General features: G+C 53.5%; 658 protein-coding genes, 10 tRNA genes, 6 rRNA genes, 2 other RNA genes, 48 pseudogenes, 1 CRISPR repeat array and 1 riboswitch (1 of these 726 cut by a window edge). Of the genes and pseudogenes, 380 read left to right on the forward strand and 344 right to left on the reverse strand.

Features of this window, described 5'->3' with window-relative positions:
* Positions 1–2,603: the 3' portion of a translocation/assembly module TamB domain-containing protein gene (locus H7A79_RS11490; RefSeq protein WP_187000319.1), read on the forward strand. Its footprint begins 1,297 nt before the window's first position; 2,603 of the gene's 3,900 nt are visible here — the last part of the coding sequence; its start codon lies off the left edge, out of view; it ends in the stop codon at positions 2,601–2,603.
* A 637-nt stretch (positions 2,604–3,240) separates the two neighbouring features.
* Positions 3,241–3,537 carry a DUF3841 domain-containing protein gene (locus H7A79_RS11495; protein WP_187000320.1) on the forward strand — a complete coding sequence of 99 codons (297 nt, stop codon included), beginning with the start codon at positions 3,241–3,243 and terminating at the stop codon, positions 3,535–3,537.
* Here H7A79_RS11495 and H7A79_RS11500 read toward each other — a convergent pair.
* Complete coding sequence (locus H7A79_RS11500) at positions 3,534–4,184, reverse strand: IS1595 family transposase (protein ID WP_186999880.1); 651 nt, start codon at positions 4,182–4,184, stop codon at positions 3,534–3,536. The genes H7A79_RS11495 and H7A79_RS11500 overlap by 4 nt on opposite strands.
* Before the next feature lie 133 nt (positions 4,185–4,317).
* Between H7A79_RS11500 and H7A79_RS11505 the strand changes: the two genes are divergently transcribed.
* Positions 4,318–4,521 carry a hypothetical protein gene (locus tag H7A79_RS11505; RefSeq protein ID WP_187000321.1) on the forward strand — a complete coding sequence of 68 codons (204 nt, stop codon included), beginning with the start codon at positions 4,318–4,320 and terminating at the stop codon, positions 4,519–4,521.
* A 60-nt stretch (positions 4,522–4,581) separates the two neighbouring features.
* Here the strand turns inward: H7A79_RS11505 and H7A79_RS11510 are convergent, their stop codons facing one another.
* On the reverse strand, positions 4,582–5,031 hold the full coding sequence (locus H7A79_RS11510; RefSeq protein ID WP_187000322.1) for a c-type cytochrome: 450 nt from the start codon (positions 5,029–5,031) through the stop codon (positions 4,582–4,584).
* Between the two features lie 121 nt (positions 5,032–5,152).
* On the opposite strand from H7A79_RS11510, the gene H7A79_RS11515 reads away from it, so the two are divergent.
* Complete coding sequence (locus tag H7A79_RS11515) at positions 5,153–5,983, forward strand: SDR family oxidoreductase (protein WP_187000323.1); 831 nt, start codon at positions 5,153–5,155, stop codon at positions 5,981–5,983.
* Positions 5,984–6,413: 430 nt separating this feature from the next.
* Here the strand turns inward: H7A79_RS11515 and gltX are convergent, their stop codons facing one another.
* From gltX to H7A79_RS11530, 3 genes are all read right to left on the reverse strand, one after another.
* The gene (gene gltX / locus H7A79_RS11520; protein WP_187000324.1) at positions 6,414–7,808 is read right to left on the reverse strand and encodes a glutamate--tRNA ligase; all 1,395 of its coding nucleotides are present in this window, start codon (positions 7,806–7,808) and stop codon (positions 6,414–6,416) included.
* 321 nt (positions 7,809–8,129) lie between these two features.
* Complete coding sequence (locus H7A79_RS11525) at positions 8,130–9,017, reverse strand: DegV family protein (RefSeq protein WP_187000325.1); 888 nt, start codon at positions 9,015–9,017, stop codon at positions 8,130–8,132.
* A 208-nt stretch (positions 9,018–9,225) separates the two neighbouring features.
* Positions 9,226–10,176 carry a D-2-hydroxyacid dehydrogenase gene (locus H7A79_RS11530; protein ID WP_187000326.1) on the reverse strand — a complete coding sequence of 317 codons (951 nt, stop codon included), beginning with the start codon at positions 10,174–10,176 and terminating at the stop codon, positions 9,226–9,228.
* 151 nt (positions 10,177–10,327) lie between these two features.
* Here H7A79_RS11530 and H7A79_RS11535 point away from each other — a divergent pair, with 151 nt between their 5' ends.
* The 3 genes from H7A79_RS11535 to H7A79_RS11545 all read left to right on the forward strand — a co-directional run bounded on the left by H7A79_RS11535 (position 10,328) and on the right by H7A79_RS11545 (position 12,046).
* Positions 10,328–10,555 (forward strand): DUF2061 domain-containing protein, encoded by a 228-nt coding sequence (locus tag H7A79_RS11535; protein ID WP_135037240.1) that lies wholly within the window; start codon positions 10,328–10,330, stop codon positions 10,553–10,555.
* 53 nt (positions 10,556–10,608) lie between these two features.
* Positions 10,609–10,935 carry an FKBP-type peptidyl-prolyl cis-trans isomerase gene (locus tag H7A79_RS11540; RefSeq protein WP_187000327.1) on the forward strand — a complete coding sequence of 109 codons (327 nt, stop codon included), beginning with the start codon at positions 10,609–10,611 and terminating at the stop codon, positions 10,933–10,935.
* Between the two features lie 814 nt (positions 10,936–11,749).
* Positions 11,750–12,046, forward strand: a complete 297-nt coding sequence (locus H7A79_RS11545) for a hypothetical protein (protein WP_187000328.1) — start codon at positions 11,750–11,752, stop codon at positions 12,044–12,046.
* 80 nt (positions 12,047–12,126) lie between these two features.
* On the opposite strand, the gene H7A79_RS11550 is transcribed toward H7A79_RS11545, so the two are convergent.
* On the reverse strand, positions 12,127–12,858 hold the full coding sequence (locus H7A79_RS11550; protein WP_187000329.1) for an LOG family protein: 732 nt from the start codon (positions 12,856–12,858) through the stop codon (positions 12,127–12,129).
* Positions 12,859–13,025: 167 nt separating this feature from the next.
* A complete protein-coding gene (locus H7A79_RS11555; RefSeq protein WP_187000330.1) occupies positions 13,026–13,337 on the reverse strand; it encodes a hypothetical protein in 312 nt (103 codons plus the stop codon).
* An 837-nt stretch (positions 13,338–14,174) separates the two neighbouring features.
* On the opposite strand from H7A79_RS11555, the gene H7A79_RS11560 reads away from it, so the two are divergent.
* Complete coding sequence (locus H7A79_RS11560; RefSeq protein ID WP_187000331.1) at positions 14,175–15,335, forward strand: hypothetical protein; 1,161 nt, start codon at positions 14,175–14,177, stop codon at positions 15,333–15,335.
* 24 nt (positions 15,336–15,359) lie between these two features.
* A CRISPR array of direct repeats spans positions 15,360–16,781; the repeat unit is 36 nt; unit sequence GTTGTAGCTTCCTCTTTCATCTCGCAGTGCTACAAT.
* 64 nt (positions 16,782–16,845) lie between these two features.
* Here H7A79_RS11560 and cas2 read toward each other — a convergent pair.
* The 3 genes from cas2 to cas9 are packed head-to-tail and all read right to left on the reverse strand — an operon-like array spanning position 16,846 to position 21,334.
* On the reverse strand, positions 16,846–17,172 hold the full coding sequence (gene cas2, locus H7A79_RS11565) for a CRISPR-associated endonuclease Cas2 (protein ID WP_135033316.1): 327 nt from the start codon (positions 17,170–17,172) through the stop codon (positions 16,846–16,848).
* Positions 17,165–18,073, reverse strand: a complete 909-nt coding sequence (gene cas1 / locus H7A79_RS11570) for a type II CRISPR-associated endonuclease Cas1 (RefSeq protein ID WP_187000332.1) — start codon at positions 18,071–18,073, stop codon at positions 17,165–17,167. The genes cas2 and cas1 overlap by 8 nt, the downstream gene beginning before the upstream one ends.
* Before the next feature lie 57 nt (positions 18,074–18,130).
* Positions 18,131–21,334 carry a type II CRISPR RNA-guided endonuclease Cas9 gene (gene cas9, locus H7A79_RS11575; protein WP_187000333.1) on the reverse strand — a complete coding sequence of 1,068 codons (3,204 nt, stop codon included), beginning with the start codon at positions 21,332–21,334 and terminating at the stop codon, positions 18,131–18,133.
* A 318-nt stretch (positions 21,335–21,652) separates the two neighbouring features.
* Here cas9 and H7A79_RS11580 point away from each other — a divergent pair, with 318 nt between their 5' ends.
* The 4 genes from H7A79_RS11580 to H7A79_RS11595 all read left to right on the forward strand — a co-directional run bounded on the left by H7A79_RS11580 (position 21,653) and on the right by H7A79_RS11595 (position 26,445).
* A complete protein-coding gene (locus tag H7A79_RS11580; RefSeq protein ID WP_187000334.1) occupies positions 21,653–22,705 on the forward strand; it encodes a threonine aldolase family protein in 1,053 nt (350 codons plus the stop codon).
* 2 nt (positions 22,706–22,707) lie between these two features.
* Positions 22,708–23,319, forward strand: coding sequence for an IMPACT family protein (locus H7A79_RS11585; protein WP_187000335.1), 612 nt, complete (start codon positions 22,708–22,710; stop codon positions 23,317–23,319).
* A 338-nt stretch (positions 23,320–23,657) separates the two neighbouring features.
* Positions 23,658–24,929: a phosphoribosylamine--glycine ligase gene (purD, locus tag H7A79_RS11590; RefSeq protein ID WP_187000336.1), complete on the forward strand. Its 1,272-nt coding sequence runs from the start codon at positions 23,658–23,660 to the stop codon at positions 24,927–24,929.
* Between the two features lie 946 nt (positions 24,930–25,875).
* The gene (locus H7A79_RS11595) at positions 25,876–26,445 is read left to right on the forward strand and encodes an L-threonylcarbamoyladenylate synthase (protein ID WP_135036302.1); all 570 of its coding nucleotides are present in this window, start codon (positions 25,876–25,878) and stop codon (positions 26,443–26,445) included.
* A 191-nt stretch (positions 26,446–26,636) separates the two neighbouring features.
* Here the strand turns inward: H7A79_RS11595 and H7A79_RS11600 are convergent, their stop codons facing one another.
* From H7A79_RS11600 to H7A79_RS11615, 4 genes and pseudogenes are all read right to left on the reverse strand, one after another.
* Positions 26,637–26,798, reverse strand: a complete 162-nt coding sequence (locus H7A79_RS11600; protein WP_135033440.1) for an ATP-binding protein — start codon at positions 26,796–26,798, stop codon at positions 26,637–26,639.
* 110 nt (positions 26,799–26,908) lie between these two features.
* Positions 26,909–27,022 (reverse strand): hypothetical protein, encoded by a 114-nt coding sequence (locus H7A79_RS11605; RefSeq protein ID WP_353663620.1) that lies wholly within the window; start codon positions 27,020–27,022, stop codon positions 26,909–26,911.
* A gap of 79 nt (positions 27,023–27,101) precedes the next feature.
* On the reverse strand, positions 27,102–27,752 hold the full coding sequence (locus tag H7A79_RS11610; protein WP_186999959.1) for an IS1595 family transposase: 651 nt from the start codon (positions 27,750–27,752) through the stop codon (positions 27,102–27,104).
* A 404-nt stretch (positions 27,753–28,156) separates the two neighbouring features.
* A pseudogene (locus tag H7A79_RS11615) lies at positions 28,157–28,552 on the reverse strand (FMN-binding negative transcriptional regulator).
* Between the two features lie 380 nt (positions 28,553–28,932).
* On the opposite strand from H7A79_RS11615, the gene H7A79_RS11620 reads away from it, so the two are divergent.
* Positions 28,933–31,134 carry a UvrD-helicase domain-containing protein gene (locus tag H7A79_RS11620; protein ID WP_187000338.1) on the forward strand — a complete coding sequence of 734 codons (2,202 nt, stop codon included), beginning with the start codon at positions 28,933–28,935 and terminating at the stop codon, positions 31,132–31,134.
* A gap of 19 nt (positions 31,135–31,153) precedes the next feature.
* On the opposite strand, the gene H7A79_RS11625 is transcribed toward H7A79_RS11620, so the two are convergent.
* The 5 genes from H7A79_RS11625 to H7A79_RS11645 form a co-directional block, all read right to left on the reverse strand.
* Positions 31,154–31,750, reverse strand: a complete 597-nt coding sequence (locus tag H7A79_RS11625) for a 5-formyltetrahydrofolate cyclo-ligase (protein WP_187000339.1) — start codon at positions 31,748–31,750, stop codon at positions 31,154–31,156.
* Positions 31,751–32,055: 305 nt separating this feature from the next.
* A complete protein-coding gene (gene lysS / locus H7A79_RS11630) occupies positions 32,056–33,567 on the reverse strand; it encodes a lysine--tRNA ligase (protein WP_187000340.1) in 1,512 nt (503 codons plus the stop codon).
* A 581-nt stretch (positions 33,568–34,148) separates the two neighbouring features.
* A complete protein-coding gene (locus H7A79_RS11635) occupies positions 34,149–34,415 on the reverse strand; it encodes a hypothetical protein (RefSeq protein ID WP_135036285.1) in 267 nt (88 codons plus the stop codon).
* On the reverse strand, positions 34,378–35,304 hold the full coding sequence (locus H7A79_RS11640) for an ABC transporter ATP-binding protein (protein WP_187000341.1): 927 nt from the start codon (positions 35,302–35,304) through the stop codon (positions 34,378–34,380). The genes H7A79_RS11635 and H7A79_RS11640 overlap by 38 nt, the downstream gene beginning before the upstream one ends.
* Entirely contained in the window at positions 35,301–36,839 is a 1,539-nt protein-coding gene (locus H7A79_RS11645; protein ID WP_187000342.1) for an ABC transporter permease/substrate-binding protein, read from the reverse strand. The genes H7A79_RS11640 and H7A79_RS11645 overlap by 4 nt, the downstream gene beginning before the upstream one ends.
* Positions 36,840–37,017: 178 nt before the next feature.
* Here H7A79_RS11645 and H7A79_RS11650 point away from each other — a divergent pair.
* Positions 37,018–37,675: pseudogene (locus H7A79_RS11650) on the forward strand (IS1595 family transposase).
* Positions 37,676–37,947: 272 nt separating this feature from the next.
* Here H7A79_RS11650 and mutS read toward each other — a convergent pair.
* Positions 37,948–40,542 (reverse strand): DNA mismatch repair protein MutS, encoded by a 2,595-nt coding sequence (gene mutS / locus H7A79_RS11655; protein ID WP_187000343.1) that lies wholly within the window; start codon positions 40,540–40,542, stop codon positions 37,948–37,950.
* 173 nt (positions 40,543–40,715) lie between these two features.
* Here mutS and H7A79_RS11660 point away from each other — a divergent pair, with 173 nt between their 5' ends.
* From H7A79_RS11660 to H7A79_RS11670, 3 genes are read left to right on the forward strand one after another with little or no spacing between them, the layout of a single operon-like run.
* Entirely contained in the window at positions 40,716–41,435 is a 720-nt protein-coding gene (locus H7A79_RS11660; RefSeq protein ID WP_187000344.1) for a hypothetical protein, read from the forward strand.
* A gap of 11 nt (positions 41,436–41,446) precedes the next feature.
* Complete coding sequence (locus tag H7A79_RS11665) at positions 41,447–42,754, forward strand: hypothetical protein (protein ID WP_187000345.1); 1,308 nt, start codon at positions 41,447–41,449, stop codon at positions 42,752–42,754.
* A 52-nt stretch (positions 42,755–42,806) separates the two neighbouring features.
* Positions 42,807–43,331, forward strand: a complete 525-nt coding sequence (locus H7A79_RS11670) for a hypothetical protein (RefSeq protein WP_187000346.1) — start codon at positions 42,807–42,809, stop codon at positions 43,329–43,331.
* Positions 43,332–43,390: 59 nt separating this feature from the next.
* On the opposite strand, the gene ggt is transcribed toward H7A79_RS11670, so the two are convergent.
* Positions 43,391–45,136 (reverse strand): gamma-glutamyltransferase, encoded by a 1,746-nt coding sequence (ggt, locus tag H7A79_RS11675; protein WP_187000347.1) that lies wholly within the window; start codon positions 45,134–45,136, stop codon positions 43,391–43,393.
* A gap of 415 nt (positions 45,137–45,551) precedes the next feature.
* Between ggt and gnd the strand changes: the two genes are divergently transcribed.
* The gene (gnd, locus tag H7A79_RS11680) at positions 45,552–47,000 is read left to right on the forward strand and encodes a decarboxylating NADP(+)-dependent phosphogluconate dehydrogenase (protein WP_187000348.1); all 1,449 of its coding nucleotides are present in this window, start codon (positions 45,552–45,554) and stop codon (positions 46,998–47,000) included.
* A gap of 106 nt (positions 47,001–47,106) precedes the next feature.
* Positions 47,107–47,421, forward strand: a pseudogene (locus H7A79_RS11685) (IS1595 family transposase); the annotation flags it as partial.
* On the opposite strand, the pseudogene H7A79_RS11690 reads toward H7A79_RS11685, so the two are convergent.
* A pseudogene (locus tag H7A79_RS11690) lies at positions 47,407–47,862 on the reverse strand (IS1595 family transposase); the annotation flags it as partial. The pseudogenes H7A79_RS11685 and H7A79_RS11690 sit on opposite strands and share 15 nt — an antisense overlap.
* A gap of 382 nt (positions 47,863–48,244) precedes the next feature.
* Here H7A79_RS11690 and H7A79_RS11695 point away from each other — a divergent pair.
* The 4 genes and pseudogenes from H7A79_RS11695 to H7A79_RS11710 all read left to right on the forward strand — a co-directional run.
* Positions 48,245–48,891, forward strand: a pseudogene (locus H7A79_RS11695) (IS1595 family transposase).
* A 148-nt stretch (positions 48,892–49,039) separates the two neighbouring features.
* A complete protein-coding gene (locus tag H7A79_RS11700; RefSeq protein ID WP_187000351.1) occupies positions 49,040–49,270 on the forward strand; it encodes an exodeoxyribonuclease VII small subunit in 231 nt (76 codons plus the stop codon).
* A complete protein-coding gene (locus tag H7A79_RS11705; RefSeq protein ID WP_187000352.1) occupies positions 49,254–50,150 on the forward strand; it encodes a polyprenyl synthetase family protein in 897 nt (298 codons plus the stop codon). The genes H7A79_RS11700 and H7A79_RS11705 overlap by 17 nt, the downstream gene beginning before the upstream one ends.
* A 56-nt stretch (positions 50,151–50,206) precedes the next feature.
* Positions 50,207–50,944 (forward strand): annotated as a pseudogene (locus H7A79_RS11710) (type I restriction-modification system subunit M); the annotation flags it as partial.
* Positions 50,945–51,136: 192 nt separating this feature from the next.
* Here H7A79_RS11710 and H7A79_RS11715 read toward each other — a convergent pair.
* A complete protein-coding gene (locus H7A79_RS11715; protein ID WP_187000353.1) occupies positions 51,137–51,679 on the reverse strand; it encodes an IS1595 family transposase in 543 nt (180 codons plus the stop codon).
* A 92-nt stretch (positions 51,680–51,771) separates the two neighbouring features.
* On the opposite strand from H7A79_RS11715, the gene H7A79_RS11720 reads away from it, so the two are divergent.
* The 3 genes from H7A79_RS11720 to H7A79_RS11730 are packed head-to-tail and all read left to right on the forward strand — an operon-like array spanning position 51,772 to position 53,496.
* Positions 51,772–52,404 (forward strand): hypothetical protein, encoded by a 633-nt coding sequence (locus H7A79_RS11720; protein ID WP_187000354.1) that lies wholly within the window; start codon positions 51,772–51,774, stop codon positions 52,402–52,404.
* Between the two features lie 9 nt (positions 52,405–52,413).
* On the forward strand, positions 52,414–53,010 hold the full coding sequence (locus H7A79_RS11725; protein WP_187000355.1) for an HI_1402-related protein: 597 nt from the start codon (positions 52,414–52,416) through the stop codon (positions 53,008–53,010).
* On the forward strand, positions 53,011–53,496 hold the full coding sequence (locus H7A79_RS11730) for a hypothetical protein (RefSeq protein ID WP_187000356.1): 486 nt from the start codon (positions 53,011–53,013) through the stop codon (positions 53,494–53,496). It abuts the gene before it with no gap.
* A 127-nt stretch (positions 53,497–53,623) separates the two neighbouring features.
* On the opposite strand, the gene istB is transcribed toward H7A79_RS11730, so the two are convergent.
* The 3 genes and pseudogenes from istB to istA form a co-directional block, all read right to left on the reverse strand.
* Positions 53,624–54,220: an IS21-like element helper ATPase IstB gene (istB, locus tag H7A79_RS11735; protein ID WP_246407914.1), complete on the reverse strand. Its 597-nt coding sequence runs from the start codon at positions 54,218–54,220 to the stop codon at positions 53,624–53,626.
* Entirely contained in the window at positions 54,202–54,348 is a 147-nt protein-coding gene (locus H7A79_RS11740) for a hypothetical protein (protein WP_246407916.1), read from the reverse strand. The genes istB and H7A79_RS11740 overlap by 19 nt, the downstream gene beginning before the upstream one ends.
* Positions 54,338–55,932, reverse strand: a pseudogene (gene istA, locus H7A79_RS11745) (IS21 family transposase). The gene H7A79_RS11740 and the pseudogene istA overlap by 11 nt, the downstream one beginning before the upstream one ends.
* A 115-nt stretch (positions 55,933–56,047) precedes the next feature.
* Here istA and H7A79_RS11750 point away from each other — a divergent pair.
* Positions 56,048–57,833, forward strand: a pseudogene (locus H7A79_RS11750) (type I restriction endonuclease subunit R, EcoR124 family); the annotation flags it as partial.
* A 40-nt stretch (positions 57,834–57,873) separates the two neighbouring features.
* Positions 57,874–58,098: pseudogene (locus H7A79_RS15250) on the forward strand (type I restriction endonuclease subunit R, EcoR124 family); the annotation flags it as partial.
* 660 nt (positions 58,099–58,758) lie between these two features.
* On the opposite strand, the gene H7A79_RS11755 reads toward H7A79_RS15250, so the two are convergent.
* From H7A79_RS11755 to arsC, 3 genes are all read right to left on the reverse strand, one after another.
* On the reverse strand, positions 58,759–59,934 hold the full coding sequence (locus H7A79_RS11755; protein ID WP_187000359.1) for a phosphoglycerate kinase: 1,176 nt from the start codon (positions 59,932–59,934) through the stop codon (positions 58,759–58,761).
* Between the two features lie 157 nt (positions 59,935–60,091).
* Positions 60,092–60,751 carry a YdcF family protein gene (locus H7A79_RS11760; protein ID WP_187000360.1) on the reverse strand — a complete coding sequence of 220 codons (660 nt, stop codon included), beginning with the start codon at positions 60,749–60,751 and terminating at the stop codon, positions 60,092–60,094.
* 83 nt (positions 60,752–60,834) lie between these two features.
* Complete coding sequence (gene arsC, locus H7A79_RS11765) at positions 60,835–61,191, reverse strand: arsenate reductase (glutaredoxin) (RefSeq protein WP_135037219.1); 357 nt, start codon at positions 61,189–61,191, stop codon at positions 60,835–60,837.
* A gap of 183 nt (positions 61,192–61,374) precedes the next feature.
* Here arsC and H7A79_RS11770 point away from each other — a divergent pair, with 183 nt between their 5' ends.
* Entirely contained in the window at positions 61,375–61,845 is a 471-nt protein-coding gene (locus H7A79_RS11770) for a TlpA disulfide reductase family protein (RefSeq protein WP_135037216.1), read from the forward strand.
* Positions 61,846–62,031: 186 nt separating this feature from the next.
* On the opposite strand, the gene H7A79_RS11775 is transcribed toward H7A79_RS11770, so the two are convergent.
* The 7 genes and pseudogenes from H7A79_RS11775 to H7A79_RS11805 all read right to left on the reverse strand — a co-directional run bounded on the left by H7A79_RS11775 (position 62,032) and on the right by H7A79_RS11805 (position 68,625).
* Positions 62,032–62,259, reverse strand: a complete 228-nt coding sequence (locus H7A79_RS11775) for a hypothetical protein (RefSeq protein ID WP_187000361.1) — start codon at positions 62,257–62,259, stop codon at positions 62,032–62,034.
* Complete coding sequence (locus tag H7A79_RS11780; RefSeq protein WP_187000362.1) at positions 62,259–62,819, reverse strand: T6SS immunity protein Tli4 family protein; 561 nt, start codon at positions 62,817–62,819, stop codon at positions 62,259–62,261. Before H7A79_RS11780 ends, H7A79_RS11775 begins: the two co-directional genes overlap by 1 nt.
* A gap of 253 nt (positions 62,820–63,072) precedes the next feature.
* Entirely contained in the window at positions 63,073–64,341 is a 1,269-nt protein-coding gene (efeB, locus tag H7A79_RS11785; RefSeq protein WP_187000363.1) for an iron uptake transporter deferrochelatase/peroxidase subunit, read from the reverse strand.
* 311 nt (positions 64,342–64,652) lie between these two features.
* Positions 64,653–65,219, reverse strand: a complete 567-nt coding sequence (locus H7A79_RS11790; protein WP_135037210.1) for a hypothetical protein — start codon at positions 65,217–65,219, stop codon at positions 64,653–64,655.
* Between the two features lie 416 nt (positions 65,220–65,635).
* Positions 65,636–66,805, reverse strand: coding sequence for an iron uptake system protein EfeO (gene efeO, locus H7A79_RS11795; protein ID WP_187000364.1), 1,170 nt, complete (start codon positions 66,803–66,805; stop codon positions 65,636–65,638).
* A gap of 176 nt (positions 66,806–66,981) precedes the next feature.
* A complete protein-coding gene (gene efeU, locus H7A79_RS11800; protein ID WP_187000365.1) occupies positions 66,982–67,794 on the reverse strand; it encodes an iron uptake transporter permease EfeU in 813 nt (270 codons plus the stop codon).
* A gap of 188 nt (positions 67,795–67,982) precedes the next feature.
* A pseudogene (locus tag H7A79_RS11805) lies at positions 67,983–68,625 on the reverse strand (IS1595 family transposase).
* Between the two features lie 183 nt (positions 68,626–68,808).
* On the opposite strand from H7A79_RS11805, the gene H7A79_RS11810 reads away from it, so the two are divergent.
* On the forward strand, positions 68,809–69,081 hold the full coding sequence (locus tag H7A79_RS11810; RefSeq protein ID WP_135037443.1) for a hypothetical protein: 273 nt from the start codon (positions 68,809–68,811) through the stop codon (positions 69,079–69,081).
* A gap of 238 nt (positions 69,082–69,319) precedes the next feature.
* On the opposite strand, the gene murA is transcribed toward H7A79_RS11810, so the two are convergent.
* Positions 69,320–70,570 carry a UDP-N-acetylglucosamine 1-carboxyvinyltransferase gene (gene murA / locus H7A79_RS11815; protein ID WP_135037446.1) on the reverse strand — a complete coding sequence of 417 codons (1,251 nt, stop codon included), beginning with the start codon at positions 70,568–70,570 and terminating at the stop codon, positions 69,320–69,322.
* Positions 70,571–70,860: 290 nt separating this feature from the next.
* On the opposite strand from murA, the pseudogene H7A79_RS11820 reads away from it, so the two are divergent.
* Positions 70,861–71,786: pseudogene (locus H7A79_RS11820) on the forward strand (ABC transporter substrate-binding protein); the annotation flags it as partial.
* Between the two features lie 217 nt (positions 71,787–72,003).
* On the opposite strand, the gene H7A79_RS11825 reads toward H7A79_RS11820, so the two are convergent.
* From H7A79_RS11825 to H7A79_RS11850, 6 genes are all read right to left on the reverse strand, one after another.
* A complete protein-coding gene (locus H7A79_RS11825) occupies positions 72,004–72,480 on the reverse strand; it encodes a DNA adenine methylase (RefSeq protein WP_246407919.1) in 477 nt (158 codons plus the stop codon).
* A 558-nt stretch (positions 72,481–73,038) separates the two neighbouring features.
* A complete protein-coding gene (locus H7A79_RS11830) occupies positions 73,039–73,251 on the reverse strand; it encodes a hypothetical protein (RefSeq protein WP_187000366.1) in 213 nt (70 codons plus the stop codon).
* Positions 73,242–73,433 carry a hypothetical protein gene (locus tag H7A79_RS11835; protein WP_135037454.1) on the reverse strand — a complete coding sequence of 64 codons (192 nt, stop codon included), beginning with the start codon at positions 73,431–73,433 and terminating at the stop codon, positions 73,242–73,244. Before H7A79_RS11835 ends, H7A79_RS11830 begins: the two co-directional genes overlap by 10 nt.
* 131 nt (positions 73,434–73,564) lie before the next feature.
* The gene (locus H7A79_RS11840) at positions 73,565–73,687 is read right to left on the reverse strand and encodes a hypothetical protein (protein ID WP_255518829.1); all 123 of its coding nucleotides are present in this window, start codon (positions 73,685–73,687) and stop codon (positions 73,565–73,567) included.
* A gap of 1 nt (position 73,688) precedes the next feature.
* Positions 73,689–73,835, reverse strand: coding sequence for a hypothetical protein (locus tag H7A79_RS11845; RefSeq protein WP_228068256.1), 147 nt, complete (start codon positions 73,833–73,835; stop codon positions 73,689–73,691).
* Complete coding sequence (locus H7A79_RS11850; RefSeq protein ID WP_228068257.1) at positions 73,832–74,299, reverse strand: AAA family ATPase; 468 nt, start codon at positions 74,297–74,299, stop codon at positions 73,832–73,834. The genes H7A79_RS11845 and H7A79_RS11850 overlap by 4 nt, the downstream gene beginning before the upstream one ends.
* On the opposite strand from H7A79_RS11850, the gene H7A79_RS11855 reads away from it, so the two are divergent.
* A complete protein-coding gene (locus tag H7A79_RS11855; RefSeq protein WP_246407920.1) occupies positions 74,288–74,908 on the forward strand; it encodes a phage portal protein family protein in 621 nt (206 codons plus the stop codon). The two genes, H7A79_RS11850 and H7A79_RS11855, sit on opposite strands and share 12 nt — an antisense overlap.
* A complete protein-coding gene (locus H7A79_RS11860) occupies positions 74,905–75,753 on the forward strand; it encodes a phage minor head protein (RefSeq protein WP_187000367.1) in 849 nt (282 codons plus the stop codon). The genes H7A79_RS11855 and H7A79_RS11860 overlap by 4 nt, the downstream gene beginning before the upstream one ends.
* 328 nt (positions 75,754–76,081) lie before the next feature.
* On the opposite strand, the gene H7A79_RS11865 is transcribed toward H7A79_RS11860, so the two are convergent.
* On the reverse strand, positions 76,082–76,555 hold the full coding sequence (locus H7A79_RS11865; RefSeq protein ID WP_187001712.1) for a CYTH domain-containing protein: 474 nt from the start codon (positions 76,553–76,555) through the stop codon (positions 76,082–76,084).
* 26 nt (positions 76,556–76,581) lie between these two features.
* A complete protein-coding gene (locus H7A79_RS11870; protein WP_135036876.1) occupies positions 76,582–77,004 on the reverse strand; it encodes a CopD family protein in 423 nt (140 codons plus the stop codon).
* Positions 77,005–77,129: 125 nt separating this feature from the next.
* Here H7A79_RS11870 and H7A79_RS11875 point away from each other — a divergent pair, with 125 nt between their 5' ends.
* Both H7A79_RS11875 and mltA read left to right on the forward strand, forming a co-directional pair.
* The gene (locus H7A79_RS11875; RefSeq protein ID WP_187000368.1) at positions 77,130–77,423 is read left to right on the forward strand and encodes a hypothetical protein; all 294 of its coding nucleotides are present in this window, start codon (positions 77,130–77,132) and stop codon (positions 77,421–77,423) included.
* Between the two features lie 319 nt (positions 77,424–77,742).
* Positions 77,743–79,089, forward strand: coding sequence for a murein transglycosylase A (mltA, locus tag H7A79_RS11880; RefSeq protein ID WP_135036870.1), 1,347 nt, complete (start codon positions 77,743–77,745; stop codon positions 79,087–79,089).
* A gap of 79 nt (positions 79,090–79,168) precedes the next feature.
* Here the strand turns inward: mltA and H7A79_RS11885 are convergent, their stop codons facing one another.
* Entirely contained in the window at positions 79,169–80,248 is a 1,080-nt protein-coding gene (locus H7A79_RS11885; RefSeq protein ID WP_187000369.1) for a calcium:cation antiporter, read from the reverse strand.
* A 945-nt stretch (positions 80,249–81,193) separates the two neighbouring features.
* On the opposite strand from H7A79_RS11885, the gene H7A79_RS11890 reads away from it, so the two are divergent.
* Positions 81,194–82,357, forward strand: coding sequence for a benzoate/H(+) symporter BenE family transporter (locus H7A79_RS11890; RefSeq protein ID WP_187000370.1), 1,164 nt, complete (start codon positions 81,194–81,196; stop codon positions 82,355–82,357).
* A gap of 300 nt (positions 82,358–82,657) precedes the next feature.
* On the opposite strand, the gene H7A79_RS11895 is transcribed toward H7A79_RS11890, so the two are convergent.
* Positions 82,658–82,885 (reverse strand): helix-turn-helix domain-containing protein, encoded by a 228-nt coding sequence (locus tag H7A79_RS11895; protein ID WP_246407921.1) that lies wholly within the window; start codon positions 82,883–82,885, stop codon positions 82,658–82,660.
* Positions 82,886–82,986: 101 nt separating this feature from the next.
* Between H7A79_RS11895 and H7A79_RS11900 the strand changes: the two genes are divergently transcribed.
* A complete protein-coding gene (locus H7A79_RS11900; RefSeq protein WP_187000371.1) occupies positions 82,987–83,640 on the forward strand; it encodes an IS1595 family transposase in 654 nt (217 codons plus the stop codon).
* Positions 83,641–83,712: 72 nt separating this feature from the next.
* On the opposite strand, the gene rsgA is transcribed toward H7A79_RS11900, so the two are convergent.
* Complete coding sequence (gene rsgA, locus H7A79_RS11905) at positions 83,713–84,579, reverse strand: ribosome small subunit-dependent GTPase A (RefSeq protein WP_187000372.1); 867 nt, start codon at positions 84,577–84,579, stop codon at positions 83,713–83,715.
* 145 nt (positions 84,580–84,724) lie between these two features.
* Here rsgA and H7A79_RS11910 point away from each other — a divergent pair, with 145 nt between their 5' ends.
* Positions 84,725–85,201, forward strand: a complete 477-nt coding sequence (locus H7A79_RS11910; RefSeq protein WP_135036855.1) for a hypothetical protein — start codon at positions 84,725–84,727, stop codon at positions 85,199–85,201.
* A gap of 132 nt (positions 85,202–85,333) precedes the next feature.
* A complete protein-coding gene (gene dinG / locus H7A79_RS11915) occupies positions 85,334–87,463 on the forward strand; it encodes an ATP-dependent DNA helicase DinG (RefSeq protein WP_187000373.1) in 2,130 nt (709 codons plus the stop codon).
* Between the two features lie 638 nt (positions 87,464–88,101).
* Here the strand turns inward: dinG and gap are convergent.
* Positions 88,102–89,109, reverse strand: coding sequence for a type I glyceraldehyde-3-phosphate dehydrogenase (gene gap / locus H7A79_RS11920; RefSeq protein WP_135036844.1), 1,008 nt, complete (start codon positions 89,107–89,109; stop codon positions 88,102–88,104).
* 173 nt (positions 89,110–89,282) lie between these two features.
* Between gap and H7A79_RS11925 the strand changes: the two genes are divergently transcribed.
* From H7A79_RS11925 to H7A79_RS11950, 6 genes and pseudogenes are all read left to right on the forward strand, one after another.
* Positions 89,283–89,933, forward strand: a complete 651-nt coding sequence (locus H7A79_RS11925; protein ID WP_187000374.1) for an IS1595 family transposase — start codon at positions 89,283–89,285, stop codon at positions 89,931–89,933.
* Between the two features lie 132 nt (positions 89,934–90,065).
* Positions 90,066–90,716, forward strand: coding sequence for an IS1595 family transposase (locus tag H7A79_RS11930; protein WP_186999880.1), 651 nt, complete (start codon positions 90,066–90,068; stop codon positions 90,714–90,716).
* A 496-nt stretch (positions 90,717–91,212) separates the two neighbouring features.
* Positions 91,213–92,130: a UDP-3-O-acyl-N-acetylglucosamine deacetylase gene (gene lpxC, locus H7A79_RS11935; RefSeq protein ID WP_135036841.1), complete on the forward strand. Its 918-nt coding sequence runs from the start codon at positions 91,213–91,215 to the stop codon at positions 92,128–92,130.
* A gap of 176 nt (positions 92,131–92,306) precedes the next feature.
* Positions 92,307–92,513 (forward strand): hypothetical protein, encoded by a 207-nt coding sequence (locus tag H7A79_RS11940; RefSeq protein WP_187000375.1) that lies wholly within the window; start codon positions 92,307–92,309, stop codon positions 92,511–92,513.
* 282 nt (positions 92,514–92,795) lie between these two features.
* The gene (locus H7A79_RS11945) at positions 92,796–93,773 is read left to right on the forward strand and encodes a replication initiation factor domain-containing protein (RefSeq protein WP_246407922.1); all 978 of its coding nucleotides are present in this window, start codon (positions 92,796–92,798) and stop codon (positions 93,771–93,773) included.
* Positions 93,757–94,191: pseudogene (locus H7A79_RS11950) on the forward strand (IS1595 family transposase); the annotation flags it as partial. The gene H7A79_RS11945 and the pseudogene H7A79_RS11950, both read left to right, overlap by 17 nt.
* Before the next feature lie 48 nt (positions 94,192–94,239).
* Here the strand turns inward: H7A79_RS11950 and H7A79_RS11955 are convergent.
* Positions 94,240–94,890 carry an IS1595 family transposase gene (locus H7A79_RS11955; protein ID WP_186999880.1) on the reverse strand — a complete coding sequence of 217 codons (651 nt, stop codon included), beginning with the start codon at positions 94,888–94,890 and terminating at the stop codon, positions 94,240–94,242.
* Between the two features lie 112 nt (positions 94,891–95,002).
* Here H7A79_RS11955 and H7A79_RS11960 point away from each other — a divergent pair.
* A pseudogene (locus tag H7A79_RS11960) lies at positions 95,003–95,695 on the forward strand (IS1595 family transposase).
* A gap of 62 nt (positions 95,696–95,757) precedes the next feature.
* Here the strand turns inward: H7A79_RS11960 and rnpB are convergent.
* Both rnpB and H7A79_RS11970 read right to left on the reverse strand, forming a co-directional pair.
* Positions 95,758–96,116, reverse strand: an RNA gene (gene rnpB / locus H7A79_RS11965) — RNase P RNA component class A.
* Between the two features lie 149 nt (positions 96,117–96,265).
* Positions 96,266–96,598 (reverse strand): annotated as a pseudogene (locus H7A79_RS11970) (zinc ribbon domain-containing protein YjdM).
* Positions 96,599–97,844: 1,246 nt separating this feature from the next.
* Between H7A79_RS11970 and H7A79_RS11975 the strand changes: the two are divergent.
* Both H7A79_RS11975 and H7A79_RS11980 read left to right on the forward strand, forming a co-directional pair.
* Positions 97,845–98,054: a phage virion morphogenesis family protein gene (locus tag H7A79_RS11975; RefSeq protein ID WP_245231745.1), complete on the forward strand. Its 210-nt coding sequence runs from the start codon at positions 97,845–97,847 to the stop codon at positions 98,052–98,054.
* Between the two features lie 302 nt (positions 98,055–98,356).
* Positions 98,357–99,009 (forward strand): annotated as a pseudogene (locus tag H7A79_RS11980) (IS1595 family transposase).
* 2 nt (positions 99,010–99,011) lie between these two features.
* Here the strand turns inward: H7A79_RS11980 and H7A79_RS11985 are convergent.
* Positions 99,012–99,199 (reverse strand): annotated as a pseudogene (locus H7A79_RS11985) (IS1595 family transposase); the annotation flags it as partial.
* A gap of 37 nt (positions 99,200–99,236) precedes the next feature.
* On the opposite strand from H7A79_RS11985, the pseudogene H7A79_RS11990 reads away from it, so the two are divergent.
* Positions 99,237–99,910: pseudogene (locus H7A79_RS11990) on the forward strand (IS1595 family transposase).
* 617 nt (positions 99,911–100,527) lie between these two features.
* Here the strand turns inward: H7A79_RS11990 and H7A79_RS11995 are convergent.
* From H7A79_RS11995 to H7A79_RS12010, 4 genes are all read right to left on the reverse strand, one after another.
* Positions 100,528–101,478 (reverse strand): electron transfer flavoprotein subunit alpha/FixB family protein, encoded by a 951-nt coding sequence (locus H7A79_RS11995; protein ID WP_187000376.1) that lies wholly within the window; start codon positions 101,476–101,478, stop codon positions 100,528–100,530.
* Positions 101,479–101,491: 13 nt separating this feature from the next.
* Positions 101,492–102,244, reverse strand: coding sequence for an electron transfer flavoprotein subunit beta/FixA family protein (locus H7A79_RS12000; protein ID WP_135037504.1), 753 nt, complete (start codon positions 102,242–102,244; stop codon positions 101,492–101,494).
* 240 nt (positions 102,245–102,484) lie between these two features.
* Positions 102,485–103,459: a lipopolysaccharide heptosyltransferase I gene (gene waaC / locus H7A79_RS12005; RefSeq protein ID WP_187000377.1), complete on the reverse strand. Its 975-nt coding sequence runs from the start codon at positions 103,457–103,459 to the stop codon at positions 102,485–102,487.
* 50 nt (positions 103,460–103,509) lie between these two features.
* A complete protein-coding gene (locus H7A79_RS12010; RefSeq protein WP_135037510.1) occupies positions 103,510–104,145 on the reverse strand; it encodes a nicotinamidase in 636 nt (211 codons plus the stop codon).
* Between the two features lie 356 nt (positions 104,146–104,501).
* Here H7A79_RS12010 and tsaA point away from each other — a divergent pair, with 356 nt between their 5' ends.
* Complete coding sequence (tsaA, locus tag H7A79_RS12015) at positions 104,502–105,185, forward strand: tRNA (N6-threonylcarbamoyladenosine(37)-N6)-methyltransferase TrmO (RefSeq protein ID WP_135037513.1); 684 nt, start codon at positions 104,502–104,504, stop codon at positions 105,183–105,185.
* A 56-nt stretch (positions 105,186–105,241) separates the two neighbouring features.
* Here tsaA and H7A79_RS12020 read toward each other — a convergent pair.
* Together H7A79_RS12020 and H7A79_RS12025 are read right to left on the reverse strand one after the other, a co-directional pair.
* Positions 105,242–105,893 (reverse strand): annotated as a pseudogene (locus H7A79_RS12020) (IS1595 family transposase).
* 68 nt (positions 105,894–105,961) lie between these two features.
* Positions 105,962–106,345, reverse strand: a pseudogene (locus tag H7A79_RS12025) (DUF3164 family protein); the annotation flags it as partial.
* Between H7A79_RS12025 and H7A79_RS12030 the strand changes: the two are divergent.
* The 5 genes and pseudogenes from H7A79_RS12030 (at position 106,331) to mnmE (ending at position 109,543) form a co-directional block, all read left to right on the forward strand.
* Entirely contained in the window at positions 106,331–106,579 is a 249-nt protein-coding gene (locus tag H7A79_RS12030; protein ID WP_246408168.1) for a DUF935 domain-containing protein, read from the forward strand. The pseudogene H7A79_RS12025 and the gene H7A79_RS12030 overlap by 15 nt on opposite strands.
* A gap of 107 nt (positions 106,580–106,686) precedes the next feature.
* Positions 106,687–107,076: pseudogene (locus tag H7A79_RS12035) on the forward strand (phage head morphogenesis protein); the annotation flags it as partial.
* A gap of 2 nt (positions 107,077–107,078) precedes the next feature.
* Complete coding sequence (locus tag H7A79_RS12040; RefSeq protein ID WP_187000117.1) at positions 107,079–107,288, forward strand: hypothetical protein; 210 nt, start codon at positions 107,079–107,081, stop codon at positions 107,286–107,288.
* Positions 107,281–107,787 (forward strand): annotated as a pseudogene (locus H7A79_RS12045) (phage virion morphogenesis protein). The gene H7A79_RS12040 and the pseudogene H7A79_RS12045 overlap by 8 nt, the downstream one beginning before the upstream one ends.
* Before the next feature lie 388 nt (positions 107,788–108,175).
* Complete coding sequence (gene mnmE, locus H7A79_RS12050; protein ID WP_187000379.1) at positions 108,176–109,543, forward strand: tRNA uridine-5-carboxymethylaminomethyl(34) synthesis GTPase MnmE; 1,368 nt, start codon at positions 108,176–108,178, stop codon at positions 109,541–109,543.
* 92 nt (positions 109,544–109,635) lie between these two features.
* Here the strand turns inward: mnmE and H7A79_RS12055 are convergent, their stop codons facing one another.
* The 4 genes and pseudogenes from H7A79_RS12055 to H7A79_RS12070 form a co-directional block, all read right to left on the reverse strand.
* Complete coding sequence (locus H7A79_RS12055; RefSeq protein WP_187000380.1) at positions 109,636–110,286, reverse strand: IS1595 family transposase; 651 nt, start codon at positions 110,284–110,286, stop codon at positions 109,636–109,638.
* A gap of 57 nt (positions 110,287–110,343) precedes the next feature.
* Positions 110,344–110,989: pseudogene (locus tag H7A79_RS12060) on the reverse strand (IS1595 family transposase).
* A gap of 730 nt (positions 110,990–111,719) precedes the next feature.
* Positions 111,720–112,949 carry a PilT/PilU family type 4a pilus ATPase gene (locus tag H7A79_RS12065; RefSeq protein ID WP_187000381.1) on the reverse strand — a complete coding sequence of 410 codons (1,230 nt, stop codon included), beginning with the start codon at positions 112,947–112,949 and terminating at the stop codon, positions 111,720–111,722.
* A 91-nt stretch (positions 112,950–113,040) separates the two neighbouring features.
* The gene (locus H7A79_RS12070) at positions 113,041–114,081 is read right to left on the reverse strand and encodes a type IV pilus twitching motility protein PilT (RefSeq protein WP_135036006.1); all 1,041 of its coding nucleotides are present in this window, start codon (positions 114,079–114,081) and stop codon (positions 113,041–113,043) included.
* Positions 114,082–114,237: 156 nt separating this feature from the next.
* Here H7A79_RS12070 and H7A79_RS12075 point away from each other — a divergent pair, with 156 nt between their 5' ends.
* The 20 genes from H7A79_RS12075 to H7A79_RS12170 all read left to right on the forward strand — a co-directional run bounded on the left by H7A79_RS12075 (position 114,238) and on the right by H7A79_RS12170 (position 129,890).
* Positions 114,238–114,924, forward strand: a complete 687-nt coding sequence (locus H7A79_RS12075) for a YggS family pyridoxal phosphate-dependent enzyme (protein WP_135036009.1) — start codon at positions 114,238–114,240, stop codon at positions 114,922–114,924.
* A gap of 1 nt (position 114,925) precedes the next feature.
* The gene (locus H7A79_RS12080) at positions 114,926–115,309 is read left to right on the forward strand and encodes an RNA-binding protein (protein WP_187000382.1); all 384 of its coding nucleotides are present in this window, start codon (positions 114,926–114,928) and stop codon (positions 115,307–115,309) included.
* A gap of 99 nt (positions 115,310–115,408) precedes the next feature.
* Positions 115,409–116,206: a pyrroline-5-carboxylate reductase gene (gene proC, locus H7A79_RS12085; RefSeq protein ID WP_187000383.1), complete on the forward strand. Its 798-nt coding sequence runs from the start codon at positions 115,409–115,411 to the stop codon at positions 116,204–116,206.
* Between the two features lie 2 nt (positions 116,207–116,208).
* Positions 116,209–116,766 carry a YggT family protein gene (locus tag H7A79_RS12090; RefSeq protein ID WP_135036018.1) on the forward strand — a complete coding sequence of 186 codons (558 nt, stop codon included), beginning with the start codon at positions 116,209–116,211 and terminating at the stop codon, positions 116,764–116,766.
* 206 nt (positions 116,767–116,972) lie between these two features.
* Positions 116,973–117,389 (forward strand): RNA polymerase-binding protein DksA, encoded by a 417-nt coding sequence (gene dksA, locus H7A79_RS12095; RefSeq protein ID WP_135036021.1) that lies wholly within the window; start codon positions 116,973–116,975, stop codon positions 117,387–117,389.
* A 467-nt stretch (positions 117,390–117,856) separates the two neighbouring features.
* Positions 117,857–118,594: a beta-ketoacyl synthase chain length factor gene (locus tag H7A79_RS12100; protein WP_187000384.1), complete on the forward strand. Its 738-nt coding sequence runs from the start codon at positions 117,857–117,859 to the stop codon at positions 118,592–118,594.
* Positions 118,584–119,333: a lysophospholipid acyltransferase family protein gene (locus H7A79_RS12105; protein ID WP_187000385.1), complete on the forward strand. Its 750-nt coding sequence runs from the start codon at positions 118,584–118,586 to the stop codon at positions 119,331–119,333. The genes H7A79_RS12100 and H7A79_RS12105 overlap by 11 nt, the downstream gene beginning before the upstream one ends.
* Entirely contained in the window at positions 119,330–119,587 is a 258-nt protein-coding gene (locus H7A79_RS12110) for a phosphopantetheine-binding protein (RefSeq protein WP_135036030.1), read from the forward strand. The genes H7A79_RS12105 and H7A79_RS12110 overlap by 4 nt, the downstream gene beginning before the upstream one ends.
* Before the next feature lie 11 nt (positions 119,588–119,598).
* The gene (locus tag H7A79_RS12115; protein WP_187000386.1) at positions 119,599–119,862 is read left to right on the forward strand and encodes an acyl carrier protein; all 264 of its coding nucleotides are present in this window, start codon (positions 119,599–119,601) and stop codon (positions 119,860–119,862) included.
* 387 nt (positions 119,863–120,249) lie between these two features.
* Entirely contained in the window at positions 120,250–120,792 is a 543-nt protein-coding gene (locus tag H7A79_RS12120; RefSeq protein ID WP_187001714.1) for a COG4648 family protein, read from the forward strand.
* 248 nt (positions 120,793–121,040) lie between these two features.
* The gene (locus tag H7A79_RS12125) at positions 121,041–121,163 is read left to right on the forward strand and encodes a hypothetical protein (RefSeq protein ID WP_281384909.1); all 123 of its coding nucleotides are present in this window, start codon (positions 121,041–121,043) and stop codon (positions 121,161–121,163) included.
* Positions 121,164–121,190: 27 nt separating this feature from the next.
* The gene (locus H7A79_RS12130; RefSeq protein WP_281384909.1) at positions 121,191–121,313 is read left to right on the forward strand and encodes a hypothetical protein; all 123 of its coding nucleotides are present in this window, start codon (positions 121,191–121,193) and stop codon (positions 121,311–121,313) included.
* Positions 121,314–121,341: 28 nt separating this feature from the next.
* Entirely contained in the window at positions 121,342–123,057 is a 1,716-nt protein-coding gene (locus tag H7A79_RS12135) for an ApeI family dehydratase (protein ID WP_187000387.1), read from the forward strand.
* Positions 123,058–123,377: 320 nt separating this feature from the next.
* A complete protein-coding gene (locus H7A79_RS12140; RefSeq protein WP_187000388.1) occupies positions 123,378–124,091 on the forward strand; it encodes a glycosyltransferase family 2 protein in 714 nt (237 codons plus the stop codon).
* Between the two features lie 397 nt (positions 124,092–124,488).
* On the forward strand, positions 124,489–125,433 hold the full coding sequence (locus tag H7A79_RS12145) for a lysophospholipid acyltransferase family protein (protein ID WP_187000389.1): 945 nt from the start codon (positions 124,489–124,491) through the stop codon (positions 125,431–125,433).
* Positions 125,426–125,863 carry an acyl-CoA thioesterase gene (locus H7A79_RS12150; protein WP_135036045.1) on the forward strand — a complete coding sequence of 146 codons (438 nt, stop codon included), beginning with the start codon at positions 125,426–125,428 and terminating at the stop codon, positions 125,861–125,863. The genes H7A79_RS12145 and H7A79_RS12150 overlap by 8 nt, the downstream gene beginning before the upstream one ends.
* Positions 125,864–125,936: 73 nt before the next feature.
* Positions 125,937–126,434, forward strand: coding sequence for a nitroreductase family protein (locus tag H7A79_RS12155; RefSeq protein ID WP_246407923.1), 498 nt, complete (start codon positions 125,937–125,939; stop codon positions 126,432–126,434).
* A 27-nt stretch (positions 126,435–126,461) separates the two neighbouring features.
* The gene (locus H7A79_RS12160) at positions 126,462–126,659 is read left to right on the forward strand and encodes a nitroreductase family protein (protein ID WP_246407924.1); all 198 of its coding nucleotides are present in this window, start codon (positions 126,462–126,464) and stop codon (positions 126,657–126,659) included.
* A gap of 31 nt (positions 126,660–126,690) precedes the next feature.
* On the forward strand, positions 126,691–127,281 hold the full coding sequence (locus H7A79_RS12165; RefSeq protein ID WP_135036047.1) for a LolA family protein: 591 nt from the start codon (positions 126,691–126,693) through the stop codon (positions 127,279–127,281).
* A gap of 266 nt (positions 127,282–127,547) precedes the next feature.
* Positions 127,548–129,890 (forward strand): MMPL family transporter, encoded by a 2,343-nt coding sequence (locus H7A79_RS12170; protein ID WP_187000390.1) that lies wholly within the window; start codon positions 127,548–127,550, stop codon positions 129,888–129,890.
* Between the two features lie 143 nt (positions 129,891–130,033).
* Here the strand turns inward: H7A79_RS12170 and H7A79_RS12175 are convergent, their stop codons facing one another.
* Positions 130,034–130,216 (reverse strand): hypothetical protein, encoded by a 183-nt coding sequence (locus tag H7A79_RS12175; protein ID WP_187000391.1) that lies wholly within the window; start codon positions 130,214–130,216, stop codon positions 130,034–130,036.
* 39 nt (positions 130,217–130,255) lie between these two features.
* Here H7A79_RS12175 and H7A79_RS12180 point away from each other — a divergent pair, with 39 nt between their 5' ends.
* The 12 genes from H7A79_RS12180 (at position 130,256) to H7A79_RS12235 (ending at position 142,214) form a co-directional block, all read left to right on the forward strand.
* On the forward strand, positions 130,256–130,741 hold the full coding sequence (locus tag H7A79_RS12180; protein ID WP_135036053.1) for a hypothetical protein: 486 nt from the start codon (positions 130,256–130,258) through the stop codon (positions 130,739–130,741).
* 154 nt (positions 130,742–130,895) lie between these two features.
* Complete coding sequence (locus H7A79_RS12185) at positions 130,896–132,131, forward strand: beta-ketoacyl-ACP synthase (RefSeq protein ID WP_187000392.1); 1,236 nt, start codon at positions 130,896–130,898, stop codon at positions 132,129–132,131.
* Between the two features lie 9 nt (positions 132,132–132,140).
* The gene (locus H7A79_RS12190) at positions 132,141–132,668 is read left to right on the forward strand and encodes a hotdog family protein (RefSeq protein ID WP_135036059.1); all 528 of its coding nucleotides are present in this window, start codon (positions 132,141–132,143) and stop codon (positions 132,666–132,668) included.
* A gap of 174 nt (positions 132,669–132,842) precedes the next feature.
* Complete coding sequence (fabG, locus tag H7A79_RS12195; protein ID WP_135036062.1) at positions 132,843–133,571, forward strand: 3-oxoacyl-ACP reductase FabG; 729 nt, start codon at positions 132,843–132,845, stop codon at positions 133,569–133,571.
* A complete protein-coding gene (locus tag H7A79_RS12200; RefSeq protein ID WP_187000393.1) occupies positions 133,565–134,797 on the forward strand; it encodes a beta-ketoacyl-ACP synthase in 1,233 nt (410 codons plus the stop codon). Before fabG ends, H7A79_RS12200 begins: the two co-directional genes overlap by 7 nt.
* Before the next feature lie 160 nt (positions 134,798–134,957).
* Positions 134,958–135,587, forward strand: coding sequence for a 4'-phosphopantetheinyl transferase family protein (locus tag H7A79_RS12205; RefSeq protein WP_135036068.1), 630 nt, complete (start codon positions 134,958–134,960; stop codon positions 135,585–135,587).
* A 726-nt stretch (positions 135,588–136,313) separates the two neighbouring features.
* Positions 136,314–137,854: ribosomal RNA gene (locus H7A79_RS12210) — 16S ribosomal RNA — on the forward strand.
* A gap of 115 nt (positions 137,855–137,969) precedes the next feature.
* Positions 137,970–138,046, forward strand: a tRNA-Ile gene (locus H7A79_RS12215).
* Positions 138,047–138,051: 5 nt separating this feature from the next.
* Positions 138,052–138,127: transfer RNA gene (locus H7A79_RS12220), tRNA-Ala, on the forward strand.
* A gap of 357 nt (positions 138,128–138,484) precedes the next feature.
* Positions 138,485–141,368 (forward strand): 23S ribosomal RNA (locus H7A79_RS12225).
* A 150-nt stretch (positions 141,369–141,518) separates the two neighbouring features.
* A 5S ribosomal RNA gene (gene rrf, locus H7A79_RS12230) occupies positions 141,519–141,631 on the forward strand.
* The 16S, 23S and 5S rRNA genes sit together here with 2 tRNA genes alongside, the layout of an rRNA operon.
* Positions 141,632–141,917: 286 nt before the next feature.
* Positions 141,918–142,214, forward strand: coding sequence for a ComEA family DNA-binding protein (locus tag H7A79_RS12235; protein ID WP_135034493.1), 297 nt, complete (start codon positions 141,918–141,920; stop codon positions 142,212–142,214).
* 112 nt (positions 142,215–142,326) lie between these two features.
* Here H7A79_RS12235 and H7A79_RS12240 read toward each other — a convergent pair whose 3' ends face one another.
* From H7A79_RS12240 to asd, 3 genes and pseudogenes are all read right to left on the reverse strand, one after another.
* Positions 142,327–142,818, reverse strand: a complete 492-nt coding sequence (locus H7A79_RS12240; RefSeq protein ID WP_187000394.1) for a hypothetical protein — start codon at positions 142,816–142,818, stop codon at positions 142,327–142,329.
* Positions 142,819–143,204: 386 nt separating this feature from the next.
* A pseudogene (locus H7A79_RS12245) lies at positions 143,205–143,851 on the reverse strand (IS1595 family transposase).
* Between the two features lie 62 nt (positions 143,852–143,913).
* Positions 143,914–145,035 carry an aspartate-semialdehyde dehydrogenase gene (gene asd, locus H7A79_RS12250; RefSeq protein WP_135035810.1) on the reverse strand — a complete coding sequence of 374 codons (1,122 nt, stop codon included), beginning with the start codon at positions 145,033–145,035 and terminating at the stop codon, positions 143,914–143,916.
* A gap of 147 nt (positions 145,036–145,182) precedes the next feature.
* Between asd and H7A79_RS12255 the strand changes: the two genes are divergently transcribed.
* A complete protein-coding gene (locus H7A79_RS12255) occupies positions 145,183–145,782 on the forward strand; it encodes an RDD family protein (RefSeq protein ID WP_187000395.1) in 600 nt (199 codons plus the stop codon).
* 345 nt (positions 145,783–146,127) lie between these two features.
* Here the strand turns inward: H7A79_RS12255 and H7A79_RS12260 are convergent.
* The 3 genes from H7A79_RS12260 to H7A79_RS12270 all read right to left on the reverse strand — a co-directional run bounded on the left by H7A79_RS12260 (position 146,128) and on the right by H7A79_RS12270 (position 147,581).
* Positions 146,128–146,203 (reverse strand) — tRNA-Ala (locus tag H7A79_RS12260).
* Between the two features lie 8 nt (positions 146,204–146,211).
* Positions 146,212–146,288: transfer RNA gene (locus tag H7A79_RS12265), tRNA-Met, on the reverse strand.
* Between the two features lie 144 nt (positions 146,289–146,432).
* The gene (locus H7A79_RS12270; protein WP_187000396.1) at positions 146,433–147,581 is read right to left on the reverse strand and encodes a class I SAM-dependent methyltransferase; all 1,149 of its coding nucleotides are present in this window, start codon (positions 147,579–147,581) and stop codon (positions 146,433–146,435) included.
* A 319-nt stretch (positions 147,582–147,900) separates the two neighbouring features.
* On the opposite strand from H7A79_RS12270, the gene mraZ reads away from it, so the two are divergent.
* From mraZ to H7A79_RS12375, 21 genes and pseudogenes are all read left to right on the forward strand, one after another.
* Entirely contained in the window at positions 147,901–148,356 is a 456-nt protein-coding gene (gene mraZ / locus H7A79_RS12275; protein WP_135035819.1) for a division/cell wall cluster transcriptional repressor MraZ, read from the forward strand.
* Positions 148,353–149,327, forward strand: a complete 975-nt coding sequence (rsmH, locus tag H7A79_RS12280) for a 16S rRNA (cytosine(1402)-N(4))-methyltransferase RsmH (RefSeq protein WP_187000397.1) — start codon at positions 148,353–148,355, stop codon at positions 149,325–149,327. Before mraZ ends, rsmH begins: the two co-directional genes overlap by 4 nt.
* A 192-nt stretch (positions 149,328–149,519) precedes the next feature.
* Positions 149,520–149,780, forward strand: coding sequence for a cell division protein FtsL (ftsL, locus tag H7A79_RS12285; protein WP_187000398.1), 261 nt, complete (start codon positions 149,520–149,522; stop codon positions 149,778–149,780).
* A 54-nt stretch (positions 149,781–149,834) separates the two neighbouring features.
* On the forward strand, positions 149,835–151,586 hold the full coding sequence (gene penA, locus H7A79_RS12290; protein WP_187000399.1) for a peptidoglycan D,D-transpeptidase PBP2: 1,752 nt from the start codon (positions 149,835–149,837) through the stop codon (positions 151,584–151,586).
* A gap of 10 nt (positions 151,587–151,596) precedes the next feature.
* The gene (locus H7A79_RS12295) at positions 151,597–153,081 is read left to right on the forward strand and encodes a UDP-N-acetylmuramoyl-L-alanyl-D-glutamate--2,6-diaminopimelate ligase (protein ID WP_187000400.1); all 1,485 of its coding nucleotides are present in this window, start codon (positions 151,597–151,599) and stop codon (positions 153,079–153,081) included.
* Between the two features lie 106 nt (positions 153,082–153,187).
* Positions 153,188–154,203, forward strand: a pseudogene (locus H7A79_RS12300) (hypothetical protein).
* 80 nt (positions 154,204–154,283) lie between these two features.
* A complete protein-coding gene (locus tag H7A79_RS12305) occupies positions 154,284–154,796 on the forward strand; it encodes a M23 family metallopeptidase (RefSeq protein WP_187000401.1) in 513 nt (170 codons plus the stop codon).
* 70 nt (positions 154,797–154,866) lie between these two features.
* Positions 154,867–155,802 (forward strand): Abi family protein, encoded by a 936-nt coding sequence (locus H7A79_RS12310; protein WP_187000402.1) that lies wholly within the window; start codon positions 154,867–154,869, stop codon positions 155,800–155,802.
* A 175-nt stretch (positions 155,803–155,977) separates the two neighbouring features.
* The gene (locus H7A79_RS12315; protein WP_187000403.1) at positions 155,978–157,348 is read left to right on the forward strand and encodes a UDP-N-acetylmuramoyl-tripeptide--D-alanyl-D-alanine ligase; all 1,371 of its coding nucleotides are present in this window, start codon (positions 155,978–155,980) and stop codon (positions 157,346–157,348) included.
* An 82-nt stretch (positions 157,349–157,430) separates the two neighbouring features.
* Positions 157,431–158,513 carry a phospho-N-acetylmuramoyl-pentapeptide-transferase gene (gene mraY, locus H7A79_RS12320; protein ID WP_135035839.1) on the forward strand — a complete coding sequence of 361 codons (1,083 nt, stop codon included), beginning with the start codon at positions 157,431–157,433 and terminating at the stop codon, positions 158,511–158,513.
* A gap of 104 nt (positions 158,514–158,617) precedes the next feature.
* Positions 158,618–159,955 (forward strand): UDP-N-acetylmuramoyl-L-alanine--D-glutamate ligase, encoded by a 1,338-nt coding sequence (gene murD, locus H7A79_RS12325; protein ID WP_187001715.1) that lies wholly within the window; start codon positions 158,618–158,620, stop codon positions 159,953–159,955.
* 278 nt (positions 159,956–160,233) lie between these two features.
* Complete coding sequence (gene ftsW / locus H7A79_RS12330) at positions 160,234–161,394, forward strand: putative lipid II flippase FtsW (RefSeq protein WP_187001716.1); 1,161 nt, start codon at positions 160,234–160,236, stop codon at positions 161,392–161,394.
* A gap of 221 nt (positions 161,395–161,615) precedes the next feature.
* Positions 161,616–162,683, forward strand: coding sequence for an undecaprenyldiphospho-muramoylpentapeptide beta-N-acetylglucosaminyltransferase (gene murG / locus H7A79_RS12335; protein WP_187000404.1), 1,068 nt, complete (start codon positions 161,616–161,618; stop codon positions 162,681–162,683).
* A 296-nt stretch (positions 162,684–162,979) separates the two neighbouring features.
* Positions 162,980–164,350: a UDP-N-acetylmuramate--L-alanine ligase gene (gene murC, locus H7A79_RS12340; protein WP_246408152.1), complete on the forward strand. Its 1,371-nt coding sequence runs from the start codon at positions 162,980–162,982 to the stop codon at positions 164,348–164,350.
* 85 nt (positions 164,351–164,435) lie between these two features.
* Positions 164,436–165,347, forward strand: coding sequence for a D-alanine--D-alanine ligase (locus H7A79_RS12345; protein ID WP_187000405.1), 912 nt, complete (start codon positions 164,436–164,438; stop codon positions 165,345–165,347).
* Positions 165,337–166,104: a cell division protein FtsQ/DivIB gene (locus H7A79_RS12350; protein ID WP_187000406.1), complete on the forward strand. Its 768-nt coding sequence runs from the start codon at positions 165,337–165,339 to the stop codon at positions 166,102–166,104. The genes H7A79_RS12345 and H7A79_RS12350 overlap by 11 nt, the downstream gene beginning before the upstream one ends.
* Positions 166,105–166,125: 21 nt before the next feature.
* Positions 166,126–167,361, forward strand: coding sequence for a cell division protein FtsA (gene ftsA / locus H7A79_RS12355; protein WP_135035853.1), 1,236 nt, complete (start codon positions 166,126–166,128; stop codon positions 167,359–167,361).
* 129 nt (positions 167,362–167,490) lie between these two features.
* Complete coding sequence (gene ftsZ, locus H7A79_RS12360; protein ID WP_187000407.1) at positions 167,491–168,660, forward strand: cell division protein FtsZ; 1,170 nt, start codon at positions 167,491–167,493, stop codon at positions 168,658–168,660.
* A 192-nt stretch (positions 168,661–168,852) separates the two neighbouring features.
* The gene (locus H7A79_RS12365; protein ID WP_187000408.1) at positions 168,853–169,386 is read left to right on the forward strand and encodes a phosphoribosylglycinamide synthetase; all 534 of its coding nucleotides are present in this window, start codon (positions 168,853–168,855) and stop codon (positions 169,384–169,386) included.
* A gap of 370 nt (positions 169,387–169,756) precedes the next feature.
* Positions 169,757–170,449: an OmpA family protein gene (locus H7A79_RS12370; protein ID WP_187000409.1), complete on the forward strand. Its 693-nt coding sequence runs from the start codon at positions 169,757–169,759 to the stop codon at positions 170,447–170,449.
* Between the two features lie 104 nt (positions 170,450–170,553).
* Positions 170,554–171,140 (forward strand): annotated as a pseudogene (locus tag H7A79_RS12375) (IS1595 family transposase).
* 122 nt (positions 171,141–171,262) lie between these two features.
* Here the strand turns inward: H7A79_RS12375 and potE are convergent.
* The 13 genes and pseudogenes from potE to H7A79_RS12440 form a co-directional block, all read right to left on the reverse strand.
* On the reverse strand, positions 171,263–172,579 hold the full coding sequence (gene potE, locus H7A79_RS12380) for a putrescine-ornithine antiporter (RefSeq protein ID WP_135037627.1): 1,317 nt from the start codon (positions 172,577–172,579) through the stop codon (positions 171,263–171,265).
* 70 nt (positions 172,580–172,649) lie between these two features.
* A complete protein-coding gene (locus H7A79_RS12385) occupies positions 172,650–174,812 on the reverse strand; it encodes an ornithine decarboxylase (protein WP_281384913.1) in 2,163 nt (720 codons plus the stop codon).
* 403 nt (positions 174,813–175,215) lie between these two features.
* On the reverse strand, positions 175,216–175,593 hold the full coding sequence (locus H7A79_RS12390) for a hypothetical protein (protein WP_343060888.1): 378 nt from the start codon (positions 175,591–175,593) through the stop codon (positions 175,216–175,218).
* Positions 175,593–176,033, reverse strand: a complete 441-nt coding sequence (locus H7A79_RS12395; protein WP_281384915.1) for an FtsK/SpoIIIE domain-containing protein — start codon at positions 176,031–176,033, stop codon at positions 175,593–175,595. The genes H7A79_RS12390 and H7A79_RS12395 overlap by 1 nt, the downstream gene beginning before the upstream one ends.
* Positions 176,034–176,097: 64 nt before the next feature.
* The gene (locus tag H7A79_RS12400) at positions 176,098–176,748 is read right to left on the reverse strand and encodes an IS1595 family transposase (RefSeq protein WP_186999880.1); all 651 of its coding nucleotides are present in this window, start codon (positions 176,746–176,748) and stop codon (positions 176,098–176,100) included.
* 181 nt (positions 176,749–176,929) lie between these two features.
* Complete coding sequence (locus H7A79_RS12405; RefSeq protein ID WP_187000410.1) at positions 176,930–177,478, reverse strand: hypothetical protein; 549 nt, start codon at positions 177,476–177,478, stop codon at positions 176,930–176,932.
* Between the two features lie 30 nt (positions 177,479–177,508).
* Positions 177,509–177,691, reverse strand: coding sequence for a hypothetical protein (locus H7A79_RS12410; protein WP_187000411.1), 183 nt, complete (start codon positions 177,689–177,691; stop codon positions 177,509–177,511).
* 40 nt (positions 177,692–177,731) lie between these two features.
* Positions 177,732–178,592, reverse strand: a complete 861-nt coding sequence (locus H7A79_RS12415) for a hypothetical protein (RefSeq protein ID WP_187000412.1) — start codon at positions 178,590–178,592, stop codon at positions 177,732–177,734.
* 86 nt (positions 178,593–178,678) lie between these two features.
* Positions 178,679–179,347: a C39 family peptidase gene (locus tag H7A79_RS12420; RefSeq protein WP_187000413.1), complete on the reverse strand. Its 669-nt coding sequence runs from the start codon at positions 179,345–179,347 to the stop codon at positions 178,679–178,681.
* 134 nt (positions 179,348–179,481) lie between these two features.
* Positions 179,482–179,649, reverse strand: a complete 168-nt coding sequence (locus H7A79_RS12425; protein ID WP_187000414.1) for a hypothetical protein — start codon at positions 179,647–179,649, stop codon at positions 179,482–179,484.
* 181 nt (positions 179,650–179,830) lie between these two features.
* Entirely contained in the window at positions 179,831–180,109 is a 279-nt protein-coding gene (locus H7A79_RS12430; RefSeq protein ID WP_187000415.1) for a hypothetical protein, read from the reverse strand.
* 758 nt (positions 180,110–180,867) lie between these two features.
* Positions 180,868–181,314: a hypothetical protein gene (locus tag H7A79_RS12435; protein WP_187000416.1), complete on the reverse strand. Its 447-nt coding sequence runs from the start codon at positions 181,312–181,314 to the stop codon at positions 180,868–180,870.
* A 44-nt stretch (positions 181,315–181,358) separates the two neighbouring features.
* Positions 181,359–182,223, reverse strand: a pseudogene (locus tag H7A79_RS12440) (meta-pathway of phenol degradation family protein).
* 38 nt (positions 182,224–182,261) lie between these two features.
* On the opposite strand from H7A79_RS12440, the gene H7A79_RS12445 reads away from it, so the two are divergent.
* Positions 182,262–182,429, forward strand: coding sequence for a hypothetical protein (locus tag H7A79_RS12445; RefSeq protein WP_353663621.1), 168 nt, complete (start codon positions 182,262–182,264; stop codon positions 182,427–182,429).
* Positions 182,430–182,440: 11 nt separating this feature from the next.
* On the opposite strand, the gene rnhB is transcribed toward H7A79_RS12445, so the two are convergent.
* From rnhB to H7A79_RS12470, 5 genes are all read right to left on the reverse strand, one after another.
* Positions 182,441–183,031 carry a ribonuclease HII gene (gene rnhB / locus H7A79_RS12450; protein WP_187001720.1) on the reverse strand — a complete coding sequence of 197 codons (591 nt, stop codon included), beginning with the start codon at positions 183,029–183,031 and terminating at the stop codon, positions 182,441–182,443.
* 11 nt (positions 183,032–183,042) lie between these two features.
* Entirely contained in the window at positions 183,043–184,245 is a 1,203-nt protein-coding gene (gene lpxB / locus H7A79_RS12455) for a lipid-A-disaccharide synthase (RefSeq protein WP_187000417.1), read from the reverse strand.
* 185 nt (positions 184,246–184,430) lie between these two features.
* Complete coding sequence (locus H7A79_RS12460) at positions 184,431–185,219, reverse strand: methyltransferase domain-containing protein (protein WP_187000418.1); 789 nt, start codon at positions 185,217–185,219, stop codon at positions 184,431–184,433.
* Between the two features lie 138 nt (positions 185,220–185,357).
* Positions 185,358–185,963: a YdcF family protein gene (locus H7A79_RS12465; RefSeq protein WP_246407925.1), complete on the reverse strand. Its 606-nt coding sequence runs from the start codon at positions 185,961–185,963 to the stop codon at positions 185,358–185,360.
* A 542-nt stretch (positions 185,964–186,505) separates the two neighbouring features.
* Positions 186,506–186,760, reverse strand: coding sequence for a hypothetical protein (locus H7A79_RS12470; RefSeq protein ID WP_135037186.1), 255 nt, complete (start codon positions 186,758–186,760; stop codon positions 186,506–186,508).
* 357 nt (positions 186,761–187,117) lie between these two features.
* On the opposite strand from H7A79_RS12470, the gene H7A79_RS12475 reads away from it, so the two are divergent.
* On the forward strand, positions 187,118–187,609 hold the full coding sequence (locus tag H7A79_RS12475) for a CinA family protein (protein ID WP_377057519.1): 492 nt from the start codon (positions 187,118–187,120) through the stop codon (positions 187,607–187,609).
* A gap of 562 nt (positions 187,610–188,171) precedes the next feature.
* On the opposite strand, the gene H7A79_RS12480 is transcribed toward H7A79_RS12475, so the two are convergent.
* Positions 188,172–189,071 (reverse strand): patatin-like phospholipase family protein, encoded by a 900-nt coding sequence (locus tag H7A79_RS12480; RefSeq protein ID WP_187000419.1) that lies wholly within the window; start codon positions 189,069–189,071, stop codon positions 188,172–188,174.
* A gap of 365 nt (positions 189,072–189,436) precedes the next feature.
* Between H7A79_RS12480 and purB the strand changes: the two genes are divergently transcribed.
* Positions 189,437–190,807 (forward strand): adenylosuccinate lyase, encoded by a 1,371-nt coding sequence (gene purB / locus H7A79_RS12485; RefSeq protein WP_187001723.1) that lies wholly within the window; start codon positions 189,437–189,439, stop codon positions 190,805–190,807.
* Between the two features lie 97 nt (positions 190,808–190,904).
* On the opposite strand, the gene H7A79_RS12490 is transcribed toward purB, so the two are convergent.
* A complete protein-coding gene (locus tag H7A79_RS12490; protein ID WP_187000420.1) occupies positions 190,905–191,435 on the reverse strand; it encodes a Spy/CpxP family protein refolding chaperone in 531 nt (176 codons plus the stop codon).
* Between the two features lie 126 nt (positions 191,436–191,561).
* Between H7A79_RS12490 and H7A79_RS12495 the strand changes: the two genes are divergently transcribed.
* Positions 191,562–191,885, forward strand: coding sequence for a hypothetical protein (locus H7A79_RS12495; protein WP_187000421.1), 324 nt, complete (start codon positions 191,562–191,564; stop codon positions 191,883–191,885).
* A 259-nt stretch (positions 191,886–192,144) separates the two neighbouring features.
* On the opposite strand, the gene oppF is transcribed toward H7A79_RS12495, so the two are convergent.
* The 7 genes from oppF to H7A79_RS12530 form a co-directional block, all read right to left on the reverse strand.
* Positions 192,145–193,143, reverse strand: coding sequence for a murein tripeptide/oligopeptide ABC transporter ATP binding protein OppF (gene oppF / locus H7A79_RS12500; RefSeq protein WP_187000422.1), 999 nt, complete (start codon positions 193,141–193,143; stop codon positions 192,145–192,147).
* On the reverse strand, positions 193,140–194,123 hold the full coding sequence (gene oppD / locus H7A79_RS12505) for an oligopeptide ABC transporter ATP-binding protein OppD (RefSeq protein ID WP_187000423.1): 984 nt from the start codon (positions 194,121–194,123) through the stop codon (positions 193,140–193,142). Before oppD ends, oppF begins: the two co-directional genes overlap by 4 nt.
* Positions 194,124–194,251: 128 nt before the next feature.
* Entirely contained in the window at positions 194,252–195,163 is a 912-nt protein-coding gene (gene oppC, locus H7A79_RS12510) for an oligopeptide ABC transporter permease OppC (protein WP_135036325.1), read from the reverse strand.
* 86 nt (positions 195,164–195,249) lie between these two features.
* Entirely contained in the window at positions 195,250–196,170 is a 921-nt protein-coding gene (gene oppB / locus H7A79_RS12515; RefSeq protein WP_187000424.1) for an oligopeptide ABC transporter permease OppB, read from the reverse strand.
* A gap of 141 nt (positions 196,171–196,311) precedes the next feature.
* Entirely contained in the window at positions 196,312–197,961 is a 1,650-nt protein-coding gene (locus H7A79_RS12520; protein WP_187000425.1) for an ABC transporter substrate-binding protein, read from the reverse strand.
* A gap of 367 nt (positions 197,962–198,328) precedes the next feature.
* Positions 198,329–201,025, reverse strand: coding sequence for a bifunctional [glutamate--ammonia ligase]-adenylyl-L-tyrosine phosphorylase/[glutamate--ammonia-ligase] adenylyltransferase (gene glnE, locus H7A79_RS12525; protein ID WP_187000426.1), 2,697 nt, complete (start codon positions 201,023–201,025; stop codon positions 198,329–198,331).
* Positions 201,026–201,183: 158 nt separating this feature from the next.
* Entirely contained in the window at positions 201,184–201,747 is a 564-nt protein-coding gene (locus H7A79_RS12530) for an isochorismatase family protein (RefSeq protein WP_246407926.1), read from the reverse strand.
* Positions 201,748–202,191: 444 nt separating this feature from the next.
* Between H7A79_RS12530 and pgaA the strand changes: the two genes are divergently transcribed.
* The 6 genes from pgaA (at position 202,192) to H7A79_RS12560 (ending at position 211,212) form a co-directional block, all read left to right on the forward strand.
* Positions 202,192–204,618 carry a poly-beta-1,6 N-acetyl-D-glucosamine export porin PgaA gene (gene pgaA, locus H7A79_RS12535; protein ID WP_246407927.1) on the forward strand — a complete coding sequence of 809 codons (2,427 nt, stop codon included), beginning with the start codon at positions 202,192–202,194 and terminating at the stop codon, positions 204,616–204,618.
* Between the two features lie 102 nt (positions 204,619–204,720).
* Entirely contained in the window at positions 204,721–206,547 is a 1,827-nt protein-coding gene (gene pgaB / locus H7A79_RS12540; protein ID WP_187000427.1) for a poly-beta-1,6-N-acetyl-D-glucosamine N-deacetylase PgaB, read from the forward strand.
* A gap of 136 nt (positions 206,548–206,683) precedes the next feature.
* On the forward strand, positions 206,684–207,910 hold the full coding sequence (gene pgaC, locus H7A79_RS12545) for a poly-beta-1,6-N-acetyl-D-glucosamine synthase (RefSeq protein WP_187000428.1): 1,227 nt from the start codon (positions 206,684–206,686) through the stop codon (positions 207,908–207,910).
* 48 nt (positions 207,911–207,958) lie between these two features.
* The gene (locus H7A79_RS12550) at positions 207,959–208,246 is read left to right on the forward strand and encodes a hypothetical protein (protein ID WP_135036349.1); all 288 of its coding nucleotides are present in this window, start codon (positions 207,959–207,961) and stop codon (positions 208,244–208,246) included.
* A gap of 172 nt (positions 208,247–208,418) precedes the next feature.
* Entirely contained in the window at positions 208,419–211,004 is a 2,586-nt protein-coding gene (acnB, locus tag H7A79_RS12555) for a bifunctional aconitate hydratase 2/2-methylisocitrate dehydratase (RefSeq protein ID WP_187000429.1), read from the forward strand.
* Positions 210,997–211,212 (forward strand): hypothetical protein, encoded by a 216-nt coding sequence (locus H7A79_RS12560; RefSeq protein ID WP_187000430.1) that lies wholly within the window; start codon positions 210,997–210,999, stop codon positions 211,210–211,212. Before acnB ends, H7A79_RS12560 begins: the two co-directional genes overlap by 8 nt.
* Before the next feature lie 438 nt (positions 211,213–211,650).
* Here the strand turns inward: H7A79_RS12560 and mtgA are convergent, their stop codons facing one another.
* Positions 211,651–212,337 (reverse strand): monofunctional biosynthetic peptidoglycan transglycosylase, encoded by a 687-nt coding sequence (mtgA, locus tag H7A79_RS12565; protein ID WP_135036358.1) that lies wholly within the window; start codon positions 212,335–212,337, stop codon positions 211,651–211,653.
* A 1-nt stretch (position 212,338) separates the two neighbouring features.
* Complete coding sequence (gene aroE / locus H7A79_RS12570) at positions 212,339–213,157, reverse strand: shikimate dehydrogenase (protein ID WP_187000431.1); 819 nt, start codon at positions 213,155–213,157, stop codon at positions 212,339–212,341.
* A gap of 505 nt (positions 213,158–213,662) precedes the next feature.
* Between aroE and glnA the strand changes: the two genes are divergently transcribed.
* Positions 213,663–215,081, forward strand: coding sequence for a type I glutamate--ammonia ligase (gene glnA, locus H7A79_RS12575; RefSeq protein WP_135036364.1), 1,419 nt, complete (start codon positions 213,663–213,665; stop codon positions 215,079–215,081).
* Positions 215,082–215,249: 168 nt separating this feature from the next.
* Here glnA and H7A79_RS12580 read toward each other — a convergent pair whose 3' ends face one another.
* The 8 genes from H7A79_RS12580 to H7A79_RS12615 all read right to left on the reverse strand — a co-directional run bounded on the left by H7A79_RS12580 (position 215,250) and on the right by H7A79_RS12615 (position 223,257).
* Entirely contained in the window at positions 215,250–215,801 is a 552-nt protein-coding gene (locus tag H7A79_RS12580; protein WP_353663622.1) for a hypothetical protein, read from the reverse strand.
* Between the two features lie 120 nt (positions 215,802–215,921).
* On the reverse strand, positions 215,922–216,698 hold the full coding sequence (gene lpxA, locus H7A79_RS12585) for an acyl-ACP--UDP-N-acetylglucosamine O-acyltransferase (protein ID WP_187000432.1): 777 nt from the start codon (positions 216,696–216,698) through the stop codon (positions 215,922–215,924).
* Positions 216,699–216,763: 65 nt separating this feature from the next.
* Entirely contained in the window at positions 216,764–217,219 is a 456-nt protein-coding gene (gene fabZ / locus H7A79_RS12590; RefSeq protein ID WP_135034103.1) for a 3-hydroxyacyl-ACP dehydratase FabZ, read from the reverse strand.
* A 13-nt stretch (positions 217,220–217,232) separates the two neighbouring features.
* The gene (lpxD, locus tag H7A79_RS12595; protein ID WP_187000433.1) at positions 217,233–218,279 is read right to left on the reverse strand and encodes a UDP-3-O-(3-hydroxymyristoyl)glucosamine N-acyltransferase; all 1,047 of its coding nucleotides are present in this window, start codon (positions 218,277–218,279) and stop codon (positions 217,233–217,235) included.
* 194 nt (positions 218,280–218,473) lie between these two features.
* On the reverse strand, positions 218,474–218,983 hold the full coding sequence (locus H7A79_RS12600) for an OmpH/Skp family outer membrane protein (protein ID WP_187000434.1): 510 nt from the start codon (positions 218,981–218,983) through the stop codon (positions 218,474–218,476).
* A 75-nt stretch (positions 218,984–219,058) separates the two neighbouring features.
* Positions 219,059–221,458: an outer membrane protein assembly factor BamA gene (gene bamA, locus H7A79_RS12605; protein ID WP_187000435.1), complete on the reverse strand. Its 2,400-nt coding sequence runs from the start codon at positions 221,456–221,458 to the stop codon at positions 219,059–219,061.
* A gap of 4 nt (positions 221,459–221,462) precedes the next feature.
* A complete protein-coding gene (gene rseP / locus H7A79_RS12610; RefSeq protein WP_187000436.1) occupies positions 221,463–222,803 on the reverse strand; it encodes an RIP metalloprotease RseP in 1,341 nt (446 codons plus the stop codon).
* Positions 222,804–222,942: 139 nt separating this feature from the next.
* Positions 222,943–223,257: a hypothetical protein gene (locus H7A79_RS12615; RefSeq protein WP_187000437.1), complete on the reverse strand. Its 315-nt coding sequence runs from the start codon at positions 223,255–223,257 to the stop codon at positions 222,943–222,945.
* Here H7A79_RS12615 and H7A79_RS12620 point away from each other — a divergent pair.
* Positions 223,246–223,485, forward strand: a complete 240-nt coding sequence (locus tag H7A79_RS12620) for a hypothetical protein (RefSeq protein WP_187000438.1) — start codon at positions 223,246–223,248, stop codon at positions 223,483–223,485. The two genes, H7A79_RS12615 and H7A79_RS12620, sit on opposite strands and share 12 nt — an antisense overlap.
* Before the next feature lie 2 nt (positions 223,486–223,487).
* Here the strand turns inward: H7A79_RS12620 and ispC are convergent, their stop codons facing one another.
* The 5 genes from ispC to H7A79_RS12645 form a co-directional block, all read right to left on the reverse strand.
* Positions 223,488–224,681, reverse strand: a complete 1,194-nt coding sequence (ispC, locus tag H7A79_RS12625; RefSeq protein ID WP_135034109.1) for a 1-deoxy-D-xylulose-5-phosphate reductoisomerase — start codon at positions 224,679–224,681, stop codon at positions 223,488–223,490.
* A 352-nt stretch (positions 224,682–225,033) separates the two neighbouring features.
* Complete coding sequence (locus H7A79_RS12630) at positions 225,034–225,831, reverse strand: phosphatidate cytidylyltransferase (RefSeq protein ID WP_187000439.1); 798 nt, start codon at positions 225,829–225,831, stop codon at positions 225,034–225,036.
* Positions 225,831–226,580, reverse strand: coding sequence for an undecaprenyl pyrophosphate synthase (uppS, locus tag H7A79_RS12635; protein ID WP_187000440.1), 750 nt, complete (start codon positions 226,578–226,580; stop codon positions 225,831–225,833). Before uppS ends, H7A79_RS12630 begins: the two co-directional genes overlap by 1 nt.
* A 93-nt stretch (positions 226,581–226,673) precedes the next feature.
* Positions 226,674–227,231 (reverse strand): ribosome recycling factor, encoded by a 558-nt coding sequence (gene frr / locus H7A79_RS12640; RefSeq protein ID WP_187000441.1) that lies wholly within the window; start codon positions 227,229–227,231, stop codon positions 226,674–226,676.
* Positions 227,232–227,985: 754 nt separating this feature from the next.
* Complete coding sequence (locus tag H7A79_RS12645; protein WP_187000442.1) at positions 227,986–228,333, reverse strand: arsenate reductase; 348 nt, start codon at positions 228,331–228,333, stop codon at positions 227,986–227,988.
* A gap of 115 nt (positions 228,334–228,448) precedes the next feature.
* On the opposite strand from H7A79_RS12645, the gene H7A79_RS12650 reads away from it, so the two are divergent.
* Positions 228,449–229,084, forward strand: coding sequence for a hypothetical protein (locus tag H7A79_RS12650; RefSeq protein WP_187000443.1), 636 nt, complete (start codon positions 228,449–228,451; stop codon positions 229,082–229,084).
* Positions 229,085–229,661: 577 nt separating this feature from the next.
* On the opposite strand, the gene H7A79_RS12655 is transcribed toward H7A79_RS12650, so the two are convergent.
* From H7A79_RS12655 to H7A79_RS12665, 3 genes are all read right to left on the reverse strand, one after another.
* Positions 229,662–230,312, reverse strand: a complete 651-nt coding sequence (locus tag H7A79_RS12655; RefSeq protein ID WP_187000444.1) for an HAD family hydrolase — start codon at positions 230,310–230,312, stop codon at positions 229,662–229,664.
* 188 nt (positions 230,313–230,500) lie between these two features.
* Positions 230,501–231,445, reverse strand: a complete 945-nt coding sequence (gene hemC, locus H7A79_RS12660) for a hydroxymethylbilane synthase (protein ID WP_187000445.1) — start codon at positions 231,443–231,445, stop codon at positions 230,501–230,503.
* 39 nt (positions 231,446–231,484) lie between these two features.
* Complete coding sequence (locus tag H7A79_RS12665) at positions 231,485–231,736, reverse strand: hypothetical protein (RefSeq protein ID WP_228068132.1); 252 nt, start codon at positions 231,734–231,736, stop codon at positions 231,485–231,487.
* 699 nt (positions 231,737–232,435) lie between these two features.
* Here H7A79_RS12665 and ybeY point away from each other — a divergent pair.
* A complete protein-coding gene (gene ybeY, locus H7A79_RS12670) occupies positions 232,436–232,939 on the forward strand; it encodes an rRNA maturation RNase YbeY (RefSeq protein WP_187000446.1) in 504 nt (167 codons plus the stop codon).
* An 18-nt stretch (positions 232,940–232,957) separates the two neighbouring features.
* Complete coding sequence (locus H7A79_RS12675; protein ID WP_135034119.1) at positions 232,958–233,788, forward strand: CorC family transporter; 831 nt, start codon at positions 232,958–232,960, stop codon at positions 233,786–233,788.
* Between the two features lie 715 nt (positions 233,789–234,503).
* On the opposite strand, the gene glyS is transcribed toward H7A79_RS12675, so the two are convergent.
* The 8 genes from glyS to glyQ form a co-directional block, all read right to left on the reverse strand.
* Positions 234,504–236,564, reverse strand: coding sequence for a glycine--tRNA ligase subunit beta (gene glyS / locus H7A79_RS12680; RefSeq protein ID WP_187000447.1), 2,061 nt, complete (start codon positions 236,562–236,564; stop codon positions 234,504–234,506).
* 217 nt (positions 236,565–236,781) lie between these two features.
* Entirely contained in the window at positions 236,782–236,832 is a 51-nt protein-coding gene (locus H7A79_RS12685) for a hypothetical protein (protein WP_353663647.1), read from the reverse strand.
* Positions 236,829–236,987 carry a hypothetical protein gene (locus H7A79_RS12690; RefSeq protein WP_246407928.1) on the reverse strand — a complete coding sequence of 53 codons (159 nt, stop codon included), beginning with the start codon at positions 236,985–236,987 and terminating at the stop codon, positions 236,829–236,831. The genes H7A79_RS12685 and H7A79_RS12690 overlap by 4 nt, the downstream gene beginning before the upstream one ends.
* An 86-nt stretch (positions 236,988–237,073) precedes the next feature.
* Positions 237,074–237,394, reverse strand: coding sequence for a RhuM family protein (rhuM, locus tag H7A79_RS12695; protein ID WP_187000448.1), 321 nt, complete (start codon positions 237,392–237,394; stop codon positions 237,074–237,076).
* 288 nt (positions 237,395–237,682) lie between these two features.
* Positions 237,683–238,759, reverse strand: coding sequence for a glycosyltransferase family 2 protein (locus tag H7A79_RS12700; protein ID WP_187000449.1), 1,077 nt, complete (start codon positions 238,757–238,759; stop codon positions 237,683–237,685).
* 2 nt (positions 238,760–238,761) lie between these two features.
* Positions 238,762–239,595 carry a glycosyltransferase family 2 protein gene (locus H7A79_RS12705; protein ID WP_135034122.1) on the reverse strand — a complete coding sequence of 278 codons (834 nt, stop codon included), beginning with the start codon at positions 239,593–239,595 and terminating at the stop codon, positions 238,762–238,764.
* Positions 239,596–239,758: 163 nt separating this feature from the next.
* Entirely contained in the window at positions 239,759–241,615 is a 1,857-nt protein-coding gene (gene msbA, locus H7A79_RS12710; protein WP_187000450.1) for a lipid A export permease/ATP-binding protein MsbA, read from the reverse strand.
* Positions 241,616–241,694: 79 nt separating this feature from the next.
* Entirely contained in the window at positions 241,695–242,597 is a 903-nt protein-coding gene (gene glyQ, locus H7A79_RS12715; protein ID WP_135034124.1) for a glycine--tRNA ligase subunit alpha, read from the reverse strand.
* A 261-nt stretch (positions 242,598–242,858) separates the two neighbouring features.
* Here glyQ and H7A79_RS12720 point away from each other — a divergent pair, with 261 nt between their 5' ends.
* Complete coding sequence (locus H7A79_RS12720) at positions 242,859–243,515, forward strand: OmpA family protein (protein WP_187000451.1); 657 nt, start codon at positions 242,859–242,861, stop codon at positions 243,513–243,515.
* 315 nt (positions 243,516–243,830) lie between these two features.
* On the opposite strand, the gene H7A79_RS12725 is transcribed toward H7A79_RS12720, so the two are convergent.
* Complete coding sequence (locus H7A79_RS12725; RefSeq protein WP_135034126.1) at positions 243,831–244,193, reverse strand: winged helix-turn-helix transcriptional regulator; 363 nt, start codon at positions 244,191–244,193, stop codon at positions 243,831–243,833.
* 183 nt (positions 244,194–244,376) lie between these two features.
* On the opposite strand from H7A79_RS12725, the gene H7A79_RS12730 reads away from it, so the two are divergent.
* A complete protein-coding gene (locus H7A79_RS12730) occupies positions 244,377–244,610 on the forward strand; it encodes a DUF896 domain-containing protein (RefSeq protein WP_135034127.1) in 234 nt (77 codons plus the stop codon).
* Positions 244,611–244,653: 43 nt separating this feature from the next.
* Positions 244,654–245,526: a pirin family protein gene (locus H7A79_RS12735; RefSeq protein ID WP_187000452.1), complete on the forward strand. Its 873-nt coding sequence runs from the start codon at positions 244,654–244,656 to the stop codon at positions 245,524–245,526.
* 111 nt (positions 245,527–245,637) lie between these two features.
* Here H7A79_RS12735 and H7A79_RS12740 read toward each other — a convergent pair whose 3' ends face one another.
* From H7A79_RS12740 to H7A79_RS12750, 3 genes are all read right to left on the reverse strand, one after another.
* Complete coding sequence (locus H7A79_RS12740; protein WP_187000453.1) at positions 245,638–246,348, reverse strand: hypothetical protein; 711 nt, start codon at positions 246,346–246,348, stop codon at positions 245,638–245,640.
* A gap of 321 nt (positions 246,349–246,669) precedes the next feature.
* Positions 246,670–247,824: an FAD-dependent monooxygenase gene (locus tag H7A79_RS12745; RefSeq protein WP_187000454.1), complete on the reverse strand. Its 1,155-nt coding sequence runs from the start codon at positions 247,822–247,824 to the stop codon at positions 246,670–246,672.
* 633 nt (positions 247,825–248,457) lie between these two features.
* Entirely contained in the window at positions 248,458–248,793 is a 336-nt protein-coding gene (locus tag H7A79_RS12750) for a helix-turn-helix domain-containing protein (RefSeq protein ID WP_187000455.1), read from the reverse strand.
* Between the two features lie 65 nt (positions 248,794–248,858).
* Here H7A79_RS12750 and H7A79_RS12755 point away from each other — a divergent pair, with 65 nt between their 5' ends.
* The 5 genes from H7A79_RS12755 (at position 248,859) to H7A79_RS12775 (ending at position 252,050) form a co-directional block, all read left to right on the forward strand.
* Complete coding sequence (locus H7A79_RS12755) at positions 248,859–249,083, forward strand: hypothetical protein (protein WP_187000456.1); 225 nt, start codon at positions 248,859–248,861, stop codon at positions 249,081–249,083.
* Positions 249,080–249,391 (forward strand): hypothetical protein, encoded by a 312-nt coding sequence (locus tag H7A79_RS12760; protein ID WP_187000457.1) that lies wholly within the window; start codon positions 249,080–249,082, stop codon positions 249,389–249,391. The genes H7A79_RS12755 and H7A79_RS12760 overlap by 4 nt, the downstream gene beginning before the upstream one ends.
* Before the next feature lie 132 nt (positions 249,392–249,523).
* Complete coding sequence (gene surE, locus H7A79_RS12765; protein WP_135034135.1) at positions 249,524–250,276, forward strand: 5'/3'-nucleotidase SurE; 753 nt, start codon at positions 249,524–249,526, stop codon at positions 250,274–250,276.
* Entirely contained in the window at positions 250,276–250,935 is a 660-nt protein-coding gene (locus H7A79_RS12770) for a protein-L-isoaspartate(D-aspartate) O-methyltransferase (RefSeq protein ID WP_187000458.1), read from the forward strand. Before surE ends, H7A79_RS12770 begins: the two co-directional genes overlap by 1 nt.
* 152 nt (positions 250,936–251,087) lie before the next feature.
* Positions 251,088–252,050, forward strand: a complete 963-nt coding sequence (locus tag H7A79_RS12775; RefSeq protein WP_187000459.1) for a peptidoglycan DD-metalloendopeptidase family protein — start codon at positions 251,088–251,090, stop codon at positions 252,048–252,050.
* Between the two features lie 52 nt (positions 252,051–252,102).
* On the opposite strand, the gene H7A79_RS12780 is transcribed toward H7A79_RS12775, so the two are convergent.
* Entirely contained in the window at positions 252,103–252,357 is a 255-nt protein-coding gene (locus tag H7A79_RS12780; protein ID WP_187000460.1) for a hypothetical protein, read from the reverse strand.
* Between the two features lie 85 nt (positions 252,358–252,442).
* Between H7A79_RS12780 and H7A79_RS12785 the strand changes: the two genes are divergently transcribed.
* The 5 genes from H7A79_RS12785 (at position 252,443) to H7A79_RS12805 (ending at position 257,109) form a co-directional block, all read left to right on the forward strand.
* Positions 252,443–252,601, forward strand: coding sequence for a hypothetical protein (locus H7A79_RS12785; protein ID WP_187000461.1), 159 nt, complete (start codon positions 252,443–252,445; stop codon positions 252,599–252,601).
* A 43-nt stretch (positions 252,602–252,644) separates the two neighbouring features.
* Positions 252,645–254,447 (forward strand): Na/Pi cotransporter family protein, encoded by a 1,803-nt coding sequence (locus H7A79_RS12790; protein WP_187000462.1) that lies wholly within the window; start codon positions 252,645–252,647, stop codon positions 254,445–254,447.
* A gap of 56 nt (positions 254,448–254,503) precedes the next feature.
* Positions 254,504–255,844, forward strand: a complete 1,341-nt coding sequence (gene tilS / locus H7A79_RS12795; protein WP_187000463.1) for a tRNA lysidine(34) synthetase TilS — start codon at positions 254,504–254,506, stop codon at positions 255,842–255,844.
* A gap of 76 nt (positions 255,845–255,920) precedes the next feature.
* Complete coding sequence (gene rpoE, locus H7A79_RS12800) at positions 255,921–256,520, forward strand: RNA polymerase sigma factor RpoE (RefSeq protein ID WP_135034142.1); 600 nt, start codon at positions 255,921–255,923, stop codon at positions 256,518–256,520.
* Between the two features lies 1 nt (position 256,521).
* Complete coding sequence (locus H7A79_RS12805; RefSeq protein ID WP_187000464.1) at positions 256,522–257,109, forward strand: sigma-E factor negative regulatory protein; 588 nt, start codon at positions 256,522–256,524, stop codon at positions 257,107–257,109.
* A gap of 250 nt (positions 257,110–257,359) precedes the next feature.
* On the opposite strand, the gene iscA is transcribed toward H7A79_RS12805, so the two are convergent.
* The 6 genes from iscA to iscR all read right to left on the reverse strand — a co-directional run bounded on the left by iscA (position 257,360) and on the right by iscR (position 261,466).
* Positions 257,360–257,680 (reverse strand): iron-sulfur cluster assembly protein IscA, encoded by a 321-nt coding sequence (iscA, locus tag H7A79_RS12810; RefSeq protein ID WP_135034144.1) that lies wholly within the window; start codon positions 257,678–257,680, stop codon positions 257,360–257,362.
* Positions 257,681–257,927: 247 nt separating this feature from the next.
* A complete protein-coding gene (locus H7A79_RS12815) occupies positions 257,928–258,170 on the reverse strand; it encodes a recombinase RecA (RefSeq protein ID WP_135034145.1) in 243 nt (80 codons plus the stop codon).
* A 71-nt stretch (positions 258,171–258,241) separates the two neighbouring features.
* Positions 258,242–258,625, reverse strand: a complete 384-nt coding sequence (gene iscU / locus H7A79_RS12820; RefSeq protein WP_135034146.1) for a Fe-S cluster assembly scaffold IscU — start codon at positions 258,623–258,625, stop codon at positions 258,242–258,244.
* 143 nt (positions 258,626–258,768) lie between these two features.
* A complete protein-coding gene (locus H7A79_RS12825; RefSeq protein WP_187000465.1) occupies positions 258,769–259,761 on the reverse strand; it encodes a hypothetical protein in 993 nt (330 codons plus the stop codon).
* A 9-nt stretch (positions 259,762–259,770) separates the two neighbouring features.
* Complete coding sequence (locus H7A79_RS12830) at positions 259,771–260,985, reverse strand: IscS subfamily cysteine desulfurase (protein WP_187000466.1); 1,215 nt, start codon at positions 260,983–260,985, stop codon at positions 259,771–259,773.
* A gap of 25 nt (positions 260,986–261,010) precedes the next feature.
* Positions 261,011–261,466: a Fe-S cluster assembly transcriptional regulator IscR gene (iscR, locus tag H7A79_RS12835; protein WP_135034149.1), complete on the reverse strand. Its 456-nt coding sequence runs from the start codon at positions 261,464–261,466 to the stop codon at positions 261,011–261,013.
* A gap of 218 nt (positions 261,467–261,684) precedes the next feature.
* Between iscR and H7A79_RS12840 the strand changes: the two genes are divergently transcribed.
* From H7A79_RS12840 to H7A79_RS12865, 6 genes and pseudogenes are all read left to right on the forward strand, one after another.
* Positions 261,685–262,854, forward strand: a complete 1,170-nt coding sequence (locus H7A79_RS12840) for an alpha-hydroxy acid oxidase (protein WP_187000467.1) — start codon at positions 261,685–261,687, stop codon at positions 262,852–262,854.
* Between the two features lie 424 nt (positions 262,855–263,278).
* Positions 263,279–265,492: a TonB-dependent hemoglobin/transferrin/lactoferrin family receptor gene (locus tag H7A79_RS12845; protein WP_246407929.1), complete on the forward strand. Its 2,214-nt coding sequence runs from the start codon at positions 263,279–263,281 to the stop codon at positions 265,490–265,492.
* 70 nt (positions 265,493–265,562) lie between these two features.
* Entirely contained in the window at positions 265,563–266,252 is a 690-nt protein-coding gene (locus tag H7A79_RS12850) for a ChuX/HutX family heme-like substrate-binding protein (protein WP_246407930.1), read from the forward strand.
* A 9-nt stretch (positions 266,253–266,261) separates the two neighbouring features.
* Positions 266,262–266,600 carry a ChuX/HutX family heme-like substrate-binding protein gene (locus tag H7A79_RS12855; protein WP_246407932.1) on the forward strand — a complete coding sequence of 113 codons (339 nt, stop codon included), beginning with the start codon at positions 266,262–266,264 and terminating at the stop codon, positions 266,598–266,600.
* Positions 266,601–266,781: 181 nt separating this feature from the next.
* Positions 266,782–267,219, forward strand: a pseudogene (locus H7A79_RS12860) (iron chelate uptake ABC transporter family permease subunit); the annotation flags it as partial.
* A 113-nt stretch (positions 267,220–267,332) separates the two neighbouring features.
* Complete coding sequence (locus tag H7A79_RS12865) at positions 267,333–268,028, forward strand: ABC transporter ATP-binding protein (RefSeq protein WP_187000469.1); 696 nt, start codon at positions 267,333–267,335, stop codon at positions 268,026–268,028.
* A 770-nt stretch (positions 268,029–268,798) separates the two neighbouring features.
* Here the strand turns inward: H7A79_RS12865 and H7A79_RS12870 are convergent.
* Positions 268,799–270,469, reverse strand: coding sequence for an ArnT family glycosyltransferase (locus H7A79_RS12870; protein ID WP_187000470.1), 1,671 nt, complete (start codon positions 270,467–270,469; stop codon positions 268,799–268,801).
* A 565-nt stretch (positions 270,470–271,034) separates the two neighbouring features.
* Positions 271,035–272,441 (reverse strand): oxygen-independent coproporphyrinogen III oxidase, encoded by a 1,407-nt coding sequence (gene hemN / locus H7A79_RS12875; RefSeq protein ID WP_187000471.1) that lies wholly within the window; start codon positions 272,439–272,441, stop codon positions 271,035–271,037.
* A gap of 163 nt (positions 272,442–272,604) precedes the next feature.
* Here hemN and fnr point away from each other — a divergent pair, with 163 nt between their 5' ends.
* On the forward strand, positions 272,605–273,339 hold the full coding sequence (gene fnr, locus H7A79_RS12880; protein WP_246407934.1) for a fumarate/nitrate reduction transcriptional regulator Fnr: 735 nt from the start codon (positions 272,605–272,607) through the stop codon (positions 273,337–273,339).
* 107 nt (positions 273,340–273,446) lie between these two features.
* Here fnr and H7A79_RS12885 read toward each other — a convergent pair whose 3' ends face one another.
* Entirely contained in the window at positions 273,447–274,397 is a 951-nt protein-coding gene (locus H7A79_RS12885; protein WP_187000472.1) for a CysB family HTH-type transcriptional regulator, read from the reverse strand.
* A gap of 456 nt (positions 274,398–274,853) precedes the next feature.
* Here H7A79_RS12885 and H7A79_RS12890 point away from each other — a divergent pair, with 456 nt between their 5' ends.
* The 10 genes from H7A79_RS12890 (at position 274,854) to H7A79_RS12935 (ending at position 284,090) form a co-directional block, all read left to right on the forward strand.
* Positions 274,854–275,594: an OmpA family protein gene (locus tag H7A79_RS12890; protein WP_135034156.1), complete on the forward strand. Its 741-nt coding sequence runs from the start codon at positions 274,854–274,856 to the stop codon at positions 275,592–275,594.
* Positions 275,595–275,791: 197 nt separating this feature from the next.
* The gene (gene thiL / locus H7A79_RS12895; RefSeq protein ID WP_187000473.1) at positions 275,792–276,754 is read left to right on the forward strand and encodes a thiamine-phosphate kinase; all 963 of its coding nucleotides are present in this window, start codon (positions 275,792–275,794) and stop codon (positions 276,752–276,754) included.
* Positions 276,747–277,235, forward strand: a complete 489-nt coding sequence (locus H7A79_RS12900; RefSeq protein ID WP_187000474.1) for a phosphatidylglycerophosphatase A family protein — start codon at positions 276,747–276,749, stop codon at positions 277,233–277,235. Before thiL ends, H7A79_RS12900 begins: the two co-directional genes overlap by 8 nt.
* 42 nt (positions 277,236–277,277) lie before the next feature.
* A complete protein-coding gene (gene apaG / locus H7A79_RS12905) occupies positions 277,278–277,649 on the forward strand; it encodes a Co2+/Mg2+ efflux protein ApaG (RefSeq protein WP_377057544.1) in 372 nt (123 codons plus the stop codon).
* Between the two features lie 169 nt (positions 277,650–277,818).
* Positions 277,819–279,195 carry an alanine/glycine:cation symporter family protein gene (locus H7A79_RS12910; RefSeq protein WP_187000475.1) on the forward strand — a complete coding sequence of 459 codons (1,377 nt, stop codon included), beginning with the start codon at positions 277,819–277,821 and terminating at the stop codon, positions 279,193–279,195.
* Positions 279,196–279,763: 568 nt separating this feature from the next.
* Positions 279,764–280,492, forward strand: a complete 729-nt coding sequence (gene bioD, locus H7A79_RS12915; protein ID WP_246407936.1) for a dethiobiotin synthase — start codon at positions 279,764–279,766, stop codon at positions 280,490–280,492.
* 240 nt (positions 280,493–280,732) lie between these two features.
* Positions 280,733–280,822, forward strand: coding sequence for a DUF488 family protein, N3 subclade (locus tag H7A79_RS12920; protein WP_377057546.1), 90 nt, complete (start codon positions 280,733–280,735; stop codon positions 280,820–280,822).
* Positions 280,823–280,859: 37 nt separating this feature from the next.
* On the forward strand, positions 280,860–281,084 hold the full coding sequence (locus H7A79_RS12925) for a hypothetical protein (protein ID WP_187000476.1): 225 nt from the start codon (positions 280,860–280,862) through the stop codon (positions 281,082–281,084).
* A gap of 173 nt (positions 281,085–281,257) precedes the next feature.
* On the forward strand, positions 281,258–282,427 hold the full coding sequence (locus H7A79_RS12930; protein WP_135034165.1) for an HlyD family secretion protein: 1,170 nt from the start codon (positions 281,258–281,260) through the stop codon (positions 282,425–282,427).
* 124 nt (positions 282,428–282,551) lie between these two features.
* A complete protein-coding gene (locus tag H7A79_RS12935) occupies positions 282,552–284,090 on the forward strand; it encodes a DHA2 family efflux MFS transporter permease subunit (protein WP_187000477.1) in 1,539 nt (512 codons plus the stop codon).
* 57 nt (positions 284,091–284,147) lie between these two features.
* Here H7A79_RS12935 and thrB read toward each other — a convergent pair whose 3' ends face one another.
* Positions 284,148–285,065 (reverse strand): homoserine kinase, encoded by a 918-nt coding sequence (gene thrB, locus H7A79_RS12940; RefSeq protein ID WP_135034161.1) that lies wholly within the window; start codon positions 285,063–285,065, stop codon positions 284,148–284,150.
* 371 nt (positions 285,066–285,436) lie between these two features.
* Here thrB and H7A79_RS12945 point away from each other — a divergent pair.
* The 8 genes and pseudogenes from H7A79_RS12945 to ubiD all read left to right on the forward strand — a co-directional run bounded on the left by H7A79_RS12945 (position 285,437) and on the right by ubiD (position 293,579).
* Positions 285,437–286,977: ribosomal RNA gene (locus H7A79_RS12945) — 16S ribosomal RNA — on the forward strand.
* A 115-nt stretch (positions 286,978–287,092) separates the two neighbouring features.
* Positions 287,093–287,169 (forward strand) — tRNA-Ile (locus H7A79_RS12950).
* Positions 287,170–287,174: 5 nt separating this feature from the next.
* Positions 287,175–287,250, forward strand: a tRNA-Ala gene (locus H7A79_RS12955).
* Between the two features lie 357 nt (positions 287,251–287,607).
* A 23S ribosomal RNA gene (locus tag H7A79_RS12960) occupies positions 287,608–290,491 on the forward strand.
* A gap of 150 nt (positions 290,492–290,641) precedes the next feature.
* Positions 290,642–290,754, forward strand: a 5S ribosomal RNA gene (gene rrf / locus H7A79_RS12965).
* A 286-nt stretch (positions 290,755–291,040) separates the two neighbouring features.
* Positions 291,041–291,337, forward strand: coding sequence for a ComEA family DNA-binding protein (locus tag H7A79_RS12970; protein ID WP_135034493.1), 297 nt, complete (start codon positions 291,041–291,043; stop codon positions 291,335–291,337).
* A 258-nt stretch (positions 291,338–291,595) separates the two neighbouring features.
* Positions 291,596–291,982, forward strand: a pseudogene (locus H7A79_RS12975) (transposase); the annotation flags it as partial.
* A gap of 118 nt (positions 291,983–292,100) precedes the next feature.
* Positions 292,101–293,579 carry a 4-hydroxy-3-polyprenylbenzoate decarboxylase gene (gene ubiD / locus H7A79_RS12980; RefSeq protein WP_135034488.1) on the forward strand — a complete coding sequence of 493 codons (1,479 nt, stop codon included), beginning with the start codon at positions 292,101–292,103 and terminating at the stop codon, positions 293,577–293,579.
* A 352-nt stretch (positions 293,580–293,931) separates the two neighbouring features.
* Here the strand turns inward: ubiD and rplT are convergent, their stop codons facing one another.
* The 7 genes from rplT to H7A79_RS13015 form a co-directional block, all read right to left on the reverse strand.
* On the reverse strand, positions 293,932–294,288 hold the full coding sequence (rplT, locus tag H7A79_RS12985; protein ID WP_135034487.1) for a 50S ribosomal protein L20: 357 nt from the start codon (positions 294,286–294,288) through the stop codon (positions 293,932–293,934).
* Between the two features lie 12 nt (positions 294,289–294,300).
* Entirely contained in the window at positions 294,301–294,498 is a 198-nt protein-coding gene (rpmI, locus tag H7A79_RS12990; RefSeq protein ID WP_135034486.1) for a 50S ribosomal protein L35, read from the reverse strand.
* A gap of 143 nt (positions 294,499–294,641) precedes the next feature.
* Positions 294,642–295,163 (reverse strand): translation initiation factor IF-3, encoded by a 522-nt coding sequence (gene infC, locus H7A79_RS12995; protein ID WP_214646434.1) that lies wholly within the window; start codon positions 295,161–295,163, stop codon positions 294,642–294,644.
* A gap of 155 nt (positions 295,164–295,318) precedes the next feature.
* Positions 295,319–297,943 (reverse strand): restriction endonuclease, encoded by a 2,625-nt coding sequence (locus tag H7A79_RS13000; protein WP_187000479.1) that lies wholly within the window; start codon positions 297,941–297,943, stop codon positions 295,319–295,321.
* A 111-nt stretch (positions 297,944–298,054) separates the two neighbouring features.
* Positions 298,055–299,593: a site-specific DNA-methyltransferase gene (locus H7A79_RS13005; protein ID WP_434968554.1), complete on the reverse strand. Its 1,539-nt coding sequence runs from the start codon at positions 299,591–299,593 to the stop codon at positions 298,055–298,057.
* A 756-nt stretch (positions 299,594–300,349) separates the two neighbouring features.
* Positions 300,350–302,257 (reverse strand): threonine--tRNA ligase, encoded by a 1,908-nt coding sequence (gene thrS, locus H7A79_RS13010; RefSeq protein ID WP_135034483.1) that lies wholly within the window; start codon positions 302,255–302,257, stop codon positions 300,350–300,352.
* Positions 302,258–302,368: 111 nt separating this feature from the next.
* Positions 302,369–302,445: transfer RNA gene (locus H7A79_RS13015), tRNA-Val, on the reverse strand.
* A gap of 188 nt (positions 302,446–302,633) precedes the next feature.
* On the opposite strand from H7A79_RS13015, the gene H7A79_RS13020 reads away from it, so the two are divergent.
* From H7A79_RS13020 to H7A79_RS13030, 3 genes are all read left to right on the forward strand, one after another.
* A complete protein-coding gene (locus H7A79_RS13020) occupies positions 302,634–302,891 on the forward strand; it encodes an AraC family transcriptional regulator (protein WP_246407938.1) in 258 nt (85 codons plus the stop codon).
* Positions 302,804–303,475, forward strand: a complete 672-nt coding sequence (locus tag H7A79_RS13025) for a methylated-DNA--[protein]-cysteine S-methyltransferase (protein ID WP_246407940.1) — start codon at positions 302,804–302,806, stop codon at positions 303,473–303,475. The genes H7A79_RS13020 and H7A79_RS13025 overlap by 88 nt, the downstream gene beginning before the upstream one ends.
* Positions 303,476–303,590: 115 nt before the next feature.
* Positions 303,591–304,238 carry an alpha-ketoglutarate-dependent dioxygenase AlkB family protein gene (locus H7A79_RS13030; RefSeq protein WP_187000480.1) on the forward strand — a complete coding sequence of 216 codons (648 nt, stop codon included), beginning with the start codon at positions 303,591–303,593 and terminating at the stop codon, positions 304,236–304,238.
* Between the two features lie 580 nt (positions 304,239–304,818).
* Here H7A79_RS13030 and H7A79_RS13035 read toward each other — a convergent pair.
* Together H7A79_RS13035 and ffh are read right to left on the reverse strand one after the other, a co-directional pair.
* Positions 304,819–306,135 (reverse strand): DUF445 domain-containing protein, encoded by a 1,317-nt coding sequence (locus H7A79_RS13035; protein WP_135034480.1) that lies wholly within the window; start codon positions 306,133–306,135, stop codon positions 304,819–304,821.
* A gap of 575 nt (positions 306,136–306,710) precedes the next feature.
* Positions 306,711–308,081 carry a signal recognition particle protein gene (gene ffh / locus H7A79_RS13040; RefSeq protein WP_187000481.1) on the reverse strand — a complete coding sequence of 457 codons (1,371 nt, stop codon included), beginning with the start codon at positions 308,079–308,081 and terminating at the stop codon, positions 306,711–306,713.
* Positions 308,082–308,280: 199 nt separating this feature from the next.
* Between ffh and H7A79_RS13045 the strand changes: the two genes are divergently transcribed.
* A complete protein-coding gene (locus H7A79_RS13045) occupies positions 308,281–309,045 on the forward strand; it encodes a cytochrome C assembly family protein (protein WP_377057987.1) in 765 nt (254 codons plus the stop codon).
* An 820-nt stretch (positions 309,046–309,865) separates the two neighbouring features.
* Here the strand turns inward: H7A79_RS13045 and porB are convergent.
* Positions 309,866–310,978: a trimeric porin PorB gene (gene porB / locus H7A79_RS13050; RefSeq protein WP_135034477.1), complete on the reverse strand. Its 1,113-nt coding sequence runs from the start codon at positions 310,976–310,978 to the stop codon at positions 309,866–309,868.
* Positions 310,979–311,796: 818 nt separating this feature from the next.
* Here porB and H7A79_RS13055 point away from each other — a divergent pair.
* Complete coding sequence (locus H7A79_RS13055; protein WP_187001730.1) at positions 311,797–313,284, forward strand: DNA recombination protein RmuC; 1,488 nt, start codon at positions 311,797–311,799, stop codon at positions 313,282–313,284.
* Positions 313,285–313,503: 219 nt separating this feature from the next.
* On the opposite strand, the gene H7A79_RS13060 is transcribed toward H7A79_RS13055, so the two are convergent.
* Positions 313,504–314,328, reverse strand: coding sequence for a DNA ligase (locus H7A79_RS13060; protein WP_187000482.1), 825 nt, complete (start codon positions 314,326–314,328; stop codon positions 313,504–313,506).
* A 75-nt stretch (positions 314,329–314,403) separates the two neighbouring features.
* Between H7A79_RS13060 and H7A79_RS13065 the strand changes: the two genes are divergently transcribed.
* Both H7A79_RS13065 and H7A79_RS13070 read left to right on the forward strand, forming a co-directional pair.
* Positions 314,404–315,042 carry an MBL fold metallo-hydrolase gene (locus H7A79_RS13065; protein ID WP_135034474.1) on the forward strand — a complete coding sequence of 213 codons (639 nt, stop codon included), beginning with the start codon at positions 314,404–314,406 and terminating at the stop codon, positions 315,040–315,042.
* Positions 315,043–315,143: 101 nt separating this feature from the next.
* The gene (locus tag H7A79_RS13070; RefSeq protein WP_187000483.1) at positions 315,144–316,370 is read left to right on the forward strand and encodes an OmpA family protein; all 1,227 of its coding nucleotides are present in this window, start codon (positions 315,144–315,146) and stop codon (positions 316,368–316,370) included.
* 242 nt (positions 316,371–316,612) lie between these two features.
* Here the strand turns inward: H7A79_RS13070 and H7A79_RS13075 are convergent, their stop codons facing one another.
* The 7 genes from H7A79_RS13075 to H7A79_RS13105 form a co-directional block, all read right to left on the reverse strand.
* A complete protein-coding gene (locus H7A79_RS13075) occupies positions 316,613–317,383 on the reverse strand; it encodes a 1-acylglycerol-3-phosphate O-acyltransferase (protein ID WP_135034491.1) in 771 nt (256 codons plus the stop codon).
* A 378-nt stretch (positions 317,384–317,761) separates the two neighbouring features.
* Positions 317,762–318,589, reverse strand: a complete 828-nt coding sequence (gene mutM / locus H7A79_RS13080; RefSeq protein WP_187000484.1) for a bifunctional DNA-formamidopyrimidine glycosylase/DNA-(apurinic or apyrimidinic site) lyase — start codon at positions 318,587–318,589, stop codon at positions 317,762–317,764.
* A gap of 73 nt (positions 318,590–318,662) precedes the next feature.
* On the reverse strand, positions 318,663–319,958 hold the full coding sequence (gene tyrS, locus H7A79_RS13085) for a tyrosine--tRNA ligase (RefSeq protein ID WP_187000485.1): 1,296 nt from the start codon (positions 319,956–319,958) through the stop codon (positions 318,663–318,665).
* Between the two features lie 74 nt (positions 319,959–320,032).
* The gene (locus H7A79_RS13090; RefSeq protein ID WP_187000486.1) at positions 320,033–321,907 is read right to left on the reverse strand and encodes an acyltransferase family protein; all 1,875 of its coding nucleotides are present in this window, start codon (positions 321,905–321,907) and stop codon (positions 320,033–320,035) included.
* Positions 321,908–321,992: 85 nt separating this feature from the next.
* A complete protein-coding gene (gene ychF, locus H7A79_RS13095) occupies positions 321,993–323,084 on the reverse strand; it encodes a redox-regulated ATPase YchF (protein WP_187000487.1) in 1,092 nt (363 codons plus the stop codon).
* 595 nt (positions 323,085–323,679) lie between these two features.
* Entirely contained in the window at positions 323,680–325,191 is a 1,512-nt protein-coding gene (gene ubiB, locus H7A79_RS13100; protein WP_135034468.1) for a ubiquinone biosynthesis regulatory protein kinase UbiB, read from the reverse strand.
* A gap of 120 nt (positions 325,192–325,311) precedes the next feature.
* Positions 325,312–326,238: a LysR family transcriptional regulator gene (locus H7A79_RS13105; protein ID WP_187000488.1), complete on the reverse strand. Its 927-nt coding sequence runs from the start codon at positions 326,236–326,238 to the stop codon at positions 325,312–325,314.
* A 573-nt stretch (positions 326,239–326,811) separates the two neighbouring features.
* Between H7A79_RS13105 and H7A79_RS13110 the strand changes: the two genes are divergently transcribed.
* From H7A79_RS13110 to ubiG, 4 genes are all read left to right on the forward strand, one after another.
* Positions 326,812–327,114 carry a GIY-YIG nuclease family protein gene (locus tag H7A79_RS13110; RefSeq protein WP_187001731.1) on the forward strand — a complete coding sequence of 101 codons (303 nt, stop codon included), beginning with the start codon at positions 326,812–326,814 and terminating at the stop codon, positions 327,112–327,114.
* Between the two features lie 247 nt (positions 327,115–327,361).
* The gene (locus H7A79_RS13115; RefSeq protein ID WP_187000489.1) at positions 327,362–327,559 is read left to right on the forward strand and encodes a hypothetical protein; all 198 of its coding nucleotides are present in this window, start codon (positions 327,362–327,364) and stop codon (positions 327,557–327,559) included.
* A complete protein-coding gene (locus H7A79_RS13120) occupies positions 327,552–327,857 on the forward strand; it encodes a hypothetical protein (protein WP_187000490.1) in 306 nt (101 codons plus the stop codon). Before H7A79_RS13115 ends, H7A79_RS13120 begins: the two co-directional genes overlap by 8 nt.
* Positions 327,858–327,932: 75 nt before the next feature.
* On the forward strand, positions 327,933–328,661 hold the full coding sequence (gene ubiG / locus H7A79_RS13125) for a bifunctional 2-polyprenyl-6-hydroxyphenol methylase/3-demethylubiquinol 3-O-methyltransferase UbiG (protein WP_187000491.1): 729 nt from the start codon (positions 327,933–327,935) through the stop codon (positions 328,659–328,661).
* Between the two features lie 45 nt (positions 328,662–328,706).
* On the opposite strand, the gene H7A79_RS13130 is transcribed toward ubiG, so the two are convergent.
* Together H7A79_RS13130 and H7A79_RS13135 are read right to left on the reverse strand one after the other, a co-directional pair.
* On the reverse strand, positions 328,707–328,952 hold the full coding sequence (locus H7A79_RS13130) for a GlsB/YeaQ/YmgE family stress response membrane protein (RefSeq protein ID WP_135034464.1): 246 nt from the start codon (positions 328,950–328,952) through the stop codon (positions 328,707–328,709).
* A 15-nt stretch (positions 328,953–328,967) separates the two neighbouring features.
* On the reverse strand, positions 328,968–329,096 hold the full coding sequence (locus H7A79_RS13135) for a hypothetical protein (RefSeq protein WP_281384921.1): 129 nt from the start codon (positions 329,094–329,096) through the stop codon (positions 328,968–328,970).
* Positions 329,097–329,279: 183 nt separating this feature from the next.
* Here H7A79_RS13135 and H7A79_RS13140 point away from each other — a divergent pair, with 183 nt between their 5' ends.
* Both H7A79_RS13140 and pheA read left to right on the forward strand, forming a co-directional pair.
* Positions 329,280–330,509, forward strand: coding sequence for a multidrug effflux MFS transporter (locus tag H7A79_RS13140; protein WP_135034463.1), 1,230 nt, complete (start codon positions 329,280–329,282; stop codon positions 330,507–330,509).
* Between the two features lie 313 nt (positions 330,510–330,822).
* Positions 330,823–331,905 (forward strand): prephenate dehydratase, encoded by a 1,083-nt coding sequence (gene pheA, locus H7A79_RS13145; RefSeq protein WP_187001732.1) that lies wholly within the window; start codon positions 330,823–330,825, stop codon positions 331,903–331,905.
* A 97-nt stretch (positions 331,906–332,002) separates the two neighbouring features.
* Here the strand turns inward: pheA and H7A79_RS13150 are convergent, their stop codons facing one another.
* Positions 332,003–332,176, reverse strand: coding sequence for a hypothetical protein (locus H7A79_RS13150; RefSeq protein WP_187000492.1), 174 nt, complete (start codon positions 332,174–332,176; stop codon positions 332,003–332,005).
* Positions 332,177–332,233: 57 nt separating this feature from the next.
* Entirely contained in the window at positions 332,234–334,327 is a 2,094-nt protein-coding gene (locus H7A79_RS13155; protein ID WP_187000493.1) for a calcium-binding protein, read from the reverse strand.
* 283 nt (positions 334,328–334,610) lie between these two features.
* Between H7A79_RS13155 and H7A79_RS13160 the strand changes: the two genes are divergently transcribed.
* Complete coding sequence (locus tag H7A79_RS13160; RefSeq protein WP_135034461.1) at positions 334,611–335,006, forward strand: HIT family protein; 396 nt, start codon at positions 334,611–334,613, stop codon at positions 335,004–335,006.
* A 48-nt stretch (positions 335,007–335,054) separates the two neighbouring features.
* Here H7A79_RS13160 and H7A79_RS13165 read toward each other — a convergent pair whose 3' ends face one another.
* Positions 335,055–335,261 carry a hypothetical protein gene (locus H7A79_RS13165; RefSeq protein ID WP_135034460.1) on the reverse strand — a complete coding sequence of 69 codons (207 nt, stop codon included), beginning with the start codon at positions 335,259–335,261 and terminating at the stop codon, positions 335,055–335,057.
* A gap of 113 nt (positions 335,262–335,374) precedes the next feature.
* On the opposite strand from H7A79_RS13165, the gene H7A79_RS13170 reads away from it, so the two are divergent.
* Positions 335,375–336,550, forward strand: a complete 1,176-nt coding sequence (locus H7A79_RS13170) for an LD-carboxypeptidase (protein WP_187000494.1) — start codon at positions 335,375–335,377, stop codon at positions 336,548–336,550.
* 582 nt (positions 336,551–337,132) lie between these two features.
* Here the strand turns inward: H7A79_RS13170 and H7A79_RS13175 are convergent.
* On the reverse strand, positions 337,133–337,822 hold the full coding sequence (locus tag H7A79_RS13175; protein ID WP_135034458.1) for a S24 family peptidase: 690 nt from the start codon (positions 337,820–337,822) through the stop codon (positions 337,133–337,135).
* A gap of 300 nt (positions 337,823–338,122) precedes the next feature.
* Between H7A79_RS13175 and H7A79_RS13180 the strand changes: the two genes are divergently transcribed.
* Positions 338,123–338,398 carry a hypothetical protein gene (locus H7A79_RS13180; RefSeq protein ID WP_187000495.1) on the forward strand — a complete coding sequence of 92 codons (276 nt, stop codon included), beginning with the start codon at positions 338,123–338,125 and terminating at the stop codon, positions 338,396–338,398.
* 51 nt (positions 338,399–338,449) lie between these two features.
* On the opposite strand, the gene H7A79_RS13185 is transcribed toward H7A79_RS13180, so the two are convergent.
* Positions 338,450–338,659, reverse strand: a complete 210-nt coding sequence (locus tag H7A79_RS13185) for a hypothetical protein (RefSeq protein ID WP_187000496.1) — start codon at positions 338,657–338,659, stop codon at positions 338,450–338,452.
* Positions 338,660–338,972: 313 nt separating this feature from the next.
* On the opposite strand from H7A79_RS13185, the gene H7A79_RS13190 reads away from it, so the two are divergent.
* The 3 genes from H7A79_RS13190 (at position 338,973) to H7A79_RS13200 (ending at position 342,142) form a co-directional block, all read left to right on the forward strand.
* Complete coding sequence (locus tag H7A79_RS13190) at positions 338,973–339,710, forward strand: methionine ABC transporter ATP-binding protein (protein WP_187000497.1); 738 nt, start codon at positions 338,973–338,975, stop codon at positions 339,708–339,710.
* A gap of 1 nt (position 339,711) precedes the next feature.
* Complete coding sequence (locus H7A79_RS13195) at positions 339,712–340,398, forward strand: methionine ABC transporter permease (protein WP_187000498.1); 687 nt, start codon at positions 339,712–339,714, stop codon at positions 340,396–340,398.
* An 835-nt stretch (positions 340,399–341,233) separates the two neighbouring features.
* The gene (locus H7A79_RS13200; RefSeq protein WP_135034454.1) at positions 341,234–342,142 is read left to right on the forward strand and encodes a MetQ/NlpA family ABC transporter substrate-binding protein; all 909 of its coding nucleotides are present in this window, start codon (positions 341,234–341,236) and stop codon (positions 342,140–342,142) included.
* Positions 342,143–342,771: 629 nt separating this feature from the next.
* Here the strand turns inward: H7A79_RS13200 and H7A79_RS15255 are convergent.
* Together H7A79_RS15255 and H7A79_RS15260 are read right to left on the reverse strand one after the other, a co-directional pair.
* The gene (locus H7A79_RS15255; protein WP_434968549.1) at positions 342,772–342,894 is read right to left on the reverse strand and encodes a hypothetical protein; all 123 of its coding nucleotides are present in this window, start codon (positions 342,892–342,894) and stop codon (positions 342,772–342,774) included.
* Positions 342,870–343,038: pseudogene (locus tag H7A79_RS15260) on the reverse strand (IS3 family transposase); the annotation flags it as partial. The gene H7A79_RS15255 and the pseudogene H7A79_RS15260, both read right to left, overlap by 25 nt.
* Positions 343,039–343,917: 879 nt before the next feature.
* Here H7A79_RS15260 and H7A79_RS13210 point away from each other — a divergent pair.
* From H7A79_RS13210 to H7A79_RS13230, 5 genes and pseudogenes are all read left to right on the forward strand, one after another.
* A complete protein-coding gene (locus H7A79_RS13210; protein WP_187001580.1) occupies positions 343,918–344,859 on the forward strand; it encodes a rolling circle replication-associated protein in 942 nt (313 codons plus the stop codon).
* Between the two features lie 13 nt (positions 344,860–344,872).
* A complete protein-coding gene (locus tag H7A79_RS13215; protein WP_281384923.1) occupies positions 344,873–345,001 on the forward strand; it encodes a hypothetical protein in 129 nt (42 codons plus the stop codon).
* A 152-nt stretch (positions 345,002–345,153) separates the two neighbouring features.
* Positions 345,154–345,378, forward strand: coding sequence for a hypothetical protein (locus H7A79_RS13220; protein ID WP_187000500.1), 225 nt, complete (start codon positions 345,154–345,156; stop codon positions 345,376–345,378).
* 9 nt (positions 345,379–345,387) lie between these two features.
* A complete protein-coding gene (locus H7A79_RS13225) occupies positions 345,388–345,753 on the forward strand; it encodes a hypothetical protein (RefSeq protein ID WP_187001756.1) in 366 nt (121 codons plus the stop codon).
* Positions 345,754–345,992: 239 nt separating this feature from the next.
* A pseudogene (locus H7A79_RS13230) lies at positions 345,993–346,943 on the forward strand (IS110 family RNA-guided transposase).
* Between the two features lie 1,002 nt (positions 346,944–347,945).
* On the opposite strand, the gene H7A79_RS13235 reads toward H7A79_RS13230, so the two are convergent.
* The 7 genes from H7A79_RS13235 to lgt all read right to left on the reverse strand — a co-directional run bounded on the left by H7A79_RS13235 (position 347,946) and on the right by lgt (position 354,828).
* Positions 347,946–349,535, reverse strand: coding sequence for a calcium-binding protein (locus H7A79_RS13235; protein WP_187000501.1), 1,590 nt, complete (start codon positions 349,533–349,535; stop codon positions 347,946–347,948).
* A 228-nt stretch (positions 349,536–349,763) separates the two neighbouring features.
* Positions 349,764–350,633, reverse strand: coding sequence for an acetyl-CoA carboxylase, carboxyltransferase subunit beta (gene accD / locus H7A79_RS13240; RefSeq protein WP_187000502.1), 870 nt, complete (start codon positions 350,631–350,633; stop codon positions 349,764–349,766).
* A 27-nt stretch (positions 350,634–350,660) separates the two neighbouring features.
* Positions 350,661–351,455, reverse strand: a complete 795-nt coding sequence (gene trpA, locus H7A79_RS13245) for a tryptophan synthase subunit alpha (RefSeq protein ID WP_187000503.1) — start codon at positions 351,453–351,455, stop codon at positions 350,661–350,663.
* Positions 351,456–351,835: 380 nt separating this feature from the next.
* Complete coding sequence (gene trpD / locus H7A79_RS13250) at positions 351,836–352,864, reverse strand: anthranilate phosphoribosyltransferase (protein WP_187000504.1); 1,029 nt, start codon at positions 352,862–352,864, stop codon at positions 351,836–351,838.
* A 26-nt stretch (positions 352,865–352,890) separates the two neighbouring features.
* Positions 352,891–353,064, reverse strand: coding sequence for a hypothetical protein (locus tag H7A79_RS13255; RefSeq protein ID WP_187000505.1), 174 nt, complete (start codon positions 353,062–353,064; stop codon positions 352,891–352,893).
* Positions 353,065–353,251: 187 nt separating this feature from the next.
* Entirely contained in the window at positions 353,252–353,848 is a 597-nt protein-coding gene (locus tag H7A79_RS13260) for an aminodeoxychorismate/anthranilate synthase component II (RefSeq protein ID WP_135035951.1), read from the reverse strand.
* A gap of 122 nt (positions 353,849–353,970) precedes the next feature.
* Positions 353,971–354,828 (reverse strand): prolipoprotein diacylglyceryl transferase, encoded by an 858-nt coding sequence (gene lgt, locus H7A79_RS13265; protein WP_187000506.1) that lies wholly within the window; start codon positions 354,826–354,828, stop codon positions 353,971–353,973.
* A 452-nt stretch (positions 354,829–355,280) separates the two neighbouring features.
* On the opposite strand from lgt, the gene H7A79_RS13270 reads away from it, so the two are divergent.
* Complete coding sequence (locus H7A79_RS13270; protein ID WP_353663623.1) at positions 355,281–355,424, forward strand: hypothetical protein; 144 nt, start codon at positions 355,281–355,283, stop codon at positions 355,422–355,424.
* A 116-nt stretch (positions 355,425–355,540) separates the two neighbouring features.
* Positions 355,541–357,037 (forward strand): sodium/proline symporter PutP, encoded by a 1,497-nt coding sequence (putP, locus tag H7A79_RS13275; RefSeq protein WP_187000507.1) that lies wholly within the window; start codon positions 355,541–355,543, stop codon positions 357,035–357,037.
* 751 nt (positions 357,038–357,788) lie between these two features.
* Here the strand turns inward: putP and argF are convergent.
* The 7 genes and pseudogenes from argF to H7A79_RS13310 form a co-directional block, all read right to left on the reverse strand.
* On the reverse strand, positions 357,789–358,781 hold the full coding sequence (gene argF / locus H7A79_RS13280; protein ID WP_135035963.1) for an ornithine carbamoyltransferase: 993 nt from the start codon (positions 358,779–358,781) through the stop codon (positions 357,789–357,791).
* 269 nt (positions 358,782–359,050) lie between these two features.
* Positions 359,051–360,157 carry a methyltransferase gene (locus tag H7A79_RS13285; RefSeq protein WP_187000508.1) on the reverse strand — a complete coding sequence of 369 codons (1,107 nt, stop codon included), beginning with the start codon at positions 360,155–360,157 and terminating at the stop codon, positions 359,051–359,053.
* Positions 360,158–360,377: 220 nt separating this feature from the next.
* On the reverse strand, positions 360,378–360,632 hold the full coding sequence (locus H7A79_RS13290; protein ID WP_187000509.1) for a hypothetical protein: 255 nt from the start codon (positions 360,630–360,632) through the stop codon (positions 360,378–360,380).
* A gap of 36 nt (positions 360,633–360,668) precedes the next feature.
* On the reverse strand, positions 360,669–361,463 hold the full coding sequence (gene fabI, locus H7A79_RS13295; protein ID WP_135035970.1) for an enoyl-ACP reductase FabI: 795 nt from the start codon (positions 361,461–361,463) through the stop codon (positions 360,669–360,671).
* 201 nt (positions 361,464–361,664) lie between these two features.
* Positions 361,665–362,132 (reverse strand): annotated as a pseudogene (locus H7A79_RS13300) (IS1595 family transposase); the annotation flags it as partial.
* A gap of 119 nt (positions 362,133–362,251) precedes the next feature.
* Positions 362,252–362,644 (reverse strand): hypothetical protein, encoded by a 393-nt coding sequence (locus H7A79_RS13305; protein WP_135035973.1) that lies wholly within the window; start codon positions 362,642–362,644, stop codon positions 362,252–362,254.
* 46 nt (positions 362,645–362,690) lie between these two features.
* Entirely contained in the window at positions 362,691–363,086 is a 396-nt protein-coding gene (locus H7A79_RS13310; protein ID WP_135035976.1) for a hypothetical protein, read from the reverse strand.
* 702 nt (positions 363,087–363,788) lie between these two features.
* Between H7A79_RS13310 and H7A79_RS13315 the strand changes: the two genes are divergently transcribed.
* From H7A79_RS13315 to H7A79_RS13440, 27 genes are all read left to right on the forward strand, one after another.
* Positions 363,789–364,214, forward strand: a complete 426-nt coding sequence (locus H7A79_RS13315; RefSeq protein ID WP_187000510.1) for a YqaA family protein — start codon at positions 363,789–363,791, stop codon at positions 364,212–364,214.
* A 128-nt stretch (positions 364,215–364,342) separates the two neighbouring features.
* Positions 364,343–364,558 carry a hypothetical protein gene (locus tag H7A79_RS13320; RefSeq protein WP_135035982.1) on the forward strand — a complete coding sequence of 72 codons (216 nt, stop codon included), beginning with the start codon at positions 364,343–364,345 and terminating at the stop codon, positions 364,556–364,558.
* 272 nt (positions 364,559–364,830) lie between these two features.
* Positions 364,831–365,841 carry a ferrochelatase gene (gene hemH, locus H7A79_RS13325; RefSeq protein ID WP_135035985.1) on the forward strand — a complete coding sequence of 337 codons (1,011 nt, stop codon included), beginning with the start codon at positions 364,831–364,833 and terminating at the stop codon, positions 365,839–365,841.
* Positions 365,842–366,010: 169 nt separating this feature from the next.
* The gene (erpA, locus tag H7A79_RS13330) at positions 366,011–366,349 is read left to right on the forward strand and encodes an iron-sulfur cluster insertion protein ErpA (RefSeq protein WP_135035988.1); all 339 of its coding nucleotides are present in this window, start codon (positions 366,011–366,013) and stop codon (positions 366,347–366,349) included.
* A gap of 425 nt (positions 366,350–366,774) precedes the next feature.
* Positions 366,775–367,437 carry a hypothetical protein gene (locus tag H7A79_RS13335; RefSeq protein WP_135035991.1) on the forward strand — a complete coding sequence of 221 codons (663 nt, stop codon included), beginning with the start codon at positions 366,775–366,777 and terminating at the stop codon, positions 367,435–367,437.
* 315 nt (positions 367,438–367,752) lie between these two features.
* The gene (locus H7A79_RS13340; RefSeq protein ID WP_135035994.1) at positions 367,753–368,775 is read left to right on the forward strand and encodes an ABC transporter substrate-binding protein; all 1,023 of its coding nucleotides are present in this window, start codon (positions 367,753–367,755) and stop codon (positions 368,773–368,775) included.
* A gap of 111 nt (positions 368,776–368,886) precedes the next feature.
* A complete protein-coding gene (locus tag H7A79_RS13345) occupies positions 368,887–369,792 on the forward strand; it encodes an ABC transporter permease (RefSeq protein WP_187001733.1) in 906 nt (301 codons plus the stop codon).
* Positions 369,789–370,583, forward strand: coding sequence for an ABC transporter ATP-binding protein (locus H7A79_RS13350; RefSeq protein ID WP_187000511.1), 795 nt, complete (start codon positions 369,789–369,791; stop codon positions 370,581–370,583). Before H7A79_RS13345 ends, H7A79_RS13350 begins: the two co-directional genes overlap by 4 nt.
* A gap of 267 nt (positions 370,584–370,850) precedes the next feature.
* The gene (locus tag H7A79_RS13355; protein WP_246407944.1) at positions 370,851–371,075 is read left to right on the forward strand and encodes a hypothetical protein; all 225 of its coding nucleotides are present in this window, start codon (positions 370,851–370,853) and stop codon (positions 371,073–371,075) included.
* Positions 371,076–371,096: 21 nt separating this feature from the next.
* Positions 371,097–371,840 (forward strand): SNF2-related protein, encoded by a 744-nt coding sequence (locus tag H7A79_RS13360; RefSeq protein ID WP_246407946.1) that lies wholly within the window; start codon positions 371,097–371,099, stop codon positions 371,838–371,840.
* 3 nt (positions 371,841–371,843) lie between these two features.
* On the forward strand, positions 371,844–372,257 hold the full coding sequence (locus H7A79_RS13365; RefSeq protein ID WP_246407948.1) for a hypothetical protein: 414 nt from the start codon (positions 371,844–371,846) through the stop codon (positions 372,255–372,257).
* Between the two features lie 30 nt (positions 372,258–372,287).
* Entirely contained in the window at positions 372,288–372,455 is a 168-nt protein-coding gene (locus tag H7A79_RS13370) for a hypothetical protein (protein ID WP_246407949.1), read from the forward strand.
* Between the two features lie 113 nt (positions 372,456–372,568).
* Positions 372,569–373,228 carry a hypothetical protein gene (locus H7A79_RS13375; RefSeq protein WP_246407951.1) on the forward strand — a complete coding sequence of 220 codons (660 nt, stop codon included), beginning with the start codon at positions 372,569–372,571 and terminating at the stop codon, positions 373,226–373,228.
* A gap of 171 nt (positions 373,229–373,399) precedes the next feature.
* Positions 373,400–373,789: a hypothetical protein gene (locus H7A79_RS13380; protein WP_246407953.1), complete on the forward strand. Its 390-nt coding sequence runs from the start codon at positions 373,400–373,402 to the stop codon at positions 373,787–373,789.
* Between the two features lie 62 nt (positions 373,790–373,851).
* Positions 373,852–374,286, forward strand: coding sequence for a phage tail assembly chaperone (locus H7A79_RS13385; RefSeq protein WP_214646376.1), 435 nt, complete (start codon positions 373,852–373,854; stop codon positions 374,284–374,286).
* 209 nt (positions 374,287–374,495) lie between these two features.
* The gene (locus tag H7A79_RS13390) at positions 374,496–374,834 is read left to right on the forward strand and encodes an ImmA/IrrE family metallo-endopeptidase (RefSeq protein ID WP_214646377.1); all 339 of its coding nucleotides are present in this window, start codon (positions 374,496–374,498) and stop codon (positions 374,832–374,834) included.
* Positions 374,835–374,904: 70 nt separating this feature from the next.
* The gene (locus H7A79_RS15315) at positions 374,905–374,979 is read left to right on the forward strand and encodes a hypothetical protein (protein WP_492011892.1); all 75 of its coding nucleotides are present in this window, start codon (positions 374,905–374,907) and stop codon (positions 374,977–374,979) included.
* 94 nt (positions 374,980–375,073) lie between these two features.
* Positions 375,074–375,481, forward strand: a complete 408-nt coding sequence (locus H7A79_RS13395; protein ID WP_214646378.1) for a DUF4411 family protein — start codon at positions 375,074–375,076, stop codon at positions 375,479–375,481.
* A gap of 24 nt (positions 375,482–375,505) precedes the next feature.
* Positions 375,506–376,666, forward strand: a complete 1,161-nt coding sequence (locus H7A79_RS13400) for a site-specific DNA-methyltransferase (RefSeq protein WP_246407955.1) — start codon at positions 375,506–375,508, stop codon at positions 376,664–376,666.
* A gap of 37 nt (positions 376,667–376,703) precedes the next feature.
* Positions 376,704–376,829, forward strand: a complete 126-nt coding sequence (locus H7A79_RS13405; RefSeq protein WP_281384924.1) for a hypothetical protein — start codon at positions 376,704–376,706, stop codon at positions 376,827–376,829.
* Between the two features lie 33 nt (positions 376,830–376,862).
* Positions 376,863–377,213, forward strand: a complete 351-nt coding sequence (locus H7A79_RS13410) for a hypothetical protein (RefSeq protein WP_246407957.1) — start codon at positions 376,863–376,865, stop codon at positions 377,211–377,213.
* Positions 377,214–377,226: 13 nt separating this feature from the next.
* Positions 377,227–377,796 carry a DUF1016 N-terminal domain-containing protein gene (locus tag H7A79_RS13415; RefSeq protein WP_214646379.1) on the forward strand — a complete coding sequence of 190 codons (570 nt, stop codon included), beginning with the start codon at positions 377,227–377,229 and terminating at the stop codon, positions 377,794–377,796.
* Positions 377,797–377,865: 69 nt separating this feature from the next.
* The gene (locus H7A79_RS13420) at positions 377,866–378,474 is read left to right on the forward strand and encodes a DUF4189 domain-containing protein (protein ID WP_187000513.1); all 609 of its coding nucleotides are present in this window, start codon (positions 377,866–377,868) and stop codon (positions 378,472–378,474) included.
* 231 nt (positions 378,475–378,705) lie between these two features.
* Positions 378,706–379,632 (forward strand): hypothetical protein, encoded by a 927-nt coding sequence (locus H7A79_RS13425; RefSeq protein WP_246407959.1) that lies wholly within the window; start codon positions 378,706–378,708, stop codon positions 379,630–379,632.
* A complete protein-coding gene (locus H7A79_RS13430; protein WP_246407961.1) occupies positions 379,629–379,823 on the forward strand; it encodes a hypothetical protein in 195 nt (64 codons plus the stop codon). The genes H7A79_RS13425 and H7A79_RS13430 overlap by 4 nt, the downstream gene beginning before the upstream one ends.
* Positions 379,823–380,029 carry a hypothetical protein gene (locus H7A79_RS13435; protein ID WP_246407963.1) on the forward strand — a complete coding sequence of 69 codons (207 nt, stop codon included), beginning with the start codon at positions 379,823–379,825 and terminating at the stop codon, positions 380,027–380,029. The genes H7A79_RS13430 and H7A79_RS13435 overlap by 1 nt, the downstream gene beginning before the upstream one ends.
* Positions 380,030–380,518, forward strand: a complete 489-nt coding sequence (locus H7A79_RS13440; protein WP_246407965.1) for a hypothetical protein — start codon at positions 380,030–380,032, stop codon at positions 380,516–380,518.
* A 350-nt stretch (positions 380,519–380,868) separates the two neighbouring features.
* On the opposite strand, the gene H7A79_RS13445 is transcribed toward H7A79_RS13440, so the two are convergent.
* Positions 380,869–381,030: a hypothetical protein gene (locus H7A79_RS13445; RefSeq protein WP_353663624.1), complete on the reverse strand. Its 162-nt coding sequence runs from the start codon at positions 381,028–381,030 to the stop codon at positions 380,869–380,871.
* A 620-nt stretch (positions 381,031–381,650) separates the two neighbouring features.
* Here H7A79_RS13445 and H7A79_RS13450 point away from each other — a divergent pair.
* Both H7A79_RS13450 and H7A79_RS13455 read left to right on the forward strand, forming a co-directional pair.
* On the forward strand, positions 381,651–382,415 hold the full coding sequence (locus H7A79_RS13450) for a hypothetical protein (protein ID WP_214646380.1): 765 nt from the start codon (positions 381,651–381,653) through the stop codon (positions 382,413–382,415).
* A pseudogene (locus H7A79_RS13455) lies at positions 382,382–383,593 on the forward strand (DUF2075 domain-containing protein). The gene H7A79_RS13450 and the pseudogene H7A79_RS13455 overlap by 34 nt, the downstream one beginning before the upstream one ends.
* Before the next feature lie 431 nt (positions 383,594–384,024).
* Here the strand turns inward: H7A79_RS13455 and msrAB are convergent.
* The 10 genes from msrAB to H7A79_RS13505 form a co-directional block, all read right to left on the reverse strand.
* Positions 384,025–385,575, reverse strand: a complete 1,551-nt coding sequence (gene msrAB / locus H7A79_RS13460) for a bifunctional peptide-methionine (S)-S-oxide reductase MsrA/peptide-methionine (R)-S-oxide reductase MsrB (protein WP_187001734.1) — start codon at positions 385,573–385,575, stop codon at positions 384,025–384,027.
* A 144-nt stretch (positions 385,576–385,719) separates the two neighbouring features.
* Positions 385,720–385,998: a hypothetical protein gene (locus tag H7A79_RS13465; protein WP_187000514.1), complete on the reverse strand. Its 279-nt coding sequence runs from the start codon at positions 385,996–385,998 to the stop codon at positions 385,720–385,722.
* Positions 385,999–386,129: 131 nt separating this feature from the next.
* Positions 386,130–387,158 carry a WaaS/CpsH family glycosyltransferase gene (locus H7A79_RS13470; protein WP_187000515.1) on the reverse strand — a complete coding sequence of 343 codons (1,029 nt, stop codon included), beginning with the start codon at positions 387,156–387,158 and terminating at the stop codon, positions 386,130–386,132.
* Between the two features lie 33 nt (positions 387,159–387,191).
* Positions 387,192–388,256, reverse strand: a complete 1,065-nt coding sequence (locus H7A79_RS13475) for a WaaS/CpsH family glycosyltransferase (protein WP_246407967.1) — start codon at positions 388,254–388,256, stop codon at positions 387,192–387,194.
* Positions 388,257–388,315: 59 nt separating this feature from the next.
* Entirely contained in the window at positions 388,316–389,245 is a 930-nt protein-coding gene (gene fabD / locus H7A79_RS13480) for an ACP S-malonyltransferase (RefSeq protein ID WP_187000516.1), read from the reverse strand.
* Between the two features lie 9 nt (positions 389,246–389,254).
* Positions 389,255–390,490, reverse strand: coding sequence for a DUF1294 domain-containing protein (locus H7A79_RS13485; protein WP_214646382.1), 1,236 nt, complete (start codon positions 390,488–390,490; stop codon positions 389,255–389,257).
* 151 nt (positions 390,491–390,641) lie between these two features.
* The gene (locus H7A79_RS13490) at positions 390,642–391,607 is read right to left on the reverse strand and encodes a beta-ketoacyl-ACP synthase III (RefSeq protein ID WP_187000518.1); all 966 of its coding nucleotides are present in this window, start codon (positions 391,605–391,607) and stop codon (positions 390,642–390,644) included.
* Positions 391,608–391,875: 268 nt separating this feature from the next.
* A tRNA-Pro gene (locus tag H7A79_RS13495) sits at positions 391,876–391,952 on the reverse strand.
* Positions 391,953–392,272: 320 nt separating this feature from the next.
* A complete protein-coding gene (locus tag H7A79_RS13500; protein ID WP_187000519.1) occupies positions 392,273–392,983 on the reverse strand; it encodes an SAM-dependent methyltransferase in 711 nt (236 codons plus the stop codon).
* A 246-nt stretch (positions 392,984–393,229) separates the two neighbouring features.
* Positions 393,230–393,820, reverse strand: a complete 591-nt coding sequence (locus H7A79_RS13505) for a Maf family protein (protein ID WP_187000520.1) — start codon at positions 393,818–393,820, stop codon at positions 393,230–393,232.
* A 51-nt stretch (positions 393,821–393,871) separates the two neighbouring features.
* Between H7A79_RS13505 and H7A79_RS13510 the strand changes: the two genes are divergently transcribed.
* The 4 genes from H7A79_RS13510 to plsX all read left to right on the forward strand — a co-directional run bounded on the left by H7A79_RS13510 (position 393,872) and on the right by plsX (position 396,425).
* Positions 393,872–394,375, forward strand: coding sequence for a YceD family protein (locus H7A79_RS13510; protein WP_187001735.1), 504 nt, complete (start codon positions 393,872–393,874; stop codon positions 394,373–394,375).
* A 36-nt stretch (positions 394,376–394,411) separates the two neighbouring features.
* Complete coding sequence (gene rpmF, locus H7A79_RS13515; protein WP_135034643.1) at positions 394,412–394,588, forward strand: 50S ribosomal protein L32; 177 nt, start codon at positions 394,412–394,414, stop codon at positions 394,586–394,588.
* 178 nt (positions 394,589–394,766) lie between these two features.
* Positions 394,767–395,294, forward strand: coding sequence for a phosphoribosyltransferase (locus H7A79_RS13520; protein WP_135034664.1), 528 nt, complete (start codon positions 394,767–394,769; stop codon positions 395,292–395,294).
* 66 nt (positions 395,295–395,360) lie between these two features.
* The gene (gene plsX, locus H7A79_RS13525; RefSeq protein WP_135034665.1) at positions 395,361–396,425 is read left to right on the forward strand and encodes a phosphate acyltransferase PlsX; all 1,065 of its coding nucleotides are present in this window, start codon (positions 395,361–395,363) and stop codon (positions 396,423–396,425) included.
* Between the two features lie 651 nt (positions 396,426–397,076).
* Here plsX and H7A79_RS13530 read toward each other — a convergent pair.
* Together H7A79_RS13530 and recJ are read right to left on the reverse strand one after the other, a co-directional pair.
* Positions 397,077–397,700 carry a Maf family protein gene (locus tag H7A79_RS13530; protein ID WP_135034644.1) on the reverse strand — a complete coding sequence of 208 codons (624 nt, stop codon included), beginning with the start codon at positions 397,698–397,700 and terminating at the stop codon, positions 397,077–397,079.
* Positions 397,701–398,086: 386 nt separating this feature from the next.
* Positions 398,087–399,808 (reverse strand): single-stranded-DNA-specific exonuclease RecJ, encoded by a 1,722-nt coding sequence (gene recJ / locus H7A79_RS13535; RefSeq protein ID WP_187000521.1) that lies wholly within the window; start codon positions 399,806–399,808, stop codon positions 398,087–398,089.
* A 309-nt stretch (positions 399,809–400,117) separates the two neighbouring features.
* Here recJ and H7A79_RS13540 point away from each other — a divergent pair, with 309 nt between their 5' ends.
* Both H7A79_RS13540 and orn read left to right on the forward strand, forming a co-directional pair.
* Entirely contained in the window at positions 400,118–400,606 is a 489-nt protein-coding gene (locus H7A79_RS13540; protein ID WP_135034646.1) for a GAF domain-containing protein, read from the forward strand.
* A 1,574-nt stretch (positions 400,607–402,180) separates the two neighbouring features.
* Complete coding sequence (gene orn / locus H7A79_RS13545) at positions 402,181–402,738, forward strand: oligoribonuclease (RefSeq protein WP_187000522.1); 558 nt, start codon at positions 402,181–402,183, stop codon at positions 402,736–402,738.
* Positions 402,739–403,463: 725 nt separating this feature from the next.
* Here the strand turns inward: orn and H7A79_RS13550 are convergent.
* Positions 403,464–404,453 carry a hypothetical protein gene (locus H7A79_RS13550; RefSeq protein ID WP_187000523.1) on the reverse strand — a complete coding sequence of 330 codons (990 nt, stop codon included), beginning with the start codon at positions 404,451–404,453 and terminating at the stop codon, positions 403,464–403,466.
* A 1,490-nt stretch (positions 404,454–405,943) separates the two neighbouring features.
* On the opposite strand from H7A79_RS13550, the gene H7A79_RS13555 reads away from it, so the two are divergent.
* Complete coding sequence (locus H7A79_RS13555) at positions 405,944–407,191, forward strand: M23 family metallopeptidase (RefSeq protein WP_246408160.1); 1,248 nt, start codon at positions 405,944–405,946, stop codon at positions 407,189–407,191.
* Between the two features lie 1,112 nt (positions 407,192–408,303).
* On the opposite strand, the gene H7A79_RS13560 is transcribed toward H7A79_RS13555, so the two are convergent.
* The 3 genes from H7A79_RS13560 to pgi all read right to left on the reverse strand — a co-directional run bounded on the left by H7A79_RS13560 (position 408,304) and on the right by pgi (position 411,784).
* Positions 408,304–408,984, reverse strand: coding sequence for a YiaD family glycine zipper/OmpA-like lipoprotein (locus tag H7A79_RS13560; RefSeq protein ID WP_135034649.1), 681 nt, complete (start codon positions 408,982–408,984; stop codon positions 408,304–408,306).
* A 194-nt stretch (positions 408,985–409,178) separates the two neighbouring features.
* Complete coding sequence (locus H7A79_RS13565) at positions 409,179–410,027, reverse strand: YoaK family protein (RefSeq protein WP_187000524.1); 849 nt, start codon at positions 410,025–410,027, stop codon at positions 409,179–409,181.
* Positions 410,028–410,152: 125 nt separating this feature from the next.
* Complete coding sequence (gene pgi, locus H7A79_RS13570; protein ID WP_187000525.1) at positions 410,153–411,784, reverse strand: glucose-6-phosphate isomerase; 1,632 nt, start codon at positions 411,782–411,784, stop codon at positions 410,153–410,155.
* Positions 411,785–412,232: 448 nt separating this feature from the next.
* On the opposite strand from pgi, the gene H7A79_RS13575 reads away from it, so the two are divergent.
* A complete protein-coding gene (locus tag H7A79_RS13575; RefSeq protein ID WP_187000526.1) occupies positions 412,233–413,285 on the forward strand; it encodes a LacI family DNA-binding transcriptional regulator in 1,053 nt (350 codons plus the stop codon).
* Between the two features lie 435 nt (positions 413,286–413,720).
* Positions 413,721–415,046, forward strand: coding sequence for an MFS transporter (locus H7A79_RS13580; RefSeq protein WP_135034653.1), 1,326 nt, complete (start codon positions 413,721–413,723; stop codon positions 415,044–415,046).
* A gap of 564 nt (positions 415,047–415,610) precedes the next feature.
* Here the strand turns inward: H7A79_RS13580 and secA are convergent.
* Positions 415,611–418,367 carry a preprotein translocase subunit SecA gene (gene secA, locus H7A79_RS13585; RefSeq protein WP_187000527.1) on the reverse strand — a complete coding sequence of 919 codons (2,757 nt, stop codon included), beginning with the start codon at positions 418,365–418,367 and terminating at the stop codon, positions 415,611–415,613.
* A gap of 342 nt (positions 418,368–418,709) precedes the next feature.
* On the opposite strand from secA, the gene H7A79_RS13590 reads away from it, so the two are divergent.
* The 4 genes from H7A79_RS13590 (at position 418,710) to kdsA (ending at position 422,110) form a co-directional block, all read left to right on the forward strand.
* Entirely contained in the window at positions 418,710–419,132 is a 423-nt protein-coding gene (locus tag H7A79_RS13590; protein ID WP_187000528.1) for a DciA family protein, read from the forward strand.
* Positions 419,133–419,281: 149 nt separating this feature from the next.
* Positions 419,282–420,427 (forward strand): aminotransferase class V-fold PLP-dependent enzyme, encoded by a 1,146-nt coding sequence (locus H7A79_RS13595; protein ID WP_187000529.1) that lies wholly within the window; start codon positions 419,282–419,284, stop codon positions 420,425–420,427.
* A gap of 397 nt (positions 420,428–420,824) precedes the next feature.
* Positions 420,825–421,208 carry an aspartate 1-decarboxylase gene (gene panD, locus H7A79_RS13600; protein WP_187000530.1) on the forward strand — a complete coding sequence of 128 codons (384 nt, stop codon included), beginning with the start codon at positions 420,825–420,827 and terminating at the stop codon, positions 421,206–421,208.
* A 59-nt stretch (positions 421,209–421,267) separates the two neighbouring features.
* Positions 421,268–422,110: a 3-deoxy-8-phosphooctulonate synthase gene (kdsA, locus tag H7A79_RS13605; RefSeq protein WP_187000531.1), complete on the forward strand. Its 843-nt coding sequence runs from the start codon at positions 421,268–421,270 to the stop codon at positions 422,108–422,110.
* A gap of 313 nt (positions 422,111–422,423) precedes the next feature.
* On the opposite strand, the gene guaA is transcribed toward kdsA, so the two are convergent.
* The 7 genes from guaA to parC form a co-directional block, all read right to left on the reverse strand.
* On the reverse strand, positions 422,424–423,989 hold the full coding sequence (gene guaA, locus H7A79_RS13610) for a glutamine-hydrolyzing GMP synthase (protein ID WP_135034668.1): 1,566 nt from the start codon (positions 423,987–423,989) through the stop codon (positions 422,424–422,426).
* A gap of 429 nt (positions 423,990–424,418) precedes the next feature.
* Complete coding sequence (locus tag H7A79_RS13615; protein WP_187000532.1) at positions 424,419–425,567, reverse strand: glycerate kinase; 1,149 nt, start codon at positions 425,565–425,567, stop codon at positions 424,419–424,421.
* Between the two features lie 146 nt (positions 425,568–425,713).
* Entirely contained in the window at positions 425,714–427,090 is a 1,377-nt protein-coding gene (locus H7A79_RS13620; protein WP_135034659.1) for a DEAD/DEAH box helicase, read from the reverse strand.
* A 559-nt stretch (positions 427,091–427,649) separates the two neighbouring features.
* Positions 427,650–430,859 carry an exodeoxyribonuclease V subunit gamma gene (recC, locus tag H7A79_RS13625; protein ID WP_187000533.1) on the reverse strand — a complete coding sequence of 1,070 codons (3,210 nt, stop codon included), beginning with the start codon at positions 430,857–430,859 and terminating at the stop codon, positions 427,650–427,652.
* 318 nt (positions 430,860–431,177) lie between these two features.
* The gene (locus tag H7A79_RS13630) at positions 431,178–432,839 is read right to left on the reverse strand and encodes a sigma-54-dependent transcriptional regulator (RefSeq protein WP_187000534.1); all 1,662 of its coding nucleotides are present in this window, start codon (positions 432,837–432,839) and stop codon (positions 431,178–431,180) included.
* Positions 432,826–434,418, reverse strand: a complete 1,593-nt coding sequence (locus H7A79_RS13635; RefSeq protein ID WP_187000535.1) for a two-component system sensor histidine kinase NtrB — start codon at positions 434,416–434,418, stop codon at positions 432,826–432,828. Before H7A79_RS13635 ends, H7A79_RS13630 begins: the two co-directional genes overlap by 14 nt.
* A gap of 169 nt (positions 434,419–434,587) precedes the next feature.
* Complete coding sequence (parC, locus tag H7A79_RS13640; protein WP_187000536.1) at positions 434,588–436,900, reverse strand: DNA topoisomerase IV subunit A; 2,313 nt, start codon at positions 436,898–436,900, stop codon at positions 434,588–434,590.
* A gap of 269 nt (positions 436,901–437,169) precedes the next feature.
* On the opposite strand from parC, the gene H7A79_RS13645 reads away from it, so the two are divergent.
* Positions 437,170–438,060: an NUDIX hydrolase gene (locus H7A79_RS13645; RefSeq protein WP_187000537.1), complete on the forward strand. Its 891-nt coding sequence runs from the start codon at positions 437,170–437,172 to the stop codon at positions 438,058–438,060.
* Positions 438,061–438,155: 95 nt separating this feature from the next.
* Here H7A79_RS13645 and H7A79_RS13650 read toward each other — a convergent pair whose 3' ends face one another.
* Entirely contained in the window at positions 438,156–438,806 is a 651-nt protein-coding gene (locus H7A79_RS13650; protein ID WP_186999959.1) for an IS1595 family transposase, read from the reverse strand.
* A gap of 31 nt (positions 438,807–438,837) precedes the next feature.
* Complete coding sequence (locus H7A79_RS13655; protein WP_187000538.1) at positions 438,838–439,203, reverse strand: hypothetical protein; 366 nt, start codon at positions 439,201–439,203, stop codon at positions 438,838–438,840.
* 296 nt (positions 439,204–439,499) lie between these two features.
* On the opposite strand from H7A79_RS13655, the gene tldD reads away from it, so the two are divergent.
* Complete coding sequence (gene tldD / locus H7A79_RS13660) at positions 439,500–440,942, forward strand: metalloprotease TldD (RefSeq protein ID WP_187000539.1); 1,443 nt, start codon at positions 439,500–439,502, stop codon at positions 440,940–440,942.
* Positions 440,943–441,628: 686 nt separating this feature from the next.
* On the opposite strand, the gene H7A79_RS13665 is transcribed toward tldD, so the two are convergent.
* The 3 genes from H7A79_RS13665 to H7A79_RS13675 form a co-directional block, all read right to left on the reverse strand.
* Positions 441,629–443,740 (reverse strand): TonB-dependent siderophore receptor, encoded by a 2,112-nt coding sequence (locus H7A79_RS13665; protein WP_187000540.1) that lies wholly within the window; start codon positions 443,738–443,740, stop codon positions 441,629–441,631.
* Between the two features lie 421 nt (positions 443,741–444,161).
* Positions 444,162–444,560, reverse strand: coding sequence for a hypothetical protein (locus H7A79_RS13670; protein ID WP_187000541.1), 399 nt, complete (start codon positions 444,558–444,560; stop codon positions 444,162–444,164).
* 51 nt (positions 444,561–444,611) lie between these two features.
* On the reverse strand, positions 444,612–445,016 hold the full coding sequence (locus H7A79_RS13675) for a hypothetical protein (RefSeq protein WP_187000542.1): 405 nt from the start codon (positions 445,014–445,016) through the stop codon (positions 444,612–444,614).
* Between the two features lie 433 nt (positions 445,017–445,449).
* Between H7A79_RS13675 and H7A79_RS13680 the strand changes: the two genes are divergently transcribed.
* Positions 445,450–445,779, forward strand: a complete 330-nt coding sequence (locus H7A79_RS13680) for a DMT family transporter (RefSeq protein WP_135034814.1) — start codon at positions 445,450–445,452, stop codon at positions 445,777–445,779.
* Positions 445,780–446,091: 312 nt separating this feature from the next.
* On the opposite strand, the gene fhuB is transcribed toward H7A79_RS13680, so the two are convergent.
* The 5 genes from fhuB to H7A79_RS13705 all read right to left on the reverse strand — a co-directional run bounded on the left by fhuB (position 446,092) and on the right by H7A79_RS13705 (position 450,690).
* Entirely contained in the window at positions 446,092–448,068 is a 1,977-nt protein-coding gene (gene fhuB / locus H7A79_RS13685; protein ID WP_187000543.1) for a Fe(3+)-hydroxamate ABC transporter permease FhuB, read from the reverse strand.
* Positions 448,069–448,191: 123 nt separating this feature from the next.
* A complete protein-coding gene (locus H7A79_RS13690; protein ID WP_187000544.1) occupies positions 448,192–449,127 on the reverse strand; it encodes an ABC transporter substrate-binding protein in 936 nt (311 codons plus the stop codon).
* Positions 449,128–449,313: 186 nt separating this feature from the next.
* Entirely contained in the window at positions 449,314–449,454 is a 141-nt protein-coding gene (locus tag H7A79_RS13695) for a hypothetical protein (protein ID WP_167743070.1), read from the reverse strand.
* Positions 449,451–449,711 carry a hypothetical protein gene (locus H7A79_RS13700; RefSeq protein ID WP_187000545.1) on the reverse strand — a complete coding sequence of 87 codons (261 nt, stop codon included), beginning with the start codon at positions 449,709–449,711 and terminating at the stop codon, positions 449,451–449,453. Before H7A79_RS13700 ends, H7A79_RS13695 begins: the two co-directional genes overlap by 4 nt.
* A gap of 217 nt (positions 449,712–449,928) precedes the next feature.
* Positions 449,929–450,690 (reverse strand): ABC transporter ATP-binding protein, encoded by a 762-nt coding sequence (locus H7A79_RS13705; RefSeq protein WP_187000546.1) that lies wholly within the window; start codon positions 450,688–450,690, stop codon positions 449,929–449,931.
* A gap of 267 nt (positions 450,691–450,957) precedes the next feature.
* Between H7A79_RS13705 and H7A79_RS13710 the strand changes: the two genes are divergently transcribed.
* The 35 genes from H7A79_RS13710 (at position 450,958) to rplQ (ending at position 469,679) form a co-directional block, all read left to right on the forward strand.
* Positions 450,958–451,947, forward strand: a complete 990-nt coding sequence (locus tag H7A79_RS13710) for an NAD(P)H-dependent glycerol-3-phosphate dehydrogenase (protein ID WP_135034804.1) — start codon at positions 450,958–450,960, stop codon at positions 451,945–451,947.
* Positions 451,948–452,061: 114 nt separating this feature from the next.
* A complete protein-coding gene (locus tag H7A79_RS13715; RefSeq protein WP_135034802.1) occupies positions 452,062–452,526 on the forward strand; it encodes a hypothetical protein in 465 nt (154 codons plus the stop codon).
* Positions 452,526–452,825, forward strand: coding sequence for a cell division protein ZapA (locus H7A79_RS13720; protein WP_135033353.1), 300 nt, complete (start codon positions 452,526–452,528; stop codon positions 452,823–452,825). The genes H7A79_RS13715 and H7A79_RS13720 overlap by 1 nt, the downstream gene beginning before the upstream one ends.
* A gap of 5 nt (positions 452,826–452,830) precedes the next feature.
* A non-coding RNA gene (gene ssrS, locus H7A79_RS13725) (6S RNA) lies at positions 452,831–453,008 on the forward strand.
* Between the two features lie 195 nt (positions 453,009–453,203).
* Positions 453,204–453,632, forward strand: a complete 429-nt coding sequence (rplM, locus tag H7A79_RS13730) for a 50S ribosomal protein L13 (protein ID WP_187000547.1) — start codon at positions 453,204–453,206, stop codon at positions 453,630–453,632.
* 9 nt (positions 453,633–453,641) lie between these two features.
* The gene (gene rpsI / locus H7A79_RS13735) at positions 453,642–454,034 is read left to right on the forward strand and encodes a 30S ribosomal protein S9 (protein ID WP_135034798.1); all 393 of its coding nucleotides are present in this window, start codon (positions 453,642–453,644) and stop codon (positions 454,032–454,034) included.
* Between the two features lie 879 nt (positions 454,035–454,913).
* Positions 454,914–455,762, forward strand: coding sequence for a GNAT family N-acetyltransferase (locus tag H7A79_RS13740; protein WP_135034794.1), 849 nt, complete (start codon positions 454,914–454,916; stop codon positions 455,760–455,762).
* A 463-nt stretch (positions 455,763–456,225) separates the two neighbouring features.
* Positions 456,226–456,870 carry a 50S ribosomal protein L3 gene (gene rplC, locus H7A79_RS13745; RefSeq protein WP_187000548.1) on the forward strand — a complete coding sequence of 215 codons (645 nt, stop codon included), beginning with the start codon at positions 456,226–456,228 and terminating at the stop codon, positions 456,868–456,870.
* Positions 456,870–457,490, forward strand: a complete 621-nt coding sequence (gene rplD / locus H7A79_RS13750; protein ID WP_135034791.1) for a 50S ribosomal protein L4 — start codon at positions 456,870–456,872, stop codon at positions 457,488–457,490. Before rplC ends, rplD begins: the two co-directional genes overlap by 1 nt.
* The gene (rplW, locus tag H7A79_RS13755) at positions 457,487–457,801 is read left to right on the forward strand and encodes a 50S ribosomal protein L23 (protein ID WP_187000549.1); all 315 of its coding nucleotides are present in this window, start codon (positions 457,487–457,489) and stop codon (positions 457,799–457,801) included. Before rplD ends, rplW begins: the two co-directional genes overlap by 4 nt.
* Positions 457,802–457,806: 5 nt before the next feature.
* Positions 457,807–458,640, forward strand: coding sequence for a 50S ribosomal protein L2 (gene rplB, locus H7A79_RS13760; protein ID WP_187000550.1), 834 nt, complete (start codon positions 457,807–457,809; stop codon positions 458,638–458,640).
* A gap of 5 nt (positions 458,641–458,645) precedes the next feature.
* Positions 458,646–458,924, forward strand: coding sequence for a 30S ribosomal protein S19 (gene rpsS, locus H7A79_RS13765; protein ID WP_135034788.1), 279 nt, complete (start codon positions 458,646–458,648; stop codon positions 458,922–458,924).
* A gap of 8 nt (positions 458,925–458,932) precedes the next feature.
* Entirely contained in the window at positions 458,933–459,262 is a 330-nt protein-coding gene (rplV, locus tag H7A79_RS13770; protein ID WP_135034785.1) for a 50S ribosomal protein L22, read from the forward strand.
* A gap of 9 nt (positions 459,263–459,271) precedes the next feature.
* Positions 459,272–459,973 carry a 30S ribosomal protein S3 gene (rpsC, locus tag H7A79_RS13775; protein ID WP_135034783.1) on the forward strand — a complete coding sequence of 234 codons (702 nt, stop codon included), beginning with the start codon at positions 459,272–459,274 and terminating at the stop codon, positions 459,971–459,973.
* On the forward strand, positions 459,957–460,373 hold the full coding sequence (gene rplP, locus H7A79_RS13780) for a 50S ribosomal protein L16 (protein ID WP_135034781.1): 417 nt from the start codon (positions 459,957–459,959) through the stop codon (positions 460,371–460,373). The genes rpsC and rplP overlap by 17 nt, the downstream gene beginning before the upstream one ends.
* Positions 460,373–460,564 (forward strand): 50S ribosomal protein L29, encoded by a 192-nt coding sequence (gene rpmC, locus H7A79_RS13785; protein WP_135034779.1) that lies wholly within the window; start codon positions 460,373–460,375, stop codon positions 460,562–460,564. The genes rplP and rpmC overlap by 1 nt, the downstream gene beginning before the upstream one ends.
* Entirely contained in the window at positions 460,564–460,827 is a 264-nt protein-coding gene (gene rpsQ / locus H7A79_RS13790; RefSeq protein ID WP_135034777.1) for a 30S ribosomal protein S17, read from the forward strand. The genes rpmC and rpsQ overlap by 1 nt, the downstream gene beginning before the upstream one ends.
* Positions 460,828–461,060: 233 nt before the next feature.
* The gene (gene rplN, locus H7A79_RS13795; RefSeq protein WP_187000551.1) at positions 461,061–461,429 is read left to right on the forward strand and encodes a 50S ribosomal protein L14; all 369 of its coding nucleotides are present in this window, start codon (positions 461,061–461,063) and stop codon (positions 461,427–461,429) included.
* Positions 461,430–461,441: 12 nt separating this feature from the next.
* Entirely contained in the window at positions 461,442–461,765 is a 324-nt protein-coding gene (gene rplX, locus H7A79_RS13800) for a 50S ribosomal protein L24 (RefSeq protein WP_135034773.1), read from the forward strand.
* A gap of 9 nt (positions 461,766–461,774) precedes the next feature.
* Positions 461,775–462,314: a 50S ribosomal protein L5 gene (rplE, locus tag H7A79_RS13805; RefSeq protein WP_135034771.1), complete on the forward strand. Its 540-nt coding sequence runs from the start codon at positions 461,775–461,777 to the stop codon at positions 462,312–462,314.
* A 3-nt stretch (positions 462,315–462,317) separates the two neighbouring features.
* The gene (rpsN, locus tag H7A79_RS13810; RefSeq protein WP_187000552.1) at positions 462,318–462,623 is read left to right on the forward strand and encodes a 30S ribosomal protein S14; all 306 of its coding nucleotides are present in this window, start codon (positions 462,318–462,320) and stop codon (positions 462,621–462,623) included.
* 14 nt (positions 462,624–462,637) lie between these two features.
* Entirely contained in the window at positions 462,638–463,030 is a 393-nt protein-coding gene (rpsH, locus tag H7A79_RS13815; RefSeq protein WP_135034767.1) for a 30S ribosomal protein S8, read from the forward strand.
* Between the two features lie 12 nt (positions 463,031–463,042).
* Entirely contained in the window at positions 463,043–463,576 is a 534-nt protein-coding gene (rplF, locus tag H7A79_RS13820; RefSeq protein ID WP_187000553.1) for a 50S ribosomal protein L6, read from the forward strand.
* 14 nt (positions 463,577–463,590) lie between these two features.
* Positions 463,591–463,944 (forward strand): 50S ribosomal protein L18, encoded by a 354-nt coding sequence (rplR, locus tag H7A79_RS13825; protein WP_135034763.1) that lies wholly within the window; start codon positions 463,591–463,593, stop codon positions 463,942–463,944.
* 17 nt (positions 463,945–463,961) lie between these two features.
* The gene (rpsE, locus tag H7A79_RS13830) at positions 463,962–464,480 is read left to right on the forward strand and encodes a 30S ribosomal protein S5 (RefSeq protein ID WP_135034761.1); all 519 of its coding nucleotides are present in this window, start codon (positions 463,962–463,964) and stop codon (positions 464,478–464,480) included.
* On the forward strand, positions 464,473–464,658 hold the full coding sequence (rpmD, locus tag H7A79_RS13835) for a 50S ribosomal protein L30 (RefSeq protein WP_135034759.1): 186 nt from the start codon (positions 464,473–464,475) through the stop codon (positions 464,656–464,658). Before rpsE ends, rpmD begins: the two co-directional genes overlap by 8 nt.
* A 2-nt stretch (positions 464,659–464,660) precedes the next feature.
* Positions 464,661–465,095, forward strand: a complete 435-nt coding sequence (rplO, locus tag H7A79_RS13840) for a 50S ribosomal protein L15 (protein ID WP_135034757.1) — start codon at positions 464,661–464,663, stop codon at positions 465,093–465,095.
* A gap of 18 nt (positions 465,096–465,113) precedes the next feature.
* A complete protein-coding gene (secY, locus tag H7A79_RS13845) occupies positions 465,114–466,427 on the forward strand; it encodes a preprotein translocase subunit SecY (protein WP_135034755.1) in 1,314 nt (437 codons plus the stop codon).
* Between the two features lie 3 nt (positions 466,428–466,430).
* Positions 466,431–466,649 carry a translation initiation factor IF-1 gene (gene infA / locus H7A79_RS13850; protein ID WP_135034753.1) on the forward strand — a complete coding sequence of 73 codons (219 nt, stop codon included), beginning with the start codon at positions 466,431–466,433 and terminating at the stop codon, positions 466,647–466,649.
* A 19-nt stretch (positions 466,650–466,668) separates the two neighbouring features.
* The gene (gene rpmJ / locus H7A79_RS13855; protein WP_135034751.1) at positions 466,669–466,782 is read left to right on the forward strand and encodes a 50S ribosomal protein L36; all 114 of its coding nucleotides are present in this window, start codon (positions 466,669–466,671) and stop codon (positions 466,780–466,782) included.
* A 64-nt stretch (positions 466,783–466,846) separates the two neighbouring features.
* Positions 466,847–467,209, forward strand: a complete 363-nt coding sequence (gene rpsM, locus H7A79_RS13860; RefSeq protein ID WP_135034750.1) for a 30S ribosomal protein S13 — start codon at positions 466,847–466,849, stop codon at positions 467,207–467,209.
* A gap of 18 nt (positions 467,210–467,227) precedes the next feature.
* On the forward strand, positions 467,228–467,623 hold the full coding sequence (rpsK, locus tag H7A79_RS13865) for a 30S ribosomal protein S11 (RefSeq protein WP_135034749.1): 396 nt from the start codon (positions 467,228–467,230) through the stop codon (positions 467,621–467,623).
* Positions 467,624–467,643: 20 nt separating this feature from the next.
* Positions 467,644–468,264 carry a 30S ribosomal protein S4 gene (rpsD, locus tag H7A79_RS13870; protein ID WP_187000554.1) on the forward strand — a complete coding sequence of 207 codons (621 nt, stop codon included), beginning with the start codon at positions 467,644–467,646 and terminating at the stop codon, positions 468,262–468,264.
* Between the two features lie 27 nt (positions 468,265–468,291).
* Positions 468,292–469,278: a DNA-directed RNA polymerase subunit alpha gene (locus tag H7A79_RS13875; RefSeq protein WP_135034747.1), complete on the forward strand. Its 987-nt coding sequence runs from the start codon at positions 468,292–468,294 to the stop codon at positions 469,276–469,278.
* 35 nt (positions 469,279–469,313) lie between these two features.
* Positions 469,314–469,679 (forward strand): 50S ribosomal protein L17, encoded by a 366-nt coding sequence (gene rplQ, locus H7A79_RS13880; protein WP_135034746.1) that lies wholly within the window; start codon positions 469,314–469,316, stop codon positions 469,677–469,679.
* Between the two features lie 291 nt (positions 469,680–469,970).
* Here rplQ and H7A79_RS13885 read toward each other — a convergent pair whose 3' ends face one another.
* The 8 genes and pseudogenes from H7A79_RS13885 to H7A79_RS13915 form a co-directional block, all read right to left on the reverse strand.
* Positions 469,971–470,411, reverse strand: a complete 441-nt coding sequence (locus tag H7A79_RS13885) for an ATP-binding protein (RefSeq protein WP_187001737.1) — start codon at positions 470,409–470,411, stop codon at positions 469,971–469,973.
* On the reverse strand, positions 470,389–470,508 hold the full coding sequence (locus tag H7A79_RS15320; protein ID WP_492011891.1) for a hypothetical protein: 120 nt from the start codon (positions 470,506–470,508) through the stop codon (positions 470,389–470,391). The genes H7A79_RS13885 and H7A79_RS15320 overlap by 23 nt, the downstream gene beginning before the upstream one ends.
* 54 nt (positions 470,509–470,562) lie before the next feature.
* Positions 470,563–470,829, reverse strand: coding sequence for a P-loop NTPase family protein (locus tag H7A79_RS13890; protein WP_214646384.1), 267 nt, complete (start codon positions 470,827–470,829; stop codon positions 470,563–470,565).
* Positions 470,830–471,218: 389 nt separating this feature from the next.
* Positions 471,219–472,168: pseudogene (locus H7A79_RS13895) on the reverse strand (IS110 family RNA-guided transposase).
* 305 nt (positions 472,169–472,473) lie between these two features.
* Positions 472,474–472,839 carry a hypothetical protein gene (locus H7A79_RS13900; RefSeq protein WP_187001756.1) on the reverse strand — a complete coding sequence of 122 codons (366 nt, stop codon included), beginning with the start codon at positions 472,837–472,839 and terminating at the stop codon, positions 472,474–472,476.
* Between the two features lie 9 nt (positions 472,840–472,848).
* Positions 472,849–473,073 carry a hypothetical protein gene (locus tag H7A79_RS13905; RefSeq protein WP_187000500.1) on the reverse strand — a complete coding sequence of 75 codons (225 nt, stop codon included), beginning with the start codon at positions 473,071–473,073 and terminating at the stop codon, positions 472,849–472,851.
* A 152-nt stretch (positions 473,074–473,225) separates the two neighbouring features.
* On the reverse strand, positions 473,226–473,354 hold the full coding sequence (locus H7A79_RS13910; protein ID WP_281384923.1) for a hypothetical protein: 129 nt from the start codon (positions 473,352–473,354) through the stop codon (positions 473,226–473,228).
* Positions 473,355–473,367: 13 nt separating this feature from the next.
* Complete coding sequence (locus H7A79_RS13915) at positions 473,368–474,309, reverse strand: rolling circle replication-associated protein (protein WP_187001580.1); 942 nt, start codon at positions 474,307–474,309, stop codon at positions 473,368–473,370.
* Between the two features lie 879 nt (positions 474,310–475,188).
* Here H7A79_RS13915 and H7A79_RS15265 point away from each other — a divergent pair.
* Positions 475,189–475,357 (forward strand): annotated as a pseudogene (locus H7A79_RS15265) (IS3 family transposase); the annotation flags it as partial.
* The gene (locus tag H7A79_RS15270) at positions 475,333–475,455 is read left to right on the forward strand and encodes a hypothetical protein (protein WP_434968549.1); all 123 of its coding nucleotides are present in this window, start codon (positions 475,333–475,335) and stop codon (positions 475,453–475,455) included. The pseudogene H7A79_RS15265 and the gene H7A79_RS15270, both read left to right, overlap by 25 nt.
* Before the next feature lie 958 nt (positions 475,456–476,413).
* On the opposite strand, the gene aceK is transcribed toward H7A79_RS15270, so the two are convergent.
* Positions 476,414–478,192: a bifunctional isocitrate dehydrogenase kinase/phosphatase gene (aceK, locus tag H7A79_RS13925; protein WP_187000555.1), complete on the reverse strand. Its 1,779-nt coding sequence runs from the start codon at positions 478,190–478,192 to the stop codon at positions 476,414–476,416.
* A 308-nt stretch (positions 478,193–478,500) separates the two neighbouring features.
* Here aceK and H7A79_RS13930 point away from each other — a divergent pair, with 308 nt between their 5' ends.
* A complete protein-coding gene (locus H7A79_RS13930; RefSeq protein ID WP_167742991.1) occupies positions 478,501–478,638 on the forward strand; it encodes a hypothetical protein in 138 nt (45 codons plus the stop codon).
* 106 nt (positions 478,639–478,744) lie between these two features.
* On the opposite strand, the gene coaD is transcribed toward H7A79_RS13930, so the two are convergent.
* The 6 genes from coaD to H7A79_RS13960 form a co-directional block, all read right to left on the reverse strand.
* Positions 478,745–479,254 carry a pantetheine-phosphate adenylyltransferase gene (gene coaD, locus H7A79_RS13935; RefSeq protein ID WP_135034047.1) on the reverse strand — a complete coding sequence of 170 codons (510 nt, stop codon included), beginning with the start codon at positions 479,252–479,254 and terminating at the stop codon, positions 478,745–478,747.
* Between the two features lie 263 nt (positions 479,255–479,517).
* A complete protein-coding gene (locus H7A79_RS13940) occupies positions 479,518–479,784 on the reverse strand; it encodes a hypothetical protein (protein ID WP_187000556.1) in 267 nt (88 codons plus the stop codon).
* A 38-nt stretch (positions 479,785–479,822) separates the two neighbouring features.
* Positions 479,823–480,512: a Bax inhibitor-1/YccA family protein gene (locus H7A79_RS13945; RefSeq protein WP_187000557.1), complete on the reverse strand. Its 690-nt coding sequence runs from the start codon at positions 480,510–480,512 to the stop codon at positions 479,823–479,825.
* Between the two features lie 250 nt (positions 480,513–480,762).
* Positions 480,763–481,677, reverse strand: a complete 915-nt coding sequence (menA, locus tag H7A79_RS13950) for a 1,4-dihydroxy-2-naphthoate octaprenyltransferase (RefSeq protein ID WP_187000558.1) — start codon at positions 481,675–481,677, stop codon at positions 480,763–480,765.
* 29 nt (positions 481,678–481,706) lie between these two features.
* Positions 481,707–482,114 (reverse strand): hypothetical protein, encoded by a 408-nt coding sequence (locus H7A79_RS13955; protein ID WP_187000559.1) that lies wholly within the window; start codon positions 482,112–482,114, stop codon positions 481,707–481,709.
* A 361-nt stretch (positions 482,115–482,475) separates the two neighbouring features.
* Complete coding sequence (locus H7A79_RS13960; RefSeq protein WP_135033305.1) at positions 482,476–482,745, reverse strand: oxidative damage protection protein; 270 nt, start codon at positions 482,743–482,745, stop codon at positions 482,476–482,478.
* A gap of 217 nt (positions 482,746–482,962) precedes the next feature.
* On the opposite strand from H7A79_RS13960, the gene H7A79_RS13965 reads away from it, so the two are divergent.
* The 5 genes and pseudogenes from H7A79_RS13965 to H7A79_RS13985 all read left to right on the forward strand — a co-directional run bounded on the left by H7A79_RS13965 (position 482,963) and on the right by H7A79_RS13985 (position 488,001).
* Entirely contained in the window at positions 482,963–483,709 is a 747-nt protein-coding gene (locus H7A79_RS13965; RefSeq protein WP_187000560.1) for a Nif3-like dinuclear metal center hexameric protein, read from the forward strand.
* Positions 483,710–483,830: 121 nt separating this feature from the next.
* Positions 483,831–484,415, forward strand: coding sequence for a ubiquinol-cytochrome c reductase iron-sulfur subunit (gene petA / locus H7A79_RS13970; protein WP_135034052.1), 585 nt, complete (start codon positions 483,831–483,833; stop codon positions 484,413–484,415).
* Positions 484,416–484,427: 12 nt separating this feature from the next.
* Complete coding sequence (locus H7A79_RS13975) at positions 484,428–485,777, forward strand: cytochrome b (RefSeq protein ID WP_135034053.1); 1,350 nt, start codon at positions 484,428–484,430, stop codon at positions 485,775–485,777.
* A gap of 14 nt (positions 485,778–485,791) precedes the next feature.
* Positions 485,792–486,577, forward strand: coding sequence for a cytochrome c1 (locus H7A79_RS13980; RefSeq protein WP_187000561.1), 786 nt, complete (start codon positions 485,792–485,794; stop codon positions 486,575–486,577).
* 763 nt (positions 486,578–487,340) lie between these two features.
* Positions 487,341–488,001, forward strand: a pseudogene (locus tag H7A79_RS13985) (IS1595 family transposase).
* Positions 488,002–488,157: 156 nt separating this feature from the next.
* Here H7A79_RS13985 and H7A79_RS13990 read toward each other — a convergent pair.
* A complete protein-coding gene (locus H7A79_RS13990; RefSeq protein WP_187000562.1) occupies positions 488,158–489,549 on the reverse strand; it encodes a Na+/H+ antiporter NhaC family protein in 1,392 nt (463 codons plus the stop codon).
* A gap of 322 nt (positions 489,550–489,871) precedes the next feature.
* Here H7A79_RS13990 and H7A79_RS13995 point away from each other — a divergent pair, with 322 nt between their 5' ends.
* Complete coding sequence (locus tag H7A79_RS13995; protein ID WP_353663625.1) at positions 489,872–490,846, forward strand: SIMPL domain-containing protein; 975 nt, start codon at positions 489,872–489,874, stop codon at positions 490,844–490,846.
* Positions 490,847–490,936: 90 nt separating this feature from the next.
* On the forward strand, positions 490,937–491,743 hold the full coding sequence (locus H7A79_RS14000; RefSeq protein WP_187000563.1) for a M48 family metallopeptidase: 807 nt from the start codon (positions 490,937–490,939) through the stop codon (positions 491,741–491,743).
* A 6-nt stretch (positions 491,744–491,749) separates the two neighbouring features.
* On the opposite strand, the gene H7A79_RS14005 is transcribed toward H7A79_RS14000, so the two are convergent.
* A complete protein-coding gene (locus H7A79_RS14005) occupies positions 491,750–491,974 on the reverse strand; it encodes a hypothetical protein (protein ID WP_135034058.1) in 225 nt (74 codons plus the stop codon).
* Here H7A79_RS14005 and prmC point away from each other — a divergent pair.
* Entirely contained in the window at positions 491,973–492,803 is an 831-nt protein-coding gene (gene prmC, locus H7A79_RS14010) for a peptide chain release factor N(5)-glutamine methyltransferase (RefSeq protein WP_187000564.1), read from the forward strand. The genes H7A79_RS14005 and prmC overlap by 2 nt on opposite strands.
* Positions 492,804–493,237: 434 nt before the next feature.
* Here prmC and H7A79_RS14015 read toward each other — a convergent pair whose 3' ends face one another.
* Positions 493,238–493,888 (reverse strand): HAD-IA family hydrolase, encoded by a 651-nt coding sequence (locus tag H7A79_RS14015; RefSeq protein ID WP_187000565.1) that lies wholly within the window; start codon positions 493,886–493,888, stop codon positions 493,238–493,240.
* A 348-nt stretch (positions 493,889–494,236) separates the two neighbouring features.
* Here H7A79_RS14015 and mgtE point away from each other — a divergent pair, with 348 nt between their 5' ends.
* Complete coding sequence (mgtE, locus tag H7A79_RS14020; RefSeq protein ID WP_187000566.1) at positions 494,237–495,682, forward strand: magnesium transporter; 1,446 nt, start codon at positions 494,237–494,239, stop codon at positions 495,680–495,682.
* 136 nt (positions 495,683–495,818) lie between these two features.
* Complete coding sequence (recG, locus tag H7A79_RS14025) at positions 495,819–497,858, forward strand: ATP-dependent DNA helicase RecG (protein WP_187000567.1); 2,040 nt, start codon at positions 495,819–495,821, stop codon at positions 497,856–497,858.
* 25 nt (positions 497,859–497,883) lie between these two features.
* On the opposite strand, the gene H7A79_RS14030 is transcribed toward recG, so the two are convergent.
* The 3 genes from H7A79_RS14030 to argS form a co-directional block, all read right to left on the reverse strand.
* Positions 497,884–498,063, reverse strand: a complete 180-nt coding sequence (locus H7A79_RS14030; RefSeq protein WP_135034063.1) for a hypothetical protein — start codon at positions 498,061–498,063, stop codon at positions 497,884–497,886.
* A gap of 657 nt (positions 498,064–498,720) precedes the next feature.
* On the reverse strand, positions 498,721–499,653 hold the full coding sequence (locus tag H7A79_RS14035; RefSeq protein ID WP_187000568.1) for a hypothetical protein: 933 nt from the start codon (positions 499,651–499,653) through the stop codon (positions 498,721–498,723).
* Positions 499,654–499,830: 177 nt separating this feature from the next.
* Positions 499,831–501,549 (reverse strand): arginine--tRNA ligase, encoded by a 1,719-nt coding sequence (argS, locus tag H7A79_RS14040; RefSeq protein ID WP_187000569.1) that lies wholly within the window; start codon positions 501,547–501,549, stop codon positions 499,831–499,833.
* A gap of 829 nt (positions 501,550–502,378) precedes the next feature.
* Here argS and H7A79_RS14045 point away from each other — a divergent pair.
* Entirely contained in the window at positions 502,379–502,507 is a 129-nt protein-coding gene (locus tag H7A79_RS14045; RefSeq protein ID WP_256359850.1) for a hypothetical protein, read from the forward strand.
* Here H7A79_RS14045 and H7A79_RS14050 read toward each other — a convergent pair.
* Positions 502,486–503,223 carry an excalibur calcium-binding domain-containing protein gene (locus H7A79_RS14050; RefSeq protein WP_187000570.1) on the reverse strand — a complete coding sequence of 246 codons (738 nt, stop codon included), beginning with the start codon at positions 503,221–503,223 and terminating at the stop codon, positions 502,486–502,488. The two genes, H7A79_RS14045 and H7A79_RS14050, sit on opposite strands and share 22 nt — an antisense overlap.
* 255 nt (positions 503,224–503,478) lie before the next feature.
* On the opposite strand from H7A79_RS14050, the gene pxpB reads away from it, so the two are divergent.
* From pxpB to H7A79_RS14070, 4 genes are all read left to right on the forward strand, one after another.
* Positions 503,479–504,132 carry a 5-oxoprolinase subunit PxpB gene (pxpB, locus tag H7A79_RS14055; protein ID WP_187000571.1) on the forward strand — a complete coding sequence of 218 codons (654 nt, stop codon included), beginning with the start codon at positions 503,479–503,481 and terminating at the stop codon, positions 504,130–504,132.
* On the forward strand, positions 504,129–505,061 hold the full coding sequence (locus tag H7A79_RS14060) for a 5-oxoprolinase subunit C family protein (RefSeq protein ID WP_187000572.1): 933 nt from the start codon (positions 504,129–504,131) through the stop codon (positions 505,059–505,061). Before pxpB ends, H7A79_RS14060 begins: the two co-directional genes overlap by 4 nt.
* Positions 505,051–505,788 carry a 5-oxoprolinase subunit PxpA gene (gene pxpA, locus H7A79_RS14065; protein ID WP_187000573.1) on the forward strand — a complete coding sequence of 246 codons (738 nt, stop codon included), beginning with the start codon at positions 505,051–505,053 and terminating at the stop codon, positions 505,786–505,788. The genes H7A79_RS14060 and pxpA overlap by 11 nt, the downstream gene beginning before the upstream one ends.
* A 454-nt stretch (positions 505,789–506,242) precedes the next feature.
* Positions 506,243–507,436: an NRAMP family divalent metal transporter gene (locus tag H7A79_RS14070; protein WP_187000574.1), complete on the forward strand. Its 1,194-nt coding sequence runs from the start codon at positions 506,243–506,245 to the stop codon at positions 507,434–507,436.
* Positions 507,437–507,622: 186 nt separating this feature from the next.
* On the opposite strand, the gene H7A79_RS14075 is transcribed toward H7A79_RS14070, so the two are convergent.
* Positions 507,623–507,781, reverse strand: a complete 159-nt coding sequence (locus tag H7A79_RS14075) for a hypothetical protein (protein WP_187000575.1) — start codon at positions 507,779–507,781, stop codon at positions 507,623–507,625.
* A gap of 402 nt (positions 507,782–508,183) precedes the next feature.
* On the opposite strand from H7A79_RS14075, the gene H7A79_RS14080 reads away from it, so the two are divergent.
* Positions 508,184–509,026 carry a class II glutamine amidotransferase gene (locus H7A79_RS14080; protein WP_135034071.1) on the forward strand — a complete coding sequence of 281 codons (843 nt, stop codon included), beginning with the start codon at positions 508,184–508,186 and terminating at the stop codon, positions 509,024–509,026.
* A 453-nt stretch (positions 509,027–509,479) separates the two neighbouring features.
* Here H7A79_RS14080 and H7A79_RS14085 read toward each other — a convergent pair whose 3' ends face one another.
* Positions 509,480–510,130 (reverse strand): IS1595 family transposase, encoded by a 651-nt coding sequence (locus tag H7A79_RS14085; RefSeq protein ID WP_186999880.1) that lies wholly within the window; start codon positions 510,128–510,130, stop codon positions 509,480–509,482.
* Positions 510,131–510,278: 148 nt separating this feature from the next.
* Here H7A79_RS14085 and H7A79_RS14090 point away from each other — a divergent pair, with 148 nt between their 5' ends.
* Positions 510,279–511,010 carry a transferrin-binding protein-like solute binding protein gene (locus H7A79_RS14090; protein WP_187000576.1) on the forward strand — a complete coding sequence of 244 codons (732 nt, stop codon included), beginning with the start codon at positions 510,279–510,281 and terminating at the stop codon, positions 511,008–511,010.
* 299 nt (positions 511,011–511,309) lie between these two features.
* Here H7A79_RS14090 and H7A79_RS14095 read toward each other — a convergent pair.
* The 4 genes and pseudogenes from H7A79_RS14095 to H7A79_RS14110 all read right to left on the reverse strand — a co-directional run.
* Positions 511,310–512,533 (reverse strand): annotated as a pseudogene (locus tag H7A79_RS14095) (DASS family sodium-coupled anion symporter); the annotation flags it as partial.
* Between the two features lie 485 nt (positions 512,534–513,018).
* On the reverse strand, positions 513,019–514,269 hold the full coding sequence (locus tag H7A79_RS14100) for a complex I 51 kDa subunit family protein (protein ID WP_187001738.1): 1,251 nt from the start codon (positions 514,267–514,269) through the stop codon (positions 513,019–513,021).
* 58 nt (positions 514,270–514,327) lie between these two features.
* Positions 514,328–515,970: pseudogene (locus tag H7A79_RS14105) on the reverse strand (FAD-binding protein).
* The gene (locus H7A79_RS14110; RefSeq protein WP_187000578.1) at positions 515,967–516,611 is read right to left on the reverse strand and encodes a 4Fe-4S dicluster domain-containing protein; all 645 of its coding nucleotides are present in this window, start codon (positions 516,609–516,611) and stop codon (positions 515,967–515,969) included. Before H7A79_RS14110 ends, H7A79_RS14105 begins: the two are co-directional and overlap by 4 nt.
* Positions 516,612–517,122: 511 nt before the next feature.
* On the opposite strand from H7A79_RS14110, the gene H7A79_RS14115 reads away from it, so the two are divergent.
* The gene (locus tag H7A79_RS14115) at positions 517,123–518,646 is read left to right on the forward strand and encodes a fumarate hydratase (protein WP_187000579.1); all 1,524 of its coding nucleotides are present in this window, start codon (positions 517,123–517,125) and stop codon (positions 518,644–518,646) included.
* 349 nt (positions 518,647–518,995) lie between these two features.
* Here the strand turns inward: H7A79_RS14115 and H7A79_RS14120 are convergent, their stop codons facing one another.
* The 9 genes from H7A79_RS14120 to H7A79_RS14160 form a co-directional block, all read right to left on the reverse strand.
* Positions 518,996–519,214, reverse strand: coding sequence for a hypothetical protein (locus H7A79_RS14120; RefSeq protein WP_135033286.1), 219 nt, complete (start codon positions 519,212–519,214; stop codon positions 518,996–518,998).
* Positions 519,215–519,432: 218 nt separating this feature from the next.
* Positions 519,433–520,821: a class II fumarate hydratase gene (gene fumC, locus H7A79_RS14125; RefSeq protein WP_187000580.1), complete on the reverse strand. Its 1,389-nt coding sequence runs from the start codon at positions 520,819–520,821 to the stop codon at positions 519,433–519,435.
* Positions 520,822–521,095: 274 nt separating this feature from the next.
* Entirely contained in the window at positions 521,096–522,721 is a 1,626-nt protein-coding gene (locus tag H7A79_RS14130) for an ABC transporter substrate-binding protein (protein ID WP_187000581.1), read from the reverse strand.
* A 273-nt stretch (positions 522,722–522,994) separates the two neighbouring features.
* On the reverse strand, positions 522,995–524,407 hold the full coding sequence (gene cysS, locus H7A79_RS14135) for a cysteine--tRNA ligase (RefSeq protein WP_187000582.1): 1,413 nt from the start codon (positions 524,405–524,407) through the stop codon (positions 522,995–522,997).
* Between the two features lie 50 nt (positions 524,408–524,457).
* Positions 524,458–525,531 carry a zinc ribbon domain-containing protein gene (locus tag H7A79_RS14140; RefSeq protein ID WP_246407972.1) on the reverse strand — a complete coding sequence of 358 codons (1,074 nt, stop codon included), beginning with the start codon at positions 525,529–525,531 and terminating at the stop codon, positions 524,458–524,460.
* Positions 525,532–525,631: 100 nt separating this feature from the next.
* The gene (locus tag H7A79_RS14145; RefSeq protein WP_187000583.1) at positions 525,632–526,003 is read right to left on the reverse strand and encodes a hypothetical protein; all 372 of its coding nucleotides are present in this window, start codon (positions 526,001–526,003) and stop codon (positions 525,632–525,634) included.
* 67 nt (positions 526,004–526,070) lie between these two features.
* Positions 526,071–527,219, reverse strand: coding sequence for a GTPase ObgE (gene obgE, locus H7A79_RS14150; protein ID WP_187000584.1), 1,149 nt, complete (start codon positions 527,217–527,219; stop codon positions 526,071–526,073).
* 274 nt (positions 527,220–527,493) lie between these two features.
* Positions 527,494–527,940 (reverse strand): TIGR01244 family sulfur transferase, encoded by a 447-nt coding sequence (locus tag H7A79_RS14155; RefSeq protein WP_187000585.1) that lies wholly within the window; start codon positions 527,938–527,940, stop codon positions 527,494–527,496.
* Between the two features lie 244 nt (positions 527,941–528,184).
* Entirely contained in the window at positions 528,185–529,927 is a 1,743-nt protein-coding gene (locus tag H7A79_RS14160; protein WP_187001740.1) for a M61 family metallopeptidase, read from the reverse strand.
* Between the two features lie 322 nt (positions 529,928–530,249).
* Here H7A79_RS14160 and ccoN point away from each other — a divergent pair, with 322 nt between their 5' ends.
* The 5 genes from ccoN (at position 530,250) to H7A79_RS14185 (ending at position 534,950) form a co-directional block, all read left to right on the forward strand.
* Positions 530,250–531,686, forward strand: coding sequence for a cytochrome-c oxidase, cbb3-type subunit I (ccoN, locus tag H7A79_RS14165; protein ID WP_187000586.1), 1,437 nt, complete (start codon positions 530,250–530,252; stop codon positions 531,684–531,686).
* Positions 531,687–531,712: 26 nt separating this feature from the next.
* Positions 531,713–532,324: a cytochrome-c oxidase, cbb3-type subunit II gene (gene ccoO, locus H7A79_RS14170; protein WP_135034083.1), complete on the forward strand. Its 612-nt coding sequence runs from the start codon at positions 531,713–531,715 to the stop codon at positions 532,322–532,324.
* A 4-nt stretch (positions 532,325–532,328) separates the two neighbouring features.
* Positions 532,329–532,496 (forward strand): cbb3-type cytochrome oxidase subunit 3, encoded by a 168-nt coding sequence (locus H7A79_RS14175; RefSeq protein ID WP_135034084.1) that lies wholly within the window; start codon positions 532,329–532,331, stop codon positions 532,494–532,496.
* Positions 532,497–532,526: 30 nt separating this feature from the next.
* Positions 532,527–533,921 carry a cytochrome-c oxidase, cbb3-type subunit III gene (ccoP, locus tag H7A79_RS14180; RefSeq protein WP_187000587.1) on the forward strand — a complete coding sequence of 465 codons (1,395 nt, stop codon included), beginning with the start codon at positions 532,527–532,529 and terminating at the stop codon, positions 533,919–533,921.
* 705 nt (positions 533,922–534,626) lie between these two features.
* Positions 534,627–534,950, forward strand: a complete 324-nt coding sequence (locus tag H7A79_RS14185) for a hypothetical protein (RefSeq protein WP_187000588.1) — start codon at positions 534,627–534,629, stop codon at positions 534,948–534,950.
* A 243-nt stretch (positions 534,951–535,193) separates the two neighbouring features.
* Here H7A79_RS14185 and H7A79_RS14190 read toward each other — a convergent pair whose 3' ends face one another.
* Positions 535,194–538,247: a right-handed parallel beta-helix repeat-containing protein gene (locus H7A79_RS14190; protein WP_246407974.1), complete on the reverse strand. Its 3,054-nt coding sequence runs from the start codon at positions 538,245–538,247 to the stop codon at positions 535,194–535,196.
* A gap of 654 nt (positions 538,248–538,901) precedes the next feature.
* Between H7A79_RS14190 and pheS the strand changes: the two genes are divergently transcribed.
* The 9 genes from pheS to H7A79_RS14235 all read left to right on the forward strand — a co-directional run bounded on the left by pheS (position 538,902) and on the right by H7A79_RS14235 (position 547,845).
* Positions 538,902–539,894 (forward strand): phenylalanine--tRNA ligase subunit alpha, encoded by a 993-nt coding sequence (pheS, locus tag H7A79_RS14195; RefSeq protein ID WP_187000589.1) that lies wholly within the window; start codon positions 538,902–538,904, stop codon positions 539,892–539,894.
* Between the two features lie 132 nt (positions 539,895–540,026).
* Entirely contained in the window at positions 540,027–540,620 is a 594-nt protein-coding gene (locus H7A79_RS14200; RefSeq protein WP_214646386.1) for a hypothetical protein, read from the forward strand.
* Complete coding sequence (locus tag H7A79_RS14205; protein WP_214646387.1) at positions 540,608–540,928, forward strand: hypothetical protein; 321 nt, start codon at positions 540,608–540,610, stop codon at positions 540,926–540,928. The genes H7A79_RS14200 and H7A79_RS14205 overlap by 13 nt, the downstream gene beginning before the upstream one ends.
* 20 nt (positions 540,929–540,948) lie before the next feature.
* Positions 540,949–543,312 carry a phenylalanine--tRNA ligase subunit beta gene (gene pheT, locus H7A79_RS14210; RefSeq protein ID WP_187000590.1) on the forward strand — a complete coding sequence of 788 codons (2,364 nt, stop codon included), beginning with the start codon at positions 540,949–540,951 and terminating at the stop codon, positions 543,310–543,312.
* 75 nt (positions 543,313–543,387) lie between these two features.
* Positions 543,388–543,690, forward strand: coding sequence for an integration host factor subunit alpha (locus tag H7A79_RS14215; RefSeq protein WP_135034088.1), 303 nt, complete (start codon positions 543,388–543,390; stop codon positions 543,688–543,690).
* A complete protein-coding gene (locus H7A79_RS14220; protein WP_135034089.1) occupies positions 543,674–543,997 on the forward strand; it encodes a hypothetical protein in 324 nt (107 codons plus the stop codon). Before H7A79_RS14215 ends, H7A79_RS14220 begins: the two co-directional genes overlap by 17 nt.
* A gap of 35 nt (positions 543,998–544,032) precedes the next feature.
* A tRNA-Pro gene (locus H7A79_RS14225) sits at positions 544,033–544,109 on the forward strand.
* A gap of 101 nt (positions 544,110–544,210) precedes the next feature.
* Positions 544,211–545,287 (forward strand): peptide chain release factor 1, encoded by a 1,077-nt coding sequence (gene prfA / locus H7A79_RS14230; RefSeq protein WP_187000591.1) that lies wholly within the window; start codon positions 544,211–544,213, stop codon positions 545,285–545,287.
* A 1,046-nt stretch (positions 545,288–546,333) separates the two neighbouring features.
* Positions 546,334–547,845: a helicase HerA-like domain-containing protein gene (locus H7A79_RS14235; RefSeq protein WP_187000592.1), complete on the forward strand. Its 1,512-nt coding sequence runs from the start codon at positions 546,334–546,336 to the stop codon at positions 547,843–547,845.
* A 522-nt stretch (positions 547,846–548,367) separates the two neighbouring features.
* On the opposite strand, the pseudogene H7A79_RS14240 reads toward H7A79_RS14235, so the two are convergent.
* Positions 548,368–549,317: pseudogene (locus tag H7A79_RS14240) on the reverse strand (IS110 family RNA-guided transposase).
* A gap of 482 nt (positions 549,318–549,799) precedes the next feature.
* On the opposite strand from H7A79_RS14240, the gene H7A79_RS14245 reads away from it, so the two are divergent.
* Complete coding sequence (locus H7A79_RS14245) at positions 549,800–550,450, forward strand: IS1595 family transposase (protein ID WP_186999959.1); 651 nt, start codon at positions 549,800–549,802, stop codon at positions 550,448–550,450.
* A gap of 139 nt (positions 550,451–550,589) precedes the next feature.
* Here the strand turns inward: H7A79_RS14245 and H7A79_RS14250 are convergent, their stop codons facing one another.
* The 10 genes and pseudogenes from H7A79_RS14250 to H7A79_RS14295 all read right to left on the reverse strand — a co-directional run bounded on the left by H7A79_RS14250 (position 550,590) and on the right by H7A79_RS14295 (position 557,194).
* Positions 550,590–551,759 (reverse strand): zonular occludens toxin family protein, encoded by a 1,170-nt coding sequence (locus tag H7A79_RS14250; RefSeq protein WP_187000593.1) that lies wholly within the window; start codon positions 551,757–551,759, stop codon positions 550,590–550,592.
* Positions 551,760–551,777: 18 nt separating this feature from the next.
* Positions 551,778–552,056, reverse strand: a complete 279-nt coding sequence (locus H7A79_RS14255; protein WP_187000594.1) for a DUF2523 family protein — start codon at positions 552,054–552,056, stop codon at positions 551,778–551,780.
* A gap of 1 nt (position 552,057) precedes the next feature.
* On the reverse strand, positions 552,058–552,183 hold the full coding sequence (locus H7A79_RS14260; protein WP_343060889.1) for a virulence factor TspB C-terminal domain-related protein: 126 nt from the start codon (positions 552,181–552,183) through the stop codon (positions 552,058–552,060).
* A 9-nt stretch (positions 552,184–552,192) separates the two neighbouring features.
* Complete coding sequence (locus H7A79_RS14265) at positions 552,193–554,046, reverse strand: hypothetical protein (protein ID WP_187000595.1); 1,854 nt, start codon at positions 554,044–554,046, stop codon at positions 552,193–552,195.
* 59 nt (positions 554,047–554,105) lie between these two features.
* Entirely contained in the window at positions 554,106–554,354 is a 249-nt protein-coding gene (locus tag H7A79_RS14270; protein WP_246408129.1) for a hypothetical protein, read from the reverse strand.
* Positions 554,355–554,423: 69 nt separating this feature from the next.
* Entirely contained in the window at positions 554,424–554,648 is a 225-nt protein-coding gene (locus tag H7A79_RS14275; RefSeq protein WP_187000597.1) for a hypothetical protein, read from the reverse strand.
* A gap of 152 nt (positions 554,649–554,800) precedes the next feature.
* A complete protein-coding gene (locus tag H7A79_RS14280; RefSeq protein WP_281384923.1) occupies positions 554,801–554,929 on the reverse strand; it encodes a hypothetical protein in 129 nt (42 codons plus the stop codon).
* Positions 554,930–554,942: 13 nt separating this feature from the next.
* Positions 554,943–555,886: pseudogene (locus tag H7A79_RS14285) on the reverse strand (rolling circle replication-associated protein).
* A 283-nt stretch (positions 555,887–556,169) separates the two neighbouring features.
* Entirely contained in the window at positions 556,170–556,400 is a 231-nt protein-coding gene (locus tag H7A79_RS14290) for a hypothetical protein (RefSeq protein ID WP_187000598.1), read from the reverse strand.
* A gap of 134 nt (positions 556,401–556,534) precedes the next feature.
* Positions 556,535–557,194: an NAD(P)-dependent oxidoreductase gene (locus tag H7A79_RS14295; RefSeq protein WP_187001742.1), complete on the reverse strand. Its 660-nt coding sequence runs from the start codon at positions 557,192–557,194 to the stop codon at positions 556,535–556,537.
* Between the two features lie 126 nt (positions 557,195–557,320).
* On the opposite strand from H7A79_RS14295, the gene H7A79_RS14300 reads away from it, so the two are divergent.
* Entirely contained in the window at positions 557,321–558,247 is a 927-nt protein-coding gene (locus H7A79_RS14300) for a LysR family transcriptional regulator (protein WP_187000599.1), read from the forward strand.
* Positions 558,248–558,994: 747 nt separating this feature from the next.
* Here the strand turns inward: H7A79_RS14300 and H7A79_RS14305 are convergent.
* Positions 558,995–559,204, reverse strand: a complete 210-nt coding sequence (locus H7A79_RS14305; RefSeq protein WP_085365474.1) for a YMGG-like glycine zipper-containing protein — start codon at positions 559,202–559,204, stop codon at positions 558,995–558,997.
* A 155-nt stretch (positions 559,205–559,359) separates the two neighbouring features.
* Between H7A79_RS14305 and H7A79_RS14310 the strand changes: the two genes are divergently transcribed.
* On the forward strand, positions 559,360–559,806 hold the full coding sequence (locus H7A79_RS14310) for a CopD family copper resistance protein (protein WP_187000600.1): 447 nt from the start codon (positions 559,360–559,362) through the stop codon (positions 559,804–559,806).
* 292 nt (positions 559,807–560,098) lie between these two features.
* Here the strand turns inward: H7A79_RS14310 and H7A79_RS14315 are convergent, their stop codons facing one another.
* The 5 genes from H7A79_RS14315 to H7A79_RS14335 all read right to left on the reverse strand — a co-directional run bounded on the left by H7A79_RS14315 (position 560,099) and on the right by H7A79_RS14335 (position 562,312).
* Positions 560,099–560,476: a phage virion morphogenesis protein gene (locus H7A79_RS14315; protein WP_187000601.1), complete on the reverse strand. Its 378-nt coding sequence runs from the start codon at positions 560,474–560,476 to the stop codon at positions 560,099–560,101.
* A complete protein-coding gene (locus H7A79_RS14320; protein WP_187000117.1) occupies positions 560,469–560,678 on the reverse strand; it encodes a hypothetical protein in 210 nt (69 codons plus the stop codon). Before H7A79_RS14320 ends, H7A79_RS14315 begins: the two co-directional genes overlap by 8 nt.
* Before the next feature lie 2 nt (positions 560,679–560,680).
* A complete protein-coding gene (locus H7A79_RS14325) occupies positions 560,681–561,586 on the reverse strand; it encodes a phage head morphogenesis protein (protein ID WP_187000116.1) in 906 nt (301 codons plus the stop codon).
* Entirely contained in the window at positions 561,583–561,822 is a 240-nt protein-coding gene (locus H7A79_RS14330) for a DUF935 family protein (RefSeq protein WP_246407976.1), read from the reverse strand. Before H7A79_RS14330 ends, H7A79_RS14325 begins: the two co-directional genes overlap by 4 nt.
* Before the next feature lie 247 nt (positions 561,823–562,069).
* Positions 562,070–562,312, reverse strand: coding sequence for a hypothetical protein (locus tag H7A79_RS14335; protein ID WP_187000602.1), 243 nt, complete (start codon positions 562,310–562,312; stop codon positions 562,070–562,072).
* A 179-nt stretch (positions 562,313–562,491) separates the two neighbouring features.
* Here H7A79_RS14335 and H7A79_RS14340 point away from each other — a divergent pair, with 179 nt between their 5' ends.
* From H7A79_RS14340 to lolD, 4 genes are all read left to right on the forward strand, one after another.
* Positions 562,492–563,751 carry a glutamate-5-semialdehyde dehydrogenase gene (locus tag H7A79_RS14340; RefSeq protein ID WP_187000603.1) on the forward strand — a complete coding sequence of 420 codons (1,260 nt, stop codon included), beginning with the start codon at positions 562,492–562,494 and terminating at the stop codon, positions 563,749–563,751.
* A 392-nt stretch (positions 563,752–564,143) separates the two neighbouring features.
* On the forward strand, positions 564,144–564,620 hold the full coding sequence (gene greA, locus H7A79_RS14345) for a transcription elongation factor GreA (protein WP_187000604.1): 477 nt from the start codon (positions 564,144–564,146) through the stop codon (positions 564,618–564,620).
* A 678-nt stretch (positions 564,621–565,298) separates the two neighbouring features.
* A complete protein-coding gene (locus H7A79_RS14350; RefSeq protein WP_187000605.1) occupies positions 565,299–566,549 on the forward strand; it encodes a lipoprotein-releasing ABC transporter permease subunit in 1,251 nt (416 codons plus the stop codon).
* Entirely contained in the window at positions 566,542–567,225 is a 684-nt protein-coding gene (gene lolD / locus H7A79_RS14355; protein WP_187000606.1) for a lipoprotein-releasing ABC transporter ATP-binding protein LolD, read from the forward strand. The genes H7A79_RS14350 and lolD overlap by 8 nt, the downstream gene beginning before the upstream one ends.
* A 231-nt stretch (positions 567,226–567,456) precedes the next feature.
* On the opposite strand, the gene H7A79_RS14360 is transcribed toward lolD, so the two are convergent.
* The 3 genes from H7A79_RS14360 to H7A79_RS14370 form a co-directional block, all read right to left on the reverse strand.
* Entirely contained in the window at positions 567,457–567,876 is a 420-nt protein-coding gene (locus H7A79_RS14360; RefSeq protein ID WP_135037297.1) for a hypothetical protein, read from the reverse strand.
* 12 nt (positions 567,877–567,888) lie between these two features.
* Positions 567,889–568,098 carry a hypothetical protein gene (locus tag H7A79_RS14365; protein WP_135037300.1) on the reverse strand — a complete coding sequence of 70 codons (210 nt, stop codon included), beginning with the start codon at positions 568,096–568,098 and terminating at the stop codon, positions 567,889–567,891.
* 175 nt (positions 568,099–568,273) lie between these two features.
* Entirely contained in the window at positions 568,274–568,495 is a 222-nt protein-coding gene (locus H7A79_RS14370; RefSeq protein WP_135037302.1) for a DUF7336 domain-containing protein, read from the reverse strand.
* Positions 568,496–568,594: 99 nt separating this feature from the next.
* Between H7A79_RS14370 and H7A79_RS14375 the strand changes: the two genes are divergently transcribed.
* On the forward strand, positions 568,595–568,822 hold the full coding sequence (locus H7A79_RS14375) for a hypothetical protein (RefSeq protein ID WP_187000607.1): 228 nt from the start codon (positions 568,595–568,597) through the stop codon (positions 568,820–568,822).
* A 158-nt stretch (positions 568,823–568,980) separates the two neighbouring features.
* Here the strand turns inward: H7A79_RS14375 and H7A79_RS14380 are convergent, their stop codons facing one another.
* The gene (locus tag H7A79_RS14380; RefSeq protein ID WP_246407977.1) at positions 568,981–569,583 is read right to left on the reverse strand and encodes a DNA cytosine methyltransferase; all 603 of its coding nucleotides are present in this window, start codon (positions 569,581–569,583) and stop codon (positions 568,981–568,983) included.
* Between the two features lie 151 nt (positions 569,584–569,734).
* On the opposite strand from H7A79_RS14380, the pseudogene H7A79_RS14385 reads away from it, so the two are divergent.
* Positions 569,735–570,380, forward strand: a pseudogene (locus H7A79_RS14385) (IS1595 family transposase).
* A gap of 28 nt (positions 570,381–570,408) precedes the next feature.
* On the opposite strand, the pseudogene H7A79_RS14390 reads toward H7A79_RS14385, so the two are convergent.
* From H7A79_RS14390 to H7A79_RS14405, 4 genes and pseudogenes are all read right to left on the reverse strand, one after another.
* Positions 570,409–571,135 (reverse strand): annotated as a pseudogene (locus tag H7A79_RS14390) (integrase core domain-containing protein); the annotation flags it as partial.
* A 32-nt stretch (positions 571,136–571,167) separates the two neighbouring features.
* Positions 571,168–571,374 carry a type II toxin-antitoxin system RelE/ParE family toxin gene (locus H7A79_RS14395; protein WP_187000608.1) on the reverse strand — a complete coding sequence of 69 codons (207 nt, stop codon included), beginning with the start codon at positions 571,372–571,374 and terminating at the stop codon, positions 571,168–571,170.
* A gap of 8 nt (positions 571,375–571,382) precedes the next feature.
* Positions 571,383–571,691, reverse strand: a complete 309-nt coding sequence (locus H7A79_RS14400; RefSeq protein WP_187000609.1) for a type II toxin-antitoxin system Phd/YefM family antitoxin — start codon at positions 571,689–571,691, stop codon at positions 571,383–571,385.
* Between the two features lie 289 nt (positions 571,692–571,980).
* The gene (locus H7A79_RS14405) at positions 571,981–572,235 is read right to left on the reverse strand and encodes a DUF7336 domain-containing protein (protein WP_135037734.1); all 255 of its coding nucleotides are present in this window, start codon (positions 572,233–572,235) and stop codon (positions 571,981–571,983) included.
* Between the two features lie 136 nt (positions 572,236–572,371).
* Here H7A79_RS14405 and H7A79_RS14410 point away from each other — a divergent pair, with 136 nt between their 5' ends.
* Positions 572,372–573,022: an IS1595 family transposase gene (locus H7A79_RS14410; protein ID WP_186999880.1), complete on the forward strand. Its 651-nt coding sequence runs from the start codon at positions 572,372–572,374 to the stop codon at positions 573,020–573,022.
* Between the two features lie 527 nt (positions 573,023–573,549).
* On the opposite strand, the gene H7A79_RS14415 is transcribed toward H7A79_RS14410, so the two are convergent.
* The 5 genes from H7A79_RS14415 to H7A79_RS14435 form a co-directional block, all read right to left on the reverse strand.
* Positions 573,550–574,200 (reverse strand): IS1595 family transposase, encoded by a 651-nt coding sequence (locus tag H7A79_RS14415; RefSeq protein ID WP_186999880.1) that lies wholly within the window; start codon positions 574,198–574,200, stop codon positions 573,550–573,552.
* 112 nt (positions 574,201–574,312) lie between these two features.
* A complete protein-coding gene (locus tag H7A79_RS14420) occupies positions 574,313–574,501 on the reverse strand; it encodes a hypothetical protein (RefSeq protein WP_187000610.1) in 189 nt (62 codons plus the stop codon).
* Between the two features lie 397 nt (positions 574,502–574,898).
* Positions 574,899–575,327 carry a hypothetical protein gene (locus H7A79_RS14425; RefSeq protein WP_228068204.1) on the reverse strand — a complete coding sequence of 143 codons (429 nt, stop codon included), beginning with the start codon at positions 575,325–575,327 and terminating at the stop codon, positions 574,899–574,901.
* Between the two features lie 140 nt (positions 575,328–575,467).
* Positions 575,468–575,698: a hypothetical protein gene (locus tag H7A79_RS14430; protein WP_135035909.1), complete on the reverse strand. Its 231-nt coding sequence runs from the start codon at positions 575,696–575,698 to the stop codon at positions 575,468–575,470.
* Positions 575,699–575,775: 77 nt separating this feature from the next.
* Positions 575,776–575,919: a hypothetical protein gene (locus H7A79_RS14435; protein ID WP_187000611.1), complete on the reverse strand. Its 144-nt coding sequence runs from the start codon at positions 575,917–575,919 to the stop codon at positions 575,776–575,778.
* Positions 575,920–576,127: 208 nt separating this feature from the next.
* On the opposite strand from H7A79_RS14435, the gene H7A79_RS14440 reads away from it, so the two are divergent.
* Entirely contained in the window at positions 576,128–576,223 is a 96-nt protein-coding gene (locus H7A79_RS14440; protein ID WP_245231734.1) for a helix-turn-helix domain-containing protein, read from the forward strand.
* A gap of 753 nt (positions 576,224–576,976) precedes the next feature.
* Entirely contained in the window at positions 576,977–577,219 is a 243-nt protein-coding gene (locus H7A79_RS15275) for a hypothetical protein (protein ID WP_187000612.1), read from the forward strand.
* 72 nt (positions 577,220–577,291) lie between these two features.
* Here H7A79_RS15275 and H7A79_RS14450 read toward each other — a convergent pair whose 3' ends face one another.
* Complete coding sequence (locus H7A79_RS14450) at positions 577,292–578,773, reverse strand: subtype B tannase (RefSeq protein ID WP_187000613.1); 1,482 nt, start codon at positions 578,771–578,773, stop codon at positions 577,292–577,294.
* A gap of 352 nt (positions 578,774–579,125) precedes the next feature.
* Here H7A79_RS14450 and H7A79_RS14455 point away from each other — a divergent pair, with 352 nt between their 5' ends.
* From H7A79_RS14455 to ileS, 4 genes are all read left to right on the forward strand, one after another.
* Complete coding sequence (locus H7A79_RS14455) at positions 579,126–579,392, forward strand: GNAT family N-acetyltransferase (protein WP_246407981.1); 267 nt, start codon at positions 579,126–579,128, stop codon at positions 579,390–579,392.
* A 152-nt stretch (positions 579,393–579,544) separates the two neighbouring features.
* Positions 579,545–579,901: a hypothetical protein gene (locus tag H7A79_RS14460; protein ID WP_187000614.1), complete on the forward strand. Its 357-nt coding sequence runs from the start codon at positions 579,545–579,547 to the stop codon at positions 579,899–579,901.
* A gap of 144 nt (positions 579,902–580,045) precedes the next feature.
* Positions 580,046–580,954, forward strand: coding sequence for a ribokinase (gene rbsK, locus H7A79_RS14465; protein WP_135035900.1), 909 nt, complete (start codon positions 580,046–580,048; stop codon positions 580,952–580,954).
* A 316-nt stretch (positions 580,955–581,270) separates the two neighbouring features.
* Complete coding sequence (ileS, locus tag H7A79_RS14470; protein ID WP_187001745.1) at positions 581,271–584,051, forward strand: isoleucine--tRNA ligase; 2,781 nt, start codon at positions 581,271–581,273, stop codon at positions 584,049–584,051.
* Between the two features lie 262 nt (positions 584,052–584,313).
* Here ileS and pepN read toward each other — a convergent pair whose 3' ends face one another.
* Both pepN and H7A79_RS14480 read right to left on the reverse strand, forming a co-directional pair.
* Positions 584,314–586,947 carry an aminopeptidase N gene (pepN, locus tag H7A79_RS14475; protein WP_187000615.1) on the reverse strand — a complete coding sequence of 878 codons (2,634 nt, stop codon included), beginning with the start codon at positions 586,945–586,947 and terminating at the stop codon, positions 584,314–584,316.
* An 843-nt stretch (positions 586,948–587,790) separates the two neighbouring features.
* A complete protein-coding gene (locus H7A79_RS14480) occupies positions 587,791–588,957 on the reverse strand; it encodes a beta-N-acetylhexosaminidase (RefSeq protein WP_187000616.1) in 1,167 nt (388 codons plus the stop codon).
* Between the two features lie 312 nt (positions 588,958–589,269).
* Between H7A79_RS14480 and H7A79_RS14485 the strand changes: the two are divergent.
* Positions 589,270–590,013, forward strand: a pseudogene (locus tag H7A79_RS14485) (IS1595 family transposase).
* A 444-nt stretch (positions 590,014–590,457) separates the two neighbouring features.
* Here H7A79_RS14485 and H7A79_RS14490 read toward each other — a convergent pair.
* Entirely contained in the window at positions 590,458–591,222 is a 765-nt protein-coding gene (locus H7A79_RS14490) for a ParA family protein (RefSeq protein WP_135035894.1), read from the reverse strand.
* Positions 591,223–591,391: 169 nt separating this feature from the next.
* Here H7A79_RS14490 and H7A79_RS14495 point away from each other — a divergent pair, with 169 nt between their 5' ends.
* Together H7A79_RS14495 and H7A79_RS14500 are read left to right on the forward strand one after the other, a co-directional pair.
* Positions 591,392–591,640, forward strand: coding sequence for a DUF1289 domain-containing protein (locus H7A79_RS14495; protein WP_187000617.1), 249 nt, complete (start codon positions 591,392–591,394; stop codon positions 591,638–591,640).
* Positions 591,641–591,724: 84 nt separating this feature from the next.
* The gene (locus H7A79_RS14500; protein ID WP_187000618.1) at positions 591,725–592,003 is read left to right on the forward strand and encodes a hypothetical protein; all 279 of its coding nucleotides are present in this window, start codon (positions 591,725–591,727) and stop codon (positions 592,001–592,003) included.
* Between the two features lie 317 nt (positions 592,004–592,320).
* On the opposite strand, the gene H7A79_RS14505 is transcribed toward H7A79_RS14500, so the two are convergent.
* Positions 592,321–593,268: an ABC transporter ATP-binding protein gene (locus H7A79_RS14505; RefSeq protein WP_187000619.1), complete on the reverse strand. Its 948-nt coding sequence runs from the start codon at positions 593,266–593,268 to the stop codon at positions 592,321–592,323.
* 109 nt (positions 593,269–593,377) lie between these two features.
* Here H7A79_RS14505 and H7A79_RS14510 point away from each other — a divergent pair, with 109 nt between their 5' ends.
* The 10 genes and pseudogenes from H7A79_RS14510 to H7A79_RS14555 all read left to right on the forward strand — a co-directional run bounded on the left by H7A79_RS14510 (position 593,378) and on the right by H7A79_RS14555 (position 598,908).
* Entirely contained in the window at positions 593,378–593,584 is a 207-nt protein-coding gene (locus tag H7A79_RS14510) for a hypothetical protein (RefSeq protein WP_187000620.1), read from the forward strand.
* Entirely contained in the window at positions 593,581–594,906 is a 1,326-nt protein-coding gene (locus H7A79_RS14515) for a replication initiation factor domain-containing protein (protein ID WP_187000621.1), read from the forward strand. Before H7A79_RS14510 ends, H7A79_RS14515 begins: the two co-directional genes overlap by 4 nt.
* 54 nt (positions 594,907–594,960) lie before the next feature.
* Positions 594,961–595,257 carry a hypothetical protein gene (locus H7A79_RS14520; RefSeq protein WP_187000622.1) on the forward strand — a complete coding sequence of 99 codons (297 nt, stop codon included), beginning with the start codon at positions 594,961–594,963 and terminating at the stop codon, positions 595,255–595,257.
* 3 nt (positions 595,258–595,260) lie between these two features.
* A complete protein-coding gene (locus tag H7A79_RS14525) occupies positions 595,261–595,458 on the forward strand; it encodes a hypothetical protein (RefSeq protein ID WP_434968539.1) in 198 nt (65 codons plus the stop codon).
* Between the two features lie 78 nt (positions 595,459–595,536).
* Positions 595,537–595,755 carry a major capsid protein gene (locus H7A79_RS14530; RefSeq protein WP_187000623.1) on the forward strand — a complete coding sequence of 73 codons (219 nt, stop codon included), beginning with the start codon at positions 595,537–595,539 and terminating at the stop codon, positions 595,753–595,755.
* Positions 595,752–595,829, forward strand: a complete 78-nt coding sequence (locus tag H7A79_RS14535) for a hypothetical protein (RefSeq protein WP_353663637.1) — start codon at positions 595,752–595,754, stop codon at positions 595,827–595,829. Before H7A79_RS14530 ends, H7A79_RS14535 begins: the two co-directional genes overlap by 4 nt.
* A 3-nt stretch (positions 595,830–595,832) precedes the next feature.
* Positions 595,833–596,084 carry a DUF2523 family protein gene (locus tag H7A79_RS14540; protein WP_187000624.1) on the forward strand — a complete coding sequence of 84 codons (252 nt, stop codon included), beginning with the start codon at positions 595,833–595,835 and terminating at the stop codon, positions 596,082–596,084.
* A 144-nt stretch (positions 596,085–596,228) separates the two neighbouring features.
* A complete protein-coding gene (locus H7A79_RS14545) occupies positions 596,229–596,432 on the forward strand; it encodes a zonular occludens toxin domain-containing protein (protein WP_246407983.1) in 204 nt (67 codons plus the stop codon).
* Between the two features lie 48 nt (positions 596,433–596,480).
* Positions 596,481–597,221 carry a hypothetical protein gene (locus tag H7A79_RS14550; protein WP_246407985.1) on the forward strand — a complete coding sequence of 247 codons (741 nt, stop codon included), beginning with the start codon at positions 596,481–596,483 and terminating at the stop codon, positions 597,219–597,221.
* 736 nt (positions 597,222–597,957) lie between these two features.
* Positions 597,958–598,908: pseudogene (locus H7A79_RS14555) on the forward strand (IS110 family RNA-guided transposase).
* 480 nt (positions 598,909–599,388) lie between these two features.
* On the opposite strand, the gene rplS reads toward H7A79_RS14555, so the two are convergent.
* The 6 genes and pseudogenes from rplS to H7A79_RS14585 form a co-directional block, all read right to left on the reverse strand.
* Positions 599,389–599,754, reverse strand: coding sequence for a 50S ribosomal protein L19 (rplS, locus tag H7A79_RS14560; RefSeq protein WP_187000625.1), 366 nt, complete (start codon positions 599,752–599,754; stop codon positions 599,389–599,391).
* A 13-nt stretch (positions 599,755–599,767) separates the two neighbouring features.
* Positions 599,768–600,517, reverse strand: coding sequence for a tRNA (guanosine(37)-N1)-methyltransferase TrmD (trmD, locus tag H7A79_RS14565; RefSeq protein WP_187000626.1), 750 nt, complete (start codon positions 600,515–600,517; stop codon positions 599,768–599,770).
* A complete protein-coding gene (gene rimM / locus H7A79_RS14570; RefSeq protein ID WP_187000627.1) occupies positions 600,517–601,026 on the reverse strand; it encodes a ribosome maturation factor RimM in 510 nt (169 codons plus the stop codon). Before rimM ends, trmD begins: the two co-directional genes overlap by 1 nt.
* 16 nt (positions 601,027–601,042) lie before the next feature.
* Positions 601,043–601,291 (reverse strand): 30S ribosomal protein S16, encoded by a 249-nt coding sequence (rpsP, locus tag H7A79_RS14575; protein WP_135035879.1) that lies wholly within the window; start codon positions 601,289–601,291, stop codon positions 601,043–601,045.
* A gap of 58 nt (positions 601,292–601,349) precedes the next feature.
* Positions 601,350–603,611, reverse strand: coding sequence for a bifunctional acetate--CoA ligase family protein/GNAT family N-acetyltransferase (locus H7A79_RS14580; protein WP_187000628.1), 2,262 nt, complete (start codon positions 603,609–603,611; stop codon positions 601,350–601,352).
* Between the two features lie 117 nt (positions 603,612–603,728).
* Positions 603,729–604,437 (reverse strand): annotated as a pseudogene (locus H7A79_RS14585) (S24 family peptidase).
* A 140-nt stretch (positions 604,438–604,577) separates the two neighbouring features.
* Here H7A79_RS14585 and H7A79_RS14590 point away from each other — a divergent pair.
* Positions 604,578–604,667: a helix-turn-helix domain-containing protein gene (locus H7A79_RS14590; protein ID WP_246407987.1), complete on the forward strand. Its 90-nt coding sequence runs from the start codon at positions 604,578–604,580 to the stop codon at positions 604,665–604,667.
* A gap of 504 nt (positions 604,668–605,171) precedes the next feature.
* The gene (locus H7A79_RS14595) at positions 605,172–605,429 is read left to right on the forward strand and encodes a hypothetical protein (protein ID WP_135035874.1); all 258 of its coding nucleotides are present in this window, start codon (positions 605,172–605,174) and stop codon (positions 605,427–605,429) included.
* Here H7A79_RS14595 and H7A79_RS14600 read toward each other — a convergent pair.
* Positions 605,417–606,251, reverse strand: a pseudogene (locus H7A79_RS14600) (integrase core domain-containing protein). The gene H7A79_RS14595 and the pseudogene H7A79_RS14600 sit on opposite strands and share 13 nt — an antisense overlap.
* Before the next feature lie 145 nt (positions 606,252–606,396).
* Here H7A79_RS14600 and H7A79_RS14605 point away from each other — a divergent pair.
* The 4 genes from H7A79_RS14605 (at position 606,397) to H7A79_RS14620 (ending at position 608,882) form a co-directional block, all read left to right on the forward strand.
* Entirely contained in the window at positions 606,397–606,609 is a 213-nt protein-coding gene (locus tag H7A79_RS14605; protein ID WP_135034734.1) for a hypothetical protein, read from the forward strand.
* Between the two features lie 793 nt (positions 606,610–607,402).
* Complete coding sequence (locus tag H7A79_RS14610) at positions 607,403–607,618, forward strand: hypothetical protein (RefSeq protein ID WP_187000629.1); 216 nt, start codon at positions 607,403–607,405, stop codon at positions 607,616–607,618.
* A 142-nt stretch (positions 607,619–607,760) separates the two neighbouring features.
* Positions 607,761–608,366 (forward strand): glutathione S-transferase N-terminal domain-containing protein, encoded by a 606-nt coding sequence (locus tag H7A79_RS14615; RefSeq protein ID WP_187000630.1) that lies wholly within the window; start codon positions 607,761–607,763, stop codon positions 608,364–608,366.
* Positions 608,367–608,417: 51 nt separating this feature from the next.
* Positions 608,418–608,882 (forward strand): ClpXP protease specificity-enhancing factor, encoded by a 465-nt coding sequence (locus H7A79_RS14620; RefSeq protein WP_187000631.1) that lies wholly within the window; start codon positions 608,418–608,420, stop codon positions 608,880–608,882.
* A 376-nt stretch (positions 608,883–609,258) separates the two neighbouring features.
* Here the strand turns inward: H7A79_RS14620 and H7A79_RS14625 are convergent, their stop codons facing one another.
* Positions 609,259–610,407: a type 2 periplasmic-binding domain-containing protein gene (locus H7A79_RS14625; RefSeq protein WP_187000632.1), complete on the reverse strand. Its 1,149-nt coding sequence runs from the start codon at positions 610,405–610,407 to the stop codon at positions 609,259–609,261.
* A gap of 31 nt (positions 610,408–610,438) precedes the next feature.
* Between H7A79_RS14625 and H7A79_RS14630 the strand changes: the two genes are divergently transcribed.
* From H7A79_RS14630 to H7A79_RS14660, 7 genes are all read left to right on the forward strand, one after another.
* Positions 610,439–610,714 (forward strand): hypothetical protein, encoded by a 276-nt coding sequence (locus H7A79_RS14630; RefSeq protein ID WP_187000633.1) that lies wholly within the window; start codon positions 610,439–610,441, stop codon positions 610,712–610,714.
* Positions 610,715–610,736: 22 nt separating this feature from the next.
* Positions 610,737–611,000 (forward strand): 30S ribosomal protein S20, encoded by a 264-nt coding sequence (gene rpsT / locus H7A79_RS14635; RefSeq protein ID WP_135034729.1) that lies wholly within the window; start codon positions 610,737–610,739, stop codon positions 610,998–611,000.
* A 236-nt stretch (positions 611,001–611,236) separates the two neighbouring features.
* Positions 611,237–612,379, forward strand: coding sequence for a phospholipase A (locus tag H7A79_RS14640; RefSeq protein WP_135034728.1), 1,143 nt, complete (start codon positions 611,237–611,239; stop codon positions 612,377–612,379).
* 98 nt (positions 612,380–612,477) lie between these two features.
* Complete coding sequence (locus tag H7A79_RS14645) at positions 612,478–613,176, forward strand: DUF502 domain-containing protein (protein WP_135034727.1); 699 nt, start codon at positions 612,478–612,480, stop codon at positions 613,174–613,176.
* 144 nt (positions 613,177–613,320) lie between these two features.
* Positions 613,321–615,129, forward strand: coding sequence for an aspartate--tRNA ligase (aspS, locus tag H7A79_RS14650; protein WP_187001746.1), 1,809 nt, complete (start codon positions 613,321–613,323; stop codon positions 615,127–615,129).
* A 98-nt stretch (positions 615,130–615,227) separates the two neighbouring features.
* Positions 615,228–615,878 carry an IS1595 family transposase gene (locus tag H7A79_RS14655; protein WP_186999880.1) on the forward strand — a complete coding sequence of 217 codons (651 nt, stop codon included), beginning with the start codon at positions 615,228–615,230 and terminating at the stop codon, positions 615,876–615,878.
* 229 nt (positions 615,879–616,107) lie between these two features.
* Positions 616,108–616,332 carry a ZIP family metal transporter gene (locus H7A79_RS14660; RefSeq protein WP_214646388.1) on the forward strand — a complete coding sequence of 75 codons (225 nt, stop codon included), beginning with the start codon at positions 616,108–616,110 and terminating at the stop codon, positions 616,330–616,332.
* A gap of 172 nt (positions 616,333–616,504) precedes the next feature.
* Here the strand turns inward: H7A79_RS14660 and prpF are convergent.
* Positions 616,505–617,682 (reverse strand): annotated as a pseudogene (gene prpF, locus H7A79_RS14665) (2-methylaconitate cis-trans isomerase PrpF).
* Between the two features lie 144 nt (positions 617,683–617,826).
* Positions 617,827–619,557 carry a potassium/proton antiporter gene (locus H7A79_RS14670; protein ID WP_187000634.1) on the reverse strand — a complete coding sequence of 577 codons (1,731 nt, stop codon included), beginning with the start codon at positions 619,555–619,557 and terminating at the stop codon, positions 617,827–617,829.
* A gap of 192 nt (positions 619,558–619,749) precedes the next feature.
* On the opposite strand from H7A79_RS14670, the gene H7A79_RS14675 reads away from it, so the two are divergent.
* From H7A79_RS14675 to rpoH, 3 genes are all read left to right on the forward strand, one after another.
* Positions 619,750–620,622, forward strand: coding sequence for a DUF808 domain-containing protein (locus tag H7A79_RS14675; RefSeq protein WP_187000635.1), 873 nt, complete (start codon positions 619,750–619,752; stop codon positions 620,620–620,622).
* 207 nt (positions 620,623–620,829) lie between these two features.
* Entirely contained in the window at positions 620,830–622,410 is a 1,581-nt protein-coding gene (lnt, locus tag H7A79_RS14680) for an apolipoprotein N-acyltransferase (RefSeq protein WP_187000636.1), read from the forward strand.
* Positions 622,411–622,822: 412 nt separating this feature from the next.
* Complete coding sequence (rpoH, locus tag H7A79_RS14685; protein WP_187001747.1) at positions 622,823–623,683, forward strand: RNA polymerase sigma factor RpoH; 861 nt, start codon at positions 622,823–622,825, stop codon at positions 623,681–623,683.
* A gap of 448 nt (positions 623,684–624,131) precedes the next feature.
* Here the strand turns inward: rpoH and H7A79_RS14690 are convergent, their stop codons facing one another.
* Both H7A79_RS14690 and yjgA read right to left on the reverse strand, forming a co-directional pair.
* Positions 624,132–624,881 (reverse strand): amino acid ABC transporter permease, encoded by a 750-nt coding sequence (locus H7A79_RS14690; protein ID WP_187000637.1) that lies wholly within the window; start codon positions 624,879–624,881, stop codon positions 624,132–624,134.
* 558 nt (positions 624,882–625,439) lie between these two features.
* Positions 625,440–625,964, reverse strand: coding sequence for a ribosome biogenesis factor YjgA (yjgA, locus tag H7A79_RS14695; protein WP_187000638.1), 525 nt, complete (start codon positions 625,962–625,964; stop codon positions 625,440–625,442).
* A 131-nt stretch (positions 625,965–626,095) separates the two neighbouring features.
* Between yjgA and pmbA the strand changes: the two genes are divergently transcribed.
* Positions 626,096–627,424, forward strand: a complete 1,329-nt coding sequence (pmbA, locus tag H7A79_RS14700) for a metalloprotease PmbA (RefSeq protein WP_187000639.1) — start codon at positions 626,096–626,098, stop codon at positions 627,422–627,424.
* A gap of 887 nt (positions 627,425–628,311) precedes the next feature.
* On the opposite strand, the gene H7A79_RS14705 is transcribed toward pmbA, so the two are convergent.
* The 6 genes from H7A79_RS14705 to rlmD all read right to left on the reverse strand — a co-directional run bounded on the left by H7A79_RS14705 (position 628,312) and on the right by rlmD (position 634,012).
* A complete protein-coding gene (locus tag H7A79_RS14705) occupies positions 628,312–628,674 on the reverse strand; it encodes a roadblock/LC7 domain-containing protein (protein ID WP_135034719.1) in 363 nt (120 codons plus the stop codon).
* A gap of 69 nt (positions 628,675–628,743) precedes the next feature.
* Complete coding sequence (locus H7A79_RS14710) at positions 628,744–629,385, reverse strand: peptidase M23 (RefSeq protein WP_135034718.1); 642 nt, start codon at positions 629,383–629,385, stop codon at positions 628,744–628,746.
* Position 629,386: 1 nt separating this feature from the next.
* Positions 629,387–629,923 (reverse strand): GTP-binding protein, encoded by a 537-nt coding sequence (locus H7A79_RS14715; protein WP_054617398.1) that lies wholly within the window; start codon positions 629,921–629,923, stop codon positions 629,387–629,389.
* A gap of 16 nt (positions 629,924–629,939) precedes the next feature.
* Positions 629,940–631,034, reverse strand: coding sequence for a response regulator (locus H7A79_RS14720; RefSeq protein WP_187001748.1), 1,095 nt, complete (start codon positions 631,032–631,034; stop codon positions 629,940–629,942).
* A 23-nt stretch (positions 631,035–631,057) separates the two neighbouring features.
* Complete coding sequence (locus H7A79_RS14725; protein WP_187001749.1) at positions 631,058–632,491, reverse strand: tetratricopeptide repeat protein; 1,434 nt, start codon at positions 632,489–632,491, stop codon at positions 631,058–631,060.
* A gap of 192 nt (positions 632,492–632,683) precedes the next feature.
* Positions 632,684–634,012, reverse strand: coding sequence for a 23S rRNA (uracil(1939)-C(5))-methyltransferase RlmD (gene rlmD, locus H7A79_RS14730; protein ID WP_187000640.1), 1,329 nt, complete (start codon positions 634,010–634,012; stop codon positions 632,684–632,686).
* A 147-nt stretch (positions 634,013–634,159) separates the two neighbouring features.
* Between rlmD and H7A79_RS14735 the strand changes: the two genes are divergently transcribed.
* Complete coding sequence (locus H7A79_RS14735) at positions 634,160–635,179, forward strand: L,D-transpeptidase (RefSeq protein WP_187001750.1); 1,020 nt, start codon at positions 634,160–634,162, stop codon at positions 635,177–635,179.
* Between the two features lie 670 nt (positions 635,180–635,849).
* Positions 635,850–637,307, forward strand: coding sequence for a TrkH family potassium uptake protein (locus H7A79_RS14740; protein WP_187000641.1), 1,458 nt, complete (start codon positions 635,850–635,852; stop codon positions 637,305–637,307).
* A gap of 439 nt (positions 637,308–637,746) precedes the next feature.
* Here the strand turns inward: H7A79_RS14740 and H7A79_RS14745 are convergent, their stop codons facing one another.
* The 4 genes from H7A79_RS14745 to H7A79_RS14760 all read right to left on the reverse strand — a co-directional run bounded on the left by H7A79_RS14745 (position 637,747) and on the right by H7A79_RS14760 (position 641,885).
* The gene (locus H7A79_RS14745) at positions 637,747–638,832 is read right to left on the reverse strand and encodes a FlxJ family methyltransferase (RefSeq protein ID WP_187000642.1); all 1,086 of its coding nucleotides are present in this window, start codon (positions 638,830–638,832) and stop codon (positions 637,747–637,749) included.
* Between the two features lie 185 nt (positions 638,833–639,017).
* Positions 639,018–640,853: a lytic transglycosylase domain-containing protein gene (locus H7A79_RS14750; RefSeq protein WP_187000643.1), complete on the reverse strand. Its 1,836-nt coding sequence runs from the start codon at positions 640,851–640,853 to the stop codon at positions 639,018–639,020.
* 82 nt (positions 640,854–640,935) lie between these two features.
* A complete protein-coding gene (locus H7A79_RS14755; RefSeq protein WP_255518798.1) occupies positions 640,936–641,058 on the reverse strand; it encodes a hypothetical protein in 123 nt (40 codons plus the stop codon).
* A 38-nt stretch (positions 641,059–641,096) separates the two neighbouring features.
* The gene (locus tag H7A79_RS14760; protein WP_187000644.1) at positions 641,097–641,885 is read right to left on the reverse strand and encodes a FadR/GntR family transcriptional regulator; all 789 of its coding nucleotides are present in this window, start codon (positions 641,883–641,885) and stop codon (positions 641,097–641,099) included.
* A gap of 273 nt (positions 641,886–642,158) precedes the next feature.
* On the opposite strand from H7A79_RS14760, the gene H7A79_RS14765 reads away from it, so the two are divergent.
* From H7A79_RS14765 to H7A79_RS14785, 5 genes are all read left to right on the forward strand, one after another.
* Positions 642,159–642,935: a (Fe-S)-binding protein gene (locus tag H7A79_RS14765; RefSeq protein ID WP_187000645.1), complete on the forward strand. Its 777-nt coding sequence runs from the start codon at positions 642,159–642,161 to the stop codon at positions 642,933–642,935.
* The gene (locus tag H7A79_RS14770) at positions 642,932–643,624 is read left to right on the forward strand and encodes a LutC/YkgG family protein (RefSeq protein WP_187000646.1); all 693 of its coding nucleotides are present in this window, start codon (positions 642,932–642,934) and stop codon (positions 643,622–643,624) included. Before H7A79_RS14765 ends, H7A79_RS14770 begins: the two co-directional genes overlap by 4 nt.
* A 94-nt stretch (positions 643,625–643,718) precedes the next feature.
* The gene (locus H7A79_RS14775) at positions 643,719–645,161 is read left to right on the forward strand and encodes a LutB/LldF family L-lactate oxidation iron-sulfur protein (RefSeq protein ID WP_187000647.1); all 1,443 of its coding nucleotides are present in this window, start codon (positions 643,719–643,721) and stop codon (positions 645,159–645,161) included.
* A gap of 152 nt (positions 645,162–645,313) precedes the next feature.
* Complete coding sequence (locus H7A79_RS14780; RefSeq protein WP_187000648.1) at positions 645,314–646,960, forward strand: lactate permease LctP family transporter; 1,647 nt, start codon at positions 645,314–645,316, stop codon at positions 646,958–646,960.
* Between the two features lie 768 nt (positions 646,961–647,728).
* Entirely contained in the window at positions 647,729–648,460 is a 732-nt protein-coding gene (locus H7A79_RS14785; protein ID WP_135034709.1) for a LytR/AlgR family response regulator transcription factor, read from the forward strand.
* A gap of 347 nt (positions 648,461–648,807) precedes the next feature.
* Here the strand turns inward: H7A79_RS14785 and H7A79_RS14790 are convergent, their stop codons facing one another.
* From H7A79_RS14790 to H7A79_RS14825, 8 genes and pseudogenes are all read right to left on the reverse strand, one after another.
* Entirely contained in the window at positions 648,808–649,296 is a 489-nt protein-coding gene (locus H7A79_RS14790; RefSeq protein ID WP_135034703.1) for a peroxiredoxin family protein, read from the reverse strand.
* A gap of 323 nt (positions 649,297–649,619) precedes the next feature.
* A complete protein-coding gene (locus H7A79_RS14795; RefSeq protein ID WP_246407991.1) occupies positions 649,620–650,051 on the reverse strand; it encodes an acyl-CoA thioesterase in 432 nt (143 codons plus the stop codon).
* Positions 650,052–650,070: 19 nt separating this feature from the next.
* Positions 650,071–650,430 carry a VacJ gene (locus H7A79_RS14800; RefSeq protein WP_135034701.1) on the reverse strand — a complete coding sequence of 120 codons (360 nt, stop codon included), beginning with the start codon at positions 650,428–650,430 and terminating at the stop codon, positions 650,071–650,073.
* Between the two features lie 420 nt (positions 650,431–650,850).
* A complete protein-coding gene (rlmH, locus tag H7A79_RS14805; RefSeq protein ID WP_187000650.1) occupies positions 650,851–651,321 on the reverse strand; it encodes a 23S rRNA (pseudouridine(1915)-N(3))-methyltransferase RlmH in 471 nt (156 codons plus the stop codon).
* Positions 651,322–651,406: 85 nt separating this feature from the next.
* On the reverse strand, positions 651,407–651,625 hold the full coding sequence (locus tag H7A79_RS14810; protein WP_187000651.1) for a SlyX family protein: 219 nt from the start codon (positions 651,623–651,625) through the stop codon (positions 651,407–651,409).
* Positions 651,625–652,971: a Na+/H+ antiporter family protein gene (locus H7A79_RS14815; RefSeq protein WP_187000652.1), complete on the reverse strand. Its 1,347-nt coding sequence runs from the start codon at positions 652,969–652,971 to the stop codon at positions 651,625–651,627. The genes H7A79_RS14810 and H7A79_RS14815 overlap by 1 nt, the downstream gene beginning before the upstream one ends.
* Before the next feature lie 361 nt (positions 652,972–653,332).
* Positions 653,333–654,513 (reverse strand): annotated as a pseudogene (gene argA, locus H7A79_RS14820) (amino-acid N-acetyltransferase).
* 22 nt (positions 654,514–654,535) lie between these two features.
* Positions 654,536–654,955, reverse strand: a complete 420-nt coding sequence (locus H7A79_RS14825; RefSeq protein WP_187000653.1) for an MJ0042-type zinc finger domain-containing protein — start codon at positions 654,953–654,955, stop codon at positions 654,536–654,538.
* 208 nt (positions 654,956–655,163) lie between these two features.
* Here H7A79_RS14825 and H7A79_RS14830 point away from each other — a divergent pair, with 208 nt between their 5' ends.
* Complete coding sequence (locus H7A79_RS14830) at positions 655,164–656,699, forward strand: AmpG family muropeptide MFS transporter (RefSeq protein ID WP_135034696.1); 1,536 nt, start codon at positions 655,164–655,166, stop codon at positions 656,697–656,699.
* 239 nt (positions 656,700–656,938) lie between these two features.
* On the opposite strand, the gene H7A79_RS14835 is transcribed toward H7A79_RS14830, so the two are convergent.
* Positions 656,939–657,124, reverse strand: a complete 186-nt coding sequence (locus tag H7A79_RS14835; protein ID WP_187000654.1) for a hypothetical protein — start codon at positions 657,122–657,124, stop codon at positions 656,939–656,941.
* Between the two features lie 268 nt (positions 657,125–657,392).
* Here H7A79_RS14835 and H7A79_RS14840 point away from each other — a divergent pair, with 268 nt between their 5' ends.
* Positions 657,393–658,043: an IS1595 family transposase gene (locus H7A79_RS14840; protein WP_186999880.1), complete on the forward strand. Its 651-nt coding sequence runs from the start codon at positions 657,393–657,395 to the stop codon at positions 658,041–658,043.
* Between the two features lie 333 nt (positions 658,044–658,376).
* On the opposite strand, the gene clpA is transcribed toward H7A79_RS14840, so the two are convergent.
* Together clpA and clpS are read right to left on the reverse strand one after the other, a co-directional pair.
* On the reverse strand, positions 658,377–660,662 hold the full coding sequence (gene clpA, locus H7A79_RS14845) for an ATP-dependent Clp protease ATP-binding subunit ClpA (protein WP_187000655.1): 2,286 nt from the start codon (positions 660,660–660,662) through the stop codon (positions 658,377–658,379).
* Positions 660,663–660,977, reverse strand: coding sequence for an ATP-dependent Clp protease adapter ClpS (clpS, locus tag H7A79_RS14850; protein ID WP_187000656.1), 315 nt, complete (start codon positions 660,975–660,977; stop codon positions 660,663–660,665).
* Positions 660,978–661,218: 241 nt separating this feature from the next.
* Between clpS and H7A79_RS14855 the strand changes: the two genes are divergently transcribed.
* The 5 genes and pseudogenes from H7A79_RS14855 to H7A79_RS14875 all read left to right on the forward strand — a co-directional run.
* Positions 661,219–661,422 carry a cold-shock protein gene (locus H7A79_RS14855; RefSeq protein WP_002217533.1) on the forward strand — a complete coding sequence of 68 codons (204 nt, stop codon included), beginning with the start codon at positions 661,219–661,221 and terminating at the stop codon, positions 661,420–661,422.
* Between the two features lie 93 nt (positions 661,423–661,515).
* Entirely contained in the window at positions 661,516–661,725 is a 210-nt protein-coding gene (locus H7A79_RS14860; RefSeq protein WP_209304409.1) for a DUF1653 domain-containing protein, read from the forward strand.
* Between the two features lie 71 nt (positions 661,726–661,796).
* Positions 661,797–662,243, forward strand: a complete 447-nt coding sequence (smpB, locus tag H7A79_RS14865; RefSeq protein WP_135034693.1) for an SsrA-binding protein SmpB — start codon at positions 661,797–661,799, stop codon at positions 662,241–662,243.
* Positions 662,244–662,303: 60 nt separating this feature from the next.
* Positions 662,304–662,756 (forward strand): hypothetical protein, encoded by a 453-nt coding sequence (locus tag H7A79_RS14870; protein ID WP_135034692.1) that lies wholly within the window; start codon positions 662,304–662,306, stop codon positions 662,754–662,756.
* A gap of 80 nt (positions 662,757–662,836) precedes the next feature.
* Positions 662,837–663,025 (forward strand): annotated as a pseudogene (locus tag H7A79_RS14875) (hypothetical protein); the annotation flags it as partial.
* A gap of 19 nt (positions 663,026–663,044) precedes the next feature.
* Here H7A79_RS14875 and H7A79_RS14880 read toward each other — a convergent pair.
* Positions 663,045–663,695 (reverse strand): IS1595 family transposase, encoded by a 651-nt coding sequence (locus H7A79_RS14880; RefSeq protein WP_186999880.1) that lies wholly within the window; start codon positions 663,693–663,695, stop codon positions 663,045–663,047.
* A gap of 79 nt (positions 663,696–663,774) precedes the next feature.
* Here H7A79_RS14880 and H7A79_RS14885 point away from each other — a divergent pair, with 79 nt between their 5' ends.
* Positions 663,775–663,900: a hypothetical protein gene (locus tag H7A79_RS14885; RefSeq protein WP_281384937.1), complete on the forward strand. Its 126-nt coding sequence runs from the start codon at positions 663,775–663,777 to the stop codon at positions 663,898–663,900.
* A 414-nt stretch (positions 663,901–664,314) separates the two neighbouring features.
* On the opposite strand, the gene H7A79_RS14890 is transcribed toward H7A79_RS14885, so the two are convergent.
* Positions 664,315–666,483, reverse strand: a complete 2,169-nt coding sequence (locus tag H7A79_RS14890; RefSeq protein ID WP_187001751.1) for a primosomal protein N' — start codon at positions 666,481–666,483, stop codon at positions 664,315–664,317.
* Between the two features lie 245 nt (positions 666,484–666,728).
* Between H7A79_RS14890 and rarD the strand changes: the two genes are divergently transcribed.
* Positions 666,729–667,643: an EamA family transporter RarD gene (rarD, locus tag H7A79_RS14895; RefSeq protein WP_187000657.1), complete on the forward strand. Its 915-nt coding sequence runs from the start codon at positions 666,729–666,731 to the stop codon at positions 667,641–667,643.
* Positions 667,644–667,723: 80 nt separating this feature from the next.
* On the opposite strand, the gene ribF is transcribed toward rarD, so the two are convergent.
* Positions 667,724–668,653, reverse strand: a complete 930-nt coding sequence (gene ribF, locus H7A79_RS14900; protein ID WP_187000658.1) for a bifunctional riboflavin kinase/FAD synthetase — start codon at positions 668,651–668,653, stop codon at positions 667,724–667,726.
* A 436-nt stretch (positions 668,654–669,089) separates the two neighbouring features.
* Positions 669,090–670,145, reverse strand: coding sequence for a transaldolase (tal, locus tag H7A79_RS14905; RefSeq protein ID WP_187000659.1), 1,056 nt, complete (start codon positions 670,143–670,145; stop codon positions 669,090–669,092).
* An 82-nt stretch (positions 670,146–670,227) separates the two neighbouring features.
* On the opposite strand from tal, the gene H7A79_RS14910 reads away from it, so the two are divergent.
* The 8 genes from H7A79_RS14910 (at position 670,228) to hpf (ending at position 677,297) form a co-directional block, all read left to right on the forward strand.
* Positions 670,228–671,202: a KpsF/GutQ family sugar-phosphate isomerase gene (locus tag H7A79_RS14910; RefSeq protein ID WP_187000660.1), complete on the forward strand. Its 975-nt coding sequence runs from the start codon at positions 670,228–670,230 to the stop codon at positions 671,200–671,202.
* Between the two features lie 471 nt (positions 671,203–671,673).
* Positions 671,674–672,081: a hypothetical protein gene (locus H7A79_RS14915; RefSeq protein ID WP_187000661.1), complete on the forward strand. Its 408-nt coding sequence runs from the start codon at positions 671,674–671,676 to the stop codon at positions 672,079–672,081.
* 275 nt (positions 672,082–672,356) lie between these two features.
* Entirely contained in the window at positions 672,357–672,893 is a 537-nt protein-coding gene (locus tag H7A79_RS14920; protein WP_187000662.1) for a KdsC family phosphatase, read from the forward strand.
* The gene (gene lptC, locus H7A79_RS14925) at positions 672,890–673,468 is read left to right on the forward strand and encodes an LPS export ABC transporter periplasmic protein LptC (RefSeq protein WP_135034684.1); all 579 of its coding nucleotides are present in this window, start codon (positions 672,890–672,892) and stop codon (positions 673,466–673,468) included. Before H7A79_RS14920 ends, lptC begins: the two co-directional genes overlap by 4 nt.
* The gene (lptA, locus tag H7A79_RS14930) at positions 673,449–673,988 is read left to right on the forward strand and encodes a lipopolysaccharide transport periplasmic protein LptA (protein WP_187000663.1); all 540 of its coding nucleotides are present in this window, start codon (positions 673,449–673,451) and stop codon (positions 673,986–673,988) included. Before lptC ends, lptA begins: the two co-directional genes overlap by 20 nt.
* 551 nt (positions 673,989–674,539) lie before the next feature.
* Entirely contained in the window at positions 674,540–675,268 is a 729-nt protein-coding gene (gene lptB, locus H7A79_RS14935; protein ID WP_135034682.1) for an LPS export ABC transporter ATP-binding protein, read from the forward strand.
* A gap of 183 nt (positions 675,269–675,451) precedes the next feature.
* Complete coding sequence (gene rpoN, locus H7A79_RS14940; protein WP_135034681.1) at positions 675,452–676,801, forward strand: RNA polymerase factor sigma-54; 1,350 nt, start codon at positions 675,452–675,454, stop codon at positions 676,799–676,801.
* 178 nt (positions 676,802–676,979) lie between these two features.
* Positions 676,980–677,297 carry a ribosome hibernation-promoting factor, HPF/YfiA family gene (gene hpf / locus H7A79_RS14945; protein WP_187000664.1) on the forward strand — a complete coding sequence of 106 codons (318 nt, stop codon included), beginning with the start codon at positions 676,980–676,982 and terminating at the stop codon, positions 677,295–677,297.
* Positions 677,298–677,780: 483 nt separating this feature from the next.
* Here hpf and H7A79_RS14950 read toward each other — a convergent pair whose 3' ends face one another.
* The 7 genes from H7A79_RS14950 to H7A79_RS14980 all read right to left on the reverse strand — a co-directional run bounded on the left by H7A79_RS14950 (position 677,781) and on the right by H7A79_RS14980 (position 684,654).
* Entirely contained in the window at positions 677,781–680,663 is a 2,883-nt protein-coding gene (locus H7A79_RS14950; RefSeq protein WP_187000665.1) for a valine--tRNA ligase, read from the reverse strand.
* A 145-nt stretch (positions 680,664–680,808) separates the two neighbouring features.
* On the reverse strand, positions 680,809–681,105 hold the full coding sequence (locus H7A79_RS14955) for a helix-turn-helix domain-containing protein (protein ID WP_054599660.1): 297 nt from the start codon (positions 681,103–681,105) through the stop codon (positions 680,809–680,811).
* Positions 681,106–681,365: 260 nt separating this feature from the next.
* Positions 681,366–682,142, reverse strand: coding sequence for a type I methionyl aminopeptidase (gene map / locus H7A79_RS14960; protein ID WP_187000666.1), 777 nt, complete (start codon positions 682,140–682,142; stop codon positions 681,366–681,368).
* 146 nt (positions 682,143–682,288) lie between these two features.
* On the reverse strand, positions 682,289–682,936 hold the full coding sequence (locus H7A79_RS14965; RefSeq protein WP_187000667.1) for a flagellar biosynthesis protein FlhF: 648 nt from the start codon (positions 682,934–682,936) through the stop codon (positions 682,289–682,291).
* A gap of 95 nt (positions 682,937–683,031) precedes the next feature.
* Positions 683,032–683,637: a BON domain-containing protein gene (locus tag H7A79_RS14970; protein ID WP_187000668.1), complete on the reverse strand. Its 606-nt coding sequence runs from the start codon at positions 683,635–683,637 to the stop codon at positions 683,032–683,034.
* A 68-nt stretch (positions 683,638–683,705) separates the two neighbouring features.
* Complete coding sequence (locus H7A79_RS14975) at positions 683,706–684,299, reverse strand: phosphoheptose isomerase (protein ID WP_135034676.1); 594 nt, start codon at positions 684,297–684,299, stop codon at positions 683,706–683,708.
* Between the two features lie 7 nt (positions 684,300–684,306).
* On the reverse strand, positions 684,307–684,654 hold the full coding sequence (locus H7A79_RS14980; RefSeq protein WP_187000669.1) for a YraN family protein: 348 nt from the start codon (positions 684,652–684,654) through the stop codon (positions 684,307–684,309).
* 61 nt (positions 684,655–684,715) lie between these two features.
* Between H7A79_RS14980 and rsmI the strand changes: the two genes are divergently transcribed.
* Complete coding sequence (gene rsmI / locus H7A79_RS14985; protein WP_187001752.1) at positions 684,716–685,585, forward strand: 16S rRNA (cytidine(1402)-2'-O)-methyltransferase; 870 nt, start codon at positions 684,716–684,718, stop codon at positions 685,583–685,585.
* 651 nt (positions 685,586–686,236) lie between these two features.
* Here rsmI and H7A79_RS14990 read toward each other — a convergent pair.
* Positions 686,237–687,640 (reverse strand): efflux transporter outer membrane subunit, encoded by a 1,404-nt coding sequence (locus H7A79_RS14990; RefSeq protein ID WP_187000670.1) that lies wholly within the window; start codon positions 687,638–687,640, stop codon positions 686,237–686,239.
* Positions 687,641–687,697: 57 nt separating this feature from the next.
* A complete protein-coding gene (locus tag H7A79_RS14995; protein ID WP_135034673.1) occupies positions 687,698–688,189 on the reverse strand; it encodes a MarR family winged helix-turn-helix transcriptional regulator in 492 nt (163 codons plus the stop codon).
* A gap of 560 nt (positions 688,190–688,749) precedes the next feature.
* Positions 688,750–688,793: riboswitch (PreQ1 riboswitch) on the forward strand.
* A gap of 7 nt (positions 688,794–688,800) precedes the next feature.
* On the opposite strand from H7A79_RS14995, the gene queF reads away from it, so the two are divergent.
* Positions 688,801–689,277: a preQ(1) synthase gene (gene queF, locus H7A79_RS15000; protein WP_187000671.1), complete on the forward strand. Its 477-nt coding sequence runs from the start codon at positions 688,801–688,803 to the stop codon at positions 689,275–689,277.
* Between the two features lie 156 nt (positions 689,278–689,433).
* The gene (locus tag H7A79_RS15005; RefSeq protein WP_187000672.1) at positions 689,434–690,117 is read left to right on the forward strand and encodes a 7-cyano-7-deazaguanine/7-aminomethyl-7-deazaguanine transporter; all 684 of its coding nucleotides are present in this window, start codon (positions 689,434–689,436) and stop codon (positions 690,115–690,117) included.
* Between the two features lie 229 nt (positions 690,118–690,346).
* On the opposite strand, the gene H7A79_RS15010 is transcribed toward H7A79_RS15005, so the two are convergent.
* Positions 690,347–690,421: transfer RNA gene (locus tag H7A79_RS15010), tRNA-Arg, on the reverse strand.
* Positions 690,422–690,450: 29 nt separating this feature from the next.
* Positions 690,451–691,425 (reverse strand): polyprenyl synthetase family protein, encoded by a 975-nt coding sequence (locus H7A79_RS15015; protein WP_187001753.1) that lies wholly within the window; start codon positions 691,423–691,425, stop codon positions 690,451–690,453.
* 247 nt (positions 691,426–691,672) lie between these two features.
* Here H7A79_RS15015 and rplU point away from each other — a divergent pair, with 247 nt between their 5' ends.
* Together rplU and rpmA are read left to right on the forward strand one after the other, a co-directional pair.
* A complete protein-coding gene (gene rplU / locus H7A79_RS15020) occupies positions 691,673–691,981 on the forward strand; it encodes a 50S ribosomal protein L21 (protein ID WP_135037701.1) in 309 nt (102 codons plus the stop codon).
* A gap of 19 nt (positions 691,982–692,000) precedes the next feature.
* Positions 692,001–692,273, forward strand: coding sequence for a 50S ribosomal protein L27 (rpmA, locus tag H7A79_RS15025; RefSeq protein ID WP_085365403.1), 273 nt, complete (start codon positions 692,001–692,003; stop codon positions 692,271–692,273).
* A 770-nt stretch (positions 692,274–693,043) separates the two neighbouring features.
* On the opposite strand, the gene H7A79_RS15030 is transcribed toward rpmA, so the two are convergent.
* On the reverse strand, positions 693,044–695,107 hold the full coding sequence (locus H7A79_RS15030) for a right-handed parallel beta-helix repeat-containing protein (protein ID WP_187000673.1): 2,064 nt from the start codon (positions 695,105–695,107) through the stop codon (positions 693,044–693,046).
* A gap of 384 nt (positions 695,108–695,491) precedes the next feature.
* Between H7A79_RS15030 and rfaQ the strand changes: the two genes are divergently transcribed.
* Positions 695,492–696,562 carry a putative lipopolysaccharide heptosyltransferase III gene (gene rfaQ, locus H7A79_RS15035; RefSeq protein ID WP_187000674.1) on the forward strand — a complete coding sequence of 357 codons (1,071 nt, stop codon included), beginning with the start codon at positions 695,492–695,494 and terminating at the stop codon, positions 696,560–696,562.
* Between the two features lie 370 nt (positions 696,563–696,932).
* Here the strand turns inward: rfaQ and H7A79_RS15040 are convergent, their stop codons facing one another.
* Complete coding sequence (locus tag H7A79_RS15040) at positions 696,933–697,124, reverse strand: hypothetical protein (protein ID WP_187000675.1); 192 nt, start codon at positions 697,122–697,124, stop codon at positions 696,933–696,935.
* 145 nt (positions 697,125–697,269) lie between these two features.
* Positions 697,270–697,779, reverse strand: a complete 510-nt coding sequence (locus H7A79_RS15045; protein WP_187000676.1) for a c-type cytochrome — start codon at positions 697,777–697,779, stop codon at positions 697,270–697,272.
* 339 nt (positions 697,780–698,118) lie between these two features.
* On the opposite strand from H7A79_RS15045, the gene H7A79_RS15050 reads away from it, so the two are divergent.
* Positions 698,119–699,381, forward strand: a complete 1,263-nt coding sequence (locus H7A79_RS15050) for an NRAMP family divalent metal transporter (protein WP_187000677.1) — start codon at positions 698,119–698,121, stop codon at positions 699,379–699,381.
* 149 nt (positions 699,382–699,530) lie between these two features.
* On the opposite strand, the gene H7A79_RS15055 is transcribed toward H7A79_RS15050, so the two are convergent.
* The 6 genes from H7A79_RS15055 to rpmH form a co-directional block, all read right to left on the reverse strand.
* Complete coding sequence (locus H7A79_RS15055; RefSeq protein WP_187000678.1) at positions 699,531–700,277, reverse strand: class I SAM-dependent methyltransferase; 747 nt, start codon at positions 700,275–700,277, stop codon at positions 699,531–699,533.
* 768 nt (positions 700,278–701,045) lie between these two features.
* Positions 701,046–703,436: a DNA topoisomerase (ATP-hydrolyzing) subunit B gene (gene gyrB / locus H7A79_RS15060; protein WP_187000679.1), complete on the reverse strand. Its 2,391-nt coding sequence runs from the start codon at positions 703,434–703,436 to the stop codon at positions 701,046–701,048.
* 186 nt (positions 703,437–703,622) lie between these two features.
* Positions 703,623–705,281 (reverse strand): membrane protein insertase YidC, encoded by a 1,659-nt coding sequence (gene yidC / locus H7A79_RS15065; protein ID WP_187000680.1) that lies wholly within the window; start codon positions 705,279–705,281, stop codon positions 703,623–703,625.
* Between the two features lie 248 nt (positions 705,282–705,529).
* A complete protein-coding gene (gene yidD / locus H7A79_RS15070; RefSeq protein ID WP_214646389.1) occupies positions 705,530–705,742 on the reverse strand; it encodes a membrane protein insertion efficiency factor YidD in 213 nt (70 codons plus the stop codon).
* A complete protein-coding gene (rnpA, locus tag H7A79_RS15075) occupies positions 705,742–706,083 on the reverse strand; it encodes a ribonuclease P protein component (RefSeq protein ID WP_135036570.1) in 342 nt (113 codons plus the stop codon). Before rnpA ends, yidD begins: the two co-directional genes overlap by 1 nt.
* 2 nt (positions 706,084–706,085) lie before the next feature.
* Positions 706,086–706,220, reverse strand: a complete 135-nt coding sequence (gene rpmH, locus H7A79_RS15080; RefSeq protein WP_135036567.1) for a 50S ribosomal protein L34 — start codon at positions 706,218–706,220, stop codon at positions 706,086–706,088.
* Positions 706,221–706,612 lie beyond the last annotated feature (392 nt).

The following is a 706,612-nucleotide window of genomic DNA, read 5'->3' on the forward strand; positions in this document are numbered from 1 at the left end:
CCGGCTGGAATTTAAACACCGGCAACACCCTTTCAGACGGCCTGATCCAAATGCACACCGATGCGGCAAACGGCCAGCAGACCATCTTGTTCAAACACGCCCGCATCCGCCCGGAAAAAGGCGGCGAAATCAATGCCGAAGGCTCGCTGGAACTGTTTCAAAAGCAAATCTTAAAGTTGGCCGTTACCGGCAAAAACTTCAACCCTGCCAAACTCAACACACAGTTTCCCGAAGGCAATATCAACGGCACCGCCAACCTCCACGGCGAAATCACCAACCAAAAATACAGCGGCAAAATGCAGTTCGGCCCCAGCACCCTATCCGGCATCGGCCTGCGCGGCAATGCCGATGTGCTTTATGAAAACGGACATCTCGCCCGTGCCGCCGCCGACATTCTTTTGGGCAGCAACAGCATCAAAGCAAACGGCAGCTTCGGCAAAAAAGGCGACCGTCTCCATATCGACATCAACGCCCCCGATTTGAGCCGCTTCGGCTTCGGCATGGCCGGCCTTCTCACCGCCAAAGGCTACATCGCCGGCGAACCCAAACAACTCGAAGCCGACCTGGCCGGCCGGGCGCGCAACCTGCGCATCAGCGGCATAGCGCAGGCCGACTCGCTCGACTTCAAACTCAAAGGCTCGCCCGACTACAGCCGCCCCCTGAATATCGAGCTCAAAGGCAGCCGCATCAGCGCGGGCGGCACCGTGATTGACGCGGTCAACCTGTTTGTTAACGGCACCGGCCGCAGCCACCGCATCCACGGCAGCAGCAGCCTGGCACTCGAAGGCAAACCCTACAAACTCGAAATCGATGCCAACGGCGGCTTGGACGACAAACAGCAATGGAAAGGTACTCTCAGCACGCTCGACATCGGCGGCGCATTCAACCTCAAGCTGCAAAACCGCATCAGCCTTGAAGCCGGGGTCCAACGTGTGGCGCTGAGTGCTGCCCGCTGGAGCGCGATGGGCGGCAGCCTCAACATGGAAAATTTTGCGTGGGACAAAAAAAACGGCATCACCACCAAAGGCCGTGCCGACAACCTGCACATGGCGCAGCTGCACAATTTCTACACCCCGCCGGTGCAGCATAATCTCGTACTCTCCGGCGACTGGGATTTATCTTACAGCCGCAATGCACGCGGCTATCTCAACATCCGCCGTCAAAGCGGCGATATCGAGCTGCCCTACCGCAAACAGATGCTGGGTTTGGCCTCCCTCGCGCTCAATACACGCCTCCAAAACGGCCGCATCGACAGCACACTCAACGGTGTTACCGGCTACGGCAAGATAGACGGCAGCCTGACCATCAGCCAGCAATTCGGCAGCGACATCAAACTTGCACCGATAAACGGCAGAATCAGCATCAGCGCGCCCAATCTCGAAACCTTCCGCAACTTTCTGCCCGTGGGACAAAGCCTGCGCGGCAACCTGCTCGGCACGGCAACCATAGACGGCCGCATCGGCCAACCGCAGTTTAACGGCAAGCTCAACGGCAACAATCTTTATTACCGCAATCAGGATTTGGGCCTGATTCTCGATAACGGCATTTTGCGCTCGCGTCTGCAAGGCCAGAGCTGGATTATCGACCACCTGCGTTTTCACCGGGGCGGCACTGTCGAGCTCAAAGGCACGGTCGGCCTGAACAACGCCGAGCCCGATGTCGATGTAGATTTGGCATTCAACCGCTACAGCGCGCTCGACAAACCCAACCGCCGCCTCACCCTCAGCGGCAACGCCAAAATGCGCTACACCGAAACCGGCGGCGTTACCCTAAACGGCACACTCCAAGCCGATTCCGGCCACTTCGGCTTCCAGAAATCGTCTATGCCCGCACTCGATGACGATGTGGTGGTGTTGGGGCAGCCCGAAAAAGCCCCCGCCAGCCCCACCCCCATCAGCATGGATTTGGTGCTTGATCTCAACAACAGCCTGCGCTTCAGCGGCGAAGGGCTGGACGTTACCCTCGGCGGCCGGCTCAGGCTCACTGCCAAACCCGGCGAAACCGTGCAGGGCGTAGGCACCGTAACCGTGGTGAAAGGCCGCTATAAAGCCTACGGCCAGGATCTCGACATCACCAAAGGCCACATCTCGTTTGTCGGCCCGCTCTCCGACCCCAACCTCAATATCCGTGCCGAACGCCGCCTTTCACCCGTAGGCGCGGGCGTGGAAGTGCTCGGCAGCCTCAACAGCCCGCGCGTTTCGCTGGTAGCCGATGAAGCCATGAGTGAAAAAGACAAACTCTCGTGGCTGATTCTCAACCGTGCCAGCAGCGGCAGCGATGGCGATGAAGCCGCCCTTTCCGCCGCCGCCGGCGCATTTTTGGCCGGACGCGTCAACGATAAACTCGGCCTGGTAGACGATTTCGGCTTCACCAGCAAACGCAGCCGCAATGCCCAAACCGGCGAGCTCAACCCCGCCGAGCAGGTGCTCACGGTAGGCAAGCAGCTCACCAACAACCTGTATATGGGCTACGAATACGGCGTGGGCAGTGCCGAGCAGTCGGTCAAACTCGTTTACCAACTCTCCCGCACCCTGCAGGCCGTTGCCCGGGTCGGCAATGTATCATGGGGAGGCGAGATGAAATACAGCATCCGTTTCGATTAGGCAGGCATCGGCCAAAAAGCCATACAGGCCGTCTGAAAAGCTTTTTCAGACGGCCTGATTTTTAGTGCAGGACAGTCGCCAAACCCGTGTGCCAACTCTCCCGTACCCTGCAGGCCGTTACCCAGGTCGGCAACGTATCATGGGGTGGCGAGATGGAATACAGCATCCGTTTCGATTAGGCAGGCATCGGCCAAAAAGCCATACAGGCCGTCTGAAAAACCTTTTCAGACGGCCTGATTTTTAGCGCAGGGCAGTCGCCAAACCCGTGTGCCAACTCTCCCGCACCCTGCAGGCCGTTGCCCGGGTCGGCAACGTATCATGGGGCAGCGAGATGGAATACAGCATCCGTTTCGATTAAGGGGCATGGTTAAAACAGCCGAGGCCGTCTGAAAACCTTTTCAGACGGCCTTCCCGCTTTCGCCGGCAGCATGGGCATATCGGAAAGCCTGCTTTTATTTTGCCCAAGCCTTTCCCGTGTGTTGGTGATACACAGCGAATCCGCTTTATTTCAGCTGCGGCGTTGCTGCATCGTGGCTCGAAGTGAGCGGCTTACCGGCGTTCGGGCGGCAACAGAATCACTATATTGCCTGCAAGCCCGCTATACTTCCGTTCCCACAACCCGAACCATACATACTGAATGTTGATAAAACTATGGACAGTACGCCCTGCCGGTGATTTTGCCATTCTCCAAAAGCAAGGTGTTTATACGGCAGATGAGCGCTATGTAATGCCTGAGAGAATGGAGGCGTATCAATGGATGTCTCAGCGTTTGGCTGAAAAAACACCTGCCCCGGCAGGTGCCCGCTTCCCGTTGTGGGCTTGGTATCATGCTCACGGGAGCAAACGGCCGAAGCCGGACTTGAGAAAAAGAGGACATTTTCAGCAAGGTGAAAAAGGAGTCCGCATTGAATTTGGGGCTGTCCTAGATAACTAGAACAAATCCTGCTTTACTAATTGTTTTAAAATAGAAATTTGAAATTTTATCTCACTGTTGTTAAAACGCCATTCACACTCTTTCAAATACAGTTCAAAATGCTCTTTGGGAATGCCGTTAAACTTGCGTAAATGGCGTTTTGCTTGGTTCCAAAAGTTCTCAATTCCGTTAATGTGATTTTGTCGCTCAGCAAAATGTGTGCTGTGATTGATCCGAAAATGTGAAAATTCGCTCACATCAAGAACGTCATAACTTTTGTAACAATCGGTATAAACAATGCTGTCAGGCTTCACTTGCTCGCGGATAATTGGCAATAAAGTCGCAGTTTGTGTATTGGGTACGGCAACGGTGTAAACCTTACCATTACGCTTCAAAAGCCCGAATACAGCCACTTTGCCAGCCGCACCGCGACCACGTTTGCCTTTGCGTTGTCCGCCAAAATAGCTTTCATCAACTTCTACTTCACCATCAAGCATTTCCAGATGCGGGCTGTTGTGATAGATAAGTAAGCGCAAACGGTGGAAGTAATAGGCAGCGGTATTTTTATTGACGCTAACTAATTGCGCCGCTGTGCGGGCGGTAACACCTGCAACAAATAGTTCAATCAGTTTGTTTTGCTTGTACTGACTTAAACGACTTTTTCTCATAGGGATTATTCTAACCTGAAGTTAAATTTCCCTAGTTATCTAGTACAGCCCCTTGAATTTTGATGCCTGATACTGATGTTCTGCTGAGCAGCTTTGAGGGTTGGCATGCTGTTTTAAATAATCACTTTTTTCTTTGGACGACCAAGAATACGAACACCATGAAAATATGGAAAACAAGCTTTCTGCTGCGGATCTGCAACAAGCCAAAGAAAAAAGTTGGTTGAGAATTTTTGATTTGAATCTGATCCCGAACCCGGCTATATATGAAATACAAGCCGTATTTTGGCAACTTGACCCGGCATCGGTTGTTAAAGCAGACTGTTTTACCGCCCGTTAAATGCCGACAAACCGGCCAAAGAAGCGGCAACCGCCGCAAGATGCGGCGGCCGTCTGAAAATCACTTCGGCCTGCGGAATGTATCGTGGCAGGATTTGCAGCTTGCGCCCACATTGTTATAGGCGGTTTTAACGGCTTCGAGATTGCCGGTTTGCGCCTGTTCGTTCAATTCATCCACTGCGGCGTGGAATTTTTCCTGCTCGGCTTTAAAGGCATCGGGGTTTTCCCACGTTACCGGCAATGTGTCGCCGTCGCCCTGTTCGTCTTTATGGAAATGTTCAAACGGCTTTTTGCTCTCTTGGGCAAACGCAGCGGCGGCGGTTTTGAATGTTTCCACGTTGTAAACCTCATCGCCGTTCACCATTTTGCCCATGCTGCTGAAATTGGGCATCATCGCTTTGAAAGCGGTGGTGCGCGCTTCCGACACCGGCCCTTTGGGTACATCAGGCTCCCCGGCGCAGGCGGCAAGGATAAGCGCGGCAGAGAGCGCGGGAATCAATTTGGTTTTCATGCGGGCGTTTCCTTATATTGCTATGGTTGTTATGGTTCCGCTATCATACCCGAAACCGCACGGCGGCGGGTGTTTTCTAAACAGCGTGCAAAACCGTTTGAACTTTATCGAGGAGAAAGATATGACGATTCTCATCACCGGCGCATCGGCCGGTTTCGGCGAAGCCATGTGCCGCAGCTTTACGGCAGCGGGTTATCAGGTTGTGGGAGCCGCGCGGCGGCTGCACAAACTCGAAGCCCTGCAGGCGGAGCTGGGCGGGCTGTTCCACCCCCTCGAAATGGATATGACCCGCACCGAATCCATCTGTCATGCTTTGCAGAGCCTGCCCGAGGGCTTCGCCGAAATCGACTGCCTGATCAACAACGCCGGTTTGGCACTCGGCCTGGACGGGGCCGACAAAGCCGATTTCAACGATTGGCAAACCATGATTCAAACCAATATTGTCGGCCTGAGCTATCTGACCCGCCAAGTGCTGCCGCAAATGGTGGAGCGCAAAAGCGGCTATATCATCAATCTCGGCTCGATTGCCGGCACCTACCCCTATCCGGGCGGCAATGTTTATGGTGCCACCAAAGCTTATGTGCGCCAGTTCAGCCTTAACCTGCGCGCCGATTTGGCCGGCACGGGCGTGCGCGTGAGCAACATCGAGCCGGGCCTGTGCGGCGATACCGAATTTTCCAACGTGCGTTTCAAGGGCGACGGCGAACGCGCCGCCGGGCTGTATGAAAATGTGCAGTTTGTCCGCCCGCAGGATATTGCCGACACCGCCTTGTGGCTTTACCAGCGCCCTGCCCATATGAATGTGAACAGCATCGAAATCATGCCGGTGGCGCAGAGTTTCGGCGCGCTGCCCGTTTACCGCGAAGCCCCGCCACCCGCCGTGCAGCAGGGCGGTGATTTTGAAAAACAGAGTATGTCGCTGTTTCAGAAAATCAAATCATGGTTTAAATAACGGTGTCTGAAAAGGTTTCAGGCCGTCTGAAACCGCATCGCGGCGGTTTTCAGACGGCCTATATTATAAAAATCCCGCATGATCCAACCTTTCAAAATCGGGAGCGGAAGGGTTTCAACGCCTCCCCGCCAACTGATAAAAAAATCAAATCACGGTTCGAGTAACGGTGTTTCACAGGCTTCAGGCCGTCTGAAAGCACGTTGCGGCGGTTTTCAGACGGCCTGGTTGTAGAAAATAGCGGTGTTATCAAACTGATTGGAACAGCACTTCTTTCCTGCCGGCCAATAAAATCAAACCGTGTTCAGTGATGGTGCCTGCAATGCTTGAGGCCGTCTGAAACCGCATCTCAATATGGTTTCAGGCGGCCTGAATGAATTTTGCAAAGGTCGCGGCCCGGGTAGAAAATCCCTACTTTACCGGGCCGTTTCAATCAAGAACGGATCCGTTTCAACACTTCTTCCCTGCCGATTAACGCCAGCACGGCATCCACGCCGGGGGTTTTCGCCGTGCCGCACACGGCCAGTCGCAGGGGCATACCGAGCTGCCCCATTTTGATGCCTTCGGCTTCGCAAAACGGCTTAAACAGGCTGTGGATGGTCTCGGCGTTCCAATCGGGCAGGCCTTCGAGTTTTTCGGCAAAACGCAGCATACGCGCGGCAGCCTCCTCATTCCAATGCTTCTGCATATCCGACTCGGCCGGCACCGCTTTCTGATAGAAATACACGCACTCATCGGCCAGCGCATTCAAATCTTGGGCGCGGTCTTTCACCAACGCCAACACCTCTTCCAGCGCGGGCTTGCCGCCGGTTTCCACGCCGCGCACCGCCAAACGGGGTTTCACCAGCGCCGCCAGCTCGGCGTTGGGGGTGGTTTTGATGTGTTCGCCGTTAATCCAATAGAGTTTTTTCAGATCCATGCGGCTGGGCGAGGGCGAAACGTCTTTCAAATCAAACCATTCGACAAACTGCTGCATGGTGAAAAATTCATCGTTGCCGTGCGCCCAACCCAGGCGTGCCAAATAATTGAGCATGGCTTGCGGCAGAATGCCCATTTGGTCGAACTCGGTAATGGCCACCGTGTCGCCGCTGCGCTTGGAAATTTTTCTGCCCTGCTCGTTCAAAATCATCGGCAGGTGGGCATACTCGGGCAGTTTGGCTCCGATAGCGTTTAAGATGTTGATTTGCTTTGGAGTGTTATTCACATGGTCGTCGCCGCGAATCACATGGGTGATGCCCATATCGCAATCGTCCACCACCACGCAGAAGTTGTAGGTGGGCGTGCCGTCGGCGCGAGCGATAATCAAATCATCGAGGGTTTCGTTGGGAATGCTGATTTCGCCCTTCACCAAATCGTGCCATTTGGTTACGCCATCCAGCGGGGTTTTGAAGCGGACGACAGGCTCGCGCCCTTCCGGAACGGGCGGCAGCATTTTGCCCGGCTCCGGCCGCCAGCGGCGGTCGTAGGTGGCGGTGCCTTCTTTTTCGGCTTTTTCGCGCATGGCTTCGAGCTCTTCTTTGCTGCAATAACAATGATAAGCCCGGCCTTGCGCCAAGAGTTCGGCAATCACTTCCCGATAACGGTCGAAACGGCGGGTTTGGTAGATAACGTTGGCGGCATTGTCGTAATCCAGCCCGACCCAGCTCATGCCGTCTAAAATAATGTTTACCGATTCGGCGGTGGAGCGTGCCAGGTCGGTGTCTTCGATACGCAGCAGAAAGCTGCCCCGGTGTTTTTTGGCAAACGCCCATGAAAACAGGGCGGTGCGCACGCCGCCGATGTGCAGATAACCGGTGGGGCTGGGGGCAAAGCGGGTTTGAACGGTCATGATGTGCTTTCGGTGATTTCAAAGGGCTTTATTGTAATGTAAGGGGGGCAGTGCGCGCCATCATCCCGAGGCCGTCTGAAAACGGCGGCGGCAGTGAAAATGGCAAAGGCAGGAAGCATGGGAAAGCCAAACGTTAGCGAGAGCTTTGCCAATGCTGATACGTCTGTTTCGATGGGAAGTAGGCATAGTCAGATAAATCAAATCACCAACCAATAAGAAGGCTCTAGACTAGCAGAATAGCTCTGTTAGACTAGAGCCAACCATTTTTATCAGGCAACTGGGGAGTTGCATGGCAGCTGCTCTGTTGTCAACACTTTTCTCTTATTCCGGCAACCGCTCCACAATGCCCACTCCCACGGCATTCAAGCCTAAGTAAGTACCGACCACAGGGGAAACGGGTATGCCGTGTTCCAAATGCAGGCCGGTTTTCGCGTGTAGTTTGCGGGCAAAGCGCTGGTAGAGCTGGTAATCGCCGCAATAACCGCCCGATATCACCAAATGTGTGGGGTTTTTATCTACCGTCATCACGATAATGGCTTCGATCAAGCGCTCTATCAATTGTTCATCGTCCTGCACGCTGGCCAAATGCGATGCACCTTTATGGTTGAAGCGCAAAACGGTTTTCAAACCCAGCCAATCGTTAAACGCCGCGCCGATGCGCAGCAGGCCGCCGGTTTTGGTGAGCTGCGTCAGCGAATTTACGCCAAACAGAATTTCGCAGCGCGGCTTTAACTTTTCGAGATATGCCACCACTTCTGCTGCTGTTTTGCCCGCCTGAAGCAGGCGCACGGCTTCAAGGGCGAAAAAACCCTCGGGCATACAGGTGGTGCCGGTATCGACCACATGAATCTTCAGCTTGCCTTCCATTGTTTGCACCGCCTTGCGGATAACGGCTGCGGTTTCACTCAGTTTGCCACTGATGGTGGTTATGATGGCTTCTTGATAACCTTGCGATTTCAAATAGTGAAATGTTTGGCATAAAGCCTCTATGTCGGGTGGTGAAGTAACCGCTTTTTCTTCGGGGTGGCTGCGCATCCAATCATAAAATTCTTCGGCTTTCAAATCCAAGCCTTCGGCATAGGTTTCCCCGCCCATCTGCACACTCAAACGCAACATATGAATCGGGCTGTTTCGGTCGAGTATGCTGTCGAGCATACTGGTGGAAGTGGCTAAAACGGCGCAGCGGTAGAGTGAATATGAGCCGGCCACGGTGCCTCCCTTTATTGTAGTTGTCAAATAATCAAAATAAGTATAAACGGTTTTTAATAATGATAAACGGTATATTTTATTCTGTCTATGATAATGAATAAATTGTTTATTTCTTTTTTTATTATTTGTGGACAACATTATCAGGTTTGATGTTTTCAGACGGCATCCGCTGTATCAGGCTTGTGTAACTTGCCTGCCCGGCAATGCTTTAAAGCAGGTTCTGCGGCTTGCCCGCCACAAAACGGTTAATGTTTTCTATCAACATATCAAACAGGCGGCTGCGGGCCTCTATGCTGCCCCAGGCCATGTGCGGGGTAACAATCAGGTTTGGCAAACGCGCTTTAAGCAGCGGGCTGCCGTTGCGCGGCGGCTCTTCGGTAAGCACATCGAAACCGGCACCGCCCAATGTGCCGTATTTCAACGCTGCAATCAGCGCATATTCATCGACCAAGCCGCCACGGGCGCAGTTCACCAATACCCCTTGGGGCTTCATCTGCCCCAGCTCGGCTTCACCTATCATGCCAGCGGTTTGTGCGGTGAGCGGGCAGTGCAGCGAAATAACATCGGCCATGCGGATAGCGTCATCAAATGCTACATAGCCTTCGCGCACGGCCACGGCTTGTTTGTGTTCGCCAAACAACACTTTCATGCCGAACGCACGGGCATAACCGGCCAGCGTGGTGCCGATGCCGCCGCGCCCGAAAATCACCAGCGTTTTGCCGTTCAAATCACGCATAGGCGCACCGAAATGGCAGAAAAACGGCGACTGTTCCCACACGCCTGCGGCAATGTCGCGCTGATAAGCGGGCAGGTTTCGCATCAGGGCAATCATCAGCATAAACGCATGTTCGGCCACAGAATCATTGCCGTAGGCGCGGATATTGCACACTGCCACGCCGGCTGCTTTGGCTGCCGCCACATCAACATTGTTCACACCCGTGGCCGCCACCGCAATCAGTTTCAACTGCGGGTTGGCTGCGATATGCCCGGCATCCACCACCACTTTATTGGTAATCACAACCTGCGCGCCCTGAAGGCGCTCTGCCGTGTTGTTCGGCTCAGTATTGCCGTATTCGGCGAGTTTGAATTTGAAATCGAAATCAAACGGTTTGTCTGCCAGCGTGTCGCGGTCGAGCGCAACAATGCTCAATGTTTTCATAATTATCCTTTGCTATCGAAATCTTCAATACGATAAAATTTAACTAATAAAATATTGGCAGAATCAAATTTCTTAACCATCACCGCCCCGTTATGATGCCAATCGATATCATTTCAGACGGCCTCTTAAAGGCTCTTAAAAGGAACCTACCATGTTGAAAACCATCACATTTGCCATTTTACACTTCAGCGTGGCATTCAGCGTAGCCTATGTTTTAACCGGCAGCATCGGCGTTTCCGGCGCGGTGGCTTTGATTGAGCCGCTGGCCAACACATTTGTGTTTTATTTTCACGAAAAAGCATGGAACCGCTACGAAAAAAAGAACAATTTGCGCGCCTGCAAAAGCCGTTTTCCGCTGCACCAATGCGTAGGCAACTGATGCCTGTTTTTATGTTATGCTTGCCGCCCCAACCCGATTAAGAAAGCAGAGCCATGGGCTTGATTATTGAAGACATCGAAACCGGCAGCGGCAAAGAAGCCGTGAAAGGCAAAGAAATCACCGTACACTATACCGGCTGGCTGGAAGACGGCACCCAATTCGATTCCAGCCTCGAGCGCCGCCAGCCGCTCACCATCACGCTGGGTGCAGGGCAAGTGATTGCCGGCTGGGACGAAGGCTTTGGCGGCATGAAAGAAGGCGGCAAGCGCAGGCTGACCATTCCGCCCGAAATGGGCTACGGCACGCGCGGTGCCGGCGGCGTAATTCCGCCCAATGCCACATTGGTGTTTGAAGTGGAGCTGCTGAAAGTTTACGGATAACCGGCCGCCACGGTTCAAACGGGCCGGCACCCCTTGCAAATCTTCTTCAGGCCGTCTGAAAATATTCAGACGGCCTTGTTTTAGGCGGCAACAGAGCAATCCGAAACAAAACAAAAAATGCCGGCATGATGCCCCGGCCTGCATACAATCATACGCAGCGCCGCTGCGCAGATATACATAGCCAATTCTGTTGCTGCTTCAACGGCTTGTTAAACCATTGCCTTTAGATTTTTGAAGCATGGCCGGCATAAGTTAGCATAAACCAACCGATGCCGAACATAAATACCGCCGCTCCTGCAGTAAACCTGCGGTAAAGCCGCCCACTTGTGCCAACGGAGCAATGGCAGACACGGCACCGGATGCGCTGAAACGCCCCGCCCGACACCCTGCAATGCGCTACCACCGCGTTTAACGCCGCAGGCGCAAAAGCTCATAGAATTTATCGGGCCGGCCGGTCATTTTCCCAACGTCCACATAGATTTTTAGCAGCTTTAAGGGCTGATGACAGAGCAGCCGCAGCACAACCCAACAGCTGCGGCTTATCCCGCAAAGCCGTAAAGCCTCTTCAAACCGGCTCAGCCTGCGTTTTCAGACGGTCGGATTCACAGCAAAGCGGCTTATCCGGTTATTCACATTTAACATCATATATCAGAACCCCCCCGGGTTGTTTGCACAACTTACCAAAGCAGCAGTTTTATTTTATCAACCTGTTATTTATTAACCCGCCTTTAAACTCACACCAAAAACTCTCGCACAAACCCACCGTCAAACCGTAGCCCTATTAAACAGATAAACCAAACCGAAAGGATCGATAATGAAGAAAACCACTTTAACTTTTGCCGCACTGGCCGCTGCCGCCGCCTCTTTTGCCTCTGCTGAAAATATCGGCAGCCAGGGAGCCTTTCCCGGCCTGCAGGAAGTGCAATACCAAGGCGTGAAATTGTCTGCCAAAGAAGACGACCGCGTAAAATTCATTTATGTGGCCGACAGCGTAACTGCCGCACCGCCGGCTGCCGACAACCCGATGTCCGCCCCCGCCACCCCCGCCGCTGCCATTGAAACCACTCCCGCAGAGCCGCTGCCGCAAGACTCTTCCCCCCTGCAACCCTGATACACGCCAAACCAAACAAAGGCCGTCTGAAAACTGTTTTTCAGACGGCCTAACCGATTTTAGAAAACATTCTGCTGTTGCTACAAACCCAACTCCCAAGTGTTGTTTTGCGGCTCGAACAGGCCGTCGGGGCGGTTTTCGTAGTGGGCGAAAATATGCGCTACGATTTCGTCTTCATCATCGATAAGCTGCATCAAATCCAAATCTTTTTCGGCAATCATGCCGTTGCCGAGCAGTTGGTCGCGAACCCAATCCACCATACCCTGCCAGAAGGTTTTGCCCACCAGAATAATCGGTCGGCTGGGCGTTTTGCCCGTTTGCACGAGGGTGAGGCTTTCAAACAACTCGTCAAGCGTGCCGAAACCGCCGGGCATCACCACATAGGCCACGGCATGTTTCACAAACATCACTTTGCGCGGAAAGAAGTGTTGGAATTTAATGGATAAATTCTGATACGGGTTGGCATGTTGCTCGTGCGGCAGCACGATGTTGAGCCCCACGGCGGGGCTTCTGCCGGCAAACGCGCCTTTATTGGCCGCCTCCATAATGCCGGGGCCGCCGCCGGAAATCACCGAAAAACCGGCATCGGAAAGTTTGCGTGAAAGGCGTTCGGCAAACAGATAATGAGGGTGGCCGGCCGGTGTCCGCGCGCTGCCGTAAATGCTCACAGCCGGCTGGATGGCACGCAACTCTTCGCCTGATTCGACAAATTCTGAAATGAGCTTTAAAACATGGTAAGACTCGCGCGCCTGAATTTCGCGGCGGGTTTCTTCGGGCAGCATCGGCGCCGGCAGCTTGCGGTAAAGGTTCATGGTTGCCTCAATAGTTGGAAATGTGCCGTTTGCATCGGCATCAACTTATGCTTTAAGCGCAATCCTTTGCGGGTAGGGGCAGGGGGCAAAGGCTTGGTGCACTTGTTTGTGTGCAGAGATACAGATAGCGGAAAATATTTTCAAACGGCCTGTTTGGAGCGGAGCCGTTAGTGAATCAGTTTGGAAGCGGGTGCAATACTCAATATTTTCTCAGCCTCAGAAATTTCCAGCGTTTCCAGAGCTTCCAGTATTTCGAGCAGCTCAGGATGATCTAACTCATCTTGATTCTCTTTAACAACCGCTAAAGCCAATTTTAGAAATTCCTCCGTGTTTATGCACTTTATCAAGTAATTGATAATCATAGAAAAGTTTTGCGCAGCAGTGAGGCCGTCTTCCTCGCTTTCGCCGATGTCGAAGCTGACTTCAACTTGCCCGGGTTCACCTTCAATATCTGAAATGCTGATAATGGATTTAGCCATTAATAGAGTATCCTTAAAAATCAATAGGGGAGTTGCCGGCCCGCCACAGGCTACCGGGCCGAAGCCGTATAATAATCCCGCTTTATTTCCGCTACAAAGCAGCAAACTGCAATAAATACGAGACTGATTCTGTTGCCGATACAGTGGCTTACAAAATTATTCTCTCCGATAAGGCGCAATAACGCCGTAACAGAAATAAAGCAGGCTCACTATATTCTACACGCAGTCAGGCAGCAGCCAAACAACTGCCTCTGCCGCGCAGAGATCGGCCCCAAATTCGTTTTTATGCAACATCAAACTGTCTAGTGAATGTGGTGTGCTCAAGCAGGTTTTCAATTTGCGTTTTCATACGGCCTGATATTACCCTCAGGAAAGGGGGCATTTTGACATTCCTCCTCAACAAACCCGATTCATTACAAACCGTTACCCGCCACACTCTTGCATGCCTCACCGTGTCCGCCGCCCACCCTTGCCCGCCTCCGGCCAAACACCCGCCGCCGCATCAGTGCGGTAAGCTCCGGCCTGCTTTTCCCGCAACCTTTGGCCGTCTGAACGCAGCGGCTCGGGCAGGCCGCCCGGCAAAAAGCCTGAAAGAGGCTGTTAAGCCGGTACAGCCCGTTTAGTTTGGCGTTGAAGTATCCGTTTGTGAAAGTAAGTTGAACGGTCATCAGCCTGCCGCATCGCCACGCCTGAACCCGAGCGCTTTCCCAAATCCTGCACCGCCTGCGTATTCCGTGAATCAAGCCATGATTGCCTCTGCCTGCAAACCGTCAATTATCCTGCCCGAACCCCTGTTGTGCAGGACAAAACCTTATCCGAAGCGGAGCATCCGGCCGTTTGGCCGAGCGTGAAATGATGGATAGGGAACCCGAACCTGCCAAACGCCGTGCAGGCAGGCAAAGCAGGCGGGCGGCGGCGTTTTGGGGAGCGGCAGCATGGAAATACCGCCGTGTGTGCGTATCGCGCCCCTTATCCAAACAGGAGGGCAAAACCGGGTTGTGCCGAGAAAGGAACTGCCGAAGCGTATCGCCTCCTTATCTGACAGAGGCAAAAACCAGAAGGGCGTTTTATGGATTATCGGCGCGTATCGCCTCCTTGCCCGACAGACGGGCAGAAACGGCAGCGGCCGTAAGCACCGAGCAGAAGGCGTTTGAAATATGCTCCCGCCTTAACCGGCCCAACCGGTTTTCCGGCTCATGGAACACTTTCTTTGCCCGCAGTCATCCGCCGGTTGCAGACGGTGGGCGTGCGTTGGAAAAGGCCGGGCTGCTCACACTTTTGATGCCGGGAAGCTTGTGTTGTCTGCCGAAGCAACGGCTGCGTGATTTTCGGGCGTTGGCGAAAAAGCCGAGCGCACGGGCGGGCGGTTTTTATCACGCCGCCGGCCGGCAACCAGGAACTTGGGAGTCGTTATGCGGGCGTTTGCTGCCGTTTTATCACTACTCCGGTCGGCAGGAACCGATAACTCCGTTGCAGCGATACGCTGTGGATGAAAAGTTTTATCACGCCGCCCGCCGGCGGAAACCGATAATGCTGTGGCAGATATTTGAAAGGAACTCGGTTTTATCACTCGGCCGGCCGTCTGAAGCGGCCATGCCCGATACCGGCGCGTCCGTTTCAGACGGCCGTCAATCCCGCCTTTGCCGGATTCCCTGCCCGGTTCGGAGCAAGGCGGCACCGCCCGTCAATATGCCGGCGTCCGATGCCTCCCCGCTTTGCCGGCGGGGGCGGCCGAAAGAAAAACCGCCCGCTTTTTATCAACTGCTTTCCCGAGCCGGCCATCGGTCAGCAGGCGTTTGCAGACAGCCGAATCACAAACCGGCCCTGCACGACTTTCTGCCCTGCGCCCCGCCGGTTGCCCAAACAGAGCGTAAAGACTGTCTGAAACCGAGCAAGGGTGTCTTGCCTTCATCAGGCGGTGCAGTGGCGGCCAGGGGGAAACCGCCCGGCCTGATATGTGGCGGATATGTTGAAGCAGGCGGACAATTCAGGCCTTGAAACCGGAAAAAGTATAGTGTGTTAGTTGTAGCTTCCATTCCCATCTCGCAGTGCCACAATTGGTCGGGGCGTATAAACACGCTTTCGGGAGTTGTAGCTTCCTCTCTCATCTCACAGTGCTACAATTTGCAGCGAGCGCGGGGCAATGATTTCTTCGTTGTAGCTTCCTCTTTCATCTCGCAGTGCTACAATCTCGGCCTTGGCCGATGCCATGAGAAACGGGTTGTAGCTTCCTCTTTCATCTCGCAGTGCTACAATCCGAATCGAATGTGTAGCGTCCGCCTCTGTGTTGTAGCTTCCTCTTTCATCTCGCAGTGCTACAATGATTCCCGCCTATACGGCGGGGAAGCCAAGGTTGTAGCTTCCTCTTTCATCTCGCAGTGCTACAATTTCTTCGTAGCTGTCGAATAAACCGTGAGAGTTGTAGCTTCCTCTTTCATCTCGCAGTGCTACAATCTTTATAAAGCGAACAAGCGCCGCGCACAGGTTGTAGCTTCCTCTTTCATCTCGCAGTGCTACAATCCGACCTGGGTCTTACCGTTACCGCCTTTGGTTGTAGCTTCCTCTTTCATCTCGCAGTGCTACAATCGACAAGGCGCAATGCCTTGATACCCGATGGTTGTAGCTTCCTCTTTCATCTCGCAGTGCTACAATGAAAAGTGACCTTTGCAGGAAGAGTGTTGCGTTGTAGCTTCCTCTTTCATCTCGCAGTGCTACAATAGGGCGGTCAATCCCTAAAAGGCCGCCAACGTTGTAGCTTCCTCTTTCATCTCGCAGTGCTACAATTAAACCAACTGCTGCCCAGTGCCTCGTCGAGTTGTAGCTTCCTCTTTCATCTCGCAGTGCTACAATAATACTTCGGTTACACCCGGCGTGTTCAGGGTTGTAGCTTCCTCTTTCATCTCGCAGTGCTACAATACGTGCAGGACGTGAAAGAAGCAAGCCGCCGTTGTAGCTTCCTCTTTCATCTCGCAGTGCTACAATCTCGCCGGGCACAGGCTGCCACAGGCTGTGGTTGTAGCTTCCTCTTTCATCTCGCAGTGCTACAATCCATTGTCCTGATTTTTGACGAAACCTTCAGTTGTAGCTTCCTCTTTCATCTCGCAGTGCTACAATAACAGAATTGCGCTGGAACGCGCCATGCTGGTTGTAGCTTCCTCTTTCATCTCGCAGTGCTACAATAAGGATATAAACAATCTCAGCTTAGAAGAAGTTGTAGCTTCCTCTTTCATCTCGCAGTGCTACAATGTGAAACATAGAAAGACGGGCAAGAGGTAAGTTGTAGCTTCCTCTTTCATCTCGCAGTGCTACAATTTTGCTCATAACTCTACTACTTCCCAGCACGTTGTAGCTTCCTCTTTCATCTCGCAGTGCTACAATACCACTTGAGTTCTCCGGTTTCCACACTCTGTTGTAGCTTCCTCTTTCATCTCGCAGTGCTACAATTACCCAAGCAGGGAATCCTTGTTTTATAAGGATTCCCTGCTTTATTTTGCTCTGAAAAACTGTGTCAAAACAGTAAAAGTTGGTCGGCATTCACCTTTTTTTCACGCGGTTTCGGCTCGCCGATCAGCATAATCATGCCTGCAAATTGCTTTTCGGTTACCTCTAAATAGCGGACTTGCCCCTCCTCCGGCAAGTGTGCCTGCAGCCGTTTGTGGTGTTTCTGCAACGCATCTCTGCCGCGTACGATGCGGGAGTAAACAGATAATTGCAGCATTTGGTAGCCGTCTTTTTGCAAAAATTTCCGAAATTGGCTGGCGGCTTTGCGTTTTTCTACGGTGGTGACCGGAAGGTCGAAAAATACGATTAAGCGCATAAACTTGGCCTCACTCATAATCCTGCACCTTTAAAGGAAGCATCTCGGGCAACTTCAAATTTTTTGAACCGCCGGTTAAGGCCGTCTGAAAAGACTGTACGGTGCGGTCGATGGCAGCCAATAGGGAATAACTGCGCCTATCAAGTTTGATTTGGCAGTGCAGCAATGACACCAATTTTTGCTTGGCCTGCGGAGTCAGCGTATCCGGCAACCCGTTTGTAAAGCCGTTTTCCCATACCAGTAAATCCACCATCGGGCGGTAGGGCTCGATAAAGTCATCGGCCAGGTTAAAGGCGTTTAATCCGCTATGATGCTGCAGGCCCAGTGCAGGCAGAAAGCCATACTGCACCAAAGCGCGGGCAACAGCGGAACGCACGATGCTGTAACCGTAATTCAAGCAGGCATTCACGGCATTATCGTGGCTGCGGGTAAAGTGTTCGCCAAACAGTACGCGGAAATAGAGCGCGGCCGCTTGGCTTTCGGCAAAGTTTTTATCGCCCGATTTCACGCTGTCGGCCAATGCGTTCAGACGGCCTGCCGCAATATCGTGTCCGCTGTAGTCCAGCAGCCAGGCCTGATTGCGGATTTTCTGTTTCACAATCTGCTGCCAAAGCTGCTTTTTCTGCGGCAGGGTCATTTCCATTTGATATTTTAGGATTTTCAGGCTGCGGTGGTAGCGGGCAAAGGGCAGCCATTGCCCGCAGGGCAGAAACTGCTCATCACAGGTGAGCAGAGTGATGCCGTATTGTGCCAGTGCCGATAGCAGCGGAGCGGTAAGCACTACCTCGCGCGATTCGACCACAATCACGGCAATGTCTTCCAGCGGTACGGGAACTGTATCGTCTTGTTGGATCAGCAAGTGGTTTTGCTGTAACGACAGGCGGGCAGGTTTGCTAATAAGGATACTGCGCCAGCTCATAAAATTCCCTTTATAAAAAGGCCGTCTGAAACGGTTTTCAGACGGCCGGGTGATGATTTATCGTTTGATTTTTAAGGCAGGGCGTTGCTCAGGTTTACACAGGCGGATTTCCTTGCCTAAAGGATCGGTTTGGTATTTTTTGATAAATAATTGGTTTTGCGTGCTGATACGGAATTGCTGCTCCTTGGCACCCTTATCATGGGAGGCAATCCAAAAACGACCGTTCGAACTATCGCAAGTTATGTAATAAACCAGTTGTTCCTCCTCAGGATTACCGTCTTTCGGGAAGGAAATCAAATCATATTTATGCAAACTAAAACAGAATGTATAAGTTTCATCAATTTTATATCCTCGGCAATCTAATAACGGCAATACTCCTTTCGCTATTTGCCACGCATACACAGGGACAACAAAATACTGTATTCTGCCGCTTTTATTTGCTTTTTGATAAACATCAGCACGCACCATATCACCGTTTGTATCCGTAATCCCATGACGAACAGCCAAACCGACTTTCACTCTATCATCTTCCACCCGCACCGATTTTACCAACGGGCCTTGTTCCCCGTTTTTCGTAGGTTTGTAAAACGGCTCGGCAAAGGCTTTCTTGGGGTCATCGTTAAATTCAGCCAGCCGTTTTTTCAATGCTTGATAAAACTCAGGCTCACGGTTGGCTGTATAGCCGGCAATATTCTCAATATCTTTGGTTTTCAAAGAAGCCAGCGGTTTTTTGACTACACTGATATTTTCAGACAGGCGTTTGGCAGATTTGATGGTTTCCAAATGCCCCTGCCCGGTTGTTTTACGGTTGGGCGCGCGGGAAACAAACAGCGGAGCAACGTGCTCGTGCAGCGCCTGCGGGCGGGAGTTGAGTTTTTCTGCCAACTCTTCGCGCGGATGGTCGCTGAACACGCGGATCATCACTTCCTGCCGGAAAAAATCCCACGGTTGCGGAATGCGCTGTTTGACTTCGCCCGTTTCTGTGTTGACGGTTTCCAGCGATTCGCGCCGCTTCATGGCTTCGGTGATTTTCTGCTGCATCGATACGGTGGAGCAGGCCACCACAACGGCATCCAAAGCATGATGGCGGTCGTTTTCTTCACGCACTTTGCGCAAGCCCCACAAACCGCGCAGCAAAGCGGTGATTTGTCCGTTTGATGCAAACACCCGCCGCTCGCCTTTGCCTTCCAAATGCAGGTTATTCTCGATAAAGCCGCACAAAAAGCGGGCGATATAGCGCGTATCATTCAGATTGCGATCGATAAAATCCTGCTCGTTGAGTTTGGCCGTCTGAATCCGCTGTTTTTTCGCATACGGAAAATGGCAGCCCGCCACCCGGGCTTGAAATTCGCGCCAGCGCTCACTGTTGCTTGCACCATCAAGATATTCGTAAGGCGTTTGGTTGCGCTTTTTCTGGTTTTCGCTGCCGAGCACCAAAACCTTATTATTGAAACTGTCGTCCCAAGTGCGCGAAAACGGCAGCGCATGATCGATTTCCACATAACCTGTCTTGTTCAGACTGCCTAAATCCAATGGCAGGCCGGAATACAGGCATTTGCCCTGTTGTTGATTGTAAAGCCGCATTTTCAGAATATCCCGCCCTTTGGGCTCTCCTGCAAAGTGGGGGAAATATTCTTTGAACTCGTCTGCTGCGCGCTCGCGCTCTTTGCGGTTTTCCTCCTGCCGTTTTTCGATTTCCTTGCGGTCATCCCATGATTTGCCCAATTCGCGCGCGGTTTCGATATGCACGCGCAGCGGCGAACCGTAGCGGCGGATAACGGCATTAACCACCTTGCGTGCCTGCGTGAGTGTGCGCAACACTACCGGATTGCGGATATCGTTGCCGTCAATCACCGGCAGCACCAAGCTGTTTTGTTGTATTTTTGCACCATAATGGTTACCGTAAACTTTTGTGCAGGCCTCGTCATAGCGCAGCCCCTGTTCCATCAGCGGCAAAATCTTGCGCAAAGCACTAAGCGAAAGTTGAATGAATTTATCGAAACCGATGCCTTTCAACAAGGCTTCCAATACCTTTTCGGGCAAGGCTAAATCGGCTAAGGCCGTCTGAATGTCGTTGTCAGTTTTATAAAGCGAAAATGCCGTGCCGATTGCATCAAGCACTTCAGGGTTGCGGATGCGGTTTTCCCATTCGCCTTTCAAACCTGCTTTTTCCAAAACGGTGCGGATTTTGTGGTAGGCCTTCATTTCCATCAGCGCGCCGCTTTCGGCTTTCAGGCCGTCTTCGCTTTTGCCGTAGCGCAGCCCTTTGAATACCGCGCTGTCGGGCAGATCCAATATTTTGCGCACTTGCTTGTAAGTCAGCTTGGCCTTTTTATATGGTTCGTCCAGCAGCAGCTTCCGCTCGTGTTCGTTTAACGCCCGCTCTTCGCCGTTGTGCAGAATGCGCAGATTGTTCAGCCTGGTCAGCCAAATAAAGCTCTCCGCGCTGTAGGTGTGTTTTGCCGCTTTATATTCCTGCGGCTCAAAAGTGCAGTGCCCGAGCATTTTCAACACCGCACCGTCTTGCAGTGCGGCGCGCTGTGTCATCAGCAGCATATCCACTTTGTTTTCCAACTCCGCAGAGGCAAACGGATTGCCCAATCCGCGCTGTTTGGCAAACAGCAGATGCAGCTCTTTTTGCAAATCCAAGCGGTTGAAGGTGTGGGCATAATCGCCGCCTTTATTGCGAAGGTGGCCGCTTTGTACGGCGAACCGTTTAACTGCCAACTCCGCCGGAGTCCGGTATTGTTCGGGATTATCTGCCAGCAATTGGCGGTTTTCCGCCACTCCTGCCAGAAGTTTGCCCAGCTCCTTATCTTCCGTCTGCATCTCGTTTTTACGCTGCGACAGGTAACCGCGGTGTTTGACCAAATGCAGCAGCACCGCCGCCCATTCTTTTTCAGCCAGTTTTCTGTCCAATCCTTCCACACGCAACTGCCAAGTATTGACCGGCATGGCAGCAGGCAGCCCGTCGGCCGCAAAATCTGCCGCACTCAGCAGCCCTTCGCGTTTCAACAGGCGGCGCAGACGCAGCAAACGGTGGGCGCGGCGGCGGATTAAACGGCGGATACTGCGCGCCTGCCGCCTTGTCGCCGCCAACGATTTGCCGTCTTTAGGCATTTCCGCACGCTCAAACACCCTCACCCCGCAATCCAGCAGACCGATGGGATGTTCGTTTTCATCCACCAACACCAACGCCCAACCGACCGAAGCAATGCCCAGATCCAAACCGAGAATATATCTGTAAGTAGTTGTTTTCATTTTTTCCCTTTGCAAATAAAGCTGTTAACAAATAAGCAAAATAATAACACTAATTAACATAGCAAATAAATATTTGACAGCCATGTGGGTCGAATTTATAATAGGAACATTGTTGCACTACGAGATGAGAGCCGTTGCTACAATAAGGCCGTCTGAAAAGATGTGCCGCGACGTAAAATACTTTATAGTATGAGCCCCCGATCGGATTTCCGGCCGGGGGCATCGTCTTAGATAATCTGTTAAAATCCGCCCAACGAAACAGGCCGTCTGAAAAGGTTTCAGACGGCCTTTAATCCCTATACTCCCTGAAAGATCGGCATGAACCTGCTGCATAATCCCGATGCACATTCTTTCGCTTCCGACAACTGTTCCGGCATCCACCCCGATATTTTGGCCGCGCTGGCGGCGGCCAACGGCGGCCATGTGGGCGCGTATGGCAACGATCCTTATACCGCACATCTGCAAACGCTGGTCAAACGGCATTTCGGCAAACAAGCCGAGGCGTTTTTGGTGTTTAACGGCACGGGCGCGAATGTGTTGGCTTTGCAGGCCTGCCTGCCGCGCTGGGGAGCGGTGGTGTGTGCCGAAACGGCGCATATCCATGCAGACGAAAGCACCGCGCCGCAAGCGGTGGGCGGCTTCAAGCTGTGGACGGTTCCGGCGGAAAACGGCAAACTCACGCCCGAGCTGATTGCCCGCCATGCGCACGGCTACGGTTTCGAGCACCGCGCCCAGCCGTTGGCAGCGAGCATCACGCAAAGCACAGAGCTGGGCACGGTCTATACGCCGCAGGAAATCTGCGCTATCGGCGTGTTTTGCCGCCAACACGGCATGGCGCTGCATATGGACGGCGCGCGCCTGGCCAATGCCGCCGCCGCGCTGGGTGTGCCGCTGCGCGAAATCACCACGGATGCGGGGGTGGATATTCTCTCGTTCGGCGGCACCAAAAACGGCTTGTTGTTCGGCGAATGCGTGGTGGTTTTGAACCCGCAAAAGGTTTCAGACGGCCTCGGCTATCTGCGCAAACTCAATCTGCAACTGGCTTCCAAAATGCGTTTTATTTCTGCGCAGTTTATTGTGCTGTTGGAAGGGGATTTGTGGCGCGAAGCCGCGCAGCAGGCCAATATGATGGCCAAAAGGCTTTCAGACGGCCTGCAAAGCATCGGCGGCGTGGAATTGGTTTACCCCGCCGAAGCCAATGCCGTGTTTGCGAAACTGCCGCAGGGCGCGGCAGATAAAGTGCGCGGCCATACGGATTTTTATGATTGGGACGAACAAGGCACATCGCGTTTTGTATGCAGCTTCGACACCCGCTGCAGGCATATCGATGCGCTGCTGGCAGCGGTGCGGCAGGCGGTGGGGGCGGTATAAGTATGAATGCCACGGTTTACCACACCATCGCCGCACCGGTGCAGGCCGAATTCAAAGACAAAGGCAGCCGTTTTATTGCTTTCGCTTATCCTGTAAAAACCACCGAGGCCGTCAAAAACTATGTCGATGCCCTGCGCGAGGCACACCATAAAGCCCGCCATTGGTGTTATGCCTACCGTTTGGGCACTGACGGCAACACTTTCCGTGCCAACGACGACGGCGAGCCTTCCGGCAGTGCCGGCCGGCCGATTTTAGGGCAGATTGATTCGGCGGGGCTTACTGATGTGCTGGTGGTGGTGGTGCGTTATTTCGGCGGCACCCTGCTCGGCGTGCCGGGCTTGATCCACGCCTATAAAACCGCCACCGCCGAAGCATTGCAATTGGCTGAAAAATTAGAAAAAAATATCGAAAAAACGGTTTGGCTGCGCTGCGGCTACCCGCATTTGAACGATGCCATCCGTGTTGCCAAACAACATCAGGCAGAAGTGGTGGCGCAGGATTTACAGCTCGACTGCCGGCTAACGGTGAGCATTCCGCTGGCCAACTACGCCGCCTGCCTGGCAGCTTGGGAACAGACGCGCTCGATTGAAATACAGCCTGAAGAGGCTGTCTGAAAGAAAACATTGGCAACCCGAAACAAGCGGGCAGCTTAAAACGTGGAACAGCATTAAGTGGTGAGCCCGGCTTCATTTCCGGCACCCGGCAAGCCGCAGACAACATCACGCTACCGAGCCGGCCCTGCTGCCGCTTGGCCGTCTGAAAAACCGTTCTCTTTAACTAAGGCGCAGCAATGCCGTAACAGCTATGAAGCGGGTTGGCAATCTTAGAAATGCCTTGCAGAGAACGGGTTAATGCAGACACCGTGTCATTTTATGCTATAAAAGCCAGCTCAAAACCCGTTACCCCAAAACGGCTTGAGTTTATAAAATATCTTTTTAATCAAGGAATCATCATGAAATTGCTCGTTATCGGCAGTGGCGGCCGCGAACACGCCCTAGCTTGGAAGCTCGCCCAATCCCCCAAAGTAGAAGCCGTTTTTGTCGCCCCGGGAAACGCGGGCACGGCAGCCGAACCCAAACTGTATAATCTGTCGCTCACCGCCCATGCCGATTTGATTGATTTCTGCCAACGCGAAAATATCGCCTTTACGCTGGTCGGCCCTGAAGCACCGCTGGCCGCCGGCATCGTTGACGATTTCCGTGCCGCCGGCTTGAAAATTTTCGGCCCCACCCGCCATGCCGCACAATTGGAGAGCTCGAAAGATTTCGCCAAAGCCTTTATGTACAAACACGGCATCCCCACCGCGCAATACCAAACCTTTGAAAATGCAGAAAAAGCCCACGAATATCTCAACCGAAAAGGCGCACCGGTTGTGATTAAGGCCGATGGTTTGGCCGCAGGAAAAGGCGTGATTGTGGCGATGACGCTAAAAGAAGCCCACGCTGCCGTTGACGATATGCTGCTGGGCAACAAAATGGGCAACGCCGGTGCGCGGGTGGTGATTGAAGATTTTCTGCAAGGAGAAGAAGCCAGCTTTATCGTAATGGCAGACGGCAACAATGTATTGCCGATGGCTACCAGCCAAGACCACAAACGCCTGCTTGATGGCGATAAAGGTCCCAACACCGGCGGCATGGGCGCATACAGCCCCGCGCCGGTGGTTACGCCTGCCGTATATCAACGCGCCATGAACGAAATCATCTTGCCCACCGTGCAAGGCATGAAGGCAGAAGGGCATGAATTTACAGGTTTTTTATACGCAGGATTGATGATTGGTGCCGATGGCTCGCCTTACACCATCGAATTCAACTGCCGCTTCGGCGATCCCGAAACCCAGCCGATCATGAGCCGCCTCGACAGCGATTTTTCGGATTTGGTGACCGCCGCCATCGAAGGCAGGCTGGATACCGTTACCGCCAAATGGAGCCCGCAAACCGCTGTCGGCGTGGTGCTGGCAGCGGAAAACTACCCCGAAACCCCAAAAAAAGGCGACATTATCAACGGTTTGCAGCAAGCCGGCCAAATCGGCAAAGTATTCCATGCCGGCACCGCCGCCGGTGAAACAGGTGAAATTCTCACCAACGGCGGGCGAGTGTTATGCGTGGTCGGCCTGGGCGATGGTGCAGCCGCTGCGAAAGCCAGGGCTTATCAGGCGGTGGAGAAAATCCGCTTTAACGGCATGCAATACCGCACGGATATTGCCGACAAAGCCGTTCACCGCTAAATATTATTCAAACGGCAATAAAAAGCCGGGGGTTTACATTTTTGATGCCGGGCAGTTTTGGTTTTTTTCGCCGCAACAGCTGTTTGCAGTTTTTGAATATTCCGGCAATTCTGCGGTTTTAACGCATTTTCCGGAATGATTAACAAGCCTTACCCCCAAACAAGGCTTATGCTAACAATGAAAAGTGCAAACAACGCCGGGCTTTCCAACATTTCAGGCCGTCTGAAACAGTTTCAGACGGCCTGAACGGCTTTCGCAACAAACCGGTACCCGCCCGAAAAAGATGGTTTGCAGTTATCCCGGATTAGGCAGACAGCCACTGTTTCTTTTCAGGCAGGCATTTGCCTGCCGTATCAGCGGTAGCGCTTTTGAACGGCTTCCGGGTAAAATTTTGAAAATTTAACCGCACAAAAGGTCGATTTGCCATTTCTGCTCAAATATCAGTCCGAACCTTAAAACTAAATAGTATTTGATTTCAACAATTTTAAAATTGTGGGTTGAATTTCTGCCGGCTTAAAGGGCATACAATGGTTTGCAAAACCGGTAACGGCAGCGGGTATGTTCAGACGGCCTAATAATTGGCAGGCATCGGTACGGTATTTACATCTCAACCCAAGAGAGCGGTTGCGCAGGGCGAAACAGCAGGCCGCCCAAGCCGATGGTGCGAGCGCACCGCCGGCGATTGCCTGCCCTTTTGTATCGAGAATACACCCGCTACCCGCCATAAGCCGGTTTACAAAGCGGCAGGCCATCTGAAAAAGCTGTTGGCCTACCGCATTTATCCGGCCCGGATGGCTCAGATTATCAGACTCATCTGCACCTCTATTGTTTCCTATACATAAGGCATCGCCTAACTAATATGTTGCCCACCGGCAAGGGGTTACACCCTTCCAACCGTTTCACCTTGCCTTACCTTAAAAGACGAGGCCACAACCGAAAAAGAAAAATGATGAAAACAGCGCGTATTCTTTCGGCTGCCGCCCGGGCAGGGTTGGCAGCCCATCTGAAACAAGGCGGTTTGGTGGCATATCCCACCGAATCCTGTTACGGCATCGGCTGCCTGCCGTATCATACTCGGGCGTTGAAAAAATTAGTATGCCTGAAAAAACGCCCGCAAAACAAAGGTATGATAGTTATCGGCAACAGTTTGGCACAATTGCTGCCTTTGCTGGGGCGGCCGTCTGAAAGCATGACGGCGATGTTGGAAAACCAATGGCCTGCGCCGGAAACGTTTCTGTTACCCTGCCGCCGTTTGCCGCTGCTGTTGCGCGGACGCGGGCGCAGCAAGCTGGCGGTGCGGGTGCCTGCTCATTCAACAGCGCGGCAGTTGTGCAAGGCGTTGAATACGCCGCTGGTTTCCACATCATGCAACCGCGCCGGCGGCAGACCCTGTAAAACCGAGCGCGAAGCACGGCGCTTGTTCGGCCGCAGTGTGCGGGTCATCGGCGGACGCATCGGCGGCAGGAAAACACCAAGCCGGATTATCGATGCAGAAACCGGACAGCGTTTGCGTTAGGATACGCAGCAGGGAAAAATTAAAGGCAGGATTTCAGACGGACTCAATTTCAGCCAATGCGGTGTTAGTTTAGGGATTGTCTTGGAGAACTAGACCAAATTGCTTCTTACTAATTATTTTAAAATAGATAATTGAGACTTATTTACTACTTGCCAACAGTCATCTAAAAGTGCACCACTTTCAAACTGGCATCAGCAACAGTTTTGAAACCTGAAAGACTCATTGTCCGTTTCAATCGGTTCGCAACGGTGCAGCAACCTGTCTATTAAAGCCTGCGTCATGGTTTCGTCTCCGAATACACCCCCCGTTTCGCAAACACCGGATTGGCTAACCGGCCAAACTGACTTTCTCATGTAAAGGACCCAGTAGGTTAAACAACAATACCCCCGCTTTTTGGGCTGAATAGCAAATAGCCCGGTTCGTCCAATATCGGAAGATCATACTGTCCAACTGCCTAATCATTTTATCTTCCAAACCGGTACAGGTCTTTCTCCAAATGGTTAACCAAATCCAATACGTTGAAGTACCTTACCCGAAACCCTTCCGAAACCGTGTGCAGACCGATAGCCGTTGCCAAACGGCTTTTGCCGGTTCCTGCTCCTCCAATAAAAATAATGTTGGTTGCAGATATAATCGTTTGGGGCTGTCCTAGATAACTAGAACAAATCCTGCTTTACTGATTGTTTTAAAATAGAAATTTGAAATTTTATCTCACTGTTGTTAAAACGCCATTCACACTCTTTCAAATACAGTTCAAAATGCTCTTTGGGAATGCCGTTAAACTTGCGTAAATGGCGTTTTGCTTGGTTCCAAAAGTTCTCAATTCCGTTAATGTGATTTTGTCGCTCAGCAAAATGTGTGCTGTGATTGATCCGAAAATGTGAAAATTCGCTCACATCAAGAACGTCATAACTTTTGTAACAATCGGTATAAACAATGCTGTCAGGCTTCACTTGCTCGCGGATAATTGGCAATAAAGTCGCAGTTTGTGTATTGGGTACGGCAACGGTGTAAACCTTACCATTACGCTTCAAAAGCCCGAATACAGCCACTTTGCCAGCCGCACCGCGACCACGTTTGCCTTTGCGTTGTCCGCCAAAATAGCTTTCATCAACTTCTACTTCACCATCAAGCATTTCCAGATGCGGGCTGTTGTGATAGATAAGTAAGCGCAAACGGTGGAAGTAATAGGCAGCGGTATTTTTATTGACGCTAACTAATTGCGCCGCTGTGCGAGCGGTAACACCTGCAACAAATAGTTCAATCAGTTTGTTTTGCTTGTACTGACTTAAACGACTTTTTCTCATAGGGATTATTCTAACCTGAAGTTAAATTTCCCTAGTTATCTAGTACAGCCCCAATCGTTTTCCATCAGTAGACGGATATGACCTTAGTCTGCCTCGGATTGTCGAACTGAAAGTCTTCCAAGGCTCTATGTTGTGCAAATTTTGTTGCCTTTATCCTAATACCCGATACTGCGGATACGCCTTTGAGTTATTCCCCTTTTTCTGTGTACCCCACCATATTTTTCAGACGGCCTATGTTATAGGTTCGGTGCAAAACGCGTGATGTTTTGTGTCATTGTTTCCACTGCCGGGTCGGGTTGGTCGGACAAACTGCTCAGTACGCCGTTGTGGGTTTCTGTGCTTTGGTTTTGGTTCAGTTTATAGGCAGCTTCCACATTTTCAACTGTTAATTCAAAACATTTCAATTATTTATATATCACTTGAAGATAATCTTGCGGTGCATCGGTAAGCTGCCACGGGTGTGGCAGGGTTGCTTCGTGGATACGGCTTGATTCGGCGAGAATGGCATAACCAGTGTCGGCATCATCAATCAGCGTCAAATACCCTTCCAAATGTACTGCCTGATAATTTCAGGTCGGCACGGCTTTGTGGTCGCGCTGTTTGCTCGGATACCAGTTGGGCGAGATATAGCGGCCGCTGTCTTGAAATACTGCCAGCCAGCGGTTTTCTGTGCCGGTGGCCTGCCAAACGGGGTTGGTCTCGGCAAAGTGGCCGTGAAGTGTGCCCCATTTGCTGCTGTTGTCGTGCCGGTTAAAGCGGGATATGGGCGGCCTGCAAATGGTTTTGCTGTGTTTCACCACCGGCGTGGCGGGCGGGTAGGCGGATTTCGGTGGAATCGGTTTGGCGGAATTGGGCGAAAATAAATATCGGGTGTCTTTTATCGATATAGGTTTGCAAGCCGGTTTGGTGCGCAAAATTAAATTATAGAAGCAGGCCGTCTGAAAAATAAACCTTTTCGTTTTCAGGCGGCCTTATCCATTACAATAGCGTGAAGCCATTTTATTTCCGGCACCGGCAGCAAGCTGCAGACCATACGGAACCGGTTCTGCTGCCGCTTCGGCGGCTTGCCAAACCGTTCTCTTCGAGCAGGGGCAGTCAAGCCGTAGCGGAAACAATGTGGATTCATGATAATGCCCATCTTTTATTTTTCAGACTATTTTTCAGACGGCCTGCTTTTTTTATGTTTTCTCAAAATCCATCTGTATCCCTGCTGCACGGCTTGAACCCCGAACAACTCTCTGCCGTTACTTGGCCGCCGCAGTCTGCGTTGGTGTTGGCGGGCGCGGGCAGCGGTAAAACCCGTGTGCTCACCACCCGCATTGCCTGGCTTTTGCAAAGCGGCCAGGCCGGTGTGCACGGCATTTTGGCGGTAACGTTCACCAATAAAGCGGCCAAAGAAATGCAAACCCGCCTGGGGGCGATGAGCCATGTTAACGTGCGCGCCATGTGGCTGGGCACGTTTCACGGCCTGTGCCACCGCTTTTTGCGCCTGCACCACCAAGCCGCCGGCCTGCCTTCTACTTTTCAGATTCTCGACAGCGGCGACCAGCTCGCCCTAATCAAGCGGCTGCTCAAGCAGCTTAACATTGCTGAAGAAATCATTGCCCCGCGCTCGCTGCAAGGCTTTATCAACGCCCAAAAAGAAAGCGGCCTGCGCGCCGCGCAGCTTTCTGCGCCCGATGCGTACACCCGGCGCATGATTGAGTGTTACGCGGCTTATGATCAAACCTGCAACCGCGAAGGGGTGGTGGATTTTGCCGAGTTGATGCTCAGAAGTTATGAAATGCTGCAGGCCGATGAAACGCTGCGCCTGCACTACCAAAACCGTTTCAACCATATTTTGGTTGATGAGTTTCAAGATACCAACAAACTGCAATACGCCTGGCTCAAGCTGATGGCCGGCGGGGGCGCGGCTGTGTTTGCGGTGGGTGATGACGATCAGTCTATCTACCGCTTCCGTGGCGCGCATGTCGGCAATATGACTGCCCTGATGCGCGAATTCGGCATTGAGGCGCCCATCAAGCTCGAACAAAACTACCGTTCAGACGGCCACATTCTTGCCGCCGCCAACGCGGTGATTGCCAACAATGCCGAGCGGCTGGGCAAGAATTTGCGCACCGAAGCCGAAAGCGGCGACAAAATCCGCTTTTACTGCGCCCCCGTTGATTATGATGAAGCGCAGTTCATTATTGACGAAGCCAAATCGCTGCAACGCGAAGGCCGCCGGCTTGATGATATGGCGGTGCTCTACCGCAGCAATGCCCAGTCGCGCATCATCGAACAGGCTCTGTTTGCCGCCGGCATGCCCTATAAAATCTACGGCGGGCTGCGTTTTTACGAGCGCCAGGAAATCAAACACGCGCTGGCCTACCTACGCCTGGCCGTCAGCCCTGATGACGACAACGCCCTGTTGCGCGTGATCAACACCCCGCCGCGCGGCATCGGCACCCGCACCATCGAAAACATTCAGGCCGCCGCCGCAGAGCAGGGTGTTTCGCTGTGGCAGGCTGCCTGCGGTATGGGCGCGAAAGCCGCCAAAGTTGCTGCCTTTGTGCGCCTAATCGAAGGCCTGCGCGCGCAAGCCGCCAATGTATCCCTACAGGAAATGATGCTTGCCGTTACCCGCGACAGCGGCCTGGTCGAATACTACCAAACCCAAAAAGGCAGCCACCAAGACCGCTTAGACAATCTGGACGAACTCATCAATGCCGCCGTTGCTTTTAAGCCGTCTGAAAGCAATTTTGAAATTCTGCCCGACAACGCCGCCGAAAGCCCGCTGTTTCCCATTCTCGCCTTTTTAAGCAATGCCGCGCTCGAATCGGGTGAAAACCAGGCCGGTGCCGGCGAAGAAGCCCTGCAAATGATGACGGTGCACGCCGCCAAAGGCTTGGAATTTGATGCCGTTTTTCTCACCGGCATGGAAGAAGGGCTGTTTCCCAGCGAATACAGCCTGGCCGAACGCGGCGGCCTCGAAGAAGAACGCCGCCTGATGTATGTGGCCGTTACCCGCGCCCGCAAACGGCTTTATATCAGCATGGCCCAACAGCGCCTGCTGCACGGTCAAACCCATTTCGGCATCGTTTCGCGCTTTGTTGAAGAGATTCCGCCTGAAGTGCTCCACCGCCTTTCGCCCGCCCCGCAGCGCGCCGGCGGATCTGCCGGTGTGTCGAAGAAGGCCGGCAGCCGCGTTGTCGAAACATTTTACGCGCCGCAGCAATACCACGGTTTTACCATCGGCCAAAACGTGCGCCATGCCAAATTCGGCACCGGCGTGATTATCGATGCGGTGGATAAAGGCGGCTCGGCAAGGCTGACGATTAATTTCGGCAAAGAAGGGGTGAAAGATTTGGATACTGCGTTTGCCAAGTTGGAGGCCGTCTGAAAAAACATGTGCAGGCGGATTAGGCGGGCCTGGCGGGAAAATCTACCCTGCCTGCTTCGCTGACGAATGAATCCAGCGCAATATCGTGTGCTTCGTGCGGCAGGCGGGCGCAAATCTGGCAGGCAAAGCCGGCGCCCACTGTGTGCGGTTTCAGACGGCCTTTCAAGGCTGCCAGCGTAACATCGTAGTAGCCGCCGCCATGGCCCAGCCGGTAGCCCTGCCGGTCGATGCCCACCAGCGGCACCAGCAAAACGGTGAGGCGGTGGGCGCGGATTTTTCTGCCGCCGAATTGCGGGATGGCCAAGCTGCCCCGGCTGTGGCGGCGTTCGGCCTTGCGGCTGTCGGTCTGATAAGGGGTGAACCACAGCCGCAGCGAGCGCGGCTCGATATAGGGCAGATAAAGTCGGGCGCCGCGCGCTAAGGCCGTCTGAATAAAACCGCCCAGCCGCAGCTCGCTGCCCACCGGCCAATAAATGCCGATGCGGGCGCGGCGGCGGATATGGTGTTTCAGCAAACAGTTGGCGGCGCGCTCGGCGCGTTTGCGTTCGCTTTTGCCCAGCGACTGGCGGGCGCGGCGCAAACGGCGGCGCAGCCCGGCTTTATCTTGCATGTTCATTTCAAACGGCCTTTGTGTGTTGGGGCGGGGTATCGTGAACCCTCTTCGTTTCTGTTACGGTGTTGCTGTATCTCGACCCCAAAAGCATGGTTTGGCAGGCCGCTTTAGCGCGCGGCAGCAGGGCCGGCTCCGTGTTGTTTGCGTTTGCCGCTGCCTGCTGCCTGGTGATGAAGATGGGGCGGATTCGCTGTATTGTGCATTAAGTTCAATTGCTGCGGGGTTTCAGGTTGGTGCCTTTGCAAGTTATTCAGGCCGTCTGAAATGTATGTTCAGACGGCCTGCGGTTTGCCGCAATGCGGTGCTGTCTATTCGGGGCGCATTTGCGGAAACAGAACCACATCGCGGATAGAGGGCGCATCGGTGAGCAGCATCACCAAACGGTCCAGCCCGATGCCGCTGCCGCCGGTGGGGGGCAGGCCGTATTCCATGGCGCGGATGTAGTCGGCATCATAGTGCATGGCTTCATCGTCGCCGGCTTCTTTCTGCGCCACTTGCGCTTTGAAGCGGGCGGCCTGGTCTTCGGGGTCGTTTAATTCCGAATAGCCGTTGGCCAGTTCGCGGCCGACAACAAACAGCTCGAAGCGGTCGGTTAAGCCGGGTTTGGTGTCGGAAGCGCGCGCCAGCGGCGAGACTTCTACGGGGTAGTCGATGATAAAGGTGGGGTGCCACAGTTTGCTCTCGGCGCAGCCTTCAAACAGCGCCAGCTGCAGGCTGCCGATGCCGGGCGCGGGCGGGATTTTTTCGCCGTGTTTCACGATTTCCTGTTTCAGCCATTGGGCATCGTTTAACTGATCATCGGTGTAGTGGGGGTTGTGTTTTTTTATGGCTTCGAGAATGGTCAGCCGCTCGAACGGGCTTTCCAAATCGACTTCTTGGCCGTTGTAGCGGATTTTGGCGGTGCCGCACACTTCCCGGGCGGCATGGCGGATCACGCTTTCGGTCATTTCCATCATGCGCTCGTAGGTGCAGAAGGCTTCGTAGAATTCCATCATGGTGAATTCGGGGTTGTGGCGGGTGCTCATGCCTTCGTTGCGGAAGCTGCGGTTGATTTCAAACACGCGCTCCAGCCCGCCCACCACCAGGCGTTTCAGATAAAGCTCGGGGGCGATGCGCAGATAAAGCGGCATATCGAGCGCGTTGTGGTGGGTTACGAAGGGTTTGGCCGCCGCGCCGCCGGGAATCGGGTGCATCATCGGGGTTTCTACTTCGAGATAACGCTGGCCCGCCATATAGTTGCGCACGGCCTGAATGATTCGGCTGCGTTTGATAAAGGTGTTGCGCGAATCGGCGTTGGTAATCAAATCGGCATAGCGTTGGCGGTATTTCTGCTCTTGGTCGGTTAAGCCTTTGTGTTTGTCGGGCAGCGGGCGCAGCGATTTGGTGAGCAGGTGCAGCTTGGCGGCGCGCACGGTCAATTCGCCGTGGTTGGTTTTGAACAGGGTGCCTTCCACGCCGATGATGTCGCCCAAATCCCAATGTTTGAAGGCGTTGTGCGCTTCTTCGCCCACGCCTTGATTGTTTACATACACCTGAATCTGGCCGCTCATGTCTTGCAGAGTGGCGAAACCGGCTTTGCCCATGGCGCGTTGCAGCATCATGCGGCCGGCGATTTTCACGGGGATTTCCTGCGGGTCGAGCTCGGCTTTTTCAAGACGGCCGTATTGCGCCTGCAAATCGCCGGCAAAGGCATCGCGGCGGTATTGGTTGGGAAAGGCAATCCCCTGTTGGCGGATTGCATGGAGTTTTTCGCGGCGCAGGGCGATGATTTGGTTTTCGCTCAATTGCAGCTCTTCGGGGTGTGGGGGCTGTAGGCTCATGGGAAAGGTTCCGGAAAATGCAGGCACACCGGCCTGATAACGTTGAATTTTGGGCGGTATTTTACGTGATTCCGGCTGTTTTTTCTATGCGCCCGGCCGTCTGAAAAATAAATTTTCAGACGGCCGGCATAAAAATATACAAGCTGCACGGGTGGTGTGCGGCTGCCCCGAAATATGGCAATGTATCCAGATGCCCATAGCTGTGGTGAACCCCCTTCGTTTCCGGCACAAGGCAGGGGTAAAAACTGTGCGGAGCCGGCGCTGCTGCCGCCCGCAGACAGGTAAAGCCGTTGGCTTTGCCAAGACGGCAACGCAACGAAAAGGAAAGGAGGTTCGCCATGCACGCGCGGGGCTTTGCAAAAACACCTTAAGGCCGTCTGAAAAGCTCCAATGCCCCGGTTTGCGCGAAGGCGGGGTTTGAATGAAACGATTGAAGTTTGGGTCAAACACATTGAAACGCTCCAATTGCTGCTGCCTGCACGGGGTAATTCGGCAGGCTGGCGCAGCGGCGAAACTGATGGCGGCAAATAAATTTCCGGCAGTATTTTTTGAATGTTGCAAAGGTTTCGGCTTTGAAACGGCTACGGCACCGGCCTGCCTGTAACCCGCTGCCCGCGCTGTCTGCGCTCTGCCGCTTTGTGTTGGTTTCGGCAGGCTGCGGGTAAATGATTCGGGGGCAGGGTGGTTTCAGACGGCTGTTTCAGGCTGTCTGAAAACCCATCGGGCGGCGATTGAAGATGTAGCGCGGGCTGTTTCAGGCCGTCTGAAAACTTTTCGCCCCGGGTTGGCGGGTGTTTGGAATATTCGGTTTTAACGGTTTTGACGGTTGTGCAGATAGTCGAACACACGGCTGCCATCGATTTCGCCCAAGCCGCGTATGCGCACCCTCGGGTGGCGGCTCAGCAGCGCAAAAAGCTCGGAAACATTGTCATCGGGATCCAGCTCGGGCAGATTGCCGCTGCTGAGCGGCAACAGGTTGGCGATTTGGCTGATTTTGCCGTAATCGGTATGTTCACTTTGGAAAAACGAGCGCACAAATTCGTTGGCGGGCCGGGTTTGCAGCTCTTCGGGCGTGCCTGTTTGCTGTAGTTTTCCGTCCTGCATAACGGCGATGCGGCCGGCCAGGCGTTGCGCTTCGCTCATGTTGTGGGTAACGAATATGATGGTGGTGGACAAGCGGCGGTGGATGTCGGCCACCATTTCCTGCAAGGCGTTGCGGGAGAGCGGGTCGAGCGCGCTGAATGGTTCGTCCATCAGCAACACATCAGGTTTGGCGGCAATGGCACGCAAAATGCCGATGCGCTGCTGCTCGCCTCCGGATAATTCGCGGGGGTAACGGTGGGCATATTTGGCCGGCGGCATGCCGACCATTTCCAGCAGTTCTCCGCTGCGCCGGCTGCGTTCGGTTTTGCTCCAGCCCAAAATATCGGGAACCAGCTCGATGTTTTGTTTCACTGTCATGGTGGGAAACAGGGCAATCTGCTGTAAAACATAGCCGATGCGGTGGCGCAGGCGGCGGATGTCGTAATCTTTGATGCGCCGGCCGTTGAAATAAACATTGCCTTCGCTGGGCTCGGTGAGTGCGTTAATCATTTTGAGGGTGGTGGTTTTGCCGCAGCCCGAAGGGCCGACCATCACGAAAAATTCGCCTTCGAAAATGCTGAGGTTCAAGCCGCTGATAACGTGTTTATTGCCGTAATGTTTGCCGACTCCGCGAAATTCGATAATGGCTTTCATGGGGCCTCCTTACGCAACAATTTATGGGTGGTGAGATAGTCGGCTGCAACTTTGGCCGGCGTTTCGCCGTTGTTTTTTACCCGGTTGTTCATTTCTGACATCTCTTCTTCGCTGATTTTGCCGGCCAACCGCTCGAGCGAACGAACCACTTGCGGATGCCGGCGGGCAAATTCGGCCTTCATCAGCGGCGCGCCTTGATAATAGGGAAACAACTGCAAATCGTCTTTGAGCAGTTGCAGGCGGTGGCGGCGGATTTCGGCATCAGTCGAATAGACGTCTATCAGATCGACACGGCCGTCTGAAAGCGCACTGTAGCGCAGCGCAGGCTCGATGCCGGAAACGTGTTTCAGCCGGATATGATGGGTTTCTGCCAGCCCTTTATAGCCGTCTTGCCGGTCGATAAACTCCAGCGTGAACCCGGCGCGCACATGGTTTTTTACCTTGGCCAAATCCGAAATGGCGGCAAGATTGTGTTTTTGCGCATACGCCTGCGGCAGCGCCAGCGCATAGGTGTTTTGATAGCCCATCGGCTCCAACAACAGCATTTTATATTGTTCGGCCAGCAAATCTTTGGCCAGCCGGTAGGTTTGTTGCGGGCTGGAAATCCGCCCCTTATTCCCTGCCGGCTGCTCGACCAGGCTCTCCAATACGGTGCCGGTAAATTCGGGATAGATATCGATTTCGTTGTGTTTGAGCGCGTTAAACAGAAAACCGGTTTTGCCGAAATTCGGCTTCAACACCACTTGAATATTTGGATTTTCATTTTCAATCAGCATCTTATACATATTGATTAAGATATCCGGCTCGCTGCCCAATTTGCCGGCCACCACTACTTGACGGTCGCCGCCCCCGCTGTTCCACCACTGCACTCCCGCCGACAGAGCCACCAAAAAAACGGCCATCCCCAGCGCACGGCCGGCTTTTTTGCGTTGCAGACGGTACACCAAACCGCTCACGCCCACCGCCAGCAATGCAGAAGCGGCCGCACCGATAAAAGTGAGGGCCATATTATTGCGGTCTATACCCAGCAAGATAATGTTTCCCAAACCACCCGCGCCCACCAATGCTGCCAGCGTGGCGGTGCCGATAATCAGCACGGCCGCAGTGCGGATGCCGGAAATCATCGCCGGAAACGCCAAAGGCAGCTCCACTCTAACCAGTTTCTGCCAGCGCGACAGCCCGAAAGCGGTGGCTGCTTCTTTGATAGCTGGGTCGATTTCAGAAAAACCCAAGTAAGTGTTTTGGAAAACAGGCAACAAGGCATAAAGGGTTAGCGCAATCAATGCCGGCGGAGCGCCGATGCCGACAAAGGGAATCAGCAGCCCCAACATTGCCAGCGAAGGAATAGTTTGCAGGATATTGGTGAGCTGCAACACAGCTTCTGCCTGTTTGCGGCGGCCGGAAAACCACACCGCCAGCGGCACGGCAACCGCTACCGAACACAGCAGGGCAGCCAGAGAAATCAGCAGATGCTCCAGCGTGGCAGTGATCAGTTCGTTTTTGCGCTCCAGCAGGGTTTGCAGGAATATATTCATATAGAGGGGTGTTTTTTAAGTGTGTGAAAGCCGGCATGAAGGCAGGCAGTGGGCGGGCAGTATCGACCGGGCTGAAAACGGCTGGTTTATCGATGCCTGGATTATGGCATAAGCCAAAGGCCGTCTGAAGAATTATTTAGGCTCTAGACTGGCAGAATAGCTCTGTTAGCCTAGAAAAATGAAATATAACACCAAGTTAAGTGACCATCGGCTCAAAAAAATTATCAAGCATTTTTGTGTCGGTATAGAAGCCTCAAAAACCGCTTTGCCGACAGGCTTCAACCGCAATACCATCAACCACCGGTATCGCATGTTCAGGCACGAAATATACCGCTGCCAAAGCAGGCAAAAAGACCTGTTACGGCAGCATGGAGGTTGATGAAAGCTATTTTGCTGCCAAACGGCAGCGCGGTTTCCATGGCAAGTCAAAGCGTGGCAGAGGAACGCTTAAACAACCCGTCTTTGGTATTTTCGAAAGAGACGGCAGGGTTTATACCGAAATCGTTCCTGATTGTAAAAAGAAAACACTTCAAGCTGTTATATTGGGAAAGGTCTCTCTGGAGGGTGTTGTTTATTCTGATAGCCGGCGCGGTTACAGCGGCCTGGTCGATGCGGGCTACTCTAAACATTTGCGCGTTAATCACGGACAAAATGAGTTTGCAGATGGTACCGGGCGCATCAATGGTATTGAAAGCTTCCGGAGTTTTACCAAACGAAGGCCCGCCAAATTCAACGGCGTAACCAAAAACTTTGATTTGCACCTGAAGGAATGCGGATGGCGATGGAACCGAAACTCTGATGAACTGAGTCACCAACTTTGGGGGCTTTTAAAGTAAATTTACATAAAGCTGCTAGTCTAGAGCCTGATTTAAAATATTTTACAGTAAAAACAAACCTGTGGCGCAAAAAAGACAACACCGGGCAGGGCAGCAGTTAAATTTGGTATTCTGTAAAGTGCGTGAGTATAATTGCCGTCAGCAACTTTTCATAACTGTTTATCCTTTCGGAAAACACTTCGGCCCTTGTTTACAAGGGCGTTTTTTTGCCTGCCGTTTTCAGACGGCCTTTGCTCGCAAAAATTTTAGATTTTTTTGCCAACCATTGCGGCCTAACCGGCTACTTCTTTCAAACGGTAGAGCATTTCCAGGGCTTCGCGCGGCGACAGTTCGTCCGGGCGGATGGCGGCCAGCATATCCAGCGCGGGGTTGGCGGGCAGGCTGTTTTCAAAATTGCGGCAGTCTGAAAAATTTTCCGTGCTGTTAAAGCCACCGCCATCGTTTTCAGACGGCATCATATTGAAAATATCCATCTGCGGGCGGTCGGCGGCGGCCTGTGCTTCGAGTTGGTTTAGGTGCCTGCGGGCGGATTTGAGCGCGCGCGCGGGCAGGCCGGCGAGTTTGGCCACGGCAATGCCGTAGCTTTTGCTGGCGGGGCCGGGCTCGATATGGTGCAGAAACACGATGTCCTGCCCCTGCTCGAGCGCCGAAAGGTGCATATTGACGGCACCGGCGTGCGCTTCGGGCAGGCGGGTCAGCTCGAAATAGTGGGTGGCAAACAGGCTGAACGATTGGTTTTTCTGCAACAGGTGTTCGGCAACGGCCTGCGCCAGTGCGAGACCGTCAAAAGTGGAAGTGCCGCGGCCGACTTCGTCCACCAGCACCAGCGACTGTTCGGTGGCGTGGTGCAGGATGTAGGCGGTTTCGCTCATTTCCACCATAAAGGTGGAGCGGTTGCCGGCCAGATCGTCGCTGGCACCGATGCGGGTGAAAATCTGGTCGATGGGGCCGGTTTTGGCGGCATCTGCCGGCACGAAGGCACCGGTGTGCGCCAACAACACGATTAACGCCACTTGGCGCATATAGGTGGATTTGCCGCCCATATTGGGGCCGGTGAGCAGCATCAGGCGGTGTTTGTGGTCGAGACCGGTGTGGTTGGCGGTAAAGTGGCGTACCTGCCGCTCGACCACAGGGTGGCGGCCGTTGTTGATTTCAATCAGCGGATAATCGGCAAACTCGGGGCAAACGTAGCCGCGTTCTTCGGCTTGGCGGGCAAAAGTGGAGAGAACGTCTAGCGAAGCGGCGGCTTTGGCGGCTTTCTGCAATTGCGGCAAGGCCGTCTGAAGCTCTTTGAGCAGGGTGTCGTAGAGTTGTTTTTCAAGCGCGAGCGCCTGTTCTTGCGCGCTTAATACTTTGTCTTCAAAGGTTTTTAATTCGGGGGTGATGAAGCGTTCGGCGTTTTTCAGGGTTTGGCGGCGCTGGTAGTCGGCGGGCGCCTGTTCGGCCTGCACTTTGGATAATTCGATATAAAAGCCGTGCACGCGGTTGAATTCCACTTTTAAGGTAGACAGGCCGGTGCGTTCGCGTTCGCGCGCTTCGAGGGCGAGCAGAAATTCATCGCCGTGGTTTTGAATATGGCGTAATTCATCTAATTCGGGGTGGAAGCCGTGGTTGATCACGCCGCCGTCTTTCAGCCACACGGCAGGCTCGGGCAGGATGGCGGCCTGCAGCTTTTCAGCCACCGGCAGGGTTTCGGGGAACACATTTTGCAGGGTTTGCAGCAAGGCGCTGCCGCCGGCGGGCACCGGCATTTCGGCCAGCACAAAAAGGCTGTCGCGCAGGGCGGCCAAATCGCGCGGGCGGGCGCTGCCCACGGCGATACGGGCGGCGATGCGTTCGATGTCGGCCACGTTTTTCAGACGGCCCTGCACATCGGCATGGTGGTTTTGCAGTTCCATCACTGCCTGCTGACGCGCCTGAATGTGGCTGCGGTTGCGCAGCGGATGGTGCAGCCACAGCTCAAGCAGGCGGCTGCCCATATGGGTGGCGCATTCATCAAGCACCGAAAACAGCGTGGGCGATTTTTTGCCGGTGAGTGTTTGGGTGATTTCAAGATTGCGGCGGGTGGCTGCATCCATGCCGATATATTGGCTTTCGGTTTCGAGCGAAAGGCCGTCTAAATGCTGCGGCAGGCTGTTTTGGGTGAGACGGATATAGTTGAGCAGCGCGCCGGCTGCGCCAACGGCTTCCGCGTGCTCTTCGATATCAAGGCCGAACCCGCGCAGATCTTGGCTGCCGAAATAATCGGCGAGCAGCTTGGCAGCAGTGTCGGCGGCAAACTGCCAGTGGTTGAGCCGCGTGATGTTGGCCGCCCGGATATCGGGCACGTTTCTGCCATCGGGCAGCAATATTTCCGCTGGCTGCAAACGCGCCAACTCATCGGCCAGCTTTTGCGCGCCGGTGAGCTTGGCTTTGAATTCGCCGCTTTGCAGCGAAGCCCAGGCCAGCCCGATGTGTTTTTTTCCGGCACACACGGCAACAATGCGGTTGGTTTCTTTGTCTTCCAAAAAAGCAGAATCGGTGAGCGTGCCGGGGGTAACGATGCGCACCACTTTGCGCTCCACCGGCCCTTTGCCCGCGCCCACTTCGCCCACCTGCTCGCAAACCGCCACGCTTTTGCCCATTTTCACCAGCCGCGCCAGATACTGCTCGGCGGCGTGAAACGGCACACCCGCCATTTTAATCGGCTCGCCGTTCATCTGGCCGCGGGTGGTGAGGGTGATATCGAGCAGTTTTGCCGCCTCTACCGCATCATCAAGAAACAGCTCGTAAAAATCGCCCATGCGGTAAAACACCAGTTTGTCGGCATGGCCGGCTTTGATGTCGAGATATTGCTGCATCATCGGGGAAACGGCGGGTTTGGTCATGTTCAGACGGCCTGTGAGGGTAGAAAAGGAGGGCTATTGTAGCAAAAGAAAGAAAAGCTTAGGCCGTCTGAAAACATTTCCCCGGAGGGAAACTTTTCAGGCGGCTTTTGGTCTTTATTCGAATTAATAATAATGTTTATCCTCTGAAATTCGACATTTAAAGGAGAGAAGAAATGAACTTATATAAAAATATCGACAGTTATTCTGGATTTGTCGGTTGGAATACGGCATCCAACATATTCGATACATTCAGCCCAAATGAATGGCAGCCTGTTTCCACCCCAAAAGCATCGGATTATGTTCCGCTTCCCACACCTGCCGCACCATCAGCAACAGACTATATCCGTACACAGCCATATCCAGAATCATCCGTTACCAAACTATCAACACTCGATACGCTGCCCGTAATGGAAACTACCCTTGGCGGCGGAAAGCGCTACAGTGTAGAAGAATTACAGCAAATTGGCAGCAAATCAAGGGAAGAGATTATCGAATTTTTTAAAAATATTGGTGGAACAGCCACGGAAACTATAGAAGAAGGTAGAGTATTTACATCTTATTCTAGCCCCTTGCTTCCCGGCAAAAGCATTTCTCTAAATGATAAGGGAGATCTTTTTTGGATAACAAGCTATGCAAAATCTCCCGAAGATATATATATCATTGGGAGTAAAACTACCACTCTCACTGACAGCGAAATTGTAGCAATTATAAACGCCCAAAACAATTTGTCCCCTCAGGCCGAAGACTATGTTTCCGTAGAAACCGCATTTGCAACAGAGAATAGTAACACTGAAATCCCCACCAATCTCCCAACCGAAACCGCCACAGTATTGCGGCCGGATATTGCCCCTGTTTCACCCATTACCCCCAACTACCTACAACCGTGCCTGTAGGAAATCCCGTTATGGCAGAAACCCTGTCCGCCACTCCGGCAGAAACTGCAAACACTGCTAACGATACCTCCGAAATAGCCGCTCAACCACAAAACCCCAACCCGCTCAACCAAAGCATAGGCGCAGCCGGCAATGCCGCTGCCCTTGCCCAATCTGCCGTTGCCAACCCGCATCAGGCCTTTTTGGCCGAAGCCGAAAAATTCAAAAACAGCGCATCGCTGAAACACGATTTGGCTTCGGGTTTTTCGCAAACCATTATCGAATTTGAACAAGGGCATATCTATGACGAGCGCAGAGCCTACTATGCCGGCAACCGCGAAGCCCTGAACGAGGCGGTAGAAAAAAACCGCACCGATGCGGCAGAACTGACGCAGAAGCAAGGCGAAGCGGCGGGCAAAGCCTATCTGCTCGGCGGCATTGCCAAAATAACCGGCACCCTGGGCAACTTGGCCGATGCCTACGAATTGGGCGACCGCATCAGCAAAGCCTCTGAAAACGGCAACTGGGATCCCGTGGCCGCGCAGGTGGCCAAAATTGCCGCATCAGCCGCCGCTGTCAGTGGCAGCGCCACGCTGGCCGGGGGGCTTGGAGCGGATCTGATGGTATGGGGTGCACCAGTCGGAGCTGTTACTGCAATTACGATTCCAGGCGGAGTTATACTTACATACTTTGCTTTGGAAGGTGTTGATGCGTTAGATAAAGCAATCTCCGGTGCCAACCGCTTCGATTTCGGCAACGGCCATGCAGAAAACACCGATTTGGTTGTATTCGGCAACCACAGCCACAGCGGCGACACCAAACTTGCCGCCAAAAGCGTAACCCTGATCGGCAGCCACCGTTTTGAAAATCTCGAAATCGACAGTGAAGATTTGGCGGTGATCGGCGATATCGATTCAAACGGCAAACTTATCCTTAATGCCGAAAACACCCATATTTCAAACGGCAGGGAAATTACCGCCGATTTTCCGCAGCAGGTATCTGAACACCCGGCGGGTGAGAACGGGGCGGAAGCAGCGGCAGAAACACCCGTTGAAACCCCTGTTGAAATCCCCGCCGAAACACCCGCCGAAACACCTGCCCCTGCTGCCGAAGCCGCCGCCCTCCAAATACCCGGTTTGTTGGAAAAGGCCGGTTTCGATTGGGATAGCGCAGAAACCGAGCCGCAAGGACAGGACGATCTTAGCAGCCATTATCAGCCCCCAACCGGGCAGCCCGGTTTGAGCTTATCGGAAGAGCCGGTTTTGCCCGAAAACCCGGCATACCCGGATATTCTTCAGCCTGAAATCCAAACCCCAATTCAAGAAAATCCCATCATTTGATTAATCAAACAGGCCGTCTGAAAAACGTTCAGACGGCCTTTGGAGCTTTGTTATGGACAGGAAACAAATCGAAAATTATGTTTTTATTTCACTGTTTGTTATTCCGGTTCTAATCTTTATCTCTACCCCCGCCCACCCGGGAAGCGATACAGCTTACCGACTGGATGGTTTTATCGACCGCTATCTGCTCGGCAACGGCTGGTACAGCCCTTCCAATTATCCCTTTGCCGCCAAAGTAACCAACAGCTTTTCCGTTGTTTTAGCTGTAGTTACGGGCTTTTTTATGGGCATCTGGCGCAGAAACGACATCATTACCCCACTACCTAAAAATAGCGGGTGGAGTTTAGGGTGGAGTTTATTGTTAATTTTAGGTTTGGGAACATATGCTGGTTTAATAAGTTTTTATCCTCAGGAATTCAGTATTTTCAGCGGTAGAAGAAGTTTTATGTTTACCGAATCTTTCCATAACAACCCCGTTTTTTTTATAGGGCTGATGGCTGCAAAAACAGTCTGTATTTATCTGCCGTTTAGAATGGTTGCTTTTGCTATCTATTTTTTTAGGGGAAAAGCCAATTGAGTCAGGCCGTCTGAAAAAACGTTCAGACGGCCTGCTGCCGCAACCTGCCGGCAGATCAACTAATCCCCCATCACCCTACCCTCCCTGCGCGGATCGGCACCGCCTTGCAGGCTGTTGCTGCCGATTACAATGCCTTGCAAGCCTGAGTTCAAATCGCGCACCTGCACTTTGTAGCCCAATTTCTCCAAATCGGGAGCTTTAGCGGCGGCAGCGCTGTTTTCCTCCAATTCATAGGCGCTGCCGCGGTTGAGCATATTGGGCAGATCGATGGCGGTTTGGATGTCCATGCCCCAGTCGATATGGGCGGTTAGGGTTTTGGCCACATAACCGATAATGCGGCTGCCGCCGGGCGAGCCTACAGCCATATAGGGCTTGCCGTTTTTCATCACGATGGTGGGCGCCATCGAAGAGCGCGGGCGTTTGCCGCCGGCCACGCTGTTGGCCACGGTTTTTCCTTCTGCATCAACAGGATTAAACGCAAAATCGGTCAGCTCGTTATTGAGCAGGTAACCATTGACCATCAGGGTGGAACCAAAAGCGTTTTCGATGGAAGTGGTCATCGAAACCACATTGCCGCTTTTATCCACCACCGCGATATGACTGGTGGAAGGCAGCTCCATGCCCTGCCCTTTGCCCTGTGTGCGGGCAAAGCCGCCGGGGCTCACCTGCGGCAGCGCGCCGTAACTGTTTGCAATCAAAGCAGCGCGCAGTTTCAGATATTCGGGATGCAGCATGGCGCGCACCGGCACCTCGGCAAAAGCGGGGTCGGCCACATAATAATCGCGGTCGGCAAAAGCCAAACGCGAAGCATCGCCCAACACGCGCCAGCTTAAGATACTGCCTGCGCCCATGGCTTTCATATCGAAATGCTGCATCACGCCGAAAATCTGCGCCAGCGCAATACCGCCGGAGCTGGGCGCGCCCATGCCGCAGATTTCAAACCCTCGGTAGGGTGCGCAAACCGGCTCCCGCTCGATAACGCGGTAGTTTCTCAAATCGGCCGCCGTGATTCTGCCGGGGTTGCTTTTCGCACCGTTTGCGGCTTTGATGATGTTTTCGGCAGGCTTGCCGCGGTAAAACGGTGCGCTGCCTTTAGCCGCCAAAAGTTTCACCGAAGCGGCGAATTTCAGGTTTTTCAACACATCGCCCGCCGCGGGCGGTTTGCCTCCGGGCAGGAAATAGGCTGCGGTTTCAGGATAACGTTGCAAATATTGCTGGTTTTGTTCGATCGATTTCGCCAGGCGCGGCGACACGGCAAAACCCCGTTCGGCCAATGCTATCGGTTTGGAAAACAAGGTTTTCCACGGCAGTTTGCCGTAGCGTTTGTGCAGCTCTTCCAACAATTTGGGCACGCCGGGCACACCCACCGAACGGCCGCCCACCACTGCCTGCATAAATTCTAGCGGTTTACCGTTTTTGTCTAAAAAAAGCTGAGGCGCAGCGGCCTGCGGTGCAGTTTCACGCGCATCGAAGGTGGTGAGCTTTTTGGCTTGGTTGTCCCAATACACCAAAAACGCGCCGCCCCCCAAACCGGAAGACTGCGGTTCGGTCAAGCTCAGTGTGGTCTGCATGGCAATCACGGCATCGATGGCACTGCCGCCGCGCTTGAGCACTTCATACCCCGCTTCGGTGGCCGGCGGATTGGCCGATGCTGCCATAAACTCTTTTACTTCAACCAGTTGCTGTGTCGTTTTGCCCGTGCCCTGTTCGGGCGCACGGCTTTCTGTGTCGGATGCAGGCCGATAAGCATGGGCATTGAGGGAAAACACGGTCAAGAGGGCGAACAACAATGATTTTAACGGCATGGGCTTCTCCTTTCGGTTGGAAATCTTTTTAAAACCATCTCACTATAACCGATTTTTCAGACGGCCTACCGATTCAACTGTTTGAAAAAGGCCGTCTGAAAACTGTGTATAACCTGCCTGTTTTCTACAAATTATGAAATACGATAAAAATTATCCACAAATTTCCGCATGGTCCACCTTAAGTTTTCCAAAAGGTTTTATTGGTTTTACTATTTTGAAATCAAAAGATAAAAACATCTTATCCACAAAAAATCAAACGCTTCAAAATCAAAGTCTTTTTACTATTTAATTATTAAATTGCTATATGCTTTTCTGCTGCATTGCATCAGTATATAAATCCTGTTTCAAACATTGTTTAAGTGCACTGAATCGGTTAAAGTAGGCAGCCTGCAATTCACAAACAAAAGGATTCCCGATGAAAAGCGATATCGGTGTAATCGGTTTGGCCGTGATGGGCCAAAACCTGATTCTCAATATGAACGACAAAGGCTTTAAAGTTGTTGCATTCAACCGCACCGTTTCCAAAGTCAATGATTTTCTCAACGGCGCAGCCAAAGGCACCAATGTTATCGGCGCCGATTCACTGCAGGATTTGGTAGGAAAACTCAAAAAACCGCGAAAAATCATGCTGATGGTACGCGCTGGCAGCGTGGTGGACAATTTTATCGAGCAGCTCGTGCTGCTTTTAGAACCCGGCGATATCATTATTGACGGCGGCAATGCCAATTATCCTGATTCCACCCGCCGCACCAAAACGCTGGCCGAAAAAGGCATACGCTTCGTGGGCGCGGGCGTTTCCGGTGGCGAGGAAGGCGCACGCAACGGCCCCTCGATTATGCCCGGCGGCAACGAAGAAGCCTGGCCGCACGTTAAACCCATTTTGCAGGCGGTTGCAGCCAAAACCCCTCAAGGCGAACCCTGCTGCGAATGGGTGGGCCGCGATGGCGCCGGCCATTTCGTCAAAATGGTACACAACGGCATCGAATACGGCGATATGCAGCTTATCTGCGAAGCCTACCAGTTTATGAAAGACGGCTTGGGTTTAAACCATCAACAAATGCACGAAATTTTCGGCATCTGGAACCGTACCGAGCTGGATTCCTACCTGATTCAGATTACCGCCGACATTCTGGGTTTTAAAGACGAAAACGGCGAACCGCTGGTAGAGAAGATTCTCGATACCGCCGGCCAGAAAGGCACCGGCAAATGGACCGGCATCAACGCCCTCGATTTGGGCATTCCGCTCACCCTGATTTCTGAAGCCGTGTTTGCCCGCTGCGTGTCGGCATTTAAAGAACAGCGCAGCGAAGCCGAAAAACTGTTCGGCAAAACCGTTAAAGCGGTCGAAGGCGATAAAGCCCAATGGGTAGAAGCCTTGCGCGAAGCCCTGTTAGCCTCGAAAATCATCTCTTACGCACAAGGGTTTATGCTGATACGCGAAGCCGGCGAGGTGAACGGATGGGCGCTCAATTACGGTCAAACCGCCCTGCTGTGGCGCGAAGGCTGCATTATCCGCAGCGCGTTTTTAGGCAATATCCGCGATGCTTATGAAGCCAACCCCGATTTAGTGTTTCTCGGTTCAGACCCCTATTTCAAACGCATTCTCAAACAATGCCTGCCGGCCTGGCGCAAAGTGGCGGCCAAAGCCATCGAATGCGGTATTCCCATGCCGTGTATGACATCGGCGCTGACCTTTCTCGATGCCTATACCAGCGGGCGTTTGCCCGCCAACCTGCTGCAGGCCCAGCGCGACTACTTCGGCGCCCACACCTACGAGCGCACCGACAAACCGCGCGGTGAGTTTTTCCATACCAATTGGACAGGCAAAGGCGGCGACATCGCTTCGACCACTTATGATATCTAAACCGATGTAACAGCCCGTTTCGGCAAAAGGCCGTCTAGAAATATTTTCAGACGGCTTTTCTTTTTAAGGGGCTAATGTAGATTAGCAGCCATGGCAAGCTGCAGAAATGAAGATAACCTACCGTAAGCTAAATAAGAGTTTCCAAAGAAAACTTCTTGAATTTTTTGTACTCCAAATTACTGCCCGTTCCGCTGCTGATATTTTGATTATTCAGTCTAACTCCGCTATTCTTCACCGCAAAATCCGCCAAGTCATCAGCCGTTATTTAACACCGGCTGCCGATGAAATTTTTAATGCTCCAGCCGAGCTGGATGAAAGCTGTTTCGGCGGTCATCGCAAAGGAAAACGCGGCAAGGGAGAGGCAGGGAAAGCGGCTGTTTTCGGCATTCTGAAACGGCACAATCAGGTTGATACGGTGGTGGGTAAAGTCACTCACATCAAGCACATCATAGCTTTTATAACAGTCCGTACAGACAATGCCGTCAGGCATGACTTTTCGTTTAATAACAGGAAGTAAATGTCTTTCTTGGTGTTTTCAACTACGATAGTAAAGACTTTGCCGTTACGTTTCGAATGCCAAAGACAGCAACTTTACCCGCAGCTCCACGAGCATGTTTGCCTTTACGTTGTCGGCCAAAATAACTTTCATCCGGCTCAGCGGAAACACAAAAACTTCGTCTGCTTGAAGATCCAGACGGCAGGCAGTAACTTGGCAGATTTTTCGGTAAAACAATCTGGCTGAGTTGGACTGGATACCGAGTATATTGGCTGCTGAACGTGCTGTAATTTCCAATACAAAAAATTGAAGCAATTTTCTCTTCCGGTACAAGGTAGGCTTCAGGCGGTACAGACGGCAAGGCAGGGCATAGTAATGTTGTAACGGAAATGGAGCAGATTTGTGATCAATGAAAAAGGCCGTCTGAAAACCCAACCCGGTTTTCAGACGGCCTTTTCTACATTTGATATCACAGTATGTGCATCATAATAAACTGTTGATAAACCGTTATAGAATCTAAAGATGGCTTTTCCCTTCCGCCCCTTATACAATAGCTGTTTTTCACAAACCCCTTATGGCCGGCCTGCTTTAAAATAACAAGCCTTGTTATACTATGGTGAACCTGTTTCATTGATCTCAGGCGCAGCGACCCCGCAGCGGAAAAAACGGATTCACGATATTTGCGTTGCCTGCGCTTTATATTTATTTAGGCTCTAGACTGGCAGAATAGCTCTGTTAGCCTGGAAAAATGAAATATAACACCAAGTTAAGTGACCATCAGCTCAAAAAATTATCAAGCATTTTTGTGTCGGTATAGAAGCCTCAAAAACCGCTTTGCCGGCAGGCTTCAACCGCAATACCATCAACCACCGGTATCGCATTTTCAGACACGAAATATACTGCTGCCAAAGCGGGCAAAAAGACCTGTTATACGGCAGCATAGAGGTTGATGAAAGCTATTTGTAGCGCGGTTTCCATGGCAAGTCAAAGCGTGGCAGAGGAACGCTTAAACAACCCGTCTTTGGTATTTTCGAAAGAGACGGCAGGGTTTATACCGAAATCGTTTCTGATTGTAAAAAGCAAACACTTCAAACTGTTATATTGGGAAAGGTCTCTCTGGAGGGTGTTGTTTATTCTGATAGCCGGCGCGGTTACAGCGGCCTGGTTGGTGCGGGCTACTCTAAACATTTGCGCGTTAATCACGGACAAAATGAGTTTGCGGATGGTACCGGGCGCATCAATGGTATTGAAAGCTTCCGGAGTTTTACCAAACGAAGGCCCGCCAAATTCAACGGCGTAACCAAAAACTTTGATTTGCACCTGAAGGAATGCGGATGGCGATGGAACCGAAACTCTGATGAACTGGGTCACCAACTTTGGAGGCTTTTAAAGTAAATTTATATAAAGCTGCCAGTCTAGAGCCTTATTTTTTAGTGGACTAGCTGTATTTTAATCGGCAGATAAACCGGTTTTTGCATTATTTTTTCGGCCTATTCCTCCTGTATCGGAAAATATTTGTCTGTCGTGTATTTAACGGAACCTTATGAAAAAAAACACCGCCCCAAAATCTTTTGAAGAAGCCTTAAAACGCCTCGAAGCAATTACTCAAGCCATGCAGGGCAGCGAAATGCCGCTGGAAGACGCGTTAACGGCCTATCAGGAAGGCAACGAACTGGTGAAATACTGCCGCACCAAACTGGCTGAAGTAGAACAAAAACTGCAAGTGCTCGATGCAGGTGAACTGAAGGAGCTGAGCCTTGAGCAGAGCGAATGATTTGAAAGCGTGGCAGCAGAAAGCGCAAGCGCAAACCGAAAGTGTGCTCGAAAAACTGATGCCCTCCGAACACACCGTGCCGAGCACTCTGCACCAAGCTATGCGCTATGTTACCCTCGGCGGCGGCAAGCGTTTACGCCCGCTGTTGGTGTTGGCTGCATCCGAATTGGGTGAAGCAGATCAAACGGCAGTGGAATACGCAATGGCAGCGGTGGAAATGATCCATGTGTATTCACTGGTGCACGACGATATGCCGGCGATGGACAATGACAGCCTGCGCCGGGGCAAACCCACCTGCCATATCCAATATAACGAGGCCACCGCACTGTTAGCCGGCGATGCACTGCAAACGTTGGCCTTCGACATATTAAGCCGGCCTACCGGTTTACCCCCCTCGCGCCAGCTCAACATGATTGCCGCGCTTGCCCGGGCTGCCGGCAGCCTCGGCATGGCCGGCGGCCAGGCCATCGACTTGGCCAATGTGGGCAAACCCATGAACCAAGCCGGGTTGGAGCAGATGCACAGCCTCAAAACCGGCGCTCTAATCCGCGCTGCCGTATCACTCGGCGCGCAGGCCTGCCCCGATTTGGGCGATGACGATTTACAGCGCTTAGACGGCTATGCCCGCAAACTCGGTTTGGCTTTTCAAGTGATGGATGATGTGCTCGATTGCGAAGCCGACACCGCCACGCTCGGTAAAACCGCCGGCAAAGATACCGACAACAACAAACCCACTTATGTGAAACTGATGGGCTTGGAACCGTCCCGCCGTTATGCGGAAGATTTGGTTGCCCAAGCAGCAGATTTGTTGGCACCATTGGGCGAAAAAGCCCGGCATTTGCAGGCATTAGCAGAATTTGTTACGGCGCGCAAGCATTAGTGGTTTAGCGGCCAGTTTCTAATGAGCATAAAGGCTGTCTGAAAGATTTTTTCAGACGCATGAACATGTTTCTGCACAACATCAACTACGATAAATTCCATATCGAATTGGGTGATACCCTGCTCAACCCCAAGCTGAAAGACGACAAACCTTTTGATGCTATCGTCTCCAATCCGCCTTATTCTGTGAAATGGAAAGGCAGCGACGACCCCACTTTAATCAACGACGAACGCTTTGCCCCCGCCGGCATACTGCCACCCAAATCCAAAGCCGATTTCGCCTTTATCCTGCACTCCCTCAACTACCTTTCCGCCAGAGGCCGCGCCGCCATCGTTTCTTTTCCCGGCATCTTCTACCGTGGCGGTGCTGAGCAGAAAATCCGCCAATATCTGGTAGACAATAATTACGTTGAAACCGTGATTGCCCTTGCGCCCAATCTGTTTTACGGCACCTCGATTGCGGTGAATATTTTGGTGTTGTCCAAACACAAGGCCGACAACAAAACCCAATTTATCGATGCCGGCAAATTGTTAAAAAAAGAAATCAACAACAATATTCTGACCGACGCACACATCGCGCAGATCATGCGGTTATTCGCCGACAAGGCCGACGTGCCCCATCTTGCCCAATCGGTGGACAACAGTGCCATTGCCGCCAGCTCCTATGTAGAAGCTGAAGACACACGCGAAGCGGTGGATATTGCCGTACTTAACGCCGAGATTAAAGCTACTGTAGCCAAAATCAACGAATTGCGCCAAAGCATTGATGAGATTATTGCCGAGCTGGAAGCCTAAGCCAAATACATCGCACAACCTAAGCCACGAACAGTACAAGGCCGTCTGAAAGCGGTTTCAGACGGCCTATAAAGTTATTTAAGGACAACACGATGATTCAACAAAACTACTGCAAATGATTCAGGCGGAAAAGGTGGAGTGGAAGACGTTAGGGGAGGTTTTTGATATTTTTTCTGGGGCTGTCCTAGATAACTAGAACAAATCCTGCTTTACTAATTGTTTTAAAATAGAAATTTGAAATTTTATCTCACTGTTGTTAAAACGCCATTCACACTCTTTAAAATGTGTGCTGTGATTGATCCGAAAATGTGAAAATTCGCTCACATCAAGAACGTCATAACTTTTGTAACAATCGGTATAAACAATGCTATCAGGCTTCACTTGCTCGCGGATAATTGGCAATAAAGTCGCAGTTTGTGTATTGGGTACGGCAACGGTGTAAACCTTACCATTACGCTTCAAAAGCCCGAATACAGCCACTTTGCCAGCCGCACCGCGACCACGTTTGCCTTTGCGTTGTCCGCCAAAATAGCTTTCATCAACTTCTACTTCACCATCAAGCATTTCCAGATGCGGGCTGTTGTGATAGATAAGTAAGCGCAAACGGTGGAAGTAATAGGCAGCGGTATTTTTATTGACGCTAACTAATTGCGCCGCTGTGCGAGCGGTAACACCTGCAACAAATAGTTCAATCAGTTTGTTTTGCTTGTACTGACTTAAACGACTTTTTCTCATAGGGATTATTCTAACCTGAAGTTAAATTTCCCTAGTTATCTAGTACAGCCCCAAACTTTAAATTCACCGCCTGCCATGTCGAGGATGTCAACATGGCCGGCGGCGGCATCGGCAATTTTGCCGGCTATATGTTTTCGGTGGTCGACGGCGTTACCCTGAACGGCTGCACGCTCGGCAAAAAGCGCAACGCGCAATACTCGTGCTGGGATGCGGTGTCGCTGGAATCGGTAACCAACATCTCGCTTAACGGCAACGTGATGAGCGATTTCCAGCGGCAGGGCATCCGCGTCGTGTCTGCCGTTTATGACCGGTTCCCCGGCTGGGACGGCCTGCTCGACGGCCTGTTTGTGCAGGGCGGCAGCTACCAAAACAGCCACAACCAAAACGCCCCGGTGGTATTTTTTGACACCAATGCCGCGCCCGAAGCAACCGGCGCGGGCACCGTGAAAAACGTGATGTTCACCGGCGTGAACCTGCGCGGCGGCATGGCGGCAATCCGCACCGCCGAGGCGATCACCTACGACAACCTCTATTTCGATTTTGACTACGAAAACGGCTTAACCGGCGGCGCCACCCCCGTTATACCGGGCAAGGGCGACGCCTACTATAACGCCCGTATTCCGTGGATCGGCTACTCGCCGACGGCCAAAAACGGCTCTACCGTTATCGACAAACTCACCGGCACGGTGAGGGTGCGCCGCAATAATACTTGGGTTACTGTTTAAGGGTTGATTATGTATATGATTTTCAACACATACGGCCATTGCGAAATGGCCGCCCACGAAGCCCCCGCCCTTTCAGACGGCCAATATTGCCTCGAGGCGGAATGGGACGATGCCCGCCCGTTTGCCTGGTCGGACGGCACATCGGTGTGGTTTAGCGATACCCCGCCCCCCGACCATCTGCACCAATTGCACAACGGCAAATGGGTGTTGCCCGACAGCGCCGCCGCGCAGCAACTCGAGGCCGCCAAAGCCGCCAAGCTGCACCAACTCAACGCCGCTGCCCAAGCCTATATCGATGCCGCCGCCGAAACCGACAAGCTGCCCGCCTTTGAGGTGCAGACGTGGGCATTGCAGGCCGCCGAGGCCAAAGCATGGGCGGCAGACCACGCCGCGCCTACCCCCGTTTTAAACGGCATCGCCGCCGCACGCGGCGTGCCGGTTGAGCAGCTTAGGGCCGCCGCGCTGCGCAAAACGCTGGCCTATGAGGCACTCACCGCCAGCATCGCCGGGCAGCGGCAGGCGCTGCAAGCCAAGATTGAGGCGGCCAAGACGACCGCCGCGCTGGATAAGATTGTGATTGCGTTTACTGCGCCGGAGGCCATCTGAATGGCTAAGGCTTATCTTGCCCTTTACAAGGGCAAAGCAGACATCAAGCGCCCGCGCGACATAATCAAACGCATAGCCGATGCCGCCGTGCGGCGGGCTACCAAAAGCCGGTACAGCCATTGCGAGATTGCGGTACAGGATAACCAGCGCGCAGGGGTTTTTTCTTGCTATTCCAGTTCTGCCCGCGACGGCGGCGTGCGCAAAAAAGTAATGGCATTGCCACCGGAGCGATGGGATTTAATCGAGCTGCCGCCGGAGGCGGCCGAAAAGGCAGCACGGTTTTACCGCATAACAGATGGCTGCCGATACGACTTTTTCGGCGTGTTGGCCTTTGTGTTGCCGTTTATCAAACAAGGCCCGGGCAGCTGGTTTTGCAGCGAATGGTGCGCCCGCGCGTTGGACTACCCGCGGCCGTGCAGACACAGCCCTGAATCCTTGTATGCTACAGTATCGACAAGGCCGTCTGAAAAGAAAGGAGGGATTTAAAATTTGATTTGAGAGGCGGCGACGCAACGAATACCCTAGCAAGCAAGCGTTGCGCCAGTCAGAAAAGCATTGACTGTCAATTCCATTCCAAAACTGAGCCACAGTTGTGGTCTAAAATTGAGCCACCCTATGAGCGGTGTTTCATCCGGTAAGAATCATTGCCCGTCTCAAAAATATCGCAGCAATAAGTCAGGCGGTCCAGTAAAGCACCCGTCATCTTTTTATCCATAAACAGCTTCACCCATTCACTAAAAGCCAAATTGGTCGTCATGACAACACTCGTCCTTTCATGCAGTTGGCTCATCAGATGAAACAGCAACGAACCGCCTTTCTGACTAAACGGCAGATACCCCAACTCATCAAGAATCAACAAATCGTACCGACATTGCTGTTCGGTTAGTTTCAGACGGCCTTCGTCTTTGTCTGCTTCCAATTTGTTGACCAAGTCCGGTACATTCCAAAAACGTACCCTGAATCCTTGTGTCGCCGCTTCGATACCCAGTGCTGTGGCAATATGCGTTTTGCCCGTACCCGGTCCGCCTACCAACACCACATTACGCTTCTGTCTGATATAGTCCCCGCCCAAAAGCAGTTCCAAGGCCGGACGGTGTATCAAACTCTGCTCAAAATCGAAGTCGGCCAAGCTGCGCTGTTGCGCAAACCTTGCCCGGCTGATCCGGTTTTGGGTGCTTCTTGCGGTTTTGGCTATATGTTCGGCAGCCAAAACGGCTCCGGAATATCCGGCGTACCCCGTTTGCGGCGGATGCCGTCCATTACGATTTCATCCCATTGCTCTGCCATCGCACCGAGTTTCAATTCTTTCAGCAATCCGACCAGACGTTCATGCTGCATGATGCTTCTCCTTCATCGTATCCGTTTGTTTGCCCGACAGACTCAGTAAGCGGTCATAACGGCTGCAATCAACTGACGGCGGGACGGTAAGCGGGATGTCCCTAATATGGAAACGGGGTGGCGGCGGTTCTTTCAGACGGTTGATGATGTTCAAGACCGCCTCCGGAGTCGGCATACCTTCATCCAATGCCAATTCCGCTGCAGTCAATGCCAAGTCGGCATCGTATTCGGCCATCAGGTTCAGCAGTTTGACCATCACTCGGTCTCCTTTGGGCTGCTTAAGCAAACAGGCTTTCAGACGCTCTATGACGGGTGGTAGTACCCAGCCGGTGAAAGCCCTGCCGTCTCTTAACGCGCCGGGTTTCTTTTGCAGATAGGGCAAAAAGTGCCAAGGGTTATAGCTGGTGCCGTCTTTCACAAAGCTGCGCGGATGTTCGGCAATGCAGTCGGTATCGCTACAAAAGCGGACGGTCTGTGCGCCGATATAAACCCTAACCGTATTGCCCGCCCATCTGACCGGTACGCTGTAACGGTGGCGTTCGACGGTAACCAAAGATTGGTTGCTGACTTTGAGTATCTCCAAACGTTCTGCCGGATAGGGACGGAAAGCAGCCAACGAATGCTTCTCCCTTTCCCATATGTCGTTAACCGGCTGCCTATATTCGGGATGTTTGTGCTGCCTCATCAGCCGCAGGCATTGCTGTTGCAGGTAGTCGTTGAGAGAGGTAAAGGAATCAAAAGCCAAAGTCGGTTTAAACAATCTTTCGCGCAGGTGGCGTATCTGCCGCTCGACCTGGCCTTTTTCCCAGCCGGAAGCAGGGGTGCAGGCAACCGGTTCAATGAGAAAATGGGTCATCATCTGTAAAAACTGCGCGTTAAATTCTCTCTCCTTGCCTTTGCCGATGCGGGTAACGGCGGTCTTCATATTGTCGTAGATACCGCGGGCAGGTACGCCGCCGAAGAAAGCGAATGCGCGGTTGTGTGCATCCATCAACATATCGGCTTTCTGATTGGGATAAGCACAAACGAAAAAAGCCCTGCTGTGGCATAAGCGGAAATGGGCGATATTCACCTTGACGGTCTGTCCGGCCAAACAAACGGTTTCGATACTCCAGTCAAACTGACAAGCATCACCCGGGGCAAAAGCCTGAGCCATAAAGACTTGAGTCGGTTTGGGTTGGTGCTGTTGGCGGAATTTGCGGATAAATACGGCAACGGCACTGTACTGTCCGGCATAACCGGCATCTTTGAGGCGTTCGAAATGCCGGCGTGCGAAAAGGTGTTGCTGTTTGGGCAGTTGGGCTTCTTGGTGCAGCTGTCGTGCCAACACTTCGAGAAAAGGGCCGAGTTTGGGGTAATAGGTTTGTTCTCTGCGGTAGACGGGGGGACTACGGTAGTTCGCGCAAGTCCTGAACTTGTTCGGGCGTTTGCTCTCTACGGTAGACGGGGGGCTACGGTGGGGTGCTGCAGATATTTGGCTACTGTATTGCGGGAGAGATTCAGTTGTTTGGCGATTTCACGTTGGGAGAGTTTTTGCCGGTGAAAAAGCCGGTGTACTTTTGCGATGGTTTCCATGCATAACATCCAGGTTAGGCTCCGCTGTGTGATAAAGCGGGGCAGTTTATAACAAACGGAGAGTGGCTCACTTTTGGAGCACAACTCCCCGTTTCCCTGGCTCAGTTTTGCACGATATTTAACACAGATTGCCGCTGCCGAACGGATTTTGTGGAAAATACGCGGTTCCTTTCAATCGAAAAACTGGGGTAACCGTGATGTGGCAGAAAAAAGCGGCGGCTATATCTGGCATACCACCGGCTCGGGTAAAACTTTAACTAGCTTCAAGGCGGCGCGGTTGGCTACCGAGCTCGAGTTTATTGATAAAGTGTTTTTGTGGTCGACCGCAAAGACCTCGACTATCAAACGATGAAGGAATATCAGCGGTTTTCGCCTGATAGTGTCAACGGTTCGGATAGCACGGTGGGGCTGAAGCGCAATTTGGAAAAAGACGACAATAAAATTATTGTTACCACCATCCAGAAGCTCAATAACCTGATGAAAAATGAAGACAGTTTGCCGGTTTACCAACAGCAGGTAGTGTTTATTTTTGGCGAATGCCACCGTTCCCAGTTTGGCGAAGTACAAAAAATCTGAAGAAAAAGTTTAAAAAGTTTTATCAGTTTGGTTTTACCGGCACGCCGATTTTCGAAGACAACGCATTGGGAACAGAAACCACGGAAAAGGTATTCGGCACGCAATTGCATTCTTATGTGATTGCCGACGCCATCCGTGATGAAAAAGTGCTGAAATTTAAGGTGGATTATAATGATGTGCGCCCGCAGTTCAAATCGTTGGAACAGGAAACAGATGAGCAGAAGTTAAGTGCAGCCGAAAACCGGCAGGCGCTGCTGCATCCGGAACGCATCCGTGAGATTTCTCAATACATTCTTACCCATTTCCGGTAGAAAACCCACCGCCTAAATGCTGCAGGTAAGGGGTTTAATGCCATGTTCGCCGTGAGCAGCGTGGAAGCGACCAAGCTGTATTACGAAGCTTTGAAACAGTTGCAACAAGATGCCGCGCAGCCTTTAAAGATTGCCACGATTTTTTCTTTTACAGCCAATGAAGAACAAAACGCTGTCGGCGATATTGTCGATGAAGATTTTGAAATTTCGGCGATGGATGCCAGCGCCAAAGAGTTTTTGGCTTATGCGATTCAAGATTACAACGCGGCTTTTCGAGCCAATTATAGAGTGGAAAGCCAAGCGTTTCAAAACTATTACCGTGATCTTTCCCTGCGGGTAAAAAATCAGGAAGTGGATTTGCTGATAGTGGTGGGCATGTTTCTAACCGGCTTCGATGCACCAACGCTCAATACTTTGTTTGTGGATAAAAACCTGCGCTATCACGGCCTGCTGCAAATCTATTCGCGCACCAACCGCATCCACAACGCTACTAAAACTTTCGGTAATATTGTTACCTTCCGCGATTTGGAGCAGGCAACGGTTGATGCCATCACTTTGTTCGGTAACAGCCAAACCAGAAACGTGGTGCTGGAAAAAAGTTATCAGGAATACATGGAAGGCTACACTGATGCACAAACCGGCGAAGCCCGCAGGGGCTATCTGGAAGTGGTGACGGAATTGCAGCAGCGTTTTCCTGATCCCGGCAATATCGTTACCGAAAAAGACAAACGCGATTTTGCCAAGCTGTTCGGTGAATTTCTGTGTGCAGGCCATATTTTGCAAAACTATGATGAGTTCGCCGCTTTACAGGCATTTCAGCAGCTGGATACCGGTGACCATGCTGCGATTGAAGCATTCAAAGAAAAATATTATCTGACCAACGAAGACATGCAAGCCATGCAGGCGGTGGAAATCCCCGGTGCGCGGGTAATTCAGGATTACCGCTCGGCCTACAACGATATCAGGGAATGGCTGCGCCGTGAAAAAGTAGGCAATGAAGCTGCGCAATCCTCCCTCAATTGGCGAGCAGTTTTTCCGGTTTATCCAGCACGAACAACAGTGTGAAGCAGTGGAATTGATTGCATCGGAAAATCTGAATGAAGAAGCAGCCAAACGCTATATTACCGTTTCATTAAAACGCGAATATGTCAGCGAAAACGGCGCGGATTTAAATGCGGTCTTGCCAAAAATGAGTCCGCTTAACCCACAGTATTTGACCAAAAAACAAAGTGTTTTTGAGAAAATCAGTACGTTTGTAGAGAAATTCAAAGGGGTAGGGGGGGAGATATTGCATAAAAAGTCGAGCTCTTGCAATAATATGATTGGTTTAACACAAAAGGCCGTCTGAAAAACTTTCAGACGGCCTTTTAAGATATTTGTGCAAAGATCCCAGCCTGATCGGATTTTGCAAAGTTTCCTGACCGGTTTTGCATCATTATTCCAGGCAAAATTCCACAGGTAAGCCAGTCGGCTGGAGGCTTCGGCTCCCCTGCTGTCGTTGTGCGCCTGCATTTGCGTGCACCTTTAGGGGTTGTAAAACAGCAGTTCGCTGAGGCAAGCAGGAGTGTGATGTGCGGCGGCACGGTTTTGGGCATGGTTGCTGTGGATGGTGCTGCCCACGATGGTATGGAAATGTGTTTCGGGTGGCGCAACCAGTGTGGCGGCGGTGTGCGGTGTAAGCGCCGGCTGCGCATGGTACAGGGTGGTGTAGCGTTTAAACGTAAGGCTTGTTGGGTGTGTGTGGCTGCAGTCGGCAGCGGTGTTTCAGGCGGTTTTGCGGGAGTTGGTGGAAAGGTCGGCGATCTTATCGGCTTCTTCTTGGCGGATAGTTGCGGCAGCCGTTGCCGCACAGACGGCCATACTGCCAAATAGTGTTTCTTTATGCGTTACAACATAATTAAGGCCGTCTGAATATTTTCAGACGGCCTTGACTGCGCTCAAACGCTGTTTAAGCCCGCTGTCCGAGCACGGCCACGGCGGGCAGTTCTTTGCCTTCCAAAAACTCCAGGAAAGCACCGCCGCCGGTGGAGATATAGCTGATTTGACCGGTTACGCCGAATTTGGCAATTGCTGCCAGCGTGTCGCCGCCGCCGGCAATCGAAAAGGCGGGGCTTTCGGCGATGGCTTTGGCCAAAACTTCGGTGCCGCCGGCAAATTGGTCGAACTCAAATACGCCCACGGGGCCGTTCCACACGATGGTGCCGGCTTGTTTCAGTGCGGCGGCCAGTGCGGCAGCAGACTGGGGGCCGATGTCGAGAATCATATCGTCTTCAGCCACATCATCGATGGCTTTAACGGTGGCTTCTGCATCGGCAGCAAAGGTTTTGGCCACCACCACATCGGTGGGCAGCGGCACGCTGCCGCCTTTAGCCGCCATTTTTTCCATGATTTTTTTGGATTCTGCCACCAAATCGTGTTCGGCCAGCGATTTACCGATGGGTTTGCCGGCGGCCCAAAGGAAGGTGTTGGCGATACCGCCGCCCACGATTAATTGGTCAACCTTGTCGGCCAAGCTCTCGAGAATGGTGAGTTTGGTGGAAACTTTGCTGCCGGCCACAATCGCTGCCAGCGGGCGGGCGGGCGCTTTAAGGGCTTTGCCCAAGGCATCGAGTTCGCCCGCCATCAGCACGCCGGCACAGGCCACAGGGGCGGCTTGGGCAACGGCTTCGGTGGAAGCCTGGGCTCGGTGGGCGGTGCCGAAAGCGTCGTTTACAAACACATCGCACAGGGCCGCATAGGCTTTGCCCAGTTCCAAATTGTTTTTCTTTTCGCCTTTGTTGATGCGCACGTTTTGCAGCATGGCGATTTCGCCGGCTTGGAGCTTGGGCGGGTTGTCGCGCCAGTCATTGAGCACTTTCACTTCTTTGCCCAACAGGTTGCCAAGATGGGTGGCTACGGGGGCAACATCGTCTTCGGGGTGGAATTCGCCTTCGGTGGGGCGCCCCAAGTGCGACATCACAATCACCGCCGCACCGTTGTCCAGGCAATATTGAATTGAGGCGAGCGATGCGCGGATGCGGGTATCATCGCTGATTTGGCCGTCTTTAAACGGCACATTCATGTCCGAGCGGATCAATACGGTTTTGCCCTGCACGTTTTGTTCGGTGAGTTTCAAAAATGCCATGTCGGTTCCTTTGGGGAGAATGAAAAAAATCGGGGTTTATTATGCGCGAAGAGCGGTTCGGGGTAAAGCCGCTGCGGCTGTGGGCTTGATTTGTGTCATGATTACATGGGGTTACAGGAAAAGGCCGTTTGAAAAGGTCCCGCTTAAGGTGGGGCGGCTAGCGTAAGCCGAAAAACGTTAGTACGCTGTTGCCCCAGCGTTCAAAATAATAGATAAACAGTGCGTAGCTTTCCTGCAGGAGAAATTCGTTTTTTTTGTCTGACCGGCTGTATCGGGTGGTGGGGGTGCCTGAGGTGCGGGCGTTCAAACCCAGCTCTTTGGCGATGGCGGCGGCGCGGGCGGTATGGTAGGGATCGCTGACGATGATTACGCTGCCGATGCCGTTGGCACGCAGCAGTTGGCGGGCGTTGTGGAGGTTTTCATAGGTGTTGCGTGATTTGTTTTCAAATAGAATGTCGCGCGCGGGCACGCCTTGTTTGATGGCGTAGCGGCGGCCGACTTCGGCTTCGGTCATGAAGCCTTTTTTGGGGGTGCCGCCGGTGAACACAAGTTTTTCTACGCGGCCGCTTTGGTAGAGGGCGATGCCGTGGTTGATGCGCTCTTGAAACACGGGAGAGGGGCGTTTGTCCCATGCGGCAGCGCCCAGCACGACGGCGGCATCGGCGTGTATATCGGGGGGGAGGCTCCGGTTGCCGGTGCTGTAAACCGACCACACGCAGCAGGCGAAGGCAAACGCTACCAGCAGCAGGCTTAAAACCAAGCCGTGCAGAAAGTGGTAGCGTAGGCCGTTGCGGCTGTATAGGGCGGGTGTGAGCATGGGGTTTCCGGTTGGTTGTAATGTGTTTTTTCAGACGGCCTTTGCGGTTTCGGTATCAGGCCGTCTGAAAAGGAGATTGGGTTTTACAATAAAGCTTCGATGTTTTCCAGCGGCCTGCCTACCGCTGCTTTGCTGCCGGCCACCACAATCGGCCGCTCTAACAGCGCGGGGTGGGCGGCGATGGCTTTAAGCAGGTCGTTGCTGCTCAGGGTGGGGTTGTCCAGTTCCAGCTCGCGGTAGAGTGCATCTTTCACGCGCATCATGCTGCGGGGCGAATCGGCGCCGAGTTTGGCAAAAATGCTTTGCAGTTCTTCAAATGAAGGCGGGGTGTCGAGATAGTTCACCACATCGGCATCAATGCCGCGCACATTCAGCAGGGAGAGGGCGGCGCGTGATTTGCTGCAACGGTTGTTGTGATAGAGTGTAACGGTTTTCGGCATGAAGGTTCCTTGATGTTTGAGCGGTTTTTTGATTGTAAACCAATCTTTACGAATTGTTCCAGCCGCATTTTGAGTCAAATCATAAAGGTTGCAGGATAAACGCCGCAAAAAAACAGAAAGGCCGTCTGAAAGGCTACAATATAGTCTCAATATAGCCGCAACGGTTTAAAAAAGGAAAGAGCTATGAAAATTTTAACAGCCCTGTTATTGGCCGCCGTTTGCGGGCAGGCTGCCGCCTCCGAACTGCAAAGCTGGGACAGCAGTGCGCCGCAGCATACCGCATCGCTCAAAGCGCCTGTGCGCATCATTAATTTGTGGGCAACTTGGTGTGCGCCCTGCCGCAAAGAAATGCCGGCTATGTCGGCATGGTATCGTAAACAGAAAAAGGGCAGTGTGGATATGGTGGGCATTGCGCTGGACAGCCGTGAAAATATCGCCCAATTTCTCAAACAAACGCCTGTGTCCTACCCTGTTTGGCGTTACACCGGCAGCGACAGCCGCAGCTTGATGAAAAGTTTCGGCAACACCGTGGGCGGCCTGCCCTTTACGGTGGTGGAGGCGAAAAAATGCGATTATAAACAAACGGTTTTTGGCGAGGTAACGGCAGAAAAACTCAATCAGGCACTGGCTAAAGTGCGAGCAAAATGCGGCTGACGTTTGATTTATAGTGAAACCTGCTTGATTCCCGTGTAAGGCAGTGCCGCAGTGCGGATGGTGCGGCTGTTACGGGATCAAACGGGCTTGGCAACACTAAAACAATACGGTGTCGATGCGCTTTGAACACCAAGAGAGTGGTTGGGTAAGCCGCCGAGGTCGGTTTCCACGGGCTTTTCTGCCTGTTTAACGTTTGCGGGCGCTGATTTGTTGAAAGATACGAAGGGCTTCGAAGGCACCCATTTTTTGGGCGGTAATGGTGCGTGTTGGCAATATGGCGGCCAAAGCCAAAGGCTTGGCCAACAGTACGGCTGTGGCCGAGGCGGCCATGCCACCCAGCAATTGGCGGCGGCTCAGGGCGGCGGCGGGGGCGGCTATCAAGGCTGCCTGCTTGAATGAGGTATTTTGTTTCATCACACAGCCCCCGGGCGCAGGCGGATGGAAGATGCCAAACGATCCCACAAGGCCAGGGCCTCTTCATCGCTGGCAAATAAGGCAGAGTTGTCTTTATACTGGCTTCCGCTGACCGAAAGCTCAATATTGAGGTTGGGCTCGCTTAACGAATCTCCTTTACTTGGGGCTTCCCATTTGAAGGCGTAGCCGCGTTTGCTGTTTTGCGTACCTGCGGTCAGGATTTCATCGGCCTCAATCGGCCCGACATTGCGCTTGCGGTTGCGCAGGGTTTTCAGGCCTTCGGCGCTGCGGGCCAGTTCACCCAAGATACCTCCAGCACGTTGGCGCAGGCCGGGTTCGGGCTCGTCCTGCACAAAGCGGCTTAAATACAAACCAACATCGGGCTTGCCTGCCAGCTCAATACCCAATTGCCAACTTTCCACATTCAAGCGATTGAGTGTCAGAAGCGCATCGCCCATTACGAATCCAGAACGACTGTTGACTTCTTGATCAGCACCGATATACACCAAGTTTTTATTCACCAAGCTGCGGCACATCCACCAAGTGCCTGCCAATCGCATGGGTTTTCCATTGCATGTTCATGATGTTTCTCCCCCCTCCTGTTGATGCCGGTTCGCCCCTTTCGCCAGTTTGATGATGCTGTAGAGCGAGGCGTACAGGGCGCGATCATCGTTGTAGCTGCCCTGATGTCCGTAACAAAATTTGGCGTGATGTCTGCCCGGCAGCCTTACCGAGTGTGAAAACCCATTGTACACCCTTGCCGGTTGATTCTGCCTTATCCTGCTTTGCGCGGTTTTGATGATACGGGCGGCATCAGCCCGACAGCAGGCCCTGCCCGAAAAAGCTGCCTTTTTCCGCACCTGGCAACACGAAGAAATAGCCGCCGCCGAAGGGGCTGATGTATTCTTCGAGCGGCTCGAAATCCAGTAGTTTCTGCACGAAGATAAAGCCGTCTGCAAGGTTGGCCTGATAGCAGATAAACACCAGCCCCACATCTAACTGGCCGTTTTTGGCCAGCCCGCGCGAGTAGTTGAAAGGCCGTCTGAAAAGCCGGTGTTTTTTCAGAAATGCGGGGTTGCGCGGGTTGGCCAGGCGCATATGGCTGTCTTTGGGAATGGTGTTGCCTTCGGGGTCGCGCGTGTAATCGGGAACATCGTGTTCTTTTTTCATGCCCAGGGGCGCGCCGCTGTATTTTTCGCGCCCGAAAATGGCTTCCTGCTCCTGAAGGGGGGTTCTGTCCCAAAACTCGACAAAATGGCGGATCAGCCGCACTGCCTGATAGCTGCCGTTTTTTGCCCATGCGGGTTCGTTTAAGCTGTTGGAGGCAATGCCCGTCCACAACACATCATCGGCAGTTTCAGGGTCTTGCACGTTTGGGTTGGCGCTGCCGTCCCGAAAGCCGAACAGGTTGCGGGCGGCGGCACCGGGCTCGGTTTTGGGCAGAAAGCCATCGATGCTCCAGCGGGCAACGGCATATGAAGCGGTGTTTTTAATGATGTCGCGCAGGGCGTTTTGGCAGGTTTCGGGGGTGAAGGCGCAGATTTGCAGGCTGATGTCGCCGTCGCACCATTCGGGCCGGAGGCGGTCGTTGGGGAATTTCTGCATTTCCTGCAAGTGTTTGGGCTTTTTGGCGGAGAGCCCGAAGCGTTGGTCGAACAGGCTTGCGCCCACGCCCAGCGTGATGGTAAGGCCGTCGGGTTTGATGGTTTTGCCCACAATGCCGCTGCCGACGGGCGGCAGCTTGGCATCGTTGTCGTTTAATGCTCCGCCCTGGGTGAGAAATTCGATGCGCGAAGTGAGAATGCGCAGCAGCTGCTCCAATTCTTTGGCGGTTTTCACTGCCACATCAAAGGCAGCCATGATGCCGAACTGCTGATGCGGGGTGGTGATACCTGCCTGGCGAGCTCCGTAGCAGGGGTAGCTTTCGGCCGAATGCGGCTGCTCTGCCTGCCGATAGGCTCTGCCCTTTTTTTCTCCCCACATAAAGCCGCCTGCGACCGTGGCCACACCGGCCGCGCCCACGGCTGCGGTTTTCAGCAAAAAGCGTTTGCCGGGCTGGGCGGGCTGTTTGGAATCAGGCATGGTTTCTCCTTTAATCTAATCGGTTAAATCGGCAGATTCAGGTGCGGTTTGGGTTATGCGGCCGTCTGAATCCGGGGCATGGCTATAGTGAATCACTTTATTGCGGATATAAGGCAGCGATGCCGTAACGGCAATATGCCTTGCCCGACCTTGCCGTGCAAAATTTCTGCCGGCGCACCTTTAGAAAAACGGTGAAGCAATACTTCCACCGTTTTCACAGAATTGCTGTATGTTGGCAAACAGCAGGCTTTAGCCGGGCAAATCCGGTTTTCAGACGGCCTATCCGGTTTAACAGGCCGTCTGAAAACGGTTTAACGTTTGATATTCAACATATCGCGGTAAACCTGTTTGGCTTGGGTGGGGATAATGGTCGGCTGTTCGAACACGGTTTCCCTGCCTGCCAGATCGCGGATGGTGATTCTGTAGTGTTGGCGGGTGTTGCCCGAAACATAAAGCCACGGGGCATTTTTTTCGGTCATATCCAGCTCGGCGGTTTGGCCCACCCAGGTTACGCTTCCGGGTTTCTTGCCACTGAGATAAGTTTGCGCGCCTGCCGGCTGCTGCGGCTGCCATGAAGATTTCACGGTGGGGTTGCGGCTGTCGTCTATCACGGTTTCGGCCCGGCCGCCGCTGATGCGCTCAACCTTCACCGAAGCTACTTTCGGGGCTTGTTTCAACAAAACGGTAAAACCGTAACGGTAGCCCGATTCGGCGGCATTGCCGGGCTTTACTTGGGCAACCACCCCGCCGGCTCCTTCAACTTTATATTCGGCATTTTCCTGCCCCACAGGCACACCCAAACTGCCTGCCAAACTGGCGCAGGCGCAAAGCGAAGCAGCGGCCAATATGCTTGGCAGCCATGTTTTTACGGCTTTCATTGAAATTTCCTTTCTTTGTTGAGTGAAATGCTGCCGTTTGCGGCAGAACCATAACACTATCGTTATGCCGACTGCGGCAGGTGTTTGCCTGTTTGCCGCTTTGCCGAAATATGGCCACTAAAAACAAGCGCAGGGCTGCGGGTAAATACGGGCGGTCGGCACGTTATAATCTTAAAGCAGTTTCACGATAGTGAAACAACACAAAACCACACGGCGTTGCCACCGTTTTTCTGTTGTGTGCCGTTTCGCTGTATTTTAATGATTTCAAATCATTGCCGGTTGATTTAGGTTAAGCGGGAAAGGGGTTAAAAGGTTTCAGACGGCCTTTAGGCCGTCTGAAACCCAAGCGGTTTGATTGCCGTTTATCTGCCCTCAGGCCGTTATGTTGGAAACCGTCCGCTTTGCACAAACGCCGGTTAATTCAAACCCAATGTGCCGCGCAATTGTGCCAAATCTTCGGCCAGCGCGTTAATCGGAGCCTGCAGGGTTCTGCGGTCGGGCTCGGTGAGTTTGTCGTAGGTTTCAAAGCCTTGTGCGGTTTTATATTTGGCCAAAATATCATTAACCTGCTTGAAGTTGGCATCGGTTTTATCGAGTATGGCCTGGTTTTTTTCAGCAATCATCGGGCGGAACAGCTCAACGATTTTCTGCGCGCCTTCGATGTTGGCTTGGAAATCGCTCAAATCGGTGTGGCTGTAGCGGTCTTCTTCGCCGCTGATTTTGCTGCCGGCCACTTCTTCAATCAACACGGCGGCACCGCCCACCACTTTGTTGGGCGGGAAAGTGAGCGCATCGATTTCGGCTTGCAGTTTTTTTACATCGGCTTCGAGTTTGTCGGCTACTTCTTTCACACCGTTGGCGGATTTTTCAATCCACAAGGCGTGTTCGATACGGTGGAAGCCGGTAAACTCCGGGTCTTTCGGGCCTTGTTTGAAATCATCTTCGCGCGCATCGATGGCCGGGTCGAGTTCGTTAAACAGCTCGGCAATCGGTTCGATGCGCTCATAGTGGCTGCGGGTGTCGGCAAACATAGATTTGGCTTTTTCTATATCGCCTGCTTTCACGGCGGCAACAAAGGCCGAAGTTTTGGCAACCAACTCTTTGGTTTCGGCCTGAACATAAGATTTATAGTCGGCCAAAGGTTGGGCCAGCTTTTCAAAATCGGCTTCGCCGCCTGCCTGTTTGAAGCCGCTGTCGGTTACGGTGAGCTTGCCGCGCGGGTTGTTTAAGAGGCCGCAGGTCATATCGTATTCGCCCGGCAGCAGGGTTACCGTCATTTTGTCGGAAAGGCCGGGAGCGATATTTTCACGCTCGTCCACCACCATCACGCCTTTTAAAATTTCCCATTCGAGCTTGCGGCCGCTGTTGTTTTTGATGTTGAACACCACTTTGCCGCTGGGCACGCTCAGTTCCATCGGTTCGCAGGCAGTGTCGTTGACCGCCACATTCACCGAACCGTCAGCATTAACGGAAGGCATGGCCGATGTGCCGGATGCGGATGCGGTTTTTTCGGCTTCGGGCGGCTGGCAGCCTGCCAATGAAAATGCCAAAATCACGGACAAAGCAAGAATGTTTCTTTGTTTCATATCGATACCTCTTTTCTGTTGGAAGGAATAGTCAATCCGCGCAAGTTGCTGCCATGCTGCTCTGTTTCGGCTTAACGAGAAAGATTGCACCGGCGCTGCATTCACTAACAGAACCGGCTGCATATTGCCTTAACCGCCTGAGGCATCAGCGTTTTACCAAGCCTTGTTGTGATTCACTATCGGGAAGCCGATGGGTTACCGCCGCGTAGAAACCAATACATCACAGGAACCAGATACAGCAGCCATACCAGCACTTCGCCCTGCGCCGGGTGGTCGGTATAGCCGAAAAAGCCGCCGAGCAACACGCCCAGCGGGCTGTCCTCATGCAGGATATGGGAAATGTCGAACACAATGGCCTGCAGGCGGTTCCACACCCCCGCTTCGTGCAGCGCGCGCAGCGAACCGGCCAACAACCCGGCCGCCACGAAAATCAGAAACATACCGGTGATGCGGAAAAACTTAGCTAGATTCAAGCGCATACCGCCACGGTAAACCAACACACCGATGACAACGGCCGCCAACAATCCCGCTACCGCACCTACCGGCATACGCCACGAGGGGCTTTGTTGGAACACGGCCAAAAGAAAAAACACGCTCTCCAAACCTTCGCGCGCCACCGCCAGAAACGCCATGCCCACCAGAGCCCGGCCGCTGCCTTTGTTTAAGGCCGTCTGAACCGAATCTTCAAGCTGCCGCTTCACCGAGCGGGCGGCTTTTTTCATCCACAGCACCATATAGGTGAGCATGGCCGCCGTCACCAAGCCGATAACGCCCCCCACAAATTCCTGCTGTTTTTGCGGAATCTCGCCGGTGGCGGAGTGGATGGCTAAGCCCAACCCCAAGCACATCAGCACGGCCGCAACCACACCCGCCCACACTTTCGGCATCAGATGTCCATTGCCCGACTGATGCAGAAAGCCTGCCACAATGCCCACAATCAGCGCGGCCTCTATGCCCTCGCGCAACATAATCAGAAAAGCAATAAACATGAGCCTACATATATCCTTGCCGATAAATATCTAGGTTATATTCCTATTTTAAAATTAAAGCAAATAGTTTTTATTCTATAAAAGTTAGCAGATAATTTAAAAGACTAAAGGCCGTCTGAAACTGTTTCAGACGGCCTGAGAGATTTGAATGAAAACCATTGGCTCTAGACTAGCAGCTTTATATAAATTTACTTTAAAAGCCCCCAAAGTTCGTGACTCAGTTCATCAGAGTTTCGGTTCCATCGCCATCCGCATTCCCTCAGGTGCAAATCAAAGTTTTTGGTTACGCCGTTGAATTTGGCGGGCCTTAGTTTGGTAAAACTCCGGAAGCTTTCAATACCATTGATGCGCCCGGTACCATCTGCAAACTCATTTTGTCCGTGATTAACGCACAAATGTAGAGTAGCCGGCTTATCGACCAGGCCGCTGTAACCGCGCCGGCTATCAGAATAAAAACACTCTCCAGAGAGACCTTTCCCAATATAACAGCTTGAAGTGTTTGCTTTTTACAATCAGGAACGATTTCGGTATAAACCCTGCCGTCTCTTTCGAAAATACCAAAGACGGGTTGTTTAAGCGTTCCTCTGCCACGCTTTGACTCGCCATGGAAACCGCGCTACAAATAGCTTTCATCAACCTTTATGCTGCCGTAACAGGTCTTTTTGCCTGCTTTGGCAGCGGTATATTTCGTGCCTGAACATGCGATACCGGTGGTTGATGGTATTGCGGTTGAAGCCTGTCGGCAAAGCGGTTTTGAGGCTTCTATACCGACACAAAAATGCTTGATAATTTTTTGAGCTGATGGTCACTTAACTTGGTGTTATATTTCATTTTTCCAGGCTAACAGAGCTATTCTGCCAGTCTAGAGCCTAAATAAATATATACACCGTTTATACCGTTTTTCTGGTTTTTTCCACCGCTTTACCGCTTCATCAGTCGGTGCGCCAAAGCTGCGCCGCCACTGCCGTGCCGCATGATTTCAGCACTGCCGTTCTGCTTGGTTAACCTTTTTTGATGAAAAAAACAATCGGTTACACGCGGATCAAACAGCGGCCGGCGCGTTACCAAATTTTATTTGATGCTTTGCCGGTGTTTACTTTGGGCGGGAATCTCAATTTGTTTTCGGCTTTGAGTATCAAGTTTCAGAAAATTTCAGACGGCTCTATCACCCGGGACGTGCCGCTGGTGGCCATGTTTGCTATAGCTAACACGCTGCTTTCGCTGCTGTTTGACCGGTATCGGATTTCAGGCTGGAAGCGCGTTTTTATTTCAATCGCAGCACACTAGTGGTATTTTTAGGTGATAGTCTCAAAAGGCTGCCATTGGGTGAGGATTAGCCATGCCGCTGCTGTATGACGCTGGGTGCGGCCAGTATGTTGTGGTGACTGTTACTGCGGGCCTTTCGCTTGCACTGCTGTGGGCGTTTAAGAAATGGATTGCGTTTTGTCCAACAAATTCAAGCCGAGTTCGAAGGCCGTCTGAAAATGTTTTCAGACGGCCTTTATATTGGATTATGGCGGTATAGTTAGGAAATCCGTTCGATTTTTGCGCCAACCCGATTGAGCTTGGTTTCGATGTGCTCGTAGCCGCGGTCGAGGTGGTAGATGCGCTCGACTATGGTTTCGCCCTCTGCCACCAAACCGGCCATCACCAAGCTGGCGGAGGCGCGCAGGTCGGTGGCCATCACGGTGGCGCCGGATAGTTTTTCTACGCCCTTTACAATGGCAGTATTGCCTTCGGTGCTGATGTCGGCACCCATGCGGTTTAGCTCGGGAACGTGCATAAAGCGGTTTTCAAATATGGTTTCCACCACTTTGCCCGTGCCTTCCGCCACGGCATTAACTGCCATAAACTGCGCCTGCATATCGGTGGGGAAACCAGGGTGGACAACGGTGCGGATATCCACTGCTTTGGGGCGCTGCCGCATATCGATGGAAATCCAATCTCCGCCGGTTTCGATAACGGCTCCGGCTTCCACCAGTTTGTCGAGCACGGCTTCCATGGTTTTCGGTGCGGCGTTGTGTAACACTACTTTGCCGCCGGTCATTGCTACTGCGCACAAAAATGTGCCGGCTTCGATGCGGTCGGGCACCACGCTGTGTTCGCAGCCGTGCAATTCTTTTACGCCTTCCACCGTCATCACCGGCGTGCCGATGCCGCTGATTTTGGCGCCCATTTTTACCAAACATTCGGCCAAATCCACTACTTCCGGCTCGATGGCGCAGTTTTCCAGCACGGTGGTGCCTTCGGCCAATGTGGCGGCCATCAGCAGGTTTTCGGTGCCGCCTACGGTAACCACGTCCATTATTACGCGGGCGCCTTTCAGACGGCCTTTGGCTTTCACATAACCGTGTTCGATGGTGATTTCGGCGCCCATCGCTTCCAGCCCTTTCAAATGCTGGTCAACCGGGCGCGAGCCGATGGCGCAGCCGCCGGGCAGGCTCACCTGCACTTGGCCGAAACGGGCAAGAGTGGGGCCGAGCACTAAAATGGAAGCGCGCATGGTTTTCACCAGCTCGTAGGGCGCAACGGTGTTGTTTACTGTGCCGCCGTTGATTTCAAATTCGTGCACATTGTCGGTGAGCACGCGCGCGCCCATGCCTTGCAGCAGTTTTTGGGTGGTTTTCACATCGCGCAGCATGGGCACGTTTTTCAGGCGCAGGGTGCCTGCAGTCAGCAGGCCGGCGCACATCAGCGGCAGGGCGGCGTTTTTGGCGCCGGAAACGGTGATTTCGCCGTTTAACGGGCCGTTGGCGGAAATTTTGAGTTTGTCCACAATTGATCTTTCGGTAAGTGCAGGCCTTTAGGCCTCTGAGATGGTGCGGTAAATAAACGATTATAAAAGATTTTGCATGCTTTTGGCCTCGGGTGTTGCGCAAATTTCAGATGGCTGGGGTTTATTTTTAATTGATTTTGAACTTTAAATAAAAATCATTGTTAATATGATTTGAATTAAGGGCTGTTTCCCGCTGCTGAACCGCTGTTCAGCCTGAGCCGTGATCAGAAGGCTGCGGTTCTGTCTTACCAATTTGATTATTCTCTTTTTATTTTTTCAAAAGGTTATCCATGTTTGTCAAACTTTTTCCCGCCCCATTTGTTTTTGCCGCAGCCCTTGCCTTGGGAGCGGCTGCGGCTTATGCCGAGCCTGTTCAGATCACCGACACCGCCGGCCGCAAGGTTACGGTAGATTTGCCTGCCAAGCGTGTTGTGCTTGGCTTTTATTATCAGGATTATATGGCTGTCGGCGGTAAAGACGCGCTTGACAACGTGGTAGGCTTTTCTAAAGCGGTGTGGTCGGATTGGGCGCCCGCAAGTTGGGAGGCTTTCCGCAAGGCCGTGCCCAAGTTGGACAAGCTGGAAGATGCGGGCGAGGTAGAAGTGGATACATTTTCGGTTGAGAAAGTGCTGTCGCTGAAGCCCGATTTACTGTTGCTGGCTGATTGGCAGTATCAGGCACTGGGTTCGGATTGGACCGGTTGGAAAAAGCAGACATTCCGATTGTGGTGCTCGACTATAACGCGCAAACGGTTGCCGCCCATGTCAAATCCACCGAAATCATCGGCACGCTGACTGGGCAGCAGGAGCGCGCGGCCAAACTGGCGGCAGACTATAAAACCATTGCCGACGATATTCAAAGCCGCATCGCCGAAGCCAAACTGCCCAAACCCAAAGTTTATCCCAAAGTTTATGTGGAATTCGGTAACAAAGGGCCCGAGGAACACAGCGTTACCTTCGGCAAGTCGATGTGGGGAGCGATGACGACACTGGTGGGTGGCGATAATATTTCCGCCGGTTCGGTAGAGTTTTACGCGCCGATCAACCCCGAGCAGGTGTTGGCAGCCAAGCCCGATGTGATTGTGGTTACCGGGCGGGAAACCGAGCTGGAGAAAAACCCTACGGCGATGGTGATGGGCTAGGGTATCACGCACGCAGAGGCCGGAAAGCGCCTGAGCGGCTTTGCCAAACGGCAGGGCTGGGATGCGCTGCCTGCTGAAGCCGCGCGCGATAAATCGGCGCGTTTTTTGAGATAAATCGTTTTTAATTTTGTTGCACACTATGTAACCATGTTACAAATACATCAATACAAAAGTCCAGACGTCGGGACTTTTGTCTTATTAGTAGTTACAGATGACCAGTTCGCCGCTGGCCTTTTGCGTTTTATCCCTGCCGACCGAATAGGCAAGCTCGAGGCGGCGAATGCTGAAGTCTTTAAACAGCTCGAGAATGATTGAGCCGCTGCTGCGCGGCTTTCAGACGGCCTGCGATGCCGGCGGCGGTGAAGCCTCGGTTTGTGGTGGCGGTGCCGAAATGTTGATCAACGGTTTTGCCGCCGAAGGCGGTGTGTTGCAGGTAGAAGAAACGTGCGGCGCGCTGGATGTCGGTCATTACATCGGGCGGGGTGGATTGCAGGCGGGCGAACACTTCGCGGCTGGTGAGCGTCCACTCAAACTGGCGCACAAACTCGTCAAAGTGGTGCTGCACCACGCGGTAGAGGTTGATGAATTGGCCATTGAGGTCGTTGAGCACTTCGCACTTGGCCGGCTGCGGCCGCATAAAAAACAGCGCCGCGCCGCCGGCGAACAGCTCGACATAGCATTGATGCTCGGGAAACAAGGGCAGCAGGTGTTTGGCCAGGCGGCGTTTGCCGCCCATCCACGGCACGAGCGGTTGCGGTTTGGGTGTCATTCTGACTCCTTATATATATTATATATATATAAGAATAAAAACGGCACTCGCGGCGCTCGGTTATACCTAAAATTCCCGGAGTTAGGCTTTATTACCCCCCCTTGCCTTTTAAGCCGGTGTTCCAAGGCATGCTGCCTTTTTCAAACATTCCGGTTCGGCCGGTCAGTCATTTATTGCGTTTGCACATGGCCGAAATATTTCCTTTGCTCAAATTCCGGCCGAATCGTTCGTTAAAGGCATCGGTCAACTCTTGCCGGCTCATACTGCAATTGGATTTCAGAAACTCTTTTTCCTTTTCGCTGTATTCAATCCGACTAAGCCTAGCCATCTTTCTTCTCAATCATCACAGGCGGTTTAAAGTTTCCAGCGCCATATTCGGCTTTCAGCTTTTCTGACTGTAGCGCTAGGCTGGCTGTATCAATAATTTTTGCCGCCACCTCATTTACGCCTTAGCTCTGGATATTTCCATTTCCAACTGATCGCCGGTAATGCTTTCGTCATTCAGCCGCTCCAGTGATGCAAAGAGGTGGTTGTTCAAGTCAATTAATCCGTTTTTCATCACGCTGCCTCCTGGTTTGCTACTGCTAAATCACTGCTGCTCAGGCATCTCAAGGCCGTCTGCACCACATCGGCTTCGGTGTCGGCTTTATCAGCCGATACCATCAGCAGGATAAAATACCCGTGGATGCTGTTCAGCTCGCAGCAGAGATAGCCCGCCCGCTCGCGCCAAACTTTGGCCTTGATGTTGCTGTAATCACGTTCTACGCGCATTTATTTTCCCCTTCCTCACTCAACCGGTAAGTTACCAACACACGGCTTTCGATTTCGCCGCGACGCTCCATTTTTGCCAACTCTGCCTTCACTTCCGCCAGCGGCCAACGCAGCACGTCGGCGATAAATTCGGCAGAACACGGGTAATGACTTACCAGCAGGTCTGATATACGGTGTGTCATTTGTATGCCTCCGCATCGCCGCGCACCCAATCAAAGTCCTCTTGCTCATAGGCCTTCAGCATCTCGCGTACCGCATCGTCGGCTTCGCGCTGCTTGGCGGCCATCAGGGCGGCGGTGTCGTCGCTGCCCTGTTATTCCGATGCCGCATACTGGGCGGGTGGCGGACTGTAAGGCTGGTCGTCCGCCTTGCTTTGGCAGCCGAGTACCAGTGCAATGGCAAATCCGAAAACCATTTTTTCAACAAAATCAGCCATCTCACACCCCCTTAACCACATCGGCATCAACATCAAACCCCAGCTCGGCCGCTTGGTTCATGGCCGCGCTTACCAGATTGTTGACCGCCAGCGGATAGAGCAGGCTGTTCAGCTCTGTGCCTTTGGCCGTTCGGCTTTTAACGGTCAAGCGTTCGGCACCGCATCAATCGCGCTTTGGTCTAATACCTTGCTGTAATCCGCGCCGACTCGGGCAAACTTGTGTTTCAGATAGCCTTCCAGCTTGCCGTCGGTCAGCGGCAACAGCGTTACCACTTCGCAGCGCTGCACCACTTCGCGCACGTTCGGGTTGTTTTCGCTGAGTTTTTGCGCCAGCTCGGTTTGGCCGATTAACACAATGCCCAGCAGGCGTTCAAAGCCGTGTTTTAATTCAAAAAACCGTTTCAGGTGTTTCAGTGTGGGGATAGGCAGGCTGAGGGCTTCTTCGATTACCAACACATGCTTGTTGCCCGCCTTGGCGCTTTCGGCCAGGGCGCGGTGGATTTGGGCAAACCGTGCTTCGGGGCTGCGCTTGGGCGACACATTCGGGGCCACCGCGGCTAAAATCGCTTCGGCGATTGCCGCAGTGAAATCAACATCGCCTTGCTCGGCCAAGACCAGACCACCGATAAAGACACCAACCACGCCAGCGCGGCGGCGGGCTTGGAAGTGACCGACGACATCCGCGATGCCGACAGCCGCATCGTGGAGGACACGTTTAACCGATTGATTGAATGGGTGGTGGAGCTGAACTTCGGCAATGTGTCCGCGCCCAAGTTTGAATTGTTTGAAAACGAAGAGAGCGGCACCAAAGAGCGTGCCGAGTGCGACAAAACGCTGGCCGATTCGGGTGTGCGCTTCACGCCGCAATATTGGAAACGCACCTACGGTCTGGAAGACGGCGATATTGCGGAAACAGACGCGGCGGCGTTCAGGCAGCCTGCCAAACCGCCTGCCGACTTTGCCGAGCATGACCACACCGATGCAGGCTTAATCATCGACACCCTCGCGCCCGACGCAGGCCGTCTGAATGCGCAAGGCCAAGCATTGACGGCGGCTTTGGTAAACGAAATCCAAAAAGGCGAAACCCAAGACAACATCCTCGACCGTCTGGCCGAAGCCTTCCCGAACATGGACGATGCCGACCTGCAAAACGAGCTGGCGCGCGTACTGTTCCTGTCCGAACTGGTCGGCCGAATTGAAGCCAGCGGAGAATTGGCATGAATCCCGAAGACATCAAAGCCGTGTTCGGTATGCAGCCCGAAGCCGCCGTGGCCTATCTGAAGCAAAAAGGCCATCAGGTATCGTGGGACTGGCAGGATATGCTTGATGATGCCCATGCTACCGCCTTGACCGTCGCCAAAACCGCAGGCATGGATGTGGCCGACGATATCTATGATGCCGTGGTGCGCGCCGCCGAAAACGGCGAAACACTCACTGAGTTCAGCCGACAGCTCACACCCGTTCTGCAAGGCAAAGGCTGGTGGGGGCGTAAAGAGGTGTCCAATCCCGACACGGGAGAGGTTCAGACGGCCACGCTCGGCAGCCCGCACCGCCTGAAAACCATCTACCTCACCAATATGCAGTCGGCCTACGTGGCCGGACGCTATGCCGAAATGATGGATTCGGCAGACACACACCCGTATTGGCAATATGTGGCCGTCAACAACAGCCGCACCCGCGAAAGCCACCGCCTGCTGCACGGCAAGGTGTACGCCGCCACTGACCCGGTTTGGGATACCCGCTATCCGCCGCTGGATTACCGTTGCCGCTGCCGCGTCAAACCGCTCTCCGAAGCGCGCGTTGCCGACAACGGCGGCAAAACCCTGCAATTATCCGGCCGGATCGCCGCCGGCATCAGCACCCAGATCGGAAACGGCTTTGCCCGTATCGGCAGTAATAAAAAATATGCCGCCATCCACCACCTCGGCGGCCAAGCCGGGCGCGGCAGGAAAGTCAAAATCGAGCCACGCCCCTACCTGCCCATCAACGGAGCAGGACAACTGCAAAAAGGAGCAGAGTCTGCCCTGCTCGACATCGCCCTAAAATCCCTCAGCAAAGGATTGTGAGCATCAAAAAACGGGCCAAATCAGCCCGTTCATTTTTATTTCACTGTGTGCAACAGCATTACAAATCCGCCATCCCACATCAACCCAACCAGTCCCGCCTAATCCCATTTATCTCACAGACCACTATATATTTATCTCACTTGGTTTTACAATGCGCCGATGGAGGGTTTCACACTGAAACATGAACGGATTAGTTTAAACTTAAAAAAGTCGGGTTCTGTAGTCGACAGAGCCCGGCTTGAAAAGGCTGTTTGAGAAAGATTCTTAACTTGTCTAAGTATTGGGGGATAGTTCACAGCTTTCAGACGGCCTTGTTTACAGCCAACCTTTACGGTTTGCCCCATTCAGAATACGGATGTTTGCTTAAATAAGCATTGGTAAATTTGCCGTCTGATGTGATTTCCCTGCCCAACCATTGCGGTTTGGCAAATGCTGCATCTTCGCCTAGTAACTCCAGCTCTGCCACGACTAATGGAGCGTTGTCGCCGAAATATTCATCGATTTCAAACACAAAACCCCGATAATCAATTTTATAACGCCGCTTTTCGAGTTTAAACAGACACATGGTCTGCATCATCGTTTCAGCGTGCGGCAGCGGGATTTCATATTCAAATTCGCTGCGGGCAACATCTGAAATATAGCCTTTCAACGTGAGCCATGCACGGTTGCCGATGATGCGTACGCGTATGGTGCACTCTTTTTCCACACTCAGATAACCCTGGCGCATGGTTTCCGGCTCACCCGCCTGCGCGCGCCAATCATTGTTTTTTAAGAGAAAACGGCGTTCGATTTCAATGGTCATGTTTTCAGACGGCCTCAAAGGGATAATCAAAACGGTTTGAACACCACCAGATACAACGCAGCAACCATAATTACCACGGGGATTTCGTTAAATACGCGGAACCATTTGTGGGAATAACGGTTGCGGTTGTCTTGAAAATCCAAAAGCAGGCGGTAGCAATAGAAGTGGTAGCCTAACAGCACCACTCCCAACGTTACTTTGGTATGCACCCATCCCATGCCCCACCAGCCGGCGGCAAACGGAATCACAAAACCCGTCAACACCGCTCCGATACCCAGCGGCGTCATAAATTTAAATAAACGCTCAGCCATGCCTAGCAGGCGCAGATATTCGCTGCGGTTGCCCGCTTCAACTTGGGCAAGGTTCACATAAATACGCGGCAGGTAAAACAACCCAGCAAACCATGAAATAATAAAAAACACATGCAGCAGTTTGAACCACAAATACATTTTAGACGGCCTTTGGAAAATAACCGACATATTGTAGCCTTAAAAACTAGTCTAATAGTTAAGATTTGTTTAAAAATACATTATTTTTGATAAAATACACTGGATTTACGGAAAGGGAAACCCAAATGATTAAACAATTCGAAATTCACGGCGGTGTGAAAAAAGAGCTGCAAGCCTATCTTGATGCCCAAAACACCGATTTGAAAACTGCCATGGACAATGAAACGCTTAACCGCGATGTTGCCGCGATTATCCACAACGGCCTACCCGCTATGGTACGCAAAATCTATTCGCTCGAAAAAATGCAAACATTTTTTTGGGAAAAGAAAGACTTAATGGTTGAATTTGTTGCCGCCCGCCTGGCTGTTGTCGATAAAAAAACCAAAGGCAGCAAAAACACCGGCCGAAAGAAATGCTGATTAAAATCCCGTTTTAGCTCTGCAGAATAAAAACACAGGTTAAGACTCAATACCAATGAAATACCTCGGGCCGTATCGAAACCATATCCGCAACCCAACCCAAGCTGTTCAGACGGCCTGCGGCAATATGCAAAGATTGCCGCAGGCCGGATTTAGCCCGTTGATTCTATGTTAGAATGCCCCCATTTCTGTTTCAGGCCGGCTTAAAACCGACCAAACGGGGAACCGCGCAGCTGCAAAACTTGTCTGCCTTATTTCAAACTTTTAAAACTATGCCGTCCGAAACCCGCCGTTTCAGACGGCCTTATCACACAACACTATGAACCGTAAAAATTTTTACCGTATCGCCTTGTTGGGCATTACCGCTGCTGTTTTAGCCGCCTGCGGCACCAAAAAAACCAAGCCCGGCATCGCTGTTCCCCCCGTACAGCAACCGCCCGCGCCGCCGGTAATACAGGGCGAACCGCTGCCCGCCGGCACACCCGCTCCGGAGGGCTTCGTGCATTCTCCCGGCGGCGGTGCCAGCTACAAAGCCGTGTCCCACAACACCATGCCGCAATGGAACGAACAAAACTTTGCCGACAGCCTGCGTTCGTTCCGTCTCGGTTGCGAAAAACTGCAAGCACAGCCCAATTGGCGAAACGTGTGCGCCCAAGCTGCGCAAACGCCCTATAAAAACGCCGAAGCCAAAGCTTTTTTCGAGCAGTATTTCACCCCCTGGCAGGTGAGCGGCAACGGCAGCCTTGCCGGCACCGTAACCGGCTATTATGAACCCGTGCTTTTGGGCGATTCGAACAACACCCGCAACGCGCGCTTTCCCATCTACGGCATTCCCAATGATTTTATTTCGGTTGATCTGCCCGCTTCGCTGCGCAACAGCAAAGCCACCGTGCGTATCCGCCAAACCGGCCCCAACAAAGGTGTAATCGATGCCGCCGGCCCTTATTCGGCCAACCTTTCACAATTTCCGCTTACCGCGCGCAGCCGGGCATTGAAAGGCCGTTTTTCCGGCAACCGCTTTGTGCCTTATTACACCCGCGCCCAGATTAACGGTGGTGCGCTTGACGGCAAAGCGCCGATACTGGGCTATGCCGAAGACCCGGTGGAGCTGTTTTTTCTGCACATTCAAGGTTCCGGCCGTCTGAAAACCCCTGCGGGCAACCATATCCGCGTGGGCTTTGCCGATAAAAACGAACATCCCTATGTTTCGATAGGCCGTTACATGGCCGACAAAGGCTACCTGCCGCTGGCGCAAACCACGATGCAGGGCATCAAAGAATATATGCGCCGCAACCCGCAGCGGCTGGCCGAAGTGTTGGGGCAAAACCCCAGCTATGTGTTTTTCCGCCCGCTGCCGGGCAATGACGATGGCCCGGTCGGCGCACTCGGTACCCCGCTAATGGGCCAGTATGCCGGTGCTGTCGACCGCCATTACATCACGTTGGGCGCACCGCTGTTTGTGGCCACCACCCACCCCGACAGCAACTACGCCCTCAACCGCCTGATTATGGCGCAGGATACCGGCAGCGCAATCAAAGGCGCGGTGCGGGTGGATTATTTCTGGGGCTACGGCGATGAAGCCGGCGCAGTGGCGGGCAAACAGAAACACAAAGGCTATGTGTGGCAGCTTCTCCCCAACGGCATCATGCCCGAATACCGCCCTTAAGGTTTCGGTTTGATTAAAAAAAGCCGTCTGAAATATTTTTCAGACGGCTTTTGTGTTTACCCAAGCAAGAAGGGGGAGGTTACGGCACAATCACGGTAAACACATACGCGGCCATGCCCACCAGCAACACCACGCCGTAGAGCATATTGGTGCGACCGTGGTTGAGTGAAAGCATGACGGTGAAAATTGAAAGTGCCAACAATACCATGGCTTTTAGATCCAGGCCTAAAACCATGTTGATATCAAACAGCAGGCACACGATTACCACGGCGGGAATGGTGAGGCCGATGCTGGCCAGTGCCGAGCCTAAAGCCAGATTGATGCTGGTTTGCAGGCGGTTGCGGCGGGCGGCTTTGAGTGCGGCCAAGCCTTCGGGCAACAGTACCACGGCAGCAATAATCACGCCCACCAATGCTTTGGGCGCGCCCAAATCGGTCACAATGCCTTCCACCGCAGGGGAGAGTGCTTTGGCCAGCAACACCACAATACCCAAGCAAATAATCAAGAAAATCAGGCTGGTTAAGGCAACTTTCATCGAGGGCGGCTCGACATGGTGGCTTTGGTCGTCGTCATCGGCGAGAAAATAATCACGGTGGCGTATGGTTTGCACCATGATAAACGAGCTGTACAACACCAACGATGCAACGGCCACAAACACAAGTTGGGCGGCGTTGTAGGTGGGGCCTTCGGTGCTGGTGGTGAAGTTGGGCAGCACTAACGTGAGCGTGAGAATGGCCACCAGGGTTACCAGCGCGGTGGTGGCCGATTTTTGGCCGAAAAACTGTTCGCGGTGCTTTAAGCCGCCAATCAGCAGACACCCTCCCAAAATACCGTTTAAAATCAGCATAATGGCAGCGAAAACTGTGTCGCGCGCCAAATAGGCGGCATTGTCGCCGCCCGCAACCATCAATGAAACAATCAATGCTACTTCGATAACGGTAATCGCCAGTGCCAGAATAATGGTGCCGAACGGCTCGCCGACTTTGTGTGCCACCACTTCAGCATGATGCACAGCCGAGAGTACGCTGCCGATAAGCAAAATGCCGCCGGCGATTTGCAGCCAGCCGCTGTCTTTAATGCCGATAAAGTAAAGGCCCCAAGCCAAAACGGGCAGGGCGAGCGACCACAGGGGAAGCTGTGTGTGCGGGTGTGAAGCCATAAATAACGAATATCCTTATAATGGAAACGGTGTGGAAAAGCTGCGCATTATAACGGATAACAGGCTGTTTTTCATAACCTTATCAAACAAGCGCAATGCTGCTGTTTGAAATTTCCAATGGTTTCTCGGGGGCTGCGTGTAGCGGCCGTCTGAAAGCCCGGACATAACCCTCACTTAGGCCGAACCCTCTGCAAAAAGGCCTGAAGGCCGTCTGAAAGGCTGAAATACCGTTATTTGTGCACCACAGGCGGCAACTCCGGTGGAAAAATTTAACGTTTCGGTCAAACAAATGCTCCAATTTCCGCCTGCGCGGGGCGGCGCAGCGGGCTTGCAGAGCCGGTAACGTTTCTTAATGTTTGGAATGTTGCCGATGCGACAGGCCGTCTGAAAATATTTTCAAACGGCTGTTTCCAACGGCTTGCCGGTTTTTGCGGCACCGCAGCGGGTTGGTGTTTGGAATGTTGCAGAGATTCCAGATGTAGGAAGCGGCCGGGATGTGGCTGCTTTTATCCGGGCAGCTTTTATTTCTTCGGGAGAAGAGCATCCCGTGATGTTGGTTATGTCCGAAAACCGCACGGCGTTGCCGTGCCTTACGCATTTTTAGCAGCCCAAAAAATCCACAAACGGGTATCCCGGCAACAAACGGAAAGGGTGGGCAATGCCGGGGTTGCATGATGGGGCAGGCATGGTTGTGATGCTTGAAAACACCGGCACCAATCCGCCAAATTCCGCTTCCCGCCCGCCGGCGCAGCAGTGCCTGTGTTATAGTGGATTTGCTTTATTTCCGGCACAAAACAGCAGGCCGCAGCTGTTGCAGATAGCACGCAACCGGTTTTGTTGCCGCGCCCAACCGTTTTCTTTGGGACGGAGCGCGGCAGGGCTGCGCCGGAAATAAAGCGGGTTTGCCCTATAACCGTGTTTCTTCCGACAACCGCCGCCCAACTTATGCCCAAGCTTACCGATTTTTCTGCTTCTCATTTTTCCGCCGCTGTTGCTGCATTTTTGGTGTCTTACGGCAGCAGCGCGGTCATTATTTATCAGGCCGCCCTGGCATTCGGTGCATCACCTTCACAAACCGTATCGTGGTTTACCGCGCTTCCGCTGGTATGCGGTGTGCTGACTTTGGGCTTGAGCCTGCGCTACAAAGCGCCGGTGATGATTGCCTGGTGTACGCCCGGCGCAGCGGTGTTGGCAGGGTTGGGCGGCATCGGGCTGAATGATGCGGTAACGGGATTTATGGCGGCAGCCGCCGCAATGTGGCTGGTGTCGGCATTGGGCTGCTTTGACCGCTTGGTGCGCATGATTCCCGCCCAGCTGGCAGCAGCCATGCTGGCAGGCATATTGATTCATTTCGGCAGCCGCGTGTTTGCCGCCATGAGCAGCCAAACAGCTCTGGTGGGGGTTATGCTGGCAGTGTTTTTCCTAACCAAAATCCGCCTCGCGCGTTACAGCATTTTGCTGATGCTGGCGGCGGGGGTCGGCTATGCAGCGTGGGCGGGGCTTATCGACCAAACGCTGCTGGTTTGGCGCAACCCCGTGTTGGAATGGGTCGGCCCCGGGCTGCATTTCGGGCACACCGTCAGCGTGGCCGTACCGCTGTTTATCGCATCACTGGCCACACAAAACGTGCCCGGTATGGCCGTTTTACGGGGCTACGGTTACCAAATCCCCGCCCGACCGCTGGTGGAAAACAGCGCAGCCGCCACCTTGCTGGCCGCGCCGTTCGGTGCGTTTATGGTGAACCTGGCAGCCATCAGCTCCGCCATTTGCATGGGCAGCGATGTGGATAAAAATCCCGAACGGCGCTATTTGGCCACCTTATTGCTGGGAGTGGTTTACCTGTTGGCCGCCGCTGCGGGCGGCATTACCGTAGCCATGTTTGCCGCCCTGCCCGCCGAATTGACAGCATCGTTGGCCGGCATTGCCGTGTTCGGCACGCTGCAAGCCAACCTCGCTGCCGCCTGGCAATGCGAACACTCGCGCGAAGCGGCACTGGTTACGCTGCTGGCTTCCGCATCAGGCATGACGCTTTGGGGCATAAGCAGCGCATTTTGGGGGCTGGTGTTGGGTTTGGCGGTTTACTACCTGAACCTGAAAACAGCGAAATAACATAACAAACTGTTTTATGGCTGTTTGAAAGCTGTGAACTATTCCCCAATACTTAGACAAGTTAAGAATCTTTCTCAAACAGCCTTTTCAAGCCGGGCTCTGTCGACTACAGAACCCGACTTTTTTAAGTTTAAACTAATCCGTTCATGTTTCAGTGTGAAACCCTCCATCGGCGCATTGTCCCAACAATTGCCTTGTTTAAACGGTTTGGTAGCTTTGGCAGCGTACCCTCCTTTTCGTTGAGGGTTTTCATGTGTTTTAGGCAGTCGTTCTACACCCTCATGTACCCCAACTCTTCAATCAGTTGTGCTCGGGTTTATCGGTGATAAACGGGTTTTTGCATTTAGTCTTCATAGAGGCAGCCTGTAGGTGTTGAAGTGCGGCGATACCGCCTTGCCGATAAGCGGCTATCCAACGGCGTAGATGTGTGCGTGAGACGTTGAAGTACCATTTGGTGCGCTGTTGGCTGTGCACTTGGTGATAATAGGGTGCGGCTTGGTATTTGAAGTTGAGTGTATATTTGGACATAAGAAAACAGCACCTTTTAAAGTTGGAGGAAGTGTTTAACCTTAAAAGGTGCTATTTTCTTTGGGGCTGACGTAGATTAGCAGTCATGACAAGCTGCTAAAATGAAGATAACAAACTGTAAATTAAGCAAAAAAAGCACAGAAGAAACTACTCGGATATTTTGTGCCGGAAGTTACCGCCGTTCGGCTGCCGATGTCTTGGGTATCCGGCCCAACACCGCCATACTCTTTTACCGCAAAATCCGCCTCGTCATCAGCCGTCATTCGGCCTTGGAGGCCGATCAGGTTTTTGAAGGTTCCATAAAGTCAGATGAGAGCTGCTCCGGCGGTAAGCGCAAAGGAAAACGCGGCACAGGAGCCGCAGGCAAAGTGGTGATTTTCGGCATCCTCAAACGTGGCGGCAAGGTTTATACCGTGGTCGTGGATAACGCCAAAAAAGAGAGTTTGTTGCCTGTTATTACGAAGAAAATCATGCCGGACAGTGTGGTGTATACCGACAGTTTAAGCAGCGATGATGTCCCGGATGTCGGCGGTTTTCACCACCATAGGATTAACCACGGCAAGACATTTGCCCAGAGGCAAAACCACATCAACGGCATTGGGAATTTTTGGAATCAGGCCAAGCGTGTGCTGCGCAAATACAACGGAATCGACCGAAAGTCTTTTCCCCTATTCTTGAAAGAATGCGGGTTTCGTTTTAACTTTGGCACACCAAGTGAGCAGTTGAAAATCTTGCGGGATTGGTGTGGTATTTAGGGCTAATCTACTTCAGCCCCTTTTCTTTTCCAGAAGGCCTTTAGTTTTTTATTCGAATATACCCGGCAAGTCCTAACGTAAAAGCTCACTAGTAATCTGCTGCAAAAACACTAACCTGGATTCGCGGATTTTCCCTGTTCCGGCGGCGGTTTTTACTGCGCAGCCCGGTTCGGCGCGGTGGCTGCAATTGTGGAAGCGGCACTTCCCCACCAGATGGCGCAGGTCGGGAAAATAGTGTAGCAATTGCGCTGCCTGCAAATGGTACAGGCCGAATTCTTGCAGGCCGGGCGAGTCGATTAGTTTGGTTTCTTCATTTAAATCATATAATTGTGCGTGGGTGGTGGTGTGCTTGCCCGAATCGAGCGCGGTGGAAATTTCTCCCACGCGTGCGGCATCGCTGCCCAAAAGCGCATTGGTGAGCGTGGATTTTCCCATGCCGCTCTGCCCTAAAAAAATATTGGTATGCCCCTGCATCAGCGGCCGCAGGTTGTCGGCGTTATCGAGTGCGCAGGTTTCGACAACGGGATAACCCAATGATTCGTAAAAATTTAATTTTTCCCGCCAAGCCGCTGTTTCGGGCAGGTCGGCTTTATTTGCTACCACCGCTGCACCGATTCCCTCTGCCTCTGCGGCCAGCAGTGCCCGTTGCAACAGCAGTTCGTTGGGTGCAGGCACAGCGGCGGTTACGATAAACAGCTTATCCACATTGGCGGCAATTAGCTTGGCTTTCCGGGCATCCTGCCGGTAGAGCAGGCTTTTGCGCGGCAGATAGTTTTCGATAACTGCCTGACTGCTGTTGACGGGTGTGATATGCACCCAGTCGCCGCAGGCAAAATCCACCCGTTTTTTGCGGGTGGTGGCATCGAAAACGGCACCGGACGGCGTGCGCACGATAAAACGGCGGCCGTAGCTTGCGGTGATTTGGGCGGTGTCGGGCATAAAATCGGGCAGATAGAAATAAAGATTTATTTTACAGGATAATCCGGGCCGTCTGAAAAACCTTTTCAGACGGCCCGGATGACTGACGTTTATATAAAATAACTCTATAATCATTAAACCGTTTTTAGTTTTCGAGGGAACCACTATGCATAAGAGTGCTTTTTTTCTGGCTGCCTTTGCCGCCTTGTCTTCGGCTTCTGCCGCCGAAATTTATATTGCCGAGCAGATTCCTTATCAGGATGAAAGCCGCATCGATCATCGGATAACATCCGAATGCACGAAAATCGGCACGGTTATGTCTGAATCCATTGTGAAACATGCAGCAGCGCAAGGAGTTACCGTTGTGCGCTCTACCGAGCCTGAAAAATATGGCCGTTATGCAAAAATCACCATCGACGCGGCCATGAGCTCAGGCAATGCCTTTATCGGCCATGCCAAAGGTTTGTCGGTATATAACGAACTGTTTCAAAATGGAAAAGCAGTTCACAAAACTACCATGAGCCGCAATTCCACGGGCGGAATGTTCGGCGGCTTCAAAAGCTCGTGTTCCGTGCTTTACCGCACCGCCAACGTACTGGGCAAAGACATTGCCGGTTGGCTGGCAGCCCAAAACAAACCGTAACCACCAATTTTCAAACCATCGGCAAAGGTCGTCTGAAACGTTTCAGACGGCCTTTGTGTTTCAGACGGCCTTTACACAGATCAATGATAAAATAATGCTTTCCCGCCTAACCTGCCTTGCCCAAACGGCCTTATGCTCACTGATTTAGAAAAAAACGCCATCCGCGACCACTACCGCGCCATTTCGCAAAACCTGCCGCAGTTCCGCCCGCGGGCAGCTCAGCGGGAAATGATTGCGGCCGTTGCCAACGCCTTTTCGCGCACGCAAACCCGTGCCGAAGGCGAAGAAGCACCCAAGCGCGAGGGAGAAAGCATTGTGGTGGTGGAAGGCCCCACCGGCGTGGGCAAAAGCCTAGCCTATCTGCTGGCGGGCGGCATCATGGCGCAAACGCGCGGCAAGCGGCTGATTGTGTCGAGTGCCACGGTGGCCTTGCAGGAGCAGCTGGTTAACCGCGATTTGCCGTTTTTAGTGGCCCAAAGCGGTCTAGAGCTGACTTTCGCGCTCGTCAAAGGGCGCGGCCGCTATCTCTGCCCCTACAAACTCTACCAGCTCACCCAAAGCAATGCCCAGCAAAACCTGCTCGGGTTTGAAACGCCCGCCGTGTTGTGGGACAGCAAGCCCAAGCCCGAAGAATTAAAGCTCTTGCGCGGTATGGCCGATGAATTTGCCGCCCGCCGCTTCAACGGCGACCGCGATACCTGGCCGGAAAAAATCGACGATGCGGTGTGGATGAAGGTGAATAACGACAATTACGGCTGCCTCAAAGCCGCCTGCCCCAACCGCCCGGAATGCCCGTTTTACCTCGCGCGCGACACGCTCGAAAATGTCGATGTGGTGGTGGCCAACCACGATTTGCTGATGGTCGATATCGGCATGGGCGGCGGCGTGATTCTGCCTGCGCCCGAAAACAGCTTTTACTGCATCGATGAAGCCCACCACCTGCCCAAAAAAGCCCTCAGCCAGTTTGCTGCCGAACACTCATGGAACCAGGCCGTGTGGGCGCTGGAAAAACTCCCCGCCGTTACCGGCAAAATCGCCGCGCTCACCGACAAGGCCGAGCTGGCAAACTTGGCGGACGAAGCCGCCGCCGCCCTGCTCGAAAGCCTGCACGAATGGCAGTTTCATCTTTCCGAAGAGCCCGAATTGAGGCCGTCTGAAAACAATGAATCGGTGTGGCTGTGGCAGGACGGAAAAATTCCCGAAGCGCTGGAACTCACCGTATCCAACACCGCCGTTGCCGCCCGCAGCCTCTACAAACACGCCAACGGTCTCAACGATGCATTGGCCGCCGCCCGCCGCGACAAAGACCAAAACAGCGCCCAAATCGACCGTCTCAGCACCGAATTCGGCGTATTCCGCGCCCGCATCGAGCAAATCACCGCTGCTTGGGATTTGCTCGCTACCGTACCCCCTGAAGGCGAGGAGCCGTTGGCCAAATGGATTACCCGCCGCCTTGACGACAAAAACGACTACATCTTTCATGCCAGCCCCATCAGCAGCGCCTCCCATCTGGCCAACAACCTGTGGCGGCGCGCTGCCGGCGCTGTGCTCACCTCTGCCACCCTGCAATCGCTGGGCAGTTTCAACCTGATTTTGCGCCAAACCGGCCTGCAATGGCTGCCCGAAACCACCACGCTCGCCCTGCAAAGCCCGTTTGATTTCGATGCACAGGGCGAGCTGTATCTCCCGCCCGTGCACGCCAGCCCCAAAGACCCCGCTGCCCACACCGCTGCCATTGTCGAATGGCTGCCCAAACTGATTTGCACTGAAGAAGGCATCGGCACACTGGTGCTGTTTTCTTCACGCAAACAAATGCAGGAAGTGGCTCTGCGCCTGCCCGAAGCCTATCTGCCGCTGTTGCTGGTGCAGGGCGAGCTGCCCAAAGCAACGTTGCTGCAAAAACACCATCAGGCCGTTAGCGAAGGCCGCGCCAGCATTATTTTCGGGCTGGACAGCTTCGCCGAGGGGCTGGATTTGCCCGGGTTGGCCTGCGTGCAGGTGATTATCGCCAAACTGCCGTTTTCCATGCCCGACAATCCCGTTGAAAAAACCCAAAACCGCTGGATAGAGCAACGCGGCGGCAACCCTTTTATCGAAATCACCGTGCCCGAAGCCAGCATCAAACTGGTGCAGGCAGTCGGCCGCCTCATCCGCACCGAAAGCGATTACGGCCGCGTAACCATACTCGACAACCGCGTCAAAACCCAAAACTACGGCCGCCAAATGCTCGCCTGTCTGCCGCCGTTTAAAAGAATCGGATAATGGGCGCAGAGGCCGAAAGCCCTGCAAAATTCAAAAAACTTGTTTACCGCCGTCACCGGGTTTAAACCGGGCACGGCGGCAGTTATGGTGAATCCGCTCCGCATTTCCATTACGGCGCGGCCAAACCCCGACCCAAAGAAAACGGTTTTGCAAACCGCTTAAGCGGTATGAAACTGGTTCCATATTGCCGGCAGCTTGATGTCTTGTATCGAAAATAAAATAGATACACGATTAAAAAGCCTTTGCAAAACAAATTTAGGCCGTCTGAAAGGCTTCCATACCATTATTCCCACTCATATTCTCACTCAGGCGGAAATTCTGATAAAAATATTGAAATATTGTCAAACAAATACCCGAATGCCCGAACGCTCGGATTACCGCCGGCGCGGGGGCAGCACAGCAGGCTTGCGAAGTTGATAGCGGCAAACAAACTTCCTGTGGTGTTTTTGAATGTTGCAAAGGCCCCAGAGATATTTTTAGACGGCTTGAAATTATTTTTGAAAAAATCCCAAATTAAAAAAACCTGCTTGCCTATAAATGCGGCCCAACAAAAGGCCGTCTGAAATATTTCAGACGGCCTGCTTTATTTTGATTGAGTGATTGTGAAGCGTAAACAGCCGGTTAATTAAGTAGGAAAATTACTTAATCAGCTTGGCGAAATATTCCAAAGTGCGCACCAACTGGCAGGTGTACGACATTTCATTGTCGTACCAAGCCACGGTTTTCACCAACTGTTTGCCGCCCACGGTCATCACCCGGGTTTGGGTGGCATCAAACAGCGAGCCCGCTTCCAAACCGATCACATCGGAAGACACGATTTGGTCTTCAGTGTAGCCGTAAGACTCGCTTTGGGCAGCTTTCATGGCGGCGTTAATCTCTTCAACAGTAACGGTTTTTTCAAGCACGGTAACCAGCTCGGTGAGCGAACCCGTGGCCACAGGCACGCGCTGGGCAGAACCATCGAGTTTACCGTTCAGCTCGGGGATCACCAAGCCGATGGCTTTGGCGGCACCGGTGCTGTTGGGCACAATATTAATGGCAGCGGCGCGGGCGCGGCGGAAATCGCCTTTGCGGTGCGGCGCATCCAGTGTGTTTTGGTCGCCGGTGTAGGCGTGGATCGTGGTCATCAGGCCTTCAACCACGCCGAACTGTTTCTGCAGCACGGCGGCCATCGGCGCCAGGCAGTTGGTGGTGCACGAAGCGGCAGAAATCACGGTTTCGCTGCCATCGAGAATTTCTTGGTTCACGCCGTAAACCACAGTTTTCACATCATTGCCGCCGGGTGCGGAAATCACCACTTTTTTGGCACCGGCGCGGATATGGGCTTCGGCTTTGTCTTTTTTGGTGAAAAATCCCGTGCATTCCAGCACCACATCCACACCCAGCTCACCCCACGGCAGCTCTTCGGGGTTGGGGTTGGCAAACACTTTGATTTCTTTGCCGTTTACGGAAATAGCACCGTCTTTCAGCTCGGCAACGCCCTCAAAGCGGCCTTGGGTGCTGTCGTATTTAAACAGGTGCAGCAGCATATCGGCCGGCGTTAAGTCGTTTACCGCCACCACTTCGATGCCTTCGGTTTTGATGATTTGACGCAAAGCCAAGCGGCCGATGCGGCCGAAGCCGTTAATCGCAACTTTAATGCTCATTTCGATTTGCTCCTTAAAACAAATAGTTTGGGTTGATTGTTTGATTTGCTGCTTTTTACCATGAAATAAAATTACTACCTAGCACTACTTTGATAAAGCCGCAAAAATCTGATTTAAATTAGGGGCTGTACTAGATAACTAGGGAAATTTAACTTCAGGTTAGAATAATCCCTATGAGAAAAAGTCGTTTAAGTCAGTACAAGCAAAACAAACTGATTGAACTATTTGTTGCAGGTGTTACCGCCCGCACAGCGGCGCAATTAGTTAGCGTCAATAAAAATACCGCTGCCTATTACTTCCACCGTTTGCGCTTACTTATCTATCACAACAGCCCGCATCTGGAAATGCTTGATGGTGAAGTAGAAGTTGATGAAAGCTATTTTGGCGGACAACGCAAAGGCAAACGTGGTCGCGGTGCGGCTGGCAAAGTGGCTGTATTCGGGCTTTTGAAGCGTAATGGTAAGGTTTACACCGTTGCCGTACCCAATACACAAACTGCGACTTTATTGCCAATTATCCGCGAGCAAGTGAAGCCTGATAGCATTGTTTATACCGATTGTTACAAAAGTTATGACGTTCTTGATGTGAGCGAATTTTCACATTTTCGGATCAATCACAGCACACATTTTGCTGAGCGACAAAATCACATTAACGGAATTGAGAACTTTTGGAACCAAGCAAAACGCCATTTACGCAAGTTTAACGGCATTCCCAAAGAGCATTTGGAACTGTATTTGAAAGAGTGTGAATGGCGTTTTAACAACAGTGAGATAAAATTTCAAATTTCTATTTTAAAACAATTAGTAAAGCAGGATTTGTTCTAGTTATCTAGGACAGCCCCATAAATTAAGTAAGCATCGGATAAAGGGGATAAAGGCCGTCTGAAAATTTTAATATTTTGATTGGGGCTGTACTAGATAACTAGGGAAATTTAACTTCAGGTTAGAATAATCCCTATGAGAAAAAGTCGTTTAAGTCAGTACAAGCAAAACAAACTGATTGAACTATTTGTTGCAGGTGTTACCGCTCGCACAGCGGCGCAATTAGTTAGCGTCAATAAAAATACCGCTGCCTATTACTTCCACCGTTTGCGCTTACTTATCTATCACAACAGCCCGCATCTGGAAATGCTTGATGGTGAAGTAGAAGTTGATGAAAGCTATTTTGGCGGACAACGCAAAGGCAAACGTGGTCGCGGTGCGGCTGGCAAAGTGGCTGTATTCGGGCTTTTGAAGCGTAATGGTAAGGTTTACACCGTTGCCGTACCCAATACACAAACTGCGACTTTATTGCCAATTATCCGCGAGCAAGTGAAGCCTGATAGCATTGTTTATACCGATTGTTACAAAAGTTATGACGTTCTTGATGTGAGCGAATTTTCACATTTTCGGATCAATCACAGCACACATTTTGCTGAGCGACAAAATCACATTAACGGAATTGAGAACTTTTGGAACCAAGCAAAACGCCATTTACGCAAGTTTAACGGCATTCCCAAAGAGCATTTTGAACTGTATTTGAAAGAGTGTGAATGGCGTTTTAACAACAGTGAGATAAAATTTCAAATTTCTATTTTAAAACAATTAGTAAAGCAGGATTTGTTCTAGTTATCTAGGACAGCCCCTTTTGATTTAAAATATCAAAATATGATTTAAAGAAAATATTCCTTGTTGCGGGTAATGATTTTATGCTTGAAAACATCAAGATATTATTTATTGCAAGATATTATTTATTGAATGTTGTCGATAAAAGCGGTATCAATCCAAAATAAATGAGAATTAAGCTGAAATAATCTTTCAAGCTGTAGATAAACAATCAGACACCCGCATTTTTTCAGACGGCCTGATACAAGATAACGATAAGTAAATACTATTAAAAATATTATGCCGGCAGCTCCGTTTTACCGTATAGTGGATTCAGTTCATTTTCGCTACAGACAGCCCGCCCTGCTTGAAGCAAACAATTTGGCAAGCTGCCAAAGCGGCTGCCGAACCGGCTTCATACTGCTGTACAACCTATGGCTTGCCGTGCTGTATCGGAATCATGAAATCTATTGTATTATCAAAAACATCTTTTCCGGTCGTATTTTGTGAAAGGCAAATTATGCTGCAAAGAACACTGGCGAGACCCATCAGCGTAACCGGAGTCGGCCTGCATTCCGGCGAACGCGTGGCGCTCACACTCCACCCCGCATCTGAAAACAGCGGTATTTCATTCCGCCGCACCGATTTGGGCGGCAAACAGGGCGAAATAATCGCGCTCACCCCTTATCTGATTAACGACACCCGTTTATCCTCCACCGTGGTAACCGATTCGGGCGTGCGCGTAGGCACCATCGAGCATATTATGTCGGCATTGGCGGCTTACGGCATCGATAATGCGCTCATCGAGTTGAACGCGCCTGAAATTCCGATTATGGACGGCTCCAGCCTGCCTTTTATCTATCTGCTGCAAGATGCGGGCATCATCGATCAAAAAGCGCAGAAACGCTTCTTGAAAATTTTAAAACCGGTAGAAGTGAAAGAAACCGGAAAATGGGTGCGCTTCACGCCCTATAACGGTTTCAAAATAACGCTCACCATCGAATTCGACCACCCTGTGTTCAACCGCAGCAGCCCCACCTTTGAAATCGACTTTGCCGGCAAATCCTATATAGACGAAATCGCCCGCGCGCGCACGTTCGGCTTTATGCAGGAAGTAGAGCTGATGCGCTCGCACAATCTCGGCCTGGGCGGCAACCTTTCCAACGCCATCGTAATCGACGATACCGATGTGCTCAACCCCGAAGGGCTGCGCTATCCCGATGAATTTGTGCGCCATAAAATCCTTGATGCCGTAGGCGATTTGTATATTTTAGGCCATCCGATTGTCGGCGCATTTGAAGGCTACAAATCAGGCCACGCCATCAACAACGCCCTGCTGCGTACCGTTTTGACCGACCCGGCTAACTACGAATGGGTAGAATTTAAAAACGAAGAAGATTTGCCCCCCGCATTCCACAAATTGCCCCGCGCCGCATAGCATTTTTCATACCCGTTAAAGCAACGAAACAAACAGAATAAAGGCCGTCTGAAAATATTTTCCCATAAGGAAACTTTTCAGACGGCCTTATATATTGCACCCCAAGAAAGGGAGTGTATTTTTACATTATACCCCTTGACAAATCGGAACAACCGACTTTTGAAAGGGGGTCTGAAATGTCATCAGTCTACTATACCGTAACCCCCGAACCCGAACTTTTCCCCAAATCCTACATCGTCCGTATTTTCAAAGACGACAATCCGAGCCGTACTGTCTGTTTTCCCGTCTGCAATCCTCTGAACCGTGTCAAAACCGTCAATCAGGCTTGCGAATACGGGCGTTTGGCCGTGCGCCAAATCATGGATAGGGAGTCTGCCGAATGATTAGCCAAGACAAAGCAAAAAAAGCGCGTGAAGCCGTATTTGGTGGCGGCGGCTTTGCGACGCGCCAAAGGCGGCTTCATGCGCCGGTATGGCGCCCCCCTTATCTAACAGGGGGGGGGAGCAGAAACGGCAGCGGCCGTAAGCGCGGAGCAGGAAGCGTTTGAAAAATACACCCACTTTCTGACCGATTCCAAAGGCCGTCTGCTGGAAATTCCGTTAAGACGCGGTAAGGCAGATTCTGCCTTTATCGACCAAATCAGTTTTTCAATCCACGAAGATACTTTGTCGCTGCTGGCCGGTTATCCGCTCGTTTCAGACGATGAATATATTGTCCGTGCGTCTATGGAACTTAGCGGTATTTTCGGCTTCGGCATTACCGAAAAAGCCAAACATACGGGCGGGCGTTTTTATGATTCCTGCTGGTTGATGGGAACCGACAATGCCCGATACGGGCGCGTCCACTTCGGCGGCCAAAACAACACCATGCTGATAGAGCTTACCGCCACGGGCTGCAATGCCGCCGAAGACGGCCGGGAATCCCGCCTTTACCGGTTCATCACCCAAGCCGTGCGCCCGAAAATTACCCGTATCGATATTGCCAAAGACTTTTTCAACGGCGAATACACGCCCGAACAGGCCAAAGCCGACCGGCTGGCGGGCAAATTCACCAATCACCGCATGATGCCCGATGGCGAATCGGTCGGTACCGATTGGGAATCCAACAACGGCAAGGGCAAAACCTACTATGTCGGCTCGCGCGAATCGTCCAAATACGTGCGCGTGTATGAAAAAGGCAAACAGTTGGGCGACAAACAAAGCCCGTGGGTACGTTTTGAAGTCGAATTCAAAGCCAAAGATATGGTGATTCCCTTTGAAGTGCTGACCGTGCCGGGCGAATACTTCGGCGGCGCCTATCCTATCTGCTCGCAGTTTCAAGAGAAAGCCCAACGGATTGAAACCGTTAAAAAGGTACTGGATTTGACTTTCGAACGCTGCATCGAAGTCGCCCGAAACCAAGTCGGCCGCGCCATCAATGCCGCCAAATCCATGTTTCCGGACAAACAGCCTGCCGAAATACTGGCCATGTTCGAACCCGAACACGATTTATTGCCCAAGCGTTTGAGTATGGAAGTCTATTCAGCCGAACACAATCACGCACCTGCCGTGCATGAAGATGAAGGCCGTCTGAAACTGGGTGAATCCGCCCAAATGCTGGTTGAAATGGCATTGACAGGGCTTTGGAGCAGATCAGGTTTTTGAGGGCGCTATAGAATCGGATGGGTGCTGTTTTGGCGGTAAGCGTAAAGGAACACACGGCAAGGGAGAGGCAGGTAAAGCGGTGGTTTCCGGTATCCTTAAACGTGGAGGCAGGGTTGGTACAGTTGTAGCGGATAATGCTCAAAAGGAAAGCTTATCTCCCGTGGTTACAAGGAAAATTACGGGCTGCCCGGGTAGTTACGCGTATCGGATGCCGGCGGTTTCCGCCACCGCAGGATTAATTACGGCAAAACCATATCGGCAGCATTGGAAATTTTTGGAATCAGGCGAAACGTGTCTTGCGCAAATATAACGGAATTGGCTGGGAATTTTTCCCGCACTTTTTCTGAAAGAATGTGGGTTTCGTTTTAATTTCAGGACACCAAAGCAGTTAAAAACCTGCGGCTTTGGTGGTATTTAGGGCTGATCTACTTTAACCTCTAAATATTTAAGGGGCTGTCCTAGATAACTAGAACAAATCCTGCTTTACTAATTGTTTTAAAATAGAAATTTGAAATTTTATCTCACTGTTGTTAAAACGCCATTCACACTCTTTCAAATACAGTTCAAAATGCTCTTTGGGAATGCCGTTAAACTTGCGTAAATGGCGTTTTGCTTGGTTCCAAAAGTTCTCAATTCCGTTAATGTGATTTTGTCGCTCAGCAAAATGTGTGCTGTGATTGATCCGAAAATGTGAAAATTCGCTCACATCAAGAACGTCATAACTTTTGTAACAATCGGTATAAACAATGCTGTCAGGCTTCACTTGCTCGCGGATAATTGGCAATAAAGTCGCAGTTTGTGTATTGGGTACGGCAACGGTGTAAACCTTACCATTACGCTTCAAAAGCCCGAATACAGCCACTTTGCCAGCCGCACCGCGACCACGTTTGCCTTTGCGTTGTCCGCCAAAATAGCTTTCATCAACTTCTACTTCACCATCAAGCATTTCCAGATGCGGGCTGTTGTGATAGATAAGTAAGCGCAAACGGTGGAAGTAATAGGCAGCGGTATTTTTATTGACGCTAACTAATTGCGCCGCTGTGCGGGCGGTAACACCTGCAACAAATAGTTCAATCAGTTTGTTTTGCTTGTACTGACTTAAACGACTTTTTCTCATAGGGATTATTCTAACCTGAAGTTAAATTTCCCTAGTTATCTAGTACAGCCCCATATTTAATGATATTTTAAATGGCTCTAGACTAGCAGAATAGCTCTGTTAGCCTAGAAAAATGAAATATAACACCAAGTTAAGTGACCATCAGCTCAAAAAATTATCAAGCATTTTTGTGTCGGTATAGAAGCCTCAAAACCGCTTTGCCGACAGGCTTCAACCGCAATACCATCAACCACCGGTATCGCATTTTCAGGCACGAAACATACCGCTGCCAAAGCGGGCAAAAAGACCTGTTATACGGCAGCATAAAGGTTGATGAAAGCTATTTGTAGCGCGGTTTCCATGGCAAGTCAAAGCGTGGCAGAGGAACGCTTAAACAACCGTCTTTGGTATTTTCGAAAGAGACGGCAGGGTTTATACCGAAATCGTTCCTGATTGTAAAAAGCAAACACTTCAAGCTGTTATATTGGGAAAGGTCTCTCTGGGGAGTGTTGTTTATTCTGATAGCCGGCGCGGTTACAGCGGCCTGGTCGATGCGGGCTACTCTAAACATTTGCGCGTTAATCACGGACAAAATGAGTTTGCAGATGGTACCGGGCACATCAATGGTATTGAAAGCTTCCGGAGTTTTACCAAACGAAGGCCCGCCAAATTCAATGGCGTAACCAAAAACTTTGATTTGCACCTGAGGGAATGCGAATGGCGATGGAACCGAAACTCTGATGAACTGAGTCACCAACTTTGGGGGCTTTTTAAAGTAAATTTATATAAAGCTGCTAGTCTAGAGCCTTGTTATGTATCTTTTTAGAGGAAAGGTAAATTAAATCCGGCCGTCTGAAAAACGTTCAGACGGCCGGATTTGAATCAATGCATACAGGTCGGGCGGTAAGCCGGGTTCTGTCGTTGGACAGCCATTCCTCTAGGCGCACCGTTGCCGGGGCGCTCCAGCAACCTACCCGAACGCTCGGCGGGCCGCGTCTGCGCGTTCTGTTTGGTCTTGCTACGGATGGGGTTTAGCCTGCTGCACCTTGTTACCAAGTGCACGGTGCGCTCTTACCGCACCTTTTCACCCTTGCCTGTGCTGAAAACAGCCATCGGCGGTTTCGCTCTCTGTTCCACTTTCCATCGTGTTGCCACGCCCGGCTGTTAGCCGGCATCCCGCCCTCTGTAGCCCGGACTTTCCTCCCCGCAGGCCTTACGCGCTGCGCGGCGGCTGTCTGCCCAACCTGTATACGGGGCAGATTATATCGCAAAATCAAGCCAAACACGATGCGGTGTTGCCCTACTTTGCCGTACTGTTACTGTCTGCAGCCCTGCGCTTTGCCCCATGTTTAGGTTTGTTTCACTATAGCGGCGGGGCAAATCTTTGCAAAAAAATTCAGGCTTTTTTCACGAATTCCAACCTCAGGTTTATGGTGCTGCCATCGATTTTGCAGACAATACCATGATCGCCTTCTTGAAAGCGGATACTTTCCACTTTGGTACCCCTGTTTAATCACCATTGAACTGCCTTTCACTTTCAAATCTTTAATCAATACCACAGAATCTCCATCGGCCAGCAGCGTGCCGTCGTTGGCATCTTTTACCTTTGGTGCCGTTTCAACGGCAGACTCGTTTTCTTGCCATTCATTGGCGTACTCGGAGCAGATAAACTGCGCAGAGTCGTGATAAGTCAACTAGGGTTGCATTGCGGGCATGCGGGTAGAACCATGATTGGTTCTTTCGTTTTTTAAGGCGAGATTTAGGATTATAGCAAAGATAGAACAACACCCTTTGTGTATTCAACCAGCAACCAAGTCGTGCCCTGCTTTTGCAGGGCGCTTTTGTATTCGGTATTGTTTATTTTTGGAAATGCGTGGTCTGCCGTTTATGGTGGTGCCTTATAGATTTTGCTTGGAGTAAAAGCCGGTTGGCGGGTTGCTCTTGATGTCAGCCGTTATGGTCGTTGAAAGTATGGCGGCAGAGTCTCCGCTTGTGCTCGCGATGGTTTTCAGACGGCTGTGGGCTTGGTTGTATGCAGGGTTTCGGCGGTAACAGACCTTGGGTTCCCGCGCCGGAGCGGCAGGCCGTTTGCCCAATGGTTGCGTTGATGCGGTGTTTCAGGCGGGAGCGGCGTGGTGTTTTGTTTGGCAGCGCGTTGCTTTTGATGGGGGCAGTGCATAGACTGCATCCCAAAAGTCAGGCACTATCTACTCAACGTATGAGGTGCAGTTTTTTATGGAAAAGTATTCAAACGGATTCAGATTGGAAATCGTGAAACACCGTCTGCAGGGGGCATGGTGAAAAACACGGCCAACATTTTTTCTCTAGAGCACGCTACCGTGCGCAAACAGGCAGCCGCTATATTTTCATCTGGCCGGTAACCGGACTCCTTTGGTGATTGCGTTCGCGGGGTATAGTTCTGCAGCAGGCTGAAGGTTTTGCTCCGTTGTAATACGGTGTTTGCGGATTCTTTTGCTTTTCTTGGGTTTTCCTCACCTATTCTGCCATGCCCGCCCGAACCGAAACTGTCAGAAAACACAGAAAACTAGGCAGGCGGGAAAGATGTGGATGGTTTTTTCGGCTGGGGTGATGAGCGGTACGGCTTAAACAGCCGGGGATGATATGGTTTGATTTTGAACGGCAATCCGAACCCCGCAGGGCGGGGATAGCAAAAAAACCATCGGCAGCGGGTGGCTGCCGACAAAGCCTGGGTTGTATACCCCAACATCGCCTGCACTGCTTTAGCAGATATGATAGCTAATAACCCCGCTTCAAAAAAAGGGCTGTCGACCAGCAAAGCCGCCTTGATGTGGGTGTTTGGTTTACTGAAAGATTAATAATGCTGGGAATCAGCGTAGACTATAAACAAGTACAGGAAGGCCTCAGTCAACTGCTGAAGAATGACACTGATACTCACCCCATGATACGCGCATCGCCACTGAAGATTGTATCCCTCACGGAGAACAACTTTGAAAGTGGGGGCTGGAGCGGCAAACAGCGGCGGTAAAACCCTGCAACTCTCAGGCCAGCTGCCTCCAGTATCAACACTCAAGTCAAAAACCGGCTTCGCCCTCATCAACAGCAATAAAAAATACGCCGCCATCCACCATCTCGGCGGCCAAGCTGGGCGCAGCAGAGCCGGCCCCAACTCAGCACCGAGCACGCACTTCTCGATATCGCTCTAAAATCCCTGAGTAAAGGTATAAAAAACGGGGCCGATTTAGCCCGTTCATTTTATTTCACTCTATGCAATATTGTTTCAAATCTCCCATTCCACTAAATCCAACTTTATCCCTCTTAGTCCCATTTATCTCACATACCCTATATATTTATTTCAGGTCTTATGAAGCAAAATTCATTTTAAAGGGGTCTTTCCGCATATTTCCATATAGTGCTTTATTATAGATCATCCTGTCGGTGGCTGAAGCGAAACCCAGGGTTTCTTTTAGGAGCTGACGTAGATTAGCGGTCATGACATGCTGCTAAAATGAAGATAACAAACTGTAAATTAAGCAAAAAAGCACAGAAGACATTACTCAGATATTTTGTGCCGGAAGTTACCGCCGTTCGGCTGCCGATGTCTTGGGTATCCGGCCCAACACCGCCATACTCTTTTACCGCAAAATCCGCCTCGTCATCAGCCGTCATTCGGCCTTGGAGGCCGATCAGGTTTTTGAAGGTTCCGTAAAGTCAGATGAGAGCTGCTCCGGCGGTAAGCGCAAAGGAAAACGCGGCACAGGAGCCGCAGGCAAAGTGGTGGTTTTCGGTATCCTCAAACATGGCGGCAAGGTTTATACCGTGGTCGTGGATAACGCCAAAAAAGAGAGTTTGTTGCCTGTTATTGCGAAGAAAATCATGCCGGACAGTGTGGTGTATACCGACAGTTTAAGCAGCGATGATGTCCCGGATGTCGGCGGTTTTCACCACCATAGGATTAACCACGGCAAGACATTTGCCCGGAGGCAAAACCACATCAGCGGCATTGGGAATTTTTGGAATCAGGCCAAGCGTGTGCTGCGCAAATACAACGGAATCGACCGGAAGTCTTTTTCCCTATTCTTGAAAGAATGCGGGTTTCGTTTTAACTTTGGCACACCAAGTGAGCAGTTGAAAATCTTGCGGGACTGGTGTGGTATTTAGGGCTAATCTACTTCAGCCCCTTCTTTTAAATGCAGGTAAAAGTATGTTCCGGCACCTCGTTAAATCGTGCCAAGCGATGTTTGGCATAGCGCCAAAAGAATTCGATACCGTTGATATGTTGCATACCTCGGGCAAACCCATTGTCGCCGTGATGCACGCTGAAATGCTTTGCAAAACCCATGGGGCTTAGAAAGAAAAATCAGCAAAAATGATGTTAAGCTTCTAATATACCTATTAAAAACAAATACCAAAAGTTCAGTAAAATTACCGAATCAAAATTCCGTCAAATCCTGCGCCTTTTCACACTTGATTTGACCGCTTCCGATACCGCCAGACTCACCGGCATCAGTACCCAAAGTGCCAATATCTGTTTCTCAAACTGCGTTGCCGTATGGCTGCTGAATGTAAACGGCAAACTCCCTCTGCCGGTGTGGTCGAACTGGACGAATCCTACTTCGGCTCCAAACGCATCCGAGGGCGGGCGGGGGAGAGGGAGGCAAAACCATTGTTTTCGGCATCTTAAAACGGGACGACAAAGTCTATACCGAAATCGTGCCGGATACTTCGAAAGCTACACTGCAACAGGTTATTCGAGGGCGGGTTGCTGTTGAGATTGTCATCAATACTGACGGCTGGCGCGGCTATCACGGCTTGGTCGATATGGGCTGTGAAAAGCACTTCAGGGTACATCATGGTGCAGACGAGTTCGCCCGGGGTGCGCAACACATTAACGGCATCGAATTGTTTTGGGGTTATGCCAAAAACCGCTTGGTTAAATTTAACGGTGTACCGAAACAGACTTTTTATTACACTTAAAGGAAACCTAATTTCGCTTCAATCACAGGCATGATGATCTGTATTAGTCTTGCTTAAAATACTGAGAAATCGACCCTTGGGCTAATTTTGCTTCCTAAGCCCCAACCCATTTCGGTGCCCCGCCGGCCATCGGTATTGGTCATGCTCTCGACTTTGATACGGCCTCCGATAACCTTTTGCAGCGTTGCTTTGAAAGCATCGGGAACAACTTCGGTACAAACCCTTGCTGCCTCGTTTTAGGATGTCGGAAACGATGATTTTAGCACTCGCTTTGCCCCCGCGTTTACCTCGGATGCTTTTTGCATTGAAATGGGATTCGTCTGATTCTACGGCGTTTTAGAAAGAGGTGTCTGCCCGCATTCGCCAGCAGGGCTCCGGCGTAACTTCAGGTACGGACTGTTGATGCTTCCAACACTGATTCCGGTCAGTTTGGACGGTATCGGAAGCGTTCAAATAGAAAGCGGAAAGCCGTAAGACCTGACGGCATTGGGACTCGGTAATTTTACTGCACTTTTGATACTTGTTTTTTAATTTCATTTCAGAAGTGTATCACTATATTGGGTGACTTTGCTTCCTAAGCTCCTACCAAAATAAACTAAAACTGTATAACTGTTTAAATTAATCTAAATAAAAAACCTGAACATCCTTTAATTCAAATAAAGGTGAACAGGTTTTTATGCATTCGAGATGTAATATATTATTTTACGTAAAACACTTTGCTTGGCTTTTTAATGCAGTAGTCAGTTGTGGCACGACATCAAACAGGTCACCGACAATACCGTAATCGGATACGTTAAAGATCGAGGCATCAGGGTCTTTGTTTATGGCCACGATCACTTTACTGTCTTGTATGCCGGCAGTATGCTGGATAGCACCGGAAATTCCTATGGCGAAGTAAAGTTGCGGAGCAACCACTTTACCGGTTTGACCCACTTGAGCATCATTCGGAGCGTATTCGGCATCAACGGCAGCGCGGGATGCACCGATTGCTGCTCCAAATATATCGGCCAGTGGTGTAAGTATAGCGTTGAATTGTTCGGCACTTCCCAAAGCGCGTCCGCCTGCCACCACTACTTTGGCTTGAGTCAGCTCGGGGCGGTCGGATTGGGTAAATTCCTTTTTCACAAAACGGCTCAGGTTTTGTGCCGGTGCCGCTTTTATAGTCTGCACTTCGGCATTTCCACCATTTTCTGCAGCGTCAAATGAGGTAGCACGGAAAGTAAGTACTAACTTTGGAGCATCACTTTGTATGGTTTCAAAAGCATTACCTGCGTAAATTGGTCGAACAAATGTTTTAAAATCAACTACCTCGGTTAAATCAGAAATCTGTGGTGCGTCAAGTAGAGCCGCGATGCGGGGGAGTAGGTTTTTACCGAAAGCAGTGGCTGTGGCACTTATATACCGGTAATCTCCAGCTAGGTTGACCACCAACGGGGTAATTTCTTCTGCAAGTGCGTTGCCGTAATGGGGAGCATCTGCTAGCAAAACCTTAGTTACACCGTTGATTTTCTTTGCAGATTCAACTACATCGGCAGCATTATGGCCTGCCACTAAAATGTGAACCTCACCGAGCTTAGCGGCAGCGGTAACAGCATGCAAGGTGGCTGGATTTAACTGTTGGTTATTGTGCTCTGCAATAATTAAAACGCTCATGTTTCGCCCTTTTTCAAATAACTTTGGCTTCGTTTTTCAATTTTTCAACCAGTTCGGCAACACTGCTTACTTTGATGCCGGCTTGACGTGGCTTAGGTTCGGCCACTTTCACAACATTGGTTTTCGGGATGACGTTTACGCCGAGATCGGCCGGCGTAGTTTTTTCAAGCGGTTTTTTCTTGGCTGCCATAATATTGGGCAGTTTGACAAAACGTGGCTCGTTTAAACGCAAATCGGCACTGATTACGGCAGGCAGCTTCAACGCCAGCGTTTCTTCACCACCATCCACTTCACGGGTTACCAATACTTCATTATTGCCTTCCAACACCACTTTGCAGGCAAACGTACCTTGTGCGACACCAAGTAGGGCTGCCAGCATTTGCGCTGTCTGATTGGCATCATCGTCAATGGCCTGTTTGCCCAGCAATAACAGCTGTGGAGTTTCTTTTTCGGCAACAGCTTTTAACAATTTAGCAACCGTCAGCGGTTCTAATTTGGCATCTGTTTCTATATGAACAGCGCGGTCGGCCCCCATCGCCAAAGCGGTGCGCAGGGTTTCTTCACTTTTTTTTCCACCCAACGATACGGCCACAATTTCGCTGATTTTACCTGCTTCTTTCAAGCGTACCGCTTCTTCTACGGCCACCTCGTCAAACGGATTCATCGACATTTTGACATTGTCGATATCTACGTCTGAACCATCGGTTTTCACACGGACTTTAACGTTATAATCCACCACTCGTTTTACGGCAACCAGTGCTTTCATAAACCCTCCTTAAGCCGGGCTCCCGGCAGTAATCGGTTAAACGGTTTTTGCAGAAAAAACAAAGTGCCTGTTCTGCAAAAACGACTCACACCGCCAAACAAAATAGGGATTATACCCGAATTAAAGTAATTGCTCTCAAGCATCTGCTGATATGTGAAAAATATTGAAAAATTATATAGGCCGTCTGAAAACGGCTGCCGGCATCACAGATGCCGGCATGATAAAGCTCTACTTTTATCTTCAGACGGCCTCGGCTTTTGCCCGTATGCAGGACAATAAGCTTTGATGCACTTCTTCCACATCAGGAATTTTCGCTACATTGCCGAGGTTCACCGCCCACGGCGAAACCTGTACGCCGGTTTTGGCCGGGTCGCTATCGGTATAGATACCGACCACAGGTGTATCCAGTGCATTGGCAAGGTGCAGCAAGCCGGTATCCACGCCAATCACACCGGCAGCATTATCAAGCAAGAAAGCAGCCTGCAACAGATTCAGCCTGTTGCACACTCGGGCAAACGGCAATATGGCTGCAATATTTTCCGCCCGCAGTTTTTCTGTTTCATTACCCCACGGCAGGTAAATGGAGCTGCCACCGCCGTCATGCAGTTTTTGCAATAAATCAAGCCAATGATTTTGCGGCCATAGTTTGCTGTCGCGGCTGGTGGCATGCAAGGCAACATAATAATGTTCAGGCAAATCTTTCAGACGGCCCTCCGGCGGTACACTCAACCCGAAACGCTGTTCGGCAGGTATTTCATAACCAAACGCCTGCGCAAACAAATTACGGTTGCGCCAAACGGCATTCCTGCCTTTGGGCACTGCATAAGTTTGGTTATAAATTAGAGCCGCCCAGCGTTCTCGCGCACTGTTGAAATCCAAGCCTTTGGCGGGCGCATTGGCCGTTTTTGCAAACAACGCACTCTTCATCAACCCTTGACCGTCTAACACAAAATCAAATTGCTGTCGCTGCAAAATACTTTTCAGACGGCCTATTTCACGCCATGTTTCTGCCTGGCCCAATTGTTTGCGCCATTGCCGCCAGCGCATCTCGTGCACTTCTTTCACAAACGGATGCAGACGGGCAATGTCGGCAAAACCCGCTTCGCTCAACCAATGCAGTTCCACATCAGGGTGTGCGCGTGATAAATCGCTCACGGCCGGCAGCGTGTGGATTAAGTCACCCATACTCGAAAGCCTTACCAGCAGCACCTTCATCTCAGCAATCCCGTCAACAGTCGCCGTGTTTCACGTGAAACATATACAAACTATTGATTTTTAATATAATCTGAAACAGCGTTGGCGTTTTCCAGCACCAATGCCCCGGCATCTATCATTTCGTTCCATGCCGTTTCCACAGTTTCGGGAGCAATGCCCCGGCATGCTGCCGCATTCACGACCACTTTCCAGCCGCCTCCCTTTAGAAGCTGTAAAACCGTTGTTTTCACACAATAATCTGTGGCCAAGCCGCCCACGATAATGATTTCCGCCCCTTTGCTGTGCAACCATTCGAGCAGCCCTGTGCTGAGCTTTTCGCCGATATCGTGAAAACAGGCTCCGTAGGGGTGAAATTCGGGATCAACGCCTTTCCATACACAATAATCGTATTCTTTGGCTGATGGCAGGCCGTCTAACAGTTCATAGCCCCTGCTGCCTACAATCGCGTGGGAAACCCAAGTAACATCGGCTTCGGGCAGGCCGGTGGGTTTGAGCATATCGGCAGCATCCGCCACCAACCATTTCGCCGCCGGGCTGTGCGCATCTTTAGTCATCACACGCAAATCTGCCAGCGCAGCCTGCGCATTCAGTTCCGCCACTATCGTATCGCCCTCAACCACCGGCAGTTCGTTTGGGCATAATGGTGAAAAGGTTTTCTGGGCATCAACGTCTATCGACACTATCATAAACAGGCTCTCGGTTTTCAGCAGCCACCATTATAACAAAGGCCGTCTGAAACCGATAACGCAACAGATTCAAGTGAAACCGATGCGGCATCGATCGTTTTTTGGGCTCAAAAACAATTCTGTAAACTACCGAAGCAATTTAGCTGGTACTGCACTTCTCTGAGCCCACATTTTCGATATCGGGAAAGCCGCAGATGGCAGATTCTTCGGCAAAGGCACTGCGGTATGGCAGCGCCTCTGCAAATTAAGCAGGCTCACAATACGCTTACTGTCTTCAAATCCACATCAGTATCCTGGTTTAAATGCCCTTTACTCCAGTGTTATCATGCGCCTTTACCAACGGCTTTCAGACGGCCATGCACCATACCATTACCCCCATTGCCACTGCGCATTCCCCCTACAAGCAAAAATTCGGCATTGCCCGCCAGCCCGGTCTCGTACCCGCTGCCGAAGTATGCATCGAGCTTGCCCCATCGTTCCCTGCCGACAGTGTACGCGGCTTGGAAAACTTCGATTATGTGTGGATCAGTTTTATTTTTCACGATGTTTTAACCGAAGGCTGGTCGCCGCTGGTACGCCCGCCGCGCTTGCGCGGCAAACAAAAAATGGGCGTATTTGCCACCCGCAGCCCACACCGCCCCAACCATCTCGGCCTATCGCTGCTGAAACTCGAGCGTATCGAAACCACCCGCCCAGTGCGCCTGTATTGCAGCGGTGCCGACCTGCTTGACGGCACACCCGTTATCGACATCAAACCCTATATTCCGTTTGTAGAAGCCAAACCCGATGCCGCAGGCGGTTTCGCTGCCGCCAAGCCCGAAGAATTGTCCGTAAACTGGCATCCCCGCTGCAGAGTCGGGCAGCTCACCCAAGCCGACCGCGATTTAATCGGACAAAGCATCGCCCAAGACCCGCGACCCGCCTACCAAGATATTCCAAAACGGGTATATGTGATGGATATTGCCGCCTACTGTGTAAAGTTTCAAATCAAGGGCAGCAGTGCTTTGGTTCTGGCGGTAGAAACACTCAGAGAAACATAAATCACAATAAACTGATCAGACCGTCTGAAAAAATAAGGGGCTGAAGTAGATTAGCCCTAAATACCACACCAATCCCGCAAGATTTTCAACTGCTCACTTGGTGTGCCAAAGTTAAAACGAAACCCGCATTCTTTCAAGAATAGGGGAAAAGACTTTCGGCCGATTCCGTTGTATTTGCGTAGCACGCGCTTGGCCTGATTCCAAAAATTCTCAATACCGTTGATGTGGTTCTGACGGTCGGCAAACGCTTTGGAATGGTTGATACGGTGATGGATAAAACCGCTGACATTCAGCGTCTCGTAGCTGCTCAGGCTGTCTGTATAAACAATACTGTCCGGCATGATTTTCTGTTTGATTACAGGCATCAAGGTGTCTGATTCGGCATTGTTTGCAACCACCGTATAGACTTTGTCGTTCCGTTTCATAATACCGAAAACCACTACCTTTCCTACCGCCCTGCGTCTGCGCCGTCCTTTGCGCCGTCTGTCGAAACAGCTTTCGTCCAACTTAACCGGGCCATCGAAAACCTCGTCTGCCTCCAATGTCAAATGATGGCTGATGACCTGACGGATTTTGCGGTAGAACAATGTCGCCGAATTGGGATGGATGTCCAAAGTATCGGCAGCGGAACGGGCAGTTGCTTCCAGCACAAAAAACGCAGCAGTTCTTTCTGTGTTTTTTCTTTAATTTGCGGTGTGTTATCTTCATATTTTGAGGGTAACATAACTGCTAATCTAGTACAGCCCCAATAATTTTGCCCATTTCTCCATGACTATTCACACCTTCGCCACATCCAAATTCATTAACTGGTAATCGCCTGCCTCATCGCGGCGGTACACCCGCACAAACGGTTTGCTGATATGCACCTGCAGGCTGTCGCTCAAAGCCGTCATTGTCCGCCGCCACTTTTCATCGCCGATTTGCAGGCGCAGGCCGAGCACGCAGGCGATGGAGATATTGCCCTCTTTGTCCACTTGGAAGGCGGCGTTAATCAGCGTTTTCAGCTCGGCGTGGCTGCCTTCCACCCACTCGTTGAGGCACTCGTCAATCAGAGCTTTGGTGGTCAGCAGACCTTCGTCAGACACCAAAGTGTCCTGCATGGACAGCTGTACACGGTACGCACCATCGAAGCTGAGCAGGCCGATATGCCCGAATTTGCCGAGGGCTTGCCGGTTCCCCCCGATGCTGGCCGTCTGAATGTGCAAGGCCGCGCCTTGATCGATGCGCCGGTGGCCGAACTGAAAAAAGGCGAAACCGCCGACAACCTGCTCGACCGTCTGAGCGCCGTTTATCCCGAGATGGACGACACAGCCCTGCAAAACGAGCTGGCCAGGCTGATATTTTTATCGGGCCTGGTCGGCAGGATTGAAGCGGCTCAGGAGATGGGCAAATGAACCCCGAAGACATCAAAGCCGTGTTCGGCATGCAGCCCGAAGCCGCCGTGGCCTATCTGAAACAGAAAGGCCGTCTGGTATCGTGGGACTGGTAGGATATGTTTGATGATACTCTCTATCCGCCGCTGGATTACCGTTGCCGCTGCCGCGTCAAACCGCTCTCCGAAGCGCGCGGTGCGGCCAAAGTGCTGCCCAGCCCCAAATTGGAAACGATAACGGTCGATATCCGCACCAACGAATACACCGGCGAAGAGCGCTATGCCCAACGCACCGGCATCCGCATCAACGGCACCTTTGTGGCACCCAACGCCGGCTTCAATGCCAATCAGGGCAAAGCCATGCTCAGCCGCATGGCGCGGGTGGCCGCCGAAAAAGCCCGGGCCGTCCACCCCGACATCGCCCGCACCGCCATGAAAGAGCTGGCGGCAGACAAACGTTTTAAAAACAGCCTACCCAAAGCCGTGCTGGCTTGGGTGTTGGATTTACTGAAAGGGTAAAGATGGCAGAGTTGGACTTAAGCCGGGATATTTATCGGGCAGCCTACACTATTGAAGACAGTGTGGATGTGGGAAGAAATTTAAAAGACGACAACACCATAGTGTTGGACTTCGGGGAAATCAACGTCATCATTGACGATTTTCAAGCATTGGATATGATGCGGAAACTCGCCGCATTTTTTAATTATAAACTGGTGGATTTAGATGCTTGAAATCAGCTTAGATGCCAGTCAACTCGAACACGGTCTCAGCCAACTGTTGAAAAACGCCACCGACACCCGCCCCGTGATGCGTGCCATCGCTACCGAAATGGTCTCACTCACGGAAGACAACTTCGAAAGTGAGGGCTGGGGTGGGCAAAAATGGAAGAGAAGCCGGCGCGTTGCCGACAACGGCGGCAAAACCCTGCAATTATCCGGCCGGATCGCCGCCGGCATCAGCACCCAGATCGGAAACGGCTTTGCCCGTATCGGCAGTAATAAAAAATATGCCGCCATCCACTACTTCGGCGGTAAAATCGAAGCCGAAAAGAAACCATATTGAGTTTTTCCGCTGCAGGTGGAGGATTCCGTAAAGTAAAATCTGTAAACATTCCGGCACACCCCTGCTTACCCATCAATGGAGCGGGCCAACTTCCAACCCAGCGCCGAAAAGAAACTCATCGACACCGCCATCGAATCCCTCAAAAGCTCCCTCAAAAGCGGCCTTTAAAAATAAAATGGGCAATCTGCCCGTTTGTTTTGTTTCACACCGTGAAACAACATTTCAAATCCGCCATCCCACAGCATCCACCACCATCTGGCTGAATCCCATTTAGCTCATTTGCTATTGATATAAAAATGCGCTATTTCTCCGAGATGGGCTTTGTTGTAGTGCAGTGTTTGGCTTGTTTTTTTTGAGTGTTTCCCAATGATCTTTTTGATTTTGACTAGCCGTTTTATGCCGTATTTGCCCCGTTTGAAATAGTTGTCGTGGCGGAGTAGAACAGGTGCTTTTGTAGGGCATGGCTTAGTTCTTGCCGAAAGAATACACAAACAGTGTTGATACTCCGATACACTGCTTTTGCTATAATCACTACATTTGTTTAACGGGGTATTTTATGTCTGCCACTGGTGCTGCCATTGCCGCTATCGCTACCGCGCCGGGGCGCGGAGGGGTGGGTGTGATCCGATTGTCGGGCAGCAATCTGCTGCCGTTGGCGCGGTGCATCAGCGGTGGTAAGACGCCTGTGCCGCGCACTGTGCTTTATACTGATTTTGTTGATGAAAACGGCCAAGCTATTGATAGCGGCCTGATGCTGTATTTTGCCGCGCCGGCAAGTTTCACCGGTGAAGACGTGCTCGAGTTGCAGGGGCATGGCGGGCCGGTGGTGATGCAGGTGCTGTTGTCGCGCTGTTTGCAGTTGGGTGTGCGCCTGGCCGAGCCGGGTGAATTTACCAAACGTGCGTTTCTCAATAACAAACTTGATTTGGCGCAGGCCGAGAGTGTGGCCGATTTGATCGATGCTTCCAGCCGGTCGGCCGCACGTATGGCGGTGCGTTCGCTCAAGGGGGCGTTTTCGCAACATATTCGTGTGCTGACCGATGATTTGATTACGCTCAGAATGCTGGTAGAAGCTACGCTGGATTTTCCCGAAGAAGAGGTTGATTTTCTTGAGGCTGCAGATGTGCGCGGCAGGCTGGCGCAACTGCAGGGCCGTCTGAAAACTGTTTTGCAGAGTGCCGAGCAGGGTGCGATTCTGCGCGAAGGCATGAGTGTGGTGCTGGTGGGTGCGCCCAATGTGGGCAAGTCAAGCCTGCTCAATGCGCTGGCGGGAGATGAGGTGGCGATTGTTACTGATATTGCCGGCACTACCCGCGATGCGGTGCGCGAGCAGATTACGCTCGATGGTGTGCCCGTGCATATCACCGACACCGCCGGTTTGCGCGACACTGATGATGTGGTGGAGCAAATCGGCATCGAGCGTAGTCGGAAGGCTGTGGGCGAAGCCGATGTGGCGCTGATTCTGATCGATCCTGCCGAGGGCATCAACGCCAAAACCCAAGCGATTTTGAACGGCCTGCCGCCGTTGCTGAAAAAAATCGAAATCCGCAACAAAATCGATTTGTCCGGCGAAGCTGCCGAAACGGTTTCAGACGGCCTGAAATTTGCCGGCGGTGCTGATACTTTAATCAAACTTTCGGCCAAAACCGGCGAGGGTCTGAATCTGCTCAAGCAGGCGTTGCTTGATAAAATCGGCTGGCAGGGCGGAGATGAAGGGCTGTTTCTCGCCCGCCGCCGCCATTTGGCCGCACTGCACGAAGTGGAAGCCGAGTTGGAAAACGCGGCGTTGTGCGGCAGCGGCCAAATTGAGTTGTTGGCCGAACACCTGCGCTTGGCGCAGGCGGCGTGCGGTGAAATCACCGGTGAGTTTACTGCCGATGATTTGTTGGGGGTGATTTTTTCGAGATTCTGTATCGGGAAGTAGGCGGCAGTTTGCGGAATATTTTGTGTGATGGGGAAAATCTGCTTGGCTCTAGGCTAGCAGCTTTATATAAATTTAGGGGCTGTCCTAGATAACTAGAACAAATCCTGCTTTACTAATTGTTTTAAAATAGAAATTTGAAATTTTATCTCACTGTTGTTAAAACGCCATTCACACTCTTTCAAATACAGTTCAAAATGCTCTTTGGGAATGCCGTTAAACTTGCGTAAATGGCGTTTTGCTTGGTTCCAAAAGTTCTCAATTCCGTTAATGTGATTTTGTCGCTCAGCAAAATGTGTGCTGTGATTGATCCGAAAATGTGAAAATTCGCTCACATCAAGAACGTCATAACTTTTGTAACAATCGGTATAAACAATGCTGTCAGGCTTCACTTGCTCGCGGATAATTGGCAATAAAGTCGCAGTTTGTGTATTGGGTACGGCAACGGTGTAAACCTTACCATTACGCTTCAAAAGCCCGAATACAGCCACTTTGCCAGCCGCACCGCGACCACGTTTGCCTTTGCGTTGTCCGCCAAAATAGCTTTCATCAACTTCTACTTCACCATCAAGCATTTCCAGATGCGGGCTGTTGTGATAGATAAGTAAGTGCAAACGGTGGAAGTAATAGGCAGCGGTATTTTTATTGACGCTAACTAATTGCGCCGCTGTGCGAGCGGTAACACCTGCAACAAATAGTTCAATCAGTTTGTTTTGCTTGTACTGACTTAAACGACTTTTTCTCATAGGGATTATTCTAACCTGAAGTTAAATTTCCCTAGTTATCTAGTACAGCCCCTAAATTTACTTTAAAAGCCCCCAAAGTTGGTGACTCAGTTCATCAGAGTTTCGGTTCCATCGCCATCCGCATTCCTTCAGGTGCAAATCAAAGTTTTTGGTTACGCCGTTGAATTTGGCGGGCCTTCGTTTGGTAAAACTCCGGAAGCTTTCAATACCATTGATGCGCCCGGTACCATCCGCAAACTCATTTTGTCCGTGATTAACGCGCAAATGTTTAGAGTAGCCCGCACCAACCAGGCCGCTGTAACCGCGCCGGCTATCAGAATAAACAACACCCTCCAGAGAGACCTTTCCCAATATAACAGTTTGAAGTGTTTGCTTTTTACAATCAGAAACGATTTCGGTATAAACCCTGCCGTCTCTTTCGAAAATACCAAAGACGGGTTGTTTAAGCGTTCCTCTGCCACGCTTTGACTTGCCATGGAAACCGCGCTACAAATAGCTTTCATCAACCTCTATGCTGCCGTATAACAGGTCTTTTTGCCCGCTTTGGCAGCAGTATATTTCGTGTCTGAAAATGCGATACCGGTGGTTGATGGTATTGCGGTTGAAGCCTGTCGGCAAAGCGGTTTTGAGGCTTCTATACCGACACAAAAATGCTTGATAATTTTTTGAGCTGATGGTCACTTAACTTGTTGTTATATTTCATTTTTCCAGGCTAACAGAGCTATTCTGCCAGTTTAGAGCCTCTGCTTTAACAAATAACGGCAGCGCATCAGCCTGCCCGGCTGTGCGGCCGGTATGGTTTGCAGCGTGCCGCTTTGCGTTGGTTTTCATGGGCGGCTGTGCCCGCGCCAGACCCGGTTTGGAGGGGAATCAAGGCAATAGGCGGGATTCGTGCCGGCATGGCTTGAGGCCGTCTGAAATGTTTACGGGGTGGTTGAATGGCAGATACGGCAAAACACTGTGGCGCGGAATAAGGCGGCGCAGCCGGGAACGGTAGGATGTGGTATGGGCGGTTCTGCGGCTTAACCGGCATATCAAAAACGCTCTTTTGGAGCCGGCGCACCGGCGTTGCATTATGTTGTGGCAGCTGATACTTTTTTAAAACAGTTATTTAAAATAAAACGGTTACGGCATTGGCTTACCCGGCCGCACGGTTTGTATTGTTTGCGGGTGCCCCGTATTTTAAACCGGGTTGGCTATATGGTATTTTCAGACGGCGCGGCGGGGATAGGGCGGCCTCCCTTTATTTCTGTTACTGCGCTTTGCTGCCGTAGTCTCAAAAATGAAGGGGGCTTCACTATAGTGCACTCTCAGGGTTTGCCCAAACCCATACCGGGATCTAAAAAATTTGCGCCATATCCGGTTGGGGCGGGTATGGCGCAAGGGAAACAGAAGCTCTAGCGCTCCGGATGCGGCAAGGGTGCCGGCCTGTGTTACATCAGGTTTAAATCGCTGATGCGGTCGTAGAGGCGTTCGGGGTCGTTGCCTTCTTCGTGCAGTTGGATGCGCAGGCGCAGGTCGTTGGCAGAGTCGGCCTGGCGCAGAGCTTCGCTGTATTCGATTTGGTCTGTGGTGTAGAGTTCGAACAGGTGTTGGTCGAAAGTCTGCATGCCTTCTCCGAGCGAGCGCGTCATCAAATCTTTGATGCCCATTAATTCTCCTTTGAAAATCAAATCCTGCATGGCGGGGTTGTTGAGCAGCAGGTCGATAACGGCGGTGCGCAGGCCGCGGCCTTTTTTAATCACCAAACGCTGGCCGATGATGGCGGTGAGGTTCAGCGCCAAATCCATCAACACTTGCGGTTGGCGTTCTTCGGGGTAGAAGTTGATGATGCGCTCGATGGCTTGTGCGGCATTGTTGGCGTGCAGGGTAAACACACACAGGTGGCCGGTTTGGGCAAGCTGCAGGGCGTATTCCATGCTGGCTTCGCTGCGCACTTCACCGATACAGATTACATCGGGCGCCTGGCGCATGGCACTCTGCACGGCCAGCTTCCAATCGGACGTATCGATGCCGACTTCGCGTTGGGTGATGATGCAGCGGCGTGGTTGGTAGAGATATTCAATGGGGTCTTCGATAGTGATGATGTGGCCGGGCACTTTTTGGTTGCGGTGATCAATCATGGCGGCCATTGAGGTGGATTTGCCAGAGCCGGTGGGGCCGGCAAGAATCAGCAGGCCGCGCGCAGTGAGGGCAAGCTCTTTGAGTTTCGGCGGCAGCGAGAGCTCGTCTATGCTGGGAATGTGCGGGTTGATGCGGCGCAGCACCATGCCGGGGCGGCCCTGCTCGTGATAGGCATTGACGCGGTAGCGGGTGTTGCTGCGCGACTGCACCGAATAGTTTAATTCCAGATCGCGGTTGAAGGCTTCGAGCTGCTCATCGTTCATGGTCGATTGGGTGATGGCGGCCGTATCCGAGCCGGTGAGCGCCTTGTGCGGCATCGGTGTGAGTGTGCCGTTTACTTTCATCGAAGGCGGAAAGCCCGCGCTGATAAAAATATCGGATGCGCCGCGCTGTTCAGCTTCAGAACACATACGTTCGAGCAGGGGGTGCAGCCGGGTGCCGATTTCGGCGGGTGTGGGGATATGGGGCGGTTGGTTTTTCTGTGAATAAGCCTGCACCATTTCGGAAAGCAGGTTGTGCAGTTGGTTGGATTCGCTCATGGTGTTTTCCCTGAGATTTTTCGGTATCGGTTGTTTCAGACGGCCTGATGGCCGTGTGGGGGATTCGGCCGTCTGAAAAGAATCAAATCAATCAAACAATCAGATCGGCACTTTGCGCCTTGCTGCGCGCCACTTCGGGGCTGATAACGCCCTGGCGCACGAGGTTTTGCAGGGCTTGGTCGAGCGTTTGCATACCGTGTGCCTGGCCGGTTTGCAGCGCCGAGTTGATTTGGGCGATTTTGTTTTCGCGGATCAGGTTGCGCACGGCGGCGGTCGACACCAGAATTTCATGCGCCGCCACGCGGCCGTTGCCGTCACGGGTTTTCAGCAGCGTTTGCGAAATCACCGCGCGCAACGATTCCGACAGCATCGAGCGCACCATTTCTTTTTCGCCGGCGGGGAACACATCGACAATACGGTCCACCGTTTTGGCCGCTCCGGTGGTGTGCAGGGTGCCGAACACCAGGTGGCCGGTTTCGGCGGCGGTGAGTGCCAGGCCGATGGTTTCCGGGTCGCGCATCTCGCCCACCAGAATCACATCGGGGTCTTCGCGCAGTGCCGAGCGCAGCGCATTGGCAAAGCTGTGGGTGTGCTGGTGCAGTTCGCGCTGGTTGATGAGCGCCTTTTTGCTTTGGTGCACAAACTCGATCGGGTCTTCGATGGTGAGGATGTGGGCGGGCTGGGTGTCGTTGATGTAATTGATCATGGCCGCCAGCGTGGTGGATTTGCCCGAGCCGGTGGGGCCGGTAACCAGCACCAGGCCGCGCGGGTTGTCGGAAATTTTTTGAAAGATGCGCGGGGCTTTGAGGTCTTCGAGCGTGAGCACATGGCTGGGAATGGTGCGGAACACCGCCGCAGGGCCGCGGTTGGTCATGAATGCGTTGACACGGAAGCGCGCCACATTGGGCAGCTCAAACGAAAAATCCACCTCAAGGTTTTGCTGGTACACTTTGCGCTGGTAGTCGTTCATCACCGAAGTAACCATATTGCCCACTTCTTCGCTGCCCATTTCGGGCAGGTTGATGCGGCGCACATCGCCGTGCACGCGTATCATCGGCGGCAGCTCGGAGCTTAAGTGGAGGTCGGACGCTTTGTTTTTCACGCCGAAAGCGAGTAGGTCGGTAATCTGCATAATGTGTAGCCTTGCGTTTTCAGTTAAAATTTTTCAGACGGCCGCTGCCGGTTTCGGCGGCGGGTTGTTTCGGTGCATTATTTTAAATAGATAACTCATGTTAAACCAAGTAAAATTTTAATTATTTTTGCTAACGTGCCAAAAACGGAAAGAATCATGACAAGCCTGCAACAAAATTACCGCAATGTGCTGGCCCGAATCGGCCGCGCCGAAGCCGCCGCACACCGCCCTGCGGGCAGTGTGCAGCTGATTGCAGTGGGCAAAACCTTTCCCGCCGGCGATATTCGCGAAGTGTATGCCGCCGGCTGCCGCGATTTCGGTGAAAACTATATTCAGGAATGGTATGAAAAAACCGGGCAATTGGCCGATTTGCCCGGCATCGTGTGGCACATCATCGGCGATGTGCAGTCGAACAAAACCAAATATGTGGCCGAGCGCGCCCATTGGGTGCACACCATAAGCCGTCTGAAAACCGCGCAGCGGCTCAGCGCGCAAAGGCCGTCTGAAATGCCGCCTTTGCAGGTGTGCATCGAAGTGAACATTGCCGCCGGACCGACCAAACACGGCGTGGCGCCCGAAGAAGCCGTGGCGTTGGCCTGCGAAACGGCGAAGCTGCCGAATTTAACTGTGCGCGGCTTGATGTGTGTGGCCGGCGAGGGCGGCAGCGAAGCGGCATTGCGGCAGCAGTTCGGCAAAATGCAGCAACTGCTGGCCGGTTTGAATGCAGCGGGCGTTCGCGCCGATGTGTTGTCGATGGGCATGTCGGCCGATATGGATATTGCCGTGGCGTGCGGCGCCACCCATGTGCGCGTGGGCAGCGCGGTTTTCGGAAGCAGGGGTTGAAATGAAACGCGGTGTGATGGTGTTGCTGTGTCTGGCGGCTGGGAGCTGCAAGCTGATGGGGTGGTATGGGTGTGATTCTCTGTCCGGCTGGTGCCGGCCTCAAAAACCGGCCGCCATCGATTTTTGGAAGATTAAGGGTGAACCATATCCCTCTATCGATGACTATGCCACCCCGCTTGAAAACGGGAGCCGGGCCATTGATGCCAATGCTTACGATGCCGCCCGCAATGCCTATTTTTATAAAAAGATTGATAAATTTGAAGCCTGCGGGCTGGACTGGCGCACCCGCAAGCCCCTGTTGGAAACATTCGGGCAGGAAGGTTTTGACTGTTTGGAAAAACAAGGGTTATACCGGACATCGCTCTCTGAAGACACCCGGTGGTAACCGGCCGTCTGAAAGCCTTTTTAACATTTGGCAGCGGCGGTTTTCAGACGGCCTCAAACCCGCGCAAAACCATTTGATAAAGTGAAAGAACCTTATTGTATGGATATTTATTTTCTCGGCGGCGGCAATATGGCCGAAGCCATTGCGGGCGGTTTGGTGAAGCAGGACGGCTATCGCGTCTGCATCGCCGACTGCAGTATTGAAAAACGCGAACGTTTGGCGCGTGAATTGGGCGTGCGGGTGTCGGAAAAACTGCCGGCCCTCAATGCAGAAGACGTGTTGGTGCTGGCGGTCAAACCGCAGGATATGCAGGCTGCCTGCGCAGATGTGCAAACCAACGGCGCGCTGGTGTTGTCGGTGGCCGCCGGTTTGGGCATCAATACCTTAAGCCGCTGTCTGGGCGGCACCCGCCGCATTGTGCGGGTGATGCCCAACACGCCGGCCGGGGTCGGTTTGGGCGTTTCGGGTATGTTTGCCGGCGAAGGTGCCGGCGAAGCCGACAAACGCCTTGCCCAAAACGTGATGGCGGCAGTGGGCGAAACGGTGTGGCTGCCAAGCGAAGCGCAGATGCATGCCATCACTGCCGTCAGCGGCAGCGGCCCGGCTTATGTGTTCTACCTGATGAACGCTCTGCAAACAGCCGCCGTGCAGCAGGGCTTTGACGAAGCAACCGCCCGCCGCCTCAGCCTGGCCACCTTCAAAGGCGCAGCGGCACTTGCCGAATTAAGCGGAGAAGATTTCAGTATCTTGCAGCAAAACGTTACCTCGAAAGGCGGCACCACCGCTGCCGCCATCGAAGCCTTCAACGCGCACCGGCTCCCCGAAGCCGTTGCCGCCGGCGTTGAAGCCTGCGCGGCGCGTTCCCGGGAAATCGCACAACAATTCAAGGCCGTCTGAACATGATTGCGCAAATATTGATTTTATCGGCAGACGGCCTGGCGATAGTATGTTTGGCGCGCGGTCTGCTGCAATGGGCAAGGCTCGACTACAGCCACCCGCTGGCGCAATTCTGCACGCAAACCACCGATTGGCTGGTGAAGCCGCTGCGCAAAGCCGCCCCGCCGCTGGGGCGGTGGGACAGCGCCTGCCTGCTGGCCGCCGTGCTGCTTTATTATGCAGCCTACACCCTGGCCGCCCTGATTGTGCTGCCGGGCGGCTTCAGCACCAAAATCATCGCCGCCAACCTGTTTTTCGCCGTATTGGGCATTCTGAAAGCCGCCGCTTATGTGCTGCTGCTGGGGCTGGTGCTCAGAATGGTATTGAGCTTTAAAAACCCATACGCTTCTTTACAGGCATCTTTGCACCGGATTTTTGAACCATTGGCGCGGCCGTTTGTCTTTTTAAGATTCAGGCACTACGATTTTTCGGGCAGCATATTGGCGCTGATGCTGTGGTTTTGGCTCAGTGCAATCCTGCCACAGCTGACGGCCAAGCTGAATTTGTGGCTGTTGAACTGATTTATCAAAAAGTTAGCTGCCGAAACAGGCCGTCTGAAAACCAAGCAGCCGCACGGCGGAGGGCGAAAGCGCGGCATAACCGCAAAACCGTGCTATGATGCGCGCCTAATCTGGGCAGGCCTATTTTCCGAAAAACCAATAATAAGCCGCAACGGACGGCTTTAACCGCCGAAGCCATTCAAACAACCGGGAAAGAAAGAACCATCATGACCAAACTAACCGAACAAGATATCCTCAACTGGAACGGCCCCGAAGAAGATTACATGAATGCCGGCCAATTGGCATTTTTCCGCGAATTGCTGGTGAAACTGCAAGACGAGCTTATCGAAAATGCCAACACCACCACCGGCCATCTGCAAGAGCACGAATCCGCTCCCGACCCCGCCGACCGCGCCACGCAGGAAGAAGAATACGCGCTCGAATTGCGCACCCGCGACCGCGAGCGCAAACTGCTGGGCAAAATCCAGGCCTCCATCCGCAGCATCGATGAAGGCGACTACGGATTCTGTCAAGACACCGGCGAACCCATCGGCCTCAAACGGCTGCTGGCCCGCCCCACCGCCACCCTGTCGGTAGAAGCGCAGGAGCGGCGCGAGCAGATGAAAAAACAGTTTGCCGACTGACCCGCCCCGCCCGAGGTTTGAGGCCGTCTGAAAGCAACACCTTGCAGCAATACCGGCTGCAAGGTGTTTTTCCATATCTGCCGCTGCCGGCAGGCGCACGGCGCGGGCTTTGCAGAACCCTTTCAGGCCGTCTGAAAAACGGAACACCGCCATTCCCCGCCGGCGGGCATCCGGGCTGAAAATATTGAAATGCCGCTGAAACAAATATTCAGGCGGCAAACGCCGGGATACCGAACGAGCGGCTTCCCTCCTGCGTGGATTGGCGGAGCCGGTAACGGCAAATAAACTTTTTGTGATGTTTTGAATGTTGCAAAGGCTCAGGCTTTGTGCCCGCGCCGTTATCCGACCAAACGGGCGGCGCCGGCAGGCCGCTGCTGCTATATTTCAGACGGCCTGATATTTTGCAGAATTGGCAGCCCGTTGTCGGTTAGAATATGCATTGTTATTGTGCAAAACGATGTTTCAATATGGCCGGTTATGTTCATTTTTCTTTCAATATCGCTGCCTGGCGGGCATTGAGCAGCAAAATGGCGCAAGAAGCGCAATGGCGGCAGTGGGCGCATTGCCCGCAGATTGCGGCCGATCTGCCGGATTACCGCCCCGGCGCCGCTTTTTTGCCTGCTGCCGGCCGCCGCCGTTTGAATTTCCCGGCCAGGCTGATGTGCGAGGCGGGCTGGGATTTGGCGGAGCGTTTTCCCGATGCGCCGTTGGTTTATGCCTCCCACGACGGCGAAATCAACCGCAGCTTTGAACTATGGTTGCAGCTGTGGCGCGATAAAACCGTGTCGCCGACTTCATTCGGATTATCGGTTCACAACGCGCTGCCCGGCCTATGGTCGGTGTTGCGCTCAGATATGCGCGAGCATACCGCGCTGGCCTTGGGCAGCGGCGGCTTTGAAAACGCCCTGGCCGAGTGTTGCGCGCTGCTGGCAGAAGGTGTGCCGGCCGTTTTGCTGATTGCGGCAGATGACCCGCTGTCGGCCGGTTACCCTGTGGCCGCCGAGCGTGCGCCGTTTCCCTATGCGCTGGCCATGGTGTTGGCCCCGGGCGGGGATTACCGGCTGGTCTGCCAAGATGCGGCCGATGCCCCGCAAGACCCTTATTGGGGCGCGCTCGACTGGATACGCTTTATGCTTTCGGGTACGGCAAGGCAGCAGCGCAATTATCCCCGGCAAAGCTGGTTGTGGTGCAGAAATGGCGGATAAATGTGTGAGGTTTTCGGCCACCCTTGCCGGTTTTATACTCTTCGGCCTGTTCGGCCTGATGTTTCAGGCCGTGCTGCTGCCCTACACCCGTAAAAGCCGCCGCAGCCCAAAGCAGCAAAAGCAGGCACGGCGGATAATCAGCAGGGTATGGAGATGGTTTGCGGGTTATTTGGAATGTTCGCGGGTGCTGCGCATCCAGTTCAACGGCGCAGAAAAGCTCGGCAGGCCGGGGCAGTTGATATTGGCCAACCACCCGTCGCTGCTCGATGTGGTGATATTGGTGGGGCGCGTGCCCGAAACCAACTGCATCGTGAAAAAAGATTTAATCGACCACCCTTTGATGAGAAACCAGATTATTGCATCGGGCTACATACCCAACGATGAATCGCTGGAAATGATGGAAGAAGCAGATGCTGTGTTGAAAAGCGGCCAAAGCCTGCTGGTTTTCCCGGAAGGCACGCGCACCGGCTGGGACGGGAAAATCAAACTGCACCGCGGAGCCGTGTCGATAGGGTTGCGCAGCGCCCGGGTGATCACTCCGGTGTGCATCAAAATGAACCCGCCCAATTTTAAAAAGGGTCAGCCGTGGTATAAAATTCCACCGCATACTGTCCATTACGACATCACTGTAGGCGATGATATCGACCCGCAGGTATGGCTGGCCGAAAAGCCGCTGCCGATTGCCGCGCGGCGGTTGAACGCTTATTTGCAGGACTATTTCACACGGGAAACAACATGAACCTCGAAACCCAAATCAAACAAATGATTATCGAAAGCCTCGGTTTGGAAGACATCACCGCGGCAGAAATCGAAACCGATGCGCCGCTGTTTGGCGATGACGGCCTCGGGCTGGATTCGGTAGACGCGTTGGAGCTCGGCCTGGCGGTGCAGAAAACCTTCGGCCTGCAGCTTGATGCCGAAAGAGACAACCTGCGCGAACATTTTGCCAGCGTTCAAACCCTGGCCGGTTTTATCCGCAGCCGCCGGGCATAAAGGAGCCGACCATGACTGAGCAGGAAATCCGCACCATTCTCACCAACGCCCTTGTGCATTTGTTTGAAATCGAGCCCGAGCGTATCGAACCCGACACCAATCTTTATGAAGACTTGGAAATCGACAGCATTGATGCCATTGATTTAATCGACCACATCAAGCGCGAAACCGGCCGCAAGCTGAAAGCCGAAGATTTCCGCAGCGTGCGCACAGTAGAAGACGTGGTGCAGGCCGTGCTCCGCACCGATGCCGCCGCAGAGGCAGAGCAGCCTTAAACCGCAGCCCGTCCGCCTGCGTTCAGACGGCCAAGCTGCCGGACAACGGCTTGCGGAGCACGCGTGCTGTTTCAATGCGCCGGCTTGGCGCACCGCAACGCCCGTATCTGAAAGGCAAACCCGCCCCGTTTCAGGTTTAGGCCGTCTGAAAGCAGGCAGTATCGTGCCGTGCTCGGGCACATAATTGGGGTCCCGTGGCGAACCCTTTCCCCTTTCTGGCACAAGGCTGGCGCAGTACAAGCAGTGAGAAAGCGGCACCGTTGCTGCAGAGTGCCGGTCAACCCCGTTTTCTTTACACCCGGGTGCAGCAACGCCGCAACAGCAAGAAAGCAGATTCACTATGCAATGGATTGCGCACGGCAAAGCCCGGCAGAGAGGCCGTCTGAAATGAACAAACTGAGCCGGATTGCCCCCGCAGCCGTTGGTGCGGTTTACCCGCTTTTGTGGTATTTCGGCCACGGGCGCGGTATGTTTTTCTGGCTGGCTGGCGGCATGTGCGGCTTGTGGCTGATGCGCGCCGCCGTGAGCAAAGGAGGCGGCACCGGCCGCGCGGTATCGCTGCTGGCGGCGGCATTTTTCGCCGCTGTGATGCTGCTGCGGCAGCCCGGTTGGATGTATTGGTATCCCGTTGCCGTTTCGCTGCTGATGCTCGGCCTGTTCGGTTCCAGCCTGTTTGCGCGGCAAACGCTGGTTGAGCGTTTGGCCCGCCTGCAACACCCAGACCTGCCGCCCGAAGGGGTGCGCCATACCCGCCGCGTAACGCAAATCTGGTGCGGTTTTTTTGTGTTTAACGCCGCCGCCGCCGCCCTGCTGGTACTCTCAGGCCGACACGGCTGGTGGGCGCTATACACCGGCGCGGTTTCCTATATTCTGATGGGCGCACTGTTTGCCGGAGAATGGGTGTACCGCAAAGCCGTGTTGAAAATCTAGCGGTGTAAAAAATCCCGATTGTTTACACTTCTTATTTTTGCCCGACAACCCCTGCGGGGATAAAGAGTGCCGAAAATGCCGGAGGGCACGGCCGAGCCCTATGTTTTTTTGAGCATATCCAAAACCGAAAAACCATTGTTTCCGGCAGAAAATAAAAGCTGCTTGCCGGAAAAGCGCAAATACAACCCGATTTTTCCCAACACTGCAGGCCGTCTGAAACACCGCTGCCGCCAACGGAAACCCCGACCATGATTTACCCGCTCACCGAAATACCCAACCCCGCGCTGCCGCCGGCCGATCTGGTTGCAGACAACCCCGCATGGAGCCGTGCCGGTTTTAACCGCGCGTGTTCCGGCTCTCAGGCCGTCTGAAATACTGCCGCCAACGGAAACCCCAACATGATTTACCCGCTCACCGAAATACCCAACCCCGCGCTGCCGCCGGCCGATCTGGTTGCAGACAACCCCGCATGGAGCCGTGCCGGTTTTAACCGCGCGTGTTCCGGCTCTCAGGCCGTCTGAAATACTGCCGCCAACGGAAACCCCAACCATGATTTACCCGCTCACCGAAATTCTCAATCCCGCGCTGCCGCCGGCCGATCTGGTTGCAGACAACCCCGCATGGAGCCGTGCCGATTTTAATTGCACCGTGTTCCGGCTCTCCGGCCGTCTGAAAGCGCAGCGTGTGCAAACCGCTGCATTGTGGTTTGAAGATGCCGCCTGGTTTGCCTGCGCCGTGCTGGCGGCATGGCACGCGGGGGCGCGGGTGCTGCTGCCGCCGAACCTGGCGCGCGAAAATGCGGCCTGGGGCGGCACGGCGGATATCTGGCTGACCGATGCGCCGCACGAAAAAGCGTTTTCAGACGGCTTGGAAACCCAAGTTTGCGACATCCGCGCTTTAGCGCAAGCGGTGCTGTCTGAAGCCGAAATGCCCGCCCGTTGGCAGATTTCCGCGCAGGCGCAAGCCTGCCTGAAAACTTCCGGATCGGGCGGAGAGGCGCAGATAGTGGTAAAAACCGCTGCGCAAATGGAAGCAGAAGCGGCGGCTGTGGCAGAAGCCTTGCCGCTTGCGCACGCAAACCCCACCGTTATCGGCAGCGTCAGCCCGCAGCATATGTATGGCTTCACATTCCGTTTCGCACTGCCGCTCACGATGGGCTTAACGCTCGACCGCCCGCAAAATGTGTATCCCGAAACCCTGCTGGCCGCTGCTGCCGCTTATGAAAAAACGCTGTGGATTACCAGCCCCGCCGTTTTGAGCCGCTTGAACGGCGCACACGGCATCGGGGCGTTGCGCACAAAGGCGGCCGGCATTGTGTCGGCAGGCAGCGAGCTGCCCGAAGCGGCGGCGGCGTTGCTGGAGCAGTATGCCGTGCGCCCGTTTGAAATCTACGGCAGCACCGAAACCGGCGTGATTGCCTCGCGCCGCTTTAAGCGCGAATGGCAGCCGTTTGCCGCCGTTGCCGTTGGCGAAAACCATGAAGGCGCCTTGTGGGCAGAATCGCCGTGGACGGCCGGGCGTTTCCAAACCGCCGATTTAATCGAGCCGCAGGAAGCAGGGTTTGTGCTGCTGGGGCGCCGCGACCGCATCATCAAATTTGAAGACAAACGGGTGTCGCCCAACCAAATCGAACACGAATTGCTCGCCCACAAATGGGTTGCCGATGCTTTTTGCGCGCCGCACCCGCAACACCGGCGCGCGGCGGTGTGGGCAGCCTTGAGCGCGGCCGGTATCGAAGCGTTGCGCAGCAAGGGCAGGGCGCAGGTGGCCGCTGCGCTGAAAACCCATCTGGCCGCCACGCAGGATGCCGCCGTGCTGCCGCGCCATTGGCGCTTTGCCGCCGAATTGCCGCGCAATGCGCAGTCGAAAATCACCGCCGCTGATTTTCAGACGGCCTTCACACAGGCGCAAACCGCGCCCAAATGGCGGCAGATGCCGTCTGAAAGCCCCGAAAAAGCATGTTTTGAAGGGCGTGTGCCGCTGGATTTGGTGTATTTCGGCGGCCACTTCGCCGGATTTCCGCTGGTGCCCGGCGTGGTCGAGCTGCAATGGGTGCGCGATTTGGCCGCGCGTTTCGATTGGGGGCGGCGCAGCATCGTGCGGGTGGAAAACCTGAAATACCGCCAGTTTGTGCGCCCCGGCGATGGGGTGCGGATCGGCCTGGCTTACGATGCCGCTAAAAGCAGGCTCGAATTCAGGCTGGAAAACCCACAAGCCGTGTGTGCATCGGGGCGGCTGGTGTTTGGAACGTTTGAGGCCGTCTGAAAACGGATGGCGGAGTGATGCCTGCGGCCTGCCAAACGGTAACACACCCCTTGCGGAAGGATAAAACGGCAGCTGTTTTGATGCTGTTTTCAATGGCTGGCAAGCCTTTTCGGCGCTCGGGGGGTAAAGCAGCGGTAATTTATTGCAGGCAGTATCGGGCGTGCTTTAGGCCGTCTGAACAATATGAATGCTCTACAAACCTTCCCGTCCCTTAAGGGGAAAAGGGCAAGCGGTGCTGTTTCAGACGGCCGCAAAAGCCTGATCTGTATCTTATCATTTCATTTTCAGACAAGCGTTGTTGCGGAACCGACCAATAAATTATGAAAACTCTGGCCCTCATCCCCCACTACAACCACTCCGCCACGGTCGGCAGGGTGGCCGAAGCCGTGCGCGCTTTCGGGTTGGACGTGCTGGTGGTGGACGACGGCTCGGATGCAGCGTGCCGGCCGGTGTTGGCGCGGCTGGCGGGGCAGGGTGTGGCGGTGCGGTACCGTGCGGCCAACGGCGGCAAAGGGGCGGCGGTGAAAGACGGTTTTTTTTATGCAGAAAAACACGGCTACACCCATGTTTTGCAGGTGGATGCAGACGGCCAGCATGATTTGGACGACACCGCCGGGCTGCTGGCCGCCGCCGCGCAAAATCCGCAAGCGGTGGTGTGCGGCCGGCCGCAATACGGCGCCGATGCCCCCAAAGCGCGGCTCTACGGGCGGAAAATCACCGATTTTTGGAATAGGGTGCATACTTGGTCAACCGATATCAAAGACGGCATGTGCGGTTTCCGCATTTATCCGCTTGAGGCCGCGCTGGCGGTGGTGCGCGAAGAGCGCGTGGGCAACCGCATGGATTTCGACACCGAAATCTTAATCCGCCTTTATTGGCGCGGCGTGAAGCCGGTGTGGGTGAAAACGCCGGTGCGCTATGCCGAAGGCGGGGTGTCGCATTTTCACGCGCTCGGCGATAATGTGTTAATCAGCAAAATGCACGCCCGCCTGTTTTGCGGCATGGTGTGGCGGCGTTTGCAGGGCAAACGGTGAGGCCGTCTGAAAATGATAAAGACCATGAGCAAACTGTTTTTCAAACGCGGGGTAATACGGCGCGACACGGGCGCGTCAAGTGCTTGTTTGCGGGCACTGCCGCGCAGGCGGGGGAGTGATGGCAGGGTGTGTGCCGAAGGCACGCACGCGTCAAGCGCGGGAATGACCGCGTGTGCAAGGGCAAACGGTGAGGCCGTCTGAAAATGATAAAAACCATGAGCAAACTGTTTTTCAAACGCGGGGTAATACGGCGCGACACGGGAGCGTCAAGCGCTTGTTTGCGGGCACTGCCGCGCAGGCGGGGGAGTGATGGCAGGGTGTGTGCCGAAGGCACGCACGCGTCAAGCGCGGGAATGACCGCGTGTGCAAGGGTAAACGGTGAGGCCGTCTGAAAACCATGAATAAACCGATTTCCGATACGGAACACTGGGCGGCGCAAAACGAACGCGGCAACCGTTTGTTTTTGGGCATCACCACGCTGATGGTGCGCTGTCTGCCCGCGTGGCTGATGGCGCCGTGCATCGGGTTGGTGGTGCTGTATTTTTACGCCACATCACCCCGGCAGCGGCGCAATATCGCGCGTTATCAGGCCAGGCTTCAGACGGCCTTTCCCGATGCCGCCCTGCCGAAGCGTTGGCCCGTGTTCAAACAGTTTGCGGCGTTCGGGCAGGCGGTGTGCGACCGCTTCGCCGTGTGGCAGCGCAAAATCCGCTACGAAGATTTGGTGGTGGACGACCCGGACAACCTATATGCGCAGGTGAAGGGGCGCAGCCTGCGCGGGCAGATTTTCGTCTGCTCGCATTTGGGCAATGCGGAAGTGTGCCGCGCGCTGGTTTCGCACCATCAGGGCTTCAAGCTCAACGTGTTGGCACACAGCCGCCATGCCGAAGCCTTTAACGCAGCGTTGCAAAAAGCCGGTGCCGACCGTATTCAGATAATACAGGTAACCGATTTGGACGCGGCGCTGATGATGGAGCTGCACCGCCGCATCGATGCGGGCGAATGGCTGGCGGTTGCCGCCGACCGCGTGCCGGTGCGCGGCGGAAAAACCGTGCCGGTGTCGTTTCTGGGGCACCGCGCCGATATGCCGCAGGGCGCATGGCTGTTGGCCGGCCTGTTGAAAACCTGCGTAAACACGCTGTTCTGCATCAGGCAAAACGGACGCTATCATTTGAAACTGCGCCGTTTTTTGGATGCAGCCGATTGGAAGCGCGGCGGGCGCCATGCCGCCGTGGCCGCTGCCGCTCAGTGTTTTGCCGATGTTTTGGCGCAGGAATGCGCGCAAAATCCGCTGCAATGGTTTAACTTTTACGATTTTTGGAACGATGCCGACAATGGCTAAACATATTTATTGCCGACACCATATAGAATTGGAAGTGCCGTTTTTCGATGTGGACGCGATGCATATCGTGTGGCACGGCCATTATGTGAAATACCTCGAAGTGGCGCGCTGCGCCCTCTTGGGTGCCATCGGTTACGACTATGGCGAAATGGGACGGCAGGGCTACAGCTGGCCGGTGGTGCAGTTGAACCTGAAATACGTGAAACCTGCCCGCTTCGGCCAGCGTATCCGTGTGGAAGCGGCGGTGGTGGAAATCGAAAGCTGCCTGCGCATCGACTACACCATTTCCGACATTGAAAGCGGCGCGAAGCTCACCAAAGCCTCCACTACCCAAGTGGCGGTGTCGCTCGAAAACGGCGAAATGCAGTTTCAAACGCCGCCAAGCTGGCTCTCCGCCGTGCAGCGCCACCCTTCTTTTCAGGCCGTCTGAAACAGCATTCGGGCAGCGGCATGATTTGAAGAATGTTTCTGCCCAAACCGGAAAACAGACAGAAAGGATAACCATGACGCTCGCCGAAATGCTCCGCCACCGCCGCTCCGTGCAGCATGATGATGCGCAAAAGCCGCTAGACAGTGATAAAGTGCGCGAATGCCTGAAGCTGGCGCAGCCTGCGCCCGGCAGCCCGAATATGCAGCTTTACGGGTTTTACCGCATCACCGGCCGCATCCGTGCCGGGCAGGCTTGCCGAAGCCTGCTTGGGGCAGGGCGCCGCAACCACCGCACAACAGATGGTGGTGTTTGTTACCCGTCAGGATTATACCGTGCCAGGGCGCAGGCGGCGCCCGGGTTCGAGCGGGGCAATATCGGCCGCAACAGCCCGCCCGAAAAAACGGCAGGCCGTCTGAAAAAATCGGCGGCTTACTACGGCAAACCGATGCCGTTTGTTTACACATGCTGTTTCGGCCTGATGGGTATGTTGCGCAAACTGATTGCCGGCACGGCCTGTTCCGTCCGATTACCCGCAACGTGCCCGAAACGATATGCGCATCGTGGTACATAAAAGCTGCGCCCGGCTGCGCAAACCTTTATGCCGGCAACAGCCGGGCAGGGTTACGGCACCTGCCCGATGGAAGGCTTGAATGGGCGTATGGCCAAACGCATCCTCAAACTGCCGAACGGTGTCGAAATCAATATGATCGCCGCCTGCGGCATACGCAAACCCGGCAGGGGCATTTGGGGCGAACGCTTCCGCCTGCCGTTTGAAGAGATTTACCGCGAAATCTAACGTTTCATATCGCTTAATATAAAGGCAACCGATGAAAAAACTGCTGTTTACCGCCGCGCTAACCCTGGCCAGCCCGCTGTTGTGGGCGTTTACCGCCGCCGACTTGGCGCAGATGCTGCAAAAGCCAGCCAATGTGCAGGGGGCGTTTGTGCAGGAACGCCGTCTGAAATCGCTGTCTAAGCCGATGATTGCCGAAGGCAGGTTTGTGCTGGTGCCGCAAAAAGGGCTGCTGTGGCATATGCAAAAGCCGTTTGACAACCGCTTGCGCATACGTGCAGACGGCATCATGCAGTGGAACGGCCGCAACTGGGCAGCCGATGGGGGAAAAATGAGCGGCCGCAGCCGCCAAACCGGCCTGCTGCTCGATTTGCTCGGCGGCAATATACAGGGGTTGGAGCAGCATTTTGAACTGAAGTTAAACGGCACGCCGCAAAAGTGGACGCTGCGTCTCACCCCGAAAACCGTGCTGATGAAGCAGATTTTCAACCATATCGACATCAGCGGCGGCAGCGTGGTGCAGCGGGTAGAGTTGCACGAAAAACAGGGTGATGTGATGGTGATGCGGTTCGAGCGGGTGCAGGCCGGTCGGGATTTGGATGAATTTGCCCGGCAGGCGTTGTAAAAACAAACCCGCCCAAGCCGTCTTCAAAGTGAATCCGCTTTATTTTTTCCGACCGCCCGCAGGCGGTACAGACGCTGCAGAACGGCTCTGCTGCCGCTTCGGGCGGCCGGTAACGTTCTCTTGGCGCCACGGCGCAGCAACGCCGCAACGGAAACGCAACGGATTCGCTATCGTGAAACAAAACCATCAAGTGAACAATATAGAACGGGGCTGGGCGGAGTAAAAATATCGTTTTATTTTGTTTGCGGTAACAAGGTCTGCATAAAATGCTTTCAACACTGCGCTATGGCTACGCCGCTTTCATTCTGCTGCTGATACCGGTGCTGGCCGGCATGCTGGCAGCGGGCGGCCGTCTGCAAACGGATTTGACGGCACTGCTGCCGCACGCGCAGCAGCCCGATGCGCTGTTACGGGCGGCGGATAAGGCCGTGCAGGCGCAGGCCGACACAAGGGTTGTGCTGCTCGCGGGCAGCAGCGATGCCGAAAAAGCCTTTCAGACGGCCGCCGAAATTGCCGGGCAGTGGCGCAGCAGCGGCGTGTTTGCCGCCGTAGAGAGCCATATCGAACCCGATTTGGCAGCATTGCGCGCCGATATGCAGCGTTTGGGCGCGGCAGCATTGCCCCGGCCGCAACGCCGGCTGTTGTTTGAAGAACCGCAGCGTTATTTCCAAGAGCGTGCCGAATCCCTGCTCAACCCGTTTGCCGCACCCACACTGCTGCCGCCGGAGCAGGATTGGCTCGGCTTCAGCCGCTTTGCGCAGGAGCAGGCGCAAACGCAGAGCCGCCTGCAGTGGCACAGCGGCAACGGTATGCTGTTTACCGAAGAAGACGGCAAAACTTGGGTGTGGCTGAGCGGCAGGCTGCCCGAGGGGAACACGGCCGGCAGCGCAGGCCTGCTGGCGCTGATGCAGCAAAGCCGCCGCACGGCAGAGGCCGCAGGGGTGGAAACCTTGAGCACCGGCGGGGCGTTGTTTGCGGCAGCAGCAAAAGAAGCGGCAGAGCGCGAGAGCCAGCTGATGGGCAGCGCAGGCCTGCTGCTCACGTTCGGGCTGCTGTTGCGGGTGTTCCGCACGGCCAGGGTGTTTTGGCTGCTGCTGCCGCTGGCTGCGGGGCTGGCTGCGGGGCTGGCTGCGGTTTTGGCAGTGTTTGGCGAAATACACATGCTCACCATTGTGGTGGGCACGAGCTTGGTGGGCGTGTTGGTGGATTTTCCGCTGCATTGGCTGGCGGGCTCAGTGTTTGGCGCGGCGGGGCGCAGCGGTTTTTCAGACGGCCGGGTCTGGCAGGCGCATCCCGCCATGCGCCGTGTGCTGCCTGCTTTCACGGTGAGCCTGCTGATTACGGCGGCAGGCTATGCGCTGCTGTGGTTTACGCCTTTGCCGGTGCTGCGGCAGACGGCAGTGTTTTCGGGCTTTGCGCTGCTGGGCGCATTTGCCGCCACCGTGTTGTGGCTGCCGCCGCTGTTTGCGCGCTACCGCCCCCGCAGTGTGCCGTTTGCAGGGCTGGTGGAGCAGGTGGGTGCCTATTCCCGGCGTATCGGCGGCCGTCTGAAACGGCGGGGCTGGCGGCTTGCAGGCGGCCTGCTGCTGGCGGCGGGGCTGTGGCGCAGCGATTGGCACGACGATATCCGCCAGTGGATAGACATTCCCCCCGAAATGCTGGCACAGGCGCAGCAGATAGGCCGGCTGGCAGGCGCAGACTTCAGCGGCAGTTATCTGGTGGCCGAAGCGGGCAGCGAAGATGGGCTGTTGCAGAAAAATGCCGAAATCCGCCGCGCCCTGCAACCGCTGCTGCGGCAGCAGAAAATTTCGGGCATTCAGTCGCTAGAGCAATGGCTGCCGCCGGCTGCCGAGCAGCAGAAGCTGAAAAACCGCCTGCGCGAGCTGGCCGAACTGCCCGACACCTGGCAGCCGCTGCAGGCCGCAGGCGTGCCGCGCCAAGCGGTGCGCCGGGCGTTAAACCAGGCTGCCGGTATGCCGGCGGCCACGCTTTCAGACGGCCTGAAACCGGCCACCGCCGAAGCGGGGCGGCAGCTTTATTTGGGCGAAGCCGCGCCCGGCCGTTTTGCTTCGATTGTGCGGCTGCACGGTTTAAACGATGCGCAGGCCGTTCAGACGGCCCTGCAGGGGCTGGAAGGCGCGCATTGGGTGGACAGGCGCGGCAGCCTCAACAGGCTGTTTGCGCAAACCCGCAATCAGGCGCTGTGGCTGAAGCTGGCTTCCTACAGCCTGGCCGCGCTGCTGCTGTGGCGCATATTAGGTTTGAGGCGCGGCCTGAGGGTGTTGGCCGTGCCGCTGGCTTCCGCTGCCGCCACGGTGGCGGTGTTGGGCTGGCTGGGCGTTCCGGTGGGCTTGTTTGCCGTGTTCGGCCTGCTGCTGGTTTCGGCTGTCGGCACCGATTATGCCGTGTATGCGGCAGCGGCCGCACACAGCCCGCCTGCCCGCCTGGGCGGCCTGCTGCTGGCGGCACTCACCACGGGCATTTCGTTTACACTGCTCGGCATGAGCGGCACGCCCGCCGTGGCGGCTTTCGGCCTGACGGTGGCGGTGGGCACGGCCTTCAATCTGTGGCTGGCCGGGCGGTTGTCGGATTCGTCTGAAGTGATGTAGCCTCGTTTCAAAAGCATTGCAGCATCGGATGCCTGCATGGCTGGAGCCGCTTTATTTTCCGTTGCGTTTGCTGCGCTTGGCCCGGTGCCGGAAATGAAGCGGGTTTGCTGCTTGTGTTATCTGCGCTGCGGCCGCCTTGTGCTTCATGTGATGGTGAGCGGCGCCGTTTCCGTTGCAGCATGGCTGCCCTTGTCATACCATCTGCGTGTCTGCCGCCTGCCCGGTGCGGCAAATGTGCCAACCCGCTGTGGCGGGTCGGACGGCAGATTGGCATACCGCTGATACAGGGCGGCAGGCAGGATAAGCGGGAAAACACCGTTTTTCAATGAGGCGGCCTGCCGGGCCGTCTGAAACAAGGAGTGGAGATGGGCAGATATTGGATTGTGTTGGCAGCATCGGCTGCCGCTGCGTGCAGCAGCATTCCCCAACCCGGGCATATTCCTCAGCTTCTGGACGGGTGGTTTCACATCACGCAAAGCGGTGCCGGCGGGGCGGAACAGAGCAGCGTGCTGGCGGTGGAGCAGGGGGAGGGCGGTGTGCGGTTTGTGCAGACCAACCCTTTAGGAGTGCCGTTGGCCAGGCAGATTGTGAACGAGCGCCAAGGGTGGCGCAATGATGGTTTTGTGATGCCCAATGCCGCCTCCCGCCGCCTGTTTGCCGCGATGTTGCCCATGCTTGCCGAAGACGGCGGCGCAGCTGTTTACCCCGGCCTGCACCGCCGCAGCACTGCCGACGGCGTCTGCTTCAGCCGCAATCGCCGCATTTTGTGGTGTACGGTGCAAAGCGGCAGCGGCTGGTTGGTGAAGCTGCCCGGCCAAACGCAGTGGACAGTGGTGCCGCTGCGTTATTGATCCGCTGCGCGGCACCTGAATGCTGGCAGGCGGCAAGCCCTGCCGTTGCGGTATTGCCTGATGGTTTTCAAAAAGCTATATAATCCTACCTTTCAGCGTTGCCGCGCAGCAGTGCGCCGGCAGCCGGGCAGATTTCCAACTCCTTCCAACCGATATGGACACGCCTGTTTATCTTTCCCTGCCCGCCGTTACCAGCGTATTGGGCGACGACTTGGCCGCGCATATCGATGCGCTGCTGGGCTGTGATGCTGCGCCGCCGCTGGTGTTTTCCGAGAGCCCGCCCGGCGGCCGGCGTTACGCTTTCGGCGCGGTAACCCGGGCTTTGCGGGCGTTTCCCGCGCACCTGCCCGCGCCGCTTTGCAGCCGCAACAACCGGCTGCTTTGGCATGCGCTGCAGCAGATTGAGCCGCAGATAGCGGCCGTGAAGGCGCGTTTCGGCAAACACAGGGTGGCGGTGGTGATGGGCACTTCCACCACGGGCGGCGATGAAAACAAAGCAGTGTTCCGCCATGTGGCAGAGGGAGGCTCGTGGGCGGAGCAGCCGTTTGACTACGGCCGGCAGCTGATGGCTTCGCCGGCAGAGTTTGTGGCAGAGGTTTATGATTTGTGCGGCCCCGCTTATGTGGTATCGACCGCCTGCACTTCGGGCGCACGCGCCTTAATCAGCGCGGCACGGCTGCTGCGCGCGGGCTTTTGCGATGCAGTGGTGTGCGGCGGCGCAGACACTTTGTCGGCACTGACGGTTCACGGTTTTGCATCGTTGGAAGTGCTCTCGGCAGGGGTTGCCCGTCCGTTTGCCCGTATGCGGGACGGCATCAATATCGGAGAGGCGGCCGCAGCATTTGTGATGACGCGCGAACCGCTGTTTTCAGACGGCCTGCCGCTGCTGGGCTGCGGCGCATCCGGCGATGCTTACCATATGTCGTCACCGCGCCCGGACGGTTTGGGTGCGGTTTTGGCTTTTCAGACGGCCTTAAGCCGTGCCGGCCTGAGTGCGGCCGATATCGGCTGGATTAATCTGCACGGCACCGGCACACAGCAAAACGATGCCATGGAAAGCGCGGCAGTGGCGGCGGTGTTCGGCAGCGGCACCCCCTGCACCTCCACCAAACCCTTTACCGGCCACACGCTGGCGGCGGCCGGCGCGCTGGAAGCGGCATTGCTTTGGGGTATGGTAAGCCGCTCCCTCAACGCTTCGGGCAGGCTGCCGCCGCAATGGCCGCAGGGAGAGGCAGACGAAGCCCTGCCGCCCATCGGCCTCACCGGACGCAACAGCCGCTGGCTGCAACACCGCCGCATCGGTGCCAGCGCCTCGTTTGCTTTCGGCGGCAGCAATGCCGTGCTGATTATCGGCGAGCCGGCAGAGGGCAGTGCCCCGAATCCGCTATAGAAAGTTTTCATGAACAGCAAACACCACAATCCGGATAGTGCAGGCTCCAATCTGCCGTTGGCCTGCCCGATTACCGATATTGCCCCGCTGCTGCCGCACAGCGGCCGTATGGTGCTGCTCGAGTGCATCACCGATTACGGCCGCCACCATCTCACGGCCACCACCAGAGTGGGCGGCAACCATATTCTGCTGGCCGATAACCGCCTGCCCTGTGTTGCGGGCATGGAAATCATGGCGCAGGGCATAGGCGCGCTCATCGGCTGCCATGCCCGCAATTCGGGCAGGCCGGTGAAGATGGGCTTTCTGCTGGGCACGCGCAGGCTGCATCTGTTTGCCGACAGCATTCCCGTGGACACGCAGTTGCTGGTGAAGGTGCAGGAGTCGGTGGTGGATGCTTCGGGCTTCGGCGTGTTTGACTGCACGCTCCACTGGATCGATGCGCCGGAACATGAAAAACACACTTTGCCTGCCAACGGCCTGCTGGCGCAGGCCGCATTGAACGTGTACGGCCCCGATAAGGCTGAAGAGGCCGTCTGAAAACAAAGGCCGTCTGAAAACAAAACAAAGAATGTAAAAATACGCCCCTTTTCTTGAGGGGTAATAAGGTCGTCTGAAATCTGCCCCAAAAGTCGGATATTTTTCCAACCCTGTTCAGACGGCCTCAGGCAAAGCTGCCGTTGAATAAGCCGCTGTTAAACGAAAGGAGTGCGTATGAACGAAACCGTTTTGATTACCGGCTCGAGCAGAGGTATCGGCAAGGCCGTGGCTTTGGGGCTGGCGGCAGACGGCTACCATATCGTAGTGCACTGCCGCAGCCGCCGCAGCGAAGCCGAAGCGGTGGCCGAAGCCGTGCGTGCAGCGGGCAGGCAGGCGCGGGTGCTTCAGTTTGACGTGGCCGAGCGGGCAGCCTGCCGGGAAATCCTGCTTGCCGACATGGAAGCGCACGGAGCCTATTACGGCGTGGTGCTCAATGCCGGCCTCACCCGCGACAACGCCTTCCCGGCCTTGGAAGACGATGATTGGGACACGGTGTTGCGCACCGGTTTGGACGGTTTTTATAATGTGCTGCACCCTGTGGTGATGCCGATGATACGCCGCCGCCGTCCGGGCAGGATTGTCTGCACGGCATCGGTGTCGGGCTTGATCGGCAACCGCGGGCAGGTGAACTACAGTGCCGCCAAAGCGGGCATTATCGGGGCGGCCAAAGCCCTGGCAGTGGAGCTGGCCAAGCGCAACATCACGGTAAACTGCGTGGCGCCCGGCCTGATCGACACCGAAATTGTCGGCAGCGGCGTGCCGGTGGAGGAAATTTTGAAAGCGGTTCCCGCCGCGCGCATGGGGTCGCCCGAAGAGGTGGCGCATGCAGTGCGGTTTCTGATGGATGAAAAAGCCGCCTATATCACCAGGCAGGTGATTGCGGTAAACGGAGGTTTGTGTTGAGGCGGGTTGTTGTAACGGGCGTTGGTGCCGTTACCGCTTTCGGGCGCGATTGGAAAAGCGTTCGGGCGGGTTTCGAGGCGGGACGCAATGCAGTGAAATATATGGATTGGGCAGAGCGTTTCCCCGAGCTGGAGGCGCGGCTGGGCGCGCCGGTGGAAGATTACCGCACGCCTGCACATTGGACGCGCAAACAGTTGCGCAGTATGGGGCGGGGCTCGCGGATGGCAGTGGATGCCGCCGAGCAGGCATTGGCAGATGCAGGGCTTCTGGGAGATGAGGGTATTCAAAACGGCAGCATGGGCGTGGCCGCCGGCTCGTCAGTGGGCAGCACTCAAGATGTGGGGGTGATGGGCGATTTGCTGCTGCACGGCAATTCGCGCAACTTCAACGCCAACACCTATGTGCGCATGATGCCGCACACCATCGCTGCCAATATCGGCATCTTTTTCGGGCTGACCGGCCGCATTATTCCCACCTCCAGCGCCTGCTCTTCAGGCAGCCAGGGTATCGGCTATGCTTACGAAGCCATCAAATACGGCCTGATTGATATGATGCTGGGCGGCGGCAGCGAAGAGTTCTGCCCGTCCGAAGTGTATGTGTTTGATTCGCTCTATGCGGCCAGCCGCCGCAACGGCGAACCGGAGCTTACCCCGCGCCCCTACGACACGGCCAGAGACGGCCTGGTGATCGGAGAGGGTGCAGGTATATTGGTGTTGGAAGAACTACACCATGCCTTAAAACGCGGCGCCCGCATTTATGCAGAAATTGTCGGCTACGGCACCAACAGCGATGGTTCCCACATTACCCAGCCGCAGAAAGCCACCATGCAGCGCTGTATGGAGGCCGCCCTGAAAGATGCCGGCATTGCGCCGGAGCAGGTTGGCTATGTTAATGGCCACGGCACCGCCACAGAGAAAGGCGATGTTGCCGAAACCCAAGCAACAGCAGCCTTATTCGGCAGCGTGCCCATGAGTTCGCAGAAAAGCTATTTCGGCCACACCCTCGGCGCCTGCGGTGCGTTGGAATCATGGTTTTCCATCGAAATGATGAACAGCGGCTGGTTTGCCCCTACCATCAACCTCGACAATATCGACCCCTTGTGCGGCGGTGTGGACTATATCCGCGGCGAAGGGCGGGAAATCCGCACCGATTATGTGATGAACAATAATTTTGCTTTCGGCGGCATCAACACTTCACTGATTTTTAAAAAATGGAACAATTTTTAATCAGCGCGCAAAGTGTATCAAGCGCGCTGCTGCGGCTGTCTGAAAGCAGACGGCGCGCAAACAGTTATGGTGAATACGCTTTAAGTTTCATTCTTTAAGTTTCTTCAAGTTTCATAAAGGGCAGCAGGCAACACAGAATTTCAACCGTAGGGGCGTTTTAATGGGCAAAAACCGCAACACAAATACAGCATCGGGGCTGGTTTGCAGGATTGCCGCCGCCGACTGGGCGCAAAACTATCGGGAAGAGCAGCTTGACCCGGCCGATCTCGGCCGCCTGACCCGCAACCCCGCTTTAGCCCGGCGTTTGGACTGGCAGGTGAGTCGGGCGCTCAAACAAACCGCAAGCGGCTTTTGCCTGTCGTTATCCCACAGCAACGGCCATGCCGCCCTGCTCGCAGGCCATACTCAGGGCACATCGGCAGGTGTCGATATCGAATATCTCCGCCTGAGGGATTTCAACCGTTTGGCAAAATGGGTGTTCAGCCCGGAAGAATGCCTGTGGTGGCAGCAAAGCCCCGATCCGCAGATTGATTTTTATCGGTTGTGGACCATCAAAGAAGCCCTGCTCAAGGCCGGCCGTCTGAATTTTCCTGCCGACATGAAAAAAGTCGGCTTGGATTGCAGCCCGCAAAACCCCAAAAAAATCAGAACAGCGCAGCCCGGGCAAACTTGGTATGGACAAACCGTCAAAATAAACAACTGCATCGCCAGCTGTGTTTGGCAGCAGGAACCAACTTTGCACTGGCAGCCCTTGGGGCAATTGCAAACCTGTGAAATACAGATGATTTGAACAACACAGCTCCCATCCGAACAAGCCGTTTTCAGACGGCCGCATTTTTCAGACGGCCGTTTCCGCCCGGCCCATGCAGCCAATCCGCCGAAGGCAGGCAAGGCGGCGATTCTCAGATAGCGCAAGTGTTGCAAGGTGTACCAATGCGTTATGGCTTATTCAAGAGAGCCGAGGCTATATACCGGCTATAGAGCGAACTTGCTGCATTTCCGTTACGGCGGTGTTGCGGCTTAACTCAAAGAGAGCAATTTTGTAAGCCCCCAAGCGGCAGCGGAATCGGCTCCCTACTGCCATGCTGTTCACAGCCTGCTGCCCGGTGCCGGAAATAATAAAGCGGATTCACTATAGCGGTTTGGGTTTCTCAGGGCTCAGATTGTTAAACACCTGCATGACTGTTTTAGTATTGCGGCCGTCTGAAAGCGGTTTTTTCGGGTTGAGAGTGTTGTTTTTTGAGGGGGGTGTTGGATAAAGTGGGGGTGTGTTGAATAAAATATTCAAGTAAAACATTTTGTTGTAATTTTTTTGTATTGATTTTTTGTATATTGTGTTGACGGTTGGAGTTGGGGTTGTGTATAGTTCGCTTTCTGCTCCGGTGTCGGAGCTGTTCTTTAACAACACAGATTACCGATAAGTGTGGGTGCCTTAGGCCCTGCACTGCGTAGAGACAGACAAGGAACAGACTTGTCGGTTTCTTTGAAGCAGACCAGAAGTTTTAAGTTAGAGATTGAACATAAGAGTTTGATCCTGGCTCAGATTGAACGCTGGCGGCATGCTTTACACATGCAAGTCGGACGGCAGCGGGGGAGTGCTTGCACTTCTGCCGGCGAGTGGCGAACGGGTGAGTAATGCATCGGAACGTACCGGGTAGTGGGGGATAACTGTCCGAAAGGGCGGCTAATACCGCATACACTTTGAGAAGGAAAGCGGGGGACTTTACGGCCTCGCGCTATCTGAGCGGCCGATGTCTGATTAGCTGGTTGGTGGGGTAAAGGCCTACCAAGGCGACGATCAGTAGCGGGTCTGAGAGGATGATCCGCCACACTGGGACTGAGACACGGCCCAGACTCCTACGGGAGGCAGCAGTGGGGAATTTTGGACAATGGGGGCAACCCTGATCCAGCCATGCCGCGTGTCTGAAGAAGGCCTTCGGGTTGTAAAGGACTTTTGTCGGGGAAGAAAAGGTGGTTGCTAATATCAACTGCTGATGACGGTACCTGAAGAATAAGCACCGGCTAACTACGTGCCAGCAGCCGCGGTAATACGTAGGGTGCGAGCGTTAATCGGAATTACTGGGCGTAAAGCGGGCGCAGACGGTTACTTAAGCAGGATGTGAAATCCCCGGGCTTAACCTGGGAACTGCGTTCTGAACTGGGTAGCTGGAGTATGTCAGAGGGGGGTAGAATTCCACGTGTAGCAGTGAAATGCGTAGAGATGTGGAGGAATACCGATGGCGAAGGCAGCCCCCTGGGACAATACTGACGTTCATGCCCGAAAGCGTGGGTAGCAAACAGGATTAGATACCCTGGTAGTCCACGCCCTAAACGATGTCGATTAGCTGTTGGGGCACTTGATGCCTTAGTAGCGTAGCTAACGCGTGAAATCGACCGCCTGGGGAGTACGGTCGCAAGATTAAAACTCAAAGGAATTGACGGGGACCCGCACAAGCGGTGGATGATGTGGATTAATTCGATGCAACGCGAAGAACCTTACCTGGTTTTGACATGTACGGAACCTTTCGGAGACGGAAGGGTGCCTTCGGGAGCCGTAACACAGGTGCTGCATGGCTGTCGTCAGCTCGTGTCGTGAGATGTTGGGTTAAGTCCCGCAACGAGCGCAACCCTTGTCATTAGTTGCCATCATTTGGTTGGGCACTCTAATGAGACTGCCGGTGACAAGCCGGAGGAAGGTGGGGATGACGTCAAGTCCTCATGGCCCTTATGACCAGGGCTTCACACGTCATACAATGGTCGGTACAGAGGGTAGCCAAGCCGCGAGGCGGAGCCAATCCTATAAAACCGATCGTAGTCCGGATTGCACTCTGCAACTCGAGTGCATGAAGTCGGAATCGCTAGTAATCGCAGGTCAGCATACTGCGGTGAATACGTTCCCGGGTCTTGTACACACCGCCCGTCACACCATGGGAGTGGGGGATACCAGAAGTAGGCAGGCTAACCGCGAGGAGGCCGCTTACCACGGTATGCTTCATGACTGGGGTGAAGTCGTAACAAGGTAGCCGTAGGGGAACCTGCGGCTGGATCACCTCCTTTCTAGAGAAAAGAAGAGGGTTTGGGGCATCCACACTTATCGGTGAACTGTGGCATTGAAGATGCGGTTAAAGGTTTCGGAGGGCAGGCGCAATGTTTGTTGTCCGTAACGGGGCCTGGGTTTGTAGCTCAGCTGGTTAGAGCACACGCTTGATAAGCGTGGGGTCGGAGGTTCAAGTCCTCCCAGACCCACCATGATTGGGGGCATAGCTCAGTTGGTAGAGCACCTGCTTTGCAAGCAGGGGGTCATCGGTTCGATCCCGTTTGCCTCCACCAAAACAGTGCAAATGAAAGCGGATTGTAAAGTTTGCTTTGATTTGCGTTGTTGGGAACAAACATTCCCGATACCGCATTGTTCTTTAACAAATTGGAAAGCCGAAATCAACAAACAAAGACAAAGTTGGTCGGATTTGACTCGGGCATCTGCAAGATGCCGGGGTTTGGGCGGTTGAGGCCGTCTGAAAAGAATCCGGCCGCAGTATTTGGGTGATGATTGTATCGACCGTATCCTGAAAGACAAAAGGCAGGATATGGTACACAACAAAGCAGTAAGCTTTATCAGATTAGGGAATCTAAGCAGGATTGGTAGTCAACGCCGGTTACTGCGAAGTCGGAAGGTTCTTCAAATGATAGAGTCAAGTGAATAAGTGCATCAGGTGGATGCCTTGGCGATGATAGGCGAAGAAGGACGTGTAAGCCTGCGAAAAGCGCGGGGGAGCCGGCAATAAGGCTGAGATCCCGCGATGTCCGAATGGGGAAACCCACTTAGTTTACTAAGTATCCCGGAGTGAATACATAGCTCCGGAGAGGCGAACCCGGAGAACTGAACCATCTAAGTACCCGGAGGAAAAGAAATCAACCGAGATTCCGCAAGTAGTGGCGAGCGAACGCGGAGGAGCCTGTATACGATAGCCGTTGGGATAGAAGAATGACTTGGAAAAGTCAGCCATAGCGGGTGATAGCCCCGTATTCGAAATCCGAATGGTGGTACTGGGTATACGACAAGTAGGGCGGGACACGAGAAATCCTGTCTGAAGACGGGGGGACCATCCTCCAAGGCTAAATACTCATCATCGACCGATAGTGAACCAGTACCGTGAGGGAAAGGCGAAAAGAACCCCGGGAGGGGAGTGAAACAGAACCTGAAACCTGATGCATACAAACAGTGGGAGCCCTTTTGGGGTGACTGCGTACCTTTTGTATAATGGGTCAACGACTTACATTCAGTAGCGAGCTTAACCGGATAGGGGAGGCGCAGGGAAACCGAGTCTTAACAGGGCGCAGAGTTGCTGGGTGTAGACCCGAAACCGAGTGATCTATCCATGGCCAGGATGAAGGTGCCGTAACAGGTACTGGAGGTCCGAACCCACGCATGTTGCAAAATGCGGGGATGAGCTGTGGATAGGGGTGAAAGGCTAAACAAACTCGGAGATAGCTGGTTCTCCCCGAAAACTATTTAGGTAGTGCCTCATGTATCACTTCCGGGGGTAAAGCACTGTTATGGCTAGGGGGTCATTGCGACTTACCAACCCATGGCAAACTAAGAATACCGGAAAGTGCAATCATGGGAGACAGACAGCGGGTGCTAACGTCCGTTGTCGAGAGGGAAACAACCCAGACCGCCAGCTAAGGTCCCCAATGACAGATTAAGTGGTAAACGAAGTGGGAAGGCCCAGACAGCCAGGATGTTGGCTTAGAAGCAGCCATCATTTAAAGAAAGCGTAATAGCTCACTGGTCGAGTCGTCCTGCGCGGAAGATGTAACGGGGCTCAAATCTGTAACCGAAGCTGCGGATGCGCCTGGCGCATGGTAGGGGAGCGTTCTGTAGGCCGTAGAAGGTGTGCTGTAAAGCATGCTGGAGGTATCAGAAGTGCGAATGTTGACATGAGTAGCGATAAAGCGGGTGAAAAGCCCGCTCGCCGAAAGCCCAAGGTTTCCTACGCAACGTTCATCGGCGTAGGGTGAGTCGGCCCCTAAGGCGAGGCAGAAATGCGTAGTCGATGGGAAACGGGTTAATATTCCCGTACTTTGATTCAATGCGATGTGGGGACGGAGAAGGTTAGGTTGGCAAACTGTTGGAATAGTTTGTTTAAGCCGGTAGGTGGAGTGTTCAGGCAAATCCGGGCGCTCAAAACACCGAGAAGTGACGACGAGTATCTACGGATACGAAGCAACCGATACCACGCTTCCAGGAAAAGCCGCTAAGCTTCAGTTGGATCAGAACCGTACCGCAAACCGACACAGGTGGGCAGGATGAGAATTCTAAGGCGCTTGAGAGAACTCGGGAGAAGGAACTCGGCAAATTGATACCGTAACTTCGGGAGAAGGTATGCCCTCTGATGTTAAGCCCTTGCGGTGTAAGCATTGGAGGGTCGCAGAGAATCGGTGGCTGCGACTGTTTATTAAAAACACAGCACTCTGCCAACACGAAAGTGGACGTATAGGGTGTGACGCCTGCCCGGTGCCGGAAGGTTAATTGAAGATGTTAGCGCATCGGATCGAAGCCCCGGTAAACGGCGGCCGTAACTATAACGGTCCTAAGGTAGCGAAATTCCTTGTCGGGTAAGTTCCGACCCGCACGAATGGCGTAACGATGGCCACACTGTCTCCTCCCGAGACTCAGCGAAGTTGAAATGGTTGTGAAGATGCAATCTCCCCGCTGCTAGACGGAAAGACCCCGTGAACCTTTACTGTAGCTTTGCATTGGACTTTGAAGGCACTTGTGTAGGATAGGTGGGAGGCTGAGAAGCAAAAACGCCAGTTTTTGCGGAGCCGTCCTTGAAATACCACCCTGGTGTCTTTGAGGTTCTAACCCAGGTCCGTGATCCGGATCGGGGACCGTGCATGGTAGGCAGTTTGACTGGGGCGGTCTCCTCCCAAAGCGTAACGGAGGAGTTCGAAGGTTACCTAGGTCCGGTCGGAAATCGGACTGATAGTGCAATGGCAAAAGGTAGCTTAACTGCGAGACCGACAAGTCGAGCAGGTGCGAAAGCAGGACATAGTGATCCGGTGGTTCTGTATGGAAGGGCCATCGCTCAACGGATAAAAGGTACTCCGGGGATAACAGGCTGATTCCGCCCAAGAGTTCATATCGACGGCGGAGTTTGGCACCTCGATGTCGGCTCATCACATCCTGGGGCTGTAGTCGGTCCCAAGGGTATGGCTGTTCGCCATTTAAAGTGGTACGTGAGCTGGGTTTAAAACGTCGTGAGACAGTTTGGTCCCTATCTGCAGTGGGCGTTGGAAGTTTGACGGGGGCTGCTCCTAGTACGAGAGGACCGGAGTGGACGAACCTCTGGTGTACCGGTTGTGACGCCAGTCGCATCGCCGGGTAGCTAAGTTCGGAAGAGATAAGCGCTGAAAGCATCTAAGCGCGAAACTCGCCTGAAGATGAGACTTCCCTTGCGGCTTGACCGCACTAAAGAGCCGTTCGAGACCAGGACGTTGATAGGTGGGGTGTGGAAGCGCGGTAACGCGTGGAGCTAACCCATACTAATTGCTCGTGAGGCTTGACTCTATCATTTGAAGGACTTTGAAACATAAACAAAGCCTCAGAGATAAAGCTTACCGATGAAGATACTTCATCACCGATACTCGCAATGTTGGTTAAAGAATAAATAAGCGGAGCAAAACCTCCGTAACGGCTTTTTGATTTGTACAGTTTAAGTCTGGCGGCCATAGCGGGTTGGTCCCACGCCTTCCCATCCCGAACAGGACCGTGAAACGACCCAGCGCCGATGATAGTGTGGATACCCATGTGAAAGTAGGTCACTGCCAGACACCCCTTCAAAGCCCCCGGTACGGAAGTATCGGGGGCTTGCTTTCGGTCAGAAAACAACAAACGGGAAACGCTATAGAAGCGCAGAGATAACGGAATAAGGGAACCAATCCAAATCCCAAAAGTAAAGTGTTGCCGGACGGCAACAACAGTTACCATGGTTACCGTTTGCCGGCGGAAAAGTATTTGAAAAACGGGACCCATCGTTTATGATGAATGCAGTACCGGACAGATGAGGGAAGAAGGGCGGTACCGCCACAATATTCATTACGGAGCAAAACCATGAAACTGAAACTTTATTTATTGGGTATCTTGAGCGCGATAACCCCGACGCTGTTGCTGGCGGCGGTAAACATCAACACGGCAACGGCGGAGGAGCTGAAGGCGCTGCCGGGGATAGGGCCCTCGAAGGCTGCCGCGATAGTGGAGTACCGCAGTCAGAACGGCAGCTTTAAAAGCGTGGACGATTTGAAGAATGTGAAAGGGATAGGCGAAGGGATTCTGTCCAAGTTGAGGGAGGAAGCAACGGTAGAGGGCAAAGCAGCGGGGAAAGCGCAGCCGGCAGTGAAGAAACCGGCCAAGTAGGAGACGGGCGGCACACCGGCCTTTGTTCTGCCTGTGAACAGCTGTCTCCCAAAACAGGATCTCCCCGCTTCTCTTTCTCCCCATACGGCAGCAGCTGCCGTATGGGTTTTGTTTATCCGCAGAGTCTGCCGCGGGCAGTGCGCCGGCGCAGCAGGTACAGGACCGCCAAACGGTGCAGGCATAAACAGGCAGCGGCAGCCTGGCAGAGCGAAACGGCCAGATACCGGGGCGAATCCCAGGCAATGCCGCCGCCCTCTGCCGGCACGCTTAACGAAACAGACCATAACCAAAGAGAGGGGATGCCGAAAGCCAGTACGGCAGTCAAGCCCAGTGCGCGAAAAACGCCGACAGGGAAGTCCTGCTGCCGCAAAACGCTTTGGTTGAGTTTCAGCAAAGTCCACAAACCAAACCCGATAAGGATGGCCATACCCCCGTGTGTGGCCGCCTGAAGCCAGCCAAAGGCAATGTCGGGGGAAACGGGCAGGCCGTCTTTGGGCAGCAGGGATTGGCCCGGGTTGAAGCTTTGCAGAATATTGAGGGTAAAAGTGTATACCGTATCGGCCAATATCAGCCATATCGGCAGCGGAGTCAGTAAGCGCTTCATATTGTAAGGCGGGGATAAAAAACAGTTTGTTTAAAGTAGTGGTGGCGGAGTATGGCAGGGGGTACAGTTAATTTACTTGGCTTTGGTGGAAATGACTATAGTGATCCTTTTTTTATTTCCGCTACGGTGCAGCATCCCAATTTTCAGAACGGTTTTGTAAGCCGACCGGGCAACGGAACAGGTTTGGTGTTACTCATACTCTCTTACGGTTTGCCGCCTTGCATCAAAATGAAAAAATCCACTATATCCGCCGGTTTTCAAGCGGGTACAACAGGCAGAAATGCCGGCAAAATAATGCAGACACATGACAGGCCGTCTGAAAAAACTTTCAGACGGCCTTGCGCCATTATATATGTACGGCTCTAGACTAGCAGCTTTATATAAATTTACTTTAAAAGCCTCCAAAGTTGGTGACCCAGTTCATCAGAGTTTCGGTTCCATCGCCATCCGCATTCCTTCAGGTGCAAATCAAAGTTTTTGGTTACGCCGTTGAATTTGGCGGGCCTTTGTTTGGTAAAACTCCGGAAGCTTTCAATACCATTGATGCGCCCGGTACCATCTGCAAACTCATTTTGTCCGTGATTAACGCGCAAATGTTTAGAGTAGCCCGCATCGACCAGGCCGCTGTAACCGCGCCGGCTATCAGAATAAAAACACTCTCCAGAGAGACCTTTCCCAATATAACAGCTTGAAGTGTTTGCTTTTTACAATCAGGAACGATTTCGGTATAAACCCTGCCGTCTCTTTCGAAAATACCAAAGACGGGTTGTTTAAGCGTTCCTCTGCCACGCTTTGACTTGCCATGGAAACCGCGCTACAAATAGCTTTCATCAACCTTTATGCTGCCGTATAACAGGTCTTTTTGCCCGCTTTGGCAGCGGTATGTTTCGTGCCTGAAAATGCGATACCGGTGGTTGATGGTATTGCGGTTGAAGCCTGTCGGCAAAGCGGTTTTTGAGGCTTCTATACCGACACAAAAATGCTTGATAATTTTTTTGAGCCGATGGTCACTTAACTTGGTGTTATATTTCATTTTTCCAGGCTAACAGAGCTATTCTGCCAGTCTAGAGCCTATGTATATATGCGCTGAGCCGGTTATGAATCCAAATTTCCCAATATAATCCGCAACATCCGGCGCAGTGGTTCGGCCGCACCCCAAAGAAGCTGGTCGCCAACGGTAAACGCGCTGATGTATTCGCCCCCCATGTCCAGTTTGCGGATGCGGCCCACGGGAACGCTGGTGGTGCCGGTTACTTTGGCGGGGGTCAGCTCGCGGATGCTGGCTTCTTTTTCGTTGGGAACCACTTTCACCCAGCTGTTGGCCGATGCCAGCAGCTGCTCGATTTCGGAAACCGGCAGATCTTTTTTCAGCTTCAGCGTGATGGCCTGGCTGTGGCAACGCATCGCCCCAATGCGCACGCACAGGCCGTCAATCACGGTGGGATTGCTGCTGCGGCCGAGGATTTTGTTGGTTTCCACGCCGCCTTTCCATTCTTCTTTCGAGCGGCCGTTGCCCAAGTCGGCATCAATCCACGGAATCAGGCTGCCGGCCAGCGGCACGCCGAAGTTGGCGGCGGGGAAAGCATCGCTGCGCAGAAAGTCGGATACTTTGCGGTCGATGTTTAAAATCGCGCCGGCGGGGTCGGCGATTTCGGCTTTGACTTCGTTGTGAATTGCGCCCATGCCTTCAATCAGTTCGCGCATATTTTTGGCACCTGCACCCGAGGCGGCCTGATAAGTCATGCTGGTTGCCCATTCCACCAAATCATTTTGGAATAAGCCGCCTAAGGCCATCAGCATCAGCGATACGGTGCAGTTGCCGCCGATATAGTTTTTTATGCCGCGTTGCCGGGCTTGGTCGATAACGTTGCGGTTGACGGGATCGAGAATAATCACAGCATCATCGTTCATGCGCAGCGTAGAGGCCGCATCAATCCAATAGCCGCTCCAGCCAAGGTCCCGCAGCGGTTTGAATACGGCTTTGGTGTAATCGCCGCCTTGGCAGGTAACAATGATGTCCATCTTCGCCAGTGCGGCAATATCGTTGGCGTCCAGCAGTGTTTTGGTGGTTTGACCGAAATCGGGTGCGGCTCCGCCTACGTTGGAGGTGGTAAAAAATACAGCTTCGGGGATATGGGAGAAGTCGTTTTCCTCCTGCATGCGCTGCATCAAAACCGAGCCGACCATGCCGCGCCAGCCGATGAATCCTACTTTCATTGAGTGCTCCTAAAACAAAAATTGTTTACAAAATAACGCAGAAAATCAAATAATCGCTGTTTTAACTCTCAAGAGTGTAAAAGTAAAGGCTTTTTTATGGTAAGGTGGAAAAAAATTCCAAATCTTAAATAAACGGAGCATCAAATTATGGATATACTTGATTCTAACCCAGCATCGGCAGGCGGAGAAATTGTGGATGTGGATATTGCATCGGCAGGCAGCAGAATTGCGGCCTATCTGTTGAATACGGTATTTACCGTTTTAGTGTTTATTCCTTTGCTTTACAGCATTGTACTGCCTCTTGTGGAGCATTGGGATGAGCAGCACCCCGAAATTTTGAGCCAAATCACATGGAACGGCCCGCTTGTCGCAGGCAGCTTGCTGCTGCTTTTGGTTTATCTGGTTGTACAGATGTGGCTGATGTCGAAGGACGGGCAATCTTTCGGTAAAAGAATATTAAAAATCAGGGTGTTAAAAAGTAATGGTGAAAACCCCGGCTTTTGGGGTACGGTAATGCTGCGCGAGGTTTTGTTTAACGTTATCGTGAGCATTGCTTCAATGATTATTGGTTATTTGATTACACTGGTGCTGAAAGGCGGCACGGAAACCGCGGAATTAATCGGTAATGCCTTATCACAATTGTTGTGGATAGTATGTTTGGTGATGTTGTTCAACAAAACGAAAAACCGCCGCACCTTGCAGGATATATTGGCGGACACAGTGGTGGTTAAGTTGCCGAAAAGATAAGCGCCGGAAGCGGTGAGGACGGAAGGCACTGCTTCATCAAGATTCTGTTTTTATAGCAGACTAATTGCAAGGGGCACTTTAATGCACTACTGTATTGCTTGCGCTTTGGCCGCATCGGGAATGTGTTTTAATCCGCTCTAACCGGCCTGCTTTAAAATAATCAGAGTGTCGGCTAACCTTTACCGCTACTGCTGCACTATTTGCTCTACCTGCATTTTGCCTCTGTGTAGTTATCGGGGGGATTGTGAACTTATTACTTATTATAATGAATAAGGCCGTCTGAAAAGTTTCAGACGGCCTTATAAAGATAAAAAGCACTTGGTGGAAACCAAATGCTTTAAAATCTGGTGGAGGTAAGCGGGATCGAACCGCTGACCTCTTGCATGCCATGCAAGCGCTCTACCAACTGAGCTATACCCCCAAAAGTTTTGGTGGCGAATCAGGGACTCGAACCCCGGACACAAGGATTATGATTCCTCTGCTCTAACCGACTGAGCTAATTCGCCGTTTGATAAGAGCACAATTATACGGTTTTTTTGTTGCGGGGCAACCGCTTTAACGGTGATTATATGTTTTTATTTGATTTTTATGAAAAAATATTTGGAGGCCGTCTGAAAATTTTTCAGACGGCCTTTTGTTATAAAAAAAGCTTAAAGCTTGTGGCAGATGTCGCCGGCGGCAAAGCCCGGCCATGCTACATCCACATCACGGCCGAATGCCATGACTTTAAACAGATCCCCCATTTCGTGTTGGCCTAAAAGTTTGTGAAGCGCGGCGGTTTCACGAATATAAGCAGGTGTGCCGGGTTCGGCGGTTTGTACCAGCAACTCCGTGATGCCGAGATTGAGCAGAAAATTAGCTTGGGTGGTGTAGCCGATTAAATCCAGGCCGCCATCGGTGCCTGCTTGGGCGGCACCGGTAAAATTGACGTGGGCGGTCAGGTCGGTTAAGCCGATTTGAAAAAACGGGTCGTGCACGGTGTGGTGGCGGTAGTGTCCGATTAAAGTGCCCATATGCCGCTGCGGGTGGTAATACTGGGCGGCATCAAAGCCGTAGTCGATGAAAACCAACCCACCCCGCACGAGTTTTTCTGCCAGCGTGCGGATAAAGGCGTGTTGGACGGGGTGCAGCTCGCTGGTGTACGGTTCATTGGACGGAAAACAGGCCGAAGCATCGGCCAGCAAGCCGGCTTGGCTGAGCGGGCGCGGGGATTGGATAAAGGCGTTGTGTTCCAAAGCCACGCCGATTTGCCAAAATTGCCCGTGTTCGCGGCGGATAAGCTCACAGGGCATGGCATCGAGTACTTCGTTGGCGATAATGATGCCGTTAAATGTGTCGGGAAGTTCGGTTAAATGAACGACTTTTCCCGCTGCGTGGGGAGCCTGCTTGTCAATGCAGGCTCGCTGTCGTTCTGCTAATTCATTAGATATTTCAATGATGTAGTAATGATTTAGGCCGTCTGAAAGCGATTGCAGCAAGCTGGCGGCCAATTCGCCGGTGCCGGCGCCGAATTCGTAGATGTTGCCATCGGTTTGCGGCAACAGTGGAATAAGCTGGCGGGCAAGTGTGCGGCCGAACAGGGGCGTAAGGGCAGGGGCAGTTATAAAATCCCCTGCCGCCCCGATTTTGTGCCCCCCTCCGGTGTAGTAACCGTAGCGAGGAGCGTAGAGTGCCAGCTCCATAAAACGGGAAAACGGAATCCAGCCGCCGTATTCGCGGATGTCTGCTGCAATCAGGATTTGCAGGGCTTGGGAAGATATTGCGGCGGTATTGGGAGGGGTGGGTAATTGCACGGTCATAAATGTTAGAAAATGTAAATTTTATCAAAGGGGCGATGTATGATGCCTGTTGTTAGAAATCATACTCTATTTTAATATTTTTACTATATATGGTAATTTTAATAAAAAAATAATACTAGATATAGTGATTTTTATATATACAGGGTGAGCAAAGCAGGTGGCCGGCCTGCTTTTATGATACTTAAGTGTTTGTCTTTTTAGTTGTTTTTCAGAAAAGCAGGTTTGACCGCAATGTTGAAATTGCATATAGTGTGGGTGTGTGGGGCAATGTGTGTCAAAGTGTTACTGTTGCCCGTTTTTAATCACGGAGTGGGATAAAGTGTTTGGCGGTGTTCATGAATTGAGCATAGACAGCAAAGGGCGGTTGGCGGTTCCTGCCAAGTTCCGCGAATTGTTGCTGCGCCATTACACACCGGCTGTGGTGGCAACGCTGGATTCACGCAGCCGCCTGCTGATTTATCCCGAGGCCGAATGGGCGGGCGTGGCTAAACAGCTTTTGGCGTTGAAAACGGCGGGTAATCCAACGCTGCAACGCTATCAAAATTTGTTGCTGCACAATGCCGACACGCTTGAGCTGGACACGGCAGGGCGCGTGTTGCTGCCTGCCAACCTGCGCCGCCGCGTGGATTTTGATAAAGAAGTAACGCTGGTGGGGCGTGCCAACCGTTTGGAATTGTGGGGCCGCGAGCATTGGGAGGCTGAAATGGATCGTGCCTTGGATATTGATCCCGATGAGTTGGCTTCAGAGTTGGGTCAAACGGATTTGCAGCTGTGAACGGTGCCGAAACTTTGCAACACATTACCGTGTTGCTTCACGAAGCGGTGGATGCGCTGGCTGTGCGGGAAAGCGGTGTTTATGTGGACGGCACATTCGGCAGGGGAGGGCATTCCCGCCTGATTCTGTCGAAACTGGGGGCGGAAGGGCGTTTGATAGTGTTCGACAAAGACCCGCAGGCCGTTGCCGTTGCCAATGAATTGGCAGAACAAGACAAACGCGTGAGTGTAGTGCACAACGGTTTCGCCACTTTTCAGACGGCCTTGGACAGGCTGGGCGTTGGTCAAATAGACGGTGCATTGTTTGATTTGGGTATTTCATCGCCTCAGATTGACGAGGCGGCGCGCGGATTCAGTTTCCGTTTCGATGCTCCGCTGGATATGCGCATGGATCCCACCCGGGGCATTTCGGCAGCCGAATGGCTGGCATGTGCGGCCGAGCAGGAAATACACGAGGTAATCAAAAACTATGGTGAAGAGCGGTTTAGTCGCCAAATTGCACGCGCCGTTGTTTCGCAGCGCGCAACGGCGCCCATCGATACAACCCGCAAGCTGGCGCAGCTCGTGGCGCAAAACGTCCGTAGCCGCGAGCGCGGGCAAGACCCGGCGACCCGGACGTTTCAGGCCGTTCGCATCTTCATCAACCGTGAGCTTGAAGAAATAGAAGCCGTGCTGCCGCAGGCAGCGGGTGGGTTGAAAGCAGGCGGCAGGCTGGCAGTAATTGCCTTTCATTCGCTGGAAGACCGTATCGTGAAACAGTTTATCAAGCGTTATTCGCAGCACCCGCCCCTGCCCCGCTGGGCCGCAGTGAAAGAAGCCGACCTGCCGCAGCCGCCGTTAAAGCCGGTGGGCAGGGCAGTCAAACCGGGCAGGGAAGAAACCGCAGCCAACCCGCGTGCACGTTCTGCCGTATTGCGCGTTGCCGAACGCACCGGCGGCAGTTTTACAGCGTTTTATCGTGAAACCCAATAAAAACAATACTGCTCTATTTAGGTTTAATGAGAACGATTTTACAAGCAGCTGAAGCGGGGCAGAATCGGCACCGTGCCGTTTCTACTGCCTGCCCCCTGCGGTTTGGTGTTTTGCTGCTTTTTATTTTGTCCGCTATGGCCGTGTGCGGTTGCCGGTTTAAGAGGCCGTCTGAAAACAGGGCCGTTTGGAAATATGAATAAATTAAACGTAATTTTATTGGCAGCGGCATTGTTGTCGGGTTTGGCGGTAGTAACCGTTCAAGACCGGTCGCGCCAATATTATATGTCGCTGGATAAGGCTGAAAAGCACGAAGTCCGGCTCGAACAGGATTATGCGCGTTTGAAGCTCGAACAGGCCAAGCTGTCGAACCATACACTAATCAAAGAAGCGGCAGAGCGGCAAAGGCTGCATCCCCCGGGCGTATCAGATACGCGCATGATTGAGATGAAATAAAAGGCGGCTTTTTAAAAATACATCAAGGCCGTCTGAAAAAAATGAGAAGTTGCCATGCTGATTAAAAACGAATACAAGCCCCAGATGCTGCCCAAGCAGCCCAAGGCCAAGAAGCCCGTTTCCACCAACGGGCGCATTGCCTTTGTGCTCGGCGGTTTGGCTTTGGCATTTGCCGCTCTGGTGGGGCGCGGGGTTTATCTGCAAACCACGCAGCACGAGTTTCTGAAAAACCAGGGAGACCAGCGTTTTGTGCGTACGGTAGCCTTGCCCGCTTCGCGCGGTACCATTACCGACCGCAACGGTGCCACATTGGCATTGAGCGCCCCCACCGAATCGCTGTATGCCGTGCCTTCGGGCATGGAGATCCAACCTTCTGCCGCACAAATCGAGCAGCTTTCCGCCCTTATCGGGGTGCCCGTTGCCACCATTGAAGAGCGGCTGGCAAAAAAAGATAAAGACTTTATCTATTTGAAACGGCAGCTTAACAAGGAAACTGCCGACAAAGTGGCCGCGTTGGGCATCAAAGGCTTGGCATTCCAGCAGGAAACCAAGCGGCACTACCCGATGGGCAACCTGTTTGCACACGTTATCGGTTTCACCAATATTGACGGCAAAGGCCAAGAAGGGCTGGAATTGGCGCGCGAAGACGAGCTGCGTGGTGAAAACGGCGCCAAAGTCGTACTGCGCGACAACAAAGGCAATATTGTCGACAGCCTTGATTCTCCCCGCAACCGGGATCCGCAAAACGGCAGCGATATGGTGATGTCGCTCGACCAGCGCATTCAGGCGCTGGCTTACGAAGAATTGAACAAAGCCGTTGCCCACCACCGTGCCAAAGCCGGCAGCGCGGTGGTGCTTGATGCGCAAACCGGCGAAATACTGGCTTTGGTAAACAGCCCCGCCTACGACCCCAACCATCCCGGCAGTGCCGACAGCAGCCAGCGCCGCAACAGAGCCGTAACCGATATGCTTGAGCCGGGTTCGGCCATGAAGCCGTTCCCGATTGCCAAAGCACTGGATTCAGGCAAGGCCAATATCCATTCCCGCTTCAACACCCATCCCTACAAAATCGGGCCGGCCACCGTGCGCGACACCCGCGTGTATCCTTCGCTTGATGTGCGCGGCATCATGCAGAAATCCTCCAATGTGGGCACCAGCAAGCTCTCGGCCATGTTCAAGCCCGAAGAAATGTACACATTTTATCAAAGCCTGGGCGTAGGCCGCAGAATGCACTCGGGCTTTCCCGGTGAAAGCCCGGGCATGCTGCGCAAATGGCAAAACTGGAGGCCTATCGAGCAGGCCACCATGTCGTTCGGCTACGGCCTGCAAATGAGCCTGCTGCAACTGGCACGCGCCTACACCGTGATTACCAGCGATGGCGAGCTGTTGCCCGTGAGCTTTGAAAAACAGGAGGCCCCGCCCAAGGGCGAGCAGATTATCAAACCTGAAACCGCCCGTGCCGTGCGCAATATTATGGTTTCTGTAACCGAAAAAGGCGGCACCGGCACCATGGGCGCGGTTGATGGTTTTGACGTGGGCGCGAAAACCGGCACCGCCCGCAAGCTGGTGAACGGCCGCTATGCCAGCAACAAACACGTTGCCACTTTTGTAGGTTTCGCACCGGCCGAAAGCCCGCGCGTGATTGTGGCCGTGTCGATAGACGAGCCAACGGCAAACGGCTATTACGGCGGCGTGGTTGCCGGCCCCGTGTTTAAAGGCATCATGGGCGGCAGCCTCAACATTCTCGGTGTGTCGCCCACCAAGCCCCTGAAGGAAACCCCCACCATTCAGACGGCCAAACGCTAAAGAGTTTTTTATGTTCAGCGAAAGCATTCCCCCGGCTGAAACCGACCTGCCGCCCCTGCTGTGCCAAGATGCAGCGGGGCGGCGGTTGCACTCAGACAGCCGCAAAATCCGCCCCGGCGACATTTTCATTGCCTGCACAGGCGAATATACCGATGGGCGCAGCTTTATTCCCGATGCCATCAGAAACGGAGCCGCCTTTGTATTTTGGGACGATGACGGCAGTTTTTCCTGGCACCCCGCCTGGAACGTTCCCAACCAGGGCATCAAAGATTTGAAAAACAGGGCGGGCATTCTGGCCGCCGCCTTATACGGCAATCTTTCAGACGGCCTTTCGGTTTGGGGCGTAACCGGCACCAACGGCAAAACCTCGATTACCCAATGGCTCGCACAGGCTGCCGACATACTCGAAGGCCGCCCGGGCAGCTGCGCCGTAATCGGCACGGTCGGCAACGGCTTCTGGGGCAGCCTGCAAGAAACCGCCCACACCACGCCCGATCCCGTTTCGGTGCAAACCCTGCTGCACAGTTTCAAACAGCAGGGCGCGCGCGCCGTGGCGATGGAAGTGTCCAGCCACGGCCTCGACCAGGCGCGCGTTAACGGCGTATCTTTTCAGACGGCCGTGTTCACCAATCTCACCCGCGACCATCTCGACTACCACGGCAGCATGGAAGCCTACGGCGAAATCAAATCACGCCTGTTTTACTGGCACGGCCTGCAACACGCCGTGATGAATGCAGACGATGCCTACGGCGCCGGGCTGGCAGGCCGTCTGAAAACCGAACACCCGGGCCTGGCCGTTTACCGCTACGGCTTTGCCGAACACGCCGATATCCGCATCACCGGTTTTACCGCCTCTTCAGACGGCATGACGGTAACGCTCGACACCCCGTGGGGCGCAGGCGAATGCCGAACCCGCCTGCTCGGCCGCTTCAACGCCCAAAACCTCGCCGCCTGCGTAGGCGTGCTGTGCGCTGCCGGCTACCCGCTGCAACACGTGTTGGGCGCACTGGAGCGCATCCGCCCTGCCACCGGCCGCATGGACTGCATCATGAACCCCGGCAAACCGCTGGTGGTGGTCGATTATGCCCATACCCCCGATGCCCTCGAAAAAGCACTCGCCACCCTGCAGGAAATCAAACCGCAAGGCGCAAATCTTTGGTGCGTGTTCGGCTGCGGCGGCAACCGCGACAAAGGCAAACGCCCGCTGATGGGCTTTGCCGCCGTTGCCGGTGCCGACAAAGTGGTGGTAACCAGCGACAATCCGCGCATGGAAGAGCCGGCCGACATCATCAACGACATTCTGCCGGCAGTGCCGGACCCCGAGCACATCGAAGCCGACCGCCGCTCCGCCATCGGCTATGCAGTGAAACACGCCGCCGCAGGCGACATCATTCTGATTGCCGGCAAAGGCCACGAAACCTATCAGGATGTTCAGGGCGAGAAGCATCACTTTTCCGATTTCGAAGAAGCGGAAAAAGCGCTGGCGCAAAGATAAAACCGGATGGCAATTACTGTGTCAGACAGCCTTTGGGGGTGGTTTGAACAGGCCGTCTGAAAACAAAAAGTAAATAAACTCACTGACAGAACGGAAAGGAAAACGAATGGGAATTTATCGTTGTAATAAATGCGGACATTTGGCAGAGCATGCTTGGCAGCCGAATATGACAGAAGTTGCCTGTTTGAAATGCCAAGCACCCAATAAGGTTTACGACACCTTATTTTTTGTGCAGAAGCTTTTGGAGCGCTATTTTGCCGTTAATCGGGAATTACGGGCGCTGAAAGCCCAAGAGCAGGAAATGCCGGAAGATAGCGGCCAAACGCCGCAACAGCAGGAGCAGGAGCAAAATAATTTATTGGTGGGCGTGAATCTCGCCGCAACCGATGTGCTGGCAACAGAAGAGCAGCATGAGCCGCTTAAACAATGGTTTATCAAACAAAATATTGTGCCTGCGTTTGATTTTTCGGCGGTCGATATGAGCGGCTATTTTGACGAGGCCGCTTCGGAAATCGGAGGGAAATACCACATCACTAAGGATATTTTAGGCCGTATCGGGTGGGCATACCGTAACAACCATACCGGAATCAATCTCGACATAGGCAAAATGGCGCAGAAAGATGCGCAACTGATTAACAATATGTGCCGCCAGTTTTACAGCCATACATTATTTGCCAAATATTTTATCAGAAGCAGGAAAAAATTATCCGGCTGAATCTGCAAAAAGCCGCTGCCATCAAGCATTTTTTCAGCGGCGGTTGGTTGGAATGGTATGCCCTGGGCAAAATGTTGGCCGAAGCCAAGCAGCGCGGCAAGACATATGCCTTTTCTTGTGCCCGCAATGTGAAAATCAGATTCAGTAATGAAGATGTGTATGAATTGGATGTGGTTTTCCGGCCGGCCGGGCAGCCGCCGCTGGTGATTGAATGTAAGTCGGGTGAGTTCCGCCAAGATATTGAGAAATATGTGCGGTTGAGAAAGCGTTTGAATTTGCCCGCTGCCAAATTTATTGTGTTGGCAACCGATTTGGAAGATGCTCAGGCAGCGGCATTGGGCAGTATGTACGGATTAACCTTTGTTACACCCAAAACATTAATGAAACATATGCGGGCAGTGATGTAGATTAAGGAAGGAAATGTTTCAGACGGCCTTTGTCGAAACAAATAACAGGCCGTCTGAAACCAACGAAAGGAGCCCGATAAGTGATATCGAAACCTGCCGGGCGGCTGGTGTGTTTTGCTGCAGTTTTCTTGTGGGGCTGTCAAGCCGTGCGCCCGAGCCAAGAGCTGGCCGAACTGCAGGCGCAACCCGCCCCCGCCGCGCAAAGTTTAATCAACCCCGTTAAAGGCAAAAAGTTCGACGACACTTGGGGTGCACTCCGCAGCGGCGGCCGCAGGCACGAAGGCGTGGATATTTTCGCCAAAAGCGGCACGCCCGTGCGCAGCACCACCAACGGCATTATTACCAAGCGCGGCAAAAACAGGCTGGGCGGCAAAGTAATCGGCATACAGGGCCCCGGCGCATGGCACTACTACGCCCACCTGAAAAAATTTGCCGGTGCGAAGTTATACGATAAAGTGAAGGCCGGCGAAGTTATCGGCTATGTGGGCAAAACCGGCAACGCCAAAACCACGCCGCCGCACCTGCACTACGGCGTTTATACAACCCACGGCGGCGCGGTGAATCCTTATCCGTTGATTGACCAGAATAGATGAGTTGAGTTTGGGTAAATTTAAGTATCAGAAGCAAATATAAAAACAATATAACGGAAGGCCGTCTGAAAATATGTTTGAACCGATAAAACCGTGGCGGGATTTTGCCGACCAAGTTGCAGTGCTGGAAAGCAGGGGGATGCGAATTGACGATAGGGAGCGTGCGGAAAAATATCTGCGCCGTATCGGGTATTATCGTTTGAGCGGCTATTTTCATGTTTTCCGACAATGGGATGGGCAAAATCAGGTTTTGCTGGAAACCTTCCGGCCCAATAGCAGTTTTGAGCGTGTTTTATCGCTATATCTGTTTGATAAAAAATTGCGCTTTCTGGCATTGGATGCACTTGAGCGGATTGAAATGGCTGTGCGGGTGGATATCGTGCATATTCTGGGTAAGAAAGATCCGCTGGCTCATGAAAACGCGGCGTGTTTCGATGGTAAGTTTGCCAAAACCATTCAGGCCAACGGGAAGACTAAGTATCAGGAATGGTATGAGCGGCTGGAAGAATTGATTAGAAAAGCCCGGCAACGGAAAATATCTTGTGTCGTTCATAATTTACATAAATACGGGCACTTGCCGGTTTGGGCAGTATGCGGATTATGGGACTTTGGTGCGATGTCCCGCCTATATGAGGGGATGAAGCATCAGGATCAAAATCTCATTGCCCGTAAATACGGTGCGTTGCATGGCGGGATATTTGCGAAGTGGCTGCGTAGTTTGAATGAGATACGTAATATCGCAGCCCATCACGACCGATTGTGGAATACACGCATCGTTCAGCAGGCAGCGCCCATTTCGACAGATGAATATTGGAAAAAACTCAAAAATTACCATCCGTTTTTCTATTTCTGCATTATGCAGCAGATGATGCAAATATTGTGCCCGCATTCTAAATGGGCGGACAGGTTTGATGAGCTGTTGCGTGAATTTCCCGAAGAAGCCGTTATCAGCTTGGCTGCATTCGGATTGCCGGAGCATTATCGGGAATGGGATTTGTGGAAAAAATAAAGGCCACTACATGCAAAAGCAGAGGTAGCGGCCGTTTCGAGATAAATATTACGCTGAATTCGTCTTCAAAGCAACACAATTTGTTTAAAACCAAATCCAAAAATAAGATTGTTTGAAAAATAAAACATTGCGCAAAATGCAGCTCTTTGAATAGAAAAGAAAACAGAACACGAAAATGAAATCTCTAACCCTGAACTTTATCCGCCAAGCCCTGAGCCTGCCGCTGCCGTCTGAAAACGGCGGTGTCGAAATCAAGCGCATCGTAACCGACAGCCGCGACATTCAAAGCGGCGATGTGTTTTTCGCCCTGTCCGGCGAACGTTTCGATGCGCATGATTTTGCGGCAGAGGTGTTGGCCAAAGGCGCGGCGGCGGTTGTGGTGTCGCGCCAAGACTGCGCCGCGCTGCCCGGCGCGTTGAAGGTGGGCGATACGCTGACCGCACTGCAAACGCTGGCGAGGGCCTGGCGCAACGAAATCAACCCGTTTGTGTTCGGCATCACCGGCTCCGGCGGCAAAACCACCGTGAAAGAAATGCTGGCGGGCATACTGCGCCATCGTTTCGGCAAAGAGGCCGTGCTGGCGACGGCGGGCAATTTCAACAACCACATCGGCCTGCCGCTCACCCTGCTCAAGCTCACGCCCGCGCACCGTTATGCCGTGATCGAAATGGGTATGAACCATTTCGGCGAGCTGGCCGCGCTCACACAGATTGCCCGCCCCGATGCGGCGTTGGTCAATAATGCCCTGCGCGCCCACATCGGCTGCGGTTTTGGCAGCGTGGGTGATATTGCCCGGGCCAAAAGCGAGATTTATCAAGGTTTGGGCGCAGACGGCCTGGCGCTGGTTCCGGCCGAAGATGCCCATGCGGCCGTGTTTCAGACGGCCGCACAAGGTTTGAAACAGCAGACTTTCGGTGTGCAGAGCGGCGATATCCATGCCGAAAACATCGTGTTGGAGCCGCTGTCGTGCACATTCGATTTAGTGGCCGGCAACGGGCGTGCCGCCGTCAGGCTGCCGGTGCCGGGGCGGCACAATGTGGCCAATGCTGCTGCTGCCGCCGCGCTGGCGTTGGCCGCCGGCTTGAGCCTGCAAGAGGTTTCAGACGGCCTTTGCGGTTTTACCAACATCAAAGGCCGTCTGAACGTGAAACGCGGCATCAACGGCACCACCGTGTTGGACGACACCTACAACGCCAACCCCGACAGCATGAAAGCCGCGCTCGATGTGCTGGCCCGATTCCCCGCCCCGCGCGTGTTTGTGATGGGCGACATCGGCGAATTGGGCGACAGCGAAGCGGCCGCCATGCACGCCGAAGTGGGTGCATATGCCCGTGATAAAGGCATCGAATCGGCTTATTTTGTCGGCGGTTATAGCGCAGCGGCGGCGGAAGCTTTCGGCGGCAACGGATTGTGGTTTGCCGGCAAGACCCTGCTGATTGAATCGTTGGCACACAATTTGCCGCCGGGCGCGAATGTGCTGGTGAAAGGCTCGCGCTTTATGAAGATGGAAGAAGTAGCCGAAGCGCTGCTGGAAAAGGCCGTCTGAAACCGTTTCAGACGGCCGCCCTGCCGAAGCAACAAACCGACAAACCCAAACACGAGAATCACACACAAAGGAAGCAACCCCCATGCTTTTATGGCTAGCCCACTTCAGCAACTGGTTTTCGGCGCTGAACGTTTTCCAATACACCACTTTCCGCGCCGTGATGGCCGCCTTAACCGCGCTGGCGTTTTCGCTGCTGCTGGGGCCGTGGACGATACGCAGGCTCACCGAATTGAAAGTCGGCCAGGCCGTGCGCCACGACGGGCCGCAAACCCACCTGATCAAAACCGGCACGCCCACCATGGGCGGCTCGCTGATTCTCACCGCCATCACCGTTTCCACCCTGCTGTGGGGCAATCTGGCCAACCCCTATATTTGGATTCTGCTGCTGGTGTTGCTGGCCACCGGCGCGCTGGGTTTTTATGACGACTGGCGCAAAGTGGTTTATAAAGACCCTAACGGTGTGTCGGCGCGGTTTAAAATGGTGTGGCAGTCGGGCGTGGCACTGGCGGCGGGGCTGCTGCTGTTTTATGTGGCGCAAAACTCGGCCAACAATATTCTGATCGTGCCGTTTTTCAAACAAATCGCCTTGCCGCTGGGCGTGGTGGGCTTTGTGGTTTTGGCTTATCTCACGATTGTGGGCACTTCCAACGCGGTCAATCTCACCGACGGCTTGGACGGTCTGGCCGCTTTCCCTGTGGTGCTGGTGGCGGGCGGTTTGGCGATTTTCGCCTACGCCGGCGGCCATGCGCAGTTTGCCCAATATCTGCAACTGCCCTATGTGGCCGGCGCCAACGAAGTGGTGATTTTCTGCACCGCCATGTGCGGCGCCTGCTTGGGCTTTTTGTGGTTCAACGCCTATCCCGCGCAAGTGTTTATGGGCGATGTGGGTGCGCTGGCCTTGGGCGCGGCCTTGGGCGCGGTGGCGGTGATTGTGCGTCAGGAGCTGGTGCTGGTGATTATGGGCGGCCTGTTTGTGGTGGAGGCCGTGTCCGTGATGCTGCAGGTGGGCTGGTATAAGAAAACCAAAAAACGCATCTTTCTGATGGCGCCCATCCACCACCACTACGAACAAAAAGGCTGGAAAGAAACACAGGTGGTGGTGCGGTTTTGGATTATCACCATCGTGCTGGTGTTGGTGGGCTTAAGCTCGCTGAAAATCCGCTGACGGCCGTCTGAAAAGTAAAGGCCGTCTGAAAAGCATAACCTATTGCCGCCATACCCGGGTATGACGAAATATTTGAGTATGACGAAATATTGATGGGCAGCAACATGAATTGGCAAAACCAAAAAATCCTCGTTGCCGGCCTCGGCAGCACCGGCGTTTCCATGATTGCTTATCTGCGCCGCGCCGGCGCGCAGGTGGCGGCTTATGATGCCGGTTTGAATCCCGGGCGCGAAGCGCAGCTTAAGCAGCTTTTCAAAGGCTTAAACTGCCATACAGGCCGTCTGAAAGACGTTTTGGCGCAGGGTTTCGACATTCTCGCGCTCAGCCCCGGCATCAGCGGGCGCACGCCTGAAATCGCCGCATTCCAACAAAACGGCGGCAGAGTGGTCGGGGACATCGAAATCCTCGCCCGTATCGTGAAAGCGCGCGGCGACAAAGTGATCGCCATCACCGGCAGCAACGGCAAAACCACCGTAACCAGCCTGGTGGGCCACCTGTGCGCGAAATGCGGGCTGGACACTGTGGTGGCCGGCAATATCGGCACGCCCGTGCTCGAAGCCGAATTGCAGCGCGAAGGCAGAAAAGCCGATGTGTGGGTGCTCGAACTTTCCAGCTTCCAGCTCGAAAACACTGAAAGCCTTACCCCCGATGCCGCCGTGGTGCTGAATATTTCCGAAGACCATCTCGACCGCTACCGCAACCTGCTCGACTACGCCCACACCAAAGACAAAATCTTTGGCGGCAGCGGCGTGCAGGTGCTCAACGCCGATGATGCGCTGTGCCGCGCCATGAAGCGCAGCGGCCGCCGGGTAAAATGGTTTTCGCTGGAAAATGAAACCGATTATTGGGCAGATGTTCAAACTGGCCGTCTGAAAGCGGGCGGCAGCGTTTTGCTCGACACCGCCGCCGTGCCGCTGCAAGGCCTGCACAACGCTGCCAACGTTTTGGCCGCGCTTGCTCTGTGCGAAAGCATCGGCCTGCCGCGAACCGGGCTGCTGCAACACATTCAAACCTTCAAAGGGCTGCCGCACCGCGTGGAAAAAGTGGGCGTAAAAAACGGCATCACCTTTATAGACGACAGCAAAGGCACCAATGTCGGCGCTACCGTTGCCGCCGTTTCCGGCCTGCAAAGCCCGATTGTGCTGATTGCCGGCGGGCAGGGCAAAGGGCAGGATTTCACCCCGCTGCGCGCCGCGCTGCAAAACAAAGCCCGCGCAGTGTTGCTGATCGGCACCGATGCGCCGCAAATCCGCCGTGATTTAAGCGGCTGCGGCGTGGAGCTGATGGATTGCGAAACCCTGCCCGAAGCCGTTCAGACGGCCTATCGGCTCGCGCAAAGCGGCGATGTTGTGCTGCTTTCCCCCGCCTGCGCCAGCTTCGATATGTTTGAAGGTTACGCGCATCGGGCAGAAGTGTTTGTTAAGGCGTTTGAGGCGTTGTGAAGGCAGTCTGAAAAGTCCCGGCAACGGCTGCATTGGGTGTGCGGCCGCGGCGTTTGAAAACAGCGAAACCTCGGGCAGCTGTCTTTTTCACGTTTTGCGGCGGGCTGTTTGGCGCGGTGTCTGAAAACCGGGGGGGGGGGCTGTCCGTGCCGGACAAACCGGTGCCTGAAACGCCCGAGGCGCAATATGCCGCAGTGCAGATTGTTTCAGACGGCCTTGTGCCGCAGCGCAGAAAAGCCGTTTGTTTGAAATTCAAATGCAATAATTTTTACAGCAATATGATTACAGAATCCAAAATCCTCGACCGCAAAATTCTGCGCAGCGGCCACAAAACCGACCAATCGCTGCTGTGGATGGTGATACTGATGGTGTCGTTCAGCCTGCTGATGATTTATTCCGCCTCCATCGCTTATGCCGCCCACGACGGCGGCGACCAGTGGTTTTATCTTTCGCGCCAGGCCGCGTTTCTGGGCACAGGCGCTTTGGCGGGGCTGGCTGCATTTAAAGTGCCGATGGCCAAGTGGAAGAAATACACGCCGTGGATTCTGTTTGCCGCCCTGCTGCTGCTGGCGGCGGTGTTGGCCGTGGGGCGGGAGATCAACGGCGCAAAACGCTGGATACACTTGGGGCCGGTGAATCTGCAGCCCACCGAAATATTCAAGCTGGCAACGATTTTATATTTGTCGAGCTTTTTCACCCGCCGCGCCGAAATCTTGAAGCAGTTTAAAAAAGTGCGCTTTTCCGCCGTGCCGGTGGGCATAGGCTTGGGGCTGATTATGTTGGAGCCGGATTTCGGCTCGTTTGTGGTGGTAACGGCCGTGGCGATGGGGCTGCTGTTTTTAGCGGGGCTGCCGTGGCGTTGGTTTTTGATGATGGTGGGCATCGGCTTGGCCAGCATGGTGGCGCTGATTGCCGTTGCTCCTTACCGTATGGCGCGGGTGTCGGCATTCTTAAACCCGTGGGAAGACCCGCTGGGCAAGGGCTACCAGCTCACCCACTCGCTGATGGCGATTGCGCGCGGAGAATGGTTCGGCGTGGGCTTGGGCGCGAGTTTGGAGAAGCGTTTTTATCTGCCCGAAGCGCATACCGATTTTATTTTGGCGGTTATCGGCGAAGAATTTGGCTTCGTGGGCATTTCGGTGCTGATTTTCTGCTATGCGTGGCTGGTGTGGCGGGCGTTTTCCATCGGCAAGCAGGCGCGCGATCTGGAATTGTTTTTCGGTGCGTTTGTGGCCAAAGGCATCGGCATCTGGCTGGGCATTCAGAGTTTTTTCAATATCGGCGTGAACATCGGCCTGCTGCCCACCAAAGGCTTAACCCTGCCGCTGATGTCCTACGGCGGTTCGGCAGTGATCATCATGCTGGTGTGTATGGCTTTGCTGTTGCGCGTGGACTATGAAAACCGCCTGAAAATGCGCGGCTACAAAGTGGAAGCATAACACGGCCGCCCGTGGTAAAAGCCGTCTGAAAAACCGTATCAACCCAAAATATCATGATAGCGAAACAGCGCAACAGGCAGCGGGAAGCCGAGGCTGCAGGCAATGCAGACGGCCGGCACCATTCTGCCGCTTTGGCGGTCTGCCGGGTTGTTTTTGAGCCGGGACGGAGCTGCGCCGTATCGTTTCGCGTTGTTTTACGATAAAAAAGGATTATTCAAGTTATGGGCAGTAAAACCTTTATGCTGATGGCCGGCGGCACCGGCGGCCATATTTTCCCCGCACTGGCGGTGGCCGAAGCCCTGCGCGGACACGGGCACCATGTGGTTTGGCTGGGCAGCGCAGACTCGATGGAAGAGCGCATTGTGCCCAAGCACAACATCCGCCTCGAAACGCTGGCGATTAAAGGCGTTCGCGGCAACGGCTGGAAGCGCAAGCTGGAATTGCCGTTTACCTTGTTCAAAACCGTGCGGGCGGCAATGCGGGTGATTGAAAAACACCGTGTCGATTGCGTTATCGGCTTCGGCGGTTTCGTTACTTTTCCCGGCGGCGCGGCTGCCAAGCTGTCGGGGGTGCCGATTGTGATTCACGAGCAAAACGCCGTGGCCGGCTTGGCCAACAAACAGCTTGCCCGCTGGGCGCGCCGCGTTCTGTATGCTTTTCCGCGCACTTTCGCCAACCACGATGGTTTGGTCGGCAACCCCGTGCGCGCCGACATCAGCAACCTGCCGCCGCCCGCCGAGCGTTTTGCGGGGCGGAAAGGCCGTCTGAAAGTGTTGGTGATGGGCGGCAGTTTGGGGGCAGACGTGCTCAACCAAACCGTGCCGCGGGCGCTGGCGCTGCTCACAGAAAGCGAACGCCCGCAGATTTACCATCAGGCGGGGCGCGGCAAGCTCGGCACGCTCAAAACCGACTACGAAGTGCTTAACGTGCAGGCCGAATGCGTGGAGTTTATCGATGATATGGCCGCCGCCTATGAAAATGCCGATGTGGTTATCTGCCGCGCGGGTGCACTCACGGTTGCCGAGCTGACCGCCGCCGGGGTGGGCGCGCTGCTGGTGCCGTATCCCCACGCGGTGGACGACCACCAAACTGCCAACGCCCGCTTTATGGTGCAGGCCGATGCCGGCTTGCTGCTGCCGCAGTCGCAGCTCACTGCCGAGAAACTGTCGGAAGTGTTGTGGGCGCTCGACCGCGAACGCTGTCTCGAATGGGCCGAAAACGCCCGCACGCTGGCCATGCCCTACAGTGCCGATGATGTGGCGGTTACCGCGATTGCCGCCACCTTGTGAGCGGAGCGGGGAAAGGTTTTTCAGACGGCCGGCTGCTGCAAAGGGCGTTTGCCGGTTTGGCGCAAACGCAATGCTTGGGAAGCAGCACAAAACCCGCACGGCAGCAACCTTCTGAACACCCTTTTACATTAAAACCATAGCGTATCCGCCCACCGCCCTTTAAAATAACGCCTTTCGGATTTTCAGACGGCCTTAAGGCCTTGAGGCCGTCTGAAACGGGAAACAGGCTTCAGGAAAACAACAACGTGAAAAACAGAGTCAATCATATTCATTTTGTCGGCATCGGCGGTTCGGGCATGAGCGGAATCGCCGAAGTGCTGCACAACCTGGGGTTTAGAGTGTCCGGCTCCGATCAGGCGCAAAGCGCAGTAACACAGCATTTGAGCGGTTTGGGCATCCGGGTTTGCTCCGGCCACACTGCAGATCACGTTGCCGATGCCGATGTGGTGGTGGTTTCCACCGCCGTCAAACCCGACAATCCCGAAGTGCGGGCGGCCCAAGAGCGGAAAATCCCCGTGATTCCGCGTGCGCTGATGCTGGCCGAGCTGATGCGCTTCCGCGACGGCATTGCCGTTGCCGGCACGCACGGCAAAACCACCACCACCAGCCTCACTGCCTCTATTCTGGCGGCGGCCGGCATGGATCCGACCTTCGTTATCGGCGGCAAACTCACTGCCGCAGGCACCAACGCCCGCTTGGGGCAGGGTGAATATCTGGTGGCCGAAGCAGACGAATCCGATGCTTCGTTTCTGCATCTTACGCCCATTATGTCGGTGGTGACCAATATCGACACCGACCATATGGACACCTACGACCACAGCGTTGAAAAACTGCATCAGGCGTTTGTGTCGTTTATCCACCGTATGCCGTTCTACGGCAAAGCGTTTTTGTGTACCGACAGCGAACACGTCCGTGCCATCGTGCCGCGTATCAGCAAGCCCTATGCCACTTACGGTTTGGATGAAAGTGCCGATATTTACGCTACCGGCCTGCGGGCGGAAGGCGAAAAAATGCGTTTCAGCGTTCATGTGAAGCAGGAGGGTATCGAGCCGTTTGAAGTGGTGCTGAATATGCCCGGCCGCCACAACGTGCTCAATGCGCTGGCCGCCATCGGCGTGGCGCTCGAAGTTGGCGCATCGGTGGAGGCGGTTCAGCAGGGCTTGCTGGGTTTTGCCGGAGTCGGCCGCCGTTTTCAGAAATACGGCGGCATCGCCCTGCCCGGCGGCGGCAGGGCGATGCTGATCGACGACTACGGCCACCACCCTGTAGAAATGGCCGCTACGCTGGCCGCTGCGCGCGGCGCGTATCCCGGCAAACGTTTGGTGTTGGCCTTCCAGCCGCACCGCTACACCCGCACCCGTGATTTGTTTGAAGACTTCGTGGGCGTGTTGAACACCGTTGATTTGCTGGTGCTGACCGAAGTGTATGCCGCCGGCGAAGAGCCGATTGTGGCCGCCGATGCCCGCGCGCTGGCGCGTGCCGTGCGCGTGTTGGGCAGGCTCGAGCCGATTTACTGCGAAGATGTCAATGCTCTGCCCGGCACCTTGTTGAGCGTGTTGCAAGACGGCGATGTGGTGCTGACCATGGGCGCAGGCAGCATCAACAAAACCCCGCAGGCGCTGGCGGGGGCGCAGGCTGGGCGGCAGGGCAGCGGCAATGCCGTCTGAAAAATAATCAAACACAGGGGCTGCCGATTGTTGGTGCAAACCAAACCGATAAACAGGCCGTCTGAAAAAGAAAGAAACCGTAAATATGCAAGATTTTGGCAAAGTTGCCGTGTTGATGGGCGGATTTTCCAGCGAGCGCGGGGTGTCGCTCGAAAGCGGAGCCGCCGTTGTTGCCGCCCTGCAAAGCAAAGGCATAGACGCACACCCGTTCGACCCGAAAGAAACTCCTTTGCACGAGCTGGAAGCCCGGGGCTTTCAGACGGCCTTCAATATTCTGCACGGCACTTACGGCGAAGACGGTGCCGTGCAGGGCGCGCTCGAGCTTTTGGGCATACCCTACACCGGCAGCGGCGTGACGGCTTCGGCCGTAGGCATGGACAAATACCGCTGCAAACTGATTTGGCAGGCACTGGGGCTGCCTGTGCCCGAATTTGCCGTATTGCACGATGACAGCGATTTCGATGCCGTTGAGCGCGGGCTGGGTTTGCCGATGTTTGTGAAACCCGCTGCAGAAGGCAGCAGCGTGGGCGTGGTGAAAGTAAAAGAAACAGGCCGTCTGAAAGAGGTGTATAACAGTCTCAAACACTTGCACGGCGAAATTATTGCCGAGCGTTTTATCGGCGGCGGCGAGTATTCCTGCCCCGTGATTAACGGCAAAGGCTACCCCGCCATCCGCATCATTCCCGCCACCGAATTTTACGATTACGAAGCCAAATACACGCGCGATGATACCGTTTACCGGTGCCCGGCTGATTTGAATGCAGCCGATGAAGCCCTGATGCGCTCGCTGTCGGTGCGTGCCGCACAGGCAATCGGTGCCGAAGGTGTGGTGCGCGTGGATTTCTTGAAAGACACGGACGGCAAGCTGTATCTTCTTGAAATCAATACCTTGCCCGGCATGACCGGCCACAGCCTGGTGCCGAAGTCGGCTGCCCAAACCGGCTTGAGCTTCGCCGATTTATGTGTTGAAATTCTGAAAACCGCTCATGTGGGATAATGCAGGCGCCCTGAGGCGCATAACCCGTTGGCTGATGATTCTGGTAGTGGCAATACTGCTGGGGGCATTGACCGTTTGGGTTTACAATTCGCCGTATTTTCCGGTGAAACAGGTCAAAATCGAAGGCGAAATACGGCGCACCGGCAGCAAGCAGCTGCAAACCGTGGCGCAGAAATATATACGCGGCAACATCTTCCGCGCTGATTTGAACGGTGCTCGGGAAGCGTTTGCCAAGCTGCCGTGGGTGGATAAAGTAACCGTGCGCCGCCGTTTGCCCGACACAGTCGAAATCGGCCTCATCGAGCGCATTCCTGTGGCGCGCTGGAAAGAATCAGGCCTGCTCGACAGCAACGGCAACCTTTTCACTGCCGCTACCGATGAAAAATTCCCTGTGTTTTCAGGCGGAGCGGGAACCGGCAAAATTATGGTGAAGCATTTCAACGAATTTAACGCCGTTTTAAAACCCTTAGGTTTGGTCGTTGCCGAACTTGAGTATTCACCGCGATCGGCTTGGACGGTAGGGCTGGATAACGGTATTTCCGTGCGCTTGGGTCGCGAAAACGAAACCGAACGCCTGCAACGCTTCGCCGAAATGTGGCCGGGCATTTTGCAGGCGCAGCAAGGCAACTTGGCCTACGTGGATATGCGCTACCGAGACGGATTCGCCGTGCGCTACCACGACAAGCGGCAGGAGCCGCAGGCAGGCAGGCCGTCTGAAAACAGTGCATCAGGCATCGAACTGCAAAACCGACAGTAATCAGCAAACGAATGGGACATCATGGTAAAAGGCAAATACATCAGTGCATTGGATATAGGCACTTCTAAAGTTATCGCATTAATCGGCGAAGTGCACGAAGATAACGAAATCCATATTATCGGCTTGGGGCAGGCACCTTCGCGCGGCCTCAAAGCCGGCATGGTAACCAATATCGATGCCACCGCCCAAGCCATCAAACAGGCCATGGAAGAGGCAGAGCGTATGGCCGACTGCAAAGTCGACAGCGTAACCACAGGTATTGCCGGCAACCATATCCGCAGCCTCAATTCGCAAGGCGTGGTGAAAATCAAAGACGGCGAAGTTTCCCAAGCCGACATCGACCGCGCCATCGAAACTGCCAAAGCCGTCAATATTCCGCCAGACCACAATATTCTGCACACCGTGGTGCAGGAATACATCATCGACAACCAGCCCGGTGTGAAAGAGCCCATCGGTATGAGCGGGGTGCGCCTGGATACCCGCGTGCACATCATTACCGGTGCGATTACTGCCCTGCAAAACATTCAAAAATGCGTCAACCGCTGCGGCCTGCATATGGAACAGATTATGCTGCAGCCGTTGGCGAGCGGTCAGGCCGTGTTAACCGAAGACGAAAAAGACTTGGGCGTTTGTGTAATCGACATCGGTGGCGGCACCACCGACATCGCTGTTTACACCAACGGTGCCATCCGCCATACCGCTGTGATTCCGGTTGCAGGTGATTTGATTACCAAAGATTTGGCACAAGCCTTGCGCACGCCGCATAACGCCGCCGAATACATCAAAATCAACCACGGCGTTGCCATCGCCACCATGGAAGGCTTGGATGAAATGATAGAGGTGCCCAGCGTGGGCGACCGCCAGCCGCGCCAGATTTCCCGCCGTGTTTTGGCCAGCGTAATCGGCCCGAGGGTAGAAGAAATTTTAGAGCTTACCCTTAATGAGCTGCGCCGCAGCGGTTTTCCCGAAGAAGTGCTTACCTCGGGCGTGGTGCTCACCGGCGGCGCATCGCTGCTTACCGGCATCGTTGATTTGGCCGAAGACGTGTTCAATCTGCCCGCCCGTATCGGCGTGCCGCACGAAATAGGCGGCGTTTCCGAGCGCATCCGCAACCCCAGGTATGCCACGGCTATCGGCCTTCTCCAGGCCGCCCGAGGCGAAGTTTCAGGTGCCCCCGTTACCGGGGTTGTAGCCATCAGGGAACCGAAAGAAAACTGGCTGGTCAGGCTGAAAGAATGGTTGAAGAATAATTTTTAAAATTCTCGTAAAAATGTAAGAAGAATTTTGCCAGTAAGCAGGGGCTTCTTATATAATAACGCCAAATTTTGCAGCTATTTAGCCGTCATTTGTTTGCCCGTCCTAACGCAGGGCGCAGAGGAGTATTTTATGGAATTGGTTTACGATGTAGTAGAGGCCGCCGCAAGCCCTGCGGTTATTAAAGTTATCGGTATCGGCGGCGGCGGTTGTAATGCCATTAACAATATGATCTTAAATACTGTTCAAGGGGTGGAATTTATCAGTGCCAATACGGATGCCCAATCTTTGGGCAGAAGCAACGCTGCCAAACGTATTCAGCTGGGCACCAACCTGACACGCGGCTTGGGTGCGGGTGCCAACCCTGAAATCGGTCGTGCAGCAGCCCAAGAAGACCGAGAGGCCATTGCCGATGCCATCCGCGGTGCCAATATGCTGTTCATTACAACCGGCATGGGCGGCGGAACCGGCACGGGAGCTGCTCCCGTTGTTGCAGAAATTGCAAAAGAGCAAGGAATCCTGACCGTTGCCGTGGTAACCCGCCCGTTCGGCCACGAAGGCAAACGCGTACACATTGCCCAAGAAGGCATGGATCACCTGAAAAGCCAAGTGGATTCCCTGATTGTTATCCCGAACGACAAATTGATGACGGCGTTGGGTGAAGACATTACCGTGCGCGAAGCGTTCCGTGCTGCCGATAATGTATTGCGGGATGCAGTTGCCGGTATTTCCGAAGTGGTGACGCGGCCCGGTTTCATCAACTTGGATTTCGCCGATGTGAAAAATGTGATGAGCATTATGGGCATGGCGATGATGGGTTCAGGTTTCGCGCAAGGTATCGACCGTGCCCGCTTGGCAACCGAGCAGGCCATTTCCAGCCCGCTGTTGGATGACGTAACCCTAGATGGTGCGCGCGGCGTATTGGTAAACATCACCACGGCGCCCGGTTGCCTGAAAATGTCTGAATACCGCGAAATCATGAAAGTGGTGGACGAATACGCACATCCGGATGCCGAGCGCAAATATGGTACTGCCGAAGATGAAGGAATGGAGGAAGACGCTATCCGCGTAACCATCATCGCTACCGGCCTGAAAGAAAACACCGCTGCCGTCCCAAACAACCTGCGCATGGTGAAAACCCAGCAGGCAACCGGTACAGACGATGGTTTTAGCAACATTAACGGCTTGATCCGTTCCGGCCGCAGCACCCGCAGCATGAATTTGACTGCTTCCGATTTCGCCAACCAATCTGTGCTGGACGATTTTGAAATTCCCGCCATTTTACGCCGCCAAGCCGACTAACCGTTATCGTTTTGATACTTGAAAAGGCCGTCTGAAAACCTGCTTCGGTTTTCAGACGGCCTTTTGATTTTTATTAAATTAATTGCTCTTTTTGGCTGAACTTAAATACACTAACGATAAGTCAAAGTAATATTAACCACCGATACCGTTATATCTGAAGGAGCAAAACATGCATTTGCAAATATTGGCTGTATGCACTTAACCGCATTGGCCGCCTGTCAAAAAGAAGCAACACCCGCTGCGCCTGCGCAAGCACCGCAGCAGGCAGTAGCACCCACTTCGGGTGAGAGCCTGATCCGCGAGCCGGTTGCCGCGCAAAGCCAACCTGCGCAGGCGATTCAAACCAAAACGGTTGGTAACGACACCATCCATCTAACAAAAGCCAAAGTGGTCGGTCAGATTCTGAATGTGGAGTTTGTGGCCGTTCCGCCCAAAGCACCCGACGGCAAATACGATTATTTTGCAGGAAGTTCTCATAAATTAGCCGATTTCGACTATATCGATAAAACCACCAGCAAAAAGATTACCCTGTTGCAAGACGAAAACGGCAAATATATGGCCGATCCCATCAATAATACTCACCATAAAGAAATACGCATTCCCGGCTCCACAAGACACCCGCTAACTATTTCGCTGAAATTCCCTGCCCCGCCCGAGACTTCACCCACCATCACCATTGATTTTCCTAATATAGGTTCGTTTGAATCCGTTCCCGTGAGCCGTTAAGTTTTCGGATACGGGGTTTTCAGACGGCCTATCAATCAAGATCAGGCCGTCTGAAAACCGTTTCGCCGAAAAATTTAAAAAAAACAGCCATATCCGCACATAATTGGGCTTGAATCCGAATATGTCGGCGCTGCGGCTAAGATTAGGGAGTGTAGCCGGAAAGCGCTGCGGCGGTATTTTTGGTTAAAATCCGCATCTGCTGCTTTTAGGTAGCATAGCGGACTTGCGAAGCTAAAATGCTCGCAAGATGTTCAATCTTGCTGTGCTTTTTGCCTTGCATCTGCAGATTTTCCCTCAAAAAACGCTTCACAAGCCTTCTGACTACACTCCCTAAGTTAATCCGACTTTAATTTTTTTAAAGAGCAATCCGATGAACGCCACAACCGCATTTTCCCTTTTTGCCGCCGTTGCCTTATGCGCCTGCAACCCGCAATCTTCAGGCAGCCAAGCACCTGCCGCTGCCGCCTCCGCCCAAAACACGCAGGCGGAAACGCCGCCGCCTGCTTCTGTGCCCGCGCAAGCCGCACCGGCCCAACAAGCCCAACCCGCATCATCTGCTTTGCAAACAGCCGAGCCGCAACCTGCTGCCGCACAAACAACTTCTGCCCCCGTTTCATCAGTTTCTGCACAAGGCAGTAATCTGTCGGCAACCGGCAGCAGCCTGAGCGCGCAGCAAACGGGGTTCAATATCGAAATCAATCTGGCTTCCGATGTGTTGTTCGATTTCGATAAGGCCGATTTGAAACCCGAGGCTGATGCCGAGCTGCAAAAGGCCGCCGAAGTGATACGCGAAAAGGGCAAAGGGCTGATTCTGATCACAGGCCACACCGATAGCAAGGGCAGCAAAGCCTACAATAAAAAGCTCTCGCTGGCGCGCGCAGAGGCCGTGAAGCAATGGTTTGAAAAACACGGCCTGCATTATGATTACCAAACCGATGGCAAAGGCGCGGCCGATCCAATTGCGCCGAACACCAACGAAGACGGCAACGACAACCCCGAAGGCCGCGCCAAAAACCGCCGCGTAGAAATCGTGATCAACAAAACCAAGCGGTTGGGTGAATAAACGGTTTTCATAGGTTGAAATTTTTGCAAAAAAGCCGTCGTAATCCTGAATTTATTTAGGGGCTTACGAAGCAAAATCAGCAAAAATGATGTTAAGCTTCTGATATACCTATTAAAAACAAATACCAAAAGTTCAGTAAAATTACCGAATCAAAATTCCGTCAAATCCTGCGCCTTTTCACACTTGATTTGACCGCTTCCGATACCGCCAGACTCACCGGCACCAGTACCCAAAGTGCCAATATCTGTTTCTCAAACTGCGTTGCCGTATGGCTGCTGAATGTGAACGGCAAACTCCCTCTGCCGGTGTGGTCGAACTGGACGAATCCTACTTCGGCTCCAAACGCATCCGAGGGCGGGCGGGGGAGAGGGAGGCAAAACCATTGTTTTCGGCATCTTAAAACGGGACGACAAAGTCTATACCGAAGCGGCTATCACGGCTTGGTTGATATGGGCTGTGAAAAGCACTTCAGGGTACATCATGGTGTAGACGAGTTCGCCCGGGGTGCGCAACACATTAACGGCATCGAATTGTTTTGGGGTTATGCCAAAAACCGCTTGGTTAAATTTAACGGTGTACCGAAACAGACTTTTTATTTACATTTAAAGGAAACCTAATTTCGCTTCAATCACAGGCATGATGATCTGTATTAGTCTTGCTTAAAATACTGAGAAATCGACCCTTGGGCTAATTTTGCTTCCTAAGCCCCTTCTTTATTGCAAGCCCTTGCCCAAGTCATTTGATTACTAGGGTTGTTGATAAATATAAGGGGCTGATCTACTTCGGCCCCTTATATTATTTTAATGGTTAGCTTTAGAATGGTTCGTTCAAATCATATTTTCTAGAAACTACTTTGCCATATAATACCCAGCCTGCGAATACGGCAATACTGCCCCAATACATTGCCTCCATACCCGAGCTGTAAAGCGCATAGAAACTGTACAGATTACCGATAAAAGCAATGATGCTGGTGAATACCATTTCTTTATGCGGAACATCGCTGGTTTTTTGCAACACAATAATTGCCGACATTGACAGGATATACGGTATTAAATTGGTTACTACAGCTAGATTCACCAAAATATCGAACTGTTTGCTCAAACCCTCGTCCATAGTCATCAAAGCCAACACGGTTTGTATTGAAGCGATGATAATCATACCGAGTATAGGAGTATTGTTGGAGGTTGCTTTGCCAAACTGTGGGATAAAGTAGCCTTCATCGGCACCAGCTTTAAACACTTGCGCGATGGTAAACTGCCAACCTAATAGTGATCCTGTGCAGGAAATGATCAGCAAACCCATTACAATTTGACCAATGGTGTTGTTAAACATTGAAGCAAACACCAATCCGAAAGGGGCATCAGTTGATGCTAATTGAGTGTTGGGTACAATACCGGCTACTACATTGGTGGAAACAATGTAAATAATGGCAGTTAGCAGCGTTCCCCATAGTACTGCAATCGGCACGTTTTTCTCGGGGTTGTCTACGGCATCGGAATTGGCACAGGCCGACTCTAAACCTAAAAACGCCCACAAAGTAATCGCGATAGAAGACGGAATTGCCTCAAACAGCCCCATATTGTGTGGGTTCCATGCGTCAGCATACATTGATGGGCTGAACCAGAACCAGCCGATAATCGATACGCCGATAACCGGAATAATTGCACCCCAAACGGTTATACCGCTGATTTTACCGGTAATGCCGGCACCGCCAAAGTTGGCTACCATCGTCAGCCAAACAAAAATAATTGCCCCTAAAGCAGCTTGAAAAGGCGATAGCTGCCAGTTCATTAACACGGCTAGATAGCCCACTGCGGAAATGGCGATTGCCACATTAGCAATCAATAGTGAGACGGCATAAGTGTAGTTGGCCATAAAATTTCCGGATTTACCGAATGAATATTCGGCATAACCGCCCATGCCGCCCGATTTAGTACTGAAACGGCCGCATTTGGCAAACGCATAAGCCAAACACATCGAACCAACAGCGGTTACCAACCAAGATAAAATCGAAATCGTGCCGACCTGCGCCAGTTTGGACGGCAGCATAATGATGCCAGACCCCATCATATTAATCACAGTAAGAATAGTGAGCTGCACTACGCTCATTTTACTTTTGGAAGATGACATGATTTGTCCTTTCGTTTTTCAGACTGCCCTTGGAAAGACTGTGCCTTTTCAGACAGCCTGAAGTCGGCCGTTATTTAACAATCACATGACCATAGGCACGGCGGCTGCCATCGGGTTCCTCCTGCAAATAAACCCCTTGGATTTCCGGTTCGAAACCAGGAAGGCAGTTGATGCCTTCTTCTAATGCCAGGAAGTATTTCTGCACTGCACCACCCCAAATCTCGCCTGGAACGGTACACAATACGCCGGGCGGATAAGGCAACGCACCTTCGGCAGCAATTTGGCCCTCGATTTCGCTCAAGCGCACCAGTTTTACTTCGTTGCGAATCAGGCATTGTTGTGCATCGTAGGCACTCATAGCCTGCTTGGGCCAACCATCGCGGCGGAACATTTGCCGTTGCAGCTCTTTCATGTTGTTGCGTTTGTAGAAATCATGCATTTCCTGGCAAAGACGACGGATGGTGTAGCCACGGTAATAGTTTTCGTTTTTACCGTATACAGAGGGCACCACATCTTTCATTAGGCTGTTGTCTGCAATGTGTTGCTCGAAGCGGGCAATCAGTGCGGCCAAATGCTGCACTTTTGCTAAATTTTCAGACGGCGTGAGCAGGAAAAGAATAGAGTTCAAATCACATTTTTCCGGCACAATGCCGTTGTCGCGCAAGAAATTAGCCAAGATGGTAGCCGGCACACCGAAATCCTCGTATTCTCCGGTTTTCACATCGATGCCCGGTGTTGTCAGCAATAATTTACACGGGTCGACAAAATATTGGTCTCGAGCATAGCCTGGAAAAGCATGCCAGCGTGCGCCTGGTTCGAATTTGAAGAAACGCAAATCGGTAGCGATGGTTTCGGTAGGATAATCTTGCCAAGGTTTGCCTTCAACGGTTTCCGGCACAAACGGCTTGATCATGCTGCAATGGTTCAACAGCAGTTTGCGTGCTTCAATACCGATGGTTACGCATTTGTGCCACAGCTTACGGCCAGCTTCGCCTTCGTGCATTTTGGCATTCACATCCAAAGAGGCAAACATCGGATAGAACGGGCTGGTGGAAGCTTGCAGCATAAAGGCATTGTTAAAGCGTTTGTGGTTGCAATAACGTTTTTGGCCTTTGATGTGCTTGTCTTTTTTGTGAATTTGAGAAGTTTGCGAGAAGCCCGACTGTTGTTTGTGAACCGATTGGGTAACAATAATGCCGGGGTCGTTTTCATTCAGTTCCAAAAGCAGCGGAGAACAATCACGCATCATTGGGATAAACTGCTCATAGCCAACCCATGCCGAGTCAAACAGAATGTAATCGCACAGATGGCCGATTTTATCCACCACCTGGCGGGCGTTGTAAATTGTACCGTCGTAAGTGCCCAATTGGATTACGGTCAAGCGGAACGGACGCGCTTCATTGGCACGCTCAGGCGCAACCTGACGGATTTGTTCGCGGATATAGGTCTCATTGAAGCAGGCTGCGTCAATACCGCCGATAAAGCCGTAAGGGTTGCGAGCAGTTTCCAAGTACACGGGCTTGGCACCGTTTATAATCAGCGCACCCATGTGGATGGACTTGTGGTTGTTGCGGTCGAACAGTACCAAATCATCTTTAGCCAGTAGTGCACTGGTAACCACTTTGTTGGAAGATGAAGTGCCGTTGAGTACGAAATAGGTCTTATCGGCGTTATACACTTTGGCAGCATGTTGTTGAGCGGCACAGGCAGGGCCTTCATGGATCAGTAAATCCCCCAGGCGCACATCGGCATTGCACAAATCAGCCCGGAATACGTTCTCACCGAAGAAATGGAAAAATTCACGTCCGGCCGGATGTTGGGCAAAGAACTGGCCGCCTTGATGGCCAGGGCAGTCAAATGCTGCATAACCACGTTTGGTATAGTGTTTGAGAGCATTGAAGAAAGGCGGTGCAAGATTGTCGGCATATTGATCGGCAGCAGCATCAATCTGTTTGCCGTAATAATGGCGATTGCCGAAACCGATTTGAATTACACCGCTAAATTGCGGCAAAAAGCTTTCAGGTAGTGTTTCTTCAGGTTGAACTGCTGCAAACAGTGGCACACCAAAGCCGGTTCCCTTAATTTTTTCGGCGGCGAAAGAAACATCGTCCACTGATGCTACTGCAGCAGCAACATTGGTGAAATCTGTTTTCCTAATATCAACGATTTCATATTCGCTGATAAAGCTGTCCCGCACAGAAGGGCTGGCAGCGATTTTAAGATATTTCATCATACGCCTCCTAATAAGGATTGTTGGAAAATTGATTCGGCATTATTTTATGCTTGTGGATTTCTTATTTCAAGAATCTAAAATAATAAATTTCTTTTAATAAACAAAATATTAAAGTTAAAATATTAAAATTTGACCTTTATTAAATATATTTCAATAGAGAAATTTTTCATATGTATAAAGCGTATAATCGCACTTTCATATCTTAATTTTGATACTGTTTTAACCAAGAGATATGATTTTTGAGTTGGAAAAAACTATTTGGTGATAATAGGGTACGGCTTGGTATTTGAAGTTGGGTGTATATTTGGACATAAGAAAACCGCACCTTTTAAAGTTGGGGAAGTGTCTAACTTTAAAAGGTGCAGTTCAGCATTTCAGACGGCCTGAAAGTTTCAAATAAACCTTATACATCAAAACCATGCAGGAAATATAGTGTTCCGTTATCCCATTTAACCAAATGATCGCCTTTGCCGAGCAGGTTTTCGGCACCAGTTTCGTCCAAGATAATCTTGGATTCGGTTGATTTTTGTACGCTTAATGCAATGCGTGCTGGTAAATTGCTGCGCAGCGTACCATCCAATACTTTCGCATCGGGACGCTGGGTGTTTAAAATCAAATGGATACCCGAAGCCCTTGCTTTTTCAGCCAACATCATCAGTTGTTTTTCAATACCGTCATGGTGCTTAAGTAGGTTGGCTAGCTCATCAACCACAATTACGCGGTAGCGTGGGCGGATATGCCTAGGAAGCTGGGCAAGTTTTTCAACGCGATGTTGGCTCATCAGCGCGTAGCGGCGTTCCGACTCTTCCACGCTCTCAAGCAGGAATTGATACATTTCATCGTAATCGTCCCAAATTCGCTCTTCGTAGAGGTCTTCTTCGTTTCAAATATGCGGTAATCGACTTTTTTCGGGTCGAGAATTGCCACCTCCATTTTGTCCTGTCCTTTGCACAAATCAAACAGGCTGCGCAGCAGCGTACGCACAAATACGGATTTGCCTGAACCTGTTGTACCGCCGATAAGCAGGTGCGGCGCAGAAGCCAAATCCTTAAAATGAGCTTCGCCATATTCGTCTATACCGATGCACACGGGTAGCGTGTAATCTTTATCATAGTTTTGCAGGGCTTCAGCAAATTTTTCCACGTCTAATTTATGCCATGTTTTTTCATCACGCAGCAGCTTTACATCATAGGCATGGCTTTCGTTGTTGTAACACGGCACAATATATAGGGCGCTTTCTTTTACACCTAATTCCGAACATAATCCTTGGGGCTGTCCTAGATAACTAGAACAAATCCTGCTTTACTAATTGTTTTAAAATAGAAATTTGAAATTTTATCTCACTGTTGTTAAAACGCCATTCACACTCTTTCAAATACAGTTCAAAATGCTCTTTGGGAATGCCGTTAAACTTGCGTAAATGGCGTTTTGCTTGGTTCCAAAAGTTCTCAATTCCGTTAATGTGATTTTGTCGCTCAGCAAAATGTGTGCTGTGATTGATCCGAAAATGTGAAAATTCGCTCACATCAAGAACGTCATAACTTTTGTAACAATCGGTATAAACAATGCTATCAGGCTTCACTTGCTCGCGGATAATTGGCAATAAAGTCGCAGTTTGTGTATTGGGTACGGCAACGGTGTAAACCTTACCATTACGCTTCAAAAGCCCGAATACAGCCACTTTGCCAGCCGCACCGCGACCACGTTTGCCTTTGCGTTGTCCGCCAAAATAGCTTTCATCAACTTCTACTTCACCATCAAGCATTTCCAGATGCGGGCTGTTGTGATAGATAAGTAAGCGCAAACGGTGGAAGTAATAGGCAGCGGTATTTTTATTGACGCTAACTAATTGCGCCGCTGTGCGAGCGGTAACACCTGCAACAAATAGTTCAATCAGTTTGTTTTGCTTGTACTGACTTAAACGACTTTTTCTCATAGGGATTATTCTAACCTGAAGTTAAATTTCCCTAGTTATCTAGTACAGCCCCTAATCCTTGGTGGTATCTATCCAAGTCTGCATATTTACTCAAACGCAGGCGGTAGATGTCGTAACGAGCCCCCGCATATCTGAATTTCAAATCCGCCACGCTGATGTTTTGACGTGCAAACGCACCGCGCTAGCGCTGTTTTTGGTTTTCAGACAACTCTTCATTATCTTGGTTGTCTGGAGTGTCTATAATTGTACCTACACCTGCATTTTTCACAGCCAAATCGGTTAGCTCATTCAAAAAAATCTGCCGTGCCGCCAGTTCGTCATCGGGCTTAAAGCGTTTGCAGCCTTCCCATAAGTTTTCCAGTTCTACTGCACCTGTATGCCATAAAGAGTGAATCAGTGCATACAAATCATCTTTGTCGACCTTTTTGTCGGGATTAAGGCGAAACAATGCATCGCTTAGTATGACCAGCCACAGGCGCGAATAATCCTGAAAACAGGTTTGAAAAGAAGCAATTTCTGTGCCTTTGGCATTGGGTGCAGAAATTAGTTTACCCAGGCTATCAGTAAAGCCTTTAGCAAAACAATAGCCAATACAAAGCATGGCCCAGTCAAAATGACCGTCAAATGGTGGTAATGCGCCTGCACTATTAAGTTCTTTTCGGATTTTCTTGGCTTCTTCGCTGGAAATAATCCGCTTTTCACCCATATCGGTATGTTCCAATTGGTACATGATGTTTTCCAATATATTTCAGACGGCCTGTTATTTAAAATACACGTCGGCAGTTACCTGGGAACATGCGCCACCGCTGGTCAATGACTCTGCCTCTACCAGATAGGTGCGACTGATATGGGGTTCCAAACGGCGGTACACTTTGGGCGTGATTTCCGTATCCTGCGACAACAAAATCACTTGCTGACTTAAATTAGCCCAATGGTTAAACAAACCTTCGCGATGGCCTTTATCTAAACGCGCAAGCGGTGTATCAATAATAAATAAACGGTGCTTGATAGCGTGTGACTTTTGCTAAAGCTGATACCAGCGATATAATTAGAATCTGCATTTGACCTGCCGATGAGTCTACATGAGTTTCATAGCCGTCGTAGCCGAACAAGCTCATTTGTCCGTTTGCTTTGATGCGGATATGATCAATATGTTTGTCGTGGGCGATAGCACGATTAATCCGTGTAGCGGCCTCGCCGACAGCCTCAACTTTCTGTTTCAGCAATTCTTCAATCAGACGCACGATGACTTTATCCACTTCCCCTGCGCGGCGCGATTTGAGCAACTGCGGATCGCTTTCGCTGATTTTATCATTTAAATCAGAAACTTCTTTAGATAAGCGTTCATGCATTTTTTGGTGCTGAATCAGATTGTTTTTCAGATGGCCTAAACGCTCTTTGTATTTATCGGCTTCTTGATTGGCTTCTTTCAGTTGTTCGACCAGTTTGTCGTTATTGGTACCTTGCAGATTCTCAATTTCAGCAATTACGCGTTTACGCTCGGACTCGCGTTTTTTATTTTCTGTTAATAGCTTACCGATTTCACCTTGTGGCATTCCTCCTAATTTGGCAATTTTGTTCTGAATCTCGACGTGGGCATTGACCGAAAGATAATTGTGTTTAATTGTGTTTGAGCAGTTGTTGGGCAAGGGATAAAACAGCTTCTCCCAGCAATCTTCCACTGCCTCTTTTAATAAAGGCTGGCTGAAAATCATACTGGCCATCTGTCCTAACGCTTGATTGACTTTCTCACTGCTGACAAATGTATTCCAAAAGTCATCAACTTTTTCGGCAATTTGATTTTTTCCTGCTTCATGGTTCAGGCGGTTTTTCTCGCGCTCCAATTGTACTTATAAATCTTTCAGACGGCTTTTGGCCTTGTTTGATGTTTGATAAAGTTATCGGTTTATATTACTTGCGGCAATACCCGTTATTTAACAGCAGGGTTGCCGTGTTTCACCAATTCTGCAGCCAATGCGGTCTGCCGCTGCGGATCGTGGGTGAAAAAAGCCGTATCCGCCCAAATGTCCGCATCTTTAGGTAACACCGCCAAAACCTTGCCCGACAATTTTCCCCCGCGTGTCTGCCAGGCCTTTAAAAACTGCGCCCTGCCCATCGAAATATGCCCGAGCGAGGGGTCGACCAATAAAACGGTATTCTTGGAAATGCCGCGCAACACCGAAAAATGATCGTCTTTACGGTATTTCAGATAGACGATAACGGGGATTTTCAATTGCGCGAGCTGTTCGAACGACAAAGCATAGCCTTTGGCTTCAAAACCAAAATCGGGCATGATGCGCCGCATATCCTCAAACGAAGCGCGCATCTGATCTTTATCCAGCTTTTTCATCACTTCTGCTTCGGTGAGCTTTTGCCCGTAGAAATTGTTCAGCAGCGTTGCCACCGAGGCCGCGCCGCAGGAGTAGTCCAAATCCTGCTTCACGATATTGAAATCGCGCATTTCTTTCCAACTTCTAACCTTGATTTTGCCGTAGGCGATCGGGTTATCGTTAAACACGGGGGAGGCGCAAAGGCTGCCCGAAAGCAGCCAGACGGCAAACAGGAGGGGAAAATATCTTATTGCAATGTGCCCGGTCATTAAAAGCTCCCAAATATTATTTATCTCTTTTTCTGCGGTTTTCTATTTTTTCAGCAACCCAAAGAAATATATAGCATATTAAAAACAGCAAACAGGAAAATAAGACTAAATCTCTGGATAAAATAATAATGATATCAAGGGGGTAATTTTTTCTCAGAAAAAGCTGGTTGAATATTTCGGCAATAAAATAGCCGGAGAAAAACACACAGCCCGCCACCACAGATAAAGTGAGCCTGCTCCATTTTTTTCTGGCTGTATTTGGAAGATAAATATCCTAAAACAGCAGCGGTTAAATCAGACATATTTTTTGCTGCAAAATAAATAAAGCAAAGCTTTCCAAAGATGAATATTGGTTTCCATCTATTTTTTCAGAGATTAATTCAATGATTTGATTTTTTATGTTCATAACTTACCCTTTTATTTTAAAAAGGGGCTTTGCCCTTTTCTTCGGATTGGTTTGGGTAGAAGGAATCGGTTATCTGATCATTGTTTTCTAACCTTATCCAAAACAAACATAGATAAAGCTATGCAGAAACTTACCGGAATGCTGAAAATACCTATACCTTTCCAAGCAATTTCCGTTCCGTTGATAAAATATATGACGGACATAAAAACCACCGCCACACTGTAAATAACACTAAAACATACGGCATAGAGCAGGAAAAAAGGAATTTTTATTTTCCGGTTATTTTTAAGCAGGTAGCGGGCGGTTTCATTACCCAGCAACCCCGCTAACAAATAAAATATCAGGTTATCTTCCATGGCTTATCTTTGATGTTTACCCATTGCGGCACTGGAAGTTTGGCTTAAGGCTGCCCCGTTTGCACGGATAACCACATTGCCGTCAGCATTACCTTCCCTCCATGCGGAAGCGGCGGAGGGGCTGGTAGCAATGCCTGCACCTCGCAGCATTGCATTCGAATATCCTCCACCGATCATGCCGCCCGCTGTTGCTGCAACTGTGCTGCGAGTGGAGGCAGGTTGCCCTGTACGGTAGTAGCTAATACCGTGATTGATCCATGCGCTAACAGCGCCTCCCATTAATGCAGCAGCCACAAAGGGTAATGCCGCCCCCTCTGCTTCTTTTATTTCCTGAGGGGCAGAAGGTAAAAATAGGAGGGTATTTTTCTATAATGAATGTATCCGGTTGTAAAAAGAATCCAAATATTACTTGTCTTTTGCTTGTCTTTTTTTCCATTTTTCTATTTTTTCGGCAACCCATAAGAATATATAACCCAGAAAAAATAAGGAAATTGAAAATAAACTTAAATCTCTGACTAAGTTAATTATAAAAATGGAAGAAATACCACTGCCACGGCTTATCTGCTCTAATTATTTCCGCGATGAAATATCCCAGAAAGAATAACCCGCCTGCTATTAATGATAGGGAAAATTTACTTATTTTATTTTGACTGTATTTAGAAGATAAATATCCTAAAACAGCAGCTATTAAATCAGACATATTTCTTTTTCAAAAAAAGGGGGCGAATTAAGTATTCTCCCCCTCTCTTTCCGTTAAATTATCTACGCCATACCCGATTAGCACCATTATTGGCTATTGCGCTATTAGCCCGCCATACATTTGCTCCTGCATTTGTCAGGCTGGGGATAAACTTTGCTCCTCCGCTGGCAATGGCACCTGCGGTTCCAAACGAAGCACCGATAACAGCACCAGAGGCAATATTTCCAGCAAACTTGGCGTTATCCCATTGATAATGCCCTCGATATACACCCCAGGCATACCCAGCTCCACCAGCCAATCCTCCGATGGCACCTCCTGCAATCCATGGTGCAACCGCGCCCTCCGTTTCTTTCATCTCTTGAGCGGAGAGTTCGGCCAACTGCATCGGTTTGCCCGCTTCGGTATGGAATACTGCGGCCTCAAATGCCTGATGATCCAGGCTTTGCGCCATCAACGGCGCGGAAAGTGCTGACAAAACCAGCAAAGCAGAAAATTGTTTTTTCATTTATCACTCCCTGTTTTCTGTTACAGCGGTTGGAAAAACACCCGTTAAAACGTATGCTGCACGCCCAGTTTCAGTTCGGAACTGCCTTGCCCTGGTTGAAACGTGCCGATGCGTTTAGCGAGGCGGATTTGGAAAAGCCGTAGCCCGCGCCGAAATGGGCATAGGTGGCGGTGCTTCTCGGGGATTCCCTGCTGCCGTTCAGGCGGTCGGGCTGCGCGCTCAGCCATTGGATGCCGCCGGAGAGGCTGATGCGGTCGTTGGCGGCAAAGGCAAGGTTGGGGTTGATGAGCCAGTAGTTGCCCGCTTTGAACCTTTGGCCGCCTGAAAGGGTTTTGCCGCCGTTGGTGCGGTAGGCGGCAGTGAGAGAAAGCACAACCGGATCAATGGCTTTATAGGTGGTTGCGCCGATAAGCCACGATTTGCCCGATGAGGCTTTGCCGCGCGATTTTTCGTAAACGGCAGCTTCGGCAAAGCCGATCAGGGCAGGGTTTTTATCGTCTTTTAAAAAGGTGCGGCTGATGCCGATCGATACATCGGAAAGTGTTTGCTGCGGCTGCTTGTTTGGCTTTCGCTGTCGAAAGAGCGTTCTTCGCGCTACAGCCAGCTTGCATTGCCATAAAGATCAGTATTGCCCGTGAGGCCGTAACGCAGGCCGAGGATGGCTGCCGGCATATCGCTGTTTTTGCTGGTTTAGGCAAGCCCGGTGGGTATGGGGATAAACGATGCCGCTGAGGTTTGGATAAACACGGGGGCGGAAAGCTCGGGGAGGCTGCTTTCGCTGTTGATATAGCCGATCGAGGCATCGAGTTTGAGTTTGCCTTTGTCGGTGGTGATGTTTTCTATGCTGAGCGGCAGGTCGGCAAAGGCACAGAGCGGTGTGGCGGCGGCCAGTAGGAAAAATTTGCGGATATTCATGACCAGTTTGGGTGTTTTAAGCGGATTGGGTGATGATAGCCGACAATAAGAAAAAATACATCCGAAACGGGTGTAAAACCGCCGCCCTTGAAACCGGGGCGATGGGAAAACTGCGCTTTTCCATAGATTGGGCAGCGCAAAGGCCGTCTGAAAACCTTTCAGAGGCCTTTGCGCTGCGGGTAAGGTGTTTTTCCGAATGATACCGCCGAAATCACTCAAACAGTTTGCCCTGCGCCAGCAGGGTTTTGACCGGCGCGAAGCTGCGGCGGTGTTCGGGCAACACGCCGAATTCGGCGAGGGCGGCAAGGTGGGCGGCGGTGCCGTAGCCTTTGTGTTTGTCGAAACCGTATTGCGGATAACGTTCGGCCAGGGCATACATTTCGGCATCGCGCGCGGTTTTGGCGAGCACGGAGGCGGCGGAGATTTCGGTGATTCTGCAATCGCCTTTCACCACGGCTTCGGCGGCAATGCCCAAATTTTTCGGCACGCGGTTGCCGTCTATCAGCACTTTCTGCGGCGGCACGGCCAAGCCCTGCACGGCGCGGGTCATCGCAAGCAGGGTGGCGTGCAGGATATTGAGGGTGTCGATTTCACGCACATCGGCGCAGGCCACGCTCCAGGCAACGGCCTGTGCTTTGATTTGTGCGGCCAATTCGTTACGCTTGTTTTCGCTGAGTTGTTTGGAATCGGTGAGACTGGGCAGGTGATGGCCGGGCGGCAGGATTACGGCGGCGGCAAACACACTGCCTGCCAGCGGGCCGCGCCCGGCTTCATCAACGCCGGCGGTGATAAGGGGGTTTATGGGTTGGCTTTTCAGACGGCCTCCGGTTTGGCTTCGGCCACGGCGGCAACGCCCGCTTCGGCCAGCACGGCGCTTGCGGCGAGTGCATCGGTGTTTTTGCGCAGCAGCCGGTGCAGGTTGAGAAAATCCTGCTGCAGGGCGGCAACATCTTGCGGCGATTCATACCATTCGGCCACGGCGGCGGCCAGTTTGGCGGGGGCGGCATCGTCTTGCAGCAGCTCGGGCACGGCACCTTTGCCGAGCAGGATATTGGGCAGCCCCACATGGGGCACCTTGATTTTGCGTTTCACATAGGCATAGGTGAGTGGCGAGATTTTATAGCTGATTACCATAGGCCGTTTGCACAGCGCCACTTCCAGCGTGGCGGTGCCGCTGGTAACCAGCACCACATCGGCGGCAGTGCAGGCCAAATCGGCGTGCGCGCTCATCAGTTGCACGGGCAGGCCGATAAATTCACTTTGGTGCAGAATCGAAACCAAGCGGCTGCGGGTGGCCACGGTGGCCACGGGCAGCAGAAAGCGGGCGGAAGGATAGCGTTGCAGCAGCAGGCGGGCGGTGCGGAAGAATATCGGTGCCATATAATCGACCTCGCTCACGCGGCTGCCGGGCATCAGGCAGAACACCGTTTCCCACGGCTCGATTTTCATGTGCCGGCGCGCGGCGTTGCGGTCGGCATCGAGCGGCAGGGTTTGCGCCATCGGGTGGCCGACAAACTCGGCCTGCCCGCCCGCCTCCCGATAAAGCGGCGGCTCCATCGGAAACAGACACAGCACACGGTTGACTTGTTCCACAATGGTATCGACCCGTTCGCGCCGCCACGCCCACACCGAGGGGCTGACATAGTGCACAGTGGGAATGCCTGCTTTTTTGAGTTTTCCGGCCACGCCGAGGTTGAAATCGGGCGCGTCTATGCCCACAAACACATCGGGGCGGATGCGTTTCAGGCTGCGCACCAGGCCGTGGCGGATTCTCAAAATTTCGGGCAGGCGCCGCACCACTTCGGCAAAGCCGCGCACGGCCAGTTTTTCTTGGTCGTAGAGGCTGCGGAAGCCTTTTGCCAGCATACGCGGCCCGCCGATGCCGACAAACTCGGCCTGCGGGCAGCGTTGCCTGAGAGCGGCCATCAGGTGTTCGCCGAGCAGGTCGCCGGAGGCTTCGCCGGCACACAGCGCAATAACGGGCGGCCGGTTGGCGGGCGGTTGGTGGGAAGTCATAAATAAAACAATGAAATATAAGCCAAGCCGTATTGTAGCGAAATTTATCGGGGCACCGTGGTATTTTGCCCCAGCGGTAGGCCTGCTTGATAAGAGACAGCCTGCCGAACGTTTCAGACGGCCTGAAACACCGGCCGAAGCCGGGCGGGTTTCCAAATGGCACCAGAGAGCAGTGTTTCCGTGTTTCAGCGCGGTTTCGGATAAAACCGAACCTCGCTCTCTCCGGCGGGAAGCTGCCGCCTTTTAACCGCATGGCCATACACAGTTTCGAGCGCGGCGTTGAGGGTTTCGCCTGCGGCAAACATCTGATTGACGGCAGCGCGGGCAGCAGCTTCATCACTGAAATCCAGCGAAGCCCACAGACCGAGGGTTTCCATATCCTGCCAAAACGTTTCGGGGCGGCGGTAGGCCAGCTCGAGTTTGGCGGTGTCCATCACCGGATCGTAAAAGCCGTGGTGGAACAGCATATCGCCCAAATCGTGCATATCGAAGAGCATCGGCGCGTTCACGGTGATGCCCGCCTCATTCAGACGGCCGGTCAAGCCGCTTAGGCTGCCGATACCGAAATGGGTGAAAAACAGCAGGCCGTCAGGTTTGAGCGCGCGCGCCCAGCTCTCAAAAACCGGCACAGGGCGGCTCGCAGTGATCAGCCCCAGATTGGACCACAGCATATCGGCTACCGCCTCCGGCAGCGGTTCGGCCAAGCTGCGGCAGTATTGCGGCACAGCCTTGCCGGTGAGTTTCTGCCACAGCCCGGTTTGGCGCACGGCGGCGGCTTCCTGCAGAAAAGCAGCGCGCGGGTCGTATTCGGCAAACGCGGCTTGGGGGTAGCGTGCGGCGAGCAGGCGGCGGCTTTCATCGGCATCGGCGCCCGCCAAAACGATTTGCTTGGGCACACTGCGCAGCAGTTGCAGGCGTTGGTCGGTGTTGTGGGCAAGCAGGCGGTGGACAGCCCAGCGGTCGGATCTGTTCATGATTTATCGGCAGGGGCGGCAAAAGTTTCAGGCCGTCTGAACATTTTTCAGACGGCCGAATAACAGGCCGTGTTTGAAAACCACTATTTTACCCGAAACCCCGGGAGGTGGCTTGGCGGTAAAGTTTGGCAGTCCTGTTTATTCGGGCTTCACGGAAGCTTTCACCCAAGCCAGGCTTTCGCGCACGATTTTGCGCGGGTAATCCATGGCTTTTTCATCGCAATCGTCAATGCCCGAATAAATCTGCAGGGTTTTATCGTGCCCCCATTGTTTGTCGGCCAGCCAGCGTGCCCGTTTGAGGTGGTAGTCGGCGCTGACAATCACCACGCTGCTGTTGTTGGAGAGCGGAATCGAGCTGAACAGAATGTTTTCATAAGTGTTTTCCGATTTGCCTTCAATGGCGATGCGTGATTCGGGCACGCCCAGCTCAACGGCGATGGCCTTCATATGGCGGGCTTCGTTGCTGCCGTCGCTGTCGTTGCCGCCGCTTACCACCAGTTTGGGGACTTTGCCGGCGTGGTAGAGATCGGCGGCGGCGGCCACGCGCGAGCGCAGGCAGGGGTTGGGGAGGCCGTTTTTATTGACGGCGTTGCCCAACACCAGTGCGGCATCGGCAGGCCGGATGTCTTCGATGGTGATGCGGCGGGCAGATACTGCCGACAGATACACCCAAATCAGCAGTAAAAACCAGCATAAGGCCAGCATCGCGGGCAGATAGAGCAGCATATGGCGTTTTTTATTCATATTGTTTTCAGTGGTTGTGTGGCAGGGTTTGTTATCGTGAACCCGCTTTATCTCCGTTGCGGCGTTGCTGCGCTTTGGTTCAAAGTGAAGGGTTCTGCCGGCTCGGGCGGCTGCGGAGCCGCATTGCCGGCGGTTTGCCGCCGGATGCCGGGCATAAGGCGGATTTGCGGTACCGGCGCGCGTGCTGCAAATATTGTTCAGGCGGCCGCAGGCCGGTGTGGCGGATTTCATTTTCACTGAAGCTGAAATCAGGCGGTTGGTGCCGCACCGGCTTGAATGGAATCTGCCGCGTCCGGCAAACCTCACTTTACCGAAAGTTGCGGCGGCCTGAAGGCAACAAACCAAAATTTATGTAAAAAATAATCTGAAAACAGCAGAGGCGGGCAATAAAATTGCCGAACGGAATAAAATGGGGTGTGCGCGGTTGGCAAACGGTTGGAAATCAGGGCAGATACCGGTGAATTATGCTGCCGCATAAAAACGGCACCCTGAAAATCGGGCGGTGCCCGGCTTTCGGGGTGCCGTTTATCGCGGCGGATTCTTTATTGTTGTCCGAACAGGCTCTCTGCTTCTTTTATGGCATCCGCCATGCCCTTTTTCAAAATATCGCGGGCATTTTTCAAACTGTTGTGCACCGCTTTTGGAACAGCGGTGCCATCGTCTCCCAAACCGGCCGCGCGGGTGCTCAAATCGGCCTTGCGCTTTTCAATATCGGTTGAAAGCTGTTTGCGGTATGGCTGCAAGGCTTCGCGGATATGGGGCGGTTGTTTGGCAGCCCATTCGTCAAGCTCGGCCACATAGGCCTGATAAGCGCGTTAAAAGCATTTTTGTAGTCGCCAACGGTTTGAACGGCTTCGATTTCGCGGTCGGTTAGATAGGCGGTTGCCGGTTTTTTCAAGGCAGGGGCGGCAGCGGCCGGCTCCGCCGCAAAAAACTGTCCGGCAGCAGGGCTTTTTGGGCCGCTGCTGCAGGCGGCCGATAGCCACAATGCCAGCAGGGTGCAAACAGGCAGGTATGGCTTTTTCATCAACGGGCTTCCTTTCTTTTTCTGCTTTCGGTATAAAATATAATTATATGGCATTTGCGCAATGGATAAGCGCGCCCGCTGCCGATTTCCCGAACGGGGAAGAAAATCATAGCGAATGGAAGCCCTGATGATGAATTCTGTTTTATCTGCCCTAACCGACCGCCTGAGCGAACGCTCTCAGACCGTAACTTGCGCCGAATCGTGCACCGGCGGCCTGCTCGCGGCCGAGCTGACCCGCCTGCCGGGCAGTTCGGCGTGGTTTCATACCGGCTTTATCACCTACAGCAACGAAGCCAAACAGCAGCTTTTGGGCGTGAAAAGCAACACGCTGGATTTTTACGGCGCGGTGAGTGAAGAAACCGTGCGTGAAATGGCACTGGGCGCGCTGATTGCCGCCAGAGCCGATTATGCGGTGAGTATTTCCGGCGTTGCCGGGCCCGGCGGCGGCAGTGAAGACAAACCTGTCGGCACGGTGTGGTTCGGGCTGGCCGCCAAGCAGCGTATTTGGGCGCAGAGCGTGTTGTTTGAAGGCGGCCGCGACAGTATACGCGGGCAGGCCGTGAAGTTTGCGTTGGAATTTTTAAACAGCAAAACGCAAGAGGCGGGCGGCAAACCGTGAAACGCAGAACGGTTCGGGTGGGGCGCAAGGCCGGGCAGGAAGAGCGGCGGTGGGCTGCCTCCTCTGCTGTTTGGGCGGCCTGCAAAACCGTTATCTTCGGGCTGAGGCGCAAGCAACGCTTCACAAGCAACGCGCCAATGGAGCATGAGGGGTGTTTTCAAGCCGGGAGCAAGGTGGCAGATGGCGCAGGCAGGTTGGCTGATACTGTATTGTTTTCAAGTGGGCAGCGGTAACGGTTGGGCTTGCTGTCGGCCGGCTCCATGATTTATGGCAGCGGCTGCCGCCCGATTTGCAGGCTCCGGCAAGATTCAGGCCGTCTGAAAATGCTTTCAGACGGCCTGATGCTTGTGTGCGGTTTAAAAAACAAGACATTGATTTTTAGAGTTTACTTGCTGTTATTCCCACGGCGGCGGGCTTGATGATTTATGGCAGCGGCCGCCGCCCGATTTGCAGGTTTCGGTAAGATTCAGGCCGTCTGAAAATGTTTTCAGACGGCTTTGAGGCATGTCTGCAATATTTTAAAATTTTTCAAGCCTGCAAACGCCTGCATCGGGCTGCCGGGTCAATAACGGTAGGCCTGCAGTTTGCGTTTGATTTCGGGCAGTGCTGCCTGCGCTGCCTGTTCGCCGAGTTTGATGGCCTGCGTTTTCTGGTCGAAACCGCCCACTGCGCCCAAGTGCTGCACCTGCGGTTTGATCACGATATCGGCTTTGGCCAGCTCGTTGTGCAGCGCGGCGGTGCTCATGATGTTGAGGCTTTGGTCGAGATAGGCGAAAAAGCCTGCTCCCGACAGTTTGGCGGGTTTGGCGGAAATATCCACCGCAATCACAAAGTTTGCCCCCATGTTTTTGGCGGCACCCACCGGCACGGGAGCCGACAGCCCGCCATCGACATAACGTCTGCCGCCGATAACGGCGGGCTGGAATACGTTGGGAATGCTCACCGAAGCGCGCACGGCCTGGCCGGTGTTGCCGTGGTTGAAGGCTACCATTCTGCCGCTCTCCAAATCGGTGGCAACGGCGGCGAATTTAAGCGGCAGCGCCTGCAGAGGGCGGTTGCCGATTTTGCGGTTGATGTAGTCCTGCAACTTTTGCCCGCGGATAAAGCCGGTGGTGGAAACGGTTAAATCGACCAAATCGGTTTTGCTCAAAATTTCGGCTTCCAACTCCAGCCGGTCGGGCGACATCCCGCCCGCATACAGGCTGCCCACAATTGCCCCCGCGCTGGTGCCGCTCACCAGGTTCACGGGGATATTGTTGGCTTTCAAAACCTTAATCACGCCGATATGGGCAAAGCCTTTCGATGCGCCGCCGCCGAGCGCCAAGCCGATAACGGCTTGCGGTTTGGCTTGCGCAACGGGCGGTTGGGCAGGCTTTCGGGCGGTTGAAACGGGCTTTTGCGGGGTGCCGCAGGCGGCCAGCAGCAGGACGACGAGGGCAGGCAGGAAGATGCGGGCTTTCATGGCAGTGAGACGGGGTTGTTAAAAGACGCATGATTATAACGGGTTGTGCGTATCGACATATAGTAAAAATGTTGGGGCGGGATAAATCGGCCGTCTGAAAACGCAGTTTCCGGCAGGAAGCCGGTTTTTGCGCAGCGAAAACGCAGCCTTCAAGTGTTGGGGCGGAACGGATTCGGCCGTCTGAACAGGGCAGTGCGCGAATACCGCACTGCCTGTTTTCAGACGGCCTGCGGCGTTGCAGCCCGATTTTGAAAACCGTTATGCCGATATAAAAGGCATATGCTTTTCTATAAAAACGGCCGCCCTACTATTGATGTATAATCGCAGCCTTGAATTTTCTGCTGTTTGTTACAGGATTTCCGATGATGATCAACCCCATTTCCGCTCTTTCCCCGCTTGACGGCCGCTACGCCGGGTCTGTTGAAACGCTGCGCCCGGTTTTTTCGGAATACGGCCTGATGAAGGCGCGTGTGAAAGTCGAACTTAACTGGCTCAAAGCATTGGCTGCCGAGCCGAAAATCACCGAAGTGCCTGCGTTCGGCAGCTTTACCGTGGCCGAAATCGACCGTGTGGCCGAAGATTTTTCATTGGAAGACGCTGCAGAGGTGAAAGCCATCGAAGCCACCACCAACCATGATGTAAAAGCCGTTGAATACTGGCTGAAACAACGCTTTGCCGGTGTGCCCGAAGTGGCCGCCGTCAGTGAGTTTATCCATTTCGCCTGCACCAGCGAAGACATCAACAACCTTTCCCATGCGCTGATGCTGGCCGAAGCGCGCGAAACCGTGCTGCTGCCCAAGTTGGCCGAAATCACCGCCAAACTTACCGAAATGGCGCACAACCTGGCCGCCCTGCCGATGATGAGCCGCACCCACGGCCAGCCTGCTACCCCCACCACGCTGGGCAAAGAGACCGCCAATGTGGTGTACCGCCTGCAACGTCAGGCCAAGCAGCTGGAATCACAGCAGTTTTTGGGCAAAATCAACGGCGCGGTCGGCAACTACAATGCCCATATGGCGGCTTATCCCGATGTGGATTGGGAAGCGCATTGCCGAAAATTTGTTGAAGAATCATTGGGTTTGGCCTTCAACCCCTACACCATCCAAATCGAGCCGCATGACTATATGGCTGAGTTTTTCCAAACCCTCGGCCGCATCAACACCATATTAATCGACTTCAACCGCGATGTTTGGGGCTATATTTCGCTCGGCTATTTCAAGCAGAAAGTGAAAGCCGGCGAAGTCGGCTCTTCAACCATGCCGCACAAAGTCAATCCGATTGATTTTGAAAACTCCGAAGGCAATTTGGGCATGGCCAATGCCGTGTTAGGTTTTTTGGCCGAAAAACTGCCGGTTTCCCGCTGGCAGCGCGACCTTACCGACAGCACCGTGCTGCGCAATATGGGCGTGGGCGCGGGCTACACCGTTTTGGGTTGGGCGGCGCACCTGCGCGGCCTCGGCAAGCTCGAAGCCAACCCCGCCGCACTGACCGCCGATTTGGACGCCACTTGGGAGCTGCTGGCCGAGCCTGTCCAAACCGTGATGCGCCGCTACGGCGTAGCCAACCCGTATGAAAAACTGAAAGACCTCACCCGTGGTAAAGACGGCACCACCCCCGAAGTGTTGCGCGCATTTATCGAATCGCTGGAAATCCCCGCCGAAGCCCGGCAGCAACTGCTCGCGCTGACCCCCGCGCTGTATGTGGGCAAAGCCGAAGAGCTGGCGCGGCGGATTTAATCCCCCGTTTGCCGGCAGTGCACAAACAGGCCGTCTGAAAATATTTTCAGACGGCCTGATGTTTGATATTTGCAGCCCGGGCGGATTGAGGGGATGCCTATCGGGTGTGCTGTTGGTGGTGGGTGCGTTGTTTGTCGTTGCTGCGTTTGTTTTGCTTCTCCAACCATTTTTGCTGCTGCTCGGGAGTCAGCACTTGAAAGACGGCATGGCGTTTTTTCAGCTGCTTTAATTCGAGTTCGGCATGTTGGCGGCGTTGTGTTTCCCTATCCTGTTCGCGTAGGGAGATAAGGTTGCGTGCGGCGGCCTCATCGAAAGCGGGGGCTTGCAGCAGGTTTTGTTCGGCGGCGCGGTAATGGTCGATTTGTTGGCGGAGGGCTTCGCGGCGGTTGCTTTCGGGTTGCTGCGCACGGTTGTCGCGGCCTTCTTCCATGATGGCACGGATTTTGGTTTTTTGCTCTTCGGTGAGGTTCAAATCTTTGAAGCCGTGTGCCATGCCGCCTTTATGGAAAGATTTGGCTGAGTGCCGGTGATCGTTGCGGTCGTGTTTCGGGCCGCGGTCGGATGAGCAGGCCGCCAGCGAGAGGGCGGAAATGCCGATGAAAACGGCGGTGGAAATGGATTTTTTCATTTTTTGTCCTTCGGTTTGTTTGAGTGTAAGCGTAGAAACCCGGGGCTGTTCGGGCCGGGGGCAAAACGCGCCTGCCCTGGAAACGGCATTATCATAGCGGCTTGCATTTGTTAATGAGAGTGGCAGTTGCGTAAATTATATTCCCCGAATGTTACCGCTTGGGCGGCAACGGCGGCAGAGTGTTTTCAGACGGCCGGGAGCCGTTGCAAAATTGAAAAAAAACCTTACGAAGTTTATTGGCCGTTATCGGCTTTGCAAGCCGGCGGCGCCGATCCCGAGCAGGCAGCCGGCCAAACATTTGGCTTCCCGGCATGGGTTTGCAGCGTTTCATTTGAATTTCTGCTTTCTCAGACGGCCTGCAAAGGCTTGAGCCTGCGTATCGGCAAAGGTTTGCGGCGTTATGGGGTGGAATCTTTCATAGGCGTTACGGCGTTGTTGAGCTTGGTTTGAAGCAAACGGTTTTGGGCGGGCAACCCGAGTGGCAGCGGAACCGTTTCCGTACTCTCCTGTCTGCATGGTGCCGAAAATGCAGGGGATTGGCTGTGCGGCTGGGTTTCAGAGGGCTGTAAAACCGCCCTGTATGGTGTCAAATTATAGCCGGCCTATAACGGCGTCAGGTCTTCTGAACCGCTTCTGCGCCGGGTGCCTGCTCTGCTGCCTTGCGGGCGTTGGCGGATTAATTTTTGTGTATGTTTGCCGTTGCTGTGTTTCACCGGCTTTCGGGTTGCCCGACTGTGCGGTTTTTCAGGCAGGCGGCGAAGTGGCTGCCGTTGCCCTGCCATTGCGGCTTGGTGTGTGCGCAGGCTTCATCGGCCTGCGGGCAGCGGGTGTGGAACACGCAGCCGGAGGGCGGGTTGATAGGGCTGGGCAGGTCGCCTTCCAGCAGCTGTATGGTTTTGCTGTGTTCGGCATCGGGGTCGGGCAGCGGCACGGCCGACATCAGGGCGCGGGTGTAGGGGTGGGCGGGGCGGCCGTACACTTCGTGATAGCGGCCAAGCTCGAGTGCATGGCCCAAATACATCACCAGCACGCGGTCGGATATGTGTTTCACCACCGACAAATCGTGGGCGATAAAAATCAGCGCCAGCCCCATTTCTTTCTGCAGGGCTTTGAGCAGATTGACCACCTGCGCCTGCACGGATACATCGAGCGCCGACACGGGTTCATCGCAAATCACCAGCTTGGGCTTGAGAATCAGGGCGCGGGCGATGCCGATGCGCTGGCATTGGCCGCCTGAAAATTCGTGCGGGTAGCGGTTGATGAGGTTGGGCAGCAGCCCCACCTTCAGCATCATTTCTCTCACCTGATGCTCGGTTTCGCTTTTTTTGAGCTTGGGAAAATGGGTTTTCAGCGGCTCGGCGATGATTTCGCCTATGGTCATGCGCGGGTTGAGCGAGGCGGGCGGGTCTTGGAAAATCATTTGGATTTCGCGCCGCTTGCGGCGCAGCTCCTGCGCGGAAAGGCCGGAGAGGCTGCTGCCGCGCCACAGGACGCTGCCGCCGTTGGCCGGGGTGAGGCCGATGATGGCGCGGGCCAGGGTGGATTTGCCGCAGCCCGATTCGCCCACGATGCCCAATGTTTCGCCTTCGGCCAGGTCAAACGAGATGCCGTTTACGGCTTTGAGGGTGGCGGGTTTCTGCCAAAAGGCGGTTTTGCTGTTTCTAACATTGAAGAAAACCTGCAAATCGGATACGGATAACAGGCTCATGATTGCGCTCCCTGCAGGGTTTCAGACGGCCTGTGGCAGGCGCGGCGGCGGCCGGGGGCGAAGGTTTCCGGCTCGGGCGCGCCCAGGCAGCGTTCAAAGGCATGGCTGCAGCGTTCCCGAAACGGGCAGCCGGCGGGCAGGCTGCTCAGGTCGGGCGGGTTGCCGGCAATGGTGGGCAGGGCTTCCCGGCCGCCATCGAGACGCGGCACGGCGCCGAGCAGGCCGATGGTGTAGGGGTGGGTGGGGCGGTAGAAGATGTCGCGGACGCTGCCGTATTCCATGGTGCGGCCGGCATACATCACCAAAACATGGTCGCAGATGCCGGCCACCACGCCCAAATCGTGGGTAATCATAATAATGGTGGTGCCGAAATCGCGTTTGAGCCCGCCCAGCAGCGCCATAATCTGCGCCTGCACGGTAACATCGAGCGCGGTGGTGGGCTCATCGGCAATCAAGAGTTTGGGGCGGCACAGCAGTGCCATCGCAATCATCACGCGCTGGCGCATTCCGCCCGAAAATTCGTGGGGATACATCTGAATGCGCTTTTTGGCTTCGGGGATTTTCACCGCATCAAGCATACGCACCGACTCTGCCCATGCCTCGGCCTTGCCTGCGCCTTTGTGCAGCCGCAACACTTCGGCGAGCTGGTCGCCCACCCGCATATAGGGGTTGAGCGAAGTCATCGGGTCTTGAAAAATCATGGCGATTTGTTCGGCGCGGATTTTGTTGAGCGCTTTTTCGGGCAGGTTGAGGATTTCGCGCCCGTTAAAGCGCACCGAGCCGCAGGCGCGGCCGTTTTTGGCCAGCAGCCCCATCACGGCAAAGGCGGTTTGCGATTTGCCGGAGCCCGATTCGCCCACAATGCCCAGCGTTTCGCCTTCGTGCAGGTCGAAATGGAGTTGGTTTACGGCGGTTACCGTGCCGTCTTCGGTGTGAAAGCGCACTTCGAGATCGCGCACTTGCAGCAGCGGTGTGTTCATGATGATGGCTCCTGTTCAGACGGCCGCCGCTACACCGCGCGGCGGGGGGGGCACGGTTTGCGGCTGCCGGCAAGCGTTGGCGGCAAAGGCCGTCTGAAAATATTTCTGCATCTGAAATTTTTTGGTACTCAGCAGTCTTTCGGGTCGAGGGCATCGCGCAGGCCGTCGCCGATAAAGTTGAAGCAAAACAGCGTAACCACCAGAAAGGCGGCGGGCACCAAAAGCTGCCACGGCGCAACCTGCATGGTGTTGGCACCGTCTTGCAGCATCGCGCCCCAGCTGGTCATTGGCTCCTGCACGCCCAGGCCGAGAAAGCTCAAAAACGATTCAAACAGAATCATGCCCGGCACCAGCAGCGAGGCATACACCACCACCACACCCAACACATTGGGCACAATGTGGCGGAACACGATTCTGATATCGGAAACGCCCGCCACCTGCGCCGCTTCGATAAATTCTTTGCGCTTGAGGCTGAGGGTTTGGCCGCGCACGATGCGGGCCACATCCAGCCACGACACCATGCCGATAGCCACGAAGATAAAGCCCAGATTGCGGCCGAACAGCGTTACCAGCAGAATCACGAAAAACATAAACGGAAAAGCGTTGAGTATTTCGAGAAAGCGCATCATCAGCGCATCGGTTTTGCCGCCGAAAAAGCCGGCCACCGCGCCGTAGGCCACGCCGATCACCACGGCCACCAGCGCGCCGGCCGCGCCCACCGTCAGTGAGATGCGCCCGCCCACCGCCACGCGGGCGAGCAGGTCGCGCCCGAGCGAATCGGTGCCGAAATAGTGGCGGCTTTCCAACGAGGGCGGTGTCTGCATAAAGCCCCAATCGGTGTGGTCGTAGCCGAACGGTGCCAGTGCGGGCGCGGCCAGCACAAAAATACACACGGCCAGCAGAACCAGGCTGCCGCAGAGCGCGGCGCGGTTGCGGCGGAAACGCCGCCAGGCATCCTGCCACAGGCTGCGGCCTTTGATACCGGCGGCGGGGTCGAGGGCTGCGGCCAGCGCCCGGGCGGTTTTTTTATCGGTGAGCATGAGCGGCCTTTATCGGTTGCAGTGTGGTTTGCGGTCGTCTGAAAAGGGCGGCTTGCCGAGCGCGGGCTTCAGACGGCCTTGTGGGGTTAATAGCGTATTTTCGGGTCGATAACGGCATAAAGAATATCCACCACCGCGTTGAAGGTGATGGTGAGCACGCCCACCAGAATGGTGAGGCTCAAAACCATGCCGTAATCGCGGTTGAGTGCACCGTTTACAAACAACTGGCCGATGCCGGGCAGGCCGAAAATGGTTTCCACCACAATCGAGCCGGTGATGATGCCCACAAAAGCCGGCCCCAAATAGGAAACCACCGGCAACAGCGCGGGGCGCAGGGCGTGTTTGAGCACGATATGGCGGGCGGGCAGCCCTTTGGCGCGGGCAGTGCGGACAAACGGGCTGTTCATCACTTCAATCATCGAGCCGCGCGTAATCCTGGCGATGCCGGAAACATAGGCCATAGCCAGCGCGGCCACCGGCAGCACCATATTGGCGGCGGCACCGCCGTTCCAGCCGCCGGCGGGCAGCCATTTGAGCCAGACGGCGAAAACCAGCACCAGCAGCGGCGCTTTCACAAAGCTGGGCACCACCACGCCGGTCATGGCGGCGGCCATGGTGAGGTAGTCGGGCCAGGTGTTTTGCTTTAACGCCGCCAACACGCCCAGCGTTACCCCCAGCAGCAGCGCCGCCGCAAACGCATACAGGCCGATTTCGAGCGACACGGGAAAAGCCTGCGCTAGCAGCTCATTAACCGTGTAGTCTTTATATTTGAACGAAGGGCCGAAATCGCCTTGCGCCAACTGCTTGAGATAGTTGAGATATTGCAGCCAGATCGGGTCGTTGAGGTGATATTTGGCTTCGATGTTGGCCAATACCGCCGGCGGCAGGTTGCGCTCGCCGGTAAACGGGCTGCCCGGTGCGAGCCGCATCATGAAAAACGACACGGTAATCAGCACAAACAGCGTGGGTATGGCTTCGAGCATACGGCGGATAATGAATTTGAGCATGGGCAATCTTCGTTAGGTGTTGTGTTTGCAGCCGGTTTCAGACAGCTTTTTTGATTTATCCTGCTGTTTTTCCGTAGTTTTTTATGGTTGTTGCATCTGTGTGTGCTGCCGCCGGGCGGTGTTTCAGACGGCCGCCCAAACTCAGTGTTTCAGGATTTTCCAGTTTTTAATCTGCCAGTTGTCCATCGGGTCTTGCACCGAATAGCCGGCCACATAGGGTTTGACCAGGCGGGCATTGGTGTAATGGTAAACAAAGATGGTGGCGGCATCCTGATCCAACACGGCCTCCGCATCGCGGTAGAGTTTGGCGCGCGCTTCGGGCGACACGCCTGCGGCCAGCGTTTGGCTGATCAGGCGGTCGAACCCGGCGCTGCGGTATTTGCCGTAGTTGTTGCTGTTGTCGGATTTATAGGTGTTTAAAAACGAAGAGGCTTCGTTGTAGTCGGCGCACCAGCCGCCGCGCGCCATTTGGTGGCGTTGGTTGCGGCGGGTGTCGAGATAGGTTTTCCATTCTTGGTTTACCAGCTGCACGTTCACAAAGCCCAGCGCTTCTTTCCACAATGCGGCGGCGGCCACAGCGTTTTTCTTGTGGTTTTCGTTGGTGTTGTAGAGCAGCTCGAACGAAAGCGGCCGGGTTTCGCCATAGCCCGCTTCGGCCAGCAGTTTTTTCGCTTCTGCGATGCGCTTGGCTTTATCCCATGCCTTCCACTCGGGCGTAAACGTTGCCATGCCCTGCGCGGCGGGCGGGGTAAACTGGTAGGCCACGGTTTCGCCGCGCCCGACCACTTTTTCCGTCAGCGTTTCGCGGTCGAGCGAAAGTTGCAGGGCTTTGCGCACTTTGGGGTTGTCAAACGGCGGCTTGGTGTGGTTGAACTCATAATAATAAGTGCACAGATAAGGGGCTGTTTTGACTTGGCTGCCCATTTCCTGCTGCAGCGGTTTGAACTGCTCGGTGGGAATATCGTTGTAGCTGACATCGATTTCGCCTGCTTTGAAGCGGCTGATGTCGGTGTGTGCCGATGAGATGGGCAGCAACACGGCGCGGTTGATGGTGGTAGCGGCATCGTCATAATAGGCACTGTTGCGCTCGAGCACGATTTGGCTGTTTACCTCCCATGCGGCGGGCTTGTAGGGGCCGTTTACCACCATATTGGCAGGCAGCGTCCATTTTTCGCCGAATGTTTCCACGGTGGCGCGGTGCACCGGCTTGGTGGATGTGTGTATCAGCACATCGGGAAAATAAGGCACCGGCTCGGTGAGGGTGATTTGCAGCGTTTTACCGTCAAGGGCTTTCACGCCCAACGTATCGGGCTTGGCTTTGCCGTTGATAACCGGCTCCGCACCGGCCACTTTCACATCGGCCAAATAGCTGGCATAGGGCGAGGCGGTGGCGGGATCGGCCACGCGGCGCATACTGTACACAAAATCTTCGGCAGAAACCGGGTCGCCGTTGCTCCATTTTGCATCGCGCAGTTTGAACGTCCAAACTTTATTGTCGGCACTTTCCCACGATTGGGCCATGCCCGGCACGGTGTTGCCGTTGTTGTCGGTAGAAACCAGCCCCACCAGCATCTGCCGCAGAATATTGCTCTCGGGCACGCCCGATACTTTGTGGGGGTCGAGCGATTCCGGTTCGGCACCGTTGTTTACCGTGATTTCCTGCTTTTCGGCCGGCTCGGAAGACTGGGTTTGCCCGCCGGCAGAAGAGCCGCCGCCGCAGGCCGCCAGGCCGAATGCGGCCGATAAGGCCCATATCAAGGGAAGGCATCGAGAGGTGGGATAAGGCTGCATAACGTTACTCCTGTGGGCGGCAACGCCGCATGATTGGCGTGAATCCTTCGTTTCCGTTACGGCGTTGCTGCGCTTTTGCGCAAGAGAACGGTTTGCAGGCCGCCCGATACTGAAAATAAAGCGGATTCACTATAAAGATACGGTTTCGGCACTATTCTTTTCAAGAAAGTGAATAAGTGTCAAGCGGTTTTTACCCTGTCAAGTTGCGGGCACGGCGGGGATAACGCCGTATCGCGAACCCGTTTGGTTTCTGTTGCAGACGTTGCCGCGCTTTGGCTCAAAGGGAACGGTTCGGCAGACCCGGCGGCGGAGGGCGGCAGCGTTTGGCCGTCTGAAAAACCATCCGGTGTTTTTCAGACGGTCATGTTCAGACGGCCTCGAAGCGCGCATCTTCGCCGAACACCTGCCGCCACAGGCTGCGCACGTTTTGGTAATGGTTTAACAGCTCGGGGGTGAGGTTGACTTTGTCGGCATCGCGCAGTTTGGTGTTGTGCTGCTGCCGGCGGTAGAAGCGGTAGGCGGTGCGGCTTTGCTCTGCCAGGGCTTTATCGATCAGGCCGGCATCGGCGGCGATGTTCAGCAGGGCGATGTTGCCGTAGTTGTCGAGCAGTTCGGGGTGTCGGTACGAATGCGCCAGAATCAGATACTGCACGATAAATTCCACATCGACCACGCCGCCGCGCGCGTATTTGACATCGCTGTCGGCCGGCGGGTGGGCGGCGAACATTTTTTCGCGCATGGCAATGATTTCGCGGGCGAGCGCGGCGGCATCGCGCGGCTGTGTGAGTACTTGTTGGCGCAGGCGGTCGAAAAACGTGCCTATTGCGCTGCTGCCGCAGATGAAGCGGGCACGGGTGAGGGATTGGTGTTCCCACGTCCACGCGCTTTCGTGCTGGTATTTTTCAAAGGCGGCGGTGCTGTGGGCGAGAAAGCCGGCATCGCCGTTGGGGCGCAGGCGCAAATCGACATCGTAGAGCGTGCCTGCGCCGGTGGCGGCGGAAAGCCAGTTGGTGAGGCGGCGCACGAAGCGGCCGTAGATGTCGGGCGCATCGGGGTGGGGGTCGTGGTAGAGATAGACCAGGTCGAGGTCGGAGGCGTAGCCCAGCTCTTTGCCGCCGAGTTTGCCGTAGCCGATAACGGCGATATTCGGGGTGTCGGTGTGGGTTTTGGGGGTGTCGGCCCACACGGCGGGCAGGGCGGCGGCGAGCAGGGTGTCGGCCAGCGCGGAGAGTTGGTCGGACAAGGCTTCAACCGTCCATAATCCGGCCAAATCCTGCACGGCAAGGCGGAATATCTGGGTGTGTTGGAAGTGGCGCAGAATGTCCATCTGTGCTTCGGTGTCGCCCCGGGCGTTGGCGAGGCCGTCTGAAAGCGCGGCGGCGAGCGCGGGCCAGTGGTATTCGGTTTCCATTAACTGAGCGCTCAAAAGTTCATCGAGCAGTATCGGGTATCGGCACAGGTAGGCGGCCACCCACGAGCTTTGCCCCATGATGCCGGCCAGTTGCCGCAGCGCCTGCGGGTGTTCGTTGAGAAAGGCCAGATAGGCGGAGCGGCGGCTGACGGTTTCGAGAAAGTCGATAAGCCGCAGCAGGGCGGCGGTGGGGCGGGGTTGGGCGGCGGCGGCTTCTGCCAGGGCCGGCATCACGGCATCAAAACGCGGTTGGGCGTGGGCGGAAAGGCGGCGGTATTTGTGGCTGCGGCGCAGTTGTTCGAGCCGTTCGGCCACGGTTTCGGCCTCGAAGCCGTGTTCGGCCAGGCGGTTGCGCAGGGTTTCTCCGCTGCCGTTTTCCTGCCATATCCACTGCCAGCTTTTGCCGGTTTGTTGCGGGGTTTCTTCCGGTTGGGCGAGGATTTCGTTAAAGATGGCGTTGACTCGGTTGCGGTGGCGGTTGAGGCCGTCTGAAAAGGCGGCGTAGCCGGCAAAGCCCATGCTTTCGGCCAACAGCTGTTGTTGTTCGGGGTTTTGCGGCAGGGTTTGGGTTTGCTGGTCGTCCCAATATTGCAGGCGGTGTTCCACATCGCGCAAAAAGCGGTAGGCGGCTAAGAGGGTGTCGGCGGTGTGGCGTTCGAGTATGCCCAGGCGGGCGAGTTCGTGCAGGGTTTCCTGCGTGCCTTTCATCTGCAGGCTGCGGATGCGGCCGCCGCGTATCATTTGGAAAATCTGGGCGACAAATTCTATTTCGCGGATGCCGCCCGCGCCGAGTTTGATATTGTTTTCCATGCCTTTGCGGCCGACTTCGCTGCGGATTTGGCGGTGCAGCGCGCGCATGGCCGCGTAGGCGTTGAAGTCGAGATATTTGCGGAACACGAAAGGCCGCACCAGCGGGGCGATGCCGTTGGGGTGGGGCGTAACCACGCGGCCTTTGCACCAGGCGTAGCGTTCCCATTCGCGCCCCTGCTGTATCAGATATTGCTCCAGCGCGGTTTCGCTCAGCACCAGCGCGCCGGCATCGCCCTCCGGCCGCAGGCGCATATCGACACGGAACACTTGGCCGTCTGAAGTGATGTCGTTTAGCAGCGCAATCAGTTTCTGGCCGGTTTTGGTGAAAAATTCCTGATTGCTGCGGGTGCGTTTGCTGTTGGTGTCGCCCGCTTCGGGGTAAACAAAAATCAGGTCGATATCGGAAGACACGTTTAATTCGTAACCGCCGGCCTTGCCCATCGCCACCACGCTCAGGTGCTGCGGCTCGTTTGTGTGGCGGCCGATGGGCGTGCCGTACCTATCCTGATAATAGGCATGGGCGAAATCGAGCGCGGTATTCACGGCAAAATCGGCAAACAGCGTGATGGTGCGGGTAACTTCGGCCAAATCGCTGATGCGGTTGATGTCGCGCACGATAATCTGCGCGGCCACATAGCGGCGCAGCAGGCGCAACTGGCGCGCCAGCTCGGCTTCGTTTTCACCGGCAAGAATGGCTTCCCAATCGGCAAAGGCGTGGAAATCGGCGGTGTCGAGCACTTTATCCAGCATGGGGTGCAGGATTTCGGGCTTGAGGTTGCCGTTGTCGAGATGGCGGGCGAGATAGAGGGAATGGCGGCGGGCGTTGGCAGTGAGGGTTTGCATGGCAGAAATCGGGCGGCTGGGGTTGGCGCGGAAGCCGGCGTGTCTGCAAAGGCTGCCGGCGGTCGGTTTCAGACGGCCTCGTTATTGCAGGGCGGTTGGGACGGGCCGTCTGAACATACAGGCCGTCTGAAAATATGGCGTTCAGACGGCTTTACGCTTTATTGGATCAGTTTGGACACGGTTTTAAACGCCGGGTGTTTGGCATCGCCCAACAGCCCGAACAGCACGCTTTCCACATTGGAAACCACCGCGCCGGCAGCACGCATCTGCTCCAGCGCATTGGCTTTGTTGGCGGGCGCGCGCGATGCGGTGCATTCAAACGGCACATACACACCCAACCCTGCCGCGCGCAAATCGAGCACGGTTTGCAGCATACACACATGGGCTTCAGCGCCGATAAGAATCACGTTTTGAATCCGGCGGCTCTGCAAAAACTGCTCGGTTTCGGGTATCAGCGCGGAAAAACGCGTTTTTTCAAACACGGGCGCGCTGCCCAGCAGGCCGGCAACGGGGGCAACCGTGCGCCCCAAACCTTTCGGGTATTGCTCGGTGACCGCCAGCGGCACGCCCAAAGCCTGCAAACCTTGCAGCAGCGTCAGGCTGTTTTCTACCATTTCTGCGGCCTGGTGGAGTGCAGGGTTCAGGCGCTCCTGAATATCGACTACGATGCAGGCGGTGTTGTCGGGGCGGGGGTGGGGCATGGCATTCTCCTGTTTTTCCATAGGGTTTTCAGACGGCCTATTATTTATCCGAACGGCTCCGGGGGCAAGGGTAAAGACAGATTTGGTTTGGCAGAACAAAATTTTTATATTTATATTCAATATAATGATTAAATCAAATGCAATAGTTTCATATATTTATATAAAGCCGTTCATATTCTGAATTTGACCGTTAAGACTGGACTCAGGCAATTTTTACGGGAGTTAATATAAGCTGTATCAAACTATAAATTGAGCCTGAGGGTTGGTGTCAGGCTGAAAAATAAGTTGGCTCACATTACTTACAAATCGTGAAACCACACCGGACAAGAAAAGGCAGCCGACTGCGGCGCAGACGGGTAAGGCCGGATGCAACTGCATCGTTTTGTGTTGGTTTGCGGTAAAACGTTCTGTTGTTTCTCATTTGAAAAATCACTGCATCACGTTTCTCAAGATGCGGAAACCCCCTTGAAATTTCCAAATCAAATCATGAGCCGAATCCACAAAATTTCTTTATGCACGGCGGCCGCTTTTGCATCTGTGCCGTTTGCGGCCGCCCAAGACATCCAGGCCGAACGCGAACGCTGGGCGCTCCACGCCCGCAGCGGAGAGGCACAGCTTGCCGAATCGGTGGCGCAGTTGGGCGATCTGTATGCGCAAAGCGGCGATGCAAAAGTGCGCGCCGATTTGATTGCCCTGCTGGTGCGGCAGGAAAAACCGGAAGCGGCATTGGCCGTATGTGCCGGCTGCCCGATTGAAAGCTATAGTGCAGACGAGTTGGAAAACCTCGCCAAGGCCGCCCGCGACATCAAACAATACCCGCAGGCCGCCGCATTCTACCGCAGCTTGCAGCTTGCCGCGCCGCAGAATCAAACCGGTTATCTGGGGAGCGCGCTGGTTGCGGTGGACAGCGGAGACTATGCCGCTGCACAGCAGCAGATCGAATCTTACCTCAGGCGTTTCGGTAACGATAAGGGCATACGCAACGCCCAAGCCTATCTGAAACAGCGCACGCAGCCGCTCACCGAGCGTCTGGCCGAGCAGCAGCGCCTGTTTGAAGCAGACCCCGCCAACGGTGACCATGCCTTGCAGCTTTACCGCACTGCCGCCCAATTGCAGCTTTTTCCGCAGCAGGAGCGGATTATGGCTCAGTTTCCCGAGCGGTTCGGCGAACAAGACCGTTTGTGGCTGCAGGCGGCCAAAGCGGTTGTGTTGCTGCGTGGCGCCCGCCAAACCGGCGATCCGGCGCAAATCCGTGAGGCTTATGAGAGCCTGGGCGAAGTGGTCGGCAAATCGGAAGCGGGCAGCCCGCTGCACACGCAGGCATTGCGCGACCGCGTGGCCGCCGCCGTGGCTTTAGGCAACGAAAAACAGGCGTTGCGCGATTACCGGATGCTGGAAGGGCAGGGCAGGCAGCCCGATTATGTGCAGGACGGATATGCTAAGGCCCTGCTGATGGCCGGAAGCCCGCGTCAAGCGCGCAAGGTGCTGCACGGGCGCATGAACCGCCAGATGGCGGTGCAGGGCAAACTTGATCCTGAATTAGTGGAGATGTTGGCGGAAACCGATGCCGATTTGATGGAGTTTTCGGCCGCTCAAGAAAAAATCAAACATTGGAATCCGAAAAAATACACGCCCGACTTCACCCACACCGTTGAAGTGGAAAACCCGTATTACGATACCCAATATTTTTGGAATACCCGCCTGGAAGCCTGGAACGGCAATGTGAAAGGCGCGCACAAACTGATGCAGGACTGGCTCGGCGAACACCCCGCCGACCCGTGGGCGATGGTTTTGGACGGTGAGTTGTCGCAGATTGACGGCCATGAAGACCGCGCCTTGGCAAGGTTCGATGCCGCCCGCGAATATTTGGGCGAACCCGGACAAAAGTGGATAGACGGCAAAGCTGCCGCTGCTCATATGTCGGCAGGCAACTGGCGGGCGGCAGCAAGATTATCCGCAGGGCTGGGCCGCGATGATGTCGGTCACAAGGGGTTTTGGCAGCTTTACGATGAAGAGCGCGCCGCCCGTTTGGAAATCGGCGGCATGGCAATGAAAGCTACCTCGCCTGCAGACGGCACCGAATGGGCGCAAACTGCCAAACTCTACAGCCCGCGCAGCAGCAGCGGCCACCGTGCCTATATTGCGCAGCAGCACAACGATGTGCCCAACCACGGCAGGCCGCTGCGTGCCGGCCGGGTGGGGGCGGGTGCCGAAATCAATCTTTATCCGGTGGTGGTGCATGCCGAAGCAGGGCACGGCACACAGCTTAACGGCAAAGCTTACGCTGTGCTGGGTGCGGATTGGCGCGTAAACGACTTTGTGGGCTTCACCGCCCGCGCCGCCTCCAACAGCGTTAATACCCCCGTTAAAGCTCTGTGGCAGGAAGTGTATGCCGATGAATACACTTTGGGCGCGGAATATACCCATTCGGCGGCCACCCGCGCGGGCATGGGTGCGGGCGTGATGAAATTTGATGACGGCAACACCCGCCAAACCGTCCATGCCTGGCTTTCACACGATATTTTCCAACACAACCGCTGGAAATTGGGCAGCTCGCTGTGGGCAGATTACAGCCGCAACAAAGATATTCCCTCTGCCTTTTACTACAACCCCGAAAACAGCAAAACCGTGAGCGGCGAGCTGGCGCTTTCCTACACCCTGCCGCTGGACAACGGCATCAGGTTCACCCAAACCGCCGCCGGCAGCGCAGGGCGTTACCGGCAGGCCGGCCACCCAGCCGAAAACACCTGGCAGATTAAATACGGCCACGATTGGCGTTTCGGCCGCCGCGCCGCGCTGGGTTACGAGTTCGGCCGCCGCCGCGCCATGTATGACGGCAGTCTCGAATATCAAAACTTCGGCGGCGCCAAGTTGAGCGTGAAGTTTTACTGACCGAATGTCTGCTTTTCAGACGGCCTCGGCTCCGGCTTCAAGGCCGTCTGAAAACACCAGCCGGCATTCCATTGAAACCAAGATTACCGAAGGCAGAAAAACATGAACTGCAAACGCCTCTTCGCCGGCCTCCTCGCCGGCCTCATTATGCTGCAAGCCGCTTATGCCGCCGATGTGCGTTACGGCGTGATGTGTTATCACGATGTAGTCGATGAAACCGCTCCCGTTATCAAAACTAAGGAAGAGCGGGAAATGAAGGGTGAAATCCAACGCCGTTACTTTCCGCAAACCATCACCGTGCAAAGGCTGGCCGCCCACTTTAACTGGCTGCGCGACAACGGCTACACCCCCGTGAGCTTCAAGCAGATCGAAGCGGCAAGGGCAGGCCGCGCCAAGCTGCCGCCCAAACCCGTGCTGCTTACGTTTGACGATGGCTACCTAAGCTTCTACACCAGAATCTATCCGTTGCTGAAAGCCTTTGATTATCCGGCGGTTTTCGCCTTGGTGACGGGCTGGATGGAAACCCCGCAGGGCGGCCTTGTCGATTACGGCAAACAGAAGCTGCCGCGCTCGGCCTTCATCACTTGGGAGCAGGTGCGCGAGATGCAGAAAAGCGGCTTGGTGGAAATCGCCTCGCACACCCACGACCTGCACCGCAGCATCACGGGTAATCCCGCCGGCTCGCAGTTTGCCGCCGTGTTTCCCGAATATGAAAACGGCCGCTACGAAACCCGTGATGCCTACCGGCAGCGCGTGCGCAACGATTTGAAACGCTCGGTGGACATCATCGCCGCCCGCACCGGCGTGCGCCCGAATGTGATTGTGTGGCCTTACGGTCATTTTAACGAAACCGCCCGCGAAATCGCCGCCGAAGTGGGGCTGGACAACGACTTTACCCTGTTTGACGAAACCCCCAACACCACAGAGCAGCGCAGCATCGGCCGCGCCCTGATTGACAACGAAACCGGCTATCCGCTGATGAAAGCCTATCTGGAGGGGCAGATGTTTACCCCGCCGCACCAGCGCGCCGTGCATATTGATTTGGGCCGTCTGTACACCCCCGACCCCGCACAGTTTGCGCGCAATTTCGACAAACTCATCGAACGCATCTACAAAATGGGCATCACCACCGTGTATCTGCAGGCCTTTGCTGATGATGATGGAAACGGAGTGGCGGAAGCCGCGTATTTTCCCAACCGCCATCTGAAAGTGAAGGCCGACCTGTTCAGCCGCGTGGCCTGGCAGTTGATGACGCGCGCCAACGTGAAAGTGTATGCGCAGATGCCGCTGACGGCTTTCGACTTGGGTAGCGGTTACGTTTCCGGCAGCCGCACCGGCAAACCCGAGGCCGGCCGCCCTTTGCGCCTTTCGCCCGATGGTGCCGAAAACCGCCGCGCCGCAGCCGAAATTTATGAAGACTTGGCGTTCAGCAGCCGCTTCAACGGTCTGGTGTTCCGCGATGGCGGAGATAAGCGCGGTGATTTAATCGACTATTCCAAGCTGCTCAAACAAACGGCGCTGAAATACAGCTTCAACGGCATAAACGGCATGAAAACCGTGCGCAGCCTTGATGGCGGTTTGCCCGCCCAAAGCCTGCCCGCATTTGCAGCAGCCTACGATTACACCGCCTTCACGGCCCTGCCCTACCTGGAAAACGGGCAGCCGTTAAGCCCTAAAGAAGCCGCCCGCCGGTTGGTCGGTTTGGTGGCCGGAGTCAAGCGCAGCGGTGTGCCGCTCGATAAAACCGTGTTTGAACTTCAGACGGCCGATCCGCGCACCGGGCAGCCTGCTGGCGGGAAAGAACTGGCAGGGTGGATGAGCCTGCTCAAAAAAGAAGGCGTGAAAAATCTGGCCTATTACCCTGATGACTTTTTGCAGGACAGGCCGCCGCTGAAAACCATCAAACCGGTATTTTCGGTGCAGCGCTGAGCCCGGTTTTACCGGCAGGCTGCCGGTAAGCTTTATTTTCAGACGGCCTGCCGCCATAGGGTGTGAGGCCGTCTGAAAACAAACCCCGTTATCAAAACAAACGTTTCAAATACGCACAGCAAGGGCAGAACTTCCGATGGACTGGTATGAATATTTGGCGGCATTCGTGATGCTCTATCCGGGCATGATGGCCGTGTATTGGACGGTTTCGGGCGTTTTTTATTTTCTGTTTTTTGAAAACAGGGCAGGCGAGCCTGAGTTTATGTATCAAGGGTATGCGCCCATGGTGAGCGTGTTGGTTCCCTGCTACAACGAGGCAGACAACCTCGACACATCGATACCCCACCTGCTCAATTTAACCTACCCCAATTACGAGCTGATTTTCATCAATGACGGCAGCACTGACAACACGCTCGAAATCATCCGCCGCTGGGCGGAGAAAGCCGAAAAAATCGTTGTGGTGGACCAACCCAACGGCGGCAAAGCCTCGGCTATGAATAACGGCGCACACCACGCATTGGGCAAATATATTGTCGGCATCGATGGTGATGCCGTTCTCGACTACAGTGCCATCGAATACATGATTCAAAACCTGGAAGACAACCCCGAATTGGGTGCCGTTACCGGCAATCCGCGCGTGCGCAACCGCAGCACGGTGCTGGGCAAGCTGCAGGTGGCCGAATTCAGCTCGATTATCGGCCTGATCAAACGCTCGCAAAGCGTTGTCGGCACGCTGTTTACCGTATCGGGCGTGATTATGTGCATACGCAAAGACGTGCTGCTCAGTATAGGCGGTTGGAGCGACAACATGATTACAGACGATATCGATGTGAGTTGGAAAACCCAAATCGCCGGCTACAACATCGCCTACGAACCGCGCGCCCTGTGCTGGGTGCTGATGCCCGAAACCATACGCGGCCTCTACCGTCAGCGGCTGCGTTGGGCGCAGGGCGGGGCGGAAGTGGTTTTGAAGTATTTCAAAAACATCTGGCGGCTGCACCATATCCGCCTGTGGCCGCTTTATGCCGAATATTTCATCACCCTGCTGTGGGCGTATTCGCTCTTGGCCATCACCATTGTGGGTTTGGCGGAGTGGGCACTGGGCCATCCGCACGATTTTGTGCTGCTAAAAGTGGCGAGTCTGGTTACTTTCATGATGTTTATTTTGCAGTTTTCCGTGAGCATGTTTATCGACAGCCGCTATGAAGGCAACCTGTTCCGCTATTTCATCAGCTGTATTTGGTATCCCTACGCTTTCTGGCTGCTGAACAGCATCACGCTGATTCACGGTTTCCCCAAAGCGCTTTTGCGCGACAAGCAGCGCAAAGCCACCTGGGTCAGCCCCGACAGGGGCGTGCAGTAGGATGTTTGCCGCACGGCATCTTTATCATAGTAAAACAAGGAGAAGCTTATGCCCGAACAAGTTCAGGACTTGCGCGAACTGATGGTTATCCGCAAAGCGCGCAATCCCAATCCGGTTATCAGCACCAAAAGTATGTTGATTTTTGCCGTAACCTGGTCGTTGTGGCTGCTGACGGCTTATCTGATTGTCAACAACCACCGCAGCCTGCTTTTTAACCCCATTGTAGGCAATCGGACACTGATTGATTTGGTCAAAGCAGCCGCTGTGGTGGTGTTGGCCCAACTGAACCTGCTGCTGGCATGGTCGGTGTGCATTTCGCGCAGGCGCAAACACTGATGCCGGCGTATCCCAAAGGCCGTCTGAAACCCTTTTCAGACGGCCTTTAATTCTATCGGGCCGCTGCAAAAGAAAGTTCCTATTTACACAAAATTGGTTTATGATTTGGAAACTACGCAGCACTACAATGTGCGGCGTTCCCAGAAGAAAAACCACTAAAAGGAACAATAAGATGTTAGAAGCCTATCGCAAAGCCGCCGCAGAGCGCGAAGCTCTGGGCATTCCCGCCCTCCCGCTCACCGCCCGGCAAACCGCCGATTTGGTGGAGCTGTTGAAAAACCCGCCTGCAGGCGAAGACCGGTTTTTGGTAGATTTGCTCGCCAACCGCGTGCCGCCCGGTGTGGACGATGCATCCAAAGTGAAAGCCTCGTTTTTGGCAGCCGTTGCCGAAGGCAGCGTACACAGCCCGCTGGTGTCGCCCGAATACGCCGCCAAACTTCTGGGTACCATGCTCGGCGGCTACAACATCCACCCGCTGATTGAGCTTCTCGACAACGAACAACTGGCACCGGTTGCCGCAGAAGGGCTGAAACACACCCTCTTGATGTTCGACTCTTTCCACGATGTGCAGGAAAAAGCCGAGCAAGGCAACCCTCACGCCCAAGCCGTGCTGAAATCGTGGGCAGATGCCGAATGGTTTACCTCACGCGAAAAAGTGCCCGAAAAAATCACCGTTACCGTATTTAAAGTCGATGGCGAAACCAACACCGATGACCTCTCTCCCGCGCCCGATGCTTGGAGCCGCCCCGATATCCCGCTGCACGCGTTGGCCATGCTGAAAAACCCGCGCGAGGGCATCAGCCCCGACAAACCCGGCGAAGTCGGCCCCATCAAATTGTTGGAAGAGCTGAAAGCCAAAGGCCACCCCGTTGCCTATGTGGGTGATGTGGTCGGCACCGGCTCTTCGCGCAAATCTGCCACCAACTCCGTGATCTGGCACACCGGCCTGGATATTCCTTTTGTGCCGAACAAACGCTACGGCGGCGTGTGCCTGGGCGGCAAAATCGCCCCGATTTTCTTCAACACCCAAGAAGACTCGGGCGCACTGCCGATTGAGGTGGATGTTTCCGCGCTGAAAATGGGCGATGTGGTCGATATTCTGCCCTACGAAGGCAAAATCGTGAAAAACGGCGAAACCGTTGCCGAATTCCAACTGAAATCGCAAGTATTGCTCGATGAAGTGCAGGCCGGCGGCCGCATCAACCTGATTATCGGCCGCGGCTTAACCGCCAAAGCCCGCGAAGCGCTGGGCTTGCCCGCCTCCACCGAATTCCGCCTGCCGCAGGCGCCTGCCGAGAGCAAGGCAGGTTTCTCGCTGGCGCAGAAAATGGTCGGCCGCGCCTGCGGCCTGCCCGAAGGGCAGGGCGTGCGCCCCGGCACTTACTGCGAACCGCGCATGACCACAGTCGGCTCGCAAGATACCACCGGTCCGATGACCCGCGATGAGTTGAAAGACTTGGCGTGTTTGGGTTTCTCGGCCGATTTGGTGATGCAGTCGTTCTGCCACACTGCCGCCTACCCGAAACCGGTAGACGTGAAAACCCACAAAGAGCTGCCCGAGTTTATCTCTACCCGCGGCGGCGTTTCCCTGCGCCCAGGCGACGGCGTGATCCACTCGTGGCTCAACCGCCTGCTGCTGCCCGACACCGTGGGCACCGGCGGCGACTCGCACACCCGCTTCCCGATCGGTATTTCCTTCCCCGCAGGTTCGGGCTTGGTGGCCTTTGCCGCCGCCACCGGCGTGATGCCGCTCGATATGCCCGAATCCGTGTTGGTGCGTTTCAGCGGCAAACTGCAACCGGGCGTTACCTTGCGCGATTTGGTAAACGCCATTCCGCTGTATGCCATCAAGCAGGGTCTGCTCACCGTGGCCAAAGCCGGCAAGAAAAACATTTTCTCCGGCCGCATTCTGGAAATCGAAGGCTTGCCCGATTTGAAAGTAGAGCAGGCGTTTGAATTGAGCGATGCTTCTGCCGAACGCTCCGCCGCCGGCTGCACCGTGAAGCTCAACCAAGAGCCGGTTATCGAATACATGAAGTCCAACATCGTGTTGATGAAAAACATGATTGCAGACGGCTATAAAGACCCGCGCACGCTGGAGCGGCGCATCAAAGCCATGGAAGCCTGGCTGGCCGCCCCGCAACTATTGGAAGCCGACCAAGATGCCGAATACGCCGCCGTTATCGAAATCAATATGGACGACATCAAAGAGCCGATTGTGGCCTGCCCGAACGACCCTGATGATGTGAAATTCATGTCTGAAGTGTCGGGCACGCCGATTGACGAAGTGTTTATCGGCTCGTGCATGACCAATATCGGCCACTTCCGCGCCGCTTCCAAACTGCTGGAAGGCAAGAGCGACATTCCCGTGCGCCTGTGGATGGCGCCGCCCACCAAAATGGACGCGCAAGAGCTGACCAACGAAGGCCATTACGGCGTGCTCGGCCGTGCCGGCGCGCGCATGGAAATGCCCGGCTGCTCGCTGTGTATGGGCAACCAGGCGCAAGTGCGCGAAGGGGCAACGGTGATGTCCACCTCCACCCGCAACTTCCCCAACCGTTTGGGCAAAAACACTTTCGTTTATCTGGGCTCGGCAGAGCTGGCCGCGATTTGCTCCAAGCTGGGGCGTATCCCCACCGTGGAAGAGTATCAGGCCAATATCGGCATCATCAACGAGCAGGGCGATCAGATTTACCGCTACATGAATTTCAACGAAATTGACAGCTACAACGAAGTGGCCGCAAAAGTGAATGTGTAACGGCGCAGTAAAGCCTTTCAGACGGCCTGATGCTTTGCAGAGGCCGTCTGAAAAAACAGCAACAAAACGGTTGATGCCGTTTTGTTTTTTTATTTTGGGCGGCAATATCTGCCTGATGTTTTCAGACGGCCTCTGCAAAGCATCAGGCCGTCTGAAAACATTCGGCCGCCGTCATTCCCGGGCAGACGGGGGGGGGGGGCGGGTTTGAGCAATCGATTGATTATTGGATAGGCAGGGCGCGGAGGGTAATCAGAAAAAACGCCGGTATCGGGCTATTGATACTGCCGACCGTTATCACCGCGCGCTTGTGGCGGCGGCATGTTGATCATGACCCCGTTAAGGCGCAGCAACGCCGCAGCGGGGCAGGCGGATTGTATTTTGTATGATGAACTGCTGCGCACGGGCGGTGCGGGCGGCTTGCGGGGGCGGTAACGGGAAACAGGTTTCAGACGGCTTGAATGGCTTGCAAAGGCCGTCTGAACAACAGTAAAACGGTTTGGTGCCGTTTTGTTTTTAATTCGGGCGGCAATGTCTGCCTGATGTTTTCAGACGGCTGCAACGGCCGGCAGGTTTCAAGCCGGTGGTTTTTCAGGATTCCGCGTAAACGTTCCTGAACTTTACGGTAGTTGCGGGTTTGCGCTGCGCCTTATTCGGTATCCGGCAATGCGGCAGAGCCCATACGGCGCATGATGATGTTGGTTTTTCTGTGCAAACTGCGGTCGCGCGGATTATCGGCGTAATACAGCGGGCGCGGCACGCGGGCGGCGAGCTCGGCGGCCTGCTGCCTGGTTAGGTTTGCGGCCGGCTTTTTATAAAAATGCTGTGCGGCGGCTTCGGCGCCGTAAATGCCGTAGTCCCATTCGATTACGTTTAGGTAAAGCTCGAAAATACGGTCTTTATCGGTGGTGGCTTCCATCATGGCGGTGATGACGGCTTCTTCGGCCTTGCGCCAATAACTGCGGCTTTCGTTTAAAAACAGGTTTTTTGCCAGCTGCTGGCTGATGGTGGAGCCGCCGCCGCGGATTCTGCCGCTCTGCTGATTGCGCTTCATGGCGTTGCGGATGCCGCTCCAATCGAAACCGCTGTGGGCGGCGAAGTTGGCATCTTCCGAAGCAATCAGGGCTTTTTTGAGATTGGTGGAAATTCGACTATAGGGCACCCAGCGGTAATCTAATTGGATATCTTTACCTTGGGCGCGGAACTCGTTCATGCGCATGCTCATAAACGCGGTTTTGTGCGGCGCTACGGCGCGATAGGTGATGATGCTGCCGTATATATAGGCATGAAACAGGATAAACGCCGCAAACGGCAGCGCCAGCAGCCACTTAATCATTTCAGACGGCCTTTCTCATATAGCGGATAACGGCTTGGATGTCGGGAGAAAAACCGCGCCAAAGCCGGTAGGAAAACGCGGCCTGCCCCACCAACATACCCAAACCATCGGCAGTTTTTTGAGCACCGCTGCGGCGGGCATAATCCAAAAACGCCTGCGCCGCCGCGCCGTATACCATATCGTAGGCCAGCACGCAGCTGCCGAACACTTCGGGCGCAACTGCCGGTATTTCGCCGCTTAAACTGCCTGATGTGGCGTTGATGATAATATCGAAACGGTTGGCGGGCAGGCCGTTTAATGGTGCCGCCCGAATGCCGAAACGCTCTGCCAATTCCCGCGCTTTGGCCTCGGTGCGGTTTGCGATGGTGATGTCGGCAGGCTGCTGTTGCAGCAACACGGGCACTACGCCGCGCACTGCGCCGCCTGCTCCTAAAATCAGAATGCGCCGGTTTTGCAGGGCGGTTGCCTGCGCTTCGGTGATGTCTGCCGCCAAGCCCGCACCGTCTGTGTTGTCGCCGAGGAAACGGCCGCTGCCCAACGGGATAATGGTATTGACTGCGCAGGCGGCTTTTGCACGTTCGGAATGTTCGTCCACCCAATCATAGGCATCGGTTTTAAACGGCACGGTAACGTTTGCGCCCAAGCCGCCTTCGGCAAAAAAGCGGCCGGCGGCGGCGGCAAACCCGCCCGGCTCTGCCAAGATGCGGCCATACTCGATCTGCACCTTTTCCTGCAAGGCAAATTGTCGGTGGATTTGCGGCGATTTGCTGTGGGCAACCGGGTTGCCGAAAACGGCATAACGGGGAAGTGTGGCGGCCATTGCGGCAGGCTCCGTAACAATACATTCGAACGCGGAATGGAATCCGCGCAGACAGGCGCATTATATATCAGCCGTTTCAAAATAAAACCTGAGGTGCCGGCGGCCTATGCCCGGCGGGCATAGGCCGGATAAAGGTTCGGCCTGTATCTGTATTGGTATAATGGATTGCATTTAAACACGGCATCCTAACTGCCAACCCGCTTGAAAATCAGTAAAAGGCGGCTGCCGATAGTGGAAGCAGTATAACAATGGGGAATTTCATTCACTACGGCAGGTTGTGGTAAGGGGGAGGCCGTCTGAAAAACGTTCAGACGGCCAAAATGCTTTACACGGCAGATTATTGACGGTGTTGCCGGCAAAAATTATATTGGCCCCATTGCTGCATCATGCCGTTTATGCGCCCATTTTCCCGGCGGTTGTGGCACAATGCCTGTTTTCCGCCTGCACCCGGATTGGGTTGTTTTAAAACCGCTTTCTCTTTCACTATCCTCTTAAGGAGCAGATTATGTCTGTTAAAGAAGTTGTCAAACTCATCGAAGAAAACGAAGCGCGCTTTGTAGATTTGCGCTTCACCGACACCAAAGGCAAGCAGCAGCATATTACCGTGCCTGCCCGCACCGTATTGGAAGACCCCGAAGAATGGTTTGAAGAAGGCCAGGCGTTTGACGGCTCTTCTATGGGCGGCTGGAAAGGTATCCAGGCTTCCGATATGCAGCTGCGCCCCGATGCCGCCACCGCCTATCTCGATCCGTTTTACGATGATGCCACCGTGGTGGTTACCTGCGATGTTATCGACCCCGCAAACGGGCAGGGCTACGACCGCGACCCTCGGTCTATCGCCAAACGTGCCGAAGCCTATCTGAAATCTTCAGGCATCGGCGACACTGCTTATTTCGGCCCCGAACCCGAATTTTTCGTGTTTGACGGCATAGAATTTGAAACCGGCATGGGCGGCACCCGCTACCAAATCCACAGCGAAGAAGCCGCTTGGAGCAGCGGCAAATCCTATGACGGTCAAAACACCGGCCACCGCCCTTTCGTGAAAGGCGGTTATCTGCCCGTTGCACCTGTGGATTCCGGTCAGGATTTGCGCTCTGCGATGGTAAACCTGCTCGAAGAAATCGGCATTCCCGTTGAAGTGCACCATCATGAAGTGGCCACCGCCGGGCAGATGGAAATCGGCACCCGGTTCGACACGCTGGTGCGCCGTGCCGACCAGACCCAGGATATGAAATACATCATTCACAATGTGGCCCACAATTTCGGCAAAACCGCCACCTTCATGCCCAAACCGATAATGGGCGATAACGGCAGCGGTATGCATGTACACCAGTCCATCTGGAAAGACGGTCAAAACCTGTTTGCAGGCGATGGTTATGCCGGCCTTTCCGACACCGCTCTTTACTACATCGGCGGCATCATCAAACACGCCAAAGCCCTCAACGCCATCACCAACCCCTCGACCAATTCCTACAAACGCCTGGTGCCGCATTTCGAAGCCCCCACCAAGCTGGCTTATTCGGCCAAAAACCGTTCGGCATCTATCCGCATTCCGGCGGTGAACAGTGCCAAAGCCCGCCGTATCGAAGCGCGTTTCCCCGACCCGATGGCCAACCCTTATCTGGCTTTTGCCGCCCTGCTGATGGCCGGGCTTGACGGTATACAAAACAAAATCCACCCCGGCGATCCCGCCGATAAAAACCTTTATGATCTGCCGCCCGAAGAAGATGCGCTGGTGCCGACCGTTTGCGTCTCTCTGGAAGAAGCGTTGGAAGCATTGAAAGCCGACCACGAGTTTCTGACCCGCGGCGGCGTGTTCAGCAAAGACTGGATTGAGAGCTACATCGCGCTCAAAGAAGAAGATGTCAAGCGCATCCGTATGGCGCCGCACCCGCTGGAATTTGAAATGTATTATTCGCTGTAACCACGGAAACGACCGCACCCCGCACCAAAAATGCGGGGTGTTTTTTGTATGTGTGTGGCGTGGGTATGCCCCGCCCGGATCGGCAAACCCGGGCCGTCTGAAATACCGGAGCATGCCGTTTCCGCTTACCCGGAACGGTGCGGCAGGCAGGGGGGAGAAGGCGCACCTCTATCTAACTCCGTTGCAATAGGCTGCACGAAACCGATTCTGTGCCGCTTGGGCGGCTGGCAAAATCTTTTTAGGGCTGGGGCGCGGTAATGCGGTAACGAAAATAAAGTGGGCGCACCATACTTTCGGCATAATAGGGCTTCCCCGGTTAATACGCTTGGCGCGCCCGCCTTTCCTATTCTTCAACCGCACACGCAGCGGGCTTATGGATGATTGGAATTTTTTTAAGACACTCCGCCCCGATGGGCGGTCGGCATTTGACGTATAGCTGCGGTGGGTTTGAAGGCAGGTGCGGGCAAGGGGCAGGGCTGTGAAGAAATAGGGCTGATAAGTTGAAACTGGGTTGAAAAAGTATTTTATTTTGCCCCAAAGTCTGCATTTTCCTGCTTGCAGTGCCAAAGGCCGCAGCTGCTTTGTAACCATCCCGTTATGGTGTTTTACCGGATACAGAAAATCCCGCCTTTGCCTGACAGAGTCCGGCAATATTGCACCGTTTGAAAAACAAAAGCGGCTATCCCGCAAAACACGCCGGTTTAGCGCATGCGGCTTCATGTATCAGGTATATATTTCTTTTGAATGAGTGATTGGATTTCACCATAAAAACGCCCCTCAAACCGGTTAAGACCCCCGGTTGAGGGGAAATATTTTTCAGACGGCCTTTCTTCTCTTCTATCAGCGGATAATCCCGCGCGAAGAAGTGTCGAAAAAGTTTTTAAACACTGCCAGCTCGGGCGCGGTTTCGGCCATTTTCAACACTTCGGCCTTGGCTTCTTCCAAACCCAAGCCTTGACGGTAGAGGATTTTATACACCTCTTTTACGCGGGCGATTTGTTCGGGCGAAAAACCGTTGCGGCGCATGCCTTCGCTGTTGAGGCCGGCCGGCTCGGCGCGGTAGCCCGAAGCCATCACATAGGGCGGTACGTCTTTATGCACGCCGGCGGCGAAAGCAGTCATGGCATAATCGCCGATTTGGCAGAATTGGAACACCAGCGTGTAGCCGCCCAACACCACATAATCGCCGATGGTAACGTGCCCGGCCAGCGAGGCGTTGTTGGCGAAGATGGTGTGGCTGCCGATTACGCAGTCATGCGCCAGGTGCACATAGGCCATAATCCAGTTGTCGTCGCCGATACGGGTTTCGCCGATGCCGGTAACGGTGCCGGTGTTGAAGGTGGTGAATTCGCGGATGGTGTTGCCGTTGCCGATAATCAGGCGGGTGGGTTCGCCGCGCCATTTTTTATCCTGCGGCTGGGCGCCGAGGCTGGCAAACTGGAAGATTTTGTTGTTTTCGCCGATGGTGGTGCAGCCTTCGATTACGGCATGCGGCCCGATTTCGGTGCCTGCGCCGATCTGCACATTCGCGCCGATAACGGTGTAGGCGCCGATTTTAACGCCGGAGTCGAGTTCGGCTTTGGGGTCGATGAGGGCAGTGGGGTGGATGAAGCTCATGCGGGCTTTCCTTTATTGCAGGCCGTCTGAAAACTGCTTTTCGGGTTTCAGACGGCTTTGGCAGATTACTTACCGACTACGCGTTTGGCGCACATAATCACGGCTTCAACGGCAACTTGACCATCGACTTTGGCCACGGCGTTGAATTTGCCGATGCCGCGTTTGTTGGCAATCAGCTCCACTTCAAACACGAGCCGGTCGCCCGGAACCACTTGGCGTTTGAAGCGGGCATTATCGATGCCGGCGAAGAAAAAGAATTCGTCTTCTTTGCGGCCGCCTTCGCTCAAAATGGCCAATGTGCCGCAGGCCTGTGCCATCGCTTCGATAATCAGCACGCCCGGCATCACCGGCAGCTCGGGAAAGTGCCCCTGAAACTGCGGCTCGTTCATGGTAACGTTTTTAATCGCCGTGAGGCTTTTCATGCTCTCAAATGCAATGATGCGGTCTATCATCAGAAACGGATAGCGGTGAGGAATCAGTTTGTGGATGTCTTTGGCTTCGAGCGGGAGTCGGATTTCCATGATGCGTTATTCCTTATTGATTATCGGCAGGCTTGGGTTCCAAAGCCTTTTCAAGTTGTTTGATGCGTTGGTTTATTTCGCTCAAGCGGCGGATGTGCACGGCGTTGCGCGCCCATTCTTTATGGGTCTGCATCGGATAGGGGCCGGCGATGTGTTGGCCGCTCTCTTTGATGCTGTGGGTAATGTTGCTGCCGCCGCCGATGGTGGTTTTGTCGGCGATTTCGATGTGGCCCACCGTGCCGACACCGCCGCCGATAATGCAGTAGCTGCCGACAGTTACGCTGCCGGAAATACCGGTTTTGGCGGCAATCACGGTATGGCTGCCGATTTTGCAGTTGTGGCCGATTTGCACCTGGTTGTCGATTTTGGTGCCGTTGCCTACCACGGTATCGCTCATCGCACCGCGGTCGATATTGCTGTTGGAGCCGATTTCCACATCATCGCCCAGCGTAACAGCGCCGGTTTGCGGAATTTTAAACCACGAATCGCCCGCAAATGCCAAGCCGAAGCCGTCGGCACCGATAACCGCGCCGGAATGGATTTCCACACGGTTTCCCAACGTGCAGCCGTGGCAGATAACGGCGTTGGGGTGGATAACCACTTCGTTGCCCAATGTGCAGTTGTGTTCGATCACAGCTCCGGCCAGAATGCGGCAACCTTGGCCGAGCACGGTATCGGCGCCGATATAGGCGTGCGCGCCGATTTCGCATCCGGCGGGAACGGTGGCACTTTCTTCGACAACGGCAGTCGGGTGGATGAGGCCGCTGGCTTTTTCAAGCGGCGAAAACAGCCGCGCCACTTTGGCAAAATAAAGATAAGGGTCTTGCGCCACAATCAGGTTGCGGCCTGCAAACTCATCGGCGGTTTGGGGCGACACAATCACAGCGCCTGCCGCGCTTTCGGTAACATCGGCTTTATATTTGGGGTTGGCCAAAAAGCTGATGTGCGCGGCAGACGCATCGGCCAGCGGTTTTACCGCACTGACTGAAACATCGCTGCCGCGCCATGCTCCGCCCAGCTCGGCGGTAATTTGCGACAAGGTGTAAGAAACGGTATCCATTCAGAGGGCTGCCTTTGCGGTTGAAAAAGCCGGAGTTCCGGCAAAACGGTTTTCAGACGGCCTCTTGCTGTGTTGCACATCCATGCCTTTGAAAAGAGGCTGCCCTGTATATATTGATGCCGGCGGCCGGGTTGGGTTGCCTGAGCCTTATCTGCATTCGGGAGGGCTGGCGGGGTTTCGGTCGTCTGAAAGCATTAACGGGCGTTCATGGCTTTGATAACGCGGTCGGTGATGTCGTATTTGCTGTTCACATAGATAACATCTTTCAAAATCAGGTCGTAACCTTCTTTTTTGGCCAAATCGATAATCACGCGGTTGGCGTTTTGCTGCAAGGCGGCAAATTCTTCGTTGCGGCGCAGGTTGTATTCTTCGGCTAATTTTTCTTGCTGCAGGCGGAATTTCTGCACCAATTCGCCGAGCTGGCGCACGGTTTTCTCGCGCTCGGCTTCGGTGAGTTTGTCTGAAGCAAGTTTTTTCTCCAAAGCCGCGCCTTCCTGTTGGATTTTTTGCAGGGTTTTATGTTTGCCGCTGAATTCTTTTTCCAGCGTTTTTTGAATTCCCTGAGCCTGTTTTGATTCTTGATACAGCCGTTCGGCATTGATAAAGCCGAGTTTCTGCACGCCTTCGGCGGCCGCGCTGCCCATCAGACCGAAGCCTAATACGGCAGCGGCACACCAGTATGCCCAATGTGGATTCCGGTTCATAATAAAGTCCTTTTTGCCCATCGCTTGAAGCTGAAAAGGCACCACCCGGCGGCCGGGGTGTTTCATGCTTCAGGCTTAGAATGTGGTGCCCAGTTGGAACTGGAAGCGTTGGATTTCGTCGCCCTGTTTTTTCTTAATTGGATAAGCATAGCTGAATTTCATCGGACCCAGGGGCGACAGCCAAGTCAGTGCCGCGCCGGCGGAATAACGCAGCTCTTCTTTAAAGGTGGATTTATGGGCGGCACCCGCACCGTAAACGTTTTGGGTGGCACCGTTGGTGTAATAGGCATCGCTGCTGCTATCGTTATAGGTTTTGCCGTCCCACACGCTGCCTGCATCGGCAAACAGGCTCAAGCGCACGGTGCGGGAATCTTTGATGCCGGGCATCGGAAACAGCAATTCGGCGCTGACATTGGCTTTTTTATTGCCGCCGTAGCTGATCATGTCGCCGTAGCGGTCATACACTTTCGGACCGAGTGTGCCGCTTTCAAAGCCGCGGACCGAACCCAAACCGCCGCCGTAGAAGTTTTCAAAAAACGGCATTTCTTTGGTTTTGCCGTAACCGTTGCCGTAGCCCACTTCGCCGCCGAGCATCAGTGTGAGGTTTTTATTGAGCGGGAAAAACCAGGTTTGGTTGTGGGTTAGGGTGTAATATTGCAAATCGCTGCCGGGCAGGCCGATTTCGCCGTTTACGTTGGTGAGATAGCCCCGCGTGGGCCACAAGGCATTGTCGGTTTTGTTTCGGCCCCAGCCGATATTGCCTTTGTAGATCCAGCCTTTGAATTTGCCGATACCGTTGGTGCCTTCGCCGTGTTCGTTGATGAAGTCGCGATAGCGTTTGGGCGCGCCGTCATACGTATTTACCGTTAAATGCTCTGCCCCTAAGCCGAGATTGATCCGGTCGTATTCGGTAACCGGAATGCCCATGCGCACGCCGGTGCCGAGAGTCGTGGTTTTATATTGCTGGGCACTGGAAGAAGACTCGCGCGGGTCGTAAACCCGGCCATAAAGATCGTAGCCCATGCTTACGCCATCGGGCGTGAAATACGGTTCTGTAAACGACAGTGAGGCACTTTGAGTGGTTTTACTGCGCGATACGCGCGCTGAAACGGATTTTCCTGTGCCGAACAGGTTGTCTTGAGCTACGCCTGCCGACAATACCAAACCGGTATCCTGCACCCAGCCCGCACTCAAATCAAGCGAGCCGGTGGAGCGTTCTTTAACCGACATATCCAAATCCACTTGATCGGGCGTGCCTTCTACGGGCTTGGCTTCAAACTGCACATCATCGAAATAACCCAACAGCTCCACGCGCTCTTTGGAGCGCTGCAGCTTGGAAACGTCATAGGGTGCGGCTTCCATCTGGCGCAGTTCGCGGCGCACCACTTCATCGCGGGTTTTGTTGTTGCCGGAAATATTGATTTCGTTCACATAAACTTTGCGGCCGGGATCCACTGCAAGCACGAAATCCACTACGCCGGTTTCGGGATTGGGCACAGGCTGCACATTGATTTCGCTGAAAGCATAGCCTGCGCTGCCCATGGCCGTCTGCATCGCCTGCAGGCTCTCAACCATCTTCTGCCGCTCGTAGCGTTTTCCCTCTTTCATTTTCAGCATTTTATACAGATTTTCTTTCGGCACTTCGCGGGTGTCGCCTTCAATCTGCACTTTACCCCAACGGTAACGCGGGCCTTCATGCACCTTCACATGAATGGTTTGGCGGGTTTTGTCTTCGTTGGTTTGGATATAGGTGTCGATGACGCGGGCTTCAAAATAACCGTTGTTTTGGTAGAAATCGGTTACTTTTTCCATATCTTGAGCAAATTTCTGCTCGTTGAAACGGTTGTTGAGGGTGAGCCAGCTCATGGCGCCGGTTTCGCTCAGCGACATTTGGCGGCGCAGTTTGCGGTCGGAATATTGTTCGTTGCCTTCAAATTCGATATCGGTAATTTTGGTGGTAGCACCCTCATCGATTTTCACATCGATGGCCACGCGGTTGCGCGCCAGTTTGCTGACGGTAGGGGTGATTTGCACCGACTGCTTGCCGCGGGTGATGTATTCCTGTTTCAAACCGGCCAGTGCTTCGTTGAGTCTGGCTTGGTTGAAGGGTTGCGATTGAACCAAACCGAAGGCATCGAAGTTTTTCTTGATGGCTTCGTTTTGCAGCATTTTTGCGCCGGTGATATTGACGCTGCTGATGGTCGGGCGCTCCACCACGGTGAGCAGCACCTGATTGCCTGAGGTTTCTACGCGCACATCGTCAAAAAAGCCTGTGGCATAGAGATTTTTGATGATTTCTTCACCTTTCGCATCGGTGAAGTTATCGCCGATTTTCACGGGCAGATAGTTGAATACCGTGCTCGGTTCGGTGCGTTGCAGGCCTTCTACACGAATATCCTGAATGGTAAAGTCGGCCATAGCCAGCGGCGAGAAGCCTATCAACATCAAGGTTGCAGCAATCTGTTTCAATTTCATAACATTATCCAAACAAACGGGTTATATCGTTAAAGAAAGCCACCATCATCAGCATCAGCATGAGGGCAAGGCCGAAGCGCAGGCCGGCGGCCTGTATGCGCCCGCTCAGCGGTTTTCCGCGTATCCATTCGGCGGCATAATACACTAAATGCCCGCCGTCCAAAACCGGAATGGGCAATAAATTCATGATTCCTAAGCTGATACTGACCAGCGCGAGAAATTCGACATAACTTTGCAGGCCGTATGAAGCGGTTTTGCCCGCTACATCGGCAATGGTTATCGGGCCGGAAATATGGCTCAAAGATGCTTGTCCGGTCAATAATTTACCGAAGAATTTCACCATCATGGCCGAATAATCCGCAGTTTTCTGCCAGCCCATCCCAAAGGCTTGTGCTACCGTGGGGGTGTATTGGCGGCGGATTTTTTCTGTCCATGCTTCATCGCTTTGCGGCGCAACGCCTGCTTTGCCGATTAAGGTGTGGTCGGGCAATTCTTCCGAGTTGGGGCGCAGGCGGGTTTCAAATGTTTGGCCGTTGCGCAGATATTGTATGGTCAGGCTTTTGCCGGGGCTTTGGCGGAACAGCGACGACCAGTCCGACCAGTAATGCAGCCGTTTGCCGTCTGCGGTCACCAGCGTGTCGCCTTTTTTCAGCCCTGCGGTGGCGGCCGGGCTGCCCGGCAGCACTTCGGCCAATGTGTTGGTGATTTTAAACGGCAAGAGGCCGATATGCCCCTGCTGTTTGACCACCTGCCCGGCATCTGCGGTGCCGGCAATGTTGATGGTGCGCACGGCATTTCGACCGTTTTGGGTTTCCACTGCCACATTCACTTCGGCCGATTCGAGATTGAGCACGATTTCGTTGCGGGCGGCCGACCAATCGTTCACCGCCACGCCATTAACCGACACAATCTTGTCACCCGGAACGAAGCCCGCGCGGGCGGCGATGCTGGCCGGCTCCACTGTGCCCACATACGGGCGCAACTCGGTGATGCCCATCGAAAAACTCAGCCCGAACAACAACACTGCCAGCAGCAGATTGGTGAGCGGGCCGGCCGCTACGATGGCGATGCGTTTGGCGGGGTGTTGTTTGTCGAAAGCATAGGGCAGGTCGGCTTCGGCCACACCGCCTTCGCGGGTATCGACCATTTTCACATAGCCGCCCAGCGGTATCGGTGCGATGCACCATTCGGTGTCGCCACGCTTTTTCTTTAAAAAAGGTTTGCCGAAGCCGACCGAAAAGCGCAGCACTTTCACGCCGCACAAGCGCGCCACGATATAGTGGCCGAACTCGTGCAGGCTGACCAAAATCAGAATGGCAACGATAAAAGCAAGCAGTGTTTGCAAGAGAAACTCCCTGTTGATGGTGGTGTTTATGTTTTCAGACGGCCGGCCGTCTGAATATCTGCAGGCAGATTCCGTTTATTTCCGGCACGCCTCGCGCACGGCCCGTTTGGTTTTCGGCTCATCTCCCACTTCATAGAGCTTAATAAGCGGTCATACCTTCGGCATCGCTGTAGCCTCTGTAAATATCCGGGGGGTTGTTGCAAATCAGCAGTGCATAATCTGCGCCGGGCAGCGGCAGGCCGTGGCTGTCTCTAATAACGAACTGCTCGCCAAACGGGCCTGCTCCCGCGCGCGGTCTCAATACCCAGCCTTCTGCCAGCATCGGGTGGTCGAAAGCGAAAACCGCCGTGCGCCCTTCTGAATCGGTGATGCCTTGAAATACATTTTTCTCCTCTTTAACGAAAGGCGGTGTTTCGCTGCGGTGGGAAAGCGCATAAGGGTGATGAACAATCAACCCGCCGAAAAAAATCTTCCATTTGGAAACGGTAGCGGTATTTGCCCGAACTACACTTCGGCATCTGAAAAGTCTTCGATGATACGGAAGCTCCGAGGGCTTTTGCTGCTTTCGGTGCCGGCAGGATCCGGTGTGCCTGCGGTTGTTGCTGCGCATGCGGCAAGCATTGCCGGCATGAGGATAGAAGCCAATATTTTGAGTGTGGTCATGGTTTGCCTCTGCAGATAATTTCAGACGGCTTGTTTCAATCTGCCGATAAAATCCTGCGCTTGGGCGCGCGTTTGCGCATCTTGTGCCAGCAGGCTCTCTATATCGTTGAGGCCGTCTGAAAAGCCTTGTTCCAAACAATATGCCACGGTGCGGGCGATGTCGGTAAAGCGGATTCTGCCTGCCAGAAAGGCGGCTACGGCTTCTTCGTTGGCGGCGTTCAACACGCACGGCGCGCCGCCGCCTGCGTGCAGGGCATCGTAAGCCAGCTTCAGGCAGGGGTAGCGGGCCAAATCGGGTTGGCAGAAAGTTAAGGCCGACAAGGTGGCAAAATCCAGCGCGCCTGCGCCCGATTCGATGCGTTCGGGCAGGCCCAGGCAATAGGCTATCGGCGTGCGCATATCGGGGTTGCCCATCTGCGCCAGCACCGAGCCGTCGCGGTAGCGCACCATGCTGTGAACCACGCTTTGCGGGTGTACCACCACTTCGAGTTTTTCGGGCGGGCAGTGAAACAGCCAATGCGCCTCAATCAGCTCCAGCCCTTTGTTCATCATGGTGGCAGAATCCACCGAAATTTTCTGCCCCATCACCCAATTGGGGTGTTTCACCGCCTGCGCGGGGGTGATGCGGTCGAATGCGGCCAAATCGGTATCGAGAAACGGCCCGCCCGAGGCGGTGAGGATAATCGATTCGATGCCGTGTGCGTTCAGACGGCCTGAATAATTCTGCGGCAACACTTGGTAAATGGCGTTGTGTTCGCTGTCTACCGGCAGGATTTTCGCACCGCCGGCACGGGCGGTTTCCATAAACAGCGCGCCCGAAACCACCAGCGTTTCTTTGTTGGCCAGATAAATGGTTTTGCCCCCGGCTGCGGCTGCCAGCGCAGAAGGCAGCCCTGCCGCGCCCACGATGGCGGCCATCACGCCGGTAACTTCGCCCGCACCGGCCACATCGATCAGAGCCTGCGCGCCGTAGAGCACTTTGGTGCGGCAGCGGGCGGATTTCAGCAACTGCTCCAGCAGGGCGGCGTGTTGGGCATCGGCCGCCACGGCAAACTGCGGGTTGAAACGTTGGCACTGCGCGGCCAGCTTGTGTACCTGTTTGTGCCCGGCCAGTGCGAAAATGCGGAATTTTTCAGGGTGGCGCGACACTACATCGAGCGTGCTTTCGCCTATGCTGCCGGTGCTGCCCAAAATGGTTAAAACTTGTTGTGTCATGGTTGGGTTCGTTTGGGCTGGCCGTCTGAACACGCAGTGCACCCCGCCCTGTGTTGGTTTCAGACGGCCTAAACCGTTCAAAATATCAAAATAACGGATTGCAACCGGCCGCCGGGTTTTCAGACGGCCCGGCGGCGGGTTTGCGCGTTGCGTGTCGGGTCGCAAACAGCACGGAGGCAGTATAGCGGGCGCAAGCCGCAGCAGGGTAGAGCCGTTGAGTGGATTTTTCATTTCCGGTGCCGGGCGGCAGGCAGCAGGCAATAGGAGCTGGTTTTGCTGCCGCTTGGTCGGCTTGCCCGGCCGTGTCCGCAGTCGGGGCACAACGGAAATGAAAGGGTTTGCTGTATCCTGTTCAGCCGAACACGGCCATCATGGCGGCATACACGCCCAACACGGCAATCAGGCTGTCGATGCGGTCAAACACGCCGCCGTGGCCGGGCAGCAGGCTGCTGCTGTCTTTGATGCCCGCCGAGCGTTTGAACCAGCTTTCGAGCAGGTCGCCGATTATGCTCACGGCGGTCAGCAGCCAGCCGGTGAGCACGGCGCCGAACCATGAAACATCAAAAGCCAGCCAGCCGGCGCTGTTCACACAAATCATATAAACGGCCGCGCACAATGCGCCGCCGAGCGCGCCTTCCCAGCTTTTGCCGGGGCTGACGGCGGGGGCGAGTTTGTGTTTGCCGAAGGCCTTGCCGAAAAAATAAGCAGCGATATCGGCCACCCACACCAAGCCCATCACGGCCAGCAGCGACAGGGCGGATTCAGCATCCGGCCGCAGCGATACCAGCGCAAACCAAAAAGGCAGCATCAGCATCAGGCCGGCGGCGTAAGCCTTCCAATCGGCTTTAAGCGGCCATTTTTTATACAGCCACAGCGGCACCAGCAGCAGCCAGAATGCCAGCACCGCCAGCCACGAAATCACGGGAAGCTGCCAGCCGCCGGCATAGGCTGTGGTGCCGAACACGGAGGCAGCGGCGAGATAGTGGTGGTTTTGCGCTTTTGCCATGCCGCTCATGCGGGCGTATTCCCACAGCGCCAGCAGGGCAATCAGGCCGCTGAAAGCCGCCCACAGGCCGTCTGAAGCCCAAAACAGCATGCCCAGCATCAAGGGCAGCAGGATCGAAGCCGTGATCACACGTTGTTTCAGCATTATTCGCTCCGTTGTTGTTCGGGGGGAAGTTGCTCGCTGGTGCGGCCGAAACGCCTTTCGCGGGTTTGGAAGGAGCGTATGGCGGCATCGAGCGCGGCATCATCGAAATCCGGCCACAGGGTGTCGGTGAAATACAGCTCGGCATAGGCCATCTGCCACAGCAGAAAATTGCTGATGCGGGTTTCGCCGCCGGTGCGGATAAACAGATCCGGCTCGGGCGCTTCAGAGAGCATCAGGTGTCGGGCCAAGTCTGCTTCGGTTGCTTCTGCCGCCCCCCCGCTTATCAGCTTGTTTACCGCCTGCAGAATATCCCAGCGGCCGCCGTAGTCGGCTGCCACGGTGAGGGTGAGCCCGGTGTTACCTGCAGTTAAGGTTTCGGCCGCCGCGATTCCCTGCTGTATGGCTTTGCTGAAGCGGCTGCGGTTGCCGATAATTTTCACGCGCATATTGTTTTCGTGCAGGCGCTGCCCCTGTTTTTGCAGTGCCTGCAGAAACAGCCCCATCAGAAACGACACTTCGTCTTCGGGGCGGCGCCAGTTTTCGGTGGAAAACGCAAACACGGTGAGATATTGCACGCCCGATTCTGCACACCGCTTCACCATGTTTTCCAACGCATTAAGACCGCGTTTGTGCCCCATCACGCGGGGCAGTAAGCGTTTTTTCGCCCAGCGGCCGTTGCCGTCCATAATCACGGCGATATGGCGCGGGATGCGGGTGTGCTCCAAAACCGTTTGCGTGCTGCTTTTCATATGTGCATTCCTTACGGAAGAATCGGGGCGGGCAAGGCCGTCTGAAAAACAAAAACGCTAAAGAATGCCGGTGGTTTTCAGACGGCCTTCGGGTTAAATCGCCATCAAGTCTTCTTCTTTAGCCGCCAGCATTTTATCGACTTCGGCGATATATTTGTCGGTGAGCTTCTGAATCTGCTCTTCGCCGCGGTGGGCGTCGTCTTCGGAAATTTCTTTGTCTTTGAGCAGGCGTTTGAAATCGTTGTTGGCATCGCGGCGCACGTTGCGGATGGCTACGCGGCCTTCTTCGGCTTCGGCGCGCACCACTTTGATCAGGTCTTTACGGCGCTCTTCGGTGAGCATGGGCATGGGCACGCGGATAACATCGCCCATGGCAGCGGGGTTCAACCCCAAATTGGAATCGCGGATGGCTTTTTCCACCGCAGCGGCCATATTGCTTTCATAAACTTTTACGCCGATAGTGCGCGCATCGAGCAGGGTAACGTTGGCCACCTGGCTCACCGGCACGGGGCTGCCGTAATATTCCACCTCCACCTGGTCGAGCAGGCCGGTGTGGGCGCGGCCGGTGCGCACTTTGGTTAGATTTTCGCGCAAAACTTCAAGCGAACGCTGCATTTTGGAGTCGGCTGTTTTTTGAATATCGTTAATCATTGTTTTACTTTCAAGTCCAATAAAATCAGTCAGATGAGTGTAAAGTCCGTTGGCAGCCCGCAGCCGGGGCGGCCTTTGTCGGAGAATAACGGGTGATGGTACCGCGCTTGACCGCTTACGACAAGTTTGTCGGGCGGAAGGAGAACGCAGATTGGCTTTCAGGTGGCCTGAAACCTTTGTAAACTCAAAATCTTGATAACCTAAAAAATCATTTCAAAGGTTTATTTGCCGTTTGGGTGGTGTTTTGCACCTTTTGCAAAGGCTTCTGCCGTTGCCTCCAAGATTTCGCCCCTTGCAGCTTTCAGGCAGAATTGAATTATAGTGAATCTGCTTTATTTTCGCTGAAAGACAATAGGTTGCAGACAGCACCGATAGCAATGAAATGGGCGGCAATCGGTTTTAAACGTTGTTCAGATGGCAGGGCTCCGGCTGATATGTTGGCAGTCTGTTCGTCTAAAATATTTGGGGAGCTCAATTTGCCTCAGCCCCAATATTTTCAGACAGCCTTTATCGGTTATTTATCATAAACCACACGGAGTCGTTCAGCGGTTTGCAAAGCAATTCTTCTTGAACTAAAGCTTAGTATTCTATTCTATAACGGAAATAAAGCAGGTTCACTATATTTCAGAGAAACTGATTCTATTGCAGCTTCGGTGGTTTGCCAAACTGCTTTTTATTTTGGGCCGGCCGGGGTGGGGCAATGCTGCATTGTTTGGTGTTGGGGTATTCGGAAAACCGTTCCGGGTCTGCTGTTTCAGCGGAACACTTGCTCATATTCGGTCGTTTGAAACCCTGCATAACAGCGTCCGTTATGGCAGAGAACGGGCCTTTTGATGATGCTGGGGTGGGCCGTCATCAGCCGCACGGCACCCTCTGGTGAGTTTGCTTCTGCCTGCTCGGCGGTGCTGAGTTTGCGCCAGGTGGTGCCGCGCTTGTTCAGCAGGGTTGCGAGCGGGATATCCCGCAGCCAGCTTTCTATCAGTGCTGCATCGGGCGGTGTTTTTTTGAAGTCGGAAAATTCATAGTCCACACCGTTTCCGGCCAGCCATGCGCGGGCTTTTTTCACGGTGTCGCAATTGGGGATGCCGTAAACTATAGTCATGGGTTTTCCTTAAAGGGTGTTCAGACGGCCTGATTGTAAAACCACTGCGGGGGTTTGTCATGCGGCAGAAAACAGGCTATGCTTTTCGAACCGGATAATCAATAGGAGCCACGCTATGTATAAAACCGCTTTTGCCGCTTCTGCCGTGCTGTTGTTGGCCGCTTGTTCGGAACCGCAGCCCGACAAGGCAACCTTTGAAAAAGCCATCAACCGGTATTCGGCGGCGCAAGGTATGTGTATGCCTTTGGTTTTGAATGTGGAAAACGGCATTTTAACGGGTGCGGCCGCAGTGGGCGAACCGCTGGTGAAAATTGCCGAACGCGATTCGGAAGGCCGTAAAATCAATGAATCGGCCTTCAGGCAGATGCGCCTGCTCGATAAAGAGGGCTTTTATAAACAGGGGCGGGCCGAAACCGTGCCTTCTCCCGAAAACGGCCGTGAGATTAAAGTGCAGGTTTATGAATTGACCGACAAGGGCAGGGCGCAGGCGCGGCCCGGCCCGAACGGTGTGCGTTTTTGCATGGGCTCGCTGAAAGTGGTGAAGGTGAATTGGTTCACCGAGCCGACGCCTGCCGATGGTGTAACTGTGTCGAAAGTGTCTTATGAAGCGCGGCTGGAAACTGCCAAATGGGCCGAGCGGTTTATGCGCGAAGGCGGCAGCGGCTGGAAACACCCCGACACTACGCGAAATTTGGCGGCCACTATGGTGAAAACCAGCGATGGCTGGCGCGACATCCGCGAGCTGCGCTGAAACACGCTCTTTCGCGGTCGGCAGCGGCAGGCTTCGGGCTGCGGGAAAGTGCGTATTGGCGAAGGCCGAGGTTCTGCAAAAACACCTTTTAGGCCGTCTGAAAGGTTTGAAGGGCTGAAACATCATGATTCCTGCACAGGCGGGAATCCGATGAAAATATCGAAGTATTGACTCAACAAATACTTGAATGCCGAATGCCGCCAGTTGCGTCTGCGGGGGAATAGCGGCAAACAAACTTCTGATGTTTTTGATGATGTTTTTGAATTTTGAAAAGTTTTTAGGCCGTCTGAAAACAGCGTTGTGCAGTTTTTCAGACGGCCTTCAACCGTTTTTTCGGCACCGGGCAGCAAGTCGGAGAATACGGAGATAGCAGGAAACGGGTTTGCTGCTTGGGGCTGGCCAAACTGTTTTTTGAGCCGGGACGCAGCAACGCCGTAACGGAAATAAAGTGGCTTCGTCATGCCGGTTTGCGCCGAAAAAGCCGTCAAGGATGCCGCCCGCAAACAAAAAAAGCTGCTCTGAATGATTCAGGGCAGCTCCGAAACACATGGCGGGCATACGGAATATTCGCTTTTTGTCAGATATATTTCAGCAAATCTAAAGGCTTGTCGATGGTCATATCATACGGCCACAGAGCGGTGTCGTCATCGGCGGCGATATAGCCCCAGTTGGCCAACACGGTTTTCATGCCGGCGTTTCGGCCTGCCTGCATATCGCGCTCGGCATCGCCCACATAGATGCAGTTGCCGGGATTCACGCCGATTTGTTGGCAGGCATACAACATGGGCAGCGTGCTGGGTTTGGCTTCGGCACAGGTGTCGCCGCTCACCACCACGGCGGGTGCAACGGTGAAGCCGAGCTTGGGCACAAGACGGTGGGTGAAGGTGTGCGGTTTGTTGGTGATGATGCCCCAACGGATGTTGCGCTCGTTGAGTTTTCCAATCAGCTTGTTGATTCCGTTGAATAAAACGGTTTTTTTGTCGAAGCAGCGTTCGTATTCGGCCAGATATTCCTGCCGCCAAAGGCCGTGTTCGGGGTGGGTTTTGCCTATGCCCGCCCCCATCAGAATCAGGCCGTTGGCACCGTGGCTGGCAACGGGGCGGATTTCGGCCATGCTTTTTTCGGGCAGAGCGCGCCGGCGCAGCAAGGTGTTGAGTGCGCCGGCCAAATCGAGTGCGGTGTCGGCAAGCGTGCCGTCCAAATCAAATAATACTGCTTCGGTTGTCATGATGTTTTCCTGTTTGGGTGGTGTGCGGACGCTGCGTAGGCTTGTGCGGCAGTTCGCCGCCTGAGGCAGGCCGTCTGAAAACATGCGGCCGGCGGCCTGTTTTTTCAGCTAATCGGCGCAGCCGCCGCTGCACGGGTATGCAGTCAGGCCGAACAACCCTCATTTTTCAGACGGCCTGAATCTGTGGCTTATTGCGCCTGATGCTGTTCTGCCAAAACAGCGCGAATCAGTTCTGCCGCGCCATCGTCGGCCAGTTTTTTGGCAACGGCGCGGCCGAGGGCATCGGCATAGGCCGCAGGTGCTTCGGCTTCGGCCTGCAAAATCACCGAGCCGTTGGGGTGGCCGACCAGCGCGCGCAGGCTCAGCAGGCCGTCTGCTTCGGTGCAGTAGGCGGCAAGCGGCACTTGGCAGCTGCCGTCCAACGCGCGGGCGAGTGCGCGCTCGGCAGTAACGCAGGCGTGGGTAACGGGGTGGTTGAGCGGGCGGAGCACTTCGAGCAGGTCGCGGCGGTGTGCGGCAATTTCTATGCCCAATGCGCCCTGGCCGGCAGCGGGCAGGCTTTCGGAAGGCGGCAGAATCAGGCGGATGCGTTCGTTTAAACCCAGCCGCTGCAAGCCGGCGGCGGCAAGGATAACGGCATCGTATTCGCCGTTGTCGAGTTTGGCCAAACGGGTTTGTACGTTGCCGCGCAGGGGCTTGACGTTTAAATGCGGAAAACGGGCACGCAGCTGCGCCTCGCGGCGCAGGCTCGATGTGCCGACCACTGCGCCTTCGGGCAGGCCGGCCAAGCTTTGGAAACGGTTGGAAACAAACGCATCAAACGGATTGGCGCGCTCGCCGATGGCGGCCAGCGCGAAGCCTTCGGGCAAATCCATCGGCACGTCTTTAATCGAATGCACGGCCAAATCGGCACGGCCGTCTTGCAGGGCCTGCTCCAACTCTTTGATAAACAGCCCTTTGCCGCCGATTTTCGACAGGGTTTTATCGAGAATCTGGTCGCCGCGCGTGGTCATGCCGAGAATTTCCACTTCGCAATCAGGATAAAGCTGTTTCAGACGGCCTTGGATATGCTCGGCCTGCCACGTGGCCAGCGCGCTTTCGCGGCTGGCGATAACGAGTTTTTTCGGGGTCATGGTTTGCTTTGAAAAACGGGTGAAACGGGGCGCATAAGTCTAACACAAACTCTCCACCGCCACCGCCTGATTGTAGCGCCCCAACGGCCCGAAACCGTTGCCGTTGTTTTGGGCTTTGGTGAGGATGCGGCCGTTGATGCACACATCGTTCAGGGTAACGTTATACGCACCCGAATGTTCGCGTTTAGTCTCCACATTCTTAATCAAACTGTAACCGCTGATAATAAAATAAGTTTTTTCGGAAGTAACAAATTCTGCCTGCTCGAATGAAAAATGAACTGTTCCCGTCATTTTTACTGCGTTATCGCTGTTGCTTGCTGCTTGGTACGGCGTTACAGCCGTCGCAGACGAAGAAGCGGTTGCGGCATTTGTTTGTTGCCTTACTGTTGGCTTGCTGCCTTCCTCAGCTTCTGTTTGATCGTACCCACTACAGGCAGACAAGAAAATCAGCACAGAATAAAGAAATTTTTTCATGTTCAATTGTTGTTAGTGATTTATAAAAAATATCCCGCCGCAAATCAATAAATCGGTTTATTTGATTTTCGGCGGGCTAAACCTTGAAGTTATCATTTGCAGCAAATTCTCTTACTCCGCTATGAGACTTATTGCCCTATGGATGTAGAGGGATGTGCTATAATTATTGATAAATCAGGACAGATCTCACCAACCGGCCCCAATTCCCCAAAACAAACCTCTTCCCAATCCTCTTCTGTCTTCTACATTAGAGCTTACCGGTCTCATGCGATAAATATAACCGCCTGAAATTTTTTCATATCAAAAATATTTAATTCTTTCATAACTATGAATCCTTTATCTGAAGTGAAATTTATTTCAAAAACAAAAATATCATGAAAAATACATAATATTTTATATTTCATATGATTTGCCCAGTTAAATCATAATTAAAATAAGGACAAATCCAAGTGTTCAAAGTTTCAAAAAAAAAAATTAAAATACCAAATAATTATTGCCGATTTTTTATCAACCATCATGAAACGTGCCAAAAAATACCCTTTTCTCAAATTGCAGCGGCAGCGCTTCTCACTGCATTTCAGCAACCAAAGCGGCATCGCCGCCCTACCGGCCGAACACGATTTCTACCGCTGGATCTGGCACGCGCTGAAACACCGCTTCCGCCGCGCCGAAATCGGCCTGATCCTGCTCGACAAAGAAGCCGCCCGCACCTACAACCGCGACTACCGCGGCAAAGACTACGCCACCAATGTGTTGAGCTTTGCCTTCAACGAAGGCGAAATCTTCCCCGAACAGCTTTCAGACGGCCTTTTCGGCGATATCGTTATCTGCCCGCAGGTGGTGCTGAAAGAAGCCGCCGAGCAAGGCAAAACGCCCGCGCAGCATTTCGCCCACCTCACTGTGCACGGCACGCTGCACCTGATGGGCTACGACCACATTGACGAAGCCGAAGCCGAAATCATGGAAACACTTGAAACCCGCCTGCTGAATCAGTTAGGATATCCCAACCCGTATGTTTGATTAGGATTGAACACTAAAATGGACGACAGCCAGTCGAAGCCTTCTTTTTTCGAACGCATCATCTCCCGCATTTCGGGCGATGCCCCCGATTCCGCCGAAGACGTCGTCAGCCTGCTGCGCCAGGCGCACGAGCAGCAGGTGTTTGACAGCGAAACCCTGCAACACCTTGAAAAAATGCTGGATTTTTCCGAGCTCGAAGTGCGCGATGCCATGATTACCCGCAGCCGCATGGATGTGATTAAGGCCGGCGAAAGCATGGAGCGCATCATCGCCTACATTATCGAAACCGCCCATTCGCGCTTTCCCGTTATCGGCGAAGACAAAGACAACGTATTGGGCATTCTGCACGCCAAAGACCTGCTGAAATATGCCTTGAATCCCGAGCAGTTCAACCTGCAAAGCATCTTGCGCCCCCCTGTGTTTGTGCCCGAAAGCAAACCGCTCAACACCCTGTTGAGGGAATTTCGCGAGCAGCGCAACCATATGGCGGTGGTGGTGGACGAATACGGCGGCATTTCCGGCCTGGTAACGCTTGAAGACATCATCGAACAGATTATCGGCGACATCGAAGACGAATTTGATGACGATGAAAGTGCCGACAATATCTTCCCCGTTTCTGCCGAACGCTTCCGCATCAACGCCGTTACCGAAATCGAAGACATCAATGAATATTTCGGCACTGCCTACAGCAGCGAAGAAGCCGACACCATCGGCGGGCTGGTGATTCAGGAAATCGGCCACCTGCCTGTGCGCGGCGAAAAAGTGGTGATAGGCTCCCTGCAGTTTACCGTTGCCCGCGCCGACAACCGCAGGCTGCACACGTTGATGGCAACTCGGGTGAAAGAATAGCCTGTTTGAATTTTCCGTTGGTATGAAAGGCCGTCTGAAACGCTGTTCAGACGGCCTTTATGCGTGCGCGGCGGCCGCTTTGCTTCAGATTAAGCCGGAAAATCCCCCCCCTCGACCGCAACACCGCCGTTGCTGCCTGAGCGGGAATACGGTCGGGCAGGCGTTTCAGACGGCTTAAGCGAACGCGGCGGCAATCCACGGCGTTGGAAAAGACTCTGCGCCAATGAAAAGCGTGCCTCGCGACAAGTATGGCCGATGCAGGGAAAGCCCCCGCATTTTCTCAAGCCGTGGTTGGGCAACATTCAAAAACACCAAAGGAACACCAAAGGAACACCAAAGGAACACAAGGCTTGCTGCCGTTATTGCTGCCGGCGCGGGAATACGGAAAGGATGGTGATGATGGCGTTGAAGCCTTTCAGACGGCCTCAAAGTGTTTTATAAAGGGCTTCGGCCGTCTGAAAATGTTGAAACGGTGAGATACATATTTTTCGGATACCGCGCGGTACGGCGGGGTTGGGAAACAGGGCGTTTCGGGCGGTCGGGGCAGGTTTGCCGTTCGGTTCAGACCCGTGATAACGGCAAAGGCGTGATAACGGGGCAAGACGTGAATGGAAAAGGGCGCAATCCTGCGCAATACAGGATTGCGCCCTTGAAAACCGTTTGGTCAAACCGCCCGGTTTTAGGGTTCAGACGGCCTTGTGCCGGCAGGAGTGTATCAGCCGCCCAACAGCGCGATATCGGCCACCGCGTTCATTTGAGAGGCCAGCTGGTTGAGCAGGTTGAGGCGGTTTTGTTTCACGGCGGCATCATCGGCCATCACCATTACGCTGTCGAAAAAGGCATCGACCTGCGGTTTGATGGCGGCCAACCCGGTTAAGGCCGTCTGAAAATCCTGCGCGGCCAGCGCGGCATCGATTTTCGGCTGCAAGGCTTGCGAAGCGGCAAACAAGGCCTGCTCTTCGGCCTGCTGCAACAAGCTTTCGTTTACCGAACCCGGTTGGATATCGGCTTTTTTCAGCAGGTTTTGCACACGCTTGTTGGCAGCGGTGAGCGCGGCGGCTTCGGGCAGTTTTTTAAATGCTTCCACCGCTTGCAGTTTGGCAGGCAGATCGTTGAGGCGGTCGGGTTGTTTGGCCAGCACGGCGGCCGCCACGTCTTGCGGATAGTCGTTTTGCAGCAGCACCGCCAGCCGTGCCTGCATAAACTCGGCCACTTCGGCGAGCGTGTTACCGGCCAGCCTGCCGGCGGGGAAGGCGGCATAAGCGGCTTGCAGCACATCGCTGATGCTCAAATCGCTGTTCATCAGCATACGCAGAATGCCCAGGGCGGAGCGGCGCAGCGCGTAGGGGTCTTTATCGCCGGTGGGAATCAGGCCGATGCCCCAAATGCCGACCAGCGTTTCCAGCTTGTCGGCCAGCGCGGCGGCGGTGGCAATTTTGCCTTCCGGCAGTTGGTCGCCGGCAAAGCGCGGCCGGTAATGCTGCTCGATGGCGTTGGCGGTTTCTTCGGTTTCGCCGTCCGAAAGGGCGTAGTATTTGCCCATCGTGCCTTGCAGTTCGGGAAATTCGCCCACCATTTCGGTGACCAAATCGGCTTTGGATAGGCGGGTGGCGCGCTCGGCGGCATCGGCATCGGCGCCCAGGGCGGCGGCAATATGGCGGCTGACGGCGGCGAGCCGTTCGATGCGTTCGGCCTGGCTGCCCAGTTTGTTGTGGTACACCACTTGCGACAATTTCGGCAAACGGCTTTCGAGCGTGGTTTTTTGGTCTTGCCTGTAGAAAAACTCGGCATCGGCCAGCCGCGCGCGCAACACGCGCTCGTTGCCGCGAACGATATGCGAAGGGTCTTCGGCCTGCAGGTTGGAAACCAGCAGAAAGCGGTTGATTAGTCTGCCGTTTTTATCCAGCAGCGGAAAATATTTCTGGTTTTGCTGCATGGTGAGAATCAGGCATTCCTGCGGCACGGCGAGAAAATGTTCTTCAAAACCGGCTTCCAGCACCACCGGCCATTCCACCAGCGCGGTAACTTCTTCCAACAAGGCATCATCGGCGGCCACGGTGGCGTTCAAGCGGACTGCCTGCCGGGTTAAGGCCGTCTGAATGGCGGTTTTGCGCTCGGCAAACGAAGCCATCACCCTGCCTTCGTTTTTCAGTTGCACGGCGTAGCTGTCGGCATCGGCCAGCACAATCGGGCCGTCTGAAAGAAAACGGTGGCCGAGGGTGAAGTTGCGGCTCTGCAACCCCAACACCGATACGGGCACGGTGTCTGTGCCGTGCATGGCCACCAGCCCGTGCACGGGGCGCACGAAGGTGTGTGTGCTGCTGCCCCAGCGCATCACTTTGGGAATCGGCAGCTTTTTCACCGCTTGGCTGAGAATGTCTTCCAGCAGTTCGCCCAAAGGTTTGCCCGCTTGGGTAAACTCGTGGGCATAAACATTTTGTTTACCGTCATGGATGATTTTCAAGTCGGCAATTTCCACGCCGGCCGAGCGGGCGAATCCTGCCAGGGCGGGGGTGGGGTTGCCGTCTTTCACGGCGTGGGCGGCGGCGGGGCCTTTTTTTACCACCAGCCGGTCGGCCTGCACGGTTTTCACGTTTTCTACCTGCACGGCCAGGCGGCGCGGCGAGGCATAGGCGGTGTAGCCGGCGCTGCCGTCTGTTAATTGCGCTTTTTCCAGCCCTTCGGCAACGGAGGCGGCAAAGTGGTTGCCGAGATTATTGAGGGCTTTGGGGGGAAGCTCTTCGGTTAAGAGTTCGATTAACAGGGTTTGGGTCATTGTTGTTGCTTTCTTTTTGTGTTTGTTCGGTTAAGGGTTTCAACAGGCTTTCAGACGGCTTGATTCAGCATGTGCATCATCAGGCGGATTAAAGTTTCTTTTTGTTTGGGGTTGGATTCTGCCACCAGCAGCGTTAAAGCTGCCAGCTCGGTGTCGTTAATCACGGGGTTGCCGTGTTTGTCCGCAACCTGCCGTTGCGGTGTAGAAAATCGGCAAATCAAAAGGCACTACTGCGCTTGTTGCTGTCTGCAAACGGGTGGTTTTTCACGACAAAATACAATAAATGCGCGGCCTTGCCTCCATGCCGGGACAGGCTGCTTTGCCGAAAACGGTTTGTGTCGGATTGCCCAACAGGGCTTCCAGGCCGTTGCCGCGTTCGCGGGCGAACAATTCGGTGGCTTCGCCCCGCTGTATCAATTGCATTTTTAACCTGCCAAAGCATGCTGCGTCCGGCTGCGGTCGGCAGAGTGCCGCCATTTTCGCCGAGCCGCTTGCTCAGCAGCCCTTCATCATATTGCTGCAACCACAAAAATGTTTGCGTGTAGCGGCTGACAATATCCACCAGCCCGCGCCCGCTTTGTATGGTTGTCGGGCGATGCGGCGGTTTTCTGAATCAGCGCCAAAGCCTGATGCAGCTCACCGGCATTCTGCTGCAAACGCTTTTGGTTGAGCGTGTAGCCCTTGGGCAGATAGTCTTTCAGACGGCCGGTTGCCCAACGGCGGAACGCAACGCCGTGCGGGGACTTGATGCGGTAGCCCGCCGAAATAATGGTTTCAAGGTCATAAAAGGTAACCGGCCGGTCGGCAGAAGCAATATGCATTTTTTGCATATTGCTTTTTCACTGATTTCACCTTTGTCAACCGCATTGTTGATATGGCGGGAAATCACAGATTGGTCTCTGCCGAACAGTTGCACCATCTGCGTCTGCGACAGCCAAACGGTTTCCTGCCCGAAGCGCACTTCCACATGGGTGTGGCCATCGGGGGTTTGGTAGATTTCGATGGGGTTGTTCATAAGCGTTTTTATGGTTTGCGGATGTGTTTTTCAGACGGCCTTAAGGTATGTTTTGGTCTCGGCCTATGCGGCCGGTTATGATGCAGGCCGTCTGAAAATGCCGTTAGCTCACTCGCTGTTTTCTAAACAGTTTTCTCACCGACTGCTCCAAACAATACAGGGGGCTAAACAGCAGCCAAGCCGGTGAAAATATTATTTTGAATAATTCTGCCTCTGCTCCTGCTGTTGGGGGAATAATGTTGCGTTTTTTCGGCCTGCCGCGCATTGCCCAATTGATTTTTTTACCGAAGCGGATGATTTTCCAAGTGTGGGAACGGTAAATATCGGCCAGGTGTTGCGAGGCCGGCAAACTGTTTGCCGGGCTGCCGTTGAAAATACGATTGACCGCAATGGTGTCGATTTCTTTTACCCACCAGCCGAAGTGTTTTACTTTTAGCCGGTACAATTGGCGGTCGGCTTCATGCCATGCTTCTCTTTTCTGCATGGCTTCGTGTGAAGTTACGGCACCGCCCGATAAGATCGTATTGCTGCCGTCTGAGCGTATGCAGTATTCCGCACTGTGCCCCGGAACACGCAGCGGTTCATGCCTAAAGGCCAGGCGCAGTAGAAATTCATAGTCTTCATTTTTGCACAGCTGCTCATTTACTGTGCCGAGACCGCCGGCCCTTTCCCTATCCAACACAAAAGAGTGAATTGGGATAAAGTTGTTTTTCATATGTTCGTGAAACGAATACTCTCCTTGATAGAAAGGATAGCTGCGTGATATCAGTTGCCCGTCTTTGTTGAAATCTGCCCTGACAATGCCGCTGTAAGCCCAAGCAAATTTGCTTTTTTGCAATGCCTGAACCAGCTGTTGGTAATGATGGGGATAAACTTTGTCGTCATCGTCCAAAAAGGCCAGATATCTTCCGGTAGCGGCTTCCATGCCCATGTTTAAGCTGAGCGAGCGTGCATCGGCTTCCGATACATGGTGTAAAAAGCGGATATTGGGGTAGTATTTTTGCCATTTCTCAATCAGCAGCCGGGTTTTTTCCAACGAATCTGTTCGGGTTTTGCATTGGGAAACAATAATGGGTTCTAAATCATGATGTTGCTGGCCGGATAAAATAAACAGGCATTTATCTAAAAAATGCTCGCGCCCGGGCATGGTGCGGATAACGACAGAAACGGTTTGATTCATGTTCAGCTCCACATAGGCTGCGCGAAATGCAAGCCGTTATTGAAATCGGGATTGGCTTTCAACACTTCTTCAACCGAGTGTTGCGGGATTTTTTCAAGCTGCTGCAACAAATCTTTTTTGCTCAAATCCACATATTTCATCCATATATTCAAGGCTGTGTTTTGAAATTTTTCGGCACGCCATTTATGTGCGAGACAAGTGGCGGCACGCCAGATTTCCGACTCTCTCGACTGCCTTTCCATGGCATAGTGGAAAAACAGCGCATCGGCGCAGGTGTAGCAGTGGAAACCTGCCGCTTTTGCCCGCCACGATAAATCCACATCTTCGCAATATAAAAAGAAATCTTCGTCAAAACCATGTATTTTTTTATAGATTTCATTGGGAATCAGCACACATGCGCCCGAACACCAGCCGGTCAGCCCGGTTGCAGGGTTGAATGTTTTCGGGTGCATGATCGGCTCCTGTATGGCTTCGACCAAGCCGTGCCAATCGGTTTTGCAGGCAAAGGCAACCAGTTTTTCCAAGCCTTGATCGTGCAGAAAACCATCGGGGTTCATGCAGAGATAGGCGGTAGAGTGGGGGGATGTTTCTGCAAAAATGCGGTTGTGGCCGCCGCCGAAGCCAAGATTTTCGCCTTCGTAAATTTTAACCGGCCACCCTTTGGCGGCAGCCAGGGTTTCCATCTCTGCCACGAGCTTTCTGCTGCCTTGGTTGCGGATAAGCACCTCGAAATTTTCTGCGCCGTAGGTTTGGCTGAAAACCGCTTCCAAACAGCGGGAAATTTCGGAAACGGGGTTGTTGTAGGCCAATATGCCTATGCTGATAAACGGCTTCATTTGATTCTCTCCTGATGCTGAAAGCCAATGTTGCAAAACGCAGGCCAACATATCGTGCTGTTCTGCAGATCTTTTATTCCCGGCCTCTGAATAATACCGATGCAAACCTGCCCGGTGTTTGAATGAGCAGCCGCAAACCCGAGGCCGTCTGAAACGCATGGTGTTAAGGGTTGCCGGCTTGTTTGGGCATATTGCTCAATGCGGCGTAATAGCCGCCTTTTTTCATTAACTCTTGATGCGAACCTTGCTCGATGATGCGGCCTTCGTCCATCACAATGATGCGGTCGGCCTGTTCGATGGTGCTCAGGCGGTGGGCAACGATGATGCTGGTGCGGCCGTGCATCAGGCGCTCGAGGGCTTGCTGCACGAGGCGTTCGGATTCGTTGTCCAGCGCGCTGGTGGCTTCGTCAAGCAGCAGTATCGGGGCGTTTTTCAAGATGGCGCGGGCGATGGATACGCGCTGGCGTTGGCCGCCTGAAAGCTGGTTGCCGTTGGCGCCGATGGGTTGGTGCAGGCCGTGCGGCGAGTGGTTTACCAAGTCTTGCAGGTTGGCGGCGTTCAGCGCGGCCAGCACTTCTTCTTCGCTTGCTTCGGGGCGGCCGTAGCGCACGTTGGCCAAGAGGGTGTCGTCAAACAGAAACACGTCTTGCGACACCAGGGCGAATTGCGCGCGCAGGTTGGCCAGGGTGAGGTCGGCGATATTGGCACCGTCCAGCCAAACCGCGCCTGCGCTCGGCTCCACAAAACGCGGCAGCAGGTTGACCACGGTGGTTTTGCCGCTGCCGGAGCGGCCGACCAGCGCCACGCGCTCGCCGGGGCGGATGTCGAGATTGAAGTTGTCGAGCGCTTTTTTGCCGTCTGCGCGGTAGCGCACATCGATGTTTTCGAATTTCAGACGGCCGGTAACGTTGTGCAGGGTTTGGGTGCCGGTGTCTTTTTCGGGTTCGTTGTCTAAAAACTGGCACACGCCGTCTGAAGCCAGAAACATGGTCTGCATGGGAATGCTGATGTTGGCAAGGTTTTTAATCGGACCGAGCATTTGCAGCATGGCCACGATAAAGGCCATAAATTCGCCGATGGTGGTGTAGCCGTTTTGGCTCTGCCACAGGGCGATGAAAATCACCACTGCCAAGGCGAAAGAAGCGATTAATTCGCTGAACGGCGAGCGGGCGGCGGTGGCCTGGGTGATTTTTTTGCCCAGCCTCACGATGGTGTTGTTTACTTCGGCAAAACGGCCGGCGGCCTGCTCTTGACCGCCGAAGAGTTTTACCACGCTGTGCCCCTGGTGTACTTCGTTTACCACGTTGTTGAGTGTGCCGATGCTTTGCTGGGCGGAGGCGATGATGTGTTTGAGGCGGTTGCGGTAGTAGCGCGAGAGCAGCGAGAGCAGCGGGAACATCAGCGCCACAATCAGGCTGAGCTGCCAGTTGAGATAGAGCAGCACACACACCAGGCCGATAACGATTAACGTGTCGCGGGTGAGGGTGATAAACACATTGCTGGCGTTGCTGATGGATTGTTCGGCCATCTGAACCATGTTCATCAACACATGGCCGGAAGGCGTTTCTTGATGGAATTTCGGCGAGAGCAGCAGCATTTTGGCAAACATGTCGCGGCGCACATGGCTGATGGCCATCACCGAAACCCAAGTCATCAGATAAGTGCTGGCGAAGCGGCAGATGCCGCGTATCATCACCAAAACGATAAAAAACACCGGCACGACCCACACTTTGTCGGGCGTGCCCCAAATCATATAGGTGAACTGCATTCTCCAGTTTTGCAGGGCGGCGATGATACCGGTGGCGGTGGAGGGTTCGGGTGGGGCGGTGGGCGGTGCGAAGCCCTGATTGACCAAAGGCGCGATAAAGGCGGCCAGATAGCTTTCGGTGGCGGCCACACCGAAAATGGCGGCCAAAGCCCAAATGATGCGGCCTTTATAGGGGCGCACATATTTCATCAGCCGCATAAAGTTATGCGAATCTTCTTTGGTGAAGAGGCCGAAGGTGAGTTTTTCTATCATAAAGTCCGGGCCGTTTGAAAAATGTTGCAAGGCGTTTTCAGACGGCCTGTAAGCCTTGCGGCCGTCTGAAAACCCTGTTTTAAGCGGCTTGCCGTTTCAGCAGCGGAAAGCCCAGCTTCTCGCGGCTTTCCACAAATTTCTGCGCCGCAGTGCGGCTTAAGGCGCGGATGCGGCCGATATAGGCGGCGCGCTCGGTTACCGAAATCGCGCCGCGCGCATCGAGCAGGTTGAACGTGTGGCCGGCCTTGAGCACCAACTCGTAGGCGGGCAGTGCCAGGCCTGCGTCTGTTTCAAGCAAACGTTTGGCTTGGGCTTCGTAGCCGTTAAACTGCTCCAGCAGCCACCGGGCATCGCTGTATTCGAAGTTATAGGCCGACTGCTCCACTTCGTTTTGGTGGTACACATCGCCGTAGGTAACGGTTTGGCCGCCGGGCGTGAGGCTCCACACCAAGTCATACACGTTTTCCACGCCTTGCAGATACATGGCCAAACGCTCGATGCCGTAGGTGATTTCGCCCAACACGGGCGAGCAGTCGATGCCGCCCACCTGCTGGAAATAGGTAAACTGGGTAACTTCCATGCCGTTGAGCCATACTTCCCAGCCCAAGCCCCATGCGCCGAGGGTGGGGTTTTCCCAATCGTCTTCCACAAAGCGGATATCGTGCACTTTGGGGTCGATGCCCAGTTCGCGCAGCGAATCCAGATATAAATCCTGAATATCGGCCGGCGCGGGCTTTAAGGCTACCTGAAACTGGTAATAGTGTTGCAGACGGTTGGGATTGTTGCCGTAGCGGCCGTCTTTGGGGCGGCGGCTCGGCTGCACATAAGCGGCAAACCACGGCTCGGGGCCGAGTGCGCGCAGGCAGGTGGCCGGGTGGCTGGTGCCCGCGCCCACTTCCATATCGAAAGGTTGGATGATGGTGCAGCCTTTGCCGGCCCAAAACGTTTGCAGTTTGAAAATGATTTGTTGGAAGGTGAGCATGATGTTTGCCGAGGTTCGGATGATCGCAAAAGCTGGCATTTTACTGTGTCGGCAGGGTTTTGTGTAGGCTTGCGGCGGTGCCTGCTTTGCACGGATTTTCAGATACCTGGCGGAAGTTTGGATGCGGCGCGGCATTGCCGTTTCTAACTGGGCGGCATTATCTCTGCGGTTTGCAGCCCTGTGCCAACCATAAATTTTTCCGCTATAATGCCGCAGGTTTTGTATCTATCCGTAATCTATTCATATTCAAAGGAAAAGCAAATGTCGGACAACAACGGCCACAAAGAACAGCGCATCGGTTTATGGATTACAGGCGGTGCGGCGGCGCTGTCGGTATTGTCGGTTCTTTTTTACGCTGTTTGGGGTTGGGAAAACGGCAGAATCGAAGGCTCGCCGGGCTACGGACAAGAGGCCTCGGCGGTGGTGGTTGAAGAAACCGTTGCGGCAGCTTCCGCGCCCGAAATGCAGGATTTTGAAACTTCTGAAGTTTTGGCCGCCGAACCTGCCGCTGAAGCCGAAAGCGGGGCTGCCGCATCCGGCACCGCTGCCGAGCAGATTCTGGCCGACACCGAAACCGTTGCAGCGGGCGAGGGCGCGCAGGCCGTGGTTGAAAACGGTGTGGTGAAATTCTACTTTGCCACCGGCAAGGCCGATTTGGCGGCCAATGCCGAAGAAGCCCTGAAAGATGTGCTGGACGGCGCGAAAGAGGGCAAAAAAGCCGTTATTTCAGGCTTTCACGATGCCACCGGCAACCGCGCAAAAAATGAAGAACTGTCTAAAAAACGCGCTTTCGCCGTGCGCGATGCGCTGCTGGGCTTGGGCGTGCCCGAGTCGCAAATCGAGATGCGCAAACCCGAAAACGCCACCGGCAGCGGCAACAATGCCGAAGCCCGCCGTGTGGAAGTGGTGCTGGAATAAGCCGTTGTTTCTTTTTGAAAGCCCGGGTTTAAAAAGCCCGGGCTTTTGCTTTTTGGTTTTCTTTTCGGTTTTTCAGACGGCCACTGTCTATTTGTCCGGCTTGGCGGGCAGGGTTTCCCTTTGGGATAGTCGGTCGGGGCACGTTTGCCGCCGCCACAGACGGTGCAACAGGCATCGCAGGCGGCGGGGTGGATTTATATGCCCGTTTCAGACGGCCTTTTGTGCTGCGGTTGCATATTCTGCATCCTGTCTGTTTTTTGCGAAGCTGCGGATGATAAAAGCACCCGCCATGCCAAACTGACGGCAGGGCTGTTTTCAGACGGCCGGGTCTGCTGTTTTTTGATGTTTCACACATTCGGCGGCATATTGCTGCCCCCAGCGGTGCATGGCTTCGATAACGGGCATTAATGTGAGGCCGAACTCGGTGAGGGAGTATTCCACTTTCGGCGGCACTTGCGGATACACCTCGCGGTGTACGATGCCGTCACTTTCCAGCTCGCGCAACTGCAGTGTGAGCATACGCTGGGTAACGGCAGGCATCAGCCGCTGCAATTCGTTGAAACGGCGGGTTTGGGTGTTTAAGTGATACAGAATCAACACTTTCCATTTTCCGCCGACAATATCGAGCGTGGCCACCACGGGGCAGCAGGTTTCGTGTTCGGGCGCAGGTTGTTTCATATTGCTTCCTTTGGAGGGTGGGTTTTACAGTATAAAAAATGTGCGTACTTTTATGAAAAATTGTATTGCGTATAATACGCCTAACGAAACAAAAAGCCTATAAAAATTTATGGGCATGAATGAAAAACCCAAAGGCCGTCTGAAACGGTTTCAGACGGCCAAACCAAACGAAAGGAGCGCATTATGCGTATCGCTGAATTAGACCGCATCAACGAATTGGCCCGCAAAGCCAAAACCGCCGGCTTAACCGAAGCGGAGCTGGTCGAACGCGCAGCGTTGCGCCGGGCCTATATCGATAAAGTGTGCGGCCAGCTCACCAATATGCTCTCCACGCTGACCGTTATCGACACCGAGGGCAACGATGTTACCCCCGCCAAGCTGCGCGAAGCACAGGCTGCGGGAATGCAGGTTCAGTAACAATCGAATAAATGATGATTTAACCTACCGAAAGGAAACCGAAATGCGTAATGTGAAACAAATCTACCGTGCCGACAGCCAACACTGGGTGGGAGACGGCTTTCTGGTGCAGCCCCTGTTTTCCCACATGGGCGAAGACCGCGGCACCGACCCGTTTCTGATGCTCGATTATGCCGCCCCGCGCGTGTTCGAGCCGGGCAGGATTTCCAGCCCGCGCGGTGTCGGCCAACACCCGCACAAAGGTTTTGAAACCGTAACCATCGCCTATCAGGGCGAGGTGGCGCACCGCGATTCCAGCGGCGGCGGCGGTGTGATTAAAGAAGGCGACGTGCAGTGGATGACTGCCGGCGCGGGCATTATCCACGAAGAGTTCCACTCAGAAGCGTTCAGCAAAAACGGCGGAATGTTTGAAATGGTGCAGTTGTGGGTGAATCTGCCCGCCAAAGATAAAAACACCCCCGCCCGCTACCAGCATCTGGCCAAAGACAATATCCCCGTGGTGCAGCTTCCCGATCAGGCCGGCCACCTGCGCCTGATTGCCGGCGAGCATGAAAACGTGAAAGGCGCGGCCGAAACGTTTACCGAAATGAACGTGTGGGATGTGGTGGTGAATGCCGGCAAAGAAGCCGTTATCAACGTGCCTGCAAGCCACAGCCTCTCGCTGGTGGTGTTGCGCGGCAACGCAACCTTCAACGGCAAAGAGCAGGCGGGTGCAGGCCGGTTGGTGAGCTTTGAAAAAGACGGCGGCGAAGTGCGCATTGCCGCAGGCAGTGAAGAAGTGAAAATCCTGCTGCTCTCCGGCGTGCCGATTGCCGAGCAGGTGGTGGGTTACGGCCCGTTTGTGATGAACACCGCCGAAGAAATCCGCCAAGCCGTGAATGATTTCAACAGCGGCCGCTTCGGCAGCATTCATTAATATCCGGCCATCAAGAATATTCAGTAATTAAGAATATCCGGTAATCTAGGCCGTCTGAAAACCGTATCACCGTTTTCAGACGGCCTTTTTATGGCAAAACCGCACAGAACGTTATCGGGCATCAGGGCGCAGGCCGGGTGGTTCAAACGGCACAAGCTGCTGCTTTTCTGTGTAAACAGTTGCTTTGTTTTCGGGGGTATGGGTGGGCCATTGCGTGAAAGTATAGGTTGCCTGCCATTGATAATAGGGTTTGCCGGTGTTCCGATAGGAAGTTTTCAGTATCTGGGTTTCTTCATCCTCCTGAAAACAGGCCTTTACCGTCAAACTGTAATAAAAGGGAATATCTTTTAAGGCAACTTGATGGCTGCCGTCTGAATTGAGTTGGACGAAATCTGCTTTCTCTTCTGTGGCGGCGCCGCCCGAAAACCAGTCGGGAGCCCCTTTGATAAGCGCAACCGCCCATTGCCCTCTGCCCAGCGGATAAAGCGCGGAGTGGATAGACAGGCGGGGATCGCTTGCTGCCCGGGTAATTTCACTGCCGTGAACATAATCGGCAAAATCCCACCGTTGTTTGAGTTGGTAAGCCGAGCCTTTCGTGAAGCGGGCAAGCTGCGGGGTGTGGTCGATAAAATAGTATGCTTCCGGCGATTTTCGTTTGAATAACCCACCTGAATCTTTATCGCATTTGGGCAGTTGCCGGCAAATTTCAGCAAGCTCGGCGGGTGAAACCGCCATTCTGCTTAAAATTTCTGCTTTTATCTCTTGTGCCGCAAGCGGTGGAGAAAGCAGCAATGCGGCGGCAAACCAAGATTTAAACGCCATATAAAATAAATTCCGATATGCTTTCATTTTAGGTAAAAGTGGCGCGTATTGCGGCAGTTTTCATGGAACTGCACCCAATCGATCAAAAGCGGCAATCCAAAACACCAGCAGCCGCAGGCAGGTTCCGCTTCTTTTGGACGGCAGAATACTGCTTTTGTCCTGTTCTTTGCCGTTCGGCGCAGTCGGCACGCCGGCGCACATACAGTCCGGCCGCTTTGCCATACTGCCGAGGTTTGCCGCTTTACATTTATTTTTCAAGCGGCTGCCGCGCGGCAAAATGCATCGGCGATTTATCGTTTTCTTTGGAAAACCGGCTTGGTTTCAGCCCGGCAAACCCATTGCGTGTTTGATTAAGCGGTGTTTCAGCAGCGGCGCGGCATTCACCAGGTTCAGCCCCGCATTGCGCAGCAGGGGCAGGGCGGGGAAGGTTTGCGTGCCGAACAGGCGCAGCAGGGCATCGCAGCCGAGCTGAATGGTGCGCACCGGCTCCAAACGGTTTTGCGCATAGCGTTTCAGCAGCTGGTGTGCGCCTGCATCAGGCGCGTGGCGGCTGATGCGCGCAAACTCGACCACATCGCCGAAGCCCAGATTCACGCCCTGCCCCGCCAACGGGTGCACGGTGTGGGCGGCATCGCCGATCAGCATCACGCGCTGCGCCACGGTGGTTTCGGGGCGGCGCATCACCAACTGAAAGGCAAACGCAGGCGAGGGTGCGGTGAGTTTGCCGAGTACGCCGCCGCCTTTTTCGGTTGCGGCGGCGGCCAATTCTTCGGGCGGGAGCGCAGTCAGCCGCTCAGGTTTGCTTGTGCTCCAAACCATAGAAATATTACGGCCGGGCAGCGGCAGATAGGCCAGCACATCGCCGCCCGCAAACCATTGGAAGGCAGTGCCGCCGTGGTCGAGCTCGGTGTGGAAGTTTGCCACCACGCCGTGTTGGCCGTAAGGCGTTTCTTTAACGGTAATCCCAACCTGCGCGCGCACCCAGGAATTGGCCCCGTCGGCGCCTACAATCAGCTGCGCGGTGAGTGTTTTACCGCTTTGCAGGGTGAGCGAGGCCGTCTGAACACCGGCAGACAGCGATGCGGCGGCTTCGGTAACCACGGGGATACCGAGCGCGCGCACCTGCCGCCACAGCGCGGCCTGCAGCCCGTGGTTTTCAATAATCGAAGCAAGCTGCGGCACGCCGGCTTCGGCGGCCGAAAATTCGATGTGCCCGCCGTTGTCGCCGCGCACGTCCATACGCCGCACCGCCTGCACGCGCTCTTCAGACGGCCACGCGCCGAGCGACTGCAAAAAGGCGCGGTTGGCAGGGTTGACGGCATAGATGCGTGCATCCCAGCCACTTTTGGCGGCATCATCATCAACAGCGGGCGGACGGGTTTCCAGCAGGGCAACGCCGCGCCCCTGCTGTTTGAGCGCAACCGCTGCCGCCGCGCCGACCAAGCCGCCCCCGATAATCACAATTTCGTAGTCCATAACAGATTGATGCAGATAGTGGGGTTGTCCGATTATACCCGTTTCAGACGGCCGCAGGCTTGTGCAGCCATACCTTGAGCCGTATGAAAACCTTTTCAGACGGCCTGAAGTGTAGAAAAAGCCGGCTTGTTTGCACCTGCGCCGAACGGCTTTTGTTTTGCCGTAACGATGGTTTCGTGATTTTCGATGGCGGCCGGAAACCGCGCGGCGTTGCCGTGCTTTTGGCGTTTCCAAACAGCTCTCAAAGCCCTAAAACGGGTTTTCAGGAAAAAATGAAAAATGCAAACAACGCGGGGGGGCTACCCTTGGGGCTTTTGAAAAACAGCCCTAAGGCCGTCTGAAAGGTTTACATGCCGTCATTGGTTTCGCCAGCCCGCTGCCCGCGCAGACGGAAATTCCAACACCCGGTATCTGTATTTTTAATCGATACTTAAATATTTTCATACACATAGGTTCCCACCTAAATTGCCGCCTGCGCGGGCGGCGGGCTGGCGAGGCCGACAACGGCGGATAAAGCCGTCCTGCGGAGAAATGGCTGCGCGGTGCCTGCCCGTTTGGCGCGGCTCTGTCTGCCGTGCGGCGGTGCGGATACCGCCGGGCTGCTTTATCGAAGCATTCGGCCGTCTGAAAGCCTTATCGGCGTTGTGTGATGATTTCGACAAACAGTTTTTTAAACAGCGGCTGCATGTCTTCGGGAAGCTGCATAAACAGAAGCCCGGCCGGCATTTTCTGCCAGTCGGGATCGGGCGGGTTGTTTTGTTTGGCCAACTCTTCGGCCGGCAAAAAGATTTGCGAAACGGGGCAGCCGAAAGCCTGCGCCAGATATTGGAGCATGGCGGGGCTGTAGCCCTGGTTGCCGTTTTCAAGGTTGGAAATATTGCTTTTCGATGTGTGGGAAAAATCGGCAAGCTGTTGTTGCGTCCAGCCTTTTTTCTTGTGCAGAAAACGGATTGCATATCGGATGTCCATGCCGGACTTTGTTTTGTATTACTGTATTTTTATCCATTAATAATCAACCAATTTGGGAATGTTATATGCGTTATTTATGGTTTATACCGGCGGCACTGCTGGCCTGCCCGGGCGAATCTTTCGACCGTTATGTGGGTTTATGGAAAGATGAGGGCAGTGATGTTCCTGTCACCCAAGAAGACGGTAAAACTTATCTGCTTAATGAAAATATATTGCAAGAAACGGATTTTTTAGAAACAAGAAACAAGGCCGTGTGCTGGATTTGGGTGAGAAAGGGGAGATGGGGATGAATATAGGCATTGGTGTGATTCCGGTAGTGCTGTCGGAAGATGGCAAAACCCTGAGAATTGACAACCGGTCATACAGTAAAATTTCCGAATCTGATTTTACTGCTTTCAAAACCGAGCTGGAGCAAAACGAGAAATTGTGCAAACAATTGGAAGAAGAATACCGAAATAAAAGAAACAGCCTGAAAGACCCCGCTTGGGGTGCCCCGCTCGAAGAACGTAAAGCCGCCGAAGCACAGCGTGAAAAATTGGTGAACGAATACAAGCTGAAAAAAGAAAAAATCGCTTATTGCCGGGCAAGCATATATTAAAGAATATACCGGCAGGGGCAACCGGCAGGCCGTCTGAAAAAAGTTTCAGACGGCCTTGTATTATATTTCTGAAAAATAGACACTTAGCTAGGCAATCGGTAAAATTCACGCCGTCTGAAAACAAGGTTGATTATGAACATTTTGATTTGCAACGACGACGGCTATCTCGCGCCCGGCATTGCCGTGCTGGCGCGGGTGGCGGCAGAGTTTGCCAATGTGCGCGTGGTGGCGCCCGAGCGCGACCGCAGCGGCGTGAGCAATTCGCTCACGCTCGACCGCCCGCTGCACATACGCGAAGCCGCCAACGGCTTTTATTATGTGAGCGGCACCCCCACCGACTGCATCCACCTTGCCCTGCACGCTCTGCCCGAGTTCAAGCCCGATTTGGTTTTATCGGGCATCAACAACGGCGCCAACATGGGCGACGACACCCTTTATTCGGGCACGGTGGCCGCAGCCACCGAAGCCTATCTGCTGGGCATTCCCGCCGTGGCCTTTTCGCTGAATGACTCTGGCGGCCGTTATTGGGAAACCGCCGAAAAAGCCGCCTGGACGATGTTGTCGCACCTGCTGAAAAACCCGCCCCGGCAGCCGGTTTTGTGGAATGTAAACATTCCCGCCGTTGCGCCCGAAGATATCCAGGGCTGCAAAATTACCCGCCTGGGCCGCCGCCACCATGTGCAGAGCGTGGTGCCCGCGCGCAACCCGCGCGGCGAAGCGGTTTATTGGATAGGCCCGGCCGGCAGTGTTTCCGACCGTGAAAACGGCACCGATTTCGCCGAGAGCGAAGCGGGCTATATCACGGTTACGCCGCTGCAAATCGACTTGACCGACTATCACACCACGGCCGGCGTGGCAGCATTCTGGCAGGGAGTGATGCCCTGATGCACACCAACTGGACAGGCTTTGAAAACCGCCGCCGCCGCATGACCGACCGCCTCTCGCAGATGGGCATCGGGCCGTTGGTATTGCAGGCGGTGAGCCGGGTGCCGCGCCATCTTTTCGTGGAAGAAGCCCTGCAAACCCGTGCCTATGATGAGATGTCGCTGCCGCTGGGCTTGGGGCAAACCATTTCCCAGCCCTACACGGTTGCCAGAATGACGGAGCTTTTATTGGGAGATGCCCCGCAAAATATGCGGCGCGTGCTGGAAATCGGCACCGGCTGCGGTTATCAGACGGCCGTGCTGTTGGCGCTGGCGTTGCCGGAAATTTTCTCGGTGGAGCGTTTGCGCCCGCTGCACGAGCGTGCCAAACAGCATTTGCGTGCGGCCGGTTTGCTGGCCAAAGCGCGGCTGGTGTGCGGCGACGGTTATTTGGGGCTGCCCGAAGTGGCGCCGTTTGACGGCATTCTCGTTACTGCCGCGCCCACCGAAATACCGCTGGCACTGCTGCAGCAGCTTGCCATCGGCGGGCGCATGGTGTTGCCGCTCGATGAGGGCGGTATACAATATTTGTGGCTGATTGAAAAAACACCGCAAGGCTACCGCGAAACCTGTGTGCAGGAAGCCAATTTCGTGCCGTTGGTGAGCGGGGCGGGGGAGTGAATGCCCGTGAGGCCGTCTGAATGCCGCCGGCGCGCCGAGCCTGCATTCTCCACGCTTCTTAACACGTAAAAACTTGTAGAAAGAGGCATAATTTGATTATGATATGCCCCGATTCCACACTTAAACCAAACAAAACAGAAGGTCATCTAAATATGTTGAAAAAAACCGCATTCCGCACCGGCACGGCAGTTTTGGTATTGATGCTGGGCGCGTGTTCATGGTTCCAGCAGCCTGCTGCTCCCGTAACCGCAGGAGCGGCATCGGGTGCTTCCGGCACATCGGCGCAGAGCAACCCCTACGGTGCCGCGCCTTACGATCCGAATGCGGCGGGCGCCGTTGCCGCCCCCGAGCCTTACACGCCGCCTGCAACTGCGGCGGCGGCCGCTCCATCGGGCGGCGGTGCCTATATTCCTTCCAATGCGCCGGTCGATATCCATGCCGCCACACACACCGTGGTGCGGGGCGACACGGTTTACAATATTGCCAAACGCTACAACATCACCCAAGACAATGTGCGCGAGTGGAACAATCTTAGTGCCGACAACACCATCAGCGTAGGCCAAAACCTGCGCGTGAAACCGGCCGGCTATTCCGCGCCGGCGGCAACGGCAGCGTCCAAACCCGCCGTGCCGCCTTCTTCGGCTTCTGCCGCCACCACCCCTGCACCTTCCAATGCCGATTACGCGCGGAGCCCGCAGGCCGCAAGCCCCGCCAAAACCCCCACGGTATCCACCGGCGGCGTGCGCACGGTGTCCGGCATCGTTTGGCAGCGCCCGACTGCGGGCAATATCATTGTTCCCTTCGGCGGCAGCAGCAAAGGCGTTGATATTGCCGGCCAGGCGGGGCAGGCGGTGGTTTCCGCCGCAGACGGCAAAGTGGTGTATGCCGGCTCGGGTTTGCGCGGCTACGGCAACTTGGTGATTGTGCAGCATAATCCCACCTTTTTAACGGCTTACGGCCATAACCAAAACCTGCTGGTGAAAGAAGGGCAAACCGTCAAGCGCGGCCAAACCATCGCCCGTATGGGCAGCAGCGATGCCGACCGCACCAAACTGCATTTTGAAGTGCGCCAAAACGGTAAGCCTGTGAATCCGACCCAATTCGTTGCATTTTAAACCTTGCCGGCACAGGCGGCCGTCTGAAAATTTCAGACGGCCTTTTGTTTGCTTATGTTAAAATGCCGCGATGAAATGTATGTAATGCATTCGCATTTCCGGCAAAACGGCAAGCTGCATAAGGTATATACGGCATGGAGCCGATTTTCACCGTCCGGCCGGCAAAACCGTTTTTTGAGTTTGGTTTTTGAGTTAAGGCGCGGAATGGCTGCAAAAGAAACGCAGTGGGCCGGCCATCGTGGGCTTCCTGATTTTCGATACCGTTCAGACGGCCCGTAATGATGCGGAAATTTAGGCTTTGTTTCATCCGCCCCCTGTCTTTTCGCCCATGTGCGGCACGCAGGGGCGGTGTGGCATATTGTGAAAATGGTGCGGGGCTGTTTATCGGTTGATTGGGTGTGGGAAGCGTGCGGCAGCCGGTTTGCCCCGCCGCCGCCGCAGCCAAAGGCGGTGATGCCCGGCAGAGGCGGTTTGTGCGCTGTGCCGCTGTTCAGACGGCCTTGTCTGCCGCAACCGCCGGCATGGCGGGTTTTGTGCCGCAGGCCGTCTGAAGAAGAGAGGGTTTGTGCGCGGCTCGGGAGAAGCGGGAAGAATATGAAAAAAGTAAACAACCATCAGGTGAAATGGATGCTGGCCGCCGCAGCGCTGTCGGTGCTGGCATACAGTTTCTGGTACAGCGCGCCGTGGCTGAAGCTGTGTTACGGCCTGGCGCTGTTTCTGTTCGGCATGCAGTGTATCGAAGAAGGCCTGCGCAACGCGGCGGGCGGCACATTGGAGCGGCTGATGGCGAAAAGCACGTCCACGCCTGCCAAAGGCTTGCTGTTCGGCATCGGCGCAACCTTTATTTTGCAGTCGAGCACTTTGGTTTCGCTGCTGACCATTGCTTTTTTGAGCACCGGGCTGATTACGCTGGCGGGCGGCATTGCGGTGATTTTGGGCACCAATCTGGGGGCGACCAGCGGCATTTGGCTGCTGGCGGCAGCAGGGCAGAGCATCAGCTTGAGCCCCGTGGCCGTGCCGATGTTGGTGTTTGGCATTCTGGCCGGGCTGATCAACAGCAAAGGCAAAACCATAGGCCGCGTTTTGGTGGGCATCGCCTTGATTTTTTTGGGTGTCGATGCGATTAAAGACGGCTTTCAGACCCTGGGCGGGCAGGTGGATTTTTCGTCTGTAAACGCGGGTGGGGTGGCGGAAATCGCCATTTTCAGCGCCATCGGCCTGTTTTTAACCATTGTTTTGCAGTCTTCGCATGCCACTTTGATTTTAACATTGGCGGCGTTGGCGGCGGGGCAGATAAGCGTGGCGCAGGGGTTTGCCGTTGCCATCGGCTCCAATGTGGGCAGCAGCATTTCCACTGCGTTTGTGGGTATGCTCGGCAGCGACCGCAGCGGCCAGCGGCTGGCATTGGCGCATTTATTGTTTAACGCGGTAACGGCGGTATTGTCGCTGCTGCTGTGGCTGCCGCTCACCAAACTGGTAACGTTCACCGCGCAACTGACCGGCATGGGCGGCCTGCTGCAACTGGCCTTGTTCCACACCTTGTTCAACGGCTTGGGTTTGGCGGTGTTTTGGAAGCTGCAAAACAGGCTGGCGGCGCAGTTAATCAAATGGCTGCCGGAAAAAGAAGAGCGCGCGCACCTGCTGCCGGAGGGGCACGAGCCGGTGCGCGCGCTGCATTTAAACCACAATATGCTGCGCTCGGGCGAAACGGCAATCCGCTCGGTGTTTAAAGAAATAGGCCATCTGAACGCGGTGAGTTTAGAGGCCATCTGCCACGTTTTGTTTATTCCGGTGGAGAAACTTTATGAAGAGCAAACCGATGCCGATGAAGCGCTGCAGCCGCCCAAACCTCCGCTGAACCTGGATGCGCAGGCGCTGTATGAAAGCCAGATTAAGCCGCTCTATAGCGAAGTGTTGGATTTCGCCAGCAAAATAGACATGGAAGGCGAAGAGCAGCAGCAACAGCTTTCCACTGCTTATACAGCGGCGTTTCAAATGGTAGAAATCGTTAAAGAAAGCAAACACCTGCAGAAAAATATGCAGCTGCACCTGCAACAGCCCGACTCACCCGCATTCCGCGACTATATGCGCCTGCGCCGCCATTTGTTTAAAACGCTGGTGCTGTTCCGCCGCATCAGCGCGCTGGCTGCCTATTCGGAAGAATGGTTCGGGCAGGCAGCATTGCTGTCGAAACATATCGACACATTGGAAAATTTCCGCGCCCGCACGCTGGTAAAACTGCGCAAAAAAGAAATCGGCGGTTGGGAAACTTCATCGCTGATGAACGACATCAACTACGCCCGCCGCATCGGCTTGGGCGTGCAGGAAATCATCAATCTTACAGGCGCGCAGCCCGCCCGCAAAGAGCAAGAGCGGCAGGAAGCCGCATTTGTGTAAAATACCGGCCGTCTGAAACGTTCAGACGGCCTTTTTTACTTTGTCGTCCCCAATCTATGAACACTGCCCTGCATCCGTTACAGCAACGCCTGGCTGCCGCCTGGCCGCATGATTTTCCTGCCGGCACCCGTATCGAAGCGGGTTTGAGCGGCGGCTTGGACTCGGTGGTGCTGCTGCACCTTCTCGCCGCCCTGCAACCGCGCTTCGGTTTTGCGTTGAGTGCCGTGCATGTGCATCACGGTTTGAATGCCTGTGCCGATGAATGGGCAGATTTCTGCCGCAACCTGTGCCGGGAATGGGGCATTGCGCTGCGTCTGGAAAAAGTAACCGTGGCGGATAACAGCCGTTTGGGCATCGAAGCAGAAGCGCGCAGGCAGCGTTACCGGGTATTTTCAGACGGCCGCTGCGATGTGCTGGCATTGGCACACCACCAAAACGACCAAGTGGAAACCTTTATGTTGGCCGCGCTGCGGGGCGGCGGCCTGCGCGCGCTCTCGGCCATGCCGCAGCGGCGGCCGCTGGGCGGGCGCATCGAGCTTTGGCGGCCGCTGCTGGAGGAGTCGCGCGAAACCCTCGAAAGCTATGCAGCCGAACAGGGCTTGGCTTATGTGGAAGACGGCAGCAACGGCGATTCGGCATTTCTGCGCAACTGGCTGCGGCACGAAGCGCTGCCGCAATGGCGCAACCGCGTGCCGCATTTAGACCGCCATATCGTCCGCAGCATCGGTTCGCTGCAAAACGAGCTGACCCTGCTCAACGAAATTGTGGAGCAGGATTACGCTTATATCTGCGCAGCCGGCGCATTCAGTATTGCGCGCTGGAAAACCCTGAGCGGAGCACGCCGCCGCCAACAGCTGCTGCATTTTGCCAAACTGCACGGGCTGGGTGTGCCTGCCGCAGAAAGCACCGCCGATTTTTCGCGGGTGTTGGGCACGATGAAAACGGTATCGGCAGAGTGGCCGCTGCCGCATGGAAAAATCCATGCCTACCGCGATACCTTGTTTGCCCAAAAAACAGGCTGGCAAGACACGCTGCCCTGGGTTGCGGGCGGCGCGGTTTTAACAGGCCGTCTGAAAAATATACTGCCTGAAAACGGTTTTACCCTTAAACCGCATTCGTTCGGAATGTGTGAGAAATTGTTAAATGAAGAGTGCGTGATTCGGGCGGCAAATGCCGAAGATGTGATTCAAACGACCATTGGTCGTAAAAATGTTTGGAAAGTTTTACAAGAAAGCAAAGTGCCGCCGTTTGCAAGGCGCTATTGGCCGGTGGTGGCCGACAGCGGCAACCGCTGCGCGGCTATTGCCAATATCCGGGTTAGCGTTCATCATAGCAGCCCGAACGGGGCTATCCCTGTTTTTGATAAATTTAATTGCTTTATTTTGGAACCAAAGTAAAGGTAAAGTGTCAGAAAGCCATAGACGAACGCTTTACCTTTTCTGTCTTTGTCATCTGGCTATTTAAGGGTTGAGCATGAATGATCGTAAAATCGATCAGGCATTGGTAGAGCGGGCGCAGAAAGGCGAACATAAAGCATTCGAGCTTCTTGTGTCGAAATACCAGCGCCGCCTTACCCGTTTGTTGTCGCGCTTTATTAAAGACGAGCACGAAGTAAACGATGTTGTGCAGGAAGCTCTGATAAAAGCCTACCGGGCATTGCCGAACTTCCGAGGCGAGAGTGCCTTTTACACCTGGCTCTACCGTATCGGCATGAACACCGCTAAAAACTACTTGGCTACTTCGGGCAAACGGCTTTTCGTGAGTGCCGATGTGGCCAACGATGAAGGAAATATTCTCGATTTGGCCGACCAGCTTGCCGATGATCATACGCCGGAAGCCGAGATGCTGAACCGGGAAATATTGGAAACCGTGGAAGCGGCCATCGCCAAACTGCCCGATGATTTACACAAAGCCATTTCCCTGAGGGAAATGGAGGGTTTGTCTTACGAGGAAATTGCTCAGATTATGGACTGTCCCATCGGCACCGTGCGTTCGCGGATTTTCAGGGCGCGCGAGGTCATTGCCAAAGATTTAAGGCCGCTGTTGGACACGTCTGAAAACCAAAGGTGGTAAAGTGAACCAAAATAAAGACTATGAATTTGTTTCTGCCGCCATGGACGATGATGGTTTGTCGGAAGAAATATTAGATAAATTATTGTCTGACAGCGAAGCACGACAAAAATGGCGCGAATACCATTTCATACGCGATTGCCTGCAATGCTCAAAACCTGCCGCGCGTGAAGAAACGGTATCCGTTTCCCGGGAAAGCATAACGGCGGTGGTGCAGACGGTTGCCGTGAAACAATCCGGCCGCAGCGAAAGCAGGGCGGTTCCCCCCGCAGCCAACAACCACGCCTTTAGAGGTTTTGCCGTTGCGGCCAGTGTGCTGGCGGTAGCGGTAGGCGGGTGGCAGTTTTTGCCGCAAAGCGGCAGCGGCGGTTCGGCAGTAGCCGGGAAGGCCGCCCCTTCGGATCGGTCGGAGATTGTTTCGGTGGGCGGTAAAGCCGCTCCGGCCAAGAGTGATGCGGTAGCCAATGCAGAAGCGCAGGGAACGGTGGTGCCCAATGCCGCCCGCGCCAACCAGGCCGGTGCTGCCGAAAAGCAAAGTGCTGTGAGGGTGGAAAAACTGCCCGAAGCCGGAGCAGCCAGCGCGGCGGAATAATTTGTGCTGTTTGGCAATAGGCAGGAGAGAGGCCGTCTGAAAAAGTTTTCAGACGGCCTGTTTGTTTTGTAATCATGCCTAATCGTTTTTCTCAATTGTTTTTGCAGCAAAAAGATATTGGGCCAAGCCAGGGTATCTGTTGTGGGCGCGGCAGAATACGGCCGGGCCGGTGTTTGACGGGCTCAATCTGCTTTGTGTTTTTGAAAGAAACAAAGGCTCTGACGGAAAAAAACGGCTGACACGGGTGCTGTTAAACGTGGAAGCTTTCGCCGCAGCCGCATTCGTCTTTCACATTGGGGTTTTGGAACTTAAAGCCTTCCTGCAAGCCTTCTTTGGTGTAGTCCAATTCCGTGCCGTCAAGATAAATATGGCTTTTCGGATCAACGAATATTTTTACGCCGAAACCTTCAAACACCAAATCTTCGGGCTGCACGGTGTCTGCAAATTCCAAAGTATAGGCCATGCCGGAGCAGCCGCTGGTTTTCACGCCCAAGCGGATGCCTTCGCCTTTGCCGCGTTTGGTTAAAAAGGTTTGGATATGGTCGGCAGCTTTTTTGGTTAGGGTAATCATGGTTTTATCCTTGTGATGCCAAAATATTGCAGGTTGTGCGTCAGCTGGGTAACGGTTTAAACGGGCGGGTATATAGCAAGCCTTAGGGTCTGCCGACAATTGGCCGGCGAAGCGGTTTTTTGAGGCAAAAAACGTGTATGCAAGGCAAAAAGCACAACAAGGTTGAACACCTTGCGAGCATTTTTAACGCCGCAGACGGGGGGAATTTGACCAAAAATACCGCCGTTGCGTTAATTGTCGACAGCCCCTAGGCTTGGGTTTGCCGTTTCGCCCAAGCTACTGCGGCGGCGACGGCGGTTTTGGCCTGCGGGCTGTTTTTCCGGCAGATCGAGCCGGTTAGGGCCGCGCCTTGTTGCAAAATATCGTTAACGGCGGCGCGGACGAGCTTGGCGGCATCGTCCAAACCCATTTGCTGCAAACGCTGCAACACGGTTTTGCCTATGCCTTTTTCGGCCAATAGGGATTGGGTTTCCGCTTCGGTAAAAGGCATGGCGATTCCTTTCTGAAATGCGTTTTCAGACGGCCTTGCGTGTTTTTAACCGTTGCAGGCCGTCTGAGCGGTTAAACGCCGTTTTTCTTTTTATAGTCGGAAACGGCGGCTTTAATCGCGTCTTCGGCCAAAATCGAGCAGTGTACTTTCACCGGGGGCAGCTCCAGCTCTTCGGCGATTTCACTGTTTTTGATGGCCAGCGCTTCATCGAGGCTTTTGCCTTTCACCCATTCGGTGATCAATGAAGAAGAGGCGATGGCCGAGCCGCAGCCGTAGGTTTTGAACTTGGCGTCTTCAATCACGCCTTGCCCGTTTACTTTGATTTGCAGCTTCATCACATCGCCGCAGGCGGGTGCGCCGACCATGCCGGTGCCGACCGATTCATCGTTTTTGTCGAACGAGCCGACATTGCGGGGGTTTTCGTAGTGGTCGATTACTTTGCTGCTGTATGCCATGATGTGTTTCCTTGTGGTTTGGTTTATAAGATTATTTAAGGCCGTCTGAAAAGAAATTCAAGGCGGCTGGGGGCTTGCTGTGTGGTTTGAAAGGTTTGCTTAAAAGGGTTGGGGGTTGCCGGTTTTTTCAAACCAACCCGCGTTTATTCGATATGGAAAACGGCTTCGGGGGCATGCGCGGCTTCGCCGTAATCTTCATCGCGCCCGAACAGTGCCGGTTTGTCGGGCAGACTGTTGGCGGGATATTCCGCTTGGGGGCGGATAAGCGTCAAGCCGGGCGGATGTTCAAGGCCGGTGCAGTGTTTGCGGATTTCGTTTACTTCTTTTGCGCTTAGGGGGTCGGGTTTGCCCATGCTGGTATGGTTGCCGTACATTTCGCTGCCGATCATCAGCAGTTTGCCGTTTTGGAAGCGGCCTTCCCAAGATTGTTGATCCTGCATGGCTTCTTCACTCATATTAATCCACACATGGTCGCGCGGCCTGCCGATGTCGAAACGGGTAATCTGCCAGCCGCCTTCCCGGCGCGGGTAGCCGAAAAACAGATAGCGGTGTTTCAAGGGCAGCGTTTCATGCGCGCTGAAACCATTTTGTTGGGGCGAGAAAAACGGAGCCATATCGGCCGGTGTTTGCGGGCTGTTGCTGCTGCCGAACACAACATCGCGCTGTAAGGTGCTGAAGGCTGCGGTGTTGATGCGTAGCTCGGGTTTGAGCGTTTTTTTGCCCGTTGGGTTGCCCGGCTTTTCGGCATAGACAACAAAACGGCTGGGAAACCGTGAAGTGCGGGTAAATTTGAGCCGGATGCCGTTTTGGTCTTTGCCTGATTGCTCCCATTTGCCGGGGGAGTGGATATCCATGGCTCCGGCAATGGCACTCAGGCAGAAAGTGTGATCGGGCAATACTGCCAAAGAGACCACGCTGTCCACAGAGCGGTGGCTGTACACGCCGATAAAACCGGCCTGCGGTGTTTGCGCCCACACGGCAGCGCAGGGCAGGCAAAACAGCATACCCAATAAAGCGGCGGCAGGGTGTTTCATTTGTTTTGGCTCGTGTTTGATGGTTATGGATAGGGTTTCCGGCCGTCTGAAAACCGTTTTGCCGGATTCGCAAACCCGGCCTGCCGTTTCAGACGGCCTCATGCATCAATCTTAATGCTCTGCCCATTCAACGGTGTTCAAATCGATGCCTTCTTTAAACATTTCCCATAATGGCGAGAGTTCGCGCAGTTTGCCGATTTTTGATTTAATCAGCCCGGCGGCGAATGCCACTTCTTCTTCGGTGGTCATGCGGCCGAAGGTGATGCGTAGGGAGGAGTGTGCGAGCTCATCGTTGCGGCCGAGTGCGCGCAAAACATAGCTGGGCTCCAACGAGGCGGAAGTGCAGGCGGAGCCGCTGGATACGGCCAATTCTTTCACCGCCATAATCAGGCTTTCGCCTTCAACGAAGTTGAAGCTCACGTTGAGGTTGGTGGGCACGCGCTGCTGCAAATCGCCGTTGATATACACTTCTTCGATGCCTTCGATGCCTTTGAGAAACACTTCGCGCAGCTTCAGGGCGTGGGCGCGGTCTTGCTCCAATTCTTCGCGTGCCAGGCGGAAAGCCTCGCCCATGCCGACAATTTGGTGGGTCGGGAGCGTGCCTGAGCGGAAGCCGCGCTCGTGGCCGCCGCCGTGGATTTGCGCTTCGAGGCGCACGCGCGGTTTGCGGCGCACATAGAGCGCGCCTATGCCTTTGGGGCCGTAGATTTTGTGGGCGGAAAGGCTCAGCAGGTCCACTTTGGCCGTTTCTACGTCTATCGGGGTTTTGCCGGCGGCTTGGGCGGCATCAACGTGGAAGATGATTTTGTGTTCGCGGCAGATTGCGCCGATGGCGGGAATATCTTGAACCACGCCGATTTCGTTGTTTACCCACATCACGGAAATCAGGATGGTGTCGGGGCGGATGGCGGCTTTGAGCGTTTCCAAATCAATCAGGCCGTTTTCCTGCACGCCCAGATAGGTAACTTCAAAGCCCTGGCGTTCGAGCTCGCGCATGGTGTCGAGCACGGCTTTATGCTCGGTTTTGACGGTGATGAGGTGTTTGCCTTTGTTTTTGTAGAACTGCGCCGCGCCTTTGATGGCAAGGTTGTTGGATTCGGTGGCGCCGCTGGTAAACACGATTTCTTTGGCATCGGCATGAATCAGTTTGGCGATTTCGGCGCGGGCGTTTTCTACGGCTTCTTCTGCGCTCCAGCCGAAGCTGTGGCTGTTGGAGGCGGGGTTGCCGAACTGCTCGGTGAGGTAGGGAATCATTTTGGCCGCCACGCGCGGATCAACAGGAGTGGTGGCGGCATAGTCGAGATAAATCGGAGTTTTGATGGTCATGGCTGTGTTCTTTCTTGATATGGTGTTAATGGATATGGGTTTGGTTGAATTCGATTATTTTATCGTGGCCGGGGTGGTTGTTTTTATGGTCGATAATGTGTTGCAGGGTAACGCTGCTGAGATAATTGTGGATGGTTTTGTTGAGGTTTGCCCACAAATCGTGGGTGAGACAGGGTGAGCCTTTGCGGCAGTCGGCCCTGCTGTTGCACTGGGTGGCATCCAAAGAATCTTCGGCGGCAGCGATGATTTGGGCGATGTTGATTTCGGCGGCAGGAGAGGCCAGGATATAGCCGCCGCCGGGGCCGCGCAGGCTCTCTACCAACTCTGCGCGCCGCAGTTTGCTGAAAAGCTGTTCTAAATAGGAAAGGGAAATATGCTGCCGCTCGCTGATGGCGCTGAGTTTGACGGCGCCGTTTTGGGCGTTGAGTGCCAAATCTATCATGGCGGTAACGGCAAACCGCCCTTTTGTGGTGAGTCGCATGGCAGTATTGTTTAGTGTTATGGCTGTTATCGGCTGGATTGTCTAGTATCTGAGTGTTTTAGTCAAGTATATCCGCTTTCAGACGGCCGCACCGGGTGGGAAAGCGTTTGATATATCTGTATGCTTGGTGTAAATTGATAAAGGTTCTCAAACAGCCTGTTTTAGGTTTCTTGAAAAACATAAATTAAAATTAATTGGTTACTAAGGTGGATTAAAGCATGAAACATGATTTGAGCAAGATAACCTGCATTGAAGACCTGCGCCGGGTTGCCAAGCGCAAAGTGCCGAAAATGTTTTACGATTATGCCGATTCCGGCTCGTGGTCGGAAGCCACTTACCGCGAAAACACTTCGGATTTCAAAAGCATCAAATTCCGCCAGCGGGTGTTGGTGGATATGGAAGGTCGCAGCTTGGCCGCCAAAATGATCGGGCACGATGTGAAAATGCCGGCGGCCATTGCGCCGACGGGCTTTACCGGTATGCAGCATGCAGACGGTGAAATTCTGGCTGCACGCGCCGCCGAAAAATTCGGCATACCGTTTTCACTTTCCACCATGTCGATTTGTTCGATTGAAGATGTGGCTGAAAACACCAGCGCGCCTTTTTGGTTTCAGCTTTATGTGATGCGCGACCGTGAGTTTATGGAAAACCTGATTAAGCGCGCGCAGGCGGCGAACTGTTCGGCGTTGATTCTTACCGCCGATTTGCAGGTGCTCGGCCAGCGCCACAAAGACATCAAAAACGGCCTTTCCGCGCCGCCGAAGCCCACTCTTGCCAATCTGATTAATTTGGCCACCAAGCCCGAATGGTGCCTGAAGATGCTCAATACCGAGCGGCGCACGTTCCGCAATATCGTGGGCCATGCTAAAAATGTTGGCGATTTGTCATCACTTTCTTCGTGGACTTCCGAACAGTTCGACCCGCGCCTGAGTTGGGACGATGTTGCCCGCATCAAAGATTTGTGGGGCGGAAAGCTGATTATCAAAGGGATTATGGAGCCTGAAGATGCCGAGCTGGCCGTGAAAAGCGGAGCAGATGCCATTGTGGTTTCCAACCACGGCGGCCGCCAGCTCGATGATACCGTTTCCACCATCAAAGCCCTGCCCGCTATTGTGGGTGCAGTGGGCAGCAGCATCGAAGTGTGGCTCGACAGCGGCATCCGCAGCGGCCAGGATATTCTCAAAGCGTGGGCGCTGGGCGCGCGCGGCACCATGATAGGGCGTGCTTTCCTTTACGGACTGGGTGCATACGGCGAAGAGGGAGTAACCCGTACGCTGGAAATTCTCTATAAAGAAATGGATATTTCGATGGCGTTTACCGGCCACCGCGATATTCATGATGTGGGCAAAGAGATTTTGGTGAAAGGCACTTATCCCGAAGCAGATTGAAGAGGCTGAAACGAAGCCGTTTTATTTCTGCCGGCGGGTTAGGGCTGCACTCCGGCTCAAAGAGAAAGGTTTTGCCGGCAGTCCGGGCGGTAGCAGAGCCGGCCGGGTATGGTTTGCGGCTGTGCGCCGGAAATAAAGCAGATTCACCCAATTCAAGCCCCCAGGCCGTCTGAAAGATTTTTCAGACGGCCTGATTGTTTTGAAAAGGTGGCAAACAGAGTGAAACCCGGCCTCACGTTATTTATGCAGTTGTTTTTTACATTGGAAAACTTGTATTTTTGGCAGATTAGATATATAAATAAAAACCATTATCAAATTATTTGTTGAAAAGATTGCCTGAAGCGTTTCAGACGGCCGGCAAGAGGGCTCCGCTTTCCTACCAAATAAAACAGATCATTTTCCCGCAAACGGATAACTTTTCCTGATGAAAAACATGAAGCTCAAACCCAGTGTCTGCGCTGTGGTGCTGGCTTTTGCCGCGCCTGCACTTTATGCCGAAACCTTGCGCCCCGAAACCGCCGAGCTGGAAACCATCACTGTAACCGCCGACCGCAACGCGCAAAAACTCGACCGCTCTGCGCCGAATGTGGCAGTGGTGCCGCGCCAAACGCTTAATCAGGCGGCCGCCGCCAATCTCGATGATATATTTTTATACGAACCGGGCGTGTGGGTGCCTTCCGACCACAGCCGCAGGGGCAATGCCGGTGTAAATATACGGGGCATAGACGGCAACCGTATTCTGATGATGGTAGACGGCGTGCGCCTGCCCGAATCTTATGCGGGCGGCGGCAGCAACGGTGCCATTTCCGGCCGCGATTTGGTGGAGTCCGACACGCTCAGGCAGGCCGATATTGTGAAAGGGCCGTATTCCGCGCTCTACGGCAGCGATGCGCTGGGCGGAGTGGTCAACCTGACCACCTATTCGCCCGCCGATTTTGTCGATGCCGGCAAACCCACCCACTTCGGCCTGAAATACGGCTACCGCAGCCGCGACCGAAGCCACGGCATCACCGCCACGGCGGCGGGTTATACGGAACACGCCGAGGGTTTGCTGATGCTCACCCGCAGACAGGGGCATGAAATCAAAAACAAAGGCAGCATCGACACGCACGACAGCAGCCGCACCCGCAACAATCCGCAACACAACAACGGCTACAATATTCTGGCCAAAGGCAGCGCGGGCAACGAAATCCACCGTATCGAAGCCGTGTTTGAGCAGTTTTACCGCAAAAACACAACCGATCTGCTCAACACGCTGGGCAGCAGCACCGTGGTGCGCGGCCCCGTTGCAGTAACCACCGTGCAAACACAGGCCCAAGCCGATGATTCCGCCCGCCGCCGGCGTTTCGGCCTGGGCTACCGCTATAGCGGCGGCGGCCGTCTGAAAGAGGCAGAACTGTCCGCCTACCGCCAGCAGCTCAAAGCGCAGGACGATGCGGTAAACGTGAGCGTAACGGCGGGTAACGGCCGCGCCGCCGGCAGCGGCACCCGCTATTCCGACTACGGCTTCGAACAAACCATCAGCGGCATCAACAGCCGCGCAGTAACAGAATGGGATACAGGCCGTCTGAAACACACCATAGTGGCAGGCGCGGAATTCAAACATGCCGACACCGGGCGCAGCCGCGACAGCATCACCGTTTATTCAGACGGCCGCCGCAGCAAAACCTATGCAGGCAGCCTTTATCCCAACAAAACCTTTCCCGACAGCAAACGGCGCACTTTCAGCATTTATGCGCAAGACAGCATCGCCTTCGGCGATAGCGGCGTGATGCTCACTCCCGCACTGCGCTACGAATACGAAAAACTCAAGCCGCAAATCGATCAAGCCTATCTCAACGGCAACCCCGAGAGCCTGCCGCAGAATTTCAGCGACAGTGCACTCACTCCCAGCCTGCGCCTGATTTGGCCGCTGGGCGGCGCGTTCACCGGCTTTGCCACCTATTCGCAGGGTTTCCGCACGCCGCCTTTCGATTCGGCCACCATGTCGTTTTCCAACACTCAGCACGGCTACCAAATCGTGCCCAACAACAACCTGAAATCAGAGCGTTCCAACAGCTTTGAGTTGGGCATGAAATACAAAGGCACCAACAGCAAAGCGCAGGTAACCGCGTTTTACAACCGCTACCGCAACTTTATCTCACGGCAATTTGCCGGCATGGAAAACGGCATGCAGATATTCCGCTTCGAAAACTTCGATAAAGTGAAAACCTACGGCATCGAAGCCGCCGCATCCCACCGTTTGGACGGCGCATGGCATCTTAACGGCAGCATCGCCTGGATGCGCGGCCGAGAAGGCAGCGGCAGGCCGCTCGATACCGCCTACCCGCCAAACGGCGTGCTCGGTGTGGATTATGTGCAGGAAAAATGGGGCGCGGGCACCAAGCTGCGCTGGGCGGCCAGGCAGAAACGCGCGAGCAGCGAAAACCATTTCAAAACGCCGGGCTACGGCGTGTGGGATGCCGGCGCATGGTACAAACCCGCGAAAAACATCGAATTGGGCGTAAACGTGTATAACCTCGGCAACAAAAAATACTGGCAGCACGCCGATGTGGCCGGCATGGCCGACTCCGGCGTGATGGATCTGTACAGCATGAGCGGGCGCAACATTGCTGCCACAGCGCAGGTGAAGTTTTAACGGAAAACTGTTTTTCAGACGGCCTTCACGGTATGGGTCAGGCCGTCTGAAAACATGAAAGGAAGCAGTGATGAATCTCTGGCAGCAATACCAAACCAACAAGGCTTCAAAACAGGGGCTTTATTTTCCGCGCGAAGGCGCGGCCGAGTTGGGCGTGAGCGAGGGCAGGCTGATGGCCGATGCGCCCGAAAGCGTTTATCTCGGCGGCAAAGAAAATATCCGCAACATCGTGTTGGAACTGCGCACTTTGGGGCAGGTGCAGTGTGTGGTGCGCAACAGCCTGTGCGTGCACGAAAAACAAGGCGTGTATGAAAACGTGAGCTTTGCGCCCGCCTCGGGCATCGCTTTGAATATCGGCGGCATCGACCTGCGCATTTTCACCGCCCGCTGGCATCATGCGCTGGCCGTTACCGCCCGGGAAAACGGCAAGGTTGCGCGCTCGGTGCAGTTTTACGATGAATTCGGCGTGGCGGTGCAGAAAGTGTTTTTAAAAGAAGAGGGCAGAGAAGCACAATGGCAGGCGTTATCGGCCGCTTTCGGCAAGAACCGGAAACCCGAATTCCAAAGCGCAGCCATGCCGCCGCCGGTCGAACCCGCGCCGTTGCCTGCCGAAAAAACCGCTGCTTTTCAGGAACGCTGGAACGAGTTGAAAGACATCCACCATTTCGGCGCTCTACTCGAAACCTTCGGCCTCGACCGCCGGGCTGCCTACCGCCACGCACCCGTCGGTTTGACGCGCCGGCTGGAGCAGGGCGCGTAGCAGCAAGTGTTGGAGCAGGCCAGAGATCAGGGCTTGGAAATCATGATTTTTTCAGGCAACCGGGGAGTGGTGCAGATTCAGACCGGGCGGGTGCACAATCTCGTGCGCGCCCGAGGCTGGCTGAATATTCTCGATGCAAAAGAAGAAGGCTTCAGCCTGCACCTGAAAGACGATGAAATCGCCGAAACCTGGGTGGTGCGCCGCCCGATACGCGAAGGCTTCGTTATCTGCCTGGAAGGGTTTGACAACCGCCGCAAAACCGTGATTCAGATCTTCGGCAGGCGGCAGGAGGGCGAAACCGAGCCGGCCGCCTGGCACAGCCTCACCGGCGCGCTGCTTGCCGGCTGAGCGACATGCCACGGCTCCCGTTTGCATGTGAAACAACGGAGTTGTCCCGCCGCCGAGTCCGCAGATTTTTCAGACGGCCTGAACACTGCATTTCTAACAGGCCGTCTGAAACCAAACGGCAGGCCGTTTTTATACCACAGCCCCGCGGTACCGCAGTGTCAGGCAGGGTTGCGGCCGAAAAGAGGCAGGCTTTGCCCCGCCCGCTTATGCCGTAGCGGCGATGCTGGCAGGTTTGCTGTTACTGCTGGGGGCGGGCAGAAAGCTGGATATTCTGATGCTGGGCGAAGACACCGCTGTGAGCATGGGCATTTCGGTGCCGCGCGTGCGCCTGCAAACGGTGGCCGGTGCGGCGCTGCTCACCGGGGCTGCAGTGTCGCTTTCCGGCATTATCGGCTTTCTCGGCATGATGATTCCCAATGTGCTGGCACAAACGGCGGGCGGGCGGCGCAGCAGGCTGATTGTGCTGTCGGCCTGGTTCGGCGCGGTATTCTTGTTGGCAGTGGGCAGTGCCGCCCGTTGGCTTGCCTATCCGGTGGATTTGCCGGTGGGCATTGTGATTGCGCTGTTGGGCGGGCCGTTTTTCATGTGGCTGTTTTTGCGGCCGGTGCGCAGCAGCTGAGGCCGTCTGAAAAGATTCAGAATACCCGTCATACTCGGGCTTGACCCGAGTATCTGCTGTTTATTACGGAATAAAAAGCACATACCGTTCTTTATTCCCCAATCCAACCGATTATGGACAACCTCTCTTTTTCCATCCGCAATTTAACCGTTTCCGCCCGCAGTAAAATCCTGCTGCGGGTGGAGGCTTTGGATATTCCGTACGGCTGCCACACCGCCGTAATCGGCCCCAACGGCGTGGGCAAATCCACCCTGCTCAAAGCCTTAATCGGGCAGGCGGGGCAAGGAGAAATTACTTTGTTCGGGCAGGCCGTCGCCCCGCAGCTGAAACAGAGCAAGGTGGCTTGGGTGGGGCAGCACGGCAGCTACCGGATGCCGCTGAGTGTGCACGAATACATCACATTGGGGCAGAAAAGCAGCGGTAAGCTGTTTCAGACGGCCGCACCGCTGCCGCCTGCGGCACAAGAGCTGCTTGAAGTGTTCGACTTGGCCGGTTTGCCGCACAAACGCGTCCATGATCTTTCCGGCGGCGAGCAACAGCGCGCCAACATTGTGCGCGCCCTGCTGCAAAACGCCCCCGTGCTGCTGCTCGACGAGCCGTGCAACCACCTCGATATCCGCCACCAACACAGCCTGATGCGCTACCTCAACCGCCAAACGCAGCGTTTCAGCGTACTGATGGTGCTGCACGATTTGAACCTGGCCGCGCAATACGCGCAGCATATTGTATTGCTCAACCAGGGCAGGGTTATCGCCGCAGGCGCGCCCAAAGCCGTGATGCGGCTGGAATTGCTCGCCGAAGTGCACTAATGGCCGATACGGCGCATGTGCGGCGGCGGGCAGGTTTATTTCAGCAGTTGAGCAAACGGGAAAACCGGCCAAACCCAAGGCCGTCTGAAACATTCAGACGGCGCCGCTATCGCGAGCCCGCTTTATTTTTTCAGCACCGGTCGGTGTAGACCGCCGGTGGCAAAGGAAGGCATAGAACCGGCCCTGCCGCCGCCTGCGGCCTGCAAAACCATTTCAGCACCGCAGAAACCGCTTTCCTTTTGGAAATTGGGTTTCACTGCCCGAGTATCCACAACCGGCTCAAATTAAGCAATCATATTCTAAAGCCGTTTGAAGCCATGTTAAACCGTTTCAGACGGCCTTATTGCCCCCCTGTGAAAGGGGGGCGTTTTTACATTTTGTTTCTTAGCAAATCTTTGGGTGTCGGGAAGGGGTGGGGTGTTGCACTTTTATGTTGAAACAATGGGTTGGTGATTTTTTGTGTGTTTGGGAGTTTTGCGGTTTTGCTCTTTCGGCACTTTTGGCAACTCAAACATTCCCAAACGGCTTTTCGGGCAAAAAGCGAAAAGTGTAAATAAGCACCGGATTTTTCTACTCTCGGGGTTTGGGCAAAAATTTTTTGCAAGGCAGTTTGAAATGAAGGCTGTTGGAACTGTTTGAAGATTTTGTTTCTGCGCAGTTTGGGCGGCCAAACGTTTGGTATTCGGGCATGGGTTTAATCGATACTTCAATATTTTCATCTGTATTCCCGCCTGCGCGGGAATGGCGGCATTGGTGCTTTTCAGGCGGCCTTAAGGTGTTTTGGCAACGGCTGCGGCCTTTTTCAGCAATGCGAAGCCTTCTGTTTTGTTGCGCGGGCGTGCGCCCTCCCACAGCAGATGCCAGCCTTCGGGGGCGGGGCTGCCTTTGGGCTGCTGCACCAGCCGGTAGGCGCATGAAGTATCGTTTACGCGCAGTTGAAGGGTGCCGTATTGCTGCCATACGATGCGGGCGGTGGCGGCTCCGGCATCTATGCCCACGCAGCTTGTGCCTTCTGCGAGGGCGGTTTTCACTGCGGCGGGCAGGGCGGCTTCCATCTGCCGAACCACGGGGGCGTGGCTTTTGGCGGCATCGAGCCAGGGTAGAAACAGGGTCATCATTAACGCCCACACCAGCGTTACTCCGGCCGCCCAGTTGGTAACGGCCTGCCGCCCTCGGATGTGTTTGCGGGTAATCGCCCACAGCCACACGGGTGTGAACGATACGGCTACCAGCATGGGTATGGTGTCGATGTCGGGAATGTAGTGGGGGCTGAAATAATGGGAGCGTTCGGCCAGTTTGGCCGGCCAGCCGTAGTTCATGGCGAAGAAGCCCAGCCATAAAAATACGGCAAACAGGCCGAAAGCCATGATGCCGAACCAGTTGATGAATGCTGCTGCGCCACGCCGCAGGCCGTCAAGCTGCGCTGCGCCGAGCAGGGCGAGAGGGGGCAGCAGCCAAACCAGGTGGTCGGGGTGGCGGTGGGGGGTGAGTGTGAGCAGCAGGGTTGCTGTGGTGAGCCAAAATACGGCGAGTACGCCCCAGCGTTGTTGCAGCAGGCGGGTGCGGGAGGCTGTCCAGGCGGCCAGCGGCCAGGCGGGAAAGGCAAACCACAGCAGGTTTTTCAGGTAATAGGGCAGCGAAAAGGCCGTCTGAAAACTTTGTGTGCCGCCGAATGCGCCGAAGGCGTGGTGGTGCAGCCAGATGTGGAAGGCGGCTTCGTTGGTTTTCAGCAGCGCGAAGGGGTAAACCGGCAGCAGCGGCAGGGCAACGGCAAATGCGCCCACCAGCGTGAGAGAGTAGCGTTTGAACTGCCAGCAGGGATGGGCTGCCAATGCGGCGGCGGCCAGCATCAGCGCGGCAGGCAGCAGCAGCCCGGCCGACACCGACAGCAACACCCAGCCGCCGCCCAGCATCAGTGCGGCCATAATCACGTGTGTCTGCGCCAGCGAGAATCCGTACAGACACATGGCGAGCGCGGCAAATACCACCGATTGGCTGCCGAGAAAGTGTGCCATGGTAATCAGGCCGGTGCAGCCGATTAAAATCAGCGCCACGCTGCGCCCTTGATGGCGGCCGAGCAGACGGAATCCCGCGCTGCCGCAGCAAAACAGGCCGAGTGCGGTGAACAATACGCTGGCGAAACGGGCGGCGGAATAGGCATCGGCCGCCCAGGGTGAGAGCAGCTGCTCAAACCATGCGGCAACCCACAGATACACGGGCGACACGTTGAAATAGGGCTGCCCGAGCACGGTGGGCAGCCATGCGGAGCCGCCGTCTGAAAAGGCTTCTATGGCGGTGAACACGGCGGGTTCGGCGGGGTTCCACAGGTTGCGTGAAAAAATGCCCGGCCACAGCCATGCAAAAGCCAGCAGCAGCAACAGCCAGGGTTTTTCACCTGTTGGGGCGGGAGGTTGGGATTCGGGCGGGGTGTAGGTCAGCATGGGGCGGCAGATGGAGAGTGAAACGGTTTAAGTGTAGCAAATAATTAACGGCACGGGATAGTGAGCCGTTGCAGGGATAAGGTTTGTCGTGCCTGTCATTTCCGGCGCGGGGTGCAGCAATACCGTAATGGAAACGGGGGCGGGTTCACCATGACGGCATGGTGGCAGGAGCGGCAGTTTGTGCTGCTTGCGGGCTATGAAAGGCCGGAATTTTGCAAAAATAAGCCGGCCGGCTTAAATAACGGCAGCGTTGGTTTGCTTTGCGGCGCAGCCTGCAGCTTATCGCGTTGTGCTTGATTTTATTGGATTGGCTTGTAACTTAGGCCGTCTGAAAAAAACAGCGGTCTGTATCGGATTGGGGGAGATATTGCGCAGAACCGGAAAACGGTATCCGCACAATATGCAGCGCCGGCACCGCACATTGAAACCTTATTGGGCAAGGTGCAGGCAATATCCGCGCCACGCGATGCGGCAGTGGACACAGGGAGCGGGCAAACACGGGTTTCAGACGGCCCCGGCTTTATTGGCAAACCCACCTCGGTTCAACTTTGCCTGCGACACGCTGCTAAACCGTTTTGGAATATTGCGCCGTGGTTTCTTTATGGCGCAAGTGGTAGTCGAACACCATGGCAATGTTGCGGATTAAGAACCGTCCTTTGGGCGTAATCTGCAGGCCGTGCGGTTTGACTGCCAGCAGGCCGAGTTCGGCCAACTGCCGCAAATCTGCCAGCTCGGTTTGGAAATAATGGGCAAACGAGATGCCGAACATATGTTCATACACTCGGAAATCTAAGGTGAAACGGCACATCAGATCTTGAATGATGTTGCGCCGCAATAAGTCGTCCTGGTTGAGGCGGTAGCCGCGCATCACGGGCAGGCGGCCGGCATCGATGGCGGCATAGTAAGCATCGATATCGCGCTCGTTCTGCACATAAGTGTTGGCGGTTTTGCCGATAGAGGATACACCCAGGGCAATCAGATCGCAGTCGGCATAAGTGGAATAACCCTGGAAATTGCGTTGCAGACGGCCTTCTTTCAAGGCGCGTGAAAGCTCGTCGCCGGGCTTGGCGAAATGATCCATGCCGATAAACACATAACCGCGTGCGGTGAGTGTTTGTACGGCGTATTGCAGAATATCGAGTTTTTCTTCGCTGCCGGGCACGGCTTCGGTGTCGATGCGGCGCTGCGGCTTGAAAATATGCGGCAGATGGGCATAGTGGTAGAGCGCCAGGCGGTCGGGGTCGAGCGAAAGCACGGTTTCGAGAGTGGGCTTGATGCTTTCGATAGACTGGTGCGGCAGGCCGTAAATCAAATCCACGCTTACTGATTTGAAGCCCGCTTCGCGTGCAGCATCGACCACTTCGCGTGTTTCTTCAACGGTTTGCACGCGGTTGACCGCTTGTTGCACTTTAGGGTCGAAATCCTGAATGCCCACACTCATGCGGTTGAAGCCCAAGCGGCCCAAATGCAGTACGGTTTCACGGCTGACTTTGCGCGGGTCGATTTCTATCGAATATTCCCCGCCGGGAACCAAGTCGAAATAACGCCGTATCATCGCAAAAACGCGCTCCAACTGGCCGTCGCTCAAAAACGTGGGCGTGCCTCCGCCGAAGTGCAGTTGGGCCAGCTGGTGGCGGCCGTTCAGATGCGGGGCGAGCAGCGCCATCTCTTTTTCGAGATATTCGATATAGGCATCGGCGCGGGATTTGTCTTTCGTGATGATTTTGTTGCAGCCGCAGTAATAGCAGATGGTGTTGCAGAAAGGAATGTGGATATAAAGCGACAAGGGCTTGTTTAAGGCCCCTGCGTTTCGCGCCTCAAGCGATTTTATATAATCGGTTTCGCTAAAGCTGCCGTGAAAGCGGTCGGCAGTTGGATAGGAAGTGTAGCGGGGGCCGCTGGAAGGCAGCGAGGCAATCAGCCTGCGGTCGAATTCGGTTTCGGTGTGGTTATGTATATTTATAATTTTCATTAAATGGTTTTCTTGATTCGGGGGTAGATAGGCAAATCAAAGGTAGTTTGATAGAATATCCGCACTATCATAAACAAGCCTTGACCGGAGTCAATAGTCCTTAAGTCGCGGCTCTACTATATAAATGATAAATGGAAGTTGCTTAGAAGAAAAGGTGCCTGCCATGCCTGCACACACTGCCCAGCATCAGATGAAAACGCTGTGTTCAACATGTTCCTTGCGCGAACTGTGCCTGCCTGTTGGGTTGATGCCGACCGAATTTGCCCAGTTGGATACCGTTATCCGCCAAAGCCGCCGTTTGAAAAAAGGCGAATATCTCTTTCGCGCAGGCGAGCCTTTTGCTTCTTTGTTTGCCATTCGTACAGGCTTTTTCAAAACCACTATCGCCAGTCAGGACGGGCGCGACCAGGTAACCGGTTTTTTTATGTCGGGCGAGCTGATCGGCATGGACGGCATCTGTACGCAGACCCACAGTTGCGATGCCGTGGCGTTGGAAGACAGCGAGGTGTGCGAGCTTCCGTTTCTGCATATGGAAGAATTGGGGCAGAATATTCCCAGCCTTCAAAACCATTTTTTCCGCTTGATGAGCCGGGAAATCGTGCGTGACCAGGGGGTGATGCTGCTGTTGGGAAATATGCGCGCCGAAGAGCGGTTGGCGGCTTTTTTGCTCAATCTCTCCGGTCGTCTGTATGCCCGCGGTTTTGCTGCCAATGACTTCATTTTGCGGATGTCGCGCGAAGAAATCGGCAGTTATTTGGGGCTGAAGCTGGAAACCGTCAGCCGCACCCTGTCGAAATTTCATCACGAAGGGCTGATTTTGGTCGAACACAAACACATTAAAATCTTACAGCCGCAAGTGCTGAAGAAAATGGTTTCCGGTTGCGAGCATGCCGTATAGGCATTTGAAATCAACCATTAACAGAAAGCAGGCCGTCTGAAAAATGCTGTTTCAGACGGCCTTTGCCTTTCAATATGTTCAATCAAGTCAATATGTTCAATCAAGATTCAGATGGAAAAATCTTCTTCAATCGGCGCGTATAATATTTTATCTATCTGCATACGGGTTAGTTTGGGGGAGAACAAATTAATGAATTCATAGGTATAGCCGCGCAGATAAGTATCAGGCCGCAGCGCGATGTAGGTGTGGGAAGGCTCGAACAAGTGCGATGCATCGATTAGGTGCAAATCCCCGTCTGTTTTACCGTCATAAGCCATTTTTGCCATTAAGCCTACGCCCAAGCCCAGCCGTACATAGGTTTTCAACACATCTGTATCGGCCGAAGATAAAGCCACAGCGGGCAAATCCAGCCGGGCCTTTTGGAATGCACGGGCGATATTGTTGTTGTGGTTAAGGGCAAATTCATAAGTTACCAGCGGAAAAGCTGCCAAATCTTCAATTGTCAGCGGATGGCGGCAGTCCAAGAGCGGGTGGCCGTCCGGTACGATTGCCGCATATGTCCATGTTTCGCAGGACAGTTTTCTCAATTCGCCGCTTTCCTCCGATGTTTCGGTGGCAATGGCAAAGTCGGCGTTGCCGCTTAGCACCATTTGGGCAAGTGTATCAGGGCTGCCCTGCTTGATGGTCAGGCGCACTTTGGGGTAACGCTGCACAAATTCAGCCACAATGGCAGGCAACGCATAGCGTGCCTGCGTGTGGGTGGTGGCGATGGTCAGCGGGCCGCTGTCGTGTCCGGTAAACTCACTGCCGATATTTTTAATATTCTGCACATCGTGCAAAATCCGCTCGGACAGTTCCAAAACCACTTTGCCGGGCTGGGAAACCGAAACTACGCGCTTACCGCTGCGGATAAAAATCTGTATTCCCAATTCTTCTTCCAGCAGTCTGATTTGCTTGGAAATGCCGGGTTGCGATGTAAACAGAGCCTCGGCAGCTTCAGACACATTCAGATTGTGGCGGTAAACTTCGAGTGCGTAGCGTAATTGCTGTAATTTCATCTTAAAAAAGCCAAGAAAAACCAAGCGGCGGAGCTTGTGGATTCTGTACGACAAAGGGCTGCCAATTTAGCACATTTTGGCAAAATCTGCCCGGTTGCCCCACTGAAGGGCTTAAAGTTTTTGTTTTTTAATAAACAATCTTTTATTGATATTGAACAGTCATGAGTGCAGAGTGGTGCTGATTGTTGTTTATGTGCAACGGGATTGGCGTATAAATGTTGTTTTGCTTGCCAATGAATGACACGGGCTTGATTTTTCGGCATGATTTAGAAATGGGAAGCGGGTCTTTGCCGTTGTGCGCGGGCAGTTGTGTATTGACAGTTTGCCCTCCGTTTCTTTATAGTGCAAACTGATATATCCGATTTGCCGCCGTTTACAACAGTGGCCTGTATATTGGTGATTTGCAGCGGCTACGCTCTGCGCCCGTTGTATAACAATCTTTGATGAGGGAATAAAATGACCAAACAGCTGAAATTAAGCACCTTGTTTGTTGCCTTGGTTGCTTCAGGTACCGCAATGGCCAGTGAGGCGCATACCAAACACGGTTATACCGTTGACCGCGAACAAACCATCGTCCGCAACAACTATGGCGAGTGCTGGAAAAATACCTATTTCGATAAAGAAACCCAAGGCCGCATCGAGTGTGGCGATGCTACTCCGGTAGCTACCGCCCCCCAATACGCCGATGAAACCGTTTCTCTGTCTGCCAACACCCTGTTCGGCTTCGATAAAGACAATCTGCGTCCCGAAGCTACCGAAACCCTGAACGCTTTGGCCCAGCGTTTGAGCAACACCAATGTAGAAGCCGTGCGTGTTGAGGGCCACACAGATTTTATGGGTTCCGAGCAATACAACCAAGCCCTGTCTGAGCGCCGTGCTAACGTAGTTGCCAACTACTTGGTAGGTCAAGGCGTTGCTTCCAATAAGATTTCCGCCGTTGGTTTGGGCGAGTCCCAAGCACGCATGACTGCTTCTTGCGAAGCCGAAGTTGCCAACTTAGGTAAAAAAGTTTCCAAAGCCAAAAAACGTACTGCTCTGATTGCATGTATCGAGCCTGACCGCCGTGTAGATGTTAAGATCCGTACGCTGGTAACCAAACAGGTTGCTCCGGGTCAGGTTGAGGGCGAGCGCCCTGCTTCTGAAGAAGGTTGGATTCCCGGCCCCGCTTCCAAATATCACGGCTACACCCGTCCTTAATCAACTGAAAGTTGAAGAGCAAACCCCGCTTCGGCGGGGTTTTGTGTTAAAGGAGACAGTATGGTTTGAGGGTAAACGGTTTATAATGATTTACCGAATCGGGATTCGAACGGGGATGTTTGGTTGCAGAGCAGTTGCTTGTTACGCCGGGTGATTGGCCGGGCTCCTGTTTTTTCAGACGGCCTGACGATTATTTTATGAAAGAATTTGATTTTATCCGCCGCTATTTACACCGTTCCCAAGCCGATGCAGATGTATTGATCGGTATTGGCGATGATGCAGCCGTTATCCGCCCGCGAGCAGGGTATGACTTGTGCTTTAGTAGCGATATGCTGTTGAAAGACAGGCATTTTTTTGGGGATGTTGCACCTGCTGATTTGGCATATAAAGTGTTGGCGGTGAATATTTCGGATATGGCGGCAATGGGTGCCTCGCCGCGCTGGGCTTTGTTGGGGGCGGGTTTGCCGCAGCTGCAGGAAGATTGGTTGGCAGAGTTTTGCGGCAGCTTGTTTGTGCTGGCGCAGCATTTCGGCATCACGCTTATCGGCGGAGATACCACCAAAGGCGATTTGGTATTTAATGTTACCATTGTCGGCGAATTGCCGCAGGGCAGGGCGTTGCGGCGGGATGCTGCGCAGGCGGGAGACGATGTGTGGGTATCGGGGCAGTTGGGCTTGGCAGCTGCGGCACTGCACCATCATTGGCATACGTTTGCTTTGCCCGATGCGGTTTTTGATTGTTGCGAGCGGGCGCGGCTGCGACCTGAGCCAAGAGTGGCTTTGGGGCAGGCATTGTTGCCGGTGGCTCATGCTGCGCAAGATGTTTCAGACGGCCTGGCGCAGGATTTGGACCATATTTTGCAGGCTTCGGGCGTGGGAGCCGAGGTTTTTGCCGACAATGTGCCTACTTTGCCGCAGTTACACGATGTTTTGGATAAAACGGCCCTATACGGCTGCGTGTTGGCGGGCGGGGATGATTATGAGCTGGTGTTTACCGCACCACGGTCGTGCCGCAGTGCTGTGGCTGAGGCAGGCAGGGCAAGCGCTACGCCGGTAACGCGCATCGGCAGAATAACGCAAGATCGCGGCCGTCTGAATATTTTAAACGCCAACGGTATGCCGGTTGCGTTGGCTTCTTTAGGATTCAATCATTTTGAGTGATTTCAAACCCACTTTTTCATGGCTGAAGCAACGGCCGTTGTGCCTGCTCGGCTTCGGCTTCGGCAGCGGTTTGGCTCCGGTGGCGCCGGGTACGTTCGGCACGCTGCCCGCACTGCCGATAGCATTTGTTTTGTATTTGGCCGGTATAACGGGTTGGTGGCTGGCAGCGTTGTGCGTTATCCTCTTTGGGTGGGGAATATGGATTTGCAGCCATACCGAACGCGAACTGGGTATCATGGATTACGGCGGCATTGTGTGGGACGAAATGGTTGCCATGTTGCTGCTGCTCGCATTCGTGCCGTTTCATTGGACGTGGTGGCTGGCCGCATTTGCCGTGTTCCGCCTGTTTGATGCATTTAAGCCCTGGCCGATAAAGTGGCTGGACAAGCGCCTGCACGGCGGTTTGGGCATTATGCTTGATGATGCGGTGGCCGCCGGTTTTACGCTGGCCGTGCTGCACATTGCCGCAAGGGTGATGTAACCCAAAATACAGGCCGTCTGAACATCACTATCCGGAATTTGTATGATGGACGAAATCGAAATTATTGTGGAACCCAGTTTTTTGGCAGAGCAAAGCAATATCGCCAAAGATCAATATGTGTTCGGCTACGGCATCACCATCCGCAACAACAGCGGTGAAGTGGTTACCCTGCGCAAGCGCCATTGGCAGATTACCGATGCGCACGGTGCAGTAGAAAAAGTGTCGGGTGTCGGCGTGGTGGGCGAGCAGCCCGTGCTGTATCCCGGCGAAGATTATTATTACAGCAGCGGCGCCCGTCTCAACACCCCGTGGGGCTGCATGGAGGGCAGCTATGAATTTGAAGACGGTTGCGGCGGGCGGTTTTCCGTGCCGATTCCCAAATTTGATTTGAGGGCTGATGTGGCGGTGCATTAACCGTTTGCCTGCGGGGCTTTGTTTGTGTGTATTTGAGGCCGTCTGAATAGTTTTCAGACGGCCTCGGTTTGATAGCGGCGCTAGAGCGGTTTACCCCTGCTTGCAATTCTTTACGCCTTGTGCTGAAATGCTGGGCATCAGAACAAAATGTCAGCAATCAGGAGTGAATATGGAAGCCTTACATCATTTTTTTGATACCGTGGGCGGTTGGGTTTGGGGGCCGGCGATGCTGGTGCTGCTTGTCGGCACCGGCGTGTTGCTGACCGTTTTGCTCAAGGGTCTGCAATTCAGTATGCTGGGCTATGCGCTCAAACAGGCGTTTATGCCGCACCACAAAAAAGAAGACGGCAGCGACCACGATGGCGATATTTCGCATTTCGGTGCATTGATGACCGCGCTTTCGGCCACCATCGGCACGGGCAATATCGCCGGCGTGGCCACCGCCGTGGTTGCGGGCGGTCCCGGGGCGGTGTTTTGGATGTGGATAACCGCCATTTTCGGCATGGCCACCAAATACGGCGAAGGCGTGCTGGCAGTAAAATACCGCGTGGTCAATAAAAAAGGCGAAATGTCGGGCGGCCCGATGTATTACATCGAGCGCGGTTTGGGCAGCAAATGGAAATGGCTGGCTTATGCGTTCGCCCTGTTCGGCACGGTGGCATCGTTCGGCATCGGCAGTTCGGTGCAGTCTAATTCGGTGGCGCAGGCCGTACAGGCCAGTTTCGAGATCGATACCGTTTACACCGGTGTGGCATTAACCGTATTGACGGCCATTGTGGTGCTGGGCGGTATCCGCAGCATTGCCAAGGCTTCTTCGCTGATTGTGCCGCTGATGGCCGTGTTTTATGTGGCGGGCGGGCTGGTGATTATTATGGCCAATCTTGATTTGGTGCTGCCTGCCCTGAAGCTGATTCTCAGCGATGCCTTTACCGGAGAGGCAGTTGCCGGCGGGGCAATCGGCAGCGTTATCCGCTACGGCGTGGCGCGCGGCGTGTTTTCCAACGAAGCCGGTATGGGTTCTGCACCGATTGCGGCGGCAGCGGCCAAAACCGACCACCCTGTGCGTCAGGCGCTGGTGTCGATGACCGGCACTTTCCTCGACACCATTGTTGTGTGTTCGATTACCGGCATCGTGTTGGTGATGGGTTTGCTCGGTGCCGGCGGTGAATTTGTGAAGCCGGAAATCACCGGCGCGGCACTCACCACTTCCACCTTTGACCGCCTGTTGCCCGGCCCCGGCGGCTGGGTAGTAACCATCGGCCTGATATTCTTTGCTTATTCAACCATTTTGGGCTGGTGTTACTATGGCGAAAAATGTGCGGCTTATGTGTTTGGTGATGGTTTCGCCAATGTTTACCGCGTGGTTTATGTGGCCACCGTGATGCTCGGCACGGTAGTCAGCTTGGATTTGGTGTGGCTGGCAGCCGATACTTTCAACGGTTTGATGGCCGTTCCCAACCTGATTGCCCTGCTGCTGCTTTCCGGTGTGATTGTGAAAGAAACCAAAGACTTCAAAGCCAAGCGCAAGAGCGGCGAACTGCCTTAAAACAAATTGTTTTCAACCAAATACAGTCAGTTTTTCAGACGGCCCAAACAGTGTTTCGGGTCGTTTTTTATGTATCGGGACCATTTCGCCGCCAACCGGGTTGCCCGTAATCTGCGCGCAGACCTTAAGCAGATTGGCCATATTGGGGATACGGCAATGTTTACGCACCGCGCATCGGCATTACCATATGGTTCCGCGCCTGGGGCTTTGTGTTCCACTACCTCCATCATTTCTACTGCTTCCAAGCACAAGTGCCCGGCCGGCCGGTTTCAGACGGCCGTGTTTGCGGCTGAAACAACCCGCGTATGCCCGCTATATCGGGTATGCACCACAGTAAGCCCGAAGGACTGCTTGTTTGGGGCGCGCAGGCATTTCCCAATCGGAAAACATGGCCGATAGGTCGATATGGCCGCACTCGAAAGCGCAGAGTGTGCAGGGTTGGCAAACCCCGTCCTGCCGCCAGATAGCGGTGAAAGTGCTTGATTTCAGTTACGGTGTTATTTTGCCTTGTGGTTTGCACTGCCTGCGGTTTGCTTTGCACCGCAAATGTGCGAATGCACTATAATGATTGACCGTAATCCGTCAAAGGCCGTCTGAAACCATGCAGCAGCAAGTTTATTTCGTTACCGGCACCGACACCGGAGCAGGCAAGACATTCTGCACCGCAGCCATGCTGCAAGCCGCCGCGCAAGCAGGCAGGCGCAGCATCGGCTTCAAGCCCGTGGCTTCGGGAGCGGACGGCTCCGGCACCAATACCGATGTGGCCGTATTGCAGGCCGCTTCGACCGTGCGCCTGCCCTATGCCCTGCACAATATTTACACCTTCGCCGAAGCCACCGCACCACATTTGGCCGCCGCCGATGCCGGTGTATCCATCGAAGCGGCGGCGTTGAGCCGGGGCTTGGCCGCCATCAAACAGCACGGCGATTTTGTGTTGGTGGAAGGCGCGGGCGGCTGGCTCACGCCTTTGTGCGCGCAAACCGACTTTGCCGGCTGGGTAGCGGCAGAGCGGTTGGCGGTGATATTGGTGGTGGGTTTGAAGCTCGGCTGTATCAACCATGCCCTGCTCACCGCGCAGGCCGTGCGGCATACGGGTTTGCCGTTGGCCGGATGGGTGGCAAACTGTTTGAGCGCGCAGCCCCACCGTTTTGCGGACTATCTGGCTGCTTTGCGGGCGCGCATTTCCGCGCCGCTGCTCGGGGTGATGCCGTTTCTGCCGCAGGCGGGGGCGGAAGATGCCGCTGCCTATGTGGATATATCCGCTTTGCTGCCGGCATCGGATGCGGTTGGCAGATAGTTGTTTAAGCGGGCTTGCCCGATGAAAGGCCGTGGCCTCTGCAAAAATACCTTTAATGCCGTCTGAAATGCTTCAATCCTGTCATTAGCTTCGCAAGTCTGCTGCATGGGAGTGACGATGGTCGGATATTTCAGACGGCCTGAATGAATTTTGCAAAGGGTTCAGGCCGTCTGAAAATTGAAGATAACCGTATAACGTATTGATGAGTGCCAAGCCGTTGCAGCAGGTGGAAAAACGGCGGTGTTGGTTGACCGGCTTTATCCGCGTGGCGTGCCTAAAGAAAAAATGACCGGTGTGCATTGGCTGAAAACGTTGGCACCAAGTGCATAACTGCGCCGCTGGTATCACGAAAACCCCGAACAACGGTTTGATATATCTGCCGCCCCGTTATTGGGAAGTGTTGCAGGGTGCCGCGCAGCAGCAGGAGGCCGGCCGTCTGAAAGCATGGGTGCAGGCGGGCGGCGTGCTGTTTTTAACAGCGGTGAAAAACCTCGGCCATTCCTATGTTTCGATGTGGCGGGAGGCTTTGGGTATGCCGTTTGCGCGCTTGGACGCAAACGGTGCATCTGAGCACGACAGCTTGCCTGAATAATGCCGGAAGCAATAAAATATAACTGTTTTTCCAGACGTTTCATCCAGTGGTTGGATTTCTGAAAAATAAATAACTTCAATAGGATATAAGCTCCGATGCGGGTGTTTCAGACGGCCTTTGCGCCTGAAGTGCAACATTTGCCGGCATCGGGGCAAAACCGGATACGGGTAGAGATGAACACTCCGCAACACACCAACGGTGCGCCGGGCAAGCGCAGATTGTCGCGCCGTAAGCGTAATCTGACGTTGGTTACGCTGTTTTTTATTGTGGTGGCACTGGCAACCGCCATGATTTATTTTTTGGTTTGGCAGCATGAAGAAAAAACCGATGACGCCTATGTTGCCGGCCATTTGGTGCAGATCACGCCGCAGGTGGCGGGAACGGTGCGCAAAGTGCTGGTGGACGATACCGACACCGTCAAAAAAGGCGATGTGTTGGTGTCGCTGGACGACAGTGATTTCCAGCTTGCCTACGACCGCGCCCAAAACGAGCTGATTCAGGCCATACGCCAAAACAGGCAGCAAACCGCCGTTTCTTCACAGGCTAAAGCGCAGGTGTTGGCGCGCAAAGCCGATTTGGCCAAAGCGCAGGCCGATTTGCGCCGCCGCGAAAGCTTGGCGGGCACCGATGCGGTGTCGGGCGAAGAATTGAGCCATGCCCGTGCCGCCGTGGTGCAGGCGCAGGCCGCATTGAAGGCGGTGGAGGCTGAAGAAGCTTCGGCGCAGGCGGTGTTGGGTAAAAATATTCCTTTGCGCCAGCAGCCGGCCGTTCAGACGGCCGTCAGCCGCATCAAAGATGCCTGGCTGAATCTGCAGCGCACGCAAATCCGCGCACCGATGGCCGGCCAGGTGGCCAAGCGCAATGTGCAGGTGGGGCAGCGTATCGCCCCGGGCGCGCAGATGATGGCGGTGGTGCCGATGCACAATCTGTGGGTGGATGCAAACTTCAAAGAAGTGCAACTGCGCAAAATGCGTATCGGCCAGCCGGTGGAAATGACCGCCGATCTATACGGCAGCCGCGTGGTTTACCGCGGCAAGGTGATGGGCTTGTCGGCCGGCACCGGCAGCGCGTTTTCGCTGTTGCCGCCGGAAAACGCTACCGGCAACTGGATTAAAGTGGTGCAGCGTGTGCCGGTGCGCATCAGTCTGAGCCCTCAGCAGGTGAGGGCGCATCCTTTGCGGGTGGGCTTGTCGATGTCGGTTAAGGTGGATACTTCCGATGCCGCCGGTAAAACCATGGCCGAAGCGGGCGGCCGCAGCGCGGTAGCTGCCGAAACCGATATTGTGGACTGGGCCGCGGCAGATGCCTTAATCGAACAGATTTTCGAGAAATACGCCAAATAACGGGCAGGCCGTCTGAAACCTTGATTCAGACGGCTTCAATATCTTCAAGGCCGTCTGAAACAATCTTCAAGGCCGTCTGAAACAACCTAACCGCTGCCCGAGGCTGCGGGGTGAAGCTGATTTTATGGACCAAGCAAAAACCTATCCGCCTTTACAGGGCGCCGGCCTGGTGCTGGTAACGCTGGCGTTGAGCCTTGCCGTTTTCATGGAAGTGTTGGACACCACCATTGCCAATGTGGTGGTGCCGGTGATTGCCGGCGATTTGGGCGCGGCAGCCACACAAGGCACATGGGTGATTACCGCATTTGCCGTATCCAATGCCGTTTCCGTGCCGTTAACCGGGTTTGTGTCGCGCCGCTTCGGTGAAGTGAGGGTGTTTCTAGGCGCGGTTATCGGCTTTGTGATGACTTCGTGGTTGTGCGGCATGGCGCCGAATCTGCAGTTGTTGGTGTTGTTCAGGGTGTTGCAGGGCTTGGCGGCGGGGCCGTTGATTCCGTTGTCGCAAAGTTTGCTGATGGCTTCGTATCCGCCTGAAAAGCGCACGCAGGCATTGGCACTGTGGGCGGTAACGGTAGTGGTGGCGCCGGTTTTGGGGCCGATTCTGGGCGGCTGGATTTCCGACAATTGGCATTGGGGCTGGATTTTCTTTATCAATATTCCTGTCGGCATTGCCGCCGCGTGGATAACGTGGAAACAGCTCGGCCACAGGGAAACCGAAATCAAAAAAACGCCGATAGACTATACCGGTTTGGCGTTGATGGTGCTCGGTGTGGGCGCCTTGCAGATGATGCTCGACCGGGGCAAAGAGCTTGATTGGTTTGCTTCGGGCGAAATTATCGCGTTGGCGGCGGTGGCGGTAGTGTGTTTGACCTATTTTGTGGTGTGGGAGCTGGACGAAGAACATCCCGTGGTGGATTTGTCGCTGTTTAAAGACCGCAATTTCACTGTGGGCGTTATCGCCACATCATTGGGTTTTATGGTGTATATGGGTTCGCTGGTGTTGTTGCCGCTGGTGTTGCAGTCGAATTTTGGCTACACCCCGACTTGGGCGGGCTTGGTGGCCGCGCCTGTGGGCATACTGCCGGTTATCTTAACGCCGCTTATCGGCAAATTCGGCGGCCGCATCGATATGCGCTGGCTGGTAACGGCCAGTTTTCTAGTTTTTGCCTTCACCTTTTATTGGCGCACCAACTTCTATGCGGGGATGGACATGGCCAATGTGGTTTGGCCGCAGTTTTGGCAAGGCTTGGGTGTGGCGATGTTTTTCCTGCCGCTTACCGCCGTTACCTTGTCGCGCATGCAGGGCGCGCAGATTGCAGCCGCCGGCAGTCTCTCGAATTTTCTGCGGGTGTTTATGGGTGGGGTGGGCGTGTCGGTGGCAACTACGCTGTGGGAGCGCCGGGAAGCGCTGCACCATGCCCGTCTTGCCGAAGAAATCACACCTTATTCACCGACCGCCCAACAGGCTCTGCAGAATATGGCGCAGGCAGAAATCGGGGCAGAAGAAGGCTTGACCGTTATCGTCAAAAATATTACCCGGCAGGGTTTTATTATCGGGTCGAACGAAATTTTTTGGGCAGGCAGCCTGCTGTTTGTTGCAATGATAGTTGTGGTTTGGTTTGCCAAACCACCATTCGGCCCGCCGGGAGGGGGAGGGCATTGATGTATGTTAAAGGCCGTCTGAAAATGTTTTCAGACGGCCTTTAAACCATTTGTTTGATTATCGCAAGCTGAGTAACAAATCCCGAAACACATTCGGATCTTTGATAAAAGTCATCTCGCCTTCTTGCGGAAAGTGAAAGTCCAATAAACGGGAAACCCAAAAACGGACGCAGCCTGCACGTTTGGCAACCGGATAATAACGGTTTTCCGCTTCGCTTACAGGCCGTACACTTTCGTAGCCTGCCCGCAGGGCAGCCTCCAGCCCCGCATCCAGTTTGTTGTCGGCAGTGCGCGCCCAATCATTGGCGGCGATGGCCAGGTCATACATGAAATTACCGTTGCAGGCATAATAAAAATCAATGAAACCCGCCACCTGATCGCCATCGAGCAAAACATTGTCTTTAAATAAATCGGCATGGATAACCCCCGAAGGCAGATGGCCGCCGCTGTTATTGTCTAAAAAAAGCATTTCGCTCTGGAGCAGGCCGGCATCTCCGCTGTTTAATACGGGCTGCAATTTGATGCCGGCATCGTGCCACCACTGCGTATAACGCGGATTGTTCATTTTCAAAGGAAAACTCCGGCCGGCCAAATGCATTTTGGCCAACATGGCGCCGGTATGGAAGCATTGGCTTTCAGACGGCCAGCTGGTGTCGGAACCTTTCAAACGCGTAACCAAACAGGCCGGTTTGCCCGCCAGCACCGAGTCTAAACGCCCATCTTTGCGGGCAACCGGAGTGGGGCAGGCAACACCGTTTTCGCTCAAATGCTGCTTGAGCATTAGAAAAAAAGGCAGCTCTTTCTGTTTTAACGCCTCAAACACCGTCAGCACAAAACATCCGGCAGTAGTGGTGAGAAAGTAGTTACTATTGGTTATCCCTTGGGCAATGCCCTGTAAAGACACAAAATCACCCAAATCATAATCCATTAGAAACCGATGCATTTCATCATCAGAAACACTAGTGTAAACCGACATGGCCGAGCCTTCATTAAAACGAAAAACGAATTCTGTATCATATCAAACAAGCGCACTCATCGGGCGGGCAAGATAGGTTTAAAATACAGACCGTGGGCAGGGGGGGCAACAAACAACATTTAAGTTGGCAACAAAATTTCCATATAAAACATTTTGTTGTAATTTTTTTGTATTGATTTTTTGTATATTGTGTTGACGGTTGGAGTTGGGGTTGTGTATAGTTCGCTTTCTGCTCCGGTGTCGGAGCTGTTCTTTAACAACACAGATTACCGATAAGTGTGGGTGCCTTAGGCCCTGCACTGCGTAGAGACAGACAAGGAACAGACTTGTCGGTTTCTTTGAAGCAGACCAGAAGTTTTAAGTTAGAGATTGAACATAAGAGTTTGATCCTGGCTCAGATTGAACGCTGGCGGCATGCTTTACACATGCAAGTCGGACGGCAGCGGGGGAGTGCTTGCACTTCTGCCGGCGAGTGGCGAACGGGTGAGTAATGCATCGGAACGTACCGGGTAGTGGGGGATAACTGTCCGAAAGGGCGGCTAATACCGCATACACTTTGAGAAGGAAAGCGGGGGACTTTACGGCCTCGCGCTATCTGAGCGGCCGATGTCTGATTAGCTGGTTGGTGGGGTAAAGGCCTACCAAGGCGACGATCAGTAGCGGGTCTGAGAGGATGATCCGCCACACTGGGACTGAGACACGGCCCAGACTCCTACGGGAGGCAGCAGTGGGGAATTTTGGACAATGGGGGCAACCCTGATCCAGCCATGCCGCGTGTCTGAAGAAGGCCTTCGGGTTGTAAAGGACTTTTGTCGGGGAAGAAAAGGTGGTTGCTAATATCAACTGCTGATGACGGTACCTGAAGAATAAGCACCGGCTAACTACGTGCCAGCAGCCGCGGTAATACGTAGGGTGCGAGCGTTAATCGGAATTACTGGGCGTAAAGCGGGCGCAGACGGTTACTTAAGCAGGATGTGAAATCCCCGGGCTTAACCTGGGAACTGCGTTCTGAACTGGGTAGCTGGAGTATGTCAGAGGGGGGTAGAATTCCACGTGTAGCAGTGAAATGCGTAGAGATGTGGAGGAATACCGATGGCGAAGGCAGCCCCCTGGGACAATACTGACGTTCATGCCCGAAAGCGTGGGTAGCAAACAGGATTAGATACCCTGGTAGTCCACGCCCTAAACGATGTCGATTAGCTGTTGGGGCACTTGATGCCTTAGTAGCGTAGCTAACGCGTGAAATCGACCGCCTGGGGAGTACGGTCGCAAGATTAAAACTCAAAGGAATTGACGGGGACCCGCACAAGCGGTGGATGATGTGGATTAATTCGATGCAACGCGAAGAACCTTACCTGGTTTTGACATGTACGGAACCTTTCGGAGACGGAAGGGTGCCTTCGGGAGCCGTAACACAGGTGCTGCATGGCTGTCGTCAGCTCGTGTCGTGAGATGTTGGGTTAAGTCCCGCAACGAGCGCAACCCTTGTCATTAGTTGCCATCATTTGGTTGGGCACTCTAATGAGACTGCCGGTGACAAGCCGGAGGAAGGTGGGGATGACGTCAAGTCCTCATGGCCCTTATGACCAGGGCTTCACACGTCATACAATGGTCGGTACAGAGGGTAGCCAAGCCGCGAGGCGGAGCCAATCCTATAAAACCGATCGTAGTCCGGATTGCACTCTGCAACTCGAGTGCATGAAGTCGGAATCGCTAGTAATCGCAGGTCAGCATACTGCGGTGAATACGTTCCCGGGTCTTGTACACACCGCCCGTCACACCATGGGAGTGGGGGATACCAGAAGTAGGCAGGCTAACCGCGAGGAGGCCGCTTACCACGGTATGCTTCATGACTGGGGTGAAGTCGTAACAAGGTAGCCGTAGGGGAACCTGCGGCTGGATCACCTCCTTTCTAGAGAAAAGAAGAGGGTTTGGGGCATCCACACTTATCGGTGAACTGTGGCATTGAAGATGCGGTTAAAGGTTTCGGAGGGCAGGCGCAATGTTTGTTGTCCGTAACGGGGCCTGGGTTTGTAGCTCAGCTGGTTAGAGCACACGCTTGATAAGCGTGGGGTCGGAGGTTCAAGTCCTCCCAGACCCACCATGATTGGGGGCATAGCTCAGTTGGTAGAGCACCTGCTTTGCAAGCAGGGGGTCATCGGTTCGATCCCGTTTGCCTCCACCAAAACAGTGCAAATGAAAGCGGATTGTAAAGTTTGCTTTGATTTGCGTTGTTGGGAACAAACATTCCCGATACCGCATTGTTCTTTAACAAATTGGAAAGCCGAAATCAACAAACAAAGACAAAGTTGGTCGGATTTGACTCGGGCATCTGCAAGATGCCGGGGTTTGGGCGGTTGAGGCCGTCTGAAAAGAATCCGGCCGCAGTATTTGGGTGATGATTGTATCGACCGTATCCTGAAAGACAAAAGGCAGGATATGGTACACAACAAAGCAGTAAGCTTTATCAGATTAGGGAATCTAAGCAGGATTGGTAGTCAACGCCGGTTACTGCGAAGTCGGAAGGTTCTTCAAATGATAGAGTCAAGTGAATAAGTGCATCAGGTGGATGCCTTGGCGATGATAGGCGAAGAAGGACGTGTAAGCCTGCGAAAAGCGCGGGGGAGCCGGCAATAAGGCTGAGATCCCGCGATGTCCGAATGGGGAAACCCACTTAGTTTACTAAGTATCCCGGAGTGAATACATAGCTCCGGAGAGGCGAACCCGGAGAACTGAACCATCTAAGTACCCGGAGGAAAAGAAATCAACCGAGATTCCGCAAGTAGTGGCGAGCGAACGCGGAGGAGCCTGTATACGATAGCCGTTGGGATAGAAGAATGACTTGGAAAAGTCAGCCATAGCGGGTGATAGCCCCGTATTCGAAATCCGAATGGTGGTACTGGGTATACGACAAGTAGGGCGGGACACGAGAAATCCTGTCTGAAGACGGGGGGACCATCCTCCAAGGCTAAATACTCATCATCGACCGATAGTGAACCAGTACCGTGAGGGAAAGGCGAAAAGAACCCCGGGAGGGGAGTGAAACAGAACCTGAAACCTGATGCATACAAACAGTGGGAGCCCTTTTGGGGTGACTGCGTACCTTTTGTATAATGGGTCAACGACTTACATTCAGTAGCGAGCTTAACCGGATAGGGGAGGCGCAGGGAAACCGAGTCTTAACAGGGCGCAGAGTTGCTGGGTGTAGACCCGAAACCGAGTGATCTATCCATGGCCAGGATGAAGGTGCCGTAACAGGTACTGGAGGTCCGAACCCACGCATGTTGCAAAATGCGGGGATGAGCTGTGGATAGGGGTGAAAGGCTAAACAAACTCGGAGATAGCTGGTTCTCCCCGAAAACTATTTAGGTAGTGCCTCATGTATCACTTCCGGGGGTAAAGCACTGTTATGGCTAGGGGGTCATTGCGACTTACCAACCCATGGCAAACTAAGAATACCGGAAAGTGCAATCATGGGAGACAGACAGCGGGTGCTAACGTCCGTTGTCGAGAGGGAAACAACCCAGACCGCCAGCTAAGGTCCCCAATGACAGATTAAGTGGTAAACGAAGTGGGAAGGCCCAGACAGCCAGGATGTTGGCTTAGAAGCAGCCATCATTTAAAGAAAGCGTAATAGCTCACTGGTCGAGTCGTCCTGCGCGGAAGATGTAACGGGGCTCAAATCTGTAACCGAAGCTGCGGATGCGCCTGGCGCATGGTAGGGGAGCGTTCTGTAGGCCGTAGAAGGTGTGCTGTAAAGCATGCTGGAGGTATCAGAAGTGCGAATGTTGACATGAGTAGCGATAAAGCGGGTGAAAAGCCCGCTCGCCGAAAGCCCAAGGTTTCCTACGCAACGTTCATCGGCGTAGGGTGAGTCGGCCCCTAAGGCGAGGCAGAAATGCGTAGTCGATGGGAAACGGGTTAATATTCCCGTACTTTGATTCAATGCGATGTGGGGACGGAGAAGGTTAGGTTGGCAAACTGTTGGAATAGTTTGTTTAAGCCGGTAGGTGGAGTGTTCAGGCAAATCCGGGCGCTCAAAACACCGAGAAGTGACGACGAGTATCTACGGATACGAAGCAACCGATACCACGCTTCCAGGAAAAGCCGCTAAGCTTCAGTTGGATCAGAACCGTACCGCAAACCGACACAGGTGGGCAGGATGAGAATTCTAAGGCGCTTGAGAGAACTCGGGAGAAGGAACTCGGCAAATTGATACCGTAACTTCGGGAGAAGGTATGCCCTCTGATGTTAAGCCCTTGCGGTGTAAGCATTGGAGGGTCGCAGAGAATCGGTGGCTGCGACTGTTTATTAAAAACACAGCACTCTGCCAACACGAAAGTGGACGTATAGGGTGTGACGCCTGCCCGGTGCCGGAAGGTTAATTGAAGATGTTAGCGCATCGGATCGAAGCCCCGGTAAACGGCGGCCGTAACTATAACGGTCCTAAGGTAGCGAAATTCCTTGTCGGGTAAGTTCCGACCCGCACGAATGGCGTAACGATGGCCACACTGTCTCCTCCCGAGACTCAGCGAAGTTGAAATGGTTGTGAAGATGCAATCTCCCCGCTGCTAGACGGAAAGACCCCGTGAACCTTTACTGTAGCTTTGCATTGGACTTTGAAGGCACTTGTGTAGGATAGGTGGGAGGCTGAGAAGCAAAAACGCCAGTTTTTGCGGAGCCGTCCTTGAAATACCACCCTGGTGTCTTTGAGGTTCTAACCCAGGTCCGTGATCCGGATCGGGGACCGTGCATGGTAGGCAGTTTGACTGGGGCGGTCTCCTCCCAAAGCGTAACGGAGGAGTTCGAAGGTTACCTAGGTCCGGTCGGAAATCGGACTGATAGTGCAATGGCAAAAGGTAGCTTAACTGCGAGACCGACAAGTCGAGCAGGTGCGAAAGCAGGACATAGTGATCCGGTGGTTCTGTATGGAAGGGCCATCGCTCAACGGATAAAAGGTACTCCGGGGATAACAGGCTGATTCCGCCCAAGAGTTCATATCGACGGCGGAGTTTGGCACCTCGATGTCGGCTCATCACATCCTGGGGCTGTAGTCGGTCCCAAGGGTATGGCTGTTCGCCATTTAAAGTGGTACGTGAGCTGGGTTTAAAACGTCGTGAGACAGTTTGGTCCCTATCTGCAGTGGGCGTTGGAAGTTTGACGGGGGCTGCTCCTAGTACGAGAGGACCGGAGTGGACGAACCTCTGGTGTACCGGTTGTGACGCCAGTCGCATCGCCGGGTAGCTAAGTTCGGAAGAGATAAGCGCTGAAAGCATCTAAGCGCGAAACTCGCCTGAAGATGAGACTTCCCTTGCGGCTTGACCGCACTAAAGAGCCGTTCGAGACCAGGACGTTGATAGGTGGGGTGTGGAAGCGCGGTAACGCGTGGAGCTAACCCATACTAATTGCTCGTGAGGCTTGACTCTATCATTTGAAGGACTTTGAAACATAAACAAAGCCTCAGAGATAAAGCTTACCGATGAAGATACTTCATCACCGATACTCGCAATGTTGGTTAAAGAATAAATAAGCGGAGCAAAACCTCCGTAACGGCTTTTTGATTTGTACAGTTTAAGTCTGGCGGCCATAGCGGGTTGGTCCCACGCCTTCCCATCCCGAACAGGACCGTGAAACGACCCAGCGCCGATGATAGTGTGGATACCCATGTGAAAGTAGGTCACTGCCAGACACCCCTTCAAAGCCCCCGGTACGGAAGTATCGGGGGCTTGCTTTCGGTCAGAAAACAACAAACGGGAAACGCTATAGAAGCGCAGAGATAACGGAATAAGGGAACCAATCCAAATCCCAAAAGTAAAGTGTTGCCGGACGGCAACAACAGTTACCATGGTTACCGTTTGCCGGCGGAAAAGTATTTGAAAAACGGGACCCATCGTTTATGATGAATGCAGTACCGGACAGATGAGGGAAGAAGGGCGGTACCGCCACAATATTCATTACGGAGCAAAACCATGAAACTGAAACTTTATTTATTGGGTATCTTGAGCGCGATAACCCCGACGCTGTTGCTGGCGGCGGTAAACATCAACACGGCAACGGCGGAGGAGCTGAAGGCGCTGCCGGGGATAGGGCCCTCGAAGGCTGCCGCGATAGTGGAGTACCGCAGTCAGAACGGCAGCTTTAAAAGCGTGGACGATTTGAAGAATGTGAAAGGGATAGGCGAAGGGATTCTGTCCAAGTTGAGGGAGGAAGCAACGGTAGAGGGCAAAGCAGCGGGGAAAGCGCAGCCGGCAGTGAAGAAACCGGCCAAGTAGGAGACGGGCGGCACACCGGCCTTTGTTCTGCCTGTGAACAGCTGTCTCCCAAAACAGGATCTCCCCGCTTCTCTTTCTCCCCATACGGCAGCAGCTGCCGTATGGGTTTTGTTTATCCGCAGAGTCTGCCGCGGGCAGTGCGCCGGCGCAGCAGGTACAGGACCGCCAAACGGTGCAGGCATACATTTGGTTCTGAAGGTAGATTAGGTTTTTTTAAGGGGGGCTGACGTAGATTAGCGCTCATGACAGGCTGCTAAAATGAAGATAACAAACTGTAAATTAAGCAAAAAAAGCACAGAAGAAACTACTCGGATATTTTGTGCCGGAAGTTACCGCCGTTCGGCTGCCGATGTCTTGGGTATCCGGCCCAACACCGCCATACTCTTTTACCGCAAAATCCGCCTCGTCATCAGCCGTCATTCGGCCTTGGAGGCCGATCAGGTTTTTGAAGGTTCCGTAGAGTCAGATGAGAGCTGCTCCGGCGGTAAGCGCAAAGGAAAACGCGGCACAGGAGCCGCAGGCAAAGTGGTGGTTTTCGGTATCCTCAAACGTGGCGGCAAGGTTTATACCGTGGTCGTGGATAACGCCAAAAAAGAGAGTTTGTTGCCTGTTATTACGAAGAAAATCATGCCGGATAGTGTGGTAATCTAGTACGGTTCCAAGTTTTGTTATAATAACTACCTTTTCAGCCCGTATTAGGCTGGTCGTTTGAAACGGTTTGTAATTTTTTCAGACGACCTTAGGTGGTCTTAAAATAATGTCAATGAAATATAATGACTTACGAGACTTTATTCAAAAGCTCGAACAAGAAAATAAGCTAAAACGCATCAGTATACCGGTTTCTCCATATTTGGAAATGACCGAAATCGCTGACCGTGTATTGCGCACAGAAGGGCCGGCTTTGCTGTTTGAAAATGCAGTATGCGCTAATGGTGGCCGCTATGATTTTCCCGTATTGGCCAATTTATTCGGCACACCGGAACGGGTTGCGATGGGTATGGGCGCGGACAGTGTGGCCAAGCTGCGTGAAATCGGCCAAACGCTGGCTTACTTGAGAGAACCCGAGCCGCCCAAAGGCATTAAAGATGCATTTTCCAAACTACCTCTGTTGAAAGATATTTGGAGTATGGCTCCGAATGTGGTGAAAAAAGCACCGTGTCAGGAAATTGTTTGGGAGGGTGATGAGGTTGATTTAAATAAACTGCCGATTCAGCACTGCTGGCCGGAAGATGTTGCGCCGTTGGTGACTTGGGGTTTAACGGTAACGCGCGGCCCGTATAAAAAACGTCAAAATCTCGGTATTTACCGCCAGCAGCTTATCGGCAAAAACAAATTGATTATGCGTTGGTTGGCGCATCGCGGCGGTGCCTTGGATTTTCAGGCTTATAAAAAAGCGTATCCGGGTATTCTATATCCGGTTGCGGTGGTGTTGGGCTGCGATCCGGCCACCATTTTGGGAGCAGTAACGCCGGTGCCGGATACTTTGAGCGAATATCAGTTTGCTGGCTTATTGCGCGGATCGCGCACCGAATTGGTGAAATGTATCGGCAATGATTTGCAAGTGCCTGCACGCGCGGAAATTGTGCTGGAAGGTGTGATTCATCCTAATGAAACTGCGCTGGAAGGCCCTTATGGCGATCACACCGGTTATTACAATGAACAAGATTACTTTCCCGTGTTCACAGTTGAGCGCATTACTATGCGCGAAAATCCAATTTACCACAGCACCTATACCGGCAAACCGCCTGACGAGCCAGCCGTGCTGGGCATGGCGTTGAACGAAGTGTTTGTGCCGCTGCTGCAAAAGCAGTTTCCTGAAATCATTGATTTTTATCTGCCTCCCGAAGGTTGCTCCTACCGTATGGCAATAGTCAGCATTAAAAAACAATATACAGGCCATGCCAAACGCGTGATGATGGGCTGCTGGAGTTTTTTGCGCCAGTTTATGTATACCAAATTCATTGTGGTGGTAGACGATGATGTAAACTGCCGTGAGTGGAAAGAAGTAGTGTGGGCAATGACCACCCGAATGGATCCGGTACGTGATACGGTATTGATTGAAAATACACCGATTGATTATTTGGATTTCGCCAGCCCCGTTTCCGGCCTCGGCGGTAAAATGGGTTTGGACGCTACTAATAAGTGGCCGGGAGAAACTGACCGCGAGTGGGGCAGAGTCATCAAGCGCAGTGCCGACACGGTGGCCAAAGTCGATGCCATGTGGCACGATTTGGGGTTGTGATTGGACAGTTTGTTGCACGGCTGTAAGGGGTAAAGCATATTCCCAATCGTTTGCTTTGCATCGGCAATCAAGTGTATTGCCGGTGAAGGATAAAGCAAAACAGAATATACTGCATTATTTGCTTCTGTGTTATTCACTATATATAGCCAAGCTACTTTGAGGGTGGTAACAGTATAGGCTTACCTTGATGCCACTACTTGCGCTATCTGGATCAGCCGCCTTATCACTTCATTTTAGCGAATCAGCTATAGCATACAAAGCCGTCTGAAAACCAATATCCGTTGGTTTTCAGACGGCTTTTAAAATAAAAAAAGGAAACCGCAGTTTCCTTTTGAAATTCAAATATTGGGGCTTAGGCTAACGCGGCTTTGGCTTTTTCTACCAGTTGGGCAAAAGCTGCTTTGTCAAATACAGCCAAATCAGCCAAAACTTTACGGTCAATTTCGACAGCAGCACGTTTGAGGCCGTTCATGAATTTGCTGTAAGACAGGCCGTTTTCACGGGCACCCGCGTTGATACGCACAATCCACAGTTGGCGGAATTGGCGTTTGCGCTGGCGGCGGTCGCGATAGGCATATTGACCGGCTTTCATTACCGCCTGTTTGGCAACACGATAGACGTTTTTACGGCGACCGCGATAACCTTTGGCGAGCGCTAATACTTTTTTGTGACGGGCATGTGCGGTTACACCGCGTTTTACGCGTGGCATCTTCTATACTCCTTAAGCGTAGGGCAACATTTTGGCAACAGCAGCCAAATCGCGTTCGTTTACCATCGCGGTACCGCGCAACTGGCGTTTGTTTTTGGTGGTTTTCTTGGTCAGAATATGGCGTTTGAACGCATGAGCGCGTTTCACACCGCCGTTACCCAGTACTTTAAAGCGTTTTTTGGCGCCCGACTTGGTTTTCATTTTAGGCATGGGATACTCCATTCACTTATTAGATAAGGCATAAGGGGCTTTAAAACATTGTTTTAAACACTTGAAACCCTGATGCCACGGTTTTTGCCACAGAGTGTCAATCTCTTTACGCGGCAGCTTAAAGCAAGCTTCGGATTATAGTTTTATTTCTTTTTGGGCGCAATCATCATCACCATCTGACGGCCTTCCATTTTCGGAAACTGTTCAACGGTGCCTACTTCAACCAATTCTTCTTTCACCCGCTCCAAAAGTTGTGCTCCCAATTGTTGGTGCGCCATCTCGCGGCCGCGAAAGCGCAGGGTAACTTTCACTTTGTCGCCGTCTGCCAAGAAGCGGTTGATGTTGCGCATTTTGATTTGGTAATCGCCCTCATCTGTGCCGGGGCGGAATTTGATTTCCTTAATCTGCACCTGTTTTTGGTTTTTTTTGGCCTCGTCCCGCTTTTTGGCCTGTTGGTATTTGTATTTACCGTAGTCCATCAGCTTGCATACAGGCGGCTTGGCTGTAGGGGAAATTTCCACCAAATCCACCTCTTGCTCTTCTGCCATAGCCAAAGCTTCTTTGAGTGATACCACACCGAGCTGTTCGCCGGTTCCACTGATTAGGCGCACTTCTTTGGCGGTGATTTCGCCGTTGATTCGTGCTTCGCGTTCTTGTGCGATGATGATGTCTCCTGTATTGGGTTGGTTTTTGCAGCCTTCTGCCATAAAAAACGAAGAATGCAGCCTTACGTTAAATTCCGCTATTTTAAACGCTTCCTCAGTAACTTGGAAAGCTCATTATCGAGCACACGCTGTTGGTTGTTGCGGCCATATTGCATTTAAGCCAATTCTTCCACTTTTTTTACTGTTCGGTATGCTACTCCGTCAAACACCGCAAAACACCGTGCGGCACATCGGATTTTCTGCTGCTCGGTTTCGCGCAATTTATCCATGTCCACACCTTCCTGTATGCCTTTGCCGGTATTTTTTGTTTCGGCAACGAAATACACTTTTTCCTGGTTTTCCATCACTAAAGCCCAATCCGGGTTGTAGTTGCCGATGGGTGTGGGGATTTTAAAGCACTTGGGCAGCTTGAAATAAAACTTCACGTTTTCGTAGTTTTCGCAATCGAGGGCAAACCGGTTTTCTGTGTCGGAATCCAGTGGGATATAGTCGGCATAAATGGTTTTTTCTCTTTTTTTGCCGTCTTTCTGATTGATTGCAAATGTGTGTTCGTTTTTGAAAAACTCTTTACCGTCTTGCTCCAATTCCTGCCAGCTGGCCAGGCTTTGTTGATAAACCGAATCATCGTATGGCAGCCTGAAATATTCGATGCCCTCCATCATCAAACCGTATAAGGCCGTCTGAATTTTCTCGGTGGCCAAGTCGATAAACCGCTGCGGGTTATTGCCGATTTCGCCGATTCTGCCTGACCGGTGCAGAATCTCGAACACGGTTTGCCGTGTCAGCAGGGTTTTCTTTTGGATTTCGTGCAATACATCGGGAATCTCCCAATCAATATCGGCCTGCTCTGCCCGGCTGCTGCGTTCTTCTCCCCAAATGCCGTCTGTTTGGGTTTGGCGGATTACCGCTTTCTGCACCATAATCTGCGGTTTTTGCACCTGCGCCATCTCTTTGATTTTTTCACAGGCCGTCTGAATCAGTTTTTCCCGCTCAAATTGCACCGAATAGCGCGTTTTATGCTGCAGTTTTTTCCATATTTCCAAAAAAGCAGGGTCTAAGGTAAAGCCTCTGCGGAAGTGCTGGCGCGTGCGCTTTGCTCTTGGCTTCGCACCGCCGTTGCCAAACTCGATGCCGCATTCGTCTTCATATTCTTTTTGCAGGTTGGCGGCAAAACTTTCGTAGCTTTCATTGGCAACCACGGTGAGAATGTTCACGCCCTCATCGCGCACCCGTTCGCCGCGCTGGTTCACTGCCAAACGCAAACCGCGCCCGATTTCCTGCCGTTTTTTAACCGGCGAGCGGGTTTCGTTGAGCGTGCAGATTTGAAACACATTGGGGTTGTCCCAACCTTCTTTCAGCGCGGAATGCGAGAAAATAAAGCGCAGCGGGCTGTTGAAAGACAATAGTTTTTCTTTGTCGCGCATAATCAGATCATAGGTTTTTTCATCGGCCGCGCTGCTGCCGTTAGTGTCTTTATCGCCGTTTTTGTCTTGCGAAAAATAGCCGTTGTGCGCGCCTGCCGCACTTTTGCCCGTTTCGCGCTCATAAATCTCTTCAAACCAGCGTGCAAACTTGCCGCCGTTGCGGTAATTCGCCACCCTGTCGATAAAAAACAGTGATAACACTTTGATACCTTTGGGATTCAGGCGTTTTTCTTTTGCCAGATGCTCTTTGATGGTGCACTCAATCTGCTTTTTCATTACCTCATCGCGTAGGGCATCACCACCTTCGCCCAAAGTGATGATTTGGCCGTTAGACAGCACCATCTCTGCGGCTTCTGCATCCAATCTGTTCACAATAAAGCCGTGCCGGTAGCTTTCATTGCCGCCCGATTTGTCAAACAAATCATCACCCGATGCAATAGTTACCGTTTTTTTCTTGGTTTCTTTTTTATCTTGATAATGAATCTCCACTTTAGCCGACAATTTCTTTTTGCCGGGCACAAACCCTTTTAACACCACATACGCGCCGTTTACATCGTTTTTGGCCAAAACCGGCTCGACTTCGATCTGCTTCACCAGCTTCAGGTTGTAAGCCTCAATCGGGTTCAGGCTGTAAATTTTATGATACGGGTTTTTATGTGTGGCCGAATAACGCAATACAAACAAAGGGTTCAGTGCATCAATTGCCTGTTTGGCCAAATCGGTTTCCATATTTTGCGGCTCGTCAATCATCACAATCGGGCGCGTGCCGCTGATCCACTGAATCGGGGCATTGCCGCTTTCGTTCACGCGGTTGATCACATTTTTGTCTTTGTTAAACGCATCGATGTTCATCATCAGAATTTCAATATGATGGTTCACGGCAAAATTGCGCAGCGCATTCAAACGTTCGCTGCTGTACACATGAAATTGGAAAGCGGGCTTGTCGAAGGCCGTCTGAAAATGCGCCGTCATCGCGCGTATGCTCTGCACCACACCCTCGCGAATCGCCACACTCGGCACCACAATCACAAATTTTTTCCAGCCGTATCGGCGGTTCAACTCAAAAACCGTGCGCAGATAAACATAGGTTTTGCCCGTGCCCGTTTCCATTTCCACTGAAAAATTCAAGCCGTGCTCGCCGATTTGCGTCTCGGGCTGCTTGAACGCTTTTTGCACTGCATTCAGATTGCGGCCGATTTCGCTGTGCGGCAGATGCAGACGGTTGGCCACCACCGGCGATGCTCCGCCTGCGTTCAATTCAAACAATTGCTTGTGGTTTGGCTCGCCTTCAAACAGGCGCACCACCGCGCCCACCGCATCGGTCTGATATTGCTGGTGTTCAAATTTAAGCTGCATATCCATTACCTGTAGGGTGCAAGTTATTGCACTATCCTGATTATTTACCGTTTGGGTGCGTCTTGATGCACCAAAATCAACGATATATCCGATCTTATCTTTCAGACGGCCTCAAAGTGTTTCAAATGCCACGCCGGCATCTTTGCACTGTAAAGCAGCATTGGTTTTCAGCGCATCGTTGCCGTTAAACGCCTTGTCCAAAGCAAACACCTTTTGCGGCGATTGCGCCAATATCTGATACAGCAAAGCCTCGTTTACCGTTTCCAGCAGCAGCGCGGTTTTGCGCAAGCCTGCCGCATCGTTGAGCCATACGGTGCCGTCTGAAAACTGCATCGGGTCGGTAAGTTGGAAGCCTAAACGCAAGGCGAGTTCGTAGGCCGTCTGTTCCGTGGCTGCATCAGATTTCACCACATCGCGGAAGAGTTCCAGCTCTTTTTGCAGGCTTTCCGCATCGCGTTTTTCGGGGTTGCGCCATTGTTTGAACGCGCTTTCGGCCAGTTTGAACACCTTAAAGCCCGTATCTGTGCTTCGGCCTGCTTTCAGGCCGTCTGAAACCTGTTTGCCCGCACGGCGGATGCGTTCTTTGGCGATTTCGGCGATATTGGCAAAGCCGGCTTTGCGGGCTTCGGAATTTTCGGCGGTTTCTTCGGGAAGCTGTATGCAGATATAACGGCGGTTTCCGCCGTCTTCGGCGTTGAGCTGCATCACCGCGTGGGCGGTGGTGCCGCTGCCTGAAAAGAAATCTAGAAAAATTTCACCATCATTTTTTGAAAATAGGCTGCTTCCTTGAATTAATTCTTTAATTAAACTAACTGGTTTTGGATAATCAAAGAAATTATTTAATTCAATATTTTTTAAATCAGATTCTCCATTTTTATTTAAGTGTTTAAGAATACTGTAAAATTTACTCCCATCTTCATCAATTTTGCGTAATCTGCCAACAATATGATTTTGACCTTTTGGAATTAATATATACTCCCCATTGAGAATTCCTGTATCAATTTCTTGTTTTTTATCAATACCTTTAATTTTCTCAATTTCTTCGTATAATAACGTTCCATATTTTCCAAATTCTTTTCTTAACCAATCTTCCTCTATCCAATATTCAATGCCATCTCTTTGAATAACCTTCCCACGAATATCTTTTGGTTTAAAAATTCCTTTGAAGCAAGGAAAATTTTTAGTATATACAATTAAATTGTCATGCCCTTTAATTACTCGTTTTGCCAATCCTCCACCTTCTGAACGAATAACAATCATATCTGCAAAAAAATTCTCTGCCCCAAACACTTCATCACACAGCAGTTTCAATTGCGCCTGTTCGTTATCGTCAATCGAGATAAAAATCACACCGTCTTCGCGCAAAAGCGTTTTGGCCAGATGCAGGCGCGGCAGCATCATGGAGAGCCAGTTGCTGTGGTAATGGCCGTTGTCTCTGCTGTTTTTGCGCCATGCGCCCTGGAATACGCCGTCCCGTTTCAGGTAGCCGTTTTGGTCTTTGTCGCCGATGCGGCGGGCGTATTCTTCGCGAGTTTCGGAAAATTTATCGGGATAAATAAAGGCATCGCTGCCGGTGTTGTACGGCGGGTCGATATAGATCATTTTCACGCTGCCTGCATAGGATTTTTGCAGGATTTTCAGCGCTTCCATGTTTTCGGCTTCGATAAACACGTTTTGCGTGGTGTCGAAATCCACGCTTTCGCTTTTGCAGGGAACCAGGGTATTGAATGTCGGCGTTTGCAGGGCGCGGTAGGCGGCGGTTTTGCCCGCCCAATTGAGATGATAGCGTTCGTTGTCGGCGCAAAGATTGTCTTCGCCGAGAACCAGTTTGAGTTTTTCCCAGTCGATTTGGTTTTCGCCAAACACTTCTGGAAACAGAGATTTTAGTTTTAATAGGTTGTTTTTATTGTAATTATTTTCTAATTCGTGTATAATTTCGGTTCGGTTCGGTTCGGTTCGGTTCGGTTCGGTTCGGTTCGGTTCGGTTCGGTTCGGTTCGGTTCGGTTCGGTTCGGTTCGGTTCGGTTCGGTTCGGTTCGGTTGCCATGACTTTACCCTTATCTTTGTGTTTCAAGAAAATATAATAAACCACTTGCTTTGATGCGGCGTTGCTGCTTTTTGCCCCATTCTCTTTTTGCCTGCCGCCAGCTGCTTGGCATCAGAAATCCATTAAATATACTATGGTTTAAAAACAGCAGTTTGTATGATGCCAAACTGCTGTTTTCAGACGGCCTTAAGGTGTTTTTAAAACTTTCAGCCTGCAACTTGAGATCAGTATTTGTACGGCAGGCAGATTTTCCTTGTTTTAGGGTTTTTCCGTTAAAGCAGGCCGTCTGAAACGGCTCCGCCCGGTATGGCAACTGTGTTTGCTTGTCAAGCCCTGCGGTTTGCGCGGTATGTAGAAACTTAGGCGGAAGTTTGTGCCAATTCCTGCTGCAGGACGGCGATAAAGTCTTCTATCTTCATGCTGCCCAAGTCTTCGGCTTTGCGGCGCACGGCCACTTGGCCGTTTTCTTTTTCGTTTTCGCCCACTACGATTTGGTAGGGGTAGCGGTATTGGCTGTTGTCGCGGATTTTGTAGCCGATTTTTTCGTTGCGCAGGTCAAGCTCGGCGCGGAAGCCGGCGGCTTTGAGTTTTGCTGCCACTTCGCGGCAGTAGCCGGCCTGCTTTTCGGTGATGTTCATCACCACCATTTGCACGGGGGCAAGCCACAAGGGGAAAGAGCCGGCGTGGTTTTCGATGAGAATGCCGATAAAGCGTTCCATCGAGCCCAAAATGGCGCGGTGCAGCATCACGGGGCGGGCGCGGCCGTTGTCTTCGGTAACGTATTCTGCGCCGAGGCGTTCGGGCAGCACAAAATCGAGCTGGATGGTGCCGCACTGCCACGAGCGGCCGATGGCGTCTTTGATGTGGTATTCGACTTTGGGGCCGTAAAACGCGCCTTCGCCGGGCAGTTCCTGCCACTCGATGCCGCAGGCGGTGAGGGCATCGCGCAGGCCTTGTTCGGCTTTGTCCCAGATTTCATCGGCACCGGCGCGCTTTTCGGGGCGCAGCGAAAGTTTGACCGACACATTTTCAAAGCCGAACTGTTTGTAGACTTTCATCACCAGCTCGTTAAAGGCTTTGGCTTCTTGGGTGATCTGCTCTTCGGTGCAGAAGATGTGGGCATCGTCCTGCACGAAGCCGCGCACGCGCATCAGGCCGTGCAGGGCGCCGGAAGGTTCGTTGCGGTGGCAGGAGCCGAATTCGGCCAGGCGCATGGGCAGGTCGCGGTAGGAGCGCAGGCTGTGGTTGAAAATCTGAACGTGGCCGGGGCAGTTCATCGGTTTGACGGCGTAGGTGCGTTTTTCCGACTCGGTAACAAACATGTTTTCCTGGTAGTTTTCCCAGTGACCGGATTTTTCCCAGAAGGCTTTGTCCATCATCAGCGGGGTTTTGATTTCCCGATAGCCTGCGGCTTCGAGTTCGCGGCGCATATGTTGCTCGATAACCTGCCACAGCGTCCAGCCGCGCGGGTGCCAGAACACCATGCCGGGGGCTTCGTCCTGCAGGTGGAACAAATCAAGCTGCCTGCCCAGTTTGCGGTGGTCGCGCTTTTCGGCTTCTTCCATACGGGTGATGTAGGCTTTCAAATCTTCTTTACCCGCCCAGGCGGTGCCGTAGATGCGTTGCAGCATTTCGTTGTTGCTGTCGCCGCGCCAGTAGGCGCCGGCCAGTTTGGTGAGTTTGAAGTTTTTGAGAAAGCGGGTGTTGGGCACGTGCGGGCCGCGGCACATATCCACATATTCCTGATGGTGGTAAAGCCCCATGGCTTCGACTTCGGGCATATCTTCAATCAGGCGCAGTTTGTATGCTTCGCCGCGCTCGGTGAAGGTTTTGATGGCTTCGGCGCGCGGGGTCATCACTTTGACAACATCGTAATCCTGGTTAATCAGCTCTTTCATGCGCGCTTCGATGGCGGCCATGTCTTCGGGGGTGAACGGTTTTTCGGTGGCGATGTCGTAATAAAAGCCGTCTTCAATCACGGGGCCTATCACCATTTTGGCATCGGGGTAGAGCTGCTTCACCGCATGGCCGACCAAGTGGGCGCACGAGTGTCGGATGATTTCCAAGCCTTCGGGGTCTTTGGGGGTGATGATTTGCACGGCGGCATCTTCGTTAATCGGATCGCCCGCATCGCGCAGCACGCCGTTTACCTTGCCGGCCACCGTGGCTTTGGCCAACCCCGCGCCGATAGACGAGGCAATCTGCGCCACGGTAACAGGGGCTTCGTATTGACGGACGGTGCCGTCGGGCAAGGTAATATTAATCATCAAAAACACTCCGAAACCGGCAAGCCTTTTCAGACGGCCTGCCGCATAGAAAACAGATGTAAAGAAACAACAAAAGCAGCCGGGCGGGCATGCTTTTGTTGTCGGCGATATTGGTAGGTATGATCGGACTCGAACCAACGACCCCCACCATGTCAAGGTGGTGCTCTAACCAACTGAGCTACATACCTGAAAATCGAATTTCGTGAAGCGGTGGATTATATGGGGCTTTGCATGTTTTTACAAGTTTGCCCAGCCCGTGCGGAGCGGACAGGCCGTCTGAAAAGCACACCGCAACTGCGCAAGAATCGGGCTGCGGTTTGCGCCGCAGCCGCTACAATAACCACTGCAAGCCGCATACACACCGGAACATAGCATAATGAAAAACACCAACACCCTGCAATTTGCCCGCATCGCTGCGGCCATCGAATATCTTTACGACCATTTCCGCGAACAGCCCGCATTGGCAGAAGTGGCGGCACACGTTCATGTCAGCCCGGCGCATTTGCAGCGCCAGTTTCAAAGCTGGGCAGGTGTAAGCCCGAAAAAATGCTGCAATATATCAGCATCGAAAATGCTAAGCGCGTGCTGCAACGGCAGGGCAGCGTTCAGACGGCCGCGTTCGAGAGCGGCTTGAGCGGCCGCTCGCGTTTGCACGACTTGTTTGTGTCCATCGAAGGCATGATGCCGGGCGGATACAAAAACGGCGGCGCAGGGCTTGAGATTTGCTACGCTTTCGCGCCCGGCCCGTTCGGCGACGTGTTGGTGGCCGCCACCCCGAAAGGCATCTGCCGGCTCGCCTTTGCCGATAACCGCGAACAGGATTTGCAGGATTTGACTGCCGAATACCCGCAGGCACGGCTTACCGAAGCTGCCCATCCGCTGCACGAAAAAGCCTTGGCCGCCTTGGGCGGGCAGACTGCACAAACCATACCGCTGCATTTGAAAGGCACGCCGTTTCAGCTCAAAGTGTGGCAGGCCCTGTTGCAGATTCCTGCAGGCCGTCTGAAAAGTTACAGCGGTTTGGCTGCCGACATCGGTCAAGCGCGGGCCGCCCGCGCCGTGGGCAGCGCAATCGGCAGCAACCCCGTGGCTGTGCTGATTCCCTGCCACCGCGTGATTCGCGAAAGCGGCATCATCGGCGGCTACCGCTGGCAGCGCGGACGCAAAATGGCTTTGTTGGCCAAAGAATTGGAACGCACCGCATGTTTCAACACATAGGGCAATACATAAAGCACCGCTCTATGTATTGCCCTGAAACAGAAAGGGCTGCGTCCCTCCTGTTTTAATTGTCCGCCCAAATGGCGGGGTTTCAACCGGCAAGTAAGGAATTGAGATGAACTTGGATTTATTCGACACACCGCCGCAGCCGCAAGCCAACCTGCTGCCTTATGATGGCATGGTGAACGATTACGGCGTGATTTTCGCCGCTCCCCGTGCCGATGCCCTGCTGGATGCGCTGTTGCGCGATATTCCGTGGCGGTACGATGAAGCCGTGGTTTTCGGCCGCCGCATCACCACCGCGCGCAAAGTAGCGTGGTATGGCGATGGTGCGTTTGCCTACACTTATTCGGGCATCACCCGCACCGCCCTGCCGTGGAGCGGCGTGCTGCCCGAAATCAAATGCATGGTAGAAGCACGGCTGGCCGCCGTCAGCCCCACCGTGTTTAATTCCTGCCTGCTCAACCTTTATTCAGACGGCCTCGAAGGCATGGCCTGGCACAGCGATGATGAAAAAGAGTTGGGGCGCAACACCGTGATTGCCTCGGTGAGTTTCGGTGCCACGCGCAAATTTGCGTTCAAACATAAACGTACGGGCGAAAAGCGCGAACTGATGCTCGAACACGGGCAGTTGATTGTGATGCGCGGCGAAACGCAAAGCCATTGGCTGCACGCGGTGATGAGGAGCACCAAAATAAGCCGGCCGCGCATTAACCTGACCTTCCGCACCATATTGAAAATGGGAATGCAGCGAAGCGGCTGATTTTCCGTTACCGCATTTCGCGCTTTCACTCCGCCGCCATTCAAAAGTGGGCAGTTTTGCGCCCTGCTCAAGCAGCGACAGAATCGGAGCCTTGCTGATGGCACTGCCGCCTGCCGGGTTACAGCCTTGCCGCATCGGGCGGTTGCTGTTTGCGGCTCTGCATTTTTGTTTCGTTGTTATGGTGTTTCACAATGAATCCACCATAGCAGATCCGCCCAAACAAACATCGGTAGGCGAGCCGTAGATAACACAGGCAGCAGCAGGCCGGTAACGTTGGTTATGTTAAAACAGGCCGTCTGAAAGGCCGTTGATATCGATTCGTTCTGACGGCCTGAAATATGGCGAATCCCCTTTATTCCATTGCGGTGCTGCCTGCCTTAGCGCAAAGGGAAACGGTTTTGCGCCCCGCTGAAACGGCAACAGAACCGGCTCGGTACGCCTGTGCGGCCTGCGGCCTGACGCCGAGAATCAGGGATCTGTGATAAGCCCGCCGGCGCAAACATGCAAAGGCCGTCTGAAACATGATTAATCATTGCTTTCAGACGGCCTTTGCACTTTTAGCCCGCGTTTCGGCCGAGGGCTAAAACAGCCATTGCGACACGCAATAAATCGCCAGCCCCACCAGCCCGCCGACCAAAGTGCCGTTGATGCGGATAAACTGCAAATCGCGGCCTATGCTCAGCTCCAGCTTTTCCACCATCTGCGCGCTGTCCCAACTTTTCACTTTGTCGGCCACAAACACTGCTGCCCTGCTTTTATAGTGCATCACGAAATCGCGCACCATCAGCGAAATGCGCACATCGGCGCGGCGCATAAACTGCGGGTGGCGTTGCGCCTGCGCAAGCATATGGTCCAGCAGTTTGTTTAACTGCGCCAGCCATACCGAATCCGGTTGATGCATGTCGTTTTCCGTCCAAGCCTGCAGGCTCCGCCAGCCATTTTCCAGCATTTCGCGCACGGCCGGCGAGCGGGCGAGTTGTGCTTTGCCCTGCTCCAACCGTTTGTGCCACAGGCGGGAACGGCTCAGGGCATCGGCCAGTCGGTCGTATTGTTCGTTAAAGCTGCGGCGGATGGGGTGGTCGGGATCGGCCAGCGCGGCGGCCAGGCAGCCGTCTGCCCAATCGAGGGCTTTTTCCGACACCCAACCGTCCACTTTATCTGCCAGCGTGCCTTTGAGCGAGGCTTTTAATTTTTCCCATGTGCTCGGTGCGCCGCTTTCGATTTTGGCCGCCCACGCGTGCAGGTTGTGTTCGAGCTGCTGGCGGGTTTCGGGGTCTTGCAGCCGGCGGCGGGTCTGTTTCAGCAGGGCGGTAAACAGGACATCGTGCCAGCCTTGTGCTTTCAGGGCTTTGAGGCCGTCTGAAAGCGTTTTGCCGATGCTCTCGCCGCTGTATTGCCCGGCCAGCATACTGAAAAAACGTGCGGCTTGCCCGGGTTTGGCCGCTTTGAAGAGCGCGGGCAGTTGCGCGGCCAGCCACGGCAGCCATTGGGCGCGCGTTTGCGGCTCAGCCAGCCACGCCAACAGTTTTTTGCTCGGGGCGGCGCGATAGATGCGCAATGCAATCGGCCTGCCTTCCAAAAAATTGTTTTCGATAAACCGTCCCAGTTCATCGGCGATACGGTGCTGGTTGCGCGGCAGAATCGCAGTGTGCGGAACCGGCAGCCCCAGCGGGCGGCGGAACAGCGCGGTAACGGCAAACCAATCGGCCAGCGCGCCCACCATCGCCGCCTCGGCAAAGGCCTTCACATAGCCCAGCGCGGGGTATTGCACGGCATACGCAGCCGACACGGCAAACAGCGCACAAGCCAGCAGCAACAATCCTGCGGCCAGGCGGCGGCTTTTTTTCAAACGCACTTCCGCCCGGTTGGCGCGGGCTTGGGCAGATAAGGTGTGCATGGCGGTCTCCGGTTGGTCATGGCTTTGATTATACTGGTTTCAGCCGCTGCGGATAAAATGCCCGCACGGCTGCCTAATTTTTAACCGCAAATTTTTTTATGTGGAAAATAATGGGTTTAATGGTTTTATCCACAGGCTGTGCACACTTGGATAAACAGTTTTATGGGAATGGCCGATTTGATGGTGAAATTTTAAGCATGATAAATTTTTTATTATATTTCAACGGAAGCAGAATATTATCCACAGGATATGCACAATATTCCCGATGGCCGGCGTGGGTAAGTCGAAGCAGCAGTCCGGTATCGGCCGTCTGAAAAGGTTTGTTTTCGTTATCTCTGTGTAAGCGGAAGTTATCGTTATGGTGAATCTGCTGTGGAAATCTGCCCGGTTTTGATGACGGCTTTGCGGGGCAGGGCGGCGGTGTTGGAGGCGGTATTGTTTATTTTGGGTTGGCTGTGGCCGGCTGTGGTTGTATTGGTTATCAGAAAAAGGCCGTATGCCAATGCATAACGGCCTTTTTCTGTTTGGCAAGCTCGGCGTTGGAGGCCGTCTGAAATATTCCGGCAGCCCTGCGGCTACATGCCCGGAAACATGCCTTTCATTCCCTTCATGTCTTTGGCCATGCGCATCAGCTTGGCCATGCCTTTGCCGCTGAACATCTTCATCATCTGCTGCGAGTGTTCAAACTGCTTGAGCATTTTGTTTACTTCCTGCACCGTGGTGCCGGAGCCTGCCGCAATGCGGCGTTTGCGGGCAGCCTTGATTAAGGCGGGGTTGGCGCGCTCTTTCGGTGTCATCGAGTTGATGATGGCTTCCACATGCCCCATGGCTTTTTCGGCGGTGCCTTCGGGAATCTGCTTGGAAAGCTGGCCCAGTTCGCCCGGCATTTTCGACATCAGGCTCTCCAAGCCGCCCATGTTGCGCATCTGCTGGATTTGCTCTTTGAAATCGTTTAAATCGAAACCTTTGCCTTTGTGCAGCTTTTTTGCCATTTTGGCGGCGGTTTCTTCGTCTATGCCTTTCTGCACATCTTCGATCAGGCTCAGCACATCGCCCATTCCGAGAATGCGGCCGGCGATGCGGTCGGGGTGGAACGGCTCGAGACCGGTTACTTTTTCGCCGACACCGATGAATTTAATCGGCTTGCCGGTTACCTGACGCACCGACAGCGCCGCACCGCCGCGCGAATCGCCGTCCATTTTGGTGAGCACCACGCCGGTGAGCGGCAGGGCTTCGTTAAAGGCGCGGGCGGTGTTTACCGCATCCTGGCCGAGCATGGCATCCACCACAAACAGGGTTTCGATAGGGCGAACCGCTGCATGAATGGCTTTGATTTCGTTCATCATTTCTTCATCGATGGCCAGACGGCCGGCGGTATCGACCATCAAAACATCGTAAAAATGCTTTTTGGCATAATCTACCGCCGCTTTGGCAATATCAACGGGCTGCTGACCGGTGTTGGAAGGAAAGAAATCCACGCCCACCTGCTCTGCCAGCAGCTTCAGCTGCTCGATGGCCGCAGGGCGGTAAACATCGGCAGAAACCACAAGAATTTTCTTTTTATGGTTGGTTTTCAGCAGGCGCGAAAGTTTGCCCACGGTGGTGGTTTTGCCTGCGCCCTGCAAACCGGCCATCAGCACGACGGCAGGCGGCGAAACGGCAAGGTTGAGGCTGCTGTTTTCTTTGCCCATCAATTCGACAAGGGCATCGTTTACCACGCCGATAAAGGCTTGGTCGGGCGTGAGGCTGCCGGTGATTTCGCGGCCGAGTGCTTTTTCTTTAACGTTGTTGATAAATTCTTTTACCACCGGCAAGGCCACATCGGCTTCGAGAAGGGCGAGGCGCACTTCGCGCAGGGCTTCTTTAATATTGTCTTCGGTGAGCCTGGCTTGGCCGCGGATATTTTTCAGCACATTGCCGAAACGGCTGGTTAAGTTGTCTAACATGGGTTTCCTTAAAAATCGGGGCGTGCGGCGGGGTGGGAGGCCGTCTGAAAACGGCAAAACCGCATTAAATTTCAATAGGTGCCGCCGTTTTTGATAAAATCGGCTTATTTTACACCACACGCAGCTTCGTGAGTATGCGTGCAAAAGAAAGTTTGTCATGCCGATAATATTAATTTGCCTGATGCTGCTCTATACCGGAATGGCGGTGTTTGTATGGCTGCACCACAAAAAACGCAACGATAAGCCGTATCCCTTAAAAACAGAATTGGCGGTGCTTGCCCCTGCGCTGCTGTTGCAGGGCGCGGCGCTGTTTCTGCCGGTGTTGCACGACAAAGTGCTGGTGATGGGCTTTGGTTATTCAATCAGTTTGATTGTGTGGCTGATGCTGATGATGTATTGCCTGGGCAGCTTCTTCTATAACCTGCGCGGGCTACAGTTGCTGCTTTATCCGTGTGCGGCATTGTCGTTGCTGCTTGCTGCGGTGTTTCCCGGCAAGTTTACCGGCTACCAAATCAGCGATTGGCCGTTTATGCTGCATATCGGCGCATCACTGCTGGCTTACGGGTTGTTCGGCATTGTAACGTTGCTGGCCGCGTTGGTTTTACTGCTGAACCGCGATCTGCACAAGAAAAAATTTTCACCGCTGGTTTCTTTTCTGCCGCCCCTGTTGAGCTTGGAAAAATTGATGTTCCAAGGCATATGGGTAGGGTTTCTGCTGCTGAGCTATTCTGTGATAAGCGGCACATTTTTTGCCGACACGGTGTTCGGCAAACCGTTTGCCTGGACTCACAAATCGGTTTTCGGCATCATCTCGTGGCTGATTTACGGCGGGTTGTTGTTGAAACACGGCATAACGGCATGGCGCGGCAAAAAAGCCGCCGTGTGGACGATTATCGGCTTCATCAGCCTGATGCTGGCTTATGTTGGCAGCAAATTCGTGCTGGAAATCATTTTACACCGCTAGTGTTTCGGAAAAACAATATCGACACGCAATAAAACAGGCTGCTTTATGAAAAGCAGCCTGTTTTCGATGATGCCGGAAATTTCTCTCTATTTTTTAATATATGCCTTTGTACACTTGGCTTGGTGATGTGAATCACGTTGTGTAGCAGAATGTAATTTATTTGTGTTTAAAGTGCAAGCACTCTGGTCGGAAGGCAAACACAAAAACAAAATATCAGCTCAAAATAAAAAAAATTAAAATTTAAATTCAAAAGATAAAGATTTTACGGCATGAATATGTAGTTGGAAGATATGGGCCAGGGAAGCCGCGTGAAATATTTTTTGTTTTGTTATGAATCGTGAGAGGCAGGCGGCTTTGCAAAAGAACCCGAAGGCCGTCTGAAAGGTTGAAATACTGTTATTGGTTCCGTAAGCCCGTTGTCAAGCCCGCTGCCCGTTCGGGCGGGAATCAGAATTAAAATACTGTGGTGCCGGGCAAACAAATATTGGGGTGTTAATGCTTGGTTCCCCGCCGGCGCGGGGAGGGGTAGCGGGCTTGCAAAGCTGATAACGGAAAATAAATTTCATGTGGTGTTTTGGGAGTTTTGCGAAAGCATCAGGCCGTCTGAAAAACCTTTCAGACGGCCTGATGCGGCAAATCCGTAAGAATACATACAACGGGCTGGGCAGAAGCCTATCGGCAATATGCAGCCTGCCCACATTTCAAGCAAGCCAACCGGCTGCCCATAAAAAAGAGCCTGCATTTGCAGGCTCTTTCTTGTTGCGGTTCTAAAAATCCAAACCAAATGATCAGATGAAATCCAAACCAAATGATCAGATGATTAGAATTTGTGGCGCAGGCCAACCAAACCGGCAGTGGTGTCGGCTTTGTTGTCGCCGCTGCCTGCTTTGAGCCAGCCGGCAGATACCATAGCGGTAGTGCGTTTAGAGAAGTCGTAATCCGCACCTAACACCACTTGTTTGTATTGGGTGCCATCCAATTTGCGCTCTTGACCGTTATTTTTAGCTTTTGCTTTGAAACCTTGGGCATAAGACAAGCGCGGGGTTACATTGCCGAAGCGGTAAGCAACGGTTGCAGCCAATTCTTGGGTTTTCACACCTGCGCTGGTGTCAGCTGCAGCAGCCGCAGCATCATATGCATTTACATTGTAGATTGCATCTTTATAGCTGTTTTCACTATCCCAACCGTTGGTGTATTGATAGCCCAAGCCTGCAAACAGGTTGTTGGCATCATAGCCTACTTGAACTTGGTGGGCTTGGCCTGATTTGCTGCTGCCGTTGGCAACATAGGCAGTTTTCTTGAAACCGCCGCCGTATTGGGCGAAGAAGCCTGAGTTTTCATAGTTCAAGCCGGCGTAATAGGCAGAGGTATCGCTGGCGTTGCTGGTGCGGCCGGTGGCATCAGTAGTGCCGCGTACTTTACCTTCGGTTTGGTTGTCGCGCGGGGTGAATTGTACGTTTGCGCTGAAACCGCCGAATACGGGGGTGTCGTAGCGGGCAGAAACTTCACGGGTGCCGGTGCGGGTAAATACGCCCAAGCCCAAAGCGCTGTTGTTGTATTCCCACGGATCGATGGCATCCATGTCGTTCAGCTGGGTGCTGATACGGCCGGCGCGGATTTTACCGAAGCCGCCTTCCAAGCCGATAAACGAATCACGGGTACCCCATTGACCGCCGCCGGCAACGGGCGTTTTCTGCTCAACCTGCCAAATGGCGTTCAGGTTATTGCCCAAGTGCTCGTGGCCTTTGAAACCGATACGCGAACCGAAATCGGCAATTTCGGTTGTGGTGTGATCTTTAGTGGTTACGCCGTTTACTTTTACTTGGTTTTGAGAAACTTCAACACCTGCTTTGATTTGGCCGTAGAGAGTTACATCGGCAAAAGCGGCAGCAGGCAGGGCGGCCAGGCTCAAGGCAATCAGGGATTTTTTCATTGCTGTATTCCTTTTCTATTGTTTAAGAAAACAAACTCAAATGGGGGTTAGGCCACTCAAGCTCTTGCATTCATCGCAGGGTTTTAGCGATTTCATGCCTGCTAATATAATTGCTTCGTTGTAAAAAAACAAATCTTATCGGCCTGAACTATACCGCGCCCGGCGGGGAATATACAGTTTTTATTCTAAACAATTTTAAAAATCTTTTTTAAATCATTTGGATAAAAATTAAAAGCGGGTTTTGGCATGTTTGCAACACCGATACGGTTTATGTTGTTTTTCGGCACAGCGGGGGCTTTTGCCGCTTTCAGACGGCCTGATACAAGGGTTTGCGGGGCGGCACCGGCCCGATGCTTCCCGATGCCGCTATGCCTTCAGCGGCAAATAAAACAGAGCCGGCAACGTTGTGCACATGATGGTTGGGAAAAATGGTTTTCAACAACGCCGAACGAGGCAGGCGGTGAAAATGGCGGCATGGAAGCGGCTTGCGGCAAGCCGTAAGGCGTCAGGCAGAGACCGTCTGAAACATGATATATTAGAACATGATATATTAGGCCGCTGCGTTTGGGCGGTTTTCAGACGGCCCGGGCGGGATTCTGCCGTTGGCGGGTATGGTTCAGCCTGCTTCAGACGGCCTATTTTACTGCTGACCCCCATTTTTTCCGGTGCATTGTAATTTTGCGGCACGACGGCGCGGTATGTTGAAAATGGCTGAAATCTTCCGAACCAACGGGTTGGATTTTAAAGATGCCTGCTCTGCCACGGCGCACCTGCCGCTGAATTTTTCCGAAACTTTATATATATATATTGAACATTATATGGACAACTTGCTTTATTTTTCGGCCGCTGCTCTGGCGGGCATTTTTTTGGGCGCGTTGTTTGCCTGGCTGCTGATGCATTTTCGGCACCAAGCCGCGCAACACCGCCTGCTGGCCGAAGCGGCTGCCGCCGAAACCCGCGCCGCACAGGTGGAGCCGCTGCGGCAGGAGTTGGCCGAAAGCCGCCGCGCCGGGCAGCAAACGCAGGCTGCGCTTCAGGAAACGCTGGGCAGTCTGGCCGCTGCGCGCCAACGCATCGAAAGCCTGCAGGAGCGGGAAAATGAGCTGGGCCGTTTGAAAAACGATTACGGCAGTTTGCAGCAGGCTTTGGCCGAGCAGCAGCTGCGCTATGAGCGTTTGCACACCCGCAGCGAGCAGGAACAGCGCGCCCACGAAGAAAAAATCGCCCTGCTGGCCGAAGCGCGCCAAAGCCTGGCCGACCAGTTTCAAAACCTTGCCAACAATATTCTCGAAGAAAAAGCCAAACGCTTCACCGAACACAACGCCGAAAGCATCGGCCGCCTGCTCACGCCGCTCAACGAGCGTATGGGCAGATTCAGCGAGCTGGTGCAAAACACTTATGAAAAAGAAGCCAAAGAGCGGCTGACGCTGGAAAACGAACTCAAACGCCTGCAAAGCCTCAACAACCGGCTCCACGATGATGCCAAAGCACTTACCGATGCACTCACCGGCACCCAAAACAAAACCCAGGGCAACTGGGGCGAGATGGTGTTGGAAACCGTGCTGGAAAATTCGGGCTTGGTTAAGGGGCGCGAGTATTTCGTTCAGACGGCCGCTACGCGCACCGAAGAAGACGGCAGCGTGCGCCGCTTGCAACCCGATGTGCTGGTGAGTCTGCCCGACAACAAGCAAATCATCATCGACAGCAAGGTTTCGCTCACGGCTTATGTGCGCTACACCCGCGCGCAAACGCCCGAAGAAGCTTCAAGCGCGCTGGCCGCCCACACCGCCAGCGTGCGCGCCCATATTAAAAGCCTGTCGCTCAAGCAATACAGCGACTTGAAAGGCGTGAACACGCTGGATTTTGTGTTTATGTTTATTCCTGTGGAGCCGGCCTATCTGCTGGCCTTGCAGCATGATGACAGCCTGTTTCAGGAATGCTTCGACAAGCGCATCATGCCTGTGGGCCCGAGTACGCTGCTGGCTACCCTGCGCACGGTGGCAAATATCTGGCGCAACGAGCAGCAAAACCAAAATGCGCTGGCAATTGCCGAAGAAGGCGGCAAACTTTATGATAAATTTGTCGGCTTTATTACCACGCTCGAAGGGGTGGGCAAAAATATCGAGCAGGCGCAAAACCAATACCAAGCCGCCTGCAAACAGCTTTACGAAGGGCGCGGCAATTTGGTCGGCCGCGCTGAAAAACTGCGCAGGCTCGGTGTAAAAGCCACCAAACAGCTGGAAAAAAGCCTGGTAGAAAAAGCGGCGGGGGAGACGGTCGGACTGCCCGGGGCGGGAAAACGATGAAGAAAATGTGTGAGCGGCGTAGAAGGCAAACGATATCGTGAATCCGGTTTGAACATCGGCACACGGCGGCGAACCGCAGGCAGTATGCGCGGCACAGCAAGGGTGCCTTGATATTTTTTAAGGAGCCGCGCAGATTGGCAGCCTGTTACAACTTCCAATCTGCGCTGACCTGCTATTTTTTAGCTGGGTTGGCTGTAGGGCGGCTTGGAGATTTCTGATTCAGTGTCCGGCTGGCCGGTCGTTTCTTATTCTCACGAAAGTGGCGAATCTGGGTGTGCCTTTTTGAGTGAAACCACGGTAGCGGTAGGTTATGGTGCTGCCTACGGCGGGCGGGTTGGTGCGGTCGCTGTCTTTTAGGCCGCTGCCGATTTTGAATTCGCCGTGCTGGTTTTTGCAGCCGAGTGCGCCGAGTTTTCCGGTGTATTTACCTTTGCCTTCATAGTAGCGGGTAACGGTGCATTCGGCATCGTGCCGGCTTTTCAGTTTCAGCAGATAGTCGCTGCGGCCGCTGCGGTAAGGCACTTCGGGATGCCGCAGCATCACACCTTCGCCGCCTTTGGCTTCTACCTGCTTTAAAAAGGCTTGCGCGTGGGCGTTGTTTTGGGCGGGCGTCTGTTTGATGATTTCAATCGGTGCATCCGGGTGGCTCTGCAGCCATTTTTCGAGTACGGCCAGGCGTTGGTAGAGATTGCCGGATGCTTGCGGCACATCGAACACATGCAGTTTGATGTTGCGCCAGTTGCCCGATGTGGTGCGCACGGCGGCAGAAATCTGCTCAAATTGCCCGTGTTTGCCGAACAGCTCGCCATCGATGGGATAAGGCGGGAAATGGTCGAGATAGCCGGCGGGCGGGGTAAAGGGATAACCCCGGCGGCTGAGCAACTGTTTGCCGTTCCAATAGGCGCGCACGCCGTCCAGCTTTTCGCTCATCGCCCAGCCGGAGATGTTTTGTGTTTGGTATTCTTTGGCCAATAGCAAACCGGGTGCGGCGGCAAAGGCGGTGGGCGTGAACAATAAGGCGCAAGCGAGTATGATGCTTTTCATTTGGTTTTCTGCTTTTTTGTTTTATTTGTAAACTGGGATATTATTACAGGCCGTCTGAAAAATAAAGGAGTGTTTATGACTTTGCGCTATGAAATCATTGCAGTAACGCCGTTCAGGCAAAACTGCACACTGCTGTGGGACGATGAAACCGGCGATGCCGTGCTGATTGATGTGGGCGGCGATGTGCCGTTTGTGTTGGCAGAAACGGCCAAACGCGGTTTGAAACCGGCGGCCGTTTGGCTGACGCACGGTCATCTGGATCATGCGGGCGGGGTGGCGGAATTGCTGTCGCAGTATGATGTGCCGGTGTCGGGGCCTCATCAGGACGATGCGTTTCTGCTGGAGCAGTTGCCGCAGATAACGGCGCAATACGGCTTTCCTGTGTCGCCTTCGTTCGAGCCTTCGCGCTGGCTGCAGGAAGGCGATACGCTCAAGGTGGGAAACTATGCTTTTGAAGTGATGCATATTCCCGGCCACACGCCCGGTCATGTTGTGTTTTATTGTAAAGATGCGGAATTATTGATTGCAGGCGATGTCTTGTTTTATGAAACAATCGGCAGAACCGATTTCCCGCGCGGAAATCATGCCGATTTAATCCGCAATATTACAAGCAAACTGCTGGTATTGCCCGAACATACCATGGTGTTGGCGGGGCACGGCAGAACCACCACTATCGGCCACGAAAAGCGGAACAATCCGTTTTTGCAGGGCTGATTCGGGGTTAAGAAAAGTAAAAATGCCTGAGAAGCCGCGCTGTTTGAAGGTTGGCGGATATCGATTGGTTTTTCCACACATCTCAATGCAAGGAGTGAGTCATGTCTTTTGATTTGGGTAGTTTGCTGCAAGACAGGTTGGGCGGCGTGTTGGGCCGGTTTTTAACTCAAAACGGAGAAAGTGCCGAAAGCAGCACCAAAGCCGCAGGTTTGGCAGTTCCTGCTGTGGTGGCGGGTTTGTTGAAGCACATCGGCGGCAACCCGGGCAATGCCGGCAGCCTGTTCGAGCTGGTTCAAGGCAGCGCGGGCAGTCCGCTGAATCATGCGGTGGCGCAGGCTGAAGAAGGCGGCAGTGCTCTGGATAGCCTGACCGACTGGGGCAAGGGCAAGCTGCCGGAGCTGCTGGGCGGCAATGCGGCTGATGTGTCCGACCAGATTGCCCGGGAAAGCGGCGTGTCGAAAGCCGGCGCAGGTTTGCTGCTGTCGTTGTCGCTGCCGCTGGTGTTGTCGGTGCTGCGCGGGAAGGTAAAGGACGACAATCTCAGCCCGAGCCAATTGCTGGGTCTGCTCGGCCGGCAGCAAAGCTGGCTTTCCGGCGCATTGAGCGGCGGCATGCTTTCGGCTTTGGGCATCAGCAGCCTGAGCGGCTTGTTCGGCAGCCTGTCGGGTTTGGCCGGCAGTGTCGGCAATGCCGCTGCGGGTGCGGCGGCAGTGGCGGCCGGTAAGGGGTCGGGCTTGGGAAAATGGATTGCATTGGTTGCTGCCGCATTGTTGGCTTTGTTTGCCTATAAGAGCTGCGGCACTCAAACCGACCCCGCCTCTTCCGCTGCCGGCGGCACATCATCGGCTCCGGTTGCCGGTGAAGCCGCTTCTGCCGTTTCCGAGCCGGAGGGCGCAGAGGTTCCTGTCGTGATGCCGTCTGAACCTTCTGTGGTGCTCGACACAGCAGCCTCTGCTTCCGCCTCTGAGGCTGCTCCGGCGGCAATCGACCCGAATAAGGCCGGCGTGAGCTATGATAACGGCGTGGCGAAATTCTACTTTGCCACCGCCAAAACCGATGTGGCCGAGGGTGCCGAAACCGTGGCGGCCGAAGTGATTGCGGCCGGCAAAGAAGGCAAGAAACTGATTGTCAGCGGCTTCGCCGACAGCACCGGCAATGCGGCTGCAAACGAAAAATTGTCGAAAGCGCGCGCCGGTGCCGTAAAAGCCTTCTTGGAAGCGCAGGGCGTGGATGCCGCCAATATCGAATTGCGCAAACCCGAAAACACCACCGGCGCAACCGGTAACGATGCCGAAGGCCGCCGCGTGGAAGTGAAAGTGGAGGGTTGAGTGGTTTCAGATCCTGCATGAAAAACATGGTGCGGTTTGATAGTGAACCACTGCATTTCTGTTACGGGGTTGCCGTGCCTTAACTCAAAGAGAGTTTTTATAGGCAGCCGAAAGGGCAGCCGAATCGGTTCTGTACTGTCTGCGGCTTGCTGCCCGCTATCAAAAATGAAGTGGGTTCACTATAAACAAAGGCCGTCTGAAAACTTTTCAGACGGCCTGTTTTTTATCGGTGGGTATGCGGGTTAGACGGCTGCGTCTTCCAATACTTTCCCGCGCACATAGGCTTCGGCGGCATCTTTCAAAGCAAAGCGGTCTTTGCCGGAGAAGTCGGCGGGCAATATCGGCTTGGCGAAATCCACACGGATATGGAGCTCGGGCATGGAAACGATGCGCCACAGCGACCGGACCAGGCTCACATCGGCATAAGAAGGGGTGTCGGTGCGGCGGCCGTTGCGGTCGTAATAGCGCAAAACCATGGTTTGAACCGGCGCACCGGCATCTATCGCCGACTGAAACAGCGCGGCTTTGAACGGCAGCACTTCCAGCCCCGATGAAGTTTTGGCCTCGGGGAAAAAGCTGACGTTGCGGCCGGCTTTCAGAGCGGCGGCGATGGCTTGGTTGATGGGTTCCACGTCTTTGCGGGAATGGCGGTTGATAAACACCGTGCCGGCGTTGCGCCCCATTTTGCCGAGTACCGGCCAGGTGCCGATTTCCTGTTTGGCGATAAAACTGCTGGGAAACAGCGCGCTCATGGCGAAAATATCCAGCCATGAAACGTGGTTGGCCACCACCAGCGTGCCGCTTACGGAAAAATGCCCGGGCGGCGTGGTGACGCTGAGTTTTGCGCCCACGGCCTGCAAGGCGCCGGAGCCCAGCGTCATCAGCGCCTTGTCGCGCGCCTGCGGGTCGCTGCCGTTGAGCCTGCTCAAATTGCGGCCGGTTTGAAACAGCCAGACGGCCAGTTTGGCCAAACGGGTGAAACGCAGAAAAATCGGGGCTTTTTGTCGGGACATGGTGCAGTGTGTGTGAAAGTTGTGGGCGGGAATTATAACAAGCGGCGGGAGTTGGCGGAACGCGGGGCGGGGAAAGCTGTGTAAAGGCGGGCGGAATATTTTCAGACGGCCTGGGCGTTTTCTCTTGAAAGTTTTTGACAGCCAAACTCTTAAAATCAAGCCGTGCAGCAGGCCGCAGAGGGTACGGCTGCACAAACGGCATCATGCCGGCATGATTTCAAAATAGATGATAAAACGCTTTCAGGCGGGGTCTGCTGAATGTGAACGACCGTCTGAAACATTGGCCACGGTCATTTGCGCCTATGGCAGGGGCAGGGCGGATAACGGTGGGTTGGTTTTCCCGAATGTTGCCAAATCCACTTTAAGGCCGTCTGAACGCTATTTCTGGCAGTTGCCGCAATAAAATGTGCCGCGCTGCCCCAGCGTTTCTTTCAAAATCAAGCTGCCGCATTGCAGGCAGGGTTGGTTGTGGCGGCCGTAAACCGTGTATTCCTGCTGGAAATAGCCGCTTTTGCCATCGCTGTCGACAAAGTCGTGCAGGGTGCTGCCGCCTGCAGCAATTGCCCGTTGCAGCACCGTGCGTATGGCGTCCACCAGTTTGGCGCACTCTTTGCGGCTGATTGTGCAGGCGGGGCGTTTGGGGGAAATGCCCGCTTTGAACAGGCTTTCGTTGGCATAGATATTGCCCACGCCCACCACCACAGCATTGTCCATCAGTGCCGTTTTTACGGCGCGTTTTTGGGTGCGCAGTTTGCCGTACAGATAGGCGGCATCAAAAGCACCGCTCAGCGGTTCGGGGCCGAGCGCGGCCAAGAGCGGGTGGTGTTCGGCGGCGCCCGTAAACCACAGCACCATGCCGAAGCGTCGCGGGTCGTGATAGCGCAGCACCGTGCCGTTGGCGAATGTGATGTCGAGATGGTCGTGTTTGCCGGGGCCGGCGATGCGGGCATCGCCGGCGGTGAAAATCCTCAGGCTGCCCGACATGCCCAGATGCACCAGCAGTAGGCCGGCGGGAAAATGAACCAGCAGGTATTTGGCGCGGCGCGTGCAGCCCTGCACCGTTTGCCCGCCCAAAACCTCAGCCAAACCGGGGGTAACGGGAAAACGCAGCTTGGGTTGGCGCACGGCTGCCGATGCAACGGTTTGGCCGTTGATATGGGGAGCAATGCCGCGCAGGGTGGTTTCGACTTCGGGCAGTTCGGGCATAACGCGCTTTCGTGTCGGATAAATTCTGTGTAGATGCGGCGGTTTGCGCCGCTTTCAGACGGCCTGTGGGCGGCTATTTCCACACCAACAGGGCATGGTTGCGTTTGCCGCGCCGCAGAATGGTGTATTTGCCGAAACGTTTGTGTGCATCGGTTAAAAGATAGGCATCATCGGGTTTGTCGGGCGCGTGGTTGGGATTGTCGGGCTCCACCGCGCTGCCGTTGGCCAGCACCGCCTTGCTGTTTATAAAACCGCGCGCTTCTTTGTTTGACTGCGCCAGGCCCGACAACACCAATGCTTCCACCACATTCACGCTGCCGGAGGCTTCAAACGCAGGCAGGCCGTCCAGCGCGAGTTGTTCGAAATCGGATTCGGTGAGGCCGCCCTGGTCTCCGGCAAACAGGCTTTCCGAAATGCGCTGCGCCGCCTGCAACGCCGCTTCGCCGTGAACCAGGCGGGTCATTTCTTCGGCCAAAATACGCTGCGCTTCGGGCTTGGTGCCGCTCGCTTTGTCTTTCGCTTCGATGGCGTCAATCTCTCCAACCGACAAGAAGGTGAAATATTTCAAAAATTGATACACATCGGCATCGGCTGTTTTCAGCCAGAATTGGTAAAACTGATAGGGCGAGGTTTTCTCCGCACTCAGCCAAACCGCGCCGCCTTCGGTTTTGCCGAATTTGGTGCCGTCTGATTTGGTAACCAGCGGCAGGGTTAAGCCGTATACCGTGGTTTTGTTCAGACGGCGGGTGAGGTCGATGCCGCCGGTGATGTTGCCCCATTGGTCGGAACCGCCGATTTGCAGCAGTGCACCGTGGCGTTTGTTGAGCTCGGCAAAATCATAGCCCTGCAACAGTGCGTAGGCAAACTCGGTAAACGAAATGCCCGCATCGTCGCGCCCGATGCGCTGTTTTACCGATTCTTTGTTCAGCATCGCGTTCACCGAAAAATGCTTGCCGATGTCGCGCAGAAAGTCCAGACAGTTCATGCCGCCGAACCAATCGTGGTTGTTGGCCATCACCGCCGCGTTGCCGCCTTCGAAGCTCAAAAACGGCTCAAGCTGGCTGCGGATTTTTTCCACCCAGCCCGCCACCGTTTCCGCCGTGTTCAGGCTGCGCTCGGCGGCTTTGAAGCTCGGGTCGCCGATCATGCCGGTTGCCCCGCCTACCAAAGCCACCGGCGTGTGTCCGGCCAACTGGAAACGGCGCAAAGCCAGCACGGGCAGCAAATGGCCGATATGCAGGCTGTCTGCCGTGGGGTCGAAACCGCAATACAGGGCGATTTTCTGTTCGTTTAACAAAGCGTCTAAGGCTTCGGCATCAGTGGTTTGCGCGATTAAGCCGCGCGATTGGAGATCTTGGATTACGCTCATGCTAAGTCTTTCAATGGTTATGTTTTTACATTGCGGATAAGGTGTTTCGGAAAATGAGATGCACATTGCGGCAACTAATCGCGCTGCAATAAATGCCGGCTTTCGGTATAACGTTTGGCTAAGGCTTCTGCGCCAAACGGGTTGATATGGTCTAAATCCGAATAGGCGGGTTTGCCGTCGAATTCAAAATCGGCAGGCAGGAGAGCCGCAGCATCTACAATATGTATGTTTCGGTATTTGGCTGCTGTTTCGCTTATTTTCCGGTTGCCTTCACGGGTAGAAGAATCGTTTTCATGAAACGCAATACGCCGCAAAGGAATAAGCCCGCTGATTTTATATGCCCTCAATCCCGGATACTGAATATTCGGATTGTCGGTAAACAGATAAACCGCCCGCTTTTCTTTGGAAAGTTTGGCAAGCATTTTATCCATTTTGGCGAAAAAGTCTTTATCGTAACCGATGGAAGGTTTGGGTGCAGGAAGCTGGTTGCCCCAGCGCATGGAAAGCATCACGACAGGATAGTCGTTTAAATGCGCTTTCGCATATTGATAAACTGCTTTGCAGTTGCTGCCTTTGAAGATTTCAGCATCGTACCCTTCTACAAAAGCGCAGGTGTCGGCAGAAACCAGCGTGGCTGCCCAGCCCTCTTTTTTACCGATATGGTCGATGAACGTTTTGTAGTGGTCCGCATGAGAGTCGCCCAGCATCAATACTGTGGGCTTTGTGTCATTCGCACCCCAAACGCATTGTTTTTCCAAATTATTGTGGCAGGAAGCGTAGGAGCGGGACAAGCCGTCTTTCTGGTATTGGCTGATTAAAGGCGTTTTTTGCAAGCCGAACCAAGCCGCAGCAAGCAACGCGGCCGGCAATATGTAAAATGCCGTCAAACTTTTGGCAAAAGAAAGTTTCCATTTTTTAGCGGGCTGCTCCACCCAGCGGTAAGCAGCCCAAGAACAAATCAATATCAGCACGGCCAAAGGCAGCAGCCATGCTGCGGGTAAATGTGCCTGCCCGTAGATATAGCGTGCAAATGCCAATACCGGCCAATGCCATAAGTACAGAGAATACGAAATCAGGCCGATTCTTACACCCCATTCCCATTCAAATATTTTTTTCAAAGAATGGTTGAAACCGTTGAAATAAATTAAAGCCGCCGCTGCCAAACAGGGAATCAGCCCTGCCCACCCGGGAAAGTGGGCGGTTTCAGTGTGATATGCCGCTAAGCAGGCAGCCAAAACCACCGATGCGGCCGCACAGCCGAAAGCGGCAAATTTTTCTCCCCACCAAACCGCCTCTTGGCTGTTTGCGGCCTGATGGCATACGAATACGGCCAGCAGCGAACCTGTCAGCATCTCAAATGCGCGCAGATGGGGAAGGTAGTATTTGTCGAGTTGGGTGGGAATATAAGCCGCCAGCAAACTTACCAACATACAGGCGGCAATGGCCGCCATTTGGGTTTTTAAGCTGCGGCGGATAAACAGCAGTAAGAAAAAGGGGAAAATAAAATAATATTGCTCTTCTACAGATAAAGACCAAATATGAAGCAGCGGCTTTTCTTCTTGTGCAGGGTCGAAGTAGCCTTGCCCTCTGGAAAAATAGAGATTGGCGGCAAACAGTACAGATGCAAGCGCAGACTTGCCGAGCAGGTTGAAATCGTCCGGTGCAAACAGTAACGCGCCTACGGCAAGTGTACCGGCGAGTACAGTAAAAAATGCAGGCAAAATCCTTTTAATTCTCCGTATGTAGAAAGATTTAAAAGAAAATGCCCCCGTATTCATCTCTTTGTGGATAATCGAGGTAATCAGAAAACCTGAGATGACGAAAAATATATCTACACCCAAAAAACCGCCCGGCAGCCAAGATTTTTCAAAATGGAAAATAATGACAGACAATACCGCAACGGCGCGCAACACATCAATATCAGGCCGATAAGCAAAAACCTTACTCATAATGTATCCGGCTAATGGTTTTGTTTTGATTTCCAGTATGCCCCAAACCGTTTTCACAGTATTGGGGCAAAGGTTTTCAGACAACCTAAACATTAAACAAAAAATGAATCACATCCCCATCCTGCACCACATATTCCTTACCCTCGGCGCGCATTTTGCCGGCTTCTTTGGCTTTGGCTTCGCCGCCGAGGGTAACGAAATCGTTGTAGGCAATCACTTGGGCGCGGATAAAGCCGCGTTCGAAATCGGTGTGGATCACGCCGGCGGCCTGCGGGGCGGTGTCGCCTTTGTGAATCGTCCACGCGCGCACTTCTTTCACGCCGGCGGTGAAATAGGTTTGCAGCCCCAAGAGCTCGTAGCCGGCGCGGATTAAGCGGTTCAGCCCCGGCTCTTCCAAGCCCATTTCGGCGAGAAATTCGGCTTTTTCTTCGTTTTCGAGTTCGGCAATTTCGCTTTCCAGCGCGGCGCACACGGCCACCACTGGAGCGTTTTCTTTGGCGGCCAGTTCTTTCAAACGCTCGAGGTGGGGGTTGTTTTCAAAGCCGTCTTCGGCAACGTTGCCCACATACATGGCGGGCTTGGCGGTGAGCAGAAACAGCGGACGCAGCATGGCGGTTTCTTCGACATCGAGGCCGAACGAGCGCACGGGTTTGCCTTCATTAAGATGCGGCAGCAGTTTTTCGCACAGGGCCACCAGTTTTTGCGCGTCTTTGTCGCCGGATTTGGCGCGTTTGCCTTCGCGCACGATGGCTTTTTCAACGCTGGCAAGGTCGGCCAGCGCCAGTTCGGTGCCGATGGTTTCGATGTCGGCAATGGGATCGACTTTGCCTGAAACGTGGACAATATTGTCGTCGTCGAAGCAGCGCACCACGTTTACGATGGCGTCGGTTTCGCGGATATTGGCGAGAAACTGGTTACCCAAGCCTTCGCCTTTGCTGGCGCCGGCCACCAAGCCTGCGATGTCGACAAACTCAACGATGGCGGGCTGCATTTTCTGCGGGTTGACGATTTTCGCCAGCTCGGCCATGCGCGGGTCGGGCACTTCAACGATGCCGACATTGGGTTCGATGGTGCAGAAGGGATAATTGGCCGCTTCGATACCCGATTGGGTCAGCGCGTTAAACAGGGTGGATTTGCCGACATTGGGCAGGCCGACGATGCCGCATTTTAAGCTCATGTGTGTTCCTGAAGCAGGTGAAATTCAACGCGCGATTGTAGCATATTTCAGACGGCCTTTTGGCGGTGCAGAGGCCGTCTGAAAGGTGCACCGGAATCCGAAGAAAGTTGGTTGCCGTCATACTCGGGCTTGACGCGAGTATCTGCTATTTCTATTGGGACAAATTCTATTGGGGCAATAAAGATACTCGGTTCAAGCCCGAGTATGACGTAGATGTTTAATGACGCAGATGGTTTTGGCAACCGAAGCCGTCTGAAAGTATTTTTTCAGACGGCCTCAGCTGTCATCTCAAACACGCTAAGCCATGTTTATTTAAATAACACAATCAACACCAACAACGCGGCTATCACGGCCAACCGCAGGCTTTGCCGTTGCGGGCTTGCCGCCGCAGGCAGACGTGCGCATTTTGTGCCGGCAGATTTGGCCGGCCGTGAAAGGATGGTCTGAAAACAGGAAACATAACGGTGTAAGCGGGCGTGCCTGCCGCTTTGTTTGTATATGGAATGTGTGAAAAATAATAAAAAAACAACGGTTTAAAATATTTTGGGCCGTCTGAAAGCGTTTCAGACGGCCTTGATGTGGATGATCTGCGCTTTTATTTAAATAACACGATCAACACCAGCGCCACGGCTATCACGGCCAGCCACAGGCTTTGCCGCTGCTGGATTCTCACCAGATGCAGATAGGCATCGCGCATTTCCTGCCGGCGCGTTTCATCAACCAGCGCATTGATTTTGCGAGGCAGCGCGGGCAGAATCCGCGCCCAATCCGGCGCTTCGTTTTTCAGTTGCCGTATAAAGGCCTTGGGGCCGATCTGCTCGCCCATCCATTTGGTTAAAAACGGTTTGGCGGTATCCCACAAATCCAAGTCGGGGTCGAGCTGGCGGCCCAAGCCTTCAATGTTGAGCAGGGTTTTCTGCAGCAGCACGAGTTGGGGCTGGATTTCGACATTGAAGCGGCGGCTCACTTCAAACAGGCGCATCAGCACCAGGCCGAACGATATTTGCGAGAGCGGCTTGTTGAAAATCGGCTCGCACACCGAGCGCACGGCGGCTTCCAATTCTTCGGCACGGGTGTCGGGCGGCACCCAGCCCGATTCGATGTGGGCGGTGGCCACGCGGTGGTAGTCGCGGTTGAAAAAGGCGAGAAAATTAATCGCCAGATAGCGTTTGTCGTAATCGGTGAGGCTGCCGACAATGCCGAAGTCCAGCGCGATATAGCGGCCGTCGCCGGCCACCAGAATGTTGCCGGGGTGCATATCGGCGTGGAAAAAGCCGTTGCGGAACACTTGGGTGAAGAAGATCTCCACGCCGTAGCGGGCCAGTTGCCGCAAATCAATGTTTCGGGCTTTCAAGGCGGCGGTGTCTGCTATCGGTGTGCCGTCCATCCATTCGATCGTGAGCACGTCGCGGCTGCAATAGTCGTAATACACTTTGGGCACAATCAGCATGGTGCTGTTTTGGAAATCGCGGCCGAGCCGGCCGGCGTTGGCCGCCTCGCGCATCAAATCAAGCTCATCGTGCAGGTATTTGTCGAACTCGTCCACCACTTCGCGCGGCTTTAAGCGTTTGCCGTCTGCAAACAGCCGCTCTGCCCAGGCGGCACCGAAGCGCAGCAAGGCCAAGTCCTGCTCGATAACGGGCAGCAGATTGGGGCGCAACACTTTAACCGCCACGGCTTCACCGCTGTGCAGGCGGGCTTTGTGCACCTGTGCAATCGAGGCGCTGGCCACAGGCACGGTTTCAAATTCGGCATAAAGTGTTTCAATCGGCTGCCCCAGCGAGGCTTCAATCTGGCGGCGCGACAATTCTGCGTCAAACGGCGGTACGCGGTCTTGCAGTTTGGCAAGTTCGCGCGCGTAATCAGGCGCAATCAGGTCGGGTCGGGTGGAGAGCACCTGCCCGAATTTCACGAAAACCGGCCCCAAATGCTCGAGTGCTTCGCGCAAACGCACCGGCAAGGGGGTGTGTTGCGCATCGGGCGGTTGCGGCAGTTTCTGCAACAGCGAGCGCAGCCAGCTTTGGCGCACCCGGCCGGCAATCAGATCGGCGAGGCCGTAGCGGTAAACGGTTCGGATAATGGTTTGGGTACGTTTAAGCCATTTCATAACGGTGCGGTGCAGGTGGGAAAAGGTGGATTATAAAACAGGAACGCGGCGGGTTTGCGGATAGGCGGGCGCAGAGGTTTGCGCCGCCGGCCTGTTTTTCAGACGGCCTCTTGATGGCGGTTACTGTTGCAGCACGCTCAGCCCGGGCAGGTCGGCGAAGCTGCGCTCGCGCACGATGCGGCAGAAGTTTTCCAAATAGGCTTTGCCTGCATCTTCCGCGCGCATGGCGGCGTAAAGCTCGCTTTGCAGGCCGTTGCGGGTAATCCGGCGCGAAACCACATAGTCTTTTTCGATATAGGGCATCACCGTCCAATAGGGCAGGGCGGCGATGCCGCGGCGGCTGGCCACAAGCTGGATGATGGCAATGGTTAATTCGCTGTGGCGGCGCGGCGGGTTGATGCCTTTGGGCAGCAATACTTTGCGCAGAAGATCGAGCATATCGTCCGGAACAGGGTAGGTAATCAGCGTTTCACCGGCAAAATCTCCGGCTTCCCACACGGTTTTGGCGGCCAGCGGATGATCTTTGGCGCAGATGCCGACCATGCCGTAGGCAAACAGAGGCTGATAGGTGATGCCCGCCTGCGGGGCGGCTTCGGAAACAATGGCCAAATCGGCACGGTGCTGCAGCAGCAGCCCTACCGGGTCGGCCTGAAAGCCCGAAACAATATCCAGCTCCACCTGCGGCCACAGCGGGCGGAACTCGCCCATCGCCGGCATCAGCCAGTCGAAGCAGGTGTGGCATTCCACCGCCAGCCGCAATTCGCCCGCTTCACCTTCGACAATCCGGGCTAAATCGCGCTCGGCGGCGGCCACCTGCGGCATCAGGTCGCGCGCCAGCTGCAGCAGCCGCTCACCCGCAGGCGTGAAGCGCAGGGGTGAAGATTTGCGCTCGAACAGCGGCGTTCCATAATAATTTTCCAACGCGCGGATTTGGTGCGACAGGGCAGACTGAGTGAGGAACACCCGCTTGGCGGCCAACGAAACGCTGCCGGTTTCCTCAAGTGCCAGCAGGGTTTTGAGATGGCGCAGCTCGATGATGGAATCCATAATATTTCAGACGGCCTGTGCGGTTGAAGAACCAGTGTATATTAGAATAATTCATACGGCTGCGCAAACGGGCGGCGCAGAATAAAAGAACATACCGCAGGTTAAATAAAACCGGATCGGGTGGCGGGCTGCAGAGGGATATGATGCAGCAGCACGGGGGATGCTGTGTCTCGGCTCAATCGAGAACTTCTGCCGCCGCAACGGCACGGAATCTGTTTGCGCTGCCCGCGGTGCCTTTGTTTTTCGTTGTTGGGCATGGTTTCATGATGGAGGCGCAAGGCGGGTGCCGTATCGGCTTAGCGGGTGCCGTATCGGCTTACATTGAATCTGCTGAAGCCGGCCGTTTGCTATATCCGACCCGCATCCGCCAAAATGAGTGCGGGGCGGGGTGATGGTAAGGCACAACAACAGCAGGGCGGCCGGGCTGTTATGGTTTTAAAACGGGCCGGTCGAATACAGGGGTGTTTCAGACGGCCTGGCCTGTGAAAAATGCTAAAATGACGGCTTTGATATTCTTGGCGGCTGTTGCCGGCCGTCTGAAAAGCCATCGTGAATGCTGTAAACCACAACCCATTGCCTGACTGTTTTGCGCTGCCCGCTGCCGAAGAGTCGGGTGGCTGGAGCGTGTATTTGGTATTGTGCGGCAACGGCTCGCTTTATTGCGGCATCAGCAACCGCCCGCAGGAGCGGTTTGCGGCGCACGCTGCGGGCAAGGGGGCGAAATATATGCGCATTCACAAGCCCGTGGCGATGCGGCTGGTGTATGCCGGCGTGGCGCGCGCCGAAGCTGCGCGGCTTGAGGCGCGGGTGAAAAAACTCACCGCCCGGTGCAAACGCGAATTGTGGGCGGCGCTGCCGGATGTTCAGACGGCCTGAGTGAGGCCGGCGCTGCGCTTTGAAATCAGTGGCACAGGCTTTGCATACTTGCACTGTTTCCGGCCTGCCGCCTGATATGTGTTTTGGCAGTTCGGCTATAATCCAACCGTTATCCGTTTATGTGAAGCCTGAAGATAAGCCGGAACGCGCTGCGGTTTGATCCGCTGCCGCCGTATATCTGTGTGAATTGTAGCGAAGCCGTGCCGGCGGCACCCGGTGGGGTTTCGTTTGTAAAGAGGGTAAACCGATGAAGATAAAAGCTGTTTTATTGGGGCTTCTGCTGGCCTCGGTGTGCACCGTCAGCCTTGCGAAAAATGCTTTTGATAAGAAAAATAACGAATGCGAAGTGGTTTCCGAAAAAAGAACGGTCGTGGAGCAACCAGGAAATTCTGTTTGTTCCCAGCGTGAGGCAAACGCCGAGTCGTTTGCGGGTAACCATGATTGAGGCTGCTTACCGCAAGAAAAACAAGGATGACAAATCACGGCGGCAGCGGTTTGCGAAACCTAATTATTTGGTTTTGGCAAAACGCCCGCCGATTCCGCAGGGCGTGATTAACAAATCTTTCGGCTCCCGGGTCGGCGTGGGGCATTCTGAACACTCGGGGGAAAATACCGCAACGGGGGTGATGCACGTTCATTACCGCAGCGGCATCATCAATGAAAATATTTCGATGACGTTTACGGTGTGCAAACCCGATCAAAAATATGATTATGGGAAATATTTATGTGTGCCGCGCCATTAGGGACCCATAACAACACAACTATACTAAACGGCTTTTGATTTTGTATGGATTAACGGCATTAAGGAACCATTTAAGATGAGCGAAAACATACACCACAATGTTGATAGCGGCGAAATCGACAAATTCAGCCGGCTTGCCCACAAATGGTGGGACAAAACGGGCGAATTCAAACCCCTGCACGACATCAACCCGCTGCGTTTGGGCTATATCGACTCAATCGTGCGGCTGGCGGGCAAAACCGTGCTCGATGTGGGCTGCGGCGGCGGCATTTTGTCGGAAAGCATGGCCAAGCTTGGGGCGGGGAGTGTGCTCGGCATCGACATGGCCGAAAAATCGCTGCAGGCGGCGCAAGCCCATGCGCAGCAGCAGGGAGTGGGCAATATCGGCTACCGCTGTGTGCGCGTGGAAGATTTGGCAAAAGAGCGGCCGCACAGTTTCGATGTGGTAACGTGCATGGAAATGATGGAACACGTTCCCGACCCAGCCGCCATTGTGGCCGCCTGCGCCAAGCTGGTAAAGCCTGAGGGCACGGTGTTTTTTTCGACTATCAACCGTAACCCCAAATCATATCTGCACGCCATTCTCGGCGCAGAATATATTTTGGGCTTGGTGCCGCGCGGCACGCACGATTGGCAGAAATTCATCACGCCCGCCGAGCTGGCGCGCATGTGCCGGCAGGCAGGGCTGGATATTGCCGACACCAAAGGCATGGGCTACAACCCGCTCACTAAGGTTTACCGCCTGAACGGCAACACCGCTGTCAATTATCTGGCGGCCTGCAAACCGGTATTTCAGGCCGTCTGAAAACAAAAAACAGGCCGTATCAACGGCCTGTTTCGATAGCGAGGATTATTTTTTAACCACACGGGTGTAAACCGCGAGAATCACCACGGCGGCGATGGTGGAGGCAATCCAGCCGGCAGGCTGGCCTGCTTCATACCAGCCGGCGGCCTGCCCGGCCCAGCCTGCCAGCAGCGAACCGCCGATGCCCAGCAGCGTGGTCATGATAAAGCCCAAGTTGTCCTTGCCCGGGTGCAGCACTTTTGCCAACACGCCCACAACAAAGCCCACGATAATGGTGACTAACCAGCCCATAACATTCCTTTCGTATTATTCGGTTTGAATCGGTTGGAGCATTTTCAGCGCGGCAGTTGAAACCGCTTCGGGATATGTCGTCTGAAAATATTTTCCGCCCGCATCATACACAGCCCCGTAACGCTGCCGAGCCTGTGATTGCATTTCTTTTCATAACTATAAAATATTTTGAACACACGGCGCGGTTTTGGGGTGGAAATACAACAAAACGCAATACTTCGGCTATAATCACGTTAAACGTCTGCCAAACCGCCTGTGGGCGGTTTGTTTGCTTGGCAGGCTGCAAACGTTATATTTAACGTTATATTGAAAGAAAGAAAGAAGATTATGCCCCGTACCACAACCGCGCTCGGCGACCGGCAGACGGCTGTTTTATTGGCCATGCTGGTGGCGCTGATGCCGTTTTCGATAGATGCCTATCTGCCCGCGATACCTGCGATGGCGCAAAGCCTGGGGGCGGATATCCACCGCATCGAGCAGAGCCTGAGTATGTTTTTGTTCGGCGTGGCGCTGGGGCAGGTGGCGGGCGGTTCGCTCTCCGACATCAAAGGCCGCCGCATCATTGCTTTAACGGGGCTGTCGGTATACATCGCCGGCGTGGTGGGGCTGACCGTGGTTCAGACGGCCGAACAATTATTGTTGTTGCGGCTGGTGCAGGCGTTTGGTGCGGGCATGACGGTGGTGGTGGTGGGTGCCGTTGTGCGCGATAACTACGAAGGCCGCAAAGCCGCGCAAATGTTTGCCTTAATCGGCATCATCATGATGGCCGCTCCGCTGGTGGCGCCGATGTTGGGCGCGGTGTTGGAAAGCATAGGCGGCTGGCGGGCGGTTTTCGTGTTTTTGGGCGTGTATGCCGCTGCGGTGTGGGGGCTGCTCTACCGTTTTTTGGCCAAACCCGGGCGCACGGAGCCGATAGACCGCCGCATTTTCAGCGTGGCCGCCGGCCGCTACAAACGGGTATTGTCCAACACGCCCGCATTGGGCTATCTGTTTTTTCAGGCGTTCAGCTTTTCATCGATGTTTGTGTTTTTAACCGAATCATCGTTTGTGTATATGGAGCTCTACGGCGTTTCTGCCCATGCCTATGCGTGGATGTTCGGCATGAACATCATCACGATGGCCTTTTTCAACCGCATCACCGCCCTGCGTTTGAAAAGGGGCACCCATGCGCAGGATATTCTCCAATGGGGGATTGCCATTCAGCTTGCGGCCAACATGCTGATGTTTGCCTCGGTGCTGCTGCTGGGGCTGCCGCCGATGTGGTGGCTGGCGGGCTGCGTGATGTTGTCGGTGGGCACGCAGGGTTTGATTACCGCCAACACACAGGCTTGCTTTATGGCGTATTTCCGTGAAGAAGGCGGCAGCGCCAACGCCGTGCTGGGCGTGTGCCAGTCGGTGATAGGCGCTCTGGCGGGGATGCTCGCTACATGGCTGCACAACGGCACGGCCGCAGTGATGTCGGGCATGATGCTGTTATCGACACTGACCGGCATTTTTCTGCTGTGGCTGTGTTCGCGCGGGGCGTGGCTGCAAAACAAAGGCAGTGAAATGAAATAAACCCGAAGGCCGTCTGAAAACCGAAAAGGCAGGGTGGTTTCCCTTTTATGGCGCACGGCTTGTGTTTTGCGGGAAACGGCGGCTCTGCGGCTCTCGGGCGTGCCGGAAAACGGCACGGCGCTGCACGTTTCCCGCGTTGCCGGCCGCCTTTCAAAACCCCGAAGCAGGGTTGCAAACCAAAACCGAAAGTATGGGAACGCCGGGTTTTCTACACAGGCCGTCTGAAAACATTTGCCGTTTCAGACGGCCTTTGCCTATGCAGATTAATGTTAAAATCGGTTTCCTTATCTTATTCAGCCGCAACGGAAACGCTATGTCTGCCGACAACCCACTTTTGCCGCACCGCAACGCCATCGATGAAATCGATGCCGCCATTTTGCGCCTTCTGAACGAGCGGGCAGGACATGCCCGAGCCATCGGCGGGCTCAAAGGCACCGGCGCGGTTTACCGCCCCGAGCGCGAGGCTGCCGTGTTGCGCCGCATACAGGATTTAAACGCCGGCCCGCTGCCCGATGAGGCCGTGGCGCGGCTGTTCCGCGAAATCATGAGCGAATGCCTGGCGGTGGAACGGCCGCTCACCATCACCTATCTCGGCCCCGCCGGCACGTTTACTCAGCAGGCCGCCGTCAAACATTTCGGCCATGCCGCCCGCACACAAGCCTGTGCCACCATAGACGAAAGTTTCCGCCTGGTGGAAGCACGCCAGGCCGATTATGTGGTTGCACCGGTGGAAAACTCCACCGAAGGCAGCGTGGGCCGCGCGCTCGATCTGCTTGCCGTTACCCCGCTGCAGGCCTGCGGCGAAGTGGTATTGCGCATACACCACCACCTGCTGCGCAAAAACAGCGGCAGCATGAAAGGCATCACCAAAGTTTACGCACACGCGCAAGCACTTGCCCAATGCCATGAATGGCTGGGGCGCAACCTGCCCGAAGCGGTGCGCATTTCCGTGTCGAGCAACGCGGAGGCCGCCCGCCTGGCGGCCGAATCCGGTGATGAATCGGCGGCGGCCATCGCCGGTCAAACCGCCGCCGAGCTTTACCGCCTGGCCAAAGTGGCCCACAGCATTGAAGACGAGCCCAACAACACTACCCGTTTTTTGGTGTTGGGCCACCAAACTCCCGCGCCCACAGGGCGGGACAAAACCTCGCTGGTGGTTTCTGCGCCCAATAAAGCCGGCGCGGTCGGCGCCCTGCTCAAACCGTTTACCGAGGCCGGCATTTCCATGACCAAATTCGAAAGCCGCCCCAGCCGTTCGGGCTTATGGGAATACCTGTTTTTTATCGACATCGAGGGCCATAAAGACGAAACCGAAGTGCAGGCAGCACTTGCCGCGCTGGAGAAACGCGCTTCGTTTGTGAAAGTTATCGGGGCATATCCGACTGCGGTGCTGTGAAGGAGCCGCAAGGTTGCGCTGCGGGTTTCAGACGGCCTTATGGCCGGTGTTGGAAATCGATTCAAATTTAACTTGTATTATCAGGCAGCCGCCCGCTTTACAACCATAACAACGCCGGCCTGCCCGGTATGGATGGGAGCGGGCAGGCCGGCGCGCAGCGGGGAGCGGCAGATTCGGTGCAGGCAGGGAAAATCTGCCAACCTGCGCAAGGCGGCAGCGTGAGCGGCAGAAAGCCGCCTACGAAGCGTATGGCGAAAGATAAATATTTCAAACTGCCGTTTGATCTGCACCGGAATGGATAGCGGAAGCCAGGCCGCAACTCGGGCGGTCAGACAATGAAATGAAGCGGTGCGGATTCTTCGGGCTGAAGCGGCGCCGGCGGCTCTGCGCTATAGGCATAAGCTGCGGGGGCATTTTGCGCGGCCGGGGCGTGGGAGGCTGCGACACCGCTTGACTGTTCCAGCGCGGCAGCCAGTTTGGCTTCGGAGATTTTCCCTTCGAGCACATCGTTGCCGAATGTGCCGGAATCGAAAATGAAGCGGGAAACGGCGGCGTTTTTGCCGGTGTTCTGCCGTTCGATAATCAGTTTGTCGCTGCTGTTTGCGAGGCTGATTTCCCAGTTGGTTTGGCCAGCCAGCCACGGGTGGGCGGTGCGGGTGATGGTTAGGTCTTCGGGGGTGATGCCTGCGCCGAAACGCACGCTGTTGCTGCCTTCGGTGTCGGAAATCGTGTCTTGGCCGTAACCTTTGGCAAATATAAAGGTATCGTTGCCTGCGCCGCCGTAGAGCTGATCGTTGCCGCTGCCGCCGTCAAGTGTGTCGTGGCCTGAGTTGCCGTGCAGGATATCGTTGCCGCCGAGGCCGTTGAGCCTGTCGTTGCCTGTCCAGCCATCGATTAAGTTGTTGCCGCTGCTGCCGTTGATGGTGTTGCCGTTGATGTCGCCAAACAGAATGCCGCTACTCTCGGGGGTATCCTGCAAATCGAATTTGATGGTGTGGGTGGCATCGTTGGTGCGGCCGCTGCGGGCTGCGGTGCTGTCGTCAAATTTGAATTCGATGGCGGCTTCGGTGGCGCCGCGGTTGGGAATAAACACGAGGTTTTCGGTATCGAAATCGTGGAAGCGGCCTTTTTTCACCCATTCGATAATCTGGCCGTCTGAAGACAGATAGGCCAAACGCCCGCCTGTTACGTTTTCGATATCGAAGCGGTATTCGGCAAGCACGTTGTCCGGCCCCACGCCGAAATCTGCTTCGCTCATGCGGTAGCCGCTTTGGCCGTTGATGGTGATGGTTTTGCGGTTGCCGGTGATGCCGATGCGCTCGGCAAGTTCCCACGGGCTGAGGGTTTCACCGGCAAATTCGAAACGGGTGATGGCGAGGTTGGACTCTTCATCGGCGCTTTGGTTGTGGATGGTGAGTTTGTCGCTGCTGCCTTTAACGGCCATCTGCCAAATATTGGCGATGTTGCCGTCTGCCTGAACGGTGGCGGTGATGGTTAAATCTTCGGGGCGGATGTCTGCTCCGAAGCGCAGGGTGTTGGTGCCGATGGGGTCGGAAACGGTTTCTACGCCGGGGGTGCGGTAATCGATGATGGTGTCGTGGCCGTAGCCGCGGGCGAAGAAATAGGTGTCGTCTCCGTTGCCGCCTGCCAGCAAGTCGTTGCCTGCGCCGCCATCGAGATAATCATCGCCATCGCCGGGATCGGGGTAATAGCGTTCGCCCAAGCTGTTTTCAATCAGGCTGACGGCTTTGCCGCCGATTAATCTGTCGTTGCCTGCGCCGCCGTAGAGCCTGTCGCCGCCATCGCCGCCGATCAGCAGGTCGTTGCCGCCGTGGCCGGATAATGTATCGTTGCCTCCTCCTCCGGAGAGGAGGTTGTTGCCGTGGTTGCCGTTCAGCGTGTTGTTGCCGTTATTGCCGCTGCCGTTGAGGTTGCCGCTGCCGGTGAGGGCGAGGTTTTCTACATGGGCAGGCAGGGTGTAGCCCACGCTGCTGAACACGGTGTCGGTGCCGTGGTTTTCCAACTCGATTACGGTATCCCGGGTATTGTCCACATAATAGATATCATGACCGTTGCCGCCGTGCATGGCATCGGCACCGCTGCCGCCGTCAAGAATGTCGTTGCCGCCGTGGCCGTAAAGCGTATCATCGCCGGCCAAACCGAGCAGCCGGTTGCGGTTGTTGTTGCCGGTGAGCACGTTGGCTTGGCCGTTGCCGGCGGCGTTGATTGCGCCGTGCCCCACCAGTGTGAGGTTTTCTACATGATCGGGCAGGGTGTAGCTGACGCGGCTGTAGGCTGTGTCTGTGCCTTGTCCGGGTTTTTCGATGATGCGCTCCTGCGGATGCTCGATGTGGAATACGTTATCGGCAAAGTCGCCGTAAAACACGCCGGGTGTGCCGGTGGCGTTGGGTTGGCTGCTCATGATAGTCTCCTTGATTTGAATGGATATTAATGATGATATTCGGATAAGGTGCCGGATTGTGGTTTGGATTTTAGTGCCGGCAATGGGAATTTATTATAAAAAATGATTATATACAATATTTTAAATAAGATTATTGCCGGGGTGAAAACAGGGTCATATCCACCGCATGGGTTCATTTGAATTTGAATAACTAGCAGGAAGAGCTGTATGCGTGGGGCCGTCTGAAAAGCTGTGTTGTGCAGATTCTGCTAGAATATCCGACCAATCTTAAAGGAAACCGATTATGGCTTGCCCTTTGTGCGCCGCCGCCAACGAAGATGTGCTGCTGCAAACCGATAATCTGCGTGTGATCGCCGTACACGATGAAACCAACGCTCCCGCATTCTGCCGCGTTATCTGGCAGCATCACGTTGCCGAAATGACCGATCTGCAACCTGCAGAACGCCGAGAGCTGATGGAAGCGGTTTTCCGGGTGGAGGCTGCCATGCGCCGGGTGTTCCGGCCTGCCAAAATCAATTTGGCCAGCCTGGGCAATGTGGTGCCGCACCTGCACTGGCACATCATTGCCCGCTTTGATAACGATGCCAATTTTCCCGCCCCTGTTTGGCTGCCGGCCGTGCGGAAACCAGGAGTGGTGTTGCCGCAAGACTGGCCGCAGCAGATCAAAGCATTACTGTAATCCATACTTCAGGCCGTCTGAAAACGATATGAAAATCCATTGGCAGACTCAATAATTGCTGTAATCCACACTTTGCAGGCCGTCTGAAAATGTTTGCAGGCTTTCAGACGGCCTGCGTTGTGTGATACGGCTCAATGCCTTTAAAATATAGGACAACTCCGCCGGAATCCACTTTATTGCCGTTACGGCGCTGCTGCGTTTTGGCTCAAAGAGGGCGGTTTTGTCGGCCGCACGGCAGCAGAACCGGGTTCGCAATTGTTTGCGGCTTGCTGGTTTGGTTTTGCAAATAAAGTGGGCTCACTATCATATACGATCGTAATACGCATTCATCCGGCCGTCTGAAAGGGCGGCGCACACTAGGAATTTTTATGACTTGGCAACCTTCAAGACGCAATTTTCTGAAAGCCTCGGCTGCTGCAGCCGGAGCAGGCGTGCTTGCCGCCTGCGGCAGCGGCGGCACCGCCCGCCCTGCAGCTCAAGCCGGCAAAGCCCAAATCGTGCCGCCGAAAACCACCCGACCCGGCCGCAGCGGCGACAACATATTGCGCGTTGTTGCGCCATCGGGTTTTGCCGACAGCGCCGCCCGCTCCGAAACCGGACTCACCCGCCTGCATAACGCCGGGTTTGCCGTTACCAACCAGCAAGCCGCCTTCCGCCGCTACCAGCGTTTTGCCGGCACCGACAGTGAAAGGATTGCCGACTTTCAAGATGTGGCAGCAGGCCGCGTTGCCACCCCGAAAGTGTTGATGGGGCTGCGCGGCGGCTATGGAGCCATGCGCATTTTGCCGCACATTGATTTTGCCGCCCTCGGTGCCCGTATGCGAGAGCGCGGCACGCTGTTTTTTGGTTTCAGCGACCTATGCGCCGTGCAGCTTGCCCTGCTGGCCAAAGGCAATATGGCCAGCTTCGCCGGGCCGATGGTGTACAGCGAGTTCGGCAAACCCGCTCCCAGCATTTATACGATGGAATCGTTTATACGCGGCACCACCCATGCCGACAATACTATCAGCGTATATAACGTTCAGCGCCGCAGTGTCAGTGCCGAAGGCACGTTTTGGGGCGGCAATTTAAGCGTGTTGGCCTCACTCGCCGGCAGCACCTATATGCCCGATATTCGGGGCGGCATTCTGTTTCTCGAAGACGTGGGCGAGCAGCCCTACCGCATCGAGCGTATGCTTCAAACCCTGCATCTGGCCGGTATTTTGTCGAAACAGCAGGCCGTGGTGTTCGGTGATTTCCGTATGGGCACTATCCGTGATGTGTACGACAGCAGCTATGATTTCAGCACTGTGGTCAATAATGTCGGCCGAATTGCCAAAGTGCCTGTGCTGACAGGCTTCCCGTTTGGCCACATCACCAACAAAGCCACGTTTCCGCTGGGTGCGCATGCAAAAATCACCGCTGAATCCAACGGCGGCTATTCGGTCAGATTCAGCGGCTATCCCACACTCAACGCCGCCGGTTTGATGCTCGATACGCTGCTGCCGCCGCCGGTTCCCGCTTATCAGCCCGTGAATATCGTGGAAGACCCGGAGCAGGAGTAAGAGCCGGGGTGAACGTATTGCTTTCGCCTTGATTCCAATCACAATCTGCGCGTAATCTGTTTTACAAACTTCCGAAAACCGTCCCAGAAACTTGGTGGGGCGGTTTTTTACCGTGGGGAGTTGAAGGAATCTATTTTGAAGGGTAACTTCGGGGAAATGGGAATACATAGGGCAGGGAAAATAATTTTATTCGGCATTCTTGAGCGCCGGGGTGAGATGTTGATTGTTGCGGTGGATAAGGGCGGACAAAAGCTTGTTGGTTGTTGGAAAAAGAAAAATCATGTCCGACACACCGTTTGCCATGTAAAGAGCCATCACATATTAATGCCGGCGGCTTCACCCTTCTGCCTTATCCATTACTCTCGGCTGTAGCAGGGAATCAAAATCATATTTAACGGTATTGAAAAAATCCCCAAATCAGGCTGGATATATCTGAGCAGATGCAGCGTAATCGACCGAAAATTTTTCTGGCTGTTCTTGAAAGAACGCAAATCTAAATTTAATTTTGGCGCATCAAGAGAGCAGCTTGAAATATTGTGCAAATCAAATAATGTGGTATTCGGGGCTGACCCGGCGCAGTTTTTAAATGCTTCTCCCAAACCACTCTACTCTGCCGATAATGGCTACATCATCGGTCATATTATTGAGATTGATTTCAAACGCGGGGTAAGCCTCGTTGGCGGAAATCACATTCACGATTCCGCCGGGCATCAACTGCAAACGTTTGACCAATAGATTTTCATTTAGACGCAATACATAAAGACCATCGCGCGGCATGGTTTCGCCGTGATTGATCAAAATCGAATCACCATCGTTCAATACCCCTTCCATCGAGTCGCCTTTTACCGAAATGACCGAAAGATTTTTGGTATCGCGGGTTACATAATTTTCTATCCAATAACGGCGGAAAGCCATGCTGAACACAGGGGTTTCATCGCCCACCAAGCGGCCGTATCCGGCTGCCGCCTGGATATCGTAACGGGGCACGAATACAAATTCATCGATATTTACAGGGTTGCCTAAAGTGTCCTCGGCAGCGGAGGGCGTTGGCATGGCAGAGTTCGGAAACGGCTCACCTTCGCCCGTGAGCAGCCAATCTATACTGCAACCTTTTAATTGCTTGATTTTTTTTAGGGTTTCTGCTTTTGGTAGGCCGCCTTCGTTCCAAATACGGCTGAAACCCGCAATCGTCATATCGATATCTGCTGCAATTTTGGCCTGCTTGGCTTCGTTTTTCCAAAGAAAAGCCAATCTGTCTTTAAATGTGTTCATATGTTCCTTATCAAGTGTAGCTTTGCATACTAGCTTGTGATTCATTTACATTTTACTTTAGTTTTTCTTAAAATGTAAGATAAATTTTGAAAATAAATAAGAAAAAGTATTGCAATTTAAGATTTTGATAAGTAACATTCTTCTATACTTAATTTTTTTTCATAAACTGATTTATTTAAGCAAATGTTTACCTTCTGAGTTGGAATGGTTGTTTGGTTTTGTTTAGCAGGTTTTACATAAACCGCAAAGCAGCTGAATAAAATCTTAGCAAGTCCGGCCGGCAGGGAAAGGAGCGAAATCATGCAAAGCACGCAACGCAAAGGTTTGGTGTTGGTCAGCACATTGGCCGCAATGGCTGCAGCATTCTCTTCCGGCCACACGGAGGCCCAATCCGCCGAAATGCCGCTGTCGGAGTTGGGCTGCGATAAATTGAATGTATTGCGAATCACGCAAATGAACGGTAAACAACAAGTTTTTGCACGCGAATGCGCCGCTGCAGAAGCCGCCCAAGCATGGGAACAGTCTTACGGCGCACTTGACTCCGAAAGTTTGATTGCGAGTGTGATATACGAATAGCGGGTTAAACCGTTGGGCTGAAACAACACCCGGTGATAACGGTTAAAATGCCTACAGTTTTCGGTAGAAGGTTTTACCGGTGTTTCCGCTCCGGCCGTATGAAATCTGCGTTTCACGGTGTGGATTGCTGCAAGCCGCCAACAGGCAGGCCGGCGCGCTAGAAATCAAAATTTCGGCAGATATGGGTAAACTCATGATAAGGCTTGGTAATGTGTAAATGATAAAACTATCGTTCTGCCAATCTTTGTTGTCTTTGTCCAAAAAATTTCCCGGCAATATGGATACAAGATGAGGCTGCCATCCTAAAAATCGGGAATCACAGCCTTGTAAAATTATTATTTTTATATAAATCAATATTTTATATAAAAAACTTTTAACCCGCCTTGAGCCGTCTGCATTTACAAAACTTGACCCTGAATGCAGTTTGCAGTATAGTCGGACACCAAATTTACTGCCGATTTGATACAGCTTGCGGGCGTTAAAACAGCTAAAGCGTAGGTTGCACTTTGCACCCATCTGTTTGCAATAAAGCCCGCTGTGTTATACATCGGGCTTTATTGTTTTGGATAACCTTATGATTAGTTTGAACAATGTTTCCAAGCGCTATCAAAACCGCGATAAAACATGGTTTACCGCCGTAGAGCCGATTTCACTGCAAATTGAAGCGGGCGAAATTTTCGGACTGATGGGCTACTCGGGTGCGGGCAAATCCACGCTGTTGCGTCTAATTAATCTGCTCGAGCGTCCCGACACCGGTACGGTAACGGTGGGCGGCCAAGAGCTGACGGCGTTAAGTGCCGTCCAGCTGCGCCGGGTGCGGCAGAATATCGGTATGGTGTTTCAGCAGTTTAACCTGCTCTCCAACCGCACTGTGGCCGACAATGTGGCTTTTCCGCTGGAAATTGCCGGTTGGCCGTCTGAAAAAATTCAGGCGCGGGCGGCGCAATGTTTGGAAATTGTCGGGCTGGAAAACCGTGCCGGACACTATCCAGCCCAGCTTTCAGGCGGTCAAAAACAGCGTGTGGGCATTGCCCGCGCGCTCGCTCCCAACCCTCAGGTGATCCTGGCCGATGAGCCAACCTCCGCGCTCGACCCTGCGACTACCCGCAGTGTGTTGGAATGTTTGGAAGACATTAACAAACGCTTTAATGTAACCATTGTTATTGTTACGCACGAGATGAGTGTATTGCGCCGCCTGTGCGACCGCGCGGCTCTGCTGCATCAGGGCAGATTGGTGGAAACCGTGTGTGTCAATAACAACCAAATCCACGCCCAATCCGAAATCGGGCGCGAACTGGTGCAGGAGGATTAAGATGGGCGGCTTAACTTTTTCGCAAGCCTTGGAAACCATTGGCCGTATGCGCGGTGAAATCTTGCAGGCCTTATGGGAAACCTTCGTAATGGTGGGTTTGTCCACCACATTTGCCGCCGTATTCGGCACCTTTTTGGGTGTGCTGCTGTTTGTTACCGCCAACCGCCAACTGTATTACAACCGCCCCGTCAATCTGGTGTTGGACAATCTGGTTAATCTGATGCGTGCGTTTCCGTTTGTGATTCTGATGATTGCGATGATTCCCGCCACCCGGGCCATTGTCGGCAGCACTATCGGCCCGGTTGCCGCTTCGTTGGTGCTGAGTGTTTCCGGCCTGTTTTATTTTGCCCGCTTGGTTGAGCAGAATCTGCGCGAAGTGCCGCGCGGTGTGATTGAAGCCGCCATCAGTATGGGCGCGGCACCAATGGAGGTTGTCCGCAAAGTGCTGCTCAACGAAGCCCGTGCAGGCATGGTGTCGAGCATTACCGTATTGGCCATCGGCCTGCTTTCATACAGCGCGGCGGCGGGCATGATCGGCGGTGGAGGCTTGGGCGATTTGGCCATCCGCTACGGCTACTACCGTTACCAAACCGAAGTCATCATTTTTATCGTAGCCATTTTGGTATTGCTGGTGGTGGTGATTCAGGGTTTGGGCAATCTGATTTCACGCAGTATCGACAAAAGATAAAATAAAATTTCGGTATCGGCCGTCTGAAAACGGTCAAACCAAATTTGACCAGCGGAGCCGGGCTTTGCGGTGCGGCAAAACGCATTGTTCAGGAAACAAGGGCGGGGTTCTAACCCGGAACGGAGTGCCGGGCGCAAGAAAGTAGAAAGTTGTTTCCCTTCAGGAAAATACAGGAAAAATGCACCTCCGCATCTTTAATAAAACAGCAAGATACACATACAGGACTGTATTTTGAAAACGGCAAACCGGCCGAAAGAGCAGCCTCCGGCTGAGCCGGCCGGCCAAACAGAATGGAAGATAGTGATAAAACTGCAAGATCAGGCCGTCTGTGTTTTCCGTACCATGCGTTTGAGTTTTGCTTTCTGCCCGGCGGTATGCCGCACCCGTACAGGCAGCACAAGGCTTTTCCCTGCTTGCAGATGCCCCCGGCAGTTTGGGTTTGAGCACAGTCCGGCCTTTAGCCGCAGGCGGGAATAAACTGCATTCCTTATTGGGAATAAGCGGTAGATGCCGTATTTGAAAATTCAATCCGAGGCCGTCTGAAAAGATATTCAGACGGCCTCGGAAAGAAAAATATTTTACGATGCTTTAACATTCATAATAGTGTGCCTACGATATTGCCCTGCACATTTTTAAGTTTGAAAAGTGTTTTCCAAAACTCTTTAAATGCTTGAAGTTTCGCTGTTTACGGCAGTAGAATCCGAATTTGTCCGAGAGATGCAGCCATTCAGAATCAGGCGAAAAGGGTGATGCCGGGCTGTATGCCCAATATCTTTTCGGGCCAATCTAGCACCGCCGGCAAGGTTGGCGGTATTTCAATTATCAGGAGACTTTGATGACTGCAATCCCTTTATTCAAAACTTTTTCAGCTGCCGCATTGGCCTTGATATTGGCCGCCTGCGGCGGGCAGCAGGAAAGCGTGTCTGCACAGGTTTCGGCTTCGGAAGCTGCCGCACCAGAAAAACAGGAAATCGTGTTCGGCACTACAGTCGGCGATTTCGGCGATATGGTAAAAGACCATATCCAGCCTGCATTGGAGCAGAAAGGCTATAAAGTCAAGCTGATCGAATTCACCGATTATGTACGCCCCAATCTCGCGCTGGCCGAAGGCGCTCTGGACATCAACATTTTCCAGCACAAACCATATTTGGACGACTTTAAAAAAGAACACAAACTTGATATTACCGAAATTTTCCAAGTGCCCACCGCTCCGCTGGGCATCTACCCGGGCAAACTGAAATCTCTGGATGAAGTGAAAGACGGCAGCAGCGTTTCCGCGCCCAACGACCCTTCCAACTTCGCCCGCGCCCTCGTGATGCTCAACGAGTTAGGCTGGATCAAGCTGAAAGACGGCATTAATCCATTAACCGCGTCTAAAAACGACATCGCAGAAAACCTGAAAAACATCAACATTGTCGAACTGGAGGCCGCCCAACTGCCGCGCAGCCGCGCCGATGTGGACTTTGCCATCATTAACGGCAACTACGCGATGAGCAGCGGCATGAAGCTGACCGAAACCCTGTTTCAAGAGCCCAGCTTCGCCTATGTGAACTGGTCTGCCGTCAAAACCGCCGATCAAGACAGCCAATGGGTAAAAGACGTAACCGATGCGTATAACTCTGATGAATTCAAAACCTACGCCAAACAGCGTTTCGCCGGCTATAAATACCCCGCATCATGGGGCGGACAAGCCGCTGCCGGCGCCAAAGCCGAAGCAACTTCCGCCGCATCGGCCGCCGAATAATCTGCTATTTGCTCTATCAAACGCCTTCCCCGCAACGGAAAGGCGTTTTTTACGCGGTGGTTTTACTCAGATTAAAATGCAATTAAGAAGATGGTGTTTAGGTATTTCAGACGGCCTCAACGAGTTTTAGATGTAGAAAACACTAGAGTATAAGGAGTTTAAAATTAAAAAAACATCAATCACTACTCCATTTATCGGTTGCTGCCGATACCATTTCTTGGCAGTTCAAGCTGTACAGGTCGTTCAAGGCACCGCACCATCTGCCGAATAACGATCGTGGCTGTCCAAAAACAAAGCCGCGTCGTCTTACGTGTGCCCATAGGTTGCTTTCAGATTTTGGTAACGGTTGGTTCCCCAAACTCCTGTGGGGGGAGAGATACAAACCGATGGTGCTGAAAAACCGTAATCTTTATTGGGAGATAAGTGGAATATCGACCATAATGCTTTTCCTCTTAGGTGTTTGTTTATCCGATAAACACATGATGCTGTATCTTGCAAAAAGAGTCGGCCAATCCTAGCGCGTAGTTAAGGCAGATGCAAAAAAATTCTGTTTGTGTGAACTATCCCCAAAAAAGTTGGACAGCTTAATCAATCGACTCCCAAAGCCTGAATCCTGTATGGCACAGAACTCAATCCTTTTCATTCCAATTAACCCCATTATGATTGCAGTAACGGATAGATTCGCGCAAAGCCGCTTCCGGTTCGGCAGCGGAAGCGTATTTGCGCGTATGGAAACATTCCGACTTTAACATGCCGGAGAAGCTTTCCACGGCCGCATTGTCCAGACAGTTTTCCTTACGGGACATGCTCTGCACTAATCCTTTGTCTTTTAACTGCTTTTGATAAAAATCCATCTGATACTGCCAACCTTGGTCAGAATGCAGTATCGGTTTTTCAGACGGCCTTATATATTGCACCCCAACAAAAGGGGTGTATTTTTACATTCTACTCCTTTACAAATCGGAACAACCGACTTTTGAAAGGGGGCTCAAATGTCATCAGCCTGCCGTACCATCACGCCCGAACCCGAACGTTTTCCCAAATCCTGCACCGTCCGCGTATTCCGTGAGTCGAACCATGATTGCTTTGCCTGCAAACCGTCAATTTTCCTATACGAAACCCTGTCCCGCCTAATAAAACCCTGTCCGGAGCCGACACATTCGGGCGTATGGCCGTTAAGAAACTGATTGACTGTTATGATGGCAAAAGCGGGGTTTTAATTATAATAATTTTATTAATTTATTGATTATTTAAGGATTCGTGAGATGAGAAATATTTATGTGCGTATTGGTAACTCCGACCGTCCGACTTTGTGCGAAGTTGCTACCTATGACAAAGGCAGGCTGGCGGTTCGGAAAACCGGAAAAGATGGAATTTATAGCGAACTTCCGACCAGAACGGCCAAAAGCCTGAAAGATGCTGTTAAGCAGGAGCAGCGTATTTATACGATGATGTTTCAGCTTAAAACACATAGGCCGTATAGGGGTTTTGAGATGGCGTGCAGAACGTACGGAACCAAACCCGACCCCGCCCGTTTCGGCGGCGGTTGGAATCTGCAGCTAATCGAAGCCGGAAAAATCATGCTCACAAAAAACGAACCTGCAAACCCATGCCCGCATGGTTTTGGGTTTGCCGGCCAAATCCATCACGATTTGGCTTTGCCGGCCTGCAAATTAGGCGGCCAATCTTGGATTGAAGCGGGGGGTGTGTCCATGAGTACCCGCTGCTGCCCCGAATGCCGCCAGTACCGCCAAACGTCCGCTTTTTCGGGCGTTTTGGGCTGCGTCTGTGATGTATGCGCCGTAGCGGCGCAAAGCGCGAAGCGCGGCGCGCTTTCTTGTCTTAATAGTAACAACTGCATCGGGAATCATGCTGCAGGCATGAAAGGCAGTAAAAACAAGCAATTGCCAAAATTTCATGAAAGGTTTGAAAGCGAAGCGGCAAAAGAGAGCGCAAAACTGAATGTGTTTTCGACTTCGCACAAGAAATCTGCAACCGCGTTGGAATTAAACGTACACCAATTCATACAAACATTTGGCCTAAACCATGTCGGCTTTTTAACTCTAACCTTTGCCGATGACGTGCAGGACGTAAAAGAAGCCGGCCGCCGCTTTCACAGTCTGCGCACAAACTTTCTGAGTAAACATTTCAAACACTGCATCTGCGTGTATGGGCGCACCAAGAAAGGCCGTATTCACTTCCACCTAATCGTAAACACCCGTGAAGATATACGGCGAGGGCTGAACTTTGCCGCCGCCCGTGGCTACCAAAGTGCCAACCCCGCATTGCGCCGGCTTTGGAAGCGGATACGCGAAAACGTGGGCAGATACGGTTTCGGCCGCGCCGAACTGCTGCCGGTCAAAACCAACAGCAAGGGTTTGTCGCATTATGTCGCCAAGTACATTGCCAAGCATATTGACAGTCGTTTTCCCGAAGACAAGGGCTATAGGCTTATCCGCACCACCATTGACAAAAAAAGCCTTTGGAAGATTGCCACATCAAACTTTTCGTTCCGCTCTGCCGGTTCGGCCCGATGGCGGCGCAAGCTGCAAAACCGGGGTGTGGCCGTTGGGCCGTATCTCAAAAGATATGCCGTTGAAGTCAGGGGATTGGTGATACCCGATATAACCGAAGAGAATTACAACATCGTTTTAAGTGAAACCATCAGCCCCAAATGGGCATTTTTGAACCGCGGAATTATCGGAAAGCGGCCTTAAGAAAGGAAAAGCCATGAGCAACAAAACCCCAACCCCGCAGCCGCCCGTTCAAGGCATTTACATGACCGCCGCCTTTGACCACCGCATGATGGTGAGAGAGCGCAAAAACGATGACGGCAGTTACAGCAAAACCAACTCTTGACCGTGCGCGTATTCCCGTGTGCTTTTAAAGACCACGTTTACTACTCTGACGAAAGCTGAACAAAGATTCAGGGCCTGGGCGGTGTGCCTTGAATTGACCCTTTAAACACTGCCAACCTGTTTTTACTTACTAAACTTTGAAAGGAAAAAATCATGAAAAACCTGAAAGACAAAATGTACAAAGGCTTGGCCGTTGCCACAATGGCCGCCATGCCTGCCGTTGCATTGGCCGATGATGCCAATCTGCTGGAAACCATCAAAACCGAAATCAGCGGTTTGAAAGCAGGCGTTTTGGCGATTGGCGCGGTGGTAGTGGGCATCTCTATTGCCTTTGCGCTCGTGCGCATCGGCAAACGCGGTGCAGACTCTGTAGGCTAAGGTGCAGTCATGGGTTATCAGGTAGGCCGAATCTGCCATCAAACGCATGAAGAAGCAACAAACGCCGTGATGACCCAAGTTGTGCCGACAAAATACGGCAATCAGGTAAAAGTGCCGTCAAAAATTACTCAGACGGCCTGTGCCGCAATTATTGCGGGTGCAGTCGGCAGTGCAGCTTCAAAGGCCGTTGATATTTATTCTGAACAATTGGGAAGTTCGATTAAACAAGGTAATGACTTGGGTGCCGCGCATCATGCCGTTATGACGGCAGGAGCCACATTGGATAATTTGCCGGGGGTGGTGCGATTTCTTCTGTTGCCAAGGGTATCGGGCGCGGTCTCGGTACGTTGCCGTCTGAAAACGGCAGCGGTTTGAGTTTATCCGATTTGGGTGTGGAATTGAGAAAATCTGCCTCAGCCGCCGCCCAATCAGCGGCAGAAACTGCGGGAATTGCGGGGTTTGGGGCAGCGCCCCATAAAGGCATAAAGCCCCCGACTTCGCAAGTACGGCCGATGTTCAAAACATGTCCCAAAGATTGAAGCGGGGGCTTACCCCAATCATCAAGCTTGAACACTATCTAAGGCGCAAAGCCCGCATTGATAAGGTAAAACACCATGTACTTGGGAATAGACGTGAGCAAAGTAACCATAGACTGCCGTCTGATTTCAGACGGCTTTTTTTACGAACACCGATTCGGAAACAGCCCCACAGGTTAAGCCGAGCTGAAAGCATGCTAAACGGCCATAACGCCAACCCAAGCCTGCACTGCTGCTGCGAAGCAACGGGAACCTGCTATAGACCGCCGGCCGAATATCTCAACAGCCATTACAAAATGAGCGTGGACAACCCAAGAAAAATAAAAGGCTTCGCAAACGCCGTATTGCAAAGAAGCAAAACCGACAAACAAGACGCAAAACTCATCGCCCGCTACTGCAAGGCCATGAACCCCGAAACATGGCAGCCGCAGCCGTCCGAACAAAAACAGCTTCAGGAACTGACCCGCTATATAGCTCGCATCAAAAAACAACGGGCGGCAGAACTGACCAAGTATCAAACAGCCCCCAATTACTTGAAACGGCACATAAAGGCAACGATAGACTACTTGAGCCGCTATTTGCAGACGCTTAAAAAAGACTTGCAGAGCTTTTACAAAGCCAATCCCGATTACGACAAAAACCGCCAACGCCTGAAAACCATCACAGGCATAGGCGAAAACACCGCCGCCGTTTTGCTCTCGACCATAACATCACGCTTTGATACCGCTGCCCAACTGGCCGCCTATTTCGGTTTGGGTCCAAAACGGCATCAGCCGGGAACAAGCGTAAACGGCAAAGAACGGATTTCAAAGGTAGGCAAGTCCGACTTAAGGGCAGCCCTATACATGCCCGCATTGGCCGCCTACCGCATGAACGCCTTTCCCGCCTTTATCGGCCGTCTGAAAGCCGGGAAAAAACCGCCGAAACTCATCTATTGTTGCAATTATGCGAAAGCTGGTAACCATCGCTTTCTACATTTTGAAAAACCAAACGGAATACGACAAAACCCGTTACGGATTAACAGCATAAATTAACAATACCAAACAGAAAAATGCCCTACAAAAGCAGGGTACGGCTTGGTTGTTGCCGAAAGAATACATCAACGGCATTGACACTTGCACATACTATCTTGATTGCTTAAATGCTTCTTTCAATATCTTACCGACCGAATCGACAGCGCCGGGTTGTGGGATTCAGCAACCGATGATTTCTCCGTTAAACCAGTCCGTCAGCGGCAACAGTTGCGCTTTTCCCCACCGGCATCGAATCCGGCAACCGATGATTGCCTTGTTGAACCAATCCATCAGCGGAGAAAGATACAACTTTTCTCCCGCATTATTGAGCTCCGTGGCAGCCCTTACCCGTTTCCCATTTGGCTTTTCCGCCTTGAAACGGCGTTGCAGGATAGCGGCGTAACGTTGCCGGCCTCTTTCGAACGGGCGATGGACGGCATTGACTCCACCGTGCTGCCGCCCCGGCCCGACACCACCTTAAGACGGCCTGTGTCTGCTTGCGGTATCGGTTCGGGAAGTTAAAATAGTGATTCCGGTATTCCCAAGCATGGCGGCAAGGTTATACGGTCATAACGAATAATGCTCAAAAGAAAGTTGGTTCCCTGTTATTGCAGGGAAAATTATACCTGACAGTGTAGTTTATACGGACAATTTATGCAATTAAAATATGTTGGATGTCGGCAGATTCAACCACCGGATAAATCACAGCAGTTTGTCAACCTACAAAAACATATTAACGGCATTGGAAATTTTTAGAATTAGTCAAAATGCTATTTGTGTAAGTTCAATGGCATTACTAAAGCCCATTTCAAGCTGTATTTGAATAATGTGAACGATGTTTAACAACATTAAAATAAAATCTCAATTATCTTTTTAAAAGAATTGATAAGAGAATTTGACCTGGTTATCTAAGACAGTCTCTAAAGATTTTGTAGTGTGGAGGCAAATTAGATGCTGAAAAATCCTAGGCCGTCTGAAAGTTTTTTCAGACGGCCTGTTGGTTTAAGCTATTTCAAACTTAAATAATGCCTTGGGTTTGGGTTTGTTGGGTGATTTGATCTTGGCTCACAGAAGCATAGGATGTATCGATACCGTAGCTGTTGAGTACTTTATCGATAGCGGTGCTGTTCCATACGGTGCCGTCATCAAATTTAAACTCTTCGATGCGGTAGGCCGCACTTTCAAACCAATTGCTCACAGTTAACGAATCTTGACCGCCGGCTTTGATGGTTAAATCGTTGCCCGAGCGGGCAAAGCTTAAGTCGGAAATCTGGAGGCCTTGCCAAAATTCAAGTACATCATGGTTACACGGATCGGTATCGTAATCACAGATTACATCATGACCATAACCTTTATTGAACACATAGGTGTCGTTGCCGACGCCGCCTTCAAGATAGTCGTTGCCGGCACCGCCATCAAGCCAGTCGCCGCCGCCTTTGCCGATCAGACGGTCATCACCATCCATGCCGCGCAATTCATTATTGCCGCCGTTGCCGATAATTTCGTTGTTCAGGCTGTTACCGGTTCCGTTCAGATTGGCCGTACCCATCAGAATCAGGTTCTCAACATTATCCGGCAATTCGTAATCGATATAGGTGCGAACGGTGTCGGTGCCCTCGTTGGCATGCTCAACTACGCAATCTCCTTTCTGCTCAACCAGATATACATCATTGCCGAGACCTCCGTACATGATGTCGTTGCCTTCTCCGCCATTGAGGTAATCGTTGCCTGTGCCGCCGTAGAGCGTGTCGTTACCTGACTGGCCATACAGCGTATCGCCGTTGTCATTTCCGTAGATGATGTCGTCTCCTGCACCGCCGTAGATCACATCTGCACCGGCATGACCGTAAATTTTATCAGCTTTATCAGTACCGTAAATGGTGTCTTTTTTCTCGGTACCGTGAATTTGGCCTATTTCGTTGGGTGTGCCTTTAATAATATTACCGGGATTTTTATCGATGCCGCCGAAACTGTTGTCGGGATTGGCATTGTTATCCTTGCAATCAATGCAGTCGTCTTTCGGCTTGGGCTCGGGTTTCGGCTCAGGCTTGGGCTCGGGTTTCGGCTCAGGCTTGGGCTCGGGTTTCGGCTCAGGCTTGGGCTCGGGTTTCGGCTCAGGCTTGGGCTCGGGTTTCGGCTCAGGCTTGGGCTCGGGTTTCGGCTCAGGCTTGGGCTCGGGTTTCGGCTCAGGCTTGGGCTCGGGTTTCGGCTCAGGCTTGGGCTCGGGTTTCGGCTCAGGCTTGGGCTCGGGTTTCGGCTCAGGCTTGGGCTCGGGTTTCGGCTCAGGCTTGGGTTCGGGTTTCGGCTCGGGTTTCGGATGAGGCTTAGGTTTCGGGAAAAGTTCGATAATCGGAGGTTTGGGTTTCGGGAAAAGTCCGATAATCGGAGGTTTGGGTTTCGGAACAAATCCGATAATCGGAGGTAGGGGTTTCGGAATAAATCCGATAATCGGGGGTAGGGGTTTCGGAACAAATCCGATAATCGGGGGGATAACAGGCGGGCAATACCAGTTACCGATTCCTTTATCCTTGCCGCCCCAGCCGTAGTGGCCCTTGCCGCCCCAGCCGTAGCTCTTGCCACCGCTGAAACCTTTGAATGAATGTGTCATTGTGCACTCCTCATGCTGTTTCATGTTAAAAAACTGCCCGCACCAAACCGGTAAATTTGATACAGGCAACTGCTAAGATCTGCACTTTTATTTTAGTTCAGGTTTAAATCAGGCGGTTACATTCCAATCGAGTGGCATTTATTTAGAATAAATGGCAATGTATTAACTTATTTGAGTATTATGATGTTTATTTTGTGGTGTTGGTGAGGGGGAGTGTACGGTTGAAAATCAGGCGGTGTTTACAGGCTCCTCACGGCGCAGCAGGGTAATGAGGCCGGTAATGCGTTGTTTCATTTCGCGACGGTCGACAATTTGGTCAATGGCACCTTTTTCAAGTAGAAATTCGGCGCGTTGGAAGCCTTCGGGCAGGGTTTCGCGCACGGTCTGTTCAATGACGCGGGGGCCGGCGAAGCCGATTAGGGCGTTGGGTTCGGCCATCACGATGTCGCCCAAAAAGGCGAAACTGGCGGATACGCCGCCCATAGTCGGGTCGGTAAGCACTGAGATAAAAGGCAGGTTTTTTTCGGAAAGCAGGTGCAGGACTGCGCTGGTTTTGGTCATCTGCATCAGTGAGTTGAGGCCTTCCTGCATACGCGCACCGCCGGATGCGGCCACACAGATGAAGGTGCAGCGATCGGCTGCGGCACGGCGCACGCCTTGTACAAAACGTTCGCCTACCACCGAACCCATCGATCCGCCGATAAAGCGGAATTCAAAAGCGGCTGCAACAACGGGCAGGCCGTTCAGCGTGCCTTTCATAACCACCAACGCATCGTTTTCGCCGGTGGATTTTCGGGCGGCGGTGAGCCGTTCGGGGTATTTTTTGCTGTCTTTGAATTTCAGTATATCAATGGGTTTGACGTTGGCACCGATTTCTTCGCGACCGTTTTCATCTAAGAGAATGTTGAGGCGTTCGCGGGCGGAAAGGGCGTTGTGGTGGCTGCATTTCGGGCATACTTGCAGGTTTTGTTGCAGCTCGGTCGAATAAAGGGTTGCGGCACACGAAGGGCATTTGTGCCACAGGCCTTCGGGCACACTGGATTCGTTTTTGCCGGCACGCTTGATTTTCGGAGGGAGGATTTTGTCTAACCAGCTCATGTTTGCTCCTTGGTTGGAAAGATTTTTTCAGACGGCCTGTGCAACGGCGTTTTTGAGTTGTTTCACCAACGCGCCGACAGCTTCGGCTTCACGGCCGGCGTTGTTTTTGATTTCCTGAACAATGCGGCTGCCCACGATGACGGCATCGGCAACAGCGGCGGTTTTGCCGGCGTTTTCAGCATTGCTGATACCGAAGCCTACACCGATGGGCAGGTCGGTATATTTGCGTAAAATCTTGATTTTACGCGAAACAGCTTCGGTATCTAACTGTGCGGAGCCGGTTACGCCTTTGAGCGACACATAATATACGAAACCGCCGGCGAGCCTGCCGATGGCGGCCATGCGTGCTTCGCCGGTGGTGGGGGCGGCCAGAAAAATGCAGTCCAAGCCGTTTTGCCGCAGGGCGTGGTGCAGCGGGGCGATGGTTTCGATGGGCGAATCTACGGTTAATACGCCGTCAACGCCTGCTTCGGCGGCGGCACGGGCAAATTGGGCATAGCCCATTTTATGCACGGGGTTGAGATAGCCCATCAATACCACGGGGGTGGTCGGGTTGGTTTGGCGGAATCCGCGCACCACTTCCAACACGTCTTTCAACGAAACGCCTTGCGCCAAGGCGCGTTCGGCAGCACGCTGGATGGTGGGGCCGTCTGCCATCGGATCAGAAAACGGCACGCCCAGTTCGATTAAATCGGCACCGTTGGCAACCATGCTGTGCATGATCGCGAGCGTGGTGCCGAGATCGGGGTCGCCGGCGGTGATATACGGAATCAGGGCTTTGTTATTGCCCAACGCGTTAAAGGTTTGCTGGATTCTGCTCATGGTTCGGAATGCGGCAGCCCGGCTTTCAGACGGCCTGAAAATAAGGAATCATAAAAAAACAAGTATAACATTGCTTTGATTTTGCCTGAACGATAATTTATCCGAATCTGCGCGCCGGGCAAAATGCAGGCAGCGCAGATTGTGCTTTCAATATTTCTTATTTTTCATTTGGTTGGGGAGTGTAGTCAGAAAGCGTTGCGGCGGTATTTTTGGTTAAAATCTGCATCTGCGGCGTTCAAAATGCTCGCAAGATGTTCAATCTTACTGCGCTTTTTGCCTGGCATCTGCGGATTTTTCCTCAAAAAACCGCTTCACAAGCATTCTGACTATACTCCCTAAGATGAAGATGCCGGATTCGGGGCTGTTTTCGGGGGAGGCGGTTATCCACCGTTTTGCGCGTAGGCGGCAAACTCGGCCTGCTTGGCTTTGGCTCTGCCCGAATCGATGGCTTCGGCAGCGGCCTGAATACCGCTTGCCAGCGAGTCGGCCACATTGCCCGCATACAGGCAGGCCGCTGCATTGAGCAGCACGATATCGCGCGCGGCTCCGGGCTCGCCGGCCAAAACGCGGTTCATCATGGCGAGCGATTCGGCACTGTTGCTGACACGTATGCTGTCGAGGTTGGGGTAGGTGGCCAGGCCGAATTGCCCGGGGGAAATATCGTATTCGCTGATGGTGCCGTGATGCAGCTCGGCCACACGGGTTGGGCCGGTAACGGTGATTTCGTCTAGGCCGTCGCTGCCGTGTACCACTAAAACGTGTTGCGAGCCGAGTTGCTGCAACACGCGCGAGAGTATGCCGCACAAGTCGATGTGGAACACGCCGAGCAGTTGGTTGGGTGCGCCTGCGGGGTTGGTGAGGGGGCCTAAAATATTGAAAATGCTTCTGAAGCCGAGCGAGCGGCGCACAGGGGCGACATGGCGCATGGCGCTGTGGTGGTTGGGGGCAAACATAAAACCGATGCCGGTATGGTCGATGCTGCTGCCCACCTGAGCGGGCGTTTGGTTGAGGTTTACGCCCATTTCTTCCAGCACGTCTGCCGCGCCGCTGGATGACGACACCGAGCGGCCGCCGTGTTTGGCCACTTTTGCGCCGGCTGCGGCGGCTGCAAACATGGCGGTGGTGGAGATGTTGAAGGTTTGGGCACCATCGCCGCCGGTGCCGACAATATCGACCAAATGGTCTGGGTCGCGCACGGGCACGGGGGTGGCAAACTCGCGCATCACGGCGGCGGCGGCGCTGATTTCGGACACGGTTTCCACTTTGATGCGCAGGCCGGTGAGAATGGCGGCCAGCTGCTCGGGCGGCACCTGCCCGCTCATAATCTGGCGCATCAGCGCGGTCATTTCGTCATAAAAAAGCTCGTTGTTGCCGATCAGGCGGGCGATGGCCTGCTGGGGGGTAATCATGACACGTTTCCTTTATATCCGGGCTTTCAGACGGCCTTGTGTTTGCGCTCGAGCCGTCTGAAAAGGAGGGCGGGAGCCTGTGCAACTGCGGCGTATTGCTTTTTGCCGATAGCTTGCGCAATCACGGCGCAGGGCTTGCCGTTATTGTGTTCAGACGGCTTGATGCGGTGTTCGGGCCGTCTGAAAACGGGCGGCGGCACGGGCGCAAACGCAGTGCGCTGCTTTTCACCGCTCCGTCAGCTTTTCAGACGGCCTCTGCCTGCATCGGCGGCCGTGTGAAAATGGAAGCCGGGTTGGTTGCAAAAGCCCGTCTGCTGTGCGTGGAACAGTTGGCGACCTGCGCGCGGCAATGGTGTATTCCTTTTCTATTCAGCTTTTCAGACGGCCTTATGTTTGCGTTTCGGCCGTTTGAAAGCCTGCAAATTCTTTTAAAAAATTATCCAGCATTTCATGCCCGTGTTCGGTGAGCAGGGCTTCGGGGTGGAACTGCACGCCCTCAACGGGCAGCGTTTTGTGGCGCACGCCCATGATTTCGCCGTCATCGGTCCAAGCGGTGATTTCCAAGCACTCGGGCAGGGTGGGGCGGTCGATAACGAGGCTGTGGTAGCGGGTGCAGGTTACGGGGTCGGGCAGGTTGCGGAACATTCCTTTGTTTAAATGATGCACGGGCGATACTTTGCCGTGCATCAGTGTTTTCGCGCGCACGATATTGCCGCCGAAGGCTTCGCCTATGGTTTGGTGGCCCAAGCAGATGCCCATCACCGGCAGCCGTCCTGCGAAATGCTGCATGGCAGCCACGGAAATGCCGGCTTCTTTGGGCGAGCAGGGGCCGGGGCCGATAACCAGATACTGCGGGTTGAGCGCGGCAATTTCTTCGAGGGTGATGCTGTCGTTGCGGAACACTTCTACATCTTGGCCGAGTTCGGCGAAATACTGCACGATGTTGTAGGTGAAGCTGTCGTAGTTGTCTATCATTAAAAGCATGGTGTTTCAGCCTGTTGTGGAGTGGGTATCCGTGCAAAGGATACGGTGTTGCCCGGCTCGGCGGAATCTGCTGCTGCTTTTATAAAGAGCCGTCTGAAACGGCCTGCCTGCCGGGGCGGTTTTCAGACGGCCTTCTCGTTGCGCTTGCCGAAACAGATAAAGCCGGCAATGCCCAACACAACCATGGGCAGGCTCAGCCATTGCCCCATCGATAAGCCCAACGTGAGCAGGCCGAGGTGGTCGTCGGGCTGGCGGGCAAACTCTGCGGTAAAGCGGAATACACCGTAGCCTGTTAGAAACACCATCGACACCTGTCCGACAGGGCGCGGTTTGCGGGCAAACAGCCACACGACAACAAACAGGCAGATGCCTTCGAGCGCAAATTGGTATAACTGCGAGGGGTGGCGCGGCAGCATACCGTGTTGCGCGAGCCATTCTGCCCATTGCGGGTTGCGGGCGGCGGCTGCGGTATCTTCATAGGCGGCTTGCGGAAAGCCCATCGCCCAAAAAGCGTTGATGTCGGTGATGCGTCCCCACAGTTCGCCGTTGATAAAGTTGCCGATGCGTCCGCTGGCCAAGCCTAAAGGCACCAGCGGGGCAACGAAATCGGCCGTGCGCCAAAAGCCGGTTTTATATTTGCGGCCGAACAGCCACATGGCAACCAACACGCCTAAAAAACCGCCGTGAAACGACATGCCGCCTTCCCACACTTTCACAATATCGGCGGGGTGTTCTATATAGTAGGAAAATTTGTAAAACAAAACATAGCCCAAACGACCGCCGAGAATCACGCCGAATACGCCCCAGGTGAGAAAATTGTCGAGCATCTCTTTGGTAAACACTTGGCCGCCCCGGTCGATGCGCCGCCTTCCCAGCCAGATAAACAGAACGAAGCCGACAATATAGCTGAGCGCATACCAGCGTACCGCCAACGGGCCGATGCTGATTAATTCGGGGCTGAACTGCGGGTGTATCATCATAAGGGAATACCTGTTTTCGGGTGGGGTGGACGGTTATTATAGCAGAGGCCGTCTGAAAAGCAGGCGCGGCCTTGCGGCGGCGCTTCGGGCATGGCCTGCTCCGCCGGCTGCTGTCCGGCTCTGCGCTTTATGCCGGCCGGTTGGGTGCGATGATATGGTGAACCCGCTTCATTTGCGTTGCGGTGTTGCCGCGCATCAGTCTGCCTTTTCTTGAGCCTGCTTGCTTTTTAGCCCTCTCAAATAGAACGGTTTTGCAGGCCGCCCGATCGGCGCTTGAACCGGTTCCGTGCCGTTTGAACGGCCTGCGGTTTGCCTCCCGCTGCCGAAATAAAGCGAGCCTGCTGCCTGAGCGCACGCCGATACCAGAGTTTTGCCGCTTTGCGGCGGCACGGGCGAACCCCGCCGCATTCGGTGGGCACGCGCTTCGGCTGCCCGTTGCCGGCAACGGGTTTGTGGCGGAATATACTGTTGCGGCAGAGGGCGGACGGGTGGGTGCCAAGCCCGCACCGCCTGCACAAAGGGCAGGACACGCCCCGCAGTGCGGGCGGTTGCAGAGGGCATCTTTTCAAGCCTTAACCGCTTCCAACCCGCCTTGACGCAAAGCGGCAGCTTGCGGTTAAATGCCGCAGCATCATCGGCCGCAGTATGCGGTATCCGTTGCTGCCGTTTCAGACGGCCTGTTCAGAAAAATATTTTGAGAAAGAGGTTTTTTATGGGTGCTTTTAATCCGATGTACGTTACCTTCGGCATCTATTTGGTTGCCGTGCTGCTGATTGGTTTGGCGGCGTATTTTTCCACCCGCAATTTTGACGACTATATTCTCGGCGGCCGCAGTTTGGGCAGCTTCGTTACCGCGATGTCGGCGGGTGCGTCCGATATGTCGGGTTGGCTGCTGATGGGCCTGCCCGGCGCGATCTACGCCTCCGGTCTGAGCGAAGCGTGGATTGCCATCGGCCTGACCGTGGGCGCGTATTTCAACTGGCTTTTGGTGGCCGGCCGCCTACGCGTACACACCGAATACAACAACAACGCGCTCACGCTGCCTGATTATTTCTTTCACCGCTTCGGTGGGGGCGGCAGGGCGATGAAAGTGATTTCTGCTGCCATCATTTTGTTTTTCTTCACGATTTATTGCGCTTCGGGCATCGTGGCCGGTGCGCGGCTGTTTGAAAGCCTGTTTGACGTAACCTACACCCAGGCCATGTGGCTGGGCGCGGGCGCAACCATTGCCTACACCTTTATCGGCGGCTTTCTGGCTGTGAGCTGGACGGATACCGTGCAGGCCACGCTGATGATTTTTGCCCTTATCATCACCCCGGTGATGGTGTATCTGGCTTTGGGCGGTGCCGATGAAATGAACGCCGCCATTCAGAGCGTGGCCGCCGCCACCGGCAAGGAATACGGCAGCCTGCTGGCCGGCACCACCCTGATGGGCATTGTTTCCACTGCCGCATGGGGCTTGGGCTATTTCGGCCAGCCGCACATTCTCGCGCGCTTTATGGCGGCCGAAAACGTGAAATCGCTGGTATCCGCCCGCCGCATCGGCATGACTTGGATGATTCTCTGCTTGGCGGGCGCGTGTGCCGTGGGCTATTTCGGCATTGCCTATTTCGGCGGCCACCCCGAACAGGCAGGCGAAATGGCAGGCAACAACGAACGCATCTTTATCGCGCTGACCACCATTTTGTTCAATCCGTGGATTGCCGGCGTGATTCTTTCGGCCATTCTCGCTGCCGTGATGTCCACCTTGTCTTGCCAGCTGCTGGTGTGTTCGAGTGCCATCACCGAAGATTTTTATAAAGGCTTTCTTCGCCCCAACGCGCCGCAGCAGGAATTGGTGTGGATAGGCCGTATTATGGTGCTGGCCGTGGCCGTGATTGCCATCATCATCGCTGCCGACCCCGAGAGCAAAGTGCTGGGGCTGGTGTCTTACGCCTGGGCGGGCTTCGGCGCCGCGTTCGGCCCGGTGGTGATTTTGTCGGTGTTCTGGAAGCGCATGACCGCCGCCGGCGCGTTGGCGGGCATGATTGCCGGTGCCGTTACCGTGGTGGCTTGGAAGCCCTTAACCGGCAGCAGCCTTTATGAAATCGTGCCCGGCTTTATCGCCTGCTTCATTGCCATTGTGGCCGTATCGCTGATGGGCAGGGTTTCCAAAGAAGTGGAAAACAAATTTGAAGAAGCCGACAAGGCTTATCAGGCCGCGAAATAACCATCAGGCTGAGAGATAACCGTCAGGCCGTCTGAAAGGTTTTTCAGACGGCCTTTTCTTGATAGATTGCACCCCGCGCAAAGGGGTGCATTCTTATATTCGGATGCTTGGTGTCATCTGGGGTTTTACAGAATATTTTGCCGGGGGGATTCGGGCGGGAGTGCATGGTTTCGATACGGCATAGGCAAGGCAACAGAGAAAGCATGAAACCGATTCTGTTACCGCTTGGGCGGCCGGTAAAACCGGCCTTTTTGCCGGGTGCGGCACCGCGGTAACAAAATAAAGGGATGATCCAAAGGGCAGGAGTTCAGACGGCCTGAGGCCTTGGCAAAATTTATTCAGGCCGTCTGAAACATTCAACCACCAATATTCAACCATTATTATGAGTTTGCAAGTCTGCTGCGCGGGAATGATGGAGCCTAAGCATTTTCAGACGGCTAAGGGTATTTTAGCCAAGGTTTCGGCCTGTTTGTTCAGACGGCCTTTCGGGCAATGCCGTAACAAGAATAAGCGTCTTGCCGCCTTGCACTGAACATGCAGAGAGCTTCCCCGTGTGCCGTTGGTTTTTTTGCGGGCCGGACGGTGCGGCGTTTTTCGGGAAGGTGGAAAACGGAATTGGTGGTGTGGAAACGGTGTGCATGATAAAACACCTCCAGTGTGTGCCAAAGGGGTTTCGCGTTTGCAGGAGATGCACTTACGCAAAGCCGTAGGATAAAGGCTCCGGTTTCGGCCGCGCGGCAGCTTTCTGATGCTAGGCCAGCGTGGCCACCAGCACGGCTTTGATGGTGTGCATACGGTTTTCGGCCTGATCGAACACCACCGATGCAGGGCCTTCAAACACCTCTTCGGTTACTTCCACGCCGTCCATGCCGAAAGTTTGGCGGATATGGTTGCCGATTTCGGTTTCGCTGTTGTGAAATGCAGGCAGGCAGTGCATAAATTTTACATCGGGGTTGCCCGAGGCCGCCATCAGCGCGGCGTTCACCTGATAGGGTGCCAACAGTTCGATGCGCTCTTTCCACACGCTTTCGGGCTCGCCCATCGACACCCACACATCGGTGTGGATATAGTCCGCGCCCTTAACCGCCTCTTGGGGGTTTTCGGTTAAGAGCAGGCGCGCGCCGCTTTTCTCGGCGGTGGCGCGGGCTTTGGCAATCAATTGTTCAGACGGCCACAAATGGCGGGGTGCGCCGATGCGCACGTCCATGCCGAGAATGGCACCGCCCAACAGCAGCGAATTGCCCATGTTGTAGCGTGCATCGCCCACATAGGCATAGATGGTTTGGCGCAGCGGCTTGCGGCAGTGTTCGCGCATGGTGAGCATATCGGCCAGAATCTGAGTGGGGTGGAACTCGTTGGTCAGGCCGTTATACACGGGCACGCCGGCATATTCGGCCAATTCTTCCACGATTTCCTGGCCGTAGCCCCGGTATTCGATAGCGTCATACATACGCCCCAACACGCGGGCGGTGTCTTTGATGCTTTCTTTGTGGCCGATCTGGCTGGCTGCCGGCTCGAGATAGGTAACGTTTGCGCCCTGGTCGTGGGCGGCCACTTCAAACGCGCAGCGGGTGCGGGTAGAGGTTTTTTCGAAAATCAGCGCGATATTTTTACCCGTCAGCCTGCGCTTTTCGCTGCCGTTTTTTTTGGCGGCTTTCAACTCGGCGGCAAGATCGAGCAGATATTCGATTTCTTCGGGGGTGTAATCCAACAGTTTCAGAAAATGGCGGTTTTTGAGGTTCATGGTGGTTGCTTTCTTGGTGGGTTTCAGACGGCCTTCTGAACGACAACGGTTTGCTTGGGATAGTAATGGATTTCTGCCGTTCCTACAAACCGTTGCGCAACGGTTTTTGATGGAAATTCAATAGTGGCTGAAATTTAACACGGACAAGGCGACGAAGCCGCAGACAGTACAGGTAGTACGGAACCGATTCTGTTGCCGCTTCAGCGGCTTACAAAATCGTTCTCTTTGAGCTAAGGCGAGGCAACGCTGTACATGTTAAATCTAAGCCACTATAAAACTGCTTTCAAACGGTAAAGGCTGGTGGTTTCCCTGCTGCGCGCGAATGCCAGCGGGTCGGCGGCATCGGCGGCCTTGCGGTGCGCGGGCGCCGTTTGCAGAACGCCCGCCACGGCCAGCGAGGCCGCTTGAAAACATTGCCGCAGAAAATCCGGCTCGCGCAGGTGCAGGTGTTCGGCCAAATCCGACATCACCAGCCATGCCTCGCCGTTGGGGTTCAACCGTTCGCGCACGCCGTTTAAAAAGCCTTTCAGCATGGCGTGGCCGGGATCGTAAAGCGCGGTTTCAACGGCGGAAGTGGGTTTGGCGGGCAGCCACGGCGGATTGCAGACGATTAAATCGGCGCACCCCTGCGGGAACAAATCGGTTTCTTCAACCTGCACGCGCCCGCCATATCCCAACCGCCCAATATTGGCGCGGGCGCAGGCGGCGGCGCGCGGATTATTGTCGGTGGCGGTGATGCAGGGAATGCCGCGCGCGGCCAACAGGGCGGCAATCACGCCCGAGCCCGTGCCGATATCGAACGCGCTTTCGCAAGGTTGGGGCAGCGGCGCGCGGGCAATCAGGCCGAGATATTCGCCGCGCAGCGGTGAAAATACACCGAACGGCACATAAACGGCGGCATCAAGCTCCGGCACGAACACGCCTTTTTTGTGCCACTCGTACGCACCGATAAAACCCAGCAACTGATTGAGCGGCAGCAGGAAAGGCTTGCTGTTCGGCCTGCTGTACACATCGGCCAGCGCGCTGCGAACATCCGGCGCGCGCGGCAGCTTGAGCGTAAACCCCGCTCCGATTTCTACCGCCAGCATATTCAGCATACGGCTGGTTTGCGCCTGCCGCATACGGTGGCGGTGAAAAGCCGTCTGAATCTCCGCCTGCCGGGCAGCGGGCTTGCGCACGCGCTTTTTTACCGCTGCCAACACCTGCTTGGCATGGTGGAAATCGCCCGTCCACACCGTAGCCGTGTCTGCATAAGCCTGCTTCAAAACCGCAGCCGCGCCGCATTCGTGCAGATAAACCGCCCGTTTCGGCGGCTTCTGTGTACTTTCGTTGCGCCATTCGGCGGTTTCGCGGTCGGTGGGGATGAAAACAGTCATGGCTTGGCGTGAACGCAAACTAAAGGAAGCAAGTTTACTATATTTGACCGGCCGCGTTTGCGGTTTCCTAACGCCCGCCCGTCTTTGCCGGAGCAGGCAATAAAGGCCGGAACCTTGGCAAAATACCCTTAATGCCGTCTGAAATGCTTAAATCCCGTCATTGGCTTTGAAGTCCGCTGCGCTCCTCCACGCAGGCGGGAATCCAGTTGTTTTTTATAATTTATAAATTGTTGAAATAAAACACTTGATGGTTTTGAGGCTGGATTTCCGCCTGCGCGGGAATGACGATAATTGAATATTTCAGACGGCCTGATGAGTTTTGCAAAGGTTTCAGGCCGTCTGAAAAGAAAAGGCCGTCTGAAAAAGCCGGCAATACAAAAGCAGCATTGCTGTGGTTTTCAGACGTCCTTTTGCCTGCTACCCGAGAATAACTGCCCGAAATGAACCAACCCAAAAACCCGGATAGTTTAATCAAGCAGCTACCGAGACCTGAATCCCGTATTGGACGGGCTCAGGCCTTTTCTTCGGGGTCGTTGAGGGCATTGATGCTGTAACCGCCATCAACATAGGTGATTTCGCCGGTGATGCCCGAGGCCAGATCGGAAAGCAGGAAAGCGGCGGTGTTGCCCACTTCTTCGATGGTAACGTTGCGGCCGAGCGGGTTGTGCGAGGCCACATGGCCGAGCAGTTTGCTGAAATCGGCAATGCCCGAGGCGGCCAGGGTTTTAATCGGACCGGCAGAAATGCCGTTGCAGCGTATGCCTTCCCTGCCCAGGCAGGCAGCGGTAAAGCGGATGCCTGCTTCCAGGCTGGCTTTGGCCATGCCCATCACGTTGTAGTGAGGAATCGCGCGCACTGCGCCCAGATAGGTGAGCGCGACAATCGAACCGTTGCGCCCCTGCATCATCGGGCGGGCAGCTTTAGCCAGCGCGGGCAGGCTGTAGGCGGAAACTTCGTGGGCGATTTTGAAGGCCTCGCGGCTGATGCTGTCTAGAAAATCGCCGTCTAAGGCTTCGCGCGGAGCAAAACCGATAGAATGAACCAATCCGTCCAGGCCGTCCCAAGCTTTGCCTAAGTCGGCGAAGGTTTGCGCGATTTCTTCATCGCTCTGCACATCGCAGCGGAACACCAGTTCGGAGCCCAATTCTGCAGCCATTTTGCGCACACGTTCTTCCAGTTTGTCCACCACATAGGTAAACGCCAGATCCGCACCTTGTTGGCGGCAGGCTTTGGCAATGCCGTAAGCGATAGAACGCTCGGAAATCATGCCGGTGATGAGGATTTTTTTACCTTGCAAAAAGCCCATGTTGATTATCCTTAAGTAGAGGTTTTGCGGTTTTTAAAAACCGTGGATTATATCAAAATACCCGCTTTCGGCATAGAAAACAGGTGTTTTGGCGTTTGACGGTTTTAAAGTTTCAGACAGTCTTTGCCAGGTTTTCTCTAACTCTGAACCATAACCCCGGCGCAATTTGAATTTTTGATTGAATTAGGGGACTGTATTAGATTATCCCCAAATACCACACCAAACCCGTAGAACTTTTAACTGCTCTTTGGGCGTGCCAAAGTTAAAACGAAATTCACACTCTTTCAAGAGTAACGGAAAGGATTGACGGCCAATTCCATTATATTTTCGTAGAACGCGCTTTGTCTGATTTCGGAAATTTTCAATGCTGTAGATGGTTTTGACGGTCTGCGAAGATCTGCGAATGATTGATACGGTGATGGGTAAATCCACCCACATCAAGCACATCACAGCTTTTATAACAATCGGTACAGACAATGTTGTCAGGCTTTAACAACAGGAAGCAAAGTATTTCTCTTGGTGTTTTCAACTACGATAAAAATTTTGCCGTTACGTTGCATAATACCAAAGACGGCAACTTTAACTTGTAGCTCTGTGACCGTGTTTTCCTTTACGTTGTCCGCCTAAATAACTTTCATCCAGCTCAATGGAACTGTCAAAAACTTCGTCTTTGCTTGGTTTACAGTTTGTTATCTTCATTTTTCTGGGTGGACATAACTGCTAATCTAAGTACAGTTCATGTAATTATTTAGTTGTTTTTCCGTCCGCCGGCAGCCGTTTTATCGGAGTTAAAGCCGTTGGATACGCTGCTTGAGCTCGGCAATTCTGTTTTTAAGTTTGGATATGCGGGTGTGCCGGATTACTAAAACGCATGAAGTGGTGAGCAGTAAAAACAGGATTGTGCCGCCGGTTTGGTAATCGCCGAAATCTTTAAGCTGCATGATGTTACCGGCTCCTGCCATAATCGGAGTGGCGGGTGCCGCTAAAATCACAAACATCACGCTGCATACGGCCAGGCATGAAAACAGCAGCATCATGCCGGTTTTCAGCCGCCAGTTTTTGAAGCGCGCGATGGTCAAGCCGATAGCCGCCAACACGGCGGCTGCTGCTGAAAAAGCCAATAAAGCCGACCATTTGTCCACAATGGTTTGGGTGGAAATAAAGGCGGTCAGCCCCAGCATATAAAAACAGAAAACGGCGCCACAGAAAAATATCATACTCAAGAAATTACGCATTACCTATTCCACCGGAAGTTTGAAAATAAAAATGTGTACGGGAGCGGAACAAAAAATACACGATGCAGGCAAAAAGCACCACTCCGTAAAGCAGCATGGGTTGGTTGGGTGACACCGACAGATTAAATATGATGCCTGCCGTGCCATAGGCCACATACAGCCACCGCCCCCAGTTTTTGGCATGCAGCATGGCTGTGCCGGCCAGGGTGTTCAGCATTGATCCCGAATATGCGGCGGTATAAGTATAAATGCCTATCGGAAACGGAATGTGGCAGATAATTTCCTGCATTTCGGGGTTGTGTCCGGTTGCCAGCATGGCCAGGGTGCATAATGCCGAAGAAACGATTAAGAACCAGGCAAGAACCGTTACAAAAAGCGGTCGTTTCATAAGTTATCTAAAAAATACATTTTTTAACAAAATAATTATGCCAAATAAATTACAATTGTGATTGTTTTTTAGATAAACGGTTAAATACGGGTGTAAAGGTTGTCGGAATATTCCGGATAGGGTAAGCCGCCTTTTAAGCGAAATCGGTTGGTAATGAAGATGGCGGCATTTGGGGTGTTTTATTTTATTTTCATAAAATACAAAAGTATGCAGATAGTTGTATCTGCGTTTTAACGCATGGGTTAATAGTGTGCCAGTTATGCAGGCATACCGGCAAGATGTGGTTTTTATCTGATTTCATAAATATATGATGTTGTATATTTACCACTTTTCCATTTGTCAAATAACATTGACGCATCTTTTGGTTGTTTATTTTGTTGTGTAACGGAAAACATTGTTTATCGTTTTTTAACGAAGCTCGACCTGAATTTATCGGTTGGTTTTGCATAAACAAATATTTTTCAGACGGCCTAGACGTGGTTGTTCTTGCAGTCCGGCAGCGTTTTAACAAAAATCCGAATAAATTTTGATTATTTTCACAAAACCGCAGATTGGGGCAATAGGAGGTGTACAGAAGGCGGTTATGGCGGTTTAACGGTACACAAATCATTCAGGTAGGGGGAATGCCGCGCGGTGCGGTAAAAAAGCGTTGGTTGGAGGATGCTTTGCATTACAATACGCATTTTTCCGGCCGTGCCGACTATGGAATTGTTTTGGCTTTATGCCGCTTTGGCTGCGTCTGCTTTTACTTCCGCCACCATTTTGCCGGGCACGTCTGAAGCCGCTTTTACTGCTTTCGTTATCCGCCATCCTGAATCTTGGTTGGGTGCGTGGTTGGTGGCGGGCGTTTGCAACGCGGCGGGCAGTATTTTATCGTATGGTATGGGCAGGCTGCTGCCCGATAAGCGAAGGCCGTCTGAAAAAATATTTCAGTTTCTGAGCCGATACGGTATTTGGACGCTGCTTTTGGCTTGGGTGCCTGTTGTGGGAGACGGCCTGCCGCTTGCCGCAGGTTGGCTGCGCCTGAATGCTTGGAAGTGCGGCCTGGCTTTGACGGCGGGCAAACTGTTGCGCTACGGCGTTTTACTCGGCGGCATACAGGGGGGCGGTGCAGTGTTTGCCGCATAAAGCAAACGGCTGTTATTTTGTTATTATCGTTGACCGGCCGGTTTGGGTTGCATCGCTGCCTGCCTTGGCATACCGGCAGAGCCGGCAGGATGTGTTGCACGATATATGAACTATATTATTGAATCTGCATGATTTTCGGTATGAGGCGGCAGGTTTCAGGTCTCGCAGTACTACTATATGAAATAGGTTTTGTTGCTGCTTGGGCAGCTTGTAAAACCATTTCTTTGGGCGGCAAACCGCAGCAACGCGGTAACAGAAATGAAGCAGGTTCACGATACTTGCCGCTCTCTGTGGTTTGCCGCCTTGTGTTTGCCTTGGCGATTCGCTATAAAAATGGTGTTTGAGGTGCGGCATGGCTGCCTTATATCGAACAAATATTTATTATTGGCCGGAATCTTTGCAAAATCTGCTCAGGCCGTCTGAATGGCCGATCACGCTGCCGGCAGCGGCGGTGCCTGAATTGGGGCGGTGCGTCCTTGGCTTTAAAAGGTTTTGGCTATGCGGAGCGGGCAGGCAAGCCTTGGAAAACGGCACAATGCCGCAAATTTAACAGCCTTAGGCCGTCTGAAAAAAGATTGGGAACACAATAGGCCGTCTGAAAAACAGGATAAATACTATGCCGAATTTTTTACCCGAACCCGCCCTGCCTTACGGGGAGCAAAACAAAACCGCTGTGTTGCTGATGAATCTCGGCACACCGGACAAGCCGACAGCTGCGGCGGTGAAGCCGTATCTGCGTGATTTTTTGTCTGACCACCGCGTGGTTGAGTTGCCCAAACCTTTATGGCAGCCGATATTGCACGGTGTGGTGCTGACCCTGCGTCCGAAAAAAAGTGCCCACGGTTATGAGAAGGTGTGGCTGCCGGAAGGCTCGCCGTTGGCTGTTTATACAGCAAGGCAGGCGGCTCTGCTGGGGCAGCGGCTGCCGGATATCGTCGTGCGCCATGCCATGAGCTACGGAAATCCCGGTGTGCCGCAGGTTTTGCGCGAACTGAAAGCGCAGGGAGTGGCGCAAGTGCTGGTTGTGCCGCTCTATCCTCAATATGCTGCCTCCAGCACGGGCGCGGCGCTCGACAAAGTGTTTGGCGAACTGTTACGGCAGCGCAACCAAATGAGTGTGCGTACTGTGTCGCGTTTTTATAACGATGCAGGCTATATCGCCGCCATGAAGCAGCATGTCGAATCTTATTGGGCGCAGCACGGGCGGGGCGGCAAACTGATGCTGAGTTTTCACGGCATTCCTCAGAAAAACAGCGATGACGGCGACCCCTATCCCCATGAATGCCGCGAAACCGCCCGTTTGTTGGCAGAGGCTTTGTCGATCGGCGAAAACGATTATGTGGTTTCGTTCCAAAGCCAGTTTGGAAAAGCCAAATGGGTGGGGCCGGGCACGCAGGAACTGTTTGACAGCCTGCCCCAACAGGGCGTGGTTGATTTGGATGTGTTTTGCCCGGGCTTTGTCAGCGACTGCCTCGAAACAATGGAAGAAATTGCCATTGCCGGCCGTGAGCAGTTTCATGAAGCAGGCGGCCGCCAATACCGGTATATCCCCTGCCTGAATACCGATACGGTATGGATGGATGCCTTAACCTCGCTGGTGGAGCGCAACCTGCAAGGCTGGCGTTAAAGCAGGTGTTTTCAGACGGCCTGAGCTTTTCCGACCAACTTGGGCGGCGGGTAAAAACAGTATTAACCGGCTTTGTAATATATTGAAATCGCGGCCACCGCCCTAACTTGCTTGAGCAGCCCGTTTGCGCGACAATAGCTGCAAACTATCACAATCAAGGAAGCACATCATGTCAGAAGAAACCCCCATCATCTTTACCGAAAGTTGCTGCGCCAAAGTGGCCGACTTAATCGCCGAAGAAAACAACCCTGATTTGAAACTGCGTGTTTTTGTGAACGGCGGCGGTTGCTCAGGTTTTCAATACGGCTTTACTTTTGATGAAATCAAAAACGATGATGATTTTGAAATCGAAAAAAACGGCTTAATTTTTTTAGTAGATCCAATGAGCTATCAATATTTGCTGGGCGCGGAAATCGACTACACCGAAAGCCTGCAAGGTTCGCAATTCGTTATCCGCAACCCGAATGCAACCACCACCTGCGGCTGCGGTTCATCATTTTCTGTTTGATTTCCGACACCATAATCGCGCCTACAAGCCTGAAAACAGAAAAATCGGAGGTTTCGGCTTTGTGTTAAATCAATTTCTGTTGCCTGCGGCAAGTTGTAAGGGCGAAATAATCCACAGAAATATATATGCTTAATTTATAATTTTAAGCATTACTTTTTCAAAGTATCTTTGAATAAGCCATACGGGCTGAAACAGCAGTGCTGAAAAACGGAGCAGCATTTGATTTAATCGCAAATAAATGCCGTTTGTATCTAGGCGGCTGACAAAGCTGCTACAATCGCATAATCTCGATATCTACATATTGATACGTGTTAGCAGCTTAATAAACTGAATTTACCCAAGATTTGGTTTTTTAAAAAATAAAAAAGTATTGCCAGAGATTTAAAGTCTGAGCTGTTTTTAGAAATAGATGTAACGGAAAAACAATGAGCCAACAGAAACTCTATGATGTTTATGTGTCTTATCCGCCCGGTATCGACAGCGAGCGTATCAACGCCTGCCTGCTCGAGAACCTGCCGGAAAATGAAGCCAATGACCTGATTCAGGCATTGGCCGAGCGTTCTCAGGCTATTATTGCGGAAAACTGCACCAAAGACGAACGTGAAAACGCCCAGCAATATTTCAGTTATTTGGGGTTGGATGTGATTATCCGCCACTCGCTCGAGCTGTTGCCGGAAGAAATAGAAGAGGATAAGGTTCAGACTATTTTCGATCAATGTCCGGTGTGCCGCACTATGATCGATAATCCCGAAGAAACCACGGAGTGCCCCACCTGCCGTTTGCATTTTGCAACCGCTACCGAGGCCGCTATTGCGCGCAAACGCATCGAGTGGGAGGAAAAAGTAGCTTTTGAACATAAGAAGCAGCAGGAAATTGCCCACCGTATGCAGTTGGAAAAACTGGCCGAAGAAAAACGCCTGCGCAAACAGATACGTGCGGAACTCAACGAGAAAATGGAAAAGGAGCTGGGCGCGTGGCGTTGGATGACTTGGTTTAAAGGTGAAAAGGTGCTGATTGCCGGCGGTATTGTGCTGGCGGTGGTTTTTTTGATTGCTGCAGGCTACTTTCTCGGCCAATCGGGAAAGTAAATCAGATTTCTCACCAAATTTACAGAGAGGCCGTCTGAATATCTTCAGACGGCCTCTCTGTTTGGCTTGCATATCGGCGGCCCGGAAGATAACCATATTTACCTTCAAGAAAACTTATGGTTATAATTTTATTTGGTTAAAAACCATTTATTTAGTATTTATACTTAATATTTAACAATATTTTAAAATATAAATCTATTTTAATGGGGCTGATTTGCGGTTGCACGTCAATGCGGGCAGTGATTTTTTAAAAAAATTAAAATACCATTGCACAGTTTGTCCAACAGCCAGCTTCATTAATTAAGAAAGTTCCTAATGAACCACCAATCTGCAAAAAAATATGTTTCAAAAAAATATGTTTTAAGTGCCGCAGCGGCTTGGCTGCTGGCCGCCTGTTCCCCTGCCGAGCAAGCTGCTGCGCCGGCAGACACTTCGGCTGCCGCCGGCAATAAAAAAATCGCCATCACGGCGATTGTGGAGCATCCGGCACTGGATGCGGTCCGCAAAGGCGTGCTGGACGAATTGAAAAACAAGGGTTATGAAGCAGGCAAAAATCTGACGGTTGATTTTCAAAGTGCGCAAGGCAGCACTGCCAATGCCGCGCAGATTGCCAAGAAATTCGCAGGGAGCAACCCTGATGTAATTGTGGCGGTTTCGACACCAAGCGCACAATCTATGGCGGCTGCAACCAAAACCATTCCCGTGGTTTATGCCGGTGTTACCGACCCTGTGGCAGCGAAGCTGGTTCCGGGGTGGGAGGCCTCCAATACCAATGTAACCGGTGTTTCTGACGAACTACCGTTGGAACCGCAAATCGATTTGATGAAAAAGCTCGTGCCTGCGGTGAAAAATGTGGGTTATGTTTACAGCCCCGGCGAGGTGAATTCCACCACTGTTTTAGCACAGTTGAAAGCCAAACTCCCGTCTCAAGGGATTAACGTAGTGGAAGCACCCGCGCAACGTTCTGCCGATGTGCTGGCCGCAGCGCGCAGCTTAAACGGCAAAGTCGATTTGCTTTACACTTCGCCCGACAACAATGTGGTTGCTTCTTACGAATCTATGTATAAGGCCGCCGTTGAAATGAAAAAACCCTTGGTTGCTTCGAATACCGATTCTGTCAAGCGTGGCGCGGCAGCTGCTTTGGGGGTGAACTATTATGATTTGGGCAGGAAGGCCGGCGATATGGTGTTCCAAATCTTAAACGGTAAAAAAGCGGGAGAAATTCCATCAGCCCGCATGGAAACTTTAGATTTGTTTTTAAACAAGAAGAATGCTGCCGCAACAGGGGCGGTACTGCCGGAGGATTTGCTCGGGCAGGCTAAAGAAGTGCAAGAGTAACCGATGGATTCAGTTTGATAAACGATTGGCCGGCCGTGAAGGTTGGCTGATTGTGTTTTCAGACGGCCGTCTGAAAACGCGGCTAGACCGGAAAGAAAGTTTGACCAAATTATGAGCCTGATCGCTTTTTTCGGCGGCATCGAAGCCGGCTTGATTTATGCGCTGGTGGCACTGGGCGTGCTGATTTCGTTCCGCATTCTTGATTTTCCCGACCTGACTGCCGATGGCAGCTTTCCTTTAGGGGCAGTGGTGTTTGCCGTATGCGTGGGTTCGGGCGTTAACCCGTGGCTTGCCTGTCTGGCAGGTGCGGCGGCGGGTGCCTGTGCAGGCATGGTAACGGCGTGGCTGAATGTGTCGTTGAAAATTCTGCCGCTGCTGGCCAGCATTTTGGTGATGGTGGCATTGTATTCGGTTAATCTGCGCATTACCGGCGGCACACCCAATATTCCGCTCATTGGAGCGCCGAGCGTGTTTGAGCCGTTTGTGGCCGCCGATTTCAGCAACCAGTTTTGGGTGCAGCCGCTGATTATTGCCGGCTTCGTGATTGCCGCCAAGCTGCTGCTCGATTGGTTTTTCAACACCCAAACCGGTTTGGCCATGCGCGCAACCGGCGTAAACGCGCGTATGGCCAAGGCGCAGGGTGTAGCGGCTTCTAAAATGGTGGTGTTGGGTATGGCGATTTCCAACGGCCTGATTGCCTTGGGCGGCGCACTGTTTGCCCAAACCACAGGCAGCGCCGATTTGGCCAGCGGCATCGGAACCATCGTTATCGGTTTGGCGGCGGTGATTATCGGCGAGAACCTGCTGAGCAGTAAGCGCATTATCTTTATCACGTTGGCCGCTGTTGTGGGGGCGCTGGTGTACCGCCTGCTGATTGCCTTTGCATTGGGCAACGAATTTCTGCAAAGTTTGGGCGTGCGCCCGACCGATTTAAACCTGATTACCGCCGTATTGGTAGTAATCGCCCTGCGCCTGCCGGCGGTTAAACGATCGCTTACAAGGAAAGCCACATCATGATGCGCGCCGATAATCTGAAAGTTACCTTCAACGCGGGCACGCCGATTGAAAACCCCGCCATGCGCGGCATGAACCTACACATTCAAAGCGGCGAATTTGTAACCGTTATCGGCAGCAACGGCGCGGGCAAATCCACTTTTCTCAACGCCATCAGCGGCGATTTATTGGTGGACGGCGGCAGTATCCAAATCAATGGCCAAGACGTTACCCGCCTGCCCGCGCACAAACGCGCCCATTTGGTAGCGCGCGTATTTCAAGACCCTCTAGCGGGCACCTGTGAAGCGCTGAGCATAGAAGAAAACATGGCGCTGGCCTATTCGCGTGGCCGCAGGCGCGGCCTGAAATTTGCCCTAAACAAAGCCAACCGTGAATTATTCCGCGAAAAACTTTCCGTGTTGAAACTCGGTTTGGAAAACCGCCTAACCGACCGCATCGGCTTACTGTCAGGCGGCCAGCGCCAAGCCGTGAGCCTGCTGATGGCCAGCTTGCAGCCGAGCAAAATCCTGCTGCTTGACGAACATACCGCTGCGCTCGATCCGAAAACCGCTGCGTTTGTATTAGAGCTTACCGATCAGATTATCGCCGAAAACAAGCTGACGGCAATGATGGTAACCCATTCCATGCGCCAAGCGCTCGACCACGGCAGCCGCACCGTGATGCTGCACCGCGGCAAAGTGGTGTTGGACGTTGCAGGCGATCGCCGCACCGGCATGGACGTTCCCGATTTGCTGGATTTGTTTGAGCAGACACGTGGCGAGAAAGTGTCGGACGATGCCCTGCTGTTGGATTAAAGCAGGAATGGGATAAATATCGCGAATCTATTGATTCAATTAAGGACTTCCGCGCTTTGCTGCTTTGCGAAGGAAGTCCGAATCCGTAGCCAAAGGCCGTCTGAAAAAGCTTTCAGACGGCCTGAGTTATATAGAAATTTCGGCCTGATGCGTTTACGGCGCAACAATGCAGAACGGGGCAACAGACGGAGAAGGTAAAGATAATTTGAAAATTCTTTGATGAGAATTTATTATGCTGAATTAATTGAAAAAAAACGGAAAATACCCATGCCAAAACATCTGCTCCCCCCCCACCAAGCCCGTTACTACGCTTGGCTGCTCACCCGTCAGGCGCAAAGCGGCAGTATGGATTTGCTGGCGGGTACGCTGGTTGATTCGCAAGTGGATCTGAATCCGCATCAGGTTGATGCTGCCTTGTTTGCTTGCCAAAACCCCTTGTCGCGTGGGGTGATTTTGGCCGATGAAGTCGGCTTGGGCAAAACAGAATGGTGAGTTTGGTGGAAACTTTGCTGGGTGATTTTGGCCGATGAAGTCGGCTTGGGCAAAACCATTGAGGCCGGTTTGGTGATTTTGCAGCGCTGGGCGGAGCGCAAGCGCCATATTCTGATTATCACCCCGGCCAATCTGCGCAAACAGTGGCATCAGGAATTGCAGGAAAAATTCGGCCTGCAAGGCATGATTTTGGAAGCCAAAAGCTATAACTCCCTGAAAAAAGAAGGCGGCAACCCTTTCCGCCAAGATGTGCCGGTTATCTGCTCCTACCAATTTGCCAAAGCCAAAGCGGACGACATCAAAGCTGTCGGCTGGCATCTGGTGGTGATGGATGAAGCGCACCGCCTGCGCAACGTCTACAAAAAAGGCAATGTCATCGGCAAAACCTTGCAAGAAGCGTTGGCAAACGTTACCAGTAAAGTGCTGCTGACGGCGACCCCGTTGCAAAATTCCCTGCTCGAGCTTTACGGCTTGGTCAGCATGATTGATGGGCGTATTTTCGGCGATTTGGACAGCTTTCGCAGCCAGTTTGGCGCCAGAGCCACCGAGCAAACTTTGGCCAGCCTGCGCCAGCGCTTAAATCCCGTATGCAAACGCACCTTGCGCCGCCAGGTTCAGGCCTATGTTCCCTACACCCAACGCTTTGCTATCGTGCAACGGTTCCGGCCGTCTGAACAGGAGCAAGCCTTTTCTTTATTGGTTGCCGACTATCTGCGCCGCCCGAATCTGCAAGCCATGCCCGAAGGCCAGCGGCAGCTGGTTTAGTTGGTGTTGTGGAAACTGCTTGCTTCCAGCAGCCGCGCCATTGCCGGTGCCTTGGATACCATGAGCAAGCGCTTGCAAGGCGTGTTGGACGAATCCAAGCCGCCGGACTTGGTGGAAATCCTCGATGAAGACTATGAAAGCCTGGACGAAACCGCCGAAGAATGGGAAGAAGAAACCGCGCCGAATAGTCTGAGCCAAAACGAATACCAAGCCATTGCCGATGAAATCGAAGAGCTCAAACACTTCAAAACATTGGCAGAAAATATCCGCGAAGACGCCAAAAGCCGCGCCTTATTAACCGCACTTTCCACCGCCTTTGCCAAACTCAAAGCGCTGGGCGAGCCGCAAAAAGCCATTATTTTTACCGAATCCAAGCGCACGCAGGATTATCTGCTGCAATGCCTTTCGACAAGCTAATATGCAGGCGAAAACGGCGAAGGCATCGTTTTGTTCAACGGCACCAACAGCGATGCAAGGGCGCAAAAAATCTATAAAAACTGGCTCAAGCACCACGAAGGCAGCGACAAAATCACCGGCTCCAAAAGCGCCGACACCCGCGCTGCGCTGGTGGAATATTTCAAAGAACAAGGCAGATTGCCACCGAAGCGGGCGTAGAAGGCATCAACCTGCAATTCTGCTCGCTCATCATCAACTACGATCTGCCGTGGAACCCGCAGCGCATCGAACAGCGCATCGGCTGCTGCCACCGTTACGGGCAAAAACACGATGTGGTCGTGGTCAATTTTGTGGACGAAAGCAACGAAGCCGATGCCCGCGTGTATGAACTCTTGGAGCAAAAATTCCAACTCTTTAACGGCGTATTCGGCGCCAGAGACGAAGTATTGGGCGCCATCGGCTCGGGTGTAGACATCGAACGGCGCATTGCCGATATTTACCGCCGTTGCCGGCTGCCTGAAGAGATTCAATCCGCTTTCAACGAACTGCAACGCGAGCTGTCGGACGAAATCAACCAAAACATGGTCAACGCCCGCCAAACCCTGCTGGAAAACTTCGATGAAGAAGTGCGCGAAAGGCTGCGCATCCGCGACCAACAAAGCCGTGATGCGCTCAAAAAATACGAACGCATTCTGATGGATTTAACCCAAAGCGAATTGGCAGAACATGCCGATTTTGATGCAGAAGGGTTTACGCTCAACCGCCTGCCCGAAAACCTTTCAGACGGCCCCAACACCGTTGTGTTGGGGCGTTACGAGCTGCCGCGCAAAAGCGGCGAAGCCCGTCTCTACCGCATCAACCACCCCTTGGCGCAAGCTATCATCACTCAAGCCAAAAACCGCGCCTACCCGCCCGTGCGCCTGCAATTTGACTATCAGGCACACGGCAGCAAAATTAGCACGCTGGAAGCCTATCGCGGCCAAAGCGGGTAACTGGCCGCCAAACTCATCACCATCAGCGCCTTACACGACACCGAACAGCACCTGCTGGTTGCCGCCGTAACCGACAGCAGCGAACCCCTGCAAGACAACGACCCCGAAAAACTGCTCGGCCTGCCCGCCCGAACCATCGGTACAACCGCGCCGACACCCCTTCAGACGGCCTTGGCTGCCGATATCGACCACCGCCGCCAACAACTGCAAAACGAGGCGACAAACCGCAATCTCGGCTACTTTGAGCAGGAAGTGCAAAAACTCGATGACTGGACAGGCGACCTCAAACACGGCTTGGAGCAAGACATCAAAGAAACCGACCGCCAAATCAAAGAAGCCTGCCGCACCGCTGCCACTGCCGCCACGCTGGAAGAAAAGCTGGCTTGGCAGAAAAAACAGTGTGAGTTGGAAAACAAACGCAGCAAACAGCGGCGGGAGCTTTTTGGCAAACAGGATGAAATTGAAAACCAACGCAACCGGCTGATTGAAGATCTGGAAGAGCAGTTAAAGCAGCAGGTGGATGAAGAAGAATTGTTTTTTATTGAGTGGGGGATGGTGTGAGCATGTTAATATTAACCCATTGCCTATTTTGCTTTGAACAAGCATAAAAGAGATTTGATGTCATGAATGTAAACATAGAAATGCTTAAATATTATATCGAACATGCGCAAATATCGCTTGATAAGCTCAAAGAATCCATTCTTAATATTGAATTATTTTTAAGTAGTGAAAGAAATCCTACATTTAATCAAGTTTCGGAAGTTGCTAAAAAACTTAATATCCCAAATGGGTTATTGTTATTACAAAGTCCGATTGAGATAAAAAGTAAAAAATTAGAATTTAGAACAATGGATTCTACGGCAATGCAAGCTATGAGCGAAGAATTGTGCGATACGATTTTAGAGATGGAAGGAAAGCAAGCCTTCTTGCGTGAAGAAATTGATTTTACCTTGGATTTTATAGGTTCATGCAGTATCAATGATGATATTTCCAAAGTGGCTTCTATTGTTAGAAATAAATTGCAGGTTACAGAATTTTTTTCAAGAAAATATAAATAAAAGTGATGTATTTAAGTTTCTTCAAGAAAAAATAAACAATATTGGTGTGTTTGTTTTTTTAATGGAAAGGTGGGGGACAATACGCACAGATCATTAAGTTTGGATGAGTTTAGAGGATTTGTGTTGGTAGATGACAAAGCACCCATTATTTTTATTAATCAAAAAGACGATAGCATAGTGGAACATTATTTACGCTAGTACATGAGCTGGTGCATTTATTTATTGGAACGAATGAGATCTTAACTGATGAAGAGATAAACAATTATTTTCGTGATCCGTTAGAGGTTTTTGTGAACAAAGTAACTGCGGAGATTCTTGTTCCGAGGGGAGTTTTTGACGCAGCGTTAAAAACAGTGGGAAAAAATATTGATGAGAAAATACAATCGCTTGCTGATAAATTCAAAGTGAGCAAATTTGTTATTGTAAGACGTTTGTATGATTCAAATGATATCGATCATTCCGTTTATTTGTCCAAAACAGAGGAGTTGAATAAGTTATTCAAAGAGTTTCAGGGACGTAAAAAAATCATCAGGGGGTGGAAATTATAATAACAACTTAAAGTTCCGTATAGATAGCCGTTTTTTTAATTATGTCCAGCAAGCAGTCAGTCAAAACAGGATTTCTTATACCGAAGCTTTTCGGATTATCGGTGTCAGCTATAAAGGCTATAAAGCTTTGGCGGAGGGTAAATAATGAAATATTTACTGGACACCAATATTTATATTAATTTTTTATGTCGGGCTTATCGCTTTGAATATTTCCAAGTTTTTGGGAGGCTTTTGAAAAAGTGCTTAATCAGCATGTTGTATTACCGAAAATTGTTGTTGATGAAGTCAATAAGAGTGATGAATTTAAAGAATGGCTAGAGCAAAACTTTAACGGGGAATATCTGAATCATAAAGATTATGCCGAAGAATGGGGACAGGTTATCCAACATATTGCCCAGCATTCTTGTTATAGCGATAAAGCATTGATTGATCCGAGAAGCTGGACGCATGAAAAAATTGCGGATGGTTGGTTAATTGCGATTGCCAAAAAAGACGGTCTGACTATCGTTACCAATGAGCTTGCTAAACGGGATTTGAACGCACAGAACCCGAGCAAGGAAGTAAAAAATCCTGATATAGCAAAAGATTTTGGAATTAAATGCATTACGATGAACGAATTTTTCCAAGAAATCGGATTTAAGCTCTGACTTGAGCAGATGAGATAAAAATATATGAAAAACCAAAAACTAGAACTCACTTGGATAGGCAAAGACAAGCGCCCTAAGTTGGAGGCGCGGATTTTGTTGGAGGATGCGGCGAAGTCGTATCATGCGCCCACCCGTTCGGAACAGGCGATTTTTGATAATCGGTTGATTTTTGGCGATAACCTGCTGGCGCTCAAGGCGTTGGAGCAGGAGTTTGCGGGCAGGGTGAAGTGTGTGTTTATCGACCCGCCGTATAACACCGGCAGCGCGTTTGCCCATTATGATGACGGGCTGGAGCATTCGATTTGGCTGGCGCTGATGCGCGACTGTTTGGAGCTGATCAAGCGCTTGCTGGCGGATGACGGCTCGTTGTGGATAACCATTGATGACAACGAAGTGCATTATTTAAAGGTGTTGTGTGATGAAGTGTTCGGGCGGGGGAATTTTGTGGCGAATGTGGTTTGGCAGAAAAGAACATCGCCAGATAATCGATTGAGATTGGGTAATGCCCATGACCATATTTTGGTGTATGGGAAACAGCCTTTAATTCATCAAAAATTTAATCAATTAGAAATTGGCGAAGCAAGGAAAAAAGATTTTAAAAATCCTGATAACGACCCAAGGGGTGCATGGGCTTCTACGGATTTCACAGGTATGACAGGCCATGCCACTGCTTCACAGTTTTATAAAATTACCGCACCCAATGGCAAAAAACACCCTCCCCCTGAAGGGAGATGTTGGGCAATTAGTGAACTGACATTCGAAAAATTATTGCAAGAAAATCGTGTTTGGTTCGGTAAAGACGGAAATTCACGCTCTAGGCTAAAGCGCTTTTTGTCCGAGATGGAAGGGCAGAATGCGTGGTTTTGGTGGGGTAATGATGAGGTAGCGCATAACCAAGAAGCAAAAAAAGAAATTAATGCGCTCTTTGGTGCAAAAAATCCATTTGATACCCCCAAACCTGAGCGTTTGATGAAGCGTATTTTAGAACTCGCCACCAACCCCGGCGATCTCGTCCTAGACTCTTTCGCCGGCAGCGGCACCACCGGCGCGGTGGCGCATAAAATGGGGCGGTGCTGGATTATGGTGGAATTGGGTGAGCATTGCTACACGCATATTATTCCGCGTTTGCACAAGGTGATTGACGGCACGGATCAGGGCGGGATTTCCAAGGTGGTGAACTGGTAGGGCCGGCGGGTTCCGTTATTACCGTTTGGCGCCGACCTTGATTGTCAATGACAAATGGGGCAATCCGGTGATCAACCCCGAATACCGCCCCGAAATGCTGGCCGAAGCGCTGGCCAAGCTGGAGGGCTTTATTTACCGGCCGTCTGAAACCTTGTGGTGGTAGCACGGCTATTCCAGCGAGCGCGATTTTATTTATGTGACCACGCAAACCTTGTCTGCCGAGCAGTTGCAGGCGTTGTCGGACGAAGTGGGCGAAAATCAAAGCCTCTTGGTGTGCTGCGCGGTGTGGCGCGGTATCACGGCGGCGCAGGCGGCGGAGCGCTTCCCCAACCTTTTGTTGAAAAAAATCCCGAAAATGGTGTTGAAGCGCTGCGAATGGGGGCATGACGATTACAGCCTGAACATTGCCAACCTGCCGATGGCCGCGCCCGAAGTCCGGCCGTCTGAAAACGCGGCAAGCGCTTCCGCCCAAACTGCCAAAGGCAAAAGTGCGGTTGAAAATCAGGAGGATTTTTTGCGGGGGAGGCGGGTGATGAGTAATGAGTAAAGAAACGCCATTGTTGCCCGCTGATTACGGCGATTGGCTGACCGATATTAAAAGTCGGGTGCTGGCGGCGAGGCAGAAAGCGGCCTTGGTGGCAAATGCCGGGCTGGTTTTGCTTTATTGGCATATCGGGCGGGATATTTTGGAGCGGCAGGTGGCACAAGGCTGGGGCAGCAAAGTGATTGACCGCCTGGAGCGCGATTTGCGTGAAGCGTTTCCGGAAATGAAGGGGTTTTCTATCCGCAATCTAAAATATATGCGTGCGTTTGCCGAGGCTTGGTCGGATTTTGAAATTGTGCAGCAGGCTGCTGCACAATTTCCGTGGTTTCATCTTTGTACTTTGATTGATAAGGTGAAAATACCACAACAAAGAGAGTGGTATTTACAGCAGGCTATAGCACAGGCTTGGTCGCGCACCACTTTGGAAATCCATATCAAAAACCGCTTGCATGAACGGCAGGGGCAGGCGGTTACCAATTTTACCGCCCGCTTGCCTGCGCCTGCTTTGGCGCAAGAAACATTAAAAGCCCCTTATCTGTTTGATTTTTTGGGATTGGGCGAAGAAGCGCATGAACGCGGTAAATAAAGAGTAGATGCACCCGAACAGTTATAATAGACTAAACGGATTAAAGAGCTTGAATTAAGGTAATGATAAATGCGGACGATTTTTAAATATATAGCAACTGTTGGCGTTGTATGGCTTGGTTTTGCAGGGGTAGGGTTTGCACAGCCGATGAGCAATGAAATGGCCCAGGGGATATATGATGAAGAAGTAAGAAAAAAGCGTGCTCAGCAGCAACAAGGAGCAAACACAGACCCCTCCGCTGCCGAGGTGCGAGCTTGGCATGAAAGAGAACGCAAAATACAGGCAGAAATAGCCCAACACCGCGCAACGCCTTATTGGATGGTGATCGGGCGGGACTGGGGAAATAAAAAAATTGCATGGAGCGGGGGATATGCTTCCAAAGAAAGGGCAATTGAATGGGCGCTGAGCCAGTGCGAATCCTCTGATTGCAGATTAATTGCAACTATTGCGAATGCATGTGGGGTTATTGTTTATGCACATGAGAACCCTAAATCAATAAGTGATATTTTTATAGGCGTAGACCCGGACGATAAAAAAGCGGCAGCTAAAGCTATGCAATCTTGCGAAGCGGTACACAGAAAAAACAACCCTGACAGATGTTTTTATTCAGGCATTCAGACCAAACACGGCACTGCTTTCTGCACCGGCTATGACTACAGCGTCTACGGCCAGCAATAAGCGGCGCTGACTACTTCAGAGCAAGCCGTTTTTATTGAGAGGCAGTCTTTGGCAACCTTCAAAAGCTGCTGTTGGGGATACCGACAGTCTATTTGACGCTGTGGTTCATCATGCAAGGCCGGCGCATAGCCACAGGCCAAAGCCGCGACAATATGCGGGGTTTCCATCACCCGCTCATCGGCAGCGGAATATCTGACCTTTGCGGCGGCCAACAGAGAAGATGGTGTGCAGGTGGCGGAGAAGCCCTTTATGCTGGTGATTGCCCGCGATACCACCCATGCGGCGCAATTGCTTGCCTTGCTGGAATCCTATGCCTTTTACGGCGGGCGCTATGCGGGCAAGGTGATTCAGGTGGATTCCAGCAAGTCGGGCAAAGACGAAGAAGCAATGATTGCGCGGCTCTTGGCGGTGGAAAGCGTGGATGAGCCGACCGAAATCGTGATTCACGTCAATATGCTTAAAGAAGGCTGGGACGTAACCAATCTGTATACCATTGTGCCGCTGCGCGCCGCCAACGCACGCACTTTGATTGAGCAGAGCATTGGGCGCAGCCTGCGTCTGCCTTACGGCAAGCGCACGGGCGAGGAAGCGGTGGTCCGGCTCAATATCGTGGCGTACGACCGTTTTCAGGAAATTATTGACGAAGCCAACAAAGGCGGTTCGGTCTTGCGCCTGCAACAGGTGATTTTGGAACCTGCCGATCAGGATACGCAAACCGTGAGCGTAACCGTGCCGAGCGGCATAGAAAGCCGTTTGGGGCTGGCGGACAGGCCGTTTGAAAACACGGTGCAAGATAGCCCGCCTGCCAACAGCCCATCCGCGTATCAGCCCGTTTTCCAAACCGAGCAGGAAAAACAGATTGCCCGCAAAGTCATGGAAGCGGCCGCCCGCTACGAAACCTGCCCGCAGCAGGCACCCACTTCGCAAGCCTTATTGCAGCCTGAAATACAGGCGCAGATTGCCGAAGAAGTGCAACGGGAATTGCAGGGCGCGCAAGGCGGATTATGGGCGGATGAATGGCCCGAAGTCGCGGAAATCGTAGCGAAAACCACGCAAATATTGGTGGAGCAAACCATTGATATTCCGAGTATTACCGTTATGCCGGGCGGAGAAATCCAAACAGGCTTCTCCCCTTTACCCTGGATGTCGGCAACTTGAATTTGCAGCCCGGCGCGCGCGAAATCCTGATTCACAACCTGCATACCGACGAGCAAAGCAGCCTGTCCGCCGAATTGGGTCTGGTGGAAAAACGCCCCGAAGACTATATCGTGCACGCGCTGATTGATTTTGACGACATCGACTACTTCACACCCAAGCCGAGCTTTTATATGACTTGGCCGGGCAGATAGTGCGGCATTTGCAAAGCTACCTTTCCGAAGCCGAGATGCTGGACGTGCTGGATAAAAACCGCCGCCTGATTGCACGGGAAATCCACGCGCAGATGACGGCGCATTTCTGGGAACAAGCCGCGCATTACGAAGCGCATGTCAGCCGCGGTTTTACCGCACTCAAACCCTGCCACTACACCGCCTCGGCAAACGAACCCGTACATTAGGTGCGCGAAACCGTGCAAGATGCATCGCGCATCAGGCAGATGCTGTTCGGCGGATTTAAAAAATGCCTGTATCCGCTGCAAAAATTCGATTCCGACACCGAGCGCCGCTTTGCTGTGATTCTGGAGCGCGATGCGCAGAAATGGTTCAAACCCGCCAAAGGACAATTCCAGATTTATTACAAACAAGGCGCCGATCAGAAAGAATATATTCCCGATTTTGTGGTGGAAAACGGTGATTTTATCCTGATGGCGGAAACTAAAGCCCGTGCCGATATGCAAAGCCCCGAAGTACAGGCCAAAGCCGAAGCCGCCGCAGCCTGGTACAGGCAGGCAGCGGACTATGCCGTGCAGCACGGCGGCAAAGCATGGCTTTATCTGCTCATCCCCCACGATGAAGTGGATGAAGCCAAGCGCTTGGCGGATTTTTTACGGTTTGAGAAAAAGGGCGAAGCTGTGCAAATACCCTGTCCGTCTGAAAGGCTTAAATAACACCATACCCGCACAGACGGAAGTATGAATCAAAATATTTAATAAACAATTAATTGTATGGGAGGCTCCTGAATTCTTGCTTGCGTGGGCATGGTGGCAAACTAAATTCCAGCGGGGTTTTTCTGAATTTTGCAAAGATGTTACTTTAACATTCAACAGATATTTTACATAAATTTATAACTTGCTAATTTTATTTATTATTTTGTTGTGTCATTTTGATGTGTTTAACTGTTTTAAGTGGATTTTGCTTGACTTTTTGGCAAATCCGCTTTGTTTTTTTTTATGTGTTTGTCAAATGACCTGATACCGGTTCGGATCGTACTTTTCGCCTTTTTTGTACAGGTTAAAGGTTATGACGGCCAGCTTGCGCATAATGGCACCGAGTATAACCATAGTCGGTTTTTTCGGTTTTTCAGACGTTGTACCAAATCGGGCAGATAGCCGCGCCTTAAGGCAACCATGGCAGGCATAAACAAGGCGGCGCGTACCTTTCTGTTGCCGTATTTCGTCATTCTGTCTCTTCCTTTAACACTGGTTCCGGATTGCCGTTTTTACGGAGTCAGGCCGGAGAATGCGGCAAACTGGTTTGAAGGTTTGAAAGTCTGCACCGAATGGGTGTTTTTCACACACCAGCAGCGGTAAGAGAACCTGCTACGGGTATGTTTCGGATACGGTTGTGGGGTTTAAATCCTGCTTGATGACACTGTCTATTTGGGTGCGAGCGGCCTTCATTTGCCTTTAAAATGCAGTTTATTTGCGCTTTAATTGAAACTGTATGCAGCCATCTAAGAAGTGCACTATGACCAGCACCTAAAAGTACACTACTTTTAAGCCGGTATCGGCAGCATGATGAATTTGGAAGGGAGTGGGTTTAAAACAGACCGTCTGAAACCTGTGGAATACAAACGCGAAAAATCTCAGCTCGAGCCTTTCGATACAATCCGGCTGTGTACGCAGCGCCGTGTTGGGGGAAATAACCGGGCAAACCATAGCTGGGGGATATAGGCAAACGCAGTAAAACCCGCTCGCTGGTTCAGGTTTGCCAGCCGAAGCCGGTGGGACGGGATAGGCCAAAAAAACTATATCGCAACACTATTTTTGTGAATGTAAGTGCAGATGAAAGGAGTAATGTATGTCGCGAGCTTATTATGGAAAAAGTATTGCTGATTTTATTCAAGAAGATAATTTAAGTATTTTGGGTGCGTTGACCAAGCATCATGGTTATCAGTCTTTGGAAAAATCGCAACAAAACGCATGGGAAAAGCAAATTGCTATTTTAAAATCACAATTGGTGGATTTAACTGGGCATATTTATTTTGAATTTTCTATTCCGCGAATGGGGAAGCGTGTTGATAATATTGTCATTCTTGGCAATAAAATTTTTTTACTAGAGTTTAAAATTGGTAGCAAACAATATGATAAGCATGCGATTGACCAAGTGATTGACTATGCGCTTGATTTACGAAATTTTCATGAAGGTAGCCATCATGTGAATTTAATACCCGTATTGATTGCGGAGAAAGCACCAATTATTCAAAATAATTTTCAGGCAGCACAAAATTTAGACTGTGCGATTTTATTGAATGCGCAGAATTTGGGTGAGTTTTTCTCGTCTTTTGATTCAAATAATCTGATGGATGTTGCAGCTTGGGAGCAATCATCATACAAACCAACCCCGACCATTATTGAAGCAGCACAAGCGCTTTATCAAAAGCATGATGTTGCAGAAATCACGCGCTCAGATGCTGGAGCAAAAAATTTGTCAGATACTGCTGGTTGTATTAGCAACATTATTGAGCAAGCTAAACAAGAACATAAAAATCCATTTGTTTTGTTACTGGTGTACCAGGCGCAGGTAAAACATTGGCTGGACTCAATATTGCTAATCAGCGCTTAAAAGTAGCAGAAGATGAACATGCTGTTTTCTTATCAGGAAACGGCCCGTTGGTGCAAGTTTTACAAGAAGCGTTGGCAAGAAACCGCGCCATTAAAAATAAAATCAAAAAAGAAACTGCACTAAAAGAAACTCGGGCGTTCATTCAAAATATTCATTATTTTAGAGACGAATATTTGAAAAACTCACAAGCACCCACTGAAAAAGTTGTGGTATTTGATGAAGCACAACGTGCTTGGAATCAACATCAAACCAGTAAATTTATGAGTCAAAAACGCGGACTGTCAGATTTTAACCAGTCTGAGCCAGAATTTTTGATTGAGGTGATGAATCGTCATCAAGATTGGTGTGTGATTGTTTGCTTGATTGGTGGCGGGCAAGAAATTAACACGGGCGAGGCAGGCCTAGTTGCCTGGATGCAAGCTTTGCAATCTTCTTACCCAGATTGGCAGGTGCATTATTCTAATTTGATTGTCAATCAAGACAATTATTTGCAAGATACCACAATAAAAAACTGGTTATCTACAACAGGCGTTGAGCAAGACCATTTACATCTGGCTACTTCAGTGCGCTCATTTCGGTCAGAAAAAGTTTCGGCATGGGTACACATGTTATTGGATGTGGATGATCAAGCCAAGCTACTGTGGCACGAGATTCAAGAAAACTACCCTATTGTACTCACAAGAGATTTGCAAAAAGCCAAAGCATGGGTGAAAGCTCAAGCTAAAGGAAGTGAGCGTTATGGCTTGGTGGCTTCATCGGGGGCACGCCGTCTGAAAGCATTGGGTGTAAATGTTAAAAATGAAATCGACGTGGCCAATTGGTTTTTAAATTCTAAAGATGATGTACGCTCTTCTTATTTTTTAGAAGATGTGGCGACAGAGTTTGATGTACAAGGATTGGAGCTTGATTGGGTATGCATAGCATGGGGTGAGAATTTTTATTATCAAAATGGCAAATGGCATTATCAATCTTTTAAAGGTTGTAAATAGCAAAATATCAACAAAGAAGAATGTCAGCAGTTTACTAAAAACGCCTATCGCGTTTTATTGACTAGAGCTAGGCAAGGAATGGTGATTTGGATTCCGAAAGGTAGCGGAACTGATAATACACGTCAAAGCAAGTTTTATGATGGAACATATCAGTATTTAAAATCTATAGGCATAGAGGAACTTGTTTAAGCTTAATAGTTAAGCATACTCATAAATTGAAGGGCAAGAAACACGTTGTATATCACTGCGCAAGTCAGTTATCTGCACGAGGGGTGGAACAGGCGAGGTGGGCGTTGCAGCTGTTTTCAGTGATGTGAAAAGTGAAGTGCATGCTTTTACAGAGTGAGACTTTTGCAAAATTCAAAAAATCATCACAAGATGTTTGTTTGCCGTTATCTTTGTGTAGGCAGGAATCAAGGCATTTATCATCTAATTAGTTACTAAATCAATACTTCGATATTTTCACTCGGGTTCCCGCTTGTGCGGGAATCAAACCTTTCAGACAGCATATAAGGTATTTTTACAAAGGCCTTGGGGCGTGTTTGAAGGATAAACCTGTTATGTCTGTGCCCGATATGGTTTGCAAGGTTTCAAACGGCCTCGGTCTGCTTCAGTATTGATTACTTAGCGCTGTTCACGGCGGCTTTCAGATGGCCGTAGCCTTCTTCGTCCATTTTATCGAGCGGGATAAAGCGCAGGCTGGCGCCGTTGATGCAGTAGCGCAGGCCGCCTTTGGCGGGCGGGCCGTCCGGGAAAACGTGCCCCAGGTGTGAATCGGCGGCGGCGCTGCGCACTTCGGTGCGGCGCATGTTGTAGCTGAAATCGCTGTGTTCGGTAACGGAAGAGGCGGCAATCGGGCGGGTGAAGCTCGGCCAGCCACAGCCCGAATCGTATTTGTCGGCAGAGCTGAATAAGGGTTCGCCGCTGACAATGTCCACATAAATGCCGGGGGCAAACAGGTGGTCGTATTCGTGGCTGAAGGCGTATTCGGTGCCGTTTTGCCGGGTGATGCGGTATTGCTCGGCGGTGAGCCGTTTTTTCAGCTCGGTATCGCTCGGTTTGCGGTAGGTGGCGGCATTAAAGCCTTTGCTGCCTTTCGGCGCGGTTTTGCCGGGCAGGGGCTCATCGGCTTTGCGGATATCGATGTGGCAATAGCCGTTGGGGTTTTTAACCAGATAATCCTGATGGTATTTCTCGGCTTCGTAAAAATGTTTGAGCGGCAGGTTTTCCACCACTAAAGGTTGGGCGTATTTTTGCTGCTCCTGTTTCAGCGCGGCGGCAATCACGGCCTGCTCGGCCTGGTCGGTGTAATACACGCCGGTGCGGTATTGGGTGCCCCGGTCGTTGCCTTGTTTGTTGAGGCTGGTGGGATCGATCACGCGGAAATAGTATTGCAGGATGTCGTTAAGGCTGAGTTTGTCGGCATCGTAAACCACGCGCACGGTTTCGGCATGGCCGGTGTTGCGGCGCACCACGTCTTCATACGAAGGGTTTTCGGTATTGCCGTTGGCGTAGCCGGAAACGGCATCGATTACGCCGCCGATACGTTGGAAATAGGCTTCCAGGCCCCAGAAGCAGCCGCCGGCAAGATAAATGGTTTTGGCGTTCATTGCAGCAGATTCCTTTTTCTGAGCGGGTTTGTAGAATGTGTTTTTCAGACGGCCTATGTCGGCTTCGTGATTTTCAACCAACGCCAATGCCTGTGCTTCGTTGAGGCTGCCTTTTATGATGCGGGCGAGGTTGCCGTGTTTGTCGAGCACTGCCCACGAGGGGTAAACGCCGATATTCAGGCTTTTGGCCAAGCCGCCGCCTTCATCGGTAATCACGGGCAGTTTGGGATAATCCAGACCACGGTACCATTGCAGAAAATCGGCTTGGTTTTTTTCGCCGAGAAAGCCGGGCGAGGCCACAGTAATCAGGTTGGCCGTTTGAAAGCGCTTATCTTGCGCCCATTGTTCGGTGGCGGCAAGCTCCGACAAACACAAAGGGCACCAGCTTGCCCAAAATTTTATCAGCGTGGGCCTGCCTTCGGCCAAATGGCGGGCGGCGGGTTTGCCCTGCGTGTCGTGCAGCTTTTGCAATGCCGCAGGCACGGGCGCGGCATTGCCGGGCTTGGTGTGGAAGAGAAACAGTGCGGCAACCAGGACGGGTATGGCCGACAATATCAGCATTTTCCAAAATGCGGGCAGTTTCACGGGTGTTCTCCTGTTGTAACGGTAAACCGGGGCGGAAGGCCTGTTTCGGCATCTCAGGCAATAGGTGCCGCAAATAAAGTTTTCCACCGTATGAAAGCAGACGGAAAAGGCGGCGGAAACTTACACGGTTTGATGAAAAACAGGCGGGCATGGTTGGCGGTTGCCGCCTTTACGGGCATCAAAACCGCCCGAGCGCCAATAACGGCTAACGGCGTTGCAGCTTTTCAGACGGCCGATTATTTTTAATCTGCCCGCAGCAGGCAAGGTTTGGCGTGGCGCTGATTGGGCGCAGGACCATACCTCCGCAGGGAGCACGCGCGCGTTTTCGGCAAAACTAAAGCCGCCCGGCAGAAAAGCCAATAACCAAGCCTTGCCCAACCTCAGGCCGTCTGAAACCATTCAGACGGCCTGTCTGATTTTAAATGTCGGTCATACAAGCAGCTTCTGTTGCCGCCGGGCGGCTTGCAAAATGGTTTTCTTCAGGCCGAGATGCCGCCATGCGGCAACGGAAATAAAGCGGATTCGCCATATCATGCCTCGGGCAGGGTGACCGGCTGATAGGGCGGAATATCCAAAACGTAGCGTATCCAATTGCCGAAGCTGTACTTTTGGCGGATTTCGGTGGAGATTTCGTGATAGGGGCGTTTTAGGAAATCATCTATGCCGTTGAATGTTGTGCCGTCCCAGATAAAGATGTTGTTTGGGTGGTAAAAATCGTATTTGGCGGCTTCGGCGTTGGTGGTAATCAGTTTTTTGCGGTAGCCGAGTGCTTCAAACGCGCGGAACGACAGGCCGTTGTGTACGGGTGTTTTGAAATCGACCAGCACTTTGGCGCGGGCGGTGTGTTGCAGGTTTTCGGCGTAATCGGCGGTTTGGGTGGAAATTTTAATATTGTTTGGGTAGCGGGTGCGGCAGGCTTGCGCTTCTTTGGCGGCGCAGATGATGTTGAAATCCAGAGTCCAGCCGTGCGCGAGGGCTTGGTTTCCGAATTCGGCAATCACGCTGCTGCGTTCGGGCAGGTGCGAGCCGATGAAATAGAAATCGGTTTGTGCTTCGCCGGCCGGCGGGGCGGGGTGGTCGAAATAGAAATTGGTCAGCGGCAGAAAGTTGCTGCCGGACTGCAAATCGGCGGGGTCGAACACATAAAAGCGGTCGAAGTTGGCAACGGTTTGCCAGATATCGGGATAGCGGTTCATGCCGTCCCATTGGTAGTTGGCCATGATGCCGCGGGTGCGGCGGCGGATATCGGCCAGCATTTCGGGTGTGTAGAGATCGCCTCTGATAAAAAGGGCGTAATCGACCCCGCCGGCTGCATCGAGTGTGCTTAAGAGATTCTGGTAGAATACGGCGGCCTGCAATTTCTGCTTGGCCTGTTTGTCACGCAGCACCAGCTGCCTGAATTTGGTTTGCAGGCGTGCTGCCAGCGAGGGATAGCGGAATGTGTGGGAATCGGCAACCAAATGAATCACGTTGAAACCGTGATGCTCGAGATTGGCCTGAATGCTTCGGTAGATGCCCATATGGTCGGGCATGCCTAAAAAAACGGTCGGTTGGTTCATGGCGGCGGTTTTATGGTTTTTTCAGACGGCCTGTTATCGTGATGGCGGCCGTCTGAAAAGCGGCGGGGGCGGCAAAGGTTTTACGGGCAGTGTGTGTTGCGGGGGGGCGAATGCCCGCTTTATCCAGCTTCCAAACGAATAATAGTGTTTGATTTCGGGATCCAGGGCAACGTAGGGCTGGTTGAGAAAATCTTCCAACCCATCGAGATTGCTGCCGTTGAACACGAAGATATTGTTTGGATGATAGAAATCGTAGCCGGTAACGGTTTGGTTGTTGGTAATCAGTTTTTTGTCGAAACACATGGCATCGAAAACCCGAAACGACAGGCCGTAGTGGTCGAATTGGACAAAATCGACAACGGCGCGGCTGCCGCACACTTTTTGCAGGTTTTGCTCGAAACTGAGCACGGTGGAACGGTTGAGATAGGTGATGCCTTCGGTGCCCAAGATTTTGCGGGCGCGCTGGTCTTTGCAGTAGATATGGAAATCGAGCGGCAGTTTCAGACGGCGTGCCGCTTCGATAAAGCGTTGGGTATCGGCGGCGCGGCGGGCTTCATAGCCGCCGAGAAAATACAGGCCGTTGCTGCCGTTTTTGCCTGAGACGGGAAAGTCGAAATAAAAATTGGTGGTTGCTTCGAGACGGTGTTGGGGATATTTGGCCACATCGTTTTTGTCGAACACGAAACAGCGGTCGAAATAAGGCAGGTAGTCGATGATGTCGGGAAAGCGGCCGATGCCGTCCCATTGGTAGTTGATGCAGAAAGCGGAATGTTCGCGGATTGTTTTAATGAAGGCTTTGGGGTGGATGTTGGCGCGTATGCACAGGGCAAAATCGGCTTTTTTTCCGCCCAGCATGGCGAGCTTGCGCTCGATTTCGCTTTGAAAGCGCGAAAACTTCAGCTTTTTCTTATAGTCGGGGTTTTTGGTGATTTTTTTGTGGTAGAGCGCAACCAGCCGGCAGCCCGGGTGGGGATAGTAGGAATCGCGGTCGTCATAACACAGATTGATAACGTCAAAACCGTGGTAGCGCAGGTTTTTTTCGATACATTGATCCAAGCCATACATATAAGGCACGGCCAAAATAACGGTTTTATTCATGATGGGCTGTCAGATTTTCAGACGGCCTCTGCGGTTGGCCGTCTGAAAAAGTTTCGTTGTCAGGCATATGATTCGATAAAGGCCGCTATCTGCCCGGAATCGGTCAGCGCGCTGCACGAGGCTGCCGGGTTGATGCGCTTGGCCAGGCCGGCCAAAACTTTGCCGGGGCCGCATTCTGCAGACTGGGTAATGCCTTGGGCAACCAGCGCATTGACGGTTTCCGTCCAGCGCACCGGGCTGTAAAGCTGGCGCACTAAAGCGTTTTTGATTTTTTCGGCATCATCGTAGGCGGCCACATCGGCGTTGTGGATAATGCGGATCTGCGGCGTTTGGATAACCACATTTTTCAATGCTTCGGCCAGTTTTTCGGCCGCAGGCTTCATCAGGCTGCAATGGGAAGGCACCGAAACCGGCAGCGGCAGGGCGCGTTTGGCGCCTTTTACTTTGGCCAGATCCATCGCACGCGCTATTGCAGCGGTGTCTCCGGCAACCACTACTTGGCCGGGCGAATTGAAATTGACGGCTTCGGCCACGCCGCCTTGGGCGGCTTCGGCGCACACTTCGCGCACCGCATCATCGTCCAATCCCAAAATGGCGGCCATGGCGCCTTCGCCCTGCGGCACAGCATCCTGCATCAATTCGGCACGAAGGCGCACGAGTTTGACGGCATCGGCAAAATCCAATGCGCCCGCTGCCGTCAATGCGGTGTATTCGCCCAAGCTGTGCCCCGCCGCCACGGCGGGAGCTTTGCCGCCCGCTTCGAGATAGGCGCGGTAAACGGCCATGCCTGCGGCCAGCATCAGCGGCTGGGTATTGACGGTTTCGTTGATGGGGGCGGCATCGCTGCCGTTAATCATTGCCCACAAATCTCGGTCGAGTGCGGCGGAGGCTTCGTCAAAAGTGGCTTTCACAACGGCGGCGCCGCTAAAGCCGTTCATCATGCCGAGACTCTGCGAGCCCTGGCCGGGAAAGAAAAATGCGAAAGACATGGCAGTCCTTTAGTTTTTTAACCATAAAGCAAACGGATTATCGGCATAATGTATCAGCAACAGATAGGTGATGGCAATATTGGTTGCCGCCACCAGCCAAAAAACGCGGATAAACGATGCTTTACCGGTTTTGTGGTTGAAGATGCTGCGTGCCAAAAGTGCGCCCGGCCAGCCGCCGATCAGGCCGATTTGGTGCAGCTTTTTCTCCGGCACCCGCCCCAGGTAGCCGGTTTTACCGGTTTGGGTAACGGCGGTTTGTTTGTCGCTGCGGTAAAGCCAAAAGGCCGCCGCGCTGGAGAGCAGGTAAAACACCGCCAGCTTGGTGGAATAATAATTGACCGCCAGCAGGTAAAGCGCACCGCTCAGGCCGTAATACAACAATTTGCGCATATTCAGATTAACCTCGTGGTAGTCGTAGGGGCGGTCGGAAAACAGCGCGGCTTCGTGGCCGCTCAACACCACTTTCAAGGCTTTCTGGGGTTCGCTGCCGGCGGGGCGGTTGCAGTAGAAGCTCACCTGTTGCCCGGTTTGCGGCCGCTGCGATGTGTAGTGGAACGCAGAAATATGAAAAAACAGGCTCTGCTGCTGCGCGGTGCGGATAAAGCCGTAACCTTTTTCGTTGTCCCAACTGATGATTTCGCCGTTTAACACGCGGTTGGCAGGCAGGGCGGCCGGCGGGTTGTGCCGGCGGGCGCCGGCTTGGTTTTCGGCCTGCATTTCGGGAGAGCCGGCTCCGCTTTCCGGCTCTCCGGCAACGGCGGCAGGCTGCGGCGGTATGGCCGGTTCGGTTTCAGACGGCCTGTCGATAATATCGGCCTCCACCAAAAGCCATTGGCCGTTGCCGTGTTTGACCAGCCTGCCTTCTAAAACTTCGCCGCTTTCGGGCACACGGGTTTGGTCGTTTAAAAACTGCCCTAAAATAAAAATCGGCGAGCTGCGCTGAACTTGGTGGATGCCGTAACCGCCGTTTTGCTGGAAGTTCCATTCGGCAAGCACTACTTCTACCCGTTCGTTTTCCTTCAGGGGCGGCAGCGGCGACACGTTTTGCGCGCGCAGGCGGTTTTTGGCATCTTGGTGCAGGCAGAAACTGATGCGGTCTCCGCTTTTCGGGAGGGGGTAGTGTTGGTTTAAAGATGAGGCTTCGAGCAAAATCCGCTGCGCGCCGTGATCGTCGGAAACCACAGAACCGCGTTTTAGTTCCGGGAACCAATGCGCTACTGTGCCGTAATGTATCTGTTTGGTCATTTTCGTAATGTGTCGGGTGGGTTGATGGTTGGGCGGCCGTAAGCTCTCCGGCTCTTTGGCCGGCCGCCGTTGTTTTATTCGCTTTGATTTCGTTCGGCCGTCTGAAAATATTCGTTTTTGCGTTTCAGACGGCCTGAAGGCTGTTAAACGGTTAGTATTCCAGCAGCACCGCACCCCAGGCGAAACCGCCGCCTATGCCTTCTAAAAGCAGGCGTTGGCCGCGTTGGATCCGGCCGCTGCGTATGCCGCTGTCGAGGGCGAGCGGAATGGATGCGGCGGAAGTATTGCCGTGTTCCTGCACGGTCAATACGACTTTTTCCATGCCCAGCCCCAAATGTTTGGCTGTGCTCTCGATGATGCGTTTGTTGGCTTGGTGCGGCACGATCCAGTCGATTTGATCAGACGTGAAACCTGCTTCGGTGATGACTTCATCGGCCACTTTAGCCAGCATCTTCACGGCGAGTTTGAATACGCCGGGGCCGTCCATGGTGAGAAAAGGCGTGCCCGATATTTTGCCGTTTGCTATTTGGCCCGGGGTTTTGAGCAGGTCGAGATAATTGCCGTCTGCCTTGAGTTTGCCGTGGATAATGCCGGGTGTGTCGGACGCGCCCAATACCACCGCGCCCGCACCGTCGCCGAACAATACGCAGGTGGCGCGGTCGCTCCAGTCGAGAATACGGCTGAAGGTTTCTGCGCCGACAACCAACACGTTTTTCGCCATGCCGCTTCTGATATAGGCATCGGCGGTGGTAACGGCATACATAAAGCCCGCACACACGGCCTGTACATCGAAAGCAGGGCAGCCGCTGCTGCCGATGCCGAGTTTCTGCTGCACAATGGTGGCCGTGGAGGGGAAAATCATATCGGGCGTGGAGGTGGCCACGATAATCAGATCAAGCTCTCCGGCTGCCAAGCCGGCATCTGCCAGCGCATTGCGCGCCGCTGCCGCTGCCAGATCGCTGGTTTTTTCGTGATCGGCAGCGATATGGCGGAATTTTATGCCGGTGCGTGTGGTAATCCATTCGTCTGAAGTATCGACTTTTTCGGCTAAATCATCGTTGCTGACACGGTTGGCCGGCAAATAGCTGCCCGTGCCGAGAATCTTGGCATACTGCATGGTAACGCCTTTATGATGGTTTATGGATAAGGGCTATTGTAAGATAATCCGCCTGATTTTCCCAAATATTAATCGTAAGGGCGGACGGAGGTTTCGGGCGGAACAGGCTGCGGCAGGCAGCCGGCCTGCACCGCGGACCGCAATTGAGAATAATGCAGACGCGCTTCGTTTTGTGCGCCGCCTGCGGTTGGCTGTGTTGGTTCGCTGCCCGTCAAACCGACAATAAAAACAGGCGGCTTTGATAATTCAAAGCCGCCTGGGTAATATTTGGTCGGAATGAGAGGATTCGAACCTCCGACCCCTTCGTCCCGAACGAAGTGCGCTACCGGGCTGCGCTACATTCCGAATAAGGCGCAAATTATAGGTAAAGAATTTTCGTTTGGCAAGACAAGGGCGGAAATTAGAGTGCAGCCATGCAGAAAGAAGCCAAACGGCAAGCCGCAGGCAATATCAGGCATAACCGATGCCCCATTGCCTTGCTGCACCCGCAATGAACCGGTGCGCCGGCTGATAGGGCCGTTTTTTTCAGACGGCCAAATTGCGTTTATACGCTCTGCGCCGGCGGCTGCGCGGGCGGTGCTGTTTTATCTGCCCGTAAGGCCGTCTGAACCCTTCCGGCGGCAGGCGGGATTGGCTTAGGCGGCCGGCCGGCTTGGCTGTCAAATTCAGGCGGCGAGCACCACAAAGATGGTGGGGCGTTTTCTCAGGCAGGGCAGTGTGCCGCTTTTTTGCCAGTCGGCCACGGTTCGGCTGATGATGGTTTGAGTCGGCAGTGTCAAGTCGCAGGCAATGCACAGGCGGGTGGATGGAGCAAGCGTTGCGGCCGCATCGGCCAGCAGGGCATCGTTGCGGTAGGGCGTTTCGATAAACAATTGGGTTTCTTGATGTTGGCGCGAGCGTTGCTCCAATGTTTTTAAGGCATGTATCCGCTCGTTTTTTTCAGACGGCAGATAGCCTCTGAATGCAAAATGCTGACCGTTGGCGCCCGATGCCATCAAAGCCAGCAGCAGGCTGGAGGGGCCGACCAGCGGCCGTACTTCAAAGCCGTGTGCGTGCGCCAGCGCCACCAGGCCGGCACCGGGGTCTGCCACGGCAGGGCAGCCGGCTTCGCTGACCATGCCCATGCTGCGGCCTTCCTGAAGCGGTTTGAGCAGTTCGGGCAAGGCTCGGGCATCGGTGTGTTTGTTGAGCGTTTGCAGGTTTAAACCGCGTATCGGCGCGGTTATCCCCAAATGTTTCAAATGGGCGCGGGCGGTTTTTTCGGCTTCGACCACAAAATCGGTCAGGCCGGCGATTTGCGCCTGCTCGTGCGGCAACAGGCAGGGCATGTCGGGCGCGCCGATCGGTGTAGGAATGAGATAGAGAACGGCAGACATGGTTTCGGGCTTTGGTGTGTATCTATAAAAAAGTGTTTGTTTGACCGGTCCGGCCGTCTGAAAAAATCGAAATAAAAAATATTTCAGACAGCTTAGCGTTAGGGCGAATGCGCTTGGTTTCCGGCGGCGTGCAGGGCGCAGGCGGTTCAGGTTCAGGCCGCCAGCCGTCTTGGTTGCCGCTTGGGCAACCGATAAACCGTTTTCCTTGCGCCGGTATGCAGTAATGCCGCAGGTTTGCGGTGGCCGCTAAACAACTTCCACGCCTTCTGCCGCCAAAAATTCCACCAGCTTGAAAACCGGCAGGCCGATCAGGGCGTTGGGGTCGGTGCTGTCGATCCGCTCCAGCAGCGCCGCGCCCAAACCTTCGCTTTTGGCCGCGCCGGCGCAATAGACGGCATCAGGTTCGTGCTCCAGATAGCGGCGGATTTGTCCGCTGCCCAGTTTGCGCATGGTAACCACGGTTTTATCGACATGGGTGTGCAGGCCGCCTGAAGCAGTGTTGAGCAGACAGAGCGCGCTGTAAAACACGATGCGCTGCCCGCTCGATTGCGCCAGCATCTGTTGTGCGTTTGCAACGCTCATCGGCTTGCCGAGCTGCAGACCGTTGCACCAAGCCACTTGGTCTGCGCCGATAATCAACGCCTGCGGAAATCTGCCGGCCAGCGAGCGGGCTTTGCCGACAGCTAAACGCAGGGCAGTTTGTTCTGCGGTTTCGCCGGGTATCGGCGTTTCATCGAAATCGGGACGGGCCGTCTGAAAAGAAACGCCCAAGCGTTGCAGTTGGGCTTGGCGGAACACCGAACCCGAGCCTAAAACAAGCGGCAGATTTGTATTCATATGTGTAAAAACATTGACGTTAAAGCAATGAAATTATATCATACCCCGTTTATGTCAGACCTTAATTTGATTGACCCTGCCGCTTTCGCCGCCGAAAAGCAGAGCCTTCAAGGCCGGTTTTTACTGAGCCGGTTGGACGAGCGCGTTTGGTCGCACGAATATTTTGCCGACAAGCAGGCCGAGGTGTGGTTTGCCCTCAAAGGCGGGCAAGACCGCTTCTGGCGGTTGTTTCTCGATTTGACCGTAACGGGCAGCGTGCCGCTGGTGTGCCAGCGTTGTATGCAGCCGATGCCGTTTGATTTCAACGAAGCCGGCCGTATCGTGTTATTCGACAGCGAAGCCGGTTTGGACGAAGCCATGCTCTCCGATGAGGATTTGGAGGGCATGGTGGCGGAAGAGACGCTTGATGTGCGCACTTTGGTGGAAGACCAAATCCTGATGGCTCTGCCGTTTTCTCCGCGCCATGAAAACTGCGCCCATGCCGTTGCCGGAGAGGTCAACCGAGACAAACCCAATCCGTTTGCCGTTTTGGCAGGGCTCAAAAGCAGCCGCTGAGCCGGCTTTACCGTTTTATATTTTTAGGAGCTTGAAATGGCCGTTCAACAAAACAAAAAATCCCCTTCCCGCCGCGGTATGCACCGCTCGCACGATGCTTTGACCGCGCCCGCCCTGTCGGTTGACGGCGCAACCGGCGAAGTACACCGCCCCCACCATATTTCGCCCAACGGTATGTACCGTGGCCGCAAAGTGGTGAAAGCCAAAGGATAATCCGCTTTGCCCCAATGATGAACGAAAGCCAGAAGATTGCCGTCCAACCGCAATTGCTGGCTTTTTTGCGTTAAACACCGCAGGTTGGGCGCGTCAGTAAAAATCAGGCCGTCTGAAAGCCCGGTTATCTGAAACCTTCACAAAAAAGGTGGCCTGCGGCATTGCCGGTATTGATATGATGAAAAAGAAAGTCTGGTACACCTATGACGATATCCACCGCGTTATCGGGCAGCTTGCAGAAAAAATCAAGGCATCAGGGGTGCGTTACGATGCCATGATTGCCATCGGCGGCGGCGGTTTTATCCCCGCGCGGATTCTGCGCTGCTTTTTAGGCATTCCGATTTACGCCGTAACCACCGCATATTACGACAGTGATAGGCAGGGTCGGGCAACCGAGAGTGTGAAAAAAATCCAATGGCTTGATCCCGTTCCCGAAACCCTGCGCGGAAAAAACGTGTTGGTGGTGGACGAAGTGGACGACAGCCGCGTTACACTCGAATTTTGCCTAAACGAGTTGGAAAAAGAGCCGTTCGGCACGGTGGGCATTGCCGTGTTACATGAAAAAATCAAAGAAAAGCAAGGCAGGCTGCCTGGAAATATGCCTTATTTCAGTGGTTTGACCGTGCCTGATTGGTGGATTAACTATCCGTGGGATGCCGAGGATATCGATGAACACAACCGCCTGGCAGCGCAGGCCGCAGAGTAGGCGGCAGGTTTCGCGGCCGGATATCAGGCCGTCTGAAACATTTGGTATAGCATGGAGAAACATATAATGATTACTTTGGCCGTTGATGCCATGGGCGGCGATGCCGGATTGAGCGTTACCGTTCCCGGCGCTGTGGCTTTTTTAAACCGGCAGAGCAACGTCAATCTGATTATGGTTGGAGACGAGGTGCCTTTGAAAGCCGCGCTGGCTGCCGCGCACGCGCCGATGGACCGCATTACCGTGCAACACGCTGCGCAAGTGGTGGAGATGGACGAAGCCCCCCAGCTTGCCTTGAAAAACAAAAAAGATTCTTCGATGCGCATCGCCATCAACCAGGTGAAAGAAGGCTTGGCGCAGGCTGCCGTATCGGCGGGCAATACCGGCGCGCTGATGGCAACGGCACGTTTCGTGCTGAAAACCATTCCCGGCATCGAGCGGCCGGCGATTGCCAAATTTCTGCCGTCCTCCAGCGGCCACATGACCCTGATGTTGGATTTGGGGGCGAATGTCGATTGCACCGAGGAGCAATTGATGCAGTTTGCCGTTATCGGCAGCGAGCTTTATCAGGCGCTTTATCCGGCCGGCGGCCGTGCGCGCGTGGGTCTGCTGAATGTGGGCACCGAAGACATCAAAGGCACCGAAACCGTTAAGCGGGCTTTCGAACTGCTCAAAGCGGGCAATCTGAATTTTGTCGGCAACGTTGAGGGTAACGCGGTATTTTCAGGCAAGGTCGATGTGATTGTGGCCGATGGTTTCGTGGGGAATATCGTGCTGAAAACCATAGAGGGCGCAGTGAAATTTATGGGCGGAGCCATCAAGCAGGAATTTCAGGCCAATATGTTTACCAAAGCCGCCGCGTTGGTTTCGATGCCGGCATTGAAAGGCTTTAAAAACAAATTTGATCCCCGCCGCTTCAACGGCGCCATTTTTCTCGGTCTGCGCGGCGTGGTGGTCAAAAGCCACGGCGGCACCGATGCGGCCGGTTTTGCCTTCGCGCTGGAAGAGGCCTACCACGAAGCCCACGCAGACAGCTTAACCAAAATAGAGCAAGGTGTGGCCGCACAACTGGCGGTTATCATGGAGAAAAAGCCGGAAAACGAACAGGCAGCGATGGCGGACAATATCGGTTAGAGCGGTTTGCAGCATCCCGCCGGATAAAAAATCGGGCCGGCGCCATGCCGGCCTGTTTTTTTATCCGGCATTCGGGCGGCATCGGATCAGAGGCCGTCTGAACCGTTTTTAAAGGCCGCGCCAAAATACGCGGCCTGGGGCTTTTGTCAAAATCAAACCATGCTCCCGAAAACCTGAATCCCGTCATTCCTGCTTAGGAGGGGAATCCGGCATGGGAATAATAAATCATTTTATTTCAGTAGCTTATGAAATAAAGGCTGATAACGGCTCAAACATTTCAGACGGCCTTTTTAAGATATTTTTGCAAAGGTCCCGGACAGCTGTTACATCGGGGCAGATGCTTCGGCGGCACTCCGGTTCGATTTAAAATAATCACGGTTTCAGCCCGGCCGGGTTGTTCCAGCCTCTGCAGACTGTATACCGTTTTGTTTTTGCGGATTAACCGTATGGTTCGGCTGCAGAGCGTGCGTGCCGGTTAAAGGCGGTATCTGCGGCGGACAATACCGATGCTGCGAAGGCCGTCTGAATATCTTTTTCAGACGGCCTTCGGCCTTTGCCGAAATACCTTAATCATGAATGATGCCGTTTAAAAGGCCTTTTCACGATGCTTTTTCAGACGGCCGGGTTTATCTGTTTGGCAGATAAACGCGCTCAACCGGCGGATGCCTGCAGGCCGTCTGAAAAGGGCGGGGTGTTCAAACCCAGGCTTTTCAGAAGCGACACGGTTTCAAACACAGGCAGCCCCATCACGCCGGTAAAGCTGCCGCGCAGATTTTCCACAAACACTCCGCCCAGCCCTTGAATGCCGTAGGCGCCGGCCTTGTCCATTGGCTCGCCGCAGGCAATATAGGCAGCAATTTCGGCTTCGCTCAGGGTTTTGAAGGTAACATCGCTCTGCTGCAGCAGGGCATGGGTACTGCTTTGCCAATAAACGCATACGGCAGTCAATACCTGATGGGTGGTGCCGGAAAGCCGGCGCAACATATCGGCGGCATCGGCTATAGATTGCGGTTTGCCGAGAATGCGGTTGTGCAGGGCCACGGTGGTGTCGGCGCTTAACAGTGGGTATTCGGGAGCGAAAGGGCGTTGTGCCTGCCAATGGGCAACGGCAGCGGCGTTTTTTTCAAACGCCATTCGTGCCGTATAAGCGGCGGCGGCTTCGTGTAGATAAGGAGTTTCATCGGTTTCTGCGTGCAGGCGGGCAACGCGGTAGCCGAGGTTTTCGAGAATTTCCCGGCGGCGCGGGCTGCCGGAAGCGAGATAGATGGTGTTCATTTGCTTTACCTTTTACGGCACAGCCCTGCCTTACGGCACAGCCCTGCCGAAACAGTACGGCAGGAAAATAACGGTTGCGCTTTCTTTATAGTAACCCCGCTTATTTCTGCTGCGGCGTTGCTGCGCTTGGTTGGGAAAAGTAGTTTGCAGGCCGCCCAAACGGCGTATGGTTTATGCTGCTCAAGCCTGTGTCGGTGCCGGAAATAAGGGGCACGATAAGTAGCGGGCTGCAACCTTCCCAAAACACTTAGGCCGTCTGAAAGGTTTCAATACTGCATTTGCGGCAATGGGTCGGCCAATAAACTTCTTGCGGAGTTGCAAGAGCGTCAGGCCGTTTGCAAACGGATGCGGCATTTGTTTTCAGACGGCCTTTCCATCAAGGCCGGCTAGGCCGCTTCCCAATAATCGATATAAAGCTGCAATTCGGTGTGGTTGCGCCATTCGTTGGCCACGGGGCGGTAAACCGTGCGCACGCGCGCGGGAATCTCTTCGGTGCAACGCCAAAACATGGCTTCAAATTCGCGGCCTTCTTTTTGCAGCCATGCTTTTTTGTGGTTCACGCCCATGGGCTGCTGGCGGACAACGGCAAATTCATCGGTGAAGCTCGGCGGTGCAAACCCCTGCCCCCACACATGGCGGGCGAGGTTTTGCGCCTGCTCGAGGGTGAGCTCGGCGGCGGGCAGGCTGCCGTCTGTGAGGTAGGTTTGCGACAAATCGTCTTCGCAAACCAGCCCGCGCACCACGTTTTCAAAGGCCGTCTGAAAAGCATCGATATCGTGTTCGCGTATGCTCAAACCCGCCGCCATGGCGTGCCCGCCGAACTTTAAAATCAAATCGGGGTGGCGTTTGCTCACCAAATCCAACGCATCGCGCAGGTGCAGGCCGGCAATGGAGCGGCCGGAGCCGCGCACTTCGCCGTTGCCGGCGGGGGCGAACACGATGGCGGGGCGGTAGAAGCGCTCTTTCAGACGGCCGGCAACAATGCCTATAACGCCCTGGTGGAAGTCGCTGCGGTAGGCCACCAGCGTGGTTTGGCCGGGGGGCAGCGCGGCGGGGCAGGCATCGAGCGCGTCTTGCAGCATCGATTGCTCGATTTCGCGCCGCTCGATGTTCAAGCCGTTTAGGCGGGCGGCGAGGGTTTGCGCTTCGGCATCACTCTCGGCCAGCAGGCAGGCGATGCCCACCGACATATCGTCCAACCTGCCGGCGGCATTGATGCGCGGCCCCAGTGCAAAGCCCATATCGAAAGGCTGTGCTTTGCGCCAGTCGCGCCGCGCCACCTCAAACAGGGCGCGGATACCGGGGCGCATTTTGCCCGAACGCATACGCTTCAGCCCCTGCGACACGAGAATGCGGTTGTTGTGATCCAGCGGCACCACATCGGCCACCGTGCCCAGCGCTACCAAATCCAACAGTTCGCCCAAATTAGGCTCGGGCAGGCCGTCTGAAACAGAATGGGCGTGTTCAGACGGCTTAAACCAGCCGCGTCGGCGCAATTCGGCGCGCAGAGCCACCAACACATAAAAAATCACGCCCACGCCCGCCAGGCTTTTGCCGGCAAACGTGCAGCCTGCCTGGTTGGGATTGACGATGATGCAGTCGGGTGTGCGCTCGGCGGGCAGGTGGTGGTCGGTGATGACAACATCGATGCCCAATGCCTGCGCGCGCGCCACGCCGGCGAGGCTGGCGATGCCGTTGTCCACCGTTAAGATTAAATCCACATTTCGGGCGGCGGCGGTTTCAGACAGCTCGGGCGTGAGGCCGTAACCGTGTTCGAAACGGTTGGGCACGAGAAAATCCACCGTTGCACCCATTGCGCCCAAACCCTTCATGCCGACCGTGCAGGCAGTGGCGCCATCGGCATCGTAGTCGGCCACAATCAGGATTTTCTCGCGTCGCTGCACCGCATCGGCCAACCGCGCCGCCGCCGCCGTGCAGTTTTTCAGGCTTTGGTAGGGCAGCAGCGCGGCCAGTTTGTCGTCAAGCTCGGCCGGCGAAGCCACATCGCGCGCCGCGCACAGGCGCGCCAGCAAAGGGTCGGTGCCGGCTTCGATCAGGCTTTGGCAGATATTGGGGTTGAACGGGCGGGTTTGGATTTTGGCAGACATGAAACGGGAAAATGCGGGAAAAGCCCGTATTGTATCGTAAAACAAAATAAAAGCGGTACGGCATAGCCCCCGCCTGCATCAGAGCGTACGGGCAGGCTTGCCCTGCCCCGCCCCTGATTATCCGGCTGCCGCTATAGATGCGGGGATATGGAGCAGAGTGTTTCAGACGGCCGGAGATTTTGAAAAGGGCGGCCGTCTGAAAAAAACAAGATGCGGCAAAGTTTGGCTGTTGATTGCAACCGTAATACTTGACCTGCCGCGCGGCTGTGCAACAATAGCGGCTGTTTTTTGACACAGGCAGCCCGCACCATGCACACCATTCAAACCGGCGGCACCACCAAAGTGGAAATTTATCAGGAAATCCTGCCGCAAATCGAAAGCCTGATTCGGGGCGAACCCGACCTGAGAGCCAATCTCGCCAACATCAGCGCGGTGTTGAAAGCATCGTTCGGCTGGCTGTGGGTGGGCTTTTATCTGGCCGACCACAACCGCCGCGAACTGGTGTTGGGGCCGTTTCAGGGGCCGCCGGCCTGCACGCGCATTGCCTACGGGCGCGGCGTGTGCGGCCGTGTTTGGGAAAAAGGCAGCACTATTGTGGTGGAAGACGTGAACCGTTACCCCGGCCATATCGCCTGCTCGGCACTGTCGCAATCCGAAATCGTTGTGCCCGTGTGGGACAAAACCCGCCGCCTGATGGCCGTGCTCGATGCCGATGCCGAAACCACGGGCTGTTTTAACGGCACCGATGCGCATTATCTGGGCAGGCTGGCCGAAATCGTCATGCGCTACCACGGCTGACGGGCCGCAGTTTCTATAAAAAGTAGATGTACCTTAGCGGGCATAAATATGCCGTCAGGCACACAGGCGCTGCAAGCACTTGGGGCTGTCTGAAAAAAGTTTTCAGACAGCCTGATAGCATAAACAACTATTGTTTTTTTATCCGAGCCGCCAGTTTCTTCAAACACTCCGCAAAGAGATCCTACTTGGTTTTTTAAAATCTGCTCATCATATTCTTATGCTTTCGCTATATGCGCGTTTAACCCAACCATGCCTATCTAACTTCATCATGGACCTTTGTTCCGCTTTTCGTTTGTATTTTCTCTCCTTTTGCACTTCTGCTGTTGTTCCTGTGTCGGGGCGGGCTGCCGGCTGTTATCGGGCGGAGGCAGTCAGCAGCATCGCCACTGCCCATGACATCGATAGGGGGGGCAGCGTAGGCGGTAAAAGTTGGGGGTAGAGCCCAAGCATGGGGCAGCATTAATCTTCACAACGCTGGCGCGGCGACTGATACAGGATCGGCAATCGGCGGTCAGGCAGTCCACAGCCAAAGCATAGGCTTTGGGCGCGAGGTTCTCAGTCGGAGCAGCACCAACCACAGTGACATCGGTACCCACAACATCTCCATCGGTAAAGGCCAAACAGGCGGATAAGCCTGATCTGTCTATACCGCCATACGCACCGAAACCGCGGAAGTCAACTCAGGCCGTTTGAACAGCCGCTTCGACCCGGAGCGGGCGCAGTGGGAGTTGGATGTGCAGCGGGTAACGCAGCAGTTCGGACAAAACATCGCCTATCTGCAGGGTCAATCAACAGGTCAATTAGCTAAGCGCAAAAAAGCAGCTAGAAAATCAGCGGAGCCGACTATAACGATAAAGTACAGAAGCTGTAATGTAATACCTGAACGTGGGCATCAGCAGCATAGCCAGCACATTGGCCGCCCCGGCTAACAGCGGTTTGAGCAACCCTATCGGTGCTTATGGCTATAGGACAATACTTCAAAGACTTGGTACAGGAAAACCTGCTCAGCGGCAAAACCCCGACCGCCAAACTGACTGCCAAGAAACCGCCTGGATTCTGACACACGGCATTTTGGCCGCTGCCACTGTGAAAGCAGCAGATGCCTCAGGTGCGGCCGTTGCAACGGGCGGAGCGGAGACAGCGATCCGTATCTGTCGGAACGGCTGTACGGCACTTGCAATGTGGAGAAACTGAGTGCGGAGCAGAAAACCGTTTTAGATATTATTGCGCAACTGGTAGGTGCGGGCGCGGGAATGACCGCAGGGTAGCGGCCGTCTGAAAAACCGTTCAGACGGGCTTGCCGTAAAATTCTTGTATTTTTTTTCTGTAGGAAATTCCAGCGTTGTTTACACTTTCCGTTTTTTGCATGCAGACCCATTTTGGGATTTTTGAGGGTTGTCAAGAATGCCGAAAGGCACGGCGAAGCCGCATCGTTCTTGAGAATGCTCGAAAATCACGAAACCATCATTCCAGCAAAAAAACAAAAGCTGTTTGGCATAAAAAGTGTAAACAACCCGACCTTTTCCAACATATAATCATGTTTCAACAAAACAGTAAACAGGCCGTCTGAAAAAATGACTCAAAACGCAAACAATCTCTGCTGGCTCGATATGGAAATGACCGGGCTTAACCCAAATACCGACCGTATCATCGAAGTGGCGATGATTATTACCGATCAAGATTTAAACGTGCTGGCGCAGTCGGAAGTGTATGCCGTGCACCAAAGCGATGAGCTGCTGGACAATATGGACGCATGGAACACCGCCACCCACGCGCGAACCGGCCTCACGCAGCGCGTGCGCGAATCGCGCTTGGGCGAAGCCGAGGTGGAGCAGCGGCTGTTGGATTTTATGAGCCGGTGGGTTCCTGAAAAAGCCACGCCGATGTGCGGCAACACCATTCATCAAGACCGCCGTTTTATGGTGCGCTATATGCCGCGCCTGGAAGCGTATTTCCATTACCGTAATCTCGATGTGTCCACCCTGAAAGAGCTCGCCCGCCGCTGGCATCCGGCCGTGTATAAAGGCGTGGTGAAAAAAGGCTCGCATCAGGCTTTGGACGATATTCTCGAAAGCATCGAAGAGATGCGCTATTACCGCGATAATTTTCTCAAACTGCCTGAGTCCGTCTGAAAAAGGTTGCGGCAAAATACGCCGGCCCGGGGCGTTTCCAAAATCAGGCATCATCAGCAGAGCGCAGAGCATCTCAAAAAAATGGGTTGCCGTTATCTTCGCGAAGGCAGAAATAACAAGGCATAGACTGTTGTAGAAAATCATACTTTTCGTGTTTGCCTGAAGCTTGTTTTGAGATTTTGGCGGGTGCCGAGAATGCCGCAGGGCAGGGCAAAACCGCGCCGTTGGTGAAAATAAAAACACTCAAAAACCACAAAATCATTATTTCGGCAAAACACAAGCCAACCCGCATAAAAGGCAGGCAACCCGGCCTTTTCAAGCCTCGCCCGCAGTGTGCGGCACACAACGGGGCAGGGTGAAGTGCCCGGCAATGCAGCATGGGTGGAACACGTTTCAACAGGGTTGTAAAACCTTGCTTTCGGGGCAAGGTTGGGTGCGGTATGGTTTTTTGCTGTTTTACAATATTTTCAGACGGCCTGATGCTTTTGCCAAAGATCAAAAACACCGCAAGAAGTCGGCCGCCGTTCCCGCAAAGACGGGGTGCGGGAGTTTGTTATCCAATTATTTGTTTAATCCATACTTGAATATTTCAACCCAAGTTCCCGCCTGCGCCGGAATAACGGTATTTAAGCTTTTCAGACGGCATTTCATTTTAAGATATTTTTGCAAAGACCTCGGTCAAAGCGGGTTTTGCCGGAACCCCGGTTACACAAGCCTTGTTTTTGCTAGCCGCCTAAATTTCCTGCAAAGGTTTTCTTTTTCTTCCAAAACGCCCGCGCTGCTTTGGGGTTGAGCGTGAGGCTGCCGCCCTGAGGGCCGTCTGTGGCGATGGTGAGGCTGTTCAGACGGCCTTGCTGCAAAGCCTGCCACAATGGGGCAAACCAGCGTTGTTCCCAGCTTTCCAAAATCTCTTTATATGCCCACGCATCATCGGTATGCCGGGTAACGGCCAGGTCGTCTAAAAACAGCAGGCCGTCTGAAACGGGGCGGTTGTGCCTGCGCGTTGTTTCCATCCAGGCATCGAAATCATCAGGCGCACCGGTGCGGCTGCCCAGGTAAAACTGCGCCCACGGGCTGCTGCTGCCCAACAAAGGATTGCCGGCGCGGCTGCCCGCTATATCGCGCCACAGCCACACGCCGTTGACGGTAGGAACCCGTGCGGCGGCGCGCTTTGCATTGAGCGGGTGGGCGTGCAGCCACATTTGGATTTCGGTTTGCTTTTGCAGCCACACGCGGCTGCTGGTACCTTCGGCGCGGACAGAGCCATCGATTCTGCCGAGCACGTCTAAAACCGGTGCCGCCTGCCAGTCGGGCTGCGCGGGCAGGGCAACCAGCCACAGGTCGGAGCGTAGTGGGTGGAAGTGCCAGCCGTCGGTTTGCAAAAAACGGCTCAGGCCGAGGCAGAACGTTTCGGCTTCGTGTGCCTGAATTTGAATATCGCCGCCGCCGAGCATATCCATATGGTGCATTCCCATCTGCTGCCAAACCGGGCTGGCAAACACCGCCGCCTGCTCCGGGCCGATGCCCAAAGCCGGTTTGGCATGCTCCAGCAGGCTGCCGTGCCATAAAAAACGGCCGTAAAATTCAGACGGCCGCGCGGGTGTGGCGGCATAGGAGCCGAAACGCATCATTTTATTGAGCGAGGGCAAAACGGTTGCCGGCTGGGCGGCATCAGTGTTGCGGTTCAGGGCGGGGAGGGCTAAAGTAAGATGCATGGGAGAATTCATGTGCAGATAAAAGCTATGTATATTTTACGCTATTGTGCGGATTTTTCACGCAGCGAAACTTCGCCTTTAAAGCAGGGGGAGTGGTTTTGTGATACACTTCAAATGAGAAATCAAAAGATATAATTTTTGTGAAAATCAATGCAGTAGCAGAATCATGGCGGGAAATCCCGCCCGGCAATCAAGATAAGAGGCCTGGTATGACAAAGCCCTTGAGTATGTTTTTAAAGTCCTTGGCAGAAAGCAATGAGGCCGAGGCGGTATCCGATGCGCCTGTTTCGCGTCCGGCGAAACCCGAGCCTGTCCGGCATACCGATGCCGAAGCGGAGCGCAAGGTTGCGCCTGTAGAAAGCACTGCCGCATTCGAACCCGTGCGGCCCGCGCGTGAAAAAACGGCGGCCCTTCCTTTTGAGGAAATGCCCGATTTGGTCAGCCCGGTGGTCGAGCCCGCGCTGTTGGCTGCCGAGCCGATGATGACCACACCGTTTGCGATGAAATCAGTGCCGGTGGAGCCTGTATTGGTGAAGCGCGGGGCGGTTGGTTATCAAGAAAAAGAAACGGCTAAAGAGCCTGCTGTTGGCGCGGCAGCAGAAAAAAATGCAGCGGCAGTTGCGGTTAAGGAAACCGTTGCGGCGCAATCCGAGATTCAGCCCCAAGCTATTGCGGCTGCTGTTTCCGCAAAAAAAATGGTGGCAACGGCAAAAATCACCATAAACCAACCGTTGTCGGGCTTGTATGCTCCCGCCCTCAATGTGAAGCCTTCGCTGTTTATCAAACAGAAACCGCAGATTGCGTCTGAAACCGTTGCGGCTGCAGCCATTGAAAATGCAGCGGAGCCAACCGTTCAGACGGCCTTTGAAACAACAGATGCGGCCAAAGCCGCTGCAGGTGCAGTTGTTACAGAAACCAATGTGCCGGTTGTTGAAACCATTGCGGCAGAAGCGGAGCAAGCCGCCGCTGTCGTGGAAGCCCGAAAAGCGGAAGCGGCGCAGGCCGTTATTGCAGAAGTTGGAGGGCAACCCGCAATTGCCGCATTGGAGACAACAGAATCTGAAACCGTTGCGGCAGAAGCGGAGCAAGCCGCCACTGTCGTGGAAGCTCGAAAAGCGGAAGCGGCGTTGATGGCGGGTGAAGCGGAGGAAATACCTGCTACTGCGATAAGCGTTGCCGAATCCGAAACCACCCTCTCCGTTTCGGAGCGCGCGGCAGAAAAATTGGCTGCTGCCGCTGCGGTTTACGCAGGGCAGAAAGCAGCGGCAGCTTCGCGCAAGATTGCTTTGCCGAAGCTGCCGAAAATCACTGCGTCCAAAATCAGTATGCCGAAAGTATCGGTGCCGAAAACCACTCAATCAAGGGCAGCGTTCAAAACCGCAGTCAAACCCATCCGTTTGGCATTGTTGTCGATTTCAAGCGTGCCTGCCGTGGCCGCGGTGGGGCGTTTTTGGCAAAATAAACCTGTGCGCTGGTCGATTTTGGGGCTGATGCTGCCGGTTTCCGGCATGGTGGCGGCTTATGCTGTTAATGATCCGAAGCCCCGGCCCGAGCTTTACCGCGCCGAGCGCGTGATGGAAGAGCTGCCGCCGGTTTATGTGGAAAGCGGTACGTTCCAGGGCAGCTATTGGGCGCAGGAAGCGGTGGAACCGGGCGATTCGCTCACCGATGTGTTGCAGCGCATGGGCGTGTCGGATGAAGAAATCCGCGAAGTGCTGGCGCGCAATTCGATTGACCGCAGCATGATCCAACTGCGCGCCGGGCAGTCGGTCAATGTGCGTTTCGATGCATCGGGCAACATCACCGATGTGCAGTTTTTCAACGACGATGACAACGGCTTCCGCGATTTGGTGGCCTTGGAAAAAGTAAACGGCAAGTGGCGCACTTCCACTTCTGCCGTTGAGATGGAAACCATGCCCACGCTGCGTGCGGTGCAGGTGCGCACTTCGGCGCGCGGCGCGTTGGCACAGGCCGGTGTGCCGGTGGAAGTGCGCGAATCGCTCAATGAGATTTTTCACGATATCGTGAATGTGGACGATCTCACCAACGGCGATTCTATCCGCCTGCTGTATAACAGTATGTATTTCCGGGGTCAGGAAATGGCCACCGGCGATATTTTGGCGGCAGAGGTGGTGAAAAAAGGCAAAACCTATCAAGCCTATTATTACAGTCAGGGCAAGGGCGATGAAGAAAGCGGCAGCTATTACGACCAAAACGGCAAATCGCTGCGCCTGCATGAAGGCTTCAACGTGAAGCCGGTAGATTATGTGCGCATTTCTTCCCCCTACGGTGTGCGGCTGCACCCTGTTTTACGCACGGTGAAAATGCACACGGGCATCGATTATGCTGCCGCCACCGGTACACCCATCCGTGCCACGGCCGATGGCGAGCTGACTTTCAAAGGCTGGCAGGGCGGCTACGGCAATACTGTGATTTTGCAGCACAGCAACGGCATCGAAACCCTCTATGCCCACATGAGCGCGTTTTCGGCAGCACGCGGGCGGGTTAAGGCAGGCGAGGTTATCGGCTATGTGGGCAGCACAGGCCGCTCGACCGGCCCTCACCTGCATTATGAAGTACGCAAAAACGGCCAGCATATGAACCCTACAGCCATCGCCTTGCCGACACCGAAGCTCACCCCCGCCAATATGGCCGAGTTCCGCAAACAGCAGCAGGCGCACACGGCTACTATGGCAGCGGTGCGCAATCTGCCGGTAACGGTAACACAGTTGGATTAGGCGCTGCTTGGGGGAAGCACCCGACAGGGTTGGGTTGCCAAGCGCATCTTGTGCAGAACACCATACCGTGCTGTTCGTGAGGGGCGCCGGAAAACAGATTAAGGCCGAGACCTTTGCAAAATTCATTCAGGCCGTCTGAAAAGTGTTTTCAGACGGCCTTGTTTTTATACCTTTGCGCATCGCCGCCTTCTGCGTGAGACGGGCGGTATTGTTTTATTTTGCTTGGTAAGGAGCGCAATCCGTATTGTTTGGCAGTCGGGGAAACCGGTTTGGCAGGCCGTGTGGTCAAAAACCGGCACAAGGCCGTTTGAAATCTGTTTTCAGACGGCCTTGTGTTTTTTTATGCCTCTGTGCATTGCCCCTTACTGCGCGGAGATGGCGGTATCGTTTTATTTTCTTGCCTTTGCCTTAAAAGCCATGCCGTGCAGCGGGTGCGGGTGTCGAACCTGTTTTCCAAGATGGGCAGCCGTTAAAAGAGGGATAATGTATTGGGTTTGAAAGGCCGTCTGAAAATATTTTCAGACGGCCTAGAATGATTCAGACGGCCTGAAATGTTGGGAAAGGCCGGGCTGTTTACAATTTTTATACCATACTGCTTGATTTGTGTCGGACATATCGGTTTTGTGATTTTGGGGTATGCTTAAACGCTATACGGTTTTCCCTTGTTTTTGCGCGTTCTAGACAGTTATCGTAAACCCACTTTATTTATTTCCGTTGCGGTGTTGCCGTGCCTTAGTGCAAAGGAACGGTTCTGCCGCCCAAGCGGCAACAGGGTCGGTCTGTATGATGGTTATACTGCAGCCGGTTGTTTTGCGCTGAAAATAAAAGAGCCCCACTATAGTGCAACCGCTTCCTGCCGAAAGTTAAAAAGAGTGCACCGTTTGGGGAGCGGGCATAGAATGCCGCATCCGCCGTTATTGCGGCGGATGCGGACAGGTGTTTGAGCCGATGCGTTGTCGAACACTGCCGGCTGCGGTTAAAAAACAGGCTGTTTGCATCCAAACACAAGGCCGTCTGAAGTTTCAGACGGCCTTGTGTTTCAAACGGCCTGATATATTGCACCCCATGAAAAGGGGTGCATTTTTACATGCTAGTGTATATCTGACCGATGTTTACTGTTGTTGTTGCGCGGCACGCACGGCGTTTTGGTCGGGGTTGATCAGGATTTCTACACGGCGGTTTTTGGCGCGGCCTTCGGCGGCGGCGTTAGACGCAACCGGCTGGCGCGAGCCGTAACCGATGGTGCTCAGGCGCGAAGCGGCTACGCCGCGCTGGTTCAGATAGGCAGCCACGGCTTGAGCGCGGCGTTTGGAGAGCGGTTCGTTGATGGCATCGGAGCCGGTGGTGTCGGTGTGGCCGGCCACGGTTAAGGTGGTGTCGGGATATTGCACCAGGGTTTCGGCCGCTTTGTTCAGCGCATCCATCGCATTGCCGCTCAGGGAGGCGCTGTTGGTGGCAAATGTTACGCTCTCGGGCATGACCAGTTTGATTTGGTTGCCTTGACGCTCCACTTCCACATTGGTGTTTGCCAGGCTCTCGCGCAGTTTTTTCTCTTGATAATCCATGTAGCCGCCGATGCCTGCACCGACTGCGCCGCAGGCCAGCGCAGAGTTGCGCGCGCCTTTGCCGCCGTGGGTCAGTGCGCCTACGATACCGCAGGCGGCTGCGCCGCCCAAGCCGTATATGGCGGTTTTGCTGGTTTTTTGCTGGCCGGTAACGGGGTCGGTTACGCAGCCTGCCAACATCATGGCCGAAGCGGCGGCCAATACGGTTAAGGATTTCAATGTTTTCATGGGTTTCCTTTCAAAATCATTCGATATGCGGCAAACCGGAGCGGGGTTTGCCATCGCGCAAACTATATAAGACATCGGCGCGGCACAACAGTTTGCTTAACTTGATATTACATTGCAGCAGCGGTTTGTTGCTTTTTGCGCGCCGCGAAGGCCGTCTGAATGCCCGAAGCGTATCTTTTACAACACAGTATCACTTATCTGCCGCGCCGGTGTTGCTGCAAACGGCGCACCAGCATCAGTTTGAGCCGCAGTTTTACATCGTAGCCTATCGAGCCGAACCCCAGCACAAACAATACTGCCGACACCGGCAGGGCGAAATAGTGGCCGACACTGTGATAACCCCATGCGCCGATCAGCCCGCCGGCCAAAAAGGCGGCCAGCAGCCCGGCCAGCAGTTTGGCTTTGGGTTTGTTGGTGTGGATATGCGGCAGTTTGGGGTTGTTGCTGCGGTTGTAATACAGCATTTTGGAAATTTCTATGCCCAAATCGGTTGCCGTGCCCGTCATGTGGGTTGAGCGGATGGAGCCGCCCGACAACACCGTTATCACGGTATTGTGCATACCCATGATAAAACACAGCAGCAGCATGGCGGCAACGGGCAGGCTGCCGCTGTGCCAGTCGGCCACAATGGCGCCCACGGCGCCGAACAGCAGCAGATACACCGCTTCCAGCCACATCGAAAAGCCGAAGCCGCCGCGGAAACGCTGTCGCTTCGCCCACAGAATCACCCAGCTCGAATGCGCCGCCCCGCTAATAAAAAACACCATGCCGGCAAGGGCGGTGAGTGCCAAACGCCATTCGCCCAAATACGCCATGTCGGCTGCGTGGGACATTTCGCCGGTAACGTGCGAGGTGTAGCGTGCTACCGCAAAAAAGCCGCCTGCATTGATTGCGCCGGCCAGCAGCGCCATCAGATAGCCCAGCAGGCGGAAACGTGCATCGCTGATATTGTGTTCGTGCAGATAAGGTTTGTCGGCCTGCCAAAACGGCGGCGTGTGTTTGCGGCGCGGATAAGGTGTGGGGCGGGGGTGTCGGGTTTCCATGATGCGGTGTGCGGGCGGAGAGGGTATTGTACAAGGCCGTCTGAAAGATAAATGCGTTCAGACGGCCCGAGTATATTGTATTGCATAACGGTTGCTGAAAAACTTCAGCCTGCCGGAAAAGCAGCTTAAGGGTTGCAGCGGCGGTAAAACGCAATCAGCCCGTTGGTGGAGGAATCGTGGTGCAGCTCTTGCGCCAAGGCAAGCTCGGGCTCGATGTTTTTCGCCAGCGCCTTGCCGTATTCCACGCCCCATTGATCGAATGAGTTGATGCCCCACACCACGCCTTGGGTAAAGATTTTGTGTTCATACATCGCAATCAGCATACCGAGGCGGAAGGGGTCGAGCGTTTCAAGCAGAATGCTGTTGCTGGGGCGGTTGCCGGGAAATTCTTTGTGTGCCGCCAGGCTGCTGCGCTCGGGTTCGGGCAGGTGGAGCAGTTCGGCAAGGGCTTCGTGTTGCGTTTTGCCGCGCATCAGGGCTTCGGTTTGGGCGAAGGCATTGGCAACGGTGAAACGGTGCTGGCGGCCGATTTTGTAGGGGGTGCGCATCGACACGATGAAATCGGCGGGAACCAGCCGTGTGCCCTGGTGCAGCAATTGGAAGAAAGCGTGTTGGCAGTTTACGCCTTCTTCGCCGAACACGATGCCGCCGGTGTGATGTTCCACTTTGCCGCCGTGCAGGGTGCGGTGTTTGCCGTTGCTTTCCATATCGAGTTGCTGCAGATAGCCGGGCAGGCGGCGCAGGTTGTGGCTGTAGGGAACAACGGCCTGGCCGTGCGCGCCGCAGAAATTGCTGTACCAAATGCCGATTAAGGCCAGCAGGGCGGGAATATTGTGCCGCAGCGGCGTGTGGAAGAAATGCTCGTCCATGGCGTGTGCGCCGCTGAGAAATTTGCGGAAGTGGGTGCCGCCCACGGCCACCATTACGGGCAGGCCGATGGCCGACCACACAGAATAGCGGCCGCCTACCCAGTCAAACATGGCAAACACGTTGTCGGGCGGAATACCGAAGTTGTGCGCGGCTTCCACATTGCTGGAAATGGCGGCAAAGTGTCGGGCGATGTCGGCTTCGCGCAGGCCGCCATCGCGGAACCATGCGCGGGCGGCATGGGCATTGAGCAGGGTTTCGGGGGTGCCGAACGATTTGCTGGCCAAGCAGAAAACAGTGGTTTCGGCATGGAGCGGGGCAAGTATTTGAGCGATGTTGGCATCATCGGAGTTGGATACAAAATGCACGCGCACGTTTTTGTGAAAAGGCTGCAAAGCCTGCACGGCCAGTTGCGGGCCCAAATCGGAGCCGCCGATGCCGATGTGTACAAAATCGGTGATGCGCTTGCCGGTGGCGCCGGTGTGCACGCCGTTAATCAGGCTTTCGGCAAAGGCCAGCGCGCGGTCGAGCTCGCGGTGTATGGTGGGGATGACGTTTTCGCCGTCCACCCGCACGGGGTCGGCATCGGCAGGCAGCCGCAGGGCGGTGTGCAGCACGGCGCGTTTTTCGCTGATGTTGATTTTGCCGCCGTGGCGCATGGCTTCGGCCTGCTGCGGCAGGCCGGTAGTTTCGGCCAGTTTGCAGAGCAGGTTCAGGGTTTCTTCGCTGATGCGGTTTTTGCTGTAGTCAAACAGAAGGCCGTGCAGGGTTTCGTGCATGGAGTCGAAACGCTGCGGGTCGGCAGCAAACAGGTCGCGCATATGGGTGCCGGCCATGTCGGCGCAGTGTGCCTGCAGATTTTGCCAGGCGGCAGACTGGGTTATGTTCATTGTTGTTCCTTTGCGGCTGGGCTTTGCTGCCCGGACAGGCCGTCTGAAAGCGGGCTTGTAAAAAATACAGTATAGCGGAGAGTCTGTTTTCAAAACAAGGGATTAAATTTGGCAAAGTGTGGGAATTCAAACATTGCAGGCAGCGGGCGGCCGTCTGAAAGTTTCCTGACGCTGCGCGCGTTGCCGAGGGGCGGCAATGGGCCTGCATCGGAAAGTGCATCGCCCGGTTAAATAAATTTAACACCAACAACCTGTTGTTGCTGAAAACGGTTGCAGTTGTGCGGAAAAATGAAAAGATAGATTGATTTTGCTCAATTTTGCGTATAAAAAACGGTATGACACCGATGTCATCTGTGATATGCTTTGAGCCAGCCAAGCAAAACAGCGGATATTTTTATTTTTAAAGGATTCGGTAAAAAGGTTAAAGGTTTTAGAGGAAGCGGCAGATATGGCCACGATTTATGATGTTGCCGGGCTGGCGGGGGTGTCGCCCAAAACGGTCAGTCGCGTTTTAAACCGTGATGCGCCGGTGAGCGCGAAAACGCGTGCCGCCGTGGAGGCGGCGATAGCCCAACTGGGCTATATTCCTTCTTCGGCCGCGCGCATTATGCGCTCCAACCGCTCGGGGCTGGTGGGGGTGATTACCGGTGCGATTTCACGCAGCTACGACCGCTACAGCGGCGGCGGCCTGCCCGATATGTTTTTGGTGCAGGGCATACAGCGCACCATGGCCGAGGCGGGTAAAACCGTGATGATTGCCGACACCGGCAACCGTTTCGGGCAGGCCGAGGCTCTGATACGCACTTTTTTGGAGCACCGCGCCGAGGGTATTCTGTATGTGGCCGAGTTCCACCAAGAGGTGAATATGCCCGGGCTGAAGCCCGATTGCCCGCTGGTGTTGGTAAACTGTTTCGACAGGCAGGACACGCCGGCAGTGCTGCCCGATGATGCCCGGGGGCAATACGGCTTGGTGAAGCAGATTATTGCTTCGGGACACCGCCGCATTGCTTATCTGAGCCTGCAGCCGCAGGTGATTGCCAGCAAACTGCGCCGTGCGGGCTACCGCCGTGCGCTGGAAGAAGCGGGCATCGCTTATGATGCGGCATTGGATTTGGCGGGCTATCCGGATTACACCAACCGCAGCGAATCGCTGTTGGCGGCGGTGGAGAAACTGCTGAGGCTTCCCGATCCGCCTACGGTGCTGTGTTGCGGCAACGATGAGATGGCGGTGAGGCTGTACGGCATTTTGCGTTCGCGCGGTATCAAGGTGCCCGAAGAGATGTCGGTGGCAGGCTATGACGACCACCGCTCGATTGCCGAAACGCTGTTTCCGCCGCTCACTACCGCAGATCTGCCTTATACCGCAATGGGGGAGCGGGCCGCGCAAATGCTGCTCGATGCCGTAGCGGGCAAGGCTTTGCCGCCGCAGCCGGTTGTGGTGGGTGCCGGCACGGTGTGGCGGCAGTCGGTGATCAAACCCCGGGCAGGCAGAGTCGGATAAGGCCGGGTGTTGAGGCCGTCTGAAAAACGGCAGGCCGGCAAATAAAGTAGAACCGAATATCTGCAAAAATATTATTGGAAACCCTAATAAATAGGGAGAAATATTTTTATGGCGGATTTGCCTGACTGTGCTTTGATCTTGGTGCGCGTTGCCGTCAGGTTTGCCGCAGGGCGTGGAAAATGCGCTGATCCGCTTTCTGCCGCCACACCGGCAGAAAGCAGTGTTCAAGCATGGCCGCAGTTGCCGTTGCCGGCAGCCGCGATGCTTTGAAACCATCATTCACAATAAGAATCGGAGCCGGGCCGTCTGAAACCGCATCATGGTGGATTGGGCGGGCAGCAGGGGCGATACCGGCAACCGCAACAAGGATTTGCTTTCACCACACACGCACGGGACAAACTTTCTCAGGTTTTCAATCAAAAGGAGTCTTCAGTTATGAGAATAGACCACCGTGTAGCCATGACGCTGCGCCAGATTGTGTTGATGAATTTCGGTTTTTTCGGCATTCAATACAGCTTCGGTTTGCAGCAGACGGCCATTAATCCGATTTTCAGCTTTCTTCAGGCCGACCCTGGCCAGCTGCCGCTTCTCAACATGGCAGGCCCCGTAACCGGCCTGCTGGTGCAGCCCCTTATCGGTGCGTTGAGCGACCGAACCTGGATAAACGGCTTGGGCCGCCGCCGCCCGTATTTCTTAATCGGCGCAGTCGGTTGCAGTATCTGCCTGTTTTTCTATCCCCACGTTACCGCGCTGTGGATGGCTGTGTTGATGTTGTGGCTGCTCGATATCAGCAACAATACTGCGATGGAACCCTACCGCGCGTTTATCGCCGACAAGCTGCCCGACAACCAGCAGCCTACCGGCTTTCTGATGCAGTCGGTGTTTACCGGTTTGGGCATCACGCTGGCCAATGTGTCGCTGTATTTCTTCCAGCAATGGATTACCGGCACTTCCGAATCCGGCATTCCCTACTGGGTGTACGGCTCGTTTTATATCGGTGCCGTCTGCTCCATCGGCTCGGTGTTGATTTCGGTGTTTTCCACCCCCGAAAACCGCCCCAGTGATGCAGAATTGGCAGAAATGCGCGCCAAACCGCGCGGTTTGATTCCTGCCGTTAAAGAAATCGCATCGGCCATTAAGGATATGCCCAAACCCCTGTGGCAGCTGGCTTTGGTTTATCTGTTTCAATGGTATGCCATGTTTATCTATTGGCAATACGTTACGCTGAGCATTGCAAAATCGGTGTGGGGCGCCACCCAGGCCGACAAGCAGGGCTTCGAGCAGGCTGTAGGTTGGACGGGTTTGGTAAACGGCTGGTATAACATTGTTACCTTTATTTCTGCCTTCGGCCTGATGGCTTTGGCCAGAAAATACAGCGCCAAGCAGGTTCATGCCCTGTGTTTGATTATGGCGGCCGTTGCCTTGCTGATTTTCCCGCACATCACCAATAAATACCTGCTGTTCCTGCCGATGATAGGCTTCGGTATCGCTTGGGCTTCGATTATGGGCGTACCGTTTTTGATTGCCGTGGCCGAAGTGCCGAAAGAGCGTTACGGCGTGTATATGGGCATCATCAATATGATGATTGTGATTCCGATGCTGATCGAAACCGTTACTTTCGGCCCGGTTTTCAATCATGTGTTGGGGGCCAACCCCACTAATGCGATGATGTGCGCCGGCGTGTTGCTGGGCTTGGCGGCGTTCTTCACTTTGAGGGTTAACACCAAACAACGCCCCGCTGAGTCGTCTATGATCGACTGATTGCGGCAAAGTGCAAACCAGACAAGGCTTGCAGTATGCTTTGGGCCGTCTGAAAAAACCTACCGCTATTTCTGCCTGAGTGGAAATGGCGGTAGGTTTTTTTCAGACGGCCGTGGTGAGGAAGATTCGGGTGCTTTTTACTTTTTCATTTTGTATGAAGGCTTATTTTGGAAATTTTCAGGTTTCTCAAGCATGCGGGAAAGCACTGCAGTGCCCTGTATCGTGAATATGCTTTAATTTCCGTTGCGGCTGTGTCTTGGCTGCAAAGATGATGATTTAAGCCAGTGAAGCGGCAACAGGCCCCGGCTCCGCACTATCCGCACTATCTGTATGAGTGGATCCAAATATGGTTTTTGGCATACTCAAAAATCATTAAATGGAGATTTCAGCAAAAAACAAAGGTTGAACGGTATAAATAAAGTGTAACAACCCGGTTTTTTCAACAGCAGGGTTGTTTATGTTTTTTATGCTGCGCGGGATGAATCCACGGCATAAAAAAACCTGCTTCATTAACGAAGCAGGTTTTTCTTGGGCAGGCTTTTTTCTGCCTGGGTGTTCAACCGTTCAACCCAGCTTGCCGTGGCAGTGTTTGTATTTCAGGCCGCTGCCGCAGGGGCAGAGATTGTTGCGGTGGACAACGCGGCCTTGTTTGGCGAGCGTTTCGGGGCTGAAGTCGTTGCCTGCCGGGTTGAAAGCCTCAGTGGCAAGGTTATCGCGGGATGCGCCCAAAACGTCCTCCATAGCGGGGGCGCCGGCGTGGATGGCCTGCACGGCGGCAGGCTCTTGTGGTTCGCTCTCGGCAATCATATCGTCTGCCTGCTCGATTTGCACTGAAGTCAAAAGCGAGGCAACGTTTTGTTTGATGCCGTTCCACAGGTGTTGGAACATGATAAAGGCTTCGCGCTTGTATTCCTGCTTGGGGTTTTTCTGGGCGTAACTGCGCAGGTGTATGCCCTGGCGCAGGTGATCCATGGCAGCAAGGTGTTCGCGCCAGTTGTTGTCGATAACCTGCAATAATACGTTGCGCTCGAAGTTGGCCATATTTTGTTTGCCGACCAGCTCGGTTTTGTCGGCATACTCTTTTTCCACTTGGGCAATCAGGCGTTCTTTAACGTCTTGGTTGTCGAGCGTGTTGTTTTCTTGGAGCCAGCCGCGCACATCGGCATGGATGCGGAACTCGCCTGCCAGTTGGGATTCGATGGCAGGCAGATCCCATTGTTCTTCCATGCTGTCGGGCGGCATATGGGTATCGACCAAGCCGCCGATGACTTCTTCGCGGATGCTCTTGGCCAAATCGCCCACATCTTGGTTGGTGAGAATTTCGTTGCGGTAGTGGTAGATCACTTTGCGTTGGTCGTTGGCAACATCGTCATACTCCAAAACCTGTTTGCGCATATCGAAGTTGCGCCCTTCCACTTTGCGTTGTGCGCCTTCGATTTGGCGGGTGAGCATGCCGTGTTCGATGGCAACACCGCGCTCGGGAGCCAGGCGGTTGAGAATGGCGGCGGCACGGTCAAGGGCAAACAGGCGCAGCAACGGGTCTTCAAACGAGAGGTAAAAACGGCTGGAGCCGGGATCGCCCTGGCGCCCGGCGCGGCCGCGCAACTGGTTGTCGATGCGGCGGCTTTCGTGGCGCTCGGTGCCGATGATATGCAGGCCGCCGGCGTTGATGACACGCCGGTGGTCGGCTTCCCAGCTGCTTTCCAGTTTGGAAATGCGGTTTTGTTTTTCTTCATCGCTGAGCGTTTCATCGGCGCGGATGGCATCGCTTTGGTGTTTGACGTTGCCGCCCAATACGATGTCGGTGCCGCGCCCGGCCATGTTGGTGGCTACGGTAATCATGCTGGGCTTGCCTGCCTGCGCCACAATCAGGGCTTCGCGCTCGTGTTCTTTGGCGTTGAGCACATTGTGCGGCAGACCGGCCTGGGTAAGCAGGCGCGATACCAGCTCAGAGTTTTCAATGCTGGTGGTGCCCACCAGCACGGGCTGGCCTTTGTCGAAACAGGCTTGGATATCATTGATAACGGCTTCGTATTTCTCTTCGGCGGTGCGGAAAATCTGGTCGTTGAAATCTTTGCGCTGCATCGGGCGGTTGGTGGGGATAATCACGGTTTCCAGCCCGTAAATGCTTTGGAACTCAAAAGCTTCGGTGTCGGCGGTGCCGGTCATGCCGGCGAGCTTTTTATACAGGCGGAAGTAGTTTTGGAAGGTGATTGATGCCAGTGTTTGGTTTTCGCGTTTGATTTCGACACCTTCTTTGGCTTCCACGGCCTGATGCAGGCCTTCCGACCAGCGGCGGCCCGACATCAGGCGGCCGGTGAATTCATCGACAATCACGATTTCGCCTTCCTGAACCACATAATGCTGGTCTTTGTGGAACAGGGTGTGGGCGCGCAGGGCGGCCGTTAAGTGGTGCATCAGCATGATGTTGGCGGCCGAGTAGAGCGAATCGCCTTCTTGCAGCAGCCCCATTTCGGTCAGGATGGCTTCAGCGTGTTCGTGGCCGGATTCGCTTAAAATCACCTGATGGGCTTTTTCATCCACCCAATAATCGCCCGCGCCTTCTTCGGTTTCTTGGCGGATAAGGCGTGCGGGAATTGTGTCCATCACTTGGTAGAGCCGCACGTTATCATCGGCCTGACCCGAAATAATCAGCGGTGTGCGTGCTTCATCGATGAGAATCGAATCGACTTCATCGACCACGGCAAAGTGTAAACCGCGCTGCACTTTGTCGTATTGGTCGGTTACCATGTTGTCGCGCAGATAGTCGAAGCCGAATTCGTTGTTGGTGCCGTAGGTGATGTCGGCGTTGTAGGCGGTTTGGCGGTAGAAAGGCTGCATATCGCTCACAATCACGCCCACGGTCAGGCCGAGAAAGTTATACAGCGGTTCCATAGTGCCCGCATCGCGCGCGGCCAGATAGTCGTTTACGGTAACCACGTGCACGCCTTTGCCTGCCAGCGCGTTGAGATAAACGGCAAGGGTGGCGACCAGCGTTTTGCCCTCGCCTGTGCGCATTTCGGCGATATTGCCATCGTGCAACACCATGGCACCGATCAGCTGCACATCGAAATGGCGCATATTCAATACACGGCGGCCGGCCTCGCGGCAAACGGCGAAGGCTTCGGGGAGAATGTCGTTCAAACTCTCGCCTTGGGCGAGGCGTTGTTTGAATTCGGCAGTTTTGGCTTGCAGCCCTTCATCGCTCAAAGCCTGCATTTCCGGCTCTAATTCGTTGATTTTGGCAACGGTTTTGCGGTATTGTTTGAGCAGGCGGTCGTTGCGGCTGCCAAATACTTTTTTGGCTAAGTTGGTAAGCATGAAATTTCCTGTGGCGCAATGCGTTTGCGGCATTGAGGCTGAAACAGACGGGTCATAAAATTCAAACCCGAATTTTAACACAAGCCGTTTGGCAGGGTTGCAATGCCGTCTGAAATAACGGCAGTCCGGCCGAATTTCAACTTCTCTTTGGCTTTGCAGGCATTTTTGAGAAAACGTGTTATGGTTTTGCTGCCGCTTTTTTATGCCAAATTTTAGGGATATTATCGGCTATGTGTGAAAATTTCACTCTGAAGCGTTGGTTCGCGGCATAAAATGCTTCAGAATATACATGGCAGAAGATGTGTAACGGCCTTTGTTAAAACAACACTCAAGGTGGCGGTGATGGATTTGAACCGGTTGTGCGGGCGCGATGTGCATTTGCTGGCGCTGTTGGAGCGTTCGCGGCAATGGCGCAGGCTGGACGCGCAAGTCAGGCAGATGATGCCTGCCAACCTGCGTGCGCATTTTCAGACGGCCTGTGTGGAAAACGGCGTATTGGTTCTGCTGGCCGACAACAATATGGTTTCTTCGCGCCTGCGCATGATTGCCCCAAGCCTGCTGCCGCGTTTGCAGACGCTGCACTCCGATATCGGCAGCGTGCGCGTGAAGGTTTTGCCCAAAACGCCGCCAACGCCTCGCACCAACGGCTTGAAGCTGAGTGCGGCCGCGCTGGAAAGTTTCAGGCATTGCGCAGGGCGGTTGCAGCACCACCCCGATTTGGCGCAGGCATTGCAGCGGCTGGCAGAAAAGCACGGCAAAGATTAAAAAGCTGAAAAATTTAACAAGGCCGTCTGAAAATATTTTCAGACGGCCTCCAACCTTTTACACACCATGCCGATAATGCTAACATCAAAAGCCGTTTCCCGGCCTTAGGCAAAGGCTGCAATCCGAGCAACCAAGAGGAGAAAAACATCATGAACACCCTGCCGCACCCCGAAATCGATTCAGACGGCCTGTTGGAATATTCGGTGGTTTACACCGACCGTGCGCTCAATCATATGTCGCAGAAATTTCAGACGGCCATGCGCTATATTTCGGCCACGCTGAAAAAAGTATATGGCGCGCAATACGCAGCCGTGGTTCCCGGCAGCGGCACGGCGGGCATGGAAGCCGTGGCGCGCCAGCTCGCGCGGGGGGAGAAATGCCTGATTATACGCAACGGCTTTTTCAGCTACCGCTGGACGCAGATTCTCGAAAAAGGCGCGATTGCCGCCGAGAGCAAAGTATTGTCCGCCCGCAGCCCCAATGCCGCCCAAGCGCCGTTTGCGCCCGCGCCGGTTGAAGAAGTGTGCGCCGAAATCGCCGCCGGCAGCCCCGCCGTGGTGTTTGCGCCGCATGTGGAAACCGCATCGGGCATCATGCTGCCCGATGACTATATCCGCCGGCTCTCCGAGGCGGTGCACGCCGTGGGCGGCCTGCTGGTGATTGACAGCATTGCTTCGGGCTGCATCTGGCTGGATATGGAAAAACTCGGTATCGATGTGTTGGTTTCCGCTCCGCAAAAAGGCTGGAGCGGCTCGCCCTGCTGCGGTTTGGTGATGCTGAATGAAGCCGCTTATCAAAAAGTGCAGCAAACCGAATCCGACAGCTTCGCGCTCGATTTGAAAAAATGGCTGCAAATCATGGCGGCATTTGAAAACGGCGGCCATGCCTACCATGCTACGCCGCCTACCGATGCGCTGATGAAGCTGCACGATGTGATGAAAGAAGCCGAAGCGGCGGGTTTCGGGCGTTTGCAGGCGGCGCAAACCGAGTTGGGCGCGAAAATCCGCGCGCTGTTGGCCGAGGCGGGCTATCCCAGTGTGGCTGCGGCAGGCTTTGAAGCTCCGGGCGTGGTGGTTTCCTATACCGACTGCCCCGATATTCAAAGCGGCAAAGCCTTTATTGAACAAGGTATGCAGATTGCCGCCGGCGTGCCGCTGCAATGCGGAGAGCCCGGCGGCTTCCAAACCTTCCGCCTCGGTCTGTTCGGCTTGGACAAACTGCAAAATATCGAGCGCACGGCGGCGGCGTTTGCGCGGGTGTTGGATAAGGTGCGGCCGGCGGGCGGGGCTGGGTGAAGGGCGGCCGGCATCGTGAGCCCTTTTCCCGGTATCGGGCAGACGGTGTGCGGTTTTCAGCGGCAAACACAGCGGTATTGGCGACCTCTTGTTCCTGTGCCGGTCAGGCAGGAATCAGGCCGTCTGAAACATTTTCAGAACATTCATGCTTTTTTTCCGGCTCCGGACGGGTTGGCTGTAGGGAGCCGGTTCTGCTGCCGCTTCGGCGGCTTGGCGAACCTTCTCTTCAGGCCGGGGGGGAGGGCGGGGCAGCAGCAATGCCCTAACGGAAATCAAGCGGGTTCGCCCAACGCTTGGCAGGGCGGCAGAAGGTGTACAATAACGCTTTTTTCAGACGGCCTGCCGTTTGCGACTGCCGCAGCCGTCTGAAACCGCTCAACCGCAAATGGAGATCTGAATGTTCCGCACCCTGCTCGGCGGCAAAATACACCGTGCCACCGTTACCGAAGCCGATTTAAACTATGTCGGCAGTATCACCATAGACCAAGACCTGCTCGATGCGGCGGGTATCTGCGTGCATGAAAAAGTGCAGATTGTCAATAACAACAACGGCGAACGCTTTGAAACCTACACCATTGCCGGCGCGCGCGGCAGCGGCGTGGTGTGCCTCAACGGTGCCGCCGCGCGGCTGGTGCAGAAAGGCGATATTGTGATTATCATGTCGTATGTGATGCTCTCCGAGCCGGAAATCGGCGCCCACGAGCCGAAAGTGGTGCTGGTGGACGAATGCAACACAATCCGCAAGGTTATCCGTTACGAACCGCCGCACACCGTTTTATAAATCATCAAAGGCCGTCTGAAAAAACGTTCAGACGGCCTTCAATCACTGAAAGACAAACCATGAACGTTAAAATCAACCACATCACCGTAGCCAACGATGCCCCGTTTACCCTGTTTGGCGGCATCAATGTGCTGGAAGACCTCGATTCCACCCTCAAAGCCTGCGAACATTATGTGAAAGTAACCGACAAACTCGGCATTCCCTATGTGTTCAAAGCTTCGTTCGACAAGGCCAACCGTTCTTCCATCCGTTCGTTTCGCGGCGTAGGGCTGGAAGAAGGGCTGAAAATCTTCGCCGCCGTGAAAAAAGAGTTCGGCGTGCCCGTGATTACCGATGTGCACGAACCGTGGCAGTGCGCGCCTGTGGCTGAAGTGTGCGATGTGATCCAACTGCCCGCCTTTCTCGCGCGCCAAACCGATTTGGTGGTGGCGATGGCGAAAACGGGCAGGGTGGTCAACGTGAAAAAACCGCAGTTTTTAAGCCCCGCGCAAATGAAAAACATTGTTGAGAAGTTCGCCGAAGCGGGCAACGGGCAAGTGATTTTGTGCGAACGCGGCACGCAGTTCGGCTATGATAATCTGGTGGTCGATATGCTCGGCTTCGGCGTGATGAAGCAAACCTGCGGCAACCTGCCGGTGATTTTTGACGTTACCCATTCGCTGCAGCAACGCGAAGCCGGTGCCGCTGCATCGGGCGGGCGGCGCAGCCAGGTGCTCGATTTGGCACTGGCCGGCATGGCCGCCCGCCTGGCCGGTCTGTTTCTCGAATCGCACGCCAACCCCGATGAAGCCAAGTGCGACGGCCCCAGCGCACTGCCGCTGGCGAAGCTCGAAGAGTTTCTGCTGCGCGTGAAAGCGGTGGACGAAACGGTGAAATCGTTTCCCGTGCTGGCGGTTGATTGAGCAGGACAACGCCGTTTGAATTTGAAAAGGCCGTCTGAAAAAGTTTTCAGACGGCCTTTGATAGCGGATTCATACATTTCCAACACAAGGCTGCAAAGGTGCGAACCATCAGTAAGTGAATCCGTGCAAAGCAATGCCGCATTGCCGCGCCCGCCGGGCCGTTGCCGCCTTGCTGTGCCGTCTGTTACTCCGCTGCCTTGCCCCGCTTTGTTTTGTTTTGTTTTGCCTTAACAGCATCAGGCGGAGACTTCCGCATATGCCCAGGCCGCCTGAACATTTTTCAGACGGCCTGTTTTTATTTCAAACCGAAAGGTTATTCCCATTCGATTGTGGAAGGCGGCTTGCCGCTCACGTCATACACCACGCGGTTGATGCCGCGCACTTCGTTGATGATGCGGTTGGACACTTTGGCCAGCAGCGCATAGGGCAGCTCTGCCCAATGCGCGGTCATAAAGTCGCTGGTGATGACTGCGCGCAGGGCGGCCACATATTCGTAAGTGCGCCCGTCGCCCATCACGCCCACCGATTTCACCGGCAGAAACACGGCAAATGCCTGGCTGGTGAGGTCGTACCAGGAGGTGCCGTTTTCATCGAAGGTGTTGCGCAGTTCTTGAATGAAAATATCATCGGCGCAGCGCAGCAAATCGGCGTATTCTTTTTTGACTTCGCCCAAAATGCGCACGCCCAGCCCCGGGCCGGGAAACGGGTGGCGGTACACCATTTCGCGCGGCAGGCCGAGCGCCACACCCAGTTCGCGCACTTCGTCTTTAAACAGGTCGCGCAGGGGCTCGAGCAGTTTCAGATTCATGTTTTCGGGCAGGCCGCCAACGTTGTGGTGACTTTTGATGGCGTGTGCTTTTTGGGTTTTCGCGCCTGCGCTTTCGATTACATCGGGGTAGATTGTGCCCTGCGCCAGCCATTTGGCGTTGGTGCGTTTTTTGGCTTCGGCATCGAATATGGCGACAAACTCTGCGCCGATGATTTTGCGTTTCTGCTCGGGGTCGGTGATGCCGGCGAGTTTGTTCATAAACTGTTCGGCAGCGTCCACATGAATCACGTTTACGCCCAGGTTGCGGGCAAACATATCCATCACCATTCTGCCTTCGTTGAGCCGCAACAGGCCGTGATCGACAAACACGCAGGTGAGCTGGCTGCCGATGGCGCGGTGTATCAGCGCGGCGGCCACGCTGGAATCGACGCCGCCCGACAAGCCCAGAATCACTTCGTCTCGGCCCACCTGCCGGCGGATTTCGGCCACGGCTTCATCGATATAGTTGGGCATGGTCCAAGAGGGTTTCGCACCGGCGATGTCCAGCACAAAACGCTCGAGCAGTGCGCGGCCTTGTTTGGTGTGGGTAACTTCGGGGTGGAACTGGATGCCGTAGAATTGTTTTTCGGCGTGTTCCATCATGGCAATCGGGCAGCTCGGGGTGTCGCCGATGACCACGAAGCCTTCGGGCAGTTTCGACACTTTGTCGCCGTGGCTCATCCACACATCGAGCGTGTTGGCTTGGCCGTCTGCAAGGCCGCGCGTTAATTCGCAATCGATGGTTTTCACTTGCGCATAACCGAATTCGCGCTGGTCGCCCGGCTGCACTTCGCCGCCCAGATGGTGCGCCATAAACTGCATGCCGTAGCAGATGCCGAGCACGGGCACGCCCAAATCGAAGATGCCGGTGTCGGCCTGATAATCGGAGTTGTAAACCGAGTTGGGGCCGCCTGAAAGGATAATGGCTTTGGGGTTGAAGGCTTTGATGTCGGCCAGGGGCATATCGTAAGAATGAAGTTCGCAGTAAACATGGGCTTCGCGCACGCGGCGGGCGATAAGCTGGGTAACTTGTGAGCCGAAATCGAGAATCAGGATTTTGTCTTGGTTCATGATGGTCTTTGATGGGAATGTGAAACGGCGGGTTAAACGGCAGGCCGTCTGAAAAACGGGGTATTGTATCATGTTCCCATTTAGGAACAGCCCCAGTCTCGGGGTGGATACGGAGCGGGGGGCAATGTCGTGTTTGCTTTGTGTCAAAGCCCGAGGCCTCGGCAAAATTCATTCAGGCCGTCTGAAAGATTCCACTATCGTCATTCCCGCGCAGGCGGGAATCCGGCTTTAAAACCATCAAGTTTTTTATTTCAATAACTTGCAAAAAACGATAGGGTTCCCGCCTGCGCGGGAATGACGGGGCTTAAGCATTTCAGACGGCATCAACGGTATTTTTGTAAAGTTTAAAGCCCGCCGTTTTAAAACAACGGCGGCATGGGCCGTTTTTGGTGCACTGCCTGCGGTTTGCCGCCCGGTGTTTATGGCGGATTAGCGGTGCGGTTGATGCAGGCGTATCAGGCGGGCGATATTTTGTGCGGCGGAAACCAAGTTGGCGTATCCGCCGGCGAGGGTTTCGGGCAGCGCGCCAGCTTGGCGGATAATCGGAAACACCGCATCGATACCGTGTTCGTACACCACTTCGTAATCTTCGCGCAAACTGCCGGCAACCGCGATCACGGGTTTGTGAAACCGCTTGGCGGTGCGCGCCACACCCACCGGCGTTTTGCCGGTAATGCTTTGGGCGTCTATGCGGCCTTCGCCGGTAATCACCCAGTCGGCATCGCGCACCTGCTGGGCAAGTTTGACCGCGTCTATCACAATTTCCACCCCGGCTTTCAACTGCACGTTAGGCAGGGTCAATAAGCCGCCGCCCATGCCGCCGGCTGCGCCTGAACCGGCGGGGGAGGCGATGTCGAGATGTAAATCGCGTTGGATAATGTCGGCATAATGCCGTAGATTTTGGTCTAAAACCGCAATCATTTCGGGCGTTGCGCCTTTTTGCGGCCCGAAAACGGCAGATGCGCCGCGCCCGCCGCACAAGGGGTTGTTTACATCGCAGGCTATCTCAAACGCCGTATGATGCAAACGGTGGTCCAGCTGCGAAAAATCCACCCGCGCAATATCCGCCAAACTGCCGCCTGCCAAACCTGCGGGAATCAAGCAGCCTGACCGGTCGAAAAAGCGCGCACCCAAAGCCTGCAGCATACCGGCGCCGCCATCGTTGGTTGCGCTGCCGCCGATGCCTAAAATGATTTTGCCTGCGCCCGAATCCAAGGCGGCCAGAATCAGCTCGCCCGTGCCGTAGGAAGTGGCGGCCAAAGGGTTTCTTTGCCCGTTTGGAACCAAATGCAAGCCCGATGCCGCCGCCATTTCGATAAAGGCAGTCTGCCCGTTGCCCGATATGCCGAAAAATGCCGCCGTGCGGTTGCCGCAGGGGGCGGTTACTTCGGCGGCTGCAAGCTTGCCCTGTGTGGCATCCACCAGTGATTGAACCGTGCCTTCGCCGCCGTCTGCCATGGGGATTTTAACGTATTGCGCGTGGGGGAAAACGGTTTTCAAGCCCGTTTCAAGGGCGTTTGCCGCTTCGGCTGCACTCAGGCTTTCTTTAAACGAATCGGGGGCAATCACGATTTTCATGATTTATCCTGTTTTTGTTTCAGGTTTGAGGCCGTCTGAAAGCAGATATTTTTCAGACGGCCTGGGCGGGAGCGGGCATAACGCAGGTTTGGCCAACCCGGCGCGCAGGAGCAAACGCTCCGTGCTTTGCTGCGCCTGCCTGCGGTCTATGCGCCGTAGTTAGGTTGCAGCAGGGCGCATGTCTGCCGTTCGCGGCGGCTGCGGCGGGCGCGGCCGGCAATTTTGCCGCAGGCGGCGCCGGGGTCGTTGCGGGCGGCAGGGCTTTCGCTGCGGTTGTCGCTGCGGGAGCGGGTGTCGCGGTTTTTCTGCTCGCGTAAACGGTGTCCGCGTTCGCGGTCGGTGCGTGGTGCGGCTGCGCTGTTTTGCTGCCACCAGCTCGGTTCGAAGCCCTCGATACGCTCCACTTCCACTTGGATGCGGGTGAGCTCTTTGATGGCTTCAAACATGTTCTGCTCGTGTTCGTCCATCAGTGAAATCGCCACGCCGTCCGAGCCTGCGCGGCCGGTGCGGCCGATACGGTGCACATAATCTTCGGGCTGGGTGGGCATTTCGTAATTGATCACAAAGGGCAGCTCGGCGATGTCGAGCCCGCGCGCGGCCACATCGGTGGCCACCAACACACGCAATGTGCCTTCTTTGAATGCGCCCAGGGTTTCGAGGCGGGTTTGCTGCGATTTGTCGCCGTGCAGGGCTTGGGCGGAAAGGTTGCGGCGCTGCAAATCGCGGGTAACCTGATCAACACTTTGTTTGGTTTTGCAGAACACGATAACCTGGTTCATATGTAAATCGACAATCAGGCGCTCGAGCAGGTTGCGCTTGCGGGCGGTATCCACAGCAATCACGTGTTGTTCTACATTGGCGCTGGCAGCGTTTTGGGCGGCCACTTCCACCTGTTCGGGGTGGTGCATGAAATCCTGAGCCAGCTTGCGGATGGGCGGGGAAAACGTGGCCGAAAACAGCAGGGTTTGGCGTTGTTTGGGCAGCATCTGCATGATGTTGCGGATATCATCGATAAAGCCCATATCGAGCATACGGTCGGCTTCATCGAGCACCACGATTTCCACTTTGTTGAAATGGATGTTTTTCTGCTTCACATGATCGAGCAGGCGGCCGACAGTGGCCACCACGATTTCGCAGCCTGCGCGCAGCTCGGCGGTTTGTTTGTCCATATTCACGCCGCCGAAAAGCACGGTGTGGCGCAGCGGCAGATTTTTGATGTAGCCCTGCACGTTTTGGTCGATTTGGTCGGCCAGCTCGCGCGTGGGGGTCAGCACCAGCATACGCACGGGGTGCATGGCCGGCGAGGTGCTGGGGGTGGCGTAGCGTTTCAGACGCTCGAGGCCGGGCAGCATAAAGGCGGCGGTTTTGCCGGTGCCGGTTTGGGCGGCGGCCAGAAGGTCGTGTCCGGCCAGAGCTTTGGGAATGGCGGCCGCCTGAATCGGGGTGGGCGTTTCGTAGCCCTGCTCGGTGAGGGCGGCAACGATTTCGCTGCCTAAGCCGAGTGATGAAAAGCTTGGGTTCATAATGCTTGCTCTCGTTTCAGACGGCCTGCGGCAGGCGGAGAGCCGTCTGAAAAAATATCGGGGAAAAATAAGGCAGGGCGGTGCGCCTGCCTTGACGGATATGCGGTTTCTGGTGAGCCTGCTTCATTCCCGCTGCGGCGTTGCTGCGTTTCGCGCCGGGATAACGGTTTTGCAGGCCGCGCAAGCGCCGGCAGAATCGGTTGGTATGGTTTGCCCTGCGGCCGGGCTGCTTTGCCGGAAATGAAGCGGGTTCATTCTTAATGGCATAGCGGGCTGCATTCAAATTGATGCGGCGTTGTTTTGCCCCAGCCCGGGGAGGTGGTTTTGCAGGCCGCTCGGCAGCGGAACCGGTTGCATACCGCGCGGTCTGCTGCTTTATCCCGGTGGTTCAATCCGCTCTATTATGCCACAAATCGGGTGGCGGGGTGGCCGCGGCCTGTGCGGTTGCGGGAGTGTCTGCCTTGACTCCGATAAGGCGGAAACAAACGGTTTGGCCGGATGGCGTATCCGCTTATGGTGGCGCGCTCCGGCAAAAAACGGCAGCAGCCCGGTTCAGGGCTTATTCTGTGTTTGCTGCGGCGGCGTATTTCAACAGCGGCGCCAGCAGGTGTTCGGCCATGTTCCAAAACAGCGGGGTTTCTATCGGCGGGGTGTCATCGTTGCCGAACACCAGGGCGATTTCGGTGTAGCTTTGCTGCCCTTTGCTGCTTTTGTTGCCGTAATAGGCATCTTGAGCGGCTTTGGCGGCGTTTTCGGCACTTTTGTTTTGAGCCAGCTCCTGCGCCGCGTTCAGGGTGGTGCGGGCGAAAAACGGCAGCGGGCGGGTTTGGCCGAGACGGTAATAGTCCAGCCATTGCCGCAATAGTGCGCTTGCCTGCTGCTGCGGAATTTCCGACAGGGTTTCGGGCCGGTGTGCTGAGAGCAGGTGGGTTTGGTGGTTTTGGGGTTCAGACGGCCTCACGGCGCAGAAAATCAGGTGTTCGAGTAAGATGGCGATGCGTTCGGGGGCGTTGGGGGCTTCGTTGAGAAAGTAAATCTGTCCGTGCCGGTGGAGGTGGTTGAGGCTGCCCGAGAGGGTGGTGCCGCCGAGTTGGAGCGTGTAGGCAGGGGCAGGCAGTTTGGGGCTGGATACCAGCGTGTTGTCGAGCGACTTGGCGGCCGTCTGAAAACTGCGCTGCCACAATGCGCCCAATTCTCCGGCGGGCAGCAGGCTTTCGGCCTGCAGGCGGGTTTCGGTTTGTTGGAAGTTTTCGTTGTGCCGGCGGGCGGCGGTGTAGGCGGCGGTGATGGCGGCGGCCTGTTGAGGCTCGAACGGTTCGGCGGCATCCCAGGCTTGGCTGCGGTAGGGTTCGCGCCAGTTGAGGGTGTGCCGCAGCCAGCTTTTCACGGGGTTTTTCCAAAAGCCGGTAAATTCGTGGTGGCTGACGGCGCAGGCGGTTTTTTCGGCTTCGCCGAGCGTTTTGCCGAAAAAGGGGGCGGGTGTTCCGGCGGGGGTGTTCAGGGCGGCGACATAGTCGCTGCGGGTGCTTCTCAGGCCGTCTGAACGGGGAGGATTGGTGAAATAGCTGCGCGAAAACGGTTGCAGGGGGTGGTGTTCCACTTGGTTTTCGTGCCGGCGGCGGCCTCTCATGGCGGCTAGGGTGTCGGAGAGTTCGTTGAGCAGGGCAGAGGGCGCCAGCTCCTGATTGTTGCGGATGTCGCGCCCTACATACGATAAATATAGGATTTCGCGCGCGCTCATAATGGCTTCGAGAAAAAGATAGCGGTCATCGTCGCGGCGGGCACGGTCGCCTTTTTGGGGGTGGCGGGCGATGAGGTCGAAGGCGGAGGCTTTGGTGTTGCGGGGGAAGCTGCCGTCGTTGAGGCCGAGCAGGCAGATAACTTTGAACGGCAGGCTGCGCATCGGCACCATGCTGCAAAAGGTAATGCCGCCGCGCAGAAAGCCGGCCTGGTTTTCGCTGTCGAGAAAGCGGCCGATGTGGCGGATGGCGGTGTGTTGCGGCAGGGGGCTGTCAAAACCTGCCAGTGCGGCTTCTGCCTGCCAGCGGGCGAGCGACTGGCTCAGCTGCTGCCAGGCGTATTGGCCGCCGCTGTCGGGGGCGGTGAGTGCAGAGAGCAGGCTGCGTATGCGCTCGACCCATACGGTTACGGTGGCGGGGTGCTGCCATTCGCGCCCGGCGGCGGAGAGTGTGCGCACGAAGGCAGCGAAGCGGCCGAACACGGCAGTTTGGGCAGGGTTGCCGTGCCATGCGCTGATGTTGTGCCAAAGCGGGTTGCCGTTTTCGGGCAGCAGCCAGCCCAGTGCCAGCCGTTCCAAGCCTTGCTGCCAGGTAAAGAGATTGTCGCGGCTGCCGCGCATTTCGTTGTCCAGCCCCCAATGTATGTTGAGGGCGGCGATGGTGTCGTGCAGCAGCGGCAGGTCGTCGCGCGCCAGCCCGAAGCGTTGCCGCACCAAATCGTTTTCCAGCAGGGGCAGCAGCAGATCGACTTCAAAGCGGCTCTCCAGCAGCGTGAGCGTTTGCGAGAGTGCTTGAAAGAGCGGCAGGAGCCGGCTGGTTTTAACGTCTGAAACCGAATAGGGCAGTGCCTGCGCTCCGGGTTGTTCCTGCCCGAACACGGCTTCGATAAACGGGCTGTAGGGTTCGATATCGGGGGTGAGTACGGCAATGTCGTGCGGCTGCCACTCGGGGTGTTCGGCTAGCAGGGCGAGCAGGCGGTTTTTCAGAATCTGTAATTCGCGCAGGGGGCTGTGGGCGGAAACCATCTGGATGGAGCGGTCGTTTCCGGCTGTGCCGGGATAACAGCTTTCAGACGGCATGGTTAAGGTTTGGATATCGTGTTGCAAACAGCGCAGCAGGGTGGGCGCGGCCGTCTGAAAAGGTTCTTCATCAAACACGGATATTTCGTGTTTGGGCATTTCGGTTAATGCATCGAAAAAGTCGCGCCCCTGTTTGCCCAATGAGGCCAAAAGCGGGTGGCCGGCCTGACTCAGGTCGATACCGCCTTCCTGCTGCAACACCTGCGCGGCTTCAATGACGTTGCCCCAATAGGCGCTGCTGGGATTGAGGGCGAAAATATGCACATCGCAATGCTCGGAAAGTGCCTGCAAAAGTTGCAGATACATCGGTGCCATGGTGGCGATGCCGAACACGCAGTAGCGCTCGGGCAGCCTGCTTTTGTCGAGCGCGCCGAGAAGCTGCTGCCATAAGGCAACGCGGTGGAGGGGTGGTGTGCTGCCGTTGTCGAGGTGCCGCCACAGTGCTGCCTGCCAACCCTCGGCACTGCCCAAACCCAGGGTTTTGCCTTGCTGCCAGGCATCTATCCATTGGGGGCGGTACACGAGATATTGGTCGAAAATATCGGCCAGCTGCCCCGCCAGTTGGTAGGCTGCCGAAATGCCGCTGCCCAAATAGCTTTGCAGCGCACCGAGCGCGCTTTGGTATTCGGCGGCCGTCTGAAAATGCCGGCTTTGAAACAGGCCGAGCAAGCGCCAACGCATCACTTCGGGTGAAAACGGGCTGAGCACGGGCACGCCCGGTATGAATTCGCGCATCAGCCGCCAGGCCAGCGCGGCGGGCAGGCTGAAGCGCAGATTGGCGGCCACGCCGGTTTCGCGTGCCAGATAGGTGTTGAGGTAGCGGCGCATCCCCTGGCTCTGTACCACGATTTCTTCTTCGGCCAGCGGGTCGGCAGGCGGCTGCAGGCGGCGGACCCGGTCGAACAGGGCGGCGAGGTCTTCTAAACGGTTGGATTGGTAAAGATAAAGCATGATGCGTTTTCGGTGGGCAGAAGAGATGATTATGAATGAAGAGCGGCCGTCTGAAAACGGTTTCAGACGGCCCTGCTGAGGCCGGGTAAAACGGTGGCAGGCGGTATGGAGCCGATTCTGTTGCCGCTTCGGCGGGCTGATAAAATCGTTCTCTTTAGATCGGGGCGCAGTAACGCTGTGGCGGAAATGAAGCGGGTTCGCGATAGTGAAACAAGGTAGAACGATACGGTGTTGGTTGGCCCGGCTTCAAAAGGAGACTTCATCTGCCGCTGAAACGGCGGCAGAGCCGGTTGTGCGGCCTGCGCCGCCTTGTGGGCTTCAGTTGATATCGAGGCGCTCCATGCGGTAGCGCATCGAGCGGAAGCTGATGCCCAGCAGCTTGGCGGCCTGGGTGCGGTTGAAGCGGGTTTGCTGCAGCGCCATTTCTATGATTTCGCGCTCTACACGGTCGAGATAATCCTGAATCTGCATCTGGCCGGGCACAAAGCGGGGCAGCCCGCTGTTTTCTGCACGTTCGGGCGCGGGGAAATCGGACTCGCCGGCCGGGGCGGAGGCCGTGTGGGCCGAGTCGGGCAATAGGGCAGGGGTGTGGCCGGTGTTGATTTGGAGGTCGTCAAACTGGATAAGCTGTCCAACCGTGAGGGCGACTGCGCGCTCGAGTATGTTTTCCAACTCGCGGAAATTACCCGGATAGCTGTAATGCAGCAGGGCGTCTTGCGCTTTGGGGCTGAGTTTGTAGGTTTCGCTGCCGCTGCGGTGTTTGTAGAGCAGGTGCATAATCAGACCGCCCAAATCTTCGCGCATTTCGCGCAGCGGCGGCATATTCAGCGATACCACGTTGAGGCGGTAGTATAAGTCTTGCCGGAACGCGCCGCTTTTTACCAGTGCTTCGAGGTTTTTGTGGGTGGCGCACACAATGCGCACATCGACAAACGTTTCGCGCGGGTCGCCGATGCGGCGCACGGCTTTTTCCTGAATGGCGCGCAGCAGCTTCACCTGCATGGCCAGCGGCAGGTCGGCCACTTCATCGAGAAACAGCGTGCCGCCGTCGGCGTGTTGGAAAAAACCCAGGCGGTCGGCATCGGCGCCGGTGAAGCTGCCTTTTTTGTAGCCGAAAAATTCGCTTTCCATCAGGTTTTCGGGAATCGCGCCGCAGTTTACGGCGATAAACGGTTTGCCGGAGCGTTCGGAGAGTTCGTGTATGGTGCGCGCGGCCTGCTCCTTGCCTGTGCCCGATTCGCCCGAGATGTAAACGGGAACGCCGCTTTTGGCCAAACGCCGTATCAGGTGGCGCACTTCCACCATCTGCGGCGACATACCCAGCAGGCGGGGCATATCGGAATCGCCGCCCAAATCGGTTTCGGCGAACGCGCGCGCAGTCAGCCCGCCGCTGGCAAAACGGTCTTTCAGCGAGCGCAGCCCTTCGGGCACGCCGGCGTTGCGGGTGAGGGCGGAAACGGGTTTGCGCGCGGCGGCGGGCGCGGTTTGGGGGGGCGGCATACGCGGCGGGTTAGGGGCGGCCGCAGGCGGTTTGGCAAAGGCGGGTGAAGGTTGGGGAGCGGGTTCGGCAGCTTTGGGCGGAGTGTGGTTTTCAGACGGCTCGTTGATTTTGACGGCTGATTTCACCAGCGAGCGCAGCTGCGATAAGGTGATCGGTTTTTGCAGATAGTCGAATGCGCCGGCGCGCAGGGCTTCGACTGCCTGGTCGGCGTTGCCGAATGCGGTAATCACGGCCACCGGGGTGTCGAGTGCCAATTCGTTGATATATTGCACCACTTCCAGGCCGGAGCCGTCGGGCATACGCATATCGGTCAGCACCAGCGAATAATCGTTGTTGTCGAGCTTGTCTTTAGCGTCTTCTACGCCCACGGCGGTTTGTACCCGCAGCCCCATTTTCATCAGGGTCATTTCCATCAGGTCGCGGATATCGGCTTCATCGTCCACCACTAATACGGGGTCTTGCAGGTTATGGTTGCTCATCGGTTTCTTTCGGTAAAATCAGTTCGAATCCGTTCATTTCGGGGTGGTAGTGCAGTTGGCCCAGGTTGGCGTGTGCCAGTTCGCGCGCCACATAAAGCCCCAGCCCGGTGCCTTGTTTGTCGGTGGTGAAAAAGGGCTCGAACAGATGGTTGCGCACTTCGGGCGGCACACCGGTGCCGTTGTCGGCCACCACAATCGAAATATGGATGCGGCCGCTGGGTTTGATTAATACGGTGATGGCGTGCTGGTCTTGGCGGCTGTGCCGCCAGGCATTGTTGCACAGGTTCCACATAATCTGCTGCAGGTGCATGGGGTCGGCCAGCACACTCAGGCTGCTGCCTTCCATATTCATGCGCAGGCAGCCTACTGCATCGGGGTTGTTGAGGGTGAATTCCTGTTTGAATGCCAGCCAGAATTTCATCAGGTTTACCGGCTCGCGGCTGACGCTGTCGCGTTTGTTGATTAATGAAACGTCTTCCAGCATTTTGTCGATGCGTTGGATATTGGTGTCGATGATGCTGTGCAGTTTGGCTTTGGTGGCATCGGTGCCGCCTTCATCGTGCAGCAGGTCGCTGGCGTGGCGTATGGCCGACATGGGGTTGCGGATTTCGTGGGCGAGGTTGGCGGTGAGCTGGCCCAGGGAAGCCAGTTTGGTGGCCAGCGCTTCGGCGGCCACTTCGCGCAGCGAGCGCACAAACAGCATCAGCAGCTCGGTTTTTTCCTGAATCAGCGGCACCGCGCGAACGTGCATGGAATGCTGGAAAATATGGATATCGGTTTCAAAGTTTTTATCGGGTTGGTATTGCCAGCGTGAAACCAGCTCGGCAAACACGGTTTCCTGTTTGTCGGCCTGAAGGCCGGGAAAATAGGTTTTTGCCTGGCGGTTAAACAGCCACACGCGCTGCGAAGCATCGATAACAATCACGGCTTCCTGCACACGGTTGAGCACCAAACGGTTGAGACCGCTCACGCGGCGGTAGGCAAGCTGGTGTTTTTCGGCCGACTCCGTGGCCGCTTGCAGGTAGGTAGCAGAAAACGCGGTTAAGGCGGCCACCAGATAGCAGGCACCTGCGAGCAGCGCGGCAGAAACGATGGAGCGGCTGTCCCACTCCAGGGGGGGGAATGTGATTTGGTCGGACAAAAACATACTCAGCAGAATCAGCAGGAAGGCATAGCTGGCATAGAGCATGGGATAGCGGCCGTGGCTGAGCAGGCACGAGGTGGCGATAAAGGGCAGGACGAGAATCCCAAAGCCCGAGTCTATGCCGCCGGTGATAAAGGTGAGCATCAGCATCATGCTGATATCGACTACTGCGCTGGCGTTGGGTAAATCGAGCGACTGCAACTGCCAGTCGGGTTTGAAGATGGTGAGCAGAATCAATGCTGCGTAAACCGCCGCCCAGGTGTAAAACTCAAGCGGCGGGAACAGGTTTTTGGTTTCGTTGCCCGAATACACACTGACCAAGTGGAACACCAGCAGCGAAAGCACGATGGCGATACGGGCGATGTTGATCAGGCCGGGGATGCGCTCGTTCAGCGTTTCCCGGTCGTGTGTGCGGAATAATCTGTTTACGCTCATGTAATGTATGGTCTGTTGTATTGTTGTTTTTTGGGCGGGCAGGGCTATACGGAACTTTGCCGGGCGCACACCGGCGGTATGCGGCTTTGGAGGATAAAAATGCCGCAGCTTCGGTGTGCGCTGCCGTGTTTTGTGTTGATTATCGCGGCTGTGAAACAACCGGTCGCAATTATATCGAATCTGCGCCGGATAATCTTTTCAGACGGCCTGAAATTTCCAAAATCCTGCCTTTTCTGCCGCGTTTGTTGTTTATATCTTGAATACGCAGTTTTTCTTTGTGTTCGGCTCCGCGTTTGCCTGTGCTTTCAACGATAAATTCCGCTGCCGAGGTAACGGCGGTGTGTTCCAGTTCGATGCCGTCTGAAAGGCTCATCAGCTGCAGGCCGCGGCCTTTGGCCATCACTTCCAATTCGCCGATGGAAAACGCCAGCAGACGGTTGTCGCCCGAGGCCAGCAGCACTTTGCAGTCGGGGTTGGTGAGCGACACGGCAAAAACGGGCACGGGCGGCAGCGTTTTTTCCCCCGCTTTGAGCGTCATCAGCACTTTGCCTGCTTTGACGCGGCCGGTCATGTCGCCGAGTTTGACGATAAAACCGTAGCCGCCGCTGTTGCTCAGCAGATAATATTGGTCGGGCAGGCCGGTCATCATGGCAACAACGCAGGCGCCGTTTTGCAGCTCGATAAGCGAGGCCACCGGCACGCCGTCGCCGCGCCCGCCGGGGATATCGGCGGCATCGAGGGTGTAGGTGCGCCCCAGCGAGTCGAGCACCACCACAGGCCACACGCTGCGGCCTTCCAACACTTGTTTGAGGCCGTCTCCTTCTTTGAAGGCGGTTTGGCTCAAATCGAGATTGTGGCCGGAGCGGCTGCGTATCCAGCCTTTGTTTGACAAGATGATGGTAACGGGCTCGTCTGCGGTGGTTTGGGTGAGCGTGGCGCGGCCGGCTTCTTCTACCAGCGTGCGGCGCGGGTCGCCGTACTGCTTCATATCGGCCTGCATCTCTTTGACCATCAGCTTTTTCTTTTCGTTTTCATCGGCCAAAAGGGTGTTCAGACGGCCTTCTTCTTCACGAAGCTCATTTAATTCTTTTTCGAGCTTGAAGCCCTCCAGGCGGGCGAGTTGGCGCAGGCGGATTTCGAGAATGTCTTCGGCTTGGATTTCGGTGAGCCCGAAGGCGGCCGTCAGGTCGGGCTTGGGATCATCGGATTCGCGGATAACGCGGATCACCTCATCGATGTGCAAAAATGCAATCATGCGTCCATCGAGAATGTGGATGCGTTTTTGCACTTGCCCCAAACGGAATTTCAGACGGCGTGTAACGGTTACGGTGCGGAATTCCAGCCATTCGGCCAAAATGGTTTTGAGGTTTTTTTGGGCGGGGCGGTTGTCGGTGCCCATCATCACCAGGTTTATCGGCACGTTGCCCTCGAGCGAGGTTTGCGCCATCAGCGTGTTGATGAAGTTTTCAGGCTCGATGCGGCTGGATTTCGGCTCGAACACCAGCCGCACGGGTGCTTCGCTGTCGCTCTCATCGCGCACGCGCTCTAACAGCGAGAGCATCAGTGCTTTGGTGTTTTGCTGCTCCTGGGTGAGGTTTTTCTTGCCCGATTTGGGCTTGGGGTTGGTTTGCTCTTCGATTTCGGCCAGGATTTTCTGCGCGCCGGTGTTGGGCGGCAGCTCGGTAACGATGATGCGCCATTGGCCGCGCGCGAGTTTTTCGATTTCATAGCGCGCACGCACGCGCACGCTGCCTTTGCCGGTTTCGTAAATCTGCTGCAAATCGGCGGAGGAGGTAATGATTTGGCCGCCGCCGGCGAAATCGGGCGCGGGAATATACTGCATCAGCTCGGCGGTGGTGAGCGAGGGCTTTTTCAAAAGTGCCACCGCCGCCCGGGTTACTTCGGTGAGGTTGTGCGGCGGGATTTCGGTGGCCATGCCCACGGCGATGCCCGATGCACCGTTGAGCAGCACCATCGGCAGCCTGGCGGGCAGATGCACCGGCTCTTCAAATGCGCCGTCATAGTTGGGCGCAAAATCCACCGTGCCCATATTGATTTCGGCAAGCAGCAGCTCGGCAATCGGTGTGAGACGGGCTTCGGTATAGCGCATGGCCGCTGCGCCGTCGCCATCGCGCGAACCGAAGTTGCCGATGCCGTCTATCAGCGGATAGCGCAAGGTGAAATTCTGTGCCATGCGCACCATCGCATCATAGGCTGAAGCATCGCCGTGGGGGTGGTATTTGCCGAGAATCTCGCCTACCACCCGCGCCGATTTCACCGGTTTGGCGCCGTGGGTCAGGCCCATATCGCGCATGGCATAGAGAATACGCCGCTGCACCGGTTTCTGGCCGTCTGAAACTTCGGGCAGGGCGCGCCCCTTTACCACGCTCATGGCGTATTCGAGATAGGCACGTTCGGCATATCGGCCCAGCAGCAGGCAGTCGCTGCCTACGGGGGAGGCGGTGGAATGTTCTTCAATCATTGCGGCAGAAATACGGGTTTGGATAAAAGCATATATTGTAAAACAAATCGGGCGGCAGTGCTTTACGGTCTGCCCGCTTTGAAACCACGGCGGTGCCGGTGCGCCTTGCTGCGGTTGTATTTTTGAAGCCCGCACCCTGCCGTGATGCCGCCGGGTATGTTTCAGACGGCCTTTGCGGGTTCGGCATTGCGTAAAATCTGATTTGAACCATTAGAGAAACGGGCACTCTTGGTTATAATTCTACCGGATTGACTCTCCGGAACCCTGCCATGAATCCCCAGCCCCGTTTTCACTGCCGTTTGGGACAAACCGAACAAAACCGCTTGCTGGCGCGCTTGGAAAGGCATTTCGGCCAGTGCATCAATACTTGGCGTTATTTGTGGCTGAACGGCATGAATTTAGGCCGTCTGAACGAAAAATGGCTGGAGCGGGTGGCGCAGGATTGGCCGGAGCGTTTCGAAGAAAAACCCGGGGGCATTTATCTTTTTGCCGACAACTGGCTTGCAATGGGCGACAGCCTGCAACACATGGTTCAGGGCTGGCACCGGCTCGGCCATTTGGGCGGTTGGCGCAATGAAAAATTTGATGCCGCCGATGCCGAGGGCAATGTTTTGTTTGCACTCGAGCGCGCCGCCTTCCGCCCGCTGGGGCTGATGAGTCAGGCGGTACACATTAACGGTTTGACCGAACACGGCGGAGAATGGGTGTTTTGGATAGGCCGCCGCAGCCCCTTTAAGGCAGTCGATCCCAACAAGCTGGATAATTTGGTGGGCGGCGGCATCGCCAGCGGCGAGAGCATACGGCAGGCCATGCTGCGGGAAGCCGGTGAAGAAGCCGGGCTGGACGCAGATTTGCTGGGCGGGTTGGCGTGCCGCAGCCGCCGTTTGAGTGTGCGCCCCGTGTCGCGGGGGCTACACAACGAGCTGCTGCATATTTTCGATGTAGTGCTGCCGCCTGATGTGGTTCCCGAAAACCAAGACGGCGAAGTGGCAGAGTTCAAACGCATGGGCGTGGCCGAGCTTACTGCTGCTATGTGCGACGGCCTGCTGATGAACGATGCTATGATTGCCACACTTGATGCTTTTGCGCGTTACGGCCTGCTTGATGAAACGCACGGCCTGGCGAAATGGCTGGCCGCCACGCAGAAGGTGCGCCCTTAGCGGTTTTCAGACGGCCTGAGGTTTTTTTAAAATATTTTTGTAAACATAATTTGTAAACATAAATTGATAAAATCAAATGGGGCTGTCCTAGATAACTAGAACAAATCCTGCTTTACTGATTGTTTTAAAATAGAAATTTGAAATTTTATCTCACTGTTGTTAAAACGCCATTCACACTCTTTCAAATACAGTTCAAAATGCTCTTTGGGAATGCCGTTAAACTTGCGTAAATGGCGTTTTGCTTGGTTCCAAAAGTTCTCAATTCCGTTAATGTGATTTTGTCGCTCAGCAAAATGTGTGCTGTGATTGATCCGAAAATGTGAAAATTCGCTCACATCAAGAACGTCATAACTTTTGTAACAATCGGTATAAACAATGCTGTCAGGCTTCACTTGCTCGCGGATAATTGGCAATAAAGTCGCAGTTTGTGTATTGGGTACGGCAACGGTGTAAACCTTACCATTACGCTTCAAAAGCCCGAATACAGCCACTTTGCCAGCCGCACCGCGACCACGTTTGCCTTTGCGTTGTCCGCCAAAATAGCTTTCATCAACTTCTACTTCACCATCAAGCATTTCCAGATGCGGGCTGTTGTGATAGATAAGTAAGCGCAAACGGTGGAAGTAATAGGCAGCGGTATTTTTATTGACGCTAACTAATTGCGCCGCTGTGCGAGCGGTAACACCTGCAACAAATAGTTCAATCAGTTTGTTTTGCTTGTACTGACTTAAACGACTTTTTCTCATAGGGATTATTCTAACCTGAAGTTAAATTTCCCTAGTTATCTAGTACAGCCCCAATCAAATTATCGATACCGCCATTTTCGCGCAGGCTGAAATCAAGATGTTTAATATTGTGAAGTATTGTTTTAACCGATACTGCAATATTTTTATTCGGATTCCCACCTGCGCGGGAATCATGGAAAATAAACCTCTTGTGATACTTTTTGAGTTCTGCAAAGGTTTTTATATCCCGAAACACCGAACCGCCGTTTTTATACGGCGGTTCGGTGTTTCGGTTTTGAGTATTTGATGTAAAGGGAACGGAATCTTTCGTATATGCACACTCCGGTATCGTTAAAGATGGTTGAAGGGAATCAGCTGTTTGGTGTTTAATGGACTCGGCATTTGGGATAACTGCCAAGTGTCTTAATCTTAATATAAATAAAAACAATTATCAATAGCAAAGTTAAGATTAACAGAGATTTTAATTTAAGTTATTGATAATAAATATAATAATATAGTTTGTTCTAGGTTGGGGGTGGGGTATAGAAAACATAGGGCGGTTTCGGTTTATAAAAAATTCCGCCTGTAAATTCCCTTCATAGCCAAAATCAACCAACATATCGGCGGTAGGATAAATTCCGTATAATTCCCAATCCCGATATTTCCATATCGGCCGTCTGAAACGTTTCAGACGGCCTTATTAAGCCGAAGACAATGCCGCAAACCTACCGAACCGTACAACGGAATTTACTTGAAGCCAATAATCTTTCGCCCGGGCAGCTTGCCCGCAGTTTGGCTCTGATTGGCAGCCACCGTGTAGATTATGCCGATATCTATTGCCAGCATACCGCTTTCGAGAGCTGGCATCTTGAAGAGGGTATGGTCAAATCGGGCAGCTTTCAAATCGATCAGGGCGTGGGCGTGCGCGCCGTTTCCGGTGAAAAAACCGCGTTTGCCTATGCCGACAGCCTTAATGAGGAGTCGGTTACCCGCTCGGCGCAGGCCGTGCGGGTAATCGGTGCGGCCGGTGCCTGCAGCAGGGTGGAGGCTGCCGTGCCGCATCACGGCCTGAATGTGCACACCACGCAAAACCCGATGGCCGGCTTGGACTCTGCCGCCAAAGTCGCCCTGCTCAATCAGGTGGAAGCGTTGGCCAAAGCCGCCGATCCGCGCATCGTGCAGGTGATGGCGGGGCTCACCTGTGAATACGACCTGATTTATATCGCCCGTTTGGACGGCCGCCACGCCGCCGACATCCGCCCGATGGTGCGCCTGAACGTTACCGTGATTGCCAAACAGGGCAACCGGCGCGAGCAGGGCAGTGCAGGCGGCGGCGGACGTTACGGTTTGGACTATTTTGACGAAAACCGCGTGGCGCAATATGTAAACGCCGCCGTCAGGCAGGCGCTGACCAATCTCGAATCCCGCCCCGCACCGGCGGGCGAGATGAAAGTGGTGCTCGGCAACGGCTGGCCGGGCGTGCTGCTGCACGAAGCGGTGGGGCACGGTTTGGAAGGTGATTTCAACCGCAAACAAACCAGCGCATTTGCAGGCCGCATCGGCGCGCGGGTGGCCGCCAAAGGCGTTACCGTAGTCGATCAGGGCGATATAGCCGGCCGCCGGGGCTCGCTCAATATCGATGACGAAGGCAATGAGCCCCGCCGCACCGTGTTGATTGAAGACGGCATTCTCACAGGGTATATGCAGGACGAAACCAATGCCCGCCTGATGGGTGTGCCGGTAACCGGCAACGGCCGCCGCGAAAGCTATTCGGCAACCCCCATGCCGCGCATGACCAACACTTTTATGGAAAACGGCAGCTACGCCCCCGAGGAAATCATCGCTTCGGTTGATAAAGGCATATATGCCGTCAATTTCGGCGGCGGCCAGGTCGATATCACCAGCGGCAAATTCGTGTTCAGCGCATCCGAAGCGTGGTGGGTGGAAAACGGCAGGCTGCAATACCCCGTAAAAGGCGCCACCATTATCGGAAACGGCCCGGAAGTGCTTAAATATGTGAGCATGACCGGTAACGACAGCGTTTTAGATGCCGGTATGGGCGTATGCGGCAAAGAAGGCCAAAGCGTGCCCGTGGGCGTGGGGCAGCCAACCCTGCGCATCGACAAAGGTTTGATTGTGGGCGGCAGCAAGGTTTGAGTGTGCTGCGGCGGGGCGGGCTTTCCGCCGGCTGCAACCCTGGCCCAAAAAAGCGGCCCGGTAAACCCTGAGGCCGCAGCAGAATGGTCTGCCACGGCAGGCCCGCTTTATTGCCGGTGCGGCAATACCGCAGCCGTTATGCGCTGCCCGTTTTTTTAAACCAATTAAAACAGACGGCCGGTGAAGGGGTTTTCCGGGTAAGCCGGGGCCGTCTGAACCGTAGTGCCAATCAGGCCGGCCGCCATCTCCGGCCCGTTTTAAAGCGATTGCAGCGTTGCCCGCCGCTTTGCGGCTGTTTCCGGCAGATTCGCGGCATGTGTATTGCCTGCGGCTGACTGCTTGATATCGGATATGCGGGCCCGTTATTCAGGCCGTCTGAAAATCTGTTTCAGACGGCCTGAATATTTTTATAAAGGCTGCACGCTTGGATCAACATCTGTTTTTCCGAGGGACGGGGGAGCAGTTTTCGGGTGGCATCGGGGCGTTTTTTAAACCCTGAAAGGTTTTGTTTCAAGGTTTGACGGCGGTATAAAAAATACTCAGGCCGTCTGAAAACAAGCCGGACAGGGTGACCGCAGGGCTTGATGTGTTTTCAGGCGGCCCGGGTATTTTGCAAGGCTTCAAACCATTGAATCAAAAATCTGTTTCAGACGGCCTGAATGCTGCACCGGTTATCGGCGGAAACGTCAGAATTTATAGCTTACTTTGCCGATGATGCTGCGGCCCTGGCCGTAGTAGCAGTAATAATCGCAGCCGCTGATGTATCTGCGGTTGGTGATGTTGTCGGCGTTGATTTGGGCTTCCCAGTTTTTGCCTGCCTGATAGCGGGCGAAAAGGTCGAACACGGTGGAAGAGGGCACGCGGTAGCCCGAATAGAGCGAACCGTTTTGGGTGTGGCTGCTGCCCGCATAGCGCACGCCCGCGCCCAGCGAGAGGCCGTTGAGCACACCGCTGTCGAAGCTGTATATCCCGCGCAGGGCGGCGCTGTATTTGGGAATCAGCGGGTTGCGGATTTCGCTGCCGCTGCTGTCGGTGATGCTGCTCAAATAAGTGTAGGCAAACCGGCCGCTGATGTTGTCGGTAAGGTTGGCCTGAGCCTGGATTTCCACGCCTTTGCGCTTAATGGGATCTGCACTGCTGACGGTGGCACCGGTGGCGTTGGATACCAGCGCGCCTTTGTCGCGGGCTTTGAACACGGCAACCGAAGTGCTGCCGTCCAGCCAAGACGGAATGTATTTCAGGCCGGCTTCGTATTGCTCGGTGGTGTTCGGGTCATACAGGGTTTGGTTGCCGCTCAGACCGGTGGGCAGGCGGAACGATTCGCTGTAGGCGATGTAGGGGTTGAGGCCGAAGGGGGCGTAATACATCAGCGAGCCGGAATAGGAGGTGTGGTTGGCTTTAACCGATTGGCCGTTTTCCACTTCTTCGCTGCGGGCGCGGTCGTGGCGGATGCCGGCGGTGATGCCCACACGGTTAAACAGTTTTGCGCTGTTTTGCAGATAAAAGCCGAGCTGTTTCGATTTGATGCCGGTTTCGGGCGCATTAACGGTTTGCGCCGCGCCGTAAGAAGCGGCGGGGTTGAACACATTAACGCTGGAAGCCGAGCCGAACAGGGTGTAGCGCGCATCGACTTTTTCATGGCGGTAGTCCACGCCGCCGAGCAGGGTGTTTTCGATGCTGCTGTTTTTAAACTGCCAGCGCAGGCGGTTGTCGATGCTGTGGCTGCGGGCTTTGCCATCGTTAAACACCACGCCGCGCGGCACTGTGTAGCCCGATTCGCTCAGCGGCAGGGCGTTCCAGTCTGCATCGGATGCGGCGGGGTAGGCGTAGGTGCCGCGGTGGTAGTTGCTGATGTTTTGATAGCGGTAGTTTTGGCTGAAACTGATGCCTTTGCCGAAGTCGTGGCTGAACTCATAGCCGGCGGAGCGGGCAATGTTTTTCTCATCGTCTTGCGCAGGGTCGCCCAGGTTGCTGCTGCGGGCGATGGTGCCCAGGGGCGCGGCCACCAGCGTGCCGCTTTGCGGCAGAAAGTTGGAGCCGGGCGTGCCGTTGTCTTTTTGCACGCCGGCCATCAGGTTGATGCGGGTGTTTTCGCTGAAATCGTAGGCCAGCGAGGGGGCGAAATAATAGCTTTCGTTGTAGGTGCGGTTCCACTCGCCATCAGCGCGTTTGTATGAACCCACCAAACGGTAGCGCAGGCTTTGGTCGGCATTGAGCGCGCCGGTGTAGTCGGCGGCGATGCCGCGCTGGCTGTTGTTGCCAAGATGCGCTTCCACCACGCCTTCGCCCACTTGGTTTTTATGCGGCCGTTTGCTCACATAGTTAATCAGGCCGCCGGCATTGGCTGCACCGTAGGTGAGCGCATCGGCACCTTTGGTGATTTCCACCGCTTCCACGCCGAAGGGATCGATATGCGGGGTGAAAAATCCGTAGGAAACGGCTGGTGCGCCGTCAAACGACTGGCTCGCTTCGGTGCCGCGGATGCGGAACCAGTTGGTGTTGGTGTCGCTGCCGAAAGGCTGGTTGGTGAAACCGGCCTGGTAGCGGCCGATTTCGTCCATTTTTTCCACGCCTTCTTCTTTGAGCGTTTCCGCGCTGATGCTGACCGCCGATTTGGCCTGGCGGAACGGCACGCCGCTTAATTTGTTGATGGAGCCGACCACGGTAACGGCCTGCAGCTCTGCGGTTTCGGCATTTTGGCTCTGCGCGCTGCCGTCAGCGGCAAAGCCTTGCGTATATGCCCCCAAAACGGCGGCTGCCAAGAGGCTGCGGGTAAAAATGTATTGTTTGCTTTTCATCGTGTTTGCTTTCAAATTGTTATGCGGAACCGGCCGTCTGAAAGCCCGGCAGCTCTGCAAAAAACGCCTGCGGCGTATTTCTGCACCGGGTGCTGCCTGCCGGCCTGCGCCGTATTCCTGTCTGTTGTGAAGATGCGGCAGCCCGGATATTGTTTTTCAGACGGCCGGGCAAAGCGGATTATAGGCTGTTTGCGGCATATTTTGTTTTATGATGTGTATAAAAAGAAATAATATGACCACATTTCCTTATTTTTGTTTCCTGCTTAATATAAGTTTTTATTATTGTTTATATTGACGATATTGGAAAACGTTTTTGAGCCGCAGCGGCAATCAGGCAGTCTGAAAAACCTGCCCCGTGCCGTCTGCGTGAGCATGCGGCCGCCCGCATCATTTTGCTTCGGAGGTGCGGCGGTTTGCGGGTTCAAACGTGGTTTGCCGCGTTAAACAGGGTATAACCCCGTTCGGGGGAGATTGGGGAGCCGTAAAAATAGGTGATTTCCAGTTCGATGTTGTCAAAATAGAAACTGCCCTCGATAAGCGGCGCGTCTTCTTCTTCATCCAGGGTAAACGAAGCAGCAGAGCGCATTAATTCATGTTTTATCTGCCGGTAGCTGGTGTCGGTTAAAGAATCGTGGCAGCAATGGCCGATCAGAAGGGTAACGGGATCGTTTGGGGTCGTCCCGTTGAAGCGGCGGCTTACGCCGCCGTGCAGCAGAATATTGCCGAAGCGGACGGGGCAGGCAAACGTTGCGGTTTGATACGGATCATTGTCAAACTGCAAATGGGGGTTACGGGCAAGCTCTGCACAGGTAACGCCCAACGGACAAACTGTTTTTGCGGCGCTTGAATTTCAAACCCGAGCGCGTAATCGTTATGCCCGCTTAAAAGGGCGTAGTTGGTCGGCTGTTTTTTCCGCCACAGTACCAGTTTGACCGGTTTTTTGTCGTTGAGGCAGGCAAAAAATGCGTTGTCGTCCAAGCCGGAGCGTTGGGAAAGCGCCGATACACCCGGCAAAGCCCCTGCGGCGTGATGGATAAAGATATCTTCGTTCCGGCACACATAAAGGGGCATCTGATGATGGCTGCGGTGGAGATAAATATATTTGCAGCGTATCCAGATCGAAACGCCGGCTGCCGTTGTCTGTTTCCCAAATAACCGTACCGCCTTCCAGACGGATGGTGTGCGTTGTGGCGTGATGGCGCAAACCGGCACACCTGCCCGCAAAGCGCATGCCGGACAGGGTTTGAATGAATGAACATATTTTATTCAGCATCATGAGTCCGAATCAGAGAGGATGGATTTTGAGAGAGGATAATATGTGGTTTTGCACCGGCGGGCAAAAGGCGTGTCAGGCAGCCGGGCGGTGTTGTTTTCAGACGGCACTGCGGGCGCAATGGGGCAGCGCAGGCGTACGGCTTGCCTGCATCGGTATCGGCGGCGGCAGCCCCGGGCAGCCAAAGCAGACGGCTTGCACGCGGCGGCAAGCCTCCCCGCGCCGAATCCCGCGGGCAGGTGCGCACAGGCGCAAGGCGGCAGATAATGCGGCAGGCTTCGGTGCTTCCGAGTTGGCAGGTGGGCGTAAATCGGTTCAGACGGCCTTGCTATGCAAGGGTTTGCGCACAGAAAAACCAAAAAAACAAGCCTGCAAAATCAGTTGCGGCAAGGTTATAATCGGCGGCCTGTTTTGGGTTGTTGATAAGGAATCCGTTATGCATTGGCTGTTTCTGGCGCTGGCCATCGTGAGCGAAGTGTTCGGCTCCACCATGCTCAAACTCAGCAGCGGTTTCAGCAGGCTGTGGCCGTCTCTCGGCGTGGTGCTGGGCTTCGGGCTGGCATTTTATTTTCTTTCCCTTGCCTTAAAAACCATGCCGCTGGGCACCGCCTATGCCGTGTGGGCAGGCGTGGGGCTGGTGTTGACGGCGGCAGTGGGCATATTCTTTTTCGGTCAAAAAGCAGATGCGGCCGGCGTGTTCGGCATCGGCCTGATTCTGGCGGGCGTGGTGGTGCTGAACCTGTTTTCCAAAATGGGCGGCCATTGAAGGCGGGATAAGGTATCGGGTTTGAAAGGCCGTCTGAAAACATTTTCAGACGGCCTTTGAATGATTCGGACAGCCTCGGGCGGGTTTGGCCGGTGCGGCCGTCTGAAAAAAACTCTGCCGCACGGGTTGGGGACGGGAAAAAAGCTCCGCCGGCAAACGGCAGCCTTTGGAGGCTTCTTAACAGAATCAAGCAGACGCAATGCTTTTAGCTCCGCAGAAACTTGTTTCCTTTCGGAAACGGCGTTTTCAGACGGCCTTTGCGTGTTTCAGACGGCCGCAAGGTATTTTGAAAAGTTTCGGCAGGTGCGGTTGCTACAGCTTTCTCACCAGCACCATAAAATACGCGCCGCCAATCAGCGTGGCCGTCAGCCCGGCTGGGATTTCGTAGGGAAAGGCAAGCTGCCGCCCCAGCCAGTCGGCTAACGCCATCATCAGCGCGCCCAGCAGCGCGCCATAGAGCAACTGCTGTTTGGGCAGCCGCGCGCCGAGCATGGCGGCCAGGTGCGGCGCGAGCAGGCCGGCGAAGCTCAGCGGGCCGACCGTCAGCGTGGCGGCGGCGGTGAGCAGTGCGCTCAGCAGAATCAGCACCAGCCGTGCGCGTTTCACGTTTACCCCGGCCGACTGCGCCACCACGCTGTCCAAACTCAAGAGCGCGAGCCATTTGGAGAGCGGCAGCACCGCAACCAGCAGAAGGCAGGCCAGCGCGGCCACCGCAAGCGAGAGCAGCGGCGTAGTGTGGTAGGTGGAGCCGGAAAGCCAGATTAAGAGTTGCTGGGTGCGGTAGTCGCCCATTGCCGACCAGGTGCGGATGGCGGCATCGCTCAAGGCCGCCAGCGCCATGCCGGTGAGCAGCACTTTCTCGGGCTGCAGGCCGTTTTTGCGGTTGAGCCACATCATCAAACCCAGCGCCAGCAGGGCAGCCGCGCCGCCGGCGAACCAAAACAGCGCGCTGCCCGAGGTGGTGCCGAATATCATCACCGCCGTCATCGCCCCCAAAGCGGTGGCGGAGCTGATGCCCAGCAGCTCGGGGCTGGCCATCGGGTTTTGCGTCAAACGCTGTAGCAACACGCCCACCGTGGCCAGCATTATGCCGCAGCCGGCCGCAAGCAGCAGGCGCGGATAGCGCAATGCCCACACGGCGGGGTCGGTGTCGATGTGCCAGCCGTTTGCGCCGTTGCCCGCCAACAGCGCGAGTGCGGCCGCCGGCAGCAGCAGCCAGGGCGAATAACGCAGCCACGGCGAAGCGCGCAGCGGGGCGGTTTTGCCGCCCGAGGCCGTTTGAAAAGCAGGGCGGGCGGGCATGCGCGCCATCAGCCACAATAATAGCGGTGCGCCGATTAAGGCGGCCAGCGCGCCGGCGGGCAGGGCGATGCCGTAGTAGTGTTCCAGCAGCACCAGCGCGTTGTCGGTGGCCAGCAGCATCAGGCCGCCCGCCGCAAACGATGCCCACAGGCGCGCCGGCAGCGTGCGCACGCCCGCCTGCCGCACCGCGGCCGCCGCCGCCAACCCCACAAAGCCCATCATGCCCACCATGCCCACCACGGTGGCGCACACAAACGCCGCCAAAGCCAACGCGGCAGTGCGCACGGCTTTCACGGGCACGCCTAGCGCGGCGGCCTGATCATCGCTCAAACTCATGATGTTTAAGGGTTTCAGCAGCAAGGATAAAGCCGCAGCGGCCGCTGCCAGCCGCCACAGCAGGCCGAGGCTGTCGTGCCAGCTGTCCTGCACCAGCGATCCGCTGCCCCACTGCATCACCGCGCGCGCTTCTTCGCTGTAAAACAGCGTGATGATGCCGCTCACCGAGCCGAGATAGAGGCTCACCACCAAGCCGGCCAGCACCACCGTAACCGGCATCATTTCGCGCCGTGCCGACAAGGCCAGCACCGCCGAGAGCGCGGCGGCCGCGCCGGCAAAGGCCACGGCAAACGTGCCGTGCAGCAATAAGGCCGGGAAAAACACGCCGGCGGCCAACAAGGCCAGTTGCGCGCCGCCCGCCACCGCCAGCGTGCTGTCGGCCGCCAGCGGATTGCGCAGCACCTGCTGCATCAGCATGGCGGCGGCCGCCAAACCGCCGCCCGCCAACAAAGCCATCGCCATGCGCGGCAGGGTGTTTTGCTGCACCGCCAGCGCGCCGAGCGGCAGCGTGTCGGGCGCGGCAAACAGCAGCGGCCACGGCCAAACCCATTGCAGCTTGAGAATCCATAAGCCCGACACCAACGCTAAAGCGGCCAATGCCGCCATCAGTGCCCGAGCAGGCCGTCTGAAAAAATCTGTTTGCTTTAACATAATGCTTCCTGTTCAGACGGCCGAACCTGTTGCGGCTTGAGAACCCGTAAGCCCGACACCCATGCCGGCGCGGCCGATACCGCCATTAACATCCAAGCAGGCCGTCTGAAAAAATCTGTTGCCTTACCATGATGTTTCCTGTTCAGACGGCAGCGCGTGCGCCAATTGCTGCGCAAAATGCTGCATAGACGGCAGCGCGCCGTAGCTCCATGAGGGGGGCAAAACGCGGCGGTTGGCAGGCTGTGCAAACGGAAGCCGCTGCCACAGCGCGCTTTTTTCCAAGCCCGGGCGCACATTGGCCGGGTGCGGTTTCACCACCAGCAGCAGCGTGCCGGGCGGCAGTTCGGCCAGTTTGACCAAGGTGATATTGGCAAAACCCCAGCCGTTGGATTCGCCCTGCCAGGCATTTTTCAAGGCCAGTTTGTCGAGCACTGCCTGATACATCGAGGTGCGCCCGTAGATGCGCAGGTGGCGGGCATCGACAAACTGCACCACCGCCAGCGGGCGGTTGCGGTAGGGCGCGAGCGTTGGCTTAAGTTGCGCCAGCCGCCGTTCGGTATCGGCAATCAGCCGCTCGGCGGCAGCCGTGGCGTTCACCAGCCTGCCGAGTGCGCGGGTGGCGGCCACGGTGCGGGTATATTGTGTGCCTTCAGCGGCGGCGAAGTCGATTTCGTAAACGGGTGCGATGGCGGCAAACAGCGGTTTCAAATGGGCAAACCATGAAGACTGCACAAACATATCGGGTTTAATCTGCCGCAGCCGCTCGAGATTGGGCTGGAAGCGCAGCCCCGAATCCAAGGTTTGCGCAGGCAGCGCAGGATAATTAACCCAGTTGCCGTAGGCGCGCTTGTCGCCTACCGCCAGCGGCGGCAGCTTCATGGCGGTCAGGGTTTCGGCGGCCGACCAGTCGGCAGTGGCCACGCGCGGCGGGGGGGCAGCAAGGGCGGCTGTGCAAAGCACCGGTAAAACCGCTGCCGCCAAACCGCGCATACGGCAGAGGCCGTCTGAAAAACGGCAGGCAGCAAATATTGCCGGGGCCGTTTGAAAAAAACATTTCATTATCTTATCCCGTTAAGATTGATAGCGTTAAAGTTGCCGAAGGCCGCCGAAAACTGCCGCGGCCTGCCTGGGGCGGTTTTTTTCCATTTCCAATCGTTGCCGCCGGCGGGATTTTTCGTTGTACCCGCCGCTGCGGGCGCGGCGGGCGTTTGTTTGCGTTTGGAATCTCAGGCACTGTTTGAAGCCTTAAACACCACACCGTTTGCAGCCTTGAGCGGCCGGTGCAGCGGGGCTTTTTAAAGCATGGCTTTTTTTCAGACGGCCTGATAGGCCGAGGCTGCCCGAGGCCGTCTGAAGAAAATGCTGCGCCTGTTTGACTCTGTTCAACACATTACCAACGGCTGTCTACTGACTTGCGGGCGTTCCGCACGCGGCGGCGGGCTGTCGGCGGTGGTCACGCGCGGCGCGGGGGCAGCAAGGGCGGCTGTGCAAAGCACCGGTAAAATTGCTGCCGCCAAACCGCGCACACGGCAGAGGCCGTCTGAAAAACAGCGGGCGGAAAACAGCAGGCGGCAAATATTGCCGAGGCCGTCTGAAAACGCCGTTTCCGAAAGGAAACCAGTTTCTGCGGAGCTGAAAAGCATTTTTTATATTTGATTTTGTTAAACAAACTCCTAACGGCTGCCGTTTGGCCGGCGGGCGGTTTTTCTCTATTTCCAATCGTTGCCGCCGGCAGGCGTGGGCTTTTTTTGTATCCGCTGCGGCGGCGGGCGGCGAATGTTTGTTTTTTTGGCTGCGCCGCTATGGCTTGATGCGGCGGCACAGGCGGTTGCGTGCGGGCGTTTTCCGAAGCCGCCCCGCTTACGGCAGGGCTACCGGCCGGCCGCTGTGCGGATGGGCGATGATGTTCATTTCAACGCTGTAAATTTCTTTCAGCACGGCGGCAGTCATGATTTCAGACGGCTGCCCCTGTTTGAGCAGCCGCCCCTGTTTCAGCGCAATCAGTTCATCACAATATTGCGCTGCCAGGTTGATGTCGTGAATCACGATAATGATGCCCAGATTCAGGCGGCGCGAAAGGCTGTGTACCAACGCCATCACTTCGATTTGGTGGGCGATGTCCAACGCCGCCAGTGGCTCGTCAAGCAGTAAAAAACGGCTTTGCTGCGCCAAACACATCGCCAGCCAGATGCGCGAACGCTCGCCGCCCGAGAGAGTATCGACAATCTGATCGGCAAAGCGTTGGGTGTGGGTGAGCGCAAATGCTTCTTCCACTGCGGCTTGGTCGTCTGCGCTGCGCCCCAGCAGGCCGCTCCAGGCATAACGCCCCATGGCCACCAGTTCGCGTGTGGTCAGCGAGGTGGCGGTGGGAAGGTGCTGCGGCAGATAAGCCGTTTGCCGAGCGTATTCGCGTGCGGAATAGGCATCGATGGGGCGGTTGTCAAGCAGCAGGCTGCCTTCAGAGGGCTTAATCTGGCGGGTGAGCAGTTTCAATAAGGTGGATTTGCCCGAGCCGTTATGGCCGATAAGGCCGTATACGCGGTTGGGTTGGAATTGCAGATTGATATTGTGCAGCAGCGTGTGTTGGGGCAGGGCGAAAGAAAGATGGTTGAGTCGGAACATGAAGTCGGGGCAGGTTTTTTTATTGAAACGGATGGTGCGGCGGGCGGTGCGGGCGCAGGTTGCGGCTTACGGGCGCGCCAAACGGATTTGCGGGCGGGAAAATACGGTTTGTTAGAGAAAGTATAATAATTATTATCAATTGCAGCAAGAGCAGGCATGATTTATACATCTGCAGGCACAAATATGCAGATGCCGCCCGCGGCCGGCAAACTTGCACCGTGGCGGCGATTGTTTTAAAGTTAGCAGACTGAGTCGGAGAAACCAAACATGAAAATCACCATAATCGGCGCAGGCTCTTGGGGAACTGCGCTTGCCATCCACTTTGCCCTGCACGGCCACGAAACTGCTGTGTGGTCGCGCAATCGCGAACACATGGAAAACCTGCGCCGCGATCGTGAAAACAAACGCTATCTGCCCGGCTTCGCCCTGCCCGCCGGTTTGGGCGCACACACCAGCCTGAGTGAAGCCTTGGAAGGTGCGGAGCTTGTATTGATTGCCACATCGGTTGCGGGCTTGCGCGGGAGCGCCGGACTGTTGGCAGAGCACGGTGCCGGCCATCTGCCAGTGTTGACCGCCTGCAAGGGGTTTGAGCAGGATACCGGCCTGCTGACCTTCCAGGTGGTAAAAGAAGTGCTGCCGGACAACCCCGATATCGGGGTGCTGTCCGGCCCCAGTTTCGCACAAGAATTGGCGCAGCAGCTGCCGTGTGCCGTGGTGCTCGCATCTGAAAACAAAGCATGGGTTGAAGGGTTGGTAGGCCGTCTGAACACCAATGTGTTGCGCCTGTATGGCAGCGAAGACACCATCGGCGTGGCAGTGGGCGGTGCCGTTAAAAACATCATGGCCATCGCCACCGGCCTTTCAGACGGCCTGGGCTACGGTCTCAACGCACGCGCGGCTTTGGTTACGCGAGGTTTGGCAGAAATCACCCGTTTGGCCGTTGCCATGGGCGCGCAGCCCAAAACCATGATGGGCCTGGCCGGCATAGGCGACCTGATTCTCACCTGTACGGGCGCCCTGTCGCGCAACCGGCGTGTCGGCTTGGGATTGGCAGAAGGCAAGGAGCTGCACCAGGTGCTGACCGAAATCGGCCATGTGTCGGAAGGCGTGAGCACCATCGAAGAAGTGTTCAACACCGCCTGCACCTACCAAATCGATATGCCCATCACGCAAACCCTGCTCCAGCTTATCCGCAAAGAGCTCGATGCCCGCCGGGTGGTTGAGCGTTTGATGGAGAGGGAAGCCCGCTTCGAATAACACGAACCCGCCGCAATACAGGCCGTCTGAAAAACATAACGTTCAGACGGCCTTATTTGACAGCCCCCGTTATCCCTACTATGCTTGCCCAGTAACCAACCGAGCGTACACAACATGAATCAGTTATTAGACAAACTCGAAGTCAATGTTTACCAGCTGGCGCAGAAATTCGAAACCCAGCTCGGTGAAAACAAACGCCTGCAAGAAGAAACCATCCGCCTTAACGAAGAGCTTTCCCGTCAGCGCCTGGCGCAGGAGCAGCAGAAAAACGAACACAGGGCCGCAGTGGACGAATTGAGCGAAGCCTTGATGGTGCAGATGAGCAAGCTCAAGGCGGACATGGAAACGCAACACCGCAACACCATCGAAACCATACAGAGCCGGCACCTTGCTGCCACCGAGGCCGAGCAGGAAAAGCACCGCAGCGTAGTCGGGCAGATGCAGGCGCAAATCAATGCATTAACCGTTGAAAACCAAAAATACCGCAATGCTTTGGGTGCCAATGCCGAACATCTGCGCTCCCTGCTCGCCCGCCTGCCGCAGGAGGCCGAAACAACAGCACAAGAGGGCTTAAATTAATGAGTATCCAACAAGTCAGCCTCGAAATCATGGGGCGATCTTTCACCATCGGCACCCCCGCCGAAGAAAAAAACACGCTGCAGCAAGCCGTTTCCATGCTCAATCAGAAATTCGACGCCATCAAACAAAGCGGCCGCATCGTTGAAACCGATAAAATCGTGATCATGGCCGCGCTCAATCTCGTGCACGATCTGCTCAAGATGCCGATGAAAGACGATTTGGCAATCGGCGATTTTGAGCGTAAAATAACCGACATGACTAATGCTTGCGAAAAAGTTTTAAGTAAAACACAAGCCTGATTTTCTTTTCCCTGCGGTGTTCGCGAAGGCATACATTCCTTTGAACCAATACGTTCGCTTCAGGTTGCCGGGAGTTGCAGTGGGCGTGAGCGTCTGTACAGATGTACCCGAAACTGCCCGAGGCAGCCGCCTTGTCAGCAAGGTTCAAGCGGATTCCGCCTAAACGGCACTTGCGGGGATTCCCCATACCGATACACCTCCTGCGAAGGGCGGTATTTCATTCGATATACGGTGCAGAAAAACATTCCGACTTTGGGTGTCTCCCCGATTTTCTTTGTTGATGCGGAGCCTTATCACGAAAGCCCCTAAACTGGATTGACAGCCGTTGTAATTCCCTATAAAATAGGTAGCTTTCTATATCTGTTTGGATTAGCTTTTATGAAAACCTTTTCAGCCAAGCCGCATGAAGTAAAGCGCGAGTGGTTTGTGGTTGATGCCCAAGACAAAGTTCTTGGCCGCGTTGCCGCAGAAATCGCCCGCCGCCTGCGCGGCAAACACAAGCCCGAATATACCCCTCATGTCGATACTGGCGACTATATAATAGTGATTAACGCCGATAAACTGCGTGTAACCGGCAACAAGGTGCTTGATAAAAAATATTATCGACACTCAGGCTTTCCTGGCGGTATCTATGAGCGCAACTTTTCCGAAATGCAGGAGAAATTTCCCGGGCGCGTTCTGGAAAAAGCCGTTAAAGGTATGCTGCCCAAAGGCCCCTTGGGTTATGCCATGATTAAAAAACTGAAAGTGTATGCCGGTTCTGATCACTGCCATGCAGCCCAACAACCCAAAGTTTTAGAAATCTAAGGACACGACATGAACGGTAAATATTACTACGGCACAGGCCGCCGAAAAAGTTCAGTGGCTCGTGTATTTTTGCAAAAAGGCACTGGTCGGATTATCGTAAACGGCCGCCCCGTTGATGAATTTTTCGCCCGCGAAACCAGCCGTATGGTGGTTCGCCAACCTTTGGTGTTGACCGAGAATGTTGAATCTTTCGACATCAAGGTTAATGTAACCGGGGGGGGGGAAACCGGTCAGTCAGGTGCTATCCGCCACGGTATTACCCGTGCATTGATTGATTATAATGCCGATTTGAAATCTGCTCTGTCTCAGGCAGGTTTTGTTACCCGCGATGCTCGTGAAGTTGAGCGTAAAAAACCGGGTCTGCGCAAAGCCCGCCGTGCCAAGCAGTTTTCAAAACGTTAATCCGTTTTGCAGTTGGTGTTCAAAATCCCTGCTGAATATGCAGGGATTTTTGTTTTGGATGATGGGAGTTGTCGGAATATTGCGGCGGATGTTTTTCAAAAAGTCAATTCAAGCCTGAAAATACAAATGTTGGAAATAACCGTATTGTTTACGCAGCCGGTCGGGACGGCAGGCCTGTATATCGAAAGAAGCCTTTTCAGACGGCATGAAGGTATTTTGCAAGGACATGGATGTTGGAAAAGGTCGGGTTGTTTACACTTTTTATGCCAAACAGCTTTTGTTTTTTTGCTGGAATGATGGTTTCGTGATTTTGGAGCATTCTCAAGAACGATGCGGCTTCGCCGTGCCTTTCGGCATTCTTGACAACCCTCAAAAATCCCAAAATGGGTCTGCATGCAAAAAACGGAAAGTGTAAACAACGCTGGAATTTCCTACACATGAGATTGTTTGAGGCATCCGACCAGCTCTTTCTGTGGGGTGGCAGCTGTTACCGGTTCAAATAGTAGTGTTGACGGCGTTGCACTTCAAATTGTCGGAATTGGGTTGGGTGGTGATGCAGTGCCGGTAGGCGCGTAGGCGGGTGTTATACGGCATTGCCTTCTGAGCGCGGTAAACAATGTTGGTATTTTTGCACTGTAATTGACATGGCGAAGTAAGAATTTTGCGACATAAAAGTAAATTTGTTTCTTATTTTCAAATATTTTTTGCATATTGACGGCAGTGAAATAAATGGTGGGGGCTGCCGAGTTTGGCCGAATGTTTTGCAAGATGCTTCAATATTGGCGGTGTGTCCCCCTCCCCTCTGTAAATCTTTAGGGCTGCCCGGCTGTCGGGTATAATCCATACTTTCATCCGACAACTCCCTTTGGAGAACCGCTCATGTTAATTTGCAACCCCTATGAGATTGTGATTCACGGCACCACCGGAAACGGTAAGGTGTTCCGCCCTAGTGATTGGGCGGAGCGTTTGTGCGGCATTCTGTCATCGTTCGACAAAGGCCACCGCCTCTCTTATCATGAATGGGTGCGTCCGATTCTGGTTGATAAAATCCGCTGTGTGGCGGTAGATAAAAAGTTGGAGGAAATTAATCCGCCGATGTTTCGTTTTTTGATGGACTTTGCTGCAGATAATGATTTACGCGTGATGGATTGTAAAGCACTGATAGACGAGCGGGCGAAAGAGGATGTTGGCGCGGGGCAAGAGCGTGTATCGCTGTCGCAGGCTATTCAGGAAAAGCAGGCTGTAGAGCAACAAGCTGCAACAGTTGGAGCCTCATTGGCGGCAGAGAGCGTGTTGCGTGAAATCAGTGCGGAGGATACCGCAGTTGCTTTTGCTGCGTTGAGTATATTGAGGTCGGGTATCACTGATGTAACCCGTTTCGTGGAGCAGGTCAATAAGCGGCAGCGTCCGCAAGGCTACCGGCTGTTCGGTATTTTTGAAGAAGGCAAAGCCAATGCTGTGGCTGTTTGTGGTTTTCGCGAGAAAATCGATTTTGCGAGTGGCCGCCACCTTCATATTGACGATATCGTTACCATTCCTCATGGTCGTAGTAAAGGCTATGCTGCCCGTTTGTTGGCTGAAGTGCGCCGTATTGCAGAAGAAGGGGGTATAGGCAAAATCCGGGTGTCGTCTGACGTGGGTAGTGAACGCACTTCCGCGCACCGTCTATATTTTGAAAACGGTTTTGAAATTGACGCTTTTCATTTCTCTTGCAAGATTAACGGGTAACTTTGGTGTTAAGGTGAATACGCTCTGCCACGTAAAGGATATATCGTGAAATATTTGTATTCAGCCGCTCTTGCTGTTTTGTTGGCAGCCTGCGCCCAGTCAGGCGGCGGCCATAGCCAGCTCTACGGTGAAATTAAGGGAGGAGTGGAAACTTCGAGAACCCGTATTGGGCAATAGATAATATAAAGATAATAAATTTGTCAGGCTGTATATTTTTAGCTTATAGGCCGTCTGAAAAATACGGTTTGTGTAAACCGTATTTTTCAGACGGCCTATAAAAATGTAAACCGTTGCTTGCTTTAAAAGCAGTCAAGATAGAAACAGTTTTTAAAACAAAGTTTTTCTTGAAAGATGTTTGCCGGCTGTGTTATAGTGCACTGCTTGGCAGTGTGCCAAGTATGTTTTTTTTGTGCAATAGCTGATCAATCGTAATCAGCCCTTTATTAAAAAAAGGAAAATAATCATGACGTTAGGTCTGGTTGGGCGCAAAGTGGGCATGACCCGTGTGTTTAACGAACAGGGTGCTTCTGTTCCGGTAACCGTGTTGGATATGTCTGCTAACCGCGTCACTCAAGTAAAATCCAAAGATACCGATGGCTATGCCGCCGTTCAGGTTACCTTTGGTCAGAAAAAAGCAAACCGTGTGAACAAAGCCGAATCCGGTCACTTCGCCAAAGCAGGAGTGGAAGCGGGGCGGGGCTTGATGGAGTTTGCTGTTTCTGCGGAAAAATTGGGCGGGTTGAAGGTGGGCGGAGAAGTTACCGTTGCCATGTTTGAAGCCGGTCAATTAGTCGATGTAACCGGTACCTCTAAGGGTAAAGGTTTCTCGGGTACTATCAAGCGCCATAATTTCGGCGCGCAACGTACTTCTCACGGTAACTCCCGTTCGCACCGTGTTCCCGGTTCTATCGGTATGGCGCAAGATCCCGGCCGTGTATTTCCGGGTAAGCGTATGGCCGGTCAATATGGTAACACTAGGGCAACTGTCCAAAATCTGGAAATTGTGAGAGTGGATGCCGAGCGCCAGCTGTTGTTGGTCAAGGGTGCCGTTCCCGGGGCAGTAAACAGTGATGTGGTGGTGCGTCCCAGTGTGAAGGTAGGTGCGTAATGGAATTAAAAGTAATTGATGCTACAGGGCAGGTTTCGGGCAGTTTGGCTGTTTCCGATGTTTTATTTGCCCGTGAATACAATGAAGCGTTGGTTCATCAGCTGGTTACTGCTTTCTTGGCAAATGCCCGCTCAGGCAATCGTGCTCAGAAAACTCGTGCAGAAGTAAAGCACTCTACCAAAAAGCCGTGGCGTCAGAAAGGTACCGGTCGTGCGCGCTCCGGTATGACCTCTTCTCCGCTGTGGCGCAAAGGGGGGCGTGCGTTTCCCAATAAGCCTGATGAAAACTTTACCCAAAAAGTCAACCGAAAAATGTACCGTGCCGGTATGGCGACTATTCTGTCGCAATTGGTTCGTGACGAGCGTCTTTTTGCTATTGATGCGCTAACCGCTGAAACACCGAAAACGAAGGTATTTGCAGAACAGGTGAAAAATCTAGGCTTGGAGCAGGTTTTGTTTGTTACCAAGCAGTTGGATGAAAATGTTTATCTGGCTTCGCGTAATTTGCCTAACGTATTGGTTTTGGAAGCCCAGCAAATTGATCCTTACAGCTTGCTGCGTTACAAAAAAATAGTGATAACCAAAGATGCGGTTGCACAGTTGGAGGAGCAGTGGGTATGAATCAGCAACGTTTGACTCAAGTGATTTTGGCACCTGTTGTTTCCGAAAAAAGCAATTTGTTAGCCGAAAAGCGCAATCAGATGACTTTCAAAGTATTGCCCAATGCAACCAAGCAGGAAATCAAAGCTGCTGTTGAGTTGCTGTTTGGTGTCGAAGTAGTTTCTGTAACTACTGCGACCACTAAAGGCAAAACTAAACGTTTTGGCCGCACTATCGGCCGGCGCAGCGATGTGAAAAAAGCTTATATTGGCTTGGCTGCCGGTCAGGAGTTGGATTTGGAAGCTGCTGCGGCAACTGCAGATAAGGAATAAGTAACATGGCTATTGTAAAAATGAAGCCTACCTCTGCTGGCCGTCGCGGTATGATTCGCGTAACCACGGAAGGTTTGTATAAAGGTGCGCCGTATGCCGCTTTGGTTGAGAAGAAGAGCTCTACTGCCGGTCGCAATAATAACGGCCATATCACCACCCGCCACAAAGGTGGCGGGCATAAGCACCACTACCGTGTGGTGGACTTTAAGCGTAATAAAGACAGTATTCCTGCAAAAGTAGAACGCATAGAGTATGATCCGAACCGAACTGCTCATATTGCCCTGTTGTGCTATGCAGACGGCGAGCGCCGCTATATTATTGCTCCGCGTGGTGTTAAAGTGGGTGCGGTATTGGTTTCTGGTGCTGAATCTGCGATTAAAGTGGGAAATACCCTACCTATCCGCAATATCCCAGTGGGTACAACCATTCATTGTATTGAGATGAAGCCGGGGAAAGGTGCGCAAATTGCACGCTCTGCTGGTGCTTCTGCGGTATTGCTTGCCAAAGAAGGTGTTTATGCTCAGGTTCGTCTGCGCTCGGGAGAGGTGCGCAAAATCCATGTGGATTGCCGTGCCACTATCGGGGAGGTGGGTAATGAAGAGCAGAGTCTGAAAAAAATCGGTAAAGCTGGAGCTAACCGTTGGCGCGGTATCCGACCGACTGTACGTGGTGTGGTAATGAATCCGGTTGACCACCCTCATGGCGGTGGTGAAGGTCGTACTGGTGAAGCGCGCGAGCCGGTTAGCCCGTGGGGTACGCCTTCCAAGGGCTATCGTACTCGTAACAACAAACGCACGGACAATATGATTGTTCGCCGCCGTTACTCAAATAAAGGTTAATTGATATGGCTCGTTCATTAAAAAAAGGCCCATATGTAGACCTGCATTTGCTGAAAAAAGTAGATGCTGCTCGTGCAAAAAACGACAAACGCCCGATTAAAACGTGGTCGCGTCGTTCAACTATTCTGCCTGATTTTATCGGTTTGACTATTGCTGTACATAATGGCCGTACCCATGTGCCGGTGTTTATCAGCGACAATATGGTCGGCCATAAATTGGGTGAGTTCTCATTGACCCGTACCTTTAAAGGCCACTTGGCTGATAAGAAGGCTAAAAAGAAATAAGGTGAATCATGAGAGTAAATGCACAACATAAAAATGCTCGTATCTCTGCACAGAAAGCCCGCTTGGTTGCAGACTTGATTCGAGGCAAAGACGTTGCTCAAGCTTTGAATATCTTGGCATTTAGCCCGAAAAAAGGTGCTGAACTAGTGAAGAAGGTGTTGGAGTCTGCTGTTGCCAATGCAGAGCATAATGACGGCGCCGATATTGATGAGCTTAAAGTGGTTGCTATTTTTGTTGACAAAGGGCCGAGTCTGAAACGTTTTCAGGCACGTGCCAAGGGTCGTGGTAACCGCATTGAAAAACAAACCTGTCATATCAATGTGACAGTAGGCAATTAAGGAAAAGCTATGGGACAAAAGATTAATCCTACCGGCTTTCGCTTAGCGGTAACCAAAGACTGGTCTTCAAAATGGTTTGCAAAAAGTAGCGATTTTTCAACTGTTTTGAAGCAGGATATTGATGTCCGCAACTATCTGCGCAAGCGCTTGGTGAATGCTTCTGTTGGTCGCGTTGTGATTGAGCGTCCGGCTAAATCTGCCCGTATTACCATTCATTCTGCCCGACCTGGTGTAGTAATCGGTAAAAAAGGTGAAGATATTGAAGTATTGAGACGTGATCTGCAAAACCTGATGGGCGTGCCGGTGCATATCAATATTGAAGAAATTCGTAAACCTGAGCTAGATGCGCAAATTATCGCCGATGGTATTGCTCAGCAGCTGGAAAAACGTGTTCAATTCCGTCGTGCTATGAAACGCGCTATGCAAAATGCTATGCGTGTTGGCGCAAAAGGTATCAAAATAATGACTTCCGGTCGGTTGAACGGTGCAGATATTGCCCGTAGCGAATGGTACCGTGAGGGGCGCGTTCCGCTGCATACTTTGCGTGCAAATGTTGACTACGCAACTAGTGAGGCTCATACTACTTACGGTGTTTTGGGTTTAAAAGTTTGGGTTTATACTGGCGAAGGCGGTGAAAAAGTAGTTCAAGTTAAGCCAGAGCAAGAGAAGAGACAAAGAAAAGCAGGAGGTCGTCATGCTGCAACCAACTAGACTCAAATACCGTAAACAGCAAAAAGGTCGTAATACCGGTATTGCTACCCGTGGTAATAAGGTGAGTTTTGGTGAGTTCGGTTTGAAAGCGATTGGTCGTGGTCGTTTGACTGCGCGCCAAATAGAAGCGGCTCGTCGTACTATGACACGGCATATTAAACGCGGTGGCCGCATTTGGATTCGCGTATTTCCTGATAAACCCATTACTGCAAAACCTGCAGAAGTTCGTATGGGTGGGGGCAAAGGTTCTCCAGAGTATTATGTGGCTGAAATCCAGCCCGGTAAAATGCTGTATGAAATGGATGGAGTATCAGAAAATTTAGCTCGCGAGGCATTTGAATTAGCCTCTGCTAAGCTGCCGATTCCGACAGTATTTGTGGTGAGACAGGTGGGGCAATAATGAAAGCGAATGAATTGAAAGACAAATCGGTGGAGCAATTGAATACGGATTTGCTTGATTTGCTGAAAACTCAATTTGGCCTACGTATGCAAAATGCTACTGGCCAATTAGGTAAACCTAGTGAATTAAAGAGAGTGCGTCGCGATATTGCCCGTGTCAAAACCATCTTAACTGAAAAAGGTGCTAAGTAATGAGCGAAACTAAAAATGTTCGTACTTTGCAGGGCAAAGTGGTTAGCGACAAAATGAATAAAACCGTTACCGTGTTGGTGGAGCGTAAAGTTAGGCACCCTCTTTATGGTAAAATTATCAGCCGTTCAACTAAGATTCATGCCCACGATGAGCAAAATCAATACGGTCTTGGTGATGTGGTTGTAATTGAAGAAACCCGCCCTTTGTCCAAAACCAAGTCTTGGGTTGTTAAAGAGCTGGTAGAAAAAGCCCGTTCCGTTTAAAAATTAAGACAGAATGGCTTAAAAAAGAAACGAGGTCTTGCATCAAGGTAAATTTATATGTAGACTTCGTTTCTTAATACTTCAGTTTTTCTTCTGAAAGTTTCTTCCCTTCGGGATCCAAGACTGGTTTACTAGAATCTTTATCAAGATATCAGATTGCTGGATACTAAAATTTTGGTATTTTAAGCTTTCTGAAAAAGGTAAATTAAGTTGGTTTTTTTAAAGGTAAAAAAATGATTCAAATGCAGACCATCTTAGATGTGGCTGATAACTCGGGTGCGCGTCGCGTGATGTGTATCAAAGTTTTGGGTGGGTCTAAGCGTCGCTATGCTTCCATTGGCGACATTGTTAAAGTTGCAGTGAAGGATGCAGCTCCCCGCGGTCGAGTGAAAAAGGGTGATGTTTATAATGCAGTAGTGGTTCGAACTGCGAAAGGTGTTCGTCGTCCCGATGGGGCTCTAATCAAATTTGATAATAACGCGGCGGTTTTATTGAATAACAAACTTGAGCCTTTAGGTACGCGCATTTTTGGTCCAGTAACTCGCGAGTTGCGCACAGAGCGCTTTATGAAAATTGTTTCGTTAGCCCCTGAAGTTTTATAAGGATTAGTAGTAATGAACAAGATTATTAAAGGCGATAGAGTAGTTGTTATTGCTGGCAAAGATAAGGGTAGACAAGGCCAGGTGCTTAGAGTGCTGGGAGATAAAGTTGTGGTTGAGGGTGTTAATGTTGCTAGGCGGCATCAAAAATCGAACCCGATGCGTGGAATTGAAGGCGGCATAATTATCAAAAATATGCCTTTGGCTATTTCAAATGTTGCTATTGTTAATCCTGAAACCAATAAGGCTGATCGTGTGGGTGTCAGATTGGTTGAGAGTGATGGAAAAATGAAACGTGTTCGCTTTTTCAAATCTAATGGTTCTATTATTGGAGTATAAGGAGATAAGATGGCTCGTTTGAGAGAGTTTTATAACAGTACGGTGATCCCTGGGTTGGTGAAGCAGTTTGATTACAAATCGGTTATGGAGGTACCTCGTATTGAAAAGATTACTTTGAATATGGGTGTTGGCGAGGCTGTTGCCGATAAAAAAGTAATGGAACATGCTGTTGCAGATTTAGAGAAGATTGCTGGTCAAAAGCCTGTAATAACTATGGCACGTAAATCTATTGCGGGTTTTAAAATTCGTGATAACTATCCGGTTGGTTGTAAAGTAACACTGCGTCAAGATCGAATGTTTGAATTTTTAGATCGCTTGGTGACGATTGCTTTGCCGCGTGTGCGTGATTTCCGTGGGGTAAGCAGTAAATCTTTTGATGGTAGCGGTAACTATAATATGGGTGTTCGAGAGCAAATTATTTTTCCAGAAATCGAATACGACAAAATTGATGCTTTGCGTGGCTTGAATATCACTATTACAACAACTGCTAAAACAGATGAGGAAGCAAAAGCCCTGTTGTCGTTGTTTAAATTTCCATTCAAAGGGTAACTTATGGCTAAAAAGGCACTTATCAACCGAGAAATAAAACGTGTTGCTTTAGCGAAAAAATATACCGCTAAGCGTGAGGCTATTTTTGCTGTTATTAATGATTCGAATGCTTCGGATGAAGAACGTTTTCAGGCACGTTTGAAGCTTCAGGCGATTCCACGTAATGCTGCACCTATTCGCCAACGTCGTCGTTGTGCTTTAACTGGTCGGCCACGCGGTACTTTCCGGAAGTTTGGTTTAGGCCGTATTAAAATCCGTGAAATTGCTATGCGTGGCGAGATTCCGGGTGTTGTTAAAGCTAGCTGGTAATAGGAGTAATAATTATGAGTATGCATGATCCTATTTCCGATATGTTGACTCGTATCCGAAATGCACAGCGTGCAAATAAAACTGCAGTGGCTATGCCCTCTTCTAAGCTGAAGTTTGCTATTGCTAAAGTTTTGAAAGAGGAGGGTTATATTGAAGATTTTTCGGTTTCTGTAGATGCAAAACCTATCTTGGAAATCCAGTTGAAATATTATGCGGGTCGTCCCGTTATTGAGCAAATTAAGCGCGTATCTCGTCCTGGTTTGCGTATTTATAAGGCCTCACGCGAAATTCCTAGTGTAATGAATGGTTTGGGTATAGCAATTGTTAGCACTTCTAAGGGTGTAATGACTGACCGTAAAGCACGTTTTGAGGGCGTGGGTGGTGAGTTATTATGTATCGTTGCCTAGTGGAGAAGAAATATGTCACGTGTAGCTAAAAGTCCAGTGACTGTTCCTGCTGGCGTAGAAGTAAAATTTGGAACAAATGCTATTGTTGTTAAAGGTAAGAATGGTGAATTGTCTTTACCATTAACCGATAATGTAGTTATTGAATTAAATGATGGTCAATTGACCTTTATGGCTAAAGGTGATAGTAAACAGGCTAATGCAATGTCTGGTACTGTACGGGCTTTAGTTAATAATATGGTTAAAGGTGTTTCTGAGGGTTTTGAGAAGAAGCTGCAGCTGATTGGTGTGGGGTATCGTGCTCAAGCTCAGGGTAAGGTGTTGAATTTGTCCTTGGGTTTTTCTCACTCTATTGTTCATAAGATGCCGGAAGGGATTTCAGTACAAACTCCAAATCAAACAGAAATTATTTTGGCAGGTGCCGATAAACAGGTTGTTGGTCAAGTTGCTGCCGAAATCCGCGCTTATCGCTCGCCAGAGCCTTATAAAGGTAAAGGTGTGCGTTATATTGGCGAAGTGGTGGTAATGAAAGAAGCCAAAAAGAAATAATTGAGGGTTTTCTGATGAATAAACATGTAATTCGGATCCGTCGTGCACGTAAAACCCGTGCTCGTATTGCAGATTTGAAAATGGTTAGATTGTGCGTATTTCGTTCAAACAACCATATTTATGCTCAAGTCATTAGCGCAGAGGGCAATAAAGTTTTGGTTCAAGCTTCTACTTTAGAAGTTGAAGTTCGCAATCAATTAAAATCAAGTAGTAATGTTGAAGCGGCAGCAGTTGTTGGTAGGCGTATTGCTGAGAAATCTAAAGCTGCAGGTGTTGAAAAAGTTGCTTTCGATCGTTCTGGTTTTCAATATCATGGTCGTGTGAAAGCTTTAGCTGAAGCTGCTCGTGAAAATGGTCTAAGCTTCTAAAGATTTGGAGATTTCAGATGGCAAAACATGAGGTTGAAGAGCGTGGTGACGGCTTAATTGAGAAGATGGTGGCTGTCAATCGTGTAACAAAAGTAGTTAAAGGTGGCCGTATTATGGCTTTCTCGGCTCTGACAGTAGTTGGTGATGGCGATGGGCGTATCGGCATGGGCAAAGGTAAATCTAAAGAAGTGCCAGTTGCTGTACAGAAAGCTATGGATCAGGCACGTCGTTCAATGATTAAAATACCTTTGAAAAATGGTTCTATTCATCATGAAGTGATTGGTAAGCATGGTGCAACCCGTGTATTCATGCAGCCTGCTAAAGAAGGTAGTGGTGTAAAAGCAGGTGGGCCTATGCGTTTGGTTTTTGATGCTATGGGTATTCATAACATTTCGGCAAAGGTACATGGTTCTACTAATCCGTATAATATTGTACGAGCTACATTGGATGGCTTGTCTAAGCTATATACTCCTGCTGATATTGCTACAAAACGCGGTTTGACTGTTGAGGATATTTTAGGAGTTAATTATGACTGAGCAAAAGACAATTAAAGTAACTTTGGTTAAAAGTTTGATTGGTACTATCGAAAGCCATCGTGCTTGTGTGCATGGTTTAGGTTTGCGTCATCGTGAACATGCTGTGGAGGTCTTTGATACTCCTGAAAATCGTGGCATGATAAATAAAATTAGATACTTGCTGAGAGTGGAGTTTTAAATATGTTTTTAAATACTATTCAACCCTCCGAAGGTTCGACTCAAGCTAAGCGACGTATGGGTCGTGGCATTGGTAGCGGTTTGGGTAAAACTGGTGGTCGTGGCCATAAAGGTCAGAAAAGCCGTGCAGGCGGTTTTCACAAAGTGGGCTTTGAGGGGGGGCAAATGCCTTTGCAGCGCCGTCTCCCCAAGCGCGGTTTTAAATCATTCACCTCGGTTGAAAATGCCGAAGTTAGATTAGATAAACTGGAATTGGTTGCTGTAAATGAAATTAGTGTATTGGTTTTGAAACAGGCTGGCTTAGTAGGCGCAGATGTATCGAATGTAAAAGTTATCGCTTCTGGAGCCATCAGTAAGGTGGTCAATTTGAAAGGTATTAAAGCTACTAAAGGTGCTAGAGTAGCTATTGAGGCTGCTGGCGGTAAAGTAGAAGAATAAGATTTGGATATATTTTAAGTGGCTAATCAACTTTTCTCATCAGGTTTATCTAAATTTGGTGACTTGAGGAAGCGTCTATTGTTTCTGTTGGGTGCATTGATTGTATTTCGTATTGGTGCACATATTCCTGTACCTGGGGTTGATGCGGCTGCCTTGGCTAAGTTATACGAAAGCGCAAGTAGTGGTATCTTGGGTATGTTGAATATGTTCTCGGGAGGATCACTGGAGCGCTTTAGTATTTTTGCGATTGGCATTATGCCGTATATCTCATCATCAATTATCGTTCAGCTGGCCTCTGAGATTCTTCCCTCATTAAAGGCCTTGAAAAAGGAAGGAGAGACGGGGAGAAAAATTATTACCAAATATACTCGTTATGGAACAGTTGCTTTGGCAGTTATGCAAAGTTTTGGTGTGGCTACCTTTGTTTATCAGCAAAATGTGGTAGTAGTATCGCAGTTGGAATTTTTCATATCTACTGTGGTTTGCTTGGTGACTGGAACAATGTTTTTGATGTGGCTTGGCGAGCAAATAACCGAGCGGGGAATAGGTAATGGTATTTCATTGATTATTACAGCAGGCATTGTAGCTGGTATTCCGGCAGGAGTAGCTCAATTGATTACTCTTACAAGCCAAGGATCAATAAGTATGTTGGCAGCTATTTTTATCGCGATAGGTGCTTTGTTGTTGGTTTATGTTGTAGTGTATTTTGAAAATGCCCAACGTAAAGTGCCTATTCATTATGCTAAACGCCAGTCAGGTAGTAGGGTTTTACAAGGGCAGAATACCCATATGCCTTTTAAGTTAAATATGGCTGGTGTAATTCCGCCAATTTTTGCTTCAAGTATTATTCTGTTCCCGTCAACGCTTTTAAGTTGGTTTGGCTTTGCAGATTCAGATAGTTGGTTACATAAAGTGGCAGGTTTGTTACAGCATGGTCAGCCTGTGTATATTCTACTGTTTGCGGCAACTATTATTTTCTTTTGTTATTTCTATACGGCGTTAGTATTTAGCCCTAAAGAGATGGCTGAAAATTTGAAGAAAAGTGGAGCATTTATTCCTGGGATTCGTCCAGGAGAGCAAACCTCTAGATATTTGGAAAAAGTTGTGTTGCGCTTAACTTTGTTTGGTGCTTTATATATAACCATTATTTGCTTAATTCCAGAGTTTTTGACTACAGCTTTGAGTATTCCTTTCTATTTGGGTGGAACCTCATTGTTAATTTTGGTTGTAGTAACTATGGATTTTCATACGCAAATTGCCTCATATAGAGTTACGCAGCGATATGAATACTTGATTAAGCAACCTGATATGAAATCATTATCTAGTAAGTAAATTATGGCTAAAGAAGATACCATACAAATGCAAGGTGAGATTCTTGAGACCTTGCCAAATGCAACTTTTAAAGTAAGGCTCGAAAATGACCATATTGTTTTAGGGCACATCTCAGGCAAAATGCGTATGCATTATATCCGGATTTCTCCGGGGGATAAGGTTACTGTGGAGATGACTCCTTATGATTTGACTCGGGCACGTATCGTGTTTAGGGCTAGATAAATTTAAGAAAGGAAATAAAATGCGTGTACAACCTTCTGTAAAGAGGATTTGTCGTAACTGCAAAATTATTCATCGTAATCGTGTAGTTCGTGTAATTTGTACTGATCCTCGCCATAAGCAACGTCAAGGCTAATTTAATATTTAGTTAAACTTAATTTGTGGTATAATCATTAAATTTTGCCCGTAAAGGAAAAAATATGGCCCGTATTGCAGGGGTAAACATCCCTAATAATGCCCATATCGTAATTGGATTGCAGGCTATTTACGGTATTGGTTTTGCTCGTGCTAAATTGATTTGTGAGGCTGCGAAAATTGAGCAGATAACAAAAGTAAAAGATTTAGATGAGTTTCAGTTAGAAGCGTTGCGTGAGCAAGTTTCTAAGTATGAAGTAGAAGGTGATTTGCGTCGCGAAGTGACGATGAGTATTAAGCGTTTGATGGATATGGGCTGCTATCGGGGTTTGAGACATCGACGTGGCTTGCCCTGTCGTGGTCAGCGTACGCGTACCAATGCACGCACTCGTAAAGGCCCGCGTAAAGCGATTGCCGGTAAAAAATAATTTTTAAGGATTTGATTAATGGCTAAAGCAAACACAGCTTCACGTGTACGCAAAAAAGTACGTAAAACCGTGAGTGAAGGTATTGCGCATGTTCATGCTTCTTTCAATAATACCATCATTACTATTACAGACCGTCAAGGCAATGCATTGTCTTGGGCTACCTCAGGCGGTGCTGGTTTTAAAGGTTCTCGTAAAAGTACACCTTTTGCTGCGCAGGTGGCAGCAGAAGCAGCTGGTAAAGTTGCCCAAGAGTATGGAGTTAAAAATTTAGAAGTTCGCATCAAAGGTCCGGGACCTGGCCGTGAGTCTTCTGTTCGCGCACTCAATGTTTTGGGTTTCAAGATTACCAGCATTACAGACGTTACCCCATTGCCCCATAATGGCTGCCGTCCGCCTAAGAAACGTCGTATTTAATTATTGGAGTGATTTGAGATATGGCACGTTATATTGGCCCTAAATGTAAATTGGCTCGTCGTGAAGGTACAGATTTATTTTTAAAGAGTGCGCGCCGTTCTTTGGAATCCAAGTGCAAAATTGATTCTGAGCCTGGTCATCATGGAGCTAAAAAGTCTCGTCTTTCCGACTATGGTCTGCAGTTGCGTGAAAAACAAAAGATCCGTCGTATGTATGGCGTTTTGGAGCGCCAGTTCCGCCGCTATTTCGCAGAAGCTGCTCGTCGTAAAGGTTCTACTGGTGAGTTATTACTCCAGTTATTGGAGTCACGTTTAGACAATGTTGTGTATAGAATGGGTTTTGGTTCTACTCGTGCGGAAGCACGTCAATTAGTATCGCACAAAGCTATTACTGTAAATGGTCAGGTGGTAAGTATCCCTTCTTACCAAGTTAAGGCTGGCGATGTTGTAAGAGTTCGCGAAAAAGCTAAAAAACAAGTACGCATTCAAGAGGCCTTGAGTTTGGCAACGCAAATTGGCTTACCTGGTTGGGTTTCTGTTGATATAAACAAAATGGAAGGCATATTTAAGAATATGCCTGATCGCTCGGAGTTAACTGGCGATATTAATGAACAGCTGGTGGTAGAGTTCTACTCTAAATAATTACTAGCTATAGAGAGGGACAGTTAAATGCAAAACAGCACTTCTGAATTTTTGAAACCTCGTCAAATCGATGTAGATAACTTGTCTGCCAGCCGTGCAAGAGTATCTATGCAGCCGTTTGAACGTGGTTTTGGCCATACTTTAGGTAATGCTTTGCGTCGTATCTTACTGTCATCCATGAGCGGTTTTGCACCTACTGAAGTGGCTATTACTGGTGTTTTGCATGAGTATTCTACTGTCGAAGGGATTCAGGAAGATGTTGTCGATATTTTGTTGAACCTGAAAGGCGTAGTTTTTAAATTGCATGGACGCAGTCAAGTTCAGTTAATTTTGAGAAAATCTGGAGCAGGCATAGTAGTGGCAGGCGATATTAGCCTGCCACATGATGTGGAAATCATTAATCCCGAACATATTATTTGCCATCTTGCAGAAAATGGTCAGATTGAGATGGAAATCAAGATAGAGCAGGGGCGCGGTTACCAGTCTGTTTCTGGTCGTCGGATTATTCGCGATGAAAACCGACAAATTGGCGCAATTCAGTTGGATGCAAATTTTTCGCCTATTAATCGTGTTAGTTTTGAAGTTGAGCCGGCACGTGTAGAGCAGCGTACGGATTTGGATCGTTTGGTATTGGATATCGAAACAGATGGTTCTATTGATCCGGAGGAGGCGGTTCGTAGTGCTGCACGTATTTTGATTGAGCAAATGTCTGTTTTTGCTGATTTGCAGGGAACACCACTTGAAGAGATAGAAGAAAAAGGACCTCCCATTGATCCGATTCTGTTGCGCCCTGTAGATGATTTAGAGCTGACAGTACGTTCGGCTAACTGTTTGAAAGCTGAAGATATTTATTATATTGGTGATTTAATTCAGCGTACCGAGACAGAACTTTTAAAAACACCGAATTTGGGTAGAAAATCTTTGAATGAAATCAAAGAGGTTTTAGCTTCAAAAGGGTTGACATTGGGTTCAAAACTGGAAGCTTGGCCACCAGTAGGCTTGGAAAAACCGTAAGTTTAAAGATTATTAAAGATTAAAGGATAAGTAAGATGCGTCATCGTAATGGCAATCGTAAATTAAATCGTAGTAGCAGCCATCGGACTGCGATGCTACGGAATATGGGTAATTCTTTATTGAGCTGTGAAACCATCATAACTACTTTGCCAAAAGCTAAAGAGTTGCGTCGTGTGGTAGAGCCCTTAATTACTTTGGGCAAAAAGCCTTCTTTGGCTAATCGTCGCTTAGCATTCAACCGTACCCGTGACAGAAATGTTGTTGTAAAACTGTTTGATGAACTGGGTCCACGTTTCGCTACTCGTAACGGTGGTTATATTCGTATCTTGAAATACGGTTTCCGAAAGGGAGACAATGCCCCATTGGCATTGGTTGAATTAGTGGATAAAACTGAAGAATAAGTTAACAGTATTGTTGTAAGTAAAAACTGTATCAGAATTTGAATTGAACTGCACGTCATAAGTTGGATACTATCCCAACTTATGACGTGCAGTTTTTTATGGTAAAGTATTCAAATGGATTCAGATTGGAAGTCGTGAAATACTATCTGCAGGCATGGTGAAAAACACAAAGCCGTTCGACTTTCGATTCAGTCAGTAGGATGTTTACAGAGATGTTTAAGCAAGGGGCTGTACTAGATAACTAGGGAAATTTAACTTCAGGTTAGAACAATCCCTATGAGGAAAAGTCGTTTAAGTCAGTACATGTCCACGGCCGTCAAAAACTGACCACTTTAAAACCGGAACCGGCAGTTTGATTGTGCTCACCCCACGGGGGGGGTAAATCTCCTTTATCACAGGCGCAATGCCTATCTTCTTTTTGTCCTTCAAACGGTAACTCTCTCCACTTATCCGAACAACATGACAATGGCGGAGTAATCTGTCCGACATGGCGGCAGTCAAAGCCGTATCGTTGGCAAAAGCCCCGGCCCGCCGGCTGAACGGCAAATCGGCCGTCAGAATCATGCTGCCCCGCCCATACCGTTTGGCCGCAACATTGAAGAACAGGTTGGCGTCTTCCCTTCCAAACGGTAAACAGCCGGTTTCATCAATCACCGGCAGCCTCGGACCCATAACCGAACCTTGCAGATAAGATTTCCGCTTTCCTCGATTATGCGCCGCCGGTTGCAGCATCAAATCGGCTGCCGTTACTGATACCCGCCATTACTGCCGGATAAGCCAAAGAAACAGCCAAATGGGTTTCACCTGCCCGGCCGGGGCCCGGCAGCACCGCATTTTCGTGCTTTTCGATAAAACTTAAGTCCGACAACTCCGTCAATCGGGCTTAGGGCGCACCCGTTGCAAAGTTAAAGCCATATTCCGTCATCGTTTTGACGGAGGGCCGTCCTGCCGGTTTCAACAAAGCTGCCTGCGTTCTGCTGTTTTTGGCTTTGAACCCTGCATCCGGCAGCTGTTCGACAAAGTCGGCATACGGGCTTTTTTCAGCCGAATGCTGCCGGGCAGACACAGGCCGTCTTAAGGTGGTGTCGGGCCGGGGCGGCGGTACGGCGGTGCCAATGCCGTCCATCGCCCGTTCGAAAGAGGCCGGCAACGTTGCGCCGCTATCCTGCAACGCCGTTTCAAGGCGGAAAAGCCAAATGGGAAACGGGTAAGGGCTGCCACGGAGCTCAATAATGCGGGGGAGGGGGTGTATCTTTCTCCGCTGACGGACTGGTTCAACAAGGCAATCATCGGTTGCCGGGTTCGATGCCGGTGGGGAAAAGCGCAACTGTTGCCGCTGACGGACTGGTTTAACGGAGAAATCATCGGTTGCTGAATCCTACAACCCGGCGTTGTCGATTCGGTCGGGAAAATATTGAAAGAAGCATTTAAGCAATCAAGATAGTGTGTGAAAGTGTCAATGCCGTTGATGTATTCTTTCGGCAACAACCAAGCCGTGCCCTGCTTTTGCGGGGCATTTTTCTGTTTGGTATTGTTAATTTATGCTGTTAATCCGTAACGGGTTTTGTCGTATTCCGTTTGGTTTTTCAAAATGTGGAAAGCGATAGTCAAGAGCTTTCTCATAATTGCAACAATGATGAGTTTCGGCGGTTTTTTCCCGGCTTTCAGACGGCCGATAAAGGCGGGAAAGGCGTTCATGCGGTAGGCGGCCAATGCGGGCATGTATAGGGCTGCCCTTAAGTCGGACTTGCCTACCTTTGAAATCCGTTCTTTGCCGTTTACGCTTGTTCCCGGCTGATGCCGTTTTGGACCCAAACCGAAATAGGCGGCCAGTTGGGCAGCGGTATCAAAGCGTGATGTTATGGTCGAGAGCAAAACGGCGGCGGTGTTTTCGCCTATGCCTGTGATGGTTTTCAGGCGTTGGCGGTTTTTGTCGTAATCGGGATTGGCTTTGTAAAAGCTCTGCAAGTCTTTTTTAAGCGTCTGCAAATAGCGGCTCAAGTAGTCTATCGTTGCCTTTATGTGCCGTTTCAAGTAATTGGGGGCTGTTTGATACTTGGTCAGTTCTGCCGCCCGTTGTTTTTTGATGCGAGCTATATAGCGGGTCAGTTCCTGAAGCTGTTTTTGTTCGGACGGCTGCGGCTGCCATGTTTCGGGGTTCATGGCCTTGCAGTAGCGGGCGATGAGTTTTGCGTCTTGTTTGTCGGTTTTGCTTCTTTGCAATACGGCGTTTGCGAAGCCTTTTATTTTTCTTGGGTTGTCCACGCTCATTTTGTAATGGCTGTTGAGATATTCGGCCGGCGGTCTATAGCAGGTTCCCGTTGCTTCGCAGCAGCAGTGCAGGCTTGGGTTGGCGTTATGGCCGTTTAGCATGCTTTCAGCTCGGCTTAACCTGTGGGGCTGTTTCCGAATCGGTGTTCGTAAAAAAAGCCGTCTGAAATCAGACGGCAGTCTATGGTTACTTTGCTCACGTCTATTCCCAAGTACATGGTGTTTTACCTTATCAATGCGGGCTTTGCGCCTTAGATAGTGTTCAAGCTTGATGATTGGGGTAAGCCCCCGCTTCAATCTTTGGGACATGTTTTGAACATCGGCCGTACTTGCGAAGTCGGGGGCTTTGCTTGGTGTTTCGTCAAACGCCAAGCCCTGATGTATCCGCCTGAATCTATCAGGGCTTGGGGCTTTATGCCTTTATGGGGCGCTGCCCCAAACCCCGCAATTCCCGCAGTTTCTGCCGCTGATTGGGCGGCGGCTGAGGCAGATTTTCTCAATTCCACACCCAAATCGGATAAACTCAAACCGCTGCCGTTTTCAGACGGCAACGTACCGAGACCGCGCCCGATACCCTTGGCAACAGAAGAAATCGCACCACCCCCGGCAAATTATCCAATGTGGCTCCTGCCGTCATAACGGCATGATGCGCGGCACCCAAGTCATTACCTTGTTTAATCGAACTTCCCAATTGTTCAGAATAAATATCAACGGCCTTTGAAGCTGCACTGCCGACTGCACCCGCAATAATTGCGGCACAGGCCGTCTGAGTAATTTTTGACGGCACTTTTACCTGATTGCCGTATTTTGTCGGCACAACTTGGGTCATCACGGCGTTTGTTGCTTCTTCATGCGTTTGATGGCAGATTCGGCCTACCTGATAACCCATGACTGCACCTTAGCCTACAGAGTCTGCACCGCGTTTGCCGATGCGCACGAGCGCAAAGGCAATAGAGATGCCCACTACCACCGCGCCAATCGCCAAAACGCCTGCTTTCAAACCGCTGATTTCGGTTTTGATGGTTTCCAGCAGATTGGCATCATCGGCCAATGCAACGGCAGGCATGGCGGCCATTGTGGCAACGGCCAAGCCTTTGTACATTTTGTCTTTCAGGTTTTTCATGATTTTTTCCTTTCAAAGTTTAGTAAGTAAAAACAGGTTGGCAGTGTTTAAAGGGTCAATTCAAGGCACACCGCCCAGGCCCTGAATCTTTGTTCAGCTTTCGTCAGAGTAGTAAACGTGGTCTTTAAAAGCACACGGGAATACGCGCACGGTCAAGAGTTGGTTTTGCTGTAACTGCCGTCATCGTTTTTGCGCTCTCTCACCATCATGCGGTGGTCAAAGGCGGCGGTCATGTAAATGCCTTGAACGGGCGGCTGCGGGGTTGGGGTTTTGTTGCTCATGGCTTTTCCTTTCTTAAGGCCGCTTTCCGATAATTCCGCGGTTCAAAAATGCCCATTTGGGGCTGATGGTTTCACTTAAAACGATGTTGTAATTCTCTTCGGTTATATCGGGTATCACCAATCCCCTGACTTCAACGGCATATCTTTTGAGATACGGCCCAACGGCCACACCCCGGTTTTGCAGCTTGCGCCGCCATCGGGCCGAACCGGCAGAGCGGAACGAAAAGTTTGATGTGGCAATCTTCCAAAGGCTTTTTTTGTCAATGGTGGTGCGGATAAGCCTATAGCCCTTGTCTTCGGGAAAACGACTGTCAATATGCTTGGCAATGTACTTGGCGACATAATGCGACAAACCCTTGCTGTTGGTTTTGACCGGCAGCAGTTCGGCGCGGCCGAAACCGTATCTGCCCACGTTTTCGCGTATCCGCTTCCAAAGCCGGCGCAATGCGGGGTTGGCACTTTGGTAGCCACGGGCGGCGGCAAAGTTCAGCCCTCGCCGTATATCTTCACGGGTGTTTACGATTAGGTGGAAGTGAATACGGCCTTTCTTGGTGCGCCCATACACGCAGATGCAGTGTTTGAAATGTTTACTCAGAAAGTTTGTGCGCAGACTGTGAAAGCGGCGGCCGGCTTCTTTTACGTCCTGCACGTCATCGGCAAAGGTTAGAGTTAAAAAGCCGACATGGTTTAGGCCAAATGTTTGTATGAATTGGTGTACGTTTAATTCCAACGCGGTTGCAGATTTCTTGTGCGAAGTCGAAAACACATTCAGTTTTGCGCTCTCTTTTGCCGCTTCGCTTTCAAACCTTTCATGAAATTTTGGCAATTGCTTGTTTTTACTGCCTTTCATGCCTGCAGCATGATTCCCGATGCAGTTGTTACTATTAAGACAAGAAAGCGCGCCGCGCTTCGCGCTTTGCGCCGCTACGGCGCATACATCACAGACGCAGCCCAAAACGCCCGAAAAAGCGGACGTTTGGCGGTACTGGCGGCATTCGGGGCAGCAGCGGGTACTCATGGACACACCCCCCGCTTCAATCCAAGATTGGCCGCCTAATTTGCAGGCCGGCAAAGCCAAATCGTGATGGATTTGGCCGGCAAACCCAAAACCATGCGGGCATGGGTTTGCAGGTTCGTTTTTTGTGAGCATGATTTTTCCGGCTTCGATTAGCTGCAGATTCCAACCGCCGCCGAAACGGGCGGGGTCGGGTTTGGTTCCGTACGTTCTGCACGCCATCTCAAAACCCCTATACGGCCTATGTGTTTTAAGCTGAAACATCATCGTATAAATACGCTGCTCCTGCTTAACAGCATCTTTCAGGCTTTTGGCCGTTCTGGTCGGAAGTTCGCTATAAATTCCATCTTTTCCGGTTTTCCGAACCGCCAGCCTGCCTTTGTCATAGGTAGCAACTTCGCACAAAGTCGGACGGTCGGAGTTACCAATACGCACATAAATATTTCTCATCTCACGAATCCTTAAATAATCAATAAATTAATAAAATTATTATAATTAAAACCCCGCTTTTGCCATCATAACAGTCAATCAGTTTCTTAACGGCCATACGCCCGAATGTGTCGGCTCCGGACAGGGTTTTATTAGGCGGGACAGGGTTTCGTATAGGAAAATTGACGGTTTGCAGGCAAAGCAATCATGGTTCGACTCACGGAATACGCGGACGGTGCAGGATTTGGGAAAACGTTCGGGTTCGGGCGTGATGGTACGGCAGGCTGATGACATTTGAGACCCCTTTCAAAAGTCGGTTGTTCCGATTTGTAAAGGAGTAGAATGTAAAAATACACCCCTTTTGTTGGGGTGCAATATATAAGGCCGTCTGAAAAACCGATACTGCATTCTGACCAAGGTTGGCAGTATCAGATGGATTTTTATCAAAAGCAGTTAAAAGACAAAGGATTAGTGCAGAGCATGTCCCGTAAGGAAAACTGTCTGGACAATGCGGCCGTGGAAAGCTTCTCCGGCATGTTAAAGTCGGAATGTTTCCATACGCGCAAATACGCTTCCGCTGCCGAACCGGAAGCGGCTTTGCGCGAATCTATCCGTTACTGCAATCATAATGGGGTTAATTGGAATGAAAAGGATTGAGTTCTGTGCCATACAGGATTCAGGCTTTGGGAGTCGATTGGTTAAGCTGTTCGGTTTTTTAGGGGGGGCAAACTGGGTACGTTTTTACTTTTTATTTGCTACTGGATGGGGCTGTCTTAGGTTACCAAAATTATTCAAAAATATTTTAGATAACTCTAGTAAAGCTGTTGTAGGTAGTGTAAAAATCACCAATTCGCAGCTGTTACAGGCTGTTTTTCTGTTGAGTCAGGGTCATTCAAGTGCTTAAAACAGCAAGGCACACCTACTCAATGAATCACTAAAGAATTGATCTTCTTGTCAAGAGATCCCGTTAGAACGTAGTGACCATCAGAAAAACTATACACAGAAATACCAAAGGATCAACCTGACTCCAGTAAACCCAATCCTTTAAAGATTGTATCTATTTCTGTATCTAAGCCGCATTATTAGTTTGGATTCCTGTTTTTGTGTTGCATCAAATCTTCGAAATGAGGTTTTCCGATACAGTCAGAATAGATGATGATTGTGTTTCTGTATTTAAATCCAAAGAGCCAGGCTACCTCTGCTTTTACTATAACGGACGCCTCAGGCGTGGATAGGTGGAGGTGAGGCTGCGTCGAATTCGTGAGCTACCTGTCTGTATGCCCAGCCTTGTTTGAGCTTGCTGAGGACGAGTGTCTGAAGTCTTTTGAATATGTCATGACTTTTTTGTATTCTTTTTTTAAGTTGTTTGGCTATATTAAAACAATGGCTGAATACGACTTTAACTTTGTAACAGGTGCACCTAAATCACAACTGACAGGATTATAGGGTATTCAGAAAAAACTGAAACTGCTACACGGCTTTGTAAGCCGTAGCTGCAAATTGAAGCAGTTTTCGTTGAGTAGGTTTGCGTAGCTTGCAATGGGGTATCTTCGTTTTTGAGTGTAGCCTAACTATTAATCTACGTCAGCAATGAGGTAGACAGCCTGTTGAACGATCAGGCATCGGCGTTGCTTGTTAAGGCGGTGGTTTGATCGGGGTGGAAACGGGCGGATTGGGGGTAGGGGAAGAAATCGTCATACAGCCCTTTTTGCAGTCGTTCTTTTTTTTCCTGCCAGAATTCGGGGGTGAGCAGCTCGCGGTGGTGTTGTAGAAACACTTGCCGCACATCGGGTTCGCCGAGCAGGAACGGGCCGAATTCTTCGGGGAATACATCGCCTTTATTGACGGGATACCAAACTTCGCCCGACATTTCGTATTCGGGGTTGGGCGCGGGCGGGATTTTGCGGAAATTGCAGTCGGTCATGTATTCGATTTCATCGTAATCATAAAAAATCACGCGGCCGAAACGGGTCATGCCGAAGTTTTTGTAGAGCATATCGCCGGGAAAGATGTTGGCCGAGGCCAGCTCTTTGAGTGCGCAGCCGTAGTCGATAACGGCGGCGGCTTTCTCAGCGGGGGAGGCCTGCTGCATAAAGAGGTTGAGCGGTTTGAGGCGGTATTCGACATAAACGTGTTTGATAATGGCCCATTCTTCGTTTTCTTCAAATTGGCTTGGGGCAAGGGTGCGCATTTCGTTGAGAAATGCTTCGTGGCAGCGCGATTTGGGCAGGGCAACGTTGGAAAATTCCAGCGTGTCGGCCATGCGCCCGACACGGTCGTGTTTTTTCACCAACAGGTATTTTTGGCGCACGTATTCGCGGTCGAAGTCTTTGTTGGGGCCGAATGTGTCTTTAATCACTTTGAACACATAGGGAAACGAGGGCAGCGTAAACACGCTCATCACCAGCCCTTTCACGCCGGGGGCGGGAATGAATTTGTCGTGCGAGTATTCGAGGTGTTGGGCAAACTCGCGCCACCAGATGTTTTTGCCCTGTTTTTGCAGGCCGACCATGGTGTAAAGGTCGCCGGGAGCGCGCATCGGCAGCATATCGTGCAGAAAGCGGATGTAGCCGCTGGGCACGGGCATATCCGCTAGAAAATAAGCGCGGGCAAACGAAAACAGCACGGCAATCTGGGCGGCCTCAAACAGGGCGGCATCCACTTTCAGACGGCCTGTGGTTTCATCGTGCAGCACGGCCAGTGCAAACGGGTGGCGCACGGCGCCGTTGATAATCTGCCCGAAAATATAGGCACCTTTGTTGCGGTAAAACGGTGAGTTGAGTACGCGCACATGCAGGTTCATTTCCTGCGGCGGCCACTCTGCCTGAAAATACCGGCGTGCGGCACGCAGGATATTGGCGATGTCGCGGTCGGGCGAGGCAAACGGAACGCTCCAGCCGAAATGGTGCAGAATATTGCGCAGACAGCCGCGCAGCCCCTGCGATCCGGGGTAAAACGGGCGGAACACGGGCGGGTCGGAATCGATGTATTCGGTGCTGGTGGAGGGCTTTACAAAGATAAACTGGTTGTTGAAATATGCTTTGTCCAACAGTTTGGTGGAAACCGAATTGAAAAAAGTTTCGGCCAGCTCGGGTTGTTTGTGGTTGACGAGCAGGGCGATATATTCGGTTTTGGCCGCCGCCCACACTTCATCGTTCAGGACTGCTGCGGCGTGTTTTGCGCGCAGGGTTTCAACGGCTTCGTGCACGCGCTGGTCGTACATCTGAATGCGCTCGGCCACCAGGTCTTGAATACCGCGCCAGTTTTTCTGCTCGAAAAGTTGTTTGGCGCGCCGGGTAACTTCGCGAAACAGGCGGTAGTGTTTGTTGAAACCTTCGAGCATGGTTCCAGCCACTTCCCGCCCCAGTTGTTGTTGGGTAGGTTGTCGGGGCATTTGGTGATTCCTTTGCAGACAGAGCCGTTGTGCGGTCGGTTTGTAGTTTTATGTAACCTTATGATGTTTTAGGCGGTTTGGCAAGTGTGAAAGTGTTTGGGTGAGAGGGTATGGGCCGGGAAATCTTGCAAAAATGCCCTCATGCCGTCTGAAAGGCTTCAATGCCGTTATCGGCTGCGCCGGCCCGCTGTGTCCGTTCCCCCTCTCATGGGAGAAAGTTCGGATAAAAATATTAAACAAATATCGGAATACCCAACCGCCGTTATTTCTGCCTGCGCGGGGTGCAGCCGATAACGGCAAATAAACGTATGATGGTGTTTTCGGACTCTGCAAAGGCGTCAGGCCGTCTGAACATGGTTTCAGACGGCCTGACGGTTTATATGATGGCAGGCTTGCTCCGCTTATCGCAGGCCTGCTGTATTTCCGTTGCGGCGGCGCGCACTTAGTTTAAAGAAAGCGGTTTGGCAAACTGCCGGAGCGGCAGTCGGGCAGGTTTCGTGCAGCTTCGCTGCCTGTTGTTGCTTGATGCGGTATTTGCGGCACAAGAGCGCGTTAAGGGCTTTGGTTGTCTTGCAGGATTTTGTCGTACACAGCCACGGGCACATAACGCCGTATCATGTCGCGCCAGCCGTCGGGGCCGACCATGCCTTTAACCATGGTGGAGGAAACTTCGGCAAATTCGCGCGGCGGCATCAGAAACACCGTGGCGATGTCGGGGTGCAGATCAGAATTGATATAGCGTATGGTGCGTTCGTATTCATAGTCGGAAGCCGTGCGTATACCGCGCACAATGAATTTGGCGCCGACACTGTGGGCATAATTGACCAAAAACTGGTTTTCAAACGCAGTGATGCGTACATTGGAAAACCCGCTGGAGATGGCTTCGAGCATGGCGCGGCGTTCGGCCACGGTGTAGGTGCTTTTTTTGTCGGGGTTCACGCCGATGGAGACGATTAATTCGTCAAACAGGGCTTGCGCTTCGCGTATCATCCACAAATGGCCGTTGGTCGGGGGGTCGAAACTGCCGGCGTAAACGGCGCGGCGCAGGGGGCGGGTGTTCATAGGCAATATGGCGGGGTTGTGCGCTAAGGCGGGATGCCCGGCAGGATAAAGGCTTGGGGGGGGGGATGTCAAAGAAAAGGCGGTTTGATAGCCGTTGCCGGCGTGATGCGGGAAACGGGCAGGGGCTTGTTTTGCGGAACGGTCTGAAAACAGGGGATGCGGCAGTTTGGGTGCTGTGTTTTTTGCGTGCGGTGTTTTCTGAAGGCGGGTAAAAACGATAAAAATAACGGCAAAACGTTAAAAGGCCGTCTGAAAGATATTGTTCAGACGGCCCCGGGTGCAGCAAACCCCGCCGTTGTTATACTGTCCGTTGTATGAAAACCCGTTTTGGGGCGGGCAAAGATGCCGGAAGGCACGGCGAAGCCGCATCGTTCTTGAGAATGCTCGAAAATCACGAAACCATCATTCCAGTAAAAAAACAAAAGCTGTTTGGCATAAAAAGTGTAAACAACCCGACCTTTTCCAACATTTAACGCCGTCCTTTCTGCGCAGGCGGCAATAACGGCGTTAGGCTTTTCAGACGGCATCAAGGCTGTTTCTGTAAGCCCCGGCCGTTTTACCGGGCGGATTAATCTTCGCCGGCAACGGAGAGCAGAATGTTCAGCAGGCTGCTGAAAATATTGTAGATAGAGATAAAGATGGTTAAAGCGGCGCTGATGTGGCTGGTTTCACCGCCATCGATAACGGTACGGGTCTGCCACATAATCACCAGCGAGCTGAACACCACAAAAGCGGCCGAGAGCGCGAGCGAGAGAGCAGGCAACTGCAAGAACATATTGGCTACCATGCCTACTATCAACACCACTACGCCCACCATCAGAAATCGGCCCAGGCTGTTCATATCGGCTTTGGTGCGGCGCGCCAGAGCCGACATGGTGAAGAACACGGCTGCAGTCATGACGGCCGCGGTACCGACAATCTGCGCGCCGTTGCCGAAGCTGAGGCTGTATTGCAGCAGCGGGCTGACCAATACACCCATGCCGAAGGTGAACACCATCAGCAATGCCGCGCCGGCGTTACTGTGGCGGTTTCTTTCGATTAAGTAACACATGCCGTAGAAAAAGGCCAATACCGCGCCGAACGCAATCCAGCGGTTGCCGAACATGGCATACAGATTGATGCCGGCCCGGCTGCTGATAAATGCACCGAGGGCGCAGGGAATGAATGAAATGCCTAGCAGGGCGTAGGTTTTGCGCAATACGGTGCTTTTCTGCACCGCGCCTGCGGTTTGTGTGTAGCGGTAAACATCGTTTTGCATGGCGTTGGCTCCTGTTGCGTGCGTGAAAATAAAAGAGTTTGGATTTTAACAGCAAATCAAAGATTTTAGCTGAAAATTATTACAGTCGGTTAGTTATTTTCCGGCGTTGGAGCAGGCCGTCTGAAACGGTTGCGGCGGCCGGCCGGAATTAAAGTGCAGGGCGGCTCGAAAGCAAGGCCGTCTGAAACACCGGTTATCGCTATTATTGGAATGCGGTACAAGGCGTGCGCGCAGCCGCTATTCCACCGATTCAGCCATAGTGCGGCGCGGCCAGCCATAACAGCAATATCCACAGTAAAACCGTGATGCTCCATTGCGGCAGAAGTTTATCCAATTCACTGCTGGATTGGGATTTTTTCAGTAAATTCAAGTGAACCAGCGAGACCGCCGGCAAAACGGCGTTTAACAGCAGCAGGCTGCCGTTGAAATACAGCGGCAGCCACAGCGCCCATGCGGCAGCGGCAGCCGCCAGCAGCACGGTATGGTAGATTTTGGCGCGGCGCAGCCCCAGGCGTACGGCAACGGTATTTTTGCCGGCGCGGCGGTCTGAATCGATGTCGCGCATATTGTTGATATTCAGCACCATCACACACCACAGCCCCAGCGCGGTGGCGGGCAGCCATGATGCGGCGTTCAGACGGCCTGTGTGCAGATATTCCGTACCCAACACACCCAGCCAGCCGAAAAACACCAATACCGCAAAATCACCCAGGCCCATGTATCCATAGGGTTTTTTTCCAGCGGTGTAGGCAAAGGCAGCCGCCACGGCAGCGGCTCCGATAAGCAGCCACAGCAACCAGCTTTGCGGTTGGGCAGCCGAAATGGCCGGTAGGGCAACCGCAAGCAGCGCGATGCCCAGCAGGCAGGAAACCGCCGCCGTCAGCCTAACCGCGCAGATCATAGTGGCGGGGCTGATGCGGCCTGAGCCGACCATGCGCGAGGGGCCTTTGCGTGCCGCGGTGTCGGCACCGTGGCGGGCATCGCCGTAATCGTTGGCCAAATTGCTGAGAATCTGCAGCGACAGCGCGGTAAGCAGGCACAGGGCAGACACGGTAAAACTGCTCCGGTGCTGCAGCGCGGCGGTGAGCACGCCGCAGAGCACTGAGGCTGCGGCCAGCGGCAGGGTGCGCAAACGGACGGCGGCCAGCCAGTTGTGTACAGACATAACAGGAAATCAATGGTGGAGTGGTGCGATTATAATTTAGGCCGTCTGAAAAAAGTTGATGTTGGTTTAACAACTTTAAGATTACAGCCGCCGGGCAGAGGGATACCCGGGCCGTTTTGCAGCCGTTCGATTTGAACTACGGCAAAGCCTGCCTGTCCTGCGGGAAATATAGCCGGCTGCTTCCGCGCCGGTTTTATTGCCGTTAAAATGTTATTTATCCTATTGTATTTTTTTAAACTTTTTTCTTTAATGGCTGTTTTGGGTTTTTGAAGGTTGAGAGACTGCCGGGTGCAAAGGTGCGGCGAAGCCGCATCTTTTCGAGTATACGCACAATCAAGAAACCGCCGCTTCTGCAAAAACAAGCTGCTTGGTAGAAAAAGTGCAACGCCCGACTTTCCCAACAGTTGTAAACAGAGTCGGTTTTTTGTTATCCGCATGGCGTGCGGCTTGCTGTTTTGCGCTGGAAATGCGCGGATTCACACAGCGGTATGCGGCATTGGTCGGAGTCGGGTGCCAGCGGAGCGGCGGGAGGTTTACATGCTGAAAAATAATCTGCTGCGGAAAGCCGGTGTCAAACGGCAGGCAGGCCGTCTGAAAAAAACGGAGGCGGTTCTATGATTCGGACTCCGCAGCTGCGCAGTGTTCGGGAGATTTTTGCTGTGTGGTGTATTGCTGCGGCATCGGGCGGAAGCCGGGTTATGCGGCATTGTCCTGAAGGCAGGCAGCGCGTGTTGCCGGTGTGGAAAACAGGCCGTCTGAATGTTTCAGACGGCCTGCCTGCTGTTTGCGGGAGGGCGGTTATCCTTGCGGCACATAACCCTGAACTTGGTCGGCACCGTCGCCGAAGAAGTAGCTTTCCATCTGCTGCGCCAGATATTCGCGCGCGCGCGGGTCGGCGAGACTGAGACGGTTTTCGTTAATCAGCATGGTTTGGTGGCGGGTCCAGGCATCCCACGCTTCTTGAGATACGTTTTCAAAAATGCGTTTGCCCAAGGCATTGGGCAGCGGGGCGAATTTCATGCCGGGGGCTTCTTTGCCCAGCTTCACGCAGTGAACCATACGGGTCATGGCGGCTTCCTTATGATGATTTTTCAGACGGCTGTAATTCTAACGGAGCCATGCGGGTTTGTATATAATGCGCTTTTTGCGGCAGGGCGGCTTGTTGCGGGCGGCAGCCGGCATCGCGCTGTGTAATAAAAACTGCAGAAATCAGCGCGAATTTGCCTGTCGTCAAAGTGCTGTCTGGAAAAATCCGCACAATTACCTTTTCACGCAAGGAAAAAGCATGAGTACACGCCAAGCCATACTCGATTGGTGCAAGCAAACCCTGCAAACCGATTTATATCAAGATTATGCCCCCAACGGCCTGCAAATCGAAGGCAGGGAAGAAATTTTCAAAATTGTTACCGCCGTTACTGCCAGCCGCGCCGCTGCCGCTTACGCAGTAGAGCAGGGTGCCGATATGTTGCTGGTACACCACGGGCTGTTTTGGAAAAGCGAGCCGGTTACCGTTACAGGCTGGAAAAAAGACCGCATTGCCACCCTGCTGGCCGGCAATATCAATATGGCGGGCTACCACCTGCCGCTGGATGCCCACCCTGTGTTGGGCAACAACGCTCAATTGGCCGGGCTGATGGGCTGGGAAACCGAATACCGCTTCGGCGAACAAAACCTGCTCAATGCAGGCCGTCTGAACACCCCGCAAACAACGGCGCAACTGTGCGCAGATCTGCAAAGCCGGCTCGGCCGCACGCCTGTCGCCGTGGGCGGTGAGCGGATTATCAAACGCATCGTATGGTGCACCGGCGGGGCGCAGGGCTTTTTTCAGACGGCCATAGAGGAGGGTGCCGATGCCTATATTACCGGCGAAATATCCGAAGCGCAGTTCCACCTTGCCAATGAAACCGGCGTGGTGTTCGTCAGCGCCGGCCACCATGCCACCGAGCGCTACGGCATACAGGCGCTGGGAGCCGCCCTTGCGCAGGAGTTCGGCATCGAAACGGTTTTTTTTGATGAACGGAACCCTGCATAAAATCAAGAAATGCCGTAAAACTTTTACCTTATTTTAAATAGTACTTTAAGTATCCCTATAAAATCAGGTAGAATTAAATGGTTTAATGGCTCGGTATTCCCATATCATTAGGATGACTGGAATGGAAAATCAAGAAATCAATCAAAGCCGCCGCCGCTTTTTGACGCTGGCGACAGCCGCTGCAGGCGGTGCCGCCGCCGCAGGCGTTGCGGTGCCGTTTCTGGCGAGCTTTTTCCCTTCGGAAAAAGCCAAAGCAGCGGGTGCGCCCATCGAAGTGGATGTCAGCAAAATCGAAGCAGGCCAGCTTGTTACCGCCGAGTGGCAGGGTAAGCCGATTTGGGTGCTGAACCGCACGGAGCAGCAGCAGAAAGATCTGCCGTTGCTCAATAGTGCTGTGGCCGACCCGAATTCGGAAGTTGACCAGCAGCCCGAATATGCCAAGAACGAGCTGCGATCCATCAAGCCCAATATCTTCGTGGCCATCGGCATCTGCACCCATTTGGGCTGTTCGCCGACTTTCCGTCCCGATATCGCCCCTGCTGATTTGGGTGCCGATTGGAAAGGTGGATTCTTCTGCCCGTGCCACGGTTCCAAATTCGACTTGGCCGGCCGCGTGTTCAAAGGCGTTCCCGCTCCGACCAATCTGATTATTCCGCCCTACAAATACTTGAGCGATACCACCATTTTGGTGGGCGACGATAAATAAAAGGGATTTATCATGGCAAACCAAACCAATAACAAAGCAAAAGCATTGTTAGACTGGGTGGACGCACGGTTCCCTTTGTCTAAAATGATGAAAGAGCACGTAACCGAGTATTACGCGCCGAAAAATTTCAACTTCTGGTATTTCTTCGGTTCGCTGGCCATGCTGGTGCTGGTGATTCAAATTGTCAGCGGTATTTTCCTGACTATGAACTATAAACCAGACGGCAACCTGAACCAATACAACCTCCCCGCTGCATTTACGGCGGTGGAATACATCATGCGCGATGTTTCAGGCGGCTGGATTATCCGCTATATGCACTCCACCGGTGCCTCCATGTTTTTCGTGGTGGTGTATCTGCATATGTTCCGCGGCCTGATTTACGGTTCGTTCAAAAAGCCGCGCGAGCTGGTGTGGGTGTTTGGCTCGCTGATTTTCCTGGCTCTGATGGCCGAAGCCTTTATGGGATACCTTCTGCCTTGGGGACAGATGTCGTTTTGGGGCGCGCAGGTAATCATTAATCTGTTTGCCGCTATTCCCGTTATCGGCCCTGATTTGTCTACTTGGATTCGTGGGGACTTCAACGTTTCTGATGTTACCCTCAACCGATTTTTTGCCCTGCACGTGATTGCCGTGCCGCTGGTGTTGGTAGGCTTGGTTGCCGCCCACTTGATTGCGCTGCATGAAGTGGGTTCCAACAATCCCGATGGTGTGGAAATCAAAAAGCTGAAAGATGAAAACGGCGTTCCGCTTGACGGTATTCCTTTCCACCCCTACTACACTGTGAAAGATATCTTGGGCGTGGTGGTATTTCTGATCGTATTCTGTGCCATTATGTTTTTTGCTCCCGAAGGCGGTGGTTATTTCTTGGAAAAGCCCAACTTTGATGCAGCCAATCCGTTAGTAACGCCTGCGCATATTGCCCCGGTATGGTATTTCACGCCGTTCTATGCCATTTTGCGCGCGATTCCTTCGTTTTTCGGCACTCAGGTTTGGGGTGTAATCGGTATGGGAGCGGCCGTAGTGTTGATTGCCTTGCTGCCGTGGCTTGACCGCTCTCCCGTAAAATCCATCCGTTACCGTGGTCCGATTTTTAAAACCATGCTGGTGTTGTTTATTATTTCTTTCATCGGTTTGGGTATCTTGGGTGCTTTGGTAGCTACCGACACCCGTACCATTGTGGCGCGTATTCTGTCAGTCATTTACTTTGCATTCTTCTTGGGTATGCCGTTCTATACCAAAATGGATAAAGACCGCGAAGTGCCTGACCGCGTAACCATGAGTACAACCAAACAGAAAATTATGTTCTTCGTTTACAGCGTTATTGCCGTAGTAGGTGCATACCTGTTTGCAATTTTGATTTAATGAGGGCGGCGAAAATGAAACAAACATTGAAAAACTGGTTTGCTGCCCTGTTGCTGGCAGCTCCGATGAGCGTGGCAGTTGCAGCAGGCGGTGGAAATTATGAACCGGTTGAAATTGATTTGCGCAACCAAGAGAGCCTACAGCGCGGCGCGCAGATTTTTACCAACTATTGCTTGTCGTGTCACTCCGCATCGGCAATGCGCTTTAACCGCTTGCAGGATATCGGGTTGACTGAAGATGAGATTAAAAACAATCTAATGTTTACCACTGATAAAGTGGGCGAGGTTATGCATGCGGCAATTGATCCGGTAGATGCGAAAAAGTGGTTTGGAGCAGTACCGCCCGATCTATCGTTGATTGCCCGTTCACGAGGTGCAGATTATCTCTATGCCTATATGCGCGGCTTCTATAAAGATCCGACCCGACCGACCGGCTGGAACAATACTGTTCTGCCGAATGCTGCTATGCCACACCCTCTGTGGCAGCAACAGGGAGTGCAGGCAGTTGAACTGGATGTAAAAGGCCAGCCTGTGATGACAAAAGATGCACATGGTAACTTAGTTCCCAAACTGTACTGGGAATCTACAGGTCTGCAAACGCGTAAACTGCCTAACGGTAAAGTGATTACCAAAGAATATGATGATTATGCACGTGATTTGGTGAATTTTATGGTGTACATGGGTGAGCCGGCACAATTACAGCGTAAACGTACGGGTTACATCGTATTGATTTTCCTGATAGCAGTGATGTTGCCCTTGGCGTATTTCCTGAAAAAAGAATACTGGAAAGATATCCATTAAACACCCAAATATATCAATAAATAAAAGGTAAAACTGAGAGAGGTTTTACCTTTTATTGCCTCTACGCTAAGATTAGGATTTTCAACTTAGTAGAGAACTAGACTGGTATACAGTGAAAACTTAATTTAAGGGTTTGGGAAGCAAAAGGATTAAATAGAGCTATTTCGAAATATTTTCATCAATATTTTATCCAAGTCTTCATAGAAATGGTTAACTAAAAGAAATGGTTAACTAAAATTCAGCTTCTTTCAAATGTAGGTGAAACACGTCTTTCTGGGTGCTGTAAAACTTGGCAAGCTACTCTTTGGTATAATACTCGAAAGAATCAATACTGTTAATATGCTAATTTTTACAAACAAATCCATTGAGACTATAATGGATGCCAGCAATACTTTTAATTATTCATATCTATAATTTTGCCATATACGCTCCTGCTATCGGTGTAAACCATGTTGTCAGTAAAAATATGGTTGTGTATGAGTATTAATTAATAGGAGCTTTGGTGCGTTAGGTGTGATTTCGGTATAGACTAGTACCGTTACACTTCAAATATTTCGAAGACTAAGATTTTGTCTGATGTACTGTGCCCGCGTTTAGCTCTGATATGCTGGATAAGAAAGTGGTTGGTCTGTGTAAATAATAAAACCATACCCTGAATTTCAGATAGGCGGAGTTAATGCTTCAGGCATTGTGTCGGTTATTTCAGCAGCATCGGAAGTGATTGATTACAAAGTGAAGCAGTAGGTTATTTTTAAATAACCCATTGCAACACGGTAAATCTACACAGAGAAAATTGCTTCAATTTTTTGTATTGGAAATTACAGCACGTTCAGCAGCCAATATACTCGGTATCCAGTCCAACTCAGCCAGATTGTTTTACCGAAAAATCCGCCAAGTTACTGCCTACCGTCTGGATCTTAAAGCAGACGAAGTTTTTGTGTTTCCGCTGAGCCGGATGAAAGTTATTTTGGCCGACAACGTAAAGGCAAACATGCTGGTGGAGCTGCGGGTAAAGTTGCTGTCTTTGGCATTCGAAACGTAACGGCAAAGTCTTTACTATCGTAGTTGAAAACACCAAGAAAGACATTTGCTTCCTGTTATTAAACGAAAAGTCATGCCTGACGGCATCGTCTGTACGGACTGTTATAAAAGCTATGATGTGCTTGATATGAGTGAGTTTACCCATCACCGTATCAATCATTTGCAGACCGTCAAGACCATATCAACAGCATTGAAAATTTCCGAAATCAGGCACAGCGCGTTCTACGAAAATATAATGGAATTGACCGCCAATCTTTCGTCAATCTTTTCCGTTATTCTTGAAAGAATGTGATTTTCATTTTAATTTCGGTTTGCCAAAAGAGCAGTTAACAGTTCTGGGTTTAGTATTTAGGGTTAATCTACGTCAGACCATTGTTTTTTAATAACATTTTTAGAAGCTTATTAATTAATAATTGGATGATTTTGTTTTTTAGGTCATCAACAGCATTCGGTTTGTATTCAAGCATTCGGTTTGTATTCACTTGTAGACAGGCAGTATCAACAGATACTGAGATACTGCCTGTTCAAGTTAATGCTTCCTACTCCTGCGGGAGCTTGCTGATGGTAAAGCCTGTGAAGCCGTAGATCAGGGTGAGAATCAGGCTTAGGTAGCAGAAAAAGGCGTAGGGTACATAATCCACTACCGGTACACCGAGTATGCCGGCAAGGAACACGCCATATACGCCCCAAGGCACCAGAGGGTTAATCACTGTGCCTGAATCTTCGATCGTGCGGGCCAGATTACGCGGGTGCAGTTGCAAACGTCTGTATAGCGGCTTGAAAGTGTTACCGGTGAGCAGCAGGCTCAGATATTGTTCGCCTATTAAAAAATTGATACCGAAAGCCGTGAAGGCTGCCGCAAGGGTTGCTCGTCCCACTCCTGTGAGCAGATGGGTAACACCGGCGAGCAAGGCGGGCAAGATGCCCAAACCTTGCAGCAGGCCGCCCAAACTCAAGGCGAGAATCACGATGGTTTGGCTGAAAAACATGCTTTCCATGCCGCCGCGCGATACCAGCTTGCCTACTGCGCCCAAGTCCAGCCCTTCGGCCGGTTTGTAGCCGCCGAAAAACCAGCCGCCCAGTTGCTCCAGCGTGGGGCTGCTGTGGATATATGTAATGGCAAGCGCGGTGAAAATGGTGGCAATGATGGTATAAACCGCATTCACCTTGCGCACAGCCAGCACAATCAGTACCGCAAACGGCAGCAGAGCATAACCGTGCACCAAGCCGCTTTCAAGCAGTTGCTGCTGCATGACGGCGATGTTCGACAAATCGGCATCGGCCACATCGCCGGTGAGCAACCACAGAAACACCGCCGTCAGAATCCACGCCGGTACGGTGGTAAACATCATGTTGCGGATATGGTCGAACAAATCCACGCCCACAATTGAAGCGGCAATGGTGGTGGTGTCGGAGAGCAGCGACATTTTATCGCCGAACAGCGCGCCGGAAACCACTGCGCCCGCCACAATGGCGGGGTCGGCATCAAACGCCTCTGCCATGCCCAAAAAAGCCACGCCGGCCGTGGCGCAGGTGGTAAAGCCGCTTCCCAGCGAAATGCCGATAACCGAACACAGTATAAATGCCGAGATATAGAAAAAATGCGGCGAGATCAGGTCGAAACCGTAATACATCAAGGTGGGAATCGCGCCCGACATCATCAGAGCCGCCACCAGCAGGCCGATATAGAAAAACAGATAAATCGCACCGATGCCCGACACCACCCCCTCGGCCATGCTTTTCTGCATTGCGGCAAAATCCTGCCCCCTGATCCTGCCATAGGCAAACAGGCCGCACATCACCAGCACAATCGAAATATGCGGCACCCAGCCGAAACCAATCATCGTGATGCCCATCACCGCCACAATCAACAGCGAAATCAACGAGGCTTCGCGCGGATGCATGGTGGTTGTGGTTAAGAGTTCGATCATTTTCCTGAATCCTTTGCGTGGTTATTGTCAAACGGAAAACCGCTGCTGCCGGTTTGACGGCGCGGTGGCGTAACAGCTGAATCTTATCCTTTTTATATGCCGCCAGGGAAGCTATTTGCAGGCCGTATGAAAACCGCCCGCAGGCCGTATGAAAGGCAAGTCTTTGTTTTCAGACGGCTTTTGTCCTTATTGAAAGCTGCTGCCGGCTATCGGAAAAATCTTTATCCTGCCCCTGCGGCAGGTTGGGCACCGCTGCGGATACGGCGGGGCGTGCCGCTCGGGAAGCTGTTTGGCGGCCGTCTGAAAACCGCCCGCAGGCCGTTTGAAAGTCAAAGATTTGTTTTCAGACGGCCTTAAGCCTTGCCGGAAGCCGCCGTGTTGCCCGCCAAGCAATGTGCAGCAAGTGTCGGGTGTGCCACCGACCGAATCCCTGTTTGGGTCGTTCGGCAAAAAACAGTTTGAAAACGTGCCGAAAAATGATAGTGTTTCAAGCATTGCCGCGGCGCCATATTTTGCCAACGCCGCTTTTCTGCCCGATTACCGTCATATTTTTACCGCAAAGGCCAAAACCATGCTGAAAACCTTATTGAAACCCGTTGCGCTGCTCACCTTGATGCTGGGTGCCGCACTGCCTGCTTCTGCCGAAACGCTCCATTATAATGTGGTTGAATTTTCCGAAAGTGCCAGTGTCGAGCTTTTGCGCGACACCATGACGGTGAACCTGCGCGTGCATGAAGAAGGCCGCAGCCGTGAAACCGTGAGCGGCAATTTCGTGAAAAAACTCAACAACGTTACCCGCAAAGCCTCGGCTGCGCCGTTTAAATCCGAACTGCTGCACCGCAGCGCATCCCCCCGCTACGAATACGACAGCAAAGGCAAGCGCACGCAAACCGGTTGGGAAGAGCAGGCGGTGGTGCAGGTGGAAAGCAAAAACTTTGAAGCCTTGAACAAATTGGTTGCAGAAAGCCGCAGCGATGCCGATTTGGAAAGCCTCACGTTCAAAGTGTCGAAACAAAACCGCCAAGATGCTTTGGACGAAGTGAGCCAAGCCGCTTTAGCCCGCTTTAAAGACCGCGCCGCTGCGCTCGCCAAAGCCATGGGTTTCCGCAACTATAAAATCGTGCGTTTGAATTTCGGCCAAATCGGCAGCCGCCCGATCGACAGCGGCACGCCGGTGATGATGCGCGCTGCCAAAGCTGCGGCCGTGTCTGACGAAGCCGCCGCCCCCGTGCCGGAGCACACCAGCCCCGGCACCGAAGAAGTCAGCATCACCGTGCGCGGCACGATACAGATGTGATGCCTGCGAAGTTTTTCAGACGGCCCGATTTTGCTTGAAGGCCGTCTGAAAATATGTGTTTTGCCCATCTCTGCAACAGGGAATATCCCGATGAAAACAGCCTTCCTCCTACGCTCGATTCTTGCCGCCGCCGCCCTTGCCGCTGCTTTGGCGGGCTGCACCTCGGTAGCCGATATGGTCGGTTACGACAGCAGCAGCCTTAACGAAAGTGCCGCCAGAAGCTACAGCCGGGCGATGCAGCAGGCGCGCAGCAGGCAGCTGCTCGACACCGCCTCGCCAACCTCGCGCCGCATCCACGGCGTGTTCAACCGTCTGCGCCCCTATGCCGAGCGTGCTAACCAAACCGGCGTGCCGTTCAACTGGCAGATGAGTGTGATTCAATCCAACGAGCTGAACGCATGGGCGATGCCGGGCGGCAAAATGGCGATATACACCGGCATGGTGGAGCGCCTGAAGCTGAGCGATGACGAAATCGCCGCCGTAGTCGGCCACGAAATGGCGCATGCCCTGCTCGAACACAGCAAAAAAGCCATCGGCCAGCAGGTATTGACCGGCCTGGCCGTTAATGTCGGCAGCTCGATTTTGGCCGCCGGCACCGGCATCAGCAGCGATGCTGTCGGCCTTTCTTTCGGCCTGTTGAGCCAATACGGCGTGAATATGCCTTTTTCGCGCAGCCAGGAGCGCGAAGCCGACATGCTCGGCGTGCGCCTGATGGCGCAGGCGGGCTACAACCCGCAGGCGGCCGTTTCGGTGTGGGAGAAAATGAACCGTGTGGGCGACAACAACAATGCCTTAAACGCCATCACTTCTTCACACCCCACCAACAATGCGCGTATGGCGGCTATCCGCAAAATATTGCCGGAAGTGATGCCGGTTTACGAGCGCAGCCGCCGCTAAGCGGTTTTAGCGGTAAACATCAGGCCGTCTGAAAAGAGTTTCAGACGGCCTGAAATATTGCAGCAGGCCGGCGGGCTGTCGGGCAGGGCGGGTTATGGTGATGGTTTCCGAACATTGCCGGGATTGCGGCCGGTGTTTCTGCAACGCACCGGCCACAATCCCACACACCCCGCCGCTTACGCCGTATCCGCTATATAATCCCGGCCGTCTGAAACCATTTTTCCACACCATGCCGCAAACCCTCGATCAATGGCTGCAAGCCTGCCCGCTGCCCAAAAACGAAGCACGTATGCTGTTGCAGCACGCCGGCGGCTACACCCGCGCCCAACTGGTTACGCGCGGGCAGGAGCCGCTGCCCGATACCGTGGCCGCCGCCGCCGATGCGCTGGCCGAACGCCGTATCCGCGGCGAGCCCGTGGCCTATATTCTTGGCACGCGCGAATTTTACGGCCGCATGTTCCAAGTGGACGGCAGCGTGCTGATTCCCCGCCCCGAAACCGAGCATTTGGTTGAAGCCGTGCTCGAACACCTGCCGCAGGGCGGCAGCGTGTGGGATTTGGGCACCGGCAGCGGCATCATCGCCGTCACCGTTGCGCTCGAACGCCCCGATGCCCGCGTGTGCGCTTCCGACATCAGCCCCCGAGCCCTGCAAACCGCCGCCGCCAATGCCCGCGCGCTCGGCGCATGCATCGGATTTGCCTGCGGCTCGTGGTTTGATGCGCTCAGGCCGTCTGAACACCGGCGCTTCGACATCATCGTTTCCAATCCGCCCTATATCGAAGCGGGCGACCGCCATTTGCAGCAGGGCGATTTGCGTTTCGAGCCGCAAAACGCGCTCACCGATTTTTCAGACGGCCTGAGCGCCATCCGCATCTTGGCGCGGGGTGCGGGCAGGCGGCTCAAAGAGGGCGGCCTGCTGCTGCTGGAACACGGCTGCAGCCAGGGCGCGGCGGTGCGGGCACTGTTTGCACAAAACGGATTTGCGCAGGTGGAAACGCAGCAGGATTTGGCGGGGTTGGACAGGCTCACGCTGGGCCGTCTGAAAGCTGCGGCTGCGTAGGGTTGACGGGAAAGCGGGCGAATATGGATGGCCGCGCCCGCGTCTGGCCAAGTACGCGGTTTGCGCGGGCAAAGGGTCGCGCTGCCCCGCCCGAACTGCCGCAGTGGCGGGTGTTGCCGTCTGAAACCGTTCAGACGGCCTTTGGAGGGTGTCGCAGGCGGGGTTGCCGCAGGGCGGACGCCGCAAACGGTATCCATGCCGATACTGCCGTGATTTCAAAGCGGCCCGTCCCCCGCCGGGCATGCCTGAATTGGCGCGGGCGGCCGGGCATTTGCCGGCGGCGGTTTTCAGACGGCCGGTGCCGGCAAGGGGCGGGCTGTTTGCATTTTTCATGCCGTTGGCTGCGCGGCGTGAAAGCAGGCGGTGTTCGGGCGTTTCAGACGGCCTGACGGCTGTTTTTGCAAAAACATCAGCTTGAAACTTCTAGCCCCCTTTCACAGCCCGGCCAGCAGCCCGGGCAGTTCGGCCAAATCATCGATAACCGCCAAACAGCCCGCCTGCCGCAGCTGCGCTGCCGGGTGTGCGCCGGTGGTGATGCCCACGGCGCGGGCGCGGGCGTTGGCGGCCATTTCCAAATCGTAAACGGTGTCGCCGACCACCAGGGCATCGGCAGGGTGCAGCCCCAGCTCATCACACAGCTTGAACACCATATCGGGCGCGGGTTTGGAGGGCTGCTCGCCGGCGCAGGCGGTGGCAAGCCAAAAGCCGGCGGTGCCGGTTTGGGCGACGGCCTTCTCCAGCCCGCTTCTGCTTTTGCCGGTGGCCACCGCCAGCCAATAGCCTTGCTGTTTAAGCGTTTGCAGGCAGGGAACGGCGCCGGCAAACAGCTTCATGTTGTGGTTGTTGGGGTTGAGATAATGGTGGGCGTAGGTTTCGGCCAGTTGCTCTTTGGTGTGGATATCGGCATCGGGCGCAAGGTGGCGGATAATGGTAACGAGGTTGTAGCCGATGAGTTTTTTGATGTCGGCAGCCTCGGGGGCGGGCAGGCCGCACTCGGCGAAGGTTTGACGGAAGGTGTCGATAATCGGGCCGGTGGTGTCGGCCAGCGTGCCGTCCCAGTCGAAAATAATCAGTTTGGGCTTCATGGTTGCTGCTCCTGGTTGCTTTTGCGGATTTGTTACGGGCGGCGCAGAGGTTTTTTTGCTTTCGGGCGGTTAAATTCTTTCAACCATTTTGGTTTGTCTATGATGTTTCCTATCTTGGGCGGTGCTGTTAAAACTGCCGGGGAAAATCGGTTTATTTTACTGCCGTTTCTGTAAATCTTGGTAAGGCCGTCTGAAAAGGTGTAGAATACGCGCCGTTTCCAACCACCTGCCTGCATGCTTCAGGCACGCATCATGGAACTTCCCCATCCATCACCCGCAACACACAAACCCACCGTTTAACCATCCCGCCCGAATACTGCCCCCGCGCTTCAGGCGGGCGGAGTATTTATGAGCATCGAAGCAAATTCCCCCGAAACTGCCGAAACAGACAAAGCCGCACGGGTGCCGCTCGACATCGAACGCGTGCACGCGCTTGCCGAAGTGCTGCTGCCCGTTGCCGAGCAGATTGAAAACAATCTGCCGGTTGAAGACGAAACCTTAAACGCCCGGTTGGTCGAGTTGATTGCCGTGCTGCACGAGCTGCACCCTGCCGATGTGGCGGCGGTGCTCGAATCGCTGCCGCCCAAAGAACGCTCGATGGTGTGGCACCTGGCCTCGCCCGAAGAAGACGGCGAAGTGCTGCTGGAAGTTTCCGATGCGGTGCGCGAAACGCTGATCGAGTCGATGGACAAAGAAGAGCTGCTCGCCGCCGTTGACGATTTGGACGCAGACGAGCTGGCCGAGCTGGCAGACGGCCTGCCGCACCAGGTGGTGTATGAAGCACTGCAAACCCGCGATGCCCAAGAGCGCGCGCAGGTGCGGGCGGCGATGTCGTATGCAGACGGCCGGGTTGGCGCGGTTATGGACTTCGAGCTGGTGAGTATCCGCGCCGATGTGGCCTGCGAAGTGGTGTTGCGCTACCTGCGCCGTTTTGAGAGGCTGCCCGACCACACCGATAAAATTTTCGTGGTAGATGAAAACGATGTGCTGCAGGGCGTGCTGCCGATACGCAAGCTGTTGGTGGCCGACCCCGAAGAGCAGGTGGAAAACGTGATGGCCACCGATGTGGTGCGCTTCAGCCCCGAAGACGATGTTGAAGAAGCCGCGCAGGCGTTCGAGCGTTACGATTTGGTAACCGCCCCGGTGGTGGACGGAAACCAAAAGCTGATCGGCCGCATCACCATCGATGAGATGGTAGACGTTATCCGCGAAGAGAGCGAAGCCGATATGTTGAACATGGCCGGTTTGCAGGAAGAGGAAGACCTGTTTGCGCCGATTTGGGATTCGGTGAAAAACCGCTGGGTGTGGCTGGCCGTGAATCTGTGCACGGCCTTTGTTGCCAGCCGCGTTATCGGCGCGTTTGAGGGCAGCATCGAAAAAATCGTGGCACTGGCCGCGCTGATGCCGATTGTGGCGGGTATAGGCGGCAACTCGGGCAACCAAACCATCACCATGATTGTGCGCGCAATGGCGGTGGGGCAGATTTCCGGCGTGCAGGCGCGGCGGCTGCTGAAAAAAGAAGTGGGCGTGGCGCTGGTAAACGGCCTGATTTGGGGCACGGTGATGGGCGTGGTTGCATGGCTGCTCTACAGCAGCGCAGGCATAGGCTTCGTGATGGTGGCCGCGATGACGCTCAATCTGCTGCTTGCTGCCACCGTGGGCGTGCTGATTCCGGTGGCGATGGAGAAAGCCGGCCGCGACCCCGCGCTGGGCAGTTCGGTGCTGATTACTGCGGTAACCGACTCGGGCGGTTTTCTGATTTTTCTGGGGCTGGCAACGATGTTTTTATTGTGATGCACGCATGGCGGGCAAAAGGCCGTCTGAAAGCCTATTTTCAGACGGCCTTTTCTATACCCTGCGGATACCGTTGGCAATGAAAAATCGTTTAAAATGGCCGCGCCTGCCGCTTTCAATTCATTGGATTCACTGTATGAACCCCGAACACCAAAAGCTGCTCAAAATCAACGATGCCGCCGCCAAGAGGCTCGCCAAGCTCAATCTTTGCACGCCGTGGGACATGGTGCTGCACCTGCCGCTGCGCTATGAAGACGAAACACACATCATGCCGATTGCCGATGCGCCGGTCGGCACGCCGTGCCAGGTGGAAGGGGAAGTGGTTCATCAAGAAATTCAGTTTAAACCGCGCAAACAGCTGGTTGCGCAGATACGCGATGGTTCGGGCGGCGTGCTGCATCTGCGCTTTATCCATTTTTACCCCGGCCATCAAAAGCAGCTCGCGGCAGGCAAACGCATCCGCGCGGTGGGTGAAATCAAACACGGGTTTTACGGCGATGAGATGATACACCCGAAAATACGCGATGCCGAAAGCAGCAGCCTGGCCGAAAGCCTCACGCCCGTGTATCCCACCGTTAACGGCCTCAACCAGCCCACGCTGCGCCGCATCGTTCAGGCGGCCTTAGACAGCATTCCCCTTCACGATACCCTGCCAAACGAATTATTAGGCCGTCTGAAACTGCCGCATTTGGCCGAAAGCCTGCGCCTGCTGCACGCGCCGCCGCCGAGTTTCACCGTTCGGCAGCTTTCAGACGGCACCCTGCCCGCCTGGCAGCGGTTGAAGTTTGACGAGTTGCTTGCGCAGCAGCTTTCGATGCGGCTGGCGCGGCAGAAACGCATCAGCGGGCAGGCCGGGCCTTTGCGCGGCACGGGCGAATGGTCGCACAAACTGCTCGCCGCGCTGCCGTTTGCGCTTACCGCCGCCCAGCAGCGCGTATTGGCCGAAATCCGCACCGATATGCAGCAGCCCCACCCCATGCACCGCCTGCTGCAAGGCGATGTGGGCAGCGGCAAAACCATCGTGGCCGCGCTGTCGGCACTCACCGCCGTTGAGGCAGGATGCCAGGTGGCGGTGATGGCGCCCACTGAAATTCTGGCCGAACAGCACTACGCCAAGTTCAAACAATGGTTCGAGCCGCTGGGTTTGAGCGTGGCATGGCTCTCCGGCAGCCAGCGCAAAAAGGCCAAAGAAGCCAATAAAGCCGCCATTTCAGACGGCCTCACCCAAATCGCAGTCGGCACACACGCCCTGTTTCAAGACGATGTTGAATTTCAAAATCTCGGTTTGGTGATTGTCGATGAGCAGCACCGTTTCGGCGTGGCGCAGCGTTTGGCCTTAAAAAACAAAGGGCAGGATGTGCACCAACTGATGATGTCGGCCACCCCCATTCCGCGCACGCTGGCCATGAGCTTTTTCGCCGACCTTGATGTTTCGGTGATTGACGAGCTGCCGCCCAACCGCACCCCGATTAAAACCCGCCTGGTGAACAGCGCGCGCCGCGCCGAAGTGGAAGGGCTGGTGTTGGGCGCATGCAAAAAAGGACAGCAGGCCTATTGGGTTTGCCCGCTGATTGAAGAAAGCGAAACCCTGCAACTGCAAACCGCCACCGAAACCCTGCAAACACTTCAGACGGCCTTGCCCGAACTGAACATCGGCCTGGTGCACGGGCGCATGAAACCTGCCGAAAAAGCCGCCGTGATGGCTGAATTTATCTCAGGCCGTCTGAATGTGTTGGTGGCCACCACCGTGATTGAAGTGGGCGTGGACGTGCCCAACGCCAGCCTGATGGTGATTGAGCACGCCGAGCGCATGGGCCTGGCGCAACTGCACCAACTGCGCGGCAGGGTGGGGCGCGGCGCCGCCGCCAGCTCCTGCGTGCTGCTGTTTGCCGAACCATTGAGCGACTTGGCCAAAGCGCGCCTGAAAGTGATTTACGAGCACACAGACGGCTTTGAAATCGCCCGCCAAGATTTAACCATACGCGGCCCCGGAGAATTTCTCGGCGCCCGCCAAAGCGGTGTGCCCATGCTGCGCTTTGCCAATCTTGAAGAAGATTTGCAGCTTTTAGAGCAAGCCCGCGAAACCGCTGCCCTGCTGATTGAAGAGCGGCCGGACATCGTTGAAGCACATTTAAACCGCTGGCTCTCGAGCAGGGAAGGGTATTTGGGGGTGTGAGCGGCGCCGGGGCAGCCCGGTGTGTTCAATCAAGCAGGGCAGGGGATTGGGGGTTGCGGGCAGGCGGCGGGGCGGATAAATTTTTCGCCGTGTTTTGAATGTTGAAAGGGTCTGAGCCGTCTGAAAAAGCCTGCCGATGCAAATCTTTCAGACGGCCTGAAGTTTTTTGATGCGGATAAGGTTTGCAGCGCGGCAGCACGGGCATGACAGAAAGGCCGCCGTACGGCACACGGTTACCCCGTGTGCCGGGTCGGCTGTTTAGTACCCAAACCCCGCTGAGGTTTTTGCAAAAATCTCTGAATGCCGTCTGAAAACGGATAACGTTATTTGCTTTGCCATTCCGCCGGCGGCGAAGGTGCGGCGGACTTGGGAAGCTTATGGCGGCGGATAAATTTTTTGTGATGTTTTTTTGAATATTGCGAAAGCCGCAGGCCGTCTGAACAATCTGCTCGATGCAGATTTTTCAGACGGCCTGAAGTATTGCAAAAGCCGGGTGGTTTACATTTTTTATACCAAACGGCCTGTGTTTTCAAACGGCCCGGGGCGGTTCGTGATTTTCGGCTTTTTAAGCATTACGCGGCTTTGCTGCGTTTTCGGGCATTTGTGGCCTTTCGAAACGCCAAAACGGGCCTTCGGGCAGAAAACGGAAAAGTGTAAACGATGCGGGGTTTTCTGCATCTGAGGCCGTCTGAAAGATTTGGGAAACGGCTTGATGCCGTTACGGCGGGTATTTTCCCAAAAAAGGCCGTCTGAAAATCTGTTCAGACGGCCTTATATTGCACCCAAGAAACGGGGTGCATGTTTACATGCTTTTCAGACGGCCTTTGCCGGCCGAGCGGTGGTTTTCGACTCAAGCCCCCGCTTATTGGGCGGCTTTTGCACCCACCACGCCTTCCCATGCGTTTCGGCCTTCGTGTGATGCGTGGCCGGTGAGCACGCTGCCGTTGCGGCCGTAGAGACCGCCGTTGAATGTGCCGTTGAATTCCCGCCTGCCGCCGTCCGAGCCGCTGAAAAACAGATGGCCGGCAACAGCGCCCCGTTCGTCAACCGCCACTCGGTTGCTGCTGTTGGCCGCACGCTCTCGGTGCAGCGTCCATAAGCCGCCGTTGCGGTCGTGAATGTTGAGAGACATGGTTTTTTCTTTGCCGTAATAGCGCGCGGAAACGTCTGCTTCCAGAATTTCGGCAGGGGCGGCGCGGTAGCGGTAAAGCATATTGCCCCGATAGCTGATTTCTTCCAAGCCTTCGGGGCGTTGGCGTTTGCTTTCATCGGCATCCAGCAGGCCGAAATAAAGCTGCTGCGAGCCGTCATACTCGCCGAAGTCGTTTTTCAGCGGCTTGTTCACCAGGGCATAGCCGTAATAGCCGATTAAGCCGCCCGCGCTGTCGCGCAGGGTTCTGGCTTCATGTTTGATGAATTGGTTTTCAGGGTTGAGCAGGGTCAATTCGATTTTTTTATCGCGGTCGTTCAATACCAGTTTCATTAAATCTTCGCCTTCAATGCCGTTTTGCGTGCGCAGTTGCAGGCGCTTGAATACTTCGGCATCGGTTTCGGGCATCTGCTCTTGCTGTGCGGGCGGTTGCGGGTTGGGCGGTTCGGGCGCAGCCACGGGCGGTTCGGGTTGTTTTGCCACGGGTGGTTCTTCGGGCTGCTTCGCTACGGGCGGTGCGGGTTGCGCTGTTTTGGGATTGGGCTGGGGCATGGCGGTCGGCTTGGAACCGCCGCTGCCGCAGGCAGACAATGCCAGCGCGGCCAGTAAGGCCGGTAGGTATTTCCGATGGAGTGTCGTTTTCATCGTAATGTCCTTTTGATTAAATCAATGCTTTGAAATAAAAGAAAAAAATAAAACCGGCATCATTCTTACGGTTTATGTTTAACATATTAATATTATACGCTTTCCGTATAAATATGTTGTATAAATTTCAGAATAATGCCGGTTGTGATTGTGGTTGTTGTATTTTTAGGGCTTGGCCTACATCACTTCCAAAGTTTCGATACCCAACAGTTGCAAACCCTGTTTCAACGTTTCGCCGGTTAATGCCGCCAGCTGCAGGCGGGTGTTGCGGGTTTGGCCCTCGGCTTTCAGAATCGGGCAGGCTTCGTAAAAACGGGAAAACAGTGCGGACACTTGATAGAGATAAGCAGCCAGATAATGCGGGTAGGATGTGTCGGCGGCATTTTGCAGCACGTCTTCAAATTTCAGCAGCTCCACCGCTAATTGTTTTTCGAGCGGTTGGTTTAAGGTTAAAGCGGCGGTTTTATCCCATTCTCCGGCTCTGCGGAACACGCTTTGTACGCGGGTGTAGGCATATTGCAGGTAGGGCGCGGTGTTGCCTTCGAAGTTGAGCATCAAATCCCAGTCAAACATATAATCGCTGGTGCGGTTTTTGCTCAAATCGGCGTATTTCACTGCGCCGATGCCGACAGTGCGGCCGATTTCCGCTGCTTCCTGCGCGCCCAGGCTGCTGTTTTTCTGCCGAACCAGGGCGGTGGCGCGTTCCACCGCTTCGCTGAGCAGTTCGGCCAGTTTTACCGTGTCGCCCGAGCGGGTTTTGAACGGTTTGCCGTCTTTGCCCATCATGGTGCCGAAGCCGATAAAGTCGGCCTGCACGTTTTCGGGCAGCCAGCCGGCTTTGCGGGCGGTAACAAAGAGCTGCTCGAAATGCAGTTTTTGGCGGGTATCGACCACATAGATCAGGCGGTCGGCTTTCAGACGGCCGACACGGTAGCGCACACAGGCCAAATCGGTGGTGGCATAGAGAAAGCCGCCGCCTTGTTTCTGCACGATAAAGGCGGCGGGATTGCCGTTTTGATTGTTGAATTCGTTGAGAAACACTACTTTGGCGCCGTTATCGTCCACCGCCAGGCCTTTTTCGCCCAATTCGTTGATGATATTGTGTAAATCACCGTTATAAATCGATTCGCCCGCCACATCTGCGGGGGTGAGCAGCAAGCCCAGTGTGTCGTACACATTTTGCGCGTGGCGCAGGGAAATCTCGACAAACTGCTTCCATAAAGCCAGCACGGCTTCATCGCCGCTTTGCAGCTTCACCACATATTCGCGGGCGGTGTCGGCAAAGGCAGCGTCTTCATCGAAGCGCACTTTGGCGTTGCGGTAAAATTGTTCCAAATCAGAAAGTTGGAATCCGCTGTTGTGTTGCTGCCGTTCGACCATATAGGCCACCAGCATGCCGAACTGGGTGCCCCAGTCGCCGACATGGTTTTGGCGGATAACGCTGTGCCCCAAAAAGCCGAGAATGCGGGCGATGCTGTCGCCGATGATGCTGGAGCGCAAATGGCCGACATGCATTTCTTTGGCGAGATTGGGTGATGAATAGTCGATGACCACGGTTTGCCTGTTTGCTGCTTCGGCCACGCCGCAACGCGTGCTGTTTAAGGCCGTCTGAAGGTTTTTGGCCAGAAAGTCGGCACTCAGGCGCAGATTGATAAAGCCGGGGCCGGCCACTTCGGCGCTGTCGATTATGGGGCTGCCTGCGAGCGCGGCGGCCACTTTCTGCGCCAATTCGCGCGGGTTCTGCCCGGCCTGCTTGGCCGCGCCCATCACGCCGTTGATTTGGAAATCGCCGAAATCGGTGTTTTTGGCGGGCTGCAAAATCACCGGGGCGCCGGCAATACCGGCAGCGGCAAAGGCTTGTTCGGCTTGCCGGGAAACGGTTTGGTGTAGGTTCATTTAAATTATGCCCAAATAGATTAAACCAGATAGATTAAATAGGTGAAGGCCGTCTGAAACGGCCTGCGGGTTTGGGCGTTATTTTAAAAGAAATCAGCGCGGGATTGTAGCTTTTCCCACAGGAGTGCGGCTTTTTTCGGGCGGGCGGCGGCACGGAAGGGCGGCAGTTTTGCGCAGGCGGTTGGCTCCGTTTGAAAATTTACGACTCTGCTATACCTTGCCGTTATCATCAAAAATATAATCGTAAGTTGGAGCCGTCTGAAAATCTCCGGCTCTGCAATACTCCCACACGGTCTGTACCCCCGGCCGGTAACGGCACTGCGGGAGACTTTTGTAAAAATATCTCAATAGGCCGTCTGAAAGGCCGGAATACGGTTATCAGTTTCGTAAGCCCATTGCGCTTCCGTGCAGGCGAAAATCTGGCTTGAATTTTTCAAATTGCTGAAATAAAATGTTTTTTTGCTTTTTTAGATATGAACTTCTACCGCCGGAATGGCGGGCGAAAAAACGTTTGGTGGTGTTTCTTTGGGTTTGGCACAGGCTTCAAGGCCGTCTGAAAGGGCGGCAGCAGGTTTTCTTTATTCTGATGCGGCGCTTGGGCTCGGAGAGAACGGTTTGGCAAGCTGCTGCAAGGCAGCAGAATAGGTTTGACTGACGGTGTTTCCGGCCGGCCGTTATATATCGGAAATGAGTGGGTTTGCGGTAGGAAAAGTGTCCCTTATCCGAAACTTGAATCGGCCACCGCCGCTTTTGGCATGATGCTTTTTTATCGGGTTTTGAAAAGCAAAAAATATCGGATAAAGGCTTGGGCGGGAGCGGGTGTTTTAAGATGTCGGCAACGGCTTATCAATGCTTCAGGCCGTCTGAAAGCGGGCAGACGGCTTTCAGACGGCCTGTGCAGATTTTCGGGGTGCCGCTGCACCGGGCGGGCGGTGGTTACGGTTTGCGCCGGTTTTGATCCCCGATATGATCGTCAAACCATTTCAAGCCTTTATCGGCTTCGCCGGCGCGTTTGGCCGATTCGCGGCTGATTTCGGCAGCAAATTGTTCTTCGCAGGGAATGCCGTCTTTATCGCCGTCCATTTTGACATTGGGGCAGTGGTTCAAAAAGAATTCGGCTTCTTCGTAAGACTTCATTTGCGAGCAGTGTTCCCTGCCGTCGCAGGTGAAGGCGGTTGTTACGGCGGCCTGTGCCGCCGCTTTCGGGCTGCGGCGTTTTTCGGTTGCCTCCACCGCTTCTTTCCAGGCTCGGCGTTCGGCCAGCATTTTTTCGGCAACTTCGTCTACCACAACGGCGTTGTTGGTTTGGCCGGCGCGGTAGGTCTGCCAATAATCCAAGCCGTAATAGCCGGCGGCACCGAGCAGGGGGATGCCGACCAACGCGGCGGCCATACCGGCGAGCCAGCGGTTCAGGTTTTTGGGGGAGTTTTCGTTTGGTTCGGCTGCTGCCGCAGCGGGTTGGCGGCGGTTGAGGTATTCGATGTTTTTGGCTTCTTCGGTGCCGCGCTGGTTGCTGACGATTTCAAACGATACGGTTTCGCCGTCTCTCGGCGGCGGATTTTCGGTTTCAAATTCGCCGATATGGGCGAAGATTTCCGCTTTGGTTTGTTCTTCTTTGATAAAGCCGAAGCCGAGTTCGTAGTCCCAGCGCATGATGGTGCCGTGGTAACGCATATTTTCCCTTTATTGATATTGTTTGGCAGGAGGCTCGAAGAGGGCGGTTTTGCAAGCCGCCCTGCATCGGTTTGAATTGAGCCCGCCGTTGTTATGCAATTGAGCTATTTTATAGGAAAGCGGTTTAAAACACATCATTTTTTTGGTTATTTTAAGGGGGGGTGAAACGTTTTTTCAGGCGGCCTTGACAAACCTATTGAAAAGGTTAATATAAAATTACTACATAAAACTACAAAACAGAATACGGTGATGGTTATGTCTGCAATCGAGATTGTTCCAATCAGCGAATCTGCGCTGGCCTGTGTGTTGACGCCGCCTGCGGAGTTGCCGAAACAGCAGCGGTTGTGGGCGTTTGCCGATGCGGTGCAGGCTCTGCCTGAAACAGAAGAGGCGGTAACGGGTATGAATAATTTAACGGTGTTTGTGCGCCCGGATACCGATTTGCAGGCGTTTTCAGACGGCCTTTGCGCATTGTGGGCGCAAACCGGCGCGGGCAGGGGCAAACAAGGCCGGCATGTGCGTATCCCCGTGGTTTACGGCGGCGAGTTCGGCGAAGATTTGGCCGAGGTGGCGGCTTTCCACCAAACTTCCCCCGAAGAGATTGTGCGCCGCCACACCGAGCCTGTTTATACGGTGTTTATGATGGGTTTCCAGCCGGGGTTTCCCTATTTGGGCGGGCTGCCGGAAACCCTGCACACGCCGCGCCGCGCCGTGCCGCGTATCAAAGTACCAGCCGGGTCGGTGGGCATAGGCGGCAGCCAAACGGGCGTGTATCCGTTTGCTTCGCCCGGCGGCTGGCAGGTTATCGGCCGCACCGATGCCCCGCTGTTCAGGCTGGATGCCGACCCGCCCACCCTGCTGGCAGCGGGTGATACGGTTGAGTTTGTGGCAGAAAGGATTTTGCTATGATGTATGTGGCTGAGGCTCAGGCAATGGCCCACATCCAGGATTTGGGGCGTTACGGTTTGCGCCGCTACGGCATCGGCCATGCGGGCGCAATCGATACGCTGTCGCTGCGCGCGGGCAATCTGCTGCTGGGCAATCCCGAAGGGGCGGCGGCGGTGGAAATTGCTTTGGGCGGCATGAGTGTTTCGTTTGACCGCGATACGCCTTTCTGCATCACCGGTGCGGTTTACGAGGCGCAGCTCGGGGGAGAGCCGGTTTATTCTTATTGGCGTTATACCGCGCACAAAGGGCAGACGCTGAAACTGATACGTGCCGTGCAGGGCATGTATGGCTATTTGTGTGTGCAGGGCGGTTTCAATGTGCCGCAGGTGCTCGGTTCGCGCAGCACCGATTTGAGGGCGGGTTTCGGCGGCTTTGAGGGGCGGTGTCTGCGCAAAGGAGATGAAGTGCCGCTGCTTCGGCGCAGCGGTGCGCAAGCCCGCTGTGTGGGGATTGCGCCGCCCACGCCTTCACACCGCATCCACGCGCTGCCTTCATCGGAATACGGCGCATTCACCTGCCGCTCGCATTCGGTGCTGTGGCAGAACGCGTGGACGCTGCAAAGCGGCAGCAACCGCATGGGCTACCGCTTCGAAGGCGAAACGCTCGAATTGGCAGAGCCGCTCGAAATGCTGTCGCACGCCGTACAGTTCGGCACGGTGCAGGTGCCGCCGGGCGGCAAGCCGATTATTCTGATGGCCGATGCGCAAACCACCGGCGGCTATCCGAAAATTGCCTGTGTGGCAGCGGCCGATTTGGGGCGGCTGGCACAAATCCGCTTTGGCAGCAAAATCTTCTTCAGAATGATTGCACCGCATGAAGCCGCGCAACTGCAACGCCGCAATCAGGCTTATTTAAACCAGATTAAAAGGATAGCCGAAAATGTATGTTGATTTGAACGCCGATTTGGCCGAAGGCTGCGGCAATGACGGCGCATTGATGCAGCGGGTGTCATCGGCAAACATCGCCTGCGCCCTGCACGCGGGCAGTGCCGCAGACATGCAGCGCGCGCTTGCCTGGGCAAAGCAATACGGTGTGCGCGTGGGGGCGCATCCCGGCTACCCCGACCGCGAAAATTTCGGCCGCACCGCGATGACGCTGCCTGCCGCCGAGCTGCGCGCCTGCCTGCAATACCAGCTCGGGGCACTGCAGGCATTGTGTGATGCGGCAGGCGTTCAGACGGCCTATGTGAAGCCGCACGGCGCGCTATACAACCAGGCAGCTGCCGATGCCGCATTGGCGGAAACCGTGGCCGATACCGTGCGCCGTTTCAACCCCGGTTTGAAACTGATGGCGCTTTCCGGCAGCCTGCTGCTGGAGGCGGGCAGGGCGGCGGGTTTGGGTGTGATTTCGGAAGTATTCGCCGACCGCCGCTACCTGCCGGACGGCAGGCTGGTGCCGCGCAACTGCCCCGATGCCCAAATAGAAAGCGATGAAGAAGCCATTGCGCAGGTGTTGCAGATGGTGCGCGAAGGCAGCGTAACCACGGCAGACGGCAGCCGCGCAGCGGTGCAGGCCGACAGCATCTGCCTGCACGGCGACGGTGCGCACGCCCTTGAGTTTGCCGATAAAATCCGCGCGGCTTTGTGTGCGGAAGGCATTGCGGTCAAGGCCGTCTGAAAGGCTTGATTAACGGCTTTTTATGGCTTCGGAATGTAAACGGTTTTCAGGAGGAATATGGTAAGGCAGCAGGCAGTGCCGGCGCTTCCATATTGACGGTAAGCGGTTCGTCCGAATACTCAGTAAAATCCGGCTTATTAAGCAAACCATTTGTTTTAGAGGGAAAGTTTCTAGAAATCGGCGTATTGCGTATTTTTTTATATTTTATTCGCATTTTCCATAACTATCGCGCGTTCACTTGATTTTGTTCAGCTTAAAGAAAGCCCATAGGGTTATAAATGTCGGTTCAGACGGCTTATATGCTATAAATATTGCCATAGAAATATCATATAAACAGTAGGTTGGGATTCCAATACAATGACCTGTCGAAATATCAACATCAGGTGGTTGTGTTTTTATTCATACGATGAAAACAAGGTTGCAACAAACCGCAATACAATCAAGGAGAAATATCATGCCCTCAAATTCTAACCGCCGCAATGCGCTGATCGGCGCGGCTTTCTTAATGGCCACTTCGGCCATCGGCCCGGGTTTTCTCACCCAAACCGCCACATTCACGCAAAGCCTGCTGGCCAGCTTCGGCTTTGTGATTCTGGTTTCCATCCTGCTCGACATCGGCGCGCAGTTGAATATCTGGCGCATCATCGCCGTGTCGGAACAATATGCGCAGGATATTGCCAACCGCGTGTTTCCCGGTGCGGGTTATTTTCTCGCCTTGCTGATTGTGATGGGCGGGCTGGCATTCAATATCGGCAATATCGGCGGTGCGGGGCTGGGCATCAATATTCTCACCGGGCTTTCGCCCGAAACGGGCGCGATGGTCAGCGGCGGCATCGCCGTGGGCATTTTTCTGTTCCGCGAAGCGGGCAGGGCGATGGATAAGTTTGCGCAGATAATGGGCTTTATCATGATTGCGCTCACGCTCTATGTGGCCTGGCGCGCTTCGCCGCCGCTGGGCGAGGCCGCGCTGCGCACGTTTGTGCCCGAAAAACTCGATGCCGTGGCCATCGTTACGCTGGTGGGCGGCACGGTGGGCGGCTACATCACCTTTGCCGGTGCACACCGCCTGCTCGATGCCGGCGTGAAGGGCAGGGATGCGCTGCCCGAAGTAAACAAAAGCTCGGTGTCGGCCATTCTGATTGCCTCGGTGATGCGGGTGGTGCTGTTTTTGGCCGTGTTGGGCGTGGTGTCGCAAGGTGTGGCGCTCGACCCGCAAAACCCGGCGGCAACGCCTTTTCAGTATGCGGCCGGCCACGCCGGGCTGTTGATTTTCGGTGTGGTGATTTGGGCGGCTTCGATTACATCGGTAATCGGCGCGGCCTACACTTCGGTGTCGTTTATTGCCGGCTTGAGTCCGTCTATCGAGAAAAACAAAAACAGATGGATTATCGGCTTTATTTTGATTTCCACGCTGGTGTTGGCCACGGTGGGCCGCCCCGCACAGGTTTTGGTGTTGGTGGGCACGCTCAACGGCCTGATTCTGCCGATTTCGCTCGGCCTGATTCTGCTGGCCGCCTACCGCGCCGATATTGTCGGCACCTACCGCCACCCGAAATGGATGACCGCCGCCGGCATCGTGGTGGTGGTGCTGATGGCGGTGTTGAGCGCCATCACGCTGGTGCGGTATATCGGCGGCCTGGCCGGTTGAAACCGCCGCCCCGGGCAGGATTGCCGGCACCACAGGCCGTTTGAAACACAGGCCGTCTGAAAAAAGTTTCAGACGGCCTTTCGGCTGGGCAATGCCGATTCGCCGCTGCCTTGCCCGCAACCCCGATTGTTTGGTCAAACCATATTGCACCAAGCCCTCGCTGCTTTGCCGGCCGCATTGTGCCGGCTATATCAACAGCCCCGCCGCTTTGCCGCCATACGGCGTTTGGGTTGGTGGCAATGCGGCGGATTGCGCGCGGCTTGGAATGAAACACAGGCCGTCTGAAAAAAGTTTCAGACGGCCTTTCGGCTGGGCAATGCCGCCCTTTGCTTTACCCGGCCGCACTGCGCCAGGCTCCCGATGCTTTGGCTGCCGCATGGGGCGGGTGGTGCCGTAATGTTTGCCGCGTGGAGTAAATAATTTGTTTGAAATTGGTTCAACCGGGTCGAGCCGCAGGGGTTTGGTTGGCGGTGTGGAATGAAATTGAGGCCGTCTGAAAAAGTTTTCAGACGGCCTTTCGGCTGGTTAATGCCGCCTTGCCGCTGCCTTGCCCGCAATCTCAGTTGTTTTGCCAAACCATATTGCGCCGGCCGTCTCCCGTATCCTTGCCAAATTGTTGTGCCCGGCCGTTTTGCCCGCGCAGAGGGGGATTCTGCGGCACTTTTAAAAAAAGCCGTTTTGCCCCACAATACCGTTTCGGCCGCCCGGCGGGGCGGTAATGTTTTATAAAACAATAAGGCAAACATTATGTGCCAACTGCTCGGCATGAACTGCAACACCCCTACCGACATCGTGTTTTCATTCGAAGGCTTCCGCCGGCGCGGCGGGCTCACCGACCACCACGCCGACGGTTTCGGCATCGGCTTTTTCGAAGGCCGGGGCGTGCGCCTGTTTCATGACGACAAACCCAGCGCCGATTCGCCGGTGGCCGATTTGGTGAAGGCCTATCAAATCAAATCGGAAAACGTGGTTGCCCATATCCGCAAAGCCACGCAGGGGCAGACTTCGCTGGCCAACACCCACCCGTTTATGCGCGAAATGTGGGGCGGATACTGGCTGTTTGCCCACAACGGCCATCTGAAAAACTTTGCTCCCGAACAGGGCGGTTTTTACCGCGCGGTGGGCAGCACCGATTCGGAGCGCGCGTTCTGCCATATTTTAGAACAATTGCGCCGCCGCTTTTGCGAGCGGCCTGATGAACATGCCCTGTTTGACGCGGTGGCGGATTTAACCGCCGCCATCCGCACACACGGGCTGTTTAATTTTGTGATGTCTGACGGCGAATATCTGTTTGCCCACGCCAGCACGCTTTTGCACTATATCGTGCGCAAAGCCCCGTTTGGCGAGGCACACCTGATTGACGATGATGTGAAGGTTGATTTTGCCGCCGTTACCACTCCCAACGACAAAGTGGCCGTGATTGCCACCCTGCCGCTCACCGGCAACGAAATCTGGCAGCAGTTGGCCGTAAACGAGCTCGTGATGTTCCGCCGGGGCGATATTGTGCGCCGCCGCCTGCCTGAAAATCCCGTGTATATGCCGGTGGAAGAAGGCTTGGCTGTTGCCCGTGCGGCCGGCGTGAGCGTTTGAAGCACGCCCCGGTTTAAAATTTTGAAACCGTTTGCAAAGGCCGATACCTTTGCAAAAAAATCTTAATGCCGTCTGCAATGCTTCAGCCCCGCCATTGGTTTCGCAAGCCCGCTGTGCGGGAATGGCGATGGTTGGATATTTCAGACGGCCTGAATGAATTTTGAAAAGGCCTCTGGCCGTCTGAAAATCTGTTCAGACGGCCTTTTTGCCGGGCGGCACAGCCCGCAGGGGCAATATGGCGGATCTGCTTTTTTTGGCGGCGGCGGAGCCGGTTTTGTGCAGCCTGCTTTGCCCGCAGTTTGCCGCCTTGTGCCGGAAATGAAGCCGGTTTGCGGCAGCCGCCGGCAATACAGCCCCTGGCAAAGCGGCCGCAACCCGCATGATGCCTGCGCCCGGCGTATACCGATAATTAAAAAGCATATGCAATATTGATTTAGGGGCTGTCCTAGATAACTAGAACAAATCCTGCTTTACTAATTGTTTTAAAATAGAAATTTGAAATTTTATCTCACTGTTGTTAAAACGCCATTCACACTCTTTCAAATACAGTTCAAAATGCTCTTTGGGAATGCCGTTAAACTTGCGTAAATGGCGTTTTGCTTGGTTCCAAAAGTTCTCAATTCCGTTAATGTGATTTTGTCGCTCAGCAAAATGTGTGCTGTGATTGATCCGAAAATGTGAAAATTCGCTCACATCAAGAACGTCATAACTTTTGTAACAATCGGTATAAACAATGCTGTCAGGCTTCACTTGCTCGCGGATAATTGGCAATAAAGTCGCAGTTTGTGTATTGGGTACGGCAACGGTGTAAACCTTACCATTACGCTTCAAAAGCCCGAATACAGCCACTTTGCCAGCCGCACCGCGACCACGTTTGCCTTTGCGTTGTCCGCCAAAATAGCTTTCATCAACTTCTACTTCACCATCAAGCATTTCCAGATGCGGGCTGTTGTGATAGATAAGTAAGCGCAAACGGTGGAAGTAATAGGCAGCGGTATTTTTATTGACGCTAACTAATTGCGCCGCTGTGCGGGCGGTAACACCTGCAACAAATAGTTCAATCAGTTTGTTTTGCTTGTACTGACTTAAACGACTTTTTCTCATAGGGATTATTCTAACCTGAAGTTAAATTTCCCTAGTTATCTAGTACAGCCCCTTGATTTATGCATTACAAAATAGTAAGATAACATTATGGTTGAGCCAAAAGGCGGCTGCTTTGAGGCTTTCCTGTAAACTTTTTTAGGAGACTGGAATGATGAGCAAAAAATACATTAACCTGCCTGCCTTGGCTGTTTTCTCTGCTTTGGCTTTAGCCGCTTGCGGCGGCGGAGGCGGCGGCAGCCCCGACACCGGCAGCACGCCCACCCCGCCTTCCGCCGCCAACCCCGGTGCCGGCTCTCCGGGAGTCGGCCAAAACACCGTGGGCGGCGTGCAGTATATCTCGGGCGCCACCACCAACGATTTGAAAAAATTGGTTGTAAACGGCCAAACCATCGACCTCTTCCCGGCGTTCCCCAACAGCAGCATCACCATAGGCCCTGCCGGCATATTTAACTACAACGGCGAAATCACCGGCGGCTCCGCGCTCACCCGTTTCGGCAACCGTACAATTAACGGCCAAACCGTAGTGTTCGCCCAAGGCACCGAGCCCACCGCCAATATGCCGCAAAGCGGCACCGCCACCTATGACGGCAGAGCCGTGTACGGCATGAACGGCAAATACACCACCGCAACTTCCAAAGCCCTGGTGGATTTTGCCGCGAAAAAAATCGATGTTACCCTTTCAGGCATTGAAAAACACGAAGCCTTCACCGCCCCTGCATCACTGAAATTCGGCGGCAGCATCAGCGGCAATACTTTCAGCGGCACCCAAAACGGCGTGGAAACCAAAGGCGCTTTCTACGGCAATAACGCCGCCTATGTTACCGGCACGTTCCGTAACACTGCCGATAACGCTAACGGCGCATTCGGCGGCGCACGCTGAGTTTGCGGCGCAAAGCCTAATGCCTCAACCGAATCAGGCCGTCTGAAATTTTCAGACGGTTTTTTTAACAGATTCGCCAAAAGTTTTTTCAAGCATATTATTTTTAAGCATATTTTTCAGACAGACTCTATTTTTCCAACACACTCTCCGGGCGGCTTCCCCGCTTTTGCGCGGCGGCAGGCGGCAGTATTAACGGGTGAAGCCGTCTGAACGTTTCAGACGGCCTGATGGTTGCCCGGTTCTGCATCTGTTGGAATGCGGTAGAAATCAAATGGAAAGGGTTGGCCGTTTTGCGGTTGGGCGGAGCCGCTGGCAAACATATAGTGCGAATAGATATAGGCCAGCGTGAGCAGGGCGCAGCCGGCAACCCAGTTTAAGCCGAGACCGGAAATGCCGCTCTCCAACACGCCTGAAAACCAGCCGATCAGCCCCAGTTTGTTGAGAAAAGTGGCCATCATCACCAGCGCGGCAAACCAAACCACGGTGTCCCATGCGCTTTTTTCTTTCAGCACGTCGTCCCAAGTGAGCACGCCGGTGAGCAGCAGCAGGCTCAGGCCGATAAAGGTGGTGGTGGCGGCATCCATTTCGGCCGCCTTGCCGAAAATCATGGCAGGAATACCTGCCCACAATATCAGCAGCAGCCCGAAAATGCCGAGCATAATCCATTCGTGGCGGCTCATTGCCCCCATTTCCCTGAGCTTTTGTTTGGCCAGTTCGGTGGCGTTGGGGGTGTGTTTGATCTCGGGCGTGTAGAGCCAAAACAGTATCAGCGGCATCAGAATCATCGCCACCATCCCCGGCACCACCATAGCGGCAAACCAAGTGCCCCAAGTGAGCGAAATCTCCGAGCCGGTGGCCTCGGCAATCAGTTTCACCACCAGCGGGTTGGGCGCGGTGGCGGTGATAAACAGCATACACGAAATAATATTGGCATGATAATTCACCAGCGCCAAATATTTGCCGATGCGGCCTTCGGTGCCGTTTTCAGGCTCGGAATCGAAGCTGGAGGCAATCGCGCGCATCACCGGGTGCACAATCGCGCCGCCGCGTGCAGTGTTGCTGGGTGTAACCGGCGCCAGCAGCAGATCGGAAATCACCAGGCTGTAGGCCACCCCGAGGGTGCGTTTGCCCCAGATGGCGATAAACATATAGCCGAAGCGGGTGCCCAAGCCCGTTTTGAGCAGGCCGCGCGAAATCATAATCGCCACGCCTATCATCCAAATAAGCGGGTTGTTGAGACTGCTTAACGCATCTTTGGCGGCCTGTGCAGCGGGTTTGGCAACAGCTTTGCCGGTTTCGGGGTCCACTTCCGGCACGGTGATGCCGGTGAGCGCAACCAGCGTGATGGCAATCACCGCCACCGCCCCGATGGGCATGGCTTTGCCGATAATGGCGGCCACAATGCCCACAAACAGTGCCAGCAGGTGCCACGCCTGCACCGACACGCCGTCCGGCACGGGTACCAGCCACACGGCCAAAGCCAATGCCAGCGCAACCAGCGTGGGAATCGGTTTGAAGCCCATAATCAACATCTCCTTTCAAGGTATCGGAAAACATAACGGAAACTTTGTCTGCGCCGTGCGCAGGCCGGGCAGCAAACAGCAGGCGCATTTTCGGCTTTCGAGTTCGGTTTTCAGACGGCCGCGTTTTCAGGCCGTCTGAAACACGTTTTTCAGGTTTCAGATGCAGCGGTTTCGGCCGTCTGAAAGTATTTTGAAAACAAACGGCCGCTTGACGTTTTAATTTTTACCCGCTCGCTGCGTCCGTTGCAGTTTGACCGTATCTGCCATATTTCTGCGCAACCGTAAAAATTTGCCGCCCGCCCCGCCGGCCAAACGGCGGCTGCCCCGTTCGGCTCGGCTTTCAGACGGCCTGCGTTGTGGTTTCGGGCAAGCGGTTTGCAGCCGTCTGAAACGTGTCCGTCCCTTTGGTTTTGGGTGCTTTGGATGTTGCGGCGCAGCGGCTCTTGGCCGTCTGAAAAGCCTGTCGTTGCTTGCCCGCACAGCCTTTATTGTGTTTCTGCTGCCAGGCCGTATTCTTGCGGAAAGGTGCGCATCGAGCTTTGTGTTACCGTTACCGCGCCGTCTATCAGAGCGCAGCGGCCGCTGCCGGGCAGCAGACGGCACAGGCTTTGCAGGGCGCGAAGGTCGTCTTCGGTGCTTACGCCGCTGTCGATGCGGTTGAGCAGGCGGGCAATCTGGAAGGTGCCGCCTTTACACGGCGGGCATTGACCGCACGAATTGGTGGCGAAAAATTCCACATATTCGGCCACTTTGCGCACCACGCTGGTGCCTTCGGAAATCACAATCATCGCGCCCGTGCCCAAGCTGGAGAGGCGCGCGCGTACCGATGCGAAATCGAGCGGCACATCCAAATCGGCAGCGGTCAGCAGGGTGTTGGAGGGGCCGCCGGTAAACACGGCCTTGAAGGCGCGGCCTTCGAGCATTCCGCCGCCGTGTATGAAAACCAGCTCGTGCAGGGTGGTGCCCATCGGCAGTTCGTAAAGGCCGGGGTTGAGCACGTCGCCCGAGAGTGAATAGAGTTTGGTGCCGGAGGCTTCACCGATGCCCAGGCTGCGGTACCACTCTGCGCCGTTGCGCAGAATATGCGGCACATTGGCGAAGGTTTCGGTGTTGTTGATCAGCGTGGGCCGGCCGTTTACCCCGCTCTCGGCGGGATAGGGCGGTTTGCGGCGCGGAAACGGAAAGCCGCCGTCAAGCCAGGAAACCACGGCGGTTTCTTCGCCGCCGATGTAGCGCCCCGAGGTTTCGACCAGTTTCAAATGCACGGGTTTGCCGAGAAAGGCTTCCAGCCTGCCCATCAGGCCGCTGCCCTGCCATTCTTTGATTGCGGCGGCAACGGCGGCAACGGATTCGGTTTGGTGCGGGTTGATATACAGCACCACATGGTTGGCGCCTACAGCGGCTGCGGCAACCAGCATGCCTTCAATCACTTGGTGGGGGGTGTGCGAGAGCAGGTAGCGGTCTTTGAAGGTGCCCGGTTCGTCTTCGTTGCCGTTGCACACAATGTATTTGTCGCCGCCGTTGCCTGCGGCGGCTGCGGCTTCCCATTTGCGCCAGGAAGGAAAACCGGCGCCGCCCATGCCGGCAAGATTGGCATCGCGCAAGGTGTCGATAATGCGGCCTGTGTCTGCCAGAGCCGCCAGCAGCCCTTCGCCGCCTCCCGCTTGAATCCACGCCTGCAAGTCGGCACCCACCGAACGCGAAGGGTGCATCAATAAGGTGTTGGCTGCGTTCATTTTCCGCTCTCCTGAAGTCGAACCGCTTTTTGAAAGGCCGTCTGAAACGGTGTTGGCTTCACTCATTTTCTGTCTCCTGAAGCCCCGCGTGTTTGCGCAAATCGAATGTGCCGTAATCGGGATACAGCACCGGTGCTTTTACCCGGCTGCGGATGCCGGCGCGCGTCAGTTCGCGCTGAAGGTTGTAGATGTGGGCGAAGCCGCCGCGCTTTTTCTGGAACGGGTGTGCCGAATGCACCATGCCGGCAGCGGCGGCGGCACCGGCGCGCCTGCCGAAGCTGATGATGTCGAGCAGGGCGTTGCCCATCAGGCGGTTGCGGCCGTGTATGCCGCCGGTTACTTCGCCTGCACCATAAAGGCCGGGAACGGAAGTGGCACCGTTGCCGTCAATCTCCATGCCGCCGTTTTGATAGTGCAGGGTCGGGTGTATCAGCAACGGCTCCTGCGCGGGGTCGATGCCGCATTTGCGGGCAACGTGTGCGAGCGACACCAGCCGTTTGAGCACTTCGGGGTCTTTGGCAATCAGGCGCGGCGTATCCAAAAACACGCCTGCCTGTTTGCCGCGCACCACGCCGCGCCCTTCGGCCACTTCGCGCAAAATGGCGGCAGCCACCACGTCGCGCGGTTGCAGTTCATCGACAAAACGCTCGCCCAGGCCGTTTACCAGATGGGTGCCGGCGGAGCGCACGGCTTCTGAAACCAACACGCCTTCGAGATGGGCGGGATAGGCCACGCCGGTGGGGTGGTATTGGAAAGAATCCAAATCGCGCAGCTTCACCCCCATGCGGTAGGCCATCACCAACCGTCTGCGGTGGCGCCGTAGTGGTTGGAGGTGGCAAACCCCTGCAAATGCAGACGGCCGCTGCCGCCGGTGGCCAGAATCACGGCTTTGGCGTGTGCGACCAGCAGTTTGCGGCGTTCCAAATCATATAAAACTGCACCGGTGCAACAGCCGTGCTCGTCTGAAAGCAGCTCGATGGCGGGGCAGCGGTTGAGCTGGGTGATGCCGCGCTCGAGCTAAACCGCTTCGCGCAGCACGCGCATCAGCTCGAGGCCGGTGAAATCGCGGTAGCACAAGATGCGCGGCACGGCGGTGCCGCCTGCGCGCTTGCGTTGCAGGCGTTTGCTGTTGCCCCGGTCTTTCACCATATCGAAATTCATGCCGATGCCGATCAGCCAGCGGATAACCGAGGGGCCGTCTGAAACCATTTGTGCAATCAGTTGTTTGTTGCCGGCGTGGTGGCCGCCTTTGAGGGTGTCTTCATAATGCTGTTGCAGGCTGTCTTCTTCGCCCACGGCCGCCTGAATGCCGCCTTCGGCCATCACGGTGTTGCTGTCGCCCAGCCGCAGCTTGTTGGCAATCGCCACCGATGCGCCTGCTTCGGCCGCTGCCAGTGCCGCCGCCGCACCGGCACCGCCGCCGCCGATAACCAGCACATCGGTGTCGAGATGTTCGGCACCGGCCAGGTCGAAATCGTTAATCAGCGGTCGGCTCAGCAGCAGCTCCGCTACGTGCGGGTGGCAGCTGCTGCCTGCGTTGGCGCCCACCGGCAGCACCGTGCGCGCATCGGGGCGGTAATCGGGGTGGTAGCCGTTGAGCAGCGTGTCTTTCGGCGGCAAACCGCTGCGCATTTCCAGTTTGGAATGGCGCAATGTTTGCAAGGCTTGTTCGTAGGCAATGCCGTTTATGTTGGCGTTCATGGCCGCGCCTCCTCTGCGTGGATATCTACGCTCATGGCACCGCTGTTGATTTGCTGCAGACGGCGCATCAGGTCAATGGGGCGCAGCGTGCGCGCGGCTTTCATACGGCGTGCAAACAGCCCCACATGGTTGGGGCGGATGTTTTCGGGGCAGGCCAGTGTGCAGAGATTGCACATCACGCATTCGTCAAAAGTGATGGTGGCGGCTGAAAAATCGTCCGCCACCACCTGCGCTACTCCCTCTTCCACGCTCAAGCCCTTGGGGCAGGCGCGGTTGCAGCCGCCGCAATGGCGGCAGTGGGCGGCTTCGGGGAAAAAGCGCGCGGTGTCGTCCAGCCTGCTCCAGCCGTCGCCCACATCTTCCATATCGTAATAATGCACATGCTCGGGCATGAAGTAATCCATAAAACTCACCTGCATACCCTGTTCTACTTTGGTTTCGCAGCCCAATGCCGTGGTAACTTCGCGCTCGCCTTCCCGGCGTACCATGCAGCGGCACGACCCGCACACACCCTGCCCCATGCAGCCCACATTGGCCGTGAGCACATGCCCGGAGCGGGCATAGGCCTGAATAATCGAGTGTTCGGGGGAGGCTTGTATTTCGCGCCCATCGATAATCAGGCTCAAAGATTCTTCACTCATTGTTTGTGTTCCTGTAATAATTTTTCATTATAGAGATGTGCCGCACCCAGGCGGCAGGCTGCCTGTCGGCAGAAGCTGGATATCCAATGGGCTTTATCGTTCCCGATTCGGTTTTTTTGTAATTTTATTCTAAGTAAAACCGCCTCACCCATCTTTGGATTTGTTGTTTGACTACAATCAACCCTACCCTGGGTAACAATGTCTTTTATTTAATTAAATTTTTGTTTTACAACAAATAATATAATTTAATTTGCTGTTATGATGCGCCATGCTTTTTCAGACGGCCGCATCTTTAACTGTGTTGTTTCGGATTGTTGGCGCGGTTTTGTGTAGTTTTGCAACCTTCATCCGCTCCTGATGGGCAAGTGTCGGCCGGCACCAATCTGCCTTGCCGGGCGGTATGCTTTTCCTGCCGGGCCGGCAGCAGGAAAACAGCCGTCTGAAAAATGTGTGGTGCCTTTGTGGTAAAATGAAAAAAGTTTCAACAAAACAAATCTTAAGGAACACAACCATGACGATTGTCAAACAGGAAGACTTTATCCAAAGCATTGCCGATGCTTTCCAGTTCATCAGCTACTACCACCCGGTCGATTACATTCGGGCTTTATATAAAGCGTGGCAGAAAGAAGAAAACCCGGCCGCCAAAGATGCGATGACGCAGATTCTGGTCAACAGCCGCATGTGTGCCGAAGGCCGCCGCCCCATCTGCCAGGATACCGGCATTGCCACCGTGTTTTTAAAAGTGGGCATGAACGTGCAGTGGGATGCTGATTTGAGCATTCAGGAAATGGTTGACGAGGGCGTGCGCCGCGCCTACACCCACCCCGACAACACCCTGCGCGCCTCGGTTTTGGCCGACCCTGCCGGCAAACGCACCAACACCAAAGACAACACCCCCGCCGTGGTGCATATGGAAATCGTGAAAGGCGGTAAAGTCGAAGTCATCTGCGCGGCCAAAGGCGGCGGCTCCGAAAACAAAACCAAAACGGCCATGCTCAACCCTTCCGACAGCATTGTCGATTGGGTGGTTAAAACCATTCCGCAAATGGGCGCCGGCTGGTGTCCGCCCGGCATTTTGGGTATCGGCATCGGCGGCACGCCCGAAAAAGCCGCCCTGATGGCCAAAGAAAGCCTGATGGGGCATATCGATATCCAAGAGTTGCAGGAAAAAGCCCAATCCGGCGCCGAACTTTCCACTACCGAAGCCCTGCGTTTGGAGCTTTATGAAAAAGTGAACGCGCTGGGGGTGGGCGCGCAGGGTTTGGGCGGGCTCACCACCGTGTTGGACGTGAAAATTCTCGACTACCCCACCCACGCCGCTTCCAAGCCCGTGGCCATGATTCCCAACTGCGCCGCTACCCGCCACATCGAATTCGAGCTTGACGGCACCGGCCCCGCGAAGCTCGACCCACCCAGCCTCGAAGACTGGCCAGATATCACCTACAGCCCCGACAACGGCAAACGCGTAGATGTAAACCAGCTCACCAAAGAAGAAGTGGCCACCTGGAAAATGGGCGATGTATTGCTCTTAAACGGCAAAATCTACACCGGCCGCGATGCCGCCCACAAACGCATGACCGATATGCTCGACCAAGGCAGGCAACTGCCGGTGGATTTCACCAACAAGCTGATTTACTATGTGGGCCCCGTTGATCCCGTGCGCGATGAAGTAGTCGGCCCTGCCGGCCCCACCACCGCCACCCGCATGGACAAATTCACCCGCCAGATGCTCGAACAAACCGGCCTGTTGGGCATGATCGGCAAATCGGAGCGCGGTGCCGAAGCCTGTCAAGCCATTGCCGACAACCAAGCCGTTTACCTGATGGCCGTGGGCGGTTCCGCCTATTTGGTGGCCAAAGCCATCAAAGCGGCCAAAGTGGTGGCCTTCCCCGAATTGGGTATGGAAGCGATTTACGAATTTGAAGTCAAAGATATGCCGGTTACCGTGGCTGTAGATTCAAGGGGCAAATCGGTGCATGCCGTTGCACCGAAACAATGGCAGGAAAAAATCGGCATCATTCCGGTAGAAGCCTAATCTTTTAGGAGCGCGCAACAGCCAGGCCGTCTGAAACTTTCAGACGGCCTGAACCGTTGATGCTGCTTGCCGTACCGTAAAAACGGGGAAACCCTTTGAAGCGCACGGTTGAAAAATTTCCGGCAAGGCGGTTGAAACAGGCCGTCTGAGAGTTTCAGACGGCTCAATATCTTCAGGCAGGTGCAGCGTTGCGGGTAATGTTATTCCCCTCCGGGGGCATCGGCAGCTTGAGAAACCGGTATCGGTCGGGTTGGGACAATCCTGCCCGGGAAACGGCTTGCAGAAATGCAGGGATTCGCGGATAGGCCTTCAGACGGCCTGCCCGCCTTGCCCATTTTCCGCCCCGTCCTTACAAAATGCCGATACCGCCTGAATTTTGGCAAACCGTTTCATCTTTGCGCCACAACAAATACAAACCGGCCGTCTGAAACGCTTCAGACGGCCGGGATGAACCCGCCTTTATTTCTGTTGCGGTGTTGTTGCGCTTGGGTTTGAAGAAAACGGTTGCGGCAACAGAGCCGGGCTGCATGTTGTCTGCAATGCCCGCCGCTTGTCGGATAGCGGCCATAAAGTAAATCCGCTATATTGCAGCCCACCCGTTTTAAAGCATCAAAGCGGTTATCCTGCCCGGCTGCATTATTTGCGTTATCTGAAGCCCGCTGCCGGCCTGCTTTTTTCTTTAATTACCATTAATGTGTTGGATGGTTGATTCTTAATCAAGCGCAAAGGCTGTCTGAAAACGGCAGGTTCTGTTTCAGACGGCCTTTGCCCGGCCATCGCCGACCATCAGCGCGGTGCCACCATGTCTTCCGGCTTCACCAGCCCGTCAAACTCTTCTGCGCTCAACAGCTCCAGCGCAATGGCGGTTTCCCGCAGCGATTTATCGTTGTGATAAGCGGTTTTGGCTACTTTGGCCGCATTTTCGTAGCCAATCTTGCGGTTTAACGCCGTTACCAGCATCAGCGAATGGTGCAGGAAATAATCGATTTTCTCCGGCACAGGTTCGATGCCCACGGCGCAATGTTCGTTGAAGCTGTTGCAGGCATCGCCTAAAAGGCGTATCGATTGCAGAAGATTGTAGGCAATCACGGGCATATACACGTTCAGCTCGAAATTGCCCGATGCGCCCGCCATGCCGATGGTTACATCATTGCCGAACACCTGGCAGCACACCATCGTCATCGCTTCGCACTGGGTTGGATTGACTTTGCCGGGCATGATCGAGGAGCCGGGCTCGTTTTCGGGGATTTTGATTTCGCCCAAGCCGCAGCGCGGGCCGGATGCCAGCCAGCGGATATCGTTGGCAATTTTGTTCAAACTTGCCGCCAGCGTTTTCAGCGCGCCCGAGGCATACACGCAGGCATCGCGGCCGGCCAACGCTTCGAATTTGTTGGGCGCGGTGATAAACGGCAGCCCGGAGAGTGCGGCCAGTTCGGCGGCGGCGGTTACCGCATAATCGGGGTGGCTGTTCAAACCTGTGCCGACAGCGGTGCCGCCCAAAGGCAGCTCGTATAAGCCTTGCAGGGCATCGTTCAGACGGCCCAGGCCGTGATCAAGCTGCGACACATAGCCTGAGAATTCCTGCCCCAGGGTGAGAGGCGTGGCATCTTGCAGGTGGGTGCGGCCGATTTTTACAATCGGCTGAAATGCTTCGGCTTTGGCCGCAAGCGTGTCGCGCAGGGCGGTTACGGCAGGAATCAGCAGACGGTTGATTTCGATGGCGGCGGCAACGTGAATGGCGGTGGGGAAAGAGTCGTTGGTTGATTGCGCGTGGTTCACATGATCGTTGGGATGCACGGGGCGGTAGGCCGCCAAACCCGTTCCCGCCAATTCGTTGGCGCGGTTGGCCAGCACTTCGTTCATATTCATATTCGACTGTGTACCCGAGCCGGTTTGCCACACCACCAGCGGAAACTGGCCGTCCAACCTGCCTGCCAGCACATCATCGGCGGCGCGGGTAATCAAATCAGCCTGTTCGGGTTGGATGCGGCCGAGCGCGGCATTGGCGGCGGCAGCGGCTTTTTTAACCAATGCTATAGCGTGAATCAAAGGCTGCGGCAGGGTTTCGCCGCCGATTTTGAAATTGTTGCGGCTGCGCTGGGTTTGCGCGCCCCAATAAGCATCGGCGGGCACTTCTACATTGCCCATCGTGTCGTGCTCGGTGCGGGTGGCCATCTTGTTTCTCCTGTTGTCGGTCAAACTCATGAGATGGTTCATTATGGCACAATTTAAAATAAATGATAATTAAAATCAACTTTTGGCATTATCCTGCTGCAAACTTGCACCGCCCGGGCAAAAACCATCTGCAAGCAGATTGGCACGGTTGCAATCCAAAGGCCGTATTGGCAGGGGCGGTTTGCAAAACAGAAGCCGCTTGAAAAGCCGAAGGCCGTCTGAAAATATTTTCAGACGGCCTTCGAGGTTTACTGCAAACACATTCGCAAACACATTATTGACGGATAAACAGCCGCTTGCTCGGCAGCTCGTTGAGCACGTCTTCGGTGGAATAGCCGCCGATGCGCGGTTTGACCAGCCGCGAATTCACATAGCCGTAAACGGGAATCACCGCGCTGTCTTTATCGATTTGCGCCTCGGCCTGCGTGTAAAGGGCGGCGCGTTCTTTAACGCCCACGCCCGGCTGCAGGGTTTTTGCCAGCAGGGCATCGTAGGCGGCGTTTTTATAGAAAGCGCGGTTGCTGCTGTTGGCCGACTGCAGGGTGTTTAAAAACGTGGAGGGTTCGTTGTAGTCGCCGCACCACGATGCGCGGGCGATTTGGTAGTTGCCGCTGCGGCGGTTGTCGAGATAGGTTTTCCACTCTTGGTTTTCAAGGTTCACTTTCACGAAACCCAGTGCCTGCTGCCACATCGAAGCGGCGGCCACGGCGATTTTTTTATGCTGCTCCGAAGTGTTGTAGAGAAAATTGAAGGTGAGCGGATTGCTTTCGCTATATCCTGCCTCGGCCAGCAGTTTTTTCGCTTCTGCCGCGCGGGAAGCCTGATCGAGCCTGCTCCATTCCGGCGTGTAGGGCACAAAGCCCGCAGTGCCTGTTCGGGTCAGGTTGTAGGCCGGTTCTTCGCCGCGCCCCAGTACTTTGGCAGCGATGGTTTCACGGTCTAAAGCCAGCGACAGTGCCTTGCGCACGCGCACATCGTCAAACGGGGTTTTTTGGTGGTTGATTTCCAGATAATAGGTGCAGAGATAGGGGCTGCGCTTTAATTCTTGCGGATATTTTTCTTGCAGCTTGGTATACATTTCAGGCGGCAGCGCATCGGTGATGTCGATTTCGCCCGCTTCGTAACGGGCCACATCATCGGTTTGCGAGCCCACGGGCAGAAACACCACGTTATCGATTTTCACGTTGGCGGCATCGCGGTATTGCGGGTTTTTTGCCAACTCGATGCGCTCGTTTACTACCCATTTTTTCATCACATAGGGGCCGTTGCCGACAAAATTTTCAGGCTGCGTCCATTTCGCGCCGTGTTTTTCCACAGTGGTACGGTGCACGGGCTTGGTGGCGGCGTGATACAGCATTTGCGGGAAATAAGGCACCGCTGCCGTGAGGGTAACTTGCAGCGTTTGCGGATCAACGGCTTTCACGCCGAGCGTTTCGGGCGGCTTTTTGCCCGTTAAGATTTCATCGATGTTTTCGATTTTGGCCGTCTGAAGATAAGTGGCGTATTGCGAAGCGGTTTTCGGATCGGCCAAACGCCGCCAGCTGTAAACGAAATCTTCGGCGGTGAACGGCTCGCCGTTGCTCCATTTCAGGCCTTCGCGCAGTTTGAACGTCCACACTTTGTTATCGGCACTTTGCCACGATTCGGCGGCGGCGGGAACCACCGCGCCTTTTTCATCGGTTTCTACCAAGCCTTCCAGCAGGTCGCGCACCACATTGATTTCAGGCACGCCGGTAATCTGGTGCGGGTCGAGCGACTGCGGCTCGGTAACATTGTTGCGGGTAACGGTGTCGGCAGCCGGGGTTGCGGCAGCACCGGCGGTTTGTTCCTGCCCGCCGCAGGCGGCAAGCAACAGAGCGGCCACGGCCGGCACAAAAAAACGGAAAGGGGAGGGCGGCATAAAATTTCCTCTGCAAAAATATCGGAACACAACGGGCAGATTGTAAAACAAAACCCAGGCCGTCTGAAACATTCAGACGGCCTGGGTTTTGTTTCGCTTGCAAACTGAAATATCGGCAGCATGCAAAAGCGGCCGCAAAAGTTTACCGGCTTTGCCAACCTGCCGCGCAGGGTTTCGGCGGGTTGCGGAGCGCATGGTGCGGCGCGGTCATCTTCAGACGGCTTGGGGTCGGATAACGGCTGCCGCGTTACCGGCGCGGGGCAGGCCGGCGGATTACCCCCGCCGCCAGGTGGTGCCGTCGGCGCCGTCTTCCAAGATAATGTTTTCGGCGTTGAGCAGGTCGCGGATGCGGTCGGATTCGGCCCAGTTTTTTGCCGCGCGCGCCTGTTTGCGCTGTTCGATCAGAGATTCGATGTCGGCATTGGAAAGGCCGTCTGAAACGCTGCCGCCCTGCAAAAATGCCTGAGGATCGCGCTGTAGCAGGCCGATGGTGCCCGCCAGTGCTTTCAAGTATCCGGCCAGTTCGGCGCTGTTGGTTTTGTTGGCCTCGCCTGCCAGCTCGAACAGCACGGCAACGGCTTCTGCGGTGCCGAAATCATCGTTCATCGCGGTGTGGAAACGGCGGGTGTAGGCGTTGCTGTTTTCATGCGCGACCACTTCGGCGGGCGGGGTGTTTTTCAGGGCGGTGTAAAGGCGGGTGAGCGCGCCTTTGGCATCGTTGAGATGGGCATCGGAATAATTCAGCGGGCTGCGGTAGTGGGCGCGCAGGATAAAAAAGCGCACCACTTCGGGATCGTATTGCTTGAGCACGTTGCGGATGGTGAAGAAGTTGCCCAGTGATTTCGACATTTTTTCGCCGTCCACGCGGATAAAGCCGTTGTGCAGCCAGTATTTCACATGGCTGGCTGTGGTTTTGCCGTGCGCTTCGTGATGCAGGCAGACACCGTGTGCGCCCACGCTTTGGGCGATTTCGTTTTCGTGGTGGGGAAACTGCAAATCGGCACCGCCGCCGTGGATATCGAAGGTGTTGCCGAACCATTTTCCGCCCATCGCCGAGCATTCGATGTGCCAGCCGGGGCGGCCTTTGCCCCACGGGCTGTTCCAAAAATCGGCTTCGTTGGGCTTGGCGGCTTTCCACAGCACGAAATCGAGCGGATCGCGCTTGAAGCCGTCTACTTCCACCCGCTCGCCCGCGCGCAGGTCGCCCAGCGATTTGCCCGATAGTTGGCCGTAGGCGGCAAATTCGCGCACGGCGTAGTAAACATCGCCGTTTTCGGCAGGATACGCCTTGCCGTTGGCAATCAGCCGCTCGATCATGGCAATCATCGGGGCGATGTGTTCGGTGGCTTTCGGCTCGGCATCGGGGCGCAACACGCCCAGCGCATCGGCATCTTCGTTCATCGCTTGGATAAAGCGTGCGGTCAGCGCGCCGATGGTTTCGCCGTTTTCGGCGGCGCGGGCGATGATTTTGTCGTCAATGTCGGTGATGTTGCGCACATAAGTGAGCGGGTAGCCGCACGCGCGCAACCAGCGCGCCACCATGTCGAACACCACCATCACGCGGGCGTGGCCGAGGTGGCAGTAGTCGTAAACCGTCATGCCGCAAACATACATACGCACGTTTTCGGGGTTGAGCGGCACAAACGGTTCTTTTTGGCGGGTTAGGGTATTGTAAACGGTCAGCATGGTTTTTTTTCTTGAGTCGGTGGAAAGGTGCCGTAACGCGGGCGGCAGTTTTACGGCGCTTCGGGCTGCCCGGCAGGGTGGCCGCAGCCGGCGCAATAGCGGTTGAAAGCGCTTTTACGGATTTTGCAGTGGTTGCAATAATCAAACAGATTGATGCCGCAATGGGGGCAGTAATCCATATCGGGCTGCTGGTAGTTGAGCTGGCGTTCGCAGCCGGGGCAGATGCTTTTGCTGATGCGCAGTTGGGCGGCATCATAACTCATTTGCTGCTGACGCTGGTTGCCGGGTAGGGCTTCTTCGGCTTTTTTGCGCTCGAGATAACGGTTCATGGCTGTGATGGCGTAGCGGCCGGCCAATACGGTGATGACGATGCCGACAAGGTAGCGCACATATCCGCCGTAGCTGGGCAGATAGGGCACCAGCTCGACAAAAAACGCAAACAGGGCAAAATAGATAAACCCCCACACAAACGGCCACCAGCGGGATTGACGCTGTTTGGCAAACAGGTAGCCGGCGATGGTGAGCAGGGGCAGTGTTAAGGCAAGGCGGTAAAGAAAGGTTTTTAATTCGATGCGGCGGTCATCGGCGGTTTTGCGCTCTTGCGCCTCTTGTTCCAAAAGATCGATTTGCTCTTGGATGCGGCTGTGCCGCTGGTTGCTGTCGAGCTGCTGCTGGCTGAGCGCATCGATTTTCTGCTGCAGCTGCTGTTCTTTGTTTTTCAACCCGTCTAGGGCGAGGGTTTGGCGGATAACTTCGGGGTTTTGCGAAGACTGCTCGGTAACGGCGCGGGCGGCCAGCCAGTTGTCGAACCTTTCCTGCTCTTTTTGGGTTTGCGCCTGCTGTTTGTCGAGTGCGAGACGCGCCTGCTCCATCGCTTCGCCGAGCGCATTCTGCTGTTTCACGATGGCTTGGCGTTCTTTTTCCAGCGGGTCGAAGCGGCCGTGGTCGATATAATCGTGCAGTACTTTATATTGGCCCACGGTAGGCAGCTCGCCGATGATTTTCCCGCCCAGGCCGATCAAAAAGAGGGCGAAAACAATGGCTACCAGCCATAATGCGCGGCGGAACCAGCGCTCGGGCATACGGCTGCTGTGTGAAGGGCGTGCCTGCCATTTCATTTTCATTTTTATGTTTCCTGTGAGAAAAACGGTTTTCAGACGGCCTTTTTAAGTGCCTTGCCGTCATTGGCATGTGTATTTTAACGTTGGGTTTGGGTTTCAGGCTTTATTTTGTCAGTTTCCAGCCGCCCTTTCCGCGCAGCAGGCGGATCTTGCCGTTGCGCGAGGCATAGCCGCCTTTCACGTTTTCCAAAACGGTGTGTTCCGGCACGCCGGAGGCGGACACTTCGGCGCGGGATTTGTCATCCGACAATAACACATATACCGCCAGCGTGCCGTTATCGGGGTCGGCGAATTGGATATCGGGGTTGTCGAACGGTTGGATGCACTGCTGTTTCAACACTGACCAGCTTTGCCCGGCCGAAGTGATGCAGCTGTGCGCATCGCGGCCTCCTCCGATTGCGGGGGCGGTTTCAAACGGTGGGGCAGTGCAGGCCGCCAGCGCGGCGGCAAGCAGGGCGGGCGGTTTTTTTTGCATGTGCAGGTTCCTTGTCTAAACGATGTTCCCGGTCAAGGCCGTCTGAAAAGAAAGTTTCAGACGGCTTCTATTCGGCTTTGAACACCGCCGTATCGGTTTTCGGCTGTTCTGCCGCTATATCCGCCGCAATCTGCCGCGCTGCCTGCGCCTCGGCGGCCAGGCGTTTTTTCTCGGTGAGGTAGGTGTTGGTCTGATACACCAGATCCTGCGTGCCTTCGTGGGTGAGTGCGCTGATTTTAAACAGGCGCGGGGTTTGCATATCGAAGCCGAAGCTGTCGTCCGGCTGCGGGTGGTTCCAGCCGATTTGTTCCAAAAACCGGGCGGTGCGCGCTTGGGCTTCTTCGGGCGCGAGCATATCGAGTTTGTTTAATACCAGCCAGCGGGGCTTGCTGTATAGCGCTTCATCGTATTTGCGCAGCTCTTCAATCAGCGCCAGCGCTTCGGCAGCGGGGTCGGCGTTTTCGTCAAACGGTGCCAAGTCCACCACGTGCAGCAGCAGGCCGGTGCGCGAGAGGTGTTTCAAAAAGCGGTGGCCCAAGCCCGCGCCTTCGGCCGCGCCTTCTATCAGGCCGGGAATGTCGGCCATCACGAAGCTGTGGTTTTCGTTGATGCGCACCACGCCGAGGTTGGGGTGCAGGGTGGTGAAGGGGTAGTCGGCCACTTTGGGGCGGGCGGCGGAAACGGCGCGGATCAGGGTGGATTTGCCGGCATTGGGCATGCCGAGCAGGCCGACATCGGCCAATACTTTCAATTCAAGCTTCAGGCTGCGCGCTTCTCCCTCTTCGCCGGGGGTGGACTGTTTGGGTGCGCGGTTTACCGATGATTTGAAGTGGATGTTGCCCAGGCCGCCTTTGCCGCCGCGTGCCACGCATACGCGCTGGCCGTGGTGGGTAAGGTCGGCCAGCAGTTCGCCGGTGTCGGTGTCGCGGATCAGGGTGCCCACCGGCATAGGCAGTTCGATATTGTCGGCACCTTTGCCGTAACGGTCGGAACCGTGGCCTTTTTCGCCGTTTTTGGCCTGGTAGCGTTTGACGAAACGGTATTCCACCAGCGTGTTGACGTTTTCATCGGCCACGGCAAATACGCTGCCGCCTTTGCCGCCATCGCCGCCGTCGGGCCCGCCGCGCGGTACGAATTTTTCGCGGCGGAAGCTCACGGCGCCGTTGCCGCCCCTGCCTGCCGCCACTTCGATTTTGGCTTCGTCTATAAATTTCATGATGTTTTCTACCAAAAGGTTTTCAGACGGCCGCAACACGGCGGCCGTCTGAAAAGAATATTAAATCGGTCAATATTATAAATTATAAAGGATATGTCCAAAGGCCGTCTGAAATATTGTTCGGACGGCCTGCGGGGTGGCTTTCGGTAAGTTGTGGCGGTGGGTTTGATTGGTTTGCCGCTATCGCTGAAGACAAGGAAAAATCCATTTCAACAAAAGCTTGTCTGAAATGCCGGTTTTGTTTCATATCTCGGCATACCGTGTCTTTAACACGTTATTTATCGGGCAGCCCGTTTGTTGCGGCTGCCTGCAAACGCGGCTCGAAACTGCTCAAGTCCACGCCTGCCTGTTTGACTGCCGCCACGGCTTGTGCCGCCGGCAAACCGTTCTGTACCTGATGGTAAGCCCACAGCAGGGCGCTGCGTGTGCCTGTGCGGCAATAGGCCAAAACCGGTTTTTCGGCTTGGCTTATCAGAGCTTGGAAGCGTGCGGCATCCTGCCCGTTGATTGCGGGTGCGGTTACGGGCTGGTGTGCCGTGTTGGTGATGCCGGCATCGGCCAGCCATTGCCGCACCTGATTAAAATCGGGTTGGTTGTCGGCTTCGCCATCAGGGCGGTTGCAGATCACGCTGCGTATGCCCAAAGCTGCCGCATCGGCCGCATCGGCTTGGGTGAGCTGCGGGGCAATATACAGCCCTTCGGCAAGTTTGCGGATATTCATCGGTTGCTCCTTTTTGAATCTGTTTGATTTTCAGACGGCCGAATGTTTGGATATGGTAAACCGGCTTGATTTCCGTTACGGCGTTGTGCGGCCGGCTTAACCGGCAAACCGCCAATCGGAGGCGCAGCCGGTTGCGCAGGATCTGCATTGCCTGCGGTTTGCTGCTCTGCGCCGAAAATGAAGCGGATTCACTGTAAATAAAATGCGTTGCGGCCGTCTGAAAAACCGTTGGCCACTGCCTGCGCTACACGCCCAGCCACTGCTTTAGCAGATAACGGTCGGTTATTTCCAATACGGCGGTATCGGCCTCCGCCGCCTGTACGGTCAAATCGGTTTCGTGCAGCACGCCGTGGCGGAAGTAGTGGATGTGCAGGGTTTCGCCTATTTCAAACTGCGGCCACTGCTGCTCAAAAGCAGTGCAGGCAAAGCCGTTGACGGCGATGATTGTGTCTTTCGGGCAGAGTGCGGCCTGCTCGGCGCTGCCGCCGTTGAACACATGGGTTAGGGTGATGCTGTGGGCGTTTTGTTTGAAGCGCGCGCCCAAATCGCCGGCGGGAAGAGTGGTTTCTGTGCCGTCCGTCCTGCCGCCGTTGCACGGCGCGGCCTGCCATTGCAGCTTTACGCCCGCAGTTTCCAGGCTGTTTTGCAGGGGCAGATTGTCGGTGGAATATAAAGCCGTCTGAAAAAAACTGCTTAAGTCCAAGCCGGTTATCTCTTGGCAATATACCTGCCATTGCCGCTCTTTGATGCCTTTGCCGTTTTCGCACCAATTGCGGTAGAGCGTCTGCATCACCGTGTCCAAACTGTGTTTGCCTGCGCTTTTGCTGCGGATCTGCAAATCCAGACATAAAGCCGCCAGCGCACCTTTCTGGTAGTAGCTGACGATGGCGTTGGGGCTGTTTTCGTTTGGTTTGTAAAATTTGTTCCACGCGGTAAAACTCGATTGCGCCAACGTTTGTTTCAGACGGCCTTTACCTTGCTGCACGCGGGTGATGGTTTGCGCCAGCAGCTTTAAATAAGCTTCCGGTGCAATCACGCCGCTGCGCACGAGAAATAAATCATCGTAATAAGACGTGATGCCCTCAAACGCCCAGAGCTGTTCGGTGTAGCTTTCGCTGTCCAAACGGTAGGGCAGGAATGCGGCGGGCTTGATGGATTTGACGTTCCAGGCGTGGAAATACTCATGGCTGAACAGCCCCAACAGTTGGATATAGGCATCGTTGGGCTCAATCATGTTGCGGGCGGGCAGGCTGTTGCGGCCGGCCAACAACGCCGTGCTGCTGATGTGTTCCAGACCGCCGTAAATATCATCGCCCACATGCAGGAGAAACAGGTATTCCTGAAACGGGGCGGGGGAGGGGAACATATTCTGCTGGGCGGTGCAGATTCTCTGTATGTCTTCAAGCAGACGCGGGCGGTCGAAGTCGCGGTAGCGGCCGCTCAGCACGATGCGGTGCGGAATCGAGCCGGCTTCAAAATGCAGTGTTTCAAATGTGCCCAGCTCAAAGGGGTGGTCGATCAATGCGGCATAAGAGGCCGTCTGAAAAATATGTTTGCCTGCGCCAGGCATGGATGTGGCAATCTGCCAGCCTTCGGGAAGCCCTTCGAAAGCGATTTGGTGCGGTTGGTTTTCGAGGCCGACAATATTGAGCAGTAGGCAGGCACCATCGAAAAAACCGCGTTCGGTGCTTAAAAACGAACCGCGCACGGATAAATCAAACGCATAAACAGTGTAGTGGATTTGCCACTCTTTCCCCCTGCATTCGGCAGTCCATTCGTTTTTGGATATCTGCTCAAGCACGGCAGGCCGCCCGTCCGACAAAGCATCGATGCTGATAATGTGGCGCGAAAAGTCGCGAATCAGATAACTGCCCGGCACCCAGTTGGGCAGCTTGATTTGTAAGGGTTTGTTATCCTTTCGGTAAAAACTCAGGCAAATCCGCCACAAATGGGCGGCAGGAACGGGGACAATGGTGTAGCGGAGAATGGAGTGGTTTGGCACGGTTGCAGCCTGTGTAATGGTTCAACAAACTTGATTTACATCAAGAAACTTTATGTAGCTAACCTATAATCTAATAAAATCAGGCTGAAAGCAAGCCGGTATGCCTGATGGAGGTTGGATATTCGAACCGATTCGGCTTGGTAGCAGACAGGTTTTGATTTAAAATGCAAAGCTTGAAAAGCCGCAAGCTGCCCGGGTTTACGCGGGAGCGGTGTTAAATTAAGAAAAATCGGGTATATCTTTGGCGTGTTTCAGCAAACCGGAGCAAACCGATAAATGTAAATTGCCATGTTTAATGGAGACCCTTATGGAAACGCAAACATATAACTACAAGGTGGTGCGCCAGTTTGCCGTCATGACTGTAGTTTGGGGTATCGTGGGCATGCTGGTGGGCGTGATTATCGCCGCCCAGCTGTTTCTGCCCGCCCTCAATCTTGCGGATGTCGGACCTTGGTTTCACTTCGGCCGTCTGCGTCCGCTGCACACCAATGCGGTGATTTTCGCTTTCGGCGGCTGCGGCCTGTTCGCCACGTCCTATTATGTGGTACAGCGCACCTGCAATGTGCGTTTGTTTGGCGGCAAATGGCTGCCTGCCTTTACTTTTTGGGGATGGCAGTTGGTTATCGTTTTAGCCGCCATCACCTTGCCGCTGGGCTACACCCAGGGTAAGGAATATGCCGAATTGGAATGGCCGATCGATATTCTGATTGCGTTGGTATGGGTTGCCTATGCGGTTGTCTTCTTCGGCACTATTGCTACCCGGAAAATCAAACACATTTATGTGGCCAACTGGTTCTACGGTGCATTTATTTTGGCAGTGGCACTGCTGCATATCGTTAATAGCTTGGCTATTCCTGCCGGAGCCATGAAATCTTACCCGGTTTATTCGGGTGCCATTGATGCCATGGTTCAATGGTGGTACGGCCATAATGCCGTAGGTTTCTTTCTGACTGCCGCTTTTTTGGGCATGATGTATTACTTCGTACCCAAACAGGCCGGCCGCCCGGTTTACTCTTACCGTTTGTCTGTTGTGCACTTTTGGGCGTTGATTTTCACTTATATGTGGGCAGGCCCCCACCATCTGCACTATACCGCTTTGCCCGACTGGACTCAGTCGTTGGGTATGGTTTTGTCGCTGATTCTGTTTGCTCCATCATGGGGCGGTATGATTAACGGCATTATGACTCTGTCGGGTGCATGGCATAAACTGCGCACCGATCCGATTTTGAAATTCTTGGTGGTTTCCCTTTCTTTCTACGGGATGTCCACTTTTGAAGGTCCGATGATGTCGATTAAAACCGTCAACGCATTGAGCCACTATACCGACTGGACTGTGGGACACGTTCACTCGGGCGCTTTGGGTTGGGTCGGCTTTGTTACCATCGGTGCAATCTACTACCTGATTCCGCGCCTGTTCGGTAAAAGGGAAATGTATAGCATCAAGCTGATTGAAGCTCACTTTTGGATTGCAACCATCGGTGTTGTGCTATACATCGCCTCTATGTGGATTTCCGGTGTGATGCAGGGTCTGATGTGGGGAGCATTGAATGATGACGGCACTCTGACCTACTCTTTTGTAGAATCGGTAAAACGCAGCATGCCTTTCTATATGATTCGCTTTGCAGGCGGCCTGCTGTATCTGAGCGGGATGGTAATTATGGCCTACAACGTTTACCGCACCGTTATCGGGGGCAAACCTGTTGATGCCGAAATTCCTGCCGTTTCTCAAGCGCAACATCACTAACGATAAAAGAAAGACAGGCTACCAAAATGAAATTACAACAATTAGTCGAAGAAAAAGTCGGCATGTTGATTGTTTGTACCTTTGTGGTGATCAGCATCGGCCTTTTGATTGAGATTGTGCCGCTGTTCTTTACCAAATCGGTAACAGAGCCGATTAAAGGCGTTAAACCTTACTCTGCTTTGCAAGTGGCCGGACGTGATATTTATGTACGTGAAGGTTGCTACAACTGCCACTCCCAAATGATCCGCCCGTTCCGTGCGGAAACCGAACGTTACGGCCACTATTCAGTCGGTGGTGAGTCCGTTTACGACCATCCTTTCCAGTGGGGTTCCAAACGCACCGGCCCAGACTTGGCCCGGGTGGGTGGCCGTTATTCAGACGAATGGCACCGCCTTCACCTGCTGAACCCGCGTGATGTGGTGCCGGAATCCAATATGCCTGCTTTCCCGTGGTTGGCACGTAATAAAGTAGATGCCGAAGCAACCGTGCAACATATGAAAGCACTACGTGCAATCGGTACACCTTACAGCAATGAAGAAATCGCAAAAGCACCCGAAGAATTGGCCGACAAATCAGAATTGGATGCTGTGATTGCCTACCTGCAAGGTTTGGGTTTGGCACTGAAAAACGTAAGGTAACATCATGGATATCAACTGGGTGCGTTCACTCTTTACCGTATGGGTATTTATCAGTTTCATGTTGGTTTTGTATGTTGTGTTGAACAAACGCAACAAACGTAATTATGATGCTGCCGCCAACAGCATCATGGAAGATAACGATATACCTGATAACGAAAAAAACGATCGCTAACCCGGTTTCCCGTGACAAACGGAGCAAATAATGAACACAACTTCCCAATTTACCAGCAATTTCTGGAATATATACATTGCCGTTATCGTATTGCTCAGCTTCATCGGCTTGATTTGGCTTTTGCTTTCGCAAAACAAAGTTAAATCTCCACCTAAAGGTGAAGACGTGAAAACCATGGGGCATTCATGGGACGGTATTGAAGAATACAACAATCCTCTGCCCCGCTGGTGGTTTTGGCTTTATATCGCCACTTGGATTTTCGGCGCAGCCTATCTGTTTTTATATCCCGGTTTGGGTGACTACAAAGGATATTTGAATTGGAGCAGTGCCAACCAATACGAAAAAGAAGTTCAAAAAGCAGATGAACAATACGGCAAACTGTATGCTAAATTTGCCGATATGCCGATTGAGCAGGTAGCCAAAGACCCTCAGGCTCAACGCATCGGCAAGAACCTGTTTGATACCTACTGTATCCAATGCCACGGTTCCGATGCCAAAGGTTCTAAAGGCTTTCCCAATCTGACTGACCACGATTGGTTGTGGGGCGGTGAACCAGAAAAAATCCAGGAAACCATTCAAAAAGGCCGTATCGGCATCATGGCTGCTTGGGGGCCTGCTTTGGGTGAGGAGCGTGTAAAAGACGTTGCCAACTATGTAATGTCGCTGTCCAAAGGTAAGGATCAATACGATGAAGCCCGTGCCGAACGCGGCAAACTGCTGTTTAACGGCCCGCCTGCTAACTGCTTTACCTGCCACGGAGACAAAGGCCAAGGCATTCAGGGCTTAGGTCCGAATCTGACAGATGATGTTTGGTTGTGGGGCGGCACCCAAAAAGCTATTATTGAAACCATCACCAACGGCCGCCACAACCAAATGCCTGCTTGGGACAATTTCTTGGATAAAGACAAACTGCACATTATGACCGCTTATGTATGGGGTTTGTCCAATAAAGACGGTAAATCACCGACTAAACCTACTGAAGCTGTTTCTGCCAGTATGCCTGCGGGCACAACACCGGCTTCCGAATCGGCGGTTTCTGCTCCCCAAGCCGCCTCTGATTCTGCAGAGCTAGTTGTTGACAATGCCGATGTAACTTACGACACCCAAGCCGGCACACCCATCGGCACCTTCTACTTTGCTACCGGTAAAAGCGAAGTGGCCAACAACGCGGCCATTATCCTGACTGATCTGATTAGAGCCGGCAAAGACGGCAAAAAATTGGTTGTCAGCGGCTACACTGACAGCACCGGCAATGCGGCAGCCAATGAAAAACTGTCGAAAGCCCGTGCGCAGGCAGTAGAAGATTTCTTGAAAGCGCAAGGCATTGATGCCAAAAACATTGAATTGCGCAAACCGGAAAACACGACTGCTGCCCAAGGCAACAATGCATCCGGTCGCCGTGTAGAAGTGAAAGTCGAAGGTTAATTTATCCCTCCTTCACTCTTTCATTTCTGTATCGATAACAAGCCCTGATATTTTTGCATTGCTCCAAATCGGGCAGCTTAATCAAGCGGTTTCTAAGGACTGAATTCTGTACCGAACAGGACTCAGTCCTTTTTATTTGAGGCTTAACCCTATCGTGGTTGTAGTAATAGGTATGTTCATGTGATGCGGTTTCCAATCCGGCAATATAGTGAACCTACTTTATTTTGGTTATGGTGTCACTGTGCCTTGGCTCAAGGAGAACGATTTTCGGCTGTCGAGGGACAACAGAATGGTTCTTACTATTTGCATTGTCGGCAGGTTTGTTGCCTTGTTCTGAAAATAAGGTGGGTTGACGGTATAAAAATAGGCCGTCTGAAAAACGGGTATAGGACGGAAATACTGAAAATCCGTATAAAGAATCTTGCCCTATCGTGTTAGCCTGAAAACAGAAAGTTCCAGAAAATCAGCTACGAAGCTTGATTTAAGAATGTTGTCGATGATATCGGTATTGATCACAACGAATTTGAGCAATATTTCGAATGATCATTTGAAAATGTCAGCAGCGCCTTGAAAAATGGCATATCTACGGAAAACGCCACAGGCATCTGAAAGCCCGTAGGGAAGGTATACCTTCCTAAAGCAGCTGCATAGTCTCCGTTTAAAAACGCCCTATCATGCATTCGGATATAAATAAAAGGACGGCTCTTGCTTTTGCGGTTATGCGTTGAGAAACAGCGGGTAGGCACACACGGTAAAGCAGGAACCAAACCTGTGTGGTCGGTGTTGTTTGATTGCCGTGTCAGCCACAGTATGTTTGACGGTCGGGTGAAACCAGTGCTGCTTGCCGGATTTTCTGAGAGAGGTATTATGATCGAAAATTCTATGGTGATAAGCCATACTGCCTTTTATAAAGGGGAAACTGCTATTTTGCTTGAAGCGGCAGGCTATCAGATTTTGCGCACAGCCCGGACTTCAACCCGGTTGGATACTGTTGGAATCGGATCAAGAATTTCGGGCGTTATGTATTGATGAGATGTTTGCTTAGAGAGTGAGGAAGTGTATGGAAATCAGTTGGTTGCGATATGGTGAATCCACTCAAACAGATGCAAGCCAGCGAGCTGCTGCCAGTAAAACCGTATAAGTTTTCCAACGTTTAGTCATGGTAACGTGGTTCAGCTAATTTTTACTGTTTGCAGTTTGCCGGCTTGCTTTTGTTAAATTTAACCGGTTATAAAAAATCCCGGTTCGGGTTGTCGGTTTGAAAGTGTTTGTTTATATGATATGGGCAGAAACTTCGTTTTGCCATTGTTCTTCGTTGATATCCAGCGACCTCGTGTATTCGGCAACCGTTGCGCCTATGGTTCCCGCTGTGCTGCTTCCGGCACCCAATACGTTAGACAAATCCAAATCGTTAACGGCAAGCAAATCATTCAAGGCAGGCAGGCCGTCTGAAAGCTGGCCGGAAAGTTTTGCCGTGTTTTCTGAGACCGTTGCTGTTTGGGCGGCTGCAATCCGGGGGTAGGCTGTTTCGTGTGTGTCGTTGCCTGATATGGTGTTGCTGCCGATACCCAAATCCAAAACATAGGCAGTTTTGGCAGCTTCAACGGTTCCAGGTGCAGGCTCGGAAGCCGGCGGAGTAACGGTATGGTGTACTTCGGCCAGCTCTTTGCCGTTGTGGGTGTTGTTGTCGGCATAAACATCAACGGTAGCATTGCGCTCTATCCAGCTGCGGTAGAGATTACCGGTTAAGTCGGTAGTAATGTTGTTGCCGCTGACAATCAGCTCGGGGGCTTCGCTGTCGGTTCGGCCAAGCAGGCTGACTACAGGTTTGTCCATGGTGCCGCGTATTTCGAAGGTGTTGTCGGTAACGCGGTAGGTTTCGGCGTTGCCCACCATCTGTACGCCTTCAATGGTGCCGTCTGAATGTTCGCGTATGGTGATATTGTTGCCCGAAAAGGTTACTTCGCCGCGCAGCTTTCCGTTGTTGCTTTCTTCGTTGATAAACACAGGCAGGGTGCCCCGGCCGATGCTGCCGATATCGATAGTGTTGTCGGTAACATTGATGGTGCCCGAACCTTGGCCTGCGGTATCGAGAATTTTGCTTTTGGTGTTGTTGATCACGGCAATGGCGTATTTAACGGAGGCACCTTCTATGGTGTTGCCGGCAATATCCAAGGTGTAATGCATATTCGGTTCGTGGTTGCGGAACTCTATGCCGTAGGTTTGGATGGCATTGCGGTAAACATCCAGATTTTTAATGGTGTTGCGGCTGATTTCAAAATGGCCGGCCTCCCCGCTGTGCAAGTCGCGGAACATGGTGTTGGTTTGCAGCTGGATGCCGGAATAGCCGAAATAACGCAAACCGGGATTGTCGTCTTGTGCCAGGCGGAACTCAGGGTCGGCAATCACAGTGTTGTTGTGCACTTTCACGGTGTCCATCGTGAATTGGCGGTTATACACGCCGATACCGTAGAGACGGTCGCCGATAGAAACATTGTTTTCAATCACAATATTGTCGCCATCGTGCACATCCAGCCCTTTACGGTAGTTGTGGTCGGTGGTGTTGTTGCGGAACGTGATGCCGTAATTGTAGCTGCCGGCCATGCTGGCGATGCCGTAGCCTGTTCCGCCGTCTTTTTCATGCCCGTTCCATGACATCACGTTGTTGTCGGCAATAAAATTTTTCTGATAGGCCAGCAGCACGCCGGCCACACGGTTGTGGTGCAGGTTGCTGTCAATGATGCGGTTGTTTTCCCCCAAGGGCAGGTTTTCATAGGTTTCATCCACTTCGCCGCGAATCAGGCGCGCTTTATAAGTGCGGCCTTGGCTGCCTTGCGGGTCGGGCTGCAGGGTGTGGGTAGAAGTGAAAAATACCCCCGCACGGTTGGCACCCGACACTTCTACTTTGCTGATTAAGGTGTTGTCGGCATCATTGACCACAATACCGTTGACTTTGCCGAAATAGCTTTGGCCGGAGCGGTAAAAATCGGGATGGGTGTATTTCACCGACAAATCAGCAATGGTTTTGTTGCTTTGGCCATCGATTAAAATGCCGGCAAATGCGCGGACATCATCTTCATTGGTATCGGAATTAAATACACCGGTTTGCGCTTTATCGAAAGAAATTGTGGTGTTACCCATGCCGTTGCCGAATAGGGCGGTTACACCGGAATTGGCTTTGTTTAACACCATCTGGTTGGAAATATACAGATTGCCGCTCAAATACACAGCGGCATTTTCTTTGTGCGCGGCAGCCAGGGCAGCATTAATGGCAGGCAGGCTGTCGCTGCGACCGCTCGGGTCGGTGCCGAATTCGGCTGCATCAATATATTTGCCGTATTTCGGGTGTTGGTAAACGTGGTAATCATGCCCCCCGCCCGTTTGGCCGTCTGAAATTACCGGCTTAACAGTTTCAGACGGCTTAACAGTTTCAGACGGCTTAACAGTTTCAGACGGCTTAACAGTTTCAGACGGCTTAACAGTTTCAGACGGCTTAGCAGTTTCAGACGGCTTAACAGTTTCAGACGGCTTAACAGTTTCAGACGGCTTAACAGTTTCAGACGGCTTAACAGTTTCAGACGGCTTAACAGTTTCAGACGGCTTAACAGTTTCAGACGGCTTAACAGTTTCAGACGGCTTAACAGTTTCAGACGGCTTAACAGTTTCAGACGGCTTAGCAGTTTCAGACGGCCTGGCAGCCAGGGGGGTGGTATTTGTGGATGGGTTGGGTGTTGCAGACACAATTGTTTTACCCTGCGCGGCAGTATGGGCGGACGAAGCAGGATTGTTCAGTATGGCATGGCCGGCCGCTATAGGTTGGGGAGCGGGAATGGTTGCAGCAGGTGGGGACTCGGAGCTTCCTCCTCCGCCGCCTCCGCCCCCCGCTAATGCGCCAAGCAGGCCTGCGCCGGCCAGGCTGCTCAAGGCAATGGCCATTTTGTTGGTAGTGCCGGCAGTTTGATGTACGGTTACTTGTTCGGCAGTGATCGGGGAAGAAATTTCGCCATAGTAGGGTGAAAGCACGCCGTCTGCCTGCAACCCCGGCATTTTATTGCCGGCGTGGTTGTAGTAGTTTTCAATAATGATATCGGGCTGCGATTTGCCGGAGGCTTTGTCGTGGATATAAAGATGATCGCCAACGCGGTTGAAAGCCAAGCCTTCAGGGGCCAACCCGGTGGCGGCATCGGTGAATCGATAGTCGGTGTGGTCGGCAGCGGGTATGGTTAAGGCTTGACCTGACCCCGGTTCGATGTTGAAGCGGGTGTTTTGCTCGGCAACAGCAGAGCCTCCCGACCGAGTAACGGTAAGAATAATTTGATTTGACATTTTGTGGTTCCGTAATGTTGTTGCTAAATTTTTATCAGGCATCAGGCAAATTTGCGTTCCTCAATTGGAAAAGTATGCACTGCGCCATTGTTTTAAAAATTGTAAATATATGTTTTATTTATTTATTATGAATATAAATAATAAAATTTTTACTCTATTTTATATTTTAATATATTAAATATCTTATTGTTTTGAATATATAAATATATTCAATATGGTTGCTTTGTCATAAATTAATGATATTTAATTAATTTACAAAACGAAACAAAATTTATCACTGATGCAAAAGTCATGCAAATAAATAGTTGCTTTTTGCATAGTATTTGTAAAATATGCAACAGTAACTTTTGTAATTTGTTGTAGGGTGTTGAAGCCGAGGCAGGCGGGGCGGTACAAAAAAAGCCGTCTGAAAAAAATGTGCTGAAGATTCGAGATGAGACGGGAAAAGCAGATAAAGCGATTGTTAGCCCGCTGTTTTTTCGGCGCAATTTACGCTACAATTGCCCACTTTTCGGATTGCGGCGAAAATTCTTGCAGGCGGGGGCAGAGGGCCTTTGCGGGAGTCGGCGGCAATCTGGCAATCTTCCGATGCCCCCATATCTGCGGCACGCAGGCAGCCCGGGCGGTATTTGCAGAAATCACACGAATCGAACTATGAAAAATGTAAACCTTATTGTCAATCAAGGGATTGGTGAAATTGAGGCGGCAGCCGATTTTCAGACATTGGAAACGGTTAAGGCGCGCTACATGGGGAAGGCGGGGGAATTGAATGCACTGCTCAAGCAGCTCGGCAGTCTGCCGCCCGAAGAAAAGAAAACTGTTGGCGCGCACATCAACGAATGCAAAAACCGTTTTCAGACGGCCTATAACGACAAGAGAGAAGCTTTAAATGCTGCCAAGCTGCAAGAGAGGCTGGCCGCCGAAGCACTTGATGTTACTTTGCCCGGCCGCGGTCAACACAGCGGTGGTCTGCACCCTGTAACCCTGACTCTGCAGCGCGTGGTCGAACTCTTTCACGGCATGGGTTTCGATGTGGCAGACGGCCCCGAAATCGAAGACGATTTCCACAACTTTCAAGCGCTCAATATCCCGCAAAACCACCCGGCCCGAGCCATGCAGGATACCTTTTACGTGGAAAACGGCGATGTGCTGCGCACCCACACCTCACCGATTCAGATCCGCTATATGCTGGATAAAAAGAATCCGCCTATCCGCATCATCGCCCCCGGCCGCGTGTACCGCGTTGATTCCGATGCCACCCACTCGCCGATGTTCCACCAGGCCGAAGGGTTGTGGGTGGAAGAAGGCGTAACGATGGCCGACTTAAAAGCCGTGTTCACTGACTTTATCCGCCGCTTTTTCGAGCGCAGCGATTTGCAGGTGCGCTTCCGTCCCTCGTTTTTTCCGTTCACCGAACCCTCCGCCGAAATCGACATCATGGGCGACAACGGCAAATGGCTGGAAGTGGGCGGCTGCGGCATGGTGCATCCTAATGTGTTGAATAACGTGAATATCGACCCCGAGCGCTACACCGGCTTCGCTTTCGGTATCGGGCTGGACCGCTTTGCCATGCTGCGTTACGGCGTGAACGACTTGCGGCTGTTTTTCGACAATGATTTGAACTTTTTAAAGCAGTTTGTCAAATAATCCAGCATAAGCTGCTTGAAAAATCGATAGATAAACGGTTTTCAGGTAGCCTGAAAGCAAAAAATAAAAAAAATAAGCTACTTAGAATTATCCATATTAGCTGCAAAAGAACTGAGCCATCCGGCAAGCCCTATGGAAATTTGGGATTATATTATTGAGAAACAACTTTATATTCACTTGAAATCTTATGATGAGCAGATCGGACTGATTTCATTAGGTAAAACACCGTGGGCAACTGTCGGATCAGTTATCTATGAAAATGCAAAAAAAACAAACGGTCAATTTCAACAGCTTGAAGGCAGCAAAAATCCAAAACGCTTTTTTCTGAAAGGGCTACCTGAAAAAAAAGTTAATCAACAACCTGAAAGCATTAAGGCAACGGCAAACGGGTTCCATGAACGGGATTTGCATCCACTGCTGGCAAAATGGCTATGGATCAATCCGGCATTTAATGCCCATTCGCGCACAGTTTTTCATGAAAATAGTAAGAAAAATCAAAAAGGTGAAGATAAATGGTTTTATCCGGACATGGTGGCCGTAAATTTTGAATATGCCAACTATGCTGAAAACAATGTTTTTAATTTAATTAAAAAATTTGATAGGCTGCCAATTAAAATTTTCTCATTTGAGCTAAAAGTCGATTTGAACTTTTCCAATTACAAAGAATATTTTTTCAGGCGGTCAGCAATTCCAGTTGGGCAAATGAAGGCTGTTTGGTTGCTCTGAATCTTTCAGAAGACAACGAGTTTATTGAAGCCTTGCAAAAACTCAGTTTGAGTTTTGGTATTGGCATTATCAAACTCGATGCACAAAATATTTCGCAAAGTAAGATACTTTCTCCGGCCAAGTTTAAAACGCAAATGGATTATTCGGTTGTGAGCGAGCTGGCGGGCAAAAATAATATTTTTTCCAAATTCTTGAAAACTACGGTTGAATTCGATCCAGAGAACCAAAGCCGTTATTTAAATGAATTTGACAAAATCCTAGAAGACGATGACTTTGAGCAATACCTCAAAGCCAAAAAAATCCATTAAATTAATTCAAGAGTAATTCCATGCAATTTTCCTACAACTGGCTGAAAACCCAAGCCAATCCTGATTTGTCTGCCAACGAATTCGCCCATCTGCTCACCATGTCCGGCCTCGAGGTTGAAGAAGCCGCTAAAGCCGCACCGGAGTTTAACGGCGTGGTGGTGGCCGAAGTGAAATCGGTGGAAAAACACCCCGATGCCGACCGTTTGAACATCACCCAAGTCGATGCCGGCACCGGCGAACTGATTCAAATCGTCTGCGGTGCGCCGAATGTGCGTGCCGGCATTAAAGTGCCGTGTGCCTTGCCGGGTGCGGAGTTGCCGGGCAATTTCAAAATCAAGCCCACCAAAATGCGCGGGCAGGTTTCCAACGGTATGCTGTGCTCCGCCAACGAGCTGGGGCTGCCCGATGACGGTGTGGACGGCCTGCATATTCTGCCCGCCGATGCTCCGGCCGGTGAAAACCTGCGCGATTATCTGGATTTGGACGATACCGTTTTTACCCTGAAAATCACCCCCAACCGTGCCGACTGCCTGAGCATCAAAGGCTTGGCGCGCGAAGTGGCGGCTTTGACGCAATGCGTCTACAAGCCGGCAGCGGTTCAGACGGCCACTGTGAAAAGCAGCAAAATCCGGCCGGTGCGCATTGATGCGCCTGCCGATTGCGGCCGTTTTTTAAGCCGCGTGATTGAAAACGTTAATGCGCAGGCGCCCACGCCCGATTGGCTGAAACAGCGTTTGTTGCGCAGCGGCATCCGCAGCATTTCGGCGCTGGTAGATATCGGCAACTATGTAATGCTGGAGCTCGGCCAGCCCATGCATGTGTTTGATGCCGACAAACTTTCCGGCAGCATTATTGTGCGCCGCGCCGCAGAAGGCGAAACGCTCGAATGTTTGAATGAAAAAACCGTATGCCTGTCTGAAAACACCTTGGTGGTTGCCGATGAAAAAGGCGCGTTGAGCATGGCCGGTTTGATGGGCGGCGCAGCGAGCGCGGTTTCAGACGGCACCAAAAACATTGTGCTGGAGTCGGCCTGGTTTGCACCGGAAACCATTGCCGGCAAATCGCGCCAATACGGCTTCGGCTCCGATTCGTCTTTCCGCTTCGAGCGCGGCGTGGACTTTGAATTGCAGCGCGACGCCATCGAGCGTGCCAGCGAATTGGTGTTGCAGATTTGCGGCGGCACGGCGGGCGCAATAACAGAAGCCGTGGGCAAGCTGCCTGAACGCAAAACCGTAGCCGTGCGCACCGCGCGGGTAGAAAAACTGTTGGGTGTGGCGGTAGACGAAGCGCGCATCGAAAGCATTTTGGCCACACTGGGTCTGCAACCGCAAAAGATTTCAGACGGCCTGCAAACCACTTCGCCGAGCTTTCGTTACGACATCGAAGTCGAAGCCGATTTAATCGAAGAAATCGCCCGCGTTTACGGCTATGAAAACATTCCCGGCGATACCGCTTCGGGCCGTCTGAAAATGCTGGCACTGCCCGAAACCCGCCGCAACCGTTTTGCCGTTTACAGCCAAATGGCTGCAAGAGGGTATCAGGAAGTGGTGAGCTATGCCTTTGTAAACGAGCAATGGGAGCGCGATTTTGCTGCCAACGAAGAGCCGGTCCGTCTGCAAAACCCGCTGGCGGCGCAATACAGCGTGATGCGTTCCACCCTGATCGGCGGATTGGTTGAAATCCTGCAAAACAACCTCAACCGCAAGCAAAACCGCGTGCGCGTGTTTGAAATCGCCCGCGTGTTCGGCAAAAATTCAGACGGCCGTTTTGTGCAAAACGAACGTATCGGCGGTTTGGTTTACGGTTCGGCCGATCCCGAACAATGGGGCGAGAAAACCCGCGCGGCCGATTTTTACGATGTGAAAGGCGATGTCGAAGATTTGTTGGGCAGCAAAAACGTGTCGTTCGTGAAGGCCGAGCATCCCGCGCTACATCCCGGCCGCACCGCCGAAATCGTGCTTGACGGCCGCACTGTCGGCTTTATCGGCGAGCTGCATCCGCAATGGCTGCAAAAATACGACCTGCCGCAAGCCGCGCTGGTGTTTGAAATCGATATGGTGGCCGTGCTCGGCAAAGCAAAAACCGTTTACCGCCCCGTGTCCAAATTCCAGCCCGTGCGCCGTGATTTGGCGTTTGTGCTGCCTGAAAACGTGCCGCATGATGCTTTGCTGGGCGCGTTGAACAGCGTGAACAGCCGTTTGGTGCAGGAAATCGCCGCGTTCGATGTTTATCGCGGCGCAGGTTTGCCCGAAGGCATGAAGAGCATTGCCGTGAAAGTTCTGTTGCAGGATGCGGAAGCTACACTGACAGAAGAAGCGGTGGAGCCTCTAATCGAAAAACTGGTGAAATCCGCCGAAAGTGCGGGCGCGCAACTGCGGTGTTAAAAAAACCTATATTCTCTTGAATGACAACAAAAAATTAGTGATAATCCCCATCTGTTGAAAAGCGAAGGTAATAAAATGACACTAACTAAAGCCGAATTGGCCGATATTTTGGTTGAAAAAGTCAGCAGCGTAACCAAAAACGATGCCAAAGAAATCGTTGAGCTCTTTTTTGAAGAAATCCGCACCACCTTGGCGCGGGGCGAAGAAATTAAAATTTCCGGCTTCGGCAATTTTCAGTTGCGCGATAAACCGCAGCGTCCCGGCCGCAACCCGAAAACCGGTGAAGAAGTGCCGATTTCGGCACGCAGGGTGGTAACGTTTCATGCCAGCCAGAAACTCAAAGGCATGGTGGAGCATTATTATGACAAACAGCGCTAACCTGCCTAAAATTCCCGCCAAGCGCTATTTCAGCCTGAACGAAATGTGCGAACTGGCGCAGATCAGCATCACACAATTCGCTCAATGGCAGCACGAAAACGGGGTGGTGGTCGGCTATGGCGGCAACAACTATACCCGTGCAGACGTGCTTAAAGTGCTGAAATTGAAAGATACTTTCGCCCCGTTTATCGATACCTTCAACCACAATGCCTTAGATGCTTCGGGCAATCCGGCGATTCAGGCCGAAGAAATGCGCGAAGAGCTGAAAAAAATGTTGGGCAGCGTGGAAAAAATACTTGCCAGCTAGACATCGGAACCATATAATCCCTTTCTCTTTCGAGTCGGAGTGTGGCGCAGTCTGGTAGCGCACTTGCATGGGGTGCAAGGGGTCGAAGGTTCGAATCCTTTCACTCCGACCAAAACATATTGAAAAGTCAGCTCGCCCCGGCTGGCTTTTTTCTTTGCCTGCTTGGCTTGAGGCCGTCTGAAATGTTTTCAGACGGCCTCAACGGAAAAAACCATGAAACCATCTATTTTAGAAAAACTGCAACAATCGGCCGAGCGTTTGGAAGAAGTCACCCATCTGCTTGCCCGGCCCGAAGCCGCCGACGATATAGACAACTACCGCAAGCTCACGCGCGAGCATGCGGAGCTGACGCCGGTGGCCGAGGCGTTCAGGCAATACAATCTGGCGCAGAGCGATTTGGCCGATGCGCAGGAAATGCTGGCCGACCCGGAAATGAAAACCTTTGCAGCCGAAGAAATCGAAAAGGCCGAAGCGCAAATCGAAATGCTGGAAAACGAGCTGCAAAAACTGCTGCTGCCCAAAGATGCCGATGATGATAAAAATATTTTTATCGAAGTGCGCGCCGGCACGGGCGGAGACGAAGCGGCGTTGTTTGCCGGCGATCTGCTGCGTATGTATGGCCGTTATGCAGAACGTAACCGCTGGCAGATGGAAATCGTATCGGCCAGCGAAAGCGACTTGGGCGGTTATAAAGAAGTGATTGCCCGCATTGTCGGGCTTGGGGCATACAGCAAATTGAAATTCGAGTCGGGCGGCCACCGTGTGCAGCGCGTACCGGCCACAGAAAGCCAAGGGCGTATCCATACTTCTGCCTGTACGGTAGCAGTGATGCCCGAAGCCGGTGAGTTGGAAGAAATCCGGCTGAATCCTGCCGATTTGCGCATCGATACCTTCCGAGCATCAGGAGCGGGCGGCCAGCATATCAACAAAACCGATTCTGCCGTGCGCATTACCCACCTGCCTACCGGCATGGTGGTCGAATGCCAAGACGGACGCTCGCAACACAGCAACAAAGCGCAGGCGATGAAAGTTTTGGCGGCGCGCTTAAACGATGCCAAAAAACGCGAAGCGCAAGCCAAGGAGGCGGCGGAACGCAAATCCCTAATCGGCAGCGGCGACCGAAGCGAGCGCATCCGCACCTATAATTACCCTCAAGGCAGGGTTACCGACCACCGCATCAATCTAACCCTTCACAAATTGGATTTTATTATGGATGGTGATTTGGCAGAACTAACCGCCGCGCTGACTGCCGAACACCAGGCCGGATTGCTGGCGGAAATGGGCAAATAATATGACATTATCAAATAAATATTAACATAAATTCACAAAATAAATCTATTTTAATAAAATTTCCAATGGTTTAGTGGCTTTCGTGTAAAAAATGCTTGCATGTTTTCTTTTAGTTTGTTAATATTTGTTATGTAAGCAAGGCGGCAGTTTCAGCTGGGTTTACATTCCTTTTCATCGATTTTACTTTTAAGGCCGTCTGAATGTTTCAGACGGCTCATTTTTATGCGCTGCGGGGCAGCCTGCCGCCCCGCAGCGAAAATGTGTGGAATGCCCCATAGCGGCCACCGCTTTTATTGATTTTAGGAAATTAACGGTATCAGGCCGTCTGAAAATATTTTTTCAGACGGCCTAGGTGTTCTCGATGAGAAATGGCCGGCCGAAGGCAGACAAGCCGCCGGAAAACTGCCGCTGATGCCGCCTTAACAGCTTCATCATCACGCTCTTTGAGGCGGGGTATTGCATACTGAAGCAACACAGGTTGGTTATAACCCGCTTTAAAGTGATGCAAAGCGTCAAATGCCCTCATTCAGGCAGCTTACTCTGGTTGGTTATAACCCGCTTTAAAGTGATGCAAAGCGGCCAACGCTGCCACTATCCAAGGCCGTCATGATTTTAAAGCGGTTGGTAATATTTGTTGGGCAGCGTATGCCTGCGGCGAATCCTCCTGCCTGGCTACGGTTCAGACGGCCTTGTTTGTTTGGGCAGAAATTCCGAGAAAACCCACAGCGCGGCAGGTTCGTGCTGTTGCCGCTGCCGATGGTTTAAAAAATGCAACATTACCAATGCCTTATCGCGGGCACTGCCTGAGCGGCTTAGTTATTTAAAGGCCGTTTGAAATGGTTTTCAGACGGCCTTTAAATATCCCGTGCGTTCAAAATATTCTTTTTCAAGCGTAGATTTTCTGAATTTCCACCACAGCATTGCGGCTCCTTGCCGCCCATACCAAAAAATGAAATGAAGCAAATCTGCCGTCATTCATCAAGCATTGCCTTGTGTTTTGAAAAATAAGAAAATACGCCTTTATATCAAACAGCCGAGGAACCGTTATGACCACCTTCCAAATTGCCCGAGCAGGCGGCAACACGCTTGAAATTCAAGGAAAAATGGCCAACCGCCACGGCCTGATTGCCGGCGCCACCGGCACAGGCAAAACCGTTACCCTGCGCCGTATGGCAGAAGCCTTCAGCGGTGCGGGCATTCCCGTGTTTCTGGCAGACGTGAAAGGCGATTTGTCGGGCATGGCCAATGCCGGAGCCGACAGCGGCAAGGTGGGCGAGCGCATCGCCGAATTCGGTTTGGGCGGTGATTGGCTGCAAAGTTTTCCGGTGCGCTTTTGGGATGTGTTCGGCGAAACCGGCATTCCCGTGCGCGTAACCATTTCCGAAATGGGGCCGATGCTGCTGGCACGCCTGATGAATCTGAACGGCACCCAGGAAGGGCTGCTCAATCTGGTGTTTAAAGTGGCTGACGACAACGGTTGGCATCTTATCGATTTGAAAGACCTGCGCGGGCTGCTCAAACACGTTTCCGACAACGCCGCCCAATACCGTGCCAAATACGGTAATGTGTCGCCCGCCAGCGTGGGCGCAGTGCAGCGGCAGTTGCTCACACTCGAAAACGAGGGTGCCGAAAACCTGTTCGGCGAGCCGGCGCTGAACCTTGAAGACTGGATGCAGACCGAAGGCAGCCAAGGCGTGATCAATATTTTGAACTCGGAAAAACTGATGCGCTCGCCGCGTATGTATAGCGCGTTTTTGCTGTGGATGCTGGCCGAGCTGTTTGAAACCCTGCCCGAAGTGGGCGATTTGGACAAGCCCAAATTTGTGATGTTTTTCGATGAAGCGCATTTGCTGTTCGACAATGCCCCCAGCGCGCTGGTAGAGCAGATTGAGCAAGTGGTGCGCCTTATCCGCTCCAAAGGCGTGGGGGTGTATTTCGTTACCCAAAACCCGCTTGATCTGCCCGACACCATTCTCGGCCAACTCGGCAACCGCGTTCAGCACGCCCTGCGTGCGTTTACCCCGCGCGATCAAAAAGCCGTGAAGGCCGCTGCCGAAACCTTCCGCACCAACCCCAACGTGAATGTGGCCGAAGCGATTGCCGAATTGGGTGTGGGTGAAGCGCTGGTATCGTTTCTCGATGAAAAAGGCATGCCAGCGCCGGTGGAGCGCGCCTTTGTGCTGCCGCCGCAATCCAGCCTGACCCCGCTGGCGGCCGCCGAGCGCGATGCCGAATATCAAAAAGATATTCTCTACCGCCACTATAAAGATATGGTGGACAACTATTCCGCCTACGAAGCCTTGGCCGAATTGGAATCGCAACAGGCCGAAGCCGAAGCGGCAAAAACTGCGGCCAAAGCAGAAAAAGCAGCCGCTGCGCAGCCGCAGCAAAACGGCGTGGTCGGCGGCTTTTTGGGCGGCCTGTTCGGCGGGCGTAAAAAAGCCAACCAAGGCATCGCCTATGATTTGGCCGATTCGGTGGGCAGCCAGATTAACAAGCAGGTTACCCGCGCCATCTCCCGCAGCGTGATGGGCGTGATTAAAAATATGCTGAAATAGCCCCAAAGCGCGTTTCCGCCACAGAAAAAGCGGCCACTTTTGGGGTGTCGGACAACAGGCAGTGCCGAGAGCTCGGCAAAACACACAGCCGCCGTATGCCGCTCGATAAGGAAAACGATAACAAGGCAGGCGGCAAAGAATTACCGAATTATTTAAGGCCGTCTGAAACGTATCAGCGTGAATGTTCCGGAGTGGGTCGTTTCAGTGATGGTGCTGCGCCCGGGCTTAAAGCAGACGGTTTTATCCGCCGTCCGATTGGCAACAGAGCCGGGTTACGTACTGCCTGCGGCCTGCCTGGTGTTGAAAATAAATTTGCACTATCTCAGCGGGCATATGCGGTGTGCCGATAACGCGGAATAAGAGTTGTCGGCGGAACAGAACGGCCGCTTCAAAGAACCGGTGTTGTGTATTGCCGAAAGAAAAGATAGTGTATTTAGTGTCAATGCCGTTGGTGTATTCTTTCGGCAACAACCAAGCCATGCCCTGCTTTTGCGGGGCATTTTTCTGTTTGTCATTGTTAATTTATGTTGTTAATTCGTAACGACTTTTATCATATTCCGTTTGGTTCTTCAACAGGTGGAAGGCGATGGTTACCAGCTTTCTCATAATTGCAACAATGATGAGTTTCGGCGGTTTTTTCCCGGCTTTCAGACGGCCGATAAAGGCGGGAAAGGCTTTCATGCGGTAGGCAACCAATGCGGGCATGTATAGGGCTGCCCTTAAGTCGGACTTGCCTACCTTTGAAATCCGTTCTTTGCCGTTTACGCTTGTTCCCGGCTGATGCCGTTTTGGACCCAAACCGAAATAGGCGGCCAGTTGGGCAGCGGTATCAAAGCGTGATGTTATGGTCGAGAGCAAAACGGCGGCGGTGTTTTCGCCTATGCCTGTGATGGTTTTCAGGCGTTGGCGGTTTCTGTGGTAGTCGGGATTGGCTTTGTAAAAGGCTTTGAGTTCTTGGTTGAGTTTTTGCAGCAGGTTGTTTAGGTATTTGATGTTGTCTTTGATAAATTGGCCAATTGTATCTGATGCCGTTTGCAGTTTGACTTGTTCGGCGGCTCGTTGCTTTTTGATGCGGGCTATATAGCGGGTCAGTTCCTGAAGCTGTTTTTGTGCGGATGTGGGACGCTGCCACGGTTCTGGATTCATGGCCTTGCAGTATCGTGCGATGAGTTTTGCGTCTTGTTTGTCGGTTTTGCTTCTTTGCAATACGGCGTTTGCGAAGCCTTTTATTTTTCTTGGGTTGTCCACGCTCATTTTGTAATGGCCGTTGAGATATTCGGCCGGCGGTTCATGGTAGGTTCCCGTTGCTTCGCAGCAGCAGTGCAGGCTTGGGTTGGCGTTATGGCCGTTTAGCATGCTTTCAGCTTGGTGTAACCTGTGGGGCTGTTGCTGAACCGATGTTCATAAAAAAAGCCGTCTGTTATCAGACAGCAGTCTATGCTTGCTTTGCTCACGTCTATTCCCAAGTACATGGTGTTTTACCTTATAAATACGGGCTTTTAATCCCTAGATAGTGTTCAAACTTGCTCATGCGGTAAGCCCCCGCTTCAATCTTTTCTACATGCTTTGGCATCGGCCGTACTTGCGAAGTCGGGGGCTTTGCTTGGTGTTTCGTCAAACGCCAAGCCCTGATATATCCGCCTGAATCTATCAGGGCTTGGAGCTTTTGCTTTATGGGGCGCTGCCCCAAACCCCGCATTCGCCGTGTGGCAGCCCCCGCAGCAGTGGGCGCTGCGGGAGCAGCAGGGAGCGTATCGGGTGGCAGGGCGTCAAGGGGTATCCGTAAAATATTGTAAACGCTTAGGGCGATTACAATATTTTACGGACGCCCGCCCCTTGACTTGTTTAGGCATTTTTCATCAATGAAAAAGCATAGTAAATCAATATACAAGTAAAAAATAAGGGGCTGTACTAGATAACTAGGGAAATTTAACTTCAGGTTAGAATAATCCCTATGAGAAAAAGTCGTTTAAGTCAGTACAAGCAAAACAAACTGATTGAACTATTTGTTGCAGGTGTTACCGCTCGCACAGCGGCGCAATTAGTTAGCGTCAATAAAAATACCGCTGCCTATTACTTCCACCGTTTGCGCTTACTTATCTATCACAACAGCCCGCATCTGGAAATGCTTGATGGTGAAGTAGAAGTTGATGAAAGCTATTTTGGCGGACAACGCAAAGGCAAACGTGGTCGCGGTGCGGCTGGCAAAGTGGCTGTATTCGGGCTTTTGAAGCGTAATGGTAAGGTTTACACCGTTGCCGTACCCAATACACAAACTGCGACTTTATTGCCAATTATCCGCGAGCAAGTGAAGCCTGATAGCATTGTTTATACCGATTGTTACAAAAGTTATGACGTTCTTGATGTGAGCGAATTTTCACATTTTCGGATCAATCACAGCACACATTTTGCTGAGCGACAAAATCACATTAACGGAATTGAGAACTTTTGGAACCAAGCAAAACGCCATTTACGCAAGTTTAATGGCATTCCCAAAGAGCATTTTGAACTGTATTTGAAAGAGTGTGAATGGCGTTTTAACAACAGTGAGATAAAATTTCAAATTTCTATTTTAAAACAATCAGTAAAGCAGGATTTGTTCTAGTTATCTAGGACAGCCCCAAAAATAATATTACATAAACAAACGGCTTTTTAAAATCAAAAAAACCACGCAATCCATATTTAAAGTAAATGTTTGCAACAATTATTCCGACTAAGAACCAAAAAAAACAAGTCATGATTAATTACCTAAACTGTTCACCCGCTTCGACATAACCGTCATACATCAGATTCTGCGGGCTTTTGCCGCCCATTACCAGCACTTGCGGAGGTGCGGGTTCGTTTGCCTTTTCTGCCGTTGGGACGGTGTTTTCTGCCGCCCGTCTGTAAGGATTGTATATGCCGTCTGCAACGTAATCAAGGCATTGCTGTTTCTTCATCTCTTTAATCGGTGTGGCCTGGTCGGTATAACAGGTGCATTTGTTTTGGTTTTTGACGCACGCCACGGGATAGGGCATGGTTTGTACGGCTTTGTTTTGGCCGTTGTAGATGGGAGCCGTCCACGGCTGGCCGTCTATGGCGGGTTTGTAGTCGTCTTCGCTGATATGCGGTTTTTGCGGCGTTTCGGCCTGTTCTTTTGCTGACGGGTACTGCCCTGCCGGAATTGCGGCGGCAGCCGGCGCGGCGGCAGCCGGCGCAGCCGCATCCGCCGCACTTTCCGCAGGGCTTGCCGCCGGTGCGGCAATGTGTTCTTTGGCCGTATGCGTCTGTTTTTTGGTGTAATCATTCCAGCTTGAGTATATATACCATGAAGCGGCAATCATGAACGCCAGTAAAACGGGCGCGATATATACAACGCGGCTTAGCTTGGTTTTGATTTTGGTGTGTTCTTCGGCGCTTTTGTAAACCCCAAATGCTTTTTTGTCGAGCGTATAAACGCTTTTGACGGCACTTGCCACGCTGGCGCGGCTGGTCGGATCGCCGCAACTTTCCCATTCAAACATACGCCGAACGCCCAGATTGCTTTTACTGATATGGCAGTGATGACCAATCAGGCTGCGGACGTTTATATCTATCAGACGGGGGTGTTGGGTCAGCAAAAAAATATCTATGCCTTTATGGCGGTGTGTTTCCAGTTCGGCCACGTAGTCAGGAACTTTGGAGCCGCTGGGGCGCGGCCTGAATACGCGCTGGCATTCATCGATTACGAGTATTGCCCCCGTGGGCGCCCATTTGTGCCAAGTCTGCATGGTTTCGCCTTCGGGAATGGGCAGATTGGGTATGACTTCGTTGTCGACTTCGGAAATGCCGTCCAAATACAGCGGGCGGTTTTTCAGATCTTTGCGGTTCATTAAGTCTGAAATCATTTTCAGGGTTTTGCCGCTGCCCGGTACGCCTGTAATCAAATAGAGCATTTCTGTTTTCCTTAGAATTTATTTTCTTTGAATACCTGCCGACAGCTTCGAAACGGCTTTCAGTGATGCGACAAACGAGAAAGTGCCGAATACCCAGTTGAGGCACACGCCGATACCTGCAATGTAGGCAAGATTTAAAGCATCGGCAGGCACACCCCCGATATGTTCTTGAACTTGTGATAGAAGAAAAGCCTGTATCTCGTTGATGCCGACATAAGAGACAAACGACAAACCCAGCGCGGCAATCACACGGCCTGCAACGTTCATCAAAACGCCTGTAATCAGGTTACCCCACATTTCAAAGCTCCTTAACCGCGCCGTATGCCACAAAGCCGCAGGTAATGATGGTGGCGGTTATCAAAATCGGGCGTATCAAGCGTAAGACATTACAAATATAGGCATAATCAAATTCAAAGCTGCCCAATGCGCCGAACTAAAAGGAAACGTTTTCAGGGCAGACGCCGTCTGTACTGAATACGTCAAGCGGTTTCAATTCCAAATCTATACCGTTTTCGGGTATATCCAAATCTTCGTAATCGGCACTGCCCAAATCCGCGCATTGCGCCGCTTGCGGGTTTCTCTCGCAGAAATCGCGCTGTTGCGGGTTCTGCTGATTGTTCTGTTGGTTCTGCTGGTTTTGCTGATTCCCTGTTTGGTTCGGTACCGTTTGAGACGGGTTGGCGGCATCGGCCACGGCAGGGTTTGACGGATTGGCCGCATCGGGGGTAACGGGAGAGCGTGTCGGGGCTTGACTGCTGTTGGCTTTCAAATCGGGACGCGGAATAATCCTTGTGGTTACGCTGCCGTCATTATTTACCGTAACTTCGGTTTGCTGGGCTTGGTTGCTGCCCATAGGTGTATAAGGTGCGCTTTTCACGGTATTTTTTTGAACGCTTTTTGATGTGGTTGCTTCATCTACCACGCTTTTTCGTATCACTTGTTTGCCCGTACCGTCTGTTTGGGTCGGCGGAGGTGAATCTGTCGGGGCAGTAGGAGCGGTGTTGGCGGCAATGCGGACCAACTGGTTCATCATTTCGCGATGGTTGGTTTGCTGGTTTTCAAACATGCGCCGCAGAATTTGCTCGACTTCACCACCTGAAAGGTTCATATCTTCAGCAGTAGGCGGTGTCGGTTCGGGTGTATTCACACTGACCAAATCTGTATTCACAGCCGCAACACCCGAGCCTTTCAAACTACCCGGCAAATAGGAATCCAAAAACGAAGATTTAATAATTGTTCTGCGGCCTTTACTGTCATATCTCGCAATTGAAGTTGATTGTTTATCAGTATAAGCCCCTAGCCTTTTATATTTGCTTCGAACGGGTTCTACGCCGTAGTCTGTATAGTTCAATACGACTTGGTAAACTTCGTTACCTTTTTTTGCCGCTTCCTTCGCCTGCTCGTGCCTGGCTTTGGCTTCGGCAGCATTTGCGGCAGTGTCGGCGGCTTTTTTTAATGCGGCATTACCAACCGCATTACCAACATCTCCGTTTCTTTCTGCGGTTTTTTGTGCAGAAGCGGCAGCAGCGGCAGCAGAACCCAGCCCCGAAGAAGAAGCCCCGCCGCTAACAGACGGATTGGAGGGGTTGCCCGGTCGGGCAGGTGTGCCTGTTGATGGTGAAGACGGGTTGGCTGTTGACGGTGATGATGGATTCCCTTTGTTGTAGGAAGGGCTTGACGGATTTCCCCCGCCATACATTTCTTTATGGAAATTGTCAGCAGATTCTTGCAACTTTTTAATAGTGTTTGAAACCGAAGACGGATTACCGCCCGTAATATTCGAGCCGGTCGCATTATCGACAACGCCCCAAACAGACCCCAAAACCCCACCACTCAAAGCATCAAGTGTTGTTGCAACTCCGCCAGCAACAGACCGCCCCATATCACCAAAGCGGCCATCTTTATAATCATTAACTGACTGATTACCATATTTTGAAATACCTTCAGCAAGACTATTTCCAACATAACTTGCAATCACAGCAGCATTGGCCGTTTGCGTAATTCTTGACGGCACTTTTACCTTGTTGCCGTATTTATCAGTAACCACCACATTGGTGTTTCGCGTACCTGTTACCGTCTGACCGTTGGTGGTTACGGTCGGTTTTCCCTGCGGGCGGTTCTCTACTTTCAATACCCCCGTTTTGGGGTTGTAGCCCTGATTCAGCAAGGCTTGGCCGCTTGGGAAGCTGGTATCTATCTGTTTGTGGTATGCGGTCGGGGGCGTGGGTACGTCTGCCCATGCGGCCAGCGGGCTTAACGCAGCGTTAAGGCTGAAACAAGTAAGCACAGCGAGCCGCAAAGAGCGGGAAGCAGTCCAAGTGCAAATTCCATTTCGGGTAACATTTCTCATCTTTCTTCAGTTCCGTCATTTCCCATCATTCCGACCGCTTTTACGGCCACCACAACCACAAACAGCACGGCAGCGGCTGTTGACAGCCCTATGCCTATTTCCTTTCCTGCTTGATGGTATTGACCATATTCACATTGAGGGAAAGTCAACTTTACGGGCTGTTCTTTGTAAACCCACGTTTTGCCTTTAAAAACGGGGTGGTGTAACACCCCGTCTTTGTCGATTGTAGGCAAAACTTGGGTCATCACGGCGTTTGTTGCTTCTTCATGCGTTTGATGGCAGATTCGGCCTACCTGATAACCCATGACTGCACCTTAGCCTACAGAGTCTGCACCGCGTTTGCCGATGCGCACGAGCGCAAAGGCAATAGAGATGCCCACTACTACCGCACCAATCGACAAAACACCTGCTTTCAAACCGCCGGTTTCGGTTTTGACGGCACCAAGCAGATCGGCATCATCGGCCAATGCAACGGCTGGCATGGCGGTCATTGTGGCGACTGCCATAGCTTTATACATTTTGTCTTTCAGGTTTTTCATGATTTTTTCCTTTCAAAGTTTAGTAAGTAAAAACAGGTCGGCGGTGTTTAAGGGGTCAATTCAAGGCACACCGCCCAAGCCCTGAATCTTTGTTCAGCTTTCGTCCGAGTAGTACACGTTGTCTTTAAAGGCGCGCGGGAATACGCGCACGGTCAAGAGTTGGTTTTGCTGTAACTGCCGTCATCGTTTTTGCGCTCTCTCACCATCATGCGGTGGTCAAAGGCGGCGGTCATGTAAATGCCTTGAACGGGCGGCTGCGGGGTTGGGGTTTTGTTGCTCATGGCTTTTCCTTTCTTAAGGCCGCTTTCCGATAATTCCGCGGTTCAAAAATGCCCATTTGGGGCTGATGGTTTCACTTAAAACGATGTTGTAATTCTCTTCGGTTATATCGGGTATCACCAATCCCCTGACTTCAACGGCATCTTTTGAGATACGGCCCAACGGCCACAACCCGGTTTTGCAGCTTGCGCCGCCATCGGGCCGAACCGGCAGAGCGGAACGAAAAGTTTGATGTGGCAATCTTCCAAAGGCTTTTTTTGTCAATGGTGGTGCGGATAAGCCTATAGCCCTTGTCTTCGGGAAGACGGCTGTCAATATGCTTGGCAATGTACTTGGCGACATAGCGCGACAAGCCTTTGCTGTTGGTTTTGACCGGCAGCAGTTCGGCGCGGCCGAAACCGTATCTGCCCACGTTTTCTCGTATCAGCTTCCAAAACCGGCGCAATGCGGGGTTGGCACTTTGGTAGCCACGGGCGGCAATCGTGGCAAAGTTCAGCCCACGCCGTATCTTCACGGGTGTTTACGATTAGGTGGAAGTGAATACGGCCTTTCTTGGTGCGCCCATACACGCAGATGCAGTGTTTGAAATGTTTACTCAGAAAGTTTGTGCGCAGACTGTGAAAGCGGCGGCCGGCTTCTTTTACGTCCTGCACGTCATCGGCAAAGGTTAGAGTTAAAAAGCCGACATGGTTTAGGCCAAATGTTTGTATGAATTGGTGTACGTTTAATTCCAACGCGGTTGCAGATTTCTTGTGCGAAGTCGAAAACACATTCAGTTTTGCGCTCTCTTTTGCCGCTTCGCTTTCAAACCTTTCATGAAATTTTGGCAATTGCTTGTTTTTACTGCCTTTCATGCCTGCAGCATGATTCCCGATGCAGTTGTTACTATTAAGACAAGAAAGCGCGCCGCGCTTCGCGCTTTGCGCCGCTACGGCGCATACATCACAGACGCAGCCCAAAACGCCCGAAAAAGCGGACGTTTGGCGGTACTGGCGGCATTCGGGGCAGCAGCGGGTACTCATGGACACACCCCCCGCTTCAATCCAAGATTGGCCGCCTAATTTGCAGGCCGGCAAAGCCAAATCGTGATGGATTTGGCCGGCAAACCCAAAACCATGCGGGCATGGGTTTGCAGGTTCGTTTTTTGTGAGCATGATTTTTCCGGCTTCGATTAGCTGCAGATTCCAACCGCCGCCGAAACGGGCGGGGTTGGGCTTGATTCTGTACGTTCTGTGCGCCATCTCAAGAACCCGCTTTCGCCATCACATGACAGTCAATCAGTTTCTTAACGGTCATACGCCCGAACGTGTCGGCTTCAGACAGGGTTTTGTTCGGCAGGTCAGGGTTTCGGATAGGAAAATTGACGGTTTGCAGACAAACGCAATCGTTATTTGATTCACGGAATACGCGGACGATGTAGGCTTTGGGAAAAATTTCGGGTTCGGGCGTTACGGTGTAGTAAGCTAATGACATTTCAGACCCCTTTGAAAGTCGGTTGTTCGGACTTGTCAAGGGGTAGAATGTAAAAATGCACCCCTTTTCATGGGGTGCAATATATAAGGCCGTCTGAAAACCATTTCAGACGGCCTTTGGGATTCTCAGGAAACTCAGGCGGCGGAAACGGTAAAGCGCTGGTGCAGGTGTGCCTTGTTCTCCACATCGTCGGCAATGGCGACGGCTAAGTCGGCCACGCTGATGCCTGCAGGCAGATCGTTGTTTTCCATCAGCAAATCATCTTTGCCCAAGCGGTAGCGGCCGGTGCGCTCTTCGCTGTAGCCGGCATCGGCACCCAAGCGGGCAGGCGGTGAAACAAAGGCCCAGTTTACATCGTTGCGCTGTTGCAAATCGGCCAGCAGATGGCGGGCGGCATTGGCACCTTCATAGATTTCTTTGGGGAAGTCAGGCGTATCAATCACCTGCAGGCCGGGGGCGGCATAGAGGCTGCCCGCGCCGCCGACCATCAACAAATAAGGCACCTGCGCGGCTTTGGCGGCTTCGACAATAGCATGGGCACCGCGTGTAAAATCCGCGCCGATATTGGGGTTGCCCCAGCCGGGGTTAAACGCGCTCACCACCGCATCGAAGCCTTTCAGACGGCTAGAGAAGCCAGCGGCGGTTACATCGGCGGCTTCTGCGCAGACATTGCCGGCCTGAAATACTTTATCGGTGTTGCGGGCAAAAGCGGTTACTTCGTGGCCGCGCGAAGCTAGCTCCTGCACCACAGCGTTGCCCACATAACCGGTTGCGCCGATAACTGCGATTTTCATCATCTTTCCTTTCATTAATGTTTTGTTAAGGTGAGTGCAGTATAAGGCCGCTTGAAACACTTGATAATCCCCGTTTTGCTAATTATATTGTTAAGCACAACTAAACAATTGAAGGACATTTGAACCATGCACGACATCAAACCGCTGTTGGTATTTGCCGCCGTGCTAGAGCAGGGCAGTATGAACGCCGCTGCCGCCGCGCTGGGCATGACGCCTTCCGCGGTCAGCCAGCACATCACCCGCCTGGAAAGCCTGCACGGCGTGAAACTGCTCCGGCGCAGCACCCGCCGCCTGGCGCCCACCGATGCGGGGCGGGCATTGCTGGCGCACTGCCACCGCCTGCGGCACACGCTGGCCGATATGAAAACCGCGCTGAACAATCTGAAAACCGAGGCGGCAGGCGAAGTGCATCTGGCCGCCACCTCCGGCATGGTCGGCACGCCGATGTTTCAGACGGCTTTAAAACGTCTGCAGCGCGAATATCCCGATATCCGCCCCGTGCTGCATATCGGCGACCGCTTAATCGATATGCAGCAGGGCGGCATCGATATTGCCATACGCGGCGGCGAGCATGCGCTTGACGATGCCGACCTGATTGCCCGCCATCTGGTGTCGTGGCGGTGGCAGATTTTCGCCGCCCCCGATTATTTGGCGCGCCATCCGCCGATCGAGCGCCCCGAGCAGCTCCACCGCCACAGCTGGCTGCATTTCGTGCCGGTGCGCGCCACGCTCAGGTGCGCAGCAGAAAGTTATCTGCTCGATATTGCCGACAGTATGCCGTGCAGCCAGCTTTCTGCCGTGTGCGCCCTCACCGTGGGCGGAATAGGGCTGTCGATGCAGCTTGGGGGCGAGGTGCGGCAATATGTGCAGCAGGGCAGCCTTGAAGTAGTGCTGCCGCAGTGGCTGGCACCGGTGGTGAATATTTATGCGGTAACTTCCTATCGTGTGCAGTCGGCCAAAACCGAGGCCGTGTTGAAAATTCTGCAGCAAGTGTCGGCGGCAGACGACCGGAGCGTGGCAGAATCGGGCAAAACTACAGATCAGGCCGTCTGAACATTCTTTCAGACGGCCTCGGGTGAAAGCTTAGCCGGATGGCGAGAAACTGCAATATTGAGATCAGCGGAGTGTGCAGCAACACAAGCCCGATTGCCAAAATCCGGCACCGGCGGATATTTCACTGTAAATAAATCAAAGGCAGCGGCCTTTGAAAAAATATTTCAAGGCCTGAAAGACTGAAACAGCATCATTGTCGCGCAGAAAGGAATGTAGATTAAAATATTAAAGTGTTGATTAAACAACCTGGATGCCGGAAGCCTAGATTTTCGCCTGCGTGGTCATGGCAATAACGGCAGATAAACTTTCTTATGATGTGTTTTTGAATATTGTAAGATTTCGACCATCTGAAAACCTTTCAGACGGCCTTAGCAACCGGGTAGAAATAAATCTGAAAGAATTGACACTAGACACAACGTTATGGACGACCTTATTTAAATGAATGGTGGCGGCTTGCTCTGCAGCGTTATCTCTACATCGCTTTGTATAGTTATAGTGTATCCACTTTATTTTGACTAAGAAGCAGTAAGCCGCAAACAGTGCAGCGAGTACAGAACCGGTTCTGTTGTAGCTTGGGCGGTTGACAAAATTGTTCTCTTTGAGCTAAAACGCAGTAACACCGTAACGGAAATAAAATGGATTCAGCATAACGGTGTCTGATTGGAGTGTGGATAGGATGGTTTGGTCAAAAAGGCCGTCTGAAACAGTTTCAGACGGCCTTTGTCATGACGGCGGCAAATAGACAGATTAGCGGCGGTTTACCTGGCTGCCGATTACGCCGCCCAACGCCGCGCCGCCGAGAGTGGAGCCGGTGTCGCCGCCGATCAGATTGCCAGCTACGCCGCCGATAACGGCACCGGTGGCAGTGTTGCGTTGGGTGCGGCTCATGCTCTCGCAGGCGGTGAGCGAGCCGGCAACGGCGAGCAGAGCAATAGCTTTAACGATGGTTGATTTCATAGTATCCTCCTTAAGAAAGGTGTTATATTTCGGGAAGCCCGTAAAAGGGCAGGCTCCCTGTAAGAGCGCCCGCAGTATGGCATAGGCCGCTGATAAAGGTATATCGACAGGGGTAAAGAGTTTTAAAACTGGGCAAGAGTTTGAAATTATATTTTATGAGCGTTTATTCTGTTGCACATATCATACATTTATTTTGCGCCATCGTTTTTGTGGGCGGCGTTTTCTTTGAAACGCTGGTGTTGTCGGCTATACACAGCAAAGATGTACCGAGGGAGGCGCGCAGAACGGTAGAAAAAGCCATTATGCGGCGGGCGGTGCGGGTGATGCCGTGGGTGGTGGGCAGTGTGTTTCTGTCGGGGTTGACAATGGCACACCGTTATGCTGCCGCATTCGCCGCACCATTTTCCGCCCCGTTCAACACTCAGCTGTGTTTGAAAGCGTTGCTGGCGTTTGGTGTGTTAGCGCACTTTCTGATTGCCATAATCAAAATGCGGCGCAATACACTCACAGCAGCTTGGTCAAAATATATCCATCTGGCGGTATTTTGCCAGATGGTGTTGATTGTGCTTCTGGCGAAAACCATGTTTTATATAGCTTGGTAGGCAGGCTGCGCAATGATGTATGCGATGGCATTGTAATTCATTAAATAATTTGCACTTTTTGTTTTTCTTAGATGCCCGCTATAGGATTTTGGAAAGATATTGAACAATATCCAAAGGAACGGTCAAGCTGTATCGTTTTCATAGGCTGCTGCTGAAACCCATTGAGATAAATATACAAGAGTCTCTGAGCTAAATGGGATTCAGCCAGATGGTGGTGGATGCTATGGAATAGTGGACTTGAAACAATGTTACTAGTGAAATAAAGTGAACGGGCAGATTGCCCGTTTTATTTTTAAAGGCCGCTTTTGAGGGATTCGATGGCGATGGTGGTGTCGATGAGTTTCTTTTCGGCTTCGATTTTACCGCCGAAGTAGTGGATGGCGGCATATTTTTTATTACTGCCGATACGGGCAAAGCCGTTTCCGATCTGGGTGCTGATGCCGGCGGCGATCCGGCCGGATAATTGCAGGGTTTTGCCGCCGTTGTCGGCAACGCGCCGGCTTCTCTTCCATTTTTGCCCACCCCAGCCCTCACTTTCGAAGTTGTCTTCCGTGAGTGAGACCATTTCGGTAGCGATGGCACGCATCACGGGGCGGGTGTCGGTGGCGTTTTTCAACAGTTGGCTGAGACCGTGTTCGAGTTGACTGGCATCTAAGCTGATTTCAAGCATCTAAATCCACCAGTTTATAATTAAAAAATGCGGCGAGTTTCCGCATCATATCCAATGCTTGAAAATCGTCAATGATGACGTTGATTTCCCCGAAGTCCAACACTATGGTGTTGTCGTCTTTTAAATTTCTTCCCACATCCACACTGTCTTCAATAGTGTAGGCTGCCCGATAAATATCCCGGCTTAAGTCCAACTCTGCCATCTTTACCCTTTCAGTAAATCCAACACCCAAGCCAGCACGGCTTTGGGTAGGCTGTTTTTAAAACGTTTGTCTGCCGCCAGCTCTTTCATGGCGGTGCGGGCGATGTCGGGGTGGACGGCCCGGGCTTTTTCGGCGGCCACCCGCGCCATGCGGCTGAGCATGGCTTTGCCCTGATTGGCATTGAAGCCGGCGTTGGGTGCCACAAAGGTGCCGTTGATGCGGATGCCGGTGCGTTGGGCATAGCGCTCTTCGCCGGTGTATTCGTTGGTGCGGATATCGACCGTTATCGTTTCCAATTTGGGGCTGGGCAGCACTTTGGCCGCACCGCGCGCTTCGGAGAGCGGTTTGACGCGGCAGCGGCAACGGTAATCCAGCGGCGGATAGCGGGTATCCCAAACCGGGTCAGTGGCGGCGTACACCTTGCCGTGCAGCAGGCGGTGGCTTTCGCGGGTGCGGCTGTTGTTGACGGCCACATATTGCCAATACGGGTGTGTGTCTGCCGAATCCATCATTTCGGCATAGCGTCCGGCCACGTAGGCCGACTGCATATTGGTGAGGTAGATGGTTTTCAGGCGGTGCGGGCTGCCGAGCGTGGCCGTCTGAACCTCTCCCGTGTCGGGATTGGACACCTCTTTACGCCCCCACCAGCCTTTGGCTTGCAACACTGGTGTCAGTTCACGACCGAAATCTTCTAATGTTTGGCCGTTTTCCAATGCTTTGAGTGCCGCACTGTATATATCGTCCAACACATCCATCTTGGCCGTTTTGGCGACAGTAAAGGCGGTGGCATGGGCATCATCCAGCATATCCTGCCAATCCCAAGACACGTGATGGCCTTTCTGTTTCAGATAGGCCACGGCGGCCTCGGGCTGCATACCGAACACGGCTTTGATGTCTTCGGGGTTCATCTGCCCATCTCCTGAGCCGCTTCAATCTTGCCGACCAGGCCCGATAAAAATATCAGCCTGGCCAGCTCGTTTTGCAGGGCTTTGTCGTCCATATCCGGGTAAGCGGCGGTCAGACGGTCGAGCAGGTTGTCGGCGGTTTCGCCTTTTTTCAGTTCGGCCACCAAAGCATCGGTCAAGGCGCGGCCTTGCACATTCAGACGGCCTGCATCGGGGGGAGTGTCGGGTCGGTATGGCATCCGCCGACCGAGGCGCATCCCTTTGGGGGATAACCCTTCATTTCTGACCATATTCATGGAATTAAAATTTAGATTCAAATAGTTACAATCAAAATGGCAGCCGGAGATGCCTGGCCCAGCCGGCCGATGCCGCCCTCCTCGTGAAGAATATAACGTGATGCCTATTTGTGCTTGGCAGCGCGCTCTAGAGAAAAAAACGTTAGCGGTGTTTTTTTACCGCGCTCCTGCAGATAGTATTTCATGACTTTCAATTTGAATCTGTTTGAATACTTTTGCCATAAAAAACTGCACCATATTGAGAAATAGAGCCTGACTTTTGGGGACAGTTCACGAGAGCGGCGTGCTTCGGTTTTACATGAACAGAAAGAACGGCAGCTTCGCTATGCACGGATAAGGTAGAATCTATATTCACTACTGCCGTCTGTAAAACCACCATATTCAAGTGAATGCGGTAGCCATGTTTCACAGATGCTGCATGGATTGCAGCCATGCCGATGGAGCATTGCATAACCGTAGTCGGCATCCGGTCTGCGATTAAAGCCGAGTCCGCATACCGCTTGAAATCACGTTCAGACGGCCGTATAGTGAAAGCCGTGCCAAACTGCTGCTGAAGCGGTTTGGTATGAACGATGCCGCATCATTCAATTTCACCGCCAACATCAGACCATTATGCAGAATATTCACGATTACGTCCGCCAAACTGCCGCTGCCGCCAAACAGGCTTTTTATGATATGGGGGCTGCTGCCACAGCACAGAAAAATGCCGCACTGCTGCGCATGGCCGAGCTGATAAAGCAAAACAGTTCAGCAATTGCCGCCGCCAATGCACAAGATATGGAACAGGCCGCCGCCAAAGGCTTGGAGCCAGCGCTGCTTGACCGTTTGAAGCTGACGGAAAGCGTGGTTGAAAATATGTGCGAAGGTTTGCGCCAAGTGGCCGCTTTGCCCGACCCTGTGGGAGAGATGGACGAATTCCGCCTGCGCCCCAATGGTTTGCAGATCGGTAAAATGCGCGTTCCCCTGGGCGTTATCGGCATGATTTACGAATCCCGCCCCAACGTAACCATCGATGCTGCCGCCCTGTGTTTGAAATCGGGCAACGCCTGCGTGTTGCGCGGCGGCAGCGAGGCTTTTCACAGCAATATGGCCATCGCCGGGCTGATAACCCAAGCCTTGCGCGAAAACAGCCTTCCAGCGGCTGCGGTCAGCCTGATTGAAAACACCAGCCGAGAAAGCGTAGGAGTGATGCTGCAAAGCGCTGATTTAATCGATGTGATTATCCCGCGCGGCGGCAAATCATTGGTGGAGCGTATCAGTGCAGAAGCGCGCGTGCCCGTTATCAAGCATCTTGACGGCATTTGCCATGTGTATATCGACCGTGCCGCCGATGCACAAAAAGCGCTGGATATCGCCTTTAACGCCAAAACCTCGCGCTACGGCACCTGCAACACTATGGAAACACTGCTGGTGCACGAAAGCCGCGCCGCCGAAATCCTGCCACCGCTGGCCGCAAAATATGCCGCAAAAGGCGTGGAATTGCGCGGCTGTGCGCGCACACGCGCCATTCTGCCCGATATTCAGACGGCCTCAAGCAAAGATTGGGACACCGAATACCTCGCCCCCATATTGGCGGTTAAAGTGGTGGAGAGCCTATCCGAAGCCATTGTCCACATCAACACCCACGGCAGCGGCCACACCGACAGCATCGTTACCGAATCCTACACCGATGCACAAACCTTCCTGCGCACGGTCGACAGTGCCAGCGTAATGGTTAATGCCAGCACCCGCTTTGCCGATGGTTTTGAATATGGCTTGGGCGCAGAAATCGGCATTTCTACCGACAAAATCCATGTGCGCGGCCCGGTCGGCCTGCACGGCCTGACCTCGCAAAAATGGGTGGTATTGGGCAACGGCCAGACTCGGGAATAAAGTAGATCAGGACTTGGAATCAGAGTTTGTTTTTATTTTTTCAGACGGCCTTCAGGTGTTTTGCAAAGATTTCAGCCTGAAATTGAAGCTGAATCCAGTTTGATTGAAAAATATCGGGTCCTTTATCCTTTATTCAGGATCGGATGCAGCACAGATTTGCCTGCATATTATTAAACCTTGCAACACATTTTTTCGATAACGGCGGAAAACTTTGCCCGTGAGGCTGTTTTTTGGATACAATCGCGCTTTCACAAATGATTTTTGAGCAAGCCGCCGTTTTGGGCGGCTTGTATTTTTATCTGGCGGAACAGCGGTTGTGTTAAAAGTATATGACTTCGTTTCCCAATCAGTATTTCTACGGCTCGAAAAGCTGTTTTACGGAGAATCCACCCATGCAGAAAATTCCGTTGACCGTGCGCGGTGCAGAATTATTAAAAGCAGAATTACAGCACCTGAAAAGCGTGGCCCGCCCCGAAGTGATAGAAGCGATTGCAGAGGCGCGCTCGCACGGCGATTTGTCGGAAAACGCCGAATACGAAGCAGCCAAAGAGCGGCAGGGTTTTATCGAAGGCCGCATTTCGGAAGTGGAACATAAACTTTCCATCGCACACATCATCAACCCGTCCGAAATCCATGCCGAGGGCAAGGTGGTGTTCGGCGCTACGGTAACGCTCGAAGACTTGGACACCGAAGAGCGTGTGCGCTATCAAATTGTCGGCGAAGACGAGGCGGATATTAAAGAAAACAAAATTTATGTAGGCTCGCCCATCGCCCGCGCGCTCATAGGCAAAGAGGAAGGCGATGTGGCCGAAGTGCAGGCTCCGGGCGGTGTGCGCGAATACGATATCGTGCAGGTGGAATATATCTGAAGCAGGCGAGGCTTCCGATTATCACAATATTGCCCGAGTGCCGATGTTCAGGCCGTCTGAAAACCAAACCGCAGCAGAAACTGCGGCTATTGTTTTCAGACGGCCTGAGATTTTTGCAAAGGCTGAAAGTCATCACAAAGTCTGTTTATGGTGAATCCGCTTTATTTCCGATACCGGCCGGCCAAAGGCAATGCAGGCGGTAACCCGCTGCCGCTTGCGGTTTGCAAAACCGTTTTCTTCGGGCCAAGGCGAAGCAATGCTGTAATCAAAATCAAGGATCCACTGTATTTGTTTGTTGGCAGCCCGCTTCGAAAAATCAAACGGTGCCGGCCTTACTGCAATTTTTACTGCCTGCGCCCCGCCGCCTCGGGTTTATTTTAGCGGCTGTGCGATACCGTTGCGCTACCTGCACAAGGAGGCGCAGTATGTCTGCAAAGTTGATGGCTGCAACCGGGTGTTTCAGACGGCCTGAACGTATCCCGTTAAGGTTCGAGCTACGCAGTATCGATGCTTTTCAGACGGCCCGGGTAAAATTATTGACAAGGCTTTGGATTTTGAGTGTTTGAGAACCATTTTCTTACCATGTTTTGGCAGAGTTGCTGCCCTTTTTGAAGAAGTTTCACGGTAAATCAGGTACAATGCGCGCTTATTTTAATTGGATAAAGGGTGCTTTGGCACATGGCTTCGTTAGAAACTTGGATAGGTTTGCGTTATCTCAGAGCCAAAAAGCGCAACGGTTTTATGTCGTTTATCACCATGATTTCGATTGCGGGCATTGCGCTGGGCGTTACCGCGCTGATTGTGGTGTTGTCGGTGATGAACGGTTTTCAGAAAGAAATCCGCGGTCAGCTCCTGAATGTGGCACCGCACGCAGAGATCGGTTATTACGACACCGGCAACGGTGAGGGCTGGCAGAGCCTGCGCGGATTTGTGAAAGGGCGTAAAGAAGTTTTGGCAACGGCTCCCTATGTTGCCGACCAGGCTTTGTTGGCCAACTCGGGAGAAGTGCGCGGCGTGCAGCTTCGCGGCGTGTTGCCCGAGGAAGAAAAAAACGTGGTGGATTACGGCAAAGAGATGCCGGTGGGCAGTTTCAATGATTTAAAACCCGGTGGGTTCGATATTATTCTTGGTGAAGGTTTGGCCGAGGCACTCGGTGCAGAAAAAGGCGGCAAGGTAACCGTGATTACACCGGAAGGCAACGTTACGCCCGCCGGAGTGGTGCCGCGCCTGAAGCAGTTCAACGTGGTGGGCATCGTGAAAACGGGGCTGTATGAAGTGGACAATTCGCTGGCGATGACGCATATCCAAGATGCCCAAGTGCTTTATCGTTTGGGTGACGGCGTAGGCGGGCTGCGCATCAAACTTGCCGATCCGCAGAGCGCGCCTTCGTTTACCCGCAACCTAATTGCTCCGGAACAGAAAGACAAAGTGTGGGTGCGTGATTGGACGTTTTCCAACCGCAGTTATTTCGAAGCGGTAGAACTGGAAAAACGCATGATGTTCATCATCTTAACGCTGATTATCGCAGTGGCGGCGTTTAATTTGGTGTCATCGCTGGTGATGGCGGTTACAGAAAAGCAGGCCGATATCGCCATTTTGCGCACATTGGGCTTGCCGCCAGCAGGCGTGATGAAAATCTTCATGGTACAGGGCGCATTCGCCGGTTTTTTCGGCACTTTGATCGGCGTAGTCTGCGGCGTGGTGCTGGGGATGAACATAGGGCGTATCGTGGCGTTTTTTGAAGATTTGTTCGATAAGCAGCTGATTAATTCACAAATTTACTTTATCGATTATCTGCCCAGCGATGTCAGCACCGATGATGTGCTGGTGATTGCCGCCATTTCGCTGGCACTGGCATTTATCGCCACACTGTATCCGAGCTGGCGGGCTGCAAAAACCCAACCGGCGGAGGCTTTGCGCTATGAATAAGATTGTGTTGGATTGCAGCAGTGTAACCAAAAGCTACAGTGATGGCGCATTAAACGTGCAGGTACTCAACGGCCTCAATCTGCAAGTGTGTGAAAGCCAAAGCGTGAGCATTATCGGCGCTTCGGGCAGCGGCAAATCAACCCTGCTGCACATACTCGGCGGTCTGGATATGCCTACTTCGGGCAGCGTAAACCTGATGGGCAACAATTTGGGCAAAATGAGCCAGAAACAACTGGGCGAACTGCGCAACCGCTATTTGGGTTTTGTATATCAGTTTCACCATCTGCTACCCGAATTTTCGGCACTGGAAAACGTGATGATGCCGCTTTTGATCAGCAAAAAAACAAAAGCAGAAGCCGAGGCACAAGCGGCGGAAATGCTGGAAAAAGTCGACCTGAAAGCACGTATGCTGCACCGGCCGGGCGAACTCTCAGGCGGCGAACGCCAACGTGCCGCTATTGCCCGCGCACTGGTTACCCGTCCCAAATGCCTGCTGGCTGATGAACCCACAGGCAATCTCGACCGCAAAAACGCCCAAAATATATTAGACATAATGTTGGCATTGAAAAGCGAATTAGGCACCAGCCTGATAGTGGTTACCCACGATGACGAACTTGCCGCCCGCTTTGACCGCGTAATGACCATGGACGATGGCTGTTTGGCTGATAAACCGTAACAGTACGGCAAAATCAGCTTGGGCAGTCTGGCTGGGTGCTCTCTTATGCCGGCCCGTTGCGGAAACGGCAAAGTGTGCTGTGGTCGGAAGTGTGAAAGTCGTAAAAGTGGCAGGGGAATCGGAAATAGGTGCGGATGATAAGGCTGTATTCGGGTGGGGTGGAGAGGTTGTGCCGTTGGCTGGGGAAGATGGCTGTAGGTATGGGTCAGAGGATAGGCGGGACGGCTGCCGTTACTGCGCAGATGGAGGGTTGTGGGTCGGTTGTTGTTGCCGAAACTGTGCTCGGCCAAGACATACGGTCAGGCTTGATGGCCGGAAGCCGTTGGAATGTTTTTCGATATGGTTGAAGGCATCGCGGATATTGTTCGGGGAAATAAAATGGGTAACGGTTTTACCCAACCGGTTGAATTTGGCAACTGGGGTGGTTCTTTCCTGCCCCTCCCATTCATAAAGATCGTCAAATAATACTTTGTGTATTTCTTTTAAACGCATCAAACCGTACTTGCCGGCGTGTATGGCAATCTCTCCCGACAGCACCATTTTGGCTTTGGTCGAAGCCAAAAAGTATTCAACCGAACGTAGGGTTTCGGCATCTGTGATACCCAGCTTATTGAAAAAAACGCCGTTTTCGGCTTGGTAGGGATTGGCCACTCCGAACGGCTTTCACAGCCAAGAACGGGATTCGCCGAAACCGTCCAACGTTTGGTTTTTTCCCGCATACTGTAACAACTCCCGATAAACCTGTTGTGGTTCGATATTGCCTGCAACGATGGAGGCTCTGATACGCTGTTTCAGTTCGGGAACCTCAAAACCTTTCAGTCCGAATATGGAATCGATCAGTTTGTATGCCTGTGTTCTTTCATGTTTCATCATAAGTATCTCGTTATTGTGTGAAAATCATCGGTGCCGGCTAATTATAGCGCACAGTTTCATATCATTGCGGTAAACCGTTACCGCAACGGATGAAAAGTAAAAAGCCCCGCCGCAGCACATCATCCCATGTGCTGCGGCGGGGCTTTTTCGTTTTTGGTGGTGGCTTCAAATAATATCAGTCACCAAAGCCTTCCAGCCACTCCTGTTTGTTGATCTCATACTCAACGGCAGAAAAACCGTCGGGATAATCCTTAAACCCTTTCTGTTTTAATGCGTATTCTTTAGCCTTTTCTACCTCTTCCAGACTTGAAAACACACCCAAGCACTTATCATTTTCATGACCTAGAGCGTCTATTCGCGTATGGTAGAGAACATAAACTGTATCCAATGTAAACATTTTTCTATACCTTTCAATTAGTTAAATGACATGCCACCGTATTTTTTAATTTGATTATGCTCTGTCGCCGGGCCGGTTTTCCACTTCCCTGCACCGTATTTGGCATCCAAAACACGTTTTGCAAACTGGGTACCGCTTTCATTGGGGTTTTTGCACGGCTTTAATCCTGCCTCACCCAACCGGGAGCATCTTTTGCCGCTTCTTTCCCGCTCAGATGGCTGGCAAATGTTTTATTTCAAACAATTGAAAGCATGGCTCGGTGCGGACAAGCTAACCAAACCAAAAGACACAAATGCCGATAAAATCAGTTTTTTCATGACAGTATGACCAATTTACACGATGTTTTTTATATTATCGGCCCAATCCGTAAAATTCTATCTTTACTGTCAAAAAATAGAACGGGCAACAGTGGTGGCAGACACAAAAAAGTCCCGCCGCAGCACAAATTCATGTGCTGCAGCGGGGCGGTTTTCTGCAACGGACGGTCAGGCTGCCTGTTGTCCGGCAAATACTGCTTCGGGGCGGTAATTCTCGCGTATCAGCGCGGCCATCGGCGGCGGCGATACGGAGTTGCCGCACATCCGCACCTGGGCGGTTTTGGTCAGCGGTTTGCCGGTATGGTCGCGGTCGAAGATGTAATCCTCGGGGAAGCCTTGGGCTTTGTACAACTCTTTGGGCAGCAGCATCCGCAGCGTGATGTCCACGATGTAGTACGGTTGCCGGTTGATATATACGGTAACCAAAGCCAAACGGTCTTTGGTGGTCAGCGTTTCCGGCGGCGCAGTCAGATCGCGGGCATCGCCGTTGCCGTAGTAGTTAATCAGGAATGCGGCCACTTTGAGGGCGCGGTTTACAGACGGCCGGCGGTGTTGACTGCCGTTTGCCGTCACCGTACCCATCAGTGCGGTAATGTCGCTGCCGGTGCCGGCCATTTTGGCCGGCTCGGTTCGCCAGTTGGCGCGTACCAGCACGGCCATAGGCTGAGGCGAGGTGATGCAGGTTTGCACCTGAATGCCTTGGGCCGCCAGCTCGGGCAGGATTTGGCGGCAGTCGCCGGTATGCAGAACGGATAGGTTATGCTGTTTCATTTTTTATCCTTCGGATAGCCAATAAAAAACACCGCTTAGCGGTGTTTGCGGCGTGTTGCAGGTTAGGGGAACTGTCGGGCGGTATGTACGATATTCAACACATAAACGGTTTGGCTCTAGACTGGCAGAATAGCTCTGTTAGCCTGGAAAAATGAAATATAACACCAAGTTAAGTGACCATCAGCTCAAAAAATTATCAAGCATTTTTGTGTCGGTATAGAAGCCTCAAAACCGCTTTGCCGGCAGGCTTCAACCGCAATACCATCAACCACCGGTATCGCATGTTCAGGCACGAAATATACCGCTGCCAAAGCGGGCAAAAAGACCTGTTATACGGCAGCATAGAGGTTGATGAAAGCTATTTGTAGCGCGGTTTCCATGGCAAGTCAAAGCGTGGCAGAGGAACGCTTAAACAACCCGTCTTTGGTATTTTCGAAAGAGACGGCAGGGTTTATACCGAAATCGTTTCTGATTGTAAAAAGCAAACACTTCAAACTGTTATATTGGGAAAGGTCTCTCTGGAGGGTGTTGTTTATTCTGATAGCCGGCGCGGTTACAGCGGCCTGGTTGGTGCGGGCTACTCTAAACATTTGCGCGTTAATCACGGACAAAATGAGTTTGCAGATGGTACCGGGCACATCAATGGTATTGAAAGCTTCTGGAGTTTTACCAAACGAAGGCTCGCCAAATTCAATGGCGTAACCAAAAACTTTGATTTGCACCTGAGGGAATGCGAATGGCGATGGAACCGAAACTCTGATGAACTGAGTTACCAACTTTGGGGGCTTTTAAAGTAAATTTATATAAAGCTGCTAGTCTAGAGCCATTATAAAAGTTAACAAAACGACATAACTCTTTTTGCCGGTGCGCCGAATCCTTAAACGGATGCTTGTCATGCCACATTTCCATTAAGGTACGGACAACCCGCCCGGCTTTACCATTGGTTTGCGGCCGGGCAACACGGGTGAATTTTTGGCTTATGTTGTTTGGCACACAGGCAATGCCAAACGGGTGCCCCGCATTGTCACGATATTCCGCACCGTTGTCGCAATAGGCGCATTCGATGGTATAGGGACAACAATCTATCACATCGCGCAAAAGAAATTTGGCTGCGCCGGCTGCTGTACGGTCCGGCAATATCGCAGCATACCGCTCGCGGGAAAAATCATCAATGGCAACAAACAGATAATCCAGATGGTCGGTTGCTTTTTGGTTTTGTAGCAAAGGCAGCCGTTTGGTATCGAAACGAACCGTTTCGCTGGGATAGGATTTGTTATAACGCTTTGCCTGTTTTTTGAGTTTCTCTTCGATTTCCCGCTCGACTTTGACCAGGCGTTTCATGCCGTATTTGGTTTATTTAAAGCGGTTGTTGGTGCTTTTTTGCGGGGTGGGCAGCCGCAACCGGGCTGCTTTGAGTATACGGTAAATCGTTACTCTGCTGACACGGTAGTGTTGTGCCAACGAAGTTACACTGAATTTTGTCTTGTGTATAAGCGCGTCAAATGGCCTGGCGGTTATGCGGGGTTAGCCGGGTATTTTTATGGATATTCATGCAGTATTGTCTTTCAAATACTGTAAACAACGCTAGCTTTTACTACAGGTAAATTCCCTTGTTCCGTGAACCAAACTGCTTTCAATGCTGCGGTAAGACAGATAAGCCAATCCGGCCAATGCCGTTTCTATGCGGCTGCCGATATTTTCCGCCAATGCCATACCGCCTTCATCGGCATAGTAGGAAAGAATGGCGAGCAAATCCGCTTGTGCTTCAGCTTCATAAACAATTGCATACATCGGACGGCTCAACGGTTTTGCAGTTTATTGCGGATATTGTCCAAGGCATCGGTATGGGCATCGGCAGCGGCTTTTCCCCGGGTGCCGTCCTTTTGAAAACGCGCCAAAGATTTCCCGACCTTGGCCTGCACCCATTCATCGTATCCTCCTTCTTTCTCTATCAGCATCTCGGCCAAATAAGTCCCCTGCAAGTCTTCTAAAGAAACAAACACGCCTACAGGCCGTTTGTTTTTAGTCAGCAGCACCGGCTCGCGGCGGACGGTATCCAGCAGATCTCCGAAGTTGTTTTGGGTATTACTGGCTGTCATGGTACGCATTACGCTTTCCTTTATCGGTACGGTATTTAGCTATTTTAGCTATTTTATCCAACCTGGACAAATAGCTCAACGCTGAATATCCTTATCCTGCTTGCCTTTCTCCGCTGCCGGCTGCTGTTGCAGTTGCTCGATAGTGGAGCGGCAGCGAGGTGATGCAGGTTGCACCTTTATGCCTTGGCCAGAGCATTCGGGCAGGATTTGGCAGTAGTCGCCGGCGTACAGAGAATTACCCGATTTCATTTCAAGGAGTACATACAGGAATTGCTCTTAAAAAAGAAAGTCCGCCCACTTAAATGCGGGCGGGTAACTGAAAAATTCTTAACCTTCGCCGAATCCTGATGTCCAAATTAAGAGTATCCAATTCGTGTTCATTAATGCCGAAGCCGTCAGGATGGTCTCTAAATCCGGGCTTGTCCGATAGTGCCGATATGGCATTTTGGGCTGCCTCTTCAGAGGAAAATATATCTAACAACTTGACATCGACATTATCATTTTCATGTAGCGGCGGTCTGGCGTGTTCTAAAAGAAATACTGATTTGTTCATGAAAAGTCCTTTCAGGTCATTAAAATTTTATGCTTATCTAACAAAGTCCCTGTCGTCGATTTTTTTGATTTTAATAAATTTATTGGGGCTGTACTAGATAACTAGGGAAATTTAACTTCAGGTTAGAATAATCCCTATGAGAAAAAGTCGTTTAAGTCAGTACAAGCAAAACAAACTGATTGAACTATTTGTTGCAGGTGTTACCGCTCGCACAGCGGCGCAATTAGTTAGCGTCAATAAAAATACCGCTGCCTATTACTTCCACCGTTTGCGCTTACTTATCTATCACAACAGCCCGCATCTGGAAATGCTTGATGGTGAAGTAGAAGTTGATGAAAGCTATTTTGGCGGACAACGCAAAGGCAAACGTGGTCGCGGTGCGGCTGGCAAAGTGGCTGTATTCGGGCTTTTGAAGCGTAATGGTAAGGTTTACACCGTTGCCGTACCCAATACACAAACTGCGACTTTATTGCCAATTATCCGCGAGCAAGTGAAGCCTGACAGCATTGTTTATACCGATTGTTACAAAAGTTATGACGTTCTTGATGTGAGCGAATTTTCACATTTTCGGATCAATCACAGCACACATTTTGCTGAGCGACAAAATCACATTAACGGAATTGAGAACTTTTGGAACCAAGCAAAACGCCATTTACGCAAGTTTAACGGCATTCCCAAAGAGCATTTTGAACTGTATTTGAAAGAGTGTGAATGGCGTTTTAACAACAGTGAGATAAAATTTCAAATTTCTATTTTAAAACAATTAGTAAAGCAGGATTTGTTCTAGTTATCTAGGACAGCCCCAAATATTCAAGCAGTTTTCTTGGGAAACTCTTATTTAGCTTACAGTGGGTTATCTTCATTTTGGCAGCTTGTCATAACTGCTAATCTACGGTAGCCTCAATATTTATTTAGAAATAATGTATCTGTTTTCTCGAAAACAGATACCATGATCCCGCTGAAAATTGGCCGAAAAGAGCAGCTGTTTTTTGTTATTATCCATACCGTACCCGCTATTGGGTAGACAGCCATTGCAGGGATTACAAATACTGAAGGCGGCAATTAATCCAAAACCCTGTTATCTACTCGACTTTGGCATTGTTTTGTTGATGCTTAATCCATTATCAAACCATACCCGACCCAAACCAGGCTATGCAGGCACTTTAAAATCAGCCGCTAGAATAATCTGAAAAGGCTTTAAACAGGCTTTGGTATCAGAAAGGCCGTCTGAAAACATTTTCAGACGGCCTGTTAACGCAATAAAGGTAAACCGGATTGTTTACTACGCTTTTTATTTGGGGCTGTCCTAGATAACTAGAACAAATCCTGCTTTACTAATTGTTTTAAAATAGAAATTTGAAATTTTATCTCACTGTTGTTAAAACGCCATTCACACTCTTTCAAATACAGTTCAAAATGCTCTTTGGGAATGCCATTAAACTTGCGTAAATGGCGTTTTGCTTGGTTCCAAAAGTTCTCAATTCCGTTAATGTGATTTTGTCGCTCAGCAAAATGTGTGCTGTGATTGATCCGAAAATGTGAAAATTCGCTCACATCAAGAACGTCATAACTTTTGTAACAATCGGTATAAACAATGCTATCAGGCTTCACTTGCTCGCGGATAATTGGCAATAAAGTCGCAGTTTGTGTATTGGGTACGGCAACGGTGTAAACCTTACCATTACGCTTCAAAAGCCCGAATACAGCCACTTTGCCAGCCGCACCGCGACCACGTTTGCCTTTGCGTTGTCCGCCAAAATAGCTTTCATCAACTTCTACTTCACCATCAAGCATTTCCAGATGCGGGCTGTTGTGATAGATAAGTAAGCGCAAACGGTGGAAGTAATAGGCAGCGGTATTTTTATTGACGCTAACTAATTGCGCCGCTGTGCGAGCGGTAACACCTGCAACAAATAGTTCAATCAGTTTGTTTTGCTTGTACTGACTTAAACGACTTTTTCTCATAGGGATTATTCTAACCTGAAGTTAAATTTCCCTAGTTATCTAGTACAGCCCCAAAAATAAAATCCGCCCACTTAAAAATGCGGGCGAGTATATACAATGATTACTGATTAAGTTAGGCAGATAAAAACCCTAAATCTTTTTCACCAAGCCATGTCAGAGACAGACCCGTACTGACAATGAAAGCGTCTATCATTACAAAAACATGTTTGAGAGCTTGAACGGCATCTATATCCATGCACTTGAAAATCCATGTCTTCTCCTGCCCCAACAATCCGATACCGGTAAATCCACTTTTCTTCATGCACTTTCTCAGGCTGGGCAATAAATATATCTACCAATGTTTCGGGAGAACCAGCAAAAGCAAGTGTTCTGTGTGCAATGCAAGTATCTTTGGTTATTTTCTCACTCATGATTTTACCTATTCATTACTTATTTAATAAAGCCGGAAAACCTATTTTTCCGTTATTTTTGGAGCAGTATACAAGGCGTTCGTTAGCAGATGACCAACATACTGCTCTTTTCGAACTGTTTGTTACCTTGTTACACGCTGCTATATCGGCATTATGCTGGCGGTTGCATGGCTCATACTTCGATCATTGAGCAGATACAGATGTTGAATATCATGCTGCTAGCAAAACCTTAAAGTATATAAATTTAGCTTCATCATTTACTCCTTCGTATAACGTTCCTCAATGAATTTAACAATTCAAGACAATATAAACAAGAAAAGTTCTATTAAAAAATATGAAACGATAAGTCAACGAGAAATACCATCTTCTTGTCTTTTCTCCGTTACCGCCGGCAGATGCTCTAATTTTTCGAGCTCTACGATCTTTGTCGTGTATGCGGTCATAACGGCTTTGAGCCTTGGTGTCAAACGATTGCCCGGCCACTTCTTTTGCCAGTTTGCCGATGATGCGGGCTTTGGTTTTATGCCCCATCTTGTACAGTTCTTTGGCGATTTGCCCGTATTGCTCGAGCACGATGCCGCGTGTACGCAGAGTTTCCCTTAAAAACGGATGCTTGGGGTGGCCGCTGCCGAAATACAGGCCTCCGTCTGATTTGGCCTTCCCAGAGCGGGTTTTGTAGCCCAAAAACCAATCATCGACATTGCGGTGGATACCCATTTGTTTCCTTTCTGGTTATTCCCGCCTGCGGCGGTTGGTTTGCAGCACCGGTATGGGCATCTATAAACTCTTTCAGTTCGGCAATCTGCCGGCTGTTCAAAGATGCGTTTTCGCCCGCGTTCAGACGGCGGGCGATTTGGTTACTGCCGCTCCACAGAATCCCGCACCATCGACCAGTAAAAATGGGTGCGCGCCAGCGTCTGCATATCCGGCGGCAGGCCGGATATGGTTTTTTCCATCGCGTGTTCCAGCAAAGAGCAGCGCAGTTTTTCCGCCGTACCGGCGGCGGCCATGTGCATTTGGTAGTGATGCTTGGCCGTTTTCAGGCCGCCGTGCGGAATATCTGCTTCGCGTGCCGGTTCTTTTTCCATGGTGTTTTCCAAAACAGAAAGGCCGTCTGAAATTTTAGGCGGCCTTTCTGGCGGGGTTCCGGGCAGGATGCAGCGGTTCAGCGCTCGAAAGAAATTTCGCTTTGTCCGGGCGGTTCGGGCTTCTGAACCTGCCGTAATTTTTCTTCAACCCGGCTGCTATAAAAATTGATGCGCGCCTGCATCTTCGTCTGCTCGGGCAGCCCTTTAATCAGGGTTTCCATTTGGGATTCCAACAGACGGCGGTGTTCCTGTTGTGGCGAGGGCAGGGTCTGCTCCGTATAACGCCAACTGCAAACGTTCTTGCAGGGATTGTTCGCGGGCTGTGTCAACATGCATATAAAACTGCCCCAAAGAATCGGGGAATGGGCATCTAAAAGCGCACCACCCCGATGATTGATAAACTCTCCACTTTTATGGAGTTTCCCGGCAATGATTAACATGGAAACCATTACCAAAGCACGCCGTCTGTTTCATCAGGGCGTATCCGTCCGACAAATCGCCAAACAGTCCGACATCAACCGCTGAACCGTTAATCAATACATCTGCACCGAAACCCTGCCCCGGCCAAATACCAACGTAGTAAACAACACTATCCCGCAGATGTTGGCTTTCTTTGCTATGGAAGGGTTTAACCGCTATCTGCCCGAAAGGTGCAACAGTGACTCGGCCAAACGCAAACATCCCCATTTCAAACAGCAGACGGTTGCAGAAGTTTTCCCGCAAGAATAAGGCCGTCTGAAAGATTGCCGCCGGCCTTGTGCCCGGCTTTCAGACGGCCCGAACGGTTCCGCTGTGTTTGAAGGCCCGCCCTTTCCCGGCTGCCGATATTTCCGCCTTGATGCCCGCACCGCAAGTTGTGCAACCGCCGCTCCGCATTGGGGATGCCCCGGTGCACAGCTTCATTTTCCCGCGCGTTTCAAGCCTTGCCGTGAACAGTCAGTGCCCGGTGAACTTTGAAGGCAGCCGTTAGCGCACCCCTTGTCATTTAGTCAGACGGCAGGCCGCCTTCATGTTTACTTGGACAGGATACAGATAGCGGGCGGACAGGAAGTGCCTGCACTTCAGCTTACACGGTAAAGGACAGACTGCTTATCAGCCCCAGCATGACTTGCCGCGGCTCAAACGCAAACCCGGCGCATTGAGAAACGGGGAACCGTTCGAACAACGGATATTGCCTCCTGCCGTCAAAGAGCTGCAAAAACGCCTGATGAAACAGAAATCCGCAGACGGGGCCATGGCGGAACTATCGGCACTGATTGCCGAATACGGGAAGCCGGCGTGACGGCAGCCGAATCGGCATTGGCGTACGGTATGCCCACGGCGGCGGTACAGAACATCATCAACCGTTTAAACGAACCGGCGATACCGAAATCCAACCTGCCCGGGGTATCCGCCGCAAACGCAGTACGGCGGATATTTTGGAACGGTTGCTGCACCGTTTCGGGGCGATTGAAACGGGTAATGAGTCTTTCAGATTTAAAAACCGCTGCCGATACCGGTTTGAAAGTGGTGTACTTTTAGATGGCTATTGGCAGGGGCTTGCGGGTTTAAGTATTGGCGCGGTTTGCGTTGCTCTGTTGGATTTGTTTGGCGTTATCCGGCTGTGGATATTTGTTTTATCCAGGCAAAAAGCTCTTCCAAATCATAATCGCCGCCATGCCCCACCTCCCATGGTAGGAAGTAATCAACGTTGTGGCCGTGGTTTTGCAGTTTGGCGGCCAATACGGCGGATACGGCCAATGAGGTGTCGCGGTCGTTGGTGCCGGTGCGGATGCGCCAGTGTCGGGAGGTTTGCACACCGCTGCTGCCGATATAGTGGAGCGGATTCATCATATTCACGGTTTGTGCATCGGCCAAAGCGGCATTTTCGGCGGCACTGTGCTGCATGGCGAAATCGGTGAAGTGCCGTTTGTCGGCGGCGGCACTGCCGAAAAGCTGGTTTTCACCGCTGCTTAAATCCACGACATCAAAGGCAGGCGGTGTTTTTTGGCGGCCTGCGGCGCGGGCGTATTGGTCGAAATCCACGGCGGTTACTTTGCCGTTTTTCACGGTGAGCCAGTTGCGTTTGCCGAGGTTTTTGCCGGCATCGAGCTGTTGTTGGGCAGACGCGCCCAAGAGGCCGGCAATGTGGTTTTTGAAACTGCCGTTGCCGTTTTTATCGAGTGTGAGTGCGCGGCCTTGCGGATCTTTGAGTTTGAGGCTGTTGAGATAGGCGGGGTAGAGTGGTTTGAGTTGGTCGGACAGTTTGATTTCGGCGGCGGTGAGCGTGCCCGGCACCAGCTCGCGTTTCACGTTGTAGTCGAGCATGGTGATGTTTATTTTTTTGTAGGTGTTGATGCCGTTAAACTGCCATTCGTAGGCCATGTCGGCATGGCCGGGGTCGGTAATCGGGCAATAGGCGGAAACGGCGAAAACATCATCGGGCGCTTCGGCTGCGCCCAAGTCTTTCAGACGGCCTTCGTAATCTTTGCTGTTGCCGGCAGCACCGAGCAGGGCGGATAAGGCACCGCCGGAGCTGGTGCCGTTGGCAATGATTTTGGCGGCATCGCCCGGCATGGCATGGTCGTTGGCTTTCAAATAGCGTACAGCGGCTTTCAAATCGACACTGGCGGCGGGGGCTTTGCCGTTGGCAGCGGTGCGGCCGCGCGCGCCGGCCGAAGCCACCACATAGCCTTTGGACAAGGCCGTCAATATGGCGTTGGGACGGTTATTATTGCGCGGGTCGTGTCCGGGTTTGCCCGCTTTGGCAGGCATATAGCCGCCGATTGGGTTGGGGAAGAAAATCGGCGCGTTTTCAGCGGTGTAGCCCTCGATGCTGCCGCCCGAATAATAGGCCTCGGGCACATAAATATTGAGGGTTTCGTATTCGGCATCGGCCGGGTTGTTCACATACACGATGCCTTCAAATGCCCGATAATGCACGGTTCGGCCGTTTATTTCCGAGCTTTGTTTTGTGGATGTTTGTTTGGCAAAATCCAAATCGCCGTTTTGCGCCGTGCCGGCTTTTGGCGCGGAGCAGGCGGCCAAGCTGAAGGCAAACGAAGCGGCAATCAGGGCAAGGGCGGTTTTTTTCATGGTTTTCCGTTGGAAACAAGGTTGGATGAAAGTTGGAAATTTCGGTTAAGACTTTCCCGGCCGTCTGAAAAGTTCCGGCCTCTGCGGCGCAGCGGCAGCAGCAAAAAGCCTGCGGCTGCTTAAAGGCGGCGTTCAGACGGCCTCGGCACCACGGCAACACTTTACAACACACAACCCGTGCCGCACACGCTGTTTTACCATTGTTCGGCACATATGTTGCAGGCGGCCGAAACCGTGCAGGCGGCGTGATGTCGAAGAGCACGCCGGCCGCTCTCTTGCTGGTACAATAAAGCCGCAGGATTCGGGCAGTTGCCCGCGCCGCACTTTTGTCACTAAAAAATCAGGCCCCATCATGAACACCGTTAAATATTTTCCCGAAAAACAGAAATTTTCCCTGCTGCAAGATTTTGACGAAGCAGGCTATCTCACCTACCGCATCGAAAACGGCGCGTGGAACATCGACCATACCGTTATCTACCCTGCCTATCGCGGCAAAGGTTTGGCACGGCTGTTGGTTGAAGCCGCCGCTGCCGAAGCAGCCGGGCAAAACATAGCCTTAACCGCCGGTTGCAGCTATGCAGCGGCCGTGCTGGCCGAGCGCAGCGGAGAAACCCGATAAAAAGAAACGGCACTTTGCCCCGTTGCAAACACAATGGCTTGCCGGGCCTGCTTTAACAGAGCCGCTCCGGCCGCTCCGCCTGCGGTTCGGTGCCGGCTTTGGCAGTATTAAATGAAACAGCAGGGCAGGCGGCATAGGCCGCAAACCGGCCGATGCCGTGTCCGCTTCAATTTATTTTACGATACCTGCACAGCGTGCGGCTGCGACACCTGCTTTTTGATTTTACCCGCCATCATCTGAATATTTTCAGACGGCCTTTGCATCCAAGCAGACGGCCGGGATGGCGGCAGAATTTACAAACATTTGCCCGAACCCCGCCCTCACTTGGCGCAGCGCAGCGGGCAGGCGCAGCCGATGATGGGGTTCAAGCCTTTCAGACGGCCTGCAAACAGGTTGGCAAAGTCTCAGGCCGTCTGAAAAAACACAATCCGATTTTGACGGCACCACTTATTAAAGGAACCCGCCATGCAGGCACCGAAAACCACCATAACCGGCAGCATCAATTATAAACTTGGTACATCGTCTCCCCGAATCCCGCCTGCCCTGGGCGGCTCAGCGGGCCTGCGGAGCCGATGATGGAATTCAAGCCTTTCAGACGGCCTGAAAAAAACACAACCCGATTTTGACGGAACCACCCATTAAAGGAACCCGCTATGCAGGCACCGAAAATCACCGTAACCGGCAGCATCAATATAGACTTGGTCACATCGTCTCCCCGCTTTCCGCAGCCGGGCGAAACTCTGATGGGAACATCGTTTGAGCGTTTTATGGGCGGGAAAGGCGCCAATCAGGCGGTGGCGGCGGCGCGCTTGGGCGCGAGCGTCAGCATGGTGGGGGCGGTGGGCAGCGATGCGTTCGGCCGCGAAGCATTGGAAAACCTGAAACGCGAGGGCATCAACATCGAGGGCGTGCAGGTGCTGGAAGATGCGCCTACCGGCATGGCCAATATCACCGTGGCCGAAGGCGACAACCACATCATCGTGGTTGCCGGTGCCAATTCCGGCATCACGCCCGCGCATATCGAAGCCTGCGAAAAGCAAATTGCCGCTGCCGATGCGGTGCTGGCACAGTTGGAAATCCCGATGGCGTGCGTGATAACCGCTGCTGCGCTGGCGCGCAAACACGGCAAGCCGTTTATACTCAACCCCGCGCCCGCGCAAAAACTGCCTGCCGAACTGCTGGATTGGGTTACGCTGCTCACGCCCAACGCCCACGAGCTGGCTATCTGCCTGGGTTTGCCCGAAAACATGCCGGCAGAAGAGCTCATCGCCCGCGCGCCCTGCCCGGTGTTGATGACGCGCGGCAGCGAAGGTGCGCTGTATCACGATGGGCAGGGAAAACTGCGCCGGCAGGGCGGCTTCAACGTTATGCCCGTTGACACCACCGGCGCGGGCGACACCTTTAACGGCGCCTTTGCCGTGTTCCGCGCCGAGGGCATGGAAACAGCCGTGCGCAAGGCCAATGCCGCCGCTGCCTTGTCGGTAACCAAAGCGGGCGCACAAAGCGGTATGCCCGATGCCGCCGCGCTGGCAACCTTTCTCGCCGCGCAAACCCCGCCCTAACGCCGCAGGGTTTTCAGACGGCCTGCCCGCAAGCGTGCAGATTTTGAATAAGGTTTCCGACAAGCCATATTGAATTGAAACATTGCGCCGTGGCCGGGAAACACTCCGCCCGCCGAAGCCGCCCTGCTTGGGCGCAACGGCTCGGCAAACATGTGCCGTGCAGCGCGCAGGCCGTGTTCCCCGCGGGCATATTCCCTTATAAAAGCGGCGCAATTAGGCTACAATGCGGCCTTGATTATCTGAAACACATCTGTTTCAGACGGCCGCAGCCGCAATGCTTTCAAGGCCGTCTGAAAGCGGCAACCGCGAGAAACCCATGACCGATTACAGCAAAACCGTCAATCTCTATGAATCGCCCTTTCCCATGCGCGGCAATCTGGCCAAGCGCGAGCCTGCCTGGGTGAAAAGCTGGCAGGAGCAGCAGCGTTACCAGAAACTGCGCGCCAAAGCCAAAGGCCGCCCCCAATTTGTGCTGCACGACGGCCCGCCCTATGCCAACGGCGACATCCACATCGGCCATGCGGTCAATAAAATTCTCAAAGACATCATTATCCGCAGCAAAACACTGGCCGGCTTCGATGCCCCCTATGTGCCCGGCTGGGACTGCCACGGCCTGCCGATTGAAGTGATGGTGGAAAAACTGCACGGCAAAAATATGCCTGATGCCAAGTTTCGCGAACTCTGCCGCGAATATGCCGCCGAGCAGATCGCGCGCCAGAAAAAAGACTTTATCCGCCTGGGCGTGCTGGGCGACTGGGGAAACCCCTATCTCACCATGGACTTCAAAACCGAAGCCGACACCGTGCGCACGCTGGGCGAAATCTACAAAGCAGGCTACCTCTACCGCGGCGAAAAACCCGTGCAGTTTTGTTTGGACTGCGGCTCTTCGCTGGCCGAAGCCGAGGTGGAGTATAAAGACAAAATTTCCGATGCCATCGATGTGGCCTATTTGTTTAAAGACAACGCCGCACTGGCCGCCGCCTTCGGCCTGCCGCAAATCGAAGGCCCGGTATTTGCGGTGATTTGGACGACCACACCGTGGACGCTGCCCGCCAGCCAGGCCGTTGCCGCCGGCGCAGATGTGGTGTACCAATTAACCGACACCCCCAAAGGCAGGCTGGTGCTGGCCAAAGAATTGGCCGCAGAGGCATGGAAACGCTACGGCTTTTCAGACGGCCAAACCACCGTGCTGGCCGAAGCCGCCGGCAGCAGGCTCGAAAACCTGCATCTCGCCCACCCCTTTATCGAGCGCGACATTCTGATGCTCAACGGCGGCCACGTTACCACCGATGCCGGCACCGGCCTCGTACACAGCGCGCCCGCACACGGCCTGGAAGACTATTTCGTCTGCCTCAAATACGGCATCAAACTCTACAACCCCGTTAACGGCGAAGGCCGCTACAGCGCAGAAGTGCCGCGCGTGGCCGGCTTAACCGTGTGGGAAGCCAACCCCGTTATCATCGAATGGCTGCAAGAAGCAGGCCGGCTCTTGGCGCACAACACAATCGAACACAGCTATGCCCACTGCTGGCGGCACAAAACCCCGCTGATTTACCGTGCCACCGGCCAATGGTTTATCGGCATGGACCAAGCCGGCACCAACGGCAAAACCCTGCGCAACACCGCCCTCAAAGCGGTGGGCGACACCGAGTTTTTTCCCTCTTGGGGGCGCGCCCGCCTACAGGCCATGATAGAAGGCCGCCCCGACTGGGTGGTGTCGCGCCAGCGTTATTGGGGCACGCCGATGACGTTTTTCGTGCACAAACAAACCGGCGAGCTGCACCCGCGCACCGCCGAACTGTTGGAAGAAGTGGCGCAGCGCATCGAGCAAAAAGGCATCGAAGCCTGGTTTGCGCTTGATGCCGCCGAGATGCTGGGCGCAGAAGCCGCACAATACGAAAAACTGAAAGACACCATGGATGTGTGGTTCGATTCGGGCAGCACCCACTTTTCCGTGCTCAAACAACGCGAAGAATTGGCCTGGCCCGCCGACCTCTACCTCGAAGGCAGCGACCAGCACCGCGGCTGGTTCCAATCGTCCATGCTCACCGGCTGCGCCTCAATGGAGCGCGCACCCTACAAGCAGCTGCTCACCCACGGCTTCGTGGTCGATCAAAACGGCAGAAAAATGTCGAAATCGCTGGGCAACGTTGTCGCCCCACAAGAAGTGTATAACGAATTCGGTGCCGACATCCTTCGCCTGTGGACGGCCTCCACCGATTACAGCGGCGAATTGGCCATATCCAAAGAAATCCTCAAGCGCGTTACCGAAAGCTACCGCCGCATCCGCAACACCCTGAGCTTTTTATTCGCCAACCTGAGCGACTTCCGCCCCATCGAACACGCCGTGCCGCAAGACCAGATGGTCGAAATCGACCGCTACGCCCTCGTGCTGGCGCGCCGCCTGCAAGAACGTTTGGCGGGCGGTTACTACCCGCGCTACGCCTTCCACTTCGCCGTGAAAGACATCGTTGCCTTCTGCTCGGAAGACTTGGGCGCGTTTTATCTCGATATCCTGAAAGACCGTCTCTACACCACCCAAACAGACAACCACGCCCGCCGCAGCGCGCAAACCGCGCTCTACCACATCACCCGCAGCCTGGTGCTGCTGATTTCGCCGATACTGTGTTTCACCGCCGAAGAAGCGTGGGACATCATCGGCGGCGGCGAAGAAGACAGCGTGCTGTTCCACACTTGGCACGAATTTCCGCCCATCCACGAAAAAAGCGAAGCCGCCCTGATGGAAAAATGGCAGGCCGTGCGCCAGGTGCGCGAAGCCGTTACCGCCGCCATCGAGCCTTTGCGTGCCGACAAAACGGTAGGTTCGTCTTTGCAGGTTGAAGTGGAGATTACCGCGCCCGAAAACCTGGCGGCTTATCTGAAAATGCTCGGCGGTGAATTGCGCTTTGCCCTGCTGGTGTCGAAGGCCTCCGTTGTCGAAGGCAGCGCGCTGGCCGTAACCGCCAAAGTGAGCGGCGGCGAAAAATGCGGGCGTTGCTGGCACTACACCGGCGACATCGGCGCCGTCCACCCCGGCATCTGCAAACGCTGCTCGGAAAACCTCGAAGGCAAAGGCGAAGAGCGCCACTACGCCTGATGATGAATTATGCCGTAAGGTGAAGGTACAGGGCCGAGACCTTTGTAAAACTCATTGGAGCCGTCTGAAATATCGGAACCCGATAATCCGGTATCGGTCATTCAGGCAAAAGGCAGGTATTTCAGAAACATCCGATGCGGGACGACCGGGGGCAGGCCGGCAATGATGCAGACTGCTAAGATGCTGAAACAACTTGAAAAAGCTTGAGGCCGTCTGAAAACTTTTCAGACGGCCTCAAGCTTTTAAACCATGCCTATGCGCATCACGCCAAAATCTTGCCCACGATTTCGGCAACGTCTTTCGATAGGCCGCTTTGGTTTTGAATCCGCTGTAGTTGGCTCTGCATCAAGCTTCTGCGGCGGGGTTCGAGTTGATTGCAGAGGTTGAATGCCTGCACCAAACGGGCGGCCGATTGCGGGTTGAAGCGGTCGATTTCCATCACTTTTTCGGCGATAAAGGCATAGCCTGCGCCGCTTTCGGCGTGAAAGTGCGGCACGTTGCGGCTGAACGCCCCCAGCAGCGAGCGGGCTTTGTTGGGGTTTTCGAGGCTGAATGCGGGGTGGCTGAGTGCTGCTTGAACCTGTGCCGGCGTGTCGGCACGGCGGCTGGCGGCAATCAGGGTGAAATATTTGTCCATCACCAGCGCATCGTTGCGGAATTTTTCGGCAAATGCGTTCAGCAATTGGTTGCGCACGGGGCTTTCGTTGTGGTTGATTGCCGACAAAATGCCCCATTCGTGGGTCATGTTTTGCGCCATTTCTTCATATTTGGCGGCAACGGTGTCGATGTGGGCGGGGTCGGCGCGCAACACGAAGGCGCGGCAGGTGTTGCGCAGGGTGCGCCAGCCGGCGCGCTCGGGGCTGTATTCGTAGCGGACGGCGGGGTCGGCCTGTGCTTCGGCGCAGGCGGCTTTTTGGTTCAGGCTCAGAAACTGCGGCATAAAGTGCGCGGCGATGGTGTCAAGCAGGGCTTCGCGGGCTTGGTGCACCAGCAAAGGTTGGATGTTTGCGCGGTCTGCCCACAATTCGCTTTCAGACGGCACTTCGAGCAGCATGGCCTGAAAGGCGGGGTTTAAGTCGGCAGCCAGCACATAGGCCACGGCTTCGAGCAGTTTGGGGTGTTCGGGCAGCGGCAGGCCTTGTGCGAGCGCGGCTTCGTTGGCGGCGGCGGCGCGGCGGTAGAGTGTTTGGCCGGCTTCCCAGCGGGCGAAAGGGTCGGTGTCGGCGGCCAGCAGCACCGCCAGCTCTTCATCGGTGTAGGGGTAGTGGAGATGCACGGGGGCGGAAAAGCCGCGCAGCAGCGAGGGAATCACGTTTTGATGCACGTTGTCGAAATAAAAGGTTTGTTCCGCTTCGGTGATAAGCAGCACGGTTTCGGTAAGCTCCGCGCTGCTGCCCGGCCGTCTGAAAGCCACCGGTGTGCCGCTTTCAGCATCGAAGAGTGCGGCTTTCAGCGGCATGGTCATGGGCTGTTTCTCGGCCATATCGGGAGTGGGCGGAATATGCTGTTTCACCGTGAGCTCGAAGCGGCCGGCGCCGACATTCAGACGGCCGGCGGTGTCGAGCACGGGCGTGCCGGCCTGGCTGTACCACAGGGCGAAGCGGTCAAGGTTGATGCCGTTGGCCTCTGCCATGGCGGCGCGGAAATCATCGCAGGTTACGGCCCGGCCGTCGTGGCGTTGAAAATAAAGCCGCATACCTTTCTGAAAACCTGCTTCGCCCAGCAGGGTGTGGTACATGCGCACCACTTCGGCACCTTTTTCATACACCGTCATGGTGTAGAAATTGTTCATTTCTTCATAGGATTCGGGGCGCACGGGGTGGGCGGTGGGCCCTGCGTCTTCAGGGAACTGGTGGGCGCGCAGCAGGGCAACGTTTTCAATGCGGCAGGTGGCGTGGCTGATGCGGTCGGCCGAAAACTCCTGATCGCGGAACACGGTGAGGCCTTCCTTGAGCGAAAGCTGGAACCAGTCGCGGCAGGTTACGCGGTTGCCCGTCCAGTTGTGGAAATATTCGTGGGCAATCACGCTCTCGATGGCGGCGAAATCGGCATCGGTGGCGGTGCGGCTGTCGGCCAGCACATATTTGGTGTTGAAAATATTGAGGCCTTTGTTTTCCATCGCACCCATGTTGAAGTCGCCCACGGCCACAACCATGTAGGTATCGAGGTCGTATTCGAGCTTGAAGCGCTGCTCGTCCCAGCGCATGGCGTGCTTGAGCGATTCTATGGCGAAGGCGGTTTTATCCTGATCGGCGGCCGTGGTATAAAACTCGATGGCAATTTCGCGGCCGCTGCCGGCGGTGTAGCTGCTGCAGGTGGGCACGAGGTTACCCGCCACCAGCGCAAAAAGATAGCTCGGTTTGGCAAACGGATCATGCCATTTTGCCCAATGGCGGCCGTCTGAAAGCGTGCCGCTGCCGGTTTTGTTGCCGTTGGAAAGCAGCACGGGATAGCGCGCGGCATCGGCGGTGATGGTGGTGGTGAACACCGACATCACATCGGGGCGGTCGGGGTAGAAAGTGATTTTGCGGAAACCCTCGGGTTCGCATTGGGTAAACAGATTGCCGCCGCTTTCATAAAGCCCCATCAGCGATTTGTTTTCAGACGGCTTAACCAGGGTTTTGATGGTTACGTCAAACGGCACGGCAGGCACGTTTTCCAGCACCAGCTTTTCTTCAGAGAGCGCGTAGTTTGTGATGGTTTCGCCGTTGACGGCTACCGTTACCAGCTCGGCAGAACCGTTTAACACCAGCGGCGCACCGGGCTGCTGCGGCACCACCGCCAAATGCGCCGTTACAGCGGTGTGGCTGTTGCCGATATCGAAATGCAGTTCGGTGGTGCTGACCAGATAGGCAGGAGGTTGGTAGTCTTTCAGATAATGTACGGTTTTGCTCATTATGGCTTCTTTCGCAAAAGGGCGGGCAAAAAAACGGCATTATATAGCGAAACCGACTGCGCCGTTTTTATCTCCGCACCCCGCAGCGCAAGCCGACTGCTGCCGCCGGCACGGCAAACGAGCCGGGCATTTGAAACAGCGCGCCTGCGGCCGTCTGAAACCAGGGGTTGCCGGCAGCGGGGTACAAAACGGTTTTTGCCGGCGGAGTCTGCAACTGGCCAATCCCCACGCACGGGGCGGCGTGCGGTTGGCCGTCTGAAATTGCAATCTGCCGACGTTGGCAATCGGCGGCAGCTCCCGGTCGTGCAAAACCATTTCTTTTAAAATTCGGCAGCCCGCAACCGCCAAGTACGGGAGCAGGGCTGCATTGGCTGGGCCGTCTGAAAGCATGAATCAAGGCTGTTGAACATCAGAATGCGGATACATCGGCCGAACCGCTTGGGCGCGTTAGCCAAAACCGTTTGAAGCAGGGCTGCCCGCGCCAGGCGCGGCGGTTTGCCTGATGGCGGGGGGATGGCTTTCTTCTGCGCCAAACACGCGGGCGGCGTGGGGTGGCCTTCTGAAACACCACGCCCGAGGCCGTCTGAAAATCAGAAAACACTCCCGGTCGGGACAAAATTATTGTTTCTGCAGTTCTGCAACCGGCCAAGAGCGGGAACGGGTGGGATAGGTCGAACCGTTTGAAAGTAGTGATCACAGCCGTCTGAAACTATCCTATCTGCCCGATGCCGTCTGAACCTGGGTTGCCCGCCTGTGCCGAGCGGGGGCGGTTTGCCTGACGGCGGGGTGTATTGGCTTTCCCTGCGCCAAGCACGGGGCGGCGTGGGGTTGGCCGTCTGAAAATCAGGGCTTGGCTGTTTTGGTTTTGTTTATCATGGCCCGCAGCGGAGCGGCAATGTGGCGGCGTAGGGTTTCGTTGCTCAGGCCGCGGCTGTTTTCGCCCCACACGGCCAGCGCGGCTCCGGTTATCTTGGCGGTGTCGGCAGCATTGGCGGTGTTTTCGCCGTCCCACACGCCCAAGTGCCAGCGTTTTTGAATATCTTGCGCCGAAAAGGCGGCATCGTGGGGAAAGTTGCGTTTGCCGTTGGGCACTAAATAAAGGTAATACGAATTGTAGTTCAACACCGAAAAACCTTTGGCGGCCAGCTCGGGCAGACCGGCGCGTATGCTGCGGCGGTAGCGGGCGGCTTCGGGGTCGGCCGGGTCGCCATCGTAGCTCCAATAGGTGATTTCGATGCTGCGGTTGAGTTGGCCGAGCGTGCTGTTAATCAGGCCATCGTTCCACAGGCGGGTTTTCAGCCCTTTGCCGGCCAGGTGCGCAGCCAAAGTGTTGGCATAGCCGATAAATTTGTGGTTGCTCTCGGGGCTGTAGCCGAATTCATCGCCGCCGATGTGGAAATGGCGGCTGCGGTTAAACACTTCAGCAGCTTCGTCAAGCAAAGCTTTCACCAGGCGGACGCTTTCGGGGTTGGCGATGTCTATTTCTCCGGCGGCCGTTTCCGGTTGCAGCTGCCGCACATAATCTTGGCCGTGTTTGTGTTTAAGCAGTGTGAGAATGCCGCCCACGTGGGCGGGGCTGCCGATTTCCGGCACCAGCTCGATTTTTTTGGATTCAGCATAACGGACAAGCCCGCGCATCTGTTTGAAACTTAAAAACGGCCGGCCGGTGGCGGGGTTGGTGTACACACCGTTGCCATCGCGGCGGGCCGATGCGGTTGTCTGCCCCAAAAGCGGGCTTTCCAGGGCATAATTTTCATCATCGGAAAAATGCAGATGCAGAAACTGCCCGCCCGCAGCGGCCAGCATATCGATAAACTGCCTGATTTCCCCGGCAGAATAAAAGCGGCGGGCAGTATCGAGCATCAAGCCGTTTTGCTTGGCAGCCTTAGGCTGCTGTGCAACCCGTTGCGGCAGCACACCCTGGTTTGAAGCAGCAGCGGGCAGCATCAACACCCCCAGGAACAGGGTGGCAAACAGCTTGGGCAAAAGAGAAGAGAGAGGTAAAAACATCGGCATCCAATCAGATTTTCGGCGGTTGCCTGTTATAACGCGGCCAACGCATAAATTGCGCTAATTTTTTTAATAATTGTGTTAGCGCGGCAGAATCCGCCATCGGGTATCTTCAGCGGCGAAGATGCCCTGCTGCGCTGCAGACTGTCTGAATGATCCATTGGCTCCCTCGCACCCTATGACTGCTTTACTTTAAAATCATAACAGCGTTGGCTTGCCTTGTACTATTTTCGTCCCACCGCCTTGCGCTTAAATACTTAGAGGCTATCCTAAATAACCAAGGAAATTCGAATCCAGTTTAGAATAATCCCCATGAGAAAAAGCCGTTTAAGCCACTACAGACCAAACAAACTCATCGAACTGTTTGCCGCAGGCGTTACAGCACGGACAGCTGCCGAGCCGGTTGGTGTAAACAAAACACTGCCGCCTATTATTTTCATCTCTGCGATTACTTAGCTTCCACAACAGCCCGCATTTGGAAATGTTTGAGGGCGAGAAATTGATGAAAGTTATTTTGGCGGACAATGCAAAGGCAGACGCGGAGCTGCCGGCAAAGCCGCCGTATTCGGTTTTTTGAAGCGCAACGGCAAAGTTTATACGGTTACCGTGCCCAATACACAAACCGATGCTTTACTGCCGGTTATCCGCGGACAAGTAAAGCCGGACAGCATTGTCTATACTGATTGGCTGATTGCTGCAAAAGTTATGATGTACTTGATGAAAAGTTATGATGTACTTGATGCGGGCGGATTCAGCTGCTTTCGCATCAACCACAGTATACGGTTTGCAGAACGGCAGAATCACATTAACGGAATCGGGAGCTTTCGGAATCAGGCAAAACGGCATTTGCTCAAGTTTAACGGTATTCACAAAGAACATTTTGAGCTGTATTTGAAGGCGTGCGGACGGCGTTTTGGCAACAGTGAAATAAAGTCTCAAATTTCTATTTTTAAACAATTGGTAAAGAGAGATTTATCTTGGTTATCCAGGGTAGTCCCAATACTTGCACGTAACCGGATGCACTTTTGCTGCCTGCTTCACGGCAGAGCTGGTTAAAGGGGCGGATATCGGAGTTGTGGTGGACAAATTGTTGGCGGATTAAGGGCGGATAGCGTATGGTAGATATGGCAAAGGCCCGGCTGCATATTTTCAGACGGGCCTGATACCTTTGCAAAAAACCAATTCAAACCTGAAAACGTTTGTATCTCGCCATGGGCTTCGCAAGTCTGCTGCACTCCCCTGCGCAGCAGACTTCCAGACTTGCGCAGCTAATGACAATAATTGAATGTTTCAGACGGCTCAAGCAAATTGTATAATAGTATCAGGCCCGTCTGAAAATATGCAGCCGGGCCTTTGCTCGATTTGTTTTTATAGTGTTCCCGTTATATTTGTATCTGCCCCAAGCGTGTTTTTTGGGAAAGAAAAATACTCGGGGCAGCCTGGGCATGCCGCAGTTTTATCAAACTAACGGATGTTGTTTTGCCGCCAATTGATTGTTTTTTATTTCAGTTTCTCCAACAGCTCTTTTGCCAAATCCAAATAGGCCAGCGTGCCTTTGGCTTTGGCATCGTAAGCCAAAGCGGGCATGCCGTGGCTGGGGGCTTCGGCCAGGCGTATGTTGCGGGGAATGGTGGTAGAAAAAAGCTGTTTGCCGAAATGTACCTGCAATTGTTCGGAAACTTCCTGCGAGAGACGGCTGCGGCTGTCATAGAGTGTACGCACAATGCCGATGATGTCCAACTGCGGGTTGATGGCTTGGCGGATTTTGCGCACGGTGGCCACTAAGTCGGAGATGCCTTCGAGCGCATAATATTCGCACACCATCGGCACAATCACGCCATTGGCTGCTACCAGGCCGTTGAGCGTGAGTAGTGTGAGCGTGGGCGGGCAGTCGATTAACACGAAATCATAATCACCGGCCACATCGGCCAGCGCGTTTTTCAGGCGCATTTCACGGGCGATTTCCTGTACCAGCTCCACCTCGGCGCCTGCCAGCGCACGGTTGGCGGCCAATATATCGTATGCGCCCGATTCGCTGCGCAGCAGGGCATCTTGGATTGGGGATTCGCTCAGCAGCACTGGGTAGACGCCGCGGATATTGCTTTTGTCGATGCCGCTGCCGGTGGTGGCGTTGCCTTGCGGGTCGAGGTCGATAACCAAAACCCGTTTTTTTTGTGCTGCCAGCGAAGCGGCAAGATTGACCACGGTGGTGGTTTTGCCGACACCGCCTTTTTGGTTGGCTACGGCGATAATCTGTGTGCCCATGTGTGAAACCTGTGAGATTTTGCGGTTGGCCGAATTGTACCGTTATTTGCGGCGCAATGGTATGAAGGCGGCCTGCAATTGAAGCTGCCCGGGTTTTCAAGCAGAATGACAGTTTTGCAAGATTTCAAATGCCTGCCCCTGTTTCCTACCCCTTGTTTTCAGCCCGCTTATGGAACAACTCGAATTTTTTGCCATTCCCAGCCCCTGTGTCGGCGCGTGCGAAGCCGATGGTAACGGCTTGTGCAAAGGTTGCCTGCGCAGCCGCAACGAGCGTTTGTATTGGCTGAAAATGAGTGATGCCCAAAAACACCAAGTGATACGGCTGATTGCTGCGCGCCGCCGGAAACTGCAGAAACAGGCGTGGGAAAAACAGCAGGCATCGGCAGAGCTGCCCGAGCAGGCGGGGTTGGGGTTTTAACAGTTGCAGGGTGTGTTTTCAGACGGCCTGATGTGTTCGGGAAAACCTTATCGGGCAGGGCGGTGTATTCTGGTCTGAGCCGGTGTGGAAAATACCATCATAATGAACCGCTTCGTTTCTGTTGCAGACATTGCTGTGTTTTGCCGCATTGTCTGCAGCTTGCCCGGTGCCGAAAATGAAGCGGATTCATTTATAGAGCATTCCGGCTCGTTTATTTTGTATTGTTCATTTTTTTGCTTGTTGCTTTGCAAGCCGCGCCGGGCAGGAATGCTGAAAGACTCTGCAAAGGCTGCGTGGCTTTTGAGGGGATTCAACAAACCACCAAACAATCGTTTGAGTAAAAATAAAAGCGTTGGGGGATAAAAAATGCAAACGAGCCGGCATGTTCCAATACTCGGTGTTTGGGAAAAATTCATGCCGGCATTTCAAATTTATGCACCATCTCTAGGTTGTTCTAATCATCTGATTGTTTTTAAAGAGCCATAGCCCGGCCTGATGATGATAAGGAGCATAGCGGTAAGTATGTTCAGACGGCCGGTGTGGTTTTGCAGAAACCACGGTTCCATAACAGTAAGCCGCTGCTGCTTCAGAAGGTGCGCCATACCGGGGTTTGGCCGGTATGGCGTGGATTCATTTGTGTGAAAACGGGAACAGGCTGTGATAGACAGTGGTTTTTTGGTTCAACCGAACCTGACCACTTGGCTTTCATCTACCCGCAGCGGCCATTCGCTGCCCGGTTGCAGGTTGAGGCCGGCAGACTGCGCCGGGTTGAGATAAAGCCGTATTTCGCCGTACTGAGGGTGGTGCAGTGTAATCAGGTTGCGGTCGGGCAGGCGCACGCACGACACAATTCGGCTGGCCGCGCCTTGGCAATGGTTGAAGCAGAGTGCCTGCTGCGGAATGTAGCGCTCGTTGCTGACGTTTTCTGCACCGATCAAACGGGCAGCGCAGGCATCAATCGGGGCACTGATCAGCGTATCCGGTTCGGCCAGTTGGAGAATACGGCCGTTGTGCATCAGTGCGATATGGTCGGCCAGTGCAAACGCTTCTTCGGGATCGTGTGTAACTATAACGGCAGGGATATGGAGGCGGCGGATATTCTCGATAGCCAGTTGCCGCAGCCGGCGGCGCAGGCCGGTGTCCAGGCTGGAGAAAGGTTCATCGAGCAGTATCAGTTGCGGTTCGGTAATCAGCGCGCGGGCGAGTGCCACGCGTTGCTGCTCTCCGCCGGAGAGGCTTTCGGGGCGGCGGCCGGCCTCATGGGTTAAGCCGACTCCGGCCAGCATGGCTTCGGCACGCTGTTGCGCCCGGGCTTTGTTTGCCCCGCGCATTTTCAGGCCGAAGGCGGTGTTTTGCAGCACCGTTAAATGCGGCAGCAGGGCATAATCTTGAAATACCAATGAGATATGGCGGTGTTCGGGCGGGAGGCGGGTGCGGTTTTCGCCGTTTATCCACACTTCGCCGCTGTCGGGTTCCACCAATCCGGCGATGATTTTCAACAGGGTGGATTTGCCGCATCCTGAACGGCCGAGCACGGCCAGCAGCGTGCCGTTGTTTACTTCAAGGGAGATATTGCCGGCCACAGTTTTATTGCCGTAGTGTTTGTTGATGTTTTTGATTTGCAGCATAAATTTCTTTCAGACGGCCTTATATATTGCACACCCAAGAAAAGGGGTGTATTTTTACATTATACCCCTTGACAAATCGGAACAACCGACTTTTGAAAGGGGGTCTGAAATGTCATCAGTCTACTATACCGTAACCCCCGAACCCGAACTTTTCCCCAAATCCTACATCGTCCGTATTTTCAAAGACGACAATCCGAGCCGTACTGTCTGTTTTCCCGTCTGCAATCCTCTGAACCGTGTCAAAACCGTCAATCAGGCTTGCGAATACGGGCGTTTGGCCGTGCGTGAAATCATGGATAGGGAGTCTGCCGAATGATTAGCCAAGACAAAGCAAAAAAAGCGCGTGAAGCCGTATTTGGTGGCGGCGGCTTTGCGACGCGCCAAAGGCGGCTTCATGCGCCGGTATGGCGCCCCCCTTATCTAACAGGGGGGGGAGCAGAAACGGCAGCGGCCGTAAGCGCGGAGCAGGAAGCGTTTGAAAAATACACCCACTTTCTGACCGATTCCAAAGGCCGTCTGCTGGAAATTCCGTTAAGACGCGGTAAGGCAGATTCTGCCTTTATCGACCAAATCAGTTTTTCAATCCACGAAGATACTTTGTCGCTGCTGGCCGGTTATCCGCTCGTTTCCGATGATGAATATATTGTCCGTGCATCAATGGCGTTAAACGATATTTTCGGCTTCGGCATTACCGAAAAAGCCAAACATACGGGTGGGCGTTTCTATGATTCCTGCTGGCTGATGGGAACCGATAACGCCCAATACGGGCGCGTCCACTTCGGCGGCCAAAACAACACCATGCTGATAGAGCTTACCGCCACCGGCTGCAATGCCGCTTCAGACGGCTGGGAATCCCGCCTTTACCGGTTCATCACCCAAGCCGTTCGCCCGAAGATTACCCGCATCGATATTGCCAAAGACTTTTTCAACGGCGAATACACGCCCGAACAGGCCAAAGCCGACCGGCTGGCGGGCAAGTTCACCAATCACCGCATGATGCCCGATGGCGAATCGGTCGGTACCGATTGGGAATCCAACAACGGCAAGGGCAAAACCTACTATGTCGGCTCGCGCGAATCGTCCAAATACGTTCGCGTGTATGAAAAAGGCAAACAGTTGGGCGACAAACAAAGCCCGTGGGTGCGTTTTGAAATCGAATTCAAAGCCAAAGATATTGTTATTCCCTTTGAAGTGCTGACCGTGCCGGGCGAATACTTCGGCGGGGCCTATCCCATTTGTTCACAGTTTCAAGAGAAAGCCCAACGGATTGAAACCGTTAAAAAGGTACTCGATCTGACTTTCGAACGCTGTATTGAAGTCGCCCGAAACCAAGTCGGGCGCGCTATCAATGCCGCCAAATCCATGTTTCCGAACAAACAGCCTGCCGAAATACTGGCTATGTTCGAACCCGAACACGATTTATTGCCCAAGCGTTTGAGTATGGAAAACTACGCGGCCAAATTCAATCACGCACCCGCCGTTCATGAAGATGAAGGCCGTCTGAAACCGGGTGAATCCGCCCAAATGCTGGTTGAAATGGCATTGGAACAGAAACGCAAAATGACCAAGCTGATTTCAGACAAGCACGAAGAAGATTATTTGGCTTGGGCGTATCACCAATATTCCGGCAAGTTTTAAAAGGCAGAACGCTGCCGCCTGAAAGTGCAGTGTATTTATGAAAGGAAAACCATCATGCAGATGCAGATTCAAGGTCAAATTATGGGTGTAAAGCGCTTCAACGGCCAAATAGACGGCAAAACCTTTGATTACTGCCGCGTTATCGTCTCCACCCCGCTTGATGCGAGTCAGGGCAACGCTTTAGGCAGCTCGGCATCGGAATACGACTACGGCGGCTCTATTAACTTTGAACAGTTCAAAGGCGCATCATTTCCCTTTGAAGCCGATTTAAACGTTGAGCTGGTAACCAACGGCAAAAGCCAAAAACTGAAAATCATCGGTTTTCGGCCAAGAACACAAAGCAAAGGTTAAACCATGACGATAACCCGCGTTTATGTAGTGCAGTCTCGGGAAACAGGGGATTTCCTATACCCGTCTGATACGGGTGATGTGGGTCATACGCCGTTTATCAACCAAGCGGGCTTTTTCTTCGACAGAAACGAAGCCGTGGAAACCGCATTAGAAGAGATAGGCGACAACTTTATCGTCTTTGGTTTTATGACTGAAATGTAAAAGATTCAGGCTCGGCGGGCGGTCTGACTGCCTTTAAAAGCCCGCGCACACTTTTTTAACTCACTTAAAGGAAATATCATGAAAGCAATGAATATTGCCCGTAAATATGGCGCAAAAACTGCCGTTGCCGTGCCAATGGGTGTTTTGCCCGCTTTGGCAATGGCCGAAGTTCCCGAAGCCATTACTACGGCTCTCTCTACTGCCCGTTCAGATGCCTTGCAGGTTGGCGGTATCGTTTTGGGCATCATCGCTGTGATTTTTGCCCTGATGCCGGGCTGTGCCGTTTTGCCGAAATGATATGTTTTCTTGTAATAGGTCTCGCTTCAATATCGGCGGCTTATATCATGTTTTCAGGTCTCAAAAAGGATTAAACAATGCCTGCATTCCTTATTCCCGCGCTCGGCTTAACTTTCGTAACCTACGGCGGCTATATGGTCGGATTGAACTGGCTGAAAGAATACATCGTTACCCATTTTGAAAACATGCCCTCCGCCGTATTCCGGCTTGTCATCATGGCAGGTTTCGGTCATGCACTCGGTATCATTTTTTGGGCTTATGTGTTCAATATCACAATGGCAGGCATAAACAAACTTTCCTTCATGCCTAGTGGCGGGAATGGTAAATGATTATTCTGCAAACAGGCGTTCCCGGTTCGGGCAAAACCGCATCAATCGTGAATATGTTGCTGTCCGATGAATCCTATACCCACTTTACCGACAAAGACGGTCAAAAGAAAAAAACGCCCGCTTTTTATCAACGGTATTCCCGAATTGGCCATAGAACATCAGGAGCTTTCAGACGGCCAAATCAAAGAGCAAGGATTACAAGACTTTCTGCCCTACGGCCCGCTCGTTATCATAGACGAAGCGCAAAGATTAATGGGAACCCGCTCGGCTGCTTCAAAAGTTCCTGAGTTCATCGAAAAGCTGGCGCTTCACCGTCATCACGGCCTTGATATCGTGCTGATAACGTAACATCCCAGCTTTCTTGATTCGTTCGTGCGTAAACTGGTTCAGCGACATATGCATATCAGCATCAAACCCGTTGGCCGAAAACTTTATGAATGGAACGAATGCGTTGATCAGCCCGATAATGCAACCAATATTGCCCGCGCCATCGAAAGAAGTTTTGTGCTGCCAAAAAAAGCATTCGGCCGGTACAAATCGGCGGAAGTACACACCAAGCCTAAACGGCGCATTCCCAAAAGCCTAGTGTTTCTTATAATCTTTCTGCCGCTGCTGATCGGTTTCACCGCCTATACTGTAATCAAGATGGGCAAACGCTATTCAGGACAAAGCGAAGATATTCAGGCTGCCGCCGTTTCTGCTGAATCCCTCGCATCACCGCCCCCGTCTGCCGAATATTCCACATCGGCGCAAGGCCGAAGCCTCACACCTGATTTATATGTGCCTACGCTGGCCGAAAAGCCCGAAAGCAAGCCCCTTTATGATAGTGTGCGGCAGGTAAAAACCTTTGAGCGCGTGGCCGCCTGTATTTCGGGTGGTGATAGCGGCTGTACCTGTTATTCGGATCAGGCTACGCCGCTGAAAGAAGTAAGCACCGAAATGTGCAAAGACTACGTTAAAAACGGCCTGCCGTTCAATCCCTACAAAGACACCGCAAACGCCCCATACACGCCGTCTGAAACCGCGCAAGGGGGTAGCCCTGCATCAGGCGGAGAAGTGCCGGTAATGGGCGGAAAAAGCCTGCCAAACCTGATGTATGACGGCTATGTCGAAGCAGGAGAACAGTTCAGGCCGTGAAACCGCAAAAAGGCCGTCTGAAAACGATTCAGACGGCCTTTGTTTGGCGGGTCTCGCTATTGACTAATCAGCATCAACACCGCTAAAATAAACCGCGTGTCAATATTGACCGTTAAAAGCAGTTTTCCCTTAGCGAAGAGTATTTTAAACTGCATTTTAAGCCTTTCAAAGTTGTTAAACGATGACGGGCAATGCCAAAATCCCCGCGCCAACGGGGATTTTTGCTATTCCCCGCCCTGCTTGGTTCAAATTGTCAATCATTCAAAATCAAATCATAACGTTTCCTTTCCGTTTCAGTTGTTTAAATCGCGTGGCCGTTTGCTTGATCACAAACATTATTAATATCTTCCTCTCTGCTTGTTTCTCTGCTCTGCCCCCGCGCCTCTAGGTGGTTTCGGTTCGGGCGGGGAAAAATGTCTAGTGAAGCTGTATGAATACCCCTTGCAGGATTTTTTATACCCTTTTCAAATCGCATCAAACCCACGGCCGATGCGGCGCAAGATAAGATAAAAAAAACCAGCGCAACGGGTTAGTTCCGCTAACGTTTGGCAGATGAAACAAACCCGATTAAAATTTCCCTGCGGCCCGGATTAGCTGCCCGCACCGCAAAGCCCCGACTTCGCAAGTACGGCCGATGTTCAAAACATGTCCCAAAGATTGAAGCGGGGGCTTACCCCAATCATCAAGCTTGAACACTATCTAAGGCGCAAAGCCCGCATTGATAAGGTAAAACACCATGTACTTGGGAATAGACGTGAGCAAAGTAACCATAGACTGCCGTCTGATTTCAGACGGCTTTTTTTACGAACACCGATTCGGAAACAGCCCCACAGGTTAAGCCGAGCTGAAAGCATGCTAAACGGCCATAACGCCAACCCAAGCCTGCACTGCTGCTGCGAAGCAACGGGAACCTGCTATAGACCGCCGGCCGAATATCTCAACAGCCATTACAAAATGAGCGTGGACAACCCAAGAAAAATAAAAGGCTTCGCAAACGCCGTATTGCAAAGAAGCAAAACCGACAAACAAGACGCAAAACTCATCGCCCGCTACTGCAAGGCCATGAACCCCGAAACATGGCAGCCGCAGCCGTCCGAACAAAAACAGCTTCAGGAACTGACCCGCTATATAGCTCGCATCAAAAAACAACGGGCGGCAGAACTGACCAAGTATCAAACAGCCCCCGATTACTTGAAACGGCACATAAAGGCAACGATAGACTACTTGAGCCGCTATTTGCAGACGCTTAAAAAAGACTTGCAGAGCTTTTACAAAGCCAATCCCGATTACGACAAAAACCGCCAACGCCTGAAAACCATCACAGGCATAGGCGAAAACACCGCCGCCGTTTTGCTCTCGACCATAACATCACGCTTTGATACCGCTGCCCAACTGGCCGCCTATTTCGGTTTGGGTCCAAAACGGCATCAGCCGGGAACAAGCGTAAACGGCAAAGAACGGATTTCAAAGGTAGGCAAGTCCGACTTAAGGGCAGCCCTATACATGCCCGCATTGGCCGCCTACCGCATGAACGCCTTTCCCGCCTTTATCGGCCGTCTGAAAGCCGGGAAAAAACCGCCGAAACTCATCTATTGTTGCAATTATGCGAAAGCTGGTAACCATCGCTTTCTACATTTTGAAAAACCAAACAGAATACGACAAAACCCGTTGCGGATTAACAACATAAATTAACAATGCCAAACAGGCAAATGCCCCGCAAAAGCAGGGCACGGCTTGATTGTTGCCGAAAGAATACATCAACGGCATTGACACTTTCACACACTATCTTTGGTGTGCCGATAAACCATTATGTTGAATAACCCTGCTCCGGGCAAGTATGATAAGGCAAATAGCGGGAGCCGCCCCGAGGGAGGGGGGAGGGATGCCTGTAAGGCTTGTGGCGGGGTTGGAAAAATGCAACGATAGTGTATCCACTTAATTTCCGCTACCGAACTGCTGCGCCGCAGCTTAAAAAAACGATTCGGTAAGCTGTCAAAACGGCAACAGGGTCGGCTTTGTATTGCCTGATGCTTTAATATGCCGGATATGCTGAAAAATGAATTGCTTGGACTCACTTAACGGGTTGGCCGTCTGAAAAACCTCGGCACAGCCTTGTCTAGACAAAATACCCGCCTGTGTGGCGGGTATTTTCACTGCGCAGGCCGGCTCAGCCTTTGCGGGCAGGCAGTTTTTCTTTGATGCGTGCAGCTTTGCCGGTGAGGCCGCGCAGGTAATAAAGTTTGGCACGGCGCACATCGCCGCGGCGTTTCACTTCGATTTTTTCTACGTTGGGCGAATACAGTTGGAAAGTACGCTCAACGCCTTCGCCGCTGGAAATTTTGCGCACAATGAAGTTGCTGTTCAAACCGCGGTTGCGGCGGGAGATAACCACACCTTCATAGGCCTGCAGGCGGCTGCGGCTGCCTTCCACTACGCGCACGGAAACCACTACGGTGTCGCCGGGTGCGAATTCGGGGATTTGTTTGTTTAAGCGGGCAATTTCTTCCTGCTCTAATTGTTGGATCAGATTCATGTTTTTTCCTAAGTTATGATTGGTTGTCCCGTTGCTCTTGCAGGATTTCGTTCAAGAGGCGGGATTCCTGTGGGATAAAACTGCGCTTTTCGAGTAAATCGGGTCGGCGCGTCAAGGTGCGTCGCAGCGATTCTTTCAACCGCCACTCGGCTATCAGGCCGTGGTTGCCGCAGCGTAATACTTCGGGAACCGTCATGCCTTGAAATTCTAAGGGTTTGGTGTAGTGGGGGCAGTCCAGCAGGCCGTCTGAAAACGAATCCTGTTCGGCAGACTGCATATCGCCCAATACGCCGGGTATCAGCCGTAAAACGGCATCCATCAGCATCATGGCGGGCAATTCGCCGCCGGAAACGACAAAATCGCCGATGCCGATTTCTTCATCAACGCTGCTTTGCAGCAGGCGCTCGTCTATGCCTTCATAGCGGCCGCAGAGCAAAATCAGGTTGTCGGACCGGGCAAGCTCCGCCGCTTTGGAGTGGGTGAGCGGTGTGCCTTGCGGGCTGAGATAAATCACTTTTCTGCTGCCGCTGCATTGTGCTTCGGCTTCTTCGATGGCAGCTTTGAGCGGCGGCGCCATCATAATCATTCCGGGACCGCCGCCGAAAGGGCGGCTGTCGATATAGCCGAGTTTGTTATCGGCAAAGCGGCGCGGGTTGATGGCGTTGAAGCGCCACAAGTTTTGTTTGAGTGCCCGCCCGGTTACACCGTATCCGGTAATGCTTTGAAACATTTCGGGAAACAAGGTAACGGCCTGAATCAGCATCAGTAATCCAAACCCCAGTCGGCTGTGATAGTTTTGCTGTCGGCGGTTACAGTTAGGATGTATTGGGAAACGAAAGGAATAAGTTTCCGGCCGTATCCGCCTTCTACCACCAATACATCGTGTGCACCGGTTTCCATCAGATTTGTAACCATGCCCAAGGTAATACCTTCGGTGTTGGTTACGGTCATGCCCACCAAGTCTGCCCAGTAATATTCATCTTCATCAGCAGGGGCGAAGGCTTCGCGGGGGATCTCTATGGTATGGCCGCGCAGGGCAAATGCTTCATCGCGGTTATCTATGCCTTCGAGTTTTACTTGCAGTTCGCCGTTGGCGGTTTTTCCTGCTTCGAGAATAACGTTGCGGTGCAGGCCGTTTTTGCTGAGCCTCCACTCCGAGTAGTCCAGCAGGCTGTCGGCGTATTCGGTGTCGGCGGCGATTTTGAGCCAGCCTTTAACCCCGAATACGCCTTTGATGTAGCCCATGGCTACCCATTGCTGAGAATCGGTCATGGCAGTCGGCGGGGATTCAGGCTGCGGCTTTTTGCTCTTTAACCAGCTTGGCCACGGCTTCGCTGACTTGTGCGCCTTGTGCGACCCAGTGGTTGAGGCGCTCGGCGTTCAGGCGTACACGCTCTTGTTTTTCGTTGGCTACGGGGTTGTAGAAGCCTACACGCTCGATAAAGCGGCCATCGCGGCGGTTGCGCGAATCGGTAACGACAACATTGAAAAACGGACGGTGTTTCGAGCCGCCGCGTGCCAAACGGATAACTACCATGAGAAAATTCCTTGTATAAAAAATCGGATGTATGGAAAACTGATGATTCTAAGATAAATTAGGATTTTAGTGCAAGTATTTGTTGTTTTAAATTGTGCTTGATGTTGTTTACGGGGGTGTTTTTCGGTTTGTCCAGGGTTAGTACGGCCTCGGTGAGGGCATTGTCGTGCGGAGATGGGGTGAAGGTGAAGCCGAGTTTGCCGGCCAGTTTCAGCATGGCGGTGTTGTTTTGCAGAATTTCGGCACTCATTTCGCGGTAGCCCTGCTGTTTGGCCGTCTGAATGATTTGCGCCATCAGGTGTGCGGCCAGCCCCTGCCCTTGGACGGCAGGAGTGGTGGTGATGCCGAATTCGCAGCGTCCTGCGGTGTCGGTGGAGCTGAAACGGGCTACACCCAGCCAGATGCCGCTTTCGGTTTCGGCAACAACTGCGCTTTCGCAGGTGTAATCGAGATTGCAGGCGCGGGCGAGCATGGCGGGGCTGAGTTCGGCAAGGTGCATCATGTAGCGGGTGTAGCGTTGTTCTTCGGGCAGGCTGCGCACGAAATTCTGTTTGGCTTCGGCATCTTCGGGCAGCAGCGGCCTGATGCGGACGGTTTGGCCGTTTTTGAGGGTGAAGGTGTGCGCGGGTTTGGCGGGGTAGGGGGCGAACACGTTTTCGGCGGTTTCGGCCTGCGGGTCGGTTTTGATGTTTGAGCTTATGCCCGTGCTGCCGGCGGAAACACTGATTTCGCTGATGAAAGGCAGAGAAGCGGCGGTGTTCAGGCTGTGCAGCAGCTGGTGTATGGTTTTTTGGTGGCGTTTCAAACCGGTTTGGCGGATCAGGTATTCGGCATCGAGCGTGGTAAAGGGCGGCAATACGGCCAGTGTGCGTACGGGGGTGCGGGCGTAGAGTGCGGCACCGTAACGGGGGTGGCATTTGAATGTGAGTACAAACTGCGGGTTGGCTTCGGGGGTTTTGTGTTCGGGCAGGCAGAGTGATTCGGCCAGTTGCGGCAGGTTGTTTTGCATTTTTTCTATGCCGCGCGCCGAAGGTGTTTTCAGATGGCCGGGAAGGGGTTTGGCGGTTTGGTTTTGCTGCTGTTTCAGGTCGGTATAAATGTTTTGGCAGCGGAATGCCTGCAAGGCTTGGGCAGGGCGGGGGAATTGCAGCAGGCCGTCTGAAAAGGGGCTGCTGATGAATAGGGGTTTGCCGGTTTGGCGTTGCAGGCCGGCCATCAGCCGCGTGATATTTTCGGCGGTGTTGTCGGCGGTGGGGGCAACGATGGCCAGCAGGGCTTCGGTTTGGTGGTGTTGCAGGCAGTTTTCTGCCAGCGCACGGTAGCGTGCGGGAGCGGGGTTGCTGCCGATGTTTCCGTAAAGGTTTTCAGACGGCCTCTCGTTGCCGGGAAGCGGGTGCAGTGTGATGCCGAGTGTGTCGGCATGGGTTTGCAGGCTGCCGCAGGGTTCGTTGGCGATGATGTGCAGTTTGCGGGCAGGTTTGCTGCCGGCGGCCAGGGCTTGGATGGCGGCGGCGGTTTCATCGGGTGTGAACGCCAATACGCAGCCGCAGCGGCGCGAAATTGCCTGCAAAACCGCTTGTTCTTCTGGATCGGCATAATGGGAAACCGACAGCAGCACGGGCTTGCGGCGGGCGGCGCGGCGTATGGCGCTAAAGAGCCGGCGCTGGTTTTCATGTGGGTTGTGTGTTACGGCAATCAGCCGGGTAGCAGGGTCGGCGGCGAGCATGTCGATAAAGTCGGCGGAAACGGTGGGGCTGAGCGGATAATGCAGTCCGATATGGTATGAAACACCCGGCCCGGCCTGCGTTATTTGAGCCGGCAGGCGCGCGCTTTCCGAAGCGTTGCCGCTGATGATGCCCACACCGCCTGCGGGCAGGTCGGGGAGAATGCCGCTGTTCAAACCCAGTGCGGGCACCTGTATGGCGGCGGGGTGGCACACGCTGATGTTTATGCCGTATTTGCGTGCTTTCTGCACCGCTTCTTGCGCTTGTGCCAGCGTGTCGGCGGAGAGGTTGTCCCAATCCTGCACCAAAACGGTATGGGGGATGTTTTGTTTGCGGCAGGCTTTTAAAACGGCTTCGTAGCTTGCGGGCGGAGTCAGCACCAGTACCATATCGGCTGCATCGGGTATGCGGCTTAGGTTGGCGTAGGCTTTGATGCCGCCCACGGTTTTGCGGTGCAGATTAACCGGCGTTATCTGCCCGTGAAAAGGGGTGCGCAACAGCGCAGTCAGCACGCGTTCTCCCAGGCTGTGCGGGCGTTCGCTGGCGCCGATAACGACCAGATGGCGGGGGGATAGGGGAACTGGCCGGTTGTGCATGATATGGCTTTCTTTGGTTGCGGTTGGGTATCTAAGGGATAATGTCTGTATGAAACAAAAAATAGAATGCTATAGTATTGTTACGCCCCGGCTCGGATAATGGTTTTAAACTACCTTTTAACTGATGGTACATCTGAACCATTCTACGCGGCCTATGATGGCTATGTTGTCGCCCATGTCGGACAAGTCTATTTCAAACGGTGCGTATGCGGGGTTGGCCGAGGTTATCAGCAGCTTGCCCGGTATTGATTGCACACGCTTTACCATCAGGTCGTTGTTGATTCTGAGAACAAACAGGCCTTCGCGGGGGGAGTGGCGGCATGGTTTACCAGTATTGTATCCCCTTCGTTCAGCACACCTTCCATCGAATCGCCTTTTACGGCAATAACCGACAGCTTATCCAGCTCCCTGCAGACATAATGCTCTATCCAATCCCTGCGGAATGCCATATAAAACAAAGGATGCTTGCTTTCTACCGGGTAGCCGTGCCCCGCCGCCGCAAATACGTCATAGCGCGGGATAAAACAAATTCTTCTATGTTTACGGGATTGCCGCGCGGGTCGGCAGCGGCCGTTGCATTGCCGCCCTTTGCGTCATTGAGGCCTGAGACAGCATCTGCATACGGCTCGCCCTCGCCTGTTAATAACCAGTTCAGATTGCAGCCGGTTGATTCTTTAATCTTTATCAGCGTTTCCGTATTTGGTAGGCCGCCCTCGGACCAAATGCGGCTAAATCCGGGCTGGCTCATCCCTATGGCTTTTGCAATAGCGGCGGGCTTTAAATTATCACGCCATAAATAAGTTAACCTTTCTTTAAAAGTGTCCATTTTTTATCCTTTTAAGCGGTTGCTTAGTATTATTCGCTCAACTTAGAAATAATTATAATCAATAACTCTTATTAAAGGATAGTTATATAATTAACCATATTGGCACTGACGATAATCAGGATTGCCATCGTTTCGAAATTTTGGCAGCCGTCCAAAAACGTGGAAAAACCATCAAACAGCTATCTATGGAGGCAGGCTTGAGCCAAAACACCCTGAAAAACGCACTGTAATTTTCATATTCTAAAGGGGAAAAATCATTGCTGAGTTTTTGGAGATGCAGCCCGAGCAAATTTAGCCAAGCCGTTATCAGAACAAGAGTTTCTCTGCTTAATTACATATTAGCAAATAAGCCAAGCAAAAAGGTCAAAACAATATGCAAATGCTAATGTTTAAAAGGTGGTTGCTATGCATTTAGATGATATGTTGTCTCGTCAAATAGCAAAAATCATAGGGAAATCAAGGCTGGCGGTTTAAAGGAGTGTCCGGAATAGCCCGTGGCGGCAAGGTCAAGCTCTATCTGACCACAGCCTGCCCGCCGAAATTCAGGCGGCGATTAAGCAAAAGCAAGCCGCGGAATTGTTGGCGGCGGCACAGCCGGAACAGCTGCCAAGCGTGGTTAAACAGACGCGGACGCCGGCGAGGCGCAAACTGGAGCAGCTGGGGCTGCCGATTAACGAGTATGCCGACGGCCTGACGGACAAAGAGCGCGATGGGGCGCATGCGCGGATGCGGTGGTGGCCGAGGTGCTAAAAATGCACAATGTGGCCGGGCTGAAAATCTCGGCGGCGGTGGAATATGTGGCTCGACAGGCAGAACAGGGCCTGCTGTCGGAGCCGCTAGCGGGCTTTGCGGTGATGCCGCTGGAGCGGCTGGTTGCGCAGGCACAGGTCAAAACCAAGAAAAAACGGGTGCTACACGAAATCGTGGAGTACTGGCTGCGGGCGTGGTGCAACCCGAACAAGTGGCCGTTGCCGATGAGTTATAGGGTGTAGGAAATGGTCGGGTTGTTTACACAACAGGTTGGGAATGAAGCCTGTAAGACCTCAAAAGGGGTGTCACCTTTCAGGCTCTTGTGGGGCTTGACGTTATTATAAAAGTTAACAAAACGACATAACTCTTTTTGCCGGTGCGCCGAATCCTTAAACGGATGCTTGTCATGCCACATTTCCATTAAGGTACGGACAACCCGCCCGGCTTTACCATTGGTTTGCGGCCGGGCAACACGGGTGAATTTTTGGCTTATGTTGTTTGGCACACAGGCAATGCCAAACGGGTGCCCCGCATTGTCACGATATTCCGCACCGTTGTCGCAATAGGCGCATTCGATGGTATAGGGACAACAATCTATCACATCGCGCAAAAGAAATTTGGCTGCGCCGGCTGCTGTACGGTCCGGCAATATCGCAGCATACCGCTCGCGGGAAAAATCATCAATGGCAACAAACAGATAATCCAGATGGTCGGTTGCTTTTTGGTTTTGTAGCAAAGGCAGCCGTTTGGTATCGAAACGAACCGTTTCGCTGGGATAGGATTTGTTATAACGCTTTGCCTGTTTTTTGAGTTTCTCTTCGATTTCCCGCTCGACTTTGACCAGGCGTTTCATGCCGTATTTGGTTTATTTAAAGCGGTTGTTGGTGCTTTTTTGCGGGGTGGGCAGCCGCAACCGGGCTGCTTTGAGTATACGGTAAATCGTTACTCTGCTGACACGGTAGTGTTGTGCCAACGAAGTTACACTGAATTTTGTCTTGTGTATAAGCGCGTCAAATGGCCTGGCGGTTATGCGGGGTTAGCCGGGTATTTTTATGGATATTCATGCAGTATTGTCTTTCAAATACTGTAAACAACGCTAGCTTTTACTACACAAACCGACCAAAGCCCGCCATTCAGGATTTCAACAGCTACAAAGACCTGCATTGCCTGTGCTCATGGCTGCTGTTTAACAGTAATTAAGCGGGAACAATGGCCGAATTTCTCGATAAACATATGTATAACTGTATCCGGCAAACCGATTATCCCGATGTCGATGGCTATCTGAAAGGATTAGAAATTGTTTCCCAACCATTTCAAACGCTGCTGCCACAATTCACTGAGCAGCCGAATACCTTATTTGTACTCGATCCGCCGTATGTTTCGACATTGCAGGGTATGCCAACCTGCATTACTTCGGCATAGTGCAGTTTCTTCAGCTTATGTGCTTGGTACGCCTGCCTTTCATATTCTTCAGCAGCACACGCAGTGGGCTCATGGATTATCTGGGTTTTATAAAACAATACCGCCCCAACGAATGGGCGGCGTTTGACGGCATGACTTCAGTGGGTTTGATAACCAGCGTGCCCAAGGGGTTGGGGGGATGAGGATAATATGGTATTTAAGTTTTAAGGGCTTTAAAAGCGTGGTGTTTTGTGCAAAAGTTTGTATTTACTCTCGCCCACTTGTAATGCAAAAACCATCGTTTTATAGTGTAAAAGCTGCCGCTGCTTATGCCTAAGCCACACATTCAATCTTGTAACGTTTTGAATAGTTCTTTCGGTGTGCTGAAGTTAATCCATATTCTTTCAAGAACAGCGGGAACAATTTCCGACTGGTTCCGTTGCATCTCCTTGGAGTGTATTTGGTATGATTTCGGAAGTTTTCAATACTGTTTACGTGTGGTGGTTTGGAAACCACTTGGACTGATTGATGCGGTGGTGAATAAATCTAGTTATGGTCGGTACATCATAACTCTTGTGATAGTTGGTATAAACTATACCATCCTATATGGTTTCTCTTTTGACAACAACTAAAAGTAAGGTATCCTGTTTGGTGTTGTCTTCCGTGAAAGTAAACACCTTACCACGATGTTTCAGAACACTGACGACATCTATATTTATCTCGCTGCGCAACGGCCACAGCTACAGTTTACCTTTGCTGCGTCTGTAGAAGCAGTTTCGCCCCATTCGGCTGTGCCCCAAAAAATTTTGCCTGCATGAAATTCCAAATGGCAGGTGGTGGCTTGGTGGATTGTGCGGTGGAACAACATGGCAGAATTGGTTTGGATATCGGGAATATCCCCATCGGACCGGCGGCGGCTTCTCATACAAAAATCAAGCAGTTTTTTCTGTGTGGATTTTTTAGTTTGCAATGGATTGTCTTTATTTTGGCAGCCCGTTATGGTTGCCAATCTATACTAGTAAGTTTATAAATATTTTAAAAACAATTGGTTAATATGATTTTCTTGGCTTAAAAGCAATAAGTCGGCTATAATTCTGTCTAATTTTTATTCTGCAAAACATCAGGCCGTCTGAAAATATTCGGGCGGTGTTTAAGCTGGAGCCAATACCATTATGATGATACTTTATTCAGGCATTACCTGTCCGTTCAGCCAGCGCTGCCGTTTCGTATTGTTTGAAAAAGGCATGGATTTTGAAATTAAAGATGTTGATATCTTCAACAAGCCTGAAGATTTAGCGGTTATGAACCCTTATAACCAAGTGCCTGTTTTGGTTGAACGCGATCTGATTCTGCACGAATCCAACATCATCAATGAATACATTGACGAACGCTTCCCCCACCCGCAGCTGATGCCCGGCGACCCTGTGATGCGCGGCAGAGGCCGCTTGGTGCTGTTCCGCATGGAAAAAGAGCTTTTCAGCTATGTGAAAGTGCTTGAATCGCCGGAAGTCGGCGGCAAAGAGCAGGCCAAAGCCCGGGAAGCCATCGCCCAAGGCCTCACCATGCTGGCGCCTTCTTTCGCTAAAACCAAATACATCATGGGCGATGAGTTTTCAATGATTGATGTTGCCTTGTCGCCGCTGTTGTGGCGTTTGGATCACTATGATGTCAAGTTGAGCAAATCTGCCGCGCCGATTTTGAAATACGCCGAGCGTATTTTCCAGCGCGAGGCTTTCATTGAAGCCCTCACCCCCGCCGAAAAAGCCATGCGTCGCTGAGTGCTGTCGAGATTGGCCGTCTGAAACCGCCTTATCGAAAGGAATGCCGTCATGACAACTACCAGCACCAAGCCTTATCTGTTGCGCGCGTTTTACGAATGGTGTTTGGACAATAACCAAACGCCGCACATTGTCGCCTGGGTGAATGAGCATACCCGTGTGCCTATGCAATATGTGCGTGATAATGAAATCGTATTGAATATCGGCACCATCGCCAGCCATGCGCTGACGATGGATAACGAATGGATACATTTTTCTGCCCGCTTCGGCGGTGTGGCGCACGAAATCTGGATTCCCATCGGCCACGTTATCAGCATTTTTGCCCGCGAAAGCGGTGAAGGCATGGGGTTTGAAGTCGAACCTTACCAAACAGACAGTGAGAAAAAAGGCAGCAGTGCCCTGCATTTGGTGGAAAAGGAACAGCCGGAAACAGAGGCCGAGGCCGGTTCTGCGCCCGAAGACGGCGGCGGGAATAATGCCGCCAAGCCTAAAAAAGGTTTGAAGTTGGTGAAATAGCGCGGGTACACACTTTTAATAGACCTGTATCGCTGCAAAATTCACTCAGGCCGTCTGAAAATGTACACCACACCTAAGCGGTGGGTTTGAAATAGCCGTTATATCAATAATGACGGGTTGCCCAATTTGTATTTTTACTGTCTGCAACGCTTTGTTTTGTATTTGGGTAGGTTGGCCGGTTCAGGGTGGTACTGGGTAGGTTGCTTTTCTAAAAATAATAGAAACATCTGTATGAAACTCAAGCGCCGCGAAAACAATCCAGGTAGATGTGTACGATTCAAACCCGTTGGCTTTCCGGCAGGCTGCCGGTGGTGTGGAAATAAAACAACGGCTGCGCCAAACGCAGCCGTTGTTGCGTGCGGTATCACGCCCGCTTTCAGTTTGATCCTACTTTGATTTTCTGCCACAGGTTTACCGTGAGTTTCTTCGCATCGCCTTCCATTTGCGGCATCACGAAACCGTTTTTCATATCATCGGCAGTAGGAAAAATCGAACGTGTGCCCACCAGTTTGGGATCCATTTTTTCGCGTGCCGGCAGGCTGGCAGGGGCAAAGGTTACCGCATTGGCGTTTTTTGCGGCCACTTCGGGATCCAGCGTGTAGTTGATGTATTTGTGTGCATTCAACGTGTTTTTCGCATCGGCGGGAATCAGCCAAGATTCAATCCAGAAGCCCATACCTTTGGGCGTGAGCACTTCGATGCCGACATTATTTTTCACTTCTTCGGAACGCGCTTTGGCCATGTTGAGATCGCCGCCGTTGCCGGCCGCTAGGCATACATCGCCGCGCGCCAGCTCATCGATTACCGAAGGGCTGAAACGCTTCACATCGGGGCGGACGGCCTGCAGCACATCGGCGGCAGCTTTGATATCTTCGGCATTGCTGCCTTTCGGGTCTTTGCCCAGATAGTTCAACACAATCGGAAACATTTCAGACGGCGTGTCCCACAGCGCGATGCCGCAGGATTTCAGTTTGCCGGTGTATTCAGGCTTGAAGAGCAGATCCCAGCCGTTTTCAGGCAGTTTGCCGCCCAAAACCTCTTTGCCCTTGGCGGTGATGGCCAAAGTGTTCACACCTGAAAAATAGGGTACGGCATATTCATTGCCCGGGTCGGCGGTTTCGAGCATTTTCAACAGCTCGGGATCAATGTTTTGATAGTTGGGAATTAAATCTTTATGTATTTTCTGATAAGCCCCTGCCTTGATTTGGCGTGGAAGGAATGCTATGCCGGGCACCACCAGGTCGTAACCTGATCTGCCGGTCAGCACTTTGGCTTCCAGCGTTTCGTTGTTTTCATACAGGTCGTAAGTAAGCTTCAAATTGTTGGTTTTTTTGAAGTCTTCAACAGTACTCTCATCAACATAGTTCGACCAATTGTAGATATTGAGCGTATCAGTGGCGGGCAGTCCGCCGGCAGCAGCGGCAGATCCTGCATCTGCTTGAGGCTGGGCGGGTTTTTGCTCGCTTTGGCCGCCGCATGCTGCCAAAGACAAAGCTGCGATAACGGCTAATACAGATTTTTTCATACGGGTTGGCTTTCTGATGTGAAAGGGTTGGATGAACGAAAAAAACCGCGGCTCCATCAAAACCCCGGTTGCGGTAAAAGCTATTGTAAAGGAATGCTTAATAAAAATCAAAGTGATATATATATATTTTCTTTGCGCTGCCGAATTCGGGGGGCACACAGGCCGTCTGAAAAACGGCGGGCAGCAGGGGCGCCGTTTATTTGGGCAGAATTCGAGTAGATTGCCGCAGGCAGGGTCGGGGATTGAAAACACTTGCGCGGATAAGGTTAAGTATTTAAAATTGCGCGTTTACGAAATTAAATTTTGATTTTTATCAGGAGACATTCAATATGGCCAACAGCGCACAAGCCCGCAAGCGTGCCCGCCAGTCGGTTAAACAACGTGCCCACAACGCCAGTTTGCGTACCGCTTTCCGCACTGCGGTTAAGAAGGTATTGAAAGCGGTTGAAGCCGGTGATAAAGCTGCGGCACAAGCGGTTTACCGAGATTCGGTAAAAATAATCGACCGCATTGCCGATAAAGGCATTTACCACAAAAACAAGGCAGCCCGCCACAAGAGCCGTCTGTCTGCCAAAATTAAAGCATTGGCCTAAGCCGGTTTTGGTGCGGCGTTTATTTTCCGCCGCAACGGATTGGAGTCTTGCTTAAAATATATAATGCCCCTGAAAAGCGGATATCGAGCCTTTCAGGGCATTTGCTTTTCGCCTGCCGCAGAAGCGGATTGCATCAGCGGCAGCATTGAAACCGTGGCGTTACTTGTTTCTCAACTATTTGACAAGCAACGGTTTCAGATGGCCTGAATATACCCGGCACATCAAAGGCAGCCGATATGACATGGAAACTTTTTGTTGCCGCAGGATGCGGCTTGGCGGCATTCTCTTGCGCAGTATTTGCTGAAAGCGGCGATGCTGCGCTGCAATGTACGCTGATACGGGACAACGCTTTGCGTTTGGCCTGTTTCGACAAAATCTATGCTGCCCGATTCCCGCCGCAAACGCCTCCGGTAGTGGAAAAGCAGCCGCCCAAAGCGGTGGATTTGGTAAAGTCGGTGGATAAGAGCATCGCAAAAAAAGAGCCGGAGATTGTGTTTGGCCAAGATAGTGGCGGCAAAGGTTTTGCTCAAGCCCTGAGCGATGCCGCTGATGCTTATACGCCGCTGAGTTTGATGTATGATTTGGATCAAAACGATGTGCGCGGCATTTTGTCGGTGCGCGAACACCATCCCATGTATCTGCTGCCCGCATGGTATAACAGCAGCCCCAACCGCCGGCCTGTGTCGCCCACGCGCGGCGCAACCAGCGACACCCGCAGCGAAGACCAAAAAAGGGCGGAAACCAAAATGCAGGTGTCGTTTAAAACCAAACTGCTGGAGGATGTGTTCCGTACCCGCTCCGATGTGTGGTTTGGCTATACTCAAACCGCCCATTGGCAGCTGTGGAACCAAGGTGAGGAATCGGCCCCGTTCCGCAATAACGATTACAGCCCTGAAATTTTCATCACCCAGCCCGTGAAAGCCGGTTTGCCGGGCGGCGGCAGGCTGCGTATGCTGGGTTTGGGTTTTATGCACCAATCCAACGGGCAAAGCCGCCCGATGTCGCGCTCATGGAACCGTTTATACGGCATGGCAGGTATGGAGTGGGGCAAACTTACCGTGATTCCGCGTCTGTGGGTGCGCGCATTCGACCCAGGCGGCGACAATGACGACAACCCCGATATCACCGACTACATGGGCTACGGCGATGTGAAGCTGCAATATCGTTTCAACGACAAACAAACCGTTGCCGCCACCATGCGCTACAATCCCAAAACCGGCAAAGGCGGCGTGCAGGCCGACTACACCTTTCCGATAAAAGGCAAGCTCAAAGCTTATGTACAAGGTTATCATGGTTACGGCGAAAATCTGTTGGACTACAACCACAAACACAACAGCATAGGGTTTGGCGTGATGCTCAACGATTGGGATGGTTTTTAACCGCCAAATTTGCAGCAGGCACTCGTTTCTTGCTGCCCGAATGCGTATAATGGCGCGTTCGGGCAGCACTTACCGTTTACCACGTATGGGATATTGATATGGCAAAAAATGCGGCTGAAAGCGGCGGCATCTCCAGCGCATTGAAAAAATACCTGATTACAGGTGTTTTGGTGTGGCTGCCGATAGCCGTAACCGTGTGGGTGATCACCTATATCGTTTCCGCATCCGACCGGCTGTTCCAGCTGCTGCCGCTCAAATGGCAGCCGGCCAACCTGATAGGCTTCAACATTCCCGGCTTGGGCGTGATTGTGGCGGTGGCCGTGTTGTTTGCCACCGGCCTGTTTGCCGCCAATATGCTGGGCAGGCAGATTATTGCGGTATGGGACAACATGCTCGGCCGCATTCCTGTGGTGAAATCGATTTATTCCAGCGTAAAAAAAGTTTCGGAATCACTGTTTTCCGACAACAGCCGCTCATTCAAAACCCCTGTTTTAGTGCCGTTTCCCCAGCCGGGCATCTGGACGATCGCTTTTGTGTCGGGCAGCCTTGCCGATGCAGTGGGTCGCAGCCTCGATAATGGCGAAGAATACCTTTCCGTTTATGTGCCGACCACGCCCAACCCCACCGGCGGTTATTATGTGATGGTAAAAAAAAGCGATGTGCGCGAGCTGGATATGAGCGTGGACGATGCCTTGAAATATGTGATTTCGCTAGGTATGGTAATGCCGGAAGACCGGTCGGCGAAAGCCCTGCCCGATGCGCAGAAGCCGTCTGAACACCCCGCAGGGCAAGAATAAGCGTAACGCAGTGGTTTGGATTGCAGGCCGTCTGAAAAAACCACCGTGCAGCCGCTGCGCAGTAAAGCCTTTTCAGACGGCCTGCCGATACCGCCCGACACATTCTTAAGAAAATCAAACGAAAACAAACCGAAGGTTTTATTTATGCGTACCAATTATTGTGGCTTGATTAACGAGCAGTATCTAGACCAAACCGTTACCGTCAAAGGTTGGGTGCACCGCCGGCGCGATCACGGCGGCGTGATTTTCATCGACCTGCGCGACCGTGAAGGCATTGTGCAGGTGGTCATCGACCCCGACACCCCCGAAGCGTTTCAGACGGCCGATTCCGCGCGTAACGAATACGTTTTGAGCATCACCGGCCGCGTGCGCAACCGCCCCGAGGGTACCGCCAACGATAAAATGGTTTCCGGCAACATTGAGATTCTCGCCAAAGAAATCGAAGTGTTAAACGCTGCCGCCACGCCGCCGTTCCAAATCGATGATGAAAACCTGAGCGAAAACGTGCGTTTAACCAACCGCGTTATCGATTTGCGCCGCCCCGCCATGCAGCGCAACCTGCGCCTGCGCTACCAAGTGGCGATGGGTGTGCGCCGCTATCTTGATGCGCAAGGCTTTATCGACATCGAAACACCGATGCTCACCCGCTCCACCCCCGAAGGCGCACGCGATTATCTGGTGCCCAGCCGCATACACCCGGGGGAGTTTTTCGCGCTGCCGCAATCGCCGCAGCTTTTCAAACAATTGCTGATGGTGGCCGGTTTCGACCGCTACTACCAAATCACCAAATGTTTCCGCGATGAAGATTTGCGCGCCGACCGCCAACCCGAATTCACCCAGATCGATATCGAAACCTCGTTTCTCGATGAAAACGAAATCATGGACATCACCGAAGGCATGGCCAGGCAGGTGTTCAAAGAGGTGTTGGGGGCAGAACTCGGCAACTTCCCGCGTATGCCGTATTCGGAGGCCTTGTTCTATTATGGCTCCGACAAACCCGATATGCGCGTGAGCCTGAAATTTACCGAACTGACCGCCCTGATGAAATCGGAAGAGTTTAAAGTGTTCCGCGCCGCCGCCGACATGAAGGGCGGACGCGTGGTTGCTCTGCGCGTGCCCGGCGGTGCCAAACTTTCCCGCAAAGACATCGATGAATACACCAGATTTGTCGGCATCTACGGAGCCAAAGGCTTGGCCTACATCAAAGTGAACGATGTTACCAACCTTTCCAACGGTGAAGACAGCGGCCTGCAGTCGCCGATTGTGAAATTCCTGTCTGAAAACGCCCTGAAAGAAATCATTGCCCAAACCGGCGCGCAAAACGGCGACATCATTTTCTTCGGTGCCGACAAAGCCAAGGTTGTCAATGAAGCCATCGGCGCGCTGCGCATTAAAATCGGCCACGAACACGGTGCCGAAAACGGCTATTTCACCGATGAATGGCGCCCGCTGTGGGTGGTGGATTTCCCGATGTTCGAATACGATGAAGAAAGCGGCCGCTACGCCGCCATGCACCATCCCTTCACCTCGCCCAAGCCCGGCCATGAAAACCTGATGGAAAGCGACCCGGAAAACTGTCTCGCCCGCGCCTACGATATGGTACTCAACGGCTGGGAAATCGGCGGCGGCTCCATCCGTATCCACCGCGCCGACATTCAGGAAAAAGTGTTTGCCGCGCTGAAAATCACGCCTGAAGAACAGCAAAACAAATTCGGTTTTCTGCTGGACAACCTGAAATACGGCGCGCCCCCGCACGGCGGCCTGGCGTTCGGCCTCGATCGTTTGGTTACGCTGATGGCCGGTGCCGAATCCATCCGCGATGTGATTGCCTTCCCGAAAACCCAGCGCGCACAATGCCTGCTGACCAACGCCCCCAACGCTGTGGACGACAAACAGCTGCGCGAACTCAGCCTGCGTCTGCGCCAGAAAGCGGCAGAAAGCAAAGAGGCTTAACGGGTTTGGCCCGTTCAAACAACCCAGGCCGTCTGATAAATATTTTGGGGCTGTACTAGATAACTAGGGAAATTTAACTTCAGGTTAGAATAATCCCTATGAGAAAAAGTCGTTTAAGTCAGTACAAGCAAAACAAACTGATTGAACTATTTGTTGCAGGTGTTACCGCCCGCACAGCGGCGCAATTAGTTAGCGTCAATAAAAATACCGCTGCCTATTACTTCCACCGTTTGCGCTTACTTATCTATCACAACAGCCCGCATCTGGAAATGCTTGATGGTGAAGTAGAAGTTGATGAAAGCTATTTTGGCGGACAACGCAAAGGCAAACGTGGTCGCGGTGCGGCTGGCAAAGTGGCTGTATTCGGGCTTTTGAAGCGTAATGGTAAGGTTTACACCGTTGCCGTACCCAATACACAAACTGCGACTTTATTGCCAATTATCCGCGAGCAAGTGAAGCCTGATAGCATTGTTTATACCGATTGTTACAAAAGTTATGACGTTCTTGATGTGAGCGAATTTTCACATTTTCGGATCAATCACAGCACACATTTTGCTGAGCGACAAAATCACATTAACGGAATTGAGAACTTTTGGAACCAAGCAAAACGCCATTTACGCAAGTTTAACGGCATTCCCAAAGAGCATTTTGAACTGTATTTGAAAGAGTGTGAATGGCGTTTTAACAACAGTGAGATAAAATTTCAAATTTCTATTTTAAAACAATTAGTAAAGCAGGATTTGTTCTAGTTATCTAGGACAGCCCCAATATTTTTCAGACGGCCTTTTAATAGTTAAACCACTTACTCAACAGTTCAGGCGTACTCGTGCTGCCCCGAATATCTTGAATTTCAACAGGTTATAAAGCGATCTGGCTAAACCCGAACACAACGCAAGGCTCTCGGTTTGGGCATTGTTCAGCTTGGCTTAAGCCGGTGCATTTATCATTGCCCATTCTTAATTCTGATGAGGGAAAGCCGTGCAAAACGAATATTTGATTATGTTGGTTCCCGCTGCCGTGGCCGTTGCCGGCGGCGTATTGGCGCTGTTGTGGAACCCGTTGGCACAGGCGCGCAGCCTGATTCAACACTTTGCTGCCGGTGTGGTGTTGTCTGCCTTGTCTGTTGAGCTGCTGCCGGAAATCGGTCGCGAACACGCCCGCCCGAGTATGGTGCGTGTACTTTTCTGTAAGTTAATCCGCTAACAGTGGTGATATAAGATTCCAGGCCGTCTGAAAGAGTTTTTCAGACGGCCTGGAATCTTTGTGAGACGAAATCAACTGGAAAAACCGTCTTTGCTCAAAAAAAATACCGGATACGGATAATCGGGGTAGGGTGAAAGCGTGTTAAACAGTTGGATTTTGACGTAAATCGGATTTAAAAACAATCGCCCGGTATACGCACAAAACCTTCCATGATGATGCGCGCGCTGCGGCTCATCAGGGCTTTGGTTGCCGTCCACTTGCCGTTTTGTATTTCGGCTGCCGCGCCTACCCGCAGGGTGCCGGAAGGGTGGCCGAACACCACTTGGTTGCGCCCGCCTCCTGCGGCTATGCTCACCAGGGTGCCGGGAACGGCTGCGGCGGTGGCGATGGCTACAGAGGCAGTGCCCATCATGGCGTGGTGGAGCTTGCCCATGCTCATGGCGCGCACTAAAACATCGATATCGGCGGCCTTAACTGTTTTTCCGCCGGATGAAACATAATCTTTCGGCGCGGCTACCCAAGCGATTTTCGGGGCGTGCTGGCGGGCGGCGGCCTCGGAAATATCTTCAATCAAACCCATTTTCAAGGCGCCGTAGGCGCGCAGGGTTTCCAGCTTTTCCAGTGCGGAGGCATCGTTGTCCACATCGTTTTGCAGCTCGGTGCCAGTGTAGCCGATGTCGGCGGCATTCACGAAAATGGTGGGAATGCCTGAATTGATGAGGGTGGCTTTCAGACGGCCTATGCCGGGAATGTCCAATTCGTCCACCGGATTGCCGGTGGGGAACATATCGCTTTTGCCATCGGTGGGATCGAGAAATTCGATTTGCACCTCGGCGGCGGGAAAGGTTACGCCGTCCAGCTCGAAACTGCTGGTTTCCTGCACCCTGCCGTTGGTGATGGGAATGTGGGCGACAATGGTTTTGCCGATGTTTTTATGCCAGATGCGTGCGGTGCAGATGCCGTTTTGCGGCACTTTTTCGGGATCAATCAGGCCTTGGCTGATAGAAAATGCGCCAACGGCGGCAGTGAGGTCGCCGCAGTTGCCGCTCCAATCGACAAACGGTTTGTCGATGGAAACCTGGCCGAACAAATAATCGACATCGTGGCCCTCGCGGCTGTTTTTTTCGATAATCGCCGCTTTGCTGGTGGAAGAGGAGGCGTTGCCGAGGCCGTCTATCTGTTTGCAGTAGGGATCGGGGCTGCCGAGAACGCGGAGCAGGATTTTATCGCGTGCTGCGCCGGGGTGTTGTGCGGCCGCAGGCAGATCGCTGCGTTTGAAAAAATGCCTTTAGAGGTGCCGCCGCGGTAGTAAACGGCGGGGATTTTGATTTGGGCTGCGTGTCCGGCCATATGTTTTCTCCTGTGTCGTTATCGGTTTGACGGATTGCCGGCCGTTTAAGCGTTTGCATGTTCAGAATGTTATGCGTGAAAGCAAACGCTTGCGCTGGGGTGTGTTTTTCAGACGGCCACTCCGGTATGCGGCGGGATCTGCATCTAACTCGGGCATTTCAGCCCCAGCCATTTCATTGAGCCGTCGGATTCGGTTTCCTTTACGGTGAGGATGAAGCCGCCGATGTGGATGCGGTCGCCTTCTACCGGCAGATTGCCTTCGAGGCGTTTGTGAAACAGGCCGCGCAGGGTCAGGTTGCGTTCTTCTTCGTTAAGCTCTAGGCCGTAGGCATCGGCCAAGTCGCCCGCCATGCTGGAAGGATTGACCACAAATTCGCCGAAGAAATTGAAATTCATGCGCACGGAGCTGCCGGTTTCGGTAAAGCGTTTGGCGATGGTTTCCACCTGCTCGGGCGGCACGATATACCAGGCAATATCGCCCGCCTGCAGGCGGGTGTCCAGCCCCAGTTCCTCACGCTTGCCGTTGCGGATTAAGGCGAAACAGCGGGTGGAGAGCAAGTCTAAGTCTTGCGCCACTTCATCGGGATGCATACCTTCGGCATCGGAGTCGGCCAACACTTCATAGGCCAGCAGCGGCACCGATTCGCTTTCGGAAAGCCAGATTTCGCGGCTGTCGGCAGGCTCGGGCTTGGGCGGCACGGTTACTTTCAGCCAGCGCGCCACCACGGGAATGGTGGTGCCTTGAATCAGCAGCGACAAAATCACCACCGCAAAAGCCACGTCAAACAGCAGGCGGGCGTTGGGTACACCCATTACCAGCGGCATCATTGCCAGGGTAATCGGCACTGCGCCGCGCAATCCCACCCAGCTGATATAGGCGGTTTCGCGGCGGCTGTAGTGGAATTTCCAAATGCTGCTCACCACTGCCAGCGGGCGCGCCACCAGCATTAGAAAGGCGGCAATGGCCAGCGCGTCCGGGCCTGATTCCAGCAGGCGGTGGGGGGTAACCAGCAGGCCCAACACCACAAACATGCTGGCTTGCGCGAGCCAGGCCAGCCCGTCCATCACGCGCAAAACATGTTCGGTGGCGTGGCTGTGGCGGTTGCCGACAATGATGCCGGCCAGATACACGGCTAAGAAGCCGCTGCCGCCGGCCAGGTTGGTGAAGCCGAAAATCAGCAGGCCGCCCGACACAATCATCAGGGCATAGAGGCCCTCGGCCAGGTTCAGACGGCGCGTGAGCCGCGAGAGGATTTTGCCGCCCACAAAGCCTGCAGCCAAACCGAAACCGAGTTGGAGCAGCAGCATCCATAAAAATGACAAAATGCCCGATTCTTCAGGGGTCAGGGTGAGCGAAATCAGCGCGGTAACTAAAAATATCGCCATCGGGTCGTTGGCGCCCGATTCGATTTCGAGGGTGGCCTGCACCCGTTCGTTGAGACGGACACCGCTATTGCGCAGCAGGCTGAACACTGCGCCGGCATCTGTGGAGCCGACAATAGCGGCCATGAGAATGCCGAAACGCCAATCCCAGTCCATATACCAGGTGGCAAACAGACCTAGCAGTGCCACGGTGGCAATCACGCCCCAGCTTGCCAGCAAGGCGGCGGGCTTGAGCGCGATACGGAAGCTGTCGAGTCTGGTGCGCAGGCCGCCGTCAAGCAGAATCACTGCCAATGCCAGCTGGCCGATGGCGGTGGCGGTGAAAAAATTATCGAAATGAATGCCGCCTATGCCTTCTTCGCCTGCCAATATGCCCACCACCAAAAACATCAGCAGCAGCGGCATGCCCAGCCGGGCGGAGAGGGTGGTGGAAATCACGCTGAGAAACAGCAGCAGCCCGCAGAGTAAGAATAAACTGTTGAGTCCGTCCATTATCGTGAATGTGTGTGTTTTATAGTTGAAAGAAACGTGCGCATTTTAGCATGAAAATGCTTGTTTCTTAATGAACACGATGGTTTTGCAGCGGGTTTTCAGACGGCCTTTCCGCTTTTGGGCGGGCCGTCTGAAAGAATGCGGCGAAATCGGCTATAATGCGCGCTCTGTTTTAGCGTTGATGGATATATTGTGGCGTTTGCCTCTCTTTTTACTTTGCTGGACGATATTGCCGCGGTGCTTGACGATGTGGCGGTGATGACCAAGGTGGCGGCCAAAAAAACTGCCGGCGTGGTGGGCGATGACTTGGCACTCAATGCCAACCAGGTAACCGGCGTGAGCACCGACCGCGAGCTGCCGATTGTGTGGGCGGTGGCGAAAGGCTCGCTGGTGAATAAGGCGGTATTGGTGCCGCTTTCGCTGCTGCTGTCGGTGTTCCTGCCGTGGCTGATTACGCCGCTGTTGGTTGTCGGCGGTGTGTTTCTGTGTTTTGAAGGTGTGGAAAAACTGCTGCACAAATTTTTAAACCAACACAGCGGCGGGCATCATGCCGCCAGTGATGAAATCGTTGATGAAAAAACCAAAATCAAAGGCGCTGTGCGCACCGATTTCATCTTGTCGGCCGAAATCATCATCATTGCGTTGGGCGTGGTGGGCGGCTACAGCCTGCTGACCCAGTCGCTGGTGATGTCGGCCATCGGCATCGGCATGACCGTGTTGGTGTATGGTTTGGTGGCCGGCATTGTGAAGGCTGATGATTTCGGTATGTGGCTGATGAGTAAACCTTCTGCCGCAGCGCGCGCGGCGGGCAGGGGCATTATTCTGTTTATGCCGTGGTTTATGCGCGCCCTGAGTGTGGCAGGTATGCTGGCGGTGTTTTTGGTGGGCGGCGGCATCATTGTGCACAATATCGGCTTCGTTCACGATTTTCTGCACGCCCTGCATTGGGACAGCGGCTTTGCCGGCCAGCTTGCCACGCTCGCGGTCGGCGTTTTGACCGGTGTGCTGGTGTGTGCGGCGGTGCTGCCGGTGATGAAATGCTTCGGCAGGAAAAAAGCGCACTGACACAGTATCGTGAATAAAAATAAAAAGATGCGGCCTTGCCCGCCGCATTTCGGAGAACGATTTGCAAGCTCTCCCAAAGCGGCAACAGAATCGGTTTTGTATTGTCTTTCAATTAATTGTTTGCAGCCGGTGCCTTGCCTTAATCTACCGTTGAGGCCGTCTGAAAACAAACAGATGCTTTTCAGACGGCCTTTTATGCAAATGTTTATGAACCTTATCCGAAAACTCGAATCAATCTGGCAGAAGCCGCTGTATTACTGGCCGTTGCTGGCGGTTGTTGCTGCCGCAACGCCGTTGGCGTTTGCACCGTATTACCATTTCTGGCTGATGCCGCTTTTGTTCGGCGCGTTAATCCGCCTTACCGAGCTGCGCCCGCAGCACGCCGTGAAAAGCGCTTATCTGTTCGGCCTGATCACTTATGCCGCGCAGTTTTACTGGATACACACCGCGCTGCACACCGTGTCCGGCCTGCCCAATCTTTATGCGGTGCCGCTTACCTTTCTGCTGCCCGCGTTTCTCGCCCTTTATCCTGCCGCGGCATTTTGGCTGCTGAAAAAATTCAACCTGCCGCGCGCTTGGCGCATTGGTGTGGCACTGCCGCTGTTGTGGACGCTGGCCGAGTTTGCCCGCGAACGCCTGCTGACGGGTTTCGGCTGGGGCGCGCTGGGCTATTCGCAAATCGCCGACCACAGCCCGCTGGCCGGTTTTGCCCCTTTGGGCGGCATCCATCTGGTTACGCTGGCCGCCGCCTGTGCCGGCGCGTGGCTGGTATTGGCGGTGGACGCTTCAGGCCGTCTGAAACAGCGCGCGGCAGCTTTGGGCGGCATCGTGCTGCTGGCCGCAGTCGGTTTTGCCGCCAAAAACATCGATTTCACCCGCCCCGACGGCAGCACCGCCACCGTGGCGCTGGCACAGGGCAATATTGCGCAAACGTTGAAGTGGGTGCCGGAGCAGTTTCTTCCCACGGTCGAGCGTTATTATGCCCAAGTGGCGGGCAGCCGCGCCGATATTGTGATTCTGCCCGAAACCGCGATTCCGCTGATGCGCCAGGATTTGCCGCAGGGGCTGCTGGCGCAGTTTGCCCGCCGGGCAGAAGCCAACGGCAGCGCGCTGGCTGTGGGTATCGGCCAATACACTTCAGACGGCCTCGGTTATGAAAATGCCGTTATCAATCTGTCGCATTACCGCGAAGAAGCGCCCGGCCATATTCCGTATTACGCCAAAAACCACTTGGTGCCGTTTGGCGAATACAAACCGCTGCCGTGGCTCACTGAGCCGCTCTATCAAATGATGAATATGCCGCTGGCCGATTTCAAACGCGGCGGTAACGCCCAGGCGCCGTTTCAGATGGCCAATCAGAAAGTGGCTTTCAATATCTGCTATGAAGACGGTTTCGGCGATGAGTTAATCGCTTCCGCCGGGCAATCTACGCTGTTGGCCAATGCCAGCAATATGGCGTGGTATGGAAAATCCAATGCCATGTTCCAACATTTGCAGCAGTCGCAGGCGCGTGCGCTGGAGTTGGGCCGCTATATGGTGCGTGCCACCAATACCGGTGCTACCGCCATTGTTGATCCGAAAGGCCGCATTGTTGCTCAGGCCGTGCCTGATACCGCCACCGTTTTGGAAGGGCGCATCAAAGGTTATGTCGGCGAAACCCCATATATGAAGCTTGGCGGCTCATGGCCGCTCGTTATTTTGTTGGGCGTGTCGGCTGCCGGCCTGTTTGTGTGGGGGAATTACCACCGTTATGTGGCGAGCCCGCCTGTTTCCGATATCAGGCAGTAAGCCGCAGCCGATACAGACAACACGGCAGGGCGCAGCAATGCTGTAGCGGAAATAAAGCAGATACACTATAGTGCAAGAAGTGCAAGCAATTGTTTGATGCGGAACATCGAAACGCCGAAGCGGAAGTTTAAGTTGATCCGCCAATCGGATTTCAGACGGCCGAAAATGATATTTTCCAACGTTGGCAAATGCTTGGAAATAAAACCCCGCAATAGCTAGAAACTGTGTTTTAATAGGGAACTATTTCCGACAAAACCACTCAAATATTTTAAATCAATTGAGAATGCAAAAATACAAAAGTTTACCTATTGAACATTGAAACCATACAGACAGAGAATCCGATTTAATGATAAGGTTGTTGCAGCAAACGCAACCCGGCCTGACACACTATAAGGAAAGCCAATCAATGACTATGAATAAAGCTTTTGCATTACCCGTACCCAGTGGACACGGCAGCTTGGAGCAGTATATTCATACTGTAAACAATATTCCCATGCTCACTGCCGAAGAAGAAACCCGGCTGGCAGAGCGCCGGCTGCAGGGCGATCTCGAAGCCGCCAAGCAACTCATTCTTTCGCACCTGCGTGTAGTCGTATCGATTGCGCGCGGTTACGATGGTTACGGTCTCAACCAGGCCGACCTGATTCAAGAAGGCAATATCGGCCTGATGAAGGCCGTGAAACGTTTCGAGCCTGCCCGCGGCGCGCGCCTGTTTTCGTTTGCCGTGCATTGGATTAAAGCCGAAATCCACGAATTTATCCTGCGCAACTGGCGTTTGGTGCGCGTTGCCACCACCAAGCCGCAGCGCAAACTGTTTTTCAACCTGCGCAGTATGCGTAAAAACCTCAACGCTTTAAGCCCTAAAGAAGCGCAGGAAATCGCAGACGATTTGGGTGTGAAACTCTCGGAAGTGCTCGAAATGGAGCAGCGCATGACCGGCCGCGACATCGGCATCATGGCCGACAACAGCGATGATGAAGACAGCTTTGCCCCCATCGACTGGCTGGCCGACAACGATACCGAGCCGACCCGGCAAATCGCCCGAAAAGCCCACTATGCGCTGCAAACCGAAGGCTTGCAAAATGCGCTGGCGCAATTGGACGACCGCAGCCGCCGCATCGTTGAAAGCCGCTGGCTGCAAGATGATGGCGGGTTGACCCTGCACGACTTGGCGGCAGAATACGGCGTATCTGCCGAGCGTATCCGCCAAATCGAAGCCAAAGCCATGCAGAAACTGCGCGGTTTTCTTGCCGAAGAAGCGGAAGCCGTTTAAGCAGGGGCTGTGTGCCGGTATAAATTCAAGTGATTAAAAAGAATATACAAATGCACCCTTTCATGGGGTGCATTTTATATTGAGGCCGTCTGAAAAATAAACTGCCTTCCGATTGCAACCGCTTAATCAAACGGTTTTAAAGCACCGAACCCCGCATCCAATAGGGCTCGGTTTTTTCACGCCGCCTTGGTCTTATCGTGGTTGTGATGGCCGGCCTACGCTGAAACCGCCACAGTGTGCCGGCGTATCTCAGCCCAAAGATAAGTGTTCTGCAAGCCGCTGAAGCGGCACCGCAAACCGGTAAATCCCCGCAACCCGCGTGTATGCCCCATATAAAACCGCATCCCATAATCGGGCGGAGTGTCCGACTATTGGGATGCAGTTTATTTCAGACGGCCTTCTGCTGTTTGGAAAGCCGCATTCAAAATTGAATCTGCAGGCGTTTATACTAACGGTTCCCTGCCGTGTTATAGCGTTTTTCCAGCCATGAAAACAGCCAGCCCAAACACATGGTCATAACCAGATAAATCAGCGCCACAGTATAGAGCGGCGTGTCGTAAATTGAAAACCGCCCTGAGATGGTGGCCTGCACATAGGCCAACTCGGTAACGGCAATCGCCGAGAGCAGCGAGCTGTCTTTCAGCAGCGTGATAAATTCGTTGGCCAGCGGCGGCAGCATGCGGCGCAACGCCTGCGGCAGAATAACATAACGCATAGCCTGCGGATAAGTCAGCCCCAGCGAGCGGGCGGCTTCAATTTGGCCGCGGTCGACAGACTGGATACCTGCGCGGAAAATCTCGGTAATATAGGCACCTGCGTTCACGGTTAATGCCAGTGTGCCGGCAATCAGAGCGCCGTAGTTGCGGCGCAGCTCCACGGCTAAATCACCACTGATCAGCCAGCCGTCTGTGGGGTGGATCAAGGCTACCGCCCACACGAAATACCAAATGAAAATCTGTACATATAAAGGCGTGCCCCGAAACAGCGTGATATATACCCATGAAACGGTGCGCAACAGCCACGCCAGCGCGCACATCAGGGGGTTGCCTTTTTCAAAGCGGGTCAAACGTGCCAGCGCGCCAAACAGGCCCAAAACCGTGCCGCCCAAAGTGGCAGCCACCGTCAGCCCCAGCGTGGTCAGTGCGCCGTAGAGGAACATCTCGCGATATTCGTAGATAATGTCGAAACGGAAATTCATGCTTGGCTTTTCAGAAAACGAAGTAAAGGAAAAGGCGCACGGCCACAATGTGAAGTGGGCTATTTTACAAGAAAATATATTTGTTGAGATGATTTATTTCAGACGGCCGGTTTGTCGGGGTGGATACGCTGCGATATGGTCATGTACGGCAGGGCGTGGCAAAATGCTGTAACGGTGGCCTGTTAGGGTAATCCAACTGCAACAGAAGGCAGTTGGTGCGTTTGAGCGGCTCCCGAAGAGGTAGCTGTCGGGCAAGGGGCGGCATATGGTAAGCCTGCTTCATTCCGTTGCATTGCTGTGTCTGAACTTGAAGAGAGTGGTTTCGTAAGCCGCTGAAGCGGTAACAGGGCCGGTTCCGTATTGTTTGAATTGCCCGAAGCTTTGCTGCTGTGTACGGAAAATAAAGCGGATTCGTCCTACGCGTACTTGCCGGGTGTTTGGGCCAGACTGGATAAGCATTGTTTTTGAACATTGCAAACGCAGGGTTTGCTATGCCGAATCTGCAGGGCTTTCAGGCCGTCTGAAAGCTGCTGTGACCGATAAACCGGATTCCCCGCATCACTCGTTGGTGCCGGTATCTTGCCGGGCTGTGCCGCCGTCCATCACGGCTTTGATTTCCTGAAACAGGGCGCGGAAGTTTTTCGGCGGTTTGTTGAGTTCCTGCTCCTTACGGGTGTTGCGGATTAGAGTGCGAAGTTTGCCTGCATCGGCGTGCGGATAATCGGCGATAAAGGCGGTGAGGGCTTCATCGGTGGTAATCAGGCGGTCACGAGCCTGCTCCACCCGTTGCAGAAAGGCGTTGTGGGCGGCGTTGCCGCCGCGCAGTTTGGCTAAGTAGCGCGCGATGGGCTCGGGGTCGGTATCGCGCATCAGGCGGCCGATATATTGCGCCTGGCGCTTGATGGCGCTGTTGGAAGTGATTGTTTTATAGGCTAGAACGGCTTCGTATAAATCTTCGGGCAGGCCGATTTTTTTCAGGGTGTCGGTAGAAAGCCCGGTCAGCTGCATGCCGAGGTCTTGCAGGCCGTCCATCTGTTTTTTCATTTGGGTTTTGCTTACCCGTTCTTGATCGCTGCTGCTCATTGTTTTGGTGTCCGTTGAAGCAATTTCGGCATTTTAGCATAAGCCGCCGCACTATCTTTGTGATAGGTGGAATTTAACTGGGGCCGTCTGAAAACAGTTAAAATACCGCAGCTTTTCTAACAGGAAAATATATGTTCAACCATAGTCAAGACGGGCTGCTGTCGCTTTGCGGGCAGGCGTTGCAATTGGCGGCGCAGCTGGGGGCCACTGCTGCAGAAGCCGATGTGAACGAATCGCTGGGGCAAAACGTGAGTGTGCGTTTGGGTGAAATCGAGCAAATCGAATACCAACAGGATAAATCGCTCGACATCACGGTGTATGCAGGCCGGCGCAAAGGCCGCGCCAGCACTGCAGATTTCTCGCCGCAGGCATTGCGCGATACGGTGCGTGCTGCCGTGGATATTGCCCGCTATACCGCCGAAGACGAGTGCGCGGGTTTGGCTGATGCGGATTTGATGGCCGGGTATATCGGTGATTTAGACAAATACTATCAGTGGGATCTGTCCACTGAAGAGGCTGTGAACCTTGCCAAACAATGCGAACAGGCCGCACTTGATTATGACCGGCGTATCAGCAATTCGGAAGGCGCGGGTGTGCAAACCGGCCATTACCAATATGTTTACGGCAACTCGCACGGCTTTTGCGCCCACCAGCAAGGCACGCGCCACAGCATTTCCTGCAGCGTGGTGGCCTCAGGCGAAAACGGCATGCAGCGTGATTACTGGTACGATGTCTCCTGCCGTGATGCCGATTTGGATACTCCCGCAAACATAGGCCGTACCGCTGCGCAGCGTACCGTAAGCCGTTTGGGCGCACGCAGTATTCCCACCGGCAGCTATCCCGTGCTGTTTGATACCGGTGTGGCAGGCGGATTAATCGGTCATCTAATCGGCGGCCTGAGCGGCGGCGCGTTATACCGCCAAAGCAGCTTCCTCACCGACAGCATCGGCAGGCAGGTTTTGCCCGATTTTCTCAATCTGCGCGAAGAGCCGCATACTCGGCGGGCATTCGGCAGCACTTATTTCGATGCCGAAGGTGTGGCGACCAAGCCGCGTTTCGTGCTGGAAAACGGCGTGGTGCAGGGTTATTTTTTAAGCAGCTACAGTGCGCGCAAACTCGGTATGCAAACCACCGCCAACGCCGGCGGTGCGCACAATCTTTATCTGAACCACACCCACGCCGGGCAGGCCGGCCTGCTCAAAACGATGGGTACAGGTTTGCTGGTAACCGAGTTGATGGGGCAGGGCGTTAATATGCTTACTGGAGATTATTCGCGCGGTGCGGCGGGTTTTTGGGTGGAAAACGGTGTGATTGCCTACCCGGTGGAGAAAATCACCATCGCCGGCCGCTTGCAGGATATGTATCTCAACATTGTCGGTGTGGCTGATGATGCCCTACCGCGCTCATCAAACAAAATCGGCTCGGTGTTGGTGGAAAATATGACGGTGGCCGGCACTTAGAGTCGGCTATATTCTTGCTAGCCGTCTGTTATTGCTAAATTGGGGAGATTATTGAATAAACAGATTAATCTTGTTTTTATTACCAAGCTGTTTTGAAGTTGGTTTGGAACTATTTGGAGCTATATGATATTTCAGAAAAACAAAAAAACCTGTTTAAATTGGTTTTCAACAGAGGCAGTCCAATATTTTCAGACGGCCTTAAAGCTTAAAGATAGAGACTCGGGAAGTAAAAGGACGAACCAGAGTAATTGCGGGGCATTTTCATTAATATCTACCAAATCTCTATGGCAATGGTTAAACCTATAAATTAAGCCTCTTTCAAATGCAGGTAAACCACATCCTTTTGAGTGTTGTAAAATTGGCAAACTCTCCTTTGTTATAAGGCCCGAAATAATCGATATTGTTAATATGCCGATTGTTACGGGCAAACTCACTAAGGCCATAATGGATGCAGGCAATGCTTTTTGTCACCTATAGCTGCAAGGCCGTCATATATTACAACCAATATGGTCGTGTATAACTATTGATTAACAGGAGCGGGGCAGTCGCAATTTTTCGGTATAGGCAATTCAAATATTCTGAAAACTGGGATTTTGTCTGATGCACTGCGTCCATGCTTAGCTCTGATACGCAGTGCAGTGTGCCGAAGTAAAGTTTGCCCAATCCGATCATGCCGGATAAAGAAAGTGGTTCTCCAGCACAATAAAGCGATCCTGATTTCCAGATAGGTAAGGATTAATGCCCGGACATTCATTAATGTCCGGGCATTGATTGCGGTTATTTCAACAGCATCGGAAGTGGTTGGATCTAAAGTGAAACAGCAGATTGTTTTTAAATTCCGACTATGGAATATTGCCAAGTTTTGGGTATTTGCTTCCTAGCCGTTTTTATAAAATATCGGCAATGTGTTTGGCTGCACGTTTGGCATCCAGCAAAATCAAGCCCAATTTACCGCTTTCCCGTGCCATCAATGCCAAAACAGCATTGCTTCCTGCCTGGCTCAGTAAAACGTAGCCATGCGATCCTTTCACCATCACTTGATCGAGTTCACCGCAAGCCAGCTCGTGAACGGCACGGTTACCCAATGCCAGCAAAGTTGCAGACATAGCGCCTACACGGTCTGCATTGAGATTGCTGGGTAGTAATGTTGCAATCGGTAAACCATCGGTTGAAATCACTGCAGATGCGGTAATATCAGTAGATGTATTGTTTAAGTCACTTAATACAGAAATCAATAATTGTTCACGCATTTTTTATCCTATCTTGCGAAGTAGCCAAGCCGGTTGGAAAGCCTGCCGAGAGAGTGGTACAGTGTCTGCTTAATGACGCCCGTAACGATTATGCAATACTTTCACCAAAGTAACGAACTCTTCTTTATTTAAATCAGGTATCCCTCCGATAACCAAAATCAGTTTGCTCATACCGACATAAAGAGGGAAAAAAGTTAATTCGCTTTGGCCTGAAGGATCACAGATGCCCCACGCGCTATGGTGGATATGTAGGTTGTTTTTAATCAATAACTGGTGCTTATCGACAACGGCTGCAATTTCTCCGGCTAAAACTCCTACTTCCTCTGCTGCTTCGTGATGGAAGCCGGCATTTGCAAAATACAGGCCATTTTCATCTGCCAGCAGCGCTTTGCCTGAATTTGACAGTTTAGCCAGCAGCTCCGGTAGTTCTTCGTCAGTCAGATTGGTGTCGTTGTTGCCGACATTTTCGTCACCATATAAGAACTCCAAGCGCTGAAGGCGGTAAAGCAGATTTAACGCACTATCAATGTCATTGGTATCTGCCCAAGCCAAGAGTTTTTCGCTACTGATGGTTTCGGCAGGATTTGCCCGCAACAGACCGTATAAAAGTGTTCGGCTGGCACTGGGCGTATCTCCCGAAACCGCATAATATGCACCGGCCGGCGTGATTTTGGGGTACAAATTTGATTGTAAAGAAAGTGTAGATTCCATCTTATACCTCTAATCCCGGATCAATTGAAAAGAGCATTGCACTAACTAATTGTTTGACATCGTCTTCTCGTCGTGCATCTATTTCAAATACCGGTACATTAAAATTATTCTGAGCCAAATATTTTTGATATACATCCACCCCGGGCAAGGAACGGATATCCATTTTAGTAACGCCGACAACTAATGGGGCAGTTTTCAATAACTCACGAAAGGCGTCCAAGAAAAACTGCAAGTCCTTCAAAGGATTGGTTCGAGTGTTATCTAATAGCAAAATCAAGCCCATGCTCCCTTGGCTCAAAATTTCCCACATGAAGTTAAAACGCTCTTGGCCTGGGGTGCCGTATAAATGGACTTTGGTTTCCTCATCCAAACGTATAACGCCATAATCCATAGCAACTGTCGTATAACCTTTACGCACCAAGGTCATATCGGAAGCGTCAGCATCGGTTTGCACCGGCGGTTCGTCAGATAAAGCAGAAATAGCCGTTGTTTTACCCACACCTACGGGGCCGGTAAAAATAATTTTATTCTCTTTCATTATGTAACCCCTTGAATTATTTCTTGCCGATAAGTTTGCGCATCAGACGTTGCAACAAGCTGCGGGGCTGCTCGGCAGACGGACTGACTGCTTTTTGGGCATCTTTACTCATCTGGTTATCGGGAACTTCTCCTCCTACTTTGATACCTTCTGCAGATATATTGGCCGGTTTGTCTTGATTGGTAAATTCAGCATCGGTAGCCAAAAATCCAGTAACGTAAGTTGCGGCCAAATAGTTGAGAATATCCGGCATTTCCAAAGGCATGACTTTATAAAGAATATTCAGATTGACTGATGTTTTGGTTAGAAATGCCGATAAACGCATAGATTCCGATACCGGAGCCAAGCGGGTTAGATTGGGCCACCGCTTGAGTGTGAATACAGTTTGCGGCGTCATCGGATAAACCAGACGGCCTTGTGCCGTCCAAATGGTCATTTGCCACAAACACGACATAATCGTTACTTTGGCTTTTTCTTTCCACTGGGGATTATCGGGCACTGCTTTGCAGACTACCGCGAGATTGTCGTCTTTACTCAGCTTCTCAAGTTCGGCGGCACTCACAGTCAATAGCACGCGCTGAATAGAGGGGAACACAATCAATACCGGTTTGCCTTCATGTAATACGGCGATATCCTGGCTGCCTTGGCCGGCAAATCTTAAAGCGCCCAGCAAACCTTTCTGCGGATTGAAGCGGTGGATGGTTGCCTTGCGCGTACCATCTGCACCTATGCCTGAAGCTTCCTTTTGTTTTTGTTCGGAAAATTCAAAGATTTCACCACCCTGTGACAGGCTTCTTAAGATAGGAAACAAGGTGTCGAATTTAATCGGCTTGGCCAAGTAAGGGGTGGTAACATTAGGATATTTGGCTGAAAACATAGCTACCGGAATACCGGGGTAGGCCTCTTTTGCTTTTTTCCAACTGGCGACACCCTGTTCGGTATCCGTATCTACCAAAATCAAATCCGGTTGTTCTGCCGATTCGGCAGTAACGATTTCATAGTTGGTTGTGTTGTGCATTTTAAATGCCATACGGAAAACGGCCTTTTGTTGCTCGCCCATTTCTTGCAGCATAATCCGTACGGTTTTTACTTTCGGTAACGAATTGTCCATCATCGGCACTCTTTAAAAAGTATTTACTGTTTAGAATGTTGATTCACTCGGCGTAACAACCGGCTCATCGCCAAAACAACTTCCTCAGGCAGGCTTGCCACGCGCTCGCGGAGCAGGCGTAAGAATTGTTCTAAACGGGACCAATCTTCCGCACGCTCGTAAAGGTCGAACAACATGATATACAGCTGGGATTCTTGTGGGTATTGCAATACTGCCTGCTCCAAAGTGCCGATGGCCTGATCCAATTGACCGTACATCAACAAGGATTCTACTTCTTTAATGGCTTCTTCGGCAGGTGAAGAATTTGCACTGATGAGGGAATCGTCTTTTTGTACCAGGTCACGGTATTTGGATTTCAGTTGCATGGAAGTTGGTTGTAAATAACCTCTTGCCAGTCCGATTTCACGAACTTTCTGTTCAGAAGGCCCCCTTTCCAAGTCATCGAATACTTCGTGATACCCCAAGCTGTAACCCCAGCCCAGCATCCGTTCTTTTACCTGACGACCATATTGCCCCAATGTGTAATACAGTTTCCACAAGTGTTTTGCAAATTGATTGACTTCCTCGTTTTGATAATCCAGTTTCAAGGCATCGATAATCAGACTTGCAGGTTTGGTGGATTTTTGAATAGCTTTATTATATTGGCGCAAAGCGGTTTCATAATCTACTTTGCCCCTTAAAATCTTGGCGCTCTTTTCAGGCTTTACAAAACCGATAACAGCGCCCATTTCCTCTTCGGTTACGCTGTCCAAATCGGTATTGCGACCGATAACGATAGGCGTGCGTTTATCTGCACCCGCGCTATTAATATGGGATGTATTTTCGGTGGTGATGGTCAGTACGGGAGCAGATACTGCCGATTGGATTTCTTCCAAGCTGGTTTTTTCACCGATCTGGCGCGAAACCTCCTGCATATTCCAGCCAAGGCGGCTTTCTGCAATAACACGCAGCTGCAGATGGGTGGAATTGGCAAGCAACCCTGCTTTCACATATTCGGCCAGGCTTTCTTCAGGCAAAACATTGCCGTGCCGTTCCAAAGTGTCGGCCAACAAATCAATATCGCCTGTGCGCAGGTTTAATCCGATTAATTCGTGTACGAGTTTTTCAGGCGCGCCGTCAGCCAGTCCGTTCAGATAGCCGGCCAGAGAAGCGGCGGCTTTGCTTTCGTAGCCGAACTGTTTGTAAACCTGATACTCGGTTAGCGGATCGACTTCTTGAGCAGATACTGCTGCGGTTGACGTTTCGACTTGCCCTGCACTATCCCAGCCCCAGTCGCTGTTTTCGGTTTCCGATACCGATTGGGAAACCTGGCTCATCCAATCCGTGCCATCGGCAGCGTGATCCCGACTCTCCAAGCGGCGGCCGGATTCAGACGGCCTGCCTGTTTTTTGCTTTTTTGCATTGCCCGCGCCCTGCTTGTAACGGACAATCAATAAAACGAGCAGAGCCGAAAGCATTACTATAATTAAAAGTGAATAATCCAAAGGATATCTCCCGATACGTGTTGCAGCCCGAACAAATTAATTCAAAACGGATTTCGGTTAACGGCGGGCATACATAAAGTAATACTGTCCCCCTAAGTGCATTATAATAACATGATTTAACCGATTATTACATCAAAACGTATCAGCACGTCATTAATGTGGGTATTAATGCAACTCAAACCAAGCTATCGATTCCACATGCGCTGTTTGGGCAAACATATTTATTACTCCCGCTGCTTTGAAGCAGTAGCCTTTGCCGGCCAATACGGCAGCATCTCTGGCCAGTGTGGACGGATTGCAAGATACATAAACTATCCTCTTCGGTAAATAGGGCGCGTGTAAAGCCTGTGTAACGGCATAAGCACCGGCGCGGGGCGGGTCGAGCAGCATTTTATCGAAATATCCCCATTGTGTTACTGTGGCAGGCGTGGTTGCAAACAGATCCGTCTGTCGGAATTTTGCATTCGTGCAGCCGTTTAACGCCGCATTGCTGCGGGCGCGGCGCACCAGATAATCTGCTTCCTCTAGGCCGACAACCTCTGCGGCGCTTTTGGCTATGGGCAAGGTGAAATTGCCCAGTCCGCAAAACAAATCGGCCACGCGCTCGTTGGGCCGGGCATCCAGCAGCCGCAAGGCGCGCCCCACCATCAGTGCGTTCATCTCTGTGTTGATTTGGGTGAAGTCACCGGGGAGAAAAGGCATTTCCACATCAAATTCGGGCAGGCGGTAAGCCGGCTCCGGTGCGTTTTCGGGGCATAGCGGATAAGCTGCTTTTTTGCCGTGCTGTATCCATATCTGCCATTTTCCACCGCTTTGGTTGAGGCCGTCTGAAAACCTTTCGAGCAGCTTGCAGGCGGCTTTTTCGAGCGTTTCCTGCATACAGACATTCAAAATCGTCAGCTGTTCCCCAACGGCACACTCTATATAATTAACCCGTCCGTTTATCTTAACAAAATCCTGCATCAGCCTGTTCAGACCCGGCAATATGGCAGAAACGTGCATAGGCAAAACGGGGCAGCTTTCAATTGCCACGATATGATGACTTTGCTTTTCTCGAAAGCCCACGCGGACACGCCCCTGCTTATCGGCCGACACACTAAAGCGCACTCTGTGCCGGTATCCCCAGGCGCTGCCGTAAACCGGAGGCAGAATCTGCTCGGGGAAGACTTTGCCGATTCGTGATAATTGTTCTTCTAATATTCTTTGTTTAAAGGCAACTTGCGCGCGGGGTGAGGCATGTTGGAGCACGCAGCCGCCGCATGTATTAAAATAACAACACTTGGGTGCAACACGCTCTTCAGACGGCCTGATAATGCTGACCGCCTCTGCTTCGTCAAACTGTTTTTTGCTGCGGATAAGGCGGAACGCCACCCGCTCGTTAGGCAGCGCGCCTTTAATAAAAACCGTTTTGCCGTTAATGCGGGCAACGCCCCTGCCTTCATAATCTATCGAAAACACATCGGCCGTATTATTGAATTCAATCACCTGCTTCATTTTTTAAGCCGTAAAATACGGGGTGCAACACCGTTCTCGGCGCACCATTAACCAAAAACGGTGTATTTTCTCACAAAAATCTGCGGATTACGGTATGATTCGCGCAGGTTTTACCCCATGAATCATAACAACACAGCTACTTTAACGATGAAAAAAATCAGTTTAGGCCTTATTGCCGCGTCTTTTTGCACTGCCGCAGCGGCCAACACCGCCAACACACCGGTTCCCGACCATCAGCCCGTGTCTGCAGGACAACACGTTGTGATCAATATTCCCCAACAGCGTTTGTTTCTTTATACCGATGGCAAATTAACCAAAGTTTATCCTGTTGCAGTAGGCAAAGCGGCTACACAGACCAATTTGGGCGACCACAAAATCGGTGCCAAAGCCTTCAACCCCACCTGGCATATTCCCAAAAGTATCCAGAAAGAGCGCAACGACGGTGTGAAAACCGTTCCGCCCGGCCCGAGCAATCCGCTGGGGCCGGTGTTTGTGCGCATGGGCGACCCCAAGCTCGGCTTGGGCATTCACGGCACCAATGCTCCGGCCAGCGTGCCCGGTGTGCGCAGCCACGGCTGTGTGCGCATGAAATCGCCCGATGCTTTGGAATTTGCCAAAACCATTACCAGCGGTTCGCCCGCTTCGGTTATCTATCAGATGGCCGCGTTGAACACCGATGCCAACAACAATCTTTGGCTGGCGACCTACCGCGATCCCTATAACCAAAAAAACCTGAACACCGAGGCGTTGCGCAAAAGCATCGGCGCTTGGGCGAAAGCGCACGGTAAAACGATTAACCCCAAGCGGGTGGACGCGGTTTTGAAAAACCGTACCGGCCAAATCAACTGTTTAACCTGCGCCAAAGGCGTGAAATTAAAGGGGTCGCTGCAATCGCTGGCATGGAACAGCGGCTCGGCCGCCCACACCAAGCCGAAAGCGGTGCCGCTGCCTGTGCCGGTTCAAGACGAAGTGTTGCCGGCCGGTACGGAAATCGAAGTGGATGCGGGAACCGACAAACCCGTTTTCCGACCCGCTCCCGCTGCGCCTGCTTCTGCGCCGGCCATCATAGCGCAACAGCCCCGGGAACCCGAAGCAGCCTACCGACCTGTGCGCCCGGCTTCCCAGCAGTATCGAAAATATCAGGAGCCGACAGATACCTTGTTTTAACTTCGACACGCCCTGCGGTTCCTATTCGGAAGGCCGTCTGAAATTTTGTTTCAGACGGCTCTGTTTATCATAGGGAAGAAAATGTCAGCCGGATTCGGGCGGCGGGTCGAAAGGCGGTATATAGCCCATCTCCTTCATTGCGGGATAAGGCAGCAAGCTGCGGACAGCGCGGACAACGGCAAGCCGCAGCAGTGCCATAACGGAAACGAAGGGGATTCACAGACAGCCCGTTTACGGGAGGCGGGTTGAAGAGCAGCGGCAACGGGTTGAAAACGGGTTGTTTTGATGCTTTTTAATTTTCTTGATCCGTCTGAACCGTTTCAGACGGCCATTCGGTAGGGATGGTTTTCGAACAGGGCTTTTGGATGGTGCCGGTTGCCGCAGAAGATCCGGCTTAAAAGGGCTTACCTATGGCCGTGCAGAGGGGTGGTGTCGGAAATACGGAAAACGGTGCCAATCGGCATGCCCTGCAACCAAGCAATGCAGCAGGGGCAGTGCCGTATCTGTGTTGAAACTTCAGCCGATATGCCTGCCATAGGCTTTTTGTGTTTTATCTGTTTTTGTTAGAATGCGGGCGGCGGCACCGCTTGCGGCCGTATTTTAAAACCCTGCAGCCGTTTCAGACGGCCTTGCGCACCACTTGGAGGCAGCCGTCTGAAACCGTTTGACCATGTATAAAATCATCCCCACTGTTCATGTTTTATCGAAGCTCGGCGTGTTGTTTTCCATATTGCTTTTGGTGCCGACCTCTGTATCGTATCTGTTTCTCGATGATGCCCTGCGTGCGTTTGGTTCGACTGCGCTGGTAACCATCATTGCTTCGTGTTCCATATGGCTGCTGACGCGGCAATACCACCGCGAATTGCGCGTGCGCGATGGTTTTACGCTGGTTTGTATGCTGTGGGTGGGCTTTGCGCTGGTGGCGGCCGTGCCGTTTTATCTGTATTTCCCCCATATGAGCTACACCGATGCTCTGTTTGAGGCGATGTCGGGGCTGACCACCACCGGAGCAACCGTGATCACCAGTTTGGACACGCTGGCGCCCTCCGTCAACTTTTGGCGGCATATGCTCAACTGGTTGGGCGGCATGGGGATTATCGTATTGGCCGTGGCTGTTTTGCCCATGCTCGGCGTGGGCGGAACCCAGCTTTTCAAGGCTGAAATTCCGGGTATCGATAAAGACAGCAAAATGGCGCCGCGCATCTCCCAAGTGGCGAAAACACTTTGGCTCACTTATGCCTGCGGCACCTGTGTGGTGTTTTTGGCACTGCATTGGGCGGGCATGGACTGGTTTGATGCTTTCTGCCATGCCATGTCCACTATTTCGTTGGGCGGCTTTTCCACCCACGATGCCAGCATCGCTTATTTCGATTCGCAAATCATTGAATGGATTGTGATAGCGGGCACATTGTTCGGTGCTGTTAATTTTGTTACCCATTTTTCAGCTTTCGGTGCCCGCTCTCCCCGCCGTTATTGGCAAGACGAAGAATTCCGCATTATCGTTGGCGCACTCTTTGCCAGCATTGCCGCAGTAAGCCTTTATTTGTGGCAAAAGCAATACTACCCTTCTTGGGGAGAGGCCTTGCGCTACACGGCTTTCAATTTTATTTCGGTGAGCCTCTCCAGCGGTTTCTCCAACACCGATTTCGGCTCCTGGCCGCTGATTACCACGCTGTGGATGTTTTTTCTTGCCAACACCCTGCCCAGCTCGGGTTCGATGGGCGGCGGCATTAAAAACGTGCGTGCCATCATTTTGGCCAAGTTCAGCCTGCGCGAAATGCTGTTGCTGCTCCATCCCAACGCTGTGCGCAACGTTAAGGTAAACGGGCGCACTATTCCCGAACGCACCGCACTCACCGTGATGGCTTTTATTTTTGTGTATTTTATGACTGTGGTGCTGTTTACCTTTCTCATGATGGTTGCAGGCATGGATTTTATTTCGGCCTTCGGCGCCGTTACTGCCTGCATCACCAACTCAGGTCCGGGGCTGGGCATGGTCGGCCCTGCATATAATTATGCGGCCTTAACCGATGTGCAGAAATGGCTGTGCACCGCCGTGATGTTGTTGGGCCGTTTGGAAATTTTTACCGTTTTGATTCTGTTTACCCCGCCTTACTGGAAAAAATAAAACCGGCCGGCGGTTTCAGACGGCCGGTATAGAAAAATCTGGCGTGGTTACCCTTTTCGTGGTTTGCCTGAAGACCCGTTTGGAGGTTTTGGGGGAGGGTGTCAAGAATGCCGAAGGGCAGGGGGCTGTTATCGAGAGAGCAGTCAAACATTACGAAACCATCGTTTCAGCAAAAATAAAACAAAAATAAAAGATGGCCGGCATAAAAAGTGTAAACAACCCAACCCTTTCCGGCATCTTAGGCCGTCTGAAAAACTTTTAATACTTCATTGTCGCCATATTTCGATCTGCTGTTTCTGCTGCATCATTTCTTTTCAAACAAAAAGATACCCGGGCAGAACCGGGGTATGCCTGGAAGGCTCTGCCATGCCGGTGGATTGTATAAAAATTGTACAAAACCGGTATGGGCAAGCGGCGTAAAGGTATCCGCCCATCCAAGCTATGCCCGGCGGCACCTGAGAATGCTGTGCCCCAGCCCCAAGCCGTCAAAGATTTCGACAACGGCAAGTCCGGCATCGGTCACGCAGCGGATCATGTCTTCCGAATGGTAGATTTTGCTGTTGCCGTTGGCCATGGCGGTGAAATACAGGCTGGTTTGGGTCAGACAATAGGCGGCGGTTTCATATTGCTGTCTGTCCCAAAACGGTTCCATGATGTAGAGGTCGGTGCCGGTGCCCATGGCAGCGGCGGCGCGTTTGAGAATGCCGGTTACTTGGGTTTCAGAGAAACAGTCGAGAAACTGGCTCATCCAAACCGCATCGAAGCCTTGCGGAAACAGCACGTTATCGTCAAGCAGGTCGGCGTGGTGGCCGTGGATGCGTTCTGCGCCCGGGTGTCCTTTCACAGCCTCGCGCATCAGGTTCAGTTGCTGGGGCAGATCCATAACGGTTACTTCGACACTGCAGTTGCGGGCAACGCACTGCAAGGCCCAGCGGCCGGTGTTGCCGCCTACATCGAGCAGTTTTTTCACGGGGCGGGAAAAAACAATGTCTAAGGCTTGGGCAAAGGAGCTGTCAGAATAATAATGGTCGAAAGCCAGCCATTTTCTGCGGGCGTTTTCGGGCAGTTGCGAAAGGCCTTCGTAAATCGTTGTCCAGCCGCCGAACACTTTCAATCCTTCTGGTTTTCCGTTTAACAGCGCGGCCTCCAAATCAAACAAACCCTGATAGCAGACTTCCTGCACAAAATCCATATTGATGCGCGCCGTTTTGTCTTTCAGCAGAAACCAGCCGGCCTTGCTGATGGTGTAGCGGCCGTTTTGAAACAGCACGGTGCCGATAGAAAGCGAGGATTCGAGCAAAACTTGGGCGGCATAGCGGCTCAGGCCGGCGGTTTCGGCAATTTCGCCCAATTCGGCGCCGCCGGGGGAGTGGTGGAGATGTTCGAGTATGCCGGTTTTCACCATCAGCCGCGACACTTGGAAAGCAACGGGGCCGAAGGCGATTTCCTGCGCCAGCCGTTGCGCGGCGCCTGCACTCAGTTGCTCTTGGCTGTAACGTTGCGCCAAATCGGGAAATAGGTTCATGATGTTTCGGGGTTTATGTTTGAATGGAGGGTTGGTGCGAAATGCGGTGCCGGCCGCCATTATCATTACGGTAGGGCGTATCCGATATGGCGGCACACTGCATATAAAGGCCGTCTGAAACAGCAGCCCCTGTCGTGCCTGTGTTTCAGACGGCCAAACAGGGCGGTTTGGGCCTGCTTCAGCAATCAATAACGCCCGGGCACTACGCCCATGCGTTGTTTCAGCGAAGTTTGCGGCCCGTTAAACAGTGAGGCATAGTAGGTGGCGTTGGCCATTACTTTTTTTACATAGTCGCGGGTTTCGGTGAAGGGAATGGTTTCTGCGTAAATTGCGCCTTCCAGCGGGGCGGAATCCTGCCATCTGCGGGCACGGCCGGGGCCGGCGTTGTAGCCCGCCGTTGCCATCACTTCGTTGTTTTGCAGGCGGCGTTTGGCATCGGCCATATACCAAGTGCCCATGCGGATATTGCCGTCCATGGTGTAAAGCTCGCTGCTGTCCATGCCGATTTTGGCGGCGATTTCGCGGGCGGTGGCGGGCATCACCTGCATCAGCCCTTGTGCGCCCACGCTGGATTGTGCGCCCAGCATAAAGCGGCTTTCTTGGCGGATAAGCCCATACACCCATGCGGGATCGATGCCCGCCTGATCGGCGTAGCGCACGGTAGTGTCTTTAAACGGCGAAATATAGCGCAGGTTGTAGTTGAGCTTGGTGTTGGTGCGCTCGGCGCTGTTGACGGCCATTTCGTAAAACTGGTTGTCGTATGCCAGTTGTGCGGCGGCGAGCAGCAAATCTTCACCGGCACCCCGGGTGGCATAACGCCATTCTGCCTGCGATTGGCGGCGCATTTTCCAGTCGCCGCTGCTTTGGCTGGCTTTAAACAGGGTAAGGGCGCGGTCGATGGCGCCGTCTTCGGCCAAATGTTTGACATCGCTTTTCGAAACTTCGCCCACATTGTTGCGGGTGCTGACACGCCGTCCCAACTCTTCGCCAGCCATCAAGGCATAAAAATTGCGGCCGCTGGCGGCAGCTTTTTCATACAAAGGCACCGCTTGGCTGCGGTTGCCTTGTGCGGCGTAGCTGCGGGCGAGCCAGTATTGCCAGGCCGGATCATTTTGCAGTTTGGCCGGCATGGCGGTGATGATGCCGGCCAACTCGTTCCAGCGTTGCAGGCGCAGGGCGGCGCGGGCATACCATTCAAACTGTTCGTTGCTCAGTTGGCTGCGGTCGGCGCGGCTGAAATAATTTAACGCCGCAGCCATGTTTTGGCTTTGCGCCTGCATATGGCCGAGCACGCCCCAAGCAAAGCCGGCCTGCTCGCGGCTCAGGCTGGCCTGCATATTTTCGAGCGTGTGGGCCGATGCGGTGCTTTTTTTGGCAGTGTTGCCGATTACGCTGGTCAGGCTGTATTCCTGTGCGCCCTGCCCCCCGCTTTCAAACGGGCTGCCGAGGGCGGCGGCCAGATTGCGGGCATCGGTGAGCTGGTTGTTGCTGATCAGGCCGCGCACGCGCCGCCAAGCGTCTTTCTGATTCAGACGGCCTGAAGCGGCGGCGGCCTCCACCAGGCGGGTGCAGCCTTGCGGCAGGCGGTTGATTTCTTTAACCAGCTCGGCGGCAGATGCGGTGTGGTTGCCGCTGCCCAATTCGGCGTAGCATTGCACTTCCTGCGCGCGGCCGGCCGGGTCGAGTTTGGCGTATTGTTGGTTGAACTGTGCCCATTGGCCGCGTCTGCCCAGGCTCTTGAGCCATTCGTTGCGCACGTCTTCCGCCATTGCGCTTTCGCCGGCTTGGCTGAGAAATTGGGCAGGCAGGGTGTTGTCGTCTTGTTTGGCGGCGGCCAGTGCGCTTTGATAGAGGCTGTAATCGGCCAGCACTTTGGCCGGGGCTTCGGCGGCGCGTGCGGAAGGGCGCGGCATATTGCTGCGTTTCACCGGCTCGACAGGTTGCTCGTGTGAGGAGCAGGCGGCCAGTATGGCGGTGGCCAGCGCGGTTAAAGTGAATGTGAGCGTGCGTTGCAAGGTCATGATTCGGCCTTTCGTTGGTATGCTTTCGGGGAGGGCTGATTTTAAATGATTTGGGTGCGGGTTTGAAATCCGGAGGCAGTATTTACATTTCATGCGGCTTCTGCCATACGGTCCGCTTGCCGGTAAAGGTTTTCAGACGGCCGGTATTGTGTGCAGGCCGTCTGAAAACGGGGCGCAAGGTGTATTCCGGTATTTTGCCGCGCAAAACCGTTACCGGCGATGCCTCTGAAGTCGGGCTGCCGGTTATTCGAACCCGGGTTTGGGTTTGTCGCTGGCGGCCAGTGCGCTTGATACGGCCTCCCGGTTTTGCTGCTCCCGCTGCCGCTCCAGGCAGTTTTGTACATAATCCAAATGGCGGCAGGCGGCCTGGGAGGCTGCGGCGGCATTCTGCTGCGCGATGGCGGTAAAAATGGCTTCATGCTGCGCCATCAGTTGCGCATACATATCGGGCATGCCGAACATATTGCCCAGATTGCGTTTGGTTTGACCGGTGAGCAGGCGCAGCAGGCCGTCTGAAAGGCGGGTGAATAAAATATTGTGTGCGGCTTCGGCTACGGCCTGGTGAAATGCCGCATCGGCAGCAGATTGCCGGTCTAGATTGTTTTGGGCGTAGGCTTCGCGCAGCTTGGCCAGCCAGCTTTCCATGCGCGCCAAGTCGGCTTCGGTGCGGCGTTGGGCAGCAAGGGCGGCCAGCATCCCTTCGATGCCGCGGCGGAAATCGAGCACTTCGCTTTCCATGTTTTCGTGTGCGTCAATCAAATCTTCCCAGCCGTAATGGAAGGTTTCTTCAACATTGCCCGAAACATAGTTTCCATCGCCCTGCCGCGTATTCAGCAGGCCGCGGGTTGCCAGTATGTGCAGCGCGGTGCGCAATGATTGGCGCGATACGCCGAACTCTTCGGCCAAACGGCGTTCGGGCGGAAGTTTGCAGCCGATAGGGTACACGTTTTGTAAAATCCGCTCCTCCAAAACAGAGGCAATCTGCATGCCGATGGCGGGTTGTTTGATATTGGCGGCGGTTTTGTCGGGCATAATTCATACCTTAATCAATTTTCTTCATTCCGTTTTTTAACGGCAGCCAATCCAAGACGCTCGGGGCTTGCTTGACCATTTATTTATTATTGAATATCCGCGCGCAGGGAAAGGCTGGATAAAGCGCGAAATGATTGTACCGTAATCTTTTCGCTGCCCGCCTGAAAATTAGCAACCCGTTGCCCGATTTATTTTTTCGGCAGCACTTGACCGGTTACACGTCATTACGTAAAGTAAGGTTAGTTTAACAAAATTGGTCTGACCAATAAACCAATGATGAACCAAACCAACCCTACCCCTGTTTACGGCAGCAAACCTGCCGATGTGTATTTTTTCGGCACCTGCCTTTTGGATATTTTCATGCCCGAAGCCGGCATGGATGCGATTACGCTGCTCGAGCAGCAGGGCGTGCGCGTGCATTTTCCGATGGAACAAAGCTGTTGCGGTCAGCCGGCGTTTTCTTCCGGCCACCCCAAAGATTCGTTTGAAGTGGCCAAAGCGCAGTTGGATTTGTTTCCCAACCCGTGGCCGGTGGTGGTGCCCTCCGGCTCGTGCAGCGGCATGATGAAACACCAATGGCCGCTGATGTTTAAAGACAGCGTTTACGAGCGGCTGGCCAACGATGTGTCCGAGCGCGTGGTGGAATTTACCCATTTTCTGCTGGCCATCGGCTACGAGCCGCAAGACAAGGGCGGTGCCGTCAAAGTGGCGGTGCACACTTCCTGCGCGGCGCGGCGCGAAATGGGCGTGCATCTTTCGGGCTGGGCGCTGGTAGACAAACTTGCCAATGTGGAGCGGGTGGTGCACGACCACGAAAGCGAATGCTGCGGTTTCGGCGGCACATTTTCGGTGAAGCATCCCGATATTTCCGGCGCGATGGTCAGCGACAAAGTGGCCGCGCTCAAAGACACGCAGGCGGTGGAAATTGTGAGTGCCGATGCGGGCTGCATGCTCAATATCGGCGGCAAAATCGCCAAAGACGAACCCGGCATGCCCAAGCCCAAACACATTGCCACGTTTCTGCTCGAACGCACGGGAGGCAAAGCATGAGCGCACGCGAAAATATTTTGGCCAAACTGCGCCTTGCGGCCGCCGTGCCGATGAAAGAGCCTGAAACGGCGGCTTACTATCAGGAAATGACCCCGCATTGGGAAAGCGAAGCAGGCCGTCTGAAACATTGGGCGGCCGCCATGCGGGCGGTAAAAACCGAAATCCATTGGGTGCGCGCCGGCAATTGGCCGCAGATGCTGGTAAAGGTGGTGCAGGAAAAAGGCCTGCGCAACATTCTGCTGCCGCTGCAAACCGAACACGGCCGCCTGGCCGCCGCTGCCGCAGAAGCCGCCGGCATCGAAGTGAAAGCCTTCGAGCGGCCGATCGAAGATTGGAAAGACGAATTTTTTGCCGACATCGATGCCGGCTTTACCGATGCACACTGCGGTATCGCCCATACCGGCACGCTGGTGTTGCGGCCGTCTGAAAGCCAGCCGCGCAGCCAAAGCCTGGTGCCGCCCGTGCATATCTGTCTGTTTGATGCGGCTAAAATGTATAACGATTTCTACAGCGCCATGCAGGGTGAAAACATGGCCGCCGGCATGCCCACCAACGTGGTGCTGGTGTCCGGCCCGTCGAAAACCGCCGATATCCAGCTCACGCTGGCCTACGGCGCGCACGGCCCGCGCGATATGGTGGTGCTGGCGGTGCTGCCCGACCATATCGATGAAGCCGATTTAGCCGACTGACGAGGCTTTTGCAACCCAAACCACACAGTATTTTTCAGACGGCTCCGACCACAAACGGCAGGCCGTCTGAAACAAATATTTAAAGAACAGCACTATGAACACGCAAACGATTCATTTCCACCCCAAGCCGGAAACCTTCAAGCAAAACGCTGTCGGCGCACTGGCCGACGCCCCGCTGCGCAAAAGCCTGCGCACCGCGATGGATATGCTGATGACCCGCCGCAAAGGCGTGTTGTCCGACGAACACGAATTGCAGGCTCTGCGCACCCTGTGCGAACACATCCGCCAACGCTCGCTCGCCCGCCTGCCCGAACTGTTGGAAGAATTGGAAGCCAACCTGACCCGCTTGGGCGTGAAAGTGCATTGGGCGGAAACCCCTGATGAAGCCTGCCGCATCATTCACGGCATTGTGGCGCAAAAAAACGGCCGCCTGATGGTGAAAGGCAAGTCGATGGTGAGCGAAGAAATCGAACTGAACCACTATCTCGAAGAAAAAGGCATCAGTGCAATCGAAAGCGACTTGGGTGAATACATCGTACAGATGGCCGGTGAAAAGCCCACCCACATCGTGATGCCCGCCATCCACAAAACCAAGCAGCAGGTGAGCGAACTCTTCCACAACCACCTTCACACCGCGCCCACCGATGATGTGGACGAGCTCACCGGCATCGCCCGCCGCGCCCTGCGCGATATTTACCGTACGGCCGATGTCGGCCTCTCAGGCGTGAATTTTGCCGTGGCCGAAACCGGAACACTGTGTTTGGTGGAAAACGAAGGCAACGGCCGTTTGACCACCACTGTGCCGCCCGTGCACATCGCCATCACCGGCATCGAAAAAGTGGTGGCGAAGCTCTCGGATATTCCGCCGCTTTACAGCCTGCTGCCGCGCAGTGCCATCGGCCAGCCGATTACCACCTATTTCAATATGATTACCGGCCCGCGCCGGAGTGCCGAACTTGACGGCCCGCAGGAAATGCACCTGGTGCTGCTCGATAACGGCCGCAGCCAAGCCTATGCCGACAAACAAATGCGCCAAACCCTGCAGTGTATCCGTTGCGGCGCGTGCATGAACCACTGCCCGGTTTATACCCGCATCGGCGGCGCGGCCTACGGCACCACTTATCCCGGCCCCATCGGCGAAATCATCTCGCCGCACTTGATGGGTTTGGAATCCACCAAAGATTTGCCCACTGCTTCTTCATTGTGCGGCGCGTGTGCCGAAGTCTGCCCCGTGCAGATTCCGATTCCCGATTTGCTGATACGCCTGCGCGAAGAAGCGCAACGCGCACCCGGTGAAAAAGTCGCCCACCCCGTGCGCGGGCAGGGCGCATCGCACAATTTGGGCGAACAGCTCGCCTGGCGCACGTTTAACGGCATTTTCGGCCGGCGCAAAGCATACCGCACATTCGGCTGGGCTGCGGCCAGGCTACGCTCGCTTACCCCGTCCAAACAGTTGGGCTGGACACAGCACCGTGTGCCGTTGAAACCGGCCGCCAAAACCCTGCATCAGTTAGTGGCCGAAAAATTCGGCAAATAAATTTTCAGACGGCCTGCCAACCCTATGGCCGGCCGTCTGAAAAAAACGTTCCGGAAAACCAACGGTTTTTCGGGCAGCACACCATACAACCGCCTTCCATCCATTCGGGCGGCATGAGGGATAACAACATCTGTGATTTCGGAGATTGATCAATGGATACTTGGGTTCAAAACTATACGGCAGTAGGCGACAGCCTGGCGCTGACTGCCGCAGCAGCGCTGTTGCCGATTATTTTCTTTTTCGTTGCCTTAACCATTTTGAAAATGAAAGGTTATTTGGCCGGCTTTTTCACGCTGCTGATTTCTATTTTGGTCGCCATATTTGCCTACGGTATGCCGGCAGGCATGGCGGTTTCGTCTGCCCTGTTCGGTTTTGCCTATGGCTTGTGGCCGATTGCGTGGATTATCATTACTGCCGTATTTTTATACAAAATCACTGTAAAAACCGGCCAGTTCGACATTATCCGTTCGTCTGTTATTTCTATCACTGAAGACCAGCGTTTGCAGATGCTGTTGGTGGGCTTCTCGTTTGGTGCCTTCTTGGAAGGCGCGGCCGGTTTTGGTGCGCCGGTGGCGATTACTGCCGCTCTGCTGGTCGGCTTGGGTTTTAACCCCCTGTATGCCGCCGGTTTGTGCCTGATCGCCAACACCGCGCCGGTTGCTTTCGGCGCGATGGGTATCCCGATTATCGTGGCAGGCCAAGTATCCGGTTTGGATGCTTTCCACATCGGCCAAGTGGCCGGCCGCCAACTGCCGATTTTATCGATTATCGTGCCGTTTTGGCTGGTGGCGATGATGGACGGTGTACGCGGTATCAAACAAACCTACCCGGCTATTTTGGTGGCAGGCGTATCGTTTGCCGTTACCCAATTTATTACGGCCAACTTCATCGGCCCCGAGCTTCCCGATGTAACTTCTGCGTTGGTGAGCTTGATTTGCCTGTCGTTGTTTCTGAAAAAATGGCAGCCGTCTGAAATTTTCACTTTCCAAGGCATGAAAAAACCGGAAGCCCGCAAAGGATCGGAATACACTACCGGCCAAATCATCAAGGCATGGTCTCCTTTCGGTATTTTGACTGTGTTTGTGAGCCTGTGGACGATGAAGTCATTGAAAACTTTCTTAGACAGCTTCAGCCTGATTAAAATCGAATGGCCGGGCCTGCACAATCTGGTGATGAAAGCCGCTCCGATTGTTGCCGAACCCAGCCCTTATGAGGCCGTTTACAAACTGAACCTGTTGAGTGCGGTGGGTACCTCTATTCTGTTAGCCGCCATCGTAACCATTATCCTGCTGAAAATGAAACCTGCCGAAGCAGTAAAAACATTCGGCGAAACCTTATATGAATTGCGTTTCTCTATTCTTTCCATCGGTTTGGTATTGGGTTTTGCCTTCGTGGCCAACTATTCCGGCCTGTCTTCTACGCTGGCATTGGTGTTGGCCGGCACCGGCGCGGCATTCCCGTTCTTTTCGCCGTTCCTGGGCTGGTTGGGCGTGTTTTTAACCGGTTCGGACACTTCCGCCAACGCTTTGTTCGGTTCGCTGCAAGCCAGCACCGCCAACCAAATCGGCATTACTCCCGAACTGGCGGTGGCTGCCAATACCACAGGCGGCGTTACCGGTAAAATGATTTCCCCCCAATCCATTGCCGTTGCTTGTGCAGCCGTGGGCTTGCAGGGCAAAGAGTCCGACCTGTTCCGCTTTACTGTGAAACACAGTATCGTTTTCTGCGCCTTTGTCGGCATCCTAACCGTTTTACAGGCATATGTATTGCCGTGGACACTGATTTTCTTTAATAAATAATCTTTGCCCAAAATACACTTAAGTTGGCAAAATCGCTGAAAGCCACATACAGGGTTTTCAGCGATTTCTTGTTATATAAGCATAAAAATACCTGCTGTGCCGTTAAAACATCTGAATCAATACGGCAGCAAAATGGTCTGCAAATAAATTTCTGAGTGTGGTATATGGTACAACCCAACCTAATTTCCCCCTTTTCTCCCGCTTTTACAGGGAACCCGCTTCATTTTTGATATAGGAAGCAAGGCAGTGCGGAATACGCGTTGGCGGCTTACGAAAAACTTTTCTCTTTAAGCACGGCTCCGCAATGCCATACGGAAATTGCGAACGGATTGAAACGGGAAATGGGTTTTTTCAGATTTGAAACCGTTACTGACCGGGCAGCCTGTTTGTGTTTTATGATACCGCCCGTTGTATTAAGTTTACAAAATTATAAAGTTTGTTACGTTTGTCATATAATTTAAATTTCTTTTTTTATGGCGTTTTCTTTTGTTTTTTTAAAATTGCTTTTGTGTTTTTTTTGTTATTTGGATTTTTGTGGGTGAAAATTTCATTTATTGGTTTAATTTGAGATGGCGCTTGGTGGGCGGTGGAAAGCCGCTACCTGCTTTTTAATGATTAATATTGATATAAGCTATTGTTCAGGATACGATATACTCCAACTGCTTAGTTTGGGAATGTTTGCAAAGTAGGTTGATAACTGATTGAACGGCAGAATGCCTGCTATTATTTGAAATTGAATATTTTGATTAACCAACAGAATAACAGAATATGCTGAGTGCCATTATTGTTGAAGATGAAGTATTAGCGGCAGAGCGTTTGCGGGTTCTGCTGGAAGAGTGCAATGTTGTTTTGCTGAAGATTTTCCATCATGCCCAGCCTGCCTTGGATTGGTTGGGGGTTCATGAAGTGGACATTGTATTTGCCGATATCGGGCTGCCCGAAATTACCGGGTTGGATTTTGTCGAGCGAATCAAGCGGGTGGCGAAAAAACAGCCCGAAATTATTTTTACTACAGCATACGAAGAACATGCCTTGCGTGCTTTTGAGCTGGCTGCTGCCGATTACCTGCTCAAGCCGATTAAGGTTTCGCGCCTGCAAACGGCATTGGAGCGTTTGAATGAGAAACACCGTGAAAAAGCCGATGATTTCACCCATTTCAAAGTGTTCAACCGCAACCGTATGGTGGAAATTCCGTGGCAGCAGGTGCGCTATCTGTTGGCCGAGCATAAAACGGTATTTTTATTTACCGGCGACGGCCAAAGCTACGAGTTGCCGAAAACGTTGGTTTATTGGGAAGAGTTGTTGGGCGAAAAGATTATCCGTATCCACCGTAATGCATTGGTGTTCCGCCACACCTTGGATTGTTTGATCCGCTTGGACGGCGGAGAAGAGGATGACAGCAACGCCACTTGGGGAGCGCGCATTTTAGATGTGGAGAAACCTTTGGCGGTCAGCCGCCGCCAGTTGGCCGCTATCCGCAAAATTCTGCGGAAAAGCTGAAATCAGGTTTGGATGCCGAACTGCTCCGTATCCTCTGTATCGGCATAGGCCATTAAAACCGGCACCAAGCGGCGGATTGCAGGCGGCATGTGCGGTATAACAAGGAAAGCCGAAGCCGTAATGATTTTAAAGCGGAGGCTGTTAAACCGGGGTATCCCCGGAGCGGTATATGGTTGTTGGTAGAGAGGCCGTCTGAATATTTTCAGACGGCCTCTTGATATATTGCACTCTATTTTCCAATCTTTAAAATTTTTAAATTCCATTGCTTTGAAAATGGGGCGTTTTGGTATTCTCTTTTGACCTTCTCTTTTGTTGTTTGACGAAACTTGAAAATATCCGTTTCCGCTTTATTTCGCCAATTCGTTGTCGATTTCCCGGCGCAGGGCGGCGAAGTCGGGCTCGCCGACAAAGGTTTTCAGCAGCTCGCCTTGTTTATTGATAAAAAACGAAGTGGGTGCAACTTTTACGCCGAAGGCTTGGCCGGTTTTGCCTTCTGCATCATACATCACGGTAAACGGCAGCCGGCGCTCGGCAGCATAGTTTCTGACGCTTTCCAAAGGGTCGTAGGGCAGGGAAACGGCGATAATCTGGAAATCTTTGTTTTTATAATCGTTGGCCGTCTGAACCAGCTTGGGCATTTCGCTGACGCAGCCGGGGCATGAAGGGTACCAAAAGTTAACCAAGGTTACTTTGCCCGGCAGATCGGCATTGCTGATGGTTTTGCCGCTTAAATCAGGCAGGGAAAAGGCGGGAACGGGGCGGTTTTGCGGCCAAAGAATGAAAGCAAGCAGTGCCGCCACGATTAGGGCGGCTGCGGCGGTGAGGGTTTTTTTCATCAGAGCTTCCTTAAAGGGTGGGTTTGGGGCAGGCGGCAGTACAGTCGGAACGGCTGCGCCGGATTTCTGTTGCGGTGTAGTGCCTTTACCCACAGAGAGCGGTTCCGCAGCCCGGTCGGCGGCAGAGCCGGCTCCATACCATCTGTGCTGCCTGTATTGTGCCGTATGTCGGGAATGAAGTGAATCCTAAAGTGTATGCGGTGCATTTTCCATCGGAGCTGTGCCGGTAAGGGTAGCGGGCAGGTATATTTCCGATGCCGGGCGGCAGGCCGGAGGCGGTAAAGGTAAAACAGTATGGCGGTGCAGCGATGCCGCTGCGGAAATTAAATGGTTTTGTTATCTGCACAGGCTTGGGCGGCAGGTTGTCGGTAAAGCTGCCGGGACAGCAGGGCAGCAAACTCAAACGGCAAGTCGGCCGCAGCGCCGCTTTCGGCGCAAACCGATGCCAGCGTAACGGCGGCTTGGGCGGCCGCCCGGCCGTTTTCGGCGCAGCGGGCGGTTTGCTCGAGCATCACCCTGCGTTCGGATGCGGCGCGTACGCGGGTGTCCACGGCCAGCGTTTGCCCTTCGCGGGCAGCGCTCAGATAGCGTATATCGATACGGGCAACCACCAGTATGATGCCCTCAGGCAGGGGCAGCAGGCGGTGCTGCCCGAAAAAATTCCAACGCGCTTCCTCAAAAAATTCGAGATAGCGCGCATTGTTCACATGGCCGTAGCCATCGAGATGATAGTTGCGTATGGGTATTCGGGTCATGGTAGAGGCCGTCTGAAATTCAATTGAGGGTGATGGGCTGGAAAATTTCTCGCCCCAGCGGCTCCTGCTCCAAATCGGTGAGTACGGTGGAGAGTTGGATGTCGAACCATTCATTGAAAATGCCGGAATCCAAATCGGGCCACAGGCTTTCGTCTTCACACCAGTCGGCCAGTTCGGCAGCGAAAAGCTGCTCGTGGCGGTTTTCGATTTCGTCCCACACTTCATCGGCGGTTTCGCAGGGGCGCACGAGATAGGAATTGGCATCGGCCTGCAAATCTTCGAGACGGATGTTTTCGGGGCTTTCGGGCAGTGATTGCAGCCAGTGCCAAAACGGCTCGAGGGGAATCAGCAAAAATACGCTGCGGTTTACTTCATACATGGCGGGTGTTCCTGCAAACAGACGGGGGAAATAATATAGCAAAGGGGGGCGAAAAGCTATAAGGCGGGCAGGCCTTTGCAAAATTCAAAAAGCATCGCAATGAGTTTGCCTGCCGTTATTGGCCGCGCAGGTTCGCTGCGCAGCCCCGCGCTGCCCCGCGCTGCCCCGCGCAGGCGTTGGTTGGATGCTAGGCTTTCAAGTGTTTGTTTGAAATAAACTTTAATTTTTCATTCGGATTTCATCCTGCGTGGGAACGATGGTATTGAGCCTTTCAGACGGCATGGCGGTGTTTTTGCAAAAAACGCTGACAGCGGGGGTTTTTAGGCCGTCTGAAAGAGCCGGGGTTCGGCAGGAAACCGTTTTGCAGTGTTTCAGACGGCCGAACCGGCAGAATATGCTGCAAGGTGGCGGAAACAGCGGCTATCCGCGGTGATAGGGGTGGTTGTGCAGAATCGATACGGCGCGGTAGAGCTGCTCGGTGAGCAGCACGCGCACCATGCCGTGCGGCAGGGTGAGGCTGGAGAGGCGCAGCATCAGGCGCGCCTGTTGTTTGAGCCGGTCGGTTATGCCGTCTGCGCCGCCGATAACGAAGCAGACGTGTTCACCGTTGCGCTGCCAGTTTTCCAAATGCTCCGCCAGCCCTACCGATGTGGGGGCTTGACCGCGCTCATCGAGCACCACTAAAAACGCGCCGGCGGGTATGGCTTCGAGTATGCGTTTTTCTTCTGCAGCCATGCCTTGGGCGGCATTTACGCCGGCGCCGCGTTTTTCGGGTTTGATTTCTTTTAAGGTGTAGCAGATGTCGCGGCCGAAGCGTTTGGCGTATTCGCTGACGGCTTCATCGACCCAGCGCGGCATTTTGGTGCCGACAGCCAAAACGGTGATGTTCATAAAGGATAGCCTTTCTGCCCGGCAAAATCTTGTTTGGTTGCGGTCGGCTTGATGGGTGATGTTTTCAGACGGCCTGGCGGTACATTTAATAATGCGGCGGGATTTCGTCTGCCGGATTGTAGGCGGCATTGCTGCCTTCGCCTCCCTTTTCTTGCAGGCGGCGGTAGAGCAGCCTGAGCTGCCCCTGCTGCAAATCCAGCGTTTGCTGCATTTTGGCCATGGTGTTGCTGAGGCTGTCGATTAAATCGGCCTGCAGCGCGGTTTGGATTTCCAACTCGATGATGCGGTTTTCAAGATTCTGCATCACAACACCATGGCGGCAATCCAGCCCGACACCATCAGCGGCAGGTTGTAGTGTAGAAACGTGGGGATAACCGTGTCGCGCATATGGTCGTGTTGGCCGTCTGTATTCAAACCGGCGGTGGGGCCGAGGGTGGAATCGGATGCGGGCGAACCGGCATCGCCCAGCGCGCCTGCCGTGCCGATAATCGCCAGCGTTGCCATCGGCGAGAAACCCATGCCCACGCACAGCGGCACATAAATCGCAGTGATAATCGGCAGGGTGGAAAACGAGCTGCCGATGCCCATGGTTACCAGCAGCCCCACCAGCAGCATCACAAAAGCGGCCATGCCTTTGCTGCCGGCAAACATATCGGCCGAGGCTTTCACCAGCGGCTCAATCTGGCCGGTAGCCTTCATCACTTCGGCGAAACCCTGTGCGGCAATCATAATAAAGCCGATCATCGCCATCATTTTCACGCCGTTGTTAAATACGGCATCGGCTTCGCCCCAGCGCACCACGCCGGCGGCCATAAACACGGCAAAGCCCACCATTGCGCCCAGCAGCAGCGAATCGGCCCACAATTGCACCACAAACGAAACCACAATCGCCGCCAACGCCACCCAGCTGCGGTAGGCCGACATTTTCGGCTGCACCATTACCTGATGGTTGGCCGCCACATCGGCAGAAGTGTTTTGATAGGCGCGCGGGCGGCGGTAGCTGAAAAACACTGCAATCAGTAGGCCGGCCACCATGCCCAAAGCGGGAATGGTCATGGCGTGAATCACGTTCACATTATCCACATTCAGCCCCGACTTGTTGATGTTGCCCACCAGAATCTGTTTCAGGAAAATTTCACCGAAGCCGTAGGGCAGCCACATATAGGTGGTTACCAGGCCGAAAGTCATCAGGCAGGCGAGCAGGCGGCGGTCGATCTGCATACGGTTGAACACCAACAGCAGCGGCGGAATAATCAGTGGGATAAAGGCGATATGGATAGGAATCAGGTTTTGACTCATGATACTCATGGCCAAGAGAGCCAGCAGCAGCCCCCATTTCACACCGCTGATGCGGCCCGGCACATTATCGCGCACATGGTTGGCATCCAAACGGCGGATCACCGCATTGGCCAGCGTTTGCGGCAACCCCGAATGGGCGATGGCCACGGCGAACGCACCGAGCATGGCATAAGAAAGCGCAATCTGCGCGCCGTTGGAGAGGCCGGTTTGAAACACTTTCATGGTTTCCGCCAAGCCCAGTCCGGCTGCCAAGCCGCCGCAGAGTGCACCCAGCAGCAGGCTCAACACCACATGTACGCGCGCAAGCGACAGCGCGAGCATCACAAAAACCGCAATCACTACGGCATTCATATCGGTTTCTCCACAAAAATGGCGGCAGAACAGCCGCCTCATGACGAATTTTCAACCAGTAGGATTTTACCTGCGGGCGGAAAGGTTTACAAATTTTACAATCCGGTCAAACGGTACGCCCCGGCAATTCAGCCGGCCAACCTGATGGGAACAGATTTTCCACAAGGCGACAGGCGCATCGTGCAACGTGGTGCAGATCTGTTTTGCAGGAATAGCAATGCCGGCCTGCCCGGTTGCCATTGGCGGCATCTGTAGCGCAGCTGCGTGTTGCTTTGAGTGAAGGGCTGTCAGTAAGGTGCGCCATTGCCGCAAGGTGGGCCGGTCGGCCGCAGGGGCGTAAACGGCAGCGTTTCAGACGGCCTCAAACGCCGGTGTCTGTGTGATAGACAAACACTTTCGATTGGCAGCCGCTTTCGCGGTATTCGCTCAGGCGTTCGGGCGGCGGCGATTCGCATGAGGCCGTCTGAAAGCCGCGTTCGAGAAACCACTCGCCGGTGTGGGTGGAGAGGGCGTAGAGGGTATGGGTGTTGCGGCTGCGGGCTTGCCCGATCAGGTGTTCGAGCAGCAGCCCGTCGTAGCCGCTGTCTCGGGCTTCGGGAGAAACCGCCGGGCAGGCCGATTCGCCGATGCCGGTGGTGGCAAAGGTTTTGAGGGCGACAGCCGTAAATGCACCGGTCGTGTTCCAACACAGAAAATCCGCCGATGTGGTTTTCAAGATATTCGCGGCTGCGGTGCCGTAAAATGCCTTGCTCTTCGAGCGGACGGATAAGGGCGGTGATGTCGGGAATATCGCCGGTTTGCGCCTGCGGGATACTCATCAAGGCGCTGCCTGCCACGGAAGTGCCTACACCGTGGCGCGTAAATAGTTCGGCAATCAGGCCGCCGTTTTGGCGGCCGCTGAAAATATGGCTGTGCTTCACGCCGTTTTCCACAGCGTTGATGGCCGACTGAAGCAGCCTGCGCTGGTTGTTTTGCGCGCGCCCGCTGCTGAGCAGGGCGCGGGCTTCCTGAGCGGAAAGGTTGGGTAAAACCTGCCTTTTTTGTTTAAAATTCCTTATTGTTCAACCAGATAAATCAGTTTTTCGGCCTGCGGGGCGATGGCGGCGGCTTCAGCGGTATCGCCCATGCTGAGATTGAAGGTTTTGCCGCTGAGCGAATAGCCGAGCGGAAACAAAGTTGCCTCCGGCAATGCACACGGGCTTGCCGCGCAGCAGGGTTGGGACCCAACCGAAGGAGAGGGCGGCTTCCATGTTGCTGCGCACCATGCCGCAGGCCTGCTTGACGTGGGTGAGTGTGGTTTCATCGGTGATGCGCCGCCCGTTATGGTATTGCGGGATAAGGCTGTTTGCCTGCAACAGGGTATCGATTTGTGTGCGCGAACCGTGCACCACAACCAGGCGCACACCTAGGCCGGCAAGCAGGTTTAAGTCGGCGGCGAGTATTGGAAGGGTGGGCGGAGAGCAGGCTGCCCGCGATGCCGGTTACCAGCGTTTTACCGCGCAGGTAGTGGATATAGGGCGCGGCTTCCCGAAAGCTGCGGATAAAATCAACGGGAGCGGCCGTCTCAAAGCATCAATATCAAATAAAAAAGCTGCATAATCAACACGGTGAGCGCGGTGAGTACGGCCAAAGTCCAGTTAAAGCCTTCTTTTGACGGATCCGGAACCTTGCTGTGGACGGCCCGGGCGTTGGCAGCGGGTTTGGTTTCGGCGGGTATCATGCTGTCGAGCAGGTCGGCGATTTCGTTTTTCGACAAGGCTTTGTGTTGGCGGACGGCAGAGCCTATGGACCGCACCAGTTTGGTGTCGGTAGCGGCGCCCGGCAGTTGTTCGGGGGCGGCCTTGTGCGGGGTGTTGCTGATGTGGTGCTTGGCTTGGAAGAGGCCTTCGCATTTGGTGCAGACCACGAAACCTTGCGCCAGGTTCAGTTGGGTGTCTTTAACGGCAAGCCGTGCTTTGCAGTGGGGGCAGACGCAGATGGGCATAAGAGTGATTGAAGACGTTTATTTATAGAAGCAGCTATTTTAAGATTTTTCAGACGGCATGGGAAGCTTGCACAGGGTTTGGCCGTTTTTCGGGTCAAACGGCCGCAGGCCGTCTGAAACAAATCTTTTCAGACGGCCTGTATGCTTCGTTGATACAATAACCGTTTTATTTTTATGTGGCCGTGTGTTTTCGGATTAAGTGTTTGATATGCAGCAGAATTCTTCTAAAAATTGGCTGGCTGCGGCGGCCGTCTACACAGACCGCCGCGCAGTTGCACTGTTTTTTCTCGGCTTTTCGGCAGGTGTGCCGATTTTGCTGATTTTTTCCAGTTTGTCGCTGTGGCTGCGCGAAGCGGGGGTGGAACGCAGCACGGTAACGATGTTCAGTTGGGCGGCTTTGGCCTATTCGTTCAAATTTGTGTGGGCGCCGCTGATCGATTCATTGCCGCTGCCGTTTTTCACCCGTGCGCTGGGCAAGCGGCGCGGTTGGCTGTTGTTTTCGCAGGTGATGGTGGTTGCGGCGGTTTGCAGCATAGCCATGATTAACCCTGTCGGCAATACGGCATTGGTTTATATGGCCGCAGGCGCGGTGTTGCTGGGTTTTTCATCGGCCACGCAAGATGTGGTGATTGACGCCTACCGTATCGAAACGGCAGCAGACGATATCGCAATGCAGTCGGTAACGGCCGCCACTTATAACGCGGGCTACCGCGTAGGAATGATTGTGGCGGGCGCGGGCGCGCTGTTTTTAGCGGCGAGACTCGGTTCGCACGAAAACGCTTATGTATATGCAGCCTGGCGGCAAACTTATTTCATTATGGCCGCCGTAATGGGCGTGGGGGTGGCGGCAACGCTGCTGGTGCGCGAACCTGCCGCATCGGCGCAGCATACCGCTTCGCGCTCCACCGCCGACAATCTGCGCCTGCTGCTGCTGTTTGCTGTATCTGTGGGGGCGTTTGTGGCGGCATTCTCGCAATCGGGCAAGGTGCTGCCGCAGGGCGGGGGGCCGTTGGCGGCCTTCGGTTGGGAAGCCGTACGCCTGCTGCTTTCCGCCGCTGCCGCCGCCTCAGTGGGCGCAACGGTGGTGAAAAGCGGTGTGGTGCCTAAAAAGCTGGCCGCAGACACCTGGATACAGCCGATTACCGATTTTTTCGAACGCTACGGCAAATCGGCGCTGCTGCTGTTGGCCTTAATCGGCGTTTACCGCATTTCCGACATCGTGGCAGGTGTGATTTCCAATGTGTTTTATCAGGACATGGGCTTCAGCAAAGAAGAAATCGCCGCAGCGGTGAAAACCTTCGGCGTGGTGATGGCAGTGGCCGGCGGTTTTCTCGGCGGGTTGTTGTCGCAGAAATTCGCCCTGATGAAAATGATGATGGCAGGCGCAGTGCTGGCGGCACTGACCAACCTGCTGTTTGTGGTACTGGCCTACCGTGGGCACGATGTGGCGTTTATGTATTTGGCGGTGGGGTTCGACAATCTCGCCGCAGGCTTGGCGGGCGCAGTGTTTATCGCCTTTTTGTCGGCACTCACCAATATCCGCTTCACCGCCGTGCAATATGCGGTTTTCAGCTCGCTGATGACGCTGTTGCCCAAAACTTTAGGAGGCTATTCAGGCGCGATGGTCGATAAAATCGGCTACCCGGGTTTTTTTACACTAACCGCGCTGTTGGGTGTGCCGGTATTGCTGCTGGTGTACTTGGCCGAGAAAAAACTATTCGCCAAAAACAGCAGCGGGGAATAAGGCTGCCACAGCAAACCCGTTTGCGCCGGAAAACACCTTAGGCCGTCTGAAAAAACATCTTCAGGCCGTCTGAAAGGCTTAAATACCGCCATTTCCGCGTAGGCGGGAATCCGGATAGAATAGCGCAGAAATACAATAATTAAAGTGCATAATAATTAAAGTGTGGTCTATTTTGATCTGCACTTTAAATTAGTTGGTTGTTTAGTCTAACTTTTAGAGTACAGAGCATTTTACTTTGTTTATAAATTACATTTACCTTTGTTCCATTTGGGCGCTTGGGTACCGCATATCCCATAATTTAATAATTCATATTCCTTGTTTTTCATACAACTTTCAAAAGTATATACAACATCTAAAATAATATGCCCTTCTGTATCTTTTTCTCCTTTAATGCTAAATTTATTCAGCTGTTTATCAATATTCATTCCTCCACAACTTTGTATATCTTTCCAATATTGTTCTGAGTCGGTATATCCAAACCGCCCCTTTTTTTGGAAAAGGGCGACATAAGGTTATTCCTCTCCTTTATCTTGGCAAAACACCATTTGTGGAGTGTAGAAACAACTATCAGCATAAAAACAACTATCAGAATAAAAACAACCTGTAATGGAGCTTATTAATAATAAAGGAAAAATAAAATTGGGGCTGTACTAGATAACTAGGGAAATTTAACTTCAGGTTAGAATAATCCCTATGAGAAAAAGTCGTTTAAGTCAGTACAAGCAAAACAAACTGATTGAACTATTTGTTGCAGGTGTTACCGCCCGCACAGCGGCGCAATTAGTTAGCGTCAATAAAAATACCGCTGCCTATTACTTCCACCGTTTGCGCTTACTTATCTATCACAACAGCCCGCATCTGGAAATGCTTGATGGTGAAGTAGAAGTTGATGAAAGCTATTTTGGCGGACAACGCAAAGGCAAACGTGGTCGCGGTGCGGCTGGCAAAGTGGCTGTATTCGGGCTTTTGAAGCGTAATGGTAAGGTTTACACCGTTGCCGTACCCAATACACAAACTGCGACTTTATTGCCAATTATCCGCGAGCAAGTGAAGCCTGATAGCATTGTTTATACCGATTGTTACAAAAGTTATGACGTTCTTGATGTGAGCGAATTTTCACATTTTCGGATCAATCACAGCACACATTTTGCTGAGCGACAAAATCACATTAACGGAATTGAGAACTTTTGGAACCAAGCAAAACGCCATTTACGCAAGTTTAACGGCATTCCCAAAGAGCATTTTGAACTGTATTTGAAAGAGTGTGAATGGCGTTTTAACAACAGTGAGATAAAATTTCAAATTTCTATTTTAAAACAATTAGTAAAGCAGGATTTGTTCTAGTTATCTAGGACAGCCCCATAAAATTTAGTTTCATTTTTCCCCATTAATTACATTAATTATAAGAAGGAAATTAAATTGATGTGGTGAGAATATGAAAGCGATGGGTAACAAATATATTTGGAACCCTGCTTGTACGGGTGGTGACGGGCTTGCGGCGGGTTGATAAAGACAGATAAACTTTTCCGCACTATTTTGCGGGTTCTGCCCAGGTTGCAAACTGCTTGAGCAGAAAGCGCGGGCATCCTAGCCCCCCGACACTTGAGTCCGTCTGAAAACAAGTTGGTGTTTTGTTTCAGACGGACTCTGTTTTCGCAGCGGCTCTCCAGACGGGTGTTACACCGCCGCAGCTGCCGCTTTGCGCGGCGCGGTTTTCTTAAACTTCAACACGGTTTGTTCTTTAGTCGCATCCCAGTCTATGCGCACGGAGCCGCCGTCGCTAAGGCGGCCGAACAGCAGCTCGTCGGCCAACACTTTGCGGATTTTTTCCTGGATCAGGCGGTTCATCGGGCGGGCGCCCATCTGAGGGTCGAAGCCTTTTTCGGCCAGATATTTGCGTAGTGCGGGGGTAAATTCGGCTGCCACTTTTTTGTGGAGAAGCTGCTGCTCCAGTTGCAGCAGGAATTTATCCACAACTTTGGCAATCACGGCTTCGTTTAACGGTGCAAACGGAATAACGGCATCCAAACGGTTGCGGAATTCGGGCGTAAACAGTTTGTTGACGGCCTGCATTTCATCGCCCCGCCCGCGTTGTCCGGCAAAACCGATGGTGGGCCTGCTCAGGCTTTCTGCTCCTGCGTTGGTGGTCATGATGATGATTACGTTGCGGAAATCGGCACGCTTGCCGTTGTTGTCGGTGAGTGTTCCGTAATCCATCACTTGCAGCAGTATGTTGAAAATATCGGGGTGGGCTTTTTCGATTTCATCGAGCAGCAGCACGCAAAACGGCTGCTTATTGACTGCTTCGGTGATCAGCCCGCCCTGCTCGAAGCCCACATAACCCGGCGGTGCGCCGATCAGGCGTGAAACGGCATGGCGCTCCATGTATTCCGACATATCGAAGCGTTGCAGCGGCACGCCGAGCGAGAGGGCGAGTTGGCGCGCTGCTTCGGTTTTGCCCACGCCGGTGGGGCCGGAAAACAAAAAACTGCCGATGGGTTTGTCGGGCTGCCCCAAACCGGAGCGTGCCATTTTCACAGCAGCCGCTAAGGCTTCGATGGCGGCATCCTGCCCGAATACCTTGTTTTTCAAATCGCGGCTCAAATATTGCAACATTTGTTTGTCGCTGTGCGATACGGTTTTTTCGGGAATGCGCGCTATTTTGGCCACTACCGTTTCGATTTGGGCTTTGCCGATCACTTTTTTCTGCTTGGATTTGGGCAGAATCTGCTGGGCGGCTCCGGCTTCGTCCATCACATCTATGGCTTTGTCGGGCAGAAAACGCTCGTTGATGTGGCGGGCCGACAATTCGGCAGCGGCCTCCAGCGCGCCTGCGGTGTAGCGTATTTGGTGGAAATCTTCGAAGGCACTTTTCAGGCCGTGCAGAATCTGTACGGTTTCGGCGATGCTCGGCTCGATGATGTCGATTTTCTGAAAACGGCGGCTTAAGGCATGGTCTTTATCGAAAATGGTGCGGTATTCGTGGTAGGTGGTGGCGCCGATGCAGCGTAGCCGGCCTTTGGCCAGTGCAGGCTTGAGCAGGTTGGAAGCGTCCATTGTGCCGCCCGAGGTACTGCCCGCGCCGATAATGGTGTGGATTTCATCTACAAACAACACGGCATTGGGGATTTCCGCCAGTGCTTTTAAGACGGCCTTGATGCGCGCTTCGAAATCGCCGCGGTATTTGGTGCCGGCCAGCAGCGCGCCCATATCGAGCGAAAACACGGCGGCATTGCGAAGGGTGTCGGGCACTTGGCCTTTCGCAATCAAATGCGCCAAGCCTTCGGCCAGTGCAGTTTTGCCTACTCCGGCCTCGCCCACCAGCAGGGGGTTGTTTTTGCGGCGGCGGCAAAGGGTTTGCACCAAACGCTCCATCTCGTGTTTGCGGCCGATTAAAGGGTCGATGCGGCCTGCCTGCACCTCGGCATTGAGATTGACGGTGTAGTCGGCCAGTGCGTTGCCGCTGTCTGCGGTTTGGCTGTTGCCGTATTCTTCTTCACGGCCGCTGCCGTTGCTGCCGCCTTCGGGTGTGATGCCGTGGGCGAGACAGCGCAGCAAATCGTAGCGCGTAACCGATTGCAGTTGCAGAAAATACACTGCATGGCTGTCGGTTTCGTCCATCAGTGCCACCAGCACGTCCACCGGTTTCACTTCTTTTTTGCCGGCCGACTGCGCGTGTATCACCGCCCGCTGCAACACGCGCTGAAAGCCGAGGGTGGGCTCGGTTTCGGTGTTGTCGAACAGGTGCGGCGGCAAAGTGGGAGTATTGTCTAGCATGCTGCTGATCAGCTGTTCGGTAAGCACGCCGCAATCCGCGCCGCAGCGCGTTAAGATGCCGGCCACGTCTTCGCTTTGTTCGATGAGCGTCAACAGCAAGTGTTCCAAGCTGATCAGCTCGTATTTCTGTTTGCGTGCATCGGTGTAAATCTGTTGCAGAATCTGCTCGAGTTCGGCTGAAATCATTCAAATTTCCTCAACAATACATTGCAGCGGGTAGCCTTCGAGCCGTGCCCGCTGTAAAACCTGCTGTTGTTTGGTATCGGCGATATCGCGGGTGTAAATGCCGCAAAGCCCCCTGCCTTCGTGATGCACCAGCAGCATCACGGCAACCGCGCGCTCTTTGGGCAGCATAAAGATACCGGTGAGCACTTCCACCACGAAATTCATGGTGGTGTAGTCATCATTGAGCAGATAAACGCCATACCGTTTGGGCGGAGTGGTTTTCATACGGTCCAACAGTGCGGTTTCGGCATCGCGGCGGGTGTGGTTTTGGCTCATATTAATTTTTTAACATACAGTTTTGGGACGGTGTCGCTGTTGTTTTTTGCTTTATTTTAATAAATTTCGATATTTTTCCCAATCTCCCCTTGACTGTGCCATACAACATAGGTAAAAAGCGCTCTAAGCAGAGCTTGGCATCTAAAAAAGCATATGGGTTTGGAGAAGCTCGAAACTTTTGGTTTTTATTATGTTGCCTGAATTTTGCTGTTTTTGTTAATTTTTTAGTATAGGAAGTTCAATGGCAACCGGTATTGTTAAATGGTTTAACGACGCTAAAGGTTTTGGTTTTATCACCCCCGATGAAGGCGGCGAAGATTTGTTTGCCCATTTCTCTGCCATCAATATGGAAGGTTTCAAAACCCTGAAAGAAGGCCAACGTGTTTCTTTCGATGTAACCACCGGCCCCAAAGGCAAACAAGCCGCCAATATTCAGGCTGCTTGATTCAGTTGGGCCGGAGTGTTCCGGCTTCAATTCAAGAAGGTATGGCGGGTTGCAAAACCTGCCATTTATTTTTGCTTGTTTTTCAGACGGCCGATGATGAATACAGTCAAGCCGGGAATCTACCGCCACTATAAAGGCAATTTATACGAAGTGCTCGGCACCGCCCGCCACAGCGAAACCGAAGAGCTGTTGGTGGTTTACCGCGCCCTCTACGGTGATTACGGCTTATGGGTGCGCCCCGCTGCCATGTTTGCCGAAAGTGTCGGCGGCGTTTTGCGCTTTAGCTGCATACGCGGATTTTAAAACGCTTTCAGACGGCCTTTTGCTACAATAGGCCGTCTGAAAAAAGCAACCTTGTCGGAATATCACACACCATGAGCATCGCCAACAACCGCAAAGCCTTTCACGATTATTTTATCGAAGACCAAATCGAAGCCGGTTTGGTGCTCGAGGGCTGGGAAGTGAAAGCCGTCCGCGCAGGCCGCGTGCAGCTCAAAGAGAGCTATATCCATTGGAAGAAAGACGCGTTTTATCTGGTGGGCTGCCACATCACCGCGCTGCCGGCCGCCTCCACCCATGTGAAGCCCGATCCGGTGCGCCCGCGCAAACTGCTGCTGAAACAGCCGGAAATCAACAAACTAATCGGCAAAACCGAGCGTGCGGGCTACACCATTGTGCCGCTGAACCTGCATTACAGCCGGGGCTGTATCAAAATGGACATCGGCCTGGCCAAAGGCAAAAAGCAGCACGACAAACGCCAAAGCCTGAAAGAAGCCGACTGGAAGCGCGAGAAACAGCGTTTGATGAAAAACGCGGGTTAGCGGCTTCTGCCTCTTTCCAGGCCGTCTGAAACGTTCAATCGATATGACTAAGGAAACACGATGAAACACCCAATCAAAATATTGTCTTTAGCCTTAACGGCGGTCGTTTTAAGCGCGTGCGGCAGCACCAAAGTCAGCGTGGCAGAAGGGAAGGCCGGCGAGCTGGAAAGCATCAGCCGCATCTGCATCATTCCCAACGCCAAACGCACCCCGAAAGGTTTGGAAAACGTGATTGCCCGTTCGCTGAAAAAACACGGTATCGACAGCGAAATCGTCAATGTTTCAGACCGTAAACGCCTCTACACGCCCGAATGCCGTTACAACCTGCGCTATGTTTCGGCAGGCAGCCCGCAGATGATTGAAAAAATTACCATTATTCTGCGTACGCCTGATTATGGTGTTGCCACCATAGGCTATAATGTCAGCGATGATCCTGCTTGGCGCAGCATGCCCGATTTGCAGAAGCAAACCAACGGCATCATTGCACGCCTGCTGGGTAAAAACACGCAATAATTTACACCTTACCCTTCAGACGGCCCGCACAACCAATCATGCAGGCCGTCTGAATACTTATCCGCACCGGAGTCTGCACCATGCCCCAAGCCTCGCTCGCTTTGCCGCTGTTTCTGATTGTTGCCGGTGCCGTGTGGTTTCTCAAAACCACCGGCATTCTGCCTGCCACCGCTACGCTGGTTGCCATCGGCCTGGTTGTTGCCGGTGCCGCCGTATTGGTGATGGACGGCATCAACAAGCAGTCGGTCGTGTCCGGCCCGCTTTTAATTTAGGGGCTGTCCTAGATAACTAGAACAAATCCTGCTTTACTAATTGTTTTAAAATAGAAATTTGAAATTTTATCTCACTGTTGTTAAAACGCCATTCACACTCTTTCAAATACAGTTCAAAATGCTCTTTGGGAATGCCGTTAAACTTGCGTAAATGGCGTTTTGCTTGGTTCCAAAAGTTCTCAATTCCGTTAATGTGATTTTGTCGCTCAGCAAAATGTGTGCTGTGATTGATCCGAAAATGTGAAAATTCGCTCACATCAAGAACGTCATAACTTTTGTAACAATCGGTATAAACAATGCTATCAGGCTTCACTTGCTCGCGGATAATTGGCAATAAAGTCGCAGTTTGTGTATTGGGTACGGCAACGGTGTAAACCTTACCATTACGCTTCAAAAGCCCGAATACAGCCACTTTGCCAGCCGCACCGCGACCACGTTTGCCTTTGCGTTGTCCGCCAAAATAGCTTTCATCAACTTCTACTTCACCATCAAGCATTTCCAGATGCGGGCTGTTGTGATAGATAAGTAAGCGCAAACGGTGGAAGTAATAGGCAGCGGTATTTTTATTGACGCTAACTAATTGCGCCGCTGTGCGAGCGGTAACACCTGCAACAAATAGTTCAATCAGTTTGTTTTGCTTGTACTGACTTAAACGACTTTTTCTCATAGGGATTATTCTAACCTGAAGTTAAATTTCCCTAGTTATCTAGTACAGCCCCTTAATTTATATCGGCGCGGCGGTTTATTTGAAAAGCCGCTATCTGCTGGGTATCGCGCCTTTGGCGGCACTGGGCATGATGGTATTGGGCTGCCTGCTGCTGCTTTCCCGCAGCAATATCGTGCCGCACAAACGGGTGAAACTGCCCGAATGACAACAATAAAATTTTAATAAAAAAATATTTTGATTGTTTTTATACTGTTTTGCCGGAGTGGCCGGCGCCATCAGGCAGGATATTCCATTAAGCTGCCCGCAATCGTTATGGATAAAACAGCATGATTAAAAGAATCCGACCGCACTAAGGCGGGGCGGCCGCACCATTGAGCGAAATAGTGCCCGTAGCCATTCTTACCGCCAAATTGCCGCCGTTTGCGCCCCCGAATATGCCGTTGCCGAAAGGTTGCGATATCAGGCCGTATCAAGGCCGTCTGAAACGGGTTTTCAGACGGCCTTGATATATAGCACCGGGTGTTTTCGGAGAAGCCCTGCCGGCCGGGCGGCATCTTCTGATTCGGGTGGGCAGCGCATCGGGCGTGGTGTGCCGTTGCCGCACATCCGGCTGCGGTGATCACATCTCTGCAGGGTCCACATCCACCGACCATCTGATTTTACTGTCGCGGTATTGCTGCAACACCTGCACCCACAGGCTTACGGCGCGGTGCAGGCTGCGGCGGTCGGCAGATTCTAAAAACACTTGGGCGCGCTCGCGTTCGGCCAGGCGCACCATAAACATCGGCGCGGGGCCGAACACGGACACGTCTGCGCCGATGAACGGCTCGGTTACGGATTTGATATCGTTGAGAAAATCCATTGCATCGGCCACTTCGGCTGCATCGGCGCGGATGGCCGTCTGAAAGGCAAACGGCGGCATCTGCAACAGCTCGCGGCCGGCCAGTTCGGCTTCGGCGAAGGCGGGATAGTTTTGCGCTTTCACGGCGGCGAATACGGGGTGTTCGGGCAGCCGGGTCTGTATCAGCACCTTGCCGGCAGTCTGCGCACGCCCCGCACGGCCGGACACCTGCATCAGCTCGGCAAACAGGCGTTCGGGGGCGCGGAAGTCGGCGCTGTAGAGGCTGCCGTCTGCATTGAGCACCACCACCAGATTCAGGCGGGCGAAGTCGTGGCCTTTGGCGAGCATCTGGGTGCCGACCAGCACATCGATTCCGTTGTCGGCAATGCGGCGGTATAAATCGGCCCAATTGTGTTGGTGGGCGGTGCTGTCGCGGTCAACGCGGGCGATGGCGGCTTCGGGCATCAGCGCGCGCAGGGTTTCTTCAACGCGCTGTGTGCCTTGGCCGACAGCGGTCAGATCCTGGTTGCCGCATTCGGGGCATTTGTAGGGGATGGGGCTGCGGTAGTCGCAATGGTGGCAGCGCAGTTGGCGGGCGCGCTGGTGCAGCACCATTTTGGCCGAACAGCGCGGGCAGCCGGAAACATGGCCGCAGTCGCCGCAAAACAGGGCGGGGGCGAAGCCCCGGCGGTTGAGGTAAACCAGCGACATGCCGCCTTGCCGGTAGTTTTGCTGCAACAGTTTGAGGGCTTGCGGCGAGAAGCCGTTGTCGAGTTTCAGACGGCCGGTGTTTAAAATTTCCACCTGCGGCGGCCGGGCGGCGGTATGGGCGCGTTGGGGTAATTCCAACAGCCGGTAAGCGCCGCTTTGCGCTTTGTGCCAGCTCTCAAGGCTGGGGGTGGCGGAGCCGAGCACTATCGGGCAGCCGCTCTGCTTGGCGCGCCACACGGCCAAATCGCGGGCTTGGTAGCGCAGCTCGTTATCTTGTTTGAACGAGCCGTCGTGTTCTTCGTCCACCACAATCAGGCCAAGCTCGGGCAGCGGCGTGAACACCGCCAGCCGCGTGCCGATAACCAGCCGGGCTTGGCCGAGCAGGGCGCGCAGATAATCCTGCGTGCGCCGGCCTGCTGCGGTTTGGCTGTGCAGCACGGCAGCGGGCACACCGGCAAACCGTGCCCGCACCCGCTTGAGCAGCTGTGGCGTGAGGTTGATTTCGGGCAGCAGAAACAGCACCTGCCTGCCCGCTGCCAACACTTCGGCCATCACATCGAAATACACTTCGGTTTTGCCGCTGCCGGTGATGCCGTAAAGCAGAAACGGCTGAAAAGTGCTGCAGGCGGCCTGCACGGCCTGCGATGCGGCCTGCTGGGCGGCGTTGGGCATATGTTCGGACGGGTTCAGCTTCGGTGCGGCGGCGTTTAAGGCCTGTATCCAGCCTCGGGCGGCCCATTCCTGCACAAGCTTGGGCGCTTGGGGGTGGATGCGTTTTAAGGCCGCCATTTCGAGGCCGTCTGAAAACAGCGCCTGCCACAATGCGTGTTTTTTATGGAACCGCTGCGGCGGCGGTGTTTGCACCCTGCCGCTTTGGTTTAAGGCGTAAAACAGCGGCGGTTGCGGCATTTCAACGGGTTTGGGCTCTTTCAGCCCCGCCGGCAGCGCGGCAAATACGGTTTGGCCGGTGGGGTAATGGTAATAGCGCGCAACAAATCCAACCAATTCGAGCCAACGTTCCGGCAGCCGGGCTTCTTCGGTAAAAGCCGTTTGCACGGGCAGGATTTTCTCAACTGCTATGCTGCTTTCCACGCCGCTTGCCCACACCACGCCCGCTACCGTTTTGCCGCGAAACGGCACCGCCACCCGGCAGCCGGCGGGCAGTGCGGTCGGGTGGCGGTAGGTGAAGAGGCCGTCTGAAACCGGCACGTTGAGCGCGATGTGGTGCAAAATCATGCGGGCATTATAAGCGATATGGCGGCTTTGCTGAATGCGGCGCGGCGGCACGGCTTCGGGCAGACAGGGTGAATCTGCTTGATTGGCGTTACGGCGTTGCTGCGCCGCAGCTCAAAGAAAACGGTTTGGCAGGCCGCCCGGGCGGCGGCGGAACCGGTTTGCATTCTCTGAACTGCCTGCCGCCGGCTGCTTTTTACCGAAAATCAAGCAGATTCACTATAATGGCGGTTTTTTATGGCTTTGTTATGAATCCCGCGCATTCCGCCCGAGAAACCCGCAAAGGCATTTGGTATGCCGTTGGCTGTTATGCTGTTTGGGGGCTGTTTCCGATTTATTGGTATCCCGTCAGCCGGGCGGGCATGGCGGCAGAGCAGGTGTTGGCACAGCGGATTGTGTGGTCGGCACTGTTTGCCGTGGCGGTGCTGCTGTTTACCAGCCGGCAGGGTGAGTTTGCCGGCGTGTTCAGACGGCCGCACATTCTGGCCGCACTGTTTTTGAGCGGGTTCTGCATCGGCGCAAACTGGCTGGTGTATTTGTGGGCGATTGCCAATCATCATGTGCTCGATGCCAGCTTGGGCTATTTTATGTCGCCGCTTTTCAGCGTGTTTCTCGGCCGCGCGGTGTTGAAAGAAAGGCTGGATAAACAGCAGGCGGCTGCGGTAGCACTGGCGTTTGCGGGGATGGTGTGGCTGGCGTTGCCGGCAGGGCAGGTGCCGTGGGTGGCGCTGCTGCTGACGCTGACTTTCGGATGCTACGGTTTTATCCGCAAACTTGCGCCGGTGGGCGCTTTGGTGGGGCTGACTTGGGAAACCCTGATTCTGCTGCCCTTTGCGCTGGGTTATTTGGCACACCATTATGCGGCAGGCAGCCTGCAGTTTGCCGGTTTGGGCGCGTTGCCGCTGGCAGTGCTGCTCGGTTCGGGCGTGGCCACCACCGTGCCGTTATTGATGTTTGCCGCCGGTGCGCGGCGGATTCCACTCTCAATGCTCGGTATGCTGCAGTATTTTTCGCCTGTGCTGCAATTGGCGGCCGGCCTATTGCTGTTCGGCGAGACTTTTGATACCGGCCGCTTAATCGGCTACGGCTGGGTATGGCTGGGCGTGGCGCTGTATTTGGCCGCCGCATGGCGGCAGCACCGTGCCGCAGGGCATCGGGTGTGAATGCCAGGCGCTGCATGGGCGGGCGCGATATTGCGGGCAGGATGCTTGAAAACCCGAGACGTGGGATGTCCCGGCGGGTGTTAAGCCTTCAGCCAGTTTTTCGCGGCATCCATATCCGCCCAAATCTGCAGCTTCAAATCTTCGATACTGTCGAATTTTTTTTCATCGCGCAGTTTGTGCAGAAAGCGCACACTCAAACGCTGTCCGTAAAGGTTTCCCTGAAAATCAAAAAGATGCACTTCCAGCTTTTGGCGGCGCGATGCCGACACGCTGGGGTTGAAGCCGAAGCTGGCCACGCCGCAGCGTTTGCCGAAACTGCCCTCGGCCTCCACCACAAACACACCGTTTAAAGGATAGCGGTGGTGCGCAAGCTGCACGTTGGCGGTGGGGCTGCCCAGGGTGCGCCCGAGCTTGCTGCCGTGTTTGATGCGGCCGCCGAGTGTGTAGTCGCGGCCGAGCAGTTTGCGGGCGTGTTCCAAGCGGCCGTCTGAAAGGGCTTGACGTATGGCGGTGCTGCTGGCGCGGATATTTTCCACCAACACCGAAGGCGTGCGCTCGGTAATCATGCCGGGTTGGTTTTGCAGCATCTCGAAGCTGCCTTTGCGCCCTGCACCGAAGCGGAAATCATCGCCGATTAACAGATATCGGGTGTTTAGGCTCCCGCGCAGAATGCTGTCGATAAAGGCTTGCGCGCCCATGCCGGCAAAGGCTTGGTCGAAACGCAGCACCCACACAGCATCGACACAGCCGGTTTCGCGCAGCAGTTGCAGTTTGCTGCGCAGGGGGGAAATGCGGTAAGGCTGCTCCCGGCCGCTTTGGCGGGCGAAAAATTCCTGCGGTTGCGGCTCGAACACCACCACCGCAACAGGCAGGCCTCGGCTTCGGGCTTCTTGCTCCAGCCGCTGCAGGATATGGCGGTGGCCGAGGTGGACGCCGTCAAAATTGCCGATGGTAACGGCGCTGCCGTGGGGGAAGTGGGGCGGCATGTGCCGGCCGAACCAGATTTTCATAGGCGTTGTTCTGCGGTGGGGTGTCAAAAGGGCGGTATTGTAAGCCGATTCGGCAGCTTTCGGAATACGGCGCAAAACTTGTTGGGCAGGGCGTTGCCTTGCCGGCAAGATATTAAGGCCGTCTGAAAATATTTTCAGACGGCCTTTGGGCAAAACCCGCAGCGGCCGTTTAACGTCTGCGTTACCGCCGGCGGAAAAACCGGATTTGGCGCAGGCCGGTATTTTCAGGTTTCAATATGGTTGTACACGGTTTCTCAAAATAACCGTGAATCCGCTTGGTTTTTGATACAGGGCAGCAGGCCGCAGACGATACGGAGCGGGGGGGGGGGCGGCTCTGCTGCCGTTTGGGGCGGCCGGCAAAACCGCTCTCTTGGGGCTGGGGCGCGGCAGAGCCGTAACGGTGGAAATCAGGCGGGTTCGCGGTTTGCTGAATCTGTTAAGCCAGCGGCTCGAGCAGTTTGGCAAATGCTTCTTCAAACTGCTTGAGGCCGTCTTCCTGCAGGCGCAGGGCGAGGGCTTCGAGATCGATGCCGAGTTGTTCGGTTTCGTCTAAAACGGCAAGGGCTTCGGGCAGGCCGGCGGTGAGCGCGGCGGTGGCGGTGCCGTGGTCGGTAAAGGCTTTCAGCGTGGCATCGGGCACGGTGTTGACGGTGTCGGGGCCGATGAGGCTGTCCACATAGAGCGTGTCGGGATAGGCGGGGTTTTTCACACCGGTGGAGGCCCACAGGAGCTGCACGGGGCGGGCGCCCTGCGCTTTGAGCGCGGCAAAGGCTTCACTGCCGAAAAACTGCTGCCAATCCTGATAAGCGGCCTTGGCCAGCGCAACTGCCACTTTGCCTTGCAGGGATTTCGGCAGGGTGGGGTCGAGCGCGCCGTCTATGCGGGAAATGAAAAAGCTGGCCACCACGCTGATGTTGTGTACGGGCAGGCCGGCGGCCAGGCGGGCTTCGATGCCTTTCACATAGGCGGCATAGGCTTTGAGGGTTTGTTTGCGCGAAAACAGCAGGGTGAGGTTGATGCTGAGGCCGTCTGAAACCAACTGCTCCAATGCGCAGAGCCCTTCATCGGTGGCGGGCACTTTAATCATCACGTTGGGGCGGTTGATGGCTGTGTGCAGGCGTTTGGCTTCGGCTGTGGTGCCGGCGGTGTTGTGCGATAAATCGGGGGCGACTTCCAGGCTTACAAAGCCGGCCTTGCCGCCGCTTTTTTCATATTCGGGAAGAAACACATCACAGGCAGCCTGTACATCGGCAACGGCCAGCGTTTCGTAGATGGCTTTCGGGCTGCGGTTTTGCTGTTTCAGCGCGGCGATTTCGCCGGTGTATAAGGCATCGCCCGCAAATGCTTTTTGGAAAATGGCGGGGTTGGAGGTAACGCCGCACACGCCCTGCCGCATCATTTCGGCCAGCCCTCCGCCCTGCACCAGTGAACGCGATAAATTGTCGAGCCAGATTTGTTGGCCTAATGCTTGAACGTCCGATAAAATAGTCATCTCTGAAATCCTTGTTATTTATTGAGAAAGTAATGATGCTAACCCGATTCGCCGTATTTGGGTAGCCCTGCGGAACACAAGCATGGAAAATTGCAAACAATATCTGGACTGGGCGCGCGAGGTTTTGCGCATCGAAGCCGAAAGCCTGCATGAAATCGCCGCCGGGCTTGACGGCGGTTTTACCCGCGCTGCTGCCGCGCTGCTGCAATGCAGCGGCCGCGTAGTGGTGATGGGTATGGGCAAATCGGGGCACATCGGCCGCAAAGTGGCCGCCACCCTGGCTTCTACCGGCACGCCCGCGTTTTTCGTCCACCCCGCCGAAGCCGCCCACGGCGATTTGGGCATGATCGTTGACGGCGATGCGGTGATGGCCATTTCCAATTCGGGCGAGAGCGATGAAATCATTGCGGTTATTCCTGCGCTCAAACGCAAAAACATTACCCTGATTGCGATTACCGCGCGGCCGCAGTCCGCTATGGCGCGCCATGCCGACATCCACATCACCGCCGCCGTGTCAAACGAAGCCTGCCCGCTGGGGTTGGCGCCCACTTCCAGCACCACCGCCGTGATGGCGTTGGGCGATGCGCTGGCGGTGGTGCTGCTCAAGGCACGCGGGTTCACGCCCGATGATTTCGCCCTCAGCCACCCCGCCGGCAGCCTCGGCAAACGCCTGCTGCTGCGCGTGGCCGACATCATGCACGGCGGCGGCGGCCTGCCGGCTGTGGCGGGCGGCACTTTATTGAAAGATGCGATCGTTACAATGAGCGAAAAAGGCTTGGGTATGCTGGCCGTAACCGATGGCTGCGGCCGTCTGAAAGGCGTGTTTACCGATGGCGATCTGCGGCGGCTGTTTCAGCAGCGCGATAATTTTGCCGGGCTGGTGGTGGACGAAATCATGCACACCGCCCCCAAAACCATCGGCGTCGACAAACTCGCCGCCGAAGCCTTGAAGCAGATGCAGCAAAACCACATCAACGGCCTGCTGGTTGTGGAAGAAGGCGGCCTGCTGGTGGGCGCGCTGAACATGCACGATTTGTTGAAGGCGGGAATCGTGTGATGCGGCAGTGTGTTGTTCAGACGGCCTTGAATCATGCGGTGTGCTGTGCGGTTTGCCGCGCAGCCGCTTTGGCACAACGGCGGCACCGGTTTGCCTGGTTGCACGGGCTGTATTCTTTGCGGCACGGAGCCTTGTGTTTGATTGGATGGATCGGCTGTATTCATTTGCCGGAGTCGGTATGAAGAAACCCTATTGGCTGTTCATCGGCTGTATGCCGGCAGCCGCCGCTGCCGATAAAGAACGACCGGTTTTTAACCGTTAAAGCCGTATCGTTCCACAACGGCAGCAACACGTTTTGTATGAAATCACGGGGGCCGGGCCGGAATCGGGCGCAGAGGTGCGGTATGCGGCGGATACGGTGCGGCAAAGTTCGCGGCAGGCCTATTATTTGGAGGTGTGCGGCAGCCGGCCGCCGCTGCAAATCATCAGCAACAGCCATTGGGTTCAGAATGCCGCCGGCAGGCTGGTGGCGTGTTGGACCACAACACACTCGAAATATGCGGCAGCGAAGAAGCCCGCCAAGCCCGTGAAAACGGCGTGAACCAAAGCTGCCCGACCCGCAAAAACGTGCGCATCGATGAGAGCAGCGTCAAAAACGGCGTGATGACCGTGGCCTACACCTTAACCGACCGCGATTTCAACGATATTGCCACCATGCTGCCGTTTGCGGTGAACGTGATGAAAAGAAGGGTAACTGCCATCGTGTGCCGCCCCGAAGGCGGGCTGCTGCCGGGCTTGCAGACTGCAAGGTTCACCTTGCGCGACCGGCACGGCAAAGCCATGCCGCCTGTGGATATTTTACCGCCGGGCTGTATGCCGCAATCTGCCGCCGAGCCGCAGGAGGGCGAAGGCAGGCCGCGCCGTCAAGCCAAAGGCTGAGCCTGCAGGCTCCGCCGGTTTACACTTTCAGACGGCATTTAAAATTTATGGTGCTAAAATAAAGCCCTGATATTTGTTGGGGACGTTTGAAAGCTTTATATCGTGAATCGATTTGCCCTGTTGCGGCCTTGTGCTTTTTATTGCCGGCGGCCCTGAGACGGCAATGTGCGGATTCGCGGCGGCCTGTCAGATGAGGCCGGCAACGGTACGGCTTGCCCGCTCCACCGTTTTAACTAACCCGATGTATTTTATCTGTTTATTATCAAGAATACCTCATGCAAACCCTATCCCCTGAAATTCAGGCGCGCGCTGCCGCCGTCAAACTGCTGATTATGGACGTGGACGGTGTGCTTACAGACGGCCGCATTTTCATCCGCGACAACGGCGAAGAAATCAAATCTTTCCACACGCTTGACGGCCACGGCCTGAAAATGTTGCAGGCTTCCGGTGTGCAGACGGCCATTATCACCGGACGCGATGCCCCTTCGGTGGGCGTGCGCGTGAAGCAGCTCGGCATCGGCCACTACTATAAAGGCATACACGACAAACGCGCCGCCTATGCGCAGCTGCTTGCCGAAGCGGGCGTGGCCGAACACGAATGCGCCTTTATCGGCGATGATGTGGTCGATCTGCCCGTGATGGTGCGCTGCGGCCTGCCCGTTGCCGTGCCGGAAGCGCATTGGTTTACTCTGCAATACGCAGCCTATGTTACCCGCAAAAGCGCAGGGCAGGGCGCGGTGCGCGAGCTGTGCGACCTGATTATGCGGGCGCAGGGCAAACTTGAAGCCGCTTTGCAGGAGTATGTGCAATGATCAGGCTGCGACACGGCTGGCTGTTTCCACTGGTGTTGGCGGTTTGCCTGGGCGGCCTTTCTGCCTGGCTGGGGCGTATCAGCCAAATTGATGTGGAAGAAGCCGCCCTCAATCCCAACGAGCCGCAATATTCGATGACGGGCATCAACGGCAAACGTTTTGACGGGCAAGGCCGTCTGAAAGAAAGCCTGAGCGCCGAAACGGCTTGGCAATTGCCCAAAAGCAGCAACATCACCTTTGAAAAACCCGAGCTTGCCCTGTATGACGGCGGGCGGCTGCTCTATACGGTAAAAAGCAACGAAGCAGGCTACCACACCGAAAGCCGCAAAGTGCAGTTTCAAAACGAAGTGGTGCTCACTAAAAACGCCGATGCCCAACGCCCCGCCGGCATTTTGAAAACCAACAGCCTGACCGTTGATACGCAAACCGAAACCGCCGAAACCCAAGAGGCTGTCGAATATCAGTACGGCGACTCCCACGGCACGGCAAACGGCTTGGTATATGACCATAAACAAGGTTTCTTAAACCTGCCTTCACGTGTGAAAGCCATTATTTATGACCCAAAAAACCTGTAAAACCGCCGCGCTTGCCGTTTTAGCCCTTATGGCCGCCGCCCCTTGTGCGTTTGCGCTGGAAAGCGACCGCCGGCAGCCGATTCAAATCGAGGCCGACCAGGGTTCGCTCGACCAGGCCAACCAAGTGACCACATTCAGCGGCAATGTGATTATCAAGCAGGGCACGCTCAACATCAGCGCAGGCAGCGTGCGCGTATCGCGCAACAGCAAAGGCGAGCAGCAGATGAATGCTGCCGGCAGCCCCGTGCGTTTCAGCCAAACGCTAGATGACGGCAAAGGCATCGTGAAAGGACGGGCCGACAATATCGATTACTCGTCTGCCACCAATATCGTGAAGCTCACAGGCAATGCGCGGGTGGAGCGGGGCGGCGATGTGGCCGAGGGTGCCGTTATCACCTATAACACCCGCACCGAAATCTACACCGTGCAGGGCAGCAAGGCTGCCGGCGGCAAAAGCGGCAAGCGTGTAACCGTGGTTATCCAGCCGTCCGGTGCACAATCCCAGGGCAGGAAAAAATAATCTTCGGCCGTCTGAAACTCCCGGCAGGCGTGCCGCCCTGTTTTTCAGACGGCCGGGGATTGTATAAAACCCGCGCCGGCATTTGAAAACATCCGCATGATGCTTGTGCTGGGTTAGGGCATCTTCATTGGTTCCGCAGAAATAACATACAGCAAACCGCTTGTCCGGCCGGGGCGTTGCCGTGCTTCACCCCGAAGCGGGTGGGTGTTCGGCCGCGCAAACGGCAGCAGAACCGGTTTGGTATGAATATATTGTTTGGAAATTGCCGCTTGGTGCCGTCTGTCTGTGCAGCTTGTTTTGCGCTTCATTCGAGCGCTATCCGCTAGGCAGGCGAGCGGCACAGCCCCGGGCATAAAGGCTCGGAAACTTCAGATGGTATTTTTGGGTTGCGCGAAGATACCGCCCTTGAGGTTGCCGGCAGATACCGTGAGGACGGTTGCGGATAAGCGGATACGCATGAACAAGTAATACAAATCTTCACAAAGATTAAAATAAACTTTCAGACGGCCTAAAAACCGATTACAATAGTAACCATCACAAAGAACACACATATGAGCCAAAGCCGCTTAAACGTACAAAATCTGCAAAAAACCTTCAAAAAGCGCCAAGTGGTGAAAAACTTTTCGCTGGAAATCGAAAGCGGCGAAGTGGTCGGCCTGCTCGGCCCCAACGGTGCGGGTAAAACCACCAGCTTTTACATGATTGTGGGGCTGATTGCCGCCGATGCCGGCAGCGTTGAGTTGGACGGACGGGAAATCCGCCACCTGCCGATACACGAACGCGCCCGTTTGGGTTTGGGCTATCTGCCGCAGGAAGCATCGATTTTCCGTAAGATGACGGTAGAGCAGAATATCCGCGCTATTTTGGAGATACGCCTGAAAAACAAAAGCGAAATCGATGCCGGGCTGGAAAAACTGCTGGCCGACCTGAATATCGGGCGCCTGCGCAACAACCCTGCGCCTTCGCTTTCGGGCGGTGAACGCCGCCGCGTGGAAATCGCCCGCGTGCTGGCTATGCAGCCGCGCTTCATCCTGCTTGACGAGCCGTTTGCCGGCGTTGATCCGATTGCCGTTATCGACATTCAGAAAATCATCGGCTTTTTGAAAAACCGCGGCATCGGCGTGTTGATAACCGACCACAACGTGCGCGAAACCCTGCGCATCTGCGACCGGGCCTACATTATCAGCGATGGTGCCGTATTGGCTTCCGGCCATCCTGAAGAACTGGTCGGCAACGAGCAGGTGCGTGCGGTGTATTTGGGCGAAAACTTCAACTATTAAAGCCGCAGGCCGGCAGTTTGAGAATTAATCCGGCTCGGTGCAAAGCACACATTACGCTTTTATGGCGGATTAAATGGAAACTGATACGGCATCCCCACTTTTATGCACTTATTTGTATGGTTTGCGGGTATGGCCTTGTTTTGATTCGAATTTAATCCCCATACTCAAGAAGAAAATAAAAATATGAGTCAAAACATAGGATTAAAGCTCAGGCAGACCCAGCAGATCAACCAGCGGCTGCAACAGTCGCTGCGCATACTGCAAATGTCGGGATTGGAGCTTGAGCGCGAAGTCGGCGACTGGCTGCAGGAAAACCCGCTGCTGGAGTGTGCCGAATACGATGAAGCGGCCGAAGCCGGATTTGACCGCATCTCTGCCGCACAGCCCAAAACCGGCCAAATCGGCGGTGATGATGCGGAAAACGTTTGGGCCACCATTGCCGAGGAAGAAGGCTTCAACACTTATCTGCACAAACAAGTGTGCGAACATCCTTTGAGTGAGGCCGAAGCGGCGAGGGTGCATATCTTGATCGATTTTCTCGATGAGCAGGGCTATTTCACCGACAGTTTGGAAGAAGTGCTCGAGCATACGCCGATAGAGTGGATGCTGGAAGAGCAGGATATGCACAAAGCACTTGATTTGCTGAAAAGTTTTGATCCGCCCGGTGTGGGCGCCGCCAATCTTGCCGAGTCGCTGCTGCTGCAACTGATGCGTCTGCCCGCATCGCCCGCGCTCAGTCTTGCCGTCAAAATCGTGCAGCTCCACCTTGACGATTTAGGCCGCAGCCGCCAGCAAAACACTGCTAAATTCCGCAAACATTTTCCCGATGCCGAAGCCGCTACTCTTCAGACGGCCTTGGATCTGATTGCCAAGCTCAATCCTTATCCCGCTTACGGTTTTGCTGCTGCCGAACCCACCGCCTATGTGCAGCCCGATATTTGGGTGAAAGAAACCAAAAGCGGCTGGTCGGTGATCACTAACGAGCGCGTGTGGCCGAAAGTGCGGCTCAACAGCGAATATTGCGAGCTGCTCAAACAGGCGGGCGACATCGGCCCGGAGTGGAAAGAAAAGCTCAGTGAGGCGCGCCAGAAAATCGACAGCCTCGAGCTGCGCAAAAGTACCGTGATGCGGCTGGCCGAATATATTGTTGAAAAACAGGAAGATTTTTTCGTGTTCGGCGAAATCGGACTCAGCCCCATGCTGCTGAAAGATGCTGCTGCCGCGCTGGGCGTGGCCGAAAGCACCGTGTCGCGCGCGGTTAATCACAAATATTTGGCTTGCCCGCGCGGGGTGTTTGCGTTACGCTATTTCTTCACACAGGCCGTTGTTGCGGAAGACGGTGAAAGCGTCAGCCAAAGTGCGGTGAAGGCCGTTATCGCGCAGCTGGTGGAAAGTGAAAACAAACAAAAACCCTATTCCGATGATGCGTTAAGCAGGTTGTTGAAGCAGCAGGGCATTGATATTGCCCGCCGCACGGTAGCCAAATACCGCGAATCGTTGAATATTCCCAATGCGCACCAACGCCGGCCGTAATGTGCCGGCCAAAACCGAACCGGCCGTCTGAAACAATGAATCTGCATCAGCAAAACTTTTCAGACGGCCTATATTGCAAGTGGACGCGAAAAACCGATTTATCTGCGGCCGCACAGCCGGCAATACGCCGATTTCCGCCGCCTGAGCGGGCGGTACAACCCAACCGAAGGAGTAAGCCATGAATCTGAAAATTACCGGCCTGAATTTCGATGTAACCGAAGCCGTCAAAAACCATGTGGCCGCCAAGCTCGAACGCATCAACCGCCACGCCGCCAATGTTATTTCGGTAGCCATCACTCTTTCGGTGGAAAAGCTCAACCACAAGGCCGAGGCCGATGTGCATCTGGCGGGTAAGGATCTGCATGTGGAAACCGTTGAATCGGATATGTATGCCGCCATCGATGTGTTGATGGACAAGCTTGACCGCGCCGTGCTGAAACACAAAGAAAAAAGCAATGATGTGCGCGCCACCCCCAAACCTGCGCCGACAGCCTGATAAACGTTTGCCGTAACATGCAATAAAAAATCCCCCTTTCAAATTGCGCCCCAACTGCCGGATCTTGAATCCGACTTTTGGGGCGGTTTGTTTTGAGGGATGGGAAGCAGATTTATCTGTGTGGGTAATTTTGAGGCAGCCATACCGGAATATGCCGCGTCATCATGTGAAATATGGCGGGCGGGCATGATGCATCTGCTTTGTTTCCGCTTCAGTGTTGCTGCGCCATAAGGCCGGAGTCTTTGCAAAATTCAAAAAACACCAAAAGAAAGTTTATCTGCCGCAGGCGGAGTTTGGCCGCCCCGCATCCGGGGGTTTAAGCGGTACGCCGGTATTTCCCACCACTATCCCCGCCTGCGCGGGAACAATGATGCTTGATCTTTTCAGACGGCCTTAAGGTATTTTTGCAAAGCGTTTCCGGCATCCCGGCAGGGTTTGGTTGAAAAATCCATGCCGGGGCGGCTTTTGCGCGTGAAGCGGCCGCTAGCTTTCCAGCTTAGCCGACTGCGCTTTCACTTTGGCCATTTTTTCCTGCAGCTCGGCCAGCTCGGCTTGGTCTTTCGCCACCAGATGGGTGGGGGCTTTTTCTGTGTAGCCGGGCTTACTCAGTTTGGCGTTGAGTTTGTCTAAAGCCTTTTGCAGTTTTTCTGCTTCTTTGTTCAGGCGGGCGGCTTCGGCGGCTTTGTCGATTTCCACTTTCAGCATCAGGCGGGCATTGCGGGCGGCTTGGCACACGGCAATCGGAGCATCTTCGCCTTCGGGCAGGCTGTTGACCAATTTGACTTCGGTGAGACGGGTCAGCGCGGGCAGGTATTTCAACATATCGGCCAACTCTTCGCTGCCTTCGATAAACAGGGGCGCCTTCACTCCCGGCCCCAAGCCCATTTCGCCGCGCAGGTTGCGCACGGATTCCACCAAGCCTTTGAGTATGTCCATCTGCTTGAATGCGGCAGGTGCGATGTATTCAGGGTCGGCCTGAGGGAAGGCGCCCAGCATGATGCTGTCGGCGGTTTTGCGGCCGCACATCGGTGCAACGGTCTGCCACAGCTCTTCGGTAATGAACGGAATAATCGGGTGCAGCAGGCGCAAGGTTTCTTCCAATACGCCCAGCAGGGTGGCGCGGGTGGTACGCTGCGTGGTCGGGCAGCCGGTTTGGATTTGCACTTTCGCCAGCTCGATATACCAGTCGCAATATTCGTTCCACACAAATTCATACAGCGTTTGTGCCGCCAAATCAAAGCGGTAGCTGTCGAAGGCGGCGGCGGTTTCGGCTTTCACCTGTTGCAGACGGCCGATAATCCATTGGTCGGCAAAGGTATAGGCCAGGGGCTTTCGGCTGCCTGTTACAGGGTGGGTAACGCCGGGTGCGGCTTCATCGAGGCCGCAATCTTGGTTTTCTGTGTTCATCAGCACAAAATTGGTGGCGTTCCACAATTTGTTGCAGAAATTGCGGTAGCCTTCGGCGCGTTTGAAGTCGAAATTGATGCTGCGGCCGAGGCTGGCGTAGCTGGCCATGGTAAAGCGCAGCGCATCGGTGCCGAACACGGGAATGCCTTCGGGGAAGAGTTTCTCGGTGGCTTTTTTCACCTGCGGCGCTTTTTCGGGGCGGCGCAGGCCGGTGGTGCGTTTCACCAGCAGGTTTTCCAAACTGATGCCGTCGATTAAGTCCACAGGGTCGATCACATTGCCCTCGGATTTCGACATTTTTTTGCCTTCGTGGTCGCGCACCATGCCGTGGATATACACGTCTTTAAACGGCACTTTGCCGGTGAAGTGGGTGGTCATCATGATCATGCGCGCCACCCAGAAGAAGATGATTTCGTAGCCGGTAACCAATACATTGCCGGGGAGAAAGGCTTGCAGCTCGGGCGTTTCAGACGGCCAACCCAAGGTGGAAAACGGCACCAGCGCAGAAGAAAACCAAGTGTCGAGCACATCTTCATCGCGTACCAAACCGCTTTTGCCGGCCAGTTTTTCCGCTTCTTCCTGCGAGCGGGCAACATAGCAGCGGCCGTCTGAATCATACCAGGCGGGGATTTGGTGTCCCCACCACAGTTGGCGCGAGATGCACCAGTCTTGGATATGGTTCATCCATTGGTTGTAGGTGTTTACCCAGTTGCCGGGAATAAATTTCACTTGCCCGCTGTCGACTGCGTGTTTGGCTTTCTGCGCCAGGCTCATGCCGGCAAACTCACTTTCCGGCTCGGCTGCTTTGCTGCTGTCGGGAGTGGCAGACATCGCCACAAACCATTGGCTGGTGAGCATCGGCTCGATCACCGAACCGGTGCGGTCGCCTTTGGGGGTCATCAGTGTGTGCGGCTTCACTTCGACCAAAAGATTTTGCGCTTCCAAATCGGCCACGATTTGTTTGCGTGCGGCGGAGCGGTCGAGGCCGGCGTAGGCGGCGGGCAGGGCAAATCCTTGCTGTGCTTCGCCTTTGTAGTCGAACACTTCGGCATCGGCCAAAACTTTGGCTTCCAAATCAAATATATTGATTAATTGGGTGTGGTGTCGTTTGCCGACTTCATAATCGTTAAAGTCGTGTGCGGGGGTGATTTTCACGCAGCCGGTGCCGAAATCTTTTTCTACATATTCATCGGCAATCACCGGAATGGTGCGGCCGGTAAGCGGCAGCACCAGCTCTTTGCCGATTAAGTGGGCATAGCGGCTGTCTGCGGGGTGTACGGCCACGGCCACATCGCCCAACAAAGTTTCAGGGCGGGTGGTGGCCACAATCAGGCTTTCAGACGGCCTGTCGGCAACCGGGTAGCGGATGTGCCACATCGAGCCCTGTTCTTCTATGCTTTCCACTTCCAGATCCGATACTGCCGTGCCTAACACGGGATCCCAGTTGACCAAACGCTTGCCCCGGTAAATCAGGCCTTGTTCAAACAGGCGCACGAACACTTCGGTTACGACACCGGCGCGGGTGTCGTCCATCGTGAAGTATTCGCGGCTCCAGTCGGCCGAACAGCCCATGCGGCGCATTTGCCCGGTGATGGTGCCTCCGGAGTGCTCTTTCCATGCCCATACTTTTTCGAGAAATTTTTCACGGCCGAGGTCATGGCGCGAAATGCCTTGCTCAGCCAGCTGCCGCTCCACCACAATCTGCGTGGCGATGCCGGCATGGTCGGTGCCGGGCACCCAGCAGGTGTTGCGGCCTTTCATGCGGTAGTAGCGGGTGAGGCCGTCCATAATGGTTTGGTTGAAGGCGTGCCCCATATGCAGCGTGCCGGTTACATTGGGTGGCGGAAGCTGGATGGAGAAAGACTGTTCAGACTGCATATCGGGCTGGAAATAGCCTTTTGCTTCCCAGTTTTGATAATGCCCGGCTTCGATTTCGGCGGGGTTGTATTTGTTTAACATGATGTTTTTCAATGCTGTATTAATCTGTAAATCAAAGCATGGGATTATAACGCAAAGGCCGTCTGAAACCTATAAAAGGCGTTTCAGACGGCCATAACAAACTGCCCGTCAGGTTAGTGCCTGCGGGCAGTTTTATTTTCTCGGTTCATTTATTTTTCGCTTCGGCCTTGGCTTCTTTTTTCAAAGAGGCATATAAGTCGGGCTGGCGGCTTTTCAGCAGCGAGGCAATCGCAAGATCATCGCGGTTTACTTTAGCCAAGTCGATTTTCTCAATGTGGACCAAACGCAGTAATTCGCGTACGGGCTTGGGCATGTTGCGGCCTGATTCGTAACGCGAACCGCCGGACTGGGTAACGCCGATGCGGCTCCAAAAGTCCATTTGGTTTAAACCGAGTTTTTTGCGGATATCGCGGATATTTTCGATTTTCTCGAACGACTTCATGAAATTCCCTTCATTTGTTGTAAAGATCAATCTGGAAATTACTTATGCAGCGATAATATCTTGAGTGAGAATATTATATTCAGATAAGTATGAATGCTTAGACAGGGAAATCAGGATAAGTTTAATCGGATTTTCTATCAAGCGGTCAAAAAACGCGACAAACGCAATAGGGTGTTTCAACTATTCTTTTAAAACAATAGGTTATTTTTTTAAGTAAAGATTCTAGCTAAAAATATTTTACATAAAAAAACGTAACAAAATCAAGGTTTACCTGTTTTCGGGCTGACGGTGAGGATTTCGCGGCCGGTTTCGGTAACCAAAACTTCGTGTTCCCATTGCGCCGAAAGCGAGCGGTCTTTGGTAACTACCGTCCAGCCGTCTGCCAAAATGCGCAGATGGCGTTTGCCTTGGTTGATCATCGGCTCTATCGTGAAAATCATGCCCGGCTGCAACACCAAACCTTGCCCTTTGCGCCCGTAGTGCAGGACTTGCGGCTCTTCGTGGAAGCCCCGGCCGATGCCGTGGCCGCAGAATTCCTGCACCACCGAATAACCTGCGTTTTCGGCAACCTGCTGGCAGGCGTAACCGATGTCGCCCAAAGTGGCGCCGGGCTTGACCGCCGCGATGCCCGCCATCATGGCTTGGTGGGTGATGTCGATCAGGCGTTGGGCCTGGGGGCTGATTTTGCCTACCGCAAACATACGGCTGGAATCGCCGTGAAAACCGTCTTTTTTAATGGTGATGTCGATATTGAGAATGTCGCCGTTTTTCAGGGGTTTGTCATCGGGAATGCCGTGGCAGATAACGTGGTTGACCGAGGTGCAGCATGATTTGGGGTAGGGCGGGTTGCCGTAATTCAGCGGTGCGGGGCTGCCGCCCTGAACTTCGGTGTGGTAGGTGTAGATCAGCCTGTCCAGCTCGTTGGTGGTGATGCCGGGTTTGACGAATTGGCCGATATAGTCCAATGCTTCGGCCGCCAGCCGGCCCAGTTCGCGCATTTTTTCGATTTCTTCGGCGGTTTTGATAACAACGGCCATGTGAATCCTCTTTTCTTTTCAGGTGTTGGGATTGGTGTTCAGACGGCCTTTCGGTAATGTGTGAAAGGCCGTCTGAAAGAAGGCGGCATAAATTGCTGCAGGGTTTGAATAAGGGTGAAAGCCGCTGTTTCAAGTGGGACGGCGGGTTAAAACAGGTTGTCGGTTACTTTGCCGGGTTGGGCAGATTGCGCAGGGGCGGTTTCTGCGGGTGCCGGTTTTTCGGCTGCGGGTTTGGGTTCGGATGGTTCGGCTGCGGGTTTGGGGGCGGCGGGCTTTTCGGCTGCTTCGATCTGTTGTGCAGGCTTTGGGGCTGCCGTGGGTTGTTCTTTAGGCTGCTCTGCGGGAGCGGCAGGGGTTTCCGGCTGGGCCTGCTGTATGGCCTGCTGCCCGGTTTCTTCGGCCGTTGCGGTTTTCCGCTGCGGTTTGCGGGCTTGGCGCGTGGGTTTTGGGGCCGGTGCGGCGGTTTGTTCGGGTGCGGATGCGGCGGTTGGGGTTTCGGGATCGGCATTTGCGTCTGAAGCGGCTGCTTCGGTTTCGGATGCCTGCTGTCGGGGGGCAGCCGCTTGTGCTTGAACCGCCGCTGCCGCTACTGCCGAAGCGGGTGCACCGCGGGGCGAGAGCATTTCAACCGATGATGCGGCGGCGGTTTGCGGAGCTTGGGTTTGCTGCTGTGCGGGGTCGAATGTCTGCATGATGCCGATTACCACGCCGGCCACGGCGATGAAGGCGATGGCGAAGAGGGCGGCGAGCAGGTGTTTGGGCTTGGGCATGAAGCCCGGTTTGCGGTTGTTCATTGGGTTTTCCGTTTGGCTGATAGAGGCCGTCTGAAAAATCGGTTTCAGACGGCCTTTTGTCTGCGCGGCAGATGCTTTTAAAGCGGCTTAGCTTATCATTTATTGTATGTTTGATAAAGCGTTACCACTTTTTTCACGCCCGGGGTGGTGCGCACGCGTTCGGTAACGGCTGCCTGTTCGGCAGGGGTGAGAATGCCCATCACATAGGTTATGCCGTCATAGGTAACGATTTTCACGCGGCTGGGAACCACGCCTTGGATGCCCAGCAGGGCGGTGCGTACTTTCGATGTGCTCCAAGTGTCGCTGCCCACATTGCCGAAGGTGCGTTTTTGCGGCGATACGCTGATGTAGTTATACACTTCTTGAACGGTTTGCTCCGAGCGCGCCACTTGTTCTACGAATGTGCGGTCGCTTTCGTTGGCAACATGGCCCAGCAGCAGGATATGGCGGTTGTAGCCCACCACTGAGAGTTTCGGCTCGAAGCCTTCGGTTTGGTTGTTTTGGCGCAGGCGTGGCAGGGCGGTGTTTTTGATGCGGACTTCCATCACGTTGTCGTCGGCCTGGGTGCCGGTGCTGCGGCGGTCGAGTGCGGATGCGCCGCCTACTGCGGCTCCGCCCAATACGGCTCCAACGCAGCCGTTTAACAGCGCGGCGGCAATAACGGCGGCAAGCAGGGTGCGGGCGGGTTGTTGGGTGTTCATCTCGATACGTCCTTTCTGAATGGTTTTCAGACGGCCTTGTGCACAGGCCGTCTGAAAGCGGAAAACGGTTATATGCCTTCCAACAGCATGGTGTCGATGCTGTCGCACAGGGCGTGAATCAGCAGGATATGGATTTCCTGTATGCGGGCGGTGCGCGGGTGGGGCACGTTCAATAAAATATCGCTGTCGTTGAGCATGGCGGCGATTTTGCCGCCATCGCGGCCGGTGAGGGCGATAACGTGCATGTCGCGTTCGTGGGCGGCTTTGATAGCTTCGATAACGTTGGCGGAATTGCCCGAGGTGGAAATGCCGATAAGCACATCGCCGGCACGGCCCAGTGCGCGCACCTGCTTGCTGAAAACCTGGTCGAAGCCGTAGTCGTTGCCGATGGCGGTGAGGGCGGAGGTGTCGGTGGTGAGCGCCACGGCGGCCAGCTCCATGCGTTCTTTTTCAAAACGGCCGGTCATTTCGGCGGCGAAATGTTGGGCATCGGCCGCCGAGCCGCCGTTGCCGCAGGCGAGGATTTTGCCATCGTTCATCAAACATTGCAGCATCAGCACGGCGGCCTCGGCGGTGGGTTCGGTGAGAATGTCCGCCGCTTGTTTTTTGGCTTCGATGCTTTCGGTAAAATGGGCGGCTATGCGCTCTGGTAAAGTGGTCATCTGAAAATCAGCCTGTGATGTTCTGCACCCATTGCGGGGTATCGTTGCCCTGAATCAAAACCGCGTCCAAACGGCACGCTGCATGGTTCAGGCGGTGTTGCTGCAGATAGTGCTCGGCACTTTTTTGCAGTTTTAACAGTTTGGCCGGCGTAATGCTGTGGGCAGCGCCGCCGAAGCCGTTATTTTTGCGGTATTTTACTTCAACAAACAGAATCGTGTTGCCGTTTTTGACGATTAAATCGATTTCGCCGAACGGGCAGTGCCAGTTTCGCGCCAGCAGTTTACAGCCCTGTTTTTGCAGAAATGCGAGCGCGGCGTTTTCACCTGCCGTGCCTTGAGTGTGATTTAAGCGCATTTTGTTTGCTCCCGTTATAATCCGATTTTTCAGACGGCCTTTTGAAAAGCGGTTTGTTATGATGATGCAGAAACATTACCAAAAAGCCTGCGGCAGCCTTGAGGCGCAAACATTATACGTGGTTGCCACGCCCATCGGCAATTTGGCCGACATCACCCTGCGTGCGCTGGCAGTGTTGGAGCGCGCCGATTTGGTGTGTGCCGAAGACACCCGCGTTACCGCGCAACTTTTGGCCGCCTACGGCATACAGGCCAAGCTGTTGAGCGTGCGCGAGCACAACGAACAGCAAATGGCGGGCAAAGTCATCCAAGCGCTTGCAGACGGCCTGACGGTGGCGCAGGTGTCGGATGCGGGCACGCCCGCCGTGTGCGACCCCGGCGCGAAACTGGCCGCCCGCGTGCGCGAAGCCGGTTTCAAGGTGGTGCCGGTGGTGGGTGCCAGTGCTGTGATGGGGGCGTTGAGCGGGGCGGGCATCAGCGAGCCGGGCTTTTATTTTCACGGTTTTCTGCCGGCCAAGACGGGCGAACGCCGGAAACTGCTGGCAGCTTGGGCGCGAGCCGAACACCCTGTGGTGGCGTTTGAAACGCCGCACCGCATCGCCGCCGCTTTGGCCGATATGGCAGCGTTGTTTCCCGGCCGCAGGCTGACGCTGGCGCGCGAAATCACCAAAACGTTTGAAACGTTTTTAAGCGGCAGCGTAGCCGATATTCAGACGGCCTTGATTCATGATGCCGACCAAAGCCGCGGTGAAATGGTTTTGGTGCTCCACCCCGCGCCCAAAGAGAAAAACAGCAGTTTGCCTGAAGCGGCGCAAAACGTGATGAAAGTGTTAGCGGCGGAGTTGCCCACCAAACAGGCGGCCGAATTGGCGGCCGAAATCACCGGCGAAAACAAAAAAGCCCTCTACGATTTGGCACTGACATGGAAATAGATCGGGGTGGGTATCGCTTATCCATGAAACAAATAAGCATAAGGCGGCGGGTTGCAGATGGTATCGGCAAGCTGCGCAGAAAGAGCCAAGGCTGCGATGATTTTGAAGCTTGTGAAGCGGATCGGCCGTATGGTGCAGCCACGTTGTTTCAGTTACGGATTGCGTATCCGGCTTTAGAGAACGGTTTGGGTAGGCCGCCGCCGGCAGCGGAATCGGTGCGCACTGCCTGTACTGTCTGCGGCTTGCTGCTTTGTACCCAAACTAAAGCAGGCTTGCCATAGATGTTTTACAGGATATTCGAGGCTGTCTGAAAATATTTTCAGACGGCCTTGTTTGGAATCTGATGGCGGAAAGCACGGCGTGGTTATATTTTTGTTTTTTGCTTGAAAACCTGTTGGGGGGCGAGGGTTGTTGGGAGTGCCGAAAGATATGATGCGGCGGTGTCATGTTTGGAAAGCGTAAAATCGTTAAAACCGCTATTTCAACAACAAACATAAAGTTGCCGGGTATAAAAAAGCACCAAATAGCCGGCCTTGCCCAAGATTGCAGGCCGTCTGAAAATATTGTTCAGACGGCCTTATTCGGGGTTGGAGTGTCGTTGCTCTGCGGCGGCAGACACAAAATCAAACCGATGCCGAAAATGCGGGTTGGCTACTGCGGTATCCGGAATCCGCCGCCGAGGCGGGCGTGAACATTGCTCCAGGCAGTCAGTAGATCTGCACGGTGTTGTGCCAACTGCATTTGCTGCTGCAACACTTCGTCTTGTTTTTGTAGGGGAACCAGGCCGTTTTCCAACCCGGCGCGCATACGGCGGGAAGCTGCCGATGCCGATTTCTCGGCAGTTTCTACCATGCGTTGCTGCAGCGTGGTTTGGTTGCGCAGGTTTTGGTAGCTGCCGACTGCATCGGCTGCTGAGCGTATGGCATGGAGTACGGTTTGGTCGTACACGGCTGCCTGTTCGTTAAAGCGGGCGTTGCGTGCCGCCAATTGCGATTGCAGTGCGCCCGAGGTGAAAATGGGCAGGCTGAGTGCGGGCATGATGCCCAGCATGCCGGAGCTTTTTCCGTTGATAACATCAAAAGCGTCTATGTGCGCCAACCCGGCCAGCAGCCTCAGTTCGATGTTCGGATAAAAAGCCGCTTTCGCTGCGCCGATATCTTGCGCCCGTGATTCCAGCAGGGCGCGTTGGGCGGCGATGTCGGGCCGTCTGCCCAGCAAATCGGCCCGGATACGGTTTACTGCCAGCACGGGCGCGGCCGCCTGCGGCGAAGGCTGCCAGTTCTGCAGAGCCCCTGGAGAGCGCCCTGCCGTTACCGCCAGGCTGTTGCGTATGCGCGAGATATTGTGCATCACTTGCAGCTGCTGCATTTGCAGTTGCTGCTGCATCTGTTGGGCTTGGTAAAGTGCGGACGGGGGAAGAATATCTGCCTGTATGCGCTGTTTTAATAGTTTTTCTATGCTTTCAGCCACCTGAAGGCGTTTTTGCAGGGCTTGCCGTTGGGCTTCCAGTGCCTGCCAGGCAAAATATTGGGCGGCTACGGCATGGGCCGTTTCCAAACGGGTGTGTACCGTTTCATAGGCGGCAGCTTGGCTCCGACCCAAAGCAGATCGGATGCGCGCTTTGTTTTGCCCCCAAAAGTCGAATGCCCAACTGCCTTGCAGGGCTGTTGCGGCCATCAATAGGGTATGGTCGGTGTTGGCTATACCGGATGCGGGTTTGGGGTTTACATACCCCCCTATGCCTTGGGATGACAGGCCGATTTGGACTCTGCTTGCCGCACGGTTCACGCCGAGTTCGGCCTGTGCCTGCTCGAAACGCGCCTGGGCGATCCGCATTTGCGGGGCGGTGCGGACGGCCTCTTCGATCAAACGGTTGAGTTTGGGGTCGCGCAACTGCATCCACCAGTCATCGCGTATTTCGCGGGCGGATTCTCCTTGCGGTAATGAATAAGCCGTTGGGGTGTCCAACGGCACTTGTTTGCCAAACGGCGCACAGGCAGCGGCAAGCAATAATCCGAGCAACGCCGCGCTGCGCGCAATCAGGGTAAATTTCATTAAGCTATCCGTTTTGCTTTCGCTTGGAGCAGCATCGTAATGGTAAGAAAAGGGCAATCAACCGAGTTTGGTCAGCAGTTTGCCTAACAGATGTTGCAGTTGGGCGTAATCTTCATTGGTAAAGTCTTCCCAAGCCTCACTGCTCCTGCTGGAAATCTGCGGCCAGATTTTTTGGATAAAGGCTTCACCTTCAGCAGTTAATTTTAACACGATTTGGCGGCGGTCTTGCTGGTTGATGTGGCGTTCTACCCAGCCGCGCTCCACCATTTCATCGGAAAGGCGGGTGGCGCTGGTGCGGGTTAGATCCATCAGATCGCTCAGGCGCGAAGGCAGGATTTCGCTGTTGGGGCTCACATAAACCGCCATCATGGCAAACCACAGGTTCTCGTTGATGCCGAATTCTTTCAAGCTGTCGTTCAGATGGCTGCTCAGGCGTTCTGTAACAACGCGCAGCAGGCGGCCGGATTGGGTTTGCTGTTCGGAAAACTCAGGCAGGCGCCCGGATAATAATCTGAGCGCATTAACCAGTTCTGCTTGTGAAAAACTCATTATATTTCTCTTCTCAAATGATGTTGGCAGTTAAATAATTTTGATAAATGCAGTTATCTGCTTTTAAATTTCTATAAAATTGCCGTTTTCTACATAAAACCGGCAATTTTTAATTCGGTTGGAAATATTTTATATATTATTGTTTATAGTTTCTTAAAAAACAGATAATCGGTTTGTCTTTCTTACAAGCGGATTGCTGTTGTCATAAAAGTGCTCTGCATAACCTAAATGGGGCGGGAAACCAACCGTTTGTCTGCAAACCTAAGTGATATTTGAAATTTTTTAGTGGGGCTGCCGAGAGGCAGTTTGTTTTGCTTTTTTAGAGTGGGTTGGTTATGCATAGTTCGGTGGAAAACATATCTTTACGCATTATGCATTTATAAAAAGCAGACGGAATTTTAAAAATTTTTAAATTCAATAAATTGACTGGGATTATGGGGCAGATAATGAAAAAACGGATTTCGAAATTTCTGTTTTATAAACTATTTTTAACAGTTCTGCCGGGCGTTTCTGCTTGCCGGCAATACACATTCTGCTCTTTTGTATTAAAATGCGGGGTTTACGTTGTGGTTCGCGATCTCCCACATTAAAAAACTAAGGAACTTTCATTTATGACCCGCAGTAGCAACGAACTGCACGGCCTTACTTTGCTGGGCAGCGGAAGTGTTTCGTATCTTACCGAATATGCGCCCGAAGTTTTGGAGGCATTCGACAACAAACACCAAGGCAATGATTATTTTGTCAAATTTATCTGCCCTGAGTTTACCAGTTTGTGCCCGATGACCGGTCAGCCGGATTTTGCCACCATCTATATACGTTATATTCCCGCTGAAAAAATGGTGGAAAGCAAATCGCTCAAGCTTTATTTGTTCAGCTTCCGCAACCACGGTGATTTTCACGAAGATTGTGTCAATATCATTATGAAAGATTTGATTGCGTTGATACAGCCGAAGTATATCGAGGTTTGCGGTGAATTTACGCCGCGCGGCGGAATTGCTATCCATCCGTTTGCCAACTACGGCCGTTCCGGCACCGAGTTTGAGCAGTTGGCCAAAACCCGCCTGTTTGCCCGTGATGCACACGCGTGAATGCGTGCAGCGGCGTTTCTGCATCTAACCGGCAATGTCTGAATACTGATTCATACCGATTAAAAATCAACAACTGCCTGCTTGAGGATTCGGTAGGAAGGCCGCCTGAAAAAAGCAGCGTGCCGCCGAAGCCCCTGTTTGGGAAACGAGAGAGTGATGGTTTATCGATTTAATGCTGCGCAATTGCGAAAGGCCTTGGTTTGGCTTGCTTTTTTTCATATTTTGATTATTGCAGCCAGCAATTATCTGGTGCAGTTTCCGTTTGAAGTGTTCGGATTCCACACCACCTGGGGGGCATTTACGTTTCCGTTTATTTTCCTGGCTACCGATTTAACCGTGCGCATTTTCGGCCGACATCTTGCCCGCCGGATTATTTTTTGGGTGATGCTGCCGGCGTTGGTGTTGTCGTATGCAGTATCGGTGCTGTTTCACGAAGGCGGCTGGACCGGTTGGGCTGCATTGGCTTCGTTCAACGGATTTGTCGGCCGCATCGCATCGGCCAGTTTTGCCGCGTATGCGCTCGGGCAGCTGCTGGATATTTTCGTATTCAATAAATTGCGCCGCTTGAAATCCTGGTGGATTGCACCCACAGCCTCGACATTTTTGGGTAATGCGCTGGATACGTTGGTTTTCTTCGGTGTGGCATTCTATGCCGGCAGTGATGTGTTTATGGCGGCTAACTGGCAGGAAATCGCTTTTATTGATTATTTGTTCAAACTTGTTATCTGCACGCTGTTTTTCTTGCCGGCTTACGGTATTTTGTTGAATATGCTGGAAAAAAAGTTAACTGCGCTCAAGCTGCAAGACAATCTGGCGGAGATGGCGGCCCAAGAGCCTTGATGGTATGACCGGTCTGTTTAAAAAATAACCTGCCGATTTCCTTGCTGTGTGCCTGTGTTGTTTACGGCCCGCCGGTTCGTGCTGATTTGGAATCAGATTGGTTTTTTTACGGATTGGCTGCGGTCGGTTGGATTTCATTTTTTATGCGGATACAGTATGGCGAAAGGCCGTCTGAAATTTTCAGACGGCCTTTGATGTTTTGAATGCAAAGATTGGTGGTTTCAGGTGGTGGCCCCGCCGACAGGAATCGAACCTGTATCTTACGCTTAGGAGGCATATGTTCTATCCGTTGAACTACGGCGGGCTTTCAAGCAGAAACGGGAAGGGTTAAGGTTAAGAAACCCTTGCCAGCGACTCTTGGGCCAGCGCACGCATGGCCAGGGTGGCTTCGTTGTCGGGAAGGGCGTTTAAACAGGCCACGGCTTGTCCGACCGCTTTTGCGGCTTCGGCGGCAGCATAGCCCAGCGCATCGGAGTTTTTCACATAGCCGTAGATTTTTTCGAAATCACTGCGGTCTGCATTTTGCAGCGCGGTGCGCACATCGGCGGCTACTGTTTCGCTGCCTTGCTGCATCAGATAAATCAGCGGCAGCGTGGGTTTGCCTTCGGCCAAGTCATCACCGACATTTTTGCCGATTTCATCGGGCCGTCCCGAATAATCCAACACATCATCAATAATTTGAAAGGCGGTGCCGACATATCTGCCGTAATCTTTCAATGCCTGTTCCTGCTCGGGCGTTGCGCCGGCCAAAATTGCGCCGACTTGTGCGGCGGCTTCGAACAGCTTGGCGGTTTTATACTGGATAACCTGCACATATTCGGCCTCGGTGATATGGGTGTTGCCGATGTTCATCAGCTGCATCACTTCGCCTTCGGCAATGATATTGGTGGCATCGGCCATCACTTCGAGAATCTTCATGCTGCCGGAACCGACCATCAGTTGGAAGGCTCGGGTGTAGAGAAAGTCGCCGACCAATACGGCTGCGGCATTGCCAAACAGGTTGTTGGCGGTTTTACGGCCGCGGCGCAGCCCGCTCTCATCTACCACATCATCATGCAGTAGTGTGGATGTGTGGATGAATTCCACCATGGCGGCCAGCGAATATAGTTTTTCTCTATCGTAACCCAAGGATTTTCCTGCCAGAATCGTGATAATCGGGCGGAGCCGTTTGCCGCCGGCGCTGATGATGTAGGTGCCGATTTGCGAAATCAGCGCCACTTCAGACTGTATGGCCTGATTGATGACCGCGTTGACTTTGGCAAGGTCATCGTTAAGGTGGCGTTGGAAATAGGGCAGGTTTTCGAGCATGGCGTTTACGGGTTCGGTTGGTGAAAACAAAAAGGCAGGCGAAAGAAATTATGCAGCCTGCTATTATAGCAGCAATCATACCCGCACGCACCGCTGCCGTATATTCCGCCGTATATTTCAGACTGTTTTCAGATGCCCGGGCCGGGGGATGCAAATAAACTTTGACAAAACAGTCGAATAAACATAAAATTCTCGGCTTCGCGCATGGTGCGCGGATATTAACCAAAACCCTTAAATGGAGTTGAGTATGTACGCGGTCATAAAAACCGGCGGTAAACAATATAAAGTTACCGTTGGCCAAAAATTGAAAGTAGAACAGATACCTGCCGAACTCGACAGCCAAATCGAACTGAATGAAGTTTTGATGATTGCTGACGGCGAATCTGTAAAAGTGGGTGCGCCCTTTATCGAAGGCGCGAAAGTAACCGCCAAAGTGGTAGCCCACGGACGTGGCGAGAAAATACGCATTTTCAAAATGCGCCGCCGCAAACACTACCAAAAACGCCAAGGACACCGCCAGAATTTCACCCAAATCGAAATCGTGGCAATCGCTTAATTAATCAGGAGTAAGTAATATGGCAACTAAAAAAGCCGGCGGCAGCTCTAAAAACGGTCGCGATTCAGAAGCCAAACGTCTGGGGGTGAAAGCCTACGGCAACGAACTGATTCCTGCCGGTTCCATCATCATCCGCCAGCGCGGCACTAAGTTCCATGCCGGTGAAAATGTGGGTATGGGCAAAGACCACACTCTGTTTGCCAAAGTGGACGGCTATGTGGAATTTAAAACCAAAGGCGCGCTGAACCGTAAAACCGTAAGCGTACGCCCCTATACCGGTGCTGACGAATAAACGGTTCATCTTTCCACACCACATTCAAAAAGCCGCACATTCTAGCCTATGCTTGTAATGTGCGGCTTTGTATTGATTGTTGCGGGCAGGAGACGCCAGTTGTACTGCGGGATACGGTAAATCCACTTTATTTTTGTTGCAGCCTTGCAGCACCCCGAGCGTGAGAGAGCGCTTTTGTTAAACCACCCAAGCGGCCGGCTGTCTGTAGTGCCTGCGGTTTGATGCCGGGTATCGAGAATAAAGCGAATCTGCTATGGCGTAGAATATGTGCTTCAGACGGCCTGATTGGGGTTCCGTCAAGTGCCGCCGGCCGGTTGTTTTGCAGCTAAATTGCTTTTGAAACAAAAAGACAGCTAAAACAAGTTTGGTTATAAGGGGCGGAACATTTTCTATGGCTGCCACGGTTTGGGCAGAAGCTCCCGCTCTTATAGGCCGTCTGAAACCGCAGCAGTAAGTTTCAAGCTGTTTTTCAAGTTGTTTTTGATTGTTTGAAATCGGGCGGTTTCCGGTATCGACATGGCGAACCCACTTGCGAATCATAACAGCGTTAGTTTGCTTGGCACCCGCTGCGGTTTGCTGTTTTATATTTATTTGGGCGGATTGGCTTTATCGGGCCGTCTGAAAGGTTTTTTCAGACGGCCTGTAGTTTCCCGATACCGGGCAGCAGGCGCTACAGACAAGACCGGCCTTGCCGGCCGCTTGGGTGGTTTAATAAAAGCGCTCTCTCACGCTCGGGGTGCGGGGCTGCAGCAAAAATAAAGCGGGTTCCGCTATAGCACGGCGGCTGCCTGATCTTCCTGAAGCATCGCGCCGCCTGTTTGTGTCGATACGGCATAACTTTGGTCGGCGGTATTGACCGGTGCGGTTTCGGATGTGTCGATACCCAGTTTGCCCAAATTCACCGGTCGGGCAGTGTCTAACAATTCGGTGCCGCCGGTTTGCGGTGTGTTTGCGCTGCGTATGGCTGCATTGCTATGGAAAACGATGTTTTCGGTGGCGGCCCGGCTGACGGTGGTGGTGCCTATATCTGCAAAGGCACTTTCATCGGACTCGGCTTCAATGGGAAATGCCCTGGCTGACAGGGTTACTTTTTTGAGGGCTGCGATTGATGCGGGGGTGGCGCCGTTGTTGCCCGCTATACCGGCTGCTTCGCTGTGAATATTGGAAATAACGCGCAAGGTGTTGATTTGCTCTGTTTTCAGCCAGTCGCCGTTTTCAAAGGCTTTGGATGAGTCGGTATCGAAAGTGTTGTCGGCAACGGTGAGCTTGCCTTTATGGCTTTTGCTGGTGCCGGTTGCACGGACAACCGGCTGCGAGGGCGGTCCGCCGCTTACGTTGAATGTGTTGCCGGTTACCGACACGGTGGCGGCATTGCTTTCAACGGTTACGGCTTTGGTGGCGCCTTCGGCCTGGCTTATTTTCAGGGTGTTGTTATTAACGGCAACGCTGCCGTTGAGGCGGTCGGCATTTTGTTTTTCTTCGATATAAATCGGTGCGGCAGTTGTTTTTTTTACCGACATGTTATTGCCGATAATGCGGATATTTCCGCTTCCGGGACCGGCTTCCACGGCTGCGGTATGGGAGTTGTCTGATTTGCCGAATATGCTGATGAGGTTGTCGGCCGAAGAGCCGGCTAGTTTGTTATTGGAAATATTTAATGTGTAGCTGACATCTTTTTCATTGTTGCGGGCCTCGATGGCGCGGGTGATGCCCAAGCCGTCTGTGAGGTTGTTAATGGTATTGTTGCTGATGTTGAACACACCGGCTTTGGGGTTGATGAATTTTTGCCAGTCTTGGCCTTTGTTTTCTAATTTGATGCCCCGGTAGCCGATATAGTCGCTGCCGGCATTGGGAATACCGGTGTTGTCGTCTCTGGTGAGGCGGAAAGAAGGGTCTTGTGTGATGGTGTTGTTTTGGATGGTAACTTTATCCATGCTGAACTGACGGTTTTCTACGGAGATGCCATACATACGGTCGCCGTTTAATGTGTTGTTTTTGATAACGATATTATTGCCGTCGTGTGAATCTATGCCTTTGCGGTAGTTGTGGTTGGTGGTGTTGCCGGTGATGGTGGCCCCGTTGTTGTAGCTGCCGGCCATCAGTGAAATACCGTAGCCTGTGCCGCCGTCTTTTTCATGGCCGTTCCATGCAAAGGTGTTGTTTTCAGCGGTGAAATTTTTTTGAAATGCTACCATCACGCCGGAAACGCGGTTGTGGTGCAGGTTGCTGTCGATAATTTTATTATTGTCGCCGGTGGGCAGTTGCGCAGCAGTGATTTTGCCGTTTGTCAGGTTGTCTTTTGCACCGCTGGATATGGCGCTGGTCGAGGTAAACAATACGCCGGCACGGTTGGCACCGGATACTTCTACTCTGCTGATCAGGGTATGGTCGGCATCGTTGACGACAATGCCGCTGATTTTGCCGAAGTAGCTTTGTCCGGTGCGGTAAAAATCGGTGGCGGCAGTGTGTTTGTATTGCACGGAAAGGTCGGAAACAAATTTACCGTTTTGCCCGTTAATCCAAATGCCGGCTTTTTCCGGTTCGGTAGCATTGCTGTTGGGATTATGCACGCCGGTTTGTTTGTGTGTGAACAGGATTTTGGTTTTACCCATGCCGTCGCCGAAAATGCCGGTTACGTTTCTTGTGGCAGCGTTGATTTCGATGGCTCCGCTGATGGTGATGGTGCCGGTTAAATATAGTGCCGCTTTTTCTTTGTGGGCGGCGGCCAATGCGGCTTTAACCGCATCGTTATAGGTGTTGGTTGCGGTTTTGAAGTGGCGGATATCAATGTATTTTCCATGCTTCGCGTGTGTTCGCACAACATAATTTGCCATAAATGGTTATCTCCTGATTAAATAGGTGATTGATGCCAAAGGTATATTAAAGCGGGAAAGTATATGGGGTTTTCACACGCTGAAAAAGGGGGCGTTCGGCATGGTTGCCGGCAACACCGGCTTTTGTAATATTTATTTTGATATTTTTAACAAAATTAACCTGCAAAAATAGAGAAGATTTTTTTGTTTTTCTAAAAATTTTAAGCAATAGCTTAACGGCATATCAAAATATGCCTCATGGTTGGTAAAGTTGTTGCGGTTGTCGGTCTGAATGTTATTTTTAGTTAAATTTTTATTTTTAAAACGCACGTCCAATATGATTCGGAATTTCTATTTAGAATAGGCCGCATCCGATCGGAGAGGCCGTCTGAAAGCTTTCTTGCGATGATGCCGACCAAGCCGGAACGTATCCTGATTATCAAATTGCGCCACCACGGCGATGTGTTATTAACCACGCCGGTGGCCGACCGCATCAAACAGGCTTATCCCGATTGCGCCATCGATATGCTGGTGTATCGGGAAACCGCCGATATTTTGCGCGACAACCGCCAAATCAACCGTATTCTCACCATCGACCGGCAATGGAAGAAGCTGGGTTTGCGCCAACGGCTGGCATGTGAGCGGGCGTTGTGGGGCAGCTTGAAAGCACAGCGTTATGATTGGGTGTTCAATCTTTCCGACCAATGGCGTGCGGCAGCAGTGGCCAAGTTGTGCGGCAAACGCAGCGGCAGTTTGCGCTACAGCAAGCGCGACAATGTGTTATGGCGGTTTTGCCACAGCGTGTTGAGCGAAGATTTAAAACACGAACACCATATTGTCGAACACCATCTTGCCGTGCTCCGTCCGTTGCAGCTGGCCGGCGGCTATTGCCCGCGTGTGCGTATGGAAATTGCTCCCGACACGCGCCGCAGTTTGCAGGGTAAGCTGCAGAACCGGGGCTGGCAGGGCGAACCTTATGTGTTGGCGCACCCGGGGTCGCGCTGGGCGTTTAAGTGCTGGGAAAACGATAAAACCGCCCAATTGCTGCAACGTTTGCTCGAGAGCGGCCGCCATTTGGTGCTGACTGCTGCGCCCGACAGCGGCGAGCAGGCTATGCTGGCAGACATCGCCGGCCGTCTGAAAGCACCAAAGGGCATGCATATATGGATTTTGTCGGGCTGCCTGAATCTGCGCGAGCTGGCGGCGGCAATCGATGGTGCCGGGCTGTTTATCGGTGTGGATTCGGTGCCCATGCACATGGCGGCCGCGTTGGACAAGCCCCAGGTGGCGCTGTTCGGCCCGAGCTGGGTGAGCCGTTGGCGGCCTTATTCGGCGCGTGCCGAAGTGGTGTGGGCGGGCGATTTCGGCAGCCTGCCCCACCCCGACAGCATTAACAGCAACGATACCGCCCGCCTGCTGGGCGCGATTCCGGTTGATGCCGTGTGGCAGGCGGTGCAGAAACAGTTGGCAGGGTGAGATGCCGGCAGAGACCGCCCGGGCAGGGGGGCGGCAAAAATATTTTCAGGCCGTCTGAAAGCCGTTTCAGACGGCCTGTGTCATTGTCCGAACCCTTGTAACCAAAACCGCGCCAAACTTGCAAACATTGGTTTTGGGCGATAACGGCCTTTTTCAAAATGATGCAGGCGGGGCATTGCAAAAATACTCTCAGGCCGTCTGAAAGGCCTGCAATGAGTATTTCCACAATACTGTGATTCCCGCGCAGGTGAGGGGATAGAAACTTGAAGTGTCGGTTAAAAAGTGCCCACATGCCGAACATTTGGATTTCCGTTTATGCGGAAATGGCGGCAAATAAACTTCTTGCGGTGTTTTGCATTTTACAAAGATTTCAGGTGGAGAAACCCTGGCCTTTACAATCTTTCAGGCCGTCTGAAAGCCGTTTCAGACGGCCTGAGGTGCCGGGAAAGGTCGGGCTGCCGGCATTTTTGATGCCCGGCGGTTTTGGTTTCTGCTGAAACGGTGGTTTGGCGGTTGCTGCGTATGCTCCGAAACCGCATGGCTTGGCGGTGCTTTCCGGCATTTCCGGCAACTTTAAAAAAATCAAAACAGGTATTCGGGCGGAAAACGGGCAGTATAAACAACGCTGCGATTTGCTGCATTTCAGGCCGTCTGAAAACAAAAATCTGGGCATATCAAACAGGTTTCAGCATGGCAGCGCGGCAGGGTCAGTCTGCGCGGAAAGTGTCGTGGCAGGCTTTGCAGCTTCGGCCTACCTCGCCGAACGGTTTTTTGACATCATCCAGTTTGCCGGAAGCGGCGGCGGTTTTCAACGCAGCAGCGGCAGTGGTGAATGTTTCAACGGCCTGTTTGAATTCATCGGGTTTGCTCCACACTTCGGGTTTGGCTTCCGATTCTTCGTTGGCACTTTCGGGGGTGTAGTGCTCCCACGGTTTGTCGGCATTGGCGGCGAGGCTGTCGGCTGCGGCCTGGAAGGCGGCGGCATCATACGGGGTTTCGCCTTTTACCATTTTGCCCATGGTGCCGACATCTTCTTTAAATGATTTCATCAGCTTTTCGCGCTCTTTTACCGCTTCTTCGGGGCTTAAAGCCGAAGCGGCTGCCTGGGCTGTTTCGGGTGCCGGTGCGGCAGAAGCGGCGCTGCTGTTTTGTCCGCCGCAGGCGGCCAGCAGGGAAAGGGCGGCAAGGGTGCCGAGGATAAGCACGGTTTTTTTCATGGTTGTGTCCTTAGAGTGGTTGGTGGTTATCACGGCCTTGCGGCCGCTGTTTTGCGGATAGGGTAAACCCGCTTCATTTCCGTTGCGGCGGCGCGCTTTGCCTACTGCTTGCTGCTGCCCGATACCGAAAATGAAGCACGCCCGCTGTGGCGGATGCACGGGTTTCGGTGTCGGAAAAGCAGGTTTATTATACGGCAGGCCGTCTGAAAGTTTGACCGGTTTTATTCAGACGGCCGAATCGGCATCTTAAACGCGATATTGTCTGCCAAAAAGCATTCAATTGCGTATAATCGCGTATATTTACAGATATTTACATCAAAACAGTGAAAGGTTTGACCTATGAAAGAGCAAGCGGTAAACGGCCGTCCGCATTGGCGCGGGCGGTTGCGGGCGATGGGCCCGGGCATCATGATGGCTTCGGCGGCGGTGGGTGGTTCGCACATTATCGCCTCCACCCAGGCCGGCGCACTCTACGGTTGGCAGCTGGCGTTGATTATTGTGCTGGCCAATCTGTTTAAATACCCGTTTTTCCGTTTCGGCCCGCAATACACGCTCGAAACGGGCAAGAGCCTGCTCGAAGGTTATGCCGAAAAAAGCCGCGTGTATTTATGGGTGTTTTTTGTGCTGAACCTGTGTGCCACGGTGATTAACACGGCAGCGGTGAGTATGTTGTGTGCCGCGATTCTGAGCTTTGTGCTGCCGGGCGAATGGTCGATGAACGCACTTTCGGCTGCGGTGTTGGCCTCTGCCGTGCTGCTGTTGCTGGTGGGGCCTTACCGCACGGTGGACGGTATGTCGAAAATCATTATGATCAGCCTCACCCTCACTACGGTGGCGGCGGTGGCGGTGGCCGCCGGCAAAGGTGCGCAGATGCAGCCGGGCTTTATCGAGCCCAGCCCGTGGAATCTCGGCGCGCTGGCGTTTATCGTGGCACTGATGGGTTGGATGCCGGCACCGATCGAGATTTCGGCCATCAACTCGATGTGGGTATCCGCCAAGCGCAAGCTGGAAAAAGTGAGCTATGAAGACGGCCTGTTCGATTTCAACGTGGGCTACATCAGCACCGCCGTTTTGGCGGTGGTGTTTCTCGCTTTGGGCGCGCTGGTGCAATACGGCACGGGAACCGAAGTGAAAATGGCAGGCGGAGCCTATATCGGCCAATTGATTGATATGTATGCGCAAACCATCGGCGAATGGTCGCGCTGGCTGGTGGCGTTTATTGCGTTTGCCTGTATGTACGGCACCACGATTACGGTGATTGACGGCTATTCGCGCACCAATATGGAATCGCTGCGGCTGATTTTGCGCCATCCGCAAAGAGAGCGCAGCAACCGCATCTTGGCCGTGTGGATTATTTTTGCCGCCGCTTCCGGCCTGTGTGTGATGCTGTTTTTCAAAGGCGCGGTATTGGCGATGCTGAAGTTTGCAATGATTGCTTCGTTTGTGAGCACGCCGGTTTTTGCTTATTTAAACCTGGCACTGGTGCGCAAGGGCAAACACAGGCTGCAACCGTGGCTGATGTGGCTGGCCTGGATCGGTTTATTGTATTTAAGCGGCTTTACGGTGTTGTTTTTGCTCAATCAAAGCGGGATGATTGCTTAGGCGTGCCGTCAGAAGGTTTGTAAAGCGGATTTTTGGAAAAAATCCGCAGATAACAAAAGCGCGGCAAGATTGGACATCTTGCGCGCATTTTTTAAGCAGATGCAGACCTTACCAAAAATACTGCCGCAACGCTTGCCGGCGGATATGCCCTAAACGGGCGGCAGCGGCAGATAAACATCAAACCGCGTGCTTTTGCCCGTGTATTGATAGGCGGGCGGCTGGTGGTTGAGAAATTCCCCCAGGCGCGGACGTTTGACGACAATGCGCTTTTTTGCGGTGGCGCGGGCGGCAGCAAGCAGCGCCCCTTCGTTTTGCGCCGCGCCCACCAGGCTGTGAAAATAAGCCATTTCTTTTTTGACGGCGGCGGTTTTGCGGCTTTCGGGATACATCGGGTCGAGATAAACCACATCGGGGCGGCCTTCGGCGGCGGCCAGTTGGGGCAGCAGCGTGCAGGTATCGCCGAAATGCAGGGTGATGCGTTTGGCAACGGCGGCAGTATCGGGGCATTCGAGCGCACGGCGCAGGCCGTCTGAAAGCAGGGCGGCAACGGCGGAGTTTTGCTCGAACACATACACGCGCAGCCCCAGCGAAGCCAATACGAAAGCATCACGCCCCAAGCCGCCGGTGCCGTCCCAAACGGTGGGGGCGGCGGTGTGGTTTACCGCTTTGGCGATCAGTTCGCTGCCGCCTTTGGTACGGCGGTATTGCGCCGCCCCGCCGGCGAAGTCTGCCCGCACACGCCCTTTTTCGCCTGCGCGGCACAACGAAAGGCCGTCTGAATCGGCCAGCAGATATTCGCCCTGCCGGGGTTGGCGGCTGCATACGGTTAAGCCGAAGCGGCCGATCAGGCTGAGTGCGGCTTCGGCGGCGGTTTCGGTGGAGTAAACGGGAATCATGGTGTTTCAGACGGCCTGAGAGATGGGTTTGCTGTGTGTCATAAGGGTCAAAAGGAAGCAGGATAAAAGAGCGGTTTGTACGGCAGGATACTGTAGGGAATCTGCTTCGTCTGCGCGGGGTGTTGCGCCTTGCCATGATAGTGGATTTCTTTTATTTTTGTGTGGCGGCGTTGCTGCACTTCGGCTCGAAGAAAACGATGTGCAGGCCGCCCGAGCCAACAGAGCCGGTTTCGGATTGTCTGTTTGATGGGTACTGCCGGCGGTTGGCTGCCTTGTGCTGGGAATAAGGTGAATACACTGTATCACTAATCTGTTTCCCAATCATGCGGTGCCGGCCCGTTTTGTGGTGTTGCGTGTATTACTGCCGCCCGCCGCCTTGAATCCGCTTCATTTCCGCCACAGGGTGCTGCACCATATTGCCTCGCCTTGCTGTTTTGTATCCAAAATGAAGCGGTTTCATGGTGATGCGGCGGATTGAGCTATACAGGTTCTGTAAAGGCTCAGGCCGTCTGAAAGCGCGGGCAGGGCCGGTTTGCGTTTTCAGACGGCCTGAGCCTTTGCAGAACCTTCAAAAAACACGGCAAGAAATATCTGCCGTTATTTTTATGCGGGCAGGAATCCAAACGCTTGGCACTGCTATGGGTTAAGGCAATGCTTCAATAGGTTCATTCGGATTCCGGCCGGTGCGCAAACGATGGAATTGCTGTTTTTCAGACGGCATGAAGCTGTTTTTGCAAAGGCTGAGGCCGCTTACTTTGCCGAAGGCGGTTAAGCATCGATATTCTGCGCAATCAGGGCGTTGTTTTCGATAAACGCCCGGCGCGGTTCGACTTCGTCTCCCATCAGGGTAACAAACACTTCATCGGCGGCGATAGCGTCTTCGATGCGCACTTTCAGCAGGCGGCGCACGGCGGGATCCATAGTGGTTTCCCACAGCTGCTCGGGGTTCATCTCGCCCAATCCTTTATAGCGTTGGATGCTCATGCCTTTTTGTGCATTTTGCAGCAGAATCTCAAGAGCGTCTTCAAAGCTGTTGATACCGTATTCGTTGTCGCCTTTATACAGTTTGGCGTTTTTGCCCACTAAGCCGTTGAGCTGCGCGGCGGCCTGGCTGAGGGTTTGGTAGGACTTGCCGTTTAAAAACTTCGGCTCGATATAGCTCACCGCGACGTTGCCGTGCAGTTTGCGGGTGATTTTGATGAAGTGGCTGCCTTCGCTGCCTTCGATGCGCTCCAGCGCCACTTCTTTTCCGTCAAGCAGCGGCATCAGCGCGGCGATGGCGGCATCGGCAGCGGCGGCATCGGACAAACTCACGGGCCCGGCATACAGCATGGCGTGCAGCACCGAATCGTCAATCATACGGCTTTCCTGCGCGATGGCGGTTTTGGCCAGCATAAACTGCCTGGCGGCCTGCTCGAGCTCGGTGCCTTCGATGGTGCGGCCGTCTGAAACGATTTTGGCTTTGTCTAAGGCCAAACCCAAGAGCCATTGGTCTTTTTCAAACTCGTCTTTCAGATAGCGCTCCTGCTTGCCGTGTTTGGCTTTGTAGAGCGGCGGCTGGGCGATATAGACATAGCCGCGTTCAATCAGCTCGGGCATCTGGCGGTAGAAAAAGGTGAGCAGCAGGGTACGGATATGGGCACCGTCCACATCGGCATCGGTCATGATGATGATGCGGTGGTAGCGCAGCTTTTCAGGGTTGAACTCTTCTTTGCCGATGCCTGCGCCCAGCGCGGTAATCAGGGTGGCGACTTCCTGGCTGGCGAGCATTTTTTCGAAGCGGGCTTTTTCCACGTTGAGGATTTTGCCTTTCAGGGGCAGAATCGCTTGGAATTTGCGGTCGCGCCCCTGTTTGGCCGAGCCGCCGGCCGAATCGCCCTCAACGAGGTAAAGCTCGGATAGAGCAGGGTCTTTCTCTTGGCAGTCGGCCAGTTTGCCCGGCAGGCCCAAGCCGTCCATCACGCCTTTGCGGCGGGTGATTTCGCGGGCTTTGCGGGCGGCTTCGCGGGCGCGGGCGGCATCAACGATTTTGCCGCAGATGGTTTTGGCTTCGGCGGGGTTTTCTTCGAGAAAGTCGGTCAGCGCCCGGCCGATCACTTCGTTTACCACGGGGCCGATTTCGCCGGAAACCAGTTTGTCTTTGGTCTGCGAAGAGAATTTGGGGTCGGGCAGTTTGACGGAAAGCACGCAGGTCAAGCCTTCGCGCATATCATCGCCGCCGGTGTCCACTTTGGCTTTTTTGGCGATTTCGTTGGCTTCGATGTAGTGGTTGATGGTGCGCGTCATCACTTGGCGCAGGGCGGTGAGATGGGTGCCGCCATCGCGCTGGGGAATGTTGTTGGTGAAGCACTGCACCGATTCTTGGTAGCTGTCGTTCCACTGCATCGCCACTTCCACGCCCATGCCGTCTTTTTCGCCGCCGGCATAAAACACTTTTTCGTGCAGCGGGGTTTTCTTGCGGTTCATGTATTGCACGAAACCGGCCACGCCGCCGGCAAAGGCGAAGTCTTCCTCTTTGCCGTCACGCATATCGGTGAGTTTGATGCCCACGCCGTTGTTGAGAAACGAGAGTTCGCGGATGCGTTTGGCGAGAATGTCGAAATGGTATTCGATATTGCCGAAGGTTTCTTCGCCGGCCATAAATTGAACCCTGGTGCCGGTTTTGCCTTCGGGCGCACCGCCCACCACTTTCAGCGGTTCAACGGCCGCACCGCGCCTGAATTCGACAAAATGCTCTTTGCCATCGCGCCAGATGGTCAGGCGCAGCCAGTCGGAGAGGGCGTTTACCACCGATACGCCCACGCCGTGCAGGCCGCCGGAGATTTTGTAGCTGTTGTTGTCGAATTTGCCGCCGGCATGGAGAATGGTCATAATCACTTCGGCGGCAGAGCGGCCTTCTTTGGGGTGGATGCCGGTGGGAATGCCGCGGCCGTTGTCTTCGATGGTGATGGAGTTGTCGGCGTTAATGGCAACGGTGATTTGGTTGCAGTGGCCGGCCAGTGCTTCATCGATGGCATTGTCGAGCACTTCGAAAACCATGTGGTGCAGGCCGGAGCCGTCCTGCGTGTCGCCGATATACATGCCGGGGCGTTTGCGCACGGCATCCAGGCCTTCGAGCACCTGTATGCTCTCGGCACCGTATTCTTCTTGATTGCTCATAGGGTGTTTCCTGCTGATTGGAATGGGGCAGGCCGTTTGAAAAGCGGGTGTCCAAACGGCAAAACAATGGGCGCATTATACCTGATTGCGTAAGCGTTTTCAGCGGTTTCGCAGGCCGGGAGGAAAAAGGAAAAGGCCGTCTGAAATCTGTTTCAGACGGCCTCGGTTTATGCATTTGGCGGTGTTTTATTTACCGGCATCCAATATTTCACCCGCTTTGCGCTGCTGCTCGATTTTGCGGTTGATATACCACTGCTGCGCGATGGTGAGAATATTGTTTACCACCCAGTAAAGCACCAGGCCGGCGGGAAAGAAGAAAAACATCACCGAGAAAATCATGGGCATGATTTTCATCATTTTGGCCTGCATCGGGTCGGTGGGCGGCGGGTTTAAATAGGTTTGGGCAAACATGGTGGCAGCCATGATAACCGGCAGGATAAACCACGGGTCGGGGCGGCTCAGGTCGGTAATCCAGCCCAGCCACGGTGCCTGGCGCAGTTCCACCGAAGAGAAAATCGCCCAATACAAACCGATAAACACCGGAATTTGCAGCAGCATCGGCAGGCAGCCGCCGAGCGGGTTGATTTTTTCGTCTTTATACATCTGCATCATAGCCTGCTGCATGGCCATGCGGTCATCGCCGTATTTCTCTTTCAACGCCTGCAGGCGCGGGGCAACGGCGCGCATTTTTGCCATCGAGCGGTAAGAGGCGTTGGTGAGCGGGTAGAGAACGGCTTTCACGATAATGGTGAGCAGCACGATGGCCCAGCCCCAGTTGCCGACAAAGTCGTGCAGTTTGTTGAGCAGCCAAAACAGCGGTGAGGCGAAGATGTGTACTTTGCCGTAGTCTTTTGCAAGTTGCAGATTGTCGGCCACTTTGCTGATCATGCTGGTGGTTTGCGGGCCGGCATATAAATCGATGCCTGCACCGAGCTTGCCGCCCGCAGGCACGGCGGCCAAGGGCACGCGTACGGCGGCGGAATAGAGGGTGTCGCTGCGGCGTTTCAAATCGATTTGGCAGGCACCGGCGGCGCAGACGGTTTGGCCGTCTTTGGGCTGCAGAATCCAGGTGGCCATGAAGTAGTGCTGAATCATGCCCAGCCAGCCGCTGTCGGTTTTGCGCACATATTCGGCTTGGTCTTTGCCGGAATGGTAGTCATCGTCCAAATCGCCGAACGGCACTTTTTCAAACTCGCCGGCAGGGGTGTAAACCACCGGGCCGGCATAGGTTTGGTTGAAATAACCTTCGCCTTCGGGCTTGCTGCTGTCGCGCAGCAGGCGGTAAACGGCATCAAGCTTCACCGGCGCGCCGCCCGAGTTGGTTACATCGTAACGCATATTGATGACGTAGCTGCCTTGGGTGAAGGTATAGACTTTGTCGATTTTCAAACCGGCAGTTTCCGGCGCGCTCAGGCGCACTTCGGCTTTATCTCCGTTGAGGGTGTATTGTTTCTGCGCGGCGGTGAAGGTGAGGCCTTTCAACACGTTTTGGCCGTCTGAATTCAATAATTCGGATTGGGCGATATAGGTGTGGGCTTTGCTGTCGTTAAACAGCACGAAATCTTTGCTTTCATCGCTGCTGGCGTTGTATTTCAACAGGGTCAGGCCGCGCAGGTTGCCGGTTTTTTCATCGATAACGGCTTTAACCGTGTCGGTGGTTACGGTAACCGGCACGGTGGGCGTGAGTGCGGCAGCAGGGCCTGTCTGCTGCGCGGCGCTTTGCTGTGCGGTTTGTGCAGCCTGTTGTCGGGCCGGGTCGGGTTTGGGCGTGGGGAAAATCTGCTCCCAGCCAAACAGAATCGCCGCAGCCACGGCGAAAAAAACCATTAATCGTTTGAAGTCCATAGAATCTTCCTGGTGATACTTGTAGGGTGGGGCAAAAAAACTGCCGCCGCAGCCCGTACATCAGCCCGTTTGCCGCAGCGGCCCGGGAAAGCAGACGGTCTGTCGGGCCGTAATGCCCGGCGGCAGTTTCAGACGGCTTTGTTTTCAGACGGCATTATATAGAACAGTATGCGGGTGGTGGAAAAATATGCCGGCTTCGGCAGGCCGTCTGAAATGCGTTGGTGTTTGCGGGGCGTATAAAACAGGTGCTAAGGCACGGGATCGCAGCCGCTGCCGCCCCACGGATGACAGCGGGCGATACGTTTGAGTGCCAGACAGCCGCCTTTGAGCGCACCGTGTTTTTTCACTGCCTCCAAGGCATATTGCGAGCAGGTGGGCGTGAAACGGCAGCGGGGCGGAATCAGCGGGCTGACGGCGTATCGGTAAAACCGTATCAGCCACAGCAGCAGTTTGGCGGCCATCAGGATATTCTGCGCATCAGTTGTGCCAGCTGCAGGCGGGCTTCGGCGGCGGTTTCACGGTTGAAAGGGCGGCGTATGCGCACGACAAAGTCGTTGGGCGGCAATGTTTCTTTATGGCAGCGGAACCATTCGCGCACCACCCGTTTCATATAGTTGCGCGCATGCGCGCGTTTGGCGGTTTTTTTGCTGACCACCAAGCCCAAACGGGCGTGGTTCAAACCGTTGCCGGTCAGGTAGAAAATCTGTATGAGTGCCGAACCCTGCTGTTTTTTAAACGCAAAAACGGATGAAAAGTCATCCGTTTTCAGCAGGCGGTAACGTTTGGCGAAGCCCCGGCTCAAAATTATACGCTCAAACGCTTGCGGCCTTTGGCGCGGCGTGCAGCCAAAACGGCACGGCCGCCGCGGGTTTTGGAGCGGACCAGAAAACCGTGGGTGCGTTTGCGTTTGGTTACTGAGGGTTGGTAAGTGCGTTTCATGTCTGTTTCCTAAGTGGCAGAAAATCAAACTGCGGATTACACCTTAAATTTAGGGTTTTGTCAATTAATAAAACAGCTTGTGCAAACGGTTGCCCGCTTTGCGTTGTGCGCCGGCTGCCGTTTGGCTGCGGCTGTTTCAGACGGCCGGTCGTGCTGTTGCGAACCATGTTTGAGAGTGTTCTTTGACTGCTGCTGCCGATGGCGGTTGTGGATAATTTTCGGTATAATCTTCCGAATCTTTGCAATGATGCAACAGGCCGTCTGAAAAACAACGGCCTACTGTTTTTAATCTGTTGATTGGAAAGTGTTCTGTTTGCGGCTCTGTGCGGTGCAGCATCGGCGGGGCACTTTCACATTATTTGTTTTGTATAAAAAACGCTAATCAGGCACCT

The sequence above is a fragment of the Neisseria musculi genome, from assembly GCF_014297595.2.
Taxonomy (GTDB): domain Bacteria; phylum Pseudomonadota; class Gammaproteobacteria; order Burkholderiales; family Neisseriaceae; genus Neisseria; species Neisseria musculi.

Excerpts from the sequence above, each read along its gene's own strand:
- recJ (WP_187000521.1), bottom strand. The coding sequence starts at position 399,808 with ATGTCTGCCAAAATCCAAACCCGCCCGTTCAACCCCAATATCTGCCAA.
- H7A79_RS14740 (WP_187000641.1), top strand. The coding sequence starts at position 635,850 with ATGTATAAAATCATCCCCACTGTTCATGTTTTATCGAAGCTCGGCGTG.
- H7A79_RS14270 (WP_246408129.1), bottom strand. The coding sequence starts at position 554,354 with ATGACCCAAGTTTTGCCTACAATCGACAAAGACGGGGTGTTACACCAC.
- pheA (WP_187001732.1), top strand. The coding sequence starts at position 330,823 with ATGTCTGCCGACAACCCACTTTTGCCGCACCGCAACGCCATCGATGAA.
- rplP (WP_135034781.1), top strand. The coding sequence starts at position 459,957 with ATGCTGCAACCAACTAGACTCAAATACCGTAAACAGCAAAAAGGTCGT.
- pgaC (WP_187000428.1), top strand. The coding sequence starts at position 206,684 with ATGGACTGGTATGAATATTTGGCGGCATTCGTGATGCTCTATCCGGGC.
- lgt (WP_187000506.1), bottom strand. The coding sequence starts at position 354,828 with ATGATGATACACCCGCAGTTCAGCCCCGAATTAATCAGCATCGGCCCG.
- H7A79_RS14015 (WP_187000565.1), bottom strand. The coding sequence starts at position 493,888 with ATGAAGCCCAAACTGATTATTTTCGACTGGGACGGCACGCTGGCCGAC.
- rpsI (WP_135034798.1), top strand. The coding sequence starts at position 453,642 with ATGAACGGTAAATATTACTACGGCACAGGCCGCCGAAAAAGTTCAGTG.
- rpsM (WP_135034750.1), top strand. The coding sequence starts at position 466,847 with ATGGCCCGTATTGCAGGGGTAAACATCCCTAATAATGCCCATATCGTA.
- H7A79_RS13575 (WP_187000526.1), top strand. The coding sequence starts at position 412,233 with ATGGCCACGATTTATGATGTTGCCGGGCTGGCGGGGGTGTCGCCCAAA.
- lpxB (WP_187000417.1), bottom strand. The coding sequence starts at position 184,245 with ATGACTTCCCACCAACCGCCCGCCAACCGGCCGCCCGTTATTGCGCTG.
- tsaA (WP_135037513.1), top strand. The coding sequence starts at position 104,502 with ATGCACCATACCATTACCCCCATTGCCACTGCGCATTCCCCCTACAAG.
- H7A79_RS13055 (WP_187001730.1), top strand. The coding sequence starts at position 311,797 with ATGGACAACTTGCTTTATTTTTCGGCCGCTGCTCTGGCGGGCATTTTT.
- H7A79_RS13565 (WP_187000524.1), bottom strand. The coding sequence starts at position 410,027 with ATGGAAACCCGACACCCCCGCCCCACACCTTATCCGCGCCGCAAACAC.
- H7A79_RS14420 (WP_187000610.1), bottom strand. The coding sequence starts at position 574,501 with ATGAAGAAAAGTGGATTTACCGGTATCGGATTGTTGGGGCAGGAGAAG.
- H7A79_RS14855 (WP_002217533.1), top strand. The coding sequence starts at position 661,219 with ATGGCAACCGGTATTGTTAAATGGTTTAACGACGCTAAAGGTTTTGGT.
- H7A79_RS12255 (WP_187000395.1), top strand. The coding sequence starts at position 145,183 with ATGGATATACTTGATTCTAACCCAGCATCGGCAGGCGGAGAAATTGTG.
- H7A79_RS11895 (WP_246407921.1), bottom strand. The coding sequence starts at position 82,885 with ATGTCCAAATATACACTCAACTTCAAATACCAAGCCGCACCCTATTAT.
- H7A79_RS12790 (WP_187000462.1), top strand. The coding sequence starts at position 252,645 with ATGAAAAAAGTAAACAACCATCAGGTGAAATGGATGCTGGCCGCCGCA.
- H7A79_RS13720 (WP_135033353.1), top strand. The coding sequence starts at position 452,526 with ATGAGTATCCAACAAGTCAGCCTCGAAATCATGGGGCGATCTTTCACC.
- rplQ (WP_135034746.1), top strand. The coding sequence starts at position 469,314 with ATGCGTCATCGTAATGGCAATCGTAAATTAAATCGTAGTAGCAGCCAT.
- H7A79_RS15255 (WP_434968549.1), bottom strand. The coding sequence starts at position 342,894 with ATGTTAAAGTCGGAATGTTTCCATACGCGCAAATACGCTTCCGCTGCC.
- H7A79_RS13500 (WP_187000519.1), bottom strand. The coding sequence starts at position 392,983 with ATGTCTGCCGTTCTCTATCTCATTCCTACACCGATCGGCGCGCCCGAC.
- H7A79_RS14080 (WP_135034071.1), top strand. The coding sequence starts at position 508,184 with ATGTGCCAACTGCTCGGCATGAACTGCAACACCCCTACCGACATCGTG.
- H7A79_RS13740 (WP_135034794.1), top strand. The coding sequence starts at position 454,914 with ATGTTAATTTGCAACCCCTATGAGATTGTGATTCACGGCACCACCGGA.
- H7A79_RS14535 (WP_353663637.1), top strand. The coding sequence starts at position 595,752 with ATGATATGTTTTCTTGTAATAGGTCTCGCTTCAATATCGGCGGCTTAT.
- kdsA (WP_187000531.1), top strand. The coding sequence starts at position 421,268 with ATGAACGTTAAAATCAACCACATCACCGTAGCCAACGATGCCCCGTTT.
- H7A79_RS14340 (WP_187000603.1), top strand. The coding sequence starts at position 562,492 with ATGCAGAATATTCACGATTACGTCCGCCAAACTGCCGCTGCCGCCAAA.
- iscR (WP_135034149.1), bottom strand. The coding sequence starts at position 261,466 with ATGCGACTCACCACAAAAGGGCGGTTTGCCGTTACCGCCATGATAGAT.
- H7A79_RS12730 (WP_135034127.1), top strand. The coding sequence starts at position 244,377 with ATGCGTATCGCTGAATTAGACCGCATCAACGAATTGGCCCGCAAAGCC.
- H7A79_RS11825 (WP_246407919.1), bottom strand. The coding sequence starts at position 72,480 with ATGACACCCAAACCGCAACCGCTCGTGCCGTGGATGGGCGGCAAACGC.
- H7A79_RS14615 (WP_187000630.1), top strand. The coding sequence starts at position 607,761 with ATGATGATACTTTATTCAGGCATTACCTGTCCGTTCAGCCAGCGCTGC.
- H7A79_RS12830 (WP_187000466.1), bottom strand. The coding sequence starts at position 260,985 with ATGACCATCAAAACTCCGATTTATCTCGACTATGCCGCCACCACTCCT.
- H7A79_RS15270 (WP_434968549.1), top strand. The coding sequence starts at position 475,333 with ATGTTAAAGTCGGAATGTTTCCATACGCGCAAATACGCTTCCGCTGCC.
- oppC (WP_135036325.1), bottom strand. The coding sequence starts at position 195,163 with ATGCTCACCGATAAAAAAACCGCCCGGGCGCTGGCCGCAGCCCTCGAC.
- H7A79_RS12185 (WP_187000392.1), top strand. The coding sequence starts at position 130,896 with ATGGACACGCCTGTTTATCTTTCCCTGCCCGCCGTTACCAGCGTATTG.
- H7A79_RS14540 (WP_187000624.1), top strand. The coding sequence starts at position 595,833 with ATGCCTGCATTCCTTATTCCCGCGCTCGGCTTAACTTTCGTAACCTAC.
- H7A79_RS13465 (WP_187000514.1), bottom strand. The coding sequence starts at position 385,998 with ATGGTTTCAGACGGCCTGAGGTTGGGCAAGGCTTGGTTATTGGCTTTT.
- msbA (WP_187000450.1), bottom strand. The coding sequence starts at position 241,615 with ATGATAGAAAAACTCACCTTCGGCCTCTTCACCAAAGAAGATTCGCAT.
- H7A79_RS14335 (WP_187000602.1), bottom strand. The coding sequence starts at position 562,312 with ATGGCTGCAATCCATGCAGCATCTGTGAAACATGGCTACCGCATTCAC.
- pepN (WP_187000615.1), bottom strand. The coding sequence starts at position 586,947 with ATGAGCAAAACCGTACATTATCTGAAAGACTACCAACCTCCTGCCTAT.
- H7A79_RS11550 (WP_187000329.1), bottom strand. The coding sequence starts at position 12,858 with ATGAACCTTTACCGCAAGCTGCCGGCGCCGATGCTGCCCGAAGAAACC.
- H7A79_RS14320 (WP_187000117.1), bottom strand. The coding sequence starts at position 560,678 with ATGGCAGAGTTGGACTTAAGCCGGGATATTTATCGGGCAGCCTACACT.
- H7A79_RS14155 (WP_187000585.1), bottom strand. The coding sequence starts at position 527,940 with ATGAATATCCGCAAACTTGCCGAAGGGCTGTATATTGCCCCGCAGCTC.
- H7A79_RS12150 (WP_135036045.1), top strand. The coding sequence starts at position 125,426 with ATGGCTAAACATATTTATTGCCGACACCATATAGAATTGGAAGTGCCG.
- rpmI (WP_135034486.1), bottom strand. The coding sequence starts at position 294,498 with ATGCCTAAAATGAAAACCAAGTCGGGCGCCAAAAAACGCTTTAAAGTA.
- H7A79_RS13065 (WP_135034474.1), top strand. The coding sequence starts at position 314,404 with ATGACTTTGCGCTATGAAATCATTGCAGTAACGCCGTTCAGGCAAAAC.
- lptA (WP_187000663.1), top strand. The coding sequence starts at position 673,449 with ATGACCCAAAAAACCTGTAAAACCGCCGCGCTTGCCGTTTTAGCCCTT.
- aceK (WP_187000555.1), bottom strand. The coding sequence starts at position 478,192 with ATGCCCCGACAACCTACCCAACAACAACTGGGGCGGGAAGTGGCTGGA.
- H7A79_RS12155 (WP_246407923.1), top strand. The coding sequence starts at position 125,937 with ATGACGCTCGCCGAAATGCTCCGCCACCGCCGCTCCGTGCAGCATGAT.
- rplW (WP_187000549.1), top strand. The coding sequence starts at position 457,487 with ATGAATCAGCAACGTTTGACTCAAGTGATTTTGGCACCTGTTGTTTCC.
- H7A79_RS11645 (WP_187000342.1), bottom strand. The coding sequence starts at position 36,839 with ATGAATATATTCCTGCAAACCCTGCTGGAGCGCAAAAACGAACTGATC.
- H7A79_RS13965 (WP_187000560.1), top strand. The coding sequence starts at position 482,963 with ATGAGTACACGCCAAGCCATACTCGATTGGTGCAAGCAAACCCTGCAA.
- H7A79_RS14305 (WP_085365474.1), bottom strand. The coding sequence starts at position 559,204 with ATGAAATCAACCATCGTTAAAGCTATTGCTCTGCTCGCCGTTGCCGGC.
- H7A79_RS14115 (WP_187000579.1), top strand. The coding sequence starts at position 517,123 with ATGACGATTGTCAAACAGGAAGACTTTATCCAAAGCATTGCCGATGCT.
- H7A79_RS11600 (WP_135033440.1), bottom strand. The coding sequence starts at position 26,798 with ATGAGAAAGTCAGTTTGGCCGGTTAGCCAATCCGGTGTTTGCGAAACG.
- rplF (WP_187000553.1), top strand. The coding sequence starts at position 463,043 with ATGTCACGTGTAGCTAAAAGTCCAGTGACTGTTCCTGCTGGCGTAGAA.
- rpsD (WP_187000554.1), top strand. The coding sequence starts at position 467,644 with ATGGCACGTTATATTGGCCCTAAATGTAAATTGGCTCGTCGTGAAGGT.
- H7A79_RS12935 (WP_187000477.1), top strand. The coding sequence starts at position 282,552 with ATGGACCAAGCAAAAACCTATCCGCCTTTACAGGGCGCCGGCCTGGTG.
- H7A79_RS13220 (WP_187000500.1), top strand. The coding sequence starts at position 345,154 with ATGAAAAACCTGAAAGACAAAATGTACAAAGGCTTGGCCGTTGCCACA.
- H7A79_RS14620 (WP_187000631.1), top strand. The coding sequence starts at position 608,418 with ATGACAACTACCAGCACCAAGCCTTATCTGTTGCGCGCGTTTTACGAA.
- H7A79_RS13445 (WP_353663624.1), bottom strand. The coding sequence starts at position 381,030 with ATGACGAAATACGGCAACAGAAAGGTACGCGCCGCCTTGTTTATGCCT.
- erpA (WP_135035988.1), top strand. The coding sequence starts at position 366,011 with ATGTCAGAAGAAACCCCCATCATCTTTACCGAAAGTTGCTGCGCCAAA.
- H7A79_RS14995 (WP_135034673.1), bottom strand. The coding sequence starts at position 688,189 with ATGAGTTTTTCACAAGCAGAACTGGTTAATGCGCTCAGATTATTATCC.
- rpmC (WP_135034779.1), top strand. The coding sequence starts at position 460,373 with ATGAAAGCGAATGAATTGAAAGACAAATCGGTGGAGCAATTGAATACG.
- H7A79_RS13520 (WP_135034664.1), top strand. The coding sequence starts at position 394,767 with ATGAAAAAGAAAGTCTGGTACACCTATGACGATATCCACCGCGTTATC.
- H7A79_RS12115 (WP_187000386.1), top strand. The coding sequence starts at position 119,599 with ATGACTGAGCAGGAAATCCGCACCATTCTCACCAACGCCCTTGTGCAT.
- ggt (WP_187000347.1), bottom strand. The coding sequence starts at position 45,136 with ATGCCGTTAAAATCATTGTTGTTCGCCCTCTTGACCGTGTTTTCCCTC.
- H7A79_RS12630 (WP_187000439.1), bottom strand. The coding sequence starts at position 225,831 with ATGCTGAAACAACGTGTGATCACGGCTTCGATCCTGCTGCCCTTGATG.
- H7A79_RS12465 (WP_246407925.1), bottom strand. The coding sequence starts at position 185,963 with ATGAATAAAAAACGCCATATGCTGCTCTATCTGCCCGCGATGCTGGCC.
- smpB (WP_135034693.1), top strand. The coding sequence starts at position 661,797 with ATGAGCATCGCCAACAACCGCAAAGCCTTTCACGATTATTTTATCGAA.
- rplE (WP_135034771.1), top strand. The coding sequence starts at position 461,775 with ATGGCTCGTTTGAGAGAGTTTTATAACAGTACGGTGATCCCTGGGTTG.
- purD (WP_187000336.1), top strand. The coding sequence starts at position 23,658 with ATGAAATTGCTCGTTATCGGCAGTGGCGGCCGCGAACACGCCCTAGCT.
- efeU (WP_187000365.1), bottom strand. The coding sequence starts at position 67,794 with ATGTTTATTGCTTTTCTGATTATGTTGCGCGAGGGCATAGAGGCCGCG.
- mtgA (WP_135036358.1), bottom strand. The coding sequence starts at position 212,337 with ATGATTAAGTGGCTGCTGGCGCTGCCGTTTGCGGCGTTTATCCTGTTT.
- H7A79_RS14410 (WP_186999880.1), top strand. The coding sequence starts at position 572,372 with ATGAGAAAAAGTCGTTTAAGTCAGTACAAGCAAAACAAACTGATTGAA.
- H7A79_RS14690 (WP_187000637.1), bottom strand. The coding sequence starts at position 624,881 with ATGAATTTCCGTTTCGACATTATCTACGAATATCGCGAGATGTTCCTC.
- H7A79_RS13450 (WP_214646380.1), top strand. The coding sequence starts at position 381,651 with ATGTCGCGAGCTTATTATGGAAAAAGTATTGCTGATTTTATTCAAGAA.
- rpsN (WP_187000552.1), top strand. The coding sequence starts at position 462,318 with ATGGCTAAAAAGGCACTTATCAACCGAGAAATAAAACGTGTTGCTTTA.
- H7A79_RS14280 (WP_281384923.1), bottom strand. The coding sequence starts at position 554,929 with ATGAGCAACAAAACCCCAACCCCGCAGCCGCCCGTTCAAGGCATTTAC.
- H7A79_RS14200 (WP_214646386.1), top strand. The coding sequence starts at position 540,027 with ATGGAAATTTGGGATTATATTATTGAGAAACAACTTTATATTCACTTG.
- H7A79_RS14145 (WP_187000583.1), bottom strand. The coding sequence starts at position 526,003 with ATGCAAAAAAAACCGCCCGCCCTGCTTGCCGCCGCGCTGGCGGCCTGC.
- rlmD (WP_187000640.1), bottom strand. The coding sequence starts at position 634,012 with ATGAAGCAGGTGATTGAATTCAATAATACGGCCGATGTGTTTTCGATA.
- recC (WP_187000533.1), bottom strand. The coding sequence starts at position 430,859 with ATGCTTTATCTTTACCAATCCAACCGTTTAGAAGACCTCGCCGCCCTG.
- proC (WP_187000383.1), top strand. The coding sequence starts at position 115,409 with ATGGATATTTATTTTCTCGGCGGCGGCAATATGGCCGAAGCCATTGCG.
- H7A79_RS12655 (WP_187000444.1), bottom strand. The coding sequence starts at position 230,312 with ATGACAACCGAAGCAGTATTATTTGATTTGGACGGCACGCTTGCCGAC.
- H7A79_RS13975 (WP_135034053.1), top strand. The coding sequence starts at position 484,428 with ATGGCAAACCAAACCAATAACAAAGCAAAAGCATTGTTAGACTGGGTG.
- H7A79_RS13590 (WP_187000528.1), top strand. The coding sequence starts at position 418,710 with ATGGATTTGAACCGGTTGTGCGGGCGCGATGTGCATTTGCTGGCGCTG.
- H7A79_RS13700 (WP_187000545.1), bottom strand. The coding sequence starts at position 449,711 with ATGCTTTTCAGCTCCGCAGAAACTGGTTTCCTTTCGGAAACGGCGTTT.
- ccoO (WP_135034083.1), top strand. The coding sequence starts at position 531,713 with ATGAAATTACAACAATTAGTCGAAGAAAAAGTCGGCATGTTGATTGTT.
- pxpA (WP_187000573.1), top strand. The coding sequence starts at position 505,051 with ATGTATGTTGATTTGAACGCCGATTTGGCCGAAGGCTGCGGCAATGAC.
- trpD (WP_187000504.1), bottom strand. The coding sequence starts at position 352,864 with ATGATTACCCCCCAGCAGGCCATCGCCCGCCTGATCGGCAACAACGAG.
- H7A79_RS13190 (WP_187000497.1), top strand. The coding sequence starts at position 338,973 with ATGATTAGTTTGAACAATGTTTCCAAGCGCTATCAAAACCGCGATAAA.
- H7A79_RS12075 (WP_135036009.1), top strand. The coding sequence starts at position 114,238 with ATGACAAGCCTGCAACAAAATTACCGCAATGTGCTGGCCCGAATCGGC.
- H7A79_RS13215 (WP_281384923.1), top strand. The coding sequence starts at position 344,873 with ATGAGCAACAAAACCCCAACCCCGCAGCCGCCCGTTCAAGGCATTTAC.
- H7A79_RS11770 (WP_135037216.1), top strand. The coding sequence starts at position 61,375 with ATGAAAATTTTAACAGCCCTGTTATTGGCCGCCGTTTGCGGGCAGGCT.
- H7A79_RS12080 (WP_187000382.1), top strand. The coding sequence starts at position 114,926 with ATGAAACGCGGTGTGATGGTGTTGCTGTGTCTGGCGGCTGGGAGCTGC.
- H7A79_RS12190 (WP_135036059.1), top strand. The coding sequence starts at position 132,141 with ATGAACAGCAAACACCACAATCCGGATAGTGCAGGCTCCAATCTGCCG.
- H7A79_RS11715 (WP_187000353.1), bottom strand. The coding sequence starts at position 51,679 with ATGAGAAAAAGTCGTTTAAGTCAGTACAAGCAAAACAAACTGATTGAA.
- mltA (WP_135036870.1), top strand. The coding sequence starts at position 77,743 with ATGAACCGTAAAAATTTTTACCGTATCGCCTTGTTGGGCATTACCGCT.
- rplU (WP_135037701.1), top strand. The coding sequence starts at position 691,673 with ATGTACGCGGTCATAAAAACCGGCGGTAAACAATATAAAGTTACCGTT.
- H7A79_RS13580 (WP_135034653.1), top strand. The coding sequence starts at position 413,721 with ATGAGAATAGACCACCGTGTAGCCATGACGCTGCGCCAGATTGTGTTG.
- H7A79_RS12120 (WP_187001714.1), top strand. The coding sequence starts at position 120,250 with ATGAACAAACTGAGCCGGATTGCCCCCGCAGCCGTTGGTGCGGTTTAC.
- H7A79_RS12065 (WP_187000381.1), bottom strand. The coding sequence starts at position 112,949 with ATGAGCGAATCCAACCAACTGCACAACCTGCTTTCCGAAATGGTGCAG.
- H7A79_RS13315 (WP_187000510.1), top strand. The coding sequence starts at position 363,789 with ATGGAATTGTTTTGGCTTTATGCCGCTTTGGCTGCGTCTGCTTTTACT.
- H7A79_RS11500 (WP_186999880.1), bottom strand. The coding sequence starts at position 4,184 with ATGAGAAAAAGTCGTTTAAGTCAGTACAAGCAAAACAAACTGATTGAA.
- H7A79_RS11510 (WP_187000322.1), bottom strand. The coding sequence starts at position 5,031 with ATGAAAACCAAATTGATTCCCGCGCTCTCTGCCGCGCTTATCCTTGCC.
- lpxA (WP_187000432.1), bottom strand. The coding sequence starts at position 216,698 with ATGAGCTTCATCCACCCCACTGCCCTCATCGACCCCAAAGCCGAACTC.
- hemC (WP_187000445.1), bottom strand. The coding sequence starts at position 231,445 with ATGACCCCGAAAAAACTCGTTATCGCCAGCCGCGAAAGCGCGCTGGCC.
- H7A79_RS14175 (WP_135034084.1), top strand. The coding sequence starts at position 532,329 with ATGGATATCAACTGGGTGCGTTCACTCTTTACCGTATGGGTATTTATC.
- pgaB (WP_187000427.1), top strand. The coding sequence starts at position 204,721 with ATGAACTGCAAACGCCTCTTCGCCGGCCTCCTCGCCGGCCTCATTATG.
- H7A79_RS11585 (WP_187000335.1), top strand. The coding sequence starts at position 22,708 with ATGAATGCCACGGTTTACCACACCATCGCCGCACCGGTGCAGGCCGAA.
- efeO (WP_187000364.1), bottom strand. The coding sequence starts at position 66,805 with ATGAAACAAAGAAACATTCTTGCTTTGTCCGTGATTTTGGCATTTTCA.
- H7A79_RS11545 (WP_187000328.1), top strand. The coding sequence starts at position 11,750 with ATGAAGAAAACCACTTTAACTTTTGCCGCACTGGCCGCTGCCGCCGCC.
- H7A79_RS12370 (WP_187000409.1), top strand. The coding sequence starts at position 169,757 with ATGAACGCCACAACCGCATTTTCCCTTTTTGCCGCCGTTGCCTTATGC.
- H7A79_RS12600 (WP_187000434.1), bottom strand. The coding sequence starts at position 218,983 with ATGAACCGGAATCCACATTGGGCATACTGGTGTGCCGCTGCCGTATTA.
- H7A79_RS12815 (WP_135034145.1), bottom strand. The coding sequence starts at position 258,170 with ATGCCTTTTACCGAAGCGGAAACCCAATCCCTATTGGCCGAAAAAGGC.
- H7A79_RS11860 (WP_187000367.1), top strand. The coding sequence starts at position 74,905 with ATGAATCCCGAAGACATCAAAGCCGTGTTCGGTATGCAGCCCGAAGCC.
- H7A79_RS11830 (WP_187000366.1), bottom strand. The coding sequence starts at position 73,251 with ATGCGCGTAGAACGTGATTACAGCAACATCAAGGCCAAAGTTTGGCGC.
- H7A79_RS13645 (WP_187000537.1), top strand. The coding sequence starts at position 437,170 with ATGAATCCCCAGCCCCGTTTTCACTGCCGTTTGGGACAAACCGAACAA.
- H7A79_RS11610 (WP_186999959.1), bottom strand. The coding sequence starts at position 27,752 with ATGAGAAAAAGTCGTTTAAGTCAGTACAAGCAAAACAAACTGATTGAA.
- H7A79_RS14110 (WP_187000578.1), bottom strand. The coding sequence starts at position 516,611 with ATGAGTGAAGAATCTTTGAGCCTGATTATCGATGGGCGCGAAATACAA.
- rplD (WP_135034791.1), top strand. The coding sequence starts at position 456,870 with ATGGAATTAAAAGTAATTGATGCTACAGGGCAGGTTTCGGGCAGTTTG.
- H7A79_RS14550 (WP_246407985.1), top strand. The coding sequence starts at position 596,481 with ATGCATATCAGCATCAAACCCGTTGGCCGAAAACTTTATGAATGGAAC.
- rpsS (WP_135034788.1), top strand. The coding sequence starts at position 458,646 with ATGGCTCGTTCATTAAAAAAAGGCCCATATGTAGACCTGCATTTGCTG.
- H7A79_RS14100 (WP_187001738.1), bottom strand. The coding sequence starts at position 514,269 with ATGAACGCAGCCAACACCTTATTGATGCACCCTTCGCGTTCGGTGGGT.
- yjgA (WP_187000638.1), bottom strand. The coding sequence starts at position 625,964 with ATGAGCAGCAGCGATCAAGAACGGGTAAGCAAAACCCAAATGAAAAAA.
- H7A79_RS14640 (WP_135034728.1), top strand. The coding sequence starts at position 611,237 with ATGACATGGAAACTTTTTGTTGCCGCAGGATGCGGCTTGGCGGCATTC.
- H7A79_RS14315 (WP_187000601.1), bottom strand. The coding sequence starts at position 560,476 with ATGCTTGAAATCAGCTTAGATGCCAGTCAACTCGAACACGGTCTCAGC.
- H7A79_RS14300 (WP_187000599.1), top strand. The coding sequence starts at position 557,321 with ATGCACGACATCAAACCGCTGTTGGTATTTGCCGCCGTGCTAGAGCAG.
- pgi (WP_187000525.1), bottom strand. The coding sequence starts at position 411,784 with ATGAACATAACCCAGTCTGCCGCCTGGCAAAATCTGCAGGCACACTGC.
- H7A79_RS12385 (WP_281384913.1), bottom strand. The coding sequence starts at position 174,812 with ATGATGAAATATCTTAAAATCGCTGCCAGCCCTTCTGTGCGGGACAGC.
- H7A79_RS14990 (WP_187000670.1), bottom strand. The coding sequence starts at position 687,640 with ATGAAATTTACCCTGATTGCGCGCAGCGCGGCGTTGCTCGGATTATTG.
- H7A79_RS11700 (WP_187000351.1), top strand. The coding sequence starts at position 49,040 with ATGAAAAAAAACACCGCCCCAAAATCTTTTGAAGAAGCCTTAAAACGC.
- prmC (WP_187000564.1), top strand. The coding sequence starts at position 491,973 with ATGCCGCAAACCCTCGATCAATGGCTGCAAGCCTGCCCGCTGCCCAAA.
- H7A79_RS13140 (WP_135034463.1), top strand. The coding sequence starts at position 329,280 with ATGCCCCGTACCACAACCGCGCTCGGCGACCGGCAGACGGCTGTTTTA.
- H7A79_RS14835 (WP_187000654.1), bottom strand. The coding sequence starts at position 657,124 with ATGAATATTGATAAACAGCTGAATAAATTTAGCATTAAAGGAGAAAAA.
- lolD (WP_187000606.1), top strand. The coding sequence starts at position 566,542 with ATGAATAAGATTGTGTTGGATTGCAGCAGTGTAACCAAAAGCTACAGT.
- H7A79_RS13195 (WP_187000498.1), top strand. The coding sequence starts at position 339,712 with ATGGGCGGCTTAACTTTTTCGCAAGCCTTGGAAACCATTGGCCGTATG.
- H7A79_RS13630 (WP_187000534.1), bottom strand. The coding sequence starts at position 432,839 with ATGAGCAACCATAACCTGCAAGACCCCGTATTAGTGGTGGACGATGAA.
- thrS (WP_135034483.1), bottom strand. The coding sequence starts at position 302,257 with ATGATTAATATTACCTTGCCCGACGGCACCGTCCGTCAATACGAAGCC.
- H7A79_RS14395 (WP_187000608.1), bottom strand. The coding sequence starts at position 571,374 with ATGTATGCAATTGTTTATGAAGCTGAAGCACAAGCGGATTTGCTCGCC.
- H7A79_RS13180 (WP_187000495.1), top strand. The coding sequence starts at position 338,123 with ATGCAAAGCACGCAACGCAAAGGTTTGGTGTTGGTCAGCACATTGGCC.
- bamA (WP_187000435.1), bottom strand. The coding sequence starts at position 221,458 with ATGAAATTGAAACAGATTGCTGCAACCTTGATGTTGATAGGCTTCTCG.
- H7A79_RS11540 (WP_187000327.1), top strand. The coding sequence starts at position 10,609 with ATGGGCTTGATTATTGAAGACATCGAAACCGGCAGCGGCAAAGAAGCC.
- ybeY (WP_187000446.1), top strand. The coding sequence starts at position 232,436 with ATGAAACGTGCCAAAAAATACCCTTTTCTCAAATTGCAGCGGCAGCGC.
- H7A79_RS12825 (WP_187000465.1), bottom strand. The coding sequence starts at position 259,761 with ATGAGGCCGTCTGAAACGGCAGGCCGGGTTTGCGAATCCGGCAAAACG.
- gap (WP_135036844.1), bottom strand. The coding sequence starts at position 89,109 with ATGAGCATTAAAGTTGCGATTAACGGCTTCGGCCGCATCGGCCGCTTG.
- H7A79_RS13070 (WP_187000483.1), top strand. The coding sequence starts at position 315,144 with ATGTCTTTTGATTTGGGTAGTTTGCTGCAAGACAGGTTGGGCGGCGTG.
- H7A79_RS12645 (WP_187000442.1), bottom strand. The coding sequence starts at position 228,333 with ATGACTATAGTTTACGGCATCCCCAATTGCGACACCGTGAAAAAAGCC.
- H7A79_RS11890 (WP_187000370.1), top strand. The coding sequence starts at position 81,194 with ATGCCCAAGCTTACCGATTTTTCTGCTTCTCATTTTTCCGCCGCTGTT.
- H7A79_RS14705 (WP_135034719.1), bottom strand. The coding sequence starts at position 628,674 with ATGCGTGAACAATTATTGATTTCTGTATTAAGTGACTTAAACAATACA.
- thiL (WP_187000473.1), top strand. The coding sequence starts at position 275,792 with ATGAAAGAATTTGATTTTATCCGCCGCTATTTACACCGTTCCCAAGCC.
- H7A79_RS14380 (WP_246407977.1), bottom strand. The coding sequence starts at position 569,583 with ATGAAACAGCATAACCTATCCGTTCTGCATACCGGCGACTGCCGCCAA.
- H7A79_RS12620 (WP_187000438.1), top strand. The coding sequence starts at position 223,246 with ATGAACAATCAACCCGCCGAAAAAAATCTTCCATTTGGAAACGGTAGC.
- lpxC (WP_135036841.1), top strand. The coding sequence starts at position 91,213 with ATGCTGCAAAGAACACTGGCGAGACCCATCAGCGTAACCGGAGTCGGC.
- H7A79_RS14765 (WP_187000645.1), top strand. The coding sequence starts at position 642,159 with ATGATGAACCAAACCAACCCTACCCCTGTTTACGGCAGCAAACCTGCC.
- H7A79_RS14400 (WP_187000609.1), bottom strand. The coding sequence starts at position 571,691 with ATGCGTACCATGACAGCCAGTAATACCCAAAACAACTTCGGAGATCTG.
- H7A79_RS15040 (WP_187000675.1), bottom strand. The coding sequence starts at position 697,124 with ATGCCGGAAAGCACCGCCAAGCCATGCGGTTTCGGAGCATACGCAGCA.
- rpoE (WP_135034142.1), top strand. The coding sequence starts at position 255,921 with ATGAATGATCGTAAAATCGATCAGGCATTGGTAGAGCGGGCGCAGAAA.
- H7A79_RS13615 (WP_187000532.1), bottom strand. The coding sequence starts at position 425,567 with ATGAAAATCGTGATTGCCCCCGATTCGTTTAAAGAAAGCCTGAGTGCA.
- H7A79_RS14215 (WP_135034088.1), top strand. The coding sequence starts at position 543,388 with ATGACACTAACTAAAGCCGAATTGGCCGATATTTTGGTTGAAAAAGTC.
- dinG (WP_187000373.1), top strand. The coding sequence starts at position 85,334 with ATGCTCACTGATTTAGAAAAAAACGCCATCCGCGACCACTACCGCGCC.
- H7A79_RS14220 (WP_135034089.1), top strand. The coding sequence starts at position 543,674 with ATGACAAACAGCGCTAACCTGCCTAAAATTCCCGCCAAGCGCTATTTC.
- H7A79_RS11580 (WP_187000334.1), top strand. The coding sequence starts at position 21,653 with ATGAACCTGCTGCATAATCCCGATGCACATTCTTTCGCTTCCGACAAC.
- H7A79_RS14780 (WP_187000648.1), top strand. The coding sequence starts at position 645,314 with ATGGATACTTGGGTTCAAAACTATACGGCAGTAGGCGACAGCCTGGCG.
- H7A79_RS14005 (WP_135034058.1), bottom strand. The coding sequence starts at position 491,974 with ATGGTGTGGAAAAATGGTTTCAGACGGCCGGGATTATATAGCGGATAC.
- H7A79_RS14735 (WP_187001750.1), top strand. The coding sequence starts at position 634,160 with ATGAAAAAAATCAGTTTAGGCCTTATTGCCGCGTCTTTTTGCACTGCC.
- H7A79_RS14715 (WP_054617398.1), bottom strand. The coding sequence starts at position 629,923 with ATGAAAGAGAATAAAATTATTTTTACCGGCCCCGTAGGTGTGGGTAAA.
- fabI (WP_135035970.1), bottom strand. The coding sequence starts at position 361,463 with ATGGGCTTTTTGCAAGGTAAAAAAATCCTCATCACCGGCATGATTTCC.
- msrAB (WP_187001734.1), bottom strand. The coding sequence starts at position 385,575 with ATGCTGATATTGTCGGCCATACCCGTCCTGGTTGCCGCACTGTTTCTC.
- H7A79_RS13705 (WP_187000546.1), bottom strand. The coding sequence starts at position 450,690 with ATGTTCCGACTCAACCATCTTTCTTTCGCCCTGCCCCAACACACGCTG.
- rplB (WP_187000550.1), top strand. The coding sequence starts at position 457,807 with ATGGCTATTGTAAAAATGAAGCCTACCTCTGCTGGCCGTCGCGGTATG.
- H7A79_RS13260 (WP_135035951.1), bottom strand. The coding sequence starts at position 353,848 with ATGCTTTTAATGATAGACAACTACGACAGCTTCACCTACAACATCGTG.
- H7A79_RS13035 (WP_135034480.1), bottom strand. The coding sequence starts at position 306,135 with ATGCACACCTTATCTGCCCAAGCCCGCGCCAACCGGGCGGAAGTGCGT.
- H7A79_RS12740 (WP_187000453.1), bottom strand. The coding sequence starts at position 246,348 with ATGGCGTTTAAATCTTGGTTTGCCGCCGCATTGCTGCTTTCTCCACCG.
- ftsZ (WP_187000407.1), top strand. The coding sequence starts at position 167,491 with ATGGAATTGGTTTACGATGTAGTAGAGGCCGCCGCAAGCCCTGCGGTT.
- H7A79_RS12350 (WP_187000406.1), top strand. The coding sequence starts at position 165,337 with ATGTGGGATAATGCAGGCGCCCTGAGGCGCATAACCCGTTGGCTGATG.
- H7A79_RS13105 (WP_187000488.1), bottom strand. The coding sequence starts at position 326,238 with ATGGATTCCATCATCGAGCTGCGCCATCTCAAAACCCTGCTGGCACTT.
- uppS (WP_187000440.1), bottom strand. The coding sequence starts at position 226,580 with ATGAAAAGCAGCACGCAAACGGTTTTGGAGCACACCCGCATCCCGCGC.
- H7A79_RS11875 (WP_187000368.1), top strand. The coding sequence starts at position 77,130 with ATGATTAAACAATTCGAAATTCACGGCGGTGTGAAAAAAGAGCTGCAA.
- fabD (WP_187000516.1), bottom strand. The coding sequence starts at position 389,245 with ATGTCTTTCGCATTTTTCTTTCCCGGCCAGGGCTCGCAGAGTCTCGGC.
- rplR (WP_135034763.1), top strand. The coding sequence starts at position 463,591 with ATGAATAAACATGTAATTCGGATCCGTCGTGCACGTAAAACCCGTGCT.
- plsX (WP_135034665.1), top strand. The coding sequence starts at position 395,361 with ATGATTACTTTGGCCGTTGATGCCATGGGCGGCGATGCCGGATTGAGC.
- H7A79_RS14350 (WP_187000605.1), top strand. The coding sequence starts at position 565,299 with ATGGCTTCGTTAGAAACTTGGATAGGTTTGCGTTATCTCAGAGCCAAA.
- H7A79_RS12145 (WP_187000389.1), top strand. The coding sequence starts at position 124,489 with ATGAATAAACCGATTTCCGATACGGAACACTGGGCGGCGCAAAACGAA.
- H7A79_RS13060 (WP_187000482.1), bottom strand. The coding sequence starts at position 314,328 with ATGAAAAGCATCATACTCGCTTGCGCCTTATTGTTCACGCCCACCGCC.
- rplC (WP_187000548.1), top strand. The coding sequence starts at position 456,226 with ATGACGTTAGGTCTGGTTGGGCGCAAAGTGGGCATGACCCGTGTGTTT.
- rsmI (WP_187001752.1), top strand. The coding sequence starts at position 684,716 with ATGATGCAGAAACATTACCAAAAAGCCTGCGGCAGCCTTGAGGCGCAA.
- ftsL (WP_187000398.1), top strand. The coding sequence starts at position 149,520 with ATGAATAAATTAAACGTAATTTTATTGGCAGCGGCATTGTTGTCGGGT.
- H7A79_RS14750 (WP_187000643.1), bottom strand. The coding sequence starts at position 640,853 with ATGACCTTGCAACGCACGCTCACATTCACTTTAACCGCGCTGGCCACC.
- argS (WP_187000569.1), bottom strand. The coding sequence starts at position 501,549 with ATGAACCTACACCAAACCGTTTCCCGGCAAGCCGAACAAGCCTTTGCC.
- H7A79_RS11910 (WP_135036855.1), top strand. The coding sequence starts at position 84,725 with ATGCATAAGAGTGCTTTTTTTCTGGCTGCCTTTGCCGCCTTGTCTTCG.
- H7A79_RS14490 (WP_135035894.1), bottom strand. The coding sequence starts at position 591,222 with ATGGGCACACAGATTATCGCCGTAGCCAACCAAAAAGGCGGTGTCGGC.
- rhuM (WP_187000448.1), bottom strand. The coding sequence starts at position 237,394 with ATGCAAAAAATGCATATTGCTTCTGCCGACCGGCCGGTTACCTTTTAT.
- H7A79_RS14760 (WP_187000644.1), bottom strand. The coding sequence starts at position 641,885 with ATGCCCGACAAAACCGCCGCCAATATCAAACAACCCGCCATCGGCATG.
- ccoN (WP_187000586.1), top strand. The coding sequence starts at position 530,250 with ATGGAAACGCAAACATATAACTACAAGGTGGTGCGCCAGTTTGCCGTC.
- rpoN (WP_135034681.1), top strand. The coding sequence starts at position 675,452 with ATGAGTCAAAACATAGGATTAAAGCTCAGGCAGACCCAGCAGATCAAC.
- ychF (WP_187000487.1), bottom strand. The coding sequence starts at position 323,084 with ATGAGCTTAAAATGCGGCATCGTCGGCCTGCCCAATGTCGGCAAATCC.
- H7A79_RS13090 (WP_187000486.1), bottom strand. The coding sequence starts at position 321,907 with ATGAGTAAGGTTTTTGCTTATCGGCCTGATATTGATGTGTTGCGCGCC.
- H7A79_RS11885 (WP_187000369.1), bottom strand. The coding sequence starts at position 80,248 with ATGGCTTCACACCCGCACACACAGCTTCCCCTGTGGTCGCTCGCCCTG.
- surE (WP_135034135.1), top strand. The coding sequence starts at position 249,524 with ATGAACATTTTGATTTGCAACGACGACGGCTATCTCGCGCCCGGCATT.
- H7A79_RS13990 (WP_187000562.1), bottom strand. The coding sequence starts at position 489,549 with ATGATCGAACTCTTAACCACAACCACCATGCATCCGCGCGAAGCCTCG.
- gnd (WP_187000348.1), top strand. The coding sequence starts at position 45,552 with ATGAAAAGCGATATCGGTGTAATCGGTTTGGCCGTGATGGGCCAAAAC.
- potE (WP_135037627.1), bottom strand. The coding sequence starts at position 172,579 with ATGTCATCTTCCAAAAGTAAAATGAGCGTAGTGCAGCTCACTATTCTT.
- H7A79_RS12775 (WP_187000459.1), top strand. The coding sequence starts at position 251,088 with ATGTTGAAAAAAACCGCATTCCGCACCGGCACGGCAGTTTTGGTATTG.
- cas9 (WP_187000333.1), bottom strand. The coding sequence starts at position 21,334 with ATGAAAACAACTACTTACAGATATATTCTCGGTTTGGATCTGGGCATT.
- H7A79_RS14440 (WP_245231734.1), top strand. The coding sequence starts at position 576,128 with ATGATTAACATGGAAACCATTACCAAAGCACGCCGTCTGTTTCATCAG.
- H7A79_RS13075 (WP_135034491.1), bottom strand. The coding sequence starts at position 317,383 with ATGTCCCGACAAAAAGCCCCGATTTTTCTGCGTTTCACCCGTTTGGCC.
- H7A79_RS12345 (WP_187000405.1), top strand. The coding sequence starts at position 164,436 with ATGCAAGATTTTGGCAAAGTTGCCGTGTTGATGGGCGGATTTTCCAGC.
- H7A79_RS14775 (WP_187000647.1), top strand. The coding sequence starts at position 643,719 with ATGAACACGCAAACGATTCATTTCCACCCCAAGCCGGAAACCTTCAAG.
- H7A79_RS11865 (WP_187001712.1), bottom strand. The coding sequence starts at position 76,555 with ATGACCATTGAAATCGAACGCCGTTTTCTCTTAAAAAACAATGATTGG.
- H7A79_RS12475 (WP_377057519.1), top strand. The coding sequence starts at position 187,118 with ATGATGAATTCTGTTTTATCTGCCCTAACCGACCGCCTGAGCGAACGC.
- H7A79_RS13680 (WP_135034814.1), top strand. The coding sequence starts at position 445,450 with ATGCATTGGCTGTTTCTGGCGCTGGCCATCGTGAGCGAAGTGTTCGGC.
- secA (WP_187000527.1), bottom strand. The coding sequence starts at position 418,367 with ATGCTTACCAACTTAGCCAAAAAAGTATTTGGCAGCCGCAACGACCGC.
- clpA (WP_187000655.1), bottom strand. The coding sequence starts at position 660,662 with ATGATTTCAGCCGAACTCGAGCAGATTCTGCAACAGATTTACACCGAT.
- H7A79_RS11995 (WP_187000376.1), bottom strand. The coding sequence starts at position 101,478 with ATGAGCGTTTTAATTATTGCAGAGCACAATAACCAACAGTTAAATCCA.
- H7A79_RS14050 (WP_187000570.1), bottom strand. The coding sequence starts at position 503,223 with ATGCGTTACCACGGCACCATCATGCGCTGGGACTACGAACTCGGCTTC.
- H7A79_RS12530 (WP_246407926.1), bottom strand. The coding sequence starts at position 201,747 with ATGGAAAAACAGGAGAATGCCATGCCCCACCCCCGCCCCGACAACACC.
- ftsW (WP_187001716.1), top strand. The coding sequence starts at position 160,234 with ATGATTACAGAATCCAAAATCCTCGACCGCAAAATTCTGCGCAGCGGC.
- H7A79_RS14955 (WP_054599660.1), bottom strand. The coding sequence starts at position 681,105 with ATGAAGTCGTTCGAGAAAATCGAAAATATCCGCGATATCCGCAAAAAA.
- rpsP (WP_135035879.1), bottom strand. The coding sequence starts at position 601,291 with ATGGTAGTTATCCGTTTGGCACGCGGCGGCTCGAAACACCGTCCGTTT.
- H7A79_RS12780 (WP_187000460.1), bottom strand. The coding sequence starts at position 252,357 with ATGAAACAAAGCCTAAATTTCCGCATCATTACGGGCCGTCTGAACGGT.
- rfaQ (WP_187000674.1), top strand. The coding sequence starts at position 695,492 with ATGATGCCGACCAAGCCGGAACGTATCCTGATTATCAAATTGCGCCAC.
- H7A79_RS12420 (WP_187000413.1), bottom strand. The coding sequence starts at position 179,347 with ATGACCGGGCACATTGCAATAAGATATTTTCCCCTCCTGTTTGCCGTC.
- H7A79_RS13960 (WP_135033305.1), bottom strand. The coding sequence starts at position 482,745 with ATGACCCGTATGGTTCACTGCGTGAAGCTGGGCAAAGAAGCCCCCGGC.
- H7A79_RS11755 (WP_187000359.1), bottom strand. The coding sequence starts at position 59,934 with ATGGCATTTTTGAAACTCACCGAACAAAACGTGCAGGGCAAAACCGTA.
- H7A79_RS13130 (WP_135034464.1), bottom strand. The coding sequence starts at position 328,952 with ATGGGCTGGTTAGTCACCATTATCGTGGGCTTTGTTGTGGGCGTGTTG.
- H7A79_RS13285 (WP_187000508.1), bottom strand. The coding sequence starts at position 360,157 with ATGACTGTTTTCATCCCCACCGACCGCGAAACCGCCGAATGGCGCAAC.
- gltX (WP_187000324.1), bottom strand. The coding sequence starts at position 7,808 with ATGACCGTTCAAACCCGCTTTGCCCCCAGCCCCACCGGTTATCTGCAC.
- iscA (WP_135034144.1), bottom strand. The coding sequence starts at position 257,680 with ATGATTACCCTAACCAAAAAAGCTGCCGACCATATCCAAACCTTTTTA.
- menA (WP_187000558.1), bottom strand. The coding sequence starts at position 481,677 with ATGTCTGTACACAACTGGCTGGCCGCCGTCCGTTTGCGCACCCTGCCG.
- H7A79_RS14530 (WP_187000623.1), top strand. The coding sequence starts at position 595,537 with ATGAAAGCAATGAATATTGCCCGTAAATATGGCGCAAAAACTGCCGTT.
- H7A79_RS14035 (WP_187000568.1), bottom strand. The coding sequence starts at position 499,653 with ATGAAAACGACACTCCATCGGAAATACCTACCGGCCTTACTGGCCGCG.
- murC (WP_246408152.1), top strand. The coding sequence starts at position 162,980 with ATGAGCGGAATCGCCGAAGTGCTGCACAACCTGGGGTTTAGAGTGTCC.
- H7A79_RS12650 (WP_187000443.1), top strand. The coding sequence starts at position 228,449 with ATGTATAAAACCGCTTTTGCCGCTTCTGCCGTGCTGTTGTTGGCCGCT.
- H7A79_RS11625 (WP_187000339.1), bottom strand. The coding sequence starts at position 31,750 with ATGAACATGCAAGATAAAGCCGGGCTGCGCCGCCGTTTGCGCCGCGCC.
- H7A79_RS12010 (WP_135037510.1), bottom strand. The coding sequence starts at position 104,145 with ATGATAGTGTCGATAGACGTTGATGCCCAGAAAACCTTTTCACCATTA.
- H7A79_RS12720 (WP_187000451.1), top strand. The coding sequence starts at position 242,859 with ATGTCGGACAACAACGGCCACAAAGAACAGCGCATCGGTTTATGGATT.
- tyrS (WP_187000485.1), bottom strand. The coding sequence starts at position 319,958 with ATGAGCGTAATCCAAGATCTCCAATCGCGCGGCTTAATCGCGCAAACC.
- panD (WP_187000530.1), top strand. The coding sequence starts at position 420,825 with ATGTTCCGCACCCTGCTCGGCGGCAAAATACACCGTGCCACCGTTACC.
- H7A79_RS14910 (WP_187000660.1), top strand. The coding sequence starts at position 670,228 with ATGGAAAATTGCAAACAATATCTGGACTGGGCGCGCGAGGTTTTGCGC.
- H7A79_RS11530 (WP_187000326.1), bottom strand. The coding sequence starts at position 10,176 with ATGAAAACATTGAGCATTGTTGCGCTCGACCGCGACACGCTGGCAGAC.
- H7A79_RS12865 (WP_187000469.1), top strand. The coding sequence starts at position 267,333 with ATGGACAACCTCTCTTTTTCCATCCGCAATTTAACCGTTTCCGCCCGC.
- recG (WP_187000567.1), top strand. The coding sequence starts at position 495,819 with ATGAACCCCGAACACCAAAAGCTGCTCAAAATCAACGATGCCGCCGCC.
- H7A79_RS11900 (WP_187000371.1), top strand. The coding sequence starts at position 82,987 with ATGAAGATAACAAACTGTAAATTAAGCAAAAAAAGCACAGAAGAAACT.
- H7A79_RS14770 (WP_187000646.1), top strand. The coding sequence starts at position 642,932 with ATGAGCGCACGCGAAAATATTTTGGCCAAACTGCGCCTTGCGGCCGCC.
- H7A79_RS14070 (WP_187000574.1), top strand. The coding sequence starts at position 506,243 with ATGCCCTCAAATTCTAACCGCCGCAATGCGCTGATCGGCGCGGCTTTC.
- H7A79_RS11665 (WP_187000345.1), top strand. The coding sequence starts at position 41,447 with ATGGCAGAAACCCTGTCCGCCACTCCGGCAGAAACTGCAAACACTGCT.
- oppD (WP_187000423.1), bottom strand. The coding sequence starts at position 194,123 with ATGAACACACCGCTGCTGCAAGTGCGCGATCTCGAAGTGCGCTTTCAC.
- H7A79_RS14030 (WP_135034063.1), bottom strand. The coding sequence starts at position 498,063 with ATGCCCGTGCTGCCGCGCTGCAAACCTTATCCGCATCAAAAAACTTCA.
- H7A79_RS14370 (WP_135037302.1), bottom strand. The coding sequence starts at position 568,495 with ATGTTTACATTGGATACAGTTTATGTTCTCTACCATACGCGAATAGAC.
- H7A79_RS13025 (WP_246407940.1), top strand. The coding sequence starts at position 302,804 with ATGCTGCAATATATCAGCATCGAAAATGCTAAGCGCGTGCTGCAACGG.
- H7A79_RS14190 (WP_246407974.1), bottom strand. The coding sequence starts at position 538,247 with ATGTCAAATCAAATTATTCTTACCGTTACTCGGTCGGGAGGCTCTGCT.
- H7A79_RS14425 (WP_228068204.1), bottom strand. The coding sequence starts at position 575,327 with ATGGGTATCCACCGCAATGTCGATGATTGGTTTTTGGGCTACAAAACC.
- aroE (WP_187000431.1), bottom strand. The coding sequence starts at position 213,157 with ATGGCCGCCACACTTCCCCGTTATGCCGTTTTCGGCAACCCGGTTGCC.
- H7A79_RS15045 (WP_187000676.1), bottom strand. The coding sequence starts at position 697,779 with ATGAAAAAAACCGTGCTTATCCTCGGCACCCTTGCCGCCCTTTCCCTG.
- rpsC (WP_135034783.1), top strand. The coding sequence starts at position 459,272 with ATGGGACAAAAGATTAATCCTACCGGCTTTCGCTTAGCGGTAACCAAA.
- lpxD (WP_187000433.1), bottom strand. The coding sequence starts at position 218,279 with ATGGATACCGTTTCTTACACCTTGTCGCAAATTACCGCCGAGCTGGGC.
- H7A79_RS13135 (WP_281384921.1), bottom strand. The coding sequence starts at position 329,096 with ATGCAATCACAGGCTCGGCAGCGTTACGGGGCTGTGTATGATGCGGGC.
- H7A79_RS15005 (WP_187000672.1), top strand. The coding sequence starts at position 689,434 with ATGGTTTATCGATTTAATGCTGCGCAATTGCGAAAGGCCTTGGTTTGG.
- H7A79_RS12520 (WP_187000425.1), bottom strand. The coding sequence starts at position 197,961 with ATGCAGCCTTATCCCACCTCTCGATGCCTTCCCTTGATATGGGCCTTA.
- fnr (WP_246407934.1), top strand. The coding sequence starts at position 272,605 with ATGCCTGCACACACTGCCCAGCATCAGATGAAAACGCTGTGTTCAACA.
- H7A79_RS12125 (WP_281384909.1), top strand. The coding sequence starts at position 121,041 with ATGATTTACCCGCTCACCGAAATACCCAACCCCGCGCTGCCGCCGGCC.
- H7A79_RS11840 (WP_255518829.1), bottom strand. The coding sequence starts at position 73,687 with ATGGCTGATTTTGTTGAAAAAATGGTTTTCGGATTTGCCATTGCACTG.
- H7A79_RS13225 (WP_187001756.1), top strand. The coding sequence starts at position 345,388 with ATGGGTTATCAGGTAGGCCGAATCTGCCATCAAACGCATGAAGAAGCA.
- H7A79_RS14295 (WP_187001742.1), bottom strand. The coding sequence starts at position 557,194 with ATGAAAATCGCAGTTATCGGCGCAACCGGTTATGTGGGCAACGCTGTG.
- H7A79_RS12700 (WP_187000449.1), bottom strand. The coding sequence starts at position 238,759 with ATGAATCAAACCGTTTCTGTCGTTATCCGCACCATGCCCGGGCGCGAG.
- H7A79_RS13540 (WP_135034646.1), top strand. The coding sequence starts at position 400,118 with ATGCACACCATTCAAACCGGCGGCACCACCAAAGTGGAAATTTATCAG.
- H7A79_RS12445 (WP_353663621.1), top strand. The coding sequence starts at position 182,262 with ATGATAGCCGACAATAAGAAAAAATACATCCGAAACGGGTGTAAAACC.
- murG (WP_187000404.1), top strand. The coding sequence starts at position 161,616 with ATGGGCAGTAAAACCTTTATGCTGATGGCCGGCGGCACCGGCGGCCAT.
- H7A79_RS14970 (WP_187000668.1), bottom strand. The coding sequence starts at position 683,637 with ATGAACACCCAACAACCCGCCCGCACCCTGCTTGCCGCCGTTATTGCC.
- H7A79_RS13715 (WP_135034802.1), top strand. The coding sequence starts at position 452,062 with ATGAATCAGTTATTAGACAAACTCGAAGTCAATGTTTACCAGCTGGCG.
- H7A79_RS11760 (WP_187000360.1), bottom strand. The coding sequence starts at position 60,751 with ATGCTCACACCCGCCCTATACAGCCGCAACGGCCTACGCTACCACTTT.
- lptC (WP_135034684.1), top strand. The coding sequence starts at position 672,890 with ATGATCAGGCTGCGACACGGCTGGCTGTTTCCACTGGTGTTGGCGGTT.
- H7A79_RS11930 (WP_186999880.1), top strand. The coding sequence starts at position 90,066 with ATGAGAAAAAGTCGTTTAAGTCAGTACAAGCAAAACAAACTGATTGAA.
- H7A79_RS14505 (WP_187000619.1), bottom strand. The coding sequence starts at position 593,268 with ATGCTGCAAATCAAAAACATCAACAAACACTACGGCAATAAAACTGTG.
- H7A79_RS12760 (WP_187000457.1), top strand. The coding sequence starts at position 249,080 with ATGAATATAGGCATTGGTGTGATTCCGGTAGTGCTGTCGGAAGATGGC.
- map (WP_187000666.1), bottom strand. The coding sequence starts at position 682,142 with ATGGCCGTTGTTATCAAAACCGCCGAAGAAATCGAAAAAATGCGCGAA.
- rplN (WP_187000551.1), top strand. The coding sequence starts at position 461,061 with ATGATTCAAATGCAGACCATCTTAGATGTGGCTGATAACTCGGGTGCG.
- H7A79_RS12845 (WP_246407929.1), top strand. The coding sequence starts at position 263,279 with ATGAAAAACATGAAGCTCAAACCCAGTGTCTGCGCTGTGGTGCTGGCT.
- H7A79_RS12745 (WP_187000454.1), bottom strand. The coding sequence starts at position 247,824 with ATGGACTACGAAATTGTGATTATCGGGGGCGGCTTGGTCGGCGCGGCG.
- H7A79_RS12735 (WP_187000452.1), top strand. The coding sequence starts at position 244,654 with ATGCGTAATGTGAAACAAATCTACCGTGCCGACAGCCAACACTGGGTG.
- H7A79_RS13875 (WP_135034747.1), top strand. The coding sequence starts at position 468,292 with ATGCAAAACAGCACTTCTGAATTTTTGAAACCTCGTCAAATCGATGTA.
- rplM (WP_187000547.1), top strand. The coding sequence starts at position 453,204 with ATGAAAACCTTTTCAGCCAAGCCGCATGAAGTAAAGCGCGAGTGGTTT.
- H7A79_RS12885 (WP_187000472.1), bottom strand. The coding sequence starts at position 274,397 with ATGAAATTACAGCAATTACGCTACGCACTCGAAGTTTACCGCCACAAT.
- H7A79_RS14430 (WP_135035909.1), bottom strand. The coding sequence starts at position 575,698 with ATGGAAAAAGAACCGGCACGCGAAGCAGATATTCCGCACGGCGGCCTG.
- H7A79_RS11870 (WP_135036876.1), bottom strand. The coding sequence starts at position 77,004 with ATGTATTTGTGGTTCAAACTGCTGCATGTGTTTTTTATTATTTCATGG.
- H7A79_RS14610 (WP_187000629.1), top strand. The coding sequence starts at position 607,403 with ATGAAATTCCAAATGGCAGGTGGTGGCTTGGTGGATTGTGCGGTGGAA.
- mgtE (WP_187000566.1), top strand. The coding sequence starts at position 494,237 with ATGAGCATCGAAGCAAATTCCCCCGAAACTGCCGAAACAGACAAAGCC.
- rpsK (WP_135034749.1), top strand. The coding sequence starts at position 467,228 with ATGGCTAAAGCAAACACAGCTTCACGTGTACGCAAAAAAGTACGTAAA.
- H7A79_RS12580 (WP_353663622.1), bottom strand. The coding sequence starts at position 215,801 with ATGAAGCCGCATGCGCTAAACCGGCGTGTTTTGCGGGATAGCCGCTTT.
- H7A79_RS13910 (WP_281384923.1), bottom strand. The coding sequence starts at position 473,354 with ATGAGCAACAAAACCCCAACCCCGCAGCCGCCCGTTCAAGGCATTTAC.
- petA (WP_135034052.1), top strand. The coding sequence starts at position 483,831 with ATGGAAAATCAAGAAATCAATCAAAGCCGCCGCCGCTTTTTGACGCTG.
- cas2 (WP_135033316.1), bottom strand. The coding sequence starts at position 17,172 with ATGAGTGAGGCCAAGTTTATGCGCTTAATCGTATTTTTCGACCTTCCG.
- H7A79_RS14085 (WP_186999880.1), bottom strand. The coding sequence starts at position 510,130 with ATGAGAAAAAGTCGTTTAAGTCAGTACAAGCAAAACAAACTGATTGAA.
- mnmE (WP_187000379.1), top strand. The coding sequence starts at position 108,176 with ATGTCTGCCACTGGTGCTGCCATTGCCGCTATCGCTACCGCGCCGGGG.
- H7A79_RS13475 (WP_246407967.1), bottom strand. The coding sequence starts at position 388,256 with ATGAATAAAACCGTTATTTTGGCCGTGCCTTATATGTATGGCTTGGAT.
- fabZ (WP_135034103.1), bottom strand. The coding sequence starts at position 217,219 with ATGGAAATCCGACTCCCGCTCGAAGCCAAAGACATCCACAAACTGATT.
- H7A79_RS14310 (WP_187000600.1), top strand. The coding sequence starts at position 559,360 with ATGAGCGTTTATTCTGTTGCACATATCATACATTTATTTTGCGCCATC.
- glnE (WP_187000426.1), bottom strand. The coding sequence starts at position 201,025 with ATGCAAACCCTCACTGCCAACGCCCGCCGCCATTCCCTCTATCTCGCC.
- H7A79_RS12840 (WP_187000467.1), top strand. The coding sequence starts at position 261,685 with ATGAAACATGATTTGAGCAAGATAACCTGCATTGAAGACCTGCGCCGG.
- H7A79_RS13620 (WP_135034659.1), bottom strand. The coding sequence starts at position 427,090 with ATGAACCCAAGCTTTTCATCACTCGGCTTAGGCAGCGAAATCGTTGCC.
- oppF (WP_187000422.1), bottom strand. The coding sequence starts at position 193,143 with ATGAGCCTGTTATCCGTATCCGATTTGCAGGTTTTCTTCAATGTTAGA.
- pheT (WP_187000590.1), top strand. The coding sequence starts at position 540,949 with ATGCAATTTTCCTACAACTGGCTGAAAACCCAAGCCAATCCTGATTTG.
- H7A79_RS13550 (WP_187000523.1), bottom strand. The coding sequence starts at position 404,453 with ATGCATCTTACTTTAGCCCTCCCCGCCCTGAACCGCAACACTGATGCC.
- H7A79_RS14580 (WP_187000628.1), bottom strand. The coding sequence starts at position 603,611 with ATGCACAACCGGCCAGTTCCCCTATCCCCCCGCCATCTGGTCGTTATC.
- H7A79_RS12405 (WP_187000410.1), bottom strand. The coding sequence starts at position 177,478 with ATGTACCAATTGGAACATACCGATATGGGTGAAAAGCGGATTATTTCC.
- H7A79_RS12705 (WP_135034122.1), bottom strand. The coding sequence starts at position 239,595 with ATGAAGCCGTTTATCAGCATAGGCATATTGGCCTACAACAACCCCGTT.
- H7A79_RS14330 (WP_246407976.1), bottom strand. The coding sequence starts at position 561,822 with ATGCCATACCGACCCGACACTCCCCCCGATGCAGGCCGTCTGAATGTG.
- H7A79_RS11495 (WP_187000320.1), top strand. The coding sequence starts at position 3,241 with ATGTTGATAAAACTATGGACAGTACGCCCTGCCGGTGATTTTGCCATT.
- H7A79_RS12460 (WP_187000418.1), bottom strand. The coding sequence starts at position 185,219 with ATGAACAGATCCGACCGCTGGGCTGTCCACCGCCTGCTTGCCCACAAC.
- rpmA (WP_085365403.1), top strand. The coding sequence starts at position 692,001 with ATGGCAACTAAAAAAGCCGGCGGCAGCTCTAAAAACGGTCGCGATTCA.
- H7A79_RS12180 (WP_135036053.1), top strand. The coding sequence starts at position 130,256 with ATGGGCAGATATTGGATTGTGTTGGCAGCATCGGCTGCCGCTGCGTGC.
- H7A79_RS14045 (WP_256359850.1), top strand. The coding sequence starts at position 502,379 with ATGTCGGCAACGGCTTATCAATGCTTCAGGCCGTCTGAAAGCGGGCAG.
- H7A79_RS12170 (WP_187000390.1), top strand. The coding sequence starts at position 127,548 with ATGCTTTCAACACTGCGCTATGGCTACGCCGCTTTCATTCTGCTGCTG.
- H7A79_RS13665 (WP_187000540.1), bottom strand. The coding sequence starts at position 443,740 with ATGAAAAGCAAACAATACATTTTTACCCGCAGCCTCTTGGCAGCCGCC.
- H7A79_RS14815 (WP_187000652.1), bottom strand. The coding sequence starts at position 652,971 with ATGAATGCCGTAGTGATTGCGGTTTTTGTGATGCTCGCGCTGTCGCTT.
- fhuB (WP_187000543.1), bottom strand. The coding sequence starts at position 448,068 with ATGTTAAAGCAAACAGATTTTTTCAGACGGCCTGCTCGGGCACTGATG.
- H7A79_RS13690 (WP_187000544.1), bottom strand. The coding sequence starts at position 449,127 with ATGAAATGTTTTTTTCAAACGGCCCCGGCAATATTTGCTGCCTGCCGT.
- H7A79_RS12295 (WP_187000400.1), top strand. The coding sequence starts at position 151,597 with ATGTTCAGCGAAAGCATTCCCCCGGCTGAAACCGACCTGCCGCCCCTG.
- H7A79_RS12130 (WP_281384909.1), top strand. The coding sequence starts at position 121,191 with ATGATTTACCCGCTCACCGAAATACCCAACCCCGCGCTGCCGCCGGCC.
- H7A79_RS14250 (WP_187000593.1), bottom strand. The coding sequence starts at position 551,759 with ATGCTCTATTTGATTACAGGCGTACCGGGCAGCGGCAAAACCCTGAAA.
- ispC (WP_135034109.1), bottom strand. The coding sequence starts at position 224,681 with ATGACACAACAAGTTTTAACCATTTTGGGCAGCACCGGCAGCATAGGC.
- gyrB (WP_187000679.1), bottom strand. The coding sequence starts at position 703,436 with ATGAGCAATCAAGAAGAATACGGTGCCGAGAGCATACAGGTGCTCGAA.
- H7A79_RS12870 (WP_187000470.1), bottom strand. The coding sequence starts at position 270,469 with ATGCTGACCTACACCCCGCCCGAATCCCAACCTCCCGCCCCAACAGGT.
- H7A79_RS14965 (WP_187000667.1), bottom strand. The coding sequence starts at position 682,936 with ATGAACAACCGCAAACCGGGCTTCATGCCCAAGCCCAAACACCTGCTC.
- yidD (WP_214646389.1), bottom strand. The coding sequence starts at position 705,742 with ATGGCCGCCAAACTGCTGCTGTGGCTGATACGGTTTTACCGATACGCC.
- H7A79_RS11780 (WP_187000362.1), bottom strand. The coding sequence starts at position 62,819 with ATGCGATTGGCAGGCACTTGGTGGATGTGCCGCAGCTTGGTGAATAAA.
- iscU (WP_135034146.1), bottom strand. The coding sequence starts at position 258,625 with ATGGCATACAGCAGCAAAGTAATCGACCACTACGAAAACCCCCGCAAT.
- rimM (WP_187000627.1), bottom strand. The coding sequence starts at position 601,026 with ATGACCGATTCTCAGCAATGGGTAGCCATGGGCTACATCAAAGGCGTA.
- mutS (WP_187000343.1), bottom strand. The coding sequence starts at position 40,542 with ATGACCAAACCCGCCGTTTCCCCGATGATGCAGCAATATCTCGACATC.
- guaA (WP_135034668.1), bottom strand. The coding sequence starts at position 423,989 with ATGAACCAAGACAAAATCCTGATTCTCGATTTCGGCTCACAAGTTACC.
- lnt (WP_187000636.1), top strand. The coding sequence starts at position 620,830 with ATGAACCTTATCCGAAAACTCGAATCAATCTGGCAGAAGCCGCTGTAT.
- H7A79_RS15050 (WP_187000677.1), top strand. The coding sequence starts at position 698,119 with ATGAAAGAGCAAGCGGTAAACGGCCGTCCGCATTGGCGCGGGCGGTTG.
- H7A79_RS13335 (WP_135035991.1), top strand. The coding sequence starts at position 366,775 with ATGAGCCAACAGAAACTCTATGATGTTTATGTGTCTTATCCGCCCGGT.
- H7A79_RS11925 (WP_187000374.1), top strand. The coding sequence starts at position 89,283 with ATGAGAAAAAGTCGTTTAAGTCAGTACAAGCAAAACAAACTGATTGAA.
- H7A79_RS12070 (WP_135036006.1), bottom strand. The coding sequence starts at position 114,081 with ATGCAGATTACCGACCTACTCGCTTTCGGCGTGAAAAACAAAGCGTCC.
- H7A79_RS14525 (WP_434968539.1), top strand. The coding sequence starts at position 595,261 with ATGACGATAACCCGCGTTTATGTAGTGCAGTCTCGGGAAACAGGGGAT.
- asd (WP_135035810.1), bottom strand. The coding sequence starts at position 145,035 with ATGAAAGTAGGATTCATCGGCTGGCGCGGCATGGTCGGCTCGGTTTTG.
- tilS (WP_187000463.1), top strand. The coding sequence starts at position 254,504 with ATGAACACTGCCCTGCATCCGTTACAGCAACGCCTGGCTGCCGCCTGG.
- H7A79_RS14630 (WP_187000633.1), top strand. The coding sequence starts at position 610,439 with ATGAACGAAAAAAACCGCGGCTCCATCAAAACCCCGGTTGCGGTAAAA.
- H7A79_RS13045 (WP_377057987.1), top strand. The coding sequence starts at position 308,281 with ATGGCGGTGTTTGTATGGCTGCACCACAAAAAACGCAACGATAAGCCG.
- mutM (WP_187000484.1), bottom strand. The coding sequence starts at position 318,589 with ATGCCCGAACTGCCCGAAGTCGAAACCACCCTGCGCGGCATTGCTCCC.
- apaG (WP_377057544.1), top strand. The coding sequence starts at position 277,278 with ATGATGGACGAAATCGAAATTATTGTGGAACCCAGTTTTTTGGCAGAG.
- H7A79_RS11730 (WP_187000356.1), top strand. The coding sequence starts at position 53,011 with ATGGCTAAGGCTTATCTTGCCCTTTACAAGGGCAAAGCAGACATCAAG.
- rlmH (WP_187000650.1), bottom strand. The coding sequence starts at position 651,321 with ATGAACATCACCGTTTTGGCTGTCGGCACCAAAATGCCGCGCTGGGTC.
- H7A79_RS14460 (WP_187000614.1), top strand. The coding sequence starts at position 579,545 with ATGCCGTGTCCGCTTCAATTTATTTTACGATACCTGCACAGCGTGCGG.
- ccoP (WP_187000587.1), top strand. The coding sequence starts at position 532,527 with ATGAACACAACTTCCCAATTTACCAGCAATTTCTGGAATATATACATT.
- ubiD (WP_135034488.1), top strand. The coding sequence starts at position 292,101 with ATGAAATATAATGACTTACGAGACTTTATTCAAAAGCTCGAACAAGAA.
- H7A79_RS13530 (WP_135034644.1), bottom strand. The coding sequence starts at position 397,700 with ATGAACACCATCTATCTCGCTTCCGGCAGCCCGCGCCGCCGGGAAATT.
- hpf (WP_187000664.1), top strand. The coding sequence starts at position 676,980 with ATGAATCTGAAAATTACCGGCCTGAATTTCGATGTAACCGAAGCCGTC.
- H7A79_RS13485 (WP_214646382.1), bottom strand. The coding sequence starts at position 390,490 with ATGACCAAACAGATACATTACGGCACAGTAGCGCATTGGTTCCCGGAA.
- H7A79_RS14825 (WP_187000653.1), bottom strand. The coding sequence starts at position 654,955 with ATGCCCATCTGCGTCTGCCCCCACTGCAAAGCACGGCTTGCCGTTAAA.
- H7A79_RS13930 (WP_167742991.1), top strand. The coding sequence starts at position 478,501 with ATGATGGTGTTTTCGGACTCTGCAAAGGCGTCAGGCCGTCTGAACATG.
- putP (WP_187000507.1), top strand. The coding sequence starts at position 355,541 with ATGGGTGCTTTTAATCCGATGTACGTTACCTTCGGCATCTATTTGGTT.
- obgE (WP_187000584.1), bottom strand. The coding sequence starts at position 527,219 with ATGAAATTTATAGACGAAGCCAAAATCGAAGTGGCGGCAGGCAGGGGC.
- H7A79_RS14255 (WP_187000594.1), bottom strand. The coding sequence starts at position 552,056 with ATGTGGGGTAACCTGATTACAGGCGTTTTGATGAACGTTGCAGGCCGT.
- H7A79_RS13115 (WP_187000489.1), top strand. The coding sequence starts at position 327,362 with ATGAAGATAAAAGCTGTTTTATTGGGGCTTCTGCTGGCCTCGGTGTGC.
- H7A79_RS13310 (WP_135035976.1), bottom strand. The coding sequence starts at position 363,086 with ATGAAACGACCGCTTTTTGTAACGGTTCTTGCCTGGTTCTTAATCGTT.
- H7A79_RS12560 (WP_187000430.1), top strand. The coding sequence starts at position 210,997 with ATGTGTAACGGCGCAGTAAAGCCTTTCAGACGGCCTGATGCTTTGCAG.
- H7A79_RS12205 (WP_135036068.1), top strand. The coding sequence starts at position 134,958 with ATGGGCAAAAACCGCAACACAAATACAGCATCGGGGCTGGTTTGCAGG.
- H7A79_RS13305 (WP_135035973.1), bottom strand. The coding sequence starts at position 362,644 with ATGCTGGGGCTGACCGCCTTTATTTCCACCCAAACCATTGTGGACAAA.
- H7A79_RS11535 (WP_135037240.1), top strand. The coding sequence starts at position 10,328 with ATGTTGAAAACCATCACATTTGCCATTTTACACTTCAGCGTGGCATTC.
- rpmH (WP_135036567.1), bottom strand. The coding sequence starts at position 706,220 with ATGAAACGCACTTACCAACCCTCAGTAACCAAACGCAAACGCACCCAC.
- infA (WP_135034753.1), top strand. The coding sequence starts at position 466,431 with ATGGCTAAAGAAGATACCATACAAATGCAAGGTGAGATTCTTGAGACC.
- H7A79_RS12725 (WP_135034126.1), bottom strand. The coding sequence starts at position 244,193 with ATGAAACAACCTGCGCCCGAACACGAAACCTGCTGCCCCGTGGTGGCC.
- H7A79_RS12090 (WP_135036018.1), top strand. The coding sequence starts at position 116,209 with ATGATTGCGCAAATATTGATTTTATCGGCAGACGGCCTGGCGATAGTA.
- H7A79_RS14130 (WP_187000581.1), bottom strand. The coding sequence starts at position 522,721 with ATGCCGCCCTCCCCTTTCCGTTTTTTTGTGCCGGCCGTGGCCGCTCTG.
- H7A79_RS12490 (WP_187000420.1), bottom strand. The coding sequence starts at position 191,435 with ATGAAAAAATCCATTTCCACCGCCGTTTTCATCGGCATTTCCGCCCTC.
- ubiB (WP_135034468.1), bottom strand. The coding sequence starts at position 325,191 with ATGAAATGGCTTAAACGTACCCAAACCATTATCCGAACCGTTTACCGC.
- H7A79_RS13490 (WP_187000518.1), bottom strand. The coding sequence starts at position 391,607 with ATGCAGTATGCCAAGATTCTCGGCACGGGCAGCTATTTGCCGGCCAAC.
- H7A79_RS13175 (WP_135034458.1), bottom strand. The coding sequence starts at position 337,822 with ATGAACACATTTAAAGACAGATTGGCTTTTCTTTGGAAAAACGAAGCC.
- H7A79_RS14480 (WP_187000616.1), bottom strand. The coding sequence starts at position 588,957 with ATGTTTTTACCTCTCTCTTCTCTTTTGCCCAAGCTGTTTGCCACCCTG.
- pxpB (WP_187000571.1), top strand. The coding sequence starts at position 503,479 with ATGTCTGCAATCGAGATTGTTCCAATCAGCGAATCTGCGCTGGCCTGT.
- H7A79_RS13350 (WP_187000511.1), top strand. The coding sequence starts at position 369,789 with ATGATGCGCGCCGATAATCTGAAAGTTACCTTCAACGCGGGCACGCCG.
- frr (WP_187000441.1), bottom strand. The coding sequence starts at position 227,231 with ATGATTAACGATATTCAAAAAACAGCCGACTCCAAAATGCAGCGTTCG.
- H7A79_RS12400 (WP_186999880.1), bottom strand. The coding sequence starts at position 176,748 with ATGAGAAAAAGTCGTTTAAGTCAGTACAAGCAAAACAAACTGATTGAA.
- H7A79_RS13635 (WP_187000535.1), bottom strand. The coding sequence starts at position 434,418 with ATGAGCGTAAACAGATTATTCCGCACACACGACCGGGAAACGCTGAAC.
- H7A79_RS11620 (WP_187000338.1), top strand. The coding sequence starts at position 28,933 with ATGTTTTCTCAAAATCCATCTGTATCCCTGCTGCACGGCTTGAACCCC.
- trmD (WP_187000626.1), bottom strand. The coding sequence starts at position 600,517 with ATGCTGATTCAGGCCGTTACCTTGTTTCCCGAAATGTTTCAAAGCATT.
- rpsQ (WP_135034777.1), top strand. The coding sequence starts at position 460,564 with ATGAGCGAAACTAAAAATGTTCGTACTTTGCAGGGCAAAGTGGTTAGC.
- H7A79_RS11725 (WP_187000355.1), top strand. The coding sequence starts at position 52,414 with ATGTATATGATTTTCAACACATACGGCCATTGCGAAATGGCCGCCCAC.
- H7A79_RS14415 (WP_186999880.1), bottom strand. The coding sequence starts at position 574,200 with ATGAGAAAAAGTCGTTTAAGTCAGTACAAGCAAAACAAACTGATTGAA.
- H7A79_RS11555 (WP_187000330.1), bottom strand. The coding sequence starts at position 13,337 with ATGGCTAAATCCATTATCAGCATTTCAGATATTGAAGGTGAACCCGGG.
- H7A79_RS12550 (WP_135036349.1), top strand. The coding sequence starts at position 207,959 with ATGCCCGAACAAGTTCAGGACTTGCGCGAACTGATGGTTATCCGCAAA.
- H7A79_RS12365 (WP_187000408.1), top strand. The coding sequence starts at position 168,853 with ATGCACTTAACCGCATTGGCCGCCTGTCAAAAAGAAGCAACACCCGCT.
- H7A79_RS13320 (WP_135035982.1), top strand. The coding sequence starts at position 364,343 with ATGATTTTCGGTATGAGGCGGCAGGTTTCAGGTCTCGCAGTACTACTA.
- H7A79_RS12690 (WP_246407928.1), bottom strand. The coding sequence starts at position 236,987 with ATGCAATTGATACAGCGGGGCGAAGCCACCGAATTGTTCGCCCGCGAA.
- tldD (WP_187000539.1), top strand. The coding sequence starts at position 439,500 with ATGCCGCAAACCTACCGAACCGTACAACGGAATTTACTTGAAGCCAAT.
- H7A79_RS11670 (WP_187000346.1), top strand. The coding sequence starts at position 42,807 with ATGGACAGGAAACAAATCGAAAATTATGTTTTTATTTCACTGTTTGTT.
- H7A79_RS14450 (WP_187000613.1), bottom strand. The coding sequence starts at position 578,773 with ATGAAAAAAACCGCCCTTGCCCTGATTGCCGCTTCGTTTGCCTTCAGC.
- H7A79_RS11740 (WP_246407916.1), bottom strand. The coding sequence starts at position 54,348 with ATGCAGCATGAACGTCTGGTCGGATTGCTGAAAGAATTGAAACTCGGT.
- glnA (WP_135036364.1), top strand. The coding sequence starts at position 213,663 with ATGTCTGTTAAAGAAGTTGTCAAACTCATCGAAGAAAACGAAGCGCGC.
- H7A79_RS14120 (WP_135033286.1), bottom strand. The coding sequence starts at position 519,214 with ATGGCCGCTATCCGACAAGCGGCGGGCATTGCAGACAACATGCAGCCC.
- rsgA (WP_187000372.1), bottom strand. The coding sequence starts at position 84,579 with ATGCCCGACACCGCCCAAATCACCGCAAGCTACGGCCGCCGTTTTATC.
- H7A79_RS12055 (WP_187000380.1), bottom strand. The coding sequence starts at position 110,286 with ATGAGAAAAAGTCGTTTAAGTCAGTACAAGCAAAACAAACTGATTGAA.
- H7A79_RS14435 (WP_187000611.1), bottom strand. The coding sequence starts at position 575,919 with ATGGAAACCCTGATTAAAGGGCTGCCCGAGCAGACGAAGATGCAGGCG.
- oppB (WP_187000424.1), bottom strand. The coding sequence starts at position 196,170 with ATGCTCAAATTCATTATCCGCCGTATGCTCGAAGCCATACCCACGCTG.
- H7A79_RS11660 (WP_187000344.1), top strand. The coding sequence starts at position 40,716 with ATGAACTTATATAAAAATATCGACAGTTATTCTGGATTTGTCGGTTGG.
- H7A79_RS13400 (WP_246407955.1), top strand. The coding sequence starts at position 375,506 with ATGAAAAACCAAAAACTAGAACTCACTTGGATAGGCAAAGACAAGCGC.
- H7A79_RS14670 (WP_187000634.1), bottom strand. The coding sequence starts at position 619,557 with ATGGACGGACTCAACAGTTTATTCTTACTCTGCGGGCTGCTGCTGTTT.
- H7A79_RS14790 (WP_135034703.1), bottom strand. The coding sequence starts at position 649,296 with ATGAAAAAAACCCTCACCGCCGCAGCCGCCCTAATCGTGGCGGCACTG.
- H7A79_RS14800 (WP_135034701.1), bottom strand. The coding sequence starts at position 650,430 with ATGTATGAAGTAAACCGCAGCGTATTTTTGCTGATTCCCCTCGAGCCG.
- rplS (WP_187000625.1), bottom strand. The coding sequence starts at position 599,754 with ATGAATCTGATCCAACAATTAGAGCAGGAAGAAATTGCCCGCTTAAAC.
- H7A79_RS13560 (WP_135034649.1), bottom strand. The coding sequence starts at position 408,984 with ATGAAAACATTGAAATCCTTAACCGTATTGGCCGCCGCTTCGGCCATG.
- H7A79_RS13005 (WP_434968554.1), bottom strand. The coding sequence starts at position 299,593 with ATGGAAGCGCTGAAAATCCTGCAAAAATCCTATGCAGGCAGCGTGAAA.
- yidC (WP_187000680.1), bottom strand. The coding sequence starts at position 705,281 with ATGGACTTCAAACGATTAATGGTTTTTTTCGCCGTGGCTGCGGCGATT.
- H7A79_RS13020 (WP_246407938.1), top strand. The coding sequence starts at position 302,634 with ATGAAAAACACCAACACCCTGCAATTTGCCCGCATCGCTGCGGCCATC.
- ffh (WP_187000481.1), bottom strand. The coding sequence starts at position 308,081 with ATGTTAGACAACTTAACCAGCCGTTTCGGCAATGTGCTGAAAAATATC.
- H7A79_RS13355 (WP_246407944.1), top strand. The coding sequence starts at position 370,851 with ATGCCAAAACATCTGCTCCCCCCCCACCAAGCCCGTTACTACGCTTGG.
- H7A79_RS11810 (WP_135037443.1), top strand. The coding sequence starts at position 68,809 with ATGAAAAAAACAATCGGTTACACGCGGATCAAACAGCGGCCGGCGCGT.
- H7A79_RS14290 (WP_187000598.1), bottom strand. The coding sequence starts at position 556,400 with ATGTCATTAGCTTACTACACCGTAACGCCCGAACCCGAAATTTTTCCC.
- pmbA (WP_187000639.1), top strand. The coding sequence starts at position 626,096 with ATGTTCAACCATAGTCAAGACGGGCTGCTGTCGCTTTGCGGGCAGGCG.
- H7A79_RS13595 (WP_187000529.1), top strand. The coding sequence starts at position 419,282 with ATGAACACCCTGCCGCACCCCGAAATCGATTCAGACGGCCTGTTGGAA.
- prfA (WP_187000591.1), top strand. The coding sequence starts at position 544,211 with ATGAAACCATCTATTTTAGAAAAACTGCAACAATCGGCCGAGCGTTTG.
- rpmD (WP_135034759.1), top strand. The coding sequence starts at position 464,473 with ATGACTGAGCAAAAGACAATTAAAGTAACTTTGGTTAAAAGTTTGATT.
- dksA (WP_135036021.1), top strand. The coding sequence starts at position 116,973 with ATGACCAAACTAACCGAACAAGATATCCTCAACTGGAACGGCCCCGAA.
- lysS (WP_187000340.1), bottom strand. The coding sequence starts at position 33,567 with ATGAGCCTACAGCCCCCACACCCCGAAGAGCTGCAATTGAGCGAAAAC.
- porB (WP_135034477.1), bottom strand. The coding sequence starts at position 310,978 with ATGAAAAAATCCCTGATTGCCTTGAGCCTGGCCGCCCTGCCTGCTGCC.
- H7A79_RS14365 (WP_135037300.1), bottom strand. The coding sequence starts at position 568,098 with ATGATGAAACATGAAAGAACACAGGCATACAAACTGATCGATTCCATA.
- H7A79_RS11640 (WP_187000341.1), bottom strand. The coding sequence starts at position 35,304 with ATGAAAGCCATTATCGAATTTCGCGGAGTCGGCAAACATTACGGCAAT.
- H7A79_RS12030 (WP_246408168.1), top strand. The coding sequence starts at position 106,331 with ATGCCCGAATTTGCCGAGGGCTTGCCGGTTCCCCCCGATGCTGGCCGT.
- H7A79_RS12000 (WP_135037504.1), bottom strand. The coding sequence starts at position 102,244 with ATGAAAGCACTGGTTGCCGTAAAACGAGTGGTGGATTATAACGTTAAA.
- H7A79_RS13155 (WP_187000493.1), bottom strand. The coding sequence starts at position 334,327 with ATGAGCAGCCAACCCAACGCCACCGGCACACCCGGCGTGTTTTACGGC.
- rpoH (WP_187001747.1), top strand. The coding sequence starts at position 622,823 with ATGAATAAAGCTTTTGCATTACCCGTACCCAGTGGACACGGCAGCTTG.
- H7A79_RS13905 (WP_187000500.1), bottom strand. The coding sequence starts at position 473,073 with ATGAAAAACCTGAAAGACAAAATGTACAAAGGCTTGGCCGTTGCCACA.
- H7A79_RS12100 (WP_187000384.1), top strand. The coding sequence starts at position 117,857 with ATGGCCGGTTATGTTCATTTTTCTTTCAATATCGCTGCCTGGCGGGCA.
- lptB (WP_135034682.1), top strand. The coding sequence starts at position 674,540 with ATGAGCCAAAGCCGCTTAAACGTACAAAATCTGCAAAAAACCTTCAAA.
- mraY (WP_135035839.1), top strand. The coding sequence starts at position 157,431 with ATGCTTTTATGGCTAGCCCACTTCAGCAACTGGTTTTCGGCGCTGAAC.
- ileS (WP_187001745.1), top strand. The coding sequence starts at position 581,271 with ATGACCGATTACAGCAAAACCGTCAATCTCTATGAATCGCCCTTTCCC.
- rplX (WP_135034773.1), top strand. The coding sequence starts at position 461,442 with ATGAACAAGATTATTAAAGGCGATAGAGTAGTTGTTATTGCTGGCAAA.
- trpA (WP_187000503.1), bottom strand. The coding sequence starts at position 351,455 with ATGAGCAGAATCCAGCAAACCTTTAACGCGTTGGGCAATAACAAAGCC.
- H7A79_RS12675 (WP_135034119.1), top strand. The coding sequence starts at position 232,958 with ATGGACGACAGCCAGTCGAAGCCTTCTTTTTTCGAACGCATCATCTCC.
- H7A79_RS12315 (WP_187000403.1), top strand. The coding sequence starts at position 155,978 with ATGAAATCTCTAACCCTGAACTTTATCCGCCAAGCCCTGAGCCTGCCG.
- H7A79_RS13385 (WP_214646376.1), top strand. The coding sequence starts at position 373,852 with ATGAATGTAAACATAGAAATGCTTAAATATTATATCGAACATGCGCAA.
- H7A79_RS13945 (WP_187000557.1), bottom strand. The coding sequence starts at position 480,512 with ATGCAAAACGATGTTTACCGCTACACACAAACCGCAGGCGCGGTGCAG.
- H7A79_RS12910 (WP_187000475.1), top strand. The coding sequence starts at position 277,819 with ATGGAAGCCTTACATCATTTTTTTGATACCGTGGGCGGTTGGGTTTGG.
- rpmF (WP_135034643.1), top strand. The coding sequence starts at position 394,412 with ATGGCCGTTCAACAAAACAAAAAATCCCCTTCCCGCCGCGGTATGCAC.
- H7A79_RS14860 (WP_209304409.1), top strand. The coding sequence starts at position 661,516 with ATGATGAATACAGTCAAGCCGGGAATCTACCGCCACTATAAAGGCAAT.
- H7A79_RS13170 (WP_187000494.1), top strand. The coding sequence starts at position 335,375 with ATGACTTGGCAACCTTCAAGACGCAATTTTCTGAAAGCCTCGGCTGCT.
- penA (WP_187000399.1), top strand. The coding sequence starts at position 149,835 with ATGCTGATTAAAAACGAATACAAGCCCCAGATGCTGCCCAAGCAGCCC.
- H7A79_RS12665 (WP_228068132.1), bottom strand. The coding sequence starts at position 231,736 with ATGACGGGAACAGTTCATTTTTCATTCGAGCAGGCAGAATTTGTTACT.
- clpS (WP_187000656.1), bottom strand. The coding sequence starts at position 660,977 with ATGAGCCAAAACCACACCCGCCGCGATGCCGAAACCGCACTGTTGGAC.
- murD (WP_187001715.1), top strand. The coding sequence starts at position 158,618 with ATGAATTGGCAAAACCAAAAAATCCTCGTTGCCGGCCTCGGCAGCACC.
- H7A79_RS14495 (WP_187000617.1), top strand. The coding sequence starts at position 591,392 with ATGGAACAACTCGAATTTTTTGCCATTCCCAGCCCCTGTGTCGGCGCG.
- rpmJ (WP_135034751.1), top strand. The coding sequence starts at position 466,669 with ATGCGTGTACAACCTTCTGTAAAGAGGATTTGTCGTAACTGCAAAATT.
- acnB (WP_187000429.1), top strand. The coding sequence starts at position 208,419 with ATGTTAGAAGCCTATCGCAAAGCCGCCGCAGAGCGCGAAGCTCTGGGC.
- H7A79_RS12430 (WP_187000415.1), bottom strand. The coding sequence starts at position 180,109 with ATGGAAGATAACCTGATATTTTATTTGTTAGCGGGGTTGCTGGGTAAT.
- H7A79_RS14980 (WP_187000669.1), bottom strand. The coding sequence starts at position 684,654 with ATGCGCTTAAATCACACTCAAGGCACGGCAGGTGAAAACGCCGCGCTC.
- H7A79_RS13980 (WP_187000561.1), top strand. The coding sequence starts at position 485,792 with ATGAAACAAACATTGAAAAACTGGTTTGCTGCCCTGTTGCTGGCAGCT.
- H7A79_RS14870 (WP_135034692.1), top strand. The coding sequence starts at position 662,304 with ATGAAACACCCAATCAAAATATTGTCTTTAGCCTTAACGGCGGTCGTT.
- H7A79_RS11595 (WP_135036302.1), top strand. The coding sequence starts at position 25,876 with ATGATGAAAACAGCGCGTATTCTTTCGGCTGCCGCCCGGGCAGGGTTG.
- H7A79_RS14325 (WP_187000116.1), bottom strand. The coding sequence starts at position 561,586 with ATGAACCCCGAAGACATCAAAGCCGTGTTCGGTATGCAGCCCGAGGCC.
- aspS (WP_187001746.1), top strand. The coding sequence starts at position 613,321 with ATGCGTACCAATTATTGTGGCTTGATTAACGAGCAGTATCTAGACCAA.
- H7A79_RS13900 (WP_187001756.1), bottom strand. The coding sequence starts at position 472,839 with ATGGGTTATCAGGTAGGCCGAATCTGCCATCAAACGCATGAAGAAGCA.
- H7A79_RS14245 (WP_186999959.1), top strand. The coding sequence starts at position 549,800 with ATGAGAAAAAGTCGTTTAAGTCAGTACAAGCAAAACAAACTGATTGAA.
- H7A79_RS14920 (WP_187000662.1), top strand. The coding sequence starts at position 672,357 with ATGCAAACCCTATCCCCTGAAATTCAGGCGCGCGCTGCCGCCGTCAAA.
- H7A79_RS13200 (WP_135034454.1), top strand. The coding sequence starts at position 341,234 with ATGACTGCAATCCCTTTATTCAAAACTTTTTCAGCTGCCGCATTGGCC.
- H7A79_RS12435 (WP_187000416.1), bottom strand. The coding sequence starts at position 181,314 with ATGAAAAAACAATTTTCTGCTTTGCTGGTTTTGTCAGCACTTTCCGCG.
- H7A79_RS11955 (WP_186999880.1), bottom strand. The coding sequence starts at position 94,890 with ATGAGAAAAAGTCGTTTAAGTCAGTACAAGCAAAACAAACTGATTGAA.
- cysS (WP_187000582.1), bottom strand. The coding sequence starts at position 524,407 with ATGCTGACCGTTTACAATACCCTAACCCGCCAAAAAGAACCGTTTGTG.
- H7A79_RS13555 (WP_246408160.1), top strand. The coding sequence starts at position 405,944 with ATGCTGCCGGTTTCCGGCATGGTGGCGGCTTATGCTGTTAATGATCCG.
- H7A79_RS12850 (WP_246407930.1), top strand. The coding sequence starts at position 265,563 with ATGAATCTCTGGCAGCAATACCAAACCAACAAGGCTTCAAAACAGGGG.
- H7A79_RS12110 (WP_135036030.1), top strand. The coding sequence starts at position 119,330 with ATGAACCTCGAAACCCAAATCAAACAAATGATTATCGAAAGCCTCGGT.
- H7A79_RS12930 (WP_135034165.1), top strand. The coding sequence starts at position 281,258 with ATGAACACTCCGCAACACACCAACGGTGCGCCGGGCAAGCGCAGATTG.
- H7A79_RS12480 (WP_187000419.1), bottom strand. The coding sequence starts at position 189,071 with ATGAAAGCCCGCATCTTCCTGCCTGCCCTCGTCGTCCTGCTGCTGGCC.
- H7A79_RS14975 (WP_135034676.1), bottom strand. The coding sequence starts at position 684,299 with ATGACCACTTTACCAGAGCGCATAGCCGCCCATTTTACCGAAAGCATC.
- H7A79_RS14140 (WP_246407972.1), bottom strand. The coding sequence starts at position 525,531 with ATGAAAATGAAATGGCAGGCACGCCCTTCACACAGCAGCCGTATGCCC.
- H7A79_RS14405 (WP_135037734.1), bottom strand. The coding sequence starts at position 572,235 with ATGAACAAATCAGTATTTCTTTTAGAACACGCCAGACCGCCGCTACAT.
- ubiG (WP_187000491.1), top strand. The coding sequence starts at position 327,933 with ATGAGCGAAAACATACACCACAATGTTGATAGCGGCGAAATCGACAAA.
- accD (WP_187000502.1), bottom strand. The coding sequence starts at position 350,633 with ATGAGCTGGTTAGACAAAATCCTCCCTCCGAAAATCAAGCGTGCCGGC.
- fabG (WP_135036062.1), top strand. The coding sequence starts at position 132,843 with ATGAACGAAACCGTTTTGATTACCGGCTCGAGCAGAGGTATCGGCAAG.
- H7A79_RS12390 (WP_343060888.1), bottom strand. The coding sequence starts at position 175,593 with ATGAGCCAACATCGCGTTGAAAAACTTGCCCAGCTTCCTAGGCATATC.
- H7A79_RS14235 (WP_187000592.1), top strand. The coding sequence starts at position 546,334 with ATGACCACCTTCCAAATTGCCCGAGCAGGCGGCAACACGCTTGAAATT.
- H7A79_RS11790 (WP_135037210.1), bottom strand. The coding sequence starts at position 65,219 with ATGAAAGCCGTAAAAACATGGCTGCCAAGCATATTGGCCGCTGCTTCG.
- rpsH (WP_135034767.1), top strand. The coding sequence starts at position 462,638 with ATGAGTATGCATGATCCTATTTCCGATATGTTGACTCGTATCCGAAAT.
- H7A79_RS15055 (WP_187000678.1), bottom strand. The coding sequence starts at position 700,277 with ATGATTCCCGTTTACTCCACCGAAACCGCCGCCGAAGCCGCACTCAGC.
- rarD (WP_187000657.1), top strand. The coding sequence starts at position 666,729 with ATGAATCCCGCGCATTCCGCCCGAGAAACCCGCAAAGGCATTTGGTAT.
- H7A79_RS11720 (WP_187000354.1), top strand. The coding sequence starts at position 51,772 with ATGGCCGGCGGCGGCATCGGCAATTTTGCCGGCTATATGTTTTCGGTG.
- H7A79_RS14515 (WP_187000621.1), top strand. The coding sequence starts at position 593,581 with ATGATTAGCCAAGACAAAGCAAAAAAAGCGCGTGAAGCCGTATTTGGT.
- hemH (WP_135035985.1), top strand. The coding sequence starts at position 364,831 with ATGCCGAATTTTTTACCCGAACCCGCCCTGCCTTACGGGGAGCAAAAC.
- H7A79_RS11515 (WP_187000323.1), top strand. The coding sequence starts at position 5,153 with ATGACGATTCTCATCACCGGCGCATCGGCCGGTTTCGGCGAAGCCATG.
- H7A79_RS11775 (WP_187000361.1), bottom strand. The coding sequence starts at position 62,259 with ATGAAACAAAATACCTCATTCAAGCAGGCAGCCTTGATAGCCGCCCCC.
- H7A79_RS14605 (WP_135034734.1), top strand. The coding sequence starts at position 606,397 with ATGGCCGAATTTCTCGATAAACATATGTATAACTGTATCCGGCAAACC.
- pheS (WP_187000589.1), top strand. The coding sequence starts at position 538,902 with ATGAAAAATGTAAACCTTATTGTCAATCAAGGGATTGGTGAAATTGAG.
- H7A79_RS12040 (WP_187000117.1), top strand. The coding sequence starts at position 107,079 with ATGGCAGAGTTGGACTTAAGCCGGGATATTTATCGGGCAGCCTACACT.
- parC (WP_187000536.1), bottom strand. The coding sequence starts at position 436,900 with ATGATTGAAGAACATTCCACCGCCTCCCCCGTAGGCAGCGACTGCCTG.
- H7A79_RS12105 (WP_187000385.1), top strand. The coding sequence starts at position 118,584 with ATGGCGGATAAATGTGTGAGGTTTTCGGCCACCCTTGCCGGTTTTATA.
- rpsE (WP_135034761.1), top strand. The coding sequence starts at position 463,962 with ATGGCAAAACATGAGGTTGAAGAGCGTGGTGACGGCTTAATTGAGAAG.
- H7A79_RS13505 (WP_187000520.1), bottom strand. The coding sequence starts at position 393,820 with ATGAATACAAATCTGCCGCTTGTTTTAGGCTCGGGTTCGGTGTTCCGC.
- rbsK (WP_135035900.1), top strand. The coding sequence starts at position 580,046 with ATGCAGGCACCGAAAATCACCGTAACCGGCAGCATCAATATAGACTTG.
- rplV (WP_135034785.1), top strand. The coding sequence starts at position 458,933 with ATGAGAGTAAATGCACAACATAAAAATGCTCGTATCTCTGCACAGAAA.
- ribF (WP_187000658.1), bottom strand. The coding sequence starts at position 668,653 with ATGAAAATCTGGTTCGGCCGGCACATGCCGCCCCACTTCCCCCACGGC.
- argF (WP_135035963.1), bottom strand. The coding sequence starts at position 358,781 with ATGAACCTCAAAAACCGCCATTTTCTGAAACTGTTGGATTACACCCCC.
- H7A79_RS14655 (WP_186999880.1), top strand. The coding sequence starts at position 615,228 with ATGAGAAAAAGTCGTTTAAGTCAGTACAAGCAAAACAAACTGATTGAA.
- H7A79_RS14455 (WP_246407981.1), top strand. The coding sequence starts at position 579,126 with ATGAACACCGTTAAATATTTTCCCGAAAAACAGAAATTTTCCCTGCTG.
- arsC (WP_135037219.1), bottom strand. The coding sequence starts at position 61,191 with ATGCCGAAAACCGTTACACTCTATCACAACAACCGTTGCAGCAAATCA.
- ftsA (WP_135035853.1), top strand. The coding sequence starts at position 166,126 with ATGGTAAAAGGCAAATACATCAGTGCATTGGATATAGGCACTTCTAAA.
- glyQ (WP_135034124.1), bottom strand. The coding sequence starts at position 242,597 with ATGCTCACCTTCCAACAAATCATTTTCAAACTGCAAACGTTTTGGGCC.
- H7A79_RS14060 (WP_187000572.1), top strand. The coding sequence starts at position 504,129 with ATGATGTATGTGGCTGAGGCTCAGGCAATGGCCCACATCCAGGATTTG.
- H7A79_RS13340 (WP_135035994.1), top strand. The coding sequence starts at position 367,753 with ATGAACCACCAATCTGCAAAAAAATATGTTTCAAAAAAATATGTTTTA.
- H7A79_RS14645 (WP_135034727.1), top strand. The coding sequence starts at position 612,478 with ATGGCAAAAAATGCGGCTGAAAGCGGCGGCATCTCCAGCGCATTGAAA.
- H7A79_RS12425 (WP_187000414.1), bottom strand. The coding sequence starts at position 179,649 with ATGTCTGATTTAACCGCTGCTGTTTTAGGATATTTATCTTCCAAATAC.
- H7A79_RS13885 (WP_187001737.1), bottom strand. The coding sequence starts at position 470,411 with ATGCTGCAACCGGCGGCGCATAATCGAGGAAAGCGGAAATCTTATCTG.
- H7A79_RS13470 (WP_187000515.1), bottom strand. The coding sequence starts at position 387,158 with ATGAACCAACCGACCGTTTTTTTAGGCATGCCCGACCATATGGGCATC.
- H7A79_RS12160 (WP_246407924.1), top strand. The coding sequence starts at position 126,462 with ATGCCGGCAACAGCCGGGCAGGGTTACGGCACCTGCCCGATGGAAGGC.
- H7A79_RS14275 (WP_187000597.1), bottom strand. The coding sequence starts at position 554,648 with ATGAAAAACCTGAAAGACAAAATGTATAAAGCTATGGCAGTCGCCACA.
- thrB (WP_135034161.1), bottom strand. The coding sequence starts at position 285,065 with ATGTCGGTTTACACTAGTGTTTCTGATGATGAAATGCATCGGTTTCTA.
- H7A79_RS12755 (WP_187000456.1), top strand. The coding sequence starts at position 248,859 with ATGCGTTATTTATGGTTTATACCGGCGGCACTGCTGGCCTGCCCGGGC.
- H7A79_RS14710 (WP_135034718.1), bottom strand. The coding sequence starts at position 629,385 with ATGGAATCTACACTTTCTTTACAATCAAATTTGTACCCCAAAATCACG.
- H7A79_RS14840 (WP_186999880.1), top strand. The coding sequence starts at position 657,393 with ATGAGAAAAAGTCGTTTAAGTCAGTACAAGCAAAACAAACTGATTGAA.
- H7A79_RS14795 (WP_246407991.1), bottom strand. The coding sequence starts at position 650,051 with ATGACCCGAATACCCATACGCAACTATCATCTCGATGGCTACGGCCAT.
- H7A79_RS11940 (WP_187000375.1), top strand. The coding sequence starts at position 92,307 with ATGTCATCAGTCTACTATACCGTAACCCCCGAACCCGAACTTTTCCCC.
- H7A79_RS13710 (WP_135034804.1), top strand. The coding sequence starts at position 450,958 with ATGAAAATCACCATAATCGGCGCAGGCTCTTGGGGAACTGCGCTTGCC.
- purB (WP_187001723.1), top strand. The coding sequence starts at position 189,437 with ATGATCAACCCCATTTCCGCTCTTTCCCCGCTTGACGGCCGCTACGCC.
- H7A79_RS14625 (WP_187000632.1), bottom strand. The coding sequence starts at position 610,407 with ATGAAAAAATCTGTATTAGCCGTTATCGCAGCTTTGTCTTTGGCAGCA.
- fumC (WP_187000580.1), bottom strand. The coding sequence starts at position 520,821 with ATGGCCACCCGCACCGAGCACGACACGATGGGCAATGTAGAAGTGCCC.
- glyS (WP_187000447.1), bottom strand. The coding sequence starts at position 236,564 with ATGACCCAAACCCTGTTAATCGAACTCTTAACCGAAGAGCTTCCCCCC.
- queF (WP_187000671.1), top strand. The coding sequence starts at position 688,801 with ATGACCCGCAGTAGCAACGAACTGCACGGCCTTACTTTGCTGGGCAGC.
- H7A79_RS13650 (WP_186999959.1), bottom strand. The coding sequence starts at position 438,806 with ATGAGAAAAAGTCGTTTAAGTCAGTACAAGCAAAACAAACTGATTGAA.
- H7A79_RS14090 (WP_187000576.1), top strand. The coding sequence starts at position 510,279 with ATGATGAGCAAAAAATACATTAACCTGCCTGCCTTGGCTGTTTTCTCT.
- H7A79_RS13120 (WP_187000490.1), top strand. The coding sequence starts at position 327,552 with ATGATTGAGGCTGCTTACCGCAAGAAAAACAAGGATGACAAATCACGG.
- H7A79_RS14000 (WP_187000563.1), top strand. The coding sequence starts at position 490,937 with ATGAAAACAGCCTTCCTCCTACGCTCGATTCTTGCCGCCGCCGCCCTT.
- H7A79_RS14950 (WP_187000665.1), bottom strand. The coding sequence starts at position 680,663 with ATGTTAAACAAATACAACCCCGCCGAAATCGAAGCCGGGCATTATCAA.
- H7A79_RS12890 (WP_135034156.1), top strand. The coding sequence starts at position 274,854 with ATGACCAAACAGCTGAAATTAAGCACCTTGTTTGTTGCCTTGGTTGCT.
- rplT (WP_135034487.1), bottom strand. The coding sequence starts at position 294,288 with ATGCCACGCGTAAAACGCGGTGTAACCGCACATGCCCGTCACAAAAAA.
- H7A79_RS11835 (WP_135037454.1), bottom strand. The coding sequence starts at position 73,433 with ATGACACACCGTATATCAGACCTGCTGGTAAGTCATTACCCGTGTTCT.
- H7A79_RS12165 (WP_135036047.1), top strand. The coding sequence starts at position 126,691 with ATGAAAAAACTGCTGTTTACCGCCGCGCTAACCCTGGCCAGCCCGCTG.
- H7A79_RS14785 (WP_135034709.1), top strand. The coding sequence starts at position 647,729 with ATGCTGAGTGCCATTATTGTTGAAGATGAAGTATTAGCGGCAGAGCGT.
- H7A79_RS13235 (WP_187000501.1), bottom strand. The coding sequence starts at position 349,535 with ATGACACATTCATTCAAAGGTTTCAGCGGTGGCAAGAGCTACGGCTGG.
- greA (WP_187000604.1), top strand. The coding sequence starts at position 564,144 with ATGCAGAAAATTCCGTTGACCGTGCGCGGTGCAGAATTATTAAAAGCA.
- H7A79_RS13955 (WP_187000559.1), bottom strand. The coding sequence starts at position 482,114 with ATGCGGATAACAAAAAACCGACTCTGTTTACAACTGTTGGGAAAGTCG.
- H7A79_RS15030 (WP_187000673.1), bottom strand. The coding sequence starts at position 695,107 with ATGGCAAATTATGTTGTGCGAACACACGCGAAGCATGGAAAATACATT.
- H7A79_RS15015 (WP_187001753.1), bottom strand. The coding sequence starts at position 691,425 with ATGCTCGAAAACCTGCCCTATTTCCAACGCCACCTTAACGATGACCTT.
- H7A79_RS13345 (WP_187001733.1), top strand. The coding sequence starts at position 368,887 with ATGAGCCTGATCGCTTTTTTCGGCGGCATCGAAGCCGGCTTGATTTAT.
- H7A79_RS12270 (WP_187000396.1), bottom strand. The coding sequence starts at position 147,581 with ATGACCGTGCAATTACCCACCCCTCCCAATACCGCCGCAATATCTTCC.
- rplO (WP_135034757.1), top strand. The coding sequence starts at position 464,661 with ATGTTTTTAAATACTATTCAACCCTCCGAAGGTTCGACTCAAGCTAAG.
- H7A79_RS14725 (WP_187001749.1), bottom strand. The coding sequence starts at position 632,491 with ATGCTTTCGGCTCTGCTCGTTTTATTGATTGTCCGTTACAAGCAGGGC.
- rpsT (WP_135034729.1), top strand. The coding sequence starts at position 610,737 with ATGGCCAACAGCGCACAAGCCCGCAAGCGTGCCCGCCAGTCGGTTAAA.
- H7A79_RS14520 (WP_187000622.1), top strand. The coding sequence starts at position 594,961 with ATGCAGATGCAGATTCAAGGTCAAATTATGGGTGTAAAGCGCTTCAAC.
- H7A79_RS13030 (WP_187000480.1), top strand. The coding sequence starts at position 303,591 with ATGAACTTGGATTTATTCGACACACCGCCGCAGCCGCAAGCCAACCTG.
- H7A79_RS12135 (WP_187000387.1), top strand. The coding sequence starts at position 121,342 with ATGATTTACCCGCTCACCGAAATTCTCAATCCCGCGCTGCCGCCGGCC.
- H7A79_RS14745 (WP_187000642.1), bottom strand. The coding sequence starts at position 638,832 with ATGAACCTATTTCCCGATTTGGCGCAACGTTACAGCCAAGAGCAACTG.
- waaC (WP_187000377.1), bottom strand. The coding sequence starts at position 103,459 with ATGAAGGTGCTGCTGGTAAGGCTTTCGAGTATGGGTGACTTAATCCAC.
- tal (WP_187000659.1), bottom strand. The coding sequence starts at position 670,145 with ATGACTATTTTATCGGACGTTCAAGCATTAGGCCAACAAATCTGGCTC.
- H7A79_RS14880 (WP_186999880.1), bottom strand. The coding sequence starts at position 663,695 with ATGAGAAAAAGTCGTTTAAGTCAGTACAAGCAAAACAAACTGATTGAA.
- H7A79_RS12240 (WP_187000394.1), bottom strand. The coding sequence starts at position 142,818 with ATGAAGCGCTTACTGACTCCGCTGCCGATATGGCTGATATTGGCCGAT.
- H7A79_RS13000 (WP_187000479.1), bottom strand. The coding sequence starts at position 297,943 with ATGCAGCTTAAATTTGAACACCAGCAATATCAGACCGATGCGGTGGGC.
- H7A79_RS13160 (WP_135034461.1), top strand. The coding sequence starts at position 334,611 with ATGGCTTGCCCTTTGTGCGCCGCCGCCAACGAAGATGTGCTGCTGCAA.
- orn (WP_187000522.1), top strand. The coding sequence starts at position 402,181 with ATGACTCAAAACGCAAACAATCTCTGCTGGCTCGATATGGAAATGACC.
- H7A79_RS13675 (WP_187000542.1), bottom strand. The coding sequence starts at position 445,016 with ATGATGCTGAATAAAATATGTTCATTCATTCAAACCCTGTCCGGCATG.
- H7A79_RS14830 (WP_135034696.1), top strand. The coding sequence starts at position 655,164 with ATGCAGCAGAATTCTTCTAAAAATTGGCTGGCTGCGGCGGCCGTCTAC.
- coaD (WP_135034047.1), bottom strand. The coding sequence starts at position 479,254 with ATGAACACCCGCCCCCTGCGCCGCGCCGTTTACGCCGGCAGTTTCGAC.
- H7A79_RS13420 (WP_187000513.1), top strand. The coding sequence starts at position 377,866 with ATGCGGACGATTTTTAAATATATAGCAACTGTTGGCGTTGTATGGCTT.
- H7A79_RS14890 (WP_187001751.1), bottom strand. The coding sequence starts at position 666,483 with ATGATTTTGCACCACATCGCGCTCAACGTGCCGGTTTCAGACGGCCTC.
- H7A79_RS14810 (WP_187000651.1), bottom strand. The coding sequence starts at position 651,625 with ATGCAGAATCTTGAAAACCGCATCATCGAGTTGGAAATCCAAACCGCG.
- hemN (WP_187000471.1), bottom strand. The coding sequence starts at position 272,441 with ATGAAAATTATAAATATACATAACCACACCGAAACCGAATTCGACCGC.
- H7A79_RS12750 (WP_187000455.1), bottom strand. The coding sequence starts at position 248,793 with ATGGACATCCGATATGCAATCCGTTTTCTGCACAAGAAAAAAGGCTGG.
- efeB (WP_187000363.1), bottom strand. The coding sequence starts at position 64,341 with ATGCCTGATTCCAAACAGCCCGCCCAGCCCGGCAAACGCTTTTTGCTG.
- cas1 (WP_187000332.1), bottom strand. The coding sequence starts at position 18,073 with ATGAGCTGGCGCAGTATCCTTATTAGCAAACCTGCCCGCCTGTCGTTA.
- H7A79_RS12140 (WP_187000388.1), top strand. The coding sequence starts at position 123,378 with ATGAAAACTCTGGCCCTCATCCCCCACTACAACCACTCCGCCACGGTC.
- H7A79_RS12310 (WP_187000402.1), top strand. The coding sequence starts at position 154,867 with ATGTTTGAACCGATAAAACCGTGGCGGGATTTTGCCGACCAAGTTGCA.
- H7A79_RS14510 (WP_187000620.1), top strand. The coding sequence starts at position 593,378 with ATGTCATCAGTCTACTATACCGTAACCCCCGAACCCGAACTTTTCCCC.
- H7A79_RS13510 (WP_187001735.1), top strand. The coding sequence starts at position 393,872 with ATGTCAGACCTTAATTTGATTGACCCTGCCGCTTTCGCCGCCGAAAAG.
- H7A79_RS12770 (WP_187000458.1), top strand. The coding sequence starts at position 250,276 with ATGCACACCAACTGGACAGGCTTTGAAAACCGCCGCCGCCGCATGACC.
- H7A79_RS14720 (WP_187001748.1), bottom strand. The coding sequence starts at position 631,034 with ATGGACAATTCGTTACCGAAAGTAAAAACCGTACGGATTATGCTGCAA.